General features: G+C 59.7%; 685 protein-coding genes, 5 tRNA genes, 3 rRNA genes, 6 pseudogenes and 1 riboswitch (1 of these 700 only partly in view). Of the genes and pseudogenes, 282 read left to right on the top strand and 417 right to left on the bottom strand.

What is annotated here, in order from left to right; translation table 11 throughout:
* On the top strand, positions 1–309 hold the 3' end of the coding sequence (gene rhtA, locus ACXX83_RS04725) for a threonine/homoserine exporter RhtA (protein WP_217837608.1). The gene continues 579 nt to the left of window position 1, outside the view; only the last 309 of its 888 coding nucleotides appear in the window; the start codon falls outside the window, past its left edge; the stop codon is at positions 307–309.
* Between the two features lie 168 nt (positions 310–477).
* On the top strand, positions 478–759 hold the full coding sequence (locus ACXX83_RS04720) for a hypothetical protein (protein ID WP_217837607.1): 282 nt from the start codon (positions 478–480) through the stop codon (positions 757–759).
* A 14-nt stretch (positions 760–773) separates the two neighbouring features.
* On the opposite strand, the gene ACXX83_RS04715 is transcribed toward ACXX83_RS04720, so the two are convergent.
* The gene (locus tag ACXX83_RS04715; RefSeq protein ID WP_217837606.1) at positions 774–1,334 is read right to left on the bottom strand and encodes a TetR/AcrR family transcriptional regulator; all 561 of its coding nucleotides are present in this window, start codon (positions 1,332–1,334) and stop codon (positions 774–776) included.
* 92 nt (positions 1,335–1,426) lie between these two features.
* Here ACXX83_RS04715 and ACXX83_RS04710 point away from each other — a divergent pair, with 92 nt between their 5' ends.
* Positions 1,427–2,155 carry an SDR family oxidoreductase gene (locus ACXX83_RS04710; protein WP_458547673.1) on the top strand — a complete coding sequence of 243 codons (729 nt, stop codon included), beginning with the start codon at positions 1,427–1,429 and terminating at the stop codon, positions 2,153–2,155.
* A 36-nt stretch (positions 2,156–2,191) separates the two neighbouring features.
* A complete protein-coding gene (locus ACXX83_RS04705; RefSeq protein WP_458547672.1) occupies positions 2,192–2,782 on the top strand; it encodes a 2-hydroxychromene-2-carboxylate isomerase in 591 nt (196 codons plus the stop codon).
* On the opposite strand, the gene ACXX83_RS04700 is transcribed toward ACXX83_RS04705, so the two are convergent.
* The gene (locus ACXX83_RS04700) at positions 2,779–3,777 is read right to left on the bottom strand and encodes a zinc-dependent alcohol dehydrogenase family protein (protein ID WP_458547671.1); all 999 of its coding nucleotides are present in this window, start codon (positions 3,775–3,777) and stop codon (positions 2,779–2,781) included. The two genes, ACXX83_RS04705 and ACXX83_RS04700, sit on opposite strands and share 4 nt — an antisense overlap.
* A 104-nt stretch (positions 3,778–3,881) precedes the next feature.
* Here ACXX83_RS04700 and ACXX83_RS04695 point away from each other — a divergent pair, with 104 nt between their 5' ends.
* A complete protein-coding gene (locus tag ACXX83_RS04695) occupies positions 3,882–4,802 on the top strand; it encodes a LysR family transcriptional regulator (RefSeq protein ID WP_458547670.1) in 921 nt (306 codons plus the stop codon).
* Here ACXX83_RS04695 and ACXX83_RS04690 read toward each other — a convergent pair.
* The 4 genes from ACXX83_RS04690 to ACXX83_RS04675 all read right to left on the bottom strand — a co-directional run bounded on the left by ACXX83_RS04690 (position 4,795) and on the right by ACXX83_RS04675 (position 9,018).
* Positions 4,795–6,603, bottom strand: a complete 1,809-nt coding sequence (locus tag ACXX83_RS04690) for an aminopeptidase P family protein (protein ID WP_458547669.1) — start codon at positions 6,601–6,603, stop codon at positions 4,795–4,797. The two genes, ACXX83_RS04695 and ACXX83_RS04690, sit on opposite strands and share 8 nt — an antisense overlap.
* A gap of 65 nt (positions 6,604–6,668) precedes the next feature.
* Positions 6,669–7,826: a cysteine desulfurase family protein gene (locus tag ACXX83_RS04685; RefSeq protein WP_458547668.1), complete on the bottom strand. Its 1,158-nt coding sequence runs from the start codon at positions 7,824–7,826 to the stop codon at positions 6,669–6,671.
* A gap of 206 nt (positions 7,827–8,032) precedes the next feature.
* Positions 8,033–8,647 carry a LysE family translocator gene (locus ACXX83_RS04680; RefSeq protein ID WP_217837599.1) on the bottom strand — a complete coding sequence of 205 codons (615 nt, stop codon included), beginning with the start codon at positions 8,645–8,647 and terminating at the stop codon, positions 8,033–8,035.
* Positions 8,648–8,748: 101 nt separating this feature from the next.
* Positions 8,749–9,018 carry a hypothetical protein gene (locus tag ACXX83_RS04675; protein ID WP_217837598.1) on the bottom strand — a complete coding sequence of 90 codons (270 nt, stop codon included), beginning with the start codon at positions 9,016–9,018 and terminating at the stop codon, positions 8,749–8,751.
* A 295-nt stretch (positions 9,019–9,313) separates the two neighbouring features.
* On the opposite strand from ACXX83_RS04675, the gene ACXX83_RS04670 reads away from it, so the two are divergent.
* From ACXX83_RS04670 to ACXX83_RS04630, 9 genes are all read left to right on the top strand, one after another.
* Entirely contained in the window at positions 9,314–9,772 is a 459-nt protein-coding gene (locus ACXX83_RS04670) for a VOC family protein (protein WP_095968113.1), read from the top strand.
* 239 nt (positions 9,773–10,011) lie between these two features.
* On the top strand, positions 10,012–11,214 hold the full coding sequence (locus tag ACXX83_RS04665; RefSeq protein WP_458547667.1) for a PepSY-associated TM helix domain-containing protein: 1,203 nt from the start codon (positions 10,012–10,014) through the stop codon (positions 11,212–11,214).
* A complete protein-coding gene (locus ACXX83_RS04660) occupies positions 11,211–11,753 on the top strand; it encodes a PA2404 family protein (protein ID WP_015094105.1) in 543 nt (180 codons plus the stop codon). The genes ACXX83_RS04665 and ACXX83_RS04660 overlap by 4 nt, the downstream gene beginning before the upstream one ends.
* On the top strand, positions 11,750–12,079 hold the full coding sequence (locus tag ACXX83_RS04655; protein ID WP_095968110.1) for a hypothetical protein: 330 nt from the start codon (positions 11,750–11,752) through the stop codon (positions 12,077–12,079). Before ACXX83_RS04660 ends, ACXX83_RS04655 begins: the two co-directional genes overlap by 4 nt.
* Positions 12,076–12,648 (top strand): DUF6162 family protein, encoded by a 573-nt coding sequence (locus tag ACXX83_RS04650; RefSeq protein WP_217837595.1) that lies wholly within the window; start codon positions 12,076–12,078, stop codon positions 12,646–12,648. The genes ACXX83_RS04655 and ACXX83_RS04650 overlap by 4 nt, the downstream gene beginning before the upstream one ends.
* Before the next feature lie 35 nt (positions 12,649–12,683).
* Positions 12,684–13,610: a metal ABC transporter substrate-binding protein gene (locus tag ACXX83_RS04645; protein ID WP_458547666.1), complete on the top strand. Its 927-nt coding sequence runs from the start codon at positions 12,684–12,686 to the stop codon at positions 13,608–13,610.
* Positions 13,607–14,452: a metal ABC transporter ATP-binding protein gene (locus tag ACXX83_RS04640; protein ID WP_458547665.1), complete on the top strand. Its 846-nt coding sequence runs from the start codon at positions 13,607–13,609 to the stop codon at positions 14,450–14,452. Before ACXX83_RS04645 ends, ACXX83_RS04640 begins: the two co-directional genes overlap by 4 nt.
* Positions 14,452–15,351, top strand: a complete 900-nt coding sequence (locus tag ACXX83_RS04635) for a metal ABC transporter permease (protein ID WP_095968106.1) — start codon at positions 14,452–14,454, stop codon at positions 15,349–15,351. The genes ACXX83_RS04640 and ACXX83_RS04635 overlap by 1 nt, the downstream gene beginning before the upstream one ends.
* On the top strand, positions 15,352–16,254 hold the full coding sequence (locus ACXX83_RS04630; protein ID WP_458547664.1) for a metal ABC transporter substrate-binding protein: 903 nt from the start codon (positions 15,352–15,354) through the stop codon (positions 16,252–16,254). It begins immediately after the preceding gene.
* 175 nt (positions 16,255–16,429) lie between these two features.
* Here ACXX83_RS04630 and ACXX83_RS04625 read toward each other — a convergent pair whose 3' ends face one another.
* The 4 genes from ACXX83_RS04625 to ACXX83_RS04610 form a co-directional block, all read right to left on the bottom strand.
* Positions 16,430–16,657: an MbtH family protein gene (locus ACXX83_RS04625; protein ID WP_015094098.1), complete on the bottom strand. Its 228-nt coding sequence runs from the start codon at positions 16,655–16,657 to the stop codon at positions 16,430–16,432.
* An 81-nt stretch (positions 16,658–16,738) separates the two neighbouring features.
* Complete coding sequence (locus ACXX83_RS04620) at positions 16,739–18,139, bottom strand: aspartate aminotransferase family protein (RefSeq protein WP_458547663.1); 1,401 nt, start codon at positions 18,137–18,139, stop codon at positions 16,739–16,741.
* A gap of 198 nt (positions 18,140–18,337) precedes the next feature.
* Positions 18,338–19,663 (bottom strand): ATP-binding protein, encoded by a 1,326-nt coding sequence (locus ACXX83_RS04615; protein WP_458547662.1) that lies wholly within the window; start codon positions 19,661–19,663, stop codon positions 18,338–18,340.
* The gene (locus ACXX83_RS04610) at positions 19,660–20,340 is read right to left on the bottom strand and encodes a response regulator (protein ID WP_015094094.1); all 681 of its coding nucleotides are present in this window, start codon (positions 20,338–20,340) and stop codon (positions 19,660–19,662) included. The genes ACXX83_RS04615 and ACXX83_RS04610 overlap by 4 nt, the downstream gene beginning before the upstream one ends.
* Positions 20,341–20,494: 154 nt before the next feature.
* Between ACXX83_RS04610 and dsbD the strand changes: the two genes are divergently transcribed.
* From dsbD to dsbG, 3 genes are read left to right on the top strand one after another with little or no spacing between them, the layout of a single operon-like run.
* Positions 20,495–22,231 (top strand): protein-disulfide reductase DsbD, encoded by a 1,737-nt coding sequence (gene dsbD, locus ACXX83_RS04605; protein ID WP_458547661.1) that lies wholly within the window; start codon positions 20,495–20,497, stop codon positions 22,229–22,231.
* Positions 22,231–23,085 carry a TlpA family protein disulfide reductase gene (locus ACXX83_RS04600; RefSeq protein WP_458547660.1) on the top strand — a complete coding sequence of 285 codons (855 nt, stop codon included), beginning with the start codon at positions 22,231–22,233 and terminating at the stop codon, positions 23,083–23,085. Before dsbD ends, ACXX83_RS04600 begins: the two co-directional genes overlap by 1 nt.
* Positions 23,061–23,828, top strand: a complete 768-nt coding sequence (dsbG, locus tag ACXX83_RS04595; RefSeq protein ID WP_458547659.1) for a thiol:disulfide interchange protein DsbG — start codon at positions 23,061–23,063, stop codon at positions 23,826–23,828. The genes ACXX83_RS04600 and dsbG overlap by 25 nt, the downstream gene beginning before the upstream one ends.
* Before the next feature lie 96 nt (positions 23,829–23,924).
* Here the strand turns inward: dsbG and ACXX83_RS04590 are convergent, their stop codons facing one another.
* The 8 genes and pseudogenes from ACXX83_RS04590 to ACXX83_RS04555 all read right to left on the bottom strand — a co-directional run bounded on the left by ACXX83_RS04590 (position 23,925) and on the right by ACXX83_RS04555 (position 33,545).
* Entirely contained in the window at positions 23,925–25,199 is a 1,275-nt protein-coding gene (locus ACXX83_RS04590; protein WP_458547658.1) for a hypothetical protein, read from the bottom strand.
* 148 nt (positions 25,200–25,347) lie between these two features.
* A complete protein-coding gene (locus tag ACXX83_RS04585) occupies positions 25,348–26,160 on the bottom strand; it encodes an alpha/beta fold hydrolase (protein ID WP_458547657.1) in 813 nt (270 codons plus the stop codon).
* Positions 26,161–26,430: 270 nt separating this feature from the next.
* Positions 26,431–27,168 (bottom strand): molecular chaperone, encoded by a 738-nt coding sequence (locus ACXX83_RS04580; RefSeq protein ID WP_458547656.1) that lies wholly within the window; start codon positions 27,166–27,168, stop codon positions 26,431–26,433.
* A 59-nt stretch (positions 27,169–27,227) separates the two neighbouring features.
* Positions 27,228–28,451, bottom strand: coding sequence for a hypothetical protein (locus tag ACXX83_RS04575; protein ID WP_458547655.1), 1,224 nt, complete (start codon positions 28,449–28,451; stop codon positions 27,228–27,230).
* A gap of 50 nt (positions 28,452–28,501) precedes the next feature.
* Complete coding sequence (locus tag ACXX83_RS04570; RefSeq protein WP_458547654.1) at positions 28,502–31,024, bottom strand: TcfC E-set like domain-containing protein; 2,523 nt, start codon at positions 31,022–31,024, stop codon at positions 28,502–28,504.
* Between the two features lie 104 nt (positions 31,025–31,128).
* On the bottom strand, positions 31,129–31,623 hold the full coding sequence (locus ACXX83_RS04565; protein WP_458547653.1) for a CS1 type fimbrial major subunit: 495 nt from the start codon (positions 31,621–31,623) through the stop codon (positions 31,129–31,131).
* A 366-nt stretch (positions 31,624–31,989) separates the two neighbouring features.
* Positions 31,990–32,190: pseudogene (locus tag ACXX83_RS04560) on the bottom strand (group II intron reverse transcriptase/maturase); the annotation flags it as partial.
* A 302-nt stretch (positions 32,191–32,492) separates the two neighbouring features.
* On the bottom strand, positions 32,493–33,545 hold the full coding sequence (locus tag ACXX83_RS04555) for a fibronectin type III domain-containing protein (RefSeq protein WP_458547652.1): 1,053 nt from the start codon (positions 33,543–33,545) through the stop codon (positions 32,493–32,495).
* A 270-nt stretch (positions 33,546–33,815) separates the two neighbouring features.
* On the opposite strand from ACXX83_RS04555, the gene ACXX83_RS04550 reads away from it, so the two are divergent.
* A complete protein-coding gene (locus ACXX83_RS04550) occupies positions 33,816–34,160 on the top strand; it encodes a LuxR family transcriptional regulator (protein WP_217837578.1) in 345 nt (114 codons plus the stop codon).
* A gap of 422 nt (positions 34,161–34,582) precedes the next feature.
* Here ACXX83_RS04550 and ACXX83_RS04545 read toward each other — a convergent pair whose 3' ends face one another.
* Complete coding sequence (locus tag ACXX83_RS04545) at positions 34,583–47,581, bottom strand: non-ribosomal peptide synthetase (RefSeq protein WP_458547651.1); 12,999 nt, start codon at positions 47,579–47,581, stop codon at positions 34,583–34,585.
* 382 nt (positions 47,582–47,963) lie between these two features.
* On the opposite strand from ACXX83_RS04545, the gene ACXX83_RS04540 reads away from it, so the two are divergent.
* Entirely contained in the window at positions 47,964–48,512 is a 549-nt protein-coding gene (locus ACXX83_RS04540; RefSeq protein ID WP_007973443.1) for an RNA polymerase factor sigma-70, read from the top strand.
* Positions 48,513–48,638: 126 nt separating this feature from the next.
* On the opposite strand, the gene ACXX83_RS04535 is transcribed toward ACXX83_RS04540, so the two are convergent.
* The 3 genes from ACXX83_RS04535 to ACXX83_RS04525 form a co-directional block, all read right to left on the bottom strand.
* Entirely contained in the window at positions 48,639–49,652 is a 1,014-nt protein-coding gene (locus ACXX83_RS04535; RefSeq protein WP_458547650.1) for a GNAT family N-acetyltransferase, read from the bottom strand.
* A 76-nt stretch (positions 49,653–49,728) separates the two neighbouring features.
* A complete protein-coding gene (locus tag ACXX83_RS04530) occupies positions 49,729–50,487 on the bottom strand; it encodes a substrate-binding periplasmic protein (protein ID WP_049810786.1) in 759 nt (252 codons plus the stop codon).
* 156 nt (positions 50,488–50,643) lie between these two features.
* On the bottom strand, positions 50,644–51,267 hold the full coding sequence (locus ACXX83_RS04525) for a TetR/AcrR family transcriptional regulator (protein ID WP_458547649.1): 624 nt from the start codon (positions 51,265–51,267) through the stop codon (positions 50,644–50,646).
* Positions 51,268–51,444: 177 nt separating this feature from the next.
* Here ACXX83_RS04525 and ACXX83_RS04520 point away from each other — a divergent pair, with 177 nt between their 5' ends.
* The 8 genes from ACXX83_RS04520 to ppnP all read left to right on the top strand — a co-directional run bounded on the left by ACXX83_RS04520 (position 51,445) and on the right by ppnP (position 60,779).
* On the top strand, positions 51,445–53,247 hold the full coding sequence (locus ACXX83_RS04520; protein ID WP_458547648.1) for an acyclic terpene utilization AtuA family protein: 1,803 nt from the start codon (positions 51,445–51,447) through the stop codon (positions 53,245–53,247).
* Between the two features lie 12 nt (positions 53,248–53,259).
* Positions 53,260–54,129 carry an SDR family oxidoreductase gene (locus ACXX83_RS04515; protein WP_015094075.1) on the top strand — a complete coding sequence of 290 codons (870 nt, stop codon included), beginning with the start codon at positions 53,260–53,262 and terminating at the stop codon, positions 54,127–54,129.
* A gap of 3 nt (positions 54,130–54,132) precedes the next feature.
* Entirely contained in the window at positions 54,133–55,749 is a 1,617-nt protein-coding gene (atuC, locus tag ACXX83_RS04510; RefSeq protein ID WP_458547647.1) for a geranyl-CoA carboxylase subunit beta, read from the top strand.
* Positions 55,750–55,773: 24 nt separating this feature from the next.
* Positions 55,774–56,931: a citronellyl-CoA dehydrogenase gene (gene atuD, locus ACXX83_RS04505; RefSeq protein ID WP_015094073.1), complete on the top strand. Its 1,158-nt coding sequence runs from the start codon at positions 55,774–55,776 to the stop codon at positions 56,929–56,931.
* On the top strand, positions 56,928–57,725 hold the full coding sequence (locus tag ACXX83_RS04500; RefSeq protein WP_458547646.1) for an enoyl-CoA hydratase/isomerase family protein: 798 nt from the start codon (positions 56,928–56,930) through the stop codon (positions 57,723–57,725). Before atuD ends, ACXX83_RS04500 begins: the two co-directional genes overlap by 4 nt.
* Before the next feature lie 124 nt (positions 57,726–57,849).
* Positions 57,850–59,811, top strand: a complete 1,962-nt coding sequence (locus ACXX83_RS04495; protein WP_458547645.1) for an acetyl/propionyl/methylcrotonyl-CoA carboxylase subunit alpha — start codon at positions 57,850–57,852, stop codon at positions 59,809–59,811.
* 71 nt (positions 59,812–59,882) lie between these two features.
* Positions 59,883–60,425, top strand: a complete 543-nt coding sequence (locus ACXX83_RS04490) for a 3'-5' exonuclease (protein WP_126050036.1) — start codon at positions 59,883–59,885, stop codon at positions 60,423–60,425.
* A gap of 69 nt (positions 60,426–60,494) precedes the next feature.
* Positions 60,495–60,779 carry a pyrimidine/purine nucleoside phosphorylase gene (ppnP, locus tag ACXX83_RS04485; protein ID WP_007940055.1) on the top strand — a complete coding sequence of 95 codons (285 nt, stop codon included), beginning with the start codon at positions 60,495–60,497 and terminating at the stop codon, positions 60,777–60,779.
* 85 nt (positions 60,780–60,864) lie between these two features.
* On the opposite strand, the gene ACXX83_RS04480 is transcribed toward ppnP, so the two are convergent.
* Both ACXX83_RS04480 and ACXX83_RS04475 read right to left on the bottom strand, forming a co-directional pair.
* A complete protein-coding gene (locus ACXX83_RS04480; RefSeq protein WP_458547644.1) occupies positions 60,865–61,671 on the bottom strand; it encodes an MOSC domain-containing protein in 807 nt (268 codons plus the stop codon).
* Positions 61,672–61,844: 173 nt separating this feature from the next.
* Complete coding sequence (locus tag ACXX83_RS04475) at positions 61,845–62,780, bottom strand: chemotaxis protein CheV (protein ID WP_407800456.1); 936 nt, start codon at positions 62,778–62,780, stop codon at positions 61,845–61,847.
* Between the two features lie 449 nt (positions 62,781–63,229).
* Here ACXX83_RS04475 and ACXX83_RS04470 point away from each other — a divergent pair, with 449 nt between their 5' ends.
* The 3 genes from ACXX83_RS04470 to ACXX83_RS04460 all read left to right on the top strand — a co-directional run bounded on the left by ACXX83_RS04470 (position 63,230) and on the right by ACXX83_RS04460 (position 65,693).
* The gene (locus tag ACXX83_RS04470) at positions 63,230–63,700 is read left to right on the top strand and encodes a hypothetical protein (protein WP_217837568.1); all 471 of its coding nucleotides are present in this window, start codon (positions 63,230–63,232) and stop codon (positions 63,698–63,700) included.
* Positions 63,701–64,143: 443 nt separating this feature from the next.
* The gene (locus ACXX83_RS04465; RefSeq protein ID WP_217838376.1) at positions 64,144–65,037 is read left to right on the top strand and encodes a sensor histidine kinase; all 894 of its coding nucleotides are present in this window, start codon (positions 64,144–64,146) and stop codon (positions 65,035–65,037) included.
* The gene (locus ACXX83_RS04460; protein ID WP_217837567.1) at positions 65,034–65,693 is read left to right on the top strand and encodes a response regulator; all 660 of its coding nucleotides are present in this window, start codon (positions 65,034–65,036) and stop codon (positions 65,691–65,693) included. Before ACXX83_RS04465 ends, ACXX83_RS04460 begins: the two co-directional genes overlap by 4 nt.
* Here ACXX83_RS04460 and yegS read toward each other — a convergent pair.
* A complete protein-coding gene (yegS, locus tag ACXX83_RS04455) occupies positions 65,677–66,594 on the bottom strand; it encodes a lipid kinase YegS (protein WP_458547643.1) in 918 nt (305 codons plus the stop codon). The genes ACXX83_RS04460 and yegS overlap by 17 nt on opposite strands.
* Before the next feature lie 155 nt (positions 66,595–66,749).
* On the opposite strand from yegS, the gene ACXX83_RS04450 reads away from it, so the two are divergent.
* Entirely contained in the window at positions 66,750–67,055 is a 306-nt protein-coding gene (locus tag ACXX83_RS04450; protein WP_407800579.1) for a hypothetical protein, read from the top strand.
* A gap of 65 nt (positions 67,056–67,120) precedes the next feature.
* On the opposite strand, the gene ACXX83_RS04445 is transcribed toward ACXX83_RS04450, so the two are convergent.
* Together ACXX83_RS04445 and moaB are read right to left on the bottom strand one after the other, a co-directional pair.
* Complete coding sequence (locus ACXX83_RS04445; RefSeq protein ID WP_458550158.1) at positions 67,121–68,308, bottom strand: molybdopterin molybdotransferase MoeA; 1,188 nt, start codon at positions 68,306–68,308, stop codon at positions 67,121–67,123.
* A gap of 22 nt (positions 68,309–68,330) precedes the next feature.
* Entirely contained in the window at positions 68,331–68,870 is a 540-nt protein-coding gene (moaB, locus tag ACXX83_RS04440) for a molybdenum cofactor biosynthesis protein B (RefSeq protein WP_015094061.1), read from the bottom strand.
* Positions 68,871–68,951: 81 nt separating this feature from the next.
* Here moaB and mobA point away from each other — a divergent pair, with 81 nt between their 5' ends.
* Together mobA and ACXX83_RS04430 are read left to right on the top strand one after the other, a co-directional pair.
* The gene (mobA, locus tag ACXX83_RS04435; protein WP_217837564.1) at positions 68,952–69,566 is read left to right on the top strand and encodes a molybdenum cofactor guanylyltransferase MobA; all 615 of its coding nucleotides are present in this window, start codon (positions 68,952–68,954) and stop codon (positions 69,564–69,566) included.
* A gap of 76 nt (positions 69,567–69,642) precedes the next feature.
* Positions 69,643–69,864 (top strand): YgdI/YgdR family lipoprotein, encoded by a 222-nt coding sequence (locus tag ACXX83_RS04430; RefSeq protein ID WP_007973479.1) that lies wholly within the window; start codon positions 69,643–69,645, stop codon positions 69,862–69,864.
* A gap of 85 nt (positions 69,865–69,949) precedes the next feature.
* Here ACXX83_RS04430 and ACXX83_RS04425 read toward each other — a convergent pair whose 3' ends face one another.
* From ACXX83_RS04425 to ACXX83_RS04410, 4 genes are all read right to left on the bottom strand, one after another.
* The gene (locus ACXX83_RS04425; RefSeq protein WP_458547642.1) at positions 69,950–70,840 is read right to left on the bottom strand and encodes a pseudouridine synthase; all 891 of its coding nucleotides are present in this window, start codon (positions 70,838–70,840) and stop codon (positions 69,950–69,952) included.
* Between the two features lie 63 nt (positions 70,841–70,903).
* Complete coding sequence (locus ACXX83_RS04420) at positions 70,904–71,221, bottom strand: hypothetical protein (protein ID WP_015094058.1); 318 nt, start codon at positions 71,219–71,221, stop codon at positions 70,904–70,906.
* Positions 71,222–71,392: 171 nt separating this feature from the next.
* Complete coding sequence (locus ACXX83_RS04415) at positions 71,393–71,629, bottom strand: glutaredoxin family protein (protein WP_075948092.1); 237 nt, start codon at positions 71,627–71,629, stop codon at positions 71,393–71,395.
* 104 nt (positions 71,630–71,733) lie between these two features.
* On the bottom strand, positions 71,734–72,942 hold the full coding sequence (locus ACXX83_RS04410; protein ID WP_007973484.1) for an ammonium transporter: 1,209 nt from the start codon (positions 72,940–72,942) through the stop codon (positions 71,734–71,736).
* Positions 72,943–73,270: 328 nt separating this feature from the next.
* Here ACXX83_RS04410 and ACXX83_RS04405 point away from each other — a divergent pair, with 328 nt between their 5' ends.
* The 8 genes from ACXX83_RS04405 (at position 73,271) to ACXX83_RS04370 (ending at position 83,952) form a co-directional block, all read left to right on the top strand.
* On the top strand, positions 73,271–73,585 hold the full coding sequence (locus ACXX83_RS04405) for an ElaB/YgaM/YqjD family protein (RefSeq protein ID WP_015094056.1): 315 nt from the start codon (positions 73,271–73,273) through the stop codon (positions 73,583–73,585).
* A gap of 1 nt (position 73,586) precedes the next feature.
* Positions 73,587–73,976, top strand: a complete 390-nt coding sequence (locus ACXX83_RS04400) for a phage holin family protein (protein ID WP_015094055.1) — start codon at positions 73,587–73,589, stop codon at positions 73,974–73,976.
* A complete protein-coding gene (locus ACXX83_RS04395; protein ID WP_217837562.1) occupies positions 73,973–74,317 on the top strand; it encodes a hypothetical protein in 345 nt (114 codons plus the stop codon). The genes ACXX83_RS04400 and ACXX83_RS04395 overlap by 4 nt, the downstream gene beginning before the upstream one ends.
* Positions 74,318–74,535: 218 nt before the next feature.
* The gene (locus ACXX83_RS04390; protein ID WP_015094053.1) at positions 74,536–75,864 is read left to right on the top strand and encodes a deoxyguanosinetriphosphate triphosphohydrolase; all 1,329 of its coding nucleotides are present in this window, start codon (positions 74,536–74,538) and stop codon (positions 75,862–75,864) included.
* A gap of 177 nt (positions 75,865–76,041) precedes the next feature.
* Positions 76,042–76,434: a response regulator gene (locus tag ACXX83_RS04385; protein ID WP_217837561.1), complete on the top strand. Its 393-nt coding sequence runs from the start codon at positions 76,042–76,044 to the stop codon at positions 76,432–76,434.
* A gap of 246 nt (positions 76,435–76,680) precedes the next feature.
* The gene (locus tag ACXX83_RS04380) at positions 76,681–77,307 is read left to right on the top strand and encodes a response regulator transcription factor (RefSeq protein ID WP_007973494.1); all 627 of its coding nucleotides are present in this window, start codon (positions 76,681–76,683) and stop codon (positions 77,305–77,307) included.
* Between the two features lie 8 nt (positions 77,308–77,315).
* Complete coding sequence (locus tag ACXX83_RS04375) at positions 77,316–80,957, top strand: transporter substrate-binding domain-containing protein (protein WP_458547641.1); 3,642 nt, start codon at positions 77,316–77,318, stop codon at positions 80,955–80,957.
* 49 nt (positions 80,958–81,006) lie between these two features.
* A complete protein-coding gene (locus ACXX83_RS04370; protein ID WP_458547640.1) occupies positions 81,007–83,952 on the top strand; it encodes an HD domain-containing phosphohydrolase in 2,946 nt (981 codons plus the stop codon).
* On the opposite strand, the gene msrC is transcribed toward ACXX83_RS04370, so the two are convergent.
* Positions 83,953–84,435: a free L-methionine (R)-S-oxide reductase MsrC gene (gene msrC / locus ACXX83_RS04365; RefSeq protein ID WP_095966417.1), complete on the bottom strand. Its 483-nt coding sequence runs from the start codon at positions 84,433–84,435 to the stop codon at positions 83,953–83,955.
* A complete protein-coding gene (locus tag ACXX83_RS04360) occupies positions 84,432–85,322 on the bottom strand; it encodes an ATP-binding protein (protein WP_007973504.1) in 891 nt (296 codons plus the stop codon). The genes msrC and ACXX83_RS04360 overlap by 4 nt, the downstream gene beginning before the upstream one ends.
* Before the next feature lie 165 nt (positions 85,323–85,487).
* Here ACXX83_RS04360 and ACXX83_RS04355 point away from each other — a divergent pair, with 165 nt between their 5' ends.
* A complete protein-coding gene (locus ACXX83_RS04355; RefSeq protein WP_458547639.1) occupies positions 85,488–87,809 on the top strand; it encodes a hybrid sensor histidine kinase/response regulator in 2,322 nt (773 codons plus the stop codon).
* On the opposite strand, the gene ACXX83_RS04350 is transcribed toward ACXX83_RS04355, so the two are convergent.
* The 3 genes from ACXX83_RS04350 to msrB (ACXX83_RS04340) form a co-directional block, all read right to left on the bottom strand.
* The gene (locus ACXX83_RS04350) at positions 87,793–88,254 is read right to left on the bottom strand and encodes a MarR family winged helix-turn-helix transcriptional regulator (protein WP_458547638.1); all 462 of its coding nucleotides are present in this window, start codon (positions 88,252–88,254) and stop codon (positions 87,793–87,795) included. The genes ACXX83_RS04355 and ACXX83_RS04350 overlap by 17 nt on opposite strands.
* Entirely contained in the window at positions 88,251–88,736 is a 486-nt protein-coding gene (locus ACXX83_RS04345; protein WP_008002671.1) for a glutathione peroxidase, read from the bottom strand. Before ACXX83_RS04345 ends, ACXX83_RS04350 begins: the two co-directional genes overlap by 4 nt.
* 195 nt (positions 88,737–88,931) lie before the next feature.
* Complete coding sequence (gene msrB / locus ACXX83_RS04340) at positions 88,932–89,327, bottom strand: peptide-methionine (R)-S-oxide reductase MsrB (protein ID WP_217837556.1); 396 nt, start codon at positions 89,325–89,327, stop codon at positions 88,932–88,934.
* 226 nt (positions 89,328–89,553) lie between these two features.
* Here msrB (ACXX83_RS04340) and ACXX83_RS04335 point away from each other — a divergent pair, with 226 nt between their 5' ends.
* Both ACXX83_RS04335 and htpX read left to right on the top strand, forming a co-directional pair.
* Positions 89,554–90,765, top strand: a complete 1,212-nt coding sequence (locus ACXX83_RS04335; protein WP_007973513.1) for a pyridoxal phosphate-dependent aminotransferase — start codon at positions 89,554–89,556, stop codon at positions 90,763–90,765.
* A 317-nt stretch (positions 90,766–91,082) separates the two neighbouring features.
* Entirely contained in the window at positions 91,083–91,973 is an 891-nt protein-coding gene (htpX, locus tag ACXX83_RS04330) for a protease HtpX (protein WP_007973520.1), read from the top strand.
* A 213-nt stretch (positions 91,974–92,186) separates the two neighbouring features.
* Here htpX and ACXX83_RS04325 read toward each other — a convergent pair whose 3' ends face one another.
* Entirely contained in the window at positions 92,187–92,843 is a 657-nt protein-coding gene (locus ACXX83_RS04325; protein ID WP_458547637.1) for a thiopurine S-methyltransferase, read from the bottom strand.
* Positions 92,844–92,945: 102 nt separating this feature from the next.
* Here ACXX83_RS04325 and ACXX83_RS04320 point away from each other — a divergent pair, with 102 nt between their 5' ends.
* Complete coding sequence (locus tag ACXX83_RS04320) at positions 92,946–93,713, top strand: DODA-type extradiol aromatic ring-opening family dioxygenase (protein ID WP_458547636.1); 768 nt, start codon at positions 92,946–92,948, stop codon at positions 93,711–93,713.
* A gap of 89 nt (positions 93,714–93,802) precedes the next feature.
* Here ACXX83_RS04320 and ACXX83_RS04315 read toward each other — a convergent pair whose 3' ends face one another.
* Positions 93,803–95,476 (bottom strand): DEAD/DEAH box helicase, encoded by a 1,674-nt coding sequence (locus ACXX83_RS04315; RefSeq protein WP_007973525.1) that lies wholly within the window; start codon positions 95,474–95,476, stop codon positions 93,803–93,805.
* Positions 95,477–95,900: 424 nt separating this feature from the next.
* Between ACXX83_RS04315 and ACXX83_RS04310 the strand changes: the two genes are divergently transcribed.
* Positions 95,901–96,692 (top strand): crotonase/enoyl-CoA hydratase family protein, encoded by a 792-nt coding sequence (locus ACXX83_RS04310; RefSeq protein WP_458547635.1) that lies wholly within the window; start codon positions 95,901–95,903, stop codon positions 96,690–96,692.
* A gap of 102 nt (positions 96,693–96,794) precedes the next feature.
* On the opposite strand, the gene ACXX83_RS04305 is transcribed toward ACXX83_RS04310, so the two are convergent.
* Positions 96,795–97,550 carry a spermidine synthase gene (locus ACXX83_RS04305; RefSeq protein ID WP_015094041.1) on the bottom strand — a complete coding sequence of 252 codons (756 nt, stop codon included), beginning with the start codon at positions 97,548–97,550 and terminating at the stop codon, positions 96,795–96,797.
* 150 nt (positions 97,551–97,700) lie between these two features.
* On the opposite strand from ACXX83_RS04305, the gene ACXX83_RS04300 reads away from it, so the two are divergent.
* Positions 97,701–99,047, top strand: a complete 1,347-nt coding sequence (locus tag ACXX83_RS04300) for a class II 3-deoxy-7-phosphoheptulonate synthase (protein ID WP_007973530.1) — start codon at positions 97,701–97,703, stop codon at positions 99,045–99,047.
* 108 nt (positions 99,048–99,155) lie between these two features.
* Here ACXX83_RS04300 and ACXX83_RS04295 read toward each other — a convergent pair whose 3' ends face one another.
* Both ACXX83_RS04295 and ACXX83_RS04290 read right to left on the bottom strand, forming a co-directional pair.
* Positions 99,156–100,385 carry a winged helix-turn-helix domain-containing protein gene (locus tag ACXX83_RS04295; protein ID WP_458547634.1) on the bottom strand — a complete coding sequence of 410 codons (1,230 nt, stop codon included), beginning with the start codon at positions 100,383–100,385 and terminating at the stop codon, positions 99,156–99,158.
* 80 nt (positions 100,386–100,465) lie between these two features.
* Positions 100,466–100,681, bottom strand: a complete 216-nt coding sequence (locus tag ACXX83_RS04290; protein WP_007973532.1) for a DUF1127 domain-containing protein — start codon at positions 100,679–100,681, stop codon at positions 100,466–100,468.
* A 95-nt stretch (positions 100,682–100,776) separates the two neighbouring features.
* Here ACXX83_RS04290 and ACXX83_RS04285 point away from each other — a divergent pair, with 95 nt between their 5' ends.
* Positions 100,777–101,631: a LysR substrate-binding domain-containing protein gene (locus ACXX83_RS04285; protein WP_116580071.1), complete on the top strand. Its 855-nt coding sequence runs from the start codon at positions 100,777–100,779 to the stop codon at positions 101,629–101,631.
* On the opposite strand, the gene ACXX83_RS04280 is transcribed toward ACXX83_RS04285, so the two are convergent.
* Positions 101,621–102,355: a sulfite exporter TauE/SafE family protein gene (locus ACXX83_RS04280; RefSeq protein ID WP_407800581.1), complete on the bottom strand. Its 735-nt coding sequence runs from the start codon at positions 102,353–102,355 to the stop codon at positions 101,621–101,623. The genes ACXX83_RS04285 and ACXX83_RS04280 overlap by 11 nt on opposite strands.
* Positions 102,356–102,480: 125 nt before the next feature.
* On the opposite strand from ACXX83_RS04280, the gene ACXX83_RS04275 reads away from it, so the two are divergent.
* From ACXX83_RS04275 to ACXX83_RS04260, 4 genes are all read left to right on the top strand, one after another.
* Positions 102,481–103,437 (top strand): LysR family transcriptional regulator, encoded by a 957-nt coding sequence (locus ACXX83_RS04275; RefSeq protein WP_458547633.1) that lies wholly within the window; start codon positions 102,481–102,483, stop codon positions 103,435–103,437.
* A gap of 67 nt (positions 103,438–103,504) precedes the next feature.
* Entirely contained in the window at positions 103,505–103,966 is a 462-nt protein-coding gene (locus tag ACXX83_RS04270) for a MarR family winged helix-turn-helix transcriptional regulator (protein ID WP_217838373.1), read from the top strand.
* A 270-nt stretch (positions 103,967–104,236) separates the two neighbouring features.
* On the top strand, positions 104,237–104,656 hold the full coding sequence (locus ACXX83_RS04265; protein ID WP_095966403.1) for an organic hydroperoxide resistance protein: 420 nt from the start codon (positions 104,237–104,239) through the stop codon (positions 104,654–104,656).
* Positions 104,657–104,690: 34 nt separating this feature from the next.
* Positions 104,691–105,707: an alpha/beta hydrolase gene (locus ACXX83_RS04260; protein ID WP_217837549.1), complete on the top strand. Its 1,017-nt coding sequence runs from the start codon at positions 104,691–104,693 to the stop codon at positions 105,705–105,707.
* Positions 105,708–105,890: 183 nt separating this feature from the next.
* Here ACXX83_RS04260 and ACXX83_RS04255 read toward each other — a convergent pair whose 3' ends face one another.
* Positions 105,891–106,460 (bottom strand): elongation factor P, encoded by a 570-nt coding sequence (locus ACXX83_RS04255; protein WP_007955690.1) that lies wholly within the window; start codon positions 106,458–106,460, stop codon positions 105,891–105,893.
* 48 nt (positions 106,461–106,508) lie between these two features.
* On the bottom strand, positions 106,509–107,651 hold the full coding sequence (gene earP, locus ACXX83_RS04250) for an elongation factor P maturation arginine rhamnosyltransferase EarP (RefSeq protein ID WP_217837548.1): 1,143 nt from the start codon (positions 107,649–107,651) through the stop codon (positions 106,509–106,511).
* Between the two features lie 124 nt (positions 107,652–107,775).
* Between earP and ACXX83_RS04245 the strand changes: the two genes are divergently transcribed.
* Both ACXX83_RS04245 and ACXX83_RS04240 read left to right on the top strand, forming a co-directional pair.
* Positions 107,776–108,186: a hypothetical protein gene (locus tag ACXX83_RS04245; protein WP_217837547.1), complete on the top strand. Its 411-nt coding sequence runs from the start codon at positions 107,776–107,778 to the stop codon at positions 108,184–108,186.
* 2 nt (positions 108,187–108,188) lie between these two features.
* Positions 108,189–108,671 carry a GreA/GreB family elongation factor gene (locus tag ACXX83_RS04240; RefSeq protein ID WP_015094030.1) on the top strand — a complete coding sequence of 161 codons (483 nt, stop codon included), beginning with the start codon at positions 108,189–108,191 and terminating at the stop codon, positions 108,669–108,671.
* Between the two features lie 6 nt (positions 108,672–108,677).
* Here the strand turns inward: ACXX83_RS04240 and cysB are convergent, their stop codons facing one another.
* The 5 genes from cysB to ACXX83_RS04215 form a co-directional block, all read right to left on the bottom strand.
* Positions 108,678–109,652 carry an HTH-type transcriptional regulator CysB gene (gene cysB / locus ACXX83_RS04235; protein ID WP_015094029.1) on the bottom strand — a complete coding sequence of 325 codons (975 nt, stop codon included), beginning with the start codon at positions 109,650–109,652 and terminating at the stop codon, positions 108,678–108,680.
* A 113-nt stretch (positions 109,653–109,765) separates the two neighbouring features.
* Positions 109,766–110,269, bottom strand: coding sequence for a universal stress protein (locus ACXX83_RS04230; RefSeq protein WP_008023285.1), 504 nt, complete (start codon positions 110,267–110,269; stop codon positions 109,766–109,768).
* Between the two features lie 95 nt (positions 110,270–110,364).
* The gene (locus tag ACXX83_RS04225) at positions 110,365–111,270 is read right to left on the bottom strand and encodes a 5'-nucleotidase (RefSeq protein WP_458547632.1); all 906 of its coding nucleotides are present in this window, start codon (positions 111,268–111,270) and stop codon (positions 110,365–110,367) included.
* A gap of 25 nt (positions 111,271–111,295) precedes the next feature.
* Entirely contained in the window at positions 111,296–112,249 is a 954-nt protein-coding gene (locus ACXX83_RS04220; protein WP_458547631.1) for a putative 2-dehydropantoate 2-reductase, read from the bottom strand.
* On the bottom strand, positions 112,246–112,632 hold the full coding sequence (locus ACXX83_RS04215; protein WP_015094026.1) for a thioredoxin family protein: 387 nt from the start codon (positions 112,630–112,632) through the stop codon (positions 112,246–112,248). Before ACXX83_RS04215 ends, ACXX83_RS04220 begins: the two co-directional genes overlap by 4 nt.
* Here ACXX83_RS04215 and ACXX83_RS04210 point away from each other — a divergent pair.
* Both ACXX83_RS04210 and ACXX83_RS04205 read left to right on the top strand, forming a co-directional pair.
* Entirely contained in the window at positions 112,631–113,074 is a 444-nt protein-coding gene (locus ACXX83_RS04210; RefSeq protein ID WP_015094025.1) for a PilZ domain-containing protein, read from the top strand. The two genes, ACXX83_RS04215 and ACXX83_RS04210, sit on opposite strands and share 2 nt — an antisense overlap.
* Positions 113,075–113,261: 187 nt before the next feature.
* Positions 113,262–114,338, top strand: a complete 1,077-nt coding sequence (locus ACXX83_RS04205; protein WP_015094024.1) for a 3-deoxy-7-phosphoheptulonate synthase — start codon at positions 113,262–113,264, stop codon at positions 114,336–114,338.
* 85 nt (positions 114,339–114,423) lie between these two features.
* On the opposite strand, the gene ACXX83_RS04200 is transcribed toward ACXX83_RS04205, so the two are convergent.
* Complete coding sequence (locus tag ACXX83_RS04200; protein WP_007973562.1) at positions 114,424–114,711, bottom strand: GNAT family N-acetyltransferase; 288 nt, start codon at positions 114,709–114,711, stop codon at positions 114,424–114,426.
* A gap of 641 nt (positions 114,712–115,352) precedes the next feature.
* Between ACXX83_RS04200 and oprI the strand changes: the two genes are divergently transcribed.
* On the top strand, positions 115,353–115,604 hold the full coding sequence (gene oprI / locus ACXX83_RS04195; protein ID WP_003199355.1) for an outer membrane lipoprotei OprI: 252 nt from the start codon (positions 115,353–115,355) through the stop codon (positions 115,602–115,604).
* A 123-nt stretch (positions 115,605–115,727) separates the two neighbouring features.
* Here oprI and ACXX83_RS04190 read toward each other — a convergent pair whose 3' ends face one another.
* The 4 genes from ACXX83_RS04190 to ACXX83_RS04175 form a co-directional block, all read right to left on the bottom strand.
* A complete protein-coding gene (locus tag ACXX83_RS04190; protein WP_458547630.1) occupies positions 115,728–116,702 on the bottom strand; it encodes a L,D-transpeptidase family protein in 975 nt (324 codons plus the stop codon).
* Positions 116,703–117,345: 643 nt separating this feature from the next.
* Positions 117,346–118,614 carry an IS110 family RNA-guided transposase gene (locus tag ACXX83_RS04185; protein WP_458547629.1) on the bottom strand — a complete coding sequence of 423 codons (1,269 nt, stop codon included), beginning with the start codon at positions 118,612–118,614 and terminating at the stop codon, positions 117,346–117,348.
* Between the two features lie 558 nt (positions 118,615–119,172).
* Entirely contained in the window at positions 119,173–119,466 is a 294-nt protein-coding gene (locus tag ACXX83_RS04180) for a hypothetical protein (protein ID WP_003226812.1), read from the bottom strand.
* Between the two features lie 56 nt (positions 119,467–119,522).
* On the bottom strand, positions 119,523–120,128 hold the full coding sequence (locus tag ACXX83_RS04175; RefSeq protein ID WP_007973565.1) for an arylesterase: 606 nt from the start codon (positions 120,126–120,128) through the stop codon (positions 119,523–119,525).
* Between the two features lie 10 nt (positions 120,129–120,138).
* On the opposite strand from ACXX83_RS04175, the gene ACXX83_RS04170 reads away from it, so the two are divergent.
* From ACXX83_RS04170 to greB, 3 genes are read left to right on the top strand one after another with little or no spacing between them, the layout of a single operon-like run.
* A complete protein-coding gene (locus tag ACXX83_RS04170; protein ID WP_126049985.1) occupies positions 120,139–120,822 on the top strand; it encodes an ABC transporter ATP-binding protein in 684 nt (227 codons plus the stop codon).
* Positions 120,822–123,326 carry an ABC transporter permease gene (locus tag ACXX83_RS04165; protein WP_458547628.1) on the top strand — a complete coding sequence of 835 codons (2,505 nt, stop codon included), beginning with the start codon at positions 120,822–120,824 and terminating at the stop codon, positions 123,324–123,326. The genes ACXX83_RS04170 and ACXX83_RS04165 overlap by 1 nt, the downstream gene beginning before the upstream one ends.
* 34 nt (positions 123,327–123,360) lie before the next feature.
* Entirely contained in the window at positions 123,361–123,858 is a 498-nt protein-coding gene (greB, locus tag ACXX83_RS04160; protein WP_007973570.1) for a transcription elongation factor GreB, read from the top strand.
* Positions 123,859–123,861: 3 nt separating this feature from the next.
* Here greB and ACXX83_RS04155 read toward each other — a convergent pair whose 3' ends face one another.
* From ACXX83_RS04155 to ACXX83_RS04145, 3 genes are all read right to left on the bottom strand, one after another.
* Positions 123,862–124,170 carry a class I SAM-dependent methyltransferase gene (locus ACXX83_RS04155; RefSeq protein ID WP_217837544.1) on the bottom strand — a complete coding sequence of 103 codons (309 nt, stop codon included), beginning with the start codon at positions 124,168–124,170 and terminating at the stop codon, positions 123,862–123,864.
* Positions 124,171–124,418: 248 nt separating this feature from the next.
* The gene (locus ACXX83_RS04150) at positions 124,419–124,853 is read right to left on the bottom strand and encodes a DoxX family protein (RefSeq protein ID WP_095966389.1); all 435 of its coding nucleotides are present in this window, start codon (positions 124,851–124,853) and stop codon (positions 124,419–124,421) included.
* Between the two features lie 103 nt (positions 124,854–124,956).
* Positions 124,957–126,378, bottom strand: a complete 1,422-nt coding sequence (locus tag ACXX83_RS04145) for an MltF family protein (RefSeq protein ID WP_458547627.1) — start codon at positions 126,376–126,378, stop codon at positions 124,957–124,959.
* Between the two features lie 224 nt (positions 126,379–126,602).
* Between ACXX83_RS04145 and ACXX83_RS04140 the strand changes: the two genes are divergently transcribed.
* The 3 genes from ACXX83_RS04140 to ACXX83_RS04130 all read left to right on the top strand — a co-directional run bounded on the left by ACXX83_RS04140 (position 126,603) and on the right by ACXX83_RS04130 (position 129,677).
* Positions 126,603–127,418 carry a TatD family hydrolase gene (locus tag ACXX83_RS04140; protein WP_458547626.1) on the top strand — a complete coding sequence of 272 codons (816 nt, stop codon included), beginning with the start codon at positions 126,603–126,605 and terminating at the stop codon, positions 127,416–127,418.
* A gap of 190 nt (positions 127,419–127,608) precedes the next feature.
* Complete coding sequence (locus ACXX83_RS04135) at positions 127,609–129,090, top strand: methyl-accepting chemotaxis protein (protein WP_458547625.1); 1,482 nt, start codon at positions 127,609–127,611, stop codon at positions 129,088–129,090.
* A gap of 221 nt (positions 129,091–129,311) precedes the next feature.
* A complete protein-coding gene (locus ACXX83_RS04130; protein ID WP_015094016.1) occupies positions 129,312–129,677 on the top strand; it encodes an Mpo1-like protein in 366 nt (121 codons plus the stop codon).
* On the opposite strand, the gene ACXX83_RS04125 is transcribed toward ACXX83_RS04130, so the two are convergent.
* The 3 genes from ACXX83_RS04125 to ACXX83_RS04115 all read right to left on the bottom strand — a co-directional run bounded on the left by ACXX83_RS04125 (position 129,678) and on the right by ACXX83_RS04115 (position 131,847).
* On the bottom strand, positions 129,678–130,475 hold the full coding sequence (locus ACXX83_RS04125; RefSeq protein ID WP_458547624.1) for an acyl-CoA thioesterase: 798 nt from the start codon (positions 130,473–130,475) through the stop codon (positions 129,678–129,680). It lies immediately after the preceding gene.
* 234 nt (positions 130,476–130,709) lie between these two features.
* Positions 130,710–131,468, bottom strand: coding sequence for a CHAD domain-containing protein (locus tag ACXX83_RS04120; protein ID WP_458547623.1), 759 nt, complete (start codon positions 131,466–131,468; stop codon positions 130,710–130,712).
* A 100-nt stretch (positions 131,469–131,568) separates the two neighbouring features.
* Positions 131,569–131,847, bottom strand: coding sequence for a hypothetical protein (locus ACXX83_RS04115; RefSeq protein WP_007973587.1), 279 nt, complete (start codon positions 131,845–131,847; stop codon positions 131,569–131,571).
* Positions 131,848–132,068: 221 nt separating this feature from the next.
* On the opposite strand from ACXX83_RS04115, the gene ACXX83_RS04110 reads away from it, so the two are divergent.
* Positions 132,069–133,106, top strand: coding sequence for a patatin-like phospholipase family protein (locus ACXX83_RS04110; protein WP_015094013.1), 1,038 nt, complete (start codon positions 132,069–132,071; stop codon positions 133,104–133,106).
* 143 nt (positions 133,107–133,249) lie between these two features.
* On the opposite strand, the gene ACXX83_RS04105 is transcribed toward ACXX83_RS04110, so the two are convergent.
* From ACXX83_RS04105 to kdpF, 6 genes are all read right to left on the bottom strand, one after another.
* A complete protein-coding gene (locus ACXX83_RS04105) occupies positions 133,250–133,939 on the bottom strand; it encodes a response regulator (protein ID WP_217837538.1) in 690 nt (229 codons plus the stop codon).
* 48 nt (positions 133,940–133,987) lie between these two features.
* Positions 133,988–136,639, bottom strand: coding sequence for a DUF4118 domain-containing protein (locus tag ACXX83_RS04100; protein ID WP_458547622.1), 2,652 nt, complete (start codon positions 136,637–136,639; stop codon positions 133,988–133,990).
* Positions 136,640–136,770: 131 nt separating this feature from the next.
* A complete protein-coding gene (gene kdpC / locus ACXX83_RS04095; RefSeq protein WP_015094010.1) occupies positions 136,771–137,316 on the bottom strand; it encodes a potassium-transporting ATPase subunit KdpC in 546 nt (181 codons plus the stop codon).
* A gap of 158 nt (positions 137,317–137,474) precedes the next feature.
* Positions 137,475–139,532 (bottom strand): potassium-transporting ATPase subunit KdpB, encoded by a 2,058-nt coding sequence (kdpB, locus tag ACXX83_RS04090; protein ID WP_458547621.1) that lies wholly within the window; start codon positions 139,530–139,532, stop codon positions 137,475–137,477.
* 11 nt (positions 139,533–139,543) lie between these two features.
* Positions 139,544–141,238 (bottom strand): potassium-transporting ATPase subunit KdpA, encoded by a 1,695-nt coding sequence (gene kdpA, locus ACXX83_RS04085; protein ID WP_217837536.1) that lies wholly within the window; start codon positions 141,236–141,238, stop codon positions 139,544–139,546.
* Between the two features lie 8 nt (positions 141,239–141,246).
* The gene (kdpF, locus tag ACXX83_RS04080; RefSeq protein ID WP_007899818.1) at positions 141,247–141,336 is read right to left on the bottom strand and encodes a K(+)-transporting ATPase subunit F; all 90 of its coding nucleotides are present in this window, start codon (positions 141,334–141,336) and stop codon (positions 141,247–141,249) included.
* Between the two features lie 343 nt (positions 141,337–141,679).
* On the opposite strand from kdpF, the gene rfbB reads away from it, so the two are divergent.
* The 6 genes from rfbB (at position 141,680) to ACXX83_RS04050 (ending at position 147,209) form a co-directional block, all read left to right on the top strand.
* Positions 141,680–142,762, top strand: a complete 1,083-nt coding sequence (gene rfbB, locus ACXX83_RS04075; RefSeq protein WP_217837535.1) for a dTDP-glucose 4,6-dehydratase — start codon at positions 141,680–141,682, stop codon at positions 142,760–142,762.
* On the top strand, positions 142,759–143,634 hold the full coding sequence (rfbA, locus tag ACXX83_RS04070) for a glucose-1-phosphate thymidylyltransferase RfbA (RefSeq protein ID WP_217837534.1): 876 nt from the start codon (positions 142,759–142,761) through the stop codon (positions 143,632–143,634). The genes rfbB and rfbA overlap by 4 nt, the downstream gene beginning before the upstream one ends.
* Positions 143,635–143,680: 46 nt before the next feature.
* Complete coding sequence (gene rfbD, locus ACXX83_RS04065) at positions 143,681–144,550, top strand: dTDP-4-dehydrorhamnose reductase (RefSeq protein ID WP_458547620.1); 870 nt, start codon at positions 143,681–143,683, stop codon at positions 144,548–144,550.
* A gap of 260 nt (positions 144,551–144,810) precedes the next feature.
* Entirely contained in the window at positions 144,811–146,175 is a 1,365-nt protein-coding gene (gene eat, locus ACXX83_RS04060; protein WP_217837532.1) for an ethanolamine permease, read from the top strand.
* 142 nt (positions 146,176–146,317) lie between these two features.
* A complete protein-coding gene (locus tag ACXX83_RS04055; protein ID WP_007973599.1) occupies positions 146,318–146,485 on the top strand; it encodes a DUF2897 family protein in 168 nt (55 codons plus the stop codon).
* A gap of 166 nt (positions 146,486–146,651) precedes the next feature.
* Positions 146,652–147,209 (top strand): TetR/AcrR family transcriptional regulator, encoded by a 558-nt coding sequence (locus ACXX83_RS04050; RefSeq protein WP_217837531.1) that lies wholly within the window; start codon positions 146,652–146,654, stop codon positions 147,207–147,209.
* Here ACXX83_RS04050 and fabF read toward each other — a convergent pair.
* Both fabF and ACXX83_RS04040 read right to left on the bottom strand, forming a co-directional pair.
* Entirely contained in the window at positions 147,206–148,480 is a 1,275-nt protein-coding gene (gene fabF / locus ACXX83_RS04045) for a beta-ketoacyl-ACP synthase II (RefSeq protein ID WP_458547619.1), read from the bottom strand. The two genes, ACXX83_RS04050 and fabF, sit on opposite strands and share 4 nt — an antisense overlap.
* A gap of 31 nt (positions 148,481–148,511) precedes the next feature.
* Positions 148,512–149,306 (bottom strand): SDR family NAD(P)-dependent oxidoreductase, encoded by a 795-nt coding sequence (locus ACXX83_RS04040; RefSeq protein ID WP_217837529.1) that lies wholly within the window; start codon positions 149,304–149,306, stop codon positions 148,512–148,514.
* Between the two features lie 361 nt (positions 149,307–149,667).
* On the opposite strand from ACXX83_RS04040, the gene ACXX83_RS04035 reads away from it, so the two are divergent.
* Positions 149,668–151,074 carry a Wzz/FepE/Etk N-terminal domain-containing protein gene (locus ACXX83_RS04035; RefSeq protein WP_458547618.1) on the top strand — a complete coding sequence of 469 codons (1,407 nt, stop codon included), beginning with the start codon at positions 149,668–149,670 and terminating at the stop codon, positions 151,072–151,074.
* 149 nt (positions 151,075–151,223) lie between these two features.
* On the opposite strand, the gene ACXX83_RS04030 is transcribed toward ACXX83_RS04035, so the two are convergent.
* The 3 genes from ACXX83_RS04030 to ACXX83_RS04020 are packed head-to-tail and all read right to left on the bottom strand — an operon-like array spanning position 151,224 to position 155,708.
* A complete protein-coding gene (locus ACXX83_RS04030; RefSeq protein WP_458550157.1) occupies positions 151,224–152,594 on the bottom strand; it encodes a TolC family outer membrane protein in 1,371 nt (456 codons plus the stop codon).
* 35 nt (positions 152,595–152,629) lie between these two features.
* Positions 152,630–153,952, bottom strand: a complete 1,323-nt coding sequence (locus ACXX83_RS04025; protein WP_217837527.1) for an HlyD family type I secretion periplasmic adaptor subunit — start codon at positions 153,950–153,952, stop codon at positions 152,630–152,632.
* Positions 153,953–153,965: 13 nt separating this feature from the next.
* The gene (locus tag ACXX83_RS04020) at positions 153,966–155,708 is read right to left on the bottom strand and encodes a type I secretion system permease/ATPase (RefSeq protein ID WP_458550156.1); all 1,743 of its coding nucleotides are present in this window, start codon (positions 155,706–155,708) and stop codon (positions 153,966–153,968) included.
* Between the two features lie 289 nt (positions 155,709–155,997).
* On the opposite strand from ACXX83_RS04020, the gene ACXX83_RS04015 reads away from it, so the two are divergent.
* Positions 155,998–157,764 carry a calcium-binding protein gene (locus ACXX83_RS04015; protein ID WP_217837526.1) on the top strand — a complete coding sequence of 589 codons (1,767 nt, stop codon included), beginning with the start codon at positions 155,998–156,000 and terminating at the stop codon, positions 157,762–157,764.
* 116 nt (positions 157,765–157,880) lie between these two features.
* Here the strand turns inward: ACXX83_RS04015 and ACXX83_RS04010 are convergent, their stop codons facing one another.
* The 25 genes from ACXX83_RS04010 to mtnA all read right to left on the bottom strand — a co-directional run bounded on the left by ACXX83_RS04010 (position 157,881) and on the right by mtnA (position 190,157).
* Entirely contained in the window at positions 157,881–158,216 is a 336-nt protein-coding gene (locus ACXX83_RS04010; RefSeq protein WP_217837525.1) for a ComEA family DNA-binding protein, read from the bottom strand.
* Between the two features lie 112 nt (positions 158,217–158,328).
* On the bottom strand, positions 158,329–160,323 hold the full coding sequence (locus tag ACXX83_RS04005) for a polysaccharide biosynthesis protein (protein WP_217837524.1): 1,995 nt from the start codon (positions 160,321–160,323) through the stop codon (positions 158,329–158,331).
* Positions 160,324–160,426: 103 nt separating this feature from the next.
* The gene (locus ACXX83_RS04000) at positions 160,427–161,452 is read right to left on the bottom strand and encodes an MraY family glycosyltransferase (RefSeq protein ID WP_458547617.1); all 1,026 of its coding nucleotides are present in this window, start codon (positions 161,450–161,452) and stop codon (positions 160,427–160,429) included.
* Between the two features lie 64 nt (positions 161,453–161,516).
* Complete coding sequence (locus tag ACXX83_RS03995) at positions 161,517–162,479, bottom strand: UDP-glucose 4-epimerase family protein (protein WP_015093997.1); 963 nt, start codon at positions 162,477–162,479, stop codon at positions 161,517–161,519.
* 20 nt (positions 162,480–162,499) lie between these two features.
* Positions 162,500–163,627, bottom strand: a complete 1,128-nt coding sequence (wecB, locus tag ACXX83_RS03990) for a non-hydrolyzing UDP-N-acetylglucosamine 2-epimerase (RefSeq protein ID WP_015093996.1) — start codon at positions 163,625–163,627, stop codon at positions 162,500–162,502.
* The gene (locus ACXX83_RS03985) at positions 163,620–164,630 is read right to left on the bottom strand and encodes a polysaccharide biosynthesis protein (RefSeq protein ID WP_015093995.1); all 1,011 of its coding nucleotides are present in this window, start codon (positions 164,628–164,630) and stop codon (positions 163,620–163,622) included. Before ACXX83_RS03985 ends, wecB begins: the two co-directional genes overlap by 8 nt.
* Before the next feature lie 33 nt (positions 164,631–164,663).
* Positions 164,664–165,521, bottom strand: coding sequence for a dTDP-4-dehydrorhamnose reductase family protein (locus tag ACXX83_RS03980; RefSeq protein ID WP_217837522.1), 858 nt, complete (start codon positions 165,519–165,521; stop codon positions 164,664–164,666).
* Positions 165,518–166,762, bottom strand: a complete 1,245-nt coding sequence (locus ACXX83_RS03975) for a glycosyltransferase family 4 protein (RefSeq protein ID WP_458547616.1) — start codon at positions 166,760–166,762, stop codon at positions 165,518–165,520. Before ACXX83_RS03975 ends, ACXX83_RS03980 begins: the two co-directional genes overlap by 4 nt.
* 3 nt (positions 166,763–166,765) lie before the next feature.
* Positions 166,766–167,905: a glycosyltransferase family 4 protein gene (locus tag ACXX83_RS03970; RefSeq protein WP_458547615.1), complete on the bottom strand. Its 1,140-nt coding sequence runs from the start codon at positions 167,903–167,905 to the stop codon at positions 166,766–166,768.
* Positions 167,906–167,929: 24 nt separating this feature from the next.
* Entirely contained in the window at positions 167,930–169,855 is a 1,926-nt protein-coding gene (gene asnB, locus ACXX83_RS03965) for an asparagine synthase (glutamine-hydrolyzing) (protein ID WP_217837519.1), read from the bottom strand.
* A gap of 34 nt (positions 169,856–169,889) precedes the next feature.
* Positions 169,890–171,074, bottom strand: a complete 1,185-nt coding sequence (locus ACXX83_RS03960) for a hypothetical protein (RefSeq protein WP_458547614.1) — start codon at positions 171,072–171,074, stop codon at positions 169,890–169,892.
* 142 nt (positions 171,075–171,216) lie between these two features.
* Complete coding sequence (locus ACXX83_RS03955) at positions 171,217–172,440, bottom strand: oligosaccharide flippase family protein (RefSeq protein ID WP_458547613.1); 1,224 nt, start codon at positions 172,438–172,440, stop codon at positions 171,217–171,219.
* Between the two features lie 5 nt (positions 172,441–172,445).
* Positions 172,446–173,495 (bottom strand): NAD-dependent epimerase/dehydratase family protein, encoded by a 1,050-nt coding sequence (locus tag ACXX83_RS03950; protein WP_458547612.1) that lies wholly within the window; start codon positions 173,493–173,495, stop codon positions 172,446–172,448.
* Positions 173,496–173,554: 59 nt separating this feature from the next.
* A complete protein-coding gene (tviB, locus tag ACXX83_RS03945) occupies positions 173,555–174,832 on the bottom strand; it encodes a Vi polysaccharide biosynthesis UDP-N-acetylglucosamine C-6 dehydrogenase TviB (RefSeq protein WP_458547611.1) in 1,278 nt (425 codons plus the stop codon).
* A gap of 472 nt (positions 174,833–175,304) precedes the next feature.
* Positions 175,305–176,345: an LPS O-antigen chain length determinant protein WzzB gene (locus ACXX83_RS03940; protein ID WP_458547610.1), complete on the bottom strand. Its 1,041-nt coding sequence runs from the start codon at positions 176,343–176,345 to the stop codon at positions 175,305–175,307.
* Positions 176,346–176,756: 411 nt separating this feature from the next.
* Positions 176,757–177,071: an integration host factor subunit beta gene (gene ihfB / locus ACXX83_RS03935; protein ID WP_104448966.1), complete on the bottom strand. Its 315-nt coding sequence runs from the start codon at positions 177,069–177,071 to the stop codon at positions 176,757–176,759.
* A gap of 150 nt (positions 177,072–177,221) precedes the next feature.
* On the bottom strand, positions 177,222–177,503 hold the full coding sequence (locus tag ACXX83_RS03930) for a hypothetical protein (RefSeq protein WP_458547609.1): 282 nt from the start codon (positions 177,501–177,503) through the stop codon (positions 177,222–177,224).
* 210 nt (positions 177,504–177,713) lie between these two features.
* Positions 177,714–179,405, bottom strand: a complete 1,692-nt coding sequence (gene rpsA, locus ACXX83_RS03925) for a 30S ribosomal protein S1 (RefSeq protein ID WP_007973639.1) — start codon at positions 179,403–179,405, stop codon at positions 177,714–177,716.
* A gap of 120 nt (positions 179,406–179,525) precedes the next feature.
* Positions 179,526–180,215 (bottom strand): (d)CMP kinase, encoded by a 690-nt coding sequence (gene cmk, locus ACXX83_RS03920; protein WP_015093983.1) that lies wholly within the window; start codon positions 180,213–180,215, stop codon positions 179,526–179,528.
* Positions 180,212–182,419, bottom strand: coding sequence for a bifunctional prephenate dehydrogenase/3-phosphoshikimate 1-carboxyvinyltransferase (locus tag ACXX83_RS03915; RefSeq protein WP_458550155.1), 2,208 nt, complete (start codon positions 182,417–182,419; stop codon positions 180,212–180,214). The genes cmk and ACXX83_RS03915 overlap by 4 nt, the downstream gene beginning before the upstream one ends.
* Positions 182,420–182,447: 28 nt before the next feature.
* Positions 182,448–183,560 (bottom strand): histidinol-phosphate transaminase, encoded by a 1,113-nt coding sequence (gene hisC / locus ACXX83_RS03910; RefSeq protein ID WP_458547608.1) that lies wholly within the window; start codon positions 183,558–183,560, stop codon positions 182,448–182,450.
* Between the two features lie 12 nt (positions 183,561–183,572).
* Entirely contained in the window at positions 183,573–184,667 is a 1,095-nt protein-coding gene (pheA, locus tag ACXX83_RS03905) for a prephenate dehydratase (RefSeq protein WP_007939916.1), read from the bottom strand.
* The gene (serC, locus tag ACXX83_RS03900; protein ID WP_458547607.1) at positions 184,667–185,752 is read right to left on the bottom strand and encodes a 3-phosphoserine/phosphohydroxythreonine transaminase; all 1,086 of its coding nucleotides are present in this window, start codon (positions 185,750–185,752) and stop codon (positions 184,667–184,669) included. The genes pheA and serC overlap by 1 nt, the downstream gene beginning before the upstream one ends.
* A gap of 222 nt (positions 185,753–185,974) precedes the next feature.
* Positions 185,975–188,629 (bottom strand): DNA gyrase subunit A, encoded by a 2,655-nt coding sequence (gyrA, locus tag ACXX83_RS03895; protein WP_126049925.1) that lies wholly within the window; start codon positions 188,627–188,629, stop codon positions 185,975–185,977.
* 451 nt (positions 188,630–189,080) lie between these two features.
* Positions 189,081–190,157, bottom strand: a complete 1,077-nt coding sequence (gene mtnA, locus ACXX83_RS03890) for an S-methyl-5-thioribose-1-phosphate isomerase (RefSeq protein ID WP_095966349.1) — start codon at positions 190,155–190,157, stop codon at positions 189,081–189,083.
* A gap of 108 nt (positions 190,158–190,265) precedes the next feature.
* On the opposite strand from mtnA, the gene ACXX83_RS03885 reads away from it, so the two are divergent.
* The 3 genes from ACXX83_RS03885 to mupP are packed head-to-tail and all read left to right on the top strand — an operon-like array spanning position 190,266 to position 193,033.
* The gene (locus ACXX83_RS03885; protein WP_458547606.1) at positions 190,266–191,600 is read left to right on the top strand and encodes a TRZ/ATZ family hydrolase; all 1,335 of its coding nucleotides are present in this window, start codon (positions 190,266–190,268) and stop codon (positions 191,598–191,600) included.
* A 58-nt stretch (positions 191,601–191,658) separates the two neighbouring features.
* Positions 191,659–192,357 (top strand): bifunctional 2-polyprenyl-6-hydroxyphenol methylase/3-demethylubiquinol 3-O-methyltransferase UbiG, encoded by a 699-nt coding sequence (gene ubiG, locus ACXX83_RS03880; RefSeq protein WP_007985381.1) that lies wholly within the window; start codon positions 191,659–191,661, stop codon positions 192,355–192,357.
* Between the two features lie 4 nt (positions 192,358–192,361).
* The gene (gene mupP / locus ACXX83_RS03875; RefSeq protein ID WP_015093976.1) at positions 192,362–193,033 is read left to right on the top strand and encodes an N-acetylmuramic acid 6-phosphate phosphatase MupP; all 672 of its coding nucleotides are present in this window, start codon (positions 192,362–192,364) and stop codon (positions 193,031–193,033) included.
* Positions 193,034–193,053: 20 nt separating this feature from the next.
* On the opposite strand, the pseudogene ACXX83_RS03870 reads toward mupP, so the two are convergent.
* Positions 193,054–193,134 (bottom strand): annotated as a pseudogene (locus ACXX83_RS03870) (outer membrane lipoprotein carrier protein LolA); the annotation flags it as partial.
* Between the two features lie 54 nt (positions 193,135–193,188).
* Between ACXX83_RS03870 and ACXX83_RS03865 the strand changes: the two are divergent.
* Together ACXX83_RS03865 and ACXX83_RS03860 are read left to right on the top strand one after the other, a co-directional pair.
* On the top strand, positions 193,189–193,929 hold the full coding sequence (locus ACXX83_RS03865; RefSeq protein ID WP_015093975.1) for a YciK family oxidoreductase: 741 nt from the start codon (positions 193,189–193,191) through the stop codon (positions 193,927–193,929).
* A gap of 367 nt (positions 193,930–194,296) precedes the next feature.
* A complete protein-coding gene (locus ACXX83_RS03860; RefSeq protein WP_126049920.1) occupies positions 194,297–195,223 on the top strand; it encodes a GGDEF domain-containing protein in 927 nt (308 codons plus the stop codon).
* Between the two features lie 135 nt (positions 195,224–195,358).
* Here ACXX83_RS03860 and ACXX83_RS03855 read toward each other — a convergent pair whose 3' ends face one another.
* A complete protein-coding gene (locus ACXX83_RS03855; protein WP_437179729.1) occupies positions 195,359–196,120 on the bottom strand; it encodes an iron-containing redox enzyme family protein in 762 nt (253 codons plus the stop codon).
* Between the two features lie 76 nt (positions 196,121–196,196).
* Positions 196,197–198,656 carry an EAL domain-containing protein gene (locus ACXX83_RS03850; protein WP_217837508.1) on the bottom strand — a complete coding sequence of 820 codons (2,460 nt, stop codon included), beginning with the start codon at positions 198,654–198,656 and terminating at the stop codon, positions 196,197–196,199.
* Positions 198,657–198,838: 182 nt separating this feature from the next.
* On the opposite strand from ACXX83_RS03850, the gene ACXX83_RS03845 reads away from it, so the two are divergent.
* On the top strand, positions 198,839–203,482 hold the full coding sequence (locus tag ACXX83_RS03845; RefSeq protein WP_458547605.1) for a deaminase domain-containing protein: 4,644 nt from the start codon (positions 198,839–198,841) through the stop codon (positions 203,480–203,482).
* 2 nt (positions 203,483–203,484) lie between these two features.
* Here ACXX83_RS03845 and ACXX83_RS03840 read toward each other — a convergent pair whose 3' ends face one another.
* The 5 genes from ACXX83_RS03840 to ACXX83_RS03820 all read right to left on the bottom strand — a co-directional run bounded on the left by ACXX83_RS03840 (position 203,485) and on the right by ACXX83_RS03820 (position 207,883).
* Positions 203,485–205,302, bottom strand: coding sequence for an ABC transporter ATP-binding protein (locus tag ACXX83_RS03840; RefSeq protein WP_015093970.1), 1,818 nt, complete (start codon positions 205,300–205,302; stop codon positions 203,485–203,487).
* Positions 205,295–205,930, bottom strand: coding sequence for a DsbA family protein (locus tag ACXX83_RS03835; protein ID WP_458547604.1), 636 nt, complete (start codon positions 205,928–205,930; stop codon positions 205,295–205,297). Before ACXX83_RS03835 ends, ACXX83_RS03840 begins: the two co-directional genes overlap by 8 nt.
* A 3-nt stretch (positions 205,931–205,933) precedes the next feature.
* Entirely contained in the window at positions 205,934–206,875 is a 942-nt protein-coding gene (trhO, locus tag ACXX83_RS03830) for an oxygen-dependent tRNA uridine(34) hydroxylase TrhO (protein ID WP_015093968.1), read from the bottom strand.
* A 171-nt stretch (positions 206,876–207,046) separates the two neighbouring features.
* Positions 207,047–207,346 carry a BolA family protein gene (locus ACXX83_RS03825; RefSeq protein WP_007973667.1) on the bottom strand — a complete coding sequence of 100 codons (300 nt, stop codon included), beginning with the start codon at positions 207,344–207,346 and terminating at the stop codon, positions 207,047–207,049.
* 12 nt (positions 207,347–207,358) lie between these two features.
* Positions 207,359–207,883, bottom strand: coding sequence for a DUF2059 domain-containing protein (locus ACXX83_RS03820; protein ID WP_015093967.1), 525 nt, complete (start codon positions 207,881–207,883; stop codon positions 207,359–207,361).
* 191 nt (positions 207,884–208,074) lie between these two features.
* Between ACXX83_RS03820 and ACXX83_RS03815 the strand changes: the two genes are divergently transcribed.
* On the top strand, positions 208,075–209,469 hold the full coding sequence (locus ACXX83_RS03815; protein ID WP_217837507.1) for a class II fumarate hydratase: 1,395 nt from the start codon (positions 208,075–208,077) through the stop codon (positions 209,467–209,469).
* A gap of 129 nt (positions 209,470–209,598) precedes the next feature.
* Here ACXX83_RS03815 and ACXX83_RS03810 read toward each other — a convergent pair whose 3' ends face one another.
* The 3 genes from ACXX83_RS03810 to pap form a co-directional block, all read right to left on the bottom strand.
* Complete coding sequence (locus ACXX83_RS03810) at positions 209,599–210,558, bottom strand: DMT family transporter (RefSeq protein WP_407800522.1); 960 nt, start codon at positions 210,556–210,558, stop codon at positions 209,599–209,601.
* 244 nt (positions 210,559–210,802) lie between these two features.
* Positions 210,803–211,987, bottom strand: a complete 1,185-nt coding sequence (locus tag ACXX83_RS03805; RefSeq protein WP_217837506.1) for a thiolase family protein — start codon at positions 211,985–211,987, stop codon at positions 210,803–210,805.
* Between the two features lie 102 nt (positions 211,988–212,089).
* Entirely contained in the window at positions 212,090–213,613 is a 1,524-nt protein-coding gene (gene pap, locus ACXX83_RS03800; protein ID WP_015093963.1) for a polyphosphate:AMP phosphotransferase, read from the bottom strand.
* Between the two features lie 348 nt (positions 213,614–213,961).
* Between pap and mnmC the strand changes: the two genes are divergently transcribed.
* From mnmC to ACXX83_RS03775, 5 genes are all read left to right on the top strand, one after another.
* Positions 213,962–215,941, top strand: a complete 1,980-nt coding sequence (mnmC, locus tag ACXX83_RS03795; protein WP_458547603.1) for a bifunctional tRNA (5-methylaminomethyl-2-thiouridine)(34)-methyltransferase MnmC2/FAD-dependent 5-carboxymethylaminomethyl-2-thiouridine(34) oxidoreductase MnmC1 — start codon at positions 213,962–213,964, stop codon at positions 215,939–215,941.
* Positions 215,942–216,111: 170 nt separating this feature from the next.
* Positions 216,112–217,884 carry an N-acetylglutaminylglutamine amidotransferase gene (locus ACXX83_RS03790; protein ID WP_458547602.1) on the top strand — a complete coding sequence of 591 codons (1,773 nt, stop codon included), beginning with the start codon at positions 216,112–216,114 and terminating at the stop codon, positions 217,882–217,884.
* A gap of 3 nt (positions 217,885–217,887) precedes the next feature.
* A complete protein-coding gene (gene ngg / locus ACXX83_RS03785; protein ID WP_458547601.1) occupies positions 217,888–219,636 on the top strand; it encodes an N-acetylglutaminylglutamine synthetase in 1,749 nt (582 codons plus the stop codon).
* Between the two features lie 126 nt (positions 219,637–219,762).
* Complete coding sequence (locus tag ACXX83_RS03780; protein WP_458547600.1) at positions 219,763–220,953, top strand: osmoprotectant NAGGN system M42 family peptidase; 1,191 nt, start codon at positions 219,763–219,765, stop codon at positions 220,951–220,953.
* Between the two features lie 183 nt (positions 220,954–221,136).
* Positions 221,137–221,364, top strand: coding sequence for a YheU family protein (locus ACXX83_RS03775; RefSeq protein WP_458547599.1), 228 nt, complete (start codon positions 221,137–221,139; stop codon positions 221,362–221,364).
* A gap of 4 nt (positions 221,365–221,368) precedes the next feature.
* Here the strand turns inward: ACXX83_RS03775 and csrA are convergent, their stop codons facing one another.
* The 3 genes from csrA to ACXX83_RS03760 form a co-directional block, all read right to left on the bottom strand.
* Positions 221,369–221,554, bottom strand: coding sequence for a carbon storage regulator CsrA (csrA, locus tag ACXX83_RS03770; protein ID WP_104448987.1), 186 nt, complete (start codon positions 221,552–221,554; stop codon positions 221,369–221,371).
* Positions 221,555–221,708: 154 nt separating this feature from the next.
* Complete coding sequence (locus ACXX83_RS03765; protein WP_008004345.1) at positions 221,709–222,041, bottom strand: YnfA family protein; 333 nt, start codon at positions 222,039–222,041, stop codon at positions 221,709–221,711.
* A gap of 64 nt (positions 222,042–222,105) precedes the next feature.
* Positions 222,106–222,921, bottom strand: coding sequence for an SDR family oxidoreductase (locus ACXX83_RS03760; protein ID WP_095966328.1), 816 nt, complete (start codon positions 222,919–222,921; stop codon positions 222,106–222,108).
* A gap of 284 nt (positions 222,922–223,205) precedes the next feature.
* On the opposite strand from ACXX83_RS03760, the gene ACXX83_RS03755 reads away from it, so the two are divergent.
* On the top strand, positions 223,206–223,358 hold the full coding sequence (locus ACXX83_RS03755) for a DUF3309 family protein (protein WP_018606531.1): 153 nt from the start codon (positions 223,206–223,208) through the stop codon (positions 223,356–223,358).
* A gap of 72 nt (positions 223,359–223,430) precedes the next feature.
* On the opposite strand, the gene ACXX83_RS03750 is transcribed toward ACXX83_RS03755, so the two are convergent.
* The 12 genes from ACXX83_RS03750 to ACXX83_RS03695 form a co-directional block, all read right to left on the bottom strand.
* Positions 223,431–224,795: a DUF1552 domain-containing protein gene (locus tag ACXX83_RS03750; protein WP_458547598.1), complete on the bottom strand. Its 1,365-nt coding sequence runs from the start codon at positions 224,793–224,795 to the stop codon at positions 223,431–223,433.
* Between the two features lie 2 nt (positions 224,796–224,797).
* Positions 224,798–228,919: a DUF1592 domain-containing protein gene (locus tag ACXX83_RS03745; RefSeq protein WP_458547597.1), complete on the bottom strand. Its 4,122-nt coding sequence runs from the start codon at positions 228,917–228,919 to the stop codon at positions 224,798–224,800.
* A 447-nt stretch (positions 228,920–229,366) separates the two neighbouring features.
* Positions 229,367–231,460, bottom strand: a complete 2,094-nt coding sequence (locus ACXX83_RS03740; protein WP_015093954.1) for an LTA synthase family protein — start codon at positions 231,458–231,460, stop codon at positions 229,367–229,369.
* A gap of 339 nt (positions 231,461–231,799) precedes the next feature.
* Positions 231,800–232,405: an START domain-containing protein gene (locus ACXX83_RS03735; RefSeq protein ID WP_217837498.1), complete on the bottom strand. Its 606-nt coding sequence runs from the start codon at positions 232,403–232,405 to the stop codon at positions 231,800–231,802.
* Positions 232,406–232,501: 96 nt separating this feature from the next.
* Positions 232,502–232,756, bottom strand: coding sequence for a YkgJ family cysteine cluster protein (locus ACXX83_RS03730; RefSeq protein ID WP_007973695.1), 255 nt, complete (start codon positions 232,754–232,756; stop codon positions 232,502–232,504).
* A gap of 166 nt (positions 232,757–232,922) precedes the next feature.
* Positions 232,923–233,405, bottom strand: coding sequence for a translation initiation factor 2 (locus ACXX83_RS03725; protein WP_458547596.1), 483 nt, complete (start codon positions 233,403–233,405; stop codon positions 232,923–232,925).
* 80 nt (positions 233,406–233,485) lie between these two features.
* A complete protein-coding gene (locus tag ACXX83_RS03720) occupies positions 233,486–234,925 on the bottom strand; it encodes an aminotransferase-like domain-containing protein (protein ID WP_458547595.1) in 1,440 nt (479 codons plus the stop codon).
* 201 nt (positions 234,926–235,126) lie between these two features.
* On the bottom strand, positions 235,127–235,933 hold the full coding sequence (locus ACXX83_RS03715) for an OmpA family protein (RefSeq protein ID WP_217837496.1): 807 nt from the start codon (positions 235,931–235,933) through the stop codon (positions 235,127–235,129).
* Positions 235,930–236,286 carry a DUF4398 domain-containing protein gene (locus ACXX83_RS03710; protein WP_015093949.1) on the bottom strand — a complete coding sequence of 119 codons (357 nt, stop codon included), beginning with the start codon at positions 236,284–236,286 and terminating at the stop codon, positions 235,930–235,932. Before ACXX83_RS03710 ends, ACXX83_RS03715 begins: the two co-directional genes overlap by 4 nt.
* 9 nt (positions 236,287–236,295) lie before the next feature.
* Positions 236,296–237,132 carry a substrate-binding periplasmic protein gene (locus tag ACXX83_RS03705; protein WP_458547594.1) on the bottom strand — a complete coding sequence of 279 codons (837 nt, stop codon included), beginning with the start codon at positions 237,130–237,132 and terminating at the stop codon, positions 236,296–236,298.
* 194 nt (positions 237,133–237,326) lie between these two features.
* On the bottom strand, positions 237,327–238,256 hold the full coding sequence (locus ACXX83_RS03700; RefSeq protein ID WP_458547593.1) for an electron transfer flavoprotein subunit alpha/FixB family protein: 930 nt from the start codon (positions 238,254–238,256) through the stop codon (positions 237,327–237,329).
* On the bottom strand, positions 238,257–239,006 hold the full coding sequence (locus ACXX83_RS03695) for an electron transfer flavoprotein subunit beta/FixA family protein (protein ID WP_015093946.1): 750 nt from the start codon (positions 239,004–239,006) through the stop codon (positions 238,257–238,259).
* A gap of 548 nt (positions 239,007–239,554) precedes the next feature.
* On the opposite strand from ACXX83_RS03695, the gene ACXX83_RS03690 reads away from it, so the two are divergent.
* A complete protein-coding gene (locus ACXX83_RS03690) occupies positions 239,555–241,219 on the top strand; it encodes an electron transfer flavoprotein-ubiquinone oxidoreductase (RefSeq protein ID WP_217837493.1) in 1,665 nt (554 codons plus the stop codon).
* Positions 241,220–241,402: 183 nt separating this feature from the next.
* On the opposite strand, the gene ACXX83_RS03685 is transcribed toward ACXX83_RS03690, so the two are convergent.
* The 6 genes from ACXX83_RS03685 to ACXX83_RS03660 form a co-directional block, all read right to left on the bottom strand.
* Entirely contained in the window at positions 241,403–242,206 is an 804-nt protein-coding gene (locus tag ACXX83_RS03685) for an IclR family transcriptional regulator (protein ID WP_458547592.1), read from the bottom strand.
* Between the two features lie 60 nt (positions 242,207–242,266).
* Positions 242,267–243,577: an MFS transporter gene (locus ACXX83_RS03680; RefSeq protein WP_116579996.1), complete on the bottom strand. Its 1,311-nt coding sequence runs from the start codon at positions 243,575–243,577 to the stop codon at positions 242,267–242,269.
* A 207-nt stretch (positions 243,578–243,784) separates the two neighbouring features.
* On the bottom strand, positions 243,785–244,933 hold the full coding sequence (gene dgoD, locus ACXX83_RS03675) for a galactonate dehydratase (protein WP_007977010.1): 1,149 nt from the start codon (positions 244,931–244,933) through the stop codon (positions 243,785–243,787).
* 45 nt (positions 244,934–244,978) lie between these two features.
* Complete coding sequence (locus ACXX83_RS03670) at positions 244,979–245,599, bottom strand: 2-dehydro-3-deoxy-6-phosphogalactonate aldolase (RefSeq protein ID WP_458547591.1); 621 nt, start codon at positions 245,597–245,599, stop codon at positions 244,979–244,981.
* 19 nt (positions 245,600–245,618) lie between these two features.
* Positions 245,619–246,611, bottom strand: a complete 993-nt coding sequence (locus tag ACXX83_RS03665; protein ID WP_458547590.1) for a 2-dehydro-3-deoxygalactonokinase — start codon at positions 246,609–246,611, stop codon at positions 245,619–245,621.
* Between the two features lie 194 nt (positions 246,612–246,805).
* Positions 246,806–247,288: a GNAT family N-acetyltransferase gene (locus ACXX83_RS03660; protein ID WP_458547589.1), complete on the bottom strand. Its 483-nt coding sequence runs from the start codon at positions 247,286–247,288 to the stop codon at positions 246,806–246,808.
* A gap of 341 nt (positions 247,289–247,629) precedes the next feature.
* Here ACXX83_RS03660 and ACXX83_RS03655 point away from each other — a divergent pair, with 341 nt between their 5' ends.
* The gene (locus ACXX83_RS03655; RefSeq protein ID WP_217837489.1) at positions 247,630–248,835 is read left to right on the top strand and encodes an MFS transporter; all 1,206 of its coding nucleotides are present in this window, start codon (positions 247,630–247,632) and stop codon (positions 248,833–248,835) included.
* Between the two features lie 81 nt (positions 248,836–248,916).
* Positions 248,917–249,240, top strand: a complete 324-nt coding sequence (locus ACXX83_RS03650) for a hypothetical protein (protein ID WP_217837488.1) — start codon at positions 248,917–248,919, stop codon at positions 249,238–249,240.
* Between the two features lie 202 nt (positions 249,241–249,442).
* Here the strand turns inward: ACXX83_RS03650 and araH are convergent, their stop codons facing one another.
* The 8 genes from araH to ACXX83_RS03610 all read right to left on the bottom strand — a co-directional run bounded on the left by araH (position 249,443) and on the right by ACXX83_RS03610 (position 257,820).
* Complete coding sequence (gene araH, locus ACXX83_RS03645) at positions 249,443–250,411, bottom strand: L-arabinose ABC transporter permease AraH (RefSeq protein WP_126050913.1); 969 nt, start codon at positions 250,409–250,411, stop codon at positions 249,443–249,445.
* A gap of 12 nt (positions 250,412–250,423) precedes the next feature.
* Positions 250,424–251,962 (bottom strand): L-arabinose ABC transporter ATP-binding protein AraG, encoded by a 1,539-nt coding sequence (gene araG / locus ACXX83_RS03640; protein ID WP_458547588.1) that lies wholly within the window; start codon positions 251,960–251,962, stop codon positions 250,424–250,426.
* A gap of 64 nt (positions 251,963–252,026) precedes the next feature.
* Positions 252,027–253,031 (bottom strand): substrate-binding domain-containing protein, encoded by a 1,005-nt coding sequence (locus tag ACXX83_RS03635; RefSeq protein WP_458547587.1) that lies wholly within the window; start codon positions 253,029–253,031, stop codon positions 252,027–252,029.
* 138 nt (positions 253,032–253,169) lie between these two features.
* Positions 253,170–253,988 (bottom strand): SDR family oxidoreductase, encoded by an 819-nt coding sequence (locus tag ACXX83_RS03630; protein WP_007977027.1) that lies wholly within the window; start codon positions 253,986–253,988, stop codon positions 253,170–253,172.
* Between the two features lie 274 nt (positions 253,989–254,262).
* The gene (locus tag ACXX83_RS03625) at positions 254,263–255,138 is read right to left on the bottom strand and encodes an SMP-30/gluconolactonase/LRE family protein (RefSeq protein ID WP_126053013.1); all 876 of its coding nucleotides are present in this window, start codon (positions 255,136–255,138) and stop codon (positions 254,263–254,265) included.
* A 127-nt stretch (positions 255,139–255,265) separates the two neighbouring features.
* The gene (locus tag ACXX83_RS03620; protein ID WP_095966307.1) at positions 255,266–255,982 is read right to left on the bottom strand and encodes a FadR/GntR family transcriptional regulator; all 717 of its coding nucleotides are present in this window, start codon (positions 255,980–255,982) and stop codon (positions 255,266–255,268) included.
* 123 nt (positions 255,983–256,105) lie between these two features.
* A complete protein-coding gene (locus ACXX83_RS03615; RefSeq protein ID WP_458547586.1) occupies positions 256,106–257,335 on the bottom strand; it encodes a hypothetical protein in 1,230 nt (409 codons plus the stop codon).
* 35 nt (positions 257,336–257,370) lie between these two features.
* On the bottom strand, positions 257,371–257,820 hold the full coding sequence (locus ACXX83_RS03610; RefSeq protein WP_007984794.1) for a YcgN family cysteine cluster protein: 450 nt from the start codon (positions 257,818–257,820) through the stop codon (positions 257,371–257,373).
* 164 nt (positions 257,821–257,984) lie between these two features.
* Between ACXX83_RS03610 and ACXX83_RS03605 the strand changes: the two genes are divergently transcribed.
* Entirely contained in the window at positions 257,985–258,578 is a 594-nt protein-coding gene (locus ACXX83_RS03605) for a nitroreductase family protein (protein WP_015093931.1), read from the top strand.
* Positions 258,579–258,701: 123 nt separating this feature from the next.
* On the opposite strand, the gene ACXX83_RS03600 is transcribed toward ACXX83_RS03605, so the two are convergent.
* The 6 genes from ACXX83_RS03600 to ACXX83_RS03575 all read right to left on the bottom strand — a co-directional run bounded on the left by ACXX83_RS03600 (position 258,702) and on the right by ACXX83_RS03575 (position 265,245).
* Positions 258,702–259,634, bottom strand: coding sequence for a D-2-hydroxyacid dehydrogenase (locus ACXX83_RS03600; protein ID WP_217837481.1), 933 nt, complete (start codon positions 259,632–259,634; stop codon positions 258,702–258,704).
* A gap of 119 nt (positions 259,635–259,753) precedes the next feature.
* On the bottom strand, positions 259,754–260,047 hold the full coding sequence (locus tag ACXX83_RS03595) for a YcgL domain-containing protein (protein ID WP_095966303.1): 294 nt from the start codon (positions 260,045–260,047) through the stop codon (positions 259,754–259,756).
* On the bottom strand, positions 260,044–261,177 hold the full coding sequence (gene rnd / locus ACXX83_RS03590) for a ribonuclease D (protein ID WP_458547585.1): 1,134 nt from the start codon (positions 261,175–261,177) through the stop codon (positions 260,044–260,046). The genes ACXX83_RS03595 and rnd overlap by 4 nt, the downstream gene beginning before the upstream one ends.
* A 123-nt stretch (positions 261,178–261,300) precedes the next feature.
* Entirely contained in the window at positions 261,301–261,951 is a 651-nt protein-coding gene (locus tag ACXX83_RS03585; RefSeq protein WP_458547584.1) for a class I SAM-dependent methyltransferase, read from the bottom strand.
* A 72-nt stretch (positions 261,952–262,023) separates the two neighbouring features.
* The gene (locus ACXX83_RS03580; protein ID WP_458547583.1) at positions 262,024–263,673 is read right to left on the bottom strand and encodes a phosphoethanolamine transferase; all 1,650 of its coding nucleotides are present in this window, start codon (positions 263,671–263,673) and stop codon (positions 262,024–262,026) included.
* 189 nt (positions 263,674–263,862) lie between these two features.
* Positions 263,863–265,245 carry a glutamine synthetase family protein gene (locus ACXX83_RS03575; RefSeq protein WP_458547582.1) on the bottom strand — a complete coding sequence of 461 codons (1,383 nt, stop codon included), beginning with the start codon at positions 265,243–265,245 and terminating at the stop codon, positions 263,863–263,865.
* Between the two features lie 485 nt (positions 265,246–265,730).
* Here ACXX83_RS03575 and ACXX83_RS03570 point away from each other — a divergent pair, with 485 nt between their 5' ends.
* The 3 genes from ACXX83_RS03570 (at position 265,731) to ACXX83_RS03560 (ending at position 268,897) form a co-directional block, all read left to right on the top strand.
* Positions 265,731–266,915, top strand: coding sequence for a cyanate transporter (locus ACXX83_RS03570; protein ID WP_458547581.1), 1,185 nt, complete (start codon positions 265,731–265,733; stop codon positions 266,913–266,915).
* A gap of 13 nt (positions 266,916–266,928) precedes the next feature.
* Positions 266,929–267,846: a DMT family transporter gene (locus tag ACXX83_RS03565; protein WP_458547580.1), complete on the top strand. Its 918-nt coding sequence runs from the start codon at positions 266,929–266,931 to the stop codon at positions 267,844–267,846.
* 112 nt (positions 267,847–267,958) lie between these two features.
* Complete coding sequence (locus ACXX83_RS03560) at positions 267,959–268,897, top strand: LysR family transcriptional regulator (RefSeq protein ID WP_458547579.1); 939 nt, start codon at positions 267,959–267,961, stop codon at positions 268,895–268,897.
* A gap of 3 nt (positions 268,898–268,900) precedes the next feature.
* On the opposite strand, the gene ACXX83_RS03555 is transcribed toward ACXX83_RS03560, so the two are convergent.
* Entirely contained in the window at positions 268,901–269,266 is a 366-nt protein-coding gene (locus tag ACXX83_RS03555; RefSeq protein WP_015093921.1) for a 5-carboxymethyl-2-hydroxymuconate Delta-isomerase, read from the bottom strand.
* A gap of 52 nt (positions 269,267–269,318) precedes the next feature.
* Positions 269,319–270,245 carry a LysR substrate-binding domain-containing protein gene (locus ACXX83_RS03550; protein ID WP_033048393.1) on the bottom strand — a complete coding sequence of 309 codons (927 nt, stop codon included), beginning with the start codon at positions 270,243–270,245 and terminating at the stop codon, positions 269,319–269,321.
* Positions 270,246–270,495: 250 nt separating this feature from the next.
* Here ACXX83_RS03550 and ACXX83_RS03545 point away from each other — a divergent pair, with 250 nt between their 5' ends.
* A complete protein-coding gene (locus ACXX83_RS03545; protein WP_217837472.1) occupies positions 270,496–270,702 on the top strand; it encodes a hypothetical protein in 207 nt (68 codons plus the stop codon).
* A gap of 52 nt (positions 270,703–270,754) precedes the next feature.
* Here ACXX83_RS03545 and ACXX83_RS03540 read toward each other — a convergent pair whose 3' ends face one another.
* Entirely contained in the window at positions 270,755–270,946 is a 192-nt protein-coding gene (locus ACXX83_RS03540; RefSeq protein ID WP_217837471.1) for a YegP family protein, read from the bottom strand.
* A gap of 357 nt (positions 270,947–271,303) precedes the next feature.
* On the opposite strand from ACXX83_RS03540, the gene ACXX83_RS03535 reads away from it, so the two are divergent.
* The gene (locus tag ACXX83_RS03535; RefSeq protein ID WP_458547578.1) at positions 271,304–272,809 is read left to right on the top strand and encodes a tyrosine-type recombinase/integrase; all 1,506 of its coding nucleotides are present in this window, start codon (positions 271,304–271,306) and stop codon (positions 272,807–272,809) included.
* 42 nt (positions 272,810–272,851) lie between these two features.
* On the opposite strand, the gene ACXX83_RS03530 is transcribed toward ACXX83_RS03535, so the two are convergent.
* From ACXX83_RS03530 to dapA, 9 genes and pseudogenes are all read right to left on the bottom strand, one after another.
* Positions 272,852–273,070 (bottom strand): hypothetical protein, encoded by a 219-nt coding sequence (locus ACXX83_RS03530; protein ID WP_458547577.1) that lies wholly within the window; start codon positions 273,068–273,070, stop codon positions 272,852–272,854.
* A 476-nt stretch (positions 273,071–273,546) separates the two neighbouring features.
* Positions 273,547–274,149: pseudogene (locus ACXX83_RS03525) on the bottom strand (recombinase family protein); the annotation flags it as partial.
* A 508-nt stretch (positions 274,150–274,657) separates the two neighbouring features.
* On the bottom strand, positions 274,658–275,878 hold the full coding sequence (locus ACXX83_RS03520; RefSeq protein ID WP_458547576.1) for a hypothetical protein: 1,221 nt from the start codon (positions 275,876–275,878) through the stop codon (positions 274,658–274,660).
* A 262-nt stretch (positions 275,879–276,140) separates the two neighbouring features.
* Entirely contained in the window at positions 276,141–276,320 is a 180-nt protein-coding gene (locus ACXX83_RS03515; protein ID WP_458547575.1) for a hypothetical protein, read from the bottom strand.
* A 747-nt stretch (positions 276,321–277,067) separates the two neighbouring features.
* Positions 277,068–277,157, bottom strand: a tRNA-Ser gene (locus ACXX83_RS03510).
* A gap of 83 nt (positions 277,158–277,240) precedes the next feature.
* Positions 277,241–277,954, bottom strand: coding sequence for a phosphoribosylaminoimidazolesuccinocarboxamide synthase (gene purC / locus ACXX83_RS03505; RefSeq protein WP_007944067.1), 714 nt, complete (start codon positions 277,952–277,954; stop codon positions 277,241–277,243).
* 28 nt (positions 277,955–277,982) lie between these two features.
* Positions 277,983–278,741: an MBL fold metallo-hydrolase gene (locus ACXX83_RS03500; RefSeq protein ID WP_102674437.1), complete on the bottom strand. Its 759-nt coding sequence runs from the start codon at positions 278,739–278,741 to the stop codon at positions 277,983–277,985.
* A gap of 4 nt (positions 278,742–278,745) precedes the next feature.
* Positions 278,746–279,861 carry an NlpB/DapX family lipoprotein gene (gene bamC / locus ACXX83_RS03495; protein WP_458547574.1) on the bottom strand — a complete coding sequence of 372 codons (1,116 nt, stop codon included), beginning with the start codon at positions 279,859–279,861 and terminating at the stop codon, positions 278,746–278,748.
* Positions 279,862–279,878: 17 nt separating this feature from the next.
* The gene (gene dapA, locus ACXX83_RS03490; protein WP_007979774.1) at positions 279,879–280,757 is read right to left on the bottom strand and encodes a 4-hydroxy-tetrahydrodipicolinate synthase; all 879 of its coding nucleotides are present in this window, start codon (positions 280,755–280,757) and stop codon (positions 279,879–279,881) included.
* Between the two features lie 329 nt (positions 280,758–281,086).
* On the opposite strand from dapA, the gene ACXX83_RS03485 reads away from it, so the two are divergent.
* Positions 281,087–281,647, top strand: coding sequence for a glycine cleavage system transcriptional repressor (locus tag ACXX83_RS03485; protein WP_007979776.1), 561 nt, complete (start codon positions 281,087–281,089; stop codon positions 281,645–281,647).
* An 11-nt stretch (positions 281,648–281,658) separates the two neighbouring features.
* Positions 281,659–282,132, top strand: coding sequence for a peroxiredoxin (locus ACXX83_RS03480; RefSeq protein WP_126049850.1), 474 nt, complete (start codon positions 281,659–281,661; stop codon positions 282,130–282,132).
* A gap of 130 nt (positions 282,133–282,262) precedes the next feature.
* On the opposite strand, the gene ACXX83_RS03475 is transcribed toward ACXX83_RS03480, so the two are convergent.
* Positions 282,263–283,333, bottom strand: coding sequence for an AI-2E family transporter (locus ACXX83_RS03475; RefSeq protein ID WP_007979780.1), 1,071 nt, complete (start codon positions 283,331–283,333; stop codon positions 282,263–282,265).
* Positions 283,334–283,364: 31 nt separating this feature from the next.
* Positions 283,365–283,604, bottom strand: a complete 240-nt coding sequence (locus ACXX83_RS03470) for a sulfurtransferase TusA family protein (protein ID WP_007979782.1) — start codon at positions 283,602–283,604, stop codon at positions 283,365–283,367.
* 98 nt (positions 283,605–283,702) lie between these two features.
* Between ACXX83_RS03470 and ACXX83_RS03465 the strand changes: the two genes are divergently transcribed.
* Positions 283,703–285,136 (top strand): M48 family metalloprotease, encoded by a 1,434-nt coding sequence (locus ACXX83_RS03465; RefSeq protein ID WP_095966284.1) that lies wholly within the window; start codon positions 283,703–283,705, stop codon positions 285,134–285,136.
* 77 nt (positions 285,137–285,213) lie between these two features.
* Here ACXX83_RS03465 and ACXX83_RS03460 read toward each other — a convergent pair whose 3' ends face one another.
* The 4 genes from ACXX83_RS03460 to rpoE all read right to left on the bottom strand — a co-directional run bounded on the left by ACXX83_RS03460 (position 285,214) and on the right by rpoE (position 288,985).
* A complete protein-coding gene (locus ACXX83_RS03460; protein ID WP_015093914.1) occupies positions 285,214–286,638 on the bottom strand; it encodes a DegQ family serine endoprotease in 1,425 nt (474 codons plus the stop codon).
* Positions 286,639–286,816: 178 nt separating this feature from the next.
* Positions 286,817–287,776, bottom strand: coding sequence for a MucB/RseB C-terminal domain-containing protein (locus ACXX83_RS03455; protein ID WP_015093913.1), 960 nt, complete (start codon positions 287,774–287,776; stop codon positions 286,817–286,819).
* 8 nt (positions 287,777–287,784) lie between these two features.
* Positions 287,785–288,372, bottom strand: a complete 588-nt coding sequence (locus ACXX83_RS03450) for a sigma-E factor negative regulatory protein (protein WP_015093912.1) — start codon at positions 288,370–288,372, stop codon at positions 287,785–287,787.
* A gap of 31 nt (positions 288,373–288,403) precedes the next feature.
* Positions 288,404–288,985, bottom strand: coding sequence for an RNA polymerase sigma factor RpoE/AlgU (gene rpoE / locus ACXX83_RS03445; RefSeq protein ID WP_003172477.1), 582 nt, complete (start codon positions 288,983–288,985; stop codon positions 288,404–288,406).
* A 552-nt stretch (positions 288,986–289,537) separates the two neighbouring features.
* Between rpoE and nadB the strand changes: the two genes are divergently transcribed.
* Complete coding sequence (gene nadB, locus ACXX83_RS03440; protein WP_015093911.1) at positions 289,538–291,154, top strand: L-aspartate oxidase; 1,617 nt, start codon at positions 289,538–289,540, stop codon at positions 291,152–291,154.
* Here nadB and ACXX83_RS03435 read toward each other — a convergent pair.
* Both ACXX83_RS03435 and ACXX83_RS03430 read right to left on the bottom strand, forming a co-directional pair.
* Entirely contained in the window at positions 291,123–291,575 is a 453-nt protein-coding gene (locus ACXX83_RS03435) for a protein YgfX (protein ID WP_217837466.1), read from the bottom strand. The genes nadB and ACXX83_RS03435 overlap by 32 nt on opposite strands.
* On the bottom strand, positions 291,559–291,813 hold the full coding sequence (locus ACXX83_RS03430) for an FAD assembly factor SdhE (RefSeq protein WP_007979797.1): 255 nt from the start codon (positions 291,811–291,813) through the stop codon (positions 291,559–291,561). The genes ACXX83_RS03435 and ACXX83_RS03430 overlap by 17 nt, the downstream gene beginning before the upstream one ends.
* 149 nt (positions 291,814–291,962) lie before the next feature.
* Between ACXX83_RS03430 and ygfZ the strand changes: the two genes are divergently transcribed.
* The gene (ygfZ, locus tag ACXX83_RS03425) at positions 291,963–292,904 is read left to right on the top strand and encodes a CAF17-like 4Fe-4S cluster assembly/insertion protein YgfZ (RefSeq protein ID WP_458547571.1); all 942 of its coding nucleotides are present in this window, start codon (positions 291,963–291,965) and stop codon (positions 292,902–292,904) included.
* Positions 292,905–292,938: 34 nt separating this feature from the next.
* Positions 292,939–293,760, top strand: coding sequence for an HDOD domain-containing protein (locus tag ACXX83_RS03420; protein WP_458547570.1), 822 nt, complete (start codon positions 292,939–292,941; stop codon positions 293,758–293,760).
* A gap of 114 nt (positions 293,761–293,874) precedes the next feature.
* Here the strand turns inward: ACXX83_RS03420 and tctE are convergent, their stop codons facing one another.
* Positions 293,875–295,263, bottom strand: a complete 1,389-nt coding sequence (gene tctE / locus ACXX83_RS03415) for a two-component system sensor histidine kinase TctE (RefSeq protein ID WP_126049840.1) — start codon at positions 295,261–295,263, stop codon at positions 293,875–293,877.
* Positions 295,256–295,927: a two-component system response regulator TctD gene (gene tctD / locus ACXX83_RS03410; protein WP_007979804.1), complete on the bottom strand. Its 672-nt coding sequence runs from the start codon at positions 295,925–295,927 to the stop codon at positions 295,256–295,258. Before tctD ends, tctE begins: the two co-directional genes overlap by 8 nt.
* Positions 295,928–296,368: 441 nt before the next feature.
* On the opposite strand from tctD, the gene ACXX83_RS03405 reads away from it, so the two are divergent.
* Genes ACXX83_RS03405 through ACXX83_RS03390 form a run of 4 tightly spaced genes read left to right on the top strand, consistent with a single transcriptional unit; the run spans position 296,369 to position 300,406 of the window.
* The gene (locus ACXX83_RS03405; RefSeq protein WP_015093906.1) at positions 296,369–297,346 is read left to right on the top strand and encodes a Bug family tripartite tricarboxylate transporter substrate binding protein; all 978 of its coding nucleotides are present in this window, start codon (positions 296,369–296,371) and stop codon (positions 297,344–297,346) included.
* A 58-nt stretch (positions 297,347–297,404) separates the two neighbouring features.
* Positions 297,405–297,863, top strand: a complete 459-nt coding sequence (locus ACXX83_RS03400; protein WP_102698996.1) for a tripartite tricarboxylate transporter TctB family protein — start codon at positions 297,405–297,407, stop codon at positions 297,861–297,863.
* 1 nt (position 297,864) lies between these two features.
* Entirely contained in the window at positions 297,865–299,379 is a 1,515-nt protein-coding gene (locus ACXX83_RS03395; RefSeq protein WP_008050724.1) for a tripartite tricarboxylate transporter permease, read from the top strand.
* Complete coding sequence (locus tag ACXX83_RS03390; RefSeq protein ID WP_458547568.1) at positions 299,372–300,406, top strand: AbrB family transcriptional regulator; 1,035 nt, start codon at positions 299,372–299,374, stop codon at positions 300,404–300,406. Before ACXX83_RS03395 ends, ACXX83_RS03390 begins: the two co-directional genes overlap by 8 nt.
* Before the next feature lie 100 nt (positions 300,407–300,506).
* Here the strand turns inward: ACXX83_RS03390 and ung are convergent, their stop codons facing one another.
* Positions 300,507–301,199: a uracil-DNA glycosylase gene (gene ung, locus ACXX83_RS03385; RefSeq protein ID WP_008050720.1), complete on the bottom strand. Its 693-nt coding sequence runs from the start codon at positions 301,197–301,199 to the stop codon at positions 300,507–300,509.
* A 132-nt stretch (positions 301,200–301,331) separates the two neighbouring features.
* Between ung and dspII the strand changes: the two genes are divergently transcribed.
* The gene (gene dspII, locus ACXX83_RS03380; RefSeq protein WP_217837461.1) at positions 301,332–302,444 is read left to right on the top strand and encodes an enoyl-CoA hydratase/isomerase DspII; all 1,113 of its coding nucleotides are present in this window, start codon (positions 301,332–301,334) and stop codon (positions 302,442–302,444) included.
* A 99-nt stretch (positions 302,445–302,543) separates the two neighbouring features.
* Here the strand turns inward: dspII and ACXX83_RS03375 are convergent, their stop codons facing one another.
* Positions 302,544–303,011: a hypothetical protein gene (locus tag ACXX83_RS03375; RefSeq protein ID WP_015093902.1), complete on the bottom strand. Its 468-nt coding sequence runs from the start codon at positions 303,009–303,011 to the stop codon at positions 302,544–302,546.
* Positions 303,012–303,178: 167 nt separating this feature from the next.
* Entirely contained in the window at positions 303,179–303,442 is a 264-nt protein-coding gene (locus tag ACXX83_RS03370) for a hypothetical protein (RefSeq protein WP_458547565.1), read from the bottom strand.
* Positions 303,443–303,725: 283 nt separating this feature from the next.
* Positions 303,726–303,826: riboswitch (guanidine-I (ykkC/yxkD leader) on the top strand.
* Between the two features lie 60 nt (positions 303,827–303,886).
* Between ACXX83_RS03370 and ACXX83_RS03365 the strand changes: the two genes are divergently transcribed.
* The 15 genes from ACXX83_RS03365 to ACXX83_RS03295 all read left to right on the top strand — a co-directional run bounded on the left by ACXX83_RS03365 (position 303,887) and on the right by ACXX83_RS03295 (position 321,293).
* On the top strand, positions 303,887–304,954 hold the full coding sequence (locus tag ACXX83_RS03365; RefSeq protein WP_126049832.1) for a putative urea ABC transporter substrate-binding protein: 1,068 nt from the start codon (positions 303,887–303,889) through the stop codon (positions 304,952–304,954).
* 15 nt (positions 304,955–304,969) lie between these two features.
* A complete protein-coding gene (locus tag ACXX83_RS03360) occupies positions 304,970–305,785 on the top strand; it encodes an ABC transporter permease (RefSeq protein WP_126049830.1) in 816 nt (271 codons plus the stop codon).
* Positions 305,782–306,570, top strand: coding sequence for an ABC transporter ATP-binding protein (locus tag ACXX83_RS03355; protein WP_015093898.1), 789 nt, complete (start codon positions 305,782–305,784; stop codon positions 306,568–306,570). Before ACXX83_RS03360 ends, ACXX83_RS03355 begins: the two co-directional genes overlap by 4 nt.
* A gap of 13 nt (positions 306,571–306,583) precedes the next feature.
* A complete protein-coding gene (locus ACXX83_RS03350) occupies positions 306,584–307,309 on the top strand; it encodes an urea amidolyase associated protein UAAP1 (RefSeq protein WP_126049828.1) in 726 nt (241 codons plus the stop codon).
* Positions 307,310–307,320: 11 nt separating this feature from the next.
* Positions 307,321–307,974 (top strand): urea amidolyase associated protein UAAP2, encoded by a 654-nt coding sequence (locus ACXX83_RS03345; RefSeq protein WP_007979832.1) that lies wholly within the window; start codon positions 307,321–307,323, stop codon positions 307,972–307,974.
* A gap of 289 nt (positions 307,975–308,263) precedes the next feature.
* Positions 308,264–311,908, top strand: coding sequence for an urea carboxylase (uca, locus tag ACXX83_RS03340; RefSeq protein ID WP_458547563.1), 3,645 nt, complete (start codon positions 308,264–308,266; stop codon positions 311,906–311,908).
* A 25-nt stretch (positions 311,909–311,933) separates the two neighbouring features.
* Complete coding sequence (atzF, locus tag ACXX83_RS03335; RefSeq protein WP_458547561.1) at positions 311,934–313,712, top strand: allophanate hydrolase; 1,779 nt, start codon at positions 311,934–311,936, stop codon at positions 313,710–313,712.
* A 211-nt stretch (positions 313,713–313,923) separates the two neighbouring features.
* Positions 313,924–315,417, top strand: coding sequence for a sensor domain-containing diguanylate cyclase (locus ACXX83_RS03330; RefSeq protein ID WP_217837455.1), 1,494 nt, complete (start codon positions 313,924–313,926; stop codon positions 315,415–315,417).
* A complete protein-coding gene (locus tag ACXX83_RS03325; protein ID WP_007979840.1) occupies positions 315,404–315,622 on the top strand; it encodes a cysteine-rich CWC family protein in 219 nt (72 codons plus the stop codon). The genes ACXX83_RS03330 and ACXX83_RS03325 overlap by 14 nt, the downstream gene beginning before the upstream one ends.
* Positions 315,623–315,656: 34 nt before the next feature.
* The gene (locus ACXX83_RS03320; protein ID WP_217837454.1) at positions 315,657–316,349 is read left to right on the top strand and encodes a pseudouridine synthase; all 693 of its coding nucleotides are present in this window, start codon (positions 315,657–315,659) and stop codon (positions 316,347–316,349) included.
* 312 nt (positions 316,350–316,661) lie between these two features.
* Entirely contained in the window at positions 316,662–317,546 is an 885-nt protein-coding gene (locus ACXX83_RS03315) for an alpha/beta fold hydrolase (RefSeq protein WP_458547559.1), read from the top strand.
* Positions 317,547–317,726: 180 nt separating this feature from the next.
* Positions 317,727–317,800: transfer RNA gene (locus ACXX83_RS03310), tRNA-Gly, on the top strand.
* A gap of 363 nt (positions 317,801–318,163) precedes the next feature.
* A complete protein-coding gene (locus tag ACXX83_RS03305) occupies positions 318,164–319,684 on the top strand; it encodes a Fic family protein (protein ID WP_458547558.1) in 1,521 nt (506 codons plus the stop codon).
* A gap of 435 nt (positions 319,685–320,119) precedes the next feature.
* The gene (locus tag ACXX83_RS03300) at positions 320,120–320,389 is read left to right on the top strand and encodes a short-chain dehydrogenase (protein WP_102699017.1); all 270 of its coding nucleotides are present in this window, start codon (positions 320,120–320,122) and stop codon (positions 320,387–320,389) included.
* A gap of 175 nt (positions 320,390–320,564) precedes the next feature.
* Positions 320,565–321,293 (top strand): class I SAM-dependent methyltransferase, encoded by a 729-nt coding sequence (locus ACXX83_RS03295; protein ID WP_458547556.1) that lies wholly within the window; start codon positions 320,565–320,567, stop codon positions 321,291–321,293.
* Positions 321,294–321,584: 291 nt separating this feature from the next.
* Here ACXX83_RS03295 and tam read toward each other — a convergent pair whose 3' ends face one another.
* The 5 genes from tam to ACXX83_RS03270 all read right to left on the bottom strand — a co-directional run bounded on the left by tam (position 321,585) and on the right by ACXX83_RS03270 (position 325,484).
* A complete protein-coding gene (gene tam / locus ACXX83_RS03290) occupies positions 321,585–322,355 on the bottom strand; it encodes a trans-aconitate 2-methyltransferase (RefSeq protein WP_458547555.1) in 771 nt (256 codons plus the stop codon).
* A gap of 204 nt (positions 322,356–322,559) precedes the next feature.
* The gene (locus tag ACXX83_RS03285) at positions 322,560–323,063 is read right to left on the bottom strand and encodes a DUF4142 domain-containing protein (RefSeq protein WP_458547554.1); all 504 of its coding nucleotides are present in this window, start codon (positions 323,061–323,063) and stop codon (positions 322,560–322,562) included.
* A 73-nt stretch (positions 323,064–323,136) separates the two neighbouring features.
* Complete coding sequence (locus ACXX83_RS03280; protein ID WP_007976786.1) at positions 323,137–323,295, bottom strand: KGG domain-containing protein; 159 nt, start codon at positions 323,293–323,295, stop codon at positions 323,137–323,139.
* Between the two features lie 118 nt (positions 323,296–323,413).
* The gene (locus ACXX83_RS03275) at positions 323,414–324,766 is read right to left on the bottom strand and encodes a sensor domain-containing protein (RefSeq protein ID WP_217837449.1); all 1,353 of its coding nucleotides are present in this window, start codon (positions 324,764–324,766) and stop codon (positions 323,414–323,416) included.
* Between the two features lie 79 nt (positions 324,767–324,845).
* On the bottom strand, positions 324,846–325,484 hold the full coding sequence (locus ACXX83_RS03270) for a LysE family translocator (protein ID WP_217837448.1): 639 nt from the start codon (positions 325,482–325,484) through the stop codon (positions 324,846–324,848).
* A gap of 259 nt (positions 325,485–325,743) precedes the next feature.
* Between ACXX83_RS03270 and ACXX83_RS03265 the strand changes: the two genes are divergently transcribed.
* Positions 325,744–326,763 carry a DUF4917 family protein gene (locus tag ACXX83_RS03265; RefSeq protein WP_458547552.1) on the top strand — a complete coding sequence of 340 codons (1,020 nt, stop codon included), beginning with the start codon at positions 325,744–325,746 and terminating at the stop codon, positions 326,761–326,763.
* A 109-nt stretch (positions 326,764–326,872) separates the two neighbouring features.
* Here ACXX83_RS03265 and ACXX83_RS03260 read toward each other — a convergent pair whose 3' ends face one another.
* The gene (locus tag ACXX83_RS03260) at positions 326,873–327,415 is read right to left on the bottom strand and encodes a helix-turn-helix domain-containing protein (RefSeq protein ID WP_217837446.1); all 543 of its coding nucleotides are present in this window, start codon (positions 327,413–327,415) and stop codon (positions 326,873–326,875) included.
* A gap of 159 nt (positions 327,416–327,574) precedes the next feature.
* On the opposite strand from ACXX83_RS03260, the gene ACXX83_RS03255 reads away from it, so the two are divergent.
* Positions 327,575–328,357: an aldolase gene (locus tag ACXX83_RS03255; protein WP_458547550.1), complete on the top strand. Its 783-nt coding sequence runs from the start codon at positions 327,575–327,577 to the stop codon at positions 328,355–328,357.
* Positions 328,358–328,386: 29 nt separating this feature from the next.
* Positions 328,387–329,274, top strand: coding sequence for a dihydrodipicolinate synthase family protein (locus ACXX83_RS03250; RefSeq protein WP_458547549.1), 888 nt, complete (start codon positions 328,387–328,389; stop codon positions 329,272–329,274).
* 133 nt (positions 329,275–329,407) lie between these two features.
* Here ACXX83_RS03250 and ACXX83_RS03245 read toward each other — a convergent pair whose 3' ends face one another.
* From ACXX83_RS03245 to ACXX83_RS03235, 3 genes are all read right to left on the bottom strand, one after another.
* Positions 329,408–329,752, bottom strand: a complete 345-nt coding sequence (locus ACXX83_RS03245) for a YegP family protein (RefSeq protein WP_217837443.1) — start codon at positions 329,750–329,752, stop codon at positions 329,408–329,410.
* 164 nt (positions 329,753–329,916) lie between these two features.
* Positions 329,917–330,222 carry a ribbon-helix-helix domain-containing protein gene (locus tag ACXX83_RS03240; RefSeq protein WP_015093879.1) on the bottom strand — a complete coding sequence of 102 codons (306 nt, stop codon included), beginning with the start codon at positions 330,220–330,222 and terminating at the stop codon, positions 329,917–329,919.
* A 14-nt stretch (positions 330,223–330,236) separates the two neighbouring features.
* Complete coding sequence (locus ACXX83_RS03235; RefSeq protein WP_015093878.1) at positions 330,237–330,818, bottom strand: DJ-1/PfpI family protein; 582 nt, start codon at positions 330,816–330,818, stop codon at positions 330,237–330,239.
* Positions 330,819–331,113: 295 nt separating this feature from the next.
* Between ACXX83_RS03235 and ACXX83_RS03230 the strand changes: the two genes are divergently transcribed.
* Positions 331,114–332,088, top strand: a complete 975-nt coding sequence (locus ACXX83_RS03230; RefSeq protein WP_458547548.1) for a DMT family transporter — start codon at positions 331,114–331,116, stop codon at positions 332,086–332,088.
* Here ACXX83_RS03230 and ACXX83_RS03225 read toward each other — a convergent pair.
* The 3 genes from ACXX83_RS03225 to ACXX83_RS03215 all read right to left on the bottom strand — a co-directional run bounded on the left by ACXX83_RS03225 (position 332,079) and on the right by ACXX83_RS03215 (position 334,069).
* On the bottom strand, positions 332,079–333,293 hold the full coding sequence (locus tag ACXX83_RS03225; protein ID WP_458547546.1) for a class I SAM-dependent methyltransferase: 1,215 nt from the start codon (positions 333,291–333,293) through the stop codon (positions 332,079–332,081). The genes ACXX83_RS03230 and ACXX83_RS03225 overlap by 10 nt on opposite strands.
* Positions 333,294–333,425: 132 nt before the next feature.
* A complete protein-coding gene (locus ACXX83_RS03220; RefSeq protein WP_015093875.1) occupies positions 333,426–333,788 on the bottom strand; it encodes a hypothetical protein in 363 nt (120 codons plus the stop codon).
* Positions 333,789–333,790: 2 nt separating this feature from the next.
* The gene (locus tag ACXX83_RS03215) at positions 333,791–334,069 is read right to left on the bottom strand and encodes an Ogr/Delta-like zinc finger protein (protein WP_458547544.1); all 279 of its coding nucleotides are present in this window, start codon (positions 334,067–334,069) and stop codon (positions 333,791–333,793) included.
* A 300-nt stretch (positions 334,070–334,369) separates the two neighbouring features.
* On the opposite strand from ACXX83_RS03215, the gene ACXX83_RS03210 reads away from it, so the two are divergent.
* The gene (locus ACXX83_RS03210; RefSeq protein ID WP_217837437.1) at positions 334,370–334,795 is read left to right on the top strand and encodes a helix-turn-helix domain-containing protein; all 426 of its coding nucleotides are present in this window, start codon (positions 334,370–334,372) and stop codon (positions 334,793–334,795) included.
* Between the two features lie 68 nt (positions 334,796–334,863).
* Here ACXX83_RS03210 and ACXX83_RS03205 read toward each other — a convergent pair whose 3' ends face one another.
* The 5 genes from ACXX83_RS03205 to ACXX83_RS03185 form a co-directional block, all read right to left on the bottom strand.
* The gene (locus tag ACXX83_RS03205) at positions 334,864–335,220 is read right to left on the bottom strand and encodes a putative holin (RefSeq protein WP_015093872.1); all 357 of its coding nucleotides are present in this window, start codon (positions 335,218–335,220) and stop codon (positions 334,864–334,866) included.
* Positions 335,207–335,509, bottom strand: coding sequence for a helix-turn-helix domain-containing protein (locus tag ACXX83_RS03200; RefSeq protein ID WP_458547542.1), 303 nt, complete (start codon positions 335,507–335,509; stop codon positions 335,207–335,209). Before ACXX83_RS03200 ends, ACXX83_RS03205 begins: the two co-directional genes overlap by 14 nt.
* A 129-nt stretch (positions 335,510–335,638) precedes the next feature.
* Positions 335,639–336,256 carry a TPM domain-containing protein gene (locus tag ACXX83_RS03195; RefSeq protein ID WP_095966228.1) on the bottom strand — a complete coding sequence of 206 codons (618 nt, stop codon included), beginning with the start codon at positions 336,254–336,256 and terminating at the stop codon, positions 335,639–335,641.
* Between the two features lie 28 nt (positions 336,257–336,284).
* A complete protein-coding gene (locus tag ACXX83_RS03190) occupies positions 336,285–337,040 on the bottom strand; it encodes a TPM domain-containing protein (protein ID WP_217837434.1) in 756 nt (251 codons plus the stop codon).
* A 108-nt stretch (positions 337,041–337,148) separates the two neighbouring features.
* Positions 337,149–337,754, bottom strand: coding sequence for a LemA family protein (locus ACXX83_RS03185; RefSeq protein WP_007976733.1), 606 nt, complete (start codon positions 337,752–337,754; stop codon positions 337,149–337,151).
* A 262-nt stretch (positions 337,755–338,016) separates the two neighbouring features.
* Between ACXX83_RS03185 and bglX the strand changes: the two genes are divergently transcribed.
* Entirely contained in the window at positions 338,017–340,308 is a 2,292-nt protein-coding gene (gene bglX, locus ACXX83_RS03180; protein WP_126049780.1) for a beta-glucosidase BglX, read from the top strand.
* A 140-nt stretch (positions 340,309–340,448) separates the two neighbouring features.
* Here bglX and ACXX83_RS03175 read toward each other — a convergent pair whose 3' ends face one another.
* The 5 genes from ACXX83_RS03175 to ACXX83_RS03155 all read right to left on the bottom strand — a co-directional run bounded on the left by ACXX83_RS03175 (position 340,449) and on the right by ACXX83_RS03155 (position 344,910).
* Positions 340,449–341,606: a phospholipase D-like domain-containing protein gene (locus tag ACXX83_RS03175; protein WP_458547539.1), complete on the bottom strand. Its 1,158-nt coding sequence runs from the start codon at positions 341,604–341,606 to the stop codon at positions 340,449–340,451.
* A 1-nt stretch (position 341,607) separates the two neighbouring features.
* Entirely contained in the window at positions 341,608–342,198 is a 591-nt protein-coding gene (locus ACXX83_RS03170; protein ID WP_015093866.1) for a YceI family protein, read from the bottom strand.
* Between the two features lie 254 nt (positions 342,199–342,452).
* Complete coding sequence (locus tag ACXX83_RS03165) at positions 342,453–342,776, bottom strand: amidase (protein ID WP_458547538.1); 324 nt, start codon at positions 342,774–342,776, stop codon at positions 342,453–342,455.
* The gene (locus tag ACXX83_RS03160) at positions 342,773–343,867 is read right to left on the bottom strand and encodes a serine hydrolase domain-containing protein (protein WP_458547537.1); all 1,095 of its coding nucleotides are present in this window, start codon (positions 343,865–343,867) and stop codon (positions 342,773–342,775) included. The genes ACXX83_RS03165 and ACXX83_RS03160 overlap by 4 nt, the downstream gene beginning before the upstream one ends.
* A gap of 155 nt (positions 343,868–344,022) precedes the next feature.
* Positions 344,023–344,910, bottom strand: coding sequence for an acyl-CoA dehydrogenase family protein (locus ACXX83_RS03155; protein ID WP_015093863.1), 888 nt, complete (start codon positions 344,908–344,910; stop codon positions 344,023–344,025).
* Positions 344,911–345,065: 155 nt separating this feature from the next.
* Here ACXX83_RS03155 and olsB point away from each other — a divergent pair, with 155 nt between their 5' ends.
* A complete protein-coding gene (gene olsB / locus ACXX83_RS03150; RefSeq protein WP_015093862.1) occupies positions 345,066–345,821 on the top strand; it encodes an L-ornithine N(alpha)-acyltransferase in 756 nt (251 codons plus the stop codon).
* Positions 345,821–346,612 (top strand): lysophospholipid acyltransferase family protein, encoded by a 792-nt coding sequence (locus ACXX83_RS03145; protein ID WP_015093861.1) that lies wholly within the window; start codon positions 345,821–345,823, stop codon positions 346,610–346,612. The genes olsB and ACXX83_RS03145 overlap by 1 nt, the downstream gene beginning before the upstream one ends.
* 108 nt (positions 346,613–346,720) lie before the next feature.
* Here ACXX83_RS03145 and ACXX83_RS03140 read toward each other — a convergent pair whose 3' ends face one another.
* Positions 346,721–347,299, bottom strand: a complete 579-nt coding sequence (locus tag ACXX83_RS03140) for an acyl carrier protein phosphodiesterase (protein ID WP_126049770.1) — start codon at positions 347,297–347,299, stop codon at positions 346,721–346,723.
* 170 nt (positions 347,300–347,469) lie between these two features.
* Here ACXX83_RS03140 and ACXX83_RS03135 point away from each other — a divergent pair, with 170 nt between their 5' ends.
* The 4 genes from ACXX83_RS03135 to ACXX83_RS03120 all read left to right on the top strand — a co-directional run bounded on the left by ACXX83_RS03135 (position 347,470) and on the right by ACXX83_RS03120 (position 350,909).
* Positions 347,470–347,772, top strand: coding sequence for an ArsR/SmtB family transcription factor (locus ACXX83_RS03135; RefSeq protein ID WP_007983055.1), 303 nt, complete (start codon positions 347,470–347,472; stop codon positions 347,770–347,772).
* Positions 347,773–347,865: 93 nt separating this feature from the next.
* Complete coding sequence (locus ACXX83_RS03130) at positions 347,866–349,032, top strand: MFS transporter (protein WP_217837427.1); 1,167 nt, start codon at positions 347,866–347,868, stop codon at positions 349,030–349,032.
* A 30-nt stretch (positions 349,033–349,062) separates the two neighbouring features.
* The gene (locus tag ACXX83_RS03125; protein WP_015093859.1) at positions 349,063–350,112 is read left to right on the top strand and encodes an alkene reductase; all 1,050 of its coding nucleotides are present in this window, start codon (positions 349,063–349,065) and stop codon (positions 350,110–350,112) included.
* 266 nt (positions 350,113–350,378) lie between these two features.
* Entirely contained in the window at positions 350,379–350,909 is a 531-nt protein-coding gene (locus ACXX83_RS03120) for a hypothetical protein (RefSeq protein ID WP_458547535.1), read from the top strand.
* Between the two features lie 309 nt (positions 350,910–351,218).
* Here the strand turns inward: ACXX83_RS03120 and emhR are convergent, their stop codons facing one another.
* On the bottom strand, positions 351,219–351,851 hold the full coding sequence (gene emhR, locus ACXX83_RS03115; protein ID WP_015093857.1) for an efflux system transcriptional repressor EmhR: 633 nt from the start codon (positions 351,849–351,851) through the stop codon (positions 351,219–351,221).
* 277 nt (positions 351,852–352,128) lie between these two features.
* Between emhR and emhA the strand changes: the two genes are divergently transcribed.
* The 4 genes from emhA (at position 352,129) to ACXX83_RS03095 (ending at position 359,601) form a co-directional block, all read left to right on the top strand.
* Positions 352,129–353,286, top strand: a complete 1,158-nt coding sequence (gene emhA / locus ACXX83_RS03110; protein WP_015093856.1) for an efflux RND transporter periplasmic adaptor subunit EmhA — start codon at positions 352,129–352,131, stop codon at positions 353,284–353,286.
* A 3-nt stretch (positions 353,287–353,289) separates the two neighbouring features.
* Positions 353,290–356,451 (top strand): efflux RND transporter permease subunit EmhB, encoded by a 3,162-nt coding sequence (gene emhB / locus ACXX83_RS03105; protein WP_015093855.1) that lies wholly within the window; start codon positions 353,290–353,292, stop codon positions 356,449–356,451.
* Complete coding sequence (gene emhC / locus ACXX83_RS03100) at positions 356,451–357,911, top strand: efflux RND transporter outer membrane subunit EmhC (RefSeq protein WP_217837425.1); 1,461 nt, start codon at positions 356,451–356,453, stop codon at positions 357,909–357,911. The genes emhB and emhC overlap by 1 nt, the downstream gene beginning before the upstream one ends.
* Before the next feature lie 430 nt (positions 357,912–358,341).
* Positions 358,342–359,601, top strand: coding sequence for an OprD family porin (locus ACXX83_RS03095; RefSeq protein ID WP_458547532.1), 1,260 nt, complete (start codon positions 358,342–358,344; stop codon positions 359,599–359,601).
* 127 nt (positions 359,602–359,728) lie between these two features.
* On the opposite strand, the gene pcaC is transcribed toward ACXX83_RS03095, so the two are convergent.
* The 11 genes and pseudogenes from pcaC to pcaR form a co-directional block, all read right to left on the bottom strand.
* A complete protein-coding gene (gene pcaC / locus ACXX83_RS03090; RefSeq protein WP_007976697.1) occupies positions 359,729–360,121 on the bottom strand; it encodes a 4-carboxymuconolactone decarboxylase in 393 nt (130 codons plus the stop codon).
* Positions 360,122–360,131: 10 nt separating this feature from the next.
* The gene (gene pcaD, locus ACXX83_RS03085) at positions 360,132–360,923 is read right to left on the bottom strand and encodes a 3-oxoadipate enol-lactonase (protein WP_458547530.1); all 792 of its coding nucleotides are present in this window, start codon (positions 360,921–360,923) and stop codon (positions 360,132–360,134) included.
* A 12-nt stretch (positions 360,924–360,935) separates the two neighbouring features.
* The gene (locus ACXX83_RS03080; RefSeq protein ID WP_458547528.1) at positions 360,936–362,300 is read right to left on the bottom strand and encodes a 3-carboxy-cis,cis-muconate cycloisomerase; all 1,365 of its coding nucleotides are present in this window, start codon (positions 362,298–362,300) and stop codon (positions 360,936–360,938) included.
* A gap of 84 nt (positions 362,301–362,384) precedes the next feature.
* A pseudogene (locus ACXX83_RS03075) lies at positions 362,385–362,484 on the bottom strand (hypothetical protein); the annotation flags it as partial.
* Positions 362,485–362,591: 107 nt separating this feature from the next.
* Positions 362,592–363,158: a protocatechuate 3,4-dioxygenase subunit alpha gene (pcaG, locus tag ACXX83_RS03070; RefSeq protein ID WP_015093849.1), complete on the bottom strand. Its 567-nt coding sequence runs from the start codon at positions 363,156–363,158 to the stop codon at positions 362,592–362,594.
* A gap of 1 nt (position 363,159) precedes the next feature.
* The gene (gene pcaH / locus ACXX83_RS03065; RefSeq protein WP_007976686.1) at positions 363,160–363,864 is read right to left on the bottom strand and encodes a protocatechuate 3,4-dioxygenase subunit beta; all 705 of its coding nucleotides are present in this window, start codon (positions 363,862–363,864) and stop codon (positions 363,160–363,162) included.
* A 37-nt stretch (positions 363,865–363,901) separates the two neighbouring features.
* A complete protein-coding gene (gene pcaF / locus ACXX83_RS03060) occupies positions 363,902–365,107 on the bottom strand; it encodes a 3-oxoadipyl-CoA thiolase (protein WP_458547526.1) in 1,206 nt (401 codons plus the stop codon).
* A complete protein-coding gene (locus tag ACXX83_RS03055) occupies positions 365,104–365,883 on the bottom strand; it encodes a CoA-transferase subunit beta (RefSeq protein ID WP_458547524.1) in 780 nt (259 codons plus the stop codon). The genes pcaF and ACXX83_RS03055 overlap by 4 nt, the downstream gene beginning before the upstream one ends.
* On the bottom strand, positions 365,883–366,740 hold the full coding sequence (locus ACXX83_RS03050; protein WP_007976681.1) for a CoA transferase subunit A: 858 nt from the start codon (positions 366,738–366,740) through the stop codon (positions 365,883–365,885). The genes ACXX83_RS03055 and ACXX83_RS03050 overlap by 1 nt, the downstream gene beginning before the upstream one ends.
* Before the next feature lie 270 nt (positions 366,741–367,010).
* On the bottom strand, positions 367,011–368,357 hold the full coding sequence (gene pcaK / locus ACXX83_RS03045) for a 4-hydroxybenzoate transporter PcaK (RefSeq protein WP_015093846.1): 1,347 nt from the start codon (positions 368,355–368,357) through the stop codon (positions 367,011–367,013).
* A 124-nt stretch (positions 368,358–368,481) separates the two neighbouring features.
* On the bottom strand, positions 368,482–369,324 hold the full coding sequence (gene pcaR / locus ACXX83_RS03040; protein ID WP_007986334.1) for a pca regulon transcriptional regulator PcaR: 843 nt from the start codon (positions 369,322–369,324) through the stop codon (positions 368,482–368,484).
* Between the two features lie 688 nt (positions 369,325–370,012).
* Here pcaR and ACXX83_RS03035 point away from each other — a divergent pair.
* Entirely contained in the window at positions 370,013–370,213 is a 201-nt protein-coding gene (locus ACXX83_RS03035) for a hypothetical protein (protein ID WP_007976673.1), read from the top strand.
* Between the two features lie 376 nt (positions 370,214–370,589).
* On the top strand, positions 370,590–372,065 hold the full coding sequence (locus tag ACXX83_RS03030) for an inorganic phosphate transporter (protein WP_217837417.1): 1,476 nt from the start codon (positions 370,590–370,592) through the stop codon (positions 372,063–372,065).
* 288 nt (positions 372,066–372,353) lie between these two features.
* On the opposite strand, the gene ccoM is transcribed toward ACXX83_RS03030, so the two are convergent.
* The 3 genes from ccoM to ACXX83_RS03015 form a co-directional block, all read right to left on the bottom strand.
* Positions 372,354–372,464 carry a cytochrome c oxidase subunit CcoM gene (gene ccoM, locus ACXX83_RS03025; protein WP_007976669.1) on the bottom strand — a complete coding sequence of 37 codons (111 nt, stop codon included), beginning with the start codon at positions 372,462–372,464 and terminating at the stop codon, positions 372,354–372,356.
* Positions 372,465–372,610: 146 nt separating this feature from the next.
* The gene (locus ACXX83_RS03020) at positions 372,611–372,772 is read right to left on the bottom strand and encodes a hypothetical protein (RefSeq protein ID WP_086776977.1); all 162 of its coding nucleotides are present in this window, start codon (positions 372,770–372,772) and stop codon (positions 372,611–372,613) included.
* 100 nt (positions 372,773–372,872) lie between these two features.
* Complete coding sequence (locus ACXX83_RS03015; protein WP_008054180.1) at positions 372,873–373,214, bottom strand: hypothetical protein; 342 nt, start codon at positions 373,212–373,214, stop codon at positions 372,873–372,875.
* 218 nt (positions 373,215–373,432) lie between these two features.
* Here ACXX83_RS03015 and rapA point away from each other — a divergent pair, with 218 nt between their 5' ends.
* Positions 373,433–376,279 carry an RNA polymerase-associated protein RapA gene (gene rapA / locus ACXX83_RS03010; protein ID WP_458547521.1) on the top strand — a complete coding sequence of 949 codons (2,847 nt, stop codon included), beginning with the start codon at positions 373,433–373,435 and terminating at the stop codon, positions 376,277–376,279.
* A 185-nt stretch (positions 376,280–376,464) separates the two neighbouring features.
* Here the strand turns inward: rapA and ACXX83_RS03005 are convergent, their stop codons facing one another.
* On the bottom strand, positions 376,465–377,814 hold the full coding sequence (locus tag ACXX83_RS03005) for a spinster family MFS transporter (protein ID WP_217837416.1): 1,350 nt from the start codon (positions 377,812–377,814) through the stop codon (positions 376,465–376,467).
* 268 nt (positions 377,815–378,082) lie between these two features.
* Here ACXX83_RS03005 and ACXX83_RS03000 point away from each other — a divergent pair, with 268 nt between their 5' ends.
* Both ACXX83_RS03000 and ACXX83_RS02995 read left to right on the top strand, forming a co-directional pair.
* A complete protein-coding gene (locus tag ACXX83_RS03000) occupies positions 378,083–378,448 on the top strand; it encodes a YkgJ family cysteine cluster protein (protein WP_217837415.1) in 366 nt (121 codons plus the stop codon).
* Positions 378,449–378,594: 146 nt separating this feature from the next.
* A complete protein-coding gene (locus ACXX83_RS02995) occupies positions 378,595–380,811 on the top strand; it encodes a putative bifunctional diguanylate cyclase/phosphodiesterase (RefSeq protein WP_217837414.1) in 2,217 nt (738 codons plus the stop codon).
* Here the strand turns inward: ACXX83_RS02995 and ACXX83_RS02990 are convergent.
* Complete coding sequence (locus ACXX83_RS02990; protein ID WP_217837413.1) at positions 380,768–381,664, bottom strand: NAD(P)-dependent oxidoreductase; 897 nt, start codon at positions 381,662–381,664, stop codon at positions 380,768–380,770. The genes ACXX83_RS02995 and ACXX83_RS02990 overlap by 44 nt on opposite strands.
* A gap of 196 nt (positions 381,665–381,860) precedes the next feature.
* Between ACXX83_RS02990 and ACXX83_RS02985 the strand changes: the two genes are divergently transcribed.
* Complete coding sequence (locus ACXX83_RS02985) at positions 381,861–384,059, top strand: hypothetical protein (RefSeq protein ID WP_126049744.1); 2,199 nt, start codon at positions 381,861–381,863, stop codon at positions 384,057–384,059.
* 284 nt (positions 384,060–384,343) lie between these two features.
* On the opposite strand, the gene ACXX83_RS02980 is transcribed toward ACXX83_RS02985, so the two are convergent.
* On the bottom strand, positions 384,344–384,649 hold the full coding sequence (locus tag ACXX83_RS02980; RefSeq protein WP_217837412.1) for a DUF2288 domain-containing protein: 306 nt from the start codon (positions 384,647–384,649) through the stop codon (positions 384,344–384,346).
* A gap of 350 nt (positions 384,650–384,999) precedes the next feature.
* Here ACXX83_RS02980 and ACXX83_RS02975 point away from each other — a divergent pair, with 350 nt between their 5' ends.
* The 5 genes from ACXX83_RS02975 (at position 385,000) to ACXX83_RS02955 (ending at position 390,003) form a co-directional block, all read left to right on the top strand.
* A complete protein-coding gene (locus tag ACXX83_RS02975) occupies positions 385,000–386,127 on the top strand; it encodes a branched-chain amino acid ABC transporter substrate-binding protein (protein ID WP_015093836.1) in 1,128 nt (375 codons plus the stop codon).
* Positions 386,128–386,360: 233 nt separating this feature from the next.
* Entirely contained in the window at positions 386,361–387,284 is a 924-nt protein-coding gene (gene livH / locus ACXX83_RS02970) for a high-affinity branched-chain amino acid ABC transporter permease LivH (RefSeq protein ID WP_007976647.1), read from the top strand.
* Entirely contained in the window at positions 387,281–388,537 is a 1,257-nt protein-coding gene (locus ACXX83_RS02965; protein ID WP_126049740.1) for a high-affinity branched-chain amino acid ABC transporter permease LivM, read from the top strand. The genes livH and ACXX83_RS02965 overlap by 4 nt, the downstream gene beginning before the upstream one ends.
* Entirely contained in the window at positions 388,534–389,301 is a 768-nt protein-coding gene (gene livG, locus ACXX83_RS02960) for a high-affinity branched-chain amino acid ABC transporter ATP-binding protein LivG (RefSeq protein WP_007976644.1), read from the top strand. The genes ACXX83_RS02965 and livG overlap by 4 nt, the downstream gene beginning before the upstream one ends.
* On the top strand, positions 389,302–390,003 hold the full coding sequence (locus ACXX83_RS02955; RefSeq protein ID WP_015093834.1) for an ABC transporter ATP-binding protein: 702 nt from the start codon (positions 389,302–389,304) through the stop codon (positions 390,001–390,003).
* Between the two features lie 197 nt (positions 390,004–390,200).
* On the opposite strand, the gene ACXX83_RS02950 is transcribed toward ACXX83_RS02955, so the two are convergent.
* Complete coding sequence (locus ACXX83_RS02950) at positions 390,201–391,109, bottom strand: LysR family transcriptional regulator (protein WP_458547517.1); 909 nt, start codon at positions 391,107–391,109, stop codon at positions 390,201–390,203.
* Positions 391,110–391,214: 105 nt separating this feature from the next.
* Here ACXX83_RS02950 and ACXX83_RS02945 point away from each other — a divergent pair, with 105 nt between their 5' ends.
* On the top strand, positions 391,215–391,814 hold the full coding sequence (locus ACXX83_RS02945; protein WP_458547516.1) for a short chain dehydrogenase: 600 nt from the start codon (positions 391,215–391,217) through the stop codon (positions 391,812–391,814).
* A 12-nt stretch (positions 391,815–391,826) separates the two neighbouring features.
* Here the strand turns inward: ACXX83_RS02945 and ACXX83_RS02940 are convergent, their stop codons facing one another.
* Positions 391,827–392,183: a SecDF P1 head subdomain-containing protein gene (locus ACXX83_RS02940; protein WP_095965093.1), complete on the bottom strand. Its 357-nt coding sequence runs from the start codon at positions 392,181–392,183 to the stop codon at positions 391,827–391,829.
* 173 nt (positions 392,184–392,356) lie between these two features.
* Here ACXX83_RS02940 and ACXX83_RS02935 point away from each other — a divergent pair, with 173 nt between their 5' ends.
* On the top strand, positions 392,357–393,025 hold the full coding sequence (locus ACXX83_RS02935; RefSeq protein WP_458547515.1) for a COG3650 family protein: 669 nt from the start codon (positions 392,357–392,359) through the stop codon (positions 393,023–393,025).
* A gap of 95 nt (positions 393,026–393,120) precedes the next feature.
* Complete coding sequence (locus ACXX83_RS02930; RefSeq protein ID WP_458547514.1) at positions 393,121–394,734, top strand: NAD(P)/FAD-dependent oxidoreductase; 1,614 nt, start codon at positions 393,121–393,123, stop codon at positions 394,732–394,734.
* A gap of 117 nt (positions 394,735–394,851) precedes the next feature.
* On the opposite strand, the gene ACXX83_RS02925 is transcribed toward ACXX83_RS02930, so the two are convergent.
* Positions 394,852–395,949, bottom strand: a complete 1,098-nt coding sequence (locus ACXX83_RS02925; RefSeq protein WP_458550154.1) for a PLP-dependent cysteine synthase family protein — start codon at positions 395,947–395,949, stop codon at positions 394,852–394,854.
* Between the two features lie 247 nt (positions 395,950–396,196).
* On the opposite strand from ACXX83_RS02925, the gene nhaA reads away from it, so the two are divergent.
* Positions 396,197–397,384: a Na+/H+ antiporter NhaA gene (gene nhaA, locus ACXX83_RS02920; RefSeq protein ID WP_217837407.1), complete on the top strand. Its 1,188-nt coding sequence runs from the start codon at positions 396,197–396,199 to the stop codon at positions 397,382–397,384.
* Between the two features lie 66 nt (positions 397,385–397,450).
* Here the strand turns inward: nhaA and ACXX83_RS02915 are convergent, their stop codons facing one another.
* Positions 397,451–397,915: an outer membrane lipoprotein gene (locus ACXX83_RS02915; RefSeq protein WP_007971612.1), complete on the bottom strand. Its 465-nt coding sequence runs from the start codon at positions 397,913–397,915 to the stop codon at positions 397,451–397,453.
* A 164-nt stretch (positions 397,916–398,079) separates the two neighbouring features.
* Between ACXX83_RS02915 and ACXX83_RS02910 the strand changes: the two genes are divergently transcribed.
* The gene (locus tag ACXX83_RS02910; RefSeq protein WP_217837406.1) at positions 398,080–398,316 is read left to right on the top strand and encodes a hypothetical protein; all 237 of its coding nucleotides are present in this window, start codon (positions 398,080–398,082) and stop codon (positions 398,314–398,316) included.
* Positions 398,317–398,321: 5 nt separating this feature from the next.
* Here ACXX83_RS02910 and pdxH read toward each other — a convergent pair whose 3' ends face one another.
* The 5 genes from pdxH to dinG form a co-directional block, all read right to left on the bottom strand.
* Positions 398,322–398,969 (bottom strand): pyridoxamine 5'-phosphate oxidase, encoded by a 648-nt coding sequence (pdxH, locus tag ACXX83_RS02905; protein WP_458547512.1) that lies wholly within the window; start codon positions 398,967–398,969, stop codon positions 398,322–398,324.
* A gap of 24 nt (positions 398,970–398,993) precedes the next feature.
* Positions 398,994–400,007 carry an OmpA family protein gene (locus tag ACXX83_RS02900; RefSeq protein ID WP_217837404.1) on the bottom strand — a complete coding sequence of 338 codons (1,014 nt, stop codon included), beginning with the start codon at positions 400,005–400,007 and terminating at the stop codon, positions 398,994–398,996.
* Between the two features lie 113 nt (positions 400,008–400,120).
* The gene (locus ACXX83_RS02895) at positions 400,121–401,266 is read right to left on the bottom strand and encodes a serine hydrolase domain-containing protein (protein ID WP_015093823.1); all 1,146 of its coding nucleotides are present in this window, start codon (positions 401,264–401,266) and stop codon (positions 400,121–400,123) included.
* A gap of 150 nt (positions 401,267–401,416) precedes the next feature.
* On the bottom strand, positions 401,417–403,909 hold the full coding sequence (locus tag ACXX83_RS02890; protein WP_458547510.1) for a beta-galactosidase: 2,493 nt from the start codon (positions 403,907–403,909) through the stop codon (positions 401,417–401,419).
* Positions 403,910–404,004: 95 nt separating this feature from the next.
* A complete protein-coding gene (gene dinG, locus ACXX83_RS02885) occupies positions 404,005–406,149 on the bottom strand; it encodes an ATP-dependent DNA helicase DinG (protein ID WP_008016067.1) in 2,145 nt (714 codons plus the stop codon).
* 99 nt (positions 406,150–406,248) lie between these two features.
* Here dinG and ACXX83_RS02880 point away from each other — a divergent pair, with 99 nt between their 5' ends.
* Positions 406,249–406,713 carry a CopD family protein gene (locus ACXX83_RS02880; protein ID WP_217837402.1) on the top strand — a complete coding sequence of 155 codons (465 nt, stop codon included), beginning with the start codon at positions 406,249–406,251 and terminating at the stop codon, positions 406,711–406,713.
* Positions 406,714–406,911: 198 nt separating this feature from the next.
* Here the strand turns inward: ACXX83_RS02880 and ACXX83_RS02875 are convergent, their stop codons facing one another.
* From ACXX83_RS02875 to ACXX83_RS02860, 4 genes are all read right to left on the bottom strand, one after another.
* Positions 406,912–407,670 carry a collagen-like protein gene (locus tag ACXX83_RS02875; RefSeq protein WP_458547508.1) on the bottom strand — a complete coding sequence of 253 codons (759 nt, stop codon included), beginning with the start codon at positions 407,668–407,670 and terminating at the stop codon, positions 406,912–406,914.
* Positions 407,663–407,941, bottom strand: coding sequence for a DUF1145 domain-containing protein (locus tag ACXX83_RS02870; RefSeq protein ID WP_015093819.1), 279 nt, complete (start codon positions 407,939–407,941; stop codon positions 407,663–407,665). The genes ACXX83_RS02875 and ACXX83_RS02870 overlap by 8 nt, the downstream gene beginning before the upstream one ends.
* Before the next feature lie 148 nt (positions 407,942–408,089).
* Complete coding sequence (locus ACXX83_RS02865; protein WP_217837400.1) at positions 408,090–408,797, bottom strand: PA1041 family peptidoglycan-binding anchor lipoprotein; 708 nt, start codon at positions 408,795–408,797, stop codon at positions 408,090–408,092.
* A 91-nt stretch (positions 408,798–408,888) separates the two neighbouring features.
* Positions 408,889–409,578 carry a PA1041 family peptidoglycan-binding anchor lipoprotein gene (locus tag ACXX83_RS02860; protein WP_095965078.1) on the bottom strand — a complete coding sequence of 230 codons (690 nt, stop codon included), beginning with the start codon at positions 409,576–409,578 and terminating at the stop codon, positions 408,889–408,891.
* Positions 409,579–409,767: 189 nt separating this feature from the next.
* Between ACXX83_RS02860 and ACXX83_RS02855 the strand changes: the two genes are divergently transcribed.
* The 4 genes from ACXX83_RS02855 (at position 409,768) to ACXX83_RS02840 (ending at position 411,531) form a co-directional block, all read left to right on the top strand.
* Positions 409,768–410,265 (top strand): DUF6231 family protein, encoded by a 498-nt coding sequence (locus ACXX83_RS02855; RefSeq protein WP_007971634.1) that lies wholly within the window; start codon positions 409,768–409,770, stop codon positions 410,263–410,265.
* 4 nt (positions 410,266–410,269) lie between these two features.
* Complete coding sequence (locus ACXX83_RS02850) at positions 410,270–410,758, top strand: YchJ family protein (protein ID WP_217837399.1); 489 nt, start codon at positions 410,270–410,272, stop codon at positions 410,756–410,758.
* Positions 410,759–410,833: 75 nt separating this feature from the next.
* Positions 410,834–411,328, top strand: coding sequence for an LEA/WHy family protein (locus ACXX83_RS02845; RefSeq protein WP_458547505.1), 495 nt, complete (start codon positions 410,834–410,836; stop codon positions 411,326–411,328).
* Complete coding sequence (locus ACXX83_RS02840) at positions 411,325–411,531, top strand: SEC-C metal-binding domain-containing protein (RefSeq protein WP_007918601.1); 207 nt, start codon at positions 411,325–411,327, stop codon at positions 411,529–411,531. Before ACXX83_RS02845 ends, ACXX83_RS02840 begins: the two co-directional genes overlap by 4 nt.
* Positions 411,532–411,702: 171 nt before the next feature.
* Here the strand turns inward: ACXX83_RS02840 and ACXX83_RS02835 are convergent, their stop codons facing one another.
* A complete protein-coding gene (locus ACXX83_RS02835) occupies positions 411,703–412,260 on the bottom strand; it encodes a cysteine hydrolase family protein (RefSeq protein WP_407800677.1) in 558 nt (185 codons plus the stop codon).
* Between the two features lie 237 nt (positions 412,261–412,497).
* On the opposite strand from ACXX83_RS02835, the gene ACXX83_RS02830 reads away from it, so the two are divergent.
* From ACXX83_RS02830 to ACXX83_RS02805, 6 genes are all read left to right on the top strand, one after another.
* Positions 412,498–414,948 carry a penicillin acylase family protein gene (locus tag ACXX83_RS02830; protein WP_458547503.1) on the top strand — a complete coding sequence of 817 codons (2,451 nt, stop codon included), beginning with the start codon at positions 412,498–412,500 and terminating at the stop codon, positions 414,946–414,948.
* 407 nt (positions 414,949–415,355) lie between these two features.
* Positions 415,356–416,138, top strand: coding sequence for a transporter substrate-binding domain-containing protein (locus ACXX83_RS02825; RefSeq protein WP_015093811.1), 783 nt, complete (start codon positions 415,356–415,358; stop codon positions 416,136–416,138).
* A 56-nt stretch (positions 416,139–416,194) separates the two neighbouring features.
* On the top strand, positions 416,195–416,923 hold the full coding sequence (locus tag ACXX83_RS02820; protein ID WP_217837394.1) for an ABC transporter permease: 729 nt from the start codon (positions 416,195–416,197) through the stop codon (positions 416,921–416,923).
* Positions 416,920–417,630 carry an ABC transporter permease gene (locus ACXX83_RS02815; RefSeq protein WP_458547500.1) on the top strand — a complete coding sequence of 237 codons (711 nt, stop codon included), beginning with the start codon at positions 416,920–416,922 and terminating at the stop codon, positions 417,628–417,630. The genes ACXX83_RS02820 and ACXX83_RS02815 overlap by 4 nt, the downstream gene beginning before the upstream one ends.
* A 26-nt stretch (positions 417,631–417,656) precedes the next feature.
* Positions 417,657–418,775, top strand: a complete 1,119-nt coding sequence (locus ACXX83_RS02810; RefSeq protein ID WP_458547499.1) for a succinylglutamate desuccinylase/aspartoacylase family protein — start codon at positions 417,657–417,659, stop codon at positions 418,773–418,775.
* A gap of 13 nt (positions 418,776–418,788) precedes the next feature.
* Complete coding sequence (locus tag ACXX83_RS02805) at positions 418,789–419,553, top strand: ABC transporter ATP-binding protein (protein WP_458547497.1); 765 nt, start codon at positions 418,789–418,791, stop codon at positions 419,551–419,553.
* A 55-nt stretch (positions 419,554–419,608) separates the two neighbouring features.
* On the opposite strand, the gene ACXX83_RS02800 is transcribed toward ACXX83_RS02805, so the two are convergent.
* The 3 genes from ACXX83_RS02800 to dcd all read right to left on the bottom strand — a co-directional run bounded on the left by ACXX83_RS02800 (position 419,609) and on the right by dcd (position 421,119).
* A complete protein-coding gene (locus tag ACXX83_RS02800) occupies positions 419,609–419,989 on the bottom strand; it encodes a hypothetical protein (RefSeq protein ID WP_458547496.1) in 381 nt (126 codons plus the stop codon).
* A 246-nt stretch (positions 419,990–420,235) separates the two neighbouring features.
* Positions 420,236–420,445: a hypothetical protein gene (locus ACXX83_RS02795; RefSeq protein ID WP_033047523.1), complete on the bottom strand. Its 210-nt coding sequence runs from the start codon at positions 420,443–420,445 to the stop codon at positions 420,236–420,238.
* Between the two features lie 107 nt (positions 420,446–420,552).
* The gene (gene dcd, locus ACXX83_RS02790; RefSeq protein ID WP_007940589.1) at positions 420,553–421,119 is read right to left on the bottom strand and encodes a dCTP deaminase; all 567 of its coding nucleotides are present in this window, start codon (positions 421,117–421,119) and stop codon (positions 420,553–420,555) included.
* A gap of 353 nt (positions 421,120–421,472) precedes the next feature.
* On the opposite strand from dcd, the gene ACXX83_RS02785 reads away from it, so the two are divergent.
* Entirely contained in the window at positions 421,473–421,682 is a 210-nt protein-coding gene (locus ACXX83_RS02785) for a cold-shock protein (protein WP_002554837.1), read from the top strand.
* A 135-nt stretch (positions 421,683–421,817) separates the two neighbouring features.
* On the opposite strand, the gene ACXX83_RS02780 is transcribed toward ACXX83_RS02785, so the two are convergent.
* A complete protein-coding gene (locus ACXX83_RS02780) occupies positions 421,818–422,828 on the bottom strand; it encodes a DUF481 domain-containing protein (protein ID WP_458547494.1) in 1,011 nt (336 codons plus the stop codon).
* A gap of 163 nt (positions 422,829–422,991) precedes the next feature.
* Here ACXX83_RS02780 and ACXX83_RS02775 point away from each other — a divergent pair, with 163 nt between their 5' ends.
* The 4 genes from ACXX83_RS02775 to ACXX83_RS02760 all read left to right on the top strand — a co-directional run bounded on the left by ACXX83_RS02775 (position 422,992) and on the right by ACXX83_RS02760 (position 427,781).
* Positions 422,992–423,345, top strand: a complete 354-nt coding sequence (locus tag ACXX83_RS02775) for an MGMT family protein (RefSeq protein WP_007971652.1) — start codon at positions 422,992–422,994, stop codon at positions 423,343–423,345.
* Between the two features lie 44 nt (positions 423,346–423,389).
* A complete protein-coding gene (locus ACXX83_RS02770; protein WP_458547492.1) occupies positions 423,390–424,949 on the top strand; it encodes an AmpG family muropeptide MFS transporter in 1,560 nt (519 codons plus the stop codon).
* Between the two features lie 143 nt (positions 424,950–425,092).
* Complete coding sequence (locus tag ACXX83_RS02765) at positions 425,093–426,808, top strand: proline--tRNA ligase (RefSeq protein WP_095965066.1); 1,716 nt, start codon at positions 425,093–425,095, stop codon at positions 426,806–426,808.
* A gap of 19 nt (positions 426,809–426,827) precedes the next feature.
* The gene (locus ACXX83_RS02760) at positions 426,828–427,781 is read left to right on the top strand and encodes a hypothetical protein (protein WP_217837390.1); all 954 of its coding nucleotides are present in this window, start codon (positions 426,828–426,830) and stop codon (positions 427,779–427,781) included.
* A 137-nt stretch (positions 427,782–427,918) separates the two neighbouring features.
* On the opposite strand, the gene dinB is transcribed toward ACXX83_RS02760, so the two are convergent.
* Positions 427,919–428,980 (bottom strand): DNA polymerase IV, encoded by a 1,062-nt coding sequence (gene dinB / locus ACXX83_RS02755; RefSeq protein WP_015093801.1) that lies wholly within the window; start codon positions 428,978–428,980, stop codon positions 427,919–427,921.
* Positions 428,981–429,281: 301 nt separating this feature from the next.
* On the opposite strand from dinB, the gene ACXX83_RS02750 reads away from it, so the two are divergent.
* The 4 genes from ACXX83_RS02750 to ACXX83_RS02735 all read left to right on the top strand — a co-directional run bounded on the left by ACXX83_RS02750 (position 429,282) and on the right by ACXX83_RS02735 (position 433,883).
* Positions 429,282–429,358, top strand: a tRNA-Met gene (locus ACXX83_RS02750).
* A gap of 232 nt (positions 429,359–429,590) precedes the next feature.
* A tRNA-Met gene (locus tag ACXX83_RS02745) sits at positions 429,591–429,667 on the top strand.
* Between the two features lie 278 nt (positions 429,668–429,945).
* A complete protein-coding gene (gene mprF, locus ACXX83_RS02740) occupies positions 429,946–432,588 on the top strand; it encodes a bifunctional lysylphosphatidylglycerol flippase/synthetase MprF (protein ID WP_458547491.1) in 2,643 nt (880 codons plus the stop codon).
* On the top strand, positions 432,588–433,883 hold the full coding sequence (locus tag ACXX83_RS02735) for a virulence factor family protein (RefSeq protein ID WP_458547490.1): 1,296 nt from the start codon (positions 432,588–432,590) through the stop codon (positions 433,881–433,883). Before mprF ends, ACXX83_RS02735 begins: the two co-directional genes overlap by 1 nt.
* Before the next feature lie 251 nt (positions 433,884–434,134).
* Here ACXX83_RS02735 and ACXX83_RS02730 read toward each other — a convergent pair whose 3' ends face one another.
* Positions 434,135–436,036 (bottom strand): potassium transporter Kup, encoded by a 1,902-nt coding sequence (locus ACXX83_RS02730; protein WP_015093798.1) that lies wholly within the window; start codon positions 436,034–436,036, stop codon positions 434,135–434,137.
* A 292-nt stretch (positions 436,037–436,328) separates the two neighbouring features.
* Here ACXX83_RS02730 and rimO point away from each other — a divergent pair, with 292 nt between their 5' ends.
* The 6 genes from rimO to tsaA all read left to right on the top strand — a co-directional run bounded on the left by rimO (position 436,329) and on the right by tsaA (position 441,553).
* Positions 436,329–437,666 carry a 30S ribosomal protein S12 methylthiotransferase RimO gene (gene rimO / locus ACXX83_RS02725; RefSeq protein ID WP_015093797.1) on the top strand — a complete coding sequence of 446 codons (1,338 nt, stop codon included), beginning with the start codon at positions 436,329–436,331 and terminating at the stop codon, positions 437,664–437,666.
* A 112-nt stretch (positions 437,667–437,778) separates the two neighbouring features.
* Positions 437,779–438,252: a GNAT family N-acetyltransferase gene (locus tag ACXX83_RS02720; RefSeq protein WP_458547489.1), complete on the top strand. Its 474-nt coding sequence runs from the start codon at positions 437,779–437,781 to the stop codon at positions 438,250–438,252.
* 189 nt (positions 438,253–438,441) lie between these two features.
* Positions 438,442–439,152: an rRNA pseudouridine synthase gene (locus ACXX83_RS02715; RefSeq protein WP_007971163.1), complete on the top strand. Its 711-nt coding sequence runs from the start codon at positions 438,442–438,444 to the stop codon at positions 439,150–439,152.
* A gap of 76 nt (positions 439,153–439,228) precedes the next feature.
* Positions 439,229–439,699 carry a YehS family protein gene (locus ACXX83_RS02710; RefSeq protein WP_007971161.1) on the top strand — a complete coding sequence of 157 codons (471 nt, stop codon included), beginning with the start codon at positions 439,229–439,231 and terminating at the stop codon, positions 439,697–439,699.
* Positions 439,700–439,899: 200 nt separating this feature from the next.
* A complete protein-coding gene (locus ACXX83_RS02705) occupies positions 439,900–440,670 on the top strand; it encodes an SDR family oxidoreductase (protein WP_458547488.1) in 771 nt (256 codons plus the stop codon).
* Positions 440,671–440,854: 184 nt separating this feature from the next.
* Complete coding sequence (gene tsaA / locus ACXX83_RS02700) at positions 440,855–441,553, top strand: tRNA (N6-threonylcarbamoyladenosine(37)-N6)-methyltransferase TrmO (protein ID WP_217837384.1); 699 nt, start codon at positions 440,855–440,857, stop codon at positions 441,551–441,553.
* Between the two features lie 184 nt (positions 441,554–441,737).
* Here tsaA and fpr read toward each other — a convergent pair whose 3' ends face one another.
* Complete coding sequence (fpr, locus tag ACXX83_RS02695) at positions 441,738–442,517, bottom strand: ferredoxin-NADP reductase (RefSeq protein ID WP_003443014.1); 780 nt, start codon at positions 442,515–442,517, stop codon at positions 441,738–441,740.
* 145 nt (positions 442,518–442,662) lie between these two features.
* Between fpr and ACXX83_RS02690 the strand changes: the two genes are divergently transcribed.
* Positions 442,663–443,589 carry a LysR family transcriptional regulator gene (locus ACXX83_RS02690; protein ID WP_015093792.1) on the top strand — a complete coding sequence of 309 codons (927 nt, stop codon included), beginning with the start codon at positions 442,663–442,665 and terminating at the stop codon, positions 443,587–443,589.
* Here the strand turns inward: ACXX83_RS02690 and ACXX83_RS02685 are convergent.
* From ACXX83_RS02685 to ACXX83_RS02675, 3 genes are all read right to left on the bottom strand, one after another.
* A complete protein-coding gene (locus ACXX83_RS02685; RefSeq protein ID WP_015093791.1) occupies positions 443,586–443,948 on the bottom strand; it encodes a diacylglycerol kinase in 363 nt (120 codons plus the stop codon). The genes ACXX83_RS02690 and ACXX83_RS02685 overlap by 4 nt on opposite strands.
* 76 nt (positions 443,949–444,024) lie before the next feature.
* Entirely contained in the window at positions 444,025–444,675 is a 651-nt protein-coding gene (erdR, locus tag ACXX83_RS02680) for a response regulator transcription factor ErdR (RefSeq protein WP_007971156.1), read from the bottom strand.
* 220 nt (positions 444,676–444,895) lie between these two features.
* Positions 444,896–445,654 (bottom strand): tRNA-uridine aminocarboxypropyltransferase, encoded by a 759-nt coding sequence (locus ACXX83_RS02675; protein ID WP_458547487.1) that lies wholly within the window; start codon positions 445,652–445,654, stop codon positions 444,896–444,898.
* A gap of 188 nt (positions 445,655–445,842) precedes the next feature.
* Between ACXX83_RS02675 and ACXX83_RS02670 the strand changes: the two genes are divergently transcribed.
* A complete protein-coding gene (locus ACXX83_RS02670) occupies positions 445,843–446,265 on the top strand; it encodes a quorum-sensing-regulated virulence factor family protein (protein ID WP_007971154.1) in 423 nt (140 codons plus the stop codon).
* Here ACXX83_RS02670 and ACXX83_RS02665 read toward each other — a convergent pair whose 3' ends face one another.
* A complete protein-coding gene (locus ACXX83_RS02665) occupies positions 446,266–446,460 on the bottom strand; it encodes a hypothetical protein (RefSeq protein ID WP_007971153.1) in 195 nt (64 codons plus the stop codon). It abuts the gene before it with no gap.
* Positions 446,461–446,940: 480 nt separating this feature from the next.
* On the opposite strand from ACXX83_RS02665, the gene ACXX83_RS02660 reads away from it, so the two are divergent.
* On the top strand, positions 446,941–448,059 hold the full coding sequence (locus ACXX83_RS02660) for an LOG family protein (protein WP_458547486.1): 1,119 nt from the start codon (positions 446,941–446,943) through the stop codon (positions 448,057–448,059).
* Positions 448,060–448,104: 45 nt separating this feature from the next.
* Here the strand turns inward: ACXX83_RS02660 and recX are convergent, their stop codons facing one another.
* From recX to ACXX83_RS02635, 5 genes are all read right to left on the bottom strand, one after another.
* Positions 448,105–448,572, bottom strand: a complete 468-nt coding sequence (gene recX / locus ACXX83_RS02655; protein WP_095965054.1) for a recombination regulator RecX — start codon at positions 448,570–448,572, stop codon at positions 448,105–448,107.
* A gap of 8 nt (positions 448,573–448,580) precedes the next feature.
* Positions 448,581–449,639, bottom strand: a complete 1,059-nt coding sequence (gene recA / locus ACXX83_RS02650) for a recombinase RecA (protein ID WP_007971148.1) — start codon at positions 449,637–449,639, stop codon at positions 448,581–448,583.
* A gap of 83 nt (positions 449,640–449,722) precedes the next feature.
* On the bottom strand, positions 449,723–450,223 hold the full coding sequence (locus tag ACXX83_RS02645) for a CinA family protein (RefSeq protein WP_015093786.1): 501 nt from the start codon (positions 450,221–450,223) through the stop codon (positions 449,723–449,725).
* A 116-nt stretch (positions 450,224–450,339) separates the two neighbouring features.
* On the bottom strand, positions 450,340–450,681 hold the full coding sequence (locus tag ACXX83_RS02640; protein ID WP_458547485.1) for a phage holin family protein: 342 nt from the start codon (positions 450,679–450,681) through the stop codon (positions 450,340–450,342).
* Positions 450,682–450,854: 173 nt separating this feature from the next.
* Positions 450,855–451,589, bottom strand: coding sequence for a LexA family transcriptional regulator (locus ACXX83_RS02635; protein ID WP_095965138.1), 735 nt, complete (start codon positions 451,587–451,589; stop codon positions 450,855–450,857).
* A 210-nt stretch (positions 451,590–451,799) separates the two neighbouring features.
* On the opposite strand from ACXX83_RS02635, the gene mutS reads away from it, so the two are divergent.
* The gene (gene mutS / locus ACXX83_RS02630) at positions 451,800–454,379 is read left to right on the top strand and encodes a DNA mismatch repair protein MutS (protein ID WP_458547484.1); all 2,580 of its coding nucleotides are present in this window, start codon (positions 451,800–451,802) and stop codon (positions 454,377–454,379) included.
* Between the two features lie 142 nt (positions 454,380–454,521).
* Positions 454,522–454,845 carry a ferredoxin FdxA gene (fdxA, locus tag ACXX83_RS02625; RefSeq protein WP_007970729.1) on the top strand — a complete coding sequence of 108 codons (324 nt, stop codon included), beginning with the start codon at positions 454,522–454,524 and terminating at the stop codon, positions 454,843–454,845.
* Between the two features lie 471 nt (positions 454,846–455,316).
* Here the strand turns inward: fdxA and rpoS are convergent, their stop codons facing one another.
* The 8 genes from rpoS to ACXX83_RS02585 all read right to left on the bottom strand — a co-directional run bounded on the left by rpoS (position 455,317) and on the right by ACXX83_RS02585 (position 462,451).
* The gene (rpoS, locus tag ACXX83_RS02620; RefSeq protein ID WP_007970728.1) at positions 455,317–456,324 is read right to left on the bottom strand and encodes an RNA polymerase sigma factor RpoS; all 1,008 of its coding nucleotides are present in this window, start codon (positions 456,322–456,324) and stop codon (positions 455,317–455,319) included.
* A gap of 105 nt (positions 456,325–456,429) precedes the next feature.
* Positions 456,430–457,287 carry a peptidoglycan DD-metalloendopeptidase family protein gene (locus ACXX83_RS02615; RefSeq protein ID WP_217837380.1) on the bottom strand — a complete coding sequence of 286 codons (858 nt, stop codon included), beginning with the start codon at positions 457,285–457,287 and terminating at the stop codon, positions 456,430–456,432.
* A gap of 211 nt (positions 457,288–457,498) precedes the next feature.
* The gene (locus ACXX83_RS02610; RefSeq protein ID WP_172435346.1) at positions 457,499–458,134 is read right to left on the bottom strand and encodes a protein-L-isoaspartate(D-aspartate) O-methyltransferase; all 636 of its coding nucleotides are present in this window, start codon (positions 458,132–458,134) and stop codon (positions 457,499–457,501) included.
* 41 nt (positions 458,135–458,175) lie between these two features.
* Positions 458,176–458,925, bottom strand: coding sequence for a 5'/3'-nucleotidase SurE (gene surE, locus ACXX83_RS02605; RefSeq protein WP_015093781.1), 750 nt, complete (start codon positions 458,923–458,925; stop codon positions 458,176–458,178).
* Positions 458,913–459,971: a tRNA pseudouridine(13) synthase TruD gene (gene truD / locus ACXX83_RS02600; RefSeq protein WP_458547483.1), complete on the bottom strand. Its 1,059-nt coding sequence runs from the start codon at positions 459,969–459,971 to the stop codon at positions 458,913–458,915. Before truD ends, surE begins: the two co-directional genes overlap by 13 nt.
* Positions 459,968–460,441, bottom strand: coding sequence for a 2-C-methyl-D-erythritol 2,4-cyclodiphosphate synthase (ispF, locus tag ACXX83_RS02595; protein WP_007970721.1), 474 nt, complete (start codon positions 460,439–460,441; stop codon positions 459,968–459,970). The genes truD and ispF overlap by 4 nt, the downstream gene beginning before the upstream one ends.
* Positions 460,442–460,484: 43 nt before the next feature.
* The gene (fghA, locus tag ACXX83_RS02590; RefSeq protein WP_095965047.1) at positions 460,485–461,330 is read right to left on the bottom strand and encodes an S-formylglutathione hydrolase; all 846 of its coding nucleotides are present in this window, start codon (positions 461,328–461,330) and stop codon (positions 460,485–460,487) included.
* Between the two features lie 8 nt (positions 461,331–461,338).
* Positions 461,339–462,451 carry an S-(hydroxymethyl)glutathione dehydrogenase/class III alcohol dehydrogenase gene (locus tag ACXX83_RS02585; protein WP_126049674.1) on the bottom strand — a complete coding sequence of 371 codons (1,113 nt, stop codon included), beginning with the start codon at positions 462,449–462,451 and terminating at the stop codon, positions 461,339–461,341.
* Positions 462,452–462,558: 107 nt separating this feature from the next.
* Here ACXX83_RS02585 and ACXX83_RS02580 point away from each other — a divergent pair, with 107 nt between their 5' ends.
* Positions 462,559–463,455 (top strand): LysR family transcriptional regulator, encoded by an 897-nt coding sequence (locus ACXX83_RS02580; RefSeq protein ID WP_015093776.1) that lies wholly within the window; start codon positions 462,559–462,561, stop codon positions 463,453–463,455.
* A 176-nt stretch (positions 463,456–463,631) separates the two neighbouring features.
* Here the strand turns inward: ACXX83_RS02580 and ispD are convergent, their stop codons facing one another.
* From ispD to rpsB, 23 genes are all read right to left on the bottom strand, one after another.
* Complete coding sequence (gene ispD / locus ACXX83_RS02575; protein ID WP_458547482.1) at positions 463,632–464,339, bottom strand: 2-C-methyl-D-erythritol 4-phosphate cytidylyltransferase; 708 nt, start codon at positions 464,337–464,339, stop codon at positions 463,632–463,634.
* Positions 464,336–464,614 carry a cell division protein FtsB gene (gene ftsB, locus ACXX83_RS02570; RefSeq protein WP_007970710.1) on the bottom strand — a complete coding sequence of 93 codons (279 nt, stop codon included), beginning with the start codon at positions 464,612–464,614 and terminating at the stop codon, positions 464,336–464,338. The genes ispD and ftsB overlap by 4 nt, the downstream gene beginning before the upstream one ends.
* Before the next feature lie 171 nt (positions 464,615–464,785).
* Entirely contained in the window at positions 464,786–466,075 is a 1,290-nt protein-coding gene (eno, locus tag ACXX83_RS02565; RefSeq protein WP_015093774.1) for a phosphopyruvate hydratase, read from the bottom strand.
* 156 nt (positions 466,076–466,231) lie between these two features.
* Positions 466,232–467,077 (bottom strand): 3-deoxy-8-phosphooctulonate synthase, encoded by an 846-nt coding sequence (gene kdsA / locus ACXX83_RS02560; protein WP_015093773.1) that lies wholly within the window; start codon positions 467,075–467,077, stop codon positions 466,232–466,234.
* A gap of 5 nt (positions 467,078–467,082) precedes the next feature.
* On the bottom strand, positions 467,083–468,714 hold the full coding sequence (gene pyrG / locus ACXX83_RS02555; protein WP_007970707.1) for a CTP synthase: 1,632 nt from the start codon (positions 468,712–468,714) through the stop codon (positions 467,083–467,085).
* Positions 468,715–468,988: 274 nt separating this feature from the next.
* Positions 468,989–470,317 (bottom strand): tRNA lysidine(34) synthetase TilS, encoded by a 1,329-nt coding sequence (gene tilS, locus ACXX83_RS02550; RefSeq protein ID WP_458547481.1) that lies wholly within the window; start codon positions 470,315–470,317, stop codon positions 468,989–468,991.
* Between the two features lie 133 nt (positions 470,318–470,450).
* A complete protein-coding gene (locus ACXX83_RS02545) occupies positions 470,451–471,398 on the bottom strand; it encodes an acetyl-CoA carboxylase carboxyltransferase subunit alpha (protein ID WP_007978369.1) in 948 nt (315 codons plus the stop codon).
* A gap of 139 nt (positions 471,399–471,537) precedes the next feature.
* Positions 471,538–475,059, bottom strand: coding sequence for a DNA polymerase III subunit alpha (gene dnaE / locus ACXX83_RS02540; RefSeq protein WP_007978370.1), 3,522 nt, complete (start codon positions 475,057–475,059; stop codon positions 471,538–471,540).
* 77 nt (positions 475,060–475,136) lie between these two features.
* Positions 475,137–475,763: a ribonuclease HII gene (gene rnhB, locus ACXX83_RS02535; RefSeq protein ID WP_007978371.1), complete on the bottom strand. Its 627-nt coding sequence runs from the start codon at positions 475,761–475,763 to the stop codon at positions 475,137–475,139.
* 11 nt (positions 475,764–475,774) lie between these two features.
* Positions 475,775–476,905: a lipid-A-disaccharide synthase gene (gene lpxB, locus ACXX83_RS02530; protein ID WP_458547480.1), complete on the bottom strand. Its 1,131-nt coding sequence runs from the start codon at positions 476,903–476,905 to the stop codon at positions 475,775–475,777.
* Between the two features lie 2 nt (positions 476,906–476,907).
* Positions 476,908–477,684, bottom strand: a complete 777-nt coding sequence (gene lpxA / locus ACXX83_RS02525) for an acyl-ACP--UDP-N-acetylglucosamine O-acyltransferase (RefSeq protein WP_007978373.1) — start codon at positions 477,682–477,684, stop codon at positions 476,908–476,910.
* The gene (fabZ, locus tag ACXX83_RS02520) at positions 477,681–478,121 is read right to left on the bottom strand and encodes a 3-hydroxyacyl-ACP dehydratase FabZ (RefSeq protein ID WP_007978374.1); all 441 of its coding nucleotides are present in this window, start codon (positions 478,119–478,121) and stop codon (positions 477,681–477,683) included. Before fabZ ends, lpxA begins: the two co-directional genes overlap by 4 nt.
* A gap of 109 nt (positions 478,122–478,230) precedes the next feature.
* The gene (gene lpxD, locus ACXX83_RS02515; protein WP_217837374.1) at positions 478,231–479,286 is read right to left on the bottom strand and encodes a UDP-3-O-(3-hydroxymyristoyl)glucosamine N-acyltransferase; all 1,056 of its coding nucleotides are present in this window, start codon (positions 479,284–479,286) and stop codon (positions 478,231–478,233) included.
* 3 nt (positions 479,287–479,289) lie between these two features.
* Positions 479,290–479,793, bottom strand: coding sequence for an OmpH/Skp family outer membrane protein (locus tag ACXX83_RS02510; RefSeq protein ID WP_015093768.1), 504 nt, complete (start codon positions 479,791–479,793; stop codon positions 479,290–479,292).
* Between the two features lie 45 nt (positions 479,794–479,838).
* Positions 479,839–482,214: an outer membrane protein assembly factor BamA gene (bamA, locus tag ACXX83_RS02505; RefSeq protein ID WP_015093767.1), complete on the bottom strand. Its 2,376-nt coding sequence runs from the start codon at positions 482,212–482,214 to the stop codon at positions 479,839–479,841.
* A 72-nt stretch (positions 482,215–482,286) separates the two neighbouring features.
* The gene (gene rseP / locus ACXX83_RS02500; RefSeq protein WP_458547479.1) at positions 482,287–483,639 is read right to left on the bottom strand and encodes a sigma E protease regulator RseP; all 1,353 of its coding nucleotides are present in this window, start codon (positions 483,637–483,639) and stop codon (positions 482,287–482,289) included.
* Between the two features lie 53 nt (positions 483,640–483,692).
* Complete coding sequence (gene ispC / locus ACXX83_RS02495) at positions 483,693–484,883, bottom strand: 1-deoxy-D-xylulose-5-phosphate reductoisomerase (protein ID WP_217837372.1); 1,191 nt, start codon at positions 484,881–484,883, stop codon at positions 483,693–483,695.
* Positions 484,880–485,686, bottom strand: coding sequence for a phosphatidate cytidylyltransferase (locus ACXX83_RS02490; RefSeq protein WP_217837371.1), 807 nt, complete (start codon positions 485,684–485,686; stop codon positions 484,880–484,882). The genes ispC and ACXX83_RS02490 overlap by 4 nt, the downstream gene beginning before the upstream one ends.
* Positions 485,686–486,441 (bottom strand): polyprenyl diphosphate synthase, encoded by a 756-nt coding sequence (gene uppS, locus ACXX83_RS02485; RefSeq protein ID WP_102699380.1) that lies wholly within the window; start codon positions 486,439–486,441, stop codon positions 485,686–485,688. Before uppS ends, ACXX83_RS02490 begins: the two co-directional genes overlap by 1 nt.
* 13 nt (positions 486,442–486,454) lie before the next feature.
* Positions 486,455–487,012 carry a ribosome recycling factor gene (frr, locus tag ACXX83_RS02480; protein WP_007978385.1) on the bottom strand — a complete coding sequence of 186 codons (558 nt, stop codon included), beginning with the start codon at positions 487,010–487,012 and terminating at the stop codon, positions 486,455–486,457.
* Positions 487,009–487,752, bottom strand: a complete 744-nt coding sequence (pyrH, locus tag ACXX83_RS02475) for a UMP kinase (protein WP_003222124.1) — start codon at positions 487,750–487,752, stop codon at positions 487,009–487,011. Before pyrH ends, frr begins: the two co-directional genes overlap by 4 nt.
* A 209-nt stretch (positions 487,753–487,961) precedes the next feature.
* Complete coding sequence (gene tsf / locus ACXX83_RS02470; RefSeq protein WP_015093762.1) at positions 487,962–488,825, bottom strand: translation elongation factor Ts; 864 nt, start codon at positions 488,823–488,825, stop codon at positions 487,962–487,964.
* A gap of 189 nt (positions 488,826–489,014) precedes the next feature.
* A complete protein-coding gene (gene rpsB, locus ACXX83_RS02465) occupies positions 489,015–489,752 on the bottom strand; it encodes a 30S ribosomal protein S2 (RefSeq protein WP_007978390.1) in 738 nt (245 codons plus the stop codon).
* Between the two features lie 293 nt (positions 489,753–490,045).
* On the opposite strand from rpsB, the gene map reads away from it, so the two are divergent.
* From map to ACXX83_RS02445, 4 genes are all read left to right on the top strand, one after another.
* On the top strand, positions 490,046–490,906 hold the full coding sequence (gene map, locus ACXX83_RS02460) for a type I methionyl aminopeptidase (protein ID WP_302470070.1): 861 nt from the start codon (positions 490,046–490,048) through the stop codon (positions 490,904–490,906).
* Between the two features lie 41 nt (positions 490,907–490,947).
* Positions 490,948–493,650: a [protein-PII] uridylyltransferase gene (locus ACXX83_RS02455; protein WP_217837370.1), complete on the top strand. Its 2,703-nt coding sequence runs from the start codon at positions 490,948–490,950 to the stop codon at positions 493,648–493,650.
* A gap of 158 nt (positions 493,651–493,808) precedes the next feature.
* Positions 493,809–495,008 (top strand): succinyldiaminopimelate transaminase, encoded by a 1,200-nt coding sequence (gene dapC / locus ACXX83_RS02450; RefSeq protein WP_015093759.1) that lies wholly within the window; start codon positions 493,809–493,811, stop codon positions 495,006–495,008.
* Between the two features lie 153 nt (positions 495,009–495,161).
* Positions 495,162–495,893 (top strand): M12 family metallopeptidase, encoded by a 732-nt coding sequence (locus ACXX83_RS02445; RefSeq protein WP_217837369.1) that lies wholly within the window; start codon positions 495,162–495,164, stop codon positions 495,891–495,893.
* 45 nt (positions 495,894–495,938) lie between these two features.
* Here the strand turns inward: ACXX83_RS02445 and ACXX83_RS02440 are convergent, their stop codons facing one another.
* Positions 495,939–497,570 (bottom strand): Na+/H+ antiporter, encoded by a 1,632-nt coding sequence (locus ACXX83_RS02440; protein WP_458547478.1) that lies wholly within the window; start codon positions 497,568–497,570, stop codon positions 495,939–495,941.
* A gap of 318 nt (positions 497,571–497,888) precedes the next feature.
* On the opposite strand from ACXX83_RS02440, the gene ACXX83_RS02435 reads away from it, so the two are divergent.
* From ACXX83_RS02435 to ACXX83_RS02420, 4 genes are all read left to right on the top strand, one after another.
* A complete protein-coding gene (locus tag ACXX83_RS02435; protein ID WP_007978403.1) occupies positions 497,889–498,251 on the top strand; it encodes an ArsC family reductase in 363 nt (120 codons plus the stop codon).
* Between the two features lie 32 nt (positions 498,252–498,283).
* A complete protein-coding gene (gene dapD, locus ACXX83_RS02430) occupies positions 498,284–499,318 on the top strand; it encodes a 2,3,4,5-tetrahydropyridine-2,6-dicarboxylate N-succinyltransferase (RefSeq protein ID WP_458547477.1) in 1,035 nt (344 codons plus the stop codon).
* 139 nt (positions 499,319–499,457) lie between these two features.
* Positions 499,458–500,663 carry an aminotransferase class V-fold PLP-dependent enzyme gene (locus ACXX83_RS02425; RefSeq protein WP_458547476.1) on the top strand — a complete coding sequence of 402 codons (1,206 nt, stop codon included), beginning with the start codon at positions 499,458–499,460 and terminating at the stop codon, positions 500,661–500,663.
* A complete protein-coding gene (locus ACXX83_RS02420) occupies positions 500,660–501,064 on the top strand; it encodes a SufE family protein (RefSeq protein WP_458547475.1) in 405 nt (134 codons plus the stop codon). The genes ACXX83_RS02425 and ACXX83_RS02420 overlap by 4 nt, the downstream gene beginning before the upstream one ends.
* A 118-nt stretch (positions 501,065–501,182) precedes the next feature.
* On the opposite strand, the gene tcdA is transcribed toward ACXX83_RS02420, so the two are convergent.
* Positions 501,183–502,001, bottom strand: a complete 819-nt coding sequence (gene tcdA, locus ACXX83_RS02415; RefSeq protein ID WP_015093753.1) for a tRNA cyclic N6-threonylcarbamoyladenosine(37) synthase TcdA — start codon at positions 501,999–502,001, stop codon at positions 501,183–501,185.
* A gap of 209 nt (positions 502,002–502,210) precedes the next feature.
* Here tcdA and ACXX83_RS02410 point away from each other — a divergent pair, with 209 nt between their 5' ends.
* From ACXX83_RS02410 to ACXX83_RS02395, 4 genes are all read left to right on the top strand, one after another.
* Positions 502,211–504,802 carry a glycosyltransferase gene (locus tag ACXX83_RS02410; protein ID WP_015093752.1) on the top strand — a complete coding sequence of 864 codons (2,592 nt, stop codon included), beginning with the start codon at positions 502,211–502,213 and terminating at the stop codon, positions 504,800–504,802.
* A 238-nt stretch (positions 504,803–505,040) separates the two neighbouring features.
* Positions 505,041–506,192 (top strand): succinyl-diaminopimelate desuccinylase, encoded by a 1,152-nt coding sequence (gene dapE, locus ACXX83_RS02405; protein ID WP_015093751.1) that lies wholly within the window; start codon positions 505,041–505,043, stop codon positions 506,190–506,192.
* Entirely contained in the window at positions 506,192–507,001 is an 810-nt protein-coding gene (locus ACXX83_RS02400) for a putative RNA methyltransferase (RefSeq protein WP_458547474.1), read from the top strand. Before dapE ends, ACXX83_RS02400 begins: the two co-directional genes overlap by 1 nt.
* Positions 507,002–507,085: 84 nt before the next feature.
* Entirely contained in the window at positions 507,086–507,463 is a 378-nt protein-coding gene (locus tag ACXX83_RS02395) for a hypothetical protein (RefSeq protein ID WP_007978418.1), read from the top strand.
* Positions 507,464–507,588: 125 nt separating this feature from the next.
* Here ACXX83_RS02395 and ACXX83_RS02390 read toward each other — a convergent pair whose 3' ends face one another.
* The gene (locus ACXX83_RS02390) at positions 507,589–507,798 is read right to left on the bottom strand and encodes a cold shock domain-containing protein (protein WP_007954750.1); all 210 of its coding nucleotides are present in this window, start codon (positions 507,796–507,798) and stop codon (positions 507,589–507,591) included.
* Positions 507,799–508,034: 236 nt separating this feature from the next.
* Here ACXX83_RS02390 and plsB point away from each other — a divergent pair, with 236 nt between their 5' ends.
* From plsB to ACXX83_RS02370, 4 genes are all read left to right on the top strand, one after another.
* The gene (gene plsB / locus ACXX83_RS02385; protein ID WP_458547473.1) at positions 508,035–510,527 is read left to right on the top strand and encodes a glycerol-3-phosphate 1-O-acyltransferase PlsB; all 2,493 of its coding nucleotides are present in this window, start codon (positions 508,035–508,037) and stop codon (positions 510,525–510,527) included.
* Positions 510,528–510,696: 169 nt separating this feature from the next.
* Entirely contained in the window at positions 510,697–511,038 is a 342-nt protein-coding gene (locus ACXX83_RS02380) for a YbaY family lipoprotein (protein WP_217837360.1), read from the top strand.
* A 99-nt stretch (positions 511,039–511,137) separates the two neighbouring features.
* Complete coding sequence (locus tag ACXX83_RS02375) at positions 511,138–511,536, top strand: YbaY family lipoprotein (protein WP_217837359.1); 399 nt, start codon at positions 511,138–511,140, stop codon at positions 511,534–511,536.
* A gap of 29 nt (positions 511,537–511,565) precedes the next feature.
* Positions 511,566–512,255, top strand: coding sequence for a DUF4197 domain-containing protein (locus ACXX83_RS02370; protein ID WP_015093746.1), 690 nt, complete (start codon positions 511,566–511,568; stop codon positions 512,253–512,255).
* 67 nt (positions 512,256–512,322) lie between these two features.
* On the opposite strand, the gene ACXX83_RS02365 is transcribed toward ACXX83_RS02370, so the two are convergent.
* The 3 genes from ACXX83_RS02365 to ACXX83_RS02355 form a co-directional block, all read right to left on the bottom strand.
* Positions 512,323–512,604, bottom strand: a complete 282-nt coding sequence (locus ACXX83_RS02365) for a DUF6124 family protein (protein WP_458547472.1) — start codon at positions 512,602–512,604, stop codon at positions 512,323–512,325.
* A gap of 874 nt (positions 512,605–513,478) precedes the next feature.
* The gene (locus ACXX83_RS02360; protein WP_458547471.1) at positions 513,479–516,544 is read right to left on the bottom strand and encodes an efflux RND transporter permease subunit; all 3,066 of its coding nucleotides are present in this window, start codon (positions 516,542–516,544) and stop codon (positions 513,479–513,481) included.
* 6 nt (positions 516,545–516,550) lie between these two features.
* Positions 516,551–517,651 carry an efflux RND transporter periplasmic adaptor subunit gene (locus ACXX83_RS02355; protein ID WP_458547470.1) on the bottom strand — a complete coding sequence of 367 codons (1,101 nt, stop codon included), beginning with the start codon at positions 517,649–517,651 and terminating at the stop codon, positions 516,551–516,553.
* Positions 517,652–517,744: 93 nt separating this feature from the next.
* Between ACXX83_RS02355 and ACXX83_RS02350 the strand changes: the two genes are divergently transcribed.
* Positions 517,745–518,383 (top strand): TetR/AcrR family transcriptional regulator, encoded by a 639-nt coding sequence (locus ACXX83_RS02350; RefSeq protein ID WP_458547469.1) that lies wholly within the window; start codon positions 517,745–517,747, stop codon positions 518,381–518,383.
* Between the two features lie 138 nt (positions 518,384–518,521).
* On the opposite strand, the gene ACXX83_RS02345 is transcribed toward ACXX83_RS02350, so the two are convergent.
* A complete protein-coding gene (locus tag ACXX83_RS02345) occupies positions 518,522–519,304 on the bottom strand; it encodes a class I SAM-dependent methyltransferase (protein WP_458547468.1) in 783 nt (260 codons plus the stop codon).
* 93 nt (positions 519,305–519,397) lie between these two features.
* Here ACXX83_RS02345 and ACXX83_RS02340 point away from each other — a divergent pair, with 93 nt between their 5' ends.
* A complete protein-coding gene (locus ACXX83_RS02340; protein ID WP_458547467.1) occupies positions 519,398–520,018 on the top strand; it encodes an energy transducer TonB in 621 nt (206 codons plus the stop codon).
* Between the two features lie 3 nt (positions 520,019–520,021).
* On the opposite strand, the gene ACXX83_RS02335 is transcribed toward ACXX83_RS02340, so the two are convergent.
* The 6 genes from ACXX83_RS02335 to ppc form a co-directional block, all read right to left on the bottom strand.
* Entirely contained in the window at positions 520,022–520,843 is an 822-nt protein-coding gene (locus tag ACXX83_RS02335) for an isocitrate lyase/PEP mutase family protein (protein ID WP_458373333.1), read from the bottom strand.
* Between the two features lie 35 nt (positions 520,844–520,878).
* A complete protein-coding gene (locus ACXX83_RS02330; RefSeq protein ID WP_458547466.1) occupies positions 520,879–521,739 on the bottom strand; it encodes a DUF72 domain-containing protein in 861 nt (286 codons plus the stop codon).
* Positions 521,739–522,044 carry a hypothetical protein gene (locus ACXX83_RS02325; protein ID WP_217837352.1) on the bottom strand — a complete coding sequence of 102 codons (306 nt, stop codon included), beginning with the start codon at positions 522,042–522,044 and terminating at the stop codon, positions 521,739–521,741. The genes ACXX83_RS02330 and ACXX83_RS02325 overlap by 1 nt, the downstream gene beginning before the upstream one ends.
* A 211-nt stretch (positions 522,045–522,255) precedes the next feature.
* Positions 522,256–522,930, bottom strand: a complete 675-nt coding sequence (tsaB, locus tag ACXX83_RS02320; protein ID WP_217837351.1) for a tRNA (adenosine(37)-N6)-threonylcarbamoyltransferase complex dimerization subunit type 1 TsaB — start codon at positions 522,928–522,930, stop codon at positions 522,256–522,258.
* Positions 522,931–523,024: 94 nt separating this feature from the next.
* Positions 523,025–523,672 carry an adenylate kinase gene (gene adk / locus ACXX83_RS02315; RefSeq protein WP_015093734.1) on the bottom strand — a complete coding sequence of 216 codons (648 nt, stop codon included), beginning with the start codon at positions 523,670–523,672 and terminating at the stop codon, positions 523,025–523,027.
* Between the two features lie 287 nt (positions 523,673–523,959).
* Positions 523,960–526,590: a phosphoenolpyruvate carboxylase gene (gene ppc, locus ACXX83_RS02310; RefSeq protein ID WP_458547465.1), complete on the bottom strand. Its 2,631-nt coding sequence runs from the start codon at positions 526,588–526,590 to the stop codon at positions 523,960–523,962.
* A 201-nt stretch (positions 526,591–526,791) separates the two neighbouring features.
* Between ppc and ACXX83_RS02305 the strand changes: the two genes are divergently transcribed.
* The 3 genes from ACXX83_RS02305 (at position 526,792) to lptF (ACXX83_RS02295) (ending at position 528,764) form a co-directional block, all read left to right on the top strand.
* Positions 526,792–527,136 (top strand): hypothetical protein, encoded by a 345-nt coding sequence (locus tag ACXX83_RS02305; RefSeq protein ID WP_015093732.1) that lies wholly within the window; start codon positions 526,792–526,794, stop codon positions 527,134–527,136.
* Positions 527,137–527,507: 371 nt separating this feature from the next.
* Complete coding sequence (locus ACXX83_RS02300) at positions 527,508–527,921, top strand: DUF4398 domain-containing protein (RefSeq protein WP_458547464.1); 414 nt, start codon at positions 527,508–527,510, stop codon at positions 527,919–527,921.
* 45 nt (positions 527,922–527,966) lie between these two features.
* A complete protein-coding gene (lptF, locus tag ACXX83_RS02295; protein ID WP_458547463.1) occupies positions 527,967–528,764 on the top strand; it encodes a lipotoxin F family OmpA-related lipoprotein LptF in 798 nt (265 codons plus the stop codon).
* 128 nt (positions 528,765–528,892) lie between these two features.
* Here the strand turns inward: lptF (ACXX83_RS02295) and ACXX83_RS02290 are convergent, their stop codons facing one another.
* The 15 genes from ACXX83_RS02290 to ACXX83_RS02220 all read right to left on the bottom strand — a co-directional run bounded on the left by ACXX83_RS02290 (position 528,893) and on the right by ACXX83_RS02220 (position 545,474).
* On the bottom strand, positions 528,893–529,222 hold the full coding sequence (locus tag ACXX83_RS02290; RefSeq protein WP_008051386.1) for a PA3694 family proteiin: 330 nt from the start codon (positions 529,220–529,222) through the stop codon (positions 528,893–528,895).
* Positions 529,219–530,133 carry an alpha/beta hydrolase gene (locus ACXX83_RS02285; RefSeq protein ID WP_458547462.1) on the bottom strand — a complete coding sequence of 305 codons (915 nt, stop codon included), beginning with the start codon at positions 530,131–530,133 and terminating at the stop codon, positions 529,219–529,221. Before ACXX83_RS02285 ends, ACXX83_RS02290 begins: the two co-directional genes overlap by 4 nt.
* A gap of 140 nt (positions 530,134–530,273) precedes the next feature.
* Positions 530,274–531,551, bottom strand: coding sequence for a flavohemoglobin expression-modulating QEGLA motif protein (locus ACXX83_RS02280; protein WP_015093729.1), 1,278 nt, complete (start codon positions 531,549–531,551; stop codon positions 530,274–530,276).
* 32 nt (positions 531,552–531,583) lie between these two features.
* Positions 531,584–532,138, bottom strand: coding sequence for a hypothetical protein (locus tag ACXX83_RS02275; RefSeq protein WP_217837346.1), 555 nt, complete (start codon positions 532,136–532,138; stop codon positions 531,584–531,586).
* Between the two features lie 162 nt (positions 532,139–532,300).
* Positions 532,301–533,017, bottom strand: coding sequence for a TetR/AcrR family transcriptional regulator (locus tag ACXX83_RS02270; protein ID WP_041474790.1), 717 nt, complete (start codon positions 533,015–533,017; stop codon positions 532,301–532,303).
* 100 nt (positions 533,018–533,117) lie between these two features.
* On the bottom strand, positions 533,118–534,620 hold the full coding sequence (gene lysS, locus ACXX83_RS02265) for a lysine--tRNA ligase (protein WP_007992008.1): 1,503 nt from the start codon (positions 534,618–534,620) through the stop codon (positions 533,118–533,120).
* Positions 534,621–534,715: 95 nt separating this feature from the next.
* A protein-coding gene (prfB, locus tag ACXX83_RS02260; RefSeq protein WP_095965010.1) for a peptide chain release factor 2 occupies positions 534,716–535,811 on the bottom strand; the annotation gives its coding sequence in 2 pieces (ribosomal slippage) (positions 534,716–535,738 and positions 535,740–535,811; 1,095 coding nt in all).
* Between the two features lie 208 nt (positions 535,812–536,019).
* Complete coding sequence (locus ACXX83_RS02255) at positions 536,020–537,021, bottom strand: response regulator (protein ID WP_126049610.1); 1,002 nt, start codon at positions 537,019–537,021, stop codon at positions 536,020–536,022.
* A 48-nt stretch (positions 537,022–537,069) separates the two neighbouring features.
* A complete protein-coding gene (locus ACXX83_RS02250; RefSeq protein WP_015093723.1) occupies positions 537,070–538,080 on the bottom strand; it encodes a chemotaxis response regulator protein-glutamate methylesterase in 1,011 nt (336 codons plus the stop codon).
* Positions 538,077–540,371 (bottom strand): hybrid sensor histidine kinase/response regulator, encoded by a 2,295-nt coding sequence (locus ACXX83_RS02245; RefSeq protein WP_458547461.1) that lies wholly within the window; start codon positions 540,369–540,371, stop codon positions 538,077–538,079. Before ACXX83_RS02245 ends, ACXX83_RS02250 begins: the two co-directional genes overlap by 4 nt.
* Entirely contained in the window at positions 540,368–541,048 is a 681-nt protein-coding gene (locus ACXX83_RS02240) for a chemotaxis protein CheW (protein WP_126049604.1), read from the bottom strand. The genes ACXX83_RS02245 and ACXX83_RS02240 overlap by 4 nt, the downstream gene beginning before the upstream one ends.
* Entirely contained in the window at positions 541,045–542,316 is a 1,272-nt protein-coding gene (locus tag ACXX83_RS02235; RefSeq protein ID WP_458547460.1) for a CheR family methyltransferase, read from the bottom strand. Before ACXX83_RS02235 ends, ACXX83_RS02240 begins: the two co-directional genes overlap by 4 nt.
* The gene (locus ACXX83_RS02230) at positions 542,313–542,849 is read right to left on the bottom strand and encodes a chemotaxis protein CheW (protein WP_126049600.1); all 537 of its coding nucleotides are present in this window, start codon (positions 542,847–542,849) and stop codon (positions 542,313–542,315) included. The genes ACXX83_RS02235 and ACXX83_RS02230 overlap by 4 nt, the downstream gene beginning before the upstream one ends.
* Positions 542,849–544,471: a methyl-accepting chemotaxis protein gene (locus ACXX83_RS02225; RefSeq protein ID WP_458547459.1), complete on the bottom strand. Its 1,623-nt coding sequence runs from the start codon at positions 544,469–544,471 to the stop codon at positions 542,849–542,851. The genes ACXX83_RS02230 and ACXX83_RS02225 overlap by 1 nt, the downstream gene beginning before the upstream one ends.
* A gap of 310 nt (positions 544,472–544,781) precedes the next feature.
* The gene (locus ACXX83_RS02220) at positions 544,782–545,474 is read right to left on the bottom strand and encodes a tellurite resistance TerB family protein (RefSeq protein WP_217837341.1); all 693 of its coding nucleotides are present in this window, start codon (positions 545,472–545,474) and stop codon (positions 544,782–544,784) included.
* Positions 545,475–545,657: 183 nt separating this feature from the next.
* On the opposite strand from ACXX83_RS02220, the gene ACXX83_RS02215 reads away from it, so the two are divergent.
* From ACXX83_RS02215 to ACXX83_RS02175, 9 genes are all read left to right on the top strand, one after another.
* Positions 545,658–546,572 carry a LysR family transcriptional regulator gene (locus ACXX83_RS02215; protein WP_007975056.1) on the top strand — a complete coding sequence of 305 codons (915 nt, stop codon included), beginning with the start codon at positions 545,658–545,660 and terminating at the stop codon, positions 546,570–546,572.
* A gap of 102 nt (positions 546,573–546,674) precedes the next feature.
* Complete coding sequence (locus ACXX83_RS02210) at positions 546,675–548,162, top strand: gamma-aminobutyraldehyde dehydrogenase (RefSeq protein ID WP_217837340.1); 1,488 nt, start codon at positions 546,675–546,677, stop codon at positions 548,160–548,162.
* A gap of 84 nt (positions 548,163–548,246) precedes the next feature.
* Complete coding sequence (gene ydcS, locus ACXX83_RS02205; protein ID WP_015093715.1) at positions 548,247–549,398, top strand: putative ABC transporter substrate-binding protein YdcS; 1,152 nt, start codon at positions 548,247–548,249, stop codon at positions 549,396–549,398.
* 174 nt (positions 549,399–549,572) lie between these two features.
* Positions 549,573–550,610 carry an ABC transporter ATP-binding protein gene (locus ACXX83_RS02200; RefSeq protein WP_015093714.1) on the top strand — a complete coding sequence of 346 codons (1,038 nt, stop codon included), beginning with the start codon at positions 549,573–549,575 and terminating at the stop codon, positions 550,608–550,610.
* A 1-nt stretch (position 550,611) separates the two neighbouring features.
* The gene (locus tag ACXX83_RS02195) at positions 550,612–551,559 is read left to right on the top strand and encodes an ABC transporter permease (protein WP_015093713.1); all 948 of its coding nucleotides are present in this window, start codon (positions 550,612–550,614) and stop codon (positions 551,557–551,559) included.
* Positions 551,549–552,358: an ABC transporter permease gene (locus ACXX83_RS02190; protein ID WP_015093712.1), complete on the top strand. Its 810-nt coding sequence runs from the start codon at positions 551,549–551,551 to the stop codon at positions 552,356–552,358. The genes ACXX83_RS02195 and ACXX83_RS02190 overlap by 11 nt, the downstream gene beginning before the upstream one ends.
* A 159-nt stretch (positions 552,359–552,517) precedes the next feature.
* Positions 552,518–553,942, top strand: a complete 1,425-nt coding sequence (locus ACXX83_RS02185; RefSeq protein WP_458547458.1) for a gamma-aminobutyraldehyde dehydrogenase — start codon at positions 552,518–552,520, stop codon at positions 553,940–553,942.
* A 289-nt stretch (positions 553,943–554,231) separates the two neighbouring features.
* Positions 554,232–555,716 carry an APC family permease gene (locus tag ACXX83_RS02180; RefSeq protein WP_458547457.1) on the top strand — a complete coding sequence of 495 codons (1,485 nt, stop codon included), beginning with the start codon at positions 554,232–554,234 and terminating at the stop codon, positions 555,714–555,716.
* Positions 555,717–555,778: 62 nt separating this feature from the next.
* Positions 555,779–557,641, top strand: a complete 1,863-nt coding sequence (locus ACXX83_RS02175) for an NAD(P)-binding protein (protein WP_458547456.1) — start codon at positions 555,779–555,781, stop codon at positions 557,639–557,641.
* Positions 557,642–557,725: 84 nt separating this feature from the next.
* Here the strand turns inward: ACXX83_RS02175 and ACXX83_RS02170 are convergent, their stop codons facing one another.
* The gene (locus ACXX83_RS02170; RefSeq protein WP_458547455.1) at positions 557,726–557,863 is read right to left on the bottom strand and encodes a hypothetical protein; all 138 of its coding nucleotides are present in this window, start codon (positions 557,861–557,863) and stop codon (positions 557,726–557,728) included.
* Positions 557,864–558,313: 450 nt separating this feature from the next.
* Between ACXX83_RS02170 and ACXX83_RS02165 the strand changes: the two genes are divergently transcribed.
* Positions 558,314–558,820 (top strand): BRO-N domain-containing protein, encoded by a 507-nt coding sequence (locus ACXX83_RS02165; RefSeq protein WP_458547454.1) that lies wholly within the window; start codon positions 558,314–558,316, stop codon positions 558,818–558,820.
* Between the two features lie 306 nt (positions 558,821–559,126).
* Here ACXX83_RS02165 and ACXX83_RS02160 read toward each other — a convergent pair whose 3' ends face one another.
* Entirely contained in the window at positions 559,127–559,312 is a 186-nt protein-coding gene (locus tag ACXX83_RS02160) for a hypothetical protein (protein ID WP_007975077.1), read from the bottom strand.
* Between the two features lie 419 nt (positions 559,313–559,731).
* Between ACXX83_RS02160 and ACXX83_RS02155 the strand changes: the two genes are divergently transcribed.
* From ACXX83_RS02155 to aauR, 7 genes are all read left to right on the top strand, one after another.
* A complete protein-coding gene (locus ACXX83_RS02155; protein WP_015093703.1) occupies positions 559,732–561,360 on the top strand; it encodes a glucan biosynthesis protein D in 1,629 nt (542 codons plus the stop codon).
* 277 nt (positions 561,361–561,637) lie between these two features.
* Entirely contained in the window at positions 561,638–562,552 is a 915-nt protein-coding gene (locus tag ACXX83_RS02150) for a glutamate/aspartate ABC transporter substrate-binding protein (protein ID WP_126049574.1), read from the top strand.
* 193 nt (positions 562,553–562,745) lie between these two features.
* The gene (locus ACXX83_RS02145) at positions 562,746–563,492 is read left to right on the top strand and encodes an amino acid ABC transporter permease (protein ID WP_015093701.1); all 747 of its coding nucleotides are present in this window, start codon (positions 562,746–562,748) and stop codon (positions 563,490–563,492) included.
* Positions 563,492–564,163, top strand: coding sequence for an amino acid ABC transporter permease (locus tag ACXX83_RS02140; protein ID WP_015093700.1), 672 nt, complete (start codon positions 563,492–563,494; stop codon positions 564,161–564,163). Before ACXX83_RS02145 ends, ACXX83_RS02140 begins: the two co-directional genes overlap by 1 nt.
* The gene (locus tag ACXX83_RS02135; RefSeq protein ID WP_057716227.1) at positions 564,160–564,894 is read left to right on the top strand and encodes an amino acid ABC transporter ATP-binding protein; all 735 of its coding nucleotides are present in this window, start codon (positions 564,160–564,162) and stop codon (positions 564,892–564,894) included. Before ACXX83_RS02140 ends, ACXX83_RS02135 begins: the two co-directional genes overlap by 4 nt.
* Before the next feature lie 163 nt (positions 564,895–565,057).
* Positions 565,058–566,971, top strand: a complete 1,914-nt coding sequence (gene aauS / locus ACXX83_RS02130) for a two-component sensor histidine kinase AauS (RefSeq protein WP_218476406.1) — start codon at positions 565,058–565,060, stop codon at positions 566,969–566,971.
* A complete protein-coding gene (aauR, locus tag ACXX83_RS02125; protein ID WP_458547453.1) occupies positions 566,968–568,296 on the top strand; it encodes a two-component response regulator AauR in 1,329 nt (442 codons plus the stop codon). The genes aauS and aauR overlap by 4 nt, the downstream gene beginning before the upstream one ends.
* Before the next feature lie 199 nt (positions 568,297–568,495).
* On the opposite strand, the gene ACXX83_RS02120 is transcribed toward aauR, so the two are convergent.
* On the bottom strand, positions 568,496–569,530 hold the full coding sequence (locus tag ACXX83_RS02120; protein WP_458547452.1) for an alpha/beta fold hydrolase: 1,035 nt from the start codon (positions 569,528–569,530) through the stop codon (positions 568,496–568,498).
* Positions 569,531–569,748: 218 nt separating this feature from the next.
* On the opposite strand from ACXX83_RS02120, the gene ACXX83_RS02115 reads away from it, so the two are divergent.
* Both ACXX83_RS02115 and metR read left to right on the top strand, forming a co-directional pair.
* The gene (locus tag ACXX83_RS02115; RefSeq protein ID WP_458547451.1) at positions 569,749–574,977 is read left to right on the top strand and encodes a dermonecrotic toxin domain-containing protein; all 5,229 of its coding nucleotides are present in this window, start codon (positions 569,749–569,751) and stop codon (positions 574,975–574,977) included.
* Positions 574,978–575,085: 108 nt separating this feature from the next.
* Entirely contained in the window at positions 575,086–576,003 is a 918-nt protein-coding gene (metR, locus tag ACXX83_RS02110) for a transcriptional regulator MetR (protein ID WP_015093694.1), read from the top strand.
* Between the two features lie 119 nt (positions 576,004–576,122).
* Here metR and ACXX83_RS02105 read toward each other — a convergent pair whose 3' ends face one another.
* From ACXX83_RS02105 to ACXX83_RS02080, 6 genes and pseudogenes are all read right to left on the bottom strand, one after another.
* Positions 576,123–576,620, bottom strand: a complete 498-nt coding sequence (locus ACXX83_RS02105; RefSeq protein ID WP_458547450.1) for a GNAT family N-acetyltransferase — start codon at positions 576,618–576,620, stop codon at positions 576,123–576,125.
* A 2-nt stretch (positions 576,621–576,622) separates the two neighbouring features.
* A complete protein-coding gene (locus ACXX83_RS02100; RefSeq protein ID WP_015093692.1) occupies positions 576,623–577,261 on the bottom strand; it encodes a LysE family translocator in 639 nt (212 codons plus the stop codon).
* Between the two features lie 23 nt (positions 577,262–577,284).
* On the bottom strand, positions 577,285–577,719 hold the full coding sequence (locus tag ACXX83_RS02095) for an NUDIX hydrolase (protein WP_458547449.1): 435 nt from the start codon (positions 577,717–577,719) through the stop codon (positions 577,285–577,287).
* A 155-nt stretch (positions 577,720–577,874) separates the two neighbouring features.
* Positions 577,875–578,006: a hypothetical protein gene (locus ACXX83_RS02090; protein ID WP_458373345.1), complete on the bottom strand. Its 132-nt coding sequence runs from the start codon at positions 578,004–578,006 to the stop codon at positions 577,875–577,877.
* 35 nt (positions 578,007–578,041) lie between these two features.
* A pseudogene (locus ACXX83_RS02085) lies at positions 578,042–578,320 on the bottom strand (amino acid permease); the annotation flags it as partial.
* Positions 578,321–578,544: 224 nt separating this feature from the next.
* Complete coding sequence (locus ACXX83_RS02080; protein WP_458547448.1) at positions 578,545–579,366, bottom strand: carbon-nitrogen hydrolase family protein; 822 nt, start codon at positions 579,364–579,366, stop codon at positions 578,545–578,547.
* 124 nt (positions 579,367–579,490) lie between these two features.
* On the opposite strand from ACXX83_RS02080, the gene ACXX83_RS02075 reads away from it, so the two are divergent.
* Positions 579,491–580,291: a helix-turn-helix transcriptional regulator gene (locus tag ACXX83_RS02075; RefSeq protein ID WP_458547447.1), complete on the top strand. Its 801-nt coding sequence runs from the start codon at positions 579,491–579,493 to the stop codon at positions 580,289–580,291.
* Positions 580,292–580,456: 165 nt separating this feature from the next.
* On the top strand, positions 580,457–582,076 hold the full coding sequence (locus tag ACXX83_RS02070) for an FMN-binding glutamate synthase family protein (RefSeq protein WP_458547446.1): 1,620 nt from the start codon (positions 580,457–580,459) through the stop codon (positions 582,074–582,076).
* 49 nt (positions 582,077–582,125) lie between these two features.
* On the opposite strand, the gene ACXX83_RS02065 is transcribed toward ACXX83_RS02070, so the two are convergent.
* Genes ACXX83_RS02065 through ACXX83_RS02055 form a run of 3 tightly spaced genes read right to left on the bottom strand, consistent with a single transcriptional unit; the run spans position 582,126 to position 584,948 of the window.
* A complete protein-coding gene (locus ACXX83_RS02065; protein WP_458547445.1) occupies positions 582,126–583,634 on the bottom strand; it encodes a glucosyltransferase domain-containing protein in 1,509 nt (502 codons plus the stop codon).
* A 1-nt stretch (position 583,635) separates the two neighbouring features.
* Complete coding sequence (locus ACXX83_RS02060) at positions 583,636–584,577, bottom strand: glycosyltransferase family 2 protein (RefSeq protein ID WP_015093685.1); 942 nt, start codon at positions 584,575–584,577, stop codon at positions 583,636–583,638.
* Positions 584,574–584,948 carry a GtrA family protein gene (locus ACXX83_RS02055; RefSeq protein ID WP_126049556.1) on the bottom strand — a complete coding sequence of 125 codons (375 nt, stop codon included), beginning with the start codon at positions 584,946–584,948 and terminating at the stop codon, positions 584,574–584,576. Before ACXX83_RS02055 ends, ACXX83_RS02060 begins: the two co-directional genes overlap by 4 nt.
* A gap of 245 nt (positions 584,949–585,193) precedes the next feature.
* Here ACXX83_RS02055 and ACXX83_RS02050 point away from each other — a divergent pair, with 245 nt between their 5' ends.
* Positions 585,194–586,354: an OpgC family protein gene (locus ACXX83_RS02050; protein ID WP_458547444.1), complete on the top strand. Its 1,161-nt coding sequence runs from the start codon at positions 585,194–585,196 to the stop codon at positions 586,352–586,354.
* Positions 586,355–586,419: 65 nt separating this feature from the next.
* Here the strand turns inward: ACXX83_RS02050 and ACXX83_RS02045 are convergent, their stop codons facing one another.
* On the bottom strand, positions 586,420–587,841 hold the full coding sequence (locus ACXX83_RS02045) for an amino acid permease (RefSeq protein WP_217837323.1): 1,422 nt from the start codon (positions 587,839–587,841) through the stop codon (positions 586,420–586,422).
* Positions 587,842–588,368: 527 nt separating this feature from the next.
* On the opposite strand from ACXX83_RS02045, the gene ACXX83_RS02040 reads away from it, so the two are divergent.
* The 3 genes from ACXX83_RS02040 to ACXX83_RS02030 all read left to right on the top strand — a co-directional run bounded on the left by ACXX83_RS02040 (position 588,369) and on the right by ACXX83_RS02030 (position 597,044).
* On the top strand, positions 588,369–588,827 hold the full coding sequence (locus tag ACXX83_RS02040) for an REP-associated tyrosine transposase (RefSeq protein WP_458547443.1): 459 nt from the start codon (positions 588,369–588,371) through the stop codon (positions 588,825–588,827).
* 288 nt (positions 588,828–589,115) lie between these two features.
* Positions 589,116–592,238, top strand: coding sequence for a transglycosylase domain-containing protein (locus ACXX83_RS02035; RefSeq protein ID WP_217837322.1), 3,123 nt, complete (start codon positions 589,116–589,118; stop codon positions 592,236–592,238).
* 171 nt (positions 592,239–592,409) lie between these two features.
* A complete protein-coding gene (locus tag ACXX83_RS02030) occupies positions 592,410–597,044 on the top strand; it encodes a dermonecrotic toxin domain-containing protein (RefSeq protein WP_458547442.1) in 4,635 nt (1,544 codons plus the stop codon).
* 60 nt (positions 597,045–597,104) lie between these two features.
* Here the strand turns inward: ACXX83_RS02030 and ACXX83_RS02025 are convergent, their stop codons facing one another.
* The 11 genes from ACXX83_RS02025 to ACXX83_RS01975 all read right to left on the bottom strand — a co-directional run bounded on the left by ACXX83_RS02025 (position 597,105) and on the right by ACXX83_RS01975 (position 610,507).
* Positions 597,105–597,773: a hypothetical protein gene (locus ACXX83_RS02025; RefSeq protein ID WP_458547441.1), complete on the bottom strand. Its 669-nt coding sequence runs from the start codon at positions 597,771–597,773 to the stop codon at positions 597,105–597,107.
* A 652-nt stretch (positions 597,774–598,425) separates the two neighbouring features.
* On the bottom strand, positions 598,426–598,914 hold the full coding sequence (locus ACXX83_RS02020) for a CS1 type fimbrial major subunit (RefSeq protein WP_458547440.1): 489 nt from the start codon (positions 598,912–598,914) through the stop codon (positions 598,426–598,428).
* Between the two features lie 98 nt (positions 598,915–599,012).
* The gene (locus ACXX83_RS02015; RefSeq protein WP_458547439.1) at positions 599,013–599,753 is read right to left on the bottom strand and encodes a molecular chaperone; all 741 of its coding nucleotides are present in this window, start codon (positions 599,751–599,753) and stop codon (positions 599,013–599,015) included.
* 54 nt (positions 599,754–599,807) lie between these two features.
* Positions 599,808–601,076, bottom strand: coding sequence for a hypothetical protein (locus tag ACXX83_RS02010; RefSeq protein WP_458547438.1), 1,269 nt, complete (start codon positions 601,074–601,076; stop codon positions 599,808–599,810).
* A 28-nt stretch (positions 601,077–601,104) separates the two neighbouring features.
* Positions 601,105–603,627 carry a TcfC E-set like domain-containing protein gene (locus ACXX83_RS02005; RefSeq protein WP_458547437.1) on the bottom strand — a complete coding sequence of 841 codons (2,523 nt, stop codon included), beginning with the start codon at positions 603,625–603,627 and terminating at the stop codon, positions 601,105–601,107.
* A gap of 109 nt (positions 603,628–603,736) precedes the next feature.
* A complete protein-coding gene (locus ACXX83_RS02000) occupies positions 603,737–604,225 on the bottom strand; it encodes a CS1 type fimbrial major subunit (protein ID WP_095964862.1) in 489 nt (162 codons plus the stop codon).
* A gap of 464 nt (positions 604,226–604,689) precedes the next feature.
* Complete coding sequence (locus ACXX83_RS01995) at positions 604,690–605,259, bottom strand: hypothetical protein (protein ID WP_225923722.1); 570 nt, start codon at positions 605,257–605,259, stop codon at positions 604,690–604,692.
* Between the two features lie 752 nt (positions 605,260–606,011).
* Entirely contained in the window at positions 606,012–606,500 is a 489-nt protein-coding gene (locus ACXX83_RS01990) for a CS1 type fimbrial major subunit (protein WP_217838367.1), read from the bottom strand.
* A 104-nt stretch (positions 606,501–606,604) separates the two neighbouring features.
* Positions 606,605–607,345, bottom strand: a complete 741-nt coding sequence (locus tag ACXX83_RS01985) for a molecular chaperone (protein WP_458547436.1) — start codon at positions 607,343–607,345, stop codon at positions 606,605–606,607.
* A 38-nt stretch (positions 607,346–607,383) separates the two neighbouring features.
* A complete protein-coding gene (locus tag ACXX83_RS01980; RefSeq protein ID WP_458547435.1) occupies positions 607,384–609,906 on the bottom strand; it encodes a TcfC E-set like domain-containing protein in 2,523 nt (840 codons plus the stop codon).
* Between the two features lie 109 nt (positions 609,907–610,015).
* Positions 610,016–610,507, bottom strand: coding sequence for a CS1 type fimbrial major subunit (locus ACXX83_RS01975; protein WP_217837313.1), 492 nt, complete (start codon positions 610,505–610,507; stop codon positions 610,016–610,018).
* Between the two features lie 348 nt (positions 610,508–610,855).
* Between ACXX83_RS01975 and ACXX83_RS01970 the strand changes: the two genes are divergently transcribed.
* Positions 610,856–611,431, top strand: coding sequence for a PadR family transcriptional regulator (locus ACXX83_RS01970; protein WP_015093673.1), 576 nt, complete (start codon positions 610,856–610,858; stop codon positions 611,429–611,431).
* A complete protein-coding gene (locus ACXX83_RS01965; protein ID WP_458547434.1) occupies positions 611,428–612,213 on the top strand; it encodes a siderophore-interacting protein in 786 nt (261 codons plus the stop codon). The genes ACXX83_RS01970 and ACXX83_RS01965 overlap by 4 nt, the downstream gene beginning before the upstream one ends.
* 174 nt (positions 612,214–612,387) lie before the next feature.
* On the opposite strand, the gene ACXX83_RS01960 is transcribed toward ACXX83_RS01965, so the two are convergent.
* Both ACXX83_RS01960 and ACXX83_RS01955 read right to left on the bottom strand, forming a co-directional pair.
* Positions 612,388–613,029: a Pr6Pr family membrane protein gene (locus tag ACXX83_RS01960; protein ID WP_458547433.1), complete on the bottom strand. Its 642-nt coding sequence runs from the start codon at positions 613,027–613,029 to the stop codon at positions 612,388–612,390.
* A 2-nt stretch (positions 613,030–613,031) separates the two neighbouring features.
* Entirely contained in the window at positions 613,032–613,262 is a 231-nt protein-coding gene (locus tag ACXX83_RS01955) for a VF530 family protein (RefSeq protein WP_007975135.1), read from the bottom strand.
* A 349-nt stretch (positions 613,263–613,611) separates the two neighbouring features.
* Between ACXX83_RS01955 and ACXX83_RS01950 the strand changes: the two genes are divergently transcribed.
* The 7 genes from ACXX83_RS01950 (at position 613,612) to cmoB (ending at position 623,495) form a co-directional block, all read left to right on the top strand.
* Positions 613,612–614,994 (top strand): carbohydrate porin, encoded by a 1,383-nt coding sequence (locus tag ACXX83_RS01950; RefSeq protein WP_458547432.1) that lies wholly within the window; start codon positions 613,612–613,614, stop codon positions 614,992–614,994.
* A 222-nt stretch (positions 614,995–615,216) separates the two neighbouring features.
* Entirely contained in the window at positions 615,217–617,628 is a 2,412-nt protein-coding gene (locus ACXX83_RS01945) for a glucose/quinate/shikimate family membrane-bound PQQ-dependent dehydrogenase (protein WP_458547431.1), read from the top strand.
* A 316-nt stretch (positions 617,629–617,944) separates the two neighbouring features.
* On the top strand, positions 617,945–620,362 hold the full coding sequence (gene lon / locus ACXX83_RS01940; RefSeq protein ID WP_458547430.1) for an endopeptidase La: 2,418 nt from the start codon (positions 617,945–617,947) through the stop codon (positions 620,360–620,362).
* A 217-nt stretch (positions 620,363–620,579) separates the two neighbouring features.
* Complete coding sequence (locus tag ACXX83_RS01935; RefSeq protein ID WP_458547429.1) at positions 620,580–620,972, top strand: protease inhibitor I42 family protein; 393 nt, start codon at positions 620,580–620,582, stop codon at positions 620,970–620,972.
* Positions 620,973–620,974: 2 nt separating this feature from the next.
* Positions 620,975–621,610 carry a lysoplasmalogenase gene (locus tag ACXX83_RS01930; protein ID WP_458547428.1) on the top strand — a complete coding sequence of 212 codons (636 nt, stop codon included), beginning with the start codon at positions 620,975–620,977 and terminating at the stop codon, positions 621,608–621,610.
* Positions 621,611–621,798: 188 nt separating this feature from the next.
* Entirely contained in the window at positions 621,799–622,542 is a 744-nt protein-coding gene (cmoA, locus tag ACXX83_RS01925; protein WP_015093665.1) for a carboxy-S-adenosyl-L-methionine synthase CmoA, read from the top strand.
* Positions 622,539–623,495 carry a tRNA 5-methoxyuridine(34)/uridine 5-oxyacetic acid(34) synthase CmoB gene (gene cmoB, locus ACXX83_RS01920; protein ID WP_458547427.1) on the top strand — a complete coding sequence of 319 codons (957 nt, stop codon included), beginning with the start codon at positions 622,539–622,541 and terminating at the stop codon, positions 623,493–623,495. Before cmoA ends, cmoB begins: the two co-directional genes overlap by 4 nt.
* A 131-nt stretch (positions 623,496–623,626) precedes the next feature.
* Here cmoB and tadA read toward each other — a convergent pair whose 3' ends face one another.
* Positions 623,627–624,124: a tRNA adenosine(34) deaminase TadA gene (gene tadA / locus ACXX83_RS01915; RefSeq protein WP_458373392.1), complete on the bottom strand. Its 498-nt coding sequence runs from the start codon at positions 624,122–624,124 to the stop codon at positions 623,627–623,629.
* Positions 624,124–625,500, bottom strand: coding sequence for a multicopper oxidase family protein (locus ACXX83_RS01910; RefSeq protein WP_217837305.1), 1,377 nt, complete (start codon positions 625,498–625,500; stop codon positions 624,124–624,126). The genes tadA and ACXX83_RS01910 overlap by 1 nt, the downstream gene beginning before the upstream one ends.
* A gap of 192 nt (positions 625,501–625,692) precedes the next feature.
* Between ACXX83_RS01910 and ACXX83_RS01905 the strand changes: the two genes are divergently transcribed.
* Positions 625,693–630,339: a membrane-targeted effector domain-containing toxin gene (locus ACXX83_RS01905; RefSeq protein ID WP_458547426.1), complete on the top strand. Its 4,647-nt coding sequence runs from the start codon at positions 625,693–625,695 to the stop codon at positions 630,337–630,339.
* 108 nt (positions 630,340–630,447) lie between these two features.
* On the opposite strand, the gene guaA is transcribed toward ACXX83_RS01905, so the two are convergent.
* The 8 genes from guaA to ACXX83_RS01865 all read right to left on the bottom strand — a co-directional run bounded on the left by guaA (position 630,448) and on the right by ACXX83_RS01865 (position 637,791).
* Positions 630,448–632,025, bottom strand: a complete 1,578-nt coding sequence (gene guaA / locus ACXX83_RS01900) for a glutamine-hydrolyzing GMP synthase (protein ID WP_007973927.1) — start codon at positions 632,023–632,025, stop codon at positions 630,448–630,450.
* A gap of 98 nt (positions 632,026–632,123) precedes the next feature.
* Positions 632,124–633,593, bottom strand: coding sequence for an IMP dehydrogenase (guaB, locus tag ACXX83_RS01895; RefSeq protein WP_102670162.1), 1,470 nt, complete (start codon positions 633,591–633,593; stop codon positions 632,124–632,126).
* A 219-nt stretch (positions 633,594–633,812) separates the two neighbouring features.
* Positions 633,813–634,361, bottom strand: coding sequence for a hypothetical protein (locus tag ACXX83_RS01890; RefSeq protein WP_007973932.1), 549 nt, complete (start codon positions 634,359–634,361; stop codon positions 633,813–633,815).
* Positions 634,362–634,547: 186 nt separating this feature from the next.
* The gene (gene purT / locus ACXX83_RS01885; protein ID WP_458547425.1) at positions 634,548–635,729 is read right to left on the bottom strand and encodes a formate-dependent phosphoribosylglycinamide formyltransferase; all 1,182 of its coding nucleotides are present in this window, start codon (positions 635,727–635,729) and stop codon (positions 634,548–634,550) included.
* Between the two features lie 77 nt (positions 635,730–635,806).
* Positions 635,807–636,274: a VUT family protein gene (locus ACXX83_RS01880; protein ID WP_015093658.1), complete on the bottom strand. Its 468-nt coding sequence runs from the start codon at positions 636,272–636,274 to the stop codon at positions 635,807–635,809.
* Positions 636,275–636,409: 135 nt separating this feature from the next.
* Complete coding sequence (locus ACXX83_RS01875; protein ID WP_015093657.1) at positions 636,410–636,625, bottom strand: DUF1289 domain-containing protein; 216 nt, start codon at positions 636,623–636,625, stop codon at positions 636,410–636,412.
* Complete coding sequence (locus tag ACXX83_RS01870) at positions 636,622–637,146, bottom strand: gamma carbonic anhydrase family protein (RefSeq protein ID WP_095964847.1); 525 nt, start codon at positions 637,144–637,146, stop codon at positions 636,622–636,624. The genes ACXX83_RS01875 and ACXX83_RS01870 overlap by 4 nt, the downstream gene beginning before the upstream one ends.
* 45 nt (positions 637,147–637,191) lie before the next feature.
* The gene (locus ACXX83_RS01865) at positions 637,192–637,791 is read right to left on the bottom strand and encodes a CoA pyrophosphatase (RefSeq protein ID WP_007973942.1); all 600 of its coding nucleotides are present in this window, start codon (positions 637,789–637,791) and stop codon (positions 637,192–637,194) included.
* Positions 637,792–637,938: 147 nt separating this feature from the next.
* Here ACXX83_RS01865 and ACXX83_RS01860 point away from each other — a divergent pair, with 147 nt between their 5' ends.
* From ACXX83_RS01860 to nagE, 7 genes are all read left to right on the top strand, one after another.
* Positions 637,939–638,490: an NUDIX hydrolase gene (locus tag ACXX83_RS01860; RefSeq protein WP_007973944.1), complete on the top strand. Its 552-nt coding sequence runs from the start codon at positions 637,939–637,941 to the stop codon at positions 638,488–638,490.
* Between the two features lie 121 nt (positions 638,491–638,611).
* A complete protein-coding gene (locus ACXX83_RS01855; RefSeq protein ID WP_007973946.1) occupies positions 638,612–639,115 on the top strand; it encodes a L,D-transpeptidase family protein in 504 nt (167 codons plus the stop codon).
* A gap of 283 nt (positions 639,116–639,398) precedes the next feature.
* The gene (locus tag ACXX83_RS01850) at positions 639,399–640,130 is read left to right on the top strand and encodes a GntR family transcriptional regulator (RefSeq protein ID WP_217837301.1); all 732 of its coding nucleotides are present in this window, start codon (positions 639,399–639,401) and stop codon (positions 640,128–640,130) included.
* A gap of 35 nt (positions 640,131–640,165) precedes the next feature.
* On the top strand, positions 640,166–641,272 hold the full coding sequence (nagA, locus tag ACXX83_RS01845) for an N-acetylglucosamine-6-phosphate deacetylase (protein WP_217837300.1): 1,107 nt from the start codon (positions 640,166–640,168) through the stop codon (positions 641,270–641,272).
* The gene (locus ACXX83_RS01840) at positions 641,253–642,275 is read left to right on the top strand and encodes an SIS domain-containing protein (RefSeq protein ID WP_458547424.1); all 1,023 of its coding nucleotides are present in this window, start codon (positions 641,253–641,255) and stop codon (positions 642,273–642,275) included. Before nagA ends, ACXX83_RS01840 begins: the two co-directional genes overlap by 20 nt.
* A gap of 156 nt (positions 642,276–642,431) precedes the next feature.
* Positions 642,432–644,948 carry a phosphoenolpyruvate--protein phosphotransferase gene (gene ptsP, locus ACXX83_RS01835; RefSeq protein ID WP_458547423.1) on the top strand — a complete coding sequence of 839 codons (2,517 nt, stop codon included), beginning with the start codon at positions 642,432–642,434 and terminating at the stop codon, positions 644,946–644,948.
* 40 nt (positions 644,949–644,988) lie between these two features.
* Positions 644,989–646,704, top strand: a complete 1,716-nt coding sequence (gene nagE, locus ACXX83_RS01830) for an N-acetylglucosamine-specific PTS transporter subunit IIBC (protein WP_458547422.1) — start codon at positions 644,989–644,991, stop codon at positions 646,702–646,704.
* Between the two features lie 186 nt (positions 646,705–646,890).
* On the opposite strand, the gene ACXX83_RS01825 is transcribed toward nagE, so the two are convergent.
* Positions 646,891–647,202 (bottom strand): YqfO family protein, encoded by a 312-nt coding sequence (locus ACXX83_RS01825; RefSeq protein ID WP_458547421.1) that lies wholly within the window; start codon positions 647,200–647,202, stop codon positions 646,891–646,893.
* Positions 647,203–647,207: 5 nt separating this feature from the next.
* A complete protein-coding gene (gene purL / locus ACXX83_RS01820) occupies positions 647,208–651,104 on the bottom strand; it encodes a phosphoribosylformylglycinamidine synthase (protein ID WP_458547420.1) in 3,897 nt (1,298 codons plus the stop codon).
* Between the two features lie 285 nt (positions 651,105–651,389).
* Between purL and mltF the strand changes: the two genes are divergently transcribed.
* Entirely contained in the window at positions 651,390–652,850 is a 1,461-nt protein-coding gene (gene mltF / locus ACXX83_RS01815; RefSeq protein WP_015093646.1) for a membrane-bound lytic murein transglycosylase MltF, read from the top strand.
* A 126-nt stretch (positions 652,851–652,976) separates the two neighbouring features.
* On the opposite strand, the gene pdxJ is transcribed toward mltF, so the two are convergent.
* The 8 genes from pdxJ to lptF (ACXX83_RS01775) form a co-directional block, all read right to left on the bottom strand.
* Positions 652,977–653,723 carry a pyridoxine 5'-phosphate synthase gene (pdxJ, locus tag ACXX83_RS01810; RefSeq protein ID WP_217837295.1) on the bottom strand — a complete coding sequence of 249 codons (747 nt, stop codon included), beginning with the start codon at positions 653,721–653,723 and terminating at the stop codon, positions 652,977–652,979.
* Positions 653,724–653,775: 52 nt separating this feature from the next.
* Entirely contained in the window at positions 653,776–654,465 is a 690-nt protein-coding gene (recO, locus tag ACXX83_RS01805; RefSeq protein WP_217837294.1) for a DNA repair protein RecO, read from the bottom strand.
* A gap of 131 nt (positions 654,466–654,596) precedes the next feature.
* On the bottom strand, positions 654,597–655,499 hold the full coding sequence (gene era / locus ACXX83_RS01800; protein WP_007973959.1) for a GTPase Era: 903 nt from the start codon (positions 655,497–655,499) through the stop codon (positions 654,597–654,599).
* Positions 655,492–656,181, bottom strand: a complete 690-nt coding sequence (gene rnc / locus ACXX83_RS01795) for a ribonuclease III (protein WP_007973960.1) — start codon at positions 656,179–656,181, stop codon at positions 655,492–655,494. Before rnc ends, era begins: the two co-directional genes overlap by 8 nt.
* A gap of 185 nt (positions 656,182–656,366) precedes the next feature.
* Positions 656,367–657,221, bottom strand: a complete 855-nt coding sequence (gene lepB, locus ACXX83_RS01790; protein WP_015093643.1) for a signal peptidase I — start codon at positions 657,219–657,221, stop codon at positions 656,367–656,369.
* A gap of 5 nt (positions 657,222–657,226) precedes the next feature.
* Positions 657,227–659,026 carry a translation elongation factor 4 gene (lepA, locus tag ACXX83_RS01785; protein WP_007973962.1) on the bottom strand — a complete coding sequence of 600 codons (1,800 nt, stop codon included), beginning with the start codon at positions 659,024–659,026 and terminating at the stop codon, positions 657,227–657,229.
* A 171-nt stretch (positions 659,027–659,197) separates the two neighbouring features.
* On the bottom strand, positions 659,198–660,259 hold the full coding sequence (lptG, locus tag ACXX83_RS01780; RefSeq protein WP_458547419.1) for an LPS export ABC transporter permease LptG: 1,062 nt from the start codon (positions 660,257–660,259) through the stop codon (positions 659,198–659,200).
* The gene (gene lptF / locus ACXX83_RS01775; protein ID WP_217837292.1) at positions 660,252–661,370 is read right to left on the bottom strand and encodes an LPS export ABC transporter permease LptF; all 1,119 of its coding nucleotides are present in this window, start codon (positions 661,368–661,370) and stop codon (positions 660,252–660,254) included. The genes lptG and lptF (ACXX83_RS01775) overlap by 8 nt, the downstream gene beginning before the upstream one ends.
* Before the next feature lie 432 nt (positions 661,371–661,802).
* On the opposite strand from lptF (ACXX83_RS01775), the gene ACXX83_RS01770 reads away from it, so the two are divergent.
* From ACXX83_RS01770 to ACXX83_RS01760, 3 genes are read left to right on the top strand one after another with little or no spacing between them, the layout of a single operon-like run.
* Positions 661,803–663,293 (top strand): leucyl aminopeptidase, encoded by a 1,491-nt coding sequence (locus ACXX83_RS01770; RefSeq protein ID WP_015093640.1) that lies wholly within the window; start codon positions 661,803–661,805, stop codon positions 663,291–663,293.
* A 60-nt stretch (positions 663,294–663,353) separates the two neighbouring features.
* Positions 663,354–663,782 (top strand): DNA polymerase III subunit chi, encoded by a 429-nt coding sequence (locus tag ACXX83_RS01765; RefSeq protein ID WP_015093639.1) that lies wholly within the window; start codon positions 663,354–663,356, stop codon positions 663,780–663,782.
* An 8-nt stretch (positions 663,783–663,790) separates the two neighbouring features.
* Positions 663,791–664,198, top strand: a complete 408-nt coding sequence (locus tag ACXX83_RS01760) for a DNA polymerase III subunit chi (protein WP_217837291.1) — start codon at positions 663,791–663,793, stop codon at positions 664,196–664,198.
* 139 nt (positions 664,199–664,337) lie between these two features.
* On the opposite strand, the gene ACXX83_RS01755 is transcribed toward ACXX83_RS01760, so the two are convergent.
* Positions 664,338–665,105 carry a sulfite exporter TauE/SafE family protein gene (locus tag ACXX83_RS01755; RefSeq protein WP_458547418.1) on the bottom strand — a complete coding sequence of 256 codons (768 nt, stop codon included), beginning with the start codon at positions 665,103–665,105 and terminating at the stop codon, positions 664,338–664,340.
* A 200-nt stretch (positions 665,106–665,305) separates the two neighbouring features.
* On the opposite strand from ACXX83_RS01755, the gene xseA reads away from it, so the two are divergent.
* From xseA to leuA, 3 genes are all read left to right on the top strand, one after another.
* On the top strand, positions 665,306–666,685 hold the full coding sequence (gene xseA / locus ACXX83_RS01750; RefSeq protein WP_458547417.1) for an exodeoxyribonuclease VII large subunit: 1,380 nt from the start codon (positions 665,306–665,308) through the stop codon (positions 666,683–666,685).
* A gap of 3 nt (positions 666,686–666,688) precedes the next feature.
* Positions 666,689–667,510 (top strand): peptidoglycan DD-metalloendopeptidase family protein, encoded by an 822-nt coding sequence (locus ACXX83_RS01745; RefSeq protein ID WP_458547416.1) that lies wholly within the window; start codon positions 666,689–666,691, stop codon positions 667,508–667,510.
* A gap of 459 nt (positions 667,511–667,969) precedes the next feature.
* On the top strand, positions 667,970–669,649 hold the full coding sequence (gene leuA, locus ACXX83_RS01740) for a 2-isopropylmalate synthase (protein ID WP_095964827.1): 1,680 nt from the start codon (positions 667,970–667,972) through the stop codon (positions 669,647–669,649).
* Between the two features lie 205 nt (positions 669,650–669,854).
* Here leuA and ACXX83_RS01735 read toward each other — a convergent pair whose 3' ends face one another.
* The 21 genes from ACXX83_RS01735 to trmJ all read right to left on the bottom strand — a co-directional run bounded on the left by ACXX83_RS01735 (position 669,855) and on the right by trmJ (position 688,863).
* Positions 669,855–670,646: an amidohydrolase gene (locus tag ACXX83_RS01735; protein ID WP_458547415.1), complete on the bottom strand. Its 792-nt coding sequence runs from the start codon at positions 670,644–670,646 to the stop codon at positions 669,855–669,857.
* A complete protein-coding gene (locus tag ACXX83_RS01730; protein WP_458547414.1) occupies positions 670,634–671,782 on the bottom strand; it encodes a pyridoxal phosphate-dependent aminotransferase in 1,149 nt (382 codons plus the stop codon). The genes ACXX83_RS01735 and ACXX83_RS01730 overlap by 13 nt, the downstream gene beginning before the upstream one ends.
* A gap of 226 nt (positions 671,783–672,008) precedes the next feature.
* Complete coding sequence (der, locus tag ACXX83_RS01725; protein WP_007973987.1) at positions 672,009–673,481, bottom strand: ribosome biogenesis GTPase Der; 1,473 nt, start codon at positions 673,479–673,481, stop codon at positions 672,009–672,011.
* A gap of 240 nt (positions 673,482–673,721) precedes the next feature.
* Positions 673,722–674,873 (bottom strand): outer membrane protein assembly factor BamB, encoded by a 1,152-nt coding sequence (gene bamB, locus ACXX83_RS01720; protein ID WP_458547413.1) that lies wholly within the window; start codon positions 674,871–674,873, stop codon positions 673,722–673,724.
* Entirely contained in the window at positions 674,866–675,507 is a 642-nt protein-coding gene (locus tag ACXX83_RS01715) for a tetratricopeptide repeat protein (RefSeq protein ID WP_458547412.1), read from the bottom strand. Before ACXX83_RS01715 ends, bamB begins: the two co-directional genes overlap by 8 nt.
* A 41-nt stretch (positions 675,508–675,548) precedes the next feature.
* The gene (gene hisS / locus ACXX83_RS01710; RefSeq protein ID WP_217837282.1) at positions 675,549–676,838 is read right to left on the bottom strand and encodes a histidine--tRNA ligase; all 1,290 of its coding nucleotides are present in this window, start codon (positions 676,836–676,838) and stop codon (positions 675,549–675,551) included.
* A 23-nt stretch (positions 676,839–676,861) separates the two neighbouring features.
* Entirely contained in the window at positions 676,862–677,971 is a 1,110-nt protein-coding gene (gene ispG, locus ACXX83_RS01705) for a flavodoxin-dependent (E)-4-hydroxy-3-methylbut-2-enyl-diphosphate synthase (RefSeq protein ID WP_458547411.1), read from the bottom strand.
* Between the two features lie 3 nt (positions 677,972–677,974).
* Complete coding sequence (locus ACXX83_RS01700) at positions 677,975–679,015, bottom strand: RodZ domain-containing protein (protein ID WP_458547410.1); 1,041 nt, start codon at positions 679,013–679,015, stop codon at positions 677,975–677,977.
* Entirely contained in the window at positions 679,015–679,773 is a 759-nt protein-coding gene (pilW, locus tag ACXX83_RS01695; protein ID WP_217837280.1) for a type IV pilus biogenesis/stability protein PilW, read from the bottom strand. Before pilW ends, ACXX83_RS01700 begins: the two co-directional genes overlap by 1 nt.
* A 12-nt stretch (positions 679,774–679,785) precedes the next feature.
* Positions 679,786–680,934 (bottom strand): dual-specificity RNA methyltransferase RlmN, encoded by a 1,149-nt coding sequence (gene rlmN / locus ACXX83_RS01690; RefSeq protein ID WP_015093627.1) that lies wholly within the window; start codon positions 680,932–680,934, stop codon positions 679,786–679,788.
* A gap of 28 nt (positions 680,935–680,962) precedes the next feature.
* Entirely contained in the window at positions 680,963–681,388 is a 426-nt protein-coding gene (ndk, locus tag ACXX83_RS01685) for a nucleoside-diphosphate kinase (RefSeq protein WP_007903599.1), read from the bottom strand.
* Positions 681,389–681,476: 88 nt separating this feature from the next.
* Positions 681,477–681,677, bottom strand: a complete 201-nt coding sequence (gene iscX, locus ACXX83_RS01680; protein ID WP_007973999.1) for a Fe-S cluster assembly protein IscX — start codon at positions 681,675–681,677, stop codon at positions 681,477–681,479.
* A gap of 14 nt (positions 681,678–681,691) precedes the next feature.
* A complete protein-coding gene (gene fdx, locus ACXX83_RS01675) occupies positions 681,692–682,033 on the bottom strand; it encodes an ISC system 2Fe-2S type ferredoxin (protein WP_015093626.1) in 342 nt (113 codons plus the stop codon).
* A 2-nt stretch (positions 682,034–682,035) separates the two neighbouring features.
* Positions 682,036–683,898 carry a Fe-S protein assembly chaperone HscA gene (gene hscA, locus ACXX83_RS01670; protein WP_458547409.1) on the bottom strand — a complete coding sequence of 621 codons (1,863 nt, stop codon included), beginning with the start codon at positions 683,896–683,898 and terminating at the stop codon, positions 682,036–682,038.
* Between the two features lie 51 nt (positions 683,899–683,949).
* Positions 683,950–684,471 (bottom strand): co-chaperone HscB, encoded by a 522-nt coding sequence (hscB, locus tag ACXX83_RS01665; protein WP_007974002.1) that lies wholly within the window; start codon positions 684,469–684,471, stop codon positions 683,950–683,952.
* 8 nt (positions 684,472–684,479) lie between these two features.
* Positions 684,480–684,803: an iron-sulfur cluster assembly protein IscA gene (gene iscA / locus ACXX83_RS01660; RefSeq protein WP_007974004.1), complete on the bottom strand. Its 324-nt coding sequence runs from the start codon at positions 684,801–684,803 to the stop codon at positions 684,480–684,482.
* 28 nt (positions 684,804–684,831) lie between these two features.
* Positions 684,832–685,218: a Fe-S cluster assembly scaffold IscU gene (gene iscU / locus ACXX83_RS01655; RefSeq protein ID WP_007974006.1), complete on the bottom strand. Its 387-nt coding sequence runs from the start codon at positions 685,216–685,218 to the stop codon at positions 684,832–684,834.
* A gap of 101 nt (positions 685,219–685,319) precedes the next feature.
* Positions 685,320–686,534: an IscS subfamily cysteine desulfurase gene (locus tag ACXX83_RS01650; RefSeq protein WP_007974008.1), complete on the bottom strand. Its 1,215-nt coding sequence runs from the start codon at positions 686,532–686,534 to the stop codon at positions 685,320–685,322.
* A 50-nt stretch (positions 686,535–686,584) separates the two neighbouring features.
* Positions 686,585–687,076, bottom strand: a complete 492-nt coding sequence (gene iscR / locus ACXX83_RS01645) for a Fe-S cluster assembly transcriptional regulator IscR (RefSeq protein ID WP_007974010.1) — start codon at positions 687,074–687,076, stop codon at positions 686,585–686,587.
* A 237-nt stretch (positions 687,077–687,313) separates the two neighbouring features.
* A complete protein-coding gene (gene cysE / locus ACXX83_RS01640; RefSeq protein WP_007982740.1) occupies positions 687,314–688,090 on the bottom strand; it encodes a serine O-acetyltransferase in 777 nt (258 codons plus the stop codon).
* Positions 688,091–688,092: 2 nt separating this feature from the next.
* Complete coding sequence (trmJ, locus tag ACXX83_RS01635; RefSeq protein ID WP_007974014.1) at positions 688,093–688,863, bottom strand: tRNA (cytosine(32)/uridine(32)-2'-O)-methyltransferase TrmJ; 771 nt, start codon at positions 688,861–688,863, stop codon at positions 688,093–688,095.
* 146 nt (positions 688,864–689,009) lie between these two features.
* Between trmJ and suhB the strand changes: the two genes are divergently transcribed.
* Positions 689,010–689,828, top strand: a complete 819-nt coding sequence (gene suhB / locus ACXX83_RS01630; RefSeq protein ID WP_007974015.1) for a type III secretion system regulator SuhB — start codon at positions 689,010–689,012, stop codon at positions 689,826–689,828.
* A gap of 260 nt (positions 689,829–690,088) precedes the next feature.
* Here the strand turns inward: suhB and ACXX83_RS01625 are convergent, their stop codons facing one another.
* From ACXX83_RS01625 to queA, 6 genes are all read right to left on the bottom strand, one after another.
* Positions 690,089–690,637 carry a glycine zipper 2TM domain-containing protein gene (locus tag ACXX83_RS01625; protein WP_015093622.1) on the bottom strand — a complete coding sequence of 183 codons (549 nt, stop codon included), beginning with the start codon at positions 690,635–690,637 and terminating at the stop codon, positions 690,089–690,091.
* Positions 690,638–690,758: 121 nt separating this feature from the next.
* Complete coding sequence (gene secF, locus ACXX83_RS01620) at positions 690,759–691,673, bottom strand: protein translocase subunit SecF (protein ID WP_015093621.1); 915 nt, start codon at positions 691,671–691,673, stop codon at positions 690,759–690,761.
* 9 nt (positions 691,674–691,682) lie between these two features.
* Positions 691,683–693,551, bottom strand: coding sequence for a protein translocase subunit SecD (secD, locus tag ACXX83_RS01615; RefSeq protein WP_015093620.1), 1,869 nt, complete (start codon positions 693,549–693,551; stop codon positions 691,683–691,685).
* A 64-nt stretch (positions 693,552–693,615) separates the two neighbouring features.
* Complete coding sequence (gene yajC / locus ACXX83_RS01610) at positions 693,616–693,951, bottom strand: preprotein translocase subunit YajC (protein WP_007956696.1); 336 nt, start codon at positions 693,949–693,951, stop codon at positions 693,616–693,618.
* A gap of 43 nt (positions 693,952–693,994) precedes the next feature.
* Positions 693,995–695,110 (bottom strand): tRNA guanosine(34) transglycosylase Tgt, encoded by a 1,116-nt coding sequence (gene tgt / locus ACXX83_RS01605; RefSeq protein WP_162139258.1) that lies wholly within the window; start codon positions 695,108–695,110, stop codon positions 693,995–693,997.
* A gap of 14 nt (positions 695,111–695,124) precedes the next feature.
* Positions 695,125–696,189 (bottom strand): tRNA preQ1(34) S-adenosylmethionine ribosyltransferase-isomerase QueA, encoded by a 1,065-nt coding sequence (gene queA / locus ACXX83_RS01600; protein ID WP_217837278.1) that lies wholly within the window; start codon positions 696,187–696,189, stop codon positions 695,125–695,127.
* A gap of 107 nt (positions 696,190–696,296) precedes the next feature.
* Between queA and ACXX83_RS01595 the strand changes: the two genes are divergently transcribed.
* Positions 696,297–696,381 (top strand) — tRNA-Leu (locus ACXX83_RS01595).
* Positions 696,382–696,554: 173 nt separating this feature from the next.
* On the top strand, positions 696,555–696,884 hold the full coding sequence (locus ACXX83_RS01590; protein ID WP_217837277.1) for a hypothetical protein: 330 nt from the start codon (positions 696,555–696,557) through the stop codon (positions 696,882–696,884).
* Between the two features lie 385 nt (positions 696,885–697,269).
* Here ACXX83_RS01590 and ACXX83_RS01585 read toward each other — a convergent pair whose 3' ends face one another.
* The gene (locus tag ACXX83_RS01585; RefSeq protein WP_217837276.1) at positions 697,270–697,680 is read right to left on the bottom strand and encodes a hypothetical protein; all 411 of its coding nucleotides are present in this window, start codon (positions 697,678–697,680) and stop codon (positions 697,270–697,272) included.
* 64 nt (positions 697,681–697,744) lie between these two features.
* A pseudogene (locus ACXX83_RS01580) lies at positions 697,745–698,566 on the bottom strand (lipid II-degrading bacteriocin).
* A gap of 847 nt (positions 698,567–699,413) precedes the next feature.
* Between ACXX83_RS01580 and ACXX83_RS01575 the strand changes: the two are divergent.
* The gene (locus tag ACXX83_RS01575; RefSeq protein WP_217837274.1) at positions 699,414–699,719 is read left to right on the top strand and encodes a DUF3077 domain-containing protein; all 306 of its coding nucleotides are present in this window, start codon (positions 699,414–699,416) and stop codon (positions 699,717–699,719) included.
* Positions 699,720–700,354: 635 nt separating this feature from the next.
* Positions 700,355–702,727 carry a TOTE conflict system archaeo-eukaryotic primase domain-containing protein gene (locus ACXX83_RS01570; protein ID WP_458547408.1) on the top strand — a complete coding sequence of 791 codons (2,373 nt, stop codon included), beginning with the start codon at positions 700,355–700,357 and terminating at the stop codon, positions 702,725–702,727.
* Between the two features lie 97 nt (positions 702,728–702,824).
* Here ACXX83_RS01570 and rrf read toward each other — a convergent pair.
* From rrf to ACXX83_RS01555, 3 genes are all read right to left on the bottom strand, one after another.
* A 5S ribosomal RNA gene (gene rrf / locus ACXX83_RS01565) occupies positions 702,825–702,940 on the bottom strand.
* A 170-nt stretch (positions 702,941–703,110) separates the two neighbouring features.
* Positions 703,111–706,004: ribosomal RNA gene (locus ACXX83_RS01560) — 23S ribosomal RNA — on the bottom strand.
* A gap of 312 nt (positions 706,005–706,316) precedes the next feature.
* A 16S ribosomal RNA gene (locus ACXX83_RS01555) occupies positions 706,317–707,853 on the bottom strand.
* The 16S, 23S and 5S rRNA genes sit together here, the layout of an rRNA operon.
* A 374-nt stretch (positions 707,854–708,227) precedes the next feature.
* On the opposite strand from ACXX83_RS01555, the gene ACXX83_RS01550 reads away from it, so the two are divergent.
* Positions 708,228–708,512 carry a DUF3077 domain-containing protein gene (locus ACXX83_RS01550; protein WP_458550153.1) on the top strand — a complete coding sequence of 95 codons (285 nt, stop codon included), beginning with the start codon at positions 708,228–708,230 and terminating at the stop codon, positions 708,510–708,512.
* Positions 708,513–708,906: 394 nt separating this feature from the next.
* On the opposite strand, the gene ACXX83_RS01545 is transcribed toward ACXX83_RS01550, so the two are convergent.
* Complete coding sequence (locus ACXX83_RS01545; protein WP_458547407.1) at positions 708,907–709,173, bottom strand: DUF6429 family protein; 267 nt, start codon at positions 709,171–709,173, stop codon at positions 708,907–708,909.
* Positions 709,174–709,808: 635 nt separating this feature from the next.
* Between ACXX83_RS01545 and ACXX83_RS01540 the strand changes: the two genes are divergently transcribed.
* From ACXX83_RS01540 to ACXX83_RS01525, 4 genes are read left to right on the top strand one after another with little or no spacing between them, the layout of a single operon-like run.
* Entirely contained in the window at positions 709,809–710,285 is a 477-nt protein-coding gene (locus ACXX83_RS01540; protein WP_056855147.1) for a formate dehydrogenase subunit gamma, read from the top strand.
* Positions 710,285–711,844 (top strand): formate dehydrogenase beta subunit, encoded by a 1,560-nt coding sequence (locus ACXX83_RS01535; protein ID WP_458547406.1) that lies wholly within the window; start codon positions 710,285–710,287, stop codon positions 711,842–711,844. The genes ACXX83_RS01540 and ACXX83_RS01535 overlap by 1 nt, the downstream gene beginning before the upstream one ends.
* On the top strand, positions 711,841–714,723 hold the full coding sequence (fdhF, locus tag ACXX83_RS01530) for a formate dehydrogenase subunit alpha (RefSeq protein ID WP_458547405.1): 2,883 nt from the start codon (positions 711,841–711,843) through the stop codon (positions 714,721–714,723). Before ACXX83_RS01535 ends, fdhF begins: the two co-directional genes overlap by 4 nt.
* A complete protein-coding gene (locus ACXX83_RS01525) occupies positions 714,720–714,941 on the top strand; it encodes a formate dehydrogenase subunit delta (RefSeq protein WP_015093611.1) in 222 nt (73 codons plus the stop codon). Before fdhF ends, ACXX83_RS01525 begins: the two co-directional genes overlap by 4 nt.
* A gap of 136 nt (positions 714,942–715,077) precedes the next feature.
* On the opposite strand, the gene ACXX83_RS01520 is transcribed toward ACXX83_RS01525, so the two are convergent.
* The 8 genes from ACXX83_RS01520 to ACXX83_RS01485 all read right to left on the bottom strand — a co-directional run bounded on the left by ACXX83_RS01520 (position 715,078) and on the right by ACXX83_RS01485 (position 727,021).
* Complete coding sequence (locus ACXX83_RS01520; RefSeq protein ID WP_217837271.1) at positions 715,078–715,422, bottom strand: potassium channel family protein; 345 nt, start codon at positions 715,420–715,422, stop codon at positions 715,078–715,080.
* A 276-nt stretch (positions 715,423–715,698) separates the two neighbouring features.
* Positions 715,699–717,342 (bottom strand): fatty acid--CoA ligase, encoded by a 1,644-nt coding sequence (locus tag ACXX83_RS01515; RefSeq protein ID WP_458547404.1) that lies wholly within the window; start codon positions 717,340–717,342, stop codon positions 715,699–715,701.
* 23 nt (positions 717,343–717,365) lie between these two features.
* Positions 717,366–719,144, bottom strand: a complete 1,779-nt coding sequence (locus tag ACXX83_RS01510; protein WP_458373417.1) for an acyl-CoA dehydrogenase C-terminal domain-containing protein — start codon at positions 719,142–719,144, stop codon at positions 717,366–717,368.
* A 6-nt stretch (positions 719,145–719,150) separates the two neighbouring features.
* Positions 719,151–721,670 carry an efflux RND transporter permease subunit gene (locus ACXX83_RS01505; RefSeq protein WP_458547403.1) on the bottom strand — a complete coding sequence of 840 codons (2,520 nt, stop codon included), beginning with the start codon at positions 721,668–721,670 and terminating at the stop codon, positions 719,151–719,153.
* 16 nt (positions 721,671–721,686) lie between these two features.
* Positions 721,687–722,778 (bottom strand): WD40/YVTN/BNR-like repeat-containing protein, encoded by a 1,092-nt coding sequence (locus ACXX83_RS01500; protein ID WP_458547402.1) that lies wholly within the window; start codon positions 722,776–722,778, stop codon positions 721,687–721,689.
* A 149-nt stretch (positions 722,779–722,927) separates the two neighbouring features.
* A complete protein-coding gene (locus ACXX83_RS01495; protein ID WP_458547401.1) occupies positions 722,928–724,286 on the bottom strand; it encodes a DUF1329 domain-containing protein in 1,359 nt (452 codons plus the stop codon).
* A gap of 41 nt (positions 724,287–724,327) precedes the next feature.
* Entirely contained in the window at positions 724,328–726,331 is a 2,004-nt protein-coding gene (locus ACXX83_RS01490; RefSeq protein WP_458547400.1) for a DUF1302 domain-containing protein, read from the bottom strand.
* 123 nt (positions 726,332–726,454) lie between these two features.
* Positions 726,455–727,021 (bottom strand): RBBP9/YdeN family alpha/beta hydrolase, encoded by a 567-nt coding sequence (locus ACXX83_RS01485; protein ID WP_015093602.1) that lies wholly within the window; start codon positions 727,019–727,021, stop codon positions 726,455–726,457.
* Between the two features lie 355 nt (positions 727,022–727,376).
* Here ACXX83_RS01485 and ACXX83_RS01480 point away from each other — a divergent pair, with 355 nt between their 5' ends.
* The gene (locus tag ACXX83_RS01480) at positions 727,377–728,411 is read left to right on the top strand and encodes an AraC family transcriptional regulator (RefSeq protein WP_015093601.1); all 1,035 of its coding nucleotides are present in this window, start codon (positions 727,377–727,379) and stop codon (positions 728,409–728,411) included.
* A gap of 712 nt (positions 728,412–729,123) precedes the next feature.
* On the opposite strand, the gene ACXX83_RS01475 is transcribed toward ACXX83_RS01480, so the two are convergent.
* The 7 genes from ACXX83_RS01475 to ACXX83_RS01445 all read right to left on the bottom strand — a co-directional run bounded on the left by ACXX83_RS01475 (position 729,124) and on the right by ACXX83_RS01445 (position 735,533).
* Positions 729,124–730,134, bottom strand: coding sequence for a YeiH family protein (locus ACXX83_RS01475; protein ID WP_277534810.1), 1,011 nt, complete (start codon positions 730,132–730,134; stop codon positions 729,124–729,126).
* On the bottom strand, positions 730,131–730,457 hold the full coding sequence (locus ACXX83_RS01470) for a Rieske (2Fe-2S) protein (RefSeq protein ID WP_015093598.1): 327 nt from the start codon (positions 730,455–730,457) through the stop codon (positions 730,131–730,133). The genes ACXX83_RS01475 and ACXX83_RS01470 overlap by 4 nt, the downstream gene beginning before the upstream one ends.
* Positions 730,454–731,116: a DsbA family oxidoreductase gene (locus tag ACXX83_RS01465; RefSeq protein ID WP_458547399.1), complete on the bottom strand. Its 663-nt coding sequence runs from the start codon at positions 731,114–731,116 to the stop codon at positions 730,454–730,456. The genes ACXX83_RS01470 and ACXX83_RS01465 overlap by 4 nt, the downstream gene beginning before the upstream one ends.
* A complete protein-coding gene (locus ACXX83_RS01460; protein ID WP_407802246.1) occupies positions 731,113–732,444 on the bottom strand; it encodes an MFS transporter in 1,332 nt (443 codons plus the stop codon). Before ACXX83_RS01460 ends, ACXX83_RS01465 begins: the two co-directional genes overlap by 4 nt.
* 92 nt (positions 732,445–732,536) lie before the next feature.
* Positions 732,537–733,589: a beta-keto acid cleavage family enzyme gene (locus ACXX83_RS01455; protein WP_008001201.1), complete on the bottom strand. Its 1,053-nt coding sequence runs from the start codon at positions 733,587–733,589 to the stop codon at positions 732,537–732,539.
* Positions 733,590–733,690: 101 nt separating this feature from the next.
* Positions 733,691–734,539 (bottom strand): TauD/TfdA dioxygenase family protein, encoded by an 849-nt coding sequence (locus tag ACXX83_RS01450; RefSeq protein WP_007979208.1) that lies wholly within the window; start codon positions 734,537–734,539, stop codon positions 733,691–733,693.
* Positions 734,540–734,552: 13 nt separating this feature from the next.
* Positions 734,553–735,533 (bottom strand): quinone oxidoreductase family protein, encoded by a 981-nt coding sequence (locus tag ACXX83_RS01445; RefSeq protein ID WP_015093595.1) that lies wholly within the window; start codon positions 735,531–735,533, stop codon positions 734,553–734,555.
* Between the two features lie 298 nt (positions 735,534–735,831).
* On the opposite strand from ACXX83_RS01445, the gene ACXX83_RS01440 reads away from it, so the two are divergent.
* The 4 genes from ACXX83_RS01440 (at position 735,832) to ACXX83_RS01425 (ending at position 739,091) form a co-directional block, all read left to right on the top strand.
* A complete protein-coding gene (locus tag ACXX83_RS01440) occupies positions 735,832–737,754 on the top strand; it encodes an alkaline phosphatase D family protein (protein ID WP_458547398.1) in 1,923 nt (640 codons plus the stop codon).
* Positions 737,755–737,894: 140 nt separating this feature from the next.
* Positions 737,895–738,377, top strand: coding sequence for a P-loop NTPase family protein (locus ACXX83_RS01435; RefSeq protein WP_126049428.1), 483 nt, complete (start codon positions 737,895–737,897; stop codon positions 738,375–738,377).
* A gap of 208 nt (positions 738,378–738,585) precedes the next feature.
* The gene (locus tag ACXX83_RS01430) at positions 738,586–738,840 is read left to right on the top strand and encodes a type II toxin-antitoxin system prevent-host-death family antitoxin (protein WP_057716335.1); all 255 of its coding nucleotides are present in this window, start codon (positions 738,586–738,588) and stop codon (positions 738,838–738,840) included.
* The gene (locus ACXX83_RS01425) at positions 738,837–739,091 is read left to right on the top strand and encodes a Txe/YoeB family addiction module toxin (protein WP_015093589.1); all 255 of its coding nucleotides are present in this window, start codon (positions 738,837–738,839) and stop codon (positions 739,089–739,091) included. The genes ACXX83_RS01430 and ACXX83_RS01425 overlap by 4 nt, the downstream gene beginning before the upstream one ends.
* A gap of 8 nt (positions 739,092–739,099) precedes the next feature.
* On the opposite strand, the gene ACXX83_RS01420 is transcribed toward ACXX83_RS01425, so the two are convergent.
* Positions 739,100–740,275, bottom strand: a complete 1,176-nt coding sequence (locus ACXX83_RS01420; protein WP_458547397.1) for an aspartate aminotransferase family protein — start codon at positions 740,273–740,275, stop codon at positions 739,100–739,102.
* 102 nt (positions 740,276–740,377) lie between these two features.
* Between ACXX83_RS01420 and ACXX83_RS01415 the strand changes: the two genes are divergently transcribed.
* Positions 740,378–741,283 (top strand): LysR family transcriptional regulator, encoded by a 906-nt coding sequence (locus ACXX83_RS01415; RefSeq protein WP_095965808.1) that lies wholly within the window; start codon positions 740,378–740,380, stop codon positions 741,281–741,283.
* A gap of 34 nt (positions 741,284–741,317) precedes the next feature.
* On the opposite strand, the gene msrA is transcribed toward ACXX83_RS01415, so the two are convergent.
* Both msrA and msrB (ACXX83_RS01405) read right to left on the bottom strand, forming a co-directional pair.
* The gene (gene msrA, locus ACXX83_RS01410; RefSeq protein ID WP_458547396.1) at positions 741,318–742,025 is read right to left on the bottom strand and encodes a peptide-methionine (S)-S-oxide reductase MsrA; all 708 of its coding nucleotides are present in this window, start codon (positions 742,023–742,025) and stop codon (positions 741,318–741,320) included.
* A 43-nt stretch (positions 742,026–742,068) separates the two neighbouring features.
* Positions 742,069–742,587, bottom strand: a complete 519-nt coding sequence (gene msrB / locus ACXX83_RS01405) for a peptide-methionine (R)-S-oxide reductase MsrB (RefSeq protein WP_015093585.1) — start codon at positions 742,585–742,587, stop codon at positions 742,069–742,071.
* A gap of 299 nt (positions 742,588–742,886) precedes the next feature.
* Here msrB (ACXX83_RS01405) and ACXX83_RS01400 point away from each other — a divergent pair, with 299 nt between their 5' ends.
* Positions 742,887–743,606 carry a response regulator transcription factor gene (locus tag ACXX83_RS01400; protein ID WP_458547395.1) on the top strand — a complete coding sequence of 240 codons (720 nt, stop codon included), beginning with the start codon at positions 742,887–742,889 and terminating at the stop codon, positions 743,604–743,606.
* A complete protein-coding gene (locus ACXX83_RS01395; RefSeq protein ID WP_458547394.1) occupies positions 743,603–745,123 on the top strand; it encodes a sensor histidine kinase in 1,521 nt (506 codons plus the stop codon). Before ACXX83_RS01400 ends, ACXX83_RS01395 begins: the two co-directional genes overlap by 4 nt.
* 112 nt (positions 745,124–745,235) lie before the next feature.
* Here the strand turns inward: ACXX83_RS01395 and ACXX83_RS01390 are convergent, their stop codons facing one another.
* The 4 genes from ACXX83_RS01390 to ACXX83_RS01375 all read right to left on the bottom strand — a co-directional run bounded on the left by ACXX83_RS01390 (position 745,236) and on the right by ACXX83_RS01375 (position 750,369).
* Positions 745,236–745,991 carry a class II aldolase/adducin family protein gene (locus ACXX83_RS01390; protein WP_458547393.1) on the bottom strand — a complete coding sequence of 252 codons (756 nt, stop codon included), beginning with the start codon at positions 745,989–745,991 and terminating at the stop codon, positions 745,236–745,238.
* Complete coding sequence (locus tag ACXX83_RS01385) at positions 745,988–746,938, bottom strand: CobW family GTP-binding protein (RefSeq protein ID WP_458547392.1); 951 nt, start codon at positions 746,936–746,938, stop codon at positions 745,988–745,990. Before ACXX83_RS01385 ends, ACXX83_RS01390 begins: the two co-directional genes overlap by 4 nt.
* On the bottom strand, positions 746,935–748,683 hold the full coding sequence (locus tag ACXX83_RS01380) for an amidohydrolase (protein ID WP_458547391.1): 1,749 nt from the start codon (positions 748,681–748,683) through the stop codon (positions 746,935–746,937). The genes ACXX83_RS01385 and ACXX83_RS01380 overlap by 4 nt, the downstream gene beginning before the upstream one ends.
* 81 nt (positions 748,684–748,764) lie before the next feature.
* Entirely contained in the window at positions 748,765–750,369 is a 1,605-nt protein-coding gene (locus ACXX83_RS01375) for a 5-guanidino-2-oxopentanoate decarboxylase (RefSeq protein ID WP_458547390.1), read from the bottom strand.
* 150 nt (positions 750,370–750,519) lie between these two features.
* Between ACXX83_RS01375 and ACXX83_RS01370 the strand changes: the two genes are divergently transcribed.
* The 7 genes from ACXX83_RS01370 to ACXX83_RS01340 all read left to right on the top strand — a co-directional run bounded on the left by ACXX83_RS01370 (position 750,520) and on the right by ACXX83_RS01340 (position 758,575).
* Entirely contained in the window at positions 750,520–751,425 is a 906-nt protein-coding gene (locus ACXX83_RS01370) for a LysR substrate-binding domain-containing protein (protein WP_015093578.1), read from the top strand.
* Positions 751,426–751,724: 299 nt separating this feature from the next.
* A complete protein-coding gene (locus ACXX83_RS01365) occupies positions 751,725–752,816 on the top strand; it encodes an ABC transporter ATP-binding protein (protein WP_015093577.1) in 1,092 nt (363 codons plus the stop codon).
* Positions 752,817–752,905: 89 nt separating this feature from the next.
* On the top strand, positions 752,906–754,018 hold the full coding sequence (locus ACXX83_RS01360; protein WP_458547389.1) for an ABC transporter substrate-binding protein: 1,113 nt from the start codon (positions 752,906–752,908) through the stop codon (positions 754,016–754,018).
* A gap of 10 nt (positions 754,019–754,028) precedes the next feature.
* Positions 754,029–754,901, top strand: a complete 873-nt coding sequence (locus ACXX83_RS01355) for an ABC transporter permease (protein ID WP_015093576.1) — start codon at positions 754,029–754,031, stop codon at positions 754,899–754,901.
* Between the two features lie 7 nt (positions 754,902–754,908).
* Positions 754,909–755,736: an ABC transporter permease gene (locus ACXX83_RS01350; RefSeq protein WP_218480028.1), complete on the top strand. Its 828-nt coding sequence runs from the start codon at positions 754,909–754,911 to the stop codon at positions 755,734–755,736.
* Positions 755,737–756,036: 300 nt separating this feature from the next.
* Entirely contained in the window at positions 756,037–756,741 is a 705-nt protein-coding gene (locus ACXX83_RS01345; protein WP_007970398.1) for a hypothetical protein, read from the top strand.
* Between the two features lie 403 nt (positions 756,742–757,144).
* Entirely contained in the window at positions 757,145–758,575 is a 1,431-nt protein-coding gene (locus ACXX83_RS01340; RefSeq protein WP_458547388.1) for an aminotransferase-like domain-containing protein, read from the top strand.
* A 114-nt stretch (positions 758,576–758,689) separates the two neighbouring features.
* On the opposite strand, the gene ACXX83_RS01335 is transcribed toward ACXX83_RS01340, so the two are convergent.
* From ACXX83_RS01335 to ACXX83_RS01290, 10 genes are all read right to left on the bottom strand, one after another.
* Positions 758,690–759,490: an N-acyl homoserine lactonase family protein gene (locus ACXX83_RS01335; protein ID WP_126049396.1), complete on the bottom strand. Its 801-nt coding sequence runs from the start codon at positions 759,488–759,490 to the stop codon at positions 758,690–758,692.
* A gap of 14 nt (positions 759,491–759,504) precedes the next feature.
* Positions 759,505–760,464, bottom strand: a complete 960-nt coding sequence (locus ACXX83_RS01330) for a diiron oxygenase (protein WP_458547387.1) — start codon at positions 760,462–760,464, stop codon at positions 759,505–759,507.
* Between the two features lie 67 nt (positions 760,465–760,531).
* Positions 760,532–761,290 (bottom strand): TauD/TfdA family dioxygenase, encoded by a 759-nt coding sequence (locus ACXX83_RS01325; RefSeq protein ID WP_458547386.1) that lies wholly within the window; start codon positions 761,288–761,290, stop codon positions 760,532–760,534.
* A 21-nt stretch (positions 761,291–761,311) separates the two neighbouring features.
* A complete protein-coding gene (locus ACXX83_RS01320) occupies positions 761,312–762,184 on the bottom strand; it encodes a branched-chain amino acid aminotransferase (protein ID WP_458547385.1) in 873 nt (290 codons plus the stop codon).
* A 31-nt stretch (positions 762,185–762,215) separates the two neighbouring features.
* Positions 762,216–763,556, bottom strand: a complete 1,341-nt coding sequence (locus tag ACXX83_RS01315; protein WP_458547384.1) for a KamA family radical SAM protein — start codon at positions 763,554–763,556, stop codon at positions 762,216–762,218.
* A 32-nt stretch (positions 763,557–763,588) separates the two neighbouring features.
* Positions 763,589–764,233: a glutathione transferase gene (gene yfcF / locus ACXX83_RS01310; protein WP_458547383.1), complete on the bottom strand. Its 645-nt coding sequence runs from the start codon at positions 764,231–764,233 to the stop codon at positions 763,589–763,591.
* Positions 764,234–764,465: 232 nt separating this feature from the next.
* A complete protein-coding gene (locus ACXX83_RS01305) occupies positions 764,466–764,951 on the bottom strand; it encodes a cupin domain-containing protein (RefSeq protein WP_458547382.1) in 486 nt (161 codons plus the stop codon).
* A gap of 84 nt (positions 764,952–765,035) precedes the next feature.
* On the bottom strand, positions 765,036–765,530 hold the full coding sequence (locus ACXX83_RS01300) for a RidA family protein (protein ID WP_015093566.1): 495 nt from the start codon (positions 765,528–765,530) through the stop codon (positions 765,036–765,038).
* A 48-nt stretch (positions 765,531–765,578) separates the two neighbouring features.
* The gene (locus ACXX83_RS01295; protein WP_458547381.1) at positions 765,579–766,859 is read right to left on the bottom strand and encodes an ATP-grasp domain-containing protein; all 1,281 of its coding nucleotides are present in this window, start codon (positions 766,857–766,859) and stop codon (positions 765,579–765,581) included.
* 42 nt (positions 766,860–766,901) lie between these two features.
* Positions 766,902–768,002, bottom strand: coding sequence for an MFS transporter (locus ACXX83_RS01290; RefSeq protein WP_458547380.1), 1,101 nt, complete (start codon positions 768,000–768,002; stop codon positions 766,902–766,904).
* A 148-nt stretch (positions 768,003–768,150) separates the two neighbouring features.
* On the opposite strand from ACXX83_RS01290, the gene ACXX83_RS01285 reads away from it, so the two are divergent.
* The gene (locus ACXX83_RS01285) at positions 768,151–769,569 is read left to right on the top strand and encodes an aminotransferase-like domain-containing protein (RefSeq protein ID WP_458547379.1); all 1,419 of its coding nucleotides are present in this window, start codon (positions 768,151–768,153) and stop codon (positions 769,567–769,569) included.
* 636 nt (positions 769,570–770,205) lie between these two features.
* Positions 770,206–770,484, top strand: a complete 279-nt coding sequence (locus ACXX83_RS01280; RefSeq protein WP_458547378.1) for a DUF3077 domain-containing protein — start codon at positions 770,206–770,208, stop codon at positions 770,482–770,484.
* Between the two features lie 100 nt (positions 770,485–770,584).
* Here ACXX83_RS01280 and ACXX83_RS01275 read toward each other — a convergent pair whose 3' ends face one another.
* From ACXX83_RS01275 to cyoA, 7 genes are all read right to left on the bottom strand, one after another.
* Positions 770,585–771,037 carry a hypothetical protein gene (locus tag ACXX83_RS01275; RefSeq protein ID WP_458547377.1) on the bottom strand — a complete coding sequence of 151 codons (453 nt, stop codon included), beginning with the start codon at positions 771,035–771,037 and terminating at the stop codon, positions 770,585–770,587.
* Positions 771,021–771,659: a DUF6036 family nucleotidyltransferase gene (locus ACXX83_RS01270; RefSeq protein WP_458547376.1), complete on the bottom strand. Its 639-nt coding sequence runs from the start codon at positions 771,657–771,659 to the stop codon at positions 771,021–771,023. The genes ACXX83_RS01275 and ACXX83_RS01270 overlap by 17 nt, the downstream gene beginning before the upstream one ends.
* Positions 771,660–771,890: 231 nt before the next feature.
* A complete protein-coding gene (gene cyoE, locus ACXX83_RS01265) occupies positions 771,891–772,778 on the bottom strand; it encodes a heme o synthase (protein WP_015093560.1) in 888 nt (295 codons plus the stop codon).
* An 11-nt stretch (positions 772,779–772,789) separates the two neighbouring features.
* Complete coding sequence (gene cyoD / locus ACXX83_RS01260) at positions 772,790–773,125, bottom strand: cytochrome o ubiquinol oxidase subunit IV (RefSeq protein ID WP_015093559.1); 336 nt, start codon at positions 773,123–773,125, stop codon at positions 772,790–772,792.
* Complete coding sequence (locus ACXX83_RS01255) at positions 773,126–773,752, bottom strand: cytochrome o ubiquinol oxidase subunit III (RefSeq protein ID WP_015093558.1); 627 nt, start codon at positions 773,750–773,752, stop codon at positions 773,126–773,128. It lies immediately after the preceding gene.
* A 3-nt stretch (positions 773,753–773,755) separates the two neighbouring features.
* A complete protein-coding gene (gene cyoB, locus ACXX83_RS01250) occupies positions 773,756–775,786 on the bottom strand; it encodes a cytochrome o ubiquinol oxidase subunit I (RefSeq protein WP_126049372.1) in 2,031 nt (676 codons plus the stop codon).
* A 3-nt stretch (positions 775,787–775,789) separates the two neighbouring features.
* Positions 775,790–776,734, bottom strand: a complete 945-nt coding sequence (gene cyoA / locus ACXX83_RS01245; protein ID WP_458373440.1) for a ubiquinol oxidase subunit II — start codon at positions 776,732–776,734, stop codon at positions 775,790–775,792.
* A 27-nt stretch (positions 776,735–776,761) separates the two neighbouring features.
* Here cyoA and ACXX83_RS01240 point away from each other — a divergent pair, with 27 nt between their 5' ends.
* Positions 776,762–777,022, top strand: coding sequence for a hypothetical protein (locus tag ACXX83_RS01240; protein WP_041474780.1), 261 nt, complete (start codon positions 776,762–776,764; stop codon positions 777,020–777,022).
* 551 nt (positions 777,023–777,573) lie between these two features.
* On the opposite strand, the gene ACXX83_RS01235 is transcribed toward ACXX83_RS01240, so the two are convergent.
* Positions 777,574–778,083 (bottom strand): disulfide bond formation protein B, encoded by a 510-nt coding sequence (locus ACXX83_RS01235; protein ID WP_007970367.1) that lies wholly within the window; start codon positions 778,081–778,083, stop codon positions 777,574–777,576.
* Positions 778,084–778,236 lie beyond the last annotated feature (153 nt).

Genomic DNA, 778,236 nt, shown 5'->3' with positions numbered 1-778,236 from the left:
ATCGGTATTGTCCATGCTGGCTCCGCTTTGCTGACCCCTTCATTGATCCCCATAGCCCTCGGCGTCGCCGTCTTGTCCACCGCCCTCCCCTACACCCTGGAGATGGTCGCCCTGACCCGCATACCTGCCAGAACCTTCGGTACGCTGATGAGCATCGAGCCCGCCTTCGGCGCGTTATCAGGCTTGCTGTTCCTTCATGAATACCTCTCGCTGTCGCAGTGGATGGCAATCATGTGCATCATCCTGGCCTCCGTCGGTGCAACCATGACCATGGGCAATTCCACCAGGCCAGCAGTCGCGGCAGATTGATAGCAGATATGACGCAGGTCTGGTATTTGCCGCTCAATTAGGCCATGTTTAGCCCCGCACCCAGAGTCATGCCATGGACAATTTCAGATAGGGATATCGGTACGCTTCAAGCGAAAGCGAATGCAGCCAGACCCGGGCACAAGATCCGGGGACGCTATAAGGACAGTAATGAACCGATTTTTGATGCTGATCGCCGTACTTGCAATTGCGGGCTGCGCAGCGACATCCGACACACAGATCAAGCACGGCAAGAAAGGGCTACACATCAACTGTTCCGGACTATCTTCGTCCTGGGACAAGTGCTACGCCAGCGCTGCCAACTCCTGCGCCCCCAAGGGGTACAAGGTCATCGCCAAGTCGGGAGACTCCGTGGAGGAGCCCGGTGATTATCCGTTTGGCCTCAATCCCGCGGGTTATACCAGCCGCAGCATGATTGTCATCTGCAAATAGGCAGGGCCGTCGCGTCAGGCTCCCGAACTTGCGATCTGACGGCCGATTTCCTCGTAGCTGGACTTCAGCACCGTGCGCTGGACATCCGGGCTAGCCAGCATTCGCGCTACGACCAACGCGCCAATACATTGCGACAGAATTGCCCACGCCAGGCTGTCGCTTTGCAGGACGCCCGCCCAACTTTCCTGTAGGCGGCAAATCCAATGCTCTGCCTGTTGGCGGACACTCACATCGGAACGGGCAATTTCCGCCCCCAATGCCGGTAACGCGCAACCGGTTTCCGGATTCTCGACGTGAGACATGCTCAGGTACAGTTTCAGGCAGCGCTCAAGCTTGTCACGGTCCTGTCCTTCCCCCAGCCGCGCCAGACTTTGACCCAACTCACGTTCGACAATGGTTGCGAATAACTCGTCTTTCGACGAAAAGTGACTGTAGAAGGCCCCACCACTCAAGCCAATGGCCTTCATCAGGCCGTCCACGCCCACCGTGGAAAAACCGGATTTCTTGGCCGACAACGCACTGCTTTCCAGCAACCTTTGTCTGGTTTCCAGCTTGTGACTGGCCGAATAACGCATTGCCCTTCCCCCTGAGTTGCTCACCTTGACGCCTGTTGAATCATAGCATAACGTTCGTTTAGTTAACGATCGTTTACCAAAGGGATCAACCCATGAATAACAAGAAGGTCGTATTGGTCGTCGGTGCAGGTGACTCCACGGGAAGCGCCATTGCCAAGCGGTTTGCCCAGGAGGGGTTTGTCGCCTGCGTCACCCGTCGCAGCGCGGACAAGCTGCAGCCACTGGTGGAGGCCATCAAGGCTGATGGCGGCGAGGCCCACGGGTTTGCCTGTGATGCACGTAAAGAAGAAGACGTGATCGCGCTGGTCGAGCAGATCGAAAGCCAGATCGGCCCCATCGAAGCATTTGTCTTCAACATCGGCGCCAACGTGCCGTGCAGCATTCTCGAAGAAACCGCCCGCAAGTATTTCAAGATCTGGGAAATGGCCTGCTTTTCCGGTTTTCTCAATGCCCGTGAGGTGGCCAAGCGCATGGCCAGGCGCCAGCGCGGCACCATCCTGTTCACCGGCGCCACTGCAGGCATGCGTGGCGCTGCCGGGTTCGCGGCATTTGCCGGTGCCAAGCACGGCATTCGAGCATTGGCGCAAAGCATGGCCCGGGAGCTCGGACCGATGAATATTCACGTTGCCCATGTCATCGTCGATGGCGCCATCGATACCGATTTCATCCGTGAAAGTTTCCCCGAGAAATACGCTACCAAGGATCAGGATGGAATCCTCAATCCCGAGCATATCGCCGAAAACTATTGGTACCTGCACAGCCAGCCCCGCGATGCCTGGACCTTCGAGCTGGACCTTCGCCCCTGGAGCGAACGCTGGTAATCGCCCACACACAACAATAAGACGAGCGCCTTGAACATGAGCAAAACCGTGGAGTTCTACTTCGACCTCGGCAGCCCCGCCACCTATCTGGCCTATACCCAGCTACCGAAGATTTGCGCACAGACCGATACCCGGCTGGTCTACATTCCGCTCTTGCTGGGCGGAGTATTCAAAGCCACCGGCAATGCTTCTCCGGCGACTATCCCGGCCAAGGGCCGCTACATGTTTCAGGACCTGGACCGCTACGCCAAACGCTACGGCGTGCCCCTGAAATTCAATCCGCACTTCCCGATCAACACCTTGATGCTCATGCGCGCCGTAACAGGCATGCAGTTGCGCCATCCGGAACGCTTTGCCGCCTTCCTCGACTGCCTGTTCAAGGCCATCTGGGTAGAGGGTCGCAGCCTGGACGAACCGGCAACCGTCGCGGCAGTGCTCAGCGAAAACGGCTTCAACCCACAGGAAGTACTGGCCCTGACCGCCGATGAAGAAATCAAGACGGCGCTCAAGGACAATACCGAAAAAGCCGTAAAGCGAGGCGTATTCGGAGCTCCGAGCATGTTTGTCGACAACCAACTGTACTTCGGCCAGGATCGGCTGGACTTCGTGCTCGAAGCCCTGAGTTAGACCTCGATGACCAACCGCCCCTTTGCCGCTCCCGACAAGAGCAGTGCATGGGCGGCTTCTGCCGATTCCAGCGTGAACGAGTGCGGGTCAAGCAACGGCACGAGCTTGCCCGCCTCGATCAACCGCGCCGCCTCGCGCAGAATCTCGCCGTGATGCTCGCGCCCCTGGCCCGTCAACAGTGGCAGCAGGGTGAAGACACCGGAATAAGTCGCCCCGCGAAAGGACAGCGGTGCCAGACTGTGCTGGCCCCACCCCAGGCAACTGAGTACATGACCGTGATACACCCGGGCAGCCTTGAATGACGCATCCAGCGTTTCGCCCCCCACAGTGTCATAGACAATGTCGAAACCCTCACCAGCCGTGTGCTCGGCCACATAGTCTTCGACCGAAGACTTGCGGTAATCGATAAAGGTCGCGCCGAACCCTTCGATGATCGATTGCTGCCCGGCCGAGCCGGTGGCAAAAACCTCGGCACCAAAAGCGCGGGCGACTTGTACCGCTACATGTCCGACGCCCCCGGCGCCACCCTGTATCAATACCTTCTGACCGGACCGAACACGAGCCCGGTCCACCAGACCTTCCCAAGCGGTGATCAGCACCAGTGGCAATCCAGCCGCTTCGCGCATGCTCAGGTTGTGCGGTTTGCGAGCCAACAGGCGGGCATCGACCGCCGCGTACTCGGCCAATGAACCTTGAATACCACCAATACCCGTGGCCATGGCGTACACCTCATCTCCCGGCAGCCAGCCACTGACGCCCTCGCCCAGCGACTCTACAATCCCGGCCAGATCCATTCCGACAATCGCCGGCAGTGGTTGCCTCGCATGGGCCGCTTGCCCGGAGCGGATTTTTCCATCCAGTGGATTCACACCGCTGGCCTTGATCCTGACCAATACCTGCCCTGCCTGTGGCACGGGCCGCGCGATGGAAACCAGGCGTAACGGCGCATTGGCCGAGTCGATCATCAGAGCGCGCATGTTCAGTGAGTCAGTCATTTCGCCATCTCCCATCAGAAGTGAATACAGGGTCAATCTTGCCCCGCCCTATTCATGCCGATAAGACGCCATATCGCTATAGTGATCATGCCTGCACAGCATCAATGAGAAATTCCGTGGACACACTCAATGCAATGGCAATATTCGTACGGGTGGTCGAGCGTGGCAGCTTCTCCGCCGTTGCCCGGGAGTTGCAGACCAGTCAGCCGACCATCAGCAAGGTGCTGCAAGCGCTGGAAACCCGATTGGGCGGAAAGCTGATTGCCCGCAGTACCCGCAAGTTATCGCTGACGGAAGAAGGTCAGCGCTATTACAACGAATGCCGGATCATCCTTGCTGCCGTGGATGCGGCAGAACACAGCTTCCAGTCCGGCCGGGAAAAAGTGGCCGGTCCTCTGAAAATCGGTTCGTCGGTCAGTTTCGGCCGTTTGCAGATCGCTTCCCGATTGCCGGACTTTCTCAGACGCTACCCTGACGTACAGATAGACCTGCAACTGAACGATCAGAACCAGGATCTGGTCAGTGAAGGGCTGGACGTCACCTTCCGGATCGGTGCCCTGAACGACAGTGGCCTGATCGCTCGCCTGGTAGGTACGACCCATCGGGTGACCGTCGCATCACCTGACTACCTCAGGCAATACGGCAAACCGCAAACACCGCAGGAACTGGGCAGGCACAACTGCCTGATGTTCAACCTGCTGAGCAGTCAAAACCTTTGGATTTACACAAAAGATGCGCAGCGTCATGAGGTGCGGATCAAAGGCAATGCGCAGAGCAACAATTCCGAGGCGATCCGCGAACTGGTGCTGGGGGGATTGGGGATTGCGCTATCGCCGGTGTGGTTGTTCAGCGAGGATCTGAAAGCCGGGAGAGTGACGGCGATTCTTCAGGACTACACTGCAGAGTCGCTACCGATTCATGCCGTGTCCCCGGCGAATCGTCGCCAATCCGCCAGGGTCAAAGCCTTTGTTGACTACATGAGCCGGGCGCTGGAGACAGCGCCCGAACTGAAAGCAATCAAATAGCCGCGGTACGAGTGTTCAGCCACTCAAGGGCCGCACCCTCGACCAATGGGCTCAGGCGTTCGCGCACTTCGGCGTGATAGGCGTTGAACCACTGTTTTTCTTCTTCGGTCAGCAGCGTGGTTTCCAGGCAACGGGTGTCGATCGGGCACAGGGTCAGCGTTTCGAACTTCAGGAATTCACCGAATTCGCTTTTGCCTGCCTCACGGTTCATCGCCAGGTTTTCGATCCGCACGCCCCAACGGCCCGGACGATAGGTGCCCGGTTCAATGGACGTGATCATGCCCGGTTGCATCGCCGTTTGCGGGGCAGGTGCAGCCTGATAGGCGATGACTTGCGGACCTTCGTGGACGTTGAGGAAGTAACCGACACCATGACCGGTGCCATGACCATAGTCGACACTTTCCGCCCAGATCGGCGCACGGGCGATGGCATCGAGCAGCGGCGACAGAATGCCTTTCGGGAACTGCGCGCGGGACAAGGCAATCACGCCCTTGAGCACGCGGGTGCAATCGCGTTTTTGCTCATCGGTCGGGGTGCCCACTGCAACCATCCGCGTGATGTCGGTGGTGCCGCCCAGGTACTGGCCTCCGGAGTCGATCAACAGCAGACCGTCCCCTTCGATGACCGCGTGTTCCTCTTCGGTGGCGTGGTAGTGCGGCATCGCGCCATTGGCGTTGTAGGCGGCAATGGTATTGAAGCTCAGCGACACATAATCCGGACGGCGCTCACGGGCAGCGGTGAGTTTTTCGTCGATGGTCAGTTCGGTGATGCGGTCACGGCCCAGCGCCGAGTCCAGCCAGGCGAAGAATTCGCACAGTGCTGCGCCGTCCTGCTCCATGGCCTGACGGATGTGTTCGGCATCGGCCAGGCTTTTTTGCGATTTGGCCAGGGTGGTCGGGTTCAGGCCCTCGATCAGCTTCACCCCACTGTCGAGGTTGTCCAGCAACCCCGCCGTGACCCGCGCCGGGTCGACTTGCAGGCTCGCGCCGCTCGGCACGGCGCGCAGTGCGGCAGCGACTTCGCTGTAATCGCGCAAGGTCACGCCGTCCTGCTCAAGGATGGCGCGCAGTTCGGCACTGACCTTGCTCAGGGCGACAAACAGCGTGGCCTGTTGCTGATTGATCAAGGCGAAGGAAACGAATACCGGGTTGAACGACACGTCGCCGCCACGCAGGTTGAACAGCCAGGCGATGTCATCGAGGGTGGCGATGAAATGCCAGTCGGCGCCACGGGCCTGAAGGGTTTCACGCAGTTTTGCGAGTTTTTCGCCACGGCTGACGGTCGCTTGTGGAGGCAGGTGCTGATAAATCGGTTCGTTCGGCAGGCTTGGGCGGTCGCTCCAGACTCCGCCAAGCAGGTCGATGTCGGTGCGCAGGCGGGCGCCACGCTCTTCAAGTTTAGCGCCCAGGGTCCGCGCCGACGCCACGGCCATGACCGCGCCATCGACCGCGACAACGCCACCCTCGGGGGTTTGCTCGGCCAGCCATTCCAGTGGCCCGGGTTGGCCCGGTTGCAGCTTGACCAGGTCAATGCCGCTGCCCTTGAGTTCCTTGGTCGCCTGCTCCCAATAACGGCTGTCGGCCCAGACGCCGGCAAAATCCGGGGTCACGATCAGGGTGCCGACCGAGCCATGAAAACCCGACAACCACTGGCGCCCCTGCCAGTAACCCGGCAGGTACTCGGACAGGTGCGGGTCGGCCGACGGCACCAGCAAGGCGTGAATGCCCTCCCGGCTCATCAGTTCGCGGGTTTGCGCCAGGCGCTGGGGCACCGATCCATTGATCGAAAGCTGCGTATTCATCGTGTCTCCTGCTAACCACTTCATCATTATTGTTGAGTGCCGATCAGCGTCGGCGCTTCGTCGCCCTATTGCCAGAATGCCGGAGCACTGGCGCAGGCTGCCTTGATCAGTTGAACCGCCTGGTCGATGTCCTGCTCGGTGGTGAAACGCCCGAGGCTCAAGCGGATGGTGCGGCTGGCCGAGCGGGCATCATGCCCCAGGGCCAGCAGCACATGGGATGGGGTATTGCTCGCGGAATTGCACGCCGAGGTCGCGGAAAAAGCGATCGAGGCCAGCAACGCCGCCGGGTTGAACTCGCCTTGCGCGAAGGTCAGGCTCAGGGTATGGGGAATGCGCCGGGTCGGGCTGCCATTGAGTCGCACGCCGGGAATGCCCTGCAATTGCTCGAGCAAGCGTTCACGCAAACGCACGATGGTGGCTTTCTCTTCATCGAACGCAGCGGCCGCCAGTGCAAAGGCCGAGCCCATGGCCACGATCTGATGAGTCGCCAGGGTGCCGGAACGCAGACCGCCCTCATGCCCGCCGCCATGGATCTGCGCCTGCAATCGTTGCTGGGCACGCGGACCGACATACAACGCACCGATGCCTTTGGGGCCGTACAGTTTATGCGCGGAAAACGACATCAGGTCCACCGGCCACTGCGCGAGGTCGATCGCCACTTTGCCCGCGCCCTGTGCGGCGTCGACATGGAACAACGCCCCGCTTTCACGCACCACCTGACCGATGGCGGGAATATCGTTGAGCGTCCCCAGTTCGTTGTTGACCAGCATCAGCGACACCAGGAAAGTGTCCTCGCGCATGGCTTCGCTGACCGCTTGCGCGGTGATCAGCCCATCGGCATCCGGCACCAGGTACGTCACGGCGACACCGGCATCCTGCAGTTGCCTGGCGGTATCGAGAATGGCCTTGTGTTCGATCTGGCTGGTGATGATATGGCCACCGCCAGTGCCGCGGCCCTGGGCTACGCCTTTGAGCGCGAGGTTGTTCGATTCGGTGGCGCCTGAGGTCCAGACGATCTGTTCAGGTCTCGCGCCGACCAGTTCGGCGACCTGGCGTCGCGCCTGCTCCACCGATTGTCGGGCCTGTTGGCCAAAGACATGAGAGCTTGAGGCCGGGTTGCCGAAATTGCCGGTAAAGCCCAGACACTCGACCATCACCTTGATGACCCGCTCATCCACCGGCGTGGTGGCGGCGTAATCGAAATACAACGGACGTTTATTCATAAAAGACTCGCAGAGCGTGTTCCGGGATCAGGAAGCTCGTGACTGCAAACGGCAAAGCGCAGCCTTGTGAGCTGCGCGCTGTTTTCAGAACGCTACCAATACCTGATCGGATGCCGTTAAAGAAGGACTACTTCATTTAATAGTGCGTAGGAACGCTCCTGAAAAGTCAGCTTAACAGGCATCGGGCAACCGGTTGAAGCAATGCGTCAGCCAAAGCTTTCGAGTAGCAGCGGATAAAGCGAACCCACGAGCAGCGCGGCCATGCCCCAATTGAACAGGCGCAGCCAGCGGCGATCCTTCAGAACATTGCGCAACAGCGTGCCGCAAGCGGCCCAGACACCGACACTCGGCAGGTTGATGATGGCAAAAACCGCCGCAATCACGATCACATTGGTGAAGTAACCTTGCATCGGCGTGTAGGTGCTGATGGCGCCAATAGCCATGATCCAGGCCTTGGGGTTGACCCACTGGAACGCGGCGGCACCCAGATAGCTGATCGGTTTCGCCTCGTTCTGCTGACCCTCCGACACTGGCCCGGAATGAGCGATTTTCCACGCCAGATACAGCAGATACGCCGCCCCCACGTAACGCAGCACGGTGTAGAGCAAAGGGTAAGCCTGGAACACCGCGCCAAGGCCGAAACCGACCGCCACCACCAGTACAAAGAAGCCACAAGTGATGCCGAGCATGTGCGGAATCGTGCGGTTGAAGCCGAAGTTCACCCCGGAAGCCAGCAACATGGTGTTGTTCGGACCGGGTGTGATCGAGGTGACGAGGGCGAACAGGGCAAAGCCCAGCAGCAGGTCGAGTGAGAGCGTCATGGGTGGCAGTCCGTCAGGGTCGGTCAGGTGTTGACCCTATCGCACACCTTGGGCGAAACCCATGGACAGTTACGCGAAACTTGGAGCAGTACAGTTTTGCCTCAGCTTGGACGACCGTGAAGCTGTACAGATCGGCTGGCGTTCATTTCCCCCTGGTTGTCGTAGCTCAACGACTTTTGCTGCTGGCCGAGCAGTTCGGCTTTTTTCGCGTGGTATTCATCGAAGGACAATCCGCGGCGGTTCAGCGCCTCCAGCGCCAGTTCCTTGCTTTCTTCAGCCGTGTAAGGGCGAAGCTCCGGGGAAACATGGCTGGCACATCCGGCGAGTACGGAGACAGCGAGCATCAGCAGAGTGGCGATCATCGGTTTCATTTCTGGCGTCCTGGCGACTGGTTCGAGGCAATGAACACAGGCTACCCGCGCCTCCCGGGTAGCAGAAATCAACGCTTTCAATAGTGGCTATCAGGAAATGGCGATCATTGTCCTTATCAGCGCTTGTCCAGAGCACAGGCCGGGAGCGCACTGGCTGGAGCCTACCTGATGGCACTTGTGTGGCGTGGCTGCTCGTCGGGCGCTCGGTGAGGCGAAAGCGGCTGGCCTATATTTAATCGGCTGCACAACGAAGCAAGTACTTTCCATTCACATAACAAGAACAGGGAGATCCATCATGAGTGTCAAACCCATTCCGGAGGGGTATCACAGCATCACCCCCTATCTGGGCATCCACAAAGCTGCCGAAGCCATCGATTTCTACAAGAAAGCCTTCGGCGCCATTGAGGTCATGCGCCTGGCCATGCCCGATGGCGGCATCGGTCACGCCGAACTGCGCATCGGCGATTGCCCGATCATGCTGGGTACACCGTGCGATCAAGGACCGCTGAGCAACCCGGACAATTCGCCGTCCGTGGGTCTGCATTTGTACGTGAAGGATGTCGACAAGTCCTACAAACAGGCCATCGATGCCGGTGCCACCGTTGTATCCGAGGTCAAGGATCAGTTTTACGGCGATCGCTCGGGCACCTTGAAGGATCCCTACGGGCATCTGTGGTTCCTGGCGACGCGCAAGGAAGACCTGACTCAGGAGCAGATTGAACAACGGGCGAAGGAAATGTTTCAGCAGGGTTGAATCTTCGATGCCGGAGCGGGCCTCTTCGCGAGCAGGCTCGCTCCCACAGGGCCACCGCCCTACCCTCCCGGTAATGCGAAACATTTACTTTCATTTTCTCTTTCGGGATTTCCTTTGCTCATCCGTCTTACCTAGATGCAGTCCTGTCGCGTAGGCAAAAGCCACGACTGGACCTTCAGGGCGCTCATCCCTGCGAAGTCCGCAGCCGAGCTGCCTCTCATCCAGGCAAGACCTTCAATATGTCAAAGAAATCCCGTTCAAAAATCTGGTTCCTGGTCCATAGCTGGCTGGCGCTGCCGATCTGGTTTTTCGTGCTGATCGTCTGCGTGACCGGCACCCTGGCGGTGATCAGCCAGGAAATCGTCTGGCTGGCCAACCCGCCCATGCGCGCCAGCCAGCCCTCGGACGATGCACCGCTGCTCAGCTATCAGCAGGTCATCGAGGCCATCAACAAGGCCGAACCGCAGACCGTGGTGCAGAGCATCAGTCGGCCCGACGAGTCGCACTTCGCCCTGGATGTCGAAGTCAGCTATCCCGACGGACGCTCGGTGGTGATTTATGTCAATCCATACAGCGGCGTGATCCAGGGCGTCGCGCCGGAGTTCAACTTCCGCGCCTTCACCCGGGCGCTGCACGGCTGGTGGCTGGTGCCATTCACCAATGGCTACAGTTGGGGCTGGTACCTGGTGTCGTTTCTCGGCTTGCCGCTTCTGGTTTCGCTGGTGACCGGGCTGGTGGTCTACAAACGCTTCTGGAAAGGCTTTTTCCGCCCGACCCTGCGGATTCGCCACGGCGCGCGGATTTTCTGGGGCGACTTCCACCGCTTGAGCGGCATCTGGTCGATCTGGTTCATCGCCGTGATTTCCATCACCGGCACCTGGTTCCTGATCCAGGCCTTGCTGTTCGATAACCAGATTTCCATCTCCACGGAAAAGATCATTCCGGCGATGTCCCGCGAAGCGGTACCGCTATCGCCCGATGGGTCGCCCCCGCCGCGTATCGACCTTGATCGCGCGATTGAAATCGCCACGCAGAAAATCTCCGGGCTGGAAGCCAGCTTCGTCAGCCTGCCGGGCAATGCCTACAGTCATCTGGAGGTCGGGGGACGCGGTTGGTATCCACTGATGTTCCAGACCGCGACCCTCAACCCGTACAACGGCGAAATCGCCGCCTCGCGCCTGATTTCGGACCGTTCGACCCTGGAGTTCGTCACCGAGTCCATGCGCCCGCTGCACACCGGCGACTTCGGTGGCCTGTGGATCAAGCTGATCTGGGCGTTCTTCGGCCTGTTGCTGAGCATGATGGTGCTCAGCGGCTTGCTGATCTGGACCAAGCGCACGGCACTGGCGACGGCCAATGCCTTCAAGCGCAGCAACAGGAAACCGCGCAGCGCCACGGCGCAACCGGCCACCCGCAAGGAAACATCGGAGGCCAACCTGTGAGCAAAGACATTGCGGTCTCACCACCCTCGCGCTTGAACCTGTTCTGGCACAAATGGCGCTTTCACCTGAACGTCCTGTTGCTGCTGATTCCCCTCGGTTTCATGCCCAAGTACTTCGCGGATGAAGCATTGATGCGTGGCGACAGCGGCCTGGGCGAACGCGAAGTCGGCGAAGTCCAGGTCGGCCCCTGGAGCCTGCGCCTGGCGGAGTTGCGCAACGCCGCACCCACGCTTGATGGCCCGGCCGGCTACATGAAAGGTTTCAACGCAGCACTGTGCGAAGCCTGTATCGGACAGGTCAAGGCCACTTACCTGCGCATCGGCAAACCCCGCAGCCTGCGCGCCGCCGGCGTGATTTTCTTCGGCACGCCGTACCGCATGGGCGCTTCACTGCCCGTCCCGGAAAAGACCACGGCCGACGCCGAGCTGTGGATCACCATGGAAGGCTGGGACGGCGCCATGCATCAGGCATCCATTCCTTTGAGCCAGGCCTCCCCCGCCACCATCGCCTGGCTGAACAAACAAGGAGGCAAACCATGATCAACCCGCTTCGTCCACTCAACACCCTGTTGCTGCTGCTCTGCGCCGGCTTCAGCGCCAGCGCCCTGGCCCACAACCCTATGTGCGAATGCAAGGCCATCGACGCCGAGCAGATCAAATGCACCGGTGGTTTTTCCGACGGCAGTGGCGCACCGGGCGTGACCCTCGATGTGATCGGCTACGACGAAACCATTCTGGTGCCTGGCAAACTCGGAGCCGATTCGACCCTGACGTTCAAGAAACCCGGCGCCGAGTTCTACGTGCTGTTCGACGCAGGCCCCGGTCACGTGGTGGAAATCGACCAGGCGGACATCCAGGCGCCATGAATACTTCAACGACCCAGGTCGTGCGCCCGGCGGGTGCCGGCCACGAAACCCTCTACGTCCTGCTGCTGTGCCTGATGATCCTTGCGGTCGCAGGTTCGGTGGTGCTCTGGCGCGGGGAGTCCGATGAGGTGAGCAGTGTCAACAGCCACCAACTGGATGCGCGCCGCGACCTCAGCGCTGCCGAGCAAGGCATCTACGCCGATTTGCGGGTGACGCTGGACGAGATTCATTTGCTGCGCCAGGAACAGCAAACCCTGCCGACTCCCGAGGCCCTCGCCGACGAGGGTTTTGCCCCGTTTGCCCGGGATGCCAGTTCCGTCAGCCGTGGCAGCCATGCCTGGCAATTGCTCAATGCCAAGGCCTACTTCGGCCAGAGCCAGACGCCGACGGTCGCTGGTTCATTCCTGATGCGCCTGACCGCCACCGATGACGCTCCGGACATCTGGCTCAACCGCGCCGGCACGCTCACCGCTCCGGCCGAACTCAGCGACAGCGCGCTCGAAAGCGCCGGCTGGCAACAGATCGTCGCGCAATTCGATGCCGGCGTGACCCGCCAGCACCGGCATTGAACCCTCGCCCTCACCCGAGAGAAGACCGCTTTCCCATGCCCATTTCATCTCAACGTTCTATCTTGCGCGTGCTACTGATCGGCCTGCTGGCCTGCCTGCTGCCATCCTTCGCCAGTGCCGACGCAGCCAAGCGCCTGCGCATCGGCATCACCCTGCACCCGTATTACAGCTACGTGGCGAACATCGTCGGTGACAAGGCCGAAGTGGTGCCGCTGATTCCGGCCGGTTTCAACCCGCATGCCTACGAACCCCGCGCCGAAGACATCAAGCGCATCAGCGGGCTGGACGTGATCGTGCTCAACGGCGTAGGCCATGATGATTTCGCCGACCGCATGATCGCCGCCAGCGAAACCCCCAACGTGCCGGTGATCGAAGCCAATGAAAACGTGCCGCTGCTCGCCGCCACCGGTGTTGCCGCCCGCGGTGCCGGCAAAGTGGTGAACCCGCATACCTTCCTGTCCATCAGCGCCTCGATCGCCCAGGTCAACAACATCGCCCGGGAGCTGGGCAAGCTCGATCCGGCCAATGCCAGAACCTACACCGAGAACGCCCGCGCCTACGGCAAGCGCCTGCGCAAGATGCGTGCCGATGCCCTGGCCAAACTGACCCAGGCGCCGAACGCCGAGTTGCGTGTGGCCACGGTACACGCCGCCTACGACTACCTGCTGCGCGAATTCGGCCTGGAAGTGACAGCCGTGGTCGAGCCGGCCCACGGCATCGAGCCGAGCCCGAGCCAGTTGAAAAAGACCATCGACCAACTGCGTGAGCTGGACGTGAAGGTGATCTTCTCGGAGATGGATTTTCCCTCCACTTACGTCGACACCATCCAGCGCGAATCCGGCGTGAAGCTGTATCCGCTGTCGCATATTTCCTACGGCGAATACACCGCCGACAAGTACGAAAAGGAAATGACCGGAAACCTCAACACCGTGGTGCGGGCGATTCAGGAGTCGGGGGCATGACATCGAAAGAAACCATCCCGGCCGATACAGAGTCCCCTGTGGGAGCGAGCCTGCTCGCGAAGGCGTCCAGTCAGTCAACATCACCGGTGAATGACCCACCGCATTCGCGAGCAAGCCCGCTCCCACAGGTTTCGGGCCCGACCCTGGATTTTGCCGACATCAGCCTGACCCTCGGGCGCACGACGATCCTCGACAAGGTGACCTTCCAGGTCCGTCCCGGCAGCGTGCATGCGCTGGTCGGCCCCAACGGCGGCGGCAAGAGTTCGCTGATCAAGACCCTGCTCGGGCAAATGCCGCATCAGGGCCGCTTGAGCCTGCAGTGGTCGGCCGAGCCGGGAACCATTGGCTACGTGCCACAGGCGCTGGAGTTCGACCGGGGCTTGCCGATGACCGTCGACGATTTCATGGCTGCCATGTGCCAGCGTCGCCCGGCCTTTCTCGGTTTGAGCAAACATTACGCGACGGCGATTGGCGAGGCCCTTGAACGGGTCGGCATGCAGGACAAGCGCAAGCGCCGCATGGGTGCGTTGTCCGGCGGCGAACGCCAGCGGGTGTTGCTGGCCCAGGGGCTGATTCCGCCTCCGCAACTGCTGGTACTCGACGAGCCGATGTCGGCCCTCGATGAGGCCGGGATCCAGGTGTTCGAACGTCTGCTCGGCGACTGGCGAGCGGCGGGCATCACCGTGCTGTGGATCGAGCACGACCTGGAAGCGGTCGGGCGCCTGGCCGATCACGTCACCGGCCTCAATCGCCGCGTGCTGTTCGACGCCACGCCGCAACAGGCACTGACGCCGGAGCGCCTGCTGACGCTGTTCTCGACTCACCCACGGAGCCTTGCCTGATGAGTTACGAAGCTTTTCGCCTGATGGTCCAGGGTTGGGCATCGTCAGGTTATCTGCCCGAGGCGCTGGCCTATGGATTTGTGGTCAATGCGCTGCTCGCCGGGCTGCTGATCGGCCCGGTGCTGGGCGGCCTGGGTACGCTGGTGGTGGTCAAGCGCTTCGCGTTTTTCTCCGAAGCCGTCGGCCATGCCGCGTTGACCGGCGTGGCCATCGGCATTTTGCTCGGCGAACCCTACACCGGTCCCTACGGCAGTCTGTTCGGCTACTGCCTGCTGTTCGGCATTTTGCTCAACTACCTGCGCAACCGCACCGGCCTGGCACCGGACACCTTGATCGGTGTGTTCCTCTCGGTGTCGCTCGCCTTGGGCGCCAGCCTGTTGTTGATTCTGGCGGGCAAGATCAACGTGCACATCCTGGAAAACGTGCTGTTCGGTTCGGTGCTGACGGTCAACGGCAATGACCTGCTGGTGCTGGCCATCGTCGGTTCGCTGGTGATGGCCCTGGCTTTGCCCTTGTACAACCGCATCATGCTCGCCAGCTTCAATCCGCAACTGGCGGCGGTGCGCGGGGTGGCGGTGAAGGCCCTGGATTATCTGTTCGTGATTCTGGTGACGCTTATCACCGTCGCCGCGGTGAAGGTCATCGGGGCAATTCTGGTCGGCGCGCTGCTGGTGATTCCGGCAGCGGCAGCACGTTTGCTCAGCCAATCGCTGAAGGGCTTTTTCTGGTGTTCGGTGCTGATCGCCACCGTCAGCACACTGTGCGGGATTCTCGCTCCGATCGTCTTCGACCTGCCGATTCCATCCGGCGCCGCGATCATCCTCGTGGCCGGTATCGCCTTCGCCCTGGCCGCCATTGCGCGCGGCATCGTCCCCAGCCTGAAAGGGAACCTTGGATAAATGATTTTTTCTCTGCGCCAACTGACCCTCGCGGTGGCCCTGTGCGGGCTGACCGCCACGACCTTCGCCGCAGACAACGGCAAACCGCTGCGCGTGCTGGCCTCTTTGCCGATCACTTATGGTCTGGGTGAAGTGTTGCTCAAAGGCACCGATGTCAGCCTCGAACGTGCCGCGCCGGCCAATCTGCCCGGCAGCCGCCAGACCGCCTACTTCACTGGCCGAGGTGCCCCGGCGCTGGCCCAGCTGGCGAAGGATGCCGATGCGGTGATCGGCCTGCGTTCACTCTGGCCGGATGACCCGCTGTACCCGATCTCCCGGCGCAGCAATATCCGTATCGTCGAAGTCGATGCCGCCCGCCCGGTGGACGGCGCCCTGCCGGGCATCGCCGTGCAGCCGGGCAACAGGGTCGACGGTCTCAACAGCCAGCCGTGGTTTTCCAGCAATAACATGGGCCGCATGGCCGACGTGATGGCGGCGGACCTGGTACGCCTGGCCCCCGAGGCCAAGCCGAAGATCGACGCCAACCTGGCAGCCCTCAAGCAACGCTTGCTCAAGCTCAGTGCTGACAGCGAAGCACGGCTGGCCAATACCGATAACCTCAGTGTGATGAGCCTCAGCGATCATTTCGGCTACCTGATTGGCAGTCTCAATCTGGAGTTGATCGGCCACGACCCACGCCCCGATGCCGAGTGGACAACCGATGCGCTCAAGCAGTTGGGCACAACGCTCAAGGACAACGATGTGGCGGTAGTGTTGCATCACCGGCAGCCTTCGGATGCTGTGAAAGCGGTGATTACCGAATCGGGTAGCCGGTTGGTGGTGTTGAGCACCGATGCCGGGGATCCGGTGGCGGAGCTGGAGGGGAATGTGGATCTGGTCATCAAGGGGCTTAGTGGCGTGTAACCTCAGTAGGACCGCGTTATCGTTCTTCGCGAGCAAGCCCGCTCCCACATTGGAAATGCGGTCCCCTGTGGGAGCGGGCTTGCTCGTGAAGGCGGCCTGACAGACAACACAGAATCCCGATATGAAAAAGCCCGCTGACCTTACCGGCTCAGCGGGCTCTTTTATGGGTGACGGATCAGTTCGCCACAGCCGCCTGCTCATCCATCTTCTGGCGCAGGCTCAACGGACGCATGTCAGTCCAGGTCTCTTCGATATAGGCCAGGCATTCCTTTTTCAGCCCGCTTTTACCCACGGTGCGCCAGCCCTGAGGTACGGCTTTGTAATCAGGCCAGATCGAGTATTGCTCTTCATGGTTGACCACGACCTGAAAGAGGATGTCCTCGCGGTCGAATACTGAAGTCATGCTGTCTCTCCATCGATGTTGGGCGGGCTGCGCCGTGTGCGCAGCCGTTATGTAGAAGGAACGTTACGCAGCGCGAAAAATTTACAGATCGCGGGTGGCAGCAGCCAGAGCCCGGCCGAAAATCCCGGCCACCTGATCGATTTCCGCAGCGCTGATCACCAGTGGCGGCAGGAAGCGCACCACCGCGCCATGGCGGCCACCGAGTTCCAGAATCAAGCCACGCTTGAGGCATTCACGCTGTACCAGGGGGGCCAGGCGGGCGAACGCCGGCGGGTGACCCTGGGCATCCAGTGCGCCCGTCGGATCGACCAGTTCGACACCGAGCATCAAGCCACGCCCACGAATATCACCCAGTTGCGGGAAGTCCCGTTGCAGGATGCGCAGGTGCTCGGCCAGGCGCTCGCCCATGGCGGCGGCATGCTCGCAAACCTTGTGTTCGACCAGATAACGCATCACTGCGCAACCGGCGGCCATGGCCATCTGGTTGCCACGGAAGGTCCCGGCATGGGCGCCCGGCAGCCAGGTGTCGAGCCACTCGCGGTAGACCACCACCGCCAGCGGCAGGCTGCCGCCGATGGCCTTGGACATCACCACGACATCGGGAATGATCGCGGCGTGCTCGAAGGCAAACATCTTGCCGGTACGGGCAAACCCGCTCTGGATTTCATCGACGATCAGTGCGACACCCGCCTTTTCGGTGATCCGCCGCACACCGCGCAACCAGTCCAGGTCGGCCGGGATCACCCCACCCTCGCCCTGCACCACTTCCACGATCACCGCCGCCGGCAATTGCACACCGGCCTCGGGGTCGTTGAGCAGGTTTTCCAGATAACTCAGGTTGGCTTTCACCCCTTGCGCACCGCCCAGCCCGAACGGGCAGCGATAATCGTAAGGGTACGGCATGAACTGCACGCCGCTGCCGAGCAAGGCGCCCAGCGGCTTTTTCGGCCCGAGGCTGCCCATCAGGCTCAGCGCGCCCTGGCTCATGCCGTGATACCCGCCCTGGAACGAGATCACGGTGCTGCGGCCAGTGGCGGTACGCACCAGCTTCAGGGCGGCTTCCACGGCATCGGTGCCCGTGGGACCGCAGAACTGGATCTTCGCTTCAGCGGCCAAGGCAGTCGGCAGCAGGCCGAACAGGTCCTGGACGAACTGATCCTTGACCGGGGTGGTCAGGTCCAGGGTGTGCAGCGGCAGTTCATCGGTCAGCACTTGCTGGATGGCCTGGATCACCACCGGGTGGTTGTGCCCCAGGGCCAGGGTCCCGGCACCGGCCAGGCAATCGATGAACGTGCGACCTTCGACGTCTTCGACATAAATCCCCTTGGCGCGCTTGAGCGCCAGGGGAATGCGTCGCGGATAGCTGCGGGCGTTTGATTCCTGCTGGCTCTGGCGGGCCAGCAATGGCGATTCATTGAATTGATAAAGCGTCTCGGCGGACGTCGCCGGCTGATCTTCGATAAGGCTGGTAGCGACTGACATCTCTCGACCCCTCAATACGGTTTTCCTGTTCTGGAAACGCATCAGCGGGGTGAGGATTTAGGCGGATGGAGAGAAGATACATCTGATCCTTTGTGGGAGCGGGCTTGCTCGCGAAGGCGGCGTTACAGTCGACATTGATGTTGAATGTAATGGCCTCTTCGCGAGCAAGCCCGCTCCCACAGGGTTTTGTGGTGTTTTTCAGGTTGGTTGCAGCGGCATCGTCAGCTCGACCCGCAAGCCGTCCGGTCGGCTATCGAAATGCAGCGTACAACCGCAACGCTGAACGATCGCCTGGACAATCGCCAGCCCCAGGCCGCAACCCGTGCTATGGCCGTTGCGCCAGAAGCGTTGGGTCAAGTGTTGCAAATCCTCTTCGGCAATCCCCGGCCCATGATCGCGCACCACAAACTGCACACGATTGCCGGTGGTTTCCAGGCTCAACTCCACCGCTTTGTCGGCGGGAGTGTGGCGCAGTGCGTTGTCGAGCAAGTTGCGCAGCGCGGCGATCGACAGCACGGCGGGCATTTGTACTGGCGCCGCGGAGACCTTGCCCGGCGCCTGAAACCTGATGCGCTGGCGATCACCGCTCGCGGCATCCTGGATCGCCAGTTTTGCCACTTGCTCGGCGTTGCACTGCACACCGTCGTCAAACGACAGGCTGCCCTCGACCCGCGCCAGCAACAGCAATTGCTCGAGGGTGCGGTGCATGCGATCCGCCCCCTCTTCGGCGCGCGCCAGGGATTGGTCCCGGGCGCTGCCGTCGGTCATGCGCGCCACTTGCAGGTGGGTCTTGATTGCGGTCAGCGGGCTGCGCAACTCATGGGCCGCGTCACCGGTCAGGCGACGTTCGCGCTCGATGGTCTTGCCGATACGCTGGAGCAACTGGTTCTGGGTTTCCAGCAAGGGTTGCAGCTCGCTGGGCAATGGCTGGATCTGCAAGGGTTCCAGGGAGTCGGCGCTGCGGCGCATCAAGGCGTCGCGCATGCGGTTGAGCGGCGCCAGCCCCTGGCCGATGCCCAGCCAGAGCAGGCACAGGCAACCGAGCAGCGCCACGCCCACCGGTACCGAAGCGGCCAGCAGGATCGACATGTTCAACGCCTCACGCTCAATCTGCCGGTCGGCAGTGGTAATGCGCAGATCGCCCCGGGCCAGTGTGAAACTGCGCCACGGCGCGCCGTCGATCATCTGATCGTGAAAACCCAGCTTCTCGGCCTCCAGAGTCTGCTGCGGATCGGTGTGGCTGCGGGCAAGGATTTCACCGCGCAGCGAGCTGACCTGGCACGCCATGCCACCCGGTATGTTCAGTTGTTCGGCGCTGAAGTGGGTGCCCTCGCCCTTGCTCGGCAGGGGTGGCAGTTGCTCCATCAGGCCGGCGACCATGCGTGCCGACGCCACCAGGCGCTGGTCGAGGGAAAACATCATTTGATTGCGCAAATCGCTGAGCATCCAGGCTGCGGCCAGGGCCCAGATCAGCGCAAAAGCGGCGCCGAGCGTCAGGCTCAGGCGCAGACGCAGACTCATCACTTCGATTCTTCTCCGCCATCAGCCGGCCCCAAGCGATAGCCCAGGCCGCGCACGGTCTCGACAATGCCATTGCCGAGTTTGCGCCGCAGGTGATGGATATGAACGTTGAGGGCATTGCTTTCCAGCTCGTCGTTGAAACCGTAGACGCTGTCCTTCAGTTGCTCGGTGGACAGCACCCGGCCACGGTTATGCAACAAGGCTTGCAGCAGCGACTGCTCGCGACGCGAGAGATCCACAGGCTGGCCGGCGAGTTTGGTTTCGCGGCTGCTCGGGTCGTAGGTCAGGGCGCCGTGTTCGATCAGGTTGACGCTGCGCCCCGCCACCCGTCGCAACAGCGTGTGCAGGCGCGCAGCGAGTTCGCGCAGGTCGAAGGGTTTGAGCAGGTAATCATCGGCACCGGCTTGCAGGCCATCGACGCGGTCGGTGACCGAATCCCGCGCGGTGAGGATCAAAACCGGCAACTCCAGGCCCTGATGGCGCAACTGCTGCAGCAGCTTGAGGCCATCTTCGTCCGGCAAGCCGAGGTCGAGCACCATGACATCGAATTCCGCGACCCTGAGCATGGCCCGGGCAGCAGACGCCGTAGCCACGTGCTCCACGGTCAGGCCCTGGGCGGTCAGGCCGGCAACGATGCCGCTGGCGATCAGCTCATCGTCTTCGCAAACCAGTACGTGCATGGGGAGCCTCGTAGAAATAAAGCTGATTAAGCCTTTGACCGATTAAGCCGACATTATGCCGCAGGCGCCATCGCCACAAGGCCGGGACGGTTAATCATCGGTTAATCGCCACCCGCCACTGTGCACCCCACTAGTACCGGGAAAAGGCTTATCCATGCGTCGTCTGTTTTTACTGTTTACCCTTTTGATCGCGGGCCTGGCCCAGGCGGCAACCAATCCGTTCGACACCAAACCTGAATTTCTCCCGGTTGGTAAAGCCTTCACCTTTACCTCTGAACGCCTGGAATCCGGTGAAACACAGCTCTATTGGCAGATCACCGACGGCTACTACCTGTACCAGAAACGCTTGAAGTTCGACGGATTACCTGTCGGGCAGCACCCTGCGTTGCCGGAAGGTGAAGCCCACAGCGACGAGTTTTTCGGTGAACAGCAAATCTACCGCCAGGGTCTGGAACTGAAGATACCGGCGGGCGCCAGCGGCCAGGTCAAGGTCAGTTACCAGGGTTGTGCCGATGCCGGTTTGTGTTATCCGCCGCAGATCAGGGTCGTGGACCTGGGCAATACCCATGCGCAGAGCGCAGCCAACGAAGCGCCGGACCAGGCCTTGGCCAGCGACCTGCAACAACGGGCGCTGGGCTGGAGCCTGCTGGTGTTCTTCGGTCTGGGCCTGCTGCTGGCCTTCACCCCTTGCTCACTGCCGATGCTGCCGATTCTGGCCGGGCTGATCGTCGGCAGCGGCGCCTCGCCCAAGCGTGGTTTCGCCCTGGCCGGCAGTTACGTGGTCAGCATGGCGCTGGTGTATGCGGCGATGGGTGTCCTGGCCGCCTCCCTGGGGGCGAACCTGCAAGCCTGGTTGCAGAACCCCTGGCTGCTGGGCAGTTTCGCGGTGATTTTCGTGTTGCTGGCGCTGCCGATGTTCGGCTACTTCGAGCTGCAATTGCCGGTGGCCGTGCGGGATCGCCTGGAAAACGTTTCGCGCAATCAGCGCGGCGGAAGCCTGGTCGGCGCGGGTGTGCTGGGTGCGTTGTCGGGGTTGTTGGTCGGCCCGTGCATGACTGCACCACTGGCCGGCGCGCTGCTGTACATCGCGCAAAGCGGTAACGCGTTGCATGGCGGATTGATTCTGTTCGCCCTGGGCATCGGCATCGGTGTGCCGCTGCTGTTGCTGGTGACCGTTGGCAATCGCTTCATGCCCAAGCCGGGTGCGTGGATGAACCTGGTCAAAGGCATTTTCGGCTTCCTGTTCCTCGCCACGGCGCTGCTGATGTTGCGCCCGGTGCTGGATGACTCGTTGTGGGTCGGCCTGTGCGGGGCGTTGTTACTGATTGCGGCGTACAGTGCCTGGAAACAGTCGGATGGCTTCGGTCGCACTGCTCACCTGTTCGGTGCCAGCTCGTTGCTGCTCGGCTTGTGGGGCAGTCTGTTGATGATCGGTGCGGCCGGCGGCAGTGATGATCTGCTCAAGCCGTTACAAGTCTTCCGCGCGTCCAGTTCCGCCGTCGCTGCCATGCCGACCGGCCACGACGCCTTCACTACGATCAAGGACCCGGCTGCACTGCAAAGGGAGCTCGATGTGGCGCAGGCTCAGGGCCAGTGGGTGCTGCTGGATTACTACGCCGACTGGTGTGTGTCATGCAAAGTCATGGAAAAGCAGGTCTTCGGCAAACCCCAAGTGCTTGAAGCCTTGAGCGATGTGCGCTTGCTCCGCCTGGACGTCACCGCCGACAATGCCGCCAGCCGCGAGTTGCTCGGCCGTTACAAAGTGCCAGGGCCACCGAGCCTGCTGTGGATTGGTGCTGACGGTGAAGAACGGCGCAGCCAGCGCATCACCGGCGAGGTCGATGCCGACACTTTCCTGCAACGCTGGATCACCACCCGAGACGCCCGTTGATGCTGACCTTCACCCTCGGCACCTTTGCCATCGCGCTCAATCACCTGCTGCTGATCAGTGCGTTGGCGCTGGCCACTTTTGTCGGCTGGCGGGTGGCCAAGCGTGGCGGAGAAAACCCAGAATCCGCGCTGTTCAGCCTGTTCCTGCTGGGCATGCTGGTGGCCCGGATCGGTTTCGTGGCGGTCTATTGGGCGCACTACCGCAATGATCCGTGGCAGATCATCGACCTGCGCGATGGCGGTTTTCTCGCCTGGCCGGGGGTGATTGTCGTGCTGCTCGCCACGCTGTATCGCGGCTGGCGTCGCCCGGGGTTGCGCCGCCCACTGGGCTTTGGCGCGGCCAGCGGCCTGGCGTTCTGGTTGTTGGCAACATTCTCCCTGTCGATTTATGAACAAGGCACACGCCTGCCGGAAATCGCCCTGCGCAACGCCGCTGGCGAAACCGTGCAACTGGCCGACTACAAGGGCGGCCCGTTGGTGATCAATCTCTGGGCCACCTGGTGCCCGCCGTGCCGCCGGGAAATGCCGGTGCTGGAAAGCGCCCAGCAACAACGTCCGGACCTGACGTTCCTGTTCGTCAATCAGGCGGAAAGCATGCAAAGCGTCGCGACCTTTCTGGAAACCCAGGGCCTGAGCCTGTCCAACGTGCTGTTCGACGGCGGCGGGCGACTGAGCCAGGCCGTAGGTTCCATGGCATTACCGACTACGCTGTTCTACAGCCCCGAAGGTCGCCTGCTGGGCAGCCATCTGGGTGAGCTGTCAAACGCCAGCCTGGCTCGCGCACTGGAAAACTTCGACACCGTACCCGCCACCTCTTCAAGGAAACTGCCATGCCCCGCCTCCGCCACCTGCTGACCCTGAGCCTCGGTGCTGCCCTATTGCACCTGCCGTCGGTGCAGGCCGAAGAGTTGCCCGATGCGATCAGGAAAATCGAGGCCAAGGGCGCGAAAATCGTCGGCCAGTTCGACGCCCCCGACGGCTTGCGCGGGTATGCCGCGCAATACCAGGGCCGCGGCATGGCGCTGTACCTGACACCGGACGGTAAACACGTGCTACTGGGCAACCTGTACGACGCCGAGGGCAATGACCTGAGCAGCGCGCCATTGCAGAAACTGGTGTATGCGCCGATGGCCAAGGAAGTCTGGGCCAAGTTCGAAACCAGCAACTGGATCGGTGACGGCAAGAAGGATGCGCCGCGCGTGGTGTACCTGTTCAGTGACCCAAACTGCCCGTACTGCAACATGTTCTGGGAACAGGCCCGGCCGTGGGTCAAGGCCGGCAAGGTGCAGTTGCGCCACATCATGGTGGGCATCATCCGCGAAGACAGCCCAGGGAAATCAGCCGCACTGCTCGCCGCCAAAGACCCGGAAAAAGCCCTGCAGGACCACGAAGCCGCCGGCAAGGGCAGCTCGCTCAAGGCCTTGAAGGAAGTGCCGCCAGCGGTTCAGGCAAAACTTGCGGCCAACATGCAATTGATGGAAGAGCTGGAGCTGCAGGCGACACCGGCGATTTTCTACATGGATGCCAAAGGTGAGTTGCAACAGCAGCAGGGCGCGCCTTCGCCGGACAAGCTGGTGAAGATCCTTGGACCAAAGTGACTTCAAGCGATCGCAGGGTGATGTACGGATGCAATAGAAACAAGTGAGTGCCCCCCGGAAAAGCAGGCGCACTCAGCACTCATCCATACACCCCTGTTAAATCGTGTTGGGCACCCCAAGGTGCCAAATTGTCAAAGAATCAATAGAACTGTGCGTGGTACTACGAATATTAATTCGAGTAATGAAATCGCCATTCTCCGCTCGGAAATCGACCCACTCAGGGGAGGAAACTTCGCGCTCCCCGAGCGTCTTATCGTGCTCATCAAAGAAGGTGAACCTGACACTGTTAACACCAGCGCTTGAGCTAGCGAACTTGACTCGTGTGCACTTCCACTTCAAACGTATGAATGCGGATTGAGGTGCCCCCGTCGCACCACCACAAACCACAGCCAGTGACTTACCCTCCACCATACCTGGCTCCTGCTCGCCCTCTGTTCTGACGAGATGAAGTCCTATGCGCGCAGCTGAATCACCGGCGGCTTGAAGTGTCAGGAGACGAGTGTCGATAACTCTACCTGGCAGCTGAAACTCTTTGGTGGGGTATGAATCAAAGTTATCTGACTCGCTTCGCTCCGGGTCCACCCTCAGCATTACCGAGGTCCCAGGCTTAAATTCATGAGCGTTTTCTGGCAATGAAGTTGCGATCGGGGCCGGGTTTGCAAGCTCTGGATCGGATCCGTCAAAGATGACCCCACATTGGGCGGACAACTGTGATCGGTCGTTCAATGCCGCCATCCAGTTTCGGGAAAGTGTGAATTCAAACAAATACCTGTCATGGGCTTCCGCCTCGGTGACGACATGATCATAGGCCAACCAAGTGAGTACCTCCGAAGACTCGGACGCCTGACCAGTAACGTAGACAAACAATCGCTGCTCCGCCTGGATAAAAGGCCACGCCTTCACCCCGACCGTTTCATCGCCAATGAAGTCGTCCATTTTCAATTGCCAATGGAATTCGGAAATTGCGGCGTGAACAAAGACAGGCAGTGAACTCTTGAGGTCCTCTTTCTTGAGACCCTGTATGCCCAACTCCAGGATCTCTGATGACCTGTGCTGGCTGCCTACTTTAGCCGTGTACCAGATCAATACGGTGTGCCCAATACAGGTCCCTATCCGTTGCCAGGGAATATCGATCTCGACAGTTCCGCTGACACTGCCCTTTTTTTTAATGGGCAGGAACCTGGGCTCATCCTGGCCTTTGATTTCCCAATTCAGCGTGATTGTCGTTTCTTCCATCCCCTCAAAAGTGATGGTCGCAACTGAGCCTTCAATGGCATCCATGGGGTCCAATACGCGGTTGCCTTGCGCATGCTTTATGATTGCAATCGGCAATCTATTGGTGCCGTTACCTGGTTTTTTTTGTTTAGACATGATTTGCCCTCCCAGACAGTGACTAAAACCGTCAGACCTGAACAGGAAGTTCAAGGGCCGCGATAAACTAAACATCTGAATGGAAGATGCAGCAACTGTAAGAAATGACAGTTCATTAGACTAAAAAGAAATGACTCGACCAAAGACACTAAGTTCTCGCTGTCAGGAATTGCAGCAGAGCAGCGGTGACGAAACCTGAATTTTCCAGATTGGAAATATGCCCAGCCTCTGGCACCAGCACACACGGGCAACCAATCAACTCGGCCATTTGACGGGCTTCACTCGGTGGCCGAGGCTTGTCCTGATCGCCGCACATCACCAATGTGGTCGCTGCGTCCAGTTCGCCCAGACGCAATAGCTGGTCATCCCGCCCAAATGTAATCCGCCCCATTGGCACGATGCTTTCACGCAGGCGATCCGAGGGTAGAGCCGCCAGGGAAACACGAAAATCCCGGTAGAGCGCCGACTGTGGATCAATGCCCGGCCGGAAGAAAATCGGCACCACGATATCCAGCAGCGCTGGAGTGATGACACCCGCCTCTTCGATCTGCTTCAACAGTGAAAAGTAATACTGGCGAGTCGGTTCCGGTTCGACGCCGAGGTAGGTGTCCATCAACACCAGGCCATTGAGCCGGTGCGCTGCCGACAACGCCAGGCGCACGCCCCACATGCCGCCGACCGACAGGCCGACCAGGGTGACCCGCTCGATGTCCAGATGATCGAGCAAGACCAGAGCCTGACGCGCAAGGTCATCCAGCGACGTCGTACCGACAGGCAATGGCCCGGATTGGCCGTGTCCCCATAGGTCCAGGGCTATCACACGATACTGTTGCGACAGCGCGGCGATCTGCGGTGCCCACATGGCCTGGTCCCACAGGTAACTACCGGCCAGCAGTACCGTCGGGCCGCTGCCTTGATCGATGTAGTGAAGGGGTTGTCCATCTATGGTTACGTAGGGCATCGACTGTCTCCGCGAGTAAAAATGGAGCCGAAAGACTGAGTGGCTGACGGTCCCTCGTCAATCGCTGGAGTGTGTGCGTTTGTGCCCCCGCCTTCGCGAGCGAGCTTGCGAGCCAGGATCACCAAACCGCCGGCAAGGGCGAGTTGCAGTGTCGCCGGACAAGTTGTCGAATATTTTCGGGTCAAAATGACTGATGCCACATGAATGGGAAATCAGCCCCCGAAAGCAAGCGTGGCCATAGTCAAAATGACAGTGGCCACGCAAACCGAACTATCCCTTCACTTGCACAGGTGTCTTCTTTTCGTCCTCGATCAGGTTGTAGCGATAGACTCGACCCGCTTGTTTGTCGAACGCGAAATCATGACCTGGAATCAAGTGGACTTTTCTGGTCGGCTGGCAATCATCTTCGTTCTTGGCCGAACAATCCTTGAAGGAATCGATGACAACTACACTATTGCCATTGTTTTTCACTTGATAACCATTGGTAGTGTTATCGATTTTGGTATCAAAACGGGTATTGCTCGGTCGAACAAAGAACACCATGCCATAACCGGCCATTACGTTGAAACCGGCAGAAATTTCCTTTTCATACGTTTCACGCTCAGTGTCCGAGACGGCGAACTTGTCTTCTTTTTCGGGAACAACGGGTAAAAAACGAACGCGAAAATAGCGCTCTTTACTCCGATCGCCGGTATACAGCAGGCGAGTACCCTGAGTTCCTTTGGCCGGAACGATAAGCCTGGCCGGGCTGGCGACCAGACCGTCACGGGTACTGCCATCGACACTCTTCAAGGGCTCTTCGCGGGAGTTTCCATTCTGCTGATAAAAAATCTCCTTGATCTCGATCTTGACGAAGGCCGTTGAAGTACCACCATTATGAATACGTTTCAGATAGGTACTTTGATCGCCCTTCATAAAGTCATAGAAGCTACCAATTTGCAGGCTGGGGCCGGCGTGCGCGCACAGACTGAAGAAAAACGTGCACAACAACATATAAATGGATTTCATGAGATATAGCCTCGTACTGGGACAACAGTCTGAGTAAGCCTCAGACTTTGCTACTGCGATTAGATATCGGAATCAAAAGTTATATTAACGGTTCCTCGATAACTGCTATCGTCGTGCATTGTTGCAACTGAATCTTGCTGCACTTCAAAATGCAGCAGGCTGGGTTGTCGAGTGGGCAAACCTGCTGGCTTCAGATGCTCCAGGCCGGCACCACCTATCTTCAGTGGACGCCGTGCAACCGGCTGGTCTGCATCGTCAACCCAAGGACTTGGCAGGCTGACACTGATATCGACAGGTACTTCGTGGGTACCGTTGTTTATCAGACAGGTTCCAACTCCCGGTTGACTGCAGCTGAGGTCCATTTTAAACGGCGAAGAAGTCAAGATAAAAAACCGCAAGTCACCCAGTATTTTCTCGGGGCGTCTTCCATGGGTGATCCACTCCATCCAGCCGCCCTTGGGTGCCAGGGCAACACTGTCGGCGGACATTTTGACGTTGACGTCCTGCTTTACCGCCAGGTTCAAATTGAATGTCATTGAAGGGTCACTGGCAGTCAGTCCGCCCATGTCAAAGTCGCTACCTATGGAATAGGTATACGAACCCTCATAGTTACCACTTATCAGTTGCTCCGGTCGAACAGCCCGCAACTCATAATGTACATCGAGCCTTTGCAAGGACATGCCGGGAATTTCATAGTCTCGAGAATATCTTGGGCAAGTAGTAACGTTCTCAGGTGTCAACCAGAACGCGCTAAAATCTGTGCCATTACCCCACGCACCTTGGCCAGTTCCGTTTACTGATTGACAAGGAGGAATTGCCTGAGCCCATGAGGGAGCCCAGAGAATGGCATGATACCCAAAATCAGTCTCGCCCCCCGGATGGCCGATTATCTCTTGCGCTGTTTTACTCAAGCGATAACGGGTTCCCACTCCGGCAATGCGAATTTGAATGTCCGCCGTTGCGCCAGGAATACTCGAATGTGCAACAGTAAATGTGCGCCATGTCGCCGGGATACCAAATGGGATCACCTGTCCGACGGGAATGCTCCCTGACGACTGGAAACTGATGTTAAAGCTGTCGCTTCGAATTTTTCGGGTGTTACATGTATTCGGATACTCCGTACAGAACCCGCTAGCAGGTGTGTTATTGATAATCTCCGCGCTTCCCGGATTAAGCGGATCCGGCTTGATCTCGGCTTGCACCTCCAATACAGCGGCATTGGCTAAACTTGCAAACCCGAAAAGTGCCGATCCCAGCACCAGACGGTTGAGTAACTTGTTCATTTGACTGTCCTGTGTACGCCATGTTCTGACTGCTTTTGTATAAGTGCCCATCAACTGGCCTTCTCAGACTTATAAGCAGCTTCGGCCAAGGTGTCCGGATGACACCGCAGATCCCCTACCATCAGCACATCATTCTCTCGACGCTGGGAGGCTGGATCGAGCCTGAACTGGCATAACAACTGACTGTCGTGCCGCACTTCGAGTGTAGGAGAATTCTCGCTAAGTTCCATGGAAAAGAACCCATCGACTTCGCTGACACCACGACTGGCATGGTTGATGACGTGATGGCCTTTCAACGGTTTTCCACCGGCATCCAACAGGCGCCCCATCACGGTCACGGTCTTCAGAATGCGCACCTGACGATAATCCACCCCTCCCTTGTTCAAGTGATAGGTGGTGCGCGCAGGCTGGATTGCCGCCGCGGGCACATCGGTGCCCTTGAAATCAAAATTCACCGTGCCGTTCTTGTACGCCGAAACGGGAATGAAATTGCGCCCCGGCCGCAATGTGGCGTGGGTACCAGCGAAGTCATCGGCCCGCAGCTCGATATCATCGAGATCGCTCTCGACATCGACGATCATTCCCGCCTCTCCGGTCGAGGCCTGGCTACTCAATACGAGTTTTTTACCACTGACCGCCAAAGTGCTGTCCAGATTCAAACCGCCGCTGATCTGACCGTTGTAGGAGGAGCGTTGCGCATGCATCGAACCGCTGACCTGGTCAGTCTTGAAATCAGCCGTGCCCGCCTGACCTGTCCCGTACACATCCTTGCTGACGGTTGCAGAAACACTTTGCAGGACGTGATCCTTGAGGTCGCGACGATAGGTGACGGACGCGTTGGGATCGCGTCCACCGTCACGCGATGTACGTTGACCGACGCTACCGCTCACCTGGTGACCGTCGGAACCCAGCGCCATGCGCAGGCTGATATCGATCCCGCGGTTTCGCTGGTCGGCAGTGCCAACCGTGCCTGGTCGATCGAACACCGCCACGCGCCAGTCGGCGCGGTTGCCGAACAACTGTGCGTTGCGGGTCCAGCTCAGATCGATGCCCACGCCTTCGGAATAACCCTGACTTTGGGAGACCTGCGCACTAACCGAACTTTTGCTGTTCAAGCGCTGATTCACCGACAGCGATGTATTGCTGGTTTGTCCGTTGTAGGTGTTGCGTTGACGGATGTGTGTCCCGTCCGGCAGCACTTCGTAAGTATTACGGGTGTCCAGCCAGCTGCGCTGATGGCGCAACACCAGACTGCCGCCGTTGTAGCGATGCACACCTTGCACCTCCATCCCCGTGCCTTCGCCCTTGGTCTGGGAAAGGCTGGTGTAAAGGGACGTTTTCTCGCCCACCGTCCAGTCGGCAGAGGTGCCCAACTGCATCTGCTCCTTGACCTGACGGGCGGAAAGCCCCAGGACAACTCGCGGATGCAGCAAGAAGTTAAAGGCCGCGCCTGCCGTCAGTTCACCGTCATCGCGCTCCTGCCAATTGCTGAGCAGTTTGCTCTCGCGACCGGCGAACAGGTTGTAGCGCCAGCGATTTTCCGGGTTGCGCCAGTTAGTGGGCTTGTAAATGAGCTCCGAAGTGGTGGTAATCACTTGACCGTCTTCGACCACTCGTACTTCCACTTCGTAGATCCCGCCGGGCAGCGGACGTGTATCGAGCGCCTGCAGACCGCTTGCCACCTGCTGACTGTTGATCAGCAAACCGTTGCGATAGACTTCCACCATCGCCTGGCGGTTGGCGGTCACCGTAATGGGATAGAGACTGGGGTTGGCGTTGTCGATCGCCAGACTGTCGGAACTGCCGTACATCAGGCCCATTACCGTGTCGGGACCTTGCCCGATGGTGCGCACAGACCGAGTCAGACCTTGGGCACTGGGCGTGAAATACCCGGCACGAATGAAGTTGCCCTCCAGTTCCCGCTGGGTATGCAACTCATGGACAGCATGCTTGATGCCCGTATCGGTTCCTGACATGCGCGACAGTTGAGCATTGAACGTGTTCGTCCAGTTGCCCAGGCTCGCAGTTGCCTCCAGGCCATAACGGCCGGCGATATTCTGCTGCTGACCGCCGCTGATGTTCAGTTGATTGCGCACAATCATACCGTGGCTGCCGCCTTCAGGCTGATCATGAAACTGTCGGGTTTGCGGATCGCGCTCGGCGTTCTCCGTCACCAACGACACCATCGAGTCTTCCAGACTGTAGTAAACCGACTGCAATTGCCGAGGACAGCCACTTTTACAGGCACCCAAGGCCACACCCTGCGTCAGGAAAGCGGCCCACTCATCACGCTCGCTCGAAGCAAGGTCACTGTTGCGTGTATCCGTAAAGTTGATCAGCGTCACTCGCTCATCGCGGGTCAACAGGATCATGGCTTCGCCCAGGAACTGTCGGTCGACTTCAACTCGAACAGCCAATGGAACATCAAAAAAGAATTCATGAAACTCTGCAGGCAAACCTTCAGCCTGCTGGAGCAAACTTATAGACCTGTTCGCAGGCTGGCTTTCACTGGCAAGCGCGCCTGCGCAAAAAATAAGCGCAAGCGCTCCTGCGATAGGAGTCATCGGAAACATTGATCAATATCTCAAGTTAGCGCTTGCACGTGCAAGAAAGAATGCGGCCGACTGCGTCGGCCACATAAAGGACTTACTGTTAGCTGGAACTTATCCAACAATTATCAAGGCGCGTCGAACATCACACGAACGAATCCGGTGTAGTTACCTTCCTTGTAACCGGCGGCAGGTGCGATTGGCTCAATGCTCAGGGGGGCGATGACTTCAGTTTTCGCAGCATCAGCAGCGAAAACTTCTGTTTCACTACCAACAGTCAAAGCAATGTTATTGAACTTGACGGCCAACTGAATATCATCTGCGCCAGAGGTGATGAACGCTGGGTCCATCAGAGTTGCCTTGATGGCAGGGGCTGTGCCAGTGGAAACGTTGCTTTTCGCCTTGAAGTTACGGCTGATGCCTTTCAGCTCGGAATTGTCCTTATCCCAGGCCAATTGCTGAGGCTTTTGTACAGTATCGAGGTTGGATGGCTGCACATAGAAGTCGGTGCTCGGAATATCAGCGTAGACTTCAATGGTGTGAGTTTGTGGAACAGCCATGGCAGCCGAGGAAACAAAAGCCAAAGCAAGCACCGGGGCAGAAATTGAAATTTTCTTGAACATTGGAATTACCTTTAAACATCTAATTGATAGTGCGTGCTTCGGCCAAGCGACAAAAGTCAGGCACCGGGTTATTGATCAACACCAGTAAATATGGTGTTGGGTTTCAACGGCGCGCATCTTCTCGTTTTCCGTAGGATCGGTATGCAAGATCTGTCCGAACATCCTGTAGGATAAATCCCTGCACTTGAAAAACCTTCGCGTGCGAATAATGAAAGAGGCCCGAGTGCCGCTGGCCCGTTGCGCAAGTGTTGTCGGAGAGTGTTTTGAAGCTCTTCAGGGATGTCGGGAAGTGTTCAGCGAGGAGACAGGGCGGTAGATCCCGGGGATGTACCGGGGCTGAAAGAGGTCTTTTATGTGTAAATCAACCGGTGCGCCCTTGTTGCTGGCAAGTACCCGCTCCATCAGCGTGTCCGGCTCCGCGTTCGTCCACGTCACTGACGCCGCCGATGTCTTCGCACCACCAACCGCAAGCACCGGATTCCGTCCGTGACTTGGGGTGGCAGCCCTCTTGTGGAGAGATTTCTGCTTTTCGACATTCGACGAGACTCTAACGCCTACTGACGGCATAACCTGTTCGGCCCTTCATCACCTCAGTTCCAGTGGCTACAACGGCTTCGACTGACTTCTGCTCGTTCATCCCGGCGCTCTCGACGCTCGCTAGCACAGTGGCAAACGAGCAGGACACCCTTTCCTCTGGTTAACACTTCCTCTTGCCGGTTGTGTAGAGGACTTTCACCTCCAAGTCACCAGCGAGGCCACCACAGCCAAGCTGGTTGCGCTTGCGCGCCATGCCTGGCGCCCCACAAAAAAATCCCGATGCACAGGCATCGGGATTTGGTTAAACACATGGAGCCACCAACATCGGAGCGTTACGGTTTGCCCTTCACAGGAACACCGAGTGCGGGATAATGGATAATGGCTCGTTCCGAAAGATGACCAGCCTTATCTATAGCCGTCACGCCAAACTCATACCGTTTCCCCAATTCCAGGTCGGTAAAAGCAAACTCTGTTTCCTTTGTCCTCCCCGGATCGCCGCCACCCTCATCGACTAGATATTCAACGTCACCGGAACTGTCATATGACGCAGCCCAACTCAATATCAGACCAAGGTTGCTGGTACGCAAATCCGAAGGGGCTGTGGGTGCGGTAAAGTCTTCGAATTTCACCGTAATACAGATCGGATCCGATTCATGGAATTGATCATCAACGGTATAAAGACAGTATACATGATCCCGCCCTTGCATTGGACTGGTATCCGTATAGGGGCGCACAGGCCTCTCTACAGATTCGCCATCACGGGTTAATTTGTACTTAAGTGCACCACCGTCAACTGTACCATCATTCCAAAATAAAGAAACTTGGCTGGGACCTTTATCAAATGCCTCAAAAAACGTAGGTGGGGTTGGCTTATTCCTTAAGGTGCGCACAACGAATTCATTCCATAGCTCTGAACCTTCGAGCCTGGCCTTAAACCTGACTAACTGCCCTGGCCGCAGATTACTAACCGACTGCCTAGTTGTTCCAGGAGAAAAATAACGAATAGGACCATCATCCACCTGCGTATGAACTCCAAACCCACTGTTACTCCAATTGAATACAACACTAGTCCTGGAAAGCTCAGTAGCCCAAATGGGAAATTCCGCACTCACAGTTTCAACCAAAGTCGTTGTATAAACGGGAGTCCACCCCATATTTGCTCTTCGCCCACGAACAGCGAAATAATATTTAGTATTTGGATTCAATCCAGTAATGACAACCTTATTATCAGTCCCCGTATGAGCCGACGCCCCTCCAGACTCAACCGAGTATAAATTAAACTCACTACTTGAAGGCCAACTTAGCTCAACAGAATTAATCGTCACCCTGCCTACAGACAACGGAATCTGCCCATCACTGACAACATTATTATCACGACCATCCATATTTCACCTCACTCAACAAATTAGACAACGCAAGCGCTTAACTTAAACATGACTAAGCACGCATACAGTCCAACATGAAAAGTACAAAAAAAATACTATCAACTCTGTTAGTGCAAATTCACCCTATTCATTTACACTCGCAACCATCCTGAGAATACAGCCCACCGACCTGTTATTTCTTACAGGTTCCAACGACGCTGAATCGCGCTATAACGGAGTCCTGGAGTTACTCACCGCCATCTGAGGCGCCCCTACCCCGGGAGACCAGCCATGCACACTGCGAGCTCAATCCAGTTCCAAACCAGTACGCTGCGCGCCAAGCCCCACAGCTATGTGGATACACCTCATATCCCCCCGATTCTCTCTGCCAAAGAACAGGAAATCCTGAAGTGGTGTGCCATTGGCAAATCGTCCTGGGAGATCGGACGGATCCTCAATTGCTCTGAGGCGGGAGTGAATTATCACTTCTGCAATATTCGTCGAAAATTCCGCGTCAGCTCGCGCTGGCTGGCGTTGATCAAAGCACTGGAAATGGGATTGATCCATTTGGAGGGAGAGACAGAACTTCATCCAACGGTTGTGCAGATAACCCGATTAGCGTCGAAAAGTTTGTAACGCGCCAACGTGCACAGGATTGACTCGCTAGAGTCCGGTTCGCCACAAACCCGTGGTGACCCCAGCCAGTTCCTCCACCGGGTTGAACTCGAACATCGCCCGCAGTGGCATATTCCATTGCAGGGATTTCTACAGGTTTGACCAGGCTCTCGCAGCCAGGAACTCCAGCAACGCAGCTGGTGGCGAACCCTGAATTTTCCAGATTGGAAATATGCCCAGCCTCTGCTATCACACGATACAGTTGCGCCAACGCCTGCATGCAGATCCTGCCATCTTGCGGGACGGCACCGAATGGCGGTGACGAGCGGTATGGGGAAGACAGTTGCTCCCACAGGGGTTCAGGTGTTCATACATCATAAGTACACCACCGAACCTGTGGGAGCGGGCTTGCCCGCGATGAGGCCGGTACAGCCGCTGGAGATTTACAACCCCTCCAGCTCCGCCATCAGATCATTCAAGCGATCCACCTTCTCCTCGGTGATCTCGCTTACCGCCAATCCGTCGATGTACGTCGCCAACTCCTCCACCGTGCTGCACTCGAACATCGCCCGCAGCGGCACATCCCGTTGCAGGATTTTCTGCACCCGTGAGGCGATCTGCGTGGCCAGCAGCGAATGCCCGCCCAGTTCGAAGAAGTTGTCGCGAACGCCGACCTTCTCGACCTTCAACACTTCAGCCCAGATTTCCGCCAGGGTCTGCTCCAGGTCATTGCGCGGCGCCTGGTAATCCTGGCTCTGCATCTGGCCGATCTCCAGCGCCGGCAGGGCCTTTCGGTCCAGTTTGCCGTTGGCGTTGAGCGGCAGCTTGTCCAGCCACAGCCAGTGCAGCGGCACCATGTATTCCGGCAGTTCGGCGCGCAGGCGTTGCTTGATCCGCTCCAATCCCTCGGCCGGACTCGACGCCACCTGCGCCGCGACCAGATAGCCCACCAGATGCTTGCCGTTAGCCCCTTCCTGCACACCCACCGCCGCATCGCGGACTTCCGGTTGTTCATGCAGGCGAGCCTCGATTTCACCCAGCTCGATGCGGTAGCCGCGAATCTTCACCTGATGGTCGATGCGCCCCACGTACTCCAACACGCCGTCACTGCGGCGGCGCGCCAGGTCGCCGGTGCGATACAGGCGCTCGCCGGGCGCGCCGAACGGGTTCGGCACAAACACCGGAGCCGTGCGCAGCGGGTCGCTGACATAACCGCGCCCGACCCCGGTGCCGGCGACGCACAGTTCACCCACGGCACCCAGCGGCACCAGTTCCAGTGCGCCATCGAGCACATACAACAGGTTATTGTCGGTCGGCGTACCGATCGGCAAATAGCTACCGCGAGTCGAGGCCAGTTCGACGCGGAAGAACGCCACGTCGTCCGAGCACTCCGCCGGACCGTAGGCATTCACCAAGCCGATCTGCGGATAACGCAGCAACCATTGATGCGCCAGTTCCGGCGGCATTGCCTCACCGGTCGGCAGCATCCAGCGCAGGCCGTCGAGGCTCATGCGCTCCTGGGCGAGCATGCCCTGGATCAGCGATGGCACGCTTTCCAGCACGGTGATGCCCTGGGCCGCAACATGCGCCAGCAAACCCTGCGGATCGTGGGCGATGGTGTTCGGCACGATGTCCACCCGTGCACCGAACAGCGGCGCGGCGAGGAACTGCCACACGGAAATGTCGAAGCTTTGCGAGGCGGTCTGGGCGATCACGTCGGCGTCGCTCAGGTCCAGGTACGGCACTTTGCTCAATTGGTTATTGAGCATGCCGCGCTGCTCGACCATCACGCCTTTGGGCAAACCGGTGGATCCGGAGGTGTAGATCACATAGGCCAGGTTGTCCGCACTGCTGTAGATGCCGGGATTGTCCGCCGACAGCGCAAGGGCCTGGACCTCCTCCCAGACCAGCAGCCGTGGCCGGCCGGCGCAGCCGAACTCGTCAAGCAAGGCCTGCGCCTGTTCACGGCACGCTTGCGTGCACACCAGCAGTGGCGTTCGGCTCAGTTCGATGATCCGGCTCAGACGCTGGCTCGGCAGGCCCGGGTCCAGCGGCAGGTAACCCGCGCCGGCCTTGAAGCTGCCGATGATCATGCCCAGCAGATCGAGGCTGCGTTCGGCCAGCAATGCCACCGGTTGATCGCGCCCGACACCGGCGGCGATCAATGCATGACCGAGACGGTTACTGCGCTGGTTCAGCTCCAGATAACTGTACTGGCGGTCAAGACAGCTGGCGGCAATCCGCTGCGGGTGGCGGGCGACCTGCGTTTCAAACAATGAAACGTAGCTCTGCTGCAGTGGATATTCGTGTTCGCTCTGGTTGCAGCCATGGAGGAGGAAGTCCTGCTCCTCGGCCCCCAGCAACGGCAGGTCGGCCATGTCGCCATGGAAACCTTCCACCAGCGCCAGCAGCAAACGCTTGAACTCGCCGAGCATGCGCTCGACCGTGGCTTCATCGAAGTAGCGCTGGTCGTAGGACAGGTGCAAGCCCAGGTCATCCCCCGGATAGCACACGGCCGTCAGCGGGAAGTTGGTGTGGGTCCGGCCCGAATCCGAGGTCGCATTGAGGCTCTGCGCACGGTCCAGCACCGAGACTTCCACCGGGGCGTTTTCGAACACGAACAGGCTGTCGAACAGCGGCTGGCCTTTGGGCAGCTCGCTTTGCTCCTGGATGTTCACCAGCGGCAGGTATTCGTATTCACGCAGTTGCATGTTGCTGTCGAGCAGACCGGTGAGCCACTGGCGCACGCTGCATCGCTGACCGTCCTCGGGCATCTTCACCCGCAGCGCGATGCTGTTGATGAACAGGCCGACGGTGCGCTGCATCTGCGGCATCTCCACCGGACGCCCGGCCACGGTGACGCCGAACAGCACGTCGCGATCACCGCTCAAGCGTCGCAGCACCAGCGCCCACGCCGCCTGTGCGAAGGTGTTGATGGTCAACTGATGGGCCTGGGCCAGTTCGCGCAATTGCGCACCGCCCCGGGCATCGAGCCGGGTGTAGCGGTCGCCGACGATCATGCCGCCACTGTCGCCGGCATGTTCACGCAGGAACGGCCGGTCGCTCGGGATCGGCGTGGTCCGCTCAAAGCCCTGCAGGTTGGTTTTCCACCATTGCCGCGCTTCGTCCAGGCTCTGGCGTTGCAGCCAGCCAATGTAGTCGCGATAACGCGACACAGGCCCAAGCTGCGCTTCCCGGCCTTCGCCCAGGGCGCTGTAGATCTCGAAGAAATCGTTCATCAGCAGCGACCTGCACCAGGCATCGATGAGGATGTGGTGGTTGCTCATCATGAACCAGTAGCGCGCCGCGCCGACCCGGATCAGACGCAAGTGGAACGGCGCCTGGTTGAGCAGATCGAAACCCGCCTCGCGTTCGGTCTTGAGCAAGGTTTGCAGCTTCGGCTCTTGCTCGGCTTGGGCGATATCACGCCAGTCGAGGTACTCGATCGGTGTGCTGCCCGGTTTATGGATCACCTGCAGCATGTCCGCGCCGACGTTCCAGCAGAACGACGCGCGCAACGCTTCGTGGCGGGCGACTACGGCTTGCCAGGCCTGGGCGAAACGCTGCGGATCCAGTTCGCTGTTGATGCGGTAGCGGTCCTGCATGTAGTACAGGCCGGTGCCTGGCTCCAGCAAGGTGTGCAACAGCATGCCTTCCTGCATCGGGGTCAGCGGGTAGACGTCTTCGATAGCGGCGGCCGGCACCGGCAACGCATCCAGTTGCGTCTGATTGAGCTGCGCCAGCGGGAAGTCCGACGGCGTCAGGCCACCGGCGTCGTCGCGCAGGCAATGCTCGATCAGACTGCTCAGCTCACCGAGGTAGGCATCGGCCAACTCGCCGATGGTTGACGGATCGAAGCGTTCGGCGCTGAACGTCCAGCGCAATACCAGTTCACCGCCATACACCTGACTGTCGACACTCAGCTCGTTGGGCAACGGTGCATGGGCATCATGGGCCGCGCCGACGGCTTCATCCAGTGGATGGAACAGCGCGTCCGCGCCGAAGCTCTGGTCGAACTGGCCGAGGTAGTTGAAGGTAATCGGTGCCTGCGGCAACGCCACCATGCTGCGGCGAATTGGCTCATCGGCGAGGTAACGCAGCACGCCATAACCCAGGCCCTTGTGCGGCACGGCACGCAGCTGTTCCTTGATCGCCTTGATCGAGGCCCCCTGCCCCGCCGCTTCTTCGATGTTCGACGGCGTCAGGCGCAACGGATAGGCACTGGTGAACCAGCCCACAGTGCGGGTCAGGTCGATGTCGTCGAACAGCGCTTCGCGGCCGTGGCCTTCCAGCTGGATCAGCGCCGATGACTGACCGTTCCAGCGGCACAGCACGCGGGCCAAGGCGGTCAGCAGCAAGTCGTTGACCTGGGTGCGATAGGCACTTGGCGCCTGTTGCAGCAACTGCCGTGTACGCTCGCTGTCGAGACGCACGCTGACGGTTTGTGCATGACGGTTTTGCCGCCCGCCTTCAGGGTGATCGCAGGGCAAATCGGCACTTGGCCCGGCCAGTTGCGCCTGCCACCAGCCCAGCTCTTCGCGCAGGGACTCGCTGCCGGCGTAGGCTTGCAAGCGTGCGGCCCAGTCCTTGAAGGCGCTGGTTTTCGCCGGCAGTTTCACCGACTGCCGTGCTTCCAGTTGGCGATACAGGGTTTGCAGGTCATCGAGCAGCACCCGCCACGACACACCGTCCACCACCAGGTGGTGAATGACGATAAACAAGCGTTGCTGGCCTTCAGGGCCATCGACCAGCAACACGCGCAGCAAGGGTCCCTGTTCAAGGTCGAGACTGCGCTGGGCATCGGCGAACAAGGCCGCGCATTTATCCATGGATGAAACACGCACTTGCCACAACACCGGCGCGTCGGAAATCGGCTGGTGCAAGGCCTGCCACTGGCCGGCATCCTTGCCAAAGCGCAGGCGCAAGGCGTCGTGCTGTTCGATCACCGCCAGCAACGCTTGCTCCAGGCGATGAGATTCCAGCACCACCGTCGGTTGCAACAACAGCGCCTGGTTCCAGTGTTGGCGTTGCGCGATATCGGTGTCGAAGAACCAGTGCTGGATCGGTGTCAGGCGCGACTCGCCCATGATCAAGCCCTGCTCGGCTTTGACCTGATCGCTGCGGGTGGCCACGGCGGCGAGGGTCTGCACGGTCTGGTGCTGGAACAGGTCGCGAGGGCTGAAGTGAATACCCTGCTGTCGCGCCCGGCTGACCACCTGGATCGACAGGATCGAGTCGCCGCCCAGTTCGAAGAAATTGTCGTTGAGACCGACTTGCTCGACGTTCAGCACGTCGCACCAGATCTGCGCCAGCGTGGCTTCGAGCTCGTTGCCCGGCGCTACGTAGTGTTGGCGATTCAGCTCCGGGTCCGGTGCCGGGAGCGCACGGCGGTCGAGTTTGCCGTTGCCGGTCAACGGCATGCTCGCCAGCAGGATCAGGTGCGTGGGCACCATGTAATCCGGCAGTTGCGATTTCAGATGCGCCTTGAGGGCTTCGCGCAACATCGATTGCTGCGCTTCGTCCTGTTCGGCGACATCCGTCACCAGGTAGCCGACCAGTTGCTTGCCGCTCGGTGCGTCAAGCGCCAGCACAACCGCCTCACGGACTGAATCATGGTCCAGCAGGCGGGTTTCGATTTCACCGAGCTCGATGCGGAATCCGCGAATCTTCACTTGATGGTCGATGCGTCCAAGGTATTCCACCAGGCCATCGGCACCCTGGCGCACCAGGTCACCGGTGCGGTAGATACGCCCGCCATCGGCGGCAAACGGATCGGCCACAAAGCGCTCCGCCGTCATGCCCGGGCGCTGGTGATAACCCTGGGCCAGACCCGCGCCACCGACATACAACTCGCCCGTCGCGCCTTGCGGCACCAATGCCAGGTCGGCGTCGAGAATGTAGGCCACGCGGTTGCCGATCACACTGCCGATCGGCACGCTGCCGGCGCCCTCTTCCAGCACTTCGGGCGCAAGGCTGGCCAGCGGCATGACCACGGTCTCGGTCGGGCCGTAGGCGTTGAAGAACCGGCTCGGTTTGAACGCTGCACGAATGCGGGCCAGGTGCTCACCGGTCAGCGCTTCGCCGCCGGTGATGATCATGCGCACCGGCAGGGTCTGGTCCTGGGTCGCCAACCATTGCGCCAACTGGCTGCCATAGCTCGGTGTGAAACCGAGTACGTTGATCTGATGACGACGGATCAGGTCGCAGATTTCTTGCGCGTCCCACTGCCCTTGCGCGCGCAACACCACCTGCGCGCCGCTGAGCAGCGGCACCAGCAAACGCTCGGTGGCGGCGTCGAAGTTGATCGAATAGAAGTGCAGCTCACAGTCGTCGGGGCGCATGCCGAAACGCTCGATCACCGCGCGGCAATGCATGGCGATTTCACTGTGGGACACCACAACACCTTTCGGTTTGCCGGTCGAGCCCGAGGTGTAGATCAGGTAAGCCTGATGCTGCGCCAGACTGATCGGCGGCAGCTCGGTGGCCGGGAAATTGGCCAGCGCAGCGGCGTCTTCTTCAAGACACCAGCGGCCGACGGTCGCCGGCAACTCGCCCAGGGCCTTGAACATCGCCGCATCGCTGAGCAGCAAACCGATACCGCTGTCTTCGATCATGTAGTGCAAGCGGTCCAGCGGGTATTCCGGATCCAGCGGCACATAGGCACCGCCCGCCTTGAGGATCGCCAACAGGCCGACCACCATTTCCAGCGAACGCTCAAGTGCCAGGCCCACGCGAACCTGCGGTCCGACGCCACGCTCGCGCAGCATCCAGGCCAGGCGATTGGCGCGGCTATCGAGTTCGGCGTAGCTCAGGGTCTGCCCGGCGAAGGTCAGGGCCGGTGCGTCCTGGCGCACCAGGGCTTGCTCGGCGAACAGGTGATGGATGCACTGATCCAGCCGATGCTCGCCCGGCTCGACGCCGAGGCTGTCGAGCAGAAGCTGTTGCTCGCCGGATGCCAGCAGCGGCAGTTCGCTCAAGCGCTGTTGCGGATCGGCAATCAGCGCCTCCAGCAGGTTGCGCCAATGCCCGGCCATGCGGGCGATGCGCGGTTCGTCGAACAGATCGGTGCTGTAGGTCAGGCAGCAGCCCAGTCGATGATCGAGGTCGGTGACTTCCAGGTTGAGGTCGAACTTGGTCGCGCGGGCATCGTTGGCCAGGTACTCGACCGTCATGCCGGCCAGGGTGCGGCTTTGCTGGAACTCCCAGCGCTGCACGTTGCACATCACCTGGAACAACGGGTTGTAGGCTGCACTGCGCGGCGGTTGCAAGGCCTCCACCAGATGATCGAACGGCAGGTCCTGATGGGACTGGCCTTCGATTACCGTGTGGCGCACCTGCTCGAACAGCTCGCCGACAGACATCTGTCCGTCGAGCTGGCAGCGCAGTACCTGGGTGTTGAGGAATGCGCCGATCAGCCCTTCGCTTTCCGGACGAATGCGGTTGGCCACGGGCGCGCCGATGCGCAGATCGGTCTGGCCGCTATAGCGGTACAGCAGGGTCGCCAGTGCGGCGGTCATGGTCATGAACAGGGTCAGGCCGTGCTGTGCATTGAAGGCACGGACCCGTGCCGCGAGCTCGTCGCTCAGGTCAAAGCGATACAGCTCACCCTGATGGCTTTGTACCGGCGGACGCGGACGGTCAGCCGGCAACTCCAGCAGCGGATGCTCATGGCCCAGTTGCGTGGTCCAGTAATCGAGCTGACGCTGACGCTCGCCGGATTCCAACCACTGACGTTGCCACACGCTGTAATCCAGGTACTGCACCGGCAACGGCGCGAGCGGCGACTCACGGTCGTCGACAAATGCTTCGTACAGCGCACTGAGTTCCCGGGCAAAGATGTCCATCGCCCAACCTTCGGTGACGATGTGGTGCAAGGTCAGAACGAAGTAGTGTTCCTGTTCGCCGGTCTTGACCAGGCACGCACGTAGCAGCGGTCCGGTTTCCAGATCAAACGGCTGGTGCGCTTCGTCGTCGGCCAGTTGCTGGACCTGCCACTCGCGGCCTTCGGCATCCAGCGCGGTGAAATCCTTCCACGCCATGCGCACGCCGGTCTCCATGTGCACCTGTTGGCGAGCGACGCCGTCAACGCTCGGGAACGTCGTGCGCAGGGTTTCATGGCGCATGATCAAGGCTTGCAGCGCCGCTTCGAAACGCGCGACATCCAGCACGCCACGTAACCGCACCATGCCGCCGACGTTGTAGGCCGGGCTGTCCGGTTCCATCTGCCAGAGGAACCACATACGCTGCTGGGAATAGGACAGCGGCACCGCCTGGCGACGGTCGACTGTTTCAATCGGCGGCTGTTTGTTGGTGCTGCCGCTGGCCTGGATCAAGCGGACCTGTTCGGCAAATGCACCCAGTTCGCTGTGTTCGAACAGCGCCCGCAGCGGCAACTCGACGTCACAGGCCTGGCGGGTACGGGAGATGATTTGCGTGGCCAGCAGCGAGTGGCCGCCGAGGGCAAAGAAATCATCGCGCAGGCCGACTGGCGTCAGGCCCAGCACTTCGCGCCAGATGCCGGCGATCTGTTGCTCCAGTTCGGTCACGGGCTCGACGTGTTCGCGAACCTGCCACTGCGGTTCCGGCAAGGCGCGACGGTCGAGTTTGCCGCTCGGGCCGAGGGGCATTTGGTCCAGCCGCATCAGCTGAGTCGGGACCATGTATTCCGGCAGTTGCGCCGTCAGCGCCGCTTTCAGGCGAGTCGTTTGCGCATCGACGGACTCAGCAGTGTCGGTGGTGGTGAAGTAACCGACCAGTTGTCCACCCGCCGCCGTTTCGCGCACCAGCACCACCGCTTGGGCGACACCCTCCTGCGCCAGCAGACGGGCTTCGATTTCCTGTGGCTCGACGCGGAAACCGCGTAGCTTGACCTGCTGATCGAGGCGACCGAGATACTCGATCACGCCATCGCCAGCCCAGCGTGCACGATCACCGGTGCGGTACAGACGCGCACCGTGCTCGTCCAATGGGTCGACGACAAAGCGTTCAGCCGTCAGGCCTGGACGGCCCAGATAGCCACGCGCCAGGCCGCTGCCACTGATGCACAACTCACCCGGTACACCGGCCGGAACCGGATTGAGCTCGCTGTCGAGCACGCGGCAGATCACATTGCCCAGTGGCCGGCCAATCGGCGAGCGTTCGCCATCGGCGCTGGAGCACTGCCAATGGGTGACGTTGATTGCCGTTTCGGTCGGGCCGTAACGGTTGTGCAACTGTACGGCCGGCAGTTGCGCCAGCACGCGGTTGCGCAGCTCCGCTGGCAAGGCTTCACCGCCGGAGAATACGCGGCGCAGGCTCGTACATTGCGCGCTGAGCGGTTCGTCGATGAACAACGAAAGCAGCGGCGGCACGAAGTGTAGCGTGGTCACCCCGTACGCTTGCACAAGCTGCGCGATGCGATGGGGATCGCGGTGTTCGCCGGGACCGGCAAGCAACAGGCGACTGCCGGTGATCAGCGGCCAGAAGCACTCCCACACCGACACGTCGAAACTGATCGGCGCCTTTTGCATCAGCACGTCGGTTTCGTTCAACTGATAGGTTTGCTGCATCCATTGCAGGCGCTCGGCCAGCGCCGCGTGGGTGTTGCCGACGCCTTTTGGTTGACCGGTCGATCCCGAGGTGTAAATCACATAGGCGAGGTTGTCGCCCTGCAGATGCAGGCCCGGCGCCTGGCTTGGCCAGCTGTCCAGGTGCAAGGTATCCATGGCGATCACACTGACGCCCTGGCTGGCCGGCAGGCGATCGAGCAAGCAGGATTGCGTCAGCAGCAGTTCGACACCGCTGTCGCTGAGCATGTAGGACAGGCGCTCGACCGGGTAGTCCGGATCCAGCGGTACATAAGCACCACCGGCCTTGATGATCGCCAACAGGCCAATCAGCAGTTGCGGCGAACGCTCGCAGGCAATGGCCACGCAGACGTCCGGGCCGACGCCCTTGTCGCGCAGGTAATGGGCCAGACGGTTGGCCTGAGTGTGAAGTCCGGCGAAGTCCAACTGACCGCCGTCCCACAGCAACGCCGTGCGCTGCGGGGTCCGCCGGGCTTGTTCGTCAAGCAGTTCCGGCAGCCATTGACTGGCCGGTGTGCAGGGTGCAACGGACCAGTTTGCTTGCTGGTTGTGCTCAGGCTCAGTAAGCAGTTGCAGATCGCCGAGGGCCGTTTGCGGACGCTCGCAGACTTCACGCAACAGGTTGGCGTAATGCTCGGACAGGCGCTCGATGGTCGCCGCATCGAACAACTCGCTGGCGTAGTCGAAGGACAGGCTCAAGCGCCCGTTGCGATCTTCTTCACTGTGCAATTGCAGGTCGAACTTGGCTTGCCGGCTGTGCCACGGCAGCTCTTCGGCCAGCAACCCCGGCAGGCGTTTCAAGGCACTGAGGTCGCGCTGCTGGTGGTTGAACATGACCTGGAACAAACCCTGTTCACGGGCCTGCGGAAAAGCTTCAAGCAACTGCTCGAACGGCAAGTCCTGATGCGCTTGCGCACCCAGCGCTGCCTGACGGGTTTGCCCAAGCAGTTCAGTGAACGGCAGCCGTGAATCCACCTCGGCGCGCAGCACCTGGGTGTTGATGAAAAAGCCGATCAGGCCCTGGGTTTCCAGGCGCGGACGGTTGGCGTTCGGTACGCCGATGCGGATGTCACGCTGACCGCTGTAGCGATGCAGCAAGGCCTGGAACGCGGCGAGCAGCAGCATGAAGGAGGTCGATTCGTGGGCCTGGGCGGTCTGGCGAATCGCATCACTGAGGGTCGCACCCAGACGCACGGTATGGCGGGAAGCGCTGTGCAGTTGTTGTGCGCAGCGTGGATGATCGGTGGCCAGGCTCAGGGTCGGATGCTCATCGCCCAAACGGGCTTTCCAGTAGGCCAGTTGCCGCTCGCCCTCCCCTTGCGCCAGCCATTGGCGCTGCCAGCTGGCGTAATCGGCGTACTGCGTCGGCAATGGCGCCAGCAGCGCTTGCTGGCCTTGAGAGGCCGCCGCATACAGGCGCGAGAACTCGTCGATCAGCACATTCAGCGACCAGCCGTCAGCGATGATGTGGTGCATCGTCACCAACAGCTGATGGTCTTCGTCGTCGAGGCGAACCAGCGTCACCCACAGCAGCGGGCCTTGTTCCAGATCGAACTGGGTACGTGCCTCGTCCTCACGGATTTGCAGTGCGCGGGCTTCACGCTCGGCGGCCGGCAAGTCGCTAATGTCGATCACTTGCAGGTTGAACTCAGCACCCGCAACGACCTGTTGCAACGCCACGCCATCACGCTCGAAGAAGCGCGTGCGCAAGGATTCGTGGCGCTCGATCAACTGCTGGAAACTGGCGCGCAATGCGTCCTCGTCCAGCTCGCCACGCAAGCGCAAGGCTCCCGGAATGTTGTAGGCGCTGCTGTGGGGGTCGAGTTGCCAGGTGATCCACAGACGATTTTGTGCCAGCGATTGCGGCATCGGTTGCTGGCGCGACAGCGCTGTGATTGCGCCCTGGGCCAGGCCACCGTCCTGTTGCTGACGGGCCACGACATCGGCGAATGCGCCGAGGGTCGGGGCTTCGAACAGCAGGCGCAGGTTCAACTCCAGTCCCAGCGCTTCACGCAGACACGCCACCACTTGCGTCGCTGCAATGGAGTTGCCGCCGAGCAGGAAGAAATGATCGTCGGCGCCCACCTGCCCGACCTGCAATTGCTCGCACCAGATACGGCCGATCAGGTTTTGCAGCTCAGAGCCCGACTCGACCCGGCTTGCACTTGCGGTGCTGGCCGACGGGAACACCGCGTAGCTGTCGAGGCTGCCGTCCGCCAGTCGACTGCGGCACGCCGAGCGCTGCAGTTTGCCGCTGGACGTTTTGGGCAGCGCACCCGGATTGAGCAGCACCACCACGCTCGGTGCTTCCTGATACGCCTCGGCGACGGCCTGGCGAATGGCCTTGATCAGCGCCTCGGGCGGCAGGATTTTCTGCACGCTGCGGCTGATTTCGGCGGCGATGCCGATGCCCTCCTGACCATCGACCGTGACGGCAAAGGCGGCAACACGGCCCTTGCGCACCACTTCCACTTCGCGCTCGACGGTCTGTTCGATGTCCTGCGGGTACAGGTTGTGCCCGCGCACGATCAGCATGTCCTTCAGGCGGCCGGTGATGAACAGCTCGCCGTTGCGCAGGAAACCCAGGTCACCGGTTCGCAGCCAGGTCTGGCCGGCGTGCCGGACGAACGTCTTGGCTGACGCCTCGGGGTTGCGCCAATAACCGAGGGCGATGCTCGGCCCGCTGGCCCAGACTTCGCCGACGGCGTTGTCGGCCTGTTCGCTGAGCGAGACCGGGTCGACGATCAGCACGGCGTGAGCCGGCTGACTGATGCCACAACTCATGATCGGGCTGCCCTCGCCCGCTTCCACCCGGTTCTGCGCCAGGGCCTGATCGTCCGCCCGCAGGTTGCCGATGCCTTCGCCGCGTGCTGTGCCGGCCACAAACAAGGTGGCTTCGGCCAGACCGTAAGAGGCCATGAAGCTGTCCGCAGTGAAACCGCAGGTCGCGAACTTCTCGGCGAAGCGTTCCAGGGTGTCGAGGCGAATCGGTTCGGAACCGGAATACGCCACGCGCCAGCCACTCAGGTCCAGCCGTTCCAGAGCCGATTCGCTGACCCGCTCGCTGCACAGGCGATAAGCAAAATCCGGCCCGCCGCTGATGGTGCCGCCGTATTCGCTGATCGCTTCCAGCCAGCGCAACGGCCGGCCGAGGAAGTACGCCGGCGACATCAACACGCAAGGCACGCCGCTGAAAATCGGCTGCAGCAAACCGCCGATCAGGCCCATGTCGTGGTACAGCGGCAGCCAGCTGACGATCACGTCGTCGGGGTTGAGGTCGATGCCGAAGCCGTGACGAATCAGCAATTCGTTGGCCACCAGATTGCCGTGGCTGACTTGCACGCCCTTGGGCAGCGCGGTGGAGCCGGAGGTGTATTGCAGGAAGGCGATGTGATCGTCCTGCAAATCCGCCGCGACCCAGCGTTCGGCCAGCGCAACGTCGAGGGTGTCGACACACAGCAACGGCGGCGCCCCTTCGATTTGCTGCAATGCATCGCGCAGCCCGGCGCTGGTCAGCAGCAGGCGCGGTTGGGCATCGCTGATGATCGACAGCAGGCGTTCCTGGTGATGACGGCGCGTCGATTCCGGCGGGTAGGCCGGGACCGCGATCACCCCGGCGTACAGGCAACCGAAGAACGCCGCGACGTAATCCGGGCCGCTGGGGAACAACAACACGGCGCGGTCGCCAAAATCCGCTTGGGCCTGCAAGGCGCCGGCAATCGTCCGCGCCCGCTGATCCAGCTCGCGATAACTGAGCACCACAGCCTGTTCCGGGGTCTCGGCAAGAAAACGCAGGGCCACCCGATCCGGCGTCAGGGCCGCGCGGCGCTGAAGGGCTTGGACCATTGTGCTGGGGAGTTCGAACGCGTCGGTCATGAGGTTTCCTGCCTGATTTCGGCTTGGTAGGAGCGAGCCTGCTCGCGAAAATCCGGAGAACACCGCGGGGTGTCAGGCGCCCATCGTCATCGTTGACGACCATCGCGAGCGAGCTCGCTCCTACGGGGTGATGAGGGTTGCGCTGTGCAATTCACCAATGAGAACGGATGACGTCTGGAAATAATTAGTCGCCAGGCTGGAACGCAAAGCGGACTGAAGTGAGACAACGTGTCGCAGTTCGCACTCTGCACCCTTGGTGCGCAGTAATTCTTTTTCTCATTTGACAATCATTATCATTAAGCCTAATTTGTCGCTCGATTGTGCAGGACGGCCCCCCGGTTTATCCCCGTCCCACTAACCTTTTGGCAGCAAGGTGATTTCCATGATGGAACCAGTATCCACAAGCAGGTGCGATACACCGCTACTTCAGGCATTCGTCGATAATCGACTGATTCTGGTGAAGATTGCAGCCCGTATTACCGGTTGCCGCTCACGTGCCGAAGATGTTGTGCAGGACGCGTTCTTCCGGTTGCAATCGGCCCCGCCCATCACCAGTTCGATCAAGGCCCAGCTCAGCTACCTGTTCCAGATCGTGCGTAACCTGGCGATCGACCACTACCGCAAGCAGGCGCTGGAGCAGAAGTATTCCGGTCCTGAAGAGGAAGGGCTGAATGTGGTGATCCAGGGTGCCTCACCGGAAACTTCGCACATCAATTTCTCGACGCTGGAGCACATTGCCGATGCGTTGACCGAGTTGCCGAGCCGCACCCGCTACGCCTTCGAGATGTATCGCCTGCACGGCGTACCGCAAAAAGACATCGCCAAGGAACTCGGAGTCTCGCCGACCCTGGTGAACTTCATGATTCGCGATGCACTGGTGCACTGCCGCAAGGTGTCGGGGAATCGTGGCGATATAGCCGCTCGCCACTAAGATCTGAAATCTGCGTCGCTCCCTTCGCGAGCAAGCCCGCTCCCACAGACTCAGCACACACCCTGTGGGAGCGAGCTTGCTCGCGATAGTGGACTCAAGGTCAATACAGGGCTTGAGCCTTACCTCTCAAGCCAGTGCGCACCGATCGAAAAACCGCTCCCGCCCCAACACCATCAAGGCCGCGCGCTTGTGCGGGAAGTCGAACTCTTTCTCGCAGTGAAAGCACTGGTTGTGCATGTACCCGATCATCTTCGCGTTATCGGCACGAGGCTCGGCCACCACGCGCTGCGTGCGCGGATCATCGAGAAACAGGTAATGCACCAGCGCCGATAACCAGCTCGCCACCTTGTGCGGACCGCGATGGTTTTCCTCACCCACCAGCATGTGAATGCCGCGGTCGTAATCGCCGGCATCATAGAAGGGGGCGATGCGATCCTCCTTGGCCCAGTAGGCTTCGAAGTAAGCGAACGGCTGATCGTCGAAACACCCGATCAGCGTCAGGGTGTGCGGATCGGCCTCGAGTTTGCTCAGGTATTGGCGATGCTGTTCGAGGCTGCCCTCCTCCTGCCAGAAGCTGGCGACGCGCGGACTGTTCTGCCAACGGTTGAAACGCGCCAGGTCTTGCTCGATTTCCAGGGTACGCAGGGAAACCCAGGCGCCCAGCCGCGCATCGAATCGTCGATACACCTCACCCCGGGGTTTCACCGCTCGCAGCGGATGACGCTTGCCGCCGGTCATGACCATTTGCTGTGGGTAGCTGCCGGTCATGGAATGCCCCAGCCATGGCTGCGGCAACTGCCAGAACAAGGTGCGCTCGCAGCAATACTGGCCGTTGACGGGAGTCGGAATCAGCAAACCACTGAGCACAGCCTCATTCGGCACGTCCTGCAGTTGCCAGACCTGGCGCTGACAGTCGGGGTCGCGGGCGAACAGCCAGTAACAGGCCGCCCATATCGCTTGCCCTTCGGGGTGACCGAAGCGCTCCAGCAATTGCACGTGCAACTCGGGGCCACGATTGAGCCGCAGGGTGAGCAACGGCTGCCCTTCCAGGCTGAGGCTCAGGCGGCCTAGCGTTTCATCAGCGGCAAGACGACTGCCGGTCGGCAGGCACAGGACAGTCAGGTCATTCAGATTGGACATGGGGGCGGGCTCACGATAATCGTCGACAGTTCAACGAGGTGACGTCAGCCACGGCGGGAAATTTAGGAAAAGAACGTCAATTGACGACTTGAGGTGGCGGTTCTTTGTGCGGGACCGGCACCACCGCAATCTTGTACGGATCGAAAATCTTCAGCATCTGGCCACCGTCCCGCAAGCCTTGCAACAATTTGCCGAAGACCTCACCGCTGATGGGGGCCGCCGGGCGCAGGATGGCGTAATGGTGATAGACCTGATCGATACGATCGGACGCCAACAACTTCTCGGCGACTTTCGGATTGCGCAAAAAATAGTCGTTCAGGTAAGAGCGCGTGACCAGGGCGATGTCGGCGCGATCGCGTAACACCATCAGCAGATTGCTGTCATGGGAATAGGTCAGCGTGGCGTTGTAGTTTTTTTGCAGGTACTGGGGCTCGGCATTGAAGTTGGCGAACTCGTAGTGATAACCGCTGAAGAGTGCCAGGCGCTTGCCGCTCAGGTCGGCAAAATAGCTTTGCTGCCGATCAGGCAGGCGTTGCGCGACAAAAATCTCGGCGTCTTCCAGCCCCATGTCGACGGCGGTATGGGGAATGTCTTCCCAACCCCAGGCCGGATTTTCGAAGATGGCCATGTCGACCCGGCCCTGCTTCAAGTCACCGAAACGCCGTGGAATGGACGTGGGCACCAGGACAAACTGGTAGTCACTTTGCGCAGCGTTCAGGGCCTCGACCAGCTGCGGCAGCAACCCGGTATCGGCCCCGGATTCCGGGCGCACGGTGTAGGGCGGAAAATGCGCGGCACCAATGCGCACCAGTTGCGCAGCCTGGGATGGCAGCATCGTTAACGCCGCAAGCGTCGCGAGCAAAAGCTGCGAAGCTGTCCGAATTGGCGACCCCCTCAAAACAAGCTCACTCCCCAATAAAACGGCATCAATGACTTCAAGCTAGGCGTTTTCGTCAAGTTAGCCAGTTTAATGCTGGCCGACACAAGTTTATTACCGGTCTTCCAGCACCAGAATCAACGCTTCATCGGCCAACTGATCAAGGCTCATGCTACCGCCGGCGCGAAACCAGGTGGTGGTCCAGGACAATGCGCCGGTCAGGAAGCGGCGGGTAATGAACACATCGCCGCGGATAAACCCGGCGCTCTTGGCTTCGCCCAGTACTTGCAGCCAGATGTCTTCGTAGATTTCGCGCAGCGCCAGGACCTTGGCCTGGCCCTCTTCGGACAGCGAGCGCCATTCGTAGACCAGCACGGCCATGGCCTCGCCGCTGCCACCCATGATCGACTGCAATTCACAGCGGATCAGCGCCAGCACCCGTTCGCGCACATTGTCGGCCTCGGCGATGGCCGCACGCATCAACGCGGTGTTGTAGCGGATGGTTTCCTCCATCACGGCGCGCAGGATTTCGTCCTTGCTTTTGAAATGGTGGAAGATACTCCCGGACTGAATGCCCACGGCACCGGCCAGATCGCGCACGGTCGTGCGCTCATAGCCTTTATTGCGGAACAGGTGGGCTGCCACTTGCAGCAGCTTGCCACGGGCGCTGTCCGGGTCGGTCAATTGGCCGTCGTCCACCAATTCACGCATGACCCTCAGGGCTTTTTGCTCGTCCACCCGTTCTCTCCTACAGTCGATCAATCAATAACGCCGATCCCCCCGAAAACAGCGGGGTTGCGCGGGCAATTTAAGCTCCTGGATGCAACCAAGCAAGCGCTTGGCAGAAGATAACCCAGTCATTTACAAACCAAGCGCTTGCTTGGTAATGTCGACGCACTTGGGTCGGAGGTGGCTATGGAACGGACTACGCCAAAATCAATTCGCATCGGTTGCGCCAGCGCCTTCTGGGGCGATACCTCGACCGCTGCCGCGCAACTGGTGGAACACGGGCATCTGGACTATCTGGTCTTCGACTACCTGGCCGAGATCACCCTGTCGATCATGGCCGGCGCACGGATGAAAGATCCCCAGGCCGGGTATGCGGGCGATTTCATCGAAGTGCTCGCGCCCTTGCTGCCGCAGCTCGCGCAGCACAACATCCGGGTCATCAGCAATGCCGGCGGGGTCAACCCACAAGCCTGCGCCGCCGCCCTGCAAGCGGCCTGCGACAAGGCTGGGGTGGCGTTGAAGATCGCCGTGCTGCTGGGTGATGACCTGCAACCGCAACTCAAACAGCTGGGCAGCCAAGGCATTCATGAAATGTTCAGCGGTGCGCCCCTGCCATCGAGGTGCGTCTCGACCAATGCCTACCTCGGCGCACCCGGCATCGTCGAAGCCCTGCGTCTGGGCGCGGACATCGTGATCACCGGGCGCGTGGTCGACAGTGCGGTAGTCAGCGCCGCGCTGGTGCATGAGTTCGGCTGGTCGTGGCACGACTACGACAAACTCGCCCAGGCCGCATTGGCCGGGCACATCATCGAATGCGGCGCCCAGTGCACGGGCGGCAACTTCACCGATTGGCGCGACGTGCCCGACTACGAACACATCGGTTTTCCCATCGTCGAAGTCAGCGCCGACAGCCAGTTCATCGTCAGCAAACCGCAAGGTACCGGCGGGCTGGTCACGCCACTGACGGTGGGTGAACAGATGCTCTATGAAATCGGCGATCCGCGCGCGTATCTGCTGCCCGACGTGGTGTGCGACTTCACTCAGGTCAAACTGCTGCAACAGGGCAGGAACGCGGTGCAGGTGCACGGCGCCAAAGGCCTGCCGCCGACGGCTCAATACAAGGTCAGCGCCACGTACCCCGATGGCTTTCGTTGTACCGCCAGTTGCCTGATTGCCGGCATCGATGCCGTCGACAAGGCGCGACGGGTCAGCGCGGCGATCATCAACAAGACCTCGGAAATGTTCAGCCAGCGCGGCTGGGCGCCGTACAGCGAGGTGAATATCGAGTTGCTGGGCAGCGAGGCCACCTACGGCCCCCACGGCCAGCGTCAGGACAGCCGCGAAGTGGTGATCAAACTCGCCGTGCGCCATCCGGACAAGCAGGCCTTGATCGTGTTCTCCCGGGAGATTGCCCAGGCCGCCACCGGCATGGCGCCAGGGTTGACTGGCATTGTCGGTGGCCGGCCGACGGTGTATCCGCTGATCCGACTGTTCTCGTTCCTCATCGACAAAACCGCCTGCACGCTGGACATTGATTTCATGGGCCGGCGCCACCCCTGTGCCCTGCCCGCCCTCGATACGCTCGACCCGCTGGACCTGCCAGTCCCGCTCGCCGCACCGAAACCGACTGGCCAGGCCGACGCCAGCGTGGCCCTGGTCAAGCTGGCGGTCGCCCGCTCCGGCGACAAGGGCAACCACAGCAACATCGGCGTCATGGCCCGCGATCCCGAATACCTGCCATGGATCGCCGAAGCCCTGACCCCGGAAGTGATCGTCGACTGGATGGGGCACGTCCTCGATCCCATCCACGGGCGGGTCGAACGCTGGTACTTGCCCGCCAGCCACAGCCTGAATTTCCTGCTGGAAAACGCCCTCGGCGGCGGCGGTGTCGCCAGCCTGCGCATCGACCCGCAAGGCAAAGCCTTCGCCCAGCAACTGCTGGAAATCCAGATCCCGGTGCCGCAGCGCATCGCCGACCAGTTCAACTAGAGGATTGTCGCCATGGCCTACGATTCGATTTTCAAAGCCGATTTGTTTGCCGGCCAAAACATCATCGTCACCGGTGGCGGCAGCGGCATCGGCCGCTGCACCGCCCACGAACTGGCGGCCCTCGGCGCCCATGTGCTGCTGGTCGGACGCAAGGCCGACAAGCTCAAAACCGTTGCAGCGGAAATCGCCGAAGACGGCGGCAAGGCCGACTGGGCCGTTTGCGATATCCGCGAGGAAGAAGCGGTGACGCATCTGGTCAGCGAACTGATTCGCAAGCACGGTCCGATCCATGGCTTGGTCAACAATGCCGGCGGGCAGTACCCGTCGCCCTTGGCCTCGATCAATCAGAAGGGTTTCGAAACCGTGATGCGCACCAATCTGGTGGGCGGTTTCCTGATGGCCCGGGAAGTATTCAACCAATCCATGAGCAAGCACGGCGGCGCCATCGTCAACATGCTCGCCGACATGTGGGGCGGCATGCCCGGCATGGGGCATTCCGGCGCGGCACGTTCGGGCATGGACAACCTGACCAAGACCGCCGCGTACGAATGGGGTCATGCCGGCGTGCGGGTCAATGCCGTGGCGCCGGGCTGGGTTGCCTCCAGCGGCATGGACACCTACGAAGGCGCCTTCAAGGCCGTGATCCCGACCCTGCGCGAACACGTACCGCTCAAGCGCATCGGCACCGAATCGGAAGTCAGCGCGGCGATCGTTTTCCTGCTCAGCCCGGCAGCGGCGTTCGTCAGCGGCAGCACCCTGCGCATCGACGGCGCCGCCAGCCTCGGCGGGCGCGCCTGGCCGATCCATAAAGCGACCAACAGTGAGTCGTACAACGGATTCCACCGCGCCTACATACCCGACGTGTTGAAGGACAAGGAATAACCCATGCCGGTGATTCAGTCGCAACTCGATCCCCACAGCGAGCCGTTCGCCCAGAACCGTACGGCAATGCTGAGCGCCATCGAACAAGTCCGCGTGCTCGAACAGAATCTGCTGGACAAGGCCGCCGAAGCCAAACCCAGGTTTGAAAAACGCGGTCAGTTATTGCCCCGCGAGCGCCTCAATCTGCTGCTCGACCCCGGCGCGCCGTTTCTCGAACTGGCGAGCCTGGCCGGCTACAAGCTGCACGACGACAAGGACGGCAGCTGCGCCGGTGGCGGTTTGATCGCCGGCATCGGCTACGTGTCTGGCATGCGCGTGCTGGTGGTGGCGAACAACAGCGCGATCAGGGGCGGGACCATCTCCCCCAGCGGTTTGAAAAAATCCCTGCGCCTGCAACAGATCGCCATGGAAAACAAACTGCCGGTGATCACCCTCGCCGAAAGCGGCGGCGCCAATCTCAATTACGCGGCGGAGATTTTCGTCGAAGGCGCGCGCAGCTTTGCCAATCAAGCACGGATGTCGGCCATGGGTTTGCCGCAGGTGACTGTGGTGCACGGCTCGGCCACGGCGGGCGGCGCCTATCAGCCGGGGCTGTCGGATTACGTGGTGGTGGTGCGTGGCAAGGCCAAGCTGTTTCTCGCAGGTCCCCCACTGCTCAAGGCCGCCACTGGCGAAGTCGCGACCGATGAAGAACTGGGCGGCGCCGAGATGCACGCACAAATCGCCGGCACCGCCGAATACCTGGCTGAGAACGACGCCGACGGTGTGCGCCAGGTACGCGAGATCGTCAGCCTGCTGCCGTGGAACGAGCAGTTGCCCCAAGCGCCCGAACGACGCTGGGAGGAGCCGCTGTACCCCATCGACGAACTGCTCGGCCTGATACCGGATGACCCGAAAAAACCCTACGACGTACGCGAAATCATCGCCAGGATTGCCGATGCGTCGAACTTTCTTGAATTCAAGGGCGAGTTCGATCAGCAGACCGTCTGCGGTCACCTGAAAATTCAGGGGCGCGCCTGTGGCTTCATCGGCAACAACGGCCCGATCACGCCCAAGGGCGCGAGCAAGGCCGCGCAGTTCATCCAGCTGTGCGACCAGAGCCAGACGCCGTTGCTGTTTTTCCACAACACCACCGGGTTCATGGTCGGCACCGAATCGGAACAGCAGGGGGTGATCAAGCACGGCGCGAAGATGATTCAAGCGGTGGCCAACGCCCGGGTGCCGAAGCTGACCATAGTCGTCGGTGGTTCCTACGGTGCCGGCAACTATGCAATGTGCGGGCGCGGCCTCGACCCGCGTTTCATTTTCGCCTGGCCCAACAGCCGCACCGCCGTGATGGGCGGCGCGCAAGCGGGCAAGGTGCTGCGCATCGTCACCGAGGCCAAACAGGCCAAGGACGGCCTGGTGCCCGATCCGAAAATGCTCGACATGCTCGAACAGGTCACCGCGCAGAAACTCGACAGCCAGTCCACGGCGCTCTACGGCAGCGCCAATCTGTGGGACGACGGTTTGATCGACCCGCGCGATACACGGACCTTGCTCGGTTACTTGCTGGATATCTGTCACGAGGCCCAGGTGCGGCCATTGCAAGCCAACAGTTTTGGCGTAGCCCGGCTCTAGGCCGGCTCAAGGAGAACAATAAAAATGATCTTCACCCAGGAACACGAAGCACTGCGCCGCACCGTACGCCAATTCGTAGAGCACGAAATCAACCCGCACGTCGAGGAATGGGAAAAGGCCGGGCGCTTCCCCATCCACGACATCTTCCGCAAAGCCGGCGACCTCGGCCTGCTGGGCATTTCCAAACCGGAAAAATTCGGCGGCATGGGGCTCGACTACAGCTATTCGATCGTCGCCGCCGAAGAATTCGGCACCATTCATTGCGGCGGCATCCCGATGTCCATCGGCGTGCAGACCGACATGTGCACGCCGGCACTGGCCCGGTTCGGTTCCGATGAGCTGCGCGAGGAATTCCTGCGCCCGGCCATCAGCGGCGAGCAGGTCGGCTGCATCGGTGTTTCCGAAGTCGGTGCCGGTTCCGACGTCGCCGGATTGAAAACCACTGCGCGCAAGGACGGTGACGATTACGTGATCAACGGCAGCAAGATGTGGATCACCAACTCGCCGAGCGCCGATTTCATCTGCCTGCTGGCCAACACCTCGGACGACAAGCCGCACATCAACAAGTCGCTGATCATGGTGCCGATGAATACGCCGGGCATCAGCTTGAGTTCGCACCTGGACAAGCTCGGCATGCGCAGCTCGGAAACCGCCCAGGTGTTTTTCGACAACGTGCGCGTGCCGCAGCGCAACCGCATCGGCCATGAAGGCGCGGGGTTCATGATGCAGATGCTGCAGTTCCAGGAAGAGCGCCTGTTCGGCGCGGCCAACATGATCAAGGGCCTGGAATATTGCGTCGACAGCACCATCGAATACTGCAAGGAGCGCAAAACTTTCGGCAATGCGCTGATCGACAATCAGGTCATCCACTTCCGTCTCGCTGAGCTGCAAACCGAGATCGAATGCCTGCGGGCGCTGGTCTATCAGGCCACCGAGCAATACGTCAAAGGCCAGGATGTCACGCGCCTGGCTTCGATGGCCAAGCTCAAGGCCGGGCGGCTGGGCCGCGAAGTCAGCGACAGCTGCCTGCAGTATTGGGGTGGCATGGGCTTCATGTGGGACAACCCGGTGGCCCGCGCTTACCGCGATGTGCGGCTGGTGTCGATTGGCGGCGGCGCCGACGAAATCATGCTGGGGATCATCTGCAAGTTGATGGGCATCCTGCCGGGGAAAAAGAAATGAACAACCTGCCGGTTTGCCAGACCTTGCTGCTGGAACTGCACAACGGCGTGTTGCACGTCACCCTCAACCGCCCGGAATGCCGCAATGCGATGAGCTTGCAGATGGTCGCCGAGTTGCGCTCGGTGCTGGCGGCGGTACGCGATAAGCCGGGAGTTCGCGCGCTGGTGATCGGTGGCGTCGGCGGACACTTCTGTGCTGGCGGCGACATCAAGGACATGGCTGACGCCCGCGCTCAAGGCCCCACTGCGCACCGGGACCTGAACCGGGTGTTCGGCGCGCTGCTGCAAGAGGTGCAACACGCACCGCAAGTGGTGATCACGGTGCTGCAAGGCGCGGTACTCGGCGGAGGTCTCGGCCTGGCCTGCGTCAGCGATATCGCCCTGGCTGATCACCAGGCGCAATTCGGCCTGCCGGAAACCAGCCTGGGTCTGCTGCCGGCGCAAATTGCGCCATTCGTGGTGCAACGCATCGGCTTGACCCAAGCCCGGCGCCTGGCCCTGACGGCGGCGCGTTTTGATGGCCACCAGGCACGGCGCATGGGGCTGGTGCACTTTGTCGAACATGATCCGCAGGCCCTGGCCGAGCGTCTCGATGAGGTGTTGGCCCATGTCTTGTGTTGTGCGCCGGGGGCGAATGCGGCGACCAAGAAACTCTTGCTGGCGAGCGCGGGTCAGCCGTCGGATGCCCTGCTCGATCAGGCAGCCGAATGGTTCAGCGAAGCGGTGACCGGGGCAGAAGGCGTCGAGGGAACGATGGCCTTCGTGCAAAAACGCAAACCGGGGTGGGCCATTTAAAAGCTTCGTCGGAACGCCGCCCGGAGCAGGCTCGCTCCCACATTTGAAATGCATTCCCCTGTGGGAGCGAGCCCGCTCGCGAAGAGGCCAGCACTTTCACCGCACAATTTGAGAGACGCCCCCTATGCACGGACTCAAGAAAATCCTCATCGCCAACCGCGGTGAAATCGCCTGCCGCATCCAGCGTACGGCCCAGGCGCTGGGCTATCGCACGGTTGCCGTGTTCAGCGACGCCGACGCCGATGCCTTGCACGTGCAGATGGCCGACGAGGCGGTCAACATCGGTCCGGCCGCGGTGCACCAGTCTTATTTGAACATCCCGGCCATTCTCGACGCCGCCCGGCGCACGGGCGCGGATGCGATCCATCCGGGCTACGGTTTCCTCTCGGAAAACGCCGGGTTTGCCCGCGCGTGCCAGGATGCCGGAATCACCTTCATCGGCCCCAGCCCCGAGGCCATCGAACTGATGGGCAGCAAGCGCCTGTCGAAGATCGCCATGATCGAAGCCGGTGTGCCCTGCATCGACGGTTATCAAGGCGATGGGCAGGACGACGAGACCCTGAGCCGCGAAGCCGAGCGCATCGGCTATCCGTTGATGATCAAGGCCAGTGCTGGCGGCGGTGGACGCGGCATGCGCCTGGTGCACGAAGCCGGCAACCTGCTGGAACAGATTCGCACTGCACGCTCCGAAGCCCTGAACGGATTTGGCAGCGGCGAACTGATTCTCGAACAGGCACTGATCGAACCCCGTCATGTCGAGGTTCAGCTGTTCGGTGACCGGCAAGGTAACCTGATTTACCTCGGCGAGCGCGACTGTTCGGTACAGCGCCGGCATCAAAAAGTCATCGAGGAAGCACCCTGCCCGGTGATGACCCCTGAACTGCGCCAGGCCATGGGCGAAGCGGCGCTCAAGGCCGGCCGGGCAGTGCATTACGTCGGCGCGGGCACCGTGGAGTTTCTGCTGGATGCCCGCGGGCAATTCTATTTCCTGGAGATGAACACCCGACTGCAAGTCGAGCACCCGGTGACCGAATTGATCACCGGGCTGGACCTGGTGGCCTGGCAACTCAACATTGCCGAAGGGCAACCGCTGCCCTTGCGCCAGGAGCAGGTGCAACTCACGGGCCACGCCATGGAAGTGCGCCTGTATGCCGAAGACCCGGCCCAGGGTTTCCTGCCGCAAACCGGTCGCGTCGTGGCCTGGGAACCGGGATTGCAGGACGGCGTGCGGATCGACCATGGCCTGATCGAAGGTCAGCTCATCAGCCCCTTCTACGACCCGATGCTCGGCAAGCTCATCGCCCACGGCGCCACTCGCGAAGAGGCCCGGCGCAAATTGCTGCGGGCGGTACAGGACAGCGTGCTGCTGGGGGTGCAAAGCAATCAGCGTTTACTCGCCAGTCTGCTGGAGCACCCGCAGTTCGCCAGCGGTGACTTCAGTACCGGGTTCATCGCGCAGCACTTTGCCGACCCTGCCTGTCTGCAGTCCCATGCCCCGGGCGCGCAACACCTGGCCATTGCCACCGCCCTCTTCTACCAGGCGTCGGCACAGGCTCATCCCGCCCCGCTGGGCGGTTGGCGCAACAATGCCAGCGTGCCCCTGCACTATCGCATCGGCCTTGAGGATCAGGACTGGGTGGTGACGTTGCAGGCAATCCCGGGTGAACCATTGCGCATTCAGGTCGCCGAACGCAGCATCGAGCTGAAGATCCTCCACTGCGACGGGCGCCGGGCCACCCTCGAAATCGATGGCATCCGCCAGCGCCACGCCTATCGCCTGGAGGCAGGGCAACTCTGGCTGTTTACCCGGCCGGGCAGCTTGCAGTTTGCCGATCGCACTCAGGCGCAGGTTTCCAGCCGGGCCAGTGTCAGTTGCGGCACCCTCAAGGCCCCGATGGACGGTGCGATTGTCGACGTCCTGGTCAATGAAGGCAGCCCGGTCACCAAGGGCCAGCTGCTGGTGGTACTGGAAGCGATGAAAATGGAGCACCCCTTGAAATCAGGCATCGACGGTGTCCTGAAACGCTTGCAAGTCAAAGTCGGGGATCAGGTGAAAAACCGGCAGATACTGTTGGAGGTCGAATAAGGCGCTAGGCGGAACCGCCGGGTTTGGCTACGCTCAAAGCCTATCAGGACGCGGATACCAGGAACCCTGCAATGCCTCATTGGCTGGTCATTGATCTGGAGGCCACCACCGATGAGGGTGGATGGCCCGTAACGGATATGGAAATCATTGAAATCGGCGCCACCCTGGTGGACCGCAAGGGACGCGAACTGGACCAGTTCCAGCGCTTCGTCCGCCCCTTGCGGCGGCCGTTGCTGACGCCGTTTTGCCGCGAGCTGACGCACATCACCCAAGCCAACATCGATGCGGCGCAACCGCTGGGCGAAGTCTGGCCGGCATTTGAGCGCTGGCTCGGCCAACACCACACGCGACTTGAAGGCTGGGCCAGTTGGGGCGACTACGATCGCAAACAGCTGCTTCAGGATTGGCAGCAACTGGGACTTGCCAGTGCCCTGGCCAACGTGCCCCACATGAACCTCAAACAGCGCTTTGCCAAGGCCAGGCGTCTGGAACGCCCGCTGGGGCTCAACGGCGCCCTGCAACTGGCCGGCCTGCAGTTCACCGGCCAGCAACACCGGGCGCTGGAAGATGCGCGCAATACCGCACGCCTGCTGCCACTGGTTCTTCCTCTTTAGACAGGTGACGACACTCGGGGCCTTGTGCATACTGGCCGGCCCTTTTTAGCCCTTTTCGAGGAATCGCCCATGTTTAAAGTCAACGAGTACTTCGACGGCACCGTCAAGTCGATCGCCTTTGGCACCGCAGAAGGTCCAGCGACCATCGGCGTCATGGCTCCGGGCGAATACGAATTCGGCACCAGCCAGCGTGAAATCATGCACGTGGTCAGTGGCGCATTGACCGTCAAACTGCCAGACAGCAGCGACTGGGAAACCTTCGCCGCCGGCAGCCAGTTCAACGTGCCGGCCAACAGCAAGTTCCAGCTCAAAGTGGCCGTCGACACCGCTTACCTGTGTGAATACCGCGGCTAAACCCGCAGGCTTTGCCGAAATAAAGGTCAGCGCAATAAAAATGCCCGTGTTTTTCGACACGGGCATTTTTTTGTTCTGCGCAAAATTATTCGAGGATCTCCACCGGCATGCCGACTTCGAGTCGACCGTTGCCGTCGTTGACCAGGTTCTGGCCAAACATCGCGCCGTCCGCCTGCGAACGGTATTTCTGCAAGGTTGCAAGGGGTTCTCGGTCGTCGCTGCGCTCGCCGGTTTGCGGGTCGATGGTGGTCAGGATGCAGCGTGAGCAGGACTTGACCACGCGGAACTCGACATCGCCGATGCGGATACGCTTCCAGCCGTCCTCGGCGAAGGCTTCACTGCCTTCGATCACCAGGTTTGGCCGGAAACGCAGCATCTCCAACGGACGCCCGACCCGTTTCGACAAGTCCTCGAGGGAGGCCTGGCCAATCAGCAACAGCGGATAGCCATCGGCGAACGCCACCTGGTCGTCATCCTTGCCGTACCCCGCCTCCGTCATCCGCGCCCGATCCAGCGGCACTTGCACCAGACGTGTCGGTTTACCAATAAATTCGCTGACCCAGGCTGCGGCTGCATCGCCTGCATCGGGGACCCGCAAGGTATCGCGCCAGATCGTCACGCCACGCAGTTCTGCATCAAGGCCGGGCAAGGCTACGTCGATCGGCGAATGACCAGGCGCACTGAGGGTCAGGCCGCCTTGGGCATTCCACAACGCCGACAACTGGCTCATCTGCGCCACCGCACGCTGGGTCAGGAAACGACCGCTGGCTTCATCCACCAGCATCCAGCGGCGATCACCGTCCAGACCGAGTTTATCGAGACCGATCCGTTGCAGCGTCTCGCCCCTGGCGGACTTCAACGGATAACGATACAGCGCGCTCAGACGCAACATGGCCAGCTCCCTCTTAGGCAAAACGCCACCCTATACGAGCTTGAACGCCGAATCAAAGAGCAAAAACCTGTAGGAGCGAGCTTGCTCGCGAAAAACCCAAGGACGCCGCTGGGCATCTGGTTTTACGCGTTATCGTTCAAGACCATCGCGAGCGAGCTCGCTCCTACAAGGGCTCAGACGGTGACTTCGTCAAGCATCAGACGCTGGCGTACCACGTCGACGAGTTTGTCCGGCTGGAATTTGGAGAGGAAATTGTCGCAGCCGACCTTTTTCACCATCGAATCGTTGAAGCTGCCGGACAAAGAGGTGTGCAGCACCACATACAAGCCACGCAGGCGCGGATCGTTGCGAATTTCGGTAGTCAGGCGATAGCCATCCATTTCCGGCATTTCCGCATCGGTGAAGATCATCAGCAGTTTTTCGGTCATGTCCACGCCGGTGTCCGCCCAGGCCTTGAGCATGTTCAAGGCCTTCAACCCGTCGCTGGCGATGTGCATCTTCACGCCCAGCTGTCCCAGGGTATCGCGCAATTGCGCCAGGGCCACGTTCGAGTCATCCACCAGCAGCACCTCTCGGCCACGGGCGCGTTCAAGTACCGGATCTTCGAGCTTGTCACGGGAGACCTTGGCGTTGTACGGGACGATTTCGGCCAGGACCTTTTCGACATCGATGATTTCCACCAGTTGATCATCGACCTTGCTGATTGCCGTCAGGTAGTGCTGGCGGCCGGCGCTGCTCGGGGGCGGCAGGATGGCTTCCCAGTTCATGTTGACGATCCGGTCCACGCCGCCGACCAGGAAGGCCTGAACCGAACGGTTGTATTCGGTGACGATAATCGTGCTGCCAGGCCCCGGCACCAGCGGGCGCATGCCGATGGCCTGGGACAGGTCGATCACCGGCAGGGTCTGGCCGCGCAGGTTGACCACGCCGCAGACAAAAGGATGGCGCTGCGGCATCAGCGTCAACTTTGGCAACTGCAGGACTTCCTGTACTTTGAAGACGTTGATCGCGAACAATTGCCGTCCGGCGAGGCGGAACATGAGAATTTCCAGGCGATTCTCACCCACCAGTTGCGTGCGTTGGTCTACCGTGTCGAGAATGCCGGCCATCAATGACTCCTGGTCTTGTTCGGATGAATTCACTTAGAGAAGGTTATCGGCTGTTTTTGCCGAAGCTTGACCCGCTCTAAAATGCCACGCACAGGCATTGATGTCACATTGGCATCATGCTTTACTGGCGCTGTGATTACATCTGCTGCACTTCTGCGCCGCGACCCCGGTTCTTGCGAAAGGTTCCGCTGCGTAAGGGATTCCCCTATCAACAATCAGGTGCAACCTGATATTCGCAATATCCAATAGCCATTAATGTGACGCCATTCTCATTGCATGAACGGAGTCAGGCTTTTGTGTGCGATCGCAAGCCAGTGGCCAACCACCCTCTCGTGTTCCCCAGCCTGCCGCCGTTCGTTCGCCCGACGACTCGGCAATGCCGGGGTTCCGACCGCCCTCGTCGACACACACGATATCCCCTCATTTGACATGACGTTGTGGAGATAAGTATGCCGAACGATCGTAAAGAGTGGGCCCAGCGGCTCCCGGAGTTTCTCGTCGAAGCTGAAACACTCCTGGCTAAAACCGAGGAATGCCTGAGCCATCTGCAGTTGATCAGCAATGACAAGGACGCCATCGACTGCATGCTCAGCACGCTGCTCAAGCTGGCCAACAAGGCCGATGCCCTGGCGCTGGCGGCCGTGTCTGAGTTTTCGCTGCATATTCATGGTTTGCTGAACCACGCACAGAACAACATGAGCCTGCACGACGAGGCGCTGAGCGCCCTGAAAGACTGTCTGACCCTGATTGCCTGGCAGCTCGAACTCATCGACCAGACCACCGGGCAACTCAGCCTCGACGACAGCGAGCAGGTCACCCTTATCGAAGCCTTTGCCTTTCAGGTCGGGCAAAGCCGGTTTCAGCCACCGGTCAATTCCAGGCCGCTCACCCTCGTGCCCTATTCGGAACGACGGGCTTGAACTAATCCAACTATGCCGTATGGCCTGGTTTGGTTATCAGTACCGCACTGTTAATTGAGTGCGCACATGTCGCAAATGAATATTTCATTGCTATAAGCGACATCCTTAAAACAACCACTATTGCCTATCGACAATTGCGCGCCAGCCTTGATCGGGTATTGCCCGGTATCAACAGCCCCCGGGCTATCGGCATTTTGCGATGGCGACAACCAACTTGTTCCATTATGGAAGCATTGTCGAAACGACTGGATTCCTGACTTTTCGGACATGCATACGGACGCGACCAACGGTATCTTAAGTGCTACTATGCCGCCTGTTAGTTGACGCCAATTAATGGCTGCGTGATCGCAGCTGAACTCGTCGGCGCTCCACATAAAAAACAGGGGCCTGTCAGCCAGCATGACCGGTCAGCCCGCAGCGAACATCCATTGGCTCCATCCGCTATGTACGCCAGCCTCAAGTCAATCGCCAAGTGGCCCCCCTCCCGGGAAAATGCTCGCAGATTCACGCTGTTGCTATGCGCCTGCTCGACCCTCGGCAGTTTGCTGGTCCATGGCTTGTCCATTGCGCTGCCCCTGTCATTGCTGCTGCTCAACATTGCGGCGCTGACCAGTGTTGTCGTGCAGTACTGCCTCTCGCGCAAATCGATCAAATTCGAGCCTCAGGAGCTGGCCGACCGGCTATTGCAAGTCCAGGAAAACGAGCGTCACCGACTGAGCCGCGAACTGCATGACGACATCGGTCAATTGCTGACCGCCGCAAAATTGCAAAGTGACTGGCTCAAACGCCGGATGCCCGAAGAGCTCCAGGGACAATGCACGGTCCTGTGCGACACACTGGAAGAAACCCTGGCCAAAGTTCGTGACGTATCCGCCATTCTCAATCCCCGGCAGTTGACCAGCCTCGGGCTGGAAGCCAGTCTGCGGGCACACCTGCTCAAGACCCTGGCCAACACCCCGGTGCACTGGAGCCTGGAATGCCAGCAGCGCCTGACCGGCATACCGGAGGAAATGGCCGTGGCGGCTTTTCGCATTACCCAGGAAGCGGTCACCAACATCCTGCGACATGCCCGGGCCAAGAACCTGCTGGTATGCCTGCAGCGCCTGCCCCAAGGCCTGAGATTGCAGATCAGCGATGATGGCCAGGGCTTCGCACCCGCAACAGACCCAGGTCGCGAAGGGCAACGCGGTATGGCCGGGATGTCGGAACGGATAGATCAACTGGGCGGCACGTTGACCGTTACCAGCGAGCCGGGTAAAGGCACTCAAATCGAAGCTCTATTTCCCTGGGCGCCCCGTGCGCTCGAACGGGCCAGTTCGAATAAGGTTATGCATTGACTTGTAACTTGCTACTGGTGGATGACCACTCGCTGATCAGGGCTGGCGTGCGCGCCCTGGTAATGGACCTGCCCGGCTACGCCGTCATCGGTGAGGCCAATGACGGCTCGCAGTTGCTCGAAATGGTCGGGCATCTGTCCCCGGATATTGTCCTGCTGGATATTTCGATGCGCCAGACCGGCGGCCTCGAAGCCTTGCAACAGCTCAAGCGGGTGCACCCGCAGAGCAAGGTGCTGATCCTGTCGATGCACACCGACCCGGCCCTCATCATGCAGGCCCTGGAGTCCGGAGCACACGGCTACCTGCTCAAGGACACCACGGCGACCGAACTCGAGCACGCGCTGGACGCCTTGCGCAACAACGAGCGCTATCTGAGCCCGGCCATTGCCCACACGGTGATCACCCAGGCCCTGATCCGAAATCAGAAGCACCAGCCCGAACCTGCCGACTCGCACAACCTGACGGCACGCCAGCTGGAAATCCTGCGGTTGATCGTTCGCGGCAAATCCACCCGAGAGATTGCCAACGGCCTGGGGTTGAGCGTCAAGACCGTCGAAACCCACCGTTCGCAGATCATGAAGCGTTTGCAGATCTACGATGTGGCCGGCCTGGTGCTGTTCGCCGTGCGTGAACAAATCATCAGCCTTGATGACTAGCCACTTCACTGGCCCGTAACAGCGGCGAGTCTTCAGGCAAATGCACGAGCAACGCCGCCGGGCGGACCGAGAAACGCAGGTTATCCCCGACCAGCGGCTCACCATCAAGGTTGATGCAGAGCCCTTCCGAGGCCTTGATCTCGACCCAGGGCAGGCGCACCCGGACAAACATGCTGTCGATGCCAAAACCTTCGGTCAGCAGGTTTTTCAATGTACCGACCACCTCCTGCGGTGCCGGCAGGATACTGATGTCCAGCAAACCATCATCGACCAGGGCCTGTGGGCACAATTCCCGCCCGCCACCGGCCTGCCGGCCATTGCCGATGCCCAGCGCCAGCAGATCGCCGCTCCAGTGGAAATCCGGTCCCTGCAATTCACCGTAGGCGGTATGAAGCTCATTGAAGCGTGACAGGCCGGTGAACAGGTAAGCAGCACCACCGAGGATTTTCTTCAACTCCTCCGAGGTGTTCGCCGTGACATGACTGCCAAACCCACCGGTCGCCATGTTCAGGAATATCTGCCCGTCGACCTCCCCCAGATCAATGGGGGTCGGCGGGGTATCAAGCAACGCCAGCGCCTGATCAGGCTGCAGGGGCACGCCTGCCGCACGCGCAAAATCGTTGGCGGTTCCCAGCGGCATCAGTATCAGGCTGGCTTTTTTCGAGTGCTCCGCCATGGCCTCGGCGATATCGCGCAAGGTGCCATCGCCGCCACCGGCGATGATGTGTCGATAACCGGCCGCCAACGCTTCGCCCACCAGTCTCTGCGCATCGCCGGCTTCCCAGGTCAATCGCACAGCCAGCTCCCAGCCTTGTTCACGACGGTTTTCGACGGCGGCGCGAACCGCCTCGTTGAGTGCCTGTTTGCCATGCAGAATCAACAGCGCCTTGCGATCGCTCATTACTTCACTCCCGTTTGAATGGCATCTGGGAGATGTTGACCGCGCAGGCGCTGTTAAAGGTCGCCAGAAAACCAATTATTTCCAGTCAGGCAACTTGATCCCCTACGGCAGGATTTTTCTTACAAGACGTGAGGAATCTGCTCAATTGACCGCAAATCCGAATTGGTAGACCTTGGGGTTTCAGCAGGACACCACAGGGACGTGCCAAGCAAGGCCAAAACCCTGGATTACCGGCCAGCACAAGAGCCACGGGAGAAATTGATATGGAACCTCGCGTCACCGAGCTGGAAACACACCTCAAGCACATACGCAGGGACCTGGACGAAATCCGCGGTGACGTCAAATCCATCAAGCACAGGCTCGCCTACTCCGCCTGCGGAACGGTCGTGATCCTCGGTCTTCTTGGCTGGATCGCCAATAGCCGTTTCGAACAGGTCATTTCATTGTTCCTGGCACATTGAATGGCCATCAGACAAAAAACCGGTTCAATCAACCGGGTTTTTGCCTGGCTAATCCGCTGAAGCGGTCAACTCAGTACTTCGCTCAACGGAATGAAGAAAACGCTATCGCCCTGAACCAGCGTGCGACCTTCCAGGACTTCTACCAGTCCATCAGCCCAGGCAGCGCTGCGCAGTACACCGGAACTCTGGTTTTTGTAGATCGTCGCCCTGCCGTTTTCCAGCCGTCCACGCAAATACTCCCGTCGATTGCCAGGTTGGGGCCAATCAAACCCTGCCGGTACCTGCACCTTCAGCGGCTCGACTTCCTTTACACCCTGACGACGCAGGAGATAGGGCCTGGTCAACAAGGCAAAAGTCACAAGGGTCGATGCCGGATTGCCCGGCAAGCCGATCACGGGCACACCGCGAAAATGTCCGAACGTCAACGGTTTTCCGGGCTTGATGGCGAGTTTCCAGAGCGTCAGTTCGCCCTCTTCACGCAAGGCGATACCCAGAAAATCGGCTTCTCCCACCGATACGCCACCGGTCGAGAGGATCAGGTCGACATCCTTCAACTCACCCAATCGGGAACGAGTGGTTTGCAGATCGTCCGGAAGAATGCCCGCGTCGACGACCTCACAGCCCAGACGCTGCAACCAGCTGCACAACAACACCCGGTTGCTGTTGTAGATCTGTCCCGGACCCAGCGTCTGGCCCGGCTCAATCAATTCGTCGCCGGTCGACAGCACCGCCACACGTACCTTGCGAACGACCTCCAGCTCGGCGTAGCCCAATGAGGCAGCCAATCCTTGCTCAATCGGCCCCAGGCGTGTGCCTGCCGGCAGAATCAACTCGCCGACGGTCGCTTCCTGGCCTTGCGGACGGATGTTCTGGCCTTGGCTCAAGGCTTGCGTGAAACGCACTCGCTCATCCGCCTGGACCTCGGCGTTTTCCTGCATTTCGACACAATCGGCACCGGCGGGAACAGGCGCTCCGGTGAAAATGCGCGCACAGGTTCCAGGCTGCAACGGATCGGGGGCCTGGCCGGCAAACACCTTCTGGCTGACTACCAACGGCTCTCCCGTCCAGTCAGCCATGCGCAAGGCATACCCGTCCATGGCACTGTTGGGCCAAGGCGGCAGATCAAGGGTCGACAAAAGATCTTCAGCCAGTACACGCCCCTGCACCTGCGCCAATGGCAAGCGTTCACGCTCGACAATCCTTGAGACCTCGGCCATTTCCAACAAGCGTGCCAACGCCTCCTCGACGGGCATCAGGCTGCCGGTCTTGCCCGGCTTACCCACGGGATTCACAAGGCGCAGCCTGTTTCAGGTGAGGCACGAAATTGCACGGGCGATGCCGCGAATCCAGCTGTTCGGCCAGAATGCCGTCCCAACCGGTGCGCACGGCATTGGTCGAACCCGGCAAACAGCAAACCAGCGTGCCATTGGCCAGTCCGGCCAACGTCCGGGACTGAACGGTCGAGGTGCCGATATCGGCAACCGAGATCTGGCGGAACAGCTCGCCGAATCCATCGACCTGCTTGTCCAGCAGGCAGCTGACGGCTTCCGGTGTGCTGTCACGCCCGGTAAAACCGGTTCCGCCGGTGATCAGCACCACCTGCACGACATCGTCGGCAATCCAGTTGGCGACTTGCGCACGAATTTTGTAGAGGTCATCTTTGAGCAACACCCGGGCTGCCAGGTAATGACCGGCGGCGCTCAGGCGGTCGACAAAGAGCTGGCCCGAGGTATCGGTTTCCAGCGTGCGGGTATCGCTGACAGTCAGCACTGCAATGTTCAGCGGTGCGAAAGGTACATCAGCCTTGGCTTTCATAGGCTCGTCCAGTTGTAGGAGAAACAGCCCGGTGTTATATCACAGCGCTCCGTTTTTTCGCCGCTCCCATGGAGACCTGCCATGACCATGAATTCACAATTGCCACCCTGCTCCATTCTGCTCCTGGCGGGCGGTCGCGGCCAACGTATGGGGGGGCGGGACAAAGGGTTGCTGGAATGGCGCGGCGAACCGCTGATTGCCCACTTGCATCGCAAGACCCGCCCGCTGACCGATGACCTGATCATCTCCTGCAATCGCAACCTGGAGAAGTATGCGCCCTACGCCGACCAGTTGGTCCACGACGATGAAGGTGACTTCCCCGGGCCCCTGGCGGGAATTCGCGCGGGCCTGGAAGCGGCCCGCCATACCCATATGCTGGTCCTGCCCTGTGACGTTCCGGGCATTGATGCGGCGCTGATCGGCACCATGCTCGAGACCGCCAACCTGAATCCGGACAAGCCACTGATGGTGCGGCACGATGACCACTGGGAGCCGTTGTTGTGTGTGATTCCAGTGCTGCACAGGGCAGCCTTTGAAAAGGCCTGGAACGAGGGTGAGCGCAGCCCTGGCCGGTTGATGCGCAAGCTCGGCGCGACCGCGCTGCAATGCCCAGACAAAGACCCTAGGCTGGCCAACCTCAACACGCCGGAACTATTAAGCAGTCATGCAAGCGGTCACGACACTGTGTCAGACTGACATTGATCAGGAACTTGCGCGGACGGTTCACGTCTCAAGTTCAGCAACCAAAGAATTCATATTCGGAGACACACTCATGATGCAACGGACACTCGCCACTTTCATGCTCGCACTGGGCCTCGCCACCCTCGCCGGTTGCGCGTCGCCTACAGTGATCACCTTGAATGACGGTCGCGAAATCCAGGCCGTCGACACGCCAGAGTTCGACAAGGATTCCGGCTTCTACGAATTCGAACAGCTCGATGGCAAACAGACCCGCATCAACAAAGATCAGGTCCGTACCGTCAAAGAGCTGTAACCGGGTGCCGCCGGATACAGAAAAGCCCGCTTGATGCGGGCTTTTTCATGCCTGAAAAACAGCACTTCAGGGACGCCGTTCAGGATCACCATTGCAGGGTGATTTCACTCTCGAACTCACGCACCTGGCCTGTGACCGGATCGATGAATCTCAGCCCCTGGGCCAGCAGCTTCAAAGGATTGGCGTAGTCATCCTGCGCATCCTTGAGCACCTCGGGGTAAAACGGGTCGTTGCAGATAGCGGCGCCCAACGCCGCCATGTGTACCCGCAACTGATGTTTCTTGCCCGTCACCGGGTAAAGACCATACCGCCAGAGTTTCTCCTGTTTCTCCCTGACTTCGATCGCCGTCTCGGTGTTGCAGGCCCCAGGCCCTTCCTGCATGCGGAAGAATGGCTCGCCATCGACCAGCCGGCTTTTATGAACCAGCGGGAAGGCAAGTTCAGGCAACGCCGCTGCGATGGCCTCATAACGCTTTTCGATCTGCCGGGTTGGAAACAACGACTGATAAGCCGAGCGACTCTGCGGATTGGCGGAAAACAGTACCAGCCCTGCGGTATGCCGGTCGATGCGATGCAATGGCACCAGATGCGGATTGTCCAGGCGACGGATCAAGCGCCTGAGCAGCGTCTGTTCGACGTATTCGCCAGCCGGCGTCACCGGCAGAAAGTGCGGTTTGTCGGCCACCACCAGATGCTCGTCCGCGTACAGAATCGACTCGATCACCGGGATCGGTTTTTCATCCGGCACTTCGCGAAAATAATGAATCCGCAAACCTTCCCTGTAGGCCAGATCGAGGGCTATCGGCATGCCCTGCCCATCGAGGACCCGGCCACGGGCGATTCTGTCCAGCCATTGTTCACGACCGATGGCGCTGAAATGCTCGCACAGACAATCGACAACGGTCTGCCACGAGCCAGGTGGCAAGTACAGCGTACTGGCCTGGCTGTGTGCCGCGGAAAAAGAAGAAGTGGACATACGAAAGCTCTAACCCTCAGTGCAGGGCGGCATTATCCAACAGCACGGGGAATGAGCCTAGCCTCAAGCCGGAATCCGTGTGCGCGCCGCCGCTTCGGTGTATTCCTTGAGCCAGCGCAGTACATCGACCGCCTCCCAGCGAGCGGGGTCATAGAGGGCGTACAACAATCCCTGATAACCCACGACATCGAGTTGCCGGTGATAACCCGCGCGTTGAAACAAGGCTTCGATCTCTGCGAAACAGGTATTGAAATGCGTTTTGTTGAAGGGTGTCTTGCCCTCGGTCACCAGACCATCCAGACGCAACTCAAGAACAGCTTCACTCACGACATCTGCAGACATCCGGTTCACGCTGTTCTTCAACTGTTCGACATTGACCACGATTCATCCCTCTCACGCCCGGGCTTGCCTGCTCGCTGCCGAAAATCAGCAGCGGCAACACAGGCACCACGAATAACTGTATGCGCATACAGTATCCGATCAATGCCGGATAAGCCAAGGGGATCAATCGCAAAGTTCGACAGGCGGGAAAACCGCCAGTGCAAAATCCGCTTAACGCAAGAACGCCACCACCTCATCGGCACTGAACGGCCAGCCCAGCTCAGCGCCGGTGTCGACCCGCCGCAACACCGGAATACGCAGGCTGTAGGCGGCGAACCAGGTTTCATCTTCGGCGATATCCACCAGCTCCACCAGCAGACCGCGCTCGACAAACTCCATCAACATGGCTTCGGCTACTTCACAGAGATGGCATCCAAGGGTGCCGAACAGCTGACATTCGGGAAGCATGAGCACTCAACCGGAAAATGAAGTGACCATTCTAGGCCTGCTCCGAAAAACCGTCGAGCCATTGAGTCTCCTGCCTGATGCCACCGACGATGATCAGACCTGTGTCAGTCCTGGCTCACGGCGCCGATCTTGTGGATCGACAGGTCCGCGCCGTAATACTCCTGCTCCTGACTCAGGCGCAATCCATGCAGAGCCTTGATCACGCCATACACGGCGAACCCGCCGGCCAGCGCCACGGTGACGCCCAGTGCCGTGCCGATCAACTGGCTGATCAGGCTGACCCCACCTAGCCCGCCCAAAGCGCTCTGACCGAAAATGCCGCAGGCAATACCGCCCCACACGCCGCACAAGCCATGCAGCGGCCAGACACCCAACACGTCGTCTATGCGCCACTTGACCTGAGCGGCGGTAAAGCACCAGACAAACAACGCCCCCGCGACGGCGCCGGTCACCAGCGCTCCCACCGGATGCATCAGGTCCGAACCGGCGCAGATCGCCACCAGTCCCGCCAACGGTCCGTTGTGCAGAAAGCCGGGGTCGTTGCGCCCGACGATCAGTGCGGCCACCGTACCGCCCACCATGGCCATCAATGAGTTCACCGCCACCAGTCCGCTGACACCTTGCAGGGTTTGCGCGCTCATGACGTTGAAGCCGAACCAGCCAACAATCAGGATCCATGAGCCCAACGCCAGAAACGGGATGCTCGAAGGCGCGAACGCGACCAGCCGACCTTCGCGATAGCGGCCATTACGCGGCCCGAGCAACAGCACCGCCGCCAGTGCCAGCCAACCGCCCATGGCATGCACCACTACCGAACCTGCGAAATCATGGAAACCGGCGCCAAAACGCTCCAGCAGCCAGGCTTGCAAACCCAGGTTGCCGTTCCAGACCATGCCTTCGAAGAACGGATAGATGAACGCGACAATCAACGCGGTTGCACACAGCTGCGGGACAAACCGGGCGCGCTCGGCGATTCCTCCGGAAATGATCGCGGGGATCGCCGCGGCAAAGGTCAGCAGGAAGAAAAACTTCACCAGTCCATAACCATGGTCGGCATTGAGCACGGCCGCCGGTTGCATGAAGGTCACGCCATAAGAAATCCAATAGCCTATAAAGAAGTAAGCCAGTGTCGATACGGCGAAGTCACTGAGGATTTTCGACAAGGCATTGACCTGGTTTTTCTGTCGCACGGTTCCGACTTCGAGAAAGGCAAAACCGGCGTGCATGGCCAGAACCATGACCGCACCGATCAGAATGAACAGCGTGTTGGAGCTATGGACCAGGGTGTCCACGGCGCTTTGCAGATTTTCCATGGGATGGGCTGACCTTATGGCAGAAAAAAGCACCAAAGCAGTTCGCGATGACAGACCGCGCACCAAGTTGCAGCCTCGAAGCATCAGAGGACTGATCTCGTTGAACCGCCATGGTGCACGGACACCGCCCGGGAAAAACCTGACCCGGACGTTTGCGCGAGTTTTTGATTGTTGGTCCTACGGTTTTACTGAAATCATGCCCGGCTATAGCGCAATGGTGCGCACCGGCGCACCACGACACAGCAAAAGTTGTACCAGTCATTTGTACTGAACCTTCGCAGAAGGCTCATACTCGAACGCATCAGAAAGCCACTTATGGAGATCCACCATGGCCCGCATCCAGGCAAAGACTGCTCAAGAAATCCTGATGAACGATTTTCAGACACTGGTCAGTGACACCGAACGGTTGCTGGAGCACACCGCGACCCTGGCCGGCGACCAGGCCGACGAGTTGCGCGAGCAGATTCACGAGAGTCTCTTGCGTGCCCGTGAAACCCTGAAGCTGACCGAAGACTCCCTGCGCGAACGCGGCAAGGCGGCTGTCACCGCCACCGAAGACTATGTCCAGGCCAACCCTTGGCAATCGGTCGGGATCGCGGCCGGCGTGGGTTTCCTGATCGGCCTGCTGGCCAGCCGGCGCTGATATGTCGATCGGTGAATCCGGCCCGTCTGCGACGGGAACAAGCTCCTCATCGCGGCGCCTGGGTGCTGCCTTCCTGGGGTTGCTGCACAGCCATGTCGAACTGTTCGGCATCGAGTTGCAGGAACAGAAAGCCCGCACCGTCAGCCTGTTGCTGTTTGCCGGTCTGGCGCTGGTGTTTGCGTTGCTGCTGCTGGTAGGGCTGTCGACCCTGGTGCTGATCGTGTTCTGGGACACCTATCGCCTGACCGCCATCATCGGGCTCTGCGTGTTCTACACCCTCGCCGCCATATTCTGCGCGATGCGTTTGAGGGCAGCGATTTTCGATGAGTCCTCGCCCTTCCACGGGACGCTGGAAGAGCTGGCCAACGATCGGGAGCGCCTGCTGCCATGAACCTGCCTGAATTGCCACGCAACAGCTCACGCACGGAAATGCGCAAGGCGCTGATTCGCCTGCGCATGGAAATGCACCGCCAGGAAATCCGCCACGAATCCGCGCAACTGCTGCAACCGTTGCAACGCGTGCGCGGGATGACGCAGAACCTGCAGGAAGGTTTCGGCATCAAACACGCTCCACTCTGGGGCGTGGCCGCCGTCACCTTGCTGGGTTTTCTGACCGGCAAGGGCGCAAAGAATGGCGGTGGCCTCAGCAGCCTGACCCGGCTGATCCGCCTCGGCACCACACTGGGGCCGTTGATCAAACTGATCATGCAGGGCTCTTCGCGCAAAGACTGATCAGTTTCTTTCTGGCTACGTTCTTGCAGTGTCGACGGGATGCCCCCTCTCTATCGAGGGGGCGCAGTCCTGTGCACCTGTCCGGTCAATTGCCCCCCTGCGAAAAAAGTTCTTGCAAGGTGGCCTCGATATCGACGGCGCCCGGTTGTAGTTCCGCTTGCAGGTCATGACGCGAAACGGGAAGCTAGGCCATCAGTCACCTGACGGAGAGTCCCGCCTTGGATTGGCACACCCTGCTTACCCGCGAACGCCTCGGAAAGCCTCTGCACAGCCCTGAAGAACTTGGCCGCAGCCCTTTTCACAAAGACCACGACCGCATCATTTTCTCGGGGGCTTTCCGCCGCCTCGGGCGCAAGACCCAGGTCCATCCGGTGTCCAGCAATGATCACATTCATACGCGCCTGACCCACTCGCTGGAAGTCAGTTGCGTGGGGCGCTCGCTGGGCATGCGGGTCGGCGAAACCATCCGCAACGCCCTGCCCGACTGGTGCGAACCCAGCGACCTGGGGATGGTGGTGCAATCGGCCTGCCTGGCGCACGACATCGGCAACCCGCCTTTCGGCCATTCCGGTGAAGACGCGATCCGTCACTGGTTCCAGCAAGCCGCCGGCCGTGGCTGGCTGGATGCGATGAGTGAAGCCGAGCGCAATGACTTCCTGAACTTCGAAGGCAACGCCCAGGGCTTTCGGGTACTCACTCAACTGGAGTATCACCAGTTCGACGGCGGCACCCGACTGACCTATGCAACCCTGGGCACCTACCTGAAGTATCCATGGACGGCCAGGCACGCCGATTCGCTGGGCTACAAGAAACACAAGTTCGGCTGTTATCAGAGCGAGCTGCCGCTATTGGAGCAGATCGCCCATAAACTCGGCCTGCCACAACTTGAGGAACAACGCTGGGCGCGGCATCCGCTGGTGTACCTGATGGAGGCCGCCGACGACATCTGCTATGCGCTGATCGACCTGGAAGACGGTCTGGAAATGGAATTGCTGGAGTACGCCGAAGTCGAGTCCCTGCTGCTGGACCTGGTGGGCGACGACTTGCCGGAGACCTACCGCCAGCTCGGTCCCGGCGATTCGCGCCGACGCAAACTGGCAATCCTGCGCGGCAAGGCCATCGAACACTTGACCAATGCCGCGGCCCGCGCCTTCGTCGAGCAACAGCACGCACTGCTGGCCGGCACATTGCCCGGCGACCTGGTGGAGCACATGCACGGGCCCGCCAAGCGTTGCGTGTTGAACGCCAAGGACATGGCCCGCAAGAAAATATTCCAGGACAAGCGCAAGACCCTGCACGAGATCGGCGCCTACACCACCCTGGAAATTCTCCTCAATGCCTTTTGCGGCGCAGCACTGGAGCAGCACAACGGCCGGACCCCGTCATTCAAGAGTCGCCGCATCCTTGATCTGCTGGGTAACAATGCACCCGATCCTCACGGCCCGTTGCACACGTCGTTTTTGCGCATGATTGATTTCATCGCCGGCATGACCGACAGCTATGCCAGTGACATGGCCCTGGAAATGACCGGACGTGCCAGCCACTGAGGTGCTTCGTTTGATCAGCCATTACGGCGTTCGTTTTGGCTGATCCCCCCCTCAACCTCCAACAGCACTCAAGTCTCGTCGAATCGCCCTACAACACATGGCGAGCGAACTGATCGCCTGTCCGACACTCTCGCGAAACAATCGCCCTCCCTCTGTTCGACAGATGAAATGTGCACCATGGCCGAAGACGATCTACGCATCCTCGTGGTGGAAGACCACCCCTTCCAACTGATAGCCACTCAATGCCTGCTGGAAAGTTATGGCTTCACCCGCCTGACTACCGCCGACAGCGCCAGAAGCGCCATGCAGCAGATGCTCGGGGTCGACCAGCCATTCGACATCCTTTTATGCGATCAATGCCTGCCCGATCTGACCGGACTCGATCTGGTCCGGTTCGCCAGTCAGCGAGGGCTGATCAGACAGGCGATCATGCTGAGCAGCCTGACGACGTCTGAACTGGATGAACTTGTAAAAACGGCCACTGAACACGGGCTGCCATTATTGGGCTACATGATAAAACCATTGAAACAATCTGAATTTAGAGACCTGTTGACCTTGGCACCAACATAAACAAAAAGCACATATAAGAACCGACAAATACACAGCGTAAAACCTACAAACAACTTCCAAAAAAAATCCACCAGACCGCCAAATTCCCCAGACTTCCTAATAAGAAACCTAGTTAATACGTAGTCCTATTCCTTTTAATTTGTAGGATTCCTCCTATATTGCTGCTACAGCCCGGTCCGTTCATGCGTCCCTTCAAGCATCTGAGCTAAGGTGCGCGCTTTATTTGAGCTCGCATGGGACTTGATTATGAACTCCGTTTTTATTGTCGACGATCACCCGGTTATCCGCCTTGCCGTTCGAATGCTTCTGGAACACGAAGGTTACAAAGTCGTCGGCGAAACTGACAATGGGGTCGACGCCATGCAGATGGTTCGCGAATGCATGCCGGACCTGGTCATTCTCGATATCAGCATTCCAAAACTGGATGGCCTGGAAGTGCTGTCCCGGTTCAACGCAATGAGTAATCCACCTAAAACACTGGTACTGACCGCACAATGCCCGACACTCTTCGGTATTCGTTGCATGCAATCCGGAGCCTCGGGTTATGTTTGCAAACAAGAGGACATCAGTGAATTGGTGAGTTCCATAAAAGCAGTATTTTCAGGTTACAACTATTTCCCGAGTGAAGCCTTGAACCCCATCCACGGAGATGAAACACGCTGCATCGAATTGGAACTGTTCAAGTCCGTAAACGACCGGGAACTGATGGTCCTGCAACTTTTTGCCCAAGGTCGCACAAACAAGGAAATTGCCAAGGGCATGTTTCTGAGCAACAAGACCGTGAGTACCTACAAAAAGCGCCTCATGCAGAAACTCAAAGCCAAATCCCTGGTTGAACTGATCGAGATGGCAAAACGTAACGCACTCGTGTGAGAACCTGGATGCCCAGCCGTTTGAAGGTCTATCTGATTCAAGTGACCGCAGGTCTATGCGTGAGCACCTCGTTGTTCGGAGCACCGGGCAATGAATTCTACACGCTGCTCAGTCGCGCGAAGGTCGGGGCGCTGGAGATTCGACTGGATGAATCCCAGCAACAATGGATAAACAACAAAAATCAACTGACGCTCGGCACGTCAGCCCCGGACTACCCCCCTTTCGACCTGACCACCAGTGGTCAGGACTATGAAGGCTTTACCGCCGATTACGCTGGCCTTCTGGAAAAAGCAACCGGTTTGCCGGTCAAGGTTCAGCGTTTCGAATCCCGAGGGGCCGCGATCGCTGCGCTGCAGAACGGCGATGTCGATCTGCTTGGCAGCGCCAATGGATTCGAAGCTGGAATTGCCGGGATTGCCCTGTCCATACCCTATGCCGTCGACCAACCCGTATTGGTGACCCGCGAAGGGGAAACCCGATCCCTCACCGATGGCCTGGCCGGATTGCGCCTGAGCATGGTGTATCACTATTTACCGCTGGCGGAAGTCAAGGCGTTGTACCCAAAGGCGATCATCACGTCCTATCCGTCCTACCAGAATGCGATCAATGCCGTTGCCTTCGATCAGGCGGATGTGTTTCTCGGGGACACGATTTCAACTCACTACATGATCAACAAGGGGTACTTGAACAACATCCGGATGGCCAACTTCGGCAAACATGAAGCCCATGGCTTCAGCTTTGCCGTCAACAGGAACAACCCCGAGCTGCTCGGCATCATCAACGCGATGATCAAGGCCATTCCCTCCAGTGAGCGAGAAAACATCGCCAAACGCTGGAGCGCCGGCAGCGACATTCTGCTGACCGATCAAAAGCTGCAACTCACTGACCGGGAAGAACGCTGGCTGGCACATCACCCGGCAGTGCGCGTCGTCGTCAACGAAGCCTATGCGCCACTGACGTTTTTCGATAGCAATGACAACTTTCGCGGGATCAGCGCGGATTTGCTTGAGCTGATCAGGCTGCGCACCGGCTTGCGCTTTGACATCCAGCGCAGTCGAAACGATGACGAGATGATCGAACTGATCAAAAACAACCAGGCCGATGTGATCGCCGCATTGCTCCCCAGCGCCAAACGTCAAACCCAACTTAACTTTACCCGCCCCTTCCTGGAAAACTCCTACGTCCTGCTGACGCGCAAAGCCGCCGACAGCCCGACCAACCTCGAGCAGTTGCAGGACAAGCGCCTGGCCATTGCCCGCGGCAATCCACTCATGGATTACCTGCGCACGGAATTTCCCCGGATCAGGTTGATCGAAGCTCCAGATACCTTCAGCGCCGTAGAGTTACTCGACGAAGGTCAGGCCGAGGGCGCGGTGAACTCGCTGGTCATTGCCAATTACTTCATTTCGTCGCGGCTGTTCGAACACACCTTGCAAATCAGCACCACCATTGGCACCGAGCAGGCAGCGTTCTCGCTGGCCACTGCACGGGATGCCAAAGAGCTGAACGCCATTCTGAACAAGGCGCTGCTGAGCATCTCGCCGGAGGAGCTGGGCATCATCAACAGTCGCTGGCGCGGCTATTCGGCGTCCTCGCAAAGCACCTGGCGCAACTATCAAAGACTGTTCTACCAAATCGTCATTGGTGCCGGTGCGCTATTGCTGATTTCCATTGCGTGGAACGACTACATGCGACGCCAGATCAAGCAGCGCAAGGCCGCCGAGCGTGCATTGAACGATCAGTTCGAGTTCATGCGATCGCTGGTCAATGGCACGCCCCATCCTATCTACGTACGTGATCGGCAGGGATTGCTGCAAAGTTGCAACGACAGTTACCTGCAAGCGTTCTGCGCCAGGCGCGAAGATGTCATCGGCAAAAGCGTCATGCAGGGGGCGATGAGCAATGTGTTCGAAGCCCGGGAGTACCAGGCTGACTATCAGCGCGTGGTGACCGAGGGCAGACCGTTGATCGTCGATCGCGAACTGCACATTGGTGGCCGGCGGCTGACGATCTATCACTGGATTCTTCCCTACCGCGATTCCAGCGCGACAGTGCAAGGCATTATCGGTGGCTGGATCGACATCAGCGAACGCCGGCAACTGCTCGATGATCTGCGTTGCGCAAAAGAACACGCCGATAACGCCAACCGGGCCAAAAGCACGTTTCTGGCCACGATGAGCCATGAGATCCGCACGCCGATGAATGCAATCATCGGCATGCTTGAACTGACACTCAAGCGTCTTGATCATCGGCACCCGGAGCGTCCGGCCATCGATGTCGCGTACAACTCGGCGAAAGGCTTGCTGGAACTGATTGGCGACATCCTCGACATTGCCAGAATCGAATCCGGGCGCTTGAGCCTTAGCCCGGAGCGCGTCAATCCGGGTGAACTCGTGGCCTCGGTCGTACGGATTTTCGATGGCCTTGCCCGACAGAAGGAACTCGAACTGAAGCTGGAGTTTTCTTCGGCCAACCCGACCTTCGATGTGTTGCTGGACCCTTTGCGCTTCAAGCAGGTGCTGTCCAACCTGATCAGCAATGCCATCAAGTTTACCGAGCAAGGCCAGGTCCGGGTCATTGTCGACCTGCACCCGGCAATGCAGCCTGATCGTGTGCAAATGCGGCTGCAGGTTCACGACAGTGGTATCGGGATCAGCGAACAGGATCAATACCGGCTGTTCGAGCCCTTCGCCCAAGCCGACAACGCCACTCAATCGGCCAGTGGGGGCGCAGGGCTGGGGCTGGTCATCAGCCGCAATCTCTGCGAGATGATGGGCGGCAGTCTGCAACTGCGCAGCGAGCCGGGTGTCGGCACTCAAGTGGAGGTATTGCTGCACCTGGAAACGTTACCGCTGCAACAATCTGCCCAGGTGGCCGAGACGCAAATTGTCGTCGCCACAACCCCATTGGATGTTCTGGTCGTCGACGATCATTCGGCCAATCGCTTGCTCACCTGCCAGCAACTGGAGTTTCTAGGCCATCGATTTACCGTCGCGGCCGATGGCCGGGAGGGATTGGAGGCATGGAAAGACCAACCGTTTGATCTGGTGATCGCCGATTGCAACATGCCGGTCATGAACGGTTACGAGCTGGCCCGTGCCATTCGCCAGCACGAAAGACAAAACCATCGCCCTCCCTGCACCGTGCTCGGTTTTACCGCCAACGCCCAACCGGAAGAAATACAACGCTGCAAACAGGCCGGGATGGATGACTGCCTGTTCAAACCCTTGAGCCTCGGTGCCTTGAGCCAGTGGATGGAAAACATTGAGCCGACCCATGCAACCCCGGCGTTCAGCCTGCACGGGTTGAAACTGCTGACCGGGGGCAACCCGATTTTGAACCGCAGATTGCTCAACGAGTTGGTCAACAGCAACCGCCAGGATCTGCAAACGCTGCTGTCGCTATCCAGCTCCGGGGATACGCAGGCGCTGCAAGACATTGCCCACAAAATCAAAGGCGCAGCCCGGATAGTGCAAGCCTCCCCCCTGATCGACCGTTGCGAGGCGCTCGAAGCCGCCTGCCATGAGGATTTCAATCGCGAAGAAGTGGCCGGATGCTGCAAATCCATGGAACGCACCATGCTTGAGCTGGAGGAGGCGTTACTACGTCAGATCAAGCATTACGACGAAGGCGCAATGACAGAGCCTTAACTATGCTTGGACCCTCAGCAGGGTGTTGACCCTCATGGAGAAACCCGCAATGCCTGACCCACTGCGCACGGATCCACGACGGTTTCCACTGCATGTCCATATCAGCGTGATGTTCACCTTTCTGTTGTTGCTGACCGGAGTGCTGCTGGGGCTTTTCAACTACCGGCAAACGACCCAGATCATACTGTCGAGCAGTGAAAAGCTCTTCAACCGTATCGAGCAGGATGTTCGGCTGGACCTGCACGCAACCTATGAACCCATTCGCCACCTGTTGAGCCTGCTGGCACTCAATCCGGCGGGCCAGTCCACTGATCTGGAACACCGCCTGGCACTGCTCGAACCGTTCAGCCAGTCACTCGAGGACAACCCCAATCTGGCGTCGCTGTACCTGGGATACGACAACGGCGACTTTTTCATGGTCCGCCCGCTGCGTACTCCGCAGGTCAAAGCGCTGGTCAAGGCCCCGGACACGGCGGTTTACCAGGTCTGGAGCATTGAGCACGACAGCAGCGGCCTGGCTCGTTCCCAGTCTTTGTTTTTTGACCGGAACCTGGCACTCGTCAGCCGCCAGGACAACCTGAACGACACCTACGACCCTCGCAGCCGTGCCTGGTTTACCAGCGCCCGTAGCAACAATGACCAGATCACGACCGAACCCTATATCTTTTTTTCCACCCATGACATTGGCACGACGCTCGCGCGACGCAGTGGCGACAAGGCAATCATGGCCGCCGACCTGACCCTGGCCGAACTCAGCGCGACCCTGGCCAAGCACGTCGTGACCCCCCATACCGAAATCGTGCTGTTCGATGCCGAAGGCAATGCCATTGCCTACCCCGACAGCCGCAGGCTGATCATCGATGATCAGACATCGCGCCTGATCAAGGCTGCGGACCTGAGCCCCAGCCTGGGTGCGCTGCTCAACAACCCCTCCCAAGGCAGTCGCCTGGATGCCAACGGCCGGCAGTGGATCGTGGCCCGCAGCAGCATGCAGGAAGGCGGCCCCCAAGGCCTGCAACTGGCGCTGCTGGTACCGGAAGACGAGTTGCTCGTCGATGCTTTCCGGATGCGCTGGCAAGGTGCGCTCATTACCCTGGCAACGCTGCTGTTATGCGTGCCGCTGGGTTGGCTGACCTCCAGAGTCCTGGTCAAACCCTTGCGTGCGCTGGTGCAGGAAGCCGATGCGATTCGCAGTTTCGATTTCAATTTTCCGCTTTCCCGTCGCTCGCCGGTGCTCGAAGTCGACCAACTGAGCGTGTCGATGGCACGGATGAAAGACACGCTGGCGAGCTTCTTCCAGATCACTGACAGCCTCAGCGCCGAAACCCGTTTCGCCCCGCTGCTGGAACGCGTGTTGTTTGAAACCGTGAAAATCGGTCAGGCCCAGGCCGGCCTGATCTATCTGCGCGAAGGTGATGGCGGGTACATGGAACCCCACGGACTGGTCATCAATGACACCACCGAAAACCTGCAATCTTTCAACATCCGCGGACACTCACTGGAAAACCCGCAAAGCCCCCCATGGCTGCAGCAACTGGCAAACGTCGACAACGTCGTCAGTAACCTGGGGTTCGAGCAAGCGGGCGATCTGCAGAAAGTCTTGCTCGCGCTGGAAAGCCCGCGAGTCCATCTGATCGGAATCCGCCTGCACAATCGTCACAACGAAACCGTGGGCCTGCTGGTGTTGCTATTGGCCGACAGCGGCGAGCACAGCGATCTGGACAAACTGCGACCGGACCGCATTGCGTTTCTCCAGGCGGTGTCCGGCGCGGCGGCCGTGTGTATTGAAAGCCAGCGCCTGCAGGCCCGGCAAAAACAGCTGCTGGACGCCTTCATTCAACTGCTGGCCGGTGCCATCGACGCCAAAAGTCCCTATACCGGCGGCCATTGCCAGCGCGTGCCGGAACTGACCCTGATGCTTGCCCGCGCGGCGGCGGCAAGCCAGGACCCCGCCTTCAGCGCCTATCGGCCAACCGACGATGAATGGGAGGCACTGCACATCGCTGCCTGGCTGCACGATTGCGGCAAGATCACCACGCCGGAATACGTCGTCGACAAAGCCACGAAGCTGGAAACCCTGACCGATCGCATCCACGAAATCCGCACCCGCTTCGAGGTACTCAAGCGTGATGCCTGGATCAGCTACTGGCAGGCCATTGCCCTGGGCGGTGACGAGCAAGCGCTGGCAGAACTGCGTGATGCCAGCCTGGCCGGGCTGGATGATGATTTCGCCTTCATTGCCCATTGCAATCTGGGTGGCGAAGCCATGGCCGACGCTGATCTGCAACGCCTGCGCAGCGTGGCTGAACGCACCTGGACCCGGACCCTGGATGACCGGCTGGGCGTGTCCTGGGAAGAGAACCGGCGCCAGTCCAGAACGCCCGCCCCCACCCTGCCCGTCAGCGAACCCTTACTGGCGGACAAGCCCGAGCACCTGTTCGAACGCAGCGAAAACGAAGTGATACCGCAAGACAATCCCCTGGGTTTCAAACTCGACGTTCCGCCCCACAAATACAATCGGGGTGAGCTGTACAACCTGAGCATTGTCCGGGGCACCCTGACGAGCGAGGAGCGTTATGTCATCAATAACCACATCGTCCAGACGATTCTGATGCTCAACCATCTGCCGTTCCCCGGACACCTGCGCAGCGTCGCGGAAATAGCCGGCGGGCATCACGAAAAAATGGACGGCAGTGGTTATCCGAAACGCTTGAAACGAGAAGACATGAGCCTGCCGGCGCGAATGATGGCGATTGCCGATATTTTCGAAGCGCTGACGGCCGCCGACCGCCCTTACAAAAAAGCCAAGACCCTGAGCGAGGCGCTGGGCATCATGGCGTTCATGTGCCGTGATGCACACATCGACCCGGAACTGTTCGGGCTGTTCATCAGGGCACAGATCTATTTGCAGTACGCCAGGCGCTTCCTCGAACCTGCGCAGATCGATGCGGTGGACGCATCGGACCTGCTGGCCAAGGCCGGTCTGGCGTCTTGATCAGCAGTCGGTCAGACGCAGGAAAATCGCCGCCAGTTGTTCGATACCGGCCTGGTCCTGCGGGGTGAACCGTGCCAGTTTCGGGCTGTCGAGGTCGAGCACGCCGATCAATCGGCCGTCCTTGACCAGCGGCACTACCAGTTCGCTGTTCGAGGCGCTGTCACAGGCAATGTGACCGGGGAACGCGTGCACATCTTCGACCAACTGGGTCTGCAAGGTAGCGGCTGCCGTTCCGCAGACACCACGTCCGAACGGAATCCGCACGCAAGCGATCTGCCCCTGAAACGGGCCCAGCACCAGCTCCTCATTGCGGTTGAGGTAGAAACCGGCCCAGTTCAGGTCATCGAGCTGATTGAACAGAAACGCCGAGAACTGCGCGGCATTGGCGATGAAATCCCGCTCGTCCGCCAGCAAGGACTCAAGCTGCGCGTGCAGCATGCCGTAGCCTTCGAGGCCCTGGCCACTCTTTTGTAAATCGATCATGCCTTGTGCTCCAACAGTTTCAGCCCGACCCAGTAACGGGCAAATTGATAAGCGCAACGTCCATTGCGATTGCCTCGGCCTGTGGCCCAGCGTACCGCCAGGATGTCCAGCTCTTCGCTGCGCTGCCATGCCAGCCCGGCTTTGCCGGCCAACTGGCCGATCCAGTGTTCGACGACATTGAGGAAGTGTTCCTGGGTAAACGGATAGAACGAAAGCCACAGGCCGAAGCGGTCCGACAGCGCGATCTTGTCTTCCACCGCCTCGCTCGGATGCAGTTCTCCGTCGACCCGCTTCCAGTTCTCGTTGTCGCTTTCCTTTTCCGGCACCAGGTGGCGACGGTTCGACGTGGCGTACAGCAAGACGTTGTCCGGCGCCTGTTCCAGCGAGCCATCGAGTACGCTTTTGAGCACTCGGTAATCGCCCTCGCCCGACTCGAACGAGAGGTCATCGCAAAACAGCACGAAACGCTGGGGCAGTTTGCCGATCTGTTCGACCACTCGCGGCAGGTCTGCCAGGTGATCGCGTTCAATCTCGATCAGACGCAAACCGGCTTGAGCGTGCTCGGCCAACAAGGCGCGCACCAGCGAAGACTTGCCGGTGCCGCGCGAGCCCCAGAGCAAGGCGTGGTTGGCGGGCATGCCATCGAGGAACTGTTGGGTGTTGCGCCCAAGCTGCTCAACTTGCCGGTCGACGCCGATCAGGTCCGACAGGCGCATGTCGAGGCTGACCTGCAGCGGCATCAGATAACCGCCGCGAGACTCACGCTGCCAGCGCGCGGCCAGGCATTGCGTCCAGTCGATGGCTGGCCGGGGTGCCGGCAGCAACGGCTCGATACGCGCCAGAACGGCATCGGCGCGTTCAAGAAAAGCATTCAATCGGGAATCCACGACTTCTCCTCGGGCACGTTCACAGTAATGATGGTGATACAGCGACCAAACACAGCGTCACACAAGCGGCTGCCCCCGCAGTACAGACCTCGCGAGAACATCAACAGGCAGGCATGATCGACTATGCTTGAGCAGCGAAAGGAAACGGAAGTGGTTCACCCCCCCATGGACATCAAATTCACCAACCGGCTGTCATTCAAGCAAGCCCGGCTTACCGTGCTGGTCGGTTTCATTCTGGGCACGCTGCTCAGCCTGCTGCAAATAGGCATCGATTATGCCAGTGAAGACGCCTCCATCAATCGTGAAATCCTTTCATTACTGGAAATCAGCCACAACCCGGCCTCGCGAATCGCCTACAACATCGACGCCGAACTCGCCAAGGAACTCACCCAGGGCCTGCTGCGCTCGCCGGCGATCATCGGCGCGAAACTGACCGACAACAACGGCACCGTGCTGGCGAACTCCAAGCGACCCGAGGTGCAAAACGGCTACCGGATGTTCAGTGACTTCCTGTTCGGTGCCAGCCGACAGTTCGAAGACCGGCTTTACCTGGATAATTTACCCAACGAATCCCTGGGTACGCTGCGGCTGAAGGTCGATACCTACGCCTTCGGCAACCGGTTCCTGCGCCGGGCCGAAGTGACCCTGATCAATGGCTTCGCCCGCAGCCTGCTGCTGTCCGGCATCCTGCTGGCGCTGTTCTATGTGATGCTGACCAAACCCCTGGTGCGGGTGATCCGTGAACTCAGCGGTCGCGACCCGGGCAACACCGAACCGACGTCGCTGGAGTGTCCCGCCGGGCACGCCAACGATGAGATTGGTGTACTGGTCAAGGTTGCCAACCAGCAATTCAAAAACATCGCCACCGAAATCCGGCAGCGGCGCAACGCGGAAAACCGCCTGACCGAATATCTTGGCCAACTGGAAAACATCGTCTCGGCCCGCACCGCCGAACTCAAAGCGATCAACGCCCGGCTGAGCCAATCCAACGAGGAACTGGAAGCCGCACGCAGTACCGCCCTCGACATGGCCGAAGCCCGCTCGGTGTTCCTGGCCAACATGAGCCATGAAATACGCACGCCTCTCAATGGCTTGCTCGGCATGATCGCGCTGTCCCTGGACGGACCGCTGAATGCCGAACAACAGCAACAGCTGTCGATCGCCCATGACTCGGGCAAGGTACTGGTGGAACTGCTCAACGATATCCTCGATTTGTCGAAGTTCGATGCCGGTCAACTCGAACTCGAACACATCCCCTTCGACCTCGGCTCACTGATCGAGGATACCGCCAACCTGTTGTCGCAGAACGCCGCCCCCAGCGTCGAACTGACCTGCCTGATCGATCCGCATTTCCCGACTCTGGTGCTCGGCGATCCGACCCGGGTGCGGCAGATCGTCAGTAACCTGCTGTCCAACGCCCTCAAGTTCACCCGTTTCGGGCGTGTTGACGTACGCCTGACAACGTTCGGGGACGGCGTCAGAATTGAAGTGTGCGACACCGGCATCGGCATCCCTCAGGAAGCCCAGGCCAGGATCTTCCAGCCTTTCACCCAGGCCGGAGCCGGTATTACCCGCCAATTTGGCGGCACCGGGCTGGGCCTGGCGCTGACCTACAACCTTTGCGAAGCCATGCAAGGGCGCCTGACGATCAGCTCCGAAGCGGGATTTGGCAGTCAGTTCTGCGCGGATCTGCCATTACCCAGCCATACCCGCGCAATGCCTGCTGCCTCGCTCAATGGCAAAGTCGTCGCCATCACGGCCGCCAGCAGCGGGCTGGGCGAACTGTTGAACAGCCTGTTGCCTGGCTGGGGGCTGGACTATGAACGGCGCTCCATGGATGACTCACTGCTTGGCCTGGCAGCCGACGTGCTCATCACCGACTGCCCCGAATGCCTGTTCAGTTTGCGCCCAGCCCTCAGTGCACCGATCCTGTTGATCACCGCGTATGGCAATTTCATGCCCAGCGAAGAGGTAAACGCCCTCGCCCCTCTGCAACAACAGGCCCGTCCCCTGGCTCGCAATACGCTGTATCAGAGCTTGCGGCGGATCCTGCAGCCACAACCCCAGCCGATCAACGATGTCCGGCTCGAAACGCAATGCCCGCTACGCCGTGGGCGCGTGCTGCTGGTGGAAGACAATCCGGTGAACCAGCTGGTGGCCAAGGGCATGCTCGGCAAGCTCGGCTGCGAGGTCACCACCGCGGCTCATGGTGCCGAGGCTCTGGATCAACTCGAACAACGGGAGTTCGACCTGGTGCTGATGGACTGCAACATGCCGGTGATGGATGGCTATGAAGCCAGCCGGCAAATCCGCCGCAGCGGACGCTGGCCCCAACTGCCCATCGTCGCCCTGACGGCCAACGCCATGTCGGAGGAGCGCGAACGCTGTCGTGCCGCGGGCATGAGCGATTACCTGGCCAAACCCTTCCGGCGCGAAGAACTGGCCGCCCTGCTGGACTTGTGGATCCCCGCTACGACAGCGCCCTGATCTGTCCCAACAGGTGGTCGAGACCATCGCGCAAGTCGTTGAGACGATTCAGGTCGACCCCACTGTCGCACAACAACCGCGCCTTGAGTGGCCCGACCTGATCGCGCAAGGCCGTTCCGGCTGACGACAGGCTCAGGTGCACTTCACGCTCATCGCGCGCCGAACGCTGACGCTGCACCAGATGCATTTGTTCGAGGCGCTTGAGCAAGGGTGTCAGCGTGCCGGAATCCAGGGCCAGACGCTCCCCCAATGCCTTCACGGTCGGTTGCTCGGGGGCGGCTTCCTGCCACTCCCACAGCACCAGCATCGCCAGGTACTGAGGGTAAGTCAGGCCCAACTGATCGAGCATTGGCTTGTACGCGCGAATGACCGCACGGGAAGCGGCGTACAGCTTGAAACACAGCTGGCTGTCGAGCTTCAGGGAATCGACGGACAAGGTGTTCATTTGAGCAGGGCTTCAATCTCGCGGGTCAGGTCCTGCGGCTTGGTCGCCGGGGCGAAGCGCTTGACCAGTTGTCCGTCCTTGCCGATCAGGAACTTGGTGAAGTTCCACTTGATGCCCTGGGAACCCAGCACACCCGGAGCGCGCTTTTTCAACTGCACGAACAAGGGATGGGCGCCGGCGCCGTTGACTTCGATCTTTTTGAACAGCGGGAAGCTGACACCGAAGTTCAGCTCGCAGAATTCGGAGATCGCCCCTTCATTGCCCGGCTCTTGCTTGCCGAACTGGTTGCAGGGAAAACCGAGCACCACCAGGCCCTGGTCCTTGTAGGTCTGCCACAACTCTTCCAGGCCTTTGTATTGCGGAGTGAAACCGCACTTGCTGGCCGTGTTGACCACCAGCACGGCCTTGCCGGCGAAATCCGCCAGGGTCTTTTGCTCTCCCTTGATCGTGGTGCAAGGGATGCTCAGCAGGTTGTCGCTCATGATGAAAGCTCCGGATTCGGGAAGATGAGACAAACATAGCGAGCAATTGAATTGTGTGCAATTTAAATTATCGAACGCCAATCCACTGTAGGAGCGAGCTCGCTCGCGATGGTCGTCAACGATAACGCGGGAAGCCTGGTGCTCCGAGTTGCTCTCTGGTCCATCGCGAGCAAGCTCGCTCCTACAGGGCTCGCATTACTCGCGGGGCACCAGGTCCAGGCACACCGAGTTGATGCAATAACGCAGGCCGGTCGGCGGTGGGCCATCAGGGAAAACATGCCCCAGGTGCGCGTCGCATTTGGCGCAGACCACTTCGGTGCGGATCATGCCGTGGCTGACATCACGAATCTCGGTCATGGCGCTGTCGCCGATCGGCGCGTAGAAACTCGGCCAGCCGCAGCCGGAATCGAATTTGGTCCTGGAGTCGAACAGCGGTTCGCTACAGCAGATGCAGCGGTAGACACCGTCGGTTTTGGTGGCGTTGTATTTACCGGAAAACGGACGTTCGGTGCCTTTGAGGCGGCACACGTTGTACTGCTCTGGATCGAGCATCGCCTTCCATTCTTCCAGGGTTTTTTCCAACTTTTCCATCATCACACCTCAGCGGCTGAAAAAGCCCGATCTGTACCTTTTCCACGGATCGGGCGGCACGTATGATTGCGCCTCGTCAAACGCCAGTCTGGCAGCCAGACCACGCGCATTCAAACGGAAATATGGGTGCTGCATTTCAAGGCGTCAGGCCTGTGTGAATACGCAGGATTCCCAGCACGGCTGTCCAAGCGCCGTCTGGATCGTTCATTTTCGGGAACACATCGCCATGCAGGTCAGCAAATCGAACAAGCTCGCCAACGTCTGCTACGACATTCGCGGCCCGGTGCTCAAGCACGCCAAGCGCCTGGAAGAGGAAGGCCATCGCATCCTCAAGCTGAACATCGGCAACCCGGCGCCTTTTGGTTTCGAAGCGCCGGATGAAATCCTCCAGGACGTGATCCGCAACCTGCCGACCGCCCAGGGCTATAGCGACTCCAAGGGCCTCTTCAGTGCGCGCAAGGCCGTGATGCAGTATTACCAGCAAAAGCAGGTAGAAGGCGTCGGCATTGAAGACATCTACCTGGGCAATGGCGTTTCCGAACTGATCGTGATGTCGATGCAGGCCCTGCTCAACAATGGCGACGAAGTGCTGGTGCCTGCGCCTGACTACCCGCTATGGACCGCCGCCGTGAGCCTGTCCGGCGGCAATCCGGTGCATTACCTGTGCGACGAGCAAGCCAACTGGTGGCCGGACCTGGCCGACATCAAGGCCAAGATCACCCCGAACACCAAGGCCCTGGTGATCATCAACCCGAACAACCCGACCGGCGCCGTGTATTCGAAGGAAGTGCTGCTGGGCATGCTGGAACTGGCCCGCCAGCACAACCTGGTGGTGTTCTCCGACGAAATTTACGACAAGATCCTCTACGACGATGCCGTGCACATCTGCACCGCCTCCCTGGCGCCAGACTTGCTCTGCCTGACCTTCAACGGTCTGTCCAAGTCCTATCGCGTGGCCGGTTTCCGTTCCGGCTGGATCGCCATTTCCGGTCCGAAACACCACGCCCAGAGCTATATCGAAGGCATCGACATGCTGGCGAACATGCGCTTGTGCGCCAACGTGCCGAGCCAGCATGCGATCCAGACCGCCCTGGGTGGCTACCAGAGCATCAATGACCTGGTGCTGCCGCAAGGTCGCCTGCTCGAACAGCGCAACCGCACCTGGGAGTTGCTCAACGACATTCCGGGCGTGAGCTGCGTCAAGCCGATGGGCGCGCTGTACGCATTCCCGCGCATCGACCCGAAAGTCTGCCCGATCCACAACGACGAGAAATTCGTCCTCGACCTGCTGCTCTCCGAAAAGCTGCTGGTGGTTCAAGGCACCGCATTCAACTGGCCATGGCCAGACCACTTCCGCGTCGTAACCCTGCCACGTGTCGATGACCTGGAGATGGCCATCGGACGCATCGGCGGCTTCCTCAAGTCCTACCGCCAGTAAGTGCCCTCCACCGTGCGACACGCCTGCGCGTCGCACGGTGATTTTCATCCGGCAACATTTGTTTGCATTGCGTCACTGGCAGTCGTTTTGCCCGCTGCCGAACAACGCCGTGCCTGCTCGCGCCTAACAAAGGCGGGGCGTTCGACATGAATTGACTGACAAACACGTCCTGCACTCGCGTCGGAAATGCCCTGCAAGCAGCTAAACTATTGCCGTAGGACACAGTTTGAAATAGTCACCCGGTTGAATACCCCGGTGCAGCACCTTATATACCCCGCAGTACGCTACATCTTTAGCATGAGGAGATTTCTACAACCATGATGCGCATCCTGCTGTTCTTGGCCACTAACCTGGCGGTCGTGCTGATTGCCAGCATCACCCTGAGCCTTTTCGGCTTCAACGGGTTCATGGCGGCCAATGGGGTTGACCTCAACCTCAATCAGCTGCTGATTTTCTGTGCGGTCTTTGGTTTCGCCGGTTCACTGTTCTCGCTGTTCATCTCCAAGTGGATGGCGAAGATGAGCACCAGCACCCAGATCATCACCCAGCCACGCACCCGTCACGAGCAATGGCTGCTGCAAACCGTCGAGCAACTGTCCCGCGAAGCCGGGATCAAGATGCCCGAAGTCGGTATTTTCCCCGCCTACGAGGCGAACGCCTTCGCCACCGGCTGGAACAAGAACGACGCACTGGTCGCCGTGAGCCAGGGCTTGCTCGAGCGCTTTTCGCCCGATGAAGTGAAAGCCGTCCTGGCCCACGAAATCGGCCACGTGGCCAATGGCGACATGGTTACCCTGGCGCTGATCCAGGGCGTGGTGAACACCTTCGTGATGTTCTTCGCCCGGATCATCGGCAATTTCGTCGACAAAGTGATCTTCAAGAACGAAGAAGGCCAGGGCATTGCCTACTACGTGGCGACCATCTTCGCCGAACTGGTTCTGGGCATCCTGGCCAGCGCCATCGTCATGTGGTTCTCGCGCAAGCGCGAATTCCGTGCCGACGAAGCCGGTGCAAACCTGGCCGGCACCGCCGCAATGATTGGCGCCCTGCAGCGTCTGCGGGCGGAACAAGGCCTGCCAGTGCACATGCCCGACACCCTGAACGCCTTCGGCATCAATGGTGGCATCAAGCAAGGGTTCGCTCGCATGTTCATGAGCCACCCGCCACTGGAAGAGCGTATCGACGCCCTGGCTCGTCGCCGCGGCTAATACACTCCACAGCAAAGCAAAAGGCCCGCAGCGATGCGGGCCTTTTTTTGTCTGCTTGAACACTTCGGTGTGTTTCAGGGCCTCTTCGCGAGCAAGCCCGCTCCCACAGTTGACCAGGTTAAACCAAAACCTTATGACTGGCCCAATCCCATGTGGGAGCGGGCTTGCTCCGGGCGGCGTTCCGACGAAGAGGCCGGTGCTAACATCTGGATATTATCGACTGGAAACCCTATACACCCGCTCCTCAAGTCGCGTCACACCCGCCTCCAGGAACTTCCCGCTCTCACTCAATACGTCCTGATCCTCCAGAACCTTCAGCGACCATGACCCGCCCAACAATCGCTGCACCTCATCATCGAGCACGGCAAACGGCGGTCCGTCCATCTGTACCTGGTCATAGTCCAGCGTGATCAATAATCCGCGACACTCTTTCGGCAGAATCCGATTCAGGTGCGCCGCATATTGCTCACGCATCTTCGCAGGCAACGCAATCAACGCGGCGCGATCATAGAGCGCGGAGCAATCAGCCGTGTCACCGGCCGTCAGCTCAAAGAAATTGCCACACCAAAGTTCGATGGAGCCTGCCCGATAGACCTTGAACGGCCCCTGTTCACTGACGGCCGGATCAAAGCCATGCTCGCTGAAAAACTCCTCGATGGCTTTTTCCGACAGCTCGACTCCCAGGACCTCATGGCCTTGATGGCCGAGCCAAAGCAAATCCAGGCTTTTTCCACATAACGGCACCAACACGCGCGCCCCCTCTTCAAGGCTTAACGCTGGCCAGAACCGCTTCAGATAAGGGTTCACCTGCGGCAGGTGAAAGCCGATCTGATTCGCCGCCCATTTCTTGTGCCAAAACTCCGGCTGCATAAATAACCCCGAAAATTCGATCAAAACACCCTAAAACTTATATTAGATTTAGATTAATGATCTGACTGAAGATGTTGCATCTTAACTCTCAGGAGCTCATTCATGTTCCCCAGTCTGTACATATCCCACGGCTCTCCCATGCTCGCCCTGGAACCCGGTGCCAGCGGGCCGGCACTGGCCCGCCTGGCCGCCGAGATACCCAGGCCCAACGCCATCGTGATTGTGTCTGCGCACTGGGAAAGCAAAGAGCTGCTGGTCAGCGGCAATCCGCAGCCTGAAACCTGGCATGACTTCGGTGGATTCCCCAAAGCCCTGTTCGAGGTCCAGTACCCGGCACCCGGCGACCCGCGACTCGCCGCAGAGGTTACCGAGCTACTGAAAACAGCTGGCTTTCCTGCGCGTATCGACAGCAATCGGCCTTTCGACCATGGCGTCTGGGTTCCTTTATCGCTGATGTACCCACAAGCCGACATTCCGATTGTCCAGGTTTCGCTGCCCACCCGCTCCGGCCCCGCTCTGCAGACCCGCGTTGGCCACGCACTGGCCAGCCTGCGCGAGCACGGCGTCCTGCTGATCGGCTCCGGCAGCATCACTCACAACCTGCGGGAGCTGGACTGGCACGCCGGCCCCGAGAGCGTTGAGCCCTGGGCGCTGGCGTTTCGCGACTGGATGATCGAGAAGCTCGAAGCGAACGACGAAGCCGCACTGCATGACTATCGCGCGCAGGCACCGCATGCCGTGCGCAACCACCCCAGCGACGAACACCTGTTGCCACTGTACTTTGCCCGCGCCGCCGGCGGGCCGTTCAGCATTGCCCACCAGGGGTTCACCATGGGCGCACTGGGCATGGACATCTATCGTTTCGGCTAGCCAAATAGGCTGCGATCTTTTTTACAGACAAAAAAATCCCCGAACCAGTCGGGGATTTTTCATGTTCGATCAATCAGCCCGAGAGCGGATCAATCTTCGCGGTAGCGACGCAGCTTCAACTGCTTGCCGGCAACGCGAGTGTCCTTCAGCTTGGTCAGCAACTTCTCCAGACCATCTTCCGGCAGTTCGACGAGGCTGAAGCTGTCACGCACCTGGATGCGACCGATCGCTTCACGCGCCAGACCACCTTCGTTGAGGATGGCGCCCAGCAGGTTCTTGGCAGCGATACCATCACGCGCGCCCAGCGCGGTACGGCAACGTGCACGGCCTTCGCCCAGCGGCATCGGAGCACGACGCTCGCGGTCGCCACGCTCAGGACGATCACCGGAACGCTCTGGACGATCGCCACGCGGTGCATTGTTCGGCACCAGTGGACGCTCTTTCTCGATAGCGGCCAGGTTCAACGCTTGACCGTTGGTTGCCTTGCGCAACAGGGCTGCGGCCAGGGCACGCGGGCTGCAACCGATGTCGGCGGTCAGGCGATCGAGCAGATCACCGTGAGTCGATTCGGCCTCGGCCACCAGCGGCGACAGGCTGTTGGTCAGTTTCTTGATGCGCGCATCCAGAACGGCTTGAGCGTCCGGCAGGCGAACTTCAGCAACCTTCTGACCGGTTACACGCTCGATCACTTGCAGCATGCGGCGCTCACGCGGAGTCACCAGCAGCAGTGCACGACCTTCGCGACCGGCACGGCCGGTACGGCCGATACGGTGAACGTAGGACTCCGGATCGTACGGCATGTCAACGTTGAACACGTGAGTGATGCGCGGAACGTCCAGGCCACGAGCGGCAACGTCGGTGGCCACAACGATGTCCAGACGGCCATCCTTGAGGGAGTCGATCACGCGCTCACGCTGGTTCTGGGCGATGTCACCGTTCAGCGCAGCGGCTTTGTAGCCTTTGGCTTCCAGGGCACTGGCCAGGTCCAGGGTCGCTTGCTTGGTGCGCACGAACATGATCAGGGCGTCGAAATCTTCCACTTCCAGCAAGCTGAGAACGGCCGAAGTCTTCTGGTCAGCGTGAACCAGCAGGTGAGCCTGCTCGATCGCGGTAACGGTCTGGGTCTTGCTCTGAATCTTGACGTGCTTCGGATCGCGCAGGTGGCGTTCGGCGATTGCACGGATCGACTGAGGCAGGGTTGCCGAGAACAGTACGGTCTGACGGGTTTCCGGCATGGCCTTGAAGATGACTTCCAGGTCGTCCATGAAGCCCAGCTTGAGCATTTCGTCGGCTTCGTCGAGAACCAGGTGGTTCACGGTCGCCAGTACTTTTTCGTCGCGACGCAGGTGGTCGCACAGACGGCCCGGAGTGGCGACGACGATTTGTGCGCCATTACGGATTGCTTTCAGTTGTGGGCCCATCGGCGCGCCGCCGTAGACAGCCACAACAGTCACGCCCGGCATTTGCTTGGCGTAGGTTTCGAAAGCGGTTGCAACTTGTAGCGCCAACTCACGAGTTGGGGCCAGGATCAGAGCTTGCGGCTCGCGCTTGGACGGATCAATGCGGTGCAGAATTGGCAGGGCAAAGGCAGCGGTTTTACCGGTACCGGTTTGCGCCTGACCAATCATATCGTGACCGGCGAGAATGATCGGGATCGACTGCTGCTGAATGGCCGAAGGCTCTTCATAGCCGGTAGCGACTACTGCAGCGACAATATTTGGATGAAGTTCAAGAGCGGCGAAGCCGCCGATTTCCTGGGTCATGGGTCTGCCTCTAAGTGCATCCGCAAAGACCCATGCTCCAAAGCTGCACATGCCGTGTTGAGACTCAAGAGTCGCCCTGGCAGCTTTGTCGGCGGGGATTTGCGAAAACGAATGAATGAAAAGAATCGTAAAGGAAGAGTCCGCTGGGCGGACGTGCAGCCGAAGCTGGCTTCGGGGAATTGCGCTACCTAAACGCGGCCCGGTTAAAGGCCGGCGCGCACTATACCGGAATTCGTCAAAAAAGGGAGCTTTTTTTATCGGAAATCCACCGGATACACCGTTGTGTCACAGGCTTTGCGAATAATCGGTCAGCCGGCTATTTTTCAAAGGCCCGGCCTTGCGGGTGATGGCGCTAAAACGGTTCACCCTTTACCGTGCAGACCGCAGGTCCCCGCACGCCTTTCCCACCCCCGAGGACCGCTCCATGAATCAGTCCAGCTCCAGTCGAGTCAGCCGTGAACGGCGCGGCCATGTGTTCCTGATCGGCCTGGATCGGGTGGCCAAGCGCAACGCCTTCGATCTCGACCTGCTCAACGCGCTGAGCCTGGCCTATGGCGAATTCGAGGCCGACAGCGAAGCGCGGGTGGCGGTGGTGTTCGCTCATGGCGAGCACTTTACCGCCGGGCTCGACCTGGTCAATGCCAGCGTCACACTCGCAGATGGCTGGCAGGTTCCGCCCGGCGGCTGTGATCCCTGGGCGGTGTTCGCCGGTCCCAGGGTCAGCAAACCGGTCATTGTCGCCGCCCAGGGTTATTGCCTGACCATCGGCATCGAGCTGATGCTGGCCGCCGACATCAACCTGTGCGCCAGCAACACCCGGTTCGCGCAGATGGAAGTGCAACGCGGGATCTTCCCGTTCGGCGGTGCCACCCTGCGCCTGCATCAAGTGGCCGGCTGGGGCAATGCCATGCGCTGGCTGTTGACCGGGGATGAATTCGACGCCCGTGACGCCTTGCACCTGGGTCTGGTGCAAGAGGTCATGGCCAGCGAGGACTTACTGCCCCGGGCGATTGAACTGGCCGAGCGGATCGCCCGTCAGGCGCCGCTCGGCGTTCAAGCGACACTGATGTCTGCGCGACAGGCCCGCTATGAAGGGGAAACCGCAGCCGCACAGGCGTTGCCGCTGCTGGTGAAGAAGTTGATGGCTAGCGAGGACGTCAAGGAAGGTGTGCGGTCGATGGTGGAGCGGCGGCCCGGTGTTTTCAAGGGCTGCTGAAAATCCGTGTAGGAGCTGCCGAAGGCTGCGATCTTTTGATCTTGAAAAGCAAAATCAAAAGATCGCAGCCTTCGGCAGCTCCTACAGGGGGATCAGTGTGCCTCAGGTTGCCGGGCGAATCGCCTTGATCAACGACTGCAACGAATACCCCAGCCGCGGCGCCAGCGTTTCGGCGCGGGCGATCAGGCCGTCCATGTCCAGCTCCTGATCCAGCTCCGAAGGCACGATCAGGATCACGTTGCCCTCCTTCACCGGCAGCTCCCAATAGTGCCGGTGATACAAACCGCGCAACAAGGCGGCGCCCAGGGGTTTGCCATCGTCGGTAGCCCACTGATTGATCACCAGCCAGCCACCCGGATTCAATCGTTTCTGGCAGTTTTCCAGGAAACTCCAGGCCAGATGCCCGACACCCGGGCCGACATCGGTATAAAGGTCGACGAAAATCAGGTCCGCCGATTCTGCGCTATCCAGCAACTCCAGCGCATCGCCAACGCGGATGTACAGGCGTGGATCGTCATCCAGCCCCAGATATTCAATGGCCAGGCGCGGCACGTCCGGGCGCAGCTCGATGGCTTCGACATCTTCCAGCGGCAGGAACTTGAGGCAGGCCTGGGTCAGCGTACCGGCGCCAAGACCGAGAAACAGTGCGCTTTCGGGCAGTTCATGGCACAACGCGCCGATCAGCATCGCCCGGGTATAGTCGTACTCGAGCCAGCTCGGATCGGCGGTGAACACGCAGCTTTGCTCGATGGCATCACCGAACTCGAGAAAACGGTAATCGGCCACTTCCAGCACACGAATCACACCGAACTCGTCCTGTACCTCGGCGAGCAGATGCTCGACGCGTTCCTCAGTCATTTCATCTCCTGACCGTCACCGGGGCCGGCAACGCAATAACACCGCGTGTAGAGAGCGGCAAAGGCGAGATTGTCAGCGATGCGACGGGAACAGGTCACGCACTAATTTGCTGATAACATGGACGTCCGAGCGAAAACACTAGAGACCGTGATGAGCCAACCCTGGAGTCCTGACAGCTGGCGCGCCCTGCCGATCCAGCAACAACCCCGATACCCCGACGCCGCGCATTTGCAGCAGGTCGAGCAGACCCTGGCCAGCTATCCGCCGCTGGTGTTTGCCGGTGAAGCCCGTGAGTTGCGCCGTCAGTTTGCCGAGGTGACCCAGGGCCGCGCTTTTCTGTTGCAGGGTGGCGACTGCGCCGAAAGCTTCGCCGAATTCTCCGCGGCGAAAATCCGTGACACCTTCAAGGTGTTGCTGCAGATGGCCATCGTGATGACTTTTGCCGCCGGCTGTCCGGTGGTCAAGGTCGGGCGCATGGCCGGGCAGTTCGCCAAACCGCGTTCGGCCAACGACGAAACCATTGATGGCGTGACGCTGCCCGCCTACCGTGGCGACATCGTCAATGGCATCGGTTTCGACGAAAAAAGCCGCGTGCCGGACCCCGAGCGCCTGTTGCAGTCGTATCACCAGTCCACCGCCACGCTGAACCTGCTGCGCGCGTTCGCCCAGGGCGGGTTTGCCGATCTGCATCAGGTGCACAAGTGGAACCTGGACTTCATCGCCAACTCGGCGCTGGCGGAAAAATACAGCCACCTGGCCGATCGCATCGATGAAACCCTGGCGTTCATGCGCGCCTGCGGCATGGACAGTTCGCCGCAGCTGCGCGAGACCAGTTTCTTCACCGCCCACGAAGCGCTGCTGCTGAACTACGAAGAAGCTTTCGTGCGGCGCGACAGCCTGACCAACGATTACTACGATTGCTCGGCGCACATGCTGTGGATCGGCGACCGCACCCGCCAGCTCGACGGCGCCCACGTCGAATTCCTGCGCGGGGTGAACAACCCGATCGGGGTCAAGGTCGGCCCGAGCATGAACCCCGACGACCTGATTCGCCTGATCGATGTGCTCAACCCGGACAACGATCCGGGCCGCTTGAACCTGATCGCACGGATGGGCGCGAACAAGGTCGGCGATCACTTGCCGCAACTGATCCGCGCTGTCCAGCGAGAAGGCAAGCAGGTGCTGTGGAGTTCCGACCCGATGCACGGCAACACCATCAAGGCCAGCAGCGGCTACAAGACCCGCGACTTCGCGCAGATCCTTGGCGAGGTGAAGCAGTTCTTCCAGGTGCACGAAGCCGAAGGCAGTTATGCCGGTGGTATCCATATCGAAATGACCGGGCAGAACGTTACCGAGTGCATCGGTGGTGCGCGGCCCATTACCGAGGACGGTTTGTCGGATCGCTACCACACCCATTGCGACCCGCGGATGAATGCCGATCAGTCGCTGGAACTGGCGTTTTTGATTGCTGAAACCCTGAAGCAGGTTCGGCGCTAGTTATTGGCTGCATGACAAGGCGCCTTCGCGAGCAAGCCCGCTCCCACACTTGATTTGTGAACGACACAGAACCAATGTGGGAGCGGGCTTGCTCGCGAAGGGGCCAGTTCAGTCACCATCAATCTGTGCCAATGCCACCCGCAACCTTGCCGCACTCGCCCGCGGGCAGTTCAACTGAACCTGCGCCAGCCCCAGCCAATCCGCCATCTGCCGCAGATTGACCGCCAACGCCAACATCCCCTCGTCATCCAGCCCCGTTTCTTCTTCATGCACCGCATGCACAGCCAAACGACCCGCCGCCCGCTCGGCACGCAGATCGACCCGTGCGGCAATCCGTTCGTTGTGCAGAAACGGCAGCACGTAATAGCCGTAAACGCGCTTGTCCTGCGGTGTGTAGATTTCCAGCCGATAACGGAAATCAAACAGCCGCTCCGTGCGGCTGCGCTCCCAGATCAGCGAATCGAACGGCGAGAGCAAGGCACTGGCCGCGACTTTGCGCGGCACCTTCGGCTCAGGCAGACAATAGGCCGGTTGTCGCCAACCCTGGACTTCGCAGATCAGCAATTGACCGGCCTCGACCAACTCGGCCAAACGTGGACGACTGTCCGCAGGGTTCAGGCGGAAATAGTCACGCAAATCCTTCTCCGTACCGACACCCAAGGCCGTTGCCGCATGCCGTAACAGGCCGCGCTGGGCGTCATCTTCATCCAGGATGGGCTGCGCAAGAACCGCCGAGGGAATTACCCGTTCCGGCAAATCGTAGAGCCTTTCGAACCCGCGCCGTCCGGCAACGGTCACTTCACCGGCAGCGAACAACCATTCCAGCGCATGCTTTTCCGCACTCCAGTCCCACCAGGGCCCGGCACGCTCCTGACGGGTCGACAGGCTTGCGGCACCCAGCGCGCCCTGCTGCTCGACCGATGCCAGCACGCGACGAATCGTGTCTTGCTGCTCACGCCCAAAACGCGCCAATTGCTGATAGATGTCTTCGCCACGGCTCGCTCGCTGCATGCGCCAACGCATCAGCGGGTATAGGGAAAGCGGTAACAACGAGGCTTCATGGCCCCAATACTCAAAAAGTGTTCGACGCCGGCCCTGGCTCCAGGCTGCCTGGTCGAGCAAGTCCGGGGAATAATGGCCGAGGCGGGAAAACAGCGGAAGGTAGTGCGAACGCACCACTGCATTGACCGAATCGATCTGCAAAATGCCCAGCCGTTCGATCAGGCGGTTGAGCGCAACAGCCTTGATCGCCGCTGGCGATTGCCGCCCGTTGAACCCTTGGGCGGCCAGCGCCAGACGCCGAGCCTGTTTGAGGGTAAAGGACAATGTTGCGGGCATGGGCATCTCCTTGTCTGCTCGCAACCTACCTCACCGGTAAGGGGTTTGTGTAGCGTGGCATTCATCATTTATTGATCGGGTCATTTATGCATCGGGTCGCTCCAGAACGGTTTGATCGACTCGTTCTCCACATCCGCACGACTCATGCCGATGTCCTTGAGTGCTTCGTCGCTCAAGCTCGCCAGCAGTTCGCGCTCGCGATGCAGTTCGTACCAGCGGCCGACCTTGTGCAGCAGATCGGATATCAGGTGAATGGAGTGTTTTTCCGCACCATGGAACTCATGTTGACCTTTCATCTTGTTGCCCTCCGTTTGGATGGCTCCAGTCTCGCGCCGGGTCTAAGATCAATCCAACGAATGTTTCTGATGTCACATATCTCGGAGATTGATGGATGTCGGCCTACCCGAGTATCGATACCGAAGTGCTGCGCACCTTCGTCGCCATCGCCGACCAGGGCGGCTTTACCCGCGCCGGCGAAATGGTCAACCGCACCCAGTCAGCCGTCAGCATGCAGATGAAACGACTGGAAGAAGATGTGCTGCAGCGTCAGCTGTTCCAGCGCGACGGACGGCAGGTGCGGCTGACGGCCGAAGGCCAGGTGCTGCTGGGCTATGCGCGACGGATCCTCAAGCTGCACAGCGAGGTCTTCAATACCCTGCGTGAACCCGACATGGTCGGCATGGTGCGCATCGGTACGCCGGACGATTATGTGATGCGGTTTCTCCCGGGGATCCTGCGCCGGTTTGCCCAGTCCTATCCGCTGATCCAGATCGAAGTGCACTGCGAATCATCGAAACAGCTGTTGATGCGCCAGGACCTGGACCTGTCCATCGTGACCCGCGAACCGGGCAGCGAAATCGGTCAGTTGTTGCGCAAGGAACGTTTTGTCTGGGCCGAGGCGCAATGCTACAGCGCCCACGAACAGACGCCGCTGCCGCTGGCGATGTTCAACAGCGATTGCTTCTGCCGCCAGTGGGCGTGCAATGCCCTGGATGCCCGGGGGCGCGATTACCGGGTGGCGTACAACAGCGACAGCCTGTCGGCGATCATGGCCGTGGTCAGCGCCGGCCTGGCAGTGACCGCGCAACTTGAAAGCCTGATCACCGCGGACATGCGCATTCTGGGTGAAGCCGAGGATCTGCCGTTGCTGCCCGAGGCCAGTATCATGCTCGTGCGCAACCTGCATAACCCGTCACCGATCACCGAGTGCCTGGCCGAACACATCATTGATGGCTTCAAACTTTAAAAGCGAGCGTCACTGCACAGAACACCAGGAACCCGCAAAACAGCCCGCGCAGCAGCCGCTCCGGCAAGGCGTGGGCAACCTTCACACCCCAACTGATGCTCATCAACCCCCCGACCGCCAACGGTAAGCCGATCCCCCAGTTGACCTGATGGTGCACGGCATAAGTCACCAGCGTCACCCCCGTGCTCGGCAAGGCCAGCGCTAACGATAACCCCTGCGCAACCACCTGACTGGTACCGAACAGGCTGGTCAGCACCGGCGTCGCCACCACCGCGCCCCCCACGCCGAACAACCCACCCATTGTGCCGGATGCAGCGCCAAGCACGCCCAGCCAGGGCCATGAGTAGTTCATCTGTGACGCCGCCGTGGTGCGGGAGGCGAACATGCGAACGAAGTTGTACGCCGACAGTGCGATCAGAAACGCGACAAAACCTATGCGCATGGTTCGCGCATCGATGCCCACCGCCCAGATCGATCCGAGCCAGGCGAAGCAGAACCCCATGATGGCCAACGGTAACGCGTGTTGCCGCTCGATCCGGTTGCGCTGATGGTAGCGCCACAGCGCCAGCATCACGTTCGGCACGACCATCACCAATGCCGTGCCTTGGGCAATCTGCTGATCGAGCCCGAACAGCACGCCCAATAGCGGAATGGCAATCAGGCCACCGCCGATTCCGAACAAACCGCCAAGCGTGCCCAGTAAGGCACCGAATACCAGGTACATCAGAAACTCAATCACGGCCAATTTCTCCTCACATCACGCCATTGATCCTACGCAGTTGCTTATGGCACGGAAACGCACAGCGACGCACAATGGCTGTGCCAAATTCGCACAAGCACAGACTTGCCATGAATCCCAACCAATTGACCGACCAACTGGCTTTATTCCTCGATGTACTGGAAACCGGCAGTTTTTCCGCCGCCTCGCGCCGTCATCCGATGACCCCTTCGGCCGTGGCACGGCGTATCGACAGCCTGGAAAACGCGGTCGGCAGTCAGCTGTTCATCCGCAGCACGCATGCGGTGCGCGCTACCCCGGCAGGATTGGCCTTCGCCGAGCGAGCACGGCGGATCGTCGCCGAGTTGCGCCTGGCCCGGGCCGAGGCCGTGTCCTTGAGCAGCGCGCCGGAAGGCCTGATTCGTATCGATGCGCCAGCAGCCTTTGGGCGCCGGCACCTGGCACCGGTGATTGCCGACTTCCTCATGCTCTATCCGGGACTCGATGTGCAACTGCATCTGATCGACAGTTTCGTCGACATGCAGGGCCAGAACCTCGGCAAGGTCGATCTGGTGCTGCGCGCCGGGCAATTGGCCGACACCCGGCTGGTGGCCACGCCACTGGCGAGCATGGTGCGTATTGCCTGCGCCAGCCCTGACTATTTGCGACGACGCGGCGTGCCGACCGATCCATCACAGCTGAATGAACACGACGGACTCGATTGGGATGGTCTGGCCCCGCCCTTCGCCTGGCGTTTCGAACGGGACGGGCAAATGCAGTTGCATCGGCCGGCACGGGTGCGCATGAGCGCCAACAATGCCGAGGCGCTGGTATGCGGCGCATTGGCCGGATTGGGTATCGCGCACCTGCCGACCTGGCTGGCCAGCGAGTACCTGTTACGGGGTGAGTTGCTGCCGCTGTTCTGCGACAGCGGTCTGCCGAAACCGGAAAACACCGGCATCTATGCCTTGCGCCTGGAACAACAACCCAACCCCCGTAGCCGCTTGTTGCTGGAGTACCTGAAAACCCGCTTCAGCCCGGTTCCGCCCTGGGATCTGCTGTTGCAAACCCATTTGCAACGGCACTGATCAAAATTATCTGGCGCATTAAAGATTCGCCCGCTAGATTCCAATGATCACAGATCAAGGCTTCGACATGAGCACCGAGCGCAACACCCCGGACAACTGCGACAACCTGCTACTGGATAATCAGGCCTGCTTCGCCCTGCACTCCACTTCGCTGATGATGACCAAGGTCTACAAGCCCTTGCTGCAAGCGCTGGGCCTGACCTACCCGCAATACCTGGCGATGATGGTGTTGTGGGAAAGGGATGGTTTGACGGTAGGCGAAATCAGCACGCGATTGCTGACCGACCCTGGATCCTTGACGCCGCTGCTCAAGCGCCTGGAAGCCGAAGGCCTGCTCAGCCGAACCCGCAGCCGCGAAGATGAACGCGTGGTGATCGTCGAGCTCACCGAACAGGGTCGGGCGTTGCGCGACAAGGCGCGTGATATTCCCCAATGCATCCTCGGCGCCAGCGGGATGACACTGGAGCGCCTGCAAAACCTGCAAGCGGAGCTGCAAGAGCTGCGTCGCCACCTGCAAGACAGCCTTTAGCCTTCAAACCACCACAAAGCCCGCTCCCACACTGCTTTTGTGCGGTGCTATAGAACCCGCCGCCCCCCCCAAAAAAAGTCGCCTGTAAAACCTCAATCCGCTCTAACTCAATAGTTTCAGCCAATCCTGCTTAACCGCTCGTCGGCCCTGGCAAATTTATTTTGTTTTTTATCTTGCGCACTAAACATTAGCGCTATACATTTACTTCGTCCTTACTTAGCGCGCAAACATTTAGCGCAAACAACTCAACCCCTGAACGAGGCTTTCACCATGCAAACTCTCTACACCGCAATCGCAACTTCCACCGGTGGCCGTGACGGTCGTGCGGTTTCCAGCGACAACATCCTCGACGTCAAACTCGCCACGCCGAAAGAACTCGGCGGTGCCGGCGGCGCAGCCACCAACCCTGAGCAACTGTTCGCCGCCGGCTATTCCGCCTGCTTCATCGGCGCCCTGAAATTCGTCGCCAGCCAGACCAAGCGCAGCATCCCGAGCGACGCGTCGATCACCGCCCATGTCGGCATCGGCCAGATCCCTGGCGGTTTCGGCCTGGACATCGACCTGCACATCAGCCTGCCAGGTCTTGAACAAGCCGATGCCCAGACACTGGTCGACGCCGCCCACCAGGTCTGCCCGTACTCCAATGCCACCCGTGGCAACGTCGATGTGCGCCTGCACGTAACCGTCTAAGCGCTGACTACTCAGGCCCGAACAGGAAACGAACATGAACACTTTCAGCAAAGTCTTGACCGGTACCCTTCTCGCTCTGTCGATCAACGGTGCGTTCGCAAGTGATGGGGTTGAACACAACACCCAGGCGTTCCTCGATGTGCTGAATGCCGGTACCGGCAAACCACTTGAACAACTCAGCCCGAAAGACGCCCGCGCCGTGCTGACGGGCGCGCAGGCCGGGGTGAAACTGACACTGCCAAAAGCCGATGTCAGCCAGAAGACCATTCAAGTCGATGGCCAACCGCTGAACCTGACCATAGTCCGGCCGGCCGGGGTCAAGGGTGAGCTGCCGGTGTTTATGTTCTTCCACGGCGGTGGCTGGGTACTGGGGGACTTCCCGACCCACGAGCGGCTGGTGCGTGACCTGGTGACCGGTTCTGGGGCAGCGGCGGTGTTCGTGAACTACACGCCGTCGCCGGAAGCCCATTACCCGGTGGCGATCAACCAGGCTTACGCCGCGACAAAATGGGTGGCCGAGCACGGTAAGGAGATCAACGTCGATGGCAAGCGCCTGGCGGTAGCCGGCAACAGTGTCGGCGGCAACATGGCGGCCGTGGTTGCACTGATGGCCAAGGACAAGGGAACCCCGGCGATCAAGTTCCAGGTGTTGCTGTGGCCGGTGACGGATGCCAACTTCGAAACCGACTCCTACAACCAGTTTGCCGAAGGGCACTTCCTCACCAGAAATGCGATGAAGTGGTTCTGGGACAACTACACCACCGACGCCAACCAGCGTAACGAGATCTACGCCTCGCCTCTGCGCGCAACCACCGCCCAGTTGAAAGGCTTGCCGCCAGCGCTGGTACAGACCGCCGGTGCTGACGTGTTGCGCGACGAAGGCGAAGCCTACGCCCGCAAACTCGATGAAGCCGGAGTACCGGTGACCTCGGTGCGCTACAACGGCATGATCCACGACTACGGTTTGCTCAACGTGGTGAGCCAGGTGCCGGCGGTGCGCTCGGCGATGTTGCAGGCGTCTGAAGAGCTCAAGCAACACCTGAAGAAATAACGCCGTACACAATGTGGGAGCGGGCTTGCTCGCGAAGGTGGCGTGTCAGTCGACATAAATATCGAATGGGAAGACGCCTTCGCGAGCAAGCCCGCTCCCACAGGGGGTCGTCGCTGAAGGTGAAATTCCAGGCACAAAAAAGCCCGACTCAATGGTCGGGCTTTTTCATTCCTCAAGCAGTGCTTATTTGGCACGGCCTTTGTAGGAACCGCCTTCGCGGGTATCGATCTCGATCATGTCGCCGATTTCGATGAAGTCAGCAACCGACAGCTCGGTACCGTTCTTCAGTTTGGCAGGCTTCATTACCTTGCCGGAAGTGTCGCCGCGAGCGGAACCTTCGGTGTAGTCAACCTGACGCACGATAGTGGTCGGCAGCTCTACGGAAACCAGACGGCCTTCGAAGAACACGGCTTCGCAAACGTCGGTCATGCCTTCTTCCACGAATGGCAGAACGCTTTCGATGTCTTCGGCGTTCAGCTCGTACATGGTGTAGTCGGTGGTGTCCATGAACGTGTAGGAGTCGCCGCTGATGAAGGACAGGGTCGCTTCCTTACGGTCGAGGATCACGTCGTCCAGCTTGTCGTCCGCACCGTATACGGTTTCGGTCTTGTAGCCGGTCAGCAGGTTCTTCAGCTTGGTCTTCATGATCGCGCTGTTACGACCGGACTTGGTGAATTCAGCTTTCTGAACCAGCCAAGGATCGTTGTCGATACGGATCACGGTACCGGGTTTGAGTTCTTTACCAGTTTTCATTGCGAATATCCGAATTTGGATGGGATTTACAAAAATCTAGGCCGCGTATCATATCCAATTTCCATAAAACTGTACCAGCGCCGTGGCAAGATCGGCCTGCAAGGCCTGTTCCAGACACCACGCCTCGGCGTGTTTTTCCAGCTCTGGCCAGTGTTTACGGGTGGATTGCCAGTGGTCGGGCATTTTTTCACCGGCGTTCCAGGCTCGCCAGAGACCGCTGATCGCCTCCCGTGCAGGGTCCGATAGCCCCTTCACATAGAGTTCGAGGAAGGCTTCGAGCTTGTCCAGATGGATATCTTCTTCCTGCCGATAGATGTGCCAGAGAAATGGCCGGCCCGCCCATTGAGCGCGCACAAAGGAATCTTCGCCACGCACGGCATTGAAATCGCAGCACCACAGCAAGCTGTCGTATTGGTCCTGGCGGACGAATGGCAGCACTTGCACGGTCAAGGCGTCACGCACATGCACGGCACCGGCCGCCAACCCCTGCTCACCGAGCCAACGCTCGACATCGCCGAGAATCCGCCCTTCCGGCACCAGCAGATGAGTGGCCGTCGAATCGCCAGCCATCGCATCGAGCCAACTGGCCAACCCGGTGTTTTCGTAGGCAAACAATGAGATCAACTGTGCACCGGGTGCAGGATCAATCCCTAAACCGTGCAGGAATTCTCTTTGAGCTTGCGGGTCCTGCTGAAATTGCCGACGACGCTCAAGCAACCCGCGCTCACGCAACAATCCGCCAGTGCCCTTCTGGAAACCCGGGAAGAAAAAGAACTTCTGTACGTTCTTGTATTTCACCGAGGGCAAACCGTGACAGCCGATCACCCAGTCCTCGGCACTCAGGTAGTCGAGGTTCATCCACAGCGGGGTCTTTTCCCGTTCGACCATGGCATCCATATAGGCGCTCGGCAATTGGCAGGCGAATGCAGCAATCACCACATCGGCGGCTTCAGTCCGTTGCCACTCGGCTGGCCATTGACGCACTTCGACGCCTTGCTGCCATTGCTGCGCGGCGTGGATGTCGATTTGCGGACACAGGCGCTCGAACGCTCGCAGATCATCGACCCATAGACGCACCGCCAGCCCATGTTCGGCCACCAGTTGCCGGGCCAGTCGCCAGGTCACGCCGATGTCGCCGAAGTTGTCGACCACGGTGCAAAAAATATCCCAGCGGGTTTTCAGTTCAGGCATTCCAGGCTCCCGTTGGCAAAGGCGCCGATTGTCCGCATAAATTACCCCGTGCAGAAGAGCCGACGACGATTATTCTTCATGCGACAATCGCCACTCGCCAGTGACCTTTCGCCAGGAAGCAACCATGCCCCACCGCCCCGCTCCGCGCCGATCCTTCCCGATCAGCCTCAATGCCCTGCAACTGACCGGCAGCATCGCCCTCGGCATGTGGCTGGGATTCATTGCCATTGTGCTGACCTGCTGGCTCGCTTCACGCCTGCTTTTCAGCGAACAATTGGCACCCGTGGCTGCAGCTGTGGAGCAATTGGCCAAGCCACCGGTGGTGACTCAACCGGTGCCGGACATCCCGCCACAGAGCCCGCTGTTCGAGCAATATGAAGAAAACCTGCGCAAGAGCGAACAGGCTCAACGGCTCGATCAGGCGCGCAGCAGCACTCGCAACCTGGCCAACCCGAACTGTCAGTTCTGGCTGCAACAGGACCGGACTGCACCCAGCGAAAAAAGTCGCGCCAACGTCCTGCAATTCTGCGATTGATCATGAATAAGCACACCGTCCACCAGCTGATTCTCGACAAGCTGCAGATCGATCTCGACATCGCCGAACGGGCCGCGCAAACCGCCTACGAAACGGCGACCCACGAAGAAAACATCGCCGAGAACAAATACGACACCTTGGGGCTCGAGGCGTCCTATCTCGCGGCCGGGCAAGCCAAAAGGGTCGAGGAAATCCGCCAGTCACTGAGCCTCTGCCAGAACCTGGCCCTGCGCCCGTATGACGAACAGCGGGGCATCGAAGTCGGCGCGCTGCTCGGGCTCGAAGACGAAAAGGGGCGCGAACAATGGCTGTTCCTGGCCCCTGATGCAGCCGGGTTGAAAGTCGACCTGGTGGGGCAACTGATCACCGTCATCACCCCGCGCTCACCGCTGGGCAAAAGCCTGCTGGGCAAGTTCGAGGGCGACGAGGTGGAAATTACGGTGGCGGGCGCTCGGCAACAGTTCGCTGTCACCGAGGTCGTTTGAACGGGCTTAATGGACTGGCAGTTCGACACCTTCGAACAGCTCTTCCAGTTCCTGCTTGTTGTGGCATTGAATGGCCTTGGCCATGACTTCGCGGGTCAGGTGCGGCGCGAACTTCTCGATGAAGTCGCACATGAAACCACGCAGGAAGGTGCCGCGACGGAAGCCGATCTTGGTCACGCTGGACTCGAACAGTTCGCTGGCATCAAGTACGACCAGATCGCTGTCGAGTTTGGTGTCGACCGCCATTTTCGCCACGATGCCCACGCCCAGGCCCAGGCGAACATAGGTCTTGATGACGTCGGCGTCGGCGGCGGTGAACACCACTTTCGGCGTCAGGCCTCGATGGCTGAACGCTTCGTCGAGTTTCGAACGGCCGGTAAAACCGAACACGTAGGTAACGATCGGGTATTCGGCCAGCGCTTCGAGGGTCAGTTTCGACAGTTTGGTCAGCGGGTGGCCCTGAGGCACGACCACGCAGCGGTTCCAGCGGTAGCACGGCATCATCACCAGATCACCGAACAGTTCGAGCGCTTCGGTGGCAATGGCGAAATCCACGGTGCCGTCAGCGGCCATTTCGGCGATTTGCATCGGCGATCCCTGGTGCATATGCAGGGCAACGTCCGGGTATTGCTTGATGAAATTGCTGATCACCGGCGGCAATGCATAACGCGCCTGGGTGTGAGTGGTGGCAATCGACAGGGTGCCTTTCTTCTCGTTGGAGAATTCCTGGGCGATCTGCTTGATGCTTTCAACCTTGCGCAGAATCTCGCCAGCGGTGGTGATGATGCGCTCACCGGCCGGGGTGACCCGGGTCAAGTGCTTGCCGCTGCGGGCAAAGACTTCGACGCCCAGTTCATCTTCGAGCAGACGGATCTGTTTGCTGATGCCCGGTTGAGAGGTGTAAAGGCTTTGGGCTGTAGCGGAAACGTTGAGGTCGTGGTGCGCCACTTCCCAGATGTAGCGCAATTGTTGAAGCTTCATATGAATCCCTCAAAGCAGGTAGACGCCACGGGCATCAGCGACGATATATAACTATATTAATGGCTCGAAGAATAAATCTAGAACTTTTTTATCAGATTGCCATTATTCATGTGCTAGAGGTCCCCTTGACGACGACGTTGCACCAATGGCACCAGATAGACCGGTACCTTGGACAGTTGCAACACACGGGCGGCGGTCCGGCCCAAAGGCGTTTCCGCACCCGCACCGTGGCTGTGACTTCCTACGATCAACAAATCCACGGAGAGTTTCTGCGCCTGGTCCAGAATCACCTGCGAGGGGTCGCCCTGCAGCACCCTTACCGCCTGAATCCGCTCCAGGTCGTGCTCCCCTTCATCCCCCAGCTCCTCACGAAAACTGTCGAGCACCCGCTGCTCGATACTGGCAATCACAGTATTCAGGCCCTGGCTGTGAAACTCGTTCAGCGCCTGTTCATCGAGATAACTTTGCAGCACCGACTCGGCAAACAACCCCATGGGCTCAACCGCATGCACGACGTACAAATTGGCATTGAAGGTCCTGGCCAGCTCCAGGGCATGCTGCATCACCACGGGCGCGTACAGGCCAAGGTCAGTGGCGTACAGCATCGAACGAATCATATGACCTCCTCGACTGCCAACATGGCGGACATTTGATTCAGCTTAGCAGTGCCTTGGCGACTACGACGTCCGGCGCAACACATTGAACGGCGGGCTTAAACCTTTTGCTCGTTGCTTATGCCGTGGGGCACATGACCGGTGGCGACGACCTCACGGGCCAACTCGCAGTGGCCGGCCTGATCATCAAAAAACACATCGGCGGCGAAGGCTTCGAGAAAGGCGGACTTGGTCAGGCCGCCGAGGAACAGCGATTCGTCAAGACGGATGTCCCATTCGCGCAACGTGCGAATCACCCGCTCATGGGCGGGCGCCGATCGCGCCGTGACCAGCGCGGTACGAATCGGACAGGCGTCCTCCGGGAACTCACGCTGCAACAGGTTCAAGGCCGCGAGAAAGCCCTTGAACGGTCCACCGCGCAACGGCTCGCGAGCGGCCTCACGCTCGCTGGCCTGGAACGCCTCCAGACCACCGGCCTGATAAATGCGCTCCGACTCATCGGAAAACAGCACCGCGTCTCCGTCGAAGGCAATGCGCAGCTCGTCGCTGGCCGCACGACTGGCACCGCCAGACAGGATGGTCGCCGCGGCGAATCCGGCGTCCAGGGCATTGCGCACATCTTCGGCGTGGGTCGAGAGAAACAGGTCGCAACCAAAGGCCTTGAGGTAGGGATACGGACTACGTCCGCCGACGAATGCCGCACGGGAAATCGCCAGTCCGTAGTGGTCGATCGAATTGAATACCCGCAGCCCGGTGTCGGCGCTGTTGCGCGACACCAGAATCACCTCGACCCGGGCGCGACCCAGGCTATTGTTGAGGTTCAGGAGTTTCTGCACCAACGGAAAAGCATCGCCGGGCGAAAGGATTTCGTCTTCGTGTTCGATCTGATACTGCCGGTAGGCTTCGACACCGCTCGACAGATAGACCTTGTGGCTTTCGCTCAAATCAAACAGCGCCCGCGAAGAAATCGCCAGCACCAGCTTGTCGTCAATTGCCATTGGCATGCCCTTCCCCCTCAGGTCGGTCGACTCAGGTGTTGCGTCGATCAATGAAACTCAAGCTGCGATACAAAGCCTCGATGCGCGGCATTTCACATCCCGCGGCCCTGGCGGCCGCCAGTGGTCGAGCGTAGATCGCCGCCAGCTCCAGCGGCCGCTTGTGCAGGAAATCGTGGTACATGCTCGGCCAGTAGTCGGGCATTTTTTCGGTCACCATGAACAGGTGCTCGGCATACCCTGCCGGTACGTCGTGCCCGCAGGCGATGGCGCCTTGCACCACTTCAGCCATCAGCGCCTTGATCAGTTCGCGACTGTCAGCATCCGCCATCAACGGTGTGGTGCTCGCCCCGAGCAAAACCGAGAGACCGTTGTAGGGGATATTCCAGACCAGTTTTTGCCAGCGCGCCTGATACAAATTCGCCATGGCCTGGGAATCGAGCCCGGCGCTGCGGAACAGGCCGACGCCCTCCTCGACTATTGCAGTGCGTGTCGGCCCATCGGCGGGACCGCTGTGATAACCCACGTGTACCGCGCCCAGCGCCTGATGGGTGATGACGCCCGGCGCCTCGCGATGGACGCAGATGTAGCAGAGTCCGCCGAGCACATGCAGCGAATCGGGGAGCAACTCGCGCAGGCTGTCTTCCACGTCCAGGCCATTTTGCAACAGCAGCACTTTGGCATCCGGTGCCGCCGCCTGCAGGATAGCTGGTGCCAGATCTGCGTTGCTGGTGGTTTTCGCGCCCACCAGCAGCCAGTCGCAGGGCGGCATGTCTTCAGCCTTCGAGTAAGCCTGTACCGGGTTCAGTTTCAGCGCACCGTGGGGCGCGCTATCGACTTGCAACCCGTGCTCGGCCACGGCGCAAAACTCGCTGCGCAGCAGAAAATGCACATCAAAACCGGCACGCGCTAGCATCACCCCGTAGAACCCGCCGATTGCGCCGGTCCCGATAATGCCGATTGTCGGCCTGGCAACTGTCCCCATCATGGCAACTCCTCTGCTGTTCGACTCAACGCCTGGCGCACGGCTCGATTGAGCTCTGTGTCGGTCAGGCGCGATTTCAGTGTTCCGAAGAATTCGCCGTCGCGAACGACAAACAGCGCCGGCAAGTGAAAGACCTGATAACGCTCGACCACTCCGCCGTTATTGCCGGCATCGATCCAGCACAGCCGATCGACGACCAGATCGAGTGTCGGCAATTGCTCGCGGGCAAAACGGCAGCTGGCGCAGCCGACACTGGTGAAAATAACCAGCGAAACACCGTTCATCGCCAGCAACCGTTGGTCGGCGTCAAAATCGGTCAGTTCCAATTCGACCACTATACTGGGGAGAACAATGTCAGATGGCCGACACATGGAGTCTGTGTTCATGGGACGATTCATTCCTCACCCTGACGATGTGCCTGTCGAATTAACCTTGCTCAAACCCGAGTGTATTTCGCGACGGCAGCTGCACACTATCAGCCTCGGGGGCATGGCTTGCAATTATCACCGCGCGTGGCGCTACGGCACGGCACTTGAAGTACGCATGCCGACCGTGAACCCGGACATGCGCTACCTGGGCTATGTCGCCTGGTGCCTGCGGCGCAAACGCGGTTATCTGGTGGGCATCGCCTTCGTCGACGAACAAACGCTGTTCAGCGCCCGAATGGGTGAGCAGGTGTGCCAGATCGAACGCTACTGCCGCCTGCATGAGTCCCACGAAGACTTGCAGGATGTTCAGGCCCTGGCGCTCGAATGGGTCCAGGAGCATGCCGACGAGTTCTCTCACGATTCGGTGCGCAAGGCTTTTGCGCAGCCGGTACTGGAATAGGGGTGTTCTTGATCGGTTTGCCCCTCATGGCAGGGAAACTGACTGCGAAAGCCCACCAAACCGGCGTCTGCCCATTGTCGAGCCACGGTGTAACGCGCTAAGGTTCAGCTCCCCGACGCGCTTAATCTGCTGTGCTCCGCCGCGCGGGTTCGCTGGCGGCCGGCACCCGTGACCTGACGAGTAAACGATGGCTGATTTACCGATCAACGACCTAAACGTCGCCTCCAACGAGACGCTGATCACTCCCGATCAGCTCAAGCGCGATATTCCCCTGAGCGACGCCGCACTGCGCACCGTCACCAAGGGCCGCGAAGTCATTCGCAACATTCTGGATGGCACCGACCACCGCCTGTTCGTCGTCATCGGGCCTTGCTCGATCCACGACATCAAGGCCGCCCACGAATATGCCGAGCGCCTGAAGGCTCTCGCTGCCGAAGTGTCCGATACCCTGTATCTGGTCATGCGCGTGTATTTCGAGAAGCCACGTACCACCGTCGGCTGGAAAGGCTTGATCAACGACCCGTACCTGGACGACTCGTTCAAGATTCAGGATGGCTTGCACATCGGTCGCCAGTTGCTGCTGGACCTGGCCGAAAAAGGCCTGCCGACCGCCACCGAAGCCCTCGACCCGATCTCCCCGCAGTACCTGCAGGACCTGATCAGCTGGTCGGCCATCGGCGCGCGCACCACCGAATCCCAGACTCACCGTGAAATGGCGTCCGGCCTGTCCTCGGCCGTCGGCTTCAAGAACGGCACCGACGGCGGCCTGACCGTGGCGATCAACGCCCTGCAGTCGGTTTCCAGCCCGCACCGCTTCCTGGGTATCAACCAGGAAGGTGGCGTCTCCATCGTGACGACCAAGGGCAATGCCTACGGTCACGTGGTGCTGCGCGGCGGCAACGGCAAGCCGAACTACGATTCGGTCAGCGTTGCGCTTTGCGAGCAGGCGCTGAACAAGGCGAAGATCAAGCCGAACATCATGGTCGATTGCAGCCACGCCAACTCCAACAAGGATCCGGCCCTGCAACCGCTGGTGATGGAAAACGTCGCCAACCAGATCCTCGAAGGCAACAAGTCGATCATCGGCCTGATGGTTGAAAGCCACCTGAACTGGGGCGCCCAGGCGATCCCGAAAGACCTCGCCGACCTGCAGTACGGCGTGTCGATCACCGACGCCTGCATCGACTGGACCGCAACCGAAAACACCTTGCGCAGCATGCATGCCAAGCTCAAGGATGTGCTGCCTAAACGCGATCGCAGCTGATCGCCTGACGGCTTGTTCAAAAAGCGCACACAAAAAAACGCCGGGTAGAACCCGGCGTTTTTTTATGCATTCGTTTGACTGAAAGTCACTGACTCAGCTTGGCCGCATGCCGCTGGTGACGCTCCATGTAGCGCTCGACGTAGGAGCAAGATGGAATGACGGTGTAGCCCATTTCGTCAGCGTACTCCAGCGCCTTCTCGGTCAAGGCTGCCGCAATACCGCGACCACGCAATGCGTTGGGCACGAAGGTGCGATAGATATCCAGGGTCTGTTTCCCCAGATCCATATAGGTCAGATAGGCACGATGACCGTCCACATTGGTCTCGAACTGATGACCAGCCTGGTCATGGTGGATGGACAACGCCTCGCTCATCACTACTCCTCGCGGGTCTGGAATTCCGACCCCTACCTTACCGATGTTTTTCCGGCGAAGGAACATCTACGCCACCCCGTGCCTGAATGGACACCGAGAAGAGCTGCACCGATCTCGCGCTACCGAGCACGTACAAATAGTAGGCACCATTGACAGAAATGCTCAAGGTGCGCTCGTCATCATGCCGGTTGGCGGGTGCTGCTCCGTAATCACGCAGGAATGGCTCGACCGAAGGTGACTCCGGGTCGATAGCCTGAACATTGCCGGATGTTGAGACTTAAGACGAGCGCCCGTTGTTAAAGTCACCTGAACATCGAGAAAGATAGTGAGAGGCGCCACGCAAAAGCCGAACAAAAGTGTAGACGAATCCATATAGGCGGACTTTAGCCAGTCGGGGGGAAAGAGCGCTGTGCCGAAGGAACTTTTTCTCGGCAGTTCGCTCAGCCACGGGCCTTGCAGCTGGATATTTTTTAAACAATTCAGTTAAAAGTTGCTCGAAAAAGAATCAACGCCTACAATTTTTTTTGCTTCTTGCTTCACGTCAGTTTTACTTACTACAAGTAATGGGTAGTATGTACGCCGGCTATTTCCTCAATCGGAGGAGATAGCTACTTAATAGAAAGTCCTTGAAGGGGAACACGATGAACAACGTTCTGAAATTCTCTGCTCTGGCTCTGGCCGCAGTTCTGGCTACCGGTTGCAGCAGCGCATCGAAAGAAACCGAAGCACGTCTGACCGCTACTGAAGACGCAGCTGCTCGCTCCCAGGCTCGTGCAGACGAAGCTTACCGTAAAGCTGATGAAGCTCTGGCTGCTGCTCAAAAAGCACAACAGACTGCTGACGAAGCTAACGAGCGTGCTCTGCGCATGCTGGACAAAGCTAGCCGCAAGTAATAATCCCTCGGGATTGTTATCAAGCCGACCCATTTTTTGGGTCGGCTTTTTTATTGCCCGGCGTTTCTCCAGGCAATAAAAAACCCGTCGACGCGGTCAGCGTCGACGGGCTCTTGACCCGCGTTACTGCAGCGGATCGATCGGCGTGCTCGACACCATCGGCGCGATGCCGTTGCCCGGCACAGCGATCTCTACCGGCAGGCCGTCTTCGGCGGCCACCACGTCCCGCACCACATCCCAGTTCATGCGCAGGTTGTTGGTGATGTCTTCACGCTTGAGCATCGCATTGATGACCGCTGTGTGCTTGTCGACCACCGACGGGTTGCCCTTGTCGTCCAGCGGCGTGTGCGCCTCCAGATAGACCTTGCCGCCACTCATGCCGAACTTGTACGGGTCGTTGATGATCCGTACCGAGGTACCGACCGGTACCATGCCCGCCATTTGCAGCACGTTGTTGTTGAACATGCGGAAGCAACCGTGGCTGGTGCGCATGCCGATACCGAACTTCTTGTTCGAACCGTGGATCAGGTAGCCCGGAGTGCCCAGGGTGAACTTGAACGGGCCCAGCGGGTTGTCAGGGCCTGCCGGCACAACGTTGGGCAGCGGGTCACCGTCTGCCGCGTGCTCGGCCTTGATCGACGCCGGAGGCGTCCAGGTCGGGTTAGGCGTCTTGGCGGTGATGCTGGTGTGGGCAATCGGCGAGCCCCAGCCTTCACGACCGATACCCAGCGGGAACGTGTACACCACGTTCTTGCCTTTCGGGTAGTAGTAGAGACGGTACTCGGCCAGGTTGATCACGATGCCTTCACGCGGGCCTGGTGGCAGGATGAAGCGGGTCGGCAGAATGATTTCCGTGCCGACGCCCGGCAACCATGCATCGACACCCGGGTTGGCCGCGACCATTTCCGTGTAGCCCAGGTCATAGGCAGTACCAAGGTCGGCGAACGTGTCTTCGTACTTGGCCTTGATCACCTGCACCTGGCCGATGATGTCCTCACCGGGCGGTGGCAGGGGCAACTCCAATGCTGCAACGGGACCGGCCACAAAAAGGGCGGCAAGAGTCAGGCAGCGGGTGACGGCAGGAAAGCGCGGCAACATCCGGAAAATCCTTCGCATGATCAACAGAGGGTATAAGCACGCGATTGTACACTGCCGCCCGTTATTTCGGGGAGATGGCCCGATTGCAGGCAGTGCAAGGTGATTTTGCGATTATCTTCGCTCCCACACTGGGCCTCTGGCCACTGAAGATCCCTGTGGCGGGCTTGCTCGCGAAGGCTTTGTGTTGGGCGATGTGTTTTTTACGGGTGTACATATCCATTGCTGCGGTCACGGCCTCTGGCGGTTCCGCTCTTACAGCGGGTCACTTTGGAAAAACGGAACGCCGCCCGGCCTGTAGGAGCGAGCTTGCTCGCGATGGAGGTCAACGATGATGCGGGGAGCCTGGCACCCCGCGGTGCTCTCAGGTTTTTCGCGAGCAAGCTCGCTCCTACAGAGCCCGCCGCCATCGGCCATCCATGGCCGGCGGCGGCTAACCCGAGGCGGCCTACCGGCCGGCCTGTTTGCTGGCTTGGATCCGCGAGATTTCGGCCGGCTGACAGGCCGCCATCGCGAGCAAGCTCGCTCCCACAGAAGAGCAAAGGCAGGTCGGCGTACATCTTCGCTCTTCACCACTCATCAGCCCGAGCGTTAGCTCGCCTGCAGCTCTTGATCCACCCGCCCCCTCACGCCCTGAGCCTGTCCGTCAACCTGTGACGACCTCCATCGGCGCTTCTACCAACGTTGATCCGTGCCGCGTCAAAGCCTGCAAGTAAGCCTTTTCGTCATAGATGGTGCTGGTTTTCCAGCACCGATAGACGATTCTGATCCACTTGAAAGCCAGTGCTCTCAGGGCCGCTTGGTATGAGCAGCCCTTAGCCCGTTGCTGCCGATAGTAAGCCTCGGCCCACGTTGATTGAGTGATGCTGTGAGCAGCCCATTCGACAAAGGTCTGACGCAAGAAGGTTGAGCATCGGTAGCGCCAATACACGACTTTCTTCTTGCCGCTACGCTGAGTCACGGGTGCGATTCCGGCATATTGCTGCATCGCATTGGCGTCGCTAAATCGATCACGCTGTTCACCAAAAGCCACCATCAGGCGTGGTGCAAGATGTTGGCCGGCACCAGGGAGCGCTTTGAAGATCGGGTAATCGCTCAAGGTGTTGGCCGTTTCTTCGATCTCGCGATCAAAATCCTTGAGGGTGCAAATGAGCCCTTTGAGTTGTGACGCCAAGGCTGTCGTGTACAACTGCGCAGGACGTATCACCCCCGGATCCTGCGTCAAAGGCATCGCTTGGGTGATGATTTCCCAGCGTGTTTGATTGAGTTGAGCGTGACGAGCGTTGTGCTCGTTAAAGAACTTGAGAAAAGTACTCTGGCGAGAACGCTTGAGCTGCTCAAGTGTGGGCCAGCGCATCAAAAAGTCACAGAACACCACGCTGTCATGATTGCTAAATAGCTCAAGGGCCGCTGGATAATACTGTTTGAGCGTACAGATCAGGCGGTTGCTGACTTTCACTCGCTCATCAACCAGTGCCCGTCGATGTTCTGTCAGGCTGGCCAAAATACGCATCGCCGGGCTTTGCGGCATCAGCTGCGCAAACCGTTGGGGATAGGTGAGCAACAACTCAAGCGCCCATTGCGCATCGGTCGGATCATCCTTGGCACCGCTGCCGACAAAGGCTTTGCGGTGTTTGGCCAAGGTGCTCGGATTGATGGGAAACAGGCAAAAGAACTCGTACTTTTGCAGGGCCGCCACCAACGGGCCCTTGTTGAGCTCAAGAGCAATTGCAATCGGCGCGCCATAGCGCTCAAACAACGATTTCGCCCATCGATCAATCGATTGGGGCGTGTGGTCGATGATAGAGAAGTGCCGCCGGGTTTCACCTGCGACCTGCAAACACACGTCGTGCTTGGTATCTGCCCAATCTATTCCGACATAAGCAGTGAATCTCTGAGACAGGAGCGTTTGCATCAACAACCTCCACTGGCGCTAAAGTACATGCAGGGACATGCATGCTTGCGTCCAGCGAAAGCGATATAGAGAGCCGTGTCGGGCTTTCCCTGAGTATTCGTTAGAGGGCGCAAGCGCACCTGTGGGCTCGAAAGTGAGGGGGTAATCATCACGTGCTTGAGAGGCATATTCGTAGCCCACAGGTGCATGTTCCTTCCTGGATCAAAGCTGACTTCCAGACGTTGAAGTATGGAAGAGGAAAGGAACGGACAACCTATATCGGGAGGCTGAGCGCAGGTGTTCATCCGGGGATGGGCGCGCAGCGCCGTTCGACGCAGTCGAACTCATTGCATGTAGGTCGAAGCGAAGCCGACCGGAGGGCAATGCCCCCGGATGAATACCGGAGCGAAGGTACCCCGAGCCTCAGCGAGGGGCCGTACGTTCGGGGCGAGTGTTTTTTGCTTCCTTTTTTAGGCGCTTGTAAAAAAGGGAGTCGCCGTCAGGGCGAAACCATAAGCCGCCGTTACCTAAAAAACGGATATGTACCCAATCAGCAAAAGACAAGCGCACAACTACGAATCAAAGCTCAAACCGCAATTCAGGCCAGATCGGCGACGTCCCCCGCTTCTGCGACTCAAGAATGGCCCGGCACAACGAACACAGCCGCTGATCCTGAAACACCCGGCGATCAACACTCGACCAGCGCGGTTGTGCCGGCAACAGGCTGCCGCAAAGGGTCCGGTCAGCCGAGCCGCCCAACTCCAGCTGACGGGTCACCAGATGCACCCGCACTTCCTGGCAGGCGAACAGATCCAGCTGTTCGTCAGGCTCGATCAGTTGATAGGCAAATAGTGACCAGGCGGGACGCGGCATCGGGGGCTCCAAATCGGGGGCGCCACCTTAGCCGAAAGCCTGCGTCTAGAAAAGTGTCATAACAGCGGTTTTAGAGTAGGCCAGACATTTTCCAGCAACTTGTCCTGGGCCCCGGCCGCCGGGTGTATGCCGTCGGCCTGCATCAACTCCGGATGACCGCCCACGCCGTCGAGGAAAAACGGCACCAGCGGGATCTTTTTCTCATCGGCCAGGTTGCTGTAGACCTCGGCGAACGCCTTGGTGTAACGCGCACCGTAATTGGGTGGCAATTGCATGCCGAGCAACAGCACCTTGGCACCGCTGGCCCGGGAGCTGTCGATCATCGAAGCAAGATTTTGTTGCAATTGAGTTGGCAGCAAACCGCGCAGGCCATCATTGCCCCCCAACTCGAGGATCACCAGTTCCGGTTTATGCTCTGCAAGCAGCGCGGGCAGGCGCGCCTGGCCTCCGGCACTGGTGTCGCCACTGATGGACGCATTGATCACTTTGTCGTCGAAACCTTCGCGCCTGAGCCGTTGTTCAAGCAGCGACACCCACCCCAGCCGGGTATCCAGCCCGAAACCGGCGCTGATACTATCGCCAACGATCAGGACTGTACCCGCCGCTGCGTTTTGGGCCATGCACATCAAGGCCAGGCCAGCACTCAAAAACCAGACACGCATCGGACTCTCCATGGGCGCAAGCATTCTCATCGCGAAGGACCTTAGCAAAGTGGTTCCCAGCGCGGAAGGTGAACTGACCATCCTGCACGAACTCAGCCTGGAACTGAACAAGGGCGACAGCCTGGCCATCGTCGGCGCTTCAGGTTCCGGCAAATCCACACTGCTGGGCCTGCTCGCCGGTCTCGACCTGCCGAGCAGCGGCGAAGTCACCCTCGCCGGGCAAGGCCTGAGCAACCTCGATGAGGACCAGCGTGCGCGCATCCGCGCCGAGCATGTGGGTTTTGTCTTTCAATCGTTTCAGCTGCTCGACAGCCTCAATGCCCTGGAAAACGTCATGCTGCCGCTGGAGCTCGATGGCCGCAAGGACGCCCGCGAACGCGCCACCGAGTTACTCCAGCGTGTAGGTCTCGGCCAGCGCCTGACGCATTCGCCGCGCCAGCTCTCCGGGGGCGAGCAACAACGCGTGGCGATTGCCCGCGCGTTTGCCGCCGAACCCGATGTGCTGTTCGCCGACGAACCGACCGGCAACCTCGACAGTCACACCGGTGAGCGCATCAGCGACTTGCTGTTCGAACTCAACAAGGAACGCGGCACGACCCTGGTGCTGGTGACCCACGATGAACGCCTGGCCCATCGGTGCCGGCGCCTGATCCGTCTTGAAGCCGGCCTGCTGGTCGCCCCTCTGGAGCCTTGATGGCACGCCTGCCGCTGTTGCGCCTGTTCAGTCTCGCCATCCGCCAATTGCTGCGCGACGCCCGCGCCGGTGAATTACGCGTATTGTTTTTTGCCTTGCTGGTGGCCGTGGCCGCGAGCACTGCCATTGGCTATTTCGGCGCCCGCCTGAATGGTGCCATGATGCTGCGCGCCACTGAGTTTCTCGGCGCCGACCTGCTCCTCGAAGGCAGTTCGCCCGCACGCCCCGAACAGATAAGAAGCGGCACAGAGTTGGGACTGCAACATGCGCAGGTGGTGGAGTTTTCCAGCGTTATCGCCACAGACAACGGCATCCAGTTGTCCAGCATCAAGGCCGCCGATGACACCTACCCGCTTCGCGGCGAACTGAAAAGCGCGCCCGCCCCGTTCGCAACGGAAAGCGCCGGTGGCGGACCGCAACCCGGTGAAGCCTGGGTCGAGGCACGCCTGCTGACCGCCCTGGACCTGAAGATCGGCGACAGCATCGATGTCGGCATGAAAACCCTGAAACTGGCGCGGGTGCTGACCTACGAACCCGACCGCGCCGGCAATTTCTACAGCCTGACGCCGCGGGTGCTGATCAATCTCGACGACCTTGCGGCAACCGGCGTGGTGCAACCCGGCAGCCGGGTCAGCTATCGCGAATTATGGCGAGGCAATGCCCAGGCACTCGAGATGTATCGGCAACTGATCAAACCGGGACTCGCCGCCAACCAGCGTTTGCAGGACGCCCGGGATGGCAACCGGCAGATCGGCGGAGCCTTGGGCAAGGCCGAACGCTACCTGAACATGGCCAGCCTGGTGGCGGTGTTGCTGTCCGGCGTGGCGGTGGCGTTGTCGGCAACCCGCTTCGCCACCCGCCGCTTCGATGCCAGTGCCTTGCTGCGCTGCCTCGGACTATCGCGCCGGGAAACCATGGTGTTGTTCAGCCTGCAACTGACTGTGCTCGGACTGCTGGCCAGCATCAGCGGCGCCCTCCTCGGCTGGCTCGCGCAGCTTGGGTTGTTTGCCCTGCTGCACGACTTGCTGCCGACCGACGTACCTGCGGGCGGACTGTTTCCGGCCGTCGCCGGGATCGGCACCGGACTGGTGGCCCTGGCCGGTTTCGCCTTGCCGCCGCTGGCGGCTCTGGGCCGGGTTCCGCCATTACGCGTGCTGCGCCGGGACATGCTGCCGATCCCTTCCAGCACCTGGATGGTCTACGGTGCAGCGCTGGGCGCCCTCGGCCTGATCATGTGGCGCCTGAGCCTGGACCTGGTGCTGACCTTTGCCCTGCTCGGCGGTGGCGTGATTGCAGCGCTGGTGCTGGGCGGTTTGTTGTTGCTGCTGTTGAAGAGCCTGCGGCGCTTGCTTGCGCGTGCGTCCTTGCCCTGGCGCCTGGGACTCGGGCAATTGCTGCGTCATCCGCTCGCTGCCGCAGGCCAGTCCCTGGCGTTTGGCCTGATCCTGCTGTCGATGGCGCTGATTGCACTGCTGCGTGGCGAATTGCTGGATACCTGGCAGAACCAGTTGCCGAAAAACGCCCCCAATTACTTCGCCCTGAACATCCTGCCCGCGGATAAACAGGCCTTCACCGATCACCTGATCGCCATGTCGGCAAAATCGGCACCCTTGTACCCGGTGGTGCCGGGGCGCTTGATCAGCATCAACGGCGAACCGGTGCAACAGATCGTCACCAAAGAATCGGCCGGGGACCGGGCAATCCAGCGCGACCTGAGCCTGACCTGGGCGGCGGACCTGCCGGAGGGCAACAAGCTCACGGCGGGCAATTGGTGGAACGAACAAACGCCAGACGATATTCCCGGCGTGTCGGTGGAAGGCAAGGTCGCTGAAAGCCTGAAAATCAAGCTCGGCGATCATCTGGTTTTCAGCGTGGGCGGGGTCAATCGCGAGGCGAAAGTCACTAGCCTGCGGGAGATCAACTGGGATAACTTCCAGCCGAACTTTTTCATGATCTTCCAGCCCGGCACCCTCAAGGATCTGCCGGCGACTTACCTGACCAGCTTCTATCTGGCAGCGGGACATGACCAGCAGATTGTCGACCTGTCCCGCGCCTTCCCGGCGGTGACGATCCTGCAGGTCGAAGCCTTGCTGGAACAATTGCGCAGCATCCTCGCCCAAGTCACCCTGGCGGTGGAGTACGTATTGTTGTTTGTGTTGGCGGCTGGGATGACGGTGCTGTTTTCCGGCCTGCAGGCGACGCTGGACGAACGCATTCGCCAGGGCGCGCTGCTGCGCGCGCTGGGGGCCGAACGACAATTGCTGGTCAAGGCGCGGCGCATCGAGTTCGGTTTGCTGGGGGCGGTCAGCGGTTTGCTGGCGGCATTGGGGTCGGAACTGGTGAGCCTGGTGCTCTACCGCTATGCCTTTGACCTGCCGTGGCATCCGCATCCCTGGCTGTTGCTGCTGCCACTGCTGGGCGCGGTGCTGATCGGCGGTGCCGGTGTGTTCGGCACCCGTCGGGCATTGAACGCCAGCCCACTGACAGTCCTGCGCGAGGGTTGATAGACTCCAGCCGTCTCCACCACAAGAAGTTGCCATGAGCCGTTACCGCCCTCCCCGCACCGCCGGCACCGCGCTGATCACCCCAGAGGGTGAAGCGCGGATGCGCGCCGAATTCCATGAGCTGTGGCATGTGCGTCGACCCCAGGTTACCCAGGCGGTCAGCGAAGCCGCGGCACAGGGTGATCGCTCGGAGAACGCCGAGTACACCTACGGCAAAAAGATGCTGCGAGAGATCGATAGCCGCGTGCGTTTTCTCACCAAACGCCTGGAAGCGCTCAAGGTTGTCAGCGAAAAACCCAGCGATCCGAACAAGGTCTATTTCGGCGCCTGGGTCACGATCGAGGACGAGGATGGCAAAGAGTCGCGCTACCGCATTGTCGGACCGGATGAACTGGACCTCAAACAAGGCCTGATCAGCATTGACTCGCCATTAGCCCGAGCCCTGATCGGCAAGGCACTGGACGCCGAAGTCCGGGTCCAGACACCGACCGGTGAGCAGTGTGTTTATATCGTGGCGATCGACTACCCGTAAAACTCAAGGGCGGGTGATCAGCCCTTGCCGGGCAACGCGAGTCAATTGCCTGATCACCTCGGGAGCGTCTTCGAGGCTGGGGGATTGAATCACTGCCAGATCAAAAGTGTCGTCGGCGAAACGGGCGAGAGACTCACCGTCTTCGACAAACTGGATCAGAAAGGCAGCGGGACCGCCGGTACGACGTGGCCAGCCATCGAGATAACGCAAGAGCGTCGGCTGATGTTTGCCGCCAAGCAGGATTTTTGGATTGCGCTGGGTGAGATGTGCCGTGATCGGCGCGGGACGTACTACCGGGTTTAGTGCATTCATTGTGTCGTGTCTCTGCCTCAAAAGTCTGCATGGCAGGTGAGAGGCAACACCGAACCAGCGCTTTAGCGGTATTTCGAAGCCTGTTCCGGCTTCTATCGGCAACTGAATGAGTCACCTGGCGCCCCGCAAGTAGCTGTTTAAATCGGCGCATGAGCAACATCCTAGAGAAGCTGACTGGACAGTGTCAAGAATGACGCTCAATAAAAAAGACCCGCACGAGGCGGGTCATTTTCGTTGAACCAGAGCGGTCAGCCGGCGATGACACGGTCCGCCGAGAGTTTGCCCGCACCTTCGATCAACACCGCGATACTGCCACCGAGCAAGGCCAGGGCGAACTCATAACCGTTGTTGGCCATGAACAGTCCATTGCTGATGTGCACCGAGAAAATCGCGACCAGCGACAGGAAGACCAGGCCCAATGCAGCCGGGCGAACCAGTAAGCCGATGATCAGCGCCAGGCCGGCAAAGAATTCGGTGCCGCCCGCCAGTGCCGCCATCAGGTAACCCGGCGTCAGTCCGAGGCTTTCCATGTACTGTGCGGTTCCGGCCAGACCATAACCACCGAATGCCCCGAAGAGTTTTTGCGCGCCGTGAGCGGCGAAAACAATGCCGACCACGATGCGCAGAACGGTCAGGCCGTAGCCAGCGCGGGTAAACAGTACCTTGTTGATCAGAGTGCTCATGCTGTTTAAATCCTTGTCAGTGTGTGTGGGTTGGGCGCCATATTAATCAATAAATCACATGTTAAAAGCGCAAAAAACCCGCTATTACAATCAGATTAGTTGATCATTTGCGAGAGACAACCTTTTGTCCCTGGGGCTCCAACGACTCCCGCTCCCGGTCGAACGCCAAGTAATACTTGTTCACGCTATTAACATAGCTGACGGGCCCCATACCCACCTGCTCCATGGCCACGCGCTCGACCTGGAAGAACCACTGGTTGGGATTCAGTCCTCGCCGCCGGGCTTCGGTGCGCATGCCCTGAACCCGCTCCGGCCCGATGTTGTAGGCCGCCAGCACGAAGGCCATGCGTTCGCGCTCGTTGAGTTTCGGGCTGGCAAAGAACTTGCGCCGGATCATCGCCAGGTACTTGGCCCCGGCCTGCACATTGCCGTCTACGTCCTGAATATTGTTGACCCCCACCCGCTGCGCCGCAGAAGGCGTGATCTGCATCAGTCCGGTCGGGCTGCCGCCACTGCGGGCGGTGGGCTGCAACGCCGACTCCTTGAAGGCCAGCGCCGCCAGGCTCAGCCAGTCCATGCCCTGGGCATCGGCGTGTTTCTGCAGCACCGGCCGGAGTTTTTCCAGGCGCTGCCGGTCCGCCTTGGCCAGCGGATAGTGCACTTGATAGAGACGGCGATAGATGCGCAGGAATGCAGCGTCTTGATCCGATGGTTTTTTGTAGACGGTGAGGAAGCGATTGATGCTGGCCCGCAGCATCGACGCATCGCGGCGTACGAACCAGAACTCCTCGCCCGGCTCACGGATGACGACCTGCTTGTCGAAACGCAGCTTGGGCAGGATTTTGCCCCAGCGTTCGGCAATCGGTTGCTCGACGATGGTCAGGTGAAAGATTCCACCCTGGACCATCTCCAGTACGTCCTCGACGGCAAGGCTCGGATCGACCCACTCGATGTTGACCGGTGGCAGTTTGTGCAAGGCGAGCTTTTGATTGATCTGGCTGACGGCATCACCGGCGGCGCTGCCGGCGGGTAACGCCAGGGTCTTGCCGGAGAGCTGTTCAAGCCGGGTGTAGCGGCGTTCGCCCTTGATGCCCACCAGGACCAACGGGATGTTGCTGGCAATCGGCTCACTGGTGCTGACGGCAAAGCCCGGTTGCAGATCGAGCAACTCGCCTGGCGCCACCAGATCGCCCTCCCCGCGCTGCAAGGCGCCCAGCAGTTGATCCTTGGCCTTGGGAATGATCTTAAGGGTGATTTCCTGACCGTCACGGGCGTGACCGTTGAGGTATTGCTCGAACGCTCTCAGGCGATGGTATTCAACCCCGATCGCCTGCCCCTGGACTTCACCGGAACTGTTGCGGCTCTGGTTGACCAGCACCCGCAGCACACGACTGCTGCGGATCTGCGCAAGGTCGCGCACCTCGCTGGCCGGTACGGCTTGCAGCGGCCCGGGCAGACGCGCGACCGCCGTCATCGGCAGTAGTAGCGAACAACACAGCAATAGCAAAACCGAGGGACGAATCATCCACTCTCCGGAAAGAATATGAGGCCGCGTCAATGAAACGCGACGACAAAAACAGGGTGCCCAGGGCGCTGACAACGGGCGAAAGACTGGCACAGTGATGGCAAAATTACCAAGCCAGCCTGGTCCGCGGCTCAAGAGACAGCGTTAACCCGTTGTAGTTCTTGGCTTTTCTTATAAATCCACGGCTCTGATATGCTTTCCGGCCTTTGGGCCGAGGTAGCACCATGCAACTCATCGATATCGGCGTCAACCTGACCAACGCCAGTTTTGCCGACAAACACCAGGCCGTACTCGACCGCGCCTACGCGGCCGGCGTGTGCCAACTGGTGCTGACTGGCACCAGTGTCGAGGGCAGCGAACAGGCCCTTGAGCTGTGCCGGCAACTGGACGAAAGCAATCAGCGCCTGTTCGCCACCGCCGGTATTCACCCGCACTGCGCCAGCGACTGGAACGCCGACAGCGCCCGACGTTTGCGCAGCTTGCTTAACGAGCCGAATGTGGTGGCCGTGGGTGAATGCGGGCTGGATTTCAACCGTGATTTCTCGCCACGCCCGCAGCAGGAAAAGGTGCTCGAAGAACATCTGGCCTTGGCCGTCGAATTGCAGTTGCCGGTTTTTCTGCACGAACGCGACGCCAGCCAGCGTTTGCTGGAGATCCTGCGCGACTTCCGCGACCAATTGCCGGCCGCGGTGGTGCACTGCTTCACCGGGGAGCAGAAGGCGCTGTTCAGCTACCTCGACCTCGACCTGCACATCGGCATTACCGGCTGGATCTGCGACGAACGCCGGGGCACGCATTTGCATCCGCTGGTCAAGGAGATCAAGCGCGGACGCCTGATGCTCGAAAGCGATGCACCGTACCTGCTGCCGCGCAGCCTGCGCCCCAAGCCGAAAAACGGGCGAAACGAGCCGGCGTACCTGACCGAAGTATTGCGCGAAGTGGCACTGCATCGCGGGGAAAGCCAGAAGGATCTGGCGGCACACACCACAGCCTGTGCACGCGCGTTTTATGGCCTGCCATTGATCTCCTGTTCACCATAAATCCCTGTGGGAGCGAGCTTGCTCGCGATGGCGGCAACACATTCGGTACGGATGTGACTGACAAACCGCAATCGCGAGCAAGCTCGCTCCCACAGGTTTGAAATTGATCTGCATCAAGAACCAGCCACCTGAGTAGCGGCACAATGATGGCACCTTGCCAAAACTGTTTCCGCTATCAGAGAAGACCTCCATGGGTGCCTGGCTTAGCAATATCTCACTGAAATACAAATTCTGGGCGGTCAACGCCGTCGCGTTCGTCACCACCCTGTTGCTGGTGCTGTACGCGGTGCAGCTTGAGCAGCAGGCCCGCAGTCACGCCTCCCAGGCTTCAGCCCAGGCCCAGGCGCGATTGCTCGAAGCCTGGCCCGCCGGGCAACCGCTGCCCCCCGCGGACAACCTGCTGGCGTTCAGCCGCGGGCAAGCCCCCATGCTCAATGAGCACCCCGTGCAAGAACTGGCGGACGCCAATGGCTGGGTCGAGATCAACCCGATGCCGCTGTTCGGTGACAACCCGTTGATGGGCGCCGAAGTGTTCGCGCGCGCCGACGGGCAGCGGGTCGCCGTGATCGCCCACGGTCCAAGCCTGGGCCAGGTGTTCAGCGAGCGCTTCGCCCACTACGCGGTGGCGGTGTTCATCCTGATGCTGGCCATGCTCGGCGCATCGCAGTTGCTGATCCGATTCCTGCTCAGCCAGCTCAACACCTTGAAAGACGTCATGTTGCACGTGGAGAAAACCGGCGACCTGTCGACCCGCGTGCCATTGGCTTGCAGCGACGAAGTCGGCCAGATGGCCAACGCCTTCAACGCCATGCAGGCCGGTTATCAACGGGTGGTCAACACCGTCGCCAGCACCGCCCGGCAACTGGATATCGGCGCCGCGCGGCTGGCGGCGAGCATGAATGAAGTGCGCCACGGCATGCTCGGTCAGCAAAGCGAAACCGATCAGGCCGCCACGGCGATCAATGAAATGACCGCCACGGTCTATCACATCGCCCAGCACGCGGGCGCCACCCGTGACCTTTCACAATCGGCCGATACCCTGGCCGGTAGTGGGCAGGAAGTGGTGACGCGGGTGCAGCGCTCGATTGCCGGGCTGTCCACCGGCGTGCAGCAGACCGCCGAGATGATTCAACGCCTTGCCGAGGACAGCCAGAAGATCAACGGCGTGGTCAACGTGATTCACAGCATCGCCGAACAGACCAACCTGCTGGCGCTCAACGCCGCCATCGAAGCGGCCCGGGCCGGCGAGATGGGGCGCGGCTTTGCGGTAGTCGCCGATGAAGTACGTAACCTGGCCAAACGCGTGCAAGCCTCCACGGACGAAATCACGATCATGGTGTCGGCGTTGCAGGCCGGGACGCGGGACGCCGTGGATTTCATGCAAGATAGCTCGTTCAAGGCCGATGACTGCGTACGACAAGCGCAAGAGGCCGGCGCAGCCCTGGCTGAAATCACCGGCGCAGTGGCACAGATGCGTGAAAGCAACACACAGATCGCCGTGGCGGCCGAGCAGCAGAGCCAGGTGGCGGAAGAGATGAACCGGGCGGTGGTAAGCATCCGTGACGTGACCGAGAACACGGTGCAGCAGACGGTTACTTCGGCGACTACCAGCAATGAGTTGGCGGCATTGGCCGGGGAGTTGAGCAAGGCGATAGGTCAGCTCAAACTCTGAGGGCCCTTTCGCGAGCAAGCCCGCTCCCACAGGTGACCGCGTTCTTTCATTGAAATACGCTCAAAATGTGGGAGCGGGCTTGCTCGCGAAGGCGTCAGAACTGGCACCATCAATTCCAGTCATGGCACCTATCAAGCCAATAGCCAGCCTTGATTCGCCGCCGGCGTTGACCGGGCCTATTCTTCATTACATGTGTTCAACATGGATCGAGGATCAGCAACATGGGCAAACGTCACCCCAACCTTCCCGCCTGGCAATGGCGAGCGTACCCGAACAATCATCAGCACCCGACCAATCTGGTGTTGCACCTGATCGCGGTGCCGCTGTTCATCGTCGCGTTTCTGCTGATCGTATCCGGGGTCTTCAGCCTGAGCCTGGCCAACATCGCCATTGGCGTGATCGGCATGATTGCGGCGCTGGCCCTGCAACGCCACGGCCACAGCATGGAGACGCAAGCCGCTGAGCCGTTCAGTGACCGCAAGGATGCACTATCGCGCCTGTTGGTCGAGCAGTTTCTGACCTTTCCGCGGTTCTTCCTCAGCGGTGGCTGGTGGCGCGCCTGGCGCGAGCGCCACCGCCGTCACTGATCAGGCGAACACCGTCACCGTCTGCCGGCTCATGGCGATCAACCGGCCATCGGCGCTCCACATTTTGGCGGCGGCGTGCCCGTAACCATCGGCGGCGTGCTCGGTCTCGACGAGGTATTTGCACCAGTCCAGGGTGGTCAATTCCAGCAGCGGTTGCACGAACTCGATGGTCCAGGTCAGCGTGCTGCCCATCGCCGGCTTCTTCAAAAACGGCATCAGGGCCGGCGGCCAGGCGTCCACCAGTGCGAGGATATGCGCCTCGCCGATGGCCTCTTCCTTGTCATCGCAGCGCAAGCGCACCCAACCACCCATTTGCCGCGATGTGCTACCGCTGAACGGCAGCCCGCCAACACTCCAGCGCATCGCCAGATGCCGCATGAACTCAGGGATGACGCCTTCGATAAAAGGCAATTCCTGGCATTCGTCCCAGTGCTTCATTTCAGGTGCCGGTTCAGCGGCCACGGCCACCGCCGAAGGGCGTGAAGCGCCGAAGCTCCCCTGGATCAACGTCACCACCTGGCCCTTCTGCATCACCCGGCCCAACACCTGGCTGACCGCCTTGCCTTCGCGCAATACGTCGACTTCAAAGCTGACTGGAACCTCAGGCTCAACCGGGCCGACAAAGGTGATCGCCAATGAACGCACCGGGCGATCCGCTGGCACCCGGGCACGCATGGCTTCGTACTGCAAAGCCGCCACCACGCCACCGAAACTGGCGCGCCCCTGGCCCCAGGAGGCCGGAATGGACAGCTCCAGCGGCTGGCTACGGACAGCGTCAAGCAGTTCGGAAAAACGCATGAAAACCTCAAGGGATCGGAAAAAGATGAAGGGATCTTAACCAGCCGGCGAGATGGATACATCGCCTATTCCGGACAAATTGACTGACAGATAAGTCGCGCAGGTTTCATGTCGAACATAAACCTCCTGTGGGAGCGGGCTTGCTCGCGAAGACGGTTTGTCAGTCACCAACAATGTCCGGGCTGATGGCCTCTTCGCGAGCAAGCCCGCTCCCACATTTGTTCGGTGGTGATATCAGGATTTGAAACAATCGCGACTGAGCTTTTCCAGCACCCGGTCCGCCCGGCTTTCTGCCTCGGCCATGGTGGTTGTCCAGACCGCGACACAGGGCCGCAAATCCGCTTCCTGCTCAGCCATGGCCAGCCATTGCACGCAATCGTGCCACTCACCCAGCGCGCTCTGGGCCGATTTCAATCGGGGCATGGCCGCTTTCGGTAAACGGTCCAGCTCGGGGTAAGCGTCGATACCATAGCGCACGCGCTTGATCAGCAGGCGTAGCCGATGACGGTCGTGGGCCGGGTCGTGCAGTGCTTCATCGAGTTTTTTCCACTGCTTGCCCAGGCGTTTTTCGATGCGCTTGCGCAGGCCCTTGAGCAATCCCTGGCGCTGGGCAGCACGCAGAAAACGCGGAAACGCATCGAGCACGATCAGCAATTGCGCGAGCTCGGGACTGGCCGCCACGGCCGGATAGGCTTCAGCCATTTGCGCCATGCGCCACTGTGCAGCGTGAGGTTGACCGTGCTCAAGCAGGTACGCCGCCAGCACTTCGCGATCACGCAACGGCGTGGTCAGATCGCCCACCCGCGAGGCGGCCACCTCCAGTTGTTCGACACCGGGCAACCCGCGCAAAGGCCGCAACAAACTGCGTAACCGACGCATGGTTGTGCGCAGATCGTGTAAAGCTTCAGGGTCAGTCCGCTCTCTCAAGCGGGCCTGACAGGCCAGCAGACGAACTTCCAGGCCCAGGACATGAGCCACCAGCCGATCGATCATGGGGGTTTACTCCGTAAACAGCGCCAGGCTGCAAGCTACGAGCTGCAAGCCCGATGAGTCTTGCAACTCGTAGCTTAGAGCCTGCAGCTGCTTTTTGCCTTCAGCGCCCCGCGCGCGATTCACGAATATAGAAACGAGCCTTCTCGGCTTTCCTGGTGCAGCCTTCGAACCCCTCGAATTGCTGCTGGGTCTTGGCCGCGGTCAACAGCGACAGGGCCTTGGAGTAGCTGACGGTCCCGGCGAAACCTTCGGCTTTGGCCAGGTCCAGTTCATGCCATGCCGCATCCAGGTTACTTCCGCAACTGTCGCGGTAGGCGGTTTTTCCGGCACAACCGGCGAGTGCCAGGGCAATCAATGGCACGCAGATCCAGGCTTTCATCACTTACTCCTCAAAAATAGGTCAACAGTCATGCAGGTAAGACGGTGTAGCACCTGAAAAGTGCCGTTGGTCCGCTGTGCGAACTATAGCGCTGACGAGAACAACCATGTGCCGCCATGGAGTGTCGAAAATACGACGCTCTTGCCCCCTCGAACGACCATGACGATTGAAGCATGCCCCTCGATGGGTGCATTGTTGAAGCATTCAAACGAGGGCGATTCATGAAAAAGCGTGTCGCACTGGTATTGGGCTCGGGTGGAGCCCGGGGTTACGCACATATTGGGGTCATTGAAGAGATCGAACGGCGCGGCTATGACATTGCCTGTATCGCCGGTTGCTCCATGGGCGCGGTAGTGGGCGGGATCTACGCCGCCGGCAAACTCAATGAATACCGCGACTGGATCGAGAGCCTGGATTACCTCGACGTGTTGCGCCTGGTGGACGTCAGTTTTCGTCTGGGGGCGATTCGTGGCGAGAAGGTGTTCGGGCAGATTCGCAAGATCGTCGGCGAGATCAACATCGAAGACTTGCGTATCCCCTATACCGCCGTTGCCGCCGACCTGACCAACCAGCAGGAAATCTGGTTCCAGGAAGGTTGCCTGCACCAGGCGATGCGCGCCTCGGCAGCGATTCCCAGCCTGTTCACCCCGGTGATGCAGGGCAACCGCATGCTGGTCGATGGCGGCATTCTCAACCCGCTGCCGATCGTGCCCGTGGTGTCGAGCCATTGCGACCTGATCATCGCGGTCAACCTCAACTCCACCAACCAGCGCCACTATCAATTGCCGGTGATCCAGCGCCCTGCCGCGTTCAAGAGCCGCTTCGACAACCTGATGAGCTCTGTCGGCTCGAAGTTGCCGTTCCGGCGTAAACAGGCGGAACAATTGTTGATCCTGGAGCAGGAAGCGTTGAAAGCCGAAGGGGCGGATTTCAACCCGTGGATCGAGTCCGCCGAACCCGAAGCCCAACAACCCGCGGCCGCCCCGGAAGCCAGTGGCGCGCCCCGCTCCGCCACCGGTTCGTTCATCATCGACAACGTCGGGCCGGCATCCTTGCTCGACTTGATCAACCAGAGTTTCGAGGTGATGCAGACGTCGCTGGCGCAGTACAAGATTGCCGGGTATCCGCCGGACATCCTGATCAACGTGCCCAAGCGCGTGTGCCGTTTTTTCGAGTTCTACAAGGCGCCGGAGCTGATCGCGCTGGGACGGGAGATTGCGCGCGATACGCTGGATCGGTATGAGAATGAGCAGAATTGAACGTCTGAAAGTTCTCGATTGAATGTAATGCCCTCTTCGCGAGCAAGCCCGCTCCCACATGGGATTTTGTGTACACCAAAGATTCACTGTGGGAGCGGGCTTGCTCGCGAAAGCGCCAGATCAGTCACCACAAAATTTCAAAACTATTCACTCAACAACCGATACCCCACCCCCGCCTCGGTCACGATAAACCTGGGTTGGGTCGGGTCATCCGCCAGTTTCTGGCGCAAGTGCCCGACCACGATGCGCAGGTAGTGAGTATCTTCGGTGTGTGTCGGCCCCCAGATGTCCTTGAGCAATTGCTGCTGGGTGATCACCCGCCCGGGATGCCGCGCCAGTTGCGCCAGCACGGCGTACTCCTTGCGAGTCAACGCAACTTCGATACCGTCGAGCAATACCCGGCGATACGCCAGGTCGACCGTCAAAGGACCGAAGCTCAGCGCCGCTGGCTGGGTTTCGCCGACGGGCGCCTGGCGCAGCAACGCACGAATCCGCGCCAGGAATTCCTGGATACCGAACGGCTTGGTCACGTAGTCATTGGCGCCGCCATCCAGGGCCTCGACTTTCTGCCCTTCACTGGCGCGCACGGAGAGCACCAGCACCGGCACCGTCGACCACTCGCGAAAATCGCGCAATACCTGTTGGCCGTCCATGTCCGGCAAGCCGAGGTCGAGCACCAGCAAGTCCGGTTTGTTTAATGCAGCCTGGGCCAAGCCTTCACTGCCAGTGCCGGCCTCCAGCACTTTGTAGCCCTGGGAAGCGAGGCTGATGCGCAGGAATTTGCGGATCTGCGGTTCGTCGTCGATGACCAGTATGGTCGCGGTCTGGCTCATGAATTCACATCAACAAAAAGAAGTGGCAAGAGAGTAGCGCAAGCACGATCAGGCTTCACTCTCGTATCCCGGCTGAGCCTGTAGCGGCAGGTGTAACGTGATGCAGGTACCGCGTCCCTCGATGCCGTCGGCGACGCTGATGCGCCCGCCATGGGCACCGACCATGCCCTGACAGATCGCCAGCCCCAGTCCGGTGCCCTGTCCGCCACGATCACCTCGCGCCGCGGTGTAGAACATGTCGAAAATCTTCGCCCGATCCTCCTCCGGAATCCCCGGGCCCTCATCGCTGACCGAAAAAAACAGCTCACTGTCGTCGGCCCCGGCGCGCAATTGCAAACGCCCGTGGGGCGGTGAAAACCGCGCGGCGTTTTCCAGCACGTTGACCAATGCCTGTTCGATCAGCGCGGCGTGCACATACAGCAGCGGTAACTCGGCCGGCACGTCGGTGCTGACTTGCAGCGGCGCAAGGACTGCGCGCAAGCGATTGAGCGCACTGCCGACGATATCGGCCGGTGACACCCAGTCCCGCGCCAGCTTCAGGGCTCCGTGGCCGAGGCGGGTCATGTCGAGCAGATTCTGGATATAACGATCAAGGCGCTCGGCTTCATCGCGGGTGCCCTCGAGCAGCTCACGCCGATCCTCCAGCGGGATCGCTTCACCCAGGGCCAGCAGGCTATCGATACTGCCGCGCATGGACGTCAAGGGTGTGCGCAAATCGTGGGACACCGAAGCCAGCAAGGCACTGCGCAACTGCTCGGTTTCACCGTGCAGCCGCGCCGCTTCCAGATCATCGGCCAGTTGCGCACGGGCCAGCGCCTGGGCCAGCGGCTGGCTCAGCGCGGTCAACAAGCGACGGCGCTGGCCACTCAGGGTCTGGCCTTCCTTGGCGCACACGCCAAGCAGCGCGAGCGGGCCGTCCTCGACCGATAACGGCCACCACCACCAGCGGCCGAACGGCAAGGTGCCGGTGCCCGCACCTGCCGGTTGATAGTGCTGCCAGGCCCAATCGGCGGCGGCGCGCTCAGCTTCGGTAAACTCCAGCGGGCCACCGGTTTCGACTTTCCAGCCGCTCTGCCCGTCGCGATTGAGCAGACACAGCTGCACGTCGCTCCAACCGTTGAGGTGTTGGGCGGCCGCACTGACCACGGCCTGGCGGTCGGTGGCGGCTGTCAGTTTGCGTGACAGGTCGAGCAATTCCGTGGTCTCTTCCTGGGTATCGCGCAGTGCCTGCAATTGCCTGCGCTGGCGCGCCGCGAGGTTGCCGGTGAGGGCTGCCATCAGCAGGAAAAACAGCAAGGTCAGCACGTCTTCTTCGCGCTGGATGCTGAAAGAAAAAGTCGGTGGAATGAACAGGAAGTCATAGGTCAGAAACGACAACGCCGCACAGGCCAGCGCCGGCCCGAGACTGCTGCGCACCGCCACCAGCAACACGGCGGCGAGGAACACCAGTGAAATATTGGGCAGTGGCAATACACTCGCCACGGCCCAGGCCAGGGCACTGGCCATGACCGTCGCGACCACCGCCAACGCGTAGTCGAACCAGACCAGCGGCCCCATCGACCGCTGATGAGGTTGATGCTGTTGGTGATCGCCGTCGAGAACGTTGATTTCCAGTCCGCGCGCATTGCGCAGCAGCCGCGCCGCCAACCCGCCACCAAACAGGCGTCGGCGCAATCTCGGCCGGGACTGGCCGACCAGCACCAGACTGGCACGACGTTCGGCGGCATGCTGGATCAAGGTTTTCGCCACCTCACCGGCGCGCAGCAACACCACTTCGCCGCCCAGGCGCTCGGCCAGTTGCTGGGCGCTCTGCAGGCGCAGGCGGGACTGCTCGTCACGCACGCGGCCGTTGTCCACGTGCACCAGGCTCCAGGGCAGGTGCCGCCGTTGAGCCACGCGGCTGGCATGCCGTACCAGACGCTCGGCCTGGGCATCGCCGTCCACCCCTACCAGCAATCGCCCGCGCACGGCTGGCGCCGCTTGTCCAAGTTGGCGATAGCCCAGGGCCAGATCGTTATCGACCTGAGCCGCTGCGGTTTGCATCGCCAGTTCGCGCAGGGCTGTCAGGTTGGTCTGGGAAAAGAACGCGTCAATGGCCGCCCGCGCCTGCTCCGGCACATAGACCTTGCCATCGCGCAGGCGCTCGAGCAGTTCCCGTGGCGGCAAGTCGATCAGCAGCAGTTCGTAGGCTTCTTGCAGCACCCAGTCCGGCAAGGTTTCACGGACCTGTACGCCGGTGATGCCACGCACCTGATCGTTGAGGCTTTCCAGGTGCTGGACGTTGACCGTTGTGTAGACATCGATGCCGGCGGCGAGCAGTTCCTGAATGTCCTGCCAGCGTTTTTCGTGACGGCTGCCGGGTGCGTTGGTGTGCGCCAGCTCATCGACCAGCACCAGCTTCGGTTTGGCTTTGATCAGACCGTCCAGGTCCATTTCTTCGAGCAACACGCCACGGTATTCCGAGCGCACCAACGGCTGCTGCGGCAAGCCGCTGAGCAGTACTTCGGTTTCGGCGCGGCCGTGGGTTTCGACGACGCCGGCAATGACCTTCACGCCTTGACGCAGTTGGGTGTGGGCCGCCTGGAGCATGGCGTAGGTCTTGCCGACTCCGGGCGCGGCGCCGAGAAAAACCTTGAGCCGGCCACGGCCATCGCGGGGCAGGTTTGCTAACAGCGCGTCGGCGCGGCCGGAGTTGCTCATGCTTGAAGTTCTCGTCTTTCAGATGTTGATGTAGTGATTGTCAAACCGCCTTCGCGAGCAAGCCCGCTCCCACAGGAGTACGCATTCCAATTGTGGGAGCGGGCTTGCTCGCGAATGGCAGCACCACGGATCTAAAGCTTTTCCAGCGCCAGATTCAACTCAAGCACATTCACCACCGGCGGACCTACCAATGGCTGTTCGATGTGCGCGTCCAGCAGCTGTTGCAGTGACGCGACCGGCAGATTGCGCGCCGCCGCGACACGCGCCAGTTGATAGGCAATCGCCGCCGGTGGCAAGTGCGGATCGAGACCGCTGCCCGACGTAGTGACCAGCGCCAATGGCACCGCCCCCTGGCCGGGCACCAGCAACTTGCCGGCTTCGTCGATCACCCGCGTGGCCAGGGCCGGGTTACTCGGCGAGAGGTTGCTGGCACTGCTCGATACGGTGGCAAAGGCACCGGCCGAAGGGCGCGGGTGGAACCAGGCGTCGCCGACGAAATCCTGGGCAATCAGCGAGGAACCGCGGACCTTGCCCTCGGCATCGCGCACCAGGCTGCCGTTGGCCTGATCCGGGAACGCGACCTGGGCGACGCCGGTAACCACCAGTGGATAGGCGACGCCAGTGATCAGCGTCATCAGGACCAGCAGGCTCAGGGCCGGGCGTATCAATGTGGACATTTCAAAATCCTCGAATTCACGGGAAAAACCTGTAGGAGCGAGCTTGCTCGCGATGCAATTCAGAGCGCCGCGTACAGTCAGCAAGCACGCGTTATCGTTAACCACCATCGTCGGAACGCCGCCCGGAGCAAGCTCGCTCCTACAGTGGGGGTGTCAGGTCAAACCAGATGCAACGCCGTCAACAGCATGTCGATCGCCTTGATGCCCACGAACGGCACCAGAATCCCGCCCAGGCCATAGATCAGCAGATTGCGTCGCAACAGCGCCGCCGCACTCGCCGCCTGCACGCGCACACCGCGCAATGCCAGGGGAATCAGCACCACAATGATCAAGGCGTTGAAAACGATCGCCGACAGAATCGCGCTCTGCGGACTGCTCAGTTGCATTACGTTGAGCACGCCCAGTTGCGGGTAGATCGCGGCGAACAGCGCCGGCAGGATCGCGAAGTACTTGGCCACGTCGTTGGCGATGGAAAAGGTCGTCAGCGCACCGCGGGTAACCAGCAATTCCTTGCCGATCTGCACCACGTCCAGCAACTTGGTCGGGTCGCTGTCGAGATCGACCATGTTGGCCGCTTCACGCGCCGCTTGCGTACCGTCGTTCATCGCCATGCCGACGTCCGCCTGGGCCAGCGCCGGGGCATCGTTGGCGCCGTCGCCGCACATGGCGACCAGACGCCCGTCGTTTTGCTCGTGACGAATGCGCGCCAGTTTCTTCTCCGGCGTGGCTTCCGCCAGCACATCGTCCACACCGGCCTCCGCAGCGATGGCGGCTGCAGTCAACGGGTTGTCGCCGGTGACCATCACCGTGCGAATGCCCAGCTTTCGCAACTCGGCGAAACGCTCGCGGATACCAGGCTTGACCACGTCCTTGAGGTGGATCGCGCCGAGCAACTTGCCGTCGGCGCAGACCAGCAAGGGGGTGCCGCCGCTTTGCGCGATCTTGTCGATTTCGCGGGACAAGGCCGGTGCCAGGTCAGCACGTTTCAGGCCGACGAACGCCAGCAACGAATCCACCGCACCCTTGCGGTATACGCGCCCTTGATAGTCGACACCGGACAAGCGGGTTTCGGCACTGAATGGCACGGCTGTCAGCAGCTCGGCGGACGGTTCCGGTTGCGGATGAGTGCCACGCAGGTACTCGACGATCGACTTGCCTTCAGCGGTGTCGTCGGCCAGCGATGCCAGCAACGCGCCTTCGGCCAACTCCCTGGCTGTCACGCCTGGCGCGGCATACACCGCCGAGCAACGACGGTTACCGAAGGTGATGGTGCCGGTCTTGTCCAGCAGCAGGACGTGCACGTCCCCCGCCGCTTCCACCGCACGACCGGACTTTGCGATCACGTTCAGGCGCACCAGACGATCCATGCCGGCGATACCGATGGCCGACAACAGGCCGCCGATGGTGGTCGGAATCAAGGTGACCAGCAGTGCCACCAGGAACACCAGCGGCAGGCTGCCGTTGGCGAAGTGGGCGAACGGTTGCAGGGTGACGACCACCAGCAGGAAGATCAGGGTCAGGCCGATCAGCAGGATGTCGAGCGCCACTTCGTTCGGGGTTTTCTGGCGTTTGGCGCCTTCGACCAGGGCGATCATGCGGTCCAGGGTCGACTCGCCAGGGTTGGCGGTGATCTTCACCAACAGCCAGTCGGACACCAGTCGTGTATTGCCGGTGACGGCCGAGCGGTCGCCGCCGGACTCACGAATCACCGGTGCCGACTCACCGGTAATCGCCGCTTCGTTGACCGCTGCGATACCTTCGAGCACTTCGCCGTCACCGGGGATCATCTCCCCGGCTTCGACACGCACCACATCACCTTTGCGCAGGCTGGTGGCCGGCACCACCTGGAACGTGCCATTGCTGGTTTTGCGCCGGGCGCTCAAGCCTTCGCTTCCGGCCTTGAGGCTGTCGGCGCGGGCCTTGCCACGACCTTCAGCCAAAGCTTCGGCGAAGTTGGCGAACAACACGGTGAACCACAGCCACACGGCAATTTGCGCGGCGACGAAGGTCGGTACGGCCGTATCGGGAATGAAGCACAGCACGGTGGTCAGGATCGCGGTCAGTTCGACCACCAGCATCACCGGTGCGCGCTGCAGTTGCCGTGGATCGAGCTTGACGAAGGCTTGCACCAGCGCCGGGCGCCACAGGGCCGAGATCGCAGTTTTCGGTTGCTCCGGCGCCTTGACGGCGACGGTTTTGGATACAGGCATATTCATCTTCAACTTCCTCAGAAGGCCATGCTCAGATGTTCAGCAATCGGGCCCAGTGCCAGGGTCGGCAGGAATGTCAGGCCGCCCACCAGCAAAATGGTCACAGTCAGCAAGGTCACGAACAGGGGGCCGTGGGTCGGGAAGCTGTTCTGACCAATCGGTGCGGTTTTCTTCATCGCCAGGCTACCGGCCAGGGCCAGAACCGGGAGGATGTAACCGAAGCGACCAATCAACATGCCCAGGCCCAGCATCAGGTTGTGAAACGGCGTGTTGGCACCGAAGCCGCCGAAAGCCGAACCGTTGTTGGCACTGGCCGAGGTGTAGGCGTAGAGCAACTGACTGAAACCGTGGGCGCCAGGGTTACTCACCGAGGCCACCGGGCCTGGCAGGCTGGCGGCAATCGCGCCGAGCACCAATACGCCAATCGGCATGACCATCAGGGTCACCACCAGCAATTGCACTTCCCTGGCTTGCAGTTTCTTGCCGAGGTACTCCGGCGTACGACCGATCATCAGGCCGGCGAGGAAAACTGCGATCAGCACGTTGAGCAACATGCCGTAGAGCCCGGCACCGACGCCGCCGAAGATCACCTCGCCAACCATCATGTTGACCAGGGCCACCATGCCGCTCAGCGGATTGAGGCTGTCATGCATGCCGTTGACCGAGCCGTTGGACGCCGCCGTGGTGGTTACCGACCAGAGCACCGTGGCGGTAGTGCCGAAACGCGCTTCCTTGCCTTCCAGCGGCGCAGTCTGCTCGACGGCTACGTTGTTCAGGGTCGGGTTCGGCTGGTATTCAGCCCATAGCGAGGTCGCGCCGCCGATCAGGAACAGCGCCAGCATGCAGGCGATGATCGCGCGACTCTGACGCAGGTCCTTCACGTAGTGGCCGAAGGTAAAAACCAGCGCCACCGGGATCAGGATGATCGAGGCCACTTCGAACAGGTTGCTCCAGGCCGTCGGGTTCTCGAACGGATGCGCCGAGTTGACGCCGAAGAAGCCGCCACCGTTGGTACCCAATTGCTTGATCGCAATCTGGCTGGCAGCCGGGCCCAGGGGAATGACCTGGTCAACGCCTTGCACCGTCACCGCATTCACGTACTGCGCGAAGGTTTGCGGCACGCCCTGCCAGACCAGATACAGCGCCAGCAGCAGGCACAGCGGCAACAGGCCGTAGAGGGTGGCGCGGGTCATGTCGACCCAGAAGTTGCCAAGCGATGCCGTGGATTTGCGCCCGATGCCGCGGCACAGCGCAACCAGTACGGCCAGGCCAGTGGCGGCGCTGACGAAGTTCTGCACGGTGAGGCCGGCCATCTGGCTCAAGTAGCTCAAGGACGCTTCGCCGCTGTAGGACTGCCAGTTGGTGTTGGTCATGAAACTGACGGCGGTGTTGAACGCCTGCGTCCACTCCTGCCCCGGCAGGTTTTGCGGGTTCAGCGGCAAATGGTCCTGGAACAGCAGGATCGCGAACAGCAGCAGGAAACCCGCAAGGTTGAAGGCGAGCAAGGCCAGGGTGTACTTCTGCCAAGTCTGTTCGGCGTGCGGATCGACGCCGGCCAGCCGATAGCAACCGCGTTCGACCGGGCCCAGGACCGGCGACAGCCACGTGCGCTGCCCCTCCATCACCTTGTAGTAGAAGCGCCCGAGAAACGGCGCCGGGACCAATACCAGGGCGAAAAACCCGAGGATCAGCCAATAGTCATAACTGTGCATAGCCGCTCCTAGTTCCGGTCCGCGCGCAACAGCGCAACCAACAGATAAATGAACAGCCCCACTGCCAACAGCAGTGACACCCCGTCCAGAACGCTCATGGAAGTTCTCCGTGTTACGGCGTATTGCCGCGTGTGGAGTCATTGTCGGAAAGGAGGCTGTAAAGGAGCGAGACCGAGGGTGCGGGCCGGACATAAAGAAAGCGTAAAGAGTGGGTTTACGCTGGGGTTACGGGGTGCGCGAAGGCAGTCCGATACGCAAAAAACCGCGAAGGTCGTACCTGGAACTCCAAATTGTGCGCAAGAGTAGTGAGTGACGGCGGCAACTCATGGATAATCGAACCTGATTGGCGCGACGCAACCAAATGGGTCAAGAACTCTTGCACCTCCCCGCTCGCGCCTGCAAGCTACCGCCATTCGCATTACTGAAAAAGGCTGGCCCAACGTGCGTATCCTTATTACCGGCGGAGCCGGTTTCATAGGCTCGGCCCTTGTCCGCGAGCTGATTCAACACACAGGGCATGAAGTGCTCAACCTGGACAAACTGACGTATGCCGGCAATCTCGAATCGCTGACCAGCATTGCCAACGACACGCGCTACGAGTTCGTTCAGGCCGATATTGTTGACCAGGCCACCGTCAGTGCAGTGCTGGCCCGTTTCCAGCCTCACGCGATCATGCACCTGGCTGCGGAGTCCCACGTCGATCGATCCATCGATGGGCCATCGGAATTCATCCAGACCAACATCGTCGGCACCTACAGCCTGCTCGAAGCCGCCCGCGCGTATTGGCAAGCCCTCCCGGCGCCCGAGAAAAGCGCGTTCCGCTTTCATCACATCTCCACTGACGAGGTTTACGGCGACCTGCACGGTGTCGACGACCTGTTTACGGAAACGACGCCCTACGCACCCAGCTCGCCCTACTCCGCCAGCAAGGCCGCGTCCGACCACCTGGTCCGCGCCTGGCAGCGAACCTATGGCCTGCCCGTGCTGCTGACCAATTGTTCGAACAATTACGGGCCTTTCCACTTCCCCGAGAAACTGATTCCGCTGGTCATCCTCAACGCCCTGGCCGGCAAGCCGCTGCCGGTGTATGGCAACGGCCTGCAAGTGCGCGACTGGCTGTTCGTCGAGGATCACGCCCGGGCACTGCTCAAGGTGGTGACCACCGGAACCGTCGGCGAGACCTACAACATCGGCGGGCACAACGAACAAAAGAACATCGACGTGGTGCGCGGCATCTGTGCCCTGCTTGAAGAACTGGCACCGCACAAGCCTGAGGGCGTTGCGCAGTACGCCGACCTGATCACGTTCGTCCAGGATCGTCCTGGTCATGACTTACGCTACGCAATCGACGCCGGCAAGATTGAGCGCGAACTGGGCTGGGTGCCCGAAGAAACCTTCGAAACCGGCCTGCGCAAAACCGTTCAATGGTACCTGGACAACCTGGAATGGTGCCGCCGTGTCCAGGACGGCAGCTATCAGGGTGAACGCCTTGGCGCCATCAATCCCAAGGAGCTGCTCGCATGATGAAAGGCATCGTTTTGGCGGGTGGCTCGGGCACGCGCCTGCACCCGATTACGCTCGGCGTGTCGAAGCAACTGTTGCCGGTCTACGACAAGCCCATGATCTACTATCCGATCTCGGTGCTGATGCTGGCCGGCATCAAGGATATCCTGCTGATCTCCACCCCGCAGGATCTGCCGCAGTATCGCAATCTGCTGGGTGACGGCAGCCAGTTCGGGGTGAACTTCAGCTTTGCCGAGCAGCCATCTCCGGACGGTCTGGCCCAGGCTTTCCTGATTGGCGAGGAGTTCATTGGCGATGACCCTGTGTGCCTGATCCTGGGCGACAACATCTTCCACGGCCAGCACTTTGGCGAACAATTGCAGAACGCGGCAAAACGCTCTTCCGGCGCCACCGTGTTCGGTTATTGGGTCAAGGACCCCGAGCGCTTCGGCGTCATCGATTTCGACAGCGACGGCCGTGCGCTTTCGATCGAAGAAAAACCGAAAAAACCGAAATCCAGCTATGCCGTAACCGGCCTGTATTTCTACGACAACGACGTGATCGAGATCGCCAAGGCGGTGAAACCTTCGCCTCGCGGCGAACTGGAAATCACTGACGTCAACAATGCCTATCTGCAACGTGGAGACCTGCAGGTCGAGCGTTTTGGTCGAGGTTTCGCCTGGCTCGACACCGGCACCCACGACAGTTTGCTCGAAGCTTCTCAGTACGTGCAAACCATCGAACACCGCCAGGGACTCAAAGTCGCCTGTCTCGAAGAAATAGCCTATGAGAATGGCTGGATCGACCGCGAACAGCTGCTGGAGCGCGCCCGGTACTTTGGCAAGACGGGTTATGGCCAGTACCTGGCCAAACTGGCAGGGGAAGCGCAATGAATCTGTGTGAGCCCGATTTGCCTCGTGAAGAGACTGGGCTGCAGCCATGAAAGTACTCATCAATGGTCGCAACGGTCAGGTCTCACATGAGCTGCAACGGCGACTGGGGGCTATCGGCGAACTGATTGTATTGGGTCGCGATCAACTCGATCTCGCGCAACCCGATCAGATTCGCCGCCAGGTTCAAAACCTCAGGCCCGACCTGATCATCAACGCGGCGGCCCATACAGCGGTCGACCAGGCAGAAAGCGAGCCGCAAGCAGCCTTTGCCATCAACGCGATCGCTCCCGGCATTCTCGCCGAAGAGGCGCTGGCTCTCGACATCCCGTTGATACATTACTCCACGGACTATGTTTTCGACGGGTTGAAAGCCGGTCCTTACAACGAGGACGACACGCCCAATCCGCTCGGGGTATACGGCAAGAGCAAGCTGGCCGGTGAACAGGCCATCAAGGATGTGCAAGGCAAATACCTGATCCTGCGTACCAGTTGGGTCTATTCAACCCATGGCCGCAACTTTCTACTGACGATGCAGCGATTGCTGCAAGAGAAACCGGAGTTGCGGGTAGTCGCCGATCAAATCGGAGCCCCTACCTGGGCCGGCACAATCGCCAACAGCACCCTTGCCCTGATTGAACATTGGCAGGCGAATGAGGTGGCCAGCTGGGGTACTTATCACCTGAGCGCTCAAGGTGAGACCTCCTGGTTCGGCTTCGCCCAGGCAATCGGCGAAGCATTGCGGCAACAGGGCAAGCCCTGCGCCGCCCTGTTCCCGATCCCGTCCAGCGACTACCCGACGCCTGCCGCCCGGCCGCTCAACTCGCGCCTGGATTGCAGTCGCTTGCAACGCGATTGGGGCGTCAGTCAACCTGACTGGCAGACGGCGTTGCGCGAGTGCCTTACCGAACAAACCTGAACATCAACAGCAGCCCGCACCTGCTTTGAAATTCGACGTATCCGCATCGCAGCGGCGTCGTGTAGCAGACATGCGGGCTTGCTCGCGAAAGCGGCATTAGTAGCAACGACGCCCCCGACTGACGCACAAAGTTCGCACATTCAGTTGCGAACATCTCCGATACGACGCCTTTCAGTCCATTACGACGCCCCCTCGAAAAATGGCACGCCCACTGCACTGGCCTCCCCCCGAGCGTTCCAAACCACTCAGGGAGCAAGCGCATGAACACACAACTCAAACCCACGCTGGGCACGTTGCATCTGTGGGGCATTGCCGTCGGGCTGGTGATTTCCGGGGAGTATTTCGGCTGGAGTTATGGCTGGGGCGTGGCCGGGACCTTGGGTTTTCTGGTGACCTCTTTCATGGTCGCCACCATGTACACCTGCTTCATCTTCAGTTTCACCGAGTTGACCACCGCCATTCCTCACGCTGGAGGCCCCTTTGCCTACAGCCGTCGTGCGTTTGGGGAAAAAGGCGGATTGATCGCCGGCCTGGCGACATTGATCGAATTCGTCTTCGCCCCACCGGCGATTGCCCTGGCCATCGGCGCCTATCTCAATGTCCAGTTTCCAGCCCTGGACCCGAAACACGCGGCAGTCGGTGCCTATATCCTGTTCATGGGACTCAACATCCTCGGCGTGAAACTGGCGGCGACCTTCGAGCTGGTGGTCTGCGTGTTGGCGGTCGCTGAATTGCTGGTGTTCATGGGCGTGGTCGCGCCGGCGTTCAGCTTCAGCAACTTCGCCCTCAATGGCTGGGCCGGCACCGACGTGTTCGGCGCCCCGGCGATTGCCGGAATGTTCGCGGCCATCCCCTTTGCCATCTGGTTCTTCCTGGCCATCGAAGGCGCCGCCATGGCCGCCGAAGAAGCCAAGGACCCGAAACGCACCATTCCCAAAGCCTATATCAGCGGTATTTTGACCCTGGTGCTGCTGGCGATGGGCGTAATGTTCTTCGCCGGTGGCGTCGGCGACTGGCGCACCCTGTCAAACATCAACGACCCGCTGCCCCAGGCGATGAAAACCGTGGTCGGCGAAAGCTCCGGGTGGCTACACATGCTGGTGTGGATCGGCCTGTTCGGCCTGGTGGCGAGTTTCCACGGGATCATCCTTGGCTATTCGCGCCAGTTCTTCGCCCTTGCCCGCGCCGGCTACCTGCCGGCGTCCCTGGCCAGATTGTCGCGCTTCCAGACTCCCCACCGTGCGATCATCGCCGGCGGCGTGATCGGCATCGCGGCGATCTACAGCGACGGTTTGATCAACCTCGGCGGCATGACGCTGACGGCGGCGATGATCACCATGGCGGTATTCGGCGCCATCGTCATGTACATCATGAGCATGCTCAGCCTGTTCAAGCTGCGCAAAACCGAGCCGAACCTGGAGCGCACCTTCCGCGCCCCGTGCTACCCGCTGGTGCCGTTCATTGCGCTGATGCTGGCGGTGGTATGCCTGGTGGCGATGGCCTGGTTCAACACCTTGATCGGCCTGATCTTCCTGGGCTTCATGGCCGCAGGTTTCGTGTACTTCACGCTCACCGCGCAATTGCGCGCCGACGCACCGGCGGATGCGATGCTGACCGGACTTTGAAAGCGTTCAAGTGAACCTTGAACAACAGGCATAGAATGGGGGTGATAGCGATGGAACTGCGATGAAACCCCGTCACTCAAAGTGCTATACGCGATCGGTTGACGAACCCTCGTCGACCCGCCTGCTTTTCAAGGAGAGTCCTATGCCCTGGTATGCCTGGTTGATTCTGGTCGTTGCCATTGGCTCGATCGTTGGTGGTCTGATGATGCTGCGCGACACCGCTCACAAAGTCGAACTGACCGAAGAGCAACGTAAGCGCGTCGCCGAACGCAATGCGGAAATGGACGCCAAGGAAGCGCAGGACCGCTGAATGAAAACCCCGCCTTGAACGGCGGGGTTTGTTTTTGCGTGGCTGCCCTGAAATCATGCCGATTTGTACCCATATCGAAGCATCTGCATGCTTTTTAGAAATAGAAGTACAGTCACCATGCAATTTTCATTGGTTAATATGGGCCGCATTGATGCGGAGATATCAGATGCGTTACTCGCAGGACCATAAAGCCCAGACCCACCAACGCATAATCAAGGAAGCTTCAGCGCGATTTAGACGCGACGGTATCGGCGCGACCGGGCTGCAACCCCTGATGAAAGCACTGGGCCTGACCCACGGTGGCTTTTACTCGCACTTCAAGTCCAAGGACGAACTGGTGGAAAAAGCCTTGCAAGAGGCTGGCGTACAAGTCGACGAGTTGTGCGCGCAAATCTTCGCCGAGGAACACCCGCTCGAAGCCTTCATCGACACCTACCTGTCCGAATGGCATCAAACCTCACCTCACGAGGGTTGCCCGCTGCCGACCATTTCTTCGGAACTGGGGCTGCGTGGTCAACCGAGCCCCACCAGCGACGTCGTGCTCCGGGCGCGACTCGAGCAGATCCGGCACACTCTTGACGGAGAGCACACCGCCGACCGTAGCATCGTCATCATGTCTACGCTGGTCGGCGCCCTGCTGTTATCACGCAGCGTGGCTGACGCCGGGTTTGCCCAACGGATTCTCGACGTCGCACGCGAACACCTCAAACACCCGCAGGATTAACCCTGCCAACGCTTGAACAGCACACTGGCATTGACCCCGCCAAATCCGAAGCCGTTGGACAACGCATATTCGATGGCCATCGGCCGTGCGCTGCCATGAACAATGTCCACGCCTTCAGTGGCAGGGTCCGGTTTTTCGAAATTGAGGGTCGCCGGCACGACCTGGTCGCGGATTGCCAGCAGCGTAAAGATCGCTTCGAGTCCACCCGCGGCACCGAGCAAATGTCCGGTCGCCGACTTGGTCGATGTCACTGCGATGCCGTTTTGCGCACCGAACAACGCCTTGATCGCCGCCAGCTCACCCAGATCCCCTACCGGAGTCGAGGTTGCATGAGCATTCAGATGCTGGACCTGAGCCGGAGAAACACCGGCCTGTGCCAATGCCAACGACATCGCTCGCCGCGCACCGCTGCCGTCCTCGGGACCGGCGGTCAAGTGATAGGCATCGGCACTGGTGCCGTAGCCGACCAGCTCCGCCAGGGGCTTGGCGCCCCGGGCCAGCGCATGGTCCAGAGACTCGATGACCAGTAGCCCGGCCCCTTCACCCATGACAAAGCCATCGCGACCACTGTCGAAAGGTCGTGATGCGCGCTCAGGCGTTTCGTTGTAAGCACTGGACAAGGCACGAGCAGCCGCGAACCCGGCAAGGCTGACCCGATCGATCGCCGCTTCCGTACCGCCGCACACCGCGATATCCGCCTCACCCGCACGAATCATTCGCGCCGCGTCGCCAATCGCCTGAACCCCGGCAGCGCATGCCGTGACCGGCGCGCCCAATGGCCCCTTGAAGCCATGCTGGATCGACACATGACCGGCCGCGAGGTTGACCAGAAATGAAGGAATGGTGAACGGAGACAAACGCCTCGGACCACGGCTATCGGTAGTACGCACCGCGTCGGCAATCGCACCGAAACCACCCACGCCTGAACCGATGATGGTGGCCGTACGCTCCTGGGCATTGGCATCCAGCGCTTGCCAGCCGGCTTGCTCCAATGCCTGACGCGCGGCTTCCATGGCGAACAGAATGAAGCGGTCCATCTTCTTCTGTTCCTTGGGCGGGGTCGCCCGGTCCGGATCGAAACCCGCCTGCGGGTCATCCGCCAAGGTCAGCACCGCACCGCCGACCTTGGCCGGCAGATCGGCAACCACCTCATCCGGCAGATTACGCAGCCCGGAACGCCCGGCCAGCAGCCGCTCCCAGACCACTTCGACACCGCTCCCCAGCGGCGACACCAGGCCCATGCCTGTTACAACCACACGACGATCATTCATACCGCTCACACCTCAATCTGATTGATGGCACTTACCGATAACGGGCAGCAGCCTTGCTTTTGGACAGGTTAGGCGCCATCACAAGACGCGCCGCCACGAACGCATTCCAATCCGCCGCATCGGGCAATGAAGGAATAGTGATCAATTCACCCTGATCCAGACCCGACAATGCAGCATCGACCATCTCACCCGCCTCCATCACCATGTCCGCAGGAATTTGTGACGCATCGATGCCGGAGCGCTCCCAGATCTCGGTTCGGGTTACACCGGGCAGCACCGCCTGGATCTTCACCCCGGTGCCGTCCAGTTCGGCGTTCAACGATTGAGTCAGGCTCAATACATAGGCCTTGCTGGCGCTGTAGGTCGCATTGAAACGCTCGGGAAACAAGGCCACCACCGACGCAATATTGATGATTGTGCCGCGCCCGGCCTTGGTAAAACCGGCTGCAGCCGCCGCGGCCAATCGCGTGACAGCGGTGATATTCAACTGAATCATTCGCTCCAGTTGGTCGATATCGGCATTGGCCAAAAGCCCGTCCGCCGCCACGCCGGCGTTATTGAGCAACAGACTGATACTCGAATCGCTGCGTAACCGCTGTTCGAGCTGCAGCACATCTGCTTTTTGAGTCAGGTCCGCCTTCAGCACTTCAACCTCGATCCCATGCTCCGAACGCAGTTTGCTCGCGGCCGCCTCCAGTCGCTGCTCGTCGCGAGCCACGAGCAAAAGATCAAAACCACGAGCCGCCAACCGCTCGGCGTAAACTGCCCCGATGCCGGACGAAGCACCGGTGACAAGGGCCGTACCTTGGGACTGAACTGAATTCATGACGGTGCTCCTAAAGGATGCTGAGGGACGCCTGACACCAGGGCACGCCGGCGCAAGCGGTATTTATTATAGTCATAATTCAAACGCAATATGATAGTCGTAATTTTATTTCTCGAGAAACACTCGGCTCTCGTCGGGGGACCCTGCCAGAATGAGAGTAGACCCTGAATGAACATGAAACCTCGCCGGGCCTATGCGAAGGAATGAATGGTATTGCGGACCGGCCGATAAATGGTGGGGGATGAACAAAACGCATTAAGGATACCGAGGGGACAAGGGGCTCATGCGTAGAACCAGTCCTTGAAGCCATCGAGCGATACCAGATCAGCCCTGGGCTCGTAATTGCGAGCGTTTCTCACCCTTGCTGTTTGGTAACAAATGCAGGAAAATCCAAAAAAATTTAACCAGATGTAAATTTTTCAACCTGGATGACGATAATTTTCCAGAAACACTTTTGGAGCGTCTGTCCAAACTTTCAGAGCGTGCGATGAATATTCCAGTAAATACAATTGATACCCCACGACACGAAGTTGCTGAAGTAAAGGAGCTTATTGGTAGCCTCTGGAGCCAACGGGCGATTGTTTTACTGTTTACTGCACTGACTGTTACCGCCGCTATTGCTTATGCACAATTGGCAACTCCGGAATATGAGGCTGAAACTACTATTCGCCCCGTTCCACTGGCTGACCTGGACGAGTTGAACGAGTCCGGACTTTACAAAATCCGGCCAAGTGATGCGTTGAATAACGTTGGCTCATCAATGCAGTCTTATGATGTCCGCCTGAAGTTCTTCCAGGCCAACCCGCAGTTCCTTGCGCCATTGCAGGCACCTGGGCAATCCATTGAAGAAACATTTGACAAATTCAACGAAAAAGCATTTTTGCTTGAAAAGATCGACCCTAAAAAGAGTTCCAGCCTTACCGAAGCCGTTGGCCTTAGTCTCAGGTATCCCCAGGGTGTAGATGGCGTAGGCATCTTGAAAGCCTTTACCGACTACGTCGTTAAAGCCGAGAAAGAAAAAGCTGCCGCAAACTTGAAAACACTCGTTGCCAATCGTATCGACAACGTGGAAAAGAAGCTGGAGTCAAAAAAATCCGTCTATGAGGCGGAAAGAGATTCAAAAATCGCCCACTTGCTGGAAAAAGACAAGTTAAAAAAACAAACACTTCAAGACGAACTCAAAGCATTGCGTCAACAACTGCAAAGCCGCAGACAAAACCGCATCAAAGAGCTTGACGAAGCCATCGTCATCGCCAAGAAACTCGGCATTGTGAAACCCACCACGCCCTCGGCGCTGGGAGATGGAGAGCAGGCACATCAGGGCAACATGATCCGCACTGAAGTCAACAATCAGAAAATACCTCTGTACTTCCTGGGACAGGCGGCACTGGAAGCAGAACGCGCCACCCTGGTAACTCGTAGTTCCGATGACTTCACCGAACCGCGCATTGATGAGATTCAAAAAGAACTCAGCCTGCTGGCTACAAACCGCGAAGCGGCACTTCTCAAAGAGCGGGATAATCCTGAGATGTTCGTCAAGGACTTCGCAGACATTCGCGGAGAGTTGACTCACTTGAAACAGCTGAGTGTAAACTTCGATCAATTCAACCTGGTACAAGTTGATAAAGATGCGACAGCACCTCAAGCACCTATAAAACCGAAGAAAGCCCTGATCGTCGGATTTGGCCTGATCTTCGGATTCATACTTGGCGTGGGTGTCGCCATTCTGCGTCGCGCCCTGCTTTCAATGCACCCATCTCGTCGTTGATTGTCGAGGGCTGCGCCTGCTCTGCAGGCGCAGCCCGACTTGACCCATTGCTTTAATGCCCGCCTTTATCGCCGTAAAAACCAACATCGCTTTTTCGACGCTCCAACTTGTCCAACGCGATGCGCCAAGAGCGGTTAACAGGCGACAACTTATTCGCGCAGTGTCTCTGGTGAAGTGATCGCTTGATCATTGCCACTCAACCAGACATTGACGTTCTCGACACTCTCTTGCGACAACTTTCCGGCCCAACGATTCAGGATAAAAAGGTTGGTTATAAAGTCGTACTGAGCCTTCAGCAGATCGCGACGTGCCGTGAACTCGTTCTGCACTGCAGTCAATACATCCACGGCATTGACCACACCATAGGTGAATGCCTTTTCTGCCGCGATGCGCGACTGCTCGGCCGAAGCCAGTGCATTGCGGTTGGCATGAATCTTTTCCACGCTTGAGTCTGCAGTCAAATACGCGTTAGTCGTTTCCTTGACCACCTGACGGCGTGTCGCCACCAATTGCTGTTCTGCGGTGAGCTGATCCTGATACAACTGCCTGACCCGCGCGGATGTCGCACCACCGCTATAGATCGGAATCTGTACCCCAACACCCGCGACATAGCTGTCGGTCTGCGGCGCCAACGAATTGTTGTAACCCTCGTTGGTCTGTTGTGCGCTCAGGTTCAGATTGACCGTGGGATAGTGCCCACCCTTACCGGCGCGCAGGGCAGCCTCGGCAGCCTCCTGCGCATTTTCACCGGCCTTTATCGCCGGATTATCGGCGATCGCCAAATTCACCCAACTCTCCAGGCTTTCAGCGGACACCTTCAATTCGACGTCATTACGCACACGGCTCAGCTTCTCTTTGACCGGCCGTCCGATAATCTCCGACAACGCGACGCGGCTCAGACTGGACTGGTTGCGCGCTTCGACTTCCTGGGCGGCCAGCGAATCGACTCGAGCCTGGAGCTCCAGCAAATCGGTAACCATTGCCAACTGTTTGCTGTAGAGCGCACTGACCCTGTCGAGGTTTTTCTGGGTAGCCCTGCGCTCGGCCTGCACCAGCTCAAGTTCATCATCGGCAGCCAATGCAGCGAAGTAACGCTGCGCAAGATCCACCGTGGCCTCGGCCTGAGCTTCCTTTGATTCGGAGTCCGCCTGCTTTGCCAGGCTTTTGAAGTGCTGGTAGTTTTCCCAGGCAGCCTTGTTATACAAAGGCTGGGTCAACCCCACCGAATAATTGCGGCTGTTGTAGGCCTCGTCGATCTGAATGTTGGACTGTTTGATCCGGTTGAATCCGGCGTTAGCCGTCACCGAGGGCAACAGACTGCCAAATGCCTGGTTTTGCTGTTCGACCCCGGATTGAGCCTTGGAGTAGGAAGCGATCACCCGAGGGTCTTCCAGGCGTGACTCGCGGTACAGCTGCATCAAGTCAACCGAGTAATTCTGCTTGCTGACCGAAGCCGTTGGCGGTGTCGTGATAGAGGACCGGGCGACGGGCGCTTCGGCGGCATGAACAGGCAAAGCCATCGAACCCAATACCAGGCAGGGAAACAGACGCACGATCACTCCTCGATCATCGACTGGGCGATAACGTCACGTGCCGGCTGCATCAAGTACTGCAGCATGGTGCGCTCTCCGGTGTTGATCAACACGTCTGCCGGCATGCCCGCCAACAGCTTGCGATCACCCAGTTTACGCGCCCCTTCCCGAGTCACGCTGATCCGGGCCAGGTAATACGGCGCGCTGGTTTTCTCGTTGATCAGACGGTCGCCGGAAACACTCGTCACTCGACCTTCGATGACAGGAGTCGTGGCCGAGTTGAAGGCATTGAAGCGAATGTCCGCCAACTTGCCGACAGCGATTCGGTCGATGTCATTGGGCGAGACCTGCGCCTCGACCACCAGATCGGAAACCGATGGAACGATATCCAGCAAGGGCGTCGCGGGTCGCACAACGCCACCGATGGTGTGAATCGTCATGCCGATCACCATCCCGTCATCCGGAGCGCGGATAACCACCCTGCTCAGGCGATCCTCCAGCGCCGAGACTTTTTCCTGCAAGTCATAGGCCTTGGTCTGGGTCTCTGCCAACTGCTTGGTAACGTCGGCGCTGAAGTCCTTGTCGATTTGCAGGATCTGCAACTGGGTTTCGTTGATCTGCAACTTGGTCTTGATGTTGGTCGAGCGGTGATCCGCCACTTCAGACTTGAGCAAATCCAGCTTGCGCGCCTGTTCGAGCATCCGCTGCTTGTCGACAAAACCCTGGGCCAGCAATTCTTTCAGTTCGGCAATTTCGCCGCTATAGGATTCCTGCAAGCTGGCCTTGGTACCGATCATGGTATCGGTTCCCTTGATTTGCTGATTCAACTGACCAATACGCTCTTGCAGGACCGAGATTTGTCCAAGTCGCGAGCTACGCCTTGCGTTGAACACCTGTGTCTCGCCGTAACGCGCTTCGGAACTGCGCTGATTGTCGGAAAGGAGGTCATTGGGGAATGCGATCGCCGGCAGGTCATCCCGCTCGGCAAGCAGGCGCGCCTCCATTGTCCTGGCAGCAATCAACTGGCTGCGGGTCATTTCGTATTCGGAGCGCAGTTGAGCGTCGTCGAGTACGATGATCGGGTCGCCTTTTTTCACGACATCGCCATCATGGGCAAGCAGGTCCTTGACGATGCCGCCCTCCAGATGCTGAACCGTCTTGCGATACGTTTGCACGGTGACGACACCCGGCGCGTAAGCCGCGCCGTCCAGCGGAGCAAACGCCGCCCATCCGCCAAACAGGCCGAACGTCACCAATACAATGAGAAATCCTTTACGGCGTACGGATCTGTCGGACATGGGCAGATCTGCGAAAGTATCGGCAGGAGTAGTGAGCGTGCGGTTCATCGATAACTTCCTGTCAAACTTCGGTCGAAGCGACTTCTGTGCCTGCCCGTGCGCCAGGCTTTTGCTGGGAGGCCAATTGATTCGCGTTGAGTTGCGCCAGGACCTGATCCCGTGGGCCGTACAAACTGATCGTGCCGGCATTCATCACCAGCAAGCGGTCAAGCTGGGCCAGAATCGAGGTCCGGTGGGCGATCACGAAAACCGTTGCCCCGGTGAGTTTTATCTGTTGCAGCGCCAACGCCAGCGCTCGTTCACCGACCTCGTCCAGGTGAGCGTTCGGCTCATCCAGCACGATAAGCCGCGGGCTGCCATAGATTGCCCGGGCCAACCCGATACGTTGCCGCTGCCCACCCGACAGATTGATGCCGCCCTCGCCAATGACCGTATCGTAGCCATCAGGCAGCATCAGAATCATTTCGTGGACACTCGCGGTCCTGGCCGCCAGCACGACTTTATCCGGGTCCACGACACCAAAACGCGCGATGTTGTCGCTGATAGTGCCTTCGAACAGTTCAATGTCCTGCGGTAAATACCCGAGGTGCGGTCCCAATTGGCCTTTGTCCCAATTGGCAATATCGGCAGCATCCAGACGGACGACGCCATGCTGTGGCTTCCATACGCCCACCAAGGCCTTGGCAAGCGTCGACTTGCCCGAGGCGCTTGGCCCGACGACACCGATCATTGCGCCTGCCGGTGCACTGAAACCGATACCTTTGATGATCGGGGCCTTTGCTCCGGGAGCGCCCAAGGTGAGGTTCTCCACCGTCACATGGCCGATTGGAGCGGGCAATGGCATACGCTCAGGTTCGGCTTTTTGCTGGTCGAGAATGCTGTTCAGACGTGCGTATTGTGAACGGGCGGCGATAAATCCTTTCCAACTGCCGATCATCAAGTCCAGAGGGGCCAGCGCTCGACCCAGCAGCACTGAACCTGCAATTACCAGCCCGGCGTTGATCTCATGGCTGACCGCCAGATAAGCGCCGAGGCCGAGAATCAGTGATTGAACTATCAGACGGAAAGTCTTTGATATCGACGTGATGATCCCGCTGCGATCGCTGGCTCGGGATTGCAACAGCAGCACCTTCTTGTGCCGCAGACTCCAGCGTGACATGAGGGAGTCAAGCATGCCCATGGATTCGATCACTTCGGCATTGCGCAAATTCTTGTTGGTTTGCAGCGTCGCGCCAATGCTCTCTTTATTGGCCTCCGCCAGAACCTTGCCCGTGGATTGTTCATTGATACAGGCCAGCGCCAGCAAGATCACTGCACAACCGATTGCCGTCCAGCCATACCAGGGGTGAAACAGGAACAGCACCGCGACATAGATCGGCAGCCACGGCGCATCAAAAAAAGCGAACAGACCGTTCCCGGACATGAATTGGCGCAGCCCGGTCAGATCGCTGAGCGGCTGGGCCGACGCGTCCTGGCCACCGCTGTCCAGTGCCCGCTTGAAACTGGCCCGGTAGACATCCCGGCTCAGCAACACGTCGAGCCTGGTGCTGACACGAACCATGATCCGCGAGCGTACCCACTCCAGCAGGCCCATCGTCACCAGCAGGAAGGTCAGAATAAGGGTCAACATGGCCAGCGTCGTCAGGCTGCCGCCCGTGACGACCCGCCCGTAGACCTGAAGCATGTAGAAGGTCGGGACCAACATCAGTGAGTTGATGAACAGGCTGAAAAAACCCACCGACATGAAACTGCTCCTGCAGGCCCTCAGGGCTTCCTGCAAGCTGTTTTCGCGTGTACTGCGTATCATCTCGGAACTGACAACCTGGTGTGTTGATCGGGGATTGCGGGGCGCGCGAGTGTATCACCTGAACAACGATTGCAGTATGAAATCGCCAGCATCCCGGCTTTGCCCTGCAATCGACGAACAGCGCTGGCCCTTACTCTCTGAGGATTTATAATTCCGTTAGAGTTGATAATGGTTCTTTAACATACCGGCCAAAGAACTGTAACATGTGTGAAATTTTGGCCAGCAACGGCGTTTGCAGAACGATTTGGATATCGGGAGCGGCCACCCAATCAATATGGAGTCACTCTTGATCAATTATTTTTCTTTACTCGCCAATATCGTCCGGGAAGAAGCGGCTGCAACCGGCGCGCTGCTGCAAGACGTCGCCCGCGAACTATTGGCCACCAATACAACTCACTCCGATGGTGCCTGGTGGGCTGCCCACGGCAATGACCCCTTCTATACCGCCGAGCAAATTTACAAAACCGTCACCGGCGACCCGACTGCCGAACGCGCAGAACTTCTGTGCGGCAATATGGTTAACGTTTTCAGCGGCCTCTGTGCGGAGCTTGGCCTGCAAAAACGCACCATCTGGACGTATTCAGACTCCCAGGGGTTCTTTCAGGGGCATACGTACCTTGAAATTTTCAATACAACTACCAACAAATGGGAAATTCAGGACGCGGACTACAACGTCTATTACACCGACGTTCGCACTGGCGAGCGTGTCGGTGTCAAGGACATGATGAACGCAGATGACGTTGAATATTTCATCCCTAATAATGCAACTGAATCCGGATGGTCAGAAACAGGCGCAGAAGCCTTGCGCCTGGCTAATCTATATGCAGCGCAAATAATCACTACAGAGCATAAGCTCTATACCAGTAACGACAGTCTGAGCGATACCTTGCTGGACAGTATTGCCAATTCTCTTAGCGGAGTCTTTGAATACACGGTAGATAGCGGTGTCGCCGATCTGACTGCCACGCATCTGACAGATAGCGACGCCGTCACCAGCAACGGTAGAGCCACTATCACCGGCAGTTCGAGCGCTGACTTCATTTCATATGATGGCAGTTCACTCAGCCCGGTGTTCGCCACACTCATCGGTGGAGCCGGTGATGACACGCTTGCGCTACGTTTTTCCGGCGGTCAACTTTACGGTAATGCGGGCAATGATGTCCTGATTGGCGGGCAGGCTGCAGATCTGCTGGTCGGTGGTACGGGTGATGACTACCTGTCTGGCGGCTACGGTGCGGACCAGTATGCGTTTTCCAAAGGCGACGGTTTCAACGACACCATCGACAGTTTCGGCGTAGGTGTCGACCAGCTTGTTTTCCTCGGCGTAAGCGGTACCGGTGGTACCGGTCGTACGAAAATTTCGGAAAAAGAGTTCAACTTCAGGATCGACCAGAAATTGACCTCGGACGGTGTCTATCTTCGCTATGACACCGATGGTGACGCACGTTTTGATGGCGGGATGCTGATCGAAGACCGTACGACACTGCTCACCGCCAACGACGCCACATTTGTATTCAACGCCGACCCACTCAAAGGCTTCAATACGACTGCCGTCGCTGGCAATCCTGGTTCCGGCTACGCCGAAAAAATCTACGGCGGCAGTGCGGCAGACAAAATCCTCTACACCGGCACGCGTGGCGCAGAACTGGCTGGCAGCACCAGCGGAGCAAACAGCGGCAATGACATTATCCAGTCTCACTCGGATGCGAACTGCTCACTGTATGGTCAAGATGGCAATGATGTATTGGCTGGAGGAAACGGCGGCGACTTCATCGTCGGCGGCACCGGCAACGACCTGCTGATTGGTGGAAAAGGGCGGGACGTCTTCGTATTCAACGCAGGCTCGGGCGCAGACACCATCCAGGATTTCAAACAAGGTGAAGACACCCTCTACATCTACGGCTGGACGACTACCAAGTCCGTGACGCAGACGCTGCAGGACAATGGACTGGTTGTGACTTTCGACACCGCCGGTGACGGTGCTCACGGGGGCAATATCACGCTACTAGGCCAGACCACCTTGCTGAACAATGCCGACCTGTACTTTGCCTGAGTTCGGATGAGCGACCGCAACGTACCGTTCAAGTAAAAAAGGCTGACCCGCCGGGTAAAAGTCTCGCTACAGAAAAAGGCCGATCAATGATCGGCCTTTGTCGTTTCAATCACGCCTCAGTTCACTTCGATCCTGTCGCGGTTTCTATCCAGTATCGCTTTGCCGATACCCTTCACTTCCAGTAATTCGTCAACTGACGCAAACGCACCATTACTGTCACGATGAGCAACAATCGCTTGAGCTTTGGCTTCGCCCACTCCAATCAACTCGCGTTGCAGCGTAGGTGCATCAGCACTATTGAGATCGACTTTGCCAGATTGCGTCTTGGCGACGACATCCTGCACCAACGGCGCTTTCATGACTTCAGGTGCGCTGACAGGTGCGGCGATTGCCGTAAGAGAGGTGCTGGTGAGAAGGGCAAAAACCAGAGAATGGAAACTGCTTGTACGCATTAGTGAAGCTCCATGCTGTCGTTTGAGAAAGCAGCTTTTCCGAAGCTGCTCTCCAAACTTAGGCCAATACATCGAACTGTCAAAAATGTGTACGTTACTGGATATGAAACAATCAGGGTTCCAGGCGGCGCTGCTGGTAAATCCAGTCGACAATCTCACCGTCCGGGGTATAGCCGCTGACCGTGTCGCGCAACAATTGACGGACGCGCGCATAGTCGTCCTGATCGACCGCGGCAAGCAACTCGGTCAGCTTGACCTTCAGCACATCCCAGGACAGATGATCCTCGTTGGCCGTCATGATCATCGGGTGCTGAGTGGCCGCCACGTTGTCACCAATCAGCAGCTCTTCGTAAAGCTTCTCACCCGGACGCAGCCCGGTGAACTCGATAGCGATGTCGCCATGCAGGTTCTTTTCCGAGCGCACGCTCAGGCCGGACAAATGGATCATCTTCTCGGCCAGTTCGACGATCCTCACGGGCTCACCCATGTCGAGGACAAACACATCACCACCCTGCCCCATGGAACCCGCCTGAATCACCAACTGCGCCGCTTCCGGGATGGTCATGAAGTATCGAGTGATCTTCGGATGCGTGACCGTCAGCGGACCACCCGACTTGATCTGCTTGTGAAACAGCGGAATGACCGAACCCGACGAGCCCAGGACGTTACCAAACCGCACCATCGTGAAGCGCGTTTTGTTCACACGGGAGACATTGCTCGTATCTCCGAACAAAACCGGAGCCAACTCACGACTCAGCGCTTGCAGCGTCAACTCGGCAAGGCGCTTGGTGCTACCCATGACATTGGTGGGTCGTACTGCCTTGTCCGTCGAAATCAGGACGAAGTTGGCCACTCCTGCCTGAAGTGCGGCCTGGGCCGTATTAAGCGTGCCTATCACATTATTGAGCACACCCTCGGCAATGTTGTGTTCGACCATGGGCACATGCTTGTAGGCGGCGGCGTGATAAACCGTGTCCACTCGCCAGGTTTTCATGACATCCAGCAACTTGTCCGGGTTGCGAACTGATCCGAGAATCGGCAAGAGACGAATGGACAGCGACTCTCGAGCGACCCGCTGCTCCAACTCGGACAGGATGGAGTAAAGATTGAACTCACTGTGTTCAAACAGGAGAAGCGTTGTCGGGCGCAGTGCCAGAATCTGCCGGCAAAGCTCGGAGCCAATGGAGCCCCCGGCGCCCGTGACCAACACGGACTGCCCCGTGATGCAATGTTCGAGTAAATCAGCCTGGGCCGGGACGGCGTCACGCCCGAGCAAGTCGGCAATGTCTACTTCCTGGATATCGTCGACCTTGACCCGGCCACTGGCCAGATCCATGAAACCCGGGACGCTTCGAACGTGCAGCGGAAAGCCTTCGAGAAATCCGAGAATCTCGCGACGGCGGCCACGGTTTGACGAAGGAATGGCGAGGAGAATTTCCTGGGCACCGGTGTTATCGATCATCTGCTGGATGTGCTTGGGCTTGTACACCTGCAATCCGGAAATCACCCGGTCGGCGATCCCGCTATCGTCATCGATAAAGGCAACAGGCCGCATGACGCGCCCCATCCGCAAGGCTGCAACAAGTTGATTACCCGCCGCCCCTGCGCCGTAGATAGCCACTTTCGGCAGACCGTCATCCCGGCTGGTGAACGGGACGTGCTGGGCGGCGCTGAACCAGTCGCCCATAAAGTACTGACGCATGGCCAGGCGCAGACCGCCGATCATGATCAGGCTCAACCACCAGTAGTTGAAAATGATCGAGCGCGGAACGACGTTTTGATGATTGCTGTACCAGTACACCACGACGCCAAGTATCAGAGCCGATAGTGTCACCGCCTTGATAATGGCAATGAGCGCGTCATTTCCAAAGTACCGCATGACCGCACGGTACATGCCAAAGCGAACGAAAAGAGGAATGGCGATGACAGGTGCACTGACAAAAAGCCAGACGTGCTGAGTGAACGGGTTGACCAGTTCGTCCACCCCAAGTCGCACGACAAACGCCATCCACAGGGCAAACCAGACCAGCGAAATATCAGTCAGGACCTGCAGAATGCGTTTATGTCGTCTTGGCAGACTTAACAACTTTGCCCGAATCTTATCCATAACCCCTCTAAACACCTGTCGAAGCTCCTAGCATTGATACAGCAACTGCAGCTTTCGGTAACTCACTTACCGACAAAGCAATACTCAAAAACCAATGCGTTCATCACGCCTTGCCAACGATTTCCAACTCGCCCGCGTGAAACTTGAAAGCCAGCAAGACCAGAGGCACATAGGCCAGGACCACGCCTGCCACGCCATCGATATATTGCATGACGACCAATATAGCCACTGGCACTAACCACAACAAATTGATCGCAGCAATTGTCAGCGTGACCGCCCGATGGCTGCCATATTGTCGTGAAGCATACTGGTACCCATGGCTGCGATGGGCCTCATAAACCTTATCCCCGCGCAACAGTCGACGAATGAGGGTAAAGGTGGCATCAACAATAAAGACGCCCAACAAAATGAGCCAGGCCCAGAGAAACAGCGGATTGGTCCATGCTGCATAGAGTGACATCACCGCCAGCACTATGCCCAGAAAACCACTGCCGGCATCGCCCATGAAAATCTTCGCTGGCGGGAAATTCCAGGCCAGGAAACCCGATACGGCCATCGCCAGCACCAGCGGAGCAATCGCGAGGCTGGTGTGGCCTGCGATCCAGTAGACCAGGCTAGCACCGACACAGGCACAAATCGCCTCGACGCTGGCCAGGCCATCAATACCATCCATGAAGTTGTAGAGGTTGAGCATCCAGACCAGATAGAACGCACCGATGACATACCCGAACCCGCCGAGACTGAACTCGAAGCCGAACAGGTTGATCGGCGCCATCCCGCCAATCCAGATCAATGCCCAGATGGCACCCGCGAAATGCGCAAGCAGCCGCCAGCGCGCGGCAATATGCCCATGATCGTCGAGAAACCCGATGATCGCGATCCAGCCGCCGGCCCCCAGCAGAGCCAGCGCCATCGGCCAGGCGACGGCCTCTGCCCAGGCCAGGACTGGCAACGCGATCAGAAAGCTCAGGACGATAGCCACACCACCACCCCGGGGGGTTGGGACCGAGTGTGAGCTACGCGCATTAGGAACATCTATCAAGCTGCGTGCCAGCGCGTATTTGCGCAATGCACCGGTGCCCAAGAATGAAACACCCACCACCAACGCCAACAACCATATTGTGTTCAAAGGTCAACTTCCTGAAACAGCCACAATCAATTCTGCAATTGAACCGGCATTGTCATAAGCCAGCTTAGCGCTGCCTTTCCTTGTAGTAGTTGGCAGCCGAGACAAGCGCCTCATCGACGCTGACCGGCGGAATCCAGCCCAGCAACTCTCGAGTTTTGCTGATATCGACTTGCAACGAACCGCACAGACGTTGCGACAAAGCCTTTTTGCCGAGCAACTGCGCCCCTCGTTCAAGCAACACGCTTGGCACAGGCAACAGGCGGGCAGGTTTACCCAATGCCTTTGCCATCCGCGTCAACAATTGTGTCGTGGACAAATCCTCCCCGTCGCTGACGAGGAAGGTCTGATTGGCGGCGGCTGGATGACGGATGCAGGTCACGATCAAATCCGCAAGATTTTCCAGCGCGACCAGGCTGCGTCGATTATGGATAGCCCCGAACGGCAGGGGTATTCCCTTGTCCAGCCAACGCATCATGTTCAGGAAGTTGGCTCTCACGCCCGGACCGTAAACCAGTACCGGACGGATGATCACCACTTCCATCCCGCAAGTGCTCGCAATTTCACGCAGTCCTTGCTCGGCCTCCATTTTCGAAACGCCGTACGGATCACCTGGTGCGGGCGTCGCGTCGGCGAAGTAAGGCTGATTGAGCGGCGTACCTTCGCCATTCACCTTGATCGAACTGATGAACACAAAGCGACGAACACCCGACGAGGCTGCCTGCCGAGCGAGGCTTAGCGTGCCCTCGACATTCACCTTGCGAAACGCCTCCAGCGGATCGGATTCGGTGTCATTCATGACGTGAACACGAGCCGCGCCATGAATGACAACCTCTACTTGATCCAGCGCCTGAGACCAATCGGTATCAGCACTGAGCCCGGCGGTTCGAACGGTAATAACGCGCGACGGACAGTCAGGCAGGGCGTGCCCACGAATGGCTGCCACCGGTTCCAGATCGTCAGAGGCCGCCAAGCGACCCAATACTGCGCGACCGACGAAACCCGTAGCACCTGTCAATAAAACACGCATTTTTCAAACCTCGACGACGCTCAGGATTTCGACCAGACAGTACGATTGATGTAGTCGGTGTAACTCAGTACGACCCGAACGACCTGCTTCGACACAGGACCTGCCTGGTAATCCCTGACAACCGGGATAACGCGCTGGCTACGATCATGTTGGCTGGTGACTACACGTACGGCATCCAGAACACCCTCCACTTTCAGGCCGCTCATGATGAGAGTGCCTTCATCCATCCCTTCCGGACGCTCGTGCGCATTACGAATGGTAATGGCGGGCAGATTCAGAAGAGAGGCTTCTTCGGTGATGGTGCCGCTATCGGACAGCACGCAGAACGCCGACATCTGCAACTTGATGTAGTCGAGCAGACCGAATGGCTTCGAGAAGCGAATCAGGGGGTGGTCCAGCGATTCGCCTATCGCTTCCAGACGTTTGCGCGTACGAGGATGCGTGGAAACGATGATCGGGTACTGGTACTTGTCGGCCAGGGCTCTCAGCGTTTTGAGCAAGTCGCGAAGGTTTTCCGGCGTATCGACGTTTTCCTCACGGTGAGCGCTGATGATGAAGAACTTGTCCTGCTCCAGGCCTTCTCGCGCCAGCACGTCGGAAGTGAGGATTTTCGGCATGTAATAGTCGAGCACCTCCTCCATATGCGAGCCGGTCTTGATGATGGTTTCAGGACGAATGCCTTCAGCGATCAGGTAACGCCGGGCATGTTCGGTCAAGACCATATTGATATCGCTGAGGTGATCGAGCACCTTGCGGTTCAATTCTTCAGGGACGCGCTGGTCAAAACAGCGGTTGCCGGCTTCCATATGGAACACCGGAATCTTGCGGCGCTTGGCGGCAATGACGGCCAGACAGGTATTGGTATCGCCGTAGAGCAGAAGTGCATCAGGCTTTTCGGCCTCGAATACTTCGTCCGCCTTCGAAATGACTTCGGCGATGGTCTTGGCTGCGGTATCGCCGGCAGCACCCAGAAAGTAATCAGGCTTGCGAATTTCGAGATCATCGAAAAAGACCTGATTCAATTCGAAGTCGTAATTTTGACCCGAGTGAACCAGCACATGATTAACCTGCTTATCAAGCTCGGCAATAACGCGGCTCATCTTGATAAGTTCTGGTCGCGTCCCGACCAGCGTCATGACCTTAAGCATCAAGTTGCTCCTGAATGTATTCCAGATTCAACAGAACTTTCTTCACGCCTTCTACATCGAGACGCTCGGTGTTGTGGGAGGTGTAGTCGTCGAGATCGGAAATTTCCTGCTCGCCCTCGACAAAAAACTTCTTGTAGTTAAGGTCGCGATTGTCCGAAGGGATGCGGTAGTAGCGTCCCATGTCTTCGGCCTTGGCCATTTCTTCTCGGGAGATCAGCGACTCGTAGAGTTTTTCGCCATGGCGAGTACCAATGACCTTGACGGCATTGTCGCGAACAAACAGTTCCTTGAGTGCCTGGGCCAGGTCCGCCACTGTCGAGGCTGGTGCTTTCTGGACGAAAATATCACCTTGCTCGGCATGCTCGAACGCGTGCAGGACCAGGTCAACGGAATCCTCGAGCGACATCAGGAAACGTGTCATGTTCGGGTCGGTAACAGTCAGCGGCTCGCCACTCTGCAGCTGATTGATGAACAACGGGATCACCGAACCGCGCGATGCCATGACGTTACCGTAGCGGGTTGCGCAAATCACCGGGCCTGTCGCCGGAATCATCCGCGATTTGGCAACCATCAGTTTTTCAGCCATGGCCTTGGAAATGCCCATGGCATTGATCGGGTATACCGCTTTGTCGGTACTGAGCACGACAACGCGTTGCACGCCCGAAGCAATAGCCGCATTCAAAACGTTCTCGGTGCCCATGACGTTGGTACGCACGGCTTCCATCGGGTAAAACTCGCAGGAAGGCACCTGTTTCAGGGCGGCGGCGTGGAAAATGTAATCCACCCCCACCATCGCCTGATCCAGGCTGTCGCGATCACGCACGTCACCGATGTAGAACTTCACCTTGTCATTCGACAAGGCAATGCGCATATCTTCCTGCTTCTTCTCGTCACGGCTGAATACGCGAATCTCTTTTACATCAGTATCCAGAAAACGCTTCAACACCGTATGGCCAAACGAGCCCGTACCGCCCGTGATCATCAAAACTTTATTATCGAACATAACTACCTTCCCAAACCTGATTGAATTTAATGATCAACGCAACGCGCGCATCGACTTAACCAATTCCAACCACGACGGTGGAACGTAACCGGTTGCCGCCTGAAACTTCGAGGAGTTCAGCGAGCGATCTATAGCAACTTGACTGTCCGCGATGATCTCGATTTCCTTTTCGTAAACTTCCGCTACCAGCTTCAGAAGAGTCAACTTGTCAATCGGTGCCACCGAAACATGATACAGGCCGTGAAGCTGTGGATTCGGGATCACATAGTCGCGAATGACACGTGCCAGCTCAACGGTAGGCAGTCCTGAGAAAATGGCCTTCTCATAGCCCTTGACCGGCCCGTTCTGGGACAGGAACCAGTCCACCAGCGAGTACTGGCTCCCCAGTTCGTGACCGATGATGGAGGTGCGCAACGTGACGGCATTCAGATCCGTGTGAAGCTCGCCGATGTACTTGGACTTTCCATAGAGATCCTCCGCATCGGAGATATCTTCCTCGGTATACATGCCTTTACGGCCGGAAAACACGCAATCGGTGCTGATATGAATCAGGCGAGCACTGGACAGCGCGCACAATTTGGCAATGCGATGCGGCAACATGGCATTGATGGGCAGCGCAGAAAGTGGGTCCTTGGCATCGGCCAATTGCTTGATCAGCCCGACGCAGTTTACGACGACATCAGGCTTGACCCGTGCCAGAACCGAAACCAGTGAGTCCTGGTCAAGCACGTCGACATTACTGATCAACGAACTGTGCATGTCCTCAGAAAAGTATTTTGCGCCACCCGGATTGCGCAAAGTGCCCCACACCTCGACGTGCGGGTTTCCATGGAATTGCCTGAACACTGTGCTACCCAGCATTCCGGTGACCCCTAACACAAGAACTTTCATTTTGAGATACCTTTTAATTCATTGATCCTGCTACTGAGGATTTCGACCAAACGCTGGCTTTGCCGCTCCATCTCGAAATGCTCGAGGTAGTACGCCCGACCCGCCTGCCCCAACGATTCCCGTTCATCCGAAGTCATGCGGAAAAGTTGCTCAATGCAGTTGGCCATACCTTCGGCGTCCTGCGCCGCAGTGGTCAAACCGGCTCCGGCCTCCAGAATGACGCGCGCACCCTCGCCATCCAGCGCGGCGACAATCGGCCTCCCCGCTGCCAAGTAAGCCTGGACTTTACTGGGGATGGTATAGGAGAACGCCTCATCCTGCTTCAACGTCACCAACAATCCCTGCGCACGGCTGAAAAAATGCGGCATTTCAGTGGCCGCAAAGCGTCCGGCAAGAATAAGGTTGTCCAAACCGCGGGATTCCTTCTGGTTTTCGATCCAGCTCAACATGCTGCCGCTACCGACCAGCACAATCCTGACCTGCGACAAATGGCGAAGCTTGTCAGCGACCTCCACGAGGGTCTCGACCGACTGCGCGGTGCCCAGGTTTCCGGCAAAAACAAGACAGAAATGATTGTCGAGCTCCGCAAGCAAAGGCGCAGGAATCCGGGTCTCCTCTACACTCGGCGGCAGATCCTGATAGGAGTTGGGGTAATACACGACCTTGCCAGGGTTGGCATAACGGGCGACCGGGTCTCGAAACGCCCTCGATTGAACAAGCAGCGTATCGACGAAGGCGTAAATACCCCTCACCAGCCAGCCCACAACGCGCAATATTGCCTTGTTCTTGATGAACCCTGTCGCACTCAAACTCTCTGGCCAAAGATCTTGAACCCATACAACCAGATGGCTTTTGAGTTTCCACTTCAAGTAAATCGCCGGAATAACCGACGTAATGGGAGATGGCGCAAATACAAAAATCGCATCATAGGCCTCCCCTTTCACTGCGCGTGGGTAGTGCTTCAAGCCATTCAAGATAAATGACAAATAGTTCAGTACTAGGTTTTTTGCACCAGAAGTACCACGAGGTCTGAGCGGTGCACGAAAAACACTGACAGAGGACTCGAATACCTCTTCCTGAGCCCCGGAGGCACTGTAGCCGTTAAAGACTACACCATCCGGGTAATTGGGCTTTCCGGTAAGAATTTTTACAACATGGCCCTGGGCAGATAAAGTTTTAACCAGATCATTGATAATAAAAGACTCTGGCCAAAAGTATTGCGACACCACAAGAACCTTCATTTATCAAACACCTTTTTTGGGGCTCACGGCCAACGCCAGCAACTCTGACCATGTTTTTCTCGAGGTTTTTTCCCAGTCAAATTTATCGCTCTGGGTCACCGCCGCAACGGACAACGCCTTCAAAGTATCAGGGCTTGTCAACGCCTCAGACAGCACATTTTTTATATCTTTTGAATCAAACGGAGAAAAATACAGTGCTGCATCTGCTCCAAATTCCGGCATCGGCATTACGTTGGAGCAAATCATCGGCCTTCCGGAAGCGAGCGCTTCGAGAAGAATATTAGGGCAGTTCTCGCACGATGAGGCAAAGAGATTCAGATAGGCGTGATGATAAAGTGGAGGAAGCGCCTGATAGGGAATAGCGCCCAATAAAAGCACTTGACCTTCAAGGCCTAGCGTTGCAATTAGAGACTTTACCCGATCGGCCTCCGGCAGGTTTGTTTCGCCCACAAGAACCAGTGGAAATTTTTCGCGAAGCTCCTTTGGTAGTTCAGCATAAGCGCTAACCACTTCATAATGATGTTTGTAAACATCAAATCGCGACACGTATAAAACATATTCTCCAGCTGGCAAAAAATCCGGCCGAAGGACAGCAGAGTCGCCATGCGTCCTGAATACCGAGCCGATTCCGTGAGGAATCGTAACTGGATTCTTGATATTGGTCAGCGACTCAATGACACTTCGCGCGTAATTTGAAATGAATATCGTCAGATCCGCTTCACGCATGCTCTTGAGCATAATACGATTCAACAACCAATTTCGCAGACGCTGCAATCCAAGTGGAATGCTTTTGCGTACGCGCAAATCAAATGGAATCATGTTCCGAAACATAGTCGCAACTTTGCAACCAGCTGGAGCAGAGGTGCCCACTACGCCACCGGGACAAAACAGAACGTCAGCTTTCTCAGCCTTCAAAATACCGGGCAGCACCCACCGCTCCCACACGGCTCTCACAATCGGGTTTTCAGTGGGCCATGCTGGTTCGATCCGCTTGATCCTCGGATGATCCGGCAGCTTGAGTGACGCCGGGGCGAAAACCAGAATCTCAAGATCCGCATTGTCAGGTACGAACTGAAAAAGATTGATCAGATATGTCTGACCTCCACCAAGACGGGCAGAGAGTGCATTGAAAACTATCTTCATGGAAAACCTTTTGCTCAATCTGAATTAGTGGCTATTTTTATCGAGCCAGGATTGGAACATTAGAATATTCCACAAATGAAGACTGCGATCGTATGTTCCGTTCTGATGCTGGAGCCATGCCGAGCGAATTTTCTGACAATCGAAGTAGCCCTCTCTCTTGAGCCGTTCCTCCGTCAACAGGTCCTCTGCCCACTCTTTCAGCGGCCCTCGCAACCATTGCGCCAATGGAATAGAGAATCCCGCCTTCGGCCTGTCAAAAAATGAAGTAGGAACATATCGCTTAAGAAGCTCGCGAAGCGGCCACTTCCCCACACCATTTTTTATCAGTTGGTCTGACGACAAGGAAAACGCGAGTTCCGCAACCCGATGATCAAGCAATGGAGCGCGGGTTTCCAGGCTTGCGCTCATCGCACCACGATCCACTTTAACCAGCAAATCGTCAGGCAAATACTGAGAGACGTCCCAGCGACGCATTTCCTCGACGTAATCCACTGCCGACTCCCAGGAAACTACATCTTGCCGTTGAGCATCGACACCCAGCACCACATTGTCGTTCGACTGCCACTGAGACATCAATCCGGTATACATCTGCGCCAGATTTTCAGAGCCCAACAACTCGGACATTCTGTAGATACGTCGACCATTGACTTTGGTTCGAAGGCTGCCCGGCAGAATCGAACAGACGTTGTCCCAACCTTTGGACGAAAGCGAACGAAGTGAGTAAGCCATGACCTGGCGTGCAGGCAAAGGCAGTTTCTTAATGCGCGCCCATAGCCCTGCCGTAATCTGATAACGGGGATATCCGGCAAAAAGCTCATCGCCACCATCACCGGACAGTGCTACGGACACATGCTGTTTTGTCATCCTGGAGACCAGGATTGTAGGTATTTGAGAGGAGTCAGCAAAAGGTTCGTCGTATATTTCCGGCAGGTGCGGAATTATTGAAACAGCATCATCGGCACTCAGATAAAACTCGGTGTGGTTAGTCCCCAAGTGCTTGGCAATCGCTTTGGCGTAAGGCGCTTCATCAAACTCGGGTTCATTAAACCCGATCGTGTAAGTGTTGATACTGGTAGAGCTTTGTGATTGCATCAACGACACGATCAAGCTTGAATCGACACCACCTGACAAAAACGCACCAAGTGGAACATCGGCGATCATTTGCGACTTTACTGCAGCAGATAATCTTTGACCGACAACATCCACAACTTCCTTATCGCTGGCCTGCGAAAGCTCGTGTTTTAACTCACCAGCCGGCGGTAATGACCAGTAGGAAACGGGTTCCAGCGCACTAGAAAACGAGCCGACATTCAAATAGTGTGCCGGCTCCAACTTTTTAATGCCTTCATAGATGGACTCCGGAGCCGGAACGTAACCATATCTTACAAACTTGGCTAGCGCATGACGATCAATTCGCAGATCGCTACCAAATGCAGCCTTGATCGCCTTCAACTCGGAGGAGAAGACAAAACGGTCGCCCACAATACCGTAGTAAAGTGGTTTTTCTCCCATTCTGTCTCGTGCCAATGTAATCGTTCTGGAAACTTTATCCCAAACAGCAAATGCAAACATGCCCACCAGGTTTTCAAGGGTTTTTTGTACCCCCCACGCACCGAGCGCTGCCAGCAATACTTCTGTATCGGAGTGCCCGCGCCAGACACGCGTCAGACCTGACGCGATCAACTTCTCGCGCAACTCATTAAAATTGTAGATTTCACCATTGAAAACAATAACATACCGCTCGTCATCGGAAACCATCGGCTGACTTCCGTGTACCGAGAGTTCCAGGATCGAAAGCCGTCGGTGTCCCAGCGACACTCCACTATCGGCATCTGACCAAACTGCTCCATCGTCGGGCCCACGATGTATCAGCGCATCCACCATCTTGCCAACGGCAACGGCGCCTTGCTGATCCAGCTTCCACCCGACAACTCCCGCAATTCCGCACATACCTACTCTCTCAATCCAATGAAAATATTAAAACTCACTTCAAAACCCGAACGAGTTTCATCGTGAAGAATAATCCTAATGCCATCACATAAAAAACCAATGAGTTCAGCAAGTATATTTCGCCGTACCAAACCCAGTGCATAACCGATGCAGCACACAGCATGTACAAGAAAATTCGCAAAAAATCATCCTCGCGGCAGCGCGAGTCGATCAACCGCAAGAAGCAGACACTGATGAATCCATTGAGGAAAACACCAAACAGTCCGAAATTTTCAAAAGCCACGCCGGCAACGTGGATCCCGCCGAGCCCGGTAATGTAATACCAGAGGGCAGGATTATCCACCATAATGGGTTTTTCCATACCCAAAGCCGAATAGAAAGGTGACGGTGCCAACGAAAGGAACATATCGAGGTAGGTCTGGCCGTAACGCAGGTGCTCCCCATCCCAGAAATTGGTTAACTGCTGAACAAGCGGTAAAATTATCGCATTCCAGGAGTTGAACAATAAATACTGAGTAATGTTATCCGACGTTAAGTCCACATCCATTCGGCTCATTGAAACAACAACACCGCTGACGAGCAGAAAAACCATGAATACAGCAACGAATAACAAAGCTTTAAGCTTGAAAAATTGATTATAGCGAAACAACAGCCCCAGGATCGAAGCGACAACCAGGACAACAAAATCACGATCCCCCGTCATTGCGTTGGCAACACAATAGGAAACCACTAGAGCCGCAGATACAAAAAACATCGATCTGGACGGGTAAGAAAATGCCAAGGCAATGATCGCAATGATGGAGAAAACCACCACTGACTCGATACCCGCGAACATTTCAAGCAGTGCGTTCGCGTTCACAAGCCTGAAGCTGATAAAAAAGACGGACAGCGCAAGAAAAATCGCGCCTGCCAGTTTGAAGTCCAACGCAGAAAAAAATGTTTTCCGCTCTGCGTGCAAACTTCTGGGCGGCACCAGCAATGACAATAGATAACCAACGAGTCCACCAGCAACACCAAGAAACCAGACCAACGAAAGTCGGAATACTAATAAGTCATCCAGATAAAAATCATAGTCTCCAATAGGCCAAAGTGTAATGGTTTCGCCCCACAAGCAACTGACAAGCCCCAAAAAAGGCACCGAATAGCAAACGGCGTACAACGCAACGAGATATTTCTTTGATATCAAGCACAGAACGCATTGCGTGAGCAATACCAGCAAGCACGTCGAAACCAGTAATATAACCATTAACCTTGACCAACAAAAACAAAGCAACTGAACCGTAAACCAGACTCAATACTGGCCCCAATATTACTTTCAGCCATACACCCCGTGTCACCAACACACATGTTCAACATATTCATCACTGTACCAACTTACGGCCACCCAGGACCGCCAGCACGGCAATCTGAGCTGCCAGCGCCAAAACAAAGGATCTGAAAAGATCGACGGCCAACATATCGCCTTTTAACCCTGCTACTACCGTCAGCGATAAATAAACAAACGCATAAACACAGCTACCAAGAAAAACAACCCTGGTCATGTTTTTACTATGCAATATTTGAGTGACGATTGTAGTCGTGAGCCCTATGCCACCCGCCAATACTGCGTAAGACAGAAGATCATTTTTGCTGCAAAAGCTACTACCGAGCAGGCACAACCAGTAGCTCTGCGACAAGACCAGGAACACAGGCAAACAAACTGAAATTGATAGCCCGAGCATCAAGTACAGCTTACTGGCACTCTTCCCGCGCCCTGCCAGCTTTACAATGGCATAGGATGTCAGCGAGCTTGGCAGCACGGTGACCAGAATATAAAAAAGAAAAAACAGATTAAAATAGCCAATCTCCGAGACATTCAAGCTCGAGTTGGCAAATATCATCAGACAAACAATATGAACAGGTGCCCCGAGAAGCATACTACCGGCAATAGTCGGAGCCCCTGAGCGTGAAAGCAATGCCACCATTTGTCGAAAGAAGGAAGACTCTTGCTCCCCCTTGTCATCATGACTGAACTGGTTTTTCTTTATTGTAAAAAATCCATATGCAGGTGCGATTAGCGTACAAACCGCGAGGGCAAGAATGACCCCCTCTATTTGCCCTGCAATCTTCGCAATGGAAACTACCAGCAGCAATCCAAGAAGACCATGGGCCGCCAGTGCAGCAGCCCATTTCCCCGAAGTGTTAAGGGAGAACATCAACCCGGTTATAGTCAAATTGCAAACACAAGCGAAACCTAGAAAAAATGCTCCGATCAGCAAGTAACCAGGATTCATTTCGTAAGAGGAAGCAGGCGCCGGAAAAATCAAAAACACGATGACACAGAGGGCACCTACAATGATGCCCCCCCATGACATGAGCCCCAAGGACGTCTTGTAATTTACTTCCTCGGCATTCAGGACCGCATAACGACTCAACGCCACGCTCAAGCACTCTCCTACCACCGTTGCGATGCCTGTGACTATCGCGTAATGGTAAGAGAATACACCGTATAGTTCGACGCCTAAAATTCGTGCCAAACTGAACAACAATACAAACATGCATAGTTTGTTTGCAAGGACAGTGATTGCACAGATCTCTTTAATCACTAGCCTTAACTTCTTGCAAAGAACGAGACATACCAACTTGCTGCTTTCAGCATACCCTCACCAACAGTGAAAAGCGGTTTGTAGCCCAACAAACTCTTAGCTTTATCAATATTCGCCTGCGAATGCCTTACGTCGCCAGCCCGGAAATCCCGATAGACCATATCCGATGTAGACTTGACATCAACGCGAGCCAAAGCGTCCTTGATGCAGGAAAAAACCTGATTCAATGTTGTCCTGTCACCGACGGCGACATTGTAAACATTATTCTTTGCTTCAGGACTGGCACAGGCAGCCAGTATATTGGCTTGAACTGCGTTTTCTACGAAGCAAAAGTCCCGACTTGTTTCACCATCACCATTGACGAAAACCTCCTCGTTGTTGATCATGGCCGCCGTCCACTTAGGAATCACGGCTGCATAGGCGCCATTCGGATCCTGTCGCTTGCCAAAGACGTTAAAATAGCGAAGCCCAATGGTATTGAACCCGTATGTACTGGAAAAAACCTCAGCATACAGTTCGTTTACATACTTTGTGACCGCATAAGGGGACAGCGGCTTGCCAATCACACCCTCAACCTTTGGAAGTCCAGGATGATCGCCATAGGTAGAACTCGACGCTGCATAAGTAAAACTTTTTACTTGCGCATCCTTCGCCGCAACCAACATATTCAGAAAACCGTCGATATTGGTACTGTTCGTTGTAACAGGATCATTGATGGAACGCGGAACAGAGCCTAACGCTGCCTGGTGCAAAACGTAATCCACCGGAATATCGGTGGCCGCCGGGAAAGTCATCGCGGTTCTGCAATCGTCAATATTTCTGATATCACCTTTTACCAGCACGAAGCGCGCCCATTGCTCAGGACTCACTACTGATTGCACTTCATCGAGATTACGCTGGTGCCCTGTTGCAAAGTTATCGAGACCCACAACCCGCTGATCTAATTGCAGCAGTGTCTCCAATAAATTGGAGCCAATAAATCCGGCCACCCCCGTAACCAGCCAAACCTTTGGGGATTGTTGAATTTCAGCTTTAACTTCTTCGAAACGGATCATTTGATTCTCGACTTGTTTTTCCGGCGGTAACGAATCAGGGTCTTTACAGACCCTGATATTCAGAGACGCAGATCTGATTGAGAGGCATCAAGCAGATACTTGAGATCGTAGAGAACGTGCTCTGCTTTACCCAGGCTGCGAATTTGTTCAGCCCCCATCGCAGAGAACTCATTGTGTGCGACAGCCAGGATGATACCGTCGTAAGAATCGACCTGTGGTTGACCGATAGGAGTGATTGAATACTCGTGCATTGCTTCCGCCGCATCTACCCACGGATCATAAACGTCAACAACAATATTGAATTCAGCGAGTTCATTCACAATATCGATGATTTTAGTGTTACGCAGGTCCGGGCAGTTCTCTTTGAACGTCAACCCCATGATCAAAACGCGAGCACCATCAACATGAATCTTGCGTTTGAGCATTGCCTTGACAAGTTGAGATACTACATAGGCTCCCATGCTGTCATTCAAGCGACGACCCGCCAAAATTATCTCGGGATGATATCCGATGGACTGTGCCTTGTGAGTCAAGTAATAGGGATCTACACCGATGCAGTGACCGCCAACCAGTCCCGGACGGAAAGGCAAGAAGTTCCACTTTGTCCCCGCTGCCTCCAGAACCGCCTGAGTATCGATACCCATTTTATTAAAAATAAGTGCCAACTCATTGATCAGGGCAATGTTCAAGTCGCGCTGTGTATTTTCAATAACCTTTGCCGCCTCGGCAACCTTGATACTCTTGGCCTTATGAGTTCCGGCGACGATTATTGTATTATACAAAGCATCAACCAGATCAGCGACCTCAGGAGTGGATCCGGCAGTTACCTTCTTGATGGTAGTAACACGATGCTCTTTATCGCCAGGATTTATCCGCTCCGGGCTATAGCCTGCATAAAAATCGACATTGAACTTCAGTCCGGATACTTTTTCCAGCACTGGAACACAGTCTTCCTCAGTAGCACCAGGATAGACCGTTGACTCATAAATAACGACATCACCCTTTTTCAAAACACGCCCAATCGACTCACTGGCTTTAACCAAAGGAGTCAGATCCGGTCTCTTATGCTCATCAATAGGAGTTGGGACGGTAACAATATATATATTGCAGGCAGACAACTCGTCCAATACAGAGCTAAAACTTAAACCCGACGCAGAACGCAATTCAGAATCAGACACTTCGAGAGTAGCGTCATGACCTGCTTTGAGCGCTTCGATTCGACGCTGGCTGATATCAAATCCGACGACTTGCATTTTTTTGCCAAACTCAACCGCCAGCGGCAAGCCCACATAACCGAGACCCACTATGGCCAACTTCACATCTTCGAGTTTAAGCATTGTTTTCCCTTGCCATTCATCAATATTAAGTCGATCGTAAAAAGCGCGCCAAATCTTGCGCTTTAGAAACAAACATCACGGCCGCGTAAATTAGAAATTATACCGAAAGCGCCTAAGGGAGCCATAAGAATTTTCAGAAAGCCAACGAAGAGCCCGAACGCCCTCCTTTCCACCTGCACACACTCAAAACCACGGCTGCAACGCAAGCCGCTGCAACGCAATTGCCAGTTTTTGATCGCACTCTGCCTAGCACGATGCCGGGCACACATTCAACTCAGCACATGAAAAAATATGCAAAACCCGGAAAGCGGCGTTCAGCCTGTAAAAATCCCTGTCAGAACTGACAGCAGCAAGGTCACTGAAATCAATGTTCCAACCAGAACCCGACCCGTTTCGCCCAGACAGGCAGACAACCTGTTACTGACCCGAAGATAGAAATGCCCCCTCCCAAGGTGATTTCCTACAAACTCAGCTATTCCGGCCTCACGACAAACAGCCCGCGAAGCAATACGAAAGCAATGCCTGTGATCAGGCCAGTAATAACACCCAATACAAGGATCAGAGCCTTGTTAGGCTTCACCGGGTTATCTGGCAACTCCACAACCCCGTCTTGCCGATAGACGGATACCACCGCCGGCTCTGTTTTAAGCCCCTTGAAAAAGTTGTATCGATCCTGAAGATCACGCAAGTGATCCGTAAAAGGGTCATCGGACTCGCGAGCCTTTAAACTTTCAATCTCCGCCTTTAGCGCTTTCGAGCCACGCATATACCTAAGCTGACCTGCCTCCCCACCCGCAATGACCGATTGACTCACCGTGATCGCCGGCGGCTTTTCAAGACCGATTGACTCGGCTATCCGCAGCGCCTCACTCAATCTGGCAATCGAATCTTCTCTGGCCCTGCTGCTTTTCTCTCTGGCGGAACTTATCTGCTGCTCCAAATTACGAGCCCGAACCTCAGACTCAATTGAAACGTTCTTGATCATTTCGTTCTTGGCCAACTCGCCAGCCTGAGCCACATATTCAGCAACCCACTCTTTGGCCTTCTCGGGATTGGTAGTCTGCACGACAACCGAATACCTGTCAGAGTTTTCCCTGAGCGGCGGAACCACACGCAACACCTCGGAAAACTTCGAATACAGGACATCCCGGGACTTTTTTTGCTCCTCCAGGGGCAAACTCGGCACATAAATCTTGCTAAAAAAATCTAGACGGAGAGACTCTGCCTGTAAATATCGAGTGTAAATATCATAGACATCCTTAACTGTGTAAGGAATCAACTCTGACTCTTTCATTCGACCGTAGTTAAAATTGGATATATCACTCTGAGACGGCGGCATCACAAAAGCTTTCGCCTCATAGACGGGAGAAGCCAGGAAAGCATAGCTCGCTGCAAGAGCAGCCCCCAAAACAGCAAAACCGACAACAACAAGTTTCTGCCTTAAAATCGCACGAACAAACCTTTGAAATTCAAAATCTTCCAGCCCATTATCTTTTTTTGAATCAACATGCATATATTGTTAGCCTTTTTCACTAAAGCGGTTACGTTAATTACATAAACCCGACCACTTGAGAAGAATCAACGTAAACCAGGCAGAAAAGAAGGAAACGCTCCCCCCTTTTCTCAACTCACGCAAAAATACTTTATTACATCTACGGGCGCGCAGATTAAAAACACCAGGCAAAATCAATGCTCGGCCTATCGTCCACGCCTCCTCCCCAGGAAATGAGCCACCACGACCCCGCCACCAAAAATCATCCCCATCAGGAACGAAGCAACTCCGAACATCGAGATCTGTAGCTGGGGCGACGAAAAACCGAAGAGGGAAACAACGACAAGCTGCTGGTTTTCCAGCACGAAGAGCAGGCTTGTAATTGATATTAACAAGACAAGCCCAGTGATCATGAATCGCTTGATGCGACTCTTATCTCGCCAACTCATCGCCACCTAAACCCTCCTCTTCCTCATTTACACGATCACGCAATTCTTTACCCGGCTTGAAATGCGGAACGAATTTGCCGTCGAGACTGACAGACTGACCGGTTTTCGGATTACGGCCAACCCGTGGAGCACGGTAGTGCAGAGAGAAGCTGCCAAACCCCCGGATCTCGATACGGTCTCCGGTAGCCAGACATTGGGACATTTGCTCAAGCATGGTCTTGATGGCCAGCTCCACATCCTTGGATGAAAGCAGCCCTTGATGGGTGACAATTCGTTCGATCAACTCCGACTTCGTCATATTTTTCCCTTCTTTTTCAAGCAGCTAGATCAGCGCTCCAAAGGTTTTAGCACGCCGGCATGATTTTGAACAGCCCGAGTTTTGCCATACATCCCACCACCCCGGAATGCCTGATTCCTGGACCGAGGAGACCTCCGGGCCATCACTGCCTCATCGGCAAATCACCAGCATAGTGCGCGTCAGGAAACCTGCGGGATTGAAGCCGAAGGGGAAGCCATCTTCCTCTTCCTTGACATCATCAGACCTCGCCACCACTTTATAGCCCGCCCCCCCGCACTCCTTGGCCGCGCGTTTGTAACACTTATCCCATTTCGAACCGAGCCCCGAACAATCAACCTCAATGCCGCTCACCCCGCGCACTGCGTGAGTTTTGGCATTGGTGGCACAACCCGCTAGCGCCAGCACTGCTACTGCGACAATTAGCTTGTTCATTCACGTCCTTTTGCCAGAATGCACAATGGGCGATCATTAGTCTCAAGCTAAAGACTAGCCGCAAATAAGCACTTGATCCGACTAAACAATCAGACATTTTCTCAGCAGCTTTGGTTCACGACCCGAGCAACCAAAGCCGGGCGCGACTCACCAAATTCCAGGCAAAAAAAAGGGTGACCGAAGTCACCCTTTTTTAAAGAAAGCCAGAACTTAGTTCTGTTTTTCCATTTGTGCACGCAGCAGGTCACCCAGAGTGGTGGCCACAGGAGCATCAGTAGCTACTGGCTTGTCGCGCAGGCTCTGGATTGCTTCTTTCTCGTCTTCAACGTCTTTCGACTTGATCGAGAGCTGGATTACACGGCTCTTGCGGTCAACGCTGATGATCTTGGCTTCTACTTCTTCGCCTTCTTTCAGAACGTTGCGCGCGTCTTCAACGCGGTCACGGCTGATTTCGGAGGCTTTCAGAGTCGCTTCGATATCGTCGGCCAGAGTGATGATGGCGCCTTTAGCGTCAACTTCCTTCACGATGCCTTTAACGATGGCGCCTTTGTCGTTCTCTTGAACGTACTCGGAGAACGGATCGCTTTCCAGTTGCTTGATACCCAGGGAGATGCGCTCGCGCTCTGGGTCAACCGACAGGATAACGGTGTCCAGCTCGTCGCCCTTCTTGAAGCGGCGTACGGCTTCTTCGCCCACTTCGTTCCAGGAGATGTCGGACAGGTGAACCAGACCGTCGATGCCGCCGTCCAGACCAATGAAGATACCGAAATCGGTGATCGACTTGATGGTGCCGGAGATTTTATCGCCCTTGTTGAACTGGCCAGAGAAATCTTCCCATGGGTTAGATTTGCACTGCTTGATGCCCAGGGAGATACGACGACGCTCTTCGTCGATGTCCAGAACCATGACTTCCACTTCGTCGCCGACTTGTACGACTTTCGAAGGGTGGATGTTCTTGTTGGTCCAGTCCATTTCGGAAACGTGCACCAGACCTTCAACGCCTTCTTCCAGCTCAGCGAAGCAGCCGTAGTCGGTCAGGTTGGTTACACGAGCGGTAACGCGAGTGCTTTCCGGGTAACGAGCTTTGATAGCAACCCATGGATCTTCGCCCAGTTGCTTCAGGCCCAGGGAAACACGATTGCGCTCGCGATCGTACTTCAGAACCTTGACATCGATCTCGTCGCCAACGTTGACGATTTCGGAAGGATGCTTGATACGCTTCCAAGCCATGTCGGTAATGTGCAGCAGGCCATCGACGCCACCCAGATCGACGAATGCGCCGTAATCGGTGAGGTTCTTGACGATACCTTTGACTTGTTGGCCTTCCTGCAGGGATTCCAGCAGAGCTTCGCGCTCGGCGGAGTTCTCGGCTTCCAGGACGCTGCGACGGGAAACGACAACGTTGTTGCGCTTCTGGTCCAGCTTGATGACCTTGAATTCCAGCTCTTTGCCTTCCAGGTGCGTGGTGTCGCGCACTGGACGGACGTCAACCAGAGAACCTGGCAGGAACGCACGGATGCCGTTAACGTCGACAGTGAAGCCGCCTTTAACCTTACCGTTGATAACGCCCTTGACCACTTCTTCGGCTGCGAAGGCTGCTTCCAGAACAATCCAGCATTCAGCGCGCTTGGCTTTTTCACGGGACAGCTTGGTTTCACCAAAGCCGTCTTCAACCGAGTCCAGAGCAACGTGAACTTCGTCACCGACGTTGATGTTCAGTTCGCCAGCGTCGTTGTAGAACTGCTCAAGCGGGATGAGTGCTTCAGACTTCAGGCCAGCGTGAACGGTTACCCAGCGAGCCTGGTAATCGATATCAACGATAACACCGGTGATGATGGAGCCTGCCTGAAGGTTCAGGGTTTTTAGGCTTTCTTCAAAGAGTTCCGCAAAGCTTTCGCTCATTTTAATTCCTGTTGATGAGGGCGAAGAAAACGCCCATCTCCACACCCCAGACGGTGTGGGTTAGTTTCATTTAAAAGAAGCCACCGCAGGACTATGACTGGTCCCCTGCGGTCTTCTTGGTCACCCGGCGATATCGCGGATGGCGATCTCGCTCATGATGCGTTCCAGCACCTGGTCGATGGACAATTCCGTGGAATCCAGCTGTATGGCGTCAGCCGCCGGTTTGAGCGGGGCTACCGCTCGCTGGGTGTCACGCTCATCGCGTGCACGTATCTCATCTAGCAGACTCGACAGACTAACACCCTCGACTTTGCCCTTCAACTGCAAATATCGGCGGCGCGCCCTCTCCTCGGCACTCGCGGTCAGAAAAATCTTCAGTGGCGCATCAGGAAAAACCACCGTTCCCATGTCGCGCCCATCCGCCACCAGGCCCGGCGCTTCCTGAAAAGCACGCTGGCGCTGCAGCAGCGCCTCGCGTACAGCGGGCAACGCAGCCACCTGGGACGCGCCGGAACCGACGCTTTCGGTGCGGATGACATCGCTGACTTCATCACCTTCCAGAATGATGCGTTGCAGCTGACCGTCCGTCGCCGCGATGAACTGCACGTCCAGATGAGCGGCAAGTTTCTTCAGCAACTCTTCGTTGGTCAGGTCGACGCCATGGTTATGCGCGGCGAAAGCCAGCAGGCGGTACAACGCACCGGAGTCCAGCAGGTTCCAGCCCAGGCGCTTGGCCAGAATCCCGGCTACCGTGCCCTTGCCCGAACCGCTTGGCCCATCGATGGTGATGACCGGTGCAATGTTTTTCACGACTGCGCCTCTTGTGCCACACGAATGCCGACCTGCGCGCACAGCGCCAGGAAGTTCGGGAACGACGTCGCGACGTTGGCGCAATCATGAATGCGGATCGGCGCACTGGCGCGCAGCGAAGCAACGCTGAACGCCATGGCGATACGGTGATCACCATGACCGTGCACTTCACCGCCGCCGATCTGGCCGCCGTCGATGATGATGCCGTCCGGGGTCGGCTCGCATTTGACGCCCAGTGCCAGCAGACCGTCCGCCATGACCTGGATGCGATCCGACTCCTTGACCCGCAGCTCTTCGGCGCCGGTCAGCACGGTGCGCCCTTCGGCACAGGCAGCGGCCACGAACAGCACCGGGAACTCGTCGATGGCCAACGGAACCAGCGCTTGCGGAATCTCGATACCTTTGAGTTTAGCTGCCCGCACACGCAGGTCAGCCACGGGTTCGCCGCCGACTTCACGCTGGTTTTCCAGAGTGATGTCCGCCCCCATCAGACGCAGGATGTCGATCACACCGGTACGGGTCGGATTGATGCCGACATGCTCGAGCACCAGGTCCGAACCTTCGGCGATCGATGCAGCCACCAGGAAGAACGCCGACGACGAAATGTCGCCCGGAACTTCGATGTGGGTCGCGGCCAGCTTGCCACCGGACTCAACCGATGCCGTGGCACCGTCAACGCTCACCGGGTAGCCGAAACCGCGCAGCATGCGCTCGGTATGGTCGCGGGTCGGAGCCGGCTCGGTAACGGTGGTCTTGCCTTCGGCGTACAGACCGGCCAGCAGCAGGCAGGATTTAACCTGGGCGCTGGCCATCGGCATGGTGTAGGTCAGGCCCTTGAGCTTGTTGCCACCACGTATGGTCATCGGTGGACGACCTTCGGCGGCAGTCTCGATCACCGCGCCCATTTCACGCAGCGGATTGGCCACGCGATTCATCGGGCGCTTGGACAGCGAGGCGTCGCCGGTCAGGGTGCTGTCGAAGTTCTGCGCAGCCAACAGGCCGGACAGCAGACGCATCGAAGTACCGGAGTTGCCCAGGTAGATCGGGCCCGGTGCCGGCTTCAGGCCGTGCAGGCCAACGCCGTGAATGGTCACGCGTCCGTGGTGCGGACCTTCGATGACCACGCCCATGTCACGGAACGCCTGCAAGGTCGCCAGGGCATCTTCACCCTCGAGGAAGCCTTCGACTTCGGTGACGCCCTCAGCGAGGGAACCGAGCATGATCGAACGGTGGGAAATCGATTTGTCACCCGGTACGCGAATCCGACCGGACAGGCGGCCACCAGGTTGAGCCAGGAAAATCAGATCGTTGGAATTCATAGCGTCCACATAGGCCCTGCGGGCCAGGATTTTACTGAAATGCTCGCGGGCAACCCGGGCGCGAGTGAAAACGCCCAACAATTGGTGCCCATCCCCTGCATCGACCGCGTCGCGCAAGGCGTCGAGATCGCTGCGAAATGTATCGAGTGTGCGCAGGACAGCTTCGCGGTTGGCGAGGAAGATGTCGTGCCACATGACCGGGTCGCTACCGGCGATTCTTGTGAAATCGCGGAAACCGCCCGCAGCGTAACGGAAGATCTCAAGATTTTCATTGCGCTTTGCCAACGAATCGACCAGGCCGAACGCCAGCAAGTGTGGCAGATGACTGGTTGCGGCCAATACTTCGTCGTGACGTTCGACTTGCATGTGCTCGACATCGGCACCCAGCGCGCACCACAAACGGTCGACCACTGCCAAGGCTGCCGGATCGGTCTGATCCAGCGGCGTCAGGATCACCTTGTGCCGACGGAACAGCTCGGCGTTGGAGGCCTCGACCCCACTCTGCTCGGAACCGGCAATCGGATGCCCCGGCACGAAGCATGGCGGCATCTTGCCAAATGCTTCAGTGGCAGCGCGCACCACGTTGCCCTTGGCGCTACCGACATCGGTCAGGATCGCCTGCCCCAGGTCCATGCCAGCCAGGCGCGCGAGCACTTTCTCCATGGCCAGGATCGGCACCGCCAGCTGAATGACGTCGGCGCCCTGACAAGCAACGCCCAGGTCTTCTTCGCAGCGATCCACCACACCCAACTCGACCGCGAGCTTGCGCGATTGTGCATCGAGATCGACCCCGACCACTTCGCGACACATCCCGCTTTCGCGCAACCCCTTGGCAAACGAACCGCCGATCAACCCCAGACCGACCACCACCAGGCGACCGATCATAGGTTCAGCAGATTGCAGTGCAGTGACATCAACCACGAGCCAGAACCTTGGTCAGCGCATCCAGGAAGCGGCTGTTCTCTGCCGGCAGACCAATGGTGACGCGCAGGTGATTCGGCATGCCATAGTTGGCCACCGGGCGTACGATCACACCTTCACGCAGCAAGCCCTGGAACACCGGGGCCGCGACTTGACCGAGATCGACGCAGATGAAATTGCCTTTGGATGGAATCCAGCTCAGCCTCAGTTCACGGAAACCGGCTTCCAGTTGCTGCATGCCGGACTCGTTCAACTGACGGCTTTGCGCCAGATACTCGTCGTCCTTCAATGCCGCACAGGCCGCGGCCAGGGCCAGGCTGTTGACGTTGAACGGCTGGCGCACACGGTTCAGCACGTCTGCGACTACTGACGTGGACAAGCCATAACCCACGCGCAACGCCGCCAGACCATACGCCTTGGAGAAGGTGCGGGAAACCAGCAGGTTCGGGTAGGCCGCCAGGAAGTCCAGGCCATCCGGCAGATCGCTGCCTTCGGCGTACTCGATATAGGCCTCGTCCAGTACGACCAGCACATGCTCCGGAACATCCTGCAGGAATTCGTCCAGCGCCTCGGCGTCGAACCAGGTCCCGGTCGGGTTGTTCGGGTTGGCGATGAAGACCACGCGGGTATTGACGTCGATGGCTGCCAGCATGGCAGGCAGGTCATGCCCCCAATCCCTGGCCGGAACCACCTTGGCCTGTGCGCCGACCGCCTGAGTGGCAATCGGGTAGACCGCGAACGCATGCTCGCTGAACACGGCGTTCAGGCCCGGCGCCAGATAGGCACGCGCGACCAGTTCCAGGATGTCGTTGGAACCATTGCCCAGCGTAACCTGATCAAGTTCGACGCGGCACTGCTCGGCCAACAGACTCTTGAGGGCAAAGCCGTTGCCGTCCGGATAACGGGTCAGCTCGGCCAGCGCATCGCGGATGGCCGCCAACGCCTTGGGACCGGGGCCCAGCGGGTTTTCGTTGCTCGCCAGCTTGATGATGCTGGCTGGATCGAGGTCCAGCTCGCGAGCCAGTTCGTCCACGGGTTTGCCCGGAACGTAAGGCGAAAGTTGTTGCACGCCCGGCTGTGCCAGAGCGAGGAAATTACCACTCATTTGCTACCGCCCTTAGAGAACTGCTTTCGGGTAGGAACCCAGCACTTTGAGTGCCACTGCTTCCTGACTGATTTTTTCCAGCACGCCTTTTACCAGCGGATCGCGGTGGTGGCCGACAAAATCGATGAAGAACACGTAGGTCCATTTGCCGCTGCGCGACGGACGGGTCTCGATTCGCGTCAGGTCGATGCCGTTGTCGTGGAACGGCACCAGCAACTCATGAAGCGCACCCGGCTTGTTGCTCATCGAGACGATGATCGAGGTCTTGTCGTCGCCGGTCGGCGGCACTTCCTGGTTGCCGATCATGAGGAAGCGCGTGGAGTTATCCGGACGGTCCTCGATTTTTTCGGCCAGACGGGTCAAGCCGTACAGGCCGGCCGCCATGTCACCGGCAATCGCCGCCGAGTTCCACTCGCCCTTGACCCGCTTGGCCGCTTCGGCGTTGCTGGACACCGCCACCCGCTCGACATTCGGGTAATGGGCGTCCAGCCACTTGCGGCACTGGGCCAGGGACTGGGCGTGGGAGTAGATGCGGCTGATGCTGTCGGTCTTGGTGTTTTCACCGACCAACAGGTGATGGTGGATACGCAGCTCGACTTCGCCGCAGATCACCATGTCATGCTCGAGGAAGCTGTCGAGGGTGTGGTTGACCGCGCCTTCGGTGGAGTTTTCCACCGGCACCACGCCAAAGTTCACCGCCCCGGCCGCCACTTCACGGAACACTTCGTCAATCGCCGCCATCGGCTTGCTGATCACTGCGTGACCGAAGTGCTTCATGGCCGCCGCCTGGGTGAAGGTACCCTCAGGGCCGAGATAAGCCACTTTCAACGGCTGCTCGAGTGCCAGGCAGGAAGACATGATTTCGCGGAACAGCCGCGCCATCTCTTCGTTGCCCAGCGGCCCCTGGTTACGCTCCATGACACGCTTGAGCACCTGAGCCTCACGCTCAGGACGATAGAACACCGGCACTTCGCCTTCGGCCAGCGAGGCCATCTTTACTCGCGCGACTTCCTGGGCGCAGCGCGCACGCTCACTGATCAGCTCCAGGACCTTTTCGTCCAGGGCATCAATGCGCAGGCGCAGTGCCTTGAGTTCTTGCTCAGACATTAGCCGTGTTCCTTCTCGAACTCTGCCATGTACAAAATCAGCGCATTGACGGCGTTGATGTCGACGGCGTTATAGATGGAGGCGCGCATGCCACCCACGGAACGGTGGCCCTTGAGGTTCAACAGGCCACGCTCGTCGGCACCGGCCAGGAACGGCTTGTCCAAGCGATCATCAGCCAGGCGGAACGGCACGTTCATCCACGAGCGGTCCGACTTGTTGATCGGGTTGCTGTACAGGCCGCTGGCATCGATGAAGCTGTACAGCGTGCGCTGCTTGACTTCGTTGAGCTTGCCGATGGCCTCGACACCGCCCTGCTCTTTGAGCCACTCGAACACCAGGCCGGACAAATACCACGCCAGGGTCGGCGGGGTGTTGTACATCGAGCCGTTGTCGGCCGCGACCTTGTAATTGAGCATAGTGGGGCAAATGGAGCGGGCCTTGCCCAGCAGGTCTTCGCGAACGATATTGACGACGATACCGCTCGGGCCGATGTTTTTCTGGGCACCGGCGTAGATCATGCCGAAACGCGAAACATCCACCGGGCGCGACAGGATGTCCGAGGACATGTCGGCCACCAGCGGAACGTCACCGGTTTGCGGAATCCACTGGAACTCCAGGCCGCCGATGGTTTCGTTCGGCGCGTAGTGAACATAGGCCGCGTCTTTCGACAGCTTCCACTCGTTCTGACCGGGAATGGCGAAATAGTCGTAGGGCTTGGCGGTGCCGGCAACGTTGACCTGGCCGTAGCGCGAAGCTTCTTCGATGGCTTTCTGCGACCAGATACCGGTGTCGATATAGTCGGCCGAGCCGTTTTCCGGCAGCAGGTTCAGAGGAATCTGCGCGAATTGCTGGCTGGCGCCACCTTGCAGGAACAGCACTTTATAGTTCGAAGGGATATTCAGCAGATCACGCAGATCCTGCTCGGCCTTGGTGGCGATGGACACGAACTCATCACTGCGATGGCTCATTTCCATGACCGACAGACCCTTGCCGTGCCAGTCGAGGAGTTCACCCTGGGCGCGCTGCAGGACAGCTTCGGGAAGCGCCGCAGGACCGGCACAGAAGTTATAGGCTCTCTTGCTCACATCCAATCTCGCTCTGATTTGGGGGTATCACATATCAGTCGACGCCAACCTGATGTGGGAGCGGGCTTGCTCGCGAAAACGGGCTGACATTCAGCAAAGATGTCGCCTGATACTCCGCTTTCGCGAGCAAGCCCGCTCCCACAGGGGATCTCATGGGCGTCGATATTTCATTACGGACAAACAACAAGGGGGCGAATTTTCATCCGCCCCCTGCTTGCCCGCTTATTCCTGTGGCTCTTCGTCAGCAGCGGCGTCGAGTTGCTGGTCTTCGGCAACGTCGTCGATCACGACTTCACCATCGAACACCGCACCCTCTTCACCCTCCAGTTCTTCACCTTCGATTTCCGAAGGTTCCTGAACCCGCTCCAGCCCGACCAGGGTTTCATCCTTGGCCAGTTTGATCAGGGTCACGCCCTGGGTGTTACGACCCAGGCTGGACACTTCGTCGACACGAGTACGCACCAGGGTGCCCTGGTCGGAAATCAGCATGATTTCCTCGCCGTCGAGCACCTGGACGGCGCCGACCAGGCGGCCGTTACGCTCGTTGCTGACCATGGCGATAACGCCCTGACCGCCACGCTTGTACTCAGGGAACTCGGTGATCGCCGTGCGCTTGCCAAAACCACGCTCGGAAGCGGTGAGGATCTGACTGCCTTCTTCCGGGATCAGCATGGAAATAAGCTTCTGGCCTTCCGGCAGACGCATGCCGCGAACACCGCGGGCGGTACGGCCCATGGCGCGAACGTCGGATTCCTTGAAGCGGGTAACCTTGCCGCCGTCGGAGAACAGCATCACTTCACGCTCGCCATCGGTAATGGCGGCAGAAATCAGCACGTCGCCTTCGTCCAGCTCCAGCGCGATCAGGCCGACGCTGCGCTGACGGCTGAAGGATTCCAGCGGGGTCTTCTTCACGGTGCCGTTGGCGGTGGCCATGAAGATGTAGTGACCCTCGGTGTATTCCTCGACCGGCAGCATGGTGGTGATGTATTCACCGTCATCCAGTGGCAGCAGGTTGACCAGCGGACGACCACGGGCAGCGCGGGACGCTTCAGGGATTTCGTAGGTCTTCAGCCAGTACACCTTGCCCTTGCTGGAGAACAGCAGCAGCGTGGTGTGACTGTTGGCAACCAGCAGGTGAGCGATGTAGTCCTCATCCTTGACGCCGGTCGCCGACTTGCCTTTACCGCCACGACGCTGGGCCTGGTACGCAGCCAGCGGCTGGGTCTTGGCATAGCCACCGTGGGAGATGGTCACGACGCGCTCTTCTTCCGGGATCATGTCACCCAGGGTCAGGTCGAGACGGGCATCGAGAATCTCGGTGCGGCGCACGTCGCCATACTCGGCGCGAATCACTTCCAGCTCTTCGCGGATCACTTCCATCAGGCGCGTGGCGCTATTGAGGATGCGGATCAGCTCGCCGATCTGGTTGAGGATCTCTTGATACTCGGCCAGCAGTTTTTCGTGTTCCAGACCGGTCAGGCGGTGCAGACGCAGTTCCAGAATGGCTTGCGCCTGTTCCGGCGACAGGAAGTACTTGCCGTCACGCAGACCGTATTGCGGATCGAGGTTTTCCGGACGGCACGAATCGGCGCCGGCACGCTCCACCATCGCCACCACGGCCGAGGACTCCCAAGGGGTGCTGACCAGCGCTTCCTTGGCTTCCGACGGCGTTGGCGAAGCCTTGATCAGGGCGATGACCGGGTCGATGTTCGACAGGGCAACCGCTTGACCTTCAAGAATGTGACCACGCTCTCGGGCTTTGCGCAGTTCGAACACGGTACGACGGGTCACCACTTCGCGACGGTGACGAACGAAGGCTTCCAGCAGGTCCTTGAGGTTCAGGATCCGCGGACGGCCGTCGATCAGCGCGACGATGTTGATGCCGAACACCGCTTGCAGCTGGGTCTGGGCGTAGAGGTTGTTGAGGATCACCTCAGGCACTTCGCCACGACGCAGCTCGATCACGACGCGCATACCGTCCTTGTCGGACTCGTCGCGCAGTTCGGTGATGCCTTCGAGCTTCTTCTCTTTTACCAGCTCGGCGATCTTCTCGATCAGACGCGCCTTGTTCAACTGGTAAGGGAGTTCGGTGATGACGATCTGCTGGCGGCCACCGACCTTGTCGATGTCTTCGATCATCGAGCGGGCGCGCATGTAAATGCGGCCACGGCCAGTGCGGTAGGCTTCGATGATGCCGGCGCGACCGTTGATGATCGCAGCGGTCGGGAAGTCCGGACCGGGGATGTATTGCATCAGCTCGTCGACAGTCAGCTCGGGATTGTCGATGAGCGCCAGGCAACCGTCGATGACTTCACCGAGGTTGTGTGGCGGAATGTTGGTCGCCATGCCCACGGCGATACCGCTGGAACCGTTGACCAGCAGGTTGGGAATACGGGTCGGCATGACCGCCGGGATCATTTCGGTGCCGTCGTAGTTCGGCACCCAGTCCACGGTTTCCTTATGCAGGTCGGCCAGCAGCTCGTGCGCCAGCTTGGTCATGCGCACTTCGGTGTATCGCATGGCCGCGGCGTTGTCGCCGTCCACCGAACCGAAGTTGCCCTGGCCGTCTACCAGCAGGTAGCGCAGGGAGAATGGCTGTGCCATCCGAACGATGGTGTCGTACACCGCGGTATCACCGTGCGGGTGATACTTACCGATCACGTCACCGACAACACGGGCAGATTTCTTGTACGGCTTGTTGAAGTCGTTGCCCAGCTCGCTCATCGCGAACAGCACGCGCCGGTGCACGGGCTTCAAGCCATCGCGCGCATCCGGCAGTGCCCGCCCGACAATTACGCTCATCGCGTAGTCGAGGTAGGACTGCTTCAGCTCGTCTTCGATATTGACCGGGAGGATTTCTTTGGCCAGTTCGCCCATGAGAAGCCTGATTCCTTTTTCTGGTGAAACTTCGTCAGGACCAACGAAGCTCGCCGCTGCAGGCTCGGTGCCATGCAGTGGCTTACGACAAATCAACGAGTTATGCCATGGATCTGCGCAGTAAAGGTCACCCCGCAGGGTAACCATGGAAACCGCCGAATGTTATCACAAGAGCCGCCACGCACCTATCCCCCAGATGCGCATGGAGAGTAGTTAGTTGACCGGTGACAGGCTGAAAAGGGAACAGGGAGGCTTAGAGCCGTGTTGAATGGAGAAATGGGGCTGGATTTTGGGTTGTTCGGTGCCTATGCAGGCCTCTTCGCGGGCAAGCCCGCTCCCACAGTGGTTCTTTATTGTGCCGACGATTGCGGTCACACCTCGATCAACTGTGGGAGCGGGCTTGCTCCGGGCGGCGATCCGACGAAAGCGATTGAACAGACACCAACGATAATTAATGCAGACGCTTGCGGCACATCAACTGCGCCATCTTCGCCGTGTCCGGGCGTTCGACAATGCCTTTTTCGGTGACGATCGCATCGATCAGATCCGCCGGCGTCACGTCGAACACCGGGTTGAAGGCATGGACATCAGCCCCGACGCGCTTGCCACCAACTTCCAGCAACTCGCGACCATCACGCTCTTCAATCGGAATGTCGTCACCACTGGCCAGGTTCATATCGATGGTCGAACTCGGCGCCACCACCATGAAGCGCACGCCGTGGTGCATGGCGTTGACGGCCAGCTGATAGGTGCCGATCTTGTTGGCCACATCGCCATTGGCGGTGATCCGGTCAGCGCCGACGATGACCCAGGTAGGGCCTTTGGTCTTCATGATATGCGCAGCGGCGGAATCGACATTGAGGGTCACGGGAATGCCTTCATTGGCCAGTTCCCATGCGGTCAGCCGCGAGCCCTGCAGCCATGGGCGGGTTTCGTCGACATAGACCTGCTCGACCATCCCCTCGATGAATGCAGCGCGAATCACGCCCAGCGCCGTGCCAAAGCCGCCCGTGGCCAGTGCGCCAGTGTTGCAGTGGGTCAGGATGGCCTGGGCGTTGCCCTGATGCTTGCGGATCAGGTCGACACCCAGTTGCGCCATGGTCAGATTGGCTTCGCGATCACTTTCGTGAATGGCAATGGCCTCGGCCTCCAGCGCCTCCAGCGGATCGGCATTGTCTTTCAGGCGATCAAGCCGGTCGTGCATGCGACCCAGCGCCCAGAACAGGTTGACCGCAGTAGGACGGGAATCGGCCAGCAGCATGAAATCCTCTTCCAGCGCCGCATACCAGTCGCCACCTTCGGCAATCCGGGCACGGGCCGCGAGCACAATGCCATAAGCGGCGCTGATGCCGATGGCCGGCGCGCCACGCACCACCATCGAGCGAATGGCCTCGGCCACACCGGCTGCACTGGTGTAGGCGATCCAGGTTTCCTCGAACGGCAAAATACGCTGATCCAGCAGATGGAGAGCGCCATCACGCCAATCGATGGCCTTTACCTTTTCCGCAGCCAACAGTCGATCGCGCATCCCTCACCCCGCACTCATGAACAAAAGCCGCCGATTATAGCGATCCCCCCGCGAAGACGCTCGGGTATACTTCGCCATTCTTTACAAAAGCACTGGAACCGACCCTCGATGCCGAACACTGCCGCTGCGCTCGACCTGTTATTGCTGCCGACCTGGCTGATACCCGTCGAACCCGCTGGTGTCGTCCTCAAGGAACATGGCGTGGGCATCCGTGATGGACGCATCGTGTTTATCGGCCCACGTTCCGCCGCACTGAAGCTTAACGCAACCGAAATCCGCGAATTGCCCGACATGCTGCTCAGCCCCGGCCTGATCAATGCCCACGGGCACGCGGCAATGACACTGTTCCGCGGCCTGGCCGATGACCTGCCATTGATGACCTGGCTGGAAAACCACATCTGGCCCGCCGAAGCCAAGTGGGTCGACGAAGACTTCGTGCGCGACGGCACCGACCTTGCCATCGCCGAGCAAATCAAAGGCGGCATCACCTGTTTCTCTGACATGTACTTCTTCCCGAAGGTTGCCAGCGAGCGCGTGCACAACAGCGGCATTCGCGCGCAGATCGCGATTCCGATCCTCGACTTCCCCATTCCGGGCGCCGGCTCCGCGGATGAAGCCATTCGTCAGGGCGTTGAACTGTTTGGCGATCTCAAGCACCACGAACGAATCAAAATCACCTTCGGCCCCCACGCACCCTACACCGTGGGCGACGAAAACCTGGAAAAAATCCGGGTGATCGCCGAGGAACTGGACGCCTCGATCCACATGCACGTGCATGAAACCGCCTTCGAAGTGCAGCAGTCGGTCGAGCAGCGTGGTGAACGCCCGCTGGCCCGCCTGGCGCGCCTGGGCTTGCTGGGGCCGCGATTCCAGGCGGTTCACATGACCCAGATCAGCGATGAAGACCTGGCACTGCTGGTAGAAAGCAACAGCAATGTGATTCATTGCCCGGAGTCGAACCTGAAGCTGGCCAGCGGGTTCTGCCCGGTCGAGCGCTTGTGGCAGGCGGGGGTCAATGTCGCGGTCGGCACCGATGGCGCGGCGAGCAACAATGATCTGGACCTGCTCGGCGAAACCCGCACCGCAGCCCTGCTGGCCAAGGCTGTCGCCGGCTCGGCCACCGCGCTGGATGCCCATCGCGCCTTGCGCATGGCCACCCTCAACGGTGCCCGTGCCCTGGGTATCGAAGCCGTAACCGGCTCGCTGGAAATCGGCAAAGCGGCGGACATGGTGGCGTTCGATCTCTCCGGCCTGGCCCAGCAACCGGTCTACGACCCGGTTTCGCAGCTTATATACGCCACCGGCCGGGACTGCGTGAAACACCTTTGGGTTGCCGGCAAGCAACTGCTCGACGACCGTCGCCTCACTCGCCTTGATGAACAACAGCTTTGCGCTGTCGCGAAGGCCTGGGGCCAGCGCATCAGTGGCCGTACCGAATCGTAAGCACCCCGGAACGCCATCCGGGGCAACAGGATTTTTCAAGTTTTAGAGGACTTAGACCATGAGCAACGTCGACTACGCCGAAATCGCCAAATTCGAGGCACTGGCCCATCGCTGGTGGGACCGCGAAAGCGAATTCAAACCGCTGCACGACATCAACCCGCTGCGGGTCAACTGGATTGACGAGCGGGTCAATCTGGCCGGCAAGAAAGTTCTCGACGTGGGTTGCGGCGGCGGCATCCTCAGTGAAGCCATGGCCCAGCGCGGCGCGACCGTGATGGGTATCGACATGGGCGAAGCGCCGCTGGCGGTTGCCCAGTTGCATCAACTGGAATCGGGCGTCAACGTCGAATACCGGCAAATCACCGCCGAAGCCCTGGCCGAGGAAATGCCGGAGCAGTTCGACGTGGTCACCTGCCTGGAAATGCTTGAGCACGTGCCGGACCCGTCGTCGGTCATCCGCGCCTGCTTCCGCATGGTCAAGCCCGGCGGCCAGGTGTTCTTCTCGACCATCAACCGCAACCCGAAGGCGTACCTGTTCGCCATCGTCGGCGCCGAATACATCATGAAGCTGCTGCCGCGCGGCACCCACGACTTCAAGAAATTCATCCGCCCTTCCGAACTCGGTGCCTGGAGCCGCATGGCCGGCCTGACCGTCAAGGACATCATCGGCCTGACCTACAACCCGCTGACCAAGCACTACAAGCTGGCCGCCGACGTGGACGTCAACTACATGATCCAGACCCTGCGCGAGGAATAAGCCGATGCCAATCAGAGCAGTTCTTTTCGACATGGACGGCACCCTGCTCGACACCGCGCCAGACTTCATTGCGATCTGTCAGGCGATGCGTGCCGACCGCGGCTTGCCACCGATGAACGACAAGCACATCCGCGACGAGATTTCCGGCGGTGCCAAGGCGATGGTCGCCGTGACCTTCGCCATGGATCCGGAATCGCCGGGGTTCGAAGAGTTGCGCCTGGAGTTCCTGGAGCGCTACCTCGTCGGTTGCGCGGTGCACAGCAAGCTGTTCGACGGCATGGCCGAGTTGCTCGCCGATATCGAGAAAGCCAACCTGATCTGGGGCGTGGTCACCAACAAGCCACTGCGCTTTGCCGAACCGATCATGCAACAACTGGGGCTGTCCGAACGTTCGGCGCTGCTGATCTGCCCGGATCACGTGAAGAACAGCAAGCCGGATCCGGAGCCGCTGATCCTGGCGTGCAAGATGCTCGACCTGGACCCGGCCAGCGTGCTGTTCGTCGGCGACGACCTGCGCGACATCGAGTCGGGCCGTGATGCCGGCACCAGGACGGCTGCAGTGACCTTCGGCTATATCCACCCTGACGATAACCCGCGTCACTGGGGTGCGGACGTGGTGGTCGATCATCCGCTGGAGTTGCGCAAAGTGCTCGATAGCGCGCTCTGCGGCTGCTGAATCTCTTTACTGAGCTCGCCCACTGTAGGGGCGAGCTTGCTCGCGAAAAACCTGAGAGCGCCGCGGGGTGCCAGGCTCGTCGTGTAATCGTTGACGACCATCGCGAGCAGGCTCGCTCCTACAAGGTTCGCTCGTTCTGATCTGTTGAGGTTTTTATGTTTGATTATTCCGCCCGCCCCGAACTGCTCAAGGATCGGGTCATCCTGGTCACCGGTGCAGGACGCGGCATCGGCGCCGCAGCGGCAAAGACCTACGCCGCCCACGGCGCAACAGTATTGCTGCTGGGCAAGACCGAAGCCAACCTGACCCAGGTCTACGACGAAATCGAAGCCGCCGGCCATCCACAACCAGCGGTGATCCCGTTCAACCTCGAAACCGCCCTGCCCCATCAATACGATGAGCTGGCAGCGATGATCGAAAACGAATTCGGGCATCTCGACGGCCTGCTGCACAATGCCTCGATCATCGGCCCGCGCACGCCGATCGAACAGCTTTCCGGCGAAAACTTCATGCGGGTCATGCAAGTCAACGTCAATGCGATGTTCATGCTCACCAGCACATTGCTGCCGCTGCTCAAGCTGTCACAGGACGCCTCGGTGGTGTTCACTTCCAGCAGCGTCGGCCGCAAGGGGCGTGCGTACTGGGGGGCTTACGGCGTCTCCAAATTCGCCACCGAAGGCCTGATGCAAACCCTGGCTGACGAAGTCGACACCGTGGCCCCGGTACGTTCCAACAGCATCAACCCGGGCGCTACCCGCACCAGCATGCGCGCCCAGGCTTACCCGGGTGAAAACCCGCTGAACAACCCGACGCCCGAGGAGATCATGCCGGTCTACCTGTACCTGATGGGCCCGGACAGCACCGGTATCAATGGTCAGGCGTTCAACGCCCAATAACGACCGTACGTCGCTTTTTCGATGCCGCGCCGGCTTCCCGACGCGGCACTCGAAGACACCCCATGCACCTGTCAAACAAACGTCACACGCTGCGCCACACAGGTAGTAGATGAAGCACAACCATTTGATTTAATACGAATTTTATTCGGATGAACCGAATGGCACGACTTTCGCTCTAAGTTTGCTCAGACACGCAACGTGAAAGCAGACGGGGTGAAGCATGGGTGCAGAAGTTACTCATCTTCCACAAAGCAGATTAAACTTGTACGAAATGTCCTACGGGACTGACGGACCAGTACGACGCGCAGCCCTAAGCCGCTCTCACCCTGCTTGTAAGACAGCCTTACTGCTCAGGGGCGCACGCCTAATGAAACCACCTTCCCAGACCAACGCAATTGACTTCGATAGCGCCAAATTGCAGCGACTGGGCTTTGGTCAGCAACCGCCTCTTCTGGAACGGCCCGTCAGCCTTGCGCAAATGCGCCAGCAACTGGGCCTGCAACTGCAAACCAGTCTGGAACCGCAGCGCATTCTTGGGACTTTCTATCGCGAGATTCAGCGATTGGTGCCGCTGGACGCCTTGTGTTACCTGCACAAGAGCAGTGATCTGCGCCTGGAGTTCGGCCAGCGTGGTCACCATTCCATCAGTTACAGCCTCAGCCACGATGGCGAACACCTGGGTGAACTGATTTTCCGCCGCAATCAGCGTTTCAGCGAACAGGAACAGGGCAATCTCGAATCACTGCTGGCTACGCTGCTGTTTCCGATGCGTAATGCGCTGCTTTACCGTACCGCCACCCAAAGCGCACTGCGCGACCCGCTGACGGGCACCGGTAACCGCATCGCCATGGACCAGACGCTGCAAAGGGAAATCGAGCTGTCCCGGCGCCATCTGCAACCGTTATCGGTGTTGATGCTGGACATCGATCATTTCAAGCTGGTCAATGACACCCATGGCCATAGCACGGGTGATCACGTGCTCAAGGCGGTCGCCGCCTCGATCAAGAACCAGCTGCGCAATGTCGACATGGTGTTCCGCTATGGCGGTGAAGAGTTTCTGATATTGCTGTCCAATACCAGCCGCGAAGCCGCGGCCATGGTGGGGGAACGGCTGCGGTTTGCAGTGCAGGCTGAGGAGTACCTGGCCGACGGTCATACGATCTTGCTGACAGTCAGCCTCGGCTGTTCGACCCTGTTGCCCGGCGAGTCCGCCGACAGCCTGTTGCGGCGGGCAGACAGTGCACTGTATGTGGCCAAGCGCGAAGGTCGTAACCGGCTGGAGATGGCGGGCTGATTTTTCAGCCACCACATAAACCAATGTGGGAGCGGGCTTGCTCGCGAAGGCGGAAAATCAGCGACATCCATGCCGCCTGATACACCGCTTTCGCGAGCAAGCCCGCTCCCACAGTTGTTTCAACCAGACATTGAATCAGCCTTCGGCCAATGCCATCCGCTCACGCACGACCGGCGCCCGCTCTGCGTGCTCCAATTGCATGCAACGCTCGAGAAACAGGTACATGTAGTCGTAACTCTTGCAAACGGCCTGGCGCAATTCCACCTGCAGGGATCTGCTCGGATTGGTGCCCGCCAACGTGCAGATGATTTCCAGGGCTTCCCACGGATGGGCATCGTCGTACTGGGCATGCATCTTCAGCCACTTCATCGCCCGCTTGCGATCCTCCTCGGGGAACGAGGCGGCGTAGATACCGTTGGAACAGACGAGTGCCGACCACTCCCCGGTCGCTCCTTCGATGGCGTAGTTGGTGGCGGCAATCGCAACGATCAGCGAGTCGGCCGAACTGGTGTGCCAGCACCAATGGCTCAACGCGTGAAGCTCCGGTGCAACCTGCTGTGCCTGCAGGTCCTCCAGGCTGACACCGTGCGCGCGACTCCAGTGCACCCAGTAATCGGCGTGGTTCAATTCGACGCGGATGTTGCGCATCAGCCAGCGACGAGCCATGTCTTCGCCGGGATGACGGGCGAAGCGGGTCTTGGTCAGGTTTTGTGCCATATACAACGCGAACTGTTCGACCACCGGCCAACCACCGATCAGGTATTGGCGCATGGTCTTCGCACTGAGCTTGTTGTCTCGCATGCGTTGGTACAGTTCGTGTTCGACAACCCGGCGCTTGCTCTCGCTGCAATCCTGGATCAGGCGCTGGGCCCAGGCAGGGTAACTTGCAGCTTCCATGAGCGGTCCGGTTCGGTTGAATGTGTCGATCACTGTCGAGCTCCTTTTGATTGTGATTGTAAGACCGGCAGGAATTTCAACGGAACGTGCCAGGGGCCTTGAACAACATCGGCTGGGGCCTGGCAGGACGACTCAACAAGCTATCGCTGGTAAACAGATGCGGGCGTTCAATCACATACCCTTGAGCGTAATCAACCCCGATCTCCAGCAATGCCTGCTCGATCTGGGGCGTTTCGACAAACTCGGCAATCGTGCGCTTACCCATGACATGGCCGATGTGATTGATCACCTCGACCATGGCGCGGTTTATCGGGTCGTCCAGCATATCCTTTACGAAACTCCCGTCGATCTTCAGGAAGTCTACAGGCAAATGTTTCAGGTACGCGAATGAGGACATTCCGGCACAAAAATCGTCAAGTGAAAAATGGCATCCTAAGCCTTTGAGTTCATTAATGAATCTAATGGCGCTGCCAAGATTTGAAATGGCACTGGTTTCAGTAATTTCAAAACAAATCATTTCAGGCGGAATCGAATAGGTCACAAACTGTTCACGCAGGAAGTCCAGGAACGCCTCATCCCCGATCGTCGTGCCTGACAGATTAATCGCACACATGGCCAGCGGCCCTTGGCCTCGCTCGGCCCGACATTGGGCAATGATCTTGAACACGTTCTGCACCACCCAGCGATCAAGCGAGCTCATCAGGCCATAACGCTCGGCAGCCGGAATGAAGCTGTCGGGCAAGATCATCCGCCCGGCTTCATCATGCAATCGCAGAAGAATTTCAATATGCCCGCCGTCCTGCTCGACATGACCCAAGGGGACGATTTCCTGGGCATACAGGCAGAAGCGGTTTTCCTCCAGCGCCATGTGCAAACGTTGCACCCAGGCCATTTCGCCGAAACGCAGGGACAGTTCCGAATCATCCGGATGATAGACCTGGACCCGGTTGCGGCCCTTTTCCTTGGCCATGTAGCACGCCATGTCAGCAGCACGCAGCGAGACTTCGAGCGTCGTCGGATTCTGCGCGACATGAACCAGCCCGATACTGACAGTGGTGACGAAAGGCCGGCCCTTCCAGACAAAATGCAGATTCTGCACAGTCTGGCGCAGGCTCTCGGCAATTTTCTCCGCCGCTTCCGGCGCACAGTTTTCCAGCAGGATGCCAAACTCGTCGCCGCCCAGGCGCGCCAGGGTATCGCCTTCGCGCAGCCCCGACTGCAGCAAGGCGCAGATATGCCGCAACAGTTCGTCGCCCGCCGCATGGCCGCAGGTATCGTTGACCAGCTTGAACTGATCCAGATCGAGGAACATCAGGGCATGGCGCCCCGAGTAGCGGGTCAGGTTGTGCAGCGCCTGTTCCAGGCGATATTCGAATTCACGGCGGTTGGCGAGTCCGGTCAAGGCATCGTGGGTCGCCTGCCATGACAGATTGGCGATGTATTGCCGCTCCTGGGTCATGTCATGCAGCACCAGCACCGTACCGCTGACTTTGCCGGCATTGCGGATGGGCGCGCCCACCAGTGTGACCGACACCGTGCTGCCGTCCAGGCGTTGAATCAGCTTGGAGTGCTCGCTGCCGCCACTGAGCTGGCCGCTGAGAATATGTTCGATAAGAGTGAAGCCATCGGTCTGGGCCTCTTCATCCAGCAGGTTGAACAGCGCTGCCAGCGGCAAGCCTGTCGCCTGCTCGGCCTTCCAGTGGGTCAATGCCTCGGCCGCCGGGTTCATGTAGGCAATCGCACCGGAAACATCTGTGGTGATCACGCCGTCGCCAATCGATTGCAGGGTGATCTGCGCCCGTTCTTTCTCCAGCTGCAGTGCATCGGCGAAGGCATGGCGCTGCTTGAGCAGCTTGCGGGTGCGCATCAGCGCCAGCGCAATCAATCCAAGCGCAGTGGCGAGGTTAGTCAGCAGCAGCAGACGAAGAATGACCCGCGACCCTTCCCCCAGTGCATCACTGAAGGCTTTCGCCGCCGGAGTCACTTCATCATTGATCGCGAAGATCTGCTCCTTCCAGCGCTGGATATCCGCATCAGAGGCAGGGCGGGTATTGATGTGCTGATGCATGTCCCTGGCAACGTCATCGAGCTTGGCCAGATAGGCATCCCCCACGGTCCACAGGTCGATGGCTTTTTCGAGGTAACTGAAGTGACGAAAGTTGAGGTACAGCCAGATCAGGCTGGCAACGTCGTCCGGATGGTTGCCCCCCTTGAGGATCGCCAGCCTCGCCGCTTCGATGTTCGGCGGTTGCTGATCCAGCGCCACACGCAATTCATGCCCGCCTTGAGGCACGGAAATGGCGCTCTGGTACTTATCAAATATCCCTTCGTCGCCGCTGTCGGCGTAGAGGTTCAGGTAATAGATGGCATCTTTCTGGCCCTTGGACCAAAGGCTTTCGCCTGCAACATAGCCACGAACAGCCGACAGCACATAAAGGCTAACGCCGCCCAGCAAGGCTTGAAACAACACAACGGCGATAAATGGCCAGACAATGCCCAACAACCGTGGCGTTCCGAGAGTCCGCGTTTGATTCATGAGGTCCCTTGCATTAGCACTGCTTGCTCGTCTTCCGGACGTAATCGCTTTAGCCAGACTAGGGCGCGATTGCGCTTCCGGCAAGCCGGACACTGTACATCGTGCGACACATATGTACCGCATGCGCAAAGAACGAAACTCCGACACTGCCGGCTCTCATCCATTTCCAGAGCCGCTATCTCATGCAATCTCCAACTTCAACGCCCACCCCGTTGCAGCGACATGCCAGCCAACAGGCCGAATACGAGGCGTTATTGACCGCCTTGTCAGCCGTGCAAACGGCATCTTCCGAAATCAGTGGTTATTACATGCCTCCCCAGGCGGACTCCCCCCTGGGCATTGAGCACAATCACGCGCAAGCCCTGCTGCTGGCGCTTTTCGAAGATGCCGGTGACAAGGTGTTGTCTGAGCATCTTCGCCCCATTGAAGGACTGCTGACCGAAGTGAACGGCGTCGCCGATCAGTGTGTTTTCTCAACGACCCGCAAAGATGGCTCCGTCGCCCTGCACAGGATCAATGACGTAACAGATTCCGCCAGCGCGATTCGAGCCTTTCAACGGGCGCTGGTGAGTATAGGGGGGTACATACGCACCGACAGGTTGCTGCCCTTGCCGCAGTGCCTGAAGTTTTACGGCCTGACATTGCCAGCCGCAAACAACACAGAGTCCCTGACCCGACTGATTGAAGAGGTGCAGGAAAAACGCGCCATTCACCGATTGAACCTGGAACAGGGGCTGCAAATCAGTGAACTGATAGAACCGCACCATCCCCCCCTGATTCTCAACGTCATCAGCGAAATCGTCACAACTGAAGCCAGCTCCGTCATCGACACCCTGGCCAATGACGTCACGCCGCCGATTACGCCACAGCAACTGAACACCCAGCCTACGGCCTGCCTTGAGCGTCTGCTCGACACCCCGAAGGCACAAAACGTGGCCAGGCGCCTGCTCGAAACACTCGACTGGTACGGCGGAGAACCCGACGAAGAAACGGTTCCAGACATTGGCGCAAAACTGCTGCTGGAAGCGTTGCGACTGTGGTACGACCTGACGCATACCGATGCGCCACACAGCATTGCCGGCTACTCATTGCAACAACGCGGCAACCACGGCAAAAGCTACGCGGATATCCTCGAAAGCTTCCGGCAACACCTGAAGGACTCACATTACGCGATAACGCCAACCGAAAGAGCGTTGCTGGGAAGGCTCGGTCAAGCCGGGTTTCCAGTTGAATTCCAGGTGCGCGATATTCCCCACGACTTGCCCTATGCCACGTCTATCGTCTGGGTCAACTTCGTTCACGGCGCCCATCTCGCTCATGCACTGGACCCGACCCTGCTGCAACGACTGACCTTCCAGCAACTGACCGATCTACCCTTGAAAAAAAGCGAGAACGCCACAGACGCTCTGCTCCAGTTGATCGCGCTAACGCGAATTCCAGCCGCGTTGACCTGGACGCAGGCAACCGGGGTGTTGGCACATAGCGCGCAAACCAGCGACTCCCGGGAAAGCAAAATGGAAGCCCTGAAAGCGCTGGAAGACCACACACGGCAATTGAATGATGCGATCGTCCAACTCGATACCGCCCCCCCACAACGACTGAAGCTGGCGGAACAGCAGCTGAAGGTGGCATTGACCAACGATATTTCGATCGACCCCCTGAGCATCCGCCTTATGCGCGACCTTTATCGGTCAGGCAGACGCGTTGAACGCGGTATCCTGGATACCCCGGTTGTGCCGCAGGCAACCTGGCCGCTGCTCGAGGTGTATGCCTCAGGTGGCTTGAAGCCCGGCAGCAAGTGGTACATCAGCAGGGACGGCAAGACCGCGAGCTTTTGGATCAGATTGTCCGCTGATCGCAAGTTTGAATCGGGTTTGGCAAATCCTGACACCCCTGCTTCCCGGATCTTGTTGCTGCAACACAACCGCACACTGCCTGATATCGATGAACTGTTCGACAAGCAATTCAAAAGCTACCTCGACGAGACAAAAAAAGCCTACGAAGTCCTGATCAAAAGCCTGTTGGTCACACTGCCGTGGGCCGATCGCAAGGTGCTGGAGCATGGCGAAGTCAGGATTCTCAGCCTTCGGGATGAAACCGGGCGCAAAGCCGATGAAGAAACCGCAGCACACACTCTGCCGCTCAGGGCGCGCATGGGATTTGTGCTGCAAGCCGCTTACGGGAAAGACGTGCTCTTCTATGAGTGCCTGCCCCGTGCTGGTGTCATAAGGCCGCGCACTGATGTGACAACCGCCCATGTCGGAGGCGTTCGTGACAAGTTTTTTTTCGTCAACCGCTGGGCTGAAGAGGACTATGACTTCTATATCGCCATACGCCCACATCGCCTGCCATTCGATCGCGATGCCCATACATCCGGCACGCCCCCGAGAGCAGGAACCACCTGTCGCGCGATTCTTGATCCGCTAGGCAACGCCCTCCCCCCTACTCCAACTCCGCCGGCACATCATGACTATTCGCCCAATTTCACGCTGACGTCTCCCCGTACGCAGCAAATCGCGTCCTTTATTGCAACCCAACTGTTTTTTCTTGATGAACAGGAACTGCGCCGCGAAGCCCGGGGTACCACACAATACGAACGCGACCTCGACGAAAAACACTGGATCAACAACCTCAAGGGATTCGTACCCTTCTGGGGCAGCCTCGAAGACCTTCAATCGGACCAGTTCGGTGATCGCGTGCTCGGCGTAATCGGCCTGGCGCTCGATATCGTGTCGTTTGTGATGCCCTTGGGTAAGTTCGCTGCCGGGAGCATCCGCTTGGCCGCCCGAGCCGGCAGGATGGGAATTCGTGCGACTTTGCCGCGAATGGCAGATCTGTCCAGAATCCTGGTGACTTCGAGCTTGAAAAACCTCAACCCTCTGGACGGTGCGAGCGACTTGTTACGGCTCATCGGACGGGGAGTGAAAGGCGCAGGACGCGCAGCGGTCCATCTCGAGAGGCGGGCGATGTTCCAATTGAAAAAACTCGCCGGCAAGGCCGATAGTTATGACTTTGTCAGCAGCCTGCCCCAGGCAACCGAACCGGGACGCTGGAAACCGCTGATGAATGCCGACCAACTGGGTGTCGTCAAAGGCATCGAAGATGTTCCGCTGCGAAAGATCGACGGCCACCATTACTTGATTGACCCGCTGTCTACTCGCCCCTACGGCCCGCGGCTCACTGCCCTGGATCATGAGTTGTCACTCGGGCGCTCCAGTTACAACCGAGTGAATAAAACCGACGACCTGATTCTCTTTGAACTCCCGGATCAGGCTCACGTTCGCTATCAGTTCGATATCGATGGGCGCACGACAGCCTTCATCGACGACGCTCCCTACCGCCTGGATGGCGAAGACCTGCGCCGCGTCGAAATGATCGATGACAGCGGCGCATTGACGTCAGTCCCCTGTCGGCCACGCCGCGCGCCAGACAACGGCAGCGAATGCCGCAGCAGTTTTGTGACAGGAACGCCCGCCCCGACGCCGGAAGTCGGCTCATTCGACGAAACCAAAGGTTACGCACCCTGGTTTGGCGACAGGATGTCCGAAGCGGTTATCCGGCCAGGTCATAACGGTCAGTTTGTCACCCACGAGGGAAATCTTTATCAGGTCATCGACAACAAACCGACCCTTTACCCTGGTGACATCACCGAACTTGGCTTTGCCAGGAAGTGGCTGGTGCCCCGCCGCGAGATGCCGGCCAACCTGATGTTCCGCAAAGGCATTTATGGCCGTATCGAAGTCAAGGGGGTTTACGAGGGCGCCGAGGACCCGCACCAGATCGGGGCCATTCTGGTGCCATCCATCGATGAATCGAGCACTTATGTTTTCAGCCGAATCAACACCGACAAATATTACGTCGCGACAGTGCCCAAGGGACAAAACCTGAGCGAGCCACTGACGTTGAAACGCCTGTTCAAGGCTGACATGGCTGAAGACACCCTGGGTGCGGAACTGCTAACGGTGTACACCGGGTCATTGAGCGCCAATAACATCGCGCGCATCCACGGCGAGGAAGCCCTTGAGCTCGCGATGAAAACCATGGACGAAATCGCCATTCCCATCGGAGCGGCCCCTAACCCACCGGGCAACATGAAATTCCTGAAGGTCGACACCAGTCCTGGAGAAGCGCTGATGTTCGATCATGCAACCCGAATGATCGTCACTCGAATGCCTGAAGGCGCCACGACCTGGAGCAGGAGCAAGGATGCTCCGGAGGACTTGCGTCAAAGCACCGCCAATATTTTCGATGCCTTGTTCATGGAGCCGACGATCGACGCCAGTAATGCCAACAGCGCGCTGAGGATCAACCAGACCATGCAGAAGCTGCACCAGTTGATACCCAGACGCCAACGCTCCTTCAATCCAAGAAACATTGCATACGCCGACGTCATGACAAGCAGTGGACAACGGGAAATCTACGTCAGCGTTTCCGGCGCCCAGCAAGCAACCGATCACTTGCCGCTGTTCAAACAGCATCTTGGAGCGGATTCAGTTCAGGTTGGTGAATCGACCTACTTCAACATCGACATGAATCAGCGCTTTCCCTACACCTCTCTCGATATGACCGCTGAGGGCAAGTTGCTGGCCGTGCCGACGACCATCAAGGACATCGGCACTTACAAGCCAGCGCAGTCGAAAAAACCGACATCACTGGACAGCGAAAGCAAGTTGATCCGCGTGATCCGGGAAAAATACCCCGACCCCAAGGCAATCAAGTCCGTCAACATCGCCACAACGATGCCACCTTGCGAGTCGTGCTCGATCGTGATGAAAGAGTTCGGCTACGACGGTGGGGAAAACGCGCTCCAGGTGCTGTGGAGTTAAACCTACAACCGCTGCAAATGCCCATACAGCTTGGCATACAGACCACCATCGGCAATCAGCTGCTGGTGGTCGCCGTCCTCGGCCACTTGCCCGCCGTCAAATACCAGCACTCGATCAGCCTGTTTCACCGCCGAAAGGCGGTGGGCAATGATCAACGTGGTGCGGTTGCTCAGAAACCGCGCCAGCGCCTGGTGCAGGTTGTATTCGGTGGCGGCATCCAGCGCGGAGGTGGCTTCGTCGAGGATCACCACCTTGGGCTCGGCGAGCACCATCCGGGCGATGGCCAGGCGTTGGCGCTGTCCGCCGGACAAACGCACGCCGGAGCGCCCGACGATGCTGTCCAGGCCATTGGGCAAATCCCGCACCGTGCCGTGCAACTGGGCGATTTCCAGTGCATGCCAGCAAGCCTCGTCACTGCGCTCACGGCCCATGGTCAGGTTGGCCCGGATGGTGTCGTTGAACAGCGCCGGATGTTGCAGGACCACGGCAACATTTTCCCGCACGGTTTCCAGGCCGATCTCCTGCTGGGTCGAACCGCCAAATCGAATGGTTCCGGACAACGGCGTGTACAAACCCAGCAGCAGTTGCACCAGCGTGCTCTTGCCCCCACCACTGGCGCCGACGATCGCGACCTTTTCGCCGGGGGCGATGGACAGGTTCATCTGGTTCAGGACCAGTTCATCGCCGTAACCGAAGCTCAACCCTTGTACTTCCAGCCCGACGGTCTCGCGACCGATGAACGGGTCGACGCCGCCCGGGTATTCAGGCTCATCATCACGCGACAGCAGCTCATTGATCCGCGACAGCGCACCGCCGGCAGCGTAGTAGGCATATTGCAGGTTCAGCAGCTGTTCGACCGGACCGATCATGAACCACAGGTAGCTGAACACCGCGAGCATCTGGCCGATGGACAAGTCGGAGAACAAAACCGTGAGCATGGCCGCGGCACGGAAAATATCGATGCCGAACTGGAACAACAAACCGCTGGCCCGGTTCGACGCATCGGTTTTCCATTGCGAATTCACCGCATAGTCGCGCACGTCACGGGCGCGTTGCCCCAAGCGACCGAGGAAAAACCCCTGCCGGTTGCCGGCGCGAACTTCCTGGATGGCATCCAGGGTTTCGGTCAGCGCCTGGGTAAAGCGCGAAGTGCTGTCGTTCTCGAGTTTTTTCAGGTGCTTGACCCGTTTGCCCAGTTGCACCGTGGCGTAGATCACCAGCGGGTTGAACAGCAGGATCAGCAATGCCAGTTTCCAGTGCATCCACATCAGAATGCCCGCCGTACCGACCAGGGTCAGCATGGCCACGAGGAAACGACTGAGGGTTTCACCGACGAATTTGTCCAGCGTGTCCAGGTCGGTGACCAGATGCGTGGTCACCGTGCCACTACCCAGGCTTTCGTATTCACCCAGCGAGATACGCTTGAGCCGTTCGATCAGACGTATGCGAATGCGGTAGACGATGTCCTTGGCCAACCCGGCGAACAATTTCGCCTGCACCACGTTGAACAGCAACGCCGTACACCTCAGGGTCAAGGTCACCAGCAGCATCAGGCCGATGTAGCCCGCCGCTTTTTGCCAGCCTTCGGGCAGCGCGTGGTTCATGATCTTCAGCGCGGCGTCACCGTGCCCCAGCAACACCTCGTCCACCAGCAACGGCAGGAGCAAGGGAATCGGCACGCTGCACAAGGTCGCCAGCACGGCCACGCCGTTGGCGATCCACAGAGACTTCTTGTGATGCAGGGCCAGGCGACGGATTTCCGCCCAACTCAGACGGTCGACACGTTTAGCGGTGGCGACGTCATCGGGCAGGTCATGCACAGGCAGCGCGCTCCAGCCAGCGGCCGAGCAGCGGGGACAGCACACTCAGAGGCTGATAGCCGTTGGTCAGCAATGCCAATTGACCATTGCGTTCAGCGAGCAATGTAGGAAAACCGGCGATACCCAGGTCCTGGACCCAGGTGAAATCGGCGGCGGTGGCTGCGTGCATATCAGCCCGATCGAAAGCACCGGCGAACTCGATGCGAGGCAGACCGGCCTGTTCCGCCAACTCGACCAACACGCTGGCCTGGGTGACATCACGGCCTTCGGCATAAAATGCGTGTTGAATCAGCCCGAGCAGTTTCAACGCGCAATCCGGCGCCAGGCTGCGCGCCGTCACCAAGGCCCGGCAGGCAGGTTCGGTATCGTAGACAAAACCGTCGGGCAGCGCGCCTTCGAACTTGAACGGCTGGCCGGTGGCCTCGGTGACCGCCTGCCAATGCTCAAAAATATAGCGTCGGGTGGTCGGCTCCAGAGCCGCACCGCTACCGGTTCGCAAGCCACCCACGATCAGATGCACATCCACACCCGCGGCTTGCGCCTGCTCGACCAGTGCCTTGACCACCGGGGCAAACCCCCAGCACCAGGAACACATCGGGTCCATCACATAGAGCAGGCGCGCAGACATGGTTCAGGCCTCGGTGGATGCTTGCTTGTAGTTGTAGCCGATCGGGTGAGGCTGGTTACGAGCCTTGGCCAGCTCGATCTGCTTCTGCCGGTCGATGGCACTGCGACGGGTCTTCTCACTCAGCTTATCCCAGCAATGCGGGCAACTGATGCCGGCCACGTAATGCTCGGACGCGCGGTCTTCGATGCTGACCGGAGTGCGGCAGGCATGACATTGATCGTAGTCACCTTCGCTCAGGTCGTGTCGCACGGTCACGCGGTTGTCGAACACGAAACAGTCGCCCTGCCACTTGGTTTCTTCCTGCGGCACCTCTTCGAGGTACTTCAGGATGCCGCCCTTGAGGTGGTAGACCTCACCGAAGCCCTCGCTGAGCATGTAGCTCGACGCTTTCTCGCAGCGGATGCCGCCGGTGCAGAACATCGCGACCTTCTTGTGCACTGCCGGGTCGAAGTTGGCTTTGATGTAGTCGGGAAATTCGCGAAAACTGGTGGTTTTCGGGTCGATGGCGCCTTCGAAGGTGCCAATCGAGACTTCGTAATCGTTGCGGGTGTCGATCAACAGCACTTCCGGGTCGCTGATCAGCGCGTTCCAGTCTTGCGGGTCGACGTAGGTGCCGACCTTTTTGTTCGGGTCCACGCCTTCCACACCGAGGGTGACGATTTCTTTCTTGAGTTTGACTTTGGTGCGGTAGAACGGCTGCTCATCGCAGTACGACTCTTTATGGTCGATGTCGTCCATGCGTGGGTCGTTCTTGAGCCAGGCCATCAGCCCGTCGATGCCTTCGCGGCTGCCGGACACGGTGCCGTTGATGCCTTCTTCGGCAATCAGCAGGGTGCCTTTGATGCCGTTGTCGACCATCGCTTGCAGCAGGGGCTCGCGCAGGGCGACGTAATCTTCCAGGGTGACGAACTTATACAGTGCCGCCACGACAATCTGTTGTGTCATGGGTAAATCTCCAGGTGGCTACCCTCGTAAGGGGTGAACCGGATGCGAAAAAAAACGCGCCGGGTGAGCGGCGCGTTGGGCATTCTAACAAAAAAGATCGCAGCCTGCGGCAGCTCCTACATGGGAATACAATTTCCTGTAGGAGCTGCCGCAGGCTGCGATCTTTTGATCTTAATGCTTGCTGCCGCCAGCACAGGTCGGCGAGGCCGGAGCCGCGTCGATCTGTGCCCATTCCTCTGGCGTGTAGGTATGCAGCGCCAACGCATGGAACTCGCCCATCAGCTCGCCGAGCGTGCCGTAGACTTTCTGGTGACGCTTGACCCGGTTCAGGCCATCGAACTGCGCGCTGACCACCACGGCCTTGAAATGGGTTTGCAGCCCACGGCTGTGCATGTGGCTCTCATCCAGCACTTGCAGATGCTCGGGCTGAAGCAGGGCGAGCGTCGATTCGATGCGTTGTTGCATAGTCATACCGAACTCCGCTTAAGGCTTTTTCTTGGCGGGTGCAGCCGCGTCTTTCGGGGCCAGCTCGGCCGTCATGTCAGCCAGCAGCTTGTTGACCACCGGCACAGCGCTTTCCAGCTTGGACTGGGTCATCTGGGCCGATTGCTGGGTCAGCTGGGGCATTTTTTCCATGACTTTCTTGCCCAGTGGCGACTGGTAGAACGCAACCAGGTCCTTGAGCTCGGATTCGCTGAAATTGCTGGTGTACAGCTTGACCATGTCCGGCTTCAGCTTGTTCCAGCCAATGGCCTGGTCCAGAGCGGCGTTAGCCTTGGCCTGGTAGGTTTCCAGTACGGCTTTTTTCGATTCAGGGGCTTTGGACTGTTCGAAACGCTGGGCAAACATCTGCTGTACTTGCATGTACACCGGAGTGCCCAGTTTGTCAGCGTGCGCCATGGTCAGGAAAGCCTCGGCACTGGCGTTATGGCTGGCGGTGTCGGCGAGAACCTGGCCGCTGGCGCAGACCAAAGCAACGGCGGTACAGATGGCACGAAGACGAGTCATCGAGTTTCCTTTTCTAGCTGGCGAGGTAAGACCCCAAGGGCGTCCATTCTGCGCCTAAAAAAGTGTGTCGCTCAACCCCAAGCCTTGTCGCACCTGATTTAGAGGGGTTGAATGGACAAATTCAGACTGATGGAACCACGGCCGTCGATCACGGCCTAAACTGCGCAATCGGACCTACAGGAGTGAGCAAGATGAGCCGTATCGAAACCGACAGCCTCGGCCAGGTTGAAGTCCCGGATGAAGCCTATTGGGGTGCTCAGACGCAACGCTCGCTGATCAACTTCGCCATCGGCAACGAACGCATGCCGCTGGCGGTGTTGCATGCCCTGGCGCTGATCAAGAAAGCCGCGGCGCGGGTCAATGATCGCAACGGCGACCTGCCCGCCGATATCGCCCGTCTGATCGAGCAGGCCGCCGACGAGGTGCTCGCCGGCGACCACGACGACCAGTTTCCGCTGGTGGTCTGGCAAACCGGCAGTGGCACCCAGAGCAACATGAACGTCAACGAAGTCATCGCCGGTCGCGCCAACGAGCTGGCTGGCAACCCCCGTGGCGGCAAGTCCCCCGTGCACCCCAACGATCACGTCAATCGCTCCCAGAGCTCCAACGACTGTTTCCCCACCGCCATGCACATCGCGGCCGTGCAGGCGGTGCAGCAGCACTTGCTGCCGGCGATCAGCGAATTGTCCGGCGGCCTGGCCGAGCTGGCTGCTCGCCATATGAAGCTGGTCAAGACCGGCCGCACCCACATGATGGATGCGACACCGATCAGCTTCGGCCAGGAAATCTCGGCCTTCATCGCGCAACTCGATTACGCCGAGCGGGCGATCCGCAGCGCACTGCCCGCGGTCTGCGAGCTGGCCCAGGGCGGCACAGCGGTCGGCACCGGGCTGAATTCGCCCCACGGTTTCGGTGAAGCCATCGCCGCCGAACTGGCCGCCCTCTCCGGTTTGCCGTTTATCACCGCGCCGAACAAATTTGCCGCACTGGCCGGCCATGAGCCGCTGACCACGCTGTCCGGCGCGCTGAAAACCCTCGCCGTGACCCTGATGAAAATCGCCAACGATCTGCGCCTGCTGGGCTCCGGTCCCCGCGCTGGCTTTGCCGAAGTCAGGCTGCCGGCCAATGAGCCGGGCAGTTCGATCATGCCGGGCAAGGTCAACCCGACCCAGTGCGAAGCGCTATCGATGCTGGCCTGCCAGGTGCTGGGCAACGACGTCGCTATCGGCTTTGCGGCCAGTCAGGGCCACTTGCAGTTGAACGTGTTCAAACCGGTGATCATCCATAACCTGCTGCAATCGATCCGATTGCTCGGTGATGGCTGCAGCAACTTCCAGCAGCACTGCGTGGCGGGTCTGGAGCCGGATGCGGGAAAAATGGCTGAACACCTGGAACGTGGCCTGATGCTGGTGACGGCACTGAACCCGCACATTGGTTACGACAAATCGGCGGAGATCGCCAAGAAGGCCTACAGCGAAGGGCTGACCTTGCGTGAGGCGGCGTTGCAGTTGGGGTATCTGACTGATGAAGAGTTCGATGCCTGGGTAAGGCCGGAGAATATGCTGGAGGCCGGGGCCAAGGGCTGAATCTGTAGCGCCTGATAGTCCGTCTTCGCGGGCAAGCCCGCTCCCACAGGTTTCGAGTCGTCCATGAACATTGTGGACGACGCAAAACCTGTGGGAGCGTGGCTTGCCCGCGATGAACGATGACGCAGTCTAACTGGCTGCCATCCGCACTTTCCGCGCTTTCAACCCTGCAATCAATGACGGCCCCAACGCCACCAGCGCCGACCCCAGCACCACCAGCACCGCACCGCCATAACCCAACCCATTGATCGTCTCGGCATGCACATACTCGGGCCACAGCCATGCCGCCATGGCAACCGCCGCAAAAGTCACCAACGGCGTGATGGCCAGCGTCGCGCTGACCCGGGAAGCTTCCCAGTGGGCCAGGGCCTCGGCAAAAGCGCCATAGGCAATCAGGGTGTTGAGACAGCACGCGAGCAGCAACCACCCCTGCAAGGGGTTCAATTGCAGCGCTTCAAGCGGATGCACCCAGGGCGTCAGCAGCGCCGCGCAAAACAGGTAGATCACCATCATCACCTGCAGCGAATTCCACACCGTCAGCAATTGCTTCTGCCCCAGGGCATAGAATGTCCAGACCGTGGACGCCAACAGCACCAGCAGAACGCCGGCGGTGTAGTCGGTCAGCGACGTGAGCAATTCACTCAAGCGCTGGTTGAAGAACAGCGCAAAGCCGATCAGCAGCACCAGCAGGCCAATCCCCTGCCCCAGGCTGAAGCGTTCCTTGAACACAAACAGACTGGCGATCAGCAGCATGATCGGCCCCATCTGCACTACCAATTGCGCGGTGCCGGGGCTGAGCAGGTTCAGGCCCATCAAATACAAGACATAGTTGCCCACCAGGCCAAGCACGGCCATCAGCACCAGCCAGCCACCGCGAGGACCGAGCACTTTGTGGCTGGGCAGGCGCCTGGTGGCCGCCAGGTAAAGGAACAGACAACCGCCAGACACCAGCAGGCGAAACCAGGTCACCGTCACCGGGTCCATCACCAGCAACACTTGCTTGAGCTTGATCGGCAGGATTCCCCACAACAACGCGGTCAGCAAGGCCAGGAACAGACCGTAAACCCAGCGACCCGATGAAATGTGCATGTGAACCCCGAAGCCAACTGACAGGAGCCGTCATTCTAGGCGCAGAGCGGTGACGCACACAGGGACAGTTACGGTCTGGCCGCGATTGAAACTGTGCGGGTCGTAATCTTCGGGGGATGTTTTTTGACCGTGGCGCGCCCATCGCGAGCAAGCTCGCTCCCACAGGTTCTTTGGTCACCACAAAACCTGTGGGAGCGAGCTTGCTCGCGATGGCTATCTAACTGACAACGAGAAATATCGAGGCCTAGCGCACCGCTTCGAACAGCCCGGTCGCCCCCATCCCGCCCCCCACGCACATGGTGACGATGCCGTAACGCAGATTGCGCCGCTGCAGTTCACGCACAAGGTGCCCGACCTGACGCGAACCGGTCATGCCGAACGGGTGGCCGATGGAGATCGAGCCGCCGTTGACGTTGTACCGGGCGTTGTCGATTTCCAGGCGATTACGGCTATAGAGGCACTGCGAAGCGAACGCCTCGTTGAGTTCCCACAGATCGATATCGGCAACGTGCAAGCCTTTGGCCTTGAGCAGTTTCGGCACCGAAAACACCGGGCCGATGCCCATCTCGTCCGGCGCGCAACCGGCCACGGTAAAACCGCGGAAGAACGCTTTCGGCTTGAGCCCCAGTTCCAGTGCCTTTTCCAGGCTCATCACCAGGGTCATGGACGCCCCGTCCGACAGTTGTGAAGAGTTGCCGGCCGTGACCGAGCCATCTTCGGCGAACACCGGTTTCAAGCCGGCCAGGCTTTCCAGGGTGGTGTCGGGGCGGTTGCAGTCGTCGCGGTCGACGATGCCGTCGAGGATCTGCGCCTGGCCGGTCGCCTTGTCTTCGACGCGGTACTTCACCGCCATCGGCACGATTTCATCAGTGAACAGCCCGGCGGCCTGAGCCTCGGCGGTGCGCTGCTGGCTTTGCAGCGCGTACAGGTCCTGCTCTTCGCGGCTGACGTTGTACCGACGCGCGACGATTTCAGCCGTCTGGCCCATCGGGAAATAGATGCCCGGCACCTGCTCCTTGAGCAGCGGGTTGATCAGGTTGTCGGTGTTGACGCTTTTCATGGTCAGGCTGATGGACTCGACGCCACCGGCGACGATGATGTCGCTGCAACCCGAAGCGATCTGGTTGGCGGCGATGGCGATCGCCTGCAAGCCCGAGGAACAGAAGCGGTTGAGGGTCATGCCGGCCGTGCCGATGCCCAGGCGCGACAGCACCGCGACGTTGCGCCCGATATTGAAACCCTGGGCACCTTCGTTGGAGCCGGCGCCAACGATGCAGTCCTCGACGCTTGCCGGATCGATACCGGTGCGCGCCAACAAGGCATCGACACAGTGTGCCGCCATGTCGTCCGGGCGGGTCATGTTGAATTTGCCGCGAAAGGATTTGGCCAGGCCGGTCCGCACGCTGTCGACGATCACCACTTCACGCATGGCATACCTCATTGTTGTTGTCGGTTGAGAGTGGACCGAGCATAAGTCCAGCCCTTCACCGACCGCGACAATCATTCACCTCGCGTATGCGTAACCATCGCCTCAATCCTTGTCCTTCTGCTTCTTGCGCTCATGCCGGTCGGCTTTTTCGAAAGCCTCCTCCATTGCCCGATTGATGGTGCGCAAGACTTTGACTCGCGCCCAGCGCTTGTCGTTGGCTTCCACCAGGGTCCATGGCGCAATCTCGGTACTGGTACGGTCGACCATGTCGCCGACCGCTGCGCGATAGTCATCCCATTTTTCACGGTTGCGCCAGTCATCTTCAGTGATCTTGAAGCGTTTGAAGGAAATCTTTTCGCGTTCCTCAAAGCGCTCCAGTTGCGTCTGTTTGTCGATGGACAGCCAGAACTTGACCACGATCACACCGGCGTCGGTGAGTTGTTCCTCGAAGTCGTTGATTTCACCGTAGGCACGCAGCCAGTCTGCCGGGCTGCAAAACCCTTCGATGCGCTCCACCAACACCCGGCCATACCAGGAGCGGTCGAACACGGTGAACTTGCCCCGGGCCGGGAGGTGCCGCCAGAAGCGCCAAAGATAGGGTTGCGCCCGCTCCTCTTCAGTGGGGGCGGCAATCGGCACGATGCTGTATTGGCGCGGATCAAGCGCCGCCGCCACCCGGCGAATCGCCCCGCCCTTGCCTGCCGCGTCGTTGCCCTCGAACACCGTCACCAGCGCATGGCGACGCATGCGCTTGTCACGCATCAACCCGGAAAAACGCGCCTGCTCGGTGATCAGCTGTTCTTCGTAATCCTCCTTGTCCAGGTGCAGGCTCAGGTCCAGGCTGTCGAGCAGGTTCACTTGATCGACACTGGGGAACACTGGCGCGGCGCTGACCTTTTCCGGATGAATCGTCGGCCGTTGCAATGCGCCCTGCAGGCCCGCCAGCAGAATCCGCCCCACGGCCAGACTGCGATAATGGGCATCCGCCCCGGCGATCACATGCCAGGGTGCATAGTCGCGACTGGTACGGCGCAGCACCCGCTCGCCATACTTCACGAACCTGTCATAGGTTTCCGATTGCTGCCAGTCCAGCGGGCTGATGCGCCAGCTGTGCAGCGGGTCGTCGGCCAATGCCTTCAGGCGTGCCTTCATCTGCTTCTTGGAAAGGTGAAACCAGAACTTGAAGATCAGCGCACCTTCATCGCAGAGCATCTTTTCCAGGCGCTCGGCGCCATTGATCGCCTGGTCCAGCCGCGGATCCTTGAACTCGCCATGGACCCGCCCCTGCAGCATCTGGCTGTACCAGTTGCCGAAGAAAATCCCCATGCGTCCCTTGGCCGGGAGCATCCGCCAGTAGCGCCAGGCCGGTGGCCGCGCCAGTTCTTCGTCGGTTTGCTGATCGAAGGTACGGACCTCGATCAGGCGCGGGTCCATCCACTCGTTAAGCAACTTGATCGTCTCGCCCTTGCCGGCACCTTCGATGCCATTGATCAAAATGATCACCGGAAAGCGGCGTTGCTGCTGCAATTCGAACTGCGCTTCGAGCAACGCCTCGCGCAGGGCCGGTTCTTCGGCGTCGTAGGTTTCTTTGTCGATGACGTGATCGATTTCGGCGGATTCGAACATGGATGGCTCCCTTCCAGATGTGAGCAAGACTAGCGGATTGAACTGAAGGCCAGCAGAGTTTTTCCCTAACGCCACCAACACCTGTGGCGAGGGGGCTTGCCCCCGTTCGGCTGCGAAGCAGTCGTAAAACCAGCCAACCGGATTTACCTGACAGACCCGGTTGGCTGATTTCAGGGCCGCTTCGCGACCCAACGGGGGCAAGCCCCCTCGCCACAACAGCCCTCTCGCCGCAAAAGGTTCGGGCACGTCGAAGATTTTCTCCTACTCAGCCAATGCATGCCTTGCCACGGATCAAGCAACGCACCATCGATCGGCTAGAATGGCGACCTTGCCGTTGCCGAGCCTGCCATGAAACCTGTATTGCCCCACGCCCAGCTCGACTGGGACGACCAAGGTCGCCCGTATTCTCGAGTGTTCGATGATGTGTATTTCTCCGACAAATCGGGTCTGGACGAAACCCGCTACGTGTTCATCGAACAGAACCGTTTGGCGGAACGCTTTGCGGCCTTGCCCGAGGGCGGGCGGCTGGTCATCGGTGAAACGGGGTTCGGCACCGGGCTGAATTTCCTGTGCGCCTGGCAGGTGTTCGAGCAACACGCCGTGGCCGGTGCGCGACTGCATTTTGTCAGCGTCGAAAAGTACCCGTTGAGCCCGGCCGACTTGCAACGTGCCCTGGCGCTGTGGCCGGAACTCAAGGTATTTGCCGATCAACTGCTTGAGCAATACGTAGCCATCCATCAGGGCTTTCAGCGCCTGACACTGGACCACGGCCGCGTCACCCTGACCCTGCTGATCGGCGACGCGCTGGAACAACTGCCCCAACTCGACGCCCGGATCGATGCCTGGTTCCTCGACGGTTTCGCTCCGGCGAAAAACCCTGACATGTGGACCGCCGAACTGTTTGCCGAACTGGCGCGCCTGGCCGCTCCTGGTGCATCCATCAGCACCTTCACCAGCACCGGTTGGGTGCGGCGCCTGCTCAACGCCGCCGGTTTCAAGATGAAACGCACCCCGGGCATCGGCCACAAATGGGAAATCCTGCGCGGCGAGTTCCTCGGCTGGCCCCACGACGTACCCGCCCCCGCGCCCGACAAACCCTGGTTTGCCCGACCTGCACCGCCGAGCGGCGAACGCCGGGCACTGGTAATCGGCGCCGGGCTGGCCGGTTGTGCCAGCGCCGCCAGCCTGGCTGCACGGGGCTGGCAAGTGACGTTGCTGGAGCGTCACGACGACATCGCCCGGGAAGCTTCGGGCAATCCGCAGGGCGTGCTCTACCTGAAGTTATCGGCGCATGGCACGGCGCTGTCGCAAATGATCGTCAGCGGATTCGGCTACACCCGGCGACTGCTCGAACACTTGCAACGGGGCCGCGACTGGGACGATTGCGGCGTGTTGCAACTGGCCTTCAATGCCAAGGAAGCCGAACGCCAGGCGCAATTGGCGGCGGCGTTTGCACCGGACCTGTTGCACCTGCTGGATCAATCCGGGGCGCAGGCTGTGGCCGGGATCGGGCTGGCACAAGGGGGCCTGTTCTATCCGCAAGGCGGGTGGGTCCACCCACCGGCGCTGTGCCAGTGGCAGGCCGGGCATCCGCGGGTTCAACTGCTCACGCATTGCGATGCGCTGGAACTGCGCAAGGTCGAGGATCAGTGGCAAGCCTGGAACGGCGAGCAATTGCTTGCCTGCGCCCCCGTGGTGGTCCTCGCCGGTGCAGCCGAAATCCAGCGTTTCCCCGAAAGTGCGGGGTTGCCGCTCAAGCGCATTCGCGGGCAAATCACCCGTCTGGCGCAAACGCCGCAAAGCCAGGCCTTGAGCACTGTGGTGTGCGCCGAAGGTTATGTCGCTCCCGCACGCCTGGGCGAACACACCCTGGGGGCCAGTTTCGATTTCAACAGCGATGACCTGACGCCGACCACGGCTGAACACCTGGGTAACCTGGCCATGCTCGAAGAGATTTCCCACGATCTGGTCGAGCGCCTGGAGATCGATCGCCTCGACCCCGAGGGCCTCCAGGGGCGCGCCGCGTTTCGCTGTACCAGCCCCGACTACCTGCCAATCGTCGGCCCCTTGGCCGACACCCAGGCCTTCGCTCAGGCCTATGCCGCGCTGGGCAAGGACGCCCGGCAGGTGCCGGACGTCGAATGCCCGTGGCTCGACGGTTTGTACATCAACAGTGGCCACGGCTCGCGCGGCCTGATCACCGCGCCACTGTCAGGAGAACTGCTGGCCGCCTGGCTGGACAACGAGCCCCTGCCCTTGCCCAGGAGCGTGGCCGAAGCCTGTCATCCCAACCGGTTTGCGTTACGGCGCCTGATCCGCGGCAAATAGTCGATACCGCCGTCGAGAGCGCCCGCACAGCGGCTCTCGGCCCGGGTTTCGCCCTCTTATAACTCATCGATATAAAACTCCCCTTGCCGAGGCGGGTCAGTTTCTGAGTACCCGCCATTTTGGCGCAGTATCGATTGACCCTCCCCAACGGAAAAACCGGTAAGGAATTTATGTGCGGATTAGCTGGCGAGTTACGTTTTGATCATCAACCTGCAGACCTTGCAGCCGTTGAACGAATCACCCATCACCTGGCCCCTCGCGGCCCCGACGCCTGGGGATTTCATAGCCAGGGGCCGGTTGCCCTGGGCCATCGGCGCCTGAAAATCATGGACCTGTCGGACGGCTCGGCGCAGCCGATGATCGACCCGCAATTGGGCCTGTCCCTGGCCTTCAACGGCGCTATCTACAACTTTCCGGAACTGCGCGCCGAGCTTGAAAGCCTGGGTTACGCCTTCTATTCCGGTGGCGACACTGAAGTCTTGCTCAAGGGCTATCACGCCTGGGGCGAAGCCTTGCTGCCGAAACTCAACGGTATGTTTGCCTTTGCCGTTTGGGAGCGCGATGCCCAACGCCTGTTCATCGCCCGCGACCGTCTTGGCGTAAAACCCTTGTACCTGTCGCGCACCGGCCAGCGCTTGCGCTTTGCCTCAGCACTGCCGGCATTGCTCAAGGGCGGCGACATCAATCCGCTCCTCGATCCGGTGGCGCTCAATCACTACCTGAATTTCCACGCCGTGGTCCCCGCACCGCGCACGTTGCTGGCGGGCATCGAAAAACTGCCGCCAGCGACCTGGATGCGCATCGAAGCCGATGGACGCACCGAGCAGAAAACCTGGTGGACCCTGGCCTATGGCCCCCACGACGACGAGAAAAACCTGACCCTCGAAGACTGGCGCGACCGGGTGCTCGACAGCACCCGCGAAGCTGTCGCGATTCGTCAGCGTGCGGCGGTCGATGTTGGCGTGTTGCTGTCCGGCGGTGTCGACTCGAGTCTGCTGGTGGGCCTGTTGCGGGAAGTCGGCGTGGACAATCTGTCGACCTTCTCCATCGGCTTCCAGGATGCCGGCGGCGAACGCGGTGACGAGTTCCAGTACTCCGACCTGATCGCCCGACATTACGGTACGCAGCATCACCAATTGCGCATCGATGAAAAAGAGATCATCGAACAACTGCCCGCCGCATTCCACGCCATGAGCGAACCGATGGTCAGCCACGACTGCATCGCGTTCTACCTGTTGTCCCGCGAAGTGGCCAAACACTGCAAGGTCGTCCAGAGCGGCCAGGGTGCCGACGAACTGTTCGCCGGCTACCACTGGTATCCGCAAGTGGACGGTGCGAACGATCCCTATGCCGCGTACCGCGAAGCGTTTTTCGACCGCAGTTACGACGACTACGCGGCGACCGTGCAGCCAAAATGGCTGACCGCCAATGACGCCGCCGGTGACTTCGTCAAAGCCCATTTCGCCCAGCCCGGTGCCGATGCAGCAGTGGACAAGGCCTTGCGTCTGGACAGTACGGTGATGCTGGTGGACGACCCGGTCAAACGCGTCGACAACATGACCATGGCCTGGGGCCTGGAAGCGCGCACGCCGTTTCTCGACTACCGCCTGGTGGAGCTGTCGGCCCGGATTCCAGGGCGTTTCAAACTGCCGGACGGCGGCAAGCAAGTCTTGAAAGAAGCCGCGCGCCAAGTGATTCCCAGTGAAGTGATCGACCGCAAGAAAGGTTACTTCCCGGTGCCGGGCCTCAAGCATTTGCAGGGCGATACACTGGAGTGGGTGCGTGAGTTGCTGCTCGATCCGAGCCAGGATCGCGGCCTGTTCAACCCGGCAATGCTCGACCGTCTGCTGACCGATCCCCAGGGACAGTTGACGCCGTTGCGCGGCTCCAAGCTGTGGCAACTGGCGGCCCTCAACCTGTGGCTCAGCGAACAAGGAATCTGACCGATGAAACCTCACGCCACGGCTTTCAGCCAACGCCTGTTGCGCGGCCAGTCGCCTTCCTACGAACGTTTACAGGCACGTCTGGCCGAGGATGGCAGTGAACTCGGCGCCGCGCCGATTGCCGTGCATTGCGGCTGGGGGCGCTTGTTGATCGGCCACACCTTTGCCGATGCGGCGAGCCTGGCCGCGGAGTTGCTCAACGAGCAGCCCGGCGAACGGGACATCGCGCTGTACGTCGCCGCGCCCCAGCAGGTGCTGGGGCTGGAGCCGGCGCAGCTGTTCCTCGACCCGTCCGATACCTTGCGCCTGTGGTTCAGCGACTACCGCCAGGCGACCCGGGTGTTTCGTGGATTTCGCATTCGACGCGCACAGAGCGACGCCGACTGGCAGGCCATCAACCAGCTGTATCAGGCGCGCGGCATGCTGCCGATCGATGCCACCCTGCTCACTGCGCGCCACCTGGGCGGCCCGGTGTATTGGCTGGCGGAAGACGATGACAGCGGCGCGGTCATCGGCAGCGTCATGGGCCTCAATCATGCAAAAGCCTTCAACGATCCGGAACACGGCTGCAGTCTCTGGTGCCTGGCGGTCGACCCGCATTGTGCGCGGCCGGGCGTCGGTGAGGTGCTGGTACGGCATCTGATCGAACACTTCATGAGTCGCGGTCTCGCTTACCTCGACCTGTCCGTGCTGCACGACAACCGCCAGGCGAAAAACCTGTACGCCAAGCTCGGTTTTCGCAACCTGTCGACCTTCGCCATCAAGCGCAAGAACGGCATCAACCAGTCGCTGTTTCTCGGGCCGGGCCCCGAAGCTGCCTTTAATCCGTACGCCCGGATCATCGTCGAAGAAGCACACCGTCGCGGCATCGATGTGCAAGTCGATGACGCCGATGCCGGAATGTTCACCCTCAGCCATGGCGGGCGCCGGGTACGCTGCCGCGAATCCCTGAGTGACCTGACCAGCGCCATCAGCATGACCCTGTGCCAGGACAAGAGCCTGACCCACAAGGTGCTCAAGGCTGCCGGGCTGAACCTGCCCGTGCAGCAACTGGCGGGCAATGCCGATGACAATCTGGCGTTCCTTGATGAGCACCGGCGCGTGGTGGTCAAACCGCTGGACGGTGAACAGGGCCAAGGCGTGGCGGTCGACTTGCAGACCATCGAAGAGGTGCAGCACGCCATCGAGGCGGCCCGCCAGTTTGACAGTCGCGTGCTGCTGGAAAGCTTCCACCAAGGCCTCGACCTGCGAATCCTGGTGATCGGTTTTGAAGTGGTCGCGGCCGCGATTCGCCGGCCGGCCGAAGTGGTCGGCGATGGCCAGCACTCCATCGGCCAGTTGATCGAAGCCCAGAGCCGGCGCCGACAAGCGGCCACGGGTGGCGAAAGCAAGATCCCGCAGGACGCGGAAACCCTTCGCACCTTGCAGGCGGCCGGATACGACTACAGCAGCATTCTGCCGGCCGGCGAGCATCTGTTCGTACGGCGTACGGCGAATCTTCATACCGGCGGCATTCTCGAGGACGTCACGGCGATCCTGCATCCGACGCTGCTGGATGCGGCTGTACGGGCCGCTCGGGCGCTGGACATTCCCGTGGTCGGCCTCGACCTGATGGTGTCCGCCGCCGACCAGCCGGACTACGTGTTTATCGAAGCCAACGAACGGGCCGGGCTGGCCAACCACGAACCACAGCCCACGGCGGAGCGTTTTGTGGATTTGTTGTTTCCGCACAGCCAGCCGGCGGTCTCTTAGCTATGCGTTGTCAGGACTGACCCCTTCGCGAGCAGGCTCGCTCCCACATGTGATCGCATTCCCCTGTGGGAGCGAGCCTGCTCGCGAAGGGGCCAGTCCAGGCACCTCAACTCATCAGGAGTTTCCATGACCAGAAAAATCCCCGAACCGGACCTCGGCTACCTGCAAAAAGTCCTGCTGGAAATGCTCGCCATTCCCAGCCCCACCGGGTTCACCGACACCATCGTGCGCTACGTCGCCGAACGCCTTGAAGAACTCGGCATTCCCTTCGAGCTGACCCGTCGCGGCACCATCCGCGCCACGCTCAAGGGCAAGAAGAACAGCCCCGACCGCGCCGTTTCCGCCCACCTGGACACCATCGGCGCGGCAGTGCGTGCGGTGAAGGACAACGGCCGCCTGACCCTCGCGCCGGTCGGCTGCTGGTCCAGCCGCTTTGCCGAAGGCAGCCGGGTCAGCCTGTTTACCGACAACGGCGTGATCCGAGGCAGCGTCTTGCCGTTGATGGCGTCCGGGCACGCGTTCAATACCGCCGTGGATGAAATGCCGATCAGTTGGGATCACATCGAATTGCGCCTGGACGCCTACTGCGCCACCCGCGCCGACTGCGAGTCGCTGGGCATCAGCGTCGGCGATTTCGTCGCCTTCGACCCGTTGCCGGAGTTCACCGAAAGCGGCCATATCAGCGCCCGCCACCTCGATGACAAGGCCGGAGTGGCCGCGCTGCTGGCGGCCCTCAAAGCCATCGTCGACAGTGGCGAAGAACTGATGATCGACTGCCATCCGCTGTTCACCATAACCGAGGAAACCGGCAGCGGCGCCGCGGCGGCGTTGCCCTGGGACGTCAGTGAATTCGTCGGCATCGACATCGCTCCGGTCGCGCCAGGCCAGCACTCCAGCGAGCATGCGGTAAGCATCGCGATGCAGGACTCCGGCGGGCCGTATGACTATCACCTATCGCGTCACCTCCTGCGTCTGGCCAGCGACAACGAGCTGCCGGCCCGCCGCGACCTGTTCCGCTACTACTTCAGCGACGCGCATTCGGCGGTCACCGCCGGCCACGACATTCGCACGGCCCTGCTGGCCTTCGGCTGCGACGCCACCCACGGTTACGAACGCACCCACATCGACAGCCTCGCCGCCCTGAGCCGCCTGCTCGGTGCCTACATCCTCAGCCCGCCGGTGTTTGCCAGCGATGCGCAACCGGCCAAGGGCTCACTGGACCGGTTCAGTCATCAACTCGAACATGACACGCAGATGGAAAGCGATACGCGGGTGCCGTCGGTGGACAGCCTGGTGGGGCAGCGGTCGGAGAGCTGATCTGCAACTTGTACTGTCTGTTCTACCGCTTTCGCGAGCAGGCTCGCTCCCACATTCAAGTGCATTCCCCTGTGGGAGCGAGCCTGCTCGCGAAGGGGGCCTGACAGGCCAAACTTATGGCCCAGGCTAGCCGCAACAGCCCAATCGCCGTAGCATCGCGCCATTGATCCAACCGAGGTGCCTATGCTGATCCCCCACGACCAACTTGAAGTCGACACCCTCACCCGCCTGATCGAGGATTTCGTGACCCGCGACGGCACCGACAACGGTGACGACACGCCGCTGGAAACCCGCGTTCTGCGCGTGCGCCAGGCGCTGACCAAGGGCCAGGCACTGATTGTCTTCGACCCGGAAAGCGAGCAATGCCAACTGATACTCAAGCATGACGTGCCCAAGCACCTGTTTGACTGAAGATTCAGCGTTCCTTGGTTTTCGCCAGTTTGTTCTGGATGCGTTCATAGATTTCGGAGCGGTGCACATTGACGTCCTGAGGCGCTTCGACGCCAAAGCGAACGTGGTTTCCGTTGATCGCGAGAACGCGCACGCAAATGTTGTCACCGATGGAAATGGTTTCGCCCACAACGCGACTGAGTACGAGCATAAGGAATGTCCTTCAGGGATTACTGGCCCCTGAAGATGCCCGGCCCGTCGTACGCCTACAATGCTCCGACAGCAAACCGGACTGGACTGACAGCCCCTGAACCACCCCGCTGACGGAAAAGTCCGACAAGCCGGGTGATTGTAGGGACGAGCTGTCAGGACGCGGAGAATCGCGGCCCGAACAGGATGATACTCGCGCCAATCACACACAGCGCCACGCCGAGCCAGTCCGACCCCAGCGGACGAATCCGCTCGACCACGGCCAGCCAGCCAATCGAGGCAATGATGTAGATGCCACCGTAGGCAGCGTAGGCGCGGCCGGCGTAGGTGGCCTCGATACGGGTCAGCAGCAGGGCGAACAGGGTCAGGCTCAGGAGCGCCGGCACCACCCACCACATGCTTTTACCCTGGCGCAGCCACATCCAGAAGGCGAAGCAACCGGCAATTTCGAACAGCGCAGCGAGGAAAAACCACAGGTAATTGAGCATGCAAGCGTCTCGCAAGGATGGCCGATGGCGGCCACCCTAACGACCGCGCTGCCTGCGGGCAAGATCAGCTTGCGGATTGCCTGGCCTTGGCGCGCATTTTGTCGGCCATGACGGTCATTTCGTTGTAGAGCAATTGCGGGTTCTTCTGCTTGATCGCCCAGGCCATGCGGCCCTGTTCGTGGGGCAGGATCATGAACTCGCCGGCAGCGACCTGCTGGTAGATGTAGTCGGCGATGTCGGCGGCGCTGATGGGCGAGCTTTCCAGCAGCTTGCCGACCTGGGCCTTCATGGCCGGGGTCGGGCCGCGGAAGGAGTCCAGCAGGTTAGTCTGGAAGAACGACGGGCACACCACATGTACGCCGACTTCCTGATGCGCCAGCTCGATCAGCAGGCTTTCGGACAACGCCACCACACCCGCCTTGGCCACGTTGTAGTTGCTCATCGCCGGGCCTTGCATCAGCGCGGCCATGGACGCGATGTTGATGATCTTGCCTTTGCTTTGCTCCAGCAGCGGCAGGAAAGCCTTGCAGCCCTTGACCACGCCCATCAGGTTGATTGCGATCTGCCAGTCCCAGTCCTCCAGGGACAATTCACTGAAGAAGCCGCCAGAGGCCACACCCGCGTTATTGACGATGACATCGATGCCGCCGAGCTTGACCTCACAGGCCTGGGCGAACGCCGTCAGTTGGCTGTAGTCGCGCACGTCGCAGCGCTGGATAAAACCATCGCCACCGGCTTCACGGACCAACTTCAGGGTTTCCTGCAAACCGGGCTCGCTGACGTCCGACAAGGCCAGTTGCCAGCCTTCACGCGCCCAGCGCAGCGCGATTTCGCGACCCAGGCCAGAGCCTGCACCAGTGATCATCATGCGATTTTGCATAGCAAACAGCCTTGTTGTTCTCGGAAGATGCATCGAGTGTAGCGAAGGAAGTTGCCCGACCCACGCTCCATCAGATTGCTGAATGGCCCGAGCAAACCGCGGGCGCGCCACAAGCAACTAAGGCCATCACAAAAGAAATAAGAACCTGTCCGAAATACTTCAAAAAAACTTGGAATTTTCCTGCAGTCGCATGAGTCGGAATTTTTAAGCAGCTCGAATTTACTTCATTCCCGCTGACCTGATTGGCATGGTCATTTCACTGCATTTTCGACAAGGAAAAAGACATGGGCACAATACTGATCATCATTCTGATCCTGTTACTGATCGGGGGTTTACCGGTCTTCCCGCACTCCAGAAGTTGGGGTTACGGCCCATCCGGAATCATCGGCGTCGTATTGGTGGTGCTGTTGATCCTGCTCTTGCTCGGCAAGATATGAAAGTCTGACAAGCAGATAGAAACCAGCGAAAAAGACGATGCCAGTCAATCTGACTGGCATCGTTGTTCGGATTCACACGTTAGTGAATATCCCGCTGAGGGGATTGATATTGCCGCCGTAAGGCACGCTGGTTCCGGCTGCCTTGGCTACGGTTGCCCAGATACGCTGCATGTCGACGAATTTCTGGCCGATTACCGGGTTCCCTGCGTGGTGCTCTTGATCGAATTGCGACGTAATGTTGAAGTACCGTCCCGAACCGTCCCCGCTTTTCAACAATCCGCTCGCCCCCCCCATGAACAACATCGGCATATCGATCATGTGCTCAGGGGATCCATCGGCCATCTCGCTGGTGAGTACGACGAGTGTATGTTGGAGCAGATTGTCGCTGGGCACGTGCGGGTCCTGGTACCGGGCCAGTTCATCCATAAACAGTTTGACCTGCCGAACGTACCATTGCCGTGTTCCCTTCCAGAGTTCTTGCCCGGAGCGACGGTGAGCACAATCGTGGGGATTTCTCTCGGGACTGACATCAACGATATTGAGCGACTCCGCCGAGCGCCCGATCTGAAGGGTGGCGACCCGGGTTATCCCGCAACCCAAGGCGGTGGCTACCACTTTGTGGTGATCCGCCTGAATGCGGGTGCGGTGCGCTGCCGATCTGTAATCCAGAGGCTCGAGTGTCACCGGCTCACATGCCCCCACGGGCGGCCGTGTTTCCTCCAGGTCCTTGATGACCTGCTCCACCGAGTCGAGATGGGTATCAAGCTTTTGCCGCTCTGCGGTAGAAAGCCTGGCTCTGAGTTCCCGGATATCCACCAGGGATGCCTCCAGCAGCGCACCGGCCCCGGGCTGTAGTGCGCGCCGAGTCTGAGCGGGCGACTTGAACAATGATTCAGCCATCAGCATTGGATCACGGTAGGGGGTACGAATCGCAGTTCCCTGAAACGACACAAACCAGGGTGTTCCATCGACTCCGGCGTGGGGGCCGGCAAACAGACTTCGGTGGGACGGCTCAGTGCCCGGCAGCGCTTGCCCCAGCAACACATCAATAGACGATTGACTCTTTTGACTATCACGCAATACCCAGTTCCAGCCATTATGACCCACGTTCCCCGGCCCCAGAATAATCCCGCGCAGGTACAACGACTGGTTGCGATAGGCGGCCAGCTCTGAACTGACTTCATTGAGCGTAAAGGCCGTGGTATCCGTCCCCTGTGCAGTGGGGTGCCACAATCCGCGCCCATCACCAAAAGCACCGCCATTGTAGGAGTCCACCGCCAGTCCGTCGGGGACCACCACAAATACAACCTTCAACTTGGCTTGCTGTGTTTGCCCGGCCAAAGCCATGCGCGCCAAACCGAATTGAGTCAGAGGACCGAAGACACCTGCCGCAGCCAGGCCCGCGAGAAAACGCCGACGACTTTTCAAAATGCCCATGATCAATTCCTCTCGGTTTTGTAGATGAACGCCTTGGAAGTCCCCAGGGTTCGCAACATTTCTGCCAGGGAGCCTGAAGTTTTCAAGCCATCGGCAATCGCCTTCACTGTCCCGGAGGTCGACTCATCCGATTTGTTGCCAAACACAAACCGGAAGTAACTGTCGGCCATGCAAAACTGTGATGCCGGGTTACGCGAGACAATTCTTGCGACATCCCGGACATCATCGACCTGCTCGGTGCCGGCCAAACTGATGAACGGACCGGAAGCCTTGATCGGCAACATCTGCGGATACTGGTTATAGTTGTGGGCCTTTTCCTGAGTGCGATAACGACCAGCCGCGTCGTAATGCTCCATCGACGACCCTGTGTCATTCATGTATTGATGGCACTGCCAGCAGCGTCCACCTGAGGCTTGCTCGCCGTTGACCAGGTCCCAATGCTCACGGGTGGTAATGGCGCGAGGCGGATAAACCGGTTCTGTCGGATCGGCCTCCACCGGGGCACCGAACTCACGGCAGAACATCTGCTCACGAATCATGATTCCACGCTTGACCAATGAGGTGCTCACCAAGTCTGACGTGGCAGCTTGAGTCAGCCCCAGATGCAACAACCCTCCCCGTTTTTCGTCCACCACGACCTTTTGCATCGTGCTGCCCGTGACACCGCTGATGCCATAATGCGCGGCCAGGTCCTGATTCAAATAGGTGTAGCCGGGGTTGAACAACTCGTTCAGGGTGCCGGAACCCAGCAGCATATTTTTGCTCAGCAGATACTGCTCCTGCGTCATGAGCTCAATCATGTGCCTGGTCAGTCCCGGTTTTTCCTGGACGCCTCGAACCGTTTTGACGTAATAGCTGACGAAGCGGTTGAACTGCTCGATGCCGCGATCGGTTTGCATCATTCGCTGAATTTCTGCAGCGATCTGTTGTGAGGTCTGCAGTTCGTTGCGCTGCGCCTTGGCCAGCAGCTCAACATCCGGCGTCGTGCCCAGGAACCCGTAAGAGAGCGCAGTGGCTACCTCGAACGGTGTGAGCTGATACACCTTGCTTGCCGATGCTGACTCCACTCCCAACTCCGAGCGATAGAGAAAGTTCGGCGACATCATCAGAGCGGTGATTGCAGCCGGCGCCCCTTGCTCGTCGAGGATTTTCTGGTAACGCAACCGCTCGGCGTCAGTGACAGGCCGTCGGAACAACTGATAGCCCAGGGAGGTGACCAGATCGGTGCCTGCCCGGGAGGTTGCCAGCGCGCTCAACCGCGACGGCGAAACCTTTTCTGCCACCGACAATGCCATGTCGTAAAACAGTTTGACGTCCTCTGCCTGCAGAACGCCCATGTTCGCTTCCCCAGGGTACTTGAAGTCTTTTTCGGACTTGTCGGCCGGCAGCTTCTCGGGATTGACTTCAACCCCCAGAATGTCCAGGACGGTGGCGGCATACTCATCTGGCGTCAGCAATCGCAACTGCCGCGCGCCATAGGATTCGTCCTGATCCAGGTAAGGTTTCCAGACGACGTCGAACAAGTGATTACTGATTTCAGTCGCACAGGTGGTGTCGCAATGCCCTGAAACCGGCATGGTCTTGATTTGTTTGACCAACGCGTCCCGACCCGCCACGCTCCAGAGCAAGGCCTTACTCGCGCTGTTGAAGTACTCGACCGCATGGCACTTGGTACAGGCCCCCGCCAGGACCGTTTCGCCCAGGCTCTCGACATGCTGGTAAGTGACGAGTGGCAGCTGCCGGTCCTGGCTGGACTCATCAATCACCACCGTCTCCAGTTCCGGCTGCGGTTTTTCCTTAGGATAAAACGGGTAGATAACCTTGTACTTGCCATAGTCGAGGAGCTGCGTCGTAGTCCCGCCCCATGGAATGTTTATGACCTGTGGCTCAGCATTACTCTGGTCCTCGTTAATCAGGCTGACGTGCCATTGGGCATCGGTGACGGAAACAGGCCTGGTCGGTGCCTTGATCGTCACCTTGACCTCAAGCTTGATCGGCCGCTCGCGATAACGCAGGTTGATCGTATGAGTCTTGCTGGTTTCCGATAGCGTTAACGCTGTGTTGCGCACCTCGGGAATCCAGTTTTTCACATCATTGAGGCGCAACTGATACTCACCATACGCCAACCCATTGAGAACCAGCGCGGACTCATTGTTTAACGGATTCCATGAAATTTGCACCAGTCGACTATTGCCGTCGGGGGCAATCAGATAACCACTGATCATTTCGTTTTCCAGGCCGGGAGGTGACAGCATTGGACGTAACGCCAACTGCGTCTGCGGCAACCCGGTCGCGTCATAGCGCACGCGATAGATGACCCCGGCGACGTCGTCGCTGATCAGCAGGCTGCCATCCGCCAGTTCAAGAAACTCGACGGGGCGCCCAATGCACGAGCTGTCCAGGCAATAGACATCAAATCGTTCCGGGTCCTGCACAAATCCATTGATCAGCGGGATCTGGTTGACCACGCGCGTACCGTCCTGGATGGTCAGCATTTGTATGTCCATGCCTGGACGGGCAGTGGAGCCCGCACCATGCACGGCAACCAGCAAACGCTGGGTCCTCTCGGTGGCCGGGTAACCTGACCAGAACTTGACCCCGAGCGGCGCCGTGTTGGTGCCCGACTCAAAAGCTGCCGGCACATAATCAGCGGGGTTGATCTGCTCGAGCGACTTGTCGGACACAATGGCACCGGGCACCAGCGGCGGCTGGATCACACCCGGGTTCAGGTACTCCTCCTGAGTGAATCCGGGCGTGTCCTTGCCAAACCGATAAGGCACGCCGAAATGCAACCCGGGGCTGCGGATAAAGTTGACCTCGTCAGGGTTGGGGAAGCCTTGGCGATTGTTGTCGCTGAACCATATTTTGCCGTCCTTGGGGTTCCAGTCGAAGCCGACAGAGTTACGCACCCCCGAGGCCAGAATCTCGGACGCCCCCGTTTCCGGGGAGTAGCGCAAGACCGTCCCATAGCGCTTGTCGGCAGGAATCATGCACAAGTTGCATGGAATGCCGACCGCTGTATAAAGCCACTTGTCTGATGGATCGAGTGGATTGAAGCGCAAGGGGTGCTTCATGTGCCAGATGCGAGTGTTGGAACCGGACGACAGAGGGGGCAAGGGAAACAGGTTGTCGTCTGCCGGAAAGCTGAAGACCCGTTCGGGTTTCGGGTCTTTGTAATGATCGTCCGCGTTACGCAAGCGATACAGACCACCCGTGGTCGAGTAATACAGATCACCGTCGCGATACGCCACGCCGTGGGGCTCTTCCAGACCGCTGGCAATGACATGAATGCCCGTCGGTTTACCCGCCCCATCCAGCGGCAACGCGTAGATCATGTCGCCGACTTTTCCGCCATAGACGTACGAAGGGATTGCACTGGAGCCGACATACAATACGTTCTTGCCCATGGCCATCTGCCTGGGTTGAACAAGCCCCTGGGCAAACAGCTCGATTTTCACCCCCGGCAAACCACTGAGCTTGCTCACATCCACCGGTGGGCGATACGTCACCGTCACGGCTTGCTCTGCCCCTTGCGCCTCCTTGAACGTGACAATGCGTGGCGTGTTCAGCGGGATGTATCCATCGGCGCTGTTCATCACCAATTGGTAGTCGCAGGCTTTCAGATTATCGAGGTGGATCGTTTCGCTGGCCTTCGCCCTGATCGAAATTTCTTCGGCCTTGCAGCGCAAAGTCCCGGTGACCATCTGATCAGCGCGAGCGACACCGGGCACCGCCGGTTTCAGGGGGGCTTTGCCGGCAAGGGTGGCAAAGTTCAGCTTCAGGCGATTGCCCTCGAAGCCACCGCATTCACCGAGGTCCTTCCACGCGTCTTTCCAGTGGTTGGTTGGAAGGAGTGGCTCATAGGCCGGTTGCCTGCACCATTGCCAACTGCCGATACCAAGCGGTGCCTCGTCGTCTTTCCAGCATTCAAACTGTCGGCCGGCGTGCTGTACCTGTTGCCCTTGTTCATAGGGCGTGTCCTTCGCATAAGCGGGTGCGGTACAGGACTGAGGTGAGGGCGTTGACTCTGATGTTCTGGTGAACGCCACCAACGCGATGACAGCGGCGAGCGCCACCAGACACGCGAGCCACAGCAAACGAAGCACACCGACAGACTTGTTCATGAAGCGAGCCTCACTCGTTAGACAAGTGCTTCAACCCGCTGGACAAATCTGTTGATTCAATGTCCTGCGGCGAACCACCTGAACCGAAGCGGCAGGCCAGAAAAACGCCAAAGCCAACCCCGGCGATCCTATTGGAATGTCTTCCAGTGCGGTTCCACAGCATCACCAAGACATGGCTCGAAAGCCAAAGAGACAGGAACAGACAGACACTCATCCTTGCGACACTGCCCGCTCTCAACGTCGCTGTTACAAACGTTGGATCAGGTACCCGAAGCACCTGTATGAAATCCCCAAACCCCAAGGGTGTCTACTGTCAGAGTTGACAGGTATTGCCCTTGGTTGCGGTTCTTCGCCACCCGGCAAACATAAAAAAATCCGATGCCTGTGCAGGCATCGGATTCTGATTTTTTGTTGCCTGAGGTCAGGCAGCAAGACCTGACTGAATACTTAGTCCGGAGTGCCGTCAACGACACCCGCGGTGTTGTCCAGCAGGCTCTTGGTCGCTGTTTGCAGGAACGCTTCGAGCTTGAGTTTCAACTCGGCGGTACGCGGCGCGTCAGCAATGACTTCGGCGCGAGGCTTGGCACCCAATTCATACTGATACAACTTCGGCGCCATGTCCTTGTCCTTCGGCAGGACCAGAACCTGGTCGGCGGTGAGGATAGCCGTGGTCTGCTCGCTGCCCGACGGCTTGATCACACCAATACCGGCATCGCCCTCCGGCAGGTCAAGCAGATCGCGTCCCCAGCACTGATGGCGCACTTCGCCACCGATGCGGCCCATGATGGTCGGCACGATGTCGATCTGGGTGCCCACGGTGTGGTCACGCTGGCCGAATTTTTCCTGGATGCCCGGCGCGATCATCAGCATTGGCACGTTGAAGCGGCCCAGGTCCATCTCGGTGATCTGCTGTTCGTTACCAAAACCGTGGTCACCGACGATGACAAACAGGGTTTCCTTGAAGTACGGCTCCTTGCGGGCCTTTTCAAAGAACTGGCCCAGTGCCCAGTCCGAGTAACGCATGGCGGTCAGGTGTTCGTTCAGGTTGCCACGATCGGTTACGCGCTCGACCGGCAATGGCGTCGGCAAGGCGTAAGGCGTGTGGTTGGACAGGGTTTGCAGCAAGGCATAGAACGGCTTGCCGTTTTCCCGCGCCTTGAGCTCGACCAGGCCACGGTCGAACATGTCCTGGTCGGACACGCCCCAGGTCGGATCAGAGAACACCGGGTTCACAAAATCGTTACGACCGATGAAGTTGGTCATGCCCTGGTTGCTGAAGAAACCCGACTGGTTGTCCCAGGCGAAATCGCCGTTGTAGACATACACGTCGTCGAAGTCACGGGCACTGAGCAACTGCGGCAGCCCAGACAGCTTGTGGCTGCCTTCCGGGGTCTGCATCAGGTATTCGAAGCCCGGCAGGTTCGGGAAGCAGGCCATGGTGGCGAACATGCCCTGGTGGGTATGGGTGCCGTTGGAGAAGAAGCGGTCGAACAGCAAGCCTTCCTTTGACAGTTTGTCGAGGTACGGCGTGATGTTGCCCGGCCCGCCCAGCGCGCCCACCGAGTGACCGGCCATGCTTTCCATCAGGATCACAACGACGTTCTTGACCGGCAGGGTCTTGTCGGCCGGCGGGGTGTAATCGCGACGTACCGCTGCGGTGTCGGCATCCACCAGTTTATCGGCCGGTACCACCAGCATGTCACGCACCACTTGCTGGGCTTGTGGCTGAGGCAGGGTCGCCTTCCAGATATTGTCGCGATCCTCGGACATCCGGCTCTTGGCGGCGGCGACCAGAGAAAGCGTACCGTTGAGACCCAACTGGTTGGCGAAGTTGGAATCTGTGGTGTAAACATCACCCCAGCGCATCGGCGGGCCTTGACGCAAGGTGCCACGGGCCGCGACGACGCAAATCAGCAGGCAAACCACGAACACGCCAACGCGTGCATACCACGGCGCAACCTGGCGAGTGCCGATGCTGCCGCCACTGAACGGGCCACGAGGGCGGGTCGCACGGTCTGCGCCCTTGAACGCCAGGCTCAGGATCCATGTGCCCACGGCCCATGCCAGCAGGTAGCGGACCACGGGGAAACCGTACCAGAGCATGCTCATCACGGTTTTCGGATCTTCCTTGACGTACTGGAAGACCAGGCCGTTGAGGCGCTGGTGGAACTCACGATAGAAGTCCATCTCCATCAGGCCCAGGAACAGCGCAATGCTGGAGACGACTGTCAGCCAGAGACGGAACAGCCCGCGTGCGGCCATGGCCCGGACACTGAACAATGACAGCAGCAACGGAATACTGAGATAGACCACCAGACGCAGGTCGAAACGCAGACCGTTGGCGAATGCCTCGAGGAAGGTCGAAGCCGGTGTATCGAGGATCATCGAGCGGTTGTAAACCAGCAGCGCGACGCGCAGCAGGCTGAACATGACCATCATGACCAGTGCACACAACAGCGTGTAGGCCAAATGCGATTTGACGGTCGGTTGCAGCAGGCGACTAAAGGCTCGCTGCTGATTCAGGGCGTCCGGGATTGCCATGTCGTTTTAGGACCCATTGGAAGTTGAAGTTTCAAAAAATACAGCTGCGCCTGGCCCTCTTTTCGGCCCGTACAAGGCCCGGGGGTTTGCGCGGTGCGCAAATGTTGCACGATCAACGGCTGCATTGCCATTGATTACTACCCTCATCCCGACTGTTTCATCCTGCATTCAGCAATACGCTGCGTGTTGCTGGAGAGCTGACGAATTGTCTTGGAGACGTGGTGAAAATTTCGTGCAACGCATATCCGGTAACAAATTAAAGCCCCCCCTGCCCTGTCAAAAACGCAAACGCCCCGAACCGACCGGGGCGTTTACAGTCACCTTAAAAGAATCACACCGTCACTTCTCGGCGCGTTCCTTGAGGGCTTTCAAGGTATTGAACGGGGCATCCACCACGAACTTGTTGGCCACCATCGACGGTACGCTGCCGCCCGGTTCGGTGTGCACCTGATAGGTCACTTCGATCTGGTCGCCCTTGGGTACGAACTTCCAGAAACCGTCGACCTTGGCAACCCGGACGAAGCCTTTTTCTTCAGGAAGGTATTTCGGTACGCCTTCGAGTTTGCGGGTCAGGCTGCCATCGGCACCTTCGGTGGTGGTGATGTGCAGCACCGAGTCACGCGGAGTAACCGGCCATGGGGTGTTGAACTGAGTGTAGGTCCAGCTCTGGTCACCTTCGTGCTTGAGCAATTTCTGGGTTTTGCATTCGTGAATCCAGGCGCAGGCTCCGGACACGTCATCCTGCAACGCACGCAGCTTGGCCATGGTGGTTTTCATCAGCGTAACGCCCTGGTAGGCCTTGTAATCGGACCCGGCCACTTCACTCAGGGAGACCTTGATGCCGTCTTCGTTTTTCGCGATTTTCCAGTCTTCGGCCTGGGCCGTCGAGGTAGCCAGCACAACCGTCAAACCACACAGCACAGCCATACGATGCAGCGAACTCATAGTCTTATTCCTTATTGTTGAAGTTCCGTTCGTTGGGCTTGCACCTGCGATCACCTTCAGGTCTTTCGCAGGTGATCGCAGGTGCGAGCCCACACATCACGCCGCCGTCATTTGCTCCCACCAGCCAATCAGCCGGATGGCCTCTTCGCTGCTGCTTCCGCACACCTCGGGGTCGGCCTCGAAGGCAGAACACACCGCCGGCCGTTCCGGCTGGCCGAAAATATTGCACAGGTTATCGGCGGAAAGTTGCAGGCATCGCTGCCCCGCGGCCTTGCCGTTGGGCATACCGGGGATCGGTGAACTGATGGACGGGGCAATGCAACAAGCGCCACAGCCCTCACGGCATTTCATGACGACAAGCTCCTCGCAACGAGCAATGTGTAAAAGGACGGGACACAGAGTACCCGCTAAAACAGTTGTTTTAAATTACCTGCGAGCGGGTTTTTCCACGTTAACGGGCATGACCGACCAGTCTCCGACAAAGCGTCTGTTCTGCGGCTCGCGGAACTTGCTGGCGTTACTGCTTGAACTCGAAATCCAGTGCCGCGCCTTCAACCTCACGGCGCTCTTCATTGCGCAGTTGCAGCTGCATTTCATTGCTGAGCAGGCGGCCGTTGAGCTGGAACGGGCTGCTACCGCTTTTGTCACCGAACATCTGGGGCAGCAGCGGTTCGCGCTTGGACAACGGCACTGTTCCGACCGGCTTGAGTTCCTGAACCATATCCTTGGGCAAGCTCAGGTCCAGCTTGGCGGATGGAAGCTCGGTCTTTACCACTTCGCTGGCCGGTTTCGATTTGGAAGCAATGGGTGGGCGTTTTTTCGCGGACGTCGCCGGTTTCTTGGCCGGCGAAGCTTTTTTTACGGGTGCGGTTTCTATCGGTGCAACGTGGAAACTGCCGGTGGCCTGCTGATCCTGCTCGGTGGCGGCAACGACGGATACCGGCTGAATACTCGCAATCAGGCAGAGCAAAAGCCAGGCGGCAGAAAAAGTCGGTTTCATGTATCCAACGGTGGGTGCAAACGGCAGAGGTGTCTATGCTCGCCTGTTGCAGCCCACAAGACAAGCGCAGTAGCAGACTATTACAAACTGCCAGCCATCTCCTGGCAGAGTTGGGTGGCCAGCATGCCCAGGGTCATCAACGCGCGCTCGGCTTCACGATTCCAGGGCGTGCCGCAATTGAGGCGAATGCAGTGATTGAATTGCTCGGTATTACTGAAGATCAGCCCGGGCGCAATACTGATGCCCTGCTGCAATGCCCGCACGTGCAACTCCTGGGTGTTGACCCGCCCCGGCAGACTGACCCACAGAATGAAGCCACCGGTGGGCCGGGTCATCTGCGTGCCTTCCGGGAAATACTGCTGTACGGCCAGCTGGAAGGCACTGAGGTTCTTGCGGTACTCCTGACGGATAAAGCGCAAATGCCGGTCATACCCGCCATTCTCCAGGTAAGCGGCAATTCCCATCTGGGTCACGCTACACGCTGAATGCGTGCTGAAGGTCTGCAAGCGCTGGATTTCCTGCTGATACTTGCCGGCAATCATCCAGCCGATCCGCACCCCCGGCGACAGGGTTTTCGAGAAACTCGAGCAATAGATCACCCGGTCCAACCGGTCATAGGCCTTGAGGGATTTGGTGCGTCCCTGCTCGAACATCAGCTCACCGTAGATATCGTCTTCGACAATCTGGATATCGAAATCCGACGCCAGGCGCAGCAGTTGCTTCTGCCGCTCTTCAGGCATGGTGCCGCCCAACGGGTTACTCAGCCGGGTGGTCAGCACCAACGCCTTGATCGACCACTGGTTGGCTGCCAGTTGCAGGGCTTCCAGGCTCATGCCCGTGGACGGATCGCTGGGGATCTCGATGACCTTGAGGCCCAACAGATCGGCCAGTTGCAGCAACCCGTAATAGGTCGGCGACTCGGCTGCAATCAGATCGCCCGGACGGGTCAGCACGCGCAAGGACATCTGCAGCGCATCGACGCAGCCGTGGGTGATCACCACTTCCGACGGATCGACCACCACGCCGGCATCGCGCATGCGGATCGCCACCTGTCGGCGCAACGGCTCGAAACCGGGGCTGAACATGTAACTGAAAGCCCGCGGGCTATGGAAACGAGTGACTTTGGCCAATTGCTGATGCAGCGCCCGCACCGGCAAATAATCGACACTCGGCACCGCCGCGCCCAGCGGGAAGACACCTTCACGACGGGATTCGACCAGCACTTGTTGAATGATGCTGCTACGGGTGACCAGGCCGGGGCGCTCGACCCGGGCGATGTCCGGCGTCGGCGCCGTGAGTGCCGGCGTCTGGTGCACGTAGTAACCCGACTGCGGCCGGGCGCGGATCAGCCCCTGATCTTCGAGATTGGCATACGCCTGCAACACCGTCGCATGACTGACATTGAGCTGCGAGCTCATCTTGCGCACCGAAGGCACGCGCTCTCCCGGCTGATAGACCCCTCGGCGGATGTCTTCGGCCAGTTGTTGAGCAATACGTTGATAGAGCAAAAGATTGGTCATGACGCAGCACTCGATTTCACGGGCATTTTATTCTTGTGTAAAACAATACCGGAACAGTTTAGAAGTGTACGGGGACAGTTACCACAATAGTCGACCGTACAGTGCAGTGTCAGCAAAATCTGTACTGTTTTGTGCGGTAATCGGCAGGCGAAAAAAAACCCGGCGCTGCATGGCAGGCCGGGTTTTCCATCGACGCACACCCTACCGGGCGGCGCCGAGCTGGCCGTTTTCGTCGGAAAACACAATTTCCACCCGACGGTTCTGCGCACGGCCCCGTTCCGACGCATTCGCGTCCACGGGATACTCGTCGCCATAACCTTCGACCTGGATGCGCTTGTCGTCGATGCCCAGATCCATCAGCACGTCAGCCACCGATTGTGCGCGGTCGCGAGACAGCTTGAGGTTTTCCTGCTTGCCCCCGGTACTGTCCGTGTAACCTTCGATCCGCACCACACGCTTGGGGTTGAGTTGCAGGAACTGCACGATCTTCAACACCACGCGGTTGGCCGAAGGTTTCAATTCCGCTTCGCCGGTGTCGAACAGCATGTCGCCCAACGTCATCACCAGACCGCGGTCGGTCTGGGAGGTGGTCAATGCCAGGATCTGCTCTTCGAGCCATTTGCCTTGCTGCTGCACACTGAACAGTTTGGACTCACGCAATGCCAGTTGCAGACGCTGCCGTTCCAGTTCGAGTTTTGCCGCTTTTTCTTCGTTGAGCGCCTGATTGGTGTGTTCCCGGGCAATGGCGCTATAGCGCTGGCTCAGGTAGGCGTAATGCACCACGTCCGAACCACTGCCCCAATAGCTGGACAGGCGGTCGGCACGGGCCAGGGACTCACCGGCGCGGATCACGTCCTTGGGGGCGATTCGCAGCACATTGGAGTCTTCCTTGACCTTCTGAAAGTCGGTTCCAGCCTGCTGCAACGCGGTCTCGCTGTGCTGGCTGACGCAACCGGTCAGGCTGGCGGCCAGGATCAAACCGCCGAGGGTTTTGCTCTTGAGGCTCATTGAGCATCTCCCAGTTGCTTTTGCAGACGGGCGATGCGGGTGTTAAGCACGTTCAACTGTTCCTCGCTCTTGGCCGTCAGCACCTTGGCCTCAGCCAGGCGCGCATCCAGTTCGGCCTGTTCGGCGCGCATGCGCGCATTCTTGAACGATTGATCAGTCATGTTGCCCTTGGCGCGATTGTACTTGTCCTCGGCCAGTTTCATTTCCGGCACATCGTCGGCGGTGGCACCCACGGCCTTGGCCTGTTCGAGTGCCTGTTCGGTCAGGCGCATTTGTTCATTCGGCGCCGGATCGGTTGCACAACCCGCCAGGGCGACAATGGCCACGGCAGCGAAAAGAGGTCGAATACTCACTAAATATCCCTACTGTTTTGGGGTACTGACGGGTTGTTGCGAGGGTTGCTGCGGTTGTGAGCGCTGTGCCTTCCAGCGCTCGATATTGCGCAGCAGCACGGCTTCCGTCAGTCCGGACGCGGGCAATTCTGTCATCTTTTTGGCCAACTGTCCGCGCAACCACGGATCGTTGCAGGCCGAGTTGTGGGAAATCGCCAGGAACAGGCCAGGCTTGTCGACCGGTTGCGAACGTGCGATCAGATCACCGGCCATGCCCAGTGTTTGTGCAGTCGCCATGCCCGAGTAACGTCCGGCCAGGACAAATTCGACTTCGCCCAACAACAGTTTCTGAAAGGCCAGGGTCAGATTGGACATGCGTGCGAGGGTTAATTGCTGTGCGGCAAAAGTGCTGAATTGCGCGGTCAATCGAGCCTTTTCCGACACGGCACCCGGATGACCGTGCAGATTTTGTGCTTCGTTGTAGACCAGCGTCGAGTCCTTGCGCGTCCAGACCAGGTAGTCGTTTTCCAGCAAAGGTGGATGGATGTAATCCAGGGTTTCCAGCTCACTGACGGTCAACGTCGCGTCCGCCAGCATGTCCATGCGTCCGCTGCGCACTTCGTCCAGGGCCTGGGCGCGTTTGCCGGCATACAGCAGTTCGATCTTGAGCCCCAACTCCCCCGCCACTTGCTGCAACAAATCGGCACTGGCACCGATCAGGTGTTTGGGATCTTGCGGGTCTTGCCAAAGGTACGGCGGCGCATCGGGGCTGCCGGTGACCACCAGGCGTTCGCATTTGCCTGCGGCGAAAGACAGCGCCGGCAACAGCGTCAATCCCAGCAAGCTCCACACACAGCGCAGATCCATGGCTTCATACTCCACTCATACCCGGTTATGCCTCCTGTAGGAGCGAGCTTGCTCGCGATGGAGGTCAATGCGCCGCGTTTTTTTTCAGAATGAACGCGTCATCGTTAACGCCCATCGCGAGCAAGCTCGCTCCTACAGAGAGCAAAAAAAAGCCCGGCCAAAAGGCCGGGCTCTTTATAAGTCAAGCCGCCGGTTTAGACCAGCTTCTCGAACTCGGGGATGGCTTCGAACAGGTCCGCCACCAGGCCGTAATCGGCCACCTGGAAGATCGGCGCTTCTTCGTCCTTGTTGATCGCAACGATCACTTTGGAGTCTTTCATGCCGGCCAGGTGCTGGATCGCGCCGGAGATACCGACGGCGATGTACAGCTGTGGCGCAACGATCTTGCCGGTCTGACCGACCTGCATGTCGTTCGGAACAAAACCTGCGTCGACCGCGGCGCGCGAAGCACCCACGGCAGCGCCCAGCTTGTCGGCCAGGGCGTACAGGTGTTTGAAGTTGTCGCCGTTCTGCATGCCACGGCCGCCGGAAACGACGATCTTGGCAGCGGTCAGTTCCGGACGATCGGACTTGGCCAGTTCTTCGCCGACGAAGCTGGAGATGCCAGCGTCGTGGGCAACGCCTACGGCTTCAACGGCAGCCGAACCGCCTTCAGCGGCAACCGGGTCGAAACCGGTGGCACGCACGGTGATCACTTTCACTGCAGCGTTCGACTGAACGGTAGCGATGGCGTTACCGGCGTAGATCGGACGCTTGAAGGTGTCAGCGCTTTCTACCGAGATGATCTCGGAAATCTGGTCGACGTCCAGTGCAGCGGCAACGCGCGGCAGGATGTTTTTGCCGTTGGAAGTGGCGGCAGCCAGGATGTGGCTGTAGCCCTTGCCGAGCTCGGTAACCAGTGGAGCAACGTTTTCCGGCAGCTGATGCGCGTAAGCGGCATTGTCAGCGTTCAGGACTTTGCTCACGCCAGCGATTTTCGCAGCGGCTTCAGCCACGGCGCCAGCGCCCTGGCCTGCAACCAGAACGTGGATGTCACCACCGATTTTGGCGGCGGCAGCAACGGTGTTCAGCGTGGCCGGGGCCAGCACTTTGTTGTCGTGTTCAGCAATAACCAAGATAGTCATTTAGATTACCTTCGCTTCGTTTTTCAGTTTCTCGACCAGTTCAGCCACCGACTTGACCTTGATACCCGCGCTGCGTGCAGCCGGCGCTTCGACTTTCAGGGTCTTGTTGGTGGAGGCGGTGGAAACGCCCAAAGCGTCCGGAGTCAGCACTTCGAGAGGCTTCTTCTTGGCTTTCATGATGTTCGGCAGAGACGCGTAGCGCGGCTCGTTCAAACGCAGGTCGGTGGTGACGATGGCCGGCAGTTTCAGGGAAACTGTCTGCGCGCCGCCGTCGATTTCGCGAGTCACGGCAACGCTGTCGCCGCTGATTTCGACTTTCGAAGCGAACGTGCCCTGACCGTAGCCGCTCAGTGCAGCGAGCATCTGGCCAGTCTGGTTGTTGTCGCTGTCGATGGCTTGTTTGCCAAGGATCACCAGCTGAGGCTGTTCCTTGTCGACAACAGCCTTGAGCAGCTTGGCAACGGCCAGGGAAGTCAGGTCTTCGGCGGACTCGACGAGGATGGCGCGGTCGGCACCCAGAGCCAGCGCGGTGCGCAGTTGCTCTTGAGCGGTGGACGGGCCGACGGAGACGACGACGATTTCAGTCGCAACACCTTTCTCTTTCAGGCGTACGGCTTCTTCCACGGCGATCTCGCAGAACGGGTTCATCGACATCTTGACGTTGGCAAGATCGACGCCGGAATTGTCCGCCTTGACGCGAACCTTGACGTTGTAATCCACAACGCGTTTGACAGCTACAAGAACCTTCATGGATTCCTCGTTACTCTCCGGTGAAAAGAAAGTCGCCTAGGCGAACCTGGCGGTTGATGCTCATCGGGCGCAAGGGCACCTCTAAAAACGCCGGCTAACGTGTCAAGTGACCATCACTCATGATCTGCATGACCATTCGTCAGTGGTGACTGACGAGTCATTCAACGTCACGGCGTGTAAACTTCGCGCCAAACCCGCACGGCGCATCACTCTCTACTGCCATCGCCCTGTCTTTAGAGGTGCTCTTGAAACCAACTGCCAGCCTACGGCGAGCGCAAAACCGCCCGTATCTTGACCGGAACGCCTATTCCGGTCAATACGCCAAAATGGCCGTTCATAAGGCGCGTGACTTTGATTTCTCTGGCTTTGAGCCAATTCAAACAAACGTTTGTATTGGACGCTGAGAGTGGTGTAGATATAATGCGCCACCCAAAGAGAAAGGTGGTCAATCGATTGTCCGCTTTCGGCGTTGCGCCGGAATTCATGGATGCGACACCCAACCTCCAAATTAGAAAAAAAACTGTTGAGCCTTGAGTAGGAGATAACCTGTGGAACGCGAATACATGGAATTCGACGTCGTCATCGTCGGTGCCGGCCCCGCTGGTCTTTCCGCCGCCTGCCGCTTGAAGCAGAAGGCCGCCGAAGCCGGTAAGGAAATCAGCGTCTGCGTGGTCGAAAAAGGCTCCGAAGTCGGTGCTCACATCCTGTCCGGTGCCGTGTTTGAACCACGCGCCCTGAACGAACTGTTCCCGGACTGGAAAGAACTCGGCGCGCCGCTGAACACCCCCGTCACCCGTGACGACATCTTCGTGCTGAAGAACGCTGAAAGCGCGCAGAAAGTTCCAGACTTCTTTGTGCCCAAGACCATGCACAACGAAGGCAACTACATCATCTCCCTGGGCAACCTGTGCCGCTGGCTGGCCCAGCAGGCCGAGAACCTGGGCGTGGAAATCTACCCGGGCTTCGCCGCTCAGGAAGCGCTGATCGACGAGAACGGCGTGGTGCGCGGGATCATCACCGGCGATCTGGGTGTCGATCGCGAAGGCCATCCAAAAGAAGGCCTGTACACCCCTGGCATGGAACTGCGTGGCAAATACACGCTGTTCGCCGAAGGTTGCCGTGGCCACATCGGCAAGCAACTGATCAAGCGCTTCAACCTCGACAGCGATGCCGACGCTCAGCACTACGGCATCGGCCTGAAGGAAATCTGGGAAGTCGACCCGGCCAAACACCAGCCAGGCCTGGTGGTGCACACCGCCGGTTGGCCGATGGACATCATGGGCACCGAGAACACCGGTGGCTCGTTCCTCTATCACCTGGAAAACAACCAGGTCGTCGTCGGCCTGATCGTCGACCTGTCCTACAGCAACACCTACCTGTCGCCGTTCGACGAGTTCCAGCGCCTCAAGCATCACCCGGTGCTCAAGCAGTACCTGGAAGGCGGCAAGCGCATCAGCTACGGCGCCCGTGCGATCTGCAAGGGTGGCCTGAACTCGCTGCCGAAGATGGTCTTCAAGGGCGGCGCGCTGATCGGTTGCGACCTCGGCACCCTGAACTTCGCCAAGATCAAGGGCAGCCACACCGCGATGAAGTCCGGCATGCTCGCCGCTGAATCCGTGGCCGAAGCACTGTTCGCAGAGAAGGACGGCAGCGAAGAGCTGACCACCTACGTCGACGCGTTCAAGAAGAGCTGGCTCTACGACGAACTGTTCGCCAGCCGCAACTTCGGCCCGGCGATCCACAAGTTCGGCGCCATCGTCGGTGGCGGCTTCAACTGGCTGGACCAGAACATCTTCGGCGGCAAACTGCCGTTCACCCTGCACGACACCAAGCCGGATTACGCTTGCCTGAAACTGGCGGCCGACTGCAAGAAGATCGACTACCCGAAACCGGACGGCAAGATCAGCTTCGATAAACTCAGCTCGGTGTTCATCTCCGGTACCAACCACGAAGAAGAGCAGCCGTGCCACCTGAAGCTGGCCGATCCGAGCATCCCGATCAGCAAGAACCTGCCGCTGTACGATGAGCCTGCCCAGCGTTACTGCCCGGCCGGCGTGTATGAAGTGATCACCAAGGAAGACGGCGAGAAGCGCTTCCAGATCAACGCCCAGAACTGCGTTCACTGCAAGACCTGCGACATCAAGGACCCTGCACAGAACATCACCTGGGTAACGCCCGAAGGCGCTGGCGGCCCGACTTACCCGAACATGTAAGCCGACCGCTGAACATCAAGGCTCCCGAATGGGGGCCTTTTTGTTGCCTGGCATTTATGCAACAACACAAACCCCATGTGGGAGCGGGCTTGCTCGCGAAAGCGTCCCGTCAGTCGACACCGGTATTAACTGACAGATTGCTTTCGCGAGCAGGCTCGCTCCCACAAGGGTTGCTGCCTGAGGTCATATTTTGGCGCCCAACTCCGCCGACAGCCGTGCCGTGACCCCTTTGATCAAAGGAATCAGCTCGGCCATTTTTTCCAGCGGCATGTACGGCACGGTACTCGCAATGCTGATGCCGGCGACGATGCGTTTGCTGGCATCGCGCACCGGCGCTGCCACGCAACGGATCGACGGCTCGTTATCTTCCAGATCGAAGGCATAGCCGCCGGCCACGTACTCGACCATGCGCCGCTCGAACTGCTCCCAGGATTGCTCAGGGTGCTGCGGCCAGAATTGATTTTTCCCACCCACCGGCAGGCTGACTTCGTACAGGCGCTGCCACTCTTGCGGCGAATCATCGAGCATCAGCGCCTTGCCGATCCCGGTGCGCGCCAGCGGCATGCGATGGCCGACCCGCGAACGCATTTCCGGGCCATTGCGCCCCGGGTTCTTGTGCAGGTACAGCACTTCGTCGCCTTCACGGATCGCCAGATGAATGGTGTCGCCGGTCAACGCCGACAACTCATCCAGATACGGCCCGGCCAGGGTCACCAACGGCAACTCTTCACGGGCCTGAAACCCCAACTCGATCAGTTTCGGCCCCAGCAGATAGCCGACTTGCGGCACCACCCGCAGGTAACGCTCGTCCACCAGGCAACTGGCCAGGCGATGGGTGGTGCTGCGCGTGGTGCCGATCAGCCGGGCGATCTCCTTGAGATCGCGGGCGCCGCTGGCCACGGCATGAACCACACCCAAACCGCGAAGCAGGGTCTGGGTGCCGGTCGGTGCGGCGTCCTTGGCGATTTTTGGGGCGTCTTCCTGCATATCCAGCCTTTACCGTTGAGCGAGTGAACGGGCGGCATTATGGTCGCCCGCGTGCCACGACTACAACTTGATACGCTCGACCTTGCCCACCAGCAAGATGTAGGACAGTGCGCCAATCAATGCCAGCACCGAGATGTAGGTGATTGCCGGGGCAAAGGAATCACCCGTGGCGAGGAAGCCGATCACGATCGGCGTGGCAATGGCCGCCAGGTTGCCGATGAAGTTGAACACCCCGCCGGTCAGCCCGAGCAAACGCGCCGGGGCGAGCGTCGACACCAGTGACCAGGTGATCGAAGCCAGGCCATTGCCGAAGAATGCCAGCGCGAGGAAGGCAATCACCAGCGGCGTCGACTCAACGAAGTTGGCGCCGATGATCGAGGTGGAAATCAGCAAGCCGCTGATGATGGGCAACTTGCGGGCGAAACCCACCGTGTAACCGCGACGGATCAAAAAGTCCGAGAAGAAACCGGAACACAGTACGCCGACAAAGGCCGCGAGAAACGGCAGCGACGCCAACAGGCCAGACTTGATGAAATCCATGCCGCGATATTTCACCAGGTAGGTCGGGAACCACGTAAGGAAAAACCACAGGGTCGAGTTGAGGCAGAACTGGCCGAGGTAGATGCCCCAGAGCTTGCGCTTGGTCAGGACAATGCCAAGGTCAGTCCAGCTGAATTTGGCTTTGACCTTGGCCTGTTCGGCCTGGATATCCACCAGCCCGCCGCCCTCGCGGATCAAGTCGATCTCCGCCTGATTGGCGCCTTTGAAGTCCCGCGGCTCGCGATACACCGCGTACCAGATCACTGCCCACAGAATGCCTACCGCGCCGGTGGTGACGAACACCATGTGCCAGCCGAATTCGTGCTGCAGCCAGGCCAGCACCGGTGTCAGGAAGGCCAAGCCGACGAATTGCCCGGAGGTGTAGAAACCGATGGCCGTGGCACGCTCGCGCTCGGGGAACCAGGTGGTGACCACGCGGCTGTTGATCGGATAGGCCGGCGCTTCCAGGGCGCCAACCGCCATGCGCAACACGAACAGCGCGATGAAGCTGCCAGCGAAGCCGAGCATCACGGTGGCAATCGACCACAGCAGCAGCGCTGCCGTGTACAGGATGCGTGGCGGGACCCGGTCTACCAGCCAGCCGCCGGGGATCTGCATGGCGGCGTAGGTCCAGCCGAAGGCAGAGAAGATCAGGCCGACATGAATCGGGTCGATGCCCAGGTCACTGGTCAATGCCGGGGCGGCAATCGACAGGTTGCTGCGGTCCAGGTAGTTGATCACCACCGTGATGAACAACAGCACCATGATGAAAAAACGCTTGCGGCTGGGCGTCACCAAGGACGCCTGCCCGGTGAGGGTTTGCGGTTGCATGGGGGGTGCCTCTTCTTATGGTTATTGAGGTCAATGAGAAAACCGGGGGAACGCAGATCCCTCTATCCATGGAGATCTAGAGTGGGAGCGGCGGTGCGACGATTCGACTTGCTCGCGAAGACGGCGGCACATCCAGCATTGATGTGACTGACAGGACGCTTTCGCGAGCAAGCCCGCTCCCACAGGGTTCAGTGGTGTGTCAGTGACTCACCACTCGGCAAAACTGCCATCGGCATGGCGCCAGATCGGGTTGCGCCAGCGGTGGCCGATGGCGGCGCGTTCGATCACGTATTCCTCGTTGATCTCGATGCCCAGGCCCGGGCCGTTCGGGATCTTCACGAAGCCCTGGTCGTAATCGAACACCCGTGGGTCTTTCACATAGTCGAGCAGGTCGTTGCTCTCGTTGTAATGGATGCCCAGGCTCTGCTCCTGGATGAACGCGTTGTAGCAAGCCGCGTCCAGTTGCAGGCAGGCCGCCAGGGCAATCGGCCCCAGCGGGCAATGCAGCGCCAGCGCCACGTCGTAGGCTTCGGCCATGTTGGCGATCTTGCGGGTTTCGGTGATGCCACCGGCGTGTGACGCATCTGGCTGGATGATGTCGACGTAGCCTTCGCTGAGCACGCGCTTGAAATCCCAGCGCGAGAACAGGCGCTCGCCGAGGGCAATCGGTGTGCTGGTCAGTGGTGCCAGTTCTTTCAGCGCTTCGTAGTTTTCGCTCAGCACAGGCTCTTCGATGAACATCAGCTTGTACGGATCAAGCTCCTTCATCAGCACCTTGGCCATGGGCTTGTGCACCCGGCCATGGAAGTCCACGCCGATGCCGACGTTCGGGCCGACCGCATCGCGCACGGCGGCGACATTGGCCAGGGCCTGGTCGACTTTGTCGAAGGTGTCGAGGAACTGCAGTTCTTCGGTGCCGTTCATTTTCACCGCAGTGAAACCGCGTTCGACAGCTTCTTTGGCAGCACGCGCCGTGTCCGCCGGACGGTCGCCGCCGATCCACGAATACACGCGAATCTTGTCCCGCACCTGACCACCCAGCAGGTCGCTGACCGACACGCCCAGCGCCTTGCCCTTGATGTCCCACAAGGCCTGGTCAATACCGGCCAGGGCGCTCATGTGGATCGCACCGCCACGGTAGAAGCCGCCGCGATAGAGCACGGTCCAGATGTCTTCGATGTTGCGCGGGTCCTTGCCGATCAGGTAGTCGGACAATTCTTCAACGGCAGCGGCAACGGTGTGGGCGCGGCCTTCGACCACGGGCTCACCCCAGCCGGTCACGCCCTCGTCGGTTTCGACCTTGAGGAAGCACCAGCGTGGCGGAACGATGAAGGTGGTCAATTTGGTGATTTTCATCTGTTGTCTCTCTTATGGATGCAGCGCTCGCAGCGCCAAAAAGTCTTAGCGAAGGGCTTTCCAGGCAGCGACATAGGCCTTGGCATTGGACGCCACCTGCGCAGGCGTCATGCCCGGTTTGAACAGACCGGAGCCGAGGCCGAAACCTTTAACGCCCGCGTCGATAAACACCTGCATGTTGTCCGGGGTAATGCCACCGACCGGCGCCAGAATCGTCCCGGCCGGCAGTACCGCCAGCCAGGCCTTGACGACTGCCGGCCCCATTTGCTCGGCCGGGAACAGCTTGAGGATGTCCGCGCCTTCGGCCAGCGCCGCGAAGGCTTCGGTCGGTGTGGCGACACCGGGCGACAGAGACAGCCCCGCCGCTTTCGCCGCACGCAGGACCTTCGGATCGCTATGGGGCATGACGATCACCTGCCCCCCCGCCACTTTCACCCGTTCGACCTGCTCCGGCGTCAGCACCGTGCCGGCACCGATCAGGCAATCGGCAGGCAAGGTACTGCGCAGGATGCGGATACTGTCGTACGGTTCAGGGGAATTGAGCGGCACTTCGATGACGCGAAATCCGGCGGCGTACAGGACTTCGCCGATAGCGGCAGCTTCCTGTGGACGCAAGCCGCGCAGGATCGCGATCAGGCCGTTTTGCGCCAGCGCTTGTTTGAGCATGTCAGACCTCCAGGCAGGTTTAACGGGATGCGGTGGACGTGACCAGACCGGCGGCGAGCGCCAGTTGCCACAATCCGCGTTCGGTGGCCTGTTCGGTCAGGGTCACCCGGGTAAAACCGCAGGCGTCGAGCGCACGGCGGTAGCGGGCACAGAGTTGGGTATTGCCGATAAGGATGATCGACGGCAGGTGCACGCTGTTGCGCCGACGCCGCTGGACATTGGCCAGGGCCGACAACTCGTGGCCGATCAGCAGGCCGGACAGATAATCGGCCTGGGCGCAGGCGCTCAATTCGCCGGTCAGGCCCAGGCTACGGGCGCTGAACAGCGTCGACAGCGGACCGGTTTCACCGTCCGCCGACAACGCGACCTGCACGCCACGATCAAACGCATCCCCCTCGAAAGACCCGCCACGCTGCTGGGTGCGCCCGAGAATGCTGTGCTCGCTGAGCACGGCGAAGACTTCGCCAGTCATGAAGGTATCGAAATGCACGATGCAGCCGTCGGCCACTTCCACCCATTTCGAATGACTGCCCGGCAGGCCGATCAGCAGGTCCTCGCTCGCCTCGCCCGGCAGGTTTTGCAGCACACCGAGCACCTGGGTTTCTTCGCCGCGCATCACGTTCGGCAGACGTGAACGCTCGATGACGCCGGGCACGATGTGCACATCGACGCCACGCAGGCTGCGAACGGTTTGCAAGGAAGTGCCGAGCGTGGCGACGTTCGCCGGCGTGTCGCGGTACGCCGCTTCGCACCAGCCCTGGGCGCTGCCGACCATGCCACAGGCAATCACCGGCAATTGCGGCTGGGCATCGAGCCAGTCACCGCATGCCTCATCGAAAGCCAGTTCAAAACCGTCGGTGCATTCCCGGCCGCCGATGATTCGCGGCGTCTTGGGCAACTGCATGATCCCCGACGCCAGCGAACGCTGTTCGAGCACCTGCCCGCCTTCGGCCAGTTTGTAAGCACGTAATGAGGTTGTCCCCCAGTCGAGCGCGATCAATTGCGCCTGCATCGCTTCACCTGTTTTGGTTTTTGGCAGTGAGTGAGCGGGACTATAAACCCGGATGCCGGGAAATCTCAATATATAAATATCAATCCCATATTGTGAGAAACGAACAAAAAAAGATCGCAGCCTTCGGCAGCTCCTACAAGGTGAACCTCGTCCCGTTGTAGGAGCTGCCGAAGGCTGCGATCTTTTAAGGGCGATCAATTACCAGCAGCAAAATCCCTCAAAACGGCCCCATCCATCCGATACCGAACCCACTCCTCCTGCGGCTGTGCACCCAGGGATTTATAGAAATCGATGGCCGGCGCATTCCACTCCAGCACGCTCCACTCGAAACGGCCGCAGTCGTTGGCACAGGCGATTTTCGCCAGATGCCGCAGCAAGGTCTTGCCCGCGCCACCGCCCCGCTGTTCCGGCGTGATGTAAAGGTCTTCGAGGTACAGGCAATTGCTGCCCAACCAGGTGGAATAGCTGAAGAAGAACACCGCGAAACCGATGGCTGCACCGTCGCGCAGGCAGATCAGGCCATGGGCCGTGGCGCCTTCGCTGAACAGGCTGCGTTCGATATCGGCAACGCTGGCGATGACTTCATGGCGGGCACGTTCGTAGTCGGCCAGTTCAGTGATGAACGCGAGGATTTGCGGTGCATCACTGGGGGTCGCCGGGCGGATTTCGATCGTCATGGACGTGCCTTGTCAAAAGTTGAAAACGCCATACTAAGGCGACGCGATATTTGTGGCGAGGGGGCTTGCCCCCGTTGGCCTGCGAAGCAGGCTCTTTCTCAGCGATTGCATTCCACCAGAAAGATTGCAGTTTTCTTATTGGGGTTGCTGCGCAACCCAACGGGGGCAAGCCCCCTCACCACAAGCAAGCTCCCTCGCCACAGAAGCTGGATCGCCACAACAACGCAGAGGCTTCACTCCGGCCGCCACTAACCCTGGCATCGATAACCTTGAACCTGACAATCAGGCACTGCGTGGTTAGATAGAGGCGCTGCTCACTTATCCGGTCAAGGAACCGCGTCATGTCTACCGCAACACCCCCAGTCTCAAGCAAGTTGTTCGGCCTGTTTTGCCTTGCCAGTTACCTGCTGTCATTGTCCTATGGCTCGACCTTCCTGCTGTCGCTGCTGATCAACGCGCGTGGCGGCAACGAACACGATGCCGGCAGTGTGATTTCGGCGGCGATGCTCAGCACCTTTGCGGCAGTGATCGTTTCCGGTCATTTGTCCGACTTGCTCGGTGCCGCCCGGTCGGTGGCGCTGTTCGGTGTGTTGCTGGTAGCGGCCAGCCTGGGCTTCGCCCTGACCCCGGGCTTCGGCCCTCTGCTGTTGTTTTTCGGCCTGCTGCTGGGCCTGGGTTGGGGCGTGTTCTACACCCTCGGGCCGATCATCGTGGCAAGCCTGGTGACGCCCGCACAGCGCGCCAGATACTTCGCCCTGCTGTCGGGCAGCATGATGACCGGGATCGGCAGTGGCCCACTGCTCGGCCGCGCGGCGAGTGCCCTCGGGTACCCGGTGACCGCTGCGTTTTATCTGGCGGCGCTGGCCAGCCTGGTCGGTGTGCTGCTGTTCTGGCGCCTGCAGCGGAAATTGAATCAGGCCCCTCTGCCATCGGGCAGCGTGTCGCGGATTTCGTGGCGTGCCGCGGGTCAGGTGCTGTCGTCCAGGGCTGTCTTTCCAATCATCATGGTCGGTCTTGGCGGCTGCGTGTTCGGCGGTCTGTCGAGCTTTCAAACCAGTTATGCCGCAGCGCACTCGCTCGACTACTCGCTGTTCTTCCTCGGTTTCATGAGCGCGGCGATCAGTGGCCGAATGCTGGTTGCCGGGTTCGTGGTCAAGCGCGATCCATTGCGTGCCTCGTGCCTGCTGTCGGGGCTGATGCTGGCATCGATCGTCATGTTCGGTTTTGTCGTCGACAGCAGCTTCAGCTACGTGCTCGCGGCGGTGATGCTCGGGACCGGTTACGGCCTGACCTACTCGGTGATCAACGGCCTGGCCGCCAATGAGGCGCCGACCGGCACCACCGCGCAATCCTTGTTGCTGTTCAGCCTGTCGTACTTCATCGGTGTGTTCGGCTTCCCCTTGCTGGCCGGGAAAATCATCGTCGAGCAAGGGATGGCCACGCTGCTGCTCACCGTGCTGGCGGTTGCTGCGCTCAACTGGTTGATCACCGCAGGCCGATTGATCTGGCGAAGAGCAGCAGCGGTCAGGGCATTGACACAGGCCTGAGCCGTCCGTCGTTAACAACGCACCTATCCCGGGCGAGGAGGGACTAATCAGGTAAGGACTCTACCCGTTGGAGACAACACCATGATCCTGTCCAGGTTGACCGCCCTCGCCCTCTGCGCCCTGCTGTCTTGCACCTCGTACGCCGGAGCCATCGGCTCGAGCACCGGCCCGACCAATCCGGTGGAAAAGCCCAGGGCGCCAGCCATCCAGAGTGCCCCCGGCATGAACACCGACGGCACCACGATCGACCACAACCTGCCTCCGTCCACCGGCACCGACCCGCGCATCCAGGGCAATGACATGGGGCGTCAGGGAGGGGCGGACTTGCCGAACAGAAAAACGCCCGGCAGCGGTGGTCTCGGCTCGAGCACCACCGAGGACGAGGACAGCAACATCAGCCAATAGTGAAGCCAGGAGAAATGTACTGAAGCTGATGGCCCCTTCGCGGGCAAGCCCGCTCCCACAGGATCTATGCCACACCAACACTCAATGTGTGAAGGCAGAACCCTGTGGGAGCGGGCTTGCCCGCGAAGGCGTCGTCATATCCAACATTTACATTTCAGACAGACCTTCGCGGACAAGCCCGCGCCTACAGAGGAAATGAATGTCAGCGCTGCTTAAGTCGGTCAATGACCACCGCCAGCAGCAAGATCGAACCGCGAATCACATACTGATAAAACGTATCGATATTCTTCAGGTTCATCGCATTCTCGATGATCGCCAGAATCAACACCCCGGCAATCACGTGCCGGATCATGCCGATCCCGCCACTCAACGATACCCCGCCCAGTACACAGGCCGAGATCACGGTCAGCTCGAAACCCTGGCCGATCATCGGTTGCCCGGAGGTCATGCGCGACGCCAGGATCACCCCGGCCAGCGCGCCGATCACGCCATGCACGGCAAAGATGATGATTTTGGTCCGGTCGACATTGACCCCGGCCAGCAACGCCGCCTCCTGATTGCCGCCGATGGCCATGGTGTTGCGCCCGTAGGTCGTGTAGTTCAGCAACCAACCGAAGAACAGGAAGCAGACGATGGTGATCAGGATCGGTACCGGCACGCCGAACATCTGACCGTTGCCGAACACGAAGAACGACTCCTGGGACACCCCCACCGCCTTGCCGTTGGCGAAGATGTAGGCCAGGCCGCGCACGATCTGCATGGTCGCCAGCGTGGTGATCAGCGCGTTGACCCGCAGCTTGGCAATGACGATGCCGTTGATCAGCCCGACGATCAGGCCCATCACCAGCGCCGCACAGACACCGAGAAACACGCTGTCGGTATCACGCATCACCACCGCCGCAACCACCCCGGCACAGGCAATCACCGAGCCCACCGACAAGTCGAAATGCCCGGACGCCAGGCAATACAACATGGTGCACGCAGCGATCCCGGTGGTGGAAATCGCCAGGCCCAGGCCACGCATGTTCAGCGGCGACAGGAAGTTGTCGATCATCAGGGTACAGAGCACGAAGATTCCGACGGCCGCCAGCAGCATTACCCAGTCATCGAGGAAGCGCCGCAGGTCCAGCGGTTTGCGCGTGGTCGGCAGGGTGTTGTTTTGGGTTGTCATCATAGTCACCTCTCAGTTCGCCACGCCGTCAGCGCGTTGGCGCGGCAAAGCCAGTTGCAGCAGGTTGGATTCGTTGGCCTGGTCGCGGCTCAGCTCGCCACGCAGCGCGCCTTCGCACAGCACCAGGATGCGGTCGGAAATGCCCATGACTTCCATCAAGTCGCTGGACACCACAATCACCGCGATCCCCTCGGCCGCCAGGTTATGGATGATCTGGTAGATCTCGGCCTTGGCGCCGATGTCGATGCCGCGGGTCGGTTCGTCGAGCAGCAGCACTTTCATCGGCATCGACAGCCAGCGACCGAGAATGGCCTTCTGTTGATTGCCTCCGGATAGAAACTTGATCGGCTGCCCGGCGTGTGGTGTTTTCACCTTGAGCGCCTTGATCTGCTGGTCGGCGTTGCCTTTTTCCCACTGGCCACGCAACAGGCAGCCGAAGGTGGAATGGGCGCCGCGGGCGCTGATGTTGATGTTCTCGGCGACGCTGGCCAGCGGCAGGATGCCTTCCTTCTTGCGGTCCTCGGGGCACAACAGGATCCCGGCGGCAATCGCATCCCGGGGTGAACGCAGCTTCAGTTCATGGCCACGCAGTTTCAGCTGTCCGGCGCGGTTTTGCGCCAGGCCGCTGAGCAGGCGCAGCAGCTCGGTGCGACCGGCGCCCACCAGCCCGAACAAGCCGAGAATCTCGCCTTTGTGCACCTCGAAACTCACGGGCTCGCGTAACCCCGGCCCGAGCAGACCGTCGACCTTGAGTGCCACCGCGCCGCGCTGGCGCGGGCGGTAATCGTAGATGTCCTGGATGTCGCGCCCGACCATGCAGGTGACCAGTTGATCATGGGTCAGCTCGCTCATGTCATCGAACGTGCGCACGTATCGTCCGTCCTTGAACACCGTCACCGCATTGCAGATGCGGAACACTTCTTCCATGCGGTGAGAAACGTAGAGCACCACTTTTCCCTCGTCCCGCAGCCGGCCGATGATCGCCATCAAGCGGTCGATCTCCCGTGCCGAAAGGCTGCTGGTGGGCTCGTCGAAGGCGATCACATGGGCGCCACGGGACAGCGCCTTGGCGATTTCCACCAGTTGCCGCTGGCCGAGAGACAGGCGCCCGACTTTCTCCTGCGGATCGATCTCATCGGCCAGGCCTTTGAGACAGGCCAGTGCCTGCTGGCGCAGGGCGCTGCGATTGATCAGGCCGAAACTGGCTGGCAGATGCCCGAGAAACAGGTTCTCGGCCACGGTCATTTCCGGCACCAGATGCAGCTCCTGGTGAATCACCGCGACGCCACTGCCGATGCTGTCGGCGGTGGACTTGAAGTCCATCGTCCGCTCGCCGATCTGCAAGGCTCCGCTGCTGGGTATGTAGGCCCCGCCGAGGATTTTCAGCAGCGTCGATTTGCCGGCGCCGTTCTCGCCCATCAAAGCATGAACCTGCCCCGGATGGGCGACGAAGCTGATGTTGTCCAGCGCCTTCACCCCGGGAAAGGTCTTGCCGATCCCGTTGAAACGCAAGCTGCCGCTGTGTTGTTGTGTATGTGTTTGCGCGTGCATAACCCACCTCTTCAAACCGGACAGGCAGCCTCGTCGCCGAGACCGCCGCTGAAACCAATGGCCGTCAGTTCCACAGGCCGATCTTTTCCAGTTCCTGCTTGAAGTTGTCGCGGGTGATCAGCGTCACGTCATCCATGGCTGTGTACTTCGCCGGTTCTTTGCCGGTGGTGACCCACTCGTACATCATGCTTGCGGTCTTGTAGCCCTCGATGTGCGGGCTCGGCAGCATCGAACCATAAAAGCCGCTGTCAGGCTTCTTCAGCTCGCCGATGGCGTCGGTACCGTTGATGCCGATGCCGATCACGTTGGCCGCAGCGAACCCGGCGCTCTCGGTGGCGCGCACACCGCCGAGCACGGTGTTGTCGTTCATGCCGCCGATGATCAGGTTCTTCGCTGCACTCGGCAGCTTCACCAACGCCGAGTTGGTGGCGTCCATGCTGCCCGGCACGTCGAGGGTCTTGAGGGCCGTGAACAGGATGTGGTCCTTCGGCATGCCGGCGTCTTCCAGGGCTTTGACCGAACCGTCAGTGCGCTTCTTGCCGGTGTCGAGTTCGTTGTAGGTATTGATCACCGCGTACGTGTCTTTCCAGTCCCAGCCGCGTTTCTTCGCCTCGGTGGCCATGGCATGGCCTTGCTTCTGGCCGACTTCGAACGCGGCCATGCCGAGATACGGCACGTCTTCCATGAATTTGCCGCTGGCATCGACGAAACGGTCATCGACGGCGATCACCTTCAACCCGTTGAGCCTGGCCTTGGCCATGATTGCCGGGCCGAGGGACACGTCCGGCGGACAGATCACGAAGCCTTTGGCGCCGTTGGCGGCGAGGCTGTCGATGGCCGACAGGGTTTTCTCACCGTCCGGCACGGCGATCTTGATCAGGGTGAAGCCCTTCTCTTTCCCGGCCTTTTCGGCAAACGCCCACTCAGTCTGGAACCAGGGCTCTTCCGCTTGCTTGACCAGAAAACCGATTTTCACTTCCTCGGCCGCCAGCAGCGTGCTGCTCAGGCTGACCGCCGAGACCGCCAACGCGGCACAGCACAGGGAACGGATAGCACGACGACGATTCATAAGCTGACTCCTTGTTATTTTTCTTGAGCGTTCTTTGAAAGCGTTCTGTAAAGCCTGGGCGGTAAACCGTACTGCCAATAGTCATATCGTATGATGATTGATTTTCAGACGTACCAAGACGCCTGAAAGCCCGGCCACTCAGTCGTGGTACATCACCGAGCGCCCACCATCGATGGTGATGCACGAGGCATTGATGAACGGCGCTTCATCACTGGCCAGGAACACCGCAGTCATCGCCACTTCAATCGGCTGGCCGATGCGTTTGGGTGGATGCAGGTCAAACGCACGCTGGCGCTCAGCGTGAGGGTCGGCGAAACCGTTCCAGTAATCGATATTGATCTGGGTTTCGATATAGCCCGGTGCGATGGCGTTGACGCGGATGCCCCTGGACGCATATTCGATGCCCAGCGCGCGGGTCAGGCCGAGCAAGCCGTGCTTGGCCACCGGGTAGGGAAAGCAGCCCGGAATGATGTGGGAGGAATGGGTCGAGGCAATATTGATGATGCTGCCGATGCCCTGCTCGATCATCTGCGGCAGCACCGCCTTGCAGCCATACCACGCGCCATCGAGGTCAATGGCAAAGCAGCGACGCCAGTCTTCCTCGGTCATTTCCAGCGGATCACGGAACACGTTGACCCCGGCGCAGTTGACCAGCACATCAATCCGGCCGTGTCGCTCGACCGCCAGCCTGGCCATCGCCTGCAGATCCTGCGGCTGTGAAACGTCAGCCTTGATCGCCACCACGTCGGCGCCCTGTCCGCGCCAGTGCGCCGCGACCTTCTCGACTTTCTCAGCCTGGATGTCGCTGATGATCAACCTGGCCTGCTGGGACGCAAAGGTCGCCACAATGGCCTCGCCAATGCCCTGGGCGGCACCGGTCAGCAACACGACTTTGTCTTTGAGGCGCTCACCCTTGGGCGGCTCGGGCACCGGGGGCAATGACAGCGGTTCAGCCATGGTTCAAGACTCCTGTTCGAAAACACGACAAAAACCGGACATCAGTCGATGGCCGGTCAAAAGGCGTTGTGGAAGAAAACAGGTGAAAGCGAAAACGTTTCAGCTTGAAAACACTCTGCGGCACTGTCTGTGCAAGGGAGCACGGGGGAATTTCGCTGCATCACTTCACCTGTTTTGTTTTTTTGAGTGTGAGTGCATGTAACTGGTGAGGCCGACTATAAACCTGGCCCGCAACAAATCTCAATATATATATTCATATCCCATATTATGGGACTTAACCCGCAAAACGCGTACAACGCTTCCCGGGCACATCCACTGGAATCGACAGCACCGCCCCATCCAGGGGATGGCCCAGCGGACTCGCCGCGCTGGTGATGTACAGGGTTTTCAGGTCCTCACCACCGAACACGCAACTGGTGGGACGACTGATCGGCAGTTCGATGGTCCGGTCGACTTTGCCGTCAGGGCTCAACCTGAGCAGACAGTGGCCATCCCAACGGGCATTCCAGATAAAACCTTCGGCATCCATCGCCGAGCCGTCCGGGCCGCCGCGCCCGTGCGGGCCAAACCAGACCTGCGGCGCATCGAGGGCGCCGTCGCTACGGATGAAGTGTCGATACAAGGTGCCATCGAGGCTGTCGCCGAAATAAACGCTGGTGGCGTCATCGCTCCACAACAGCGTGTTGGGAATGCCCAGGTTGCGCAGTAACGGCACAACCCGCCCGGCACGATCGATGCGCAACAGTCCACCCGAACGGCGCACGATGGGCAGGTCTTCGCCCTGTTCTCCGATATTGTTTTGCATGGTACTGAGCCAGAGCCGGCCCTGGGCGTCGCAGCGGGCTTCGTTGGGGCGGTTGCCCGGTTGCGGATCGGCCACGCAGAACAATGTCAAGCGCGGCGCCAGGCCCGGTGAGTCGAGATCGAGCCGATACACGCCACTGCTCAATGTCACCAGCGCGTCGCCGCTTTCACAGGGGATGAAAGCTGACACATGTTCCGGCATCTGCCAGATCTGCACGTTGGCGCCGATCAACCGCAACGCCTGTTTACCCGCGATATCCACCCAATACAGGGCCTGGGTCGGCGCATCCCAGAACGGACCTTCGCCCAGTTTCGCCCGATGCCCGGTAACCGCCGTCAACGTCATGAAACCTCCTGCATGGTTCTTGTTTTTATGATGTAGGAGCCAGCTTGCTGGCGATGGTGTGTCAGTCGGTCTCGTGGTAGCTGATAAACCATCGCGAGCAAGCTCGCTCCTACAGGGGTTCGAGTGCTCAGCTGGCCTTTTTATCGGCCATGACTTGCGGGTAGTAACGCTTGATCGCCAGGGCGGCGTTATCGATCAGGGTCATGCAGGCCCAGACGCCCCGAGCTGTATCACGGGCCGCGATAGCCTCGGCCAGATCCCGGTGAATCGGCAAGGTGCGACGCAGTTCATCCGGGTCGGCGGCGGACACTTCAAAGGCCACCGCCAGCAACGCGCCGAGGGCGGGAACCATTTGTTCGATGAATTGATTGTGGCTGGCGGCCAGGATGCACTCGTGGAAGAGCTGGTCGGCACGGTTGTAATCGATGCCGCTGTCCACCGCCCGTTCCAGTGCGTTGCAGGCCAACAGGATCGCGTCCACCTGTTCGCCGGTTGCGCGCTCACAAGCCCAGCGCACGGCCATCGGTTCGATGGTGCGACGCAGATCGAGCAGATCGTCGACGAAGTTTTCCGGCAAGCCGCTGCGCGACAGCCAGCCGACGACTTGTGGATCGAAGAGGTTCCAGCGCCGCACCGGCAACACTCGCGTGCCGACTTTCGGGCCGACTTCGAGCATGCCCTTGGCAACCAGGGTTTTGATCGCTTCGCGGATGACCGTACGGCTCACGCCAAGTTGTTCGCCGAGGTCGGCTTCGACCTTGAGTGACTCACCCGGCCTGACCTGCCCCGTGGCCAGCCAGCATCCCAGCCAGTCGACCGTCGTAGCATGAAAGCTGTTGGACATGAGCACCTCCAAGCCGTATGCGATAGAGGACCACGCTAATCATCATACGATTGTGTGTCAATTTGATTTTTTGAAGAAATCAGAAATCTGATGCGGGAGCGGGCTTGCTCGCGGATGACGGTGTTACTGAATCAACTCGGTACCGAGTACTTTTGAAGACCCACCTATCACGCTCTCGCTGAGCTGAACAAACGCCTGGGTATCGATTTCCCCCTGCTGCATCGCCCCGCGCAACACGTCGTCCAGTGAACGCTTGTTGTGGGTTTTCAGACGAATCTCGCGATCCAGTTCCTGCAGCAACACCACCGCCCTGGCCACCTGCGCCGGGTTGACCCGATCACTGCGCAGCGTGGTGACTTTCTGGCTGGTCCCGACCAGTTTGCCGTGCAGGCTCTCGTAGCGTTCATCGCTCATGCCGCCGGCCCGGCGCACCAGTTCGATGGCGTAATACTCGGCAAAGCCTTCATTGATCCAGTCACTGCGCTTTGTGCCGTTGATCCGCCCGAACACCTGGGCCAACTCGCGAACCAGAGCGCTGGAGCCGCTTTCGCTGACCAATGGCAGGCGACTGTTGAGGTAGATCGACTCATGCGCCGACCGGCTGCCACGCCACATCGGATCATTGGCCCCGACGATCAGCAGTTTGCCCGGGTGTCGCGGGTACAGCGCCTGCACTTGCGGCCAGACGAAGGTCAGCATCGTCAGCACATCCATACGCCGCATGCCCTGCCCCAGCGGCGAGGCGACGGTGACTTCAGTCTCGCCCAGACGGGTACGGCGGCTGCCAAGCTGGCCGGCGAGCATCCAGCCCGTGGGCCGGTCGAACAGCCTGGAAGGGTTATCGATACGGAACTTGTTCTGGCCGATCCGTGGCCACGCGGTTTCGACGCTTTTCCAGCCACCGGGCAGCTCGAATTCAAGGCGTGAAACCAGTTCGATGCCATCTTGTTGATCGAGTCTGGCAGGCGGCACCAGATCGTCGCCGCGCATCAATGCCCAGCTTGGCGTCATGCGAGCATCAAAGCTGCCGTTCTTGCGACCGTGGTTGATACTCACCCGATACGTCAGGCTGGCCTTGTCAGCCGCTGGACGCCAGACACCCCGCACCGCTTTGCCAGGGGTCAGTTGCCATTGGCCGTCGGCCTTGAAATCGCTGTAGTGGCTGCCGTCGCCGAGGTCGAAATCCAGGCTGCGAACCGCCGAGCCCTGGGCGAGCGTCAGGCGCACTTCGGCCTGATCGTTCTTCGGCAACAGGCGCACGTGATAATCCAGATCGACCTTGTTCGCTGCCCATACGGGCGCGCTCACGGCCAGTAATCCAACGCCCCACGCCTGCCGCCATCCCACAGCCATACACACTCCTTCGTGAAAGGTTGAGCCTCTGGCAGTCAGCCTGCGCGGAAAATCAGGTGATCTTCCCAGTCGTCTTCCGGCACGCTGCCTTCGGCGAGCATGCGCCCGGACTGGGAGATCCGCTCATGGTGCACGGCATCGCGATCACCGCACACCAGGTGATGCCACAACGGCAGGTCCTTGCCTTCGCTGACCAGACGATAGCCGCATGTCGGCGGCAGCCATTTGAATTCGTCGGCCTTGCCCGGCGTGAGCTGGATGCAGTCCGGCACAGTGTCGCGACGGTTAGGATAATCCGTGCACTGGCAGGTTTTCAGGTCCAGCAGTTTGCAGGCGATGCGCGTGTAATAGACGCTGTTGTCGTCTTCGTCTTCAAGCTTTTGCAGACAGCACAATCCACAGCCGTCGCACAGCGACTCCCATTCCTCCTGATCGAGTTGATCGAGGGTCTTGCGTATCCAGAACGGTTCTACTTTGGCGGCCATGGTTCGAGCATCGACATCAGGTGGTGAAAAGGCCGCCAGTCTAGTGCCCGAAGCCCCGTGGGCCAAGCATTGGCGACTGTCGGTAGAACGGGCTTGTCAGTTTCTGCGCTGCCAAGTAGGGTTTTTCGTCGCTTCCACTTTCAAACGTAGCAAGGAATCTCTTGATGAGTGCCAACCCACGCGTTGCCGATTACACCATTGACCCTCAGTTCACCGATCGCTGGTCGCCCCGCGCCTTCACTGGCGAAGCCATTGCCGAAGAAACCCTGCTGAGTTTCTTCGAAGCCGCGCGTTGGGCACCCTCGGCCTACAACTCGCAACCCTGGCGCTTTCTTTACGCACGTCGCGATACGCCGAACTGGGAGCGCTACCTGGGACTGCTGAACGAGTTCAACCGCAGCTGGGCGCAACATGCTTCGGCCCTGGTGATCGTGATTTCGAAAACCACCTTCACCGCGCCAGGCGCCACCGAAGAAACCCCGGCCCTGTGGCACACCTTCGACACCGGTTCCGCCTGGGGCCACCTGGCCCTGCAAGCAAGCCTGAGCGGCTGGCACACCCACGGCATGGCCGGCTTCGACCAGGAACTGACCCGCAAGGAGCTGAACATTCCTGAAGGCTACGCCCTGCACGCCGCCGTCGCGGTGGGCAAGCTGGGGGACAAGGCCAGCCTGGCGGATTACCTGCAGGCCCGCGAAGTGCCAAGCCCGCGTCGCCCGTTGAGCGAGCTGGCGGCTGAAGGCGACTTCAGTCTCTAAGCCATACTGAAAATCCCTGTGGGAGCGAGCTTGCTCGCGATGGCGGCCAGTCAGTCAACATTGATGTTGAAGCTAATGGCCTCATCGCGAGCAAGCTCGCTCCCACAGTTTTTGAGAGTGATTTCAGTACCCGCGATCGAAATCCACTTCCCCGCGCAACGCCTCTCCCGCCTGAAACGCCCGCAGGTTTTCGACAAACAGCTTCACCATCATCGACGGCGAAGTCGGTGCCGAACTGTGCCCGGTGAGCAGCAGGCCCCAGGCTGTCCAGAATGGATGCCGCTGGGGCAATGGCTCCTGACGGCACACGTCGATCACCGCGCCCGCCAGATGCCCTTCCTTCAAGGCTTCCACCAGATCCGCATCGACCACTGCCACACCGCGCCCGGCATTGATGAACAACCCGGTCGGCTTGAATTGCTTGAACAGCGCCGCGTCGTAGATATCGTGGGTTTGCGGCGTGTTCGGCAGCAGATTGACCACGTAATCGACTTCACCGACCAGCCGCGGCAGATCCGCCAGAGAACCGACTTCGATAAACGGTGCCTGTTCCCGCGCGCTGCTGGCAACGCCATACAACTCGACACCAAACGGCACGAGGAACTGCGCGACACTCTGACCGATATCACCGGTGCCGACGATCAACACCTTGCGCCCCGCCAGGCTCTGACCATGACGGCTGTCCCATTTGCGCTCGACCTGGCTGACCAGTCGCGCCAGCACTTCACGTTCGTGACCGAGCATATAGGTGAGCACGTATTCGGCCATGACTTGCCCGAAGATGCCGACTGCACGGGTCAATCGATAGTGTCTTGGCAAGCCATCGGCCAGCAGCGGCGTAATGCCGGCCCAGGTCGATTGCAGCCATTGCGGTTGATGGCCCTGGCGTAACAGGGTCGCCAGCAGATCAGGCTGGCCGAGCCACACCGGACAATCGGCGGCCTGGCCGGCCAGTTCGGCGGAATCACCGCTGGTCAGCACCTCCAGATCCGGTGCCGCCTCGCGCAACAGTTGGGCGTACACGGGGTGGTCGTGTTCAGCAATCAGGACGCGCATGCTTCAAACCTTTCAAAAACAGTGCAGACGGCAGCCGACAGAGCCCTGCTCCGTCGATGCTGCCATCGCTAAAATCAATCAGTGTTTCATAACCACTCTGAACAGAGCCTGTCTGCCATTCACACCGGATCGTTGCGGCGCAACAATTCTTCCGGCAAGTGCTCGATGTACTCGTCTTCGGCAGGCGGCATTTGCAGGTGATAACCCTGTTTTTCGAGGTTATCCAGCACGACGGTGATGTCCTCGCGCGACAGCTTGCGCTCGGGGCTCAGCACCAGGTCGAAGGCGTGGATAGCCTTGCCGAAGGCGGCCATCAAGGCATCCGGCACACGTTCCAGAGCATCGCTCTTGAGCACATACAGGTACATTTCGTTTTTCTTCGAGCTGCGATAGATGGAACAAATACGTTTCAAGGCTGTTCTCCGGCGGTGACCAGGCTGTCGAGCAGCGCCTGGCCCATCAATTCGCGGCGCCAGCCACGCAGCGAATCAGGCAATTGGTAGGGACCATTGGGGAAGCCGCTCTTGAGCAGCGCTTCCAGGGTTTTCTTGCGCAGCATCAGTTCCGGCGCAATGTTCAGGCGCTCGGCCTCGGCCTGGCCGATGGCTTTGAGCTGCTTGAGTAACACGGCAGCATCCACCGGCAGCGGCTCCGGCACGGCTGGCGGCCATTGATCTGGCGACACACTGCCAGAGCGCTTGATCAGATCAAGCAGAAACTCACCATCCTGACGCACGGTACGCGGGTGCATGTCTTCGATTTTCGCCAGGGCGCCGAGATTATCCGGTTGCGTACGCGCCAGCGGCCACAACGAATGCTCGCGGATGATCCGGTTGCGCGGCAGGTCGCGGGCACGGGCTTCCTTTTCGCGCCAGGCGCAGAGCTCACGCAACACCGCGAGTTGGGCGCGGGACAGCTTCCAGGCCAGCTTGGCGTCGCGATAGACCTCATACGGATCGATCTCGCGGCGCAGGTTGGCCACCAGTTCGGCACCGTCTTCCAGAACCCAGGCGTATTTCTCGTCAGACAGCTTTGGACGCAGCTTTACGAAGACTTCGGCCAGGTGCACGGCATCTTCGGCGGCATAGCTGATCTGGGTTTCGGAGAGCGGACGTTGCAGCCAGTCGGAACGGGTTTCACCCTTGGGCAGGTCGATGCCGAGCACTTCCTGCACCAGGCGCGAATAGCCCATGGAGAAACCGAGGTTCAGGTAAGCGGCCGCCAATTGCGTATCGAACAGTGGCGCCGGCAGGCTACCGGTCAGGCGTAGCAGGACTTCGAGGTCTTCGCTGCACGCGTGGACAACCTTGAGCACGGCCGGATTTTCCAGCAACGCGGCCAGAGGCTGCCAGTTGTCGATGGTCAGCGGATCAATCAGGTAGGCACGTTCGCCATCGCCGACCTGCAGCAAGCCTGCGATCGGGTAGAAGGTGTCGACCCGCATGAATTCGGTATCGAGGGCAACGAATGGCAGTTGCTGCCACTCGGCGCAAAACCGACCGAGGCTATCGTTGTCGCGAATCCAGTGAATATCGATGGCCACACGGCTCTCCCTTGAAGAATGGCGCGCAGTATATATCGCCCCCGGCGATTTCCGCGCATCCACTGAACAAGAGCGTTAGCGAAAACTGCTGCGTGACATGAAGAATAGTCCGACAAGGTCGGCCTAGCGGGTCTTACCCAGCACGTAGCCCCGCATTTGTGCACAACCGGGGAAAAAATCCTGATGGCTGAGCAAACGGAATCCCGCCTGCCTGAACTCGCTTTCGACCCCGGCCTTGCTCGGTAACGGCCCCTCCAGGCTTGAATGCGCGCCCTTGAAACGTCCGTCGAGGCGCACGGCGACAATCACCGTATCGCGACTGACCCGGTAAAACTCGCCCAGCATCGCCAGACGATGCTCCGGACTGTAAAGGTGCTGAAACAGCTGCATGCAAAAAATGCAGTCGACCGCGTTCTCCGACAAACCAATCGAGAAGGCGGAGCTTTGAAAGGTCTTGATCCGCTTCAACAGGCTTTGCGGGTGATGTGTGCGGGCATGATCGAGGATGTCCTGGGACGGGTCCGTCGCGAGGATCACCCGATTGGCATGTTCGGCCAGCACCGACCAGAAACGCCCCACCCCGCAGGCCACGTCGAGGATCAGCCCCGGTTCGCCGGCGACCTTGAGTGCATTGCGCACCAGACGCGCCTCACGCCAGAGCAGCAGACGCCCGGTCAGGCCCGACGCTTGCGGCTGCAGGCAGACGCGCGCGTGTTCCTGGTCGTAGCGCCTGGCAATCTCAAGCTCGATGGCGGATGGGGGCTGAGCGGACATGTGCAATGGCTCTTGATAAACGTTCTACTGGCCGCAGCTCGGCAGCCGCCGCGCGAAACAAAACCGGAGCACTCAATCCTTGGCCAACGCACCGTCGGTCACCGGCCCACGACATCCGGCAAACATGTCCAGATCCTGGTTGTAGACCTTGCTGTTGACCTCCAGCAGCCCAAGCATCGAATGGAACAGGTTGTCCTGGCTCAGGGGCTTTTCACGACCCTGTTGCAGGCAGCGGGTATCTACCGCAAACGACTGTTTATAGCTGTCGGAGAACCAGGCAAACATGGCCACATGTTTTTGCTGCTCCGGTGCCAGCATGTAAGGCGTGCCGTGGAGGAACAAGTTGTACTCGCCCAGGGATTCACCGTGGTCCGACAGATACAGCATCGCGGTGTCCACTTTGGACTGGTTACTGCGCAGCAGATCGATCAAGGTCGACAGCACATGGTCGGTATAAACCAAGGTGTTGTCGTAACCATTGACGATACTTTCGCGACTGCAATTGTTCAGGGCATTACTCTCGCAGACCGGGGTGAAGCGCTCGAACTCTTTCGGATAACGCTTGAAGTACTCCGGACCGTGGCTACCCATCTGGTGCAATACCAGCACGGTGTCCTTGTCCAGGGTATCGATGAAATGTTGAAGTCCCTGCAGCAGGATTTCGTCGCGGCACTCACTGTTGGCGCACAGCACCGGGTCTTTCAGATTGCTGACGTCCTGGAGGGTGACGCGATCGCATGCACCCTTGCAGCCTGACTGGTTGTCACGCCAGATCACGTCGATACCCGCATGCTTGAGCACATCCAGCAGGCCTTCTTCGTTCTTGGCCTTGCTGGCGTTATAGTCCTTGCGCCCCATGTTGGAGAACATGCAAGGCACCGATACGGCGGTTTCCGTACCGCAGGAGTGCACATCGGTGAAAGTGATCAGGCCATCTTCCTTGCTCAGTTTTGGCGTGGTGTCGCGGCTATAGCCAAGGATGCCGAAGTTCTCTGCCCGGGCACTTTCCCCCACGACAAGCACCGTCAGGGATTTGCGCCCGTGAGTTTGCCAGAGCGTATTGCGCTGGGCATCTTCACCGATCTTGACAAAGGGTTGCCGCGCAGTCGCTACTTTCTCGCGCAATAAACCAGCCGAGGCACCAATGTAGTTGCTTGGCACCACCATCAAGCGCAACTCGTGGTGATTGCGAAACAGCGAAGACAAGCCTTGATAGTTAACCAGTGCAATACCACCAATGACGGCCGCAGAAGCAAATATCACCAGGACTTTACTAAGCAGCTCACGGTGCCAACGACGATAATTAATCGGTGCCTTCCACAATAGCCATGACGGCAATACACCGAGCAGCACAATATAAACAAACAACTTGAGCGACAGTAAGTCGCGTACTTCCGTAGCATTGGTTTCAGCGAAGTTACGCAACATGCCGGTGTCGTTCAGGACACCATACTGGCTCATGAAATACGCTACGCTCGCGCTGACCATGAACAGCAGGGTCAGGAGCGGCTTGAGCACTGGCCGGAAGGCCAGCAGGGTCAGCACGATGTTGAAGGCCGCGAAGATCATCACCCCGAAGGCCACGCGCATAACGATGCCTTTGCCATCGGACGTGGTGATTTCGAACAGGTGTTGCCAGAGTAGAAAGTTGAAGCCCACCAACAAAAATGCACTGGCAATCAGTGTCACCCATTCGGGGCGCACGGCTTTAATCTTAAACATGAGGTTCGGCGAGTCCTGAAAAGAAGTGCCTTCGGTAAATGTGAAAATTTCATTTACCGAGACAGTTCAAATTTTAGGAAGCCAACCATCAATTTTTTGTGAAAAAGAAGCCAACAATTAGTTGGCTTATAACACCTGCCTGAAACTTCAGACTATTTGAGAAGAGTTCAGCTTTGGTTCAGTTTCGGCTCAAGCCTGATGCAGATACCAGCGCCAGTCCTGCTCACCCACCTCCCCCATGAACTGGCGGTACTCGGCGCGTTTCACCGCCAGGTAGACTCCGAGGAACTCGCCGCCGAAGGCTTCCCTGGCCCAACTGGAGCCTTCCAGCGAACGCAATGTGGTCAGCCAGTCCGTCGGCAATAGTTTCGCGGCCTGGGCGTAGCCATTGCCCTCCACCGGTGCACCCGGCTCGAGTTGTTCGCGTATACCGCGATGAATACCGGCCAGAATCGCCGCAGCCGCCAGATAGGGGTTGGCATCCGCGCCACAAATTCGATGTTCGATGTGCCGCGAATACGCCGGCCCGCCAGGGACGCGCAAACTCACGGTGCGATTGTCCACACCCCAGGTGGCTGCCAGCGGCGCATAGCTGTTGGCCTGGAATCGACGGTAGGAGTTGGCGTTGGGGCAGAACAGCAACAGCGAGTCGAGCAAGGTACTGAGCATGCCGGCGACAGCCTGCTTGAGCAGGGGCGTTCCATCCGGGGCTTCGCTGGCAAAGAGATTGTTGCCGTCCTTGTCCGCCAGACTCACGTGCATGTGCATTCCGGTGCCGGCCAGGTCATCGAATGGCTTGGCCATGAAGCACGCTGTCATGCCGTGCTTGTGCGCCACCCCTTTGACCAGGCGCTTGTAGCGCACCGCTTCGTCCATTGCCTGCAACGCGTCGCTGCGGTGTTCGAGGGTGATTTCCACTTGCCCCGGCGCGTATTCGGAAATGGCCGTGCGCGCCGGAATCCCCTGGAGCTTGCAGGCGCTGTAGAGATCGGCAAGGAAGGGTTCGATCTGCTCAAGCTCGCGCAATCCATAGACCTGAGTACCGCGCGGACGCCCGCCATCGACATCCCGTGCCGGTTGCGGCCGGCCATTGCTGTCGCGTTGCTGATCCAGCAGATAGAACTCCAGTTCCGCCGCCATGACCGGGTAATAGCCGTCAGCCTGCAAACCTTCGATGACTTTCACCAGCAAGTGACGGGGATCGGCAATGGTAGCGGGCATACCCTCAGTCGGGTGCATGCTGACCTGCACGGCCGCGGTCGGTATCAGACGCCACGGCATACGCGTGAGGCTGCCGCTGATCGGGTAGGCCCGGCAGTCGATATCGCCGACATCCCAGACCAGCCCGGAGTTTTCCACGTCATCGCCGTTGATGGTCAGTCCGAGGATGGTGCTCGGCAATGGCCGCCCGCTTTCATACACCGCCAGCAACTCGTCACGGTGCAGCAGCTTGCCCCGCGGCACACCGTTGTTGTCGAGGATGAACAGCTCGAACATTTCAATATCCGGGTTCTGTTCCAGAAAGGTCAGGGCTTCAAGCCTGGTGGCAAACGAGGTCGTGGCAGTACTCATGGAAACTCTCTTTTTCCGTGTTTGACGGGTGCGCAAAGGCATCCGCACTTTAATTCCGGTACCTACCGGAATATGTAGGAGCAATCAGCGGAAAAAGCGCGAATCCGGCGGGCGCGCATGGCGGCAATGCCACAGCGCCCAGAAGGCCAGTTCAGAAGGAAGTGCAGAAAGGCTTGGCGCGGTGGCAGGCGTGAATCGACGACCAAGGCTCGACGCACGAGCGTCGATGGTTGCCTTGAAGTGGATTGCGACTGGCCAACCGTCCATAGAGAGAACCGCAGAAAACAGATGACCCGCAGCGTCACACGATGGGTCCAGTCGTTAAATCAGGATTTGAAGAACCTTGGATGTCGTCTGGCTAAACATTCAACGGCGTCCGTATGACCGCACTCTTATTTAATTTCCAAATAGTCCAGCAGACTTTCTGATTTGCGGCCTTGCGGCCTCGCGCGCCTAATCGCAACCCTACCGTTCAAGGTCCGATCATGGAAAACACTCGCGCGACTACCCGCCCTGCCCTCTGGTTGATGTTCAGCATTGTTCTCGTCGCCCTGAACCTGCGTCCCTCCATGGCCGCCGTCGGACCTTTGCTCTCGGCAATTCGCGAGGACATCCCGCTGAGTTTCAGCCTGGCATCACTGCTGACCCTGCTGCCGGTCATGGCCATGGGACTGGCGATGTTTTTCGGACTGCGTGTCAGCCAGCGTCTCGGTGAACAGCGCACGGTCGTCCTTTCGTTGCTGATCATAGGCGTGGCCACGGTGTCGCGCCTGTTTCTCGATTCGGTAGCCGAATTGATCCTCAGCGCCATACTGGCAGGTATCGGCATCGCCCTGATTCAGGCCCTGATGCCTGCGCTGATCAAATCCCGCTTCAGCGACCACGTTGCCCTGTGCATGGGGCTCTACGTCACATCGATCATGGGCGGTGCCGCCATGGCTGCGTCCTTTGCGCCGCTGGTGATGGCGTCCAGCGGCAGCTGGCGTATGGGCCTGGCGATCTGGGCTGTTCTCGCCGTGCTGGCATTGCTCTTCTGGCGCAGCCAAAGCGCGGGGATGCCCACACTGGATTCGAGGGCATCCCGCAACGGTTCGTTCTTTGCCAATTCCCGCGCGTGGTTACTCGCGATCTTCTTTGGCCTGGGCACTGCGTCCTACACCTGCGTTCTGGCCTGGCTGGCGCCGTACTACGTGGAAAAGGGCTGGAGCGAGCAGCACGCCGGATTGCTGCTCGGGTTTCTGACCGCAATGGAAGTGCTGTCAGGCCTGCTGACTCCCTTCATCGCCAATCGCAGCCGCGACCGCCGAGTCGTGTTGATGGTCTTGCTGGCACTGATCATCGCCGGTTTCTGCGGACTGATTCTGAGCCCGCGACACTTGAGCCTGATGTGGCCATGCCTGCTGGGGCTGGGCATTGGCGGGCTGTTCCCGATGAGCCTGATCGTATCGCTGGATCACCTGGACAATCCATTGCGCGCCGGTGGCCTGACCGCATTCGTGCAAGGCATCGGCTACCTGATCGCCGGCCTGTCGCCGCTGCTGGCGGGGATAATCCGCGACCGGCTCGGCAGCTTTGAATGGGCCTGGTGGTCACTGACGGCGGTCATGGCGCTGATGATGTTGATGGTTTTGCGCTTCAACCCAAGGCACTACAGCCGCCACATCCACTGACCCGGAGCCTGCCATGAAAACCACCGGTTTCGCCGCCGCTCACGTCAGCATGCTGCTTTGGGCCTTGCTGATCGCCGCCTCGTTTTCCGCGGCGGCGCAAGTCAGCCAGGCCATCGACCCGATCCTGCTGACCGGTTTGCGCCTCTTGTTCTGCACCTTGGTGTTTCTGCCGCTGTTGCTGCGTGAAGGCAACGCCGCCATGACCGCCCGCGGGCTGCTCGGTCATGCGGTGCTCGGCCTGCTGCTGGCGTTGTACTTCGGCTCACTGTTCGAAGCGTTGCGCTACACCTCGGCCGTCAATACCGGGACGATGTTTACGCTCGTGCCGCTGATGACCCTGGCTTTCGAAGCCGTGCTCATACCTGACAGCCGCCTGAAACAACGGATTGTGCCGATGCTGCTCGCTGCTGCCGGGGCGGTGTTACTGATCATGAAAGGCACCGGCCCCGGTGAGTGGCCATCGCCCTATGCACTGACCGTGTACGGCATCGGTTGCCTGGCGATGGCGCTCTATGCCCCTCTCAGCCAACGCCTGAAAGCCAATAGCCTCAAGGGACGCGGGCCGGTGCCCATGACGTTCTGGAACATGCTGTTCGGCGCGCTGTTTCTTCTGGTGTTCTGTGGATTCAGTGGCGGCTGGCGTTCGGCATCATCACTGACGCTCAAGGATTTCTATTGGCTGATGTACCTGGCGGTGTTCGCCACCCTGGCAACATTCTGGCTGCTGCATCGGGCCATTGGCGTGATCGCGCCATCCTCGGTGATTTCCTACATTTACCTGAGCACGCTGTTCATCACATTGTTTCACTGGCTTTGGGGCCGCCAGTTGCCGCTGCCGCTGGAATTGGTCGGCGCGCTGCTGGTGGGCATCGGCATGTTCGCGCTGTTGATCTCCAGCCGCCGCGCCGTGTCGGCGATGGTCCAGAGTTGAAGGGCTCCAGGGCGAAACTTCCTGCAAGGCATTTTCCCTGTTCGTTCATTCCGTTAGGATAATTCCCCCCCTTGCACATGGTCAGCGCAAGGGACGCAGCGAGACGCAATGGATGCTCAACAGTAATTCGCTCAGAAAACTCGACATGCAGGACCTCCTGGTGTTCGTCGCCGTGTACGAGCAGAACAGCGTCACCGGCGTATCCGAGATGCTTAGCGTCAGCCAGTCCACAGTGAGTTACTGCCTGAAAAAACTGCGCAACAGCTTCGAGGACGAACTGTTCATCAATACCCGTACCGGCGGCATGCAACCCACCGGCAAGGCCAGCGCGATGTACCCTCACGCGCTGAAAATCCTGGAAAGCATCAACTTGTGTCACGCCGGCTCACCCGCGTTCGACCCAGGCCTGCAAGCCGTGACTTTCAACCTCTGCGCACCGGAGTACTTCGAGCAGTTGATCCTGCCGCGCCTGTTGAACACCTTCGCCCTCGCCGATCTCCCGGTGACGGTCAATGTGCTCAAACTCGAAGCCGACATCCCTGCCGAAGCGTTGCGCGAAGGCAGTCTCGACCTGGTGATGTGTTTCGGCCCGAACTTTCATCGCAGCCACGTCGATTTCAAATCCCGGACACTGCTCGATGATGATCTGGTCTGTGTGTTCGACAAACGCGCCACCCCGGCGGAACCACGTTTGAGCCTGCAAACCTATGTCGAACGTCGACACGTGTTCCCGACACCCTGGACGTCCGCCACCAACATGGTCGACGGCTGGCTCGCGCAACAGGCCAAACAACGCCAGATCGTCGCGCGCGCCAACAGTTACAGTGCAGCGCTGAAGCTGATTACCGGCACCGACTATGCCCTGACCCTGCCCCGGCGCATCCAGCGGCTGCTGGCCAGTACCGACACCTTCAATCACTGTGAAGCGCCCGAGGGTTTGCCGGGTTTCACCCTCGACATGCAGTGGAGCCAGCGTGTCGATCAGGACAGCGCCAACACCTGGCTGCGAGCGCAAGTGATCCAGGCCTGCGCCGTGCAGGAAACGGCCTGATACTCAGTGGCTGATGGCGGTCTTGCTGTAGGAATCGCGATCGATGTCGAGAATTTCCACGCACAACTGGACTTCAACGCCGCTCGGCCACTCACACAGGTCCTGAACCACCGCCAGCAGGCTTTCGGAAAGTTGTTTCTTGATCTGTGCGGAACGACCACTCAACAGTGCCAGTTTCACATGCACGAACGCCCGCTCAGACAAAGCAGTACCGACCTTGAACGTCTCGACCCTGACCGCGCGGCTCTTGATGTCGAATTCGGCAGCAAACTGACCGGAACCCACCAGCGTATTGTTCAACCGCATCAACGCCACATCGGCATTCAGGTCAGACAGGTTGGCGGTGTATTCCATGTGCAGGTGAGGCATGAGTTGGCTCCTGGAAGGGGGATGGAAAGGTCGTACGTATAACACGCCCTGTTCATTCGGGCAGCGGCAAAACGGCACGCTCACTCATGAACGCCTCCAGGCGCGAACGCAACCAGCGCTCGGCAGGGTCGGTATCGACATGACTGAGCCAGACCATGGACAAGTCCAGGGTCGGTGTCTTGAACGGAAAGGGCTCCTTGAACAGCATTCCGGAAGCCGCCATCGCCTCGGCGGTGTAGTCCGGCAGGCTGGCGATCAGGTCCGTCCCGGCAAGCAGTGCCGGCAACGAACTGTATTGCGGTACCGAGAGCACCACCTGGCGCGTGCGGCCGATTTCCGCCAGCCACTCGTCGGCGTAGCCACTGACGTTGGCGGTATGGGACACCAGCACGTGCGGTCGCGCGCAATATTCGTCGAGCGTCAGCGGAGTGTCGCAAGCATCGGCGCGCAAAATGCTGGGCTGGATGTGCCGCAGCAACTTGCGCTTGGCATTGGCCGGCAAGCCACGGGTCTGGCTGATACCCACCGTGATATCGCCGGACGCCAGCAAGTCGGGGATCCGCCAGTAATCGACGTGCTGCACCACAAACACCACCTTTGGCGCTTCCTGGCGCAGCGTTCGCAGCAACGGCGGCAACAGGCCGAACTCGACATCGTCGGACAACCCGATGCGAAACGTCATCGTACTGCTGGCCGGGTCAAAATCATGGGTCAGGCTCAAGGCCACGGACAAGGAATCCAGCGCCGGCGACAAGTGCCTGATGATCTCCTCAGCCCGTGCCGTCGGCTCCATGCGATGGCCAACACGGATGAACAGCGGATCATTGAACATCGCACGCAAGCGGTTGAGCGCAGAACTGATGGTCGGCTGCCCGAGAAACAGCTTCTCCGCCACCCGAGTGACATTGCGCTCCAGCATCAGCGTTTCGAACACCACCATCAGGTTGATATCCGCCTTGCGAAGTTCGTTGCGATTCATCCAGTGTCCCCGTTCCCCAAATCTGCTGACAGTTTAGGTAGCCGGGGCAACTGCCGTCTATCCAACTCAAGTTCTACAGCCTGAGGCGGTTCACGTTTAAGCAAAATGCCTGTCCGCGCCCTGTCCTACAGCCTCTTCCTTTTTACCTGGAACCCCTGGCAGTTAACCCGTGGGTCCCTAAGCTCAGCGGCGCACGAGGGGACAACCAGCCTCGGCATCCAAAACACGCGTTATCAAAAGGAGCGGCACCATGGCCAGAGACAAAGCCAAAGACGACAAGCACTTCAACTGTACCCAGCCCCACGAAGCCGACTACGTCGCCGGCTTGTACCCGCACGCAAGGGATGAAGTCAAAACGTTCCTCGCCTCGGCCTGCAAGGACAAATCCCTGCACAACTCCACCCACAAGGACGTCTACGAACTGATCAAGAGAAAACTGGGTCATTCCCAGCCATAAACCGGGTTGAAACGAAGCTGCTCTCAACGAGCAGCTTCACCCCCACCTCAAATTAGATTTCCTTGATCGGGGTCTGCTCACAGGTCCCCTTGATCAAATTGATTGCATGCAGGCAATCGGCCTTGTTGACGTAAGCCTCCCCGCTGGCAATCGTTTCATGATTCCCCGCCCTTAACCGCCATCGCCATTGGCCCTTGCCAGTCAAAACGGTGCCGCGGATTTGCCTGTAAATCTCAAAATACATTGCTCGCTCCATGCGATTGCTGGTGACAGCAGGTCAGCGACCTGCGCAAGCAGAGTAAAGGAGGAATTCCCAGGGCGATTACTTTCAATGTCAGGGGATATTTCGCACCGCAGCCCCTGAATGGCAGGGCGCACAATGGATTCGGGGACAGGATGTTGGCAGCGATAGACCACTGAAAAAGCTTCAGAAACGAAAAAGCCCCGTAACTTTTCAGCTACGGGGCTTTTTCCATGTAATGGCGGAGAGATAGGGACTCACCACTAAAGCCCGCCACCCCCAGCATATACAGTATCTACTGGCCTTTCCGGTGATTTTACGTACAATCTCTACGTACAATAGCCCGCCGAGCCCCTCCCAATGAAAGACAATCTTGAACTGCAAGGCAGCACCTATCATGTCCGCTTAGCGGTTCCCGCAGACGTACGGAAAGCGTTCGGCGGTAGGAAGATTCTCTCCAGGTCCCTGGAGACTGGCCTGCGATTAGAAGCCATGAATCGGCGCCTACCGTTCCTTACAAAGTGGAAGGGTGAAATTGCAGCGGCCAGAGCACAGATCAAGGACCTCAAGGAAAACTGGCGTCCCGAAGTGGCATCACAGAGCCTAACCTTCGACAAGCATGTTGATGCAGCCCTGCTTGCAGCGATCAAGGCCCCGCCGCGCGACAGAATCAAGGATATCGAAGTACTGACTGCGCGCCTTGAGCAACTGGAACGAGATCAAGAGGATTTGATACGGGACGCCGAGATATGGGAACAAGACGGGCCGAAAGGCATTGCAGACCAGATCAGAAATCACTTTCAAAGTGCTCCCGCCAGCATGATTGAAGTGGTGCATGGTGCGGCCAACCTGGCTCGCTCTGTCGAAGCACAGATGGTTGCACATAAGTACGGCCTGACCCCAGCCGAAGCAGCTGAAGCTAAGGTGATAGTCGCAGATCCAACCGTGTACAAACCGAAGTCGCCAATCACAAAAGCCCGCCTTGAATCCTTCCGTGCATACAGGAAGGCAAGGAACATATCCGCGAAAAACATCGATGCTCAGGAGTCGAAGCTGGAAAAACTTTCGGCATTCCTTGCCACAACCGGCAAGCCTCTCGACTTTGACTGTGTGTCCGCATGGCTCGATTCGATTGATGCTGCCAGTAAGACCAAGCAGCAGTACCTCAACGCCGGTAACACATTCTGGAAATGGGCGATGAAGTACGATGCCCGCTGGCGTGAAGACTACAAGGGCGCCACCACTCCTTTTGAAAACCACGACCTGCCTCAACTGAGAGGCAAAGGTAAGGTGGACGCCCAACGCGTAGCCTTTGAACTGGGCGAACTGTCCACGCTGTACGCAGCTGCTCACGACAAGAAATTGCACGCACTTGCCGACCTGATCCTGCTAGGAGCCTACTCGGGTGCCAGAATTGAAGAAATCTGCCAGCTGCGCGTCGAACACGTCATCACCCCAGACGGCGTGCAGAGCTTCAACATTGTCGATAGCAAGACAGCCGCTGGTATCCGTGTTGTGCCTGTACACCCTGCCCTAACAGCACTGGTGAAGCGCCTGATGGACGATTCGAAAGATGGCTACCTTGTACCGTCGGACTCAAAGAACAAGTACGGCATACGATCTGACCTAATGAGCAAGGCGTTCGGCAGGCTCAAGAAGGAACTGGGGTTCGGCGAGTTCCACGTTTTCCACAGCATCCGCAAGACGGTAATTACTCAACTTGTACGGGCCAGTGTTACAGGTATGCTCATTGCCGAACTCGTTGGTCATGAAACCGGCACCGTTACCTATGACGTGTATAGCCAAGGCCACTCGGCCGCACAGAAACTGGAAGCGATTTCCAAACTGCCTCCCCTACCCTCCTGATTTCCCAGAACGGGCATGGCAGGCAGGGCGGTTTAATAACGCCTACGACTGACGTAGCCGCATAATGGCATCTGTAATGCCCTGAGCGTTTGCGTCCAGCGTTGCCAGTGCGGCGATGGCGTTGTTATGTGCTTCCGGTGGACCAGATGTCCTTGCCCACAAGGCGACTTCTTCAATCGCCGCAGCTAGGGCGTGCTGGTTATGCAAGAGCAGCGTTAGTGCGTCTGCCGTTGCGATGTTGGCTTCGGAGCTATCTGGCATGGCTATCGTCCCTGAGTAGTGATGCGGGAATCCTAGTTCATCTCGCTGCTGGCCGGGGACCACTTCACCAATCCACTGATTCCCGATTTTTTAAAACCGGCACTTACTCTTGGGCAGTAACGGTCGTGAATCTGTGGCGGAAATATTGACGGGGTATCTGCGAAGCGGTGGAAATCCCGCTCTGTGTGGGTCGAGGTTAAGAGCCATTGCCGTGCCAGCTCTCTACCGGCAATCATGATCTAGAAATATTGCAGGCAAAGCAAAGCCCCGCCGATGGCGGGGCTGTGATTGTAGTTCCCTTACTCCTGGGGTAATTGTTCGGCCTTCTCCACGGCCTCTTTCTTGTCCATCCAGGGCTGGTAATCCGCCTCCGTGAGGTCAGGCCCGTTAGGCTTAAGGGACTGCTCAATTTTCGCATCGAGGATTGCGTACTCTTTCCTGAACTCTTCTTCGGCTGCTTCTATGGCATTCAATTGCTTAACCTTCTGCACTGTTGTAGTGCTGCACTGCAACAACTCGGCTACCTTTCGGATGCTCTTACCATCAGCCAGTAGCTCACTAACCCGCTTGTGAAGTTCAGTATCAGCCGGACGGCCTTTGTATGTACCGTCTGCCTTAGCTGTAGCGATGCCCTGAGCCTGACGGCGGCGACGGTCCTCATAGTCCTTGCGAGCTACTACGGCGAGTATGTCGAGTAACATACCGTTCACTGCGGCGATCATACCTTTGGTGAATTCGTCCATTCCCTCGGTAGGCTTCAAGGCTGCGTAACTGGTGCTTAGGTCAAGGGACACTACAGTCACCTTCTTTGCCGCGATCTTCGCCTTCAGCAGCGCCCAATCGTCCTGGCTAAGCCTAGATAGCCGATCTACACCCTCGATCAACAACACGTCACCTTCGTGGCTGTCGTCCAGCAGCCGGAACAACTGGGGGCGGTCCAGCTTGGCGCCGCTGGCGTTCTCGATGTAGAAGGCTGCGATCTTGTGCCCTTGCTCAGCAGCGAAGTCGATCAGCGACTGCTTTGCCCGTGTTGCGTCCTGTTCGGAAGTAGAAGCTCTAAGGTAAGCGCGGATGAACATAGTAGTTCCCTCTGTGTCACTTTGGATGTGTCACATAATGCCGTGTCACATAGGGTGTGTAAAGCTATTTAGTGACACGAATTTGAGGGCGCTTCAAGCGTGTTTTAACCCGGTTTGCCTGTAGTGCCTCAAGTACACCCGTAATGACACGCGGAGAGAAGCAAGGATGACTCATCTTCGATTAGTCACGGGGGGGTAGGTGGGCGCCACAGCGAGGGGTATCCAGATAGGCTGGCACTGGCAACGGAATCTCACCGAGCAGCGAGAAATAAACGCCGTGTGGCGACATTGGCTTAACCCGCCTGTAGCGAAGGCCCCGTAATTAGGGGCTTCGCCGGGTGCAGGGACACTTGAGCACCCTGACTGATGCCACAGAGAGAATAGTTACCGATTAGCTCTCGAATTAGTAACCGTGAAAGTGGGATGAGCGACCTGGGTTGGTTTGTCCTCGGGAGATGACGGAAATCTGCGTCATGTGGACCCGATGAAACATCGGGGTAGGCGTCAGTCATGCTGCCAGTGACCGAGGCTCTTCTAATGATACCGGCGGGAACTCCAGATACGCCGGGTAACCCTTGAAACCCCACTCGCTGTAGTACTTGTTACGATACCAACGCTTGAACCGTGGTTGATTCTTGTGCTGCTGGCGCCCCTGTTCGATAGCGGTATGAAGGCTCTCCAATACGCCTGTACGAGCTGCTGCGATCTCGTCGGCAGTGCAGATGCCTACGTCCAGCAACGATTGCCATGTAGCCTCAAACGAGCGGTACAGGTTGGCGATGTACGCACCCCAATCGGAACCACAGGCTTCCCACGCCCACCGCTCTGGAATATCCACGACTGGCACCAGTGTCTGTAGGTGCATGCGTTTCACCAACTTCGCCGCCAACTTTTCCACGGGGATGCTCAGGCCCTGTAGTGCGTTGAATGCCGCTTCTGTAATCAGTTTGACCAACTCCTGTCGATCCGGATCTACCACGCGTGCTGACGGTTTCCACGGGTTCCGGGGGCAGAAGTACTGTAACGGTGTCCACGTAGCATTGACGGGCTTGAGGAAACTGCCGTGTCGCTTCTGGATAAAGTCCTCGGTCTGGGCGAGGTACATCCCCAACACACGCACCAGTTGCAACATCGATTGGCAGTTGCCCTGGTGGCGTCCAGTAGCATCGGCGGCAACCCGCTCCAACTCATCTGCGTAGATGCACAAGACCGCCCTTGCATATACCTCTGACTGAAACTTGTTGGGTGTCGTCTTGCCGCGTTGGTGTGCGTCCATTTGTTCCAGCAACTCAATGTCGATATCACGCGACTCTAACTCGCTCAATGTCCATTGACGGTCAAGGTTGCGGATGGCAGTTCCCTTCTGCTGACGGTTGTAGATCCGCCGGGCAAGGGTGTGGCGCTTGTCGAGGTCAATTGACGGCACTTGATCAAGATAGTTATCAAACTCGTTGCCGAGGAAGTCGCGTATCTTCTCGACAATGGCTGCATCTGTGTCGCCCCGAACTACTGTCCACTTCCGTTTCAAAGTACTGGCGGCGATTCTCAGACCCGCATCGGTAGGCACTGGCTTGTTGCTCTGGCCCCGGTTCATCTGGCTGCAACCGATGAACAGGTTATGTGGGTGAAGCAGGCCGATATAGCCGTCTCTGCCCTTCCGTGGCTGGACATGGCAGATGTTGAACAGGTTTGTCTTCTGGTCGCTGCTCCAGCCGTAACACTTGTACATAGCGTTGCTGAGCGAATGCAGGTCTAACAGGGTGGCGGATGTGTGTCCGGTTAGAACTTGAACAGTGCCAGCCTTTCGGCACTCTCCAGCTACCCACCGGCCCTTTGTGGACTTGGCGTACTTCGAGTACCTGTTCTCTACCTTCTTGCTGGGCTGCCTCGCCCTGTGGGCCTTTTTACGGCAGACACTGGTGCAGTAGCGTTGAGATTTCTCGGTAAATCTTTTTGCGGAGTACTCGGTGCTGCACTGGCAGCAGATGTAGTTACGCTGCGTGGGTTGTTTCCGGCTTTCCATTACTTCCCTCAGAGGTTGGGATTTCAAGATACTGTTTATATGCTTCTGTAATCAGAAGGTTTATGAAGTAAGAAGGGTTGTACTTGCCCCTTGCCTGCATCATCTCGATCAGCTCTTTCTGAGCCTGCTCGTTCACGTTCAATCGCATGGTTTACACTCATTTTCTGTAGGTGGTGATTGGCTGAAAGCCACGTATTACGCGGGGTTGCTCATATTAGCGTGTCATAAATTCATACTACCCCGAGTACTCAACTGCCTTTCTGCAGGCAGCACGAAACCGACGAAGCCAGTTGGCGGCTCACCTGCCAGGAGTTTCGGGTTAAGCCGGCATCAAGTTATTCGGCACTTATGTAGGGAAGTGCAGAGTTGCTCTAATTGCGGAAGCAAATCATCCGATGCATCGCACGATCACCTGCCCTGCGGCGAGACAGGGATTACAGGACACAGACCCGTTTCTATCGGTGTATTAGCGGCGGGGATATGGGTACAGCGGGAGAGAAGCCGAGTGGTTTGCTCGACTAGACGCATACCCTACTACACTTTTTCCATCTGTCAATCACAAGCAACCGAACAATGCAAGTATTTTTTCGACCATCTGATATTCGGAGGTCGTAATCATCAGATCGCACTGCCCCACCGACGCGTTCAGGCTATCTGTCAGCCCGTGAAATATACTGGGGCATGACCCTGCTGGGCGTGCGGAATGCGCGTAGGGGCGCACTCGGTAGCACTAGAAGGGTGCGGCACCGATGCGAACTGCGTAAGGGTCTGACGGGGTGATGGGCACGTACAAATCGGCGTGGCGGGCTACGTACAATTGCTACGTACAATTGCTACGTACAATCCAGAAACGAAAAAGCCCCGCAGACGTTGATCTGCGGGGCTTTACGAATAATGGCGGAGAGATAGGGATTCGAACCCTAGGTACCGGTGAAGGTACAACGGATTTCGAATCCGTCCCATTCGGCCACTCTGGCATCTCTCCAACGGCGCGCATCATAACAACACTTTCGCCGGAAGCGAACCCCCTAAGCGAAATATTTCTGTGCTTTCAGATGCTTGCGTCGGTTAAAGCGGTACGCCCAGACGGTTGGCGACTTCTTCGTAGGCTTCGATGACGTCACCGAGGCCCTGACGGAAGCGGTCCTTGTCCATTTTCTTGCCGGTAGCCTTGTCCCACAGACGGCAGCCATCCGGGCTGAACTCGTCGCCCAGCACGATGGAACCATCGTGGAACACGCCGAATTCCAGCTTGAAGTCGACCAGCAGCAGGCCGGCGTCGTCGAACAGCTTGCTCAGGACTTCGTTGACCTTGAGCGACAATTCTTTCATGCGAACCAGTTGCTCGGCGGTGCCCCAGCCGAAAGCCACGACGTGGGATTCGTTGATGAACGGGTCGCCCTTGGCGTCGTCCTTCAGGAACAGTTCGAAGGTGTAAGGGTTGAGCTTCATGCCCTCTTCGACACCCAGGCGCTTGACCAGGCTGCCAGCGGCGTAGTTACGCACGACGCACTCGACCGGGATCATGTCCAGCTTCTTCACCAGACATTCGTTGTCGCCCAGCAGTTTGTCGAACTGGGTCGGCACGCCGGCCGCTTCGAGCTTCTGCATGATGAAGGCGTTGAACTTGTTGTTCACCATGCCCTTGCGGTCGAGCTGTTCGATACGCTTGCCGTCGAACGCCGAAGTGTCGTTGCGAAACAGCAGGATCAAACGGTTAGCGTCGTCGGTCTTGTAAACCGACTTGGCTTTGCCGCGGTAGAGTTCTTCACGTTTTTCCATGATGGGCTCCGCTTGCTAAGTAGATGGGCTAGGCGATGTGTCGCCAGTCGAGCCCTGAATCTTGATCGGCCAGTTGCAGCCAGTCCGGGTCGCACCCGAGGGTGTCGACAAAACATTGCCGGGCCAGCTGCGGCAGGTTGTTTTTGCTGCTCAGATGGGCCAGGACCAGGTGTTGCAGGTCCTTCCAGCCCAGCTCGGCCACCAGGAATGCCGCCTGATGGTTGTTCAAATGTCCCAGTTCACCGCCCACCCGCTGCTTGAGAAAGTACGGGTAATGACCGCGAGCCAGCATGTCCCTGCAATGGTTGGACTCGATCATCAATGCATCGAGGTCCCGGTAACCGTCCAGCACCTTGTCGCAATAGGAGCCCAGGTCGGTCAACAGGCCAAAACGCCGTGAACCGTCACTGAAGACATACTGCGTCGGTTCCTGTGCATCGTGGGCCACGGCAATGACACCGATGCTCAAGTCGCCGATCTGCAACTGCTCGCCGCCGGCCAGAAAGCCTGCGGGTTCAATCGGTTTGCGCATCCCGCGCAAAGTCCCGCGACTGAGGTAGACAGGCAGATTGTAGCGCCGAGACAGCAAACCCACGCCATGCACGTGGTCGGCATGTTCGTGGGTCACGAGTATCGCGCTCAGCTGCGCAGGGTTCACACCCAGTCGCAGCAGGCGTTTTTCGGTTTCCCGCAGGGAAAAACCACAATCCACCAGCACGTACGTATCAGCGCTGGCTATCAGCGTGCCGTTCCCTTGACTGCCGCTGCCGAGAACGGCAAAACGCATAGGATCAGCCCAGGTTGTCTTGAATCATGCTCAACACTTTACGCGCCACATCTGCCGGCGCCACGGTGTTGATGTTCTTCTCGACGGTGACCTGGACGTTCTCGCCAACCTTGCTCAGGCGAACCTGATAACGCTCGGCACGGGCTTCAAGCTCTTCCTTGCTCGGCGCACTGCCGAACAGGCCGCTGAGGAAGCCAGGCTTGTCGTCTTTGCTCTCGGCTTTTTCGGCCAGGTTGATGTAGTACAGGCCCAGGCTGCGGTTGATGTCTTCAACGCGCCATTCGCCTTGTTCCAGCGCACGACCTACGCTCGACCAGGCACGGTCAAGGTCGGTACCGACGTTCAGCACAGGGTTGCCGCTGCCGTCTTCGCTCAGGCTGACACGGCTGGGCGCGTCGAAATCACGCGAAGCCAGCATGGAGACAGAGCCGCCCTTCTCCGAGATACGGCTCATGCTCGCGAGCATGTCGTCGACCAGTGCCGCGTCCAGGCCAGTGTTGACCGAACGGTTGGTGAACTCGACGTCGGCGGTGCTGCCGGCAGGACGCTCAGCGCTGACCACGTAGACTTCACTGGTGTTGCGCTGCACGCCCGGCTCGATGCGCACCCGCACGCGGGTTTCGCTGTCGGTGCTGACGCCGGCCGCGCTCAGGCGCTTGGCCATGGCCGCAGACAGTTCATCGGAATGCTGCCAGGTCGTGGTGAATTCGCCGGTTTGCGGACGCTGTTCATCCAGACGGAAACCGTTGTCCTGGAAGAACTGAACGGCCACAGGCCAGATTTCGGCCGGTGGGTTCTGCGCCAGGATGGAGCTGGTGCCGCCGCTCTTCTGCAGCGAATAGGGACTGGCGTCGGCAGCCGCCGTCAGAGGCTGGGGACGAGGAACGACGTATTCGCCCGTGGCGGTGTCGTCGGCCACGTTGCGCGGGATCGGCAACAGCGGATCCAGACGCTTGGCGGTATGGATATCCGGCGGAATTTGCATCGGTGCAGTCTGTTGCGCTTCCAGGTAATCGCTACCACGGTCACGGAAATAACCTTCCGGGCCCCAGATCCATCCGCAGCCACTGGTGCTGGAGATAATCAAGGCAAGTGCGGAAAGTCCGGCCATTCGCTTCATGCGTTGTACTTCCTCAATTAAACCAGGACGCTGCACTGGCGCAGGGCCGTGCGGAGCGTTTCGTGACAAGGTGCGCTCAGCCAGGTCAGCGGCAGGCGAATGCCTTCGTGCATCAGGCCCATTTCGACCAAAGCCCACTTCACCGGAATCGGGTTGGCTTCGATGAACAGGTCCTTGTGCAGCGGCATCAGTTTTTCGTTGATTGCCCGTGCAGTCTCGGCATCACCCTTGAGGGCGGCCTCGCACAGATCGGCCATTTCACGCGGCGCGACGTTGGCGGTGACGGAGATGTTGCCCTTGCCGCCCATCAGGATCAGCTCGACCGCGGTCGGATCATCGCCGGACAGCACGATGAAGTCCTTGCTGACGCCATCGAGGATGGCCTTGGCGCGCTTGAGGTCGCCGGTCGCTTCCTTGATACCGATGATGTTCGGCACGGTGGACAGGCGGATCACGGTCTCGGCCTGCATGTCGCAGGAGGTGCGGCCGGGCACGTTATAGAGAATCTGCGGGATGTCGACCGCTTCGGCGATGTGCTTGAAGTGCAGATACAGGCCTTCCTGGGTCGGCTTGTTGTAGTACGGCACGACCAGCAGGCAGGCATCGGCGCCGGCTTCCTTGGCATTGCGGGTCAATTCGACGGCTTCGCGGGTCGAATTGGCGCCGGTACCGGCAATCACCGGAATGCGGCCATTGACCTGCTTGACTACCGCCTTGATGACGGCGATGTGTTCATCGACATCAAGGGTTGCCGATTCGCCGGTGGTACCGACGGCGACAATGGCATGGGTGCCGTTTTCAAGGTGGAAGTCCACGAGTTTGCTGAGGCTGTCCCAGTCAAGACGCCCCTGTGCATCCATGGGAGTGACCAGTGCCACCATACTGCCCGCAATCATGAAACCGCTCCTGCCGGAAAAAGAGAGCCGTAATGGTACTGGCGCCAAGTTGCTTGCACAAGCGAAGTACTGTGCTGCCGCCATTCCCCTTGGCGCCGGTTTTCGCTACCCTTCAGACTTTGATCGTTACAGACAAGCTCGTCCGTCGGGTTTCAGCCTCCATTTTCGGCATCACAAGTCCTGATCCAGCGTTGCCACGTCTCGCTCCCGCCCCGGCGGAGCCTGTTCGCAACCTGTCACTCGGGACTTTCTGAGTTCGCATCCGCAGGCTCGCTCCCGGCCAATCAGCCCTTAGACGTACCGACCGCTCATCGCTTTAGGAATGCTGCATGTCCACCCCCACAGTTCGCGAACAATTCCTTGTTATCAGTGCCCTCGGCGCCAACCCCATGGAGCTGACCAACGTCCTGTGCCGCGCCAGCCATGAAAACCGCTGCGCCGTTGTCACCTCTCGCCTGACCCGTCATGGCGAATGCAGTGCCCTGGTGCTGGAAATCTCCGGTAGCTGGGATGCCCTGGCGCGCCTGGAAGGCAGCCTGCCAGTGCTGGCCAAGCGGCATGCGTTCACGGTCAACGTGGTACGCAGCGCCGCCCTGGAAAACCGCCCACAGGCCCTGCCGTACGTCGCTTATGTCAGCTCGGCCTACCGCTCGGACATCATCAACGAGCTGTGCCAGTTCTTCATGGACCACAATGTCGAGCTGGAGAACCTGACCTGCGACACCTATCAGGCTCCGCAGACCGGCGGCACCATGCTCAATGCCACGTTCACCGTGACCTTGCCGGCCGGCGTGCAGATCAGCTGGCTGCGCGATCAGTTCCTGGATTTCGCCGACGCGCTGAACCTGGACGCCCTGATCGAACCCTGGCGCCCACAGAACCCAATGTAAGGAAGCTTTCCATGGCCGTTGCCATCGACCAACCGGTTGCCGATTTCGAAGCCCCCGCCACCAGCGGGCAGACCGTCAGCCTCGCAGGCCTGAAGGGCAAGCAGGTGGTGATCTACTTCTATCCGAAGGACAGCACGCCGGGCTGCACCACCGAGGGCCAGGGCTTTCGTGATCAGCATGCTGCGTTCAAGGCCGCCAATACCGAAGTGTTCGGCGTGTCGCGCGACAGCCTGAAATCCCACGAGAACTTCAAGTGCAAACAGGAATTCCCCTTTGAGCTGATCAGCGACAAGGACGAAGCCATCTGCCAGCTGTTCGACGTGATCAAGCTGAAAAAGCTGTATGGCAAGGAATACATGGGCGTGGATCGCAGCACCTTCCTGATCGACAAGAATGGCGTGCTGCGCCAGGAGTGGCGTGGCGTGAAGGTGCCGGGGCATGTGGATGCGGTTCTGGCGGCGGCTCAGGCACTCGACAAAGCCTGATTCATATAGCGCCTATCCGGACGCCTTCGCGGGCAAGCCCGCTCCCACAGTTGACCGAGTTGTTCAGGCGAACAAGGTCCAATGTGGGAGCGAGCCTGCTCGCGAAGAGGCCGTCAGCTTCACCGAAGAGTCAAAGCAACGGCGCGACTTCCGGCTCCTTGCGCGGCCAGGCATCCAGCACAGCCTTGAACAGCGTCGCCAGGGGAATCGCAAAGAACACCCCCCAAAAGCCCCACAAGCCGCCAAACAGCAGCACCGCGCAGATGATCGCCACCGGGTGCAGGTTGACCGCCTCCGAGAACAGCAAGGGCACCAGCACGTTGCCATCGAGCGTCTGGATGATCCCGTAGACCGCCATCAGGTAGATGAACTGATCGCTCCAGCCCCACTGGAACAGCGCAATCAGAAACACGGGCACAGTCACCACCACGGCGCCGACATAAGGCACCACCACCGAAATCCCCACCAGCAGTGCCAGCAACGCCGCGTAGTTGAGTTCAAGCACGACAAAGGCGATGTAGGTCACGCCACCGCAGATGAAAATTTCGATGACCTTGCCGCGAATGTAGTTGGCGATCTGCCGGTTCATCTCATGGGCGACCCGGGTGATCAACGCCCGCTCACGGGGCAGGTAACCGCGCACCCACTGGCCGATCATGGCCCGGTCCTTGAGGAAGAAAAACACCAGGATCGGTACCAGCACCAGGTAGATCATGATGTTCACCAGCAATGGCAGGCTCGACAGCGAGAACGTCAGTGCCCACTGACCAAACTTGCCGATTTCGCCGCGCGCCACTTCGATCGCCTGCAGCACTTGCTCATCGGACACCAGATGCGGATAGCGCTCGGGCAGCAGCAGCAACAGCGACTGCCACTTGGCGAGCATGCCGGGCAACTCGTTGAACAAGGTGATCAGTTGATGCCACAGCAGCGGCACGACCACCACGATAAACACCAGCAACAGCCCCATGAACAACGCAAAGACCAACCCCACCGCGACCCCGCCCGGCACACGCAGGCGTTCAAGCGTCACCACCAGCCCCTGCATCAGGTACGCCAGCACCATCCCGGCGAGCACCGGCGCCAGCATGCCGCCCAAGGTCAATACGGCGGTGAACGCCAGAAACAGCAGGACAGCCAGCACCACCGCTTCTTCATCGGAAAAATAGCGCTGAATCCAGTCGCGTAACACTTTGAACATCAATAATCCTTAGGAGCAAACGCTGCAGACTTCAGGCTTTTTTCAACCAGTAGCGGTAAACACCCGCCTCATCTTCTTCACGAAGCAGGGTATGACCGGCCAATCGGGCAAAGGTGCGAAAGTCGCGCTGCGAACCTGCATCGGTGGCGATGACCTTGAGTACCGCGCCACTGGCCAGCCGGTTGAGCTCCATCTTGGCCTTGAGCAACGGCAGCGGGCAATTCAGGCCGCTGGCGTCCAGTTCAACGTCATGCTCTACAGCGTCGGTCATTGCATCACTCCGGGTCAGGTGGTTGAGATGCCTAGAATATCTGGTCGCAACGCCGGTGTCCGGCTACAGTAAGGTCTTTGTCGACTAAGGCTTTGTGCATGACATTTTTGCGCCCTACCCTGCTGACGCTCGCTTGCCTGCTCGCCTCACCGGGCTTCGCCGACGACCTGCCGTCACTCGGCGACGCCAGTTCTGCCATTGTCTCGCCACAACAGGAATACCAACTCGGCCGCGCATGGCTGGCCATGTTGCGCAGCCAGGTTTCGCAACTCAACGACCCGCAACTCAAGAATTACGTGGAATCCAGCGTTTACCGCCTGCTGGAGACCAGCCAGGTCACTGACCGGCGCCTGGAATTCATCCTGATCAACAGCCCGCAGCTCAACGCCTTTGCGGCGCCGGGCGGGATCGTCGGGGTCAACGGTGGCTTGTTCCTCAACGCCCAGACCGAAGGCGAATACGCCTCGGTACTGGCGCACGAACTGGCTCACTTGTCGCAGCGCCACTTTGCCCGGGGTATCGAAGCACAAAAACGCATGCAAGTACCCATGATGGCTGCATTGCTGGCGGGTATCGTGGTAGCGGCGGCAGGTGGCGGTGACGCCGGGATCGCAGCCATTGCCGGCACACAGGCAGCAGCCATTCAGGAACAGCGGCGATTCTCCCGCCAGAACGAACAGGAAGCCGACCGTATCGGCCTCCTCAATCTGGAAAAGGCCGGTTACGATCCCCGCTCGATGCCCACCATGTTCGAACGCCTGGGGCGTCAGTACCGCTACGATGCCAAGCCACCGGAGTTCCTGCTGACTCACCCGGTCACCGAATCGCGTATCGCCGACACCCGCAACCGCGCCGAACAGTTCCCAACGGGCGGCATTGAAGACAGCATGCGCTACCAGCTGATCCGCGCACGCGTACAGCTGATCTATGAAGAAACCCCGGGGCTCGGCGCCAAGCGCTTCCGCGCCCAGCTCGACGAGAACCCGAAAAACGACGTCGCGCGCTACGGCCTGGCGATCGCCCAGATCAAGGGCGGCCAACTGAACGAAGCACGGGAAAACCTCAAGCAGTTGCTGGCCAAGTCACCTAACGAAATCATCTACAACCTCGCTCAGGTCGATCTGGACATCACCAACAATCGCCTGGCGGATGCCCAGTCCCGGGTTGACCGCCTGATGACCCAATACCCTGGCAACTACCCGCTGAACCAGGTGCGTGTCGACTTGCTGCTCAAGCAAAACCGCACCGCAGATGCGGAGAAAGCCCTCGAAAGCCTGCTCAAGTCACGGCCGGATGACCCGGACGTGTGGTATCAGGTTGCCGAGACGCGCGGACTGTCGGGCAATATCATCGGCCTGCATCAGGCGCGTGCCGAATATTTTGCCCTGGTCGGGGACTACAAACAGGCCATTCAGCAACTGGACTTCGCCAAACGCAAGGCCGGCAGCAACTTCCCGCTGTCTTCGCGGATCGACGCGCGGCAACGCGAGCTGATGGAACAGGAGCGCTTGATCAAGGACATGATGGGCTGACGCCCTTGCAGACAAAAAGTCCGGACATAAAAAAACCGCCTCTTTCGAGGCGGTTTTTTATTCAGCCATCAACCGGATTATTCAGCCAGCTTGAAGGTGATGAAGCTCGCACGACCTTGACGCAGCACTCGCATCGACACCGAACGGTTCTTTGGCAGCGCCTTGGCGATGTCCGCGAACTCCTTGGCGGAACCGATGGCCTGGTTGTTCAGGTGGGTGATCACATCACCCGGCTGCAGGCCGATCATGGCGGCAGGACCGTCCTGCACTTCCTTGATCACCACACCACCTTTGAGGTCGTAGGTTTTCTTCTGGTCGTCAGTCAGTTCGACCACGGAAACACCGAGGCGATTGCTGCTGCGCTCGATGCTGGATTTTGGCTCGGCGCCCATTTCCTTGTCTTCATCCGGAATGGCACCGACGGTCAGCTCGACATTTTTGCGCTTGCCGTCACGAATCACTTCCAGATCGGCCTTGGCGCCAGCCTTCAATGCGCCAACGAGGTGCGGCAGGTCAGCCGACATGACGATTGGCTGACCGTTCATGCTCAGGATCACGTCGCCCACTTGCAGGCCACCCTTGGCAGCCGGGCCATCATCCTGGATCTGGGCCACCAGCGCACCCGCCGGCTTCTCAAGGCCAAACGACTCGGCGAGATCCTTGCTCACTTCCTGAATCACCACGCCCAGCCAGCCACGGCTGACCTTGCCACCGGACTTCAGCTGATTGGAAACGTCCATGGCCACGTCGATCGGGATTGCAAACGACACGCCCATGAAGCCACCGGAGCGGGTATAGATCTGCGAGTTGATCCCGACCACTTCACCGTCGAGGTTGAACAGCGGGCCGCCCGAGTTACCCGGGTTGATCGGCACGTCGGTCTGAATGAACGGCACATAGTTTTCATTCGGCAGACTGCGACCGACGGCGCTGACGATGCCTTGGGTCACCGTATGGTCAAAGCCGAACGGCGAACCGATAGCAACCACCCACTGGCCTGCCTTCAGGTCCTGGGATTTACCGAGCTTGAGCACCGGCAGATCCTTGCCTTCGATTTTCAGCAGCGCCACGTCGGAACGTGGATCGGTACCGACCAGCTTGGCCTTCATTTCGCTGCGATCGGCCAGACGGACGAGGATTTCGTCTGCATCGGCGATCACGTGGTTATTGGTCAGGATGTAGCCATCAGACGAGATGATAAAACCCGAGCCCAGGGAAGTTGCCTCGCGCTGACGGTCACGAGGAGAACGCGATTGCGGCGGCATGCCCCGCTCGAAGAATTCGCGCAGCATTGGCGGCAGGCCTTCGAGGTCGGGCATTTGCTGGCTGACTTTGCGATCCGGCAGCTTTTGCGTGGTACTGATGTTCACGACCGCGGGCGAGGCTTGTTCGACCAGTTGCGTAAAGTCAGGCAATTCGACCGCTTGGGCGGTGACCGCCTGACCGAGCACCAGCACGGTGGCAATAATGGAAAGGTAGGACTTCAAGCGTGGTATCGACATACGGCTCCCGTTACGACGAGCAGGGTTAAGCGATATGGAGCAAGGAACACCGGGAACAATACGCCGGTATTTTTGTTCCGGGAACAACAAACAAGGCCAGAGCCGAGGGGCTCTGACCTATAAGAAATTTAAGGTTTTTTTGCAAATTGAAATGCTCACGAAACATTTCGAATTTAGCTCACTGCTTGGTTGCAGTGGCGTCGGTGCGCATTGAAAGCGCTATCCGTTCAGCAGTACCTACCGGTATCTCGCCGACGACGGTCACCATCATGTCGCCCTGTGCCGTGGTCAAGCGCCGGGAAACCGCAACGGTCGGCCCCAACTGAGTACGGGTGTCGGTGACGGTTGCGCCATTCAACGGTTCGAGGAATACCGAAAAACGCGCCAGCCCATCGTCGTACATCAGGCTATTGACCTGGGTCTTGGTCTGCGGATCCTTGCGAGCGGTACTGCTGGTCAGCTCGAAGCCGGGAGGCAACCAGTCGGAATGCCAGACCTGGGCAGTCTTGACGGCAGAAGCCTTGTCACTGTCGAGGTTGACTGGCTTGCAATCATTGCTGGCCTGCAGATCCTTTTCGGAAGGAACATCGGCCGTATCCAGTTGCGTGAACTGGAAGCGCTCCAGCAACCGCCCCTTGTCGTCCAATAACAAAGACTTCAGAGGCAGGCCGGTTTCTTTGTCCAGATGCAGTTCAAAACCGTAACGGTGTTGATCGCGGGGTTTCAGCGATACGATCACCGCCGAACGCCCGGCAACACGCGACTTGCCGATGACGGCGAGGTCATACCAATTCTTGAGCTTTTGAGGATCGAGTGCACGGGCAGCGGAGTTGGGGGAGTCCCCCAGCCCTGCTATCAGTGTGCCGCTGACGCATTGAGTATGCCCATCAATGCGAACGACTTCCTGAGCGGAGCCGTCGAGCTGGATCAATCGCTCGCGGACCTTTCCATCCTGGACGAGGTGCCAGATGTTATGGGTAGAAAAACTACCGTTACGCTCGTAGACGAAAGTACCCTGAAAGCTTTGCTGCTGCTCTGCCTGGCCCAGGCGGGTCAACCAGTCCTGGGCATCATCAGCTTGGGCTGGAACGATGAACCAGCCGCTGAGCAGAAGCGAAAGTAGAGGTATGGCGCGCATGATCCTCCTTAACGGTTTTCCAGACTTGCCGCACGAGCGTAAGGCAGAGCGCTCTCAGTACCTTTCAGTGCAGCCTGTTGTGCATGTTGGCGCAAGTAGCCTGGCAGACGCTGATCGTGCCAGCCTGGCTGACCTTGCAAAACGCCATTGGCCATTGGGCCTGTAGCTTCCGAACTCTCATTGTAGCCTGCCAGAACAGCAGGGCCTTTTACTTGAGGAGCGGCCAGTGCGGGCTGACTGGATTGCTGGGCCAGTTCGGTACCGGCGATCTCATCCTGGTTGTACAGGCGCACACCGGCCAGTACCGCCAGGGTCACAGAAGCTGCGACCGCCAGACGACCCAGGCTGCGCCATGGACCGCGGGAAGCTTTTGCCGGTGAGGCTTCGTCAGCCAGGGCAGCAGAAACAGCCGCAGCGATGTCCAGGCGTGGAAGCAGCAGATCCTTGTGCATCACTGCCCGAGCGATCTGATAACGAGCCCAGGTTTCACGGGTTTCAACATCGTCGCAGGCATTCAATACCCGACGCAATTCCAATTCGTCCGCTTCGTTATCCATCACTGCGGACAGCGATTCCTGCAGGGCTTCACGACTCATGGCGTTCCTCTCTTGGCTGTCGCCGCTGTCTTTAGTTTTCCTGCAACAACGGCTGCAGGGCTTTATCGATGGCCTCCCGGGCGCGGAAAATCCGGGAGCGCACGGTGCCTACCGGACATTGCATGACGCTCGCAATGTCCTCGTAACTCAGACCATCAAACTCACGTAAAGTTAAAGCCGTACGCAAATCTTCCGGCAGTTGCTGAATGGTTCGATGGACAGTGCCTTCGATCTCATCCCGCAGCAAAGCCCGTTCTGGCGACTCGAGATCCTTGAGGCCATGATCGCCATCGTAGAACTCTGCATCCTCGGAACTGACATCGCTATCCGGCGGCCGACGGCCGCGTGAAACCAGATAGTTTTTCGCCGTGTTGATGGCGATGCGGTAAAGCCACGTATAAAACGCGCTGTCTCCGCGAAAATTTCCAAGTGCACGGTACGCCTTGATAAAGGCTTCTTGTGCCACATCCTGGGCTTCATGGGTGTCGTGCACAAAACGCACGATCAACCCGAGAATTTTGTGCTGGTATTTCAGCACTAGCAGATCGAAAGCACGCTTGTCGCCGCGCTGAACGCGTTCGACCAGTTGCTGATCCTCTTCCTGGGTTAGCATGAACACTCCTCGATGAGCTCGGAGGAGGCTTGCAGAAGTAAACCACCAGACTTGCAACCATAGACTCGGGCTTTTCGCAAAAGTTCTCCCCCTCCAGGCAAGTTTCCTGCGGGCTCTGATTTGGCACGCACGAAAAGCGCAGCGCGAGTGGGCCCGGCTGCGCGAATAATCTTGTCATCGGATTCTTCGCCAGGGATCGAACTGCAATCCTGTACTGAATCCGACGCTGTCCCTTGTTTCAGGCAACGGTCTATTGATCTTGGCACTTTGGCAAAAGTTCCAAATATTTATAGCTGCGCCGAACCGACATTGTGCAACCGTGAAGCGAAAAAGACTGTTAAATCGGCGATACAGTCATTCTCGCGCGCAATGGACAGAAAACCATCCGACGAAGCGCCCGACATTTTGCGTCACAGTAGTTTCACAATGCCATGCTGGCTCGGGTATTGTGCCGTCCCCCCCCTCTATATACTAGTGGGCTGTGCGGCTGACTTGACTCGCCAGTCCAGCTGCGCCACCCCCGACCCGGGTCGCTTTGAGCGGAATCCTGAAATGAGCCAACAGTTTCAACACGATGTTCTGGTAATTGGCAGCGGTGCTGCCGGCTTGAGCCTTGCGCTGACCTTGCCCGGTCATTTGCGCATTGCCGTATTGAGCAAAGGCAACCTCGCCAATGGCTCGACGTTCTGGGCCCAGGGTGGTGTTGCCGCCGTGCTGGACGACACCGATACCGTTGAATCCCATGTCGATGACACACTCAATGCCGGCGGCGGCCTGTGCCATGAAGACGCGGTGCGCTTTACCGTCGAGCACAGCAAGGAAGCGATTCAATGGCTGATCGACCAAGGCGTGCCCTTTACCCGCGATGAACAGTCGGGCAATGAAGATGGCGGGTTCGAATTCCACCTGACCCGCGAAGGCGGTCACAGCCATCGGCGCATCATCCACGCCGCCGATGCCACGGGCGCTGCCATTTTCACAACCCTGCTCGAGCAGGCCAGGAAACGACCGAACATCGAACTGCTGGAGCAGCGGGTTGCGGTAGACCTGATCACCGAGAAACGCCTGGGACTCGAAGGTGATCGCTGCCTCGGTGCTTATGTGCTCAATCGCGGTACTGGCGAAGTCGATACCTATGGCGCCCGCTTTGTGATCCTCGCCTCCGGCGGAGCGGCCAAGGTTTACCTGTACACCAGTAACCCCGACGGCGCCTGCGGCGATGGCATCGCCATGGCCTGGCGCTCAGGCTGCCGGGTGGCGAACCTGGAGTTCAACCAGTTTCACCCCACCTGCCTGTATCACCCGCAGGCCAAGAGCTTCCTGATCACCGAAGCCCTGCGCGGCGAGGGTGCCCACCTCAAGCTGCCCAACGGCGAGCGCTTCATGCAGCGCTTCGATCCACGGGCAGAACTGGCGCCACGGGACATCGTCGCCCGGGCCATCGACCATGAAATGAAACGCCTGGGTATCGATTGCGTTTATCTGGACATCAGTCACAAGCCCGAGGCCTTCATCAAGACGCACTTCCCGACGGTGTACGAACGCTGCCTGGAATTTTCCATCGACATCACCAAACAGCCGATTCCGGTGGTCCCGGCGGCGCACTACACCTGCGGTGGCGTGATGGTCGATCAACAGGGCCGCACCGACGTGCCGGGGCTGTACGCCATTGGCGAAACCAGTTTCACCGGCCTGCACGGCGCCAACCGCATGGCCAGCAACTCGCTGCTTGAATGTTTCGTTTATGCCCGCTCGGCGGCCACGGACATTCTCGAACAGTTGCCCCGGGTTCCAATGCCCGCCCCCCTTCCCGCCTGGGATGCGAGCCAGGTCACCGATTCCGATGAAGACGTGATCATTGCGCACAACTGGGATGAGCTGCGGCGGTTCATGTGGGACTACGTTGGCATCGTGCGCACCAACAAACGCCTGCAACGGGCACAACACCGCGTACAACTGTTGCTGGATGAAATCGACGAGTTCTACAGCAACTACAAGGTCAGCCGGGATCTGATCGAGCTGCGCAACCTGGCCCAGGTGGCCGAGCTGATGATTTTGTCAGCCATGGAGCGCAAGGAAAGCCGTGGCCTGCATTACACCCTCGACTACCCGGACATGTTGCCGGTCGCGCTGGACACTATTCTGGTGCCGCCCACCTACGTCGGCTGAATTTGAGCCGGACCCGCAGGCGTCGGTGCACATCCGCCGCCTGCGCATCCCGGGGCACGCAAATGGCCCTGACCCGGCGCTCGCCACGCAGACGGAAACGCAAGACCACCACCAACGGCAGCGCCAGGCTGTCCGGCCTCAGCTGCACGGGCTGCCAACCCTTGGCCCGACTCCACAACTGCCAGCCATCGGCATCGCGCCGCAAGCCGCAAATGGCCTGCGGGTGCGTCAACAGAATCCCCCGGGGCAACAGCCAGACGCCGTGAGCCACGCACAGCACAACGCCGAGCGCGCTGGCCCAGAGCGGAATCGACAGTAAAAACAACGAACCCAGCGCGAACAGCTGGGCCAGCAGATATGCCGCCAGCAACTGCCGCGAGGCATGCCAGCGGCATTCGAACGAATTACTTGGGCTGGACACGATCCAGGATCATGCGAACCATGCGTTGCAATTCAGGATCTTCGGATTCGCTGCGTTCCATGAACCAGCCGAACATGTCCTGATCCTCACACGTCAGCAGTCGGACGTACAACGCGCGATCCACCTCGTTGAGCGTTGCGTAAACCTCTTTCGTGAACGGTACCAGCAACACGTCAAGCTCAAGCATGCCACGGCGGCTGTGCCAAAAGAGGCGGTTCAGTTCAACATCTTCGACCATGGAGCGCTCCTCAAATAGGCCGCAAGTATACAGGCCCGCGCACCGTCGAACAGTCGGCTTTGGTCGGGCACCGGTGATCCTTTGTGAACTACCCATTTCGAAGGCGGCCCCTTATGATGTCCACCAGACTTTTTACCCTGCGATGACCCATGGCCGATTCTGCTTTTTTCTGCACCCTTTCTCATGAAGGTGTTCTCGCGGTCCGCGGCGCGGACGCCAGCAAATTCCTGCAAGGCCAACTGACCTGCAACCTCAACTATCTGAGCGATTCCCGGGCCAGCCTCGGTGCGCGCTGCACGCAGAAAGGCCGGATGCAATCGAGTTTCCGCATCCTGCTCGAAGGTGATGGCGTGGTCCTGGCCATGGCCACCGAATTGCTCGAACCGCAACTGGCGGACCTGAAAAAATACGCGGTGTTCTCCAAATCGAAACTGACTGACGAAAGTGCCGCCTGGGTCCGCTTCGGCATTGACCATGGCGACGCCGCACTGGCCAGCCTCGGCCTGGACCTGGCGGCAGAAACCGACAGCGTCGTGCGCAGCGATGGACTGATCGCCATCCGTGTTTCGCCGCAACGCGCCGAGTTGTGGGTCGCCGCAGGTCTTGCCGATGCGGTCAAAAGCAAGCTGTCGGCGGTGCTGAGCGAAGGTGACCTGAATCAATGGTTGCTGGGCCAGATACGTGCCGGGATCGGCCAGGTCATGCCCGGCACCCGCGAGTTGTTCATCCCGCAGATGCTCAACCTGCAAGCGGTCGGTGGCGTGAGCTTCAAGAAAGGTTGCTACACCGGCCAGGAAATCGTCGCGCGCATGCAATACCTGGGCAAACTCAAGCGTCGCCTGTATCGCCTGCAACTGGCGGCCGGCGAGCTGCCGGAACCGGGTATCGCGCTGTTCTCCCCGACCCATGGCAGCTCTATCGGCGAAGTGGTGCTGGCTGCCCGCGCCGGGCAAGGCATTGAGCTCCTGGCGGTGTTGCAAGCCGAAGCGGCAGACAGTGGAGACATCCACCTGGGGGCGCTCGAAGGGCCGTCCTTGCAGCTGCTCGACCTGCCTTATGAACTGGATCGCGATCGCGAAATCCAGCAATAACGGCAGCACTTGGCGCAACACCCAGAGAGACTAAATGAGCGAGCTGGCGGAAAAGGTCCAACAGGATTTGGTTGAGGCCATCAATAACGATGACCTGGTTCTGCCAACGTTACCGGAAGTGGCCCTGCAAATTCGCAAGGCCGCGGAAAACCCGGAAGTCAGCGTCAGTACCCTGAGCAAAGTGATCGGCCGTGATACCGCGCTGTCGGCGCGCCTGATCAAAGTGGTCAACAGCCCGCTGTTGCGCGCGACCCAGGAAGTGACTGACCTGCACACCGCGATCACTCGCCTGGGCATAAACTACAGCTGCAACCTGGCGATCGGCCTGGTCATGGAGCAGATTTTCCACGCCCGCTCCGACGTGGTGGAACAGAAAATGCGCGAAGTCTGGCGCAAAAGCCTGGAAATCGCCGGCGTCAGCTATGCCCTGTGCCGCAGTTACACCCGACTCAAGCCCGACCAGGCCGCCCTTGGCGGGCTGGTGCATCAGATCGGCGTACTACCGATCCTGACCTACGCCGAAGATCACTATGAATTGCTGTCCGACCCGGTCAGCCTCAACCATGTGATCGACCGGATTCATCCCCTGATCGGCGAAAAACTGCTCAAGGTCTGGGACTTTCCCGACATGCTGGTGCAGGTACCGCAGCTCTACCTGAATTTCAAACGCCAGTCGGCGCAGGTCGACTATGTGGATCTGGTGCAGGTGGCCAGCCTGTATTGCCACAAGGACACCGACCATCCGTTCGCTCGTATTGATCCGTTGAGCGTGCCGGCCTTCCATGCAATTGGCATCGACATCGACGACGAGGCGATGTGCGCCGACCTGGAAGAAACACGGTCGATGTTTTACTGATCAAAGACCGCGTCGACCCCTTCGCGAGCAAGCCCGCTCCCACATTTGATCTGCGGCGACTCGGTTCAATGTGGGAGCGGGCTTGCTCGCGAAGGGGCCAGAACAGACACTGCATCAATCCCCTGCAACAAAGCTCACCCGCACCTTCAACCCCGCCCGCTCTCCATCATGCAGGCTGATCTGCGCCAGATGCGCGCGGCAGATTTCGCCGACAATCGCCAAACCCAACCCTGAGCCAGCCACTTGCTGATTGCGCCGGTAAAAACGCTCGAATACCCGGTCACGCTCCTCAAGAGGAATACCGGGGCCATCATCTTCGACTTCCAGCACGGCGGGGGCCGAGACTCGCAGAATCACATTGCCGCCCGGCGGCGTGTGAGCCAGTGCGTTATCCACCAGATTGCTCAGCAGTTCGTTCAACAGCGTCGGCTCGCCCCGCAACCAGACGGGTTCATCCGCTTCCAGCGCCAGCGCGATGCCGCGCTTGTGGGCCAACGGCGCCATGGCCATGCCCAGCTCCCGAGCCAATTGACTGAGGTCGAGCAACTGCGCGCCCCCCTCGGCAATCGCCCGGGCGCCATTTTCGACCCGTGCCAGGGAAAGCAGCTGATTGGCCAGGTGGGTCAAGCGGTCAGTGCCCTGGGCGGCGGTCTCCAGCGTGCTGCGCCAGGTTTCGGGCTCGGCTGAGCGCATGCCCAGCTCCAGTCGCGCCTTGAGGGCTGCCAATGGCGTGCGCAGCTCGTGGGCGGCATCGGCTATGAATTGCGCCTGCTTCTCGAACTGTCCACGTAGACGCTCGGTAAAGTGATTGAGGGCGCGCACCAGCGGCCACAATTCGCGCTGCACTTCCACCAATGGCAAGGGGCGCAGATCGTCCGGCTGGCGCTCTTCCACCGCCGTGCGCAGGCGCTCCAGCGGGCGCAACGCGGCACTCACCGCAAACCACACCAGCATCAACGCACCGATTGCCAGCATGCCCAGGCGCAGCAAGGTATCCGCCGCCAGACTGCGGGCCATGCTGACGCGCGCCTCATCGGTTTCCGCCACGCGGATTTCCGCCATGCCGTTCATGTTTGGCTCGCTCACGGGCTTGAGCAGGCTCACCACGCGCACGTTCTGCCCGCGGTACTGGGCGTTGTAGAAGCGCGCCAGCGCCGGGTAATCATCGGTGCGCGGCGTTCCCGGCGGTGGCGCGGGCAGGTTTTCGTAACCGGAAATCAGCTTCTGATTGATATCATTGACCAGGTAGAAAATTCGCCCGGCACTGTCGTAGGCAAAGGTATCGAGGGCCACGTAGGGCACGTCGGCACTCAGGGTGCCGTCGCGCTGGGAGACGCCGGCGGCGATGGTGCGCGCCGAGGCCAGCAAGGTCCGGTCATAGGCCGTATCGGCGGCTTCACGACCGTTCCAGTAGGCGCTCAACCCGCTGGCCAGCATCAACACCACCAGCAACAGCGCCAGGTTCCACAACAACCGCCAGCGCAAGCTGCTGGGCTTATGCATCGCGGCTTTCCAGCAAGTAACCGAGGCCACGGAAGGTCACGATGGCGACCGGCTGGCCGTCAAGCTTCTTGCGCAGGCGGTGCACGTAGATTTCGATCGCATCGGGACTGGCCTCTTCATCCAGACCGAACACCTGCGACGCCAGTTGCTCCTTGCTCATCACCCGACCGGGGCGTGCGATCAGGGCTTCGAGTACCGCCTGTTCGCGGGAGGTCAGGGTCAGCAATTCTTCACCGAGGGTGAAACGCCGGGTTTCCAGGTCATAGGCCAGCACACCACAACGCTGGATACGTTCACCGCCCAGCACACTGCGGCGCAGCAACGCCTTGACCCTGGCTTCGAGTTCGGTCAGTTCGAACGGCTTGGCCAGGTAATCGTCGGCGCCGAGGTTCAGGCCATGGACCCTATCCTTGACGTCGCTGCGGGCGGTCAGCATCAGCACCGGCAGGTTCTTGCCCCGCGCCCGCAGGCGCGCCAGCACTTCGAAACCATCCATGCGCGGCAGGCCGACATCGAGGATCGCCATGGCGTATTCCTCGCTGCCCAGCGCCAGGTCGGCGGCCACGCCATCGTGCAGAACGTCCACAGTCAGCCCGGTGCTCTTGAGCGCCTGGGCGACACTTTCAGCGAGCTGCAAATGGTCTTCGACGAGCAGGACACGCATGGATCTATACCTCGTTCAGGGATGGCCGACGCCATTCTTTGGCGCGGAGTTTACAGCCGCAAACACCGCTGTGAAGCCCGAAAAACCGTGAAAGCCCGCTGAAAGGTTAGCGAAAGGTTGGGTCGTTAGAGTCGCCCCACGGATGGTTTCGACTGCAGACCATCGAATCGTAGTTTGAAAACGTGCTTTGACATGTAACTACCGAAAAACGCCTCGAAGCGTTTTCGCCAATAAAAACAATAAACGAGGTACTGCACCATGCTGTCCACACAGCTTCAGGCTTGCCCGCCCCGCCCTTTCTCTCGCTCCCCGATTTTTATGCTTGCCAGCGCCGAAGCCGGCTGCCCGTCGTTCGATCCGTGCGGATTCGAACACGCCAGCACCGCGCGAAATCGTCGCACCTGAATCATCCCAAAAACAAAAACTCCACTGGAGACAAAAATGAATCGTTCAATGCGCCGTTTCGCCCTCGCCGCCAGCTGTGTGCTGTTCGCCGGCCAACTCATGGCTGAGCCCAAACGCCCGGAATGCATCGCCCCGGCCTCGCCCGGTGGTGGTTTCGACCTGACCTGCAAACTGGCGCAAAGCGCGCTGGTCAACGAAAAACTGCTGACCAAACCGATGCGGGTGACTTACATGCCCGGCGGTGTCGGCGCGGTGGCGTACAACGCGGTGGTCGCCCAGCGTCCGGCCGATGCCGGTACGCTGGTGGCCTGGTCCAGTGGTTCGCTGCTGAACCTGGCCCAAGGCAAGTTCGGTCGTTTCGATGAAAGCAATGTGCGTTGGCTGGCCGCCGTCGGCACCAGCTACGGCGCCATCGCGGTGAAGAGCGATTCGCCCTACAAGACCCTCGACGATCTGGTCCAGGCACTGAAGAAAGATCCGAGCAAAGTGGTGATCGGTTCCGGCGGCACCGTCGGCAGCCAGGACTGGATGCAGACCGCGCTGATCGCCAAGGCCGCCGGGATCAATCCGCGTGACCTGCGTTACGTCGCCCTCGAAGGTGGCGGCGAGATCGCCACGGCCCTGCTCGGCGGTCATATCCAGGTTGGCAGTACCGACATTTCCGACTCCATGCCGCACATCCAGAGCGGTGACATGCGTCTGCTGGCGGTGTTCTCCGACAAGCGTCTGGACGAGCCGGAAATGAAGAACATCCCGACCGCCCGCGAACAAGGCTACGACATCGTCTGGCCGGTGGTTCGCGGCTTCTACCTGGGGCCGAAGGTCAGCGACGAGGACTACGCCTGGTGGAAGGACTCCTTCGACAAACTGCTGGCTTCACCGGAGTTCGCCAAGTTGCGCGACCAGCGTGAACTGTTCCCGTTCGCCATGACCGGCCCGGAACTGGACACCTATGTGAAGAAGCAGGTCGCGGACTACAAAGTGCTGGCCAAAGAGTTCGGCCTGATCCAGTGATCGCCTCTGTCTAGCGGCTGCGACTCCGTTTGGCGGAGTCGCGGCACAGGAGTTCCTCATGCTCTTACAACGCATTTTTGCTTCGGTGCTGTTGCTGGCCTGTCTCAGCCTGGTGCTGATGGCCTTACCCTATCAGGCACCTTTTTCCTACGAACCGATCGGCCCACGCGCGTTCCCCCTGTTGATGCTGGGGCTGATGGGCCTGGCGCTGGTTTACATGGTGTATCGGCCCTCGCCGATCAAGCACACCGATGAAGATCCGCCGATGGATCGCGAGACCCTGACCAAAATTGGTGTTTGCGTGCTGTTGCTGCTGGTCTTCGCCGGGCTGTTCGAACCGCTGGGTTTCATCCTCAGCAGCATGCTGGTTGGCATTCCAATGGCTCGCCTGTACGGCGGGCGCTGGCTGCCGGGCGCGATCATCATCAGCCTGATGAGTGTCGGCCTGTACCTGCTGTTCGACAAAGTCATGGACGTGCCACTGCCTCTGGGCCTGCTCGACGTTCTGGAGAACTGATATGGATACGCTTGGTTACTTGAGTCACGGCTTCGGTGTCGCACTCACCCCTTACAACCTGGTGACCGCACTCAGCGGCACGCTGATCGGTACGGTCGTCGGCCTGCTTCCGGGGCTGGGCCCAATCAATGGCGTGGCGTTGTTGATCCCGATCGCTTTCGCCCTCGGCCTGCCACCGGAGTCGGCATTGATCCTGCTGGCCGCGGTTTACCTGGGTTGCGAGTACGGCGGTCGTATCAGTTCAATCCTGCTGAACATCCCGGGCGAAGCTTCCACCGTCATGACCACCCTCGATGGCTACCCGATGGCCCGCCAGGGTCTGGCCGGTGTGGCGTTGTCGTTGTCGGCGTGGAGTTCGTTCATCGGCGCCTTCATTGCGACCTGCGGGATGGTCGTGTTCGCGCCGATGCTGGCGAAATGGGCGATTGCCTTCGGTCCGGCGGAGTATTTCGTACTGATGGTGTTCGCCATTGTCTGCCTCGGCGGCATGGCGGGTGACCGGCCGCTCAAGACGTTCATCGCGGCGCTGATCGGCCTGTTCCTGTCGACCGTCGGCATTGATGCCAACAGCGGCGTTTACCGTTTCACCGGGGACAACATCCACCTCACCGATGGCATTCAATTCGTGGTCCTGGTGCTGGGCCTGTTTTCCATCAGCGAAATCCTCCTGCTGCTGGAAAAAACCCACCGTGGCCAGGAAGCTTTCCAGGCCACCGGCCGGATGCTGTTCAACTTCAAGGAAGCCGCTTCGGTGTTCTGGGTGAACATGCGTTGCGGTGTGCTCGGTTTCATCATGGGCGTGTTGCCGGGTGCGGGCGCCACACTGGCCAGCGCCGTGGCCTACATGACCGAGAAACGTATCGCTGGCCCAAGCGGAAAATTCGGACAAGGCGACAAGCGTGGCCTGGCTGCACCGGAAACCGCCATTGGCGCAGAAGCGTGCGGTGCACTGGTGCCGATGCTGACCCTCGGCGTTCCCGGTTCGGGCACCACGGCCGTGATGATCGGTGCGTTGTCGCTGTACAACATCACGCCGGGCCCACTGCTGTTTCAACAGCAACCGGACATCGTCTGGGGCCTGATTGCTTCGTTGTTCATCGCCAACATCATGCTGGTGATCCTCAACATTCCGATGATCCGGATCTTCACCAAAATCCTTGCCGTACCGAACTGGGCGCTGGTGCCGATGATCGCAATCATCACCGCCATTGGCGTGTATGCCGTGCATGCCACGACCTTCGACCTGTTCCTGATGATCGGCATCGGCATCTTCGGTTACATCCTGCGCAAGCTGGACTTCCCGTTGTCCCCGGTGTTGCTGGGTTTCATCCTCGGTGGCTTGATGGAACAGAACCTGCGTCGGGCGCTGTCGATTTCCAACGGATCGCTGGATATTCTCTGGTCGAGCGGTATCACCGTCGGTGTCTGGGGGTTGATCGTGGTCATGTTGCTGGTGCCCATTGTGCGTATCTGGCGTAAACGTTCGGTTACCCGGCGCGTCATCGCCGATGTCTGATCGAACACCTTTCAAAGCCTGGTGGGGAACCCCGCTGGTCGGCCTGCTGGGCGGTTACCTCGCCAGCCAGGTCGGCTGGCCTTTGCCGTGGATGGTCGGCTCGTTGCTGGCGATCATCCTCGTGCGCTGCCTGACCCCCTGGCAACTGGCCGAAATCCCTGGCGGCCGCAAGTGCGGCCAGTGGATCGTCGGCATCGGTATCGGCCTGCACTTCACCCCGCTGGTGATGGAGCAGGTGCTCAGTCATTTCGGACTGATCTTCTTCGGTGCGTTGGTCACCAGCCTGTCCGCCGTGGTTGGCGTATGGCTGATGCGCCGCACCGGTGAAGATCGCGCCACCGCGTTCTTTTCCAGCATGCCCGGCGGTTCCGGGGAGATGGTCAACCTCGGCGCGCGCAATGGTGCGGTGCTCAGCCGTGTCGCGGCGGGGCAAAGTTTGCGGGTGTTGGTGGTGGTGCTGTGCGTACCAGCAGCCTTCAAGTATCTGCTGGGTGACGGTGCGCCGATTTCCCACGCGGGCAGCATCGATTGGCGCTGGCTGGCGGTGCTGTTTCCTGCTGGCGCTTTGGCGGCCTGGATCTGGGAGCGTCTGCGTCAACCCAACCCCTGGCTGTTCGGGCCGTTGCTGGTCAGTGCGGCGGTCAGCATCGGCTGGGATTTGCACATTGGCTTACCCAACGGCGGCAGCCAGATCGGCCAGTGGTTGATCGGCAGCGGTCTGGGCTGTCACTTCAACCGGCAGTTTTTCCGGCGTGCGCCATCGTTCATGGGCCGCACCTTGATCGGCACGGTGCTGTCCATGCTGATTGCGACTGCCGCAGCACTGGGCTTGAGTGCGCTGACCCACCTGGATCTGCGCTCACTGACATTGGGCATGATGCCGGGCGGTATCGCCGAGATGAGCCTGACGGCGGAGACCCTGCAATTGTCGGTGCCGCTGGTGACGGCGATGCAGGTGATGAGGTTGTTGTTTGTGCTGTTTCTGGCGGAGCCGTTGTTCAAGTACTGGAATCGCAATCCGGAGTAAGACCGAGTCGACTTCATCGCGAGCAGGCTCGCTCCCACAGGGGTCGCGTGATCCCTGTGGGAGCGAGCCTGCTCGCGAAGGGGCCAGCACCGTCAACACATCAAACCGGCGGCAACCGCCACTCGATCGGCGTCTCGCCATTCTGCTCCAGAAACTTGTTGGTGCGGCTGAAGTGCCCGCAACCGAGGAAGCCGCGATAGGCGGACAGCGGTGACGGGTGCACCGAGGTCAGCACCAGGTGCTTGGTCGCATCGATCAGCTTCTGCTTGCTCTGGGCATGGGCGCCCCACAGCATGAACACCAGGTGCGGCTGCTGCTGGCTGACCACTTCAATGACCCGATCGGTGAAAAACTGCCAGCCCTTGTCCTTGTGGGCATTGGCGTTGGCGCGCTCGACGGTCATGGTGGTGTTGAGCATCAGCACGCCCTGATCGGCCCAGCTCTGCAGGTAGCCATGGTTGGGGATGTCGATGTTCAGGTCGCGCTTGAGCTCTTTATAGATGTTCACCAGCGACGGTGGCGCCGGTACGCCAGGTTGCACCGAGAAGCACAAACCGTGGGCCTGGCCCGGGCCGTGATAGGGATCCTGGCCGAGGATCACCACCTTGACCTTGTCCAGCGGCGTGGAATTGAGCGCGTTGAAAATCATCGGCCCCGGCGGATAGATCTCCTTGCCGGCCGCCCGCTCCTGTTGCAGGAAGTTTCGCAACTCTGCCATGTAAGGCTGGTCGAATTCGGCACGCAGTGCCTCCTTCCAGCCCGGTTCGAGTTTGATACGGTCGTCAGCAGTCATGGTTACATCCGGCAAAAACAATGGGGCGAACCCTAGGAAAGCTCACCACGCTTGTCAATTGATCTGATACAGATCCGGCACTTTCCCACACAGCGATCATACTTAACCCTCAAATTCCCGATCGAGGTCACGATGAATCTGCACTTCGAAGAACTCACCGGCACCGACGGCGCACGCATCGGCATCGCCAGCCTGGATGCCGAAAAATCCCTGAACGCCCTGTCCCTGCCCATGATCAACGCCCTGCGCGACCGCATGGAAGCCTGGGCCAAGGACCCGCAGATCGTCTGCGTCCTGTTGCGCGGCAATGGCGCCAAGGCCTTTTGCGCCGGCGGTGAAGTGCGCAGCCTGGTGCAAGCCTGTCGCGTCCATCCGGGTGAAGTACCGCCACTGGCTGCGCAGTTTTTTGCGGCGGAGTATCGCCTGGACTTCAAACTGCACACCTACCCCAAGCCGTTGATCTGCTGGGGGCACGGCTATGTGCTTGGCGGCGGCATGGGACTGTTGCAAGGAGCGAGCACCCGTATCGTCACGCCGAGCAGCCGCCTGGCCATGCCGGAGATCAGCATCGGCCTGTACCCGGATGTTGGCGCCAGCTGGTTCCTGTCGCGCCTGCCCGGCAAGCTCGGGTTGTTCCTGGGCCTGACCGGCGCGCATATGAACGGCCGCGATGCCATCGATCTGGACCTGGCGGATCGTTTTATGCTCGATGAGCAGCAGCCGAAGTTGATCGAAGGCCTGCTGCAACTGAACTGGCAGGAACAGACACCCATGCAGCTCAACAGCCTGCTCAAGGCCTTGCAGCAGGAAGCCGTGGCGCAGATGCCCGAAGCCCAGTGGCTGCCGCGTCGTCGACAGATCGACGAGCTACTGGATGTCAGCGATGTGCGTTGCGCCTGGAAGGCCATCAGCGCCCTGCGCGACCACAGCGACCTGTTGCTCAGCCGTGCGGCCAGGACCCTGAGTGAAGGCGCGCCGCTGACCGCGCATCTGGTATGGGAACAGATCATCCGGGCCCGGCACCTGTCGCTGGCCGAAGTCTTCCAGATGGAATACACCCTGAGCCTCAACTGCTGCCGTCATCCGGAATTCAGTGAAGGCGTGCGTGCGCGGTTGATCGACAAGGACCAGAAGCCGCACTGGCACTGGCCGGACATCAACACCGTGCCGGACGCTGTGGTCGAGGCGCATTTTCACAAGGCCTGGGAAGGTCGGCATCCGCTGGCGGATTTGTCCGAATACTGAAAAAACTGTGGGAGCGAGCCTGCTCGCGAAGACGGAGTGCCTGACACACCGCCATCGCGAGCAGGCTCGCTCCCACAGGTTTGACATTTGACTGACAGATTAGCGGTGGCCGCCCCGCCCGTTGCGATAGCCGCGACCGTTACCGCGATAGTCGTTGTTCCAGTTCCCGCGGTTACGGCCGTCCCAGCCATGGTTCTGATGCGTGCGGTAGTCGCCCCGCGACGGCTGATAATAACGAGTGGCCGACTGGGAATGGCGCGACGATTGATGCATCCGCGGCTGCGAGTAATAGCGCGACGGTTGATATATCCGCGGCTGTGAGTAATAGCGCGGTGTCGGCTGGTAATACCGCGCTGGAGGCACGTAGTACCGGGGCGGCGGTGTGTAGTAACCGCCACCATTGGAGTAGTAGGAACTCCCTGCGGCGTAATAGGTTGGCGATGGCGAGGTATAGACCTCGGAACTGTAGTAACTGCCTCCTTCATCGTAGTAAGGCACGCACCCACCAAGGGACAATCCCAACACTGCAAGCAGTAGAATTCGGCGCAGCTTTTTTTGACAGAGCATGGCGGCCTCCTGGACCGCGGATGAGCCACACCAGCGACGCTGGCAGGCGACAGTCAAATGTTCGGTGACTGTCGAAAGATCAGACACCGAATTCGGAATCTGGTGCGTCCCCGAAACAAGTAGAAACATCTGCCCGATGAAAGGTTTTTCATCCATTCACGCCCTGATCAACGGTGTCCACCACGATGTCCACCGCCATGGTGTCCACCGCCATGATGTCCACCACCGTGACCACGGTAATAACCATGCCCGCCGTAGTAATAGGCGCGATAACCACCGTAATAGCGCGGACCGTAGTAACCGTAGTAATAGGGCGAGTAATAGCCGGGGTAGTAATAAGATCCCCCGTAGACGTCGACAGGACCGTCGTAGTAGTAGCAGCCAGACAATCCGAGACCAAGCACTGCAGCCAACAACAATCGACGTAACATGGCGGCCTCCGTAAAGACCTGTGACAGCAGTCGGCACACACCGGCTGACACCTGTTTTGACTGGCAATCCCCTGCCAAGTGCGATGTCGCACCCACCGTCTGATCAGCGGCGGACAGGTTCCAAAGCGGTGCACCCGCGCACCATCACAAGGCAGTGCGCCTTTCCAATCAACACCGTCAACCTCCCTGTCTCCCACGCTAGAGCGCTCGGGCCAACTTGGCACGCCTCTCGCTTTAACAACCGGGTGCAGGAGTCACTACAGGTTCGCGGCACCACAATTTGCAAATGGCTGACTAGGGTTCCGGCTCGCAAACGCGAGTGACTGGTCCGAGAGTTGGCGACCTCCAGTTGAGGTTACACGGCGGGACAAAAGCCCGGGAGACAAGCCACCGTTAGCGGTGCCGCTGCCGTCCTGTCCGTCCTTGATCAACTGGAGAACCACCATGTCCCAGCTTCGTTTACCCGCCCTGCTCGCCGCTGCGTTCGCCGCCCTCGTGAGCTTCTCGTCCCAGGCTGCCCAAAAAGACCACTTCAGCGTGTGCTGGACCATTTACGCCGGCTGGATGCCGTGGGAGTACGCCGGCAGCCAGGGCATCGTCGACAAATGGGCGAAGAAGTACGGCATCCAGATCGACGTGGTGCAGCTCAATGACTATGTCGAATCGATCAACCAGTACACCGCCGGCCAGTTCGACGGCTGCACCATGACCAACATGGACGCGCTGACCATTCCGGCCGCCGGCGGCGTCGACAGCACCGCGCTGATCGTCAGTGATTTCTCCAACGGCAACGACGGCATCGTGCTCAAGGGTGAAGGCAAGACAGTCACCGACCTCAAGGGCATGGACGTCAACCTGGTAGAGCTCTCGGTCTCCCATTACCTGCTGGCCCGGGCGCTGGATTCGGTGGACCTCACCGAGAAAGACCTGAAAGTGGTCAACACCTCCGACGCCGATATCTCGGCCGCCTTCAACACCGAACAGGTCAACGCCGTCACCACCTGGAACCCGATGCTCTCGGACATCAAGGCCAAGCCCGCGGTGACCGAAGTGTTCAATTCGAGCCAGATCCCCGGCGAAATCATGGACATGATGGTGGTCAACAGCGCCACCCTCAAAGACAACCCGGCCCTGGGCAAGGCACTGACCGGTGCCTGGTTTGAAGTGGTCGAGTTGATGAACGCGAAAAACGCCGCCGGCAAAGCCGCACTGGAACACATGGCCAAGGCCTCGGGCACTGACCTGGCGGGTTTCCAGGCGCAACTGGACACCACCCGATTGTTCGCCACGCCCAAGGAAGCCCTGGCGTTCAGCACCAGCAAGCAACTGCCGGAAACCATGCGCAAAGTCGCCGAGTTCTCCTTCCAGCACGGCTTGCTGGGTGAAGGCGCCAAGGACACCAGCGCTGTCGGCATGGCCTTCGCCAACGGCGTGACCAGCGGCGACAAAGGCAACCTCAAGCTGCGCTTCGACCCGAGCTACGTGCAAATGGCCGCCGACGCCAAGCTGTAATCAGGAGAACCGGCCATGCGCCTGATCAACCGTCATCCGGACCGCCCGAGTCGCCTGTTGTTGGTGATCCTGCCGTTCGCCCTGGTGCTGTTCGCCTATTTCATGGGTTCGGCCGAGCGACTGCTGGACAACCCCAACGACAAGCTGCTGCCCAGCGCCGTGCAGATGGCCGATGCAGTGAAACGCCTGGCCTTCGTGGCCGACACCCGCACCGGCGAATACCTGCTCTGGCAGGACACGGCCTCCAGCCTGCAACGCCTGGCCATAGGCCTGGGCATCAGCGCCCTGGCCGGGCTGTGCCTGGGCATCGCCGCAGGCACCCTGCCGCTGTTCGGTGCGCCGTTGTCCCCCCTGCTGACGGTGCTGTCGATGGTGCCACCGCTGGCGATCCTGCCGATCCTGTTCATCGTCTTCGGCCTGGGGGAATTGTCGAAAGTGATGCTGATCGTCATCGGCATCACCCCGGCGCTGGCCCGGGACCTGGAACAGCGTGCCCGGGAAATTCCCGTGGAACTGCTGATCAAGGCCCAGACCCTCGGCGCCTCCACCTGGACCCTGATGCTGCGGGTGGTGCTGCCGCAACTGTTGCCACGGCTGTTGATCTCGTTGCGCTTGATGCTCGGCTCGGCATGGCTGTTCCTGATCGCCGCCGAAGCCATTGCCTCCACTGATGGCCTTGGCTACCGGATCTTCCTGGTGCGCCGCTACCTGGCGATGGACGTGATCTTGCCCTACGTGGTGTGGATCACCCTGCTCGCCTGGCTGATGGATTGGGGGCTCAAACACCTGACGCGTCGGGCGTTCCCCTGGTATGAGGGGGCCGCCAAATGAGCTTCATCACCGTTAAAAACGTCTGGCAGCAATACGCCGATCAAGTGGTACTTGAGGGCCTCAACCTGAACGTCAACGAGGGTGAGTTCTGCACACTGGTGGGGGCGTCCGGTTGTGGTAAATCGACCTTCCTGCGCCTGCTGCTCGGCCAGGAACGCGCCAGTCGCGGCGAGATCCTGCTCGACGGCCAGCCCTTGGCCGGTGAGCCGGACGCCAGCCGTGGCGTGGTGTTCCAGCGCTACTCGGTGTTCCCGCACCTGAGCGTGCTGGACAACGTCGCCCTCGGCCTCGAACTGCCGCGTTCGCCCTTGCTCGGGCGCCTGTTCGGCAGCGCGAAAAAAGAGGCCCGCGAACAGGCCTCGGTGCTGCTGCACAAAGTCGGCCTCGGCCATTCGCTGGACAAGTACCCGGCGCAGCTCTCCGGCGGCATGCAACAACGGCTGGCCATTGCCCAGGCGCTGATCATGAAGCCGCGGGTGTTGCTGCTCGACGAACCCTTCGGCGCCCTCGATCCGGGCATCCGCAAAGACATGCACGCCTTGCTCCTGGAGCTGTGGCGCGAGACCCGGCTGACAGTGTTCATGGTCACCCATGACCTGTCCGAAGGCTTCAGCCTCGGCACGCGCCTGCTGGTGTTCGACAAGGTCCGCCTCGACCCGCATGCCCCCGGCGCCTATGGCGCACGCATCACCTACGACATCCCTTTGAACAGCGACCGCCGCGCCCAGTGCAAAGCCGTCGACGCCCTGCCGCTGCCGGTGGCGGGCACGTTTCGTATCGCTTAGAGGATTTTTCACAATGACTGATTCGACCCAACTGTTCCCGCCCTTCGCCGAAGAAATGCTCCCCGGCGGCGGCCATCGTTCCTTCGTGCTCAAGCGCGGCCAATTGCTGCGCCTGACCGACCTGCGCGGCGGCGCCAACGTCAGCTTGACACTGCTCAACGCCAATGAAAAAACCGAGCGCCTGAACCTGCCCGACAGCCTCAAATGCCAACACACCGCCAAGCTCACCGCCGGCCATTGCCTGTACTCGGACATGGGCCGCGTGCTGGCCGCCATCACCGCCGACACCTGCGGCTGGAGCGACAGCCTGGGCGGCGTGCTCTGCGCCGAAGAGGTCGCAGAAAAATACGGCGCGGGACGCTATCAGGAACTGCGTAACGGCTTCTTCCGCAACGGCACCGACAACCTGCTGGTGGAACTGGGCAAGTGGGGGTTGGGCCTGTCCGATCTGCTGATGACGCTCAACCTGTTCAGTCGTGTGAACGTTGATGACGCCGGACGCTTCCATTTCGTCGAGGGCAATTCCAAGGCTGGCGACTACATCGAGTTGTACGCACCGATGGACACCCTGGTGGTGCTCACCGCTCTGCAGCACCCGATGGATCCATCGCCGGAATATGCACCGAAACCGCTGAAGATCAGCTGGATGAACGCCGACGCCAGCGTCGCCGAACACTGCCGCACCTCGCGCCCGGAGAACGAGCGCGGCTTCATCAACACCGACCGTCTGTTCGCCTGAGGATCGCTGCCATGTCACTCGCAATCGCTACCGCTGCCGTTCACACAAGCAGGCAACCAGACACCGCGATCTACCGCGCCACCATCCCCGCGGGCGAACCCTGGCTGATGGAGGTCAAGGCCGGCCAGACCCTGCGCATCCTCGATCTTGAAGGCAATCAGGCCGTCGACACCTTGTTCTACAGCGTCGCCAATCCCAAGGAACGCTACGACGTGCAGCGCACGTTGCGCCGGCAGAACAGCGTGTACCTGAGCACCGGCAGCGTGCTGTATTCCAACCTCGGCAAACCGATGCTGACCATCGTCGCCGACACTTGCGGGCGTCACGACACCCTCGGCGGCGCCTGTGCGCAAGAGAGCAACACCGTGCGCTACGCCCTGGAGAAGCGCTACATGCACAGCTGCCGCGACAACTACCTGCGCGCCTGTGTCCACGACGGACGCCTGGGCAAGGGCGACATCGGGCCGAACATCAACTTCTTCATGAACGTGCCGGTCACCGCCGACGGCGGCTTGACGTTCGAAGACGGGATTTCCGCGCCGGGCAAGTACGTCGACCTGCGCGCCGAGATGGACGTGATCGTGCTGATCTCCAACTGCCCGCAACTGAACAACCCGTGCAACGCCTACAACCCGACACCTGCGGAGCTCCTGGTATGGAACTGAAACTCGCACGTTTACGCCGCTGGTTGTTTGCCTTGTGCCAGGCCCGTTCAGGCCAATGCCTCAAACAGCAAGAACACTGATATCCCCTGTGGGAGCGAGCCTGCTCGCGAAGGCGTCGGCACATGCACCACTGATGTTGACTGACCCACCGCTATCGCGAGCAGGCTCGCTCCCACAGTGATCTGCGTTGATGTTGCCACCGGGGACGACCCCGATGCATTTCGAAAAACTGCGGGACGGCCCGCATCCCAGTCGAGGCTGATGCGCAATCGCCTCCGGGGGTTATGCCATGTTCGAAAAAGTCCTGATTGCCAACCGTGGCGCCATTGCTTGCCGCATCCTGCGGACCTTGCGTGAACTGCACGTGCAGGGTGTCGCCGTTTACTCCGAAGCCGACGCGGCCAGCCTGCACATCCTGCAGGCCGACGAAGCGCACAGCCTCGGTGAAGGCGCAGCCGCCGGCACCTACCTGGCGATCGATAAAATCCTCGCCATCGCCAAGTCCAGCGGCGCCACCGCGATCCATCCCGGTTACGGCTTCCTCTCGGAAAACGCCACATTCGCCGAAGCCTGCGAAGCCGTCGACATCGCCTTCATCGGCCCGACACCGGAACAACTGCGGGTGTTCGGCCTCAAGCACACCGCCCGCGCCCTGGCCCGGCAACAGGGTGTGCCCATGCTTGAAGGCACCGAGTTGCTCGAGAGCCTCGACGCAGCATTGATCGCCGGTGAACAGGTCGGCTACCCGGTGATGCTCAAGAGCACCGCCGGCGGTGGCGGCATCGGCATGCGCGTGTGCCGCAACGCGGCCGAGTTGAGCGAATCCTTCGAAGCGGTCAAACGCCTGGGCCAGAACAATTTCAGCGACGCCGGGGTGTTCATCGAGAAGTACATCCAGCGTGCCCGTCACCTGGAAGTGCAGGTGTTCGGCGACGGTCGCGGCGAGGTGATTGCCCTCGGCGTGCGCGATTGTTCGGTGCAGCGTCGCAACCAGAAAGTCCTCGAGGAAACCCCGGCACCGAACCTGCCCGAGGGCATGGCCGATGAACTTTGCACGGCGGCGATCAAACTGGCCAAAGCGGTGAACTACCGCAGCGCCGGCACCGTGGAGTTCGTCTTCGATAGCGATGCCCGGCGTTTCTATTTCCTGGAAGTGAACACCCGTTTGCAGGTGGAACACGGCGTCACCGAACAGGTGTGGGGCGTCGACCTCGTGCGCTGGATGGTGCAACTGGCGGCCGGTGAGCTGCCGCCGCTGAGCGATCTGGTACAGGGTTTGAAGCCGCAGGGTCATGCGATTCAGGCGCGCTTGTATGCCGAGGATCCGGGGCGCGATTTCCAGCCAAGCCCCGGGTTGCTCACGGCGGTGAATTTCCCTGACGCCGACGGCAAACGACTGCGCATCGACACCTGGGTCGAAGCGGGCTGCGAGATCCCGCCGTATTTCGACCCAATGATCGCCAAAGTCATCAGTTGGGCGCCGACGCGCGAAGAGGCTGCTGCGGATCTGCATCAAGCGCTGGGTGCCAGCCTGCTCTACGGCGTGGAAACCAACCGCGATTACCTGCGCCAGATACTGCTCGATACGCCTTTCGCCAGCGGCCAGCCGTGGACCCGTTGCCTGGAAGGCCTGGTGTATCAGGCCAACACGTTCGAGGTACTCAGCGCCGGTACGCAAACCAGTGTTCAGGATTATCCGGGGCGCCTCGGTTACTGGGCGGTCGGCGTGCCGCCTTCAGGGCCGATGGACAGTCGGGCGCTGCGCCTGGGTAACCGTTTGCTGGGCAACGACGAAGGCGCGGCGGCGCTGGAAATCACCATGAGCGGGCCGTTGCTGCGCTTCAATTGCGAGGCGGTGGTGGCGGTGACCGGTGCGGTGATTCCATTGCTGCTCGACGGCCAAAGCGTGCCGATGAACACTGCGCTGGTGGTTCCGGCAGGCGCCAGCTTGAGCCTCGGCACCATTGCCGGCGCAGGCGCGCGCAGTTATCTGTGTCTGCGTGGCGGCCTGCAGGTGCCGGACTATCTGGGCAGCAAAAGCACCTTCACCCTGGGGCAATTTGGCGGGCACGGTGGCCGCGCCTTGCGGGCCGGTGACGTGTTGCACCTGCCAGCGCTGAATGACCGCAGCGCCGGTCAACAACTGGCAGAAGATCAGGTCACCGAGTTGCCGGCGGTTCGGCAGATTCGCGTGATCTACGGCCCCCACGGTGCGCCGGAATACTTCACGGAAAACTACATCGGGACCTTCTTCGCCACCCAGTGGGAAGTGCATTTCAACTCCAGCCGCACCGGTGTGCGCCTGATCGGGCCGAAGCCTGAATGGGTGCGTGCCGACGGTGGGGAGGCGGGTTTGCATCCGTCGAACATTCACGACAATCCGTATGCGATTGGCGCGGTGGATTTCACCGGGGACATGCCGGTCATCCTCGGCCCGGATGGCCCAAGCCTGGGCGGGTTCGTGTGCCCGGTGACGGTGATCGAGGCGGATCTTTGGCAACTGGGGCAGCTCAAGGCAGGGGACAAGGTGCAGTTCTCCCCCATCGACATCAAGACCGCCCGCACCCTGGCCTTGAAATGGGATCAATGTGGGAGCGGGCTTGCTCGCGAAAAGGGCGCGTCAGTCAACATTGATGTGTCTGAAGCACCGCTTTCGCGAGCAAGCCCGCTCCCACAGGGGATGGTGTCGCCTGTTGTATTGGACATTGGCCAGGGAGATACGCGGCTGGTTGCACGACTGTCCGGCGACACGCATTTGCTGCTGGAGATCGGCGCACCGGAGCTCGACCTCGTTCTGCGCTTCCGCGCCCACGCCCTGATGCAAGCCCTGGAAAGCCAACACCTGCACGGCGTGATCGACCTGACGCCAGGCATCCGCTCACTGCAAGTCCACTACCAACCCGAACAACTGCCACTGGCCGACCTGCTCGGCATCGTCGCCGGCGAATGGGACGCCGTGTGCGCCGCCAAAGACCTGCAGGTGCCCTCGCGCATCGTCCATCTGCCACTGTCCTGGGACGACCCGGCGTGCCAGTTGGCCATCGAGAAATACATGACCACGGTGCGCAAGGACGCACCCTGGTGCCCGAGCAACCTGGAGTTCATCCGCCGCATCAACGACCTGCCGAACCTCGATGAAGTGCAACGCACGGTGTTCGACGCCAGTTACCTGGTGATGGGCCTGGGCGACGTTTACCTCGGCGCGCCGGTCGCCACCCCGCTCGATCCGCGCCATCGCCTGGTCACGACCAAGTACAACCCGGCGCGCACCTGGACCGCGGAAAACTCGGTGGGTATCGGTGGCGCCTACATGTGCGTCTACGGCATGGAAGGCCCAGGCGGTTATCAGTTTGTCGGGCGCACGCTACAGATGTGGAACCGCTACCGCGAAGTCGCCGCGTTCGATGGCAAGCCATGGTTGCTGCGGTTTTTCGACCAGATCCGTTTCTACCCGGTCAGCGCCGATGAACTGCTGCGCATTCGCCAGGATTTCCCCCTCGGGCGCTTCAACCTGAACATCGAACACAGTCAGTTGAACCTGGCGGATTACCAGGCGTTTCTGACGCAGGAAGCCGAGACCATCGGCGCGTTTCGCGAGCAGCAAAAAAGCGCGTTCAATGCCGAGCGTGAGCGCTGGATCGCCAGCGGCCAGGCGCATTTCGACAGCGAAGAGCCGGCCCCGGAGACGACCGAGGAGGCGCCGCTGGCCAGCGGTCAACAGAGCGTCGACAGCCACATCGCCGGCAACCTCTGGCAGGTTCAGGTCGAGGCCGGCAAGCGCGTCGCGGCCGGTGATGTGCTGGTGATCCTGGAGTCGATGAAGATGGAAATCCCCCTGCTCGCCCCCATGGCCGGCGTGGTGCGCGAGGTGCGCGTGCAACCGGGTTCGGCGGTGCGCGCCGGACAGCGCGTCGTGGTGCTGGAACTTGACTGAACCCATTTTGAAAAGGACTGACACCATGAATATCAATCTGCAACTCGACGCCCTGCGCAGCGCCTACCGCGACGGCAGCCTTAACCCCCGTCAATTGCTGACGAACCTGCGGGACAAAGCCGCCGCGCTGAATCCGGATTATCACCTGTTCATTCACCTGCTAAGCGCCGAGGAACTGGAGCCGTACCTCGCCGCCCTCGACGGCCGCGACCTCGACAGCCTGCCGCTGTACGGCGTGCCATTTGCGATCAAGGACAACATCGACCTGGTGGGCATTCCGACCACGGCAGCGTGCCCGGCATTTGCCTACGTGCCGCAGCGTTCGGCGACCATCGTCGAACAACTGCTGGCCCTGGGTGCGATTCCGTTGGGCAAGACCAATCTCGACCAGTTCGCCACCGGGCTCAATGGCAGCCGCTCACCCTATGGCGTGTGCCCCAACAGCGTGTTGCCGGAGTATCCGTCGGGCGGCTCCAGCGCCGGATCGTCGCTGGCGGTAGCGCTCGGAGTCGCGAGCTTTTCCCTGGGTACCGACACCGCCGGCTCCGGGCGCGTGCCGGCGGCGTTGAACAACCTGGTCGGCATGAAAGCCACCAAGGGCCTGATCTCGACGGCCGGCGTGGTGCCGGCCTGTCGTACCCTCGATTGCGTCACTACGTTCACCGCCACGGCGCGGGAGGCCAGTCAGTTGCTGGCGCTCACCGCACGCCTCGACCCGCGGGACGAATACAGCCGCAGCAACCCGCTGTGGAATGACGGCTCGGCGTTCGGCACACCACGGCCGTTCCGGTTCGGCGTACCACGTGCACAGGACCTGCAATTCTTTGGATGCCCTGAAGGCCCGCTGTTGTTCGGTGATGCCATCGACCGTCTCAAGGCCTTGGGCGGCGAAGCGGTGGAGCTTGATCTGTCACCGTTTCTGGAGGCCGCACGTTTGCTCTATGAAGGCCCGTGGGTGGCCGAGCGCTACAGCGTGGCCGGGGAGTTGATGGCACAAAACCCCGAGGCCGTGTTGCCGGTGATTCGCGCTGTATTGGCCAAGGCACCCGCCGTCGACGGCGTGCAGACCTTCCGCGCCCAATACCGGCTGCAAGCGCTCAAGGCCCTGTGCGACGCAGCGCTGGAAGGTCTCGATTGTGTCGTCACGCCAACCATCGGCCGCCCGGTGTCGCTGGCGGAACTCAAGGCCGAACCGGTGCTGCGCAATTCGGACCTCGGCTACTACACCAACTTCATGAACCTGCTCGACTACGCCGCCGTCGCCGTGCCCAGCGCCTTCATGGACAACGGCCTGCCATGGGGCGTGACATTGTTTGGCCGGGCCTTCACCGATCAGTACCTGTTGAGCGTGGCGGATGCCTTGCAGCGCCAGCAAGGCCTGGCCGCTCCCGCACCGGCACCGGTTGCCCGCCATGATCGGGCGCGGCTGGTGGTCTGCGGCGCGCATCTGGACGGGCTGGCGTTGAACTGGCAGCTCAGGCAGCGTGGCGCCCGGTTGCTGGAAACAACCTTCAGCTCGCCGGATTATCAACTCCATGCCCTGGCCGGCGGCCCGCCGTTGCGTCCGGGCATGGTCCGCGTGAAGGATGGCGGCGTGGCGATTGCCGTGGAAGTCTGGGAGTTGCCCAGCCGAGAACTGGGTTCATTCCTGACCGGGATACCGGCACCGCTGGGACTGGGCAAGGTGCAACTGGCGGACGGTCGCTGGGAGGGCGGGTTTATCTGCGAGGCGTATGGACTGGAGGGCGCGGTGAACATCAGCCATTTCGGCGGCTGGCGGATGTACCTGAAAACACTGGGCTAAACACCAGACTCATAACCCTGTGGGAGCGAGCTTGCTCGCGATAGCGGTGTGACATTCAGCCTTGATGTGGCAGACACGCCGCCATCGCGAGCAAGCTCGCTCCCACAAGGTCCGTACAAGATTTACGACCATTCGCAGCGCACATGGAGCAGTTATTTCCCGGCAGTACCCTTAGAATGCCTGCCATCGGATGACTGCCAATGGAACTGCCATGCCGCTTCGCTCGCCGCTGTATTCTCAACGCTCGTTGGTGCTCACGCTGGTCGCATTGCTGGGCGCAGGCTTCCTCGCCACCTCCTTTCTCAGTTACTACGCCTCCCGGGCCTCGATCCGCGACAACATCGTCAACACCGAACTGCCGCTGACATCGGACACGGTCTACTCGGAAATCCAGAAAGACCTGGTCAGGCCGATCCTGATTTCCTCGATGATGGCCCGCGACACCTTCATGCGCGACTGGGTGGTCAATGGTGAAAAGGATTCCGACCAGATGACCCGGTACCTCAACGAGGTCATGACCCACTACGGCGCCTACACCGCGTTCTTCGTCTCCAACACCAGCCTGACTTACTACCACGCCAAGGGTGTGCTCAAGCAGGTCAAGGCCACCGAGCCCCGCGACGCCTGGTATTTCCGCGTGCGGGACATGAAGGATCCGTACGAGATCAACGTCGACCCGGACCTCGCCAACAAGGACAACCTGACCTTTTTCATCAACTACAAGGTTCACGACTACAACGACCGGTTCATCGGCGCGGCCGGGGTTGGCCTGACCGTCGACGCCGTGATCAAGCTGATCGACAAGTACCAGCAGCGTTATCAGCGCAGCGTATATTTCGTCGACAACTTCGGACGCCTCGTGCTGACAGGCGCCGAAGGCGGTCCGCAGGGTGCGCGCATCGGGCAGAAACTCGGTGAACTGGACGGCATGAAGGACCTGGTCAGTCGGCTGCCCAAACCCCACAGCGGCAGCTACGAGTATTCCGTGCAGGGCCAGGGGCATTTCCTCAATGTGCGGTTCATCCCGGAACTGAACTGGTACCTGTTCGTCGACAAACGCGAGGACAGCGCCCTGGGTGAAATCCGCCAGTCGCTGTACCTCAACCTGCTGATCTGCCTGCTGGTCACGCTGATCGTGCTGGTCCTGCTCAACCAGGTCATCAAGCGCCTTCAGGACAAGATCCAGGCCCAGGCCACCCTCGACAGCCTGACCGAACTGCCCAACCGTCGCGGCTTCGACCTGCTGGCCATACAGGCCATGCACGAAGCCCGGCGCGAGCCCAAACCGCTGACTGCCTTGCTGCTGGACCTCGACCGCTTCAAGGTGTTGAACGACACCTATGGCCACCTGGCCGGCGATCAGGTATTGAATGGTTTTGCCCAGGATCTGAAGAGCTGCCTGCGGCACTCCGACATCGTCTGCCGCTGGGGCGGTGAAGAGTTCATCGTGCTGCTCAAGGACACCGATGGTCAGACCGGTCTGATAATCGCCGAGAAAATTCGTCAGTACGTGGAGCAACAGAGCTACACCTACAACGGCCAGATCTTGCGAGTGACCGTCAGCATCGGCCTGACCACCCTGCAGCCCGATGACACCTTGCACACCCTGCTGTCACGGGCGGATCATGCGATGTACCGGGCCAAGCAAAGTGGCCGTAACCGAACCTGCGTGGAAATGGCTCACTCCATCCATGAACCAGCCTGACCTCTGCCCCGCCTGCGGCGCACCCAACGACTGCACCCTGGCCGACCCGCGAACCGCCGACCGCGCCTGCTGGTGCTACGGCGTCAGCATCGACCCGGCCGTGCTCCAGGCGCTGCCGGCGCAACTGCGCAATGCCTCGTGCCTGTGCCCGCGCTGCGCCGAGGTCGAGGCGCAGTTGCAAGCAGCGTCCGAATCGATCAAGTAAGATGCGCGGCCCTTTCTTCACTGATCCCTAAGTCATGCGTGTCGACCGATTTCTCAGCAACCTGCCGTGCTTCAACCGTAAGCAGGTGCGCCTGTTGCTGGTGGAAAAACGCGTCAGGATTGATGGAAAAGTCGTCAGCGACCCACACAGTGAAGTCCGCGAGTTCAGCCGCGTCGAAGTCGACAGCGACGTGCTGCAAGTCGGCAAACCCCTGCGCCATTTCATGCTGCACAAACCCGCCGGATGCGTCAGCGCCACCCGGGATCCGCAGCACCCGACCGTGCTCGATTTGATCCATGAGCCAGACAAGGACGAGCTGCACATCGCCGGGCGCCTGGACTTCAACACCACCGGCCTGATGCTGATCACCAACGACGGCAGCTGGTCGCGGCGCCTGACCCAACCGCAGACCAAACTGCCCAAGGTCTACTACGTCGAAACCGAACAGGACATCGGGCCTGAATACGCGATCAAATTCAGCCAGGGGCTGTACTTCGCCTTCGAAGACCTCACCACGCAACCCGCCGGACTGGAGCTGCTCGGGCCGAAAAGTGCGCGCCTGAGCATCGTCGAAGGCCGTTATCACCAGGTCAAGCGCATGTTTGGCCACTTCAACAACAAGGTGATGCGCCTGCACCGCGAGCGCATGGGCCCGCTGGCGCTCGACGACAGGTTGAAACCGGGCGAATACCGCCCACTGAGCGATGAAGAGATCGGATTGATCTAAGCAGGCGACCGCTGAGCAGAAGTTGTCGAACAATTTACCAATGGCACTTGCGCGATGACGTGACCCCTGCTTGAATCAGGACGTCGGCCGAAATGTGACCGATGAGTCACCCCATACTTCTAAGAAACTTTTTGCCGGTAGGAACCCAAGGGTTCCGGCCTCATCCGGCAGACTGCCCGCCAATAACAATACCCGTCGACCGGACTGCATTGGATCGACATGGGCCTCTCAAATTCCAGGCGTATGCCTACCTGTCACAAAGCTCGTGCAATCTCTATTGCGCGCATACCCGCTTGCCAGGAGTCTTATGACATGAGGCCAGAAATCGCTGTGTTGGATATACAGGGTCAGTATCGGGTTTACACGGAGTTCTATCGCGCAGACGCCGCAGAGAAGACCATTATCCTGGTCAACGGCTCGATGGCCACGACTGCGTCGTTTGCACAAACCGTGAAAAACCTCCATCCGCAGTTCAACGTCGTCTGCTACGACCAGCCCTATGCAGGCCGGTCAAAAGCCCACAACCTGCACGAGAAATTGCTGACCAAGGAAGTCGAAGGGCAGATCCTCCTGGAGCTGATCGACCACTTCGCCGCCGAACACGTGCTGTCGTTTTCCTGGGGTGGCGCGGCGACCCTGGTCGCCTTGGCCCAACGGCCACGACGCATCGAAAAAGCCGTGATCAGCTCGTTCTCCCCGGAGATCAACGCGCACATGCTCGACTACCTCGAGCGCGGCGTCGATTACCTCGGCAGCCGGGATGGCGACCGGGTCGGCAACCTGGTGAACAGCACCATCGGCAAACACCTGCCGACCCTGTTCAAGCGCTTCAACTATCGGCACGTCAGCAGCCTGGCCGATCATGAATACGGGCAGATGCACTTCCACATCAGCGACCTGCTGCACAGCGATCGCCAATGCTTTTTCAAAGCGGCGGAGAAAATCAACGTGCCGGTGCTGTTCATGAACGGCGAATGGGACGAATACACCGCCGCCGAGGGCGCACGGTTGTTCGCCAACCACGTGCAACACGCCACCTTCACGACCCTTCAGGCCACCGGCCACTTTCTCGACATGGAACACAAAGCCGCCTGCCGAGACAGCCGCAACGCACTGATGGGGTTCCTGAAACCGGCCCAGCACGATAGCCGACCGCGTTACCACTACGTCCAGGACCACCATGCATTGGCAATCTGAAATAGAGTCATCGCGAGCAAGCCCCGCCCTGCTGAATCAAACGTATTCTGCAGGCGCGAGGCTTGCCCGCGATCGACCGTCATGCGCCCCATACCTTGTCGGTAAATCGCGTTAAACCCGCCCCACGTAAAGAAAAACTTCAAATCGCCGGCCGTATCTGGTACAAAGTCAGCGCTCTGAGCGGGTGTCGTATAATGGCATTACTCCAGCTTCCCAAGCTGATAACGAGGGTTCGATTCCCTTCACCCGCTCCAATCGAATTTTGATCTCACGTCAGGGTGGTTTTGACGGGGGATGCAGAGACAGAAAAAACCGGTCCAAGTGGCCGGTTTTTTTGTGGGCGGGATTTGGAGGGACTCGCTGGTATAGGGGCTCCTCCTCATCCGAACCTTGCGCAACTTTTTTCGTTTAGAAGACTTACCTGGCGCCCCCATACGCAAAGCGCTCCTGTGCAGAAGCGACTACTATAAAAGTCCCGTTAGCGTTTTTTTCACATGATGGGGATTTGTTAGCGAATTTCGGTGACCGTTAGCCTTTTCACTCTCCGTTAGATTAACGTTTTCGTGTAAAATCAGCTGTTCGTTAGCGTTTTTATCGCCCCAGTAAGGATTTCGTTAATGCACGTCGGTTTAAAGGCACTCGCAAACCAGTACGACATCGTTCTGGCACAGCCACTGCGCGTCGAATCGACGATTGGTACGACACGTGTCAGTCGCGAAAGTAGCGGGCATACGCAGAATCAGTATCCCCCGAGCTACCGGCCTGCCGACGATTTCTCAGGGCATTTCGAATTCGGCCTCAAGTACGAAGAAATCCATCTCGAATTCTTTGCTCGCTTGTTTGCAAAGACCGGCCCCGACCCTGTCGAAGCCTGGTGCCGGCGAGAGCCTTTTGGCCAATATGCTCGCCGCACAGGGTTTCTCTACGAATGGCTGACAGGGCAAAGTCTGGATGTGCCAGACGTAACCAACGGTGGCTATGTCGATGCACTTTCTGCGCAGGACTACCTCACCCGTAGTGAAGCACCACGAGTTCGACGTTGGCGAGTCAAAAACAACCTGCCCGGTACACCCGGTTTTTGCCCTTTGGTTCGTCGTACGACGGCAGTCAAAGAGGCTCTGCAATTCGATCTCGGCGCGGCGTTGAAGGAGTTGGATCGAACCTTTGGTGCCGATATCTTGATGCGTACGGCCAGTTGGTTGACGTTCAAGGAGTCACGAGCCAGCTTTCTCATCGAAAAAGAGGCCGACCAGGCTGATCGCATCCAGCGTTTTGCGCATGTCATTGCCCAGCACTGCGGCCATATCGAAGCCCCATTAAGCAATGACAGCCTGCGTTCCCTGCAAGCCGGCATTCTGGGGCGAGATGCCATTGGGCTCGGCTTGCGGCGCTCCCCGGTATTTGTAGGTCAGGCCACAATGCGCGAGGACATCGTGCATTACATTGCCCCGCACTTTGAAGAACTTACCCCTCTACTGGAAGGCCTCAACGAGTTCGAGATCGCAACGCGGGGTGCCGAGTCAGTGGCACGCGCCGCAGTGCTAGCATTCGGCTTCGTGTACATCCATCCCATGCGTGACGGCAATGGCCGGATTCATCGCTTCCTGATCAACGACACCTTGATCAGGGACAAGGCAGTGCCCGACGGCGTGATCCTGCCCGTGTCAGCCACTATCACCAGTTCGATCGATTTCAGGGCAGGCTACGACCGTACGCTCGAGGTGTTTTCACGACCGTTTATGCGCCGTTACGCGGCGGCTTATCGATTTAGTGAACTCGTGACCTATGAGGACGGAACTCCCAGCAATTTCATCTTCGATGAGTACAAAGACGCAGGCTTTGCCTGGCGCTACCCAGACCTGACCGAACACGTCTTGTACACCGCTCGCGTCGTCGAGCACACGATTCGTACGGAGATGGCGGATGAAGCACGCGTTTTGATGATCTTTCAGCGAGCGCAGGAACAACTCAAAGAAGTGCTCGAAATGCCGGATCAGGATGCGAACCGGATCATCCGTTCGATCAAGGAGAACGGCTGGGTGGTGTCCGGGAAGCTGAAGAAAGGCTATCCACCACTTGAAGATGACCGAATGGCGCAGCGTGTTGTGGACGCGGTGCGTTCAGCGTTTGAGAATTGAGTGACGGGAGATATGAATACACAAAAAGACCGGTCCGATGTGACCGGTTTTTTGTGGGTGGAAATGAGGCAATCATCAGTGCGAACGGCCCATTTTAAAGGCATGGACGAAGACAACGCTTTAAAAAGCAACGTCCTACACGACACAGGGAATTGTCCGTACACTTGCGCATTGCTGTGCCTTTGTCATGAGCCCTATAGTCCGACCGCGCCCAAATGGCGTATCGGGTTTGGCGACTCGATGGCAAAGCATAGAAACCTCCGAGCCATCTCGGAGCGTTTCTGAACGCACTTGGCTACCTGTTTATGGTGGCTGTGCGTGGGAGACCTTTGGGTCTGCCGGTTTGCCTTGTCCCGGTTCGCCAACCTGCGTACAGCTACCACCCTTTGTTTGGCGACACTGAGTGGTGGTTCACCTCAATTCAAGGAATCACTCATGAAAGAATTCATGGCTTTAACCAGCAACGCCGACGACCTCCCCTCGCTGTACGTGAACACCACACAACCGCTGCACTCACTGCTCAGCACCGCCAGTTACCGCATCCGAGCGGTAACGCAACTCCTCGAAAATCTTGCAATGCGCGGCGACCTAACCTCTGACACCGTGGTGCTGAGCGACTTCGCATTGCTCTGCTGCGTGCCGTTGCGCGATGGTTGCGATGTGCTGGATGTGATCGCTCGCCGCATGGACGCAGAACCGTCCTAAGATTGCACCGGGCGGCATGCTGTTGTGGCGAGGGAGCTTGTCGGATCGCCGCACCGTCCCGTTGGACTGCGCAGCAGGCCCTGTTCGGGCTCGCTTCGCGACCCAACGGGAGCAAGCTCCCTCGCCACAGGTGCCTTCACTTATCATGTGAACACTTCAACAGAGCAACCCGAGCATGACCCAAAACATCTACAACGACCCTCAATTCTTCCAGGGCTACAGCCAGATGGCCCGCTCCATCGGCGGTCTCGATGCCGCGCCGGAATGGCCGGCGCTGATGGCCATGCTGCCACCCATCCAGGGCCTGAAGGTGGTGGATCTCGGCTGCGGTTACGGCTGGTTTTGTCGTTGGGCCAGTGAGCAAGGCGCTGACAGCGTGCTCGGTCTGGATGTTTCGCAACAGATGCTGGAGCAGGCTCGCAAAACCACCGCTGCATCAAACATCCGTTATGAGCGCGCCGACCTGGAAGCCCTCGATCTGCCGGCCGGCGGTTTCGACCTGGCCTACAGCTCCCTGGCGTTGCACTACATCAAGGACTTGCCGGGGTTGTTCGCCAATGTGCACGCGGCGCTCAAGCCCGGTTCGCAGTTCGTGTTTTCCATCGAGCACCCGATCTTCATGGCACCGCGTAATCCTGGCTGGATCATCGATGCCGAGGGCTGCAAGCGTTGGCCGGTGGACGGTTATCAGCGTGAAGGCGAGCGCGTGACCAACTGGCTGGCCGTGGGTGTGATCAAGCAGCATCGCACCATTGGCACCTTGCTCAACCTGCTGATTGCAGCGGGTTTCAGCATTCGCCATGTCAACGAATGGGGGCCGAGCGATGCCGAGGTGGCGGCGCAACCGGCGCTGGCCGAAGAGCGCGAGCGGCCGATGATGATGTTGGTCGGCGTTCAGCGCTGAGCCACGCGCGTATCTTTTGCGTATAGATCCCGGCACGCGAATAAAGAAACCGTAGCGCGGCGTTGAGCCCGGAAACAGATCCCTTATTCTCCCGGCTCATCCATCGCCCCGAGATCGACATGCACAATTCAGAGTTGGGAATCATGATCATTTCATTGATCGGGTTGTTCGGCTTTGCCTCGTTTGCTTTTGAATACTTGAGCGCCCGACGCTCGAAAAAAAACAAACTGCCGTGATTGTTCCAAGCGATAAAAGGGACAGGTGACGCTCACCAACTGTCCCTTTTTCGCATCAGCGAGTCGCGACGATAAACAGTCGCGGGAACGGCAACAGCACCGCCCCATCGGCCAAGGCCGGATACGCCCGCTCGATAGCCGCCTGGTATTGCTTCAGATACTGCGCCCGTTCCGCCTCGTCCAGCGGTTCCAGAAACGGCCGCAAGCCACTGCCCTTGAACCACTCCACCACGCCAGACGCGCCGCCTGCGAGCGGATGATGGTAAGTGGTGCGCCACACATCGACGCGTGAGCAACAGGCCTTGAGGATCGAGTAATAACCACTGGCATCGGCCATCTCGGTCCGCTGCCCGGCTGCGCCAGCCAGTTTGCTGGCCCAAGGACCATCAGCGGCGACTTCACGCATCAAGCGGTGCGAAGGTTCATTGAGGTTGTCGGGCATCTGGATCGCCAGGCTGCCACCCGGTGCCAATTTACTCACCAGTGAAGGAAACAGCGCCGCGTGATCGGGCAGCCACTGCAACACTGCGTTGGCGAAAATCACATCGAAGGGGCCTGCGTCGTTCCAGGTGTCGATGTCGGCGATGTCGAACTGCACCTGCGGCAAGCGATTGCGTGCGGCCTCGATCATGTCGGTCGAACTGTCCAGACCGCGGACCGTGGCGTTGGCAAAACGCTCGACCAGCAACTCGGTGGAGTTACCGGGGCCACAACCGATATCGATGGCCGAACGCACATCCCCTGCGGGGATGGCCGCCAGCAGGTCTCGGGCGGGACGGGTGCGTTCATCTTCAAAAGCGACGTACTGTTTGGCTGACCAACTCATTGCGTTCTCCTGTCGGTGCGTTGTCCTCGGGTCGCTACGATACCGCGGCGAGCGCCGCCAAAGGTTTCAGAAAACTACCTTTTCACGTTTGAGCTGGAGAAACTGAGAAAGCACTACCGCAGCCTTGGCGAAGGCCTGACCATTGACCTGGACGGCACCGTCGTCCAGGAAAAAGGTCAGCAAAACCTGAATAATTGCTGATGATCAGCTTCTGGCTTGCAGGGCCTTGGCCATTTGCAGATGATTTTGCAATTTTGGCAGGGTTTCTTCGGCGAACGCCTTGATTTGCGGCACGTCGGTGGTCTGCGCTTCCTGCTGCAACCGTTCGATGGCTTGCTGCGTGGTCTTCACCTGGCTGGCCGTATAGGCCTCATCGAAGGTTGCCCCGTCCATGACTTGTGGCATCAGGGCTTTGGCCTTTTCGACGATTTCTTCGCGCGGTGCTACCGGCAAATCCAGTTGTCTGGCGATTTTCGCCAGGTGCTGGTTCGCCGTGGTGCGGTCGTTGATGACGACGATGGTGTAGTCCTTGACCTCTTTGGACTCGGACTTCTGGTGTGCCAGGCGACTGGCCTCGATGTCCGCCATGCCCTGGGCCGACGCATCGTCGATGAATTCGGCAGGTGACTGGGCGAAGGCGTTGCTGGCAAACAAGCCCAGTAATGTGGCAATACCGGCATTACATAATCGGGTGGCCATCCGTTTCATGGTCGCGCCCTCCTTTTTCAAATTCAAACGGGAGCTTGCGCCCCCGCTTCTCAATCAAAACCACCTGCATCCATTACTTGGATTTCTGTCCGGGTTTGCGGCCCATGTCGGGTTTCGCAGGTTCTTTATCGACAGTCGTCGTGGTGGTTTTCCCACCCTTGCGACCGGCTTCAGACGCCTTCGTTCGATCGTTGGCGAAATTTCCCGAGTTCGAGTTTCTTGAATTAGGCATGATTCTCTTCCTCTTGGTGATAGTCGCGGCGAGCTGGCGCCCGCATAGAATCTGAATTTGCGCGTCGCAAAAGGTTTAGAAAAATGCGTGGATCGCACGACGAACGGTGTACGGACTATCAGACCATTCGCAGGTGATGCTCACGTTTGGCGCAGTACATCGCCTCGTCGGCATACCGGAATAACTGCTTCTCTTCAGTGCCGTGTTCGGGGTATCGGGCGACGCCGATGCTTGGATGGATGCTCAGGTTGTGCCCGTCCAGACGCAGGGGCCGGGCCAGGACCTGACGGATTTTTCCGACCACGATGTCGGTATCGTCTGCGGCATGAATGCGGTGCAGCAACACCACGAATTCATCGCCGCCAATGCGGGCCACGGTGTCGGTTTCCCGCACACAGCCCTTGAGCCGGTTGGCCACCGCTTGCAGCAGCATGTCACCGACCGCATGGCCATGGGTGTCATTGACTTGCTTGAAGCGGTCGAGGTCGACGTACAACAGGGCCATGCGCCCGCCGTCCATACGGGCCAATTGCAGTGACGCCTTGAGGCGGTCGCGCAACAGTTCACGGTTGGGTAGCTGGGTCAGTTGGTCGTACTGGGCCAAATGTTGCAGGCGGGCGTGCAACTGCTTGCGCTCGATGGCCGTCGCGACCTGGGCGCAGACGTACTGCAGCAATTCCTTGTCTTGCTCGGTGTAGCGCTCGCCGCCCGGAACGCTTTTGACGATCAACGCGCCGATGGTGCCGTTCTGCGAGTTCAGCGGCACACCCAGCCAGCAGGGTGCGTTCTGCCCGGTCATCAGCGCTTCGAAGCCGGCAGACGGCGTGCACGGGTTCGGGTTCGGGGTCAAAAGGATCGGCTGCCCCGTGCGGATCACTTCGGTGCACACCCGCCCGGTCATGGTCCCGGGCAGTTCGGGTTGTGGCTCCTGGTCATCGACGTGATAAGGGAAATTGAGCTGCGCACAGTGCTCGTCGTACAGCGCCACGGAAAAATTCAGCGCAGGCAGCCACTCGCCGATGATCATGTGGATGCGCCTGAACAACGCCAGCAGATCCTCCGCCGCGTGGGCCGCTTCGGATATCGCATACAACGCGGCCTGCCGGGATTCGGCCTGCTTGCGTTCGGTGATGTCGCGCGCCACGGCAATGCGCAACTGGTCGACCTCGGACCAACGTGCCGACCAGAGGATGTGCACCACACGGCCATCCTTGCGCAGGTAGCGGTTTTCGAAGTTGAGCTTGGGCTCGCCGCCCATGATTTCCCGGGCGGCATCGAGGGTACGCAAGCGATCTGCGGGGTGCACCATGTCGATCATCAATTGACCGATCATTTCATCGGCGCTGTAGCCGAAAATGCGCTCGCACGCCGCACTGACAAAGACGAAGCGGCCCTGCTTGTCCACTGCACAAACGGCGTCCAGCAACAGATCGATATAGCTCGCCAACGGCGCGGAATTACGGTTTTCCATGGTTCAGCGTGGGTGTCCCGATAATGCAGCGCTCATCAATCATCCCTGCCCGGTCGGCCTTGCTTCCTTGTGATCACATTCAAGCCTTGTTCGGCATCAGCCCCGGCAACGCATGGACCAGCGCGTTGATGGCAAAGCCGATGAACATTACCCCGCACAACCGGGTGATCGCCAGTTCATGACGTTGATACAAAGTGCGCACCCGCCGAGCCCCAACGATGCCGATGAGGATAGCGTAGGCGAGCAATCCACCGACAAAGCTCAGGCCGATCAGTGCTGGCAGCATTGACCAGTTGAGCAGTTCCGCGCGGCTCGACAACAGCGCCGTGAATGTCGCCACCGCCACCGGATAAGCCTTGGGATTGGTCAGGCCGAACAGAATGCCATGCCAGAACGGCTGCCGCGCCGGACCCTGTGGCGCATCGCCATTGCTGCGCCGGGCGCGCACCGCACGCCAGCCGAGCCAGAACAGGTACAGGCCGCTAAGCACACCCAGCACGTCGAACGCGGTACTGCCGATCTCCCGCGCACCGACAATCGCGATCAACGCCGTGCCGCACCAGATCACATCGCCGAGCAAATGCCCGCACAGAAACCCCGCCCCGGCCCGTCGCCCATGGGCCGCGCCAATGCCGAACACCGCCAGCACGCCCGGTCCCGGGGTGATGCCGTAGATAAATCCCGAGGCAAGCACGGCCATTAGTAGCGATGGGGTCATGCGGCGTCCTTTTGTACTGCTGGGTAAATGGTGGCCAGTCTATATCAGGTCCCGCAACATCGACTTACAGATCGTCGAAGAACTTCATCCCCGCATCGAGACGGCGGATCAGGCTTTTTTTGCAGCAACGGGTACTCGGCGAAGTCGGCTCGGGCGAAGTCGCAGCATAACGTTCTTCGCCCGCGTCGTGCCGTGGTCGGGCAGCCGGTCGTGATAAAGTCGCCGCCCTAAGACCTTTTGCCGTGAGACGAAGACCGCAATGACCGATTTCCAGGATGTCGATGCCCAACTTGAAGACTGGAACGCCTTGCGCAGCACCGCTTCGTTCAGTGGTTTGCTGGTGGGCAACGGTGCCAGTCGCGCGGTTTGGGACGATTTCGGCTACGAGTCGCTGTTCGAAAATGCCCGCACCGTTGAAGAAAAACCCCTTAGCCCGTCCGAGCTGAGCGTGTTCGACGCGATGCAGACCCGCAGTTTCGAGCAGGTACTGAGCGCGCTGAAAACCACCAGCCGGGTCAACAAGGCCCTGGCAGTCAGCTCCGCCGCCCCGCGCAATCGCTATTACGCGATCAAGGAAGCGCTGATCAACACCGTGCATGCGGTGCATATCCCGTGGCGGTTGGTGGTGCCTTCGACGCTGGCGACCATCAATCAGGAACTGGCCAGCTACCGCACGGTGTTCACCACCAATTACGACCTGATCAACTACTGGGCGGTGCAACACCGGCCCGAGGCGATCACCGATCTGTTCCAGGGTGCCGAACCCGCTTTCGACCTGAGCGACACGGCCACCGACAAAACCCGTTTGCTGTACCTGCACGGCGGTCTGCACCTGGTGCGCAACCAGGACGGCACGGCGCGCAAGCTGATGTCGACCGAGGGCACGTTGCTGGGCAACTTCGCCATCAACAACACGATCAAGACCCTCGACGACGTGCCGCTGTTCGTCAACGAAGGGCCGAGTGCGGACAAGCTCAAGACCATTCGCAGTTCGGACTATCTGTCGTTCTGCTACGAGCAATTGCTCGGTCACGGCCAGGCGCTGTGCATCTTCGGCCATGCGCTGGGGGAGCAGGACAGCCACATCATCCACGCCTTGCGCCTGGCGAAACCGCAGGTGCTGGCGATCTCGATTTACCCGCGCAGCAAGGCCTTCATCCAGCACCAGAAGCGGCATTACGCGAAGGTGTTTGAGGGGACGGGGGTTGAGTTGCGGTTTTTTGATTCCAAGAGCCATGCGTTGGGTGGCCCCAAGTTATCGGTTCCAGTCGAAGTTTAGTACTGGCCGATCTGACGCTTTCGCGAGCAAGCCCGCTCCCACATGGGATCTGTGTCGTTCACAAATCCCATGTGGGAGCGGGCTTGCTCGCGAAGCTTTTGCAGTCAACTCATTCCTCGGTGCTGTGCACCACCACCAGCAACTGCGCCTGTACCTCACCCACCGAACGAATCCGGTGCGGTTTTTGCGCATTGAAGTGCAGCGCATCGCCACGATCGAGCAGCACGCGCTCGTGCATGAAGTCCACTTCCACCCGCCCTTCGTGGACGAACAGAAACTCCTCGCCCAGATGCTCCTTGAAGGTTTTGTCGGTGAACTCCGCCGGCGGGTAAATGATGAACGGCAGCAGGCTGCGTTCACTGACCTGATGGGCCAGCACCGCGTAACCCGGATTGTTGCCGCTGGCCCCCAAAGGTTGCCGCTCGTGGCTGCGCACCAGGCTGTAGCTGTCGAGGCCGGCGTTGTCTTCAGAGAACAACTCCTCGACCTTCACGTTCAGCGCCTTGGCCAGTTTCAACGCCGCCGCAATCGATGGCGTGTTCAACCCGCGCTCGACTTTCGACAGGTAACTCTTGGTCATGCCGGATTGTTCGGCCAGCGCTTCCAATGTCACGCCAAGTTTTTTTCTTAGTAATTTCAAACGGATAGACATGTGGAGCGATTAATCCATCAAGGAGGCAACGATTTGTCCTTGCCAATGACACAATGTGTCATTTAGGCTCTTTAGTGTCATTTGCGCTCACCGACGACTTTGCGAGGAACCGGTGAGCGACAAACCCGACGTCCATTGAATCACCCAAAGGACACCGATATGGCCAAGACATTAGCACTGCCCAAAGAGCAACTGGTCAAGCACGCTCTGAGCCAAATGCAAAATACCCTGGCGGATAATACGTGGACCGCCCGGCAAAAGCTGGCCCTGACCTGCCGCATCCTGTTCGAGCACGGTCACGATTCCGGCCTTGCCGGGCAAATCACCGCCCGTGGCCCACAGCCCGGCACTTACTACACTCAACAACTGGGCCTGGGTTTCGACGAAATCACCGCAGGCAACCTGCTGCTGGTCAACGAAGACCTGGAGGTGCTGGAAGGCCACGGCATGCCCAACCCGGCCAATCGTTTTCACAGTTGGGTATACCGCGCCCGTCCGGATGTGAACTGCATCATCCACACCCATCCGACCCACGTTGCAGCCTTGTCGATGCTGGAAGTACCGTTGCAGATTTCCCACATGGACATCTGCCCGCTCTATGAAGACTGTGCGTTTCTCGAAGGCTGGCCAGGTGTGCCGGTGGGCAACGAGGAAGGCGAGTTGATTGCCGGGGCGTTGGGCGACAAACGGGCGATCCTGCTTTCGCACCACGGCCAATTGTCCACCGGCAACACCATCGAGGAAGCCTGTGTCATCGCGCAACTGATCGAACGTGCCGCGAAGCTGCAACTGTTGGCGATGAGTGCCGGGACCATCAAGCCGATCATCCCTGCGCTGGGCCGTGAAGCCCATGACTGGATTGCCCGGCCGAAACGTCACGCCGCCGCTTTCAACTACTACGCCCGGCAGAGCCTGCGCCAACACGCCGATTGCCTGAACTGACCCCAGACCTTTTTGAACGGAGAGACACCATGTCCACCGCCAACATTCACGGCATCATCGGCTACACCATCACCCCTTTCACCGTCCATGGCGAAGGCGTTGACCTGGACGCCCTCGGGCGCTCCATCGACCGCCTGATCGAGGGCGGCGTGCACGCTATCGCCCCGCTGGGCAGCACCGGTGAAGGTGCCTACCTGAGCGACGCGGAGTGGGATCAGGTCAGCGAATTCAGTATCAAGCACGTGGCCAAACGCGTGCCGACCGTTGTCAGCGTGTCCGACCTGACCACCGCCAAAGCGGTGCGTCGCGCGCGCTTCGCCGAAGCCCATGGTGCCGATGTGGTGATGGTGCTGCCCGCGTCCTACTGGAAGCTCAGTGAAGCGGAAATCCTCGCCCATTACCGCGCCATCGGCGACAGCATCGGCGTGCCGATCATGCTCTACAACAACCCGGCCACCAGCGGCACCGACATGTCGGTGGACCTGATCCTGCGTATCGTCAAGGCCGTGGAAAACGTGACCATGGTCAAAGAGAGTACCGGCGACATCCAGCGCATGCATCAACTGCAACGTCTCGGCGACGGCCAGGTGCCGTTCTACAACGGCTGCAATCCGCTGGCCCTGGAGGCCTTTGCCGCTGGCGCGAAAGGCTGGTGCACCGCTGCGCCGAACCTGATCCCGCAACTCAACCTTGATTTGTATGATGCAGTGCTGGCCAACGACTTGGTCAAGGCCCGGGAGCTGTTCTACCGCCAGTTGCCGCTACTGGATTTCATCCTCAAGGGTGGCTTGCCGGCGACGATCAAGGCGGGTTTGCGGGCGACAGGTCTGGAGGTGGGGGAGCCGCGGCTGCCGGTGTTTCCGTTGAGTGAGGCGGGTTGCGCTCAGTTGCAAGGGCTGTTGAAAACCCTGCGCTGATCTCCAGCCACACACAAAACCAAAAAATGTGGGAGCGGGCTTGCTCGCGAAGGCGGTGGAACATTCAACACATATGCTGAATGTGACGACCTCTTCGCGAGCAAGCCCGCTCCCACAAGGATATGTGTCGAGTTCATAACACCGGTAGCGTCTTGTCCTTGACCACCTTGCTCGGGCCGTTGGCCTTCACGCTGGCGATGCCTTTCTCCATGGCGGCAGCGGAGGAATAGGTCTCGCTGCTGCCGATGATTTCGTGATTGCCGGCCTTGAGGTTGAAATACGGATGGCCATCCTTGGTGGTTTTCTTCTCGTAGCGCTCATCCAGCGGGCTGTTGGCCTGGACCGAGGCGATGCCTTTGTCGGCGGCGGCGTGGGTGGTGTACAGCTCGCTGGTCAGAATGGTCTCGGCGTTGGCCGCCTTGAGGACGAACCTGAACTGGCCATTGCTGCTTTTGCTCACTTCATACCATCCGGACATGCTGTTTCTCCTTGGCGATTGAGAGGTTGTGCGCTTCACAGTAAAGACCAGCCAGGTGTTTCTGTCGCCTGTACCGGCCCCTTCGCGAGCAAGCCCGCTCCCACAGGATCAGCGTAATCCCTGTGGGAGCGGGCTTGCCCGCGAAGGGGGCGACGCAGTTTTGACTACTTCGCCACTGCCCGCACCACCGACAACTCCGGCGCCTGCGTCCGCCGCTGGCTCAAGTACCGCGTACAACTGACCCGCAGGAACGAAGCGAAATTGACCACCTCGCCGCGATAGTCCATCACCTCTTCATACAGCTTGGCGATCAACTGGTTGGTGGTCATGCCGTCGACCTCGGCGATTTCGCTGAGGATGTCCCAAAACTGATTTTCCAGCCGCAGGGTGGTGACCACCCCGCAGATGCGCAGCGAGCGGGAGCGCGATTCGTAAAGAATCGGGTCGGCTTTGACGTACAGCTCGCACATGGACATGTCCCTCGTTACAGCGTGATTTTGGTACCCAGCAACCCCAGAAAACCGGCCAGCCAGTTCGGGTGCGCAGGCCAGGCCGGCGCCGTGGCCAGATTGCCCTGAACATGGCCGTCCGTCACCGGGATGTCGATATACGTACCGCCCGCCAGGCGCACTTCCGGAGCGCAGGCCGGATAAGCGCTGCATTCACGGCCTTCGAGAATACCCGCTGCCGCCAGCAACTGCGCGCCATGGCACACGGCGGCGATCGGCTTGCCGGCCTTGTCGAATGCGCGCACCAGCTCCAGGACCTTTTCGTTCAGGCGCAGATACTCCGGCGCACGGCCACCCGGAATCAGCACGGCGTCATAATCGGCGGCGTTGACCTTGGCGAAATCGAAGTTGAGGGCAAACAGGTGACCGGGCTTTTCACTGTAGGTCTGGTCGCCTTCAAAGTCATGGATCGCCGTGCGCACGGTCTGGCCCGCAGACTTGTCCGGGCAAACGGCGTGCACCGTGTGACCGACCATCAGCAGCGCCTGGAACGGCACCATCACCTCATAGTCTTCGACGTAATCACCAACCAGCATCAGAATTTTTTTCGCAGCCATGGGGAGGACTCCTCTGGAAGTGGGCGTGCAGGAGTATTCAAGGTAGTCCTTATCGGGCAAGGCGGGTAACAACCGGCTACTACCTGATGGACCGCGTTATCGTTCTTCGCGAGCAAGCCCGCTCCCACAGGGGGAACGCATTCCAATGTGGGAGCGGCGGTGCGGCGATCCGACTTGCTCGCGAAGAGGCCCGCAAACTGTACGGATAAGTCTGTGCCTAGCTGTAACAGCGGACAACCCATGGTTTATGGCTATATGGAGCCTTACCCCATCACCCACGATTCTGGTTGCCATCATGTCCTCGCGCGAAAACACCGGCATGGCCCTGGGCCTGCTCGGCGTTGTGATCTTCAGCCTCACCCTGCCCTTCACGCGGATCGTCGTGCAGGAACTCCACCCGCTGCTCAACGGCCTGGGCCGGGCATTGTTTGCGGCGGTTCCGGCGGCGGTGCTGTTACTGTGGCACAGGGAAAAATGGCCGACCTGGAAACAGGTCAAAGGCCTGACGCTGGTGATGGCCGGGGTGATTCTCGGTTTCCCGGTGTTGTCGGCCTGGGCCATGCAAACCTTGCCGGCGTCCCACGGCGCGCTGGTCAATGGTTTGCAGCCGCTGTGCGTGGCGCTGTACGCCGCGTGGCTTTCCCACGAACGGCCTTCGAAAGCGTTCTGGGCCTGCGCCGCATTGGGCAGTGCGCTGGTACTCGGTTATGCACTGATCAGCGGTGCCGGCAGCATTCAGGCCGGTGACCTGCTGATGCTTGGCGCCATTGCCGTGGGCGGACTGGGCTACGCCGAGGGAGGCCGACTGGCCAGGGAGATGGGCGGCTGGCAGGTGATCTGCTGGGCGCTGGTACTGTCGACGCCGCTGTTGATCGGCCCGGTGGTGTATCTGGCGCTGCAACACCAGGGCGGGATTTCCGCCAGGACCTGGTGGGCCTTCGGTTATGTCTCGCTGTTTTCGCAGTTCATCGGCTTCTTCGCCTGGTACGCCGGGCTGGCCATGGGCGGCATTGCCCGGGTCAGCCAGATTCAGTTGTTGCAGATCTTCTTCACCATCGCCTTCTCGGCGCTGTTCTTCGGTGAACATGTGGAGCCGATCACCTGGCTGTTTGCCGGTGGGGTCATTGTGACGGTGATGCTGGGCCGCAAGACCGCAATCAAACCCAGTGTGGGAGCGGGCTTGCTCGCGAATACCGCTCCACATTCAACACCAATATCGACTGACCCAACGCCTTCGCGAGCAAGCCCGCTCCCACAGAATCAGAGGTAGCCGTCAGCGCGCAGCAACGTTTCCAGACAATGCTCGCTGATGTGGTAGAAATCCTTCAGCTCTTGAATCTTCGCCAATAGCTGGGCCGGTTCCACCGGTTCGGCGCGCTTGACCGCCAGGATCATCTTGTTCTTGTTGGTGTGGTCCAGCGAGATGAACTCGAACACCTTGGTCTCGTAGCCGCAGGCCTCAAGGAACAACGCGCGCAAACTGTCGGTGACCATCTCCGCCTGCTGGCCCAGGTGCAAGCCGTATTGCAGCATCGGCTTGAGCAGCGCCGGGCTCTGGATTTGCAGGCGGATCTGTTTGTGGCAGCAAGGCGAGCACATGATGATCGACGCGCCGGAACGGATACCGGTGTGGATCGCATAGTCGGTGGCGATATCGCAGGCATGCAGGGCGATCATCACGTCCAGCTCGCTCGGTGCCACGCTGCGCACGTCTCCGCACTTGAACACCAGGCCGGGGTGCTCAAGCCTGGCGGCCGCGGTGTTGCACAGGGTGACCATGTCTTCACGCAGCTCGACACCGGTCACTTCGCCTTCAGCTTTCAAGGTGTTTCGCAGGTAATCGTGGATGGCGAAGGTCAGGTACCCCTTGCCCGAACCGAAGTCTGCCACACGCACCGGTTTGTCCAGCGCCAGGGGTGACGAGGTCAGTGCATGGCTGAACACTTCGATGAACTTGTTGATCTGCTTCCACTTGCGCGACATCGCCGGGATAAGTTCATGCTGCTTGTTGGTCACCCCCAGGTCGGCGAGAAACGGCCGGCTCAGGTCAAGAAAACGGTTTTTTTCACGGTTGTGCTCGGCCGATGGCACTTCGCGCAATTGTTGAGGTTTGCTCTTGAACAGCGATGACTTGCCCTTTTTGCTGTATTCGAGCTGGGCTTCGTCGGTCAACGACAACAAATGCGCATTTTTGAACGACGCCGGCAGCAACCCGGCAATGCTCGCCACGCCTTCGGCCAGCGCCAGGTTCTTGGTGATATCGCGGGTCTTGTAGCGATAGACGAAAGACAGGCAAGGCTGCGCCTTGACCGTCACCGGCTTGATGATGATCCGCTGCAGGTCCGTTTCATCGCCCGCGTACTTGGCCAGCACCAGTTTGATGAACGCATTGTGCTCGAGGCTGGCTTGCAGCAGTTCGATGAACTGGGTGTGATGATCCGGCGCGAGGCTGGCGGGAGTGGCGGTGACGGACATGGAAAAACGGCCTCAGGCGATGCAAATCGGAGAATGCCGGTATTTTAAGGGGGACGAGGACTTTGGGCACGGGGTTATTTTATGGCAGGTCCCAGTCACGCAGCCCAGGACCTCGATACAAGCGTTGAAGCCTCAGGGTTCCACCAGACGAAGCTTGCGATTGTTCGGTGAATTAATGATGTGTTTGACAATCAGTCCCACTGGCACTGCCCAGGTCAGGCCATTGGCAGGGTCGGTCACCACGGCGACCGTTTCGGAACTTGCATCGATGTCCAGGCGCCGACGATCATTGCACGACTTGAGTAAGCCATAGGCACGGCTAACCAGCCTTTCGGCCAGGAACATCGGTACATCCATACTCTGCAGATGCTTTACCGCGCGACAGAACAGGACTTGATCATCGATCCCCCCTTCACTTTCATGACGCCCCAGAAACGCCTGGGCAATAGCCAATAACTCCTCATTCAGACCTGCATTTTCATCGGTAACCTTCATGCTCAAGTCTCCTGTGGCGCTTCTGACGTGTCAGGACTGACGGCAACAGGCCGGGAGGCACGACGCAAATCGGGTCCGGCGCAAGGCAGGCGTACGGCCGGATTGGGCATGCCACTGGGCGAAAGCTCATGGGTCATTTCAAATTCGGCACGCACGGACCAACCGCAAGCTTCCGACGTGCATTGCAGATACGCCACCCGCAGGAAAATATGCCGGCCTTCGCTGGTGCGGATGCGCATCCGGCTCAAGCAGTGCGGGCACACCATTTTATAAGTACTCATGCTTGAATCCCGAGGGTCATTGGGTGGCAATCAACCTGATCAAACGCAATACTGCTTGAGGCGTTCATCGCGGCGCTCCGGGCTTGCGAACAGTGTCTGCCAGGCATAAGGAACTGCATCGGGCAGACGCGTAGTGGGGTCGAGCCATGCTCGTAGGAAATCCCCCTGATACCATTAGGAAGTTTCGACATCGTATTCTTCTGACTCATCTTTGATGATTGATTACTTACAAGAAAAAAAGTACTCATTACGCATAAATTAGGCACTCAAAAAGCATATGTCAAAAGGAAGCGGCTCAAATTGCGTAGCAAAAAATCACAAGCTGTTCTGGCTCGTCTAAAGCAAGTTACCGGTACAAAAACCGATGCTTCTTTATCTTCCGCGCTACAGATCAGCCCGCAAACCCTTAGTAGCTGGCGAGGCCGCGACAGCACACCTTACTCATTATGCGTAGAAATCGCGCAAGCCCGGGGAATATCCCTTGACTGGCTGTTGCTGGGCGAAGGGCCGATTTTGAGACAAACAATTACTGATTCTTCGGAGAGTGGTCAGGAAAACACCACACGGGAAAACACCATTCTCGCGCTCTGGCGGTTGCTCGACGAAAACGATCGCTGCGCCATACAAAACGCACTCGAGGAAAAGCAACGACTGCGTGATATGGAACTCAGGCTTTCCGAAATGGCCACCATCCTGGCAACACTCAAACCTTCGAATGAAACCTGATGAACTGTGTCATCCGAAGTTGCATGGCTTCCCGTTCCGGATATCAAGACAACCCCATTCACGGACCATCATCTTCGTCCTCTCAGGTGTCGAATGATTTCGCCGATACCGGCACCATCGACCCATTGCATGAGCTTGATGCTGATGGGAATAACGATCAGCGCACAAAGAAAGGCCGTTACACCTTCTGTCAGAAATGGCGCCAGCGGATGTGCGACAGGCGTAAAGAGGTAACCGACACCCGCAGACAGCAACCAGGAACCGATGCGCTGCCAGGCCTTGAAGCTGGTGCGAGTGGTGGTGACCAGCCACGCGCCGAGCATCGCACCGAACAGTACCTCGCCATTGACCACTGGCAGCGTTGCAATCCCCATTCCCAACATGAGCCCATTGATGCCGTTGTATGCCGAATCAGTCAGGCTCATGCGCACCTCGCGCAACGACCGAATCCACCTGGATCGCTCCCGACTCGATCGCCCTGAGCAATGCGCAAGTGCGGGAGCTGACGTCGAACTTTCGGCGAATATTGGCGAAGTGAAAATTGACGGTAGATTCCGTGCAATTCTCGATCCTGGCGATTTCCCAGGAAGTTTTGCCCTTGAAACACCACATCAGGATTTGCGTTTCTTTCGCCGTCAGTTTCGCCTTGGGCTTTTTTTCCCCAGCGCCATTGGCTGCACGTGCCAAAGAGTCAATCGATTGTCGGGTTGCCATAAGAATCCCTCTTCGCGGGAACGCCCGTCGCTGGGCGTCCACTGTTGGAGAGAAATACTGACGACAAGGCTGAACCCGGACAATTGACGGGGGTTGTAGCGGCAAGCGCTACACAACGCCAGGGAGGACTTAGCCGAGTACCACCAAGCGGTTCGGCAGTTCATTGCGCACGTGGGTCACGGGCACATGCACCTTGAGCAGCTCGCCGCAGGCTTCGACGCAGCTGACAAAACCTTGCAACGTCTGCCCCTGCTTCACCTGTTGGGTGAAGGTGGCGACGATGGCATCCCAGTTCTTGTTGTCCAGCCGACTGGAAATGCCTTCATCCACCAGAATCTCCACATAACGCTCGGCTTCGGAGACGAAAATCAGAACACCGGTGCTGCCTTCGGTGTGGTGCAGGTTCTGCTCCAGAAACTGCCGGCGCGCCAGGTTCGAGGCGCGCCAGTGGCGCACCGAGCGCGGGACCAGATGGGTAGTGACTTTCGGCAGACGGAACACCAGGCACAGGACGATGAAGATGGCCCATTGCACCAGCAGCAGGCTGTGCAGGGTCAGCCAACCGGTGAGGTAATGCACGATGCCCGGCACCAGCAGCGCCAGCAGGCTGGCCCACAGCAACGGGATGTACGCGTAGTCGTCGGCGCGGGCCGCGAGCACGGTCACCAGTTCTGCGTCGGTGTCGCGCTCGACCCGGGCGATTGCCTCGGCGACTTTGCGTTGTTCGTGTTCGGTCAGTAATGCCATGTCGTGAATTGCCTGCTCATTTTTATTATCACCAGCCGCCGGACGAACCGCCGCCGCCGAAACTGCCTCCGCCGCCGCTGAAGCCTCCGCCTCCACCGCCGCCGCCAAATCCACCACCGCCAAAACCGCCCCCGGATCCTCCGGAGCCGCCCCGGCCGGCGGGAAGGATACCGAGCATCTGACACACAAAAACAGTCAGGATGAACAGCATCACCAAAAACACCAACAAGCCGGGATGCCGCGAGACGAAATCGTCCCCTGGATCGCCTCTGGACTCATACGCCGTGGAGGGTTCGTCCAAGGGGTTGCCGCCCAGCACCACCAGCATCGCCGCCACTCCGTCGCTGATGCCTTTACTGAAGTTGCCGGTCTTGAACGCCGGGGTGATGACCTGGTTGATGATCACTGAACTCTGGGCGTCGGTCAGGCGATCCTCCAGGCCATATCCGACTTCGATACGCAACCTGCGCTCGTTTCGGGCGATGATCAGCAGGGCGCCGTTGTTCTTGTCCTTCTGCCCGATCCCCCAGTGGCGGCCGAGCTGGTAACCGAAATCGGCGATGTCGGTGCCCTGCAAGTCCGGCAACGTCACGACCACAAGCTGCTCGCCGGTGGCCTGTTCATGGGCCTGAAGCTGTTGGCTGAGCTGATCGCGCACCACAGGCTCGATCATCTGCGCGTTGTCGACCACGCGCCCGGTCAGCGCCGGAAAACTCAGTTCGGCCCGGGCCGTGATCGCCACCATCCACAACAACAGCATCAGGCCCGTTTTCAACACGCGCATTGGCTACCTCTTCCATCCCGAACCTGGTCTGTTGGAGCTGCCGAAGGCTGCGATCTTTTGACGTTGCGCTAAAAGATCGCAGCCTTCGGCAGCTCCTACAGGGTTGCGTCAGAATTTGACTTCCGGGGCCTTTTCCGAACCCGGCGTGGCTTCGAAGGTCTCACGCACCGGCAGGTCGCTGTACATCACCGTGTGCCACAGGCGACCGGGGAAGGTGCGGATCTCGGTGTTGTATTTCTGCACCGCGAGGATGAAATCGCGCCGAGCCACGCTGATGCGGTTCTCGGTGCCTTCGAGCTGCGATTGCAGGGCGAGGAAGTTCTGGTTGGCCTTGAGGTCCGGATAACGCTCGGAGACCACCATCAAACGACTCAAGGCGCCACTGAGCTGATCCTGGGCCTGTTGGTACTGCTTGAGTTTTTCCGGGTTGTCGAGGGTCGAGGCATCCACCTGGATCGACGTGGCCTTGGCCCGCGCCTCAATGACCGCGGTCAGTGTCTCTTCTTCATGTTTTGCGTAGCCCTTGACCGTTTCCACCAGGTTGGGAATCAGGTCGGCGCGCCGCTGATACTGGTTCTGCACCTGGCCCCAGGCGGCCTTGGCCTGTTCGTCGAGGGTCGGGATATTGTTGATGCCGCAGGCGGTCAGCAACGTGGCCAGCATCAGCAGCGTGACGACCTGCAAACGCGAGCGATAGGTTGGACTTGCATTCATCAGGATGTCGCTCCCTTGTACATTCATGAAAAAACCGACCGTGAAACCTTCTGGGCCGGCTCTTGGGGCATAATCGCCCGCGCCTCTGGATTGCAACGGGCCGATGGGCTAAAAAGAGCCCCTGCGTGAAAACGCATCCGCCACCTGGCTGTCGTTTTTTGGCTCTGGTTTTTTGAGCCGGCACCCGAACAACAATAGACGCTCCCTAAATTTTGGCTGGCCGGCGTGCATATCGCCGTTTGGGCCCTTGAGAAAACTATTCATGAAGAAGCTGTGTTTGCTGGGCCTGTTCGTCAGCCTGGCCAGTCATAACGTATTGGCCGCCACGACGCCCGCACCCCTGGAGAACAAGGAAGCTTTCGTCAGCAACCTGATGAAGCAAATGACCCTCGATGAAAAAATCGGCCAGTTGCGCCTGATCAGCATCGGCCCGGAAATGCCTCGCGAAATGATCCGCAAGGAAATCGCGGCGGGCAACATCGGCGGTACGTTCAACTCGATCACCCGTCCGGAAAACCGGCCGATGCAGGACGCCGCCATGCGCAGCCGCCTGAAGATCCCGATGTTCTTCGCCTACGACGTAATCCACGGCCACCGCACCATTTTCCCGATCCCGCTGGCCCTGGCCTCGAGTTGGGACATGGATGCCATCGGCCTGTCCGGGCGCATCGCCGCCAAGGAAGCCGCGGCTGACAGCCTCGACATCACCTTCGCGCCGATGGTCGACATCTCCCGCGACCCGCGTTGGGGCCGTACCTCCGAAGGCTTCGGCGAAGACACCTACCTGGTGTCGCGCATTGCCGGCGTGATGGTCAAGGCGTTCCAGGGTACTGGCGCGAACGCGGCCGACAGCATCATGGCCAGCGTCAAGCACTTCGCCTTGTACGGCGCGGTCGAGGGTGGCCGCGACTACAACATAGTCGACATGAGCCCGGTCAAGATGTACCAGGACTACCTGCCACCGTACCGCGCCGCCATTGATGCCGGCGCTGGCGGGGTCATGGTCGCGCTGAACTCGGTCAACGGCGTGCCGGCCACCGCCAACACCTGGCTGATGAACGACCTGCTGCGCAAGGAGTGGGGTTTCAAGGGCCTGGCCGTCAGCGACCACGGGGCGATTTTCGAGCTGATCAAACACGGCGTTGCCGCCGACGGTCGCGAAGCGGCGAAGCTGGCGATCAAGGCCGGCATCCACATGAGCATGAACGACACCCTGTACGGCAAAGAGCTGCCTGGGCTGCTGAAGTCTGGCGAGATCCAGCAGAGCGACATCGACAACGCCGTGCGTGCGGTGCTCGAAGCCAAATACGACATGGGCCTGTTCAAGGACCCATACCTGCGCATCGGCAAAGCCGAGGACGATCCGGTCGACACCTACGCCGACAGCCGCCTGCACCGCGCCGAGGCCCGTGATGTGGCGCGCCGCAGCCAGGTGCTGTTGAAGAACCGGAACGAGACCCTGCCACTGAAGAAGACCGCGAAAATCGCGCTGGTCGGTCCGCTGGCCAAGGCGCCCATCGACATGATGGGCAGTTGGGCCGCCGCGGGCAGGCCTGCGCAGTCCGTCACCCTGTTCGACGGCATGACCAACGCCCTGGGCGATAAATCGACGCTGATCTACGCCCGTGGCGCCAACATCACCAGCGACCCGAAAATCCTCGGTTACCTGAACTTCCTCAACTTCGACGCCCCGGAAGTGGTGGATGATCCGCGTCCGGCGAACGTGCTGATCGACGAAGCGGTGAAAGCGGCCAAGGATGCGGATGTCGTCGTTGCCGCCGTTGGCGAGTCCCGTGGCATGTCCCACGAATCGTCGAGCCGCACCGACCTGAACATCCCGGAAAACCAGCGCGAGCTGATCCGTGCCCTGAAAGCCACCGGCAAACCGCTGGTGCTGGTGTTGATGAACGGCCGCCCGCTGACGATCCTCGAGGAGAAAGAACAGGCCGACGCGATCCTCGAAACCTGGTTCACCGGCACCGAAGGCGGCAACGCCATCGCCGACGTGCTGTTCGGCGACTACAACCCGTCGGGCAAACTGCCGATTAGCATCCCGCGTTCGGTCGGCCAGATTCCGACCTACTACAACCACCTGACCATTGGCCGGCCGTTCACCCCGGGCAAGCCGGGCAACTACACTTCGCAGTATTTCGATGACACCACTGGCCCGCTGTACCCGTTCGGTTACGGCCTGAGCTACACCGAGTTCAGCCTGAGCGACATGGCGCTGTCGTCGACCACGTTGAACAAGACCGGCAAGCTCGACGCCAGTGTCACGGTGAAAAACACCGGCAAGCGCGACGGCGAAACCGTGGTGCAGTTGTACATCCAGGACGTGGCAGGCTCGATGATCCGCCCGATCAAGGAACTGAAGAACTTCCAGAAGGTGATGATCAAGGCCGGCGAACAGAAGGTCGTGCATTTCACCATCACCGAGGACGACCTGAAGTTCTACAACACCCAGCTCAAGTACGCGGCGGAACCGGGCAAGTTTAACGTGCAGATCGGCCTGGATTCAGAGGACGTGACGCAGCAGAGCTTTGAGTTGCTCTAACCCCGTTACACCGCAATACAAATGTGGGAGCGGGCTTGCTCGCGAAGACGGAGTGTCAGTCGAAATCATCGTTGACTGACACTCCGTCTTCGCGAGCAAGCCCGCTCCCACAGTGGTTTGTGGCGTTCAGAAACCCGAGATCAACCCCTTCGATCCAGCAGATTCACCACCACCCGATCCACCCATCCCCACACCCGCTGCTTGACCCGCCGCCACAGCGGTCGACGCTTCCATTCTTCCAGGCTGACTTGCTGGCTCAGGGCGAAGTCGTGCTCGAAGCTCGCCGCTACCGCTCGGGTCAATCCGGGGTCCAGTGCTTCCAGGTTGGCTTCCAGGTTGAAGCGCAGGTTCCAGTGATCGAAGTTGCACGAGCCGATGCTCACCCAGTCGTCGATCAGGACCATTTTCAGGTGCAGGAAACACGGCTGGTATTCGTAGATCTCCACCCCGGCCTTGAGCAGTCGCGGGTAGTAGCGATGACCGGCGTAGCGCACGGAGGGGTGATCGGTACGCGGGCCGGTCAGCAGCAGGCGCACATCCACGCCGCGGGCAGCCGCCCGGCGCAGGGAACGGCGCACTTTCCAGGTCGGCAGAAAGTACGGCGTGGCCAGCCAGATCCGTCGGTGACCGCTGTTCAGGGCGCGCACCAGCGATTGCAGAATGTCCCGGTGTTGACGGGCATCGGCATAGGCCACCCGGCCCATACCATCGCCACTGGCCGGTACACGGGGTAAGCGCGGCAAGCCGAAATGCGAGGCCGGTCGCCAAGCGCGACGATGGCGGTTGGCGATCCACTGACGATCGAACAGCAGCTGCCAATCGAGCACCAGCGGGCCGGTGATTTCCACCATCACTTCGTGCCATTCGCTGACGTCTTCGCCCGGCGTCCAGAACTCATCGGTGACGCCCGTGCCCCCGACCACGGCCAGACTCTGGTCCACCAGCAACAATTTACGGTGGTCGCGGTAGAAGTTGCCGACCCAGCGCCGCCAGCTCAGACGATTGTAGAAACGCAGCTCCACCCCGGCGGCCATCAGCCGCTGGCGCAAGGCCAGGGTGAAGGCGAGGCTGCCGTAATCATCGAACAGGCAGCGCACCCGCACACCGCGCTCGGCGGCCTGAACCAATGCCTGGACCATGGCTTCGGCACAGGCACCCGCCTCCACCAGATACAGCTCCAGCTCCACCTGTTCTTCAGCCCGGGCAATCGCCACCAGCATGCGCGGGAAAAACTGCGGGCCATCGATCAGCAGTTCGAAGTGGTTGCCTTCGCGCCAGGGAAAAATCGCTCCGGCCATGTCAACGCGCCGTGAAAATCAGCACCGCACCCACCGGCACCGAAAGACTGATGGCCGAGAGGCCGGCCATTTTGCGCAACGTTTCCAGACCCGGTGCCAGATCGAAATCCTCGGCGTTGATCACCAGCGGTTCGAGGGTCACCACCTGGAAGCGCCGGTCATCGAGACGGGTGGCCAGCAGTTCGGCCTGGTATTGGTGTTGTTTGCCGTGCAGGTCGACCATCAGCGGCAGGCGCAACTCCAGCTGTGCACCGGGAGCGAGGTCGTTGATCGGGCGCAGATCGATTTTCGTGGAGATCAAGGCGTCGGGGAACCGCTCGATCTGGAACAGCTCCTTGCGCATGCGCTCATCGCGCAACGGGATGCCGCTGTTGATCGACTCCAGCTCGACTTCCACCTGCGCCAGCCCCTGGGGATCGACTTTGCCGTGCAGCACCAGAAAGCGCTGCACTTCGGAAACATTGGCGTTTTTGGTGCTGACAAACGACAGGCGTGAAGACTCGCCATCCAGGTACCAATCGGCACGGGCCGACAACGCGGCACCGGTCAGCAGCAGGAAAGCGAGGGTTTGAAGGGTGGAGCGCTTGAACATAAAGACTCGTGGGGGCAGATAAACCTGTGCTGAACCTTAACCGGCCCTCAGCGCATTGCAAGCCGTCTACTGCACCAAACCCGCTTTTGTGGCGAGGGGGCTTGCCCCCGTTCGGCTGCGAAGCAGTCGTAAACTCGGTGATCGCGGTTTTTCTGGTTCGCCGAAGTTGCAGGTTTTGGGGCCGCTTCGCGACCCAACGGGGGCAAGCCCCCTCGCCACAAGAGCCCTCGCCAGATCTCACCATTTCAGCGTGATCAAGGCTCCAAGCGACAACCCTGGCGCTCGCCGATCCACACGGCGCTGTTGCTGCGCCCCATGCCGCTGACCGTTACGCGTCTGGCGCTCGGGTCATCGATAAAGCCACTGGTGGGCAGCCATTGCTTCACATAGCCGTGGCAGTACTGGGTATCGTTACCCATCACGTAGCGGCACGAACAATATTCCTTGGCGGTGTAGGCGCTGATGATGTCGGGGAACGCCCACAGCGCCACCCGCTCATGCCAGATCCAGCCGAGCAAGGCGATCAGCAGGATCAGCAACAGGGAACTGACCGGTCGACGGCGTATGAAACCGGTCATGGCTGCACCTTCCCGGCAAAGGCCTTGAGCGCGAGCCTGAGCAATTCGTTGTGCCGGTAACTGCCGTCGCGGTCATCGCCGTAGCGGACGATCACCAGCTGTTCACTGGGGATCACATACATCGCCTGCCCCCAATGCCCCAGCGCCGCGAAGGTATCGGCGGGGGCATCGGGCCAGGGTTGTGGCGCGCCCTCAACCGCTCGATTGAGCCACCACTGGCCGCCGGGGACGGCATCGTCTTGCCGGGCGTGATAATGAGCGAACGGCTCGCGGTTGAACGCCACCCAGTCTTTGGGCAGCAGTTGCCTGTCTCCCCAGCGCCCCTCACGGGCCATCAACAGACCGACCCTGGCCAGATCCCGTGCCGTCAGGTAGGCATAGGACGACGCGACGAACGTGCCGGTGTCATCGGTTTCCCAAACGGCGTGGCGAATGCCCAGCGGTTCGAACACCGCAGTCCATGGATAGTCGGGATAGCGGTCGGGGCCGACGATGGTTTTCAGCGCGGCGGACAACAGGTTGCTGTCACCGCTGGAGTAACGAAAGGCCTGACCCGGCGCGGCGTACGCAGCATGCGCCGCAGTGAACCCGGCCATGTCGTGGCGCCCGCGGGTGTAGAGCATGGCCACCACCGAAGATTTCAGCGGTGCATATTCGTAGTCCTCCTGCCAGTCCAGGCCTGAAGCCCAGTGCAGCAAGTCGACCATGGTCATATCGGGATGTTTTTGCAGGGGCGGATAAAACTTCGCCACCGGATCACCGAGTTTGAACAAGCCTTCGCCATAGGCCACACCAAGGACGGCGGCCATCAGGCTCTTGCTGATCGACCAGGTCAGGTGCGGCGTCTCGGCCGTCGTCGGGCCGGCGTAGCGCTCGTAGAGCAACTGGCCGTCGCGAATCACCAGCAAGGCATCGGTGCGAATGCCCTGGCGAGTGCTGTCATCGCGGGACGGGAAGGCGTAGGCCTCCAGGGCTTGAAGCGTCGGGCCGGTCGGCGTCGGGGCGGTCGGCCATTGCTCGGCGGGCCAGTACTCGGCCTGGGCCGTGAAGCTGAGCAACATCAGGAAAATCAGGGACAAGCCTTTGGCCATGGCGGGGGCTCGGAGATTGAACCTGCTGAGCCTAGTCGAGGTTGATGACAGTTCCTGGATTTGTGTTGCTGTTGAGGCTGTCTTCGCGAGCAGGCTCGCTCCCACAGGGGAATGCATTTCCAATGTGGGAGCGAGCCTGCTCGCGAAGGGGCCGGTCAATCCAGTGAATATCCGGAAAGTGCCTTGGCCAACCTCTTCCCCCGAGCTCCCGCCGCCAGATCCATCACCGCTTGATCGCGCTGCCACATCGCCGCCCACTCCGGCGGCCCATCGGCCAGGGCCTCATTCACCTCAGTCTTGAGCGCATCAAACTGCGCGAACAACCCGCCAAGCACCACATGCCCGGCCAGACTGGTCGGTGGCTGGCGGCTGGCCTCCGCGCACCCTGCCAACAGCCCCAGCAGACGCAATTGCAAGGATGGCGGCCAGGCACAGTCCTGACCGACCCCATACAGCCACGCCGTCATGGCGCTCAGTACATAGATGTCTTCCAGCGTGCGAAACGGTTTGACGTATGCATCCCAGCCGTCCCCGGCGAGCAATTCGCACAAGGCATTATCCAGAAACAACCGGCCGTGGCTGATGTCCGGCATCAACGGGATCGGCGCCAGTTTTTCCAGCCGCACGCCCGGCTCATCGCGATAGATCACCGCCAGGCTCAAGCGCGGGTCGGCGCCGGGCTCCTCGCAGCGTGCAGCCACCAGCAACCAGTCGGCGGCATCGCCGGCAGTGACGAAATCCTTGCGTCCGCTCAGACGCAAACCGCTCAGGCGGGTTTGCATGTCGGCCGGTCGCAGGCTGCGCTGTTCCGTGGCGCACAAGGCGCCGAGGCTCAGTGGCGCGCTCGGCCAGAGCATGCGCAATGCCGCTTGATATCCCACCAGAAACGCCAGCCCCGGCGTTGCCATCAGCCGCCCGCCCAGCACGGCCAATTCAAACGGCGCGACCGTGCCCAGCTGCTGCAACAAAGTCGCGAAACCTTCGGCCAGGTCCGGGTTGGCGGGCAAGCGATCACGGCGGTTCAACAGGGTTTGCCAGGGCATAAGAGGCTCCTCGTGGGCTGTCATATAAGCATCACCAAAGCTTAATGGCGATGACACCGGGGCTACATAGCCTGACTTTGCACAACACGGCTAGACAAAGAAAGTCGATTCGCTGTAGCCCAAAGACGGGTGAGCAGCCCGCACGGAGATTCGCCATGACTCAGATCGCCCGCATCAGCGACACCGCCAACGAACGCCGCCTGCAAGCCGAACGCCTGGTGGGCGCCGAGGCGCTGCAGGAAGCCCAGGCCTTGCGTTTCAACGTGTTCAGCGGCGAATTCAACGCCAAGCTCAAGGGCGCTGAACGGGGTCTGGACATGGATGACTACGACGTTCACTGCGCCCACATCGGCGTGCGCGACCTGAACACCGGGCGCCTGGTGGCTACCACCCGTTTGCTCGACCACACGGCTGCCAGCAGCCTGGGCAAGTTCTACAGCGAAGAAGAATTCAGCCTCCACGGCCTGGTACACCTGCAAGGCCCGATCCTGGAAATCGGTCGCACCTGCGTCGACCCGGCCTACCGCAACGGCGGCACCATCGCCGTGCTCTGGGGTGAACTGGCCGAAGTCCTGAACCAGGGCGGCTACAGCTACCTGATGGGTTGCGCGAGCATTCCGATGCAGGATGGCGGTGTACAGGCCCACGCGATCATGCAGCGTCTGCGCGAACGCTACCTGTGCACCGAACACCTGCGCGCCGAGCCGAAAAACCCGCTGCCAAGCCTGGACATCCCGTCCAACGTGATTGCCGAAATGCCACCACTGCTCAAGGCCTACATGCGCCTGGGCGCGAAGATCTGCGGCGAGCCTTGCTGGGACGAAGACTTCCAGGTCGCCGACGTATTCATCCTGCTCAAGCGCGACGAACTCTGCCCGCGCTACGCCAAACACTTCAAGGCGGCTGTGTAATGAGCCGGTTGCGGGTGTACGCGCGAATCGCGCGAGTGCTGATGGTGGTGACGCTGGGCCTGGGCATGGCCAGTGTGTTCGGCGTGTTCGAACGCCTGGGCCTGGCCCATTCGATGGCGCGTCGTCAGCGCTGGTCGCGATTTTTCATGGCCCGCCTGGGCAACGCCCTGCCCTTTGACGTGACCGTCCACGGTGAGCTGCCGAAGACACCGATGCTCTGGGTCAGCAACCATGTGTCCTGGACCGATATTCCGCTGCTGGGCATGCTCACGCCGCTGTCGTTCCTGTCCAAGGCCGAAGTGCGCACCTGGCCGGTGGCCGGCTGGTTGGCGGCCAAGGCCGGCAGCCTGTTCATCCGTCGTGGCGCGGGTGACAGCCAGTTGATCCGCAAGCAGATGACCCGCCATCTGGAACAAGCCTACCCACTGCTGATGTTCCCGGAAGGCACCACCACCGATGGCCGTTCGCTGCGCACCTTCCATGGCCGCCTGCTGTCCGCCGCCATCGACTCCGAAGTGGCGCTGCAGCCGGTGGCGATCCGTTATGTGCGTGACGGCCAGCCTTGCGCGCTGGCGCCATTCATTGGCGACGATGATCTGCTGTCGCACCTGATGCGTCTGTTCGCCAATGACCGTGGCGGCGTGGAGATTCATCTGCTCAAGCCAATCGCCTGTGAAGGCCGGGAGCGCGCGGCACTGGCGTTCGAGGCGCAGCAGGCGGTGCAGAAGGCGTTGTTTGGGACTGTCGTTGAACCTCAGCGAGCACCGATGCGCCCTGCTATCGCAGCATAAACACAGATCCCATGTGGGAGCGGGCTTGCTCGCGAATGCGATCTGTCATTCAGCTCAGATGTCAGCTGATACACCGCATTCGCGAGCAAGCCCGCTCCCACAGTGGTTTTAAGTTGCTGGATAGTTCCGCGCAAAATCCTGCAACTGCGGATAGAACAACCGAAAGTCCTCGCTCAACGGTTCATACAACCGTCGCAACTCCTGCATCGCCGCCGCCAGTTCCTCCGGCCGGGTCAGGCGCCGCGAGATCCCGCGCAACACCTGCTCCAGTACTTCAAATTCCTGATACGAGCCCAGCCAGTCATTGGCCACCATGTGCGGCGCAATCTTCGCCAGCCGCTCCGGCAGCTGCCGCTCGCTGGACAGCACGCGATAAACGTCCGAGGTGAACAGTTCCAGCGGCCGGTCGGCATACAGCCTCCAGTCCCGCGCCAGGCAATGGTCGAAAAACACGTCGAGCACGATCCCCGCATAGCGACGACGGGTCAGGGAGAAACGCGACAACGCGACATCCACCTGCGGATGGCGATCGGTGAACACGTCGATGCTGCGGTGCAACTGGATAGCCCCCTCGATGTCCGGAGCGAACTGCCCTTGCAGCCGCCCCTTGACGAAATCGCCATACAGGCTGCCGAGCAATTGGCCGGGACGCTGGCCACCGAGGTGAAGATGTGCGAGATAGTTCATGGGCGCAGCTTAGCACTGCCCCCTTGTCTTGTTACACTCAACGTATCGTTATAACTCGATATACCGAAATGCGAGCTGGTCAGAGCCAAATCATATTTGTATATCGCGAAATACCGATTTAAAGTTCGCCTCATCGCGATATAGCGTTTTAAACATCACGAGCCCACATCATGACCATCAATCTCGACGAAATAATAAAAGCCCTGGCACACCCAGTACGGCGAGAAATCCTGCACTGGCTCAAGGACCCGACCGTCGAATTTCCCGACCAGTCCCACAGCAACGAGCACGGCGTTTGCGCCGGGCAGATCGATCAACGTTGCGGCCTGTCGCAGTCCACGGTGTCGGCACACCTGGCGACCCTGCAACGCGCCGGCCTGATCAGCAGCCGCAAAGTCGGCCAGTGGCATTTTTTCAAACGCAATGAGGAAACCATTCAGGAGTTCCTCAAAACCTTCAGTAAAGAGCTCTGACCCTGTGGGGGCGTTCTCAATTGGTTTTCACACAGCGCCGGGAAAACCAATTGAGAACGCCCCCCACGTCAGTCAGCCAAAAGGAATTAAACAATGCCCCTCTCGCTACTCATCCTGGCCTTGAGCGCTTTCGCCATCGGCACCACCGAGTTCGTCATCATGGGCCTGCTGCCCAACGTGGCGGCCGACCTCGGAGTGTCGATTCCCGGTGCCGGCTGGCTGGTGACCGGTTACGCCCTGGGCGTGGCCATCGGTGCACCGTTCATGGCGCTGGCCACCGCCAGGCTGCCGCGCAAGGCCGCCCTGGTGGCGTTGATGGGCATCTTCATTATCGGCAACCTGCTCTGCGCAGTAGCGGGCGACTACAACGTGCTGATGTTTGCCCGTGTGGTCACCGCGCTGTGCCACGGTGCCTTCTTCGGCATCGGTTCGGTGGTGGCTGCCGGCCTGGTGCCTGCGAACAAACGTGCCTCGGCCGTGGCCCTGATGTTCACCGGCCTGACCCTGGCCAACGTCCTTGGCGTACCACTGGGCACCGCCCTCGGCCAGGAAGCCGGCTGGCGTTCGACCTTCTGGGCCGTGACCGTGATCGGTGTGATTGCACTGATCGGTCTGATCCGCTTCCTGCCGGCCAAGCGCGATGAAGAAAAACTCGACATGCGCGCCGAACTGGCCGCACTCAAGGGCGCTGGCATCTGGCTGTCCCTGAGCATGACGGCACTGTTCGCCGCCTCGGTGTTCACCCTGTTCACCTACGTCGCGCCGCTGTTGGGCGAAGTCACTGGGGTCTCGCCCCGTGGCGTGACCTGGACCCTGATGCTCATCGGCCTGGGCCTGACGGTAGGCAACATCATCGGCGGCAAGCTGGCCGATAAAGGCATGGCCGCGACCCTGATCGGTGTGTTCGTGACCATGGCCGTGGTGTCCACTGTGCTGACCTGGACCAGCGTCGCCCTGATCCCGACCGAAATCACCCTGTTTCTCTGGGCCACCGCGTGCTTCGCCGCCGTACCGGCGCTGCAAGTGAACGTGGTGACGTTCGGCAAAGCCGCACCGAACCTGGTGTCGACCCTGAACATCGGCGCTTTCAACATCGGCAACGCCTTGGGTGCCTGGGTCGGCGGCAGCGTGATCGCCCATGGCTTCGGCCTGACCAGCGTGCCGCTCGCCGCAGCCGTACTGGCGGTACTCGCCCTGCTGGTGACCCTGATTACTTTCCGCCAGAGCGGCAACCCCGATCTGGCACCTGCTACCAACTAACCACCTGAAACCTCACGAGGGTTGTACTTCATGACGACTATTTTCGATCCAATCAAACTGGGCGACCTCGAGTTGGCCAACCGCATCATCATGGCACCGCTGACCCGCTGCCGCGCCGACGAAGGCCGCGTACCCAATGCGCTGATGGCCGAGTACTACGTGCAGCGTGCGTCCGCCGGGCTGATCCTCAGCGAGGCGACTTCGGTGACACCGATGGGCGTCGGCTACCCGGACACCCCGGGCATCTGGTCCAACGATCAGGTACGTGGCTGGTCCAACGTGACCAAGGCCATCCATGGCGCGGGCGGCAAGATCTTCCTGCAGTTGTGGCACGTGGGTCGCATTTCCCACGGTTTGTACCTGAACGATGAAGCACCGGTCGCCCCGAGTGCCATCCAGCCCAAGGGCCACGTCAGCCTGGTTCGTCCGCTGGCCGACTTCCCGGTGCCGCGCGCCCTGGAAACCGCTGAAATCGCCGACATCGTCGACGCTTACCGCGTTGGTGCCGAGAACGCCAAGGCCGCCGGCTTCGACGGTGTGGAAATCCACGCCGCCAACGGTTACCTGCTCGACCAGTTCCTGCAAAGCAGCACCAACCAGCGCACCGACAACTATGGCGGTTCCCTGGAAAACCGTGCCCGCCTGCTGCTGGAAGTGACTGACGCCGCCATCGAAATCTGGGGCGCAGGCCGTGTAGGTGTGCACCTGTCGCCACGCGCCGACCTGCATGACATGGGCGACGACAACCTGGCTGAAACCTTCACCTACGTCGCTCGCGAACTGGGCAAGCGTGGCATCGCCTTCATCTGCTCGCGCGAGAAAGAAGGTGCCGACAGCCTCGGCCCACAACTCAAGGAAGCCTTCGGCGGCCCCTACATTGCCAACGAGCGTTTCACCAAGGACAGCGCTAATGCGTTGCTCGCCAGCGGCAAGGCCGATGCAGTTGCCTTCGGCGTACCTTTCATTGCCAACCCTGACCTGCCGGCACGCTTGCAGGCCGACGCGCCGCTGAACGAAGCGCGCCCGGAACTGTTCTATGCCAAGGGCCCGGTTGGTTACATCGACTATCCAACATTGTAAGACTGCGCAAACTCAAAAAGCCCGGCGTTTCGGACGCCGGGCTTTTTTTGCTTTAAATAAGCTAAAACCCGCTTGCCAGACTTAAACCCCTGACAACTTACCTGCCATTCAAACCAGTATCACACCCACACCCACACCCACTTGCATACAAACTTACAACTAAAACCCAGACAAACTCAAAAAAACAATTTAATACTTCACAACGCCTCGTCACAACATATCGAGCGCTATGGAAAGCCCCTAAAAAACTTTAAAGGATTAACAGCATGGACAACAACGGCCCGATACATGCGCCCCAAATCATTGCACAAACAGAATATGAAGCTGGAGACTTCAGCTTTTCTGCCTCAGCCAGCAAATTCCCTGATAAGTACACCGTGATGACCATCAACATCGCCAACAACACTAATGGCCCGATCCGGCTCTTGAAAGCAGGCTGGGATTTGACCGGAACGTCGCTGTCAGACTTCGAAATCGAAATGAACGATGAGCAAACTCTCGAACTTCCATACTTTCGGGACTTCTCCAGTAATGGAATTCATTACAAAAAAAGGAAGTTCCCTCCGATCCTGCAAGAGTTCTCTTACATTACCGAAGATGGATTAATTTGCACGCTAGCTATTCAGCTGACAGTTTCAGTGGGTTACGGATTCCTGCATCCAACCCTGAATCCAATCTGGACAAAAACAATAACGCGATCCGGAAACAGCAGCAGCCCATATAAAGTCACTGCCAACATCGCGAAAAAGAATGAAGAGGCGCCCTTCAGTTTTAGCGTCGACCTGATAATCGGTTAATATCGATCAGACAAAAAATACGCCGATGAAAAAACGTATCAGACCAGCTTACTGATGTCTTTTTTCGCCACATTCCAGACCCCGACTCGCAAAGCCGGGGTTCTTTTTCACGAGCGGTGGTATCCGTTCGAAGTTCATGCCCCATGCAAGCTCGATACAAAATCCCTACAAATTATGTAGCTTGATAGCTGTCAACCTGACACGAGCCCATATATAAAAGCACCCCATTACAAAAAGGCGCATGAAGCAAAATGATCCTCGGGGGGATTTCAACGGTTGACTTGCCGGGAGCCAGTTTTTCATTTTGTTTCATTTGCGCAGGCTGGGGCTCAAGCGCAGCATGTCCAGCCCGGTATCGACCCATCGTTCGGCTTCGGTGTGCAATTCAAAACTGTCGGGGGCCAGCAACCACTGGTACAGGATGCCGTCAATGTAAGCATGCAAGCTGATCGCGGCGCGGGCGGTGTCGAGATTTTCCGGCAACTGCCCTCGATTGACGGCATTGCTCAGGGCCAGACCGATTCGCACGTTGCATTCGAGGCTGGCTGACACACGCTGTTGGCGCAGGTCGCACATTTCATCGGTGAATTCGCACTTATGAAAAAGAATCTCATTGATGCGTCGGGTTTTCGGGTCCAGCGCAATTTGATGAAACAAATGAATCAGCAGCTTGCGCATGCAGCCCAGGGGATCGAGTTCGTCTTCACTCTCGCTGGCCTTGGCCATTTCTTCCAGCGGCTCATGCAAGGTGTCGAGCATGGCCTGCACCAGATCCGCCTTGTTGCTGAAATGCCAGTAAATGGCCCCACGAGTGACGCCGGCCAGGGTGGCGATATCCGCCAGGGTCGTACGCGCCACGCCTCGCTCGTAAAAGGCCTTTTCGGCCGCCACGAGAATTTGCGCGCGGGTTTCCTGAGCTTCCTCTTTGGTACGACGGACCATGGCAGTACAACCTCAATCAGGGTGCTTCAGCGATGTCTGAATATCAGCTGAACAAAAGTGGGGCGAACGTTCTGGGGGTTCGTCCCCGGCCTACAATTCCAACCTTTCAACGGCTTGTGTAACGGGCTTTGTAACGACCTTGATACACAGCCTGGGTATTTACAAACAACCATGTACGTAAGTATATTACTTAGCAAGCTACTTATCCACTCGGCAACCATATTTCAACCTTCCACCTTTCTAGTGCGCACGTTGCGCGCCTGACCCGAGGATTTTCATGCAATTCAAGCCAGCTGTTACCGCTCTGGTCGCCGCCGTCGCCCTGGCATCGCTGCTCAGCGGATGCAAAAAGGAAGAGGCAGCGCCGGCCGCCCCACCGCCTCAGGTCGGCGTCGTGACTCTGCAACCGCAAGCGTTCACCCTGACATCCGATCTGCCCGGCCGTACCAGTGCGTTCCGCATTGCCGAAGTCCGTCCTCAGGTCAACGGCATCATTCTCAAGCGCCTGTTCAAGGAAGGCAGCGACGTCAAGGCCGGCCAGCAGCTCTATCAGATCGATCCGTCGGTCTATGAAGCGACATTGAAAAGCGCCGAAGCCAACCTGCGCTCGACCAAGTCGATTTCCGACCGCTACAAGCAACTGGTCGACGAGCAGGCTGTAAGCCGTCAGGAATACGACACCGCCGTGGCCAACCGCCTGCAATCGGAAGCCGCACTGCAAACGGCACAGATCAACGTGCGCTACACCAAGGTCTATGCCCCGCTGACCGGCCGCATCGGCCGCTCCTCGGTGACCGAAGGCGCGCTGGTCAGCAATGCCCAGGTCGATGCGATGGCGGTGATTCAGCAAATCGACCCGATCTACGTCGACGTGACGCAGTCTTCGGTCGAGCTGTTGCAACTGCGCCGCGAGCTGGAAAGCGGTCGCCTGCAAAAAGCCGGCGACAACGCGGCCTCGGTCAAGCTGACCCTGGAAGACGGCAGCGAGTACAAGCTGGACGGCAAGCTGGAGTTCTCCGAAATCTCGGTTGACCAGACCACCGGTTCCGTCACCCTGCGTGCCATTTTCCCGAACCCTGACCACACCCTTCTGCCTGGCATGTTCGTGCACGCCAAGTTGCTGGCCGGTGTGAACAGCGCGGCGATTCTGGCTCCGCAACAAGGCGTGACCCGCGACCTCAAGGGTACCCCGACCGCTCTGGTTGTCGGCCCGGACAACAAGGTCGAACTGCGTCAACTCAAGGCCAACCGCACCGTCGGCAACCAGTGGCTGATCGAAGACGGCCTGAAGGCCGGCGATCGCCTGATCACCGAAGGTCTGCAATTCGTCAAACCCGGCATCGAAGTCAAGGCCAGTGAAGCGACCAACGTAGCCGTAAAGAACCCGGCCCCCGCTCAGACAGCTGATAAAGCCTCTGGCGGAAAAGGGGAGTAAACCATGTCGAGATTTTTTATCGACCGTCCGATTTTCGCCTGGGTGATTGCCCTGGTGATCATGTTGGTCGGGGCACTATCGATCCTGCGGTTGCCGATCAACCAGTACCCGAGCATTGCGCCTCCAGCGATCGCAATTTCCGTGACTTACCCGGGTGCTTCGGCACAAACGGTACAGGACACCGTGGTTCAGGTGATCGAGCAACAGCTCAACGGTATCGACAACCTGCGTTATGTCTCGTCGGAAAGTAACTCCGACGGCACCATGACCATTACCGCGACCTTCGAGCAAGGCACCAACTCCGACACCGCGCAGGTTCAGGTGCAGAACAAGCTGAACCTGGCCACCCCGCTGCTGCCGCAGGAAGTGCAACAGCAAGGTATCCGCGTCACCAAGGCGGTGAAGAACTTCCTGCTGGTGATCGGCGTGGTGTCGCGTGACGGCAGCATGACCAAGGACGACTTGTCCAACTACATCGTGTCGAACATGCAAGACCCGATCTCGCGGACCGCCGGTGTCGGTGACTTCCAGGTGTTCGGTTCGCAGTACGCCATGCGTATCTGGCTCGACCCGGCCAAGTTGAACAACTACAACCTGACCCCGATCGACGTCAAGACCGCCATCGCGGCGCAAAACGTCCAGGTGTCGTCCGGTCAGCTCGGCGGCCTGCCTGCCCTGCCCGGCACCCAGTTGAACGCGACGATCATCGGCAAGACCCGCCTGCAGACCGCGGAGCAATTCGACAAGATCCTGCTCAAGGTCAACAAAGACGGCTCCCAGGTTCGCCTCAAAGATGTTGCCGAAGTCGGCCTGGGTGGCGAGAACTACAGCATCAATGCCCAGTTCAACGGCGCCCCGGCTTCCGGCCTGGCGGTGAAACTGGCCACCGGTGCCAACGCGCTCGATACCGCCAAGGCCCTGCGCGCGACCATCGACAACCTCAAGCCGTTCTTCCCGCAAGGGATGGAAGTGGTGTTCCCGTACGACACCACGCCGGTGGTGACCGAGTCGATCAAAGGTGTGGTGCACACCCTGGTCGAAGCGATCGCGCTGGTGTTCCTGGTGATGTTCCTGTTCCTGCAAAACTTCCGCGCCACCGTGATCACCACGATGACCGTGCCGGTGGTATTGCTCGGTACATTCGGGATCCTCGCGGCCGCCGGTTTCAGCATCAACACCCTGACCATGTTCGGTATGGTGCTGGCCATCGGCTTGCTGGTGGACGACGCCATCGTCGTGGTGGAAAACGTCGAACGGGTGATGAGCGAAGAAGGCCTGTCACCGAAGGAAGCCACCAAGAAGTCCATGGGCCAGATCCAGGGCGCACTGGTCGGTATCGCCCTGGTGTTGTCGGCGGTTCTGCTGCCAATGGCGTTCTTCAGCGGCTCCACCGGTGTGATCTACAAGCAGTTCTCGATCACCATCGTTTCGGCCATGGCCCTGTCGGTACTGGTTGCGCTGATCTTCACCCCAGCGCTTTGCGCCACCATGCTCAAGCCGATTCCGAAAGGTGAGCACGGCGTACCCAAGCGTGGTTTCTTTGGCTGGTTCAACCGCAATTTCGACCGCGGCGTGCGCGGCTACGAACGCGGTGTAGGCAATATCCTGCAGCGCAAGATCCCGTACCTGCTGGCGTACCTGCTGATCGTGGTGGGCATGATCTGGCTGTTCACCCGCATTCCAACGGCGTTCCTGCCGGAAGAAGACCAGGGTGTACTGTTTGCCCAGGTGCAAACCCCGGCCGGCTCCACAGCCCAGCGTACCCAGGTGGTCGTGGATGAAATGCGTGAATTCCTGCTGCGCCCGGGCAAGGATGGCGGCGAAGGCGATGCGGTGAACTCGGTGTTTACCGTGACCGGTTTCAACTTCGCCGGCCGTGGCCAGAGTTCGGGTATGGCGTTCATCATGCTGCGTCCGTGGGACGAACGTAACGCCGACAACAACGTGTTCAAGGTGGCGGCCCGTGCCCAGCAGCACTTCTTCACCTTCCGCGATGCCATGGTGTTCGCCTTTGCACCGCCGGCGGTACTGGAGTTGGGTAACGCCACCGGTTTCGACGTGTTCCTGCAGGACCGCGCCGGTATCGGCCACGAAAAACTGATGGAAGCGCGCAACCAGTTCCTTGGCATGGCCGCACAAAGCAAGATCCTGTCTCAGGTGCGTCCGAACGGCCTGAACGACGAACCGCAATACCAACTGGAAATCGATGACGAGAAGGCCAGTGCCCTGGGCATTACCATCGCCGACATCAACAACACCCTGTCGATTGCCCTGGGCAGTAGCTACGTCAACGACTTCATCGACCGTGGTCGGGTGAAGAAGGTTTACGTGCAAGGCCAGCCAGGCTCTCGAATGGGCCCGGAAGACTTGCAGAAGTGGTACGTGCGCAACGCCCAGGGAACCATGGTGCCGTTCTCGGCATTCGCCAAGGGCGAGTGGATCTACGGTTCGCCGAAACTGGCCCGTTACAACGGCGTGGAAGCGATGGAAATCCTCGGCGCCCCGGCACCGGGTTACTCCACCGGTGAAGCCATGCTCGAAGTCGAAGCCATTGCCAGGAAGCTGCCGGCCGGTGTCGGTATTTCCTGGACCGGCCTGTCGTACGAGGAACGTCTGTCCGGTTCGCAAGCGCCGGCGCTGTACGCCCTGTCGCTGCTGATGGTGTTCCTGTGCCTGGCGGCGTTGTATGAAAGCTGGTCGATTCCGATCGCGGTGATGTTGGTGGTACCGCTTGGGATCATCGGTGCACTGATGGCCACCAGCCTGCGCGGCTTGTCCAACGACGTGTACTTCCAGGTAGGCCTGTTGACGACTATCGGTCTGGCGGCGAAAAACGCCATTCTGATTGTCGAATTTGCCAAGGAACTGCACGAACAGGGGCGTAGCCTGCGCGACGCGGCAATCGAAGCCTGCCGCATGCGTCTGCGACCGATCATCATGACCTCCCTCGCCTTCGTTCTGGGCGTGGTACCACTGGCGATATCCACGGGTGCAGGTTCGGGTAGCCAGCATGCGATCGGTACCGGCGTGATCGGCGGTATGATCACGGCCACTGTGCTGGCGATCTTCTGGGTCCCGCTGTTCTTCGTCACCGTGTCGTCCATTGGCCAGCGTAAGATTGCCGACCAGGATGACGCTACTGAAACTCCTAAAGAGGCTGGCTAATGAGCAAGTCGCTACTCTCCCTGGCAGTCGCCGCTTTCGTGCTCGGTGGCTGCTCGCTGATACCTGATTATCAGCAGCCCGAAGCACCGGTGGCGGGGCAATACCCGCAAGGCCCGGCGTATTCGCCGGCCCAGGCACCGGCGCAAGCGGCGGCCGAGCAGGGCTGGAAGCAGTTTTTCCATGACCCGGCGCTGCAACAGCTGATCCAGGTCGCCCTGGAAAACAACCGTGACCTGCGTGTCGCGGCCCTGAACATCGACGCCTTTGCGGCTCAGTACCGCATCTCCCGCGCCGACCTGTTCCCGGCCGTTTCGGCCAATGGCACCGGCAGCCGTCAGCGCCTTCCGGCTAACGCGTCGCAGACCGGCGAAGCCGGCATCACCAGTTCCTACTCGGCAACGGTTGGCGTCAACGCCTACGAACTCGACCTGTTCGGTCGGGTTCGCAGCCTGAACGAGGAAGCGTTGCAGAAGTACTTCGCCACCGAAGAAGGCCGGCGCAGCACGCAACTCAGCCTGGTGGCCAGCGTCGCCAACGCCTACCTGACCTGGCAGGCCGACAAGGAACTGCTGAAAGTCACCCAGGACACCCTCGCCGCGTTCGAGGAGAGCTACAAGCTCACCGCGCGCAGCAACGAAGTGGGAGTCGCCTCGGCCCTGGACCTGGCGCAGTCGCGGACCTCGGTGGAAAACGCCCGTGCGCAACTGGCCCGTTACACCCGCCAGGTCGCCCAGGATGAAAACAGCCTGGTACTGCTGTTGGGTACCGGCGTCCCGGCCAACCTGCCAGCGGCCAAACCGTTGAACGACGATCTGTTGGCCGAAGTACCGGCCGGCCTGCCGTCGGACTTGCTGCAACGTCGTCCGGACATCCTCCAGGCCGAGCATAACCTCAAGGCGGCCAACGCCAACATCGGCGCGGCACGGGCAGCGTTCTTCCCGAGCATCAGCCTGACCGCCAACGCCGGGACCCTGAGCCCGGACCTGTCCGGCCTGTTCAAGGGCGGTTCGGGTACCTGGCTGTTCCAGCCGCAGATCAACCTGCCGATCTTCAACGCTGGCAGCCTGCGCGCCAGCCTGGATTACTCGAAGATCCAGAAAGACATTGGTGTGGCGAACTACGAGAAGTCCATTCAAACGGCCTTCCAGGAAGTCGCCGACGGCCTGGCCGCACGCGGGACCTATACCGACCAGGTACAGGCACAGCGTAATCTGGTCAGCGCCAACCAGGACTACTACCGCCTGGCCGAGCGTCGTTATCGCATCGGTGTCGACAGCAACCTGACGTTCCTCGATGCCCAGCGTCAGCTGTTCAACTCCGAACAGAATCTGATTACCGATCGCCTGGCGCAGCTGATCAGTCAGGTCAACCTGTACAAGGCACTGGGTGGTGGCTGGAACGAACAGACGGCGAAGAACGAGCCGTTGAAAGAAGAAGCGCCGAAGATGAAGTATTTCTGATAGCGCTGTGAAAACACGAAGCCCACCGATTGGTGGGCTTTTTGTTGGCTGCGGGAAAAGGTGTGTTGTCAGGCATAGCCTCTTCGCGAGCAAGCTCGCTCCCACATTAACCGGGTTCTTTCAGAAGGAATGCAGTCGACTGTGGGAGCGGGCTTGCTCGCGAAGAGACCGGTCCACAATCCACATAAACTTGGATCAAGGTTATGTTCGATAATCGCCCAAAACCCGCTTTTTACGATTGAACCATCCAGTACATCCCAAGCACCATCCGAACCACAAAACCAATAACAACAGGTTCGACACCATGCCCCCGCGCCCTGCCCTCCCCGGCTGATTCGCTTCGCTTTTCATGATTTCGACTGTTCGTCTGCAACCCGCGGGTTGCGGCATCACCGCGTTTCATCCCCAAGAATTAGAGAGACCCGAGCCCATGACGCCTACTCCCGCGCCGTACTTCGTTCCCAGCCTGATCGCCATTGCCCTGGCCTGCGCGGCCCTGCCCGCCAGCGCCGAGGAATCGGGTTTTGTCGAGGGCGCCAAGGTCAACCTGAACCTGCGCAATTTCTACATCAATCGCAACTTCACCAACCCGACCAAGGCCCAGGGCAAGGCTGAGGAGTGGACGCAGAGTTTCATCCTCGATGCCAAATCCGGGTTCACCCAGGGCACTGTCGGCTTCGGCATGGATGTGCTGGGTTTGTATTCGGTGAAGCTCGACGGCGGCAAAGGCACCGGCGGTACGCAACTGCTGCCGCTGGACCATGACGGCCGCCCGGCGGACAACTTCGGCCGCACCAACGTGGCGTTCAAAGCGAAGCTGTCCCAGACAGAAGTGAAGGTTGGCGAATGGATGCCGGTGCTGCCGATCCTGCGTTCGGACGATGGTCGTTCGCTGCCGCAAACCTTCCGTGGCGGTCAGATCACCTCGAAAGAAATCAACGGACTAACGTTGTACGGCGGCCAGTTCCGCGCCAACAGCCCGCGCGATGACAGCAGCATGAACGACATGTCGATGACCGGCAAAGCTGCGTTCACCTCCGACCGCTTTAACTTCCAGGGCGGTGAGTACGTGTTCAATGACAAGCGCACCCAGATTGGTCTGTGGAACGCCGAGCTCAAGGACATCTACAGCCAGCAATTCGTCAACCTGATCCACAGCCAACCGCTTGGCGACTGGACCCTGGGCGCCAACCTGGGTTTCTTCTACGGCAAGGATGACGGCAGCGCCCAGGCCGGCGAGCTGGACAACAAAACCCTGTACGGTTTGTTCTCGGCCAAATACGGCGGCAACACCTTCTACGTCGGCCTGCAGAAACTCACCGGCGACAGCGCCTGGATGCGGGTCAACGGCACCAGCGGCGGCACTCTGGCCAACGACAGCTACAACTCCAGCTACGACAACGCCCGGGAGAAATCCTGGCAAGTACGCCACGACTACAACTTCGTCGCCCTTGGCGTACCGGGCCTGACCCTGATGAACCGCTACATCAGCGGCGACAATGTTCACACCGGCAGCATCACCGACGGCAAGGAATGGGGGCGTGAATCGGAACTGGGCTACACCGTGCAGAGCGGCGTGCTGAAAGACTTGAATCTGAAATGGCGCAACTCGACCATGCGCCGGGATTACAGCAATAACGAGTTCGATGAGAACCGGTTGATCATCAGCTATCCGATCAGCTTGCTCTAGACCTTACGATCGCCTTCGCGAGCAAGCCCGCTCCCACAGTTGACCGAGTCGCAATGGCAAACACGGTCTAATGTGGGAGCGGGCTTGCTCGCGAAGACGTCAGTTCAGTTAATGCAAGTCGCCGGGATCACTCCCGCGATTCGACCCCCAACTCATCCCACACCGACTCGGCCAGGTGGAAGGTCGCATTGGCCGCCGGAATACCGCAGTAGATGGCGCTCTGCATGATCACTTCCTTGATCTCGCCACGGCTCACGCCGTTGTTGGCGGCAGCGCGCAGGTGCAGTTTGAGTTCGCCCTCGCGGTTCATGCCGATCAGCATGGCGATGGTGATCAGGCTGCGGGTATGGCGCGGCAGGCCCGGGCGGGTCCAGATGTCGCCCCAGGCGTGGCGGGTGATCATCTCCTGAAACTCCGAGTTGAACTCGGTCAGGGTCGTCAGGCTGCGGTCGACATGCGCGTCTCCAAGGACCGCGCGACGGACCTTCATGCCCTCGTCATAACGTTGTTTTTCGTCCACGAGAATCCCCTCAATCAGCCAACAGAAACGCCATCACGCGCTCGCTGAACGCGTCGCCTGCCTGGACGTTGGACAAATGCGCGGCGTAGAACTCGGCGTACTCGGCCCCGCGCACATGCTCCTGAATGAAATGCCCACCGGATGGCGGCGTCACCGCGTCTTCGGTCCCGGCAATCACCAGCAACGGCGCCTTGATCGAGGACAACCGATCGCGGAAATCGGCATCACGCACCGCCGCGCAATTGGCCGCATAGCCTTCGGGCGAAGTGGCCGCGAGCATGTCGGTAATCTGCTTGGCCGCCGCCGGGTTGGCGGCCGAGAAGTCCGGAGTGAACCAGCGGGCAATCGAGGCATCGCGCAAGGCAACCATGGCCGCCTGACCATCACGCTGGACCATTTCGATACGCGGATTCCACACTGACGAATCGCCGATTTTCGCCGCAGTGTTGCACACGATCAGTTTGTTCAGGCGCTCGCTGGCATTGATCCCCAGCCACTGGCCAATCAGTCCGCCCATGGACAAGCCACAGAAGTGCGCGCGCTCGATGTGCAAGGCATCCAGCAAGGCGAGCACGTCGTGGCCCAGTTGCTCGATGCTGTAAGGCCCCGGTGTCACCAATGACTGGCCATGGCCGCGAGTGTCAAAACGCAACACACGAAAATGCTTGGCGAACGCCGGGATTTGCGCGTCCCACATGTGCAGGTCGGTGCCCAAAGAGTTGGACAGCACCAGCACCGGCGCATCGACCGGTCCATCCAGTTGATAATGCAGTTCGCCCTCGGCGAGTTGTACAAAAGCCACAGCAATTCTCCTTCAGGCAGAAAATGAAGAATGTTCGGCCACCGCCCGCTCGACCCAGGTTTGGGCCTGGCCGAGGTAATGGGCAGGGTCCAGCAGATGATCGAGTTCAGCCGCCGACAGCTCGGCAGTCACTTGCGGTTCGTCACCGAGGACCGCACGCAGGTGACGCTGTTCGGCCACCGCGCGTTTGCAGCAGCGTTCGAGCAGATGGTGTGCGGTATCGCGGCCGACCCGTTGGGCGAGGACGATGCTCACCGCTTCGGCTAGCACCAGGCCCTGGGTCAGATCGAGGTTGTGCGCCATACGCCCGGCATCCACTTCCAGTCCCTGGGCAATCAGCAACGCTTGCTGCAGGCTGCCCGACACCAGGCAGCAAATCTCCGGCAGGGTTTCCCACTCGGAATGCCACAGGCCGAGACTGCGCTCGTGTTCCTGGGGCATGGCACTGAACAGTGTCGAGAGCAAACCGGGTACACGCGTCGCCGCGCCGATCAACACCGCCGCGCCCACCGGATTGCGCTTGTGCGGCATGGTCGAGGAACCGCCCTTGCCCGGCGCCGAAGGTTCGAACACTTCGGCGGCTTCGGTTTGCATCAGCAGGCTGACGTCGCGACCGAGTTTGCCGAGACTGCCGGCGATCAACCCGAGCACCGCGCCGAACTCCACCACTCGATCGCGCTGGGTGTGCCACGGTTGCTCGGGCAAGGTCAGTTGCAGCTCTTCGGCCAGCGCCCGGGCAATCGGCATGGCTTGCTCGCCAAGTGCCGCAAGGGTGCCGGACGCACCGCCGAATTGCAGCACCAGCAAACGCGGTTTCAATTCGGCCAGGCGTTGGCGACTGCGGGTCACGGCGCCTAGCCAACCGGCGATTTTCATGCCGAGGGTCACCGGCGTTGCATGTTGCAACCAGGTGCGCCCGGCCAATGGTGTGGTCGCGTATTGCCGGGCCTGGGACGCAAGGACATGTCCCAGCTGCGCCAGATCACTTTCGATCAGCTCCAGCGCACGACGCAATTGCAGCACCAGGCCGCTGTCCATCACATCCTGGCTGGTCGCGCCCAGATGCACGTAACGCTCGGCCTCGGCATTCTGCGCAGCGATCTGCTTGCCCAGCGCCTTGACCAACGGAATCGCCGAGTTACCCGCCGTGGCAATCGCCTCACCCAACGCCGCAAAGTCGTAGAGCCTGGCGCTGCAAGCCGCCTCAATCGGCGCGACTGCACTCGATGGTATCAAGCCGACTCGCGCTTGTGCCCGGGACAGTGCCGCTTCGAAATCGAGCATGGCCTGGACCCGGCCCTGATCGCAGAACACTTCACGCATATCGCGGGTAGTGAAATAGGCATCGAACAATTGATTGCCCGGTCGCTGGTTCATAAGCAGTTCCTGAAGGCGCGGGCCTTTGCGACCCGCGCATGAAGATCAAAGATCGTGATGCAGATACTTCGCCTGTTTCGGCAAGAAGTCGAACCATTCGACCAGATTGCCGGACGAGGCACCGACGATGGCGAAGATCCGCTTGCTGCGCTCCTCACCGGTGTATAGCAGTGGTCGTTGTCATTGTTTTTCACTCAACGGAGACAGTCAGAGTCTAGACACGCCTTGTAACAGCCCCGTTCCACAGATAGATCGGCAACACAAATCCACTGTGGGAGCGGCGGTGTTCATTCAATAATCGAAGAACACCGTCTCCGCATCAGTGCCTTGCAGAATCACATTCCACTGATAGACACCCGACGCATCCTTCCTGGCCAGCAAGGTACCGCGACGCTCGGCCGGCACGCATTCCAGCAGCGGATCGTTCACGTTGGCCGCCTCACCCTCAAAGTAGATCCGTGTCAGCAGGTGCTTAACCAGACCACGGGCAAACACCAGCACCACCAGGTGCGGTGCCTGAGTCGTGCCTTTGAGCCCCTCGACCGTTCCCGGCTTGATGGTAGTGAAACGAAAACGCCCTTCGGCATCCACCGGCACCCGGCCAAAGCCTTCGAAATTCGGGTCCAGGGGTTTTTCCTGGTCGTCCTCCGGATGGTCATACTTGCCCGCGGCGTTGGCCTGCCAGACTTCCAGCATCGCATCGTTGACGATGTCGCCATTGCCGTCGAGCACTTGCCCGGTGATCGCCACGCGCTCGCCCAGGGTTTGTTCGACGGTCAGGTCTTCGCGGTTCAGCCAGGTCAGGCCGATGTGGTAGTACGGCCCGACGGTGTGGGACGTGGTCGCAGTCAGCGTCATCTTATTTCTCCATCGGCGTGGCGTCGCGGCCGCGCAAAACGATGTCCCAGCGATAACCGAGGGCATAGGACGGGATGGTTTTTTCCAGGTCGAACGAGGCGATCAAGCGCTCTTTGGCGCGGGTATCGGGCACGCAGTTGTAGATCGGGTCGTACGCCAGCAGCGGGTCGCCCGGGAAATACATTTGCGTCACCAGGCGCGTCAGGATGCTCGGCCCGAACAGCGAGAAGTGGATGTGCGCCGGGCGCCAGGCGTTGTGGTGGTTGCCCCACGGATACGCACCGGGCTTGATGGTCTGGAACTGATACCAGCCATCGGCGTCGGTCACGGTACGGCCGGTGCCGGTGAAGTTCGGGTCCAGCGGCGCATCGTGCAGGTCACGGGCATGGGCATAGCGACCGGCGGCGTTGGCCTGCCAGATCTCCACCAGAATCCCCGGAACCGGCAGACCGTTTTCGTCCAGCACGCGGCCGTGAATGATGATGCGCTCGCCCTGTGGCTGACCTTCGTGCTGAGCGGTGAGGTCATTGTCCTTTTCGTTGACGCGCTCGGCGCCGACGGTTGGCCCGGTGATTTCCGACAACGAATGGGGCAGAAACACCAACGGCTTGGACGGCGAGCGCAGGTTGGTGGATTGATAGGTCGGATGCAGGTACTCCGGCTGAGTACCCTCCTGCGGGCGACGGTAACCAGGCTTGTCAGTCATTACTCTTTCCTCAGTTCTTATTAGCCGACAGGGTGTGTCAGACCCGTTCGATTGCCAAAGCCAGACCCTGGCCGACACCGACGCACATGGTCGCCAGTCCTTTCTTGCCACCGGTCTTTTCCAGCTGATGCAACGCCGTCAGTACCAGACGCGCACCACTCATGCCCAACGGATGGCCCAGGGCAATAGCGCCGCCGTTCGGGTTGACCTGGGCGGCATCGTCGGCGATCCCCAGTTCACGCAGAACCGCCAAGCCCTGGCTGGCGAAGGCTTCGTTGAGTTCGATCACATCGAAATCGCTGACTGCCACGCCGAGGCGCTCGGTCAGTTTGCGCACCGCGGGCACCGGGCCGATGCCCATCACCCGCGGTGCAACACCGGCGCTGGCCATGCCCAGCACTTTGGCCCGGGCGGTCAGGCCGTGTTTCTTCACGGCTTCGGCCGAGGCCAGGATCAACGCGGCGGCACCGTCGTTCACACCCGAGGCATTGCCGGCGGTGACGGTTTTATCGGGGCCGTTGACCGGTTTCAGTCTGGTCAGGGCTTCCAGGGTGGTGTCGGCGCGAGGATGCTCGTCCTGGCTGACCACGGTTTCACCCTTCTTGTGGGCAATCCGCACTTCGACGATTTCTTCGGCGAAGAACCCGGCAGCTTGCGCGACGGCGGTGCGCTGCTGGCTGCGCAGGGCAAAGGCGTCCTGGTCTTCACGGGAGACGTTGTAATCGTCGGCCACGTTGTCAGCGGTCTGCGGCATCGCGTCCACGCCGTACTGGGCTTTCATCAGCGGGTTGATGAAGCGCCAGCCGATGGTGGTGTCTTCGAGTTTCATGTTGCGCGAGAACGCCGCGTCGGCCTTGCCCATCACGAACGGTGCGCGGGACATCGACTCGACGCCGCCGGCAATCGCCAGCTCCATCTCGCCGCTGGCGATGGCGCGGAACGCGGTGCCGATGGCATCCATGCCCGAAGCGCAGAGGCGGTTGAGGGTCACGCCGGGAATGCTTTGCGGCAGCCCCGCCAACAGCAGCGCCATGCGCGCGACGTTGCGGTTGTCTTCGCCGGCCTGGTTGGCGCAGCCGAGGAACACCTCGTCCACGGCGCTCCAGTCCACCGACGGGTTGCGCTCCATCAAGGCCTTGATCGGCACGGCGGCCAGGTCATCGGCACGCACCGTCGACAGACCGCCGCCGAAACGACCGATGGGGGTACGAATCGCGTCGCAGATATAAACGTCACGCATCACGCTTCTCCGGGGGCTTGGCCGTGGGCCGCTGCGGTACGGGCTTCGAGATCGCGCAACGCGGTCAGCTCGACGTCGGTCGGCTCGGCGGTTTGCTCAACGTTGTCGGCAAATCGGATTGCCCAACCGGTGGCGGTGACGACTTGCTCGCGGGTCACGCCCGGGTGCAGTGCAGTGACCACGAACTCATGGGTGCCGGCTTCCGGCTCCATGATGCACAGATCAGTAATGATCCCCACCGGACCGGCACCTGGCAGGCCGAGACGCTTGCGCGAATCGCCGCCCTCGCCGTGGCCGACCGAGGTAATGAAGTCGAGTTTGTCGACAAAGGAGCGCGCCGACTGCTTGAGGATAATCAACACGCTCTTGGCGGAACCGGCAATCTCCGGCGCGCCACCGGCGCCTGGCAGACGCACTTTCGGCGCGTGGTAATCGCCGACCACTGTGGTGTTGATGTTGCCGAAACGGTCAACCTGCGCCGCGCCGAGAAAGCCGACGTCGATGCGCCCGCCCTGCAGCCAGTAGCGGAAAATCTCGCCGGTCGGGACCACGGTGTCGGCGGTTTCCGCCAATTCACCGTCACCGATCGACAGCGGCAATACGCTCGGCTTGGCACCGATCGGACCCGATTCGTAGATCAGTACCACATCAGGCGAAGACGTCAGGCGCGCCAGGTTGGCCGCTTTCGACGGCAGGCCGATGCCAACGAAGCACACAGAACCGTTCTTCAAGCGGCGAGCGGCGGCGACGGTCATCATTTCATTGGTGGTGTAAGTCATTACTTCGCCTCCGAAGCGGCGGCCAGTTTGGCCTGGAACTCGCTGAAGTCAGCGCTGCCGTGGATGTATTCGTTGATCCACGCGGTGAAGGTTTCACGGTCGCGGGCAATCGGGTCCCAGGCCTGGTAGAAACGGTTGTCGCGTTCGGTGTAACCGTGGGCGTAGGACGGATGCGCACCGCCAGGTACGTGGCAAACCGCGCTCAAGGCCCAGGTCGGCAGCACGCAGGCGTTCATCGGTGCATTGAGGTCGTCGACGATCTCTTCAACGGTGACAATGCAACGCTTGGCTGCCAGTGCGGCTTCTTTCTGCACACCGAGAATGCCCCAGAGCAGCACGTTGCCTTTGCGGTCGGCTTTCTGTGCATGGATCACGGTGATGTCCGGGCGCACCGAAGGCACGGCGGCGAGCACTTCGCCGGTGAACGGGCAGGTAACGGACTTGATCAGCGGGTTGACCTTCGGCAGGTCGGAACCGGCGTAGGCTCGCAGCACCGCGAACGGCAGGCCGGAAGCACCGGCGACGTAGGCATTGGCCAGGTCGGCATGGCTGTGCTCTTCGATTTCCAGCGGGTGCGGCCACTGTTTCTCGACGGCGTCACGCAGTCGATGCAGGGAACCGACACCCGGGTTGCCGCCCCAGGAGAAAATCAGCTTGCGGGCACAACCGGCACCGATCAACTGGTCGTAGATCAGGTCAGGGGTCATCCGCACCAGGGTCAGGTCTTTCTTGCCCTGGCGAATGATTTCGTGACCCGCGGCAGTCGGGATCAGATGGGTAAAGCCTTCGAGTGCGACCGTATCGCCGTCGTTCACGAATTGCTTCACCGCGTCGTGCAGCGAAAGAATTTCAGCCATTGGGGCAGGCTCCCGTTTGTTGTTAACCGACAGTGGAAGAAGGCGCCGATGCGCAGCGCCGGAATGACTGAAGGTTAAGCCTGTGCAAAACACCAAACAATCCGATAATCGACTAACCGTTCGATAATCGAACATATTGTTACTCGACTAACAGTCCAGATCAAAAGCTTCGCGAGCAAGCCCGCTCCCACAGGTGACCGCGTATCCCTGTGGGAGCGGGCTTGCCCGCGAATGGGTCCTCAAACCAACACGAGATTCCGGATCAGGCGGTCAGGTCGCATCCGCATGACTGACCATGCCCTTGATCACAACGGCCGCAGTCGCCAGCGCCGCCGGAATCACCAGCGCCGTCAGCACTTGTTCGAAGTTCCAGCCCAACCCCAGCAGCGTCGCGCCCATCCACGCCCCGAGAATGGCGCCGAAGCGGCCGATCCCGAGCATCCACGACACTCCGGTGGCCCGCCCCTGAGTCGGGTAAAAACGTGCCGCCAGCGACGGCATTGCCGACTGCGCACCGTTGACACACATCCCCGCCACCAGCACCAGCGTCGCCAGTATTGTGATGTTGCCCAGGCTCTGCCCCACCGCGTAGGCAAACACCCCGGCCAGCAGGTAGAAAGTACCGATGACCTTGTGCGGATTGAACCGATCCATCGCCCAGCCCACGCCCACTGCACTCAGCACGCCACCGAACTGGAACAGCGCGCCGATGAAGGCGGCCTGCTCCATGCTCGCGCCACTGTCACGCATCAGCGTCGGCAGCCAGCTGGTCAGCAGGTAGACGATTACCAGGCCCATGAAGTAGGTCAGCCACAGCAGCAAGGTGCCGACGCTGTAGGTACCGGAGAAGATCACCGCAAACACATTGCGCGCCTTCACGGTTTTCTGTTCCGGCACGCTGAAACTGGACGCCTGGGCCACCACCGTCGGGTCAATCGGCGCCAGTGCCCTGCGCACTTTGTCCGTACCGCGGTTACGCACCACCAGGTAACGCGCCGACTCCGGCAGCCAGAACAGCAAAACGACGGCGAGGATCAGCGGCAGGACTCCACCGATCAGCAGCAAACTGTGCCAGCCAAAGGCCGGAATGAGTTTGGCCGAGATAAATCCGCCACCCGCCATACCGAGGTTGAAACCGCAGAACATGCTGGTCACCAGCAGGGACTTCTTGCGCTCCGGGGTGTACTCCGACAGCAGAGTCGTGGCGTTCGGCATGCCGGCGCCCAGGCCCAACCCGGTTAAAAAGCGCAACACCAGCAATTGCTCGACGTTGGTGCTGTAGGCCGAAGCCAGGCTGAAGGCACCGAACAACAACACCGCCCCGACCAGTACGACTTTTCGCCCAAAGCGGTCAGCCAATGGCCCGGAGCCCAGTGCACCAAAGACCATGCCGATCAGAGCCGCGCTCATCACCGGGCCGAGGCTGGCGCGATCGATTCCCCAATCCTGCGAAAGAGCCGGCGCAATGAACCCCATGGCCGCGGTATCGAGGCCATCGAGAAAGACAATCAGGAAACACAGGATGACTACACGCCACTGGTAGCGCGAAATGGGTTGAGCATTGATGAAGGACTGCACGTCAAGGCAGTTTCCTACAGCAGACTGGGGCTGGTTCATTATTTTTATTCCGTGGATCACAGTCGATAAGGGGCCAGCGGAGGCTGACGCAGACGCGACAGTAATGATCCACAGGAAACAGCGTCAATTCGCCAAACGCAACTCTGTGCGTTTATCGAACAGCTTAGGTGAACAGTTGGGTACTGAGGTCGCGGCTGGCACTCAGCAGGCCGGGCAGGAAGCGTTGTTCCAGCTCGTTACGACTGACTCGCCCGGCGTGGGTACTGACATTGAGGGCCGCGACCACCTGGCCGGAGGCGTCGTACACCGGGACGGCAATCGAGCGCAGCCCCTGTTCAAGCTCCTGGTCGACGATGCACCAGCCTTGCTGTCGCACCTCTTGCAGGCATTCGAGCAATGCCTCGGGGGTGTGAATCGTGCGACTCGTCTTGGCCTGCAGTTCGGCGTGGTCCAGGTATTCGCCCAGCGACGTGTCATCCAGCGCGGCCAGCAGGATCCGTCCCATCGACGTGCAATAGGCCGGCAGGCGCCCGCCCACCGACAGGTCCACCGAAATCAGGCGCTGGGTGGTCGCGGAGCGGGCGATGTACAGAATGTCATCACCTTCCAGCGTGGCCATGTTGCAGGCCTCGTGCAGCTGTTCGCTCATGCGGTCCAGATAAGGCTGGGCGGACACCGCCAGCGGCGTTGATGACACATAGGCATGGCCGAGGGTCAGTACTTTGGGCAGCAGCGAATAGGTGCGGCCGTCGGTGGTGGCGTAGCCGAGTTTGATCAGGGTGTGCAGGCAACGGCGCACGGCAGCGCGGGGAATTTCCGTGCGGTGGCTGATCTGGGCGATGGTCAGGTGCCGTTTGCGCTCCTGGAACGCCTGCACCACAGCCAGGCCACGGGCCAGGGACGTCATGAAATCCGGGTCGCCGGTCAGTGCCTGGATCCGTTTGGCCGGTGAGGCAACGATGGGGGGAGCCACTGAAGCGAAGGAATTGCGCATTTGATCGTTCATACAAGGACCTTTTACCCACTCGGATCAGCGACTATTACAAAGGGCTACCGCCTGACGCTCAAGCCCGGCCCGTCAACTCCGGGCGATTATCGAACGCTCGACCGATAATCGCAATCCACCGTATCAATCACCGGGTGCGCTGATATCCGTTTTTCGCTGAATCACAAACTCGTTTACAGCCGATCGCCCCCAGGGCCTTAATGAGGCATTCTAAATACCGTAACTTGTTCGACTTAATGGCGTCAGAAAGGCATCGCAGCAATCAGGGATCGGTCGACGTTCTAGTGAAACGTAAAGTTTCGCACAACAAAACTCTCCCCCCCAAGACCCGCTTTTAACTCTTTGGATATAGTGTTCTTCAAATAGGCCGCTATAATACAATTCAGTAGCGCTCCGGTTTTTTTACTTGCCGGACCTGCTGCCCGGCAATGCAATGTTCCATCGCCGTTGCCCGTTGCAAGCGCCAGATCTGCATTGCACCGCCTTGCCCGTGCGCTTGCTGAAACAGGAAACTGAAGCTACGTCAGCTGTTTATCTCTGGTGCCGTGGCCGCCTGTGACATGGAAGTATTGATCCCGGTTGTTGCCAAAACGATGCCTCGACGGGCATTGCCATTCGACGGACGTGATCAATCGATTTGATGCAGCGCGTTTTCACCAGAATTTATCCAACTCAATCAGGTAGCACTGTGACGAAAGACGAACTGCGCGCGGAACTAGAGCGCCAGGAACAACGCTACAAGGAAGTTTACGGCGGAGAAGTCACCACTTACGCCGCTCAACCCGAACCGGAACGCAAACCCTGGCGTAAACGCGCCACCGTTCAGGATCAGGTTTTCCAGCAAGAACTTGAAAAAATGGAAAAGGAACTCAAAGCCGAAGAGCCATGACTGCTTCGGCCTGATCCTTACAAGGACCTGCCTCTGCACCTGTTAAAAGCGGGATGTATGGAGGTCGCCTTGCGCGCCCGCTACGAGCGGGCAGCGGCCACTGTCCTCCCCGGATGAAGGCAGATTTTGATATCTGATGTATTTCTCAGATATTTCGTACAGGCATTCGACCCCATCCTTCAGCCGTGCGCCCCCCTTGCCGTGGCGATCTTCTCTAGCAAAATCAATAAGTTAAAAAACACAGCAAAACCCTTGGGCTTTGGGTGCCGCGGCAAAAAAATTCGTTGAAGAATGTTACCGATGAGCAGCTAGTGCATTGATTAGCAGTCTTTTCTGGCATAATCGCGCCCCCTTATGACCGGGTCAGAAAACCTTCATGATCGATTTATTCAGCGGACTGGATGCTTGGGTGCTTGTGAGCCTCTTGCTCGCCCTGGCCTTTGTCCTCGCCTTCGAGTTCATCAACGGCTTTCATGACACCGCTAACGCGGTGGCCACCGTTATCTACACTAAAGCCATGCCGCCTCACCTGGCGGTGTTTTTCTCCGGGGTGTTCAACTTCCTCGGCGTGCTGCTGGGCGGGGTCGGCGTGGCGTATGCCATTGTCCACCTGCTGCCGGTAGAACTGCTGATCAATGTGAACACCGGTCACGGACTGGCCATGGTGTTCTCATTGCTCGCCGCCGCCATTACCTGGAACCTGGGCACCTGGTACTTCGGTATTCCCGCTTCCAGTTCCCACACGCTGATCGGTTCGATCCTCGGTGTCGGCCTGGCCAACGCCCTGATCAACGATATTCCGTTGGCCGACGGGGTGAACTGGCAAAAGGCGATCGATATCGGCATGTCACTGGTGTTCTCGCCAATGGCCGGTTTCCTGATCGCCGCGCTGATCCTGATCGGCCTTAAATGGTGGCGCCCGCTGTCGAAGATGCACAAGACGCCGGAACAGCGCCGCAAGATCGACGACAAGAAACACCCGCCGTTCTGGAATCGCCTGGTACTGGTGATCTCGGCCATGGCCGTGAGTTTCGTGCACGGTTCCAACGATGGCCAGAAAGGTATCGGCCTGATCATGCTGGTCCTGATCGGTATCGTGCCGGCCCAGTTCGTCCTCGACCTGAACAGCACGACCTATCAGATCGAGCGGACTCGCGACGCGACCCTGCACCTGAGCCAGTTCTACCAGCGCAATTCCGAAACCCTGGGCGAATTCCTGGCCCTGGGCAAGAGCCAGAACGGCGACCTGCCGGAGAAGTTCCGTTGCAACCCGCAACAGACCGAACCGACCATCACCGCCCTGCTCGACACCCTCAAGGGTGTAGCCGACTACCATTCGCTGTCGGCTGAAAGCCGTATCGAAGTCCGTCGCTACCTGCTCTGCCTGGACGATACAGCGAAGAAAGTCAGCAAGTTGCCAACTCTCGGGGCCCGTGAAAAGGCTGACCTGGACAAGTTGCGCAAAGACCTGACCACTACCACCGAATACGCCCCGTTCTGGGTGATTCTGGCAGTGGCGCTGGCCCTGGGCCTGGGCACCATGGTTGGCTGGAAACGCGTGGTACTGACCATTGGCGAGAAGATCGGCAAGCAAGGCATGACTTATTCTCAAGGCATGTCGGCGCAGATCACCACCGCCAGCCTGATCGGCATGGCGAACATCTTCAGCCTGCCGGTTTCCACCACCCACGTGCTGTCCTCGGGCGTGGCGGGCACCATGGTCGCCAATAAAAGTGGCCTGCAAGGCGGCACCGTCAGAACCATCCTGCTGGCCTGGGTATTGACCCTGCCAGCCACCGTGGCCCTGTCGGCCGGGTTGTTCTGGCTCGCTTCGAAGGCGCTTGGCAGCTGACAGGCAGCCAAACGAAAAAGGCGCGCTCCGCAAGGAACGCGCCTTTTTTATTGCCATAGTTTTCGCCACACCACAAGTCATTGTGGGAGCGAGCTTGCTCGCGATAGCGGCCTTGCTCGCGATAGCGGCCTTGCAGTCAATATAGATGCTGAATGTTATGGCCTCATCGCGAGCAAGCTCGCTCCCACAGGGTTTGCGTGTATCGATAGAGTTTTACAGGCAAAAAAAAGGGCAACCGAAGTTGCCCAAAATGCCTTGCGTGCTCATTACATCCAGAAAGAACCACGGTTATTTCCGCTTGTGCGAATCCTTCCAGATAAAAAGTCCGAACCCTGCAAAAAATACAAACATGAGGCTGACAGTCAGCACTCCGGCGATCACCACGTTATCGAAAAACATGACGCGTCTCCTGCACTTGCCCTGTTGCGATAGGGCTAAGTTAACCAAACGGGCAGGAGAGAATATTGACCGGGATCAATGTCGCCCGAGACTGGGCAAGAGGAAGGGAAAAGTTTGACCCGCATCAATGAATGCGGGGAGGAGGGTCAGCGTTTTTTCGGTTTGTTTTTCGGCTTTTTCTTCACCTTGCCCAACGGCATGGCTTGTTCGAACGCCTGGCGAACTTCATTGAGTCGTTTGTCATTGAGGTCATGAACACGCTTGGCGCGCTCAGCGTTGAGGTCAATCAGTTTGTCGTCTTGGCTCATGGCAGTCAGTGCATCGCTTGAAATGAGTTTCAGCCACCGTAGCGTTCGGCAACCCTGCGCCAATAATGCGGCCTGACGGCCGCGCTGACCAGCCGTGTGCTCAAATCTCGATGTCGACCCACAACCCCTGCCGCGGCTGATCCTCCATCAGCGGCGCCACCGGCACGGTGTTGTCGGCATTGAGTTCATCCCCGGGAATCGCCAGGTGAGCCTCGGGATCATTATCAGCCTCGTGGCGACGCCGTTCCTGCTCCTGCCTGCGGCGCTGCTCCTCGCGCAGCACTAGCCCGTCCTCTTCAGGATTGCGCTTTTGCAGGTCGATGGTGCTTTCACTGGAGCTTTCCTGCACCGGCACCACCGGTGGAATATCCGGGCGCTGGCGGATCGGATCAGTCTGTGAAGTGATCGGCACGGCACTCAAGGGAAGCATCGGTGGCAGCATGGTTTTCAGTCTCCTGTCAGCAGGCTGTCGGCTGCGGGGATGGCGACTTGAGCCATCGGTCGCAAACTGTGACCCAATTGGCACTCATTAGTGCACTGAGCGGCGCGTCATGCACAGGTGGGCTAACGTTTGACTGTGAGTTTTTCTGAGAGTCCTTTGGCCCTGAAGCCCTCATTCCGTTAAGATAGCCGGCTTTTTCAAGGTGGGAGTCAGGCAGCATGGCGCAGCAGTATCAACCGGGGCAACGCTGGATCAGTGACAGCGAAGCCGAGCTGGGTTTAGGCACCGTTCTGGCACAGGACGGCCGCTTGTTGACCGTGCTCTACCCGGCCACTGGCGACACCCGCCAGTACGCGCTACGGAATGCGCCTCTGACCCGCGTGCGGTTTTCGCCGGGTGACTCCATCACTCACTTCGAAGGCTGGAAGCTGACTGTCCGCGAAGTCGATGACATTGATGGCCTGCTGGTTTACCACGGCCTCAACGGGCAGAACGAAGTGGTCACCCTGCCGGAAACCCAACTGTCGAACTTCATCCAGTTCCGCCTGGCCAGCGACCGTCTGTTCGCCGGCCAGATCGACCCGCTGCCGTGGTTCTCCCTGCGTTATCACACTCTGGAACACACCAGCCGTCAGTTGCAGTCCTCCCTGTGGGGCCTGGGCGGCGTGCGTGCGCAACCGATCGCGCACCAGTTGCACATTGCCCGCGAAGTCGCCGACCGTATCGCGCCGCGGGTTCTGCTGGCCGACGAAGTGGGCCTGGGTAAAACCATCGAAGCCGGCCTGGTGATCCATCGCCAGTTGCTCTCGGGCCGCGCCAGCCGTGTGCTGATCCTGGTTCCTGAGAACCTGCAGCACCAGTGGCTGGTCGAGATGCGTCGGCGTTTCAACCTGCAGGTCGCGCTGTTCGACGAAGAGCGCTTCATCGAAAGCGATGCCAGCAACCCGTTCGAAGACACCCAACTCGCGCTGGTCGCGCTTGAGTGGCTGGTGGACGACGAGAAAGCCCAGGACGCGCTGTTCGCGGCAGGCTGGGACTTGCTGGTGGTCGACGAGGCGCACCACCTGGTGTGGCACGAAGATCAGGTCAGCCCTGAATACTCGCTGGTCGAGCAACTCGCCAAAACCATTCCTGGTGTACTGCTGTTGACCGCCACCCCGGAACAACTGGGCCAGGACAGCCACTTCGCCCGTCTGCGCCTGCTCGACCCGAACCGTTTCCATGACCTGCAAGCCTTCCGCGCCGAGAGCGAAAACTATCGCCCGGTGGCCGAAGCCGTTCAGGAGTTGCTGGATCAGGGACGCCTGTCGCCGCAAGCCCACAAGACCATCCACGGTTTCCTCGGCAACGAAGGCGAAGCCCTGCTGGCCGCCGTCAACGATGGCGACACAGAAGCCAGCGCGCGCCTGGTGCGCGAATTGCTCGACCGTCACGGCACCGGCCGCGTACTGTTCCGCAACACCCGCGCCGCCGTGCAAGGCTTCCCGGAACGCAAGCTGCATCCGTACCCGCTGCCGTGCCCGGACGAATACCTCGAACTGCCGCTGGGCGATCACGCCGAGCTGTACCCGGAAGTCAGCTTCCAGGCCCAGCCGGACGCCAGCGAAGAAGAGCGCTGGTGGAAATTCGACCCGCGCGTCGAGTGGCTGATCGACCAGTTGAAGATGCTCAAGCGCACCAAAGTGCTGGTGATCTGCGCCCACGCCGAAACCGCCATGGACCTGGAAGACGCCCTGCGCGTACGTTCCGGCATCCCGGCCACGGTGTTCCATGAAGGCATGAACATCCTCGAGCGTGACCGCGCCGCCGCCTACTTCGCCGACGAAGAGTTTGGCGCGCAAGTGCTGATCTGCTCGGAAATCGGCAGTGAAGGCCGCAACTTCCAGTTCTCCCATCACCTGGTGCTGTTCGACCTGCCGTCCCACCCGGACCTGCTGGAGCAACGCATTGGTCGTCTGGACCGGATCGGCCAGAAGCACATCATCGAACTGCACGTGCCGTACCTGGAAACCAGCCCGCAAGAGCGCCTGTTCCAGTGGTACCACGAAGCGCTGAACGCCTTCCTCAACACCTGCCCGACCGGCAACGCCTTGCAGCACCAGTTCGGCCCGCGCCTGCTGCCGCTGCTCGAAGAAGCCGACGATGGCGAGTGGCAAGCACTGATCGACGAAGCCCGTACCGAGCGTGAGCGCCTGGAAGCCGAGCTGCACACCGGCCGTGACCGCTTGCTGGAGCTGAACTCCGGTGGCGCGGGCGAAGGCGATGCACTGGTGGAAGATATCCTTGAGCAGGACGACCAGTTCGCGCTGCCGATTTACATGGAAACCCTGTTTGACGCCTTCGGCATCGACAGCGAAGACCATTCGGAAAACGCCCTGATCCTCAAGCCGAGCGAAAAAATGCTCGACGCCAGCTTCCCGCTGGGCGACGACGAAGGCGTGACCATCACTTACGACCGCAACCAGGCGCTGTCTCGCGAAGACATGCAATTCATTACCTGGGAGCACCCGATGGTGCAGGGCGGCATGGATCTGGTGCTGTCCGGTTCCATGGGCAACACCGCCGTGGCCCTGATCAAGAACAAGGCGCTGAAGCCGGGCACCGTGTTGCTGGAACTGTTGTATGTCAGCGAAGTGGTTGCCCCGCGCTCGCTGCAATTGGGCCGCTACCTGCCGCCGGCCGCCCTGCGCTGCCTGCTCGATACCAACGGCAACGACCTGTCGGCCCGCGTGTCGTTCGAAACCTTGAACGACCAGCTCGAAAGCGTGCCACGTGCCAGCGCCAACAAGTTCATCCAGGCTCAGCGTGACCAACTGGCACCGCGGATCAACGCCGGTGAGGCGAAGATCCTGCCGCGCCACACTGAACGTGTCGCCGAGGCGCAGCGTCGCCTGGCCGCCGATACCGACGAAGAACTGGCGCGCCTGACCGCCTTGCAAGCGGTCAACCCGACCGTGCGCGACAGCGAACTGGTGGCCCTGCGCAAACAACGCGAGCAAGGCCTGGCCATGCTCGACAAGGCTGCGTTGCGACTGGAAGCGATTCGGGTGTTGGTGGCGGGTTAACAACCCTCCTCCACCGCTATAAAAAGAAGGCCCGCAGCGATGCGGGCCTTTTTTGTTTGATTCAATTTCAGTAGTGCTGCTAATGGCCTCTTCGCGGGCAAGCCCGCTCCCACAATTGTTAGTGTCGAATACAAATCTCGTGAACAACACTAAACATGTGGGAGCGGGCTTGCCCGCGAAAGGGATCAGGCAGTCACCACAGAACCTTCAGGCTCACCCACCGCCACCAACCCGTCCTTCATCCGCTTGGCATCGCGCACAAAACACCGCGAAGCCAGGAACAGAAACACCACGGTAAGCAACAGCGCCACCGGAATCAGGTACATCGCGTCATGCAGGCCAACCGCCTTGAACGCTTCGGTCATCTGCTCGGCGCCAGCGGCGAGCATTGCCGTGTGGGCGAAGTGATCGGACAAGGCCCCGACCACCATCGGCCCCAGGCCACCGCCCAACAGGTACAGCCCGGCAAAGAACAGCGCCATGGCCGTCGCCCGCAAGCGCGGTTCGACCACGTCCTGAATCGCCGTGTACACGCAGGTGTAGAAGTTGTAGGCGAACAGCCAACCGACACTGAATACGGCGACGAACACACCGATCTCGATTCGCCCGGAATGCAGCGCCCACGCGGTGCAGACCGTCGAAATCACCAGGCTGAAGGCGGCAAACAATAGCCGCCCGTTAGCGACCCGCTGGTGAATCTTGTCCGCGATCCAGCCACCGAGGGTCAGGCCGACCAAGCCGGTCACGCCGACAATAACCCCGGTCGCCACTGCGGCTTCCTGCAACGGCATGAGGAAGTAGCGTTGCAGCATCGGCACCAGAAACGAATTACAGGCATAGGTGGCGAAGTTGAAACAGAGGCCCGCCATCACCAGCCACAGGAAGGTTGGTACGGCCAGGACCCGACGGATCGGTCGATCAATCTTTTCCTGCGAAACCTGAACGCTCTCGGCGGCGCCGCGTTTCGGTTCCCTGATGAAAAACATGAAAATCGCCAGGACCAGCCCGGGCACCGCCGCAATAAAGAATGGCGCGCGCCAGCTATCGAAGGCCTTGACCATCGCGCCGATGGTGAAGAACGCCAGCAACAGCCCCAACGGCAGCCCCAGCATGAAGATGCCCATGGCCCGTGCCCGGCGGTGAGCCGGAAACAAATCGCCGATCAACGAGTTGGCGGCTGGCGCGTAGCTGGCCTCGCCGATGCCGACGCCCATGCGCACGATCAGGAAGCTCCAGAAACTGCCCACCATGCCGTTGACGGCCGTCAACCCGCTCCACACCGCGAGTCCCCAGCCCATCAGCTTGCTGCGCGAGCCGGTATCGGCCATGCGCCCCAGTGGCAAGCCGGCAATGGCGTAGACGATGGTGAATGCCGTACCGATGATCCCCAACTGGAAATCACTGAGGTGCCATTCCATGCGAATGGGCTCGATGATGATAGCCGGGATGGTGCGGTCGAAAAAATTGAACAGGTTGGCCAGGAACAACAGGAACAGGATGCGCCAGGCATTGGCCGCTTGGGTCGAGTTCTGCATGGGTCCGTCTCTTTTATTGTTTTTGGGGTGTCACTGCCCCCGGACTTTGCAATCTAGACAGGCTGGCCGCACCTGTCTTTCATTATTCGCCAGGCTGATACCTGCCCATGGGACGCAACCCGTAGGAACTTTCGCAGGGCGGGTATTTCGCAGCTCGTCCGGTCGATGAAAAATACCTCTTGCCCCCCCTTCCCAAGCCGTTGCCGAAGCCTAGAATAGCGGCCTTGATTCCCCCCTGTGTCTCCACTCCTCCTCACGATAATCGCCCATGTCCGAAGCCAGTCCGTGTCTGAATTGCGGTGCCTGCTGTTCTCATTTTCGCGTGTCATTTTTCTGGGGTGAGTGCGCCTCCTCCGGGGGGACGGTACCCGATGAGCTTGTCGAGCAGATCAGCCCCAGCCGGGTTGCGATGATCGGCACCGGCTGCAAACCCGTGCGCTGCACCAGCCTGGTCGGAGACGTGGGCAGTACGGTGCAGTGCTCGATTTACGAAAAACGCTCCAGTACCTGCCGGGAGTTCGACGCTTCATGGGTCGATGGTCAGGCCAATCCCGATTGCGACGCGGCCCGTGCCGCATTCGGCTTGCCGGCCCTGCAACCGGTGTTCGAGACACCTCAGAAGCAAATGGCCTGAGTAATAGCACCAATTGCTATTAGGTTAATGTCAAAATATTTGGCACCAATGTGCCACTACCGCTTGCGCTCCATCCATGCCCTCTATACTCCATGACATTCGCTGGCGCTCTTGCTCCGGCCTGAAGGATAAAGATGGGGCATGCTATGGAGTGGCTTGGTCTGCATTTCATTACCGAGCTACCAGAGAGTGGGCAGGTCATACTCAATTGCACACATGACCCCTTTTTGGTGCTGCTGGCTTATCTGGTCGCCTGTGTCGGCTGTTTCGCGACACTGGACATGGCCGAACGGGTAGCCCACGCTGAAAAAACCGCGTCCAAAACGCGCTGGCGCTGGGTGGGCAGCGGCTGCCTGGCGGGTGGTATCTGGGCCATGCACTTCGTCGCAATGCTGGCATTCAAGGCGCCTGTCGACCTTCACTACCAACTGCCCGTCACGGTGTTCTCGCTAACCATCGCGCTGCTTGCCGCGTGGCTGGCCATGCATACCCTAAGCCTTCCCCAGCTGAGTTTTCGACAGTGCCTCAAGGCATCGATCGGGATCGGCCTGGGTATCGCGACCATGCATTACGTGGGCATGACGGCGATGCACTCCAGCGCCACCGTCTATTACCATCCTGGTCTGTTCGCCCTTTCCATCGCGATCGCGATCGGCGCCGCGCTGGCAGCCCTGTTGCTGGCCTGGTATCTGCGCGATGGCGCTGGCATGCTGCATCAACTCTTCAAATACTGCGCCAGCCTGCTGCTCGGGGCTGGCATCCTGAGCATGCACCTCACGGCCATGGCCGCTTTCAATCTGGTGTTGCCCAGCGACAGCCTGCCAGTGCAAACCGGTGAACACAGCCATCTGCAACTGGCGCTGACCGTGACAGTCATGGCCCTGCTGATCATCGGAAGCAGCATCAGCGCGGCACTGGCGGACAAGAAACTGCAACACAAGGACCACGACCTGCAGCGGGTCAACTCCCTGCTCAGCCAACTGGACCAGGCGCGCATGTCGCTGCAGCAGGTGGCGCACTACGACGCGTTGACCAACCTGATCAACCGTCGCGGGTTCAATCAGATCTTCGCCGAAAAACTCATCGAGAAAACCAACGAGGGCGGGATGTTGGCAGTCCTGTTCCTGGACATCGACCATTTCAAGCGGATCAACGACAGCCTTGGCCACGATGCCGGAGACGAACTGCTCAAAGTGCTTGCCGCGCACATCAAGAGCTCGGTTCGCAGTCACGAGGATGTGGTCGCACGCTTCGGCGGCGACGAGTTCTGCCTGCTCATCGACCTGCATGATCGTGACGAAGCGCGACAGTTGGCCCAACGCATCATGCTGAAAATGAAGGAGCCCATCGAACTGGCCGGCAGGCGCATGGTGATGACCACCAGCATCGGTATCAGCCTGTTTCCTGAAGACGGCAAGACATGTGAGGAACTGTTGAAGAACGCCGACCTCGCGCTGTATCAGTCCAAGGGCAGCGGCCGCAACGGGTTGAATTTTTTCAGTGCCAACCTGAAAACCCGCGCAACGCTTGAGCTGCAACTGGAAGAGGAGTTGCGCCACGCGTTGCGTGAAGACACCGGCCTGATGCTCTATTACCAGCCGATCTATGACCTCAAGACTGGTCAGGTCAGCAAGCTCGAAGCCTTGATCCGCTGGCAACACCCGGTCCACGGTTTCCTCGTGCCGGATCGTTTTATCGCCATCGCCGAGGCCAACGGCCTGATCGCCGAGCTGGATAACTGGGTGCTGCGCAAAGCCTGCGAGGATCTGGGCGAGCTGTCGCGCCAAGGCTGTGAAGACCTCAAGATCGCCGTGAATTGTTCGCCCCTGAACCTGGCGCGCGAAGAACTGGCCGATGAGATCGAGTACGCGTTGCGGGCCGCCGGTGTCGAGCCCCATCGGCTGGAGCTGGAAGTCACGGAAAACGCCTTGATGGGCAATATCGCCAACACACTGGTGTTGCTGCGGCAGATACGCGCCCTCGGCGTATCGCTGTCTATCGATGACTTCGGCACCGGCTATTCATCCCTGGCCTACCTCAAGCGCCTACCGCTCAACACCCTGAAAATCGACCGTTCCTTCATCCAGGACATTCCCAAAGCGACCCAGGACATGGAAATTGTCCAGGCCATTATCGTCATGGCCCATACCCTGCAACTGCAAGTGGTCACCGAAGGGGTCGAAACCTTCGAGCAATACCAGTTCCTGGAAGACCATGGCTGTGACTTCGTTCAGGGCTATTTGCTCAGTCGGCCGGTACCGCTGACCGAGTTACTCCCGGTGCTCAACGAAATCAACCAGCGCAAGCACGCCTATACGGTCACGGCGCTGGGTCTGGCTCACGGTACATCTGCACTAATGTAGACGGATCTTTTTCAAGGAAACCCTGACTCCCGTGCAGGCGCATCAACTGCGCGGCCAGACCGCTGATCGGTGTCGCCGAGCCCTGCTCACGGGAAAACTTTACCGCGGCATCCAGATCCTTGAGCAAGGTGCGCACGTGCCACTTGACCGGTTCGAAACGGTTTTCAGCCATCTGCGGGGCCAGGAACTGCAAGGGTTTGGAATCGGCAAAACCGCCAGCCAGCGCTTCGGCGATCAGGCTTGCGTCAACCCCGGAACGCTCCGCCAGCGCGACCACTTCGGCGATCACCAATGCATTGCAGGCGACGATCATCTGATTGCACGCCTTGGTCACCTGCCCTGCCCCGATACCGCCCATGTGTGTCACACGTTGCCCCAGGTTCAACAAGACAGGCCGGACCCGTTCCAGATCCTGCGCGTCACCGCCGACCATGATCGCCAGGCTTGCAGCTTCTGCGCCGACCACGCCACCGGACACCGGTGTATCGAGCCAGCCCATGCCGGTTCTAACGGCGAGGTCTGCGGCCATCTCCCGCGTGGCGTTAGGCTCCAGGCTGGAAAAGTCCACCAGCAGCTGGCCTTTTTTTGCCCCCTCGACAATGCCTGCCGGGCCAAACACTACCTCGCGAACGACCGCCGTATCCGCCAGGCACAACATCACCACGTCAGCGTGCTGGCACAGTTCGGCCGGGCTGGCGACCTGGCGTGCGCCAGCCTCGACCAGTGGTTTGCACTTGTCCGGATTACGATTCCATACCGCCAGCGGATAACCCGCGGCCAGCAGTCGCCGGCACATCGGCAACCCCATCAGGCCGATCCCGGCAAACCCCAGCGAAGGTAGCGTTGACATCATTTAGCCTCCTTTTGATTAAAGATCGCCAAATACTGGCCGATTCATCATGACTTGGGAAAGGATTCCCCCCGAGCAATGCTCAAGCCAATGACCAAGGCATGGTCCAGGTACGCGCTGAAAAAAGACGCGATTCTATTCCGTGACGGTTCGACGACAGTCAGTCGGCCAACCAATCAGCCCAGGTAGATGGCGAACAATGACTTCTAAAAACAACCCGGCCACTGCGATAACCGATCTGACGCTGAGCCCCGCGGCCAACAGCCCGTCATCACCGAAGCCATTGATTCAATCCCGCCCGTTGGCGACCCAGCAATACCTCTACTTCACCGAAACCAACACCGACCGCATCCTCGACAACCTCGACGGCCTGCGCGACATGGTGTTCCCGCGCCCACCGCATCTGGAAGGCGACAGCGAGCAGCACAGCGACCAGGAATTCCCCTCGGTGTGCCTGATCGGCCTGGGCCGCTGCGGTTCGAACATTGCGCTGGACGTGGCAGAACTGGTGTACAACGCCCGCAAGTTCTACCTCAACGAATTCAACAACGAAGATCGCCTGTCACCGGACAAGCGTTTTGCCGAAAAGGGCTACAGCCCGGCCCAGTGGATCCGCAACAACCTGCGCCTGGGTCAGAACAAGAACACCAAACCGGTGTTTCTGGTCGAGCCGCTGGTGATGCTTGGCGACCTGGACAAAGACATCGCCGGACGCATCCGCTTCTCGCGCAAGGGCGAAAAAAGCGGTTTCCTGCGCGACTACAGCAAGATGAAAATCATGGACCTGTCGGAAGTCCACGCCGGTGGCGCCGGTAACGCGCCGATCCTGGGCCAGTACCTGGCCAAGATCATCCTGAACAAGGACACCCAGCGTTTCTCCAGCCCTGACTGGAAAATGATTCACTCGTACCTGATCGACAGCTGCGGCATCAAGGCCAACCAGTCGCGCCTGTATTTCTCAATCTTCAGTGCCGGCGGCGGTACCGGCTCCGGCATGGCCTCGGAATTCGGCCTGGCCCAGCAGCACTCGTACATGAACAAGACGTTCGACACCAAACCGATGGACGAGCACGACAGCAAGAGCGGCCACTCCTTCGTCTTCGAACCGATCTTCACCAGCGGCATCTGTGTACTGCCGAACATCTCCGACCACCGCAGTGAAATGTCCGAGGCGCTGCACATCAACGCCGGGCGCCTGCTGTGCAAATACCTGTCGGAAGAGTGGGACTTCTCCTACAACTTCGCCAACGAAGACAGCAGCGAAGCCAGCGTCATGGGTCGCATCCGCCCATGGAACGCGATGATGCTGATTTCCAACGACATCATGCGTTACGCCGAAGAGAACGATGACGGCAATATCCAGAACATTGATGTCAATGCCATGGAAAAGCACGCCAACCAGTACATCTCGCAGCAGATATTCAACATTCTGACGGCTCAGGCGGTCACCACCGACTACGACCAGAACTATTTCCGTCGGGCCGGCATCGACATCGGCGAAACCATTCGCCTGGACGCCAACGACCTGTTCATGAGCCTGGCCGGCCCGGTGGCGATTGCCTATGCCGAGTCCGTGGTGCCGGAAACCCCGCCGCCAAGCAGCGACAAGTTCAAGGTGTTCGAGAAAGAGCCGCAGCGCCTGAACATCGACGACCTGTTCTTCCGTTCGATCGACCTGCCGCACTTCAACAAGGTCACCCAGGCCATCGAAGGCATCAGCCTGTTGCCGATCGAGTCCAAGCGCTATCGCGCGTCTCTGGAGCAGTACAAGAACTCGGGTTACGACGCGGCGGCCCTGCACGACCTGCACTTCTTCAAGAATTGCTCGTCGGTGGTGTCGATCGTTTCCTTGCCGAAGGACTACAAGCTGTCCTACATGGACCTGAACCGGTTGAAGACCCACCTCAACAGCCTGTTCCCCAACACCACGCTCAAGCGCTACGCGCTGGTGATCGGTGCCTCGGCCAACCTGTCCCTGACCACCCTGATCGCCAAGAGCCCGTGCCTGTCGGACGATTTCCTGACGTTGATCGTGGCCTTCATCAAGCGCTGCTTTGCGAAGAATCCGTACCGCTTCGACGAGACTCTGGATAACTCGATCCTGGACTTCATCATCAACGAACAGTTCGATGAAGACCGGATCGACGAGTTGCTCAACGAATTCGAGAATCCGGCGAAGATCCTCGATACCAACTGGTACGCGATCAAGCCGATGTACGAGAAGAAGTACCGTGAACTGATCAACGACAAGGACAAGTTCGTTTCGATCAACGACATCCGCCTGTCCCGGGACTGCGTGAAGAAATCGATCAAGTACCTGCGCGAGATCTATCGTCACCGGATCGGCAAGACCAAGGTTATTTCGCTGAATAACCATACGGGCAAGACTGCTTACTAAGCGTCGTCCCCATTCGCGAGCAAGCCCGCTCCCACATTCGACTGCATTCCTTCTGGAAGAACACAATTAAATGTGGGAGCGGGCTTGCTCGCGAAGGCGGCCTTGAATTCACCGCAAATCAACATCCAGAAACAATTGAGCAGCCGTTCAGTTGTCTTCTCAACTGTTCCCGTTACGTTTACGTCACCGTGAGGCTGTGGCCTTTCTCTACGGCAACATGCCATCACGCTACTCGGCTACACACTTTCCTGTCTGAAAGGAGCGCACCAGGCCGGTGCAATCTTTTAAACCTGCGCCCTTTCCTGGATCAGAATCCACGGTGAAACAACCACGGCCCACAACTGCGGATCACGTTCAAAAAGATCCAGCGCCCGCGTTTCAGACAGCTTGGCGACCTTGTCTTCGGCCAGCCAGGCAGCCACTTTCTCACCTTCATCACTCGCTACGGCCTCTGCCGCGGCGATCAAATCCAGGCTCGGGTCGACCCACAATAGGGCACCCTTGGCAAAGAACGGCTCCAACTCTTTCCAGGTAATAGATGCGGTTTCACCAAGCAGCTTGGCATAGAGGGTGCTAGGTTCTTGATTCATGGGACTGTCCGAAAAAGAAATCGACGCAGATGATAACGTCGGTGGACTGGCAGAAAAACCCGGATGCAATTGAGTGACCGAAATGAAAAGCGCAGGAAAGCCAGGGAATGCAGTGAATCCGGCTATAAGCCCCTCAACGCCCCGCCGCAATTCTGTCTTTTTCTTTCAATAAAGCGACACTTGCAGGTTTTGCCCCTCGGCGCTGCCTTCCCAGGCTGACAATCGGCGCTCTACACTGTACCGGTACAGTTGCCGAGGGGCTTTTCCGGGGAATGTCGTAGATATCTGACCCGGTTCTGCTGCTTTCGGCGCCAGGACTATAAAAACTACAACAGTAAGAGTGGAGCACTATGACTAAGGCTACTAAGCAGATTTCCAAACTGTTTGCCGCTATGGTTCTGGCCGGGGTTGCCAGCCATTCGTTCGCAGCTGACACCATCAAGATCGGCATCGCCGGCCCTAAAACCGGTCCTGTAGCCCAATACGGCGACATGCAGTTCAGTGGCGCCAAAATGGCCATCGAGCAGATCAACGCCAAGGGCGGCGTAGACGGCAAGAAACTCGAAGCCGTTGAATACGATGACGCCTGTGATCCAAAACAAGCCGTGGCGGTCGCGAACAAAGTCGTCAACGACGGCGTCAAGTTCGTGGTTGGTCACCTGTGCTCCAGCTCCACTCAACCGGCTTCGGACATCTACGAAGACGAAGGCGTGATCATGATCACCCCGGCTGCCACCAGCCCGGACATCACCGCCCGTGGTTACAAAATGGTCTTCCGTACCATCGGTCTGGACAGCGCCCAGGGCCCTGCCGCCGGTAACTACATCGCCGACTTCGTCAAACCGAAAATCGTTGCTGTCCTGCACGACAAACAGCAGTACGGTGAAGGCATCGCCAGCGCAGTGAAGAAAACCCTGGAAGGCAAAGGCGTCAAGGTTGCCGTGTTCGAAGGCGTCAACGCCGGCGACAAAGACTTCTCCTCGATGATCGCCAAGCTCAAGCAAGCCAATGTCGACTTCGTCTACTACGGCGGCTACCACCCTGAGCTGGGTCTGATCCTGCGTCAATCTCAGGAAAAAGGCCTGAAAGCCAAGTTCATGGGTCCGGAAGGCGTGGGTAACGACTCCATTTCGCAGATCGCCAAGGACGCTTCCGAAGGCCTGCTGGTGACCCTGCCGAAATCCTTCGACCAGGATCCGGCCAACGTTGCCCTGGCTGATGCGTTCAAAGCCAAGAAAGAAGACCCGAGCGGTCCATTCGTGTTCCCGGCCTACTCGGCTGTGACCGTGATTGCCGATGGTATCAAGGCTGCCAAGTCCGAAGACTCCGCCAAAGTGGCTGAAGCCATCCACGCCGGCACCTTCAAGACCCCGACCGGCGACCTGAGCTTCGATGAGAAAGGTGACCTGAAGGACTTCAAATTTGTGGTTTACGAGTGGCACTTCGGCAAACCAAAAACTGAAGCCAAGCCTCAGTAAGGCGTTGCCTGACTGACTGCCAATAAAGCCCACGGCGTGCCGTGGGCTTTGTTTTACGAACGTACTTGGGCCGCGCTGGCGTGATCCGCCAGTCTCCCCACCTGAAAATCTCAAAACCGTCATCAGCGGTTCGCTGGCAAACCCCGAATTCGAAGTGGATGCAGATCCACGGGGCTCGGGCGGGAAAATGACTCCACCAGTGAAATGCGTATCAGGTTTTTAGGAGCGCTGTAATGCCTGACATCTATCACTTTTTCCAACAGCTGGTTAATGGCATGACCATTGGCAGCACGTATGCCCTGATCGCCATCGGCTATACGATGGTCTACGGCATCATTGGAATGATCAACTTCGCCCACGGCGAGGTGTACATGATCGGCTCCTACGTGGCGTTCATCGCCATCGCCGGGCTGGCCATGCTGGGACTCGACAGCGTTCCGCTGTTGATGACCGCCGCTTTCCTTGCAACTATCGTTGTCACCAGTGCCTATGGCTACAGCATCGAACGGATCGCTTACCGCCCCTTGCGCGGCAGCAACCGTCTGATCCCGCTGATCTCCGCCATCGGCATGTCGATCTTCCTGCAGAACACCGTTCTGCTGGCGCAAGACTCCAAGGACAAATCCATTCCCAACCTGATTCCGGGCAATATTGCCTTTGGCCCAGGTGGCGCACATGAAGTGCTGATTTCCTACATGCAAATCGTGGTGTTCGTGGTGACCCTGGTCGCCATGCTCGGCCTGACGCTGTTCATCTCCCGCTCTCGCCTGGGCCGCGCCTGCCGTGCCTGCGCCGAAGACATCAAGATGGCCAACCTGCTGGGTATCAACACCAACAACATCATCGCCCTGACCTTCGTCATCGGTGCCGCGCTGGCGGCCATCGCGGCCGTGCTGCTGAGCATGCAATATGGCGTGATCAACCCGAACGCCGGTTTCCTGGTCGGCCTCAAGGCCTTCACCGCAGCGGTACTGGGCGGTATCGGCAGCATTCCGGGTGCCATGCTCGGCGGGCTCGTATTGGGTGTGGCGGAAGCCTTTGGTGCCGATATCTTCGGCGACCAGTACAAGGACGTCGTGGCGTTCGGCCTGCTGGTTCTGGTGCTGTTGTTCCGGCCAACCGGCCTGCTGGGCCGTCCGGAGGTTGAGAAGGTATGACTAGGAATCTTAAACAGGCGCTGTTCAGCGCCTTGCTGGTGTGGGCCGTGGCCTACCCGGTACTCGGTCTGAAGCTGACCATCGTCGGCATCAACCTCGAAGTTCATGGCACCAGCGACGCCACCCTGATCACCATCGCCGTGTGTTCGGTGCTGATGTTCCTGCGTGTGCTGTTCGACCAGCAGATCAGCTCGGCCTGGCGTTCGTCGCCAGGCATGCCGCTGATTCCAGCCAAGGCCAGTAACTTCCTGACCCTGCCGACCACGCAACGCTGGATCATCATCGCGTTGATCGCCGGTGCCCTGGTCTGGCCGTTCTTCGGCTCCCGCGGTGCGGTGGATATCGCGACCCTGGTGCTGATCTACGTGATGCTCGGCCTCGGCCTGAACATCGTGGTCGGCCTGGCCGGCCTGCTCGACCTCGGTTACGTCGGTTTCTATGCCGTCGGCGCCTACAGCTACGCGCTGTTGTCGCACTACTACGGTCTGAGCTTTTGGATCTGCCTGCCGATTGCCGGCCTGATGGCGGCCACTTTCGGCTTCCTGCTGGGCTTCCCGGTGTTGCGTCTGCGCGGTGACTATCTGGCGATCGTGACCTTGGGCTTCGGTGAAATCATCCGTCTGTTCCTGCGCAACCTGACCGACATCACTGGCGGTCCTAACGGCATCAGCAACATCGAGAAACCGACGTTCTTCGGCCTGACCTTCGAACGTAAGGCCGCGGAAGGCCTGCAAACCTTCCATGAGTACTTCGGCCTGGAATACAACTCGATCAACAAGGTGATTTTCCTTTACCTCGTTGCCCTGTTCCTGGCGCTGGCTGCGCTGTTTGTCATCAACCGTTTGCTGCGCATGCCGCTGGGCCGTGCCTGGGAAGCGTTGCGTGAAGACGAAATCGCCTGCCGTGCGCTGGGCCTGAACCCGACCATCATCAAGTTGTCGGCCTTCACCCTGGGTGCGAGCTTCGCCGGTTTCGCCGGCAGCTTCTTCGCCGCTCGCCAGGGCCTGGTGACGCCTGAGTCCTTCACCTTCATCGAGTCGGCGATCATCCTCGCCATCGTGGTGCTCGGTGGCATGGGCTCGCAGTTGGGCGTGATCCTGGCTGCCGTGGTGATGATCCTGTTGCCGGAAATGATGCGTGAGTTCAGTGAGTACCGCATGTTGATGTTCGGTGCCTTGATGGTACTGATGATGATCTGGCGCCCTCAGGGTCTGCTGCCCATGCAACGTCCTCACATGGAGCTGCGCAAATGAGCCGCGAGATCCTTAAAGTAGAAAACCTGAGCATGCGCTTCGGCGGCTTGCTGGCGGTCAATGGCGTGGCCTTGAGCGTGAAAGAGAAACAAGTGGTGGCATTGATCGGCCCTAACGGCGCCGGCAAGACCACCGTGTTCAACTGCCTGACCGGCTTCTACAAGCCAAGCGGCGGCAGCATCCTGCTGGACGGCGAGCCGATCGAAGGCCTGCCGGGTCACAAGATCGCCCTCAAAGGCGTAGTGCGGACCTTCCAGAACGTACGGTTGTTCAAGGACATGACCGCGGTCGAGAACCTCTTGATCGCCCAGCATCGCCACCTGAACACCAACTTCCTGTCCGGCCTGTTCAAGACCCCGTCGTTCCGCAAGAGCGAGCGCGAGGCCATGGAGTACGCCGAATACTGGCTGGACAAGGTCAATCTGCGTGAGTTCGCCAACCGTCCGGCCGGCACCCTGGCCTACGGTCAGCAACGTCGCCTGGAAATCGCCCGCTGCATGATGACCCGTCCGCGGATTCTCATGCTCGACGAACCGGCCGCCGGCCTGAACCCGAAGGAAACCGAAGACCTCAAGGCGCTGATCAGTGTGCTGCGTGAAGAGCACAACGTTACCGTGCTGCTGATCGAACACGATATGAAACTGGTCATGAGCATTTCCGACCACATCGTCGTGATCAACCAGGGCACGCCCCTGGCCAACGGCACGCCGGAACAGATCCGCGACAATCCTGAAGTGATCAAAGCCTACCTGGGGGAAGCGTAAATGCTGCAGTTCGAAAACGTTTCCACCTTCTACGGCAAGATCCAGGCCCTGCACAGCGTCAACGTCGAAGTCCGTCAGGGCGAGATCGTGACCCTGATCGGCGCCAACGGTGCCGGCAAGTCCACGCTGCTGATGACGCTTTGCGGTTCGCCGCGGGCCCACAGCGGCAGCATCCGCTACATGGGTGAGGAACTGGTCGGCCAGGACTCCTCACAGATCATGCGCAAGAGCATTGCCGTGGTGCCGGAAGGTCGTCGGGTATTTTCCCGGCTGACCGTGGAAGAAAACCTGTCGATGGGCGGTTTCTTCACCGCCAAGGGCGACTATCAGGAACAGATGGACAAGGTCCTCGGACTTTTCCCACGCCTGAAAGAGCGTTTCAACCAGCGTGGCGGCACCATGTCCGGCGGCGAACAGCAAATGCTCGCCATCGGCCGTGCACTGATGAGCAAGCCCAAGCTGTTGCTGCTCGACGAGCCGTCGCTGGGTCTGGCGCCGATCATCATCCAGCAGATCTTCGACATCATCGAACAGCTGCGCAAGGACGGTGTGACGGTGTTCCTGGTCGAGCAAAACGCCAACCAGGCACTGAAAATCGCTGACCGCGCCTACGTTCTGGAGAACGGCCGGGTAGTGATGCAAGGCACTGGTGAAGCGCTGCTGACCGATCCGAAAGTGCGCGAAGCGTACCTCGGTGGTTGAGCCTTTGCGGTAAACAAAAACGGCCTTTGCGGGCCGTTTTTTTATGGTCACCACAACCCCAACAGCAATGGAAATCCAATGTGGGAGCGAGCCTGCTCGCGAAGAACTGGAGGGCGTAGCGTTCATTCAGTCAGCCCTCGTCATCGTTAACGTTCATCGCGAGCAGGCTCGCTCCCACAGGAGGTGCGTGTGAAGATTTATAGTCTGTCCAGCACCTCCCCACTACGCTTGAACCAGCCAATCAAATAATCCGCCAGCACCTGCGTACGCTTGGGCAAACCGCCCTGATACGGATGCACCAGGTACATCGGCATGCTGCGGGTCTGATAGTCGCGCAGCAGCCATCGCAAACGCCCGTCCGCCAGCTCCGCTGGCAAACAGTAGGAGGGCAGGCGCGCAACACCGGCGCCAACCAGTGCGGCTTTCTTCAACAGGTTGTAGTGGTTGCTGGCGAACGGCCCCGACACCCGCACCCGCAACAACTCATGCTGCTGGTGATACAGCCATTCTTCGCGGCCGCTGTAATGACTGTTGAGCAGGCAGCGATGTTCGGCCAGCGCCTGGGGTGTTTGCGGTTCACCGTATTGCTCCAGATAAGCCGGGCTGGCACAGGTCAGTTCCTGCCACGCCAGCAACGGGCGCGCGACCAGTCTCTGGTCAAGGGCCACGTCAGAGCGAATCGCCAGGTCGAATCCGTCCCGGGACAATTCGCGGTAGCTGTTGTTGAGCTCCAGCTCAATCTGCACTTGGGGATACTGGGTCGAGAACTCCAGCAACAGACCATCGAAGAAGGTTTCCCCGAGCGACACCGGCACCGTCATCCGCACCGGGCCGGCCATGTCGTCCTTCAGTCGCGCCAAGGCCTGGCGCGCCCGCTCGACTTGCACCACCAGCGCCTGGGCCTGGGGCAACAACGCAGCGCCAGCGGCGGTCAGGCTCAAGCGGCGAGTGGTACGTTGCAACAGCACCACGGAAAACTGCGCTTCCAGCTGGCTGATGCGCTTGGACAGCTGGCCTTTGCTGCAACCGAGCTGCTGCGCCGCCAGGGTGAAACTTCCCGCTTCGATCAATACGGCGAACGCGGCCAGGTCATCCATCTCGCTCATGGATTGTTTCCATTTAAAAACCAAAGGTTGCCTATTAGCTCGCTTATCTACGAAAAAAACCACCCTAAACTGATACCTCGTTCACCCCATACGAGGATCAGCCCCATGAAAATTCTTTTGATCGGCGCAAACGGCACCATCGGTTCGGCAGTCGACAAGGAACTGTCGCAGCGCCACGAAATCATCCGGATTGGCCGCAACAGCGGCGATTTTCAGGTGGACATCAGTGACAGCGCTTCGATTCGCAAATTGTTCGAGCAGACAGGCAAGTTTGATGCGCTGATCTGCGCCGCGGGCAACGTGACCTTCGCACCGCTCAACGAGATGACCGAAGAAAGCTTTGTCCTGGGCCTGAAAGACAAGCTCATGGGCCAGGTCAATTTGCTGTTGATCGGGCGCGACTTCGCCAATGACGGTGCGTCGTTCACCTTCACTACCGGCGTACTCAGCCACGACCCGATTCGCAGTGGCGCCTCGGCGTCGCTGGTCAACGGTGCACTGGACAGCTTCGTTCGCGCCGCCGCCATAGAACTGCCGCGGGGCCTGCGGGTGAACTCGATCAGCCCCAACGTCCTCGTCGAAGCCATGGGCAAATACGCACCGTACTTCCGTGGCTTCAAGCCGGTGCCTGCACTAGATGTGGCCTTGGCCTACGCCAAAAGCGTAGAAGGCCTGCAAACGGGTCAGACCTTTCACGTAGGCTGAGTCGGTTCAAGCTCAATCAACCAACGTGGGCAATAGGTCTTTGGCGATGGCTTTCGGGATGGACACCTGGAACTGCGAGCCCAAGGCCGATTGCACCGTCGCCGTAGAAATCTTCCAGCCATTGATCGACAGCGTCAATTTCTGGCCTATCGACTCACGGGTAATGCGATGCATACGCTCAGCTGCCTCAGGACTGAGCGTGACATTCATCTCCAGCACCGAATGAAGTCTGTCGTGGTCCTTCAACAGCAACTCCATCCGGGTGAAGTCGGTTGCCGAAGACAAATTGATCTCGGCAGCGTGACTGCCCGTGGCTCCCGTCATCACCAGCAGAAACAACCCGATCTTCCAGCCCATTGCCTGTTTCATATCCGCTTCCTGCAAAAAAACGGCAGCTTACCTTTGGCATCCTGACACTCGGCATCGGAATAATTCACAAGATGTTGCCGCAAATCGCCCTTCCCTTTGCCAGAGCCCCACTCCAGCCTTGTGATGAACGGTCAGCCTGAGTAACGTGGCAGCACTTGTCAGGAGACCCCAAGATGCGTGTTGCCCGTTCCTTAGTCCTCGTTGCCCTGCTTCCGCTGTTCGCCGCTTGCCAGTTGTTCGAGGGTGAGCGGCAGAACGCCTCCCACGTCGGCCAGACACGCATGCAAGGCCAGTTGACTGCAGCGGACGGCAAACTGCTGTTCCAGCCGTGCAACCAGACAGCCCGCTACGTGGTCAACGACACCGGCGGTACCAGCGTCCTGCAGCAGGCCGCCAGCCTGGCGGACAAGCAAGGAAAATTGTTTGCCGACGTGCGCGGGCGGGTTGTGGCCGGCAGCGGTGGTGACGGCCAGCTCGATCTGGAGCAGTTGTACCGCGTCGAGCGCTCGAGCAACGCGTGTGAGGATGCGAATTTCAAGCTGCTGATCCTGCGCGCCGCCGGCCATACCCCGGAGTGGAGCGTGAAAGTCAGCGGCAAAGGCATGGTCCTCGACCGGGCCGGCCAGCCACCCTTGGCCGTGCCTTACGTCGAAGAGCAACTGGGCGATGGTCGTTTCAACCTCAGCACCGAAGCCAACAACCAGCGCATCGAACTGTGGGTTGCACCGCAACGCTGCGTCGACAGCAGCACCGCCAGCATCCAGCACATGAGCGCCGAGTTGCGCATCGACGGTCAGGTACAGCGCGGCTGCGGGTATTTCGGCGGATCGCGCGACGACTGATCGTTTAAGCCTCACGGGCCTGCGCCTTTGAGGCTTATAATCGCGGGTTTCAAACGCCCTGGCGCAGTTGTGCGCCCCGCGAACCGGATCCCGCCATGTTACGAATCACCGAACTCAAGTTGCCGATCGACCATCCCGATGAAGACCTGCGCCCTGCCATCGTGCAGCGCCTGGGGCTTGCCAGCGATGACCTGCTCGACTTCACCTTGTTCAAGCGCAGCTACGATGCGCGTAAAAAGTCCTCCGAGCTGTGCTTCATCTACACCATCGACCTTGAAGTTCGCGACGAGGCAGCGGTGCTGCACAAGTTCGCCGATGACCGTAATGTCAACGTGGCGCCGGATGTCAGCTATAAAATGGTTGGCCAGGCACCGGTCGACCTGAGCGCACGTCCGATCGTCGTCGGCTTCGGTCCGTGCGGGATTTTCGCCGGGCTGCTGCTGGCGCAAATGGGCTTCAAGCCGATCATCCTCGAACGCGGCACCGAAGTCCGCCAACGCACCAAGGACACCTGGGGCCTGTGGCGCAAAAGCGTGCTCAACCCGGAATCCAACGTGCAATTCGGCGAAGGCGGCGCGGGGACATTCTCCGACGGCAAGCTCTACAGCCAGATCAAGGATCCCAAGTTCCTTGGTCGCAAGGTCCTGCACGAGTTCGTCAAGGCCGGCGCACCGGAAGAAATCCTCTACGTCAGCAAGCCGCACATCGGTACGTTCCGCCTGACCGGCGTGGTGGAAAACATGCGTGAGCAGATTCGTGCACTGGGTGGTGAAGTGCGCTTCCAGCAGCGTGTCACCGACGTGCTGATCGAAGACGGCCAACTGGTCGGCGTCGAGCTCAATGGCGGCGAACAGATCCATTCGAAACATATGATCCTGGCCCTCGGCCACAGTGCCCGCGATACCTTCCGCATGCTCCACGGCCGTGGCGTGTACATGGAGGCCAAGCCTTTCTCGGTGGGTTTCCGTATCGAGCACCCACAGTCGCTGATCGACCGCGCGCGGTTGGGCAAGTACGCCGGGCACCCGAAACTCGGCGCCGCCGACTACAAACTGGTGCACCACGCCAAGAACGGCCGCTCGGTCTACAGCTTCTGCATGTGCCCGGGTGGTACCGTGGTGGCAGCGACGTCCGAGCCGAACCGCGTGGTCACCAATGGCATGAGCCAGTACTCGCGTAACGAGCGCAATGCCAACTCCGGGATCGTTGTCGGCATCACGCCGGAAGTCGATTATCCGGGCGGCCCGCTGGCCGGTATCGAACTGCAGGAACGCCTGGAATCCCACGCCTTTGTGCTGGGCGGCAGCAACTACGAAGCCCCGGCGCAACTGGTCGGCGATTTTATCGCGGGCAAACCGTCCACCGAATTGGGCAGCGTCGAGCCATCCTACAAGCCAGGCGTTGCCCTGGGTGATCTGGCGCTGGCACTGCCGGCGTTCGCCATCGAAGCGATTCGCGAAGCCTTGCCGGCGTTCGAGAAGCAGATTCGTGGCTACTCGCTGCACGACGCGGTGTTGACCGGCATCGAGACCCGCACCTCCTCGCCGCTGCGTATTACCCGCAATGAGTCGATGCAGAGCCTGAACGTGAAAGGCTTGTTCCCGGCCGGTGAAGGTGCCGGTTATGCGGGCGGGATTCTGTCGGCGGGTGTGGACGGGATTCGGATTGCAGAAGCAGTGGCCCGGGATATCCTCGGTCTCGACGCCTGATACCAGCCTGATGTGGGAGCGGGCTTGCTCGCGAAGGCGGTTTCACATCCAACATGTGTGTTGGCTGATCCACCGCTTTGGCAAGCAAGCCCGCTCCCACATTTGATCTTCTGTGTGTCAGATATTGGCGCGCAGAACCGAGTCCGGCAGCGGCTCACCCCGCTCCACCGTCGCCGCGACCGCAGCCATCAAACCACTCAACTCATACCCCTGGGCCTTGAGCCACTGCGGATCGTAATAGGTCGTGGCGTAGCGTTCGCCGCTGTCACACAGAATCGCCACCATCGACCCCGTCTCCCCTGACGCTTTCATGTGCTGAGCGGCCATCAGGGCGCCGATCAGGTTGGTCCCGCTGGACCCGCCCACATGGCGTCCCAGGCGTTCCGCCAGGTAATGCATGGCCGCCAGTGACAGGGCATCCGGCACCTTGACCATGGCGTCGATCACCTTGGGCAGAAACGACGCCTCCACTCGCGGCCGGCCAATGCCCTCGATGCGCGAACCGTGGTCCAGTCGCAGGCTGGCATCGCCAGTCTGGTAGTAATCGAAGAACACCGAACGCTCGGCATCGGCACACAGCACGCGAGTGCAATGCTGGCGATAACGCACGTATCGGCCCAGTGTGGCCGTGGTGCCTCCGGTACCGGGGCTGGAAATCAGCCAGCTCGGCTCGGGATGCTGCTCGAATCGCATCTGCTGAAAAATCGACTCGGCAATATTGTTGTTCGCTCGCCAGTCGGTGGCGCGCTCGGCGTAGGTGAACTGATCGATGAAGTGCCCGTCGTGCTCACGAGCCAGACGCTCGGACTCGGCGTAGATCTGGGTCGGGTCGTCGACCAGATGACTTTGGCCACCGTAGAAGGCGATCTGCGCAATCTTTTCCTTTGAGGTAGTCGCCGGCATCACCGCAATGAACGGCAAGCCCAGCATGCGCGCAAAGTACGCTTCGGAAATTGCCGTGGAACCGCTGGAAGCTTCAATGACCGGCGCACCGGGTTTGAGCCAGCCGTTACACAGCGCATACAGGAACAGCGATCGGGCCAGGCGGTGCTTGAGGCTGCCCGTGGGGTGGCTGGATTCATCCTTGAAATACAACTCGATGCCCGGAAAACCCGGGAGCGGCAAGGGGATCAAGTGGGTGTCGGCGCTGCGCTGATAATCAGCTTCGATGATCCGGATCGCCTCGCGGGACCACTGTCGGTTGTCGCTCATGATGGTTTTCTCGTTGAATCGGGCAAGAGTTGGCCTTTGTACAAGGCCCATCCAGCCAGCTTAGGAAAAATCCTGCATCCGGCACAGGTACAGCTGCGATCCAATACGTCCGACAACTGCTAGGCTCAGCTCGCTGGCGTCGGATCACTCTGTAACGGGATATAACAAAAAAGAATATAACTTTTGTTTTAACAACTAACAGTACTTGTTAGGGTGTAACACCTTTTGAATTCACAGATGGAGAGCGACCTTGCCTCTGCGTAGCACTTTCACGCGTTTCTTTCAGTTGGAAGCTGCCAGCGGTCTGTTACTGATCGCCGCTGCCGTTCTGGCTCTGATCATCAACAACTCACCGCTGTCGTGGCTGTACAACGGCCTGCTGGACACTCCGGTGGTGGCCCAGGTCGGCGCGCTGAAAATCGCCAAGCCGTTGCTGCTATGGATCAACGACGGCCTGATGGCCCTGTTCTTCCTGCTGATCGGCCTGGAAGTGAAGCGCGAAGTCCTCGACGGCCAGTTGTCCAAACCGTCGCAAATCGTCCTGCCTGGTGCGGCGGCCATTGGCGGCATGGTGGTGCCGGCGCTGATCTACTGGTACCTCAACCGCGACACGCCAGCGGCCCTCAACGGCTGGGCAATCCCGACCGCGACCGACATTGCCTTCGCCCTTGGCGTGCTGGCGTTGCTTGGCAAACGGGTTCCGGTTTCGCTGAAACTGTTCCTGATGACCCTGGCGATCATCGACGACCTCGGCGCGATCATCATCATTGCGATCTTCTATTCCGGTGCGCTGTCGACCCTCTCCCTGGCGCTGGCGGCAGCCTGTATCGCGGCGCTGATCGGGATGAACCGGCTTGGCGTAGTCAAGCTCGGGCCGTACATGATCATCGGCCTGATCCTCTGGGTCTGCGTGCTCAAGAGCGGTGTCCACGCCACGCTGGCCGGCGTAACCCTGGCTTTCTGCATTCCGCTGCGCACAAAAAATGCCGAACCTTCGCCACTGCTGGCCCTGGAACACGCCCTGCACCCGTGGGTCGCCTACGGCATCCTGCCGCTGTTCGCCTTCGCCAACGCCGGCCTTTCCCTGAGCGGCGTCACCGTCGAAAGTTTCACTCATCACGTTCCCATGGGTATCGCCATCGGGCTGTTGCTGGGCAAGGCTGTCGGTGTCTTCGGCCTGACCTGGCTGGCCGTGAAAACCGGTATCGCCGCCCTGCCCCAAGGCGCCAATTGGGGCCAGATATTGGGCGTAGCGATTCTCTGCGGTATCGGTTTCACCATGAGTCTGTTTGTCGGCTCACTGGCCTTTGAACCGGGTGTAAGCGATTTCGCCGGAATGGATCGCATGGGAATCCTGACCGGTTCGATTCTCGCCGCGCTGATCGGTTATGGGGTAACCGCGATGGCGAGTCGCAAGAGCTCTGGCCTGGCCTCCTGATAAACCGCGAAAACAAAAAACCCGATCAGTCACCTGATCGGGTTTTTGTTTATCCGGTGTTTGCGCTTAGTGCGAAACGCGGCTGGTGCCATTCACACTGGCGATGCGAACACGCTCGCCAACACGGAACACTTCGTTCGGCTGAACTTCCTGAACGTAGGCGCGCATGCTGCCATCGTCTTCGCGCACAGTGATTTCCACGCCCTGGGTGCGGGTCATACCCTCTTCTGCGGCCGAACCGATCAGGCCGCCAGCGACTGCACCGATGACCGCAGCAACGATACTGCCTTTGCCGCCACCGATGGCGCTGCCGCCAACGCCGCCAACCACTGCGCCTGCAGCGCCGCCGATCGGGGTTTTGGTGCCTTCGATTTTCACCGGACGCAATGCTTCGATGGTACCCATGCGAACGGTCTGCACGCGACGCGCCTCGTCACGGGAGTAGGAGTCACCGGTCAGGCTCGATTGGCAACCAGTGAGCAACATCGCCATCGTGGAAAAGGAAGCAACCAGCAGAACAGACTTACGCATAGCATCAACTCCAAAGAAACAGATGTTCATTAAACTCCGCAGCTTGACGCTTGTCACGGCACCGCTCGGGTAAAATTGCTTTGATTCAGGCTCCGTTAAGGCGCCTCCACGAACTCACACAGTAACGGCAAAATCGGAAAGCCGCCCACGGGCCAAGGATTTTCATGGACTACTTTATCATCGTCGTCACGACGGTTGCCGGTTTGTACTTCCACTGGTGGCTGTACGTACGGATCAAACGCTGGATGGACCGCGACCTGGCGCTAGCGCTGGCGGGCAAGGACGAGCAGAAAAAAGCCTTCATGCTCGAACAGTTGGCGAGTGCCCAGGCGCAGAAGATCAAGCGTCGAGACCTGCCCAAGTGGCTGGAGGCCGCTGCGGCAGGCTATCCCGATCGGTAGACTGCTCAGGGTGCCAGGCGTTCAAGAATCCAGTCGGCGCCCTGCTGGCGGTAATTGAGGCGGTCGTGCAGGCGGCTTGGGCGGCCCTGCCAGAACTCGATGCGCTCCGGCAACAGGCGATAACCGCCCCAGTGTTCCGGGCAATGCGGCTGGGTGTCGCTGAAACGTTGCGCGGTGTCCTTGAGCAGCGCTTCGAGCTCGCCACGATCGGCGATCACGCGGCTTTGCGGCGATGCCCAGGCTCCCAGGCGACTGCCCAGAGGACGGACCTGATAATAGGCATCGGACTCCTCAGGCGTCACCTTCACCACCCGCCCTTCGATGCGCACCTGACGCTCCAGCGCCGGCCAGAAAAACGTCATGGCCGCGAACGGATTCGCGGCCAGATGCTGGCCCTTGGCGCTTTCGTAGTTGGTGAAGAAGGTGAAACCCAGTTCGTCCAGCCCCTTGAGCAACAGAATGCGACAGTGCGGTCGACCGTCCTGGTCGACGGTGGCCAGGGACATGGCGTTGGCCTCCACCGGCGCCTGTTCGGTTTTCACCGCGTCGGCGAACCAATGGTGGAACAACGCAAACGGCTCGGCCGGGGCTTGCGCCTCGGTCAGGCCATCACGGGTGTAGTCACGACGCATATCAGCCAGGCCCTGGGTCATGGCGCATTCCTTTTGGTTAACGGATCACTGCTTTGCAGTATCAGTGGCGACGACTTTCTTGTCAGCCGTGGAGGCTTTGGCTGGCGTGGTTTTCTTCGCCGGCGTTGCGGTTTTCGCAGGTGCTTTCTTGGCCGCCGTTTTTTTCGCCGGGGCTTTTTTCGTCGCTGGAACAGCAGCCTTTTTAGTCGCCGGGGCCGGTGTCACAGGCTTGGCGACCGGCTTGACGTCAGCGGCTGCAACCATGTTCACAGGGGCTGGGGCCGGCATGTTGTACTTGCTCAGCAGCGCGACCATGGTGTTTTGCGGGGTCACCAGCAGTTCCACACGGCGGTTCAACGCACGGCCTTGCGCACTGTCGTTGGCGGCACGCGGCGCATCACCGCCCAGGCCACGCAGCATCAGGCGATCACGCTGCAAACCACTGAGACGGAAAATCGCCGCAACGGACTGGGCACGCTCCTGGCTCAGCTTGACGTTGGCAGGCGCCGCGCCCGACGTATCGCTGTGGCCGAGGATCAAGACAGCGGTCTTTGGATCGGCTTCAAGGATCTTGGCAACGCGGGTAAACGGACCGAGCGTGACCGGCAGCAGCATGGCCGGGCGGTCAGGGTTGAACGAGCCCTCGACCGGCGCCGTCACCACCAGCACGTTTTCGCGGCGCTCGAGTTGCAGGTTGCTGTCCTTGACCGCCTCGCGCAGACGCGGTTCGTAGTCGTCAAGCCAGGCCTGGGTGACTTTCGGGTCGGGCATCGGCACGACCTTCGAGGCGCTCTGCTCGTTACCGCCGAACGGCCACCACCACTTGCTGCCATTCTCGGTTTCGGCCTTGGCCTTGGCCACCGCCACGGGTTTGACTTCAGGTTTTACCTCCGGCTTGACCACAGGCTTGCCGGCGCTTTCGTCAGAACCGAACGGCCAGTACCAGTGGCTGCCGCTTTCAGTCTTGGCGACAGGTGCCGTCGCGTCTTTCTGTGGAGTCTGTGCGCAACCGGTAATGGCGAAGCACAGGGCCAAGGCGAGGGTTTTATTGGATGACATTGGATATCCACAAGAATGAAGTCAAAAAAATCAGGCCACGTCGGCCCGCACAAACTGATGTTTTGAAACTGAAAAGGCTATAGGGTTCCAGCCTTGGTGACCGATAGCCGCCTTTACAGACAGGTGGCCAGGACCCGCACCAGCTTTTGCGCGCGCGGGTCCATCAAGACGTAGGGGCCCAGGGTATTTGTCACAAATCCGAAGGCTACATCGTGCTCCGGGTCGGCAAAGCCGATGGAGCCGCCGGCACCCGGATGACCAAACGCCCGCGGGCCAAGGCCGAAGGTGGCATTGGCAACGTCCGGTTGATCGAGCATGCAACCCAGGCCAAAACGGGTCCGGGTCAGTAAAGTCTTGTCCTCGCCGAGGCTGTGCTCACGAGTCAACTCATCGAGCATTTCGCTTTCCAGCAGGCTGCCGTCGAGCAGACCAGCGTAGAAACCGGCCAGGCTACGGGCATTGCCATGGCCATTGGCGGCCGGCTGCTGCATGCGTCGCCACTCGGGCTTGTTGGTGCTGGTCATGATCGACGGCGGGTTGGTGAACGCCCGGGTCGTCATGGCCGTTGGCTCACGCATGGTCACTTGCAGCAGGCGCTGGGCGGCGGCATCGCCGACATTGCCCTTGCCCCGCGCAATATGGGCCACGCGATAGAACTCTTCGTCGGCCAGCCCCACATGGAAGTCCAGGCCCAACGGTTTGGCGACCCGCGCGACAATGGATTCCCCTGGCCCACGACCGTCGGCACGGCGCAGCAATTCGCCGATCAGCCAGCCATAAGTGATCGCCGCATACCCGTGGCCTTCGCCCGGCGTCCACCACGGCGTTTCGGCGGCCAGGGCGTCGACCATGGTTTGCCAGTCGTAGAGGGCTTCGGGGGCCAGCAGCTCGCGCAATGCCGGAAGGCCGGCTTGATGGCAGAGCAGTTGACGCAAGGTGACGGACGCTTTGCCGGCAGCGGCAAATTCTGGCCAGTAGCGCGCCACCGGCGCATCCAGTTGCAGCTTGCCTTCGGCCACCAGTTGCAGCGCGGTGACGGCGGTAAAGGTCTTGGTGCAGGAGAACAGGTTGGCGATGGTGTCGCTGTGCCAGGCCTCGGCCCCGTCCTTGTCGGCGGTGCCGGCCCACAGATCAAGGACGGTTTCGCCACCAATCTGAATGCACAATGCTGCGCCACGCTCCTGGGGATCGTCGAACAGCGCTGCGAAAGCCTCTCGCACCGCTTCGAACTTAAGCTCGTAATGACCCTGAATCTGCACCCGCAACTCCCCCCGGATTAACGCTCTACAAAGTGGCGGGCATTGTTCCAGCCCTTGAGGGTTTTGGGAACAGGGTTGGGCCGGACGGTTGTTTCGCCACCGATCCCTTGTGGCGAGGGGGATTGTCGGATCGCCACAGGGTTTCAGCTTTTAATGGCCTTGGCCGGAATGCCCACCCGCGCCCTTCCCCGGCCCCTTGCCGGCCTCGGCCTTGCGACCGCCCTCGGCGTCGTGGCTGGCTTTGTCGATGTCAGCTGCAGCCTTCCCGGCCTCTTTGCCCAATTGTTCGACCGTCGCCAGGTTGCTCTTGCGCACACTGTCGACAAAGCCCTGAAACGGCAGATCCGTGATGCCCACCAACCCGAAGTGACCGTTTTCACCGTCAAGCAGGCGCCCGGTGACCGGTTGATCGAGATACTGGAACCAATGCACGCCAACAATCGACGGCTCGCTCATTGCCTGCTTGAGGAAGTTGGCATACGCCGCACCACGGTCCTCCTCTTTCGCCAACGGCGTGACACCGCTCCAGAACGGCCCACGATCAGCCGAGCCGAAATTGAACTCGGTGATCAGCACCGGTTTGTCGAGACTGCGCAGTTTGGCGAAGTCGTAACCATCTTGGGGTTGCAGGGTGTACATGTTGAAGCTCAGCACGTCGCAGTACTGGGCGCAGGACTCCACGGCTTCCGGCGTGCTGACGGCGAAACGGCCACCGAGCAGCAGCTGGTTTGGCGCGTGCCACTTGAGTGAGTCGGAAATGGTCTTGAAGTAAGTGTCGGCGAAGACCTTCTGGAAGTATTTGAAGTCGGCTTCGATTTCCGGGTGCTCGGCGCTCGGCAGCGGTGGCACGAATCCCGGATCCTCCATCAATTCCCAGGCGGGCAGATCAATGCCCCAGGCTTTCGACAGGCCCGCCTGATTGCGGTACTTGTCACGCAGTTGCTTGAGGAATGCACGTTTGGCCGGCACATCGGTGGTCATTTTCAAGGTGCCGTAGGCCAGGGCATAACGGGCTTTGGGATCATCCCCGGGACCGGCCCAGGCCAGTTCGTTGTCGGCGTAGTAACCGATCAGCCACGGATCATCACGATGGTCGCGGGCGGCAATCGCCACTGCACGTTCGGTGGCCATGGCAAAACGCGGGTCGAACGGATCGGGCATACCGCCCCACCAGTCGGTACCGGTGCTGATGCTGGCGTAGTCGCCGACGATCGACAGCGGCAAGGTGTATGGCACGCGATCGGCGTTGCCCAGTACCGGGGCGCTCCAGTTGCCGATGGTATTGAAGCCCCAGGCCTGCAGGCGATCAAGGGTATGACTGGCCCAGCGCTGCTCGTCGAACAACGCTTTGCACGGTTCGACCGATGCTGGCTCTGCCGCTGTTACTACCGTCGCTTCAGTCTTGGCGGCTTCGGCGACGCCAGATTCGGCGGTTGCAGGAGCAACGGGTTGCTCCGCAGCCTTGATCGCTGTCGCTTCAACCGCATCCGCCTTGGCCGCTGTGGCGACTCCCGCCTTGGTGTCGCTGCCCAAAGCGCAAGGATCGCCATACAGACGTTGCAGGTTGGCACCGTAGAAGTCGTACCAGCGCCCGGCATTGTAGCCGCGCCCTTGATCGGCACCATTGCCGCCACGGTTGTCGCCTTCGCCGTAGTGGCTGGCCAGCGCCTCGTCAGCTTTGGGCAGGGACTCGAACATCCACTCGCGACCGGCCACATAGGTCTGGTTGACATCCGGGGCCATGGTATTGACCCCAAGGGAATAGAACGGATGGCCTTCAGGCGTCACCAGATACCAGCGACCGTTGCGCTTCTCGGTGTGGAAAAAGCCGCTGGCCTTGAACGACGGGCCTTTGGTCAATCCGCCAAATTTGTCCAGCGAAGACTTCTGACGTTCAGCGAGCCAGGTTTTCAGTTGTTGCTGCTCTTTGGCGGCGGCGCTTTTCATCTGCTCGTCGCTGCTGACTTTTTCCGGCCATTTGGCCCGGGTCGACTGGCCATACGCATCCACCAACCCGCCATACACGACTTGGCTGACCGACTCGCCGTCCTGCACACCAAAGCGCTCCAACAGGATGCTTTGCGCGGCTTTGGGCTGGTCCATCGACAACGTCACGGACACCACCTGGCTGCGATCCAGCTCACCGGCGCTGCTGGCCAGCAACACACGCTGGCCCTCAACGATCATCGGCATCGGCGGGCCGGCCTTCATGCCCTGGCTCAGCGGTGATGTCGCTTGCAGCGGCACCAACAGGGTTTGCGCAGGCCCGGCTGGCAAATCGACGCGACTGACCAGGGTCTTGCCGTCGTTGCTCTGGATGGTCACGTACAGGGTCAAGGCCCAGTTCATCGCGCTCTGGATCCGCAGGCTCATGACGCCTGACTGCGACCAGTCCCAGGCACCGGTTTGCGGGGTCAGGCGCAACGTCGGGCGGGCGACCGAGTTGAAGGTCACCCGGCGCAACACTTCGCCTTCAGGGGTTTGCTCGGCGTTGGATTGCGGCAGGCTGGCGTCCTGTGTCGCCACCTGGACCACGTCGGCGGGGCGCACAAAGTTGAACAGCGTCTGCTGGCTGGCGGGGGCGGCCAACAGCGGTGTTGCGAACAACAGGGCAAATACGGCAGGCAACGAACGGCAAATCATGAGAACGAAATTCTCCCTAACGACCTCAATGGGCCAGTGAAAAAGCGGTGGCAGAGAGATAGACAACGCGGTGGGCAAAACTGCCCACCGGTGCTTCAGGAAATTTCTCGACGGAACGGCGGCAACGCGTTGAGGATGGCTTTGCCATAGCGCTGGGTCACCAGGCGCCGGTCGAGCAAGGTGATGGTGCCGCGGTCCTCTTCGGTGCGCAGCAAGCGACCGCAGGCCTGGACCAGTTTCAGCGAGGCGTCCGGTACGGAGATTTCCATGAACGGATTGCCGCCCCGTGCTTCGATCCATTCCGACAGCGCCGCTTCGACGGGATCATCGGGTACCGAGAATGGAATCTTGGCAATGACCACGTGCTCGCAATAGGCACCGGGCAAGTCGACCCCTTCGGCGAAGCTCGCCAGGCCGAACAGCACGCTGGAATCCCCGCCATCGACCCGCGCCTTGTGCTTGTTCAGGGTTTCCTGCTTCGACAGGTTGCCCTGAATGAACACTTGCTTGCGCCAGTCGCGGTCCAGGCCATCGAACACGTCCTGCATCTGTTTGCGCGAGGAAAACAGCACCAGTGTGCCCCGCGAGCCCTCGACCAGTTCCGGCAGATCACGAATGATCGCGGCGGTATGTGCCGCTGCATCACGGGGATCGGCGTTCAGGTTCGGCACCCGCAGCACACCGGCGTCGGCATGATGAAAGGGGCTCGGCACCACCGCCGTCACGGCTTTTTTGGGCAGCCCGGCGCGCATGCGGAAGCGGTCGAAGGTACCGAGGGCGGTCAAGGTCGCCGACGTCACCAGGCAGCCATACGCCACGTTCCACAGGTTGCGCCGGAGCATTTCCGCCGCGAGGATGGGGCTTGCGTTGACCTCGATGTCGAACAGCGAACCGCTTTCGGCCAGGGTCAGCCAGCGAGCCATGGGCGGGTTGTCTTCCGGGTCTTCGACGGTGAAGGCGGTCCACAGCTCCCAGTTGCCGGAAGAGCGCGACAGCAGGCTGCCGAACAGCGGGTACCACTCTTCAGCCTGGTTGCTGGCGATGCCAATGTTGACCTCGCCGTCCATGCCTTCCTTGAGCAGGTCGGTCAGGCGGGTGAACAAGTCGGTCAGCCGAGCGAAGCCTTTCTTCAGTTCGATGCCCATTTCACGCATGTGCTCGGGAATCACCCCGCCGACGAATCGGTGACGCGGGCGCTCGCGGCCCTCAACGTCTTCGCCGGGTTTGAAGTCGGCAATCTGCTCGCACGCGGTGAACATGAACTGCTGCTGGGTCTTGATCTCCCGCGCCAGCTCCGGCACCTGCTCGATCAACTTGCCCAGGTCGCCCGGCAACGGGTGTTGGGCCAGCAATTTGGTGAGGTTCTTGGCGGTGGTTTCCAGCCAGTCGGCAGTGGAGCGCAGTCGCGTGTAATGGGCGAAGTGGCCGATGGCCTTGTCCGGCAGGTGATGGCCTTCGTCGAACACGTAGATGGTGTCGCGCGGGTCCGGCAGTACGGCGCCGCCGCCCAGGGCCAGGTCGGCCAGGACCATGTCGTGGTTGGTGACGATCACGTCGACCTTGCCCATGCCTTCGCGGGCCTTGTAGAAAGCGCACTGGCCGAAGTTCGGGCAATGACGGTTGGTGCACTGGCTGTGATCGGTGGTCAGGCGCGCCCAGTCGGCGTCTTCCAGGGCGGTGGACCAACTGTCGCGGTCGCCGTCCCACTTATTGCCGGCGAGCTTCTCGATCATGCTGGTGAACAGCTTCTGGCTGGCCTCGTCGACCTCGATCTTGAAACCCTCTTCTTCGAACAGTTGCGCAGTGGCAGTCTGCGCGTGGCCTTCCTGGAGCAACATGTCGAGTTTGGACAGGCACATGTAGCGCCCGCGCCCCTTGGCCAGGGCGAAGCTGAAGTTCAGCCCGCTGTTGCGCATCAGGTCGGGCAAGTCCTTGTAGACGATCTGCTCCTGCAGGGCCACGGTGGCCGTGGCGATCACCAGGCGCTTGCCGGCGGCCTTGGCCGTAGGAATCGCCGCCAGGCTGTAGGCCACGGTCTTGCCAGTACCGGTGCCGGCTTCCACCGCGACAATCGCGGGGTCGCCACTGCGCCGGCCTTCGTCGTCGGTGTCGATGTCACCCAGGACCTTGGCGACTTCGGCAATCATCAGGCGTTGGCCGTAGCGCGGCTTGAGGCTCTTGGCTTCGAGAAAACGCGAGTAGGCGCCCTGGATCGTGGTTTTGAGTTCGGTGCTGATCATGGATTGTCGGGCGCAAAAAACGCTGGATAAATTTTCAGTGGTTCGGATCGACGGCTATCATACCCCGCTAATGAATCCTGCGCAGAACGGAGTACCCGAATGACACCTTTTAGCCTCATATATAGCCTGCATGTACTGGCTGCCCTGCTCTGGGTCGGCGGCATGTTTTTCGCCTGGATGGTCCTGCGCCCCGCCGCGATCAAGGCACTTGAAGGCCCTGCCCGGCTGAAGTTGTGGGTAGAAGTGTTTCAAGGTTTTTTCCGCTGGGTCTGGGTGGCGGTGGTGCTGTTGCCGGTCAGCGGAGTGGGCATGCTGCATATGCACTTCAACGGCTTTGAAGCCGCACCGCGCTATGTGCAAGTGATGATGGGTCTGTATGTGGTAATGACCGCGCTGTTTATCCGCATTCAGGCGCTGATGCTGCCGGAACTGCGCACCGCCGTGGCCGAACAGGATTGGTCGGCGGGTGCTGCGATACTGGGGCGGATTCGCCGGTTGGTGGGGATCAATCTGTTGGTGGGGTTGGCTGTGGTGGCGATTGCGGCGGCTCGACCGATGTTTTGAATCTAAAGCGCTTTTGTGGCGAGGGGGCTTGTCGGATCGCCGCACCGCCCCGCTCGGCTGCGAAGCAGTCGTAAAACCAGACACCGCTAACCTTCAGCAGTATTGCGATTGCCGGAATTGGGGCCGCTTCGCGGCCCAACGGGGGCAAGCCCCCTCGCCACAGGCAAGCCCCCTCGCCACAGTAGTTCTTGGTTAACTTTATAACCGCTGCACAGTCACCGAACCCGCTGCACCTTCAGACCCCGGCTGCCCGTCGACGCCAGGTTTGCCGCTCTTGCCGCCATCGGCCTTGTAGACCAGGCAGCCCTTGGCCTTGCCGCCCGCCCCCGGTTTGCCGCCCGGGCCGGCCAGGCCACCGGCACCGCCAGCCACCTGCACCTTGATCCGGTCTGCCGGAAAGTCGTGGGGCACTGCCAGCCTGACCAACGCACCCGGCGCGCCTGGTTGACCATTGCTGCCATCACTGCCATCGGCACCGCGACCGGCCTGGCCCCAGGTGCAGCCAGGGTCCTGACCGTTGGCGCCATCCAGGCCGACAAATCCCGGTGCGCCTGCGCCGCCTCGTGCGTCCACCAACAATTGCGGTGCATTCAGTGTCTTGATCTGCAAATCAAGATTGCGCCCGGAGCGGGCGGCTTTCTGATAGGTCCCGGGCGCGCCACGCGCGGTGATCTGACTGCCTTCGGACAAGTCAGCGCGATGGACCTTCAGCGCCAGCGCCTGTTCTCCCGGCACAATGGCGATGCGCGCTTCACGTCCCAGATGCAACTCACCCACGGTGACTTCGGTGACGTTCGAAGGAATCAGCAAGGTGCCGTAATCGGCCACTTCCAGGCGTTCCAGTTGCAGGGTGCTGGCGGTGTTGGGCAAGCGCATCAGCGAGTTGGGTTCGACACTCACCACCTGTGCGCTGGCCAATGGACTGATGAGTGCAGCGAACAGACAGAGTTTACGCATGGGAAGCCTTCGAAGCGCCGGGGGCTGGAATGGTTTGCAGGTGGAATACACCGAAAATGACGATCTTCAGGCGGTCAAGCCAGGGATGGGCGCGACCTCGCAGGCTGCGATAGCACAACAGTGCTTCCAGAAGATGGATGAACCCCAACAGGCCCCCGGCCAGATTGACCAACAGGTGCAGCGGAAAGACAAATGGCGTGAGCTGATTGACCAGCACCACCAACCAGAACAGCAGGGTCAATAACCGCCCCAGCCCCCATAAGACTTTCATACGCTCCCCCGATGAGAATTATTGTTTGGGCGCACAGTAACGGCTTCCGCGCGGGATAAGCCAGAGGGCAACGGAAAATTCTTCATGAAGGCCGCCGAACGGCCGTCGCAGCGCTAACAACTGTCGCTCGACGGCTCTATCTCTTGGCTCAGCGGTTTACATGCAGTTCCACTCGACGGTTTTTCGCACGACCTTCGTCCGTTTCATTGTCGGCAATCGGCTGACTTTCGCCCCTGCCTTCGCTGGTGACTTTGTTCGGCGCCACACCCTGGCTGATCAAGTATTCCGCCACGCTGCTGGCGCGTCGCTCCGACAAGGCCTGGTTATAGGCATCCGAACCGACGCTGTCGGTATGGCCAACTACTTTGATGCTGACCACATCGGCATCCAGGAACTGGCTCATCAACGCATCCAGTTGACTCTTGGCCGTCGGGGTCAGATCGGATTGATTGAAGACAAACAGTAGATCGCTCAGCGTAATGACTTGGGTTTGCGCTGGCTCGATCTGGACGCGGTCCGGGTACTGCGGCACCGGGCAACCGCGATGGTCGGCCGGGGTATTGGCGGGAGTATCAGCGCAACGGTCGCGCCGGTCGAAAACGCCGTCGCCGTCTTCGTCGCCATCCTGGGCATAGCAGATCAAGCCGCCGGACAAGATACCCAGCGCCGCCCCGCCCGCGGCCCAGGCACCACTCTCGATTGCGCCCAGACCACCACCGACCAAGCCGCCGATAAGGCTGCAGATTGGCCAGGTTCGTTGATTGAGGGGGGCAGTGCCATCGCTGTGGGTCGCGCAGCCGGTCAAGAGGCTGCCAAGTAGCAGAACCGGCAAGACGGTCCTTGTGAGAACGATCATATTGAAAGCTCCTGTGTCACCGGCCCATACCGGTTACACAGGAGTAAAGACCCGCATCCGCGACTGCACAAGGCGCGGATGCGAGGGGCGGTTAACGCTGGATTTTGATTTCCGTACGACGGTTCTGTGCACGGCCGTCAGCGGTTTTGTTGTCCGCAACCGGCTGGCTTTCACCGGCACCGACCACCGACACGAAGTTGCTGCGAGGTACGCCTTGATCGATGAGGTATTCAACCACCGAGTGGGCGCGTTTATCCGACAGTTTCTGGTTGTAGGCGTCGCTGCCCACGCTGTCGGTATGACCGGTTACGGTCAGTTGAGCAGTCGGGGCTTCGGCTTTCAGGCGAGTGGCAATCTTATCGAGGACCTGTTTATCGGACGAGGTAAGCGTGGCTTTATCAAACTGGAAGTGAACATCGCGGATGACGATGGTTTCTTCCTTGACCACAACCACTTCTTCAACCACAGGCGCTGGTGGTGGGCAACCGTTGGCATCGACCTGAACGCCTTTAGGCGTGCCCGGGCACTTGTCGCGACTATCCGGCACACCGTCGCCGTCTTCGTCGCCATCACCGTGCACCCAGCAATAAGCCGCTGCCGTACCGCCGACAAGCAGAGCACCATACCCTGCCCATGCCGAGCTTTCGGTCGCACCGAGGCCCGCACCCACGACACCACCAACCGCCGCACAGGTCGGCCAGTCGGTTTTCTGCAAACCTGCGCAACCAGTCAACACACTGGTTAGCAGAACCAAGGGTAATGCTGTCCGAACTATGCTCATCTAGTTTTCTCCTGAAGGATCGGCTTAGAACCGATTCAGGTAGTAAAGACCCGAGTATTAATCTCCGCCAGCAATAGGCCATGCTGTTTATTGAGGCATTAACGGCAGCTTGGCGCATTTGTCGCCAAGCCGCTCTAGGCCCGAACGGCCGGGCAGGCTAGTCTTGGCAGATCTGATTGAGGATCTTCGATGATTGCAGGTATTTCTTCACGCACGCCGCAGCAGGCACTGGCCGCTTTACTTGACCGATATGCCCCCGCGCGCCTGTTGTTGATCGGCGCCAGCGAATTCCCGGCACTGGAAGCATTCAAACTCGCGCACCCGGACAGTTGCGTTGCTTTCGCGGCCCCAGGCCCATTGCCCGACGAGTTGGCGGCCCGCCGATTCGACCTGGCCCTGGTGGTCGATTGCCTGGAGCATTTGCCCAAGCGCGACGGCCTGAACCTGTTGGGCGGCATCCGCAACCTCAACGCCAGCCGCATCGCCGTGCTGGCGGATCTGCCGGCCTGTGGCTGGCAGGAAACCGACTTTTTCTCCCTGGCCCTGCAAGCCAGCGAGCGCTTTCAACGGGACGAACAGGTCTTGACCCTGTTTACCTACGATCTGCTTGAATACAAACAAGTCCCCGACTGGCTCAATTCGCGCTTCTGGGCCAATCCGGAAAACTTCGGGAAATACTGGTGGTAAAGCAATGAGTACATCCATTTGCCCTTGCGGCAGCGGCACCCTGCTTGATGCCTGCTGCGGTCACTACCATGCCGGACACTCGGCGCCATGTGCCGAAGCCTTGATGCGCTCGCGCTACAGCGCCTACGTGCTGGGGTTGGTCGACTATCTGGTGGCCACCACCCTGCCCGCCCAACAGGCCGGTCTGGACCGTCAATCGATCAGTGACTGGAGTGCGCAAAGTACGTGGCTGGGCCTTGAGGTGGAAAGCTCCGAAGTGCTGGGTGGCCAGCCTGAACACGCTTTCGTGACCTTCACCGCGCGGTGGCACGACAGCAGTGGCGAGCACAGCCATCGAGAGCGCTCATCGTTCGTACAGAACACCGGGCGCTGGTATTTCATCGACCCGACCGTGCCACTCAAACTCGGGCGCAATGACCCCTGCCCCTGTGCCAGTGGACAGAAGTTCAAGAAATGTTGTGCGGGTTACTTCAGCAGCCAGTCCATGGAATGACTGCCCACCACGCAGCAGCTGTCGAAGGCTGCGATCCTTTGGGTCTAGACTGGGACTCAAGGGAGAAACTCCACGATGATCATCCGCCGCTGCGCACGCTGTCTGCTTACCCTGTTCCTGACATTGGGACTTGGCGGCTGTGCGTCGTGGTTCGACGACGACTTGCCGGACCCCGAGGTCCATCTGGTGAAGGTCGAAGTGGTCAGCGCCAAACTGCTGGAACAGAAACTCCTCCTGCATTTTCGCATCGACAACCCCAACGACAGTGACCTGACAGTGCGCAGTCTGGAGTACCGCGTTCACCTGGCTGACATACTGCTGGCCGACGGCGAGTACGAACACTGGTTCACCATCAGCCCCAGGCACAGTGCCTACTTCAAGGTACCGATCCGCACCAACCTGTGGTCCAAGGTCCGGGATCTGGCCAAACTGCTGAAAAAATCCGACCAACCCATTCCCTATCGTCTGGAAGGTGAACTGGAAACCGGTATATTCATCGCCCACTACGTGCACCTGGCGCGCAATGGCGTGATAATCGCCGCCGATTTAATTCCGGAGCAACACCGATGACCCAGCAACCCCATGTCCACGGCCCTGACTGCAACCACGATCACGATCATGACCACCATGATCACGACCACGGCCATGTCCACGGTCCGAACTGCGGCCACGCCCACCAGGAACCGGTGCGCAATGCCCTGAAAGACGTCGGCCGCAACGATCCGTGCCCATGCGGCAACGGCAAGAAATTCAAGAAGTGCCACGGCGCTTGATGCTTCGGGCGAAGACTTGCTTCGCCTGTTGAATCGTCTTCGCGAGCAGACCTTTGCTGTGAATGCAGTTCCCTTGTGGGAGCGGGCTTGCTCGCGAAAGCGGTGTGTCAGGCAAAAACGATGTTGAAGCTGAGGCCCTCTTCGCGAGCAAGCCCGCTCCCACAATAGTTGTCAGTCATCCATCAGAAGGGTGGCAGCGCTGACCACCGTCGCATACTCGCCATGCAGATTCCCCAGCGACATCGCATGCACCTCTTCGGCACTATGGGCATGGCCAAAAAAGTCAGCCTTGTCGAAGGTAAAGCACGCATCCTCGGCCACCCAGGTATCAAACCCCAGGTTGCCCGCGGTGCGCGCCGTAGACTCCACCGAGTTGTGGGTCGCGACACCCACAATGATCAACTGCCCGATCCCGGCCTCGCGCAACTGCATCTCCAGCCCCGTCGAACAAAACGCATCCGGCACCTGCTTCTGGATCAAGCGTTCACCGGCCATTGGCGCGAACCGCTCCTGAAACTCCACTCCCGACTGCTGCGGCCAGAACACCGAGTCCTCCGAGCGGGACAGGTGCTGCACATGGATCACCGGCCGAGCGGTGCGCCGCCAATGCCCGAGCAATTCCAGCATGCGCTCTTCGGCCTGAGGGTTATTCCTGCGGCCAAGCCTGGGGTGAAGGATGCCTTTTTGTTGATCGATGATGATCAGTGCCGCGTTTGCCTTGAGCTCCATGCTGGTTTTTCTCCCAGGATTGTTGACCGTGTCGCACTTCAACATCACCGGTTACGGCTGGCAAGCCACTGTCGAGAATCAAAAGGACGCAGCCTTCGGCAGCTCCTACCGGGATACGCCGATCTTTGACAAATCCCGAAATAACCTTGTACCCCGCTTGCGCGGCCACCTCCCGCTCACTAACGTAGCGCCTTTAATTGCGCCCCACCGCCTCTACCCCCCCGCAGGAGCTTTGCCATGGCCTCGCCAGCCCTTACTCATTTTCTACCCCGGTTCGGCGTTGCCGCAGCAGTGGCGGGCGTTTTGAGCCTGACCGGTTGTCAGAACTTCAACGCCCAGGACACCCTCCCGCCGACCTCCGGCGTGCAGCCGCTCAAGGGCCTGGCGCAGAACGTTTCGGTGCGCCGCAATGCCATGGGCATGCCGCTGATCGAAAGCAACAGCTTCCACGACGCGCTGTTCACACTCGGTTACGTGCATGCCAGCGACCGCATCACGCAGATGGTCACCCTGCGCCTGCTGGCCCAGGGTCGATTGGCCGAGATGCACGGCGCGGACCTGCTGGATGCCGACCGTTACATGCGGGCGGTCAACCTGAAGAAAAGTGCCGGCGAGTTGTACAAGGCCTCTTCGCCGCGCCTCAAGCGTTTCTTCGAAGTCTATGCGCGGGGTGTCAACGCCTACCTTTTCCGCTACCGCGACAAGCTGCCGGCGGACCTCGCGGCCACCGGCTACCAGCCTGAATATTGGCAGCCGGAAGATTCGGCGCTGATTTTCTGCCTGTTGAACTTCAGCCAGTCGACCAACCTGCCGGAAGAGATTTCCTCGCTGGTACTGGCCCAGACCGTCACCACCGACAAACTGGCGTGGCTGACGCCGTCCGCCCCCGATGAAAAACTGCCGGTCGCCGAGAGCGAAAAACTCCAGGGCCTCAAGCTCAACGGGCAAGTACCGGGCCTGGCCGAACTCAGCAAAGCCACGGGACAACTGTCGGACCTGAGCCTGCTGGGCGCCACCTCGTCGAACAACTGGGCCATCGCCGCGCAACGCAGCCGCAGCGGCAAGAGCCTGTTGGCCAGTGACAGTCACGGCCCGCTGGGCGTGCCTTCATTGTTCAGTTACGTGCAGATTCGCGCGCCGAAGTATCAGGCGTCCGGCGTGACCATCGCGGGCCTGCCGATGGTGCTCGGTGGTTTCAACGGCAAAGTGGCGTGGAGCATGGCGTCCGTGATGGGCGACAACCAGGACCTGTTCCTGGAAAAGATCAAGCGCCAGGGCAACGGACTTGCCTACGAAAACGCCGGGAAGTGGCAGCCGGCGATCGTGCGCAACGAAACCTATTTCGTCAAAGGCCAGCGGCCGATTCGCGAAGCGGTGTACGAAACCCGCCATGGCCCGCTGCTCAACAGCGCCCAGGGCACCATGCTGGCCAATGGTTTCGGCCTGGCCTTGCAGATGCCGAACTTCACCGACGACAAGACCCTGGACGCGTTCTTCGACCTGTCCCGCGCCCAGAGCGCCGAGAGAGCATCGGATGCCAGCCGCGAAATCCGCGCCATCGCACTGAACCTGGTGTTTGCCGACGCCAGCCACATCGGCTGGCAGGTCACCGGCCGCTACCCGAACCGCCGCGAAGGCGAAGGCCTGCTGCCCTCGCCGGGTTGGGAAGGTCGATATGACTGGGACGGTTATGCCGACCCGATGCTGCACCCGTACGACCAGGACCCGGCCCAAGGCTGGCTCGGCACCGCCAATCAGCGGGTCATCCCCCATGGCTACGGCATGCAGCTGTCCAATTCCTGGGCCGCTCCGGAGCGCGGCGAGCGTCTGGCCGAACTGGCCGGCGCAGGCAAACACGACAGCCGCAGCCTGATCGCCATGCAGTACGACCAGACCACTACCTTCGCTGCCAAGCTGAAAAAAATGTTCGAAACGCCAGGCATGGCCCAGCCACTCAAACAAGCCATCGACGCCTTGCCGACGGCCGATCGCGCCAAGGCACACGAAGCCTACAGCCGCTTGATGGCGTTCGATGGCAAGCTCAGCCCGACTTCCACCGATGCGGCCATCTACGAACTGTTCCTGCAGGAAAGCACCCGGCAGATCTTCCTCGACGAACTGGGCCCGGAAGGCAATCCGGCGTGGAAGGCCTTTGTCACCGATGGCAAGTTGTCCTACGCAGCCCAGGCCGATCACTTGCTCGGGCGTGAGGACAGCCCGTTCTGGGATGACGTGCGCACCGCACACAAAGAAGACAAACCGGCCATCCTCGCGCGCAGCCTCGCTGCAGCGATCAGCGCTGGCGACAGCCAGTTGGGCGGCGATCACAAAGCCTGGCAGTGGGGCAAACTGCACCGCTATGAATGGAAGAACAGCAGCGGCCAGACGGTACGCGGTCCGCTGCCAGCCGGTGGCGATCACACCACACTCAACACCGCCGCGTTCGCCTGGGGCCAGGACTTCAACACCACGCTGGCGCCCGCCATGCGCTTTATCGTCGACTTCGGCCAGTCCGAACCGCTGATGGCACAGAACGGCACCGGTCAGTCCGGCAACCCGGCCAGTGCGAATTACCTCAACAGCATCGAACCCTGGCTCAAGGGCCAGTACACGAGCCTGCCGATGCAGCCGCAAAACTTCGACAAGGCCTATGGCAAGAATCGACTGACACTGACACCCGGCAAGTAACGCTGATCCCTGTGGGAGCGGGCTTGCTCGCTCCCACACTGGTTTTCATCCGTTCATAAAGCCCGATAGTACTTCTCGCCCCGCGCCAACCTCATAGCTGACAAGTCACCGAGTCGACCTTTGGCCTGCCGATCTACCGCTGGCAACCCCAGGGTACAGGTGCTTGCAAATCTGCTCAGCTACCCCTCTATTCATCCTCAAATATTTTTCTTTTTGAGTCGCACTGGTGCAGCCATTTCCCTGCGCCCGTTTTCGTGCATAAATCTGTCTCCGGTTATTTCCAGACACCTTTTAAAACGCTTGTTCGGCACTCTGGTTCGGAAATTGCTACTTTCAACATGTCTTACGCTTTCCAGTAACAATAATTCTGCGCCACAAGCGCTCATATTGGTTTTAGGGATTGAATAATGAAAAAAGCATTGCTGACCCTTTCTGCACTGGCATTGTGCATGGCTGCTGGCTCCGCCATGGCGAAAGAATACAAAGAACTGCGTTTCGGCGTTGACCCTTCCTACGCACCGTTCGAGTCGAAAGCGGCCGATGGCAGCCTGGTAGGCTTCGACATCGATCTGGGGAACGCGATCTGCGCCGAACTGAAGGTCAAGTGCAAGTGGGTCGAAAGTGACTTCGATGGCATGATCCCTGGCCTCAAAGCCAACAAATTCGACGGTGTGATCTCGTCGATGACCGTTACCGAAGCCCGTGAAAAAGTCATCGACTTTTCCAGCGAGCTGTTCTCCGGCCCAACCGCCTATGTGTTCAAGAAAGGCTCCGGCCTGACCGAGGACGTCGCTTCGCTGAAGGGCAAAACCGTAGGCTACGAGCAAGGCACCATCCAGGAAGCCTACGCCAAAGCCGTTCTCGACAAGGCCGGCGTAAAAACCCAGGCCTATCAGAATCAGGATCAGGTGTATTCCGACCTGACTTCCGGCCGTCTCGACGCAGCGATCCAGGACATGCTGCAAGCCGAACTGGGTTTCTTGAAGTCACCAAAAGGTGAAGGCTACGAAGTCAGCAAGCCAGTCGACAGCGAACTGCTGCCAGCCAAAACCGCGATCGGCATTAAGAAAGGTAACACCGAGCTGAAAGCACTTTTGGATAAAGGTATCAAAGCGTTACACGATGATGGCACCTACGCCACCATTCAGAAGAAACACTTTGGCGATCTGAATCTGTACAGCGGCAAATAATGCCCGGCGCCCATCTTGCGATGGGCGCTTTTTTCATCCGATCAGGTTGCTGATTTATGTTCGAAAACCTATTAGAAAATCTGGGGCTCTCTGCCTTCAGCCTCAAGGGCTTCGGTCCGCTGCTGATGCAAGGCACCTGGATGACGATCAAGTTGTCGGCGTTATCGCTGTTGGTGGCCGTGTTGCTCGGGCTGCTCGGCGCCAGTGCCAAGCTGTCAAAAGTCAAACTGATGCGCGTGCCTGCCCAGTTCTACACCACCCTCATTCGCGGCGTTCCGGACCTGGTCCTGATGCTGTTGATCTTCTACAGCCTGCAAACCTGGCTGACCTCCTTTACCGATTACATGGAATGGGAATACATCGAGATCAACCCGTTCAGTGCCGGGGTCATTACCCTGGGCTTCATCTACGGTGCGTATTTCACCGAAACCTTCCGTGGCGCGATCCTTTCCGTCCCACGGGGTCAGGTCGAAGCGGCCACCGCCTATGGCCTCAAGCGCGGCCAGCGCTTCTGGATCGTGGTGTTCCCGCAGATGATGCGTTATGCCCTGCCGGGGATCGGCAACAACTGGATGGTGATGCTCAAGGCCACCGCCCTGGTGTCGATCATCGGCCTCGCCGACCTGGTCAAGGCTGCCCAGGACGCCGGTAAAAGCACCTATCAGCTGTTTTACTTCCTGGTGCTTGCCGCATTGATCTACCTGGTGATCACCAGCGCGTCCAACTTCATCCTGCGCTGGCTTGAGCGTCGTTACTCCGCCGGTACCCGGGAGGCCGTACGATGATCGAACTTCTGCAAGAATACTGGAAACCCTTTCTCTATAGCGACGGCAACAACATCACTGGCCTGGCCATGACGATGTGGCTGCTCAGCGCGTCGATCCTCATCGGTTTTATCGTGTCGATCCCTCTGTCCATCGCCCGTGTATCGCCGAACTTCTACATCCGTTGGCCGGTGCAGTTCTATACCTACCTGTTCCGTGGCACGCCGCTCTATATCCAGTTGCTGATCTGTTACACGGGGATCTACAGCCTGGCCACCATTCGGGCCCAGCCAGTACTGGACGCATTCTTTCGCGATGCGATGAACTGCACGATCCTGGCCTTCGCTCTGAACACCTGCGCCTACACCACGGAGATTTTCGCCGGGGCAATCCGCAGCATGGCCCACGGTGAAGTGGAAGCGGCCAAGGCTTACGGCCTGACAGGCTGGAAGCTGTATGCCTACGTGATCATGCCGTCGGCCCTGCGTCGCTCGTTGCCGTACTACAGCAACGAAGTGATTCTGATGCTGCACTCGACCACCGTGGCCTTCACCGCAACCATCCCCGACGTCCTGAAAGTCGCGCGGGACGCCAACTCGGCGACATTCCTGACCTTCCAGTCGTTCGGCATCGCCGCGCTGATCTACCTGACCGTCACTTTTGCGCTGGTCGGCCTGTTCCGCCTTGCCGAACGCCGATGGCTGGCCTTCCTCGGGCCGACCCACTAGGTCTCAATCTGCTTCAGGAACAACAGATGCGCCACCAGAAACATGACCTGCTGGCCCCGCTGCCGGGGACCGCACGACAGATCCACAGTTTTCACTTCGGCCCACAACCAGCCAACGGCAAGATCTACATCCAGGCCTCTCTGCACGCCGACGAAATGCCCGGCATGCTGGTGGCCTGGCACCTCAAGCAACGCCTGGCAGAGCTGGAAGCCGCCGGTCGCCTGCGCAGCGAAATCGTGCTCGTGCCCATCGCCAACCCGGTGGGCCTGGAACAGGTGCTGATGGATGTACCACTGGGCCGCTACGAGCTGGAAAGCGGCCAGAACTTCAACCGCTGGTTCCTCGACCTCAGTGAAGAGGTCGGCAACGCGATCGAGGGCAAGCTCGGTGACGATCCGCAGCGCAACCAGCAACTGATCCGCAGCAGCCTGCGCGAAGCGCTGGCCCGACAGACTGCCGACACCCAATTGCAATCCCAGCGCCTGACCCTGCAACGACTGGCCTGCGACGCCGACATGGTGCTCGACCTGCATTGCGACTTCGAAGCGGTCGCGCATCTGTACACCACCCCGGAGGCCTGGCCGAAGGTCGAGCCGCTGGCCCGTTACATCGGCGCCGAAGCCAGCCTGCTGGCGACGGACTCTGGCGGCCAGTCGTTCGATGAATGCTTCACCCTGCTGTGGTGGCAGTTGAAAGAGCGCTTCGGCGAACACTTCGACATTCCACCGGGCAGTTTTTCGGTGACCGTCGAATTGCGCGGTCAGGGCGACGTCAATCATCCGCTGGCGAACCGTGATTGCCAGGCACTGATCGATTACCTGATCCATTACGGCGCGATCGCCGGCGAATCCGCGCCCCTGCCCGACCTGCCCTATCCGGCGACACCGCTGGCCGGTGTAGAACCGGTAGCCACGCCTGCCGGCGGGCTGCTGGTGTTCACCGCACTGCCGGGGCAATACCTGGAAGCGGGGCAACTGATCGCCGAGGTCATTGATCCGATCAACGATCACGTCACTCCCGTCCACTGCACCGCCGCCGGGCTGATGTACGCCCGCTCGCTGCGCCGCATGGCCACTGCCGGCATGGTGATCGCCCACGTCGCGGGCACCGAAGCCTATCGCAGCGGCTATCTACTTTCGCCTTGAGGATGCACGCCCCATGTACAAATTGACCATCGAAGGCCTGCATAAAAGCTATGGCGACCATGAAGTACTCAAAGGTGTTTCGCTCAAGGCCAGCACCGGCGACGTCATCAGCCTGATCGGCGCCAGTGGATCGGGTAAAAGTACCTTTCTGCGTTGCATCAACTTCCTGGAACAACCCAACGACGGCGCCATGAGCCTCGACGGGCAGAACATCCGCATGATCAAGGATCGTCACGGCATGCACGTGGCCGATGCCGATGAACTGCAGCGGATTCGCACCCGCCTGGCCATGGTGTTCCAGCACTTCAACCTGTGGAGCCACATGACGGTGCTGGAAAACATCACCATGGCGCCGCGCCGGGTGCTGGGCTGCGACAGGAAAGAAGCCGAGGACCGCGCCCGGCGCTACCTCGACAAGGTAGGGCTGGCCTCCCGTGTGGCGGACCAGTACCCGGCATTCCTGTCCGGCGGCCAGCAACAACGGGTAGCGATTGCCCGCGCACTGGCCATGGAACCGGAAGTCATGCTGTTCGACGAACCGACCTCGGCGCTGGACCCGGAACTGGTGGGCGAAGTGCTCAAGGTGATCCAGGGCCTGGCCGAAGAGGGCCGGACCATGATCATGGTGACCCACGAAATGAGCTTTGCCCGCAAAGTATCGAGCCAGGTACTGTTTCTGCACCAGGGCCTGGTGGAGGAAGAAGGCGCGCCGGAAGAAGTGCTGGGCAATCCGAAAAGCGAGCGGTTGAAGCAGTTCCTCAGTGGCAACCTGAAATAACCACCGACAGGAAGAGTGGAAGCCGGTTTGCCCGGCTTCCAACATCCGTCAACCGTTATGCCGTCGCTTTGTTTTCCAACCTGAAACTGCCATTACTCACCTGCAGACCATTAGCGTCCGTCCCGCTGAAGCGCCCGGCAAACTGCGCGTCACCTCCCACCGTCAACTCGAGCGCTCCTGGATAAAGCTCTGCCTCCGAGTTGCCGCTCACATGGATGACCATGGGCGATCCCTCGGTGAGCCCCAGGCTGAAACCGCCACTCTGGATTCCCATCGGCAAACACACGTAAAAGGCTGTCCCCTGACCGTTATCCGCCTCAATGCGATGAATGTTTGACCGCTGATAAAAATCGAGTCCATCCGTTACGCGAAACTGCATGGAGCCGTCTGTCGAGATGACATCGGCACTCATATGTCCCGATCGATTTGCACTCATCTGAATGTTCCTTTTCATATTCGTCGTTAACTGACTGGCGCCCCCTTTGCCAACGGCCGGGCACGCAGCTCACAGATGGAACCACGGCCATACCCGTCGATTGGTTTCGACGACAGACACAGTTACTTCCGAATATGTGCAGGCCGATTCAGACTCTACGTTCGTGAATGGCAAAAAACAGACGCAAACCTGCTTGCTGAAGACAACCACCGCCGCTCACCGGCCATGAATGGCGGAGATCGAAAATCAGGCAACAGGCGCAGGCGGTGGCTCATCCGGCAGGGTGGGCTCTCCCGGCTCGTTGGGTTGCTCGTTCGGGGTATCAGGATCAGGCTGGCCGGGAATGCCCCCTGCCATGCTGACGGGCGGATGTGCCAACAAGGACCAGGCCAGAACGCCAACCTGATTGGGTTCAAGCCTTGCCAGTTCGGCACTGATTCGCGGATCGATCTTCATTCGGCACTCCTGGGCGATGGCCCGACCCGCCTTGCGCGGATCGGAACAGTACACTCCATAGAGTGTACCCCCGCCCAGGAATTCCCGACATTTGTCAGACGGTTGACTCAGGTGCGCGGCAGGGTCACGCCACGCTGGCCCTGATACTTGCCGCCACGGTCCTTGTAGGACACTTCACACTCTTCGTCGGACTCAAGGAACAGCATCTGCGCCACGCCTTCGTTGGCGTAGATTTTCGCCGGCAGATTGGTGGTGTTGGAGAACTCCAGGGTCACGTGACCTTCCCACTCAGGCTCGAGCGGCGTGACGTTGACGATGATGCCGCAGCGCGCGTAAGTGCTTTTACCCAGGCAAATGGTCAATACATTGCGCGGAATGCGGAAATATTCGACGGTGCTGGCCAGGGCAAAGGAGTTCGGCGGAATGATGCACACGTCGCTGTGGATGTCGACGAAACTGCCAGCATCGAAGTTCTTCGGGTCGACGATGGCCGAATTGATGTTGGTGAACACCTTGAAATGATTGGTGCAACGCACGTCGTAGCCATAGCTCGACACGCCGTAGGAGATCACACGGCTATCGTCGCTGCCGCGCATCTGGCGCTCGACGAAAGGCTCGATCATGCCGTGTTCCTGCGCCATGCGGCGAATCCACTTGTCCGATTTGATGCTCATGGCGGGTGTCCTGAATTGCGAGGTCGAAAAATTCTGTCCGGCATCTTACCGGGCGCGCCGCCGGGTTCAAAGTCCGGGGTGAAATTCTCGCTGAACAGGCAGGAATTACGCGCATTGGCGACGAACCGTCACACCGCCGATCCTTAAAACAGAGAAACCTTCGCAAGAAGCATTGGCACGTCCCGGAAAAAGGGTTAAGGTGGCGTCACTGTGCTGCTTGTGTCACTGAGAATCTCTACACGATATGTTGAATTTCGATCCAACCATCTACAAGAATTTTTCCTGCTCTTTGCACTCAGTCTCGGCCAGGGTTCTTCCTGAGTCGCAGTTATCTTTGTTCAAGGAGTTACACCATGTCTAATCGCCAAACCGGTACCGTTAAGTGGTTCAACGATGAAAAAGGCTTCGGCTTCATCACCCCACAATCCGGTGACGACCTGTTCGTTCACTTCAAAGCTATCCAGTCCGACGGCTTCAAAAGCCTGAAAGAAGGCCAACAGGTTTCTTTCATCGCTACTCGCGGTCAGAAAGGCATGCAAGCTGAAGAAGTTCAAGTTATCTAACTTGTACTTGCTTTAGTAAAAAGCCCCGCCCTCAACAGCGGGGCTTTTTTGTGCCTGTGTGTTTTTCACAGGTAAAAAAGATCGCAGCCTGCGGCAGCCCCTACAGAGCTGCCGCAGGCTGCGATCTTTAGCGGCTTACCAGGTCACGCCAAACCCTGCGGTGTAGCGCGTCTTGTCCAGATCCGCATCGTCGGTACCGCTGATGATGTCCCGCTCCGCCTTCAGGTTCAGCGAAGCCCAGTCAGTCACCTTGTAGCGCAACCCCATCTCGGCATCGAGTGCGTAGTCGGCCACACCCGACAGCGGCTTGGCGACCTCACCATTGGTGAAGAACTCGACACGCTTGCCGATCAGGTAGCGGTTGTAGTCCCACGTCATGGCCAGGGCGTAGAAATTTTCCTTGCTGCCATCGGAGAAATCATAGTCCGTGCGGTTGACCAGCGACCCCAGTGAGAACGCCCCGAGTTCGTTATCCCAGAACTGATATCCGGGACCCGTGCCAACGGTGCGTTGACGGGAAAGGTCTTCGACCTTGTCGCGCTTGTACACCAGGCGTCCCTGCCAGAACCATTGCTCGGTCAGGAACCGGTCGATGGAGTACTCGGCCCGCCAGTTGTCCGTGGTCACCACATCGTCCTGGAACTCGCGGTTGTATTCGCCTTCGGCGGTATGCCGCCAGCGACCGTGGCGCGCAGTGGTCTTGAAATCGATGTCGTAGTCATCGGTTTCGTTTTCCGCCCGCTGATAGTCCAGCGCGACATCGACATTGCCTTTCCACACCAGATCCTCGACCACCGGTTTTGGCTTGAGAATCTGCTGAATGCTCGCCAGTTCGACCGTCTTCGGTGCCTCGCCGTTGGCCAGCGTGACCTTGCCGGCGTCCGCCGCTTTCAGCGACCTGGCTTTCTCGCCCGTGTAGGCATCCTGCTTGACCAGCAACTCCTGATCGCTGTCCAGGGTCTTGACCTGCTTCCAGTCAATCGTCACCGCACCGGCATACTCGGTCTGGATCAGCAGCTTGCCGCCATCGAACAGCGTGATCTTGCCACTGAGCTTGTCACCGTTCTTCAACCACACGGTATCGGCTAGCAAGGGAGTGGAGGCGCCAAGGACAGCGAGGCATAGCAGGGATCTGGACAAAAACATAAGCAAAATACAGGCTCGGGATTGCGAAAAAAATCGGCATTATCCGCAGGAATAAGGCCCTGACAAGGACTGACCCGACTATTTCTGTTGAGTTCATTTCTCAAGCGCCCGTGCAGGAATTACTCTACAGACGGTAAAGCAGATTTCTTCAGGACTGACGGACGTGACCGATCCAACCGATGAACCCGAGAGCGCAGCGCAAATCCGACGCACGGCGCTGTATCTGACTCTGGCGCAAGTTCCCGAGGGCAAAGTCGTCAGCTACGGCCAGTTGGCCGAGCTTGCAGGATTGGGTCGCGCCGCTCGCTGGGTCGGCCGCACACTCAGCCAATTGCCGAGCGACAGCAAGCTGCCCTGGCACCGCGTTCTGGGCGCAAACGGGCGTATCAGCCTGCCGGTCGGCAGCCCTTCAGGCGATGAGCAGCGCGCACGATTACGCATGGAGGGCATCAGTGTCCTGAATAATCGTGTTGATATTCAGCGCCATGGCTGGCGCCCGGTAGAGCACAGCGGTTAGAGTGCGCGCTTTGTTTCCGTATTTCTTGAGGCAGACTCCAGCCCATGCCCCGTAAAACCTGGCGCGCCGCGCTCGCCGCTTATGCCAGCCCCTCGACACTCGTGCTGTTGCTGCTTGGCTTCGCCGCCGGCCTGCCTTACATGCTGGTGTTTTCGACTCTTTCGGTCTGGCTCCGTGAAGCCGGCGTGGCTCGTGAAACCATTGGCTATGCAAGCCTGATCGGCCTGGCCTATGCCTTCAAATGGGTCTGGTCGCCCCTGCTCGACCAATGGCGACTGCCATTGCTCGGCAAACTCGGCCGACGACGATCCTGGCTCGTATTGTCCCAGGCACTGGTCATCCTGGGCCTGATCGGGATGGGTTTCTGCGACCCGCAAAAACATCTGTCCTGGCTGATCGCCATTGCCGTGGTCGTCGCTTTCGCATCAGCGACGCAAGACATTGCAGTAGACGCCTACCGCCTGGAAATCGCCGAAGACAATCGCCAGGCCGCCCTGGCCGCCAGCTACATGTCCGGTTACCGGGTCGCTGCGCTGCTGGCCACCGCAGGCGCGCTGTACTTCGCCGAAGGCTTTGGCTCCACCGGCTTCAACTACAAGCATTCGGCCTGGGCCGGCACTTACATCCTGTTCGGTGCGCTGATGGTCCCGGCACTGCTGACGTCCCTGTTCATGCGCGAACCACCCGTGCCGCTGCGCACACAACTGCAGGCCGGACGCTACAGCTTCATGCATCAACTGGCCTCGGTGTTCGTGCTGATCATTTTGCTGGTGTCCGTACCAGCCATGTTCACCCAGCTCTACAACACCGACTTCGCCAGCGTACTGTTCGAAGGAGTGAGCCTGCTCGACCTGCTGCTCGAAGACCGCGCATTCCTGCGCGCCATCCTCTACATCACGCTCACCGCCATGTGCCTCTCGGCCATGGGCCGTCGCGGCCTGGCGCCGGTGCTGACGCCGGTCAACGACTTCATCCTGCGATACCGCTGGCAAGCGCTGCTGTTGCTCGGCCTGATCGCCACCTATCGGATGTCCGATACGGTCATGGGCGTGATGGCCAACGTGTTCTACATCGACCAGGGCTTCACCAAGGACCAGATCGCCAGCGTGAGCAAAATCTTCGGCCTGATCATGACCCTGGTCGGCGCCGGCATGGGCGGCCTGCTGATCGTGCGTTTCGGCATCCTGCCAATCCTGTTCATCGGCGGCATCGCATCCGCGGCGACCAACATCCTGTTCCTGATGCTCGCCGACATGGGCCCCAACCTGAACATGCTGGTACTGACCATCTCCCTGGACAACTTCAGTTCAGGCCTGGCCACCTCGGCCTTCGTGGCCTACCTGTCGAGCCTGACCAACCTCAAGTTCTCCGCCACCCAGTACGCCTTGCTCAGCTCGATCATGCTGCTGCTGCCACGCCTGATCGGCGGCTACTCCGGGGTCATGGTGGAGAAGTTCGGTTATCACGATTTCTTCCTGATTACCGCCCTGCTGGGTGTCCCGACCCTGCTGTTGATCGCCTTGCACTGGTTCCAGGAGAACCGCCGCGCAGGCCCGACACCCACCCCGGAACCGGTGCAGACCCCGGTCGCCGAAGAATCGTAGGTTTTTTCTGCGGGAAGAATCGCGGAGGGCCGAGTGAATCGCGCCCTCCTGCCACACCACCGACCGCACGCCTGTACGCCAGCGGATCTCGCCCGTACAATGCTCCGTCATTTCTCGTCATCAGCAATCGATAACGGCCAACCATGCGCACCAGTCAATTTTTGCTCGCCACACAAAAAGAAACGCCTTCCGACGCGGTCGTGATCAGCCACCAGCTGATGCTGCGCGCCGGCATGATCCGCAAGCTTGCCTCGGGCCTGTACACCTGGCTGCCGATGGGCTTGCGGGTAATGCGCAAGGTCGAAGCCGTCGTTCGTGAAGAAATGAACGCCGCCGGCTCTCTCGAAGTGTTGATGCCGAGCACACAACCGGCCGAGCTGTGGCAGGAATCCGGGCGCTGGGAAGAGTACGGCCCTGAATTGCTGCGCTTCAAGGATCGCCACGGCCGCGACTTCTGCGCCGGCCCGACCCACGAAGAAGTCATCACCGATCTGATGCGCAACGAGTTGAGCAGCTACAAGCAGCTGCCGATCAACCTGTACCAGATCCAGACCAAATTCCGTGACGAAATCCGCCCACGCTTCGGCTTGATGCGCGGCCGCGAATTCATCATGAAGGACGCCTACTCGTTCCACGCTGACCAGGCTTCGCTGCAGGTCACCTACGACCGCATGCACCAGGCCTACTGCAACGTGTTCACCCGTCTGGGCCTGAAGTTCCGCCCTGTTGAAGCCGACAACGGCTCCATCGGCGGTGCCGGTTCCCACGAGTTCCACGTTCTGGCCGAGTCCGGTGAAGACGACATCGTGTTTAGCAACGGCTCCGACTACGCCGCGAACATCGAGAAAGCCGAAGCCGTGCCACGGGAAACCTCGCGCGCCGCTGCGACCGAACAACTGCGCCTGGTCGACACGCCGAACGCCAAGACCATTGCGCAACTGGTCGAAGGCTTCAACCTGCCGATCGAGAAAACCATCAAGACCCTCGTGGTGCACGCCGAAGAGAAAGGCAAGCTGATCGCCCTGATCATCCGTGGCGACCATGAGCTGAACGAAATCAAGGCCGCCAACCAGCCAGGCGTGGCCAGCCCTCTGGTCATGGCCTCGGAAAGCGAACTGCGCGAAGCCATTGGCGCCGGCGCCGGCTCCCTCGGCCCGTTGAACCTGCCGCTGCCGATCATCATCGACCGCTCGGTCGAACTGATGAGCGACTTCGGCATCGGTGCCAACATCGACGACAAACACTACTTCGGCGTGAACTGGGAGCGCGACTTGCCTGTTCCGACCGTTGCCGACCTGCGCAACGTAGTTTCCGGCGACCCGAGCCCTGACGGCAAAGGCACCCTGGAAATCAAGCGCGGCATCGAAGTCGGGCACATCTTCCAGCTGGGCAACAAGTACAGCAAAGCGATGAAGTGCGAAGTACTGGGCGAGAACGGCAAGCCGGTCACCCTGGAAATGGGCTGCTACGGCATTGGCGTGTCTCGCGTGGTGGCGGCTGCCATCGAGCAGAACAACGACGAAAACGGGATCATCTGGAGCGACACGCTCGCGCCGTTCCAGATTGCCCTGGTACCGCTGCGCTACGAAACCGAGCAGGTTCGCGAAGCCACCGACAAGCTGTACGCGGAACTGACCGCTGCCGGCTTCGAAGTGCTGCTGGACGACCGTGACAAGAAAACCAGCCCGGGCATCAAGTTCGCGGACATGGAACTGATCGGCATTCCACACCGGATCGTGGTCAGCGACCGCGGCCTGGCCGAAGGCAACCTGGAATACAAGAGCCGTACCGAGGCCGACGCACAAGCGCTGCCGGTCGCCGACGTGCTGTCCTTCCTTCAGGCCCGCATCCGCCGCTGATAGCAGATATAGAGACGTCATGTTCAAGCGAAACACCTTAGGCCTCGGTGGTGCCGCCCTGTGCGGCACCCTGCTGGTCAGCGGCTGTGCCAATCACATGTCACAACGCAGCGAGCACGAGGAACGGATCGAGCGCAAACTGCTCGATCACAGCCTGCAGATCGATGTCGGTGAGCCCAAGGTGCTTGAGCTGCCGCAACGGCGGGTGAAAATCCACGAGCAGAAGACTTTCGAAGTCACCGAGTACGAAGTCACGCGTCACTATGACCGCTATACACCGTACCAACCCTGGCGGGAGATCTACGAAATCCCGCTGGGCGCGGTGGCCGTGGTGGCGGGTGTCGGTGCCAACGTGGTCAATGTGTTCGCCCTCGGCAATCTGCCGGACAGCGTGACCAGGGACTGGCTGAGCTACGGTTTCGCCGGGCTCAACCCGTTCATGAACGTGCAGTCCCATGGCCGCGCGCAACAGAACCTGGCCGGTATCGATGAAGTCCAGCGCGACAAACGCACGGAGTACTCAAGCCTGCCCTGGAGCGAGCGCCCGGTCGAGGTCAAGGCCGGCAAGGAAACCTTCGAACTGACCACCGACAAAAATGGCGTGCTGCGCCTGAATCTGTTGGATAACCCGTTCGCCGAACATGACATCAATCATCTGAGCCGCTTGCTGATTCGTGTTGAGGCTGCACAGGACAACGTGCACGCCGATTCCACCCTGGCCGTCAGCAGCACCTTGCGCAGCAAGCTCTACGAGGCTCATGGGCTGATTTATGACGATCTCGAAGGCGACGAAGTCAGCCAGTGGGTCCACCGGGTCAAACGCCTGTCGGAGCTGGGTCTTGAAGAAGAAGCCAGTGAGCTGGAACAGAGCCTGATCGAGCTGACGCGCAACGATCCAGAATTGCAGACCGAGTTCCTGAAGTCGCTGGCCCGCAATGGCGAGCGACTGGTGGCGAATCCGGGACTCAATTAAAGCCAAAAAGCTTCGTCGGATCGCCTTCGCGAGCAAGCCCGCTCCCACATTGGATTTCCATTACTCACAAATCCAATGTGGGAGCGGGCTTGCTCGCGAAGGCGACCTGACATTCACCACCAAACCTCTATCTTCCGCTACCGCTCAAACAACTCCATCTGCTCGAACCCGCCCCGCAAGTCCTCCAGCCGCACGCCCACGCCCAACAACCGCACCGCTTTACCGCCGCGATTGAAGGCCTGGGTCAACATCAACTGATAACTCCCCAGATCCCGCCCTGCCCCGGCCTGCTCCAATGTCGTCTGCGTGAAGTCGTGAAATTTCACTTTGACGAATGGCTTGCCCGGACGATAACTGCTGTCGATTCGCGCCATGCGACCGGCCAGGGTCTCCAGCAGCTCGGGCAACTTATCCAGGCAACTCTTCAGGTCCGGCAGGTCAACGTCGTAGGTATTTTCGACACTGATTGACTGACGACGACTGTCGTTGTGCACCACCCGCTCATCAATCCCACGGGCCAGGCTCCAGAGTCGCTCGCCAAAGCTGCCGAACTCACGCACCAGCGCCAACTTGTCCCACTCGCGCAATTGCAGGCAATCAGTGATACCCAGCTTGCCAAGCTTGTCGGCGGTGACTTTACCGACTCCGTGCAGCTTGCTCACCGGCAAGCCACTGACAAAGTCCTCGACCTGGTCCGGAGTGATGACGAACAGCCCGTTGGGCTTTTTCCAGTCACTGGCGATCTTGGCCAGAAACTTGTTCGGCGCCACGCCCGCCGACACGGTGATGTGCAACTGATTGGAGACCCGACGCCGGATGTCTTGGGCAATTCGCGTTGCACTGCCAGCGAAATGCGCGCTGTCCGACACATCGAGGTACGCCTCGTCGAGCGAGAGCGGCTCGATGATCTCGGTGTAATCGCGAAAAATCGTGTGGATTTCCCTGGAGGCTTCTCGATAGGCATCCATGCGTGGCTTGACGATGGTCAGGTCGGGGCACAGCTTCAAGGCATGCCCCGAGGACATCGCCGAACGCACCCCGTACGCCCGCGCCTCGTAATTGCAGGTCGCGATCACTCCGCGCCGGTCCGCCGAGCCGCCCACCGCCAATGGCTTGCCGGCCAGACGCGGGTCGTCACGCATCTCAATGGCGGCGTAGAAACAGTCACAATCGACGTGGATGATCTTTCGCTGGGTCATGGCAAAGCAGAGTTCATGGCAAGGAAAAGGCGTGTTGGTGTGACGGACATCCAGTATCTCACCGACACCTGTATATAGCACCAGTAGTCTGAATGTTCTTTTTGACGCGTGGGAAATGTCGTTGGTAAATTTATTTTCTCAATCAGAAAAACATTCCCGATAGAGCTGCAGGCCTTGCCCCGCCTGCCTCACAGGCTGACCAATCCGCTCATCGGCAAGCTAACCGATTGAAGATGAACAGGTTTTATCTGAATTGAAGGTTGACACCCAGGCGTATCTCTATAGAATGCCGACACACAGACGCGGGATGGAGCAGTCTGGTAGCTCGTCGGGCTCATAACCCGAAGGTCGTCGGTTCAAATCCGGCTCCCGCAACCAAACATCAAAAAAGGCTACTCGAAAGAGTGGCCTTTTTTGTGCGCGCCTGTTTTGTAGCGCCCTGCGTCAAACCAAGGTCTTGACACTCAGCGACGCCAAAACTGGAAATCGTTCTAATTCCGAAACTTAGGCCATCGCTGCGACCGTTTGCCGCAATTCAACGTTTATTTGACCTGCTTCAGGATTAACGGTTGACACCCCGGCGTATCTCTATAGAATGCCGCCACACAGACGCGGGATGGAGCAGTCTGGTAGCTCGTCGGGCTCATAACCCGAAGGTCGTCGGTTCAAATCCGGCTCCCGCAACCAAACATCAAAAAAGGCTACTCGAAAGAGTGGCCTTTTTTGTATCTGTTGAAAAAGTCCTTTCGCAACAATGATCTGTCACTGTGCAGCAAGCCGTTTGAGGCCATCCATGCGCCGGGTTCAGACTATGCTCAATCGCAGGCTGAAGCCCTCACGACTGATGTCGCGCCGTCCCCGCCGCCCGGTGACAGGCGTTAATATTTGTGATTATTTTTTTCTACAGGGATTGGTAACTTGGCTGGATACCCCCATCCTGTCGCGCACAATCCAAGAGGTGATTGATGCGCGCCAACTCGTCTGATTCACAAGACACTGTCACAGCGACACAACCGATCAAGGCTGAGCGTTTGCGCCTGCTTGATCGATTGAGCAAATACCGCCAACCCATTGGCCTGGCGATCACCCTGCTGTTGTTCGCGATCGCGTTGATTGCCTGTCGCCACCTGCTGAGCGAGCTCGACCTTTACGCGCTGCACGACTCGATCCTCGAAGTTCCGAAACCTGCCTTGATGGGCGCTCTGGGCGCAACCGTGGTGGGCTTCATCATTCTGCTCGGCTACGAATGGTCGGCCAGCCGCTATGCCGGGGTGAGCCTGGCACCGCGCGAGTTGGCGCTGGGTGGCTTCACAGCCTTTGCCATCGGCAACGCCATCGGCCTTTCAATGTTGTCGGGCGGCTCGGTTCGCTATCGCCTCTATGCCCGCCATGGCCTGGGAGCGGCTGAAGTCGCCCGCATGACGCTGTTCGCCAGCCTCTCGCTGGGTTGCGCCCTGCCGCCGCTGGCCGCCCTGGCGACGCTCAGCGACCTGCCTGCCGCGGCCACCGCCCTGGGACTCTCCGAGACATTGCTTGGCGTAGTGGCGAGCGCCGTGCTCATGTTGTTTTCGGTGCTGGCCATCGGCATCTACCGTCGCCGGCTGCCGGAACAGCCTTACCCGGACAACCTGCTGGTCAGGATCGGGCGCCGCACCCTGCGCCTTCCCGGGACTCGCCTGACGTTCCTGCAATTGATCATCACCGCCCTTGACGTTGCCGCCGCCGCAACGGTGCTCTATCTACTGCTGCCGGAAACGCCGCCCTTTGGTGCATTCCTTCTGGTGTACCTGCTGGCTTTGGCTGCCGGTGTGCTCAGCCATGTGCCGGGCGGTGTCGGGGTGTTCGAGGCGATCTTGCTGGCGGCCTTTTCCGACACCCTGGGTGCTGCGCCACTGGCGGCCGCCCTGCTGCTCTATCGCCTGATCTACGTGGTCCTGCCCTTGCTGGTGGCCTGCCTGCTGTTGCTGGTCAACGAAGGTCAGCGCCTGTTCCAGACCCGCCAGACATTGCGCGCGGCCTCAGGCCTGGCGGCGCCGATACTGGCGGTGCTGGTGTTTCTGTCTGGTGTGGTCCTGCTGTTCTCCGGCGTCACCCCGGAAATCGACACCCGCCTGGAACACATCGGTTTTCTGATCCCCCATCGACTGGTCGATGCTTCGCACTTTGGCGCCAGTCTGGTCGGCGTGCTTTGCCTGTTGCTGGCCCAGGGCCTGCGCCGCCGGTTGTCAGCCGCGTGGATGTTGACCACCATCCTGTTGCTGGTCGGCGCCCTGCTCTCGCTGCTCAAAGGTTTCGACTGGGAAGAAGCCAGCCTGATGGTGCTGACGGCGAGCCTGCTCGGGGTATTCCGCCGCTCGTTCTACCGCCCCAGTCGCCTGACCGAAGTACCGTTCTCGCCGCTGTACCTGGTGGCCAGCCTGTGCGTGCTCGGGGCGTCGATCTGGTTGCTGCTGTTCGCCTATCAGGACGTTCCGTACAGCCATCAACTCTGGTGGCAATTCACGCTGGACGCCGATGCCCCTCGCGGCCTGCGTTCGCTGCTCGGGGCCGCCGTGCTTCTGGTAGTGGTATCGCTGACCTGGTTGCTGCGCACCGCGCGCCCGGTCATTCACCTGCCGACACCCGAGGAGCTGGAGCGCGCCAGCAAGATCCTCATGGCCTCCGCGCAACCCGATGGCGGCCTGGCCCTGACCGGTGACAAGGCGCTGCTGTTCCACCCCAACGATGAGGCATTCCTGATGTACGCCCGTCGCGGCCGCAGCCTGGTGGCGCTGTATGACCCGATCGGCCCGGGCCAGCAACGGGCGGAAATGATCTGGCAGTTCCGCGACCTGTGCGATATCCACCACGCCCGCCCCGTGTTCTATCAGGTACGCGCGGAAAACCTGCCGTACTACATGGACATCGGCCTGACCGCGATCAAGCTCGGCGAAGAAGCCCGGGTTGACCTCAAGCGTTTTGATCTCGAAGCCAAGGGCAAGGAGATGAAGGACCTGCGCTACACCTGGAACCGCGGCACCCGCGATGGCCTGTCACTGGAAATCTTCGAGCCGGGCCAAGCGCCGATGGATGAACTCAAGGTGATTTCCGATGCCTGGCTGACCGGCAAGAACGTCCGCGAGAAAGGTTTTTCGCTGGGCCGTTTCAGCGATGACTACCTGAAGTATTTCCGCATCGCGGTGATTCGTTTCGAAGGACGCCCGGTCGCGTTCGCCAACTTGCTCGAGACCTACGGCCACGACCTGGCCAGCCTCGACCTGATGCGCGCGCACCCGGACGCGCCGAAGCTGACCATGGAATTCATGATGGTCGGCCTGATTCAGCATTATAAAAACCATGGATACGCGCGTTTCAGCCTGGGCATGGTGCCGTTGTCGGGGTTGCAACCCCGTCGCGGCGCGCCATTGACCCAGCGCCTGGGCTCGATGGTATTCCGCCGTGGTGAGCAGCTGTACAACTTCCAGGGCTTGCGCCGCTTCAAAGACAAGTTCCAGCCTGATTGGGAACCCCGTTATATGGCCGTGCCCGCCGGACTCGATCCGCTGGTTGCGCTGGCCGACACTGCCGCCCTGATCGCGGGCGGCTTGACCGGATTGGTGAAACGCTGATGATTCAACGCTCCTTGCGGTATGTTTTGGGCACACTGGTGATAGTGGCCCTGATTTTCGCTGGCGGTTTCTGGTACCTGAAACGCCCGGCACCGGAACCGACCCTCGAATCGCTGACCCCGACCGACGGTGCGGCGATGACCCGTGTCATCCCCGGCACCACGCCACGCGCCCAGGTGCTGGTGGCGGTCAACGAAGACCAGAAACTCAGCGACAAACAATTGATGACCCTGAGCCGCAGTGGCTCGGCGCAGATTGTCCAGGTGATCCTGCCCAAGGACTGCCTGCTGCAAAGTCGCGCCCTGCAATCGGGCCTCAGAGAGCTCGAAGGCCCGGCGACCCTGGTCAGCGGCATCGGCCCGGGTGCCGTGCTGGCCTGGCGCTGGTTGTCCGAGCAGAAGAATGACAAGGCCCAGGCCGTCTCGGTCGACCTGGCCCTGGAAAAGGGTGGCTGCACTCACCTGCTGCCCAAAAGCGCTGCCCACGGTCACTGGCTGGTCGCGTGGAACGACAACCCGGACGACACCAGTGCCGGCTTCGTGCGTGATCAACCGAACGCCGAAACCAGCATCAGCGACTACGACATCAACCTGCCGCAAGTACTGAACAACGAACTGCGCAAGATCCTCGTCGGCGGCGACAAAGCCGCTGGCGGCCTGCAGATTCCGGTGGTCGAAGTGCCAGCCGGCCAGGCCAGGGACACCGTGACCCTGTTCCTGTCCGGTGACGGCGGCTGGCGCGACCTCGACCGCGACGTGGCGGGCGAGATGGCCAAGATCGGCTACCCGGTGGTCGGCATCGACACCCTGCGCTACTACTGGCAGCACAAGAGCCCCGAGCAAAGCGCACTGGACCTGACCGAACTGATGCAGCACTACCGGCAGAAATGGGGCACCAAGCGCTTCATCCTGACCGGCTATTCGTTCGGTGCCGACGTACTGCCGGCGATCTACAACCGCCTGGCCGAATCGGAACAGCAGCGCGTCGACGCGATCATCCTGCTGGCCTTCGCCCGCACCGGCAGCTTCGAAATCGAAGTCGAAGGCTGGCTCGGCAACGCCGGCAAGGAAGCCGCCACCGGCCCGGAAATGGCCAAGCTGCCAGCCGCCAAAGTGGTGTGCATCTACGGAGAAGAAGAAACCGACGAGAGTGGCTGCACCGACAAGACGGCGGTGGGCGAAGCCATCAAGCTGCCTGGCGGCCACCACTTCGACGAGAACTACCCGGCGCTGGCCAAGCGTCTGGTGGAGGTGATCGAGAAGCGGCAGGTGAAGGAAACAGCGGCTGCAGAGTGATCTGACAGCCTGCAAAAAAGCCCCCGCTGCCTTAAGGTTCCGGGGGCTTTTTCATTCTGGAACACCACAGATCCCCTGTGGGAGCGGGCTTGCTCGCGAAAGGGGTGTGTCAGGCGACATAGATGTATCTGACACACCGCTTTCGCGAGCAAGCCCGCTCCCACACTGGATCTTCATAGCCTTCCAGTTTTGCACTCGCCCACAAAAAAGCCCCCGCTGCCACAAGGGCAACGGGGGCTTTTTGATGAGGCTTACATCTCCACCTGAGTACCCAACTCAATCACCCGGTTCAGCGGCAGATTGAAGAAGCGCAAATTGCCATTGGCGTTCTGCAGCATGAAGGCGAACAACGCCTCACGCCAGCGGGCCATGCCTTCGAGTTTGGAGGCAATGACCGTCTCGCGGCTGAGGAAGTAGGTGGTGCGCATCGGGCTGAAATCCAGGTCATCGAGATGACACAGCTTCAGCGCTTGCGGCACATCCGGCTCGTCGACGAAGCCAAAGTGCAGGATCACCCGGAAGAAACCCTCGCCGTAGGAATCGACCTCGAAACGCCGTGATGCCGGCACCCGCGGGATGTCTTCGTACACCACCGTCAGCAGCACCACTTGCTCATGCAACACCTGGTTATGCAGCAGGTTGTGTAGCAGCGCATGGGGCACGGCGTCCGGGCGTGCGGTCAGGAACACGGCGGTGCCCTGGACGCGATGCGGCGGTTGCACGGCGATGCTGCTGATGAAGATCGGCAGCGGCAAGCCGCCCTCGTCGAGACGATCAACCAGCAATTGCTTGCCGCGTTTCCAGGTGGTCATCAGCACAAACAGCACGATACCGGCGATCACCGGGAACGCCCCGCCCTGAATGATTTTCGGCACGTTGGCAGCGAAGTACAGACTGTCCACCAAGAGGAATCCGAGCAACAGCGGAACCGCCAGGACCGGCGGCCATTTCCACAGCAGCAATATCACCGCCGACACCAGGATTGTGGTCATCAGCATCGTGCCCGTCACGGCCACGCCGTAAGCCGCAGCCAGCGCGCCGGAGGACTCGAAGCCCAGCACCAACAGGATGACGCCGACCATCAGCGCCCAGTTCACCGCGCCGATGTAGATCTGGCCTTGTTCGGCACTGGAGGTGTGCTGAATGTGCATGCGCGGTATGTAACCGAGCTGAATCGCCTGACGAGTCAGGGAGAACGCACCGGAAATCACCGCCTGAGAAGCAATCACCGTGGCCAGGGTCGACAACCCCACCAACGGAATCAGGGCCCAGCTTGGAGCCAGCAGGTAGAACGGGTTGCGAGCGGCTTCCGGATCACCGAGCAGCAACGCGCCTTGGCCGAAGTAGTTCAGCATTAGTGCCGGCAGCACGAGGAGGAACCACGCGCGAGCGATCGGCTTGCGGCCGAAGTGGCCCATGTCGGCGTACAGCGCTTCGGCACCGGTCAGTGCCAGCACCACCGCGCCGAGAATCGCCACGCCCATGCCCGGGTGAACGATGAAGAAACGCACACCCCAGATCGGGTTCATCGCTTGCAACACTTCCGGGTGCTGCAAGATGCCATAGACGCCCAGCGCCCCCAGCACGACAAACCAGGTCACCATGATCGGCCCGAACAGAATGCCGATCCGCGCGGTGCCGTGACGTTGAATCAGGAACAGCGCCACCAGCACGACCAACGACAGCGGCACCACCCAATGGTCGATGCCGTCAAACGCCAGCCCCAGCCCCTCAATCGCCGAAAGAACGGAAATCGCCGGAGTGATCATGCTGTCGCCATAAAACAGCGCCGCGCCGATCAGCCCGCAGACCACCAGCAACGTGCGCAACTTCGGATGCCCGGCCGCAGCCCGCCGAGCGAGGGCGGTCAAGGCCATGATCCCGCCTTCGCCCTGGTTGTCGGCACGCAGCACGAACAGCACGTATTTGATCGAAACGACCCAGATCAACGACCAGAAGATCAGTGCCAGAATCCCGAAGACTCCATCATGGTTGACCGGAACCCCATAGTGCCCGGCGAAAACCTCTTTGAGGGTATACAGCGGGCTCGTGCCAATATCGCCATAAACCACACCGACCGCCGCGACCAGCATGCCGATCGGTTTTGCCGCCGAATGCTCAGCGCCCGCCGCCTGACTACTTGCCTGCCCCATCCAAAACTCCTACTACTCAGACCCGGACTTCTTATAAGAAGCACTATGCTTTGCCGTGCAGCATGCGCCGTTTTACTAACTGTTACAGACGTTTTGTTGACTGTAAAAAACCAGTAAAGCGTAACGGCGCGAAGCATAGCGCAGCACTCGTCGTATTTCCCTGCATAAAGCTGGTCAAGTGAGCGACTCATCGCTAGAATTGCGCACTTTTTGATCAGAGGCGCAGTTCAAGCGCCCGTCCGTCGGTTTTGCCCTGCCCGGCAAGCGGCGTCACAAAATACCGAGGTTAGACATGTCCACCACTCCTGCGCCGGCCAATCCAAAGGTTGGCTTCGTATCCCTGGGTTGCCCCAAAGCACTGGTCGACTCCGAGCGCATCCTTACCCAGCTGCGCATGGAAGGCTATGACGTCGTGTCCACCTACCAGGACGCCGACGTCGTGGTGGTCAACACCTGCGGCTTCATCGATTCGGCCAAGGCCGAGTCCCTGGAAGTGATCGGCGAAGCCATCAAGGAAAACGGCAAGGTCATCGTGACCGGCTGCATGGGCGTCGAAGAAGGCAACATTCGCGACGTACACCCAAGCGTGCTGGCCGTGACCGGTCCGCAGCAATACGAGCAAGTGGTCAACGCCGTGCACGAAGTCGTGCCGCCACGCCAGGACCACAACCCGCTGATCGACCTGGTGCCGCCACAAGGCATCAAGCTGACTCCGCGCCACTACGCCTACCTGAAGATTTCCGAAGGCTGCAACCACAGCTGCAGCTTCTGCATCATCCCGTCGATGCGCGGCAAACTGGTCAGCCGTCCGGTGGGCGACGTGCTCGACGAGGCCCAGCGCCTGGTCAAGTCCGGCGTCAAGGAGCTGCTGGTGATCTCCCAGGACACCAGCGCCTACGGCGTCGACGTGAAATACCGCACCGGTTTCTGGAACGGCGCGCCGGTGAAAACCCGCATGACCGAACTCTGCGAAGCCCTGAGTACCCTCGGCGTCTGGGTACGCCTGCACTACGTTTACCCGTACCCGCACGTTGACGAGCTGATCCCGCTGATGGCCGCCGGCAAGATCCTGCCGTACCTGGACATCCCGTTCCAGCACGCCAGCCCGAAAGTGCTGAAGTCGATGAAACGCCCGGCATTCGAAGACAAGACCCTGGCACGCATCAAGAACTGGCGCGAAATCTGCCCGGACCTGATCATCCGCTCGACCTTCATCGTCGGCTTCCCGGGCGAAACCGAAGAGGACTTCCAGTACCTGCTGAACTGGCTGACCGAAGCCCAGCTCGACCGCGTCGGCTGCTTCCAGTACTCGCCGGTTGAAGGCGCACCGGCCAATGACCTGGACCTGGAAATCGTCCCCGACGACGTCAAGCAGGACCGTTGGGAGCGCTTCATGGCGCACCAGCAAGCCATCAGCTCGGCGCGCCTGCAAATGCGCATCGGCCGCGAGATCGAAGTGTTGGTCGATGAAGTCGACGAGCAAGGCGCCGTCGGCCGCTGCTTCTTCGACGCCCCGGAAATCGATGGCAACGTATTCATCGACAACGGCAGCAACCTCAAGCCAGGCGACAAGGTCTGGTGCAAGGTGACCGACGCCGACGAATACGATCTGTGGGCTGAACAGATCTAATCGCAAAAAATACAAAAAGCCCCGCTCTCTTGACGAGATGCGGGGCTTTTTTACGACTATCGTTTGCACATGGAAGGATTCCTATCAACCACTGCATAAGAGGCAGACGGGCATGCGTCAGCATTCGGTCATCCACACGCCGAAACTCGGCGACTACGAAGAATTGACCCGGGTCTGGGAGGCCTCGGTGCGCGCCACCCACGACTTCCTGCCCGACAGCTACATCAAACTGCTGAGAAACCTGGTGCTGACCCGCTACCTCGACTCGGTGATGCTGATCTGCACCAAGGATTCGAGCCAGCGCATCACCGGATTCGCCGGCGTCGCGGCCGGCAAGATCGAAATGCTCTTCATCGACCCCGACCATCGCGGCCAGGGCCTGGGCAAGAAATTGTTGCGCTATGCCCTGGAACACCTGAACGCCGATGAACTGGACGTCAACGAACAGAACCCGCAAGCCCTCGGCTTTTACTTCAAACAGGGTTTCGAGGTCATCGGTCGCTCGGAAGTCGATGGCATGGGCCAGCCGTATCCGTTGTTGCACATGCGTATGCGTCAAAGCCAGCAACACTCCCGACATGGCTGACACAACACAAAACCACTGTGGGAGCGGGCTTGCTCGCGAAGGGGTCATCAACTTCAACAATTATGTTGGCTGACACACCGCCTTCGCGAGCAAGCCCGCTCCCACAAAAGTCAAACAGCGTAAATGGAACCGGGATTAACCGGCGCCAGGCAGGTACAATGCCCACCCCCTTTTTGTTACGGCCCTGACATGACTGACCCGATTCGTCTCTCCAAACGCCTCATCGAACTCGTCGGCTGTTCCCGTCGGGAGGCTGAGCTGTTCATCGAGGGCGGCTGGGTCACCGTCGACGGCGTGGTCATCGACGAGCCGCAATTCAAGGTCGACACCCAGAAAGTCGAGCTTGATCCAGAAGCCAAGGCCACCGCGCCGGAACCGGTGACCCTGCTGCTCAACGTGCCGGCCGGCATGGACGCAGACACCGCCATGGCCACCCTCGGCGCCGAGACCCTGAGCGAAGAACACCGCTACGGCAAGCGCCCCTTGCGTGGGCACTTCCTGCGACTGACCGCCAGCACCGACCTGCAGGCCAACGCCAGCGGGCTGCTGGTGTTCACCCAGGACTGGAAAATCCTGCGCAAACTCACCGCCGACTCCAGCAAGATCGAGCAAGAGTATGTGGTCGAGGTTGAAGGCGAGATGGTGGCTCACGGCCTCAACCGTCTGAACCATGGCCTGACCTACAAGGGCAAGGAATTGCCGGCGGTCAAGGCCAGCTGGCAGAACGAAAACCGCCTGCGCTTTGCCATGAAGAACCCGCAACCGGGCATCATCGCCCTACTGTGCCAGGCCGTCGGCCTGAAGGTCGTCGCCATCCGCCGCATCCGCATCGGCGGCGTGTCCATCGGCAAAGTGCCCGTGGGGCAATGGCGCTACTTGTCCGGCAAAGAGAAGTTCTAAGGCTTCCCGCGCCGCCACACTTTTCGGTGCTGCTGTTTTCGGCGGCACCCATAGTTGAATTATCAGGACTGCACACATGATTCATAACGACGTACTGCGCAGCGTGCGCTACATGCTCGACATCAGCGACAAGAAAGTCATCGAGATCATCAAGCTCGGCGGCCTGGACGTGACCCTGGCAGACCTGGTGACCTATCTCGACAAGAAAGAGGAAGACGAGGAAGGCTTTGTACGCTGCCCCGACGAAGTCATGGCACATTTCCTCGACGGCCTGGTGATCTTCAAGCGCGGCAAGGACGAAAGCCGTCCGCCGCAGCCGATCGAAGTGCCGGTGACCAACAACATCATCCTGAAAAAGCTGCGGGTCGCATTCGAGCTGAAAGAAGACGACATGCACGCGATCCTCAAGGCCGCCGAGTTCCCGGTGTCCAAGCCTGAGCTGAGCGCGCTGTTCCGCAAGTTCGGCCACACCAACTATCGCCCGTGCGGCGACCAGTTGCTGCGCAATTTCCTCAAGGGGCTGACTCTGCGAGTACGCCCGCAGTAAACCGTTCCCTGTAGGAGCGAGCTTGCTCGCGATGGATTCGACAACGCCGCAATTATCCAGCAAACACGCGTTATCGTTAGCGACCATCGCTGGCCAGCTCCTACAAGGCCGAATGCCCCCTCATTCTCTTCGAAAATAGTGGCTCCGCTGACCGCGGCTGACGACTAGGGTATCAAGACCCTCAGCTCTCAGGATTCGCCATGCATCCCTACTTTTCCCTGCAAGGCCGCACCGCCCTGGTGACCGGCGGCACCCGTGGTATCGGCAAGATGATCGCCAAGGCCTACGTCGAGGCGGGCGCCACCGTGTACGTCTGCGCCCGCGACGCCGAAGCCTGCCGGCAAACCGCCGACGAACTCGGAGCGCTTGGACACTGCCACGCCATGGTGACCAACCTCGCCACCGAAGAGGGCGTCCTGCAACTGGCCACACGTCTGGGCGAGCAGATTTCCCAACTGGACATCCTGGTGAACAATGCCGGCACCACCTGGGGTGCACCACTGGAGAGCTACCCGATCAAGGGTTGGGAAAAAGTCATGCAGCTCAACGTGACATCGGTGTTCAACTGCATCCAGCAATTCCTGCCCCTGCTGCGCAAGGCCGGTTCAGCGCAAAATCCCGCGCGGATCATCAACATTGGTTCGGTGGCCGGGATTTCATCCTTCGGCGAACAGGCGTATGCCTACGGGCCGAGCAAGGCAGCGCTGCATCAACTGTCGAGGATTCTGGCGCGCGAACTGGTGAGCCAGCACATCAATGTCAATGTGATCGCTCCGGGTCGCTTTCCGAGCAAGATGACCCGGCACATTGGCGATGATGAACAGGCATTGGCTGAGGATACGGCGCTGATTCCAATGAAGCGTTGGGGCCGCGAGGAAGAAATGGCAGCGCTGGCGATCAGTCTGGCGAGCACGGCCGGAGCCTATATGACCGGGAATATCATTCCTTTGGATGGCGGATTCAGTCTGTAGATCGGCGGCGCGCCCATCGCGGGCAAGCCACGCTCCCACAGGGTTCTAGAGCGCACACAAAATTTGTGTCCATCACAAAACCTGTGGGAGCGTGGCTTGCCCGCGATGACGGACTAACAGGCGCCACCGGGTTAGAGGTCACGTGAGTTATCATGCCCCCCTCTTCCCGCCTCGACCTCAAACCATGACCTACAGCGTTTCCCCCATCGGCTTCGTACGCTCCTGCTTCAAGGAGAAGTTCGCCATTCCGCGCCAGCCGCAACTGGCCCCGGCCGCCCGTGGGGTACTGGAACTGGTGGCTCCGTTCGATCAAGGGGACGCAGTGCAGGGCCTGGAGCAGGTCAGCCACGTGTGGCTGCTGTTCCTGTTCCACCAGGCCCTGGAAGAAAAGCCTCGCCTGAAGGTCCGCCCCCCTCGCCTCGGCGGCAATAAATCCATGGGCGTGTTTGCCACCCGCGCCACCCACCGCCCCAATGGCATCGGGCAATCAGTGGTGAAACTGGACAGGGTCGAAGCCAACCGCCTGTGGATCTCGGGCATCGATTTGCTTGATGGCACGCCGATTCTCGATATCAAGCCCTACGTACCCTACGCCGACATCGTCGATACAGCCGCCAACAGCATCGCCAGCGCTGCGCCGCAGCTGATTCCCGTGCAGTGGACGGACACAGCGCTGCTGCAGGCTCACGAGCATGCCCGGCGCCTTGATGAGCCTTTGGTCGAGTTGATCGAGCAATGTCTGGCACAAGACCCACGCCCGGCCTATCAAACGCCGGCACCCGAGCGGGAATACGGCGCGCAGTTCTGGGATCTGGACGTGCGTTGGCATTACCCGACACCGGAGCTGATCCGCGTCCTGGAAGTCATTCCTGCAAAGGGCTGAACGCCGGAAACGAATAAGCCCGCATGACCTTCCCAAGTCATGCGGGCTTTTCAGATGCGCTGCAAATCTACTGTAGGAGCGAGCCTGCTCGCGAAAAACCTGAGGACGCCGCTGGGTATCAAGCTTCCCGCGTTATCGTTGACCTCCATCGCGAGCAGGCTCGCTCCTACAACGTGACCTGCGGTCACTTCTCTACGAACGCACGCTCGATCAGGTAGTCACCCGGCTCGCGCATCCGCGGCGAAACCTTCAGGCCGAAGCTGTTCAGCACTTCGCTGGTCTCGTCGAGCATGCTCGGGCTGCCGCACAGCATGGCGCGGTCGTCCTGCGGGTTGATCGGTGGCAGACCGATGTCGCTGAACAGCTTGCCGCTGCGCATCAGGTCGGTCAGGCGGCCTTCGTTCTCGAACGGCTCGCGGGTCACGGTCGGGTAGTAGATCAACTTGTCACGCAGCGCCTCGCCGAAGAATTCGTTCTGCGGCAAGTGCTCGGTGATGAACTCGCGGTAAGCGACTTCGTTGACGTAACGCACGCCGTGGCACAGGATCACTTTTTCGAAACGCTCGTAGGTTTCCGGGTCCTGGATGACGCTCATGAACGGTGCCAGACCGGTACCGGTGCTGAGCAGGTACAAATGTTTGCCAGGCTTCAAGTCATCCAGCACCAGCGTGCCGGTAGGCTTCTTGCTGATGATGATCTCGTCCCCTTCCTTCAGATGCTGCAACTGCGAAGTCAGCGGACCATCAGGCACCTTGATGCTGAAGAACTCGAGATGCTCTTCCCAGTTCGGGCTGGCAATCGAGTAAGCGCGCATAAGCGGGCGGCCGTTGGGCTGTTGCAGGCCGATCATCACGAACTGACCGTTCTCGAAGCGCAGGCCCGGATCACGGGTGCACTTGAAGCTGAACAGAGTGTCGTTCCAGTGGTGAACACTGAGGACACGCTCGTGGTTCATGTTGCTCATGTACGTGGGACTCCTGGAGATTGGTCTGCGCGTGTTCGGTGTGCTCTGCAAGAAAGCCAGCTCTGCGCAATTGCATCGCATTCTAAAGGCAGAGACAATATCTGTTAAATGGATTATTAAGATAAGGGTTATCGGTTATATCGATATGCGATTTACTCTCCGTCAACTTCAAGTATTCGTCGCCGTCGCCCAGCAGGAAAGCGTGTCCCGTGCTGCGGGCCTGCTCAACCTCTCGCAATCGGCGGCGAGCACCTCGATCACCGAACTGGAGCGCCAGTGCAGCTGCCAACTGTTCGACCGCGCCGGCAAACGGCTGAGCCTGAACGCCCTCGGCAAACAACTATTGCCGCAAGCTGTCGCCCTGCTGGACCAGGCCAAGGAAATCGAAGACCTGCTCAACGGCAAGTCCGGTTTCGGCTCGCTGGCCGTGGGCGCGACCCTGACCATCGGCAATTACCTGGCCACCCTGCTGATCGGCAGCTTCATGCAGCGCCATCCGGAAAGCCAGGTGAAGCTGCATGTGCAGAACACTGCCAACATTGTGCAGCAGGTGGCCCACTATGAAATTGACCTGGGTCTGATCGAAGGCGACTGCAGTCACCCGGACATCGAAGTGCAAAGCTGGGTCGAGGACGAACTGGTGGTGTTCTGCGCCCCTCAGCATCCGCTGGCCCAGCGCGGCACGGCCACCATGGACGAGTTGAGCCACGAAGCCTGGATCTTGCGCGAACAGGGTTCCGGCACACGGTTGACCTTCGATCAAGCCATGCGTCATCACCGTTCTTCCTTGAATATCCGCCTGGAGCTTGAGCACACCGAAGCGATCAAGCGCGCGGTGGAATCAGGTTTGGGGATTGGCTGCATTTCCCGGCTGGCTTTGCGTGACGCATTTCGCCGCGGCAGCCTGGTGCCTGTCGAAACGCCGGATCTGGATCTGGCGCGACAGTTTTATTTCATCTGGCATAAACAGAAATATCAGACCTCGGCGATGCGCGAATTCCTCGATCTATGCCGCGCCTTCACCGCCGGGGTTCAGCGCAGCGACGAGATCGTGCTACCGACGATCGCTTAGAGCAGGATGACCGCCCACACCAGGGCAATCATGCTCAATGCCACGAACTGGGCGGCACTGCCCATGTCCTTGGCATTCTTGGACAGCGGGTGCCGCTCAAGGGAAATGCGGTCGATGGCCGCTTCCACGGCCGAATTGAGCAACTCGACTATCAACGCCAACAGGCATACCGCGATCAACAACGCCTGTTCGACCCGGCTGACATTCAGGAAGAACGACAAGGGAATCAGGATGACGTTGAGCAATACCAGTTGCCGAAAGGCGGCTTCGCCGGTGAAGGCTGCGCGCAGGCCGTCCAGCGAATACCCGGAGGCATTGAGAATACGTTTCAGACCGGTCTGGCCTTTGAAAGGTGACATAGAGTAGGCAACTGACAAAAAAGGAAGTGGGAAAGCTAGTTCAACCAAAGTCAAAAAAGCGTGAAGTTGCCAGCCTTTAATGGCTGGAAGTTGACTCAAGTTGTTGCAAGAGCAGCGCAGCCTGGGTCCGGGTCCGCACATTCAGTTTACGGAAAATCGCGGTCACGTGCGCCTTGATAGTCGCCTCGGAAACACTCAACTCGTAGGCGATCTGCTTGTTCAGCAAGCCTTCGCAGACCATGGTCAGCACGCGGAATTGCTGCGGTGTCAGACTGGCAAGGCCTTCGCTGGCCGCCTTGGCCTCTGCCGAAACGCTGACCGCTTCGAACGCCTGCGGTGGCCAGAACACATCGCCATCGAGGACCGCACGCACGGCTTTCTGGATCACACTCAAGTCGCTGGATTTGGGAATGAAACCACTGGCGCCGAATTCACGGGACTTGACCATGATGGTCGGCTCTTCCTGGGCCGAGACCATGACCACCGGAATCTGCGGGTACTGACCGCGCAGCAGGACCAGCCCGGAAAAACCGTAGGCCCCCGGCATGTTCAGGTCCAGCAGTACCAGATCCCAGTCGGACTTTTCCGTCAGGCGGACTTCCAGTTCGGCAATGCTCGCCACCTCCACCAGACGGACATCCGGGCCAAGGCCCAGGGTCAACGCTTGATGCAAGGCACTACGAAACAGTGGGTGGTCATCGGCAATCAGGATTTCGTATGTGGCCATTTTTCAAATGATCCTGTTTTTTTTATGGGACGCCCGATGCATTCGGACCTCGCCAAAGCACCTCAAGGCACAGCCATGGAGCTGCACTGACCAGGCACATTCAACGCAAGAAACGCCATTACGAACGCTGGCCGCACCCTGATCGGCGCCAAGCATGCCCAGCGAAGCCAGGGTGGTCAAGCAGCATGCCCGGTACAGTTTATTGCAGTATGAGCGACAATCAGTCCACCAATGGAGTGACCGACTGGACATAGGCCATCAACTCGGCATGCGCCGGGGTCGAAACGTTCATATCCAACTGATGTTTGGCGTCGAGGTAATGCTGGCTGAACACATCAAAGTAGGCATCCAGCGCCGAGGCTGCGTCGATATCGCCCGCAAGGTCGAGACACAGCGCCGCCACTTCCGCCGTGCACAGATGCTCGCTGCGGGTCGAGCGGCGCAACCGGTAGCGCGAGAGTTTTTCGGGCAGCAGGCTGAGGATCGGCAAACGATCGAAATAGGGACTCTTGCGAAAGATCTTCCGCGCTTCGGTCCAGGTCGCGTCCAACAGAATAAACAACGGACGCTTCGTGCCATCGACATCCACACTGTTTGTCACCCGCTCAGGCTCGACATACTCACCCGGAAACACCAGGTAGGGCTGCCATTGCGGGTCGGACAACAGCGCCAGCAACTTCGGATCGACCTCCGTACGGGACCAGATGAAGGCGTGGTTGTCAGGGACCACATCGGCGATCAGCCAACCGGTGTTGCTCGGCTTGAACACTTCCTTGTTGGTCATGATCAGGCACACGCCGGAGCGGGTCGCGACCTGCGGACGCCATGCGCACAAGCAGTGGCTCTCGATCACCCGGCAGTCACGGCAACGCGGCGCACGCCAGCCGCGGGCCTGAATCGGCTTGATGCCTTCCTCCTCACGCTGATCGCGCAAGCGGGCTACGGCATTCAAGGCAAAGCGCGCGGGGGTAGTGCTCATAGCGGGCAACGCCCACAGAGAAGAGAACTCGACACGAAAAACACTCGACAGGGCAAAAAGTGCCAGCAGTTTACCAGACCGCCCGGTGCAAGCCTGTACCGTCCAGCCCGCCTCCCCTATAATTCGCCGCCACTGAACGCACAGTCACGTGACGGGTCAAACCCCCATCACTGAACCAGGAGAGTTTCATGCTGCGCCTTATCGTTCCTACCGCGGCTATTTTGCTGGCGTCGTCCCTCAATGCCCAGGCTGCGTCCTTGAAAGACACGGAACTGAACAAAATGCTGCAAAACGTCGCCACCCAGAGCAGCGTCGGCACTCCTCGAGCGATCAACGAAGACATACTCGATCAAGGCTACACCGTTGAAGGCAAACAGCTGATCAACCACCTGAGCGTGCAGAGCAGCCACGCCGACAAGATGCGTGCAGACCCGAAGGCGGTGTACTTCCAGTTGGGCGCTTCTGTCTGCAGAAACGAAGGGTTTCGCAAGCTGATGGCCAAGGGCGCGATCATGCGTTACGACTTCACCGAGGTGAAGACCAACCGTCCGGTTGGTTCCGCAAGCTTCCAGGAATCGGATTGCCTGCAACCGGCCAAGAAGAAAAAGTAATCACCGGGAATTGGCGCGCCGCTGTTCATCTTCGGCGCGCAATTCTGCCAGCAGCGCCTGCAAGTAATGCGAACGGCGTTCGCCGCCACGCAAACGCCGGCAGCACTCCTCTTCGAGGCTCAAATGATTGGCCTCGGCTGATGACTTCAACAATCGATACAGTTGCGTATCGACCTCCAGAACGACTCTGGCCATGGTTTCCCGCCTCCCTGCACTTCACTCATGTTTGAGCGATTAAATCCTTGAACTGCATATACCGTGCGTCCTGCCGTTGACGCAAAGTTGTCGTGTGGCACCTGTAACTTAGTAAATCAGAGTGCGGCACACACGACGACTGTTCAGACGAGCGGTGAAACCACCTTGCAAATCATCAATAAGCGGTTGCCAGCAAAGACGTTGTGGCGCAATGATCAATCAGCGCAAATCGTTGTGAACGTCTAGATTTCAGGTGTCCACCTTCACTTTTTCAGGGCTGGAAAGGGGCTGCCCGTCGCTTGTCGTGTTATGCGATTGTTTCTTTCATCCAAGGGAAAAACAGAACCTGTTTGGATGATCCGATGCCTTTCGGATCAAGTAGATCGCCCAGGCATGGGCCTGGGCAGACAGCGATACATGAAGTGTCGTGGCGCGACGTACGTTGTCGGGCCGAAGGTTCTGTGCAGAAGGAGAAGTTGAATGCCTTACCAACCGAATGACCTCCTGAGCCGTCATTTTGAAGAAAGCGGCCACGACCTCCTCAGCAAGGTCGAAGAACAACTCAAGCTGATTTCACCCAACAGCCCGAATATCCCGATCTACCGTGACATGATCCTGACCGTGCTGCGCATGGCCCAGGAAGACCACAACCGCTGGAACGCCAAAATCACCCTGCAAGCCCTGCGCGAACTGGAACAGGCCTTCCGCGTGCTCGAACAATTCAAGGGACGGCGCAAGGTCACGGTTTTCGGCTCGGCCCGTACCCCCATGGAACATCCCCTCTACAGGATGGCCCGGGAACTCGGCGCCGCTCTGGCGCGCTCGGACATGATGGTCATTACCGGCGCCGGTGGCGGCATCATGGCCGCCGCCCACGAGGGCGCCGGCCTGACACACAGCCTGGGGTTCAACATCACCCTGCCCTTCGAGCAGCATGCCAACCCCACTGTCGACGGCACGACCAACCTGCTGCCCTTCCATTTTTTCTTCACCCGCAAGCTGTTCTTCGTCAAGGAAGCCGATGCCCTGGTGCTGTGCCCGGGCGGTTTTGGCACATTGGATGAAGCCCTGGAAGTGCTGACGCTGATTCAGACCGGCAAGAGCCCATTGGTGCCCGTGGTGCTGCTCGACGCGCCGGGCGGTAAATTCTGGAAAGGCGCACTGGACTTCATTCACCAGCAACTGGAGGAAAACCACTACATCCTGCCCACTGACATGAAGCTGGTGAGACTGGTCTACAACGTCGAAGAAGCGGTAGAGCACATCAACCAGTTCTACGGCAACTTTCACTCCAGTCGCTGGCTCAAGCATCAGTTCCTGATTCGCATGAATCACTCACTCAACGACCAGGCACTCGAATACATGCAGGAGGCTTTCGCCGACCTGTGCCTGAGTGATCATTTCCATCAGCACACTTACAGCGGTGAAGAACACGACGAAGCCGAATTCAGCCATCTGGCGCGACTGGTCTTCAACTTCAACGCCCGCAATCATGGCCGCCTGCGCGAACTTGTGGACTACATCAACCTGCCGGAAAACTGGGCACAATCAAAACCCCAGGCACAACAACGCACGCGGGAGTCGTCAAAGGTTACGTAAGGCATAAAAAAACGGCCCGCTATCGAAATAGCGGGCCGATTCAGTTCAATCGTCCATCCCTCGACCGCTGAACAGGCGGTTGATCATTTCCATGGAGTATCCCCGATACGCCAGGAACCTGCCTTGTTTGGCGCGCTCCCGGACATCTGCCGGCAATTGCCCGGAGAATTTACGTCGCCAGGTGTCGGCCAGTTGCTCCTGCCAGTCGATACCGCTCTCACGCAGGGCAAGTTCAATATCGGTGCGCTGCAGGCCGCGCTGGCTCAACTCTTCACGAATGCGTAAAGGGCCATAACCGGAACGGGCACGATAGGAAACAAAACTTTCGAGGTAACGGGTTTCAGACAACAACCCCTCTTCCGTCAACCGGTCGAGTGCTGTTTCGATCATTTCGGGGAGGGCGCCGCGCTGACGCAGTTTACGCGTCAGCTCGACTCGACCGTGCTCGCGTCGTGCGAGCAGGTCCATTGCGGTTCGCCGCACCGCGACGAGTGTATCGAGTACGGCGGTCATCGCTTCGATCAGATATCAGCGTCAACCAGGTCGTCTTCGGTCTCTTTGACCGCAGAAGCTTTGGCGTCTGCTACGGATGCCGGGGACAGGAGCTTGTCACGCAGTTGCTTCTCCAGCTTTGCCGCGACTTCCGGGTTGTCCGCCAGGAACTTGGCCGAGTTGGCCTTACCCTGACCGATCTTGGTGCCTTCATAGGCATACCAGGCGCCGGACTTCTCAACGAAACCGTGCAGAACACCCAGGTCGATCATCTCGCCGTTGAGGTAGATGCCCTTGCCGTAAAGAATCTGGAACTCGGCCTGACGGAACGGCGAAGCTACCTTGTTCTTCACGACCTTGACGCGGGTTTCGCTACCAACGACTTCATCACCTTCCTTCACCGCGCCAGTACGACGGATGTCCAGACGAACCGATGCGTAGAACTTCAGAGCGTTACCACCGGTGGTGGTTTCCGGGCTACCGAACATCACGCCGATTTTCATGCGGATCTGGTTGATGAAGATCACCAGGCAGTTGGCGTTCTTGATGTTACCGGTGATTTTACGCAGCGCCTGGGACATCAGGCGGGCTTGCAGGCCCACATGCATGTCACCCATTTCGCCTTCGATTTCAGCCTTTGGCACCAGGGCGGCCACGGAGTCGACGATGATCACGTCAACCGCGTTGGAACGCACCAGCATGTCGGTGATTTCCAGGGCCTGCTCGCCGGTGTCCGGCTGGGAAACCAGCAGGTCGTCGACGTTGACGCCCAGCTTGCCGGCGTACTCAGGATCGAGGGCGTGTTCGGCGTCGACGAATGCGCAGGTCGCGCCGGCTTTTTGAGCCTGGGCGATCACGGACAAGGTCAGCGTGGTTTTACCGGAAGATTCAGGACCGTAGATTTCAACAATACGGCCTTTTGGCAGACCGCCGATGCCGAGAGCAATGTCCAGACCCAGAGAGCCAGTGGAAATGGCCGGGATCGCCTGACGGTCCTGATCGCCCATACGCATTACGGCACCCTTGCCGAATTGACGTTCGATCTGACCCAGGGCCGCAGCCAAGGCTTTCTTCTTGTTGTCGTCCATTAAAGTCCTCACGTAATCAATAAGGCCTGACGGCCAACACCTGTATAAGTAGCCAGTATTATTCCACAGCGATTCCGGATCGCCTACCCCTGATTTGAGATTTCTGCCGCGGCATAGCGCAGTAGCCCCTCTAGCGCGGCCTTCACCGTTTGTCGGCGCACCTCGTCACGGTCACCGGCGAAGTGTTGCAACTCGCTGAACACTCGCTCGCCCACCCCCCAGGCCAGCCAAACCGTCCCCACTGGCTTGCTCGGCGAACCACCGTCCGGCCCGGCTACGCCACTGACCGCCACGGAAAAATATGCGCGACTTTTCTCCTGCGCGCCCCTGGCCATCGCCTCGACCACCTCGCGACTGACCGCCCCCACCGTGGTGAACAACTCCACAGGAACATCCAGTTGCAGGTTCTTCTGCAGATTGGAGTAGGTGACATAACCGGCCTCGAACCACGCCGAGCTGCCGGGAATACGGGTGATCGCCTCGGCGATCCCGCCTCCGGTGCAGGACTCGGCCGTGGAAACGTGGGCATTGAGAACCTGCAATTGCCTGCCAAGGTCAGCGGCGAGTTGGGTGATTACTTTCACGGTCATCTCCTGATGGGCGGGATGGGTTAACCGTACACCAGCAGACCGCACTTGCAAGCGACTGGAGCGATCAAAATGTAAAGAACCAGAGGCTCTGGAAAAGGCCTGCCGAGGATTCAATCTTCGACGTCGCCGAATGGAACTTGACTGACGCCCATGCGCTTGGCCGCCCAACGCTCATACAAACCCAAAACCACGTCAGTCCCGGCCATCGCCGCCAAACAACCGCCTGCACAAGCAGCCCAAATGGAAACATTGGCGGCGTGCAGCAACATGATGGCCGAGGCGCCGCAGATCATGCTGGAGCCAGACCGCAGGCTCAGGCGCCGGATAAGGGGCCAGCCACGAACGCCCTCTTTATCGGCACGCCACATTTCACCGGTAACGCCACCGAGTATTGGCAGGCTGATGACCAGCCAAAGAGGCATGTCCAGCAACGCATATTGCTCAGCGGTCATTTCATGCCTCCTTGAGTGAACGGTCATTCCGTGTTCTTGAACAGATAGGCAACAAGATTATGCATCAATGCATAATCAGTCAATGCGCAAACGCATAAAAGAAGACAATCCGATGCCTTCAGCAAACGAAAAAACCCGCTCGGGAAGCGGGTTATATCTGAACGCAGGAGGTGTTAGCGAGCGTACATGCCCCACCAGAAGACATGTCCGAGGATAACAATCGGCTCCTCCTGGATGTCCTGAAAGGTGTAATCCTCATCTGGGTGTTCATCACGATTGAAGCTGCGCAAGCGAATCCCGGTCGGCAGGCGATAAAGCTGCTTCACCCGAAGTTGGCCGTTGTGATTGATTGCATAAAGGTCGCCGTCAACGATATCGCCAATGCCGCACTTGCCAGCATTGACCCCGACCGTCGCCCCGTCACGCAGTACCGGCAACATGCTGTTGCCCCGCACTGTCACGCACTTGGCCTGGTCGAACTGTACGCCGTTATGGCGCAGGCTACGTTTGCCGAAGCGCAGGCTAGAACGTTCGCTTTCTTCGATGACGAATCTTCCCGATCCTGCGGCCAACTCAACCTCACGAAGAAAAGGAACTGACACCTCATCGTCATCGACAGGGGTATCGTCGTCCCACAGGCTTATATCCTTGAGTTCCGAATGCACAGGAGCGCGCCCGGCATTGGTGGCGGGCGCGACGTCCGCGCGGCCACGCAACTGGTCGGTGCTCACGGAAAAATAGTCGGCAATTTTCGAAATATGCCGATCCGAAGGATCGACGATCTTCCCGCTGAGAATACGCGAGAGCGTGGATTGAGGCACGCCGGTACGACGGTGAAGCTCCGTGGGGGAGATCCCGTGCTGATCGAGCAATGCCCTTAAGACAGTAGATACGTTGCGTTTGTGCATAACGCGCATAGTGCTGGTTATTTCCGCAGAAGACAAATGCCCAATTGCATAATCGATGCATGACCTGTTTTTTGCATCGTAAAAGATGTCACCCGGCCGCGATGCCTGCGTCGGGTAGAGCGCCCATGGTAACCTTGCGCCCATCGCGGAAAAGCCTGGCCGTTGCCCCGCTTTTGCCCCACCTCTTTCAACGAGCTTCCTGACAATCCGATGAATAAAGCCGTCTCCGACCTGTCTTCCCACACCCCGATGATGCAGCAGTACTGGCGCCTGAAAAACCAGCACCCGGACCAGCTGATGTTCTACCGCATGGGCGACTTCTACGAGATCTTCTATGAAGACGCGAAGAAGGCCGCCAAGTTGCTGGACATCACCCTGACCGCCCGCGGACAGTCGGCGGGGCAGGCGATTCCGATGTGCGGGATTCCTTACCATGCCGCCGAGGGTTACCTGGCAAAACTGGTGAAGCTTGGCGAATCGGTGGTGATCTGCGAGCAGGTCGGTGACCCGGCCACCAGCAAAGGGCCCGTGGAGCGGCAGGTGGTGCGCATCATCACGCCGGGGACGGTGAGTGACGAGGCGCTGCTGGATGAGCGCCGAGACAACCTGATCGCTGCCGTTCTGGGTGACGAGCGCCTGTTCGGTCTGGCGGTGCTGGACATCACCAGTGGCAACTTCAGCGTGCTGGAAATCAAGGGGTGGGAAAACCTGCTGGCGGAGCTGGAGCGGGTCAACCCGGTGGAACTGCTGATCCCGGATGACTGGCCCAAGGATCTGCCGGCAGAAAAACGCCGCGGTGTGCGTCGCCGTGCGCCATGGGATTTCGAGCGCGATTCAGCGCTCAAAAGCCTGTGCCAGCAATTCTCGACCCAGGATCTCAAGGGCTTTGGCTGCGAAAACCTGACCCTGGCCATCGGCGCCGCCGGTTGCCTGCTGACCTACGCCAAGGAAACCCAGCGCACCGCCCTGCCCCATTTGCGCAGCCTGCGTCATGAGCGCCTCGACGACACCGTGGTGCTCGATGGCGCCAGCCGTCGCAACCTGGAGCTCGACACCAACCTGGCCGGGGGCCGCGACAACACCCTGCAATCGGTGGTGGACCGTTGCCAGACCGCCATGGGCAGCCGCCTGCTGACCCGCTGGCTGAATCGCCCGTTACGCGATTTGACGGTGCTGTTGGCGCGCCAGACCTCGATCACCTGCCTGCTCGACGGCTACCGCTTCGAAAGACTGCAACCGCAGCTCAAGGAAATCGGCGACATCGAGCGGATTCTTGCGCGGATCGGCCTGCGCAACGCCCGCCCGCGCGACCTCGCCCGCTTGCGTGACGCCCTCGGCGCACTGCCCGAACTGCAAGTGGCGATGACAGAGCTCGAAGCCCCGCACCTCCAGCAACTCGCCAGCATTACCAGTACCTACCCGGAACTGGCAGCACTGCTGGAGAAGGCCATCATCGACAACCCGCCGGCGGTCATTCGTGACGGTGGCGTACTGAAAACCGGCTACGACAGCGAACTCGACGAACTGCAATCGCTCAGCGAAAACGCCGGGCAATTCCTGATCGACCTCGAGGCACGGGAAAAGGCCCGCACCGGCCTGTCGCACCTGAAGGTCGGCTACAACCGCATTCACGGTTACTTCATCGAGCTGCCAAGCAAGCAGGCGGAGTCGGCACCGGCCGACTATATTCGCCGCCAGACACTCAAAGGCGCCGAGCGTTTCATTACGCCGGAACTCAAGGCGTTCGAAGACAAGGCATTGTCAGCCAAGAGCCGCGCCCTGGCCCGCGAGAAGATGCTGTACGAAGCGCTGCTCGAAGACCTGATCGCCCAGTTGCCACCCTTGCAGGACACCGCCGGCGCCCTGGCCGAACTGGACGTCTTGAGCAACCTGGCCGAGCGTGCACTGAACCTCGACCTGAACTGCCCGCGCTTCGTCAGCGAACCGTGCATGCGCATCAGCCAGGGCCGCCATCCGGTGGTCGAGCAGGTGCTGACCACGCCGTTCGTGGCCAACGACCTGAGCCTGGACGACAACACGCGCATGCTGGTGATCACCGGCCCGAACATGGGCGGTAAATCCACCTACATGCGTCAGACCGCCCTGATTGTGCTGCTGGCGCATATCGGCAGCTTCGTGCCGGCGGCCAGTTGCGAATTATCGCTCGTCGACCGCATCTTCACCCGGATCGGTTCCAGCGATGACCTGGCCGGCGGGCGCTCGACCTTCATGGTGGAAATGAGCGAAACCGCGAACATTCTGCACAACGCCACCGAGCGCAGCCTGGTGTTGATGGACGAAGTCGGGCGCGGCACCAGTACCTTCGACGGCCTGTCCCTGGCATGGGCAGCGGCCGAACGCCTGGCGCATCTGCGTGCCTACACGCTGTTCGCCACCCACTACTTCGAACTGACCGTCCTGCCGGAAGCCCAGCCGCTGGTGGCCAACGTGCACCTCAATGCCACCGAGCACAATGAACGCATCGTGTTCCTACACCACGTGCTGCCCGGCCCGGCCAGCCAGAGTTACGGCCTGGCGGTCGCGCAGCTGGCGGGCGTACCGAGTGAGGTGATCGCCCGTGCCCGCGAGCATTTGAGCCGCCTGGAAGACACCGCACTGCCCCATGAGTCGCCAGCACCTGCCAAAGGCAAACCGGCGGTTCCACAGCAAAGCGACCTGTTTGCCAGCCTGCCACACCCGGTGCTGGAGGAACTGGCCAAGCTCGATCTGGACGACATGACACCACGTCGTGCTCTCGAAATGCTCTATACACTGAAGACACGGATCTAACGCAGCGGCTTGCAAGCTGTTAGAATCTCGCGCGGTTTGGGATGCTGCTGGCTAATAGCCTGGCCAGCAGACTATCGCTCCCAAACCTGGCGACCCCTACGAGAAGGGGCGCAGCAAGCCGCGCCTGAGGAGAAAATTAGAAATGACCTTCGTCGTCACCGACAACTGCATCAAGTGCAAGTACACCGACTGCGTAGAAGTCTGTCCGGTGGACTGCTTTTACGAAGGCCCGAATTTCCTGGTGATTCACCCGGATGAGTGCATCGATTGCGCGCTGTGCGAACCTGAATGCCCTGCCGTGGCTATCTTCTCCGAAGATGAGGTTCCGGCCGGCATGGAGAACTTCATCGAGCTGAACGCTGAGTTGGCCGATATCTGGCCAAACATCACCGAACGCAAGGATCCAATGCCCGATTCCGCAGAATGGGATGGCAAGCCAGGCAAGATCGCAGACCTCGAACGCTGATTACCCCCGCGTTCGCGAAAAAGGCCCCACAAGGGCCTTTTTGCTTTTCTGCAGGCAAAAAAAGGGGCGGTTTGACCCGCCCACATTTTTTCCCTATTCCCTGTGTTCCTTTTCATCATCCTGATGAATCGCGTCCTGCGATATCCCTATCCCTCATCCTTGAAGGACGTGTCTGTCCGTCGACACAACCTCAATACTAGAGTGTTCCCCTGCGGGATCAATCGCCCCTTGGCGCGAAACCCAGCTGTCACACGTCATTAATAATAAAAAATAGTTATATAAATCAAAAAGATAAAAACGAAAGGCGTTCATCATGGACGATTGCCAGGGTGTAAAAATAACGAACACTTACGCAAGTGTAAGCCTGGGCTTACAGCACGAAACCGAAATCCAGAGGGGATTCGGTCTCTTGGTCTGGCAATAAAAAACCCCGAGCCAGTCGGGGTTTTTCATGCCATCGCATTGAGTGCCTTATTGGAACAGCGACTCACTCGACAGACCATTTTTTTCCAGGATCTCGCGCAGCCGCTTCAAGCCTTCCACCTGAATCTGCCGGACCCGCTCACGGGTCAGGCCGATTTCCAGACCGACGTCTTCAAGGGTGCTGCTTTCATGACCGCGCAAGCCGAAGCGGCGTACAACCACTTCGCGTTGCTTGTCGGTCAGCTCCGAGAGCCATTGATCGATGCTCTGGGACAGGTCGTCGTCCTGCAACAGTTCGCATGGATCGGTCGGGCGGTCGTCTGTCAGGGTGTCGAGCAGGGTTTTATCCGAATCCGGACCCAGCGAGACGTCGACCGAAGAAACCCGTTCGTTAAGGCCGAGCATACGCTTGACCTCTCCCACCGGTTTTTCCAGCAGGTTGGCGATTTCTTCGGGTGAGGGTTCATGGTCGAGTTTTTGCGTCAGTTCCCGCGCAGCCCGCAGGTACACATTCAGCTCTTTGACCACATGGATCGGCAGCCGGATGGTCCGGGTCTGATTCATGATTGCGCGTTCGATGGTCTGGCGAATCCACCAGGTCGCGTAGGTCGAGAAGCGGAAACCGCGCTCCGGATCGAACTTCTCCACCGCCCGGATCAAGCCGAGGTTGCCCTCTTCGATCAGGTCCAGTAGCGACAGCCCACGATTGACATAGCGTCGGGCGATTTTCACCACCAGTCGCAGGTTGCTTTCGATCATGCGCTTGCGCCCGGCCGGATCGCCACTTTGCGACAGGCGCGCAAAATGAACTTCTTCTTCGGGTGACAGGAGGGGAGAAAAACCAATTTCATTGAGATACAACTGCGTGGCATCGAGTGCCCGCGTGTAGTCAATGTACTTGTGTTGTTTCAACGATGCGGAGTGTTTGGATTTGGCACGAACGGAAGGTGGAGCCGCCCCTTCATCATTCGACATCGAATCCGTATCGATGCCGCTCTCCATCAGGAGAACCTCATCGTCGATGTCAAACTCCGGCACTTCTTTACTGAGAGCCATTGTTATAGTCCTTTGGTGAGTTCGACCTCAAGCTCAAGCGGCGCCTTTCTCCCTGGCAACGCTGGAGCCTGTCCCCTCTACGCGACGGAACAGGCTGGTAAGCGATCAACGACGTGGCAGGAATTGCAGCGGATCTACAGGTTTACCCTGGCGGCGAATCTCAAAATGCAGTTTCACCCGGTCTGTACCCGTTGACCCCATTTCGGCAATTGTCTGTCCGACCTTGACCTGCTGCCCCTCCCGAACCAACAGCCTGCGGTTATGTCCGTAGGCACTGACGTAGGTTTCACTGTGCTTGATGATCACTAATTCGCCGTAGCCCCTTAAGCCACTCCCGGCGTATACCACCGTCCCATCAGACGCAGCTAAAACAGGCTGTCCCAAATCTCCGGCGATATCAATTCCTTTATTCAAACTACCGTTTGAAGAGAATTTTCCAATCAGAATGCCATTAGATGGCCATCCCCAGCCTGTCGGGGCTGGCCCCGGAGGAGGTAACGGAGCGGGGGCAGGTTTGTTCGCGACGGACGGTACAACTGTCGTTGTGCTGGTAGTCGTACCGTTTGCCGAACGACGGATGACCGTGGTTTTACTCGACGACGAAGGCGTTGAACTGGACGAACTGACCACCGCTGTCGACGTTGAACCGGTACGACCATCAAAGCGAATCGTCTGACCCGGATGGATGGTGTAGGGCGCGGGAATATTGTTTCGGGCCGCAAGGGCCTTGTAGTCCCAGCCGTAACGGAAAGCAATGGAAAACAGGGTGTCCTTTGGACGCACCACGTATTGCCCGGTGGTCACGGCTGGACGCTGAGCCGCCGCATTGTTGCGGTCCACGACACGAACATCACTGGATTTGTTGCTGGAACAACCGACCAGCAATGTACTCAATACAAGGCCAGTCACCAAGCGCTGAAAGCTCGTTTTACTCATACGCTGCGCAATGACTGTGAGACTCACCCGCCGCTCCCTCTGTGGTGGCTGAAAATGTTAAATACCGGAGTCCGGCATGAACTGTCGCAAGTATAACGGGCCGTGCACGCTTTACCTTTAATGTGGCGAATCGCTGTCACGCACACGTTTGCTGCCTGAAGATGAATCCCGTTGAAACAATCGATGCCGCTGTAAGACAAAGGCAATCGAAGAGAATTCAGCGCGCCGAAACAAATGCTCAGGCCAATGGCCCATTGAGCAATGGCACGAAGCGCACAGCCCCCAGAACATGCCTGGAAAAACCTTGTTCCTCGCGGATGATCAGCATCAATTGCTGGACTTCGCCGGCCCCGACCGGGATCACCATTCGGCCTCCCGGAGCCAACTGGTCAAGCAATGCCTGGGGCACGTCAGTCGCCACGGCGGTGACGATAATCCCGTTGTACGGCGCCAGTGCCGGCCAACCTTCCCAACCATCGCCCCAGCGAAACACCACGTTGCGCAGGTTCAGTTCGACCAGGCGTTCCTTTGCCCGATCCTGCAGAACCTTGATGCGCTCGACCGAGAACACACGCTCGACCAGTTGCGACAGCACTGCCGTCTGGTAACCCGACCCGGTGCCGATTTCCAGCACCTTGTCGAGGGGACCGGCCTCCAGCAGCAGCTCGCTCATGCGCGCCACCATATAAGGCTGGGAGATGGTCTGGTTATTACCTATCGGTAGCGCGGTGTCTTCATAGGCACGGTGCGCCAGCGCTTCATCGACGAACAGGTGACGCGGGGTCCGGCGAATGACCTCCAGCACCCTAGCGTTGGAGATGCCTTCTTCATACAGGCGCTGGATGAGCCGCTCCCGGGTTCGCTGGGAGGTCATGCCGATGCCGCGACGCAGCATATCGTCTTGTTCGCGGCCCATCAGCGCAACCCCTCCAGCCAGCCGTCCAGACTTCTGAAGGCATCATTGAAGGTGCGATCCAGTTGCAGCGGCGTGATGGACACATAACCCTGCATCACTGCATGGAAATCGGTACCCGGTCCACCGTCCTCGGCATCCCCGGCCGCGGCGATCCAGTAACCGGACTTGCCCCGCGGATCTACCACTTTAATCGGTGCCGCGGCACGGGCGCGATGGCCCAGGCGGGTCAACTGGATACCGCGGATGCGATCGAGCGGCAAATTCGGAATGTTCACGTTCAGTACCGTACGCGGTGGCAGATCCAGGTCAGCATGGGCTTCAACCAGTTTGCGCGCGAAATGGGCAGCTGTGGGAAGGTTCTCTACCTGGCGTGAGACCAGCGAAAAGGCAAACGAAGGGTGTTTCAGGAAACGCCCCTCAAGGGCCGCCGCCACCGTGCCGGAATACAGGACATCATCCCCCAGGTTCGCGCCCAGGTTGATACCGGAAACCACCATGTCCGCTTCGCGCTCCAGCAGGCCGTTGAGACCCAGGTGCACACAATCGGTTGGTGTGCCATTGAGGCTGATAAAGCCGTTGGCCAGGGTTTGCGGGTGCAACGGACGGTCGAGCGTCAGCGAACTGCTGGCGCCGCTCTTGTCCTGGTCCGGGGCGATAACCACGCACTCGGTGTAATCCGCCAGCGCAGCATAAAGCGCGGCGAGACCGGGTGCTGTTACCCCATCGTCGTTAGAAATCAGAATACGCATGGGCTGTCCGTCTGCCCCACCGGCACCAGATCAACAAGCTCGCGCACCAATACGGTGGCGAAGCATCCGGCCGGCAGGACGAATTCCAGTTGCAGAATGTCCAGCGAGGGATAATGCCACGTCAACCCGCCAATGGGCAGCCGCAGGATGCGACGTTCGTGGCTCATACCGGCGTTGATCAGCCAGTCACGCAAATCCGCTTCGCGTTCGGCGATGGCCTGCTCCAGTTCATGGACAACCCCCATGGCCGGCGAGTCACCTTCGCCCCACTGCGGACCGGTCGGGTGCAGATCGAGAATTGCCAGGCGCGGGTCGCTGCACTCGGCTTCACCTGCCGGGAAAAAGCTGCGGCTGTCGGTAAATGCCAGCAGATCGCCCACCTGGGCACGCTGCCAGGTGCCGTCGGCGACACGTGCAGCCAATACCTGGTTGAACAGAAAACTGCGCGCCGCGGAGAGCAGCCGCGAGCGCACGTTACGCTGCTCCGGCAGGGCCTTGCGCGCGGCCCAGGCGCGAGCATCGACGACGTTGCCGCCGTCATGGCCGAAACGCTGGGCGCCGAAATAATTGGGGATGCCTTGTTTGGCGATCAGTTGCAGACGCTCTTCAAGCGCAGCCTTGTCACCGGCGAACTGCGTCAGGCGCAAGGTAAAGCCGTTGGCCGAGTGCGCGCCACGTTGCAGCTTGCGCTTGTGGCGGGCGGTCTTGAGGATCTTCAGCGTATCGTTTTCCGCGGCTGTCAGATCAGGGTCGGCCTTGCCCGGCAGCTGCACGCTGAACCACTGGCGAGTCAACGCCTGACGGTCCTTGAGCCCGGCATAACTGACGGTACGCAACGGCACACCCGCAGCCTTGGCAATCCGGCGCGCCGCTTCTTCAGTATTCAGGCCGCGCTTTTCCACCCAGATCCACAGGTGTTCGCCTTCGCCACTGAGGGGAATGTCGAGGACTTCGTCGACCTGGAAGTCTACCGCGATCGCCTTGAGGACCGCCGTGCCGAGGGCCTCACCGTAAGCCCGAGGGCCGAGCAATTGCAGTTCGTTCATGCGCGCAGCAACAAGGCAACAGAGTGCACGGCAATGCCTTCTTCGCGACCGACAAAGCCGAGCTTTTCGGTGGTGGTAGCTTTCACGTTCACTTGATCCAACTCTACTTGAAGATCCGCGGCAATCAGCGCGCGCATCGATTCGATATGCGGGGCCATTTTCGGCGCCTGGGCGACGATGGTGTTGTCGACGTTGCCGACTTTCCAGCCCTTGGCATGGACCAGTGCGACGACGTGACGCAACAGCGCGCGGCTGTCGGCGCCCTTGAATTGCGGGTCGGTATCCGGGAAATGCTTGCCGATGTCGCCCAGCGCCGCGGCGCCAAGCAAGGCATCGCTCAAGGCGTGCAAGAGGACGTCACCGTCTGAGTGGGCGAGCAGCCCGAAGCTGTGTGCAATGCGCACACCGCCCAGAGTGATGAAATCGCCTTCAGCGAAACGGTGCACATCATAGCCGTGGCCAATACGCATAAAAAAACGCCCCGATTTTTGTCAGGGCGTGATTCTACCTGCATTAGCCAACCAGAGCATGCGCGTGATGCCGCAAGTGCTCATCGATGAAACTGGCGATGAAGAAATAGCTGTGGTCATAGCCCGGTTGCAGGCGCAACGTCAGAGGATGACCGGCCAGTTTGGTCGCCTGTTGCAAGGCTTCAGGCTTGAGTTGAGTGGCAAGGAAATCGTCGCGATCACCCTGGTCGACCAGCAGCGGCAGCTTTTCATCGGCCTCGGCGATCAACGCGCAGGCATCCCATTCCCGCCATTTCGAACGATCCTCTCCCAGGTAGCGGGAGAAGGCTTTGTGCCCCCACGGGCAATCCATCGGATTGTTGATGGGCGAGAACGCCGATACCGAACGATAACGTCCCGGGTTGCGCAAAGCACAGACCAGCGCGCCGTGGCCGCCCATGGAATGTCCACTGATGCCGCGCTTGTCCGACGCCGGGAAATGGGCTTCAACCAATGTCGGCAATTCCTGCACAACGTAGTCATGCATCCGATAGTGTCGCGACCAGGGTTCCTGGGTGGCATTCAGATAAAATCCGGCGCCGAGGCCGAAGTCCCAGGCGCCATCCGGATCGCCCGGCACATCAGGACCGCGAGGGCTGGTGTCCGGTGCGACGATGATCAGCCCCAACTCGGCGGCCATGCGCATGGCGCCGGCCTTCTGCATGAAGTTCTCGTCGGTGCAGGTCAGGCCGGACAACCAGTACAACACCGGCAGCTTGCCGCCCTGCTCCGCCTGCGGCGGCAGATAGACGGCGAACACCATGTCGCAGCCGAGCACGTCAGAGCGATGGCGATAGCGCTTGTGCCAGCCACCGAAGCTTTTCTGGCAGGAGATGTTTTCCAGGCTCATGACAGACCTCAGAAATGAATGACGGAGCGGATGCTTTTTCCTTCATGCATCAGGTCAAACGCCTTATTGATATCTTCCAGGCCCATGGTGTGGGTGATGAAGGTATCCAGCGGGATCTCACCGGTCTCGGCCATTTCCACATAGCTTGGCAACTCGGTACGGCCACGCACACCACCGAACGCCGAACCGCGCCAGACGCGGCCGGTGACCAGCTGGAACGGACGGGTGGAGATTTCCTGGCCGGCACCGGCAACACCGATGATGACCGACTCGCCCCAGCCCTTGTGGCAGCACTCCAGTGCCGCGCGCATCAGTTGCACATTGCCGATGCACTCGAAGGAAAAGTCGACACCACCGTCGGTCATGTCGACGATGACTTCCTGGATCGGACGATCGAAGTCTTTAGGGTTCACGCAATCGGTTGCACCCAGCTGTTTTGCGATCTCGAACTTCGCCGGGTTGATGTCGATGGCGATGATGCGGGCAGCCTTGGCTTTGACCGCGCCGATGACGGCCGACAGACCGATGCCGCCGAGGCCGAAAATGGCCACGGTATCACCCGGTTTGACCTTGGCGGTGTTGAGCACGGCGCCGATACCGGTAGTGACGCCGCAGCCCAGCAGGCAGACTTTTTCCAGTGGCGCTTCCTTGGCGATTTTCGCAACGGAAATCTCCGGAAGCACGGTGTACTCGGAGAAGGTCGAAGTGCCCATGTAGTGGAAAATCGTTTCGCCCTTGTAGGAAAAACGCGAAGTGCCGTCCGGCATCAAACCTTTGCCCTGGGTCGCGCGAATCGCCTGGCAGAGGTTGGTCTTGCCCGACAGGCAGAATTTGCACTGGCGGCATTCCGGGGTGTACAGCGGGATCACATGGTCGCCTACCGCCACGGAGGTCACACCCTCGCCGACGGCTTCAACGATCGCCCCGCCTTCGTGACCGAGGATCGACGGGAAGATGCCTTCCGGATCAGCGCCGGACAAGGTGTAGGCATCGGTATGGCAGACACCGGAGGCCACCACGCGCAGCAAGACTTCGCCGGCCTTGGGCATGGCGACATCGACTTCTACGATTTCGAGGGGCTTCTTGGCCTCGAAGGCAACGGCGGCGCGCGACTTGATCATGATGACTCTCCAGTGAATAAAAACGAGACAAGGAGTGTAATACATGGCCAACCGATGAATAATCGACGCAAATGCAAAATATTATTGCCACACAGGGATAATCATCGATGTCCGAAAACCGCTGGGAAGGGATCGACGAGTTTGTCGCTGTCGCCGAGTGCAACCAGTTCACCGCTGCGGCGGAGCGCCTGGGGGTTTCTTCCTCCCATATCAGTCGACAAATCGTACGCCTCGAAGAGCGCCTGCAAACCCGTTTGCTCTACCGCAGTACCCGCCGGGTCGCGCTGACCGAGGCCGGGCAAACTTTCCTGCAGCATTGCCAACGCTTGCAGGACGGCCGCGAAGAGGCACTGCGCGCGGTGGGTGACTTGACCAGCGAGCCCAAAGGCATGCTGCGCATGACGTGCGCCGTGGCTTACGGTGAACGCTTCATCGTGCCGCTGGTGACCCGTTTCATGGGGCTGTATCCGCAACTGCGCATCGATATCGAATTGACCAATCGGCAACTCGACCTGGTACATGATGGCCTCGATCTGGCGATCCGCCTCGGGCGCTTGCAGGATTCACGGCTGGTTGCCACCCGCCTCGCGCCACGGCGCATGTTTCTCTGCGCATCACCCTCCTACATTGAGCGCTACGGCCGGCCGCACAGCCTGTCGGAACTCAGTCGCCACAACTGCCTTATCGGCAGTTCGGATCTCTGGCAACTGGAGCAGAACGGACGGGAATTTTCCCAGCGAGTCCAGGGAAACTGGCGCTGCAATAGTGGGCAAGCCGTACTGGACGCGGCGCTACAGGGCGTGGGGTTGTGTCAGTTGCCGGACTATTACGTGCTCGAGCATTTGAAGAGCGGCGCATTGATTTCGTTGTTGGAGGCGCATCAACCACCGAACACCGCGGTTTGGGCGCTTTATCCACAACAACGGCATTTGTCGCCGAAGGTAAGAAAACTGGTGGACTACCTGAAGGAAGGGTTGGCCGAACGGCCGGAGTATCGGGGTTAGAACCACCAGTGTTTCTCAGTGACAGATTGGCTGACTGAACCGGCGCTTTCGCGAGCAAGCCCGCTCCCACAGGGGAACAGTCTTGCTCACAAAAATTGCGGGCACATTGGTCAAATGTGGGAGCGGGCTTGCTCGCGAAAGGCGCGACGCGGTCTCAAAGTTGATTGCCGCACAACTTAGTGACGATTGGCCCAACGCTGCCTCAACCATTCAAGATCTTCGGGACGCGTCACCTTGAGGTTATCGGACCGCCCTTCGATCAGCCGTGGTGCCGAACCGGCCCACTCCATGGCCGATGCTTCGTCGGTAATGACGGCATCCGCCACCAGGCTGTCAGCCAACGCCCGATGCAATGCCCCAAGGCGAAACATCTGCGGCGTGTAGGCCTGCCAGATCACACTGCGATCCACGGTTTCGAGTACGCGACCGTGCTTGTCGACCCGCTTGAGCGTATCCCGTGCCGGAACCGCCAGCAGTCCGCCGACAGGGTCGTCAGCCAGTTCAGCCAACAACTTGTCCAGGTCGTCACGACTGAGGTTAGGCCGTGCGGCATCGTGAACCAGTACCCAATCCTCATCATCGGCACCCTGCGCGTGCAAATGCAGCAAGGCATTGAGCACCGATCCGGAACGTTCGGAACCGCCCTCGACCCGGACAATACGCGGGTCACTGGCACACGCCAGGTTCGGCCAATAAGGATCGTCGACAGCAAGACTGACCACCAGGCCTTTCAGGCAAGGATGGTCAAGGAAACAGCCGAGGCTGTGTTCGAGAATAGTGCGCCCGCCCAGTTGCAAGTATTGCTTGGGACGGTCCGCGGCCATACGGGCACCGACGCCCGCGGCAGGAATCACGGCCCAGAAGGCCGGTAACGTCTGGCTCATTGCGCCAACTGGTAAAGGGTTTCACCGTCCTTGACCATGCCCAACTCATGGCGAGCCCGTTCTTCAACGGTCTCCATGCCCTTTTTCAACTCACTGACTTCGGCGTCCATTACCCGATTGCGCTCCAGCAATGCCTGGTTCTCAGCTTGCTGATCCGCGATCTGCTGCGTCAACTCGGCCACTTGCGCCAGACTGCCGTTTCCCACCCACAGGCGGTACTGCAAGCCAGCCAGCAACAAAAGCAGAATGAGGAACAACCAATTGGGACTGCGCATCGAATATCAGGTATCCAGTGAAAAAAGACAGCCATGCCAAACGTGAAGCTTCTGATAGCACGAAGCCTGGAAGAACCAGGCTTGTGCTTATAAGCCATCAGATTAGTGGCAAAAACGTCGCTATAGCGATTTTTCCGACACAATCCGGTGTCTTTTTTACCACGTACTTACTCAGCCGCGGAATTCGCCGCGACCGTTGTACTTGGCCTTGCCGTTCAACTGCTCTTCGATACGCAGCAGTTGGTTGTACTTGGATACGCGATCGGAACGGCACAGGGAACCGGTCTTGATCTGGCCAGCCGAGGTGCCCACGGCCAGGTCGGCAATGGTCGAATCTTCGGTTTCGCCGGAGCGGTGCGAGATCACGGCGGTGTAACCGGCAGCCTTGGCCATCTGGATGGCTTCCAGAGTTTCGGTCAGGGTGCCGATCTGGTTGAACTTGATCAGGATCGAGTTGGCGATCTTCTTGTCGATGCCTTCTTTCAGGATCTTGGTGTTGGTTACGAACAGATCGTCGCCTACCAGTTGGGTCTTCTCGCCGATCTTGTCGGTGAGGATCTTCCAGCCAGCCCAGTCGGACTCGTCCAGGCCATCTTCGATGGAGATGATCGGGTAACGCTCGGTCAGGCCTTTGAGGTAGTCAGCGAAACCTTCGGCGGTGAACACCTGGCCTTCGCCGGACAGGTTGTACTTGCCGTCTTCGTAGAATTCGCTGGCCGCGCAGTCCAGGGCCAGGGTCACGTCGGTGCCCAGCTTGTAACCGGCATTGGCCACGGCTTCGGAGATCACTTTCAAAGCGTCTTCGTTGGAAGCCAGGTTCGGCGCGAAACCACCTTCGTCACCGACGGCAGTGCTCAGGCCACGGGCCTTCAGCACGGCTTTGAGGTGGTGGAAAATCTCGGTGCCCATGCGCAGACCTTCCGAGAAAGACTTGGCGCCAACCGGCTGAACCATGAATTCCTGGATGTCGACGTTGTTATCGGCGTGCTCGCCGCCGTTGATGATGTTCATCATCGGAACCGGCATCGAGTAGACACCCGGGGTGCCGTTCAGGTTGGCGATGTGAGCGTACAGCGGCAGGTCCTGGTCCTGTGCTGCTGCCTTGGCTGCAGCCAGGGAAACGGCGAGGATCGCGTTGGCGCCCAGGGAACCTTTGTTTTCAGTACCGTCGAGCTTGATCATTGCCAGATCGAGCGCTTTCTGGTCGCTTGGGTCCATACCTTTCAACAGGTCTTTGATCGGACCGTTGATGTTGGCTACGGCCTTCAGAACACCCTTGCCCAGGTAACGGCTCTTGTCGCCATCACGCAGCTCGAGCGCTTCACGCGAGCCAGTGGAAGCACCGGATGGCGCGCAGGCGCTGCCGATGATGCCGTTATCGAGAAGCACATCCGCTTCCACGGTGGGATTGCCACGGGAGTCGAGAACTTCACGACCTTTGATGTCGACGATTTTAGCCATTGTTGTAAACACTCCAAAGTTGACGAAAACGACGCAGCTGTAGGAAATCTTTGGTCGTCGGCAAGCGAGGTGCAGCGGGCAGTCTTGCAGACGAAAAGGCTCAGGCTCGAGGGCCTGAGCGTTAAATCGTGCGGTACTTTACCGGAGAATTGAGGATTACGCGGTTTCTACCGTCGGAAAACTCTTCACCAGTTCGTCCAGGGCTTTGAGCTGGGCCAGGAATGGCTCCAGTTTGTCCAGGCGCAAGGCGCAAGGACCGTCACATTTGGCGTTGTCCGGATCCGGGTGGGCTTCCAGGAACAGTCCGGCCAGCGACTGGCTCATGCCGGCCTTCGCCAGGTCGGTGACCTGGGCGCGACGACCGCCGGCGGAATCGGAGCGACCGCCAGGCATTTGCAGCGCATGGGTCACGTCGAAGAACACCGGATATTCGAACTGCTTCATGATGCCGAAGCCGAGCATGTCGACGACCAGGTTGTTGTAGCCGAAGCTCGAACCACGCTCGCAGAGAATCAACTGATCATTACCCGCTTCCACGCACTTGTTCAGGATGTGCTTCATTTCCTGAGGCGCGAGGAACTGGGCTTTCTTGATGTTGATCACGGCGCCCGTTTTGGCCATCGCGACCACGAGGTCGGTCTGGCGCGACAGGAAGGCCGGCAACTGGATGATGTCGCAGACTTCAGCGACGACCGCGGCCTGGTCAGGCTCGTGGACGTCGGTGATGATCGGCACGCCGAAGGCTTGCTTGATGTCCTGGAAGATACGCATGCCTTCTTCCAGGCCAGGACCACGATAGGAGGTCACAGAAGACCGGTTGGCCTTGTCGAAACTGGCCTTGAACACGTAAGGGATACCGAGCTTTTCGGTGACCTTCACATACTCTTCGCAAACCTGCATGGCCATGTCACGGCTTTCCAGCACGTTCATGCCGCCGAACAGCACCATGGGTTTGTCGTTGGCAATCTCGATGTCGCCGACGCGGATGATCTTCTGTGCCATCGGGGTTACGCCTTCTTCTGGTGTTGAGCCAACGCGGCCTTGACGAAACCGCTGAACAGCGGATGACCGTCGCGTGGCGTCGAGGTGAACTCAGGGTGGAACTGGCAAGCGACGAACCATGGATGATCCGGTGCTTCAACCACTTCAACCAGTGCGCCATCCCCGGAACGACCGGAGATTTTCAAACCGGCTTCCATGATTTGCGGCAGCAGGTTGTTGTTCACTTCGTAGCGATGACGGTGACGCTCGACAATCACGTCCTTGCCGTAGCAACCATGAACCAGGGAACCTGGCTCCAGCAGGCAATCCTGCGCGCCCAGGCGCATGGTGCCGCCCAGATCGGAAGCTTCGGTGCGGGTTTCGACCGCGCCGGTGGCATCTTCCCACTCGGTGATCAGGCCCACGACCGGGTGGCCGCTTGCACGATCGAACTCGGTGGAGTTGGCGTCTTTCCAGCCCATCACGTTACGGGCGAACTCGATTACGGCCACTTGCATGCCCAGGCAGATGCCCAGGTACGGAACCTTGTTTTCGCGAGCGTATTGAACGGCAGTGATCTTGCCTTCAACGCCACGCAGACCGAAGCCGCCAGGCACCAGGATCGCGTCGACGCCTTCCAGCAGCGCAGTGCCCTGGTTCTCGATGTCTTCGGAATCGATGTAGCGCAGATTGACCTTGGTACGGTTGCTGATGCCGGCGTGACTCATCGCTTCGATCAGCGACTTGTAGGCGTCCAGCAGCTCCATGTACTTGCCGACCATGGCGATGGTGACTTCGTGCTCAGGGTTGAGCTTGGCGTCGACCACGGCTTCCCACTCGGACAGATCGGCACCGCCGCATTGCAGGCCGAAGCGCTCGACGACGAAATCGTCCAGGCCCTGGGAGTGCAGGATACCCGGGATCTTGTAGATGGTATCGGCGTCTTCCAGCGCAATCACCGCACGTTCTTCAACGTTGGTGAACTGCGCGATCTTGCGACGCGACGACACATCGATCGGGTGGTCGGAGCGGCAGACCAGCACGTCTGGTTGCAGGCCGATGGAACGCAGTTCCTTCACCGAGTGCTGGGTTGGCTTGGTCTTGGTTTCACCGGCAGTGGCGATGTACGGCACCAGTGTCAGGTGCATCAGCATCGCGCGCTTGGCGCCGACTTCGAAACGCAGTTGGCGGATCGCCTCGAGGAACGGTTGCGACTCGATGTCACCCACGGTGCCACCGATCTCGACCATGGCCACGTCAGCGTCGCCGGCACCCTTGATGATGCGGCGCTTGATTTCGTCGGTGATGTGCGGGATCACCTGGATGGTTGCACCCAGGTAGTCACCACGGCGCTCTTTGCGCAGCACGTGTTCGTAGACACGGCCGGTGGTGAAGTTGTTGTTCTGGGTCATGGTCGTGCGGATGAACCGCTCGTAGTGGCCCAGGTCCAGGTCGGTCTCGGCGCCGTCGTGGGTGACGAACACTTCACCGTGCTGGAACGGGCTCATGGTGCCCGGGTCGACGTTGATGTACGGGTCCAGCTTCAGCATGGTGACCTTAAGTCCCCGCGCCTCCAGGATGGCCGCCAATGATGCCGATGCAATGCCTTTCCCCAATGAAGAAACAACACCGCCCGTGACGAATATGTAGCGCGTCATGAAAAACCCTAGAAGTCTGCGTTAAAGCGGTCCGAGCCGCCGGGGAAAGCGAAGGAAGGCCGAAGCCCCCGATCACCTGCATTAATCACAGTGCACCTTTCAAAAAAACCGCCGCGTTGGGACAGACCGGGAAATGAATCACCGGTTCGTTGCTCGCTACACATTTTTTGGAATCGCCCAGCAAAGACTGCTTGGTAATCGGCAACTCCTGCAATTCAGGCGAATCCACAGAAGTTGTATCAAGAAGGGAGCGTAGTCTACCGGAAAGCCCCTTTCAGCTCAAACCTTGATCTTCGTTCTGTGGCTGCCAATGCAAATGCCAGTTACCGATCGCACCGCCATCGAGCCCATTGAGGTTCGCTACCGCCAGCAATTGCCCGTCTTTGTAGAGCAGCGGCAATCTGCCGCGCACGAAGGACGGTACACCGCTTTCATTGAGCAAACGTTTCAGGTCCCGATGGCCGCGGCCTGGCAAAGCCATGACCTCTCCCCCTTCACGATAGCGGATCTGTAACGGGCCATCGGGGATTTGTCCGGTGAGCGACAGCGTGCCGTTGTCCGGAGTTACCAGCGGTGAACGCGGGTCCTGCCACACTCCGGCGACAGGCAGAGGGCGCAACCAGCGGCCGGACAACCACCAGATCCGCCCGCCAGCCCGCTGCAGCTCGCCATCGGCCAGCCGCCACACCGGGCAGGCATCGCCGCTGGCGTCGCGCAAATCCTGCCAGCCCGACCAATGGTCAGTGTCCGGCAGGCGGGTCAGCGGTTCGAGCCAATGACTCAAGGCATTGCGCTGCCGGGCGTCGGAGAGTTGCGCAAGCGACGCCAGCTCAAGGGATCGCAAGCCCAGCCAGGCGAATTCACTGACAGAGTTGGCGTTACGCAAATCCATGTCTGCCAGTTCTTCGAGCAACCCCTGCGCCTCGGTCAGATGCGCCGCGCTGCGAGCCATGGTCGCCACCGCTTGTGGCCAGCGCTGAACCAGCACGGGCAAGACTTGATGGCGCAGGTAATTGCGCGAGTACTGCCGATCCTGGTTCGAGGGATCTTCGATCCAGCTCAAACCATGCGTACTGGCATAGGCCTCCAGCTCAGCCCGCGTGACATCAAGCAGTGGCCGCAGCAGATGCCCCTTGCCCAACGAACGCTGACGCGGCATCCCGGACAATCCGCGCACGCCCGCTCCGCGCAACAAACGAAACAGCAGGGTTTCCGCCTGATCGTCGCGGTGCTGGGCCGTCAGCAGCACGTCACCGGGCCCAGTCACTTCGGCGAACGTGTGATAACGCGCGTCTCGCGCCGCACGTTCCAGACTGGCACCGGGCTGCACCTGCACCCGAACGATCTGCAACGAGACGCCCAGCGTAGCGCACACAGAACGACAATGTTCCGGCCACGCATCGGCCACAGCTTGAAGGCCGTGATGAACATGGATGGCGCACAGCGCCGGCAGGGATTCGGTTTTTGCGAGGTGTGCGAGCAGATGCAGCAGGACGGTGGAGTCCAGGCCGCCGGAGAAGGCGATGCGCCAGGTCGCAGCATTGCGCCACGGTTTAAGACTCAGCAAAAGCCTGGAAGGCAAATCAATCGCGGACTGACTCATATCTGCCTCTATGCACAAATCAAATGTGGGAGCGAGCTTGCTCGCGATAGCGGCCTAACATTCAACACATTCGTCGACTGTTACACCCTCATCGCGAGCAAGCTCGCTCCCACATGGGCACTGCGTGTTCGGCTTAGAGACCGTAGCTCATCAGACGATCGTAACGGCGCTTGAGCAGCGCGTCGTTGTCGAACTTCTTCAGCATCGCCAGTTGCGAGCTCAGCTCGGCGCGGATCGATGCAGCGGCAGCAGCCGGATCACGGTGCGCGCCGCCCAATGGCTCGCCAATCACCTTGTCCACGATGCCCAGGCCTTTTAGGCGCTCGGCGGTGATGCCCATCGCTTCTGCGGCATCCGGTGCCTTCTCGGCGGTTTTCCACAGAATCGAAGCGCAACCTTCCGGCGAAATCACCGCGTAAGTCGAGTATTGCAGCATGTTCAACTGGTCGCAGACACCGATTGCCAGTGCACCACCGGAACCACCCTCACCGATCACGGTGGCGATGATTGGGGTTTTCAGGCGCGCCATGACCCGCAGGTTCCAGGCAATCGCTTCGCTCTGGTTGCGCTCTTCAGCGTCGATGCCAGGGTAGGCGCCCGGAGTATCGATGAAGGTCAGGATCGGCATCTTGAAACGCTCGGCCATTTCCATCAGGCGGCAAGCCTTGCGGTAGCCTTCCGGACGCGGCATGCCGAAGTTGCGGCGAACCTTCTCGCGCACTTCACGGCCCTTCTGGTGGCCGATAACCATGACCGGCTTGTCGTCCAGACGGGCGATGCCGCCAACGATGGCCGCGTCGTCGGAGAAGTGACGGTCACCGTGCAGTTCGTCGAACTCGGTGAAGATGTGTTCGATGTAGTCCAGGGTATACGGACGTTTCGGGTGACGTGCCAGGCGTGCGATCTGCCAGCTGGTCAGCTTGCCGAAAATGTCTTCGGTCAGCGTTTTGCTCTTGTCCTGCAGGCGGGAGATCTCATCGCCGATATTCAGCGAATTGTCATTACCGACCAAGCGCAACTCTTCGATCTTGGCTTGCAGGTCGGCGATCGGCTGTTCGAAATCTAGAAAATTCGGGTTCATAGGCGTCCGTCTTGGGTCGAGTCCCAAGGGATCTTGGGCCGGCCGGTTGTCTATTCGCGCCCTACCTTAAGGGACAGGCGCGTTGAGGTCGAGATTAAAAATTCAGGTCTGGGTCAGGGCAATCTGATAGCACTGACCGTCAACGGTATTGGAGGAAGACGTTGTCTCGCCCGAACTGGTCACGCAGGGCTTGAATCAACGCATCCGCCGGATCGATTCGCCAGCCCTCGCCGAACTGCAACAAGGCCTTCGCATCAGGGCTGGTGTAGTCCATGGTGATCGGGCACGCACCGCGGTGACGCTTCAACAGTTCGCCCAACCAGCGTAGCTGATCGCCCTTGAGATCCTTGGCATGCAACTTCAGACGCAGGCTTTCGGCCAGGTTGGTGCGCGCATCCTCCATGCTCATCACCCGCTTGACCCGCAATTTCAGGCCACCGGAGAAGTCGTCATTGCTGACCTCGCCTTCGACCACCACCATCGCGTCGGTCTGCAACAATGATTGCGCCGAATGGAACGCCTCGGAAAACAGCGAGGCCTCGATCCGTCCGGAGCGGTCGTCGAGGGTGATGAACCCCATCTTGTCGCCCTTTTTGTTCTTCATCACCCGCAAGGCGATGATCATCCCGGCAACGGTCTGGGTATCACGCGCAGGTTTCAGATCGATGATGCGCTGGCGGGCAAAGCGACGGATTTCACCTTCATATTCGTCAATCGGGTGACCGGTCAGATACAGGCCGAGGGTATCTTTCTCGCCTTTGAGACGCTCCTTGAGGGTCAGCTCCTTGGCCTTGCGGTGATTGGCGTAGACGTCGGCGTCTTCTTCGACGAACAGGCCGCCAAACAGGTCCGAGTGACCGCTGTCCTGGGTCCGCGCGGTCTGTTCGGCCGCCTTGATCGCTTCTTCCATGGCCGTCAGCAACACCGCGCGATTGCGGTCGATGTTGGCCTGGTAGGCTTTCTGCTCATCGTGGAAGTACGGCCCGAGGCGATCCAGGGCACCGCTGCGGATCAAACCATCGAGGGTGCGCTTGTTGATGCGCTTGAGGTCGACCCGGGCACAGAAATCGAACAGATCCTTGAACGGGCCCGCCAGACGCGCTTCGGTGATGGCCTCGACCGGCCCCTCACCCACGCCCTTGATGGCCCCCAGGCCGTAGATGATCCGGCCTTCGTCATTCACCGTGAACTTGAATTCGGAGGTATTTACGTCCGGTGCGTCGAGACGCAACTTCATGGTCCGCACTTCTTCGATCAAGGTCACGACCTTGTCGGTGTTGTGCATATCCGCCGAGAGTACCGCGGCCATGAACGGCGCCGGGTAGTGCGCCTTCAGCCACGCGGTCTGGTACGACACCAGGCCATAGGCGGCGGAGTGGGACTTGTTGAAGCCGTAACCGGCGAACTTTTCCACCAGGTCGAAAATGTTACCGGCCAGGTCCGCGTCGATATTGTTGGTGGCGCAACCTTCAATGAAACCGCCGCGCTGCTTGGCCATTTCCTCGGGTTTTTTCTTACCCATGGCGCGACGCAGCATGTCCGCACCACCGAGGGTGTAACCGGCCATGACCTGGGCAATCTGCATCACCTGTTCCTGATACAGGATGATGCCGTAGGTCGGTGCCAGTACGGGCTTGAGGCCTTCGTACTGGTAGTCCGAGTGCGGATACGCCAGCTCGGCGCGACCGTGCTTGCGGTTGATGAAGTCGTCCACCATGCCCGATTGCAGCGGACCCGGACGGAACAGGGCCACCAGTGCGATCAAGTCTTCCAGGCAGTCGGGCTTGAGCTTTTTGATCAGCTCTTTCATGCCCCGGGATTCAAGCTGGAACACCGCCGTGGTTTCGGCTTTTTGCAGCAAGGTGTAGGTCGGTTTGTCGTCCAGCGGAATGAACGCGATATCCAGCGGCGGCTCGTTGACCTTGGCGCGGTCGCGGTTGATGGTTTTCAGCGCCCAATCGATGATCGTCAGGGTCCGCAAACCGAGGAAGTCGAACTTCACCAGGCCGGCCGCTTCAACGTCGTCCTTGTCGAACTGGGTTACCAGGCCATCGCCCGCTTCGTCGCAGTAGATCGGCGAGAAGTCGGTCAGTTTGGTCGGGGCGATCACCACACCACCGGCGTGCTTGCCGACGTTACGCACAACGCCTTCAAGCTTTCGGGCCATCTCCCAGATTTCCGCGGCTTCTTCATCGACCTTGATGAAGTCGCGCAGGATCTCTTCCTGCTCGTAGGCCTTTTCCAGGGTCATGCCGACTTCGAACGGGATCATCTTCGACAGACGGTCCGCCAGGCCATAGGACTTGCCCTGCACCCGCGCCACGTCGCGGACCACAGCCTTGGCGGCCATGGAACCGAAGGTGATGATCTGGCTTACCGCGTTGCGACCGTACTTCTCGGCCACGTAGTCGATCACCCGGTCACGACCGTCCATGCAGAAGTCGACGTCGAAGTCGGGCATCGATACCCGTTCCGGATTGAGGAAACGCTCGAACAGCAGGTCATATTCCAGCGGGTCGAGGTCGGTGATCTTCTGCACATAGGCCACCAGCGATCCGGCACCCGACCCACGACCAGGCCCGACCGGTACGCCGTTGTTCTTGGCCCACTGGATAAAGTCCATCACGATCAGGAAGTAACCGGGGAAGCCCATCTGGATGATGATATCCAGCTCGAAATTCAGCCGGTCGACATAGACCTGACGCTTGGCTTCATAGTCTTCGGTGGTGTCCTTGGGCAGCAGGACGGCAAGGCGCTCTTCCAGGCCATCGAAGGACACCTTGCGGAAGTACTCGTCGATGGTCATGCCATCGGGGATCGGGAAGTTGGGCAGGAAGTGCGTACCCAGCTTCACTTCGATGTTGCAACGCTTGGCGATCTCGACGGTGTTTTCCAGCGCCTCGGGAATGTCGCTGAACAGCTCGGCCATTTCCTCGGCGCTTTTGAGGTACTGCTGATCGCTGTAGTTCTTCGAACGCCGCGGATCGTCGAGGGCACGGCCCTCACCGATGCAGACGCGAGTTTCGTGGGCGGCGAAGTCTTCCTGCTTGATGAAACGCACGTCGTTGGTCGCCACCAGCGGCGCACCGAGCTTCTCGGCCAGGGCCACGGCACCGTGCAGTTGTTCTTCATCGTTGGGGCGGTTGGTGCGCTGGATCTCCAGGTAGAAACGATCCGGAAACACGTCCATCCATTCGCGGGCCAGGGTTTCGGCCTCCGCGGGGTTGCCGCTGAGCATGGCTTGGCCGATCTCGCCCTCTTTGGCCGCCGACAACATGATCAAGCCGGCGCTGGCTTCAGCGACCCATTCGCGCTCGATGATGATTGCGCCATTGCGCTGACCTTCGATAAAGCCGCGGGAAATCAGTTCGGTGAGGTTGCGATAGCCTTCAGCGTTCATCACCAGCAGGCTGATCCGGCTCAGCGGGTTGTCCGGATCCTTGTTCGACAGCCACAGGTCGGCGCCGCAGATCGGCTTGATCCCGGCACCCATGGCGTTTTTATAGAATTTGACCAGGGAACACATGTTGTTCTGGTCGGTGACCGCCACGGCAGGCATGTTCATGCCGACCAGGGTCTTGACCAGCGGCTTGATCCGCACCAGACCGTCGACCAGGGAGTATTCAGTGTGCAGGCGTAGGTGAACGAATGAAGCCGGCATAGTGATCCTGCGTTAAGTCATGAAAACAACAAGGCCCGGATTGTACCGGGCCTTGGTAAAAAAAATCAGCCTTGCGACTAACTCTCGATGAGACTTTCCCGTGCCTCATACGCCAGCCGCACCGGGGCAAACGAACGCCGGTGAATCGGGGTCGGGCCAAGACGGGCGAGCGCCTCCAGATGAACGGGCGTCGGGTAGCCTTTATGCCCGCCGATGCCGTAACCCGGGTAGATCAACTCGAACGCGGCCATTTCCCGGTCGCGACTGACCTTGGCCAGAATCGAAGCAGCGGCAATGGCGGGAACCTTGCTATCGCCTTTGACCACGGCTTCGGAACGCATCGGCAGTTTCGGGCAGCGGTTGCCGTCGATCATCGCCAGTTTCGGCTGAATATGCAGCCCGGCGACGGCGCGCTGCATGGCGAGCATGGTGGCGTGCAGGATATTCAGTTCGTCGATTTCTTCGACTTCGGCGCGAGCGATGCACCAGCTCAGGGCTTTTTCGCAGATTTCGTCGTAGAGCTTTTCGCGACGGGCCTCGGTGAGTTTCTTCGAGTCGTTCAGGCCGAGAATCGGGCGGTTCGGATCAAGAATCACCGCCGCCGTCACTACCGCGCCACAGAGCGGGCCGCGACCGACTTCATCGACGCCGGCAACCAACTCTTCGACTTCAGCGACCAAGGTAAAGTCCAGCCCCATCTGCATGTTCGTTTTACTCATTCTACTTGGCCGATCAGGTTCAGCACGGCGTCCGCCGCCTGGTTGGAGGCATCCAGACGCAGGGTCCGGTGAATTTCATCAAAACCACGGGTCTGCTCTTCCCCACCCTCGATCAAGGGTGACAAGGTCTGGGCCAGTGCTTCCACCGTGGCATCGTCCTGCAACAACTCGGGCACCAACAGACGCTGTGCCAACAGGTTCGGCAACGAAATGTAGGGGCTTTTCACCATGCGCTTGAGAATCCAAAACGTCAGCGGCGCCAGGCGATAGGCGACCACCATCGGCCGCTTGTACAGCAATGCTTCAAGCGTCGCGGTACCGGAGGCAATCAACACCGCATCGCACGCTGCCAGGGCCAGATGCGACTGTCCGTCGAGCAGCGTCAGCGGCAGATCGCGACCAGCCAGCAGCTCTTCAAGCTGTGCGCGACGTTGTGCACTGGCGCAAGGCATGACAAACCGCACACCCGGGCGCAACGCCCGCAAGCGCTGCGCGGTATCGAGAAACAACGCACCTAGCCGGCCAACTTCACCGCCACGGCTGCCTGGCATCAACGCCACCAGCGGCCCGTCAGGCAAACCGAGCTCGGCCCGCGCAGCCGCGCGATCGGCTTCGAGTGGAATGGCATCGGCCAAGGTATGACCGACAAACCGCACCGGCACGCCTTTCTCTTCATAGAACCTGGCTTCGAACGGGAACAGCGTGAGCATCAGGTCGCAGCCTTCGCGAATCTTCAGCACGCGCTTCTGCCGCCAGGCCCACACCGACGGACTGACGTAATGCACGGTCTTGATACCGGCCTGACGCAGTTTGAGTTCGATATTGAGGTTGAAGTCCGGCGCATCGATACCGATGAACACATCGGGTTTCGCGGCGATCAGGTCGGCGACCAGCTTCTTGCGCCGCGCCAGCAACTCGCGCAACCGGCCCAGCACTTCCACCAGGCCCATGACGGACAAACGTTCCATCGGGAAATACGAGGTCAGGCCTTCAGCCTGCATCAACGGACCACCGACACCGATGAACTCGATCGCCGGGTGGCGAGCCTTGAGCGCGCGCATGAGGCCCGCACCCAGAATGTCACCGGAAGCCTCACCCGCTACCAGCGCAATACGCAGATTGGCCATGGTTAGCGGGTAATGCCGCGGGTCGAAGACTGGATGGAGTCACGGAACACCGCCACTTCCGGATACTGGGCGGACGGCTCTGCCAGTTCGGCAAGCGCCTGCTCCACGGTCAGGCCCTGGCGGTACACCACCTTGTAGGCACGACGCAGAGCGTGGATCGCATCTTCGCTGAAACCCCGACGGCGCATGCCCTCGAAGTTCATGCTGCGGGCTTCGGCAGGGTTGCCGAACACCGTGACGTAGGCTGGAACATCCTTGCCGATCGCCGTACCCATGCCGGAAAAACTGTGGGCGCCAATGTGGCAATACTGGTGAACCAGGGTAAATCCGGAGAGGATCGCCCAGTCTTCCACATGCACATGGCCCGCCAGTGCGGTGTTGTTCACCAGGATGCAGTGGTTGCCAATCACGCTGTCGTGGCCGATGTGGGCATAGGCCATGATCAGGTTGTGATCGCCCAGGGTCGTTTCCGAACGATCCTGGATGGTGCCACGGTGGATCGTCACGCCTTCACGGATGACGTTGTGATCGCCAATCACCAGGCGGGTTTCCTCGCCCTTGTACTTCAGGTCAGGCGTGTCTTCACCCACCGAGGAAAACTGGTAGATGCGATTGTGCTTGCCGATTCGGGTCGGGCCCTTGAGGATCACGTGCGGCCCGATGACTGTCCCCTCGCCGATTTCCACACCTGCGCCGACGATCGACCACGGGCCGACCTCGACACCGTCAGCCAGGATGGCTGTCGGATCGATGATTGCACGAGGGTCAATCAAACTCATAGTTTGCGTTCCGCGCAGATGATTTCAGCGGAGCAGACCGGCTTGCCATCGACCGAAGCCTGGCATTCGAATTTCCAGATCTGACGCTTGCAGCTGATGAACTTGGCTTCAAGGATCAACTGATCGCCTGGCAGAACCGGCTGGCGGAAGCGCAGCTTGTCGGAACCGACGAAGTAATAGAGGGTGCCGTCGGCCGGTTTCACGTCGAGCATCTTGAAACCAAGGATCCCGGCAGCCTGAGCCATGGCTTCGATGATCAATACGCCCGGCATGATTGGATGCGCGGGGAAGTGACCATTGAAGAACGGCTCGTTGATGCTGACATTCTTGTAGGCGCGAATGCGCTTGCCTTCAACATCCAGCTCCACTACCCGGTCCACCAGCAGGAACGGGTAACGGTGAGGCAGGTATTCGCGAATCTCGTTGATGTCCATCATTTCGGGGGGAAGCCTATGTAAAGATTGGGAACGCGCGACTGACGCACGTTCCGCTAGCAAATCAAAGATGCAAGTCTAGCGGCTGTGCACACTTGATATGGAAATGGTATCAGCCATCTGATGAAGCATTACCGTCAGGGGTCACTTCCCCTACTTGCTTTTCAAGCTGTCGCAGGCGCCGCGCGATGTCATCGAGCTGACGGATACGAGCCGCGCTTTTGCGCCATTCGGCTGCTGGCTGCATGGCCGTACCGGAAGAATAGGAACCCTTTTCGGTAATCGAGTGGGTCACCATGGTCATCCCGGTGATGAAAACGTTATCGCAAATTTCGATATGCCCCACCAGCCCAACACCGCCAGCGAGCATGCAATGCTTGCCGATCTTGGTACTGCCGGAGATCCCGACACAGGCGGCCATGGCGGTGTGATCACCGACCTGAACGTTGTGGGCGATCTGGATCTGGTTGTCGAGCTTCACACCATTGCCGAGAATGGTATCGGCCAATGCGCCGCGATCAATAGCGGTATTCACGCCAATTTCGACATCGTCACCGACCAGCACACCACCGATCTGGGCAATCTTCTGCCAGACACCTTTCTCATTGGCAAAACCGAAGCCTTCACCGCCGAGCACGGCCCCCGACTGAATGACCACACGCTTGCCGATGCGCACGTCGTGGTACAGCGTGACCCGCGGGGCCAGCCAACCGCCTTCGCCGATTTCGCAACGGGCACCGATGAAGCAATGCGCACCGATGGTCACGCCGGCAGCAATTCGTGCCGCGCTTTCGATCACTGCAAAGGCGCCAATACTCGCAGCCGGGTCAACCACCGCGTCCTCGGCCACAACGGCTGTCGGGTGAATGCCGGCAGCCGCTTTCGGCTTAGGATCGAACAGATGGGAAACACGCGCATAGGCCAGATAAGGATCAGGCACCACCAGCGCATTACCGGCATAACCTTCGGCATCAGCAGCCTTCAGCAACAGTGCTGCGGCCCGGCTGTCCGCCAGGTACTTACGGTATTGAGGGTTTGCGAGAAAGCTCAACTGAGCTGGGCCAGCCTCCTGCAAGGTGGCTAGCCCAGTAATTTTTCTCTCCGGGTCGCCACGTAGCGTGGCGCCGAGGAACTCGGCCAGCTGGCCGAGCTTAATGGTCACGGTCATGGATTACTTCAGCTGATTCATGCGCTCGATAACCTGGCGAGTAATGTCGTACTGAGGCTTGACATCAATCACTGCGCCACGCTCGAAGACCAGGTCAAAAGCACCTTTCTTGATGACTTCTTCCACAGCACTGTCCAGTTTCGGCTTGAGCTGCTTCAGCATTTCACGGTCGGCAACGGCTTTGGCTTCGTTCAGTTCCTTGGACTGGAACTGGAAGTCACGGGCCTTTTGCTTGAATTCAAGTTCCAGACGCTCGCGCTCGCCCTGCTGCATTTTGTCGCCACCGGCCATCAGGCGGTCCTGAATACCCTTGGCGCTGGTTTCCAGCGTCTTGAGCTTGGTCAGCTGAGGACCGAACTTCTTCTCGGCATCCACGGCGTATTTCTTGGCCGCGTCGGACTCCAGCAGAGCCATCTGATAGTTCAGAACTGCAATTTTCATGTCGGCAAATGCCGGACCAGCGACCAATACGCTGGCCAGGAGAACCAATTGAGTCAACTTACGCACGATGCACTCCTACAAAATTCATTGTCGTTATCTTGGGTCAGACGCTTAGAACGTCTGGCCGAGGGAAAATTGGAACACTTGAGTCTCGGCGTCATCCGGTTTCTTGACCGGCATGGCCAATGCGAAACTCAAAGGACCCAGTGCAGTGACCCACGTCACACCTACACCAACAGAACTGGCCATATTGCTCAGGCTAATGTCGTTGCACTTGGTGTCGGACTTCGTGCCATCAGCGTTTGTGGTATCCGAGCACGACGAATCGAACACGTTACCCACATCCCAGAATACCGAGGTACGCAGGGAGCGTTGATCTTTGACGAACGGCAGCGGGAACAGAACTTCCACACCGCCCTGGATCAGGACATTACCACCGAACGGCAGTGGATCCTGGTCCGGGTCGAACGCTGTACCAGGGTTCTTGCCGGTACTTGGCGTACTGCGAGGACCCAGGGTGCTGTCCTTGAAGCCGCGTACCGAGTTGAAACCACCAGCATAGTAGTTTTCATAGAATGGCAAGCCGTCGGTCGAACCGTAACCATCGCCATAACCCAGTTCGGTGTGCAGGCGCATGGTGTAGTTCTCGCTCAATGGCTGGAACAACTGGCCACGGTAGTCGAGCTTGAAGAACGACAGGTCGCTGCCTGGAATCGTGGATTCCAGCACCAGGCTCTGGGAATGACCACGGGTAGCAAGCACGCCCTTGTTCAGGGTGGACTCGGACCAACCGGCCGAAGCCTTGAAGTTCAGGTACTTGTCGCCTTCCTTGTTAACGAAGTCGAAGATCTCGTCAACGGTGTAGACGCCGGTCTTGATTTCGTCTTGTTGCGCATTCAGGCCGAAGGTCAGACGCGAAGTCTCGCTGATTGGATAACCGACACTCACACCGGCACCCAGGCTGTCTACGGCGTAGCTGGCGACGTCAGTATCGAGGTCATCGTAGTCGGTGGTGCGGTAGAAGGCGTTGTAACCCAGGCTCACGCCATCGGCGGTCCAGTAGGGGTCGACGAAACCGAAGTTGTAGCGGGTCTGGTATTCGCTTTTGGTCAAGCCGACGCTGACCTTGTTACCGGTACCCAGGAAGTTGTTCTGGGTGATCGAACCACCGAGGATCAGACCGGCGCTCTGGGCGAAACCGACGCTGGCGGTAATCGAACCGGAAGCTTGCTCTTCAACGCTGTAGTTGACGTCCACCTGGTCATCGACACCCGGTACGGCAGGGGTTTCGACGTTGACTTCCTTGAAGAAGCCCAGACGTTCCAGACGGGTCTTGGATTGATCGATCAGGTAGGTCGAAGCCCAGCCGCCTTCCATCTGACGCATTTCACGACGCAGCACTTCGTCTTCGGACTTGGTGTTGCCACGGAAGTTGATGCGGTTCACGTAGGCACGCTTGCCCGGATCGACCGCGAAGAGGATGTCCACCGTGTGATCTTCATCGTGCGGTTGAGGCACGCCGTTGACGTTGGCGAAGGTGTAGCCTTCGTTACCCAGGCGACGGGTGATCAGTTCGGAAGTGGTGGTCATCAGCTTGCGCGAGAACACCTGGCCTTTTTGCACCAGCAACAGGGACTTGATCTGATCTTCAGGGACTTTCAGGTCACCGCTGAGCTTGACGTCACGAACGGTGTATTTCTCGCCTTCGTTGACGTTGACGGTGATGTAGACGTGTTTCTTGTCTGGCGTAATGGAAACCTGGGTCGAAGCGATATCCATGTTGATATAGCCACGGTCCAGGTAGTAGGAACGCAGACGCTCCAGGTCACCGGACAGTTTTTCACGGGCGTACTTGTCATCGTTCTTGAAGAACGACAACCAGTTGGTGGTCTTGAGTTCGAAAAGGTCGATCAGGTCTTCATCGGGGAAGACCGTGTTGCCCACCACGTTGATGTGCTGGATAGCCGCAACGGTACCTTCGTTGATGTTGACCTTCAGGCCAACGCGGTTACGCGGCTGCGGCACCACCTCGGTGTCGACGGTAGCCGAGTAGCGACCCTGGGCGACGTATTGGCGCTGCAGTTCGTTACGCACACCTTCAAGGGTGGCACGCTGGAAGATTTCGCCTTCGGCCAGACCGGATTGCTTGAGGCCTTTCATCAGGTCTTCGGTAGAGATCGCCTTGTTGCCTTCGATCTCGATACTGGCGACCGACGGGCGCTCGACTACCGTGATGACCAGGACGTTGCCATCGCGGCCCAGCTGGATATCTTGAAAGAAACCGGTTTTGAACAACGCACGAGTGGATTCCACCAGGCGACGATCATCCGCCTGTTCACCGACGTTCAACGGCAAAGCACCAAAGACGCTACCCGCGGAGACCCGCTGGAGGCCATTGACGCGAATATCAGAGATAGTGAAGGACTCGGCGTGAACTTCGGCGATCATCAATACGGTGAGAACCGCAGTTAGCAGCAGACGTTTCATGAAGTCCTTTCTTATTCCAACTGGCAATAAACAAACTGCCGCAAAATGCGGCAGATTCGCAATTCAGCGACGTTACAGACGACCCAGATCATTAACCAGAGCGAGCAACATCACTCCGATCACCAAACTGATGCCAATCTGTATCCCCCAACCTTGCACCCGATCCGACAAGGGACGACCACGCGCCCACTCGATCAGATAAAACAACAAATGCCCCCCATCCAGCACAGGAATGGGCAGCAAATTCAGAACACCCAGGCTAATACTCAGATAAGCAAGGAAATTCAGGAAATCAGCAACACCCGACTGGGCCGAAGCGCCCGCCACTTTAGCAATGGTTATCGGTCCACTCAAGTTTTTTACCGAGAGCTCGCCGAACAACATTTTCTTCAGTGAATCGAGGGTCAGCACGCTCATGGTCCAGGTGCGCCGAGCCCCCTCGCCAATCGCTGCCAATGGCCCATAACTGACCTCGCGGAGCATCTCCGGCGGCCAATCGACAGCCTTCACCCCTGCCCCCAGGTAGCCGTTGGGTGACTTGCTCTCGCCGCGAGCGGCAAGCGTCACCGGGACGTCGATTTGAGCACCGTCTCGCTCGACCCGCAGCATGATTTTGGTATCAGGATGCATACGGACGGTATCGACGACTTGCTGCCAATCAGCCAGCGCACGACCATCGAGCGCCAGCAACCGGTCACCGGTCTTCAGGCCGGCAGCCTGGGCCGGCCCCTTTGGATCAAGTTCGGCCAGAACAGGCGGCAATGCCGGACGCCACGGGCGAATCCCCAACGAATGAATGGGGTCGGGTTCGTCAGCCCCTTTGAGCCATTTATCCAGCGCAAGTTCACGTGACGAATCGGTCGTCGAGCCTTGCTCGCGAACCAATACCTGCAATGAGCCGCTTTCGCCCAGACGACGAACCAGTTGCAGATTCACCTCCGCCCAGCCGGAAGTCAGCTCACCATCAATGGCCACGATTTCCTGGCCGGGACTCAAACCCGCCTTGGCCGCGATGCTGCCGGACTCGACAGCCCCGATGACCGGACGCACCTGCTCGCTGCCGAGCATTGCCAGGCCCCAGAAGAACACCAATGCCAGCAGGAAGTTGGCAATCGGCCCCGCCGCTACGATGGCAATGCGCTGACGAACGGATTTGCGATTGAAGGATTGATCAAGCTGATCGGGCGGCACTTCGCCTTCGCGCTCGTCGAGCATTTTCACGTAGCCGCCCAACGGGATGGCGGCAACGACGAATTCGGTACCCTGCTTGTCGTGCCAACGCAGCAAAGGCGTGCCAAAGCCTACGGAGAAGCGCAGCACCTTGACCCCACAGCGACGCGCGACCCAGAAGTGGCCGAACTCGTGGAAGGTAACCAGCACACCCAGAGCGACCAGGGTGCCGACAATCATATAGAGCGCGCTCATCTACTTTCTCCGCAATCCTATTCGCTGCTGCCTGGGTCGACTATCTGCAGCATTTACCGCCCGTGACGGCTCAACCATTGTCCGGCCAGCAATCGCGCTTTCGCGTCTGCCGTGAACACTGCCTCGAGATCATTCACTGCCACGACGGGCTCCAGACTCAGCACTTCCTCGATGATACTCGCGATTTCCGGGTAACGAACCCGCTCGTCGAGAAATGCCGCCACCGCCACTTCATTTGCCGCATTGAGCATGGCTGGCGCGCTATTACCCGCTTCGGCCGCCTGACGGGCCAGACGCAAACAAGGGAAACGTTCTTCATCGGGCGCCTGGAAGTCCAGCCGTGCAATGGCAAACAGATCCAGCGGCGCCACACCCGAATCGATCCGCTCCGGCCAGGCCAGGGCATTGGCGATGGGCGTGCGCATATCCGGATTGCCCAACTGCGCCAAGACAGAACCATCTACGTAGTCAACCAGCGAATGGATCACACTTTGTGGGTGAATCACCACCTCGACCTGGGCTGGCCTGGCATCGAACAGCCAGCAGGCTTCGATCAGCTCAAGCCCTTTGTTCATCATGCTGGCCGAGTCCACGGAAATCTTTCGCCCCATGGACCAGTTCGGATGCGCACACGCCTGGTCAGGTGAAACATGCGCCAATTCAGCCAGTGGCGTCTGACGGAACGGACCGCCGGAAGCTGTCAGCAAAATCCGGCGTACGCCGACTGCCTCGAGACCACGGGCATAATCGTGCGGCATGCACTGGAAAATGGCGTTGTGCTCGCTATCGATCGGCAGCAATACCGAACCACTCTTGCGCACCGCCTGCATGAACAGCGCGCCGGACATCACCAGCGCTTCTTTATTGGCCAGGAGGATCTTCTTGCCCGCTTCGACCGCCGCCAGTGTCGGGCGCAATCCCGCCGCACCGACGATGGCCGCCATGACCGTATCGACCTCCGGATCGGAAGCGACCTGACACAAACCTTCTTCACCCACCAGAACACGGGTTGGAAGACCCGCCGCGCGCAAATCATCCTGCAAGGTGCGGGCAGCCGCGACCTCAGGCACTACGGCAAATCGCGGGATATGGCGCACGCAGAGCGCCAGCAATTCACTCAAGCGAGAGAAGCCGCTCAAGGCAAAGACCTGGTAACGATCAGGATGACGAGCGACGACGTCGAGCGTACTCAGGCCAATCGAACCGGTTGCCCCCAGAACGGTAATCCGTTGCGGGCGGCTCATGGTGCCGCCATCCACAACAGCACGGCGAACACCGGAATGGCCGCTGTCAGGCTGTCGATACGATCCAGCACACCACCATGCCCCGGAAGCAGATTGCTGCTGTCCTTGATCCCGGACTGACGCTTGAACATGCTTTCAGTGAGATCGCCCACCACCGAAATGAACACGATCAGCGCAGCACAGATCAGCCCTTTGAACAGCTGCGCCACCGTCCAGTCGCGCACCAGAGCAACGAGCGTGGTAATGACCAGGCTCAGCGCCAGCCCACCGTACACGCCCTCCCAGCTTTTGCCCGGACTGACCTGTGGCGCGAGTTTACGCTTGCCGAAAGCACGACCGGAGAAGTAGGCACCGATATCGGCCCCCCAGACCAGCACCATCACCGCCATGATCAACCAGTTACCCAGCGGGTACTGCTTGATCTGCACCAGCCCCTGCCAGGCCGGCAGGAGAATCAACAGGCCGATCACCAGCTTGGTTGCCGCATTGGACCAATGCTCGCTCGAACGCGGATAGGTCAGTACCAGATACGTCGCCACCGCCCACCACAGCACCGAAGCGCCCAATACCCAAGGCGCCAGCCCGGGCAAGATGTACATGACGAACAGCATCAAGGCGACCACAGCGGCAAAGCCGACGCGGAACGTTTGCCCGGCGAAACCCGCCAGACGTGCCCACTCCCATGCACCAAGGGTAACTACCAGCCCGATGAACAGTGCAAAACCGGAACCTTCAAGCAGGAAAAACCCGCACAGGGCAATCGGCAGCAGGATCAGTGCGGTGATGATTCGTTGTTTAAGCATTAAACCCGGGCTCCAGCCTCGACCTGCTCGCTCGTTTTACCGAAGCGGCGCTGGCGGGAAGCGTAATCGGCCAGCGCATTGCGCATGGCATCGTGTTTGAAGTCCGGCCAGAACAGGTCGGAAAAATACAGCTCGGCATAGGCCAGCTGCCAGAGCAGGAAATTGCTGATGCGATGCTCGCCACCGGTACGGATACACAAGTCAGGCAGCGGCAGGTCACCTGTGGCCAGGCAGGTCTGCAGCAGATCAGGCGTGATGTCTTCCGGACGCAAGTGTCCGGCCTGAACCTCTCGAGCCAGTCGTTGCGCCGCTTGCGCGATATCCCACTGACCGCCGTAATTGGCGGCGATCTGCAGGACAAAACGATTGGCGCCAGCCGTCATGGCCTCGGCTTCGCGCATGGCAGCCTGCAGCTCGGGATGAAAACGCGAGCGGTCACCAATGATGCGCAGGCTGATGTTGTTGTCGTTGAGGCGCTTGGCCTCACGACGCAGCGCCTTGAAGAACAGATCCATCAAGGCGCTGACCTCATCGGCCGGACGCTGCCAGTTCTCGCTGGAAAAGGCGAACAAGGTCAGCACCTCGACCTTGGCCTCGGCACAGACTTCAATGACCGCACGTACCGCATCCACACCCGCTTTATGCCCGGCGACACCTGGCATAAAGCGTTTTTTCGCCCAGCGATTGTTACCATCCATGATGATCGCGACATGGCGCGGCACCGCGGACGGTGCAGTCTGCTTGGTCTTTTCCATGAAAACGCGACCCTTATACGGCCATCAGGTCTTTTTCTTTCTCCGCCAACTTAGCGTCGATTTCAGCTACGAACTTCTTGGTCAGATCGTCGATCTCGCCAGTGGCGCGACGCTCTTCGTCTTCGCTGATTTCCTTTTCCTTGACCAGATCCTTCAGCGAGCTGTTTGCATCGCGACGGATGTTGCGCACGGCAACACGGGCATCTTCAGCCACATCACGGGCCTGCTTGGTGAAACCGCGACGGGTTTCTTCGGTCAGGGCCGGCATGCTGATCAGCAGCAGCTCACCAAGGTTGGTCGGGTTCAGGTTCAGACCTGCACTACCGATCGCCTTGTCGACGGCACCCAGCATGTTGCGCTCGAAGGCAACGACTTGCAGGGTACGGGCATCTTTGACGGTGATGTTGGCCACTTGCTTGATCGGGGTGTCGGAACCGTAGTACGGCACCATCACGCCTTCCAGGATGCTCGGGTGCGCTTGACCGGTACGAATGCGGCCGAAGTTGTGCGCCAGCGATTCCACGGACTTCTGCATGCGCTCTTTAGCGTCTTTCTTGATTTCGTTGATCATTGTTGGCCTTCCTCGATCAGGGTTCCTTCAGCGCCGCCATGTACGATGTTCAGCAGGGCGCCGGGCTTGTTCATGTTAAATACGCGTAGCGGCATCTTGTGGTCGCGGCACAGGCAAATGGCCGTCAGGTCCATAACACCCAGCTTGCGATCCAGCACTTCATCGTAAGTCAGATGATCGAACTTCTCGGCATGCGGATCTTTGAACGGGTCAGCGGTGTAGACGCCATCGACCTTGGTTGCCTTGAGCACGACATCGGCATCGATTTCGATTGCACGCAGGCAGGCAGCCGAATCCGTCGTAAAGAACGGGTTGCCGGTACCGGCCGCGAAAATCACCACGTCCTTGGAGTTCAAGTGGCGCATGGCCTTGCGGCGATCATAGTGATCGGTCACACCAACCATGGAAATAGCGGACATCACGATGGCCGAGATGTTGGCGCGCTCAAGGGCGTCGCGCATGGCCAGGGCGTTCATCACAGTGGCCAGCATGCCCATGTGGTCGCCGGTCACCCGATCCATGCCAGCTTTGCTCAGCGCTTCACCGCGGAACAGGTTGCCACCACCGATAACCAGACCGACCTGAACACCGATGCCGACCAGCTGGCCAACTTCCAATGCCATGCGATCCAGAACTTTCGGATCGATCCCGAACTCTTCCGAGCCCATCAGGGCCTCGCCGCTGAGCTTGAGTAGAATGCGTTTATAGCGAGCCTGATAACCACTGCCCTGCTGAGCCATTGCGAATCTCTCCTGCGGCGTATTTTAAAAATTCTTTGCGAGCTGTTTACAGCTGGCGTTCACTCTAGCTTGGCGCTGCTTCAGCGCCATCGGAACATGGCTTTGTAAGCCAGTTCCAAAAGGAAACCAATAAAAATTGGTGCCCCATCTGAAAAGAGGCTGCGCGCGTGAGCGGGCAGCCTCTTCTGGGCGACAGTTAAAAAACCGTCTTATTGCTTGGCAGCAGCCAGCTGGGCAGCAACTTCTTCTGCGAAGTTGTCCACTGGCTTCTCGATGCCTTCGCCTACCTTGAAGTAAGTGAAGGAAACGATTTCAGCGCCGGCTTTCTTGGCCAGAGCACCTACGGTGACTTCCGGGTTCATGACGAAAGCTTGCTCGACCAGGCTGGCTTCAGCCAGGAACTTGGTGATACGACCAGCGATCATCTTCTCGACGATTTCAGCCGGCTTGCCTTTCATCTTGTCTTCGTTCAAAGACAGGAACACGGCTTTTTCGCGCTCGATGGCTTCTGGCGAAACCTGCGATGGCAGCAGGAACTCAGGGTTGCTTGCAGCCACGTGCATGGCGATCTCTTTGGCCAGCTGAACATCGCCGCCCTTGAGAACAACAGCAACACCGATCTTGTTACCGTGCAGGTAGGTGCCGACAACGTCGCCCTCTACACGCACCAGGCGACGGATGTTGACGTTTTCGCCAACTTTGGCAACCAGTGCTTCACGAGCCGATTCCTGAGCGGCGATCAGCGGAGCTGCGTCGGTCAGTTTTTCGTCGAAGGCTTTCTCTACGCTGGCAGCAACGAAGTTCTTGAAGTCGTCTTGCAGGGCCAGGAAGTCGGTCTGCGAGTTGACTTCCAGCAGCACGGCTGCCTTGTCGTCAGCCTTGATGGCGATAGCGCCTTCAGCGGCAACGTTGCCGGCTTTCTTGGCGGCCTTGATGGCGCCCGAAGCACGCATGTCATCAATGGCTTTCTCGATGTCGCCGCCAGCCTTGGTCAAGGCCTTTTTGCAGTCCATCATGCCTTCGCCAGTACGCTCGCGCAGTTCTTTGACCAACGCTGCAGTAATCTCTGCCATTTCAAAATCCTCTTGGATAGGTTTTCAACCATTCCACCCGATCGAACGGGCGATCAATTCTTCCCGAACCACCCTTGTTAGCTGCCGCACATTACAGATAGAGCAGTGGGCGCCGACAAATGGTTTTCGAGGTGGCAAAAAGGGGGCCAAGCCCCCTTTTTGCTTACTGAGTCAACGCCAAGGCGTCAATTACTCAGCTGCTGCTACCGGAGCTTCTTCAACGAAAACTTCGGTGCCGCCGGCAACGTTGTTGCGGCCACGGATCACAGCGTCAGCCATCGAACCCATGTACAGCTGGATAGCGCGGATTGCGTCATCGTTGCCTGGGATGATGTAGTCAACGCCTTCCGGGCTGCTGTTGGTATCGACTACGCCGATAACCGGGATGCCCAGCTTGTTGGCTTCGGTGATCGCGATGCGCTCGTGATCAACGTCGATAACGAACAGAGCGTCTGGCAGACCGCCCATGTCCTTGATACCACCCAGGGAACGATCCAGCTTTTCCAGGTCACGAGTGCGCATCAGCGCTTCTTTCTTGGTCAGCTTGGCGAAAGTACCGTCTTCGGCTTGAACTTCAAGGTCACGCAGACGCTTGATGGAAGCACGGATGGTTTTGAAGTTGGTCAGCATGCCGCCCAACCAGCGGTGATCGACGTACGGCGAACCGCAACGTGCTGCTTCTTCAGCAACGATCTTGCCAGCGGAACGCTTGGTGCCGACGAACAGAATCTTGTTTTTGCCCTGGGCCAGACGCTCTACGAAAGTCAGAGCTTCGTTGAACATTGGCAGGGTTTTTTCAAGGTTGATGATGTGGATCTTGTTACGCGCGCCGAAAATGTACTTGCCCATTTTCGGGTTCCAGTAACGGGTCTGGTGACCGAAGTGCACACCGGCCTTCAGCATATCGCGCATGTTGACTTGGGACATGATAGTTCCTTAATAAGTCGGGTTTGGCCTCCACGTATCCCAATGACCAACCAGCAGCATCAGCTGAAGGCACCCAGGTCATCGTGTCGACACGTGTGTGGATTTAGGCTTTTCGGGACATCCCCGGAAAGCGGCGCATTTTATATCACAAGGCAGGGCAAAACGGAACCCGGATTCTGAAATCCTGGCGAGCGCTTTGCGCCATCCCTTGGAATCCTCCAAGAATGCACCATTCTATAGAGAGAAGCGATGCACACAGGCGCAGATTTGCGCTGATCGTCTGGTAGAATCGTATTTTTCAGGGCTGCGAAGACCCATCGCGCAATGCCCTTTCCGTTCAGAAAGCGCCGCCTGGCGCAGAGAGAGCCCGTATGACCGTCACCCTCAAAACGCCCGAGGATATCGCCAAAATGCGTATCGCCGGCAAACTGGCCGCCGATGTGCTGGAAATGATTGCCGAACATGTCAAGCCGGGCGTTACCACCGATCAACTGAACCAGATCTGCCACGACTACATTGTCAATGAGCAGAAAGCCATCCCTGCCCCGCTCAACTACAAGGGCTATCCAAAGTCGATCTGCACGTCGATCAACCATGTGGTCTGCCACGGAATCCCGAACGACAAGCCGCTCAAAGACGGCGACACCCTGAACATCGACGTTACCGTCATCAAGGACGGCTACCACGGCGACACCAGCCGCATGTTCCACGTCGGCACCGTGCCGGTCTGGGCCGAGCGCCTGTCCCAGGTGACCCAGGAATGCATGTACAAGGCGATTGAAATCGTCAAACCCGGCTGCCGCCTGGGCGATATCGGTGAAATCATCCAGAAGCACGCTGAAAAGAACGGATTCTCGGTGGTTCGCGAATTCTGCGGCCACGGTATCGGCAAGGTGTTCCACGAAGAGCCGCAGATCCTGCACTATGGTCGCGCTGGCACCGGCATGGAACTCAAGGCCGGCATGACCTTCACCATCGAGCCGATGATCAACCAGGGCCGTGCCGACACCAAGGTTCTGGGCGACGGCTGGACCGCGATCACCAAGGACCGCAAGCTCTCGGCACAGTGGGAACACACCCTGCTGGTGACCGAAACCGGTTACGAGATCTTCACCCTGCGCAGCGATGACACCATCCCTCGCGTTTCGGCCTGATCTCGCCAGCGTATCTCGCCTATAGAAAGGAAAGCCAATCGATGCCGCAGGTGGACCCCGAACTCTTCGACCGTGGCCAGTTCCAGGCTGAACTGGCCCTGAAGGCAAGCCCGATCGCGGCCTTCAAGAAGGCGATCCGCCAGGCCCGCGAGGTGCTCGACGCACGCTTTCGCAATGGCCGGGACATTCGCCGGCTGATCGAGGATCGCGCCTGGTTCGTCGACAACATCCTGCAAAAGGCCTGGGAGCAGTTCAACTGGAGCGAGGACGCCGACATCGCGCTGGTCGCGGTCGGCGGCTACGGCCGCGGTGAATTGCACCCTTATTCCGACATCGATTTGCTGATCCTGCTGGACAGCGCGGACCACGAAGTTTTCCGCGATTCCATCGAACGCTTTCTGACACTGTTGTGGGACATCGGCCTGGAGGTCGGTCAGAGCGTTCGCTCGGTCGACGAATGCGCCGTCGAGGCCCGCGCCGACCTGACGGTCGTCACCAACCTGATGGAAAGCCGCACCATCGCCGGCCCCGAGCGTTTGCGCCAGCGCATGCTGGACGTCACCAGTACCGGGCACATGTGGCCAAGCAAGGACTTCTTCCTGGCCAAGCGTGCCGAACAAAAGGCCCGGCACCACAAGTACAACGACACCGAATACAACCTGGAACCCAACGTCAAGGGCTCGCCCGGCGGCCTGCGGGATATCCAGACGATTCTGTGGGTGGCCCGTCGCGAGTACGGCACCCTGAACCTGCGGGCACTGGCGGGCGAAGGCTTCCTGGTCGAAAGTGAAAACGCATTGCTCGCCTCCTCCCAGGAGTTCCTGTGGAAGGTTCGCTATGCCCTGCACATGCTCGCCGGTCGCGCCGAAGACCGCCTGCTGTTCGATCACCAGCGCACCATTGCCGGACTGCTGGGCTTCAAAGGCGACGACGCCAAGCAAGCCATCGAAAATTTCATGCAGCAGTATTACCGGGTGGTGATGAGCATCGCCCAGCTCAGCGACCTGATCATCCAGCACTTCGAGGAAGTCATCCTCGCACCTGAAGATGAGGCACCACCGCAGCCGATCAATTCGCGCTTCCAGTTGCATGATGGCTATATCGAAGCACGCAACCACAACGTTTTCCGCCGCACGCCGTTCGCCATGCTCGAAATTTTCGTATTGATGGCCCAGCAGCCGGAAATCAAGGGCGTGCGCGCGGACACCATTCGTATGCTGCGGGAAAGCCGTCACCTGATCGACGACGACTTCCGCAACGATATTCGCAACACCAGCCTGTTTATCGAGCTATTCAAGTGCAAGATCGGCATCCACCGCAACCTGCGACGAATGAACCGTTACGGCATCCTGGGGCGTTATCTGCCCGAATTCGGTTTTATCGTCGGGCAGATGCAGCATGACCTGTTCCACATCTATACGGTCGACGCGCACACACTGAACCTGATCAAACACCTGCGTAAATTGCAGTACACCCAGGTATCGGAAAAATTCCCGCTGGCCAGCAAGCTCATGGGCAAGCTGCCCAAACCCGAGCTGATCTACATGGCCGGCCTGTACCACGATATCGGCAAAGGCCGCCACGGCGACCACTCGGACATCGGCGCGGTCGACGCCGAGGCGTTTTGCCAGCGCCATCAACTGCCATTGTGGGACAGCCGCCTGATCGTGTGGCTGGTGCAAAACCATCTGGTGATGTCGACCACCGCCCAGCGCAAGGACCTGTCCGACCCGCAGGTGATCCACGACTTCGCACAGATCGTCGGCGACGAAACCCGCCTTGACTACCTGTATGTGCTGACCGTCGCCGACATCAACGCCACCAACCCGACGCTGTGGAATTCCTGGCGCGCCAGCCTGCTGCGCCAGCTCTACACCGAAACCAAGCGTGCCCTGCGTCGCGGCCTGGAGAATCCGGTGGATCGCGAAGAGCAGATCCGCCAGACCCAGAGCGCCGCCCTGGACATTCTGGTACGCGGCGGCACAGACCCGGACGATGTCGAGCAACTGTGGGCGCAGTTGGGTGATGACTATTTCCTGCGCCATACCGCCGGCGATGTGGCCTGGCACAGCGACGCGATCCTCCAGCAACCGGCCGATGGCGGACCACTGGTGCTGATCAAGGAGACTACCCAGCGCGAGTTCGAAGGCGGGACCCAGATCTTCATCTACGCCCCCGACCAGCACGACTTCTTCGCCGTGACCGTGGCCGCGATGGACCAGCTCAACCTGAACATCCATGACGCCCGGGTCATCACCTCCAGCAGCCAGTTCACCCTCGACACCTACATCGTGCTCGACACCGACGGCGACTCGATTGGCGACAACCCGGCACGGGTCAAACAGATCCGCGACGGCCTTACCGAGGCCCTGCGCAACCCGGACAACTACCCAACCATCATCCAGCGCCGGGTACCGCGCCAGCTCAAGCATTTCGCCTTTGCACCACAGGTAACGATCCATAACGACGCCCAGCGGCCGGTGACGGTGCTGGAACTCACGGCACCCGACCGCCCGGGCCTGCTGGCGCGGATCGGCACGATTTTCCTGGAGTTCGATCTGTCGCTGCAAAACGCCAAGATCGCCACCCTCGGCGAGCGCGTGGAAGACGTGTTCTTCATCACCGACGCCCACAATCAGCCGCTGTCCGACCCGCTGCTGTGCAGCCGTCTGCAGGATGCGATCGTCGAACAACTGAGCGTCAACCAGGAACCCGATATCAAACTGTCGCGCATCAGCATCTGACTTAACAACGGCCCGACTTTTGTAGGAGCGAGCTTGCTCGCGATGAACTCAACTACGCCGCGTTATTCTGGCAAGAACGCGTTATCGTTGACGACCATCGCGATCAAGCTCGCTCCTACAGGGACCAGCGCCGCTCCAACACCGAACGAGATTTATCGATGAACAACGCTCTGTCCCAGCTCCAGCCCTACCCGTTCGAAAAACTCCGCGCCTTGCTCGGCAGCGTCACGCCCAACCCGGACAAGCGCCCTATTGCACTGTCCATTGGCGAGCCCAAACACCGCTCGCCAAGCTTCGTCGCCGAAGCACTGGCCAGCAATCTCGATCAGATGGCCGTATACCCGACCACCCTCGGCATCCCGGCCCTGCGCGAAGCCATCGCCGCCTGGTGCGAACGTCGCTTCGATGTCCCCAAAGGCTGGATCGATCCGGCGCGCAACGTGCTGCCGGTCAACGGCACCCGCGAGGCGCTGTTCGCCTTCACCCAGACCGTGGTCAACCGTGGCGATGACGCGCTGGTGGTCAGCCCGAACCCGTTCTACCAGATCTACGAAGGCGCAGCGTTCCTCGCCGGGGCCAAGCCGCATTACCTGCCATGCCTGGACGAAAACGGCTTCAATCCGGATTTCGACGCCGTTTCGCCGGACATCTGGAAACGCTGCCAGATCCTGTTCCTATGCTCGCCAGGCAACCCGACCGGCGCATTGATTCCGGTCGAGACCCTGAAAAAGCTGATCGCCCTGGCCGATGAGCACGACTTCGTGATTGCCGCGGACGAGTGCTACAGCGAACTCTACTTCGACGAACAGACGCCGCCGCCAGGCCTGCTCAGCGCCTGCGCAGAACTGGGCCGCAAGGACTTCAAGCGCTGCGTGGTGTTCCACAGCCTGTCCAAGCGTTCGAACCTGCCAGGCCTGCGCTCGGGTTTTGTCGCCGGTGACGCCGACATTCTCAAAGGCTTCCTGCTTTACCGCACCTACCACGGCTGCGCGATGCCGGTTCAAACCCAACTGGCCAGCGTTGCTGCATGGAATGACGAAGTGCATGTGCGCGCCAATCGAGCGTTGTATCGCGAGAAATTTGATGCGGTACTGGAAATTCTCAGCCCGGTGCTGGACGTACAGCGTCCGGATGGCAGTTTCTACCTGTGGCCGAATGTGGCCGGTGACGATGCAGCGTTCTGCCGCGACCTGTTCGAGCAGGAGCATGTGACCGTGGTGCCGGGCTCTTACCTGTCGCGGGATGTCGATGGCGTCAATCCGGGCGCCGGGCGCGTGCGCATGGCGCTGGTTGCGCCGTTGGCGGAGTGTGTCGAGGCTGCCGAACGAATCCGTGCATTTATTACGAGAAACCAGTAAGCGCTCCAAGCCTGCACCGTGCAACGCGGTGCAGGCCATGCTTAGTTATCGCAACATTCCCTAATAGGCAGCAACTTTACCCACAACAGAACGACAACTAATCTCCAAGCTGAATCAACCGATTCAACTAAAAATATGACAAGGAGATAGTCAATGTCTCATTCACACCCCTGCAAAGTTATCGAACCAGCAGACATACAAGCCTCTTATGACGCCGCCATTAATGAAAACCCTGACAATGCCAACATTGCGACCACTGGAAGTCGAAAAAAAAGAGGAGTATCAACTCACTCCAAATTTTGGGCTAACCAGAGGACACTCAAAGTAGCATTTCTCAACCCGCCGTCCGACACACATCGTGAGGCCGCCATAAAAGCCATCATGCTATGGCAACCATCTATCAACTTGAATCTGGAGTTTGTCAGCGGCTCCGAGGGTGACATTCGGATCACCATGGAAGCCCCCTTAAACTACTCAGCTATCGGCACCGACGCCACGCTGCGCGGCCCTGGCGAAAACACCATGAACATTGGCACCGCTCCCGACCATCCTTGGTTTGAAGCTGCGGTATTGCACGAATTCGGCCATGCACTCGGCATGGAGCATGAACATCAACATCCAAAAGCTAATATCCCGTGGAACAAACCTGCGGTATATGAGCACTACTGGACCGCTTTTCAATGGAGCAAGGAGGAAGTTGATCACAATCTGTTTAGATTGCTGGAAACAGCAACTGCTCGAACCACTGCTTATGATCCAACCTCAATAATGCACTACCCCATACCCAACGAACTGACAATCGGGGATTGGGCGGTATATAAAAACACAACAATAAGCCAAAACGATCGCCGACTAATGCGCAAAGCATATCCAAAGCCAGATTAAGACATCAATTATCACTCAGCGTAAACCAAACAACGAACCTCTTTATTATTTCACCGCTCCCAACTTGGCCTCACTCAGATCCAGTTCCCCCAACACCTCACGCAACACGTCATCGCCAATCTGGTGCTGACGACTGAGGCTATACAACTCCAGGCGCTGTGCCCGCAGCGCCTTCAAACGTAGACGCCGCTCCAGCAAGTCCATCTGAAAGGCCAAGGCCTGGGCTTCGGCTGAATCGTTGAACACCTCCAACTGGTGCCGGTACTCGGACATGATCCGCGCCTTGAGTTCGGCCGCCAGCGCGGACTGGGCAGCGTCCTGCGGGTTGATTTCTTCTGTCTCAAGCGCATGAATGGCCGCTTCGGCGGTCTTGCGCCAGGCGTCGCGCACTTCGTTGCGGCGCTTGTCGTCCGGGCTGGCTTCGATGCCGCGCAACAACAGTGGCAGCGCGATGCAGGCCGCAATCAACGACAGCAGAATCACCCCGGCGGCGATGAATATCAGCAGATCGCGCTCGGGAAACGCACTATCCCCCATGAGCATCGGCACCGACATTACCCCAGCCAGCGTCACGGCCCCACGCACGCCACCGACGGTCAGCAACCAGCAGGAACGCGCGCTTGGCACCCGGGTTATCTCAGCCTTGCCACGCCAGCGCCGCACAAAAATGGACAGCCGCCAGATGCTTTGCACCCAGACGAACCGCAAAACCAGCAGCACCAGGAAAATCGCCAGCACATCCAGCCCGCGATACAACAATGTCGGCCATAGCGAGGTTTCGTGACTGGCCACCGCCTTGATGATGTCCGGCAACTGCAGGCCCAACAGCAGGAAAATCAAGCCGTTGAAGGCGAATTCCAGCAATGACCAGACACTGCGATTGAGCAGGCGCGTGTTGGTCTGGCGCGGCAGCAGATCGAGCCAGCTCTGCATCATCCCCGCCGCCACCGCCGAGAGGATGCCCGACACCTCCATGCGCTCGGCCAGCACATAGGCCGCAAACGGCAGCAACAACATGAACACCACGTGCGTCGCGGGGTCGTCCCAGCCGCGCGCGATCATCCACGCCCGCAGACGGCCAACCAGCCAGCTCAAGGCCACCCCGACGGCCAGCCCGCCGACGGCGACCAGCACGAACGTCAGGCTGGCATTGGCCAGTGAGAACACGCCGGTCACCGCCGCCACCAAGGCAAACTTGAACGTCACCAGGCCCGAGGCGTCGTTCATCAGCGCCTCACCCTGCAAGATGTGCATCAATGGCGTGGGCAGTCGATTGCGGGAGATCGCCGACACCGCCACCGCATCCGTCGGCGACAGCACGGCCGCCAGGGCAAACGCCACCGGCAATGGCACACTGGGTAGCAGCCAATGAATGAAATAGCCGGCGCCAACCACGGTAAACAACACCAGGCCCACCGCCAGGGTCAGGATAGGTCCGCGCAGGTGCCAGAATTCGCGCTTGGGCATGCGCCAACCGTCGGAGAACAGTAGCGGTGGCAGGAACAGAAACAGGAACAACTCGGGATTCAGGGCCACATGCAATCCCAGAGTCGGCCACGCAAGCAATGCCCCTGCGGCGATTTGCACCAGCGGCAACGGCAGCGGGATCACCCGTCCGATCAGGCGCGAAACGCCGACCAGCATCAACAGGATCAGGACGGTGTAGGCGGTTTGCATAAAACGTGGTTCCAGGACAATCGACAGCATGGAAGTGCCATATTAGCTGCTTAGACTGGCTGGGGGCCCTTGCACCAATGTCGCACGGCTGAACCACAACCCCCTTGTAGGAGCGAGCTCGCTCGCGATGGTCGTTCACGATTACGCTGACTGCCTGATACCCCGCGGCGCTCTCAGGTTCATCGCGAGCAAGCTCGCTCCTACAAGGGATTTATGGAATGACAAAAATACAAACCCGACCACAGCCGCCGCGAAACCGTCCGGCCATGGCATAATCCTCCACCTTTTATTTCCAGCACCTGCAAAGGGGGCAATTCCTTGACCGTTTCAAGCAAAACGTTGCACCTTTTCGGCATCAAAGCCTGCGACACCATGAAAAAGGCGCGCACCTGGCTCGATGAACACGCTGTCAGCTATGACTTTCATGATTACAAAGCGGTCGGTATCGACCGTGAACACCTGACCCAATGGTGCAGCGAGCACGGCTGGGAAGTGGTGTTAAACCGTGCAGGCACGACCTTTCGCAAGCTCGACGACGAACGCAAAGCCGATCTCGACCAGACGAAAGCCATCGAACTGATGCTCGCACAACCCTCGATGATCAAGCGCCCGGTGCTCGATCTCGGTGACCGAACCCTGATTGGCTTCAAGCCAGATATCTACGCGGCCGCGCTCAAGTAAGCAGCCCGTTCAATTTTGTTAGAGGTATTCACATGTCCACTACCCTGTTCAGCCTGGCCTTCGGCGTCGGCACTCAAAACCGTCAAGGCGCATGGCTGGAAGTGTTCTACGCCGCCCCGGCTCTCAAGCCATCGGCTGAAGTCGTCGCCGCTATCGCACCGATCCTGGGCTACACCGAAGGCAATCAGGCCATCGCATTCAGCACCGCACAGGCCTCGCAACTGGCCGAAGCCCTCAAAGGCGTCGACGCTGCCCAGGCTGCCCTGCTGACCCGACTGGCCGAGAGCCACAAGCCGCTGGTCGCCACCCTGCTGGCTGAAGACGCCCAGCTGTCGTCCACCCCGGAGGCCTACCTCAAGCTGCACCTGCTGAGCCATCGCCTGGTCAAGCCTCACGGCCTGAACCTGGCCGGGATCTTCCCGCTGCTGCCGAACGTGGCCTGGACCAGCCAGGGCGCTGTCGACCTGGGCGAACTGGCCGAACTGCAACTCGAAGCCCGCCTGCGCGGCGAGTTGCTGGAAGTGTTCTCGGTGGACAAGTTCCCGAAAATGACCGACTACGTGGTTCCGGCTGGCGTGCGTATCGCTGACGCTGCGCGTCTGCGCCTGGGTGCCTACGTGGGCGAAGGCACCACCGTGATGCACGAAGGTTTCATCAACTTCAACGCCGGCACCGAAGGCCCGGGCATGATCGAAGGCCGCGTATCCGCTGGCGTATTCGTCGGCAAGGGTTCGGACCTGGGCGGCGGCTGCTCGACCATGGGCACCCTGTCGGGCGGCGGCAACATCGTGATCAAGGTCGGCGAAGGCTGCCTGATCGGCGCCAACGCCGGTATCGGTATCCCGTTGGGCGACCGCAACACCGTCGAGTCGGGCCTGTACGTGACCGCCGGTACCAAAGTCGCGCTGCTGGACGAGAACAATCAACTGGTCAAAGTGGTCAAGGCCCGTGAACTGGCCGGCCAGACGGACCTGCTGTTCCGTCGCAATTCGGAGACCGGTGCCGTGGAATGCAAAACCCACAAATCGGCCATCGAGTTGAACGAAGCGCTGCACGCTCACAACTAAGCGTCACCTGTACCTGTAGGAGCGAGCCTGCTCGCGATGATCAAATGAACGACACGGGCTGTCTGGTACCCCGCGTTGTCGTTGAGGTCCATCGCGAGCATGCTCGCTCCTACAGGGGTCAGGCGTACAGGCGAACAACATGATGATTCTCTCTCCCTGGCGCGCCGATTTTCCGGCCATCGCTGCCCTGCAGCGACAAGGCCAGACCTATCTGGACAACGCCGCCACCACGCAAAAACCCCAAGCCCTGCTGGATGCCCTGGCGCACTACTACGCCAATGGCGCTGCCAACGTGCATCGGGCGCAACACTTGCCCGGCGCCCACGCCACCCAGGCGTTCGAGGACAGCCGTCGCAAAGCCGCGCAATGGCTCAATGCTGGCGATTGCGGGCAGATCATCTTTACCCACGGCGCGACGTCCGCGCTGAATCTCCTGGCCTATGGCCTGGAACACCTTTTCGATCCGGGCGACGAAATCGTCGTCAGCGCCCTGGAGCATCACGCCAACCTTTTGCCGTGGCAGCAACTGGCGCACCGTCGCGAGCTGAAGCTGGTGATCCTGCCGCTGGACGCCGACGGCGTGATCGACCTTGAAGCCGCCGCCGGTTTGATCGGCCCCCGCACGCGTCTGTTGGCCGTCAGTCAGCTGTCCAACGTGATTGGCGCGTGGCAGCCGCTGCCTCAATTGCTGGCGCTGGCCAAGGCGCACAATGCCCTGACCGTGATCGATGGCGCCCAGGGCGTGGTCCATGGCCGCCACGACGTGCAAGCATTGGGCTGCGATTTTTATGTGTTCTCCAGCCACAAGCTCTACGGTCCCGATGGCCTGGGCGTGCTGTTCGGGCGCAATACTGCGCTGCAACAGCTGCGTCCCTGGCAGTTCGGCGGTGAAATGGTGCTCGATGCCAATTATCACGACGCCCGCTTTCGCCCGGCACCTCTGGGCTTCGAGGCCGGGACGCCGCCGATTGCCAGTGTGATCGGCCTGGGAGCGACCCTGGATTACCTCGCCGGGCTTGACCAGGACGCCGTGTCCGCCCATGAAACGGCGCTGCATGCCGGTTTGCTCAAGGGTCTTGAGGCACGTCACGGAATCCGTTTGCTGGGCAGGCCACAAGTGGCACTGGCCAGTTTTACCGTCGAGGGTGTACATAACTCTGACCTGGCGCACTTGCTGACTGAGCAAGGGATTGCAGTGCGCGCTGGCCATCACTGCGCCATGCCGTTGCTCAAACGCTTTGAACTGGCGGGGGCGATTCGGGTGTCGTTGGCGCTGTACAACGACTCCGAAGACCTGGAACGGTTTTTTGAAGCCCTGGATCAGGCCCTGGAGCTGCTGCGATGAACCTGCCTGCCGATGCCGTGACCGCACTCGATACCTTTGGCAAAGCCGCCAGCTGGGAACAACGCGCACGCCTGCTGATGCAATGGGGCGAGCACCTGCCTGCCTTGAGTGATACGCAGATGTGCGACGCCAACCGGGTGCACGGTTGTGAAAGCCAGGTGTGGCTGGTGGGCGAATTGCGCGACGGCCATTGGCAGTTCAGCGCCAACAGCGATGCGCGGTTGATTCGCGGGTTGGTGGCGTTGCTGCTGGCGCGGGTCAACGGCTTGTCGGCGGCTCAATTGCAGCAGGTGGATTTGCCGGACTGGTTCAATCAGCTGGGATTGGGGCGGCAGTTGTCCCAGTCTCGTAGCAATGGCCTCAATGCCGTACTTCAGCGAATGAATGAGTTGGCCGGTTAATCGCCTTCGCGAGCAAGCCCGCTCCCACATTGGATTTCGGTCGTACACAAAAACTGTATTCACTGAACATCGAATGTGGGAGCGGGCTTGCTCGCGAAGAGGCCATCAGTAGCAACACTTAAATCTGAGGCTTGACCCGCTCCGCCGGCCGCCGCACTCCCGCCACAATCTTGTCCACAGCCTTGGTCGCCGCGACCATGCCGAAGGTCGCCGTCACCATCATCACCGCGCCAAACCCGCCGGCGCAGTCGAGCTTCACGCCATCACCGACAAAACTCTTCTGCAGGCAAATGCTGCCGTCCGGTTTCGGATAACGCAGCTGCTCGGTGGAAAACACGCACGGCACGCTGTAATGGCGGGTCACGGTGCGTGAGAAGCCGTAGTCGCGGCGCAGCGTGGAGCGCACTTTCGACGCCAGCGGGTCGTTGAACGTGCGGTTCAGGTCGCAGACCTGAATCAAGGTCGGGTCGATCTGCCCGCCTGCGCCGCCGGTGGTGATGATCTGGATCTTGCGACGCTTGCACCAGGCGATCAGCGCAGCCTTGGCGTTGACGCTGTCGATGCAGTCGATCACGCAGTCGATGTTCGGCGTGATGTACTCGGCCATGGTGTCGCGGGTGACGAAGTCCGGCACCGCGTGCACCGTGCAGTCCGGGTTGATCCCGCGCAGACGCTCGGCCATCACCTCGACCTTGGGTTTGCCGACGGTGCTGTCCAGCGCGTGCAACTGACGGTTGGCGTTGCTGACGCAGACGTCATCCAGATCGAACAGCGAAATCTCGCCCACGCCACAACGGGCCATGGCTTCCGCCGCCCAGGAACCGACCCCACCGACGCCGACAATCGCCACATGGGCTGCGCGCAGGCGTTCAAGGCCTTCGATGCCATACAAACGGGCAATGCCGGCAAAACGCGGATCTTCAGTACTCATGACCATTACCCCAAAAACCGGCGGGCATTATATGGCGATATGAAGACAAAATCAGTTACATGAAAAATAGAAAGAACTTTAACGAAATCAGATTGCCCAACGTCCGGCAATTCCCTGTCCGCTGCAGGACCAGAGAATGCCCGGTGTAGGATGCGCGCCCATTGGCGACGGCCAACCGTTCCTCCGTTCCACAGTCTTTGGAACCCGAAATAGCTATGTCATCGCGTAAATTTGGACTCAACCTGGTCGTGGTGCTCGCCATCGCGGCCTTGTTTACCGGCTTCTGGGCGCTGATCAACCGCCCGGTCACCGCCCCCAACTGGCCTGAACAGATCTCCGGCTTCTCGTACTCGCCATTCCAGCAGGGCCAGTTCCCGCAGAAAGACCAGTACCCGACCGACGATCAAATGCGTCGCGACCTGGAGATCATGAGCAAGCTGACGGATAACATCCGCATCTACTCGGTCGATGGCACCCTGCAAGACATCCCGAAACTGGCGGAAGAGTTTGGTTTGCGGGTGACACTGGGGATCTGGATCAGTCCGGACCAGGAACGCAACGAACGGGAAATTACCCGCGCCATCGAAATCGCCAACTCTTCGCGCAGCGTGGTTCGTGTGGTGGTCGGCAACGAAGCGATCTTCCGCAAGGAAATCACCGCCGCCGAACTGAGCGTGATGCTCGATCGTGTCCGTGCCGCCGTGAAGGTGCCGGTGACCACGTCCGAGCAATGGCACGTCTGGGAAGAACACCCGGAACTGGCCAAGCACGTCGACCTGATCGCAGCCCACGTCCTGCCTTACTGGGAATTCATCCCGATGGACAAGGCCGGGCAGTTCGTCCTCGACCGCGCCCGCGACCTGAAAAAGATGTTCCCGAAAAAGCCGCTGCTGCTGTCCGAAGTGGGCTGGCCGAGCAACGGCCGCATGCGCGGCGGCGCCGATGCTTCGCCCGCAGACCAGGCGATCTACCTGCGAACCCTGGTCAACAAGCTCAATCGCCAGGGTTTCAACTACTTCGTGATCGAAGCGTTTGACCAGCCGTGGAAAGTCAGCGACGAAGGTTCCGTTGGCGCATACTGGGGCGTATTCAACGCCGCGCGCCAGCAGAAGTTCAACTTCGAAGGCCCGGTGGTGGCGATTCCGCAGTGGCGCGTGTTGGCCATCGGTTCGGTGGTATTGGCGCTGTTGTCGCTGACCCTGCTGATGATCGACGGCTCGGCCCTGCGCCAGCGTGGTCGCACCTTCCTGACCTTCATTGCGTTCCTCTGTGGTTCGGTGCTGGTGTGGATCGGCTACGACTACAGCCAGCAGTACAGCACCTGGTTCAGCCTGACAGTGGGTTTCCTGCTTGCCCTCGGTGCGCTCGGGGTGTTCATCGTGCTGCTGACCGAAGCCCATGAACTGGCCGAAGCGGTGTGGGTGCACAAGCGCCGCCGCGAGTTCCTGCCGGTGGAAGGCGATTCCAGCTACCGCCCGAAAGTGTCGATTCACGTGCCCTGCTACAACGAACCGCCGGAGATGGTCAAACAGACCCTCAACGCCCTGGCCAACCTCGACTATCCGGATTTCGAAGTCCTGATCATCGACAACAACACCAAGGATCCAGCGGTCTGGGAACCGGTGCGCGACTACTGCGCCACCCTCGGCCCGCGCTTCAAGTTCTTCCACGTGGCACCGCTGGCCGGCTTCAAGGGTGGCGCACTGAACTACCTGATTCCGCACACCGCCAAGGACGCCGAAGTGATTGCCGTGATCGACTCGGACTACTGCGTCGACCGCAACTGGCTCAAGCACATGGTGCCGCATTTCGCCGACCCGAAAATCGCCGTGGTGCAGTCGCCACAGGATTACCGCGATCAGAACGAAAGCACCTTCAAGAAGCTCTGCTACGCGGAATACAAAGGTTTCTTCCATATCGGCATGGTCACCCGCAACGACCGCGATGCGATCATCCAGCACGGCACCATGACCATGACCCGCCGTTCGGTGCTCGAAGAGCTGGGCTGGGCCGACTGGTGCATCTGTGAAGACGCCGAGTTGGGCCTGCGCGTATTCGAGAAAGGCCTGTCGGCGGCGTACTACCACACCAGCTACGGCAAAGGCCTGATGCCCGATACCTTCATCGACTTCAAGAAACAGCGTTTCCGCTGGGCCTACGGAGCGATTCAGATCATCAAGCGCCACACCGCCAGCCTGCTGCGCGGCAAGGGCACCGAGCTGACCCGCGGCCAGCGTTACCACTTCCTCGCGGGCTGGTTGCCGTGGGTGGCAGACGGTATGAACATCTTCTTCACCGTCGGTGCGCTGTTGTGGTCGGCGGCAATGATCATCGTGCCGCAACGGGTCGATCCGCCGCTGCTGATCTTCGCAATCCCGCCGTTGGCGCTGTTCGTATTCAAGGTCGCCAAGATCATCTTCCTCTACCGTCGTGCGGTCGGGGTGAACTTGAAGGATGCCTTCTGCGCGGCGCTGGCCGGTCTGGCGTTGTCCCACACCATCGCCAAAGCGGTGCTGTACGGCTTCTTCACCAGCAGCATTCCGTTCTTCCGCACACCGAAAAATGCCGACAACCATGGCTTCTGGGTCGCGATTTCCGAAGCGCGCGAAGAGTTGTTCATCATGCTGCTGTTGTGGAGCGCGGCGTTGGGGATTTATCTGGTCAACGGCATGCCGAGCAACGACATGCGCTTCTGGGTCACCATGCTGTTGGTGCAGTCGCTACCGTATCTGGCGGCGCTGATCATGGCGTTCCTGTCGTCGCTGCCGAAACCGGCCGCCGAGCCTGAAACGGCACCTGTCGTCTAAATCTTTGCGGATGCACTAAACGGCGGCCAATGGTCGCCGTTTTGCTTTAAGATAACCGCCATTTTGCGGGGCTTGGCGTGTCGCGGTTTGCCGATCGAACCCAATACCTGTGGGAGCGGGCTTGCTCGCGAATGCGTTGTAACAGTTGAGGCGTATGTTGACTGACACACCGCTTTCGCGAGCAAGCCCGCTCCCACATTGAAGCCCAAGCCCATATTCCATGATTCCGGAGTTTTCCATGACGGCCCACGCCGACCTTTCGCCGACCCTTCAACTCGCCATCGACCTGATCCGCCGTCCGTCCGTGACGCCGGTCGACGCCGATTGCCAGAAGCAGATGATGCAGCGCCTGGGCGATGCCGGTTTCACCCTGGAACCGATGCGCATCGAAGATGTGGATAACTTCTGGGCCACCCACGGCCAGGACGACGGTCCGGTGCTGTGCTTCGCCGGCCACACCGACGTGGTCCCGACCGGCCCGGTGTCAGCCTGGCAGATCGAACCGTTCAACGCGCTGATCGACGAACACGGCATGCTCTGCGGCCGTGGCGCTGCCGACATGAAAGGCAGTCTCGCCGCCATGACCGTCGCGTCCGAGCGTTTTGTCGCCGACTACCCGAATCACAAGGGCAAAGTCGCGTTCCTGATCACCAGCGATGAAGAAGGTCCGGCGCACCACGGCACCAAGGCAGTGGTCGAACGCCTCGCCGCGCGCAAGGAGCGCCTGGACTGGTGCATCGTCGGCGAACCGTCGAGCACCACCCTGGTGGGTGACGTGGTCAAGAACGGCCGTCGCGGCTCCCTCGGCGCCAAGCTGACCGTGCGCGGCGTGCAAGGTCACGTGGCTTACCCGCACCTGGCAAAGAATCCGATCCACCTCGCCGCTCCGGCATTGGCAGAACTGGCCGCCGAGCATTGGGACCACGGCAACGATTTCTTCCCGCCGACCAGTTTCCAGATCTCCAACGTCAACTCCGGCACCGGTGCGACCAACGTGATCCCGGGTGACCTGGTGGCGGTGTTCAACTTCCGCTTTTCCACCGAGTCCACGGTCGAAGGCCTGCAGAAGCGCGTCGCCGACATCCTCGACAAGCATGGCCTGGACTGGCACGTCGACTGGGCCTTGTCCGGCCTGCCGTTCCTCACCGAGCCAGGCGCGCTGCTGGACGCGGTGTCGTCGAGCATCAAGGACATCACCGGTCGCGACACCAAGGCGTCCACCAGCGGCGGTACCTCCGACGGGCGCTTCATCGCGACCATGGGCACGCAAGTGGTTGAGCTGGGCCCGGTCAACGCGACCATCCACCAGGTCAACGAGCGCGTGCTGGCAGCCGATCTCGACGTACTGACCGAGATCTACTACCAGACCCTGATCAAGTTGCTCGCCTGATGCTTGCCTGCCCAATCTGCAGCGCACCGCTCAACGCGGTGGACAACGGTGTGGTCTGCCCCGCCGGGCATCGGTTCGACCGTGCGCGGCAGGGTTACCTGAACCTGCTACCGGTGCAGCACAAGAACAGCCGCGATCCCGGGGATAACCAGGCAATGGTCGAAGCCCGCCGCGACTTCCTGAATGCCGGGCACTATGCGCCGGTGGCCAGGCGTCTGGCGGAGCTGGCCGCCAGCTATGCGCCGCAGCGCTGGCTGGACATCGGTTGTGGCGAGGGCTACTACACCGCGCAGATCGCCGAGGCGCTGCCGGATGCCGAAGGTTATGCCCTGGACATCTCCCGCGAAGCGGTCAAACGCGCCTGCAAACGCAACCCGCAGCTCACCTGGTTGATTGCCAGCATGGCGCGGGTGCCGTTGGCTTCCGGCAGTTGCCAGTTCCTCGCCAGCGTCTTCAGCCCGCTGGATTGGGAAGAGGCCAAGCGCCTGCTGAGCGTCGGCGGCGGCCTGATGAAAGTCGGGCCGACCAGCGGCCACCTGATGGAATTGCGCGAGCGGCTGTACGATGAGGTCCGCGAGTACATCGACGACAAGCACCTGGACCTGGTGCCGGAAGGCATGGCGCTGGCGCACTGCGAAACCCTGGAATTCAAACTGACGCTCCACAGTGGTCAGGACCGGGCGAACCTGCTGGCGATGACGCCCCACGGCTGGCGCGCCAGTGCCGAACGCCGTGCTGCCGTTATCGAGCAGGCCGAGCCGTTCGAGGTCACCGTGTCGATGCGCTACGATTATTTCGTTCTTCAATAACTTCAAACATTTTTGGTCTTGGGCAACGGCTCAAGGCCGGCTAAATCCGCGAATGGATTTTTCAGACCCGCAGTGAGGACATCCATGCGCCAGCCCGATATCGAGATTTACCTGAAAGACGCCGACGTCGATCACAAAGCCATTGCCGCCTGGCTGGGCGCGGCACTTGGCCCGTGTTCGGATTGGGTCCAGAAGGGCCAGACCTACAAGTGCAAGGCCGGCAACGTGCCGGTGACCTGGCTGCCAAAAGCGGTCGGCAAGTGGAACAGCCTGTACCTGGAAAGCGACCAGACCCCATGGGACGACGACATCGCCTGCGCCCGCGCCGCGTTTGCCGCGCTGAACGTCGAAGTGCGTTGCGCGCCGGGAACCTGGGTCGAGGAAGAAGGTGAAGAGACGGCGGACCGCTGGATTCGCATCAGCGCCGATGGTGAAGAAGAGATCACCTGGAAAACCGCTTAATAGCCAACAACACCGATCAAATGTGGGAGCGGGCTTGCTCGCGAATGCGGTGGATCAGCCGGCATCAACTGCGACTGGCACACCGCATTCGCGAGCAAGCCCGCTCCCACAATGGTTTTGCGTGATTACAGACCTACAACATCCTCAGCTTGCAACCCCTTCTGCCCTTCGACCACCGCATACTCAACTTGCTGGCCTTCGGTCAGTGAACGGTGCCCCTCGCCACGAATCGCGCGGTAGTGCACGAACACGTCCACTCCGTCCTCGCGCTGAATGAAGCCGTAGCCCTTGGCGTCGTTGAACCACTTCACGTTGCCGGTTTCGCGTGTTGCCATTTGTTCATACTCCCTTTTTATTATTGATCGGGCTTTTCGCAGGAAAGCCTCGGGAACGTCAGCCTGCGCATACCGGTCCCATGTGGGTAACGGCGACAGAGCGCCGAGTATATGACAGACGCTAAAACTCTCAACAAGACTTTACTTACGCGCTTTTTTGCCGATTTTCGACGAATCCGGCACACTATCGCCCTCCCGAGCAAACGCTTGGTTTCATTCACTCACGCAGAAGCCGTATGACCCGTTCCCCGTTCCGCCGTCTTGTGTTTGGCACCCTGCGTCGACTGCTGTACCTCTGGGTTCGCTCAGAGACGATCAACCAGTCGTCGTTCACCCTCAACCTCGACCGCAGTCGTCCGGTGTTCTACGTCCTGCAAAACCCATCGCTGACCGACCTTGCCGTGGTCGACACCGAGTGCAGCAAGGCCGGCTTGCCGCGCCCCGTGCTGCCGGTATCGGTGGGCAACCTGCTGGAACCGGCCGCGTTCTTCTACCTGACGCCGGACCCGGACTGGCTCGGCCGCCAGGACAAACGCGGCGCGCCGCCAACCTTGACCCGCCTGGTCAGCGCCCTGAGCCAGAACGCTGCCGAAGACGCGCAGATCATTCCGGTCAGCGTGTTCTGGGGCCAGTCGCCGGACAGCGAAAACAGCCCGTGGAAACTCCTGTTCGCCGATAGCTGGGCGGTGACCGGGCGTCTGCGGCGCTTGTTGAGCATCATCGTGTTGGGGCGCAAGACCCGCGTGCAGTTCTCCGCGCCGATCCACCTGCGCGAACTGATCGAACACAACAAGGGCCACGAGCGCACCGTGCGCATGGCCCAGCGCATCCTGCGGGTGCACTTTCGCAACCTGAAGGCGGCGGTGATCGGCCCGGACATTTCCCACCGTCGCAACCTGGTCAAGGGCCTGCTCAACCAGCCGCAGGTCAGACAAGCGATCCTCGACGAAGCCGAACGCGAGAACATTTCGCCGGAAAAAGCCAAGGCCCAGGCCCTGCGCTATGGCAACGAAATCGCCTCGGACTACACCTACACCGCCATCCGTTTTATGGAAGTGGTGCTGAGCTGGTTCTGGAACAAGATCTACGACGGCATCAGGGTCAACCACATCGAAGGCGTGCAGAAGGTCGCCCAGGGTCACGAAGTGATCTACGTACCCTGCCACCGCAGCCACATCGATTATCTGCTGCTGTCCTACCTGCTGTTCCGCAACGGCCTGACCCCGCCGCACATCGCCGCCGGGATCAACCTGAACATGCCGGTGATCGGCGGCCTGCTGCGCCGTGGCGGCGCGTTCTTCATGCGCCGGACGTTCAAGGGCAACCCGCTGTACACCTCGGTCTTCAACGAATACCTGCACACCCTATTCACCAAGGGCTTCCCGGTGGAGTATTTCGTCGAGGGTGGCCGTTCGCGCACCGGGCGCATGCTGCAACCGAAGACCGGGATGCTCGCGATCACCCTGCGCAGCTTCCTGCGCTCATCGCGCATGCCCATCGTCTTCGTGCCGGTATACATCGGCTACGAGCGCGTACTGGAAGGCCGGACCTACCTCGGCGAGTTGCGCGGTGCGGCCAAGAAGAAAGAATCGATCTTCGACATCTTCAAAGTCATCGGCGCACTCAAGCAGCGCTTCGGCCAGGTCGCGGTGAACTTCGGCGAGCCGATCAAACTCGCGGAATTTCTCGACAACGAACAGCCGGACTGGCGCCAGCAGGAACTCGGCCCGCAGTTCAGACCCGCCTGGCTCAACGAGACCACCAACCGCCTCGGCGAGAAGGTCGCACGGCATCTGAACGAAGCGGCAGCGATCAACCCGGTCAACCTCGTCGCCCTGGCTCTGCTGTCCACCAGCCGCCTGGCCCTGGACGACCGCGCCATGGCACGGGTGCTCGACCTGTATCTGGCGCTGCTGCGCAAGGTGCCGTACTCGCCACACACCACCCTGCCGGAAGGTGACGGCCGGGCGCTGATCGAGCACGTGAAGGACATGGACCTGCTGTCCGAGCAGAGCGATGCCCTGGGCAAGATTCTGTATCTGGACGAACAGAACGCCGTCCTGATGACCTACTACCGCAACAACGTATTGCACATCTTCGCCCTGCCGGCACTGCTGGCGAGCTTCTTCCAGAGTGCCTCGCGCATGAGTCGCGAACAGATCCTGCGCTACACCCGCGCGCTGTACCCGTACCTGCAAGCGGAGCTGTTCATTCGCTGGTCGCTGGACGAACTGGATGCTGTGATCGACCAGTGGCTGGAGGCGTTCGTCGAGCAAGGCCTGCTGCGCGTCGAGAACGATGTGTACCTGCGCCCGGCGCCAAGCTCACGGCATTTCGTGTTGCTGACGCTGCTGTCGAAAAGCATCGCCCAGACCCTGCAGCGTTTCTACATGACCGTGTCCCTGCTGCTCAACAGCGGCCAGAACAGCATCAGTGCCGAAGAACTGGAAGACCTGTGCACGGTCATGGCCCAGCGCCTGTCGATCCTGCATGGCCTGAACGCCCCGGAATTCTTCGACAAGAGCCTGTTCCGCCACTTCATCCAGACCCTGCTCGACCTCGAAGTGCTCAAGCGCGACGAAGCGGGCAAGTTGAGCTACCACGAACTGCTCGGCGAGCTGGCCGAAGGCGCGGCCAAACGGGTGTTGCCGGCGGAGATCCGCTTGTCGATCCGGCAGGTGGCGTTGCATCGCAGTGAAGATGCGGCGGAATTGGTGACGCCAGTCTGAATCACTCAGATCTCTGCGCGTGGGTTTTATGGCTGAAGCAAGGACGCTTCTGACTCATGTCACTCCAGCTTTGCCCCTATCCGCAGGAATCCCCCTACATAGAAATCGCTATCTCGACCCTATGCTGGGCGCTCGTCACTACCGACGATCAATCGATAAGGAAATCAATATGAGCAACGAAACCGTAAAGACCATTAGTGGCAAAGTGAGTTACGCGGTAAAGATGGCGCTGCCGCGTAACTCGACTCTTCATGTCCGTCTGGAGGATGACAGTCTGCAAGATGTCGCAGCAAAAGAGCTGGCCGCACAGATCATTACCAACGCAGAAAAAGCCGGGCTGAACTTCAACCTGACGTACAAGCTTGCTGATGTCCTGCCCGGCCATCGCTATGCAATCAGCGCGCGCATCACCCACGAGGACCATCTGTACTTCATCTCCACTCAACATCACCCGGTGGAACTGGGTGTCGATCATGTAAAGGAACAGGAAGTGCTGGTCCAGCTTGTCTGAGAACACCCCCGAGGCAAGTTGGGCGATATCCTCGGTAAAATCCGTTAAATTGTCGTTGGCGCCGGTCTTCTTCGGGCGCCAATGACAAGGATCCGCTTCATGAAAAAACTCTCTCTCCTCGGGCTTACGGTTTTGCTCGGCGCCTGCCAATCCCTGCAACCTGCCCCGAAGGCCAGCCTCTACGGCGAAGTCTTTTACCTGCAACGCAGTGCCCTGCCGCCCACCGCTACCCTGAACGTGAGCTTGCAGGACGTGTCTGTGGCCGACGCACCGGCCATTGTCCTCGACGAACAGAACGGCCCGGTCAAAGGCCAGGTGCCACTGCCGTTTCATCTGAGTTACGATCCGGCGCAGGTCAAACCAGGCCATCGCTACTCGGTCAGCGCGCGCATCGAAGTCGACGGAAAGCTGATGTTCATCACCACCGAACACCATGCCGTGCGTCTTGATGGCAAGGACCCGCAACCGCTGAAAATCCGCGTCGACGCCGTTCGCTAACTCTCTCTTTTCTGAACAAGGAAGCTGCCATGCTCCGCCCTACCCTTCGTTTTGCCGGCCTGTGCGCAGGTTTGATGATCTGTGCCAACGCCCTGGCGCTATCCCTCAGCGACCTGTCGCAGAAAGACGCCACCGGCGGGCTCAAGGACGCACTGACTCAAGGCGCGCAACTGGCCGTGAAACAACTCGGCACCCCGGGCGGCTTCAGCGACAACCCGGAAGTAAAAATCGAACTGCCGGGCAAACTGGGCAAGGTCGCCAGCAAAATGAAACAGTTCGGCATGGGTGACCAGGTCGATGAACTGGAAGCCAGCATGAACAAAGCGGCCGAAACCGCCGTGACCCAGGCGCAGCCAATCCTCGTCGATGCCGTGAAGAAAATGACCGTGGAAGACGCCAAGGGCATCCTCAGCGGCGGCAACGACTCGGCCACCCAATACCTGAACAAGACCAGCCGCGAACAGATCCGCGCCAAGTTCCTGCCGATCGTCAAACAAGCCACCGACAAGGTGGGCCTGGCCCAGCAGTACAATTCGTTCGCAGGGCAAGCGGCGACCATGGGCGTATTGGACGCGAAGAATGCCAACGTCGAAAACTACGTCACCGAGCAGGCGTTGAATGGCTTGTTCGAAATGATCGGCAAACAGGAAGAAACCATCCGCCAGAACCCGGCGGCTGCGGCGACCAGTTTGGCGAAAAAGGTGTTTGGGACCTTGTAACTTTTAGCTGACGGCAACAACCAAAAGCCCGCCGACCTTCAAAGGTTCAGCGGGCTTTTTCGTTGTGCTATCGAAGCGAATCCAATTGATCCAGCACACGATTCACCGATAGCTGCGCCAAGACAATCATCTGCTGAATGCCGAGTGCCAGATTGCAGGTTGGGCCGGTCAGGATGGACGACAACTCGGTTGCCATTACATTGGCTGAGGCGAGGGTTTCGTAGGCATGGACCAGCAAGGTTTCGGAGTCGACGCCTGGGTGGATGGTGAAAATTGGGCAGGGACGGTTTGAAGTGCCGGTATTTTCTTCGGACTCTGGAGCCGGGGGGTTGGGGCTGGGTTTGATCATTGTGAAGCTCCTAACGAAAGTTGGAGCAGCCAGCATCACTTGCAGATGATGGGTGGCAGCTGTATGCGGGTCTGCAAGACCGAGTTGTTAGGCAAACCCGGCAGACCCGAAGATCTCCCGCACACAGCCACCATAAATCGGTGGTCGCTAAAAAAGCGCCATGATTATAGGTGCGCCAGTGGGCGCCTAACAAACTATTGGCGGGCTTGCAGTCCCGGTCGCTGAATTGGCAGCGACCGTCAGAGGCTAGTGATCGTGCTTCCGACAGGCAACCTGAAAGTCTTGTGGGAATGGTCTGAATGGTTGGCTTGGGCGATAAACGTTGTTGACTGTTGGGCAGCCATCGCGAGCAAGCTCGCTCCCACAGTTGGGTCGAGTACATTCGGTAGAAATTGGTCGGCTGTCAGGACGCCTTCGCGGGCAAGCCCGCTCCCACAATTTGACCGAGTACATCTGAAAGAAATTAGTCGGCTATCAGGCCGCCTTCGCGAGCAGGCTCGCTCCCACAGAAGAGCAGAGCAAAGGCCGATCGGCGTACACCCACGCTTCTCACCACTCAACAGGCCGAGCGTTAGCTCGCCTGCAGCTTTTGATCTACCCGCCCCCTCGGCAGGCTGAGCGGAGGTGTTCATCCGGGGATGGGCGCGCAGCGCCGTTCGACGCAGTCGAACTCATTGCATGTAGGTCGAAGCGAAGCCGACCGGAGGGCAATGCCCCCGGATGAATACCGGAGCGAAGGAACCCCGAGCCTCAGCGAGGGGCCGTACGTAAGGGGCGAGACTTTTTGGTTCCTTTTGTGTCGTTTGACAAAAGGGACTCGCCGTAAGGGCGAAACCGCCAGCCGCCGCTACCGAAGCAATGGATATGTCCCCGATCAAACAGGCTCCTTCCTGACCCGAAACCAGGCCGCATAAAGCGCAGGCAAAAACAGCAGCGTCAACGCCGTGGCCACAATCAGCCCCCCCATGATCGCCACCGCCATCGGCCCAAAGAACACACTGCGCGACAACGGAATCATCGCCAGAACAGCCGCCAGCGCCGTCAACACAATCGGCCGGAACCGCCGCACCGTGGCCTCGATGATCGCCTGCCAAGGCTTCAACCCGGCAGCAATGTCCTGCTCGATCTGATCCACCAGAATCACCGAGTTACGCATGATCATCCCCGACAAGGCGATAGTCCCCAGCATCGCCACGAAACCGAACGGCTGGCGAAACACCAACAGAAACAGCGTCACCCCGATCAACCCCAGCGGCGCCGTCAGAAACACCATCGCCGTGCGCGAGAAACTGCGCAGTTGCAGCATCAGCAAGGTCAACACCACCACGATGAACAACGGCACGCCGGCCTTCACCGAGTTCTGTCCACGCGCCGAATCTTCAACGGTGCCGCCGACATCCAACAAGTAGCCGTCGGGCAGTTCGGCGCGGATCGGATCGAGGGTCGGCATGATCTGCTGCACCAGTGTCGCCGGTTGCTGCTTGTCATAGATGTCAGCGCGAACCGTCACGTTAGGCTGGCGGTTGCGGTGCCAGATGATGCCCTCTTCGAAGCCGTACTCCAGGGTCGCGATTTGCGACAGCGCGACGCTGCGACCGTTATCGGTCGGCACCGCCAGGCTCGGCAGCAATGACAGTTCGGTGCGTTCATGTACCGTGCCGCGCAACAGGATCTCGATCAACTCGTTGTCTTCACGGTACTGACTGACGCTGGAACCGGTGAGAGAACTTTGCAGGAACTTCGACAGGTTGGCCGTGCTCACGCCCAGCGCCCGCGCGCGATCCTGATCGATGTTCAGGTACACCACCTTGCTCGGTTCTTCCCAGTCCAGGTGGACGTTGACCACATGCGGGTTCTCGCGAACCTTGGCCGCGACTTTGCGTGCCAGCGCCCGCACCGCCTCGATGTGCTCCCCGGTCACGCGGAACTGTACCGGGTAGCCAACCGGCGGACCGTTTTCCAGACGCGTGACCCGCGAGCGTAGAGCGGGGAATTGCTCGTTGAGGGTTGAGATCAACCAGGTGCGCAGGGCTTCCCGTTCTTCGATGGTTTTCGCCAGGACGACAAACTGGGCGAAGCTCGCCGCCGGCAGTTGCTGATCCAGCGGCAGGTAAAAGCGCGGCGAACCGGTGCCGACGTAGGCCACGTAGTTGTCGATCCCTGCCTTGTCCTTGAGCAGCGCTTCGAGGCGTTTGACCTCGTCGGCGGTGTTGCTCAGCGAAGCACCTTCGGCCAGCTTCAGGTCGACCATCAACTCGAGGCGACCCGATGCCGGGAAGAACTGCTGCGGTACAAACTTGAACAGCACGATGGAAGCGATGAACAACACCACAGTCGCGGCGATCACGGTTTTGCGCCAGTGCACGCACCACTCCACCAGACGCCGGACGCGCTGATAGAACGGCGTGCCATAGGGATCGGGTTGGCCGGCACCGTGCTTGGCGGCGTGAATTTTCGCCAGGTCCGGCAGGAGTTTTTCCCCGAGATACGGCACGAAAACCACCGCGGCCACCCACGACGCCAACAGCGCGATGGTGACCACCTCGAAGATCGAACGGGTGTATTCGCCAGTGCCCGATTGCGCCGTGGCAATCGGCAGGAAGCCGGCCGCGGTGATCAGCGTACCGGTGAGCATCGGGAACGCAGTGCTGGTCCACGCATAACTCGCCGCTTTGACCCGGTCGAAACCCTGCTCCATTTTGATTGCCATCATTTCCACGGCGATGATCGCGTCGTCCACCAGCAAGCCCAGCGCCAGTACCAACGCGCCGAGAGAAATCTTGTGCAGACCGATGCCCAGGTAATACATGCTGGCAAACGTCATCGCCAGCACCAGCGGAATCGCCAGGGCCACCACCATGCCGGTGCGCACGCCGAGGGAGAAGAAGCTTACCAGCAACACGATGGCCAGCGCCTCGACCAGCACTTGCACGAACTCGCCAACCCCGGTTTTCACCGCCGCCGGCTGGTCGGAGACCTTGCGCAGCTCCATACCGGCCGGGAGGTTCTTCTGGATGCGGGCGAACTCGACTTCCAGTGCCTTACCCAATATCAGGATGTCACCGCCGTCCTTCATCGCCACCGCCAGGCCGATGGCGTCTTGCGCCATGAAGCGCATGCGCGGCGCCGGTGGATCATTGAAACCACGCCGCACATCAGCCACATCGGAGATACGGAAGGTGCGATCGCCGACGCGGATCGGGAAGTTCTTGATCTCCTCGACCGTCTGAAAATTCCCCGTCACCCGTAGCTGCAAGCGCTCGCTGCTGGTCTCGAAGAAACCTGCCGTGGACACCGCGTTCTGCTCTTCAAGGGCTTGCTGGACAGCCGCCAGCGGCAAGCCGAGGGTGGCGAGCTTGACGTTGGAAAGCTCGATCCAGATTTTTTCGTCCTGCAACCCCAGCAGTTCGACCTTGCCCACATCCTTGACCCGTTGCAGCTGGATCTGGATACGGTCGGCGTAATCCTTGAGCACGGCGTAGTCGAAACCCGCGCCGGTCAGGGCGTAGATGTTGCCGAACGTGGTACCGAACTCATCGTTGAAGAACGGCCCCTGAATCCCCGGCGGCAGGGTATGACGGATGTCGCTGATTTTCTTGCGCACCTGATACCAGAGCTCCGGGATCTCTGCCGAGTGCATGGAATCACGCGCAATGAAGGTGACCTGGGATTCCCCGGGCCGCGAGAACGAAACAATGCGCTCGTACTCGCCGGTTTCCATCAGCTTTTTTTCGATGCGTTCGGTGACCTGGCGCGAAACTTCCTCGGCAGTCGCGCCCGGCCAGTTGGTGCGAATCACCATGGCCTTGAAGGTGAACGGCGGGTCTTCACTCTGGCCGAGTTTGGTGTAGGAAAGTGCACCGACGATGGCCAGCAACAGCATCAGGAACAGTACGATCTGGCGATTACGCAGCGCCCATTCGGAAAGGTTGAAGCGCATCGGGGCTTACTCCTTGTCCGCCAGATTGACCACGCGATTGGAGCGATCCACCGGGCGCACCTGCTGCCCTTCAAGAAGCACATGGACACCGGCGGCCACGACCCAGTCGCTGGCGTTGAGCCCCTCGAGCACCGGTACGGTTTTCTCACCGAAGGCACCCACTCGCACCGGGGTTTTCTTCAAGGTGTTGTTGGCGCTGACGACCCAGACATAGGTCACGCCATTTTCTGCCGTCAACGCCGACAGCGGAACGGACAGAGGCACCACGTCGGCGGTCTGCACGAACACCCGGGCGCTCTGGCCCAGCTCCACCGGCACCTTGCCGGAGGTGAAGGCGATGCGCGCCGCGAAGGTGCGTGACTTTGGATCAGCCGCTGGCGACAGCTCACGGATGCGCCCTTCGAAACGTTGGCCGGGTTGGGTCCAGAGCTCCACCGCCACCGGTTCACCGACCTTGAAACGGCCGAAGTTCTGCTCCGGCAGGCTGATCAGCACTTCACGCTCGCCATCGGTCGCCAGAGTGAACACCGTTTGCCCCGCGGCCACGACTTGCCCGACTTCAACCAGTCGCTTGGCCACGACGCCGTCCTGCGGCGCACGCAACACGGCGTAGCTGGCCTGGTTATTGGAAACGTTGAATTCGGCCTTGATTTGCTTGAGGCGCGCCTCGCCGGAGCGGTAGAGGTTTTCGTGATTGTCGTACTGCGAACGGCTGACCAGCTGACGCTCCATCAGGGTTTTGTAGCGATCACGCTCGGCACGCACCATGCTCAGATTGGCTTCAGCTGCAGCGACCTGAGCCCGGGTGGCCTCCAGTTGCAGGCGCACGTCCTGAGGATCGAGCTCTGCCAAAGGTTGATCGGCCTTGACCCGCTGCCCTTCCTCGACCAGTCGTCGGCTGACTTTACCGCCAATGCGGAACGCCAGGTCCGGTTCATAACGCGCACGGACTTCCCCTGGATAACTTTCCATGGCCTGTGCCGAAGGCTCTGGCTGAACCACCATGGCCGGGCGCACGCTGACTGGCGGCACTTCGTCGGAGCCACACGCTGACAATAAAAAAGCCAGGGTGACTGGCAACGCGAGGGGCAAGGCATAGCGGAACATGGTGAAGGACCTTTCGCTAATGGTGCTTTGAATAATTATACTGAGCAGTATGTTATTAATAGCAAACTCACCAGTCCAGTAATAAAAGCGAATATGCCAAACAATCTTTCAGCACCCAATGGCCCAGGCAGACCCAAGGATCTGGTGAAGCGCCAGGCCATTCTCGATGCGGCGAAAGTGCTGTTTCTGAGTAAGGGTTATGCCAATACCAGCATGGATGCCGTCGCAGCCGAGGCCGGTGTGTCGAAGCTGACGGTCTACAGCCACTTCAACGACAAGGAGACGCTGTTCTCCGCCGCCGTGGTGGCCAAGTGCGAGGAGCAGTTGCCCCCGCTGTTCTTCGAGTTGCCCGAAGGCGTGGCGGTGGAAACCGTGCTGCTGAACATCGCGCGCGGCTTTCATCAGCTGATCAACAGTGACGAATCAGTGAACCTGCACCGACTGATGATGACCCTGGGCAGCCAGGACCCGAAACTCGCGCAAATCTTCTTTGAGGCGGGCCCGGAGCGCATGCTGCATGGCATGGAACGCTTGCTGAGCCGGATCGACGAAAGTGGCGTGCTGAGCATCGACAAGCCGCACAACGCCGCCGAGCACTTCTTCTGCCTGCTCAAGGGCGCCGGGAATTTCCGCTTGCTGTATGGCTGCGGCGAGCCGCCGGTCGGCGAGGCCGCGGAGAGCCATGTGCGGGAAGTGGTGGGGTTGTTTATGCGGGCTTATCGGCCTCAGTGAACCTGACAGCATTGCGTTGACTGTACCGACGCCTTCGCGGGCAAGCCCGCTCCCACAGGGTCCGAGGTGTACTCGAATTTTGAACCCGGCACAAAACCTGTGGGAGCGTGGCTTGCCCGCGATGAAGGCGACTCGGTCTTAAGGCTTGAGCGCTTTCTTCGGATAAATATCGTAACGACTGGACTTGCCATCCAGCGCATGACTCGGCTTCGGCCCGTCGATGCACGGCGCCTTGCGCGGGCGCTTGACCACTACCCGGTGGCTGGCCAGGGCCAACGCCGCTTCGAGCAAGGCCGGCGCATCCGGGTCATCGCCCACCAGCGGCCGGAATAGGCGCATTTCCTTCTTCACCAGCGCGGTTTTCTCACGGTGAGGGAACATCGGGTCGAGGTAGATCACCTGTGGCGGCTCACCCTCCCAATTGCGCATCACCTCGATCGAGTTGCCCTTGAGCAGCCGCATGCGCGCCACGATCGGCGCCACATCGAAATCTTCCGCACCACGGGCCAGGCCATCTTCCAGCAAGGCGCCGATCAGCGGCTGACGCTCGATCAGGCTTATCTCGCAACCGAGGCTGGCCAGCACGAACGCGTCCTTGCCCAGCCCTGCCGTGGCATCCAGTACCCGCGGGCGCACGCCTTGGGCGACGCCAACAGCCTTGGCGATCATCTGCCCGCTGCCGCCGCCGTACAGACGGCGATGGGCCGCACCGCCCTCGACGAAGTCCACCCGCACCGGCCCCGGCGCATCCGGTCCCAGCTGTTGCAACTGCAAACCCTGGTCACCCACCTGCAAGGCAAATTCGCCATCCGCCACTTGCATCGGCAAGCCCAGGCGCTCGGCCCATTGCTCGGCTTGTGGCTCGAAAGCCACGTCCAGGGCCTGGACATGGATGCGGCAGGCTGCGGGTTGATCAATCATCGGAAAACACGCTCAAAAAATTAATGATCGGCAAAAACTGCCGATAACAAAACTATCGAGCATTTTGCCAGAGCTGAGCGTCGACCGAGAGAAATGTCAGACATTCAACCCACAATCACAGGTTTTATATCGCCCTACGGCAATTACAACCTGCGAAACACCCAGGCACTGAGCGGTGTCAGTCACATCTGGCAGGATTTCTTTGCCCGTGCGCTGGCCGATCAGTCGGGTGATGTGCTGCCTGAATCACTGAATTTCCCACCGGTCGATCTCGAAAGCCCGGTCGAGCCGACCGTTGGCAGCGAGCTGCTGGAACACATCGTTTCCCAGCGTGAGTGCGACGTCAAAGAGACCCAGGTCCGCCCGCCAGAACCTCTGTTCCTGCCCATTGCCGAATTCGAAATGGACCTGGCCGACAAGCCATTCCCACCGTTCCCGGCAGATGAAATCGTCGCCCAGCAAAAACACCAGGACTTCGACAGCGGCTGGGTTCGCCCGATCGTGCTCAACGCCGGTCAGCCACTGCCGGAAGCCGGCCCTGCCCCGCAACCACGTCCGCTGCACCTGCCGATTGCCGAATTCGACCTGGATCTGCTCGACAAGCCGTTCCCGCCGTTCTCCCCGGAAGAATTGGTGGAGCAGCAGAAACAACTGGATTTCGACAATGGTTGGGCGCGCCCGATCATCCTGCAAAACCTGCGCATCGCCGCCTGACCCTCAGCCCTTGAAGAACTGATTGGCCTTCTGGTACGGCATCGACCGCGAAGTGAAGCCGAACGTGCCTGATGTCTGGATTTCTTCGGCGGCACGGAAGAATTCACCATAGGCCGCCAACGCCAGCGCCGAACCGACGCTGATGCGTTTGACGCCCATTTCAGCCAACTGCGCGACCGTCAGCTTCAAGCCGCCCGACATCAACACATTCACCGGTTTGGGCGCCACCGCGCGCACCACCGCCAGCACATCCTCGGCGTTGCGCAGACCGGGTGCGTAGAGCACATCGGCACCGGCCTCGGCGAATGCCTGCAAGCGGCGGATGGTGTCGGCCAGATCAGGATTGCCGTGCAGGAAGTTTTCGGCCCGGGCGGTCAATGTGAAGGGGAACGGCAAACTGCGAGCGGCAGCCACAGAGGCCTCGATGCGCGCCACCGCGTGGTCGAAGCAGTAGATGGGGCCTTCTTCGCGACCGGTGGCGTCTTCAATCGAACCTCCAACGGCTCCGGCCTCTGCCGCGCGCAAGATGCTTTTCGCGCAGTCGGCCGGGTTGTCGGCAAAGCCGTTTTCCAGGTCCACGGCAACCGGCAAGTCAGTGGCGGCGACAATCGCCTGAACGTTCATCAGGGTATCGTCGAGGCTCAAGCCGCCATCGGCACGACCCTGGGAAAAGGCATAACCGGCACTGGTGGTCGCCAGCGCCTCGAAGCCGAGGCTGGCGAGCATCTTCGCTGAACCCGCATCCCACGGATTGGGAATCACAAAAGCGCCAGAGCGTTCGTGAAGGGCTTTGAACGCCTGGGCTCGAAGGGTTTGCGCATCCATGGGGCAGGCTCCTGAAGAGGGGGAAGGAATCCGCCTCAGAGCAGACCAAGTTGCTCGGCGGCGGGTTCTCTGTATAGCTCAGGCAGCGCCGGCAAGCCAGGCAGACGCCGCATCAGCCTGGCGTGAAAACGCTGCGCCAGTTTCGCCGCCAGCAGGTTGTCGGCGGTGTGCAGGAAGATATACGGCGTGCGTCCTTCTTCGATCCACAGCGCGATTTTCTCGACCCAGGGCTCCAGGAACGGATCGTTGGCCTCAAGCACCGGATGGCCGATAAAACGCACCTGCGGACACTGCGTGAACGCTGCCGGACGCGGAGGCACCCGGGGCTTCTTCGATTGAGCGTGAAGCACTGACGGCTCGGTCGATGTGCAACTGAACAACGCTCGGGGATCAAGACAGATGCGTTCAACACCGCGATCCAGCAGCAGACGATTGAGCATTCGCTCGCTGTCTCCCTTGGCGAAGAAATCGCCATGGCGCACTTCAACGGCCAGCGGGCGCTGCAGGGCATCGATAAATCCGGCCAGCTCGGGCAAGCGTTGGGGCGTGAAGTTTTTCGACAGCTGCAACCACGATGGCGACACCCGATCACCCAGAGGATTGAGCAATTGCAGGAAGGTTTCGGCGGCTGTCAGCTGTTCGCGCAGATCGCCACCGTGGCTGATCTCGCCGGGAAACTTGGCGGTAAAGCGAAAGTGCTGCGGCATGGTTTCGGCCCAACGCTGCACAGTGCTGGCAGCAGGGCTGGCGTAGAAGGTCGTGTTGCCTTCCACGGCATTGAATACCTGGCAATAGAGATCAAGAAATTCAGCCGGTCGGGCGTGCGGCGGATACAGGTAATCGCGCCAGGCGTTCTCGCTCCAGGACGGGCAACCGAGGTAATACGGCAGCACCATCAGATGTACAGGTCGAGACCCAGCACATCCGTATCCCAATCGACGAAACCGGCGGTACTCAGGTAGCTGGCCAGCGCCGTCGCCACGCTCTTGCTCATGGCACGGTGGTAAATCATGTCTTGCTGACGGGCGGGAAGATTGCTCGGTTTTTGCGCAGAGGCTTTGGCGGCGCGGGCAGCCAACTGCTCTTCAGTCGGGAATTCCAGCTCGCCTTCGATATCAATGGCGTCGTCTTCCACCACACGGCCTTTGCGTGGCTTGCGCTTGATGGGGTAGGACTGAGAGGAAACGCCGTCGATACGCATACGTGCATACTCGGAATCAGTGATGGCAGTTTAGTGGCGCAAAACCCACTTCGCAAACCGCCGAGTGATAACTAGAACACATAAAAGGCAAAAGGTTTAAAAGCCGGGGTTAGAAAATGACGATTGGTGGTGCCTGGAAAAGATCGCAGCCTGCGGCAGCTCCTACAGGGAAATGCGATCTTCTGTAGGAGCTGCCGCAGGCTGCGATCTTTTAACGCGCCTTGGGCGTCGCCACTTTATCGCGCAGATACACCGGCTGTGCCTCGTCGGCCACGATCGCCTCACCACGTTCCCAGGCGAACCGCGCCAGGGTCAGCAAATCTTCAGCGTGAGGCAGCATGCCTGCGTCCTGCCCAATCAGGTTGACGGCGATACGCTCGCCATAACCCCAACCAGTGCCGGCGCCGAACCACTCGCCGCCGACATCGGCCGGCAATGCCGCGGACTCCGGCGGCAGTACCGCTTCGGCGCCCACCAGGCGCATCTCCCCGGCCGTTTCGCGGTAGCACCCCCAATACACTTCATCCATGCGCGCATCGATGGCAGCAGCGACCTGAGTGGCGCCGTGTTCACGCAATGCACGTTGCGCCAGCACGGCCAGGTTCGACACCGGCAGCACCGGGCGATCCAGAGCAAACGCCAGGCCTTGCACCACGCCGATGGCGATGCGCACACCGGTGAAGGCTCCCGGGCCACGACCGAACGCAATGGCATCGACCGCTTGCAGGGTGGTGCCAGCATCGGCCAGCAATTGCTTGATCATCGGCAACAGCTTCTGCGCGTGCAGGCGCGGGATCACCTCGTAATGGCTCGTGACCTTGCCGTCATGCAGCAAGGCAACGGAGCAAGCTTCAGTCGCGGTGTCCAGGGCCAGCAAGGTGCTCATCGATGTATCCGTAACAAGAGGTCAGAAAAAGTGCGTCAGTATAAACAACTACGGCCCGCAAGCGGGCCGTGGAAGATGAAGCGATTCAGACTTTTCAGCTCAGGGCTTCAAGCACCTTGGCGGTGATCGCTTCAACCGAACCGACGCCTTCGATATGGCTGTACTGCGGCTTGCCATTGGCGGCCGACAGCTTCTGGTAGAAATCCACCAGCGGCTTGGTCTGGGAGTGGTAGACCGACAGGCGATGACGCACGGTTTCTTCGGTGTCGTCCTTGCGCTGTACCAGCTCTTCACCGGTGATGTCGTCCTTGCCGGCGATTTTCGGCGGGTTGTAGACGATGTGGTACACGCGGCCGCTGGCCTCGTGAACACGACGACCGGCGATACGCTGGACGATTTCTTCGTCCTCGACGGCGATTTCAACCACTGCGTCCAGCTCGACGCCGGCAGTCACCAGGGCTTCGGCCTGGGGAATGGTGCGCGGGAAGCCGTCGAACAGGAAACCGTTGGCGCAGTCGGACTGGGCGATGCGGTCCTTGACCAGTGCGATGATCAGGTCATCGGACACCAGGCCACCGGCATCCATGATGCTCTTGGCCTTGATGCCCAGCTCGGTGCCGGCCTTGACCGCTGCACGCAGCATGTCGCCGGTGGAGATTTGCGGAATGCCGAATTTTTCGGTGATGAACTTAGCCTGAGTACCTTTACCGGCCCCGGGAGCTCCCAGCAGAATGACGCGCATCGATGTGCTCCTCAATTTTTTATATGGATAACGTCAGATTCGCCTCGTGGGGCCAATCTCAAAAAAGGGTCGTGGCCGCCCAAACGGCCAAAGGCTGATCAAGATACACAGCAGGCTGCGCCCACACAAGACGCCAAAAGTCGGAGAAACCGCTGCCTCCTGCGACCATTGCGCACGGTTCCCCAAGTCGCAACCCCAACATTAACTGTCGCCTGACAGCACTTTTCAACCCGTCCTGCAGCGGCATCCGCCTCACCTGCCGGATGCCTGACCCCACGGCAAAAACCTTAGCCGGTGTTACGCAAACCGGCGGCAATCCCCGCGACAGACACCAGCAGGGCCTGTTCTACCGGGCTGCCCTGCGCTACATCCTGCAATCGTGAACGGGCCAGCAACTCGGCCTGCAATAGATGAAGCGGGTCGAGGTAGGTGTTACGCAAGCGGATGAATTCAAGGGTCGCTGGGCTATGTGCCAGCAGCTGCGACTGCCCGGTCAGGCCGAGAACGATGGAGCACGCCTGCGACAATAGGTCGCGTAAGTGCGCACCCAATGGCAATAGATTCGGCTCCACCAGACGCTCGTCATAGGACTGGGCAATGTCGGCATCCGCCTTGGCCAGGACCATCTCCAGCATATCGATGCGGGTGCGGAAGAACGGCCATTGCTCACGCATCTGCCCCAGCAGTTCACCTTCACCCCGCTCCAGTGCCTTGCTCAGGGCGGCTTCCCAACCCAGCCAGGCCGGCAGCATCAGCCGCGTCTGGGTCCAGCCGAAGATCCACGGAATCGCCCGCAGGCTTTCGATCCCCCCGGCCCGGCGCTTGGCCGGGCGACTGCCCAGGGGCAAACGACCGAGTTCCTGTTCCGGCGTGGACTGGCGGAAATACTCCACGAACTGCGGATTCTCCCGCACCACGGCGCGGTAAGCGCTGACACCGTCTGCGGCCAGTTCGTCCATCAAATGGCGCCACTCGGGCGTCGGTGGCGGTGGTGGCAGCAAGGTCGCCTCAAGCACGGCGGCCAGGTACAGGTTGAGGTTTTGCTCGGCGATGTCCGGCAAGCCGAATTTGAATCGAATCATTTCACCCTGTTCAGTGGTGCGGAACCGCCCCGCCACCGAACCCGGCGGCTGCGACAGGATCGCCGCGTGGGCCGGTCCGCCGCCACGCCCCACGGTGCCGCCGCGACCGTGGAACAGCAGCAGCTCCACTTGTTGTTCGCGGCAGATATCCACCAGTCGTTCCTGCGCCCGGTACTGCGCCCAGGCCGCCGCGGTGGTGCCGGCGTCCTTGGCCGAATCGGAATAGCCGATCATCACTTCCTGCGGCCCTTGCAGACGCGAGCGATAGCCCGGCAACAGCAGCAGTTTCTCGATCACCGGGCCGGCGTTGTCGAGATCGGCCAGGGTTTCGAACAGCGGCACCACGCGCATCGGCCGCAGCACGCCGGATTCCTTGAGCAACAATTGCACCGCCAGCACATCGGAAGCGGCACCGGCCATCGAGATCACATAGGAACCGAGGGACGCCCCCGGTGCAGCGGCAATTTCCCGGCAGGTCGCCAGCACCTCGGCGGTATCGGCGGAGGGCTTGAAGTACGCCGGCAGCAACGGCCGGCGGTTATTCAGTTCACGTATCAGGAAGGCGATGCGTTCTTCCTCGCTCCAGTCCTCGTAGCGCCCCAGGCCGAGGTAGTCGGTGATTTCGGTCATGGCTGCGGTGTGTCGCGACGAGTCCTGGCGCACATCCAGACGAACAAGGAACAGACCGAAGGTCACCGCCCGACGCAGGCAGTCGAGCAACGGTCCGTCGGCGATCACGCCCATGCCGCATTCATGCAGCGAGTGGTAGCACAGCTCCAGCGGGTCGAGCAGTTCGCGGTTGTTTTGCAGTACATCGGCCGGTGCCGGCGTGGGTGTCGACAGCGAGGTGTGCGCCCAGTTGCGCGTCGCCCGCAGGCGTTCGCGCAACTGTTTAAGCACGGCCCGGTAAGGTTCGGCGCTGTCACCCGCCTTGGCCTTCAATTCATCGCTGGCCTGCTGCATCGAGAGCTCAGCCGCCAGGTGATCGACATCGCGCAGGTACAGATCAGCCGCCATCCAGCGCGCCAACAGTAAAACCTCTCGGGTAACCGCCGCCGTCACATTGGGGTTGCCGTCGCGGTCGCCGCCCATCCACGAGGCAAAGCGAATCGGCGCTGCCTCCAGTGGCAAGTGCAGGCCGGTGGCAGCGTGCAGGGCCTGGTCGGCCTTGCGCAGGTAATTGGGAATGGCCTGCCACAGCGAATGCTCGATCACCGCGAAACCCCACTTGGCTTCGTCCACCGGTGTCGGACGCGTGCGGCGGATTTCCTCGGTGTGCCAGGCTTCGGCGATCAGGCGCTGCAAGGTGGTCTTGATCTGCTCGCGCTCGGCATGGGTCAGGTCGCGGTGATCCTGAGCCGCCAATTGCGCGGCGATGGCGTCGTACTTCTGGATCAGCGTGCGACGCGCGACTTCAGTCGGGTGAGCGGTCAGCACCAGTTCAATTTCCAGTCGCCCCAATTGCCGGGCCAGTGCTTCGGCACCATGGCCCTCGGCGCGCAGGCGAGCGAGCAATTCGGGCAACACCCGGGCTTCGAACGGCGCCTGTTGAGATTCCTCCCGACGGTGAATCAACTGGTATTGCTCGGCGATATTGGCCAGGTTGAGAAACTGATTGAACGCCCGCGCTACCGGCAACAGTTCATCTTCGGTCAACTGGTTGAGGCTGGCGCTGAGCTCGGCGTCCATGGAGCCGCGCCGGTCCGCCTTGGCGCCCTTGCGGATCTGCTCGATCTTGTCGAGAAAACCATCGCCATACTGTTCACGAATGGTGTTGCCCAACAGCTCACCCAACAGGTGAACGTCCTCGCGCAAGCGTGCATCAATATCGGTCATCAGCAGGTCTCCAGCAAAAAATCCGGGCGGCTTGGAACCTAGAGAGTGCCGCCCCAGACAGGTTCTTACAAGCAAGACGACGAAGGGCCTTCAAACCTTGCCTGTTGAAGCTAGTCTGAAGATAAGCCGTACAACGGCTGTCGCCGGCCAACGCCGGACACTCACCCTGCCCGCCACGAGCGGTCGCGCCATGAGGTCACTATGAAAATCCGCGAGCTTGCCCACCACTGGGAAGAAAACGCCAAGGGTCGCCTGACCGACACCGGCTACTCGATTCATCTGGATGTGGAGTCTGCCGCACGGCTGGCCGCGCTCGTCGAGATGTACCCCAAGCGGCATCCCGAAGAACTGCTCGGCGATCTGATCGGCGCCGCCCTCGAAGAGCTGGAAAGAAGCTTCCCGTACGTCAAAGGCTCGACCGTGGTCGCCACTGACGAAGAAGGTGATCCGCTGTACGAAGACATCGGGCCGACCCCGCGTTTTCTGGCACTGTCCCGCCGGCATCTGCACGATATGTCAGTGCCTGACGACAAACAGAAACACTGAGTTTGCCTTGAACCCTGTGTGCGGGCTTGCTCGCGAAAGCGGTGTATCAGTCAACATTATTGTTGAATGTTAAACCTCATTCGCGAGCAAGCCCGCTCCCACATTGGCCCGTATTTCACTTCAAGAATTGCGTTACTCCGGGCCTGTAAAAGGTCCGGTATACCGCTGTGCGTGACGCAAATCTCCGACTTAAAGCCCTGTCGATTCGGTCAAAGTTTTTTCGATAGCTGGCTAAATTCTCTGAACTTTCAAAAAAAGCCTCGGGTCAACCCAAGTAACCACGCCTGGGACGAGCGTTTCAAAACACCCCGCAATTGATGGCTTCAGCGCCCTGCCCAGGATGGATTCAACGCTTTTCAGGAGTTAGCCCAATGGAGTTGAAGACCATGAAAACCCGAACCGGTACATCCTCGTTCACTCATTCGCGCGGCCTCCAGCTGGCGGCGCTGGCCCTCGGCAGCAGCCTGGTCCTGGCCGGTTGCGCCGGTAACCCGCCGACCGAGCAGTATGCGGTGACCCAATCGGCCGTCAACGACGCCGTGAGCGCCGGCGGCACCGAGTTCGCCGCTGTGGAAATGAAGTCGGCCCAGGACAAGCTCAAGCAAGCCGAAATCGCCATGCACGACAAAAAATATGACCAGGCCCGGATGCTCGCCGAACAGGCCGAGTGGGACGCTCGTGTCGCAGAGCGCAAGGCCCAGGCGATGAAGGCCGAACAATCCGTGAAGGACGCGCAGAAAGGCGTTCAGGAATTGCGTCAGGAAAGCCAGCGCACCGTTCAGTAAGCGGCGCGGCCCCACGCATTCCCACTCGACTAAAAGGACGAAATCATGAAACGCAATCAACTGATGATCCCTGCCCTGCTGGCTGCCACCGTAGCCCTGGCGGCCTGCTCCACGCCGCCCAACGCCAACCTCGAACAGGCCCGCACCAACTACACCGGCCTGCAGGCCGACCCGCAGGCCAGCAAAGTCGCAGCCCTGGAAACCAAGGAAGCCAGCGATTATCTGGACAAGGCCGACCAGGCCTACAGGGACAAGGAAGACGCAGCAAATGTTGACCAGCTTGCCTATCTGACCAACCAGCGGGTTGAAGTGGCCAAACAGACCATTGCCCTGCGCACCGCTGAAGCCAATCTGAAAAACACGTCGGCACAACGGGCCGAGGCCCGCCTGGCAGGCCGCGATCAGCAGATCAAACAACTGAAGGACAGCCTCAACGCCAGGCAGACCGAGCGCGGGACGCTGGTGACCTTCGGGGATGTGCTGTTCGCCACGGACAAGGCCGAGCTGAAATCCAACGGCCTGATGAACATCAACAAACTGGCGCAGTACCTCCAGGAAAACCCCGACCGCAAAGTGATTGTCGAGGGTTATACCGACAGCACCGGTACGGCATCGCACAACCAGTCGCTGTCGGAACGTCGTGCGGACTCCGTGCGAGCAGCCCTGGTGAAGATGGGCGTCGATCCGGCGCGTATCGTTGCCCAGGGGTACGGCAAGGAGTATCCGGTGGCGGATAACTCAAGCACCTCGGGCCGGGCGATGAACCGTCGGGTGGAGGTGACCATTTCCAATGACAATCAGCCGGTGATGCCGCGTTCGGCGGTGAGTTCATACACCCAATAATCAACCACAACACAAATATCTGTGGGAGCGAGCCTGCTCGCGAAGAGGCCATAACATTCAACACCCATGTTGACTGTTACACCGCTATCGCGAGCAGGCTCGCTCCCACATTTGGATCTGTACTGTCCTTACTGCTCCAGCTTCTGCGGCGTCTCCTGCCCCATGCAACGCACGGCTTTTTTCTTGCTGTCGACCAGCACGCCGGTCAGGCCTTTCTGTTCCATGTCAAACAGCACCAGCACGCCATCGATGCACTGCGCCACTTGCGCGGCCGGCTCCAGTGAGACTTTGTAGTCTTCGCCCGGAATCGTCTTGAGCATGGTGAATTCGTTGAGCAGCAACGCATCCTCGGGCTTGGCGAAATGCAGGTAGCCGTACCACCACAGGGCACCGACGGTGCCGAGGATGCTGCAGATACCGGTGATGATCAGCGGGATTGCGTTACGTTCTTCACTCATTGCGGACTCTCTGGTGGTTCATCTTCAGAATTCGGGGGTGCCGGGTAATTGGGGATTTCACCCAGGCGGCGCAGGCCGTTGAAATGCTGCGGGTCATCGAGATAGCGCAGCATGACGTTACGCCAGACCGGGTCGGCGAACGTCTGCACATGACCGCCACGAGTCAGTTGCAGCACCCGCGGCGGCGGCGCAGCTTGATACAGTCGGATGCCGTTGGAAAGAGGCACAATCGGATCGTCGATGCTGTGGTAGATCAGTTTCGGCACATCTTTAAGCTGCGCCATGGAGTTGATCGCGCTGTCGCCGTCCGGCACCAGCCACGATAACGGCACCTGGAACGTCCAGAACACCCATGAATTACTCAGCGCATAGCGGCCGACACTGCGATAACTGGCGGGCACACCGTCGAGGACAAAAGCCTTCAGTTGCTTCTGCCGTTGCGGGTGCTGGACCAGGTAATGCACGGCCATCGAGCCACCGAGACTCTGGCCGAGCAGGATCAGCGGCTTGCCTTGAACCTGCGGCGCCTTGTCCAGCCAGGCGAACGCCGCATCGATGTCCTGGTAGATCGCCGGCAGGCTCGGTTCGCCTTCGGACAGGCCGTAACCGCGATAGTCCAGAAGCAATACCTGGTAACCATTTTTCGGCAACCAGAAGCTGCCGCCGAGATGCATGGGCAGGTTTCCGCCATTGCCGTGCAAGTGCAGCACCGTGCCCTTGACCTCAACCCCCTGCTTCACCGGCAGCCACCAGGCATTCAGCTTGAGGCCATCGGCGGTGTTCAGGGTGACGGTGCGGTATTCAAGCCCGGCCTTTTCCGGGGTGAACAACTGGCCGGGTTCCGGGTAGAACAACAGCGAGCTGCAGCCGCTCAAGGCCAGGAAAAGGCAGAGGATGCCGAGGATTCTCATCCGTTGAAACCTCGCAGAAAAGGGGTGGAACACGGTTCAATGTGGGAGCGGGCTTGCTCGCGAATGCGGTTTAACATCTCAGTTGGCTGACACACTGCCTTCGCGAGCAAGCCCGCTCCCACATTTGGATCTCACCAGCCTTAAAGGATATTGGAATAATCCGCCTCGATCCGGTCCAGGCTCAGGTGGTTGAGGAAGTTGGAGAAGCACATCCACGCCGACAACGCGTTCATGTCGCGGAACTGTTCCGGCAGGTACTTGGGCGGTACCACCAGGCCTTCGTCCACCAGCTGACGCAAGGTACGCATGTCTTCCAGGGTGGTCTTGCCGCAGAACAACAGCGGTATCTGCTCCAGCTTGCCTTTGCGCACGGCCAGTTGAATGTAGTTGTAAATCATGATGAAGCCCTTGAGGTAGGACAAGTCTTTGGTAAATGGCAGACCTGTCGGCACCGAGCCGCGGAACACGCGGCTGGCGTTGCTGTAGCTCTCGGGCATCTCGAAGCCTTGTTCACGGAAGAACTCGAACACCTGCAGGAAATCCGCGCCCTCCTCCACCATGTGAATCGCGCGAGTGCGGTTGGTGAGCTTGCGCAGGCGACTGGGGTAGGAGGCGAAGGTGATGATCTCCATCAGGATCGCCAGGCCTTCCTGGGTCACCGTCGACGAGGGCGGGCCTTTGGCCAGGAAGGTGCAGATCGGCTGGTTCAGGCCGTTGAGCGTGGTGCCGACGTGCACCAGCCCTTCGTGGACCTCCAGGGCGCGCACATCGCGCTGGTTGAACATCGCGTCGGAGCGGATCTTGATGTAGTCGGCGCCGGCCGCCGCATCGGCGACGATGCCGTCGGACTCGAACACCCGAATGGTTTCCTCGGCTTCGCCAAACACCTTATTCAACCGGTGCTGCAACAGGTCGACCGCCTCCTTGGCCGTCAGCGTCTTCGGTTCGTCCTTGAGGTCGCCACGGCCGTCGATGTTGTTCAGGTATTCGGACAACATCATGCCCAGGTCGGACAGGGTCGGGTCGCCGGCATGGAATGCGTCGGACGCGGCGCCGTACAACTCCTGGGAAATCAGGCCGAAATCCTCAGTGCCGCGCGCTTCGAGCATGCGCACCACCATGCGGTACTCCTTGCACATGCGCCGCATGATCTGGCCGACGGGGTTGAACTGGCCGAGCTGGCGGGTGATGTCGCGCTCGATGTTCTGGAACTCCAGCTTCACTTTGCTGGAGTCGAACGCCAGCGGCCGGTTGAGGTAGTAGTCGCGGTCCACCGCCGGCATTTCCTTGCCCTTGGCCTTGAGGAAACCCTTGCGAATGTTGTCGTCCCATTTGACCGCATCGAGTACGCGGATCGGCGTCTGTGCCAGCACGATGCGATCGGACAAAATGCGTATCGACTGTTGGTAATCGTCCACGCGAAACTCCTGTAGAAACCTGTGGGTGCTGCTTACTTGGCTTTGGCCTGGCGCTGATAGCGCACCGCTTCGACGAACACATCGGAATTGGCCGGGTCGTCGAGGTAGGCGGCGACTTGATCCATGTGGCTGTCGATCAATACGCCATCGCCATCGCGGGTCTGGAAACTTTCTCCGCTCAGGACTTTTTGCTTGATGGCCTGATTGATCTGTTCGAGGTCGAGGTTGTAAACCACCAACTCATGTTTGTCGGTCAGCTCAAAACCGCCGAGGGTGAAGTACCCTCCGAACTGCGCCGGCACCTTCGCCGACAGGTACCAGCGGCTGCCATGACGCGACACCGTGAAAGGATAGGCCTCCCGCTCCCCGGGCCTGGCCCGGTAATAGCTGACGGCCTGATAACGATTGTCGCCAATGCGAGTCAGCTCGAGGTTGAGCGCTTCGCCCCAGGCATTGGTGCTGGTCCATTTGCCGAGTAATCCTTTGGGCGCGGGGTCGCTTGCAGGCAGCGGCTCCTTGAAGGACACCAGACAGCCACTGAGCAGCAAGAACGACAAGGCGATCACAACGACACGCCAGGCTTTCATTCAATACTCCCTATGAACATACTTCGCCCTCAGATGGACACCGCCCTTCTGTGGGAGCGAGCCTGCTCGCGAAAGCGGAGTGTCAGGCAACGGAGATGTTGAATGTCAGACCGTATTCGCGAGCAGGCTCGCTCCCACAGGGGCAGCCTCCAATCAGAAGGACTACACCGACGCCAGCACCAGGTGCATGTAGCGCGTCAGGATGCCGAGCATTTCCTCTTCGGCGGCAGGCTCGTCTACGTTGAGCAGGCCCTGATATTCCATCCGGCCGATAATCGCCGTCAACACCTTGGCATCCTGATGCGGCTCGCGCGAGCCCAGCACCTGGAACAGCTGGCAAGAGCCCTGCAACAGGATTTGCTGATGCGAACGCACCAGTTCGGCCAGGCGCGGGTTAAGCAACGCTTCCTGGCGGAACGCCTGCTCGGCCATCAGGTGTTCGCGGCGATTGATCAGTTGCCGGTGAACGTAATCGGTCATCAGCCGTGCAATATCGTCCGCCAGTTTCGAGCGCGCCTGCGGGCTGCCATCGCCACTGGCGATCATGTCACGCAGCAGGCCCTCGTTATTCACCCACAGCTTGCCCATGTACGCGGCACTGCGTTCCACGTATTGGGCGAAGGTATCGGTGAGCAGGTCATCGATATCCTTGAAATAGTAAGTGGTCGCCGACAACGGCACCTGCGCCTCGGCGGCCACCGCACGGTGCCGTACGGCGCGCACGCCATCGCGCACGACAATGCGCATCGCGGCGTCGAGAATGTCCTGTCGACGCTGCTCACTGCCCTGTCGGCTGGCCTTGCGACCCTGGTACTGAACACTTTCAGCGACCGCAGTGGCGATACCCGCTGCACCTTCTTGAGCCATTGCACGAATCACGACAGGTATTTCCTCTCAGATGAAACTAACAAGTTGATACGTTTGTACCAGACAGGCAATAAAAAAGCCGCCTGAAAAGGCGGCTTTTTAGTCGAAACACTTACGCTTGCGGCCGCATGTGCGGGAACAGGATCACGTCGCGGATCGACGGGGAGTTGGTCAGCAGCATCACCAGACGGTCGATACCGATGCCTTCACCCGCCGTTGGCGGCATGCCGTACTCCAGCGCACGCACGAAGTCAGCGTCGTAGTGCATGGCTTCGTCGTCGCCGGCGTCCTTGTCGGCCACCTGGGCCATGAAGCGCTCGGCCTGGTCTTCCGCGTCGTTCAACTCGGAGTAGGCGTTGGCGATTTCACGACCACCGATGAACAGCTCGAATCGGTCGGTGACGTTCGGGTTCTCGTCGTTACGACGTGCCAGTGGCGACACTTCGAACGGGTACTGGGTAATGAAGTGCGGCTGTTCCAGCTTGTGCTCGACCAGCTCTTCGAAAATCATCACCTGCAGCTTGCCCAGGCCTTCGAAGCCCAGCACCTTGGCGCCGGCTTTCTTGGCAATGGCGCGAGCCTTGTCGATGTCGTTCAGGTCGTCAGCGGTCAGCTCGGGGTTGTACTTGAGGATCGAGTCGAACACCGACAGACGCACGAACGGCTCGCCGAAGTGGAACACCTTGTCGCCGTACGGCACGTCGGTACTGCCCAGAACCAGCTGCGCCAGTTCACGGAACAACTCTTCGGTCAGGTCCATGTTGTCTTCGTAGTCGGCGTAGGCCTGGTAGAACTCCAACATGGTGAATTCAGGGTTGTGACGAGTCGAAACGCCTTCGTTACGGAAGTTGCGGTTGATCTCGAACACTTTTTCAAACCCGCCGACAACAAGCCGCTTGAGGTACAACTCAGGCGCAATGCGCAAGAACATTTCCATGTCCAGCGCGTTGTGGTGGGTTTCGAACGGCTTGGCTGCCGCGCCGCCCGGAATGGTCTGCAGCATCGGCGTTTCCACTTCCAGGAAGTCACGCTTCATCAGGAAGCTGCGGATGTGGGCGATGACTTGCGAACGCACGCGGAACGTCTGGCGCACGTCTTCGTTGACGATCAGGTCAACGTAGCGCTGGCGGTAGCGCTGTTCGGTGTCGGTCAGGCCGTGGTGCTTGTCCGGCAGCGGGCGCAGGGATTTGGTCAGCAGGCGCACGTTGGTCATTTCAACGTACAGGTCACCCTTGCCGGAACGGGCCAGGGTGCCTTCGGCGGCAATGATGTCGCCCATGTCCCAGGTTTTCACCGCGGCCAGGGTTTCTTCGGACAGGGTCTTGCGGTTGACGTAGACCTGGATACGACCGGTCATGTCCTGGATCACCATGAACGAGCCACGGTTGAGCATGATACGACCGGCAACCTTGACCGGGATCGCAGCCTCTGCCAGCTCTTCCTTGGTCTTGTCCGCGTACTGTTTCTGCAGTGCATCGCAGTAGTTTTCGCGGCGGAAGTCGTTCGGGAAGGCATTGCCCTTGGCGCGCTCGGCAGCAAGCTTTTCCTTGCGCAGGGCGATCAGGGAGTTTTCTTCCTGTTGCAGGGCTTGCGGGTCGAGTTCTAGGTCGCTCATGTCTTTAAATATTCCATCTGGTTCGTTTTCCCCGGCCTGCGGCCGGGGATCGCCGGCAAGCCGGCTCCTACAGGGGATCGCGGTGTGTCAGTAACTTACAGCCCGGACTTCAGGCTCGCTTCCAGGTATTCGTCGATGTCACCATCGAGCACCTTGTCACAGTCGCTGCGTTCGATGTTGGTGCGCAGATCCTTGATCCGCGAGGCATCGAGCACGTACGAACGGATCTGATGACCCCAGCCGATATCGGACTTGGTGTCTTCCAGCGCCTGGGACGCCGCGTTGCGCTTCTGCATTTCCTGCTCGTACAACTTGGCCCGCAGCATTTTCATGGCGGTGTCCTTGTTGGCGTGCTGGGAACGTTCGTTCTGGCAGCTGACCACGGTATTGGTCGGTACGTGGGTGATACGTACGGCCGAGTCGGTGGTGTTTACGTGCTGACCACCGGCACCCGAGGAACGATAGGTGTCGATCCGCAAGTCTGCCGGGTTGATTTCGATTTCCACCTTGTCATCGATCTCTGGCGAGACGAACACCGCGGAAAACGAGGTGTGGCGACGGTTGCCGGAGTCGAATGGGCTCTTGCGCACCAGACGGTGCACGCCGATCTCGGTGCGCAACCAGCCAAACGCGTATTCGCCCTTGATGTGCACGGTCGCGCCCTTGATCCCGGCGACTTCACCGGCGGACAGTTCCATGATGGTCGCGTCGAAACCGCGTTTGTCGGCCCAGCGCAGGTACATGCGCAGCAGAATGTTGGCCCAGTCCTGAGCTTCGGTGCCGCCGGAACCGGCCTGGATGTCCAGATAGGCGTTGTTCGGGTCCATTTCGTGGCTGAACATGCGACGGAATTCCAGCTTGGCCAGACTTTCCTCGAGTCGGGCCAGCTCGGCGACGACATCGTCCACTGCGCCTTCGTCGTTTTCTTCGACGGCCATGTCCAGCAGGTCGCGGCAATCGGCCAGACCAGTGTTCAGTTCGTCCAGGGTATCGACGATTTGCGCCAGCGCAGCGCGCTCGCGGCCCAACTCCTGGGCGTATTCAGGTTTGTTCCAGACACTCGGATCTTCAAGCTCGCGATTGACTTCGGTCAGACGCTCATGCTTTTGATCGTAGTCAAAGATACCCCCGAATGGTTTCGGAGCGCTCGGACAGGTCCTTGATGGTGTTCAGGATCGGGTTGATTTCCATGACGGGCAGCACTCGTTGGCGAACTTTTGAAAGCCGGCGAGTATACCGGGAAACAGCCGAAAACGGCAGTCCGCTTGGCCGAAATGCCAAGTCCCTGTAGGAGCGAGCTTGCTCGCGAGAAACGCTCAGGCACCGCGTTTATTCAGATAGCCGTCGTCATCGTTAACGGCCATCGCGAGCAGGCTCGCTCCTACAGGGGGGAGGCTGTTCAGCCGATCCCCACCTGATTGCGCCCATTATTCTTCGCCAAATACAGCCCCTTGTCCGCCGCCAGGATCAGGTCGCGGCAGTTGCTGCCCGCTTTCGGGGTGATGGTCGACAGGCCGATGCTGATGGTCAGGCTCGACCCTTCGGTTGGCGAGTTATGCGGGATCTTCAGGGCTGCCACGGTCTGGCGCAGCTTCTCGGCGACAAGCCGCGCGCCGCCCTGGGAGGTGTTGGGCAGCACCAGGGCAAACTCTTCGCCGCCGTAGCGGGCCGGCAGGTCCGAAGGCCGGGCACTGGCCTCCTTGATCGCCGTGGCGACCTTGCGCAGGGCTTCATCGCCTTCCAGGTGGCCGAAACTGTCGTTGTAGGTCTTGAAGTAGTCGACATCGATCATCAACAACGACAACTGGCTCTGCTCACGCAGCGAGCGGCGCCACTCCAGTTCCATGTACTCGTCGAAGTGTCGACGATTCGACAACCCGGTCAGGCCATCGGAGTTCATCAGGCGTTGCAGGACCAGGTTGGTGTCGAGCAGTTGCTGCTGGCTGACCCGCAACGCGCGGTAGGCCGCGTCCCGTTGCAGCAACGTCATGTAGGACCGCGAGTGATAGCGGATGCGCGCGACCAGTTCGATGTTGTCCGGCAGCTTGACCAGGTAATCGTTGGCCCCGGCCGCGAAGGCCGCGCTCTTGATCAGAGGGTCTTCCTTGGTCGACAGGACGATTATCGGAATGTCCTTGGTCGCCGGGTGATTGCGGTATTCGCGCACCAGGCTCAGGCCGTCAAGGCCGGGCATGACCAGATCCTGCAGGATCACCGTCGGCTTGATGCGCACCGCGTGGGCGATGGCCTGGTGCGGGTCGGCGCAGAAGTGGAAATCGATATTCTCTTCGTTCGACAGGCCGCGGCGCACGGCTTCGCCGATCATGGCCTGATCGTCCACCAGCAACACCATGGCGGCGTTTTCGTCGGTCTTGAAGTCGTCGAGCTGTAATTCATTCATGTGCGGTCACCTGAGTACTACTTGAGCCAGGAATGAGGAAAAAGGTGCTCATTTGGCGAAAATCTCCAGCAATCGTGGCGCTATCTTGTCCAGCGGGCGAATCTCCACGGCAGCGTCGATGGCTGCGGCCGCCTTCGGCATGCCATACACCGCACTGCTGCCCTGGTCTTGTGCGATGGTCAGGTAGCCCTGTTGGCGCATGAGTTTAAGCCCCTGGGCGCCATCACGCCCCATGCCGGTGAGTAAAACCCCCACGGCGTCACCGTTCCAGTAACTGGCCACGCTCTCGAAGAACACATCGATGGAGGGCCGGTAGATTTCGTTGACCGGTTCGGCGGTGTAGGCCAGCGTGCCGTTTTTCAGCAAGCGAATATGGTGATTGGTGCCGGCCAGCAATACCGTGCCGCTTTGCGGCTTCTCGCCTTCCTCGGCCAGGCGCACGTTGAGGCCGCTGGCGCTGCCGAGCCATTCAGCCATGCCGGCGGCAAACACCTGGTCAACGTGCTGCACCAGCACGATGGCCGGAGAAAAATCACGCGGCAGGCCCTTGAGCAAGACTTCCAGCGCCGCCGGCCCACCGGCGGATGAGCCAATGGCGATCAGGCTCTGGCGTGAGCCCGAACTGCGCAGCGGTGCCGGCGCCGGGCGCGGGCGGTTGCCCTTGTCGCCGATCAGCCAGCCAATGTTAATGATCTTGCGCAACAACGGCGCAGCCGCCTCCTGGGCATTGCCGGCGCCGACGGTCGGGGTGTCGACTACGTCCAGCGCACCGTGGCCCATGGCCTCGAACACCCGGTGCACGTTCTGCTGGCGATCCACGGTGACGATGACAATGGCGCACGGGGTCTCGGCCATGATCCGCCGCGTGGCCTCGACGCCATCCATCACCGGCATGATCAGGTCCATCAGGATCAGGTCCGGCGTGTCCTGGGCGCACAAGCGCACCGCTTCAGCGCCATTGCCGGCGACCCAGACCACCTCGTGTGTCGGCTCGAATGCCAGGGCGCGGCGCAGGGCCTCTACCGCCATGGGCATGTCGTTGACGATTGCAATCCTCATGCCCGCGCTCCTCCAATGAGCTCGACCACTGCATCGAGCAAGGCGTCGTCATGAAAACTGGCCTTGGCTAGATAATAGTCGGCGCCGGCATCCAGTCCACGGCGCCGGTCCTCCTCACGATCCTTGTAGGACACCACCATCACCGGCAGCGATTGCAGGCGATTGTCCCGACGCAGCAACGTAACCAGTTCGATGCCGTCCATGCGCGGCATATCAATGTCGGTGATCAACAGATCGAAATCCTCCGAACGCAACGCGTTCCAGCCGTCCATGCCGTCTACCGCAACCGCCACGTCGTATCCGCGATTGAGCAACAGCTTGCGCTGCAACTCTCGCACGGTCAGGGAATCGTCCACCACCAGAATTCGTTTGCGGGCGGCCTCGACCACCTGATTGCTGTGGCGGGCGATGCGCTCCAGGCGCCCGGTATTGAGCAGTTTTTCCACGGACCGCAGCATGTCTTCGACATCGACGATCAACACCACCGAACCGTCGTCGAGCAGGGCCCCGGCGGAAATGTCCTGCACCTTGCCCAGACGCTCATCCAGCGGCAGCACCACCAATGTCCGCTCCCCGATAAACCGCTCCACGGCCACGCCATAGATCGCATCGCGCTCGCGAATCACCACGACTTTCAGGGTTTGCCCGCTGTTCTGGCTGGCCGGGCGATGCAGCAACTGGCTGGCCGCCACCAGCCCGACATGCCGGCCTTCGTACCAGAAATGCTGGCGACCTTCGACCTGCACGATGTCCGCCGGCTCCAGATCACACATGCGCTCAATGTGCGCCAGCGGAAAGGCATAGGCCTCGTCGCCGACTTCCACCACCAGGCTGCGCACCACCGACAGGGTCAACGGCACTTCAAGATGGAAACGACTGCCCTCGCCCGCCGTCTGCTCCAGCACCACCGCACCGCGCAACTGCCGGACCATGTGCTGCACCGCATCCAGGCCGACGCCACGACCGGACACCTCGGTGACCCTGTCGCGCAGACTGAAACCGGGCAGGAACAGGAACGTCAGCAGCTCTTCTTCACTCAACTGCGCGGCGGTTTCTGCGGGGGACAGGTTTCGTTCAACGATACTGCGACGGACCTTTTCCAGATCCACGCCGTTACCGTCATCGCTCAATTCAAGCACCAGCAAACCAGCCTGATGCGAAGCGCGCAGGCGAATCAAACCTTCCGCCGGCTTGCCGGCCAGCAGGCGTTGTTCCGGGAGCTCGATGCCGTGGTCGACCGCGTTGCGCAGCAGGTGAGTCAGCGGCGCCTCGAGCTTTTCCAGCACGTCGCGATCGACCTGGGTCTTCTCGCCTTCAATTTCCAGTCGCACCTGTTTGCCCAGGTCACGCCCCAGATCACGGACCATGCGCACCTGCCCGGTCAGCACATCGGCAAAGGGCCGCATGCGACAGGCCAGCGCCGTGTCGTACAACACCTGCGCCCGCTGACTGGCATGCCAGGCGAACTCATCGAGTTCGGCGTTCTTTTCCATGAGCAATTGCTGGGATTGCGCGAGCAGGCGCCGCGCATCCTCAAGGGCTTCCTGGGCTTCCAGGCTCAAGGCGTGATCCTTGAGGTGAACGTTGAGATTCTCCAGCGCTCGCAGGCTGTTGCTCTGCATGCGCTTGAGTCGTTGCATGGTCGCCAGGTGCGGTTTGAGGCGCTGGGTTTCCACCAGGGATTTGCTCGACAGATCGAGCAGGCTGTTCAGGCGCTCGGCGGTGACGCGCAACACACGTTCGCCATTTTCGGTGGTGCGTTTGGTCTTGCGCAGGGCTGACGCAGGAGGCGGTTCGACGACAGGCGCCGGTGGCTCGAGCTCGGGCGCGGGTGCTTCGAGCATGAGCTCGGAGATAATCCGTTCGGCCATGACCGGTTCGGCAGGCGCAACCAGCGGTGCTGTCGGATCCAGCAAGCGTGCCATCAAGGATACGTAAGCCTCAATGTCCGCGGCCTGCGGATTGTTGTCCGGCGTGGCGATGCGCATCAGCAGATCGGTGCCTTGCAGCAACGCATCGATGTGTTCGGGGCGCAGCGACAGGCGCCCTTCCTGGGCACTGACCAGGCAATCTTCCATGACGTGGGCGACGCTGACCCCGGCATCGACGCCCACGATCCGCGCCGCTCCCTTGAGCGAGTGCGCCGCACGCATGCACGATTCAAGCTGATCGGCCAGGGTCGGATCGCGCTCAAGCGCCAGCAGGCCGGCACTCAAGACCTGGGTCTGAGCTTCGGCCTCCAGGCTGAACAGCTCCAGCAAAGAGGCGTCGCGCATTTGCTCGGGGGTCATGTGAGGCTCCGGGTCACGGCGGACAACAGCTGTTCTTCATCCAGCCAACGCAGGCTGCGACCTTTGAATTGCAACACGCCACGGGTGTATCTGGCGCTGGCCTGGGCCCCCGAGCGCGATGCGCTATCGAGGATATGCTCGTCGATGGCGTGAATTCCGTCGACTTCGTCCACCGGCACCACCACCGGCCCGCCGTGGGCCGCGATGATCAGCATGCGCGGCATGACCCGCGCGCCCGGTGCCACATTGCCGGTTCCGTCGAGCCCGAGCAGTTCCACCAGCGACAGGCAGGCAACCAGCGCGCCGCGCACATTCGCCACGCCGAGCAAGGCCCGGGAGCGCTGGTGCGGCAAAGAGTGAATCGCCTGCAACGGCGACACTTCCACCAGGCTGCGCGTGGCCAAGCCCAACCACTCTTCTCCCAGACGGAACATCAACAACGAGCGGGTTTTCACCTCGCTCTCGAGCCCGACAGACACTGGCCCGCGCTCTTGCTGCTGCAAGGCATAACGATCGAGCAGACGCGTCGCGGCGGCCGAATACACCGCACAATTGCGGCAATGAATATGTTCGGCCAGCAACGGGCAGGACTTGTCGCCGTGGATACCGATGCGGTTCCAGCAATCGTCGATGACCTGGGCATCCCGGGTGACGCTGAAGGTGTCGGAGGCGATCATCGTTTACGCTCACTGTCGGCGGCGCGTGCGCTGCGGGCGGCACGTTCCTGCAATCGTCTGGCCCCCGCCGCGTCACCCTGGGCCTGCAGCAAGGCGGCCAGGTGCATCAACGCTTCGGGATGTTGCGGTTCGAGGTACAACGCCTTGCGATAAAAGCCCTGGGCTTCCAGGACGTTTCCCGCTACATCACTGAGCAGTCCCAGCCAATAGAACACCTGGGCTACCGGTTCATGACTGCGCAAATAGCTTTCACACGCGGCCTTTGCCTCGGCGCTTTTGCCTTCGTTGGCCAGCCCGGCGATGTTCGCCAGCAGCACGGCCGTATCGGCGCCAGAGGATTTCGGCACAGGCGCCAGTGGCACAACAGCGGCGAACGGACGACTGCGCACCGGCGCAGTTGGTCGATTGCGCAACGGTTGCGGCACAGGCAAGGGGGTTGGAACGAATGTCGGCAGGGGTTCAGGCTCCGAAGCCCCTTGTCGACTGAAGGCGAAGGACTGCGCGATACCGATCGAGCGCATCCCCAAACGCCCCAGCAGACTGCCTTCGGCCGGGCCGATAAACAGCACGCCGTCATCATGGGTCAGGCGCTTGAGCACTTCAAAGACTTGCTTCTGGGTCGGCTGGTCGAAATAGATCAGCAGGTTGCGACAAAACACGAAATCGAATGGCGGTTCACCGGCCAGCAAGGCCGGGTCCAGCAGATTGCCGACCTGCAAGCGCACCTGTTCCTGCACACGCGGGTCCAGGCGATAGCCGTCACCTTCGGCAATGAAATGGCGGTCGCGGAACGCAATGTCCTCGCCCCGAAAGGAATTCTTGCCGTACAAGGCTCGCTTGGCTTTATCCACCGACAACGGGCTGACGTCCATGCCGTCGACCTTGAACTGGTGCGGCTTGAGCCCGGCATCGAGCAACGCCATGGCGATTGAGTACGGTTCTTCACCGGTGGAACACGGCAGGCTGAGAATCCGCAGTGCGCGCAGGTTGTTGATTTCGCCCAGACGTTTGCTCGCCAGTTTCGCCAGGGTGGCGAAGGATTCCGGATACCGGAAGAACCAGGTTTCCGGAACGATCACCGCTTCGATCAATGCCTGTTGCTCGTCCCGTGAGCCCTGCAAGATGAGCCAATACTCATCGGTCGAGGCTGCTTGCGCAGCCACGCTGCGCTGGCGCACCGCCCGCTCGATGATTGCCGGCCCCACCGAGGTCACGTCGAGTCCGATTCGCTCCTTGAGGAAGTCGAAAAAACGCTGATCGCTGCTCATGGCCGCACCTCCAGCAGCGCCGGATCCATTGGCGGCGAAGGAAACAACAAGGCGCGCACCTGATCGTTCAGCAGATCACTGACCCGCACCCATTGCAGCAAGCCTTGCTCGTCCTTGCGCACCGGCCCCAGGTAAGGCGCCTGGCGATTGTCCAGGCCGTAGGGCTGAAAATCCGCCGGATCGCAGCGCAAGGTGTCGGTCGCCTGTTCCAGAATCAGCCCGAGCAGCTGTGTCTCGCCGGTTTCATCCGGGCAGTAGTTGACCAGCACCAGCCGGGTGCTGGTACGGGCCTGTGCCGGCGCGCCAAACGTCAGCGCACTCAAGTCGATCACCGGCACCACGGCGCTCCGATAGGCGAACACCCCGGCGACCCAGGTGGGGGCATGGGCAATGGGCTTCAAGGGCAGGCACGGCAGCACTTCAACCACTTCGACAGCCTTCAAGGCATAGCGCTCGCTGCCAATGCGAAACACCAGAAACAATGCATGCAGCGCCTGCTTCACGGCAGAGCGCTTGGCCGTGATTTCGCTCATCAGACTTTGAATCGCGAAACGCCGCCGCGCAGCCCGACGGCCACCTGGCTCAGTTCATCGATGGCGAAACTGGCCTGGCGCAGAGACTCGACCGTCTGGCTGCTGGCATCACCCAACTGCACCAGCGCATGGTTGATCTGCTCGGCACCGGTAGCCTGGGCCTGCATCCCTTCGTTGACCATCAGCACCCGCGGCGCCAGCGCCTGGACCTGATGGATGATCTGCGACAATTGCTCGCCGACCTGCTGCACCTCGGACATGCCGCGACGCACTTCTTCGGAAAACTTGTCCATGCCCATGACCCCGGCCGATACCGCCGACTGGATCTCGCGCACCATTTGCTCGATGTCGTAGGTGGCCACCGCCGTCTGGTCCGCCAGGCGCCGTACTTCGGTGGCGACCACGGCAAAACCGCGCCCGTACTCACCGGCCTTCTCGGCCTCGATGGCGGCGTTGAGCGACAGCAGGTTGGTCTGGTCGGCCACCTTGACGATGGTCACTACCACCTGATTGATGTTGCCGGCCTTCTCGTTGAGGATCGCCAGCTTGGCATTGACCAGATCGGCCGCGCCCATCACCGAGTGCATGGTTTCCTCCATGCGCGCCAGCCCCTGTTGCCCGGAGCCGGCGGCCACGGAAGCTTGATCGGCGGCGGTTGAAACCTCGGTCATGGTACGCACCAGATCCCGGGAGGTGGCGGCGATTTCACGGGAGGTCGCGCCGATTTCCGTGGTGGTGGCGGCGGTTTCCGTGGCAGTTGCCTGTTGCTGCTTGGAGGTGGCGGCGATCTCGGTCACCGAGGTGGTCACCTGCACCGAAGAACGCTGGGCCTGGGACACCAGCGAAGTGAGCTCGGTCATCATGTCGTTGAAACCGGTCTCTACCGCACCGAACTCGTCCTTGCGCTCCAGGTTCAGGCGGTTACTGAGGTCACCGGTGCGCATGACTTCGAGGATCTGCACGATACGGTTCATCGGCGCCATGATCGCGCGCATCAACAACAGACCGCAGAGACCGGCGGCCAGCACCGCCACCAGCAGGGAAATGCCCATGATGGTTTTTGCGGTGAGCACCGCATCATCGATGGCCGCAACATCCTGGTCTGCCACCGCTTTGTTATGACGCAGAATCTCACTGAGCTTCGTTCGACCAGCCGTCCAGACCGGGGTCAGTTCTTCATTGAACATTTTGATGGCTTCCGCGTCCTGGTTGCGTTTATGCAACTCGGAAACGGCAAGCAGGATCCGGTGGTAATCCCTGTGGATGGTTTCGAACGCGCCGAACTCGACCTTGTCTTCTTCCGTCGTGATCGTTTGACGATAAAAATCCATCTGCTCTTGCAGACGCGCGGAAAAATCCTTGAAGTCCGACGCATCCATGTCGGTGAAGCCCTGTCCCTGTTCCAGTCCCAGCATCCTCATCATCCGCAAATAACTGTCGGACCAGGCGCCGCGAATCATCGAGCTGTAATACAACCCGGGCAGAGCATCCTCACGAACGCTGGCTTCGCTGGTTTCGATCTTCAGAAGCCGCGAATACGAGACAACCACCATCAGCAGCATGATGGCGATAATTACCGCAAAGCTCGCCAAAATGCGTTGGCGTAACGTCCAGTTCTTCACAGTCAATCCTCGGGCCTGATTCGAAATGCGGGGAGTATAGCCGAGGGCTGTGTTTCATTTATAAGACAGATGCAATCCACTTCCCATCCCGTTGAAAAAAGCGGGATTGGCTCTGGGTGGGACTGTCCGCTAATTGAGGGAATGGGTGTTAGGGGTGATTGGGTAGAATCGGGCGACGGATCGGCCATTGGGGGTGTGGCGTGGCTGAAAACCAGGACCCTGTGGGAGCTGGCTTGCCAGCGAAAGCGTCGTGTCAGACAACCGATTACCGACTGAATGACCGCCTTCGCTGGCAAGCCAGCTCCCACAATTACATCGAAGCCTGGCGAACCTGCTTCTCCAGCTCAACCTTCAACCCCGGCTCCAGCTTGAGTTGCCGCGCCAGTTCATCCAGGTAGGACTTCTCCATGAAGTTCTCCTCGTCGACCATCATCACACTCGCGATGTACATCTCGGCGGCGGTCTCCGGCGTGCGCGCGGCACGGGCGACGTCGGCAGGGTCCAGCGGCTTGTTGAGTTCGGCGTGCAGCCAGTGTTGCAGCTCCTGATCATTGTCGAGCTTGATGAACTCGCCCTCGATCAGCGCGCGCTCACGCTCGTCGACATGCCCGTCAGCCTTGGCCGCGGCCACCAGCGCCTTGAGAATCGCCTGGCTGTGCTGCTCGACTTGCGCGGCAGGCAAGCGGTCGAGGGTTTGCGGTTCAGTTTCTGGCGCTGTGCCCTGCTGGGCCTGCCAGTTGCCGTAGGCCTTGTAGGCCAGCACCCCCAACGCGGCGAGGCCGCCGTAGACCGCAACCTTGCCGCCGACCTTGCGGGCTTTCTTGCTGCCGAGCAGCAAGCCCATGGCGCCTGCCGCCAATGCCCCGCCGCTTGCGCCGGAGAGCAAACCGCCGAGGGCACCGGTGCCACCGCTCGCGCCTTTTTGCTGTGAGCCACCGGCCTTGTTCTGCAGCAGGTCCTGGCCGGACTTGAGTAGTTGATCGAGCAATCCACGGGTGTTCATTTGCTGCCTCCACAGGACGTTTAGCCTGAAATCAAGGGCACCAGCCTAGATCGAAAGTGCCGACGCCCCGTGCGCGAGAGTGCTTCCAGATGTTGCATCGCCAGGGCACCTGGCGCTGACCATCGAAAAAAAAGATATACACTCCAACAAATCGATAAAAACAGCCCACCGGGTGCCTCCCCCATGATGACCTTGCGTCAGATCCGCCATTTCATCGCTGTGGCCGAGACCGGTTCGATCTCCGCCGCCGCACAAACCGCGTTCATTTCCCAGTCGACCCTGACCCTGGCCATCCAGCAACTGGAGGAGGAAATCGGCGTCAGCCTGTTCAGCCGCCATGCCAAGGGCATGACCCTGACCCACCAGGGCCATCAATTCCTGCGTCAGGCGCACTTGATCCTGGCCACCGTGGATAACGCCAAGCGCAGCCTGCAACAGAGCACCGACCAGGTTGCCGGACAGTTGATCGTCGGTGTGACCAGCCTGGTGGCCGGTTATTACCTGGCGGATTTGCTCACTCGCTTCCAGCGCGCCTACCCCAACGTGGAAATCCGCGTGATGGAAGATGAACGCCCGTACATCGAGCATTTGCTGGTCAGCGGCGAGATCGATGTCGGCGTGCTGATCCTCTCCAACCTCGAAGACCGCCACGCCTTGCAGACCGAAGTGCTGACCCACTCGCCGCACCGGCTATGGCTGCCGGCCCAGCATCCATTGCTGGAACACGACAGCATCAACCTCGCCGATGTGGCCCGGGAGCCATTGATTCAACTGAACGTCGATGAAATGGACCGCAATGCCCAGCGCATGTGGTCGGCAGCCTCTTTGCAACCGCGCATCACCCTGCGCACGGCCTCGACCGAAGCAGTGCGAAGCCTGGTGGCCGCCGGATTGGGCGTATCCATCCAGCCCGACATGACCTATCGCCCGTGGTCACTTGAGGGCGACATCATCGAAGCGCGGCCGATTGCCGACCTCAGCCAGACCCTGGACGTCGGCCTCGCCTGGCGTCGCGGCACGGCCCGACCGGCGCTGGTAGACCCGTTCCTGACGGTCGCCCGCGAACAACCCCATGGCGGACGCAAGCCATCTATTTAATCGAACGCCACCTTCAGTATTTAGTATTTGTTGTCCTCGGGCCCGCGAACTAGTCTTGTTACATCTATATAAGACGGCCGGGTCCCAACCACTGGGAACACCATGGCCACACAAGAAAAGAGAACCCGAAAAATGGCTGGCGCGCAGACCCCGTTGTTCACCGCATTGTTGATCGATGGTGAATTAGTCGCCGGTCAGGGCTGTGTCGAGCCGATTCTCAACCCGGCCACTGGCGAAGTCATCACGCAAATCGCCGAAGCCAGCACCGAGCAAGTCGAAGCCGCTATCCTCGCCGCCCACCGCGCCTTTGCCGGTTGGTCACGGACCACGCCACAGCAACGTTCGAACCTGTTGCTGGACATCGCCAACGCCATCGAAAAAAACGCCGACCTGCTGGCCCGCCTCGAATCCATGAACTGCGGCAAGCCGTTGCACCTGGCCCGTCAGGATGACCTGAGTGCCACGGTCGACGTGTTCCGCTTCTTCGCCGGCGCCGTGCGTTGCCAGACCGGCCAGCTCAGCGGCGAATACCTGCCGGGCTACACCAGCATGGTGCGCCGCGACCCTATCGGGGTGGTGGCGTCGATTGCGCCGTGGAACTACCCGATCATGATGGCCGCGTGGAAAATCGCCCCGGCCCTCGCCGCCGGCAACACCCTGGTATTCAAACCGTCGGAACACACGCCGTTGTCGATCCTGGCCCTGGCACCCGCGCTCGCCGAGATCCTGCCACGGGGTGTGATCAATATCGTTTGCGGGGGTGGCGAAGGCGTCGGCAGCCACCTGGTGAGCCACCCTAAAGTGCGCATGGTGTCGCTGACCGGCGATATCGTCACCGGGCAAAAAATCCTCCAGGCCGCATCAAAAACCCTCAAGCGTACCCACCTCGAACTCGGCGGCAAGGCTCCGGTGATCGTCTGCAACGATGCCGACATTCAGGCCGTGATCGAAGGTGTGCGCACTTATGGCTACTACAACGCCGGTCAGGATTGCACCGCCGCTTGCCGCATTTATGCCCAGGCCGGGATTCACGACCGTCTGGTGGCCGAGCTCGGCGCGGCCGTCAGCAGCCTGCGCTTTGCCGGCAAACGCGACTCCGACAACGAAATCGGCCCGCTGATCAGCACCCGCCAGCGCGACCGCGTGGCCAGTTTTGTCGAACGCGCCCTCGGCCAGCCGCACATCGAGCGGGTGACCGGCGCGGCCGTGCATTCCGGCGCCGGCTTCTATTACCAGCCGACCCTGTTGGCCGGCTGCAAGCAAAGCGATGAGATCGTCCAGCGCGAAGTGTTCGGACCGGTGGTCACCGTGACCCGTTTCGATGAACTGGAACAAGCGGTGGATTGGGCCAACGATTCGGAATACGGCCTGGCGTCGTCGGTCTGGACCCAGAACCTCGACAAGGCCATGCAGGTCGCGGCGCGCCTGCAGTACGGCTGCACCTGGATCAACAGCCATTTCATGCTGGTCAGCGAAATGCCCCATGGCGGCCTGAAGCGTTCGGGCTACGGCAAGGACCTGTCCAGCGATTCGCTTCAGGACTACAGCGTGGTGCGGCACATCATGGCCCGCCATGGCGAGCATCTCTGACTACGCTAATAACAAGCCACCAACGGCATGCTTCACCACGTTCAAAACACTGCCCCGACCATAATTAAAGAAGAGGGAATTCCCATGTTCGTGCACAAGACCGCACTGCTCAGTGCAATCACCACCGCGCTGCTGGCCAGTGCCAGCATCCAGGCCGCCGAGCCGCTCAAAGCTGTCGGGGCTGGCGAGGGCCAACTGGATATTGTGGCCTGGCCTGGCTACATCGAACGTGGCGAGAGCGACAAGGCCTACGACTGGGTGACCGGTTTCGAGAAGGAAACCGGCTGCAAGGTCAACGTCAAGACCGCGGCCACTTCCGATGAAATGGTCAGCCTGATGGCCAAGGGCGGTTACGACCTGGTGACGGCGTCGGGCGACGCCTCCCTGCGCCTGATCGTCGGCAAGCGTGTGCAGCCGATCAACACCGCGTTGATCCCGAACTGGAAAAACCTCGACCCGCGCCTCAAGGATGCACCCTGGTACGTGGTCAACAAGCAGACCTACGGCACCCCCTATCAGTGGGGCCCGAACGTGCTGATGTACAACACCAACGTGTTCAAGACCGCGCCCACCAGCTGGGGCGTGCTGTTCAATGCCGAAAACCTGCCGGACGGCAAGCCGAACAAGGGTCGCGTGCAAGCCTATGACGGCCCGATCTACATCGCCGACGCAGCGCTGTACCTCAAGACCGCCAAACCGGAACTGGGCATCCAGAGCCCGTATGAGCTGACCGAAGCCCAGTACAAGGCCGTGCTCGACCTGCTGCGCGCCCAGCAGCCGTTGATCCACCGCTACTGGCACGACACCACCGTGCAAATGAGTGACTTCAAGAACGAAGGCGTGGTCGCCTCCGGCGCGTGGCCGTATCAGGTCAACGGCCTGATGAACGAGAAACAGCCAATCGCCTCGACCATCCCGAAAGAAGGCGCCACCGGTTGGGCCGACACCACCATGTTGCACACCGAGGCCAAGCACCCGAACTGCGCCTACAAGTGGATGGACTGGTCGCTGCAACCGAAAGTCCAGGGCGACGTAGCGGCGTGGTTCGGCTCGCTGCCAGCCGTCCCTGCGGCGTGCAAGGAGAGCGAACTGCTCGGCGCCGAAGGCTGCAAGACCAACGGTTTCGACCAGTTCGACAAGATCGCCTTCTGGAAAACCCCGCAGGCTGAAGGCGGCAAGTTCGTGCCGTACAGCCGCTGGACCCAGGACTACATCGCGATCATGGGCGGTCGTTAAGCCCTCTTCTCAAGATCAAAAGATCGCAGCCTGCGGCAGCTCCTACAGCGACCGCAGGCGCCGAAGATCCGAAGCCTTCTGCAAATCCTGTAGGAGCTGCCGAAGGCTGCGATCTTTTCGATGCCACAACTGATTCAAATTTTTAGAAAACGCGCCTTTTTGGAGCACCGCACCATGACGCTTGCAGTCCAGTTCACCAACGTTTCCCGTCAATTCGGCGAAGTGAAAGCCGTAGACCGGGTTTCCATCGACATCCAGGACGGCGAGTTCTTCTCCATGCTGGGGCCTTCCGGCTCGGGCAAGACCACCTGCTTGCGCCTGATCGCCGGTTTTGAACAACCGAGCGCAGGCTCCATCCGTATTCATGGCGAAGAGGCCGCCGGCCTGCCGCCGTACCAGCGTGACGTGAACACCGTGTTCCAGGATTACGCGCTGTTCCCGCACATGAACGTTCGCGACAACGTCGCCTACGGTTTGAAAGTCAAAGGCGTGGGCAAGGCCGAACGCCTGAAACGCGCCGAAGAAGCCCTCGATATGGTCGCCCTCGGCGGCTATGGCGACCGCAAGCCGGTGCAGCTTTCCGGTGGTCAGCGCCAGCGTGTGGCCCTGGCCCGCGCCCTGGTCAACCGTCCTCGCGTACTGTTGCTCGACGAGCCCCTCGGTGCACTCGACCTGAAACTGCGCGAGCAAATGCAGAGCGAGCTGAAAAAACTGCAGCGCCAGCTCGGCATCACCTTCATCTTCGTCACCCACGACCAGACCGAAGCGCTGTCGATGTCCGACCGCGTGGCGGTATTCAACAAGGGCCGCATCGAACAAGTCGACAGCCCGCGCAACCTGTACATGAAACCGGCCACCACCTTCGTGGCGGAATTCGTCGGCACCTCCAACGTGATTCGCGGTGACCTGGCGAAGCAAATCAGTGGCAATCCACAGCCGTTCTCGATTCGCCCGGAACACGTGCGTTTCGCCGAAGGCCCGCTGGCCAGCCACGAAATCGAAGTCACCGGCTTGCTCCACGATATCCAGTACCAGGGCAGCGCCACCCGCTATGAACTGAAACTGGAAAACGGCCAGACCCTGAACATCAGCCAGGCCAACAACCAGTGGCTGGACACCAGCGCACAACACCAGACCGGTCAGCGCATCAGCGCGCGCTGGGCACGCGAAGCCATGATTCCGTTGCACGACACCGTTGCAGGCGGGGTGTGAGATGAACACCGTGGCTATCCCTCAATCTCCGGCCAGCGGCTCGCTGTTGCGCAGGTTTTCCAACCTGTTGTATCGCCGGCCGAATTTTTACCTGTCGCTCCTGCTGGTACCGCCGCTGCTGTGGTTCGGCGCGATCTACCTGGGTTCATTGCTGGTTCTGCTGTGGCAAGGTTTCTACACCTTCGATGACTTCACCATGGCGGTCACTCCCGACCTGACCCTGGCCAACTTCACCGCGCTGTTCCAGCCGTCGAACTTCGACATCATCCTGCGCACCCTGGGCATGGCGATTGCCGTGTCGATTGCAAGCGCCATCGTCGCATTCCCGATCGCCTACTACATGGCGCGCTACACCACGGGCAAGACCAAGGCGTTTTTCTACATCGCGGTGATGATGCCGATGTGGGCCAGTTACATCGTCAAGGCCTACGCCTGGACGCTGCTGCTGGCCAAGGGCGGCGTGGCACAGTGGTTCGTGCAGCACCTGGGGCTGGAACCGGTCCTGCAGTTCGTGTTGGGGATTCCAGGCGTCGGCGGCAGCACCTTGTCGACCTCGCACCTGGGCCGCTTCATGGTGTTCGTCTACATCTGGCTGCCGTTCATGATCCTGCCGATCCAGGCTTCGCTGGAACGCCTGCCGCCCTCGCTGCTGCAAGCCTCCGCCGACCTCGGGGCCAAGCCGCGCCAGACCTTCATGCAAGTGATTCTGCCGCTGTCGATCCCGGGCATTGCCGCCGGTTCCATCTTCACCTTCTCGCTGACCCTGGGCGACTTCATCGTGCCGCAACTGGTCGGCCCGCCGGGCTACTTCGTCGGCAGCATGGTGTATGCCCAGCAAGGCGCCATCGGCAACATGCCCATGGCCGCAGCGTTCACCCTGGTGCCGATCGTGTTGATCGCCATCTATCTGTCCATCGTCAAACGTCTGGGGGCCTTCGATGCACTCTGAAAAAGCATCTCTCGGGCTACGCATCGCGGCCTGGGGCGGATTGGTGTTCCTGCACTTCCCGATCCTGATCATCTTCCTGTACGCCTTCAACACCGAAGACGCGGCGTTCAGCTTTCCGCCCAAGGGCTTCACTTGGAAGTGGATCGGCGTGGCGTTCTCCCGGCCGGACGTGCTCGAAGCCATCAAGCTGTCGTTGCAGATCGCCTCGATTGCCACGCTGATTGCCATGGTCCTTGGCACGCTGGCTTCGGCGGCACTGTACCGCCGGGACTTCTTCGGCAAGCAGGGCATCTCGCTGATGCTGATCCTGCCGATCGCCCTGCCGGGGATCATCACCGGGATCGCGTTGCTGGCAACCTTCAAGACACTGGGCATCGAGCCGGGGATGTTCACCATCATCGTCGGCCACGCGACCTTCTGCGTGGTGATCGTCTACAACAACGTCATCGCCCGCTTGCGCCGCACGTCCCACAGCTTGATCGAGGCCTCAATGGACCTCGGCGCCGACGGCTGGCAGACCTTCCGCTACATCATCCTGCCGAACCTCGGCTCGGCGTTGCTGGCCGGCGGCATGCTGGCGTTCGCCCTGTCGTTCGACGAAATCATCGTCACCACCTTCACCGCCGGCCATGAACGGACCCTGCCGCTGTGGCTGCTCAACCAGCTGAGCCGCCCACGGGACGTGCCAGTGACCAACGTCGTGGCGATGCTGGTGATGATCGTGACCATGCTGCCGATCCTTGGCGCCTATTACCTGACCCGTGGCGGTGAAAGCGTTGCGGGCAGTGGCGGGAAATAAATCAATAACCGACAACAACAATTCCCCGTGGGAGCGAGCCTGCTCGCGAAGAGGCCATCACATCCAACTCTGATGTGCCTGATCCACCGCTTTCGCGAGCAGGCTCGCTCCCACAGGGGCCGGTTTCAACACAAGATCTGCTTTGACGAGGACAATGCCATGCAAACCAAACTCTTGATCAACGGCCTACTGCAAGTCGGCGAAGGCCCCGCCCAACCGGTGTTCAACCCTGCGCTGGGTCGTGTGCTGGTGGAAATCAACGAAGCCAGCGAAGCCCAGGTCGATGCCGCCGTGCGTGCCGCCGACGCCGCCTTCGACAGCTGGTCGCAGACCCCGCCGAAAGAGCGTTCGCTGCTGCTGCTCAAACTCGCCGATGCCATCGAGGCCCACGGCGAAGAGCTGGCCAAGCTGGAATCGGACAACTGCGGCAAGCCTTACAGCGCCGCGCTGAACGACGAGATCCCGGCGATTGCCGACGTGTTCCGCTTCTTTGCCGGCGCCAGCCGCTGCATGAGCGGCTCGGCCGGTGGCGAATACCTGCCGGGCCACACCTCGATGATCCGCCGCGACCCGGTGGGCGTGATCGCCTCCATCGCGCCGTGGAATTATCCGCTGATGATGGTCGCCTGGAAAATCGCCCCGGCCCTGGCCGCCGGTAATACCGTGGTGCTCAAACCGTCGGAACAAACCCCGCTGACCGCCCTGCGCCTGGCCGAACTGGCGTCAGACATCTTCCCGGCCGGCGTGCTCAACCTGGTGTTCGGCCGTGGTCCTAGCGTCGGCAGCCCGCTGGTCACCCACCCGAAAGTGCGCATGGTGTCGCTGACCGGTTCGATCGCCACCGGCTCGAACATCATTTCCAGCACCGCCGACAGCGTCAAACGCATGCACATGGAACTGGGCGGCAAGGCCCCGGTGATCATCTTCGACGACGCCGACATCGACGCGGCCGTCGAAGGCATCCGCACCTTCGGGTTCTACAACGCCGGCCAGGACTGCACCGCCGCCTGCCGCATCTACGCGCAGGAAGGCATCTACGAGAAATTCGTCGAAAAACTCGGCGCCGCCGTCAGCAGCATCAAGTACGGCTTGCAGGACGATCCGTCGACCGAACTCGGCCCGCTGATCACCGCACAACACCGCGACCGCGTGGCCGGTTTCGTCGAACGCGCCGTGGCCCAGCCGCACATTCGCCTGATCACTGGCGGCAAGGCTGTCGAGGGCAATGGTTTCTTCTTCGAACCGACGGTGCTGGCCGATGCCCAGCAGGATGACGAGATCGTGCGGCGCGAAGTGTTCGGGCCGGTGGTGTCGGTGACCAGGTTCAGCGATGAAGCGCAGGTGCTGGGCTGGGCCAACGATTCGGACTACGGCCTGGCCTCCTCCGTGTGGACCGCCGACGTCGGTCGCGCTCATCGGATGTCGGCGCGCTTGCAGTACGGCTGCACCTGGGTCAATACGCACTTCATGCTGGTCAGCGAAATGCCTCATGGCGGTCAGAAGTTGTCCGGGTATGGCAAGGACATGTCCATGTATGGGCTGGAGGATTACACCGTTGTGCGGCATGTGATGTTCAAGCATTAAGAAAAGCGTCGCCTGTAGGAGCGAGCTTGCTCCGGGCGGCGTTCCGACGATGGACGTCAACGTTGACGCGGGGATCCTGACGCCCCGCGGTGTCCTCGGTTTTTTCGCGAGCAAGCTCGCTCCTACAGCGAATGGGTCACCTCGGTTTCAAGGCAGAAACCGGCAGTACGCACCATCAGGCTTCACCCCAAAGAAGACAAAACAATAACCACCGATCCTGGCGGTGCCCTCAAGGCCTCGTCACGGTTTCGGACATCCGAAATCTGCCGATTTTCCGGAGCAAACACACATGAGTGCATCACCCGATCTCTCTGCAGTCCTTGCCGACAGCGATGCCGAGCAACTGCGCAAACTGGGTTACACCTCCAACTTCAATCGCAGCATGAGCCTGTGGGAAAACTTCGCCCTTGGCTTCACCTACCTGTCCCCGGTCGTCGGGGTTTATACCCTGTTCGGCCTGTGCCTGGCCGCGGGCGGGCCACCGATGTTCTGGGCTTATCTGCTGGTCGGTTGCGGCCAGTTGCTGGTGTGCCTGATCTTCGGCGAGGTGGTTTCGCAGTTCCCGATTTCCGGCGGCGTGTACCCGTGGGCCCGCCGCCTGGTGGGCAAGCGCTGGGCGTGGATGGTCGGCTGGATCTACTCCATCGCCCTGTGCGTGACAATCGCTGCGGTAGCCGTTGGTGCCGGCCCGTACCTGGCCGCGATGATGGGTTTTGAACCGAACAACAACACCAACATTGTCATCGCCCTGGTGCTGACGCTGTTCGCTACCCTGGTCAATCTCAGCGGTACCAAAGTACTGGCGCGTATCGCCATGTTCGGCTTCCTCTGCGAACTGGTGGGCGCAGTGATCGTCGGCGTTTACCTGCTGATCTTCGAGCGTCATCAATCGATCAGCGTGTTGTTCAACACCTTCGATATCAGCATCGACGGCTCGTACCTGCCGGCGTTCCTCACCGCTTCTCTGGCAGGGATGTTCCTGTACTACGGTTTCGAGGCCTGCGGCGATGTGGCCGAAGAAACCCCGAACCCGAGCAAGCAGATCCCGGTGGCGATGCGCATGACCATCTACATCGGCGGCATTGCGGCGATGTTCGCTTGCCTGGCGCTGATCCTGGCCGTACCGGACATGCAAGCGGTGATTAATGGCACCGACAAGGACCCGGTCAGCACCATCCTCAACAACGCGTTCGGGCCAGTGGGTTCGAAAGTGGTGATGGGCGTGGTGATGATTTCCTTCATCTCCTGCGTCATCAGCCTGCAAGCGGCAGCCAGTCGCCTGCTGTATTCCTACGCCCGTGACGAAATGGTCATCGGCAGCCGACTGCTGAAGAAGATTTCCCCTACGACGCAGGTTCCGGTTGCCGCGCTGTTCGTGTCCGGTGTCCTGCCGGCGCTGATCATCATCCTCGGCTTCTTCCTGCAGGATGCGGTCGCCACCATCGTCAGCTTCGCGGCCATCGGCATCTACCTGGCGTTCCAGATGATCGTGCTCGCGGCCCTGTACGCCCGCATGAAGGGCTGGAAACCGAGCGGCAAATTCACCCTCGGCGCCTGGGGCTGGGCGGTGAACATCGGCGCGCTGGTCTATGGTGTCGGTGCCATCATCAACATGGCCTGGCCACGGACACCGGATGCCGCGTGGTACATCAACTACGCCATGGTACTGAGCACGGCCATCGTCATTGGCCTGGGCCTGCTCTACATGTGGATCGCCAAGCCGTATGACCACGGCACCGCCCCGGCGGGCGATGCGTGGAAAGTCAGCCGGTAACGGCATTCGCCCCGGTGCCGTTGTGGCGCCGGGGCGATTTGAAAAACCAACAAGGATTGAATATGGATATCACCCGCCGCGACTTTCTCAACGGCGTCGCTGTCACCATCGCTGCCGGCATGACCCCTCTGCAACTTCTCCAGGCCGCCCCCGACGGGCGCTACTACCCTCCGGCACTGACCGGTCTGCGGGGTAGCCACGTCGGCTCGTTCGAAATGGCCCACCAGATGGGTTGGGAGAAAAAGGTCTTCGACACCGACAAGCTGCCGATCACCGAGGAATATGACCTGGTGGTGGTAGGAGGCGGCCTCAGCGGACTGTCCGCTGCGTGGTTCTACCGTGAGAAACATCCGAAAGCGCGCATCCTGATTCTGGAAAACCACGACGACTTCGGCGGCCACGCCAAGCGCAACGAATTCTCCGCCGGTGGTCGCATGATCATCGGCTACGGCGGCAGTGAAGCCTTCCAGTCGCCGAATCATCTGTACAGCCAGGAAGTGAACGGCCTGCTGAAGAAGCTCGGGGTGAACATCAAACGCTTCGAGACCGCGTTTGACCGCCAGTTCTACCCGGGCCTGGGCCTGTCACGCGGGGTGTTCTTCGACAAGGAAAACTTCGGCGAAGACAAACTGGTGACCGGCGACCCGACACCGATGGTGGCCGACGACATCGCCCCGGACCAGTTGCACGCCCGCTCCATCCCGGATTTCATCAACGACTTCCCGCTGCCGCAAGCCGACCGCCAGGCGTTGATCGCCTTGCACATGACGCCCAAGGATTACCTGCCCGGCAAAACCACCGAGGAAAAAACCGCGCACCTGGAAGCCATCAGCTACCAGGACTTCCTGCTCAAGGACGTAGGTCTGTCGGCCCAGGCGGTGAAGTATTTCCAAAGCCGCACCAACGACTTCATGGCCCTGAGCATCGATGCGGTCGCTGCGTCCGACGCCTACTCAGTCGGTTTCCCAGGCTTCGGCGCGATGAACCTGGAGCCGATCAGCGAAGAAGCCCGGGCGGAAATGGAAGAGCCCTACATCTACCACTTCCCCGACGGCAACGCCTCGCTGGCGCGCTTGCTGGTGCGCAGCCTGATCCCGGCCGTGGCAACGGGGCACACCATGGACGATATCGTCCTCGCCCCGTTCGACTACGCCAAACTCGATCAGGCCAAAGCCCCGGTGCGCATCCGCCTCAACAGCACAGCGGTGAGCGTGCGCAACGTCGGCAGCGGCGTGAACGTCGGCTACAGCCGCGGCGGCCAGCTCAGCCAGGTGCGCGGCAAGCACTGCATCATGGCCTGCTACAACATGATCATCCCGTACCTGCTGCGCGACCTGCCGCCGGAGCAATCCCACGCCCTGAGCCAGAACGTGAAGTTCCCGCTGGTGTACACCAAGGTCGTGATCCGCAACTGGCAGTCGTTCCAGAAACTCGGTGTGCATGAAATCTATGCGGCGACCCAACCCTACAGCCGGATCAAACTCGATTACCCGGTAAGCATGGGCGGCTACGACCACCCGAATGACCCGACGCAGCCGATCGGCCTGCACATGGTCTACGTGCCCACCAGCCCCAACAGCGGCATGAACGCCCGCGACCAGGCCCGCGCCGGCCGTGGCCGCCTGTACGGCCAGAGCTTCGAACAACTGGAAGCGCAACTGCGTGACCAGCTGCAACGCATGCTCGGCCCTGGCGGCTTCAACCACGAAACCGACATCCTCGCCATCACCGTCAACCGCTGGTCACACGGCTACGCGTACTTCTCCAACAGCCTGTTCGACGATGCCGACGAAAGCGAAAAACTGATGAACCTGGCCCGTCAGCCGGTTGGACGGGTGAGCATCGCCAACTCGGACGCGGCGTGGAGTGCGTACGCCCATGCGGCGATTGATGAGGCGTATCGGGCGGTGGGGGAAGTAGGTTAAGCAACGGTATTTGAGCTCCACGGATGGCCATTCCCGGCGATCCGTGGAGTCGGAGAACTTCAGACGGCATCGTCGTTCAGAACGTCAACCAACACGCTCCTGTCCCCCCCTTAGCAATGCCATCAACTCATCAGTTTGCCATTTGATATCGGCTTTGCCGCGCACCTCGTCGAAGCGATCCTGAGCATCACTCTTGCGTTTCTCGTCACCGTCGTCAGCCACAGATTTACTCCCATCGTCCAAACTTTCGCCTCCTATCCCGGATCCGATTAATTTACGGAAATACCGCGACACAGGAACATTGTCTCTGTAAAGAGTGCAAAAACAGATAACTCCTACAGACGCAACCCGCCTGAAAAAACGTCGTTTCCTACAACAAGTGTCGCCAGAGTAGACTTGGCGCCGCGAGCGCCTGACCGATAGGCTTCAATCCGTCGCTGCCAAATCAGCGGCCCGGAGTCGAAGCCGGAACTAGTCAAAACGGTGCTCGCGTGCCCCCATAGAACTGTGGCTGTTTTATGCCTCATTTCTGTTTTATGGCGGGCCGTGTGGCGCGGGCCTTCCGGCTTCCGTTTTGATTGGAGGTGTCCCGACTTCGAACGCCACTCGGTCCGCCACCCAACCTGTCGAAGGGTTGGTGGCGACTTTCCAAGTCAAAACGGAAATCGCGCCATGCCAATGCATCCTCAAAACTCGCCTCTGCCCTATTTCGATCCCACCGTCTTCACCCGCCACAACCGCTTCCTCCATGCCTTCATGCAAAACAACCAAGCCTGGTTCTGCGCCCAGGATCTGGGTCGCTTGATGGGCAAACCACTCAATGAACGCCTGACCCTGAAACTCGATCCCGACCAACGTCGCAGCGTCTGTCTGCTCAAGGACGGCAAAACGGTCGAAACACTGATGGTCAGCGAATCAGGCATGTACGCCTTGCTGGTTCACCACTTCGTCCCGGAAAACCGTAACCTGCGCCAGTGGTTGAGCAACGAAGTCATACCCTCGCTGCGTGATGCGAAATCAGAGCCTGTGGAAAACCTGCCAAGCCTGAGCTCCTTGAATTGGGCGGGAGTTTCGGTGCCCTTGCTGCATTACCAACATCACGCCTGGATCAAGTGGCGAGACATGCCTGAGTTGATGCAGGTGCAGCGCCCCTTCCCAATCTCGGGCACTTGCCGTTGAAGGGATAAATCGAGCTGATTAAAAAGGGACAGACTTCACAGTCCGTCCCTTTGGTTTGAGTCCTCTCAATTAATTGTCCTGCTGAATGAGCTATATCCACATGAACGAGACTCACAGCGTCAAACGAAACATCATCGAAATGATTCCATGTGATAGCTCGTTTGCAGAAGCGTATCTCCATAAGCTCGACCAACAATCTGCCCGACAGCAAGCAATAGACGCTGGCATAGCCGACGCTGATGCAGGCAGGTTAACCAGTCTGGCCACCGTGAAGGCCAAATGGCTCTCACGGTAACCCGCCCTGCTTCAAAACCGCGAAACACTCCTCATCGCATCCACCAGATACCTCATCGCGATCCTGTCGCTCTCCGACAACTCCCGATACCGCTCCACCAGTTTCATTTCCTCGTTATTAAGCCGGCGCCTGCGTCGCCCGATGGCCAGGCACGGAAAGATTCCCAACATTTCGGTGATGCCTTGTACTTTCGACATGGACGATGTCCTTCTCTATACGTCAAAGAAAACTGCAAAAAACTGCATCGCCCTATCCCTTTTTCAGCAGCCGCTGGGTGCCCGCTGAACCGCACCGGTCCGAAGGGCATAAACCGGTCATGTGCACAGAATAGAAATATTCCGGGCGCTGAAAAGCGGTTTTTAGAGTAATTAGTCGAAAAAAGCAGAAATGCCCTGTAAATCAGAAACCCCTGTCGGAATTGTTTCCCGACATGTCTTGTTTCATTGCCGAGCCAGCGCTGTGCCATCAATCAATTCTGCTCTGCAATCGAACGGTTTAAGCTGTCGGGCATCTGTTCTACAGTCCGTTGCGTTTGGCCGAAGGCATGTCCGAACCGTATTTTCTGATCCAGCACGTGCCAGGAACGGCGCGGGATTGCTCACGACAGGTTGTATTTATGCACCGCAGGAACTTGCTCAAAGCCTCCATGGCCATCGCGGCCTACACCGGTTTGTCCGCCACGGGCCTGTTGGCCGCCCAAGCCTGGGCCGCCAGCGGCGGCACCGCTGATGGCGAGGCCAGCGCATTCGATTTCGAGGCGCTGAAGCTCCAGGCCAAACAGCTCGCCAGCAATCGCTACCAGGACACCAAGCAACAGTTGCCGCCGACCCTGGCGAGCATGACGCCGCAGAACTTCAATGCGATCCGCTACGACGGCAATCATTCGTTGTGGAAAGAACTCAAGGGTCAGCTGGACGTGCAGTTCTTCCACGTCGGCATGGGCTTCAAGCAGCCGGTGCGCATGTACAGCGTCGATCCGAAAACCCGGATGGCCCGCGAGGTGCATTTCCGCCCGTCGCTGTTCAACTATGAAAACACCACGGTCGACACCGCACAGCTCAAGGGCGACCTGGGTTTCTCCGGCTTCAAGTTGTTCAAGGCCCCGGAACTGGACAAGCACGACGTCGTGTCCTTCCTCGGCGCCAGTTACTTCCGTGCGGTGGACGCCACCGGCCAGTACGGCTTGTCGGCCCGTGGGCTGGCCATCGACACCTACGCCAAGAAACGTGAAGAATTCCCCGACTTCACCAAGTTCTGGTTCGAGACTCCGGACAAGGACAGCACCCGCTTCGTGGTCTACGCCCTGCTCGACTCTCCAAGCGCCACCGGTGCCTACCGCTTCGATATCGATTGCCAGGCCGAGCGCGTGGTGATGGAGATCGATGCCCACGTCAACGCACGTACCGCCATCGACCAACTGGGCATCGCACCGATGACCAGCATGTTCAGCTGCGGCACCCACGAGCGCCGCATGTGCGACACCATTCACCCGCAAATCCACGACTCCGACCGCCTGGCCATGTGGCGCGGCAACGGCGAGTGGATCTGCCGCCCGCTGAACAACCCGGCGACCCTGCAATTCAATGCCTTCGCCGACAAGGACCCGAAAGGTTTCGGCCTGGTGCAGACCGACCACGAGTTCGCCAGCTATCAGGACACCGTCGACTGGTACAGCCGCCGCCCGAGCCTGTGGGTCGAGCCGACCACCGCATGGGGCGAAGGCTCGGTCGATCTGCTGGAAATCCCTACCACCGGCGAAACCATGGACAACATCGTCGCCTTCTGGACTCCGAAGAAACCTGTGGCTGCGGGGGATTCGCTGAACTACGGCTACAAGCTGTACTGGAGCGCATTGCCGCCAGTCGGAACGCCGTTGGCACGGGTCAACGCCACCCGTTCCGGTATGGGCGGTTTCACCGAAGGCTGGGCGCCGGGCGAGCATTACCCGCCCGTCTGGGCCCGTCGTTTTGCCGTGGACTTCACCGGTGGTGGCCTGGATCGCTTGCCTGAAGGCACAGGCATCGAGCCGGTGGTCACTTGCTCGAACGGCGAGGTCAAGGATTTCAGCGTGCTCAAGCTCGATGACATCAAGGGCTACCGCATCCTGTTTGACTGGTACCCGACCAATGACAGCGTGGAGCCCGTCGAACTGCGCCTGTTCATCCGCACCAACGACCGCACACTGAGTGAAACCTGGTTGTACCAGTACTTCCCGCCAGCGCCGGACAAACGCAAGTACACCTGATGATCGGGTAGCACCCCGCCACCATTCGGTTTTCCGAACGCGACCTGCGGGTCGGTTCGGTTAACCGGATCGCTCCACTGAAATTTCAGCGCAAGAAAAATTTAATTTCCTTGTAAATCAATACTTTGACTAATATCGACTGGTCTGGCACGAGTCATGCTCTACACTTCTTCGACGAATGTCCTTTGCGCTCACTCATCGTAGCGCTCAGGTGTTTTGCAGCACAAAAGGGCCGATGAACTGGCTCCATAAAAAAAACAATGTCGAGGAAAATTTGATGCGCATCGTTCCCCATATCCTGGGCGCAGCCATTGCTGCCGCTCTGATCAGCACGCCAGTTTTCGCCGCCGAACTCACCGGCACCCTGAAGAAGATCAAAGAGTCCGGCACCATCACTCTGGGCCATCGCGACGCTTCCATTCCGTTTTCCTATATCGCGGATGCTTCCGGCAAACCGGTCGGCTACTCCCACGACATCCAGCTGAAAGTCGTCGAAGCCCTGAAAAAAGACCTCGACATGCCGAACCTCCAGGTCAAATACAACCTGGTGACTTCGCAAACCCGTATCCCGCTGGTGCAGAACGGCACCGTGGACCTCGAGTGCGGTTCCACCACCAACAACGTCGAGCGTCAGCAGCAGGTTGACTTCTCCGTCGGCATCTTCGAAATCGGTACTCGCCTGCTGTCCAAGGCAGACTCCAAGTACAAGGATTTCCCTGACCTGGCCGGCAAGAACGTCGTGACCACCGCCGGCACCACGTCCGAGCGCATCCTCAAGGCGATGAACGCCGACAAGCAGATGGGCATGAACGTCATCTCCGCCAAAGATCACGGCGAGTCGTTCCAGATGCTGGAAACCGGCCGTGCCGTTGCGTTCATGATGGACGACGCCCTGCTGGCCGGTGAAGCGGCCAAGGCCAAGAAGGCAAGCGACTGGGCCGTGACCGGCACTCCACAGTCCTACGAAATCTACGGCTGCATGGTGCGCAAAGGCGACGAGCCGTTCAAGAAGGCTGTGGATGACGCCATCAAGGCCACCTACGCATCGGGCGAGATCAACAAGATCTACGAAAAATGGTTCATGCAGCCGATCCCGCCAAAAGGCCTGAACCTGAACTTCCCGATGAGCGACGAACTCAAGGCCCTGATCGCCAATCCGACTGATAAAGCGGCTGACGACAAGAAGTCCTGATTTCTGACTAACCTTATCCCCTGAAAGGGCCTTAGCCCTTCCAGGGGAATGCACTCCCTGCTGGCATTTCTGGAAACACTCGAACCGGTTGCTGTCGAGCCGAGCGCGTGTGCCTGTCCCCCAAGGACAGGCGGGAACGGAGCTTCCCCCAAGCGGGCATTTGTACATCGATCGAATCCGAGGGGAGACCCTAATGAATTACAACTGGGACTGGGGCGTGTTCTTCAAGTCCACCGGCGTGGGCAGCGAGACCTATCTCGACTGGTACGTGTCCGGTCTGGGCTGGACCATCGGCATCGCCATCGCGGCCTGGATCATCGCCCTGACACTGGGCTCGATCCTGGGCGTCATGCGTACCGTGCCGAACCGCATCGTATCGGGCATCGCCACCTGCTACGTCGAACTCTTCCGTAACGTGCCTCTGCTGGTTCAGCTGTTCATCTGGTACTTCCTGGTACCCGACCTGCTGCCGGCCGACCTGCAAGAGTGGTACAAGCAGGACCTGAACCCGACCACCTCGGCCTTCCTCAGCGTCGTCGTGTGCCTGGGCCTGTTCACCACCGCCCGGGTTTGCGAACAGGTGCGCACCGGTATCCAGGCCCTGCCCAAAGGCCAGGAATCCGCGGCCCGCGCCATGGGTTTCAAGCTGCCGCAGATCTACTGGAACGTGCTGCTGCCCCAGGCTTACCGGATCATCATTCCGCCGCTCACCTCGGAATTCCTGAACGTCTTCAAGAACACTTCCGTGGCGTCGCTGATCGGCTTGATGGAATTGCTCGCGCAGACCAAACAGACCGCCGAGTTCTCCGCCAACCTGTTCGAAGCCTTTACCCTGGCCACGCTGATCTACTTCACCCTGAACATGAGCCTGATGTTGCTGATGCGCCTGGTCGAGAAGAAAGTCGCCGTACCGGGCCTGATCTCCGTAGGGGGTAAATGATGGAATTCGATTTCTCGGGCATCATCCCGTCCCTGCCGGGTCTGTGGAACGGCATGGTCATGACCCTCAAGCTGATGGCCATGGGCGTGGTCGGTGGCATCATCCTCGGCACCATCCTGGCGTTGATGCGCCTGTCCCACAACAAGCTGCTGTCGAACCTCGCCGGCGCCTACGTCAACTACTTCCGCTCGATCCCGCTGCTGCTGGTAATCACCTGGTTCTACCTGGCGGTACCGTTCGTGCTGCGCTGGATTACCGGCGAAGACACCCCGATCGGCGCGTTCGCCTCGTGCATCGTGGCGTTCATGATGTTCGAAGCGGCGTACTTCTGCGAAATCGTCCGTGCCGGTGTGCAGTCGATTCCAAAGGGTCAGATGGGCGCTGCCCAGGCCCTGGGCATGTCCTACGGCCAGATGATGCGCCTGATCATCCTGCCGCAGGCGTTCCGCAAGATGACACCGCTGTTGCTGCAGCAGAGCATCATCCTGTTTCAGGACACCTCGCTGGTCTACGCCGTCGGCCTGGTGGACTTCCTCAATGCTTCGCGCGCCAGTGGCGACATCATTGGCCGCTCCAATGAGTTCCTGATTTTCGCGGGTCTCGTGTACTTCATCATCAGCTTTGCCGCCTCGCAGCTGGTCAAGCGTCTGCAAAAAAGGTTCGCCGTATGATCTCTATCAAAAGCATCAACAAGTGGTATGGGGACTTCCAGGTTCTGACTGATTGCAGCACCGAGGTCAAAAAAGGCGAAGTGATCGTGGTGTGCGGGCCATCCGGTTCCGGCAAGTCGACCCTGATCAAGTGCGTCAACGCCCTGGAACCCTTCCAGAAGGGTGACATCGTGGTCGACGGCACCTCCATCGCCGATCCGAAGACCAACCTGCCGAAACTGCGTTCGCGCGTTGGCATGGTGTTCCAGCATTTCGAGCTGTTCCCGCACCTGACCATCACCGAAAACCTGACCATCGCGCAGATCAAGGTGTTGGGCCGCAGCAAGGAAGAAGCCACCAAGAAAGGCCTGCAACTGCTTGAGCGCGTCGGCCTCTCGGCTCACGCCCACAAGCACCCGGGCCAATTGTCCGGTGGTCAGCAGCAGCGCGTGGCGATTGCCCGTGCGCTGGCGATGGACCCGATCGTCATGCTGTTCGACGAACCGACCTCGGCGCTGGACCCGGAAATGGTCAACGAAGTGCTCGACGTGATGGTGCAACTGGCCCACGAAGGCATGACCATGATGTGCGTGACCCACGAAATGGGCTTCGCCCGTAAAGTGGCCGACCGGGTGATTTTCATGGACCAGGGCAAGATCATCGAAGACTGCAAGAAAGAAGAATTCTTCGGTGACATCAATGCCCGCGCCGAGCGTACGCAGCACTTCCTCAACAAGATTCTGCAGCACTAAGAAAAACACCGCTCCCCAAATGTGGGAGCGGGCTTGCTCGCGAAGACGGCGGCACATCCAACATAGATGTGACTGACACACCGCTTTCGCGAGCAAGCCCGCTCCCACACTGGTTCAGTGGTGATCTTGAGATTTGCGTTGTGGTTGACCCAAGGCATCTGTGATGAAATGCGACCCTAATCTTTATCGCGCAGCGTCGCCGTCACTCGCCGTGAAACCCCGTCTGGTTCGTCATTTGTTCCTGCCGCCACTGATCATCGCCATGATGATCGGCCTGGGCTATATCGGCTTCTGGATCAGTGAGCACTATGGCATTCGCAACCTCGGCGAGAACGGCCAGCGTCAGCTGGAACTGCACGCCCGTGCCGTCGAAAGCGAAATCAGCAAATACACCTACCTGCCCAGCCTGCTGGAGCTCGAAACCAGTGTTTCGCAGCTGCTGGCCGACCCGACCCCGGAACACCGGCAAACGGTCAACGATTACCTCGAAGGCCTGAACCGGCGCAGCCGCAGTCGGGCCATCTACGTGATGGACACCACCGGCCGCGTCATGGCCACCAGCAACTGGCGCGATGTCGACAGTTACCTGGGTGAAGACCTGTCCTTTCGCGCCTATTTCCAGAACGCCGTGCGCGGTCAGCCGGGGCGTTTCTACGGCATCGGCAGCACCAACGGCGAACCCGGTTACTACCTGGCCCATGGCCTGGAAGAACACGGCAAGATCATCGGCGTCGCGGTGGTCAAGGTGCGTCTGGAAGCCATGGAAGAGCGCTGGCAGCGCGCGCGGCTGGAAGCCTTCGTCAGCGACGAGAACGGCATCATCATTCTCTCCAGCGATCCGGCTCGACGCTTGAAATCGGTGGTACCGCTGAGCGAAGAAACCAAGGAAAAACTTGCCCGCAGCCTGCAGTACTACTGGTTCCCGCTCAACGAATTGCAACCGCTGGCCCGGGAAACCCTGTCCGAAGGCGTGGAAAAACTCACGTTCCCGGCCAACAGTGAACTGCTGCTCCAACAAGATCGCGACGATGAAAATATCAGCTACCTGTCGCAAACCCGGCCATTGAGCGATACACCGTGGAATTTCACCCTGCTCACGCCGCTTCAGGACTTGCGCCGCGAAGCGATCAACCAGGGGATTCTGGTGGCCGTGGCGTTTGCCCTCTGCGCCTTTCTGTTGATCGCCTGGAACGAGCGGCGCAAGGTGATCGCCACCCGCCTCGCGGCCCGGGAAGCCTTGCAGGAAGCCAACAACCAGCTGGAACGTCGGATTACCGAACGCACCACCGACCTGCGCGCCAGCAACGAACGGCTCAAGGGGCAGATCCGCGAACGCCGGCACGCCGAAGAGACCTTGCGCCGCGCCCAGGATGAACTGGTACAGGCCGGAAAACTCGCGGCCATCGGTCAGATGTCTACCAGCATCGCCCACGAACTGAACCAGCCGCTGGCGGCGCTGCGCACCTTGTCCGGCAATACCGTGCGCTTCCTCGAACGCGGCCAGCTCGACGTCGCCAGCACCAACCTCAAGACCATCAACGAACTGATCGACCGCATGGGCCGCATCACCGCCAGCCTGCGCTCGTTCGCCCGGCGCGGTGACGACAAGGGTCAGGCCTGCCTTGGCAAAGCGGTGGACGCGGCCTTGCAATTGCACGGCGCACGGGTGGAAAACACACCTCTGCAATTGCACCGCCATTTTGACGCTGTGCAGGTACAGATCGATCAGACCCGCCTGGAGCAGATTCTGGTCAACCTGATCGGCAACGCCCTCGACGCCATGCAAGCGCAGCCGCAACCCGAGCTGTGGCTCGAAGGCGAAACCTTCGATGGCAAATACCGCCTGCGCGTGCGTGACAACGGCCACGGCATCGACGCCGAAGCACGCAAGCACCTGTTCGAACCCTTCTTCACCACCAAACCCGGCGAACAGGGCCTGGGCCTTGGCCTGACCCTTTCCGCCAGCCTGGCCGCCGCCACCGGCGGTCACCTGGGTGTCGAGCACCCGGCCAGCGGTGGTACCGCATTCGTCCTCAGTTTACCGTTGGTAAGCCCCACTCCCGCCGAGCCAATATGAACAACGACCTTAGTGTATTGATCGTCGAAGACGACCCCCATGTGCTGCTCGGCTGCCAACAGGCGCTGACCCTGGAAGACATTCCCTGCATTGGCGTGGGCAGCGCCGAAGAAGCCCTGGAGCGGGTCGGCGACAACTTCGCCGGCATCGTCATCAGCGACATTCGCCTGCCGGGCATCGATGGCCTGGAGTTGCTGACCCGGCTCAAGGAGCGCGACCGCAGCCTGCCGGTGGTGCTGATCACCGGTCACGGCGACATCTCCATGGCCGTCGGTGCGATGCAGAAAGGCGCCTACGACTTCATGGAAAAGCCGTTCTCCCCGGAGCGCCTGGTGGACGTGGCCCGCCGCGCTCTCGAGCAACGCAGCCTGGCGCGGGAAGTGTCGTCGCTGCGCCGGCAACTGGCCGAGCGCGACTCCCTCGAAGGGCGGATCATCGGGCGCTCGCCGGCCATGCAGAACCTGCGGGAACTGATCGCCAACGTCGCCGATACGTCGGCCAACGTGTTGATCGAAGGCGAGACCGGCACCGGCAAGGAACTGGTCGCGCGCTGCCTGCATGATTTCAGTCGGCGGCACACCAAGCAGTTCGTTGCCTTGAACTGCGGCGGCCTGCCGGAAAACCTCTTCGAAAGCGAAATCTTCGGCCACGAAGCCAACGCCTTTACCGGTGCGGGCAAACGACGGATCGGCAAGATCGAACACGCCGACGGCGGCACGCTGTTCCTCGACGAAGTGGAAAGCATGCCCCTGCCCTTGCAGATCAAGCTGCTGCGGGTATTGCAGGAACGCACCCTCGAACGCCTCGGTTCGAACCAGAGCGTGGCGGTGGATTGCCGCGTCATCGCGGCGACCAAATCCGACCTCGTCGAGTCGAGCAAGGCCGGCGAATTCCGCAGCGACCTGTACTACCGCCTCAATGTGGTGACCCTGGAACTGCCGCCGCTGCGCGAGCGCCGCGAGGACATCCTGCAACTGTTCGAGCACTTTCTGCAGCAGTCGTCCCTGCGCTTCGACCGCGCGGTGCCGGAGCTGGACAACCAGACCCTTTCAAACCTGATGAGCCACGACTGGCCGGGCAACGTGCGTGAATTGCGCAACGTTGCCGAGCGCTTTGCCCTGGGCCTGCCGGCGTTCAAGAAAACCGGTGCCGGCGGCAGCAATCAAGGCCTGGCGTTTGCCGAAGCGGTGGAAGCCTTCGAGCGCAACCTGCTCAGCGATGCCTTGCAACGCAGCGGCGGCAACCTGACCCAGGCCAGCCAGGAACTGGGCATGGCCAAGACCACGCTGTTCGACAAAGTGAAAAAGTACGGCCTGAGCCATTGAGCTGCGTGGACCTGATTCTCAAAACCCCCCTGGGCGCGGCGGTGGTGGTGAGCCTCGCTGGCCTGGCTACGCTTTCACAGAGAAATACATTCTCCTGTGGGAGCGGGCTTGCTCGCGAAAGCGGTGTGTCAGTCAACTCAAATGCCAACTGATACTCCCTCTTCGCGAGCAAGCCCGCTCCCACATTGGACCGAGGGAGTTAGAGGAGATTGTGATCAGCCACAGGCTCGATCTGCGCCCAGTGCGAAGTGTCTTCACGGTGCTCGCGCAAGTACGGCAACACCGCCCCCAGCAACGGCGCCTTGAACGCCTCCTGGAAACGATGGGCCAGGCCCGGAATCAAGACCAACTGGCTGCCACGCAGATGCGCCGCCAGATGCACCCCGTGCATCACCGGCAGCAAGGGGTCGGCCGTGCCATGGACCACCAGCGCCGGCACCCGCAACCGGTTGAGCAGCGCGACCCGGCTCGGCTCGGCGAGAATGGCCATGATCTGGCGTTTCACGCCCTCGGGATTGAACGCCCGGTCATAGGACTGCGCCGCCTGATGCAACAGCACCTGACGATCATCGCTCACCATCGGGCTGCCCAGCGCCGCCAGCAAGTCGGCCTGTTGTTCCAGGGCCACCTCGCGGTTCGGTGCGCCACGTCGCGCCAGTAATTGCACCAGCGCCGCACTCGGCGCCGGCAAGCCTTCGGCCCCGGAGCTGGTCATGATCAGGGTCAGGCTCTCGACCCGCTGCGGGGCCATGGCCGCCATGTGCTGGGCGATCATCCCGCCCATGCTGGCGCCCAACACGTGGAATTGATCGATGTGCAAGGCATCCATCAAACCCAGGCCATCGTCGGCCATGTCGGTCAGCGAGTACGGCGACGACACCGGCAATCCGAGTTTGTAGCGCAGCACTTCGAACGTCAGGTTGGCTTCGGCCGGTGCTTGCCGCCAGGTCGAGAGGCCGACATCGCGATTGTCATAGCGAATCACCCGGAACCCCTGCTGGCACAGGGCAACCACCACCTCGTCCGGCCAGTGGATCAACTGCCCGCCCAGGCCCATCACCAGCAGCAAGGCCGGATCCGACGCGCGGCCGATGCTCTGGTACGCCAGGCTTACCTCGGCCAGATCCACCTGCTCGGTCGGAACATTGACGTCACAACGCGAGGCCGCCAACGACGGCAGGCCGAACAACAGCGCGGCCAGAAATATGATTCGTGAAAAGAATGCAGCACCCATGAAAAAACACCAAAACGCAGAACCCCAGTAGAGCGCGAGTCTGATGAAGTTTGTTCAAGCGCGCTGCCACATTTCCATGACAGTTTGATGAACGGCGCCGGGCGGTCATCCGGCGTCACACCCGGTTTGGCGATAACTATGTACCACCCCTCCTCCTGCCGACTGCCGCCTAATGCCCGTACCGCCGGCACGGCCCGGCTTTCTGGAGATTCATCGTCATGGTTGACGAAACCACCCCCCTTACGGCCGATTTCGGCCTCATCTACCCATTGCCCGCCAACCCGGACCAGGGCCTGAGCCTGAGCGCCTCGGCACGCTGGGAAGAATGCTGCGAGCAGTGGCTCAGCCTCATGGCGCAAAGCTCGCAAGCCCAGCTCGACACCGCTTGGTGGAGCGCACGTGCGCTCGGCACCGATCACTCGCGTCGGGAGCAAGCCATCCGCTTGTATCGCCAGCATTTCGAGGCGTCGAGCCAATGGGCGTTTGCCCAAGGCATCCTCGATGCCGGGCAGATCAAAACGTTACTGACGCTCATCGACCCGCCAACACCAACGCCTGACCAGCACCCCGTGTACGTCGAACAGCTGAACCTCAAAGATGACAATGGTCTGTCTGCCCCGCTGTCGGGCGCGCTGGTCATCACCCGGGATACCGATCAACCGGTCGCTCAGCTGTTGTATCTGCCTTCACACTCATCCGCCTGGATGACCTTTCAAAGCCGGATTGAACTGGAGCGCTGGGTGACCGAGCATCAACCACAGCGGTTCGACCAGCCCCGGCTGTCGATGGACAAGGGCAGCGTCGATTACACGGTCCTCGACAAGGCTGTGCTGCGCACTGGCGCCGAAGCCCTGTTGTCCCGATTGTCCGTCGCCCCCGCGGACCGGCCCGGCAATGCCGCCGTGCTGGCCGCGCCCCCCGCCCTGCCACTGGTGGAGACAGACGACAACGCGGCCCTGTTCAGCCAGCTCAGCCCCGATATTCCCTTAGGCGTGCGTCACCGCGCGCTGGCACAACAGCGGACGGCCCTGGAGAGTCTGCTCGGCGATGACTTTGCGGGTGATGCCAAGGATCCACGTCTGCAACGCCTGCAACAGCAACTCGAGACCCTCAGCGCTGCCGAGCAGGCCAGCAGCGCCGCCGCGACGGCGCTACTGGACGCCGCCGATGGCCTCAAATGGCTGGAGCTGCGCCACCAGCCGGGCCCGCATTACGCAGCCCTGCTCCAGGCACGCCAAGACGGTTTGCGCGCCGAAGCCGAACTGCAATTGAGCCTGAATCAGATCAACAGTGAAGAGCATCAATGGCTCATCAGTGTGCTGGATGCCCCCGATCAGCCCCGAGCGGCCGACCTGGTGGTCGCGCGGCTGGAACTGTCGGCAACCGACACCGAAGGCGACACCCGCCGCACGCAAACCGAGGAACTGGACGGCGTTCTGCTGTTTGCCAAACCCTCGGCGCTGCTGGCAAATTCGACCGACAGCCTGTTGCTGTACTGGCCCGGACGCTTCGGTGGACTGCAACGGTTTGCCTCTCGACAGCTGCTGGAACAGTCGCTGTTCAAATGCCCGGTCAACGACCCTGCCCTGGCAGTGCACGTTTTGCCGCTGAGCGGCTCGCCGTTTAAATACGCCCTGCAAATCCAGCTCCACAGCTGTGAACAACAAGCGGCCCGGATCATTGCAGCCAATCCTGTTCCGCTTCGTACCAGCCAGCGTGCGGCCGAACTGGAAAAACTGCGCGAGCAGACCCTCGCCTGCCTGACTGTCCCCCAATCCGCCGCCCGGGACTGGGTGTACGCACGCATCGTCGAGCAAAACCAGAGCAGTGCGCTGGCCGCTCAATTGCCGTCGTGGCATCGCGAACTGCCTGCCGTGCAGCGTGACCGGCTCAAGACGCTGATCAAATCCTGGATCGCCGCCATGCAGCGCTCCCACGCGTGGCTCGAACGTGAACTGCCGCCACGGGAAGCCTTCGCCATCAAGGCTGTCGACGCCCGGCTGCGCGAGGACTTCGACCTAACTCAAGCGGTACAGGTGCTGCTCGACGTTCCGGACTCAACCAGCTGGCGCAAAGTAGTCATTGAAGGCGCTGCTCCGGGCACCCCTCAACAAAATGTGCTGGTCGCCAGCGAGCAGCGCAGCAAGCTGTCCCTGGGTGAGCTGGCGCTGGGCAACATCGATCAGGAAATGTGGTGGCGACTGTCGTTCATGCAGGTCGAGGTCAGCGATGCCGACGCCGCACAACAGCAGAAACTGAAAGGCGCCATCACGACGTCCTGGCTGAGCAAGCTGGTCACCGAGCTGGATCTGGCCGGGCAATATGAAAGGCTGATCCGCGAGACGTTCCTCGGCACCTCGACGGCATCGACGTTCAGCAATGAACATCGGCGCGAATGCCTGAGTGAGCCGTGGCGCCTGATGCTTCGCCTGCAAGTCGAATTCGCCGAGTTGGCAAAGGACATCGATGCCAACGGCCGGCAAGTGCTGGAAATCGCCATCGACGCCAACAGCCGTGAAGCCTTTGCCAGCGACGGCAAGCGCATCGAGTTGCTGCCCGCGCACCTGACCGTGGGCGGCAAGGACACCCACGCCCAGGGACCGAGCACCTTGACCGGCGTCACCTTTATCGTGGAACACGTCAGCGGCCTGACCCTGCTGTATCTGCCCGACAGCCCCGACGGCGTTTATCTGCGCCAGTTCGACAGCCTTGAACAGGCACGGATGCGCCTGTTCAACGATTGCCTGCGCAGCCCGATGGTCAACTACCTGGCCGGCCGCGCCTTGACGGGCGATGTCGCCCACCACGTCAGCCGGATCAACCAGGCCCAATTGAAAAACTTCGACGGGCTGATCGGCGTCGGTACGCCCTGGCCAGCCAGCACCTCCCTGGCAGCGCACCTGCTGAATGTGCACATGGGCCGTTTGCTGGAGGCCCATCGGGCGACGTCACGCTCCAATGATGCGTTGTACCTGGAGCAGGTCGCCTTGAAGTCCGGCGCAATGTTCAATTACCTGAAAATGGCTGTGGGCATGTTGCCCTTCGTCGGTACGACCATCGCCCTGTACGACGCCTGGAACAGCGCCAACCTGGCGGTGGCGGCCTTCCTGCGCGGCGATGTCGGCCATGGCCTGGCCGAGGTGGAGGCGGTGCTGTTGTCGCTGATCGACGCGGCCATGGACATTCTCCCCGGCACCACTGCCACCCCCGGTGTCGCTCGCGTCGCCACGCGCAATCGTCAGTGGCGGGCGCTGGGCAAAAGTCCGCGGGCCCTGCAGGTATCGACGCAACCCCAGGCGCGGCGGTCGCTGGAGCGCTTCAAGGGTTATGAATATGAAAAACCGATTTCCCTCGCGGACCTGCAACCGGGCAGTGAAGGCATTTATCGCAACGTGTATCGCCACGCCGACGGCGACTTCATGCTCAGCCAGGGAAGAATGTATCGCATCGAGCTGGAAGGCGAACCACCCCGCTGGCGTTTGAGCGGCACCAGCAGCCGGACCTACAAGCAGCCAGTCGCCCTCGATGAGTCAGGCCACTGGAACACCCACTACGCGGTGTACGGCACCGTGATCGAGGGTGGAGGCGTGGGCGGTGGCGCGGTGCTCGGGCACATGGCCGACGGGCTTGACCCACTCTGGCCTGCCGCCATTCGCCGCTGGCTGCCGCGCTGGTGGACGGACCGCGCCTTGCGCCGGCAATTGACCCTGACCAATACCGCCGACGCCTACACGCTACGGCTCGATACCCAGACCCGCAGCAGCAACACCCTGCTTGAGCACTACTTCGGCCTCGAACTCCAGCAGCGCCCGGCCCTTCGCTCCCGTGCCGATGTCGCCTGCGCGAACGATATCGACCTTGCCCAGGCCCAATACCTGAATCTCGATGAGCTGATGCTGTATAGCCATGGCCGCAAACGCGTGCAGATCGAAGACATCCAAAGCCGCTGCGCCTGGATCATCGTCGACCGTTGGGTGCGGCGGATCGGCCTGGCCAAGGAACGGCTGGTGGAACACCTCAATCGTATCGATCAGCTGATCGCCCGGTCAGATGCCACAGCGATCACCGATACCGCCGCGCACTTGCAGTTCATGGCGCAACGCAAGGAGGTCCGCAAAGCCTTTCTCAAAGACTTCGATCAGCTCCATGCGACGGTCGAGGAAGCCAATCGCTGGAACCGCCGTATCACTAACCCGGCGCAAAAAAAGGAGATTGCGAAGGCCATGACGAACGTGAATGAGAAACTCAGCGAGGCCAATCACTACTACCTGAAAACGGCGCACACCCTGGAAATCATCACCCGTTATGACGCGGTGACCGACCTGTCCTGGACGTACTTCCAATTGCAGTTGAAAGCAGCCCGCAACAAGGTCGGCCGCGCGCTGCTGACGCAACATCAGCTACCCCAGGTGAGCGCCAGCGTCAGCCAGCGCAGTAAAGTCCTCGAAGACTGCCTGGCCAGCTATACCGAGTTCCGGCGTCAGCTGGGCGCCTGGACCCTCGGTTATCCGCAGCATTTGGACCTGGAACAGGTCACCGCGTTTCTGGACAACCTGGACAAGGTTGAAGAATTTGCACGCCGGGCCATCAAGACGCGACCTTCGGTGGTGCCCAAAGAAGGCCGGCCCGGACAGCAACTGTTCGAGACCGAAGACAACCAGTTGCTGATCGGCATCGCCAGCACCGACGCCGTCACCCGACAAAAGCGCATCACCATCGAAGGGGTCGATGGCCACACGGAAACCTGGCTGCCGCGCTCAAGCGGCAAATATCGCCTCAGCGAGCCAACCGGTTCCGTGCAGCCGGAACTGCCCACCGATGTCGGGCCACTGCTGACAGAAGCCAGGAACAGGCTGGAGGCGGCAAACGCCTATACCCGCAAAGTCGAAGGCTATGCGCGGCAGGACATGCTCCCGGTCGACCTTGAGCACATGATGGGCAGCGAGGCCACGGAGTTGACCATGCGTGCCCAGGCCATCGAACGCTTGTCGCCCACCGATGCCGTAGCGCTGCAACTGCGCAAGCGGGCGGATGAGATGTTGCGCACGGGGCGCACCCTGCGCATCAATCAAAGCATGAGCAGCAAAACCCCGACCGAAGGCTATCTGGACTATCTGCTTGAACAACAAGTGGTGGACATCCGCAAGGAAGGTGGCTTGCGCGACCTGGGCAAACGCGCCGACGGACGACGGGATTTCCTGCAGGAGTACGAAGTGCGCGACCTGCGCAACGAACCGGCGCAAACCCTGTGGTACGCGCACTTCCACTACACCTCGGCCCAGCCTCAGTTCAGCGACTTCGTCAAAGGCCATCTGAAACTGCCGGAACAACGCAACCTCGGCCTGAAATGGCAGCAGGACGTGGCCGCCAGCGGCGGTACGGTCGAGGCGATCTGGCGCGGCGACATCGGCAAACCGCTGGGCAACAAACACTTTTCGACGCTGTAAAATGACAACGACGGGGCACGCAATGTGCCCCGTCGTGGACAGCGGCACCAACATGAGACAAACTCAACCTTTTCGGTTTATCTACAAGTTTTACTCATGGAGCCTCCGGTGCTTGAAATCCGTCACCTCAAGACCCTGCACGCCTTGCGCGAAGCCGACAGCCTGGTGGATGCAGCCGATCGCCTGCACCTGACCCAGTCGGCCCTGTCTCACCAGTTCAAGGAGCTGGAAGAGCGCATGGGCATGCCGTTGTTCGTGCGCAAGACCAAACCGGTGCGCTTCACCAGCGCCGGTTTGCGCCTGCTGCAATTGGCCGACGCCACCTTGCCATTGCTGCGCGCCGCCGAACGCGACATCAGTCGCCTGGCCGGGGGCACTGCCGGGCGCCTGCACATGGCCATTGAATGTCACAGTTGCTTCCAGTGGCTGATGCCGACCATCGACCAGTTCCGCGATGCCTGGCCGGAAGTCGAGCTGGACCTGGCCTCGGGCTTCTCCTTCGCCCCGCTGCCGGCCCTGGCCCGTGGTGACCTGGACCTGGTGGTGACCTCCGACCCGCTGGATCTGGCCGGGATCACCTATGTACCGCTGTTCACTTATGAAGCGATGCTCGCGGTGGCCAACCAGCACCGCCTGGCCGGCAAGGCCTATATCGTCCCCGAAGACTTGCTCCCGGAAACCCTGATCACCTACCCGGTGGAACGGGACCGGCTGGACATCTTCACCCGCTTCCTCGAACCCGCCGACATCGAACCGGCCCAGGTCCGCACCTCCGAACTGACGGTGATGATGATGCAGCTGGTGGCCAGCGGTCGTGGCGTGTGCGGCATGCCCCATTGGGCGCTGCATGAATACAGTTCGCGGGGTTATGTGAAAGCCAAGCGGCTGGGTGAGAAGGGTTTGTTCGCCACGCTGTATGCGGCGATCCGCGCCGACATGCTCGATGCACCGTACATGCGCGACTTCTTGCTGACGGCCAAGGACACGTCGTTTTCGACGCTGGACGGCGTTAGTGCGGTTCGCTGAAATGCAATCAAATGTGGGAGCGGGCTTGCTCGCGAAAGCGGTGTATCAGCCAACATCATTGTTGAATGCAAGACCGTATTCGCGAGCAAGCCCGCTCCCACAAGGGATCTTGGTGATCCTTAGAGCTCGCGCCACATGTGGATCTTGTCGAAGTAATCCTCCCCCACACGCACGGCCATCGGTTCCAGGCCGAACTGGACGAAACCGCAGCGCCGGTAGAGGTTGAACGCGGCATCGTTGCCAGCAGTGACGGTCAACTGGATCAGGCGCAAACCTGCATGGTGCTGCGCCTCGGCCAATGCCGCCTGAACCAGTTCATGGCCGAGCCCACGCTGGCGGACCCCGGGGGTCACGTACATGCCAAACAGCGTCACCTTGTGCCGGGCCTTCTCCCGAGACTCGAAGGCAAGGCCGACAATGCCGGCCAACCGGCCTTCCTCGAACGCCCCGAGCACCACGTCCAGCTTGCTCGTCAGACGCGACTCCCACCAACCCAGCGGCATCGCCGCCCGCTCACGCACACTCGAGGTAAATGACTGCGGGTGCAGATCGAAGGCTTCGAGCATCAGTGCCCGGTAGTCCAGGGCATGGCTGGCGTCCAGTCGCTCGATCCACATCCTCAGGCCATCCGTTTTTGCTCAAGCATCAGCCGCAGCGCCAGCCCCGACAATACGAAGCCCATGAAATAGCGCTGCATCGCCAGCCAGGTCGGATTGTTGACGAACCACGAGGCGATACCCGCGGCAAACATGGCGATCAGCAGGTTGACGCAGAAGCTGACGCTGATCTGGGTCAGGCCGAGGATGATGCTCTGGCTGAACACCGAACCGTGCTCCGGCGTGATGAACTGCGGAAACACCGACAGATAGAACACCGCGATTTTCGGGTTCAGGGCACTGGTCAGAAAACCCATGGTGATCAACTTGCGCGAAGAATCCGGGGGCAACTGCTGGGCCTCGAACGGCGAGCGCGCACCGGGTTTGACCGCCTGCCAGGCCAGCCACAACAAGTACAACGCACCAGCCCACTTCAACACCTCATAGGCCATCGGCACCGCCAGGAACACCGCGGTCAGACCGGCGGCCGCAGCAAACAGGTGCACGAAAAAACCCGCGACCACGCCGAGCAAGGAGATCACCCCGGCCTTGCGCCCCTGGCAGATCGAACGGGAGATCAGGTAGATCATGTTCGGCCCCGGGGTCAGTACCATCAGCAACGCGGCAGCAGCAAAAATCAGCAGGTCTTGAAGCGGGATCATGGGCGAGGTCCTTTGCGTGATGATCAGGCGATCGCAGTCAGCGATGCCCGATAAAACGGCAGGATCAGGTCCCTTGTCAATGGCGCCAGACAGACACCACCGTCGGTCACCGGGTCAATCCAGATCACCTCTTCGATCTCCGCCGCCGGGGTGACCTCTGAATCAATCTTCAGCTGAAACAGCTCGGCGTGTACAACAAAACCCGGCTCGTTGGCCGCCGGTGCCGAAAAGTGACCGAGGTAAACGGCCTGCGCCGGGTCGATATCCAGACCCAGTTCTTCCTCCAGTTCCCGGGCCAGGGCATGAACCGGCAATTCATGGGGTTCGATCTTGCCACCGGGCTGCATGAACGCCGTGGTACCGCGCTTGCGCACCAGCAACGTGCGACCGTCAGGACCGATCAGCAGGGCTGCGGCGATGCGGATGGTCCGGGAGGCAGGTATGGAAAACGTCGTCATAAACAAAAGGCCTTTGACTCAAAAGCGCTAAGGATCACATGTCCGCCCTGTAGGAGCGAGCTTGCTCGCGATGGTCGTGAACGAAAACGCGTAGAACCAGTTGCCTATCGGCGCCCTCAGGTTTATCGCGAGCAAGCTCGCTCCTACAGTTTCCTTTACGTGGCTTCCTGGAAATCCATCTCCGGCGGCTGCCGACGGAAACCGCCGGTCAAGTCCGCCAGGTACACCACGCCAATCGCCAGCCAGCTCAACCCCAGATAAACCGCCAGGTGATCGAGGCTGACCATCAACCACAAATCCGCTGCCAGGCCGATGAACGGGAAAGCACGACCCAACCGGCGATGAACCCGAGTTTCGGGCTGATGGCCTTGCGCACATAGCTATAGGCCGAGCCGGCCACCGGGAAGGCCGAGGCCATGCGGCCGTAGCTCATTGCGGTGAAGAACATCGCCACCAACGCCGCGATGTACGCGGCCGGTACCATGCCGACGGTAGATTGAGCGAGGATGCCAAAGGTGCCGAGCACAATGATCGGCGTCATGCAGGCGATGCCAAAAAGCACCACCGCCCCCAGTGACAGGGTGCGTTGCAAACGAGCCATGAGCGACTACTCCGAATTTTATTGGATTTATGGCAGAGCCGAGTTCGGCGCAAATTACGGGTGTTGCGTTGTTGTTCTTCGATGAATGATCAAGCAGGCATGTCGTTTGGGAGGGCCTCTTCGCGAGCAAGCCCGCTCCCACATTGGTTTTGTGAATGCCCGAGATCAAATGTGGGAGCGGGCTTGCTCGCGAAGGGGCCGGCACCAGCCACACAGAATCTGGATCAGCCCTTGGGAATCAGCAGCTCGCGCAATCCAGATGCATGCTCGACCACCTCCCCCGGCAACTTCAGCCGCTGATCATCCAGATACCGATAATCCTGACGCGCCGCCGTCAACTGACTCAGGTCCAGTTCAACGGCAAACTGCCCTTCCTCGCGTCCGGCCTCGAACAGCAGCGTGCCCAGCGGATCGACCAGCGCACTGCCACCGGCAAACAACAAACCGCCATCCCCCTCTTCCACCCGGTTGACCATCAGCGCAAACGCCTGGTTTTCCTGGGCGCGGGCCATGATGGCGGTGCGGTGGGTCGGGCCGTAGGGGTCCATGTTGCCGTTGGTGACGATCAACAACTCGGCGCCCAGTTGCGCCAGGGCGCGGGCGCTTTCGGGGAATTCGATGTCGTAGCAAATCAGCAGGCCCACGCGTACGCCGTTCCACAGGCAAGTGGCGTAGCGATCACCCGCTTCGTACACACCGCGATCCGAGGCCCACAAGTGCGTCTTGCGGTACTTCAGCGCGATGCCTTCAGGGGTGATCAGCAGCGTGGTGTTGTAGAAGCGTCCGTTGTCGATTTCGGCCATGCCGATGGCCACGGCGATTTTGCGCTGGCGGGCGGCGTCGAGCACCGCACTGACGGACGGACCGTCCACTGGTTCGGCGACATCGGCCACGGACTCCGCCGAAGGGAAGCCCATCAAATGGCCTTCAGGGAACATGATCAGCTGCGTGTCGGCTGCGCACGCGGCGATGGCCGCCAGGGTGCGTTCGAGGTTGTAGGCTTTATCGTTGTCACGGCCTGCCAATTGGGCGAGTTCGACCTTCATGGGTATTCCTTGTTGTGGCCCGGGCGGCAGAAAGATTGCCCGGTCGGTGTCTGTGCGCCAGTATGCGCAGCAAGCAACCGGGCGGGGAATCACGCCACTGGGGTAACACGATAGGGGTAGATGCATGACGCTCTCGTTGGACGACATCGCCTGGCACCGTTCGGTGGGGCAACTGATCGACGCCTTGGACAAGCCCAATTTCTGGACCCAGCTGGTGCGTTTGCTGGATCAGTACGTGCCCTTCGACAGCTGGGTGGCCCTGCTTTTCAGCGCCGATCAACGCCCGCAGGTGTTCGCCGAATGCCCAGGCGAGGACGGCAGCCCTGACCAGTTGTTCCAGGATTACCTGCGCGGCCTGTACCTGCTCGACCCCTTCTACATCGCCTGCCTCGAGCAGTCGCGCACCGGGCTGTATCGACTGTCGGAAGTGGCCCCGGAGCACTTCGAGCTGACCGAGTATTACCAGCGCTACTTTCGTCTGAATGTGGTGGCCGACGAAATCCAGTTCAATTGTCAGCTCGAAGGCGACCGCACGCTGTGCCTGTCCCTGGGCAGCACCCAGCGTTTCAGCGGCCAGCAGATCGCCTTGTTGTCGTTGATCCAGCCATGGGTGCTCGGCCTGTTGCGCCAGCGTCTACCCTATGAAATCAACGAAGCGGCGGCCCTCGCTCCCGCACCGCCGCAAGCCGACTGGCGGGTGCAACTGGAGGCCTCGGTGCAGCAGCTCAAGGGCGCGCAGTTGACGGCCCGGGAGCTGGATGTCGGGCGTTTGATGCTCAGCGGTTGCTCCAGTAAAGAGATCGCCCGTAAGCTGGAAATCTCTGTCGAAACCGTGAAAGTCCACAAGAAACACATGTACAGCAAACTGGGGATCAAGTCCCAGTCCGAGCTGTTTTCGATTTTTCTCCAGGCACAAAATGCCTGACAACCCATTGGGGGGCTTTGCTTTTATGTGGGAGCGGGCTTGCCCGCGAAGAGGCCATCACATTCAACATTGATAGTGGCCGACACAGCGTCTTCGCGGGCAAGCCCGCTCCCACAGTGTTTTGTGTTTAGCCAAATTTATTGAGTCCGAACCCAAGGAAACCGTATGAGCCTGTCACTCCTGAGCCGCTACGCCTTCTTTGCCGTCTGCGTGATCTTCACCCTCGCCAGCCTGCCCTTTCTTGACTATGACTGGCTCTGGCCGATCACCGCCGTCACTGGCGTCCTCAGCCTGATCGGCCTGTTCGATCTGCTGCAGAGTCCCCACGCGGTGCGCCGCAATTACCCGATCCTGGGCAATATCCGCTACCTGGTCGAAGGCATCCGCCCGGAAATCCGCCAGTACCTGCTCGAATCCGACAGCGAAGCCCTGCCCTTCTCCCGGGCCCAGCGCTCGCTGGTTTATTCCCGGGCCAAGAACGAAACCGCCGACAAACCCTTCGGCACCCTGATTGACGTGTACCAATCGGGTTTCGAGTTCATCGGCCATTCCATGCGCCCGGCGCCGTTGAGCGACCCGAGCAGTTTCCGCGTTACCGTCGGCGGCCCGCAGTGCACCCAGCCGTATTCGGCGTCGGTGTTCAACATTTCAGCCATGAGTTTCGGCTCTCTCAGCGCCAACGCCATCCGCGCGTTGAACCAGGGCGCCAGGCTCGGCAATTTCGCCCATGACACCGGCGAGGGCAGCATCAGCCCCTATCACCGGGAACACGGCGGTGACCTGACTTGGGAGCTGGGCAGCGGTTACTTCGGCTGCCGCACCAGCGACGGTCGTTTCGACCCGGAACGCTTCGCCACGCAAGCCCGCACGCCACAGGTGCGGATGATCGAAATCAAGATGAGCCAGGGTGCCAAGCCCGGCCACGGCGGCATCCTGCCCAAGCACAAGGTCACCAAAGAAATCGCCGAAACCCGCGGCATCCTGATGGGCGAGGATTGCGTGTCACCCTCGCGCCACACGGCGTTTTCGACGCCGATCGAAATGATGCATTTCATCGCACAACTGCGTGAGTTGTCCGGCGGTAAACCGGTGGGCTTCAAGTTCTGCCTTGGCCATCCGTGGGAGTTCATGGGCATTGCCAAGGCCATGTTGGAGACGGGCATCCTCCCGGACTTCATCGTGGTCGATGGCAAGGAAGGCGGCACCGGCGCCGCGCCCGTGGAGTTCACCGACCACATCGGCGTGCCGATGCGCGAGGGCTTGCTGTTCGTGCACAACACCCTGGTGGGCCTGAACCTGCGGGACAAGATCAAACTCGGCGCCAGCGGCAAGATCGTCAGCGCCTTCGACATCGCCAGCGTGCTGGCCATCGGTGCCGACTGGGCCAACTCGGCGCGCGGCTTCATGTTCGCCATTGGTTGCATCCAGTCGCAGAGCTGCCACACCAACCAATGCCCGACCGGCGTCGCCACCCAGGACACCCTGCGCCAGCGCGCGCTGGTGGTGCCGGACAAGGCCCAGCGCGTATTCAACTTCCACCGCAACACCCTCAAGGCCCTGGCGGAAATGCTCGCCGCCGCCGGCCTCGAACATCCGTCGCAGTTGTCGGCCAAGCATCTGGTGCGACGCATGTCGGCGACCGAGATCAAGCTGTTCTCGCAGCTGCACGTGTTCCTCAAACCGGGGGAATTGCTGACCGGCGAAGTGAACGGCGAGTTCTACTCGCGGATGTGGCAGATGGCCCGGGCCGACAGTTTCGAGCCCAACGATGTAGCCGCCGCCTGACCCACTCTGCAGGAGCGGTCGCAGGCTGCGATCTTTTGATCTTCGCCCGTCACCAACGCAGCGATTTGCTCAAGGCCGGCTCCTTCATCACGATAAAACCGTAATCGCCAATCAGGTAAATCCGGTAGAACTGGCTGTCCACCAGCGCCGGATAGCCCTGATAGCCAACCCGCGTCGCGTTGCGGCGCTCGCGCTCCGCCACCACATTGGTGATGCCCGCTTTCGGCAGATTCTCCGCCAGCATGTAAAAATCGGTATTGAGCAGGTAGTGCAGCACCGGCATCTGCTTGAACGTGCCTGCCGCCGCCACCAACCAATAGTCGGAGTAAGTCACCGAGAGGTAGATCCGCCTGGCCTCGCGCAGCGACTGATGGCTGGCGATGTCGTACGCAAGGCTGGCCAATGCCGTGGACGCAAAGGTTTTCTGCAGCGTCAGCACCCGGCCATAGGCGAACGACAAAGACAGCATCGCCAGCAGCGCAATGATCAACAACAGTGGCAGTCGCTCATGAATCGACGCCAGCGCCAGATGGCTCAAATAGCACAGCAACACCAGCAGCACGGCGAACCCCATCAAGGTGCGGGCACCCTCATTGAAATCGCGGAAAAACAGCGCGACACCGGACACCAGCAGCGTCACCACCGGCACTGTCAGCAAGCACATCAAACCGATCAACAGTTTCTTCGGCCCGTCGTCCTGACGCGCCGCTACGTTCAGTCCCAACCGCACCGCCCCAGCTATCGCGAGCAACAGCAACCCGCCGAACACCCAGAGCCATCCGCCATGGAACAGCAGCACGACTTTTTCCAGGACCCGGGCCATGTTGATCTGGATCTGCAATAAAGGATGCACCGTCCAGTCCAGCAGCAACGTGCGCTTGGAATCCATGAATAGATAAGCGCTGACGCTGTAGATCAAACCGCCGAGGATGACCTGGGCGGCTTTCCAGCCCAGCAGGTCGCGCCATGGCACCGGGGCGGTTTTATCGTTGGCGGCCCTGAGCAATTCCAGGCAACACAGGCCCAGGAACACATTCAGGCTGATCTGATACAACCCCAGCGCCAGTGCAATCAGGAACGAGGGCACCAGCCATTGCACGCTGCGCCACGGATGACGAAAGGTGATCGCGTAGATCACCGCCACCAGGCTCAAGGTCGTGGTGGGACCGTCGTATTGATAGGACAGGTTCTGCAGGAAGAACGGGTTGTACCAGAGCGGCAACAGCACCAGACAGCAAGCGACGGTCGGCTGGCGAAAATAATGGAAGGTCAGGCTGGTCAGCGCGGCCGCCATGGCCAGCGTGGCGATCAACAGGGGCAAGGGAAAGATGTTCGGCGCGGCATGGCTGAAGGTCAGCGCGTTGTAGAACAGTTGGGCGAAGAGTCGGCCCTGTTCGGACCAGGCCATGCCCGCCGCCAGCGAGCGCCAGTTGTCATCGATGTAGGGATAATCCGCGAGGATCAACGGCAGGACATACACCAGGGTGGCGAGCAGAAAAAACCGCCAGACCTGATGCCGGCTGAGCTCGCGGACGAAAAAGTCGCTGAACCGGCCCATGCTAGTGCCCGCCCCGGTCTTTACCGCCGACGATGTCCTTGATCACATAACGCGGCCGGTGCTTGGCCTCGATATAGATGCGACCGATGTACTCGCCGAGGATGCCGATGCCGATCAGTTGCACGCCGCCGAGAAACAGGATCGCGGTCATCAGCGACGGGTACCCGGGGACGTTGTTGCCGAAGAAAATCTTGTCCAGCACCATGTACACCGCGTAAAACACCGCGAAAATCGAGATGCCGCCACCGACATAGGTCCACAAGCGCAGCGGCACGGTGCTGAACGAGGTCACGCCTTCCAGGGCCAGGTTCCACAGCTTCCAGCCATTGAACTTGCTGTTCCCCGCTACCCGCCCGGCCCGCTCGTACTCCACCACCACGGAGTTGAACCCGGCCCACGACAACACGCCTTTCATGAACAACTGATGCTCGGGCAGGGAACGGATCACGTCGACCACCTTGCGATCCATCAGCCGGAAATCTCCGACGTTTTCCTCGATTCGGGTGTAGGCGATGCGATTGAGCACGTGGTAGAAAATCGACGCGCTGTGGCGCCTGAGGTAGCCGTCGACGTCCCGATTGCGGCGCTTGGCGAGCACCACATCGGCGCCCTTCTGCCATTGCTCGACCAACAACGGGATGACGCTGATCGGGTCCTGCAGGTCGACATCCATGGGAATCACGGCATCGCCGCTGGCGTGCTCCAGGCCGGCAAACAGGGCCGGCTCCTTGCCGAAATTGCGCGAGAAATTGATCAGCAGCACCTGCTCATCGGCCTCGGCCAGTGCTGTGGCCTGTTCGGCCGTGCGGTCGGAACTGCCGTCGTTGATGAAGACGATTTCAACCTCGGTGTCGCCCAGTTTCAACTCTCGGCGCACGGCCTGATAAAACAGGTTGATTGACTGCTCCTCGTTGAATACCGGGACGATGAGCGAAATTTTCATTGATCACGCCCGCGAAACACCACGTATTTGGAATACAGGAAACCGAACACCAGGCTCAACGCTGAAAACAGGGCCACGGTGAGCAGGCCATGCAGGCGCCACACATCACCCAGGTGACCGACGCCCAGGCTCAGTGTCCCCATGCCCAGAATAAACAGCAGATAACCGCCGATCGTGGCACTGGCGGCGAAGGTAAATTGCGCGTTCATGTAGAAGGAAAATGACGCAGCCACGCAGAAGGCCGCCAGGTTGCTGAGTGCCTGACTGAGGCCGGCCGCCACGCTCAGTAGAAAAAAGACCTGCCAGTGAATCAAGGTGTTGGCGACCCCGATCACCGTGTAGCTGGACAGCCCTTTCCACAACAGTCTCATGTGAGGCTCCCGTTTCAAGAACGTTGTACTTATGAGTATTTGAGCCTGTCTGCTGTCAGAAATCGCAAATTGACGGACCTTTCAGACCAGCGGTTGAGCCTTGGAGCAACGTCCGAGACATCCGGTAATATCCCGGTTTTGCAATTCACTGCGAATCACGCCACCCTGCGCGCCGCCGACTTGGCGCGCGGCCCTTTGCGCCCGCAGCCAATCCCATTTTCACTCGCTGATACGAGCCTGCTGTCATGACGTTAGCGCGCGATCACCGGATCGACTTTTTTCGTGGCCTGGCACTGATCTTCATCTTTTGGGATCACGTGCCCCACAACCCTTTGGGGCAAATCACCCTGCGTAACTTCGGTTTCAGCGATGCGGCCGAGGTTTTCGTGTTTCTGGCCGGCTACGCGGCGGTGCTGGCGTACGGCAAAGTCCTGGCGCGCGAAGGCTTTCTGATCGCCTGCGTGAAGATCCTGCGCCGGGCGTGGGTGCTCTACGTGGTGCATATCTTCCTGCTGGCGATGCTGATGGGCATTGTGTTTTTCGCCAACAGTCACGTGGAAACACGGGATCTGGTGGAGGAAATGGGCATGCATCATTTCATCAGCAACCCACAGCAGGCCCTGATCGATGAACTGCTGTTGCGCTTCAAGCCGAACCTGATGGACCCGTTGCCGCTGTACATCGTGCTGCTGGCGGGCTTGCCCCTGGTGCTGCCGATACTGGTGCGCAAGGCCTGGGTGGTGGTCGCGATGTCAGTGGCGCTGTACCTGATGGTGCCACTGGCGGGCTGGAACCTGGCGGCCATCAAGGACGGCGTGTGGTATTTCAACCCGGTTGCCTGGCAGTTGCTGTTCGTGCTCGGCGGCGCCGCTGCGATTCACAGCCAGCGCCCACGCCTGCCCGAAACCCGCCCATTGATACGCCAGCCCTTGTTTGTGAGTGCGGCGCTGTATGTCGTGGTCGCGGGTGTGTTGACCGTCCTGTGGCGTTGGCCGGACCTGCACGATGCCGTGGTGCCGGCGAGCCTGCAAAACGTCTTCTACCCCATCAGCAAGACCAACCTGTCCCCCGTGCGCCTGCTGCACTTCCTCGCACTGGCCTACGTCACGGCGAAACTGATTCCCGACAGCGGATGGACACAAAACTGGCTGGCACAGCAAAGCTGCCGCATGGGCCGTTTCTCGCTGGAGATTTTCTGCCTGGGCGTGCTGCTGGCGCCCCTGGCGGACATGGTCAATGCCCTGACCGACGATGCGTTTGCCATGCAGATTTTCACGGCGCTGGTGGGTGCCGGGTTGATGGCGTTGCTGGCGATGTGGCTTGAGTTCAACAAGCGTTTGAATCAGACAATCAAAAGATCGCAGCCTCCGGCAGCTCCTACAGAAGCAGACCGCGCGCCCCTGTAGGAGCTGCCGGAGGCTGCGATCTTTTGATCTTCAAAAAAGCCCCGGTCAAATGGACCGGGGCACATTCACGAAACCGAACGCACCGCCCCCTGCGACACATTAGTCGGTTGCAGCTTGAACACGTAGAACAGCACCGTCAGCAGCACCAGGAACGCGGGCCCCACATACAACGCCACGCGGGTATCCGGGAAGTACGCCATCAGGCCGACCACCAGCACCAGGAACGCCAGAGCCAGGTACGAACTGACCGGGTAAAGCCACATGCGATATTTCAGGCCGGCCGCTTCGCTGGCGCTCAGCCCTTTACGGAACTTGAGCTGGGCCAGCAGGATCATCACCCAGGTCCATATCGCGCCGAAGGTGGCAATGGCCGTCACCCAGACAAACACTTTTTCCGGCACCAGATAGTTCAGCAACACGCCCAACAGCAAGGCGCCAATCGACAGCAGCAATGCACGACGCGGCACGCCGTTGTTCGAGGTCTTGGCAAAGCCGGCCGGGGCCTGGCCGTTCTGCGCCAGGCTGTAGAGCATGCGCCCGGTACTGAAGATGCCACCGTTGCAGGACGACAGCGCCGCCGTGATCACCACGAAGTTGATGATGCCGGCGGCGGTCTTGATACCCAGGCGCTCGAAGGTCATCACGAACGGGCTGCCCTGGGTGCCGATTTCATTCCACGGGTAGATCGACAGGATCACGAACAACGCGCCGACGTAGAACAGCAGAATCCGCCAGAACACCGAGCCGATGGCGTTCGGAATGGTCTTCTGCGGGTTCTTCGCCTCACCGGCGGTCAGGCCGATCATCTCCACGCCCAGATAGGCAAACATCACCATTTGCAGGGACATCAACACGCCTTGCACGCCGTTGGGCATGAAGCCGCCATGGGTCCACAGGTTGGAAATCCCCAGGGCCACGCCGTCGTTGCCGAAACCGAAAGCAATGATGCCGATGCCGCCGAACACCATCGCAATGATGGTGACGATCTTGATCAAGGCAAACCAGAACTCGAACTCACCAAAAGCCTTGACCGCGATCAGGTTGATCGAGCCCATGCTGATCAACGCAGCGAGCGCCCAGATCCAGCGCGGTACATCGGGAAACCAGATACCCATGTATACCGCCACGGCCGTGATTTCCGCGACGCAGGTCACCAGCCACAGGAACCAGTAGTTCCAGCCGGTCAGGAAGCCCGCCAACGGGCCCAGATAGTCTTGGGCGTAACGGCTGAACGAGCCGGCAACCGGGTTGTGCACGGCCATCTCGCCGAGGGCGCGCATGATCACCAGGATCGCCAGACCGCCGATGATGTAGGACAGCATGATGGCCGGGCCGGCCATTTCGATGGCCTTGGCCGAGCCCAGGAACAGGCCGACGCCGATACAGGCACCGAGTGCCATCAGGCGAATATGCCGCTCGCCGAGTTCACGTTTGAGCGGACCGCCCTGAGCGGTCTCGCCTTGGGGCAGGTGATTGCCTACGGGCATTGGGTACAACCTCGTCTTGTTATTGGATATGACCACCGAGTGGCGAAGCGCAGGCCGATAAGCCATCGCTTCCCGAACCGGCCCTGCCTCGTGGGCAACGCCGTCCTGTAGGAAAAACCCGCAAGATCAGTGGGAAAAGCGGCGCCGAGTATTGCACAACAATGGTGCATCGTCATGCCCTGACCAAAGCCGTATTTACCCCTTCGACATGTCTAAATCAGCTATTTCAGACAACCACCCCTTTCCAGCCACAGCAGTACCTGTGGCGAGGGGGCTTGCCCCCGTTCGGCTGCGAAGCAGTCGCAAAACAGGAAAACGCGGTGTACCAGACAATCACCAGTCGCAGGTTTTAGCGCCGCTTCGCAGCGCAACGGGGGCAAGCCCCCTCGCCACAAACAACAACAGCCTTCTTATGCCGTCATTCCTTCACAGGTATCAGCACTTTCACTCAACGCATGCGGATCTACCCTGGACAGCCGGGAACTAGCCTTGAATGTGCAATTGATAACCTCAAGGGAAGCAATGGAATGCCAACTCAACCCAACTCCCACCGCTTGCGTCAGGGCCGATATTCCGAAAGCGGTCGGGCATATCTCATCACCGCCGTTGTCCATGATCGTCAACCAGTCTTTTCGGATTGGCATTTGGGACGCTTGCTGGTTGCAGAACTGCGCCGAGCTCATGAAACCAACGTAGTGAATTCCATCGCATGGGTGATCATGCCCGATCATTTTCATTGGTTGATGCAGCTGGAAGAAAGCAATCTGGGGCGCGTTATCGGAGCCATCAAGTCACGGTGCAGCCGTGAAGTGAACGAAATCACCGGCCGCAGTGGCCCGCTCTGGCAATCCGGCTACCACGACCGGGCCATTCGCGATGGAGAAGATCTTCTGCCCTTCGCCCGCTACATTGTTGCCAATCCACTCAGGGCTGGGCTTGTGGATAAAATTGGCGACTACCCGCTCTGGGATGCCTGCTGGCTGTAAACGGACGCCCTTACACCAAACTCTTTGTGGCGAGGGGGCTTGCCCCCGTTGCGCTGCGAAGCAGTCGCAAAACAGGAAAACGCGGTGTACCAGACAATCACCAGTCGCAGGTTTTAGCGCCGCTTCGCAGCGCAACGGGGGCAAGCCCCCTCGCCACAAGTGCTTCAATTGGCCTGATTATTGGTGCGTCCGTGCATCATTTTGCCCTTCACATTTTTTTCACCCTCGCCAACCACCGTCTAAGCTTGAGTCAAGTCCGATCAATCTGCGTGAATGGATCAGTCGACTATGGGCGCTTTGTGGCAAACCGATTCGAGTAAAACCGTGGTCCCGACTGATAGTGTGGATGAAGCGCCTATACCTGAAAAACCCCGTCGTTCCAGACACGGGTGGGGAGCGTTCTGGCTATTGCTGTTGATTATCGCGATTGTCGTGGGGCTGGCCGCCATGAGGGAGATGCGCACCTCGAAGTTCCAGGCCCAGGAAGTCAGCAAATATGCCGCGTCACTGAACTATGAGCTCAAACCCGGCCCCAGCGATGCGATTCGCTATCCAGGCGATGGCCCGTTCGATCGGCGCCTGGGCTACAGCTCTATGGATGAGTTCCTGCCGCGCCTGATCAAGCGCAACTTCGTCGTTGAGGCGCAATCCCGCTTTTCTCCAGAGCTGTTGAAGTACACCGACAAAGGTCTGTTCGTGCCTTATGCCGAGAAAATCCAGGCCGGGCTGTCGATCACCGATTGCCGCGCAGCGCCGCTGTACCAGTACAACTACCCGCAACAACTTTACTCAACCTTTGCCTCGATCCCGCCGGTGGTGGTCAACAGCCTGCTGTTCATCGAGAACCGCTTCCTGCTCGATCCCAGGCAGCCGCTGGCCAACCCGGCGGTGGACTGGCCGCGGTTCGGCATGGCGGCGTGGTCCCAGTTGGCCAAGATGTTGCACGTGCCCGGCCAGTCCGCCGGTGGCAGTACCCTGGCCACGCAACTGGAGAAGTACCGGCACTCCCCCGATGGTTTGACGGTCAACGGCGCGGAAAAAATTCGCCAGATGATTTCTGCCACCGTACGCGCCTATCAGGCCGGGCCACAAACCCTGGAAGCGCGGCAGAACGTGGTTCGCGACTACCTCAACAGCGTGCCGTTGTCAGCCGTACCGGGCCACGGTGAAGTGCATGGCATGGCTGAGGGTTTGCGTGTGTGGTACGGCTCCGATTTCGAAAGCGCCAACAAGGTGCTGAACAGCCCGGCAACGGATCCAAAGACCATGGCGGAAAAAGGCCTGGTCTTGCGTGAAGTGCTGTCATTGATGATTGCGCAGCGCCGCCCGTCGCATTACCTGACCAAGGGCCATGATGAACTGGCCGACCTCACCGACAGCCATATTCGCCTGCTGGCGCAAAACCATGTGATCGACGCCGAGTTCGCCGCCGCCGCCCTGGCCAGCAAAGTGACCTACCGCGACTGGGCCACCCAGCCGACCATGCAACCGATCGAAACCAACAAGGGCATCAGCGTGGCGCGCAGCCGTCTGGCCGGCATGCTCAATCGCCCGTTGTATGACCTCGACCGCCTTGACCTCTCCGCCACCAGCACCCTGCAAGGCGAGTTGCAATCCGAGGCCACCGAGTACCTGAAAAAGCTCGCAGACCCTGAATTTGCCACGCAAATCGGCCTGATCGGCGAGCGCCTCCTGACCACCACCAGCACCACCCAGGTGCGCTACAGCTTCACCTTGTTCGAACTGACACCGGACGGCTCGCGGGTTCGGGTACAGACCGACAGCACCGACCAGCCCTTCGACATCAATGAAGGCAGCAAACTGGAACTGGGCTCCACCGCGAAAATGCGCGTGCTGACCACCTACCTGCAAATCATCGCCGAGTTGCACGACAAATACGCCGGCATGGCCGTTGCGGAACTGAAGAAGGTCGAGGTGCCGGATCAGGACCGCCTGAGCCGTTGGGCGGTTGATTACCTGGTTGAAAACAAGGACCGCGACCTGAAAAAAATGCTCGGCGCAGCCCTGGACCGCAAATATTCCGCCAGCCCCGGCGAGGCGTTTTTCACCGGGGGCGGCCTGCATGTGTTCAACAACTTCCGCAAGGAAGACAACGGCCGGATACCGACCCTGCGCGACGCCCTGCGCGAGTCGATCAACCTGCCGTTCATTCGCCTGATGCGTGACCTGGTGCGCTACACCACCTACTCCGGCCCCAACAGCAGTGCCGAACTGCTCAAGGACGACCGCGACCCGCGGCGCCAGGAATACCTGGCCGAGTTCGCCGACCGCGAGGGCACGTCTTTCCTGCTCAAGTTCTGGAAGAAGTACAGGAACAAGAACACCCAGGAACGGCTCGAAACCTTCCTGGACGGCATGCGCCCGACGCCGATCCGCATGGCCGCCGTACATCGCTACCTGCTGCCACAGGCCAGCCAGGAAAGCTTCAACGCCTTCGTGCGCTCGCACCTGACGGGGGCCAAGCTCACGGAAAAACTCACTGACGAACGCCTCGTGCGGCTCTACGAAGCCTACGGTCCCGGCGCCTACGACTTGCCGGACCAGGGCTTCATCGCCAAGGTTCACCCATTGGACCTGTGGATGATGGGCTACTTGCTCAATCACCCCGACGCCAAGTGGGCCGACGTCGTCAAAGCCAGCCAGTTCGAGCGCCAGGAAGTCTACAGCTGGCTGTTCAAAAGCAGGCACAAAGGCGCCCGTGACAGTCGCATCCGCACCATGCTGGAGATCGAGGCATTCCTCGACATTCACCAGCGCTGGCAGCAAGTCGGTTATCCGTTCGACCACCTGGTGCCGTCGCTGGCCACCGCCATCGGCAGCTCCGGTGACCGCCCGGCAGCCCTGGCCGAATTGATCGGCACCATCCTCAACGATGGCGTGCGCATGCCGACCCTGCGTATCGACAGCCTGCATTTCGCCGCGCATACACCCTATGAAACCCAACTGGTCAATGACCCCGACGTCGGCAAACGGGTGATGCCATCCGAAGTCGCCACGGCCATGCGCGAAGCCCTTTCGCAAGTGGTCGATGCCGGTACGGCCAAACGCGTGTCCGGCAGTTTCAAACTCGCCGACGGCAGCCCGCTGGCGATGGGCGGCAAGACCGGCACCGGTGACAACCGCATCGAAGCCGTCGGTTCGGGCGGGCGGATCCTGAGTTCCAAATCGCTCAACCGCACGGCCACGTTCGTGTTCTACATCGGCGATCACCATTTCGGCACGCTGACAGCTTTCGTGCCGGGCCGCTCGGCGGAGAACTTCACCTTCACCTCGGCGTTGCCGGTGCAGGTGCTCAAAGGCATGGCGCCGATCCTGACGCCGTACCTGCAACCGGGCACCCACACGATGTGTCAGCCAAAGGCAGCAACCGAGACAACCGCTCGCCGCTAGGCATGGATCGGCAGATGCGCCCGAGTGGCTGTAACTATGTATTTTTCACTCCTGATTTTTACCGGGTTCGGGGCGCAATCGACGTCGTTACGAACCGGTTTTTGCGCTTTTTTTGGGGCTGCCGCCTGCCTAGCCTGATCGCTCCATCCATGATCAAAGGACGATCAGGCAATGCCCCACCCACATCGAATTTCAGACCCGGATCAAAGCATCCACTTCGACCTGGTCAGGAAGGCCATCCCCTCCTGGCTATCAGAGGCTTCACTCCCCCGTATCAACGCACTGAAAACTGACCGGGTAAGCATTCCCGACTGGCAGGCTGACGCCGCAAAAGCGTTACAGGAGCGGTTGAAACAGAGCATCAAGCTCGGCTGGAACGCGCAAAACGATGTCGATAGAGTGTTCAGCAAACTGCAGGATGTCTACGTCTTCGCCAAACCCTTGTTGCAACAGGAACTGAAAGAACGTTTCGGCGTTGAAGATGACGTCGAAGAAACCTGGTTGCGGCTGTATGCACCGGCAGAAACGTCATGGGGTCATAACTTTACCGGCGCAACCACCAGCCGTACCGTCTCGCTGCTGGATGCTGCCCTGCACAATTTTTCCAGTAAGGAGGTGTTCACCCAGGACTCAGAATTCATCACCCGCCCCGACGTACGCGGGCATTTCAGCGTGGTACAGCTCAAGCACAAGCTGAGTATCGAGCAGTTCAAGTCACTGTGCCGCGACCTGAATATCGGCAGCCGTTACCAACAACACCTGAGAGATTTTCTGCTGCCGCATAACCGGGTGGCCAGTAACGTCCTGCGCCACAAAGTCAGCCTCAGCCACAAGACCGCGCTCAACATCGCGGCGAACATGGCGCTGATGAAAAACGACATCGGGCAGGATGCCTTTGACCTGGTGCAGGGACTGCTCGATGACCGCAAGAACCTGCGCTGGAGGGGCCGCTCCGTCGACTGCTACAACCTGTCGATGATGGACATTCACCTGACCGGCATCGTGCTGATCACCCCTGATGCCAACACCGCGACCGATACCGTGCCCGTGATCGCCTATGTTCCCCATGACCCGCAGCACCCGCTCAAGCAGTACCCGTCGTTGCTCGAGTTCATGGCCGAACTGACACGCCAACTGCGCGATGCCAGCGCCCCTCGCAGCTACCAAAAATTCTTCAGCCAGTTCGTACCCCATCAGCAACGCGGGCATTTTTTTGCCGGGTTGAACGACCGACTGAGCAAGGTCAAATGGCAACCGGCCCCGGCCGGTTCCAACTTGCCGAGCTGGCGGGAAACGCCGGTGGATAACCCCAACCTGCAATTTCAGCTGTCGAGCATCAGGAACGATCGGGTCACTGTTTTCAACGGCGACCTGTGGGGCTACTTCCACCGACAAAAAATCAACAAGGTACTCAACGACGCATGGGACATCGCGATTTCCACCGAGTACGCCGACCGCATGGCCCGCTGGGCCTGGTGGGACAACCTGGAAAAAATGCTCTCGGACATTCTCAATGCCGCGTTGCTGGTGGCGACGCCACTGGTGCCCGGCATGGGCGAATTGATGCTGGCCTACACCGCGTATCAACTGACCGATGAGGTGGTCGAGGGCCTCGTCGATCTGGCCGAAGGCCGCGTCGCCGAGGCTGGCGAACAAGCCATCGGCGTGCTGCAAAGCGTTGTGCAACTGGGTGCGTTCGCCGCGGGAGGCGCGATCGGCAACGTCGCAAGGGCGAAACTCTCGCCGTTTTTCGAAAGCTTGAAACCGGTGCAGTTGGCAAACGGTGAGACTCGCCTGTGGAACCCTGACCTCAGCCCCTATCAACGAACCGACGTGGATTTACCCACGGACGCCCGGCCTGATGGACAGGGTCTTCACCAGCATCAGGGCCGGCGCATCCTGCCCCTGAACGATCAACACTTCGAAGTGCTGGAAGATCCGGTCACCGGACAACAGCGCATCCGCCATCCGCAGCGTTTCGATGCCTACGCACCGACCTTGCGCCACAATGGTCACGGGGCCTGGGTCTGCGAAACGGAAAACCCGCGCGAGTGGGAAGGCTCGACATTGATGCGGCGACTTGGTCATACAACCGATACCTTCAGCGACGCGCAACTTGAGCAGATCCGTCAGATCAGCAGTACCGAAGAAGCCTCCCTGCGCCGGATGCACGTGGAGAACGCTCCACCACCTCCGTTGCTTACCGATACTTTGCAGCGCCTGGGCGCACCGGTGAACCCGCCCGTTGCGTTATCTCCCAAGATTACCTTGCTGTTCAGCGACTTCCCCGAGCTGCCTGCCCAAGTTGTAGAAAACATCATGGAGGGCGCAACACCCTCGGAGCATCAATATATTGAGCGAAAACTTCGGCTCCCCTTGCGACTCAAAACCCAGGCACGAGAGCTCCAGTTCGAAGTGCAATCGGTCCGTGCAGCCCAGGGTCTGTACCTCGACACATTGAGCAACATCGACACCGAACGCTTGGCATTGGGAGCGTTGCGACTTAATACAGATATGTTTGGCGACCTGCGTATAGAAATTCGTCAGGGAACATTAGATGGCGAACTTCGTTGCGGTGCCGGGCCCGAGGACGCAACACAGGTTCGGGTATTGATTCGAGATAACTCGGGAAAATATCAGGTACGCGATGCTTCGAATCAGTCCATCCACGATGCTGATGTCTTCTTTGAGGCCTTGCTGCATGCCATGGGCAACGAAGGTCAAAAAGCGTTGGGGTACAAACCCGGCGATACAGAGCATTTCAGGCAGTGGGTCATTGTAAAGTCAGCACCGTCAAGCGAGCGCAGGACTGTCCTCGCCACGCCCCCCATCCGTTCGATTGTCGAGCATGAAACGATGCTGTTGGTTCGTGGAGGCGGTCTCAGCAAAGAAGGAAAAACACTGCACGAACGTATTCAGGATCTTCATCCGCACTTTAGCGAGGCTGAGGTTGATGTATTTGCTAGTGCTTTGACCTCCCGAGGTGAACCGCTTAAGGCTATAGAAGAGCAGGAAAAGGATCTCGCTGAGTTAAGGGGGATACTCAATCGCTGGGAGCCGTTGCAACTCTATAGCCCGGACTCGGAAGATTATAGAGTTTTCAACGATGGGGTAAGTCACATCGTCGAACGCCTTACCAACTGTTTCGAGCGAAAAAACACAGAACTTGGCAGCCGCACTGATCCATCCTCCTACTCGCTAGATCTCTCAGGGCTGATGTTGCCGTTAGATTTGGAAATTTGGTGGTCAAAGCTTCCGGCGCTAAGAAAATATCTCAACAAAATCACGGTCCTCAATCTCGACGACACAAAATTTTCAAGCGAGCGATACGGCGTGTTGAAGGACTTCCCTAATCTCAGGGAACTCAACGCCAACCGTTGCGAACTGAGATGGCTTCCATTTGACATCGGCGCGATGCATCAACTGGAATATCTGCGATTGAGTGCTAACACGATTACTTTTAGCCATGAAGCGGTTCAAAGACTATCTAGGCTGGTGAGTTTGAAGGTACTTGAACTAGACGACAATCCATTAACCATACCGCCCGATATTTCATTCATGAGAAAACTGACACTCCTCGGATTGAGAAACACTAGAGTAACTACCTGGCCCGCAGGTATTTTCTCGGGATCAGCACCTCGAAACTTTGTCTTGGATATGCGGGGCAACACAATCAACTTGATACCAGATGTGCGCCCAAGATCTAACCCTGCATGGATAATAGCTCAAACACGCCTCGACACTGAAAACCTATCGACTTATCACCAACTGATCATTAGTGAGATACGTCGACAATTAGCTCTTCCAAACGAGATAAGGGTGCTGCCTCCAACCGGTGTTTCACGCCCAACTTCAATATGGATCGGTGTTCCTGAGTTGGCTGCTGAACGTGTTAAACATTGGGAAGAACTGAAAAACGAACCCAATGCCGAACCTTTTATGTCCTTCATTAACGCGGCACAGAACTTTGCCGACTATAAGACCGGCGGTGAAGCACGGACACAACTACTAGTACGCCTTTGGCGCATGCTTGACGCCACCTATATTGATACTCCGCTTAGGGAAAAACTGTTCGCTATGGCCAGCGATCCCGTTAGATGTTCCGATGCCGGTGCACAATTGTTCAACAACATGGGTATCGAAGTACTTGCCTTCGAAGCGTATTCCGGCTCCACCGATACTGCGCAACTTGAAAACAAGCTAGTGACACTCGCCAAAGGCTCGGCACGCCTTGAGCTGGTTAACGATATTGCCAGAGCCGATATGAGTAGCCGAGAAGGCGATCCAGACGAAGTTGAAGTTTACTTGGCCTATCAGACCGGATTGGCAAAACGACTGGGCCTCCCTTGGCAATCCGAAGGCATGCTTCACAGACCGGTTGCTGGCGTAACCGATGCCATGATTGACGGCGCCTACGACACAGTTCTGTCCTTGGAGAAAGATGATGGACTGGTCAATAAAATGCTTGAGCTTGATTTCTGGGAACGTTTTCTTCGTGAATCATACCCTTCGCAGTTCGAAGAAAACAAACAGGTCTATCTGGGCAAGTCAGAACGACTCGATACTCTACGGAGCACCCAGCTTGAATGGGTCAATTCGACACAATTGACAACAACTCAACGCACGGAATTGCGAAATAGACTAATAGGACTCATGAACGGTTTTTCGATTCAGCAAGACATCGTATTTTCCGGCACTCCAATAAGTGAAGATATTTACAATCGGCTGCTCATCGACTTGGGAGACGAAGAAAAGGAACTATCACGGCGTCTGACTCGAGAAGCAATGACAAGAGCCAACATTTAAACGATCAATAACTTATACCGCCCCTAAAGAACTCGTAAATGAGTCTTCAGGGGCGTGCTATCAGATCACTTCCGAGTCCCAGATCACTGTGACATTCCCCATATAGGTTTTGGTAACCCCTTCGCGCAACATCTGTTCGACGTGCTCCTTAGCCACTTCAAAGTGCAGAGTTCCCGGCTTTCGATCGACGTATAAACCAGGCTGAAACAACTCAGTACCACTCCCATCAAGTCGGAGGGGGCGACGATCAACGAGTTGTCCCGCTCCATCGGTAAAGCCGTGTGGCAGTGTCACGCTGGTGCTCAAGGGCACAAGATCAGAAGAGTCGGCATCGCGCAATGCGCAGGTGTTGCCAACTGAATGCTGACATTCAAGCTGCATCTTGAACCGTGAGGAGGCCGAGACGTTGAAGGTCTGGTCGCGAAACAGGCGCACTGGCTTGCGTCCCTGATTCAACCAGGCCTGCCAACCGCCTTGGGGTACCAATTCGATACGATGGCCGCCTGGGGGGATTTCGACCTTGAGCGAGTGCTCGACACTCAGGGTGAAGTTAAGGGTGACCGCATTGTCGTTGGGCAGCAATACATCCCCCATGTCGAAGTCACCACCTGGACCGGTGGTGTAGGTCAATGAGCCACGATATTCCCCTGACGACATGCCCAGGGGGTTGGGGGTCCTGAGCTCATAAACGTATTCGACTGAGCTGAACCTGAACCAGGGAATATCCATAGTAGGTACTAAGCCACAGGACCCCGCTCCTTCAGGAATCAGCCAAAAGAAAAACGCGAAGTTAACTCCTGCAACATTAATGTTAAGACCGGTACAGGGGGATGGCGGTCTTACCCATGGACCGCGCCAATAGCCTCCCTCCGGCGGCGTCCATGCACTGACTCCTGGTGGGCGGGCGATATTCCAGGTACCACCGATGCCTGCAACTCGTACTTCAACGGTCTCTCGCTCACCTGTACGACTGTGGACAACGTCCAGTGCGCGCCAGCTCGACGGCACACTGAAGGTCGCCCCTTGCCGGGGATCGGCATGCCCGGCTGGAATAGGCTGCGAAGAATCAAATCTCAAACCGGGTACCCTCAGGCTGAAGATACCTAATTGCGCACAGCGGCCAGCTATATGGTTTGGGCACACTCCGCTCTGTGGGGTCGTGTTAACGAACCGGTTGATCAGGGGATTCGCCGGATCAGGCACGAACCTGGCGCTTATTTCCTGCTCCACCCCGCCGGCGGGCGTGGCATGCAACCCAGCCAACAAGCTTCCCATTAACAAGAACGTTGCCATTGTTCTTAGCGAAAAAAATAGCTTCATTATGAGTTAACCTGAAATTCCAACATGACGGAATACACGCCATTTATTGCGCCAAGGGTGATCAAGGAGCGATAGCCTCAAAAATCATATGCACACTGCCGTAGTACTCACCGGATTTGTAACCAACATCCGGTTTGACTGCTGCAATCACCAACTCCACGCGTTTGCCAGCTTTACCGTCCAGTTCCGAAATTACTTCGGCATTGTCCACCGTGAGTTTTATCCGATTGAACGTGACATCCAGCACAATGTTGTCGACGTCTCTGCCGTTACTTAAGTAAGGTTCCTCACTCAAACGCGCAGCAATCGCTCCATTGGCGTTTTTTACATCGAAATGTTTACGCAGCGATCCAAGTTCCTCCGTCGTCAGATCCCAGGGCAATTTTTGTTCATGCCCTATCCACCCTGGATCCACCGGCAACACATAAAACTCCGCAACAGGGATAGTCACTGACACTTCAAAGGTTTCGCGTTCCACTATTGCAAAGGCGTAAACACTCACCAGCGTCAGACACACCATCGAGGTGACAGTTATCCATTTTTTCAACATGATCTTCACCTGTTGCTTGCACTTCAATGTTGCAAACAAAGAAATCGATATAAAACTAAAAAGCCTGGAAGCAAACAGACGCTCACCCCACTACGACTTCAACCCTTGATATCCAGGTTCTGGCTTTTGCTTCCTTCAACCATCGTAAAACGGTAGTGCCGACCAGCCTGCTTTTCGAACTGGAATGTTCGGCCGGTCAGAATGTGATGCTTGGTGGTTGGCTGGCATTCCTGCTCGTTCTTGATCGAACAATCCTTGAATTCGTCGATCACCACCACACTATTGCCGTTGTTGCGGATCCGGTACTGTCCTGCCTCGTTCTCGATCACGCTGTCAAAGCGAGTCTCTCTCGGTCGAACAAAAAAAACCGTGCCATAACCCGCCAGTACGTTAACCCCGGCCGACAGGTTTTTCTTGTAGTCGTCGCGTTCCTGCTCGGAGATGACGAACTCATCTTCCTTTTCTGGCACTACTGGCACATAACGCACGCGGAAGTAACGTTCTTTGTCACGCTCGCCCATGTACAACAAACGCGAACCCTGCATGCCATTGGCCGGTACGATCAATCGCGCCGGACTGGCCATCAGCCCGTCGCGCGACGTACCATCCGCCTGGTTCACCAGAGGAACCTCCCGGGCTTTGCCATCGGCATCGTAGATAATTTCGAGAATATTGATCTTGACGAACGCGGTGCTATCGCCACCATTGAATACGCGCTTCAGATATGAACTTTTATCGCCATCAAGATACTCGTAGACCACCCCAACATTGATCTGCGGCGCGGCCAGGGCCATGTGAGAAAACAGCGAATAACCAAACAGTGCCAACAGGCGCTTCATGACGTAATACCTCAATTATTGAACACAGCCCAATCGGGCCGACCCTAATACGGCCTAAACTTCCGAATCCCAAATCACCGTGACATTGCCCGTGTAGGTTTTACCCACGCCTTCGCGCAACATCGGCTCGACGTATTCCTTGGTTATTTCAAAGTGCAGGGCTCCCGGTTTGCGATCGACATAAATACTGGGTTGGAACAACTCGGTGCCGCTGCCATCGAGAAACAAGGGCCGCCGCTGGACGGTTCGGCCCCCAGCATCAGCCAGGCCGCTGGGCAGGCTTACGCTGGTATTCAAGCGCACCAGATCAGCAGAGTCGGCGCCGCGTAATGCGCAGGTGTTGCCAACGACGTACTGACATTCGAGTTGCATCTTGAAGCGGCTCGAAGAAGAGATATTGAAGGTTTGGTCGCGGAACAGACGCGTGGGTTTACGTCCCTGATTCAGCCAGGCTTGCCAGCCGCCTTGGGGTACCAATTCGATTTGATTGCCCCCGGGTGGGATATCGACTCTAAGGGCATGTTGAACGGTCAGAGTAAAGTCGAGCTGGATTACATCATCCGGGGGAGCGACGACATCACCCAAGTCAAAATCGCCGTTTGGTTTAATGGTGTAGACCTGTGTGCCATCATAGATCCCCGTGGACATTTTCAGAGGATCCGGGGTACGCAGCTCATAGGTAAAGTCCAGATACTGGAAGCCGAATCCTGGAATTTGAAATTTAGCCTGTTTGGCACAGACTTCCTCCTTTGGAGTAAGCCAAAAGAACTCGTAGCCCGAAAAACCGTAGTAAACTTCTTTACCGATGCTGACGCAGGAATTCGGTGCAGTTGTCCACCGGCTTCCCCACAATCGTAAATGCGCCTGAAATAAATTCGAAACGCCGGTGAGTTCCTGAGCAGGATGACTCAGTGCGTAAACCCCCCCCATCCCTGCAATGCGCACTTCTACGGTAGCTGTTTCGCCGGTTTCGCGGTGCCTGACTTGCAATGAGCGCCAAGCTGCAGGGGTTTTGATCATTGCGCCCTTTCGCACATCTGCGTGATCGGGCTCGATGGGGCCATTGAGAGGGATGCTACCAACGTGGGAGCGCAGGCTGAATATGTTGTGAGCCTGGCAAATAGCAGGATTGTTTTTGCAGAACCCGACATTGGGTGTTGTGTTCTTGAATTCGTTTTTCAAGGGGTTGCCCGGCTCAGGATTAAAGGTTGCTGTAACAGGCAACACAATCGCACCAGCTTCCATGGCCAATACAGCTAGGCAGCAACCGATCACAATCGCCCTTGCCGTGGGCATTTGCGAGACAGTCCAAGGGTTCAACATAAAGACTCCAAACCGTAAGTTGCAATTTTCAGCCGGCGCTCTGCACGATTTCAGCCACATCCGCCAACGTATCCGCGGTGCAGCGCAGATCCCCAATCATCAGCACATCGTTTTCACTACGTGCCTTGTTTGGGTCAAGGCGGAATTGACAGAGCAACTGATTACCGAAACGCACTTCCAGCGTCGGCGAACTGGCATTCATTTCCATCGAAAAGAAGCCGTCGACCTCACTCACGCCACGACTGGCGTGGTTGATGATGTGGTGGCCCTTAAGCGGCTTACCCTGGGGGTCGACGAGGCGGCCGAGCACGGTGACGCTTTTGCTGACGGTGATCTTGCGGTACTCCACGCCGCCCTTGTTCAGGTGATAGCTGGAGCGGGCCGGCTGGATACTCGCCGCTGGCACATGATTGCCCTCGAAATCGAAGCTGACGGAACTGCTTTTGTACGCCGTGAGCGGCACGAAATTACGACCCGGGCGCAGTACCGCACTGCCGCCACTCAAGTCGTCGGCGCGCAGGACGATGCCATCGATATCCGACTCAACATCGATGATCATGCCGGCACCATCGCGGTGGTACTGGCTGGTCATGACCATCTTGCGCGCGCCGACGGCAATGGTGCTGTCCAGATTCAATCCGCCGGTAAGGTCGTTGTTGAAAGACGAGCGCTGGATAAAACCGTCGCCGTTGACCAAGTCTGATTGCATATTTGCCATGGCATTCAAGCCGACACCGTAGGTATCGGTAATGGCCGTGGCCGAAACACTTTGCAGCAGGTGGTCCTGAAGGTCTTTGCGATAGGTGATTGACGCGTTGTTATCCCGGCCACCCTCCCGAGCCGTACGGGTACCGATACTGCCGGAGATCTGCTCACCCGGGCCACCAAGGGCGATGTTGACGCTCAGGTCGATTCCTCGATTTCTGTCGTCACCTGAACTGAAACTGCCGGGTCGGTCGAACACAGACAACCGCCAGTTGGCATCACTGCCAAACAGTTGGGTGCGCTGGGTCCAGCCAAGGTCAATGCCCGTACCTTCGGTGTTGCCTTCGCTGTGGGACACCCGGGCATTGACCGAGCTTTTACTGGTCAACCGATGATTGACTGACAGCGAAGAGTTACTGGTCTGACCGACAAACACATTGCGCTGCCGCACTCGTGTACCGTCGGGCAAGGTGTCGTAGAGCCGAGTCGTGTCGAGCCAGCTGCGGTTGTGGCTGGCGACGATGCTGCCGCTACCGTAGGAGTAGAGCCCCTGCACGTCGAGGCCGGTGCCGTAGTTCTCGGTCTGATAGACATTGGCATAAAGGCTGGCATTGTTGACGACCGCCCAGTCGACCGACGTGCCGTATTGCAAGGCGTCACCCACCTGCCGCCCGCTCAGGCCAAGGATGACCCGTGGATGCAACAGGTAATTGAACGCCGCACCGGCGGTCATGTCGCCGTCGTCCTGTTCGTCCCAATTGCTTAGCACTTTGGATTCACGTCCGGCGAACAGGTTGTAGCGCCAGCGCTCGTCGTGATTGCGCCAATTGCTGGGCTTGTAGACCAGCTCCTGGGTGCTGGAGGTGATCTGACCGTCTTCGATCAGGCGTACTTCCACTTCATAGATCCCTCCCGGCAACGGCCGGGTATCGAGGGTCTGCAACCCGGCGGGCATTGCCTGGGTATTGATCAATAAGCCATCACGGTAGATTTCCACCGAGCCTTGCCGATTGGCGGTGACGTAGATCGGATAGACCGCCGGTTTCGGATTATTGATGGCCAGGCTGTCGGAGCTGCCGTACATGACGCCCAGCGCAGTGTCTGGAGTGGTGCCAAAGGTGCGCGGCTGTCGGGTCAACCCTTCGGACGAAGGTGTGAAAAGGCCCAGGCGCAGGAAGCTACCCTCCAGTTCACGCTGGGTGAAAAGCTCATTCACCGAGTGATAGAGCGTGTTGTCCATACCGCCCAATCGGGACAATTGCATATTGATCGCCTGAGTCCAGCTGCCCAGGCTACTGCTGGCCTCAAGACCATAGCGTCCACCCAAATCCTGATTTTGGCCACCGTTGAGGTTCAGTTGATTACGTACGATCAACCCGGTGCTACCGCCTTCAGGCAGTGTGTAGTAACGCTGTGCCTGATCGTCACGTTCGGCATTTTCCGTGAGGATGGACACCAGCGAGTTTTCAAGGCTGTAGTGCACTGCCAACAGTTGCTCCGGGCACTTGGCTTGGCAGCCGCCCAGTGCAACACCCTGTTTCAGATAGCTCGACCAAGTTTCGCGCTCACTGGCTTTGATCGTGCTGTCGCCGACATCGGCGAAGTCAACAAGGGTAATTCGATCGTCGCGGGTTAACACCACCATCGCCTCCCCTAGAAATTTTCGGTCAAGTTCCACGCGCACCGCTAATGGCACATCAAAAAAATGCTCTTCAAACTCGCTAGGCAAACCTTTGGCCTGCGCCAACAAACTTCGAGGTGTATGGGCGTTTTCCACCGCTGTAGCCAGAGCCGTTGCGCAGAAAAAAAGGGCAAGCGCCGTCGCGATGGGAGTCATCGGGAACATGAACGAAATACTCTGAAGATAAGTGCGTTAAAACCCGATCGACAGGTAGTGATTTCCTATCGACCGGTAAGCGTTAACGAATAAGGGCAAGCCTTAAGTCATAACCCTGTTAAGGGATGCGCGGGATAGCATCGAAGATCACAACCGGATTGGCCGTGTAAAGCCCCGTTTGAGTGTCCAATGGCTTGGCCGCGGCAATAACCAGATCAGCGCGCATACCGCCGTTGGATTCGGTATCGCCTACCACTTCTTGAGAAACACCGGTCAAAGGCACACCGTTGAAGGTGTAGGTCAATGCAATGCTGTTGGCACCGTTGAACAGGGGCTGTGGTCCCCCTTCCACATAAGCGCCGACCGAGCCATTGGTATGCCGGACGTCGTAAGCAGCACGCAGTGAACTCAGGGTACCGTCTACCAAGTTGTAGTTCATTTTTTCATCTTTACCGAAGTCAGGGTTCACCGACTTGGCGTGAAATACACTAGTTGGGATGGTGGCGCTGATATTGATGGTGCTGCGCGCTTCTTCCGCGGCAAACGCCATCGAGGAACTCAGTGCCAAAACAGCCAGAGGAGCAGCGAACGCGATTTTCTTGAACATCTTTCAGTACCTGTCGTTTAAAAAAGGATCTAAGTATTGAAAGTTTCGCTGAAGCAAAACAGTCACGAGCAGTGATGTTCCAGCGCAACTCTCAACGCCGAAAGATGATCGTTCAATAGTTCTGGAAAGTAAGCAGGCAAGTTCCGACAAGCTCGTAGCCGGATCGCCATTACACTGGAGGGAAAAAAGCAGGAATAACTTAAACTTCAATATTTTACCGTAAGAATAATACTACAAATACGAAATCAAAACCAAAAACAATGCCATTTAACAGCAACAACTTCCGTAAGACCGATACTACATTACCCGCAAACAAAGGCCGGCATCAACACATTAGAGAGTTAACACTAATTTCAGCGGCTTGCGCTGATTAAAAGCGCTGTTTTTTTCGATATTGAGGGCTTTGCAGGGGCTCACGGCGCCAGAGCTTGCGCCATTGCCCTGCAAAGCCTCGAACGGTTGGCTCAGATCACTTCCGAATCCCAGATCACCGTGACGTTGCCCGACCAGTTTTTTGCCTTGCCGTCCTGCAGCATCTGCTCGACGTGCTCCCGGGCGACTTCAAAGTGCAGGGCTCCCGGCTTGCGGTCGACGTAATGACCGGGCTGGAACAGCTCGGTGCCGCTGCCATCGAGGCGCAGAGGACGACGATCGACCGCCTGCCCCGAATCGTCCGTCAAGCCGTTGGGCAGGCTGACGCTGGTGTTCAAGGGCACAAGCTCAGAAGAGTCGGCAGCGCGCAACGCGCAGGTGTTGCCAACGGAATGCTGGCATTCAAGCTGCATCTTGAAGCGTGAGGAGGCCGAGAGGTTGAACGTCTGATCGCGGAACAACCGTACCGGCTTGCGCCCCTGATTCAACCAGGCTTGCCAACCGCCTTGGGGGACCAGTTCGATGCGATGGCCGCCGGGGGGGATTTCGACTTTGAGCGAATGCTCGACGCTCAAGGTGAAGTTGAGGGTGATGGCACTGTCGTTGGGGAGCATTACATCACCCATGTCGAAGTCCTTGCCTGGACCGGTGGTGTAGGTCAATGAGCCACGATATTCTCCTGACGACATACCCAGAGGGTTGGGGGTCCTGAGTTCATAAACGTATTCGACTGAGCTGAACCTGAACCAGGGAATATCCTTGGTAGGCACAACGCCGCAGGCCCCCGCGCCTTCAGGAATTAGCCAAAAGAAAAACGCAAAAGCGCTTCCTGCAACATTAATGTCAAGTCCGGTACAGGGGGCTGGCGGTCTTGTCCATGGAGCGCGCCACCTCCCTCCCCCCGGTGGCGTCCAGGCACTAACTCCTGGTGGGTAGGAGATATTCCAGGTACCGCCAATGCCTGCCACTCGCACCTCAACGGTCTCTCGCTCACCTGTACGACTGTGGACAACGTCCAGTGCTCGCCAGCTCGACGGGACACTGAAGGTCGCCCCTTGCCGGGGATCGGCATGCCCGGCTGGAATAGGCTGCGAAGAATCAAATCTCAAACCGGGTACCCTCAGGCTGAAGATACCTAATTGCGCGCAGCGGCTAGCTATAAAGTTTGGGCACACTCCGGTCTGTGGGGTTGTGTTAACAAACCGGTTGATCAGGGGATTCGCCGGATCTGGCACGAACCTGGCACTGATTTCCTGCTCCACCGCTCTGGCGGGTGGGGCATGCAATCCGGCGAGCAAGCCTCCTGCCAACGAGAACGCTGCCATTGTTCTTAGCGAAAAAAATAACTTCATTATTAATTAACCCGAAACTTCAGTATGGTGGCTACACCCGTCACTAATGGCACAGAACAAGATCAAGGAGCGATCGCCTCAAAAATCATATGCACACTGCCGTAGTACTCACCGGATTTATAACCGTCGACAGGTTTGACAGCTGCAATCAGTAACTCCACGCGTTTACCACTTTTACCGTCCAGTTCCGAAATGACCTCAGCATTGTTCACACTGAGTTTTATCCGATTGAACGTGACATCCAGCGCGATGTTGTCGACGTCTCTGCCGTTACTTAAGTAAGGTACCTCACTCAAACGGGCAGCAATCGCTCCATTGGCGTTTTTGACATCGAATTGTTTACGCAGCGATCCAAATTCCGCCGTCTTCAGATTCCAGGGCAGTTTTTGTTCTTGGCCTATCCACCCCGGATCCACCGGCAACACATAAAAATCCGCAACAGGGATAGTCACTGACACTTCAAATGTTTCGCGTTCCACTATTGCAAAGGCGTAAACACTCGCCAGCGTCAGACATACCATCGAGGTGACGGTTATCCATTTTTTCAACATGATCTTCACCTGTTGCTTGCACTTCAATACTGCAAACAAAGAAATCGAAATCGATATAAAACTAAAAAGCCTGGAAGCAATGAGACGCTCACCCAACTACGGCTTCATCCCTTGATCTCCAGGTTCTGGCTTTTGCTTCCTTCAACCATCGTAAAACGGTATTGCCTACCAGCCTGCTTTTCGAACTGGAATGTCCGGCCGGCCAGAATGTGATGCTTGGTTGTTGGCTGACACTCCTGCTCGTTCTTGATCGAGCAGTCCTTGAATTCCTCGATCACCACCACACTATTGCCGTTGTTGCGGATCCGGTACTGTCCCGCCTCGTTCTCGATCACGCTGTCAAAGCGTGTCTCTTTCGGACGAACAAAGAACACCGTGCCATAACCCGACAGTACATTGACCCCGGCCGACAGGTTTTTCTTGTAGTCGTCGCGTTCCTGCTCGGAGACGGCGAACTCATCTTCCTTTTCCGGCACTACCGGCACATAACGCACGCGGAAGTAACGTTCCTTGTCACGTTCGCCCATGTACAACAAACGCGAACCCTGCATGCCATTGGCCGGCACGATCAGTCGCGCCGGACTGGCCATCAGCCCGTCACGCGATTTAGCGTCTGCCTGGTTGACCAGCGGAACTTCCCGGGCTTTGCCATCGGCATCGTAGATAATTTCGAGAATATTGATCTTGACGAAAGCCGTGCTGTCGCCACCATTGAATACACGCTTCAGATAAGTACTCTTATCGCCGTCCAGATAGTCGTAGACCACCCCGACATTGATCTGCGGCGCGGCCGCAACAGCATGGGAGAAAAGAGAAAAACCAAACAGTGCCAACAGACGCTTCATGACATACCACCTCAATAAATTAAAACCGTCGAACCGGATCAACCGGCCGTCTCAGCGTTGCTGGTTGCATCCGCCAACGTCTCTGGTGAACAACGCAAATCCCCAATCATCAACACATCGTTTTCCCGCTGGGCGTTGTCCGGATCGAGACGGAACCGGCAGAGCACCTGATTACCGGAGCGCACCTCCAGCGTCGGTGAACCGGCGTTCATTTCCATGGAGAAGAAGCCGTCGACTTCACTCACCCCACGACTGGCGTGGTTGATGATGTGATGGCCCTTGAGGGGGTTACCCTGGGGGTTGACCAGGCGGCCGAGTACGGTGACGGTTTTGCTGATGGTGATCTTGCGGTACTCGACGCCGCCCTTGTTCAGGTGATAGCTGGATCGAGGCGGTTGAATGCTCGCGGCGGGCACGTGGTTGCCCTCGAAATCGAAGCTCACCGAGCTGCTTTTATACGCCGTGAGCGGCACGAAGTTACGACCCGGGCGCAGCACGGCACTGCCGCCGCTCAGGTCATCGGCACGCAGGGCAATGTCGGCGATATCCGACTCAACGTCGATGATCATGCCCGCTCCATCGCGGTGGGTTTGGCTGGTCATGACCATTTTCCGCGCACCGATTGCCACGGTGCTGTCCAGGTTGAGTCCGCCAGTCAGGTCATTGTTATAGGAAGAACGCAGGATAAAACCGTCACCATTGGCCAGGTCCGATTGCATCGTGGTCATGGCGGACAAGCCCATGCCATAGGTATCGGAGGTCGCGGTAGCCGAGACACTCTGCAGCACGTGATCCTGAAGGTCTTTACGATAGGTCAGCGAGGCATTGTTATCACGCCCGCCCTCCCGCGCCGTGCGCGAACCGATGCTGCCGGACCATTGTTCTCCTGAGTCGCCCAGTGCGATGTTGAGGCTCAAGTCAATACCACGGTTTCTGTCACTACCTGAACTGACACTGCCCGGCCGGTCGAACAGCGACAATCGCCAGTTGGCATCACTGCCAAAGAGCTGAGTGCGCTGAGTCCATCCCAGATCCAGCCCCGTGCCTTCGGTATTCCCCTGGCTATGGGATACACGGGCATTGACCGAGCTTTTGGTGGTCAGTCGGTGATTGACCGATAGCGATGAGTTGCTGGTCTGGCCGACGAACACATTGCGCTGACGCACCCACGTGCCGTCGGGCAAGGTGTCGTAAAGCCGGGTCGTGTCGAGCCAGCTGCGGTTATGGCTGGCGACGATGCTGCCCTTTCCATAGGAATACAAACCCTGCACATCAAGGCCGGTACCGTAGTCTTCGGTCTGGTAGATGTTGGCGAAAAGACTGGCATTGTTGACGACCGTCCAGTCGACCGATGCGCCGTATTGCAGGGAGTCACGCACCTGCCGGCCGGTCAAACCGAGGATCACTCGCGGGTGCAACAGGTAGTTGAATGCCGCTCCGGCAGTCATATCCCCCTCGGATTGCTCATCCCAGTTGCTGAGCAACCTGGACTCACGACCGGCGAAAAGGTTGTAGCGCCAGCGCTCGTCATGATTGCGCCAGTTGTTCGGTTTGTAGACCAATTCCTGAGTGCTGGACGTGATCTGACCGTCTTCGACCAGTCGCACTTCCACCTCGTAGATGCCGCCCGGCAGCGGGCGCGTATCGAGGGTTTGCAATCCGGCGGGCACGGCTTGGGTATTGATCAACAGGCCGTCGCGGTAGATTTCTACCGAGCCCTGGCGATTGGCAGTGACGTAGATCGGATAAATCGCCGGCTTCGGATTGTTGATCACCAGGCTGTCGGAGCTGCCATACATGACACCTAGCGCCGTATCGGGGCTGACGCCAAATGTACGAGGCTGACGAGTCATTCCTTCGGTGGTGGGAGTGAAGTAGCCCAGGCGCAGGAAATTGCCCTCCAGTTCGCGCTGGGTATAGAGCCCATGCACGGCGTGATAGAGCTGATTGTCCACGCCCCCCATTCGGGACAACTGCAGGTTGACGGCTTGAGTCCAGTTTCCCAGGCTGCTGCTGGCTTCGAGGCCGTAGCGCCCGCCCGTATCCTGGTTCTGGCCGCCATTGAGGTTCAATTGATTGCGCACAATCAGACCGCTGCTGCCGCCTTCCGGCAGGCTGTAGTAACGCTGCGCCTGCTCATCGCGTTCGGCGTTGGCGGTGAGAATGGACACCAGCGAGTTTGCCAGACTGTAGTGCACGGCAAGCAATTGCCCCGGGCATTTGCCCTGGCAGCTGCCGAGCGCGACCCCTTGGCTCAGATAGTTTGACCAGGTATCTCGTTCGCCTGCCTTGAATTTGCTGTCGCTGACATCGGTAAAGTCGACGAGGGTAATGCGATCATCGCGACTTAACACCACCATCGCCTCACCAAGAAACTGTTGATCAAGTTCCACCCGGACCGCCAACGGCACATCAAAGAAGTGCTCCTCGAATTCAGTCGGTAAACCCTTGGCCTGAGCCAGCAGACTTCGAGGTGTATGGCCATTGTCCGTCGGCGCAGCCAAGGCATTTGCACAAAAGACAAGGGCAAGCGCCGTCGCGATGGGAGTCATCGGGAACATGAACGAATTACTCTGAATATAAAAACGTTAAAAACCGAACGACAAACAAAATAGTCAGTCGTTCGGCAAGTGCTATCGAATAAGACCTTGGCCTTAATTAATAACCTTATTAAGGACCCACTTTAGGAATGGCGTCGAAGATCACCACGGGTGTGGCGGTGTAGTTTCCGCTCTTGCCAGCGGCCGGTTTGGCTGCGGCAATTACCAGTTCGGCCCGAGTGCCAGGTTTAGCCAGGGCTTCACTTACAACTTCCTTGGAGGTTTCCGTCAGTTCTACGCCGTTGAAGGTATAAGTCAGGGCGATCGAATCAGTACCATTGAACAGTGGCTGTGGACCACCTTCAACATAGGCGCCCACTGCACCGTCAGTGTGCTTCACATCGAACATCTCACGCAACGAGCCCAATGTGCCATCCACCACGTTGTAGGCCATTTTTTCGTTGTCGCCGAAGCCAGGGGTCACTGGCTGAGCATGGAAAACGCTACTCGGGACGGTGGCGCTGATATTAATGGAGCTGCGTGCTGTTTCGGCGGCAAATGCAACGGAAGAACTCAGCGCCAGGATTGCCACAGGAACGGCAAATGCAACTTTCTTGAACATGCTTGAATACCTTTTAATTTCAATGACAGATTATTAAAAACAAGCCAAAAACAACAAGAACATGCCGAAATTATATTCAGCAAGTTACTGAATCAGTATTTAGCCAAGTTTTAACCCGAAAGATATTCAAGCAATCACAAGGAAAAGTATGTAGGGATATTCCTCACCGCATGTAGTAATAAAAACCGTACATCAGCGAGTAGTCGTTGTGTCTCTCAAGTCGTTACCCAACCCTGACGTCAACGCCTGAAAGCCACCACCGCTCACCACCGTTGGTCACCACCCCTTGCACACGACACAAGATATATCTTAAGTTATGTCTAAATACGACGAGAGAGAACGCAAAAAATGAGAGACCATCATTCCCCCCACCGCGAACACGGCGACGGCCGCGATGGCTTCGAGAAACGCCCTGGCCGCGAACGCGGTGGGCGTGGCCCGCGAGTATTTGCCCCCGGCGACCTGAAACTGCTGCTGCTGGCGTTGATCGCCGAACAGCCGTGCCACGGCTACGACCTGATCCGCCAGATCGAAGGCATGTTCGACGGCGCCTACAGTCCCAGCCCCGGCGTGATCTACCCGACCCTGACGTTTCTTGAAGAAAGCGAATTGATTACCGGCGACGCCGAAGGCGGGAAAAAACGCTACAGCGTGACCGACGCCGGACGCCAGTCCCTGACCGAGCAAGCCGTCGCCCTAGAAGGTGTGCGGGTGCGCATCGATGTCAGCAAGCGTTCGTTGCGCGGCCATGATCGCCCGGCCGAAATCCACGAGGCGGTGCACAACCTGCGCCATGCCCTGCAACTGCATCACGGCCGCTGGAGCCCGGAAGAAATCCAGCGCGTTGCGGCCCTGCTCAACGACACCGCCAAAGCCATCGTCGACGGCCCTGCCGTTCAACCCGTTCAGGAGAAAGCCGAATGACTGAAGTGATCGCGCAAACCATTCACCGCGTCATGCACGAAATCAAACGCCGTCGCCTGGAGGTGTTGCGCGTGGTCGACCTGACCCCGCGCATGCGCCGGATTACCCTGGGCGGGCCGGAGCTGGCGGGGTTCGTCAGCCTGGGTACGGACGATCACGTCAAACTGTTGTTCCCGCAGAACGCCGAGCAGGCTGCGGCACTGGAAACCCTGGTGCTGGGCGCCGGCAAGGACAGCGGCCCGCTGCCCGAGATGCGCGACTACACGCCGCGCCGCTATGACCTGAACACCCTGGAACTGGACATCGACTTCGTGCTGCACGGCGACGGCCCGGCCTCGACCTGGGCCGAACAGGCCAAACCGGGGCAGTTCCTGCACATCGGCGGGCCGCGGGGCTCGATGATCGTGCCGGACATGTTCGACAGCTACTTGCTGATCGGTGACGAAACCGCCCTGCCCGCCATCGCCCGGCGGCTCGAAAGCCTGGCGGCCAACCGCCGTGCGCTGGTGATCGTGGAAGTGGAAAACGGCAAGGAGCAGCAAGTGCTGGAAAGCGCTGCCGAGGTCAATGTGATCTGGGTGCTGCGCGAAGGTGGCAAGGACAACCTGCTGACCACCGTGCGCCAGATCCAGGTGCCCGGCGGCAGCCTGTACGCGTGGGTCGCGACCGAGAGCAAGGTGTCGCGGCGGATTCGTCGGGTGTTGCTCGATGAGCATGGGCTGAACGAGCAGTTCGTCAAGGCGGTGGGCTATTGGCGGCTGGATGGCAGCGACGAGGAATAACAGGCGTCACACTGTGGCGAGGGGGCTTGCCCCCGTTCGGCTGCGAAGCAGTCGTAAAATCTGCTCGTACGGTGTTTCAGATAAAACCTCGTTGCAGGTTTTAGCACTGCTGCGCAGCGCAACGGGGGCAAGCCCCCTCGCCACAAAAAGCATTCCACACCGCCTTATCTGCGGTTACATTCGAGCACGCCACCGATCCAGCGCCACCACCCACAAAGCAATCACCACAAACCCCGCCAACAATCCCCCGGCGTTGATGAACACCTGTGGATAACCCAGTTTGTCCACGTCAATGAACGGGTACGGATAAGTCGCCAGCAAATGCCCGCGCAGCAACGAGTAAGCGAAGTACACCAACGGATAAATCACCCACAACGCGATATGCCCCCAGCGCAGCGAGCCTTTCGGTACACAGAACCACCAGTACCCCAGGAACAGCAGCGGCATGACGTCATGCATCAGCTCATCGGCCAGCCATTGCCAGCCTTCGGGATGCCATAGATGGCGAAGCAACACGCTGTACGCCAGGCCGACGACAGTGATGCTCACAGCAACGCCACTAATGACCCAGGGCTGTAAAAACCAGCGTCGCGCGGCGGACTCGCGGTACGTCAGTTCACAGGTCAGCACCGTCGCCACCAGGGTGTTGCTCAGCACGGTGAAATAGCTGAAAAAACTCACCAGCCCACCGATCAGACTGGCCCCCAGCGTCCAGCGCGAATAGAAAATCAGGTACATCTGGATGCTCAATCCCGCCCAGCCGAGCATGGCAGCCACGACGACAAAACGGCGGCGCATCGCGCAAGGATCGACCATGTTCAGAGCGGTCGTTTGGTGCGCATCAACTTCACATACAGACGTTCGACCTTCTCCCGCGCCCACGGGGTTTTACGCAGGAACGTCAGGCTCGACTTGATGCTTGGGTCGCTCTTGAAGCAGCGGATATCGATGCGTTCGGCCAGCCCCGACCATTCGTAGTGTTCAACCAGGGCGTTGAGGATTTGCTCCAGCGTCACGCCGTGCAGCGGGTCGATGTTGTGTTCGGTCATGCCGGGCCTTCAAGCAGAGTAGGAATTGGAAGTCGCGCACCTTAGCCGAGGGTTTCGTCGGGTGGAAGCGATCTATCAAATGTAGGTGAATCTGTTGATGTAGGAGCGAGCTTGCTCGCGATGGACTCGAACGAAAACGCGTCAACCCAGAATGAACGCGTTATCGTTATCGACCATCGCGAGCAAGCTCGCTCCTACAACTGTTACCGAATCCGAAAGGCTGCATGTCAGTAAAAGCCCTTTCTCTATTTGTAACAGATCATTATCCTTGCACCCGCTTTAGCTGAAACGCTTCTGCTAGCTATTTCTTCCGTTTATTCCCTAGAAAAAGATCAAGAATTTCTTCTCTATGCCTGATTTCCAGCTTTCGAAAGACAGCGCTGTCTTCAAACCTGTTGCCTGCCGAAACACCTTGAACCTGATAGGCGGACTCACCGCCTTGGGCCTTGCCACTTGCGCTCACTCGGCTCCGGCCTTCGATAGTGATTCACCGTGGATGCTCGGCGACTGGAACGGCACTCGCAGCGAACTTGCGGAAAAAGGCTACGACTTCAAAGTCGATTACACCGGTGAAATGGGCAGCAATCTGCACGGCGGCTACGACCACGACCGCACCGCCCGCTACAGCGACCAGTTCGGCCTGGGCACCCATCTGGACTTGCAGAAAATCCTCGGCTGGGACGACGCCGAGTTCCAGCTGACCATCACCGAACGCAGCGGCAACAACATCAGCAACGACCGCATCAATGACCCGCGTGTCGGCGGCTTCACCTCGGCCCAGGAAGTCTGGGGCCGCGGCCAGACCTGGCGCCTGACGCAGATGTGGTACCAGCAGAAGTTCTTCGACGAAAAACTCGACATCAAGGTCGGCCGTTTCGGCGAAGGCGAAGACTTCAACAGCTTCCCTTGCGACTTCCAGAACCTGGCGTTCTGCGGCTCCCAGGTCGGCAACTGGGCGGGCGACATCTGGTACAACTGGCCGGTCAGCCAGTGGGCACTGCGGGTCAAATATCACCTGACGCCAGAGCTTTATGCACAGGTCGGCGCGTACGAGCAGAACCCGTCGAACCTGGATCGCGACAACGGCTTCAAGCTCAGCGGCAGCGGCACCCAGGGCGCGGTCCTGCCGGTGGAACTGGTGTGGACGCCGAAACTCAACGGCCTGCCGGGTGAATACCGCGCCGGTTACTACTACAGCAGCGCCAACGCTACCGACGTCTACAAGGACAGCAATGGCCAGCCTGCCGCCCTGAGTGGCGAAGCCTACCGCAGCGCCTCGAGCAAGCACGGCATGTGGCTGGGCCTCCAGCAGCAAGTCACCAGCCTGGCCAGCGATCATTCTCGCGGCCTGAGCCTGTTTGCCAACGGCACGATGCACGACAAGAAGACCAACGCCATCGACAACTACGTCCAGGCCGGTCTCGTCTACAAAGGGCTGTTCGACGCCCGGTCCAGGGACGACATCGGTTTTGCCATGGCCCGCGTCCACGTCAACCCGGCCTATCGCAAGAATGCCGAGGCGACCAACCAGGCCAATGCCGTTTTCGACTACGACAACCCGTCCTACCTGCCACCCCAGGACACCGAATACAGCGCCGAACTCTATTACGGCGTGCACGTGACCAACTGGCTGACCGTGCGCCCGAACCTGCAATACATCCGCCATCCCGGCGGCGTGAACGAGGTCGACGACGCGCTGATTGGCGGGATCAAGGTCCAGTCGTCGTTCTGAGCAACACCATAAAACCTTTGTAGGAGCGAGCTTGCTCGCGATGGTCGTCAACGATAACGCTGCGAGCCTGACTCCCCGCGGCGTTCTCAGGTTTTTCGCGAGCAGGCTCGCTCCTACAAGGACTACGTCAACCACACCGGTTTTATGAACCATGCCCGCGCCGGGTCGTCATCTACAGTGAACTGGCGCAGGACTACTTGAAACATCACGGAGAATCACACTATGAGCACTGATGGTGCCTTGGGTCGAAGCCGTCTGTTGCCGACCCTGCTCGGCATACTGCTTCTGCTAATGGGCCTGGCCATGCTGGCCGGGGGGATCAAGCTGAGCATGCTCGGCGGCTCGCTGTATTACCTGCTGGCCGGCATTGGCATTGTGCTGAGCGGCGTGTTGCTGATCGCCGCCCGCCGCGCGGCGCTGGGCCTGTACGCACTGGTGCTGTTCGCCAGTACTGTTTGGGCGCTGTGGGAAGTCGGCCTCGACTGGTGGCAACTGGTGCCGCGCCTGGCGCTGTGGTTCGCCCTCGGTGTGGTGATGCTGCTGCCGTGGTTCCGTCGTCCATTGCTGATCAACGGCCCTGCCCCTGTGGGCACTGGCGCCTTGAGCGTGGCCGTGGTCCTGGCCGGTGTCACCGCCGTGGCCAGCCAGTTCACCCACCCGGGCGAAACCTTGGGCGAACTGGGCCGCGACACCGCGGACATGACCAGCACCGCGCCGCAGATACCCGAAGGCGACTGGCAGGCCTATGGCCGCAGCGAATTCGGCGACCGCTACTCGCCGCTCAAGCAGATCACCCCGGCCAACGTCGGCAAGCTGCAAGAAGCCTGGCGTATCCAGACCGGCGATCTGCCAACCGCCGATGACCCGGTGGAACTGACCAACGAAAACACCCCGCTCAAGGCCAACGGCATGCTCTATGCCTGCACCGCCCATAGCAAGGTGCTGGCGCTGGACCCGGACACCGGCAAGGAACTGTGGCGTTTCGACCCGCAGATCAAGAGCCCGGTGGGCTTCAAGGGCTTCGCCCACATGACCTGCCGCGGCGTGTCGTACTACGACGAAGCGGCCTACGCCCAGTCTGAAAACGCTGCCTCCGCCGTCATCTCTGAAGCCGGAAAAGCCGTCGCCCAGGCCTGCCCGCGTCGTCTGTACCTGCCAACCGCCGATGCACGCCTGATCGCACTCAACGCCGACACCGGCAAGGTCTGCGAAGGTTTCGGTAAAAACGGTGTGGTTGACCTGACCCAAGGCATCGGCCCGTTCACCCCCGGTGGCTACTACGCCACCTCGCCGGCTGCGATCACCCGTGACCTGGTGATCATGGGCGGCCACGTCACCGACAACGAGTCGACCAACGAGCCCTCCGGCGTGATCCGGGCCTTTGACGTACACGACGGCCATCTGGTGTGGAACTGGGACAGCAACAATCCAGACGCGACCGAACCGCTGCCAGAAGGCGAACACTACAGCCGCAACTCGGCCAACATGTGGTCGCTGGCCAGCGTCGACGAAAAGCTCGGCATGGTCTACCTGCCACTGGGCAACCAGACCCCTGACCAGTGGGGCGCAGACCGCACCCCGGGCGCCGAGAAGTTCAGTGCCGGCCTGGTCGCGCTGGACCTGGCCACCGGCAAGGTGCGCTGGAACTACCAGTTCACTCACCATGACCTGTGGGACATGGACGTCGGCAGCCAGCCAACCCTGCTGGACATGAAAACCGCCGACGGGGTGAAACCTGCGCTGATCGCCCCGACCAAACAGGGCAGCCTGTACGTCCTCGACCGTCGCGACGGCACGCCGATCATCCCGATCAAGGAAATCCCGGTTCCCCAAGGCGCCGTGAAAGGTGACCACACCGCACCGACACAGGCCCGTTCGGACCTGAACCTGCTGGCCCCGGAGCTGACCGAAAAAGCCATGTGGGGTGCCAGCCCGTTCGACCAGATGCTGTGCCGTATCCAGTTCAAGGAGTTGCGCTACGAAGGCCAGTACACCCCTCCGTCGGAACAGGGCAGCCTGATCTATCCGGGTAACGTCGGCGTCTTCAACTGGGGCGGCGTTTCGGTCGACCCGGTTCGCCAGATGCTGTTCACCAGCCCGAACTACATGGCCTTCGTCTCGAAAATGGTGCCTCGCGCCGAAGTCGCAGCCGACAGCAAGCGAGAAAGCGAAACAGCGGGCGTGCAACCGAACACCGGCGCACCTTATGCGGTGATCATGCACCCGTTCATGTCGCCGCTCGGCGTACCGTGCCAGGCGCCGGCCTGGGGCTACGTGGCCGGCATCGACCTGACCACAGGCAAAGTCGTGTGGAAACGCAAGAACGGCACCAGCCGCGACAGCTCGCCATTGCCTATCGGCCTGCCACTCGGCGTGCCAAGCATGGGCGGCTCGATAGTCACCGCCGGCGGCGTCGGCTTCCTCAGCGGCACGCTGGATCAGTACCTGCGCGCCTATGACGTCAATACCGGCAAGGTGCTTTGGAAATCGCGCCTGCCGGCTGGCGGTCAGGCTACGCCGATGACCTACACCGGCAAGGACGGCAAGCAGTACGTGCTGTTGGTCGTCGGTGGCCACGGCTCACTGGGCACCAAAATGGGTGACTATGTGATTGCGTACAAACTGTCCGAGTAAGTTTTAGCGCCAGTAAAACGAAAGGCGACGCCCGTGAGGACGTCGCCTTTTTTGTGGCCGCAGATTTCAAATCACCCCCGACCCCCTGTGGGAGCGAGCTTGCTCGCGATAGCGGTCTGACAGTCACTTCAAGGGTGTCTGTCATGCCCCCATCGCGAGCAAGCTCGCTCCCACAGGGGATAGTGTCGCCGCAAAATCCAGCTAACCTGTCTCTGCGCTGAACACGCCTTCGAAACACGGCGTTGCAGAAAATGACCGTTGAAACCACCGCCAACCTGCCCCATCTAAGACCCATACCCATTGTGCAGGTGCCCCCATGAGCGACCAGCAAGAATTCCCCGAAGACCCTAGCGAATACGCCGATCCGCAAAGCGCTCCACAGCACAAACCCGGCAAAGGCCTGGCCCTGCCCGGCCAGAACCTGCCGGACAAGGTCTACATCATCCCGATCCACAACCGGCCATTCTTCCCGGCCCAGGTCCTGCCGGTCATCGTCAACGAAGAGCCGTGGGCCGAGACCCTCGACCTGGTGGCCAAGTCCGAACACCACTCCCTGGCCCTGTTCTACATGGACAGCCCCCAGGAAGATCCGCGCCACTTCGACACCTCGGCCCTGCCGCTCTACGGCACCCTGGTCAAGGTGCACCACGCCAGCCGCGAAAACGGCAAATTGCAATTCGTCGCCCAGGGCCTGACCCGTGTGCGTCTGAAAACCTGGCTCAAGCACCATCGCCCGCCGTATCTGGTGGAAGTCGAATACCCGCACCAGCCCACCGAGCCGACCGACGAGGTCAAGGCCTACGGCATGGCGCTGATCAATGCGATCAAGGAACTGCTGCCGCTCAACCCGCTGTACAGCGAAGAGTTGAAGAACTACCTCAACCGCTTCAGCCCCAACGACCCGTCGCCGCTGACCGACTTCGCCGCCGCGCTCACCTCGGCCACCGGTAGTGAGCTGCAGGAAGTGCTCGACTGCGTGCCGATGCTCAAGCGCATGGAAAAAGTCCTGCCGATGCTGCGCAAGGAAGTCGAGGTCGCGCGCCTGCAAAAAGAGATTTCCGCCGAAGTTAACCGCAAGATCGGTGAACATCAGCGTGAATTCTTCCTCAAGGAGCAACTCAAGGTCATCCAGCAGGAGCTGGGCCTGACCAAGGACGACCGTAGCGCCGACCTCGAACAGTTCGAGCAGCGGCTGGTGGGCAAAGTCCTGCCGGCGCAAGTGCAGAAACGCCTCGAAGAGGAAATGAACAAGCTGTCGATCCTCGAGACCGGCTCGCCGGAGTATGCGGTCACCCGCAATTACATCGACTGGGCGACCTCGGTGCCGTGGGGGGTGTACGGCGAGGACAAACTCGACCTCAAGCACGCGCGCAAGGTGCTGGACAAACACCACGCCGGCCTCGACGACATCAAGGACCGCATCCTCGAATTCCTCGCAGTCGGCGCCTACAAAGGCGAGATCAGCGGCTCCATCGTGCTGCTGGTCGGCCCGCCGGGCGTGGGCAAGACCAGCGTCGGTAAATCCATCGCCGAATCCCTGGGCCGACCGTTCTATCGCTTCAGCCTTGGCGGCATGCGCGACGAAGCCGAGATCAAGGGCCACCGCCGCACCTACATCGGCGCGCAGCCGGGCAAACTGGTGCAGGCACTCAAAGACGTCGAAGTGATGAACCCGGTGATCATGCTCGACGAGATCGACAAGATGGGCCAGAGCTACCAGGGCGACCCGGCTTCGGCCTTGCTGGAAACCCTCGATCCGGAACAGAACGTCGAATTCCTCGACCACTATCTGGACCTGCGGATGGACCTGTCCAAGGTGTTGTTCGTGTGCACCGCCAACACCCTGGACTCGATCCCCGGCCCGTTGCTCGACCGCATGGAAGTGATTCGCCTGTCGGGCTACATCACCGAAGAAAAAGTCGCCATCGCCAAGCGTCACCTGTGGCCCAAGCAGCTTGAGAAAGCCGGCGTGTCCAAGGGCAGCCTGAGCATCAGCGACAGCGCGCTCAAGGCGCTGGTCGACGGCTATGCCCGTGAAGCCGGCGTGCGCCAGCTGGAAAAAAACCTCGGCAAACTGGTGCGCAAAGCGGTGATGAAACTGCTCGACGAACCGAAAGCGGTGATCAAGCTCGGCCCGAAAGATCTCGAAGCGTCGCTCGGCAAACCGGTGTTCCGCAACGAGCAGGTGCTGGCGGGGGTCGGCGTGATCACCGGCCTTGCCTGGACCAGCATGGGCGGCGCGACCCTGCCGATCGAAGCCACGCGTATCCACACCCTCAACCGTGGGTTCAAGCTCACCGGGCAGTTGGGGGATGTGATGAAAGAGTCGGCGGAGATCGCCTACAGCTACGTCAGTTCGCACCTGAAGTCCTATGGCGGCGATCCGAAGTTCTTCGACGAAGCCTTCGTCCACCTGCACGTGCCGGAAGGCGCCACGCCGAAAGACGGCCCGAGCGCCGGCGTGACCATGGCCAGCGCCCTGCTGTCGCTGGCACGCAACCAGCCACCGAAAAAAGGCGTGGCCATGACCGGTGAGCTGACGTTGACCGGGCATGTACTGCCGATTGGCGGGGTGCGCGAGAAGGTGATTGCAGCGCGGCGGCAGAAGATTTACGAGCTGATCCTGCCGGAGGCCAACCGGGGTAATTTCGAAGAACTGCCGGAGTACCTGAAGGAGGGTATTACCGTGCACTTTGCCAAGCGGTTTGCGGATGTGGCCAAGGTGTTGTTCTGATGGTCTTGTAGCGCCTGTACTGCCGTCTTCGCGGGCAAGCCCGCTCCCACGGGAAATTGAGTCGGTCACAAAACTTATGTGCACCCTCAATCCCTGTGGGAGCGGGCTTGCCCGCGAAGGCGTCGGCACTGACAACGCCAACTCCCAACCCTGTCACACTTTGTCTCATCTTCAGTTATGCTCGCCGTTCGTCGCCAACGCCGGAGCCACTGATCTCATGTCCCCCACTCGCCTGCTTGTCCCCCTCGCCCTCGCCTTGCTGGCCGCGTGCGCCACGCAACCTGCACACAACGTGACTGTGGAAAAACAGAGCGAATGCCCGGTGAAACTCAGCAACGGACAAAACCTGATCCTGACCCTGCCGAGCAATCCGACCACGGGTTATCGCTGGGCGATCCAGGATTCGGCCGGCGGCGTACTGCACGCCTTGGGGCCTGAGGTGTATCGAAATCCGGAAGATGCCGGCATCGTCGGTTCGGCCGGGGTTTCGACCTGGCGCTTCCAGGCTTTTGCGACCGGCACGGGACGCCTGCGCCTGACCTCGCAACAGCCATGGGCGCCGGAAGTGCTGCCGGTGGACTCGTTCGACTGCGCGATTTCGGTTAACTGACCGTGGGCTGGCTGATTCTGGCGCTGATGGGCGCCGTGACCTTCCTTTATGGCCTGAGCGTGCATGCCTCGATGCTGTGCCTGCTGGTCAAGCCGCTGCCGGTGCTGGCCTTGCTCGGCTGGCTGCACGACGCACCACCCGGCGAGTACCGGCGCTGGCTCAGCCTGGGCCTGATTTTCTCCTTGGTCGGCGACGTGTTGCTGGCCTTGCCGGGGGACTTGTTCGTGTTCGGCCTCGGCGCATTTCTGGTCGCCCACCTGGCGTATCTGAAAGCCTACTTGAGCGATTGCCGGCGCCTGGCCCTTTTACCCCTGATCATCGCCCTCGGCGTGGGTGCGGTGCTGTTGGGGATTCTGATTTCTCATGGACTGGGGCTACTACTGGTTCCGGTGATCGTCTACGGCCTGGCGATCAGCACCATGCTCTGGCGCGCGCTGGCGCGGCTTGGCAGTGATGTGCCCAAGCGTTCGGCCTTGCTGGCTGCCGGTGGTGCGGTGGCCTTTGTGTTTTCGGACAGTGTGATTGGCATCAGCCGGTTCGTGGTGCCGTTCGATGCGGCACCCTATGTGATCATCCTCAGCTATTGGCTGGGGCAATGGGGCATCACTGCCTCGGCATTCACTCAAAAACCGCGTTAAACCCATCGCGAGCAAGCTCGCTCCCACAGGTATTGCGCAGTCCTTGTGGGAGCGAGCTTGCTCGCGATAGCAATATCACTGAACACAAAGACTTTGCAGGCTGCTTGGCGGTTTATCAGACAACCCGCGCATCCCCGCGCCAACTTGGCTAAAATGCCGGCCTTTTCACCGACACCGCTGGAACCGCCGTGAGCAAAGAACCCGATCGCCTTTTCGCCCAGCCTTTGGCCCAGGTGCCTGACTTCGCCTTCAACGAGGACGTGGTGCGGGTGTTCCCGGACATGATCAAGCGCTCGGTGCCGGGCTATCCGACCATTGTCGAAAACCTCGGCGTGCTCGCCGCGCAGTTCGCCCAACCGGGCAGCGTGCTCTACGACCTAGGCTCGTCCCTGGGTGCCGTGACCCAGGCCCTGCGCCGGCATGTACGCACCGATGGTTGCCGCGTCATCGCTGTGGATAACTCGGCGGCCATGGTCGAGCGCTGCCGCGAATACCTCAATGGCCAGGACTCGATGTTCCAGGAGTTGCTGCCGGTCGAGGTGATCGAGGGCGACATCCTGGCGCTGGAGTTCCAGCCGGCCTCGGTGGTAGCGCTGAACTTCACCCTGCAATTCATCGCCCCGGACCAACGCACCGCGCTGTTGACGCGCATCCGTCAGTCGCTGTTGCCCGGCGGTGCCCTGATCCTCTCGGAAAAACTGCGCTTCGAAGACGAGCAGGAACACGCGTTGCTCACCGACCTGCACATCGCCTTCAAACGCGCCAACGGCTACAGCGAGCTGGAAATCGCCCAGAAACGCAGCGCCATCGAAAACGTCATGAAGCCCGACAGCCTCGAAGAACACCGCGAGCGCCTGTTGGCCGCCGGGTTCTCGAAAGTCGTGCCATGGTTCCAGTGTCTTAACTTTGCCTCGTTGATTGCCCTGCCATGATTGATCTGTCTCCCCTCTCCCGCCGTCTGGCCGGCACGCCGCTGGCCGAATGGGCCAACACCCTGCAGGCGCAACTCGACAAGAAAATGGAAAAGGGCCATGGCGACCTGGAGCGCTGGCAAAGCGCGCTGGACGCTCTGCCAAAGATCCAGCCGAGCGAAGTCGATTTGCTCAACGGCCTGAAGCTGGACACCGATTGCGACGATGAAACCCGCGCGCAAATGCGTTCCGCGTTGATGGGCCTGTCGCCGTGGCGCAAGGGCCCGTTCGACCTGTTCGGCGTGCACGTCGACACCGAATGGCGCTCGGACTGGAAGTGGTCGCGGGTCGCCCCGCATCTGGACCTCGTGGGCAAGCGCATCCTCGATGTCGGCTGCGGCAACGGCTACTACATGTGGCGCATGCTCGGCGCCGGTGCCGACAGCGTGATCGGTGTCGACCCCAACTGGCTGTTCTTCTGCCAGTTCCAGGCGGTGCAGCGCTACCTGTCCGAACCGAACGCCTGGCACCTGCCCTTCCCGTTCGAAGACCTGCCGCCGAACCTCGAAGGCTTCGACACAGTATTTTCCATGGGCGTGTTCTACCACCGTCGCTCGCCTATCGAGCATTTGCTGGCGCTGAAGGACTGCCTGGTCAAGGGTGGTGAGCTGGTGCTGGAAACGCTGGTGGTCGAAGGCGACAAGCACCAGGTACTGGTGCCGGAAGACCGCTACGCGCAGATGCGCAACGTATGGTTCCTGCCGTCGGTGCCGGCGCTGGAGTTGTGGCTGCGACGTGCCGGGTTCAGCGATGTGAGGTGCGTGGATGTGAGCACCACCACTGTCGAGGAACAGCGCGGGACGGAGTGGATGAAGTATCAGTCGCTGAGTGATTTCCTCGATCCGGAAGATCACAGCAAGACCGTTGAAGGGCTACCGGCGCCGATGCGGGCAGTCATCGTCGCCCGTAAATAACAGCCACTGAAGATCCCCTGTAGGAGCGAGCCTGCTCGCGATGGACTCAAGAACACCGCGGGGAACCAGATTGCCCGCGTAATCGTTCACGACCATCGCGAGCAGGCTCGCTCCTACAGGGGGGTCTGTGTTTAGTCGGAAGGTTTTGCTCTTCGGGCCTTGAAGAACTCACTTAAAACAGCTCCGCACTCCTGCGCCAACACCCCCCCCTCATGCAACACCCGGTGATTCAAAAAGCCCTGGGTAAAGAATTGCCCCTGGCTCTGCACAATCCCCGCCTTGGGCTCCAGCGCGCCATACACCACCCGCGTGATCCGCGAGTGCACGATCAGCCCGGCGCACATGCTGCACGGCTCCAGCGTCACATACAGCGTACTGCCGGGCAGGCGATAGTTGCTGACGGCCTCGGCGGCGGCGCGAATCGCGACCATCTCGGCGTGGGCACTGGGATCGCTGGTGCTGATCGGGCAATTGAAGCCACGCCCGATGATTTCACCGTCCTGCACCAGCACCGCGCCCACCGGCACTTCGCCCAGGGCTGCGCCTTGGGCGGCCAGGGCCAGGGCTTCACGCATGAATTCGCGATCACGGCTGCGGTCGATGATGGCGGCGGGACGAATCTGACGCATCACGCCACCTCGATGGCGGCCATCAGGCCGGTTTCCATGTGATCGATCACATGGCAGTGGAACATCCAGACCCCGGGGTTATCCGCCACCAGCGCCACTTGCGCGCGCTCGTTCTTGCCCAGCAGATAAGTGTCGGTGAAGTACGGAATCACTTTGTGCCGGTTCGAGGCGATGACTTTGAAGCTCATGCCGTGCAGGTGAATCGGGTGCTGATACTGGGTCATGTTCTTCAATTCGAAAATGTAGCTCTTGCCCTTTTCCAACTTGGCAATCGGGCGGTCGGCGCAGGTCTTGTCGGTGATGTCCCAGGCCTTGCCGTTGATCTGCCACAGGCTCGGCGGCTTGCCGTTGTCGACGTTGACCGACACCGAGCCGACCCATTCGAAATTGAAGTTGAGTTTCACGGCATTGGCCAGGTCCGGCTCGGCAATCGGGTTGGCCGGCAGTGCCGGCGGCCATTGGCTTGGTGCGTCGGTATTGGCCACTGAACGCAAGGTACCCAGGCGCACCGGGCCGTTGCGCAAGGACAACTCTTCACCGGCCGCTGGCGCCTTGATCGCAAGACAAATGCGCATGCCGGGGCCGAGCCAGTATTCCTTGCCCAGCGGGCGCGGTTCGATGGGGTTACCGTCCAGCGCGTAGATCTGCGCTTCGACGCCGGGAATGTTCAGGCGATAGGTCAGGGTGTTATCGAGATTGAGAATGCGCACCCGGGTGATCTGCCCCGCCGGCAAGTCGATCACCGCCTGCGGCACACCGTTGATGGTCGCCAGGCGTCCCGCCGTGCCGCCACGGGCCGCTTCCCGGGGAATGCTGAACTCGACGAAATTGCCGACCTCGTCGACATGCCAGCTCTTCAGGCTCAAGGTCTTTTCGTACTTGAAACCGGTGGGCTCGCGCTCTTCGATGATCAGCGGGCCCACCAGGCCACGGCCGAGTTCTTCGCTGCTGTTCACATGCGGGTGGTACCAGTAGCTGCCGGCATCCGGTACGCGGAATTTGTAGTCGAAGTACTCGCCCGGCAGCACCGGCAATTGCGAGACGTAGGGTACGCCGTCCATTTCCAGCGGCAAGCGGATGCCGTGCCAGTGAATGGTGGTCGCCACCGGCAAGTGATTGATGAAGCGCACCCGCAGCCATTCACCCTGGCGCACCCGCAACTCGGTGCCCGGCGCCGACGGGCCAAAGGCCCAGGCCTGGGTCTTGTGCCCGGCCACCAACTCCACGTCCAACGGCGCCGCAATCAGCTCATAGTCGTGACCGGCATCCGCATCGGCCATCTTGCCCAGCCAGTAGCGCGACGCACCACCGGCTCCCACGCCAACGACAACAAGACCGGCCAGGCCACCGAGTATTTGGCGACGGGTAAAGGACATGAACTCAACTACCTCACAAATCAACGACAGGCCAGCGACCCGGAAAAGGCGAATACGATACACCTGCAACTGCGAAACAGTAAGGGCGATACAGTGACGCATGCCGGATCGCCCATGCATATAACTATGTAGTACACCTCCTCTGAACGAACGGCTCATGCTCGATACTCGTTTCTCAAGGAGTGAGACTGCATGAATCCAAATCAAAACCGGCCCCTGCCCAATGCAGACGACAAGGCCGCCCTCAAGGCCATCGCCACCCGCATCATCAGGACTTGCCCCAGCCTGCAAGACACCGCTCATGACGTCGCCCTTAACCTGCTGAAAAAGTACGGCATCACCGGCCTCGATCCGGACCGGGTGTATTTCCACCGCTTCGACGCGTCGCAAAGCAGCTCGAAGGCCTTCTCCGGATGGGAGCATGTCAACGCCACCCCGACGTCGTCCATGACCCTGACCCAACTGGTGATCCACCGCTTCCGCGCCGCCGATCAGGACAACGCCGATCTGCTGGATGTGTATGCGGGTTTCTATACCACTGGACCGCGCACCGGGACTTTCAATGAAACCAACGAAGTGCGCCTGCACGGCAACGACGTGCTGACGGACTTCTGGAGCATTGACTTCAGCGCGCTCTACAACGAACGGCTGACGAGCTTCTGGACCGAATCCGGCGCCGACTTCCGTACCCTGGCCAAGTGCAATTTTCTCATCAACGCCTTGCGGGCCCGCGACCGTAAAAAGCTCAGTGACGCGGACTTCAATGTCGCCGTCACGGCCGTCATGGGCCCCATCACCTGGCCGGTCAGCATGCAGATATTGCAAACGCAATATGCCGATACGCATGCCCAGGTACGAATGCTGGACGTGGCCGGCTACCTGTCGAACAACATTGTGCGCATCAAGGCGCCCAAAGGCCGGCAGATTCTCTACCTTCCCGGAGAGGCCGAAGCCTTCAAGGTGCTGGAAACCGAAACGGACATGCACTTCTGGGTGTTGCTGCAAATGAATGACGAGGCGCGACGCCAGGCATTCATGGCGCACTTCTCCATGGTCGATCGCCAGGACATCGCTGACAACCTCCCGGACCTGATGAACCGCCTGGTGGGCAGCTGGAGTGTGTACGACCATCAGTTGATCAATCAGGAAAACCGCGGCGTTGACGGTGACGTTTTCAGTTGGCTGCGAGACTCGACCAAGGCCGCGATGTCCGCCGAGGCCGCGCTGTCACTGACCTCCAATGGCGATCTGCGTGAAAAACTGTGGATCGGTTACCTCAGCGCCGGCGTGAAAGTGTTCGGTCCGATGGCGGTCGTCGGCTGGCCGGTCGCACTACCGGTTATCGGCGCCAGCATCGCCAACATGGGGTTGAACATCGATCAGGCGGTCAACGGCAAAACCGCCGAGGAACGCAAGGCCGGTGTGCTTGGCGCGGTGCTCAGCGGTATCGACATAGTGTTCAACCTGCTCGTCCTCAAAGGTCCCGGTTCGCTGGAAGAAGCCGGCCCCGAAATCGACGCCGCCGAGGCGAAGGAAATGGCTGAGCTGAAGGAGACAACACCACCGGCCAAAGCCCCCAAACCCGGACCGACCGAGGTGGCCGTTGGAACAACGGATAATGCCGGACCTACAGTGAAGGTGCCGGAATCTTTCAAGATCAAGGTATCGCTCAGCGACGACACACTGGTTCACGAACCGGGCAAGTTTCAAGGCACCTATCAGCTTGCTTCCAACCCTTCGTCCGCGATAAAGCTCAACGACAGCGCGTACTTCGTGCGCTATGAATCCGATATCAATGGCCGTGGCACCTGGGCCATCATCGACCCGGCCAACCCCCATGCATTCTCTGGTTCGATCCCCGTGCGTTTAAATGCTGCTGGCACCTGGGAAATCACCCCGCGCCTGGGACTGAGGGGCGGCATGATCGTACCGCCGGTTTCCAGCGCTGGTGCGACAAGCGAGCCCGTCATTGAAGAATGGGCGCGTACACCGGGCATTCATGTGCCCGGCCTCGAAGACCCGCAAATGAGGGCCTGGGCACTCGGTGGACCCGATGTACGTAATTTGTACAGACGTTTACGGACCCTGGGCAGCATAGATGCACGTAGCGAGCTTGGGATCGAAGCAGAACTCACCGAGTCCTTGAGCGAGTTCCAGCTGGATCAGGAAGAGCCACGCAATGAATTGATCAGCGATGCAAACGCTTACTACGAGCTCAATCCCCCGCCCCCTCGCCTTCCAGTCCCTGCACGAGTGTTAAACACATCGACCGAACTGCTCGACGTCGCATTCGCGGAAAAACCGGGACTGATCGTTGGCGAGAGCCGCGGCAGTGTCGGCAGTAAGCAGTTCCTGATCGAAAACATGCCCGCCCTGGCCCGCCGCGGCGTGAAGACGTTGTACTTGCAGGAACTGCTGGCCAACGTTAATCAGCTCGATCTGGACACTTTCGCCAGAACCGGCGAAATGCCCGAAGAGCTGGAGAACTACCTGAGAAAACTCGACTTCAAGGCCGGCAACGATCCCGAGGGCAGATTCAACCTGCTGGCGCTGGTGAGGTCTGCCAACGCCCAGCGTGTGCGGGTGCAGGCCATCGATATGACAACGACCTACAACATCAACGAAGACTCGTTTTCCCGGCATCCGGACAGCCAAATGGCGAGGAGTTACTTTGCTGGCGAGGTCATTCAGCTCAATGAAGAATTGAAGGGACCCGCCAAATGGATTGCCTTGGTCGATCAGGAACACATGACGAGTTTCAGAGGCTATCAAGGCATCAGTGAACAGACTGACGCCTTGAGTGTACGAATCGAAGACGTGACACCGGGTCAGGCACTGCCCATTGGTTCCGATCCGGGATTAGCGGTGGAATATGCAGACTATCTAGGCTCGCCTGTCGAGGAGGAAGGGTCCGGTATCACGGGTTTCGACCACATCCGAGACAGCATCAAAGGCGACTGGCGTGTACAAATGCAAACCCCCTGGGCCTACCGGACGCCACAAGAGCTGCGAGCGCTGTTACCGGAACCGGGGATGTTCACCTTTCAACGCTACAGAAGCAGCCTGTTGGTGGTCTATCGCAATGCCGAGAATCGAATGGCCGACACTGTGATCAGAATGACACCCGGTGGCAGGATCAACCTGGATACTCCGCTTGGGCCGGCCTATGACTCCATGACAGTGGATAACCTGGGGGAACTGAAACAGGCACTGATTGAAAATGGCATGCAACCGATGGGTTGGCCGCCAGTGGCTGGAGAGGTCGAGGGTGCGGCATCGGAGCTCGAGGAGCTTGCCCGGGTACGACCTGAAGTCCAGCGGCCGAGCATACCCCAGCACTGGCAAGCCAACGAATTGCTGGAAGGGATAACACCCGAAACAACGCCCGGGAAATTCCAGGGTATCTATCGACTCGATTCCGAGCCCTCGACGGCCATCATGATGAACGAGACTCCCTTCTACGTTCGCTTTCAAAACGATGGCGCCGGATCCGGGCACTGGGCCGTAGTTGATCCGCAGCGACCATCAACGTTCGTCGGCTCGATTCCAGTAAGACTGAATGCCGAAGGTGAGTGGGAAACGATGCCACGATATGGACTCAAGGGTGGGGGTAACGACCTGGAAGGAGTGTCGCTACGCAAACCCGCCACAAAATACGACGCACCTGCCAGATACAGCCTCAGGAAACTGGCGATGGGCAAACCGGAGACCCATGTCAAAGTCAGCCGTTTGCCCGACGGTACAATGAAAGGGATTACCACCTACGACGAATACGTCGCCGCCCCTCGTGCCGAGTTGTCACGGGACGCTCGAAGCTTCTTTGCCCGCAGCGATTTCTCCACTTCCCTGCCCGCCCGCCCGGCCATCCCCGTCGTCACGCCCTCGACCACCGCCACAGAACTGATCGGGCAGGCGCTGGATGCAGCAAATGGCCTGGTCATCGGTGAGAGTCAGGACCGCATTGCCAGTATGCGTTTTCTCATCGAGAACATGCCGACACTCGCCAGACAGGGGGTCAAAACACTTTATTTCCATCGCCTGCTCAACGATTTCAGTCAACTGGACTTGAACACATTCTTCAGCACCGGGGAAATGTCCGATGACCTGGAGGAAACGCTGCAACAACTGCAAAGCGACCCGTCAGGGCGGTATACGCCGCTTGAAGTGGTCAGGGCTGCGCGACTCAACGGCATTCGGGTTCAGGCGACGGACTGTCTGGCGAGCTATCGCTATCCCGCCTCGCCACTGCCCGACATGCATGAGCAAGCCATAAAGAACTACCTCACCCACACGATCATGCAGGCCAACGAATCCCTCAATGGCGCAGGTAAATGGGTGGTACTGACCGACCAGGAAAACATCAACACCTTTCGCGGTATGGCCGGCATCAGTGAAATACAGGGCGGCATCGGCTTGCGCATCGAAGAAGTGTTGCCCGAACAACGCCTGCTGATCGAGACAGACCGGGGCATCGAAGTGGGACGGGGCTTCACCACGCAACCGGACCATGTCAGTGGCGAATACGATACGCTGTACGCCGACCTGAGCCTGCAGATGCCACTACCGCTGCTCGAGCGAACACCGGCGGAACTCAATCGGCTGCTGTTCCGGCAAGGCATGTTCACCTTCGAGAAAGTCGATGGAACCTGGACCTTGATTCATCGCGGCAGAGACCGCCAGATTGCGCGAACGCTGGTCGAGCGTACGGCTGACGGCAAATACCTGATCAATCGCCCGACATGGACTGATGTGCATCAGGTGCCATACGCCAGTATCGTCGAACTGTCCTGGGCCCTGAGCCGCATGGGCATGGACCTCGAAGGACGTCTGCCACTGTAGTTCGTGCCTGTTTCTGCCACGCCTGCATGCAAGAAGCCCCCGGTCTCGCGACCGGGGGCTTCTTTTACCGCTATCGTTTTGAGCCCGGGTTCACAGGCTCAAATACGATCACTCCCACTCAATGGTCGCCGGCGGCTTGCTCGACACGTCGTAGGTGACGCGGGAGATGCCTTCGATTTCATTGATGATGCGGCCGGATACGGTTTCCAGCAGTTCGTAAGGCAGGTGAGCCCAACGCGCGGTCATGAAGTCGATGGTTTCCACGGCACGCAGGGCCACGACCCAGGCGTAACGACGGCCATCGCCAACCACGCCAACCGATTTCACCGGCTGGAACACCACGAAGGCCTGGCTGACCTTGTGGTACCAGTCGGCCTTGCGCAGTTCTTCGATGAAGATGTGGTCGGCACGACGCAGCAGGTCGGCGTATTCCTTCTTCACTTCACCGAGGATGCGCACGCCCAGGCCCGGGCCCGGGAACGGGTGACGGTAGACCATGTCGTACGGCAGGCCCAGCTCCAGGCCCAGACGGCGGACTTCGTCCTTGAACAGTTCGCGCAGCGGCTCGACCAGTTTCAGGTTCATTTCTTCCGGCAGGCCGCCCACGTTGTGGTGCGACTTGATCACGTGGGCCTTGCCGCTTTTCGCGCCAGCCGACTCGATCACGTCCGGGTAGATGGTGCCCTGGGCCAGGTACTTGATGTTGTCCAGCTTGCAGGATTCGGCATCGAACACGTCGATGAAGGTGCGGCCGATGATCTTGCGCTTCTTCTCCGGGTCGGCTTCGCCGGCCAGGTTGTTGAGGAACTGGTCCTCGGCATTGGCGCGGATCACCTTGACGCCCATGTTCTCGGCGAACATGGCCATCACTTGCTCGCCTTCGTGCAGGCGCAGCAGGCCGTTGTCGACGAACACGCAGGTCAGCTGGTCGCCGATGGCCTTGTGCAGCAGTGCGGCAACCACGGACGAATCGACACCGCCGGACAAGCCGAGCAAGACGTTATCGGTGCCGACCTGGGCGCGAACCTGGGCGATGGCGTCTTCAGCGATCTTCGACGGGGTCCACAGTGCTTCGCACTCGCAGATGTCGAGGATGAAGCGCGACAGGATGCGACCGCCCTGCTTGGTGTGGGTCACTTCCGGGTGGAACTGTACGCCGTAGTAGCGACGTTCGTCGCTGAACATGCCGGCGATCGGGCAGCTCGGGGTGCTGGCCAGGATGTGGAAGTCTTCCGGCATCCGGGTGACCTTGTCACCGTGGCTCATCCATACGTCGAGGCCGAACAGGCCGTCGGCGTCGATGTGGTCTTCAATGCCGTCGAGCAGACGGCTCTTGCCGACCACGTCCACGCGGGCGTAACCGAACTCACGCAGCTCGGAACCTTCAACCTTGCCGCCCAGTTGCTCGGCCATGGTCTGCATGCCGTAGCAGATACCGAAGACCGGCACACCCAGATCGAAAACGGCTTGCGGGCAGCGAGGGCTGTTGGCTTCGTGAACCGACTCCGGGCCACCGGCGAGGATGACGCCTTTAGGAGCGAATTCGCGGATCGCATCTTCGTCCATGTCGAACGGATGCAGTTCGCAATACACGCCGATTTCACGCACGCGGCGGGCGATCAGCTGGGTGTACTGGGAACCGAAGTCGAGGATCAGGATGCGGTGAGCGTGAATGTCGAGGGCCATGATTCAGTCTCGTCTAAAAAATTCGGAAACAGTCGTGATTCAGAAACAACTCGGGGCTGAATAAAACAGCCCCGGTCGTTAACTTTTTGCTGGAAGGCTCAACCTACGCGGTAGTTTGGCGCTTCCTTGGTGATCTGCACGTCGTGAACGTGGGACTCGGCCATGCCGGCGCCGGTGATCCGCACGAACTCGGGCTTGGTGCGCATCTCTTCGATGTTGGCGCTACCGGTGTAGCCCATCGAGGAGCGCAGGCCGCCCATCAACTGGTGGATGATCGCGCTCAGGGTGCCCTTGTACGGAACACGCCCTTCGATACCTTCCGGAACGAGCTTCTCGGCGCCTGCCGAGGAGTCCTGGAAGTAACGGTCGGAGGACCCCTGGGCCTGGGACATGGCGCCCAGCGAACCCATGCCGCGATAAGCCTTGTACGAACGGCCCTGGAACAGTTCGATCTCGCCCGGCGCCTCTTCGGTACCGGCGAACATCGAGCCCATCATCACGCAGGAAGCACCGGCCACGATGGCCTTGGACAGGTCACCGGAGAAACGGATACCGCCGTCGGCGATCAACGGCACGCCAGTGCCTTCAAGGGCAGCGGCGACGTTGGCGATGGCACTGATTTGCGGTACGCCGACACCGGCGACGATACGGGTGGTGCAGATCGAGCCAGGGCCGATACCGACCTTGACCGCGTCAGCGCCGGCTTCGGCCAAGGCCTTGGCGGCAGCGCCGGTGGCGATGTTGCCGCCGATGACCTGCACTTCAGGGAAGTTCTGCTTGACCCAGCGAACGCGGTCGATCACGCCTTTGGAGTGACCGTGAGCGGTGTCGACCACCACCACGTCAACGCCGGCGGCGACCAGCGCGGCAACGCGGTCACCGGTGTCTTTACCGGTACCGACTGCAGCACCCACGCGCAAACGACCTTGATCGTCCTTGCTGGCCAGCGGGTAAGCCTTGGCTTTTTCGATGTCGTTGACGGTCATCATGCCCTTGAGGGCGAATTTGTCGTCGACGATCAGCACGCGTTCGATACGGTGCTTGTGCAGCAGTTCACGCACATCGTTCTTGTCGGCGCCTTCCTTGACCGTGACCAGACGCTCTTTAGGCGTCATCACTTCACGGACAGTGGCTTCCAGACGGTTCTCGAAACGCACGTCACGGGAGGTAACAATGCCGACCAGGTCGCCATTGTGCAGCACCGGAACGCCGGAGATGTTGTGCATGCGGGTCAATTCGAACAGTTCGCGCACGGTAGCGTCGGCGACGATGGTGATCGGATCCTTGACCACACCGGCTTCGTAACGCTTGACCTTGCGCACTTCGGCAGCTTGCTGCTCGATGGTCATGTTCTTGTGGATGATGCCGATACCACCTTCCTGAGCCATGGCAATTGCCAGACGGGCTTCAGTGACGGTGTCCATGGCGGCGGAGACCAGTGGAATATTCAGCTCGATGCCACGGGTAAGGCGGGTCTTGAGACTGACTTCGTTAGGAAGTACCTCGGAATAACCGGGCACTAGGAGAATGTCGTCGAATGTCAGAGCTTCTTGGCTGATACGCAGCATCGCGGGGGCTCCCGAGCGGGAAAATGGAAGCGCGCCATTATAGTCAGACACCCCCTCGGGTTCAATGTAAAACTCTGACTATTATTGGCATTACTGACATACGGGGTGCTTTTTTGTAGGAGCGAGCATGCTCGCGATGGTCGTTAACGATAATGCGGGTTGCCTGGAAACCCGCGTGGCCTGAAAGTTCATCGCGAGCAAGCTCACTCCTGCAGAAGTTCAGAGTTCGACTTTGACCCAACTGACCGGCTGATCGAGCCAGTCGGCGAACTCGTCGAGAAAGCTTTGCTTGAACCCGGCTTCGGCCCAGTTGTTGAAGATGAATCCGAGGTTGGAGAAGCCGCATTCCTGCAGGAACAGGAAACCGTTGATGTCGTCTTCATGCCCGCATTCCGGACAGGTGAAGTTATCGGTGCGCCCCGGCATCCAGTCTTCCAGGCTTTCGAACAGCGCCTCACCGACCTCCTTGCGACACTCTGCGCAGCCCGCTTCTTCAAGGAAGCCCTTGGCTGGCGTATAGATGCAGCGCTTGGTAATGATCTCCAGACCATTGACCGGCTCGCCGAACGGCAGGGCTTCGGGGTGCAGGACCACTGCGCGGGCACCGTCGGCGATGGCATGGGCCATGCGATTGCCGGTGCGGCCGCAGGTGGTCAGCTCTTCCTGGATGATGTTCTTGCGCACCAGCCAGCGCACAACGGCCCGGGCCCGGGGCTCGTGCACCGGCAGGGTGGAGATTTTCGGGACGATGATGCTTTGGGAATTCATGGGGTACAGGCCTGGAGCATTGATAAATGACCTGTAGGAGCGAGCCTGCTCGCGATGGTCGTTAACGATAACGCGGGGGAGTCTGGTTCCCCGCGGTGTTCTTGAGTCCATCGCAAGCAGGCTCGCTCCTACAGGTAAAGCAATGGCGCGATGCCTATAGAAGGTATAGGCCCGCCATAGCTGTTTTTACAACTCGACGACAACCGCCTGCGAAGCACGGGTCGCCTTGGCGCGGGCGGCTTCGATCGACTCGTCGCGTGCCAGGGCCACGCCCATGCGGCGCTGGCCGTTGACTTCAGGCTTGCCGAACAGGCGCAGCGCGGTATCCGGCTCGCTCAAGGCGGCGCCCAGGTTGGCGAATGCGGTCCGGGTCGACTGCCCTTCCACCAGAATCACCGCCGAGGCCGATGGCCCGAACTGACGGATCAACGGGATCGGCAGGCCGAGAATGGCCCGTGCATGCAGGGCGAACTGCGACAGGTCCTGAGAAATCAGCGTGACCAGACCGGTGTCGTGCGGGCGCGGCGAGACTTCGCTGAACCACACCTGGTCACCCTTGATGAACAACTCGACGCCGAACAGACCACGGCCACCCAAGGCTTCGGTCACGGCTTTGGCGACGCGTTCGGACTCAGCCAGGGCAATCGGGCTCATGGCCTGCGGCTGCCAGGATTCCTGGTAGTCGCCCTTCTCCTGACGGTGACCGACCGGCGCGCAGAAGGTGGTGCCGCCCACGTGGCGCACGGTCAGCAGGGTGATTTCGTAGTCGAAATCGATGAAGCCTTCGATAATCACCCGACCTTTACCGGCACGACCACCTTCCTGAGCGTAGTCCCAGGCTTTCTGCACGTCATCGACGCTGCGCAGCAGGCTCTGGCCCTTGCCCGAGGAACTCATGACCGGCTTGACCACGCACGGGAAACCGAGGTCTTCAACGGCTTTGCTGTAGTCCTCGAAGGTGTCGGCGAAGTGGTACGGCGAGGTCGGCAGGTCCAGCTCTTCAGCGGCCAGGCGACGGATGCCTTCGCGGTTCATGGTCAGTTGCGCGGCGCGGGCGGTCGGGATCACGGTGAAGCCTTCGGACTCCAGCTCCACCAGGGTCGCGGTGGCGATGGCTTCGATTTCCGGGACGATGAAATGCGGCTTCTCGGCCTCGATCACGGCACGCAGGGCAGCGCCGTCAAGCATGTTGATCACGTGGCTGCGGTGCGCCACCTGCATGGCCGGCGCGTTGGCGTAGCGATCCACGGCAATCACTTCAACGCCCAGGCGTTGCAGCTCGATCACCACTTCCTTGCCCAACTCGCCACAGCCACACATCAATACGCGGGTCGCGGTGGGCGACAATGGAGTTCCGATACGGGTCATCTGAAGGTCCTCAAGAAGCGGATCATCGAGGGAAGCACGCTTCCCATGGGGAGAAAGCGCGGCATTTTACATGAACTTCAGCTGACGACAGCCTGTTTGCGCAGGCGCCAGGCCATGATCAGCCACACGGCGGTGACCCCGGCGAATTTCGAGCCCAGGGCGGTGAGGATCACCCCCGGCGTCAGGGCATCGATCATGCCGAAGAAGATAAAGGTATCGAGGGGAATGCTCAGGGCCGAACTTATCCACAGGCGATCATGCAGCGGGCGCCGGGTGATGCTGAACACCAGCCAGTCGATGCACTCGGAAACCGCGAACGCCGTGGCGCTGGCCAGGGCGATGGACGGATCGGAGGTGGCGTAGGACAACACCAGCGCCACCAGCATCGCCACGAGGGCGCCATGCCCGAAACGGGTTTGCACCATGTCGCGCAACACAAACACCAGCCCGCCCCAGGCCGACCAGAGGATGTCCAGGTGTGGCGCGGTGGAAAAGGCGAAGTTGATCAGCACGACGCTGCTGATGTAGGTGATCAGGAAGAGCATAGGCTTGGAAAGCACCTGTGAATTTGCCGCACAGGATACTGTAGGAGCGAGCCTGCTCGCGATGGTCGTTAACGAAAACGCAGGGGAGTCTGGTTCCCCGCGGTGTTCTTGAGTCCATCGCGAGCAGGCTCGCTCCTACAACCGCGGTTTTGCCCCGATCATCCACACTAACCCACTGGCCTTGGCCCGTTCATGACACAACCCCAGCACCTTGCGCCGTTCGTCGTTGGTCATGCGGCTCCAGCGGGTGATTTCCTCAACCGTGCGCTGGCAACCGGTGCAGATGTCATCGTCATCCAGCGCACAAATACTCACGCATGGCGATGCTACCGGGCGTTCGGTGGCCGTCATTCTTCCTGCTCGACCAGATCGCGGGCATAACGCTGCGAGTTGTGCACATAGTGGGCAGCGCTGGCTTCCAGCATCTTGATTTGCGGTTCGGTCAATTCGCGCACCACTTTGCCGGGCGAACCCATGACCAGCGATCCGTCCGGAATTTCCTTGCCTTCGCCGATCAGCGAATTGGCGCCGATGATGCAGTTCTTGCCGATCTTCGCGCCATTGAGAATCACCGCGTTGATGCCGATCAGGCTGTAGTCGCCGACGGTGCAGCCGTGGAGCATGGCGTTGTGGCCGATGGTCACGCCGGTGCCGATGGTCAGCGGATAGCCCATATCGGTGTGCATCACGGTGCCGTCCTGGACGTTGCTGTTCTTGCCGATCAGGATCAACTCGTTGTCGCCGCGCAACACGGCGTTGAACCAGACGTTGGCGCCCTCCTCCAGCTTGACCTTGCCCACCAGCACGGCATTGGGGGCGACCCAGCTCTGTGGATGGGTTTGGACACGGGCGTCGCCCAGGCGGTATTTCATTGTTGTTTTCCTCAGGGCTCGGGCAGTGCCATTCGAACGATGGCTTCAGGTATTGATAAAGCTTTTGGGAGGTTGATGCAGGCTGATTTTGGCGTCATACAGCAGGTTGATCAACTCGACGATCATGATTGCCGTCAGTCCCCAGATCTTGTATTCGCCAAAGCGATAGCTCGGCACGTACCAGCTGCGGCCCTGATAGTCGATGCGATGGGTATGTTCGCGGGGGTCTTTGCGGAAGAACTCCAGGGGCACGCTGAACACCGCGGCAATCTCGGCATCGTTGGCCCGGTATTCGACAAAATCCGGGATCACCCCGACATAGGGCGTGACCATGATGCCATGCAGGCTGATCAGCGGACTGAGCGGGCCGATCACCTCGACCAGCCCCGGCGGCAGGCCGATTTCTTCCTCGGCTTCACGCAGGGCGGTGAAAATCAGGTCGGAGTCTTCGGGGTCGCGGCGACCACCGGGGAAAGCGACTTCGCCGCCATGGGTCGACAGGCCGCTGGCACGCAGGGTCAACACCAATTCGGGTTCGTCACTGCGGGTGATGGGCACCAGCACCGCGGCCTCGGGAAAACGACGATCGGTCTCCAGTGTGCGTGGAGTGTGGTTACTAACCCGATGCAGTAGCTCGTCCAGCATGAGTGTTCTCGATTTGTGCCTTACCCGGCATCATGCACCAATCGCTGCGGTCGCCCAACCCCCGCAACCGCCCCATGTCGCGAAACGACAACTTGCCGACCGGCACTGCCTCACGCCAAGATAGGCGCAGCATTCAGGAACCCCAGCATGAAATTTTGCAGCCAGTGCGGTAACCCGGTGACCCAGCGCATTCCCGAGGGCGATTCGCGCCTGCGTTTTGTCTGCGACAGCTGTCAGGCCATCCACTACCAGAACCCCAATATCGTCGCCGGCTGCGTGGCGACCTGGGGCAGCAAGGTGTTGCTGTGCCGGCGGGCCATCGAGCCGCGCCGCGGTTACTGGACCCTGCCCGCCGGTTTCATGGAAAACGGCGAGACCATCGAACAGGCCGCCATTCGCGAGACCGCCGAGGAAGCCTGCGCCCGGGTGCGCAACCTGAGCATCTATACCCTGATCGACGTGCCGCACATCAGCCAGGTGCATGTGTTCTTCCGTGCCACGCTTGCGGACCTGGATTTTTCTGCCGGCCCCGAGAGCCTGGAAGTGCAACTATTCGACGAAGCGGACATTCCTTGGGATGAGCTGGCTTTCCGCACGGTGGGCCGTACCTTAGAATGCTTCTTCGCTGACCGGCGGACCGAGGTCTATCCCGTACGGTCTGAATCGATTCCGCCGCTTGCTCAGCCTGCCATTATCTGATGCCATATTGGTATCATTCGTAGCCGCTGAAAAATCGTACGAACGCGGCCCGAGCCTTCGGCGGCTCCCACAAAAACATCTATAAATAAATAGTCGCGACACCTCTTGGGGAATCGTTTCAATGCGCTGGTTGCTTGCCCTGTTCTGTTTGTCTTTCGTCGCGGTGTCCCAGGCTTCTGCCCTGGAACCCCTGGACGGCAAGGTCATCGAGAAAATCCTGGTTCTCAAGTCTTCCCATCAATTGCAATTGATCAATGACGGCAAGCCGCTCAAGACCTATCGCATTTCCCTGGGCAAGCGTCCCAAGGGGCCGAAACTGATGGAAGGCGACAAGCGCACCCCGGAAGGCCTCTACTGGGTCGACTGGCGCAAGGTCAGCGATAAATTCAACCTGGCGATGCACATTTCCTACCCGAACATCAGCGACTCGGCCCGCGCCCGTCGTGAAGGCGTCGAGCCCGGCGGCATGATCATGATCCACGGCACCCCGGATACCGAAGACACCCCGGAAGACCTGTTCCACACCCTGGACTGGACCGACGGCTGCATCGCCATGCGCAACATGGACATGCGCGAAGTCTGGAACCTGGTGCCGGACGGCACGATGATCGAGATTCGTCCGTAATTCCCTCGACCATTGGTCGGCATCAAAAAAAAAATCAAAAGATCGCAGCCTGCGGCAGATCCTACGGGGTGAATACCATTTCGTTCGGTAGGAGCTGCCGCAGGCTGCGATCTTTGTCGTTTTAAAGCCTACCGCTAATACCACTTCAAACCACCCAGCCTCAAGCCGGCCAGAATCGACCTATTCCTGTAAAACACTCGCGTTGACATGGTATGCAAGTGGTATTAGTTTCGCCTCACAACCGGGCGACAACAATCCTATATCCGCATCGGACAATGCCTACATGAACGACCTACAGGCCCTGCGCCCCGACGACACCCAACCCACGCCGTTGTACCTGCAACTGGCACGCAATCTGGAAGCGGCGATCCATGCCGGCCAGTGGAAAGCCGAACAGGCCATGCCGTCGGAGCGCCATCTGAGCGAGACCCTGGGTATCTCCCGCGTCACCGCCCGCAAGGCGCTGGAAGTGTTGTTCGAACAAGGCCTGATCCGCCGTAACCAGGGCTCCGGCACCTTCATCACGCCGCGCCTCGAACAACCGTTGTCGCGCCTTTCCGGTTTCAGTGAAATGCTAAGGCTCAAGGGGTTTGTGCCCGGCTCGCAATGGCTGGAGCGGGAAATCACCCTGCCGACCCACGAAGAGCTGATCCGCCTCGGCCTGTCGCCCAACGACAAGGTCGCGCGGCTCAAACGCCTGCGCAAGGCCGACGACACCGTGATGGCCATCGAGATGAGCACCCTGCCCGCCTCGATCATTCCCAAGCCGCAAGCGGTGGGTGATTCCCTCTACGAATTCCTCGACGGCATCGGCAAGCCGGTGGTGCGCGCCTTGCAGCACATCCAGGCGATCAACGCCACGGACGAGTTCGCCGCGCTGGTCGGCATCGCCCCCGGCACCGCCATGCTGCTGATGACCCGGGTCGGCTACCTGGAAGACAACACGCCCATCGAAGTCACCGACACCTATTGCCGCAACGACTACTACGACTTTGTCGCCGAGCTGCGTCGCTGACAAAACAGCCGGCCGTTAAAAACCGAGATCCCGACATGTCCGAAGACAACATCCTCACAGCCCACGGCTGGGTTCGCGGCCGACTGGTCCACGCCCACGGCAAGGTCGTGTCCATCGAAGGCGTCCCTTGCGATCCGGCGGACAACGACCTGCCTTATCTGCTGCCGGGCTTCATCGACCTGCACGTTCACGGCGGTGGCGGCAAAGACATCATGGAAGGCACGCCCGCCTTCGAAACCATCACCCGAACCCATGTGCGCTTCGGCACCACGTCGCTGCTGGCGACCACCATGACGGCACCGAGCGAAGAGATCACCAGCGTGCTCGAAGCCGTCGGCGAATTCTGTGAACAGCGGCCACAAGGCTGCGCGCGGGTGCTCGGTGTGCACCTCGAAGGCCCCTACATCAACCCCGGCAAGCTCGGCGCGCAACCCAACTTCGCCCACACCGCGTTGATGGCCGAGGTCGAAGCGTACCTGGCACTGGCGCCGATCCGGGTGATCACCATTGCCCCGGAAATCGCCGGTCACGATGCCTTGATCCGCGACCTCAGCCGCCGCGGCATCCGCATGCAGATCGGCCACACCCTGGGCAGTTACGAGGAAGGCGTCGCAGCGCTGGAGGCCGGCGCCAGCAGCTTCACCCACCTCTACAACGCCATGAGCCCGCTGCATCACCGCGAGCCGGGGATTGTCGGCGCCGCACTGGCCCACGCGAAGTACGCCGAACTGATCCCGGACCTGCTGCACGTGCACCCCGGCGCCATCCGCGTCGCCCTGCGCTCGATCCCGTGCCTGTACTGCGTCACCGACTCGACCGCCGCCGCCGGCATGCCCGACGGCGAGTACAAACTCGGCAGCCACACCGTGACCAAGTGCCTGGGCGGCGTGCGCCTGCCCGACGGCACCCTGGCCGGCAGCACCCTGACCATGGATCAGGCCCTGCGCAACCTGGTGAAAATCGGCCTGCCCATCGCCGAAGCCTCGCAGCGTCTGTCGCAATTCCCCGCCGACTACCTCGGCCTCACCGAGCGCGGGCGCCTGCAACCAGGGGCCTGGGCCGACTGCGTGCGGCTGGATCGCTCACTGAAACTGACCGCCGTCATGGTCGAAGGAGAAGACATTGACTTCAAAAATGCTTGAAGAGGCGCTGTCCTCGTTCGAGGCCGTGCAAGCCCAACTGCAGCAACTCGACCCGCAGATGATCGAGATCGCCGGACGCCTGCGTCGTCAGCCGCCGCAAGTGGCCATGACCGTGGCGCGCGGCAGCTCCGACCACGCCGCCAGTTACTTCGCATACCTGACCATGCAGCTACTGGGCATTCCGGTGGCGTCGTTGCCGATGTCGGTGGTGAGCATGCAGCAGGCGCCGCTGAAGGTCAGCGGCCAGGTGGCATTCGCCTTCTCGCAATCGGGGCAAAGCCCGGACCTGGTCAACAGCCTGCGCCTGTTGCGCAAGCGCGGCGCATTGAGCATTTCGCTGGTCAATGCCGAGGACTCGCCGCTGGAAGCCGCCTGTGAGTTCAGCCTGCCGCTGTGTGCCGGCACTGAAAGCAGCGTCGCTGCGACCAAGAGTTTCATCGCCACCCTGAGCGCCAGCGCGCGGTTGATCGGGCACTGGAAGGAAGACGCCGAACTGCTCGAGGCCGGCTTGGCCTTGCCCGACGGCCTGCGCAACGCCGCGCAACAGGACTGGAGCCCGGCCATCGAGGCCTTGCGCGATTGCCAGCGGCTGATGGTGATCGGCCGTGGCGCCGGTTTCGCCATCGCCCAGGAAGCGGCGCTCAAATTCAAAGAGACCTCGGCGATCCAGGCCGAAGCCTTCAGCAGCGCCGAAGTCCGTCACGGCCCGATGGCCCTGATCGGTGACAACTACCCGCTGCTGGTGTTTGCCCCACGGGGCGCCGAACAGGCCGGTCTGCTGAGCCTGGCCGCCGACATGCGTCAGCGCGGCGCCCGTGTCCTGCTGGCCGCGCCGGATGACGTGCGCGAGCGCGACCTGACCCTGACCCGCGCCGAACACCCGGCCCTCGACCCGATTCTGGCGATCCAGAGTTTCTACGTGATGGCCGCCGGCCTGGCCGTGGCCCGCGGCATGGACCCGGACCAGCCGCGGCACTTGAGCAAAGTCACCCGCACCCATTGAATCATTGCCCCCTGTGGGAGCGAGCTTGCTCGCGATGGACGTCAACGATGACGCGTGTTTCCTGAATGAACGCGTTGTTCTCAGGTTCTTCGCGAGCAAGCTCGCTCCTACAGGGGGCACGTTGATCCGAACTGTATTTTTTGATGAGACCGAGCCATGCATAACAACAATAAAGAGCTGACTTTAAGCGCCCCGCTCAGCGGCCCGGTGCTCACGCTCGCCAAAGTCCCGGACCCGGTGTTTGCCAGCGGCGCCATGGGCGACGGCATCGCTATCGATCCGCTCAACGACACGCTCCATGCCCCCTGTGCGGGTGTGGTGGTGCATGTCGCGCGCACCGGTCACGCGGTGACCTTGCGTGCCGACAACGGCGCGGAATTGCTCCTGCACCTGGGCCTCGACACGGTCGAGTTGCAGGGCCAGGGCTTCTCGATGCTGGTCAAGGAAGGGGCGCGCGTCGCCAATGGCCAACCCCTGCTGCGCTACGACCTGGACAAGGTCGCGCAACAGTGCAAAAGCCTGGTCAGCCTGCTGATCCTCACTAACAGCCAGGACTTTCAGGCGCGGCCCATCACCCTCAAATCGGTGAAAGTCGGTGAGCCGCTGCTGCACATCATTCGTCGACAGACATCGACCGCAGAGGTCGATATCGAGTTTGCCGGCGCAGAGATTGTCGGCCTCGTACGCATAGCGCACCGTGGCGGCCTGCACGCGCGGCCGGCGGCGTTGATCCGTCAGACCGCACAAGGTTTCAAAAGCAAATCGCAACTGCACTTCGCCGGCAAGTCGGCCACCTGCGACAGCCTGATTGGCCTGATGGGGCTGGCCATCGGCGAGCAGGCAGAAGTCCAGGTCAGTTGCCAGGGCCCGGATGCCGAAGCCGCGCTGCAAGCCTTGCTCACCGCGTTATCCACAGCCCTGGCCGAAGACACTCACGCCGCCGCGCCACCGACGATCGCCCAACGCAATCGCCCCGCCGAAGCCGGTGTGTTGCACGGCGTTTGCGCGGCGCCGGGCCTGGTCGGCGGGCCGCTGTTTCGACTGAATGCGATCAGCCTGCCAGCGGATGCCGGCCATCATGATCCGCAACAGCAACACCAGGTTCTGGACGCGGCACTGAGCCAGGTGCGCAGCGAAATCGACCACACCCTGGCCCAGGCAAAAAAACACAAGGACAGCGCTGAAGAGGCCATTTTCGCCGCACACCTGGCGCTGCTCGAAGACCCGGCCTTGCTCGACGCTGCCAGCCAATCCGTCGACCAGGGCACAGCTGCGACCCACGCCTGGAGCCAGGCCATCGACGCGCAATGCGAAGTGCTCCAGCAAACCGGCAGTACATTGCTCGCCGAACGCGCCAATGACCTGCGCGACCTCAAGCAACGGGTGCTGCGCGTATTGCTCGGCGATACCTGGCATTACGACGTGCCGGCCGGCGCCATCGTCGCGGCCCATGAACTGACTCCGTCCGATCTGCTGCAACTGAGCCAGCAAGGCGTCGCCGGGCTGTGCATGGTCGAGGGCGGTGCGACCTCCCACGTAGCGATTCTGGCCCGGGGCAAAGGCCTGCCGTGCATGGTCGCACTGGGCTCGACGCTGCTCGATCAGCAACAGGGGCAACCGGTGGTGCTGGACGCCGACGGCGGCCGCCTCGAACTGACCCCCGGCACACAGCGCCTGGCCGACGTGCGCCAGCTGCAACAGCAACAGCAACAACGCCGGGCCGAACAACAGGCCCAGGCGCACACACCGGCGCTGACAAGCGATGGCCTGCGCATCGAGGTCGCCGCCAACGTGGCGTCCAGCACGGAAGCGGCAGACGCATTGGCCAATGGCGCCGACGGCGTCGGCTTGCTGCGCACCGAATTTCTCTTCGTCGACCGCCACACCGCCCCGGACGAACTGGAACAACACCAGGCCTATCAAGCCGTGCTCGATGCCATGGGCGACAAGTCGGTGATCATCCGCACCATCGACGTCGGTGGCGACAAGCAACTCGATTACCTGCCACTGCCCGCCGAGGCCAACCCGGTGCTCGGCCTGCGCGGCATTCGCCTGGCCCAGGTCCGCCCGGAACTGCTCGACCAGCAACTGCGCGCGCTGCTGCACCTGCGCCCGTTGTCACGCTGCCGGATCCTGCTGCCGATGATCACTGAGGTCGATGAACTGCTGCACATCCGCCAACGCCTCGATGCCTTGTGTACCGAACTGGGTCTGGCGCAGCGCCCGGAACTGGGGGTGATGATTGAAGTGCCGGCCGCCGCGCTGCTGGCCGAGCAACTGGCGGAGCACGCGGACTTCCTGTCCATCGGCACCAACGACCTGTCGCAATACACCCTGGCCATGGACCGCGACCACGCAGGGCTCGCCGCGCGCGTCGATGCGTTGCACCCGGCCCTGCTGCGGTTGATCGCCCAGACCTGCGCCGGTGCGGCGCAGCACAAGCGTTGGGTCGGAGTGTGCGGGGCACTGGCGTCCGATCCACTGGCCACGCCGGTGCTGATCGGCCTGGGAGTCAGCGAGCTGTCGGTGAGCCCGGTACAGATCGGTGAAATCAAGGACCGCGTGCGTCATCTCGACGCCAGCGAATGCCGGCGCATCAGCCATGACCTGCTCAAGCTGAGCAGCGCCAGTGCCGTGCGTCATGCCTGTCACCAGCACTGGCCTCTGAGCTAGCTCTTTACAAAAGAAGAACAAAAATCCAGGGAGATCCGCCATGTACCAACTTTTCATTGAAGGCCTGCAACGCCTCGGCCGCGCGCTGATGCTGCCGATCGCGATCCTGCCGATTGCCGGCCTGCTGCTGCGTCTGGGCGATACCGACCTGCTGAACATCGCGATCATCCATGACGCCGGCCAGGTGATCTTTGCCAACCTGGCGATGATCTTCGCCATCGGCATCGCGGTGGGTTTCGCCAAGGACAACAACGGTACGGCGGGACTTGCCGGCGTGATCGGCTACCTAGTGATGATCGCCACCCTCAAGGTCCTCGACCCGAGCATCAACATGGGCATGCTCGCCGGGATCGTCAGCGGCCTGATGGCCGGCGCGCTGTACAACCGCTTCAAGGACATCAAGCTGCCGGAGTACCTGGCGTTCTTCGGTGGCCGACGGTTCGTGCCGATTGTCACCGGGTTCGCCGCCGTGGGCCTGGGCGTGGTGTTCGGCTACATCTGGCCGCCGATCCAGCACGGCATCAACAGTTTCGGCACACTGATGATGGAAAGTGGCAGCATTGGTGCGTTCGTCTTCGGCGTGTTCAACCGTCTGCTGATCGTCACCGGGCTGCACCATATCCTCAACAACATGGCGTGGTTCGTGTTCGGCAATTTCACCGACCCCACCTCCGGTGCGCTGGTCACCGGCGACCTGTCGCGCTACTTCGCCGGCGACCCGAAAGGCGGCCAGTTCATGACCGGCATGTTCCCGGTGATGATCTTCGGCCTGCCCGCCGCGTGCCTGGCGATGTACCGCAACGCCCTGCCGGAACGGCGCAAGGTGATGGGCGGGATATTCCTGTCGATGGCCCTGACCGCGTTCCTGACCGGCGTGACCGAGCCGATCGAATTCGCCTTCATGTTCCTCGCGCCGCTACTGTTTCTGCTGCATGCGTTGCTGACCGGCCTGTCGATGGCCGTCACCAATGCGCTGAACATTCACCTGGGCTTCACCTTCTCCGGCGGCTTCATCGACATGGTGCTTGGCTGGGGCAAGTCCACCAACGGCTGGCTGGTGTTCCCGGTGGGCCTGGCGTATGCCGTGATCTACTACGTGGTGTTCGATTACTGCATCCGTCGTTTCGACCTGAAGACACCGGGCCGCGAAACCAGCGCTGCCGCCCCGCAAGTGGCGGTGGCCGACAATGAACGCGCCGGGGCTTACATCAAGGCCTTGGGCGGCGCCGAGAACCTGATCACCGTTGGCGCCTGCACCACGCGGTTGCGCCTGGACATGGTGGATCGCAACAAGGCCTCGGATACCGATCTGAAGGCGCTCGGCGCCATGGCCGTGGTGCGTCCGGGCAAGGGCGGGAGCTTGCAGGTAGTGGTCGGGCCGATGGCCGATGCGATTGCCGATGAAATTCGCCAGGCGATGCCGGCGCTGGGTCGTGCCATGGCGTCGTCGCCGGCAGCGGAAATCGCCGCGCCTGCACCGGCCGCCGTGGCGACACCTGAAGCGCAGCAATGGCTCAATGCGCTGGGGGGTGGCGACAATGTGCTGCAACTCGACTGCATCGCCATGACGCGCATCCGCTTGCAACTGGCCAATGGCAAGGCGTTGTCGGAGTGTGATTTGAAAGCGCTGGGTTGTCAGGGTTTGAGTCAGCTGGACGGCGGGATCTGGCATCTGCTGGTTGGCGACAAGGCGCCAAGTTTGAGTGATGCGCTGGAAGCGTTGGTCAATCGCAGTGAGGTCAGTGCCAAGGTTTAGATCCTCGGTGCCTGACAGGCCGCCATCGCGAGCAGGCTCGCTCCCACAAGGGTCCGGTGTACATCGATCCACTGTGGGAGCGAGCCTGCTCGCGAAGAGGCCATCACAAACACCACAATAGTTGTGGGTAATAAAAAACCCGCTGAAATCTCTTTCAGCGGGTTTTTCATTTCAGCGGCACGAGAATCAGAAATCCGCCAGGCGCCACACTTCATAAGCCGGCGTCTCGTAGGGATGGCTCTGTTTCAGAGCCACCACCACCGAGCGAATCAACTCATCAGCCACTACAAGCTCGACTTTCCATTCCTCGACCTGTTCGACCTGCCCTGCCTCGCCAATGAACGGCTGACTGCCGTCCAGTGGACGAAACTGGCCCAGACCCAACACTTGCCATGCACAGTGGTCGTAAGCACCGATCCGTCCGCCACCGGCAGCGAATACGGCACTTTTGACCTGTTCCACATGACTGGTCGGAACAAAGAAGCTGAGCTTGTACATCGCTATCAGTTAACCCACACACGAGCATTACGGAACATGCGCATCAGCGGTGCATCTTCATTCCAGTCATCCGAACGCCACGAGTTCTGCACGGCGCGGAACACACGCTCCGGGTGCGGCATCATGATGGTCACGCGACCGTCGCGGCTGGTCAAACCGGTGATCCCGCGCGGCGAGCCGTTCGGGTTGGCCGGGTAGCTTTCGGTGACCTTGCCGTGGTTGTCGACGAAACGCATTGCAACGCAACCGGACAGATCGGCTTCCAGCAGTGCTTCTTCGCTGGCGAACTCGGCATGACCTTCGCCATGGGCGATGGCGATCGGCATGCGCGAACCGGCCATGCCCTGCAGGAAGATCGAATTCGACTCCTGGATCTGCACCATGGCAACACGGGCTTCGAACTGCTCGGAACGGTTGCGCACGAAGTGCGGCCAGAACTCGCTGCCCGGGATCAGCTCGTGCAGGTTGGACATCATCTGGCAACCGTTGCACACGCCGAGGGTGAAGCTGTCGTTGCGCTCGAAGAAGCCCTGGAACGCATCGCGGGCGCGGCTGTTGAACAGCGCGGATTTCGCCCAGCCTTCACCGGCACCCAATACGTCGCCGTAGGAGAAGCCGCCGCAAGCGACCATGCCCTTGAACTCGTTCAAGTCGACACGACCGGCCAGGATGTCGCTCATGTGCACGTCGATCGCGTTGAAACCGGCGCGGTCGAACGCCGCCGCCATTTCCACCTGACCGTTGACGCCCTGCTCACGCAGCACGGCAACCTGTGGGCGGATGCCTTTCTTGATGTAAGGCGCGGCGATGTCCTGGTTGATGTCGTAGCTCAGCTTGACGCTCAGGCCCGGGTTGTCTTCTTCCAGCAGCACGTCAAACTCTTGCTCGGCGCAATCGGCGTTGTCACGCAGGCGCTGGATCTGGTAGCTGGTCTCGGCCCACTGGCGTTGCAGCAGACGACGCTGGCCTTCGAACACGGTGTCACCGTTGAAGGTGATACCGATCTCGCCATTGTTGATTGGCTGACCGATCACCGACACGCAATCGCCCAGGCCGGCAGCGCTGAACTGCGCGAGGATGTCCGGGGTGGCGTCCTGGCGAACCTGGATCACGGCACCCAGTTCTTCGTTGAACAGGATCGCTGCGATGTCGGCGGAGGAATCCGCCAGGCTGTCGAGGTTCAGGCTCAGGCCGCAGTGACCGGCGAAGGCCATTTCGACGACCGAGGTCAGCAGACCACCATCGGAACGGTCGTGGTAAGCCAGCAGGTGACCGTCGGCGTTGAGGCCCTGGATCACGGCGAAGAAGGCCTTCAGGTCTTCGGCGTCGTCGACGTCCGGCGCCTGTTTGCCGAGCTTGCCGTGAACCTGCGCGAGGATCGAGGCGCCCATGCGGTTCTGGCCGCGGCCCAGGTCGATCAGGATCAGGTCAGTGGTGCCCTTGTCCATGCGCAGTTGCGGGGTCAGGGTCTGACGGATGTCAGTCACTGGCGCAAAACCGGTCACGATCAGGGACATTGGCGACGTGACGGACTTGTCCACGCCTTCATCGTTCCAACGCGTGGCCATGGACATCGAGTCCTTGCCCACCGGAATGGTGATGCCCAGCTCAGGGCACAGTTCCATGCCGACCGCTTTCACGGTGTCGTACAGACGCGCGTCTTCGCCCGGGTGACCGGCAGCGGACATCCAGTTCGCCGACAGCTTGATGTCGGAGATCTTGCCGATGCGCGAGGCCGCGATGTTGGTCAGGGTTTCGCCGATGGCCATGCGGCCCGACGCCGGAGCGTCCAGCAGTGCCAGCGGAGTCCGCTCGCCCATGGCCATGGCTTCGCCGGTGTAGACGTCGAAGCTGGTGGCGGTGACGGCAACGTCGGCCACCGGAACCTGCCACGGGCCGACCATCTGGTCACGGGCCACGAGGCCGGTGATGGTGCGGTCGCCGATGGTGATCAGGAAGCTCTTGCTCGCCACGGCCGGGTGATGCAGGACACGCTCGACGCAGTCGGCAATGCTCAGGGTCGACGGATCGAAGTCGTCGCCCAGCTCGGCTTCACGTACCACCGAACGGTGCATGCGTGGCGCCTTGCCCAGCAACACTTCCAGTGGCATGTCCACCGGGCTGTTGCCGAAGTGGCTGTCGGTGACGGTCAGCTGGGGTTCGGCAGTGGCTTCGCCGACCACGGCAAACGGGCAACGCTCACGTTCGCAGATCGCCTTGAAACGCTCGAAGTCAGCCGGGCCGACCGCCAGAACGTAGCGCTCCTGGGATTCGTTGGACCAGATTTCGTGCGGGGCCATGCCCGGCTCGTCGTTTGGAATGTTGCGCAGTTCGAAACGGCCACCGCGGTCGCCGTCGTTGACCAGTTCCGGGAAGGCGTTGGACAGACCACCCGCACCCACGTCGTGGATGAAGCTGATCGGGTTCTTGTCGCCCAATTGCCAGCAACGGTCGATGACTTCCTGGCAGCGGCGTTCCATTTCCGGGTTTTCGCGCTGTACCGAAGCGAAGTCCAGGTCCGCCGAGCTGGTGCCGGTGGCCATGGAGGAAGCCGCGCCGCCACCCAGGCCGATCAGCATCGCCGGGCCACCGAGCACGATCAGCTTGGAGCCAACGACGATCTCGCCTTTCTTGACGTGCTCTTCACGGATGTTGCCCATGCCGCCAGCCAGCATGATCGGCTTGTGGTAGCCGCGAACTTCGTCACCGTGCGGGGTGGTGATCGACTGTTCGAAGGTACGGAAATAGCCGGTCAGGGCCGGACGACCGAATTCATTGTTGAACGCAGCGCCGCCCAATGGGCCTTCGATCATGATGTCCAGCGCGGTAACGATGCGCTCAGGCTTGCCGTATGGCACTTCCCACGGCTGTTCGAAGCCCGGGATCTGCAGGTTGGACACGGTGAAACCGGTCAGGCCGGCTTTCGGCTTGGCACCGCGACCGGTGGCGCCTTCGTCGCGGATTTCGCCACCGGAACCGGTGGACGCGCCCGGGAACGGAGCAATCGCGGTCGGGTGGTTGTGGGTCTCGACCTTCATCAGGATGTGCACCGGTTCCTGCACCGCGCCGTACTGGCGGGTTTCAGGGTCCGGGAAGAAGCGACCGGCCACGGAGCCGACGATCACCGAAGCGTTGTCCTTATAAGCCGACAGGACACCTTCGTTATGCATCTGATAGGTGTTCTTGATCATGCCGAACAGGCTTTTTTCCTGGCTCTGGCCGTCGATGTCCCAACTGGCGTTGAAGATCTTGTGACGGCAGTGCTCGGAGTTCGCCTGGGCGAACATCATCAGTTCGATGTCATGTGGGTTGCGCTTCAAGCCGACGAAGGCGTTGACCAGATAGTCGATCTCGTCTTCGGCCAGGGCCAGGCCCAGCTCGGTGTTGGCTTTTTCCAGCGCGGCGCGGCCGCCGCCCAGCACGTCGATGGCGGTCAGGGGTTTCGGTTCGGCGTGGCTGAACAGGCCGGCGGCCTGTTCGAGGTTGCCCAGGACGATCTGGGTCATGCGGTCGTGCAGACCGTCAGCGATCAACTGGGCTTCAGCGTCGCTGAACTGGCCGGCCACGTAGAACGCGATGCCGCGCTCCAGGCGCTGGATTTTCGCCAGGCCGCAGTTGCGGGCGATATCGCTGGCCTTGCTCGACCACGGCGAGATGGTGCCGAAACGCGGCAGTACCAGAAACAGACGACCGGTCGGTTCTTGTACCGGAACGCTTGGACCGTACTTCAGAAGGCGCGCGAGCACCTGCTGTTCGTCGCCGGTCAGGACGCCGGTAACTTCGGCGAAGTGAGCGAATTCAGCATACAGGCCGCTGACAGCCGGAACCTTCTGGCTCAGTTGCTCAAGGAGCTTGCTGTGGCGAAAGGCGGAAAGGGCAGGAGCGCCGCGCAGGATCAACATCTTCGGGACAGCCTCGGGAAGGGGTGTGCTTTGAGGCCGTGCATTCTAGCCTAAACAGCCCGCGACATCACCCGAAACGCTACGCACGGTTGCACTCGGGTGTCGATCTGTGTTTCTGCCCCGAAAGTCAGGTTAACCGGACGTGTGACGACAGCTTATTTTTACTGTGACAAAATGCAGACAAGGCCCGTTCCTGCGGGGTTTCGGCCGGTTTTGTGATCTCTAGCAGACTCGCCCTTCACTGTCGAGATATGGCGCCCGTGGTCCTTTGCGTATACTGCGCAGATGTTTTTCCCAATGGCTTTGCGTCCGCGGTACGCCAAATGGCTGATCGCAACCGGACTCTTCCTGATGCTCGGCGCCTGTGTTGATAAACCCAACACGCTCGAGCGCGTAAAGGAGGATGGCGTGCTGCGGGTGGTTACCCGAAACAGCCCCGCCACCTACTTTCAGGATCGCAACGGTGAAACCGGCTTCGAATACGAGCTGGTGAAGCGCTTCGCCGACGATCTGGGGGTCGAGCTCAAGATCGAGACCGCCGACAACCTCGATGACCTGTTCAACCAGGTAGGCAAGCCCAACGGCCCGGTGCTGGCGGCTGCCGGTCTGGTCAGCAGCGAAGAACGCAAGAAGCAGGTGCGCTTCTCGCACTCTTATCTGGAAGTCACCCCGCAGGTCATCTACCGCAACGGCCAGTCACGGCCGACCGACGCCAAGGACCTGGTGGGCAAGAAAATCATGGTGCTCAAGGGCAGCACCCACGCCGAACAGCTGGCGAAGCTGAAACAGAAATTTCCCGGCATCGAATACGAAGAGTCTGACGCAGTCGAGGTCGTCGATCTCCTGCGCATGGTCGACGAAGGTCAGATCGACCTGACGCTGGTCGACTCCAACGAAGTCGCGATGAACCAGGTGTACTTCACCAACATCCGGGTCGCCTTCGACCTCGGTGACGCCAGCAACCAGAGCTGGGCCGTCGGGCTGGGCGACGACAACAGCCTGCTCAACGAAATCAACGACTACCTCGACAAGGTCAAGAAAAACGGCACCCTGCAACGCCTCAAGGATCGTTACTACGGGCACGTCGACGTTCTCGGCTACATGGGCGCCACCACCTTTGCCCAACACTTGCAGCAACGCCTGCCCAAGTACGAACAGCACTTCAAGTCCTACGCCAAGAAAGAGAAAGTCGACTGGCGCCTGCTGGCGGCCATCGGCTATCAGGAATCCCTGTGGCAACCGACCGTCACGTCCAAGACCGGTGTTCGCGGCCTGATGATGCTGACCCAGAACACCGCGCAGGCCATGGGCGTGTCCAACCGCCTCGATCCGAAACAAAGCATCATGGGCGGCGCCAAGTACCTGGCCTACATCAAAGAACAGCTCGACGACTCGATCCAGGAACCGGACCGTACCTGGTTTGCCCTGGCGGCCTACAACGTCGGCAGCGGCCATCTGGACGACGCGCGCAAACTGGCGGCCAAGGAAGGATTGAACCCGGACAAATGGCTGGACGTGAAGAAGATCCTTCCGCGCCTGTCCGAGAAAAAGTGGTACAGCAAGACCCGCTACGGCTACGCCCGCGGCGGCGAACCGGTGCATTTCGTGGCGAACATCCGTCGCTACTACGACATCCTGACCTGGGTAACCCAGCCACAGCTTGAAGGCGACCAGGTCGCCGAGGGCAAACTGCTGGTTCCGGGGATCGACAAGAGCAAGCCGGCTCAAGAGCCTGCGCCGCTCTGACAGAACAACCGAGATCAAATGTGGGAGCGGGCTTGCTCGCGAAGACGGAGTGTCAGCTAACAGAGATGTTGACTGATAAACCGCTTTCGCGAGCAAGCCCGCTCCCACATTGGCAATCTGTTGGCTTTAAGATTTGGCAGCAGCCGCCAGAATCAGCGCCTTCATCTCCGACACCGCCGACTTGAAGCCAACGAACAACGCATGGGCCACCAGCGCATGCCCGATGTTCAGCTCGTTGATGCCCTTGATCGCCGCCACGGCTTCAACGTTGTGATAATGCAGGCCATGCCCGGCATTGACGATCAGGCCCTGGGCCAGGCCGCAGGCCACGCCATCGGCGACACGCTTGAGTTCTTCGGCGACTTCGGTCGGTGTCTCGGCATCGGCATAACGCCCGGTGTGCAGTTCGATGGCCGGGGCGCCAACACGGCGCGAGGCTTCGATCTGACGCTCATCGGCGTCGATGAACAGCGACACCTCGGAGCCGATCTTCGAAAGGCGCTCCACCGCCGCCTTGATCCGCGCTTCCTGCCCCGCCACATCCAGTCCGCCTTCGGTGGTGAGCTCCTGACGGGTTTCCGGCACCAGGCAAATGTGCGCCGGGCGGATGCGTTCGGCGAACTGCATCATTTCTTCGGTGATGCCCATTTCGAAGTTCATGCGGGTTTGCAGCACATCCTTGAGCACCAGAACGTCGCGCTCCTGAATATGCCGGCGGTCTTCGCGCAGGTGCACGGTGATGCCGTCAGCCCCCGCCTCTTCCGCGTCCAGTGCTGCCTTGACCGGGTCCGGATAACGGGTGCCCCGGGCCTGACGCAGGGTGGCAACGTGGTCGATGTTCACGCCAAGAAGAATACGGGTGCTGGTGGTCACAGAAAGCGCTCCAGAAGAAGAGAAAGTTCGGTGCACAGCATACACGGGGAAATTACGGCTTTCGAAACAACTCGCGGGAAACCAGTGGGCGTCCACCCAGATGCACGGCCAATGCCTGACGCATCAAACGCTTGGCCGCCGACAACGCACCCGGTGCGCTCCAGTCGGCATCGGCCATCGCCAGCAGTTCGGTGCCGTTGAACAGACCCGGTTGCAGCAGGTAGACCCGCTCCAGCCCGGCATCCACTTGCAAACGGTAGAGACCGTCGGGGGCGATGGCCTCATCGTGGATATCCGCAGTCAGTGAGAATCCGTAGCCAAGATCATCGAGCAAGCGCCATTCGAACGAACGCAGCAACGGCTCCAGCGCCCGACCTTCGGCCAGAGCAAGCAGGGTCGCGGCGTAATGTTCGAATACGGCGGGATGGGGATCTTCGGCAGGCAACAGGCGAATCAGCAGCTCATTGAGGTAAAGACCGCTGAACAGCGCCTCGCCATTGAGCCAGGTAGAAACACCGGCACTTTCCATGCGCCCGACGTTCTTCAGTTCGCCCTTGCCCCGGAACTCGACTTCCAATGGCACGAATGGCCGTGCCAGCGTCCCGGCCTTGCCTCGCGCACTGCGCAACACCGCCCGCAGCCGGCCTTGCGGCGTCAGGAAATCCACCAGCGCACTGTTTTCACGGTAGGCGCGCGAGTGCAGGACGTAGGCGGGTTGGGCGATGGGCGGAGTTGAGGACATCAAGTCTCACATACTGTAGGAGCGAGCTTGCTCGCGATGGTGGATAACGATAACGCGGGCTTTCTGAATGAACGCGGCGCTCTCAAGTCCATCGCGAGCAAGCTCGCTCCTACAGAGGGGCTTTCGGGGTATTACAGGTCGCCGTAACCCAGCGAACGCAATGCGCGCTCGTCATCGGACCAGCCGCCCTTAACCTTGACCCACAGGTTGAGCATGATCTTGGAGTCGAACAGCAGCTCCATGTCCTTGCGCGCTTCGGTGCCGATTCGCTTGATGCGCTCGCCCTTGTCGCCAATGATGATTTTCTTCTGGCCATCGCGCTCGACGAGGATCAAGGCATGGATGTGCAGGGTCTTGCCCTGCTGCTTGAACTCTTCGATCTCGACGGTGATCTGGTATGGCAGTTCGGCGCCCATCTGGCGCATGATTTTCTCGCGCACAAGCTCGGCGGCGAGGAAGCGGCTGCTGCGGTCGGTGATCTGGTCTTCCGGGAAGAAGTGATCGTTTTCCGGCAAGTGCTCGGCAATCACCCGCTCCAGTGCATCGAGGTTATGCCCGTGCTGCGCGGAAATCGGGATGATCTGCGCATTCGGCAGCTGCTCCTGCAACCAGCTCAGGTGCGGCATCAGCTCGGCCTTGTCTTCGATGCGATCGGTCTTGTTCAGCGCCACGATCAGCGGGCCGGTCACGTACTGGACACGCTCGAGGACCATCTGGTCTTCTTCGGTCCACTTGGTGCGGTCGACCACGAAGATCACCACGTCGACGTCTTTCAACGCCGCCGAAGCGGTCTTGTTCATGTAGCGGTTCAGGGCCTTCTCGCCACCCTTGTGCATACCGGGGGTGTCGACGTAGATCGCCTGCACATCGCCCTCGGTCTTGATACCGAGCATGTTGTGGCGGGTGGTTTGCGGCTTGCGCGAGGTGATCGCCAGCTTCTGACCCAGGATGTGGTTCAGCAGCGTGGACTTGCCCACGTTCGGACGGCCGACGATGGCAACATAGCCACAGCGCGTTGCGTTTGTATCAGTCATTGCCATTCTCCACACCCAGGGCAATCAGTGCTGCGGCGGCCGCTACCTGTTCGGCAATACGACGGCTCACACCCTGACCTCGGCTTTTTTCATTCAGTAAGATGATTTCGCATTCGACGAAGAACGTCCGGCAATGCGGCTCACCCTGGATATCCACCACTTCGTAACGCGGCAGCTCACAACCACGGGACTGCAGGAACTCTTGCAGGCGGGTCTTCGGATCTTTGTTGGTGTCGACCAGCGTCAGGCCTTCGAACTCTCCGGCCAGCCAGGCGAGCACACGCTCGCGGGCCACTTCCATGCCGGCATCGAGGTAGATCGCACCGATCAGCGCTTCGAGGGCATCGGCCAGAATCGACTCGCGACGGAAACCGCCGCTTTTCAGCTCGCCGGAGCCCAGGCGCAGGTACTCGCCCAGATCGAAACCACGGGCCAGTACGGCCAGGGTCTCACCTTTCACCAGGCGTGCGCGCAAACGCGACAACTGGCCTTCGCGAGCCAGCGGGAAACGCTCGAACAACGCCTCGCCGGCGACGAAGTTGAGGATGGCGTCACCGAGGAATTCCAGGCGCTCGTTGTTACGCCCGGCAAAACTGCGGTGAGTCAGGGCCAGGACCATCAGTTCCTGATCCTTGAAGGTGTAGCCGAGCTGACGCTCTAGACGGCTTAAGGAGACGCTCACGGTTTACCCACGCTGAGTTCGTGGTTCGATTGCACTGCCATCGCCGTGAGGCGGCGCAGGCTTGGGACAATTAACGCTGTGTTCAAAAATAACGTCCTGAATATCATTGGCTTCATGCTTTTTCCGTCACCTTCTTCAGGTTCCAGAAATGCATTCGGCGCTGTGTTCAACAGCGCCGTGTTTGATTACTTGATCAGGCCAACCCGCGAGAAATTCGGCAGGTGACTGAGTTTGGGTTCCGGCCAGCTCATCCAGACCGCGAAGGCCTTGCCGACGATATTCTTGTCGGGAACCATGCCCAGCAGATCCTTGGGAATGCTCGGATCATCCCAGTAGCGACTGTCGTTCGAGTTGTCGCGGTTGTCGCCCATCATGAAGTAGTGCCCGGCCGGCACGGTCCACGAATGGTCCGGCATGGCGCGGTAGCGACTCATCTCTTTACGGATCATGTGCTCGGCGGCGCCGAGTTTTTCCTTGTAGAGCTCGGCGCTGCCCAGCGTGCCCGGCTCGGAGCCGACCAGTTGCTCGGCAATCGATTGACCGTTGACGAACAGACGCTTGTCGGCGGTGTAGCGAACCGTGTCGCCCGGCAAGCCAACCACACGCTTGATGTAGTTGACGTTCGGATCGCTCGGATAGCGGAATACCATCACATCGCCGCGCTGCGGATCACCGACTTCGATGACTTTCTTGTCGATCACCGGCAAGCGGATCCCGTAGGAAAACTTGCTCACCAGGATGAAGTCACCGACATCCAGGGTTGGCTTCATCGAACCGGAAGGAATCTGGAACGGTTCCACCAGGAACGAACGCAGCACCAGCACGATGAACAACACCGGGAAGAACGACTTGCCGTATTCGACCAGCAGCGGCTCTTTGTTCAGCTGCTCGACCACGACCATGTCAGGCTGGCTGACGCTGCCCTGATAGGAAGCGATGGCGGCACGCCGACGCGGGGCCAGGATCAACAGATCGAGCAACGCCAACAAGCCGCAGACAAATACGGCGATGACCAGCAACAGCGGGAAATTTAGTGACATAGGACCTAACTATCCAACCTGAGCACTGCAAGGAAGGCTTCCTGTGGAATTTCCACGTTGCCGACCTGCTTCATGCGTTTCTTACCGGCCTTTTGCTTTTCCAGCAGCTTTTTCTTACGGCTGACGTCACCACCGTAGCATTTGGCCAATACGTTCTTTCTGAGCGCCTTGACGGTTGTCCGCGCCACAATCTGCCCGCCAATGGCGGCCTGGATTGCCACGTCGAACATCTGCCGAGGAATCAGATCCTTCATCTTCTCGGTCAGCTGGCGACCTTTGTAGTGCGAATTGTCACGGTGCACGATCAGCGCCAGGGCGTCGACCTTGTCACCGTTGATCAGCACGTCCAGTTTCACCAGGCTGGCCGATTGGTAACGATCGAAATGGTAGTCCAGAGAAGCATAGCCGCGACTGGTGGATTTCAGGCGATCGAAGAAGTCCAGCACCACTTCGTTCATCGGCAAGTCGTAGGTCACTTGTACCTGAGAGCCGAGGAACAGCATGTCGACCTGTACACCGCGTTTTTCAATGCACAGGGTAATGACGTTGCCCAGGTGCTCTTGCGGCACAAGAATATTGGCGCGCACGATCGGCTCGCGCATGTCTTCGATGGCAGACAGGTCCGGCAGCTTCGACGGGTTATCGACGTAGATCGTCTCGCCGGTCTTGAGCAGCAGCTCGAAGATTACCGTAGGCGCCGTGGTGATCAGGTCCAGGTTGTACTCGCGCTCCAGGCGCTCCTGGATGATTTCCATGTGCAGCATGCCGAGGAAGCCGCAGCGGAAGCCGAAGCCCAGGGCGTCGGAGCTTTCCGGCGTGTATTGCAGCGACGAATCGTTGAGGGTGAGCTTTTGCAGCGCCTCGCGGAAGTCTTCGAAGTCGTCGGAGCTGACCGGGAACAGGCCGGCGTACACCTGCGGCTGAATGCGCTTGAAGCCTGGCAGCACGTCGACGTCCGGCGTCGAGCTCAAGGTCAGGGTATCGCCCACTGGCGCACCGTGAATGTCCTTGATGCTGGCAATGATGAAGCCCACTTCGCCGGCCTTCAGGTCAACGGTCGGGGTGTGTTTCGGGTTGAATACACCGACGCTGTCCACCAGGTGGATCTTGCCGGTGGACTTGACCAGGATCTTGTCGCCCTTCTTCACGCGGCCGTGGCGCACGCGCACCAGGGAGACAACGCCCAGGTAGTTGTCGAACCAGGAGTCGATGATCAACGCTTGCAGCGGATCTTCGATGTTGCCGGTCGGCGCAGGAATGGTGGTCACCAGGCGCTCGAGCACTTCATCGACGCCCAGACCGGTCTTGGCAGAGCAAGTGACCGCGTCGGTGGCATCGATGCCGATGATTTTTTCGATTTCTTCCTTGACACGCTCAGGATCGGCCTGTGGCAGGTCGATCTTGTTCAGCACCGGCATCACTTCCAGGCCCTGCTCGATCGCCGTGTAGCAGTTGGCAACCGACTGCGCTTCAACGCCTTGGCCGGCGTCGACCACCAGCAGCGCGCCTTCACAGGCCGCCAGCGAACGGCTGACTTCGTAGGTGAAGTCAACGTGGCCGGGGGTGTCAATGAAGTTCAGCTGGTAGTTGATACCGTCTTTGGCTTTGTAATACAGAGTAACGCTGTGCGCCTTGATGGTGATCCCGCGCTCGCGCTCGAGGTCCATGGAGTCCAGGACCTGGGCTTCCATTTCGCGCTCGGCCAGGCCGCCACACATCTGGATGAAGCGATCGGCCAGCGTCGACTTGCCATGGTCAATGTGGGCGATGATGGAGAAATTGCGGATATGACTCAAATCACTCACGGATCAACACTCAAAAAGGCTGCAGGCATAGCCCGCCGAAAAATAGCCGGGAATTGTACCTGATCCACGGCACAAGCGTCACGTTCGCAGGTCAGACGGCACCTACAAAAACGCCCCGGTCTTGCGACAAGGGCGTTTTTGATCGTCAAAGCGGTCGGAAAAAGCCCGCCATCAACCTGCCCGGCGCAACAGCCAGAGCCCGGCCACGGCACAAATACCCGCCGGCACCAGCACCGAAAGCAACGGAGGGAAGCCGAACACCTGGCTCGAAGGGCCCAACAAATCCTGAACGATGCGGAAGGTGAAGCCCACCAGCACGCCGGTGAACACCCGTTGACCCAGGGTCACCGAACGCAGCGGACCAAAGATGAAGGAAATCGCCATCAACACCAGGGCGGCAGTCACCAGCGGCTGCAACACTTTGACCCAAAATGCCAGCCAGTAACGGCTGTTGTTCAACCCCTGGTCCGCCAGGTAGTGGATATAACCCCACAGACCGCTGATCGACAGCGACTCTGGCACCATGACCACGGTGCTCAACAGTTGCGGACTCAAGGCCACGTTCCAACGCTCGACCGGGTGCGACACCACTTCAGTACTGCGCTCGTGGAACACTGTGGTCGTGACGTCCGTCAACTGCCAGTGATCCGTGTCGAACTCGGCACGCTTGGCGAAACTCGCCGACAGCATGTGCCGCTCGCTGTCGATACGATAGCGAGTCACGCCGTACAGGATGCCATTAGGCTGCACCGAGTTGACGTGAATGAACTCATCGCCCTGGCGGTGCCACAAACCGTGCTTGGCGCTTTGTGCATCGCCGCTGCCCTGGGCCAGCGAGCGATTGGCCTGCGCGGCGGTTTCAGCAGGCGGAGCAACGTACTCGCCAATCAGCAAGCCCGCCAGCATCAACACCAGCATCGGTTTCATGACCGCCCAGACGATCCGGCCGATCGACACACCGGCGGCGCGCATAATCGTCAATTCACTGTTGCTGGCCAGACTGCCCAGGCCGATCAGGCAACCGATCAGCGCGGCCATCGGCAGCATTTCGTACATCCGGCGCGGCGCCGTCAGCGTCACATAGCCCAGCACATCGACCAGGGTGTAGGTATCGCTGACTTCACCCATCTCATCGATGAAGGCAAACAGCGTCGCCAGACCAAGAATGATCCCGAGCACCGCGAGAATAGCCATGAACACGCTGCTACCAATGTAGCGATCCAGCTTAACCACGGGCCACCTCCAGCGCGCTGCGGCGACTCGCCCGCTTCAAGCGCAAAGGCTCCCAATAGAGCAGGCCCAGGCCAATGGTGAGGAAAATCCCGTGCACCCACCACAAGCCCACCGCGGCGGGGATCTTGCCTTTATCAAGGGCACCGCGGGCGGCAATCAGAATGCTCAGGTAAGCCATATAAAGAAGAATCGCCGGCAATAATTTGAGGAATCGGCCCTGACGCGGGTTGACCCGCGACAGCGGCACCGCCATCAAGGTCACGATGAACACCAGCAATGGCAGCGATATGCGCCATTGCAATTCGGCGCGCATGCGAATGTCTTCACTGCCGATCAACGTACTGGTCGGCATCGCATCGCGGTCGGTGACTTCGTCGCTGACTTCCGGCTTTGGCAGCAATACGCCGTACTCTTCGTACTTGATCGCCCGGTAGTCGGCCTGACCCGGACTACCGTCATAGCGATAGCCGTTATCCAGGATCAGGTAGCGGTTGCCGTCCGGGCGAATTTCCTGACGCCCCTTTTCCGCCACCAGCACGGAAATTCCGCGATCCTTGTTGTTGGAACTGATGTTCTTTTGCGAGATGAACACACCGCCCAGATTCACGCGATCATCCGACATGCGCTCGGTATAGGTGACCCGGGTGCCGTCACGCAGGGACTGGAAGCGCCCCGGCTCCAGTGTATCGAATTCGGTGAGCGCATCCTGCTTGTTCAGCAGCAGCTGAAACTGATTGGCCCCCTGTGGCGCCAGGCTCAGGCTCAGCCACGCGACGACGAGTGCAACCAGGGTGGCGGGAAACATCGTCATCCAGACCAGCCGCTGCTGACTCATGCCGGTGGCCGAGAGCACGGTCATTTCGCTTTCGAGGTACAGCCGCCCGTAGGACAACAGGATCCCGAGAAACAGCCCCAGCGGCAGGATCAGCTGGAGGAACCCTGGCATGCGAAAGCCCATGATCAGGAACAGCGAGCCCGGATCCAGCAGGCCCGAGGCCGCCTGGGCGAGGTATTTGATGAAGCGACCGCTCATGATGATGACCAGCAGCACGGCGCTGACGGCGCTCAAGGTCAACAGGACTTCGCGGGACAGATAACGGAAGACGATCAAACCAGACACTCCAGGGTTGTCAGGCTAAGGCGGCCAAACAAGCAAACATATCGGACAGCCCGCAAGACAGAGCCGCCGAAAAAAGATGGCGCATTATCCTGTGATTGGGTGCGCCTGTCACTGCGCAATGCATAGGGCCGCAGGGTGTAGGGGCGAGCTTGCTCCGGGCGGCGTTCCGACGATGGTCGTCAACGATAACGCGGAGAGCCTGAAGCCCCGCGGTGGTCTCGGGTTCTTCGCGAGCGGGCTCGCTCCTACAGAGGCCGTCAATTCCATGAAGATCGTACAACCGAGGGTTGTCAGCCGCCGGTAGCGAGGTTCAAACTGCGGCCTTTGTCGCCGGTCGATCCTGGCGCCTTTCTTCATATAAGCAATCGACGCACATAAGGTGTCGGGTGCATGCGTGATAACCATCAATTCAGGGACCCGGACATGGAACTGGTTGTAAAAAGCGTCAACCCGGAAACGTTGAAGACCGCCACTCTCGTGGTCTCCGTCGGCGAAGGCCGCAAGCTCGGCGCCGTCGCCAGACAACTCGACGAACTGAGCGGCGGCGCGATCAGCGCAGTGCTCAAGCGCGGCGACCTGGCCGGCAAGGTTGGCCAGAGCCTGTTGCTGCACAGCCTGCCGAACCTCAAGGCCGAACGTGTTCTGCTGGTGGGCACTGGCAAGGACGACGAACTGGGTGACCGCCCGTTCCGCAAAATCATCGCTGGCATCCTCAACACCCTGAAGGGCCTGGGCGGCAGCGACGCGGTACTGGCCCTCGACGAAGTCGTGGTCAAGGGCCGCGACAGCTATGGCAAGACCCGCCTGCTGGCCGAAACCCTGGTGGACGGCGAGTACAGCTTCGAGCAGTTCAAGAGCCAGAAAGCCGATCCCCGCGCCCTGAAGAAAATCACCCTGCTGACCATCAAGGCCGCTCAAGCTGAAGTGCAGCGCGCCGTGACTCACGCCACTGCCATCGCCAACGGCATGGCCTTCACCCGTAACCTGGGCAACCTGCCACCAAACATCTGCCACCCGACCTTCCTCGGTGAGCAGGCGAAAGACCTCGGCAAGGAATTCAAGGATCTGAAAGTCGAAGTCCTCGACGAGAAGAAGATCAAGGCCCTGGGCATGGGTTCGTTCTACGCCGTAGGCCAGGGCAGCGCCCAGCCGCCACGCCTGATCGTCATGCAATACAACGGCGGCAAGAAATCCGAGAAGCCGTATGCGCTGGTCGGCAAAGGCATCACCTTCGACACCGGCGGCATCAGCCTCAAGCCAGGCGCCGGCATGGATGAAATGAAGTACGACATGGGCGGTGCCGCCAGCGTGTTCGGCACCCTGCGTGCCGTGCTGGAACTGAAGCTGCCGATCAACCTGGTGTGCATCCTGGCCTGTGCCGAGAACATGCCGAGCGGCAACGCTTCGCGCCCTGGCGACATTGTCACCACCATGAGCGGCCAGACCGTGGAAATCCTCAACACCGACGCCGAAGGCCGTCTGGTGCTGTGCGACGCCCTGACCTACTCCGAGCGCTTCAAGCCGCAAGCGGTCATCGACATCGCGACCCTGACCGGTGCCTGCGTGGTCGCTCTGGGTTCCCACACGTCGGGCCTGCTGGGCAACAACGACGAACTGATCGGCCAACTGCTGAGCGCCGGCAAGGCTGCCGACGACCGCGCCTGGCAACTGCCGCTGTTCGATGAGTATCAGGAACAGCTGGACAGCCCGTTCGCCGATATCGCCAACATCGGCGGCCCGAAAGCCGGCACCATCACCGCCGCCTGCTTCCTGTCGCGCTTCACCAAGAACCTGAACTGGGCGCACCTGGACATCGCCGGCACCGCCTGGACCAGCGGCGGCAAGGACAAGGGCGCCACTGGCCGTCCGGTTCCTCTGCTGACCCAATACCTGCTGGACCGCGCCAAAGCCTGAAACCAATGACCCTGGGGGGCATTGCTTTCGGGCAGTGCCCCCAAGGGCTCAGGAACCGCAATGACCAAAGTCGACTTCTATATCCTGCCCAGCGCCGATCCTTCGGCACGCCTGGATTTCGCTTGCAAGCTCACCGAAAAGGCCTGGCGCATGGGGCACCGCGTCTACCTGCATTGCAGTGACGCCGCCCAACGCAACGATCTCGACGCACGCCTCTGGACGTTCAAGGGTGAAAGCTTCGTTCCCCACGGCCCCGCCGAAAACGAACCGGATGGCTTGATTGTCCTGGGTCTGGGTGACGATTGCGGTCAGCATCAGGACTTGCTGGTCAATCTCGACCTGAAAGTCCCGGCCTTCGCCCAGCGTTTCGCCCGCGTGGCGGAAGTGGTGGTGGAAGACCCGACGATTCGCCAGGCCGCGCGGGAGAGTTTCCGTTTCTACCGCGAACAGGGCTATCCTCTGCAAGATCACCGTTTACAGCGACTCTGAGCCTTCCAATGGACACTCCAAAACCGCTGCAACAGTCCGCGCACCTGCTGGACGACCTTGAGTCGATCCGCCAATTGCTCGGCGATGACAACCTGCAACCGCCCCTGCTGACCGACACGGTCGAGGAAGGCGATCAGGAACAGATTCCCATGTTGTTCGACGCGGTCAGCGAGCCTTCGCCGCCCGTCGAACCGACAGCCCCTGCCCCGATCGTAGAGCCGGTCATCACTGCTGCGCCGGCGCCTGCAGCCAGCAAGAACCCGGATGACCTGTTGCACCTGGACAGCGAACTTCGCGCCGCCGCGCAGTTGATCATGCAAGACGTGATCGACGATTTCGCCCCGCACATCGAGACCGAAATCAAACGCCGCCTCAGTGCACGACTGGAGCGGTTGTTGAGCCAGTACAACGATTGAACAACTTGCGGTGAGGGCTCTTCTGTGGGAGCGAGCTTGCTCGCGATGAGGGCGTCATATTCAACATTGATGTGTCTGTTCGACCGCTATCGCGAGCAAGCTCGCTCCCACAAAAAGCCCCCTGCAACAGGTTGAATCTTCAGGTGCTGAGATAGCGCCCGATCAACGCAATCCCGCTGGCCAGCACCAGCCACGTCACCAGACGCACGAACCCCTCGCGGGACATCCGCATGGTCAGGCGCCGCCCAATCCACAGCCCCAGCACCATCGCCGGCAACAGACACACCGCCAGCACCAGCAATGGCAGATCGGCATACACACCGGCGATTGCAAACAGACTCAATCGCACCACCGTACTGCAACTGATCAGTGCGCTCTGGGTGGCCCGGGCCGCCTCCTTGGGCAACCGACTGTTCAGATAGATCGCATACAGAAAGCCGCCACTGCCAAACAACGCGCCAAACATCCCGCCCACAGTGCCCATCGGCAGAGCCCACACGGCAGACAACTGCGTCGGGCGGGTTTTGACCCACAGGCTGTAGATCGCATAGGCACTGATAAACAGCCCCATCAACAGCAGCAACAGATCGGACTTGAGGTTCAGCAGGAAAATCACCCCCAGCGTGCAGCCCACCGCCATGCACGGCAGCAGCCGCAACAGCTCAGGCCGGGCGACATCCCGCCGCGAAGGCAACAGGTTGCCAAATGCCGCGACAAAATCGAGCAACACCAGCAACGGCACGATCTCCGACAGCGGCATGAACAGAATCAGAATCGGCCCTGCGATCAACGCCGTACCGAACCCGGCGATGCCGAACACAATGTAGGCCAGGGCGATGCCCGTACCGATGACCAGCCAATCCAGCGAGCCGAACGGCCAATGGCTCAACAGCTCAAACACATTCATCCACATATCTTCCTTGATTACCCGCCGGTGACTTTACCTTGGTGGGATCGGGCTTGCTCGCGAAAGCGGACTTAAATCCCGGATCAATGCGGCTGACCCACCGCCTTCGCGAGCAAGTTCGCTCCCACATTTCGCGGCTCCACAAGGGATTTATGTTGAGCCATGGAGATTGCCGGGCAAATGCCTTTAAACTGCGCCCCATGATTAAAGATCCCTTTGCAAGACTCGGCCTGGACCGCGAAGTCCTGACCGTCAGCCAGCTCAACGGCCGCGCGCGGGTGTTGCTCGAAGACGTGTTCAGCAACATCTGGGTAGAAGGCGAAATCTCCAACCTCGCCCGCCCGGCGTCCGGCCACGTGTATTTCACCCTCAAGGACAGCGGCGCCCAGGTGCGTTGCGCGCTGTTCCGGCAGAACGCGGCACGGGTTCGTCAGGCCTTGAAGGACGGGCTGGCGGTCAAGGTGCGCGGCAAGGTCTCGTTGTTCGAGGGGCGCGGTGACTATCAACTGATCCTCGACACCGTGGAGCCGGCCGGCGATGGCGCCTTGCGCCTGGCCTTCGAGGCACTCAAGGAAAAGCTCAGCGCCGAAGGCCTGTTCAGTGCCGAGCGCAAGGTCCCGCTACCGGCGCATCCACAACGCATCGGCATCATCAGTTCGCCCACCGGGGCAGTGATCCGCGACATCATCAGCGTGTTCCGCCGTCGCGCACCGCAGGTGCAGTTGACGCTGATCCCCACCGCCGTACAGGGCCGCGAAGCCACCGCACAGATTGTCCGTGCGCTGAAGCTGGCGGATGCCCGGGGTTTCGACGCCCTGATCCTGGCCCGGGGTGGCGGTTCGCTGGAAGACCTCTGGTGTTTCAACGAAGAAGCCGTGGCCCGCGCCGTGGACGCTTGCGTGACCCCGATTGTCAGCGCGGTCGGGCATGAAACCGACGTGTCGATCAGCGACTTCGTCGCCGATGTTCGCGCGCCCACCCCCTCCGCTGCCGCCGAATTGCTGGCACCTGATTCCAGTGACCTGGTGCGTCGGGTCGAAAGCCTGCACCGCCGGCTGGTGATGCGCATGCGTGACCGCTTGATGCGCGACCGCCTGCGCCTGGAAGGTGTCTCTCGCCGCCTGCGTCATCCCGGCGAGCGCCTGCGCCAGCAAGCGCAACGCCTGGATGACCTGGACATGCGCATGCGCCGCGCGTTCGAGCGTAGCCTCAACACCCGTCGCGAACGCTTGATCCGCCTGGAAACCCGTCTGGCCGCACAACATCCGGGCCGGCAACTGGCAATGTTGCGCCAGCGCCTCGACAGCCTGGCCGAACGCCTGCCGCGCGCCATCCGCGAAGGGCTGAAGAACCGTCGCCTGCAATTGCACAGCCAGATGCAGACCCTGCATGTGGTCAGCCCGTTGGCGACCCTCGGCCGTGGCTACAGCATTTTGCTGGACGAGCGCGGCATTGCGATCCGCAACGCCGCGCAAACCCATACCGGCCAGCGCCTGAAAGCCAAGCTGGGCGAAGGCGAACTGCAAGTGCGGGTCGAAGACAACCACCTGACGCCTGTCACCCTTTCTTTACTGGACTGATCCATGCCGCGTTTCCTGGCTCCATTGCTGTTGCTGCTCCTGACCTTCAACGCCCACGCCGACAGCTACATCACCCGCCTGTTGAACAAACCGGTGCCGGGCGGCGTGGCGGTGGTGGATCTGGGCCCGTCCGCCCAGGCGCCAAAAGCCAGTTATCAAGGCAAACCCGTGCTGGTCGTGAAGGAGCAGAACAACTGGCTGGCCATAGTCGGCGTGCCGCTGACGGTCAAGCCGGGGGCTCACTCGATCAGCAGCGGCGGCCGCAATCTGAATTTTACGGTTGGCAACAAGAAATACCCGGAACAGCGCATCACCCTGAAAAACACCCAGCAGGTCAATCCGGACCCGGAAAACCTCAAGCGCATCGAGCGTGAACTGGCCGAGCAGATTGCCGCTTACCGCACGTTCAGCCCCAATACGCCAAGCAACCTGCTGCTGGACAAACCGGTGAACGGGCCGCTGTCGAGCAAGTTTGGCGTGCGGCGCTTCTTCAACGGTGAGGAGCGCAATCCTCATTCGGGTCTGGATTTCGCGGTGGGCGCCGGCACACCGATCAAGACCCCGGCCGCGGGCAAGGTGATCCTGATCGGCAACTATTTCTTCAATGGCAATACGGTGTTCGTCGACCATGGCCAGGGCTTCATCAGCATGTTCTGCCACATGTCGAAAATCGACGTGAAGGTGGGGCAGCAACTGGCGCGCGGTGGCGTGGTCGGCAAGGTCGGCGCGACTGGCCGGGCGACAGGGCCGCATATGCACTGGAACGTCAGCCTGAACGATGCGCGGGTGGATCCGGCCATTTTCATTGGGGCGTTTCAACCTTGATTATTGCGTAAGGCAGCTGACGCCATCGCGAGCAAGCTCGCTCCCACAGTGTCCGTGTTCACGCAGATCCAATGTGGGAGCGAGCTTGCTCGCGATGGCAATTTCACAGGCACCGAAAGTCGTCCAGCCATGCCCCACACCAATTGCGCACCGCTCAAACCTCGCGCAAAAAACAAGATCATCGCAACCATTTGAAGCAATAAAATCTCGATAAATACCCACACACGAGTATTCCTCTCAATTTTTTTCGACTGCTTGCCATCCTTCCCCCCCAAGGTTAGGGTTGAAGGCATGAAAACCTCTCACACCCTCATTCAGCTCCGCCAGCACAGCAGCCTGTGCCTTGTCAGCGCACGACTGTCGGGCTGAATCGTGGTGCCTCGCCCCAAGCGTCAGTCCAAGAACTTTTGATCCACCGGCAGGCCGCCTTTTTTCGGCCCACACAATAAGGATTTCCCGATGAGCATGCTCAAAGACCCGTCTTCGAAATACCGCGCGTTCCCGACCATCGATATTCCGGACCGCACCTGGCCATCGAAAACCATCACCGCCGCGCCGATCTGGTGCAGTTCCGACCTGCGCGACGGCAACCAGTCGCTGATCGAGCCGATGGACGCCGTCAAGAAGCTGCGCTTCTGGAAAACCCTGGTGCAGGTCGGCGTGAAGGAAATCGAAGCGTCGTTCCCGGCCGCTTCGCAAACCGACTTCGACTTCGTCCGCACCCTGATCGAAGGCAACCACATCCCGGACGACACCACCATCCAGGTGCTGACCCAGGGCCGTGAAGACCTGATCGAGCGCACCTTCGAATCCCTGCGCGGCGCGAAGAAAGCCATCGTTCACCTGTACAACGCGACCTCCCCTTCCTTCCGCCGCATTGTCTTCAACCAGGACAAGGACGGGGTCAAGGCCATCGCCGTGAACGCCGCCAAGCTGTTCGTCAAATACGCAGCCATGCAGCCGGACACCGAGTGGACCTTCGAATACTCGCCGGAGACCTTCAGCGCCACCGAGCTGGAGTTCGCCAAGGAAGTCTGCGACGCGGTAATCGAGGTGTGGAACCCGACGCCTGAGCACAAGATGATCCTCAACCTGCCGGCCACCGTCGAATGCGCGACCCCGAACATCTATGCCGACCAGATCGAATGGTTCGGCCGTCACATCAACCGTCGTGACAGCGTGATCATCAGCCTGCACACCCACAACGACCGTGGCACCGGCGTTGCTGCCACCGAACTGGGCCTGATGGCCGGCGCCGATCGCGTCGAAGGCTGCCTGTTCGGCAACGGCGAGCGTACCGGCAACGTCGACCTGGTGACCGTGGCCCTGAACCTCTACACCCAGGGCGTGAACCCTGAGCTGGACTTCTCCGACATCGACGGCGTGCGCAAAGTCGTCGAAGAGTGCAACCAGATCCAGGTACACCCGCGTCACCCGTACGTCGGCGACCTGGTGCACACCGCGTTCTCCGGCTCGCACCAGGATGCGATCCGCAAGGGCTTCGCCCAGCAGAAATCCGATGCCTTGTGGGAAGTGCCGTACCTGCCTATCGACCCGGCTGACATCGGCCGCAGCTACGAGGCGGTCATCCGCGTCAACAGCCAGTCGGGCAAGGGTGGTATCGCTTATCTCCTGGAGCAGGAATACGGCATCAGCCTGCCACGTCGCATGCAGATCGAATTCAGCCAGGTCGTACAGCGTGAAACCGACCGCCTGGGCCTTGAGATGACTGCCCAGCAAATCCACGCGCTGCTGCACAGCGAGTACTTGCAGGCCAACACCCCGTACGCGCTGGTCAGCCATCGCCTGCAGGAAGAAAACGGTCACAGCGCCGTCGAAGTGGAAGTGGCCAGCAAAGGCCAGGGCGAGACCAACCTGCACTGGCGCGGCAAGGGCAACGGTGCCCTGGAAGCGCTGGTGGCCGGTCTGCCGATCCCGGTGGAAATCATGGACTACAACGAGCACGCCATTGGCGCGGGCACCAATGCCAAGGCCGCGGCCTACATTGAACTGCGCGTGAACGGCGAACGTGCGGTGCACGGCGTCGGCATCGATGAAAACATCACCACCGCCAGCTTCAAGGCCCTGTTCAGCGCGCTGAACCGTTCGCTGAGCCAGCCGGAAGCGAAAGCGGCGTAATCGGCCTTCGCTGAAATGCAAAAGGCCCCGAGGTTTGCACCTCGGGGCCTTTTTTTGCCTGCTTGTTTTTTGTTGTCTGAACCGGCCCCTTCGCGGGCAAGCCCGCTCCCACAGGGTATGTGGGCGTACACAAAATTTGTGTTCGCAACGGTCAACTGTGGGAGCGGGCTTGCCCGCGAAGAGGCCCTGTCAGGCAGCGAAAATCTCAGGTGAACTCGAAAGTATCGGCATCCAGATTCGCCGGAAACCGTGTGCGATAAGCTTGAAGGTCTGCGGCATTCAGAACGACCTGAAACACCCCATCCGCCTCTCCCGCGCTCAGCAACGTCTCGCCCTGGAAATCCAGCACCTGGCTGTCGCCGGTATAAGCAAAGCCCTTGCCATCTGAACCAATACGATTCACCGCCGCTACGTAGCACAGGTTCTCGATCGCCCGCGCCGGGAGCAGACGGTTCCAATGCTGGCGTCGCGCACCCGGCCAGTTCGCGGTGTACAGCAGCAGATCCGTGTCCTGAGCGTCACGACTCCACACCGGGAAGCGCAAGTCGTAGCAAATCAGCGGCCGCACGCGCCACCCCTTTAACTCGAACTGCACCTGACGTTCGCCCGGGGTGTAGTGGTTATGCTCACCTGCCATGCGGAACAGGTGACGCTTGTCGTAATGCAACACCTCGCCATCCGGGCGTGCCCACAACAGGCGATTGCGATGACTGCCGTCGGCGGCCTGGATGATCACGCTGCCGGTAATCACGGCATCAAGTCTTGCCACCTGAGCTCGCAGCCACTTGCTGGTGGGGCCGTTTTCCGATTCCGCGAGGGTCTCGGACTCCATGGAAAAACCTGTGGTGAACATCTCCGGCAGTATGATCAGGTCAGCACCGCGAGCCTGCTCCAGCAAGGGTTCGAAATGCTCCAGGTTGGCCTGACGGTCGTGCCAAGCCAGGGATGTCTGGATCAGCGCCACGGTCAGGTTCGGCAATGCACTCAGATCACGCATAGCTTTTCCGCCGCTTCACGCAGGGTCTCCTCACGCTTGGCAAAGCACAGCCGCACCAGACGCTGCCCTTCAGGCGGCGTCTGGTAGAACACCGAAATCGGGATACTTGCCACACCATGTTCGCGAGTCATCCACAGGGCCATCTCGACATCATTGAGGTCCGGGCGGATCTGCGAGTAATCGACCAACTGGAAATAGGTGCCGGTCACCCGGGTGAAACTGAAACGCGACGGCACCAGCAGATCGCAGAACAGATCACGCTTGGCCTGATAGAAGTCCGGCAGCTCTTCGACGTGCTCAGGATGCTCGGCCATAAAATCGGCCAAGGCATATTGCAGCGGCGTCACACCACAGAAATTGACGTACTGGTGCACCTTGCGCAATTCCGCCGTCAGGGCCGGCGGCGCGACCACGTAGCCGGTTTTCCAGCCGGTGACGTGGTAGGTCTTGCCGAACGAGCTGACCACGAAAGCACGCTGATACAGCTCTTCATGGGCCAGCACGCTGACATGGGGCACACCGTCATACACCAGGTGTTCGTAGACTTCGTCGCTGATCACATAGATGTCGCGATCGCGGATCAAGGCGGCCAACTGATCGAGTTCGGCACGACTGATCAATGCGCCACTGGGGTTGTGCGGAGAGTTGAGAATGATCATCCGCGTGCGCGGGCTCAGTGCCTGGGCAAGCTTCTCGAAGTTGATACTGAAATCGTTCAAGCCCAGTTGTACATGCACGCAACGACCGCCGGCCAGCTCTACCGAGGGCTCGTAGCTGTCGTATGCCGGGTCAAACACGATGACTTCGTCGCCGCTGTGGATAACCGCCTGAATGGCACAGAAAATCGCCTCGGTCGCGCCTGGGGTGACCGTCACTTCAGTATCCGCATCCACCTGCGTGCCATAGCTGCGGGCGATCTTCACCGCAATCTGCTGACGCAACACCGGCAGGCCGGTCATCGGCGAATACTGGTTGTGGCCACTGGCGATATGCCGGCCGACCGCATCGCACAGGGCCTGCGGGGCCGCGAAATCGGGAAAGCCCTGGGACAGATTGAGCGCGCCGGTCTGTGCCGCGAGCTGAGACATCTGCGTGAAGATGGTGATGCCGACATTCGGCAGCTTGCTGGTGATCATCGGTGGTTCCCTGCTCTACACCCGGCTCTACGGCGGCGCGGGGGAGTCCGAGAATAGCCCAAACGGCGCCCATAAAAAAAGGGCGCTCTGGTGAGCGCCCTTTCTCTGACCGCCCCCTGTAGGAGCTGCCGCAGGCTGCGATCTTTTGATCTTGTCTTTAAAGCAAAATCAAAAGATCGCAGCCTGCGGCAGCTCCTACAAAAGCGGTCGATCTGGCCTTCAGGAATCAGCGCTTATCGCGGCGCTTCTTGTCGGCTTTCTTGTGGTGTGACATCAAACGACGCTTCTTGTTGACCTGACGGTCGGTGAGCGTGTTCTTGTTGCCTTCGTACGGGTTCTCGCCACCCTTGAACTCGATGCGGATCGGCGTACCGACCAGCTTCAGAACACGGCGGTAAGTGTTTTCCAGGTAGCGCACGTAGGACTTCGGCACCTTCTCGATCTGGTTGCCGTGGATCACGATGATTGGCGGGTTTGCACCACCGAGGTGGGCATAACGCAGCTTGATCCGGCGGCTGTTGACCATCGGCGGCTGGTGCTCGCTGACCGCGTCTTCGAGGATCTGGGTCAGGCGGCTGGTCGGCCAACGGGTAACCGCAGACTTGAACGAGTTCTGTACCGACGCGTAGAGGTTGCCCACGCCGGTGCCGTGCAGGGCCGAGATGAAGTGGATATCGGCGTAGTCAACGAAGAACAGCCGACGTTGCAGCTCGACCTTCACGAAGTCGCGCTCGCTCGGCGTCATGCCGTCCCACTTGTTGATCGCGATGACCAGCGCACGACCCGATTCAATGGCGAAGCCCAACAGGTTGAGGTCGTGATCGACCACACCTTCGCGGGCGTCCATCACGAAGATCACCACGTTGGCGTCTTTGATCGCCTGCAGGGTTTTGACCACGGAAAACTTTTCGACTTCTTCGTGGATCTTGCCGCGCTTGCGCACACCGGCCGTGTCGATCAGCGTGTACTTCTCGTCGTTACGTTCGAACGGGATGTAGATACTGTCGCGGGTGGTGCCGGGTTGGTCGTAGACAATGACCCGATCTTCACCGAGCATGCGGTTGACCAGGGTCGACTTGCCGACGTTCGGACGGCCGATGATCGCGATCTTGATCCCGTCCTTTTCACTTGGGCCAGGAATGCGCTTGGCTTCCTCGCCTTCGGCGACGACCTCTTCCTCTTCGCCTTCCTGCGGCTCGTCTTCGTCACGCGGGAATTCACTCAGTGCCGCTTCCAGCAACTGGGTGATACCACGGCCGTGGGCACCGGCGATCGGGATCGCATGGCCCATGCCCAACGGGGCGAATTCGGCGCGGGCCATTTCCGGGTCGATGTTGTCGACCTTGTTGGCGACCACGTGGGAACGCTTGTTACGTTTGCGCAAATGCTCGGCGATCATCTGGTCGGCGGCGGTAAAACCGGCCTTGGCATCTACCAGGAACAGAACGACATCGGCTTCTTCGATGGCCAGCAGTGACTGCTCGGCCATCTTTTCGTCCATACCGTGCTCGTCACCGGAGATACCGCCGGTGTCGATCAGAATGTAGGAACGCCCTTGCCACTTGGCCTCACCGTACTGGCGATCACGGGTCAGACCGGACAAGTCGCCGACGATGGCGTCACGAGTCCTGGTCAGGCGGTTGAACAAGGTGGACTTGCCGACGTTCGGTCGGCCCACCAGGGCGATTACGGGAACCATGCGGCTCTCCACTTCGTTATTTCAGAAAATACAAAAGCCGCTGCGAGGCAGCGGCTGGTGCTCGGGGCAACACTGCGCGCTTGTCTGTGGGAGCGAGCCTGCTCGCGATAAACGCAAAGGCACCGCGTTCATTCAGGACGCAAACGTTATCGTTGACGTCCATCGCGAGCAGGCTCGCTCCCACATTCATACCCACAAGTGAAGCAGCCTGGGGGGTTAACCCCAAGCATAGTCAAACCTTTACTTGATGGTCAGGGCTTCCAGTTTGCCGCTGTTGCCATACACATAAATCGTGTCACCCACCACCAGCGGACGGGCACGCAGGCCGTCGCTGTCGATGCGCTCGCGGCCGACGAATCGACCGTCCACCTGACTCAGCAGGTGCAGGTAACCTTCCAGGTCACCGACTGCAACGTAGCTGGAGAACACTTCCGGGGCCGACAGTTGACGACGGGCCAGCGAATCGTTGCTCCACAAGGCTGTGGTGGAACGCTCGTCGACGCCTTCAACGGTACCCGAAGACAGGCTTACATAAACGGTGCCAAAGCCCTGGGCGACACCGGCGTAGCTGGAAGCATCACGCTGCCAGAGCTGACGGCCGCTTTGCAGATCCAGGGCCGCAACGCGCCCCTGATAGCTGGCGACATACAGCGTCTCGCCCGACAGCAGCAAGCCACCGTCGATATCGACCACGCGCTCCAGCTCCGAACGACCTTGCGGGATCGCTACGCGCTGTTCCCACACCGGTACGCCGTTGGAGATGTCCACGGCAACCACTTTGCCGGTCGACAGACCAGCCACCGCGAGGCGGTTGGTCACGATCGGCGCACTGGTGCCCCGCAGGGTCAGAACCGCAGGCGTGCTGTCATAGATCCAGCGACGATCACCGGTGGAGGCATCCAGGCCGATCAGGCGATCGTCCTGGGTCTGAACCACCACAACGTCACCGTTGTTGGCTGGCGGTGCCAGCACTTCGCTGGACACGCGAGCGCGCCACTTTTCTTCACCGTTGATCGCGTCCAGGGCAACGATTTCACCCTTGATCGTACCGATCGTGACCAGACCGTAACCAACGCCGACAGCGCCGGAAACAGACAGCTCGAGATCTTTCTTCCATTTGACGTCGCCCGTGTGGCGATCCATCGCCATCAACACGCCAGTGACATCGGCGGCATAGATGGTATCGCCATCGATGGCCGGAACCAGCATGTTGTAGGTTTCGCCCTGACCGTCACCGATCGAACGACTCCACTGCTTTTGCAGAACCACTTCTTCCTTGAAGTCGACCAGTTCGGCCGGAGGCAGTTCTTTTTTGCTGTTGCTGCTGCAACCCACGGCCAAAATGGCCAGGGCCAGCAATGCTGCATGTTTCCAACGAATCACGTCACGCATCCCCTTTGGCCAGGTCGTCCAGCTTGATTTGCAGGCCACCGACCGCCGCTTCATCCGACAGTGCCGCCTTGGCTTTTTGATACGCCGTGCTCGCCTCGTCGGTACGACCCAACTGCACCAGCAGGTCGCCCTTGAGTTCTTCGCGGGTGGCCAGGAATGCCTTGTCGGCATCGCCTTCGAGCAGCTTCAAGGCTTCGTCGGCCTTGTTCTGCGCGCCGAGTACCTGGGCCAGACGCTGACGGGCGATTTCGCCCAGCGCCGGGTTGGCCGGCTTGGCGACAATGGCCTTGAGCTCGGTGACCGCGTCGTCCAGCTTGCCGCTGTCGACCGCTACCTTGGCCACGAACAGGCTGCCGTACTGCGCGTAGGCGCTGCCGCCGTACTCACTGTTAAGCTTGCCGGCCAGGTCCGAAACACGAGCCGCATCAGGCTTGCCGTCAGGCGTCAGCGTGGATTCGAGCAATTGCTGATAGAGAATCGAGGCGCCTTGCGACTGATTGCTCTGATACTTTTGGAACGCCTGCCAGCCGAACACGATGACCAACGCCAACAGGCCGCCAGTGACCAGGGGCTTACCGTTGCGTGACCACCATTCCTTCAGTTCCATCAAATGTTCGTCTTCGGTACTCGACACCCCAATACTCCTTAATCGCTAATTCGGCTGTTTAGACAGCTTCAACCCTGCACGACGCAGGTGGCCAGGTGCGCTGCAAGCGCATCCCAGGCAATGCTTTGTTGTTCGCCCTGGCCACGCAGGGGTTTGAAACCTACCACTTGCTGGGCCATTTCGTCGTCACCGAGGATCAGCGCGTACAACGCACCGCTCTTGTCGGCCTTCTTGAACTGGCTTTTGAAACTGCCGGCGCCGGCATTCACTTGCAGGCGCAGGTTGGGCAACTGGTCACGGACGCGCTCCGCCAGGGTCAGCCCGGCGAGTTCGGCGGCTTCACCGAAGGCGCAGAGGTAGACGTCAACCTGACGGGAGATCTCTTGCGGGATCTGCTCCAGGGTTTCCAGCAACAGCACCAGGCGTTCGATGCCCATGGCAAAGCCAACGCCGGCGGTCGGCTTGCCGCCCATCTGCTCTACCAGGCCGTCGTAACGACCGCCAGCACACACGGTGCCCTGGGCGCCGAGCTTGTCGGTGACCCATTCGAAAACGGTCTTGCTGTAGTAATCCAGCCCGCGAACCAGCTTCGGGTTGATCACGTAGGGAATGCCGGCGGCGTCCAGGCGAGCCTTGAGGCCCTCGAAGTGCACGCGGGATTCTTCGTCGAGGTAGTCGGCCATCTTCGGCGCATCGACCAATACCGCCTGGGTCTCGGCGTTCTTGGTATCAAGAACCCGCAGCGGATTGGTTTTCAGGCGACGCTGGCTGTCTTCGTCGAGTTTGTCCATGTGCGCCGAGAGGTATTCGACCAGTGCTTCGCGATAACGACCACGGGATTCGCTGGTGCCCAGGCTGTTGAGCTCGAGCTTTACCGCATCGCGGATGCCCAGCTCGCCCCACAGGCGCCAGGTCAACACGATCAGTTCGGCGTCGATGTCCGGACCGTCGAGGTTGAACACTTCGACACCGATCTGGTGGAACTGGCGATAGCGACCTTTCTGCGGACGCTCGTGGCGGAACATCGGACCGATGTACCAGAGTTTCTGAACCTGGCCGCCGCCGGTGATGCCATGTTCCAGCACCGCGCGCACGCAAGCCGCCGTGCCTTCAGGGCGCAGGGTCAGGGAGTCGCCGTTGCGGTCGTCGAAGGTGTACATCTCTTTTTCGACGATGTCGGTCACTTCACCGATGGAGCGCTTGAACAGCTCGGTGAACTCGACGATCGGCATGCGGATCTGCTTGTAACCGTAGTTATCCAGCAGGCGCGAAACGGTGCCTTCGAAATGACGCCACAGGGGAGTCTGTTCGGGCAGGATGTCGTTCATGCCACGAATGGCTTGCAGAGACTTGCTCACGTTAAATCCTTAAATTCGTTCGATCAGCCACGCGCGATAACGGCGGCGTCAGCTTCGACCTTTTCGGCCGCTTTCTGGCGGATCAAGCGTTCAAGCTCATCCACCAGATTGTCATTCGTCAGTTTCTGCGATGGCTTGCCATCGATGTAAATCAGGTTGGGCGTGCCGCCGGTCAAGCCGACATGGGCTTCCTTGGCTTCACCCGGGCCGTTGACCACGCAACCGATGACCGCAACATCCAGCGGTACCAGCAAATCCTCGAGGCGCCCTTCCAGCTCGTTCATGGTCTTGACCACATCGAAGTTCTGCCGCGAGCAGCTCGGGCAGGCGATGAAGTTGATGCCACGGGAACGCAGGTGCAGGGATTTGAGAATGTCGTAGCCGACTTTCACTTCCTCGACCGGGTCGGCCGCCAACGAGATGCGGATAGTATCGCCAATCCCTTCGGCGAGCAGCATACCGAGGCCCACGGCAGATTTCACCGTGCCTGAACGCAAACCACCGGCTTCGGTGATGCCCAGGTGCAGTGGCTGGACGATTTCCTTGGCCAGCAGGCGGTACGCTTCGACGGCCATGAACACGTCGGAGGCTTTCACGCTGACCTTGAAGTCCTGGAAGTTCAGACGTTCAAGGTGCTCGACGTGACGCAAGGCAGACTCGACCAGCGCAGCAGGCGTGGGCTCGCCGTATTTCTTTTGCAGGTCTTTTTCCAGGGAACCGGCGTTCACGCCGATACGGATCGGGATTCCGCGGTCACGGGCGGCATCGACCACCGCGCGCACGCGATCTTCGCGACCGATGTTGCCCGGGTTGATCCGCAGGCAATCGACACCCAGCTCGGCGACGCGCAACGCGATGCGGTAGTCGAAGTGGATGTCGGCAACCAGGGGGACTTTGACCAGCTGCTTGATCTTGCCGAAGGCCTCGGCAGCGTCCATGTCCGGTACGGAAACCCGCACGATATCGACGCCAGCCGCTTCCAGGCGATTGATTTGCGCGACCGTGGCCGCGACGTCGTTGGTGTCGCTGTTGGTCATGCTCTGCACAGCGATAGGCGCATCGCCGCCAACAGGCACGTTACCGACCCAGATCTTGCGGGATTCGCGACGTTTGATTGGAGATTCGCCGTGCATGACTTATTGACCCAACTTCAGGCGAGCAGTCTCGCCACTGGTGAACGGAGCGACATCGACAGGCTGGCCGTTGTAGCTGACCTGAGCGCCGCGGGCAAAGCCCAGGCGTACGGAAAACGGTGGTTTGCCATTGACCGCCAGGCTGTCGCCTTTGCGTTTGAGACCGCTGAACAGCACCTTGCCGCTACCGTCGGTCACTTGTGTCCAACAATCAGAGGTGAACTGCACCTGAACCTGGCCTTGACCGGCCACCGGTGCGGCTGCGGCTGGAGCAGGAGCAGGAGCCTGAGCGACTACCGGTGCAGTCACCGCAGGAACCGGGACGGCAGCCGCTGCCGGAGCCGGAGTTGCCGGGGTCACCGGCGCTGCGACAACGGGCGCGGGGGTATGAGCGGGTGCGGCTGGTGTGGTCGGCGTTGCCGGGGTGGCCGGCGTTGTCACTTGAGCCTGTTCCGGTGCTTCAGCCGGAGCCTCGGCCTGCGGCAACGCGAGAGCGGTTCCGCCTTCGGTCTGACCTTCCACGACGGCCTGGTCTTCCGGCTCGTCCAGCGGATGAATCTGTGTGGTACCGTCGGCCCCTTCGACTTCTACGTGTTCCGGAGTCAGACCGATCAGGTCCTTGGTGCGCATCGAGGTCTGATCCTGCCACCAGACGAAACCGCCACCAATCACCGCTACCAGCAACAGCAGGCTGACGACTCGCAAAATGGTGTGGGAAACCCGGACCGGCTCTTCAATACGACCCAGGCTGTGAACATTGCTGCCCTGGGAGTCGGTACCGGTGGATTGATCGAATTGCTGGACCAGAACGGCCTGGTCCATGCCGAGCAACTTGGCATAGGCGCGAATATAACCACGGGCAAAGGTATGCCCAGGCAGCTTGTCGAAAGCGCCGGCTTCCAGATTGCTCAAGGAAGTGGTGGTGAGGTTGAGCTTGAGGGCCACTTCGGCCAGCGACCAGCCATTGCTTTCGCGGGCCTGGCGCAAAGTCTCACCGGGGTTAACGCGATTCGCTGCTACAACTTCGGGATGCGCCGCTTTCATCATTGCTCCGACAGGTATTGCTGATATTCCGGCGTACCGGGATAGAGTCTTTTTAGTTGCAGGCCTTTACTTGCAGCCTTGTCGCGATCTTCGAACACGTTTGCCAGCCGAACGCCGAGCAATAGACTACGTGCATTTTGCTCGGAGAGCTGGCTGAAACGGTCGTAATAATCTCGCGCGGGCACATAATGCCTGTCTTCGTAAGACAACTCAGCCATTTCCAGCAATGCACGAGGTTGTTGCCGGTTCAGGCGCAGGGCTTTTTCCAGTTGCTGCAGGGCCAGATCACGCTGGCCGAGCATCGCAGCGGTCATGCCCAGGTTCTCGAACACCCGCGAACGCTCAGGATACAGCGTATCGGCAGCCGCTTGTTCAAAGCGCTCGTAGGCTTGCGTGTAACGTTTTTGCTCGAAAAGAAAGCTGCCGTAGTTATTGAGGATTCGTGCGTCGCCCGGACGGGAAGACAGCGCCTTGCGAAAATGCTCGTCAGCAAGTTCCGGCTCCATCTCGGCCTGGAACACCAGCCCCAGCGCCGCGTTGGCATCAGGGTCGGAGCCATCGAGTTCCAGGGCTTTTCTCAGCGGAACCTTGGCGCGCTCGGTCATGCCTTGTTGCAAATACCCGATACCGAGTTGCACATACGCCTCACGCGCTTCATCACGGCCCTTGCTGGTCTTCATCGGGTTGTAATCACCCGAAAGCACGCAGCCAGCACACAGGCTGGCCAACAGCAAAAGCAGCGCAAAGCGCAGGGACATAGAGATCCTCTCTTAATTGTTGTTCGCAGTGCTCGAAGCAACATCGCTGTCGGCGTTCAATTCACGCACGGCGATATAACGTTCGCTGCGACGGGTGCGATCCAGCACCTGCCCTACCAATTGACCACAGGCGGCGTCGATGTCTTCACCACGGGTGGTGCGGACGGTGACGTTGAAACCGGCATGATGAAGCTGATCCTGGAAGCGACGAATGGCGTTGTTGCTCGGACGCTCGTACCCGGAATGCGGGAACGGGTTGAACGGGATCAGGTTGATCTTGCACGGGATGTTCTTTAGCAGCTCGATCATTTCCACTGCGTGCTCAAGCTTGTCGTTGACGTCCTTGAGCAAGGTGTACTCGATGGTCAGCACACGCTTTTCGCCCAGGGACGACATGTAGCGCTGGCACGACTCGAGCAGCATCTTAAGCGGATACTTCTTGTTGATCGGCACCAATTGGTTACGCAATGCGTCATTCGGTGCGTGCAGGGACAACGCCAGGGAGACGTCGATGTGCTTGGAGAGCTCATCGATCATCGGTACCACGCCGGAGGTGGACAGGGTCACGCGGCGCTTGGAAATGCCGTAGCCCAGGTCGTCCATCATCAGATGCATGGCCGCGACGACGTTGTCGAAGTTCAGCAGCGGCTCACCCATGCCCATCATCACCACGTTGGTGATGGCACGGTCGACGGTTGCCGGGACGCTGCCAAAGGATTTGTTGGCAATCCACACCTGGCCGATGACTTCGGCGGCGGTGAGGTTGCTGTTGAAGCCTTGCTTGCCGGTGGAGCAGAAACTGCAATCCAGGGCACAGCCTGCCTGGGACGAAACGCACAAGGTGCCGCGTTTGCCCTGGGGAATGTACACGGTCTCGACGCAGCTGCCGGACGCCACGCGCACCACCCACTTGCGGGTGCCGTCGCTGGAGATGTCCTCGCTGACCACTTCCGGACCACGGACCTCAGCAACAGCCTTGAGCTTTTCGCGCAAGGCCTTGCTGACGTTCGTCATGGCATCGAAATCATCGACACCAAAGTGGTGAATCCATTTCATTACCTGACCGGCACGGAAACGCTTCTCCCCGATTGAGTCGAAGAATTTTTCCATTTCCTGTTGAGTCAGACCCAGCAGGTTAGTTTTTACAGTCGATGTAGTCATGGATTCACCTTCACTCTTAAGCCAATGCTTAGCGAGTGGTTACTTCAGTAGCTGCGAAGAAGTACGAGATTTCGCGAGCGGCAGCGGCTTCGGAGTCCGAACCGTGTACGGCGTTGGCGTCGATGGAGTCAGCGAAGTCAGCGCGGATGGTGCCGGCAGCAGCTTCTTTAGGGTTGGTAGCGCCCATCAGCTCACGGTTCAGAGCGATAGCGTTTTCGCCTTCCAGAACCTGAACGACAACCGGACCGGAGATCATGAAAGCAACCAGGTCGTTGAAGAAGCCACGAGCGCTGTGCTCAGCGTAGAAGCCTTCGGCTTCGGCTTTGGACAGCTGCTTCAGTTTCGAAGCTACAACGCGCAGGCCAGCTTTTTCGAAACGAGTGGTGATCTCGCCGATCACGTTTTTAGCAACGGCGTCAGGCTTGATGATGGAGAAAGTACGTTGAACAGCCATGGTGTAACTCCAGAAACGGTAATTTACGAAAAATTAAACCCGCGAATTATACGCGGGTTCTCGGGTATTGCCTAACCTGCGGCGTGGCTCAATCGCGTTCTTCGATCCAGTGGGCCTGAATGGCCTCCAGGATCTTTTCGCCACAATGCTCAGGCATATCGTCGAAATCGGGCAATTCCATTACCCATTTGCGCAGATCGACGAAGTTGACCGACATAGGGTCCACGTCGGGCTTGCTTTCAGCCAGCTGGATCGCGATCTCCAGCACATCAGTCCACTTGAGTTTCATGACAATTCCTTGAATCAATGCGGCGCTTCGGCGGCGTGGTTGAGCGAGTACTTCGGAATTTCGACCGTCAGGTCTTCGGTACCGACCTTGGCCTGGCACCCCAGGCGGGACTCGCGCTCAAGACCCCAGGCTTTATCAAGGTAGTCTTCTTCCAGCTCGTCGGCTTCTTCCAGCGAGTCAAAACCCTCACGGATGATGCAGTGGCAGGTGGTGCAGGCGCAGACGCCGCCACAGGCGCTTTCCATCTCGATGTGGTGCTCATGGGCCAGCTCGAGGATGGAAACCCCCGTTTCAGCCTCAACAACCATGCCTTCGGGGCAAAACTTCTCGTGTGGCAGAAAAATGACCTGCGGCATCGTTATTCCTCAATCTCATTCAGGTTGCGCCCCGCCAGCGCGGCTTTCACCGTCGAGTCCAGGCGGCGGGCAGCAAAGGCGTCGGTCACTTGCGACAGACGCTTGGTCTGCTGCTCGATGGCGTAACCATCGGTACCTTTCATCAGTTCAGTCAGTTCCCGCACCTGCGCATCGATGACCATGCGTTCCTCGGCGTCGAGCAAGCGCTCACCATCGGCCTCCAGAGCGGCCTGCACGGCTTCGATCAGGCGCTGGGCGTCGACCTGCTGCTCGCGCAGTACACGGGCAACCTTGTCGTCATTGGCGTGCTGGAACGAGTCCTTGAGCATTTTGGCGATTTCGCCGTCGGTCAGGCCGTAGGACGGCTTGACCTGAATGCTGGCTTCGACGCCCGAACCCAGTTCGCGAGCGGAAACACTGAGCAGACCGTCGGCGTCGACCTGGAAGGTCACGCGAATCTTCGCCGCCCCCGCCACCATTGCCGGGATACCGCGCAATTCGAAGCGCGCCAGGGAGCGGCAGTCGCTGATCAGCTCGCGCTCGCCCTGCAACACGTGGATCGCCATGGCCGACTGGCCGTCTTTATACGTGGTGAAATCCTGGGCGCGGGCGACAGGGATGGTGGTGTTGCGCGGAATCACCTTCTCCATCAGGCCGCCCATGGTTTCCAGGCCCAGGGACAGCGGAATCACGTCGAGCAGCAGCAGTTCGCCACCATCGCGCTTGTTACCGGCCAGGGTATCAGCCTGGATCGCAGCACCAATGGCGACCACTTGATCCGGGTCGATTTCAGTCAGGGGCTGGCGACCGAAGGCTTCGGCGACGGCTTCGCGAACGCGAGGTACGCGAGTCGAACCACCGACCATGACCACGGCGTGCACGTCTTCCAGCTCGATACCGGAATCACGCACCGCACGACGGCAGGCTTTGAGGCTGCGTGCGACCATCGGCTCGATCAGCGCATTGAAGGCTTCACGGGTCAGCTCGGCTTTCCACTCGCCATAGGCGACTTCAACGGCAGGCGCATTGGTCAGGGCTTCCTTGGCCGCACAGGCGGTTTGCAACAAGTTGCGCTGCGCACCTGGATCGAGGTCGGCGGACAGGCCCGCGCTCTCGATGATCCAGCCAGCGATCGCGTGGTCGAAGTCATCGCCGCCCAGGGCGCTGTCGCCGCCGGTGGCCAGGACTTCGAAGACACCGCCGGTCAGGCGCAGAATCGAAATATCGAAGGTACCGCCGCCCAGGTCGTAAATGGCGACCAGGCCTTCGGCATGCTGATCCAGACCATAGGCCACAGCGGCAGCGGTCGGCTCATTGAGCAAACGCAGCACATTCAGGCCGGCCAGCTTGGCCGCATCCTTGGTGGCTTGACGTTGAGCGTCATCGAAATAGGCCGGAACGGTGATCACCGCCCCCACCAGCTCACCGCCCAGGGTCGCTTCGGCGCGCTGGCGCAGGACCTTGAGGATATCGGCGGACACTTCGACCGGGCTTTTCGGGCCCTGGATCGTGTCGATGAACGGCATGTGCGACTCGCCGCCGACAAAGCGGTAGGGCAGTTGCTCGCCCAGCTGCTTGACGTCGGACAGACCACGACCCATCAAGCGCTTGACCGACAGCACGGTGTTCAAGGGATCGGTGGCGGCAGCCAGCTTGGCGGATTCGCCAACCTCGACCCGATCGGCGTGATAGCGCACGGCAGACGGCAGGATGACCCGCCCTTGCGCGTCAGCCAGAGGCTCGGAAAGTCCACTGCGCAATGCAGCGACCAGCGAATTGGTAGTGCCCAAGTCGATCCCCACAGCCAGACGACGCTGGTGCGGTTGAGGACTTTGGCCGGGTTCGGCGATCTGCAGTAGGGCCATCGTTATCAGGACTTATCTGTATATCAGGCGTGCGACCGGAGCGGCACTGGGTTAGTCGTCGAGGCGCTCTTCTAACTGGCGCACTTCGTAGGTGAGCTTGTCGAGGAACTGCATGCGCCGCATCAGGCGTTCGGCCCGTTCACGTTGCGCGGCATCGTTCCAGCAAGCTGCGAAGCTTTGGTTCAGTTCATCCTGGGCAGCCTTCAGGCGACGCTTGAAGACGGCAACGCCATTGAGGTCGGCGCTGTCCTGCAGGTCTTCGAGCTCTTCACGCAGCTCCATCTGCTGCAGAAGGAACTCCGGATCATGCACCGTGACCTCCAGCGGCAGCTCGCCACCATTCAAGGCGAGCAGGTAACGCGCGCGCTTGGGTGGACTCTTGAGCGTCTGATAGGCCTCGTTGAGGCTCGCGGATTGCTCCAGCGCCAGCCGCTGCTCGCGCTCGGAAGCGTCTGCAAAGCGGTCCGGATGAACGCCGCGCGCCAACTCACGGTAGCGCGTAGCCAGCTGATCGAGATCCAGATCGAAACTCGGTTGCAGCTCGAATAAAGCGAAATGACAAGGAGTACCCACGACAAGCCTCAGATGTTGAAGCTTTCGCCGCAGCCACATTCACCGCGCACGTTGGGGTTGTTGAACTTGAAGCCTTCGTTCAACCCTTCCTTGACGAAATCGAGCTCGGTGCCGTCCAGGTAGGCCAGGCTTTTCGGGTCGATAATCACTTTTTCGCCGTGACTTTCGAACACCTGGTCCTCAGCAACCACCTCGTCGACAAACTCCAGCACGTAGGCAAGGCCGGAACAGCCCGTGGTGCGGACACCCAGACGAATCCCTTCACCCTTGCCGCGCCCGTCGAGGGAGCGCCGCACGTGCTTGGCCGCCGCTTCTGTCATGCTGATAGCCATCGTTGACTCCTTACTCGTCGCCAAATGCTTAGATCAAGCCTTTCTTCTGCTTGTAGTCGCGAACAGCCGCCTTGATGGCGTCTTCAGCGAGTACCGAGCAGTGGATTTTCACTGGCGGCAGGGCCAGTTCTTCAGCCAGCTGGGTGTTCTTGATGGTTTCCGCTTCGTCCAGGGTCTTGCCCTTCATCCACTCGGTGGCGAGGGAGCTGGATGCGATAGCCGAACCGCAGCCGTAAGTCTTGAACTTGGCATCTTCTATGATGCCGGCGTCGTTGACCTTGATCTGCAGGCGCATCACGTCGCCGCACGCCGGAGCGCCGACCATGCCGGTGCCGACATCAGGATCTTCCGCGTCCATCTTGCCGACGTTGCGCGGGTTTTCGTAGTGGTCGATGACCTTTTCGCTGTAAGCCATGATTCTCAATCCTCACTCATCAGGGCCGCTCTTGAGACCCTGTAGTTGCGCTGCATTTACCGCCGCGCTGCTACAGGACCTGTATCCGGCGGCTTCTATAGTTAGTGTGCCGCCCACTCGATCTTCGAGATATCGACGCCGTCTTTGTACATGTCCCACAGCGGCGACAGAGCGCGCAGCTTGGTTACGGCCTCGCAGACTTTCTGCGCGGCGTAGTCGATTTCTTCTTCGGTGGTGAAACGACCGAAGGTGAAGCGGATCGAGCTGTGAGCCAGTTCGTCGTTGCGGCCCAGGGCGCGCAGTACGTACGAAGGCTCAAGGGATGCCGAGGTGCAGGCCGAACCGGACGAAACCGCCAGATCCTTGAGCGCCATGATCAGCGACTCGCCTTCAACGTAGTTGAAACTCAGGTTCAGGTTGTGCGGAACGCGAGCGGTCAGGCTGCCGTTGACGTACAGCTCTTCCAGGTGCTCTACCTGCTTGTAGAAACGGTCGCTCAACGCCTTGATGCGTGCGTTCTCGGCTGCCATGTCTTCCTTGGCTACGCGGAAAGCTTCACCCATGCCGACGATCTGGTGGGTCGCCAGGGTGCCGGAACGCATGCCACGCTCGTGGCCGCCACCGTGCATGGTCGCTTCGATACGCACGCGCGGCTTGCGGCTTACGTACAGGGCGCCGATGCCTTTAGGACCGTAGGTCTTGTGGGCGGAGAACGACATCATGTCGACTTTCAGCTTCTGCAGGTCGATCTCGACCTTGCCAGTGGACTGAGCGGCATCGACGTGAAACAGGATGCCCTTGGAACGGAGCAGTTCGCCGATCGCTGCGATGTCGTTGATGGTGCCGATTTCGTTGTTCACGTGCATGACCGACACCAGGATGGTGTCGTCGCGCAGTTCGGCTTCGATCATCTCAGGCGTTACCAGGCCATCGGTGCGAGGCTCGATGTAGGTCACTTCGAAACCTTCACGCTCCAGTTGGCGCATGGTGTCCAGGACAGCCTTGTGCTCGATCTTGGTGGTGATCAGGTGCTTGCCTTTGGTGGCGTAGAAATGTGCCGCACCCTTGATTGCCAGGTTGTCGGATTCGGTGGCACCGGAGGTCCAGACGATTTCACGCGGGTCGGCGTTGACCAGGTCGGCCACCTGACGACGGGCGTTTTCAACGGACTCTTCAGCTTTCCAGCCGAACACGTGGGAACGGGACGCCGGGTTACCGAAGTTTCCGTCGACCAGCAGGCATTCACTCATCTTTTGCGCGACACGCGGATCAACCGGGGTGGTCGCAGAGTAATCAAGGTAAATCGGCAATTTCATGGACTATCTCCTAAATCAGGCTGGCTGGCGTGCCGCTAGCTCTTGGGCTGTCATTCGACGGCGGACGCTTCAATCTTGTCCAGGCGTGGCACCTTGCTGTTGCAACGGCGCTGGTCCTGACGCTGGGCTACTTCTTGCACCTCACGGCGAGTCACAAGGTCAGCCAAGCTGATACCGCTCAGAAATTCGTGAATCTGCAGGCTCAGGTCGCACCACAAGTGGTGGGTCAGACAAGTGTCGCCTTGATGGCAATCACCTTGGCCCTGGCATTTGGTGGCATCGACCGATTCGTTCACCGCATCGATCACCTGGGCGACCTGGATGCCCTGCATGTCGCGGGACAATTGGTAGCCACCGCCCGGACCACGCACGCTGGACACCAGATTGCTGCGGCGCAATTTGGCAAAAAGCTGTTCGAGGTAGGACAGGGAGATGCCTTGGCGCTCGGAGATATCGGCCAGGGACACGGGCCCGTGCTGCGCGTGCAACGCCAGGTCAAGCATGGCGGTCACGGCGTATCGGCCTTTTGTAGTCAGTCGCATGGACAATTACCACGGAGTTCGGAATGAGGCGAGTATGCAATTCCCTAGTATTTAAGTCAACTATAAGACCTAGTACTTTAGTCAGGATTACCCGCAAAAGAGCGGGCGCATCATAGCAAAGGCTGGGCGTGTATCACCAGTAAATGCGCGTTATCGTTCTTCGCGAGCAGGCCCGCTCCCACAGGGGCGATGAACATCCTGTGGGAGCGGGCTTGCTCGCGAAGGGAGCGGCGCGATCTAGCTGGCCTGACTCTGATCCTTGTCCTTCACACAGGCGAAATCTTCTTCGCGCAGCTCAGGCAGATCTTTCGCACAGTAATTACTGCCCAGATCCTTCAACGCCCCGCACATCCCCTCCAGTCGACCATCGACCGCCTGCAGGTGATCGAGCAATTGGTTGATGGCGCGAGCCACCGGGTCAGGCATGTCTTCAGTCACGCCGTAGGCATCAAAACCGATCTTCTCGGCCATGGCCTTGCGCTTGGCATCCTGCTCTTCGTCGGATTTGACGATGATCCGCCCCGGAATCCCGACCACAGTCGCACCCGGCGGCACTTCCTTGGTCACGACAGCATTGGAACCCACCTTGGCACCGGCACCGACAGTGAACGGGCCGAGCACCTTCGCACCCGCCCCGACCACCACGCCATCACCCAGGGTCGGGTGACGCTTGCCCTTGTTCCAGCTGGTACCGCCCAGGGTCACGCCCTGGTAAATAGTGACGTCGTCGCCGATCTCGGCGGTTTCACCAATGACGATGCCCATGCCATGGTCGATGAAGAAACGTCGACCGACCTTGGCCCCCGGATGGATCTCGATCCCGGTCAGCCAGCGACCGAAGTTCGACACTAGGCGCGCCAGCCACTTCAGGTCCGCGCGCCACAGCATCGCCGACAAACGGTGAATCCAGATAGCGTGCATGCCGGGATAGCAAGTCAGGACTTCAAAAGCGTTACGCGCCGCCGGGTCTCGATGGAATACGCTCTGGATATCTTCACGCAAACGCTCAAACATCATTAATCCTTCCGCTTAAGAAGCTCACCACGGGCCGCTTTCTGGGTTTCCGTGAGGATGCCACGCAAAATATTCATTTCCGCCCGGCTGACCGAGCTGCGTCCGTACAACCGGCGCAGGCGTGCCATCAAGTGCCGTGGTTTTTCCGGATCGAGGAATTCGATGGCCACCAGGGTTTGCTCCAGGTGCTCATAGAATCGCTCCAGTTCGTCCATGGTCGCCAGCTCAGCGCTTTTGACCGAAGCCACCTCTTCCTTCTCGACCTTGCTTGGCTGACCTTGGGCGGCCAGCCAGGACATGCGCACTTCATAGCTCAACACCTGCACCGCCGCCCCAAGGTTCAGCGAACTGAACTCAGGGTCGGATGGGATGTGCACGTGATAATGACATCGCTGCAGCTCTTCGTTGGTCAGGCCGGAATCTTCACGACCGAACACCAGGGCGATTTCCGCGCCCTGCCCCGCTTCCTCGACCACCTTCGTTCCGCATTCGCGGGGATCGAGCAGCGGCCAGGGAATGCGCCGGTCGCGGGCACTGGTACCCAGCACCAGATTGCAGCCGACCAGGGCATCTTCCAAGGTGGCGACGACTTGCGCGTTTTCAAGGATGTCACCGGCACCGGAAGCACGGGCGTCGGCTTCGTGATGCGGGAACTGACGAGGCTCGACCAGCACCAGCCGCGACAAGCCCATGTTCTTCATGGCACGCGCAGCCCCGCCGATATTGCCCGGATGGCTGGTATTGACCAGGACGACACGAATGTTATGCAGCAAGGGAGGCGCTCTCGAACACGATAATCGGGAGCGGAATCTTACAGCTGAAGCTACCGTTAAGCCATGAAAGCGAACGTCGTCCTTCTCCTGTAGAAACTTTCTGATAGAATGCCCGGCTTTCTTTAACAACCTTAGGTGACACATCCATGCAGCCCATGCTGAATATCGCGCTGCGCGCCGCCCGCAGCGCCAGTGAATTGATCTTCCGCTCCATCGAGCGCCTGGATACCATCAAGGTCGACGAAAAAGACGCCAAGGATTACGTATCCGAGGTGGATCGCGCCGCCGAACAGAAAATCATCGACGCCCTGCGCAAGGCGTACCCGAATCACTCGATCCTGGGTGAAGAGACCGGCATGCACGCCGGCACCGGCATCGAAGGCGAAGAGTACCTGTGGATCATCGATCCGCTGGACGGCACCACCAACTTCCTGCGCGGCATTCCTCACTTCGCTGTCAGCATTGCCTGCAAATACCGCGGTCGCCTGGAGCACGCTGTTGTTCTGGACCCGGTTCGCCAGGAAGAATTCACCGCCAGCCGTGGTCGCGGCGCTCAACTGAACGGTCGTCGCCTGCGCGTCAGCGGTCGCACCAGCCTGGACGGCGCCCTGCTGGGTACCGGCTTCCCGTTCCGTGACGAGCAGATGGACAACCTCGACAACTACCTGGGCATGTTCCGCGCCCTGGTTGGCCAGACTGCCGGCATCCGCCGCGCCGGCTCCGCGAGCCTGGACCTGGCCTACGTAGCTGCCGGCCGTTTCGACGCCTTCTGGGAGTCGGGCCTGTCCGAGTGGGACATGGCCGCTGGCGCCCTGCTGATCCAGGAAGCAGGCGGCCTGGTGAGCGACTTCACCGGCGGTCACGACTTCCTCGAGAAAGGCCACGTCGTTGCCGGCAACACCAAATGCTTCAAGGCAGTTTTGACGGCGATCCAGCCGCACCTGCCGGCCTCGCTGAAGCGCTAAGCTTCCCGCGACAGAAAAAGCACCCTTCGGGGTGCTTTTTTTATGCCTGGAATTCACCCCTCAAAAACACCACAACCCTCTGTAGGAGCGAGCCTGCTCGCGATGGTGGTCAACGATAACGCGGGAGTTCTGGAAGAACGCGGCGTCCTCGGTTTTTTCGCGAGCAGGCTCGCTCCTACAGGGGGTTGCGGTGCTGCATAAATCCCGGGCACAAAAAAAGCACCCCGCAGGGTGCTTCTTTTTTATCCGGCCTCAGCAGATCACTGACCCTGCTGATTCTCTGACAGGATCAACTTGCCTTCCTTGTCCACCGGAATCTGGTTGCCCGGATCACGATCCATGCGCACCTTGCCTTCCTTGCCGTCCAGCGAATACCGCACGTCGTAACCTACAACCTTGTCACTGATGTCGTTGACCGTGTTGCAGCGGGTCTGGGTCGTGGTGTAGGTATCACGCTCCTGCATACCTTCCTGCACCTTGTTGCCGGCATAACCACCACCGACAGCACCCGCGACCGTGGCGATCTTCTTGCCGGTGCCGCCACCGACCTGGTTACCCAGCAAACCACCTGCCAATGCACCGACCACAGTACCGGCGATCTGATGTTGATCTTTCACCGGCGCCTGCCGGGTGACAGTTACATCCTTGCACACTTCACGTGGAGTCTTGATTTGTGTCTTGACCGGCTCAACGGCGAGTACTTGTGCGAACTCAGGACCGCTTTTAACCAGGCTGTAGGTGGCCACAGCGCCCCCGGCAGTCACACCGACAGCACCCAGTACAGCACCAACCAGCATCGACTTGTTCACATGAACCTCCTGGACCATCACATACGGAACATGTCCGCGCTTCTCCCAGCCTTGGAGCACAAAAAAAGGCGCGAGTTCAACTCGCGCCTTTTTTGGACTACACCGCCAGAAGAATTGTCCTTCAAGGACGGTCGTCGACTTCCTTCTCGGTATTGGCAGGAGGAATCAGGTCTTCCGTGCTCAGGTTCAGCCAGATCAGCACCACGTTCGCGATGTAGATCGACGAGTAAGTACCCGCCAGAACACCGATGAACAGGGCGATGGAGAAACCGAACAGGTTGTCGCCGCCGAAGAACAGCAGGGCCGCGATCGCCAGCAAGGTGGAGATAGAAGTCGCCATGGTCCGCAGCAGGGTTTGCGTGGTCGAGATGTTGATGTTCTCGATCAGGCTGGCCTTGCGCAGGACACGGAAGTTCTCACGAACCCGGTCGAATACCACGATGGTGTCGTTGAGCGAGTAACCGATGATCGCCAGTACCGCCGCCAGCACCGTCAGGTCGAAGGTGATCTGGAAGAACGACAGGATACCGATGGTCACGATCACGTCGTGGATCAGGGACACGATCGCACCGATCGCGAACTTCCACTGAAAGCGGAACGCCAGGTAGATCAGGATGCCGCCCAGCGCCATCAGCATGCCGAGGCCGCCCTGGTCGCGCAGCTCTTCACCCACCTGCGGGCCGACGAATTCGACACGCTTGACCGTCGCCGGGTTCTCGCCGCCGACCTTCTGCAAGGCCTCGGCCACCTGGTGACCCAGTTGCGGATCTTCGCCAGGCATGCGCACCAGCAGGTCGGTGGTTGCACCGAAGTTCTGCACGACAGCGTCATTATAACCGGCGCTCACCAGCTGCTCACGCACCTTGGAGACATCAGCCGGACGCTCGTAGGTCAGCTCGATGAGCGTACCGCCGGTGAAGTCCAGACCCCAGTTCATGCCCTTGGTGGCGACACTGAACAAGGCCAGCACGGTAAGGAACAATGTGACGCCGAACGCGAAGTTGCGAACGCCCATGAAGTTGATTGTACGTAACATGGCAGCCCCTTAAATCCACAACTTCTTGAAGTCACGACCGCCGAAGATCAGGTTGACCATCGCGCGGGTCACCATGATGGCCGTGAACATCGAGGTAAAGATCCCGAGGGACATGGTCACTGCGAAGCCCTTGACCGGGCCGGTGCCCATGGCAAAGAGGATGCCGCCGACCAGCAAGGTGGTCAGGTTGGCGTCGAGAATCGCGGTGAATGCCCGGCCGAAGCCTTCGTTGATTGCACGCTGCACGGTCATGCCGGCGGCGATCTCTTCGCGGATCCGCGAGAAGATCAGCACGTTGGCGTCGACCGCCATACCCATGGTCAATACGATACCGGCGATGCCTGGCAGGGTCAGCGTTGCACCCAGCAGCGACATCAGCGCCAGCAGCATCACCATGTTCACCGCCAGAGCGACGGTGGCGATGAGGCCGAAGAAGCGGTAGATGGCCATGATGAACAGCGAGACGAACAGCATGCCCCACAGCGACGCATCGATACCCTTGGTGATGTTGTCGGCACCCAGGCTTGGACCAATGGTGCGCTCTTCAGCAAAGTACATCGGTGCAGCCAGACCACCGGCACGCAGCAGCAGCGCCAGCTCGGACGACTCGCCCTGGCCGTTCAGGCCGGTAATACGGAACTGGGCACCCAGCGGCGACTGGATGGTCGCCAGGCTGATGATCTTCTTCTCTTCCTTGAAGCTCTGAACCGGCACGTCTTTCTCGACGCCGTTGACCACTTGCTTGGTATAGGTGGTAACCGGACGCTGTTCGATGAAGATCACCGCCATGCTGCGACCGACGTTCGAACGGGTCGCACGGTTCATCAGCTCGCCGCCGTGGCCATCCAGACGGATATTCACTTCTGGTCTGCCGTGCTCGTCGAAGCCGGCCTTGGCGTCAGTCACCTGGTCGCCGGTGATGATCAGGCCGCGCTCGATCAGCGCTGGAGGACGGCCGCCTTCACGGAACTCGAAGGATTCGGAAGTGGCTTTCGAAGCACCAGGCTCAGCGGCCAGACGGAACTCGAGGTTGGCCGTCTTGCCGAGAATACGCTTGGCTTCGGCGGTGTCCTGCACACCCGGCAGCTCAACCACGATGCGGTTGGCGCCCTGGCGCTGGACGATCGGTTCGGCAACACCCAGCTCGTTGACGCGGTTACGTACCGTGGTCAAGTTCTGCTTGATGGAGTATTCGCGGATTTCCGCCAGCTTGGCCGGGGTCATCGCCAGACGCAGCACCGGTTGACCATTGAGGTCGGCCGGAACAATGTCGAAATCGTTGAAGTTCTTGCGGATCAGCACACGGGCCTGTTCACGGCTGTCTTCATCAGCGAAGCCCAGCTGGATGGCACCATTGAGTTGCGGCAGGCTGCGATAGCGCAGCTTTTCTTTACGCAGCAGGCTCTTGACGTCGCCTTCGTAGACTTTCAGGCGTGCATCGAGGGCTTTGTCCATGTCCACTTCCAGCAGGAAGTGCACACCACCGGACAAGTCCAGACCCAGCTTCATCGGGTGCGCAGCGAGGTTGCGCAGCCATTGCGGGGTGGTTTGCGCCAGGTTCAATGCAACGACGTAGTCATCACCCAACGCCTTGCGTACAACGTCCTTGGCCGGCAACTGGTCTTCAGCCTTGGTCAGGCGAATCAGACCACCCTTGCCGCCCTCTGCCAGCGTGGCAGCCTTGACGTTGATCCCGGATTCCTTGAGCGCAGCGCTCACACGATCCAGATCAGCCTGATTGACCTGCAGTGCAGTGCTTGCACCGCTGACCTGAATGGCCGGGTCATCAGGATAAAGATTGGGAGCGGAATAAATCAGACCGACCGCCAGCACCGCCAGGATCAGAATGTATTTCCACAGAGGATATTTGTTCAGCATCACGCCGCCCGTTTATGACGCGGGGCGCCTTGCGCGCCCCGTCGATTGAAAATGAAGTTGAAACTTAGATCGCTTTGAGCGTGCCTTTTGGCAGCGTGGCGGCGATGGCGCCTTTCTGGAACTTCATTTCGACGGTGTCGGAAACTTCCAGAACGACGAAATCGTCGGCCACTTTAGTGATCTTGCCGGCGATGCCGCCGGTGGTCACAACTTCGTCGCCTTTCTGCAGACTGCTCAGCAGGTTTTTCTGCTCTTTGGCGCGCTTGGCCTGTGGACGCCAGATCATCAGGTAGAAGATGACCAGGAAGCCGACCAGGAAAATCCACTCGAAACCACCGCCCATAGGGGCTGCCGCAGGGGCTGCAGCGTCTGCCATGGCATTAGAGATAAAAAAGCTCATTTAGCACTCCAGTTGCAAATGTTGAATCTTGGGGTCAGGAAACTCAGTCCAAAGGCGGAACAGGTAACCCGCGTTTGGCGTAGAAGGCATCGACAAAGGCGGCCAATGTACCCTGTTGAATAGCCTCGCGCAAACCAGCCATAAGCACTTGATAATGACGCAAGTTATGGATGGTATTGAGCATGCTTCCCAGCATTTCGCCGCACTTGTCCAGGTGATGCAGATAAGCGCGGGAGAAGTTCTGGCAGGTATAGCAATCGCAGGTCGGATCGAGCGGCGAATCATCATGGCGATGGAACGCGTTACGGATCTTCAGCACGCCGGTATCGATGAACAGATGCCCATTGCGGGCATTACGGGTTGGCATCACGCAATCGAACATGTCCACACCGCGGCGCACACCCTCAACCAAGTCTTCCGGTTTGCCAACGCCCATAAGGTAACGAGGTTTGTCAGCCGGCATCATGCCCGGCAGGTAATCCAGCACCTTGATCATTTCGTGCTTGGGCTCGCCCACCGACAGGCCGCCGATGGCCAGGCCGTCGAAGCCGATCTTGTCCAGGCCTTCCAGGGAGCGCATGCGCAGGTCCTGGTGCATGCCGCCCTGAACGATGCCGAACAGCGCCGCGGTGTTGTCGCCATGGGCTTCTTTCGAACGCTTGGCCCAACGCAGGGACAATTCCATGGAAATACGGGCGACGTCTTCATCAGCCGGGTACGGCGTGCATTCGTCGAAAATCATCACGATGTCGGAGCCCAGGTCACGCTGGACCTGCATTGACTCTTCCGGGCCCATGAACACCTTGGCGCCATCGACCGGGGAAGCGAAGGTCACGCCCTCCTCCTTGATCTTGCGCATGGCGCCCAGGCTGAACACCTGGAAACCGCCGGAGTCGGTCAGGATCGGGCCTTTCCACTGCATGAAATCGTGCAGGTCGCCGTGCTTCCTGATCACTTCCGTGCCCGGGCGCAGCCACAGATGGAAGGTGTTGCCCAGAATGATTTCAGCGCCAGTCGCCTCGATATCCCGTGGCAGCATGCCCTTGACCGTGCCGTAGGTGCCCACCGGCATGAAGGCCGGGGTCTCGACGGTACCGCGCGGGAAGGTCAAACGACCGCGCCGAGCCTTGCCATCAGTGGCCAGCAGCTCGAAAGACATACGACAGGTGCGACTCATACTGTTTCCTCTGGGCCCGATTCTTTAGGGGCAGTCGGCGCAGGATTACGCGTGATGAACATCGCATCACCGTAGCTGAAAAAACGGTACCCGTTATCGACCGCAGCCTTGTAGGCGGCCATCGTCTCGGGATAACCGGCGAACGCCGAAACCAGCATCAACAGCGTGGATTCGGGCAAATGGAAGTTGGTGACCAGGGCGTCGACCACATGAAACGGCCGGCCAGGGTAGATGAAAATGTCTGTATCGCCGCTGAACGGCTTGAGCACGCCATCGCGCGCCGCACTTTCCAGCGAGCGCACACTGGTGGTCCCCACGGCCACCACACGACCACCGCGCGCGCGGCAGGCGGCAACGGCATCCACCACGTCCTGGCCGACTTCCAGCCATTCGCTGTGCATGTGGTGGTCTTCGATCTTCTCGACCCGCACCGGCTGGAACGTACCCGCGCCCACGTGCAAGGTCACGAACGCCGTCTCGACGCCCTTGGCGGCAATCGCCTCCAGCAGCACCTGATCGAAATGCAGCCCCGCCGTCGGCGCCGCCACCGCGCCCAAACGCTCGGCGTAGACGGTCTGGTAACGCTCGCGGTCGGCACCTTCATCCGGGCGGTCTATATAAGGAGGCAACGGCATGTGCCCGACGCGGTCGAGCAGCGGCAACACCTCCTCAGTGAACCCCAGCTCGAACAACGCATCATGACGCGCCAGCATCTCGGCCTCGCCACCGCCGTCGATCAGGATCTTCGACCCAGGCTTGGGCGACTTGCTGGAACGCACATGGGCCAGCACGCGATGACTGTCGAGCACCCGCTCCACCAGGATTTCCAGCTTGCCGCCGGAAGCTTTCTGGCCAAACAGCCGCGCCGGAATCACCCGGGTATTGTTGAACACCATCAAATCGCCGGGGCGCAAATGCTCCAGCAAATCAGTGAATTGACGGTGTGCCAGGGCGCCGCTGACCCCATCCAGGGTCAACAGACGACTATTGCGACGCTCGGCCAAAGGATGGCGGGCAATCAGCGAATCAGGGAGCTCGAAAGTAAAGTCAGCAACGCGCATGATGGGGTTCGTCTAGCAGGGCCGGGAAGTCTAGCGGAATTATCAAAAATTCTCCATGTACCTGATTGACCAGCGGTTATCTCATCTCTATACTTCGCCGCCATTGAGCCCTGATGGCGGAATTGGTAGACGCGGCGGATTCAAAATCCGTTTTCGAAAGGAGTGGGAGTTCGAGTCTCCCTCGGGGCACCAAAATTAAGAAAGGTCTTGCTTAGCAAGGCCTTTTTTTTCGCCCACAGAAAAGCCACCCCTGACACACCGCGAACAACGCACTGACCTGTAGGAGCTGCCGAAGGCTGCGATCTTTTGATCTTGCGTCTCTTCTACCCTCCTCGCCGGAAGAACATTTCACAAGGATTTCCCCCATGGAATTGCACTTGGAAACCGTCGCCCTCTTCTCCCTCAAACTGGCTTATGAAACGGAAGGTCAGAGCCCGATTTTGCGGGATGATTTGGTCATGGGGGATTACCAGCGGGATGTGTTTGAGTTGCTGGTGCGGCGGGGGGATGTTGAGACAATCCAGCAAAAAGTGGACGCGTGCGTGGGCTTGGCAATGGAGGCTCTAGGCGGTGCGGAGAACCCCCTTGGACGAGAGCTAAACAGACTGGCGACTGATTTTAGCAGCGCACAGACGATGGAGCAGCTTGATTCCCCGCTCATGGCACTCAGGGAGTACTTGAAAGCTGTCCAGTGACGGTCCGCTTGTTGGCCAAATGCCTTGGCCGCCATGTGTTGACTAATAGTAAATCTGCCCCCCTTTCTGCAATTAGAGTCTGTCGCCGCCCTTTCCGTAGATCACGCGCAAGAAGACGATCCAGCACAAGGACGTCGCGACATAGAACATCGGGGATGTGTCGGCTAAGCCAGGACATGACGATGAGCCAGATGTCTGGTTTGTCGAACATACTTGACAACTGAATTCCCCTTTTTTTTGGGGGGGGACCGAGAATAGGTCCGGCAATTCGCGCCACCCTCATCTACCTGGAGCAAAAAAGGGAACAAGGGCGTGCCAGATACGAAAAAGCCATAGCGATTGTTGAGGCTTTAGAGATGTACAGGGATAAAAAACGCTGCTACGACTATGCATTTCGTCTGCGGAATAACGCCAAATCCTGTCGGACAAATAAAAATGTTGCAACTAAATAAACAAGTGCTGGCGCAAGAGCCAGTAAAGAAACGTCATAGGCCAATGCCAGACTTAAAGCTCCGACAAAAAACGTAAATAGCATTACGGGTAAGCGCACCAGAAATGACAGCACCGTGACCCATTTTTTGTTTGGAGCCCATACCAGTAGAAAGGAAGAAAAAGCCTGTAAAACCATAACAAAAGCAGAGAAGTACGCAACATAAAAAACCACAAAAAACGTAGGAGCTGGTTTTTCCCCCTCATCTACGTTGACGATGGAGCTATAGAGTGAGCCCCATAGCAAAATGACGCCCAACACAAGCAACAATGCTGGGGAAAAATATTTGCAAAACTGCTTAAACATATCTTTCTCCGTCCGTGAATTATCTGAAGTAGGCGCCTCGAAAAACAAAGGCGCCTATGTTACATCAACGATTGATCGAGACGCCTAGTGAACCCTCAATCGCGATTTCATAGGGTTGACCATTCATTACTCTGTGTACCGCGTCAAGGACTGCGGTAGAGGACTCACCAAGCCAGCTCCGATGAGTGCTTGGGTTGCCGTCGTAGATATCGTTGTAAGCCTTGGCATTACCGTTGAAGTTCAAGCGGCCATCTGCCGTCTTGGTGACTGCACCTTCAATTTTCAGAGTGATGCTCCCGAGCCAGGATGCGGTCATCCACGAGTCGTTTGCTGTATTTTAGGGCACTTTGTCTAGGTAGATTGAAGAGATACCAACCGGGGCTGCGGCTAGTGCAGTTTCCAGCAATGGCATCTTCGTGGTGGACAGTTGCAAGCTCAGCTTGTTGATATTGGTTCTTGCAGTAGCACCTTTACCGAACACCAAATGCCCCATCGCTGCAACTGGAGTCAAAACCCCGCCCGAAAAGTACGCTGTATCGTATTCAAATAGCTTTTTGTCCGCGATTTGGCGGCTGGCGTAGTTCAAAGCTTGCGCAGGGCTCTGATCAGAATCATTAGAGCTGAATGTATCTGCCCAACGCATCACCCCGAAATCGAAGGGAAAACCCGGCACGACATAGTTTACTTGACCATAATGCGCTTGCTCATTACAAAGCTTAATTATCATTTCGCGCCAATGGCCATTTGCATAATGAACATTTCGCTGTTGTTGCTGATGTAGCAGAATGACTCCTGGGTTTGGGGCTGGAAACGGTGCACCAGGTGGATTGGAATAGCCAGGTTCCGTTGCATAAATATAAATCGGTGGCAGTTCGATTGTGTTCATGGTTTTACCTACGTTGCTTCAGTTGCGCAGCATTTGCTGCGGTTGAGTCGCTCGTAGGCGATTGCTCGAGGCTCTTGACCCCGTCGCGGGCATGCACCATGCCGAACTTCATGACGCGAGTATCGGTTTCCATAACTTCACCACAGCAGGTGGTCTTGTCACCCTTGCGAATGAGGTATCCCTTTCTCATTGCTTGCACTCCGTGTCCATTCACGCGCCAAGTAAGGCGCGTGCTGCGGTTATATGAATCGCGCCGACTCAAGAATGAGTGGGCGAACACAAAGTACGTGGGCGCGGAGGCAATTCAAGACGTTGCTGAGCGAACAGGAGAGTTCCTACAAGCTATACAGAAATAACCGACGAAGATTGAAATAGAGTAAGCCCCCCCGTTGGCGCTTGTTTCGCACTCAAAACCGAAAAAATGGAAAAGACCACAATACGTCACCACTCAGATTTGTGGCCGATATGTCTGAAGGTTGCAGGAATGGAGTCGGCACGATACCCTCCCACCGTCGCTGCCAATTCAGCGACCGGGTGTGGTAACTCGAGTTATTCAAGGCGCAACAGCGCCCCAATCACGTCATCAGGCGCTTTTTTTATGCCTGCGGCGTGAGTTATGGCGGCTGTGCGTGGGACGCCCTCGGGCGTGCCGGTTTCCTTGATTCCCGGTTTACCACCCTGCGCACAGCTGTCACCCATTCGTGTGGTAACGAACGTGGCAGCTCCTCATATCAAGGAGTTGGATAATGCGCAGTATCAATCCGTTTGAAATTTGGCTTTTCTCTCTTCGCGATTCCCAATCGCGTAATGCCCTCCCCCATTGCCTCTCCATCCTCGGAGGTGGGCAATGACTGAACAAACTGAACTCAAAACCATTGGCTTGACGCCGGCCATCTACTGCGCAGATCAAGCGCTGTTTCATGTCACTCGCGGTGTTCCTCTTGGCGATGCGTTGTCCATGGCCTCCGATTTTCTGTTCCTGGCCAAGACGCTCACTGAAGATGCTGCTTATGCCAGAGACACCGACCGTCACGCCTGGGCGGCGCATTATCTGACTTCGATGAGTAAGGCGTTGGTGGATGATGCGGTGAAGGTGCTGATGCGGGATCGGGATAATGAAGTGGCGTCCAAGCGGGCGGGGGCTACGGCTTAGGGGTAGTGGGCGACGCGCCGGGATAGCTTTTGGTTTCAAGCGTCGGGCGTGATGTTGTGAGGGCGGGCTTGGTTGCGGTGGACAGGGGTGTTCAGTGGGACATGTGGATGCCTTGGGTTTTTCGCGAGCGGGCTCGCTCCTACAGGGGGTTGTGGTTTAGTTCAGGGGTTTGTGTTGGCCGGGCTGGCGCCTTCGCGGGCCCGCTCCCACAGAGGGTTGCGGTGAGCTGGCAGGCATTGTTTGGCTCCAGCGGGTTTTGATTTCGGTGCACCTTCGGCATTGATAGTGGTTGGGCTGGCGCTTTCCGCCCCGCACTGAATATCTCGTTTGGTTTTTGAACGACCACATGAACCCAAACTCGAAATCGACGCCCTACTACCTGCTGACTACAAACCTGATCACTCTGCGCCTGGGAAAATCCTGGAACTTTCCACGCTAGCCGAATGCCAGCAACTGCGCGCTCTGTATCCCTCACCGGCAGATTGAGCCTGCCAACGATTTGATTGGGATTAGGGCGGACCTCTTGAGCTCCTGAACCGAACCTCTGTTGTTTGATAACCTCTATGTTTTACTGATGGACTGAGGGTTGTAGCTCGAGGCTACAGGCTTCACCTGAGACGTAGAGGCTCAAGGCGGTGATAGACACTAGTCTGGTGGCGCAACTAAGGGCTGAGAATTCAAGATTGGTTGCCTTGCTGGATGCTCATGGCATCGATTGGCGCCCGCCTGCTGAGCCAGTCAAGATAGCGATTGTCCAAGCAGAGCAATCACAGCAACTCGATACTGAAGGAAAGCTTGCCCTATTCCGAAGCTTGTTTCGCGGTAGAACGGACGTCTACCCCATCCGTTGGGAAAGCAAGACAGGCAAATCAGGATACGCACCCGCTTGCGCAAACGAATGGAGACCAGGCGTTTGTGAGAAGCCCCGAATCAAATGTGGCGACTGTGGTAACCGCCAGCTGCTTCCGCTGACCGATGAGGTGGTCTATTGCCATCTGGCGGGCGAAGTGGTCGTTGGTATCTACCCCCTACTCTCTGATGACACTTGTTATTTTTTGGCGGTCGACTTCGATGAGGCCGAATGGCGTGATGATTCCAAAGCTTTTGTGCAGTCATGCCATGAGCTGAACGTCCCGGTGGCGCTGGAAATATCGCGCTCAGGCCAAGGGGCTCATGGCTGGATTTTCTTTGAGCGTAATGTTCCTGCCTGCGATGCGCGCCGCCTCGGTGCCGCAATCATCAGTCATGCCTGCGAGCGCACCCGCCAGTTGGCGCTCAGCTCCTATGATCGACTGTTTCCAAACCAGGACTATATGCCCAAAGGCGGCTTTGGAAATCTCATCGCGCTCCCTTTGCAAAAGCGGGCCAGGGCCCAAAACAACAGCGTTTTTGTAGACGACACGCTTGAGCCTCATCCTGATCAATGGGCCTTCCTGGCATCGATTCAGCGCATGAGTCCAGAAGATATCCAGCCCGTTATTATCCAGGCGATGGGTAATCGAGACCCTCTAGGGGTCGCCTATGTCGATGACGAAGGTGATGCAGAACCCTGGAAAGATCGTGAATCGAGATCACGTAAATTGACATGCCCGTTGCCCGCTGCTGTCAACATCACGCTGGCTAACTTAATTTACTTTGAAAAGTCGGAATTGCCACAGCCATTGGCAAACCAGCTTGTCCGGCTCGCTGCCTTTCAAAATCCCGAGTTCTACAAAGCTCAGGCCATGCGCATGTCAGTGTGGAACAATCCAAGGATTATCGGCTGCGCCCAGAACTTCCCCAAACATATTGCGTTACCGCGTGGCTGTTTGGATGCTGCGCTGGAGCTTTTAGAGGAAAACGGGGTTACCCCTATTTTTAAAGACGAGCGCTTCGTGGGCGACCCCATCGACGTGAGTTTTCTCGGGACCCTGCGTTCTGACCAAGAGGCTGCTGTCAGCGCAATGCTAAGTCATGACACCGGTATCCTCTGCGCACCGACAGCTTTCGGTAAAACGGTGAGTGCTGCTGCATTGATTGCCACTCGTGGCATTAACACGTTGGTGCTTGTGCATCGGACGGAACTGTTAAGGCAGTGGCAAGAGCGCTTGCAGGCGTTCCTGGGAGTCGAGAATGGTGTCGTTGGTACCCTTGGGGGCGGAAAAGCGAAGCTTACCGGCATCATCGACATTGCCGTAATGCAGTCGTTATCGCGAAAAGGCGAGATCAGCGATCAGGTAAAAAACTACGGCCAGATCATCGTTGATGAGTGTCATCACCTATCAGCCGTGTCATTCGAGGCGCTACTGAGGAGCGCGACCGCGCGGTACGTACTGGGACTCACCGCAACCCCAGTGCGCCGAGATGGGCAACAGCCTATTATTTTCATGCAGTGCGGACCGATCCGACATTCTGCTGCTCGGCCAGCGAGTGCGCCTCATGACCTATCTGTCGTGCCTCGATTGCTGTCCAAACCAATAGTGGTTCCCGACGGCTTTGGGATTCAGGACATTTTTCGGCGTCTAGCCGACGACTTTGAGCGGACAGCCAAAATCGTCTCGGAGATTGAACTGGCGTACAACGAGGGTAGAAAAATTCTAGTGCTAACGGAACGGACGGAACATGTGGATGCCCTTGAATTAGAATTGAAGCAGCGCGTGCATAACCTTTTCACGCTTCATGGGCGAGTGCCTAAGAAACAGCGCATTTCCCGTATGCATGAGCTTGAGTCCCTTCCCCCTGATGCTCCACGGGTGCTGTTGGCAACAGGAAAACTAGTAGGTGAAGGTTTCGATCACCCGCCGTTGGACACGCTGGTACTGGCAATGCCCATCTCATGGAAGGGAATCCTTCAGCAATATGCGGGGCGGTTGCATCGATCGCATGCCGATAAGGCCGACGTGCGAGTGATTGACTTCGTTGACGGGGGAAATGTCGCGCTGCTGAGAATGTGGGATAAGCGCCAGGCGGGTTACAAAGCGATGGGCTACCGCATGGCTGATTCCATGGCCACCATGGACCTACTCTAACGTGGTTGACGGTCAACTTCCGCACCAGTCTCAGGATGCTTTTTTCAAGGACAAACAAAACCCCAACTGCTTTCGCAATTGGGGTTTCGGAATTTAATCTTGACGATGACCTACTCTCACATGGGGAAACCCCACACTACCATCGGCGATGCATCGTTTCACTTCTGAGTTCGGGATGGGATCAGGTGGTTCCAACGCTCTATGGTCGTCAAGAAATTCGGGTACTGAGTCGTGACCAGTTGGCCTCGCTTCAGCAAATTGGGTATGTGATAGCTTCGGTGTTTTGTGAGTCTTTCGAACTTTCGGTTCGTTTCGTCTTCACACACCGCAATCTGGTCTCTTTCGTCTTTTCAACTAGGAGCATCAAATTGCTTGGGTGTTATATGGTCAAGCCTCACGGGCAATTAGTATTGGTTAGCTCAACGCCTCACAGCGCTTACACACCCAACCTATCAACGTCGTAGTCTTCGACGGCCCTTCAGGGGACTCAAGGTCCCAGTGAGATCTCATCTTGAGGCAAGTTTCCCGCTTAGATGCTTTCAGCGGTTATCTTTTCCGAACATAGCTACCCGGCAATGCCACTGGCGTGACAACCGGAACACCAGAGGTTCGTCCACTCCGGTCCTCTCGTACTAGGAGCAGCCCCTCTCAAATCTCAAACGTCCACGGCAGATAGGGACCGAACTGTCTCACGACGTTCTAAACCCAGCTCGCGTACCACTTTAAATGGCGAACAGCCATACCCTTGGGACCGGCTTCAGCCCCAGGATGTGATGAGCCGACATCGAGGTGCCAAACACCGCCGTCGATATGAACTCTTGGGCGGTATCAGCCTGTTATCCCCGGAGTACCTTTTATCCGTTGAGCGATGGCCCTTCCATACAGAACCACCGGATCACTAAGACCTACTTTCGTACCTGCTCGACGTGTCTGTCTCGCAGTCAAGCGCGCTTTTGCCTTTATACTCTACGACCGATTTCCGACCGGTCTGAGCGCACCTTCGTACTCCTCCGTTACTCTTTAGGAGGAGACCGCCCCAGTCAAACTACCCACCATACACTGTCCTCGATCCGGATAACGGACCTGAGTTAGAACCTCAAAGTTGCCAGGGTGGTATTTCAAGGATGGCTCCACGCGAACTGGCGTCCACGCTTCAAAGCCTCCCACCTATCCTACACAAGCAAATTCAAAGTCCAGTGCAAAGCTATAGTAAAGGTTCACGGGGTCTTTCCGTCTAGCCGCGGATACACTGCATCTTCACAGCGATTTCAATTTCACTGAGTCTCGGGTGGAGACAGCGCCGCCATCGTTACGCCATTCGTGCAGGTCGGAACTTACCCGACAAGGAATTTCGCTACCTTAGGACCGTTATAGTTACGGCCGCCGTTTACCGGGGCTTCGATCAAGAGCTTCGCGTTGGCTAACCCCATCAATTAACCTTCCGGCACCGGGCAGGCGTCACACCCTATACGTCCACTTTCGTGTTTGCAGAGTGCTGTGTTTTTAATAAACAGTCGCAGCGGCCTGGTATCTTCGACCGGCGTGGGCTTACGGAGCAAGTCCTTCACCCTCACCGGCGCACCTTCTCCCGAAGTTACGGTGCCATTTTGCCTAGTTCCTTCACCCGAGTTCTCTCAAGCGCCTTGGTATTCTCTACCCAACCACCTGTGTCGGTTTGGGGTACGGTTCCTGGTTATCTGAAGCTTAGAAGCTTTTCTTGGAAGCATGGCATCAACCACTTCGTCACCAAAAAGGTAACTCGTCATCAGCTCTCGGCCTTAAGATCCCGGATTTACCTAAGATCTCAGCCTACCACCTTAAACTTGGACAACCAACGCCAAGCTGGCCTAGCCTTCTCCGTCCCTCCATCGCAATAACCAGAAGTACAGGAATATTAACCTGTTTTCCATCGACTACGCTTTTCAGCCTCGCCTTAGGGACCGACTAACCCTGCGTCGATTAACGTTGCGCAGGAAACCTTGGTCTTTCGGCGTGGGTGTTTTTCACACCCATTGTCGTTACTCATGTCAGCATTCGCACTTCTGATACCTCCAGCAAGCTTCTCAACTCACCTTCACAGGCTTACAGAACGCTCCTCTACCGCATCACCCGAAGGTGATACCCGTAGCTTCGGTGTATGGTTTGAGCCCCGTTACATCTTCCGCGCAGGCCGACTCGACTAGTGAGCTATTACGCTTTCTTTAAAGGGTGGCTGCTTCTAAGCCAACCTCCTAGCTGTCTAAGCCTTCCCACATCGTTTCCCACTTAACCATAACTTTGGGACCTTAGCTGACGGTCTGGGTTGTTTCCCTTTTCACGACGGACGTTAGCACCCGCCGTGTGTCTCCCATGCTCGGCACTTGTAGGTATTCGGAGTTTGCATCGGTTTGGTAAGTCGGGATGACCCCCTAGCCGAAACAGTGCTCTACCCCCTACAGTGATACATGAGGCGCTACCTAAATAGCTTTCGAGGAGAACCAGCTATCTCCGAGCTTGATTAGCCTTTCACTCCGATCCACAGGTCATCCGCTAACTTTTCAACGGTAGTCGGTTCGGTCCTCCAGTCAGTGTTACCTAACCTTCAACCTGCCCATGGATAGATCGCCCGGTTTCGGGTCTATTCCCAGCGACTAGACGCCCTATTAAGACTCGCTTTCGCTACGCCTCCCCTATTCGGTTAAGCTCGCCACTGAAAATAAGTCGCTGACCCATTATACAAAAGGTACGCAGTCACCCAACAAAGTGGGCTCCCACTGCTTGTACGCATACGGTTTCAGGATCTATTTCACTCCCCTCTCCGGGGTTCTTTTCGCCTTTCCCTCACGGTACTAGTTCACTATCGGTCAGTCAGTAGTATTTAGCCTTGGAGGATGGTCCCCCCATATTCAGACAAAGTTTCTCGTGCTCCGTCCTACTCGATTTCATTGATAAGAGATTTTCGCGTACAGGGCTATCACCCACTATGGCCGCACTTTCCAGAGCGTTCCGCTAATCTCAAATCAACTTAAGGGCTAGTCCCCGTTCGCTCGCCACTACTAAGGGAATCTCGGTTGATTTCTTTTCCTCAGGGTACTTAGATGTTTCAGTTCCCCTGGTTCGCCTCTTGCACCTATGTATTCAGTACAAGATAACCATCTTATGATGGCTGGGTTCCCCCATTCAGACATCTCCGGATCAAAGTCTGTTTGCCGACTCCCCGAAGCTTTTCGCAGGCTACCACGTCTTTCATCGCCTCTGACTGCCAAGGCATCCACCGTATGCGCTTCTTCACTTGACCATATAACCCCAAGCAATCTGGTTATACTATGAAGACGACATTCGCCGAAAATTCGAATTTCTCAATTAAGAGAACTCACAAATTTTACCTTAGCCTGATCCGTTACCAGTGAAAGTAACGTTCAGTCTATCTTTCTATCACATACCCAAATTTTTAAAGAACGAACTAGTCAAAGACTAGAAATCAATATTCACGCTGGAATACTCATTTCTAAACTCTAACGAAACAGACCACCTTAAAGGCCGGCCTCTCGTCTTCTTCAATGAATCAAGCAATTCGTGTGGGAACTTATGGAGCAGCTGAGTCGTCGATTAAGGAGGTGATCCAGCCGCAGGTTCCCCTACGGCTACCTTGTTACGACTTCACCCCAGTCATGAATCACACCGTGGTAACCGTCCTCCCGAAGGTTAGACTAGCTACTTCTGGTGCAACCCACTCCCATGGTGTGACGGGCGGTGTGTACAAGGCCCGGGAACGTATTCACCGCGACATTCTGATTCGCGATTACTAGCGATTCCGACTTCACGCAGTCGAGTTGCAGACTGCGATCCGGACTACGATCGGTTTTGTGGGATTAGCTCCACCTCGCGGCTTGGCAACCCTCTGTACCGACCATTGTAGCACGTGTGTAGCCCAGGCCGTAAGGGCCATGATGACTTGACGTCATCCCCACCTTCCTCCGGTTTGTCACCGGCAGTCTCCTTAGAGTGCCCACCATAACGTGCTGGTAACTAAGGACAAGGGTTGCGCTCGTTACGGGACTTAACCCAACATCTCACGACACGAGCTGACGACAGCCATGCAGCACCTGTCTCAATGTTCCCGAAGGCACCAATCCATCTCTGGAAAGTTCATTGGATGTCAAGGCCTGGTAAGGTTCTTCGCGTTGCTTCGAATTAAACCACATGCTCCACCGCTTGTGCGGGCCCCCGTCAATTCATTTGAGTTTTAACCTTGCGGCCGTACTCCCCAGGCGGTCAACTTAATGCGTTAGCTGCGCCACTAAGAGCTCAAGGCTCCCAACGGCTAGTTGACATCGTTTACGGCGTGGACTACCAGGGTATCTAATCCTGTTTGCTCCCCACGCTTTCGCACCTCAGTGTCAGTATCAGTCCAGGTGGTCGCCTTCGCCACTGGTGTTCCTTCCTATATCTACGCATTTCACCGCTACACAGGAAATTCCACCACCCTCTACCATACTCTAGCTTGTCAGTTTTGAATGCAGTTCCCAGGTTGAGCCCGGGGCTTTCACATCCAACTTAACAAACCACCTACGCGCGCTTTACGCCCAGTAATTCCGATTAACGCTTGCACCCTCTGTATTACCGCGGCTGCTGGCACAGAGTTAGCCGGTGCTTATTCTGTCGGTAACGTCAAAACACTAACGTATTAGGTTAATGCCCTTCCTCCCAACTTAAAGTGCTTTACAATCCGAAGACCTTCTTCACACACGCGGCATGGCTGGATCAGGCTTTCGCCCATTGTCCAATATTCCCCACTGCTGCCTCCCGTAGGAGTCTGGACCGTGTCTCAGTTCCAGTGTGACTGATCATCCTCTCAGACCAGTTACGGATCGTCGCCTTGGTGAGCCATTACCTCACCAACTAGCTAATCCGACCTAGGCTCATCTGATAGCGCAAGGCCCGAAGGTCCCCTGCTTTCTCCCGTAGGACGTATGCGGTATTAGCGTTCCTTTCGAAACGTTGTCCCCCACTACCAGGCAGATTCCTAGGCATTACTCACCCGTCCGCCGCTGAATCAGAGAGCAAGCTCCCTTCATCCGCTCGACTTGCATGTGTTAGGCCTGCCGCCAGCGTTCAATCTGAGCCATGATCAAACTCTTCAGTTCAAACATCTTTGGGTTTTGAGAAAACCCTAAACTTGGCTCAGCAATCGTTGGTTACATCTTTGATTTCTCGCGGAGTAACTTGTGATGCTGATAATCTGTTGACTAGCAGTCTGACTCCACAAGCACCCACACGAATTGCTTGATTCAGTTGTTAAAGAGCGGTTGGTTAAGACCTTTCGTCTCAACCGAGGCATGCACTCTACAGCAAACCCCTTTAAGCAGCAACCTTAAAAGCTTCTGATTTCAATAATAAAATCAACCACTTAAGCCAAACCAGCATCAAACTGCTCGTTAGCGGGAGGCGAATAGTACAGCATTAAAATACGAGGTCAACCCCTGCCTAGAAATTCTTTTCCGTTACTGAACTCAAAACCATCGGCCTGACACCCGCGATCTACTGTGCGGATCAAGCGCTGTTTCATGTCACTCGCGGCGTTCCTCTCGGCGATGCGTTGTCCATGGCTTCCGATTTTCTGTTCCTGGCCAAGACGCACACTGAAGATGCCGCTTGTGCCAGAGACACTGATCGACACGCCTGGGCTGCACATTATCTGACTTCGATGAGTAAGGCGTTGGTGGATGATGCGGTGAAGGTGCTTACTCGGGATCGGGAAAATGGGCCGGCGTTTAAGCGGGCGGGGTCTAAAGCTGAGGGGTAATGAGTGAAGCGTCGGGCAAAAATCAGGCGTTAGGTTGCGACAGCGGGTTTGCTTGCGGTGGGCGGGGTATTCAGCGGGATATGTGGATGCCTTGCGTTTTTCGCGAGCAGGCTCGCTCCTACAGGAAATTGGCTTAGCTAGTTCCGTGTTTCATAAACAAGAAGGCCCGAACGTAATGCCGGACTGAGCCAGCACCAGAGGATCGGGCGCGATTGGGATTTATGCTGCCGCTGCTTATAAACCGAGTCAATGTATGCGGCTTGCGACGATCTGACACGGGCGAAACTGCCCGTTTGTGATAAGCCTAAAACAGCGTACGGCGAATTGTGGTCAGGCCTTTCCTGAATAGCGGTAGGGACATTCTCGACGATGCCAGACGCTAGCGAGCTTTTGCCTATGGCAACGGCTGAGCGTTGGACTCAAGCTGGCCTTGAGTTTTCAAGCCGAACAACTGATCAGCTATCCGCCGACCTCGCTCCAGCCCTTCCTCCGTTAACCAAATTGATTTGTTCCTGTTCACCGGATTACTGATGAAACCATGTTCATGCAATCGGTTCATGATCTCGAAATCGAACCCTTTCCAAGTGTTGCCACTGTCGGAACTGAAGGCTGCCAATAGAGCAAGCACGGCGTCTTCAATGAGTTTGTCGTCGTATTCCATGATGATTGCTCCGCTCATAATCAATAGCTATCGTCGAGTCTATGGTGGGCGCTCCATCCCCGAGGACATCGATGAAATTAATAATAGTAGTGCGCTCAGCCAGGCGGCACGGGTGAACAGACCCACGGCTTTTGTATCCAGCTTTTCAACTGAGCAAGTGCCGCCAGGCGACCGATCCAGTATTGATGGTGGTTGGGCTGGCGCTTTCGCGAGCAGGCTCGCTCCCACAGGGTTAGCGGCGTACTTCAGAGCATCTGCTCCGTAGAATTGCCCTCGGTTCTGATGCTTCTTCTCCCCTGTAATGCTTGCTATACATCAGCCATCGACAAGCCCTCCGGGCATTAGGCCAGTGCGTGAACGCCCTACGCACCACTCATCTAGACTTAATGGATAGTCGTAGGCAGAACCGAGCACGTCGCTTTGGTGCAGGTCGATCAATAGCGGCGTGGCAAGCTGCCTTTTATGCCCAGTTGAGGTGCGGCGAAGACCGTGCCGGGCACAACAAGATGCCCGCTCAGGGTGCCCTGGCCAACGGCCAAATTGCCACGATACCGTGACGTGGTGTGAGTGCCGCAGCCGACACTTTCGGACGACCGACGACCTTCTGGTTTGTCCGTGACCGTGAGGATTGCTGAATGCCTGATGAGATGTTGCACCTGCCTGTGGTCAACAGTTTGCTGGAGCGCCACAAGGGCTCTGCGGGTGCGCTGTTGCCCATTCTTCATGATATTCAGGAGCGTATCGGTTACGTCCCCGATGTCGCCGTCCCCGAGATTGCCCATGCCCTGAACCTGAGCCAGGCCGAGGTTCGTGGGGTGATCAGTTTTTACCATGACTTCCGTACCGCGCCGCCCGCGCGGCATATCCTGCGGCTGTGCCGGGCCGAGTCGTGCAAGAGTCGCGGTGCCGAGCAGTTGGCTGCGCAGTTGCGTGAGCGTCTGCAACTGGATGACCACGGCAGCAGTGCCGATGGCAGCATCAGTTTGCGGCCGGTGTATTGCCTTGGGGCCTGTGCCTGTTCGCCGGCTCTGGAGCTGGATGGCCGGGTGCATGCGCGGCTCAGTGCCGAGCGTCTGGATGCCTTGCTCGACGCTTGCCGGGAGGACGCGTGATGCCAGCTTTCTATGTGTCTGGTGATTCGGTCGCCCGTGCCGTGGGTGCAGAAGATGTTGTGGTAGCCCTTATCACCCATACCCGGGGACGCGTTGTGCCGCTGGAGATAAAACGCACCAGCTCGCGGGGCCTTTACTGGCTGGAACCACTGCTGGAAGTGGACACGCCGCAGGGCCGTTTCGGCTTCGGTCCGCTGACAGATGCTGATGTGCCGTCTGTGCTCGAAGCGCTCAAAGGCGACCCGTCTTCTCATCCACTGGCCTTGGGCCTGGTGGAAGAATTGCCTTATCTGAAGACTCAACAACGGCTGCTGTTCGCCCGCGCCGGCATTACCCGGCCGCTGTCGCTTGACGACTATCGGGCCCACGGCGGTTTCGAGGGTTTGAAAAGAGCCATCGCCATCGGAGGCGAGCAGACTGCAACTGAAGTATTCGATTCAGGCCTGCGTGGCCGTGGCGGCGCGGCCTTCCCCGCCGGGATCAAATGGCGCACGGTGCGTGCGACCGAAGCGGCGCAAAAGTACATCGTGTGCAACGCCGACGAAGGCGACTCCGGCACCTTTGCCGACCGCATGCTGATGGAAGGCGACCCCTTCCTGCTGATCGAAGGCATGGCCATTGCTGGCCTGTGCGTCGGCGCCACCTATGGCTACATCTATGTGCGCTCGGAATATCCGGATGCCGTGATCATCCTGCGCAACGCGCTGCAGATTGCGCGGGAGAACGGTTACCTGGGCGCCAATGTCGGCGGCAGCGGTCAGGCCTTCGATATGGAAGTGCGGGTCGGTGCCGGTGCCTACATCTGCGGTGAAGAAACCGCGCTGCTGGACTCTCTGGAAGGCAAGCGCGGGATCGTGCGCGCCAAGCCGCCGATTCCTGCCTTGAAGGGGCTGTTCGGCCAACCGACCCTGGTGCACAACGTGCTGACTCTGGCCTCGGTGCCGCAGATTCTGGCCAAGGGTGCGCAGTTCTATCGCGATTACGGCATGGGCCGTTCCCTGGGCACCATGCCCTTCCAGTTGGCGGGCAATATTCGTCAGGGCGGGCTGGTGGAACGGGCCTTTGGCCTGACTCTGCGAGAGCTGGTGGAAGACTACGGCGGAGGGACCGCCAGTGGCCGGCCGCTGAAGGCTGCGCAGGTGGGTGGCCCTCTTGGCGCCTGGGTGCCGCCGTCGCAATTCGACACGCCGCTGGATTACGAAGCCTTCGCCGCCATCGGCGCGATGCTCGGTCACGGTGGTGTGGTGGTGGCGGACGACACCCTGGACATGGCCCACATGGCGCGTTTCGCGATGGAGTTCTGCGCCGAGGAATCCTGTGGCAAATGCACGCCGTGCCGCATCGGCTCGACTCGGGGCGTGGAGGCGATCGACCGCCTGCTGGCCGCACCGGACCAGAACGGTCGCGATGAGCAGGTGATCATCCTCAAGGACCTGTGCGACACCCTGCAATACGGTTCGCTGTGCGCGTTGGGCGGCATGGTTTCCTTTCCGGTCGCAAGCGCCCTCAAGCACTTCCCCGCCGACTTCGGCTTGCAGCCCTCGGAGGCCGAGCAATGATCACTCTCTTTGACCCGAACACAGACATCGACCTCGGCACTCCGGCCCGTGACAGCCAGTTGCAAGTCACCCTGAGCATCGACGGCCGCAGCATCAGCGTGCCCGAAGGCACTTCGGTGATGCGCGCTGCCGCGCTGCTGGGCACCACCATTCCCAAACTCTGTGCCACCGACAGCCTGGAAGCCTTCGGCTCCTGCCGCATGTGCCTGGTGGAGATCGACGGCATGCGCGGTTATCCGGCGTCCTGCACCACGCCGGTCACTGAAGGCATGAGCGTGCACACCCAGACACCAAAGCTCGCGACCCTGCGGCGCAACGTCATGGAGCTGTACATTTCCGATCACCCGCTGGACTGCCTGACCTGCTCGGCCAACGGCAATTGCGAGCTGCAAACCGTGGCCGGTCAGGTCGGTTTGCGGGAGGTGCGTTACGGCTATGAAGGCGACAACCATCTGGCCGATGTGAAGGACACCTCCAACCCGTACTTCGACTACGACCCGAGCAAGTGCATCGTCTGCAACCGCTGTGTGCGCGCCTGCGAAGAAACCCAGGGCACCTTTGCCCTGACCATTACCGGGCGCGGTTTTGAATCCCGGGTGGCGGCCGCCGGTGGGGATAACTTCCTCGATTCGGAATGCGTGTCCTGCGGCGCCTGTGTACAGGCCTGCCCTACCGCAACCCTGATGGAAAAAAGCGTGGTCGAACTGGGTCAGCCGGAACGCAGCGTGATTACCACTTGCGCCTATTGCGGCGTGGGCTGCTCGTTCCGCGCCGAGATGAAAGGCGACCAGCTGGTGCGCATGGTTCCGGACAAGAACGGCCAGGCCAACCACGGCCACTCATGCGTCAAGGGGCGCTTTGCCTGGGGCTACGCCACCCACCCGGATCGCATCACCAAGCCGATGATCCGCAAGCACATCAACGACCCGTGGCAGGAAGTCAGCTGGGATGAAGCGGTGACCTACGCCGCCAGCGAATTCCGTCGGCTGCAGCAGAAATATGGCCGCGACTCCATTGGCGGCATCACCTCCAGCCGCTGCACCAACGAAGAAACCTATCTGGTGCAAAAACTGGTGCGCGCCGCGTTCGGCAACAACAACGTCGACACCTGTGCGCGGGTCTGCCACTCGCCTACCGGCTATGGCTTGAAACAAACCCTGGGCGAGTCCGCCGGCACCCAGAGTTTCGACTCGGTGATGCAGGCCGACGTGATCCTGGTGATGGGCGCCAACCCCAGCGACGCCCACCCGGTGTTCGCCTCCCAGCTCAAACGCCGCCTGCGTGAAGGCGCGCGGCTGATCGTCATCGACCCACGGCGCATAGATCTGGTGGACTCGGTGCACGCCCGCGCCGAATACCATTTGGCCCTGCGTCCGGGCACTAACGTCGCCATGCTCAACGCCTTGGCCCATGTCATCGTCACTGAAGGGTTACTCAATCAGGCCTTTATCGACGCCCGTTGTGAGGGCAGCGATTTCGCCAGCTGGAGTGAGTTCGTCAGCCGCGCGGATAACTCGCCGGAAGTACTGGGCGCCATCTGCGGTGTACCCGCTGCCGACATCCGCGCCGCCGCGCGCCTGTATGCCACCGGTGGCAACGCGGCGATCTACTACGGCCTCGGCGTCACCGAGCACAGCCAGGGCAGCACGGCGGTCATGGGCATCGCCAACCTCGCGATGGCCACGGGCAACATCGGCCGCGAAGGCGTGGGCGTGAACCCGTTGCGGGGGCAGAACAACGTTCAGGGTTCCTGCGACATGGGCTCCTTCCCTCACGAGTTGCCCGGCTACCGGCACATCTCCAACGAGGTGGTGCGGGCGCAGTTCGAACTGGCGTGGAACGTCACTCTGCAACCTGATCCGGGGTTGCGTATCCCCAACATGTTCGAAGCAGCGCTGGGCGGCAGCTTCAAGGGCCTGTATTGCCAGGGCGAGGACATCGCCCAAAGCGATCCGAATACCCAGCACGTCACCGCCGCTTTGTCGGCTATGGAATGCGTGGTGGTGCAGGATATTTTCCTCAACGAAACCGCCAAGTTCGCCCACGTGTTCCTGCCGGGCAGTTCGTTTCTGGAAAAGGACGGCACCTTCACCAACGCTGAACGGCGCATCTCCCGGGTGCGCAAGGTCATGGACCCTCTGGGCGGCAAGGCCGACTGGGAAGGCACGGTGGCCCTGGCCAATGCCCTGGGTTACCCGATGCACTACAAACACCCATCGGAAATCATGGATGAAATCGCCAGCCTGACACCGACCTTCACCAACGTCAGCTACACCGAACTGGATCGCCACGGCAGCCTGCAATGGCCGTGCAACGCCGCGGCGCCGGACGGCACACCAACCATGCACATCGAAGAGTTCGTGCGCGGCAAGGGGCGTTTCATGCTCACCGGCTACGTGCCCACCGAGGAGAAGGTCAACACTCGCTATCCGCTGCTGCTGACCACCGGGCGCATCCTCAGCCAGTACAACGTCGGCGCCCAGACCCGGCGTACCGACAACGTCGCCTGGCACGACGAAGACCGCCTGGAAATCCACCCGAGCGACGCCGAAAGCCGGGGCATCAACGAAGGTGACTGGGTCGGCATCGGCAGCCGTGCCGGGCAGACTGTATTGCGTGCGCGGATCACCGAACGGGTCGCCCCGGGCGTGGTGTACACCACTTTCCACTTCCCGGAATCGGGGGCCAACGTGATCACCACCGACAACTCCGACTGGGCCACCAACTGTCCGGAGTACAAGGTCACTGCCGTCGAAGTCAGCCGCGTTTATCACCCTTCGGAGTGGCAAAAGCGCTTCCAGGAATTCAGCGAGGAACAGGACCGTTTGCTCAAGGATCGCCGCCACGCCCGTGGTGATAAAGCCGAGGTGCGCCGATGAGTACTGAAAACCTGATCAAGATGGCCAACCAGATCGCCCAGTACTTCGCCAGCCAGCCGGACCAGCAACAGGCGGTGCTCAGCGTGCGCAATCATCTGCAGATGTACTGGGCGCCGAGCATGCGCAAGGAATTGCTGGCCTGGCAGACGGAGCATAAAGGGGCGGACCTGCATCCGCTGGTGCAGGCGGCGGTTAGTGGGGCGGGTTGGGGGGCTTAGTCTGAAGGAGCCCGGATGAATAACTGTGGGAGCGGGCTTGCTCGCGAAGGCGTCAATCCAGGCGACATTGATGTTGAATGTACTGGCCCCTTCGCGAGCAAGCCCGCTCCCACAGGAGAGTGCGTGTTGGTTGCCCCTATTCCTTGTCCTTGCGTGACGCTGTCACCGTCACTTCAATCGCCCGGACACTGATCGCCGCGAATGTCGCCGTCATCAGTACCCCATTGAAACCCAGCAGAATCGCCAGTACCCGTGACACACCCAGTTTGGGCACCAGTTCTCCGTAGCCGATGGTCAGCCCGGTCACGAAGGCAAAGTAGACGCCGTCAAACGGGCTCCACCCTTCCAGGTGGGCGATGATGAGGCCGAACGCAATGATCACTAGCAGCAGTATCGAAAAGATCGGCCACACCACTTTGAAGTAGAACCAGACGGCCTTGTAGAACTCGTGGCGGACGTTTGATGCACGGGTGAGGTTCATGTCGTGGGCTTCCTGGGAATTGACTGATGCACAGCGGTTCAATACCCCGTTCAGCTTGGCACAAGCGCTGAAAACTGCGACCAACGGGGCGTTATCTCTGGCCAGGACTATGACAAAGATGACGCCAACCGGGCTATCCAGAAACCGCCCGCTGTTGGATTCCTGTAGGAGCGAGCCTGCTCGCGATGGTCGTCAACGATAACGCGTGCTTCCTGTTTAAACGCGGCGCGCTCTAGTCCATCGCGAGCAGGCTCGCTCCTACAGGGTTCCAGGCTCTCAGTTCGCTTCCGTTTCCCGAATCAGCTTCTTGTTGATCTTGCCAACACTGGTCTTGGGGATTTCGGCGACGAACTTGAACTGCTTGGGGATCGCCCATTTGTTGATGCGGCCGCCGTCGACGAAGGCTTGCAGGTGCGTCTCGAGGATCTTGCGGTCCAGGTATTGCCCCGGTTCGCACACCACCATGGCCATGGGCCGCTCGCCCCACTGCTCATCGACGATGCCCACCACCGCGACGGACATGACGCCCGGGTGTTCGCTGATCAGGCTTTCCAGTTCCAGGGAGCTGATCCACTCGCCGCCGGTCTTGATCACGTCCTTGATGCGGTCCTTGATTTCCACGCCGCCCTGTTTGTCGATCGAGGCCATGTCGCCGGTGTGCAGCCAGCCGTTGTGCCACAGCTCCGCGCCTTTGTCCGGGGCTTTCAGATAGCCCTGGGTCAGCCACGGCGCGCGCACCACGATCTCGCCCAGGGACTCGCCGTCATGGGCCACGTCGTTGCCCTCGGCGTCGATGATCTTCAGGTCGACCAGCGGCACCGGCGTGCCGGTCTTGATGCGGATTGGCAGCTGGGCTTCGGTGGATAGCTGAAGGTCCTCGTCGCGCAGGTAGGTCAGGCACAGCAACGGGCAGGTTTCCGACATGCCGTAGCCGGCGTGCACCACCATGCCTTTGGCGCTGGCTTCACTGGCAATGCCAAGTGTCAGTGCGCTGCCGCCGAGGAGCATTTTCCAGCCGTCGAAACGGGTCGCCTTGCCTTCCTCGCAGTTGAGGATCATCTGCAGGATGGTCGGCACGCAGTGGGAGAAGGTCACCTTCTCTTCGCGGTACAGCTTGACCAGGCTGTTGGGTTCGTAGCGGCCGGGGTAGACCTGCTTGATGCCCATCAGGGTCGCGACATACGGCACGCCCCACGCATGCACGTGGAACATCGGCGTGATCGGCATGTACACATCGTCGGAACGCAGCAGCGGCTGGCCCTGATAGACGCCCAGGGTGCCGACGGCATTCAGGGTGTGCAGCACCAGTTGCCGATGGCTGAAGTACACGCCTTTCGGGTCGCCGGTGGTGCCGGTGGTGTAGAACAGCGTGGCGACCGAGTTCTCGTCGAAATCGGGGAAGTCGTACTGGTCCGGGGCCAGGGACAGCAACTGCTCGTACTCACCGAGCACCGGCAGCGAGGTCGCGGTCGCCTCGTCATCGGTGAGCTGCAGGTAGCCTTTTACCGTTTCCAGCCGTCCGTGGATCTGCTCGACCAGGGGCAGAAAATCGTCATGCACCAGCACCAGGTCATCCTCGGCGTGGTTCATGGTGAACAGCACCTGATCCGGTGACAGGCGAATGTTCACCGTGTGCAGCACCGCGCCGATCATCGGCACGGCGAAGAAGCATTCCAGGTAGCGGTGGCTGTCCCAGTCGAGCAAGGCCACGGTGTCACCGGCCTTGACCCCGGCCGCCGTCAGCGCATTGGCCAGGCGGCGGATGCGCTGGTTAAGCGTCTGGTAGCTGTAGCGCAGTTTGTCGGCGTAGACGATTTCCCGGCCCGGCTCGTAACGCACGCCGGACAGCAGCAATTGCTTGATCAGCAAGGGATAGGCATAAGCGCCGTCGGCGGGCGGGATTATTTTTGTTTTCAGCATGGTTGGAGTTCCTTGTCCTTCGATCAGAACTGATCGGCTTTCAGCTCGTAGAGGCAGTCACTACCGGCCTTGACCGATGCGCTCAACGAGTGGATACGCGGCAGCAACCGGGCGAAATAGAAACGCGCGGTGGCCAGTTTGCTGGTGTAGAAGTCGTCTTCGGCATCCCCGCTGATGACGGCCTTGGCCATCCGCGCCCACATGTAGGCGTACGCGGTGTAGCCAAACACGTGCAGGTACTCGACCGAGGCCGCGCCGATTTCATTCGGGTTGCCCTGGGCCCGGTCCAGCAGCCACGCGGTCAGCTCGTCGAGGGTGTCCACGGCGGCATTCAGCGGCTTGGTGAACTCGTCGAGGTCCGCAGCGGCGTTAGCAGTAAAGTTGCGGATCTCCGAGGCGAACAAGCGGTAGAGCGCCCCGCCGCTGCCGACGATCTTGCGCCCGGCCAGGTCCAGGGACTGGATGCCGTTGGTACCTTCGTAGATCTGGGTGATGCGCACGTCGCGCACCAGTTGCTCCTGGCCCCACTCGCGGATGTAGCCGTGGCCGCCGAAGACCATCTGACCGTGCAAGGTGGTTTCCAGGCCCATGTCGGTGAGGAACGCCTTGGCCACCGGGGTCAGCAGTGCCACCAGTTCTTGCGCGCGATTGCGCGTGACTTCGTCTTCGCTGTACCTGGCCGTGTCCAGTTGCAACGCGACGTAGCTGGAGAACGCACGGCCGCCTTCGTTCAAGGCTTTCATGGTCAACAGCATGCGGCGCACGTCCGGGTGCACGATGATCGGGTCGGCGGCCTTGTCCTTGTTCTGCGCACCGGTCGGTGCACGGCTTTGCAGACGGTCGCGAGCATACGCGACGGCGTTCTGGTAGGAACGCTCGCCCTGGGCCAGGCCCTGGATGCCCACACCCAGACGTTCGTAGTTCATCATGGTGAACATCGCCGCCAGGCCTTTGTTCGGCGCGTCGACGATCCAGCCGGTGGCGCCATCGAAGTTCATCACGCAGGTGGCGGAGGCCTTGATGCCCATCTTGTGTTCGATGGAGCCACAGGACAGCGCATTGTTTTCACCCAGCGAACCGTCGGCGTTGACCAGCACCTTGGGCACCAGGAACAGCGAGATGCCCTTCGGCCCCGCCGGTGCATCCGGCAGGCGCGCCAGTACCAGATGGATGATGTTCTCGGTCAGGTCGTGGTCGCCGCCGGTGATGAAGATCTTGCTGCCGCTGACCTTGTAACTGCCATCGGCCTGGGGTTCGGCCTTGGTGCGAATCAGGCCCAGGTCGGTACCGGCGTGGGCTTCGGTCAGGCACATCGAACCGGTCCAGGTGCCGGCGTACATGTTCGGCAGATAGCGTTGCTTGAGCTCTTCGCTGGCGTGGGCCTTGATCGACAGGCAGGCACCGGCGGTCAGCATCGGGTACAGGCCGAACGACAGGCTGGCCGAGTTGACCATCTCTTCGACCTGCGCCGAAATCGCCTTGGGCATGCCCATGCCGCCGTACTGCGGATCACCGCCGACACCGACCCAACCGCCCTCGGCGAAGGCTTGATAGGCCTCGGCAAAACCCTCTGGCGCGGTGACCGAACCATTGCTCCAGGTACAGCCCTGTTCGTCGGTGGCGCGGTTCAAGGGTGCGATGACTTCGCCAGTGATCTTGCCGGCCTCTTCGAGGATGGCAGCGGCGGTTTCTTCATCGATCACGTCGGCCAGGCCGGGCAAACTGGCCCAGAGCCGGGACACCTGGAAAACCTCGTTGAGTACGAAGCGCATGTCGCGCAGGGGAGCTTTGTATTCAGACATCTTGGCTTACTCGGAAGTGGTCAGGGCATGGGGCATGCCCGGACGTTCAGTGGATTCAGTGTTCTCCGCGGCGGTAGCGGAGCCCGGCTGCGGGACCCGTTCGCGCAGCAGGAAGTACGACAGGGCCGGAATCAGGATCAGCGCACCGAGCATGTTCCACAGGAACATGAAGGTCAGCAGGATGCCCATGTCGGCCTGGAACTTGATCGGCGACCAGACCCAGCACACCACGCCGGCGGCGAGGGTGATGCCCACCAGGCCGACCACCCGGCCGGTAAAGGACACGGCGTTGCGGTAGGCCTGGGACAACGGCAAGCCCTGGCGCTGGAAGTGCAGTTGCACGCTGAGCAGGTACAGGGCGTAGTCCACGCCGATGCCGACGCCGAGGGCGATCACCGGCAGGGTCGCGACTTTCACGCCGATGCCCATGGCCACCATCAGGGCTTCACAGAGGATTGAGGTCAGCACCAGGGGCAACAGCGCCACCAGCGTGGCCCGCCAACTACGGAAGGTGATCAGGCAGAACAGCGTCACCGCCGCGTAGACGTACAGCAGCATGGTGCGATTGGCCTCGCGCACCACGATGTTGGTCGCCGCCTCGATACCGGCGCTGCCGGCGGCGAGCAGGAACTGGCGATCCTCGGTGCTGTTTTCCCTGGCGAATTTGTCGGCGATGGCGACCACCGCATCGAGGGTTTCGGCCTTGTGATCCTTGAGGAACGCGATCACCGGCATCAGCGAGCACTCGGTGTTGAACAGCTCCGGGGAGTTGACCGAAGCTTGCTGCGCGGCGTAGTTGAGCACGTCCTGGTTACGCTGGATGCTGTTGAGCTTGGGGTTGCCTTCGTAGGTGCCGGCGGTGATCTGCCGTACCGCGTTGACCAAGGACGCGGTGGCCTGCACGCCCGGATACTGTTGCAGCTCCCAGGCCAGACGGTCGGCGAGCACCAGGGTCTTGTAGTTCAGGCAGCCTTCGGGCGCGGTCTTGATCATCACCGCGAACAGGTCGCTGGACAGTGCGTAATGCTGGGTGATGTAGGCGTTGTCGCGGTTGTAGCGCGAGTCGGCGCGCAACTCCGGGGCGCCGCTTTCCAGGTCACCGATCTTCAGGTTGAGGCTGACCACATAGCCGCCAATGCCCATCAGCACCGCGACCAGCACGGCGCCGGTGGCCCACTTGGCAGTGGTGAAGCGATCGAGCGCGTCCCACAACCGGCCGAAGCCTTTGTGCTTTTCGGCACGGGTGTCGATTTTCAGCGCGCGCTCGGCGGCCTTGGCGCCAACTCCGATATAGGACAGCGCCACCGGCATCAGCAACAGCGAGGTGAAGATCAGCACGGCGACGCCGATGCTGGCGGTGATCGCCAGGTCCTGGATCACCGGAATGTCGATCAGCATCAGCACCGCAAAGCCCACGGCATCGGCCAGCAATGCGGTGACGCCGGCAATGAACAGGCGGCGGAAGGTGTAGCGCGCAGCGATCAGCTTGTGGGTGCCACGGGCGATGTCCTGCATGATGCCGTTCATCTTCTGCGCGGCGTGGGACACGCCGATGGCGAAGATCAAAAACGGCACCAGCACCGAGTACGGATCGATGGCGTAACCGAGCCAGGCGACGATGCCCAGTTGCCAGACCACCGCGACCAGCGAGCAGCCGACCACCAGCAAGGTGCTGCGCACGCAACGGGTGTAGGCGTAGATGATGGCCAGTGAAGTGACGACGGCCAGACCGAAGAACATCATCACCTGGATCAGGCCGTCGATCAGGTCGCCCATGAGTTTGGCGAAACCGATCACCCGCACCTTGTAATGGCCGGAGCCTTCCACCCCGGATTTACGCGCAGCGCTGTCGCCGGCGTATTCGATCTTGTCGCGCAACTGCTCTTCGAGCATCTGCGAGAACGCGTGGTAGTTGATGCGCTGGCCACCGGCGGCGGCTTTGTCCAGCAGCGGCACGATCAGCATGGTCGACTTGAAGTCGCTGGCCACCAGGCTGCCGACAATGCCGGCGCGGGAAATGTTCTGGCGCAGCTGTTCGATCTGCTCAGGCTGCCCTGAATAGGTGTCGGGCATGACCGGGCCACCCTGGAAACCGTCCTCGGTGACTTCGGTCCAGCGCACCGCAGGACTCCACAGCGACTTCATCCAGGCGCGGTCGACGCCTTCGGTGAGGAACAGCTGGTCGTTGACCTGCTTGAGTACGTCGAGGTATTCGGGATCGAAAATATCGCCCTGGGTGTTCTCCACCACCACGCGCACCGAGTTGCCCAGACCGCGCAGCGAAGCGCGGTTTTCCAGGAAGTTCTGGATGTACGGCTGGCTCTGCGGAATCATCTTTTCGAAGCTGGGGCGCAGCTCCAGGCGCGTCGCTGCCATGTAGCCGAGCACCACGGTGGCCAGGGCCATCAGCAGCATGAACAGCGGACGGAAGTTGAACACCAGGCGTTCCAGGCGATTGCCGGAGCGGTGGTCGAAATCACGCAGATCGCGGATCACCGGCATGGCGTCTTGTTTGATGTTGCCCATGTCTGGGTTCTCGCTCTTAGGGTTCGAGGGCTGGATCGGCGGACAACGTCCGGGCACCACGGTTTCCCGCCAGCATCAGTGCGCCGTCGGTGGACTGGGCAGCGCCGGCGACCGGTGTCGGTGCCGGTTGCCGCACCAGATGCATCTGCGCGCCCGTCCCCTGGCTGACCAGCATCTGCCCGCCCTGGGTGAACAAGCGATAATTGCCACGGGCATCGATCAGGCCCGCGGTGATGCTGACGTGCAGGCCGCTGTCCAGCGCAGTCCAGCTCTGGCCGCCATCGGTGCTGCGCAGCACGTTGCCGCGCAGGCCGTAGACCAGCACTTCGCCGGGCTTGCCGAGCACGCCGAAGAAGCTGCCCTGATACGGCGTCGGCACGGCATTGAAGCGCTGGGCGCTGTCGTCCCACTTGAGCAACAGGCCTTGCTCGCCGGCGATATACAAACCGTCACCGGTGGAGGCAATGGCGTTGAGGTGGAAGCCCTGCGGGTTGTCGGTGCGGTCCTGGAATGGCGTCCAGGTCTGGCCGCCGTCGTCGGTGCGCAGGATCAGGTTGAACACGCCGACCACATAGCCGGTTTTTTCATTGGCGAACCAGACGTCGAGCAGCGGTTTGTCCGCGCCCTGATCCAGTAGTCGTTGGCCTTCCATAGCCAACTGGGGCCAATGCTCGTTGCCCGGCTCGGCCTTGGCCAGCGCCGAGTAATGCTTGATCAGCAATTCGCCGATCTGGCGACCGTCGAGCTGCTTTTGCCAGGTCGCGCCGGCGTCGCTGCTGTGCAGCACCACGCCGTCATTGCCCACCGCCCAGCCTTGGGTGGTGGTCGGAAAATTCACCGCAGTGAGGTCGGCACTGGCCGGTACGGCGGCCTGCTGCCAGTGGCTTCCCGAATCATCGGAAAACAGAATATGGCCACGCTGGCCGACGGTAATCACGCGCCCGCCGGCGCGGGTCATGCCGGACAACGGGCTGTTGATCGCCAAGGGACTGGCCTTGGCGGGCAGGTCCAGCACATCGACGTAATCGGCCGCCTGGACGATGCCCAGCGACAGGCTGAGCACAACGCCTGACGCCAAACGCACAATATTATTTTTATACGAACACATGCTGCGTCCTCTTCGGAAAACCGCGTCGTGCAGGTCATGTGGGAGCGAGCCTGCTCGCGATGGACGTTAACGATGACGCGTGCTTTCTGGATGCCCGCGTCGCCCTCTGGTCCATCGCGAGCAGGCTCGCTCCCACAATGGATCGTGGCTTAGCGAATACCGGCGCCGGCCAGGGATTCCGAAGACCATTGGGCCTTGGAGAGCGGCTCGATGTACTTGATGCCGCCGTAAGGACCGACTACACCGTTGATGTTGTAAGAACCACCCACCAGGTCGTAGATCATGAAGGGCGTGGAGTCCGGAACCTGCTTGTCATAGCTCTGGCTGAGGAAGGCGAAGGAACCGCGATAGAGCTGGCCACGGGCGTCATATTGATCCGAGGCCAGAGCGGTCCAGCTGTCTTCGTCGAGGTAGAAGCGGCGCTTGGCGTAGATGTGACGGGCACCGGCCTTGAGGTTGCCTTCGACGACCCACACGCGGTGTTTTTCCCAGCGCACGAAGTCAGGCGACAGGTGATTGGCAGTGGTCAGCGACTTCGGATCCTGGACGTAGGTCAGCTTGTAGGTGTTGTAGGGCACGATCATTTCCTGCTTGCCCACCAGTTTCCAGTCGTAGCGGTCCAGCGCACCGTTGAACACGAACACGTCATCGTAGGTGCCCGCGCCGGCGGTACCCGGGTTAGGCGTGTCGTACGCCAGGCTCGGCGCCAGTTTCACCCGACGCTGGCCCGGCAAGTACTGCCAGGCACGACGCGGCTGCTGCAACGGGTTGGCGGCGTCCTTGAGCATGATCGCCTCGCCGGCACGGCGCGCAGGGCCGGTGTACGCCAGCTTCATCTGGTAGTACACGTCGGCGCTGCTGATCGGCTGCGAGAGGTTTTCATAGATCGGGTAGGAGATGTTCGCTTGCCCGGTGGTCGCCAGGCTCGGCACACCGGCGGAGTCGACGTTCCAGGAGTCGTACTTGGAGCTGATGCTGACGCCCTGGTAGCGCAACAGGAAGTTCCACATCGCTTCATTGCCGGACTGCGGAATCGGGAACGGAATGCCCGGCAGCACGTTGTCGATGGCCAGGCCACCTTCGAGGGACTTGGCGCCGCTGGCGTTCTTCACGCCGTTGTCCAGAATCGCTTGAGGCAGCGAAACGGTGCGGTGCGTCGGGAACACGTCGACACGGAACGTCGGGAAACGCTTGGCCAGTTCTACCGTGGTTGCCGTGAGCTGCCCCTTGTATTGATCGACGTTCTTGCCGTCGATCACCAACAGCGGCTTTTCGCTGGCAAAAGGATCCGGGCGCATGCTGTCGCCGGCTTTGAAGCTGGCCGGCGCGGTGGTCAGGCCACCGTTGTAGGCGGGAATGGAGCCATCGGCGTTCCCGGCTTTTTCGGCGCCCACCAGCGTCAGGCTGGTACCCAGCTTGGCAGCTTCCTGGGTTGAAACGGCAGCCTGTGCCTGGGCGGCGAAGAACATGGCCAGCGAAGCGGCCAACACGGTTTGAACAAATTTCATCTTGTTATTCTCCTGCTTGCTTTGAGCAAATCAGTGGTGAATCAGAATGTTGTTTTCATCGTCAGGTACAGGGCGCCACGGTCCTCGGTCGTGGCACCACCGCCGGAGAAGGACGAGTAGCCGCCGGCGTAGCAGGCGTAGTTTTCGTTGCCGCTGAATGCGTTCGGGGTGGAGCCGTCGCCGCCGTTCGGGCCGGTGCTCACACCGCTGACGTTGCACTTGTCGGTCTGGCCGAAGGAGTCCACGTACTTCAGGTCGATAAAGTATTTGTTGTACACAATGGCGCCGACGCCCACGGCATAGTTGCCGGTGTCCTTGGCACCGCCACCGGAGACCGGCGACACACCGTCGAGACCGACGTTGACGGACATTGGTGCGTTGAGGTCGACACCGGGGAAAACCTGGTACCAGGTCGGTGTGAAGTTGACTGCCAGACCCCAGTTGTCACGGGTCGGCGCGTCGATGCCGCGATAACTGTCCTTGCCCTTGTAGAGCGCTTCGTTCTTGCTATCGAGCTTGAGCAGGTTGCTGTAGTACAACTCGGCCAGCACGGTGGCCTGATCGAACACCGGCGTTTTCGGCAGGGTCATCAGACCGTTGAGCGTCCAGTGCAAGGTGTCGCCTGTGGCGCTCATGCTGTCGCCACGGCTCGGGGTGTCGTAGACCACACCGGTGGCATCCGTACGTGCAGGCAGCAGACCCAGACCTTGACCCAGGCCCAGCGGGCTGCGGGTACTGACGATCGCCGGGATACTGGCCAGCGGCATGTTGTGGCGAACGTTCAGGTCCGAACCGACGCTGATCCCGCCGACATCCTTGGACAGGCTCAGGCCAAGGATCTTGATGTTGTCGGCATAGGCCAGTTGATAGGTGGCGGTGTCCAGCGAATTGAGGGTGTTGATCACCGCAGGCACTTGCCCTGCCGGGCGGGTGCCGTTCGGGTTGGCCGAGGTAATGCCCCTGGCGTCCAGATAGGCTTGCGGCAGGATTTCCGAAGTTTCGCGGTAGTAAACGCCGAGGGTGCCATCCAGCCACGCCGGCGACCACTTGGCCATGACGCCCCAGTCGCCGCTGTCATGTGGCGTCAGGTCCTTGCCGCGACGCACATTGGTCAAGGCGTTGCACGGCGCCAGGCCACAACCCAGCGGGCTGCCCGGTACCACGGCGTTGGTGTTGCCCAACAGGAACGATTGCGCGCCGAAGCCGACCAGGTCGGAACCACCGTAATAGGTGCCCGCTTCCGGCAGGCGCGCGGCATCCCAATTGAGGAAATACTGGGCACCCACGGTCAGCTCGGGATTGACGGTGAACGTCATCGACAGCTGGTTACGCGGAACGAACAGTTCCTTGGCCTCAGTACCCGGCGACGCGGCAAGCTTGGCCAGGTCGAGGCCGGACTGGCCATAGCTGACCGAGTGCACCGGGTTGAGAATGGTCTCGCCCCAGAACACGTTGTGCTGACCGGCCTTGGCGCTGAACATCGACTCCTCGCCCACTTCGGTGCTGTAGAACACGAAGGCATCGAGGATTTCGCCCGAAGGACCGCTGTAATAGCGCTGGGCATAGTTGCTCAGGTGCGGGCTGCCGTTGCCGACGTTGTCACGGGTGACCCCGGCCAGGCGCGGGTCGTTGGCAATCAGGCCCGAACGCGCATCGTTGCCGTTGACGAACGGGTTGGAATTGGAGCCGGTGTTGTCATAGGCCTTGTCGTACCAGCTGGCGGCGCTGACGCGAAAACCCATGGCGTTCTTGTAGACCACGTCCATTTCGGTCAACAGGTCGATACGGTTGGTGATGTTGGTGCCGGCCTTGCGGAAGTTGTAGTCACCGTCGTTGTTGTTCGGCGTTCCCAACATGCGTTTGTCGGCGCTTTCGGTGCGCACGCCATAGTTGTACTTGATGGTGTTATCCACCCGTACGTTCCAGTCCGGATTCCCCGTCTCGATTTCGGCCCCATCGGCCACCGGCACGGTTGCCGCGAGAATGGCCGAGGCCAGCAAGGTGTAGCGTGGAGCGGTGAAGCCGTGACTCTTGTTGTTGTGCATTGCGTTGTCTCCGCCTTTTTGTATTTGTTTTTAGCGCAGCCGCCCTCACGCAAGCCTCTTCGGGTTTGCGTTTAAGGAATGAGGGCAAATGCCGGTGGCGTACTGCCAGTCCAGCTCCTTGTACTAGCGGTCCAGCTCCAGGATGAGTGCTTCGGCTTGCGGCCAGTGGCCAAATCCTGCGGCCGGATTGAGGTGACCGACATCGCCCAGATTGAGCAATTCGGCGCCCCAGCCTTCTGCCATGCGGGTGACCGCAGGCAGCGTGGCAAGGTGATCGTTGGTGCTGCCGGCGACGATGCTGCGAAATGGCAGCGGACCTTGTGGCAGAGGATTCCAGCCCTGGCTACGCAGGGTTTCGGAAGATGGATAGTTTGCCGGCCAGACCGCATCGAGGTCCGGTGGCGCGGCCAGCAAAGCGCCCTTGATCGGACGGCTGTAGTGCGCAGCCCAGTGCGCGACCATCAGTACGCCGGCACTGTGGGCCACCAGAATCACCGGCCCGTCGATCTGCTCGAGTTCGTGCTGGATGGCCCGCACGCGAGCCATGCAATCGAGCTTGTCGGTCTCCAGCGGCGGGACGCTACGCACGTTGCTCAGCCTGGCTTGCAGCAACGTTTGCCAATGTTCGGCCACGTGCTCGCGCAGACCTGGAACGATCAGAACGGTGGCGGCAGTTTGCAGTTTGTCCACGGTCAACACCTTCGCTTTCTCGATAACTCGACTGGCTGTTTTCGCCAGGGGCTTTTTGTAGGGTCGACATTAAAGAGCGCCCACCCGAAGCGCTTTACATTGGACGTCAGGCACTTTTCTTTTGATGACAAATTGTCGGACACTCAGACGCGTGACCGCCGGTCTAAAAACCCCGCAGGTTGGCGCAGGGTCACTGTAATCAACGGATGAGCGCTGATGGCTCCCTGCAGCGTAGAAGATGGGTGAGCGCACAGCATGAAAACCATCGACGACATGACAACTGTTCAACTGTTGATACGCTGGATATAGTCGCCACGCTCACGCCAATCGCCATCGGCACAGGGAAGCCCCTCGCATGACCAAGCTTGTTCGCGCCGCCGTCTTGACCAACTACCTTGAGGTCACCCAGTACCTGGGTTTCAACCCGCGCGACGTGCTGGCCGCTGTCGGCCTGAGCAGGGCCCAACTGCAAGCCCCTGAACACCGCATCCAGATCGATGCCGCCGTACGCCTGCTGGAAGACTCCGCCACCGCCAGCGGTTGCCAGACCTTCGGCCTGAGCATGGCCGAGTCGCGCCAGCTCTCGGACTTCGGCGTGGTCAGCCTGCTGCTCAGCCACCAGCGCACCCTGCGCGATGCCTTGCAGGTCGTGGTGGACTACCGACACCTGATGAACGACTCGCTGGCTATCTTCATCGAAGAGGCCGGCAAGATGGTGATCATTCGCGAAGAGGTGGTCACCGAAACGCCCATGCCAAGCCGCCAGGCAACGGAGCTGGCCATCGGCGTGATGTTCCGGCTGTGCTCGGCCCTGCTGGGCAGTCACTGGCACCCCTACAGCGTCAACTTCATGCACCAGGCACCGGACAACCTGCACCTGCACCGACGGCTGTTTGGCTGCAAACTGGAGTTCGGCAGCGAGTTCAACGGCATCGTCTGCCCCGACATCAGCCTCGACATGACCAACCCCAACGCCGACCCGGCCATGGCCCGCTACGCCCAGAGCTACCTCGACTCACTGCAGGGCCACGAAGGCACCTCGATGCTGTTCGAAGTGCGCAAGGCGATCTACCTGCTGCTGCCCATGGGGCGCGCCACCATCGAACAGGTCGCCCAGAGCCAGGGCATGAACGTGCGCACCCTGCAACGCCGCCTCAAGGACGACGGCTGCGCCTTCAACGACGTGATCAACGACGTGCGTCGAGATCTGGTGCTGCGTTATCTGGACAACCCGAACTACTCGCTGAGCCGCATTGCCGACATGCTCGGCTATTCGATGGCGAGTTCGTTTACGCGGTGGTTTATCAGTCAGTTCGGGATGCCGCCGGCTTCATGGCGTGCGCAAAAACAATCCACAGCAAAACCTGGCGCAGGCCCGAAAGAATCCTGAGTCGAGCACACACATGTAGGAGCCGGCTTGCCGGCGATGGACTCAAGAGCGCCGCGTTCATCCAGTTCACCCGCGTTATCGTTAACGACCATCGCTGGCAGGCCAGCTCCCACAAGGGACCATGCTCACGCTGAACCTGTAGGAGCCAGCCTGCTGGCGATGGACTCCAGTGCGCCGCGTTCATCCAGTTCACACGCGTCATCGTTAACGACCATCGCAGGCAAGCCAGCTCCCACAAGGGACCGCACCCACGCTAAAACTGTAGGAGCCAGCCTGCTGGCGATGGACTCCAGTGCGCCGCGTTTATCCGGTTCACACGCGCTATCGTTAACGACCATCGCTGGCAAGCCAGCTCCCACAAGGGACCGCGCCCACGCTGAAACTGTAGGAGCCAGCCTGCTGGCGATGGACTCCAGTGCGCCGCGTTCATCCAGTTCACACGCGTTATCGTTGACGACCATCGCTGGCAGGCCAGCTCCTACAGGGGACCGCGTTTATCCAGCCCATACGCGTTATCGTTAACGACCATCGCGGGCAAGCCAGCACCTACAAGCGACCGCGTCCGAGTCCAAACCAGTGAAAGCAAAAAAAACGGCGACTGCTGGTACAGTCGCCGCGAAAGACCGGTGTTTGTGACACCGGTCGAGAGCCCCACGGCATGAGGAGTCAACACCGTGTGGCCCTGCCATAAAACCTGTGCGTGATGAGGCGTTCAGAGCCCCCAGCGCAGCAGCAACAACACCAGCACGACGAGGAACACCGTCTCCCCGACCATCAGCAGGATCGGCTTGATCCCGACCGCCGCCAGCTCACGCAAGCGGGTCTTCATGCCCAGGGCACTGATGGAAATCACCAGGCACCAGCGCGACAGTTCGTTGACCGTGCCTTGCACCGCTGGCGCTATCCATCCAGTGCTGTTGATGCAGGCCAGGATCAGAAAGCCGACGGCAAACCACGGCAACAGCGGCGGGCGCTTGCCGGTCGGGTCGGCGCCTTGCATGCGGGTGATCATGGCGGCGGTGACGATCACCGGCAGCAGCATGGCAACACGCATCAGCTTGACCACCGTGGCCGTGTCGCCGGTCTCGGTCGACATGCTGTAGCCGGCGCCGACCACTTGGGCCACGTCGTGGATCGTGGCGCCGAGGAACACGCCCGCCACCTGCGGCGACAACTGCAGCCAGTTGGCGATCATCGGGTAGACGATCATCGCCAGGGTCGACAGCGCCGAGACGCCGATCACAGTGAACAGTGTGGCCCGCTCTTTCTGCGGATGGTTCGGCAGCGCCGCTGCCAGTGCCAGGGCCGCCGAGGCGCCGCAGATGGCGGTCGCGCCACCGGTGAGCATGCCGAACAGGCGCTGGAAACCCAGGGCCTTGGCCGCGACCACCGAGACACTGATGGTCACCACCACCAGGATCACCACCAGCGCAATCGGCTTCCAGCCCAGCGCGGCCATTTGCTCCAGGGTGATGCGCATGCCCAGCAGCGCCACGCCAATGCGCAGCACGGTGCGGGCGGTGAACTCGATACCGGCCTTGCACGGACCGTCATCGGCGAGAAAATTCAGCGCCATGCCCAACAGCAAGGCGAACAGCATGACCGGCGCACCGTAATGCTCGGACAGGAACGACGCGGCGGCCGCCACGATCAGGCTGACGATAAACCCCGGTGCCAGTTCGCGCGTGCGACTGTGGATGCGGGTGAGAGCAATGGCGCTCATGGCGCGGCCTCCTCGGAAACGATGACGATAAACGCCTGGCCGTCGATGATCTCGACCGGGTAGTTGGTGACTTTGACTTGCCTGGAGTTGAGCAAGTAGCCGCTGTGCAAATCGAAGCGCAGGCCATGGGCGCAGCATTGAATCACCCGGCCCTCAAGACGCCCGCCACACAGCGAAGCGCCCTGATGCGGGCAGCTGTCGTCGATGGCAAACAGCTGCCCGTCGACGTTGAACAACGCCAGGCTTTTGTCCTCGAATTCGAACAGCGCCCGGCCACCGGCCTGCGGGTGTTTGCCGGCCGGCACGGGAATGCGTCGGGTCATGCTGGCTGCCGCTCGCGATCACTTTCCTTGAGGGCCTCGTTCATCGCCCCGAGCAATGCCTGAGCAGGTTGTGCACCGATCACCGTCATGCGGTTGTCGAACTTGAAGCTCGGCACGCCACTGGTCGCGCCGGGAGACCCTTCAAACGGCGTGGCATCGCCCTTCAGGCAATCGAGCAGCCCGTCCGGAGCGACGCCGCAGGAGCGGGCAATGGCCAGCAAGGTCTCGCGGCAACCGAGGTTTTCGCGCCTCAGGAAGTAAGCGGAAAACAGTCGTTCGAGCAACATTTCACGCTGACTGGCATTGCCCAGTTCGCTGACACGCTCGAACAAGCGATGGGCGTCTGCGGTGTTGGGCATCGTCTCGATACGGCTGAGGTCGATGGCCAGGCCAACCGCACTGGCCGCCTGCTGGACCTGCTTCTGGCGCATGGTCATGGCGTCGGCATTGCCCAGGCGCTTGCGGTAGAAATCGGCGAAGGGTTCACCCTCTACCGGTATCTGAGGCAACAACTGCACGCCATGCCACACCGTGGTGATCTGCACGTCCGGGTGGCGACTGCGAAACTGCACCTGCGCATGCTCCAGTTGGCGTTTGCCGATCAGGCACCAGGGGCAGATAAAATCGAAAAACACATCAATACGTAAACGACGACTCACAACTTCACCTCTAAACCCGCTTCACCGACAGGGTCAGGCACGCTCTGACCCTGAAGCCGGGCAATATCTTTGTGGTAATGACACTTGGCATAAAAGAACACCGCCGCCGCCGCGAGGCTGACCAGTGGCACCAGTTGAAACGCGGCATGCAGGCCGATGAGGTCGGACACCCGGCCGGTGATGAACGGCCCCGGTGCCAGCCCCAGCATGTTGTTGGCCAGGGTCAGCGTGGCGAATGCCGTACCGTGCACCGAGTAATGGGTCAGGTTGGCAACCATCGCACCGGCGGGGCCTGTGGTGCCGGTGGCAATCGCCATGCCCAGGCAGATCAGCAGCAGTTGCACTGGCCCTGCCTGCAAGGCAAACGCCGCCGACAACAGCAGGCAACTGCCCAGGCAGAAGCCGATGGCCAGGCTGACCTTGCGCTCCGGCGAGTTGCGACACAGGCGATCGCTGAGCATGCCGCACAGGATCATGCCCGCACCGCTGCACAACACGATGATCGCCGCCATGCCGCCGGCCTTGTCGGTGGGCATGTCGTAGTAGCGGTTGAGGTAGCTGGGAATCCACACCATCACCGTGCCGCCGACGAACAACTGCAAGCCGCTGGCGATATAGGTCGACACCACCGAACGGCTGGACCACAGCGTACGCAGCGGACGCTTGACCGCCGCAGCCGTCTTGTTCGCAATCTGCGCGGCACGCTGTGGCGCAATGCGCGCTTCCTTGACGATGAGCGGATAAATCATCGCCAGCACCAGGCCAAACAACGACATACCGGCGAACGACCAGCGCCAGCCCAGCTTGGCGGCAATCGCACCACCCAACGCCATGCCCAACACCGAACCGAACATGCCGCCTGCCATGAAGGCACTGGCCAGGGTGGCCCGCATGTGTTTGGGGAACACCGAAATCACCACCGCAATGCCCACGCTGCCGTAGGCGGCTTCGCCGACACCGACCATGAACCGCGCGATGAACATCTGCTGGTAGTCCTGCGCCAGCGCGCAACCCAGGGTCGCCACACTCCACAGGAACGCCATCAGCGCCAGGCTCTTGACCCGGCCGAAACGGTCCGCCATCAACGACAGGGGAAACGTCAGCAGGCCGACCATCAGGGCGACGATGCCGCTGAGCAGACCCAGCTGTCCGTCGCTCAACGCCCACTCAGTCTTGAGCAGGGGGAATACCGCGTTCAGTACCTGACGCGACATGTAATCGGAAATCAACAGGCCGAACGTCAAGGCAAAGACGATCCAGGCATATTGGCGCGCAACGCCGACTCCGCTGGAGTCGTCATCGTCAGCGGCTATTGGGTGAAAGGCCATGCAGCCTCCTCAAGAGCTTTGTTTTATTTTTGTTATCAAGCGTGTAACGGTCAGGCGGACGAGAGGTCACGGCCTCTCGTCCCGACCCTCGGTCAACCGCGTTGCGGTACACCTTTTTGCCCAGCCTTGCGGTTGGGGGCCATGCCGTTGGCCAACAGGGTTTCTTCGATGGTTTCGTACTGCACGCCGATGCGGTAGATCTCGCGGGCTTCTTTGCCGGTGGCGATTTCGCGGCCCAGCTCATGAGCGATGCGCACGGTTTGCCGGATCTGCGCCACCGAACCGAAACGATCGCCCTTGTGATCAATGATAGTGTCTTCATTGCCCACGCGCGGGTGCATGCCCATGGCCATCGACATGGTGTTGAACGGCATGACGTTCTTGAGCAGCGATTCGGAGGTCAGGGTGCAACCGTCCGGCGCGCGGTGGATGAAGTTGAAGAAGTTGAACGGGTTCGGGCCGTCGAAGCCGCCGCCGATGCCGATCCAGGTCAGGTTCAGCGGGCCCTTGTAGATACCCCTGCGCACCAGGCGCTCGAGGGTTTCCATGGCGTGCATGCCGGTCAACTGGAAGTGCGGCTGGATGCCGTTCTCCGTCAGGCGCTTGAGGTGCTCGGCAACCCAGGCCGGACCTGCCGGTACGGTCATTTCGCTGTAGGCGGCCTGGAACATCGGGTTGGCCAGTGAGGTGCCTTCCAGGTACTCCGGATACAGCAGCTCCATGATGTTCATCTGGGTGGTGTTGATCGCCACGGTGACCTGATCCGGCTTGGGGGTCAGCTCGGCCAGCATGTGGCGAGTGTCGTCCGACAGCCACTTGGCCGCTTCGCCATCGCTTTCCGGGGCGAAGGAAATCGAACCGCCGACCTGGATGATCATGTCCGGCACGGCTTCACGCACACCGGCAATGAGCTCGTTGAATTTCGACAGGCGCTTGGAGCCCTTGCCGTCCAGTTCACGCACGTGCAAGTGCAGAACCGTGGCACCGGCTTCATAGCATTCGACCGCTTTCTGGACTTGCTCGTCCATGGTCAGCGGGATGTCTTCCGGGAAGTCTTCCGGCATCCACTCCGGGCCGTACGGGGCCACGGTGATGACTACCTTTTCCATGTTTTCCGGGTGCAGCGAGTCGTCGAAGAATTGCATGGTCTACTCCAGTTCTTATGATTGTCCCGCCCACCCGGGGTCGAGCCGGGTTGGCGTGTTTACGAGTGCGAATGCGCGAGTGCGATGCCGGTGGCGTTCGATCAGAACGTCTTGTCGCCGATGATCCCGGCACGTTCCATCTTGCGATGGCAGGGCGGGTAATCCATGACGGCGTAATGCTGGGTACTGCGGTTGTCCCAGATGGCGATGCTGTTCGGCTTCCAGCGCCAGCGCACCTGATACTCGGGGATGTACGCCTGACTGATCAGGTAGCGCAGCAACTCGCCGGCGCCGGGGTTGGCGTCCTGGCCGAAGCGCACCCGCTCAGGGGTGTGGTAGTTGCTGAAGTGGGTGGTGAAGGCGTTGACGAACAGCACCTTCTCGCCGGTTTCCGGATGGGTGCGCACCACCGGGTGTTCGGCGTCCGGGTACATCGCCTTGAGCGCCAGGCGTTTTTCAATCGGCATCGCCGCACCGAAGCTCGCTTCGATGCTGTGGCGGGCACGCAGGTCGGCGATCTTGACCTTTACGTCCTCCGGCAAGTTCGCATAGGCCTGGACCATGTTGGTCCACATGGTGTCGCCGCCCACTGGCGGGCATTCCACGCAACGCAGCACGCAGCCCATCGGCGGTGCTTCGCGCCAGGTGGCGTCGGTGTGCCAGGCGTTTTCATAGCGATCCATCGGCTGGTCCGGATTCTTGTAGATCCGCACCAGCCCCGGATGATCCGGATCACTGCCGGCCACCGGATGATCTTCCAGCTCGCCGAAGCGTCGGGCGAAGGCCACGTGCTCGGCGCGGGTGATGTCCTGATCGCGCAGGAACACCACGCGGTGCTTGAGCAACTGAGCACGAATCTCGGCAAACAGACCGTCGTCATGCACCGCGTCGGCCAGGTTGACGCCGATCAGTTCGGCGCCAATGCTGCAGGTCAATTGTTCGACTTTCATGGCTGGCCGCTCCTTAAACGACGAAAATCGAAGAGCCGGTAGTCTTGCGCGATTCAAGGTCGCGATGGGCCTGCACCGCGTCCTGCAAGGCGTAGTGCTGGTTGATCTCGATCTTGATCCGGCCGCTGCCGACGTGGTCGAACAACTCGCCAGCCAGGGCGGCTTTTTCGGCCGGGTCGCTGATGTAGTTGGCCAGGGCAGGACGGGTCAGATACAGCGAACCTTTCATCGCCAGCATCACCGGGTCGAACGCCGGGATCGGTCCGGATGCGGTACCCACGCAGACCATCAGGCCACGGGGTTTCAACGAATCCAGCGAACCCATGAAGGTGTTCTTGCCAACACTGTCGAACACCACGTTGACGCCCACGCCGTCGGTCAGTTCGCGAACGCGAGCGGCGACGTCTTCATGGCTGTAATTGATCGTATGGTCACAACCGTGAGCCCGGGCGATTTCCGCCTTTTGTTCGGTCGACACCGTGCCGATCACGTTCAGGCCCAGCAACTTGGCCCACTGCGAAACGATCAGGCCGACACCGCCGGCAGCGGCGTGCAGCAGGATGCTGTCGCCGGCCTTGAAGTCGTAGATGCGTCGCATCAGGTACGAAGACGTCAGGCCGCGCATGGTCATCGCAGCAGCGGTTTCGAAGCTGATGGTTTCCGGCAGCTTGATCAGCGGTGCGGCCGGGATCAGGCGCTCGGTGCTGTAGGCGCCGAGGGTATTGAGAAAACCGGTGTAGGTGACGCGGTCGCCGACCTCGACGTTGGTGACCCCTTCACCAACGGCCTGGACCACGCCGGAAGCCTCGACGCCCATGCCATTGGGCATAGGAATCGGATAGGTACCGTTACGGAAATAGGTGTCGGCGTAGTTCAAGCCAACCGCCACATGACGCAGACGAACCTGGCCTGGACCGGGTTCGCCGACTTCGACGTCCTCGTAACGTAGAACTTCGGGACCACCGGTTTCATAAAAGCGTACGGCTTTGGCCATTTTTCTTATTCTCCAATCTGCAATATGGGCGTGTTGCATCGAATTGCGCTGATTGGACTGTAGGACGCGGCCTGTTGTGACGCTTCTCATCAGGCGACAATGGCTTTTCATTTCATGACAGGTAGGGCCGCTCCCGGGCAACGAGCAAAATGGCCAATGCCGGCAGGATGATTTTGTACATGTGTTCCTCCCTCCCGCTGAAATGCCGGCACAGGGCGCGACAGATTCACTCTAGCCAGTCCCATCGTCACCTGCGCTATCATCGCCCGCCTCGATGCCCCAAGAGCCTTGACCCCGGATGTCCGAAACACTGCCACTGCCCGATGATCACCCAGCCCTGCCGCCGGTCCTGGCGGGCCCGCTGCTGCGGCGTCTTGAGCCCACGCGGCTGGTGCTGTGGCTGGTGGGTTCCCGGGCGCTCGCGCTGACCTTGCGCCTGCAGGGCGTCGGTGACATCCGCCTCGATCGCGGGCAATGCACGGTGATTGCCGCAGGGGCTCATGCCTTTGTGCACTTGATCGACGTGCCACTCGATTGCGCCCTGCCCTGCGACGAGTCGATCGACTACGACCTGCTGATCGACGGTGCAGAAAAAGGCATCGCCGACTGGGCGCCGCACCTGCTGTACGGCGATGCCCCTTGCCCGAACTTCGTCCTGCGCGCACGGGTCGATCAATTGCTGCACGGTTCTTGCCGCAAGCCTCACCACCCGGCGGCAGACGGCTTGCTCTGCGTCGACCGGTTGCTGGCGCAGGAACATACAGCCAAGGACCGCCCGGCACTGCTGATGATGACCGGCGATCAGGTCTACGCCGACGATGTCGCGGGACCGATGCTGCGGGCGATTCACGCCTTGATCGAGCGCCTGGGCCTGTTCGGCGAACGCCTCGAAGGCGCCGTGGTCAGCGACAGCGCCAGGCTCTACGAACATCCAGCCAGTTACTACCACCGTGCGGATCTGCTGCCGGCGCTGCAAAGCAATGAAACCCTGCGCGAGCGTTTCTTCGGTGGCGCACGCAAGCCGATCTTCACCAGCAGCAGTGCCGACAATCACCTGGTGACCTTCGCCGAAGTCATGGCCATGTACCTGCTGGTCTGGTCCCCTGTGCCCTGGACTCTGATAGCACCCCAGGCACCGACGCTGACACCGGAACGGCTCAAGCGCTACACCCTTGAACAGACACGCATCGATGTCTTCACGGCCGGCCTTGGCAACGTCGCCCGGGCACTGGCGCATCTGCCGACGCTGATGATTTTCGACGACCACGACATCACCGATGACTGGAACCTGTCCGCCCAATGGGAGGAAACGGCCTACGGCCATCCGTTCTCCCGGCGCATCATCGGCAACGCACTGCTGGCGTACATGCTTTGCCAGGGCTGGGGCAACAACCCGGATGCCTTCGCTGCCCTGCTGCACAAGGCCGGTGCGTTGAGCGCCAGCACACAGGAGCGCCACCTCGACAGCAGGGTTCAGGACGATCTGATCGATGACCTGCTGAAATTCCAGCACTGGCATTACGTACTGCCGACTACCCCGGCCATGGTCGTGATCGACACCCGCACCCGGCGCTGGCGCAGCGAAATGAACCTCAAGCAGCCTTCCGGCCTGCTCGACTGGGAAGCCCTGAGCGAACTGCAACAGGAACTGCTGGACCACCCGAGCGCGATCATCGTTTCACCGGCGCCGATCTTCGGCGTCAAACTGATTGAAACCGTGCAGCGGGTCTTCAGCTGGTGCGGATATCCACTGCTGGTGGACGCGGAAAACTGGATGGCCCATCGCGGCGCGGCCCAGGTGATACTGAATATCTTCCGCCACTCGCGCACGCCGGGTAACTACGTGGTGCTGTCGGGCGATGTGCACTACTCCTTCGTCTACGAAGTGCTGATCCGCCACCGCAAGGCCGGGCCACGCATCTGGCAGATCACCAGCAGCGGCATCAAGAACGAATTCCCCGCCACCCTGCTCGAATGGTTCGACCGCATCAACCGCTGGCTGTACTCACCACGCTCGCCACTGAACTGGCTGACCAAACGTCGACGCATGCGCATCGTGCCGCATGTCCCGGAACACGCCGAAGCCGGAGAGCGGCTGTGGAACTCGGCGGGGATCGGGCAGGTGTTCTTTAATGAAAAGGGTCAGCCGCAGGACATTTTTCAACACAACGCCAATGGCTCACCAAAGACACGAATGGTTGCGCCGGAGGGTGAGTACTAAAGGTATAACCCCTGTGGGAGCGAGCTTGCTCGCGATGGCGGCGTATCAGTCGACATTGATGTTGGCTTTGAGTCCGTCATCGCGAGCAAGCTTGCTCCCACAGTGATCCTCGTCAGGCACATAGGTAGAGGCAACTCGGCATGAACCTCACCCGCACCCTGATCATCGGCAACTCCGGCTCCGGCAAGAGCTGGCTGGCGCAGCGGCTGGCCGAGCAATTGCGTGAGCCCTGGACCGATCTCGACCGGATTCACTGGCTGTCCGACGAACACAGCATCCCCCGCCCCCGCGCCGAAGCATTGACCATGGCGCGGATCGCAGCCGACGAGCAGCGCTGGGTGATCGAAGGGGTTTACGGCTGGATCGCCAGCGAAATCCTCCACCGCGCCACAGCGTTGATCTGGCTGTGTGTCGATGACGAGGAATGCGTCGCCAACATTCACCAACGGGAAACGCAGGATGACGAACGGTTGGTGGCAATGCTGGAGTGGGCGGGCAGCTATCACAAACGTGATGATTCAAGTGGATTCGCTGCGCACCAGCGCCTTTTCGCTGGGTTTTGCGGCGAGAAAATCCGATTGGCGGATCGGAAGAAAATCGCAGCGCTGATTCATCACCTGTAGGTTTGCGCAACTGTGGTCGCACACAAACCTAATGTATGGCATGTAACTCAGAATGGGATTACATCTGTCACGGAAACGTCCTGAGGAACATTCGGCGATACTCGATACAGACGTGGCTGCACTTTCCACGTAACAACCACTCGTAGGTATCGCCTTGCTAACATGTACTCATTTCTGTACGTTCTCTGCATCAAGCGAGGACAATCACATGGAAACCATCAACTACACCAACGCTCGGGCACACCTGGCGCAAACCATGGACCGGGTGAATGAAGATCGCGCCCCGCTACTGGTAACCCGTCAGAAAGGCGAGCCGGTAGTGATGATGTCATTGGCCGAATACAACGCTCTCGAAGAGACAGCCTATCTGCTGCGCTCCCCCGCCAACGCTGAACGCCTGATCAAATCAATCGGTAACCTGCGAGCCGGCAAAACCAAAGCCAGGCAACTGATTGAAGAATGAATATCGAGTTCACTCCGGAAGCCTGGGACGATTATCTCTGGTTCCAGCAGAACGATAAGGCTGGGCTCAAACGTATCAACCTGTTGATCAAGGCTATCCAGCGTGAGCCCTTCGACGGTCTGGGGAAACCCGAACCGCTCAAGCATAACTTGAGCGGATTCTGGTCACGCCGGATTACGGCTGAACATCGCCTGGTCTACGCCGTTGAAGACGGCGAAATACGCGTCGTGATGTGCAGATACCATTACTGAGCAGAACTTCACCCCTCTTTCACCACACCACTCACCCCCCTGACAATCATCTCCACCTCCCGCCCATCAAGCGTCAGCGGCGGTAGCAGGCGAATGGTTTTCCCCCGCGTGACGTTGATCAGCAAGCCATGATCCCGCGCAGCGATCAGGCTCAGGTCGCGGATCGGTTGCTTGAGTTCAATGCCGATCATCAGCCCCAGACCACGGATCGCAATGACTTTCGGGTTGTCCGCCAACTCGGTGCGCAATCTGTCGAGCAGGCGCGCGCCCTGGAGCCGTGCGTTTTCCAGCAGCCCTTGTTCTTCAACGATATCCAGCACGGTGCACCCGACCCGGCAGGCCAATGGATTACCGCCGAAAGTGCTGCCGTGGCTGCCCGGCGTGAACAATTCGGCCGCCTTGCCACGGGCCAGGCAAGCGCCGATGGGCACGCCGTTGCCCAAGCCTTTGGCCAGGGTCATGACGTCCGGAACGATGCCTTCGTGCTGGAAGGCGAACCACTGGCCGGTGCGGCCGATGCCGGTCTGGATTTCATCGAGCATCAGCAGCCATGAGCGCCGATTGCACAGTTCGCGCACGGCCTTGAGATAACCCGGTGGCGCCAGTTGCACACCGCTTTCGCCCTGGATCGGCTCCATCAGTACCGCCACGATCCGCGAACCGTAAACCTGTTGCACCTTGTCCAGTGCATTGAGGTCGCCGAACGGCACTTTGACGAAATCCCCCGGCAGCTGATTGAACCCCAGGCGCACCGCCGGGCCATCGCTGGCCGACAAGGTGCCGAGGGTGCGCCCATGGAACGCGTTCTCCATGACCACCACCAGCGGTTGTTCGATACCTTTGTGCCAGCCGTGCAGCCGGGCGATTTTCAGTGCGGTTTCGTTGGCTTCGGCCCCGGAATTGTTGAAAAACGCCCGGTCCATGCCCGCCAGCCGCGTCAGTTTCTGCGCCAGCCGTTGTTGCCAGTCGATGCTGTAGAGGTTCGAGGTGTGCAGCAGCAACCCGGCCTGCTCGGTGATGGCGGCGACGATTTTCGGGTGGGAGTGGCCGACGTTGGTCACCGCCACACCGGCGACCGCATCCAGGTATTCGCGACCGGCCTGATCCCACAGGCGAGTGCCCAGGCCCTTGTCGAAACTCAGGGCCAGGGGTTGGTAAGTGCTCATCAGGCAGGCGGCGGTCATGACATCAAGCTCCAGCAAGGGTCGGTGTTTTTGCAGTATGGTTAGCCACCTGAGCTGGATAAACGCTGTAAAACTTCAATCATTTAAAAGCCGAGCTTGATAATGGATCTGTTCCAGGCAATGAGCGTTTACGTGAAAGTGGTGGAGACCGGCAGCATGACCGCCGCCGCTTTTCAGTGCGATATGTCCACTACCATGGTCGGCAACCACCTCAAGGCCCTGGAGCAGCGGCTGGGTGTGCGCCTGCTCAATCGCACGACGCGGCGTCAGCGGCTGACCGAGTTCGGCGTTGCGTATTACCAGCGTTGCCTGGAGGTGCTGGGGCTGGTGGCCGATTCCGAGCGTCTGGCCGAGCAGGCCCTCGACGAACCGAGCGGGACGCTGCGCATTACCGCTCCCCTGACCTTCGGCACCGAACGCCTGGCACCGGCACTGAGTGAGTTCAGCCGGCAAAACCCGCGGGTGAAACTCGACGTGGTACTGACCAACCGGCGCCCGGATCTGCTGGAAAACGGCCTGGACGTAGCCTTTCGCCTCGGCGCGCTGGAGCCCTCCAACCTGATCGCCCGCCCGCTGATCGACTACACCCTGACCATGTGCGCGTCACCGGACTATCTGGCCCGTCGCGGCACACCGCAAACGCCTGAAGACCTGCGACACCACGACTGCCTGTCCTTTGCCTATCCGGCCGGGGATGACTGGCAATCGGTGCAAAAGGAATGGCGCCTGGCCGGTCCCGAGGGCGAAGTCAGCGTGGGGGTCAGCGGGCCGATGCTGATCAACAGCTCGGCCGGTTTGCATCAGGCGGCGCGGACCGGCATGGGCATCGTGATGATGCCCGATGCCCTGGTCGAGCAGGACCTCAAGGACGGAAAACTGTTGGCCTTGATGCCCGATTACTGCCCGCCCAGCCGGCCGATGCACCTGGTCTATGCCCAGGATCGCCACCGTTTGCCGAAACTGCGACGCTTCGTGGAATTTGCCGTACAGATGTGGGGCAAGCACTAGTCGGCCGAACAGACATGCAGTCGCTGATCACCATTTACCTCCCCGCCTTCACCAGCACCGGCTGTTCCTGATAACGATTCGGGTACAGCAGCTTCAACTGCGCAACCTTCGGCAAATCATTGATCACGATGTACGGATAGGTCGGATGCTCGGTCAGGAAATCCTGATGTTCCTCCTCCGCCGGGTAGAAACCGTTGAAGGTTTCGAGTTTGGTGACGATCGGCTTGTCGAAGGCATGGGCGGCGTCGAGCTGGGCGATGTAGGCCTGTGCGACCCGCTGCTGCTCGGCACTTTTGGTAAAGATCGCCGAACGATACTGGGTGCCGGTGTCCGGTCCCTGGCGATTGAGTTCTGTCGGGTTGTGCGCCACTGAGAAGTAGATTTGCAGCAAGGTGCCGTAGCTGACCTGGCTTGGATCGAAAGTCACTTCGACAGACTCCGCATGGCCGGTATTGCCGTTGCTGACACGCTCGTATTGCGCCGTGTTGGCCGCGCCACCGGCGTAACCGGAAACCGCATTTTTCACACCTTTGACGTGCTGAAACACCCCTTGCACGCCCCAGAAACAACCGCCGGCGAACACCGCCGTTGCGCTTTGAGCCTGGGTGGTTTCATCGAGGGCCGGCGGCGGAATAACGACGGCTTCTTCAGCACCACTGAGAGAGAACGCCGAGCATGACCCGATAACGCCAACGGTGGCCAGTGCCAACAGCGTACGGCGCCAGGTGAGCAGGTTTTTCATGTGAGGAACTCCTGAATGATCCAAGGGGGCAGGCAGTCAAAAATCAGACGGTTCGGGGCTCGAACTTCATCGCCAGGCCGTTCATGCAGTAGCGCAGGCCGGTGGGTTTCGGGCCGTCATCGAAGACATGGCCCAGATGCCCGCCACAGCGCCGGCAGTGCACCTCTTCGCGGACCATGCCGAACGCACGGTCCTGACGGGTGGCCACGGCCTTGTCCAGCGGTGCCCAGAAACTCGGCCAGCCGGTGCGGCTGTCGAACTTGGTGGCCGAGGAAAACAGCGGCAGATCGCAACCGGCACAGACGAAAGTACCGTCGCGGTGCTCGTTGTTCAGCGGGCTGCTGTAGGCCCGTTCGGTGCCCTCCTCGCGAAGGATCTCGTACTGCTCGTCACTGAGAATCGCGTGCCATTCGCTGTCGCTGTGGGTCACTTCGAATGTTTCCGCTGCGCTGGCCTCACTGATCAAGGCCGAGCCTGTGGAAAACTTCGGCAACAGGCCGATCGCCAGAGCTGCAACGCCCAGCCCGCTGCTCGCCAGAAGAAATTGCCGTCGTGAAAACATGCTCGTCTCCAAAAATCCAGGGGTGTTTCATGGAACACAGCCTAGGCTTTGGGTGATCGCCAAATCCTCACGGGAAGTTAAACAATTCGTGATAACTCGGGTCTCGAAAAACCCGCACAATGGGTATGCCAACCTTGAACACTGCTATTCCTGTGGGAGCGGGCTTGCTCGCGAAGGCGGAGTGTCAGTCGATGGTGATACTGGCTGAGCTGACGCTTTCGCGAGCAAGCCCGCTCCCACAGTTTTTCTTGAACATAAGCCGAATGGCATGTGCTCATTGCACCGAAGGATTGATCTGGATGGAACAAACCAAACGCGTCCTCGTGGTCGAGGACGACCAGCACATCGCCGACCTGATCTGCCTGCATCTTCGCGATGAGCAGTTCGAGGTGGTGCACAGCGCCGATGGCGATGAAGGCATGCGCCTGCTGCAGCAAGGCAACTGGGACGCACTGGTCCTCGACCTGATGCTGCCCGGTGTCGACGGCCTGGAAATCTGCCGCCGCGCCCGGGCCATGGCGCGCTACACGCCGATCATCATCACCAGCGCGCGCTCCAGCGAAGTGCACCGGATTCTCGGCCTCGAACTGGGCGCCGACGACTATCTGGCCAAGCCCTTTTCCATGCTCGAACTGGTGGCCCGGGTCAAGGCGCTGCTGCGCCGGGTCGATGCCATGGCGCGCAACCTGAAGATGGACGCCGGCAGCCTGCTCACCGACGGCCTGGCGATCGACCCGATCATCCGCGAGGTGGCCCTCGACGGACGACGCCTGGACCTCACGCCCCGGGAGTTCGACTTGCTGTACTTCTTCGTCCGCCAGCCCGGCAAGGTGTTTTCGCGCATGGACCTGCTCAACGCCGTGTGGGGCTATAGCCACGAAGGCTACGAGCACACGGTCAACACCCACATCAACCGCCTGCGCGCCAAGATCGAGGCCGATCCGGCGCAACCTGTACGCATCCTCACTGTCTGGGGCCGCGGCTACAAATTCGCCACCGGGGAGGAGCCGCAACCATGAGGCTGACCCTGACGCAACGCCTGTCCCTGGTGTTCGCCGTGCTGCTGCTGGTGTGCTGCGGCACGTCGGCGTGGATGCAGGTGCGCTCCAACCAGATGCATGAACAGGAAGTGGTGCAAGGCTTGTCCCGGGACCTGGCGCAGCACATCGCCAGCGACACGGTGCTGATGGACACCCAGGGCCTGATGCCCAATGCCGTGCGTGATTTGTTCAGCAAGCTGATGCAGGTCAACCCCAGTGTCGAGGTGTACCTGCTCGACACCGAGGGCAAGATTATCGGCAGTGCAGCGCCCGAGGGCCGGATCCGTCGGGAGCGGGTCGACCTCGCGCCGATCCAGCGCCTGCTGCGGGGCGATCCGCTGCCGATTCCCGGCGACGACCCGCGCAGCGTCGATACGCGCAAGGTGTTCAGCGCAGCACCGCTGCAGGTGGATGGCAAGCCGGTGGGCTATCTCTACGTGGTGCTGCTCGGTGAGGATCACGACCGCCTGGCTGAACGCGGTGCAACCAGCGCAGCCCTCAACACAGCGCTGCTGTCCATCGGCCTGGTGGCATTGCTGTGCCTGATTGCCGGCCTCACCGCGTTTGCCCTGATCACCCGGCCGTTGCGCCGCTTGACCGAAACCGTCAGCCAGTTCGACATCGATGGCGTACCGGTCACGCCGGCCCTGCCCGTCGCGGTGGAAAAAGCCGCCAGCCACGATGAAATCGCCGTGCTCGATGCCGCGTTTCGGCAGATGCAGGCCCGCCTGGGCGAACAATGGCGTTCGTTGACCCGCCAGGACCAGGAGCGCCGCGAACTGGTGGCGAACATCTCCCACGACTTGCGCACGCCGCTGGCCTCGCTGCACGGCTATCTGGAAACCCTGTCGCTCAAGGACGCCACGCTGTCCCCTGCCGACCGCCGTCGCTACCTCGGCATCGCACTGGACCAGAGCCGCAAGGTCGGTGGTCTGGCGCAGTCGTTGCTGGAACTGGTGCGGCTGGAACACGGCTTCGTGCAGCCGGTGCTGGAGCGTTTTTCCCTGACCGACCTGGCTCAGGACATCTTCCAGAAATTCGAACTCACCGCCGAAGCGCGCCAGGTCGAACTCAAAGCCACGTTCGCGCCAAACGCCTCGGCGGCCTGCGCGGACCTCGGCTTGATCGAGCGGGTGCTGACCAACCTGTTCGACAATGCCCTGCGCCATACACCGTCAGGTGGAGACATCGAACTGGGCCTGCGCCCGCAAGGGGCATTCATCGAAGTCACGGTCAGCGACACCGGCCCCGGCATCGCCCCGGAACTGCGCGAAGGTTTGTTTCTGCGCCCGTTCAATATCGGCGGCGCACGGCGTGATGGCGGGTTGGGGCTGCGGATCGTGCATCGCATCCTGCAATTGCACGGGTGCGAGATTCAGTTGATCGATGTGCCGGGGCGGGGGGCGACCTTTCGGTTTTCGTTGCCGATCGATGAAGAGACAGCGTCGGCGCTGGCGGTGCGGTCGATGAACCTAAATACACCGAGGCAGGCCTGACAGACCGCGGCGCCTGCTTCGCGAGCAAGCCCGCTCCCACATTTGGAATGCATTCCCCTGTGGGAGCGGGCTTGCTCGCGAAGAGGCCGGCTCAAACAACACAGGATCTGGATCAGTCGCGATAACCCGGCGCCACTCGATCCAGCATTCGCAACAAGGCCGCCCAGGCCAGTTGCATGGCATCCGGGTCATCGAACTCGCCCTCATCCAACGGCCGCCCCGGATCATTGAACTGCCGCTCGGTGTGCGCGCAGACCTCGTGCGACGGCAGAACAACTTCACCGGCAGCTTGCGCGGCCAACTGGATTTCGCAGGCTTTTTCCAGGTAGTACATGCGCAGGAACGCCTGGCTCACCGTTTCGCCCACCGTCAGCAACCCGTGGTTGCGCAGCATCATCACCGGCTTGTCGCCCAAGTCTGCCACCAGCCGTTGCTGCTCGCTCAAGTCCAGCGCCACCCCTTCGTAGTCGTGATAGGCAACACGGCCGTAGAACTCCATGGAAATCTGATTGACCGGCAACAACCCGCACTTCAACGCCGCCACCGCACACCCGGATCTGGTGTGGGTGTGCAGCACGCACTGCGCGTCTTCTCGAGCGCCATGGATCGCACTGTGAATCACGAAACCCGCCGGATTGACCGGGTACGGCGATGGCTCCACAGCGTGGCCATCGAGGTCGATTTTCACCAGGTTCGACGCGGTGATTTCGTCGAACATCAGCCCGTAGGGGTTGATCAGAAAGTGATGCTCCGGCCCCGGAATGCGCACCGAAATGTGGGTGAAGATCAAATCGGTCATGCGAAAGTGCGCAATCAAGCGATAGCAGGCCGCCAATTCCTCACGCAGATGTTGCTCTGTCGATGTCATACCCCGGCAACCTCTTTCACAGTGCAATCTTCCAGCCCTTGCCCCAATGCCTCCCAGCCATCGAAACCCCGGCGAGCGATGAACACCAGGCGTGTGGTGTTGGCCAGGGCGTCATCCAGCGCCGGCAGAAACTGACTGCGGGTGCCGACATGTTGCAGCCAGTGCGCCGTGCTGCCCGGCGTCAGCAACACCAGGCCTTTGACCCGGAATACATCACTGGGCAACGCCCTCAACCAGCCACGCAAGCACTCGACGTCGAGGGCCGCGTTGCTCTGCCACAACCAGCTGCTGAACATCTCGCCGTGATCGCTATCGGACACCCGGGTCAGCGGTTTCTGCGCCCGAGGCTCAAGGTCCAGATCGGTATCCAGCCACAACGCATCGGGCAACTCGGCTTGCACACTTTCATGCACACGCGTCCTGGCGCCCAGCGCATCGCGCAAGGCCTGCAACTGCGCCTCATCGACCAGATCGGTCTTGTTCAGCAGCAGCAAGTCGGCAGCGGCCGCCTGCGCCCGAGCCAGGCGCGCGTATTCACCGTCGAGTTGCAGATGGCGGGTGGCGTCGACCACTGTAATCACCATATCCAGTTGCATCTGGCTGCGCAGCTGTGGATAAGCCAGGGTCTGCACAATGCGCTGCGGATCGGACACACCGCTGCACTCGATGACGATGCGCTCCAACCTTGGTTCAAGCTGCGCCAGGCTGGCGAGTTGCGCCAGCAGGTCTTCCTGCACCGTGCAGCAGATGCAGCCGTTCTGCAGGCTGTACACCGCGTCGGTGACTTCGGAAACGATGGCCGCATCGATGTTCAGCTCGCCGAAATCGTTGACGATCACCGCCAGCCGACTGCCTTCGGCACGGCGCACCATACGGTTGAGTAGTGTGGTTTTACCGGCGCCGAGAAACCCCGACACCACGGTCACGGCGATACGTGGGGAAGTCATTCTGCCTTGCCCTCCAGCACCGGTGGCTCGCCCTGCCAGACGGCTTTGAGGCCGACGGCTTCCAGCGTTGAGTGGCGGTCGTAGACCAGTTGCCCTTCAACGAAGGTCAGCAGCACCTGGGTCTTGTGGATGTAGTTGCGTGCCGGTGCAGCGAACAGGTCGCGGTCGATGACGATCAGGTCCGCCGATTTGCCCACTTGCAGGCTGCCGGTGCTGTGTTCCAGGCCCATGGCCACTGCGCCGTTGCTGGTGATCACAGTCAGCGCCTGCTCGAGGCTGATCGGGTCGCCGAAGCAAGCCGGGTCGTCGTTCCACGGGTTCTGCCGGGTGATCATGGTTTCCAGCGCCAGCCACGGATCGATGGACGCCACCGGCCAGTCGGTGCCCATCACCGCAGTGCCGCCGGCGGCGAGCACACCTTTGAAATCGTAGATGCGCTTGAGGCGTTCCTGGCCGTAACCGGAACGCGCACCGCTGGCGAACGGCGTCGGGTACCAGGCGGCCGGGGAAAACTCGGCGATGACATTCAGCTCCTTGAAGCGCGGCAGGTTGCCGGGGTGCAGCAAGGTGCTGTGAGCGCACTGGTGACGCACACCGCTGAAACCGTTGCGACGACGGGCCTCGGCCACGGCATCGAGGAACACGTCGGACGCGCCGTCACCGGTGCAGTGGGCGATCACGCGGATGCCCTTGCGGTCCATGTCCACCACCATGTCGGTGATGTGTTCCGGAGTCAGGTTGAGCTTGCCGCGCCAGCTCGACTCCTGCGGCCACGGGGTCAGCAGGTACGAAGACTTCGGCTCCACGGTGCCGTCGAAGTGGAACTTCACCGCGTTGGCGCTCAGGCGCGCGCTGCGGTAGTAGTGACGTTCGCCGGCCAGCAGCTCCCAGCGACGACGCACCGGGAAGATGTCGTCCTGCCAACTGATCGCCGCTTCGATGCGCACCGTCAGTTCGCCGCTGTCGTCGAGTTCCTTGAGGGCTTGCAAACGCTGTTCGCAGACGTGCACGTATTTGCTCGCCGTGACGCCGCGCGAACTCTGGAAGTGCACGCCATCGCGGTAGGCGCGACGCAACACGCTGACCGGTGTCGGTGGCATGGCGGCGTGGATCATCGCGTAGGCACCGTCGATCATCAGGCCGGTGGGTTCGCCGCTCAGCTCGTCACGCTCGAAATAACCGTTGCGCGGGTCGGACGTGTGGCGGTCGATGCCGGCCAGTTCCAGGGCCTTGGAGTTGACCATCATGGTGCCCCACATGCGGTCGAGCAGTGCCACCGGGCGGTCCGGCATGACGCTGTCGAGCCACTCGCGGCCCGGGGTCAGGCCGGCCTCACGGAAGGTGTAGCGCACCCAGTACTGGCCGTAGATCCAGCCGTCGCCGGGATGGCTGTCGGCGTAGGCGAGGATGCTTTCGCGCAGCTGCTCCGGGGTCGGGTCTTCGATGCCGACGTCGAGGTCATCGGCGTAGCGTGGTGCCAACGCGAGGTCGGGGTGCGTGTGCATGTCGTGCAGGCCCGGCATGCAGAATGCGCCTTGCAGGTCGTGCACGCGAGTGGTCGGGCCCTTGAACATCTCGATCTGGCCGAGGCTGGCGACTGCGATCAACTTGCCGTCGCGGATGGCCACGGCCTCGGCCCACGGGTTGGCCGGGTCCTGGGTGTAGATACGCCCGTTGGCCAGGATCAGGTCGGCGTAGGTCCCCTGCACGGAATGGGTAGAGGAAAAGTTATCGGACTCAGCCATGTAAGCCACCTTTGAGTTCAGGAGATTGAAAGGTCTGCCGGACGATCTACGTTTCGGCCACCTGAAAAAATTGTTGTTGTTTTAGTCAGCCAGAAACATGGCGACGTCGACCTCGATCATCACCGGCTCATCGCTACTGCCGAGTTGCCCCAGCAGCTCGCGCAAGCCGTCCAAATCACGTGCCCGGTGATGGCTGACGTGGCAGCTTTGCGCCAGCGCAGCGAAGTCCGGCGTGAGGATGTCCACCCCCAGCAACGGCACCGCCTTGGCGTTCATGTAGTCGCGGATTTCGGCGTAGCTGCTGTTGTTCCACAGCAGCAGGATCACGCCGACGCCGGCCTCTTTGGCGGCGATCAGTTCGGCGCTGGAAAACTGCAAGCCACCGTCGCCGACCAACGCCACCACCGGTCGCAGGGGTTGGGCCAGCTTGGCGCCGATGGCGGCGGGCAAACCGTAGCCGAGGGTGCCGTAGCCGCTGCCGGCGTTGAACCAGCTATTGGGGGTTGGCGCCCGGTAGCCGAGAGCGCCCTGGTACACCGGTTGGGTCGAATCGCCGACGATCAGTGGCTGCGGCAAGTGATCGCGCAGGGTATCGAGCAGCGTTTGCATACGTGATTGTCTGGCGCTCCAGCCGGCGTGTTCGAGGGCGTTGACCTGGGTCACTCGCTCAGCCGCCCAGGCTGGATCGGCCTGGCGTTGCGGCAGGCGATCGAGCAACAAAAGCAAGCCTTGCCCGGCATCTCCCAACAAGCCGACCGTGGCCGCTTGTACGCCGAGTATTTGCATGGGGTCGATGTCCAGGCGAATCAGCGGTGCCTTGAACTGCACAGGGCCAAGACCGAAAAAGTCGTAGTCGGTTTCCCCGAGTTCGGTGCCGACGGCCAGCACCAGGTCGGCCTCGGCAAACAGTTCGCGACCATGGGCCGAGGACTGCACACCGTCGAGCAACAAAGGATGTTCGGGGGCCAGCAAACCGCGGGCATTGGTGGTCAGCGCCACGGGGGCCTGCAGGCGTTCGGCGAGTGCGGTCAGGGCTTCACTGGCCCGGCGCGCGCCACCACCGGCGAGAATCAAGGGACGCTTGGCGTTGTTGATCAGGGCCACGGCGTCATCAATGGCTTGCGGCGCAGGGGCCGGCGCGGCAGGCAATGAACGCGCACGCAAGTCCAGCCCGTCGGCAGACATCTCCAGCACATCCAGCGGAATCTCGATGTGCACCGGCCGCGGCCGCGTACAGCCGAACAAGGCAAAGGCCCGTGCCAGCACTTCCGGCAATTGCGACGGGTGTTGCAGCGTATGGCTGAAGGCACAGACCCCGGCGACCAGCGCGCGCTGATCCGGCATTTCATGCAGGTGGCCATGGCCCAGGCGCAGGTGTTCGCGACGGTTGCAGGTGGAAATCACCAGCATCGGCACCGAGTCGGCATAGGCCTGGCCCATGGCGGTGATGATGTTGGTCATGCCCGGTCCGGTGATGATGAAGCACACCCCGGGTTTGCCGCTGGCACGGGCATAACCGTCCGCCATGAACCCGGCGCCCTGCTCGTGGCGCGGGCTGATGTGCTTCAGGCGACTGTCGTGCAGGCCACGATACAACTCGACGGTGTGCACGCCGGGAATACCGAAGACGGTTTCAACACCATAGCCTTCCAGCAACTGAACGAGCGCCTCGGCACAACGGGTCATGCAGCACCTCTTGGATAAGGGGCCAGCTCGGCCCAACGACGAATGGGGCTAGTATTGTTGAATCAACCGATACAACAATCGATTTTTTTTGGCCTGACTGTTCGATTTACGTCACCATATCTACCGCTCAAAACCATAACGGGATGATTTATGCGTTTTCCTTCGATGACAGCCCTTCGTGCGCTGGATGCGGTTGCCCGTCTGGGTAGCGTGTCGGTCGCGGCCCGTGAACTGAACCTGACCCGCAGCGCCATCAGCCACCAGATCAGCAAGCTGGAGGAGTGCGTCGGTTTCGCCCTGACCGAGCGCATTGGCCGAGGCATCGGCCTGACGTATCAGGGCGAACGCTATGCGCGGGAAGTGCACGGGATTCTGTTGAACCTGCTCGACGCCGGACAGTTGGTCGACGACCAGGAAATCTCCGGGCGGCTGTGCGTCAGTTGCGCGCCGGGGTTCGCCACCTATTGGTTGTGCCACCACATCGGTGCGTTTCTGCGCCAGTACCCGCAAGTGCAACTCCAGCTGATTTCGCCCCGCACGCCGGATGACGTAAATAACCCGGCTGCCGACCTGTGCATCGCCTACGGGATTGGCGACTGGCCGGAAATGATCGTCGAGGAGATCGTGGCATTGCGTTTCTTTCCGGTGTGCAGCCCGCGCCTGATCAACGCCTTGGGCGGCCTGAAAAGCCCGCAGGAACTGAGCAGCTACCCCTTGCTGCACATGACCGACTACTCGGACTGGCGCGTGTGGCTGACCGCCGCGGGGGCTTCCGGGGTCAATGCGACGAGCGGCATCCTGTTCTCCGATGCGCACTGCGCCCAGTCCGCGTGCATTGCCGGCCAGGGCATCGCCATCGGTGACAACCTGATCAGCGGTGACGCGTTATCCAAGGGTTTGCTGGTGCGCCCGTTCGACATCACCATCGATTTGCACCGTGGCTACTACCTGGCGGCAGACCCGCAAAAGGCCGACCGCGCCGTGGTCCAGGCCTTCGGCAACTGGATCAAGACCCAGCTGCAATCGTCCCGTCAGACCTGGCAGGACACCCTGTAAAAGCTCACTGAATTTCCCTGTGGGAGCGGGCTTGCTCGCGAAAGCAGTGTGTCAGTCACCAAAAAAGTTGAATGTGACGCCGCCTTCGCGAGCAAGCCCGCTCCCACAGGGAAAGGCTCTGTTTCAGGGCCTTTGGGCTGCATGGAATCCCCGGCCCATTTGTTCAATAAAACTAACCAATACGAGCAAAATAATTCCATTGATGTAGCGATATTTTTAACAATAATAAGCCCAAAGCCCATTTCGGATTCGCATCCGTCCTCGTACGTCTTATGGGCAATAAAAAGAGGAACCTCATTGTGTCCAGCCGTTCAGCGATCCAGCTCAGCGCTCAAGGTATCAGCCAGTATTACGGCCGTTTCGCGGCGCTGGATAACGTCGATCTCGACGTTCGCCAAGGTGAATTTCTTACCCTGCTGGGTCCGTCCGGCTCGGGCAAAACCACCTTGCTGATGATTCTGGCCGGTTTCCTCAGCCCGACCTCGGGCAAGCTGATGGAGCAAGGTGTCGACATCATCCGGCGCTCCGCCGAAAAGCGGAACTACGGCATGGTGTTCCAGGGTTATGCGCTGTTCCCGCACATGAGCGTGGCCGACAACGTGGCCTACCCGCTGCGCATCCGCAAAGTCCCCGTTGAAGAACGCAATCGCCGGGTCAAGCACATCCTTGAAGTGGTCGGCCTCGGTGCACACATGCACAAGAAACCCGCCGAGATGTCCGGCGGCCAGCAGCAGCGCGTGGCGATTGCCCGGGCGCTGGTGTTCGAACCGGAACTGCTGCTGCTCGACGAGCCACTGTCGGCGCTGGACAAGAACCTGCGCGAACAACTGCAAACCGAGCTGCAACGCATCCACCGTCAGGTCGGTACCAGTTTCGTGTTCGTCACCCACGACCAGAACGAAGCATTGGCGCTGTCCTCGCGCATCGCGATTTTCAACCACGGCAAGCTGACCCAGGTCGACACCCCGGAAAACATCTACAACCGCCCCGAGAGCCGTTTCGTCGCCGAGTTCCTGGGCAAGATGAACCTGTTCCCGCTGGACAACCTGACCCGCAACGGCCAGATCGCCAGCGGCCGCTGCGGCACCAGCGTATTGCATGCCCAGGCGCCGAACGCACTGAGTGCGGCAGCGATCGTGCTGGCCGTGCGCCCAGAGCACATGGAGCTGCACAGCGAGTGCCCGACCAGGGAGGGCTACAACGTGATGCCCGCGCAACTCACCGACAAGGTTTATCAAGGCTCCAGCACCCATCTGGCGCTCAAGGTCGGCGGCGACACGCTGCCGATCAACCTGTCCGTACCGGGCAATCACCCGGGCGCGTCGATGCCCGGCGGTGCGCCGGTGTGGCTGAGCTGGCCGGTGCAGCAAAGCTTCCTGCTACAGGCCTGAACCGCAAAAAACTGCGTCACAAAGCTCTCTTCCAATGACAACAAAAAGGCCGGTGCCCATGCAGGCACCCGCCAACTGAGGACTTGCCCATGCGCCAGGATCACCAACAAGACTGCATCGAAGTGCTTATCGAAAAGGCCCGCGACGGTCAGATCAACCGCCGCACCTTCATCCAGGCCATGGGCCTGCTGGCCGCGGTGCCATTGGCGCTGCGCAGCGGCATCAGCTGGTCGGCGGACAAGCCGCTGGTGGTGGTCAACTGGGGCGGCGACGCCCTGAACGCGTTCCGCTCGGCGTGGACCGACACCTTCACCAAAAACACCGGCATCCAGGTACGTATCGACGGTGCCGGCCCGACCGAAGGGGCCATCCGCTCGCAGCTGGCCAGCGGCCAACCGAGCTGGGACGTGGTCGACGTCGAGAGCTACAGTGCCATCGTGCTGGGCCGGGAAAAGATCCTGCAGCCACTGGACTACAACACCATCAAGCGCGATCAGGTGGCCCCGGCGCTCTCCTCCGATTACGGCATCGCCAGCTACCAGTTCAGCTACGTGATGGCCTGGGACAGCGAAAAATTCGGTGAAAACGGGCCCAAGACCTGGGCCGATTTCTGGGATGTGAAGAAATTCCCCGGCAAGCGCACGCTGTACAAGTGGATGAACGGCATGCTCGAAGCGGCGTTGCTGGCCGACGGCGTTCCAGCTGATCAGTTGTACCCGCTGGACGTGCCACGGGCCCTGAAGAAGATCGACGAGATCAAGCCGCACGTCTTGTCGTTCTGGAGTTCGGGTGCCGAGAGCCAGCAACTGATGGTCGACGGCGAGGTGTCGGTGGGTGCGATCTGGCACACCCGCGCCAAGCTGCTCAGCGAAGACACCGACAACCGCGTGCGCTGGAGCTTCGACAACGGCTTCATCAACTCCAGCAGTTGGGCGGTATTGAACGGCAACCCCGGCGGCACTCAACCGACCATGCAGTTCATCCAGCAAGCCTTGCAACCCGAAGGCCAGCTCAAGCTGTTCGAACTGCTGGGCAACGGGCCGTCCAACAGCGCCACGGAAAAGCTGATGTCGGCCAAGCAACTGGAAGCCAACTGCGCCTCCGAAGAAAACCTGAAAAAGCAGATCGCTCTCAACGCCCAGTGGTACGCCGACAACTACTCCAAAGCCCTGGAAGAGTACCTGACGCGGTTGTCCAAGTGAGCCTGTGACCATGACCACCACCCTGACCTCGACCCTGACCGCCCCCAAGCCCCGCTTCAGCTCGCCGGGCCTGGAGCGCGGCCTGCTGCTGTTTCCGCTGCCGGTGTTGCTGCTGGTCTTCTACGTGCTGCCGTTCCTCGGCGTGGTCGGCTGGAGCTTCTCGCTGCCGACGCCGGGCATCGAGCAGTACCAGCGCATCGCCACGGACCCGGCGATCCACGAAATGCTCTGGCGCACGTTGCGCCTGTGCCTGACCGTCAGTGGCCTGGCCTTGATCATCGGTTACCTGCTGGCCTACTGCTGGGTGTTCAGCCCGCCGTTCTGGCAGCGCGTGGTGGAGATCTGCATCTTCATTCCGTTCTGGATTTCCGTGCTGGTGCGGGCCTTCGGCTGGTTGATCGCCCTGCGCAGCAACGGCGTGCTCAACAACGGGCTGATGGGCATGGGGTTGATCGACCAGCCGCTGCAACTGAGCCGCAATGAGATAGGCGTGGTCATCGGCATGCTCCACGTGATGATTCCGTATGCGGTGTTCCCGCTGCTGTCGACCATGCGTCAACTCGACCAGCGTGTGCTCATGGCCTCGCGCGGCCTGGGGGCCGGTGCCTTGCGCACCTTCTGGCAAGTGCTGCTGCCGCAGACCCTGCCGGGCATTCTGGGCGCGTTCATCATGGTCTTCGTGTTCTGCCTGGGCTTCTTCATCACCCCGGTGCTGTTGGGTGGCGGGCAAACGGTGATGATCGCCGAGTATGTGTTCCTGCAAATGTTCCAGACCAGCAACTGGGGCCTGGGCGCGGCACTGAGCGTGGTGTTGCTGGCCCTGGTCAGCGCGCTGATCTGGGTGCTGTTGAAAATGACCCGCGTCAACCGACTGGTAGGCTGAGATCACTATGAATACCCATCGCACAAGCCTGAGTACGCGGCTGTTGGCCGTGGTCGCCATGGCCTTCATGCTGTTCCCGCTGCTGACGGTCATTCCGGTGTCGTTCACCAGCAAGCGCTTCCTGTCGATGCCCGAAGGCAACTGGTCGCTGCGCCACTACGAAGCGCTGGTGAGCAACCCGGACTGGTTCCACGCCATCAGCCAGAGCCTGACCATAGCCTTCGCCACCAGCGTCATCGCCACCCTGCTGGCCGCGAGTTTCAGCCTCGGCATCTGGTACATGCGCTCCAAATGGGCCACGGCCCTGATCGGCCTGGTGCTGTTGCCGATGGCGATCCCGCCGGTGATTTCCGCGCTGGTGCTGTACTTCATGGAGACCAAGCTCGGTCGCTTCGCGCCGGGCATGGGCTACGACACCCTGACCGGCGTGGTGATTGCCCACGTGATCATGGTGGTGCCGTACGGCGTGGTGACCATGCTGGTGGCCCTCAGCCAGATCGACCGGCGCATCGAACTGGCCTCGCGCAACCTTGGCGCCAGCCTGATGCAGACCACGTTCATGGTGATCCTGCCGAACCTGAAACTGGGTCTGGCCTCCACCGCCTTGCTGGGGTTTGCCCTGTCCTGGGAAGAAGTGGCGGTGACGCTGTTCATCACCAGCGTCAACGTCGACACCCTGCCCAAGCGCATCTGGAGCGGCTTGCGCGATAACGTCGACCCGAGCGTCGCGGCGATTTCGGTGTTGCTGATCTCGCTGACCTTGCTGGTGCTGATCGGACGACTGGTGATGCAGCATCTGGCGGATAAACGGGCGCAGAAACTCCTGCATCCGTAAGCACTTCAAAAAAAGCCCTGCGCTTGCCATACAAGCGCGGGGCTTTTTTCGTTCAACCGCCGCCATTCCTGTAAGAGCGAGCCTGCTCGCGATGGTCTCAAGGGCACCGCGCTCATCCAGAATGAACGCGTTATCGTTAACGTCCATCGCGAGCAGGCTCGCTCCTACAGAGGAGCAAAAACATGACCAGCCGCCTGTTGATCCGTGACAACGCGGTCTCGGTCCAATAGATTAGGCGGCCTGAAAAAGCCCCCGGGCTTTCTCGCCCCTATTCAAGCTGAAAAAAGTAGTGAAATTTCAATGTCCGATTCCAACACCGCTGAATCCGTAGTCACCTTGTCGTCCAAAGCGGAATACGAAAACTCCATCAATCTTTCACAACACGTACCCCAGGCGAAAACCATCAGCGAGATGGTGCTGGACGCTTTCCAGTCCACCCGCGAAAGTGATCAGATCCGCGAACTGCGCGCCGCCATTCGGCAGGCCCACGACAGCTTCGACGACGACAAGGCCTATGAACTGATGGGCCAGCTCAAGCAACTCAAGGACGCCGAAGCCGCCGACATCGCCGCGCTGGAAGACCTGAGCAGCAAGTTCCCGATCAGCCGCATCCTCTCCAGCTTCAAGGACGACCCGGCGTTCCAGGAAATCGTCTACGGCCTGGCCCTGAAGGTGCTGAACCAGACGCACCAGGCCATCAGCAACCCGAGCGGCGGCAAGAGCAAGGCCGCCAAGGCCAAGAAAGAAGTCGAAGTGTTCACCATCAGCAAGGACGGCATCAGCGTCACCCTGCCGCTGCGCACCCCGCGCTCGCGCCTGAACGTCGACCGTGAAGCCCTGGAGTTCCTCGGTTTCACCTTCGTTGGCGAAGGCGATGAGGCGGAACTGGAAAGCGAGACGTTCCTGGACAACAGCGGAGCCGAGCAAGCGGTCAACCGCAAGAACATCATCACCGCCCTGCAGCAGCAGACGGCGTTCGATGGGTATAGCATCGCCGCGCAGTAAAGCACCCCGTGGTGAGAGGGCTTGCCTGTGGCGAGGGGGCTTGCCCCCGTTCGGCGGCGAAGCCGTCGTAAACTCGGTGAATGCGGTTTTACTGAAAAACTCAAATAGCTTGATTGGGGCCGCTTCGCAGCCCAACGGGGGCAAGCCCCCTCGCCACAGGCAAGCTCCTCACCACAGGCCCCCTCCCCTCCCCTCCCCATAGAGTCCTCAGCGACTGACTCAAGAGCCCCGCCATCCGTGCGGGGCTTTTTATTGCCCGTGATTCGGGCAAAACCGCGATTACTCTTCCAGTATCGACGCTGAACAACCCTTCCCTTCACCCATGAGCACCACGGGTCCGCCTGCGGGGAGCGTCAACTCACTTTCCAGCCCAGACCTCGGTGGTGCAACTGCTGAGGTCATCATGAACACGACCCCTTTGTATCGCCAACTGGCCAATCACTATCTGGACGCTATCCGCAGCGGCACCTTGAAAACCGGTGAACGTTTGCCCTCGATCCGCTTGATGATGGAAAAACACGCCGTCAGCCTGTCGACCGCGGTGCAGGTGTGCCGGGAACTGGAAGATTGCGGCGTGCTGGAAGCCCGACCGCGTTCCGGCAACTACATTCGCCAGCCCGATACCTTGCCCAGGCCCACCCCGGTTGCCTCGGCGCCAGCGCTGGATACCAGCGCCTATGTCGGCATTCATCAACAGGTCTCAACGGTGCTCAAGGCCAGTCAGCGCGCAACGATCAAGGTCAATTTCGCCAGCGCCTACTGCGCGCCGGAGCTTTATCCGCTGAAGACCTTGCAAGACAACATGATCAAGTCGCTGCGCTACGACACCAGCCTGCTCGGCGCCGCGGGCTCGACCTGCGGAAACAGCGCCTTGCGCCACCTCCTGGCGCGGCGGGCGCTGGCCAGCAAGACCCACCTGGCCCCCGAGCGGATCGTGATCACCAACGGCGCCACCGAAGCAATCAACCTGGCCTTGCGTGCAATCACCCGCCCCGGAGACACCGTGGCCGTGGAGTCGCCGACCTTCTACGGTCTGCTGCAAATTCTCGAAAGCCTGAGCCTGCGAGTACTGGAAGTCCCGGCCTCGGCCCACACCGGGCTCAATCTGGCGGCCCTGGAACTGCTGCTGCAAGGCCCTGAACGGGTCACGGCGTTGATCGTCATTCCCAACCTGCAAAACCCGCTGGGCAGCATCATGCCCGACGCCAACAAGGCACGCCTGGTGAAACTGTGCGCCGAGCACAACACCGTGCTGATCGAGGACGACACCTACGGCGACCTGGTGGACACCGAGCAGCCGCTGTCCACGCTCAAACATTGGGACTGCACCGACAACGTGATCTATTGCGCCTCGCTGAACAAAACCCTGGCACCGGGCATGCGCCTGGGCTGGATCAGCGCTGGCAAATGGCACGACCGTGTGGAGATGCTCAAGCACACGCAGTCGCGGGGGTGCGAGCTGTTATCGCAACTGGCGGTCAGCGAATTCATGCGCACACCCTCTTATGAACGTTACCTGCGACGGTTGAGGAAAACCCTGACCGGACAACGCGCGCAGATGAGCACGGCAATCGCCCGCTATTTTCCCATCGGCACCAGCATGACCCACCCGCAAGGCGGCACGCTGTTATGGGTGGAATTGCCTCGCCGGCATTCATCCATGGCGTTTTTTCACGAAGCGCTGAAGGTCGGCATCCAGATTTCCCCTGGGGATATCTTTTCCAACACCGAGCGTTTCGATCACTTTGTGCGCATTGGCTGCGGTGCGCCGTATTCGCCACGGATCGATGAGGCACTGCAGACGCTGGGACGTATCCTGAAAGCTCAGGGTTAACACCGGCACTGTGGGAGCGGGCTTGCTCGCGAAGGCGTCAGTACGTTCAAAATTGATGTATCTGACACACCGCTTTCGCGAGCAAGCCCGCTCCCACAGGGTTTGAGGTGATCTTCAGATCGGGGGTTGGTGCAGGCAAACGATATGCGGATCGTCATTCCAGTGCGCGAAGCGCTCGGCGATCAGCGGGTCGTGGCCGGGGATGACGTGGTCTTCACCATCGGCCAGGCGGTCGATCTCGGTGAAGGCTTCGAGGGTTTGCGCCAGGTCATCAAGGATCGGGAACGGACTGCGCTCACGAATGTTCACCCACAGGTGCGCGGCATCCGAGGCCAGCACAATCCAGCCGCGCTCAGTGTTCACGCGCACCACCTGGCTGCCCGGCGTGTGTCCGCCCACGGGGTGCAGGGTCACACCTGGCAACACCTCGACCGTGCCGCTGTGCAATCGCATCCGCCCTTCGAACAGCGGCGGCAGCGCCGACATCACGTCCTCGACTTCGTAGGTTTTGTTCACCGTGCGATGGGCCATTTTCGGCCCGGTGCAGAAACGCAGTTCCGCTTCCTGCAAATGCACGGTCGCCTTCGGGAACAGCCCGAGGTTGCCGGCATGGTCCCAGTGCAAATGGGTCAGGATCAGGTGTTCGACCCGGGCCGGATCGATGTCCAGTTGCCGCAGGGATTCTTCCGGCAGGCGGTACATCTGGCGATTGCGCCGGTCCGCCGTGGCCGGTTGGAAACAGGTGTCGACCACGATCACCTGCTGCTCGTTGCGGATGACCCAGAAGTAGTAATCCAGCGGCATCGGCGCATTCGGATCACCGCAACAGGCGTCGTAGAGAAAATTCTCCCTGGCGGTGCGCTGGGCGTTTGCGCCGACACGGATGGCGAACACTTCGTACACAGGCGTGGACATAGATGCCTCCGGGCTCAGGCGACCGCCGTGGTTTTGAGGGTCGGACGGAAGTCGAAATCGATCTGCTCGCTGATGCCCAGGTCCTGTGCCAGCTTATGCAGGCCGCTGTAGTCGCGCATGATGGTCGCGTTCTTGTTGCTTTCGCGGGTGTCGGCAATGATCAGTGCCGCCTCCTCGACCCCGAGCTGCGTCAGAATCGCCTCCCACATCGAATAGTCCTGAGCGACAAAGGCACTCAGCGCCACTGACAGGTTGCGTGCGAAAAATTCCCGCTGGGTCGGCTGCATGTTGGCGTACATGACCTTCGCCACTTCAGCCAGCACCTTGCTGTGAGCGTATTCGTCGCGGTTGTGCAGCTCGGCCACCCCGCGGTTCTGCGGCTGGATGGTCTGGTCATCCGCCAGCAAATCCAGATAGGCGTTGACGCTGATCTCGGCCACCACCGCAAAAGTGATCGCCGCCAGATCCCTCTGCCATTGCTCGGTCAGCTCTGCCTGCAAGGCCTTCAGGCGCAGGTAAGTGACGGACGGCGGCAGATCCAGATTCTGATCCAGCGCCCGCTCCAGCCTGGTCCGTTCGATGGCGCGCAGGTGCATCAGTGTGTGGTAGTGCTCGTCGATCAGGGTCTGTTGCATGGCCTCGCGAAAATGCCAGTCGTCCTTGCCCAGGTACTGATTGGCAATGACGCTGAGGGCCGGATTGACAATGTGTTCTTCGGCGGTGACGGTGCGCAGGTTGTAGCCGATCCAGCCCCAGGTCACCACGCTGCTTTTGAGCTCGTCACTCAAGGCCTGGAATTTTGGGTGATGGAAAAACGGCACCATGCACTCCGGGTAATCCGGGCGCAGCGGGTCGAATTCTTCAGTGATCCGGGCCCTGTCCGGCGCACAAACGGAGGCGCGCCTGGTCCAGGCCTGGTTGAGCCGCACGATCAGTTGATGATCGACCTGGGCGATCTCGATTGCTGTTTGCATGACGCGATACCTGTAGGACGCGTACCCGCCAAGGGGTACGCCAAAAAAATGAAGGACGCCGGAAAAATCAGGCCAGCCAATAGCGGGTCAGGTTGCGCGCCGGATCAGTGTAACGACTGCGGGCGTGAATCATCCGCCAGTTGTCCCAAATCAGCAGGCATCCGTCGGGAATGAGCACAGGAATGTTGTGCTCGACGAAGTACGCCTCGCCGAGCGCGGCAAACCTGGCCAGCGGCGAGGTGCTGTTGGCGACCAGGGATTGTTGTAGAGCTTCCTTGGACGGGTTTACATCGCCGTAGTGAAACTGGTTGTAACTGAAGCGGAAAATATCCCCGTCCTCCGTAGGCGTGAGGATGTACTCCTTGACCCGCCGTTGGCCCGGTTCCCCCGGTTTGGCGGTGGCGACAAATTCGACCGGCGTGTCATCGAGCCATGCGCGCAGTTGCGGCTCGCTGCGTTCGAGGGCGCGGAGAAATTCATAGCCGTCCACCAGCCCGGTGTGCCCGCCCCCGCACGTGGCCTGCTTATGGCAATGCAACGCCAGGTAACGGGGCGGCGGTCCGTACACCGGCGCCTCAGTGTGCGGGCCAATGCCGTTCATGCTTTGGGAATAGGGCAAGTCTTCGTAACCTGGCTTGCGGGTAATGGCAAAGGCCGTCTGGCCGTTGAACTGCGGAATGATCCGACCGAACTCATGCAAGGTGCCTACGACATCATCGGCAAATTCTTCCGGGGTCAGCACAGTCCAGCCCAACGTCGACAGCTCTTCATGACGATGGCCGAGCGAAATGTAAGGTTGAGACGCAACAATCCCTTGATCTGACATGGTGAGTTTCCTGGCAGGTGATCAGGCGTTTACGGTTGAGGTGTAGGCGGCAATGAAGTCGCGGCAGGCGTCGCCCGGTCGATAGCGCCGCTCATCGATGCTCTGCACCGGGGTGATTTCGGCGGCGGTGCCGGTGAGAAAACACTCGTCGAAGTCGCCGAGTTCCGTAGGCAAAATCGTCCGTTCGACCACCTGATAGTCCAGCGCCCTGGCCAGTTCGATCACGGTTTGCCGGGTAATGCCGTTGAGAAAGCAATCCGGCAGCGGGGTGTGCAGCGTCCGGCCTTTGACGAAAAACACATTGGCGCTGGTGGCTTCGGCGACATGGCCGCGCCAGTCGAGCATCAACGCATCGTGGTACCCCGTGTTCTCGGCGTCGTGCTTGCTCAGCGTGGCGATCTGGTAGTGCCCGGAAGCCTTGGCCTCGAACGGGCTGCTGCAAGGTGGCGGGCGGCGCCAGCTCGCGGTTTTCAAGCGGATGCCGGCCATGCGCGCCGCCGGGTCGAAATAGCTCGGCCACTGCCAGCAGGCGATGGCCAGGTGAACACGGTTGAAGCGTGCCGAGGTGGAGATCATTTCACTGCCGCGCCAGGCCACCGGGCGCAGATAACCGTCGACCACCTTATTGCGCTGCAGCAGTTCATGGCTCGCCGCCTCCAGTTCGGCCAGCTCATAGGGGATGGCAAAGTCCATCAGTTGCGCCGAGCGGTACAGCCGCTCGCTGTGCTCGCGCAGCTTGAAGATCCTGCCGTTGTAGACCCGCTCGCCTTCATACACGGTGCTCGCGTAATGCAGGCCATGGGTCAGCACATGCAACTGCGCCCGGGACCACTCGACGAACTCGCCGTCGAGCCAGATGACACCCTCGCGCTGATCAAACGGGATACTGCTCATTTCCATATCTCCCCATTGCTCATGAATTTTCCTACGCGGTTTCCAGCAACACCGGTATCAATTCCGGCACGGCGGCGAGCTCGGTCTGAAAGAAGAACGAACGCTCGCCGAAGGCCGGTTGCAAGTCGTCGAACCAGGTCACTTGCGGATCGAAGCGCGCGTAGAACGTGCGCAACACCCATTGCGGATTGCGTGCCTGGAGGAACTGCAAGACGAAGACTTTTTCCCCGGCGACGGTCTCGATGCCGTTGATCAACACCTTGCCGTAGAAGGTGCTCATGGACGGCCCGCGCACCGTTCGCGCAAGCCCAGACACCGTGCGGTACGCCGCCTGGAAGATCTCGAAGGCCCGGGCCAGCGGCATCGCGAAGTAGTGGCTGGGGCCGGTGTCACGCTCGACGAACATGTAATAAGGCACGGCCCCGAGCCGCACGCCTTCGGTCCACAGCGCGGCCCAATCGGCGGGGTTTTCGTTGATGTGGCGGATCACCGGCGCCTGCATGCGCAGCGTCGCGCCCGTCGAGCGGATGCGCTCGATCGCCTGGCGGGCAATGGCCTGGCGGATCTCCACCGGGTGGTTGTAATGGCCCATGATCGACAGGTTTTTACCCGCCGCGACGATGCGCCGGAACAGCTCCAGCAACTCGGGCGCATCCTTGTCGCTGACAAAACGCTGCGGCCAGTACGCCACCGATTTGGTGCCGATGCGGATGCTCTTGAGGTGTGGCAATTGCAGCAGCGGCTCGATGTAACCGGCCAGCGAGCGGGTGTTCATGATCATCGGGTCGCCGCCGGTAATCAGCACGTCCGTGACTTCGGTATGCACCCGCAGGTAACTGACCAGCTTCTGGGACTCTCGGGCGTTGAATTTGAGTTCTTCCTCGCCGATGAACTGCGCCCAGCGGAAACAGAAGGTGCAGTACGCGTGACAGGTCTGACCGGCACCGGGGAAAAACAGCACGGTCTCGCGGTACTTGTGCTGGATCCCCGGTAGGACTTTGCCGTTGAGCGTGACGCCGTTGTGGGTCAACTGTCCGGCCGGATGCGGGTTCATGCGCAGCCAGATCGCCTCGATCCGATGCTTGATCGCCGCGCTGTCATCCAGCTCGATCAGTTGTTTGAGCGAGGCGTATTCCTCTGGCAGCAACATGTCCTTGTGGGGGAAGGTCATGCGGAAAACCGGATCGTCCGGAATGTTGTTCCAGTCGATCAGCGTACCCAGCACGTATTCATTGGTGCGAAACGGCATGACCCGGGCCACGACGGTCATGGCCTCCTGCAACGCCGGCGTCAGCTTGTGCCAGTAAGGTGTGTCGCGGATGGTGCGTGAGTTATAGGGTTTGTAGCGTTCGTGCTCCGACAGTCCTTGCATGGCCGCGCTCCTGGTGGTTTCCCTGAGTGTTGTTAGGCGATGGCCGGCGCTTTGCGCTCTATGTCCATCCACGCCCGAACGCTGTCGCGATCCCACTGGCGACGCACATAGGCTTGGAGCCGTGCCGGAACCGGATCGCCGTTGGCAACCAGGCGGTTGAGCATGATTGCCAGGTCGGTGTCGGCAATGCTCCAGTCACCGAACAGATGCTCGGCGCCCTCCTCCAGCAAATGGTCGGAGACGAACAACAGGCGTTCGACGGCGGCTTGGGCCTCGTCGGACAGCGCGGTGTTTTTCTTGCCGAAATACACCAGGTCAAACGGGCGCTCCCTGCGCACCACCAGCAAGTCACTACGCAACCAGGTCTGCAATTGACGGGCACGGGCACGCTGCCGGAGGCCCTGTGGATAGAGTTTTTTATGCCCTGGGCAGAGTTCATCGAGGTACTCGGCAATCGCCGAGGATTCCGACAAGGCAAAATCATCGTGAACTAATGTTGGTATTTTGCAGGTCAGCGAAAGATCGCGATAACTCGTCCCATAGTTCTCGCGCGATTTCAGATCAACCGTGACAAGCTCAAATGAAAGTTGCTTTTCCTTGAGCGCGACAAAAGCCGACATCGCAAAAGCGCTGACATGATCGGCGCCGACATACAGTTTTAGCTTCCTGTTTTCCATAGAGCACTCCATTGACTGACTGCAGGGATTAACGTGCATTGGAAGTGATCGTAGTTAGTTGAATGAAGGCTGAATAGATACAGAATTTGTCCGTTTCAATCGATACAGAAAGTTGTTTTCTACCGGCAGACACGCAGCCAAAAGCACTGCAAATGGGGATACAGGGGCAGGCCTGTAAAACAAAAAAAGGGAGCCAACGAAGGTTGGCTCCCTGGGTTGATGCGTTGGGTAATTACGGCTGGGTGGTGATCAGGCCATGGCTGTCGGCAAAGTTCGAGAGCAGTGCCATTTGTGGCATGTTGCTCATGTTCAGCATCGCCAGAGGCTCGTGTTTGCTGGTGTTGACGAAGCCATGCCGGGTCCAGGCCGGCACCAGCAGCACGTCGCCGCTGCTGACGTCGACCCCATCGGCTTCGCCGAGGGTCAGCACGCCACTGCCACACTGGATAACGAACAGATGCCACCAGGAGTGGGCATGACCGTTGAGCGTCACACCGGGGTTCAGCCATTGCATGGCGATCGCCATCCCGGGCGTCACCGCACAACCGTCAATGCTCTTGTCGTGAGCCAAGGCGACAATATCCACGTCGCTGGCCTCAAGGGTCTGACGCATTCCCGCCAACTCAGTGCCTTTCCATACTTTGGCACTTTGCTGTCGATGATGCAGACTCTGACGAAAGTCCTTATATGAAAAAAACGCACCTTGAAAGTTATCCATTCGCACGTCCTTTCTTTTTATTTCCCACACTTTAGCGCTAAACCTTAAGTTATAGGGTTCAGCGCTGTAAAGTCTGGAATTAATTTACAAAACCGATGGGCGCAAGGCGGCGATCATGTCCACTTCTATCGCGGCATTCTTGGGTAATTGATAAACACCGACTGTAGTGCGCGTATGTTTACCGGCATCGCCCAACACGTGGCTGAACACATCCGAGGCGCCGTTGGCCACTTCGCTCAAGTCGACAAAATCCGCCGTGGACCTCACATAGACCGTTACCCGGATCAATGACTTGATCTTGTCCAGCGAACCGATGGCATCGACGATCAACGCCAGCCCGCGCATCGCACTGATGCTGGCGGCCGCTTGCGCATCGGCCATGCTGAGGTCCAGCCCGACGCGGCCAGGGTAATGGATCTTGCCGTTCATGCGTGGCACCAGGCCGCTGATGTACAGCTCATCGTGATGACGGATCAGCGGCGCGTAATGCCCGCCTGCGGTGTTTTCGCCGTAGATGTCATAGCCAAACTCTTTGGCCAGGGCGATGAAGCGTTCATCGCAGGTCATGTGCTGGATCATTGATCGAACCCTCTTGATCGGTAATGCAAAAAACGGGTGCTTGCGGGCTCAGCACACGGCGCGGGTGGCCGGTGCCAGGCAAGTCACCTCAATGCGTGACTCAATCGACTCGGCCAGGCGCAACAGGTCGTTGCTCAGTTGCCCGTAGTCTTCGTTGAACAACACGATGTGGCCGACGAATGAGAAGTTGTCTTTGACCAACGCGCTGACCGAGTCGCCAATCCGCTTGGCGTACTGTGCTTCCACCAGGTCGATGCGCAGTGCGCGGGCCAGGCCCTCGATGTCTGGTGTTGCCCGCAGGATACCGCCCGCTGGCGCCCTGAGCAGGCGAATGCCGCAGTAGCCGCGAGCCACCGGCTCATGCTGCTCGGTCTTGCCTTCCACCGCCCAGCGCACCCAGCGTTCCCACGGATCGAAATTGACGAAGGCGCGTTTGGCCAGGTCCCAGATGTGCATGCCGCCGGGGCGCATGTTGGTTTCCACGGCGCTGGTCAGGTTGTCGCGGCGCAGGAACACTTCGTTGTGCCAGGCACCGTTGTCCCGGGACACCAGACCCGCCATATGCCGACCGGCCGCCATCAAGCGTGTCTGAACCTGCGCCGCAAGCGGTGCGGGGACGACTTGCTGGATCTCTGCTCGGTAGGCACCTTCGGTGGTGGTTTTTTCAGTCACCCAGGTGCTGCCGGCCACATAGTCCCAGCTGTATTCGCGGGCGTTCTGCACCAGTTCTTCAAGGACGATGCCGCCTTCGCGGTAGGGCTTGAGGGCGAGCCAGGCGTCATCGCATTCCGAAGGGTGATGGATCACGCGACAGCCTCGGCTCGCCCCTTCGCAGGCTGGCTTGATGAAGGCCTTGCCACCCAGTTCGACGACGCTCTGGCGCAGTTCCGGCAGGCTTTCGATCCGCACGGAAAACACCGGCCGGTATTCTTCGGGGGAACGGCTGGCCGTGGCTTCAAGCCGGCGAAAGATCTGCTTGTCCAGGCCCGCCCGCGCTTCGTCCGGGGTAATGCCCGGCAGGCCGAAGTGAGTGGCCAGCGCTGCACCGAGCAGCACGCCGCGATCGGAGAACGGCAGTACGCCGATCAGCTTCCAGTTGTCGGCATTCAGGCACCCCACCACCAGTTCAAGGGACGCCGCCACGTCTTTCTCGGCCAGTGAAGTGCTGCAGACGTGATCGGCCACCTGGTCGTCATGGGGCTGAATCTTCTCGACCAGCAGGATGAGCCTGGCGTTGTAGAGCGACTTGCACAGCTCGCGCAATTTCTGGATGTCGTGAACCCGATTGCCGTTGTAACCGACCACTACCACGCATGAAGTCGTATTCATAATGCCCCCGACCTGCAAAGTGAAAACCGCAACGGCGATGACTCAGTCATGCAGCGACGCATTGGATTTACGGTTGAGCCAGTACCAGGCCAGGATCCCGCCGGCGCCGATGGCGGCGAGGACCAGCGCGTTGTACGGCGCCGGCACCACTCGCATGATCAACACGGTCAGCCCGGCCCCCACACCCAGGGACACTTCCTTGACGAACATGTTGTTTTGCTTGACCGAGAAGTAATCGAGGTAGCTGAAGGCGCATTCGGCGATCGACAGCAACGCCACCCAGATAAGCGCCCCCGCAAGGGTTTCGACGTGGAATGCGGCTGGCGAAGACAGCACGGCAAAGCCGCCGACGATGATCCCGATCACCGCCACGACCTTGAAGCGCCCGGTGCGCTCGATCAGCTTCATCACCGGCACCTGGGCGAACACCACCACGGCGCTGTTGAGGATCAGCATCAGGCCGTACCAGGCCGGCAGCTCGCCGGTCTTGAGCAGGATCGCCTGTGGCAGGATCGAGAACACCCCGAACAGCTTGATGCCCATGATGATCCCGGCGATCACCCACGGCAGTTTGTTGCCCAAACTGCTGCCGACCTGACTGGCCGGACGGGCCAGCACCGGTTCGCTGGTGAAGGTTGCGCCGAGGGCGATCGGCAGGCACAGCAACACGAACGCCGCCGCACCGAGGAAAAACATCGTTGGGGTGAGCAGCGGCGACAGCAGGATCAAACCGGCCACCAGGCTACCCATGTTCATGGCCACGCGGTTGTAGGCCGCGCCTTCCTTGGTCTGGGCCGCTTCGCTCTTGATCAGGTAACCGGCTATGGCAATGCCGTAGGCAAAGAGTGCGGCGGCAAACATCACCATGCCTTGATTGCTGGTCAGCGCCAGCAGCACCAGGCCAAGGCCGGCACACAGCAGCGTGACGCTCAGGGAGCGGCGGCCAAGCACCAGTAAAGTCAGGGGCAACAGCAGTAACAAGGCACGATATCCAAGGGCCAGGATGCTGTTGGTGGCTGTGTCGAGCCAGACGTTGGCCTTGCCCAGCACCGCGAACAGCGAGACAGCCGTGATGATCCGGATCGTGAATAACCGCAGGTTAATGACCGGCTTGGCCACCGCGACCGTTGTTTCGACACTCATGCAGCACCTCAGGAACCGGATGAACGCCCACCAATAAAGGCCGACATTCGGAAAAGTCTGTAAGGGCATGGTAGAGAGAGAGGCTTGTCCTGATCAGGGCAAGTTCGTATAGAATCCAACGAACTTTACTGCCGGAGAGACCAGTAAAATGCAGGTTCAACGCGCAGTCATTGCCGCCATTGAATTCCAGCCCGGCGCGCCGCTGGTGCAGCAGATCGTCGATCAGTTAACGCATGCCATCAGCACCGGGGGCCTGCCCCACGGCGCCAAGCTGCCGCCGATTCGCGAACTCTCCGACTTGATGAACGTGGGCAAGTCCACGGTGGTCGATGCCCTGGACCGGATGCGGGCCAAGGGGCTGGTGGTGTCGCGCCAGGGCTCGGGGCATTACGTGCATCGCTCCGAAGCGGCGCTGAAAAGTGGTACCGGCCCGGACCTGCAACCCCAGGACACCCTCAGCGTGATTCGCCGCGCACTGCTGTTGGACAACGGCGCGCTGCGCCCCGGCTGCGGTTTCCTGCCGACCTCGTGGCTACCCGCCGAAGAATTGCAGAAAGCCGTGCGCAGTACTCTGCGAGCGACATCGTTGCGCATGGGCGAGTACGGCGTGGCCGGCGGTTACTTGCCATTGCGCCAGGCTCTGCGGGTCAAACTCGCGACCTTCGGCATCGAAGCGCCAGTGGACCAGATCATCACCACCGCCAACACCATGCAGGCCATCGACCTGCTGATGCGCCTGCTGGTCAAACCCGGCGACACCGTACTTCTCGACGACCCTTGCTACTTCAACATGCACGCCAACCTGGCGCTGCACGGGGCCAAAGTCATCACCATCGCCCGGGATTGCGACGGCATGGACCTCGATGCGCTCGAGCAACTGATGATCGCCCACAAACCCGTGCTGTACATGACCAACAGCACACTGCATAACCCCACCGGCCACTCGTTCACCCCGGCCCAGGTCTACCGCTTGTTGGAATTGAGCCACCGCCATGGCTTCCACATCGTCGAAGACGATCTGTATTGCGATATCCAGCAACGCCGCACCCCGCGCCTGGCGGCCAGCGGGCTGGACAATGTGAGTTATGTGTCCGGCTTCTCCAAGACCCTGACCGCCAACAGCCGCGTCAGCTACACCGTACTGTCACCGCAACTGGCAGCACGCATGGTCGCCCTGAAAATGGCCTGTGGTGGCGTGACCTCGGAACTGGCGGAGCAGATCACCTGCACCATGCTCAGCGACGGCAGCTATGCCAAGCATGCGCGGCGCACGGTGGACCGGCTGTATGAATCCAACAGCCGAGTGGCCGGTTGGTTGGCGCAGGCCGGGTGTTCGCTTTCCTCGCTGCCCGGCGAAGGCGTGTTTATCTGGGCGCGGTTGCCGGAGGGCTTGCACGCCGAGAATCTGGCTCGCCAAGGGCTGGAAAATAACATGGTATTGGCACCGGGTACCTTGCTGAGCAAAGGGCCGAATGCCAGTCAGTTCCTGCGCTTCAATGTGGCGCACAGCGATAGTCTGCAGGTGCGGGAGCGGTTTTTCCGGTTGCTGGATAAACCCCATAAATAACTGACTGCTCTCAATCCTGTGGGAGCGGGCTTGCTCGCGAAGAGGCCGCCACATCCAGCATCAATGTTGCCTGACACACCGCCTTCGCGGGCAAGCCCGCTCCCACAGGAGGTCAGCGTCGTACATAAAATTGGCGGCACAACTGATCCTATGTGGGAGCGGGCTTGCCCGCGAAGAGGCCGTCACATCCAGCATCAATGTTGCCTGACACACCGCCTTCGCGAGCAAGCCCGCTCCCACAGGGGTTGTGGTGTCCCGGTCATCCCCGGCCAGCAGATCGCTACGATTGCCGACCTCATCCTTGCCGGCTAACTTCGCCCCCCGTCGCTGCCAATTCAGCGACCGGGCCTGATAACCCGAGTAAGATACAGGCGCACAAGCGCCACCAATCACGGTTGCCGGCGCTTTTTTGTGTCTGCACACTCGTGCAATGGCGGCTGTGCGTGGGAGACCTTCGGGTCTGCCGGGTTCCTGTATCTCCGGTTTATCAGCCCGCGCATAGCTGCCACCCATTCGCCTGATAACGAACGTGGTAGCTCTCTACTTGATACGGGAGTTTTACTCATGAACGCCATTGATCCCTCTGCTACACCTGTCACGCCCCTCCACCTCCAGCCCAGCAGGAGGTGAAACCCAATGACCAACCCCCAAGACCTGAAAACCATTGGCCTAACCCCCTTCTCCTACCACGCCAACGAATCACTGTTCCGCATCAACGCCGGCGTCCCGGTGATCGAAGCCCTCTACCACGCCTCCGACCTGCTCCACGTAGCCAAACTGCTCGCCTCAGACGCCGCCATGGTTCGCGACTCCGACCGGCACGCCTGGGCCTCGCACTTTCTGCAGGACATGAGCAAGGCGATCATCGATGACGTGGTGAAGGTGCTCGATGCACCGTGTAACAACCGCGCATAAACAAAAAGCCCCACCCTTCTCTCGAAAGGCGGGGCTTACAAGCTAACGATTGTTGTCACTTCAGGGCCGAACGAGGTAGCCCGTTTGTTGCAAGCTGGACTCAGGAAAACATTGCACGCTGCTCAGCTTCGTAGTGCCGGGTCTGGAAAGGCATGAGGGTTTGGGCTTTCAGGCCGAGGCCCTCACTCAATCCCCAAGAGACAGCGAGCTCATCACGACGTCGACGTAATGGCGTGACGGTTTGTAGCGTCGCGACTTGCCTGGAAGTCGAATGTGCAAAAAGCTCGAGGACATTGAGGGTCTCCGACACCCGTAGATCGGATAAGCAAGTAAATCGAGTGAATCGTTCGAGCAGATAGCCCGCGCGCCGAACCTCCACTTCGTCAGTGTGACGACTCAAAAAAGCGCTGACCTCGTTTTCCAGATTTGAATTCGAGTACCAGACCGCTTTGGCGGCGCTCACGAGTGCAGCGTCATCCGCTTGATTCAAAGGTCTTGTTACCAGCGTGTCCAATGCGGATGAGAGGACGTGGCCGCTATGGGGCTTCGTCATCTGGGCTCTCCAGGTAATCGTGCAAAATATTCGTAAGAACGGAGATGGGTGGCTCTTTATTGCCAACATATACATCAATTGCCTGCAACGCCAGTCGACGGAATTCGCTGGTCAGTACGAAACCCGCCCTGAGAAGTGCCTTGATATCACCAATGTCCTGATCGGTCGCTCTGCCCAGCTTGGAAATGGCAATGTCGACAGGTGCTGCAATATGAACGTGCAGCGGGGATTCGACAGGAAACTCTTCAAAGGGAAGGCTGCGCTCCCAATAGTCCTCGTGAATCGGGCCAAAACTGGTGTTGTATTGAAGGTCGTAGTTCAGCTCCATCAAGCGTCCTGATCGCTCATCGACAAACTGTTCGGGTATCTCCGCGAGCATGGTTTGCAGATGTAAACCGTCGGGGACATGAGCCTCATAAATCTCGGCATCGACGTCGGTGGAAACGCGATGATGGGTGTAAAGGTGAACAGCGCAGCCACCGAAGACGATGATTTTGACCGCCCCGGGTCCTGCGTTCTCAAGTTCCAGCTCCGCTTCGACAGATTTGAACATCGAAATCAAAGCCTGCCCTAACGCTGTATTCGTATTAACGCGCGGGGTGATTACCTCTGGCAGTTCCATCGTAGAGCCTCTGGGATGCTTGTAATGACAGCATTCCGAGGCTAGAGATACGACTTCCGACCCTCAACCTGAAAGCCCCGTAGGACAGTACTGGTACATACGTAAGCATTTTCGCTTGCCCGCTCGCCCCATTGTCAGCGAGCCTGCTCGCCGTGGCGGCGCCAGGAAAATCCCAATGAAAAACCCCGCTCTTCTCTCGAAGGCGGGGCTTTTCGTTACAGCATCTAAACCTTAAGGCGCGTACGTCAGCAGCAACTCAGTCGGCACTTTGAAGTCCAGGGACATCATCACGCTCAACGCGGTAATGGTGAAGATCGAGAACACGAACAGCTTGCGTGCCCAGACCGTGTCATCCACTGCCTTGTAGCCGGTCCAGGCCATGTACAGCCAGTACATGCCCATGGCCGCGGCGACGGCGAGGTAGCTCATGCCGGCGTAGCCGCTGAAGGTCAGCATCAAGGTCGCCACGAGGAAGGCCAGGATGTAGATCAGGATGTGCTTCTTGGCCACCTGGATGCCGCGCTTCACTGGCAGCACCGGAATCGATGCGGCCAGGTAATCGTTGAAGCGGAAGATCGCGATGGCATAGGAATGCGGCATCTGCCACAGGCTGAACATCACCAGCAGGGTCAGCGCGGCCATGTCGAAGGTGTTGCTCACCGCGACGTAGCCGATGACCGGCGGCATGGCGCCCGACAGGCTGCCCACCAGCGTGCCGTGAACCGACTTGCGCTTGAGGTACAGGCTGTAGAAGCCGACGTAGATCACGAAGCCGATGACGGCGAACAGCGCGGCCAACGGGTTGGCCACCTTGTACAACAGGGCAACGCCGGCGACACCCAGGACGGTCGCATAAACCAGCGCCAGTTTCAGGGAGATCAAGCCCTGGACCAGCACCCGGTTCTTGGTGCGTTCCATCTTCAGGTCGATGTCGCGGTCGATGCAGTTGTTGAACACGCAACCGGAGGCAACCACCAGGGACGTGCCGATCATGGCGGCCAGGAAGATGGCCAGATCGACATGCCCTTTGGAGGCCAGGAAAAATCCGCCTGCCACAGAAAGCACGTTACCGAAAATGATCCCCGGTTTGGTGATTTGGATAAAGTGCTTAAGGGACATGCGGATCTACCTCACTTCGCCATCATGAACGTGTGGATGCTGAACATGATCCACAGCGACAAGCCAACCAGCAGGACAATCACGATCGCGGCGAAGACAAACGCAATCACGTTGTTACGCTGCGCGGCCGAACGGTCCAGGTGCAGGAAGTACACCAGGTGCACCAGCACCTGGACGATCGCGAACGCCAGGACGATCAACAGGGTGATCGACTTCGGCAGCGTCGGGTACATCACCAGACCGAATGGAATGACGGTCAGGATCACCGACAGGATGAAGCCGATGGCGTACGACTTGTAGCTGCCGTGACCGGCGTCGTCGTGGTGGGAATGAGCTGGGTTAGCCATTTACATAGTCCCCATCAGATAAACAACGGTGAATACGCAGATCCAGACAACGTCCAGAAAGTGCCAGAACAGGCTCAGGCAGCTCAGACGGGTCTTGTTGGTCGCCGTCAGGCCGTTTTTCTGCACCTGGTACATCATGATGCCCATCCAGATCAGACCGGCGGTCACGTGCAGACCGTGGGTACCAACCAGGGTGAAGAACGCGGACAGGAAGCCTGAGCGGCTAGGGCCGTAGCCTTCGGAGATCAGAATGTGGAATTCATTGATCTCCATGGCGATAAAGCCTGCACCTAACAGGAAGGTCATGCCCAGCCAGCCCAGCACCGCCTTCTTGTTACCCTTGTACAACGCCAGCATGGCGAAGCCGTAGGTGATCGAACTGAACAACAGAAGAGCGGTTTCGCCCAGTACGTATGGCAGTTCGAAGATGTCGTGACCCGACGGGCCACCCGCTACGTTGTTAACCAGTACCGCGTACACCGCGAAGATCGACGCAAACAGAATGCAGTCGGTCATCAGGTAGAGCCAGAAACCGTATACGGTCATCTCGCCCGAGTCGTGGTGGTGGTCATCATGCCCATGTCCATCGACATGGGTGTGTCCAGCATTGGTCACTAAATTCGACATGGTTTAAGCCTGTTCCAACGAGGTTTCAACACGGGTGGCGGTGGCCGGGATTTTCCCTGCCGCTACCAGACGCTTGTGCTGCTCGGCTTCGATGCGCTCGATCACATCGACCGGCACCATATAGCCTTGATCATCACGGGCCGCGTGGATCACGAAGTAGATCACGGTGCCGGCCAGGCTAGCGATTGCCAGCCACCAGATGTGCCAGATCATCGCGAAACCGAACACGGTCAACAGTGCACCCATGACCACACCGGTGGCGGTGTTGTTAGGCATGTGGATCGGCTGGTACTTGGCCGGAGCCTTGTAAGCGGTGCCGTTTTCCTTGGCTTCGGTGAACGGGTCGATGCAGTCGGCTTTCGGCAGCACGGCGAAGTTGTAGAACGGTGGTGGCGACGAAGTCGACCATTCCAGGGTGTGGGCATTCCACGGGTCACCGTGTTCGCACATGTTTTCCGGCTTGTTGCGGTCACGCACGCTGACGTACAGCTGGATCAGCTGGCAAGCGATACCCACGGCGATCATCAGCGCACCGAACATGGCGACGTACAGGTACGGCACCCACTCAGGGTTGGTGGTGGCGTTCAGGCGACGGGTCATGCCCATGAAGCCCAGAGCGTAGAGCGGCATGAATGCGACGAAGAAGCCCGAGATCCAGAACCAGAACGCTGCCTTGCCCCAGCCTTCGTGCAGCTTGAAGCCGAACGCTTTAGGGAAGTAGAACGCGAAACCGGCGATGTAACCGAATACCGCACCGCCGATGATCACGTTGTGGAAGTGCGCGATCACGAACAGGCTGTTGTGCAGAACGAAGTCGGCACCCGGGATGGCCAGCAGTACGCCGGTCATGCCACCGATGGCGAAGGTCACCATGAAGCCCAGGGTCCACAGCACCTGGCTGGTGAAACGCAGACGGCCCTGGTAGATGGTGAACAGCCAGTTGAACAGTTTCACACCCGTCGGGATGGAAATCAGCATCGTCGCCAGACCGAAGAAGGCGTTGACGCTGGCACCCGAACCCATGGTGAAGAAGTGGTGCAGCCAAACCATGAAGCCCAGGATCGAGATCGCGCCCGATGCGTAGACCATCGAGTGGTGGCCGAACAGTTTCTTGCCGGTGAAGGTCGAGATGACTTCGGAGAAGATACCGAACGCTGGCAGGATCAGGATGTACACCTCAGGGTGACCCCATGCCCAGAACAGGTTCACGTACATCATCGGATTGCCACCAAGTTCGTTGGTGAAAATGTGGAAATCCATGTAACGGTCAAGCGTCAGCAGTGCCAGGGTAGCGGTCAGGATCGGGAACGAAGCCACGATCAGGACGTTGGCCCAGGTGCAGGTCCAGGTGAAGATCGGCATGTCCATCAGCTTCATGCCAGGGGTACGCATTTTCAGCACGGTGGCCAGGAAGTTGACCCCCGTCAGCGTTGTCCCCAGACCCGATAGCTGTAGCGCCCAGATGTAGTAGTCCATCCCCACGCCAGGGCTGTACTGCAGGCCCGACAGCGGCGGATAGGCAACCCAGCCGGTCTTGGCGAACTCGCCGACGCCCAGGGACAGGTTGATCAGCACCACGCCGGAAACCAGCAGCCAGAAGCTCAAGGAGTTCAGGAACGGGTAGGCAACGTCACGCGCGCCGATCTGCAGCGGCACTGCAAGGTTCATCAGGCCGGTGAAGAATGGCATCGCCATGAAGATGATCATGATCACACCGTGGGCGGTGAAGATCTGGTCATAGTGTTCAGGTGGCAGGTAGCCAGGCGAACCCTCGGTGGCCATGGCCAGCTGGGTACGCATCATGATGGCGTCGGCAAAACCGCGCAGCAGCATGACCATGGCGACGATGATGTACATCACGCCGATTTTCTTGTGGTCGACGGACGTCAGCCACTCGGTCCACAGGTAGGTCCACTTCTTGAAGTAGGTGATTGCAGCGAACAGCGCCAGACCACCGAGCGCGATCATGGCGATGGTCACCATCACGATCGGCTCGTGGAACGGGACTGCTTCCCAACTTAATTTACCAAACATCGTTTACTCCTCTGCCCCGGCAGCTGAATGCGCGTTCATGTCCATTACTTGCGTAGCGGCCACTTCTTTCTCTTCTTTCTCGTGCTTCACTTTCGGACCCGGTTTCATGCCTTCGTACTTGTCGACGATGGTCTGGAACAGGTTCGGCGTCACCGAGGAGTAGAGCTCGACTGGGTTGTTCTGGCTCTGCTTGGCAAGGGCTGCGTATTCAGCTTGTTCAAGCTGTTTAGGTGCCTTTTTGACTTCACTTACCCAGGCGTCGAAATCTTCCTGAGTCGTTGCGATCGCTTTGAATTTCATACCGGTGAAACCAGCGCCGCTGTAGTTGGCGGAGATACCGTCCATCTCAGCGTTTTCGTTGGCGATCAGGTGCAGCTTGGTCTGCATGCCCGCCATCGCGTAGATCTGGCCACCCAGCGCAGGGATGAAGAACGAGTTCATCACGGCGTCAGAGGTAATGCGGAAGTTGATCGGGGTGTGCGCCGGGAACACGATCTTGTTGACCGTGGCGATGCCTTGTTCCGGGTAGATGAACAGCCACTTCCAGTCCAGTGCGACCACTTCGATGGTCACAGGCTTCACGTCCGATTCCAGTGGCTTGTACGGGTCCAGAGCGTGGGTCGACTTGTAGGTGACGTAACCCAGGGCAATGATGATCAGCACTGGAACGGCCCACACCGCGATCTCGATCTTGGTGGAGTGGTTCCATTTCGGGGTGTAGGTGGCGTTGGTGTTGGACGCGCGGTATTTCCAGGCGAACAGGAAGGTCATGACGATGACCGGAACCACGACCAACAGCATCAGCAGCGTTGCGGTGATGATCAGGTTTCGCTCGTCCAGACCGACCTGGCCCTTGGGATTGAGCAAGGTCATGTTGCAGCCTGACAGCAACAACGTGCCGATCAGCGGCAATAAGCCTAGTAGTCTGGGGTACCTGTTTTTACTCATCTCACGACCTCTAAAGCAGCTTGCGCAATGCAGTTGGGTTTTGATCGCCAACACTTCACCCTGCCAAGGGTTGGCATTTTTCTTGGATTGAATAAGGGCATGCCCGTCGTGCGTCAGACGCTGTACGACAAATCCCGGGCCTGCGGTGAGTTCTTATTCGAATTCGTGGTCAAAGGCCTTGTTACAGACCAATTCCATTTGGTGCGGGTAGTTGGAGGCTCCGACACCTGGGCATCGCATGAAGCCACCAGACCTCTCGACACCCTGTTCCTGCACATACCTGGTTAAGATTTGAGCAGCGTCGGGAATTCAGTGCGGGCGATTGTAGATATGTAGCGTTTTATAAACCATGTCTCATCCCGAAATAATTTTTATCCGAACCGGCAACAATCATTCACCGTTTTCGCAAAAGTGGCGCATCTTATCGAAATTGATTCTCAACAAAAACACCAAAATAAGTAGGTCTTCCACCCACAGTTCAGACAGTATCGGGTGCCTCCCTGCTGCCCTTTACCTTGCCAGAGGCCCGATATGACGGGGACTCCGGCCAATCGCAAGCCCCTGTTAAAACTGCCTGTTCGGGTTCGGAACGGAAAAAAACGGGAGCCTGCAAAACAGCCCAATTTCGTTACGATTCCATGTGCCAATCCGGCTTCCATGAACGCTCTGCGACACCGACTCTGTGACAACATGTCGCACATGTGTCGCACCCTTGGCTGCCCCACATCAGGGTCTTTTTACCTGGTCTCTGGAATGCGCTGCTCAACACAAAAAAAGCCCCGCTCCTCTGTGCAAGGAACGGGGCTTTTTTGTCCGACAATACGTGGCGGCAGATGACCTCAGCGCAGCGCTTTGCGGTTACGCGACGTCAGCAGCGGCACCAGCACCACGATCAGTACGAACGCCACCAGCGCCCACTGCGCCAGCGACAAACCGAGGATCGGCGGGTATGGCGTGGAGCAGAAACCATCGACCTGGAAACCCAGCGGGAAGATCTTCGCCAGCGGCAAGTCATCGACAATCGGTTGCAACACATCGATGCCGCAGCTGACCGCCGGATAGAACTGCGTATAGACGTGATGCCCGGCAACGCCTGCACCTGCCAACGCGCAGATCACCACCAGGGTTTCGAACACCGTGATGCTGCGACGGTTGCGCATGGCCGCGCCGATGAAGGCGAAGATCGCGATCAGCAGCAGCGCGTAACGTTGCAGGATGCACAGCGGGCAAGGCGCCTCGCCCAGGACAATTTGCATGTACAGCGCGCCGCCGATCAACGCCAGGCAAATGATGCCCAACAACACCAGGTAGCGCCGTTCACGCCCCAACCGCATGGATTCATCGCTCATCGCGTTTCCCTTCAAGATTCGAGTGCCCGCCAGTCTACACGCTGGCCCGGACCTTTGAGTGTCTGGAGCATGTGAGGGGGATTCGAGGGAATAGACGATAAGGCGGTTAAGGAGGGATTAACTTTTCAGCTTTTTTCCATTCAAGACCGCGTG

The organism is Pseudomonas sp. GNP012 (assembly GCF_054343835.1).
This window is presented reverse-complemented; position numbering and strand designations above follow the sequence as displayed.

Excerpts from the sequence above, each read along its gene's own strand:
- ACXX83_RS04720 (WP_217837607.1), top strand. The coding sequence starts at position 478 with ATGAACCGATTTTTGATGCTGATCGCCGTACTTGCAATTGCGGGCTGC.
- ACXX83_RS04715 (WP_217837606.1), bottom strand. The coding sequence starts at position 1,334 with ATGCGTTATTCGGCCAGTCACAAGCTGGAAACCAGACAAAGGTTGCTG.
- ACXX83_RS04710 (WP_458547673.1), top strand. The coding sequence starts at position 1,427 with ATGAATAACAAGAAGGTCGTATTGGTCGTCGGTGCAGGTGACTCCACG.
- ACXX83_RS04705 (WP_458547672.1), top strand. The coding sequence starts at position 2,192 with ATGAGCAAAACCGTGGAGTTCTACTTCGACCTCGGCAGCCCCGCCACC.
- ACXX83_RS04700 (WP_458547671.1), bottom strand. The coding sequence starts at position 3,777 with ATGACTGACTCACTGAACATGCGCGCTCTGATGATCGACTCGGCCAAT.
- ACXX83_RS04695 (WP_458547670.1), top strand. The coding sequence starts at position 3,882 with ATGAGAAATTCCGTGGACACACTCAATGCAATGGCAATATTCGTACGG.
- ACXX83_RS04690 (WP_458547669.1), bottom strand. The coding sequence starts at position 6,603 with ATGAATACGCAGCTTTCGATCAATGGATCGGTGCCCCAGCGCCTGGCG.
- ACXX83_RS04685 (WP_458547668.1), bottom strand. The coding sequence starts at position 7,826 with ATGAATAAACGTCCGTTGTATTTCGATTACGCCGCCACCACGCCGGTG.
- ACXX83_RS04680 (WP_217837599.1), bottom strand. The coding sequence starts at position 8,647 with ATGACGCTCTCACTCGACCTGCTGCTGGGCTTTGCCCTGTTCGCCCTC.
- ACXX83_RS04675 (WP_217837598.1), bottom strand. The coding sequence starts at position 9,018 with ATGAAACCGATGATCGCCACTCTGCTGATGCTCGCTGTCTCCGTACTC.
- ACXX83_RS04670 (WP_095968113.1), top strand. The coding sequence starts at position 9,314 with ATGAGTGTCAAACCCATTCCGGAGGGGTATCACAGCATCACCCCCTAT.
- ACXX83_RS04665 (WP_458547667.1), top strand. The coding sequence starts at position 10,012 with ATGTCAAAGAAATCCCGTTCAAAAATCTGGTTCCTGGTCCATAGCTGG.
- ACXX83_RS04655 (WP_095968110.1), top strand. The coding sequence starts at position 11,750 with ATGATCAACCCGCTTCGTCCACTCAACACCCTGTTGCTGCTGCTCTGC.
- ACXX83_RS04650 (WP_217837595.1), top strand. The coding sequence starts at position 12,076 with ATGAATACTTCAACGACCCAGGTCGTGCGCCCGGCGGGTGCCGGCCAC.
- ACXX83_RS04645 (WP_458547666.1), top strand. The coding sequence starts at position 12,684 with ATGCCCATTTCATCTCAACGTTCTATCTTGCGCGTGCTACTGATCGGC.
- ACXX83_RS04640 (WP_458547665.1), top strand. The coding sequence starts at position 13,607 with ATGACATCGAAAGAAACCATCCCGGCCGATACAGAGTCCCCTGTGGGA.
- ACXX83_RS04635 (WP_095968106.1), top strand. The coding sequence starts at position 14,452 with ATGAGTTACGAAGCTTTTCGCCTGATGGTCCAGGGTTGGGCATCGTCA.
- ACXX83_RS04630 (WP_458547664.1), top strand. The coding sequence starts at position 15,352 with ATGATTTTTTCTCTGCGCCAACTGACCCTCGCGGTGGCCCTGTGCGGG.
- ACXX83_RS04625 (WP_015094098.1), bottom strand. The coding sequence starts at position 16,657 with ATGACTTCAGTATTCGACCGCGAGGACATCCTCTTTCAGGTCGTGGTC.
- ACXX83_RS04620 (WP_458547663.1), bottom strand. The coding sequence starts at position 18,139 with ATGTCAGTCGCTACCAGCCTTATCGAAGATCAGCCGGCGACGTCCGCC.
- ACXX83_RS04610 (WP_015094094.1), bottom strand. The coding sequence starts at position 20,340 with ATGCACGTACTGGTTTGCGAAGACGATGAGCTGATCGCCAGCGGCATC.
- dsbD (WP_458547661.1), top strand. The coding sequence starts at position 20,495 with ATGCGTCGTCTGTTTTTACTGTTTACCCTTTTGATCGCGGGCCTGGCC.
- ACXX83_RS04600 (WP_458547660.1), top strand. The coding sequence starts at position 22,231 with ATGCTGACCTTCACCCTCGGCACCTTTGCCATCGCGCTCAATCACCTG.
- dsbG (WP_458547659.1), top strand. The coding sequence starts at position 23,061 with ATGCCCCGCCTCCGCCACCTGCTGACCCTGAGCCTCGGTGCTGCCCTA.
- ACXX83_RS04590 (WP_458547658.1), bottom strand. The coding sequence starts at position 25,199 with ATGTCTAAACAAAAAAAACCAGGTAACGGCACCAATAGATTGCCGATT.
- ACXX83_RS04585 (WP_458547657.1), bottom strand. The coding sequence starts at position 26,160 with ATGCCCTACGTAACCATAGATGGACAACCCCTTCACTACATCGATCAA.
- ACXX83_RS04580 (WP_458547656.1), bottom strand. The coding sequence starts at position 27,168 with ATGAAATCCATTTATATGTTGTTGTGCACGTTTTTCTTCAGTCTGTGC.
- ACXX83_RS04575 (WP_458547655.1), bottom strand. The coding sequence starts at position 28,451 with ATGAACAAGTTACTCAACCGTCTGGTGCTGGGATCGGCACTTTTCGGG.
- ACXX83_RS04570 (WP_458547654.1), bottom strand. The coding sequence starts at position 31,024 with ATGTTTCCGATGACTCCTATCGCAGGAGCGCTTGCGCTTATTTTTTGC.
- ACXX83_RS04565 (WP_458547653.1), bottom strand. The coding sequence starts at position 31,623 with ATGTTCAAGAAAATTTCAATTTCTGCCCCGGTGCTTGCTTTGGCTTTT.
- ACXX83_RS04555 (WP_458547652.1), bottom strand. The coding sequence starts at position 33,545 with ATGGATGGTCGTGATAATAATGTTGTCAGTGATGGGCAGATTCCGTTG.
- ACXX83_RS04550 (WP_217837578.1), top strand. The coding sequence starts at position 33,816 with ATGCACACTGCGAGCTCAATCCAGTTCCAAACCAGTACGCTGCGCGCC.
- ACXX83_RS04545 (WP_458547651.1), bottom strand. The coding sequence starts at position 47,581 with ATGACCGACGCGTTCGAACTCCCCAGCACAATGGTCCAAGCCCTTCAG.
- ACXX83_RS04540 (WP_007973443.1), top strand. The coding sequence starts at position 47,964 with ATGATGGAACCAGTATCCACAAGCAGGTGCGATACACCGCTACTTCAG.
- ACXX83_RS04535 (WP_458547650.1), bottom strand. The coding sequence starts at position 49,652 with ATGTCCAATCTGAATGACCTGACTGTCCTGTGCCTGCCGACCGGCAGT.
- ACXX83_RS04530 (WP_049810786.1), bottom strand. The coding sequence starts at position 50,487 with ATGCTGCCATCCCAGGCTGCGCAACTGGTGCGCATTGGTGCCGCGCAT.
- ACXX83_RS04520 (WP_458547648.1), top strand. The coding sequence starts at position 51,445 with ATGGAACGGACTACGCCAAAATCAATTCGCATCGGTTGCGCCAGCGCC.
- ACXX83_RS04515 (WP_015094075.1), top strand. The coding sequence starts at position 53,260 with ATGGCCTACGATTCGATTTTCAAAGCCGATTTGTTTGCCGGCCAAAAC.
- atuC (WP_458547647.1), top strand. The coding sequence starts at position 54,133 with ATGCCGGTGATTCAGTCGCAACTCGATCCCCACAGCGAGCCGTTCGCC.
- atuD (WP_015094073.1), top strand. The coding sequence starts at position 55,774 with ATGATCTTCACCCAGGAACACGAAGCACTGCGCCGCACCGTACGCCAA.
- ACXX83_RS04500 (WP_458547646.1), top strand. The coding sequence starts at position 56,928 with ATGAACAACCTGCCGGTTTGCCAGACCTTGCTGCTGGAACTGCACAAC.
- ACXX83_RS04495 (WP_458547645.1), top strand. The coding sequence starts at position 57,850 with ATGCACGGACTCAAGAAAATCCTCATCGCCAACCGCGGTGAAATCGCC.
- ACXX83_RS04490 (WP_126050036.1), top strand. The coding sequence starts at position 59,883 with ATGCCTCATTGGCTGGTCATTGATCTGGAGGCCACCACCGATGAGGGT.
- ppnP (WP_007940055.1), top strand. The coding sequence starts at position 60,495 with ATGTTTAAAGTCAACGAGTACTTCGACGGCACCGTCAAGTCGATCGCC.
- ACXX83_RS04480 (WP_458547644.1), bottom strand. The coding sequence starts at position 61,671 with ATGTTGCGTCTGAGCGCGCTGTATCGTTATCCGTTGAAGTCCGCCAGG.
- ACXX83_RS04475 (WP_407800456.1), bottom strand. The coding sequence starts at position 62,780 with ATGGCCGGCATTCTCGACACGGTAGACCAACGCACGCAACTGGTGGGT.
- ACXX83_RS04470 (WP_217837568.1), top strand. The coding sequence starts at position 63,230 with ATGCCGAACGATCGTAAAGAGTGGGCCCAGCGGCTCCCGGAGTTTCTC.
- ACXX83_RS04465 (WP_217838376.1), top strand. The coding sequence starts at position 64,144 with ATGTACGCCAGCCTCAAGTCAATCGCCAAGTGGCCCCCCTCCCGGGAA.
- yegS (WP_458547643.1), bottom strand. The coding sequence starts at position 66,594 with ATGAGCGATCGCAAGGCGCTGTTGATTCTGCATGGCAAACAGGCACTC.
- ACXX83_RS04445 (WP_458550158.1), bottom strand. The coding sequence starts at position 68,308 with ATGCCCGTCGAGGAGGCGTTGGCACGCTTGTTGGAAATGGCCGAGGTC.
- moaB (WP_015094061.1), bottom strand. The coding sequence starts at position 68,870 with ATGAAAGCCAAGGCTGATGTACCTTTCGCACCGCTGAACATTGCAGTG.
- mobA (WP_217837564.1), top strand. The coding sequence starts at position 68,952 with ATGACCATGAATTCACAATTGCCACCCTGCTCCATTCTGCTCCTGGCG.
- ACXX83_RS04430 (WP_007973479.1), top strand. The coding sequence starts at position 69,643 with ATGATGCAACGGACACTCGCCACTTTCATGCTCGCACTGGGCCTCGCC.
- ACXX83_RS04425 (WP_458547642.1), bottom strand. The coding sequence starts at position 70,840 with ATGTCCACTTCTTCTTTTTCCGCGGCACACAGCCAGGCCAGTACGCTG.
- ACXX83_RS04415 (WP_075948092.1), bottom strand. The coding sequence starts at position 71,629 with ATGCTTCCCGAATGTCAGCTGTTCGGCACCCTTGGATGCCATCTCTGT.
- ACXX83_RS04410 (WP_007973484.1), bottom strand. The coding sequence starts at position 72,942 with ATGGAAAATCTGCAAAGCGCCGTGGACACCCTGGTCCATAGCTCCAAC.
- ACXX83_RS04405 (WP_015094056.1), top strand. The coding sequence starts at position 73,271 with ATGGCCCGCATCCAGGCAAAGACTGCTCAAGAAATCCTGATGAACGAT.
- ACXX83_RS04400 (WP_015094055.1), top strand. The coding sequence starts at position 73,587 with ATGTCGATCGGTGAATCCGGCCCGTCTGCGACGGGAACAAGCTCCTCA.
- ACXX83_RS04395 (WP_217837562.1), top strand. The coding sequence starts at position 73,973 with ATGAACCTGCCTGAATTGCCACGCAACAGCTCACGCACGGAAATGCGC.
- ACXX83_RS04385 (WP_217837561.1), top strand. The coding sequence starts at position 76,042 with ATGGCCGAAGACGATCTACGCATCCTCGTGGTGGAAGACCACCCCTTC.
- ACXX83_RS04380 (WP_007973494.1), top strand. The coding sequence starts at position 76,681 with ATGAACTCCGTTTTTATTGTCGACGATCACCCGGTTATCCGCCTTGCC.
- ACXX83_RS04375 (WP_458547641.1), top strand. The coding sequence starts at position 77,316 with ATGCCCAGCCGTTTGAAGGTCTATCTGATTCAAGTGACCGCAGGTCTA.
- ACXX83_RS04370 (WP_458547640.1), top strand. The coding sequence starts at position 81,007 with ATGCCTGACCCACTGCGCACGGATCCACGACGGTTTCCACTGCATGTC.
- msrC (WP_095966417.1), bottom strand. The coding sequence starts at position 84,435 with ATGATCGATTTACAAAAGAGTGGCCAGGGCCTCGAAGGCTACGGCATG.
- ACXX83_RS04355 (WP_458547639.1), top strand. The coding sequence starts at position 85,488 with ATGGACATCAAATTCACCAACCGGCTGTCATTCAAGCAAGCCCGGCTT.
- ACXX83_RS04350 (WP_458547638.1), bottom strand. The coding sequence starts at position 88,254 with ATGAACACCTTGTCCGTCGATTCCCTGAAGCTCGACAGCCAGCTGTGT.
- ACXX83_RS04345 (WP_008002671.1), bottom strand. The coding sequence starts at position 88,736 with ATGAGCGACAACCTGCTGAGCATCCCTTGCACCACGATCAAGGGAGAG.
- msrB (WP_217837556.1), bottom strand. The coding sequence starts at position 89,327 with ATGGAAAAGTTGGAAAAAACCCTGGAAGAATGGAAGGCGATGCTCGAT.
- ACXX83_RS04335 (WP_007973513.1), top strand. The coding sequence starts at position 89,554 with ATGCAGGTCAGCAAATCGAACAAGCTCGCCAACGTCTGCTACGACATT.
- htpX (WP_007973520.1), top strand. The coding sequence starts at position 91,083 with ATGATGCGCATCCTGCTGTTCTTGGCCACTAACCTGGCGGTCGTGCTG.
- ACXX83_RS04325 (WP_458547637.1), bottom strand. The coding sequence starts at position 92,843 with ATGCAGCCGGAGTTTTGGCACAAGAAATGGGCGGCGAATCAGATCGGC.
- ACXX83_RS04320 (WP_458547636.1), top strand. The coding sequence starts at position 92,946 with ATGTTCCCCAGTCTGTACATATCCCACGGCTCTCCCATGCTCGCCCTG.
- ACXX83_RS04315 (WP_007973525.1), bottom strand. The coding sequence starts at position 95,476 with ATGACCCAGGAAATCGGCGGCTTCGCCGCTCTTGAACTTCATCCAAAT.
- ACXX83_RS04310 (WP_458547635.1), top strand. The coding sequence starts at position 95,901 with ATGAATCAGTCCAGCTCCAGTCGAGTCAGCCGTGAACGGCGCGGCCAT.
- ACXX83_RS04305 (WP_015094041.1), bottom strand. The coding sequence starts at position 97,550 with ATGACTGAGGAACGCGTCGAGCATCTGCTCGCCGAGGTACAGGACGAG.
- ACXX83_RS04300 (WP_007973530.1), top strand. The coding sequence starts at position 97,701 with ATGAGCCAACCCTGGAGTCCTGACAGCTGGCGCGCCCTGCCGATCCAG.
- ACXX83_RS04295 (WP_458547634.1), bottom strand. The coding sequence starts at position 100,385 with ATGCCCGCAACATTGTCCTTTACCCTCAAACAGGCTCGGCGTCTGGCG.
- ACXX83_RS04290 (WP_007973532.1), bottom strand. The coding sequence starts at position 100,681 with ATGAAAGGTCAACATGAGTTCCATGGTGCGGAAAAACACTCCATTCAC.
- ACXX83_RS04285 (WP_116580071.1), top strand. The coding sequence starts at position 100,777 with ATGTCGGCCTACCCGAGTATCGATACCGAAGTGCTGCGCACCTTCGTC.
- ACXX83_RS04280 (WP_407800581.1), bottom strand. The coding sequence starts at position 102,355 with ATGTACCTGGTATTCGGTGCCTTACTGGGCACGCTTGGCGGTTTGTTC.
- ACXX83_RS04275 (WP_458547633.1), top strand. The coding sequence starts at position 102,481 with ATGAATCCCAACCAATTGACCGACCAACTGGCTTTATTCCTCGATGTA.
- ACXX83_RS04270 (WP_217838373.1), top strand. The coding sequence starts at position 103,505 with ATGAGCACCGAGCGCAACACCCCGGACAACTGCGACAACCTGCTACTG.
- ACXX83_RS04265 (WP_095966403.1), top strand. The coding sequence starts at position 104,237 with ATGCAAACTCTCTACACCGCAATCGCAACTTCCACCGGTGGCCGTGAC.
- ACXX83_RS04260 (WP_217837549.1), top strand. The coding sequence starts at position 104,691 with ATGAACACTTTCAGCAAAGTCTTGACCGGTACCCTTCTCGCTCTGTCG.
- ACXX83_RS04255 (WP_007955690.1), bottom strand. The coding sequence starts at position 106,460 with ATGAAAACTGGTAAAGAACTCAAACCCGGTACCGTGATCCGTATCGAC.
- earP (WP_217837548.1), bottom strand. The coding sequence starts at position 107,651 with ATGCCTGAACTGAAAACCCGCTGGGATATTTTTTGCACCGTGGTCGAC.
- ACXX83_RS04245 (WP_217837547.1), top strand. The coding sequence starts at position 107,776 with ATGCCCCACCGCCCCGCTCCGCGCCGATCCTTCCCGATCAGCCTCAAT.
- ACXX83_RS04240 (WP_015094030.1), top strand. The coding sequence starts at position 108,189 with ATGAATAAGCACACCGTCCACCAGCTGATTCTCGACAAGCTGCAGATC.
- cysB (WP_015094029.1), bottom strand. The coding sequence starts at position 109,652 with ATGAAGCTTCAACAATTGCGCTACATCTGGGAAGTGGCGCACCACGAC.
- ACXX83_RS04230 (WP_008023285.1), bottom strand. The coding sequence starts at position 110,269 with ATGATTCGTTCGATGCTGTACGCCACTGACCTTGGCCTGTACGCGCCC.
- ACXX83_RS04225 (WP_458547632.1), bottom strand. The coding sequence starts at position 111,270 with ATGCCAATGGCAATTGACGACAAGCTGGTGCTGGCGATTTCTTCGCGG.
- ACXX83_RS04220 (WP_458547631.1), bottom strand. The coding sequence starts at position 112,249 with ATGATGGGGACAGTTGCCAGGCCGACAATCGGCATTATCGGGACCGGC.
- ACXX83_RS04210 (WP_015094025.1), top strand. The coding sequence starts at position 112,631 with ATGGGACGATTCATTCCTCACCCTGACGATGTGCCTGTCGAATTAACC.
- ACXX83_RS04215 (WP_015094026.1), bottom strand. The coding sequence starts at position 112,632 with ATGAACACAGACTCCATGTGTCGGCCATCTGACATTGTTCTCCCCAGT.
- ACXX83_RS04205 (WP_015094024.1), top strand. The coding sequence starts at position 113,262 with ATGGCTGATTTACCGATCAACGACCTAAACGTCGCCTCCAACGAGACG.
- ACXX83_RS04200 (WP_007973562.1), bottom strand. The coding sequence starts at position 114,711 with ATGAGCGAGGCGTTGTCCATCCACCATGACCAGGCTGGTCATCAGTTC.
- oprI (WP_003199355.1), top strand. The coding sequence starts at position 115,353 with ATGAACAACGTTCTGAAATTCTCTGCTCTGGCTCTGGCCGCAGTTCTG.
- ACXX83_RS04190 (WP_458547630.1), bottom strand. The coding sequence starts at position 116,702 with ATGTTGCCGCGCTTTCCTGCCGTCACCCGCTGCCTGACTCTTGCCGCC.
- ACXX83_RS04185 (WP_458547629.1), bottom strand. The coding sequence starts at position 118,614 with ATGCAAACGCTCCTGTCTCAGAGATTCACTGCTTATGTCGGAATAGAT.
- ACXX83_RS04180 (WP_003226812.1), bottom strand. The coding sequence starts at position 119,466 with ATGCCGCGTCCCGCCTGGTCACTATTTGCCTATCAACTGATCGAGCCT.
- ACXX83_RS04175 (WP_007973565.1), bottom strand. The coding sequence starts at position 120,128 with ATGCGTGTCTGGTTTTTGAGTGCTGGCCTGGCCTTGATGTGCATGGCC.
- ACXX83_RS04170 (WP_126049985.1), top strand. The coding sequence starts at position 120,139 with ATGGGCGCAAGCATTCTCATCGCGAAGGACCTTAGCAAAGTGGTTCCC.
- ACXX83_RS04165 (WP_458547628.1), top strand. The coding sequence starts at position 120,822 with ATGGCACGCCTGCCGCTGTTGCGCCTGTTCAGTCTCGCCATCCGCCAA.
- greB (WP_007973570.1), top strand. The coding sequence starts at position 123,361 with ATGAGCCGTTACCGCCCTCCCCGCACCGCCGGCACCGCGCTGATCACC.
- ACXX83_RS04155 (WP_217837544.1), bottom strand. The coding sequence starts at position 124,170 with ATGAATGCACTAAACCCGGTAGTACGTCCCGCGCCGATCACGGCACAT.
- ACXX83_RS04150 (WP_095966389.1), bottom strand. The coding sequence starts at position 124,853 with ATGAGCACTCTGATCAACAAGGTACTGTTTACCCGCGCTGGCTACGGC.
- ACXX83_RS04145 (WP_458547627.1), bottom strand. The coding sequence starts at position 126,378 with ATGATTCGTCCCTCGGTTTTGCTATTGCTGTGTTGTTCGCTACTACTG.
- ACXX83_RS04140 (WP_458547626.1), top strand. The coding sequence starts at position 126,603 with ATGCAACTCATCGATATCGGCGTCAACCTGACCAACGCCAGTTTTGCC.
- ACXX83_RS04135 (WP_458547625.1), top strand. The coding sequence starts at position 127,609 with ATGGGTGCCTGGCTTAGCAATATCTCACTGAAATACAAATTCTGGGCG.
- ACXX83_RS04130 (WP_015094016.1), top strand. The coding sequence starts at position 129,312 with ATGGGCAAACGTCACCCCAACCTTCCCGCCTGGCAATGGCGAGCGTAC.
- ACXX83_RS04125 (WP_458547624.1), bottom strand. The coding sequence starts at position 130,475 with ATGCGTTTTTCCGAACTGCTTGACGCTGTCCGTAGCCAGCCGCTGGAG.
- ACXX83_RS04120 (WP_458547623.1), bottom strand. The coding sequence starts at position 131,468 with ATGATCGATCGGCTGGTGGCTCATGTCCTGGGCCTGGAAGTTCGTCTG.
- ACXX83_RS04115 (WP_007973587.1), bottom strand. The coding sequence starts at position 131,847 with ATGAAAGCCTGGATCTGCGTGCCATTGATTGCCCTGGCACTCGCCGGT.
- ACXX83_RS04110 (WP_015094013.1), top strand. The coding sequence starts at position 132,069 with ATGAAAAAGCGTGTCGCACTGGTATTGGGCTCGGGTGGAGCCCGGGGT.
- ACXX83_RS04105 (WP_217837538.1), bottom strand. The coding sequence starts at position 133,939 with ATGAGCCAGACCGCGACCATACTGGTCATCGACGACGAACCGCAGATC.
- ACXX83_RS04100 (WP_458547622.1), bottom strand. The coding sequence starts at position 136,639 with ATGAGCAACTCCGGCCGCGCCGACGCGCTGTTAGCAAACCTGCCCCGC.
- kdpC (WP_015094010.1), bottom strand. The coding sequence starts at position 137,316 with ATGTCCACATTGATACGCCCGGCCCTGAGCCTGCTGGTCCTGATGACG.
- kdpB (WP_458547621.1), bottom strand. The coding sequence starts at position 139,532 with ATGAATATGCCTGTATCCAAAACCGTCGCCGTCAAGGCGCCGGAGCAA.
- kdpA (WP_217837536.1), bottom strand. The coding sequence starts at position 141,238 with ATGCACAGTTATGACTATTGGCTGATCCTCGGGTTTTTCGCCCTGGTA.
- kdpF (WP_007899818.1), bottom strand. The coding sequence starts at position 141,336 with ATGAGCGTTCTGGACGGGGTGTCACTGCTGTTGGCAGTGGGGCTGTTC.
- rfbA (WP_217837534.1), top strand. The coding sequence starts at position 142,759 with ATGATGAAAGGCATCGTTTTGGCGGGTGGCTCGGGCACGCGCCTGCAC.
- rfbD (WP_458547620.1), top strand. The coding sequence starts at position 143,681 with ATGAAAGTACTCATCAATGGTCGCAACGGTCAGGTCTCACATGAGCTG.
- eat (WP_217837532.1), top strand. The coding sequence starts at position 144,811 with ATGAACACACAACTCAAACCCACGCTGGGCACGTTGCATCTGTGGGGC.
- ACXX83_RS04055 (WP_007973599.1), top strand. The coding sequence starts at position 146,318 with ATGCCCTGGTATGCCTGGTTGATTCTGGTCGTTGCCATTGGCTCGATC.
- ACXX83_RS04050 (WP_217837531.1), top strand. The coding sequence starts at position 146,652 with ATGCGTTACTCGCAGGACCATAAAGCCCAGACCCACCAACGCATAATC.
- fabF (WP_458547619.1), bottom strand. The coding sequence starts at position 148,480 with ATGAATGATCGTCGTGTGGTTGTAACAGGCATGGGCCTGGTGTCGCCG.
- ACXX83_RS04040 (WP_217837529.1), bottom strand. The coding sequence starts at position 149,306 with ATGAATTCAGTTCAGTCCCAAGGTACGGCCCTTGTCACCGGTGCTTCG.
- ACXX83_RS04030 (WP_458550157.1), bottom strand. The coding sequence starts at position 152,594 with ATGGCTTTGCCTGTTCATGCCGCCGAAGCGCCCGTCGCCCGGTCCTCT.
- ACXX83_RS04025 (WP_217837527.1), bottom strand. The coding sequence starts at position 153,952 with ATGAACCGCACGCTCACTACTCCTGCCGATACTTTCGCAGATCTGCCC.
- ACXX83_RS04010 (WP_217837525.1), bottom strand. The coding sequence starts at position 158,216 with ATGCGTACAAGCAGTTTCCATTCTCTGGTTTTTGCCCTTCTCACCAGC.
- ACXX83_RS04005 (WP_217837524.1), bottom strand. The coding sequence starts at position 160,323 with ATGGATAAGATTCGGGCAAAGTTGTTAAGTCTGCCAAGACGACATAAA.
- ACXX83_RS03995 (WP_015093997.1), bottom strand. The coding sequence starts at position 162,479 with ATGCGTGTTTTATTGACAGGTGCTACGGGTTTCGTCGGTCGCGCAGTA.
- wecB (WP_015093996.1), bottom strand. The coding sequence starts at position 163,627 with ATGCTTAAGGTCATGACGCTGGTCGGGACGCGACCAGAACTTATCAAG.
- ACXX83_RS03985 (WP_015093995.1), bottom strand. The coding sequence starts at position 164,630 with ATGTTCGATAATAAAGTTTTGATGATCACGGGCGGTACGGGCTCGTTT.
- ACXX83_RS03980 (WP_217837522.1), bottom strand. The coding sequence starts at position 165,521 with ATGAAAGTTCTTGTGTTAGGGGTCACCGGAATGCTGGGTAGCACAGTG.
- ACXX83_RS03975 (WP_458547616.1), bottom strand. The coding sequence starts at position 166,762 with ATGAAGGTTCTTGTGGTGTCGCAATACTTTTGGCCAGAGTCTTTTATT.
- ACXX83_RS03970 (WP_458547615.1), bottom strand. The coding sequence starts at position 167,905 with ATGAAGATAGTTTTCAATGCACTCTCTGCCCGTCTTGGTGGAGGTCAG.
- asnB (WP_217837519.1), bottom strand. The coding sequence starts at position 169,855 with ATGTGCGGAATTGCGGGAGTTGTCGGGTGGAAGCTGGATCAGCAAGGC.
- ACXX83_RS03950 (WP_458547612.1), bottom strand. The coding sequence starts at position 173,495 with ATGATCCGTTTCGAAGAAGTTAAAGCTGAAATTCAACAATCCCCAAAG.
- tviB (WP_458547611.1), bottom strand. The coding sequence starts at position 174,832 with ATGCTTAAACTCGAAGATGTGAAGTTGGCCATAGTGGGTCTCGGTTAT.
- ACXX83_RS03940 (WP_458547610.1), bottom strand. The coding sequence starts at position 176,345 with ATGCATGTTGATTCAAAAAAAGATAATGGGCTGGAAGATTTTGAATTT.
- ihfB (WP_104448966.1), bottom strand. The coding sequence starts at position 177,071 with ATGACGAAGTCGGAGTTGATCGAACGAATTGTCACCCATCAAGGGCTG.
- ACXX83_RS03930 (WP_458547609.1), bottom strand. The coding sequence starts at position 177,503 with ATGAACAAGCTAATTGTCGCAGTAGCAGTGCTGGCGCTAGCGGGTTGT.
- rpsA (WP_007973639.1), bottom strand. The coding sequence starts at position 179,405 with ATGAGCGAAAGCTTTGCGGAACTCTTTGAAGAAAGCCTAAAAACCCTG.
- ACXX83_RS03915 (WP_458550155.1), bottom strand. The coding sequence starts at position 182,419 with ATGATCGGTCGCCTGGTGGTGGTCGGTCTGGGGTTGATCGGCGGTTCG.
- hisC (WP_458547608.1), bottom strand. The coding sequence starts at position 183,560 with ATGAGTGGTAATTTCCTCGCTCTGGCACAGCCGGGCGTGCAACAACTT.
- pheA (WP_007939916.1), bottom strand. The coding sequence starts at position 184,667 with ATGTCTGAGCAAGAACTCAAGGCACTGCGCCTGCGCATTGATGCCCTG.
- gyrA (WP_126049925.1), bottom strand. The coding sequence starts at position 188,629 with ATGGGCGAACTGGCCAAAGAAATCCTCCCGGTCAATATCGAAGACGAG.
- mtnA (WP_095966349.1), bottom strand. The coding sequence starts at position 190,157 with ATGCGCGATCGACTGTTGGCTGCGGAAAAGGTAAAGGCCATCGATTGG.
- ACXX83_RS03885 (WP_458547606.1), top strand. The coding sequence starts at position 190,266 with ATGCCGAACACTGCCGCTGCGCTCGACCTGTTATTGCTGCCGACCTGG.
- ubiG (WP_007985381.1), top strand. The coding sequence starts at position 191,659 with ATGAGCAACGTCGACTACGCCGAAATCGCCAAATTCGAGGCACTGGCC.
- mupP (WP_015093976.1), top strand. The coding sequence starts at position 192,362 with ATGCCAATCAGAGCAGTTCTTTTCGACATGGACGGCACCCTGCTCGAC.
- ACXX83_RS03865 (WP_015093975.1), top strand. The coding sequence starts at position 193,189 with ATGTTTGATTATTCCGCCCGCCCCGAACTGCTCAAGGATCGGGTCATC.
- ACXX83_RS03860 (WP_126049920.1), top strand. The coding sequence starts at position 194,297 with ATGAAACCACCTTCCCAGACCAACGCAATTGACTTCGATAGCGCCAAA.
- ACXX83_RS03855 (WP_437179729.1), bottom strand. The coding sequence starts at position 196,120 with ATGGAAGCTGCAAGTTACCCTGCCTGGGCCCAGCGCCTGATCCAGGAT.
- ACXX83_RS03850 (WP_217837508.1), bottom strand. The coding sequence starts at position 198,656 with ATGAATCAAACGCGGACTCTCGGAACGCCACGGTTGTTGGGCATTGTC.
- ACXX83_RS03845 (WP_458547605.1), top strand. The coding sequence starts at position 198,839 with ATGCAATCTCCAACTTCAACGCCCACCCCGTTGCAGCGACATGCCAGC.
- ACXX83_RS03835 (WP_458547604.1), bottom strand. The coding sequence starts at position 205,930 with ATGTCTGCGCGCCTGCTCTATGTGATGGACCCGATGTGTTCCTGGTGC.
- trhO (WP_015093968.1), bottom strand. The coding sequence starts at position 206,875 with ATGACACAACAGATTGTCGTGGCGGCACTGTATAAGTTCGTCACCCTG.
- ACXX83_RS03825 (WP_007973667.1), bottom strand. The coding sequence starts at position 207,346 with ATGACTATGCAACAACGCATCGAATCGACGCTCGCCCTGCTTCAGCCC.
- ACXX83_RS03820 (WP_015093967.1), bottom strand. The coding sequence starts at position 207,883 with ATGACTCGTCTTCGTGCCATCTGTACCGCCGTTGCTTTGGTCTGCGCC.
- ACXX83_RS03815 (WP_217837507.1), top strand. The coding sequence starts at position 208,075 with ATGAGCCGTATCGAAACCGACAGCCTCGGCCAGGTTGAAGTCCCGGAT.
- ACXX83_RS03810 (WP_407800522.1), bottom strand. The coding sequence starts at position 210,558 with ATGCACATTTCATCGGGTCGCTGGGTTTACGGTCTGTTCCTGGCCTTG.
- ACXX83_RS03805 (WP_217837506.1), bottom strand. The coding sequence starts at position 211,987 with ATGCGTGAAGTGGTGATCGTCGACAGCGTGCGGACCGGCCTGGCCAAA.
- pap (WP_015093963.1), bottom strand. The coding sequence starts at position 213,613 with ATGTTCGAATCCGCCGAAATCGATCACGTCATCGACAAAGAAACCTAC.
- mnmC (WP_458547603.1), top strand. The coding sequence starts at position 213,962 with ATGAAACCTGTATTGCCCCACGCCCAGCTCGACTGGGACGACCAAGGT.
- ACXX83_RS03790 (WP_458547602.1), top strand. The coding sequence starts at position 216,112 with ATGTGCGGATTAGCTGGCGAGTTACGTTTTGATCATCAACCTGCAGAC.
- ngg (WP_458547601.1), top strand. The coding sequence starts at position 217,888 with ATGAAACCTCACGCCACGGCTTTCAGCCAACGCCTGTTGCGCGGCCAG.
- ACXX83_RS03780 (WP_458547600.1), top strand. The coding sequence starts at position 219,763 with ATGACCAGAAAAATCCCCGAACCGGACCTCGGCTACCTGCAAAAAGTC.
- ACXX83_RS03775 (WP_458547599.1), top strand. The coding sequence starts at position 221,137 with ATGCTGATCCCCCACGACCAACTTGAAGTCGACACCCTCACCCGCCTG.
- csrA (WP_104448987.1), bottom strand. The coding sequence starts at position 221,554 with ATGCTCGTACTCAGTCGCGTTGTGGGCGAAACCATTTCCATCGGTGAC.
- ACXX83_RS03765 (WP_008004345.1), bottom strand. The coding sequence starts at position 222,041 with ATGCTCAATTACCTGTGGTTTTTCCTCGCTGCGCTGTTCGAAATTGCC.
- ACXX83_RS03760 (WP_095966328.1), bottom strand. The coding sequence starts at position 222,921 with ATGCAAAATCGCATGATGATCACTGGTGCAGGCTCTGGCCTGGGTCGC.
- ACXX83_RS03755 (WP_018606531.1), top strand. The coding sequence starts at position 223,206 with ATGGGCACAATACTGATCATCATTCTGATCCTGTTACTGATCGGGGGT.
- ACXX83_RS03750 (WP_458547598.1), bottom strand. The coding sequence starts at position 224,795 with ATGGGCATTTTGAAAAGTCGTCGGCGTTTTCTCGCGGGCCTGGCTGCG.
- ACXX83_RS03745 (WP_458547597.1), bottom strand. The coding sequence starts at position 228,919 with ATGAACAAGTCTGTCGGTGTGCTTCGTTTGCTGTGGCTCGCGTGTCTG.
- ACXX83_RS03740 (WP_015093954.1), bottom strand. The coding sequence starts at position 231,460 with ATGGCAATCCCGGACGCCCTGAATCAGCAGCGAGCCTTTAGTCGCCTG.
- ACXX83_RS03735 (WP_217837498.1), bottom strand. The coding sequence starts at position 232,405 with ATGAGTTCGCTGCATCGTATGGCTGTGCTGTGTGGTTTGACGGTTGTG.
- ACXX83_RS03730 (WP_007973695.1), bottom strand. The coding sequence starts at position 232,756 with ATGAAATGCCGTGAGGGCTGTGGCGCTTGTTGCATTGCCCCGTCCATC.
- ACXX83_RS03725 (WP_458547596.1), bottom strand. The coding sequence starts at position 233,405 with ATGAAACCGACTTTTTCTGCCGCCTGGCTTTTGCTCTGCCTGATTGCG.
- ACXX83_RS03720 (WP_458547595.1), bottom strand. The coding sequence starts at position 234,925 with ATGACCAATCTTTTGCTCTATCAACGTATTGCTCAACAACTGGCCGAA.
- ACXX83_RS03715 (WP_217837496.1), bottom strand. The coding sequence starts at position 235,933 with ATGAGCCTCAAGAGCAAAACCCTCGGCGGTTTGATCCTGGCCGCCAGC.
- ACXX83_RS03705 (WP_458547594.1), bottom strand. The coding sequence starts at position 237,132 with ATGGATCTGCGCTGTGTGTGGAGCTTGCTGGGATTGACGCTGTTGCCG.
- ACXX83_RS03700 (WP_458547593.1), bottom strand. The coding sequence starts at position 238,256 with ATGACTATCTTGGTTATTGCTGAACACGACAACAAAGTGCTGGCCCCG.
- ACXX83_RS03695 (WP_015093946.1), bottom strand. The coding sequence starts at position 239,006 with ATGAAGGTTCTTGTAGCTGTCAAACGCGTTGTGGATTACAACGTCAAG.
- ACXX83_RS03685 (WP_458547592.1), bottom strand. The coding sequence starts at position 242,206 with ATGCAGGAAGACGCCCCAAAAATCGCCAAGGACGCCGCACCGACCGGC.
- ACXX83_RS03680 (WP_116579996.1), bottom strand. The coding sequence starts at position 243,577 with ATGCAACCGCAAACCCTCACCGGGCAGGCGTCCTTGGTGACGCCCAGC.
- dgoD (WP_007977010.1), bottom strand. The coding sequence starts at position 244,933 with ATGAAAATCACCAAATTGACCACCTTCATCGTTCCGCCACGCTGGTGC.
- ACXX83_RS03670 (WP_458547591.1), bottom strand. The coding sequence starts at position 245,599 with ATGCTCAAACAAGCGCTGGCGCAAAACGGCCTGATCGCGATCCTGCGC.
- ACXX83_RS03665 (WP_458547590.1), bottom strand. The coding sequence starts at position 246,611 with ATGCAGGCGCAATTGATCGCGCTCGACTGGGGGACAACCTCATTACGT.
- ACXX83_RS03660 (WP_458547589.1), bottom strand. The coding sequence starts at position 247,288 with ATGACGATCGAAATCCGCCCGGCGACCCCCAGTGATGCACCGCAAATC.
- ACXX83_RS03655 (WP_217837489.1), top strand. The coding sequence starts at position 247,630 with ATGTCTACCGCAACACCCCCAGTCTCAAGCAAGTTGTTCGGCCTGTTT.
- ACXX83_RS03650 (WP_217837488.1), top strand. The coding sequence starts at position 248,917 with ATGATCCTGTCCAGGTTGACCGCCCTCGCCCTCTGCGCCCTGCTGTCT.
- araH (WP_126050913.1), bottom strand. The coding sequence starts at position 250,411 with ATGACAACCCAAAACAACACCCTGCCGACCACGCGCAAACCGCTGGAC.
- araG (WP_458547588.1), bottom strand. The coding sequence starts at position 251,962 with ATGCACGCGCAAACACATACACAACAACACAGCGGCAGCTTGCGTTTC.
- ACXX83_RS03635 (WP_458547587.1), bottom strand. The coding sequence starts at position 253,031 with ATGAATCGTCGTCGTGCTATCCGTTCCCTGTGCTGTGCCGCGTTGGCG.
- ACXX83_RS03630 (WP_007977027.1), bottom strand. The coding sequence starts at position 253,988 with ATGGCTGAACCGCTGTCATTGCCCCCGGTGCCCGAGCCGCCCAAGGGT.
- ACXX83_RS03625 (WP_126053013.1), bottom strand. The coding sequence starts at position 255,138 with ATGACGTTGACGGCGGTTACCGGGCATCGGGCGAAACTGGGCGAAGGT.
- ACXX83_RS03620 (WP_095966307.1), bottom strand. The coding sequence starts at position 255,982 with ATGTCCAACAGCTTTCATGCTACGACGGTCGACTGGCTGGGATGCTGG.
- ACXX83_RS03615 (WP_458547586.1), bottom strand. The coding sequence starts at position 257,335 with ATGGCTGTGGGATGGCGGCAGGCGTGGGGCGTTGGATTACTGGCCGTG.
- ACXX83_RS03610 (WP_007984794.1), bottom strand. The coding sequence starts at position 257,820 with ATGGCCGCCAAAGTAGAACCGTTCTGGATACGCAAGACCCTCGATCAA.
- ACXX83_RS03605 (WP_015093931.1), top strand. The coding sequence starts at position 257,985 with ATGAGTGCCAACCCACGCGTTGCCGATTACACCATTGACCCTCAGTTC.
- ACXX83_RS03600 (WP_217837481.1), bottom strand. The coding sequence starts at position 259,634 with ATGCGCGTCCTGATTGCTGAACACGACCACCCCGTGTACGCCCAACTG.
- ACXX83_RS03585 (WP_458547584.1), bottom strand. The coding sequence starts at position 261,951 with ATGTCCGCTCAGCCCCCATCCGCCATCGAGCTTGAGATTGCCAGGCGC.
- ACXX83_RS03580 (WP_458547583.1), bottom strand. The coding sequence starts at position 263,673 with ATGTTTAAGATTAAAGCCGTGCGCCCCGAATGGGTGACACTGATTGCC.
- ACXX83_RS03575 (WP_458547582.1), bottom strand. The coding sequence starts at position 265,245 with ATGAGTACTGCCACGACCTCGTTTGCCACCAGGCTTGAAGCCCTGACC.
- ACXX83_RS03570 (WP_458547581.1), top strand. The coding sequence starts at position 265,731 with ATGGAAAACACTCGCGCGACTACCCGCCCTGCCCTCTGGTTGATGTTC.
- ACXX83_RS03565 (WP_458547580.1), top strand. The coding sequence starts at position 266,929 with ATGAAAACCACCGGTTTCGCCGCCGCTCACGTCAGCATGCTGCTTTGG.
- ACXX83_RS03560 (WP_458547579.1), top strand. The coding sequence starts at position 267,959 with ATGCTCAACAGTAATTCGCTCAGAAAACTCGACATGCAGGACCTCCTG.
- ACXX83_RS03555 (WP_015093921.1), bottom strand. The coding sequence starts at position 269,266 with ATGCCTCACCTGCACATGGAATACACCGCCAACCTGTCTGACCTGAAT.
- ACXX83_RS03550 (WP_033048393.1), bottom strand. The coding sequence starts at position 270,245 with ATGAATCGCAACGAACTTCGCAAGGCGGATATCAACCTGATGGTGGTG.
- ACXX83_RS03545 (WP_217837472.1), top strand. The coding sequence starts at position 270,496 with ATGGCCAGAGACAAAGCCAAAGACGACAAGCACTTCAACTGTACCCAG.
- ACXX83_RS03540 (WP_217837471.1), bottom strand. The coding sequence starts at position 270,946 with ATGTATTTTGAGATTTACAGGCAAATCCGCGGCACCGTTTTGACTGGC.
- ACXX83_RS03535 (WP_458547578.1), top strand. The coding sequence starts at position 271,304 with ATGAAAGACAATCTTGAACTGCAAGGCAGCACCTATCATGTCCGCTTA.
- ACXX83_RS03530 (WP_458547577.1), bottom strand. The coding sequence starts at position 273,070 with ATGCCAGATAGCTCCGAAGCCAACATCGCAACGGCAGACGCACTAACG.
- ACXX83_RS03520 (WP_458547576.1), bottom strand. The coding sequence starts at position 275,878 with ATGTACAAGTGTTACGGCTGGAGCAGCGACCAGAAGACAAACCTGTTC.
- ACXX83_RS03515 (WP_458547575.1), bottom strand. The coding sequence starts at position 276,320 with ATGCGATTGAACGTGAACGAGCAGGCTCAGAAAGAGCTGATCGAGATG.
- purC (WP_007944067.1), bottom strand. The coding sequence starts at position 277,954 with ATGGAAAAACGTGAAGAACTCTACCGCGGCAAAGCCAAGTCGGTTTAC.
- ACXX83_RS03500 (WP_102674437.1), bottom strand. The coding sequence starts at position 278,741 with ATGCGTTTTGCCGTTCTCGGCAGCGGCAGTCAAGGGAACGGCACGCTG.
- bamC (WP_458547574.1), bottom strand. The coding sequence starts at position 279,861 with ATGAAGCGAATGGCCGGACTTTCCGCACTTGCCTTGATTATCTCCAGC.
- dapA (WP_007979774.1), bottom strand. The coding sequence starts at position 280,757 with ATGATTGCGGGCAGTATGGTGGCACTGGTCACTCCCATGGATGCACAG.
- ACXX83_RS03485 (WP_007979776.1), top strand. The coding sequence starts at position 281,087 with ATGTCCACCCCCACAGTTCGCGAACAATTCCTTGTTATCAGTGCCCTC.
- ACXX83_RS03480 (WP_126049850.1), top strand. The coding sequence starts at position 281,659 with ATGGCCGTTGCCATCGACCAACCGGTTGCCGATTTCGAAGCCCCCGCC.
- ACXX83_RS03475 (WP_007979780.1), bottom strand. The coding sequence starts at position 283,333 with ATGTTCAAAGTGTTACGCGACTGGATTCAGCGCTATTTTTCCGATGAA.
- ACXX83_RS03470 (WP_007979782.1), bottom strand. The coding sequence starts at position 283,604 with ATGACCGACGCTGTAGAGCATGACGTTGAACTGGACGCCAGCGGCCTG.
- ACXX83_RS03465 (WP_095966284.1), top strand. The coding sequence starts at position 283,703 with ATGACATTTTTGCGCCCTACCCTGCTGACGCTCGCTTGCCTGCTCGCC.
- ACXX83_RS03460 (WP_015093914.1), bottom strand. The coding sequence starts at position 286,638 with ATGTCGATACCACGCTTGAAGTCCTACCTTTCCATTATTGCCACCGTG.
- ACXX83_RS03455 (WP_015093913.1), bottom strand. The coding sequence starts at position 287,776 with ATGCGCGCCATACCTCTACTTTCGCTTCTGCTCAGCGGCTGGTTCATC.
- ACXX83_RS03450 (WP_015093912.1), bottom strand. The coding sequence starts at position 288,372 with ATGAGTCGTGAAGCCCTGCAGGAATCGCTGTCCGCAGTGATGGATAAC.
- rpoE (WP_003172477.1), bottom strand. The coding sequence starts at position 288,985 with ATGCTAACCCAGGAAGAGGATCAGCAACTGGTCGAACGCGTTCAGCGC.
- nadB (WP_015093911.1), top strand. The coding sequence starts at position 289,538 with ATGAGCCAACAGTTTCAACACGATGTTCTGGTAATTGGCAGCGGTGCT.
- ACXX83_RS03430 (WP_007979797.1), bottom strand. The coding sequence starts at position 291,813 with ATGGTCGAAGATGTTGAACTGAACCGCCTCTTTTGGCACAGCCGCCGT.
- ygfZ (WP_458547571.1), top strand. The coding sequence starts at position 291,963 with ATGGCCGATTCTGCTTTTTTCTGCACCCTTTCTCATGAAGGTGTTCTC.
- ACXX83_RS03420 (WP_458547570.1), top strand. The coding sequence starts at position 292,939 with ATGAGCGAGCTGGCGGAAAAGGTCCAACAGGATTTGGTTGAGGCCATC.
- tctE (WP_126049840.1), bottom strand. The coding sequence starts at position 295,263 with ATGCATAAGCCCAGCAGCTTGCGCTGGCGGTTGTTGTGGAACCTGGCG.
- tctD (WP_007979804.1), bottom strand. The coding sequence starts at position 295,927 with ATGCGTGTCCTGCTCGTCGAAGACCATTTGCAGCTCGCTGAAAGTGTC.
- ACXX83_RS03405 (WP_015093906.1), top strand. The coding sequence starts at position 296,369 with ATGAATCGTTCAATGCGCCGTTTCGCCCTCGCCGCCAGCTGTGTGCTG.
- ACXX83_RS03400 (WP_102698996.1), top strand. The coding sequence starts at position 297,405 with ATGCTCTTACAACGCATTTTTGCTTCGGTGCTGTTGCTGGCCTGTCTC.
- ACXX83_RS03395 (WP_008050724.1), top strand. The coding sequence starts at position 297,865 with ATGGATACGCTTGGTTACTTGAGTCACGGCTTCGGTGTCGCACTCACC.
- ACXX83_RS03390 (WP_458547568.1), top strand. The coding sequence starts at position 299,372 with ATGTCTGATCGAACACCTTTCAAAGCCTGGTGGGGAACCCCGCTGGTC.
- ung (WP_008050720.1), bottom strand. The coding sequence starts at position 301,199 with ATGACTGCTGACGACCGTATCAAACTCGAACCGGGCTGGAAGGAGGCA.
- dspII (WP_217837461.1), top strand. The coding sequence starts at position 301,332 with ATGAATCTGCACTTCGAAGAACTCACCGGCACCGACGGCGCACGCATC.
- ACXX83_RS03375 (WP_015093902.1), bottom strand. The coding sequence starts at position 303,011 with ATGCTCTGTCAAAAAAAGCTGCGCCGAATTCTACTGCTTGCAGTGTTG.
- ACXX83_RS03370 (WP_458547565.1), bottom strand. The coding sequence starts at position 303,442 with ATGTTACGTCGATTGTTGTTGGCTGCAGTGCTTGGTCTCGGATTGTCT.
- ACXX83_RS03365 (WP_126049832.1), top strand. The coding sequence starts at position 303,887 with ATGTCCCAGCTTCGTTTACCCGCCCTGCTCGCCGCTGCGTTCGCCGCC.
- ACXX83_RS03360 (WP_126049830.1), top strand. The coding sequence starts at position 304,970 with ATGCGCCTGATCAACCGTCATCCGGACCGCCCGAGTCGCCTGTTGTTG.
- ACXX83_RS03355 (WP_015093898.1), top strand. The coding sequence starts at position 305,782 with ATGAGCTTCATCACCGTTAAAAACGTCTGGCAGCAATACGCCGATCAA.
- ACXX83_RS03350 (WP_126049828.1), top strand. The coding sequence starts at position 306,584 with ATGACTGATTCGACCCAACTGTTCCCGCCCTTCGCCGAAGAAATGCTC.
- ACXX83_RS03345 (WP_007979832.1), top strand. The coding sequence starts at position 307,321 with ATGTCACTCGCAATCGCTACCGCTGCCGTTCACACAAGCAGGCAACCA.
- uca (WP_458547563.1), top strand. The coding sequence starts at position 308,264 with ATGTTCGAAAAAGTCCTGATTGCCAACCGTGGCGCCATTGCTTGCCGC.
- atzF (WP_458547561.1), top strand. The coding sequence starts at position 311,934 with ATGAATATCAATCTGCAACTCGACGCCCTGCGCAGCGCCTACCGCGAC.
- ACXX83_RS03330 (WP_217837455.1), top strand. The coding sequence starts at position 313,924 with ATGCCGCTTCGCTCGCCGCTGTATTCTCAACGCTCGTTGGTGCTCACG.
- ACXX83_RS03325 (WP_007979840.1), top strand. The coding sequence starts at position 315,404 with ATGAACCAGCCTGACCTCTGCCCCGCCTGCGGCGCACCCAACGACTGC.
- ACXX83_RS03320 (WP_217837454.1), top strand. The coding sequence starts at position 315,657 with ATGCGTGTCGACCGATTTCTCAGCAACCTGCCGTGCTTCAACCGTAAG.
- ACXX83_RS03315 (WP_458547559.1), top strand. The coding sequence starts at position 316,662 with ATGAGGCCAGAAATCGCTGTGTTGGATATACAGGGTCAGTATCGGGTT.
- ACXX83_RS03305 (WP_458547558.1), top strand. The coding sequence starts at position 318,164 with ATGCACGTCGGTTTAAAGGCACTCGCAAACCAGTACGACATCGTTCTG.
- ACXX83_RS03300 (WP_102699017.1), top strand. The coding sequence starts at position 320,120 with ATGAAAGAATTCATGGCTTTAACCAGCAACGCCGACGACCTCCCCTCG.
- ACXX83_RS03295 (WP_458547556.1), top strand. The coding sequence starts at position 320,565 with ATGACCCAAAACATCTACAACGACCCTCAATTCTTCCAGGGCTACAGC.
- tam (WP_458547555.1), bottom strand. The coding sequence starts at position 322,355 with ATGAGTTGGTCAGCCAAACAGTACGTCGCTTTTGAAGATGAACGCACC.
- ACXX83_RS03285 (WP_458547554.1), bottom strand. The coding sequence starts at position 323,063 with ATGAAACGGATGGCCACCCGATTATGTAATGCCGGTATTGCCACATTA.
- ACXX83_RS03280 (WP_007976786.1), bottom strand. The coding sequence starts at position 323,295 with ATGCCTAATTCAAGAAACTCGAACTCGGGAAATTTCGCCAACGATCGA.
- ACXX83_RS03275 (WP_217837449.1), bottom strand. The coding sequence starts at position 324,766 with ATGGAAAACCGTAATTCCGCGCCGTTGGCGAGCTATATCGATCTGTTG.
- ACXX83_RS03270 (WP_217837448.1), bottom strand. The coding sequence starts at position 325,484 with ATGACCCCATCGCTACTAATGGCCGTGCTTGCCTCGGGATTTATCTAC.
- ACXX83_RS03265 (WP_458547552.1), top strand. The coding sequence starts at position 325,744 with ATGACCGATTTCCAGGATGTCGATGCCCAACTTGAAGACTGGAACGCC.
- ACXX83_RS03260 (WP_217837446.1), bottom strand. The coding sequence starts at position 327,415 with ATGTCTATCCGTTTGAAATTACTAAGAAAAAAACTTGGCGTGACATTG.
- ACXX83_RS03255 (WP_458547550.1), top strand. The coding sequence starts at position 327,575 with ATGGCCAAGACATTAGCACTGCCCAAAGAGCAACTGGTCAAGCACGCT.
- ACXX83_RS03250 (WP_458547549.1), top strand. The coding sequence starts at position 328,387 with ATGTCCACCGCCAACATTCACGGCATCATCGGCTACACCATCACCCCT.
- ACXX83_RS03245 (WP_217837443.1), bottom strand. The coding sequence starts at position 329,752 with ATGTCCGGATGGTATGAAGTGAGCAAAAGCAGCAATGGCCAGTTCAGG.
- ACXX83_RS03240 (WP_015093879.1), bottom strand. The coding sequence starts at position 330,222 with ATGTGCGAGCTGTACGTCAAAGCCGACCCGATTCTTTACGAATCGCGC.
- ACXX83_RS03235 (WP_015093878.1), bottom strand. The coding sequence starts at position 330,818 with ATGGCTGCGAAAAAAATTCTGATGCTGGTTGGTGATTACGTCGAAGAC.
- ACXX83_RS03230 (WP_458547548.1), top strand. The coding sequence starts at position 331,114 with ATGTCCTCGCGCGAAAACACCGGCATGGCCCTGGGCCTGCTCGGCGTT.
- ACXX83_RS03225 (WP_458547546.1), bottom strand. The coding sequence starts at position 333,293 with ATGTCCGTCACCGCCACTCCCGCCAGCCTCGCGCCGGATCATCACACC.
- ACXX83_RS03220 (WP_015093875.1), bottom strand. The coding sequence starts at position 333,788 with ATGAAGGTTACCGATGAAAATGCAGGTCTGAATGAGGAGTTATTGGCT.
- ACXX83_RS03215 (WP_458547544.1), bottom strand. The coding sequence starts at position 334,069 with ATGAGTACTTATAAAATGGTGTGCCCGCACTGCTTGAGCCGGATGCGC.
- ACXX83_RS03205 (WP_015093872.1), bottom strand. The coding sequence starts at position 335,220 with ATGAGCCTGACTGATTCGGCATACAACGGCATCAATGGGCTCATGTTG.
- ACXX83_RS03200 (WP_458547542.1), bottom strand. The coding sequence starts at position 335,509 with ATGGCAACCCGACAATCGATTGACTCTTTGGCACGTGCAGCCAATGGC.
- ACXX83_RS03195 (WP_095966228.1), bottom strand. The coding sequence starts at position 336,256 with ATGGCATTACTGACCGAACACGAACAACGCAAAGTCGCCGAGGCAATC.
- ACXX83_RS03190 (WP_217837434.1), bottom strand. The coding sequence starts at position 337,040 with ATGCGCGTGTTGAAAACGGGCCTGATGCTGTTGTTGTGGATGGTGGCG.
- ACXX83_RS03185 (WP_007976733.1), bottom strand. The coding sequence starts at position 337,754 with ATGAATGCAAGTCCAACCTATCGCTCGCGTTTGCAGGTCGTCACGCTG.
- bglX (WP_126049780.1), top strand. The coding sequence starts at position 338,017 with ATGAAGAAGCTGTGTTTGCTGGGCCTGTTCGTCAGCCTGGCCAGTCAT.
- ACXX83_RS03175 (WP_458547539.1), bottom strand. The coding sequence starts at position 341,606 with ATGGCCGGAGCGATTTTTCCCTGGCGCGAAGGCAACCACTTCGAACTG.
- ACXX83_RS03170 (WP_015093866.1), bottom strand. The coding sequence starts at position 342,198 with ATGTTCAAGCGCTCCACCCTTCAAACCCTCGCTTTCCTGCTGCTGACC.
- ACXX83_RS03165 (WP_458547538.1), bottom strand. The coding sequence starts at position 342,776 with ATGACCGGTTTCATACGCCGTCGACCGGTCAGTTCCCTGTTGCTGATC.
- ACXX83_RS03160 (WP_458547537.1), bottom strand. The coding sequence starts at position 343,867 with ATGGCCAAAGGCTTGTCCCTGATTTTCCTGATGTTGCTCAGCTTCACG.
- ACXX83_RS03155 (WP_015093863.1), bottom strand. The coding sequence starts at position 344,910 with ATGCCCTGGCAAACCCTGTTGAACCGCCGTGATCGCTTGCCCGCCAAC.
- olsB (WP_015093862.1), top strand. The coding sequence starts at position 345,066 with ATGACTCAGATCGCCCGCATCAGCGACACCGCCAACGAACGCCGCCTG.
- ACXX83_RS03145 (WP_015093861.1), top strand. The coding sequence starts at position 345,821 with ATGAGCCGGTTGCGGGTGTACGCGCGAATCGCGCGAGTGCTGATGGTG.
- ACXX83_RS03140 (WP_126049770.1), bottom strand. The coding sequence starts at position 347,299 with ATGAACTATCTCGCACATCTTCACCTCGGTGGCCAGCGTCCCGGCCAA.
- ACXX83_RS03135 (WP_007983055.1), top strand. The coding sequence starts at position 347,470 with ATGACCATCAATCTCGACGAAATAATAAAAGCCCTGGCACACCCAGTA.
- ACXX83_RS03130 (WP_217837427.1), top strand. The coding sequence starts at position 347,866 with ATGCCCCTCTCGCTACTCATCCTGGCCTTGAGCGCTTTCGCCATCGGC.
- ACXX83_RS03125 (WP_015093859.1), top strand. The coding sequence starts at position 349,063 with ATGACGACTATTTTCGATCCAATCAAACTGGGCGACCTCGAGTTGGCC.
- ACXX83_RS03120 (WP_458547535.1), top strand. The coding sequence starts at position 350,379 with ATGGACAACAACGGCCCGATACATGCGCCCCAAATCATTGCACAAACA.
- emhR (WP_015093857.1), bottom strand. The coding sequence starts at position 351,851 with ATGGTCCGTCGTACCAAAGAGGAAGCTCAGGAAACCCGCGCGCAAATT.
- emhA (WP_015093856.1), top strand. The coding sequence starts at position 352,129 with ATGCAATTCAAGCCAGCTGTTACCGCTCTGGTCGCCGCCGTCGCCCTG.
- emhB (WP_015093855.1), top strand. The coding sequence starts at position 353,290 with ATGTCGAGATTTTTTATCGACCGTCCGATTTTCGCCTGGGTGATTGCC.
- emhC (WP_217837425.1), top strand. The coding sequence starts at position 356,451 with ATGAGCAAGTCGCTACTCTCCCTGGCAGTCGCCGCTTTCGTGCTCGGT.
- ACXX83_RS03095 (WP_458547532.1), top strand. The coding sequence starts at position 358,342 with ATGACGCCTACTCCCGCGCCGTACTTCGTTCCCAGCCTGATCGCCATT.
- ACXX83_RS03080 (WP_458547528.1), bottom strand. The coding sequence starts at position 362,300 with ATGAACCAGCGACCGGGCAATCAATTGTTCGATGCCTATTTCACTACC.
- pcaG (WP_015093849.1), bottom strand. The coding sequence starts at position 363,158 with ATGACGCTGACTGCGACCACGTCCCACACCGTCGGGCCGTACTACCAC.
- pcaH (WP_007976686.1), bottom strand. The coding sequence starts at position 363,864 with ATGACTGACAAGCCTGGTTACCGTCGCCCGCAGGAGGGTACTCAGCCG.
- ACXX83_RS03055 (WP_458547524.1), bottom strand. The coding sequence starts at position 365,883 with ATGACTTACACCACCAATGAAATGATGACCGTCGCCGCCGCTCGCCGC.
- ACXX83_RS03050 (WP_007976681.1), bottom strand. The coding sequence starts at position 366,740 with ATGGCTGAAATTCTTTCGCTGCACGACGCGGTGAAGCAATTCGTGAAC.
- pcaK (WP_015093846.1), bottom strand. The coding sequence starts at position 368,357 with ATGAACCAGCCCCAGTCTGCTGTAGGAAACTGCCTTGACGTGCAGTCC.
- pcaR (WP_007986334.1), bottom strand. The coding sequence starts at position 369,324 with ATGAACGATCAAATGCGCAATTCCTTCGCTTCAGTGGCTCCCCCCATC.
- ACXX83_RS03030 (WP_217837417.1), top strand. The coding sequence starts at position 370,590 with ATGATCGATTTATTCAGCGGACTGGATGCTTGGGTGCTTGTGAGCCTC.
- ccoM (WP_007976669.1), bottom strand. The coding sequence starts at position 372,464 with ATGTTTTTCGATAACGTGGTGATCGCCGGAGTGCTGACTGTCAGCCTC.
- ACXX83_RS03020 (WP_086776977.1), bottom strand. The coding sequence starts at position 372,772 with ATGAGCCAAGACGACAAACTGATTGACCTCAACGCTGAGCGCGCCAAG.
- ACXX83_RS03015 (WP_008054180.1), bottom strand. The coding sequence starts at position 373,214 with ATGCTGCCACCGATGCTTCCCTTGAGTGCCGTGCCGATCACTTCACAG.
- rapA (WP_458547521.1), top strand. The coding sequence starts at position 373,433 with ATGGCGCAGCAGTATCAACCGGGGCAACGCTGGATCAGTGACAGCGAA.
- ACXX83_RS03005 (WP_217837416.1), bottom strand. The coding sequence starts at position 377,814 with ATGCAGAACTCGACCCAAGCGGCCAATGCCTGGCGCATCCTGTTCCTG.
- ACXX83_RS03000 (WP_217837415.1), top strand. The coding sequence starts at position 378,083 with ATGTCCGAAGCCAGTCCGTGTCTGAATTGCGGTGCCTGCTGTTCTCAT.
- ACXX83_RS02995 (WP_217837414.1), top strand. The coding sequence starts at position 378,595 with ATGGAGTGGCTTGGTCTGCATTTCATTACCGAGCTACCAGAGAGTGGG.
- ACXX83_RS02990 (WP_217837413.1), bottom strand. The coding sequence starts at position 381,664 with ATGATGTCAACGCTACCTTCGCTGGGGTTTGCCGGGATCGGCCTGATG.
- ACXX83_RS02985 (WP_126049744.1), top strand. The coding sequence starts at position 381,861 with ATGACTTCTAAAAACAACCCGGCCACTGCGATAACCGATCTGACGCTG.
- ACXX83_RS02980 (WP_217837412.1), bottom strand. The coding sequence starts at position 384,649 with ATGAATCAAGAACCTAGCACCCTCTATGCCAAGCTGCTTGGTGAAACC.
- ACXX83_RS02975 (WP_015093836.1), top strand. The coding sequence starts at position 385,000 with ATGACTAAGGCTACTAAGCAGATTTCCAAACTGTTTGCCGCTATGGTT.
- livH (WP_007976647.1), top strand. The coding sequence starts at position 386,361 with ATGCCTGACATCTATCACTTTTTCCAACAGCTGGTTAATGGCATGACC.
- ACXX83_RS02965 (WP_126049740.1), top strand. The coding sequence starts at position 387,281 with ATGACTAGGAATCTTAAACAGGCGCTGTTCAGCGCCTTGCTGGTGTGG.
- livG (WP_007976644.1), top strand. The coding sequence starts at position 388,534 with ATGAGCCGCGAGATCCTTAAAGTAGAAAACCTGAGCATGCGCTTCGGC.
- ACXX83_RS02955 (WP_015093834.1), top strand. The coding sequence starts at position 389,302 with ATGCTGCAGTTCGAAAACGTTTCCACCTTCTACGGCAAGATCCAGGCC.
- ACXX83_RS02950 (WP_458547517.1), bottom strand. The coding sequence starts at position 391,109 with ATGAGCGAGATGGATGACCTGGCCGCGTTCGCCGTATTGATCGAAGCG.
- ACXX83_RS02945 (WP_458547516.1), top strand. The coding sequence starts at position 391,215 with ATGAAAATTCTTTTGATCGGCGCAAACGGCACCATCGGTTCGGCAGTC.
- ACXX83_RS02940 (WP_095965093.1), bottom strand. The coding sequence starts at position 392,183 with ATGAAACAGGCAATGGGCTGGAAGATCGGGTTGTTTCTGCTGGTGATG.
- ACXX83_RS02935 (WP_458547515.1), top strand. The coding sequence starts at position 392,357 with ATGCGTGTTGCCCGTTCCTTAGTCCTCGTTGCCCTGCTTCCGCTGTTC.
- ACXX83_RS02930 (WP_458547514.1), top strand. The coding sequence starts at position 393,121 with ATGTTACGAATCACCGAACTCAAGTTGCCGATCGACCATCCCGATGAA.
- ACXX83_RS02915 (WP_007971612.1), bottom strand. The coding sequence starts at position 397,915 with ATGCGTAAGTCTGTTCTGCTGGTTGCTTCCTTTTCCACGATGGCGATG.
- ACXX83_RS02910 (WP_217837406.1), top strand. The coding sequence starts at position 398,080 with ATGGACTACTTTATCATCGTCGTCACGACGGTTGCCGGTTTGTACTTC.
- pdxH (WP_458547512.1), bottom strand. The coding sequence starts at position 398,969 with ATGACCCAGGGCCTGGCTGATATGCGTCGTGACTACACCCGTGATGGC.
- ACXX83_RS02900 (WP_217837404.1), bottom strand. The coding sequence starts at position 400,007 with ATGTCATCCAATAAAACCCTCGCCTTGGCCCTGTGCTTCGCCATTACC.
- ACXX83_RS02890 (WP_458547510.1), bottom strand. The coding sequence starts at position 403,909 with ATGATTTGCCGTTCGTTGCCTGCCGTATTTGCCCTGTTGTTCGCAACA.
- dinG (WP_008016067.1), bottom strand. The coding sequence starts at position 406,149 with ATGATCAGCACCGAACTCAAAACCACGATCCAGGGCGCCTACTCGCGT.
- ACXX83_RS02880 (WP_217837402.1), top strand. The coding sequence starts at position 406,249 with ATGACACCTTTTAGCCTCATATATAGCCTGCATGTACTGGCTGCCCTG.
- ACXX83_RS02875 (WP_458547508.1), bottom strand. The coding sequence starts at position 407,670 with ATGCGTAAACTCTGTCTGTTCGCTGCACTCATCAGTCCATTGGCCAGC.
- ACXX83_RS02870 (WP_015093819.1), bottom strand. The coding sequence starts at position 407,941 with ATGAAAGTCTTATGGGGGCTGGGGCGGTTATTGACCCTGCTGTTCTGG.
- ACXX83_RS02865 (WP_217837400.1), bottom strand. The coding sequence starts at position 408,797 with ATGATCGTTCTCACAAGGACCGTCTTGCCGGTTCTGCTACTTGGCAGC.
- ACXX83_RS02860 (WP_095965078.1), bottom strand. The coding sequence starts at position 409,578 with ATGAGCATAGTTCGGACAGCATTACCCTTGGTTCTGCTAACCAGTGTG.
- ACXX83_RS02855 (WP_007971634.1), top strand. The coding sequence starts at position 409,768 with ATGATTGCAGGTATTTCTTCACGCACGCCGCAGCAGGCACTGGCCGCT.
- ACXX83_RS02850 (WP_217837399.1), top strand. The coding sequence starts at position 410,270 with ATGAGTACATCCATTTGCCCTTGCGGCAGCGGCACCCTGCTTGATGCC.
- ACXX83_RS02845 (WP_458547505.1), top strand. The coding sequence starts at position 410,834 with ATGATCATCCGCCGCTGCGCACGCTGTCTGCTTACCCTGTTCCTGACA.
- ACXX83_RS02840 (WP_007918601.1), top strand. The coding sequence starts at position 411,325 with ATGACCCAGCAACCCCATGTCCACGGCCCTGACTGCAACCACGATCAC.
- ACXX83_RS02835 (WP_407800677.1), bottom strand. The coding sequence starts at position 412,260 with ATGGAGCTCAAGGCAAACGCGGCACTGATCATCATCGATCAACAAAAA.
- ACXX83_RS02830 (WP_458547503.1), top strand. The coding sequence starts at position 412,498 with ATGGCCTCGCCAGCCCTTACTCATTTTCTACCCCGGTTCGGCGTTGCC.
- ACXX83_RS02825 (WP_015093811.1), top strand. The coding sequence starts at position 415,356 with ATGAAAAAAGCATTGCTGACCCTTTCTGCACTGGCATTGTGCATGGCT.
- ACXX83_RS02820 (WP_217837394.1), top strand. The coding sequence starts at position 416,195 with ATGTTCGAAAACCTATTAGAAAATCTGGGGCTCTCTGCCTTCAGCCTC.
- ACXX83_RS02815 (WP_458547500.1), top strand. The coding sequence starts at position 416,920 with ATGATCGAACTTCTGCAAGAATACTGGAAACCCTTTCTCTATAGCGAC.
- ACXX83_RS02810 (WP_458547499.1), top strand. The coding sequence starts at position 417,657 with ATGCGCCACCAGAAACATGACCTGCTGGCCCCGCTGCCGGGGACCGCA.
- ACXX83_RS02805 (WP_458547497.1), top strand. The coding sequence starts at position 418,789 with ATGTACAAATTGACCATCGAAGGCCTGCATAAAAGCTATGGCGACCAT.
- ACXX83_RS02800 (WP_458547496.1), bottom strand. The coding sequence starts at position 419,989 with ATGAGTGCAAATCGATCGGGACATATGAGTGCCGATGTCATCTCGACA.
- ACXX83_RS02795 (WP_033047523.1), bottom strand. The coding sequence starts at position 420,445 with ATGAAGATCGATCCGCGAATCAGTGCCGAACTGGCAAGGCTTGAACCC.
- dcd (WP_007940589.1), bottom strand. The coding sequence starts at position 421,119 with ATGAGCATCAAATCGGACAAGTGGATTCGCCGCATGGCGCAGGAACAC.
- ACXX83_RS02785 (WP_002554837.1), top strand. The coding sequence starts at position 421,473 with ATGTCTAATCGCCAAACCGGTACCGTTAAGTGGTTCAACGATGAAAAA.
- ACXX83_RS02780 (WP_458547494.1), bottom strand. The coding sequence starts at position 422,828 with ATGTTTTTGTCCAGATCCCTGCTATGCCTCGCTGTCCTTGGCGCCTCC.
- ACXX83_RS02770 (WP_458547492.1), top strand. The coding sequence starts at position 423,390 with ATGCCCCGTAAAACCTGGCGCGCCGCGCTCGCCGCTTATGCCAGCCCC.
- ACXX83_RS02765 (WP_095965066.1), top strand. The coding sequence starts at position 425,093 with ATGCGCACCAGTCAATTTTTGCTCGCCACACAAAAAGAAACGCCTTCC.
- ACXX83_RS02760 (WP_217837390.1), top strand. The coding sequence starts at position 426,828 with ATGTTCAAGCGAAACACCTTAGGCCTCGGTGGTGCCGCCCTGTGCGGC.
- dinB (WP_015093801.1), bottom strand. The coding sequence starts at position 428,980 with ATGACCCAGCGAAAGATCATCCACGTCGATTGTGACTGTTTCTACGCC.
- mprF (WP_458547491.1), top strand. The coding sequence starts at position 429,946 with ATGCGCGCCAACTCGTCTGATTCACAAGACACTGTCACAGCGACACAA.
- ACXX83_RS02735 (WP_458547490.1), top strand. The coding sequence starts at position 432,588 with ATGATTCAACGCTCCTTGCGGTATGTTTTGGGCACACTGGTGATAGTG.
- ACXX83_RS02730 (WP_015093798.1), bottom strand. The coding sequence starts at position 436,036 with ATGGGGCAGGCAAGTAGTCAGGCGGCGGGCGCTGAGCATTCGGCGGCA.
- rimO (WP_015093797.1), top strand. The coding sequence starts at position 436,329 with ATGTCCACCACTCCTGCGCCGGCCAATCCAAAGGTTGGCTTCGTATCC.
- ACXX83_RS02720 (WP_458547489.1), top strand. The coding sequence starts at position 437,779 with ATGCGTCAGCATTCGGTCATCCACACGCCGAAACTCGGCGACTACGAA.
- ACXX83_RS02715 (WP_007971163.1), top strand. The coding sequence starts at position 438,442 with ATGACTGACCCGATTCGTCTCTCCAAACGCCTCATCGAACTCGTCGGC.
- ACXX83_RS02710 (WP_007971161.1), top strand. The coding sequence starts at position 439,229 with ATGATTCATAACGACGTACTGCGCAGCGTGCGCTACATGCTCGACATC.
- ACXX83_RS02705 (WP_458547488.1), top strand. The coding sequence starts at position 439,900 with ATGCATCCCTACTTTTCCCTGCAAGGCCGCACCGCCCTGGTGACCGGC.
- tsaA (WP_217837384.1), top strand. The coding sequence starts at position 440,855 with ATGACCTACAGCGTTTCCCCCATCGGCTTCGTACGCTCCTGCTTCAAG.
- fpr (WP_003443014.1), bottom strand. The coding sequence starts at position 442,517 with ATGAGCAACATGAACCACGAGCGTGTCCTCAGTGTTCACCACTGGAAC.
- ACXX83_RS02690 (WP_015093792.1), top strand. The coding sequence starts at position 442,663 with ATGCGATTTACTCTCCGTCAACTTCAAGTATTCGTCGCCGTCGCCCAG.
- ACXX83_RS02685 (WP_015093791.1), bottom strand. The coding sequence starts at position 443,948 with ATGTCACCTTTCAAAGGCCAGACCGGTCTGAAACGTATTCTCAATGCC.
- erdR (WP_007971156.1), bottom strand. The coding sequence starts at position 444,675 with ATGGCCACATACGAAATCCTGATTGCCGATGACCACCCACTGTTTCGT.
- ACXX83_RS02675 (WP_458547487.1), bottom strand. The coding sequence starts at position 445,654 with ATGAGCACTACCCCCGCGCGCTTTGCCTTGAATGCCGTAGCCCGCTTG.
- ACXX83_RS02670 (WP_007971154.1), top strand. The coding sequence starts at position 445,843 with ATGCTGCGCCTTATCGTTCCTACCGCGGCTATTTTGCTGGCGTCGTCC.
- ACXX83_RS02665 (WP_007971153.1), bottom strand. The coding sequence starts at position 446,460 with ATGGCCAGAGTCGTTCTGGAGGTCGATACGCAACTGTATCGATTGTTG.
- ACXX83_RS02660 (WP_458547486.1), top strand. The coding sequence starts at position 446,941 with ATGCCTTACCAACCGAATGACCTCCTGAGCCGTCATTTTGAAGAAAGC.
- recX (WP_095965054.1), bottom strand. The coding sequence starts at position 448,572 with ATGACCGCCGTACTCGATACACTCGTCGCGGTGCGGCGAACCGCAATG.
- recA (WP_007971148.1), bottom strand. The coding sequence starts at position 449,639 with ATGGACGACAACAAGAAGAAAGCCTTGGCTGCGGCCCTGGGTCAGATC.
- ACXX83_RS02640 (WP_458547485.1), bottom strand. The coding sequence starts at position 450,681 with ATGACCGCTGAGCAATATGCGTTGCTGGACATGCCTCTTTGGCTGGTC.
- ACXX83_RS02635 (WP_095965138.1), bottom strand. The coding sequence starts at position 451,589 with ATGCACAAACGCAACGTATCTACTGTCTTAAGGGCATTGCTCGATCAG.
- mutS (WP_458547484.1), top strand. The coding sequence starts at position 451,800 with ATGAATAAAGCCGTCTCCGACCTGTCTTCCCACACCCCGATGATGCAG.
- fdxA (WP_007970729.1), top strand. The coding sequence starts at position 454,522 with ATGACCTTCGTCGTCACCGACAACTGCATCAAGTGCAAGTACACCGAC.
- rpoS (WP_007970728.1), bottom strand. The coding sequence starts at position 456,324 with ATGGCTCTCAGTAAAGAAGTGCCGGAGTTTGACATCGACGATGAGGTT.
- ACXX83_RS02610 (WP_172435346.1), bottom strand. The coding sequence starts at position 458,134 with ATGACCTCCCAGCGAACCCGGGAGCGGCTCATCCAGCGCCTGTATGAA.
- surE (WP_015093781.1), bottom strand. The coding sequence starts at position 458,925 with ATGCGTATTCTGATTTCTAACGACGATGGGGTAACAGCACCCGGTCTC.
- truD (WP_458547483.1), bottom strand. The coding sequence starts at position 459,971 with ATGAACGAACTGCAATTGCTCGGCCCTCGGGCTTACGGTGAGGCCCTC.
- ispF (WP_007970721.1), bottom strand. The coding sequence starts at position 460,441 with ATGCGTATTGGCCACGGCTATGATGTGCACCGTTTCGCTGAAGGCGAT.
- fghA (WP_095965047.1), bottom strand. The coding sequence starts at position 461,330 with ATGAGCCTGGAAAACATCTCCTGCCAGAAAAGCTTCGGTGGCTGGCAC.
- ACXX83_RS02585 (WP_126049674.1), bottom strand. The coding sequence starts at position 462,451 with ATGATCAAGTCGCGCGCCGCCGTTGCCTTCGAGGCCAAGAAGCCCCTC.
- ACXX83_RS02580 (WP_015093776.1), top strand. The coding sequence starts at position 462,559 with ATGTCCGAAAACCGCTGGGAAGGGATCGACGAGTTTGTCGCTGTCGCC.
- ispD (WP_458547482.1), bottom strand. The coding sequence starts at position 464,339 with ATGAGCCAGACGTTACCGGCCTTCTGGGCCGTGATTCCTGCCGCGGGC.
- ftsB (WP_007970710.1), bottom strand. The coding sequence starts at position 464,614 with ATGCGCAGTCCCAATTGGTTGTTCCTCATTCTGCTTTTGTTGCTGGCT.
- eno (WP_015093774.1), bottom strand. The coding sequence starts at position 466,075 with ATGGCTAAAATCGTCGACATCAAAGGTCGTGAAGTTCTCGACTCCCGT.
- kdsA (WP_015093773.1), bottom strand. The coding sequence starts at position 467,077 with ATGGCACAGAAGATCATCCGCGTCGGCGACATCGAGATTGCCAACGAC.
- pyrG (WP_007970707.1), bottom strand. The coding sequence starts at position 468,714 with ATGACGCGCTACATATTCGTCACGGGCGGTGTTGTTTCTTCATTGGGG.
- tilS (WP_458547481.1), bottom strand. The coding sequence starts at position 470,317 with ATGAGTCAGTCCGCGATTGATTTGCCTTCCAGGCTTTTGCTGAGTCTT.
- ACXX83_RS02545 (WP_007978369.1), bottom strand. The coding sequence starts at position 471,398 with ATGAACCCGAATTTTCTAGATTTCGAACAGCCGATCGCCGACCTGCAA.
- dnaE (WP_007978370.1), bottom strand. The coding sequence starts at position 475,059 with ATGCCGGCTTCATTCGTTCACCTACGCCTGCACACTGAATACTCCCTG.
- rnhB (WP_007978371.1), bottom strand. The coding sequence starts at position 475,763 with ATGCAGATGGGGCTGGACTTTACCTTGGTCGCTGAAGTCGAAGAGTTG.
- lpxB (WP_458547480.1), bottom strand. The coding sequence starts at position 476,905 with ATGGCCAATCTGCGTATTGCGCTGGTAGCGGGTGAGGCTTCCGGTGAC.
- lpxA (WP_007978373.1), bottom strand. The coding sequence starts at position 477,684 with ATGAGTTTGATTGACCCTCGTGCAATCATCGATCCGACAGCCATCCTG.
- fabZ (WP_007978374.1), bottom strand. The coding sequence starts at position 478,121 with ATGATGGACATCAACGAGATTCGCGAATACCTGCCTCACCGTTACCCG.
- lpxD (WP_217837374.1), bottom strand. The coding sequence starts at position 479,286 with ATGACCGTGACCATTAAGCTCGGCCAGCTGGCCGAGTTCCTCGGCGCC.
- bamA (WP_015093767.1), bottom strand. The coding sequence starts at position 482,214 with ATGAAACGTCTGCTGCTAACTGCGGTTCTCACCGTATTGATGATCGCC.
- rseP (WP_458547479.1), bottom strand. The coding sequence starts at position 483,639 with ATGAGCGCGCTCTATATGATTGTCGGCACCCTGGTCGCTCTGGGTGTG.
- ispC (WP_217837372.1), bottom strand. The coding sequence starts at position 484,883 with ATGAGCCGCCCGCAACGGATTACCGTTCTGGGGGCAACCGGTTCGATT.
- ACXX83_RS02490 (WP_217837371.1), bottom strand. The coding sequence starts at position 485,686 with ATGCTTAAACAACGAATCATCACCGCACTGATCCTGCTGCCGATTGCC.
- uppS (WP_102699380.1), bottom strand. The coding sequence starts at position 486,441 with ATGGAAAAGACCAAGCAGACTGCACCGTCCGCGGTGCCGCGCCATGTC.
- frr (WP_007978385.1), bottom strand. The coding sequence starts at position 487,012 with ATGATCAACGAAATCAAGAAAGACGCTAAAGAGCGCATGCAGAAGTCC.
- pyrH (WP_003222124.1), bottom strand. The coding sequence starts at position 487,752 with ATGGCTCAGCAGGGCAGTGGTTATCAGGCTCGCTATAAACGCATTCTA.
- tsf (WP_015093762.1), bottom strand. The coding sequence starts at position 488,825 with ATGGCAGAGATTACTGCAGCGTTGGTCAAAGAACTGCGCGAGCGTACT.
- rpsB (WP_007978390.1), bottom strand. The coding sequence starts at position 489,752 with ATGTCCCAAGTCAACATGCGCGATATGCTGAAGGCCGGTGTGCACTTC.
- ACXX83_RS02455 (WP_217837370.1), top strand. The coding sequence starts at position 490,948 with ATGCCGCAGGTGGACCCCGAACTCTTCGACCGTGGCCAGTTCCAGGCT.
- dapC (WP_015093759.1), top strand. The coding sequence starts at position 493,809 with ATGAACAACGCTCTGTCCCAGCTCCAGCCCTACCCGTTCGAAAAACTC.
- ACXX83_RS02445 (WP_217837369.1), top strand. The coding sequence starts at position 495,162 with ATGTCTCATTCACACCCCTGCAAAGTTATCGAACCAGCAGACATACAA.
- ACXX83_RS02440 (WP_458547478.1), bottom strand. The coding sequence starts at position 497,570 with ATGCAAACCGCCTACACCGTCCTGATCCTGTTGATGCTGGTCGGCGTT.
- dapD (WP_458547477.1), top strand. The coding sequence starts at position 498,284 with ATGTCCACTACCCTGTTCAGCCTGGCCTTCGGCGTCGGCACTCAAAAC.
- ACXX83_RS02425 (WP_458547476.1), top strand. The coding sequence starts at position 499,458 with ATGATGATTCTCTCTCCCTGGCGCGCCGATTTTCCGGCCATCGCTGCC.
- ACXX83_RS02420 (WP_458547475.1), top strand. The coding sequence starts at position 500,660 with ATGAACCTGCCTGCCGATGCCGTGACCGCACTCGATACCTTTGGCAAA.
- tcdA (WP_015093753.1), bottom strand. The coding sequence starts at position 502,001 with ATGGTCATGAGTACTGAAGATCCGCGTTTTGCCGGCATTGCCCGTTTG.
- ACXX83_RS02410 (WP_015093752.1), top strand. The coding sequence starts at position 502,211 with ATGTCATCGCGTAAATTTGGACTCAACCTGGTCGTGGTGCTCGCCATC.
- dapE (WP_015093751.1), top strand. The coding sequence starts at position 505,041 with ATGACGGCCCACGCCGACCTTTCGCCGACCCTTCAACTCGCCATCGAC.
- ACXX83_RS02400 (WP_458547474.1), top strand. The coding sequence starts at position 506,192 with ATGCTTGCCTGCCCAATCTGCAGCGCACCGCTCAACGCGGTGGACAAC.
- ACXX83_RS02395 (WP_007978418.1), top strand. The coding sequence starts at position 507,086 with ATGCGCCAGCCCGATATCGAGATTTACCTGAAAGACGCCGACGTCGAT.
- ACXX83_RS02390 (WP_007954750.1), bottom strand. The coding sequence starts at position 507,798 with ATGGCAACACGCGAAACCGGCAACGTGAAGTGGTTCAACGACGCCAAG.
- plsB (WP_458547473.1), top strand. The coding sequence starts at position 508,035 with ATGACCCGTTCCCCGTTCCGCCGTCTTGTGTTTGGCACCCTGCGTCGA.
- ACXX83_RS02380 (WP_217837360.1), top strand. The coding sequence starts at position 510,697 with ATGAGCAACGAAACCGTAAAGACCATTAGTGGCAAAGTGAGTTACGCG.
- ACXX83_RS02375 (WP_217837359.1), top strand. The coding sequence starts at position 511,138 with ATGAAAAAACTCTCTCTCCTCGGGCTTACGGTTTTGCTCGGCGCCTGC.
- ACXX83_RS02370 (WP_015093746.1), top strand. The coding sequence starts at position 511,566 with ATGCTCCGCCCTACCCTTCGTTTTGCCGGCCTGTGCGCAGGTTTGATG.
- ACXX83_RS02365 (WP_458547472.1), bottom strand. The coding sequence starts at position 512,604 with ATGATCAAACCCAGCCCCAACCCCCCGGCTCCAGAGTCCGAAGAAAAT.
- ACXX83_RS02360 (WP_458547471.1), bottom strand. The coding sequence starts at position 516,544 with ATGCGCTTCAACCTTTCCGAATGGGCGCTGCGTAATCGCCAGATCGTA.
- ACXX83_RS02355 (WP_458547470.1), bottom strand. The coding sequence starts at position 517,651 with ATGTTCCGCTATGCCTTGCCCCTCGCGTTGCCAGTCACCCTGGCTTTT.
- ACXX83_RS02350 (WP_458547469.1), top strand. The coding sequence starts at position 517,745 with ATGCCAAACAATCTTTCAGCACCCAATGGCCCAGGCAGACCCAAGGAT.
- ACXX83_RS02345 (WP_458547468.1), bottom strand. The coding sequence starts at position 519,304 with ATGATTGATCAACCCGCAGCCTGCCGCATCCATGTCCAGGCCCTGGAC.
- ACXX83_RS02340 (WP_458547467.1), top strand. The coding sequence starts at position 519,398 with ATGTCAGACATTCAACCCACAATCACAGGTTTTATATCGCCCTACGGC.
- ACXX83_RS02335 (WP_458373333.1), bottom strand. The coding sequence starts at position 520,843 with ATGGATGCGCAAACCCTTCGAGCCCAGGCGTTCAAAGCCCTTCACGAA.
- ACXX83_RS02330 (WP_458547466.1), bottom strand. The coding sequence starts at position 521,739 with ATGGTGCTGCCGTATTACCTCGGTTGCCCGTCCTGGAGCGAGAACGCC.
- ACXX83_RS02325 (WP_217837352.1), bottom strand. The coding sequence starts at position 522,044 with ATGCGTATCGACGGCGTTTCCTCTCAGTCCTACCCCATCAAGCGCAAG.
- tsaB (WP_217837351.1), bottom strand. The coding sequence starts at position 522,930 with ATGAGCACCTTGCTGGCCCTGGACACCGCGACTGAAGCTTGCTCCGTT.
- adk (WP_015093734.1), bottom strand. The coding sequence starts at position 523,672 with ATGCGCGTCATTCTGCTGGGAGCTCCCGGGGCCGGTAAAGGTACTCAG.
- ppc (WP_458547465.1), bottom strand. The coding sequence starts at position 526,590 with ATGACCGATATTGATGCACGCTTGCGCGAGGACGTTCACCTGTTGGGT.
- ACXX83_RS02305 (WP_015093732.1), top strand. The coding sequence starts at position 526,792 with ATGAAAATCCGCGAGCTTGCCCACCACTGGGAAGAAAACGCCAAGGGT.
- ACXX83_RS02300 (WP_458547464.1), top strand. The coding sequence starts at position 527,508 with ATGGAGTTGAAGACCATGAAAACCCGAACCGGTACATCCTCGTTCACT.
- lptF (WP_458547463.1), top strand. The coding sequence starts at position 527,967 with ATGAAACGCAATCAACTGATGATCCCTGCCCTGCTGGCTGCCACCGTA.
- ACXX83_RS02290 (WP_008051386.1), bottom strand. The coding sequence starts at position 529,222 with ATGAGTGAAGAACGTAACGCAATCCCGCTGATCATCACCGGTATCTGC.
- ACXX83_RS02285 (WP_458547462.1), bottom strand. The coding sequence starts at position 530,133 with ATGAGAATCCTCGGCATCCTCTGCCTTTTCCTGGCCTTGAGCGGCTGC.
- ACXX83_RS02275 (WP_217837346.1), bottom strand. The coding sequence starts at position 532,138 with ATGAAAGCCTGGCGTGTCGTTGTGATCGCCTTGTCGTTCTTGCTGCTC.
- lysS (WP_007992008.1), bottom strand. The coding sequence starts at position 534,620 with ATGAGCGACCTAGAACTCGACCCGCAAGCCCTGCAACAGGAAGAAAAC.
- ACXX83_RS02255 (WP_126049610.1), bottom strand. The coding sequence starts at position 537,021 with ATGAATGAATTACAGCTCGACGACTTCAAGACCGACGAAAACGCCGCC.
- ACXX83_RS02250 (WP_015093723.1), bottom strand. The coding sequence starts at position 538,080 with ATGAGGATTGCAATCGTCAACGACATGCCCATGGCGGTAGAGGCCCTG.
- ACXX83_RS02245 (WP_458547461.1), bottom strand. The coding sequence starts at position 540,371 with ATGACCCCCGAGCAAATGCGCGACGCCTCTTTGCTGGAGCTGTTCAGC.
- ACXX83_RS02240 (WP_126049604.1), bottom strand. The coding sequence starts at position 541,048 with ATGATCGCCTCCGACACCTTCAGCGTCACCCGGGATGCCCAGGTCATC.
- ACXX83_RS02235 (WP_458547460.1), bottom strand. The coding sequence starts at position 542,316 with ATGAGCAGCGATCAGCGTTTTTTCGACTTCCTCAAGGAGCGAATCGGA.
- ACXX83_RS02230 (WP_126049600.1), bottom strand. The coding sequence starts at position 542,849 with ATGAGCGAAATCACGGCCAAGCGCTCTGCCGTGAAGCAGGCGCTGCAT.
- ACXX83_RS02220 (WP_217837341.1), bottom strand. The coding sequence starts at position 545,474 with ATGAACACCCGTGGATTGCTCGATCAACTACTCAAGTCCGGCCAGGAC.
- ACXX83_RS02215 (WP_007975056.1), top strand. The coding sequence starts at position 545,658 with ATGATGACCTTGCGTCAGATCCGCCATTTCATCGCTGTGGCCGAGACC.
- ACXX83_RS02210 (WP_217837340.1), top strand. The coding sequence starts at position 546,675 with ATGGCCACACAAGAAAAGAGAACCCGAAAAATGGCTGGCGCGCAGACC.
- ydcS (WP_015093715.1), top strand. The coding sequence starts at position 548,247 with ATGTTCGTGCACAAGACCGCACTGCTCAGTGCAATCACCACCGCGCTG.
- ACXX83_RS02200 (WP_015093714.1), top strand. The coding sequence starts at position 549,573 with ATGACGCTTGCAGTCCAGTTCACCAACGTTTCCCGTCAATTCGGCGAA.
- ACXX83_RS02195 (WP_015093713.1), top strand. The coding sequence starts at position 550,612 with ATGAACACCGTGGCTATCCCTCAATCTCCGGCCAGCGGCTCGCTGTTG.
- ACXX83_RS02190 (WP_015093712.1), top strand. The coding sequence starts at position 551,549 with ATGCACTCTGAAAAAGCATCTCTCGGGCTACGCATCGCGGCCTGGGGC.
- ACXX83_RS02185 (WP_458547458.1), top strand. The coding sequence starts at position 552,518 with ATGCAAACCAAACTCTTGATCAACGGCCTACTGCAAGTCGGCGAAGGC.
- ACXX83_RS02180 (WP_458547457.1), top strand. The coding sequence starts at position 554,232 with ATGAGTGCATCACCCGATCTCTCTGCAGTCCTTGCCGACAGCGATGCC.
- ACXX83_RS02175 (WP_458547456.1), top strand. The coding sequence starts at position 555,779 with ATGGATATCACCCGCCGCGACTTTCTCAACGGCGTCGCTGTCACCATC.
- ACXX83_RS02165 (WP_458547454.1), top strand. The coding sequence starts at position 558,314 with ATGCCAATGCATCCTCAAAACTCGCCTCTGCCCTATTTCGATCCCACC.
- ACXX83_RS02160 (WP_007975077.1), bottom strand. The coding sequence starts at position 559,312 with ATGTCGAAAGTACAAGGCATCACCGAAATGTTGGGAATCTTTCCGTGC.
- ACXX83_RS02155 (WP_015093703.1), top strand. The coding sequence starts at position 559,732 with ATGCACCGCAGGAACTTGCTCAAAGCCTCCATGGCCATCGCGGCCTAC.
- ACXX83_RS02150 (WP_126049574.1), top strand. The coding sequence starts at position 561,638 with ATGCGCATCGTTCCCCATATCCTGGGCGCAGCCATTGCTGCCGCTCTG.
- ACXX83_RS02145 (WP_015093701.1), top strand. The coding sequence starts at position 562,746 with ATGAATTACAACTGGGACTGGGGCGTGTTCTTCAAGTCCACCGGCGTG.
- ACXX83_RS02140 (WP_015093700.1), top strand. The coding sequence starts at position 563,492 with ATGGAATTCGATTTCTCGGGCATCATCCCGTCCCTGCCGGGTCTGTGG.
- ACXX83_RS02135 (WP_057716227.1), top strand. The coding sequence starts at position 564,160 with ATGATCTCTATCAAAAGCATCAACAAGTGGTATGGGGACTTCCAGGTT.
- aauS (WP_218476406.1), top strand. The coding sequence starts at position 565,058 with ATGAAATGCGACCCTAATCTTTATCGCGCAGCGTCGCCGTCACTCGCC.
- aauR (WP_458547453.1), top strand. The coding sequence starts at position 566,968 with ATGAACAACGACCTTAGTGTATTGATCGTCGAAGACGACCCCCATGTG.
- ACXX83_RS02120 (WP_458547452.1), bottom strand. The coding sequence starts at position 569,530 with ATGGGTGCTGCATTCTTTTCACGAATCATATTTCTGGCCGCGCTGTTG.
- ACXX83_RS02115 (WP_458547451.1), top strand. The coding sequence starts at position 569,749 with ATGGTTGACGAAACCACCCCCCTTACGGCCGATTTCGGCCTCATCTAC.
- ACXX83_RS02105 (WP_458547450.1), bottom strand. The coding sequence starts at position 576,620 with ATGTGGATCGAGCGACTGGACGCCAGCCATGCCCTGGACTACCGGGCA.
- ACXX83_RS02100 (WP_015093692.1), bottom strand. The coding sequence starts at position 577,261 with ATGATCCCGCTTCAAGACCTGCTGATTTTTGCTGCTGCCGCGTTGCTG.
- ACXX83_RS02095 (WP_458547449.1), bottom strand. The coding sequence starts at position 577,719 with ATGACGACGTTTTCCATACCTGCCTCCCGGACCATCCGCATCGCCGCA.
- ACXX83_RS02090 (WP_458373345.1), bottom strand. The coding sequence starts at position 578,006 with ATGGTCAGCCTCGATCACCTGGCGGTTTATCTGGGGTTGAGCTGGCTG.
- ACXX83_RS02080 (WP_458547448.1), bottom strand. The coding sequence starts at position 579,366 with ATGAAGGTCGAACTCGCCCAATTGGCAGGCCGTGACAACGATAAAGCC.
- ACXX83_RS02075 (WP_458547447.1), top strand. The coding sequence starts at position 579,491 with ATGACGCTCTCGTTGGACGACATCGCCTGGCACCGTTCGGTGGGGCAA.
- ACXX83_RS02070 (WP_458547446.1), top strand. The coding sequence starts at position 580,457 with ATGAGCCTGTCACTCCTGAGCCGCTACGCCTTCTTTGCCGTCTGCGTG.
- ACXX83_RS02065 (WP_458547445.1), bottom strand. The coding sequence starts at position 583,634 with ATGGGCCGGTTCAGCGACTTTTTCGTCCGCGAGCTCAGCCGGCATCAG.
- ACXX83_RS02060 (WP_015093685.1), bottom strand. The coding sequence starts at position 584,577 with ATGAAAATTTCGCTCATCGTCCCGGTATTCAACGAGGAGCAGTCAATC.
- ACXX83_RS02055 (WP_126049556.1), bottom strand. The coding sequence starts at position 584,948 with ATGAGACTGTTGTGGAAAGGGCTGTCCAGCTACACGGTGATCGGGGTC.
- ACXX83_RS02050 (WP_458547444.1), top strand. The coding sequence starts at position 585,194 with ATGACGTTAGCGCGCGATCACCGGATCGACTTTTTTCGTGGCCTGGCA.
- ACXX83_RS02045 (WP_217837323.1), bottom strand. The coding sequence starts at position 587,841 with ATGCCCGTAGGCAATCACCTGCCCCAAGGCGAGACCGCTCAGGGCGGT.
- ACXX83_RS02040 (WP_458547443.1), top strand. The coding sequence starts at position 588,369 with ATGCCAACTCAACCCAACTCCCACCGCTTGCGTCAGGGCCGATATTCC.
- ACXX83_RS02035 (WP_217837322.1), top strand. The coding sequence starts at position 589,116 with ATGGGCGCTTTGTGGCAAACCGATTCGAGTAAAACCGTGGTCCCGACT.
- ACXX83_RS02030 (WP_458547442.1), top strand. The coding sequence starts at position 592,410 with ATGCCCCACCCACATCGAATTTCAGACCCGGATCAAAGCATCCACTTC.
- ACXX83_RS02025 (WP_458547441.1), bottom strand. The coding sequence starts at position 597,773 with ATGGATATTCCCTGGTTCAGGTTCAGCTCAGTCGAATACGTTTATGAG.
- ACXX83_RS02020 (WP_458547440.1), bottom strand. The coding sequence starts at position 598,914 with ATGTTGAAAAAATGGATAACTGTCACCTCGATGGTGTGTCTGACGCTG.
- ACXX83_RS02015 (WP_458547439.1), bottom strand. The coding sequence starts at position 599,753 with ATGAAGCGCCTGTTGGCACTGTTTGGTTATTCGCTGTTTTCTCACATG.
- ACXX83_RS02010 (WP_458547438.1), bottom strand. The coding sequence starts at position 601,076 with ATGTTGAACCCTTGGACTGTCTCGCAAATGCCCACGGCAAGGGCGATT.
- ACXX83_RS02005 (WP_458547437.1), bottom strand. The coding sequence starts at position 603,627 with ATGTTCCCGATGACTCCCATCGCGACGGCGCTTGCCCTTTTTTTCTGC.
- ACXX83_RS02000 (WP_095964862.1), bottom strand. The coding sequence starts at position 604,225 with ATGTTCAAGAAAATCGCGTTCGCTGCTCCTCTGGCTGTTTTGGCACTG.
- ACXX83_RS01990 (WP_217838367.1), bottom strand. The coding sequence starts at position 606,500 with ATGTTGAAAAAATGGATAACCGTCACCTCGATGGTATGTCTGACGCTG.
- ACXX83_RS01985 (WP_458547436.1), bottom strand. The coding sequence starts at position 607,345 with ATGAAGCGTCTGTTGGCACTGTTTGGTTTTTCTCTTTTCTCCCATGCT.
- ACXX83_RS01980 (WP_458547435.1), bottom strand. The coding sequence starts at position 609,906 with ATGTTCCCGATGACTCCCATCGCGACGGCGCTTGCCCTTGTCTTTTGT.
- ACXX83_RS01975 (WP_217837313.1), bottom strand. The coding sequence starts at position 610,507 with ATGTTCAAGAAAGTTGCATTTGCCGTTCCTGTGGCAATCCTGGCGCTG.
- ACXX83_RS01970 (WP_015093673.1), top strand. The coding sequence starts at position 610,856 with ATGAGAGACCATCATTCCCCCCACCGCGAACACGGCGACGGCCGCGAT.
- ACXX83_RS01965 (WP_458547434.1), top strand. The coding sequence starts at position 611,428 with ATGACTGAAGTGATCGCGCAAACCATTCACCGCGTCATGCACGAAATC.
- ACXX83_RS01960 (WP_458547433.1), bottom strand. The coding sequence starts at position 613,029 with ATGGTCGATCCTTGCGCGATGCGCCGCCGTTTTGTCGTCGTGGCTGCC.
- ACXX83_RS01955 (WP_007975135.1), bottom strand. The coding sequence starts at position 613,262 with ATGACCGAACACAACATCGACCCGCTGCACGGCGTGACGCTGGAGCAA.
- ACXX83_RS01950 (WP_458547432.1), top strand. The coding sequence starts at position 613,612 with ATGCCTGATTTCCAGCTTTCGAAAGACAGCGCTGTCTTCAAACCTGTT.
- ACXX83_RS01945 (WP_458547431.1), top strand. The coding sequence starts at position 615,217 with ATGAGCACTGATGGTGCCTTGGGTCGAAGCCGTCTGTTGCCGACCCTG.
- lon (WP_458547430.1), top strand. The coding sequence starts at position 617,945 with ATGAGCGACCAGCAAGAATTCCCCGAAGACCCTAGCGAATACGCCGAT.
- ACXX83_RS01935 (WP_458547429.1), top strand. The coding sequence starts at position 620,580 with ATGTCCCCCACTCGCCTGCTTGTCCCCCTCGCCCTCGCCTTGCTGGCC.
- cmoB (WP_458547427.1), top strand. The coding sequence starts at position 622,539 with ATGATTGATCTGTCTCCCCTCTCCCGCCGTCTGGCCGGCACGCCGCTG.
- tadA (WP_458373392.1), bottom strand. The coding sequence starts at position 624,124 with ATGCGTCAGATTCGTCCCGCCGCCATCATCGACCGCAGCCGTGATCGC.
- ACXX83_RS01910 (WP_217837305.1), bottom strand. The coding sequence starts at position 625,500 with ATGTCCTTTACCCGTCGCCAAATACTCGGTGGCCTGGCCGGTCTTGTT.
- ACXX83_RS01905 (WP_458547426.1), top strand. The coding sequence starts at position 625,693 with ATGAATCCAAATCAAAACCGGCCCCTGCCCAATGCAGACGACAAGGCC.
- guaA (WP_007973927.1), bottom strand. The coding sequence starts at position 632,025 with ATGGCCCTCGACATTCACGCTCACCGCATCCTGATCCTCGACTTCGGT.
- guaB (WP_102670162.1), bottom strand. The coding sequence starts at position 633,593 with ATGCTGCGTATCAGCCAAGAAGCTCTGACATTCGACGACATTCTCCTA.
- ACXX83_RS01890 (WP_007973932.1), bottom strand. The coding sequence starts at position 634,361 with ATGAATTCCCAAAGCATCATCGTCCCGAAAATCTCCACCCTGCCGGTG.
- purT (WP_458547425.1), bottom strand. The coding sequence starts at position 635,729 with ATGACCCGTATCGGAACTCCATTGTCGCCCACCGCGACCCGCGTATTG.
- ACXX83_RS01880 (WP_015093658.1), bottom strand. The coding sequence starts at position 636,274 with ATGCTCTTCCTGATCACCTACATCAGCAGCGTCGTGCTGATCAACTTC.
- ACXX83_RS01875 (WP_015093657.1), bottom strand. The coding sequence starts at position 636,625 with ATGACGGCCACCGAACGCCCGGTAGCATCGCCATGCGTGAGTATTTGT.
- ACXX83_RS01870 (WP_095964847.1), bottom strand. The coding sequence starts at position 637,146 with ATGAAATACCGCCTGGGCGACGCCCGTGTCCAAACCCATCCACAGAGC.
- ACXX83_RS01865 (WP_007973942.1), bottom strand. The coding sequence starts at position 637,791 with ATGCTGGACGAGCTACTGCATCGGGTTAGTAACCACACTCCACGCACA.
- ACXX83_RS01860 (WP_007973944.1), top strand. The coding sequence starts at position 637,939 with ATGAAATTTTGCAGCCAGTGCGGTAACCCGGTGACCCAGCGCATTCCC.
- ACXX83_RS01855 (WP_007973946.1), top strand. The coding sequence starts at position 638,612 with ATGCGCTGGTTGCTTGCCCTGTTCTGTTTGTCTTTCGTCGCGGTGTCC.
- ACXX83_RS01850 (WP_217837301.1), top strand. The coding sequence starts at position 639,399 with ATGAACGACCTACAGGCCCTGCGCCCCGACGACACCCAACCCACGCCG.
- nagA (WP_217837300.1), top strand. The coding sequence starts at position 640,166 with ATGTCCGAAGACAACATCCTCACAGCCCACGGCTGGGTTCGCGGCCGA.
- ptsP (WP_458547423.1), top strand. The coding sequence starts at position 642,432 with ATGCATAACAACAATAAAGAGCTGACTTTAAGCGCCCCGCTCAGCGGC.
- nagE (WP_458547422.1), top strand. The coding sequence starts at position 644,989 with ATGTACCAACTTTTCATTGAAGGCCTGCAACGCCTCGGCCGCGCGCTG.
- ACXX83_RS01825 (WP_458547421.1), bottom strand. The coding sequence starts at position 647,202 with ATGTACAAGCTCAGCTTCTTTGTTCCGACCAGTCATGTGGAACAGGTC.
- purL (WP_458547420.1), bottom strand. The coding sequence starts at position 651,104 with ATGTTGATCCTGCGCGGCGCTCCTGCCCTTTCCGCCTTTCGCCACAGC.
- mltF (WP_015093646.1), top strand. The coding sequence starts at position 651,390 with ATGTTTTTCCCAATGGCTTTGCGTCCGCGGTACGCCAAATGGCTGATC.
- recO (WP_217837294.1), bottom strand. The coding sequence starts at position 654,465 with ATGTCCTCAACTCCGCCCATCGCCCAACCCGCCTACGTCCTGCACTCG.
- era (WP_007973959.1), bottom strand. The coding sequence starts at position 655,499 with ATGACTGATACAAACGCAACGCGCTGTGGCTATGTTGCCATCGTCGGC.
- lepB (WP_015093643.1), bottom strand. The coding sequence starts at position 657,221 with ATGTCACTAAATTTCCCGCTGTTGCTGGTCATCGCCGTATTTGTCTGC.
- ACXX83_RS01770 (WP_015093640.1), top strand. The coding sequence starts at position 661,803 with ATGGAACTGGTTGTAAAAAGCGTCAACCCGGAAACGTTGAAGACCGCC.
- ACXX83_RS01765 (WP_015093639.1), top strand. The coding sequence starts at position 663,354 with ATGACCAAAGTCGACTTCTATATCCTGCCCAGCGCCGATCCTTCGGCA.
- ACXX83_RS01760 (WP_217837291.1), top strand. The coding sequence starts at position 663,791 with ATGGACACTCCAAAACCGCTGCAACAGTCCGCGCACCTGCTGGACGAC.
- ACXX83_RS01755 (WP_458547418.1), bottom strand. The coding sequence starts at position 665,105 with ATGAATGTGTTTGAGCTGTTGAGCCATTGGCCGTTCGGCTCGCTGGAT.
- xseA (WP_458547417.1), top strand. The coding sequence starts at position 665,306 with ATGATTAAAGATCCCTTTGCAAGACTCGGCCTGGACCGCGAAGTCCTG.
- ACXX83_RS01745 (WP_458547416.1), top strand. The coding sequence starts at position 666,689 with ATGCCGCGTTTCCTGGCTCCATTGCTGTTGCTGCTCCTGACCTTCAAC.
- leuA (WP_095964827.1), top strand. The coding sequence starts at position 667,970 with ATGAGCATGCTCAAAGACCCGTCTTCGAAATACCGCGCGTTCCCGACC.
- ACXX83_RS01735 (WP_458547415.1), bottom strand. The coding sequence starts at position 670,646 with ATGCGTGATCTGAGTGCATTGCCGAACCTGACCGTGGCGCTGATCCAG.
- ACXX83_RS01730 (WP_458547414.1), bottom strand. The coding sequence starts at position 671,782 with ATGATCACCAGCAAGCTGCCGAATGTCGGCATCACCATCTTCACGCAG.
- der (WP_007973987.1), bottom strand. The coding sequence starts at position 673,481 with ATGGTTCCCGTAATCGCCCTGGTGGGCCGACCGAACGTCGGCAAGTCC.
- bamB (WP_458547413.1), bottom strand. The coding sequence starts at position 674,873 with ATGCGTGACGTGATTCGTTGGAAACATGCAGCATTGCTGGCCCTGGCC.
- ispG (WP_458547411.1), bottom strand. The coding sequence starts at position 677,971 with ATGCACGGCGAATCTCCAATCAAACGTCGCGAATCCCGCAAGATCTGG.
- ACXX83_RS01700 (WP_458547410.1), bottom strand. The coding sequence starts at position 679,015 with ATGAAAGCGGCGCATCCCGAAGTTGTAGCAGCGAATCGCGTTAACCCC.
- pilW (WP_217837280.1), bottom strand. The coding sequence starts at position 679,773 with ATGTCCCTGCGCTTTGCGCTGCTTTTGCTGTTGGCCAGCCTGTGTGCT.
- rlmN (WP_015093627.1), bottom strand. The coding sequence starts at position 680,934 with ATGACTACATCGACTGTAAAAACTAACCTGCTGGGTCTGACTCAACAG.
- ndk (WP_007903599.1), bottom strand. The coding sequence starts at position 681,388 with ATGGCTGTTCAACGTACTTTCTCCATCATCAAGCCTGACGCCGTTGCT.
- iscX (WP_007973999.1), bottom strand. The coding sequence starts at position 681,677 with ATGAAACTCAAGTGGACTGATGTGCTGGAGATCGCGATCCAGCTGGCT.
- fdx (WP_015093626.1), bottom strand. The coding sequence starts at position 682,033 with ATGCCGCAGGTCATTTTTCTGCCACACGAGAAGTTTTGCCCCGAAGGC.
- hscA (WP_458547409.1), bottom strand. The coding sequence starts at position 683,898 with ATGGCCCTACTGCAGATCGCCGAACCCGGCCAAAGTCCTCAACCGCAC.
- iscA (WP_007974004.1), bottom strand. The coding sequence starts at position 684,803 with ATGGCTATCAGCATGACAGAAGCGGCGGCCAAGCACGTGCGGCGCTCC.
- iscU (WP_007974006.1), bottom strand. The coding sequence starts at position 685,218 with ATGGCTTACAGCGAAAAGGTCATCGACCACTACGAAAACCCGCGCAAC.
- ACXX83_RS01650 (WP_007974008.1), bottom strand. The coding sequence starts at position 686,534 with ATGAAATTGCCGATTTACCTTGATTACTCTGCGACCACCCCGGTTGAT.
- iscR (WP_007974010.1), bottom strand. The coding sequence starts at position 687,076 with ATGCGACTGACTACAAAAGGCCGATACGCCGTGACCGCCATGCTTGAC.
- cysE (WP_007982740.1), bottom strand. The coding sequence starts at position 688,090 with ATGTTTGAGCGTTTGCGTGAAGATATCCAGAGCGTATTCCATCGAGAC.
- suhB (WP_007974015.1), top strand. The coding sequence starts at position 689,010 with ATGCAGCCCATGCTGAATATCGCGCTGCGCGCCGCCCGCAGCGCCAGT.
- secF (WP_015093621.1), bottom strand. The coding sequence starts at position 691,673 with ATGTTACGTACAATCAACTTCATGGGCGTTCGCAACTTCGCGTTCGGC.
- secD (WP_015093620.1), bottom strand. The coding sequence starts at position 693,551 with ATGCTGAACAAATATCCTCTGTGGAAATACATTCTGATCCTGGCGGTG.
- yajC (WP_007956696.1), bottom strand. The coding sequence starts at position 693,951 with ATGAGCTTTTTTATCTCTAATGCCATGGCAGACGCTGCAGCCCCTGCG.
- tgt (WP_162139258.1), bottom strand. The coding sequence starts at position 695,110 with ATGTCTTTCGAGCTGCTGGCCACTGATGGCAAGGCTCGGCGCGGTCGT.
- queA (WP_217837278.1), bottom strand. The coding sequence starts at position 696,189 with ATGCGCGTTGCTGACTTTACTTTCGAGCTCCCTGATTCGCTGATTGCC.
- ACXX83_RS01590 (WP_217837277.1), top strand. The coding sequence starts at position 696,555 with ATGGAATTGCACTTGGAAACCGTCGCCCTCTTCTCCCTCAAACTGGCT.
- ACXX83_RS01585 (WP_217837276.1), bottom strand. The coding sequence starts at position 697,680 with ATGTTTAAGCAGTTTTGCAAATATTTTTCCCCAGCATTGTTGCTTGTG.
- ACXX83_RS01575 (WP_217837274.1), top strand. The coding sequence starts at position 699,414 with ATGACTGAACAAACTGAACTCAAAACCATTGGCTTGACGCCGGCCATC.
- ACXX83_RS01545 (WP_458547407.1), bottom strand. The coding sequence starts at position 709,173 with ATGGAATACGACGACAAACTCATTGAAGACGCCGTGCTTGCTCTATTG.
- ACXX83_RS01540 (WP_056855147.1), top strand. The coding sequence starts at position 709,809 with ATGCCTGATGAGATGTTGCACCTGCCTGTGGTCAACAGTTTGCTGGAG.
- ACXX83_RS01535 (WP_458547406.1), top strand. The coding sequence starts at position 710,285 with ATGCCAGCTTTCTATGTGTCTGGTGATTCGGTCGCCCGTGCCGTGGGT.
- fdhF (WP_458547405.1), top strand. The coding sequence starts at position 711,841 with ATGATCACTCTCTTTGACCCGAACACAGACATCGACCTCGGCACTCCG.
- ACXX83_RS01525 (WP_015093611.1), top strand. The coding sequence starts at position 714,720 with ATGAGTACTGAAAACCTGATCAAGATGGCCAACCAGATCGCCCAGTAC.
- ACXX83_RS01520 (WP_217837271.1), bottom strand. The coding sequence starts at position 715,422 with ATGAACCTCACCCGTGCATCAAACGTCCGCCACGAGTTCTACAAGGCC.
- ACXX83_RS01515 (WP_458547404.1), bottom strand. The coding sequence starts at position 717,342 with ATGCTGAAAACAAAAATAATCCCGCCCGCCGACGGCGCTTATGCCTAT.
- ACXX83_RS01510 (WP_458373417.1), bottom strand. The coding sequence starts at position 719,144 with ATGTCTGAATACAAAGCTCCCCTGCGCGACATGCGCTTCGTACTCAAC.
- ACXX83_RS01505 (WP_458547403.1), bottom strand. The coding sequence starts at position 721,670 with ATGGGCAACATCAAACAAGACGCCATGCCGGTGATCCGCGATCTGCGT.
- ACXX83_RS01500 (WP_458547402.1), bottom strand. The coding sequence starts at position 722,778 with ATGTGTTCGTATAAAAATAATATTGTGCGTTTGGCGTCAGGCGTTGTG.
- ACXX83_RS01495 (WP_458547401.1), bottom strand. The coding sequence starts at position 724,286 with ATGAAATTTGTTCAAACCGTGTTGGCCGCTTCGCTGGCCATGTTCTTC.
- ACXX83_RS01490 (WP_458547400.1), bottom strand. The coding sequence starts at position 726,331 with ATGCACAACAACAAGAGTCACGGCTTCACCGCTCCACGCTACACCTTG.
- ACXX83_RS01480 (WP_015093601.1), top strand. The coding sequence starts at position 727,377 with ATGACCAAGCTTGTTCGCGCCGCCGTCTTGACCAACTACCTTGAGGTC.
- ACXX83_RS01475 (WP_277534810.1), bottom strand. The coding sequence starts at position 730,134 with ATGAGCGCCATTGCTCTCACCCGCATCCACAGTCGCACGCGCGAACTG.
- ACXX83_RS01470 (WP_015093598.1), bottom strand. The coding sequence starts at position 730,457 with ATGACCCGACGCATTCCCGTGCCGGCCGGCAAACACCCGCAGGCCGGT.
- ACXX83_RS01460 (WP_407802246.1), bottom strand. The coding sequence starts at position 732,444 with ATGGCCTTTCACCCAATAGCCGCTGACGATGACGACTCCAGCGGAGTC.
- ACXX83_RS01455 (WP_008001201.1), bottom strand. The coding sequence starts at position 733,589 with ATGCAATTCTTCGACGACTCGCTGCACCCGGAAAACATGGAAAAGGTA.
- ACXX83_RS01450 (WP_007979208.1), bottom strand. The coding sequence starts at position 734,539 with ATGAAAGTCGAACAATTGACCTGCAGCATTGGCGCCGAACTGATCGGC.
- ACXX83_RS01445 (WP_015093595.1), bottom strand. The coding sequence starts at position 735,533 with ATGGCCAAAGCCGTACGCTTTTATGAAACCGGTGGTCCCGAAGTTCTA.
- ACXX83_RS01440 (WP_458547398.1), top strand. The coding sequence starts at position 735,832 with ATGTCCGAAACACTGCCACTGCCCGATGATCACCCAGCCCTGCCGCCG.
- ACXX83_RS01435 (WP_126049428.1), top strand. The coding sequence starts at position 737,895 with ATGAACCTCACCCGCACCCTGATCATCGGCAACTCCGGCTCCGGCAAG.
- ACXX83_RS01430 (WP_057716335.1), top strand. The coding sequence starts at position 738,586 with ATGGAAACCATCAACTACACCAACGCTCGGGCACACCTGGCGCAAACC.
- ACXX83_RS01425 (WP_015093589.1), top strand. The coding sequence starts at position 738,837 with ATGAATATCGAGTTCACTCCGGAAGCCTGGGACGATTATCTCTGGTTC.
- ACXX83_RS01420 (WP_458547397.1), bottom strand. The coding sequence starts at position 740,275 with ATGACCGCCGCCTGCCTGATGAGCACTTACCAACCCCTGGCCCTGAGT.
- ACXX83_RS01415 (WP_095965808.1), top strand. The coding sequence starts at position 740,378 with ATGGATCTGTTCCAGGCAATGAGCGTTTACGTGAAAGTGGTGGAGACC.
- msrA (WP_458547396.1), bottom strand. The coding sequence starts at position 742,025 with ATGAAAAACCTGCTCACCTGGCGCCGTACGCTGTTGGCACTGGCCACC.
- msrB (WP_015093585.1), bottom strand. The coding sequence starts at position 742,587 with ATGTTTTCACGACGGCAATTTCTTCTGGCGAGCAGCGGGCTGGGCGTT.
- ACXX83_RS01400 (WP_458547395.1), top strand. The coding sequence starts at position 742,887 with ATGGAACAAACCAAACGCGTCCTCGTGGTCGAGGACGACCAGCACATC.
- ACXX83_RS01395 (WP_458547394.1), top strand. The coding sequence starts at position 743,603 with ATGAGGCTGACCCTGACGCAACGCCTGTCCCTGGTGTTCGCCGTGCTG.
- ACXX83_RS01390 (WP_458547393.1), bottom strand. The coding sequence starts at position 745,991 with ATGACATCGACAGAGCAACATCTGCGTGAGGAATTGGCGGCCTGCTAT.
- ACXX83_RS01385 (WP_458547392.1), bottom strand. The coding sequence starts at position 746,938 with ATGACTTCCCCACGTATCGCCGTGACCGTGGTGTCGGGGTTTCTCGGC.
- ACXX83_RS01380 (WP_458547391.1), bottom strand. The coding sequence starts at position 748,683 with ATGGCTGAGTCCGATAACTTTTCCTCTACCCATTCCGTGCAGGGGACC.
- ACXX83_RS01375 (WP_458547390.1), bottom strand. The coding sequence starts at position 750,369 with ATGACCCGTTGTGCCGAGGCGCTCGTTCAGTTGCTGGAAGGCTATGGT.
- ACXX83_RS01370 (WP_015093578.1), top strand. The coding sequence starts at position 750,520 with ATGCGTTTTCCTTCGATGACAGCCCTTCGTGCGCTGGATGCGGTTGCC.
- ACXX83_RS01360 (WP_458547389.1), top strand. The coding sequence starts at position 752,906 with ATGCGCCAGGATCACCAACAAGACTGCATCGAAGTGCTTATCGAAAAG.
- ACXX83_RS01355 (WP_015093576.1), top strand. The coding sequence starts at position 754,029 with ATGACCACCACCCTGACCTCGACCCTGACCGCCCCCAAGCCCCGCTTC.
- ACXX83_RS01350 (WP_218480028.1), top strand. The coding sequence starts at position 754,909 with ATGAATACCCATCGCACAAGCCTGAGTACGCGGCTGTTGGCCGTGGTC.
- ACXX83_RS01345 (WP_007970398.1), top strand. The coding sequence starts at position 756,037 with ATGTCCGATTCCAACACCGCTGAATCCGTAGTCACCTTGTCGTCCAAA.
- ACXX83_RS01340 (WP_458547388.1), top strand. The coding sequence starts at position 757,145 with ATGAACACGACCCCTTTGTATCGCCAACTGGCCAATCACTATCTGGAC.
- ACXX83_RS01335 (WP_126049396.1), bottom strand. The coding sequence starts at position 759,490 with ATGTCCACGCCTGTGTACGAAGTGTTCGCCATCCGTGTCGGCGCAAAC.
- ACXX83_RS01330 (WP_458547387.1), bottom strand. The coding sequence starts at position 760,464 with ATGCAAACAGCAATCGAGATCGCCCAGGTCGATCATCAACTGATCGTG.
- ACXX83_RS01325 (WP_458547386.1), bottom strand. The coding sequence starts at position 761,290 with ATGTCAGATCAAGGGATTGTTGCGTCTCAACCTTACATTTCGCTCGGC.
- ACXX83_RS01320 (WP_458547385.1), bottom strand. The coding sequence starts at position 762,184 with ATGAGCAGTATCCCGTTTGATCAGCGCGAGGGTGTCATCTGGCTCGAC.
- ACXX83_RS01315 (WP_458547384.1), bottom strand. The coding sequence starts at position 763,556 with ATGCAAGGACTGTCGGAGCACGAACGCTACAAACCCTATAACTCACGC.
- yfcF (WP_458547383.1), bottom strand. The coding sequence starts at position 764,233 with ATGGAAAACAGGAAGCTAAAACTGTATGTCGGCGCCGATCATGTCAGC.
- ACXX83_RS01305 (WP_458547382.1), bottom strand. The coding sequence starts at position 764,951 with ATGGATAACTTTCAAGGTGCGTTTTTTTCATATAAGGACTTTCGTCAG.
- ACXX83_RS01300 (WP_015093566.1), bottom strand. The coding sequence starts at position 765,530 with ATGATCCAGCACATGACCTGCGATGAACGCTTCATCGCCCTGGCCAAA.
- ACXX83_RS01295 (WP_458547381.1), bottom strand. The coding sequence starts at position 766,859 with ATGAATACGACTTCATGCGTGGTAGTGGTCGGTTACAACGGCAATCGG.
- ACXX83_RS01290 (WP_458547380.1), bottom strand. The coding sequence starts at position 768,002 with ATGAGTGTCGAAACAACGGTCGCGGTGGCCAAGCCGGTCATTAACCTG.
- ACXX83_RS01285 (WP_458547379.1), top strand. The coding sequence starts at position 768,151 with ATGCAGGTTCAACGCGCAGTCATTGCCGCCATTGAATTCCAGCCCGGC.
- ACXX83_RS01280 (WP_458547378.1), top strand. The coding sequence starts at position 770,206 with ATGACCAACCCCCAAGACCTGAAAACCATTGGCCTAACCCCCTTCTCC.
- ACXX83_RS01275 (WP_458547377.1), bottom strand. The coding sequence starts at position 771,037 with ATGACGAAGCCCCATAGCGGCCACGTCCTCTCATCCGCATTGGACACG.
- ACXX83_RS01270 (WP_458547376.1), bottom strand. The coding sequence starts at position 771,659 with ATGGAACTGCCAGAGGTAATCACCCCGCGCGTTAATACGAATACAGCG.
- cyoE (WP_015093560.1), bottom strand. The coding sequence starts at position 772,778 with ATGTCCCTTAAGCACTTTATCCAAATCACCAAACCGGGGATCATTTTC.
- cyoD (WP_015093559.1), bottom strand. The coding sequence starts at position 773,125 with ATGGCTAACCCAGCTCATTCCCACCACGACGACGCCGGTCACGGCAGC.
- ACXX83_RS01255 (WP_015093558.1), bottom strand. The coding sequence starts at position 773,752 with ATGTCGAATTTAGTGACCAATGCTGGACACACCCATGTCGATGGACAT.
- cyoB (WP_126049372.1), bottom strand. The coding sequence starts at position 775,786 with ATGTTTGGTAAATTAAGTTGGGAAGCAGTCCCGTTCCACGAGCCGATC.
- cyoA (WP_458373440.1), bottom strand. The coding sequence starts at position 776,734 with ATGAGTAAAAACAGGTACCCCAGACTACTAGGCTTATTGCCGCTGATC.
- ACXX83_RS01240 (WP_041474780.1), top strand. The coding sequence starts at position 776,762 with ATGCAGTTGGGTTTTGATCGCCAACACTTCACCCTGCCAAGGGTTGGC.
- ACXX83_RS01235 (WP_007970367.1), bottom strand. The coding sequence starts at position 778,083 with ATGAGCGATGAATCCATGCGGTTGGGGCGTGAACGGCGCTACCTGGTG.